This is a genomic window from Paenibacillus nitricinens (assembly GCF_052056485.1).
Classification (GTDB): Bacteria; Bacillota; Bacilli; order Paenibacillales; family Paenibacillaceae; genus Paenibacillus_AQ; species Paenibacillus_AQ nitricinens.
Genome location: NZ_CP183948.1, coordinates 4,094,680 through 5,017,425 on the forward strand (window position 1 = coordinate 4,094,680; position 922,746 = coordinate 5,017,425).

The window sequence follows — 922,746 nt, forward strand, 5'->3', positions numbered from 1 at the left end:
CAATTTCATTTTTCCCCTCAAAAAAGGTAGTATCGATCAACAATGCATCATCACCCATTTGCCCAAATTGCAGCAAACCGTAGCTTAGGATGGCTCCAGCCATATCCATGGCAAGTGCAGGAACTGTTGGATACATAGAAAGTGAAGTAAAGTCTGCAAGAGAAGATAGATACGATCCTGCTAATATATTTCCAATTTCACTCAGCGCGGAAAGCTCCATTTCTCCAAGTTCTTGATCACTCAAAATCTCGATGCCTGCAATGCGACTGAGTAAGTTCAAAGCGGCTTCCGGAGAAAGAATAAAAAACAGGTTGCCCGGAGCTTCTCCCTCCACACGTAAGAAAACTGCATATACTAGTTCTTCAGCTCCACCAACTTTGTCCGTAATCTCTTCAAAGTTGAGAAGCTGTACCTTGGGAACAGCCATATCAATCGGCTTATTCAAGAGCTGTGATAATGCGGTGGCTGCATTCCCAGCTCCAATATTCCCGACTTCCTTAAGCACATCCATTTTAAAATCCTTATAGTGCTTAAATAATTCCACAGGTTAGCCCTCTAGGCTTTCTAATTGAACGATTTCGCCTTTGTTAAGCACTTCTGACAGATTAAGCATGATCAGCAAGCGCTCTTCACCTATCTTGGCCACCCCATCTAAATACTTCGCTTTGATGCCGCCAACAACATCTGGAGGTGTATCGATAGAATCTCTGTTCAAATCTATTACATCATTTGCTGAATCAACAATGAAACCTACTTCCATTTCATTAACAGATACGATAATTACACGAGACTGGTCTGTCTGCTCCGCCTCTTCGATCCCAAAGCGACCACGAAGGTCAATCACAGGGATAACAACACCACGTAAATTAATTACACCCTTGATAAAAGAATACGTTTTAGGTACACGAGTTATTGGCATCATGCGCTCAATGGTTTGTACCTTCTCAACTTCGATACCGTATTCCTCTGAGCCTAATTTGAACACTATCACTTTAATATCTTCAGCCATGGAATGAACCTCCCTGTTCTATCCTAGTTATTTAATAAAAGCGTTCGGATCAATAATAAGTGCTACTTGACCATCTCCAAGTATCGTTGCGCCAGATATCCCTTGAATTTCAGGTAAATATTTACCTAGGTTCTTGATAACGATCTCGTTCTGACCAATAAAATCCTGTACCGCCAAGGCCACAAGACGTTCTCCCTTACGTACAACTACGATCTCTGTCTCTTCTTCAGTACTCTCATCATAATCAGGCACCGAAAATAGTCGACTAAGAGATACTAGTGGAATATGAGAATTCCGGAACTCTAACATTTTGTTGCCATGAATCGTACGGATTTGAGTGTTCTTCACGATTCCAGTTTCCACAATAGAGGATAATGGAATGGCGTACTTCTCAGAGCCCAACCGAATAAGCATGGCCGCAATAATGGATAGCGTAAGTGGCAGCTGTACTGAGAAATTCGTTCCTTTACCTGGTGAAGAATAGATTGTTACATTCCCACCGAGGGATGAAATCTTAGCTTTAACAACATCCAGTCCTACGCCACGGCCTGAGACATCAGAAATAACTTCTGCCGTGCTGAAACCTGGTGCAAATAGTAGTTGATAAGCTTCATCATCCGTCATATTTGCTGCCTGTTCTTGCGTAATCACGCCTTTTTTCACAGCAGACTTCAATACCTTCTCTGGGTAAATCCCTGTTCCATCTTCCTCAATTTCAATGAAGACATGATTTCCGCTGTGGAAAGCACGTAAATGAACTGTCCCAGTCTCTGGTTTACCAGCAGCAATACGATCAGCAATGGATTCAATACCGTGATCAACCGCATTACGCAATAAATGCACAAGTGGATCACCAATTTCATCGATTACCGTCCGGTCTAGCTCTGTTTCGGCACCCGTTACAATTAGATCTACTTTCTTATCCAGCGACTTAGCTAGATCACGAACCATACGTGGGAACCGGTTAAATACGGTATCTACTGGAACCATCCGAAGCTTCATCACAATATTCTGGAGATCTCCGCTTACTCTGCCCATATGCTCGACGGTTTCCGTAAGATCGCCATTCTGAACCTCTGAAGCCAGCTGCTCTAAACGAACTCGGTCAATCAGAAGTTCACTAAATAGATTCATTAGCACGTCTAACCGTTCGATATCTACGCGAATCGTACGTGAAGGCGCCCCTCCTGTTTTGGCTGCTCCCGGCTTATTACCCTCATCTTTGGTAGGCAATGGTTTAGATGCTACTGGAGCAGCAGGAGCTGTTTCCTCTACAGTGGCTGTTGCGGCAACCTCTGACACGGCTGCTGCCGATTCTTGACCAAGCATTTTCAAGGATTCTTGATCTAGTGCTACTGCTGTTACTTTATCAATTTCAGACAAATTCATAATCATTGCCTGAATCTGATCAGCGGTTTTTTGGGTTATGTAATAGAGTGAGAAGCTTTGGTCAAATTTCTCTTGTTCTATATCTTGAACGGATGGGAAGGATTTAACTACTTCACCCGAACGTTCGAGCAGATCAAACACCATGTATGCACGTACAGCCTTAAGTTGACAATCCTTTCGGATCGTTACGTCCACATACAATGCATGATGCCCTTCCTGAATCGATTGTTCCAGAACAGAAAATTGGAACTCATCTAAATGAATCGGAGTTTCAGCTGCTTGTGCAGCAGGCGTATTAGCAGCAGAGGCTGCTCCGCCTTCAACCGGAATCTCACCCCGGACGATAGCCTGTAAGGATGAGACAATGGCTGATACATCTGCTTTACCTTCGCCGCCTCTAGTAATATCCTCAACCATAGACTCTAAGGCATCCAAACTTTTGAATAACGTATCAAAAATAAAATCCTGCATGCGCAGCTTGTTATTACGTACAAGATCTAACACATTCTCCATTTGGTGTGTAAGTGAAGCTAAATCTTCAAAGCCCATAGTCGCTGCCATACCTTTTAAGGTGTGCGCAGAGCGGAATATTACCTGTACGATACTAAGATCCTCAGGATTCGCTTCCAGCCCCATCATGCTCTCGTTCAATGACTGCAGATGATCATTCGACTCATCAATAAACATGGATAAATATTGGTTCATGTCCATAGTAGAGCTCCTCCCCTTCGAGTTCGCTTTTCCGTTATTTAACGGCTTGCACTAGCCTTGGAGCAATTTCTTGCAAAGGCAGTACATATTTGACGCACTGCAATTCCACCGCAGATCGCGGCATCCCGTAAACGACGCAGGTCTCTTCACTTTCAGCAAATGTTGAGGTAACCCCTGAGTCATAGAGAGATTTCATCATCCTAGCACCATCACTACCCATCCCTGTCATCAACAACACGTGCCGATCCAGAGATGTGAGTGGAAGCAATGATTCGAATAAAACATCCACTGAAGGTCGGTGGCCATTTCGCGCCTCCTCCTTCGTGAGTACAACTGCATATTGCCCTTTAGATGTTGGGGTAACTTGTAAATGATAGCCTCCAGGCGCAATGTAGGCTGCTCCTTTTCGTAATATCATCCCCTGCTCTGCTTCTAACACTTCTAGCGGACTGAATGTATTCAGACGCTGAGCTAGTGATTTCGTAAAGTTAGGCGGCATATGCTGCACAATGACAATAGGAGCCGGAAAATCCGCTGGAATTTTCTCCAGGAGTACCTTCAGTGCACGAGGTCCGCCTGTAGAACAACCGACAGCAACTAATTTGTGCAAATTCTTGCTACCAACCATTCGATCCGGAGAAAGTCCCGGAGGATCAGAAGATACCTCCACTAAAGACTCTATCACCGGTTTGGGCGGAATGGATTTATTCTCTACTTTAGTCTTTGGTTTAGACTTTTCGATTAACGGTGTTTTAGCAGAGATGATTGGTTTGGTTGCTTTTTTAGGGATAATACTATCTACTGGCTGTTTCCCCCGAGGTTTTCTCATTCCTTCATCTTTGAGAGAAGATTTGAGTGCTGCCTTGGATTTTTCCGGTAACAATCTCGGTGCAGTCGGCAGTAATGGCTCTAAAGGCGTGATGTCAGGCATCCTAAAAGCAGATGCTCGCGCTTCACGTTGCTCTCGAGCCAGCATAGCTTCTTTCATTTGCTCTCTTAGAGATTCCCCTACGACCGTTATATCCTGGGAATTTGATATCGAAGGTTTACGAATGAAATCAAAAGCGCCCCATTCCAGTGCAAGAATGGTTTCCTTCATGCCCTCTTCATTGATGCCTGATAGCATAATCACTGGCAGCGGATCTGACGCCATTATTATTTTCAGCGCTTCCAGGCCGTTCATCTCCGGCATTTCCACATCCATAGTAACTAGATCCGGCCGAAGTTTGTTTATTTTCTCGATAGCCTCGCGACCATTTGTGGCTGTTGCCGTCACCTGAAAGTCAGCGTCATTTTCAATTAAATCGGAAATGATCTTGCGCATAAATGCAGAATCATCAACAACCAAAACTTTATATGGCTTCATATCATTTCCACCTCTGTTCCAGATTCAGAACAATTATTTACTTCGCTTCAACCATTTATGGATAAAGCCTTTAATGCCTTGAACTTTTGTATCTTTTTTACCATCTATGGTCAAATAACTTAGGGCTAGCCGATGTATATCTTTTGCAGCAACACTGTTTGGAAAAGCCAATGAAAATGGCGTCTGCCTTTTGACAGCCTGCACTACATGGGCATCTGAGCTTATATGACCAAGATAGGAAACATCTAATTGTAAAAAACGACTGGCTGCCATACGGATCTTATCACTTGTCACTGATGCTTCTCTCTCATCACCCGCTTGATTCACGATCAGTTTAAAAGAAATCTCCGGATACGTCCGATTCACAACCTTCATTAATGCGTAAGCATCTGTAATAGCAGTTGGCTCTGGTGTTGTAACTACTAGGCAATCGTCCGCAGAGGTTATAAACTTCATCGTTTCCTTAGATAATCCAGCACCTGTATCAAACAAAATATAATCCATGCTGTCCCCAATAAGGGCTATCTGAGCTGTGAAATAATTAAGGTCCGATTCCGAAAGAGAAAACAACTCATCCATGCCCGATCCACCTGCTATAAAAGGAAGCCCGTTCGGTCCTAACTGAATAATCTGCTCAATATCCGCTTCTCTTTTTAACAGATGATATAGGTTATACTTCGCCGATACGCCCATTAACACGTCTATGTTAGCCATGCCAATATCTGCATCAAACAGCAATACCCTCTTTCCCATTGCTTTTAAAGTTAAAGCGAAATTAAGTGTAAAATTCGATTTCCCTACGCCACCTTTACCACTACAGACAGTAATGATACGGGCGGATGTTTCCCCTTTTCCAGCTAGTTTAGGCTCCTGACTGGATACAAGCTGTCTCAAGGATTGTGCCTGATCCATCATGATTCACCTGTTCCAAGAAGCATCTCACTAAGTTGTTCTTTGGAAGCCATCAATAAATCGTCAGGTACATTTTGACCATTGGTCATATAAGATAATGTGAGAGGGAAATCATTCAGGACGTTAAAGAGTGGTCCATAACTTCCCGTCTCATCTAGCTTGGTAAAAATAACTTTATCCAGCTTGTACCTGCCGAAGTGCTCGGCAATCAATTTCATATCACGGCTTTTCGAAGTTAAGCTGAGCACAAGATAGGTCTCACTTCTTAATTCCTTCGCTAACAAGCTTTGAAGTTCTGCTACCAGCATATCATTACGATAATTCCGTCCAGCTGTATCCATAATTACAAGATCACAACTCTCCAATCGAAAGAGTGCTCTTTGTAAATCTCCGGGAGATTGTACAACCTCTAGCGGAACATTCAGGATAGCTGCGTATGTACGCAACTGCTCCACAGCTGAAATCCGATACGTATCAGAGGTGATAAAACCAACCTTGCGTCCGTTTTTGAATAGCTGTTCAGCCGCAAGCTTGGCTATGGTAGTAGTTTTCCCTACTCCTGTGGGCCCTGCAATATATACGATTTGGGTATCATGTGCAATTCCATCAGCGATTCGCCCTGACAGGAATCCATCGAGCTGTTCTTTTAAGGACTCCTGAAATTTCTCAGGGCCCCAAGTACGCCCTTCTTCCGCCCAACGTTCGGAGATATTACTGATCCACTCTTCAACAAGTACAGTGTCCATCTCCTGCTCAATCAAAAGATCTCTAAGCTGCTGGAGACTATCGGGTAATTCTCTTGCCCCTGAAGACTGCCTCGCGATTCGTTCCATCCAAAGCTTCATATCTCTAATTTCACGAAGAACATCATTCTCGAGCGCCGAGGCAACCTCTGGCGTTTGATCTAACCCTAAAGATTCATATAAGGCTGATACTGAGGTAGCTTCATCTGAATTGGATTCAAGCGATTTCTGATCAGGCTCTGGATGTTTGGCTATCGATTCTTTTACATCAATAGCTTCCGACAAGGCAGCGGCGATTTCTGCAAAGGACCGAGGCTCTTCCGGCTTTTCCAATATGACAGTAGAAGCAGATGATGAAGATGCAGCTTTTTGATAGGCTTGCGGGACAGCGCTGCGCGGGATGTTCATCGCAGGCTTCACAGGCTTTTCAGGAGCACTCTCCTTTTGAGCTTTTTCTACAGCCGCTACAACCTCTATTTTTTTCTTTTTAAACAATCCTAAAAATCCGCCAATCTTTATTTCTTTAGTACTTAAAATTACAGCCTCGCTTCCAAGCTCACTGCGAATGGAATGCATGGCGTCAGGCATCGTATCCACCACATAACGCTTCACTCTCATAAATTCACCACTCCGACGCTTTGTATTTCAATGTTAGGCTCTAGTTCGCTATAAGACAGTACAGGAATATCCTGCATGGTCCGTTCAATCACCTGCCGCAAATACATACGAATGGTTGGTGATGTTAGTACAATGGGCTGTTGTCCTGACTGCAGCAGACGATTGATCTGTTCACTTAACCGCTGATAGATCGTTTGAGTCGATGCTGGATCCAATGCCAGATAACTGCCCTGTTCAGATTGCTGCACACTCTCAGAAATTTTCTTCTCTAGGTTAGGTCCCACCGTAATAACTTTCAGAGTCTCTCCAACTTGCGAAAATTGCTGAGTAATCTGTCTGGACAAGGATTGACGGACATATTCGGTAAGAATATCAGGATCCTTGGTGTACGTCCCGTAATCCGCCAACGTCTCAAAGATAGTAACCAAATCCCTGATGGATATTTTCTCGCGCAGCAACTTGGCAAGTACCTTTTGAACATCCCCAACCGCTAATACCGAAGGAATAAGATCATCAACAAGCACAGGATAATTGTCTCTTAGGTTATCCACCAACATCTTAGTTTCTTGTCGTCCTAACAACTCATGTCCATACCGCTTAATCAGCTCCGTCAAATGTGTTGCAACAACGGATGGTGGATCTACTACGGTATAGCCGGACAATTCAGCCCGCTCTTTAACCGATTCGTCAATCCATAACGCAGGAAGTCCAAAGGATGGTTCAATGGTCTCAATACCGTTTATAGATTCATCATCATAGCCTGGACTCATGGCTAAGTAGTGATTAAGTAATAATTCACCGCCGCCGACAGTATTTCCTTTAATTTTTATGACATATTCATTCGGTTTTAGTTGAATATTGTCGCGAATGCGAATAACAGGCACTACAAGACCCATTTCAAGGGCACATTGCCGTCGAATCATGATGATACGATCTAGTAAATCTCCACCCTGACCTGTATCTGCCAAAGGTATAAGACCGTAGCCGAACTCGAATTCAATAGGATCTACAGAGAGTAAATTAATTACACTTTCCGGACTTCGTACCTCTTCAATCTGTTTTTCTTCAACAAGCTGCTCTTCGGCTATCTGTTTTCGATTTAAATTTTGTCCCATACTATAGGCTGCAAAAGCCAGCAAAGCAGCTAGCGGGAGCGTAGTAATCATATGTATAGGTGTAAATAGACCTAGAAAAGCAACAGTAACTGCAACAATATATAACAACTTTGGATAGGACAGTAACTGACCTGTTAATTCTTCTGCCAGATTACCTTCCGATGAAGCTCTGGTAACGATAAGACCTGCTGCAGTCGAAATGAGCAAAGCAGGAATCTGGCTGACTAGACCGTCCCCGATCGTCAATACGGAATAAGTAGATAACGCAGTAGAGAAGTCCATTCCGTGCACAACCATACCGATAATAAATCCACCAATAAGATTGATCAACAGAATAATGATACTCGCAATCGCGTCTCCTTTAACGAATTTACTCGCACCATCCATGGCTCCGAAAAAATCCGCTTCCCGCTCAACATTGCGGCGACGCTCACGTGCCTGTGTTTCGTTAATCATGCCTGCGTTAAGATCGGCATCAATACTCATCTGCTTGCCGGGCATTGCATCCAGGGTAAATCTCGCCCCTACCTCAGCTACACGCTCTGAACCTTTAGTAATAACAATAAACTGAACGACTACCAAAATCAGAAACACGATAAATCCAACGGCAATTTGTCCGCCGGCGATCCAGCTACCGAAAGTAGATACCACGGAACCGGCATCTGCATAAGTCAGGATCAATTTCGTTGTCGAAATATTTAGTGAAAGACGAAACAATGTCGTAACAAGCAATAATGAAGGGAAAATTGAAAATTCGAGTGCATTCTTCGTGTTCATAGCCACTAGTATGATAATTAATGCTATAGAGATATTAATAACTAGCAAAACGTCCAAAAGCCAGGACGGGATAGGCAGAATCATCATAAGCACGATACCGATGATGCCTAGCAAAACTGTTAAATCTTTAGCTTTCAATGTCCTAACCCCCCGCCTTATTTCCTCTTACCTTTAAGTTTATATACATATGCCAGCACTTCAGCTACAGCCTGAAACAGATCATTTGGAACGACATCTCCAATTTCTGCTCTTTGGAATAATGCCCGTGCCAGCGGTTTGTTTTCCATAGTCACGACGCCATGCTCTTTAGCCAGCTCCCGAATACGAAGTGCTACATAATCCTGCCCTTTTGCAATAATCTGTGGCGCCTCCATTTTGGAGCCATCATATTTTAGCGCAACAGCAAAGTGAGTTGGATTCGTAATAATTACATCCGCGTTAGGAACTTCCTGCATCATACGCTGCATGGCCATTCTGCGTTGGCGTTCCCTGATCTTACCTTTAATTAGAGGGTCACCCTCCATTTTCTTGTATTCATCCTTAATATCCTGCTTAGACATTTTCAGGCTTTTTTCGTGCTCGTACTTCTGATACATAAAATCTAGAATAGCCATAATTAGCAGGGCAACCCCGATTTTCAGTCCAAGACTCATCGTCAGCTTGGCCGCAAACTTAAAAATCCCCTCCGCACTGATATGCGACAGGGATGCAAAGTTCTTCTTTTCTCCCCATAAAGTGCTATATACCAGATAAGAAATAATTAGAAGCTTAAATATTGATTTCAGGAATTCTACAAACGAACGCATAGAGAAAATATTTTTGAATCCTTTTATCGGATTAATCTTACTGAATTTAGGAGTAATCCCCTCTCCTGTAGCCATAAAGCCCACCTGCGCCAAGTTGGAAACAAGTGCCATAACAAACGTAATTCCAAGTAATGGGGCTAGCAAAATCAAGATTTGCAAGCCATACTGATTAAATAGCAGCGTTATATTCTCAGGTGTAACATCCAGCATCATTCGATTCTGAAAAACGTCCGTGTATAGCTTCATAAAACGCTCTTTCATAAAACCACCAAACATCATCAAGCTAACTACCGCAGCTAGCAATACAACCGCACCAGACAGCTCAGCACTTTTGGCTACTTGGCCTTTTTTACGAGCATCCTGCCGTTTCTTCGGGGTTGCTTTTTCCGTCTTTTCACCGGCGAAGAGTTGAAGATCTAGTCTATAACGCTTCGTCTTAGGCATAATACTCTCCCCTTACGGTCACCTACGGCTTCTTCCCCATGAGACCCAGTAAATTCTCCATGGATTCGAACATGATTTCGAAGAGATTCTGAAACAACACAGCCAGACCTGGCATCAGCACTAAAAGAAGTGCAATGCCTATGATGATTTTTAGCGGAACCCCTATAACGAATACATTATATTGCGGAGCCGTTCTCGCCAAAAAAGCAAGACCAACATCGGTCAGAAACAGTGCAGTTACTAATGGAGCCGACATTTGAAAAGCTAATACAAACGACTGCGCAAATGTTCGGACCAGAAACTCTGACAAACTACCATCAACCATGCGTAAAAATAAATCATTATTCATAGGAATCCATTTATAGCTGTACACAATGGCATCTAGTAAATGGTGATGTCCATTCATGCTCAAAAACATTAGCAGGGCTATCATATATTTGAAATTACCGAGAATAGGTGCTGACGTTCCTGTCATAGGATCTATGACGTTGGCAATACCGAAACCAATCTGAATATCAATGAAAGAACCTGCTGTCTGTATCGCCATAAACATCAAATATCCAATGAAACCTAGCAATAAACCTATTAATACTTCTCTCATAATCAGCAAAATATAACTAAAATCCTGCGGAATCATAATCCCTGTTCCATTAGCACTAAAGACTACCAATGCTACAAAAAAAGATATGCCTATCTTAAAAGTTGTCGGTACCCCTTGAGAAGAAAATACAGGAACGACAACAAAAAAGGCTGTAATTCGACAAAAAATAAGCAAAAAGACGGGTAAACTTTGCAATAAGGTATCCATGTTCATTGGTTAACCAATATACATGTAGAGATTTCCTAGAATTTGGCTAGTAAAGTCAATTAGCTTCGTGATGATCCACGGCCCAAATAGCAATAAAGCCAGCAGTACTGCGACGATTTTTGGAACAAACGCTAGCGTCTGTTCCTGAATCTGTGTCGTAGCTTGAAAGATACTGATTATTAGCCCTACCACCAGACCAAGAATCAGCATGGGAGCGCTGACTTCCAGCACTAAATATACGGCTTGGCTTGCTAGACCGATAATAAACTCCGTACTCAATCCTCATGCCTCCTCTTAAGGTCAGGTGTTAAAACTAAGAAGTAGTGATTTAATGACTAAGTACCAGCCGTCTACCAGTACAAAGAGCATAATTTTAAAAGGTAATGAAATCATGACCGGGGGAAGCATCATCATTCCCATGGCCATCAGCGTACTCGCCACAACAATATCAATAATCAGAAATGGAATGAAAATTAAGAAGCCCATTGTAAAAGCTTTTTTCAATTCTCCAATTGCGAAAGCTGGCACCATCACCGTCAGTGGAATATCACTGTATGTAGCCGGTTTAGCCGATCCCGTATAACCGGTATATTTCATAAATAACAAAAGGTCTTTGGAATTGGTCTGTTTAAACATAAACTCTTTCATCGGATCAGCAGCTTTATCAAAAGCCTCAGTCTGGGTAATCGTCCCCTTCATATACGGCTGTAATGCCGTTTCATTTACTTGCGCCAAAGTTGGCGACATAATAAATAGGGTCAGAAATAGAGCAAGCCCTACCAGCACCTGATTGGGAGGCATGGCCTGAGTACCAAGTGAAGTTCTAACAAAACCGAGCACGATTACAATTCTAGTAAAACTGGTCATAAGAACTAGAAACGCCGGAGCAATACTCAGAACCGTAACGAGAAGAAGAATGGATATGGAACTGGTACCACCGCTTGAACCATCTTCATTACCGACCTGAATATTAACATTAGGTATAGGATCAGCATGTATCGGCCGCATCATGACTATACTAATGAACCCGAACAGCAGAATAGCAAGAATTAGCTTCTTTTTCATAAATTCCTCGACTCATCCTTAGTAGCATCATCCCGGAACAGCTCTTCCATTTTCTCTTTACGCTCTGGTGCAGAACGAAGCTTGGATTGCAGTGTCTCGTAAAAAGATGATGTTTCACTAAGCTCGATTTCTTCTGATGGAACCTCCCCACGCAGCTTAACCTTAACCTTGGCAATAAGCGGTGCGAGAAAATTATTCTGGTTGGAGGACTGATCCTCAAATGCTGCAATGATCAAAGCCACCTCATCTGGATCAGTGACTTTATCCAAGATGGATATGTTCTCACCAATCCCGATTAAGTAAAGGCTGCTTCCCAGTTCAATAACCTGCATCGACTTGTTAGGTCCCAGCCCTACAGCACCAAGCGTCCGAATGGAGCGCCCGCTCATAAAGGTCTGATTACGACGTCCAAGAAAACGGATCAGCAGCACAATAAGTACAATGATTACCGCAAGGACAATAATAACGTTAAGCAAATTCAGCAGGGTGTTATTGCTACCGAGCGGTTCTGAATTGACGGGCATGTCTTTTTCCTACACACCCAACGTCTTGTTGATAGCTTCGATAACGCGGTCTGCCTGGAAAGGCTTCACAATAAAGTCCTTCGCTCCCGCTTGAATAGCATCGATTACCATAGCCTGCTGGCCCATGGCTGAACACATGATGACCTTAGCAGCCGGATCTACTTTCTTGATTTCTTTCAGGGCGGCGATTCCGTCCATCTCAGGCATAGTAATATCCATCGTGATGAGGTCCGGACGCAGTTCCTTGAATTTTTCTATCGCTTGAGAACCGTCCTGAGCTTCGCCCACTACTTCAAATCCGTTTTTCGACAAAATGTCACGGATCATCATTCTCATAAATGCTGCATCGTCCACGATTAGAATTCGGTTAGCCATTTTTACAAAATCCTCCCTAAGTATGCTTATTGTAATTTCTGAATTCGGTCCCACTGGCTGACGATATCCGTAACGCGTACGCCGAAGTTTTCGTCGATAACTACGACTTCACCTTTGGCAATAAGCTTGTTGTTAACCAAAATATCTACAGGCTCACCGGCGAGCTTGTCCAGCTCAATGATCGAGCCTTGAGACATTTCTAAAATATCTTTAATCTGCTTCTGGGTCCTTCCTAATTCTACGGTTACTCTAAGCGGTATGTCCATCAATAAATTTAAATTGTTTTCATCAATATGACCAAAAGCTCCACCGTTAAGGTTAGCAAATTGTACAGGCTGTACATTTACATTGCGATTCGCTTCAGGACTAAGCGGTGGTGTCTGCCCATAAGGCATGCCTTGAGGCGGCATTCCGTAGGGTGGCATCCCTGGCATGCCATACGCCGGCATTCCTGCTGGAGGATAATAATATCCGCCTTCTGGCATTCCTGGATAACCAGGCATCCCCTGCGGCGGGTATGGCGGAGGGGTTTCTCCTATGGGCTGTGAAGGCGCCTGTTGCACTGGAGGAGCTACAGGAGGCGTCTCTTGAGCTGGCTTAGCAGGAGTCTCTGTCGACGTAACTGCAGCCTCCTGCGCTGCAGGGCTTACATCACCCAGAAGCATCGTCACCATATCCTTAGCAAACTGGACAGGCAAGAGCTGCATAATAGTAGAATCTATTAAATCTCCTATCTTAAGTCGGAACGAAATCCGAATTAAGGTTTCGTCATTGGGTAAGCTGCCAACACCTTCACCGCTGGACATGTTCAGAATGTCGATACCCGGAGGCGAAATATTAACAAATCGATTGAAGATAGTAGACATTGATGTGGCAGAAGAACCCATCATTTGGTTCATAGCTTCCTGCACAGCACTAATGTGGATTTCATTCAATTCTTCATCTTTAGGTTCGCCTTCTCCACCAAGCATTAAATCTGCGATAACCTGTGCATCCCTAATTTTAATAACAAGTGAGTTAATACCCTGAAATCCATCAACATATTCCACGTGTACAGCTACATGCGGCTTAGGAAAGGCCACCTCAAACTCCCCTCGTGTAATGATGGAAACTTGAGGGGTGGTAATATCAACCTTTTTCCCCAGTAATGTGGAAAGAGCTGTAGCTGCACTCCCAAACGTTATATTACCGATTTCACCCAAAGCATCCTGTTCAAACGGTGTTAAATAGTCATTTACCGTTTTCTCTGAAGGAGCCAATGAGCCTTCCGCAGATTGTCTCAGAAGGGCGTCGATTTCTTCTTGGGATAAATAATCTTTACTCGTCAAATTCTTCAACTCCTTCACTGACAATCTCGTCTATTTGCACGGCTACCCGGTCCTTCACCATTCCAGGACTTCCGATGAACTTAAGCTTCTCCCCTACCTTAATCGAGAGTCCAGAATCTACATTCCTGTTTAGTGAGATCACGTCACCGACGCTAAGCCCAAGAAACTCAGATATAGATAAGCTCGATTCTCCCAGTTCAGCGACAATCGGCAGTTTCGCCTTATGAACTCTAGCCTTAATGGCTTCAAGTTCATCTGCATCCCGCGTCTTCTTCTCTGTTACAAACCATTGGTGAACAGATAGTCTAGACATTATTGGTTCCAGAACGACGTGCGGTATGCAAAGATTAATCATACCTGTTGTATCTCCAATTTTGGTGCTTAATGAGATTAATGCAATGGTCTCATTGGGCGATACAATTTGCATGAACTGTGGGTTCGTTTCGAGCGCTTCCATGCGCGGATGGATATCCAGCACAGTCTTCCAAGCTTCCTGCAAGCTCTCAAAACATCTGCTGAAGATACGCTCCATAATCGTTGTTTCGATTTCAGTTAAAGCATTAATCTTAGATGGTGCAGTCCCAAAACCGCCCAGCAATCTGTCCAGCATAGCGAAAGCGATGTTTGGATGAACTTCCATTACCATTCGACCTTCTAAAGGTTCGGCTTCAAAAATGTTCAGTATTGTCATTTTCGGAATGGAACGAATGAATTCATCATAAGGGAGCTGCTCTACTTGAACGACATTAATCTGCACAAAGGTGCGTAATTGGGCTGAAAAGTACGTTGTAAGATAGCGTGCGAAATTGTCATGAATCCTTGTAAGACTACGAATATGATCTTTAGAAAATCGAACGGCCCGTTTAAAGTCATACGATCGGATCTTCTTCTGAGTTTCTTCCTTTTTAAGCTCATCGGCATCCATCTCACCTGAAGAAAGTGCAGCAAGTAGAGCATCTATTTCGTTTTGTGATAGTACATCAACCAATTCAATCACCCCCCTATCAAAGAATTATCATGCCTGAAGCTACATAGAAGCCAAAAGGTATTTGGTGACTTCGATCTGAGTGATTTTGCCTTCGGTCAATGTCTTATTGATCAGATTAACAAGCTTGCTGCTAAGCTGGTCTTTGCCATTTGCTCCATTAAGCTCCTCAGGTTTGGTATCTGCAAGCGTTTTGATAATAATCGGTTTGATTTTGATCTCTTTTATTTTTTCGAATGCTTCCTTTGATTTCGCAGAATTCAGTTGGAAAGCGAAATCTATCTGAACGATATAATCGGGATCAGCAAGATTTGTTTTGATATCTTTGATCTCTGCCGTTAATTCGACGATTTCATCAGCAGTTAAATGTTTGGTTTCCACACTTTGAACCGCAGCATTTACATCATTCGTATCATTCGGAAAGATCTTGTCCATTAATAGAAATGCGGCTATCACGATAAGTGTAATCGCAAGTAAAATCGTAAGTAACCATGGCAGCATCTTCTTCATGTTAGCTCCTCCATTGACTGGACTTTAATGGTGGCAGCATATGTGCCTATGTCCCTGTTATAATCCCGGATCTTCGTAATAACTTCATCCGCTTTTTCAAGCACGATCAGTCTTTTTCCGGTTACTAGTGTAATATATGTATCCGGGCTTTCTTCTACCATTTCTACCAGTAGGGCATTGATCCACATCGGTGTTCCATTTAATCTCGTTACCGATATCATAACAGGCCTCCTAACAAAAATAGGGGGAGGGGTATCTCCCCCACGACTCCGCGTTAATCTTTAAAAAAGAAATTAAATTATTGATAAAATTAACGCTTCAGATTAACTACTTCCTGCAGCACTTCATCAGAAGTCGTAATGATACGGGAGTTCGCCTGGAATCCACGTTGCGATACGATCATTTCTGTAAATTCATTCGTAAGATCCACATTGGACATTTCAAGCTGACCCGAAATGATAGCGCCTGTTCCAGTTTCAGTATCATTCGCTGTCGTAGGAACAAGTTCGCCTTCTGCATTCGCATTAAGTGACATCCGGTACAGATTACCACCGATCTTCTCAAGTCCAGATGGATTAGTAACCTTAGCCACTCCGATCTTCACACCTGCTTCAGTCGTTCCATCCGCCATGGTCTGAACAATCGTTCCATCATTGGAAATGGAGAATGCTGTTACATCATCACCCAGTTGAATGGCAGTACCATCGGCATCTAGCACATGAAGTCCGTCAGAAGTAACAAGATTACGTGCAGCATCTACATGAAAATCTCCTGCACGAGTCAAAAAAGCAGTTTCCTGATCCGCAGTAAGCTTCACTAAGAAAAAGCCATCTCCGTCAATACGCAAATCTGTAGGATTGTTAGTAGTTTGAGCACTACCGGCCAAATGGAGTGTATCAATAGAAGCGATACTTACGCCCAGTCCGATTTGTTTAGCATTCACACCACCTTGGGCATCGTCACTAGGAGCTGTTACACCAGAAACGGTTTGACTCATAATGTCCTTAAACATAACCCGTCCTGATTTAAAACCAATTGTATTGACATTGGCAATGTTATTACCGATTACATCAAGCTTAGTCTGAAAGCCTCTCATCCCCGAAACCCCTGAATACATAGATCTTAACATTTGTGTTGTCCTCCCAGATTATAGAGTCCTAATAACTTACTAAGTGAATGGGACCGCGTCAGTCGGTCAGCGGCCGCCTCGGCTTTCCGTTAGGACCAGCCGGTTATGAAATCACAATTGCACTATCAATTTGCGTAAACACGTTATCTTTAATCGAACTTCCATCCATTGCGGTTACAACCGTACGATTCGGGACACTTACGATAAATGCCAAATCCTTCATTAATATCAAGGATTCTTTGCTACCTTTGGCAGCAGCTTTATCCACAGCTGAAGAAATCTGATCCAGTTGTCTGCTTCCAAGTTCAATTCCTCTTTGTTCAAGACGCTTGGCAGCATGATTACTGAATTTTAGTAGTTTCTGTTGCAGTACGCTCTCAAAGGTGGCTTCTCCAGTCACAGTCTGCTTCGGTATCGAAGATCGCTGTAACGTTGAGGAATGTAGGGACGACGCAGGATACAGTTGGCCTATGGTCAGCCTGTCACTCATATTGTCGCCTCGCTTCCTCCGTTATTCTCCGGAGTATTACTATCTGTACCAGAACCATTCTCTGTTGTTGCAGGATTCTGAATTTGTGTAATATCGGTTAAAGCAACTCTGTCTTTCCCCACAACCGCATATTGAATCCCCTTGCTGACAACGATTGATTCAACATTCCCTGTCTTAGGCAGATTTGTGGCGGTATCCGTCCATGTGATATCTTTACCAATCAAGCCGGATACTGAGCCAAGAGACTGATTCATTGATGTAAGCTGTGTAGAGATATTCATCAGCTGCTCAACAGATGTAAACTGTGCCATTTGAGCAATAAATTCTTTATCTTGCATCGGTTGCATCGGATCTTGATTCTGCAGCTGGGTGATCAATATCTTCAAAAACTGATCCTTACCCAAAGCAGAATTTCCTGTTGTTTTAGTAGATTCAGGAGTTGTATAATTCCACTGGTCTTTGGTAGAAACAGGAGGAGTTGTTGTCGTCATAACCGTTCACCTCTCTTTCACTTATGATAAGTTTAAGCTTTGGCAGAGAAGGAGCTCCCTTGATTATCTTCTTCTTGCCCTGCGTTTGAAACCCAATCTTTCCATTCACCATTTAGCTCTGCGGCAAGAATGGCATCATTAGCTTCCTCACGACTTTCTTTGGAGCGTCTTCCCTGCTGGCCACTTCCAGAACCAGGTTGGCGTCCTTCTTGACCCCATTGTGAATTGAGGGGGGTATTATTTTGTGTGACTTCCAATTTTTCTACTTGGAGGCCTTGAGACTGCAATGCCACTCGAAGCTGGTTCATTTGCTGTTCCAACATATCCTTAGCTCCGGAATGTTCAGTCATAAACTGTGCTACGAGATGACCATTTTGCATAGTAATCTTAACATCTACTTGTCCGAGGTTTTCTGGAAAGAGTGATATCGTAGCCTCAGCTACTCCGCCTTTTTGCACAATCTCCAATTTACCTGTAATAAAACCGGTCATTTCCTGTGCAAACTGATGAACGGGTACAGGAGCTACTGGGACTTCAGCCTTCAACGGAGCCGTAATTCCTCCCCGAAGAGCTAGTTGACCAGCCGTTACAACCTCATGTTCTCCTTCTATGATAGTAGTTCCTGATGTGGAATCTTGAGTGGATTCTGCCTGCTTTGTTTCTCCAGTTGCACTGCTTTTAATCAATGGAGTGGTAAGCTCTGCTTCAGCATCTTGAACAGCTCCTGAGGTCACAGGCGAAGTTAGGACTGCTTCATTCTTAATTGCAGCTGCTTCTCCAGCACGGTTACTAAGGTTTTGAATGGTCTTGTCCGGCGTACTGCCTTTGCTTTCAGTCACTATAGGTTGTTGTACAGATACACCAGAATTTTCATTTGAGCTGGAGTTCTTTCCCTTCCCCTTAATAGTGTTAGCGGAGGACTGTTCTAGTATCGCTGTGAAATTATTTAACAGGCTTATCCCTTTACTAGCAGCCTCTTCGTTCCCACTGACAGCAGCTTCCTGAATCATAGTAACTAAACTTTGCAAATCATCTTGAACAGCAAACCGCAGCGTATCTGCATGCTGAGCTAACGGTGACAAGCTTCCTGCCGACTCCATATCAGATGTAGCATCACTCTCGGTCACTTGACTTCCTGATAGAAGAGCTGATACCTGAAGAAGCCAAGCTTGCAAAGCTGCCAGCACAGCAGGATCGCTATTAATGCTTTCATCCAGGTTTTCAACATCAGCAGTTAGCTTCTCGATAAGATCAGAATTCTGCGTATCTTGTCCTCCTTGATCTTCTCCAGTCGTCTGCACTTCCTTTAAAAGACCTTGCAGTAAAGAGGTTAGATTTCCCAGAAGCGGATCAGTAGGTACCGATGTGGTGTTAGCTGTGTTTCCTCCCATAGTTTGCACTAATGTCTGAGAGAAAGGTACAGCAGATGCTGTTGTGCCAGTAGAAGTTGATGAGCTACCACTTGCAGCAGCTGTATTTGCGTTCACAAGCGATTGAACCACTAAACTCATATTATTTTTCACCTCCTTTCATTATTTATTTAGCACCCATCAAACGGTTAACAATCTTCGCGGTTTGTGCACTATCATTTTTAGTCATTTCGCCCAAAATTGATGAACGAACACTATCACTTACGGTATTCATAATCGTTACTACTTTATCAGGGCTAATCTTGTACATTTCCCCTAGTAGAGAAGCTGCATTGGCAGGCGTCATTGAACTAAAGGTTTGATTCAACTTTTCCTTATCCAGATTTGCACTAGTTTTAGTCGTTTGAGTAGCGCCAGCTTCTTTTTTCAATCTAGATTGAAGAGCAGCAATAGCCATATCACTCGAAGAGGTTGTTTCTTTCAACTTAATCGTGACATCTGCCGCTTTTTTAGGATCCATTTTTTCCAGAATCGCAGTTTTACTCGCTTTATTCATTACGCTGAATATCTGCACCATCTCTTCTGTAGTCAAATTCTCCATAATCGGTGCAGCTTTGGAAGCCTTCATGCCCGCGTACAGCTTCGCCAGATCAGTAACCTGCTTCTGATAAGGGTCTTCTGTTGCCTCCGTGTTTACTTCAGCAGCTGCAGCGGCTTCCGTCTTCATTCCCTCAATTTGCGACTCTAGCGCCTGAACCTTGGTATCCTGGGCTGTTTTTTCATCGGTGACCTTCTTCAACTCATCTGCCTGCTGGGCAAGCTGAGCTTTGAGCTCCTTAATCGTTGAGTTTGAGCTCACTTCCTGTTTTTTGCTTTCTTCCTTCGGTTTAGAAGGATCTGTTGGCGGATCAGGAACCCATTTTTCCAGAATCGGAATTTTATTCGCAACTTCAAGCACGTTATTACGAATGTCCATATTAAAAAGCGTCAACAGTACTCCAAGCAGTACTAGCGTGAAGATAATCGGTATCATTAGAAATAAGAACCGCTCAAATTTCCCCGCTGACCCTTCATTTTCAAGTTCCATGTCATTATCAATATTAGCCACTAGCGGAAACCTCCCGGGTTAGAGGGATTTCATCGCGAAGCGGACGGTTGCCATCTCATCCAGTTCGTTTTGTTCCCGTAAACTCATACTTTGCTGAAACTGTGTCTCAGCCTTATCTTTTGCTTTTAACCATACTTTTTCGTCTAATACCTTTGTGCTTAACTGATCTTGCTTCTTCAAGACTTCCTGATGTGCACTTTTAATGTCCGTATGTTTACGGGCAATGCATATATCCAGGTATTCTACATATTCTTGCATTTCACGAATCTTCGCCATAGGTGCCTTTTGTTCTGCGGCATTTTGTAAAGATAACATAATAGCGCTCCGCTGAAAGGTGAGTTCATCCAGGCTTCTTTCTTGTGCCTGCAATTCTCCAAGCGCGCTTGAGAGCATCCATTCTGCCTGTGTCTTCTCATTGCCCTTCAAGTCAACGACTTTTTGAAAAGTATAATGAAATCTCATGATACTGAATCAACTCCTCGAGAAGTGTGAAATTAAAGACTGTTGAACTTCAGCCAGCGTAACTTTTTCATTCACTCTTTGTTTGGTGAATTCCCATATACTGTCTATATACTCCATCGACTCATCGATTTGAGCATTGGAGCCTCTCTGATACGCTCCGATATTAATTAAATCTTCTGAATCCTTGTACACGGCCATTAGTCGCTTAACATTCTCTGCTGCGGCGATCTGTTCTTCTGGCGCAATATCCTTCATTACACGACTAATACTGGAGAGCACATCTATTGCTGGAAAATGTCCTTTGTTCGCAATACTTCGGTTAAGGACGATATGTCCATCGAGTATCCCTCTCACTGCATCAGCGATCGGCTCATTCATATCATCACCATCAACCAATACAGTGTAAAAAGCTGTAATAGAGCCTGTAGGACCAGTTCCGGCACGTTCTAGTAGTTTAGGTAAGCTTGCAAATACCGATGGTGTGTAACCTCTCATTGCTGGTGGTTCTCCGACTGCAAGTCCAACTTCACGTTGAGCCATAGCATAACGAGTCACCGAATCCATCATCAGCATCACATTAAGCCCACGATCCCGAAAATACTCAGCAATCGTAGTAGCAATAAGTGCTCCCTTAATTCGAATTAATGCAGGCTGATCAGATGTAGCGACAATAACGACTGACCTCTGCAAACCCTCAGGTCCCAAATCGCGTTCGATGAAATCCAGTACTTCCCTGCCACGTTCCCCAATCAGAGCGATAACATTAACATCTGCTGATGTATTACGTGCAATCATTCCCATGAGCGTACTTTTGCCGACCCCTGAACCAGCGAAAATCCCCACCCGCTGACCTTTACCAATGGTTAGCAAACCATCTATCGCTCTTACACCGATGCTAATAGGTTCTTGCACTCGTGGTCTGTTGAGTGGGTTGGACGGAATGTTAAAGGTCGAACTATGTGGCATTCGAGCTGGGATCAGGGAACCATCAAGCGGTTGACCTAAACCATCCAGTACCTTACCCAGCAATTCTGAACCCACCTGAACACTAAGCGGCTTGCCTGTTCCCACTACATCACAACCAGGTCCAATTGCCTGCAGTTCTCCAAGTGGCATTAATAGCACCTTGTTGTCACGGAAACCAACGACTTCAGCTTGCAGCGGCTTATTTCCTTTAGAAGGATAGATATAGCACACATCACCAATGCTAGCATCAGGTCCTTCCGATTCAACCATAAGACCGATAACCTGCGTCACTTTCCCATTGATCCTCACCGGATCGAGATTACGAAGTTGCTCCTTATAACGGTTACTATCAAGCATCTTCTTCCCCATTTCTCTGCTCATCGGTGTCCAGCGCGATTCTAACCAGCTCTTTCTTGATTTCCGCAAGCTGAGTATCAATTCGGGCATCTATGCTGCCAAAGGAGGAGCGGATTACACAACCTTGATCCTTCACAGTCGAGTCAGGCAAGATCTGTAGTTCAGCCTGCGAGTCAACCGCTAATGACAATTCTTCCCTTGCTGCGTTTACGAAAGCGAACTGCGCAGGTGATACACACAGTGAGATCAGCCCCTGCTCACGTTTACGAGCTAGATTCTTCCGAATCAAATCCATTGCAAACTGCGGTTCAACCGTTAACTGCCTATCCACAATTTTCTCCGCAATATCACAGCTTAGCTCAACCAAGAAAGGTTCAGCTTCCTGAATAATGACATCCCTTGCCTTATAGGCTTCAGTTAAAACAGCACGTGCTTCGTCCATCATCGCAGCAATTTTGAGCTTCATCTCTTGCTCAGCTTGAGAAACACCTTCTTGATACCCTAGCTGATAAGCCTCCGCTTTGACGGCCTCTACCAGATGTTCATCCTGCTCACGCCGCTCTTTCCACCACTCTTCAGCCTCCGCTTTTGAGGATTCAACAATCTGTTCCGCTTCAAGAGAGGCATTCCGAACTTGCTCTTCAGCAAATTCTTGGGCATCTTTAAGCATTTGCTTGCGTGCGACTTCAGCCTCTTCACGAGCGGGATCATGATAGTGAGTCTCGCTTACAGTCTCCTCTAGAACGGGCTCCTCAGTTAGGCCCGCATAGTGCCGGGCCTGCTCCAATCTTTTCAGTACATCAACTGGAACATACTGAGAATGCTTAATCAGCTTAGACAATGATGTCATCTCCTCCGCCACGAGCGATGATAATTTCTCCAGACTCTTCGAGTCTGCGGATCGTACCTACAATACGCGTTTGCGCTTCTTCTACATCACGCAACCGCACAGGACCCATGTACTCCATTTCTTCTCGGAAGGTCTCTGCCATACGTTTGGACATATTCCGGAAAATAACATCTCGTACTTCTTCGCTTGCAACCTTAAGGGCAAGCTGCAGATCCGCATTATCAATATCACGAATAATACGCTGAATCGAACGATTATCCACATTGACAATATCCTCGAATACGAACATCCGCTTCTTGATTTCCTCGGCGAGCTCTGGATCTTGAATTTCAAGAGAATCCAGAATTGTGCGCTCTGTCCCACGGTCAACCCCATTCAGGATTTGTACAATTGATTCGATACCGCCAGCATTTGTATAATCCTGAGTTACTGTAGCAGAAAGCTTCTGCTCCAGCACTCGTTCAATTTGTGTAATGACCTCCGGAGAGGTGCTGTCCATTACAGCAATTCTTCTAGCCACCTCCGCCTGCTTCTCTTGAGGTAACGAAGAGAGAATAGCTGCGGCTTGTTCAAATTGTAGATAAGACAATACAAGTGCGATAGTCTGGACATTCTCATTCTGAATAAAGTTCAAAATCTGGTTTGGATCAGCCTTGCGTGCAAAATCGAAAGGTCTTACCTGCAAAGTCGCAGTCAGACGGTTAATGACCTCCATTGCTTTTGCGGAACCAAGTGCTTTCTCCAGAATCTCTTTGGCGTAGTTAATACCGCCTTGTGATATATATTCCTGGGCGAGGCATATCTGATGGAACTCAGACATGATCGACTCTTTTTCACTGCTGTCCACTTTACGGACATTGGCAATTTCAAGAGTTAATTGTTCAATCTCCTCGTCTCTTAAATGTTTGAATATTTGCGCCGATACCTCGGGCCCTAGTGTGATAAGCAGGATCGCGGCCTTTTGACGGCCACTAAGCCCCTGCTGACTAGCCTTTGCCATTAGTTCACCTCTGTTCGTCTGCAAGCCATGTACGCAGCAAATTAACGAATTCGTCTGGCTTTTTCTTAGCCAAACTTTCCAATTGCTTACGAACTTGACTGTCATTCGTCACACTTTCCAAATTAATAGATGGAAATTCGGTAGGAACCTGTAATGGAATGTCTTCATCTTCCTCTTCCACAGTCTTCTTACGACTCCGATAGATTAGATATCCTCCACCTGCTCCAACCAGCAATGCAGCTGCTCCGATAGCCCATAACATCCATGTGGCAAGACCACCTGGTGTTGTGTTAGCAGCGGTTCCGCCAAATTGTTGAGAATATACCGAAACCTTTTTGGTTAAATCAGCGTCTGTATATGTAGTACCTGAATCTGCGAGCGAAGCACGAACAATATTTACCAAAATGTTTTGAATTGCTGCTGATGTAGCAGCGTCCAAAGTATTTTGTCCTGTAGGTGGTTCAACTGCAACATTTATGGTTAAATCTTTAACAGTAAAGGGACTTGCGATAACATCCTTTGTAATTCGGTTTACTTCATAGTTCCTCGTTTCAGAAGATTCTTCCGAAGTTGAAGTATCCGTACCGGCTTGTGAGGGATAGCCCGCTACATCTTGTGAACCAGTGCCTGCCACTCCGCCAGTTGTATTCCCTTGACCCGAATACGAATTACTAATGATTTGTGAACTGATCTCAATCCCCTTCATGTTCTCTGTATCCACAGGGGTTACGAGATTCTCCTTCCGGTTTTCCTTGTCAAAGTTCAGCTTCGAAAATACAAGAACATCAACTTTATCCGGACCCGTAAGAGTGCTAAGGAATTGTTTCACATCTTTCTTTACTTCTTCTTCGAATTTTTTCTGAAGAGCGAAGTTCTCTTCGACTTGGCTGGAAACTCCTGCTTGTCCACCTTTGGCCGTAGGCATTAACTCGACTTCATTATTAGCAATCGTAATGTTATCGATTGGTAGATTTGGAACAGCCGTCTTTACAAGGTTGAAGTACCCATCGATATTATCTTGACTGGGTCTAAATCCCGGATTAAATGAAAGCACAACGGATGCAGATGCTTGCTCTTGGTCAGCCTGGGAAGCAAAAACTGTTTCTTTAGGCAGATTAATCAGCACTTTAGCATCCTTAATTCCTTGCATACGTCTCATTAACTGTTCTACTTCACCGTTTAATGCATTATTATACTTCACATTAAACTCACTATCTGTCGTCCCTATCATTGACGAATTTTCATTAAAGACCTTATAACCGATAGAGCCCCCCTGAACAATCCCCTGAGAACCGATATCCACCTTTATTCGAGCTGCTTCTGTGCTTGGCACTGAGATGCTCTTTCCATCTTGGCTTAATCGGTATGAAACACCTGCTGTATCCAAGTAGTTCATTACTCCAGCTGAATCTGTGCTGTCCAAATCTTGAAACGCTACTTCATATTCTGTCTTTGAAAGCTGCATGGTTAATACTACGATTATTATTAGAATGATAAACAATGTTGAAAAAAATAAAATCTTCTGTTTACCACTAAATCTGTTCCAATAAAGGGTCACCTTCTCCCGATATTGGGCAAATCTTTCATTCACAGTGTCACCCCATCCGGAACTAAGCTAGGAATTAATTAAATTTGAGTTCTCATAATTTCTTGATAGGCTTCTATCACTTTGTTCCGGACTTGTGTAGTCAACTGCAAACTCAGTAAAGCCTGTTGGGAAGAAATCATCACTTCGTCTATATTCACTTCTCCCAATACAAATTTATTACTCATATCCTTTGCTTGTTGTTCCTGATCTGCTACTTTAGTGAGTGCATTCTCAAGATAAGAACCAAAGCTCTCCATGGCATTAGCAGGAGTGGATGAAACTTCGGTAGATGTTGGTTTCATGGCAAGCTGCTGTACAGCTTGAACCCCATTAGTGATATTCTGTATCAACTGTTTCCCTCCTAAAAGTTTTGTAAGCATATGCTTCCTAGATTCACTTCGTACAAAACTCACTTCGGAAGCGTTCTATCTGTTAATTACGTTTAGCGCCCAATTTCGAGTGCTTTACTTACCATAGCTTTAGATGCATTCAGCATCGTGACATTGGCTTCATAAGAACGTGATGCAGATAACATATCTACCATTTCTTTGGTAATATCTACGTTTGGCATATAGACATAACCTTCGGCATCCGCATCAGGATGGCTTGGGTTGTACACTGGCTTTAACGGTGAAGTATCTTCTATAATGGACTGCACCTTTACACCTTCATTACTACTACCATTTAATTTCGAATTTAGTATATTCGAGAACTTATTGCTTTCGGTAGCTTCCATAACAACAAGCTTTCGACGGTATGGAACGGCTTTGCCATCAACCACCGATGCTCTTGTAGTTTCCGCATTGGCCACGTTGGAGGAAATCACGTCCATCCGCAATCGTTGAGCTGTTAATGCTGATGCACTTATCCCAAAACTACTCCCAAAGTTCATGCAATCTTATCCTCCTTGAATTACAGCTCGCATCATCGAAATTTGACTGTTGATCTGCTCGACATAAGAACTATACCTGAGTTGGTTCTCAGCACTTAACGCCATTTCTCGTTCTACATCCACATTGTTGTCGTTATTATTCATCGAGGTAGTTTCATCCGTACTAACGACAGCTGCTGGTACAATTCTGTTGGTACCAAATTGAAAATGTCGGGAGTCCGTTACCTTCGCGTTAAGTGTAGGTTTTATTCCACTTTCTTGTTGCTGAAGGAAACTTTCGAATGAAACATCAGAACGTTTGAAATTTGGCGTATCTTCGTTAGCCACATTATTTGCTAGAACATTTTGTCGTTTGTAGGCAGCATCAATGCCTCCCTGCAATCGTTGAAAACTGACACTATTCAGCAATCCCAAGATAATTCCTCCTTTCAAAGCTATCATAATGAAATGAATTCCACAACTTTCCTTAAAAAACCTGCTTGTTTTCGACAAATAAAGTATAAAAGTCCTCAATTTATCGATTTCTACGTCGAACCTTGTCGCAAAGTATAACTTATTAGTATTTTCACATACATTGATTTTCATTTAATTTGTATATTATTACAATAAGAAATAAGCCCTATCTTTTTAAAAAAGACAGGGCTTTAAGCACTTTATTGCTATTTTATTCCTTTTTTAACTCAAAATTATCTTTTTAATTGCATCTTTTTACATTTTTTTACCTATTAATGACACTGAATTGTAATTTTCTAATTCAATATGCCCAAATTCAAAAGAATATAATTTGTCGCATTAAAGAATATACTGACTTAAATCACGATCCTGTGCAATACTTGCCAATTTCTCACGCACATACTCTGGTGTAATAACCATAGTATCCAGAGTTAGCTCAGGTGCTTCAAAAGAAAGATCCTCCAATAGCTTCTCCAAAATCGTATGAAGACGCCGAGCACCTATGTTTTCCATATTTTGATTCACTGAAGCAGCTATTTTGGCAATTTCATAAATAGCATCTTTCTGGAACTCCACTTCAATGTCCTCAGTTTTTAACAAATTAACATATTGTTTCGTCAATGCATTCTCTGGCTCAGTTAAGATGGATACAAAATCCTCCAGTGTCAGACTGCTTAGCTCTACGCGAATCGGAAAACGCCCCTGAAGCTCTGGAATCAGATCAGAGGGTTTAGCTACATGAAAAGCCCCGGCAGCCATGAAGAGCACGTAGTCCGTCTTCACAGGACCGTATTTTGTCATGATTGTAGAACCTTCTACAATTGGAAGGATATCTCTTTGCACACCTTCACGTGATACATCAGGGCCCGAACCCTTACCTTGACTTGCAACCTTATCAATCTCATCGATAAAAATAATACCCGATTGTTCAGCGCGTGTCACAGATTCCTGAATGACATCATCCATATCAATCAGTTTAGTTGCTTCATCCTGAATTAGCACTTTACGAGCCTCACGGATAGGAAGCTTACGCTTCTTCGTCCGCTTCGGAAGCAAGCTACCAAACATTTCTTGCATATTCATCCCCATCTGGTCGTTCCCTTGCCCTGCAAACATATCCAGCATAGATGGCGCTGTATCCTCAACATCTATTTCAATGATATCTTCTTCCAATTGACCAGCAAGCAGCTTAAATCTAATCCCGCGACGGCGCTCGCTTAAGCTTCCATCTGGTTCGGAATCTTCTTTAGAATCCTCTTGTGAAGAATTCCCGCCAAAAATCATCTCAAAAGGATTCTTCTGAGATTTATTCTTTGAAGACGAAGGCACTAAAATAGAGACAATCCGCTCATTAGCCAGCTCTTCTGCACGGTCCTTCACCTTTTCCGTGCGCTCTAGCTTCACCATACGAATAGAGGTCTCCACTAAATCACGCACCATAGACTCCACATCTCGACCTACATAACCCACCTCAGTGAATTTGGTAGCCTCCACTTTGATGAACGGAGCATTAACAAGCTTAGCTAAACGCCGGGCAATCTCGGTTTTCCCCACACCAGTAGGTCCGATCATCAAGATGTTCTTAGGAACAACTTCATCGCGCAGTTCCTCAGCCAGCAGACTGCGCCGATAACGATTACGAAGGGCAACAGCTACCGATTTCTTAGCTTGTTTCTGACCTACAATATATTTATCCAATTCAGCTACGATTTGACGGGGTGTTAGCGATTGATTCACCATCGTGAATTCCTCCTTGTCTCTATGGCACTGAGCCTATAATTGCTCAACAATAATATTGGAGTTAGTATACACACATATTTCTGATGCAATCTGAAGAGCCTCACGAGCAATATCCGCAGCAGCAAGATTTGGAGCATGACGTTTGAGCGCGCGACCGGAAGCAAGTGCAAAATTACCACCGGAACCAATAGCGAGCACATCATCATCTGGCTCGATAATTTCACCATTTCCGGAGATTAAGAGCATTCCTTCCTTGTCCATAACAATCATTAATGCCTCAAGTTTACGAAGAATACGATCTTGACGCCAGTCTTTCGCTAATTCTACGGCTGCCCGTTGCAGGTTTCCATGATGCTCCTCCAACTTACCTTCGAATTTTTCGAACAAAGTGATAGCATCGGCAACAGATCCTGCAAACCCTGCTATTACTTGTCCCCTGTATAAGCGACGAACCTTTCTGGCCGTCGTCTTCATAATTACACTCTCTCCGAATGTAACCTGACCATCACCTGCTATAGCTGCCTGTCCGTTATGTCTTACAGCACAAATTGTAGTCGCATGAAAGCTGGGTACCATGATTGCAGTTACCTCCTTAAGATGGGCTTTGTTAAAATATAAGAAGTATACGTTTCACGTTGTTCTACATTATCCTTATATTTTTCGCTTAAACGCTAACGCTTATCATCCTTATTAGGACGCCGAAGGCGCTTATTCTTGGGTATCGATAACCTCCGGCTCTATATAAGCGAGGCCCGTACGATTGGCGTACTCGGCAAGACTGTCTAGTGCACGATGCGCTAACATCTCATTTTTTTCTTTCTTATTACGGATTTTCTTCTCCACCTTCGGTAGAAGACCAAAATTGGCATTCATAGGCTGAAAATGCTCCGGATCAGCGGAAGTGATATAAGCAGGCATACTACCGAGCACCGTGTCTTGCGGGAAGATCAGTCCTTCTTGACCGAGTGCGGCTCTAGCAGCGTTAATGCCGGCAATCAGACCTGAAGCTGCTGATTCCACATAACCTTCCACGCCAGTCATCTGTCCAGCAAAGTACAGCCTTTCTTTACCCTTCATTTGATAAGTTGGATGCAAGAGTCTAGGAGAATTAATAAAGGTATTTCTGTGCATTACACCATATCGAACGTATTCAGCGTTCTCAAGACCTGGAATCAGCGAGAATACCCGCTTCTGTTCGCCCCATTTCAAGTGCGTTTGAAAACCCACTAGATTGTAAAGCGTTCCAGCAGCGTTATCCTGACGAAGCTGTACTACCGCGTAAGGTAGCTTACCTGTGTGCGGATTGATAAGACCTACTGGCTTCATCGGACCAAACAATGCTGTTTGCTTACCGCGCTTCATCATGATTTCGATAGGCATACAGCCCTCAAAGTATATCTCTTTCTCAAAATCCTTGAGCGCCGCCGTCTCTGCAGAAATCAACGCATCATAAAACACGTCAAACTCCTCTTCCGTCATAGGACAGTTCAGATATGCTGCTTCCCCTTTGTCATAACGGGAAGCCAGATACACTTTATTCATATCAATACTGTCCTTCTCAACAATCGGTGCAGCAGCATCATAAAAATAGAAATATTCTTCACCTAATAGACCCTTAATTTCAGCAGATAATGCAGGGGAAGTTAGTGGACCCGTTGCAATAACAACAATCCCTTCCTCCGGTATATGCGTAAGTTCTTCATTTATGACTTCCACGAGCGGATGATTATGCAATGTACTCGTAATTTCTCCCGAGAAACCATCCCGATCCACGGCAAGGGCACCACCAGCAGGTACAGCGTGGCGATCAGCCGCGCCTAATACAAGAGAGTTTAAACGCCGCATTTCTTCCTTTAATACACCCACTGCATTGCCTAAACCATTTGCACGCAAGGAGTTGCTGCATACTAGTTCTGCGAATTGATTCGTGTGGTGTGCTGGCGTCTTCACCACGGGTCTCATTTCATACAATCTTACCGGTACGCCTTGAGAGGCTATTTGCCAGGCCGCTTCACTTCCTGCGAGACCTGCTCCAATTACTGTTACCTTTGCTGTATCTGTCACTGTCTTATTTCCTCCTGTAGAGACTATTATTCTGCTAAGTCTTCTTCGTTGTCTAAAACTGCCTCTGTATGGTCACAAGACGTACATTGCAGTTTGGTGCCTTGCTTATTGCGTTTCTCAATCATCCAAGCCCCGCAAGATGGACATGGCTTAGTGGATGGTCTATCCCAAGAGACGAAATCACATCCAGGATATTGATCGCAGCCATAGAAGACACGCCCTTTTTTGCTACGACGCTCTACAACTTTACCTTCATTACATTTAGGGCAAGTTACACCAATATCTTTGATAATCGGCTTCGTATTTCGGCAATCTGGAAAACCAGAACATGCTAGAAACTTCCCAAAGCGTCCTAATTTATATACAAGTGGTTTACCACATTTCTCGCAGATCTCATCAGAGACTTCATCTTCAATCTCAATTTCTTTCATTTCTTCTTCGGCAAACGCTAAGCGCTTCTCGAAAGACTCGTAAAATTCGGCAAGAACCTTCACCCAATCTTCTGAGCCTTCTTCCACATGGTCAAGATCTCCTTCCATATTAGCCGTAAACTCTACGTTCAATATTTCCGGGAAAAATTGTTCCATCTGCTCGATGACTAGTTCTCCAAGCTCTGTAGGCATGAATTTTTTCTCTTCAATCGCTACATAACCACGCTTCTGAATCGTTTCAAGCGTTGGTGCATACGTACTTGGGCGTCCTATCCCTAATTCCTCAAGTGTCTTTACAAGCCTTGCTTCTGTATATCGCGGTGGTGGCTGTGTAAAATGCTGCTTCGGCTCGATCTCTTGCTTATTTAAAGCATCTCCCGCTTCAAGAGGCGGTAAATACTTATCTTCATCTGTAGTTCCATCATCATTACCTTCCACGTAAACCTTCATGAACCCTGGGAATGAAACCTTCGAACCCACCGCTCTGAAAGTGGCTGTACCTGCTTCTATATCAACCGAGAGTGTATCCAGAAGAGCCGAAGCCATTTGACTGGATACGAACCGCTCCCACACCAGCTTGTAAAGACGGAATTGATCCCGGCTTAAGAACTCTTTGACCATTTCCGGTTCCCGAAGTGCTGAAGTTGGTCGAATCGCTTCATGCGCTTCTTGTGCTCCAGCCGCTTTCTTCGAATACTGGCGGGGGGTTTCTGGTAAGAACTTTTCACCATACTTAGCAGTAATCAGCTCTTTAGCTTCATCCTGTGCAGTGACAGATAAGCGTGTCGAATCCGTACGCATATAGGTGATCAAACCTACGGTTCCCTCTTTGCCTAGTTCCACACCTTCGTATAATTGCTGGGCAACAGACATGGTCTTAGCTGCACGGAATCCAAGCTTACGAGCTGCTTCCTGTTGAAGTGAACTTGTTATAAAAGGAGCCGAAGGATGTCGTTGTCTTTCCTTCTCCTTCACTTTACTTACCATAAAAGCTGCGTTCTTGATTGCCTCAAGGATCTCTTGAACATCGCTTTCTTGATTAAGTTCTTTCTTCACACCATTCAGCTTATGGAACTTAGCTTCAAAGACGGAATCTCGAATCCCAAGTTTAGCGGTAATACTCCAATATTCAGTAGGTACAAAAGCGGAGATTTCATTCTCACGATCCATTATGATCTTTACAGCTACAGATTGAACACGACCAGCAGATAACCCTTTTTTGACTTTCTTCCATAATAGGGGGCTAATCTTGTAACCTACCAGCCGATCCAGTATACGTCTTGCCTGCTGTGCATTCACAAGATCCATGTTAATCTTACGTGGCGTCTTAAAAGCATCCTTCACCGCTTGTTTGGTGATCTCATTAAATACAACTCGGCATTCCTGTGTTTGATCTAAATTTAATGCATGCGCCAAGTGCCATGCGATCGCTTCTCCTTCGCGGTCAGGGTCAGCTGCGAGATAAACTTTTTTCACTTTTTTACTAGCGTCTTTCAATTCCTTCAATATGGAACCTTTACCACGGATAGTAATATACTTAGGGTTGAAATTATTTTCAACTTCGACGCCGGTTTGACTCTTCGGCAAGTCCCTAATATGTCCCATAGATGCCTTTACAATATATTTACTACCTAGATATTTGCCAATTGTCTTCGCTTTCGCGGGCGATTCGACAATAACCAATGCATCTGCCATAGACTCTTCCTCCTCGTTAACACTCGTACCTCTATATTAAATTACCTTATAAATAGCTCCTGGTAATTGTGCTACCGCTTTTTTTATGATTAAAGATAACAGAACTGAATGCAAATGTCCAAAATCCCATCCTGTCCTCACAAGCAGATCGTCCAAAATAAAGGGGCCTTGATGCAGTATATGGTATAGGTGTAACTCCTCATTTGTCAATTTCTTTTCAATTACCAAATCGTCAACCACCTGTTTAGGGGGACCGCTTTCACCCGTTTTTGAGAGGTTTGTCGGGAGAAAAGAAGTGTATTCTTCTAAAATATCTAGTGCACCGGTTACCAGCTTTGCCCCCTGTTTAATCAGATCAAGAGCCCCTCTACTTTTGGGAGACGTAATAGGTCCAGGGACAGCAAAAACATCCCGTCCTGCCTCCAAGGCAGCATCTGCAGTAATGAGTGATCCACTTCTACTATCCGCCTCTACAACCACTGTCCCGTATGTGAGGCCCGCAATAATTCGATTGCGCTGCGGAAATAACCCTGGATGGCTTTTGGTTCCAAGGGGATACTCTGTTAGCACTAGCCCATCACGGGAAATCAATCGTTCAAGCTCCTTATTCTCAGGCGGGTAGACCCGATCCAGACCTGTAGCTACTACCGCTATTGTGCCTCCACCGCTTCTTAGCGCAGCTTCATGACAAACGCTATCAATCCCCTTAGCTAATCCGCTAACCACTGTCAGACCTGCTTCACTAAGCTCTTTCGTGAGGATCTCCCCTACCTTCCGTCCATAAGCTGTTGGCACACGAGTACCGACCATCGCTACACTGGGTGTCGATAACAGATCCAAACGCCCACGATAATAAAGAATCCATGGTGGCTGAGCCGTCTCCTTCAATAAATCTGGATAGTCTGCATCAAAAATCGTAATCATGTTCACAAAACTTTCTTCCATTAGTAAGCGGCGGCTTGCTATCCACTCCAACGTATATATAGAAGCAAGCTGAATCGACATTTTCTCACTCAATCCAACCTTTTCCCAGTCTTCCGAGCTACAAGAAAATGCTTTTTCTGACAAGAGCCCAGCTCTGCGAATCTTGTCGATCGTTTTCCAGCCAATGCCTTCCACTTCATTAAAACCGAATAGTAGTTCCCGTTCTTCCATAGTCTTTTTCGCCCCTTAACACGGAAGGCCTAGCCTTCCCTATTTTGTGTTACACATCTTGAAAACGCAAGTATTTCTTTAAATTCAATAAATTTCTATTTAAAATAAAAAAAGCAACCTTTCATCCCTAAATAGGAACAAAAGGTTGCTTACCTCTTTAATTAATTATACACGAAATAACCTCACTACGCGGAGCGATTTCTCTGTCTTAATTACACTAATTAGTGCGATGTAAAAGCATTGAGAATACCGCGCTCTTCAAGCACACTTACGAGTGTCGAACCCATTTCAGCAGGCGTAGGGGCTACCTTAATTCCGCAAGCTTCCAGTACGGCAATTTTTTCGCTAGCTGTACCTTTCCCTCCAGAAATGATAGCACCAGCATGCCCCATACGCTTGCCTGGAGGTGCAGTTGCCCCTCCAATGAAGCCTACTACTGGCTTGGTCATGTGTTCACGAATCCACTCCGCTGCTTCTTCCTCTGCCGTACCACCGATCTCTCCGATCATGATAACTGCCTTCGTACCCGGATCTTCATTAAACAGCCTCAAAATATCAATAAACTCGGAGCCTTTAACAGGGTCCCCGCCAATACCTACAGCCGAAGACTGCCCAATTCCACGCGTGGTCAGCTGATGAACCGCCTCATAGGTTAGCGTTCCGCTGCGCGAGACCACTCCTACATAACCAGGCATATGAATATAGCCAGGCATGATTCCAATCTTACACTCTCCAGGAGTGATAACACCCGGACAGTTTGGACCGATCAACACTGTAGAACGACCTTCCATATAACGTGAGACTTTTACCATATCAAGCACAGGAATACCTTCAGTAATACAGATAACCAAATCCAGCTCTGCATCTACAGCCTCCATGATGGAATCTGCTGCAAATGCTGGCGGTACATAAATCACACTAGCAGTTGCACCAGTAGCTGCTTTAGCAGCTGCGACTGTATCAAATACCGGAAGACTAACTTCACTGCCATTTTCAAGGGTGATATTAACTGTTGTTCCACCTTTACCCGGCGTTACTCCTCCAACCATCTGAGTTCCATAATCAAGCGCACCCTTAGTATGGAACAAGCCCGTTGCTCCCGTAATACCTTGCGTGATAACTTTCGTATTTTTATCTACAAGAATGCTCATGCCTTAAGTCACATCCCTACTTATATTGTCAAATACGATAACTGGCTTCAACTTCCGAGCCATTATTGCACAAGAGATACAATCTTACGGGCACCGTCCGCCATAGAATCAGCAGCTACAATGTTTAGTCCCGATCCAGCCAAGATTTGCTTACCTAAACCAACATTTGTTCCTTCAAGACGTACAACAAGCGGTTTAGTCAATCCCAATTGACTTGCCGCTTCCACAACACCGTTAGCAATAACGTCACAGCGCATAATACCGCCGAAAATATTAACGAAAATTCCATTTACCTTTTCATCCGACAGAATAATTTTAAAGGCTTCTGTAACTTTCTCGGTAGTTGCACCGCCCCCTACATCAAGGAAGTTGGCGGGTTCGCCTCCGTAATATTTAATTATATCCATCGTTGCCATCGCTAGACCTGCACCGTTCACCATACAACCAATATTGCCATCAAGCGCAATATAGCTCAGGTCATACTTAGAGGCTTCGATTTCTTTCAAATCTTCTTCATCTAGATCCCGAAGCTCTTGAATATCTTTGTGGCGGAACAAAGCATTGGGGTCAAAATTCAATTTAGCATCTAGAGCCATCACATTACCATCCGCAGTAACTACCAATGGGTTAATTTCGGCAATAGAGCAATCTTTATCCACAAAAGCTAGATATAGCGCTTGCATGAATTTCACAGTCTTGCCTACCAGTTCATTCGGAATAGAGATGCTGTAAGCTAGTTTACGAGCTTGGAATGTCTGCAAACCTACTGCCGGATCAATGATTTCTTTAAAAATCTTCTCCGGATGTGTAGCTGCAACCTCTTCAATCTCTGTGCCACCTTCTTCAGATGCCATCATAACCACCCGACCAGTTCCTCTATCAACAACAATACCGATATAATACTCTTTAACAATTTGACAGCCCTCTTCAATAAGCAGCCGCTTTACAACCTTACCCTCCGGACCAGTCTGGTGAGTAACTAAAGTCTTGCCGAGAATTTCGGTTGCGTAAGTACGCACTTCATCGATATTCTTAGCAACCTTTACACCTCCAGCTTTACCGCGTCCACCTGCATGAATCTGAGCTTTAACTACAACAACCGGTGTACTCAGTGACTCTGCGGCTTCTACCGCTTCCTCCACTGTATAAGCTACTTTTCCATTCGGTACGGCCACACCGTACTTCTTAAGCACTTCTTTTCCCTGATACTCGTGGATATTCATAGCGGTAGCCTCCTAAAGTAGCGTGGTGACTTAACAGGCAGCCTGTTGTCATCTCGCCTTCCGTTTTGATTGCCGCGGGGTTAGGGATAGGCTGATGCTAAACATTCAGCACTATTCCGGAACCAACAGAAACTGCTCTACCACTCGTAAAAGAATGGCCTTATTTCTGTGAGAGACATTGAGTAAATCTATAAGACTAAGCTTATACTTACCTATATGCCATATAAAGGAACCCAGAATAGTGTAACATGTTTTTAAAACGCTTTCCTTAAATATATTCATGATTCGTACACATTTTTTCGCTTGGTTTCATGCCGGAATGCGAACGATCGCATTGACTACTGTTTATACTTACTTTTTACTATCTTGAGTGTTCGCCTCATGAACACGATTTAACAAGCTTTTGAACTGCTCAAGCAGCTCTACAGTCTCATCGCCGGACATAGTCGTTTCTTCCATCATTTTCCCAGGAATACAAGCCGCATTGCTTTGAAGTGCCCAGCCCTGTTCCGTTAAGGAAATCAGAACTTTCCGCTCATCTTGTGTTGAACGTTCACGTACGATCAAGCCTGCAGCTTGTAGGCGTTTTAAAAGAGGTGTCAGCGTACCCGAATCCAAAAATAGCGCCTCACCAATTTCTTTAACCGTACATTGCTGCCGTTCCCATAACACAAGCATTACTAGATATTGCGAGTATGTTAAACCGATCTTATCCAAATAAGGTTGATACAGCTTTGTGATCTCACGAGAGCAGGCATAAATCGTAAAACAGAGTTGATTCTCAATCAGCAGCTCAGGTGTAGTCGTCATCTTTTGCATATCTTCTTCATTCATTTTCATATCTTATTCACCTGCCTTATACCCTTATTTTATCATAATTCACTCATAACATCATGTTAATAGCAAAAAATTAATTTGACATTATAATTAATTGTGATAAATTAGATTGTACACAAACTAATTAGGAATTGGAGAGATACACAATGATGACCATCCAGCAAAAAATGTATGAAACCACTGTTAAAGCCGTAGGAGGAAGAAACGGTTTTATCGAATCAGAAAGCCCTAAGCTTAATCTTACAATTAGTACACCACGCGAAATGGGAGGTGCCGGTGGAGAAGGTACAAATCCTGAGCAACTATTTGCAGCTGGATATTCCGCTTGTTTCGATAGTGCACTGAACATGGTTGCCCGACTCGGAAAAGTAAAAATTGAAGGTAGCGAAGTAACGGCTACAGTCAGCTTTGGTAAAGTTGAAGATGGAGGTTTTGGCATAGCGGTTAAGCTTGATGTGCTAGTTAAAGGCGTTGATAGAGAAACTGCAGCCTCTTTAGTAGAGGCTGCTCATGGCGCTTGTCCATACTCCCGCGCAACCCGCGGCAATATCGCTGTAGAATTGAATGTGCTGTAAGGGAACTATAGAGAATTATTATCTCAAACGAAGCCCTTACGGACACAGATGATCTTATCCAGAGAGGTTAACTTTTTTAGCGGAGTGACATTAATAACCCAAAACAGAGCAGCGATTCGCCAATAACGGGAATCGCTGCTCTATTTAGTTTATTCTTCTGTCATCGCCTGCCGGTCTAAATTACGGTATTGCACAGCTTCCGCAAGATGCGCGGAAGTAATATCCGGTGCGCCTTCCAAATCAGCTATTGTACGGGATAGCTTAATAATTCGATCATGCGCTCGCATGCTTAAACCTAAATTTTCCAGAATGTCATACAGCAATTGGGCACCTTCACGGCTAAGGCTTGCATATCTCCGAAGGGAAGCGCCGGAAAGTTCACTATTCCAAGAAATAGGCAAGCGCTTAAACCGTTTAGTCTGTATCGCTTGTGCTGCCATCACCTCTGCATACATCTCTGCCGAAGATAGAACATTACCCTGACGATCCCATTCCTTTGGACGAGGAACATCCACCTGTAAATCAATACGATCCAATAAGGGTCCTGATATCTTTGCGCGATATTGAGCAATTCTGGCGGGGCTGCATGTACAATGTTGTTGAGAAAGATTACTCCCAAAATAACCACAGCTACAGGGATTCATCGATGCGGCCAGCATGAATTTTGCAGGATAGGTAAAAGAAGCTCGAGCACGACTTATGGTAACAACCCCGTCTTCGAGCGGCTGGCGTAACACCTCAAGTACATTCCGAGAGAATTCGGGCAACTCATCTAAAAAGAGAATCCCTCGATGCGCAAGACTAACTTCTCCCGGCTTCGGAATACCTCCACCCCCAATAAGGCCTGCGGCCGATATCGTATGATGTGGGGAGCGAAAAGGACGTCTTCGCAGCAAACCATTGTGGGCATCTTTCAAAGTTCCTGCTGCGCTAAAAATTTTAGTTACCTCAAGCGCCTCACTCTCAGACAATTTCGGAAGGATACTTGGAAGGCGTTTAATCAGCATCGTCTTCCCTGTACCCGGTGGACCGATAAGTAGTATATTATGCATGCCAGCTGCCGCAATGGTTAGGGCTCTTTTTACATGTTGTTGCCCCAGCACATCACTGTAATCATCCATCATCTCGTTCATTACATATGAGGCGTCCTCAGATGCACCGTAAATCGGGGTATATTTAAGATGTTCCAAAGAAAGAAGTAGAACCGGAGATCGTTCATTAGCTTCTATCCCCTTGGTCACAGTTACAGGAAAAGGAAGAGATGATAAAGAAGTCATCTCTTCGGAAACTCTTCCATACCGTTGATTCTGTTCGTCTTCCCCTTTTATACCCTTAGCTGAATTGGATGGTGATTCTTCCGGGTTCGGTAATGCACGCAAATGGTTGATTGTGTATATATTTATGCCACTGATCAAAGCTGCCTCAGCAGCATTTCCTTCAGGAAGCAGTACAGCCTTAAATCCATTCTTACGCGCAGCTTCCACCATTGGTAGAACACCTGATACTGGACGCAGACTACCGTCAAGCGCAAGCTCTCCAATAAAAAGCACCTCATGGGCTGAGGGCATTATCAGTTGACCACTAGTTATCAGTATCCCCAGAGCAATCGCTAGGTCAAAGGCAGATCCTTCTTTTCGTAAGTCGGCTGGTGCTAGATTTATCGTAATGCGCTGCTGGGGATAACGATAACCACAGTTCTTAATAGCGGCTCTTACTCGTTCTACTGCCTCACGAATCGCAGAATCAGGCAGACCAATGATATTTGTCTGTGGTAATCCATTCGCAAGATCAATTTCTACACCTATCATTACCCCCTCAATTCCATACAGACATGCACTATGCATTTTTCCATACATAAAAACACCTCGTCTCCTGAAATACACCCCTGTTTGGGTGTCACATCTTCAAGAAAAAAGGTGCTTCCTTATTTTCCGGTAATAAATTAGCTACATATCTCATTATATATATGAAATCTTAGCGTAATCAAGAATTATTAATAAACATCAAATTGCATAAACACGCATAAATAATCATTTAGACCCAGATTAACCTTCTTCACTAACTATGACAGAGTCCCTAATCTGTTCAAAAGTCAATGGTTTATAGCTCCAATGCTCTACACAAATGTTAAAATAATTCTTTCCTTCATATTTTTGTCCGTGAATATGACCATGCACATTTACGTAAGGCATATGTTTATTCATATACATAGGCTCGTGAGAGAGAAAGAAGAAATCCTTATAAATCAGCGGATATTCACTAACCTCGTCAAAGCCTGCTTCAAGCCACCAATCCCGACCGCGTCCCCGATCATGATTCCCGAGAATTAAAATCTTATAGCCATGTAACCTCTCCACAATAGCCCGTGTCGCTTCCTTATTAAGAAACGAAAAGTCTCCCAAATGAAACACTTTATCATCCGGATTCACTACCGAATTCCAACTCTCAATCATAGCTTCATTCATTTGCCCCACATCTATAAAGGGCCTGGATTCAAAATCAATAATCAACTTATGGCCAAAATGATGGTCGGATGTAAAAAAAACGTTAGCCATATTCACCCTTCTTTCTTTTTTGATCATAGTTTGTATGATTATCACCAGTCACGCCGCTTATGTGATCGTTTTTTATTATCGCTCTGGATCAGTTCAGCTAGAGGGGGAGTCTCTTCATTCTCAATGAGCCAGCCACGCATTTCTTTAATCGCTTCCACCTGTCCATTTCCTTTATCTCGCCATGTAAGAAGCTCTATGACTTTTGTAACAAGCGCTAAGAGACTGCTATTGCTGTTTTGTGATTTATCAGCACGGATTTTTTGAAATAGCGCCTCATTTTTCCAATCGATTAATATTTCCTCAGCTATAGTGGGCCGCATAACCGTGAAGTTCTTATTGCAATTTGCACAACAGACAACGGATACTGGCTCTGCGGTAAATTTCACTTCAATCTTCTGCTGGCAATATTGGCAAGCAAAACTAACCTGCATTTCAAAAGGTTTATTCTTCACTTAAACAGCCCTCCTCATGATGACATTAAAAAGTTACTCTAATGTTTACCCATTTCTTTTGAGAAATGACCCACTGTGCGGAGGCTATGTAAAGACTTTTTTCATAAGAATGCTAGTGCCCATAATGAATGGCGTGAGAATATGGGGTGCAGCTTAAAAAGCCTCACGTATATGCCCCAAAGAAGCGATGCTTAAATCTTCATTCAGTAAAATGCTAATGACGTCAAAAGTTACTCTTCGATCATCATAACCTTTCATATGCAAATAAACCTGTGCCGTATTTCGCACTTGATGTATTTTTCTTGTATTCACAGATTCCTCCGGAGTCCCTTGATATAGCTCTCCACTACGACTGCGAACTTCAACAATAATAATACAGCCTTCGTTCTCCGCAATAATATCAAGTTCTCCGGTTCGACAACGCCAATTTCGTTCTAAGATCTTGTACCCACAAGTAGATAAGTACTGCACAGCCCCTTCTTCAGCAGCGGCTCCCTTCTGTTTGCGGTTGTAGCGTTCTCTTGTGTATGGCTCTTTCATTCCGGTCTCCGTTCACCGGCGGAACGGTCGCTCTGATACACAAAGCTGAGGATTTCAGCCACTAGCTGATAAAGTTCAGATGGAATCTGTTGATCTAGATCGAGCTTTGAAAGAACTTCTACGAGAGCTGCGTCCTCTTGGACAGCAACCCCACTCTCTTTAGCTTTTTGCAGAATCAGATCCGCTATCGCCCCTTGTCCTTTGGCAACAACGACAGGTGCCTCGCTTTGTCCTGGGCTATATTTAAGAGCGACCGCTTTTTTGAGCCCTTGTGAAATTAGAGGTACAGGCTCATTCTCGTTCATATACGGTAATCCACTCCTTTATAAACATCAGGAACATAATCAACAAGCTTACTATGGGGATTGGCAAGTTCTGTAGATAGCTTTAATTCTGGCAAAGGTTCAGTTCTTAATCCCGACAACTGATAACCAATAGATTCTACTGCCGTTTTAATGTCATCACGCCGCTGTTCCAACAGCTCAAGCACCCAAGGATGATCATTATGCAGCTTAAGACTAACAATTCGATCAACCACCTGCACATCAACCAGTGTCTGGCCGAGCTGCTTCATATCCAAATCAAACCAGAGCCTGCAATTGGCAGCATCTAATTCCCCCTTACGTCCCCGACGCGACTGAATATGAACGGAAGCTGTCTCCTGCCCATCTGGACCTTGCAGCGGCAAGAACAAAGTTACTTGCGCGAAAGGAGCCGTTCGATCTGTATTGAGCAGCAGCTGTTGTCCTGTCAGCTGCTGCACTAGTCCGCTCGCGGCTTCTTTTACCGCGGGCGGCACCTCGCTGCTGCTCATGATCTGCAGCAGCACGCCCTTTAAGGTGTCGGTGGCTTGTTCGCCACCGACACCCGCACTGCCAAGCGCGGCCGTACCTGCCGCCGCGCGGGCCGTCTCAGCGGCGGCTATTGCGCCGCCGCGCACCGCCTGCTGCTCGTGCTCCGCACCGAGCAGCTTCAGCACCCGCCCCACCCACGACTCCGCGTCTGCGGGTGGGGCGGTGTCCGGCTGCACCGGCGAAGCCGTCGCAGCCGGGGTCTCCCCGCGCGGCGCGGCAGCGGGGGAAGGACTTGCTCCCGCCGCGTCAGCGGGCGGGACCAGAGCGAGCTGCGGCAAGCTGCCGCGCAGCTCGGTGAGCACGCCCTGCAGCTTCGCGAGCAGGGCGGCACCACTTGCTGCGTGGGGCGCCGCACCAGCAGCAGTTCCTTCGGCGCTCACACTCGCGCCACCCGGCATAGCCCCTCTCTTATCCATCGAGGCAGCCAGACTCTTATCCGCATGTATAACATTATCCAATGCCCCATCCTTATTCAAATTCAAGGCATTCCCTTGAATCTCAACTTCACTGGAACGGATAGGATTATTCGCTGCACTATCAGCTTGAGCGCTTAAAGCACTATTTAGAGCGCCGGATATCATGGCAGGTGTTGATTTACCAGCCATAGACTCTGTAACAATACCACCCTTCGGGATCTGAGCCCCTTCACCTGTCTCATCAACTACAACTGGCTTGCCAGTTCCTATCACCGTTTCATTCTCAGAAGCTATATTAAGAGTCACCTTGACTGGCGCACCTTGTTCAACCGGTTTCAGAGCACCTTCAGTTGCTCCTTCCGAAAGAGCGGTACTTCCGCTAGCGATAGTCCCATCAGCAATTTTAGTTGTAGCTTGTCCATTTCCTTTAGCTGCCGATTGTAAAGAGTCTGCTTCTGTAGCGTCCCCCTCTACAACTCCCATGTTATTCCCACTTCCAGCACCTGCAGTTACCGAGATTTCAAGTTTACCAGTATTTGTACCCATTCCAGCCTTTGATTCAGCTGTAATTGTTTCATCATTAGCAATTTGACCTGTCCATATTGTAATCTGATCTTCCAGTGCTGATAAAAGCTGATGCAGCTGTGGGCCAAATACAGCCTGCTGCAATCCTTTCACACTCTCAGCTGTAACGGGTAGTCCCCGTTTTACAGAAATGACAGCTGCGTCAAGCCACTCTGAAGCAGGCACACCAGCTGGTTTTGCACTCATTACCGCATCCAGCAAAGCCGCTGTCTCTTTTGTAAGCGGAACGCCTCCTGCTTGCATCGCTAGTACGATTTCTCGACCTGCTTTGGAATCAGCTAATCCTAGCGACTCCAAAGCCTCACCCATGCTTTGGGGAGTGACTAACGCCGTTTCACCGAGGGAGACCGGCTTCAATACGGGCAATCCGCCTTCTCCGGGTGATCCAACCTGTAAGTTCATGGTTTCTCCAGGCAGTACTGGTGTCTCTAATTCCGCACGAACAGGTGTACCTTGGATTTGCACAACCGCTTCTTTGCCTGAATCCGATACAGAGAGAACAACACCACGGACAACTTGCCCTTCTTTTAATTCTAAAGACTTCGCTGCACCCGGTTTTTGATCTCCAAGCAATCCACGGATCAATGTTCCGATATTCATACCGTTTCTCCTCCCTCCATTTTCTCTCTTCTTACTATATCGGTATTCATCTTACTTTTTTAAGCATTGCTTCTAGAATAACATTTGCTGCTCCGCGAGAATCCGCCCAATAAAACTGCGTCGATGCATAGGTGTTGGACCTAGAGCTGTAATTTGTTCCCGGTGAAGCTTGGTCGCGTAACCTTTATGTATCGCAATCCCATAATCAGGGTATAATTCCTCCCAAAGACCTTCACACAGCCTGTCTCGTGTTACTTTAGCAATAATCGAAGCCGCAGCAATGGACTGACTATTAGCATCTCCTTTAATAATTGCCTGTTGCGGCAAAGGGAGATCTACCTTTTCAGCATCGATCAGCATATAGTCAGGAGTGTGTTCCAGACTCTCTACCGCTTTTTTCATGGCAAGACGTGAAGCTTGCTTGATATTAATTTCATCAATAACATTAGAATCCACATAACCCACACCCACTGCCAGCGCTTGCTCCATTATAATCTCGTATAAAGCCTCTCTCTTCTTCGCTGTAAGTTTTTTGGAATCATTTACACCCTCAATAATAAGCCCCTCCGGCAAAATCACCGCTGCTGCGACAACGTCCCCAAACAAGCATCCTCTTCCTACTTCATCTACGCCTGCTATTCGGCGATAAGACTGTTCCCAGCCTTCTTTTTCATAGGCCAACATATCTAACGAACTCACTAATTTGTCACCGCCAATTATGAATTATTCTATGATCTATATAAGTCAGCTTATCATAGTAAAGCTTACATGGTCATCTTAAAATAGGCGTTCCAATTTGATCCATTCCCATAAAAAAAGAGCCTCCGAAATTTCGGATGGCTCTTCCATACCTAGTCCATTAAACGCAGCTTTCACACCACTTAAGGCGTTTCCAGCGTAAAGCGTCCAAGCTTACCTGCCCGTAGCTCATGTAACAAGGCCCGCGAAGCTTTTTCCAGATCTACACGTCCACCGCTAATTAGACAACCGCGTTTACGACCCACAGCTTCCATAACAGCTACGATCTCATCTGGATTCTCCAGATCCTCAGGAAGCTTCTCAATGCCAAAGCGTTCTTGAAATCTAGAACCGTAGTCCTTCACCAAATATTTCACTGCATAAAAGGCAATGTCCTCAATATTTAGGATTTCTTCCTTTATTGCACCCGTTACCGCTAGGCGATAACCTACTTCTTGGTCCTCAAACCTCGGCCATAGTATACCTGGGGTATCCAGAAGCTCCAAGTTGCCGCCTGTCTTAATCCACTGTTGACCCTTGGTTACCCCTGGGCGGTCCCCAGTAGCAGCAATACTCTTACCAGCCATCCGGTTAATGAGTGTTGATTTACCAACGTTAGGAATACCAACGATCAATGCACGCATAGCTCGCGGATTCATTCCCCTTGTGATCTGCCGGTCAATCTTTTCTTTTAACAACAGTTTGACCTGCTCTGGAATATCCTTAACACCCGTTCCAGTAGATGCATCAACAGGATAAGCAACATGCCCTTGTCCCTTGAAGTACGCCAGCCACTTCCGTGTAATTTCAGGATCTGCCAGATCCGCCTTGTTCAAAATAATCAATCTTGGCTTGTCCCGCAAAATATCGTCAATCATCGGATTGCGGCTGGAAAGCGGCAGACGGGAATCGAGCAATTCTATTACAACATCAATCAGCTTCAGCTTATCCTCGATTTGCCGCCTAGCCTTCGTCATATGACCAGGAAACCATTGAATGGCCATTGCCGTCACCTCCTTTGACTTCTGTCAACTTAATGGTTAATCAGTGTAATATCCTTTATCGGCCAGAAGATTAAATCGGCCCGGCCCACAATATCACCTAGAGGTACATAACCGATCATTCGGCTATCCGTACTATCCGAGCGATTATCTCCCATAACGAAAACATGTCCTTCAGGTACAGTACCATCCGTGAACTTTTCATTCGGGAAGTCTTTATTATTATACAGAGCGTTGTTACTATGCGCAGCATCAATAGCGCCTTGGATATATGTCTCGTTAACAACTTCTCCGTTAACTGTAACTACATCCCCTTCTACTTTCACGGTATCTCCAGCCACACCAATTACACGTTTAATAAAATCTCTGCCCTCAGAAGGCACGTGGAATACTATAACCTCGCCCCGCTGTGGAGATCTAATATCGTACAAAATCTCATTTACGATAACACGTTCTCCAGTATGGAAATTAGGCTGCATGGAAGGTCCATCTACAATAAAAGGCTTGAACAAAAGCCAGCGAATCAGAAAAACCAACACTAAAGCAATCGCAATGGCCTTGATCCATTCCAAGACTTCGTTTTTGGGTTTACGTGGGTTCTGCGCGCTTGAATCCAAAGTTTCACTTTGTTCCTGCTGCATAGTTCACCGTCCTCTCTTAATACTACTCTTACTATTACTATACAACACAAAAAAACTCCTGCCAAAAACCCCTCCACAGATACTCCTTCAGGAGGCCTTTTCGGAGAAGCTGATCCCCAAGCGTATATGTCGCACGCATTATATACCAAGCTAAAACGCCCTCAGCGTCCTTTAAGGACGGTAAGTGTTTATGCGAGAAATATAAGAATAATGTATAACGTGGAACTTATGCTTTCTTATATTTTCAAAAAATAATAAAACGAAAGGAGCTTGAACTCAAGCCCCTTTCCTTTGTCACTATTCTAGCGACGAATTTCTTTAATTCTCGCTGCTTTACCACGTAGTTCACGAAGATAATAAAGTTTAGCACGACGCACTTTACCACGACGAGCCACTTCGATTTTCTCGATTTTAGGCGAGTTGATTGGGAATGTTCTTTCCACACCAACACCGTAAGAAATTTTACGAACCGTAAAAGTCTCACTGATTCCACCGCCACGACGTTTGATTACAACGCCTTCGAACAACTGGATACGCTCACGAGTTCCCTCGATTACTTTTACATGCACCTTCAAAGTGTCACCCGGGCGAAAACTCGGGATATCTTTACGAAGTTGCTCTTGCGTAATAGCTTGTAGGATATTCATTAAGGACTTCCTCCTTCCGTACAGGTGTTCTTGCCTCTTCCGGAGAGAACTTTGCTCTCCCTCATTATCCGCAGCGGACCACCGTATTCCACACAACAGAGATAATAATACCATAAAGGACGGGCTAATACAACTTATTTTTTCTATTTAAAGCGGTAGCATATCTCTTTTTTTCGCCTTCGATTGGCAATCTTTACATAGACCAACCACAGTTCCGTTATCTTGTGCATAGAAGACAAGCTTTCCATTCTTCTTCTTACAAGAAGAGCAGGGCTGCTCCCCTGGGCTCTGTTTGGCTTTACGATGACTATCCATTGAGATTACATTACTCCGTGTAGTACGCGGATAATTTTTTGTGGTATTTATTTTCCGTTTCCAGACTAAAAAATATACGCCTGTCAAAACTACTAAGGCAAGCAAAATGGCTACATATTTCATTTGGCTCCCTCCACCCTTCAAGATTTATTAAAGAAAGAAAGTAAAAAGACCGCCCTGTTCTGCAAGTGAGGTAACGGTCTATATCTGTATACAATATGAGGATTTCCGCGCCCTTTTAAATATGTATCGTAACCGTATTTATTCAGCGAGTGATCTTTCATTTATTTTAGCACAATTAAAAATCGAAGTGTAGTGAACACTTTTGAGACCTAGTCTTTGGTCCAGTATAATAACCCGCCTCCAGCCGTTTTTACAGATAAATTCCATAAGCTATACTTACAGAAGTACATAACGAAATCACATATGTCAGATCACATACACCATATACGAGGAGGAGTTTGTTCAATGAGGAAAAGGAATAATAATAGTGTGTTAGCAGCAGTAGCCGTATTATCTATCGTACTTTTGGCGGGTTGCACTGAATTACCAGGCAGACAATCTGCCAAAAATGAGGTTGAAAAAAGTATTTCTGAGGATGCGCACCAGAACTTTGGTGAAGTTGTCAAGCAAGAGCTAGGAAAAGCAGCTGCAACTGTGCAGCAAGCTGTTGAGGAAACAGCTACTAAGGTAGTTGATGAAGTTAAAGCAGACAGCATTAACAAAGAACTCTCCGTATCGCAAGCGATCGGTTCAGCATCCGTGCTCAGCATGGACAATGCAGTAGGAGAAATAGAAGTAACAGCTGTTACAGGAGATCTGATCCATGTAAATGCAACGATCTCATCCCACAACAGCTCTCTCCATACGTCTGACCGCCAAAAGATTATGGATGATGCTGAAATTTTAGTAGAGGTCAGTGGTGATACTTTGAAGGTGTCTACGCATTCCAAAACAAGTCCTAAGAAGGACTTATGGACATGGGCGCAAGACAAATATGGATATTCAGATTTTAGCATAAGCTATAATATAGAGCTCCCCGCCAGCATGAATAAATATAAAATTACAAATAACGTAGGTCAAATTCGCCTTCGTAATTTAGAGGGTAATTATCATATCGTCAGCAACGTCGGAGCCATCAATATTGAAGGGGCTAAAATCACTGGAAAATCCACTGTAGAATCCGATACTGGCAGTATAAGAATGGATATAGCAGGGATGAAGGATGATAGCAGCCTAAAAGCCAAAACAGAGGTCGGCAGCCTCAGTGCTGTCCTGGCCGATGGTATGAAATGCAGCCTGGAAGCCAATAGTGATCTCGGGCAAATCAAGGGTGTAGAAGGTGGAAAGACCGATATCAATGGAGGCGGACCCTTGCTGTCCCTAAGCTCAAATATTGGTGCAATTACAGTACAGTAATCAGTAATAAACAGACCGTCCGGGAAACCCGAGCGGTCTGTTTTTGGTTCCAAATGATTAGATTAATGCGATGGCCAGCAGAGTGAACAGACTCAAAGTTAAGATCTGATTTCCGGCATAAGGATTTCCATAAAACGCAGAAGTATGCACAGAACCATTTCCAGTTCTTAAGTAAACATTGTATCTATCTACATCTGTAATAACGCCTTCGTGCCGTCTACCATCTCTAGTCAGAATCCGTACCCTTCTATCTTTACAACGCAAACAGTTATAATAAGCTTCCACTAGTGTACTCCTCCTTGTTCGTAATGATATAATCTATGTGTAGGAGTACAGGTCGGTAACGGCGAACTTACATAGGTCGGACTTTGGGTTAATATTTACTTTTTTCGATCCTTGTATCTTTCGTATTCCTTAAGGCTATAGATAATGTAAGACCTATCTTCAGCTTGCAGTCCGCAATATCACATCCATTCGAGGAGGCCAATCTCATGAATGTAGAAAGAAAACAGTTTATTAAAGAAGGCGTACTGCGTATCACCATTTTCGTCATTTTAGCTTCACTTACTTACACCGTCCGCAACTATGCATGGGCTGTTACTGTTCTCGTATGTGTTGCGCTTTACTCACTCCTTACAGGAGTACACAAAATCTTACGCAAAGAATAACATGTGCCTCCACGAACTCTTATAGCAAGCTAAAACGCCTTAGGCGTCCTTTTAAGGACGGTAAGCGTTTGTGCGAGAATTATAAGGATAAAGTATATCGTGAATCATATACTTTCTTATAATTTCAAAAAATAACCACTTTTCGCTGAGATGCTAGATCTCATTGGAAAGTGGTTATTTAACAATAATAATAAAACCATTAGCGACAGCGAACACATTCACTGTTTCTAATGGTTTTATTTACGCGGCGGTCAATCCCTAACATTCAATCTTATGTGTTCACTCTTTAAATGGCGAATGGGAATTGCGATTTGTATAAAAATCGATAATATCATTCACGGTGCGGAGCGGCTCCGCCTCCTTGTGGATTGTGTCCACGTTAGGCTTGAATTCTTCATGCGTCTTCGTAGTCACTTCAGTTCATTCCCTTCAATAGTTAAGCTTGCTGCGTGATCAGCTGCATGTATTAGTGCGGCACCTCTATTCATTACCCTAAAAAGAAGCTTTTAACGCACCAATACTCATATTATTTTGAAAACTATTATTTGATTTGTTCTCAGGTACACATAACAAAAACGCCTCCTCAACGTAAGATACGTTAAAAAGACGTCAAATATACCTGTTTCATTAAATTATCACTCCGGCTTGTCCACATTTCTTAGACGTTCCAGTGTCTTTTTGTCTTTCAATGTAAGCTCTGCAGTCTCAAGCAGGTCCGGTCTGCGTTCCAATGTGCGCAACAGTGCCTGCTCTCTCCGCCATATGTCGATGTTAGCATGATGACCACTCAGCAAAATATCCGGCACCTTCCAGCCACGAAACTCGGCAGGACGTGTGTAGTGTGGATATTCTAGCAGTCCCGTGCTGAACGAGTCAGATATCGCAGAGGTTTCATTTCCAAGTGCCCCCGGCTGAAGCCGGACTATGGAATCTATAACCGTCAACGCAGGCAACTCTCCACCTGTAAGCACATAATCACCCATTGAAAGTTCATCTGTTACCAGATGCTCACGAATCCGCTCATCATATCCCTCATAATGCCCACATATGAAGATTAGATGCTGCTCTTGCGCCAGTTCCTCTGCAATCTTCTGATTGTAAGTTTTTCCTTGTGGGCACATAAGAATGATACGTGGCTTCACAGAAACCTCTTCATCAGATCCATTACGTTCTTCCCCGTTCGGTGTAATACCAAGCACATGCTCGACTGCATTAAAAATTGGATCCGGCTTGAGCACCATGCCCCCGCCACCGCCATACGGTGTATCATCCACACTATTATGCTTATTTCCCGAGAAATCACGGAAATTCACAGCATTTAAGGAAACGATTCCTTTTTCACGTGCTTTACCAAGAATACTTGTGCTGAATACGCCTTCGCACATTTCTGGAAAGAGCGTAAGCACATCAATTCTCATCATGGCAATAACCCTTCCATCAAATGAACAATAATTCGCTTGGCTTCTATATCTACATTCAGGACTACATCGTTAATTACAGGAATTAGGATGTCTTGTCCTTTTGCAGGCTTAACAACCCATACATCATTCGCACCAGGCTGTAAGATTTCTGTAATCGTACCGAGTGGTTTGTTTTCATCTTCATCCGTGTATACCTCACAACCGACGATTTGGTGGAAGTAGTATTCGTTCTCAGGGAGATCCACCAGATCATTACTCGGAACCTTCAGGAGGCTTCCTTTATATTTTTCCACTTCATTGATGTTCGTATACCCTTTAAGCTTAACGATGAACATACCCTTGTGCTCACGAGCGGATTCTACTGTTACTTCGAATTTAGAACTGCCATCTGCAGGGATCACCTGCAGCTTCTTACCTGCAGCAAAACGAACATCAGGGAAATCGGTATGGGATAGAACTTTAATCTCACCGCGAATACCATGTGTGTTCACAAGTCTGCCTACGGTTAACTCTTCTGTCATACAACCCTCTCCTTTACAAGCTTCATCTAATCTATATTTGAACAAAAAGGAGCCGGGATATACTATCCCTAGCCCCTCATTGTACGCATCATTTAAGATAAAATATCTACAGTTACGCGTTTATCGCTCTTGACTGCTGCAGATGTGACTACTGTACGGAGCGCCTTAGCGATCCTTCCTTGTTTGCCAATGACCTTTCCAACATCATCAGGATGTACGGACAGTTCATAGACAATTAGGTGATCCTTCTCCACCGCTCGTACCGTCACATCTTCTGGATGATCCACTAAAGCCTTAGCAATTACTCCAACTAATTCTTCCATAGAGGACCCTCGCAATCAGTCATTATTTCTGTTGCTTAAGCTCATGAAACTTCTTCATTACGCCTGCTTTGGAAAGCAAGTTGCGTACTGTATCAGATGCTTGCGCACCTGTTTGAAGCCATTTAAGAGCTTTTTCCTCATCGATCTTAACTACTGCCGGTTGTTCAATCGGATTATAATAACCGATTTCCTCGATAAAACGACCGTCACGAGGGGACCGGGAATCGGAAACCACTACACGATAGAAAGGCGCTTTATGCGCTCCCATTCTTTTCAGACGAATACGTACTGCCACGAAAAATCACCTCCTTATAATAGTTTCGAGATATTAGAACAGCAAGATCATTTAAAAGGGAACTTCATACCTTTTCCACCTAGACCTTTAAGCTGCTTCATCGCATTCTTCTTAGAGGCTTTGCCGCCTCCGCCCATCATGCCTGAGAATTGCTTCATCATCTTACGCATCTCATCAAATTGCTTAATGAGGCGGTTGACCTCGGCAACCGAAGTTCCGCTACCAGCAGCAATACGCTTGCGGCGGTTATGGTTGATGATCTCGGGCTGACGCTTTTCCGTCTTAGTCATAGAATGAACTATGGCTTCAACGCGGCCCATTTGCTTGTCGTCAACCTTCAAATCCTTAATGCCCTTGGCTTTGTTCATGCCAGGCAGCATGTCAAGAATTTGATCGATCGGGCCAAGCTTCTTCACCTGATCCATTTGCTCAAGGAAATCATCAAACGTAAATTCTGCATTGCGCATCTTACGTTCCATTTCCTTAGCTTTATCCGTGTCAATGTTCGCTTGAGCTTTCTCAATCAGCGACAACATGTCGCCCATACCCAAAATCCGCGAAGCCATACGTTCCGGATGGAACGGCTCCAATGCGTCAATCTTCTCACCTAACGCAGCGAATTTGATCGGGCAACCAGTTACGGCTTTAACGGATAGTGCAGCACCACCGCGGCTATCGCCGTCAAGCTTCGTCAATACAACCCCTGTAAGCTCAAGCTGCTTATTAAAGCTCTCAGCTACGTTCACGGCGTCTTGACCGGTCATTGCATCTACTACTAGCAGAACTTCATCAGGATTTACAATGCCCCGAATCTGCTTCAGTTCTTCCATCAATTCTTCATCAATGTGCAGGCGGCCTGCAGTATCAATAATTACATAATCAAGTCCGTTATCCTTCGCATGTTGTACAGCTTGTCTGGCAATCTCTACCGGACTAGTCTGATCACCCAGCGAGAATACTGGAACTTTAATTTGTTCTCCAAGTACTTGAAGCTGTTTGATCGCAGCAGGGCGATAAATATCTGCCGCAACAAGCAATGGACGATGATTGCCCTTCTGTAATAGCTTGGCCAGCTTACCCGAAGTGGTTGTCTTACCCGCCCCTTGTAAACCCGCCATCATAATGACAGTTGGTGGCTTGTTCGACTTGGCCAGCTTCGCTTGGCTTCCGCCCATCAGCTCGGTTAGTTCCTTGTTAACGATGTCGATAATGACCATCCCAGGTGTAAAGCTGTCCATCACTTCTGTGCCAATAGACTTTTCTTTCACCTTAGCCACGAATTCTTTAACTACCTTGAAGTTAACGTCGGCTTCCAGAAGGGCCAACCGTACTTCGCGCATAGCTTCGTTCACATCATCTTCGGATACTTTACCTTTACCGCGCAGCTTGCTGAACACATTCTGCAATCTTCCGGTTAAACCTTCAAACGCCATATGCAGTTTCTCCCTTCATGCTACTCTAACCTCTGCAAGCGATCCACGATCTCCGCGAACCGAAGTTTATATTGCTCAGGCAGCATCCCATTCTCCGGCAGTCTGCGCAGTTCTTCTAAATATTTGGTACGACTCTCATGCTTCACTAATAAACCAAGTTTTTCTTCATAATTTTCTAGGACTTGCTCCGCCCGTTTAATATGTTCATAAACGGCTTGGCGGCTGATTTCAAATTCAGCGGCAATCTCTCCCAAGGAAAAATCGTCGTGAAAATAATATTTAAGAAACGTTTGCTGCTTATCTGTAAGCAGTCGTTCATAAAAGGCAAAAAGCAGATTGATACGATTCGTTTTCTCGAGCCTATTCTCCTGACTCATTAAGGGCACTCCCTTCGTCAAGGAAAAACACTTTACACCTTCACAACGTCCCTTATGATACCTAAAAGAAAGAGAGATGTCAAGCATTTTTGCTTGTCATCTCTTTCTTTATTAAAAATCCCTTTTTCACGCAATAAATTCGCTTGAAATTATTGGATCGGCAGTACATAAATCAATACGGCGAAGAAGTGTGTGACACTACCCGCAAGGACAAATACATGCCAAATCGCATGATGGTATGGAAACCCTCTCCATACATAAAAAACAGTACCTAATGTATAGAGTATACCTCCAGCCATCAGCAGGATCATTCCTCCGTCAGCTACAACAGCCGAAAGAGGGTTCCAAGCGATTACAATCAGCCAGCCCATTGCAATGTAGAATATGGTTGACATGAACAGAAACTTTTTAACAAAAAATGCCTTGAAGAAAACGCCGAACACTGCGATTCCCCAAATAACGCCGAACAAACTCCATCCAAGCGTTCCCCGAATGGCGACTAACAAAAAGGGGGTATACGTGCCAGCAATAAACAGATAAATAGCGGAATGATCGAAAAATTCGAACAAATCCTTCGCCTTACCCTCTTTGAGACTATGCACTAGTGTTGAATTCAGATACAGAAGCAGCATTGTCGTTCCATAGATGGAGAAGCTGACCACATGCCATGTCGTTCCTTTCAGACTTGCAAAAACAACAAGCAGAACAAGTGCAGCCACGCTTAATACCGTTCCAATCCCGTGCGTAATCGCATTCGCGACTTCTTCTCTCCGGCTGTAGGTGTGAGTATTTGCCATATCCATATCCTTCCGTCTAAGCTTTCTTTCTATTATACCACGCGTATCCTACTTGGTTACAGTTTGTAAATCTCCGTATACTTCGCTTCTAAATAATCAGCTAAATAATCTGGACTCAGTGGTTCTCCCGTTACTTGCTCAATAATTTGTGAAGGCGTTAAGCTATTGCCGAAACGATAGATCTTATCGGTTAGCCACTCTTTAATAGGTAGTAGGTTCCCTGCAGCAATTAACTCATCAAACTCCGGTAACTCTTTGCGAAGTGTATTCAGAATTTGTGCAGCGTACATATTACCTAAGGAGTAGGAAGCAAAGTATCCGAAATCCCCGCCAGACCAATGGACATCTTGCAGCACACCAAGAGCGTTAGAAGGCGGAGTAATACCCAAATACTCTTGATACTTAGCATTCCATACCTGAGGCAAATCTTTTACAGAAAGACCCTCATTAAAAATAAGCTTCTCGATCTCATAACGCACGATAATGTGCAGATTGTATGTAAGCTCATCTGCTTCGATCCGGATAAAGGAATTTTCCACGCTGTTGATCGCCCGGTAGAAATCTTCCAACTCCACATTTGCAAGCTGCTCCGGGAATTGTTGTTGAAGATCCCCATAATAACGTTGCCAGAAAGCCCGGCTGCGTCCGATCATGTTCTCCCATAGTCTCGACTGAGATTCATGAATCCCCATCGATGCACCTTGTGCCAGTGGTGTTCCAACAAAACCCTTGCTGATATTTTGCTCATAAAGCGCATGTCCGCCTTCATGCAGTGAACTGAATATGGCACTAGTCACATTATCAAGCAGGTAGGCGGTCGTAATACGAACGTCGCCTGGATTCAATCCTGTAGCAAAAGGATGCACACTCTCATCTAAACGACCCGCGTCAAAATCGTAGCCCATTTGCTCTAAAATAAAGTTGCCGAACTTTTCCTGCTGTTCTTTAGGGAAGATCTGCTGCAAGAAACTTGTGTCCGGTTTATTCGGCGAAGCAGCGATAGCTTCTACCAATGGAACCAAGCGGCTGCGCAGACGGCTGAATACTTCATCTACTTTCTCTACTGTTAGATCAGGCTCGTACATATCCAAAAGCGTATCGTAGCGCGTTCCCTTTACACCCCAGTAGTCGATAAACTCTTGCTTTAGAGCAACGATCTTGCTTAAGTAAGGCTCAAAAGTGACAAAATCATCGTTCTCCTTGGCTTCTTCCCAAATGGTTTGAGAATGCGCGGATAGGACAGCGTACTCCTCAAATCTTTTGGAAGGGATGCTCTTGCTGCGCTCATATTCTTTACGGCAATCGGTAACAATTTTCTGCTGATCATGAGTTAGCTGGCTAATCACTTCAGGACGGGTAAAAAATGCTGTAAATTCTCCCATTTCCTCCGAAATACCAAGTCTAAACAGTTCTCCACTTAGCATCCCTATCGTACCCGAACGAACCTCTACGCCCTTACGCGGCGCACCGGTGCGCAAATCCCAGTGAAGTAATTCTATGGCCTCTGAATATCCACTTATTTTTGATAATAACTCGCTAAATTTTTCCCACTGTTCCTTCACTTGCTGTTCCATTTTATTACACCTGCTTTCTCTGTTTTGCCGACTCCTCTTGATGATACTTTTTTGAATGAGTATAATCAACTTCAGAGATTACATCTCTAATTTAAAATATTCAATGGGTTACATAAGAAGCAAGACTTGCTTCGCACAAAATTTGAAGGAGCGTGAAGCGGCTATGATGATTCAGGTTACACCTCTCGCAGAAAGGAAGTTGAAGGAAAGGCTTGAAGATCGGCCAGGATTTTTCAAGCTCTTTTATGATACGGAAGGCTGCGGGTGTGACGGAATTAATGTATTACTAATTGTTTCAGAAATGGAGGACGGCGATTCCAGGATGGAAAGTGATTCCCTTCCCTTTATCGTAAGCCGCCAGCAGGAAATCTTTTATGAGGACAAGATGCGTCTGGATGCCGAGGAAAGATTCTCTTCCTTTAAGCTAGACAGTGATTCACAGATTTACGGAAAAAATATCCTGGTCAGAGATATGCGTAATGTAAGTACATTTTAGTGATTATAGGGAGGAAAAACAGCCATGAGCCATGTATCCGATATTATTAGCTTTAATAAGAGTTTTGTAGAGAATAAAGAGTATGAAGCGTATTTAACTAGTCGCTATCCAGATAAAAAAATGTTGATTATCACCTGTATGGATACCCGTCTGGTTGAACTATTACCAAAAGCAATGAACTTTAAGAACGGTGATGTCAAAATCATCAAAAATGCCGGAGCGGTTATTTCGCAGCCCTTTGGTAGTGTTATGCGTAGTGTCATGGTTGCTTTATATGAACTTGACGCGGAGGAAGTTATCGTTGTTGGGCACTATGAATGCGGTATGGCTTCCCTCAACGCCGACCATATGATCAATTCCATTAAAGAACGTGGAGTATCCGAAGAGGTGCTGAACACGCTGGAGAATTCCGGGATCAAGCTAACCAAATGGCTACGCGGGTTTGACAATATCCAAGAAGGGGTAGCTCAAACTGTGAGTCTGATCAATAAGCATCCATTACTCCCCCCAAATGTACCTGTGCATGGCATGATCATCGATCCGGCTACCGGAGCGCTTGAACTTGTCGTTGATGGGTATAAATAATTTAAGTAACAACCTACTAACTGCTAATTGCGTGGATCCTGGATCCACGCTTTTTTTGTGAATAAAAAAGTATAGATTATTACAAGCATAAACTTTCTTATATTTTAAATAAAAATTGAAACCTAGTAGGACTAGCTGCGTAATACTGAACATGCACACAAATTTTATACTCACAGGAGGGTTTTCGTACTAAATGAAACCAATGAAACGCGTAATGATGATTGTAATGGCCTTCACACTTTTTTTCGCCGTAGCTACCCCGAACTTTGTGGATGCGAAGCGAGGTGGTGGCGGATTTAAATCCGGCACTCGTAGTTATTCAACAACTCCAAAAAAATCAACAACCGATAACGTAAGGAAAAGCGATAGCACTAAAAGCTCCACAGCAGGATCTACTGCAAATACGAAACGGGGATTCTTCAGCGGTGGCGGCTTAATGAAAGGTATGATGATCGGTGGTTTGGCAGGGTTACTGTTCGGCGGAATGTTCGCCGGTATGGGTGCCTTCGGTAACATTCTAGGATTCGTCATTAATATGCTTGCTATCTATGTGCTCGTAATGCTCGTGATGTCCTTCTTCCGTCGCAGAAAAGAACGTCGTCGCTTAGAAGATCAAGGTGGGCGTTACTAATGTCAACAATGGTTCTAAGCATGGATGAGATCATCAATGCCCTATGTCTACACATGGCTGAACGTAAAGCGGTTCGCCCTGAAGATGTTCAAGTAGAACTGAGCTGGGAAGAAGACACCGGATACTCTGCTGAGGTTTGGGTACAGGGACGTAGTCAATATTTAGTTGAGTCCAACATGATCGAGGCGATCCTACGTTACATGCTTAGCGAATATGGCATTCGTGCATACCGCGAAGATGTAAGGCTAGACTTGGACGAGGAAATCACCGCTATTGTAACTACAGGGAACTAATAGTAAAAGGGACAACCCAAATGGTTGTCCTTTTTTTTGTATGCATCTATTCATAGAAAAATTGCTTTACCGTTCCTACTCCGTCCGTCACATCAACTTCTGCGTACGCACCGTTAATCAGCGTAATTTGCGGTGGGATATGACCACAATCGATATCATACACAATAGGTACCTGGAGTTCCTCAGAAAGCTCTGCGTAGATGTCTTCGGCCGTGTAGTTCTCTACGGGGCGATTAGCAGGACTTCTGCCAAACATAATGCCAGAACAATTCTCAAACCAACCTGCCAGCTTCATCTGAACTAATGACCTACGTACATCAACCGTATTCAGTTCGCAGTTTTCCAAATACCATAGGATCGGTTCATTGTTAATCATTTGTTCTTGAAAATGCCGCAGATTCCCAAATGGTGTGCCAATCAGATGCCTAATTACATCTATGCAGCCCCCAAGCAAACGCCCTTTCATAGTTACAGGACCAGAGGATACTGTCTTCCAACGGGTATCTTCTGTCAAGTGAAATACATAAGGCGTAGGAGCATCATGTTGCCATTCCCCCTGGTATTTAAGTGAAGAATGCTGGACGATAGAATCCCCTGCTTTTGTGTCTAGAACCGCTTCCCACATGGCTGTGGTATCATCTGAATACTCTCCTCTTAAATCAACGAGGTTAGTCCCGTGGGCTGTGGCAATCCCTGTCCTTAACGTTACTGCAAGCAACAGTACGCTAATATCTGAATAGCCTAAGATCCACTTGTCCTTCATAGTATCAAAATCAATATATTCAAGAACCTCAATTAACAGTTCTCCGCCCCAAGGCGGAATAAGGATATCAATATGCTCACTGCCCATCATCTCGTTAAACTCCTGAGCACGAACTTTGGCTGGTGCGGATTTAGCTTTCTCTTGCGTCCATACGGTATCCCCACAAATCATATTTAATCCTTTAGACTCCAAACGGCTTGAGACCAACTTAATTAACTCTGCGTTTTGAGGACCAACTCCAGATGAAGGTGCTGTTACCCCTACTGTCGCATTTTTCTTCATAATCGGATATCTAATCATATGACACCTCCAGGTTATACAGCAATTATATCAAGAGTAAACTTTATGTATACAAAAAAGAACATGGCTAGATTTCAGCACATGTTCTTTTTCAAGATAATCTAGAGTAAAGAAATGGCAAGCAGTTCGAACAACACAAGCGGCAAAATCACATTATTATTAGGAGGACCTGGGTAAGGACCTGGGCCTGGGTGTGGACCTGGGTAAGGACCAGGACCCGGATGCGGATGATAAGGCTGGTATGGATTATAATAACCGCGTGGCATTTGGCCATTCACCGCAACGTTCAAATATAAATGTTTATTATCTACTCCAGCTAGGGTGCCTTCATGCACTAAGCCATCTAAAGTCTGTATACTCACCTGATGGTTAAGATAGGGCCTGCAGGATTGATGCAAGGAATCACGAACACCGTGCAGGTGCCGGATCACCGCAGGATCGGCCTGATAAATCACATTATTTTGCTGTCCAGTGTTATATGTCGACATGGATGCTCTGACCTCCGTAAATGGATTTGCTCCATTCTATGCAGAAGCCTATATCACGGTGCTTATTTGAGAGATATCCTTATACTGGAAGGGCTACCTTCTCAACTTTCACATTTACCGAAACAAGGGACAAGCCCATCATATTCTCCACAGCATTACGTACATTTTTTTGCAGCATATAGCAGACCTCTTGAATCACACATCCGTAATTAACAATAACCCGCAGGTCGATGGCAACGTCTACTTCCTTCACTTCTACAGATAACCCTTTTTTCACATTTTTACCGCCCAAACGTTTGGCCCAGTTGTCCGAAATATTACTTCCTGACATCCCAGCAATACCTGGCGTTTCCAGAACCACCTGTCCAACGATCGATGTGACTACATCATCTGAGATATGAATTAATCCTTGCTCCGTTCCTTCATTCATATAAACAACCTCCATATTTGTTAATTTAAGAGATATTAAAGACTCTCCTCTACCTTTACTTCTACCTCTGACTCTGCCCTGTGGTTCTTAACAAACAAATTATACACTTTGGTCAAGAGGATTTTCACAATCATATACAATGGAATAATCAGCAATATCGCAATAATCCCGCCTATATCTCCACCAACCAACACTAAAATGATCGTTGTCAGCGGATGAATATCAAGCTTTTTCCCAAAAATGTAGGGAGCAATCAGATTATCCTGAATTTGCTGAGCTACAAGAACGATGATGATGGACCACACGGCTATGGACGGCGATTGGATGAATCCGATAATAAAAATTGGGATGCTGGAGAGAATTGCACCAATGAAAGGTATAAAATTCATTACAACAGCAATTACTGTCAGCAACAATGCATACTGTAGTCCAATAATAAGGAAACCAATATACATCAAAACACCAAGCGCCAGATTGACTAATACCCGACCAACAATGAATCCACTTAACGCACTGTCAATTTCACTCATCATTGTAGTTCCTTCTCCACGATACTTCTTTGGAAAGAAACTTACAATCTTACGACCAAATTTCCCACCTTCCTTAAGCATGTAAAACAACATAATAGGAAAGGTAAATAAAATAATCGCGAAATTTGAAACAAAGGAGAATAGACCCGTTACGTAATTCGAAATCAGATTAAATCCTTTATTCAAATATTCAGTCAATTGGGAAGCAAGATCCATATCTGCTGGGATAATAGAAGCCAAAAATCCACTGTCCTCGAGCCTCAATAACTGCTGATTCACGGCTGCGATCAGATTTGGCATATTATCGACAAAATTAACTAGCTGTGTTCGAAGTGAAGGCCATACTCCAATACTAAAACCGAACAAGAGCAATGCAATGACCACATATACAATGATGATCGCAACAGAGCGATTTAGTTTATATCGCTCCAAAGTATTGATTAGAGGCCGGAGTAAATAATAGAAAAATCCTGCCAACATTAAGGGCACGATAATAACATTGAACAAAGACAAGATTGGACTGAAAATAAAATTAACTTGTGAGCCTAGAAATACGATGCCTAACACCAAAAGGATCGCTATACAAACTCGAATGAATGTGTTCAGTTTAGCCATAGTTCTCTCCTATCTTCTATTTTCGGGAGGCTTTCATCTCGCTATTTGGGAATACGGATGGTGAATACCGTTGGTTCCTTCTTTTCGCGACTGAGATGAAGCGTGCCACCCATTTTCTCTGTATTTTTCATAGCAATGGATAAACCAAGACCCGTTCCACCTGTAGTTGACCGCGCTTTATCTCCACGAACAAACGGATCAAAAAGCGTTGACCAAAGCTCTTCAGGAATACCTACTCCGGTATCTGCAATTTCAATTGCAACCTCACTCTCCGAAGGGATAACCTCCACACGTAGATGAGTACCTGGCGGATTATAGGTCAAAGCATTGGAGATCAAATTATGAACTACACTCGAGAGCAGCTCCGCATCGAAGCTTGCGAATACTTCCTGTTCAGGAACATTCAGCTGCAGGATGAAGTTCTTTTGTTCAATCTCACCATAGGAGTCTGCAACGATTTCACGAATAAACTCACCCAATTCATGACGCTCCATTCGTAGTAAAAAATCTGGGGAATCTATTTTAAGCAGCTCCACCATATTTTGAATCAGCTTGGTCACTTGCGAGGATTTATTATAGATATAGGTTAAATACCTTTTCTGGCGTTCTTCATCCTCCCCACGACCTTCCACCAACGCCTGTGCAAACCCCTGTATACTCGTAATGGGTGTCTTCAGATCATGAGAAAGATCAACCATCATGCGTTTCTTACTTTCTTCCGCTTGACGTTTTTCTTTCGTTGTCTTCTCAATGACGTCAGCCATATAATTAAAAGTCTCCCCTATTTGCGAAAATTCTTTCTCTGCATATAGCGAGATACGAGTATCATAATTTCCTTCAATCATCTGCTTCAAACCAAGCGTAATAATACGCAGCGGCTTCCTGATTCTTCGTGCCACCCAATAGCTGTACACGATAATAAGCAAGAGAACCATTCCAACTCCTAAAAAAACATAATATGAGAGCGAGTGGTTGAAGTATTCAACTAATGGATCACTGTTAATTGAAATGTCGATAACTTCTCTAGGGATCTTCAAAAGCAGCCACTCTGATTCATTCTCATTATTACGTGTAGTCAACGAGTAGAAGTACGCCTGATCTTCTCCGTTTTCCAGATTATTCAAGAGCTGGTTGTCGGTATATTGTGTTACATCGTCTTTCTTCTCACCAACTACGTCGATGACCTTCTTGTCTTGACCCAAGATCTCAATCCACCCACCGCTACGCAGAAGCCGTTTGGTTTCTATACCATGCTCCAGATTATCTCGATAGGCACTCGCTTCAACCTTCAAATCAGGATCAGCGATTTTATTTTTTTCGAACATATGGGTCACATCAAGATTAATGAACAAATAATAAACAATCACAAGAAAAAACAAAATGCAGATGAATAACAAAAAATCCAGCGTCAGCGATGATTGTAAAGGTCGTTGATCTCTATTGCTCCATAGGCGCTTCAATTTTGTATCCCAGCCCTCTAATAGTCTTTAAATAAACCGGCTTTTTGGAATCTTCCTCGATCTTTTCCCGGATATTACTGATATGTACCATGATACTATTATCTTCGTACACATAGAAATCTTCCCATACCGCCTCATATATTTTTTTTCGTGTAAAGACCCGGCCCGGTTGTTTCATCATTAATTCCAGAATTTTGTACTCAGTAGAGGTAAGAACGACGGGTTCTCCTGAACGATAGATCAGACACTGGCTTTGATCCAGCCTCAATTCTCCCAACACAATCTGTTCAGCTGCCTTTTCTTCAATTATCTGTGCGTCAAAATGATGTACCCGCCGCAGTAAAGCTCCCGCACGAGCTACAATTTCCAATGGATTAAACGGTTTGGAAATATAATCGTCGGCACCGAGTTCAAGTCCCAGTATTTTGTCGTAATGCTCGCTTTTTGCAGATAAAAACAACACCGGGAAATGATGAGACTCACGAATCTTCTTCAATAATTGCAGTCCATCTAGACCAGGCATCATAATATCAAGAATCGCTAAATCAATTTTATGGTTCTGTACTTGCTTTAACGCTTCAGTCCCACTGTTCGCTTCCACAATGTTGTACTCTTTCTCTAAATATAATCTCAACAATTCCACAATTTCTGCTTCATCATCTGCGATTAGAATTGTATACATAGTAATCACCCCATCTAACTATAATCTTCGATTATTAAACCCACCTAAACGCAATCTAAAGAATAGCTAAATTATTACATCCATCAAATTCTTATATTTAAATAAAAATCGCACACAGGAACCCGTCCCATGTACGATCGTATAATTCCAGAAATCTGAACGCCTGCTGGCAAATATAAACGCCCTCAGAGTCCTATTAAAAAGCAACACCAATTCCACCTTCACCCGCATAGGTTCCCATTACAGGTCCCATACTTGAGAGTAAAACTTCTTTGAACGGGTGCTTTTGTAAGATGCGTTCTTTAATCTCAAGCGCAAGCTTCTCACAGTTACTGTGTACTATAGCGATAACAGCCTTTTCGTAGTCATGCTGCTTCTCATCCAAATGTGCAAGCAGTCGGTTTAATGCCTTTGGAAGACCCCGGGTCTTCTCCACTACCTCAACAGTACCCTCTTCGCTGATTTTGAGCAGTAGTTTGATATTTAACACGGAAGCAACCGCTCCAGATATCCGGCTTAAACGTCCGCCCTTCATCACATTCTCAAGTGTGTCCAGTGTAAAATATGCTTGAACTTCATCCATTTGCTGAAGCACCTTGACCTTCAGTTCCTGCAGACTTGAACAAGTCTGTGACCACTTCGCCGCAAGACCCACGATCAGCGATAACCCGCCAGAAAAGGTCTTGGAATCTATAACCTCTATCGCATTGGTGTGTCCTTCTTCTTGGTACATTTCCATAGCGATCATAGCCGTCTGATAAGTGCTACTAATATTAGAGGACATACAAATGACCATAATGTCAGTACCTTCCTCTACTTGCCTGAATGTCTCAAGGAATTGGTTTGGACTGGGACTTGCTGTAGTAGGTAGCTCCTTGGATTCACTCATTTTAGCATAAAAGATTTTCGTATCCGTATCCGCAGGCATTAACTCATGCCCAAAATGAACCGGTAGATGGACCACGGAAACATTATACTTCTCCATGTAGTCAAGGGGTAGGTCAGAACCGCTGTCTGTTATGATCTTGATTGCCATAATATAAGTACTCTCCTTTCAATATCAGTACTATTATAGCTATCGGCAAATGAAATCTCCAGTAACCAATATAACTTGAAAAATCCTTCGATTTGTGCTTATGTCTTTCTTCCTTAACTTGTCCTAATATGATATGGTTTATGAATAAGCGTATAGAAATGGAGTGTATGTATGAGTAAGGGAAGAGTATGGAACAGAGGCAAGCATGATGGAACAGGACTATCGAGGAAAAAAACCGCAGATCAAGAAGTAACGGCGTCTACCGAAACAGAAACCACTGAAGCTTTAAATGAACCGTCAAATGACAGAATTGATACAGTTAAACCGATGAATCGTTCGAACTGGGTAACTCGTCCAGCACGGGTCATCAATAAAAATTCTAAAGACAAACATTAACTTTGACAAAAAGGGTTTCAGAACTTGTCCCTGAGTTCTGAAACCCTTTTTTTATATGTTCTTAAACGTAGGTAGTTTACATATTTACATCCGGACGCTTATACAAGACGAGTATGGCTGCTGCTATAAGGATCATGCCCATAAATGCGGGTGCGGCATGGCCTAGTGATACATAAATCTGACCTCCAATGATAGGCCCAATCATTCTTGCTAAAGCCTGAATAGACTGGCTACCTCCTTGAATCCTACCTTGTTCACTAGAATCGACAGACTTGGAAAGCATCCCGTTAAATGAAGGCCCAAAGATCGAATCCCCAAAGCCAAATATAAACATTCCAGCGATTAAAAGAGGATAGAATGAGAGCAAAGCAGATAAAGCAATAAAACTGTAACCGATAATTTCCGAAGCCATTCCAAGAATTGCTATATGTTTATCACTAAGTTTCTTCAAAAGCTTTGGCATGATCAAACCTTGTGAAATGATGTCTTGGAGACCCATAATCGAAAACATAACTCCGATTAGTGCAGGCTTCCAGCTGAAAGTATCTATCGTAAATTGAGAAAATACTGCCTGTAAAGATCCGTTAGGAATCCAGAGTAAAAAAGCTGAGACAAGCAGCCTATTTAAGTTTTTCGTAGAAAGTAAGTTGGCAAGCTGTGAAAATGGATTCAGTCTTACAAAGGTAATCTCCTTCAGTCTATTCTTCTCGGCAAGGCTCTCTGGCATAAAAAAGAATCCATAAACAACATTCAATAAAGTTATGATTGCTCCAAAATACAAAGGAACAGAATAACCAAACTTAGCAAGTAATCCGCCTATCGTTGGGCCAATGACGGTGCCTACACCTACAACTGCACTCACCCATCCGAAGTATTTGGTTCTCTGTTCTGCAGGAATGATGTCTGCAAAATATGCGAAGATCGTGCTTATGCTCCCGCCTGTTATACCTTCGATTATGCGCCCAGCAAATAGTACCCATAGAGCCCCTCCTATACCAAAAACCAAGTACCCGATGGCGGAACCCAACAGGCATACTAAGAGTAATGGACGCCTGCCATATTTGTCGCTCAAAGCTCCAAGTACGGGGGCTGCAAAAAATACACAGACTGCATAAACCGAGGTCAGCATCGTAACAACTATTGCTTGTTCTCCCGGACTGCTTGTATATGGCTGCACTAAGAAAGGGATGACAGGCATTATGATACTAAAGCCAATTCCGCAAAGAAACACAGAGATAAGACCGAATATTAATGCGTGCTTATCTACGGATTGTCCTGTGTTCTGTTCATTGTGTGATTTAAATATGGACATTTATGTTCACTCCTTAAAGTTGCATTTTGATTCCTAGGAAACATGTTTATCGTATCGCCATTTTGTTTCCTTGTCAACAAAATGATCACAATAAAAATACAGCCGTTCTCCATAGAGCCCGACTGCATCTGGTTCATTTTCATTATTCAAATTTTATTCCGATTTCATATCTTTACCCTGTTTTTTTATTTCCGCATCCAAATGACTACTATATTTTTCCACGAAACTAAGCATACTATCAAATTGTTCCTCGGTTAACTGCTCAAAGACGGCCTTATCCCGCTCTTGAAACTCTTTGTGAAGGTTCTCATGGATTTTATAAATTACTTTTCCTTGCTCAGTAAGCCTAAAATAGATTTCTTTTTTGTTATCCGACTTCTGGTAGCTTTCGATCAGGCCTTTTTCTATGAGTTTCTTAGTTAATTTACTTATGGCACCGCGCGTCATAAAAAAGGACTCCGCAAGTTTTGTTACGTTGGAATCCACATTTTTTTCAATGTATTCAATACAATGTACTTCAGAAGATGTATAACCCTTAAGACTGGCTTCCATCTTATCTTTGTTAAGCCAGACCATCTTATTATATAGGTCCCTGACACCCGTTAGGATCTGATCTTCTTTGTTCATGACCTGTCCTCCCACCCGCTCTTGCATTAACAATATTATATCACATTATTTTTTGTTTCTATTTCAACAATATTTAAAATCATTAATTCAGGAATTGAGCGGACAGCAAATAGGGTTTCGAAACGAAATCATTCGTTTCAAAACCCTATTGCTCTATAGTCTGAAGCTACTTACAAAAGCAGCCTTTGCTAATCCTAACATTATGCACGAGTGGAGAGAATGAATTTCTCTAGTGCTGCTGTATCCGTAATCCTATGATTACATGCTTGGCTCTCAATGCAAATATATTGGCCAATGGAAGAGTAATCATCCGGCGAAGATTTCGCAAGCTTGGTCTTGACCGTAAAAAAGGCGAGCTGTTGCTGCCGATTACAGAACAGGCAATACCCCTTCTTGTTCATTGGTGTCATTCTACCTTCAATACCGATAAACTGCCCTTCGAACGGATATACAATAAATAATTTATTGGTAGCAATATCTATCCAGCTCAAATATGTCATATATCGAAAGTCGATGGCTGATAAATCAGGTACCTTCAGCTTTTTATTCTTAGGGAACAACTTCTGAATCTGTTTCGGTGTAATCTGCGGAAAAGGTTCTAAATAAGGCTCTAATCCACTAAGATACTTCTGAAAATCGTATGCAGTCTCAAAGGCTGATATTTGTTGCAGCAACTGCTGCTGACTATCACTTAGTGTTGAAAAAGCTTCTACAACATTCAACGATGAACGATATCTTACCGTCTCCAAGACTCTTCGATCCGCTACAGTTCGCAGTGTTTTTAGAAGAAAGTCTGTTTGTTTTTTAATAAAATTATATTGATGGTTTCTAATAAATGGTGTATTCATTGCTCTTCAGCCCCTTATTTGTTATGAAAATTTCATAAGGTGCAAAGCCCATTATTAGAAACGATAATATTTAGTTTGGGCGATCATCCATCCTATCGCACCTCACGCAAAGTATCGCCCTAATTTAGGCTTTGCGTGAGGAACTTCTAGCTAATGGGCAAACCAGCATTAGCACAGTACCACCTCCGATTACATTCACGAAAAAAGTATAACAGGAATGTTTGCCATCGGCTAGACCATGTTGCCAACCTCTGCTTCATCTCTGGAAGGTGCTTCACCAATGAGCTGCTTCAAAAGTTTCTTCATCATGACTGAAGCTTTCACTTTGGTGTGTAGACACGGCGAAAGCTCAATTTCGTAGTTGCCTTGCTTAATGGTTTCTTTCAATTCCTCAACCGTTGAGCAGTTAATATTCAACCGATTCAGAACACTACCATATTGCAGACATTGATGACTATCACTACCGGCAATCACCGGTACACCAAGCTTTTCAGCAAAAGGTGTGATCAGGTTCTTGTAAGTCTCTGCCCCCTGCATGTAAATATCCTTTGCATTGAAATCAAAAGCATCTAATCTCCGAAGCAGCTCTGGATCCAGTTGATGTAAGGGCGTAGAGGTTCGGAAGGGATGAGCTCCGATTTTCCAAAGCTTATGTTCGTCAGCCATGTCCAGCAGATCCTTGAAAGAAATAAAATCCCCCTCCTTCGTATGCTCATCCAGTAAAGCGCGAACGGCTAGAACATTCTCCTTAAGTCCGATCAACAGGATATGACCTGTCTCCGCGATATCCACCTCCATACCCGGAAACAGTTTAAGTCCGTTTACATCATAATAATGTCCGTTATAAGGATACGTCTGGTCCAGCGTCTCATACATCGCAAAGAAATTAGAAGTGTTAAAGTGCTCGGTCAAAGCTACTGCCTGTAATCCGTTCGCTTTCGCCTCAAACATCATTTCTGCAAAGTATTCAGGGGAAAAGGTTGATTTCTTAGATAATTTACCGTGGGTATGCAAATCAATATTCATGTCTAATTCGTCTCCTTTGAGCTTATGAGTGATGTCAATACACCAGTTTAGGGTAGAGGTAACCGATCCAAAAAAGCAAAATAATATAAACGGTGGATCCGGATAAAAAGTACCAGTCGGACCGCTTCATTTTTAAATAAGATAGCTTAATCTTCTTCACTTTCTTATTGTTAAGACCGTAGCTAAATCCCCGAGTCTCAAGCGCCTCGATCGTGGTCCGGGAACGTTTAGCGGTATTTAGCATGAGTGGATAAAAAGCCAGGATCACAATGCGCAAATAATATGTTGCTGTTCTCCAATACAACAAACCATGTTGCAGCGGTCTTTGCCCTCTCAGTCTGAAGGATAACAAAATCTGATGGAATTCCTCCAGTAACGTAGGTAAAATACGATAACCATAAGATAAGCTGAAAGCAAATGTATCTGGAATCCCTAAGGATAGCAGGCCGTCACTAAGTCTTTCCGGATCGAGACTGGAGAACACCGTAATACTAGCTAGTGATATTACTGAGAGCTTAAGTGTCAGCGTCAACATAGGCAGCAACGATTCAATTCCTCCGCCGAAAAAGAGAGACAGGATGAACATCCACCCAATTTGGCTGATTAATCCCAGACACAATATAAAAATAATATACGGGCTGACCCGGGAGAGGACAGTCGTTAAGACCATAAGCACGAACATCCCTAACAAAACCGTACGGTTATGTACAAACCAAGGCACAATGGCAAAGAATAAATACCAAAGTAGCAGCGTTCGCGGGTCGAGCCTTCCCAGAAATGTACTGCTACTGTTATAAGCAGTCCCTAAGAGCTCCAGTTTAATTTGTTCAACAGATATACGGTCAAGTGCCCGTTTAACAGCTTCCATGGATTGTAGCCACCTCCTTTTTCACTTCCACTAGACTTACGAATTCCTCTAAGCTGCTGCAAATTTTGGGCAGACCGAGCATACGGCTCAGCTCCATCAATTGCGTCTGAGCCAGACCCGCCCTCCGTAATAGAAGTCCGTCAGCGAAGATTTCATCTTTCGTTCCGTCAGCAATAATCCTGCCTTGGTGCATAACGATAATCCTGGTCGCCCACTCAGACACAAGCTGCATATCGTGAGTCGCGATCACCACTGTCTCAACATGACTGCGAAGCGTTTCCAGCACATGAACCATTTCCTGTTTGGTCGAAATATCCAAATTGGCCGTTGGTTCATCGAGCAGCATGACGGCAGGACGAACAGCTGCACCAATGGCTAGCGATACCCGGCGCTGCTGACCCCCACTCAGAAGTCGAGCGTCACGTTCTGCTAATTCATGGAGCCGGAATGCTTTTAGCATTTCTTCTACTCTCTCTTCTGCGTCTGGTAGCTTCCGCGCCTTCAAATAATAAGCAATTTCTTTGCGTACAGAATCCTCAATGAACATTTCCTCTGGGTTCTGAAATACGTATGCTACGGTACCGGAGAGACGCTCGGGTGGCAGACCGTTCACGGTCATCCCTTTCACATTTACGGTTCCAGCTGTAGGTCTGACAATTCCAGCAATCAGCTTCATTAAAGAAGATTTTCCCGCCCCGTTGTTGCCAATAAGAGCAATAGACTCACCCTGCCGCAGTTCCAGCTGAACACCATTCAAGACAGGATGCATCGTCTTATGAATGGTACGGTATGAGAGGTATACATTCTCCATCTGAACGACACTCTTCACTTCCCGATTTACAGTAAGGGACTGCTCCTTCATATAGTCAGATGGATCATTTCTCTGGATCCTATCCTGCCGCAATATCATGTGGGCATTCCCTTCTTCAGCGCTCAAGGGAAGGAATTGGGTTAGCGGCGCATCAGATTGCAAGAGCCAAGCTGCCCGAGTCACATCCGGGGGATAAATGCCCAGCTCCAGCAGTTCTTTTACAGATGATAAAGCTTCGTGCACCGGCTTCTGCCAGCACATTCTCCCCTTATCCATCAGGACGACATTCTTACAATAGTCGGCAATAAATTCCGCATGATGTTCGATCACTACAATGGTCTTCCCATGCTCCTCATTCAAACGGCGCAGAATATCATAGATATGGCGGGCATGCTGCGGATCCAGCTGAGCTACCGGTTCATCAATGACTAGAATTTCTGGATCCATCGCTAGTGCTCCGGCTAAAGCGAGCAAATGTTTTTGCCCGCCACTCAATTGCCAGATGAATTCATTTCTTAAATCGCTAAGTCCGGTTAGTGCCAGTGCCCGCTCTCCCCGCTCCCTATAATCGGCAAATCCATAATTAAGTGGCGTAAACGACACATCATCTAGGACCGTCGGACGCACTAATTGATTCTCAAAATCCTGATAAACATACCCGATATGCCTGGAAAGCTCAGCTACACTTTTCCCATCCGCCGGTTGTCCACAGATCGTCGCCTCTCCAGTGAAGTCCCCTGTGTAATAATGAGGAATCAAGCCATTAAAGCATTTACACAGCGTGGATTTTCCCGAACCATTACTACCTATAATGGCAATGAAATCTCCTTCTTCTAGCCGCAAAGATACATCTTGCAGTACAGGTTGTTCGGCTCCCGGATAAGTAAAGGTGACTCCATTCAGTTCGAGTATTGATTTACGCATCTACTTGACCCGCTTCCTGTCTTTTACGTACTGATCGCCGAATCAGGGATATAATTGCTGTTGCTGCAACAATTGCCGCTACCAGCATACTTAGCCAGATTAAGCTCTCTTCATTCGACTCTGCCCAAGCAAACTCAAAGTCACCAAAGTTCCATCCGGATTCTGAGAGCAATTCTGATCCAAGCGCAACCATGACCAGAATCGTTCCAAAAATAACTAGCTTAGGAGATAGCCAAGCCCCTGTAGCATATTTCATGTTCCGTTCACGCGGCTTCATACCAAGCAAAGGTTCGATTTTCCCATATAAACGTGGGACCAGATACATAGTAGGAATTAGAGCGAACAAGATACCGGAGAAGAGTACGTCGTTCAAAAAGCCAACTCCCTCGATTACAACGATACTCTCTGCCAGACCTTTAACAGCTTCAAGTTCTTCTACACCCACCCATACTTTCACTATATCCACAACAGAGCTGAAGAACTGGTGAATCGCTACGCCAGTAATCGCTGCTACTCCAACCTGTCTACGATTCTTCGGATCAGATACCATACGGCCAGCGGTATACATCGCTAGTGAGAAGGTGATGAATTTCTCCAATTCGCCCAGCCCGCCAAATTGACCTAACATCAGTTCCCCAAAGATCACTTCACCCACAGCTGCCCCAATGGCCGCATACAGTGGATGAAACAGCATACATAAGGTCAAAGGAATGAATGCGAAATATTCAATCGATAATTCAATGGGGCCTAGTTTGATCCCAGGCACAAGCTCCGTAAACATATTGGACAAACCGTAAAGCGACATCGACAGTACAAAAATCATCATTTTTTGTGACTGAGTCAACGTGTAGCGCGTTTTTATCGTACTCATGAATATTTGACCTCCCTACAAGAATTTATCTTCATTATAAGAAGGTCATGTCAGCACAACTTTTACCAATTGTTAAATGGGAGTAATATTTTTTTCAGTATTTTTAACGTTGTAAAAATATTTACAACATCTTCATACGTTATATTCTATTTAACACTTCATATTAGGAGGAATGAGAGATTGTATAAAGATTGGAATCGCCGCGCCTTCTCACCAAATCAACGAATAATTGCTGACTTTATTCAGAAAAATGAGCAACGTGTAGTCTATATGACGGAACAGGAAATGGCAGATGAACTTCAATTAAGCATTGCCTCCGTCTCGCGGTTCTGGAAAGCGGCTGGATTCAAACATGCCAAAGATTTCAAAAACCGGCTCCGTTTCCGCTTTGAATCCACCCCTTCCATAAAAATGCGTGATGCCATGCAAAGATCGGATGATCGTTCACTTCCTCAAGTGCTGCTGGACAATTGCTTACATCATCTGCAAGAGACACGCCGCTATTTGAGCGACGAGGCGCTGCAGCGTGCAGTAGTAGCACTATCTGCAGCACGCATTGTATATGTATATAGCCCAGGCCCTTGTGCTGGACTAGCCGAGCTGATGATTTATCGAATGGCGCGTTTTGGACTACAGATGAAAAAAATGGCCCCCAGCGGACACGAACTGCTAGAGTCCTTAATGCATGCTGATCAAAAAGATGTATTGCTTGTCTTTGGATTCGTTCAACTGTTACCTGAAATCGAAGTGATTCTGGACCAAGCACGTGAAGCTAATTACCAGGTCATCCTGATCACCGATAGACTCGTGTATCCACGATCCCAAGATGCAGATATTGTACTGTATGCCGGAAGAGGTGAGGTTTGGGAGTTTCACTCCATGGTCGGTCCCACGTATATTATCGAGAATCTGATTCTTGGGGTAGGTTTAGCAAATAGAGATAGTAGTCTAAGCAAATTAGACAAATTACAGCAGCTAAGAGCACAGTATGGAGGGAAGCTTCCGAGGAATTGAGTTCTTAATAAAAAACAATTTTTAAAGCGAAATTTAGTCAATTGCATAAAATAATCATACGCTTTCAAAATAACATAATGCTAATATAATAACGATAAATCCAAAGAAATTAGTGAATTCATGAACGCACAGTTAAATATGACTCCCTCATTATTCTAACAATAGGAGGTGAACGGACGTTACCAGTATAAACTTAATGAGGGTTTACATAAATAAAATTCATGAGGTGGTTTTTGGTGATTTTACGCAAGTGGTCGATTACATTTGTAGCATTCTTACTGATTTTCACATGGACCGGACAACTTTCGAACAAAGCACATGCTGCGAGCGGATTTTATGTAAGCGGTACCAAATTAATGGATGCTACAGGACAACCATTTGTTATGCGAGGAGTCAATCATGCGCACACATGGTATAAGGATCAATTGTCTACCGCAATACCAGCCATTGCTAAAACTGGTGCCAACACGGTACGCATTGTATTAGCGAATGGATACAAATGGACGATTGATGATGTGAATGCCATCAAAAATATCATCAGCCTCTGTGAACAAAATAAACTAATTGCCGTTTTGGAAGTACATGACGCAACAGGAAGCGATAGTCTATCCGATTTGGACAACGCCGTTAATTACTGGATCAGTATTAAAGACGCACTGATTGGCAAAGAAGACCGTGTACTCATAAATATAGCTAACGAGTGGTACGGAACATGGGATGGAGTAGCCTGGGCTAATGGTTATAAGCAAGCTATTCCTAAATTACGAAACGCCGGTCTAAATCATACGCTGATTGTTGATTCTGCTGGCTGGGGACAATATCCAGATTCGGTCAAAAATTATGGGACGGAAGTACTGAATGCGGATCCGTTAAAAAATACATTGTTCTCTGTCCATATGTATGAATATGCTGGGGGCAATGCAAATACCGTCAAATCCAATATTGACGGTGTGCTGAACAAGAATCTTGCGCTGATTATCGGCGAATTTGGCGGACAGCATACAAACGGTGATGTGGATGAAGCCACCATTATGAGCTATTCCCAAGAGAAAGGAGTCGGCTGGTTGGCTTGGTCCTGGAAGGGCAATAGCAGTGATTTGGCTTATCTTGATATGACGAATGATTGGACAGACAACTCCCTCACCTCGTTCGGCAATACCGTTGTGAATGGCAGTAACGGCATAAAAGCAACTTCTGTGTTGTCCGGCATTTTCGGAGGTGTAACTCCAACCTCAAGCCCTACTTCTACACCTACACCTACACCTACACCTACACCTACACCTACTCCTACTCCTACTCCTACTCCTACTCCTACACCAAGCCCGAGTCCGGGAAATAACGGGGCGATCTTATATGATTTTGAGTCGGGAACTCAAGGTTGGTCGGGAAACAATATTTCGGGAGGACCATGGGTCACCAATGAATGGAAAGCTACGGGAGCGCAAACTCTCAAAGCCGATGTCTCCTTACAATCCAATTCCACGCATAGCCTATATATAACCTCAAATCAAAACCTGTCCGGAAAAAGCAGTCTGAAAGTAACGGTTAAGCATGCGAACTGGGGAAATATTGGCAACGGAATCTATGCGAAACTATACTTGAAGACCGGGTCCGGGTGGACATGGTATGATTCTGGAGAGAATCTGATTCAATCAAACGTCGGTACCACTTTGACACTATCCCTCAGCGACATTTCGAATTTGTCCGCAGTCAAAGAAATTGGGGTGGAATTCCGCGCCTCCTCGAACAGTAGTGGCCAATCCGCTATTTATCTAGATAGTGTGAGTCTGCAATAATTTATTAAAACTGTTAAATAACAAAAAAGATAAACTACGAGGGGCCGTACCTTACGGCTCCTTTATTACTGTCAACCACAGGATTCGGGTCAATTAATAGGCGACCTCGGAAGCCATGAATAATTTACCTCCTTTTACAAACACTACGAAACAAAAGGAGGCTGATGTTTCATGTGTCAACGTTTTTCGCTAGCGGCCGAACTGCAGGAAATTAGGGATCATTTTGAAATTAACCGAGTGATGTACTACTATAAAGACCGCTATAATATTAGTCCCACGCAGGATATGCCGGTAGTTTTACAACAGGATGGTGAGCGAATTCTAGATGAGTTCCGCTGGGGATTCGTTCCTTATTGGGGAAAAGATGCGATCAATGCGGATCTCCGTAACGTGCATCAGAATCCAACCTACCGCAAGATGGTGGACAAGCATCGTTGTATTATCCCGTGCAATGGGTTTTATTATTGGAAAAAGGAAGGCAAGAAGACTTATCCAGTTCGGGTAGTCATGAATAATCGCAGTATGTTCGGAGTGGCTGGTCTATACGAAATTTGGCGGGATACGCGCGGGGAGCCTCTTCGTACCTGTTCTCTGGTCATGACTGATGCCAATCCACTGATTATCGAATTTGAGAGCCGGATGCCGGCGATTTTGTCCCCACAGGATATCACTCGATGGCTTGATGAGGAGACAAATGATCTGGAAGCACTGAATCCGATTCTGCGGCCTTATTCAGCAGATGAAATGCAGGTGTACCCAGTTACCCCAATGATTAACGACAACAGGAATGACTCGGCCGATTGTATCCGGGAAATGGATCTGAAGGGCTCCTGGGTAAAACCTTGAGATACTAGTAGAATTGGATTAGAATACCTTAATAATGAAGCAGCGGTGCTAGGGCGGGAAACTAAAGCCTTAACATACCGCTGCTTTTATTGTTACCGCTGAATATTGAAAGCAAGTTGCTGCTCGGATCTCTATTCTTCTACTGTCTACTTGACGGAGAGTTCGGCTTCATATTGTTCAAGCTTTTCAAAAACACCATCCACCCATTCTTGGTCATCCCATATTTGTGGATTGTCAAAGTTTCTTTCCGCAGGGTGACCCGTTGTGAAAGTATCTACACCATCTTTGTAGCCAAAGTACAAATCAACAATTTCCAATGACTTATTTGAAGATTGAACTAACAGTGTGCAAGTCAATCCAGACCCTTCGTTTGAAAAAGGTAAGCTCAGATAGTAAAGATTCTTATCAATTTTATTAATCACTTCTTCTTTAAACTCATTATCGAGACCGAAATTCACACTACTGGCACCGTTCAATGCCTGCTTTTGTGTTAATTCCAACATTTTATCTGTGAATTTAAGAAGATTTGCACTCGAGATGTAATTCTCAAAGGATACAGTTTCTTGTTTTGCAACAGCTCCGGTATAAAGATTAACGAAGGCTTTTCCAAAGGTCACAATAGAATCATAATCTTCTTCATTGTTCTGACCTTCTTTTATAGAAAATTTACGATTAGCCAATTCACTTAAGCTTCCTGCTGCTAATTTCTCTGACGGTTCAACAGATGCTTCTATCTTCGATATAGCTGTATTTGGATTGTCTTTTATTACGGTAGGGTTTAAAACAAATAACATCAATACTACAATTCCTAACGTGAATATTCTCATAAAACCACCTTTTTCAACCCGTTCTTTGTTTCTTTTTGAAATATTACTGGTGCTCTGTCGTTGTCCATTAACGCCCCTCCTTTATTTAGTATTGCATGAGTTCTTTTCCGCTTTTCTAATTCCATAATATACTAGATCAAGTTTCTATATGGGGTAAAATCGAAGTGTGAACAGTAAAAAGCCCATTAGCGCAATATGTGCTAATGGGCCATGCCGCTTTTATATCATCCAAGCATAGCAGCTTGTCGTTTGTATTGATCCTCCAGTACTAAACAAGCCATAGCCTCTACCACAGGTACGATTCTCGGACAAATACAAGGATCATGTCTGCCTTCGGTGCGTATCTCTTGCTCTTCCCCTTTAATGTTAGTCGTTTGCTGTGGCACAGAGATGGACGACGTCGGTTTTACACTGATCCGAAATACGATTTCTTGTCCGGTGCTAATCCCCCCGATGATTCCTCCGGAATGATTAGTAAGAAAGCCATCGCTATTCCTCGCGTCATTATGCTCACTACCCAGCATCGTTGCCGCTTCAAAGCCAGCTCCAAATTCTATCCCTTTAACAGCACCAATGGACAGCATAGCTTTCGCCAGTTCTGCATCCAATTTATCAAAGACCGGCTCTCCAAGACCCGGAATCACGCCACGAATACGGCATTCCACAATACCTCCACAGCTATCTCCAATCTCGGCTAACCCCTCAATCTTTTTAATCATCTTCTCAGCTGCAATAGGATCACAAGCGCGGACAGCATTTTGTTCAATCATTCCCTCATCGAAGGATTCACACTTTATGCCTCCGATTTCTTGCGTGTATGCTACTACCTGTACACCTCTTCTCTCTAACAACTTACGAGCTATCGCACCTCCAGCCACTCTTGCCGCAGTTTCTCTACCAGAAGCACGTCCGCTTCCACGATGATCCCGAATCCCGTATTTCTCTAAATAAGTAAAGTCGGCATGGCCCGGACGAAAAGCGTCCTGAATCTCGCTGTACGCTTCTGGTCTCATATCGTGGTTTTGAAGAACTACAAAAAGCGGCGTACCTGTTGTTTTTCCCTCAAATACTCCTGATTGTATGTGGACAACATCATATTCTTTACGAGGAGTAGTTACTGAAGATTGGCCCGGTTTTCTCCGATCCATCTGTTTCTGTATATACGCTTCGTTAATCTCGACACCAGGTGTTACACCATCCACTATGACACCTACCGACACACCATGTGACTCACCGAAGGTTGTAATTTTGAACACTTCACCGAATGTATTTCCTGCCATTATATATGCACTCCTTAGTTAGTATTGGACCTGTACGCCTAACGCTGACAAACGGTCAAAATAATCTGGACAGGTCTTGGAGACACAACCAGGGTCGATAATCTGAATATTCTCAATCTTCAAGCCAATTAAAGAAAGCGCCATAGCCATCCGATGATCGTCATGAGAATTTAGTAAAGCTGGGATTGGCTGACCCGGATATACCGTTAGACCATCCTCAAACTCTTCCACACGTATTCCGAGCTTACTTATTTCCTCGCATATCGCAGCTATCCGATCACATTCATGATGTCTGATATGTGCGGCATCCTTTAGAGTGATTGGACCATCTGCAAAAATAGCCATAGCAGCCATGGTTAGTGTTTGATCCGACCACTTCTTCATACTCACTGTGAATCCACCCTTAAGCCGTGGGACACCTTGTACTTCAACAAAATTCTCCCCACGAAGAACGGTACAGCCCATTAACTCCAGAACGTCTAAAAATTCGATATCAGGTTGACTTGTATGGCTTGCATTGATTCCTTCAATTCGAACACGGCCTGCCGTAAGCGCCGCAACAGCCCAAAAGTAACAGCATGTGGATACATCAGGCTCTAAAGTGATCGTATGACCGTGATACTTTCCTGTAGGAACCGTTATCGATTGACCATCCTGAGATGCTTCTGGTGTTACACCAAAGGAGGCCATCATGGCAAGGGTCATCTCGACATAATCTCTTTGCACAACTTCTCCATCTATATACACGGTCACCTGGTCCTTGGCATACGGCGCCGCGAGCAGCAATCCACTAATAAATTGACTTGAAGTGGAGCCGGGCAGCGTAGCCCTTCCTCCTTGCAGACCTTTTGCCTCTAATGTAAAAGGTAAACAGCGCTCTACTTGTTTATACTCAAATTGTGCACCAAGGGTCGTTAATGCGTCGAGTAATGGAGCGAGTGGACGCTCACAGAGTCGTTTACTTCCATTCATTGTCCAAGTACCCGTCCCTGCCGCGAGTGCAGCGGGTAAGAATCTTGCAACCGTACCTGCCGCTCCTACATATAGCTCACCAGTCGGATTCGGCCAGTTGCCGCCACATCCCTCCACAACAGCTGTCTCTCCTTCTATCATAACGGGAATCCCCAGTTTCATTAACGAATCAATACACCAGTAAGAATCATCACTTTTTAATATACCCTTTATTTCTGAACGTCCTTCAGCCAAAGCAGCGATTACCAAGGCCCGATTTGTCAGACTTTTGCTTCCTGATATGGTTATCGTCCCATTGATTTCCGCTTTCGCTGGGCTAATCTTCACTATGTGTTTATCGCTATTCGTTGACCATGGAGAACGTGCTTCTAAGTCCGGTTGATTGGATTCCATTTCATCCACCCCTTTGAATTATTCCTCTAGCCTGATTATAATGAATGAGATGCAATAAATGAAATTGGATTTTTACCATAATGATATAGAGGTGATCTATACCACATGTTCAACTTGGAATGGTATCGTATTTTCTGGCAAACGGCACGTCATCGTAATTTAACAAAAGCTGCAACGGAACTGCATATTACACAGCCTTCTGTGAGTTACGCCATTAAACAATTGGAAGAAGCCTTAGGACTGAAGCTTTTTCACAGGCTGTCCAAAGGTGTAGAGCTTACAGAAGAAGGGCGAGCGCTATTCGAATATGTGGAGCAATCCTTTTCCATGCTGGATTCAGCACAGAAGCATCTGGAGAGCTTGAAGCAGTTAAATGAGGGAGAAATACGAATCGGAGCCAGTGATTATCTGATCAAGCATCTTTTGTTGCCGCAGTTGAACATCTTCCATAGCACATACCCAGGTATACGAATCCGTCTCTCTCACGGCAAGACGCCAGACATCACTAAGCGTTTAAAAGATGGCGAGATCGACTGCGCCTTTGTCCATATGCCTCTTCACGATCCACTGCTAAATATACAGACGCTGGCTGTGCTGGAGGATTGTTTTGTAGTAGGAGAAGCCTATCAAGAATTAACGAGTCGTTCACTAACCATGAGAGAAGTGTCAGAGCTGCCTTTAATCCTATTTTCTCAAGGGAGCAGCACTAGAGTATTTGTTGAGCAATGGTTTGCGACTAAGGGATTATCGGTAATCCCAGATATCGAATTGGGGAGTATAGAACTGCTAGCAGAGTTCGCTAGATTAGGGTATGGGGCAGCTTTTATTAGCCGTTCTTTCGTGCAAGAGGATCTTCATAGTGGAATACTTTATGAACTGAAGCTAGACGATCCGTTGTTACCTCGCAGTATAGGCTTTGCAGTACGACGGGATCGAAAGCTGTCTGTTGCGGCTGAGCATTTCGTTCGGATGATTGGTGCGAAGTTATCAGAGGATGTTAAATTCTTTGACTAAAAAAGCAAAAAACACCGGGAATCCCGATGTTTAATTCATTCCTAAAGCTTCTTTCATTTGTGGGATCGATAAACCGTCTGCTTTCAACTCTTTGATCCAAAGAATGCGTGCGACGGTTTCCTCTCTTTTATATCTGCGTGTTAAATTCTCCTCGGCCTGTTCAAAGGGAAGCATGCCTTCTTCTGTGTAATGTTTGAGTGTACTATAACGAGAATTTGTGATTCTTACCAATTCACCTATAGAGACATACTCTGAAGCCAAAATATTCTCCATGGAACGTTGTCTAGACATTGATAACCAACTCCTTTACAGCGGGCGCTTTGGAATAAGACGCACACCTTGAATTGGCACTTTCATCATAACAAAATGCGGGATCGCATCGTATAACAAATTATCAATTTTAAGGGTCGCAATTGATCCTCTCTCTATCACCTTAATTTCATGTCCACACGACATTAATCTTGTAATCACTGCGTCTAGTCTTTGACTAGAATTATCAAACCAAGACTCTGTTTCTATAAAGACAGCTTGTGATCGCTCAAGGGCTGGGAAAATAAAATTAATACTACCACCGACATCCGTCTTCACAAACTTTGTCTTCAATTCTAGAAACCGTTTGATCCCTAACTCAATTCCATGATGAATTTGGATTGGAAATAATGTTTTTGCCCATAAGTTACTTTGATATAGATCATGAAATCTGATATTTACCTTTTCAAGTTCGTTCTTCGAGAAGTAATCATGCATACATCCACATTCACGAAGTAGCCACAGCATACAAATAACTTCATCTGTTACTGATCCCTCTTCCAAAATCTCTGCCCGTATATTCTCTGTAATGCTTGTGTACGCCTCCATTTTACTGCGATATGCTTTAATTTCAACTTCAGCAGAATCAAAATACATGTCGCTCCCTAACAGGCTTGGGATTTCTTCAAGTAAATTCATTGACTTAAGATAATCTGTAATCGCCGTTTCGAATTTTTTTAACTGATGGTTAGACTTTGTCGAAGCCTTTTTTAACCACCAATTTAAGTCCCCCTCCGTAACAGCGCTATTGTGAAGTAAGGGTTGTAGAACCGTTTCTCTATAAAGTGTTGAATGAGATGGATCAAGTTTTACTTTAGGCAAAGTGATCTTGTTCTCAGATTGTGATAAACATCCCTCTAAGTACAGCTCCAATACAACCGCCGCGGCCATGCAGCGTAAAGATACTTTCTTAACAGTAGTCATATGAAGACTTCTCTGTCCATTAAGCGCGAGCAATGCAAAACTTGGTGCTAATTTTAAATCCATCATAACCATCCACCCCTATCCATAAATTCGTATTTACTGGATGATATTTATTCCGTATGGTGAGCGTTTTGATTTACTTACTACTTACTACTTATCACTTACTACTTACAACATACCACTTTTACATTAATTGTCAAGGGCTCTTAGAAGGTGTCATTATATCCATTCATGCAAAAAAAAACCAGATCATTAAGCAATTTCGTACATTGCTTAATGATCTGGTTTTTGATTTATTCAAGAAATCATAAGTGTATTTATGATTACCCTTAAACAAAAACATACTCCCCGGCACCAATTTGAATCGTCTTCCCCTTTAGAACTAACGAATCCGTCTCAAAAACCACCTGTTTGAACTGGTTATCATTCCCTTGCACGAAAGCTAACCACTTATCGTCAATCTTAAGGCTGAAACTATCGTCCTCTGACTCTGTTACAGGTAGTCCGAACAACGTTCCCCAATGTTTAGCGGTAGCTGCAGGATCGGAGACATGAAATACAGCACGCACGATTTCGACAGGTCCAGCAGGATGAGGCTGTATGACTCCAGACGAAGATAATCTCTCTAACCTCTCTGCATCTGTTCCGCTCCATTGAATGATGAACGGATAGACTAGTCCTTGAAAGTCACCACCGATAGTCATCATGCGCCACTCGATTAATCTTCCCTCGTTATCCAGACGTTTCCCATCAATAATTGGAGATAGTGATAAACCCGCTGCCTTAAGGAAAGCCGCTACTTCTTCAATATCATCCGTCCGGATGACTACTCTGCTTAAGACCTCATGCTCCGGCAGAAGTTTTACCGCGTCTTTCACCACTAGATTATGTTCAGTTGCCTCTGCTAGCTCAAGATTCTCAATGCCTAGAAATTCGAGATAGGTTAGCCCGAAATAACTTAATGCGTTATAGGTTCCCCAATCTTTATGAGAACCTCCTTTAAAAGCAATCAAACCATGTTCTGCAAAGATTTCAACCGGTTTAGCCAGATCATTGACGTAATGTACTAAATGATCCCAATTCACCGTTGCCATGATTACTTCACTCCCAGCTCAGTAGTGCGCTTCACAGCTGCCAGAACACTTCTTTGCAGACCTGCTGCGAAATCACTGTTATTTAATTCGTACAAGCCATGCATCCCAACTCCGCCAGGTGAATTATTAATATCAAGCAGCTGTCTTGGATGCAGCCCTGTCTGCTGCAGCATAGCTACAGATCCCATCATATTCTCAAGTGCAACACTCCAGGCTTGCTCACGCGGCAATCCGGCAAGCACACCTGCATCTACAAAAGATTCAATGAAAAAATAAATATAGTTGGGGCCAGCCACACCAAATCCAGTGAAAATATCCATGAATGCCTCATCCAGATATTGTACCTTACCAAATCCGAGTAAGAAAGGCTCCACTTGATCACGGCTAGCGTAAGCATTTAACGCTACACCGCTGTATCCGTATCCTGTATCCGTCAAAGTATTTGGAATGACACGGATAATGGACCGCTCAGCTCCAAAATAACCCGCTAATTGGACATTCGTCACACCTGCCACAATCGATACGATGACTGCGGTAGGTGAAGCGAATTGTTGTACGATTTGTCCAAGTGTAGTCAAATCATCTTGTGGTCGCACCGCAACCACAATCAGATCTGCAAAAGATAGGCCTTGCTCCTGTGAGCTCTTCGTATCTATTCCGTATTTGGTACTCAAAAACTGAAGACGGGCTTCGTTAATGTCAGATACACTAATTTGATCTATAGACAGGGTGTTGTTGGAAATAGATGCGCGAATGATCGCTTCTGCCATCTGTCCTCCACCAATAAAATGAATCTTTTCTTGTGTCACTTACATTCACTTCCTTAATTAATTGTTGTCCCATGCTTCAGGCAGAATGAAACCATCATATTTCTCTATTCCATGAATATATTCTTCAAACTCTTTAGATTCATAAGCGGCTTTCAAGTCCTTGGCCCACTGCGCATTTTCATCCTTTTTATTAACGGATACGATAATTCTGTGTTCCATAGGTGTATTCTCGATCTTCAAAGCATCTGTAATTTTCCTGTCCGAATTAGCAATATAATTGCCATTTACAACGCCATAATCCACATCTTGCAGTGAAACTAAGATTTGAGCAGGGTCCAATATTTTAATATCAATATTATATTTGTCCGGCTCCATGCTGTTGATGTTAAAATCAGCTACACCCGCGCCGTCTTTAATTTTGATCCAACCCAATTCCTCCAGAATACGCAGTGCACGCTCTTGGTTCACCGGATCATTCGGAACAGCTACGGTTGTTCCATCTTTAACATCCTCAAGTGTAGTATGATTTACGGAGTAAAGACCTTGTGGTGCACCAGGCGCATAGGCAATTCCTACCATGTCAGCTTTGATTTCTTTGTTGATTGCCTCCATATAGGCTGTGCTTTGGAAGATACTTGCGTCAATGGAGCCTTCCTTCATGGCAGGATTGACCTGCATGTTTTGTGAAAAGGACTTAATTTCAACGCTATAGCCTTGTTTCTCTAGGATCGGCAGAATCGATTGGCGGAATTGCTCCTCATAGGTTCCTACACCAAATCCAATGACAAGCTTCTTCTTATCACCTGAATTATCGGATTGACTATTCCCGCATGCTGTCAACACCGCTAGAACCCCGATCATCAACACTAACATTAACTTTTTCATAACTTCATCTCCTATTCAAATACAGATTGTTTTAATTGATCTAATGCTTCATCCGTCACATTTAGTGGAATGGCGCAATTTGGCGAGAGGATAAATGGCTGGTCTTTCATGAATGTCAGTGCTTCTTTAGCCTGCTGCTTGATTTGTGCAATGTCGTTTACAGCGAACAACCCATGATCGACGCCACCTACTTTAGTAGCTTTGAGATTCGCCTCTAAACCAGGGTTCCCCTCGGCTACAGTATCCCAGCTGATCCCATCAATTCGATAATCATTGAATTTCTCTGGCTGGGCATAGGCCCCACAAGTATGAAGAATGTTTTTGCCGTAGCTTGCAGCTTCTAAGACAATAGAGTCATAAGGTCTGGAGAACTCGTCAAACATGGCTTCATCAAATAATCCTGGGTGAGCGGTGCCCGTCACAGCGTAGAACAAACCGTCAGAACCTGCATGCTGCAGCTCTTGTACATAATCGGCTAAGGTTAATGAAATCGTATGTAATGCATGGTGCGCTGCCGCTCGGTGTTCCTTAAATAAGGACTCCAAAGTTACCGGGTGCTCAATGCCAAACACTGTTTTTGTAACATAAGCAGAACGGCCAACAATAAATAGCAATACCGTCAATGGAGAGAATACCGTTTGGATTAGTGGGGTATCAGGTAAACCTAAACGTATTTTTCTAACCGCATCTAAATGTTCTACTAAGGAAGCTGTGTGAATTGCCTTTTTTACTTCGAGGTCCCATAGATTAGCCGCTGTTGGAATTGCTGTTGTTTGCTGCCTTGGAAATACAGTCTGATAGTCCGAGAAATCATATTGATTCCCCCAAGCTTCCGCCAAATAAGTTGCTCTAGGATTGATCTTGACCCAGTCCCAATCATATTGTTTTGTAAAAGAAATCGTAGTTTGCGCTAAATCATCTGCCATTTGTTCTTTGTCGATAAAATGCCGCCAACCACTTACAATTGGGCGATCTGCCTTTTCTCCAGATAATATCGCTTTAAATCGTTCTTGCTTGCTCCATTCACTCATCTGCCAAACTCCCTCCTGGAATATGTAATGACTAATAACGGCGAATTTTTCTCGCTAGGGTGTTTCCTAAAGTTTGAATACCTTGCACTAAAATAATGAGAATAACCACAGTGGCTACGACGACAACCGTATCAAAACGTTGGTATCCATATACAATCGCCAAGTCTCCGACCCCGCCGCCCCCTACCGTTCCAGCCATTGCAGTTGCACCGATCAACCCGATCGTCGCTGTGGTCAAAGACAAAATTAATGATCCAACCGCTTCTGGCAACAAAAAGTACCATATCACTTGAAACGGTGTAGCTCCCATTGCCTCAGCGGCTTCAAGTATTCCCGGGTTTACTTCAAGCAAGGAGTTCTCTACTAAACGTCCGATATAAGGTGCGATGTAGATAATTAAGGGTACGATCGCTGCGCTTGTCCCAATCGAAGTATGAACAATCAAACGAGTGAAGGGTACAATTGCCACAAGTAAAATAATAAAAGGCAGAGAGCGTATAATGTTGATGATCGGATTCAGTATGGCGTACAGCGCTTTGTTCTCCAAAACCCCACCTGGACGAGTGATTACAAGCAATATCCCAAAGGGTATCCCTATCAAAGAACCCACAAACAAGGAGACGCCAACCATCTGAATGGTTTCCATAATCGCCTGCAGAAATTGATCACTTGTTAATGTGGTCGAAAACATTTGATTCTACCTCCTCTACACCGACTCTATGACGTTTTAAGAAAGATAACGCATTGTGAATTTCCGCTGGATCTCCATTACATTGAATAATCACTGTTCCCAATGTCGTTTCCTGAATCTCCGTCGTATTCGCAAATAAAATATTGACCCTCATTTCGAAGGAGCGAATCATCTCGAACAGGATTGGCTCAGAGGCGCTTTCTCCAACAAAATTTAGTTTATAGATTACACTTCCAGGCTCTGTTTTGATGGATTTTTGCACGCTTGGTGTAATGCTATTTTGAATAACCGTCTTCACAAAATTTTGTGTCGTCTTATGCTTGGGACTACCGAATACATCTAGGACGCTTCCTTGCTCAATAATCCGTCCTTCTTCCATTACCGCCACTTTGTTGCAAACCTCTTGAATGACAGACATTTCATGTGTAATGATCATCACTGTAATGTTGTACTCCGCATTGATTTTTTTTAATAGCTGTAAGATAGAATGTGTTGTCTGTGGATCTAAGGCAGAAGTCGCTTCATCACATAATAGGATGGAGGGATTCGAGGCAAGCGCTCTGGCAATTCCGACACGCTGCTTCTGTCCACCTGACAATTCACTAGGATAGCTCCCCGCTTTGTCACTTAATCCAACAAACTCTAGCAACTCTTGTACACGCTGGCGGATTTCATTCTTATTCTTTTTTAAGAGAACTAGAGGAATTGCTACATTATCAAATACTTTTTTAGATTCTAATAAATTAAAATGTTGAAAAATCATGCCGATATTCTTCTTAGCCGCTCTTAACTCTTTAACGTTATAGGTTCCTAAATCACGCCCAGCAACGAAAACCTGACCTTCTGTAGGTCTTTCCAAATAATTAACTAAACGAATTAATGTACTTTTCCCCGCACCACTATAGCCGATAACTCCAAAGATATCGCCTTTATCGACCTTTAAATCGATCCCTTTAAGAGCATCAATCGTGATCCCTTTCCGAGTGAACGTTTTGGAAACCTGCTTTAGTTCAATCATATATATTCCTCTCAATCATCTTTAGGATTTAGGTCTAGGAGATTAATTAAGCTTTGACTTGTAGCTTCACCAGCGCTTGTTCTGCCAATAAAGCGAAGTACTTCGCAGCGGGTAACATCGCAGCCTCATCCACATCGAACCGAGGGTGATGCAAAGCATAGGCTGGGCCTGACCCTATATTTACAAAAGCACCCGGGATCTGTTGTAAATAAAAAGAGAAATCTTCTCCGCCCATTTGCGGAGGGATATCATGTACTATATATCCGGCATCTGAAGCGACCTCTTTGGTAAAGTCAGCCCATTCGCCATGATTTATCGTTGCTGGTGGTCCTGGATACCAATGCAGCTTAGCCTCTGCCCCAGCAGCTGCAGCAATTCCTTCGATGATGCGGTTCATTTGGATTGGAATCTGGTGACGAATCTCTTCATTGTAAGTTCGCACAGTACCTTCTAATTCCACTTTTTCTGGTAAAACATTCCATGTAAAGCCCCCATTAATTCTGGTGACACTTAACACCACCGGTTCTGTGGTACTGTTTTGGCGGCTTACGATAGTTTGCAGCGAAGTAATGATTTGAGCCGCAGTTACAATGCTATCCACACCTTTTTCCGGAGTAGCCGCATGAGCACCGACACCTTTTATCGTAATTTCAAACCGATCAACACCTGCTGTTAAAGCTCCTGTTCTTGTTCCAAAAGCTCCTGTAGGCAGGTCTGGTGAATTATGTAGACCAAATATAGCGTCTACACCCTTGAGTCCGCCTGATGCTAAGACGCTCTCTGCCCCATGCCCTGTTTCTTCTGCTGGTTGGAACAATACTCTAACCTTGCCAGGCAATTCACTTTCACGTGCCTTTAACAATAGGGCAGCTCCTAGAATCGTAGCCGTGTGAAAATCGTGCCCACAAGCGTGCATTTTTCCAGAAATCTCAGAAGCAAAAGGTAATCCAGTCTGTTCCTCTATCGGAAGTGCATCAATATCACAGCGAATGGCTACAACAGGTCCGTTACCTTGCCCGATCTCCGCAATAAGTCCCGTTTGTAAAGGGAGGTCTAGAATATGAATATTGGCATGTGTCAGCCATTCTCGTAATTTCTCTGTGGTCTTAAACTCTTCATAAGCTAATTCAGGCTCTCTATGCAGGTTTCTTCGAACATCAATTAATTGATTCTCTAAGGCTTGGTCAACCTCATTCAGTATATTCATCAGTAAAGTGCTCCCCTTTCTTTACGCTTCCAGCTTGTCTTCAATGCCTTTAATCCGGTCAAGTGCAGTAGCTAGACTGCTTAAAATATGATCTCGCATTGCTTTTTCAGCGCCTTCTTCATTGTGGTCAGCGATCATTTGCAAGATAAGATCATGTTCTTCATCCGCCTGTGTATTCCAATCTCCATGCATGGAAACGAATCGACAATAGCGAAGGGAATGATCTCTTAATTGATTCAGAACTTTCTCGAATGTTTTTAGTTCACTGATTTCTGATAAATAATCATGGAACTCAAATCCATAGGTTACAAAATTCTGATTGTCGCCAAGTTGGAAGGAGTGCTTCATTTTTGTAATCATCGTCGTTAAATTAACAATATCCTTCTCTGTTGCATGCTTAGCTGCATTTCTTGCGATATAGCCTTCAAGCATGCTGCGAATTTGGAATATTTCTTCAACCTCTTTGAGTGTTACAGAAGCTACCCGCAGTCTTCCATTTGGCTGTCGAATGAGAAAATCCTCGTTCTCCAATCTCTGTATGGCCTCTCTTAGTGGAGTACGACTAACGCCTAGTAACGCCGCCAAATTTTCTTCATGCACAGGTTGATTCGGCTCTAATTCACTATCAATAATTTTTTGCTTTAATGCATCATAGGTATTATCCTTTGACAACCTCCGTGATCGTATCGCCATATCTATGTAACTCCTCATCGATAATCTGTCGGGCAAAAACCTCAACAATATATTTGTATAATTGTATACAATTATTAGTTTTGACCTAGTTCATAAATACAATCTCTTCCATAAGATTCAAGCTTTTTTATACTATATTCCAATTATTCCACCTAGTCAAGTAGGAATTAAAATCAGCATTACTTCTTTTTTCCAACACAAAAAATCCCACAATTACTGTGGGGAGGCTGCTGAGGAAAAGGCGAATTTCCATTCAACAATGAATGAGAATTCGCCTTCTTTGCTTCAATTTTACTTTTCCCAATGCCATTTCCCACTAAAATTAACCATGATTGATTAGATGGGCAATTTCCTTCACTCTCTCAATAGAAATTCCTTCTCGTTGTTCAACTGCAAGTGGATGATCCGTTTGTTCTAATTCGATTAATGGAACAGCACCAACTTCCTGTGTATGTACCCTTGTCTTTAAAGACAATGTTGTTAATGGATATATTGAAAGCTCGGTCGATAACCAACCAAAATAAGGCTCTTCCTCTTCTCTTCCTTCAACAAGTAATAATTCATTAGATTTCAAGAAGTTCTCTGCGCTCAGGGATGCCCAAACACTCCAAATAAACTTCTCATGACTATCAATGATCGGTATTTCGATATGTCCTCTAATAAAGAAATGTTGTTCATCAATGACACAAAAATCATCTGTTAGTTCTGTTCTTTTCTCTTCTGGCACCGTGTAAAAATATTGTGGTGCTTCAATTCCATAACATAGTGGGAGTTCATTCAATTCGTTGTTGCAGTGAGGACATTTCATGTTTCTGCTCCTTAGTCTAATCTGTTCCTAGCTATTGTCGCTTTATTATACTATTAAATTAACACTACAAGCTCAAAAAAATCAGGCCGCATGACAAGCGCCCTGATCTAAAAAAACGCTTTTTCAATCTTACCGCTTCCCAGTAATTGAAGCTAACACTTCGTCCATGACTTCTCCCTCAGCAATCGGTCCAGAAGACATCCACGTTCTGGCCGATACATTAAACACCTGATAGTACTTAGCCGCCGGCATCGATTGCCATACCTGAAGGTTCTCCAGACCTGTGGATGCTTCTTTTTCTTTGGATAAAGCTTTCTCCGTATCGATTGACCCTCCATAGATGGCAAAGACGTAATCCGCTTTGATCGATGGTAATTTCTCCAGTGAGGTATTTATGCCCCAATCGTCCGGCGATTCCTTCTGGAATTCAGCAATGCTGTCATCCGGTTTCAAGCCCAGCTTATCGTAAATCAATGGTGCAAAGCTTGGGAAAAACACCTGTAAATCCTTTTCAGACGGACGCATAAATACAACCGTTTTATCGGGACCTACCGCTGAGACAATCGCTTCCTTGGTTGTTTTCAGTTTGCCGTTGTAATCATCAACAACCTTTTGCGCTTTATCCTGTAGGCCCAATACTTTACCCAGCTCGGTGATCGTCGAGACCCAATTATCTGGGGTATAAGCAATCGTCGGAGCGATTTTATTCAACTCCGCATATCCGTTCTCATCCGTGAAGTATTTTTGGAGTATAATCAAATCCGGCTGAGCTGCTAGAATTGCTTCCAGATTTGGATTGGTATCCGCACTGCCGGATAACATAATGTTCTTCTTTTTCAATTGGTCTTCGAGGTAATATCCATCGAATCCATAAGCGTAAACAAGTGGTGCTTCAAGCGACAGCAGAACATCTTCCAGCCCGATTACAACAATGCGCTTCGGATGCAAGGGTACCTTTGTCTCCCCATAGGCATCTATGACCGTTTGCGTCTCGTTTTCTTCTGCTGGCACAGCCGCCGACGAATTAACTGCAGATCCTGGACTAGTCGAAGGCGCAGCAGTTGGTGCTGCATTCGCCCCTCCATTTGAACCGTTGCTATTTCCACAAGCACTAACGATCAGCAAAAGCAGCAGCAGGGCCATTCCCCCTGTAATTTTTTTAAAGCTTCTTGAACCCCTTTTTAAATTCCAGCCAATAAATTTGGCTTTTTGTAGTTGAAACATGACTTCCTCCTTGAGTTACCGATATTGAGAATCATTATCATAGATTATTATAATAATAATCCCTCAATTAGAGAATAGGAGATGATGCCATCTTTTGTGCCTTAGAGGACACGAAATAACAAATTTAATTCCTGAAGTAATTGTTCATGTCGATTGGCTGTGTATTCCAAAATCGGCTCTTGAAGCCATTTGTGCCCAGAGGTAAGATACACATTACCGTTCTGAACAGCCTTCAGTTTAATCCACGGCTCCGTTCGTTGCAGCCGCTCCCATTCTGTTTGGGACTGGTGGTCTTTCTTAACGCTAATCAAGATGATATCTGCATCAAATGTCATCAGACGCTCAGCCTCCACATATTCTGTGAATTCAATATGCTCAACGCCTTGCGCGTATTGAAATTGCAGATCATCATACAGCACCGTACCGGCTCGTCTCCCCCAGAGCTGAATTCCGCGGTGCGAAATATTGAAGATTAACATCTTGCCTTTCCGGAAACAGCCGGAGACATTTCTGCGAACGGCTTCCACCTGCTCATCATAACGGGAAAGCCAGCTTTCCCCCTCCTTCTCCCGGTCAAGGAAACCAGCAACGCTTTGCAAATGACTTCGCCAATCTTCTCGGTGCCACCCTAAGAACAACGAAGGGGCAATCTTCCGCAACCTCTCCTTCTCTTCTTCCGGAATCATTTCATCCAACGCGATAATCTTATCCGGGCGAGCCTGCTGAAGCGCCAGCCGATTGAAGTCGTAGTCATGGCTCAGTGGTACTTTTATATCGTAGCGGTATTTCCGCCTGTAATCATCTGTCCAATTCTGATCTATTGGAGCGGCGTATGGTATCATCCGCAGCGTTAGTAAATGCCCAATATTGGGCCAACTGTAAGCAGCGATCTTAGTTTTGCGGTTCTTAATATAGATTCGCGGAGGAATGCCGACCTGTTTCTTGAACTGGCTGCTGAAATACATCGGGTCCTTATAGCCGACCGCCTCAGCCACAGTGGCTAACGGGCAACCCGCTTCCAGCAATCTTTTAGCCTCGTTTGTACGAAGCTCTGTCAAGTAGTCTATCGCGCTTTGACCAAACCTTTCCTTAAACATCCTCATAAAATAATATCGGCTCATCCCGACCATCTCGGCCAAGCTTTCGATAGTAACTGTATCGCGGTAATGTTGATCCATATGTAATCTTGTTCTCTCTAGTGCGCCTTCATTAGAACTGCGCCTTTTAAGCAGTAGGTGCAAAAGCTCTTGGAAACCAGACTGGCTGGCTAACCGATCTGCTGGATCACCTGTATTCCAGTGAATAACAATCTTCTCACACAGCGTCTCCACAACAGTGTCAGCTACAGCTTTCAAGCTTCTTCGATTGGCTATCCATCGTTCGGTCAGCGTACAATCTGCATCAGTGCCGATGAGGTCAAATTGAATATTGTATAACAGCCGGTCGCCAAACGAATCGAACGACACCTCAACACGCTGACCGGGAAGAATGAAATAGACCGTCTGAGAATCAAATGGATACAGATGGCCGTCAATGACAATATGACCTGACGGACCGGCAGTGGCAATGAGCGCATGGGCAGGAGCCGTCGTATACAACAGACGATTGTAGCTGCTGCCTTCTGTATCCCGGAAGCAGTCCCGGATACGGAACCATACACGTCCTAGCGGATTATCTTCTTCCAGCCTGCCAATGTTGTCTGGAAATTGATCCATTTTGCATCTCCCTGGCTTTTGGCTTCTATATGAAAAAGCATTATAGTATAGTGAAAATTTTAATAGATAATGATTATCATTGTCAAACATAAGCGGCTTATCCATTATACAAAACCTTGCATATTCATAATCTACCAGAGTTCTTTAAACTTCTATGCGTTCATAGTCTTCGAAAAAAAGAGATTGCCTAAGCTCACCCATATGAGATATAGTGTTTTGATTATTGCATAATGTAAGGATGGTAACGATGGTAAAGAAACTAACTCATGATTTATTTTACTTAGTGCTTGGAGCATTCCTGTTTGCCTTAGCAGTCAACGTATTTGTAATTCCTAATGAACTTGGTGAGGGTGGAGTTACAGGGGTTTCCATTATTTTTTATTATTTATTTCAATGGTCTCCCAGTCTAGTCAACTTAATAGTGAATGCTTTATTGCTGATTTTTGGATATCGATTCCTGGATAAGAAGATGATTATTTATACAATTATTGCCGTATTGCTTAATTCCGTATTTTTACACCTTACCCACAATTGGAATATTCAATCTGATGAAATGATTGTAAATGCCATATTCGGAGGCATACTTGTCGGAACAGGCATTGGGCTGATCATCCGGGTTGGCGGCAGTACCGCAGGTACAACCATTCTCGCCAAGATAGCCAATAAATATCTCCATTGGAATATCAGCTACGCGCTCCTATTTTTTGATTTGATTGTTGTATTCTCTTCGTTCTTCATTATCGGGACTGAGAAGCTTATGTTAACCATCATTATGCTCTATGTCGGTACTAAAGTGATGGACTTTATTATTGAAGGACTGAACCCTAAAAAAGCAGTCACTATTATTTCCATGCAGCAGGACAAAATCGCCGAACAGGTCAACTTGATCATGGACAGAGGTGTGACCGTTCTGCAAGGAAAAGGTTACTACAGCCAAAAGCCCAAAGAAGTGCTCTACATTGTCATTAGCAAACAGGAAGTGTCCACCCTTAAGAAAATCGTTGAAAATGCGGATAAGGACGCCTTCCTCACCATTCATGATGTTAGAGATGTGTTTGGAGAAGGTTTTGTAGAGTTATCAAAGTAAGCATAGCGGATAGTTATTACGACATTTAGGAATTGTCAATTCAAAAAAACTGCTGGCAGTTCCCCATTGAGAAGCGCCTTGGAAAGCACCTCTGACTTGTTCTTTATGTAGTGATAAACATAATAATAATTGGCTTTGCGGGAAAGCAATGATTTAGCTTTAACCAAAAATCCCGGGGCAGAGATAAAAGATTGGTTGAACAGGTTAGCAGATTTGAAGCTGGCAAGCTTAAGCGCATCGGTATTTATCACCCCGTCGCTACCCTCCCGACGATCTAAACCCGCAAGTAACATCATAGGCTCTACCGATACCTTATTTACCTCTATCGCAATCATTGCATTTTTCAAATGCCAAGACTTATTACGATCATTACCGGGAATCAAAAAAAGCCCTACGACCGAAAGGACCGTAGAGCTTTTTTACCGTTCACTAGCTAGACTGACAGTGTTAATTTAGAAAGAAAGAATCCCCGAAGTATGAAGCAACACCAAGAACACCAGAATCGGCGCAACATACCGGAGCATAAACAACCAAACGCGGAACCAACCTGCTTTAAGTCCAGCCGCTTCTGCTGCCCCTTTCCAGAAATAACCGGCAAAGATGGTAACAAGCAGACCGCCTAGTGGCAACATAATGTTAGAAGTGACAAAATCCACCCAATCAAACAAAGCTTTGCCGCCAAACGATAACTCAGGAACCATTCCCAGTGACATCGCCGAAGGAATACTGAGGAGGAAACATACTAATGACAAAATCCAAACTGAACGTTTCCGGCTCCAATTCCAGCGCTCCATCGCGAAAGATACAGGCACCTCAAGCAGAGATACGGCAGATGTTAAAGCGGCAATCGCCAGCAAGATAAAGAACAAACCACCAAAGAATGCACCAAAAGGCATTGCTGAGAAAGCTGCTGGCAAAGCAATGAAAATTAGCGAAGGACCTTGATCAGGAGCAATGCCGAATGAGAATGTCGTCGGAAAAATAATTAACCCTGCGATAAACGCATATAACAAATCTCCCGCTCCGACTGCGAGTGCAGCAGTTCCTAGCGACTGTTTTTTATCCACATAAGAGCCGTAAGTCAAGAGAATCCCCATCCCAAGCGAAAGTGAAAAGAAGGCATGTCCCAATGCGACTAGCGCAGATTCTGCATTCAGTACCGAAAAGTCTGGTTTTAAGAAAAAGGCTACTCCTTCGTTTGCACCTGGTAAGGTTACTGCGCGAATCATTAATACAATTAAGAGAACGACCAGACCAGGAATCAATACCTTATTAAATTTCTCAATCCCGCCTGATACTCCAAGAATAACAACACCCGCCGTTATAAGGATTGCTATCCCCTGCCAAACCATTGGCATAGGTCCAGATATAAAGGAGTTGAATTCACCTGCATAATTACTGGAACTGAACAATTGTCCATTGAAGGCAATCATTGCGTAGTTCAACGTCCATCCTGCAACAATGATATAAAAGGAAAGAATTAAAAATGGTGCAAGGACTTGCAGAAAGCCGACTGCCATCCAGTTCTTCCCGCCTCCGGCTCGTACAAATGCAGTAGCCGCGCTTCCACGTCCGCTACGACCGATCGCCAACTCTGCCAACAATACAGGTAAACCGATCAACACCAAACATACAATGAAGAGTAGGAAGAAAGCCGCTCCCCCATTTTCACCAGTAATATACGGAAATTTCCACATGTTCCCCAGTCCTACTGAGCTCCCGATGGCTGCGAAAATAAAGCCGGCGGAAGAGAAACGCTCCTTCTTCTCTGAGAGAAGATTTTTTTCACCTTTAAATTGATTCATTCTTATGCCCCGTTTTCTTTTTTTTCTTTTTTAGACCTCATTATAGCCTATGTTAGCATGATCGTCATATGAAAATTTTCTGAATGTTTTTAGTATTTTCAATAATTATCCAATTCAGTCATGAAATTCATCGCAATAAAAAAAGAGCTACATGTTCTAGTCATGGACTAGAACATGTAGCTCCTTCTTCAAATTCTTTTTCTACAAAGCGATTATTCTTTTACAGCACCAACCACAATCCCAGTTACAAAGAAACGTTGCAGGAAAGGATAAACCAATAGAATTGGCAAAGCACTTATGAAAATCTGCGAGGCCCGGATGGTTCGTTGTGATAAATTAGCAACGGCTGCCGGATCAAGCTTAGACATATCTGCCTGAACGATAATCGTCTGCATAAACGTTGCTAACGGAAGCTTGTCTGCATCTCTGATATAAATAATACCGTCAAAGTATGCGTTCCAGTGTCCTACCATAAGGAATAGAGAGACGGTTGCAATAACAGGTAAGGAGACCGGTAAATATATTTTCACAAAGGTCTGAAAGTGTCCTGCCCCATCAATAAAAGCTGCTTCCTCAAGATCTTTAGGTACGGTACGGAAGAAATTCAGAAGTAAAATGATGTTAAATACAGCAACTAATCCAGGAAGAATAAGTGCCATCAATGAATTCATAAGACCAAGCTTCAGAATTAGAATGTAACCCGGTATCAGACCACCGCTGAACAGCATGGTGACAACAAAATACCAAAGATAAACGTTTCTTGCCCGAAAGACTCTTGTTTCCTTAGACAGCGCATAAGCTGCAACCGTATTTACCACCAGCGCAAGTCCTGTTCCGAGTACTGTCCGTTCCACAGACACCCACAAGGAGTTAAGGAAATTGACATTATTAAACGTCTTTGCATAGGCTTCAAAGGTAAAGCCAATCGGCCAGAATGTGACTAATCCAGCATTAGCAGGTGCGGATGCACTAAGAGATACCATGAGTAAGTGGTACAAAGGTAGCAGGCAGAGCACGGAAAGGATAGTCAAGCATACATTATTGATAATACTGAATATTCGATATGGAATTGTTTTATGGTACATCAGTTGTCATCCTTTCTAGAAAATTCTGTACCCTGCAAATCTATAAGCAAGTCGGTAAGAGACTACGATTAAGACTAAGCTAATTAACGATTTGAATAGATTAACTGCGGTTGCGAAACTGAACTGTCCGCTTAGCAGACCTTCTCTATACACGAAAGTATCAATGATATCTCCCTGCTGATAGATCAATGGACTGTACAAGTTAAAGATCTGGTCAAAGTTTGCGTTGAGCACATTACCCAGTGCCAAGGTGGCGATTACGATAGCGATTGGGATTAACGCAGGAATTGTGATATACATCGTTTGTTTCCAACGCCCCGCCCCATCCACTTCAGCAGCTTCATAAAGTGATGGATTGATACCTGAAAGTGCCGCTAAAAAGATAATCGTATTGAAACCAAACTCTTTCCAAACATCACTAGCAATGATAGTGAACCTGAACCAGTTGCCGTCTCCTAGGAAGAAAATCGGCTTGATGCCGAATACAGATGTGAGGAATTGATTGACAATACCTGTCTGAGCAAGGATATCAATAAGAATCCCTGAAAGTGTAACCCAAGACAGAAAGTGCGGAAGATAAACGAGTGTTTGAATCGTTCTTTTAAGGCCCATTCTTCTTACCTCATTAAGCAATAAGGCGAAGATAAACGGAATAATCAAGTTCAAAACAATTTTGGAGCAAGCAAAAAATAACGTATTCCACGTAATGGACAGGAAATAATCATTCTCCCACATGTACCTGAAATGCTTAAGTCCGACCCACTCGGAATCAAAAAAACCTAGTGCAGGTTTATAGTCTTGAAATGCCATAAGAATTCCGGACATCGGAATATAAGAAAAAATAAAAACCATGATTGCCGCTGGCAACACCATAAAATGGAGAATCCATGGTTGATTAAAGCGTTTTTTTCTTTTTTTACTCGGCTGACTTTCTAGGCTCGCCTGTGGTATCGAGTTAACCTCCATATTAGCCTCCATAGCTCTCTCCTGTTCCCAAAAAAAATATTTTGTGTGTGATGGGGATCTCTGCTATAAATAGTATCAGGCGTTTCTCAGGTTTGACTATATAACATTGTTAGGCTTGATAGGGTTTTATTAGGACAACATCTGGAGGGGCATTTATGAATTTATGGAAGCGCTTTACAATACTTAGAGGAAACTTACAATCTCGATTTAGTCTGTTTGCCAAAATAAACAGCTTGATCATACTTCTTTTCATTCCCATCATTATCATGTATACCTTTTCAAATAATGTCACCTTCGAGGTAGTAGGCAAAGAATTGCAGACGTCCAATACGAAACAACTCACTTTTTTATCCAATCAGATCGATTCGCGAATTAATCAGATGATGGACTTCACCCTTATTCTTTCAAGAGATCCCAACGTCAGGGCATTCAATGGACTAAATGTATGGGAAGATCGATATGATCAGATGCAGACCAGATATATTCTTCAGGAAAAGATGGTGCTTCAAGCTGGGGTTACAGATATTTGGCCGACCAGATACGCCGTTCATTCACAGCAGAATAAAGATGTCATCGCCAATTACGACAGAACCATCGGGTATGATGAGGATTATTTAAAAGCAAATATGAGCGGAAGATGGACGTATGGTGATCATGGTGTGGAATCTCAAGGCGATCTAAAATCCTTTTACTGGTTCTTAACGGATTCTTTAGCACAACCGGGGACGTTAACAGGAAGTAGCCTAGTGATTGAAGCCAGCTTCAGTTATACGAACATTCAGAACATGCTTGATTCGTACAAAGCAGGTGGGCAGGGCGATCCGTTCTTTTATCACAAAGGGGAAAAACCGATCCTCAACCGCAGCGCGGACAAGCAGCTATCCGACGAACTAGTTAATTACCTGGATAATCACTCTCCGGAGAATACAACTCAGGATGTAGTGAAGCTAAATGGGAAGAACTATTTGGTCAGTTCTGTGAAATCAGCCTCTTTGGATTGGCATTTAGTAGATGTTGTCCCCCTTTATCAAATTCTCAAACCAATTTCTCTTAGTCGGGATTTATTCTATATCACAATGATCCTGCTGTTTGTTGTGGGAGTATCCTCCTCCATTCTGCTATATAGAAACGTTCAATATCCGATTAAAAAACTAGTCAGTGGTTTACAACGCGTACAACAAGGAGATTACTCCGTACGGCTTCATAGCAATGAGCAAAATGAGTTTTCGTTTCTGTTCCGTCGTTTTAACGATATGTCCCATCAAATTCAAGACCTGATAGAAAATGTATTTAATGAAAAGATCCGTGCTCGAGAAGCTACCCTGAAGCAGCTTCAAGCGCAAATTAATCCACATTTTCTCTATAACTGTCTTGGTTATATTATCAATATGGCCCAGATGAAAGATGAGGACGCTGTCGTCTCCATGGCTTATAATCTAAGTGCTTACTATCGTTATACCACCCGGATGGAACGGGAGACAGCTTCTTTGGAGGAAGAAATCAAGCTCTTAGTCAACTATTTAGATATACAGAAACTGCGTAATGGCAGAATTGATTATCATATTGATATTCCTGAGGATATGCTTAGCCAATCTGTACCTCGCCTTATGCTTCAACCTATGGTGGAGAATTCTGTGATTCATGGCGTAGCGAAGTCCTATTCCTCAGGCGAAATTAAGATTAGTGGTGAGAAGTCCAACGGCTTCTGTAGAATTTATATCGATGACGATGGTCCCGGCTTGAATCCGGATCAGCTAGAAGCATTAAACCGTAAAATGCAGGAGCCTTTGCAGGAGGAAATGGGTTGTGGTCTTTGGAATACAAATCAGCGGATCATTCACCTGTTCGGCAATCATTCAAGTCTTACCTTCAAGCCATCCCCTCTCGGTGGATTCCGAACAGAAATTATCTGGGAAATCCCAACTGAGGATGATAGTTATAAATTAAAGGAACATCAAGGAGACTAACAACATGCAGATGATCATAGTAGACGACGAAGCACACTGGGTAGATAATCTTTCCATGACTAAACCCTGGCATACGCTGGGAATTGAACATGTGCATAAAGCTTATTCCGCACGTGAGGCGCTACAAATTATCGATACGCATCCCATTGATATAGTAATCTCAGATATTCAAATGCCAGAAATGACGGGAATTGAATTGATAGAGCGGATAAGAAAACATAACAAAAAAATTAAATGTATTATATTATCCGGCCATTCAGAATTCGATTATGCCAAAAAAGCACTTCAGAACAAGACCGTGGATTACTTGCTTAAACCGCCCACTGATGATGAATTGCTCGGAGCCGTCAAAAATGCGATCAATCAATTGAATGCTGAATGGGAGCTTATAAGTTCTCTTAAACGAACCCAGTTTACCCTCCGGGAGAACCTTCCTGTTTTACGGGGGCGATTGCTACTGGATGCCTTACAAGGTCATCGTTTTCAAGCCGGTGAATGGGAACGGAAGCTCGTGAGTTACGATCTGCCCTTCCAATCCGGAGAATCCGCATTGATGCTGGTACGAATGGAAGAAGAATTCAGAGAATTTGATAATACCGATCAAACCTTAATTGAATATGCGATTATTAATATGGCTGAAGAGATTATGGGAGAATTTATGGAAGTCTGGGGCGTTAAAGAGGAACATGGATATCTCGTGTTTCTGCTCCAGCTTAAAGAACAAGGAACTGACCTTGGAAAAGAATCCATATTAGAGAAGCTTTCTCTACAACTTCAATATAAGGTTAAGCAATTTCTGAAAGGCTCACTATCCATTGTAATCACGGAGTGGTTCAAGTTTCCTGAGCAGCTATCGAATCGTTTCCATCAGGCCTCCTCTTCTTTCCGCCAAATTGTCGGAGATGAGCGAGAATTCATTATGCGGGTCAGTGACTTAGAGCTTCCCTCAGCACACGGGCCTTTAGACGCTCTTTATACCCCTCCCTCTTTGATTCATCTATTGGAGAGTGGACATTGGGATGCGGCCGAAGAGAAATTGCTTGCCGTCTGTGCCGAGCTGGATGAGAAATGGTCTGAATCCTGGGAGCATTGCATGGAGGCTGGTTTTTTAATTACAGCTTCTTTCACGAATCTTGCACATCGCAATGGTCATACACTGGCAAACTTAATGGGGACCGACATAGAAGCGTTGCAGAGCGGGGATGCTTTTACCAGTATTAGTAAACTGAGAAAATGGTCGCTAAGTATTCTAGCTAATCTAAAAGAAGGCACATCCAACGAAATCAAAGATATCCGTTCCGAGTATGTGAAGAAAATTCAAGATTATACGGATAAGAACTTGCATGATGATGTATCATTACGTGTTCTGGCTGACCATGTAAATCTCCATCCGACCCATTTATCAAAAATTTATAAGATTGAAACAGGTGAAGGCATTAGCGATTATATCTCGCGCTTGCGGATGGATCGTGCCTGTCATAAACTGAAGACCACCAATAAAAAAGTCTATGAAATCAGCATGGAGATTGGATATATGGACCCTGCTTATTTTATCAAAGTATTCAAACGGCAGTTTGGGGTAACGCCGCAGGAATATAGAGATACTAACAAATAACATGATAGAGTCCTATCGAAACTAAAAATCTCATATAGATGACATCCCCGACAAGTTGTTAAAGTTACACTTGTAAAGATCATACACAGTAGGGGGAATTGAAGAATGATCAAGTTCAAGAAAATGTGGTCGCTTCTCACGGTCACAGCACTTATCACTCTCACAGCATGTGGCAGTAGCGGCACATCTAATGAGAACACCAAAAATGGTAACGCTACCAATAATACCCAATCCGAAGCAGATGCTGCTTTCGCAAAAGGCAAATACGATCCACCGATCGAGTTCAGTGCCGTATTGATGCCTAAGAAGTATGTTCAAGGTGATACCAAAGAAAACAACGTTCACGATCGCTGGATGCTTGAAACATTGGGTATGAAGCATAAAGATACTTGGTATCCTGCAAATGACGATCAATACAGACAAAAGCTTCAACTTGCCATTGCTTCCGGCGAAAAGCTTCCTGATTTCGTTTTTGCACCAACTAACGCAGTATTGACCAATCAGCTTATTGATTCCGGTCAGTTCATCGCTATCGATGAGTTGTTTGATAAGTATGCAAACAAAATTCTGAAAGATCACGTTGCAGCACATCCAGAACTTTGGTACCCATTCACTAAAGACGGTAAGAAATATAATCTGCCGATCCTTGAATATACCGACAATGATGATACGCTCTTGTGGTTACGTGAAGATTGGATGGAAAAGCTGAAGCTGGAAGCGCCTAAGACCATCGCCGATCTTGAGAACATCATGGACAAATTTAAGAACGAAAACCCTGATGGCTTAGCGCCTAAAGATGTGTACCCGCTTGCAATTTCTTTGAAAAACAACACAAATACCTGGATGGGCCAACTAGACTGGTTATTCGGGGCATACGGTACAATTGAGGAACAATGGAACAAAGATAAAGATGGCAATCTTGAATATGGTTCCATTAACCCAGGTGCTAAGCAAGCACTCGCAAAGCTTAGCGAATGGATGGATAAAGGATATATTCACACGGACTCCGCCCTTTGGGATGAAGGTAAATCCGCTGAGAGCTTCACGAAAGGTGCAGCTGGTATTCTGCCAGGCGCCAACTGGGTTCCAGACTGGCCTGCTCCCGATCTTATGAAGAATGTACCTGGAGCGAAGATTAAAGGCTATCCGGTTCCAGCAGGACCCGATGGTTTGATTGGAACCAAATGGCAGAATTCCGGTGTAAATGCTAGTATCATGATTAACAAAGATGCTAAGCATCCAGAAGCAATTTTCTTGTACTATAACTACTTGCTTGATAATTTAGCTAACCCTGCTGCAGGCAGTCAATATGAATATGGCTTTGCTAAAGGTTATGACTGGGATATGATTGATGGACAACCAACAAGTGATAAAGACAAGATTAAAGACTTCTCCAATGAATTCCCATTCTTAACAGGTCCGGCCCGTATTCCTGATCTGTTTATGAAGACTTTGGTTAAACTTGCTGACGGCGAGACACCTGTAACACCTTATGAGAAACAAATGGCAGAGTTCCGTAAACCAGAAAACTGGGCGGCAGGAAAAGTAGTTATGTCACAACTAGACGTTCGTAAACAAAACTACTTTACTGGTGCTGCTACACCAACGATGGTTTCCAAATGGAACCTGCTTCGTCAGTCCGAAATGGAAACTTTCAACAAAATTATTTATGGCAAACTGCCAGTAGACTCCTTTGACCAATTCGTTGCCAATTGGAAATCCAATGGCGGTGACCAAATCACCAAAGAAGTTAACGAATGGTTCAAGTCTGTATCCGCACCAGTAACCACGAAATAAACTTTAACAACCATAGGAACAAGCCGGAGCGTGCATTCGCTCCGGCTTGTTTTTGTATAAACCGTATTAACTTTCAATCTCTAATCTACAGTTCTATTTCTTCAGTGTAATCTTATAATCCTTTTCCAAATATTTATGAATTCGCTCAAAATCAGCAGGAGTTAGATCCGCTAAACGCTTACTCTCCTTGCCAAGGATAATCCCGATGGTCTGTGCCGCCAGAGCGGTCGTTGGCATGATGCGGGCGCTGCCGTAAGCCTTAATATTAGCTCCTACATTTTTCCCCACTACTAGCACATTGTCATAAGATTTCAATTCAAAAGAGCGTAAAGGTAAACCATAACGGTCCGGTTTACCAAAGCCAATTCCGGTAGGAATCGTTTTAGTTCCTTGAAGATCGATGGAATAACCGCCAATGCTGACATTATCCCAGAACATCGTCCCATTCATTAGATCAGAATACTCAAGCACATAATTAGTCTCATGACGGTTGTAATCGCGAATATAAAGATACTCAGGAAATCCATTAAGCTCTGCTTTGGAGAATCCAGGTATATTACTGCGTAAAAAAGCTAATATACTAGGGGCTGCGGCTCTAGCCTTTGTAATCGCAGATTCAACAGACTTCGGATCAGAAGGATTCACGTTATAAATAAGAAGGCCGTTTATAATAACCTGTCCATTCTTCTGGTACGTTGCATTCAGTCCACGAAGCTTAAGATCACTGTTATCCGCTTTGAACTTATTGGTAATATTGCTGAACCCTGTGGCGAAATTCCAATCGACGTAGGTGTTAGGGCCATATTTATTACGAACATTCGTTAATGGATAATCTTCCAGAATGGCTTGATGCAGTCGGTTCCAGTCTATATTTTTGAAATTCAACATATAAGTGGCCGCCATATAATCCGCTTGTTTCCCCTTATAAATACTTTCCATACCTGGAATTCGTTTAACCTGCAAGTGACTGCTTAGCGCATTAAAATCTGTATTTTCAACCCAGTATTTAGACTGTATAGTAGTTTGAGTGCCATCCTTAGTATGATATGTAAGAGTCTTTAGTGCCTTATCTTTATTTGATGGAACAGTAGCAACGGCATCAATGACAATTCCACTTTTTAAAGGAATCCCTTTAATTACTTTGTTGAAATAGTTCTCAAAATCTTCCTTTTTACGTATAGATCCAGCCTTATAAGCTGTGAACAGATCTTTCATTTCCCCTTGCACGAGACTCCGCTTCTTATTGTCGTTCACATCATCCAGGAAAAACATCTGCCCTTGAATCAATTCACCGCCTGGCTTACTTCGAGGATCTAAGATCATCACTTTTAAGCCCAAGTTCTTGGCCTCTCTGGCCAGTAAAACACCTTGAATCTCACTGCCAATGACAACAACATCATAACCTGCTGCTGTAGTTGGAATGCTTGTCTGAGCTACCGCTACTTGTGGAGCAAAGCTTCCATAAACCATAATAAATGCCGTAATCAGAAGACCAAATACGAAATAACCTTTTTTTCTCTCTTTTAACATCTTATAATAATTCTCCCTATTTTTTATTGAAAGCATCCTATTATTTATCGGCTCCTCGATTTGTTTTATTAAATTGACTCTGTACTTTAATTAAATACGGATAGCTGTCTCCTTATTTATTCAATCATGGTTTTTATCATGCAAAAAGCCGCGATTACGCGGCCACATACAAATATGTTCACTGTACTATCGCAAATCGAGCAACTCATCCTTCGACGAAAATTGCCAAAATCATTTAGAAGCGGCTTTCAGCCTTCGATTCCGACAAACTCAAATAGTCGAATTTCACTGAACAGCCTTCACCTTGGGGAGATTGTGCGACAACACCAGCTACGCATTCAGCACCTTCATTCATTCCAAAATATCGGATCAGTGACCAGTTCGCTCCGTCCTCTGAATAGGAGAAAGTAACACAATGATTTTGCTTGGTGATACGCAAATATGGATTATCTACACCAACTTGTACGGAGTTACAATCATCTGACATTCCTTCTCTGGTTACCACAGACACGATTATGGGATACTGTCCGTCAAACTCAAAGCAAATCTTGGCCCAGTTATAATGGTCCATCATAAACATGAGGCATCCTGAATCATATTTATGCCGCATATTGACACTAATTCTGGTCGTCATTTCAAAGGAAGTACCCACAGGGGTAGATAAAAATGGCGCTGAGCTTGCGAAATGTTTACCTGCCGGGTCTTGGAAAAAGTCTGATTTGGGAGGTGCTATTAATGTCAGTTCATCTAAATCTGTGAATTTCCAGGTTTCGGGACGATTCATCCAGATCAGTTGTTCTCTTGTCTCGTTTACAAATAAGTTATTAGTCATTCTAATTCTCCTATCATGAATGATTTTTGATTACAAATTTTCCTTTCTCTGTAATAATGGCAGGTAGCTTTTATTTTTACAATCAATGATGCAACAATATTGAAATAATCACATAATTTCCTAAACAAACCACCAAAAAGGGATAACTCCAAGGAGTTACCCCTTGATCACAATCAATCTTTATCAGGAATGATAAATGACACCGTCGTTCCCAAACCAGGGACACTTTGAATTTGCAAGCCACGTCCATATAGTTGTGTCAATCTTCTATCCGTATTAAGGAGTCCAATACCTTGATTCTTATAGCCTTTTGGATCTAACAGCCTGCTGACTTGAGCTTCGTCCATTCCCAACCCTGTGTCTACAATGTTAAAATGGACAGCATCCGCACGTGTCTCAATGTGAATACGCAGTGTTCCACCTTTAGCCCGACTTAAAACGCCATGTCGAACAGCATTCTCAACCAGAGGTTGAATCGTAAGCGGAGGCATCAACATTTCAAGATTCGCATCTACTTCCCATTTCACATGGAGTCTCTCCTCAAAACGCTGCTGCTGGATATATATATAATTCTCCACCAGTTCAAGCTCCTGTGACAGCGTAACGAGCTTCCCTGCATTTAAGAAGTCAAAACTTATGCGTAGATAAGTTGTGAACGCATCTGATAGCTCTCTCATTTTGGCAGTATCAAAGTCACTTAAGGACATGATCGAATTCAGTGTATTGAAGAGAAAGTGTGGATGGATCTGCGCTTGTAAATAAGCACCCTCCATCCTCAACCGGTCATTGACCGCCCGCTTCATAGATGAAAGAGATAAGGCACGATACTTCAACTCCATTGCATCTACCGGCTTGGTAACATAGTCGTTTGCTCCAGCCAAGAAGCCTGCATAGACATCTTCCCGTTCACTGCGTGCAGTCAGTAGAATAATTGGCAATTCATACATTGTAAACCGCTCGCGGACTAATCTTGTCATTTCATAACCAGACATACCCGGCATCATCACATCAGCGATGATCAGATCGAATCGTTCATTGTTTAACTTATCCAGCGCTTCACGTGCAGAAGTCGTAGTAACTATCTGATAGGTTCCATCTGACAAAATATTTTGCAAAACTTTTAAATTGACCGAATCATCGTCAACCGCCAGAACACGAATGATATCAGCGTCTGTATCAAGCTTCGGGAGTGGCTCTACTTCCTTCGTGGAATAGGTGGCGGCCACCATAGTAGAAGCTTCAGCAGTGATCCATTCACTGAAAGGTGACAGTGAGTCCGCATCTTTTTCTATATGGACATCAGAAATGGAAGACTGTACACTCTCATTAACTACAGGTAATTTGAAGCTGAACTTACTTCCCTTGCCCGGCTGCGATTGCAATAATAATTCACTACCCTGCAGCTCAACCAACTCTTTACAAATACTGAGGCCCAGACCGATACCACCTTCACCGTAAGCTCCTTGTTCATAACGCATAAATACACGCTTTCTCAGTGCCTCATCCATACCAATTCCTGTATCCGTGACATGGATCCCTACCTGCCCATCCACTAGTTCTGCTGACAGTACAACACTTCCCTGTTCGGTGAACTTAAGCGCATTATGAACTAGATTAATCAGAATCTGTACCAATCGCTCCTCATCAGCATATACACACGGCAAATCCTCATTAATGTCCATGCGAAGCTCCACCTTAGTCCCACCGGTCAGGAAGCGTAACATATCCAGTACACCCTCAGCCAAGGACCTTACTTGCACCACCTTGATGTTCATCACAATCCGTTTATCCTGCAATCTCACTACATCTAGCAAATCGTTCAGCATGAGCGACATCCGCCGACTGACCATTATTAGCAGTTCCATGTCGCGTTGACTCTCTTCATCCAGTTCATGTTTCTTTCTTATAAGCACACTCTGAGCAATATTCATAATCCCATGCAAGGGAGTCCGTAGTTCATGAGATGTATTGGCCAGAAAACGATCCTTTAATTTGTTGGATTCAGCCAATTGAGCATTCAGTAGCACATTTTGATGGGATTGATGAAAATATCTCCTAAACCAATAGGTAGAAAAGGCGGCAAGTGCAGCAATTAAATCTACTGGATAAAACATAAATTGTGAGGTTCCTGCGTAATAGACAGATGCCCACATTATATTATTAATCACAGCTAGTACTGAACATAATAAAAATAGAGCTCCCTCAGCTTGAATAAATACCATTTTCATAAAATAATAAGCCGTCCAAAATACTGGAATGTAATACAGGATCATATAGACCCCTTTTTCGATCGAAAACAGCACGGTCTCTTCTGGACCAAAGATTATAAATAGAGTAAAACCGAGGAGTGAGAGGATATAACTATAAAAAGCCTTACCTTTCCGCAGGTTCCCAAAGAGCTCTCTTCCCATCAGGAACAGAAACAAACAAAAGCCTGTGTAAGAAAGAACCTTTAGCTTCAATGTCCAGGCAAAATCAACTTGTAGAAACCGGAACAATAGTCCATTATGTTCAACCCCAATAGATACAGCTGCTGCGACCATCATCGAAAAGAAAATAATCAACTCTGTTTTTCGCACATCCATCAAATAAATAATCAGTAAATAGAGCCCGTGGATCAAGAGCAATACCCCTACAACTAGCTGCAAGCCAATTGAATTCCAGTAGACTGTATCTATCTCATGTTGAATGCCAAACTCTACAGACCTAACAATGCCTCCTTTTAACGGAGACCCGTAATTTGACGCTCGAACAAATAGATCCATTTGGTTCTGATCTGTCGGTACATAACTGATCAAGAATGACTTTGTGACAGAAACATGGCCTTCTTTCTCTTCAGATAACTTACCGAATCGCGAGAGAATTGTTCCATTAATCTCCACTTCAGAAGCCGTATAGACCGATTGAAACCAAAAGCTAAGTGGCTCAGACAAGGGTTGATCCAGTAGAATACGCAAATGATAAGTTCCGTATCCATATGCTTTCTCTTGATCTGCTGGAATGAATTTAGAAGTCCAGTTCCCCGGCACCTGAAGCTTCTGCCCCTTCGTAGCATTGTTAATAGTGGTAGTATTCACCCATTGTTCAGGATAGAATTCCCATTCACCATCCAGCGGAAAGGAGCTTAGTGATTCAATATCCACCCCACGTAAATCTAACACACCTTGCTTCACAGCAGGTGGATTGGACAACGAAAAATGATTATGCCAGCCCCAGCGCACCACAATCAACAGACCGATAAACACAACTATGTATACTAAATGACTTAACTTAATCTTATTCTCCGAAGTTCTCATGCACGCCTCATTCTTCGATAAATTTAATAGTGCTATATTCCCATCTTCCACTATTGAACATTATAGTCTGATTATACTATATTACGAGATCAGTGGACGTAAGTAATCTTGTATTTAAAGGACAAAAAAAGGAAACTCCAAATAGTCGGAGTTTCCTTTTTTTAAAAATTATAACGACTCACTACGTTTATTCATTAGCAGCTCAACCATTTCTCGGTAACCCCTATTTTGTGCATGCTGTAAGGGGCTAATTCCATTAGAATCCGCAAGTTGAATGTCAGCACCATGCTGAATTAACAATTCAAGTATAGTCTGATGTGCCTTCCCGCCATCGCCCAGTATGATAGCTTCAAGTAATGCCGTCCAACCCAGATTATTGACATGATCAATATTGACATCAGAACTTGTAAGAAGCTCTTCCACAATGTCCACATGACCGCGGTCAGCAGCAGGAATGAGGGCAGTTCCCCCAAACCTGTTCAGAATGGATGTATCAGCACCTGCAGCAATAGACACCTTCACAAAATCAAGCATCCCTTCAGCCCCTGCATAGAGAAGTGGATTATCCGAGCGATTGTCGCGGATATTGATGTTGGCACCTTGTTCAAGCAATAATTTGAAAATATCCAGTTGATTCGTGTGTACAGCGATTAATGCGGAGGTTCTACCATCAATGTCTGTAGTATCAATATCTGCACCATCAGCTAATAGCTTAGAAATAAGATCCTTGTCGCCTTGACGAGCAGCAGTTAACAGTGCTTGGTTCAATTTATCCATTTCATTGATCATCTCCTGAGTCGATTGCTGCCCTTGGTTGTTTAACACCTTGAAATCATCGGTCTGACATCCAGTAATCAAGAGGATGAGTGTTAACACGAGAAAGCGCATGGCAACCAACACCTTTCCTGTGAATTATCCTTAATTCGAAGTTAATGTTGCTTGGGATGTTGCCCATGCACCCAACGGTGTTACAGTATACACTGTGCCTGCAGCCAATTTTCCATTATTCGTAATATCGAATACACCTACCGCACCTTTACGACTGGAGAATTTATACGTTGCAGCCAATGTGTCTCCGTTTGGAGCAGTTAGTTGTACACTACGACCCGAAAATAATTCATCCCCAGGATCTTGAGCCAAAGTTACATTAATGGATGTTTCGCTGACAGCTTCCGCACCGGAGATTTGCAGTGGCGCTATTTCTTTCGCTTCAAATGATGGATTTGCTATATTGGCCCAGTCGGACGTTACGGTATATTTCACACCCGGTTTCAAGACTTGTCCTTCAGGCAGCCGGAATTTCGGTTCAATCTTACCATCTGTTGATTGTGTGAATGGGACATACTTGGCAACGATAGATTCTCCACCTTCCGGAGTTATCGTTACTTGTCTGCCTTGCATAGAAGAAATGATTTGATACGTGATGCCGTTTGCTTTATTATTCTCATCCAAAACAAATGCGTTAGCACCACGACCACCACTGTATGCAGAGATGACATATCCATAATCAATAACGCCATTTGTTTTCAGTGCTTCAATCTCGAAGGTATCGTTGGTTACCTGAGTGGTTGTCGTCATATCCACCTTCGCTGAATTTCCTACAAATGATCCCGCATTCTTACCTTTGTACGTTAAATTATAATTTGTTCCAGCTTTTTGTACCGATGTAGGAACGATGTACGTTGCAATGGAGCCCGTTTTGAGACGAGGCATATTCGTCAAGGTTAGACCATCATTGAATACAAAATCTTCTTTCGCTTTAGCAAACACTTCATTCTCAGCAGTCAATGGCGCATCCAATGTCACGATTAATGTAATTTCATTGATCGATTTTATACTTGTAATTTGAGCTTTATCGGAAGGCACTGCTTTACGAGCTGTATTCAGTAAGGCTGCGACTTCTCCCCGTGTTGCGGGTTCAGGAGTGGAATTCAATTGATTTGCCCAGTAGTTAACCGATAAGACATCACGCTTCAACGCCTTTGATACTACTTGTACAAGCTCTGCATCCGTTACCGTTTCTTTTGGGTTGAATTTACCTTCTTCCGTCTCCATTATCCCTAAACCAACAAGTGCTGATGCATATTGGTAATACCATACGTTTGAATTCACATCGGTGAATGAAGCATCATTCTCGTCGGAGTCTTGTAATTTAAAGGTCAATGCTACCATTTTCGCTAATTCTGCACGAGTGATTGGATTGTGTACACCCATCGATTGATCTGCATACCCCTGCAACACACCCAGTCCTACAAGTGCTTCAACGGCTTCTTGAATTTCTTTATCTGATACCTTCGATGCTACTGCGGATATCCCTATGTTGCTTGATGCAGGTGCTGCTTGTACATTTAACACCGCAAAGGGTAAAGAGGTTGTACCTAGTGCTGCTGCGACCATTAATGCTGCTGCCTTTTTAGAAACTATTTTCACTGTATTTCCCCCTCAAGTATCATTAAGTTAATAGTTGCTCCTGTCTATAACTGAATGATAAAGGAAAGAAATAAACTCTCCAGAAACGATTTATTAATAAAGTATTAACTGGATATTAATAATATCGAAAATCGTCAAGGATAGCGCCATTACACCGTAAACCGGTATCCCGCACCCCACACCGTTTCAATATATTGTGGATTCGAGGGATCTGATTCCAGCTTTTCTCGAATTTTGCGAATATGAACCGTGACTGTTGCGATATCCCCGCTGGAATCCATCCCCCAAACCCGTTCGAATAGATCATCTTTGCTAAACACCCGATTCGGATGGCTCGCTAAAAAGACCAGTACATCGAACTCCCGCGCTGTAAACAAAACCTCTTGATTACGCACAAACACCCTGCGGGAATTTTTATCGATATGGACTCCTCGAATTTGAATCTCATGCTTCTCCATAGGTTCCAGCTTACTAAGCATGCGTTCATATCTTGTTAGGTGCGCCTTCGCTCTTGCTACTAATTCACTTGGACTAAAGGGCTTCGTTATATAATCATCCGCTCCGAGATTAAACGCCCGAAGCTTATCGATTTCTTCTTTTTTCGCAGATACAATAAAGATCGGTACTTCCTTCGCCTCCCTGATACGGCGGCATAATTCAAAACCATCGATGCCAGGTAACTGCAAATCTACGATAATAAGATTGTAATCCCCTTCCAGAGCCTGCCCAAGCCCTTCAGAACCTGTATGACATATATCAACGGCAAAACCGTTCAGCTCAAAATAATCTTTTTCCAATTGCGCTATCGTTGCCTCATCTTCAATAATCAGAATCCGTGTCATGCGACTGAAATCCTCCTTCGTCGGTCGTTCGCTTTAAAGTAAAGAACAGGCTTGATCCCACACCTGGTTCACTTTCCATCCATATCGCTCCACCATGTCCTTCAATAATCTGACGAGCGATCGCAAGACCAAGTCCACTGCCGCCTGTCGATAAGCTTCGAGAAGGCTCCGCACGATAAAACCGTTCAAAGATATGTGGAAGAGCTTCAGCATCAATGCCCATTCCATTATCCTTCACTTCAACCGTCACCCATTCACTATCAACTTGCAGAGAAAAAAGAATTAAAGGCTGAGGTTTGTCCATATACTTTAGCGCATTTCCAATTACGTTCAGTAATACCCGTTTTAATTTATCCAAATCTGCAAGAACCTCAATACGTTCGGAGGTGTGATTGTCTAGCTGAAATGAAACTCCTTTATTTTCGTTATTGTAGCGCATCTCTTCGATACAGTCCTCAAGGAATGCAATAATATCAACAGCTTCGAACGAAAATGGAACCTGATTCAAATCCAGTTTGGAATATAAGAACAATTCATCGACCAATTTATCCATTCCAATAGTCTTGTTATAAATAATGTCAACGTACATGTCCATCTTCTCAGGTGTATTGGCGACGCCATCTCTTATGCCCTCAATAAAGCCTTTAATATTTGTAATCGGAGTCCGCAAATCATGTGAAATATTTGAGATTAACTCTTTTCGATTCTCCTCATATTGCAGACGAAGGTTCACTGACTCTTGTAACCTCTGTCTCATCATTTCGAACGCTTTATTTAACTCCCCTATCTCATCTTTGGATTGCAGGTTAAGCTCAAATTGAAGGTCACCCTCTTGAATTCGTTCTGCGGAATCCCTTAACTTGTTCAGTGGCTTAATAACACTTCGTGTAATCCAGCGATATAATAGCAGATTCGCAACTACAAGAACGCCAATTAATATCAATGAAAAGATTGGTAGCAGCCTCCGTGTGAGTTCCGCAAATGGACTATGCTCTTTGATGACGAAAACACTGCCTTTCGCCCCATCCGAATATTTAAAGTCAAATTTGGCATAGCCATAAAATCTTTCTTTAATATTAAATGTGTTACGAATCTGATAGTTATTCAGATCGTAAGGTGGTAAAGCATCCTTTAACTCAGGTTGATTGAAGGTGCGTGATTCAAAAACGGGGTCATTCACTCGCCTTACAAATAGTCCTGCTTTCTCGGTCTTTAGCTTAAAATCATACTCCAGTAACAAATCCTTGTTCTGCAATTCATCGGGGTCATGCTTGGCTAAATACTTTAATTCTAAAAAAATCGATTCTTCTTGCTCTGACAACGGATTTAATTGATAGTGCACTTTATAAAAATCACGAAGACTGTGAACATCTCCTGTAGAAGCAATTGTAAATAAAGCTGCCGTCATTACGATCATAAGTAAACTAACGACTAGCATTCCCGTATAAGATAACAGTAGTTTTATCCGAATTGACACGACTTCTCCCCTCTCACTAACAATGGAGCCGCTAAATAATCATCTCCGTATTTTAGTGAAATACTATCACATGGGGAGAGCGTTTGCTAACAGAAAAAAACTTCTACCAACACTTCGGCAGAAGTTTTTATAGAATTTAATTTACGCGAGATCATCAAATGCTATATAGATTGATCTGATGATTTTCCTATTTCGAGTTGGCCGTGACTCCAGAGAATGTTTGGAATTTTAGCACTTATCCTTTTTTTGAATATTTCAAGTTTAATCTATATTGATACGTTTTCCAGCGAAGAGAATACTTTATCGAAGCCTGCTTTAGAACGAGAAAATAATTCAGATGAACTTTGCGCGGAAGCTGGCGCCAGAACTTCTTGGGCGATCACACCGGTATACCCGATCTTTTTCAGGCTTACCAAGAATCTTGTGAGATCAATAGAACCTTCTCCTGGATACAATCGATCGAAATCTAACAATTCCTCTATCGGTAGAGGTTTAGCATCATTAATATGGACATATGCAATTTGATGCGGTTGTAATTTCAGCAGGTCCTCACTCGTTAATCCATTCGTATGCCAATGGTAAGAATCCAATAACAATCCGATGTTCCTTACTTGAATCGTCTCCATCCAGCTCAACGTATCTTGCATCGTCCAAATCAGTGGATTTGCCCATTGTGTACGTAAGTGATGAGGGCCTACGAACTCTAATGCTAATGTAATTCCATAAGCGCCTAATGTTTCCGCGCATAGTCTTAAACGTCTTGTGGCTGCAATCATAAAAGCTGCGACCGGAAGATCTGTCGAAGGTAAAATATATGTACAACATGTCGTACAATTTAATGCTTCAGCGGCCTCAGCTATTTGGGTAAGCGATTTCAACCCTTCTCTAAAGCTTTCCTCTGTCGTGCGCCAATCTACCACTAAACCAAATGATCCTAACATGATGCCATGACTTTTCAGCAATTGAACAGCCCCATCCTTACCATACTGCTGCACTAACTCCAATGGATTTGCGTCTATCGACTGAAAGCCGAATTGGCTCGCAAGTCTGATATATTCTTCATTAGAGCTGAGTTCACCTAAGCCTGCTGTTGTTAATCCTCTTATCATCGTTGTTCTCCTCCTTTATGACTAATTATCAAAATAGACAATAATTCTAGAAATATTATATTATGTCCAATAATTAATAGCGGTCTACTCGCTAAAGTATGATGAACATTAAGGTGATAAATATATAGGATATACCACATAAGCTTGTCGCGGAATATCCCGGTTGTTAATTTGATCAAACTTGCTGATTTAAATCAATTGCTCAATAAGAGTTTGCCTTGTTACCGCACCACAACTAACAGTACAATAATTCCGAGCCAAAACAGCCAGCTTACTGGGTGACCGAAATTTAATCCCCAGCCGACTCCGAGCCTTTTCTTGACGATTAGGTTTGGATCTTTGCTATTGAAATAAATCATACCTAATAACCATTTATCATCATCATGGACAGGTCTGACATTGGAGCTATCGGCAGATCTCTCCAAGCGGCTTTCGCTCTGACCAGCCCAGAACGTTAAGGCGAAGGCGTATAGGATGATAAGGGCTATTATGATTAGGATAATAGGGATAGCGAAATTCATGTTAAGCAGAGATATCATGTTTAGTTGCACGACGGAAAACAGGATAACTATTAAGAAGCTTGCTGTAATCATAAAATATGACCAAGTACGGCGGTAAGTTACGTCTTGTCTGATGGAACGATTAGGATCAGTGGGTTGAACCTGCTGCTTCACTCTGCGAATACTCCAATTCTCAAATATAAACAAAAGTGTTACCAACACTTGCATTATCGTAGGCATAAACACAGAACTATAAGATTTAGCTACATGCCGTCTACGTTCCAACTGCTGTCGTAATGGATCGGAATCTGATCAGGAATCAGATCGTAGTTACGTAGCACAGTTATAATAGTAACACCAATAATTAAAACATGAATGAAGAACCAATTACTAGACAAGCCTATGTTTTTTTTCCGAAATTCAGTGTCCACTGCCATGATCGATGGTTCCAGAGCAATAGGCAGCATAGGTAGTAAACTTTTCATTTTGAAATAATAGCTAATGTTTATGACTAGGGAGATTACGACCATGGCGAGTGAATAAGTGACAATGATCCAACTTTGTTGCATGGAATGTTCGTCACCGTATATTAGACAGATGATACAAACAATGAATAGGATAGTATGCAAGGTAGTACTAATCCAAGCATATGACTTCCGCATCTGGCGCAGAGGCTCACTATGGAATTGTACAGGGCTGACGGTGACCCCAAAATTAATCGTCTCTCTTGATAAATAAGGCATGCTTACCATGAGTACAATGGCAGGTACAAATACAAAGATCATTACTATAACAGGCATTATCGTCATATCATTCGCCTCCTCTTATCCATAAGCGTGGATTTGAGAACTCTATAACCCATCCGATTAACTTAGGAATAGTAATCGAACATAAATTTAATTATAATCGATTTTAGTGAGTATAGGGGTGAAATTAACAATTTATCCAGTTTTTTGATACGCAGAGCTACTCCTCTGACAATTGAATTATGGCAAATACATCTGTCTGAAATTCTGTGTAGGTCAAGGATAGGCTTTCGAATGAAGGGAGGGATAAACAGCAGTAGCTAAATTGGGCGAAATGCTCGCCTCGTATCTGAAATGGCGCGGATTATTGCGTCAGAGTATGAATAAGTCCGTCCATGCATTTTTATTGCATCAAATGGAAGATTATTAAGATCTAACTATACTTTAAAACAAAAAAATCCCACCAATATTTATATTAGCAGGAGTTTTATAAATTGATTCACGCGAACATCTCATCAATGGGAGGTATGTGTGGGTCAATAAGTAGCGACATTTAATAGATATGAGCAGGTTGTGGGATTGTTTACAAGAGCTGCTTCTGAACAAGGGATCAGTTCACCGGTTTATGTATGTTTTACACAGATATGTTGACTTATCCTTAATTAATTTATTGGTATCTTCGAGTTATTATGGAAATTTACACCTTTTCAACTTGTTGAATTATGCATTATTTTACAATAGTGCATGGGCCACTACCTTTTTCATTCGTTTTCCTCCCTTCAACGAAAAAAAGCCGATTGCGCTATAATTCAGGCATTCGGCTTTTAAAGAATATTTATTAGGAAAGAGAGCATTCGTTGAAGGACACTCTCTTGGACAAGTATTTTTTTTTTTCAAAAAATAGATTAATATCATCTTTGTATAAGATCTCTTGATTCCTCTAGTTTACAAAACGATCTGAAATATTGTGCACAAGAAAATCCAACCGAAACATCATCAATAAAAGCCAAAGCTACCAGTTCATTCGATGATGGAAGATTATCTTCACTTCATCTATGGTAATTCCTACTCCGTTAAATGCATCATTGAGTTTAACTAGATCTTCTGCATCAGTTGTATTCGCCCATCGGATTTTGATTGTCTTATCATTCATGTTACGAACCCCCAGTAATACTAAAGATTAAAGTTTACAATATCTTTAGTGTATTTTCGTTAATTTCGTATAACGTTGTTGATTTCACGACAGACGTCCACCTTAGATAGCTCTTATCTTAGGTGGACGTCTGTGTTGGTGAACTTATTTCTACTGTATAATCATCTTCCAACCAAGGGCGTGTGCCCGCTGCGTGAAACTTGTGTTAGGAGATGTTATTGTCAACTTAAATTACTAATTATTTTATTTAGGTGTTGTATTATTTCATTTTTTGTATTAATTCTGTAATTATCTTAGGAATTCTTTTATAAGAATGCGGTAATCCATTTTTAGATATTCCACTTAACACTTTCATTAGTATATTAATATCTTTGATTTTTTCTGAATTTTCTAACAAAAGCTTATTGGTTGTTCTTTCTTTTGAAGATATGTTTAATTCTTCCCAATATTGAGCTTTTCCTTGAGAAGTTGAAATAAGATCACACTCTAGATTATATTTCATGCACACAATATTATAATCTTCTAGAAAATTAAGAATTTCGGTATGTTTATTGTTTGATAAATAATCTTCAAATTTTACAACTGACGATTCTTTCTTTGTTAAGTTTTTTAGAAATTTCTTCTTATTCAAATTGCCCTTGTATTCAGGAAAACCATTTACATCTCTACTCTGATCTAATGAGTTATTCTTATAATTTGTAAAAAAATCTTTATCAACTACCATCATCCTTGGGATTTTTAATTGTTCTAATAGATAATAAGGATATCTAAAGTTTTTAACTCCTTCTAAGTTAAGAATTGAAATCCCATTTTTTATTGTGTCAATGTTATACCTCGCTAGTAGATGATCTATAACTTGTGCATCATTTTTACTTTCTGCTAATATAACAATTTTCGAAAAAAAGAACTCACTGTTTCTATAATTAAAAAACTGGTAGTAACTAAACTCTTTTATCCCGTTGTCTTCAAAAAAGCTTTTAGAAAGTTGATATAAATTACTTTGAACATTTTTTTTATTATCATACTCTCTTTTCACCAATATTACCTTATGATGATCTAATTGATCAATAATTATTGGAGAATGAGTTGTTAATAATAGCTGATTAATTTTCGAATTTTCTTTTATATTCAATATTAGTTCTTTCTGTGCTTGAGGATGTAAATTAATTTCTGGTTCCTCAATTCCAAAGACTACATTAGAATGCCTTAATTCTGCTAAAATTAAATGCATAGAAATGATTGACATACTTATTACGCCACTTCCGCAATCTTTTAGATTAAAGTCTCTGTTAAGATCGTTAATCTTCAATTCAATATCATTTAAAATAATAGAATAATCTATATTCCCTTTAAACTGCACCTTAAAAGTAAAATTATGGGTTAGTAAATAATATTTATCAATATTACTTGCTATATTTTTTAATATTCTTGATTCTATTACTCCTAATTCGTTTTTAAGTCTCGGTGAAATACTATCTCTACTTTCAGTTTTTGCTTTTAATGTTTCCTCTATTACTTTTTTAAATAAACTTTCTGTAGCAAAATCGACATCATCTATAGTTCGTTCTACTGGTATATATACGAATTGTATATATTTATCTATATAAATTAGAACTTCATGATTTTCCGACAAATTTTCAAAAGTTATACCTGATTTATAGCTGTATGTACGTTTTTTTGTTTTATAACTGTAGCGAAATCTAATTGTTAAATTAGAATTATTTATATAATCAGCAAACATTTCCTTGGTCTTGCCGCTAATTATACTAAACGTTATTATAATATCAGTATATTGAGTCTTTGATGCATGCCTATGATCCTCATCTTCAAATGCTTTTCTCTCGTCTTCGAAATTAAAGAAAGAATTTATAGCTCTTAAGAGTGCCGATTTACCCACATTGTTTTCTCCTACTAAAGCGACAATGTCCTCTACACTAACATGAGCTTCTTTAATAGACCTAAAATTTCTCACAATGATGTTATTAATTTTCATGAAATCCTCCATTCTATTGTCAAGCTCTTAATTTCGTCAAAAGTGTCTTCTGACCAAGAGAACCATTTGTGATGTGCGTGTTTCAGCAGATACGGTGACTTTTTCTTTGGCTAATCTATTGGGTAAATTTTCAGTTGTCATGGGACATCACTTGGTACACACCCTGATAAAAAGATAAAACTAATATACCTCACTGTAACAAAGCCATGCCTAAATAAAATATAAAATCAATTTTTAAGAATAAGTGATTTTGATTTTCTTAAGAGCTGCATTTATGATGTAAAGCTCATCATCTTGACTCACATTAAATAACGCAAAATTAACAATTTTTCTTGCATTCGCTTATATTGTCAAATTAGGCTCTTCCTTGAGCAACTTGGAATAATAAATTAGAGCGGCAAATGATTTGTAAATGTTTTTCTCTCAATGTGTTCATTGTATATTCCTTTTTGAGAACTTGATAAACAGTCCCATATGGTTTTTACTCTCCAGTCCTCCATATCAAACAATTGCTGCTTATCCCTATTTCTTTTCATAGTCATTTTAAAATGACTTTTCTTGAACTTAATACTGTATTTCTCTAGCCTCCAAATAAGAGTAGTTAGTTGTTTTGGAGTAAATGCACTATTTTCTTTAAAATATTTGATGAAATTCTCAATGTCAAAATCTTCATCCACTTTTGACAACTGAACAAGAGAATTAATTAAATCTCGTTTTTTTGCATCTGTCACCAGCTTATTTCTATCTTGATTAACTTTTTTCTTTGCGTCTTTATTAGTCAGCTTTTTACCTGATTGATCAAGAACACTAATTTCAAACTTGTTTACGCACTCAGAACCGATCTGTAATGTATTTTGATTATGAATATTAATAATTTCAAATTGGTATCGAATATTAGGATGATCACATAATTCACACACTTCATCAGGTGTTTCAACATCGTACATGTTCCCTTTATAAACCCACTCATCTAAAGCTCTACGAACATTATTTTTTTCCTTGCTAACAGGAAATATATTATTTTTCACTCTTTCTGTCCAACCCACGAACATCACCTTGCCCTCTGTGATTTCTTAAGGATTTTAGATTTATTGAAATAAAATTATTCTTAAATTCTCAACCTCTATGAATACCATTCTTCCGGTATTAACTTTTTTCCATTTCTCCATTCAACCACTTCATGAATACCTTCAATATCACCATAAATGTCACTATCTGCATGATCAAGAATGATGCACTGCCAGGCTCCCTTTTTAGACACAACCGATTCAGCGATGGTTTTGAACATACTCTTCACCGCACTAATATCCTCGTTATCATATTCAGGATCATAATCAACATCAGGATCAATTCTCTTTAATTTTGGAAAATAGACTTGACTTGGTTGATCAAATATTACAAAGCTAGGAACACAAGATGGTTCATGCTCTAGAAAGTATTCTTGCAAAGAACACATTAAGGCAATATGAAAAGAGACCCAATTTGATGCGCTACCAACTTCAGCAAGAAAATGCCAATGTTCATCATTACTCAAAACAGATATATTAAGATCCTTGACGCTAAATTTTGGAGCAATCTTTCGATATTTATCCTCTACATCAAGAGTCTTCAAGTGTTCCAAAATACGTTGAGATATAATTGCAGTTGCATTATCAATTCTTTGTAAGACTTTACCATGATCTACCTTCTTAATTAACTCACTATATTCTGTTTCGAGAATAGAAATTTGCTCCTGCAAATCTCCTCCATCAACAAGTCTTTCAAATGTTTCAATCGATGCTTTTAGATGACCTAGAAATAAAAACATATTTTTTTTGCGTTGGAATTCTTCCTGTGCACTTTTATCTCGAGCTATCAGCAAATCAAATCGTCTTTGTAATTTCTCTTTTTCATCTAGAAGGTTCTGTAAATCTAATTTGATTCTTTCCTCCTCCCTTGAAAATGAAGTAGGAATTTCTGCAACACTTCTAGATTGATCTTCATACTTTTTAAATGCAGCAATAACCTTCGGTAGCTCTGACCTGGATTTCGGATGTTCAGAACTTCCACATGCTGGACATGCCTGAGAATCTATTGCCACACTTTCTAACCATTGTGAAATATGAAGTCTATCTGCTCTTTTTCGCTGAGAATCTCCATAGCCAAGGAATCCTGATTTCAAACGTTTAACATCATTCAACCTTTTTTTCATTAAACCTATCTCAATACTAATTCGTTCCTCTTCAATCTCAAGCTCAACAACTTCTTTATTTGCTGTTTCGATATTATCAAGTTTGGTATTTGAATATTCAGGTATATTTTCAAATATTTGCTTAGCCGTAACTAACAAGTCATCCGGATCCGTCTCATCTGAAACTTCTTCTACTAAAATTCCGTATTCATGTGCTATTTTCAAATGACCAAGCATATTAGCCATCCATGAAGCTGAAACATTCTTGACTTTATCAAATTCTTTTTTTAGTTGATTTAATCTTTTTTCTACATACTGAAGGCGTTGCCTTGCTGTTAAAACGTCGATATTTTCAGCTCCCAATATAAATGGAAACCAATTTCTAAGTCTTTCTCGATGTTCATGAGCGTGTGTCTTATAAAATAAGATGTTTTGATTAGCCACAATGTCTTGGTTTTGAAAAACTAATGCCATCAAGTCTCGAAATCCGAGACGAGCTTGATAACTTTCTTTTTCATCCTCCCCTCCATTCAAACTGAAATATGGTACAGATGCAATTACATTTAAAATATGCTTTATACCATCAGATTTTTCATTTGGCTCCTCAATTATAGGGGGAATACTTACAACTGAACCTCTAGAGAGATAAAATTCATTTGACACCCTGTTCCCATTTGGAACTTTTCTTGAAATCAAAACTTGTTCATGTTCCGTTTGAATAAGGACACCATACCAAGATACATAATCACGTATTGTATCTATTGGAATAAAACAATCACTTGATGCAAGACAATAATCAATAATAGGTATAATGGCAGATTTCCCTGTACGAGATGCTCCTGTAATTACATTTACTTTCCCTAATTCAAAAGGTACTATTTGAGGAGCAAACCCCTGTGATTTTGGCCAAATAATTAATTTTAATATTTGAAATTTCATTAGAACACCACCTTAAGATATGCCTCGATAGCATGAAGATCATGTTTAGAAAACCATTTCCCCAATATCTCGGCTTTCTCTCCTTCTCGCTTTATTGTAGTTTTCAATGCTTTTCCACGACCAGGTTTATTTAAATTGCGAGGGTACAATTTCCCGCTTTCCATGTCCCACATTACCATTCCTTCCGCAATAGCAACATCAATTGCAGCAAGTGTATACTCTCTTTTATCTCTTATTCTTTGTTGAATAGATAATAATATATCGGAGTCTTTTGTATTTTCAAAACTCCTAACATACGATTGTAGATCTGCTCTTTGATTACTGATAGGTTTGAGTAAATCTTTGTTTGTTAAAATAGCAATGGCAACAAAATGTAGAAGACCAATAGGAGCATCTCCATGTGGGTGACCATCGCAATATCCTCGAGTGAATTTCCAAATAAAATAAGCTCCAATAATTGGTGTGTTCCAAAGTTTCACTTCTTCAACCAATTTTCCCAAGATCAAATCCCCTCTTCCTTAGGAAATATTTTATCCCAATTTGGATGCCAACCTAAAATTGAATCATCAGCTAATGCGTGATAAGCACCAGGGATCGTTGAAGGAGGTGGGGTCATATCTCTAATTGTTTCTGCTCTTGATTTGCAGTCAACTAGCAGTAATTGGCCTCGCTCGAAATCACCTAATTTCTTCTCTGTAATTTCTATTCTTTTTCTTTGATTTCCCCAAAATTTTGTCAATCTATCTTCAAAATCAAGAGCAATTTCATCGTCGATGATTTCATTCGCTATCCACTTCTCAAAGTTTATATCTGCTCTCAAATAATCGGAAATAGCATCAAGTATTTCATTTTCATCCAATTCAATTGACTCAAGTTGTCTTAAATATATTGGGCGGTTTTTAACATGTTTTTGAACATTATCGTGCTCTTTAGAATAATGCATCGTAAAATCAATAAGTTCTCTGCAACGAGAACGATCAAATATCACCTTAAACTGCCGGTCAAATTCTTCCCAACTAATGGTTGCGCATTTATGAGCCACTATCTTTTCTGTTATTACTTTTTGTACCCACCCACTAAGATTCTCCATGAGAAACTCAATTTGACCCTCTGGAACATGCTTTCTTTGGATCTCAATCCTCACTTCTTCATAGCCTGCACCATTTCCAATTTGCAGTTCAAATCGTTGAATTATTTTAAATAACAATGCCTCATTTCTATTCACTACAAAATCATAATAGGTCCATATATCATGATCTGATTTTATATCACCAAGCTTTTTCTTCGTGTATTCAAGAGCACTCTGAATGTCTGAGCGATATTCTGCAGAACTAAACTTATTAACAATACCTTCTCTTCCAGACCGATTAGTATATAGAAGAAATTTAGTTTTCTCTACATCAATGAACCCATCTTTTATTGCTTCTATCCAATTTGAAAATGTTTTCCACAAATCAGTTGATTTGTCTGTTAACGGATTACCTACTATTGAAGATTTATCTTCTTCGGCAAGCAGTTCTCCATCTGATTTCAAAGTTGCCACATCTCCTAATACTTCAACACAAACAACATCTTTAGGAGCACTCCTGAGTAGATGATAAAGTGCACGCGGATACTGCATAGAAAACCCTAATAACTGACCAGGTGCATTTGATTTCATATATATAAACCCCCATCAACTGATAATTATCTGGTTCCACCTAATTATTCCCACATTATAGATTCTACAAAATAAGACTATTTCCTCTACAAAATTTAACGACTTCTATTCTATAGGTCATTTGATCTATGCATGTAAAATAGCGAGCCTCTGGAGAAAATTCCAGAGACTCGCTATTTCTAACTATTCTCTACACATCCTTTACATATCACCTATAACAAACCGTCAACTCCACCCGATTCCCTTCCCTATCATACACAATCCGCTCCACTAGCTTCTTCAACGCCCTATTCTTCTCTTCACTTGTCACCGCAGCGCTCCACAACTCCCTAAACTCACCTATCCGATCATATATCTGCTCCACAGTCGGATAATTCCCTTCATCTACTACTACCTTCCGCAAATCCTTCAACTCTTCCTCCAGCTTCTGTATCTGCCTTGACCGGATAGCTTTACGCTCCAAAAACACTTGCTTCGTAAGCATATCCTCTTCATACGATTCATACAGCTTGTCCAATGCCCGCTTATGCTTTTTCAACTCCTGCTCTATGACCTCAATGATCGTCTGCGTATCATTATAACGACTTCCATACAATTCAATCTCCCGTAAAATGTTTGGGTCTACATGAATAATCCGATCAAACAGAGCATTAAAAAAATCAGCATCCATTACCTTCCCGCGCTGATCGCATTTGCTGCCATCTTTGTACTGGTGATAGCACAATGCACTCCAGTGCTGTCCCTGCTTCTTGTTCTCACCTACTCTAAATCTCATCCAAGAACCGTATTTCTCACAATACAGCAAGCCTGACAAAGGAAAAATGTTACGCCTTGAATTGGGGTTCAGCATTCTGTTCTTAAGCAGCCGCTCCATAATCGCTTCATGTTCTTCCGGCGTTTTCAGCTTTTCATGTGTTCCCATGACTTTAATCCGCTCTTCTTCGGGTACAAGCTCCAGCTGACCACGCTTGGAACGGGTTTTTCCATAAGTAATGTAACCCAAATGGATTTCGCTTGCCAGCAACCGTTGAACCGTAATATTTGACCAGCCCTTGTTCTTTCCATCAGGCTTAATGTTGTATGGCGTGGGTATCTTGTTATCCGTCAACCAAATGGCGATATGACCAAGGTATGTTCCATTCAAATCCTTTCAACAATCGCTCGATAAATCGGACGCTTTGTTTCATCCACCAATACCGACCTTGTGTTCTTATCGTAGTAGTAAGGAAACGGCGGATTTCCGTTTGTCCACATGCCTTTCTTAGCTCCTACCTCTTTCCCCTGCTTCATTCTTCGCTTAATCGTTTTGTACTCTATTCGGGCAAAAATAGACATGAAATCAAAGGATACATCGTCATTGTCTATTTCCAGATCGTATATCTTGTTTGGTGTGATAATGACCGTTTCTGAGTTTAAGAATGTATCTTTAATGAGTGCCCAATCCTTGTTTTCTCCACGCCCTAAACGGTCAATATCCATGACCACTACTCCATAATAGAGCTTGTCTTCAACATGCCGAAGTAACTTCTGCATTTCCTTACGGGACTCGATCTTTTCCCCAGAGGCCACTTCTTCGTATAGCCTATAGGTCCAGTTTCGATTCTCGACCAATGTACCTGATGCTCAATGCTTGACTGCTCATTTTCACTTAAAAGCTGTTCTGGCATTGTTGTTCACCTTTCAGTCTAACCTGATTGATTCAACGGATATTTCTTCTTGAAATCCTATTCTTATTTACATGAAATAAACCCAAAAACCGAAGCAAATTTACTTCGCCCCGGTTCTTTTACTGAGTTACTATATACCATCATAAAAAGAATCTTTATCACCACTAAATACATCAATCATCATTAATGCTCCTATTTTATAACCTTGGATAAAAGATAATGCTGAATGCAAAGAGCTTGAGTCACTCTGTAAATCGAATAGCTTTTCGACTTGATCAAACTCCTCTTCGGATAACCTCTCTTTGAGCATCTCCAAAAAATTAATGATTTTCTGATTAATCTTCTGCAATTCCGGATCACTTGGTTTAATCAACTCATTCGGACTCAATCTTCCATAATAAAAATCCTCCAAAATGATCACCATCATGCCTCCTTTCGCAACTAGTGCTCCTAACACGTATAAATTTTATGCGAAAACCGCATAAATAACAATATGCAATTTTCGCATAAAGTAAACTTGGCTTGGGTGATGAGCATTGTACACAAGAATCCGCGACTTACGCGAAGATAAAGATCTGACACAGCAACAAATGGCTGAGCTTTTACATATTACACAAGCCACCTACTCCCGCTACGAGAATGGAAATTTGGATGTTCCGAGCGCCGTTTTAATTACGCTAGCTAATTTTCATAAAGTAAGCATCGACTATATTTTGGGTCAGACAGATAACCCTAAGCGCAATCCCAGCAAAAAATAATAATCCGCAACACAAACAAGCTTCTGTGATAATCACAGGAGCTTGTTCACGTCTAAGCTGAAGCATAAATAATTACTTCAATGCCACAACAAATCAATCTCATTGTCTAGACTTTCTGGATTATATCTTTCATCCCAAATTTCAAAATCATAATCCTTTGGTTCATTTCCAGTTTCTCTAATCCATTGTCCATAGACATAGTCATACGAACGACTAAGCTCCGATTCAAGTCCCTTATGTGTGTAAGAACATACTTATTCTCACCGACAGCATGACCTATCATATCTAACGGAACATCGGATGGCGTAAAATAAGTTGTGTACCAGGATTTGGAGCCTAGTCAGGCAACAAAAAAGTAGGGTATTCTCGGGATTGCGAAGTCCACCAAGAAAGGAACCCTACTCGATGACTATTTTACCCGAAAACCAACTTAATAATCTATTTGAAAATCTTGTCACTCAGTTTGTAAAAGATAACATGGAATCCATTATGCGCGCAGAAATCCAAGCGTTCATGTCGAGTGATGAAGCAGGTGCACGCAACAGCCGCAACGGATATTACACACGAAACCTGCATACGAAATACGGCAATGTGGAGGATTTAGAGGTTCCCCGAGACCGCCAAGGTCTGTTCCAGACTCAGTTGTTTGAGCCGTACCAGAGACGGGACGGCTGGCTGGAAGAGGCGGTAATTCAGATGTATAAGTCGGGCATGGGCACCCGGGATGTAGCCCGTTTTATTGAAAGTATGTTTGGCAGCCACTACTCCCCCACAACGGTCAGTAATATAACAGCTACGGTACTTGACGACATCCACCAGTGGCAAAAACGTTCGTTAAACAAGCGTTATTCCGTGATCTATCTGGACGGCTTGTACGTCAAGCTTAAACGCGGGACCGTCAAGGGAGAAGTCGTTTATTTCGCGATGGGGATCGACGAAGATGGGCACCGGCAAATTCTTGGCTTCTATGTAGGTGGCCAAGAGAGCGCAAACGGCTGGCGTGAAGTGTTGAAAGACCTCTACAACCGAGGCGCACAGGAAGTACTGCTCGGTATATTTGACGGGCTACCAGGACTCGATGCTGCATTTAAAGAAACCTACCCAAAAGCCGATGTGCAGCACTGTATTGTCCACAAGGTTCGCTCTACCTTCCCTAAAATCCGGATCCAGCACAAAACGGAAGTGATTGAGGATCTAAAGACCATCTACACGGCGCAGGACCACGATCTGGCGCTAGCTGCGTTTGATACGGTAAAGGCAAAATGGGGCAAGCTGTACCCCAAAGAGATGCGGTCTTGGGAGGAGCAACTCTCTACCTTGCTAACGTTTTACAAGTATCCGGCACTCGTGAAAGAAGCAATCTACACCTCCAATCCGATTGAACGAATGAACAAGGAAATCCGAAAGCGCCTAAAGCCGATGAACAGTCTCACGAATATGGATGCGGCAGAGAAAATTGTCTACCTCGACGTGATGGACTACAATGAACGTTTTAGCGAACGAGTGATTCGCGGCTTCGGTGATCTGGAGGTTAAGAAGAAACTGAACAACATGTTTGAAGCGCGGTACCCGGTGCAGGAAGGGCAGGAAGAACCTGCCTAATTTCCTCGTTCTTTGGGGCGGGTTTCCCCGCCCCAAAGAACATCCACACCCACTAACAGATACCCGAGAAGCTACTTTCTGTTCTCTTACACAAACTTCTTGACGCTACCGAACATCGCCTTGTTTACTTACTTCGTAACAAAGAATATGTGTAAACTTATCGACCTGAGGATTAAAATCGGAATTCATAGGATAAATCTGCATTAAAATCACATTCTCATTTTTCTTGTTTTGAATTTCGTCTTTTCTTTCCATTAGACAATGATAAATGCTCTTACCAAGACCAGACTCGAACGCTTTAATATCTGCTTCAATTTTGTAACCTACAACATGAAAAGTGGGTAGTGTTACTACTTTAGCTTCCAGAAAATCTCCTCCATTCAATGAGTAGGCTTATCACAACATTAATCATACAAAACTTCAATCATCTTTCTTGTCTTACATAAATAACTTCTGCCTGCTCAATAGATTGTGCGTCCAGTTGACTGGCCGTATTCTGTAAGGTCAGTATGGTGTTCGACAGCAATTTATCAATGATGGAATCAACGTTCATTGATTCAACATCAAAATAGCCAACATACGGCGCATTTTCAACTTCCGCTGATAAACTTATTTTCAGTGCAGGGAAACCATCTATTCCTAGCGACCTGTAAAAACTAACAACCGCCGCACTGCTGGCCTCCGCTTTCGTGTATGGTCATATGCATCAGTTCTTTAGCATTTGCAAGAATGTACTCCGCTACTTTTTTCTCTGATTCTGGCAATTCATTGAAGTCGGTTTATCATTCTTCTTTTTAAGCTTCGCCTTCATTTGTGCGCTTTGTGCTTGTAATTGCTCAGCCGAAGTCGCTATTTTCCTAATCCTCATTTAGACTATATTGAGTAATCTAAATTTTGTATCACTTCTATGATTCCACACGTTCCATTTATTGACGAATTTTTCTTTCAATATTAAACTATAAATAAGAAATTAAATTCCAAAAAACCGTTTTTTTCATTTATTAAATTTATCCCAACATTACGGCGCAGGAGGAAATGAAAGATGACGACGACACCAAACATCATCGTAATGAACCATCCAACTAGAGAGCAGCTTGAAAAAATTTACGATATTTTAGATGAATGCTTTTCAGTAGGCCGGGCTTTTTTCCAAGAAAGATTAGACCTAGATACCACATATGATCCAGATACAACATGGTTTGCGATGGTAGACGGTAAGATTGCATCCAATGTACAAATTTTTCCGTTTCATATTAGAGTCGGTCAAGCGATCTTGAAAACAGGTGCAATGGGGAGTGTCGGTACAGATCTGAATTACCGCGGGCTGGGGCTTGCACACAAAATTCTTCATGCACAGACCAACTATATGAAAGAAACCGATTATGATATAAGCTTGCTTTTGGCTAGCAAGCATGCGTTTTATGAAAAGGCTGGCTGGAGACTTATTCCCGAGACTGCTTTCGCAATTGAAAAACCAGCAAGTTTGGAGCAGCAGCAAAGCAGTGATGAAATCATTCCTTTTGAAGCCTGTTATCTCGATGATATCCGTTTCATCTATGAACAATTCAATAAGAATCGCACCTACACCGTGATCCGAAGTAGAACGTATTGGAATGATTTATTGAACTGGCCGGAATGGAAGAACGTTGACTGCTTGCTCCTTCGCAGAAATGGAAAAATCGTCGCTTATGGCATCATTGAAAAGAAAGATACTGAACAAGTATTTATTAATGAATTATTGTATTTGAACGAAGCCGAAAACGGCGTTGAAGCTTTGTTTCATGCCTTATGTCAGCTGCGCCAAAATGCAAAGCAAATATTAGCGATGCTCCCAGAGGACCATAAGCTATATTCCTATTACCAACAGCATCAAGCAAATTCAATTCAAATCAATATGGCGATGTGGAAAATGATCAATCTCAGTTCAACTTTCCATAAGCTTCAGCCTGAATTAGAAGATCGCCTAAACCGTAGCAACATAATTGCAGACCAGGAGTTGCATATTGCACTTCGCAGCAATGAGGACTGTATCTACTTGGATTATAAGCAAAAGCAGCTTTCTGTTTCCGATGCTAGTAATCATACCAATCCCTATACTTCAATAGAAGTAGATGAACGCGAGCTAATGACTTATATCATGTTCGGCTATAATGAAGCAGGCGCAGCAAAGGACAGTACTGAGCAGGCTAACATCCTTCAAGCTCTATTTCCGAAACAACAAGCCGTGTTTTATTTGACCGATAAATTTTAAGCCATTTTTGATTCTTACCATTTTAAAATAAGGGTGTGTCGCAAGTCCAACTGCCCGGACTTATGACACACCCTTATTTTTCCATAGCAACAAAAACTAGTTGTTGTTCATTTTTGATCTTCCTAACAGGACAGCACCGTAGGCTGCATCCTTAATCGGCAAAATCAGCTTTGTTTGCGGGTAGCTCTGTGCGAGCTTTCGCTCCAAGGCTTCTTTCACAAAGCGAGACTTTTGCAGCACACTTCCTGCAATCGCAATCGGACTTTCATATAGCTTAAGCCGTTCAATAACAGGCACAACAAGCTCATATAAATTGGCTGCACATTTCTCCGCTAACGCTATTGCATGTGCATCGCCCTTCTTGCATGCGGTCGTCATAATCGGTGCGAGCTGCGCAATATCTTTTTTCGTCGTATTTTTATCATAAACAAAGCCAATAATCTCTTTCACAGTGCTTAATCCAAGCTGCTCATATACCATCACTGGGATGATCGTATCGGTTATTCTTCCGTCCTCCACTTGAACTAATACGGATAATAGATCGCGTCCAATGCTATAACCGCTTCCTTCGTCATCAATCAGATGACCAAAGCCTCCTGTGCGATGCTGCTCTCCTTTTTCATTGACCCCAAAGCAAATCGATCCTGTACCGGCAATGAGAATGATGCCTTGCATCGCATTTTGTGCCCCGTATAATGCGGTTTCTTGATCGCCTGTAATCGTTAATGGCCCGATATAACCGTTATTTCTCACATGCTGCTCCAACAAATGGATGACCAGCGGATTACTTATTCCTGCCGCACCTATACATATATGAGCAACTTCTTGTAAATTACCGCAGTAGAGCTTCGTTTGACTAAAAATTTCTTCAAAGGAGGCGGCAATCGCATCAGCATCACCACCGTTATAATTAATAGGCCCTACAGTAAAGGTGAATAAAGAGTCTTCCTGGTCATGCGTAATGGTGACAGCTGTTTTCGTGCCACCCCCATCAATTCCAACGATAAATGCCATACCTATGTCCCCTTGTTGTACTTTTTTCAAAGATAAGAATTTATATGTTTCACGCGATATATTATCCTTATTTTTCTCGCAGAAACGCTTGCCGTCCATGAAAGGACGCCGAAGGCTTTTATGCTTGTCTACATCTGTATCGTAATCTTGGCGGTGGGTACAACCTCACCATTTAGAATTGGAAGGAGTGATTTGAATGCATCAAGTGTATACTCAAATGCCGCAATTCCGCAGAACTCGCCTTCGATTAACGGTAAATCATACGGGCGACCTAATGTAATGGCCGTTACTTTGCAGCCTGCAGCCAGCAGCTTCTGCACAAGCGCAAGCTGACCTTTGTTTTCACGCGCATTGAACAAGCCGATAACAATATGCTTGTAGCCTTGTACCTTTGGCAGCGCAGCGTTGATTTGCTCCTCGCTCGGGTCAATGTCGATAATCTCATAAGCTGTATTAAAATGCTCCCCCATATATTGCGGAAAGCTAAGAGCTTGATTCAAGCTGCTGGACGCAAGATCGGTACGGTAGGAATAGGAACCCATAAATAACACTTGCTCGTCACCGGTATGAATGGGCTGGAGCTCACCTTTAATGAGGCAGATCGTTTCCGTACGCATTAGCTCATTTGCTCGGCGATGTACATCGCAGCCAACTAGTTCATAATCTAGCTCCTCAATCGTCGCATATTGTGCTTTATAAGCTAAAATTTTTGTAACAGCTGCATCAATTAGCGCTTCATCCAAATCACCGGTGGCTACAGCTTCTTCGATCAAATGAATCGCTTCCTTCACTGTCTCAGGAGTATGACTAATGAATACCAAATCAATACCTGCTTTAACAGCTCCTAACGCTCCTTTTGCCGTACCATAGTATCGTTTGATCGCGTCCATTTCTAAACAATCCGATACAACTAACCCTTTATATCCTAATTTTCCTTTTAATATCTCTGTAATAATGATATGAGACATAGTTCCGGGCACACCGGATTTTTCAATTTTCGGAAATAAAATATGTGCACTCATAATCGCTTGAGCACCTTGCTCAATTGCGGCCTTAAACGGCAGCAGCTCAAGCTGCTCTAATTCCTCAAGTGTTTTTTCAATGGTAGGCAAGCCAATATGTGAATCGACATTTGTATCACCATGACCTGGAAAATGCTTAAGTGAGGACATGACGCCTCCATCGAGCAATCCCTTCATCATTTGAATTCCATACTGGGATACTGATGCAACAGAATCACCATATGAACGAACATTTATGACTGGATTCAATGCATTATTGTTAACGTCCATAACTGGAGCTAGATTAAAATTAATACCTAATGCTTTCAATTCTCTGGCAGTCATTCTGCCTGCTGCATACGCATTTTCAGGTCGTCCTGAAGAAGCAATTGCCATGGCTCCAGCAACATTGGTCGCGTCTTTAGGCATACGAGTGACTCGACCGCCTTCTTGGTCGATCGTAATAAAACCCGGGATACCAGTATGTGTCGTGTACCATTGCTGCAGCTCAGTAACAAGCTCGCCTAATTGATATTTATTGTCGATATTATGTGAGAATAAAATAATATTGCCGACTTTATAATGCTCAATAACTTCCTTCAGCTCAGGAGTGATCTCGGTTGAAGGGAAGCCTGTTACAAACATTTGTCCAATCTTTTCGCGCAAGCTCATATGTTCTATTGTTCTCATCAATTACTCACCTTCCTCTAGCGATATAAATGATACTGCTGTGTTATTTCTGCAAATTGCTTGCTTTCCGCTGCAAACTGTTCAAGCAGCTGCTTGGCTTGCATATTTTCCGTACGATACATGTTGTCTCCCCCCAGCAAATCGATAAATGGACGAGAGCCCTCCTTCACAGGAGGCAGGAATGAAAATTGCTCGTACAAATCTCTTATCGTAAATAATAAGGTTACCCCAACTTCTAAAGGCCTCAGTACTTGGAGATCTGTAATGTAAATTTGTACCCCGCCGCATAGCTCGCCACAATGTTTAGATGACGTTGGCTTGAAATGAACTGGACGAAAAAGCACACCCGGGATACCTTTTGCATTCATCTCATCTGCCAATTGCTGCGCTTGAATGAACGGAGCACCAATCATTTCAAACGGGAACGTTGTTCCACGTCCTTCGGAGCAGTTTGTGCCTTCAAATAAACATGTTCCTGTATATAATAACGCCGTTTCATATCGTGGTATTCCAAGTGAAGGATGAACCCAGGTTAATCCTGTATCCGGAAAGGACATGCTCCGTTCCCAGCCTTCCAAACGAACGACATGCAGCGATGCATTCCAATTCATTTGATCATTTGCCATCGTTGCTACCTCACCTGCTGTTAAGCCGTATCGCACGGCTAGCTCGTAATTTCCAACAAATGATTTGAAGCCGGGCTTCAAGACATTCCCTTCTACCGTTACCCCGTTAAGCGGATTAACACGATCAAGAACAACAAATTCTACACCTGCATTTGCACAATCTTCAAGTGCATACAGCATCGTATAAATAAATGTGTAATAGCGTACACCAACATCTTGAATATCGTATACAATGATGTCTACTTCATTCAGCATTTCTTTTGTTAAACGCTTGGAGTCTTTACGGTACAAGCTATAGACTGGAACATTCGTAAAAGGATCCATGTAAGTGTCTACTACTGCCCCTGCATCCAAATCTCCGCGAACGCCATGCTCAGGTGAAAACATCGCAGCAAGATTAAAATTTTCATGTAATATAGTAATCGTTGATGCAAAATCCTTCGTAAGACCTGTCGGCGCTGTAATCAATCCTACGCGCTTACCTTCGAACAAATAACGATAATTCGTTATAGAATCAATCCCATTTAACACCATATGAAGCTGCCTCCTAGCTGCTTTTTAGCATAAATGAATAGAACAAGGGAATGTTTCCTGCTATACATAGAAACACTCCCTCTTAGCTAGTTGAATAGTTACCAAAGACTAGACTGCCTAACCTTCACCGTTTCAGCAGGCACCATAAATGCTTCTGCATATGTCTTTCTTGCTTCACAGCCGCGAACAACTGCTAGTGCTTTGTAGTAATCCATGTATTTGAAAGATTTGCTATTCGTCACAAACCAATGCTTGCTTAAAGCATCTATCCATAGATCAAATGCCGCTTGATCGAAATCCACATATACGTAAGGGACATAATCAACCGCATCCTCCCAGTTTTCGGAGTAATATAATCTTGCTGCAAAGTGCGCGGGGAGCGCTCGTTCAAAGGATGATAGACTTGCGAAGAAACGGGCATCATTTACGATATGATGCGTTAGCGCATGGTCCTTATGCATACTGTCTTTCCAGTGTGTAATAATAATGTTAGGCTTCACGCGACGAATTACATCACAAACCTCCATACGAATTTCTTGATTGTCAGGCAACTCTCCGTCACAATAATCATCGAATACAATGGCTTCACCGCCTAGCATATCCGCAAAAACCTGTGCCTCTTTCACTTTTTGCTGACGATATTCCTTCATATCCTGTCCTGCCGGGACCCCTCGTTCACCCGCAGTTAACGCTAATGTCACAATGCGATCTCCCTTTAAACTATGACTAGCGAGCACACCACCAGAAGCTAGCTCCACATCACCAACATGCGCTCCAATTGCTAATACTGTGAATTTTTCGCTCATCTTTAAAGTTCCCTCCGCAATATAGAAAATTGTTTTTCAATAGTAAAGCCTGCTTTTTGATAGATTCGAAGAGCCGGATTATTATTTCCAGTGAATAGAGAGATATACTGACAGCCCACATTTTGAAAAGCTTCAACCATTCTGAAAAATAATACACTGCCAAGGCCATGACCCTCATGCTCTGGGTGCACTCCGATACCGCAAAAAAATGCTCTTCCATCAGGCTGCGAAATAATTGGACCTGCAAAGCCCACAACCTCGTTGCCGTACACAGCTATTACAAGTGGTGCGCCAACCTTCACATAAGTAACAACATCCTTCTTCCACTGCGGATTTTGCAGGGCAGCAAGTGTTGCTTCAAGCCCAGTATGTAAATCAGGGACATAGGACGTAATGTAATAGTCCTTGCTATTTGCATGGGTTTCCTTATCTAAAATATCTTCCGGAACTATAAAGCTTCCTAGTTTTAAATACATGCCGCATTGCGTCGCTCGATCTTCGTAGCCTCTAGCCATTAAAGCTTCATATAATGGCAGGTCCTTACTGATGCCCGGGGCATTATTATGCTCATGCTGAGGTGCACTTGGAATACTCCACTTCAGCTTAACAGGGTTGAAAAACAATACATCCGCTTGTCTTTTCCCAAGTTCTTGGAATCTTTTTTCTAAACGCAATAGAAAAGCATCGTAAAGCTCCAGAGAAGCCACATGGGTATCTATAATAACACTCGTAATATAACCGGCCACATCTCCAAGAGGGAGATCGTCACCGCAGCAGCCAGCTGCAAAACCAACAATCCCTTTTTCGTCACAGCCTACCCATATACAGTCAGCGTCAAAATAAGGATGGTCGATGAATGTATCTTGAAACTCTCGCTCTGTAAATGGCTTATAATCATATTTTGTAGCCTCACGATTCCAAAGTTCTACAACTGCAGAGTGATCTTCAATTGAAAAGGGTCTGATTTGCACCATTTAAGCCTCCTGTGAACGTCCAATATAGGGCCAGGAAATTTTGCCCATTACTACTGGCTGTGAAGCTCCAGTTACTAGCGGGATATTGTTTGGTAAGCGCTCCATCGTGTAATACGCAAGCAGAGCAAAAGCAATTGCTTCCTTAGCATCACTATTACCACCGATATCCTCCTGCGTCAGCACCTGCACGTTATGCGGTGCAAATAAGTGCTGTAAATTACGCAAAAGCGTCTTGTTATAGCTTCCACCGCCGCCAATTAACAATTGCTCAGCCTGGTGCTGCGGTGCAATATACCGTTCATAGCTATCGACGATGCTCCAGGCAGTTAAGTACGTAGCTGTTGCAACAACATCTTCTGCTTTCCAGTGATTAACCTTCATCATTTCAATAATTTGTGCCACGTATTGTTGGCCAAACCGTTCTCTGCCTGTCGATTTTGGTAACGGCATCCTATAATATTTATCCTGCTGCATCCATTTCAATAGCTCATCAATCACTTGACCGCCCGCACCAATTTCGCCATTAACATCCATTGTCATTGGTGCAAATAATTGCGATACAAGGCCATCGATAATCATATTTCCAGGACCCGTATCAAAAGCAAATACCTCATCTGGTGAGGCATTTACAGGCAAAACAGTCACATTGCCTATTCCGCCAATATTTTGCATCAGAAGTGTTTTCTTTGGATTGTTAAACAATAAGTATTCGGTAAATGGTACTAACGGAGCTCCTTGTCCACCCATTGCCATGTCAGCAACTCGAAAGTCTGATACGCAAGGAATTCCTGTGCGATTGGCGATAACCGCACCATCCCCAATCTGAACGGTACAATGCAGATTATAGCCGCCCATAACATTCTCATCCGGAGCATGATAGATTGTTTGACCATGCGATCCTACTGCGAATATTTGCGAAGGCGAAAGGCCGCATTTCCCTATAACGGATAATGTGGCTTGGGCGTATAATTCGCCAAGCCACATATTCATTGCGCCAACCTTATCAATCGTAGCGCTAGCGGGATCAAAAAGCTCAAATATGGAGTTTCTAACTTGCACCTCAAAAGGTGTGTTTTCAAAAGCCAGTAATTCAATCTCTACTCCATGCTCTTTTTCGGCTGATGGGAAAAGCTTAACTACTGCTGCATCAATACCATCTACTGATGTACCGGACATCAAGCCAACTAAGTATGTTGCATCAACTTTTGATTGTTTGTCCATTAACCTTTCACCGCTCCAACTGTTACCCCTTCAAGGAAGTATTTTTGTAAACTGAAGAACAAAATAAACATTGGAACTGCTGAAATGGTTGCCCCCGCCATCATCGGTGCAAAGTAAGTTGTATTCGCAAAGCGAAAGTTTTTCAAGCCGACCTGAATGGTTTGCATATCCATCGTATTCGTTACTAGGAACGGCCAGAAAAAGTCATTCCATGCCGCCATGAACGTTAGGATTGCTAGTACTGCCATAATTGTTTTAGATAGAGGCATAATGATATACCAGAAGATTTTAGGCTGGGAACAACCTTCGATTTTAGCAGATTCAATAATTTCACCTGGAATGGAGGACATGAACTGCTTAACCAAGAAGATATTGTATACCGTTACTATGCTCGGCATAATCAACGCTGTGTACGTATTTTGTAATTCAAAAATGTTTACGATCAAAATATATAGTGGAACCTGAGTGACTTGAACAGGAATCATCATAGATCCCAGCAAAATAGCGAACAAAATGTTTTTCCCTTTAAATTTCATTTTTGCAAAAGCATATCCAGCAAGTGTAGCAAAAAATACGTTAGATACCGTGATACACGCTGCCACTATAAAGGAGTTCAATAACCAGTCCCATGTATGTGGGCTGAAGTTAAAGAAGAATTTATAAGATTCAAATGAAATCTTCGATGGTAGGATAGAATAGCTCATTGCACCAGCTTCTACCGGATCACCGAACGAGGAGATGACCATAAAGTATATCGGGAATATGGTAGCTGCGGCAAATAGGATAAGGAACGTAATGTTTGCACCATTACGTATAAACAGATACCCTTTGCTTCTTAAGCTGTTGTTGTACAAACCCATAGTATTCTGCTCCTTTTCCTAGTATTCTACATCTTTACCTATAAACTTGAATTGAAGGAATGATATAAATCCGATAATCGCTGCTAGAACTAATGATTGTGCCGCTGCCTCACCAAACTCAAAATATGTGAACGCATTGTTAAAGATTAACAAACCTACCATTGTTGTTGCATGGTCTGGTCCACCGCCTGTCATAAGATAAGCGTTTTGGAATACTTGGAAGGAACCGATAACACCAGTAACAAGTAGGAATAGCGTTGTTGGCTTAAGGAAAGGGACAACGATAAACCAAAGCTTTTGCAGGAAAGACGCGCCATCAATTTCAGCTGCTTCATAATAGCTGTTATCAATAGCGAGTAATGCGGCTATATAAATAATAATTGCCGTACCATGACTTGATAACCATGACATTAACACAAGTGAGAACATTGCAGTTGCACTGGAACCAAGCCAGTTTTGATTTTCAATACCTAAAAAACTCACGAGCTTATTGGCAATACCTGATTTTAACGGATCGAAGATCCACAGCCACACAACAGAAAGCGCTACACCAGATGCTACGGCTGGCAAGTAATATAGTGCTTTAAAGATCGTTTGTGTTTTTTTCTTGAAAGGAATAATCAAAATTGAAATTAAAAATGATAGAAGAATATTAAACGGAACAGTTAATAACGTATATACTAACGTGTTTTTCAGCGCTTTCCAGAAAAGTTCATCTGAAAACGAGTTAACGAAGTTATCCATGCCGACAAAAGTGGATCCTAATGGACCATATTTTTGTAAGCTGATAATAAAAGCATTGATGACTGGATATGCGGTAAATAAAGAAAACGCAATAAGTGCTACTGCGATAAACGCGTATCCCCAACCTGAGTCACTTTCGAGTTTCAATTTTTTTCTTTTAGTCAACGTTTGATTCATTGGGTCGCACCTCTCTTCTAAAAACAGTACAAGCTCTAGCTAATTTAGAAGGAAAGCTGTACGTTCTAGCTACGCACAGCTTTCACATGTCAGCCTACGACAGACTAGTCAACTACAATACCATCTTTACCGAAAGATTTAATTGCAGCTGCTTTAACTGCATCATACATTTCTTGTGGAGCAATCTCATTTGCAAGTAAGCCTTGTAGTTTAGGAATAATAACTTCTGTTTCAATTTTTAATGCTTCAGCAGCCAGATCAGTAGGAATATCTGTACGAGCCGGAAGCGCTTTTGCCATCATAGCTTTACCTGCAGCAACGTTATCTTCGTTACGAGGGAATTTTTCAAGTACTTCTGCATTACGTGCAGATTCAGTAATTGGTGATAAGAACAGCTCATTACTGTAGTTAGCAGCAATTGAACCAGAAGACAAGAAATTCGTTGCTAGGGCAATATTTTTGATGTGCTCTTCAGATGGAGCTTTTTTACCACGAAGTGCGATATAACCATCAACGATTGAAGTAGGGACATAATCGGCACCGTTGAATGTTGGGACTGGAAGTGAAATATAATCAACTTCAATAGAATCTGCAACAGCTGAACCATCGTTCGCTTTAATCTTCTCATTGTTTAGACGAGCAGAGTTTTCAAATGCAGATAAACCCTTACCTGTGATCATCGTTTGACCCGTTAGGAACATGTTCCACCGTTTACCAGCATCGATAGAGCTTAGCTCTTTAGGCATAGAACCATCGTTGATCATTTCGCGAATAGATGTAAGTAGCCCCAAGAAGTTTTTGCTTGTATACGTGTATTTAAGGTCCTTATCGAAGTAATCTGGTAGACCTGCAGTTTTAGCAAGAATAGCCAGATAGTCTTTAGATGCTACACCAGATGTTGCGAACACGAAACCATAACGAGTAGTTTCACCTTTATCATTTTTCACTACGCCTTTAGAAATTGCATTACGGAACTCTTCATAAGTCCAACCGTTTTGTTGAATGCTTTTCCAATCAATTCCGGCTTCTTCAAGGAATTGTTTGTTACCACCGATAGTGTGGATTTCCATATACGCTGGTAGGCCGTATTGAGCGTCACCTAGTTGGAAATATTTCAATGGAACTTCGTCATAATCTGCCTTGGCTTCATCAGAAAGGGCACCGTTAAGGTCGATTAGTACATTAAGTGCTGCATATTTCGAAATTCCTGAAGCACCGATAAAAGCAATATCTGGAGGAGAACCTGCATTTACTTGAGTATCAAGTTTTTGCGTCATATCTTCCCAGCTCGCTGGCTCAATTTTCAAAGTCAAGTTAGGATGTAGTGTATTAAATTCTTTTTCCATATCAGCAAAACGTGTTTGATAGTTCGCTGATATCGGAGGTAAAAGTGCTGTAATCGTATCCTTTTTAGGCTCAGAACCACCGTTACTAGTTCCTGTGTTACCGGAATCTGTAGAAGCTGGAGCGTTATTTCCGTTTCCTCCGCAAGCCGATAATAGTGATACCATCATGATTCCTGACAAAAACAGAGTTAATCCACGTGATCTTTTTTTCATCGAAAACAGCCTCCTCAATTATTAATAGCATCCATCCTGTTATTCCACTTTTCACACCTAAGCCAATGATGAGATTGCCTGTTTCAAGCGTCCTCCGTTTGCATTAAGTACTTGTTCTGCTTCTTTTGCATCTAACCCCGATTTAATCATCATAATTGCCAGCTTACAGTTCATAGATGCTTTTTCAAGTGTTTCTGCGGCGGTTGATGTATCTACACCAGTCGTGTTCATGATGATACGAATCGAGCGATCTACGAGCTTAAAATTACTAGCCTTCAGATCAACCATCAAGTTGTTGTACGTTTTTCCTAACTTGACCATTGTGCATGTTGTCAGCATATTAAGCACCAACTTCTGAGCAGTTCCTGCCTTTAATCGAGTCGAACCGCTAATGACCTCCGGTCCTACAACAGGTGTTATACAAACATCTACAATGGGTTCGAACTTTGAGCCTCTGTTGTTACAAACACCGATAGTGGCTGCTCCAAGTTCCTTTGCTTTCGCTAAAGCTGCAATAACGTAGTTTGCACTACCGCTTGCCGAAATCCCAATAAGTACATCTTTGTTTGTTACACCAATGCTTTCGATTAATGCGATCCCTTCATCCATATCGTCTTCACAGCCTTCAACCGCAGTACGCAAAGCAATATCACCACCAGCAATATAGCCCTGCACCAAGGAAGGATCTGTACCAAAGGTAGGAGGACATTCGGAAGCATCCAGAACACCTAATCTTCCTGATGAGCCAGCTCCTATGTAAAACATTCTTCCACCATTAGACAACCTATGATGTAGAATATCTACCGCCTTTGCAATCTGCGGAATCTCCTCAGCTATAGCTCTGGGGACCAGTGCATCTTGTTGATTCATTAACTGGATCATTTCTTCCGTAGTACATTCATCAATCATTAATGTGTCTGGATTCACAGCCTCTGTTGTCAATCCCGCAAGGTAGTCATTCATAGCCATCCTCCTTCTTCCCAGCCTTAATCTGTCATTGAATTAACAAAACGCGTTAGATTAACTTACAATTATTATGTTCTTATACTAATACAACACCATCGCTTCGTCAATAGATTTTGAAATATAATTTCATAAAGAAATTAAATTCTGATGTTTTATTTCATTCCTTACATACTATGTTATACCACATATATAAAGCGCTTACAAGATGCAATTTAAATTCTTACCAATTGGTTTGATCGCTATGGCTCTAAGGTTAAAGCGATTTTAAAAAATGTACTATTTGCTGATTATCGCTCCAAACGAAACATAAAGTTACATCATCCGTGTTCAACCAGATGATGTTTCGTCTTCGATTCCATTCATTTTCTTCCTCATAATTGTGTGCCAAGCTATTAATTATTGAATTAAACTACTTATTATATTCATTAGATCAACGTATTCATCATGTAGATAATCTGACATGGATTGATAAGTAGTACATTTTAGTACACGAATAAGTGAATGAAATACAAAAAAAGAAAGCATTGATCCATGATCAATGCTTTCCTCCACATTCATTCTATCAGAACCTAATTTCTAAGTTTTTTCTTTAATATATTATGCGTTTTTGTTAAGTAGGTTTTTACTTCTTCATATTCTGCACTTGCGACACCAGCAAATAATATGTCGATGATCGTAAGCATCGCAATACGCGAGCCCATAGCCCCACTGCGGATTGTTATTTCAGGTGTGGATATGCTCAGTACAATATCCGCCCGCTCCGCAAGCTCACTTTTATTGTACTTCGTAATCGCAATACATTTCGCTCTATTCTTTTGGGCAATTTCCAGTGCATCAATAATATCACTAGTTGCTCCAGAGTTAGAAATAAAAATGGCAACATCCTCTTTCTCAAGTAAAGTTGCTGCCGTGAGCTGACTATGACCATCTGTATAGGCATGACACATCTTATTAATTCGCGAGAACTTCTGTTCCCCGTCCATACAAACGAGTCCCGAAGCACCTATTCCAAAGAAAACAATTCGCTTACTATGACATAGTAATTCTACAGCTCTTGTAATTTCTTTTCGATCAATAACACTAAGCGTATCCTCAATGGACTTGCAATTATTCAATGAAATATTTGATATAATTGTCGAGAGATCATCACCTGGCTGAATATCTGTATATTGAGCCTTTGAATCCTCATCACGAGAACCCAAAGATGCCGATATACTCACAATAAAATTGCGGTATCCGCTGTAACCCATCGTCTTACAGAAACGAAGGACAGATGCATCGCTTGTCTTACTCGATTGAGCCAATTCCTTAATCGACAAATGAGGGATCTCTTCCGTATTTTCTAAAATGTAATCTCCGACCAATCGTTCAACTGGTGTAAAACTCTCTCGCATCTCACGAATTTTAATTAATACGTTGTCATTTAGACTCATAATCTACCTACTCTAGATTTAATTAACACCTTAAATAATATCATAAACAATATAAACAACCTATTTCAATAACAAAATACGCTTTGGCATATCAAAAGCTAATATTAATTAATCTATTAAAATTATCCTACTCTTAGGTCATCTGGTGACTTTACGTTGATTATAGCGTAATAAAGTTGTAAGGTATAGTCGATAATTATATACTTTCTGATATGGTGAAACAAGGGACCACAAAGGTCCCCGAAGATTCTTTCTATTGTTCTCAGCATACGTATAACGCATGTATTTTTAAATTTTACTGCCGTCTAAATATGACTCGATTTGTCAACTGCATTCTTTGGTGTAGCACCGTTGCTTGAACCATTTAATTTGCTAGCAAGCTGCTTTAATGCAGTCAAGAACACCGGCATGGCCGCTACACTTAGTAATAATAGTGCAATGATTAATACGAATGCTACCTGTATAAGTGTCATTACGCCCGAAGGAATCAACGCGGCGCAGGTGCCTCCTAGAATAAAGGCAGCAGACAATACTACACCAACCATATAACGTGATGCCACTCAATTCTTGATCCAACATCCCCTTCAAGCTCGTTATACCGCATCATCAGGAATTTTTTGCGGAATGTAGAATCTTTCCGTTGTCTTGGATTTGCTAAAATCGCTTAAGAATTTTTGCGCATCTTTCAAACCACCGCTTACTTTATCAAGACCTTCACTACTAGTAGATAGACCAGATTCCAGCTTCCCCATCTGGTTCTGCAGGTCATTCAGAACACCCAGCAATTGCTTTTGTCCATCATTAATTTGAGTCACGCCTGATTGCAGCACAGCGGTTTTTTCCGCTATTGCCAAAGTTTGCTGAACATTAGGGTCGTTTGCCAGCTCTGGTTTGCTTTGTACCAAATTATTCACTAACTGCTTCTCCAACTCCTTGCCATCTAGGTGTGTAGTCATTTCGGTGATTCCAAGCTAGGATTTCTTATCCTGCAATGCCTTGATGACTGAGGCAATAGAATACTTTTTTGTATCGGTTAGGGCCTTATTGCTGCCGCTGTTAAATACCGCAATGATATCAAATGTTTCTTTGTTACTCTCATTCATGGTTTTTAACATCATATTTGCCAGAGCGCTTTGTGCAGTATCAGGTATCTTTATTTGTCCTTTCTCCTGCACCAGCTTTTCCATATTCGGCATCGTTATCAAGGCGACGATTGTAAGAATAATCCACAGTAAAAAAGTAGGTTCTCCAGTCCCTTATCTTTTTCACTTAATACCTTCCTTTCATTTCTCGGAATGAATTTTCATTCTGAACGTAGTGACAAAGGAACCTAATGCTCCTTAGTCGGAAAATCAGCAGACTCCCTGCAATCTAATGGCATTCCAAAAGCTGTCTGTAAGTTCTTCTTCGAGCTCAAGCCAATACAGCAACTCCCTTTCTTCCATCATTTTAGCGAACATCTTCAAAGGGCCATATACAGTGCAGATCAATGCCATGGAAGGCAGGGGGCGAAACAATTTCTCCTCCTTACCTGATTTGGGTATATCTAGAATGAATTTTAATAAATCACCGATTATTGCTTTGCTATGTTCGTCTAAGTAATATCCATCTTCATGCAAGCCTTTCTTTTGCGATTTTTTTGCGCAAGAAATAAAGAGTCCTTTATAATGTAATAATGTACATAAAGACGGATTTGGAGGGAAACAAATGGCAAGTCATAAATGGGTATTAATCATAGACGATGAAGATGATTTAGCTCGTCTGATGAAGGCAGTTTTACATAAAGAAGGTATTGCAGACGTTGTAACGGCCGGGACAGTTGCAGAGGGATGGGACAAGTTTCAGGAGTATAATCCTGAACTTATCTTGCTTGATATTATGCTGCCAGATGGAGAAGGATATGACTTATGCAGAAAAATTCGGGAAACATCAAATGTACCGATCTTATTTATGTCTGCAAAGGATGAGGAAATTAATAAGCTGTTAGGACTGGCGATAGGTGGCGATGATTATATCACTAAACCGTTTAGTCCAAAAGAAGTCGCTTATCGGGTAAAAGCACAGCTGAGAAGAGCTGGCTTTACAGAGGAAAAAAAGGCTCCGAAAAGTTTGCAAGTAGGCCCCTTTGAGCTTAGTGCCAATGAGACAGAATTAAAAAAGAATGGCGAACCCCTTGTGCTTACCGCCAAAGAAGTCGGTTTAATGAGCTGTTTCATGCATCATCCGAATCAGATCATAAGCAAAGAAACCTTGTTTGAACAGGTATGGGGTGAAGATTTTTTTGGTTCCGATAATACAGTGATGGTACATATTCGCCGCTTACGCGAAAAAATTGAGGCAGACCCTTCAAAGCCCGCCTTTATATTAACGGTTAAAGGGTTAGGTTATAAATTACATACCAAGGGGTGAGATAAGTTGAAATGGAAATTGACACTCCGTTTTTTAAGATCGGTCATGACTATTGTTGTGATCGTTGGTATAGTAAATGCGATTTTATTCCTTTTTATATTCTTTTTACAGCTAAAAAACAATAATTTCGGCACTGAAGAAGCATCTGCAGAAACCTTTAGCCGGACCTTTTCACAATATGTAGAACTACAATCCGGCAGACCCGTTGTCAACGAAGATGGCCTCAAAAAACTACAGGAAATGAGCGCCTGGATACAATTTTTGAATGACCAAGGGGAGCAAGTAGCAGCCTTTTATGCCCCTGAAGAATTGCAAACAGCGTATTCTCCTATTGAAATCGTACAAATGTATAAGTATAAAGAATTAGATGCAAGCACGACTGTTTTTGTCAGCACAGCCCAAAATTTCAGCTACTTTTTAGGGATTCAAAATCCGAAAATAGGCCGCTATGTAATGACCTATGACTACGCTAAAATTTTCAAAGATGTTAATATTTTTCTCTCCATTTTTCTTATCGTTGATGTTCTTATTGTAATTATCATTGGATTTTTATTTGGGAAAAAGTTAACTGCACCACTTCATACATTGATAGAAGGTATTCAACAGCTCAGGGAACGACGTTTTAAGAAAATGCCTACTCCCAAAGGTGTGTATGAAGATGTGTTTCGTAATATGAATGAGCTATCTGAAAAGCTCGATCGACATGAAGAGGAACGTAAGCATCTCGACCAAATGCGTGAGGAATGGATTAGTAATGTTTCACATGACATGAAAACACCACTCGCTTCTATTCAAGGGTATGCAGAATTTATAAACGACAGTGCCACAGATTTAACAGCACAAGAATTACAGGACTACACAGCAATTATCAAGAGTAAATCGATGTATATGAAAGATTTGTTAGATGACCTCAATTTAACGACGCGTTTGCGTAATCACCAGCTATCCCTGCAATTTGAAGAAGTAAATCTCGTTCAGTTTCTACGAGAAATGACGATTGAACTTTTAAATGACCCGACCTTTGGTGAACGGCAAATAGAGTTTGAGGCAAATGAGGTTACAGCCGTATATAAAGTAGATAAAAAGTTACTAAAACGAGCGATCCTTAACTTTATCTACAACGCGCTGGTGCATAACGATGAAAATGTCGTGGTGAAGATTCGAGTGGAAACCATTCATCCGCATACCCAAATTACAATTTCTGATAATGGCCAGGGTATTCCGTCTAAAGATCTGGAACAGGTATTTGAGCGCTACTATCGGGGTACAAATACTACAAGCACACATGGAACTGGGTTAGGCATGGCCATCGCAAGAGACATTATTTGGGCTCATGAGGGGAAACTCGATTTGACGAGCGTTGAAAATACCGGAACCACCATTACCATACTTTTATAATACAATTGCCTTACTTACTCATTAGGCAGAAAAAAGGGCTGTACTCCACTTACTTTATTGGAGACAGCCCTTCTTCAATCTATTAGTTTTTTAGTGCCTTTAGCGGAATATCCTCTAATTTCACTTCATCGAATGAGGATACTTGATCACCTTTTTTTACATACATTTTCAAGTAAGCTCCTTTGCGAAGATTTTTTTGTGCATTAAATTGGAGTGGAATGGTTTCACCTTTGGCATTTGTAGCCTCCAGTGTATACGAATAGGAAGTCATCACTGTACCATCGTTCAGTTTATATTCATGGGCTTCCCCATCCTTTGTTATTTGTAAATAGTAATTATCGGCATTAAAGCGATTGAAGTCAAATTCAGCTAGAGCAAAGACACCTGCAGCTCCTATAACAAACAAAATACCAATAGTAATTAGAAATTTTTTCATCTCAATCATCCTTCTGTTCTATTATTTAGTGTGATAATACGATTGTAAGAAGCTACGGTTAACAAATAATACAATCCGTAAATTACGGTATAAGCAATCATCCAGAGCAACACAGGTTTTGCTAAGTCCATCATCATTAGACTAGAGAAGGCTTTTAAAGCTACTACACTGTGCAATAACCCAACTGTGAGCGGTACTACAAAGATAATGAATACCTGTGACGCAATGGATTTTCGCATTTCTTTTGCATTGACACCCATTTTATGCAGCATATTGTACTGAGATTTATCTTCTTCTGCCTCAGTTAATACCTTAAAGTAAATGATACTGCCTGTTGCAGCCAGAAATACGAGACCCAGAAAACTTCCGATAAACAGTAGAGAGCCGACACCTTCCAAGCTTGTTTGGTAATCTTGCGGACCACTTGAAAATAGCGCTTCTTCAGGTAATTGATTTGCAATTTTTTGAGATAAATCTACTGAGGCATGATCTACCCCGAGGACACGATAGTGCTGCACTTTCCCATCATTTTGCAATATTTCATACTGATCATCTGAGACTACTACGGTTATACCTGCTGTACCTACATTCAATACGGTTTGCGTGTTAAAGCTTTGGAATGTGAGTGGATGGCCGTTGCCTGTTGTTATAGTTTTTCCTGTATAGTTAGGTGAGAATCTTTTGTCATATCCGATATCTAAAATAACCGCGTAGCCATCATTTACATTTAATTTTTCTTTATGTTGTACACTCGCTAATTGGTTGTAGGTTTTTTCATCGATAACTGTATATTCTCTTTTATCAGAGCTATCGAATGTGGATGGTGAGTTTAACTCTTTCGTATGAAACGTAATGGATAGTGCTTCAAATTTTTTATCGTATTTTGTATCTGATAGCACAGCACTCACTTGCCTATCCATTTCTGAATCTGTTGATTGATACATAAAGGTATTCGGATTAATCGTTTTCGCCGAGTCATTCGTATTGTAATAAAGACTATATACCGCTCCACCGGCAGTTACTGTCGTAGCACTTAACACCGCAATCACAGTTAATGTTCGGGCATTCCCACGGATACGGTAGAGCAGCTGTGAAATAGTCATTACATGAAGGCCTTTCCACAGCCACTTTTCATTTTTCTTAATCATCGCTAACACAAATCCAGTCACACTGTGGAACAATAAAAAAGTACCCATAATAACCGTTGTTAAAATAATGAATACCGTCATAAGAAAACCAATTTGAGCCCATACGTTAGAAGTGAATAAATCCTGCATCGCGAGCCAATACCCTAAGACAATTAGCAATATTCCAAGTACAGCAACGATCATCGATGATTTGGGCGCCACTTCTCCCTTTTTTGAAGCATGAAATAAATCAATCAGTTTAAATTGATAAATCAAGCGATAGCCTTGAAAGGATGTGACTAAGAAAATAATCAGAAATACGATAGCAGTGTTCTTTACTGCCGCCGCTGAAAATGTAAAGGGTGCTATAACGTTATATCCCATTAAATGAATCAAAATCGTCATAAACCCTTTTGAACAAAGGAACCCAAGTACAATCCCTACTACTAAAGAGAATAATCCTAATAATAGATTTTCAAAAAAGAGCATAAAGCCTATCTGACGATTACGAACACCAAGCAGCGCATACAATGCCACTTCTTTTTTACGTTTTTTCATGAAAAACGAATTGGAATACACTATAAATATGACCACGAAAAAGAAGAGAATGACTGCGGCTCCACTCATTAGTGAACCTAGTTTTTGGGATGAAGCCGTCTGTTCTGCTATCGTGTCACTATATTTCAAGGTCACAAATGTAAAGTAAATGATGATACTAAACACCATCGAAGCAATGTATAAAAAATATTGAGAAAAGTTTCGTGCTATATTTCTTCTGGCTAGACTAAATAACGTCATCTACCTCACCCCCAATGGCTGCATGAACATCTAAGATCTGTTGGAAGAAGGCTTTGCGTGTTTGATCCTGACGATATATTTCTGTTGAAAATGAACCATCCTTGATGAAAATAATCCGGCGGCAGAAGCTTGCGGCAAATGCATCATGGGTCACCATCATTATGGTCGAATTGTTATTTTCATTTAGGGTACTTAAGCTTTCCAATAAACCGGTTGCTGATTTGGAGTCAAGCGCACCTGTTGGCTCATCCGCCAAAATCAGTGCAGGCTCCGTCACAAGCGCTCTAGCTGCAGCGGTTCTTTGCTTTTGACCCCCAGAAATTTGATAAGGATATTTTGCCAGTAAATCTTCAATCCCAAATACTTTAGAGATCTGAGTCACGAGATGATTGATTTCCTTTGCTGGAACTTTAGCAATCGCCAAGGGAAGCAATATATTCTCCTTTACAGTCAAGGAATCGAGTAAATTGTAGTCTTGGAAGATGAAGCCGAGATGTTCACGTCGAAAGTCTGCTAAAGCGGCTTCCTTCATATCATGAATACTCTTGTTCTTCATATAGATCTTGCCTTCAGTTGGAGAATCTATAGTGGCTAACAAATTTAACAAGGTTGATTTCCCCGCTCCGGAAGGGCCCATAATCCCTACAAACTCACCTGCATGAATGTCAAAAGACACATTTTCTAACGCTGTATAAGCAGCGCTTAACTTCCCGTACACTTTTTTTACTTTTTCAACTTTTAACAATGGTTCCATTCATTTCACCTCATAATTTGCTGATACTTTTACTATAGGCGGCGAACCTTACAGCAAATTCATGCCAACCTTACAACAAGCTTAAATCTACAAAAAAAGGGATACCCTGTAGCCATTTAAGACTACGGAGTATCCCTTTTATTCAAGATTTAGGTAAGTTTTGAGCCGAGAGCTCTACATTATTTTTCTCGTTGTATATAAATCAGAAGCATCATCAAAATAGAAGCGGCGTTTCTGTTTGCCAAACACGACTAATATCGCATGGATGAACAGCACGATCGATAATATGAACAAGGTCAATCCAGCACCCAGCGTTAAGAATATGGATGCCTTATAAAATGGAGAATCCATTGATAGCTCCACGTTATTTAACGTATTCGCAATGACTGTTATGAAGTATATCGCGTAAATCGCACCAAAGCGTTTAAATAATCGCTTGTTTGTTTCCTTTTGACTTACTTTACTGTCATAGCGATAGCGCATAATTTTCGTACCGATGGTCGCTCCGTTCCAAATCCACGGAATTATAAAAAGTGTTATAAAAAGCGTCACTGTCGTCGCAATAAATTCACTAACGATATTCACGTTGGTCATACTCAACACCACTTTAACCACTATGTTGCTGATAAATATATCAATCATAACTGCCAGCAACACAGACATCCCTTTCACTTCATCAAGAGCCAATAATGTTTCTGCTTTCTCATTAATTTTCTTCTTGGAGGGGAATAACGCCAACACGGCTGGAGCAATAAAGAATCCCAGTACCCCGCCAGTAGTATTCAACAATAAATCATCCACATCAAAAATACGATAAGGGCAATTATAAATTCCGTAAATGCCGGTTACCTGTGTGACCTCATAAAATAAGGTTAGTGAGAAGGTGATCCCTAGCGCTTTCTTCCAGTGTTTCTTGTCTTGAAAAAAGTATCGCAAATAAACACCAAAAGGTAATAACAGCAAAAAATTAAAAAAGGCTTGATAGAATGATGGTTGGCTAAATAACAGTCTATACGTTGCTGGCTGTGACAGAACTACACCATTATTATCAAAGGTACTCACAATAAATTGAAAAGGTATAAGGGAATAGTGTTGTGTACCCGGTTTCTGTAGCGAACAAGTATTGCGTGTTTCTGGCAACGGCAACAAAACTAAAAATAACGCTGCTAGAAAGTAAAAGATAAATGAAAACGAAATTAATGTAGTTGAAAAAGGCAGATAATTAAACTTTCTATAGGTATACACGAGCCATGGGATAAATAAGGCGAATGCTAAAACAACAAAAAAGATCGCTGCCACAAAGATTGGTTGCGTATATGCTGACATTTCTAGTTCACACCCCATAATTATTTAGTATTCATATTAACCATAAAACGGATTCTAATTCAACTGGAGTTGGAACATTTTATCAGATTTAAGGATTCTGTAATGTTGACATTCATTTAATGTAAGGTTCGCAACTTATAGTGACTTCTAGGCAAATAAAATTATTTTCAAAGGAGAACTATAATGAACCCCTCCATCTCACAAAAAGAAAGAATTATTTCACTCGACATCATTCGCGGACTTGCTCTTTTTGGCATACTGCTTATAAATGTTGGGGGCTTTAAACTTATTATGGAAGGAGATCCCTTGCCAGACTATAGTGGCATTAATGGAATCATCAGTACTTTAATCACCATCTTCGTACAAAAAAAATTCTTTTCTATTTTTTCATTCCTTTTTGGAGTAGGCCTGTACATTTTCGCCTCAAGAGCTGAAAGCCGGGGAGATCAACCAAGAAAGCGTATGGCTAGACGTTTACTAATCCTCTTGCTGATGGGAATCATTCATATATTTATCTTTTGGGGATCGATTCTACCCGCTTACGCCATTATCGGATTGTTGTTGATCCCTTTTTATTACGCGAAGATTCCTACCCTTAAAAAATGGCTTGTTGGCATGACATTAATTTATATCCTTTGCCTGATGTCAAAAATATTTTCACCCTCGCTTGGGGTGTTATCAACTGTGTTAGATCTGTTTTCTAATGACGCTATACAAATCTTCATCATGTTTTTAACTGGCTTTTTAACCGCAAAATCAGGTTGGCTGACACGCATACAACAATTGTACAAACCGATTAGATGGATTCAGATTGTATCTTTTCTTTTGTTCGTTGGTTTCTCATTATGGATTTGGAACGCTTCTCAAAGCGGTAACAGCTATGTAGATTCAGTTACAGCCATAGGGTCACTTCCAACCACTTTGTTTTACTTAACCACATTATTTCTACTATTAGAGAATAAACGTATCGTGAAAATTTTGAGACCCATAGCACGAGTTGGTCAAATGGCATTTACAAATTATGTAGCTCAAAGCATTATAGGGACAGCAATCATTTCAATTATAGGTCTCGAAGTCGTCTCACCAAAAGATATTCTCTACATCGCTGTTCTGATTTATTTGATTCAAATCATTTTTAGTACCATCTGGTTCAAGTTCTTTTCTATGGGACCCTTAGAAAAGGGTTGGCGCTTGTTGACCTATGGAACAAAACAAACTACAAAACGATAAAAACTCTCGCTAACTTGGGCAGCGATGGTAGTTGATGTTCTCATTTTTCCAATTAAGCATCGTTTTCATCCACTTTTAACAGCTTCGTGGTCAATCTTATCGCTCTGTTCACACCAACGGTTGAACCGCATGTTCGATGAATTTGTCTCATCGTGATATCTTTATCCTCAGTTGCAGCGTGCATCTTTACCGGAAGTTCGTCAAGAATCGAAAAATTCATAAAAAAACGCCATCCTTTCCAAAAATTCTATAGAGAGGATAACGTCTTTTTGCTTTATAGGTAGTGTAAAACCTTAGCTTGATAGCGATGGGGTAGCGTCAGGAAAATGCGGTTATCCTGCCGCTACCCCGTATACAAATTAAGTTACAAACAACTAATTTGAACTTAATGCATTATTGACAGTTGCGCTGTCCACGATTTGAATAAATTTATTAACCTTATCATTCTCATCAAATTCATATAGATGGCAAAAGTCTGCTATAAATGATTTTCCTGTTGCTTTATACGTCCCACTATATTTTCCGTAGACGATAACAGTGTTATTATTAAACGCATAGATTTCATCTTTTGCAGAATAGCCATCCCATTCGGTTCCAAGGCGTTCATGTACGTTTTTCACTACTTCATCTGGACCTACATAAGTACCCGCATAAGGAAATCCAGCAGCTTCTGTCCAAGATACATTATCACTTAAATACATTTTGAAGGCATCCAATTTTCCTTCACCGGTTAATACATACGTTTCATGTAATAATTTTTGATAAATATTCATAACATTACCCCCAAGGAATTTCTTTCGTTACAACTTTTGCACTTAATTCTAATACGCCTTTATTTGCATAGCCTGGATATGCTGCTTCAAGTTTTGCAACAAAATCCGTAGAAGTTTTACTTTCTTCAGAGGCTTTAATTGCAGTTTTTAGATAATTACTAGTTGCAATAAGGGCTTGATTATCTAAGGATTTTTCTATTGAACCATGGCTTGGTACGATTATATTAGCATTTAATCCTTGTAACACTTTCAAGTTCTCAATCCAAGCTTCCATTGCTTCTTTTGAGCTAGTATCTGCTAAGAAAACATGTATTTCGTTGAATATTTCAATGCCACCAATCAATAATTTTAATTCTCTGTTAAATAAGCTAGTTCTGTAATTATCTAAACCTACAAGTTCAAATGTTAAACCTTGAAAGTCAATAGTTTTTTCTGCAAATACTTGAGGCAATACAACATTACTTGGCGCGTTTTCTCCAAGTGCATCTTTCCAAACTTTTAATTTACCTAAAACAGAATGAACAATATGTTCAACAGTAGATTCTGTGGCATACGCAATGGCTTCTGGATAAGCTGCTTTAATACTTTCTAACCCAAAATAGTAGTCCGGATCTCCATGAATAATAAAAATTTTATCTAAAGACAAGTTATTTTCATTTAGGAAATCAACAATTTCTTTCGAATCGGATTGAGTAAATTTCGCATTTATTAAGAATGCATGTCCTGCTTTTTCAACTAAGGTTGCAGTCACCATAAAACTTTTTTCTTCAGAACTAAATATCGTCAATTTCACATCATTTTGATTTATTTCGATTGTTTTAAACATAGAATTTTATCTCCTTTTTATTGAACCATCTTTAATTTCTAACGCTTTTTCAGGAGCTTTATTCTTCCTCTCAGCCGATATATTCTGTGGAATGATAAATGTTTTATACCTTAAATTAAAATCCTTAATAACAATCTTTAAAACGTGCTTCAATTTTATCCGACGTCATTACTCCGCCACCAATAGTAATTAATTGGTTATCCTTGTGTAGAAGTAAAGAGGGGTAGCTATTTATACCAAGTTGTTGAACCGTGTTGAAATCATTTTGAACATCTATTATAGTTTCTTGAGATTTTAGTCGCTCTAGTACTTGTTCAGGATCCAAATGATGATCAATAGCTATCTTACGATATGTTTCAGGGTCACTCAGACTTTTTCCATTATAATAAAACGCTTTTTGCATGGCAGAAGTAAATTCTAATAAACGGTTCGGTGCTAATGAACGTAAAGCTGAAAAGCCAATTGCAGCATCCTTTGAATTCATTGTAAAAGTACCTTCTGACAACAACGCCTGATATGAAGGACCAAATTCCGCACCAGTAAGTTCATTAATTCTTTTATTACCTTCTGATATATATGAGAATTTTTTTATTGGCAGATTATCTAAAAATAATCCTCCGGATAAAACAGTTAACGGAATTTCAGGGTGATTTTTGTGAAAACCTTTAATACTTTCTGAAAATCCATAGCACCATCCACAATATGCATCCCATATATATATAAGGGTGTCTTGTTTTATCTCCATTAAAAACGCCTACCTTTATTTTTTATTATTAAGCAGTCTCGCTGTTACTTAGAAATTCTCTGCTAACTTTTTAGCGCGTAGAATTGCATCTTCTTTAATCTATTGTGCTTTTTCAAAAGAAGGGACGCCAAAAAAATTCATTATTACCTAAAAATGGAGATGCCCCCTCTCTAGTTCTTCAGCTGGACCTTCAGACTAGAAAGCACCAGGTGCTTGAGTATGAAGTGCTTTTTTATCTGTAACAGGGACTGTTACTACTACCTGTAACTATTGTAGTTACAGGTAGTGTGAAAGTCAATTCTTATTAACGAAAAAATTAACTTCCTATTGTTGGGCTCAATCTAAAAACCTTCAGATGTACTTCCTTGGTATGTATAGAGATAATGTTATGAAGTTATAACTCTGCTAATCTGACAACACAGGATTTGCAGGTGTTTTTCCATTTTCATCCTCATTTTATGCTCGCTTGGATTCGTCAACCGCTGTTTTCGATTTTGAGCCGCTAACTTATTACATTAATTTGAAAGTGTTCAAAAGCCTCCCGCGGGGAGATTTTCACGATCACTCACTTTCCTGATTCCAATTCAAGTCGAAATTTCTTTTCCCAACCCAAAAACCCCTTTTTTATAAGGGGTTTTTGGGTTTAAGCGCTTTAACTTTTCGACGAAGAATCATACCCTAAACTTTAATAATCAGAGAATCAAGTCTACAGCATCCTGCGAAACCCACACTTTATCCTTAATCATTACCGTCAGCACATTGAGTTTCGTTGTTTTGCCATCCAGAATGGCGATGTTTTTATCAATAGGCAGCTTGAGAACCTGACCTGCTTTTTTCACTACAACCACCGGATTCGTCTTATCGGTCTTGTCTAGGGTGATCGTAGCTCCTTTGGACATGAATTTATCACTGGATACGTACAGCGTATCCTGAAGCTCAGCCAGATTTAGTCCGGTTACTTCTTGAATATACTTATTCACATCCGTATTCTGGATTACACCGCTGTTCACGAAATCGGTCGGTTTATAATTAGCCGGATGGTAGGCGAACAATCCGACTTCTTCCGATGTGTGATCATCCGTAGAGAAGGTTACGCCTATCTTATTTCCCAAGATTTTACCGATGACCGGCGAAAGGTTATCCTTCATACCTAATCTGACTTGATCCGCTTCTTCTTTGGTTAAATCACTAAGTCCATAATTATCCGCAAGGACCTTTTTGAAATTGTTCTCATTAATACTGTCTTCAATGTAATAACTGGTATGCTTTGCTTTCTTCATCACGGAGACTAGGTCTTTAGTAGAATCATAGTTCGTCATATTGAGCCCGCCAGTAGCATGATCTGAAACGGACAAGACTGCTGTATTTCCGTCTTTTTCTGCAAAGTCAACAGCGGCTTTGAAGGCTTTATCAAACGCTAATGTCTCACTCATAATCCCCACCGGATCGTTATCATGACCATACCAGTCAATCTGACTTGCTTCGACCATCAGAATGAAACCTTTCTCGTTCTGTGACAACTTCTCTACAGCAACTTTAGTCATTTCAGCAAGGCTCGGTTGCTTTTGCGGGTTCAGGTCAAAATCAGCATCCAGTGCTTCGGGGTTGAACAGACCCCAGATTTTATTCGTTTTAGAATTCATTAAACCTGCTTTATCCGTTACGTATTCATACCCATTTGATTTCAAGACTTTGGTTAAATCTTTTCCATCCTTGCGGTTAATATCTTCTTTGCCGGGTACCAAATACCCGGACCCACCCCCAAGAAGAACATCTACACCACTGTAGACCATCTGTTCTGCAATTGACTGTGCATTGTCACGCGTATATGCATGACTTAAAAATGTAGCCGGTGTCGCATCCGTTAATTCACAAGTAAATACCGTTCCTGTACTTTTCCCTGCCATTCTCGCTGCATCCATAATTGTAAGCAGAGGTTTGTTCACGTCCTCTGGCTTAACTGCGTCCACGAACGGCATCGTGATTCGGTCGGGCAGTATGGATACCGTCTCACTTTTGACCTTATGGCCTGTGGCATAAGCCGTAGCTCCCGCAGCGGAATCTGTGGTAAGTGAATCCGTAGAGTAGGTTCTCACCAGCCCGCTGAAATACTTGTCCATCGTAAGCGCCTGCCCTCCCTGATACCATCTGGCCAAGTTCACATCGGACAAGCTCATCCCATCCGTAATAAACAGGATCACGTTCTTGACCGTTTTGTTTGTAGGCGCATCAGAGTTATTGGCGCCACTGGCATAGGCCGTTCCGTTCCCTGCTGCAAGCAGACTGCAAACCATAATTGTACTGCAAATTCTTCCGATAACTTTTTTGCGCATTTGAATCCTCCTCTAGCAGATTTTATTAAGTACGTTTCTAGTTTAAAGGAGGATTGTTTGCGGGAGCAGCACCTATTCTCTTTTTATATATTAAATTCTATGCATATTTTGACTTGACCATTTAGCAATAACTACTTGTTCAGATTATCAGATAAATACTTTACTATGCCTTCTTCGGAGTCTTGAGAATACTCCCACACCATGACACCAGCCAATTTTTTATCTTTGATATATTTAACTTTTGCCTGCAAGGCTTCTTTATCTTCATACGTAATAAAAGTATCACCATCATACAAATAGGCCGTCTTAGCTGTATCGTCAAAGTATCGTTTAAATCGATCTTGACTCATATATTTTTCTTTTATTGTCTTGTAGCTTAAATCTACTTTGTCGATATTGATGGGTTTACCCAGTAAAAATGAGGCGCCCTTATTCTCATCACTTTTAACATTCTCCCATCCGTAGGAATAAGCTGGAACACCTAGTAGAAGCTTACTCGGATCAACATCACGATCTAAATATAAACGAATTATACGATCCACGCTGGTTTTGCTCTTACTATTCTTATCTATAAATAAATTTGAATTATACCCTGTTGTTTCTGACCAAGCTCCAGTCAAGTCATAGCTCATCACATTAATGAAATCCACGTACTTTTCTACTTTTTTAACCTCAACGTTTTTGAAGAACCAATCTTCATTTCCAGCAGCAAAGGTTAAATAGTAATTTTTATTTTTACGCGGAAGTCTATCCAGTTTTTCATTAAGTTCCTTCATAAGACTAGTAAAGTTCTTGGTATCTTCTGGTCTGGCTTTAGTTGTGTTCCAGGAATCAAAGGCTGGATATTCCCAGTCTATATCGATCCCATCTAAATCCAACTCCTTAACCATTGCGATCATACTCTCAGTAAAAGAGTACCGGTTTCCATCCATAGAAGCATCGGAGAATCCGTCCGCTTTATATCCGCCAACACCAAGGATGAAACTCGTTTTTTTATTATTTGATTGCAGCTTTTTTATATTTTCTTTAATGATCTCATTTTTAGCAGGGTCCAGATCAAAATATACATTGGTTTTATCAATTTTAGCAAAGGCGAGAATAGCAATATCAATGTTTTTGTCTTTTAAATTAAGATCTTTAAAGTCTTTCCATAACGGTATGTACACGGAGGTTATTTTTTTGTCTGAATCATTGAGATTGTAATAGTAAATTCCCATGCCTATAGCTAATATAGCGATGAAGATTTTTGTATATATACTTATTTTCATCATGTTAACTTCTTCCCCCAAATAATACATGTGTAATATATTTATTTAGATTTAAGACTTTAACCGTGATATAGCTAAATAAGAATACAATAATGACATTAAAAGTAAGGTTAACTATGGATTGGAGTAGAGTAGCTTGTATTTCTGCTCTTCTGGATACCAATATTTCAACTAACAAATGAATTAAGTAGATACTAAAGCTAGCCTTGGAAATGGAGCTGATTATTTTTTTGACTTTGTAATTCAACTTCTCGCTAATCACGGTTTCTTTTTCTTTAAAATAGATAAACGTTCCAATAGCCATAAAAAATGTTGAGAGTGAATAGTTGCCATAGAACATTTCATCTAACACACCACTAGATAAGGAAGAAAAATAGGTCGCTAATGGCGTTAAAAAAAAGGATATAATGCCTAAGTTAAAGAAAATATTTTTAGTTTTGACAGATATCGTATAGTTGAAGAGGTAATATCCCAGGATAAAATATCCTAGATAACCCATGAACAAGGGGATGTTAGTTATGGGAATATTAATATATTCAGAGGTCAATCTGAACACGAGGTCGGAGATGAATTTATAAACCACACTAACCAAAAACCATATCAACAGATAATATTTTAAATCCTTTTCACTGCACACTTTTACCAGCTTACTAATTAATGGAACTGTTATATAGATCGCAATAATTGCATACAGAAACCATAAATGTATATAATTCTTATCAAAAATTAAACCGTACGAAAAATGAATGAAAAAATCATAAACGCCCATGCTGCTTTTTTGAATGATATATTGGGTGTAAACGGCATAAATAAGTGACCAGCTAACTAAGGAAATGATTAAAGGAAGTACTTTTTTAATATAAAATTGCCGATATGATTTCACTTCCACTCGAAGGATCATCGCACCACTTATCATAAAAAATATTGGCACAGCAAATCTAGATATCGAATTAAAAATGTTGCTAATCCACCAAGAGGTTGTATTGAAATCATTTGTCCTTGTAAGCAAGTCTGCAGTGTAGTGCAAAATGATAACAGCTATGATGGATATTATTCTTAATACATCTATAAATACAATTCGTTTATCTTTCAATATATGATTCATAAATACCTCCTGATGAGTAGTTTGCTGATAGTTACAGTAGCAGACTAGCTGATACTTGAAACACCTTTTCTCTCAACGAATCCCCAGCCCTCGTCATTATCAAAGTATTTAAACGTGCCTACGATATTCATATAAAGCAGCAGATTTCGATAGGTTAGTAATTCAACTTGGCTAAACAAAAACATTCTAAAATAATCTTTAACTGAATAATTGCCGCCATATTTTTTGCATAAATAGAGAGAAATTCCGATTTGCAGCGCATTAATGACAATTACAGACAACATGAGAATAAAAGCCTTAAATAAATTGGTACCTAAAAAGAGTGATTGTATAAGATAAAAAATGCTTGTAAATGCTGTTAATGTACCTAGAACAAAACCATCGATAGCAAAAAAGAGACTGACACCAATGCTAAACTTTCGTGATAATTTGGACCAATAGATTAAAATGCAATCTACAAAGGCTTTTTGCCAGCGTATTCTTTGTTTATAAAAGTTACTTAAGTTTTCTGGGCATTCCGTGTAGCATACGGCTTCTGGCGCGTAGACGAGCTTCTTATTCAAGTTATTCGCTTTAATGAACTCGTGAATTTTTAAAGTAATATCAATATCTTCGCCTACAGTACTTCTAAACCCGTTAACGTCCACCAATATACTCTTATAAAAAGCACCAAATGCGCCTGAAATAACGACAATTGAATTAAAAACGGATTGTGTTAGTTTTCTAACATAAAATCCATGGATGTAACTGATAACTTGGCTTTTTATAATACCTTTACCAGTAAATTTATCTTGGATAACGCCGTTCCTTTTCTCAGCGCCCTGTACGATCTTTACCGTACCCCCTAAGGCGATGATCTTATCATCTTGAAAATATTGATTTACATATTTAAGCGAGTTAATTTCCAGCATGCTATCTGCATCCAACGTGATCACAATATCAGTATTCGCACAATCGATACCGGCGTTAAGTGAATCTGCCTTTCCGCCATTGACTTTATCAATTACAAATATTTTTTCATATTTCTCCGAAAAATAAATCCCTTTAATAGCAGCGTATGAAAGCTTCCCCTCTGCTTCTCTATCACTTATCGATAAGTCCAAAAGCTCATGTAATTTTTGAAACGTCTGATCCTTTGAACCATCATTAATAATGATGACTTCATAATTACAGTAATTTAGGCCCTCCATTGCATCTATGCAGTTCTTAATGGTGAGCTCCTCGTTATAAGCAGGAACTAAAACGGAAATCGATTTTTCATCACATTCGTTATTCAATTTCTTAACTTTACTGAAAAATAAAGGGATGACTGTGTAAAGAGTTTGAAACCCAATAAAAATGAAGGTTAACAAATAAAAAAAGTATTGCATCTCCTCACTCCTTTTTATCTATCTAAAGCTTATAATTCTATGAATTGAACTGTTCTCCAGACAGTTAATCCCACACTAATTTCAATCACTTACATCCTTTGTTAGTAATTCCAACTAATAATAGTAAATAAAACCAAAAATAGCAACCTTTGAAAGCGTTGTTATTGTAATTTTCTGAATAATATATAGTTTTCCTCTTTATTTTACATACATTAATTTTCATTTCACAAAAAAAGAAGAAAGAAGAAAATTTCAAATTCCAAGTATTAAAGAGGAAGATAGGAGAAATGTAAATCGGGTTCTGAGGAAGTCGTTTCATACTAGAAAATAGCATATTTCTTCTATTTATGGTAGACAAATTCCATTTATTTTCATATAATCACTATGAAGTTACAACAATTGTTATCATTCAATGAATTTAGCCCTACACACTTTTTTCTCTACCTTTCATGTCGATATATGAGCTCTTATGAGTTTATATAATTACGTTCAACAAAGAAAGGAGTTGTAATTGAGATAAGACGTTCGGGTCTGAATGCATCATTCATTCGCAGTGCATATTTCATTAAAAGAGGAGGAATAAAATGTCATCTTTTCGCATTTCTCATTCACCTTGGGTAAAGCTGCTAGCTTATGGGAGTATCATGTTGATTATTTCATTGGTTGTAATGCTATTTCCGGAAAGGTCCTTTTCTCACGGCTATGTTGAAGGACCTGCTAGCAGGGCAGCACTCTGTAAATCCGGACAAAATACAGATTGTGGCCCGATTGTTTATGAGCCCCAAAGTCTAGAGGCACCTAAGGGGTTCCCTGCTGCAGGGCCAGCAGACGGGAAGATTGCAAGCGCTAACGGAGCTTTTCCCAAGCTTGATGAACAATCGGCTACACGCTGGTCTAAAGTCAACATATCTGCTGGACAAAATACTTTCACTTGGAAACTGACTGCCGCTCATTCGACGGCAAGCTGGAAATACTATATTACAAAGCCTAACTGGAATCCTAATGCCGCTCTTACTCGAGACTCATTCGACCTGACTCCTTTCTATTCGGTGAACTATGGAGGTGTACAGCCACCCTTCTCTTACTCAGACACGTTTAACGTTCCGGAACGTAGTGGATACCACGTCATCTTGGCTGTGTGGGAAGTCGCAGATACTCCGAACGCCTTCTATAATGTCATTGATGTCAACTTTAGCGGAAGCAACCCTGTCGATACCCAAGCGCCTTCCGCGCCAGCTGCTTTGACGGCAACTGCAAAAACATCCACCAGCGTTTCCTTGGCCTGGAACGCATCCACGGATAATACCGGTGTAACAGGGTACCAAGTATTTAACGGATCTTCTTTGGTTGCTACCGTATCCGGCACAACATTAAATTACACCGTATCTGGATTAACCGCGAATACTGCCTATACCTTTAGTGTCAAGGCAAGAGACGCTGCTGGCAATGTCTCAAATGGAAGCAATTCCGTCAGTGTTACTACCAATGCACCCGTCGGTAATGATACGCAAGCACCGACAGCCCCCGGCGGCTTACATGTTATGGGGACCCCAACATCCTCCAGCATTCAGTTAATGTGGAATCCGTCAACGGATAATGTTGGTGTTACAGGCTACCGTATTTATAGAGGAACGACATTAATCACCACTGTACCTGGAGCCACAACGGATTATACAGTAACAGGTCTTAGTGCAGGAACAACATATACGTTCAGTGTATATGCCTTCGACGCCGCAGACAATCAATCAGTGGCCAGCACCATCAATGGAACAACTGCGACAGCGTCTACAACCCCAGCTTGGGCACCTAATACCTCTTACACAGTCGGTGCGTTGGTAACCTATAATGGTTCTGTGTATGAATGTCGTCAAGCCCATACATCGATAACCAGTTGGGAGCCTGCCAATTCCCCGGCGCTATGGTTATTGAAATAATGATGTGAAAAAATCAAATCCCTAAATTGGGTAAAACCACGAGATACAGTGAAACTGTACTTCGTGGTTTTTTGCTTTTTAATACAATTGAGGATTCATTGCATTCCTGCTTCTGCTGGAAGCGAATTACTTCTTGTCCCCACTGCTTTAATAACGAAATTGTAGGATTTAGCAGAATCTATGCCGTTTAATGTATAGCTGTAACTTGTCTGACTGTTTACCGCCGGCACATACACGCTCCAGTTCGTGCTGACTTTATCATTTTTCTCGTAAATCCGGTAACCTCGCACTGGCTCAGAGCTATTTACAGGCGCTTTCCACGAAAGAACTGCACGGTTCCCGGACTGTCTTACTGCGCTTGGATTTTGGACTATGCCGGGTTTAACGTCAGTCCTTTTAATACTGTAAGCGTCATAGACGGCAATGGGTTTATCTTTAACTGCTGTGTAGGATGTGAATTTCAGCACGTCGCTTGTAATGGATACATCCACGAACATTTTCTTGTTGGGCTGATCGTTTTTTGCTGCAAAAAAACTGTCTGCATCTGGATTAATAGCATAGAATTTCGAAGCGGCTGAGTTGCCCATTAGATACACGGTCCCTTTGGGATTCAGCACATTTCCTTGCTCATCGGTAATAACATTCTTAATCGGAACGTTGTTCAACATTTGAAAAGACCTCATATACATATGGTCATGTCCTTCAAACACCATATCCACACCCAGCTCATCAAATACAGGAATCAGGTATTTCCGGTAAAACTCTACCCGGTCGCTTTCTGCCGAAGCATTATCCCCAGAGGAATAAGCTCCCTTATGCATAGAGACGAATTTCCACTTCTTATCGGTCTTTGCCACCTGATTCCGCATCCATTCCAATTGCTTCGTGAACTGAATATCTGCTTTGTACGGCTTGACCTCTCCTTCGTACTGGGAATTGATTTGCATAAACAGGGCATCGCCGTATTCGAAAGCATATACCGACCCGTCATGAGCACCCGTCCCAACATCTTTTGGTAGATTAAAATGATTATAAAAGTTATTATTCGGATAATCCTCTATCTCATGGTTACCGATAATCGGTGCAAATGGTACATTGGCAAATTCTTTTTTCGGCACACCCAAGAACCACTGCCACAGCTGCTCCAGATCACCGTCATCCGTTAGATCCCCTGTAAGAAGAACAAACTTGGGATCTATCGTTTTCTCAATAGCTCGCTTAAAAGTATCCTGCCACAGATCGAAATTCGATTTACTTGAACCTTGGGTGTCGGTTACATAGAGGAAATGGAAGTCCTGATTATCCGCCTTGTCCGTGGTAAAAGAACCCGCCTCGCTCCAACCGTCCGCATCACCGTTACCGGCCCGGTAGATATACTTGGTTCCAGGCTTAAGACCGCTTGCAATAACCTTGTGGCTAGCGAACTTTTTATACTTCTTGGAGCTTCTGTCTCCTGATGTCATTAAGGTTTCAATAACTGTTGCGCTGCCCTCATAAGAAGCTGCCAGTTGTTTCGGGAACTCGCTTCCTCCCGCATTGGAAGCTTCCACTACTTGCACTACTGTACCTCTGACGGTTTCGGCTGTATACCAGTCAAAGGCAATACTTGTCTTTGGGTCCCCATTAAAAGTCATGTTCAGCAGCGTTGGTGTTTTGATGCCGGTATCCGGAGACTTCGTCTTAAAGCTCCAGGTAATATCGTTCTCCGGTGTCCGGCCATCCGTAGTCCCCTTAACAAGCTCTTTTGGGATGGTCACGTTGTAAGTTTTGCCGGCAGTGAAATTAGGGTGGCTGACTTTGACTGTATCTTGACCGAGGAGCAAAGCAGAGATGTTGTTAAGAGGAACATTGTTTTCTGTGATTACAACCTGATAACTACTGTCGAGGCTGATGGCTTTGTTAAACTTCACTGTGATCTCTGCGTTAAGGGGAACATCTGCAGCCCCTGAAGAGGGAGTTTTGCTTACCTCAAGTGTGGGAGCGTCCCCAGGTTCGCCGCTGCTGCGTGTTCCTTTAATTACCACATCTTTAATTCTGCTTGAGCCTGAGCTGGACACCGTTCCCCCGCTTACGCTTTTCGCAGAGTTTACCACCCAGCGGATATAGAGTATATCTTGATTGTTTGTTCCAGCAGGCAAAGCGAGGTTCGTTAATTTGCAGGAATTATTGGAACAATTAAAATTGTTCTGGGCTAGAACAAGGTTGCCGCCCGTAACATCTGTCCATTCCTGTTGATCTATACTGTATTGCACCTTAAAATCCCTGGGTCCTGTACTTGAAGAGGTTTGCTGTGATGAGAGGAAGATACCTTCGAAGCCTTGGGTAGAAAGCGTGGCAAGCCAGTACTTTAGACCCGTTCCTTCATGCCAGCCCTGGTTGCGTACGCTGTTCTCACCTGAATCATAGGTGTATGCATCCGTATTAGTTCCTACATCACGAATGGATGAAGACGATTGATATACCCCGTCTGTAGCCGGAAATACACCATTTTCGCCTTTGTCTTTAAAAATCCACTGGGCAATCGTTTCCTGAACTGCCGCTGCTTCACTTGTAAGGTCTTCCTCAATTTCCTCCCTTCCTGCTGAGACAATACCGGTCAACTCCATGGCAAGCAGCAAACCTATAACCATTAGACTGATTACCTTGTAAAATCTATTTTTGAGATAAGATTGGTTGTTATCCATTCAGCCCATCTCCCTCTAAATTAATCTTACTTATCATTGAACCGCCGTCACCAAGAAGAACGGCGGTTCTGTCTACTCTTGCATTCCTGTTATTGAAGTTCCCAATCGGTGACTTGAAGGACTGCCGAATCTGCACCCTTCAGGTCTGTCTCTCCCATGTTGAGCAAATTGCTCCACTGCTTCACACGGTTCTTGCCGTTAGGCGGAGTGTTGTACTCATTAGTATCCACAATCTTGGTCCGTTCTTTATAGAATTTGGTCATGAAAGTCTTCTCATCTGTGCTGCTTCCTGATTTACCCAAAAGCCCTTGAAGAGTCTCGGAGCCGCCGGTAGCACCATGGTTTAGCGCAGCATCCACGAAGGAACCAATCGTTAATGCCGAGTTAAAGCCGCGATTGCGGGCCTGCTCCACACTGTATTTAATGTAGATATTGTAGAATGTTTTCCACATAGCCTCTCTCCACTCGGGATCATTTTGCAAAATGCCGATTTTTCTGCAGAAGCTCTCTTCGCTTTCATTGATTTCGAGGATTTTCCCTTTCATCGAACCCTTAACACCGATCCGGGCCAATGCGCCTTTAACCGAAGGATTACTCGCGCCTTTGGCAGCATCATATGCCTTGAACAGATCCGGACCGTCGGGACCGGTATCATTTGAGCCGCCTGTAGTCGCACCGAATATTCCAATCGTATATCCGCGGTCATCATCAATATCTTCACAATATCCGTAAAAATTGATCCAGTTCAGATCGTCCTGCTCCGGTTTGTTGACAAGCATCATAATATTGTTCCACTGCTCACCATCCAGACCTGTGTTGTCGCGCAAGAATTGAAGTGTTGCCGGTGAGAAATTAGAATCCGGGTTCCCTGCCGCATAACTTTTCTGTTGAGATGCATTGGACAGATAGCCATAAGAAAAAATCATTGAAAAACTGAGCAGAATCAACAATGAAAATTTCATCTTCTTGGAAACCTTACTATTCGTTGAATTAAGCACCGCAATCTCTCCTTTAATTAAATAGTTTAAGCGCTTTAACTTTGAGTGGCAGCGAACCTTATCCCCAACCTATCTGAGCATGACAGCCCTCCTTTTTCCAACACTTGGTAATTCAATTCAAGCTTATCTCATAAAGTTTGACTAAACAGCACGTATTTTCTTGTAATTATTAAATTTTATACATATGTTGCTACAAACCCTAGATTAAGTCTACAATCCTCTTAGGAGGTGCTGAATGAAGCCGGTATTTTATGAGTCTACTCTTTTTGAGATCAGCCGCAAGAAACAGGTATACACCAGCATGCCTTCAAGACACTATCATGATGCCTATGAGATTCTGTATTTAATATCCGGGGATTTTTATTATTTTATAGGGGACAGAACCTACCAGGTTGCGGGCGGTACGTTGCTATTTATGGATATTCATGAAATGCACAAACTGGTCAATTCTGGATGCAATATGTATGAACGGGTTACACTGCTGTTTAAAAAAGAATTCCTGCAGCATTTCTGCACTGGCGGTCAATGTGAGGAACTGCTCGAATTGTTCAAAAGTGATTACCGCGCTTTGAAGATGACCGGGAAGGATCAGTATTTCATCGAACAGCTTTTTCAGAAGATGATCCAGGAGGGAAAGAAGCAAGATCGTGGATATGAACAGTACCAACAAATAATATTGGTGGAGTTGCTTCTCTATCTTAATCGTAAACTATTTGACAGCCGTGTAGCTCCAATGTTGGAATCCAATCGCACACACAAGAAAGTCCTGGACATCGTTAATTATGTAAATCAACATTATATGGAACCGCTTAAGCTCTGTGAGATTTCACGGCAGTTCGACATAAGCTCTTCCTACCTATGCCGAACTTTTAAAGAGGCCACCGGCTTCAGTTTTATTGAATATATTAATAACATCCGCATTAAAGAAGCGCGTGATTTGCTCGTTGGCTCTTCTTTTAATGTTACTGAAATTGCAGGTATGGTTGGGTTTGATAACATCTCCCATTTTGGACGGACCTTCAAATTAATGATGGGTATCTCGCCGCTCTGCTTCCGCAAACAATTTAAGTCATAACAGTAAAAATACTGGAATGCGTCAAGACATTTCGTCAAGACGAACAAATTGCAGGTTTCTTGCCTGCAGTTGATTTAGCACTTCCTCTAAAGCTTGCAGCATAAAATAAGGAGCATGCCGGTCCGCGCCCACAGTCTCACCGCTGTCGTGAAGTAAGACAACGGAGCCATCGGTGATTCCATCTAACAGAATGGCCTGCATCCGGGTTTGACAGACCCTGGTGTTCCAGTCGCCTGCCTTCAGCGACCATAGAACAATTCGATACTGCTTGTATCGAAAGAAATCAAATAGATTGATTAATCCCCAAGGTGGACGGTAATGAGTGGGCCTGGTTCCGACAATAGACTCTATAATATCAGCGGAGCGGTCCAGATGTTCTCGCCTAATCGTACGGGGCAGCATCAGCCAGTTAGAGGTATGACAATAATTATGGATGCCAATCTGATGGCCTTCCCGATCCATTCTTCTGATCAGGTCTGGATACTGCTCCGCTCGCGATCCAAGCACGAAAAAAGTGGCTTTCACTTGATGTAACTTCAATAAATCCAGTAATTCCGGCGTATATTCCGGATGTGGTCCATCGTCAAAAGTGAATGCCACCTGTTTCTTTACCGTTCCTTTGCGAAAGACACCAAAGCCGCTCACTCGCGTAATCAAACTCGGAATAAACATGTAAAGGGTGGCAGTACATAGTATTCCTCCTATAAGATATGTAAGAATAATTACACCTCCATATAACAAGCTTAAGACTTATCCAGAATAGTTCTGTCCGGGTGAGAACCGATTCTTCAGTGAGGCCCGTGAATGAATCAGTAACATCGGGACCAGTTGTTCGGTTCGCCGACTGATTCTTTGTCTGCCTTCCGGATGCATGGCAGACAGCAGCAATCGAAGATAAATGGTGGTGATGCGTTCAAAAAAACCGGACTTTATATTTTGCTGTTCAAAACCAAGACCATGTGTTAATCCCCGATGGAGCAGTGTAATACCTAATAAAGCCTTGACCTGCCTGAACTCGGACTGCGATTCGAAGGCTTCATTGATTTGCTGCATTGATTTACGCAGCATGCGAGCCGTTTGGAGTGCAGCACGATCCGATCCTTCGGACTGGATCAACTTCAGGATACTTCCATTATCGAGGTGGAGCTCTCCCACCCACTCGCCCTGGTTGATGACCGTGGCGTCTTGGCATATAATAGGCTGTCCCCGGTGCTTTTTTAACATCACGGTACATATACCAAAGTGCGACTTATGCGCTCCACGAAAATGTGAAAGCAACGCAAAAGCTTTTTCCCACATCATCCAGACGGACTGCACCGTGGTTTTACGTATTTTGAAACCCAACTCATCCACCATCCTTAAAACGGTTATAGTCTCTCATTTCATACATTGTGCATAACGGATCGGCTGCAACAAAGGAACATAATGAACCTCATTAAAACTTTCTTAACGTCTACATCTATTGGACGCCATACAGTGGAATTTCTCTGCGATTATATTAAATTTTCGTATAACTTTTTTCATTAGCTACTCTTTCTAGTATTTTTTGAGTTGTCGTGGGGAAGTCACTACCCAAACGATGAAAGCCGTTAGTGCCACACCACCGAAAAAAATGTACCCATTAAAAAACAGGTTATTTGTATATTGGTTAATCCAACCGAAACGATACACCACGGAGTCTTTATGGTTAGTAAATCCATTGAGATTGTTAGATAATGAACGAATTTCAGATGTTTCTCCCCAAATCATTATTCCTATAATAAGTATGGAGGTTAAAGGGAGTGTAATATGGACAAGTTTACTTTTATTCTTACTTTTGAACCCCCTAATTAAAGCACCTACATTAAATAATAAAATGGTGAACAACAATAATCCTACAACCAAAGCTATGATACCTGGGTTACCATTCCCTGAAATACTTCCACCAGGACTATATTTAAAAGTCATCCCTTCTACAGCAAAAATACTAATCACATTTAATATCAGAACAACGATTAATTTTCGCAACATACTGCCTCCTCTTCACCTGACCTAACTAGTAAAACACTAAAAAAGCGGCTTCCCCTTTGCAGAAATCTCTGTTCAAGGAAAGCCGCTTCTCATGTTGTCAATTCTCTAAATTTTGTCTAACGTGTTCAAGGATACTTGTTTAGTTAAGCTTTTCCAGCCAGATATCTTTAAAATCGACCCACCCAAGTGTATTTAAATGGACGCCACGGATTGTAGGATGTAGGTATGTTCGAAACTCTTTATGATGGAGAAAAATGACCGAAGCTTCGTCGCTTAAATATTCCTCAATCCCCTTCAAATGCTGGCGTCTGCCAGTTTCCGTATCGGAGCTTAAGGCATCGTCAATTCTTCCGTTAATCCAATTCAGAAGCTCATCGTCCAAATACGCCCGGAAAGGACTATCCCCGTGCTCATAAACTTCAATCTCGCATACCTCGTCTTCAGCCAGGACGAACCCTACGATCATCAAATCCTCGTCGTGATGCGGACTGCCGCAACCAGGTTTATCTTCCCATGAAATAATCTTTAGATCTACCTTAATACTCCACTGCTCAAGTCTTTCCACAATCCATCGAGCATCTTCCTCAAACTTCTCATGGGCAGTGAAGCGGATGACTGAACCGTCATAATTCGATTCACGCAGAACAGTTTTTACACGATCTAGACGGAACGGTTCAACAGAGCGGGATTGGCTCGCTTCCGGGTGGAAACCGAAGGCAGATAGCACGCGATCACCCCCCAGTTCCGAGACCAGGTCGCCAGTATTCAGAATCATGCGTACCGCCCGGCGGAACGCCTCCGACTGCTGTGCACCCGGCCGTCGAAGATTCCAGGTTAGCATCGTACAGCCATTGGATAATTGCTTTAGCGTCTGCCAGTCTCCGTTATGGTTTCCCAGCGGATGATTCTCGACGAACTCGTGATGCAGCACCTCGGGAATATTAATTGCTGACTGAAGACATTCCTCCGGCATGGTAATCATATCCACACCATCCAAATAGGGCCTTCCTTCATGATAGGCAGTGTGGGCAGCCAACTCGATGCAGTGCGATGACTGCGAGACGATCCGAAAAGGGCCGGTGCCGATCGGCAGCCGCCAGAAGTCCGTCTCTTCCATACCACCCAAGTTGGCAGGCAGGATGGATGCTGCGCTGGAGCACATGTACCTGTCGAAGATTCGGTTTGGCTGCTTCAAATGCAATTGTATTACACGCGGGCCTAGCGCTTCGATCCGTTCTACTCCCCGCAGCAGCCAGCGGTTATTGGTGTCTCCGCGCAAACGCTCCAGCGTAAAGGCTACATCTCTTGCGGTCAGTTCGTGCCCATTATGGAAGTGCACCCCCTTGCGTAGATAGAAGGTCCACTCACTCGCTTCTGCATTGGACGTCCAATGATGAGCGATACTCGGAACAATTTTGCCCGCAGCTTCATCAAACCGGAGGAGGCGGTCGTAAATTTGCCGCAACAGATGTGCGTCAGCGCAAAATCTTACTTGAGCAGGGTCAAAGGTCGTGATGGGACTGTAAATCGGGAAGCGCAGTATGTCACTCGTAGAGATACCATCACGTGCTTCCTCTTTTCGGTAGCCAAATTGACCGTTTAGCCATTCAAGGAATTTGGGCTTGGCAAGCGTTCCCTCACCGAACAATTGTAGCCATTCAAAAGCTTGCTTATAATCCCCTTTTTCTGCCCAGCTCTGGATCAAGCTTAGCAGGAAAATTTCCTTGTCCGTCTTGAAAGCGATCCGCGAGCGATTCCCACGTCCGCGCCCCGGAATCCAATCAATCAGACCTTCTTCCTCCAGCCTGCGCAGGATAAGCTTCGCGTTCCGAGTGGTGCAGAACAACGCTTCCGCCAGCTCCTCCAAGGTTGCTTCTACGGGCATTCCCTCACTAATCCCCCCACCGAAGCGGTCGTAAAGCGTAAAATACCGTTCAGTCATGATCACCTTTTTCTGCCTCCTTTCGGTTATATTCCTCAAAAGAGGAAATCATGTGTGGAAAGTATACGCTTTTTATCCCCTTTTGAACAGCGCATAATAAGTCTTACAGAAATAAGGAAGCGGGGGAGAACATATGTTGGAACATCCATATCTGATTGAGAAACTGAGAGAATATCGAGAGGCAGAAATAAGTTGGCGACTTTTGAGGCGAATTCAGAGCTGCTTATGGAAAGTTAAAAGAAGTAACACCACACAAAAATCAGCTATCCATTCGTAAACTGGCTTTCGGCTTCCAAAACCCTCATGACCAACTCCTGCAGGATAGACGTAAAAAAAGACGACTCGAACGTCGTCTTTTGGGATGTATTCATTTTCAACTCCTATTAGGACTGTATGACATTGAGGTTTCCACAAGCCTCGTTTCCAATGGCTTTGTTTTTCTCAAAAAAACGAGCGTTATGAGAAGAAACACCAGCCATATCTGAAGCTGACGGATCTAGATAAAGTTTGGCACTATTAACTGCTAACACAGCATCATTAAAGGCACCAGCAATTAAACGAACCTTACTGCCATAAGTAATAAAATCACCTGCTCCGAAAATCCCGGGGATACTGGTTCGCATCCGCTGATCAACAGACACACCATAATCTTCTTTGTCTAAGCCCCAGTTCAGTAAATCCCCAAAATCACGATCAAATCCATGACTCACGATCACTTCATCGACTTCAATTTGTTCTATTTCACCAGTCTCAGCGTGTTCAAGAGCTACAGTTCCAATGCGTTCACCTACGCCATATAAGCGAGAGATACTATACGGTGTCATGACCGTAGCGGATGTTTTCATTTGGGCTACAGGCAGCTCATGTGCAGTAAACTCATTTCGTCTATGTACCACAATGACTTGCTTCGCCAAACTCACAATTTCATTTGCCCAATCCACTGCGGAATCTCCTCCGCCAGAAATAAGAACACGTTGATCTTTAAATCTCGATAAATCTGTAACGGTGTAGTGGAGATTATTCAATTCATAACGGTTTGCACCTTCAATATCCAGCTTTTGAACTTGCGTCATTCCGCGACCAGCACATAGTAATATAGTACGTGTATAATGAAGTCCGCCTGTTTTGGATGTCAGAATAAATATATCATCCTGCCGCTCCATATGAGCAATTTCCTGTCCTAGTACAAGGGTTGGATCAAAAGTTCTAGCCTGCTTCTCTAAAGAATCTATTAAGCGTTCACAGCGTATTGGATCAACGCCGCCAACATCCCACACTAACTTTTCAGGATAGGTGCGCATGAATCCACCTAATTCCTCTTTGGCATCAATTAGTTTTGTACGCATGGCTCTCATACCACTATAAAAAGCTGCATACATGCCTGCGGGGCCACCACCAATGATCGTAATATCATAGATATCGAGTTGTTTTGCGTTCACTTAAGGCACCAACTTTTCTACGATATAGTCAATAAGCTTACTTGTTCCAATTGGACCTTTGGCTTGAATATAATCATTGGTACGTATTGGGAAGACATCATTATTTTTGACGGCTTTCAGGCTTTTCCACAGCGGATTTTTTTCTAATTCTGCTAATGATTCTGAGCTATCAAGATCCACCATACTTCTTGTTTCCAGGAAAATATAATCCGGTTTGATGTCCGGTAAAATCTCTAATGAAAACTGTGTGAACCACACATCGGAATCTTTAGTAACTTCAGGACTATTCAGCCCGAGCGTTTTATAAAAGAATTCACTAACATCGTCATCTGCTTTTGGACCTAAATAACGGTACCGGCTAGGTTCTACTCTAAGCACGAGTACGGTTTTATCGCCAATTGCCTGATGAATTTTTTCTTTGGCCTCACTCGCCTTCTGATCAAGAGCAGTTAACAGCTTGTCCGCTTCGGCTTCTTTATTAAAAAGTACTGCCAGCTCTTTCACCGCATCATGTACCCCTACACCTGCGTTTAGAGCGACTGTCGGCGCAATTTTTGACAACTCATCATACACCTTCGTATCCAAGCCTTCACCTGGCGTAATAATCATATCCGGTGATAAGCTGAGCAGTTGCTCGAGGTTGTATTCATATTGTGTTTGTGAGATCAGTTCAACTCCGTGTTGTTCCAAATAGGGTGTCCGATAATCAGGTTCAATCTCAGGAACGACTACACTCACCTGTGGGATAATGCCCATCTCGATTAAATCCTCTGCATAACTCGAACTCGTGACAAGAATGTTTATAGGATTAGCTGGGATGGTGACCTCTCCAAATATATCACTTACCACTCTTGTTTCTTTATCATCACTTACGTTTGTTTGATTATTACTTACTTTTTGCTCCGTGGAAGCTTCTTCTGGCTTATTTGCTGATTTGGAACATGCCGTTAAGACAAACACTAATAGCGTTATTCCTATCAACGTAAATATACGTTTTGACATCATCTATTCTCTCCCCTTGTATTGATAATAATTATCATTATCAAAGATTATCAAATAAGAAGATATCATTCCATAGGGAATGGTGCGAATTTAATTGGATTATTGTGCTCTACACTATTAATGGCTTATTAAGTTACTAACAATTTGATCAATTATAATCTTCTGCCCATTGACTCCACAACCATCTACCCAAAGACTTGTATCAATATAGGAAACGTGATTATTTTTGACTGCTTTTAAATTTCTCCACGGTTCGCTTTCCATAAGTTTATCCATATTTTCTTCAGCACTAAAATTCTCCATCACACGTTTCTCTACGAAAAGATAGTCAGGATTAGCCCTATACAATTGCTCTATCGAACAAGGATTAAACCATGCCTCGCCTGTCTTTAAAAACTCTGGAAGTGATAGTTCCAACTTCGTGTAGAGTAATTGAGAGACTCCGCTTGAGTTCCCTCCTAAATATCGATATCCGAAAGCTTCTACTCGTAACACCATTACTGTAGCACCGGATTGAACGATGGGCTGTAATTGTTGCCGTGCTTCGTTTATCTCATTTTCCATTTGAGTTTGGAGTTTTTCCGCTTCTTCCTTCATCTGAAATAAAGCGGCCAATTGACTAAGGAGAATATCTATATCCATAGTTAGACCTGTTATGATTGGAGCGATTGTGCGCATTTTCTTCTTAATATCTTCTGTTAAAAAATGTCCAATGATTAATTCTGGCTGCTCTTGTTGAATCAACTCTATATTCGTATCATATTGGGGCACTTCCAACAGTTTAACGTGATGCTTTTTAAATAGTTCTCGTTGATGTTGAGGTACTAGTAACGGTGTTACCATTACAGCATGCGGTATTATCCCTAATTCGATTAGAACTTCAGCACAGAGTGGTGAAATCGATAAAATATATCGTTGATGCAATTGTTGAGCATAATTTCTGGGTGACACACCTGCAAAGTGTTTGAAGCGACGACTAAAATAGTGCACATCTTCAAAACCAACCTTTTTAGCAATCTCTTGCGATTTCGCTGAAGTTAATAATATTTCTTCTTTCGCACGGTAGATCCTATAATTGGCCAAATAGTCTAATGGAGGCTTCCCACATTGCTCACTAAATTTCCGAGAATAATGCCACTGACTTATCCCTGCAATTTGCGCTAATTGCTCGCGTGTTATCATCTCACTATAATGTTCCTGGATATAGTCAATAGAACGAAGAATTCCTTTTTCTGTCGTCTCTTCATCACCCGATTGTTTTTGATATAAGTGTTTCAACAATCCATATAATAGATGCTGGTTTCTGACCATCGATTCGCTGACACTACTAGCCAAATTCTCATTCAAACTATCACTAATACTCGTCAAAAAACCGCCCGTCAACTGTATAATTTGATAGGTATTTCCAACGGGGACATGCCAATTGAATTTAGACACCTTACCTTCTGCAATGAACGGGGAATAGGTATCAAATTGAATTTGCCAACCTGCTAAATCCAGATTTCCTCCTTCTAAAACTTCAATAAATGAGTTTGGTTCAATAGCAATTAAATTGCCGAAAGAGACTTGAACACGATGCCCATTCATATTCCAAATCGCTTGACCATCCGTAATAATGATTAATGTATTTGAAGTAAAATAATGAATTGCTTCCACAGTGATCCATTTAGCTGGTATCGGTTGAGTGGACTCCCATTGAGCGATCCATCCAAGATCATTTGGTTGTGCTTTCAAATTCTCTCCCCCTATTCTCCTCTGTTCAACATCGGATTTTCAAAATATTCCTGATTCTTCGCAGCAAGCTTTTCAAGCAAAACTTCTGCGTATGCCAATTCCTTATAAGGCGTCAACGAGGATCATACAAGAAACAAGCTGTGGATAAAGACTTGCGAATAATCTTGCTACCAATCAGACAACTCCTCTACCCAGTCAAGTCATGTTCGGTGGACAGACGTTGCTTGGCTTTTACCGATATTTGTTCTATCGTAAGAAAATGTTGACGTTTCCTGCATTATGCGTTCTTGGACTTTGTTCCGTGTCTCACTGCAATCACCTAATCCTGCTATAAAAATCACACTTGATGTGCTTTTTTTTGAATATCTACAGTATAGCTTGCTGTTGTAAACTCACCACTGATTTTTTGATTGATTTTCTATTATACTATGGAATGACTTGGCTAATCTATTGGGTATGTTGTTTATTGTCATGGGGCATCACCTTCTTGTCTTTTAGAACTTTTTGTTGTGTATCGAGTTTTTCATTCCCTTCAAAAAAAAGAAAAAACCCTTATATGACAGCTAAGGGTTTGAATCACTTCTTCACTTAGTTTAATAATAAGAGGCATTAACTCAGAGCGCTTATGGCTATTCTTTCTCCCCGGCCTAAACGATCAATATCCATAACCACTAATCCATCGCAGACATCAGTCCGAACCGGACGTATTGTCTCTATTTGAATGGATGTCCAGCTTTAATTGTTTTCCATTAACGCGCCTATTCTTGCCACACCACTCTTGAGCACCGCACGAATAACCGCTTCCCGGATACGCTCCACTACTCGTGGATCAAACGCATTCGGCATAATATAAGTTTCATGAAGATCGCTGACGTCAATCACCGAAGAAATCGCCTCAGCAGCAGCCAGTTTCATATCTTCATTGATTTCAGTGGCGCCACAGTCAAGGGCTCCACGAAAAATACCGGGAAAACAGAGAACATTATTGATCTGGTTAGGAAAATCGGAGCGCCCTGTCGCCATAACCTTGACGTAAGGCCCCGCAATTTCAGGATCAATCTCCGGAGTAGGATTGGCCATGGCAAATACAATCGGATCAGCAGCCATTCTTTTTAGAATCCAGCCAATTAATCGCACTTGCGGAATGGTCTACGAAGAAATGAAGCATCTCTTTATCGTTCGTATCGTGGCCACCTTTTAAGGACTCTTCATAAAACAGATCATTGCTGTCTTCAATGCCTTGCTCTTTTTGGAATTTCGTTTCAGAAGCGTTCATTCCCGAAGATGATTTTGTTGTATTCCCGCCGGCAACCGGCATTTTTTCAAAAATAACCGGGTTCATCCCTTTTGCTCTCGCCTCAAGTGCAGCAGACATTCCGGCACCGCCTGCACCGATAATGATGATGTCATATTTATCTTTTAGTTGATCGTACGGTGTATAGCTAGCTTTGGATGCTCCCGAAACGGCTTCAATTTCCTTTGTCTCGTTGATCTTGCTGGTGTTCTTGCTGGTGTTCTTGTTCCCGTTTCCGTTGCTGCTGTTGCTGTTGCTGTTGCTGTTGCCACATCCTGTGATAACAAGCATAACTGAGAGAACGAGAATAAGAGCAGTGGTTACTTTTTTATTCATGTTATAGCTTTGCCACCTTGTGAATAATTTTTACAATCAGCTTAACGGCAAAGACCCTGCCCTTGAAAGTTTATGTAATTAAAAAAAACGTTTTGTAACTAAAGTAATCACTGCAATGTGTATGAAAGACCACCGGTTAGGGCATGGCTCAAAAAAAGAAGAGCCTTTAGGCTCTCCTTCGTTTACAAGATCGCTTTCATCCGATTGTTTCTTGGATTATGTTCTACTTCCGCAAGACCCAATTCTTCGAGCAATGGTGGGATATACATTCCAAATCGCCCCCGAAGTCCCTTCTTTAATCCATACCAACCGCCAACAGGGTTTTCAGGTGAACGCCCCCATGCTTCAACGGTACCTTCTTTTGCTGGTTTTTGCTCATCAGCACTTCCTAACTCCATCCAATCACCATTTTGTATAAGCATGGCGTGCAGATCTTCAATACAGCGGTAGTCATAATGCAAAACCGTTTTCCCTACAATGCAAACTATAATTTCTTTACCGTCTTTTTCGACCTTGTACATTTCATACTCGGATGTTTGCGGTGGTGTCTTTAATTTCCAAGGATTTTCCTTGGTTCCTGTAGTTGTCGACATATTTTCAACTCCCAAAGTAACTCACAAAATTAGTAAGTTGTAATCATTTTATTAGTTTGCATCACCTTACTATACTTCATTACCTTTATTCGTCCTACTCAGTATAAGGAAGCTGGCACTATCATTCCAAACTACTCATCTCCACCACATCTCCACTAGTGGCCTTCACAGCATAATTACAATCTAACTTCCCGCACAGCACATACTTCTTCTGCCCAGGATCATACACATAGACTGGCGTTAATTCGAGCCATCCCTTGAGCTTGTCATAAGCTTCGTCATGACTTACAGCAATTTTCTCTTCGCTCTTGAACTCATCAAACATATCGAGCATTGGTTTGTTATCCATATAATTTATAACCTTATAATTCTGCACATCGATGAACAGGAGGATCTTACGCTGGAATATACGATTACTTGGCGCCTTCATCCTCAGTGTTGCCTGAATATGTCCTCTTTCCCGTTGTAAAGTCTTCAATATCCATTCTCCGGATTCATCCGGATAGAGCTGGCTTAAACCAGCTTCGACTGCGGCTATACATACGGCTTGTTCTGCGTCTGTGATAGGAAGTGAGTCCGGATGCGGTTCGCGAGCTATTGCCTGCTCAATGGTAACTACCTCAGGTAGACGTTTCTCCGCCCTTTCGAAAGGCTCCAGCTCCGTATTCTGTTGCTCCCAATGCATTACCTGATCTATATTCAATCGTGCTCTCGTACCTGATATAAACTCAAATGGGATGGTGGTTGTTCCGTCATTTGTAATGTAGATCTCTTCTATCCCATAGATCAGCAGGAGTTGCTTCGTCTCGTACACCGGATATTCTATAAGTTGTAGTTGTTTCCTCGCCTGGGGCTCTATCGTTTGAAGTGTGAGGATATAGTTCTCTTTGTGCATAATGGAGCTGGAAGGAAACTGGCCATATACACTGTAAAAAACAAGCCTGCCTTCCGCATCGAAGCGAAGCTCGATCCGTCCACCAGGAGTGACTGGTATGCTACCTATTTTTTCAATAAAATGATATTCTCCAATCTGTTCCTTCTCTAAGTGGAATTGTTTACCGTATACCACCCTTGCCTCAGCTTCAATCCACCGGATGACTCCGTTAAAATCTATATTTTGGAATGGTGTCCCCTCCGCATAAGATTTCCCGCCAACAAAAATCACACTTTTATAGTTGCGGGATTGTAGGTCAATCGTGATGACGGCAGTTCCTTCCGGATTGTAATCGCCCTTCCATTCCTTAATATGAGCAGGAAACCATTCCATACTAAGAAAATAGTTGGTTTCTCCCAGCATCATAACGTCGCGATAAATTTCATGAGAGTGTAAGTAGTAGTTGTCCAATCCATATTTTTGCTGTGTGGCATCAAGCAGTTCTTTGATCCGAATATCCATCATAGTGCACCCCATAAAATTGATGCTTACATCATACCATTACATAGTGTTGATTACGAAACGCAGCAGCGTATATTAGAGTCGATTGTTACTTATTAAATAGTAGAATCTTCTGAATATTCTACAAGCTTATGCAATGGGCTTTGCTGATGTTCAGAAAATGATCAGTAACTTGGGTTTTAATAATGCAGAGGGTAATAAAATTTTGCACAGCCTTAAACAGAATTCTATACGTGAATAATGACCAAATATTTAAATGGAGGTAAATCATCATGTATGACATCATCGATGGAAATGCGGAATTAATACAATTTTTCCCACTTCCAGCGCATCTTTATGGTAAGGATATTGCTTGTATTGTAACTGTTGCTTATGCGGAAGAGCAGGGACCAAATTTAACGGGCCTCATAAATGCTCTATACTCCAAGGGATATACAAACCTTGATCATCTACTAAATTCCACATGGAATAAACTATACCAAGTTCCGAGGCTGGGACACAAAAGACTGATACTTCTGCTTCGTTTACTAGAACGAATTTCTGCAGATCCCAAGACCATAGAAAACCATGCCATTGTCCCTCGTGTTACAATGCAGAGTAAAAAGGAAATAAAAGAATTAACTTTAAAGAGGATTATAAAGAAGTATAACGAATCATCTGTGGAGGTATTAAGTGAAGCTACCGAAAAAGAAGCTCGTTTAAAGAAAATTAAAGATAGACTCCGTGAAATGGGGATGATCATATAATAAAACCCTGCCTGTATAATGAAGTGCACTCTTTCAATTCATTCAGTAATCACGCGATGCATCGAACCAGCGTTGAGCCGTCTCCTCTGTTATAGGCTCGCCAATCAGATGATCTTCACTCCCTCATTTTTAAAAAAGAGGGTGTCCCTCCGTCATTTTATGGCTTTTGGGACACCCTCTGTTGAATTATTTCACGCCGTCACATAGGGTACGATTCACTGCGTTATCTGAAACGGCAAGTTATCAAAAATATAGTTTTATTTGCGTTAGTGTTGTATCACTTATCTTGATTACAAGCGCCTGCGGCCAATGTCTCTAACATGATTAACCTACGACAACGCCAACATCGCGTTCATATCTTCCTCAGCTGTAGTAATCAGCTTTAATCCGAAAAGCTCTACCAACACATCCAGCACACCAGGCGAGATAAACTCCGGCGGCTTCGGCCCAATACGAATGTCCTGAATGCCAAGGCTGAACAAGCCCAACAGAATAGCTACTGCTTTTTGCTCAAACCAAGACAGTACAATACTCACAGGTAGCTCATTCACCGAGCAGTCAAATGCTTCAGCCAAAGCCAACGCAATTTTCACCGTAGAGCCGGAATTATTACATTGCCCAAGATCTATATACCGCGGAATGCCAGTGTCTCCAACAGTGCCATAATCGACATCATTAAAACGGAACTTCCCGCATGAAGTAGTTAAAATAACGGTTTCGTTCGGTAAGGAAGTTGCCAACTCGCGATAGTAATTCCCATCTTTACCTGGTGCATCACAGCCTGCAATAACGAAGAACCGGCGGATATGCCCGTCTTTGACAGCTTGAATAATCTCAGGTGCCAGCCCGATTACCGTTTCATGATGGTATCCTGTCGTGAGTACAAGATCTGAATCTACATCTGCCGCAGGTAATGACAACGCCCGGTTAATTAATGGGGAGAAGTCGTCATTTGTAATTTTCGCTACCCCTTCCAGCCCTGCGACTTCATAGGAGAAAAAGCGGTCTGCATACGTACCCTTAATCGGCATCACACAGTTTGTAGTTGCAAGAATCGCACCTGGAAACTGCTCGAAAAGTCTGCGTTGATCGTACCAAGCTTTGCCGATGTTTCCTCTCAGATGTTTATACTTCTTTAGCGCAGGATAGCCATGAGCAGGTAACATTTCCGAGTGAGTATAGATGTTGATGCCCTTTCCTTCCGTCTGCCGCAACAATTCCTCCAGCGCATACAAATTATGCCCTGTCACTACAATACATTGACCTTCTATTTTGTTCTGACTAACTGTAATTGGCTGCGGAATGCCAAAGCGATCCGTATGTGCGCGATCCAGTACATCCATGATCCGAACCGCCGCATCACCGACCTTCATTGCCATCTCCAAATGCTCCTGCGTATTAAAATTGGAATTGGTCAAGGTCATATACAACGCTTCGTGGGTAATACGATCGACCTCGGGGTCACTATATCCTAGCTGCCGAGCATGAGTCGCATAGGCTGCAATTCCTTTTAAGGCAAAAATCATCGTATCCTGCAAACTAGCAATGGTTTCATTTTTGCCGCATACTCCAACAACGGTGCAGCCGCCAGTCGGTGTCTGTTCACATTGGTAACAAAACATATCGTTATCCTCCATATTTCAGATAGTCTTTCGATACTCTCAACGTAACAGAACACCCTACCTTGAGTTGTGATTACACACACATTTTTCACATCAAGAAGATTGAATTGTCCGTCTATGGATCACAACCATCATTATAATAACGCTTATACAAATGAAAATATTAATGCCAAAAACCATTTTGATCGCCTGAAGTTGACTCTCTTGCCCGATCTGTCCACTCACCATCCCAAGTCCAAGCGCAGAGCCAAACACCATACCCGCATTTCGTGTTAAGGCAATGATTCCTCCAATGGAACCTACGTGTTCCTTAGGCGTCTGCTGCATAATATAGCTATTATTCGGAGAAGCAATAAGTCCCATCCCAAGTCCAATAAGACATAGAATTGCAGCGATTCCAGAGACCGGGATATTCTCTAAAAATAATAGCAACAGTACGAACCCGCTTCCCATGCAGCTTAGCCCCATTAGCATCAATCGATGAGAGCCATAACGATCGGACCAGTAACCAGCAAGAGGACCTGCAAAGGCTAATGCAATGGGATAAGCAGCCATCATGTAACCGGTAGTAGAGGACGAAAACTGAACCGTTGCTCCCATCAAAAAGAATGGAATAAGGACAAGTAACGTATTAGAAAGAATAAAAGAGGCATTGCTCACGATCAACCCAACCGATACAGCAGGAATTCTTAGCGCCCGAAGAGGTAGAAAAGGTGTCTTTTGCCTCCGTTCCCATAATAGAAACGTGACCAACAGCAGGATAACCCCCATCAAACTCGCCATCGTCTGCGCAGACACCCATCCCCACTTGCTCCCATTTGTAATTACGAGAAGAAGCAAGGTGATCCATGCCATGAACAAGCCCGTCCCCACGATGCTGACAGTTCCCAACTTACGATCTTGCACGCGGCCCGGAATGTACCGGTAAGCCATAATTGTAGCCACAATCGCCACAGGAACATGGATCAAAAATAGCCACTGCCAGCTGAGCCACTCCGCAATCAACCCTCCCGCAATAGGGCCAGTCATCCCGCCCAGTGCGACAGCCGTACTCAGAATTCCGAGTGCATGTCCTCTCTTCTCTTTCGGCATATGGATGGTGATGAGCGCAATATTCGTTGCTTGGAACATCGCAGCACCTATGCCCTGCACAACTCTAAGCGTAAGTAATATTGGCAGATTAGGTGAAAAAGCGACCAAGATCGAACCAACTGTAAAAATCACAAATCCGAGATTATGAATGCGGCGAAACCCATAACGATCACCCAATTTCCCCATCACAGGGAGAAGCACAGTAATCACTAGTAGGTACCCTGTTGTGATCCACAACCCCTTCGCAAGCTCTGTCTGAAAATGATTAATAAAAAAAGGAAGCGATACATTCATAATTCCGGCTGTAAAATGGGAAATAAAAGCTCCCATACAAATAGCCGCCATCATACCCAATCGCCGCCTGCGGGTGTCCGTTAGCTCTTTATTTTTTGCAACATTCATGCTGATCCCGTCCCCACTCATATTTGTCTAAGAATACTAACAATTATAAGTAGATCCATTGCCAGGACCAATCCCATAAAGATGGGATAAAGAGAGGGCTGTCTTTTAAGTCCTAAAAAGACAGCGAAGCAGCTTATTCTCCGTAATTGGAGAACAAGCTGCTTCGTATTTTGTGTCGTGAAGGCTACATCATCTATGGAAGTTATTTAATCAAACGTAGTCTGTGGACGAAAAAAGTCTATTTTATAATCCAAGGATTTGCTTTTTCTTGGCTTCAAATTCTTCTGGAGTTATGATACCGGAATCCTTAAGTTCTGCTAACTGTCTCAAATCATCGATCGACCCAACAGGAGCTGGAGGATTAGGGCGATTGTGTTTTTCTGATTTATATACTGCTATGTAATCACGGATTTTTTCGGCGATTTTCATTTTTCCCGGTTGAATAAGAACAACGTTAGCACTCGCTCCTTTCAAATTATCCTTTTTGGATGTTTGAAGGCTGGATGTAATTACTTGTAAATAAGGGACTTTTAAAAAGGGCTTAACTATACTGATCGTAATAACGGAATCCAAGGGAATCGTTTGAGTTTGTCCTCCCAATTTCTGAACATTACTAGGCTTAATTACTAGGTAATCCTCGTATAGTTCAAGAGATGATGTACCGCCGCTGATTTCGTGTATCATATTATCCACCTCATTCATAAGATATCCCTATCTTATCATATATTTACAGTCCGCTTCTATATTTATCCTCTGCTTCAAATTTCATAGATTCAGTCACTGAATCCCCACTGAATAAATTCCTAAATCAGGGAGAAAATAAAAATCACTTAACATCTAATTTATTAAGGAGAACTGCATGCGGAAATTTTTCAGCCCCAAGATTCCTCCGGCAAATCCAAAGCTGCATCCACAAACAGAAACCAAAAATGAGTGTTCAAACAAGGATCCTATATCCCCTGCCATATCTGAATCTCTCGAGGACAATTTGCAGATTATTAGCAATTGTTTTGCCAATTGTTCAGATCTAAAGATTATCCCTTGGAATTATGGCCCTGATCTTAGGTATCAAGCCTTGGCAATCTACTTTAATACACTTACCAAGTCTGACCCTACAAATCATTTTAAAGATACTTTGCAAAATCTAGTTCCGCATGAGCTAGGTCCCGCCTCAGATGTAAATGTTCACGATGTCATCTCTTTCTTTGAACAAAATGGGGTTACCTCCCCACTCCTTGAATTGATGGACAATATCAATCAGGTCGTTAAGGGAATTCTTGACGGAAAGGTTGTCATTCTCTTTGATGGCTGGCAGAAAGCAGTCGCATATTATGCCCTTGATGTTGAGCAGCGTCAAACCTCGGAGCCTATTACTGAGCCAACCGTACAGGGTCCACACATCAGCTTTATAGAAAGCTTGGAGCGTAATATCGGTGTTATTCGTAGCTTACTAAAGACTACTAATCTTAAGTTTGAGTTCTTCACTTCCGGTAAGCAGGTTCAAAGAACGTTGTCCTTTGGTTACCTGGATGGAGTAGTGAAACCAGAAACGTTACAACAATTCAAGCAACGTATAGCTGATATCGAAAAGGAAGAGATTATTGACGTATCCTATCTCGAAGAGTGGATCGGGGATTCTCTCTACTCTCCCTTCCCACAAGTCCGCTACACAGAACGACCAGATACAGCTATAACCGCTCTACTTGACGGGAAAATTATTGCTATGGTAAACGGAAGTCCTTCCATATTGATCTGTCCTGGAAATTTCATGGAATTTTTTACGAATAGCGAGGATTATTACTACCGAACCATTTTTTCATCTTTAATACGGTTGATTAGAGTGGCTGCCTTCATCATCGCGCTGTTGTTGCCTAGCACCTATATCGCGTTATCTAACTTCCATTCCGAACTAATTCCCACTGTTTTGCTACTTGCCATTCTTAACACGCGCGAAGGCATCCCCTTTCCTGCCTTGATTGAGGCATTAATCATGGAATTTTTCTTTGAGCTATTAAGAGAAGCGGGCATACGCTTACCTAGGCCGATCGGGTCAGCCGTCAGCATCGTTGGTGCATTGGTCATAGGACAAGCAGCTATACAATCGCAAATTGCCTCTCCGGTTATGGTCATTGTGGTCGCCTTAACAGGTATTGCCTCTTTTGCGCTCCCTCAATACAATATGGCCATTGCACTGCGGATCTTGCGGTTTCCATTAATGATTCTTGCGGCAACGTTCGGAGGGCTTGGGATCATGGTTGGTTTTATACTGATTTATCTCCATCTGACTACCTTACGCTCTTTAGGTGAGCCGTATTTAGACTCGTTGGCGCCACTTGACCTTAAAAAAGTACGTTTTTCAATTTTCGTACTTCCGAGAAAGCTACTGCTTCATTCACCTCGTAGTCGTCATTTATATAAAAAGACTTCAGGAAGGAAGTAGATATAGTGAAACGACTTACTACCTTGCTAATCTGCCTTCTTGTTCTCAGCCTAACTAGCGGATGCTGGGATAATAAAGAACTTGACGAGTATGGGTATGTACAAGCAGTAGCCATTGACCAAGGGGAAGATGATCGCTTTGTGATAACGACTCATTTCTATAATCCTTCCACCAAAATTGAAATGGGGCAGTCAGGGAATCCAGCGTCCAAGGGGATTAATATTTCAACGAGTGGAGAAACCTTTTTTGAAGCCATACGAGAGATCCCTGCAAAATTCGGCCGAAAAGCCAAATGGGATCATATGCGTGTCATTTTAATCGGTGAACAATTAGCTAAAAACCTGAACATAAGGGAAGTGCTTGATTTTTTCTCTAGGGATCAAGAGCCACGTGGTACCGTTCTTCCCCTCATTGCTGAACAAGCCGCGGCGCCTTTTTTAGATGTAAGTCCGTTTATTGAACAAACCATTGGTCAACAGTATAAGAGAATGGAAACAAGTGGTGCCCTATATGCCGCAAAAACTTCCAAAATCCCTCTTTATGAGCTGGCTATTCAAATGTGCAGTCCCTCCAACACTTCTGTTCTACCATACCTGCATAAGACCCGTGTAGATAATAAAGCAATAATATCAGGACTAGCGTTAATACAAGACGGGAAAATGGTAGAACTTCTGAAGGAGAAAGATACTGAGGCGTTCATGATGCTAATGGACAGATATATTTATGGAGTCTTAGAATTTCCTTGCACGAATGAGACCGAAAATGCGCTACGAAAAAAGGAATCTCTTGAAGTGCTCACCTTCAACAGTAAGCTTACTCCAACCGTAAGCAATGGCTCTGTTTCCGTCGGTGTAAAAATTGCTATTGAAGGTACAATCGGAGAGTTACGCTGTTCACACTTAAAAACTGTTAAAGACATGAAGCAATTTGAACAGCGAATTGTAGCTCAGGTTGAACAGCAGGTGAAACATACTACCGATTTTTTTAAAACAATAAAAGTAGATGCACTTGGAATTGGTAATCAGATCTATCGAAGAAATCCGCAGCAGTGGAAACAATTGGGGCCTGTATGGAAGGAAAAGCTTGCTCAGACTGAATTCGATATCCATGTTGAAGTCAAAGTGCTAAGCACTGGTATGAATTCAGGTACAATATTCGGGACAAAGGAGTAGTGGCTATGCTGGGACAAATTATCTGTGTACTGATATTAGCTTCCGCTATGCTAGCCCATGACATCCCAAAGTTTAGACAGGCCTCCGTTCGTGATCGAGTGGTTTATGGAGTCCTTCTGCTGCCGGTTCTTTATCTCGGGTTTATCTTCATAGCAGCAAAACCGTGGCCTAATTTGGACTCGCTCTTCAATCTACTTACGGGTCCAGCTGAACACATCGTCCATTGGATCAATCCGGCTATTTCATAAGCGTATAGAAAGAGGAGGAACGTATGAATAAGCAAGAACGTGTTAGCTCTATCCAAATGTCCATGCTGTTTCTCTTCTTTATGACAGGTTCTTCAATCGTCATCGTCCCTGCTTCACTAACTAATTTTGCTGGCAATGGAGCCTGGATTTCTCTCATCATTGCCTCGGCCATAGGAATGCTTCTGCTAACCGGTATTCTCTATTTAAATAGACGAGCGCCGGAGCTATCACTTGTGGAACAAAGCCGCGCTGTGCTTGGAAACGGACTGACTCTCGTTCTATTACTTCCTTTCACATGTGTTTTGTTTTGGAATGTCGCAGGAATTGTCATTGAGATTGGTACCTTTTTCAAAAGTACGATGTTAAAAGAAACGCCTACTTATGCGGTAAATACGATGTTTTTTATAACGATTGCCATGACGGCACTCGCTGGCATCGAAGTAATTGCCCGTATGGCCGCAGTCTTAATGTCTCTAATGTTCGGATTTATTATCTTGGTCTGGATTCTCGTAGCAGGTTTGTATCATCCCGAATACCTGCTGCCCATCATGCCTGATGGAGTTAGACCTATCCTAAGTGCTGCATATGTAGTCTATGGCTTTCCCTATTCCGAGCTAATCGTTTTTTCCATAATTTTACCTTTTGTGCATAAAGAAGATAAATCAAAGCTAGGAAAACAAATGTATCTGGCACTCATCATAAATGCCCTGACGTTAATTACTTCTGTCATTAGCAGTATTATGGTACTGGGACCCCTGTCCGGCAGCTTAAAATATTCATTGTACCAGTTGGCGAGGTTAATTTATTTTCAGGAAACGATAGAGCGGGTCGAGTCCGTGATCGGTTTTTCATTGATTATTGGCTTCTATTTCAAGGCTTCAATCCTGCTGCTTATTCTTATTAAAGTCATGAAGGAGCTTCTGAGATTAGAAAATGAAAAACTGATTGTCTTCCCGCTTGCTTTTATTTGCCTTCTGCTGTCTGTGACAACTTACACACAAGAATCTGAGCTTACAGAAATCGTGAACACTACTTGGCCCTTGATCACTAATTTGGCTTACATCCTGCCGTTCCTTCTGATTCTGTTGGTCACATTTATTCGATTCCACATGAAGAAGCATAAAAATCAACAGTTTTGATCCAATTTTTAATCAAGGTCATCGATTACACTGAAATTGAACTTGGAGCCTTTCTTTTCAAGCTTGAAGAGCATACGCGCAATATTCGTTTGATCTTTATAGAATCTTTCAGCATAATATAGCTCCTTATTTCGCAGATTTTAGGTTCCTCTTCTCTTGAAACCAGCCCATCACTAGAAGTATGAGTGGAATGATAAACAACATCGGAATCTGGAGATAGTACTGAGTGATACGCATATCTATATAGATAAATTCTACATTATTGCCAGCTATCGCAAGGGAGCAAATGAACATCACCATACTTACAGGGATAATTAATTTGCGATAGGATGGAATTCCGAACAAGGTTGCCGTACCTAATAGCGTCACATATAAGAAAATGCCGAGCCGAAAAAAACCTCCCACAATGGCCGTGACGAGAAACAATGCATCAAGGCGTTCCAGAAAAGCACGACCTTCAATTAACTGCGAGGTAGTCAGCAATGGATATTGTGTTCTTGTAAATAGATCTGCCCCGAGGACAGACACATTTAAAAGGGTAACAAACGCAATAAAACATCCGCTGATCAATAAGCCTGTGATCACTGTTTTCTTTATTTTGCGTGGCTTATTTACATAGGGAAACAACATCAAGAACACAATAATCTCACCAAAAGGAAATGCAACGGTGCCGGGAATCGATTGCTTCAGCACGGTTAACCATCCCTCTTCAAGCACAGGTCTTACATTTTGAAGATTTACATTCCCTGACGTAAGAATCAAAGTTAAAACGGTAATAGAAACGAGAAATAACACCGCAAAAAAAAGCTCCGCAGTCCTCGACAATACCTCTATCCCTTTTCCAACGACATACATAACCGTGAACAGCATCAAAGCAATAATTACGAGAAAGGGTGTCTGCATAAACACAAAGGATACAGCCATTGAAGCAAAATCACGGACTACAAAGCTCCCATTAAACAAAAAATAAACGACATATAACAAGGCGACGAGACGTCCCACTACAGGTCCTAATATCTTTTTTGCATACTCCGTGAGCGGAAGATCCGGATAAAATAGTGACAATCGATGATAGATCAGAAATAAACAAATGCCCCCGAGCATCCCTAGGATTGCGGTAATCCATGCATCTTGTTTGGCTTCCACACCAAATCCGGAGATAATCGCACTCACGATTTCAAAAATTAATACAAGGATAAGCAGTTGACGGGGACTGATCTTTGCTTTTTCCAATATCCTCCCTCCTCTCTATAAAAAATGGATTCAACTACTAATATCGATACTTTCCAATATGGTTCTATTCCGTAATCCAGTATTACGCAAATAAGCCTCCACTTTCACTTGTACTTCAATTGTTGGGAAGGTCACATCATTCCAATCCCGCTTCAACGTTCTCCATTGCTTAGGATAATCACGATGCAGCACTTCACCGAATCCAAAAATGTCCGACTTTTGCTGTTGCATTAATTTAATCGTGGCTAGCGCCTCATCATGAACGGCTTGTGTGTACAGACGCTCAATTTGCAAGAACAATTTAGGGTTAGTGATATCAATGGGGACATCAACCTCACCAATATTTGCATCCGCGCCAATCTTCACCTCAATTATTGGTTTACCGAATTTATCAAAGCTTGAATGAAATGATGATTTGGACCGTATATTCTCGATCCCGATTGTATGTGGCTGCCCATTCCAAGCCATGGTTAACAATGTCGAACGAACTCTGCCTAACACCCATAAGAATCCACGGCTTTCACTCCCGTCTAGCCACCTCATTAATTTCCCGTCTTTAAAAGTAGCAATCCCATTAGTCATAATCTTATCTTCTTTATTTGTAAGATCGAGTTGAACGCCAGTAATGGTCGGTTCTTTACCCGATGAAACGATGGCTTGAATGACTTGGTATATTTTTTCATCAATAGTTTCGCCAAATGCTTTCTCGGTATCAGCTACCATTTTCTTAATCTTAATAGCAGGTGAATTATCGAGACTTGTTGGTTGTTTAATGATCTCTTCTCCCGTCGTTCCCCTCGCGATAACCATTGTAGCGGAAGGACGAAACTCACTATCCCGCTCAATACCGTCAAAAAGTTTCTTAATCCCCTGTGTTTCAGCCAATTCTTCACCTACCAAGAGAACTAACGAATGACCATAATGTAATTGCCTAGAAAGGTTTTTCGAAAGAACACGAGTGGCATCAAATACATTATTTCCTTCTGCTGAATATGTGGTTGGAGGTAAGGGTACTGGACTGCTCCCACCTTGTGTACTTGAAGCATTTGTGGGATTAACAATTTGAACCGTAACCCGAATGTTTTTCTTCTCACCTTTATCAATCGCCATCGCAACCACAAAACCAATATCCGTTAGCTCTCGACTATCCCAACATCCCGTAAGCAGAACAATCATAACCATCGACAACCAAAATCCTGCTAATTTACGCTTCATCTGGATCACCCACTTGCTCTGTTGTAGGCCTCTTCATTAATTTAGGAACCAAATGTCTCATCCAAATCGGTAAAGCCGCATGAACCTGATCATTCTTTGCATGCATCGACGGACTATAAGGAGCCATATAAGGAACACCAAATGAACGTAAACTACACATATGTGCAATGATCATAATCAAGGTAAGAATCATTCCAAAGAAACCGAACGTTGCTGCGCTGATCATGAGGAGAAAACGTAACAATCTCGCGGATACAGCAATGGAGAAAACAGGTGTCGCTAAACTTGAGATAGCTGTAAGTGAAACAACAATAACCATTGCCGTTGACACTAAACCTGCTTGTACAGCTGCCTGCCCAATGACAAGTGCTCCAACGATGGATACTGCTGATCCAATCGCTTTTGGCATGCGAACACCTGCTTCACGTAGAATCTCAAAAATAATTTCCATTAATAACGCTTCAACAAAAGCAGTAAATGGCGTTGCTTCTAGCTGTGAAACAAGCGATATCACTAACTGTGTCGGTATCATTTCTTGATGAAAGGTTGTTGCTGCGATATAGAAAGAAGGTCCAATCAACGAAATGATATACATAACGATTCGTAACAGCCGTAACGCCGCACTAATGTCATACCGATGATAAGAATCCTCTGTAATTTGAAAGAATTGATTAAAAACGGCTGGGATGATTAGCATAAAGGGGGTTCCATCCACCAAAATTGCAATTTTACCTTCTAAAAGATTAGCAGCAACGGTATCTGGGCGTTCAGTAGGTAGGATCGTCGGAAACGGAGTGAACCTCTGATCTTCTATCATTTTCTCAATATATCCCGATTCCAGAATGCTATCCAATTTGATCTTGCGTAGACGTCGCTTCGCCTCTTCAACAATGGCATCATCCGCGATCCCATTTATGTACATGATTGCTATCCTGGTATGTGTAACTTGTCCTAACGTCATCGATTCCAGCCATAAATTAGGATTTCTTATGCGCCGCCGAACCATCGAAATATTGGTTGTTAAGCTTTCAACAAACCCTTCACGAGATCCTCGAATTGAGGTATCCGTACCAGGCTCATCGATGGCGCGAAATTCACCGCCCGATGTAGCAATTGCTAGGGCTTCATTCGATCCATCAATTAATAAAATGGTCTGCCCCCACAGCAGAGCATCATAAAGTTCATCCCATTGAACAAGCGTCTTCAGACCACCGATAGGAACAATTTTATCTATGATGACTTGGACCAGATCATTTAATGACCTTTGTTCACTACTCAGCATGACGTTTAGCAAGACTTCCATTACAAATTGATTTATGGTTGTATTATTAACAATGCCATCCACATAAATAATTGCGGCTTGAAGCTCCTCCTCCGAGCCCCCTATCGTAAATTCACGAATAATTATATCTCCACTATTCCCTGTCTTTTGGCGAATCTGCTCTACATTGACTCTTAATTCTGTTGAATCAATCGGTATTGAAGGGACAGTCCATTGCGGATTGCTTCCAGTCCTTTTACTACTTGCATTTCCATCCATTGCCATGCCCCTTCACCTTTCTCTCCATTATTTGCTGCGCTTTGCGTGATTATTCTGCCCATTAGCAGCAAATATTATTGGAAGATAACAATGAAGGCAGGGAAGTGGTATGAAAATATTCTTCATAACTGTACTGTTACTTTTCTTAGGATTAGGACTTATCTTTCTGCTTGACATCATTTCAATCTTTAGCTTACAAGAATCTTATCGTAATATAACGGCCTCGTTTCGTGTAATGAGCCCTTCCGAACGCCTCATCTTTAATTTCTTGATTGTAGGCACAATAACTTATTTAATATGGCCAGTGATTCAAAGATGGTTGCCACAGCAACCTCCATCATCGCAAGGTCAACCATCCGAGCATGTCGGCAGAAACCAGACGAAATAGTGAATCATAAATAAAGCCCATGTCTTTGGACATGGGCTTTTAAAATTAACTGTACAACATATGTTGTTTATATTGCTGATCATACTAACCAATAAATTCTTGAACCCACTCGCTGTTGTAGTATCCTATTCCAATTTCAGTAAAGGAGCTATTCAGAATGTTGGCACGGTGACCAGGGCTGTTCATCCACTGATTCATTACTTCTTCCGGGCTCGACTGGCCTTTGGCGATATTTTCCCCTGCTGTATTATAGGAGATCCCAAATGCCTTCATCATATCGAACGGAGATCCATAAGTTGGTGACTGATGGTCAAAATAATTGTTGTCGGACATATCCTGCGCTTTGGCCAAAGCCATTTTCGACAGCTCACTATTCAAACTAAGGGGTTTCAAGCCTGCGTTTGTTCTTTCTTTGTTCACCAATTCCAACACCTTCTGCACAGATGCCGATGAACTGGTGGAGGTTTGCGGATTAGCAGAATATTGTGGATTGGCCGATTGTTGCGGATTAGCAGAATATTGTGGCTTAGCGGAAGTTTGCGGATAAGTAGTTTGATCCGCTGTTGTACCACCTGTAGGTGGAGTAGTACGGATAAATCCATCCAGCCATTTCGATACATCACCGGGTACTTGTTTAGTCTTAATCGTTGAATTGCCTGCATTCTCTGTGGAAATAGAAGACGCTTGAGTCAAGTTTGACGTTGTAGCTGTTTTGCCAGCATGATGTCCAACCTTCGTTTGTTGAGTAGTCATTTGGTTGTTGGCTGATTGATTACCCGAACAAGCTGTAACAAGCAATAGCGCTACTATTACGATAAATGGTTTGATAACGACCCCTCCTGATTTGGCAAAGTTGTGACTTAATCGAATAAAGTTTTTGTAAAGCACGATTGAATTATTCATCTCTAATTCAAAAAATAAAAAGCAAAAAAATCCACAGCAACATACATTGCTGTGGATTTTTTTGTAAGCTTATTATGTATCGAGATCCGTATTCTTGTTCACATAGAGCTCACTAGGTTGAACTTGATATCGACCGGAATGCAGCATCTCTGGTAAACGCCCCATGCGCTCCGCCAAACAAGAAAGACTTTGCTCATGAAAATTAGAAAGCCCCGTATGAATCCGATCTTGAAATGGCTTAAGCCATCTTGATTCTAAATGATCAGGACCGAAATAAACCCCAAGCAGAGAGCCAGCCGTTGCCCCGAAACTATCCGTATCGTTGCCTTGCATCACCTGCTTGCATATTCCATCGCCAACATTATCTGCAAAGCGCAGGGTATTAATTAAGGTTCCTATCTCCTGATAAACCTCACAGTGACAATAATTTGCATACTTATGGTTAATACTCTGATACGCTTCCAGCCAGTCATCTGCATTCGCTACCATCTCAAGGCAATCATTAGTAATCTCGTAAAATCGGCTTCTTTTAGGAACGAACTGCAGAGCCGTATTGATTATTTCAATGGGATCGCGCAGCACGTGAGCAGCAGCAATCGCAGCAGCAATAAACATCGTGGCGTAAATGCCGGTCCGGCGATGAGTAAAACTCGCATCCCGCCAAGCTAGCTCAGCAGCCAGAGCAGGTTGACCAGGACAGGCATATCCATAAGCATCTGCACGAATCGCCGCACCGCACAGTTCCGTACCCTGCACCATAAAATCAGGCCAAGCCTCTATTTCAGAATGATTGAATAGTTCCTTATCATGTTCCAAATAACTAATGCCTGATCGCATCAAAATTGCCCTTTCCGGACCCCAAGTTGTACTTAACGGAAGATGATTTAACCATAAATCTCTTAAATTTCTTTTCGTAAAACGATCACCGAATTGTTCTAACACCATCATTCCCATTAATGTGTAATTGATATCATCATCAGGTGCCACATAACGAATTCTCCCCCGTGTTGTCTCAAACCAAGACCAATGACGACGATCCAGCGCATGGAGAATTTCTTCAGAAATGTAATCATTCAGTGGCCATTCCCCTACAGAAGTTAACGCTTGACGTAATTCTGACAAGCTGGGGTTAACCTCTATCGGTTTGCCCAGCATTGAGCCACAGACTGAAGCAAGGAAACCTGCCTCTACACGCTTGGAGCTATCCTTCAGATTCAAAATCCCGACCTGACCTAGTGGCCGTGCCGGTTCACATTCCCGCCATATCTCATCTAAAGCGTTCGGCTCATAGTAAGGCCAGTTGTCCCTCATTGGAATGACAGCCAAGCTATGGGCGAATTCTAGATAGGCATCATAGCTTGCCGGAAGCTTTTCCAACTTGGCTAAATAACCGGAGGTTTGATGCCCCTGCTCGAATTTATTACGCAGAACTCCTTCCAATTGAAGTTTAAGAAATGTAAGCGATGGTAGCATATTGCATCTCCTTTGTCCCCGTATCTATCCACAATACCTCAATATCACAAGCTTTAGAAGTGAAAAAATAACTAGATGATTTCCCCTTAATAATCCTTCAACCCAACACTATCGAAACTGCACAATACACTAACAACAGTCCCATCAGTACATTAAATTGACTTCTATATTTAGATATCATTTTTTTGAAAAGAGAACCACACAAACACCAACAAAAAGTGCCCATATAACCGATGAATGCAAGAATTAAAGAATAACTCAATAATCTAAAGGAGGAAGAATGATAGGTAAGGATAAATGTAGATGTAACTGTGATCCCATATAAAATCCCTTTCGGATTAATAAATTGTAAAAGCATTCCCGCAATAAAGCTATTGTGTTTATCTCCATCTTCATCACTTTCTGGTTGTTTACTTGTAATCATTTTAACTGCTAAATACAGCATGTAGACTCCGCCTAATAGAGCCATAATAGATTTAATTTGTGGAAGAAGATTATTCAAAAGTAGATTAAAGTAGGAACATAACAATATGATTATAAAAAATCCTGTGCCCACTCCTAAACAAAATTTCATTGTTTTTTTCAGCCCAACTTGGTTTGCAAAAGTCATTGCCATAATGTTATTGGGTCCCGGAGTAAAACTTGCAACAAATGCATATAAAAACAAAGAAACAAACACTAAATTATATCTCCCTTCCAACTTGTATGTTATAATGCATTTATAAGACGTTATAACGTACATCCGTGCGTTTTATTGTATATCACGATCGTTATAAAGTAAATGGAGAGAGGAAAATTACAGTGGAAGAAATAAATTTGGTTATTGCGGAAAATATAAAAAAGATAAGAAAAAATAAAGATTTAAGCCTGGAAAAGGTTGCGGAATTAACTGGAGTCAGCAAAACAATGATTGGTCAAATCGAAAGAGGCGAATCGACACCAACCATTACAACTCTTTGGAAAATCGCCAATGGCTTAAAAATTTCATTTTCTGCCCTGATAGATTATCCAAAACCTGACACAAGAATAATCTTAAGAAGTGACATTCAGCCACTGCTTGAAGATAACGGAAAATATCGAGTGTATCTATCTTTTCCATTTGAAGAAAGTAAACGGTTTGAAGGTTATACCGTGGAGATAGACAAGGGTGGGTACCTTGATGCCAATTCTCATATGGAAGGTACCGAAGAATTAATCACCGTGTTTGACGGTGAATTGTCTTTACGTGTCAATAACAACGAATACCTCTTAAAATCTGGTGATTCTATCACCTTCAAGGCAGACAAGCCGCATGTATATCATAATCCAGGACCAACAATAACCCGTTTAAGCATGATTTTATACTACCCCTCTTAGCAAAAAAAACCCAAGGCACTTGAGCCTTGGGATCCCGTCTTTCAATGATAACCTGCGGATATTTGAAGTTCCGTTTGCTTATATCTTCCTCCTATATCGGGATAATAGCAAATCTGCCACCAAACCAACCAAGATGGCCGTCCCAAAATGAATGCCATAGAGAATCAATTGCCAAATGCGCTCATTTTCCATAGCATAGTGCAGATCTGTAAGCCAAGGATTTAACCACATTAATGTCGGTGACGTAAAAAAAAGCAGCAAATTTTTATCATCTTCACCGGATAAATTAATTAGACAAATCATTATGGATAGTAGAGACAGCCAAAAGCTAAGTCTTTTGTTTAAAATTTTCATAACATCCTCCTGCAAGTTATGAGCCGCCCAACATAAATTTGTAAATCTTACCGTCCTGTACATAACCATTATTAAAAAGTAGGGCATCACCTTCTCTTTTCAGGAACTTCAGGTTGTCTCCATAATAAGGGAGGTCGTTTGTTTCAGCATATTTTTGCTGTTCTACGTCAAGGAGTTCCTTGTACAACAATGTCTTGGTCCCTGTTTTACGATCTATCATCATGAGGAAACCTTGTTGATTGGACCGTATCATCAGATAATCCTCGTCCATTCCCTCCACTAAATAATTATCCGAAATATCCCCTAGTGTGGTCAGATCAATCTTCTCCGTTACGTTACCCGTTCCATCTTCAATTAATCGTATACCATTTATTATTGATATGTGGTTCTCCGTAAACATCTGTTAAGGTTAGATAGAGTAGACCTTTTGGCGTCTTCTGAAAGTTGAACTGAACAGCATCGAACAGCTGCGATCCGAGGTTCGCTAGTAAGCGAGTATGTCCTGCGGAATCTGTTAAATATAAACTCCCAGTTTTCTTATCTACTGTATAAGTAGATCCACCGAATTGTGCACTGGCACTTGCAAAGCTCAATAGTCCAGTTGCTGTATATATCCTCTTCGTCGCATCCCAGCTAACCGTTGTTCCTCCTAATGAATTTACAAGAAAGCGTGCTGGTACATAGAGCTGGCCATTAAGCTCAAATGGAACACCCTCCGCGTTTACAAGCTTACCATCGAGGACTCCCTGTTTACTTCCAATTCGAACGGCTATCTTTTTCCCCCATCCAGTAAACTCTGCTCTTTGATGGGATTCATCCCATACTACCTTAAGTCCTGCCGCTTCCCAGTGGCTAGCTGAAACATAAGTCATTCCATCCTTTACTAGTGCTGAACTCGTTACTTTCCCGCCTCCATCCATAATGTAAGTGAAATAAGCGGGCAATGCCGCATTCGCTACTGGAGCAGTAAGCAATGATACAACAAATATTGGAGCTAGCAACCATCTTTTATCCATACATTGACCAGCCTCCATGTTAGCGAACTATAAACTCTTCATATTGTATTGACGCAGTTTTTTTCCAAACGTTCCTATAAATTTTCAATATTAGTAAATTTAATATCAGTTTCCCCCAACGAACCGACCCTCTCCTTCTGCCTTTTTCCCCTCTTTTGCTTGTTCCCCCAAGAATCTGTGAAATTTTTTTCATATATTGTTGAAGAGGTTGGCGCCAAACCTTGAACAAACAAATAGAAAGAAGGCAGATAAAATGGCTCTAGGTTGTGATACTGCTACTAATGTAACAGCGGCAAGATTAACTACACTTAAAAACAATAGCTTCACATTTGTTGGCCGATATTTGAATCGTGTAGAAGGTTATCAGGATGGTCTCACATCAGCCGAGGTGACACGAATATCAGACGGAGGATTATATATCGTATCCCTTTACCAAATCAGTAAATCGCTCGATCACTTTACGAATGCCAACGGTGTTGCAGATGCTGAAGCTGCTGTAGGATTAGCAAGCGATATGGGACAAACCAGCAGCACTCCTATTTATTTTGCCATAGACCGTGATATGACCTCATCAGAAATCACAAACAATGTTGTGCCTTATTTTCAAGGCATAAAATCCGTATTAGACAGCAGTACCAAAAATCCCAAGGGCTATAAAATGGGTGTATATGGATCAAGAGCGGTCTGTTCTTATATCCGTGGCACTTATTCTGCTACAACACGCTACACCTTCATCGTAGATAATAGCTGGTTGGGAACCTTCGATGATTGGAATCTCAGACAATATAATTTCAACACTGAGCTCGGATCTAGCACTGGCAAAATCAACGTAGATTATGTAGAATCCTCATCGAATGGCGGCGGTGGCTGGAAAAAGTAAGCTCATTCATTGCACGCCAGAGCAAGGGGTACCTGTAAAACCAACAAGGCAGTGGTTCTCCTTATTGGAGAATCGCTGCCTTGTGTTTTGGGTATGCCGCTGGTTGCATGCGTAGAGGTGGAAGTCGATCGACGTTCCGCTATCCCCTCTCCGTATATTTTTTAACGAGATAACTGCATTCTGTACACTTATTTCGTCTACAAAGGGCTGAATTCTCACTTTAACTGTATTCAATACAATTAAAAGCCTTTTGTTACTATTTAGAATCCTCAAGCTGATCATATGCTGAATCATATGTCCACTCTAAGCCGTAGCCCTTACTCGACAGGTAGATGGTACCGATTGTATTTCCCTCTTTAGTAAGCAGAATAGGAAACAACCCTTCTTTTCCATTGAAAATAGGTGAAAGCGGCGTTTTTTTATAATCATTGAAGACATCCGGAAGAGTCACCGCGAGCTTTTCCCATGACTGCCCCTTATCCTTGGTCCAATAAATAACTGGCCCATTATCTTCATAGTATCTGAACCCCAAGAAGCCGATATCCTTGCTAGAGAAGCCAGCTCCTGTTAAGCTTTCCGCGTACAAATCGTTAGGATTACCAATCTCCGTCCATGTCTTCCCACCATCAGAGGTCAGATATACATAATTCAACGAACGTCCCACACCCGCAGAACCTCCGGAGACAATCCAGCCGTTTTGTTTGTCTGTAAATCCGATGAACTTCGTGTCATAACCTTTTGCACCTTGAATGTTGTAGGTATTCCATGTTTCTCCCATGTTATCACTGATTAATACCTGAAGTGGAGATTCTTTTCCATCTGCAAATCCATAGACAATTGCGGTTTTATCCTCGGAAATAAAAAAGCCAGTCTCTCCTCTCCCCATCCCCATTTCTGTTCCAGTTGTATCAAGTTTTAAAGGCGTTGGCGCTTGGATCTCCCCCTCCCGATAGGAGACAGAGACATTACCATTCTCGTCAACGGAATATTCATTTCCAGCATTATGCACAACAACTTGTTCACCGCTGGAGCTATAGGAATAAATCGTACCTGGTTTGAGCGTCTTATCTGTAGATTGACCATTTAGATTCGTACATGCAGCTAATATTGCTGTCACTCCAACCAACATTATGACTGTAAAAAAAGCCCCTACTCCATTTCGTTTTTCTTTCATATTTAAAATACTACCGAATCGCTGCTTCATCGAGTGTTTTCCTCCTGCAAAATTCGTTGACAAAGCTACATGCCGAGTGGCACTGCTTTGCATGACCGATAAAATCGCTTCACAGTATTTCTTCCGATAGGCCGCACCTCGCTCACGTACAACCGTATCATCACAGTAAATCTCAATCTCGTGGGCAGCTTCGCGCGTCATTAACCAAACAAACGGGTTAAACCAATGTAGTGCCTGCACTATCTGCAACAACAGCTTATAAACGATGTCAAGCCTTTTGTAATGAACCAACTCATGTTTTAGGATAAACTCCAGTTCTTCATCACTATATTGTTCATGAGGCAAAAACAAAGCTGGCTTGTAAAAGCCCATTAACATCGGATTGGGAACTTTACTGCTTATCAATACTGGAATGGAGGCTGTTACGTTCAATTCTTTAGAAACTTGTTTGAGCTTAGTGACTATATTCTCCCCAAGAAAAGGATTACTCCAACGCAGTGCCTGTTTTCTGAAAAAGAAATAGCTCAGCAAATGATACGCTAAAAATAACACAGCTCCAGCAAGCCAGATGAATGCTAAAATGTCCAGAATTGATGGGATATGGCTTACATTCCCTGCCTGAGCTGTTTGAGTGATTACAGATGGATCAGCCTGTAAATTCTGAGAAGGTGTACCCTGAAAGACTGTGGCCATCCCCTTACCTTCTGGTATTTGAATGGCTACAGGAGGATTAGTAAAGGAAAAGTTGAACGGCAGCAATAATCGCAGGGTTAAAATCAACCATATCCAATAACTCCATTTCGCTGAATAATGTCTCCTTAACATAGGCCTTAACAAGATCAAACCGATAATAACTAGACTTGTAGTTAATGAAATAACCAGAAAATCTAAAAAAAGACTTGTTATCATCAGGTTTCCTCCTTTTCTACTCTATCCAGCATTTCCCTCAGCTCTGCAAGATCACCTTTATCGATTGCCTTTCCGTTGTATAAAGACATCACCATATCTTGCACAGAGTTACCGAACAGCTTCTCAAGCGTGGACTTCCCTTCGCTCTCTTTATATTTCGTTTCCGAAATTGCGGCAAGATAACGATTGCTACGTCCCTCTTTTTCACAAAACAAAAAGCCCTTTTCAACTAGACGTGACAACACAGTCAATAAAGTTGCAAGTGCCCACTTACGCTTATCCCCCAGCTGATTCAAAATGTAGGAGGAGTTAACCCAATTTTCCGCCCTCCAAATCACCAGCATAATTTCCAATTCAGCATCGGGGAGCCGTTTGATTTTGTTATTCATCACTATTTCACCTCGTTATACAATTGTGTAATAAAACCATTATACAATTGTATAATAAAAAAGCAAGCCCATTGTTTCAGCGTTAATGTATACATCATAGACGCTTATATGTACTAAAGAGTTGCTAGATGAGTTAATATCCTTTTACAAAAAAACAAAAGGCTGTCCCATAAGTAGGTCTCTTTATTCAAAAGACAGCCCTTCCTGACTTCAAAGCTATAAAAAATAATACAACAACAGAGCACGTCACCGGGTTATTGGAGACGTGCTCTGTTATATTTCCGGTCGATGGCGGCCTGCTTAAGTTGATTGTAGGCAAGGCGAAAGCCAACCGACCTCTAGCGTCACTTTTTCTTTGTCGCGAAGCAGAAATCGCCGGAAGTTCCGGTTATATTTCAATTGAAATTGTAAAAAATTTTCCGCTTAAACAGCGGAGAGAACGGACTGATTGTGGAAAAGCGACAGCGGTCCCCTTGGTCTCCAGATTTTCGCCACTAAGAGGAATGAAAAAATCTGGAGAGCACAGCGATTGGAACAACGGTCCGCTCGCGGAGCTTCCACTCAAAAAGCCTAAGTATATCCTACGTAAAAAAAGGCTGACCCAAGCAGCCATTTCATGGCTTTTGGGTCAGCCTCTTGTTCGTAATACTTAGAGCGCCGCAATCCGCTGCTGGATGCGTGGAAATAAGGCGAAGGCATTCTCGTAAAATACTTTTTCGTGGTGCTGCTCAGGGACAAGTCGGCGGACAAATTCCGCATACAGGTCAATAGGAGCGAGTGGCCAATCCGTGCCGAACAACATTTTCTCATAGTGGTCGGAATACACCAGCGCCCGGCGAAAATGATCCATGAACAGAGGTTCATTCATGAACCGTTCAAAATGAGGCCGATCACCGACCACAAGACCCGACAAATCGGCATAGACGTTTGGATTTTTGGCCACCACTTCGGCGGCATCCATCACCCACGGATCGCCAAGATGGCAGATCATAAAATTCACATCACGTCGTTGAAACGCTAATTCGTCCACGGTAAGTGGATGTGCATACTTTAGCAATCCGTTCATCGAGTACGTATCACCAGTATGAATGACCACAGGCGTGCCATACTTTGCTGCCAGCTCATAGATCGGCGAATAGATTTTGTCATAAACGTAATGATGATAGTACCCGGCGTAGAGCTTAATACCAGCTACCTCGGGAGCTTGCAGCCGTGCCTCAATTCGATCCAGCTCCTCTTGTGCATCCTTTCCTCCGAGCATGTTCGGATTGATCCCCACGCATTCCATCAAGAAAGGCGGCACAGTATCCTCCAAGTCAAGGCTCATCGGATTAGGGGAAGTAGAGTCAGGGAAAGCTCCCTTCGTCTGCTCCGTGACCCCCATTCCAATGCCGAGAACAACGTCGTTCTTATCAAACTCCGCTTTGAGACCAGCAGCAGTGTAATCGACTTTGGAGTGATCCTGTGCTGTTTGATGAAAGCTGTCGATGTCCGACAGATGAATGTGAATATCAATGATCGGCATTTAAGATCTCCTTTTCGTCAATAGGTCTAGCAAAGGTCAGCTTCAAAAGATTGCGGATATCCTCTGAATTCAGAGCGAGTTCTCCCATGATCAGGAAGGACGGCTGTGTCCAAACGGTTTCTCCATTTAGAAGCGGAAGATGATGATGCACCCCGTGATTAAATACTTTATTGTTCACATACGCCGAGGCACTCTGATTCGGATGACTGCTCACCATATGCAGCATATCCTTACGCGAAGTTGCACCAATTCGCAATAGTCCCTTGGCCTCAAGATAGGTTTCAACCGTGCCTAATAAGAACTTGCCCTCCTTGGAGAATTCCATCCATCCTTCGGCATAAACTGGTGAAGGTTTGATATAATTTTCCTCCGACAACGAATAATTCGGCAGGGTCATTCCGCTGTTATTGGTCACCGAATGCAACACACAGAGCACAGGGACACCTGGGAGCATAAGGTAATGCTGATTAACAACAATTCCTCGGTTCTTTTCCTGCTTCTCGATCGAAGTAGTGATACGTAATCCTTTCCATACATTGCCCTGAATATCCATTTTCTCGGTCCAAGCTGCGCTTCTTGGCTCCTCCAACCGACTAAATCCACCTATACCTGAAATCCCCACACCGAGTCCACCGTGCCAAGGATTCCACCAGGAACGTGGTGCTGCTTCCGGATAGGAGCTATCCAGCCATTCTTCTCCATGGTGCTTCAGGGAATGCACAACACTGGCGAAATCAGGAGCAGCTGCAATAGAAAGAACTCCGTTGCTCACAGTGTAAATAGGCCCCGCCGGTCCCTCTTCTGTGCCATAGATAACGGCTGCTGTTTCCGTTTGTGGGAACCATAGGCCTGTTCGCTCTTGAATACGATCCTCTCCACGATAGACAACTCGAACCTTCTGTCCTGATTGGCTGTGTTCTAAAGAAGATTCCACTTCCTCAGGTGAGAGCTCAAAGCCCGCGGAGTGCAGATTCTGCTCTCTTTGCAGCTCCATCTCAGCGACTTTCTGCTCCTCTCCTCTATCCGTTTGGACATACAGCTCGAGGCTTCCATTAAGCGAAGTCATTTTTCGTTCGATTAACTCCGCATGAAGCGCCCCCGCCGCAAACGGATTTCCACCGCCGAGTGTTAGTTCAAGATGATCATCCAACACTGGTGTGATCGGATCCACCTGCTTCCGTGCAAAGGTGCGGAAATCCGACCACTTCAGGAAGGTGTTTAAAGCGAACACCAGTGTCTTTGTTCGTACGACATCTCCAGCAGAGATTTGACCAAGTTTATGCTCCAGACCAAGTGGATACTCCGGACGAAGCAGCTTCAGCGAAGGATCCCAGCAAACGCCGCATGTGACATTTTCTTCCTTGCTAAACAACCAATTTTCCGTAATTTGAGCGCTGTCCCAATTACCCGGATCACCCGAATAAGAATCGCCCATGTCTACGTAATGACCCTGATAAGGCAGGATGAGCCGTTTGCCAAAAAATCCGAAATTGGTTAGCAGATACATATCCTCTTCCAACGTTTGGTTACTAGTATTGCATACCTCGCTATAAAACTCAGCGATTCCGTTTGCAAAGAGCTTAGCCACTCTTTTTATCTCCAGACCCGGGAATTCATCCGATTCATAAAGGGTCTCTAAAACTTGGCCCTCTCCTTCGGAATAGATCTTCACTTCTTTAGCCTGTTTCTTCGAGAATTCTTCGGCGAATGGTTTACCTAACTTCGGATGGGTCAGCCAGAAATTATGGCTCGAGCCGGGATATTCAATCCACATCCCATTATCGTTATTATTAAGATGTACGGAGTAGGCGCCGTTTACAGCCACCCACTGATCCCCGTTTTCCCCACCAAAGCGGCCATGTGTTCCTTTCATTAGCACAGATAATTTGCTGATGAAGGACACTGCCTTCTCTCCAGCCGGAACGGCCGTTACCTCAATATCCCGTGAATAAAGGCCATATGAATTTAGGGTAAAGGGCACCCGGATGGAAGCCTTACCTTTAGCTGGAACCGAGAAGCTCACTGCCCGATCCGCCCACGTCAAAAATTCTTCCTCTGGCAAATCAAAAGAAAATTCCGCTTCCGCTGCAAAATTATTCTCAACATTCAAATATATCTCAGCGGGAAGACCCGGATACAGCTCACGTGTTGGCAACTCCATCAGCATTTTCAGCGGGAATTTAGGAGTAACACCTATACGGAACTCAACGCGCTTGCCACCGATGATCCATTTGCTCATAACCACGGGGTGAGTCTTCTTGTCGTTTTGCTCTTCACGAATCGGATCAAGCTCGAACTCACCTTCTACAATAACTGTTTCTCCTGGCGCCAGTGTTGGTGCAGCAGACAAGGCAAAACGAATATTTTTGTCATTTTGGCCTTTGATCTCAATAGCCAGATCAGACGCCGAACGATTCTTGATGTGATAGCGAATCTTGTAGGTGGAACCGAATACAAGATCGTGATCGTCAATCTCCGTGGAGATTTCATAGTCAGGTGTATCAAGAGCCGTCAAGCCGCGACCGGTCTTCTCGAATTCTGTACGTAAGGAAAGTTCTCCCTTTTGCCAAGTGTAATCGAAGAAATCAAAACCACGCTCCCGGCGACCATCCGGCTGAATGGGCAGTTCACGGGTGCTATCTGCATACCAATCCAGCTGCTCAAAATAAGGAGCGAGTGCTTCCGTTTGCAGAACCGTCGGAATGAAGTTCATCAGATGGACGTAATCCTCATTTTTTTCCCAAAAGAATCCACATTTCTTATACATCGGTACGGCCTTCGTATTACCTGCCCAAGTAAACAGATCAAGTCGCGGCCAGCCCGCTTCAACTGTTCGGCGAACAGCGTTCAAAATCAGGTTACGACCTACCTTGTATCCGTGATAATCAGGTCGCACATTCAACAGCGGAACATACAAAGCTCCTTCGTCTTGACGGTAATGAGCAAAACTGCAGAAGCCGACCACTTCCTCACCATCAACGGCGAGAAACACATTCAGATTGGACGAGATTTCCATCTCGCGGCGCACGGTATCCTCTGTTCTCTGATTGGTGCCTCCTCCCCAGCTTTCGTTGCTACGGTTCCACATTTCTGCGACCGCCTTAGCGTAAGAAGGATCATATTCGATAATGCGGATTTGTTCCGCTGTAGTCTTTACAGTCATGCTCTCATCTCCTTATTCCTCAAATATGAGTATGTATTCGCATAAAGTTATTCTAGATAACATCTCTACAACTTTATTCAAATAACTCCTACGAGTTCTTATTATACTATTAATTGGAAGGCAGTTACGAGGTAAAAAACTCTTTCTCCTTATTTCCTACATAAGCCGCTGCCAGCAGAAAGCTGCAGAATAAAAAGCTGTCGAGTCTCCCTCGACAGCTTCGAATCTACTCTAGGAGCAGCCATTCTATTTAACAACTCTCCACACGATCTGCTGATCTATTTTTCAAATTCGCGATACCTACAATGCCAATCAACAGCACGCAGAAAGAATAAGGAAGTGCCATATTAGCGGTGTATAAAGCTGTACCTATAACTGGACCTATGAATGATCCGCCACCTTGTAGGGCTGCAATAAAGGAAGCAACGCTTCTTTGCTCATGGTCTTGAACCGCCATTGAAGCACCGGCACTGTAGCCAAGCAATGTAAAGCCGATGCCGATTCCCAAGAATGTAAAGTCCACATAAGCAAATCTGATAAACAATAACAAGCCTAGCAGACCCAAAGCCACAAATAATAGCCCTACGAGCAGCACCTTTTTAGGATGCCATTTGAGATATTTGCTGATCACAATTTGCGAGAGCACCACCATTACTCCAGAGATAGCCAGACCCGTTCCAATTAACTGAGTGGCTTGCTGGGTGCTATATCCAAGGCTGTCTTGCACAAAAAATCCGATAGTAACCTGCACGATATTCAGCGCAAACGATAGCAAAAGTCCAATCCATAAATAGAGGCGTATCCGTCTGTCGTTGGGTGAAAGTGAAATCGCCTGCCGTTCAATCTCGATATTCTTTTCTTTAGGAATAAACACTAGAAACAAAATAGCTAAGGTGAATAATAATATCGCTGCGGCGTACATTGGCGAGGTGAGTCCCAGCGAAGCCATTCCTCCGCTCATTGCAGGTCCTACTACGAAGCCAAGTCCATTGGCTGCACCGAATAATGCCATTCCCTGAGTACGGGTCTCTTTTGTACTCCAGCCCATAACATAAGCCTGTGCTAATGCCGGAATACCTCCAAAGAAAAAGCCGGCGATTGCACGAAGGATAAAGAAACTCCAAAATAGGCTGGTTTTGCTCTCAGCATGTACTGCATAATCAGCCAGCAATGCAAAAATGACTAGTGTTGCCATATAGACGAACATAATCGAAGCGAGCAGCCATTTTCGGCTCATGAATGTTTGTTTTTCCCAGAAATATCCTCCGAGCAGCCAGCAAAGTCCCGCTACCGATACCAAACATCCTGATTGAAAATCACTAAGTCCCAAATTTCGGGCAAGCGGGCCAATAATCGGATTAAATGCGGCTATCGATATCATCCCTGTAAGTACGATAAGAAACATAATACTCAGTCTGTATTTCATGAAATCCCCTTCTCCTCTCAAGTAAACCAAAACAATATACGATTCATAATCGCTGTGTTCATCGTACTATGCCTGGAAGTCAGGCCTCTACCCGATGGCGGATTACTTTACTGGTTATCGGGATTATTAGTAGAACACAAAAAAACTGCTCCTAAGAGCAGTTTAAGTGATAACCTTTCAATCTACCGTCCCAATATTCTCCAAGTGCAATGAACTTTCGGAGCTAACGCCCGCTTCCGTACTCAGAGTAGTAAGTGCTTGTTTAAGATCCTCTTTATTCACATACACGTATGGACTCTTCCAAAGAGATTCCACATGTAAGGAATTGATATGATCTGGTTTGAGTTTAGGGAAGTTCAACAACCATTGCTGGAGATCTGCTTGTGGAATATCTGTCTTCACATTTTCACCGATGATGTCCAATACATTCCCCCATTGGGACACGCCTTGGAAATTCCCTAGCTTATCCAGAATCTGCTTAATTACTTGCTGCTGTCGATCATTGCGCTGAAAATCGGAGGATTCAGCCGTTCCTTGATTCGATTTGCGGTATCGCACAAAATCAAGCACATGTTTGCCATCCAGCTTCTGCAAGCCCTTCTTTAAGTCGATGTTCGTTCCATCTGCCGAATCGATATATTTCATATCCATATCGACATCAATGGTTAGCCCGCCAAGCAAATCCACCGTCTCCTTCAGCACATCAAAATTCACCACCACCATGTGATCAATTGGCAGACCTAGTAAATTGCTGAAAAACTCTTTTGTATTAGGGATAGCTTCAGTTTTATCTTTTATGTAATGGTATGCATAATAATAATTAGCTTTTCGAGAGGGCAACGATTTAGGTTTTAGTAACAAATCCCTCGGTATAGATAAGAAACTCGTCGACTTCGTGTCAGGATTGAAGCTGACAAGCATTAACACATCGGTATTCATTACCCCACCACCACCGTCCCGACTATCTACCCCGGCAAGCAGAAAAATCATAGGTTCAACCGATACCGTCTCCTTTTTTTCCTCTAGGGCAGCGGTTGGCTGGACGTTGATTGGAGCAGCCATGCGCTCTATCGCGTTATCCGTTTTTTTGTATAAATACCCTGCATATACTCCAATTCCGATAATCGTTGCGCCTAAGACAAGTCCAATGCTCGTCAGAATTTTACGAGTTGTTGTCCATTTGCGTTTGTTAGTCATAATTCCCTCCACTCAGTTCCAGTAGCTTTTTCAAACCGTGCTTTCATCCTTATGGACTTTCACACTTAGCACTATGCCAATCGCAATCATATTAGTAAGTAACGAGCTACCTCCATAACTAATAAACGGCAAGGATATCCCCGTTAGGGGCAGCAATCCAAGATGCATTCCAAGGTTAACAGAAACTTGAAAGATAATCATGGCGATAAATCCGGTGACAACATATGCTCCTGCACGATCCCTGCTTTCTAGTGCGATAAAGATCATTCGATAGACGAGCAATAAATAAAGCATCAGCAGCACAGATGAACCTATAAAACCGTATTTTGCACCGATGACCACATAGATCGAATCGGAATACGCGTAAGGAATATATCCTTTTCGCAAAAAAATACCTTCACTACCCGATAATCCACCGGAGCCAATGGCAATCATTGCGTTTTTGACATGCCAGGATTTATCCGGATCACTCTGCGGGTCTAAAAAAGCCTGAATTCGTGACAATTGATGGGGCTCGACAATCTTGGATAACAAGTCGAAATTGGCATAGTAGAGCCATAGTATCGTGCCGATCGAAATAATCACCACACCGAGGATCAAAATCATATATAGAGCACGGATGTTACCAATCCAAAGCATACTAAGCAATATGCCAGCAAAAACGAGCGCTGTACCCAAATCGGGTTGATCCATGATCAAAATGAAAGGAATTAAAAAAACGAAACAAACCGGCACTAAATCTTGAAAAAAGCGAAGCTGCTGTCCTTCTCGTTTACCCAATAGATGAGCAATGAGCAATACCGTACATATTTTAGCCAGTTCGGAGGGCTGGAGCTGAAAGCTCCCAATACTTAACCAACGCACGGCACCATTGAGGTTTTCCCCAACCAGCTTAACTAGCACAAGTAGACCAATACCCACGCTATAAAAGAGATACGCTAACCAGCCTAATAGAATCTTATAATCTACCAATGCGATGAATAACATGGGTATGCAAAATAAAGCAAATAAATACAATGAACTGATGTAAAGTCCGTCTAACCGTGTATCCGTAGTCGCTCCATAAATAGCAACAGTACCAATACCAACTAGGCCTGTTACGAAAAAAAGTACGGATCTGTCCAGCTTTGCAATTTTGGTGGAGATAAACATGAAACAACCTCTATTTAATTTCTGTATTTTTCTTGTTGTAAAATGAGCATCATAAATAATCCGCCTGTGCACAAATACATCTTGCTTCAAGATGAAGCTGAAGTGCAGCGGATTATAAAGTGGAATGATTATCTCAGATCAAATTTGTCCTGATACGCCTTCTTCGATAACAGCTTTAATTTATCTTCACTCAGCGTGTAAATATCCAGTCCGTTCCCTGCCTCGCCCAATGACCAGCCCAGTGCGAGTTCGTTATGGCCATCATCATCGACATCATAGAATCCGGCATAATCCAGGCCATACCCAAACCCCTCAACCTCCGAAATCTTTTGCCACGCTTCATTTTCCTGCCTAAGCAGCATCGCTTTTATAGAAGAACCTTTGTTTTTGCTGTACTCATATACAACTACAGCTTCGTCAATACCGTCTCCATCCATATCCCCAAAGGAGATAGCATGATCCTCTTGTCCTTCCAACGGAGTTATCAATTGAGCTTTGTCGGGAAGCCATTTGATAAATTCCTGACTCGTTTTGTCTCGCTGCAGGCTTGCTTCTGATGATGGAGGCTTAATCAGCTCTCCTGGTGTTGCCGGCACTCCGCATCCTCCGAGCAAAATTAACGTTGTTAACATAGCACCTATTTTTATGAATTTGCTCGGCATTTGGATCATCGACTCCTCGCTTGTCCGCATATATAGTATTTTATCTGTGAAAGAGATGAAAGTGGTTATGAAATAGTTAAATTTGAGCTCTATTTATATCGGCAAGTCAAATTGGACAATCGTCCCCTTGCCTAAAGTACTGCTTATTCGTAGTTCCCCATGATGCAATGTAATGATCTGTTCCGAGATAGACAGACCCAAACCGCTGCCTGACGCCTGTTGGTCCGCTTTGTAGAATTTTCGCCGCACATTCTCTAAATCCGCTTCTGCGATGCCTGACCCAGTATCCTCAACTGTAATTACAACTTTCCCTGAAACCGTATGGGCAGTAATAAGAATTCGACCTGAGGAACTAGTGAATTTGAGCGAATTATCAATGAGATTAATCATGACTTGCTTCACACGATTCTCGTCAGCTTGAATGACAGGCAAATTCTCTTCTATTTTCACTTCGAGCAAGATGCCTTGTCGGGTTGCTCTAGGGGTGAGTTGTCTGCCAATATGCTGCAACAGCCCTGTTAGATCCACAGTTGTAAGGTGAATTGCGATTCTTCCGTTATCCAATTTGGAGAAATCGAGCAGTTCATCTACCATATGAGTTAACCTGTCACTCTCAGATTCAATGATATCTAGCCCATCATGAAATAGAGCCTGATTACTCTCCCCACCCGCCTTCAAGGTGATTACCCAGCCTTTGATCGAGGTCAATGGCGTACGCAGTTCATGGGATACGGATGCGATAAAATCATTCTTAAGCTGTTCACTGTTCGAGATTCGACTGGCCATCATATTTAATGTATCCGCCAAGGATCCAAGCTCGTCTTGATAACGCTTTTGTACTCTTATGCTGAAATCTCCTTCGGACATTTGATCTGCCGCCTGTTTCAGATCTTTAATGGATCTGGTTATGGTCCAAGATAGTAATAATCCAAGCAAGGTGACAATACCAATCACGAGCAAACCTACCCCGATCAGCAAAACCGCAATTTGATTAACTGTATGTATCGTTTCCGTTAAGGAGGTAATAAACCTTACTTCTCCAACGATGTTTCCTTTGGCTTGTAAAGGATAGGACACCGTAAAAATAGCTTCCTCGGTTACGGGGTCCTCACCCTTCCAACTGTTAGGCTGCCCTTTTATGGCTGCTTGTACATCCATGTTATCTGTCATCGCAAAATCGCCTTGGATTCCGTTCGAATCCTGCAAAAGCCGACCTTCAGCATTAATAATCTGTACCTGTGCATCGGAATGACTGGCAAAGCCCTTTAACAACCGATCCGATTGTGCCTCTAAATCCTCGTCGCTAAAATATTGCTGATAAAAAGAAGCCGACAGTTCCGCCTGATTCATCAGGGTTTGCTCTATATTATGAAAATAATAATAACGTACAGATAAATTAAGGATAATCTCAAGAATGAGCACCGTAAGACAGATCACTACAAAATAGCTTCCTACTAATCTTTTCTGAATACCCAACCTTCAACCATCCTTTCTAAAGCGGTATCCGAGCCCCCATACAGTCTCAATCCAATGCGGGTTAGAGGCGTCCTCTTCAATCTTCTCTCTTAGCTTACGCACGTGAACATCTACTGTCTTCGGATCGCCAATATAATCCTCACCCCAGACCAGGTTCATTAATTCATTCCTAGATAGTGCTGTATCCGGATGCTCTAGAAAGGTCTTCAGCAACTGGAACTCCTTCGGGGTTAATTCAATAATGTCATCGTGTTTAAACATCTTGTTCGAGTTCAGATCCAGGCGAATCGGTCCGGCTTGAAGGATAGTTCTTTGCGGTTTTAGAGCTGTTTCTGTACGGCGCAATATCGCTTTAATCCGTGCCACCAGTTCTAATGGATTAAAAGGTTTCACAATGTAATCGTCGGCACCCATTTCAAGGCCATTGATTTTATCCAGATCTTGTCCTCGTGCTGTTAAAAAAATGATGATGACCCCAGGGTCCTGCTCTCTTACCTTCCGGCAAATCTCAAACCCATTCAAATCCGGCAGCATGATGTCCAGAACAATAACGTCTGACCGGTTCGCCTCAAAGCTCTGCAATGCTTCTTCTCCACAAGCAGCTTCACTAACCATAAACCCATTATTCGTTAAATTTATAGCTATAAACCGTCTAATATTATCGTCATCTTCCACAATAAGAACTTGATTTCGCTCTACAGTATTCATGCTCTTCACCCCTATAAACCAGTATTCAAACAAGCAAAAAAAACAAAAAAACTCTCCCGGTAAAGAGAGAGTCTTGTCTCAGATCCCTGTAATTAAATCACAAGTGGATATTACTCTATATCGCTATGCTTGTCAAAAATCTAATCCAAATACACAGCCTTACCCGTTTGTGCAGATTCATAAATCGCTTCTAATATTTGCGAAACAACATATGCCTGTTCAGGTGTTACAACCGGGTCTTTATCCTGTTCAATAGCTTCGATCCACTTTCTTAATTCGATGTCAGGTGCACTCTCTGCTTTTCCTTCATAGTAAGCAACGCCGCCTGCCCCAAGCTCAATTTTATTGGTGTACAGCTTGCTGAATTTCTCTCCATTAATTCTAAGTCCGTCCTTCATATCAGCGCCTGCTTCAGTTCCGCTTAAGCTGCACTTCGCTTCATGTACGTCCAATGAATTGAGTGCCCAGCTCGCTTCCAGCATAATTGTGGCGCCATTCTCCATTACGACCATCCCAAACGCTGAGTCCTCCACGGTGAACTTTTTAGGGTCCCAAGGTCCCCAAGCGTTGGCGGCCTCTTCTTTTTGAGACAGTTCGTGATATTTAGTGCCCAGCACGACTTTCGGTTTATAGTTATCCATCATCCACAGCGTTAGATCCAGCGCATGGGTTCCGATATCGATCAGTGGCCCTCCACCTTGCTTCTCTTCATCGAGAAATACGCCCCAAGTCGGTACCGCTCTCCGTCTGATGGCATGTGCTTTTGCAAAATAGATATGACCAAGCTCCCCGGACTCACAGGCTTTTTTTAAATACAAACTGTCTTCTCTGTAGCGATTGTCGTATCCAATAGTTAGCTTCTTGCCTGTACGTTTCGCTGCTTCCACCATTCGTTTGGCATCTGCTGCCGTCTTGGCCATTGGTTTTTCGCACATGACGTGTTTTCCTGCTTCAAGGGCTGCAATTGAGATCTCAGCATGAGCGTCATTCGGCGTTAGCACGTGAATAATATCAATGGAATGATCTTTCAACAATTCAGTATATTCTGTATAGACTACAGCTTCAGAACTTCCGTATTTCTCCGCCGCTTCTTCCGCACGTTCTTTAATAATGTCACAGAAGGCAACGATCTCAACCTTACTTTGTCTGCTCAAACTTGGTAAATGCTTCCCGTTCGCAATTCCACCACACCCAATAATTCCTACGCGAAAAACTTTACTCATTTCATTCACCCTCACTTCTAATTAGTTTGTTTTGTATTTCGATAAGTTGCTGGAGTCATGCCTAAACGCTTGCGAAATACGATATGCAAATACGTTGCATTCGTAAATCCTTCGGATTGAGCGATTTGTTCGATCGGATAATTGCTTTCTTCAAGCTTACGGCAGACCGCTTTCAACCGGATATCCTCAAGCGCCCTACTGAAAGATTGTTCGGCGTTAACTTGTTTAAACACTCGCTGCAGCTGCCTTGAACTAATATTCAGCTTTTCAGCAACATTCTCCAAGGTAACGGCTCCTGAATAATTAGCTTCCATATACTGAATGGCATATTGGTACCGATAAGTTGACATATCTCTAACAGGCGCTTCTGTTCGAATTCCACCAGCATCATACGCTCTTACTGCCTTTAATAAAATGCTAATTACGAGATGTTTAATGGAAGTATAATATCCCGTTAATTTACCTTCACAAGCTTCATAGGCTTCAAGAAAACATTTCATAGCACTGTGATAATCTTGTGCTGGAACTAGCGGTAACTGCTTTAGCTTCTGAACACAGGTCTCAGCCTCCGCAACCTCCCAAGGATCTACGTCCTCTCTGATCTTCTCTTTGATGTCCACATGTAGACACAGTTCTTCCATGGATTCTTCTGGATCCGCCTCTTGGCGATGCATGACACCCGGTCCGGTTAAATAGAGCATTCCCTCCGACAAAAGATATTGCAGATCGCCAAGAATAACTTCTCCCTTTCCTCGTGGAATAAAATGAAACTCGAACTCAGAATGATTATGGAAATCTATGACTCTTCCCGGCGGAAAAGAGATCAAATGAAATCTAAGAACTGTAATCTCGTAATGTCCCCATTGGATTGAAATATCCAATCTCTCGAGCATATCATGTTTCTCAAACATCATCTCATAGGGAAAGTTACTCAATATAACATCCTCCTGACAGGTGGAGACCGGTTAAGCGTCTAGATCTGCTAACCGAACCATACGAGCTTCTTTAGCAGAACGATTCGCCGCTTCTATTAATCTCGTAAGCTCCACAGCAATTTGAACATTCTCGGTGGCGAAAGTATCCTTTTGGATATGATTAACCCACTGATGGAATGCGCTTTCACGATTAGCATGTAGCGCTACTTCTTTCCATCCTTCCTCTATGTCAGCGGATTTGTTACTTCTAAGGAGAAGCTTATCCTCTGGTGTTCCGTAAAGAAGAGTTCCTTCGGTTCCATGTACCTCGATGGTAAACGGCGAATGACTATTCACGAAACCAGCCTCGACCACACCAATTGCTCCTGAATTCGTAAATAATGTTACCACTGCATTATCTTCTACTTCCTTGCCCGTGACATAACCAAAATTAGCACTTACACCGGTCACCTCTTGACCTAAGAAAAGCTTCGTCAAATACATAGGATGACAGCCCAGATCAATCAAAGCTCCGCCACCACATTGTTCCAAGCTATAGAAATGATCGGGAAGCCAGTTTTCTGTAGCCCCATTATGGGATAAGCGTACTCTAACGTAGGTGATCTCTCCGAGCAGTTCTTGACTTAGAACTTCTTGAATCGTTAACGCGTATCCATCATTTAGACGTGGCAAGGATACGGTCAGCTTCACCTCGTTCTCTTCCACTGCGCTTATGATCTCTTCAACTTCTTTATGTGTAGGGGCAATTACTTTTTCCGTAAAAATATGTTTGCCCGCTTTAGCCGCAGCAACAATTACATCTCTATGCACATTGGTAGGCGCATCCACTATGACAGCATCTATATCCTCTTGCGCAAGTAGGTCCTCCAGTGAATCGAAAAAAGGAACATTTAAGCTTTCGGCAGCTTTTTTCCCACGCTCTGCATCTTCATCCCAAACCGCAGCCAATACTGTATCCTCATGTTCTTGAGCTTGCTTCGTATAGTCCCAAGCATGTACATGCCAATAGCTAATCTTACCAATTCTTATCGTCATTTGCTTGTGCCTCCTGTATATATGTTATTCTGACATCTACTAATAAAATATCACATAACAAAGCCCTTTATTAGTAGGGAAATGCGACATTTAATATATAATATTACGACACAAAAGTAATTAAGTTATAAATGAGCAAAAAGGACCACCCCATTCGGGCAGCCCTGTCTGCATGCAAGTTCATCAGCTATTTTATTCCTCTTCCTCCACAACGCCTAGCGCACGGTTCTTCTCTTTGAAACGGTCGTTATGGGACGAGACGTAGGCCATGTAAGGGGCTTCCGGTTCCATGTACTTCTTCGCACTATTTAACGCTAAAATACCGCTGGTGAAAGTACCCGCAATCAGCTCCACCTTGCTCGGATAAGTAACGAAATCACCCGCCGCGTAGATACCCGGAATGTTGGTAACCATTTGGTCGTCTACCTGCATGTTCCATTCATTCATATTAAGCCCCCAATTACGGATCGAACCGTAATCGCACCTCATCCCGTGACTGACGACCACCGCATCGACCTCAAGCTTCTGTTGCTCGCCTGTAACAGTATGAGCTACGGTGACAGTGTCTATAGTTGTACCATCCTGGCTATGAAGCGCTTCTACCGTAAAGGGGGTAAGGATCGTCACGGAAGACTGTTTCATTTGGCTTACAGTCCTTTCGTGTCCTCCGAATTCACCGCGTCGATGGACTATCGTCACGCTGGCCGCAATCGGTTCCAGCTCAACAGCCCAATCCACCGCGGCATCACCGCCGCCAGAGATCAATACCCGCTTGCCGCGAAAGCCGTCCAGCTGCTGCACCGTATAATGCAGATTGGTCACTTCGAAACGATCTGCTCCCTCGATCTCCAGCTTTGCCGGCTTGCGAGCGCCATAACCGATGGCCAGAATAACCGTCCGAGTGAGATGCTGCTCACCAGCATCTGTCGTCAGCAGAAAATTCCCATCCTCCTGCCGCTCACAATGCTGGATACGCTGGCCGAGCACAATCATCGGCTCAAAGGTTTGTGCTTGCTGAACCAACTGGTCGATCAGCTTTTCCCCGCGGACAGGGGTGATCCCTCCAACATCCCAAATCATTTTCTCCGGGTAGGTCAGTATGCGTCCACCCAATTCGTCCTGAGTTTCTATGAGCTTGGTTTTCAGTTCTCTCATGCCACTGTAAAAGGCCGTGTACAATCCCGTAGGGCCGCCGCCAATAATCGTAACATCGAATAATTCCAGAGAATGGCTCATGACTGCTCTCCCAACATAACTGGAAGCTGCTTAATTAGCGCTTCTCTCGCGAGCGGATCTGTTGTAATGCCCAGCCCCCCGTTTACAAAATAAACTTTCCCCGCTTTTACGGCCGGCAAATCTCTCCAGATCGGCTCGTTGATCATTCGCTTAACCTCATCAAGCTCAGGACCGTCAAAATAAACAATAAAGATTCGGTCTCCTGCTATATTCGGAAGCACTTCAGCAGATATGTCCGAGTATCCGTAGTTCTCTGGATCATCAATCAGCTCTTGGATACCTGCTGTCGGTTTGAATCCTTTCTCATGATAGACAAACGTTGGCAAATAGCTGGTCGTATACACGCTAAGTCTATTTTGACCTAGCATATATTGAAAGACAGAAGCCGTCTCACCGCTCTGAATGGTGCCCTTCTGCAGCAGAGAATCCCACATTTCATTAATGTCAGCCTCATGCTTCGCTAGAAATTCATCCGCCTCTTTCTCAAAGCCTAGCCAATCGCCAATCCTCTTCACACGTACAGGCATTGGATCCCACTCATTCGTCTGAATAACTGGCGCAACTTTTCTCATAACTTCAAGCTGCTGCGCATCCGTCATCGAGGTAATAATTAGATCAGGCTCCAGCTCAATCAACTTCTCCGGGCTCGGCGGCCAGCCCACATCGGCAACGTCTTTCACTTCATCCCTGTACACGGCATATTGAAGCCCATCCTGAATCAGTCCAATAGGTTGAACGCCAAATAGCAAAATATCCCCGACTGTGTTATCTGTATAAATAATCCGCTTGGGCGAACTTGGAATCTCCACCTGTTTATCGTAAGCATCCATCACAAACTTGGTTGCTGATATATTTTCTTGTCCGCTTCCTTGGTTAGTTGCAGCCGCCCTTGTATTTGTCGATTTTGCTTCGCTGCCTCCGCCGTTGCTGCCACACGCACTTAATGCCATTGCGATACAAAGTACAGTTAGACCTTTCCGTATATTCTTGCTTTGAATTACCATCATTGTCTCCGCCCATCTCTCTGTTTTATTGATAATCATTATCAACTATAGCCAGTATAGTTTTTGCCCTTAACTCCGACAAGGATAGGATGGGACGTTATTTTATACTTTTGGGCTGCTTAATAACTAGAAGGAATCGATTGATATCTATGTAGCTTTGCTGTATGATTCCTTTAATTGATAACGATTCTCAACTAAGCTTGGAGGTTTTCACTTGGACAGGAACGGTTTAGAGGTTACAAAGCCGGTACATACCCTTTATTTTGAATTGCACCATTTACAACATGTTGTTACTTCCCCATCAAGTGGAATCCCCCCGCAACCGTTGACCTCATATACCTTGTTAGTCACAGAGGAAGGTGAGGGTACGCTAGGGTGGAATGATGAAGAGTATACGTTAAAGGCCGGAAGCTGCTGGCTATTTAATCCTGGATCGATTATCGACATGAGCATATTTCACGGTCAGGGCAGCTTGTTTTGGTTGCTCAACTTTTCTATCCTAGGCAACACAGCCAGACCCGTCGCAACCTATTTGCAAGTCGGTGAATGCCGTATTTCCTCTACTAAAGTTCCGCTGCGCATCGTCAGGGAAATCAGCAAATATCAGAATGATAAGTCTGCTGCACGGCAAATGGACAATCACACGAGATTCCAAAAGTTGATGCGAATCATGATAGAGAGCACGGAAGATCAGCCTGCTTCCGAAACAACACGTCAATCTGTACTAGCTATTATTGAACAGCTCAAAGAGCACTTTACCGAGGAGATATCCGTAGAGGAGCTTGCTGCGCGAGCCCAAATCAGCAAACGCAGATTCACCCACTGGTTTAAGCAAATTACTGGAAAACATGTTTTGGAGTACATCACGGCATTGCGGATGGAATCAGCAAAACAGCTCTTATTAAAAGGCGAGCGCCTGCAAGAGATCTCCGTCAAGGTTGGCTATCGGGATGAATTTTATTTTAACCGCCGCTTTAAGCAGACGGAGGGCCTAACTCCCGGACAATTTGTCCGCAACTATGAGAACAAACCAGCTCATATTTGTGCACTAACCTGCCTTGGGCATTTACTCGCACTTGGCATCCGGCCCATCGCAGCCGCAAAGAATTTAACCAACAGACCCTACTTGCGAAACCTTAGTCTGGATATTCACCGTATAAACAATATTCCTTATCAACTGGAAGAGATCGCCGAGTTAAATCCGGAATATATACTTGTATCAAACGAACAGGAATGTGAAGAGCTGTCATCCGTTGCCTCTACGATGATCTTCTCCCAAAACGACCATAAACCAATGACTTTACTGGCAATGCTTGGCGAAGCTTTTAATAAACAGAGGATCGCGCAGCAGCTAATTTTGCAATATGAACAGAAAGCTGAGCGTCACAGAACCGAATTACGAGGATTCATATCCAAAGAAGAAACGGTTTCTGTTATCGAAATACGCACCGATTCCATTTATGTGTTTGGCAACTTCTGGTGTCGTGGAGCTTATAATTTATATGATGGCCTGGGCATGACAGCCCCTCCCATTATTGAGCAAGAGATGCTAAACCGTGAGGCTTATCGCCTGATTACTGAGGAGCAACTTTCGCTATACGCAGGCGACCGATTATTTGTGAGCATTCTTGATCCGGTTCGATTCAGAACGCTGGAGAAGACATTCATCTGGAAGCAGTTAAAGGCTGTACAAAATAATCGTGTTTATTCCATAGACCCAGAGCATTTCGCTGTCAGCGACCCCATCTCCATGTACAGCCAAATGGACGTGCAGATGAAGCTACTGCTTGCTCGCTAGTTTGAAAGCAATCTGGCTAAAGATTCTCTTTACTCTATCAAACGAAACCAAGATCACGCTTAAAAAAGCCAGCTATCATAGCTGGCCAAATCATAAAAGCAGCATTTGCTGGCATCATAACTACCATTCTCTTGCCAGCAGCTGTTTCGGGAATGATGCAAGGAAGGCACTTTGTCTTTTTTATTTCACAATTTACTGGAAGCGAATTTACTCATTGAAGGCTTATAGGTTAAACATTTCTTACAAGTCTCTTTTTCTAAATGATCACTCACATTACACAACCAAACCATATGATCGGAGTCGGGTCCCCAATAATCTTTTATAACCTTATAAGGCTCCCTAAATTTACGCTGCCACTTGATTTGTGCGCGTTTATAGCCACTGTCCAAACAAAATTGCTCGATCCCATGTTCGTGTAGAAATATCATCATTTGCTTAATTAATGCCGAACCAATCCCTTGTCCCTGATAGCTTGGCAACACGTATAAACTACCCAATTCTCCCAAATGATCCAACTGATGTTCTGCACAGATTTGAATAGTCTCACCACATGGACCATAGGAAATTGTACCCACAACCTTCCCATTGATTTTAGCGATAAAGAAATAAGTATCCGTGTTTGCCTGTTCCAGTGAAGATAGCGCCTTTTGCTTTTTATGATCGGTTTCACTTTGTATGTCCTCTTGTAAGTGACCTAATCCCTCTTTGTTAAAGGCATCTGATATTGATTCTTCAAAAACCCGACATGTAGATACATAATCACCCTCAGTGAGTGTACTAATAGTTAGATGCTTCGTCTTATTCATTATGTTGATCTCCTCTGCAATAATGTACTATAAACAATCAAGGTAGGAGGTTTATATTCATAAGACAACTTTTACTGGAGGTCATCATGAATATAATTTCCTTTCTTCTCTATTGCATTGTAGTTACATGTTCACCTGGTCCTGCCAATATTGTTATTCTTTCTTCCGTGCAACATTCAGGGGCTAAGAAAACCATGCGGTATGTATACGGGGCTACGATGGCTTTTGGGCTATTGCTTATCCTTTCTACCATAATGAATCGTGTTCTGGTAGAGATCATCCCAAATATTCTGATCATTATGCAAGTCATTGGGAGTATATATATGCTCTACCTAGCTTACAAAATCTATAAGATGGGATCAATGGAAGACAAGCCTAATCCAAATGCCAATTTTCGCTCGGGTTTACTTATGCAGCTTGTGAATCCTAAAGTGCTCTTATTTACTTTAACAGTCATTCCCAGCTATGTAATGCCATTCTATACTTCTTCTCTTACCTTATTTATGTTTGTTATAATTATAACTGTGATCGGATTTTTTGCTTTTACGACATGGGTTGTATTCGGGGCAATCTTCAGCGCATTTCTGCAAAATCATCAAAAAGTTCTAAATACTCTGATGGCATTATTTTTAGTATACTCTGCCATTATGATATCGGGAATCTTATAAGTCTTGGAGGTTAAGAGCGTGGAGAGTTTCAACTATAAAAAGTCAGCAGATATCCTAACATTGTCAGCTAGCATGAGTGATTTCACTTATAAAAAACATTCCCATGAAGAATACGCAATTGGTGTCACCTTACGTGGCATTCAGCAATATAACCTTGAGGGTAGCTTGCAATCCTCTCATAAAAATGGCGTAATGCTATTTAATCGAGAGCAAACGCATGACGGCAATTCATATGATAAAGCAGGTATTGATTATGTCATGCTATATATCAAGCCAACCTTGATACAAGAGATCCTAGGAAAAAAAGAACTCCGCTTCTCCTCTCCCATCCTATATGATGACAAATTGGCACAGTGCATATTAGCGCTAAGTCATGCCATCCAGAATGGTAAAGAGGAGTCCTTATGCAGTGAGCTGTTGTTAAACCTGGTTCATGTTGTATCTAATACTGAACTAGTTACAGAGCACAGGATTAATAATAAATTTGTCAAAAAAGCAAAGGAAATGATGTACTGCAGTTTAGAACATGTATTGAAACTAGATGATCTCTGTAAAGAGTTTGGACTTTCCAAATATCAATTTATCCGAGAGTTTAAGACACATACTGGAATATCACCTTATCAATTTTTCTTAAATTGCAAGGTAGAGCATGCCAAGCAATCCATTGAGAAAACTAAGGATATTTATGCCGCTGTAGTAGAGTGTGGATTTGTGGATTTAACTCATTTGAACCGGCATTTTAAAAGCGTGTTTGGCATAACCGCACATGAATACAGGTTACAGCTGCATTGAGCAGAAGTAACCTGTATTCATCATGATTTATAAAATTTTACCATCTACTATTGTCCAGCACACTTTAAATTCATCATCCAAGAGGACCAGATCAGCATCAAAACCAGATGTTATTGTCCCCTTTTGTTGAAGTCCAAGAATATTGGCCGGCGTAGTTGAAGCCATCTTTACGGCGTCTAACAATGGAATCCCAGTTTCGACAGTATAACGTAAAGCTTCATTCATAGTCACTGTGCTTGAAGCTAGCGTTCCATCCTTCAGTCTTGCTACCCCCTCGGATACTGTAACATGATGGCCTCCGAACATATAATCCCCATCACCTAATCCCATAGCTTGCAGTGCATCTGTAATCAAGACCATTCCTTCTGGTCCTTTCAAGGTATACATTAATCGAATAATTGCAGGGTGCAGATGGACGTTGTCCACAATCGCCTGAAGACTTACATGCTTCTCTTCAAAAGCAGCCACAATTACCCCTGGATCCCGATGATGGATAGGCCGCATGCCATTAAAACAATGCGTAACATGACTTGCCCCCGACGCAAAGGCTTGTTTAGCTTCTTCATATGTGGCATCCGAATGAGCGATGGCTATAACTACACCCTTTTCTTTCAAAAAGGAAATGAGCTCCATCCCTCCCGGCAGCTCCGGAGCAATTGTAACCATCTTAATGAGTGAACCCGCTTCTTCAAAAATCAGGTTCATTTCCTCTAAGTTGGGGTGGCGTAGATATTTTTCGTTCTGCATTCCTTTTCGCTTCGGATTCAAGTAAGGTCCTTCTAAATGAATACCTGCGATCTTTGCGCCCACTTCATGTCCAATCACACGCTTGACACTACGAATCATTTCTAAAAGATCTTCTAGCGTAGAACTCACTGATGTAGCCAAAAATGAGGTACAGCCAGATGAGGCACAAGCACTTGAGACCTCTTGAATACTCTTTTCCGTACCGTCCATCATATCGAAGCCATTGGCGCCATGAATATGAACATCTATCATCCCGGGTACTAACAAATGTCCACCACCATCGATCCGTTCATGTTGTCCCTCTGGAATCGAAAGATCCTCTGTATCTATCTTTATGATTTTCCCTTCAGAAATCCACACATTAGCCGCTGGGACAATACGATTCTGAAGCGCCACTTGTACATTTTGCAGAATATAAGACATAAATATCCTCCTCTGTTTCGTTATCAGTCTTGCTCTCGAGCCTCTTCAGTTTCTTCTGGACATTCAATCACTGTGATGTTCATCTGATCTAGAATTTCTCTGATCTCACTTGGGAGTTCCCGATCGGTAATTAGAATGTCAACGAACTCAAAGTCTAGACGGAAAAATGATTTGCCAATAAATTTGGTGTGATCAGCCACTAAGATGACTTGTTCTGATCTTCGGGCCATTTCTCTCTTCACCCGTACATCTTCTTCATATGGATAGTAGAGCCCATCAGCACAGATCGCGGATGCTCCAATAAAGGCTTTATCAGCACGGATTTCACTAAGTTTATCGATAATAGAAGGGCCATATAACAAGCGATTTTTCACATTCAAGTAACCACCAAGAACATAAATTTGCAGATCCTCCCGTTTGGACAAGATCCCTACATTATCAATCGAGTGCGTGACCACCGTAATATCCTTCGCGCTGATCTGTTCTGCTACAAACTGCACGGTGGTAGATACATCTAAAATCACAGTCTCATGATCTTGGATAAGCTGCGCCGCAGCCTTTCCTATCCTCTGTTTACTCTCAGATTCATCGATCAAACGATCCTGATAAGATAACAATTCTTTTTGTAACTCAGGTAACGATACCCCTCCATGCGTTCGGATCACAACACCTTCTTGTACTAATCTAACAATATCCCTACGTGCGGTATCTCTGGATACATCAAATTGCGTACAGATCTCTTGAACACTCATCGATTGGTGTTGTTTCAAATATTCGAGTATTTTTAACAGTCTCTCCTCTTGAAACATCATGTATGCACCTCCTAAAGTCATCATAAGTTATTAAGTAAGTATTTACAAGTATTTAATATGTAACTATAAGTATTTATAAGTATTTTCACACAACTTATCTTCATTGATATTCGCAAAAAAAGACGTTAGCCAGATGAATGTACATCTGTTAACGTCCTTCAATTCATTTCATAGTGCGATTCCAACTCTTTTGAATCTTTCGAATAAAAACGATTTGCCCCACGTGATATGCGTTATGTGTTGTCACATTGCCCATTATTTCCCACCACTGACTGCCTTGGAATTCTTGAACATCGGCATCTAATTGTTCCTTTGTAATCAGTTCCTGCCAACGTAATAGAACTTCTAAGAGTTGTTGCTGAAGCTCTTGGAACGTTACTCCTTTTGCAACGACAAAGGTATTATTGTTATCCACTGAAGGAACCGCATGGATACTCTTTTCTTTATACCTTGTTTGCCAAGTTTCATTCCAGTAGAGCAGATGCTGCACTATCTCAGTAATACTGTTGCTTTCTTCCGTTACTTTCCAAAAAGCTTCTTCTTCGCTTAAGTCATTTATGGCTACCTCAAAGGGCACATACCAACTTGGATCATTCGCATTAGCTAGCAACTGGTTAGCCAGAACATCATATGCATGAAACATTCTTACTTCACCTCATTATTTAGATCATTATCAGCAAATCAGGTACCGCAGAAGGTTCGATATGGACGTGCTGATTCCTTAGGTAGTGCCGAGTATTCATCCTGTTCAGGGGAATAAGCGTAAGGATTGGAAAGAGCTTTAAGCAATCGCTCCATCACACTGTAATCTTCCTGTTGCACTGCCGCTTGGAGTGCTTCTTCTACCCTGTGGTTCCGCGGAATGATCGCAGGATTACTATTGCGCATTAGCTGCAGCGAAACCTCTTTCGATTGCTGCTGTCTGCTAAGTCTAGCCTGCCATAACTCCTGCCACTTCGTAAATTCCGCTGCACCAAACAGAGCGGTTTCTTCCAGCTTTTCTAATGTTAGGGCACGGAAGGTATTGGTATAGTCCGCCCGATACTGCTGCATCAAATCCAGCAAATCTTCAATTAGCGCTACATCCTCTACCTCTTCGTTGAAGATTCCGAGCTTCGCCCTCATACCTGTGAGCCAATGATGGTAAGAACGCTCTTTAAAATCTGCAATTTCCTCTTCAGCGAGCCGAATCGCCTGTTCCTGATCATCAGCCAGCAATGGCAGGAGAGTCTCCGCGAATCTCGCGAGATTCCAAGAGGCAATGCCCGGTTGATTGCCATAGGCATAACGACCCTGCTGGTCAATGGAACTGAATACCGTTTCTGGATGATACACATCCATGAAGGCGCAAGGACCATAATCAATCGTTTCTCCGCTAAGCGCCATGTTGTCGGTGTTCATCACTCCGTGAATAAATCCTACCAGCTGCCACTTGGCAATCAATTCAGCCTGACGTCCAATCACTTCCCGAAGCAGGAAAAGATAACGATTCTCCTTAGAATCAGCTTCCGGATAATGTCTTTGTAATGTATAATCTGCCAGAGTACGGAGATCCTCAACAGTACCCCACGCTGCAACATATTGGAAGGTACCCACCCGTAGATGACTTGCAGCAACCCGGGTCAGAATAGCACCAGGCTGCTCTGTTTCTCGAATGATCGTTTCTCCAGTAGTTACCACTGCCAAGCTGCGAGTGGTGGGAATACCCAAGCTATGCATGGCTTCGCTAATGATATATTCACGCAGCATCGGTCCGAGTCCGGCTCGGCCATCGCCACCACGAGAATAGGGTGTTCTTCCCGCACCCTTAAGCTGAATGTCTACGCGGTCACCTTGGGGTGTGATCTGCTCACCAAGAAGCGCAGCTCGGCCGTCACCTAACATGGTAAAATGTCCGAATTGATGTCCAGCATACGCTTGAGCAAGCGACACAGTACCTTCAGGGACTTCATTCCCTGCAAGATACTGAACACCATCCTTACTATGTAGTGCTGTACTATTCAGCCCTAAGGTAGCAGCCAATGGTTCATTTAAAATAACTAACTCCGGCTTACGCACAGGAGTTGGTTTAATCCTTGTAAACATGGATTCCGGCAGATGAGCATAACTGTTCTCAAAGTTCCATCCTATATCTATCTTCTCCGTCATAATATCTCCTTTTTATACCATCAGTTTATGCCTTTATGATCTCAGAATAAGTTATGTTAAAATTTAATGCAAATCTTCGCAATGACAAATACCCTTACTGAATAGATAAAAAGACCGTCCAGTCTCCTGCCATTCATGTAGGGAACCGGACGGTCTAATATTATGATGTTCTAACCTGTTATGACCTTAAAGGAAGCTAATTCGCTCCGCCTTTGGAGAGCATGATATTTAGAATGGTCTTGTCAGTATCCGCCAGACCTTCCTGAACCAGTCGCTCCATGTTGCGGATAGTATCTTCCACCTCTTCGAAAATAACTCCATCCTTGGTCGTAGGAGCAATATTGTTCATCGCCAGTGTGGCTGCCTGAATCGCCGTATTGGTGGAGGTAGATATCTTCAGCGCACAGGTTGAATTTGCACCGTCGCAAATCATGCCTGATAAAGAGGCTATCGTATTCTGTATCCCATGCTTGATCTGCTCAAGAGTGCCGTCCATGAGATAAATGATCCCACTATTCGCTCCAACTCCACCTGCAATTCCTGAACCACATAAAGGGGACAACCGCCCGATATAATGCTTGATATGCACAGTGACCAGATTACTTAGTGCAAGCGCCCGAGCCAGCGTCTCTTCATCCTTACCAAGTAATTCCGCCAAAGAAATAACGGGAAGCGTACAGGCAATGCCTTGATTACCGCTGCCCGCTGTTGTCATCACAGGCATTGCGCTGCCATCCATACGAGCATCTGAAGCCGCAGCAGTGGCCGCTATTATTTTGTTCGCTACATCATTGCCGAACAAATTCACAGCTGATTGCTGATTCATCTTCTTCCCTACTTGCAACCCATAATCGCCCCGGAGTCCCTCTTCGGAAATCGCTTTGTTCATCCGGGCGCCTTCCAAGAGGAAGCTAAGATCTGAAAATGGAGCCGTAGTTATAAACTCGAATATCCGATCTACAGAGCCTTCATAGGCTTCAGTATCAGAAAGTCCAGGCTTGCCACAATCTGCTTTAGACTTCTTAGGTGTCACTTTTTTCCCGTCCAGAGCCAGATATTCTATATTAGTGTGTTCTTTAGCAAGGATGGCAGTCGCTGTATGATTCTCTGTCTTCACCTGTGCTTCAATATATAACTTCTCAGGAGTGTCCATTATCTCCACTTTTAGCAGCTTTCGATCAAGCAGGTCATTGGCCAGCTTTAGCTCATCCTGAGTCAGGCCTGATAGAATTTCCAGCTCCTTGTGCGAACGTCCGACCACTGCACCGAGGGCTGCTGCGATAGGAAGACCTGTCTGGCCTGTCCCAGGGATGCCCACTCCCATTGCATTTTTAATAATATTACCGCTGAGATGCAGCTGAATCCCCGTTATTTCTTCCTCGAGAAGCTCTGCCGCCAAGGAGACGGCATACGCAACTGCGATCGGCTCTGTGCAGCCTTCTGCCGGTACGACTTCCTTGTGCAAAATTTCCAATAAGTTGCCCATGTATGCTTTTCCCCCTTCTCTCTCCCACTTGGAGTCATTTCTATATAGTAACGCAGAGTGAAGTTTCAGGGAATCCTTTTTCCTTTTTCTTCTCTAGAAGCTTCAGCTAGATCAACATCTTACATGCTTACGTTTAAAACCAAGCTGAGCTTTGTCGACTGCTTTTTGAATATTTGCGTACGCGTGAATCAATTTACTTTTTGCCTTATCCTTATCAACTTCAATGGGCCCTACAGTTCTTGCGGTTTCACTGGCCTTATCATGAAGTGGCGAATAAGATATGGCCACTGTGTACATGAAGTTGTTCATTGCGTATTGGGTACGTTCTGGAGAATCATGAATCGTATTTTCCACCATCTCAAGCATACCGGCAAGCTTGCTTTCAGAAAACTCAACATCCGGCCGACTGCCAAGCAGCCAGCAGTAACAGCTCCAGCCCGCTGACATTCTCAGCTCTTCACCACTCGCAATCCATTTATCGGCAACTTGTTGTGCAATATCTGCTTCTGCCAAGGTTACTGCCACTACAAAGTCGGACAGCATATAAAAATAAGCCGCATCCATCCATCGGTCATAATCCGCTTCCGTCATTGCATTGGGATCAGCAATGATGCCGGCAAAATACATGGCATCATAGTTCCCTGTCGCGTAAAGTTCCTCAGCCAATGGCTGATTTATTTTTGTTTTCTTGAAGATTGGCTTCATTGCTCCGGTAGCCACGCCAAATAGCGGTTCCTTTGCTCCATTAGATATATATATTTTCTTAGTTCGTTCCTTGCCAAGCGCTTCCAGCTCCTGCATGACCATCTCTAGATCCACTATTTAACACTTCCTTTTTCAAAGTTCTCTCCCAAGCTATCTTAGGTTTGTACTAGTTAAAGAAAGTGTACTGTATGGGTTTCCTTGTCGCAAGTTGAGATTCTGAAGAAATCCTTATGGGTGCGCAAATAACCACCTATATTACTAGGTGGTTATTACCTCAACCTTTTACAGAACCGATTGTAATTCCTGCAACGATCTTTCTGGACACAAGAAGATAAAGTATAAACGTGGGCAAAAATACCAGAAGTGATGCAGCAAAAATACCCGAATAATTACCAGTATTCGTATATCCTACTACGATGGATTGAAGCGCTAATGCTATTGGATGTCGATCCGGATTATTTGCAAAGATCAGAGCATAAAAATATTCATTCCAAATCCCCATCACATTAAAAATCGTTAACGTCAAAATACCGGCCTGTGCCATAGGTAAGATGATTTTGATAAAAGCTTTAATCGGCCCACATCCATCGATCGCTGCTGATTCCTCCAGTTCTTTCGGAATGGATGCAAAGAACCCTGTAAGCAAAAATACAGCAAAAGGGACATTCGTAAAAATGTATACAAAGATTAACGTAAATGTTGAGCCTGTTAAATTCAATGAATAAAATAAGGAAAACAATGGAATAGAAATCAGTAGCCCCGGAACCGATAATGCCGAGATAAACATTAAATCAACTAACCGTTTTCCCCTAAACTGAATTCGTCCCAATATATAAGCAGCCGGAGCTGCAACAACAATAATACCTACGCAAGAGGTTACCGTGTAAACTAGACTGTTCAAAAAGTACAATCCGATCTTCGTTTCTTCGAATAATCGGGTATAGTTGGAAAAATGAAATCCGCTCGCCAGTAGTTTGTTCGTAAATATCTCTCTTGTCGTGCTGAGTGAAGCAAGGAATGCGTATCCAAAAATAATAACTGTAAAGATAAGCCAGACTACTAATGGAACATATCGAATGATTCGAGTGATTGAGTGAAGACGCATATTGTCTCCTCCTTCCTAGTATTCTAAACGATCCTTCCTAAACAACAGACCAATCAAGAAGGAAAAGCCAATAATTGCAACAGTAATCAATACACCAATCGCAGCCCCTGCTCCAACATTGAAAGCTTGCGTATCAGAAATTCTCTCCCCACCAAATACCTTCAAGTACATATAATAGCCAGGAGTCATCGTATGTGGATCATTTCTCCCGAAGATGGAAGACCATACAAAGAAGTTAATGGCTGTAACCGTCCATAACACCAGTGTGGTCTTAAACACATCACGGAGTAACGGAAGAGTAATATGAAAGAACTGATATAACGTGTTTGCTCCTTCCAATAATGCTGCTTCGTAGTAATCATTAGGAATCCGATCCATGGCCGCGCCTAGAATTAATAAGAAATAACCAATGGATCCAAAACAAAAAGCGATCAGCATGGATAAAAATAAATGCTGGTCATCCGTCCATTGAATATTGGCTAACTGTTCAAGTCCAAGAAGGCGAAATACATGTGTCAACAATCCAAAGGTCGGATTATACACATACTGAAGCCATATTACTGACATGACAACAACAGATACAGTATTAGGCAGGTAAATCAAGGCTCTCCAGAAGCCTTTGAAACGAACGCCAGAGGAAATAAGCACTGAGAAGAAAAAAGCCATAACGAAAACAATGAGTCCACCAATAATCCAAATCTTAAGCACATTTAATGAAGAATTTAAAAAATAGGAATTATGAAATAACCCCCAGTAATTGTCTAGACCAATAAATTTCCATTCACTGATACTACTATTTATATTAGATATCTCGTAAAAGCTCATAAATACTGCCCGCAAGGTTGGATAAAAAAAGATCGACATATAAACCAGGATAGCAGGCAGAAGGAATAGCATGATAATCGGTTTACTAATTCTCATCTTTGTATCCCCCGCATCATTTCAAGGAAATTATAAGGCTCAAAACCAAAATTAGCATGTTGACCATTTATGAACCAGCCGCTACGGGTTCGGAGGATTCTTCCGACCCTCCGCTCTGTCCACACGCCATGTCAACCTCTAATTTTTAGTTAGAGTCCTTTTTCAAGTACCAGAATAAATAGAACGCGTAAATTGCAATTTATTCTTTCTTATACTCTAAATAATCTATATGCAGCTGCCGCTATTGACCGCCACATATAGACTACAGTTTTATTTACCGGCGTAGAATTTCTTAGCTTCCGCACTTAGCTTCGGCCCGAATTCTTCTGGCTTCAGTTTGCCAGTGATGAGTTCCATGAAGGTAGGTACAATGGTAGCAAGCGTAAAGTCGCCTCCATCACCAATACCTCCACCCCAAGGCATATTTTCTTTTGCATTTAGAAAAGCAGCCTCTGCTTCTGCAAGCATCGCAGGCCATTCAGAATCAATGGTTGCTGGGATCGCAAGTGCATCCTTCGCCATTTTTTCTTGTATCTGCTTACTAACGATATGTTTGATAAGTTCAAAAGCAGCTTTTGCATTCTTGCTTGATTTATTAATGAACATCCCTTGAGATCCAAAGATCAGCCCTTGTTTTCCACCTTTACCGTTTCCATTTGGAACATCCGGGAATTGAAACGTGCCCCATTTGAAATCTGGTCCTGAGGTGGCAAGCACTTCATTCGGAAGCCATGTTCCATTTAGATAAGCGGCAGACCCACCAAGCACGAGATCCTGCTGAGCCGCAGGATATTTACTTCCAGCAATTTTATTAGAGAAAAAACCTTTAGCGTTTAAATTAGCCATATCTTTAGCGAATTGAAGAATGATTGGATCATTCCACATCTCACCGGTCTTATCTTGCACAAGCTGGCTTACCCAATCTGCCCCCATCGCATTTGCCAGATAAGATCCAATAAATAAGTCCCGATATGCGTCATCAAAGGTAAGCGGTGCTGAACCTGCTGCTTTGATTTTTTCAGCATCTGCAAGAAACTCTTCCCAAGAGGCAGGTGCTTTTGTTATCCCAGCCTTCTCATACACTTCCTTGTTATAGAAAAAGAGTACTGCATACGGTTGCTGCGGAATCGAATAAATACCTTCTTCTAAACCGTACTTTGTGGATAGCGATTGTATCCAGCTTAATAAGCTTGGAATTATTGAATCCTTTACTGACTTGCCTTCCATTCCTATGGACGGCTCCGCAAGCAAATCATCAAGCTTCATAACGTAATCTTTCATGCCTTGAATACCAGCTGGGCTACCTGGATCGGCTTCCCAGATATCAATTTGCTCTCCTCCATCCAAAGCAGGCTTGATCAATTTTAAGATATCACGACCGGTAAACTTCAGATCCACTTCAACTTCTGGATTAGCTGCCTTGAATTCAGCAACGGCTGACTCAATAACCTTCGCTTGTGGTTCTGTGCTGCTCCACATCGACCAGAATACTACCTTACCTTCTAGTCCAGAAGCTTTAACTTCGGTGGTAGCCTCAGTTGTAGCTGTAGGGGTGTTCTCCTTAGTTGCTTCAGGCGGGGCAGCATTGTTCGTTGTATTGCTTGATCCACAACCAGCCAATAACGTTAGTACCATCGACATAGCAAGCAACAAACCGGTGAGCTTCTTTTGTCTTTTTTTCACGTGTGTAGCATCCCCCTCTAATATGAAAGTGCTTTCACAAGTAAGTATATAACGAAGCAAGTCAGGTCTAACATCGACGATATTGAACAAAGCATGCACAATTTTATCTAAATTTTAATCACCTTCAGCATCCTAAAAAAGAGAGCTTCGATTAAAATCATCGAAACTCTCTCTTCGTTTAAGCGCCAATTATTCTAAAATCAATGTTATTAGGCGGTGGATATAGGGTGATGGCTTCCTTCATTAATTCTTCAGATAATACAGTATTTCGGCTCTCCGCTAGCTTTTTAGCTTGAAATTCATACCATAGCTCCACAATCGTAACTTCGCCCTCACGAATCACAGCAAATTCTTTCTGGAATAAGTTTAATAGGAATTCATTATGATCCAACGCCTGAGCAGCAGCTCCAATAATAATTTGGAGACGATCACTTTGCCTGAACTCTTCAGGAAGTGATTCGTACACACTCCATGCCTTAGCAAATTGTTTATTTCTAATTAACATGCTAATATACTCATCTGCAAATGCACTGTCTGGAAAGCCATTGTACAAAGAATACGCCAGTTCATAATAGACCAGAGCCTGATCTGCCTCTCCTCTCTGTTCAGAGGTAATCGCCAGATTACGATAAACCCAAGCAGACGGCTGCAATTCAAGCGATTGATGCCATGCAGTTATAGCTTGGTCTTCCATTCCATACTCATAGAGCATAATGCCGTAATGCAAGTAGGAAGTCCACGTTTGATTATCTGCATCCCCTAGACTGGTACGAAGCAATTCCATCCATTCTTCTTGGACCATCCAAGAGGCCGGAATATTTTGTACATCTCCCTCTGGCAAGCCTCCCTCTTGTAACAGGGCTAACCATGGAAGCTGCGGTGCTGCAATACTGGATTTCAAGAATAGAAATCCATCCGGAATAGACCTTTCAGCATGGGCCTTTCTGCGAATGTCCTCGAGTGCTCCCCAGCCTGAGCCTGAGTGCAATAGTTCTGATGGTGTTAAATTAGCATAAGCTTGCAACTTCTCATGAAGAATATACACCTCATCTTCTTGCAATTGTTCATTGACTTGCGTTTCAATAAAATCCCGAGCCTCAGACCAGTCACTTTGATTTGCCTTATGTGCATCCACCTGAGTAACACCGAATATTTGAGTGAAATCCCATATTGAATTTGCAGGCATGTCTAGTCCATGCATCTGTGTTGGAGCAAGCCCAGCTTGTATCTCAACATAATTACCTTCGCCTGGCTTCGCTAAGAAATCGCACCATCTTCTACCACCTGCATGGTTGCCCCAGCAAAATAACTTACGATATCTTAAAAGGCTAGTCGAACGTTCGTAGAATAAACTACCATCCTCATAGGCAATCGCTTCCCACGGGGATTTATAATCTGCTTCTGTCTGAAAAAAATACTCGTTAGAGAAGGGAATTCTCATTGGATATGACGAGTCTTCATTTGGAACTGAAGGAAGCACTGGCAAATCTCCCAATCCAAACCCCTTCACTTGATGATCAATATAGATAACCTTACTAGTGGATGAGAATACTCTTGATTGCAAAGTTTCCGGTGCTGCAATATTTGTCCAATAATACATAGGAACCGACGCTTCGTTATCATTAATGATTCTTACATAGACAGAGAGCTCCTTTGCCCCTTGAGGAAGATGAAAATCAATCTGCCAAAAAATGTTTTTACAACGCTCATATTCATAAATTCTTAGAAATTCATTGCCCTTATCATCCATCAATTTGGCAGCATGTACGGGAGATGCAGTCGTAAAGGTGTGACCTACCTGTCCCACATTCCATTCGATTCCTCCAGAGAACCAAGCATTAAGAATAGCTAAATTAGCCGGTTGAAAGACAGGGTTTGTATACAATATATCTTTGTTCGTACGTTTATCTTTAAGCGAATAGAGTCTACCTCCATACTCAGGTAAAAAGACTGCTTTTAAGATGTCATTTTCCAATACAATCGACTTCATAACCAGCAGTTTTCTTTCACGTGTATACCGATCCTGCATGCGATAAGGTAAATATCTCCCACCTGTATGTTCACCCAGCTGCTGTCTCAATTCTGGAGTAAGTGTACCATTATCCCCTACTTTAGTATGATGGTCTCTGTTTCTGAACATTGGAAGAGGATTCTCTCCTTCTAATAATGCACCTTCAAGAGTTAATGTTGAAATGACCACACTCATTCACGTCACATCCAATCCCATATAGTTAATCCAATTTTACACTGCTAAATACTAAAGCTACCATTAACAGAATTGAACAAAACCTGTACGATTTAGGACACGGAATAAACAGGTTTATTCTTTAGAAGAACTTAATTCCCGCACACTCTTGGTTATTTTCTCAACCTCATCTTGCCACTGTTTAACAGTCAGCGTATTGCTCATTAGGCCAGTTATGGGGTTCCATATTGCCTCTACGTCTTTGATAACTAGCTGCGATGCTTGTTTCCATTGAAAAACAATCGGCGCTACATCTTTTTGAGATATTTGAACGGAATCATAGAATATTGGAGAAGTGTATGGCTTTACGATTTCCAGACCATTTTTAACCGTGACTATCCCTTTGGATTTCTCCGCATTTAATTGAACGATATCATCATTGTATTGATAACGCAGGAACTCCTTGGCAAGTTCAATATTCTTCGCCTTGGCGGGAATAAACAGGCTATCCAAATAGGACATGACATACCTCTGATCCCCCTTATTGAACACTGGTGGTGCGAGAAAACCAAATTCGAAGCCTTCTTCGCGTGGAGTGCCTTTCATTTCATTCTCTATCCATATTCCGCAAGGAATGAACAGTGCCTTACCTTGTAGAAAAGCAGCCTGTGCTTGCGTATGGCTTAATTTAACGGTTCCTGGCATGACATAACCTTTTTGTGCAATAGCACTTAACACCTCGGCTATTCGCCTGACGGAATCGGACCTAAATGCATCCTTCTCATAATTTTCCGCCTTCCAGACGTCTTCCATCCCCCCCACAGATGCCACCGACGGCCAGAAAATAGACTCTAAATAACCCGGGAACAAACCTTGGTAGGTGAATAGTGATCTTCCATCCTTCTTAGCGAGCTCACCTAACTTCAAGAATTCATCCCATGTCTCTGGGAGCTTCCAGCCTTTTTTCTCAAAAAGAGTCTTGTTATAGATTAGCCCCATTGGAGAGGTATAGAACGGTGCAGCATAAATTTTCCCATCCCCTAAGGGATTAGCATAATCTAAAATACCATCCAGCATTTTATTCTTAAGCGGTACTTGATTATCGAGAGCATTCCCTTCAAATACATCCGTCAAATCAAGTAATAATTTATCTCTCAACATTTCTTCAATCATACCTGTCGTCTCACTCTGTGAGATATAAATGATATCGGGTGGATTGCCAACGGCGATTTGCGGTTTAAGTATTTCCATGATCTTAGGGCTTGAAGTCAAATTAACAGTTACCCCTGGATAGTCTGATTCAAATCGTTGTTTCACCGCGAGCCAATAATCCTTTCCTTGCCCTCCCTCAAATACAGCTAAGTTCAGAATTTTGTTCGCAAACTCATGTTTCACTTGGGAGGATTGCATTTTGTTCAGGCTCGAATCCGAAGGAGTACATCCTGCGCTAGCCCATAATAATAGGATCACACCTGCGAATATTAAACTATTTTTAATAGATTCCACATATTTCATAACAGGTGTCTCCTCCTTGGACTTATTTAGTTGCGAGTAATTTCTTACGGAAATCTGAAGGACTAAGCCCTACGATCTTCTTAAATACTCGATTAAAATAAAACGGATCATCTATCCCCACCTGTGAAGCCACCTCTTTTATCCTCGTATCCGGAAGCTTTAACAATTCAATCGCTTTATTGATTTTTATTTCATTCATATATTGAACAATGCTTCTACCCGTATCTTGCTTAAATACACGACATAAGTAATTAACATTCATATTTACTTCTTGAGCGAGACGGTCAAGCGTTATTTTATTCTCAACATTCTCTTGCAGAATCTCCGTGATTCGAAATACTTCTTTGCGATAAATATTGCTTTTAACTTGATACAATAGATTAATGGCTTCCTGCATCGCTTGCTCAATAGTTAGAATAAGCCCTTCCATAGACTCAGCTTGTGAAATATCACTCTCAAAACTCTTTAAGAGTGTGATTGCCCCTACCCTATTTTGTTCAGTGGACGGTAGTACTTGTGTGTTCCATTTTAAGATCATGTTGTCTAGGTCAGATAATAAACCCAAAAGGTGAAATTTTAAGGCTGACGGGTCCCATTTGATTTGTTTTGCCTCATTAAATAATATGCTTATGTTCTCCAATACTAGCGTTGTATTCCCTACTTCAACTGCTGCTTTGACTTGATCCAGCCATTCCACATAGTTAATGGAGTGTAGTGACTGGGTTAACTTTGAATGCCCAGCAACTAAGACAGATGCAGGCCCTGTATAAAAGTTGTAAGTTGATGCTCGCAGACACAAAGTGTATCGTTCTCTCAACTGCTTCAAACCTACAAATGCATCACTTAATGTAATGCTGACACTTAAATTCAAATAAAGCTTAAGCATCTGCACTAAGTTATTCATTAACAGTAACCAACTGGGTTCTTCAAAATAACCGCTCTGTTCATAAACTATAACAATATACTGATGACTCTCCATCTCTATGAAATCAAATGCAAAGTGATCTGACACGGTTTCTTTCACAATATTCGCTATAGAAAAGCTAAGTAGTCTCTTGTTATTAATTTTACCGTTACTTAGCGCCTCCACATAATCATCGATTCTTATCATAATAAGATTACCAGCAAGTCTATCGAAGGGTATCCCGTACTTCTGTGTTTCTTGCATCAAATAAACCATGTCCTGCTCCTGATCTAAAAGAAGCTCTCTCCATATGCTGTTCCGTTGCTGAAGCTGCGTTTCATTAAGCTTAATTTTCATATGAATATCCTGTTCTTTAAGCTCTCGTTCTGTTAATAACTGCTCCGTGATCTTAGTCAGCAGAAGAATCAGCTCATCTGGCTTAAGCGTCAGCTTCAACATATAATCTTCTGCTCCAAGTTTCATGGCTTCCCTCACGTAAGCATAATCATCATAATTACTAAGCACCACAAACTTCCCAGTGAATTTCCGTTCGTTGAGCGTTCGAATTAATTCAAGTCCATCCATGTTAGGCATCACTAGATCCATAATCACGATATCGATCGGTTCTGTCTCTATGACCTCAAGAGCTTTGTATCCATCTGCAACAGCACCCATTAATTTAAAACCATATTCATCCCATTTAATTAGTGTACTGAGTGCAATCCTCACTATTTTCTCATCATCCACAATTAGTATCCGCATCAGCTGAGTCCTCCTGAAGTGTAGAAATATAAGGTATCGTGATGATAACATCCGTGCCTTGATCAGGCTTACTCCAAATCTCTAATCCATAGGGGTCTCCATAATGTAATTTGATTCTCTCCCGCACATTTCCAATACCGATATTTGCTAATCGATTCTCTGAATGATTATCTCTAAGCTGTAATATCTCCTGTAACTTTTCAGCACTCATCCCTTTCCCATTGTCGCTTAACTTAATCTTTAACACCACTCCGTTCAATTCAGCAGTCATTGTAATCCTAGGTTCCATATTCTCACCGCTTAGACCATGAATAATCGAATTCTCTACAATGGGCTGAAGCAAAAATTTCAACACTTGAGTATCTAATAACTGTTCAGGAATTTGCACATCAACCTGTAAAGACATCCCGTATCTAATTTGTTGAATAACGACATAGTTCTTGATGTTCCGAAGCTCTTCCCCTAGCGTTATCCGTTCATTCTTCTGAACAATTGTACTTCGAAGTAATTCAGCCAGTGCACCTAAACCATTGCTTACACTATCCGCTTGACTTAGCATCGCCGTCCATTTTAACGAACTCAATGTGTTAAATAGAAAATGCGGATTAATTTGTGCCTGCAACATTTGCAGCTCAATCCCCCTCTTCTGTGCCTGTTCTTGTTCCACACGCTCGATCAATAGTTTGATTTCCTCGATCATGGCTTCAAATTTCCCTGAAAGATATCCGATTTCATCTGGATGCTTGTCGTTTATTTCTACCTTTAAATCACCTCGCATGACCTGGTTCATTCCACTCACTAACTTCTTAAGGGGTGTGGAGATACTAATAGAGATGAAGGTTGCAAATAAGGATGAAACAACTACACATATGACGGCAATGAAGAACATTTCATTTCTAATCTCCACAGATCCCATATTCAAATAGGCTTGTGGAATTAAACTAATTACATTCCAATGAAGTACCTCATTATGTGTATTTAAGAAAAAGTAGGGTTCCGCCCGCAGCGTTACTATCCCCGTCTCCATACGGGAATTAATCAAATGATTTAAAGTACGATTAGCTTCCAAATCTTGATCCGAATGAAACAGGTGATTGTTGCTCGTCAATATTTCTCCTGCATCATTCATAATGATTTGTTCACTACCCTGTCCCATATTAATGCTTCCAAACAAAATCTGTGAGAATAATTCCTCATCAATTCCCATAATGACGAACCCCACAGTTTCGCCTGATCCATATGAAAGTGGAATCCTCCTAGCCAATGAAAGGATATTATCACCAGCTGTCGTATGGGCTGTGGTCCAGATATCCGCACTTTTATTCTGTTTGGCCAGAGCAAATATTCGCTGTTTATCCTCTGTAGTAAATTCTTCGTATCCATAATCGTACAGAACTTGTCCATGATTAGTTAGAATCTGTAGTGTTTTGATTGTAGCAAACAACCAAAATTTATCGCTTAACACAGTGTCTTCAAACTTCTTATGTATGTTACTAATATCAAGATCACTCAATCTATTGTAGCGGAGCAGGGCTTGCTGAATATCTCCATTCAACATGATTTGATCAGCGAAAGTCTCATATTTTGCCACTTCTGTTCCGATCTTGCTTCCTAAGAGGCGTAATATATCATTAACAAAGGTAGTTGTCTTAGAGGTGATTGCTTCATTAGATTTATGGTAAGCCAGAAAGCCGAAGGTACATAGTGGGATAATAGCAAGCAGCAGAAATGAAATCATTAAGCGTCGCTGAACTTTTGACTTTCGAAGTAATTTAATCATTAGCGTACACTAAAGTTAGATTCATATCGTAAAACCTCCTAATAACAGATCATCTGAGGTAAGTATTCAACGGTGTACCATTTAGCCCTTTCACATTAGTACAGGGTCTCGCATGATATAGGAATCTCTCCCTCGTCCCCCTAATATAGTTTAGGAAGAAGGGCGGGATACACATGGGTACCAAAAATGATCAAGAGCAAAGGGCTATCTTTCTAGCTGCTATCTGCGGACAGACCTATGCGCAGTTCTCAAATAAAGACGGTTCGTTCGTCGTTCCATTAGATTATCAGATCGTGGATACGATTGAAGCAAGATCCATCAGCGAGGTGTGGGAACGCTTTGGATTTATTTTGGAATCTCCACAAGAGATTATCGTTGCCTTCCGCGGAACCAGCTCCACAACCGATTGGATGTCAAACGTTATGGCCTCACAAGAGAGATTCAATTACATTAAAGAAGATACCCTTACCCACCGCGGTTTCACGAATATCTACTCATCAGCACGCGATGGGATTATCTCTACACTCGCTAAGTTATCTCCCGATAAGACCTTATACATTACTGGTCACAGTCTTGGCGGAGCACTCGCCACTTTATGTGCTATTGATCTTGCGGCCAACACCTCGCACATCTCACCTATTCTGTTCACCTATGGCTCACCACGTGTAGGCGATCCGAACTTCGTTAATGCTTTTAAACAATATGTCCGCAAGAGTTACCGTTATGCCAATCTCTTTGATGTTGTTACCTACGCGCCTCCACATGTATACAGGCTACCTAAACGGGAAACGAAGTACTATTACAGTCATGTCCATACTTTTTTATCACTGTCATTCCAGAATGGATCGGCAAGTAGTAATCATATGATCAGCTACTATTTCACAGAGCTCTCCAAGCTTCAACCGCAGTACTCCGAGGAACTTTGTTTAACAAACCCTGGATTCTGTCCAGTTGTAAATCCCCCCATCATAAGCGCATCAATTCCACCAACTGCACCTCATGTGGAGACAATTTACTAATTAATGAATAGGTGCTCGTTATTTCGACTTGTTCAAAGGTCAGTTGCGGGCAGCTCGCTTGCTTCAAATAATTAAGGGTGTCAGCATCAATAGGATGAGGCGCCCCCATTCGTACCCACAGGTCGAAAACGCTTCCATTTTGTCTGTTAATTGTATGTCTTTTGATAGAATACGAGCCTGGATGAATATCTGTAAGCTCCAACGTCAACTCTATATCTCCAACTTCTTCGAACACATCGTATCTATTCGTGCGATTAATGAGCGAGGCATCACCTTTTTGGTACAATGAATCGATATGCGCATAAGCATACATCAACACCTGCAGCCCCATATCACTGCTAGTAACGTAATATCCTTTCCCTTGATGAATGAATTGGCGGCCTAATTTTGCAAGCAGTTTAAACGCATAGAAGGATGGCTTTGGTATCCCGTTATACGTCATCAGCCCCAGACCTCCATGAAACATTTCTGACGACATTTTGAACTCCTCTAGCAAATCCGTAGCCGTCCAATAACCAAAACTATGGAGACCATCCATATTTTCCAGAACATTTTTCACGATATAGGCTGCCTTAAAGCATGTATCATTCACTAAATCGCGGTGAGAGCCTGTGGCATTCCATTCTGTCATATGCAGTTCAGGAACATCCCTTCCCATAGCTTCAGATACGGTTTTCTTCAATTTTATAATGACTCGCGATAAATATTCTGTATCTGCTGAAAGCTCTATTTTCTGAAACAACACATCCGGATTCTCTTCATAATCCACCTGAATCACTTGAGTTGATCTTAACGATTCATCATACGGATAACTGTGAAAGGATATAAAATCAGGCTTTACGCCTCGTCTGCACACATCGTTCATAAACCTTGTCAGCCAATCTGACTGCATTAACGTAAAAGATAAAACACCTGGCCCCCCTACACATAGCTCAGGATCTATGGATTTGATGATTTGAAATGTTGAAATGAACAGCTCACAGTAAGCTTCATAAGTATCTGGCCAAAAAATATGGATTTCCGGTTCGTTCCACACCTCGAAATACCACTGCCTCACTTCATGAATGCCATATCTATGGATGTAATGCGTAATAAACTGATGGATCATCTGATTCCACTTCACGAGGTCCTTAGGACTACCCACCAAGCTCTTTTTATAAAAAACAGAAGTAGCTTCCTCTCCCGCAAGCTGGCGTGGTAAAAAAGAAAGCTCTAAAAACGGTTTCAATCCGGAGCACAGTAAAAAATCAAATAATGAATCGCTATAAGCAAAGTTCAGGCTTACTTCTCCCCGCTCATTCTCGCCATAAATCATCATCTCATCATCAAAAATACCGTGAAACCGTATATACTGAAACCCAATTTCCTGTTGCATTTGCTTGATATGTCTTTGTACCTCTGCAAACAATACCTCTTTGGCCTTTCCCACCGTCATGAGCTTCTTCCAAGTATGCGCAAGCTCCTTACTTTGGTTAGACTTTACCGAAATCTCATGGGTCTGCTTATGTATAGGAAGGGCCACTGGTAGATTGGAAGCAGCTGACAATTTTTTGTTAGGGAGATATTTGAATAGCGACTCAAACGCCTGTGTGGGATTCATGTCAAAGTAGTTAAACTGGGCCACACTGCTTTTCTGAAATGAACTGCGTCCGTCCAAGATAGTCCTCCGGTATTCTCCAGGTGTCTGTCGATAGAACTCTTTAAACACCGCATTAAAGGATTTCAGATTGGGAAACCCATGATCATGAGCGATCTGTGTAATCGATAGATTGGTAAGCGTCAAATCTTTTACAGCTTTATCCAAACGCACCGCATTCACATATTTGGTAAAGGAAGTACCCATATACGCTTTGAAAAAACGCGACAAATACGGAACAGTCAAATACTCCTGAAGGGCCAATTGCTGGATGTTAATTGCCCGATTGTAGTTCTCTTTGACATAAGAGGTAATTCGCAATAGCCGTTCACGATGCTTATCATCCTGTTTCTCAGGACTTTGATCCTGTTCACGAAATCCTTGCATGAGTAAATAAGTTAAATTAAGAAGACAGGACTGTATCCGTAAATGATACCCTTGTGGGCGCTTATTGTGGAGAAGCATCATCTCAGCCAGCAATGTACGAAGTTCATCAAACTTAGATTGTTCTTCATAGCTAGAAGCCGCAGAATTACAATTGAATAACATTCTTTCGATCTGAGGTTCAATCAGAATTAAATAAGAAACTGGAATTTGCAGCGCTAGCACCAAATTATTCTCTTCTGCTTTAATCGCATGAATTTCATTAGCATTAATCAAGAACAAATCTTCTTCATTTAACTCTCTAAATCTGTCTTTTGTGAAAAGCTCAAGTTTCCCCTTGAGCACGAATAATATTTCAATGCTATCATGCCAATGATTCGGGACCTGATGGGTACTGTGCAAAAACATGTGGACCGGAAGATGATCGTCCATCTCAATATTTTCGTAGGTGTAGCTTTGCAACTAGCACCCTCCTCTCACTCTCTCAATAGATGTCTTTTGTCCTATTATATTATAAAAAAAGCGATTGAATAGAACTATCCTATTCCATCGCTTGATACTATTACAGATCTCTATAAATTCTGATTATAGTTGTGTATCCCAATAGCCACAAAACGGATCCACAGGATTAACTCCTTTAAAGGAGGAACGCCCCACAAGCTTCTCAATCAGAGCATCTACCACATAATTACTTGGTGAATAGGCATTAATAAACGTTGGTATACGCGGGACGTCGATCAAATGATAGGGATTCGCTACAGAAATGAAGATTGTTGGCATTTCTTGAATAAACCATGGCATGTCTGCCCCAAATGGAGGTGCCCAATTAATCCGTACAACGGTTTGATTACTATGGGTTTCCAAATTTGAAATATAGACCGCAGCATCATAATGATCCGTTAACGCTTTTACACCTCCAAACATGGTACTGAAATCTACTTCACTCTTATTAAAGAGCGTTACCTCGAATCCTTCCTCTTTTAGCTTGGAAATGAAGTACGGTGCAATATCTGCCCCTCCGAATAAACCTTCCTCGCCCCCTAGTGTGAATACCAGTAGACGTTTGTGACTCTCAGGACGGATTGGGAGCATCTCCTGTGTATCCTTCACCAATGTAACTGACTCATCTGCACATTCCTGAGCCCAACGCACATGCTCTTCGCAAGCAAGGGTGGCAAGGGCTTCTTTTCCTGGAACGAGCGTGCCTTGTTGTTTCTTCTTATGAAGTCCCAACGCAGCTTTCACTGCAAGAATACGAGTCACTGCTTCATTCACGCGCTCCTCTGTCAGAATGCCAGTCTCAATTCCTTTCATCATATAGGCAAAGTCTTCTTCTAAACTCTTGTTAAAGAGGAACATATCACAACCCGCAGCTATGGATGTCGGAACCGCTAGCTCCCGCTTCATGGCCATTGTGAATCCTGCCATTGGTGTAGCATCTGTTGTAATCAATCCATTAAAGCCGAGCTTGGTACGCAATAAATCATTTAAAAGCTCAGGAGCTAACGTTGCAGGCATAATTTCCAAATCTGTAATTCCCGGACGTAATTCTCTGGAATAGGCAGGATGAGCGATGTGCCCTACCATGACCGTATGTGCGCCAGCTTCTATACAATCCGTATATACCTTCCCAAAGGTAGCATCCCACTCTTCCACTGAAAGTGAGTTAATAGAGGTCAACAAATGCTGGTCCCTTTCGTCAACGCCATCTCCAGGGAAGTGTTTAATAGATACCGCCATGCCATGTTCTTGAATCGCTTCGGTATATGCCTTGCTCATGCGAGCTACTCTCTGCGGATCAGAACCAAATGTTCTAACGTTGGTTATCGGGTTACGAAAATTATAATCGATATCGAGAATGGGTGCGAATGCCCAGTTACAGCCTACAGCACCACCCTCCCGCGCGGCAATGATGCCAAGTTTACGAGCCATTTCGGTGTTATCCGTTGCCGCCACTTGCAGCTGCTTGCCGAAGAAAGTACCCTCTGCCGCAGAACCATTACCTCCTGCTTCAAGATTAGCAGCAATTAGAAGAGGAATATCTGATGTATCCTGCAAGTAGCGATGTGTTTCTTGCACCATCTTGCCGGGACCGGGACGGAACATAATCCCGCCAATCTTAATCCCTTGTGTCAAAAGTGCTAGGTGTGCCTTATCATCGGTGAAACCGATCGGGCAAAATAACTGCCCGACCTTGCCTGCCAAATCCAGAGAGGCTAAGGTTTGTTCTACCCATTTAATCCCTTCATCATCTAGATGAAAAGGCTTTGCCTTCAAATCAATCATTTCTCCAACCTCACTCTCTCCAATTTATTTATTGGAATTCATATGTTTAAGCAGCCATTCGCGATAGAAGAATTGCGACGTTCCTCGAGCTCACGCATCATAACGGGTTGATCCTTGTCAAGACGATAGAACAACAGCAAAGTAATCATAATAATTTGGCCAATAATCGGTGCCCACAAATAGTTAAATGAAATCGCAGCTAATGCTGATTCTGGCTGCGCCGTGGAGTTAGCTACATAACCACCCATCGATAATATCACTCCACCAAGTGCTCCACCGAGTCCCATCCCCACCTTAACCCCAAAACTAGCAGCTGAATAAAGTAGGCCTTGTGCCCGAACACCTGATTTCCACTCCCCATAATCAACCGTGTCGGCCATCATTGCAAAAATCAGACCTGCTCCAACTCCCATGCCAAGCCCGCTTATAAGAAGCCCTGCCAACAGCACCGGAACAGAAAGGGAGTTCCCCCCAGTAATTGCAATAAGGTAGCCAAGGATAGAAACCACTGATCCCATAATAATGGTGTTCCTTTTCCCAATTTTCTTTACTACAAAAGGAGCGATCACCATTGAAAATATCATCAACAATTGCATCGAATTCACGATAGGAATGAGTTCAGGCTTTTTCATATAATAGGTCATGTAATAAATGCTGGTCTGTCCTTGTATCGATGTTGTGATCCACAGGAACAAGCTCATCAGAAGCATGATCAACCAAGGTACATTGCCTTTGAGCGCTTTAACACCTTCTCGCATCGGAAGCGGTTTTTCATCAATGGCTTTTACGCGTTCTTTAGTGTTCGCAAACATGTTTAGAAACAGCAGCAGTGCAATGCTTGAGAACAGGATCATGGTGACCAGAAACCCCTTTGCTTGATCGCCGCCACCAAAAGCTTTCACAAGCGGCATCGTTCCAGCACTAACTGTAACAACTCCAATCACGGCGAATATCATACGAACCGTATTGATCACTGTACGTTCATTAGAATTACTAGTCAGACTTGGCAGGATTGCAGACAGTGGTAGATTAATACCAGAATACATAATACCAAGCACGGTATACGAAATGTATGCGTATACAAGTTTACCCGTATCACCAAAATCCGGCGTCAAAAACATAAGTACTGCAGTTAAGCTGAAAGGAACAGCAAGCCAAAGAAAATAGGGTCTGCATTTCCCCCACTTTGTTTGCGTACGGTCAATCATGACACCAATGAACGGCTCGACAATCGCGTCGATTACCCGTGCAACAAGAAATACCACCGCTACCGCACCTGGGTTCAGACCAAACACATCCGTATAGAAGTACATAAGGTAAAGTGTTGTCATCTGGAATATCAGATTTGACGCAGTATCCCCTAGCCCATAACTAATTCGCTCTCTCCATGGCATTTGATTTTCATTCATACTGCCATCCCCCCGCGTCGCATTTTGTTAGCGCTTTCTTAATTGCATTGTACTGAAGCTGATTCTTTTACACTGTCCGTATTTTAACGGAAATAGGGGGCATTTTTATCTTTTAACAGAGCGGAAGCGTTAGGTTGACTATTTGGATACAGATCAACCTTAAAGAGCCTACAGAACAGCAGCATGCAAGTAATTGTAATAAATGCTCCAAATAATTCATCCGTTGCAAAATGATCTCCCATAATCACGCGGCTAGTCGAGGTGCTGATTCCCCGCACTTCCGCACAGACAAGCAGAATCTCCGCAAATACCAGCCCATACCCACGCGTTAAAAGTATAAAGCTCCATTAATGAATTCGGATAGGCGAATAATAACTAAAACTAGGGTAGATTATAACCCTCCTCTTATGTGAAAAAGTGATCAATAAATCGGAAGGATCGTTTATCTACAATAAGCAAAAAAGCCTAATCCCTTGTGCACGTTGGCAGGAGGTTAGGCTTTATGGTTCAAACGATCAGAAAAGGAAATAAACTAACACCACACCTTCGACTACCAAGATCAGTGAAACGATATGTTGTTTCGTATGCTTTAAAAATTTCCAATCAATAAATGACTGAAATCCTAGGGCAATAATTATAAATACAATCCAAAACCACTTCATTCCCGTCCCCTGTACACCATCAGCTATCATTATTACAATTACTGAAATTAATCCAATAAGTCCGATTATTAATTTGCCTTTTATATTTAGCTCATTGCCGTCGTCAGAAAGTTTTTCTTTATCCGGACCAACAATCCATATTCTAAGAAAATAACCAGAAAAGGCAAGGATTAATATTAAAAATGGAATGATCATTCCTGTTGCCCCCATCCTAAGAAGTTATTCATATTTATTTCTTATCATTAATTCTTTGATTTCTCTTAACTCATTTAATATTTCTTTTGAAATTTGTGTACTTCTAGAGTTATCGATGCCTAATTTAATCACGAATACTCCAAGCAAAAAATAGATGACTAGCATTACGATGATACTCAACTTATCTCCACTCCCCTCTTTATCGTTTGATTCTTAAAAGATGCAGTTCGCGATAGCGTAATTATTCCTATGATACCATAATAAGGGTGTGTGATTAACGCATGAGAACTTGTTGCTAACTTGACAAAAGATCTGCATTTTCGATAGTATGGATAATATCTTGATTATCAAGATATTCAATTTACGAGGGTGGTTTGAAACCTGAACAATTTAAACTGAAAAGAGGGACCACAATGGCAGTACTTATTCTATACGCTACAAAATCAGGGGCAACAGAGCAATGCGCAAAGGTATTATCCGACGAGCTCCCTCAGAGTAAGATCTGTAATATTGAAATAGAGAAGCCAAGTCTTGAGGCATTTGATAGCATTATTTTAGGTGCTGGAGTAAGAGACGAGAAGATATATAAAGCGATTCGTGATTTTATCAAAAAAAATAAAGATGAGCTACTAAATAAGAAGATGGGCTATTATATTTGTAACGAAAAACCAAAAACTACTGAGCAACTAATTGAGAAGAATTTTCCGGATGATTTAAAAAAGGCTGCAGTTTGCATCGAATCCTTTGGCGGTTATAAAGCCTATAAGGCTCCCAAAGAAGGTACTGATCAGCTCAAAGGGATTTTTGTAGATAAAATAAAAGAGTTTTCTAAGAATTTTAAATAGAGGAATATAGAATTTTCTAATAAAAATCCTGTTATCCAGATCAATGATCTGGATAACAGGATTTTTTTATAAAATAGAATTGAATGGTTTATTACTACTTGATTGTCAATTCAAACTTCGCACCCACATCGCTTACAAATACAATTTTCCCGTTACTCGGAAGTTTAACTTGCGTAAGACCACTGACAGTAGAGAAATTTACACACACACCATTCGCATCATAAACAGCAAAGGAACCTTTAGGTGGTAGCCCTACTGTCATCAACTTGCCTGATGCTGTCTCAGGTATTTCATACCATCTTGCATATCCATCTGCTTGAATGGTTACCAATGATTGCGGGCCGGCATAGATAGGTTTAATCGCATCCTGTGTAATAAATAATTGGTTTCCAACCTTGAGATACTCCACACCCTCTTTATTTTCAAAAACAATATCCGCAAGATCGCGCCCACCTAAAGTTGGAATTTGCACGGTCATTTCAGCTTTATTCGGCCCGGTTATTTTATTCGAGCCCATATAGCCCGGTGCATCAGGGAACATAGCAATTCCAGCTACTGGCATACTCATGTAAAATTGTGAGCTATACTTCTCGCTGACATCAAAATACAATTTCCCTTGACGCTGCTGCCAAGCTGACAAGACCTCATTGGATAAAGCATTCGCCTCTAGCTTTTCAGCTGCATATTGAGAAAGAGCAGTCTCACCAAGCCCTGGAATGACCCCGTACCCTTGAATCCAAAGGTAGATGCGACCATTGCTTTCCTTCACAAAGCTAACTTTATTAGCACCCGCTGCATCTAAGAATTCACCGTTTGTATTATACGAAAATTTCTGAGCTGGAAATGTAGGTGCCATAATCGAAGATATACTCAAATCCCCAGCTTTTGTAATCTCTATCTTCATCAGTTGTGTAGAATCAGCATAGACACCAGCATAATCGAGCAATTCCTGCGGCATAGCCTCTTTGTTCGAAGCTTTAAATGTAGGTGTAGGTTTTAGTTCCTTGATAACTCCCTTTTCTTGTAGCGCACTGAGCAATATTTCGTTAGCAAGCATCTGATCAGTTGAGCTATCCCCACCAGAAGATACCACAGCTGCTGCCATCTGCTGATCAGGCAATATGACAAGTGAAGTATGATACAGAGTTGTATCCCCTCCCTTTGTCAGAGCTTTGATATCGTACTGATTGAATGGATATAAATTCACACTGTCCCAGCCCAATCCGTACGCAAACGAATTATCTTTTCCTTTCGGCCACATTCCACGCTTGTACTCCTCTTGCTCCATCGCTTTTATTGATTTTTCTGACAGAATCCCCTTCGATCCTCCAGTGAAAATAGTTGCAAAACGCACCAAATCTTCAGCCGTAGAATAGATGCCCCCTGTTCCAATCACGTTAATCGTCTCTTGGGGTAAGGCGGCAGGGTAGGTAGCATTATATACACTTGCCAGCTGTCTAGAATCCACAGAATCTACTGGCGTTTTCGTATGCCCAAGCCCTAAAGGACCTGTAAAATTCTGATGTATGAATGTAGTGAAGTCCATTCCACTGACTTTCTCAACAATCAACTCCGCCAGCGTAAATCCATCATTACAATATACTGAGTAGGCTCCTGGATCTGCCTTTAGACGCTCAGTTGTCAAAGTCGCTAGCAAGTTATCTTTGGCGATAGAATCAGAATCATTGAATAAGAAAGAGTTTGATAAGTTCGAACCCCCTAGACCTGATGAATGATTCAGTAGCATTCGTACGGTGATTTGCTTATAACGTGAATCTTCCATCGTAAAATGATTCAGATACGATACGACAGGTGCATCCAAATCTACCTTTCCTTGATCAACGAGCTTCATAATAGAAGCGGTCGTATACATTTTACTCGTCGAGCCAATTCCATACATCGTTGTAGTGCTTGGTGCTGTCTTGCTCTCCACATGGCTGTATCCAGCTGTGCCGCTCATAACGATATTATCGCCATCGATAAGAGCATATTGGAGACTTGTCGTCCCTATCTTTTCCGTTAAGAATGCTGCCTTCTCTGCCGCGACCTTCTGAGTGTTCACATATGTTTGCGTTTTGCTACTATCTGCTGCTAATGCATTCGTAGGAAGATAAACTACTAAAAGTAAAGATACCATCAACAGGGATATTATTTTCTTCTTCATACATTCCCTCCCGCTATGAATTTTCCATTCCTTTAAAGGGTAAATTATCCATATGGGAATGTAAAGGACGTTTATATCATTATCTATTCCATTAATTCTACTTTGTCTCCGATTCTGATTTCCCCTGTCTTAACTACAGAAGCGTAAACTCCGAAGTGTAGTTCAAACTCTTGGTTTAGTTTTTTCAATAATTTAGGGTCTCTTTCCTGACTATCCGGGTCCATCGTGATAACCATACATCTCTCACAAAAACTATCTACTTGTAGCTGAACATCTCCTATGGAGAGCTGCCGCCCGATCCACTCCCCTTCGAAAAGAGATTCATCGCTTAGAGCTATAACAAAGTTCCCACGAAACCGGCGCTGATCTAAGGAATGTCCCCACGCAGCCTCTAGCTTCTTCAAACTAGCATCCGTAATGAGCAATATGCTGGCACCATCCACCGATAACAGTTGCGGGTGCTCTGGCTGTGGATGTGAAGCTTTTATACTAGACATGGAAATTCGCGTTTTAGTCTGGCTTTGGATTTCTTCCAATAAATGCTCATCCCACCCAAAGGTTCGTCCATCCGAAGCCCTTACATGAATTTCTCCATTGATAAATTGCGCTTGGTAGGTAAGCATTTTAGGATTATTTCTAGCCGTAAAATACCGCCACCAGCCCTCTTTTGACTCATCATAAAAGGCACAGAAGCGATCCCCTAACATTCCATACGGTTCTATCACACAGGTTTCCAATCGTTCACCTGCAAATGACTTGACTGGATAGCGATTAATTTCTCTGATTTCACCAATGATTGTTTGCACGGTACAACGCCTCCACTTTCAAAAAATACAACATATCCTTTAATTCTACCTGAAATCGTTTGACTCTTGCACCCTTATTTTCACAACAACACATAGCTATTTCGGACGATTCTCGATCACATAAAAATTTATATATTTTACTTGAATATATGTTTTATACTATGACTATTACATATAGTGGAAAGAATATGAGAGGTGAATAGCAGTGCGGTCCAATGAATTCCAAAGTTTTGATTTTGCTTTTACACATGCTGTAATTGGAATGGCTCTAGTTTCGTTAGATGGAACGTTCCTAAAATGGAATTCAGCCCTAAGTAACCTGTTGGGGTACGATCATAACGAGTTAATAACACCTTCACCATCTGTCCGAACTCTTCTAAGTCAGATCCATGAAATTGCTGAGCTTGGAAGGTCTCTTTCCTCTATGAACATCCATCCGCATCGATTCCAACAGAACTACTACCTACCAACCGGACAACTGTTATCCATAGAGATCTCCATATCTATCGTTTCGGATGCTAATGGTGCACCCCTATATTATTTTACTCAATTTGAGAACAAGACCTTGATCAGGCAAATAGAAACTCAGCTGCAAGAAGCGGAGAGCAGTCTATTAGAAAAAGATAAATCATTCCTGCAACTCCTGGAGGGATTACCTCTGACCGTTGTTGTTACAGCAAAAGGGATTATTCAGTATGTGAATTCAGCGGGCTTACAGTTAATCCATGCGGAAAGCCTGAATCAATTGGTGGGTACATCCACTACTAATATTGTAGACCTTACCAATCATGCAATCCTTCAAGAACGAAGGGAAAGATATTACAGTGGTGATACGATTGGCTCTGTTTGCTACTTAATCAATTGCTTAAATGGTCAGCAGAAATTTGTGGATGGATTCACACTTCCGATTATCTTCAATGGAAACATGGCATTTATCGGAATATTTAAAGATGTCTCTCAGCAAATGCTGGAAGAAGAACGGCTAATCCAATCCGAGAAATTATCTACCGCAGGGCAATTAGCAGCTGGAATCGCTCATGAAATCAGAAATCCGCTTACCGCCATTAACGGCTTTATGAAGCTGCTTCGCTCTTCTGAGCGCATGAATGATAAATATTTTTTCATTATTGAGTCTGAATTGAAACGCATCGAATTTATCGTCAACGAGCTGCTGGTCTTATCCAAGCCACAAACGACGCATGTCAGTAAACCAGTGGATTTATTATCTTTACTAGAACAAGTCACCACACTAATGAATGGACAAGCTGCACTGAAAAACCTTCAGATCCTCCCTGTCTGTACAGATCACTCCATTTGGATCCATGGTGAGGCTTATCAGCTGAAACAGGTATTTATTAATTTACTTAAAAATGCGATGGAAGCAATGGATAGTGGAGGAAATATATATATTCATGTGCTTACAAATGAAAGTGAAGCCCGAATCAGCGTGCAAGATGAAGGTTGCGGGATGACAGAGGAACAGATTAAAGCACTTGGTAAACCATTTTACACGACAAAAGAAACAGGAACAGGTCTTGGCTTTATGATCACGCAGAATATTGTACATAATCATGGTGGAGCGATCACTGTAGAAAGTGTTCCTGAGAAAGGTACTACATTTACGGTAACCATTCCAAAAATTTTAGAGCCAGAGGAAGCTGTCATATAACATAAGAAGTTCGGCAATGAATGATCCTTATTCATACTAGTATCCATACCTTCGTAGTGAGGTTCCGCTTAAGGAACCATAGTGCACTTATTCCTAATAACAAGCCCATTCCCGGGTAATTTCGGGAGAATAACGGTGCTGGCTCGTTTACGTTACGGCGGCATATTGTATTCGGTTTTTCGCATACATTCGGCTCGTTTACGTTACCGGCGGCATATTGTATTCGATTTTTCGCATACATTCGGCTCTTATACGTTACCGGCGGCACATTGTATTCGATTTTTCGCATACATTCGGCTCGTTTACGTTACCGGCGGCACATTGTATTCGGTTTTTCGCATACATTCGGCTCGTTTACGTTACTGGAGGCATATTGTATTCGATTTTTCGCATACATTCGGCTCGTTTACGTTACCGGCGGCATATTGTATTCGGTTTTTCGCATACATTCGGCTCGTTTACGTTACCGGCGGTACATTGTATTCGGTTTTTCGCATACATTCGGCTCGTTTACGTTACGGCGGTACATTGTATTCGGTTTTTCGCATACATTCGGCTCGTTTACGTTCTGTCGGCATATTGTATTCGATTTTTCGCATACATTCGGCTCGTTTACGTTCTGTCGGCATATTGTATTCGATTTTTCGCATACATTCGGCTCTTATACGTTACCGGCGGCACATTGTATTCGGTTTTTCGCATACATTCGGCTCGTTTACGTTACCGGCGGCATATTGTATTCGATTTTTCGCATACATTCGGCTCTTATACGTTACCGGCGGCATATTGTATTCGGTTTTTCGCATACATTCGGCTCGTTTACGTTATCGGCGGCATATTGTATTCGATTTTTCGCATACATTCGGCTCGTTTACGTTCTGTCGGTATATTGTATTCGGTTTTTCGCATACATTCGGCTCGTTTACGTTCTGTCGGTATATTGTATTCGGTTTTTCGCATACATTCGGCTCGTTTACGTTCTGTCAGCACATTGTATTCGGTTTTTCGCATACATTTCTCCGCAGTCTCGAAATTTTATTAATTCTATTATAGTAAGCATATACGCCTTCGGCGTCCTTTAAGGCCGGTAAACGTTATAAGCGAGAAAGATAAGGATAATGTATAACGAAAAAGAAGCTCCAGCATTATGCTACTAGAGCTTCTTTCATTATGGACGCTGGTAAACGCTGCTGATCAAAAAAGCGAAACAGGAATGAGCTTTCTTCCTCCCTTGACTAGGGTGGATTCTAACATGTCCCCTTTGACACCCCCGAAATAGAGCTGCCAATACACACCAAAGCGAACGCTGACGTCATTCTTCACTAGCTCCGGTGGCGTAACAATCAACCACTGAAATTTGAGCGCCTTAGAAATTTCAAATACAGGATCAAGCACGTTATTTGAAACCATTTCTCCAAATGGATTGTCATATAAAAAGACCGTCCACCCTTTGTTCTCACGATTTACACGTTTATGTGTCATGATCATCATTGCTACCAACAGTTGTACCGATTGGCGCTGTCCGCCACTGCCGACAGCCTCATCCAGCGCACCCCGATTGATGATTTCCCAGTCGGAATAATGGTAGTCTTCCGGAGCGGCGTAGAGGAAGTAATTTTCCGTTACCGGTTTATATACCTGAAGAATCGGAAAGCGATTCTGAAGCGCCGCATAGACGATTCGTCCGTCATTGATAACCTCTTTGATTATAAGTGTTGGTACTTGTTCAATCTTCGGATATTTCGAAAGCAATTCATGGATACACCGATTGAAATAGTCGCTCACCATCGGCTCTACCTCATCGCTTGTTCTCGGTACATTGATATTTTTATAATTCAGGCGTACCAGCGGGAAGGCATAATTATTCTCATTATGAATAATCATCCGACGTTCCATTCGTTTCATAATATCAATGATTTGTACTACACGATAAGAAGCCCGGGCTACCCACATTTTGCGGGACAGACCCATCTCTTCCTTATCGCTTTGGATGCTCTCAATCTGATCTCGTGAACTACGTAACATCGAATCCAGGACTTGCTGAGCAATCGCGAAGTTATCCCAATGAACCGTATTTAGACGATCTAGAATCTTGGTCTCCAGTTCAGAATTCCGTTCATTCTTAGCGAGTTTTCCGGTTAATGAATTTTTCTCTTCCTTCACCTTTCTGGAGACCTCGTCCCGTATAACGCGGCTATCCTTAATGCGAAGAAGCCAGTCAGCAACAAGAGACTCGCAGCTTTCTCTAACGCTCAGCATTAAATCTTCTGGCACAGTCCGTAGATTAACCCGATCCTCAATATGTGCATTCATGATCTTGATTTGATTGGATAACGTCTGAATGAGCGCATCCATTCGATCCAAAGATCGTTTACACTGGTTAAGCATAAGCTCATTCTCTTGGATACGTTCCTGAATGTCCGCCTCTTTTTGCTCGAGTAGCTCATTCCAAATTTCCACGGCACGCTCATGTTTCTCTTTGATTCCTTTCTCTACCTTACGCAATTCCTTCTGCAAATTCTCCAATTCGGTCTGGCAGCGGATGAAAGAGTCGTGAATCATCTGATAGTCTTCTTCCAGTGAAGCAGTTTCCGACTTTTGACGGTTTCTTGCAGCCATAATGGATTCGGTAGATTCAGCAGGTTCTGTCACCTTCCGCCAATGCTCATCCACTTGATTCAAGCTGGCTTCAAGCTCGGTTAGATTCTCGCTTGCCGCTTTGATCTGGGCGGCTCTTGTTCGAATTTCAAGCTCATTCTCCGTCAGTGATTGCTGCAGGCTTTCAACAGTACTAAGCTGCTGCAACAGAAGATTCTGTTCTACGGGATCAATTGGTGTGACTTCCACATCATCTGAAAGCTGGTGATATGTCGGAAATACAATCTCTGGAAACCAATGCTGCAGTCTAGGAAATAGAGCATATTTGGCATCTCCCGTCCATTTCTCACGTTCTCCGCCAAGGCTTACCATTTGCGCTTCAAGATGCTCGAGTTGCTTGTCCTTACTCGCAAGCTCTTTGCTCACTAAACTCTTACGATCTGTATACTTTTTCTTCTCCTTTTGATCCTGTTCATGTTTCTTCGAACGTTCAATCCAACCTTGCAATGCTGCTGCTCTCTGCTCCTGTTCTGCACTAAGCGCTTTATTCTCGATAAGTTCCCGACCGATCCGAGCAAGTATACCCTCGTTCTCATCTATCTCGTTGTCCAGATTGATAAGGCTCTGCTGAAGCTCACTTTGCAATTTCATAAGGGTATTGCGTTTGGCTGTAATCGTCACAGTGTTCTCTGTTTGATATAACCGCTCATATTCCTGACGCACAGATTTCAGCTTCGATAAATAAGCCTCCGCATCCTGAAGCACTTGTTCTTGCTCCTTAAGCTTCGCTTGAATACCGCTCTTAAAGTTAAAGAAACGGTCTGGTTCCAGTACCATTTGTGGCCCTTGGTTCGCAAAAAGGTTAAATGATACTTGATCTGAAGCTGCCATCTCTTCACGGATAAAAATCGGCACCGCTGATTTCAACAGTGTATCCTTTAGCAGATCCGGCTTGATTTTATCAGCTTCGCGACGAGTTACAATGAGGCTATAAGGAAGGAGTGGATGGCGCTCCAGCTCTTCCTCACGTTCAAGGTATGGGCGATCATTTAAATAGGAACTGCCCGGTGTGGATTGAATCTTAAGCGAATCAAGTGTATCCTTGACCGCCAGAATATCTGAATTCGGCAGCCAGTAGGATTGATTCTGAAGCTCCACGTCCATGAGCTGATTGTAGTAATCCCGTCTGGAACGTTTCGTTTGCTGCTCCACTTCATCCATTTTTCGGATAAATCGTAGTTGAATAGCATCTTTTTCTTCAAAAAGGCCAGTAGCTCCCAAACGATTATGTTCATTAAACATTTCCAGCAGCACAACAATCTGTGACCATAACTGTGATTCCTTATAGGTCTGTGTATCAAGCAGTGCCCCAAGCTCGTCTGCCTCACGTTCATAAGAACGATGTTTCTCGCTAAGCTCGGCATGATTCTTATGCAATGTCAGCTTTTGATTCTCAGCCTCTTTTTGCTGTTCCTCTAATGCTTCCATATCCAGAAGTATCGTTTTGGCAGCTGAAATTGTACGTTGAAGCGCCGCTACCGAAGCATGGGCAGCTTCCTGACCATGCTGGGCTGCGAATGCTCCGAGCTCTTCTGAATATTGCCGAATAGATAACGTCAATTCATTAATCTGGATATCGAGGCCTGCTAACTCCAGCAAGAAGCTCTCCCGCTCCTTACGCAGTCCTTTTTCTTCAGTCGACAGAGCTCGCTCCGCGGTTCCAAACCCTCTGATCGTTTGTTCCCAGAGGATGAATACCACATCCCATTGTTTCCGAAGCTTTTCCTTGGCAGCCTGAATGACCTCTTGACGTTCTTTCATCTCCAGAGAACCTTCAATCGCTTGAATCTCTTTCTGCCACTGCTCAATTTGTCGTGTATGGAGCATACGTTTGGCCAAGAAATGAGCCACTTCTAGCTTCTTCTCCTGAACCTTGGAATCGTCCAGTCGTCCACGTGCCCGTCTCTGATGATCACTGAGCTTGTTAAACTCTTCCTGTTTCAGTTCCATTTCTTCCTTGCTGCGTAAATACTTGAGATTGTCCGTCTCAAATCGCAATTGCTTCGATTCCTGATAACGCCCAGCCAGTTCATTAGCAACCTTACTTCGCTCTTCCTCCGCATTCCTCAACTCTTCATGGATAACCGTATAGATCTGACGTCCACGTAGTTCCGTTTCTTGAACAGTGCTCTCTGCCTCTACTCCTAGCTTCACCAGCTCGTATAAAGGTGCTGTCATTCCAAGAAACTCTGTGTAGACTTGTTCCCGCTGTTCAAGCATCGGTAGGCGCTGAGCTACTGTCGCCGTATCGATAAACATCCGTTGCAGCGTATTGTCTTCTTCTCGCGGTGACTCATTCAGACTGGAGCCGATCTCAGGAATAATTAGCTTTTCGAATAAGTTATGGTTGGTAAAGGCATCATTCTTTTTGAAATAACCTTTGATACCACCCTCTTCCCCATTGATTCGCCGCATATTGCGCCACTCAGCGATATGGATATCCCGGGTAGCCAGGAAATCATAATATCTTTTTAAATCCGAGCTATGGCTACCGAAAGGTACAATCTCCCCCCGTCGATCTCGCACAAATTGCTGGATCGTTTCAAAACTCGTAGGTTCAGCAGTCTCTTCATCAAAAAGCGGCAGCGTCGAAAGGGTAAGTTCAGACGTTTCGCCATAATCAGTAAGTGCATACAGCAGGTAATCCACTTTAATATCCTGCTGATCCAGCGAGTTATGTGCGGTCATAGCTATACCCGTCGTCATATACACATTACGCTCAGTGTTGTCGAGACGCCATTCGATCGCTACGTGAAAGGTATAGGGTTTAAGTTGTTTTTTATGGTTATGAAAAAATGCTTCCACCTGGTTCTCACTGTCTTTTCCCCATGGTGTTTTGGGCATTAATAACTGAAATATGGATTGCAGCAGGACGCCTTTCCCGCCACCATTCATAAGAGTAATCAGCGTGTTGGATGGTCCCTCTTCGTTACAGAGGTCCAGAATCATATCATCATACTTCTTGAGCATCTTCTCGTATTTAAGCCCTGTTATCCGTATGCGTTCAATCCGCGGCATAAGTAGCACCGTCTTTCTCAGCTAAAGTTCGTCCGATGAGTTTCTTTAATTCCTGATACCGGTCGACATCATGATATAAATACCGCATTCTTTCGTAAAGCTCTTCCCGCGGGAATATCCGCTTCTCTGACTCCGAAATGAACACAAGCTTCTCCTCTTCCAGGAGTTTCATGCCTTCATGGATCAGCCCAATACGTGAGCCTGCCCCTCTTGTCAGAAGATCACTTTCTTCCTGACTCTTAGTTTGCATATAAAGGTTGATCCACACTTTAGACATCGCTTGGATATCCAATTGCCACTGCTGGCTAAACCGACCTTCAGCATCCATCTGCATCCACGCTTGAAAGAGAGAGGACACCTGATCAGATATCTGTATGTAGGACATACTGTCTTGCCCAGACTTAAAGTGAGTTTCGTCCTGGTCCATCTCAGCCAGAAAAACAAGGATAATGATATTAATGATATGTAAATGAGTTTTGCGCTCAATTCGTGAATATTTGTTCTTCAACTGGGTGAAGTTGGTAGCGAACACTGACCCGAGTGGATTAACCAGCAAATGGAGACGGTGCCCGGAATTCATCACTCGGCAGCCTGCTTCCTTAGCAACATATTGTAGTGCATCATAGGTTCCTGCATCCTGAAGGCATTCTGCCGCCGCCGGATCATCGAGAGGGATTACTTTTTTACGAAGTAATTCAAAAAATAACCGTGATGCTTGCTGTACCTGTTCTAATGTATAACTCATACTAGTAACTTCTCACCTCTCCACGATCGTTATAATAAAAGGACTCATATCCAGACCAGACCAGCGTACCCATGGGGTTGTCTCTGGCGCAATGCTCGTCCGCAGCAGCTTGCCGCGCAAGTCCTCCAGTTGAGGATCATCCGCAAGTACATACCGGATTAGTAACTGGCATTCATCGGATCCATTGCTGTTCTCCGGGGCCTGTTCCTGTACAACAATCTCTGAATGAAAAAACTGCACCCATAGATCGACAGCATCTGGTGTACGTGCCCATCTAGTTAATTCCTCTGCGGTAAAAGCATCCGCAGTGAATGTAAAGCTCCCTTGCTGAGCTAGCGCATTGAACACAGGCTTCCACAATGCAACGACTTCCGTCCACGGAATCCCTTTAGGAATATATTGAACTGCCTCAGCCTCCAACTCATCTTCAAGTTCATCCATCACTACATCTGGAATAAAACCAACCTCTTGTTCCTCCCAAGCCCAGGGAAGCGGATAGACGAAATCCTGATTCGGAGCGAACAGTCCGCTGAGCAGCAATTCAAGACTATCGCCGCTTGGCAGGCCTTCATCTTTCACCCATTCCTCCCATACATGAGTACGGAAGTTAAAGCCGGAAGCTCCCCAGAATAATTCAGGGAAGTTCAATCTTAAATTGGTCTCTACCTCAAAAATATTCAGAACTACCTCAGCCAGTTCATCGTGCACACGCCTAGAAAGTTCGACCCGTTCAGAAAGAATACGAATCTCATTGAAGTCGATCACATCTTTCTCGTCATTGGCTAGCCGGGCCAGTGAACGATGAATATTATCAAAATGCTTACGTTCTTCATCGAACTGCTGATGAATCTCTTCGAGTCGCTGATGCCGAGCCACTCCGAATTCACTAAAAATATGCTTCGGATTACGGCGCAATGCATTCCGGTATTCCTGCTGCTCATGGGTCATTTTCCGGACCCGGGAAATAAGTTCATTCACATCCTGTAGCGCCCGTGTCACACGACCATGCTTAATATGCATCTGAATCTCCAGCAGCTTGATGCTGATCTGGAACTCTTCAATAATCTCATGACTCATAAAAATGAGCTCCATGGCATACTCAGAGAGACGATAGATTGTTCTGCCGCTCTCTTCCCAGCTGCTGCGGGTCGCATCCTCATCCACCATGAAATACTTATATTTCTGCACAGCCATTTGCCGAGCCGCATCATCATAATAATAGGATTCGAAATCCCCACCATTTCCGCTCCAGAGCAGGCCGTCCACTAAACGTTCTACGGATTCGGTAGTCCCGAGATTCGCGATATTAAAGCGTTGCAACGCAGTCCAAGCCAGGGCTATAATATCTTCCTTGGATCTTCTCTCATTGGATTCTAGCTCCAAATAATAGACTTGTAACAAGATGCTTAAAGACACCATCTCTTTGTACGGTTGGATTTCACCAAGGTTCATGCCAGCCCCCAAGTTCCATAGGGGATTCAATCGTTTGTTTCGTTCACCAAAATCCGACCAATTCATCTTTCTGTTAACCTCACCCTCACCAAATAAAAATAAAACCCGTATACATCCGTATAGGGTTCTAAAGTACGCGAATATATGTTTCTATTATATCAATCCTTCGAAAGTTATGCTATTTTTTGTTAAACAAAATCATAGATTCTATCCACGCATTTCTACTCCGCAGAATCTGGAGTACATACCATACAATATTGCTCTAGTGTACTGTTGGGCAAGGGGATGACCTTAACCGTGCGGAACTGATAATGCTCATAGATGGGAAGATTGCTTGGCGTCTGTGTCTCTAATGTACATAATGCATTCTTCTTACGGCATTCGGCGAGCAGCGCCATCATAATCTTTGATACATATCCTTGCCCACGGTAACGTTCTTGCACAACAAGCATATCCAAATGCATATACTTCTGATCTCCAAACATCGATAACCATAAGGAACTCATACTACGCAGAGTAGTTAGTCCTCGAATAAATCCTCGCACACCAATGATTCGGCAAATCGGTAAACACTTGAGAATCGCAAGTCCAATTTGTTTCATATAGTTGACGTTCGAAATCAATGTCCCGCTCTGACGCTCCGAATGGAACACCAAGGCAACAGCTTCATAATTAGTTGACGTCGTTAGAACATCCGAATAAGGATATAACATCTCAATATAACGATGAAAAAAAATGTTTAATACGCGGAGTCTTGTTGTTTCATCAGGCAAAATATGCTGATATAGTGGATCATCCTTTGCGAAGGCTTCTGCCAGAACGCTGGCGGCTTTCGGAATGTCCTGCCGATGAATTTTAATTAATGAACTACAAATAGTTCCACCTCATTTAGTTTACTTTCGCGATAGGCTCGGTTAGTGAACAAGCCATTCAAGAATATTATAACTGGTTCAGTCAAGCCCTCATTTAAAGGGATGAACTTCGATATGGCACGATGGTTCTATTGTCATTTCTTCATTGAATGCGCTATGATTAAAAAGATTATAAAAATACTGGGAGGAAAAATGGAAGATATTATACTGTGGCTTAAATACTTGTTACTAGGATTTGTTCAGGGGGCAACTGAGCCAATCCCCGTATCCTCTAGCGGTCATTTGATCATCGCGCAGAAATTGCTAGGCTTAAAACAGAATGGGCTATCATTTGAAATCCTAACAAATACGGCTTCTCTAATTGCGATTTGCTTTATTTTCCGCAAAGATATCGGAAGATTGATCACTGGATTCATTCAATTTATTCTGACCCGCAAAGAGGAATATAAGTCAGATTTTATGTTCTCTTTGTACATTATCATTGGCACCATGCCTGCAGTTATCTTAGCCTTGTTCTTTAAGGACCAAATCGAGGAGATTTTCTCGTCTGTACACACCGTGTCCATCGCCTTGCTGGTAACTGGGGTTGCTTTATGGTTAATTCGTAATCTTCGCGGCCGTAAACAAGATGGGGACTTGAAAACGAAGGATGCAGTCATAGTCGGACTTGCCCAAGCTGTAGCTCTTATTCCTGGGATAAGTCGCTCAGGCGCAACGGTCATCTCTTCCATCGCTATGGGGATGAAGCAAGAAACTGCTTTACGCTTTTCTTTTATGCTGTATATACCGATCAGTCTGGGCGGACTTGTTATGGGTGCATCTGATATTGCCCATGACCCAAACCGGGCGCAACTAGCAATTCCATACTTCATTGCATTTATCACTACACTAATCGTCACGTATTTTTCTATGCGCTGGTTTATGGGGATTATGGCTAAAGGTAATTTGAAGTACTTCTCTTATTACTGCTTCTTGGCTGGGATACTACTCCTGATCTTCATGTAAGTACGTGATTTCAAACAAAAGCCCTCATGACCATCTCTGGGATTACAGAGAGCATGAGGGCTTTTCAACCTATTTTAACAGGGATATTACTTCCCCACTCGACCGAATCTTGCCGATCCTAGGGAAAATGGTTTTACACACATAGTCATGCTCTTCTTTCGTAGAAGCAGTCATTGCATCTTCCACAAAAACTTGATTGTATCCAAGCTGATAAGCTTCTCTAGCTGTCGTATCTACGCCGATGGATGTGGACACACCACACAATACAATCGTATCTATCCCACGGCGCCGTAACTGCAAATCAAGATCCGTTCCGAAAAAGGCACCCCATTGACGTTTAGTAATCACATGTGCGTTTTTGAAGCCAGCTAATTCAGGCACTAAGGTATCCCAGCCTTCTGGAAAGGACGCTGCATTCATATTCAAATCTGTATGAGGTCTTAACATATCTTGACCATCTAACGAGGATACTCGTACAAGAACTACAAATGCACCCTTTTCAGTAAAAGCTTGAACTAAGCTGCTCCCATTTTGAACCACCTGCGTACTTGTGTGCGGAGCCTTATTAGGACTGTGAATAATTCCATTCTGCAAGTCGATTACAACCAGTGCCGTTTTCTTTGCTTCGATACTTTCAGTTTCTGATCTCTTCAAGTCTTCCATGATCTTCTCTCCCATTTAAGTTTAGTTTTTTGTACACTTTAAAATACACCCAACCTGCATTGATCAATAGCAAAACACTCGTCACAAAAAACACATCCCGGATCCCAAACCAGGCTGCCACTTGCCCACCTAGAACCGAACCTGCAAAGGTGCCAAGATAACCTGCCGACATGTTAAAGCCAAATACTCTGCCTGTAAGAGCGTCCGGTGTGATTTTCTTAACGAGAATATTCACAGAAGGGATTAATCCGCCTGCAGCTAATCCTAGCAGAAAACGAAGGCCCATTAACTGCCAAGGATTCTGAACAAACGCTTGTGGGATGAATAGAAGTCCTGCCGCAATAAGCGCAACTAATATGACTTTTTGAGCCCCTATCCGGTCAGACAGCTTTCCAAGTCGTGGAGCAGCAATGATATTAGCCAACCCTGAAGCAGAGAATGTCATTCCAGCAAGCAGAGCCACATGACTAGCACTCTTGGATAACTGAGTAACATATACCGTAATGATCGGTTCTACAGAGTATAAAGCTACGGTTAGAATAAAGAAGGTCACAAACAAGGTTAGTGTTAGGCTTTTCTCTGGAACACTGCTCCAGACTTCCTTGATACTTAGCGTCTTTTTATCTTCACGATGAAAAGATTCCTTCACGAACAAAGCCGTTGTAATGAAGGCAACCAGCATCAGTCCACCCGTAACAAAAAATGAACTTTGTAAACCCAGACTCTCTGCAATGAAACCACCAATCGTTGGGCCAAGCAAAGCTCCAGCAATACTGGCTGTTGAAAGAGTTCCTAAAGCATATCCTGCATGTTCCTTATCCGTCTGAGTTGCTATTAATGTAGTACAAGCTGTACTATAACCCGTTATTGTGCCCTGTAATAATCTTAGTGCAATTAATACATACACATTAGGCGCAAAACCCATGCAGCTGATCACAATCGCCATCCCCAGACTTGCCCGCAAAAGCATTGGTTTCCGTCCGAACCTGTCTGCCGCCAGCCCCCAAATGGGTGAAAATATGGCTGAAACGATAAAGGTAATTCCAAAAGCAATACCAGAAAACTGAGCAACGGAATCGGCATTATCCACGCCAAGATGCTTAATGTAAAGTGGCAATACTGGCGCAATCTGGCTCATACCTACACCCGTTACAAACATACCAAACCAGCAAACGATCAAATTCCTTTTCCACATGGACATAAAAAAGCCTTCTTTCTGCTAACAATAACAACCTCATATTAACAGTCAGATTGGCTCTATACCATGCATTATTCTAAACTCCATGGACATTTTTGCTCTGAAATTCCGAAGGGCTGATGCCTGTCATTCTTTTGAAAATTCTGCTGAAATAAAATTCATCCGTAAATCCAAGGGTTTGCGCAACCGCTTTGATTTTAATGTCTCCTTCAAGAATCAGCTCTTTCGCTTTATCAATTTTCATTTTATTAAAAAACTCAATGATCGAATAACCTGTAATCTCTTTGAATGCTCGTGATAAATAAGCAGGTGAAAGCTGTACCAACTCAGATAATTCGCTCAAGCTAACTTTCTCATTGATCTTTTGATGCATATAATTAATAATTTTTTCCACTTTTAATGAAGTGGAGTAATTTTGACTTTGTTTTTGTGTATTTTGAGCAATTGCAATAATAAGCTGCTGTAACAAAGTCTTCGCTACAAATTCATATCCTGGCAGCTTCGTATTCCAGCTCTGAATCATTTGTCTGAAGATATCTTCCACTTGATAATAATCCTTCAATTCGGATACAGCTTGCAAATGGAGGGAATCCACATCACCACTAATTCCCCATTTCTCCTCGTTCATGCTCACCTTCGCGTAGTTAAAATGAACGGACAGAAAGCATAAGGGATCTTCAGCCTCTATCTCTATTGAATGCTTAACATCTGGAGAAATATAGAATAACATACCAGCTTTAAACGAATGCCGTTTTCGCTCAATCATAAAGCTGCCCTTCCCTCCAGTCACTAAGAGAAGTTCATGATGTTGAAGGGTTCTAACGAGCTTACTCCAATTTCTCTTGGGGTCATTAAAGTATCTGTAATTACAATATAGTATGTGGAAAAATAGATTATTTATATTCATAAAAGACCTGTCCAAATGTCCGCCGAACGTTCGATCGGATCGTATTCTACGTCATATCCGAACGTTTCATTCTTTTTAGGCGTTTGTTGGGTAAAGAACTCACGACCTTTCACTTCTATAGATAAATCGTCTTCAGTCTTTATCGTAAAATTAACATTAGCGTAGCGAGCATGATTAATCGCCGCCTTAACGAGGGCAGGATCAAGTTTTACTTCATCCAACCCCATTTGTTGCCGGATTTTATTAATCGAAGCTAGTGCCTTTAGTTGCTCCGCGCTACTAGTTCCGTCAAACCATACTTTTGCAGCTTGTACCTTTGTGATATCAATCAATGGAGTGATTACCATAAGCAGAAAGACGCCTATAAGCATCCATTTTTTACGCATAGTTCCCCTCCTCAAAATTCCATATCTTGTTAGACGACATTCATCCAGAAAGGTTTCTGTAAAACAGGTCAAAAATACAAAACAAACCACCCCGTAAATGAACTTCACCTCGATGGTCAGACAAACAATCAGAGGCGTATTTCATTATAGAGTGGCTTTTCTGAAATCTCTTATGGTTTCTGTATAAACAGCTGTGTCCAATAATGTTGATATCGACTAGTAGATGTTCCTCCTACATAACCAACCCCAATATCCGTAAAGCGAGGATCCAAAATATTAGCTCTATGGCCAGGGCTATTCATCCACGATCTCATTACTGCTTCAGGTGTGGCTTGGCCTTCCGCAATATTTTCTCCATAAGCACGCCAAGCTACACCAAATCGATCTAACATTTGAGAGGGGGTACCATAAGTTGGAGAGGTATGGCTAAAATAATTATTATCCCTCATATCTCTTGACTTCAAAACTGCAAGATCAGTAAGCCGAGAATTAAGAGTTAAAGCAGCAATTCCTCTACTTGTCCGTTCCTCGTTGACTAATCGAAAGACTTGCAACTCAAATGCGTTAGCTTGTCTTATATGAATCCTTGGCTGCCCTACTCTTTTCGTAACGGGACTACGATTCGCTTTTATTCCTTTACTCAAAGAACTTTTGACTCTTCTTATTGAAGATATTCTTTGCTTCATGATTTTCCCTCCTACAATGTATTTATAACAATATATTGTGGAAGAGGTCTTCACGCTTGTACTAAAATCTATAATTCTACTTTAAATTTTCTTAACCCTATGTACTTGATTTCTCTTTAACTTGACATGCATTAGTTACTTTATGTTAATATAAACAGATCATAAAAGTTGATATATCATCTATATTTCAATTAGGAGAGATCACATGGATTCCAAAGACCGATTAGGTTTAGTTATTCGAGATTTACACTTAGAAATAGCCAATTATTTAACAAAATTGCTTGCACCCGTTCGGCTTGCGCCTGAACAACATTTACTAATGGCGTTGTTGCTTGAGAAAGAAGGTCTATCTCAGAATGAGATTGCTAATCAACTTGGGAAGGATAAAGCCAGTGTTGCCCGAATGATCGCTAGCTTAGAGAACAAGGGATATATACATAAAGTAACAAGTACGCAAGATCGTCGGTCGGTAAATGTTTTTGTCACAGACGAAGGCAGGAAATTAGAGACTACCATCAATGAGGTGACGATCAAATTAAACGAAATTATAGCGGCAGGATTATCACCTGCAGATTACTCCACGCTAACAACTTTGTTAACCCGTGTGCAGAATAATGTAAGAGAGGCATAAATGCATCTCCCTTGCTCAATAGTTGACATATCATCTTTTGCATAAAAATAATTCGAATCTATTTCTGAAAAGAGGTTTATCCTTATCATGGAATCAACAGCAGCTGTTCAAGTTAAACGTCCCGCCCTAATGGCCTTCTCACTTATGCTAGGAGCATTCGTTGGGCTATTTAGTGAAACCGCCTTAAATATGGCTTTTACCAACTTAATGGATGAATTTTCAATCAACGCCTCAACGGTTCAATGGCTAACCACAGGATATTTACTTGTATTAGGTATCCTCGTTCCGATATCCGCCCTATTAATGCAATGGTTTACCACAAGACAATTATTCACAGCATCCTTGCTATTATCTATCGTTGGTACTTTAATTGCTGCCCTCTCCCCCAATTTCACCTCCTTATTAATTGCGCGTTTAGTGCAAGCTTTGGGAACTGGTTTATTGCTTCCCCTAATGATGAACATTATTCTAATTATCTTCCCTGCACATAAACGCGGAACGGTCATGGGAATGATGGGACTAGTGACGATGTGTGCTCCGGCAATCGGACCAACGCTATCTGGATTGATCGTGGATCATTTGGGCTGGGAGTTTATATTTTGGATCAGCTTACCTTTATTATTATTTACATTTGGATTCGGATTAACATTCATCAAAAATATAGCCAAAATCTCTAAGCCTAAAATAGATATTTTATCCATCCTGCTTTCTACTTTCGGATTTGGTGGCATCGTATTTGGATTTAGCAACATCGCTGACCATGCTTTCAGTGAAATCATTGTCTATCTTCCTCTTATCGTTGGTGTCATCAGCTTAATCCTGTTTGTTTTACGACAGTTTAAATTGGAAACGCCAATGCTAAATTTAAGAGTGTTTAAATATCCTATGTTTACAATAGGTCTTATTATGGTCTTCTTTGGAATGATGATCATTTTGTCCTCTGCCATTTTATTACCGTTATATTTAAAAGGAGGTTTATTGTTATCCGCCACAGCTGCAGGAATTTTACTCCTTCCAGGCAGTGTGATTAACGGAGCTATGGCTCCAGTGACTGGGAGAATATTTGATAAATTCGGCCCGAAGCTATTGCTGCCGCTTGGTTTCTCCATCGTAACCATTGCAGGTTTTCTATTCACAAGCAACTCTACTGAAACCAGTAGCCTGACCTTTATTTTAATACACTGCGCTATGTTTATCGGATTAGCAATGGTCTTTATGCCCGCTCAAACCAATGGCTTAAATCAATTACCCGTGAAATACTATCCGGACGGTGCTGCTGTCATGAATACACTTCAACAAATCGCAGGTGCTCTTGGTACGACGTTCGCTGTTACACTAATGTCTAGCGGACAAAATCGATTCGCTAACACACATCCAACCGCTGCACAGCCTGAAGTTTTAACCGCAGGAATTACATATGCATACATATTTATCGCAGTGATTGCAGGTATAGGATTGATTTTATCGTTATTTGTGAAGCGTATTAAAGTTCATTAATTTTCATCAAAAAAAAGACAGTGGACATAAGCTGTCCGCTGTCTAAATTTTATTCCATATATTTCTCATAAAATACTAAAGTTAACTTATCGTTTACTTGCTTTGTTTCTTCTGTTCGTTTATATCCTACCTTTTCATATAAATAGCAGTTCCTCTGCTCTTGTTCAATACTATCCAGCTCTCATTTTTTCGCATCATTATATTTCTGTTCGATGATTGTAAAAACCTGCTGGGCGATCCCCATCCCCTGGTATTCTGGCATAATAAATATGGGGCTGACACGGTAAGTATTATTTTCCTTTTTAACGATTCGGACACCGCCCACAGCAATATCAGAATGCTTAATTATATAATAATCTGTAAACGACTGATTAATTCGATTCCTCATTTGTTCTACGGACTCATTTGCTGGACTGGTTTCGTAATCTTTATATTTCTCCAGCAATGGCCTAAAGGCTTTGACTTGCATCTGATGAATAAATTCTGCATCATCTACTCCTGCTTTACATAAAGAAATCCCCATAAAATTTATCCTCCTAAAGTTACCAACTAGATAATTTATCAACAAGGTTTATAATTTATTTTTAGGTATGATATAGAGTGACCCGTCTTCCTTATATTCAGCATAAGCAATGTCTTCAATACATTTATAGCCTTGCTCCCTGATCCATTCCTGAATCTCTATCTTGTTCATCTGTCTACCACGCATGGAATCTTCCAGCAGCCTACCTTTATCAATAATCGTAATGGAAAAAGCAGAAGACTGCTCCGGCTGCTTTTCTTCAGTCTTGCGCATAACGGACAGAGAACCGTTCGTTTCGAGCAAAGCATACTTTACTTCACTTAACGAAAAAATATTTTGTTGCCGCAGCATGAACAGCAGTTGGGTAAACTCAATATCGTATTTCTCCATCAAATCCTGATTCACTTTGCCAGCGTCGATTAATAGTACTGTCCGACCTTCTGCCATGTTCCCGAACTTCACAAAATGGGTAGTCGCCTTTTCAAACAAATAAGACAAAGCGGTCCAGATAAATAGAGCAAACAGCAGATGCCAGACCTTCACCTCATCATCGTATATCGTATTCCCTACAATCTCACTTAAAATCAATGATGACAGGAAATCGAGTGGCGTCAATTGGCTAAGTGTCTTGCGGCCAGTAATAAAGGTAATAATCCACAAACCAAAGAAGCTAATGATCAGTTTAACACCTATAGTTACAAATATATCCATTGGTGCACCTCCAGATGGGACTTCGCACAGGGTCGTTGCCCTTATGACACGAAATCCATTCATGAAAGGTATTACACACTCCTAGTGGGGGATAAACAGCAAACAAGAATCTCTGCAACTTGCCGTTATGTTGGGATGGTGATAAGGAACGTTGTGCCTTTCCCTTTTTCACTATCGACTTCAACAATGCCTTTCACTTTATCAATGGTACTATAGACCATAAGCATCCCTAGTCCCGTCCCTTCAGCTTTGGTCGAATAATACGGTTTACCGAGACGCGATATTTCTTCCTTTGTCATTCCAATGCCAGTATCGCGAATACTGATAATAATATTTTGTTTTTTTTCCGAAATATCGATGAACAGCGTACCACCGTCCTTTTCCTTCATGGCTTCGATTCCGTTTTTATAAAGATTAATAAGACATTGCTGTATTTGATTGCGATCATAATTTTTAAATAGCGAATTATTAAAACTAAATTTGACCTCTACTTTGTGCATAGTGGCATAAGGCATGATGATATTCTTAGTATATTCTGACTCTGGCTGCATGTTGGAATAGACCATATTATCGGATTGCGGCTTAGCAAATGAGAGATAGTCACTCACGATTTTTTCAGCCCTCTGTAATTCTAATAGAGATAATTCTACGTACTGTTTCTCCTCCCTTGTGATCGTCTTCGATTTATTCAACAGCTGTAAAAAACCGCTGGTCACTGTAAGCGGGTTTCTGATTTCATGTGATACACTTGCCGCTAACTCGCTCACAACATTTAATCTTTCAGATTGCATAATTCGGTCGCGATTCTTAATATTAGTAATAATCTTTTCTATTAAGATCATATTGATACACATCACCCCGACATGGGTCGTAAAGGCATTTAAGGTGAGAAACCAATATTCCCGATTTAAACTCCCCTGTGTAAAACCTAGTGTAATTAGGTAAAATCCCATCGTCAGAAAAGAAATTATTGTTGCCGCGATGATGCGACTTTTCGAATCTAGTTTTAAGAACCTTTTACTATATAGAGGGACCAGGATTAGGATTGAAGTGGCGAAAAGAAAGGATTGTAACGTACCCTCTCCCCCCACATAAAATCGATAGATATTTAAAAGGATATACAGCGGTAGAACGTTCTTGTATCCACCAAAAAGAGCCACAATAATAAACGGGACATATCTCAAATCAAAAATAAAACCCATATCGAGTTTAAAGGGTTTGGCTATACAGAGACACATCGTTACTGCCGACAGAAGAACCAGAATCTTACTATTATAAGCAAAAGCTCGATTCTCAAAGAAAATCAGAAAAATTACAATTGGAAACAATAAAAAAAAGAAATTCAAAAGCAAAGTCTCAAACAAGGGATAACTTCCTTTCAGCCTAGTGTTGCATATAAAATAAAGGTTTTGATAGCGCACTGGAAAAATACGCTAAAATAATATTATAAGTAAAGTTCCCCATATTAACTATGTATTTCTCAACCATTTTTAAAATAATAAAAAAAGGACCTGACGGCGTCCTTGGAGTGAATCAGAGCGCTGGCTCGGTTACGTTACTGGTGGCACATTGTATTCGGTTTTTCGCATACATTCGGCTCGTTTATGTTACCGGCGGCATATTGTATTCGATTTTTCGCATACATTCGGCTCGTTTACGTTACCGGCGGCACATTGTATTCGGTTTTTCGCATACATTCGGCTCGTTTACGTTACTGGCGGTACATTGTATTCGGTTTTTCGCATCCATTTGGCTCGTTTACGTTACCGGCGGCACAATATATTCGGTTTTCCACATACATTTGGCTCGTTTACGTTACCGGTGGCACATTGTATTCGATTTTCCGCATACATTTGGCTCGTTTACGTTACTGGCGGCACATTGTATTCGATTTTTCGCATACATTTGGCTCGTTTACGTTACTGGCGGCACATTTATTCGATTTTTCGCATACATTTAGCTCGTTTACGTTACCGGTGGCACATTGTATTCGATTTTTCGCATACATTTGGCTCGTTTATGTTACTATCGGTACATTGTATTCGGTTTTTCGCATACATTTGGCTCGTTTACGTTACTGGCGGCACATTGTATTCGATTTTTCGCATACATTCGGCTCGTTTACGTTACCAGCGGCACATTGTATTCGGTTTTCCACATACATTTGTCCGTAAGCTCGACTAAAACATGCATTTCGAAGGATATAAGGTCCCCTTAGCCAGCAGTTGAATATAGACCATTCATTGAATTTGTTTCACATTTCTCCGCAGTCTAGAAATTTTATAAATTCTATTATTGCAAAAAACAACCAATGAATGCTTTAATGATGCGATGATATTCTTACTCGTAATTTATTTAACGAATTATGATTATTTTGTCTTTTGTAAACCTCTTATTATGATCGATACAAGCAGTATTCCTAAATATCCCCCTGTAATAGGCGAAACCACAAAAATACCAATTATATTCCTGCTCGAACTAAAAAGTAACTTCATACTGGTTACAGCTACAGCTACAACAACTACTGATGTCCAGAAAATAACTTTTTGTTTTGTTGTTACTGTTGGCATTATCGTTACCGTTTCATGGTGTCGATACAAAGAACTAATTATCATCCAGATTAGCAAGAGTAATCCGGATACCGAAAAAGAATGCTGAAGTATTTTATAAAGAGGTAAATTATAAATCATTAATTCTCTTAGAGGAGAATATCGCTCAACAAAGTAACCATTAAAATGCGTAAACCCGTCGATGAACACATGTGTTAAGAAACCAATAATCACAGATAGGATAAACACTACCCAGCCCTTAGAATTCAAACTCCACTTGCTCAAGGTATTGTATGCTCGTTGATCGATATTATAGTTTGAAGGAAGATGCAATACTAAAATCTCCTTAACGATACTATGGAAAATCACGGCAAAGATCACACTTAGGGGAATCGCCTGCAAAAATAGTCCTGTTAGAGAATGTCCTATACTTTGATAGGGCTCAAGCATAATAAAATATTCAAAATCAGGTGACATACTTCCTAGAATCAAGCCGGTAGCACTAAAATATTTTGGTTTCACATATTTAAACGGAAGTGCAAAAATAGGATGAGCAAAGGTAAAAGGCATAATCATCTCCTAGTGTTTTTTTATAACTTCTTAGCAACAAAGGTAATACAGTCTGTTGTCAGTTTTACAGCTTGTCCTTTTCTTTCAATTTCATATTCTAATTGTTTTACAGATTGTTGTTGAACTTCCCATCCAGTGTACTGATCAACTAATAATTTCATCATTTGTTCTGTAGATAAATTCACTTCAAACATTGGATCTAATTCCTGTCCATTTATAAGGTTTACCTCTTGTATGTTCGATCCGATAATAATGCAATTGATTCCATTTCTTTTAGTTCCAATAATCATTTCGTTAAGCTTACTTTCCAGAGCTTTCTCCGAACTTACATGTTCCAAACAAGACACTGCTAAAATAATGTCATACTCCTCCTTATCGATAACGAAATGTTCAATATCAGATAATCTTGTTACAATAAATGGTTCGACTCCAAATTGCTTACTATAACTTTGTAATTTTTCTATGGCAGACTCCAATAAATCAACGCAAACTACCTTTCCATTTCTATTTTCCATGGATTCCGCTATGGGGATACTATTCCTACCAATTCCAGCTCCTAAATCTAATACACTTAAGTATTCTTGATCTCTGTATTCTTCTAATAGATCAATTACCGTCTTTACGGGTCTATGTAGCCAGGAACCTGGCTCGAACAAATTATAACTATCGTAACACAAGTCATGATATCTCTTCTCTTCCGTTCTTATATTCGCTACTCTGTCCATACCACACCTCGAGCTTTCCTTATTACATATTTTAAAGTAAGCATTGTACTGCGTTCAGATAAAACCTAAAATACTACATATATAGGATTTTTTAATATTACACACTATGAACCCCCTATGATAAGGAAGGAGATGGTTAACATAGAGCCTACTCATCTACCACATCATAGCTATATCCACGCGACGGAGCTAGCTATTCAATACATGAAAGAGCATCTTGATGAAGAAGTAACTTCAGAGCAACTCGCTCATCTGGTTGGTTACAGCGCCTATCACTTCACGAGAATATTTAAGCAGGTAACAGGAATTTCACCACGCCAATATTTGTCCGCCTTGCGAATGGAATCAGGTAAACAAGCGTTACTGAAACAACCTTCGTTGCTAATGAAGATTATCCTCTCGATCGGCTTCCGAAGTACCGGCTCCTTCCATCATCGGTTCAAGCAATTCGTTGGCCTATCACCTAAGAAGTTTGCAGCCACCTCTTCTGAACTAGCCTCCCATATGAATCAGTATGAACACACACCCTTAACATCTGACAAACTGCCATTCTCACCACGCATGTACATTCGCTGTCAGCTAGAGACACCACCGGATTTTCACGGTCTATTATTTGTAGGGCTGTTTCCACGCCCCATTCCTGATCAGAAACCAATCATCGGCACTGCGCTCAATATGAACAATCGCGAATGCCTATTTACTGATATCACACCTGGTACGTATTACATACTTGCAGCAGGTATTCCTTGGAGTCGTAATCCTGTTGACTATTTTAAGCTGGATGCATGTTTGCGAGGTAAAAATGATGAGCCTGTTGAAGTGGATCATACAACGAAGTTGCACGTAAAGATCCTCTTAAGGGACCCGCTCCCCTATGATCCACCAATCGTCGTTAATTTACCTCTGCTATTGTTTGAGAAATTTAACCGAAAGAGAGCAAACTAGAAGACTTTACAAGCTAAATAATCCCATATACTTAATCCAATTGATAGTAATCTTCTTGAAAAGAGGTGATCAGATGAGTCTTGTATCTCAAATTGTCGTGAATAGTAATCTAGAGTTGGTATGGAAGGCATGGACTGAATCGGATCGTCTATCAGAATGGTTTGCACCAGAAGCATTAGTCGACTTGAAGAAAGGTGGAGAATACGAACTTTATTTCGATCCGAATCATAAGCAATCGATGAGTACCATTGGCTGTAAAATACTTCATATAGACGCACCATATTCACTCATCTTTGAATGGAAAGGCCCTGATCCGTTTGCTGAGGTCATGAATGATCCCGCATATCTAACACAGGTTGAGGTAAAGTTGAAAGCTGTTTCCATTGGTACACTCGTTACGTTATGTCATTCGGGATGGACAGAATCCGAACCAGAAGCTGGCATGAGCATGCTTGGGAGCAGATGCTTTCAAGTCTTAAGAGTAAGTTAGAGGCTGGTCAAGGAATGTTGTGCTGTCAATAAATAATCTGGAGGTATGAGTGTATGCCAAACATCACCGTCATTTCTATTAACGTAGCAGATATGACAACAGCTATTGATTTCTATTGTAATAAATTAGGATTCGAAATCTCCACCCAGTATGATGATTCCCTGGTAAGCTTGAAGCATGAACCTATTCCGATTGTACTCTGTCAAGTGGAGCTTTCTACTCAAGTTCAGTATCCAAGAGAATCACAAGTTGTAATTGGACTCCAAGTCGAGGACCTAGTCACTTCCATTAAGCAATATAAGCAGTTGGGTATCGAAGTGCTATACGATGAACCTCGCGAGTGTCCTCCAGGCATCTATAGCGCCATTGTAGATCCGTTTGGCAATGTAATTGAACTGTTGGAATATAGATAATTAGTAAAACCGTTACTTGCATTTTCGAGTAGCGGTTTGTCTCATTGCTATCAGACATCGATCAATACATGGGAGCCAGTTCCATCTTCGATACTAGAAGTGTGATTTGATACTGCCTCAAAAAAAGGACCCTATATCACGTGCCGTTCAAACGTATAAGGCAAATCAAAGTCGCAATACGGTTGTTAACTCGTCTTCAATAATTTCGCTGCTGTCACGGAAACCCAAGCTTTCATAGAGCCTTTTAGCGGGTAAGTTATCAGCCTTATAAGAAATCCAGCAATATTGTGCGGGGCCTGCCGGTAAAGTACGGATAAATTCTAAAATTCTTGTCATGGCATCTCGGCCGTAGCCCTGATTCTGGTATCGTTTATCAATCATTAGTCGCAGAATACAGTAGCTATCATTTACGAAGGACGGCACTTCATATCCAGTAATACCATAAGTCAACATTACAAAACCAACCGGCTCATCATCCGCGTAAATCGCAAACGGAAATGGATGACCACCATTGGTTACAAGGACATAACACGAAGCCATGCTTGATAAATTGGATGCTACGAAGCGACGTTGATCGTCTGAAACCTCCAAATTGAAAATGGCACGTCTGTTTTCTAGTGTGATCTTTCTGAGCGTAATCATGCTCGGCTTCTCCCTTCATATCTAAATTATTAAGTTTGGATATTATATCATCAATTCCCATGTTTTGTTATGCAATGCTGGCCATTAGCATAAAAAGGCTACCAATCAATTGGTAGCCAGGTTGAAGTACTTACATGTCATTTATTTTCCTAGAAATCCACCTTCAGACTTTATCACTTGCCCCGTAATCCACTGCGAATCATCACTCGTTAAGAAACTAATGCCTCTGGCTGCATCTTCTGGCAACCCGATTCTTCCCATTGGAAACATAGGTAAAAAATGAGTTTTCATCTCATCCGTTATCCACCCGGAATCCGTAGGACCCGGATCAAAACCATTAACTGTGATATGTAGCGGAGCTAAACCAACAGAAAGAGGTTCAATTAATCCAATTAATGCACCCTTTGTCAATATATAAGCCAGGTTATCAGGGTCAGGCCCTTTAGAAACCATAAATATAATTCTACCTGGAGTCCCCTTGGAATGATTCTTTTCGAATCTTCTGGCAAATTCAGTACTGAGTAAAACCGTGCCACGATTGTTCACTACATAGTGTTGATCTAACGAAGTGATGCTCAGGTTCTGATAATTCGTGGGCACGCAATAAGCTGCATTATTAATCAAAATGGAAGCATTTCCTAAAGTTTGTTCTGCCTGATCCATAATCTTTATTGAGATTTCAGGATTGGAAAAATCCGCTTCCATATGACTCGCCCTGACTCCCAAGCTTTTCAGTTCTGCGCAAAGTTGCTCCGGCCATTCCTTTTCTCCGCCATTTCCTTCCGCTTCATCAAATGGATGCCAATGCGTAAAGAAAATATCTGCCCCCTGGCTTGCAAGTGAACGGCATATGGCTGTTCCGATTCCTGTGGATCTGCTTGCTCCAGTAACGATTGCTATTTTATTTTTCAATGAGTTCATCTATAGCATCTCCAATCATAATTAGAAGGATAGATTGTTAGAGTATAAAGGCGATAGTGTACCGTCTTATTAATTATGTGCATTAGCCTAGGAATAGTTACTGTTCTATCCTTTAACAATAGTAGCTGAAATTCTGCTTCAAACACAGATAAACTTTCCAAAACTATTAATGAAGTTAAATCGCTTGTAAGTCATCCCTTCAGCTTCGTTCCTCTACAAGTTCTAACGCCCTGTTCTTCTCATCAAACTTCCTGTTATGTGAAGAGACCTGCGCTCTTGTTGACGCATCCGGCTCAATATACAGCTTGGCGCTGTTCACGGCTAACGCTGCATCCGTAAAAGCTCCGGCAATAAGATAAAGCTTGCTGCCGTAGTTTGCCGTATCTCCAGCCACGAACACCCCCGGAAGATTGGTTGCCAGCTTCTCGTCCGCACTAAAATTCCAATCCTCTCTCACTAGCCCCCAATCTACAATAGGGCCTAGATCCCCGCGTAGCCCATGATTAATTAGGACGGCATCCACCGCAAGACACTCCTGTTCTGTTTCATCCGTCCATTCCCCGTCCGCATTTAATGGAGCGATTGAAACAGCATCAAGGCGATTGCCATTCCCGTATAAATCCTTAATCGCATATGGCGTAAGAACTTGGACGTTCGATGCCTTCATCCGACTCACATTCCGTTCCATACCGCTGAAGCGATCCCGCCTGTGCACGAGCGTAACCGATGAAGCGATTCCTACTAGTTCATTAGCCCAATCGACAGCTGAATCCCCGCCACCAGAGATTAGCACTCTTTTACCGCGAAAGCTTGCCACATCCGTAACGTTATAATGGAGATTATCCTTTTCGTAATTTTCCGCTCCGGGCAGGTTAAGCTTAGCAAGCTTTAGCGCACCATGGCCTATAGCCAAAATCAGCGTCCGGCTCCAATGCTGCTCTCCGGTCGCAGATGTTATACGCATCGTGCCATCAACCAATCTCTCCAACCTGGTAATTTGTTGACCCAGTACAATGGTCGGATCAAAAGTTTGAGCTTGCTGGATCATGAGCTTTGTCAGCTGCGCTGCGCGAACGGGGGCCATGCCGCCGACATCCCAGACGATCTTCTCTGGATACATTAATGTCCTTCCTCCAAGCTCCTCTCTCGCCTCAATCAGCTTCGTCTTCATTTCGCGCATCCCACTGTAAAAGGCAGCATACAACCCCGCCGGTCCTCCACCGATTATAGTTACGTCAAAAAGCTCCAATTTCTGGCCCATTCTTTGCCTCCCTCTGTTCTCATCCTTTTGAAAGAAGATCTAAATCTTCTTGCGCTTAAACAGCAGATACATGAAAAAAGGAGCTCCAATGCCTGCTGTGAATACGCCTGCCGGAACATCTAGCGGTTGAAAAAGCATTCTTCCTGCCAAATCCGCCAACAGTAGAATGATTGCACCTATTAACGCGGATACGGGGATGATCAGCTTGTAAGAATTCCCAACAAGCATTCTGGCGATATGCGGTGCCATCAATCCGATGAACGATATCGTCCCGGCTACGCCAACCGCAGCACCGGCAAGTGCAACGCTATAAAATAAGAGAATCATTCGACTTAGCTGAAGCCTGCTTCCAAGCCCGCGAGCGACATCCTCACCTAAGGATTGCACATTTAATTCCTTCGCGAGCAGTAGCGATAAAGGAATGAATATCGCTACCCACGGCCACAGCACTTCAATATAACTCCAATTGGTGCCGTAGATGCTTCCCGTCATCCAATTCAGCACTTGTGCGGCCAAATAAGCCGGCCCGCTAATTAGCAGGAACGTAGTGAGCGCGCCCATTGCGGTAGAAATGCCAATGCCGATCAGCACCAGCCGAAACGGCGACACACCTTTTTTCCAAGCAAATACATAATTAATAGTTGTCGCAACCAACGCACCGCCGATGGCAATGAACGGTACCCAGTGGATACTGTAGCCGGTCACAAAAGTCATGAAGGCAACCACGGCTACCGATGCCCCTCCGGTTACACCCAGCAGATCGGGCGAAGCGAGCGGATTGCGGATGACGCCTTGTAATAGCGCACCCGCTACAGCTAATGCTGCGCCAATGAGTATAGCAGCCGCTATCCGAGGCAGACGGAACTGCATAATGATCAGGTTACTGGCTTCTGAGTTTCGCCCCGTAAGGGAAGCAAGTACCTCTTTTAATGGTACGCTAACTCCCCCCACGGATAAACTAAGGAGTGACAAGGCGGCAAGGAGACAAGTTAAACCTAAAAACAACAAGAACGAATGCTTCGCTATACGCACTTTAAGCATGCTGTTTCCTCCTAGCCACATGGATCAGAAAGGGAACTCCGATAATTGCCGTTGCGACACCAACCGGTACTTCTCTGGATTCCAGAATAAAGCGTGATGCTAAATCCGCAGTCACCAAAAGAATCGCCCCAACTAATGCGGTATAAGGAAGCAGCCATCTAAAATCATGCCCAACGATGTATCTGCATAGGTGAGGGACAATAAGTCCTATGAAAGCAATCGGACCAGCTGCTGCTACCGAGCTTCCCGCCAATAGTACAATTGCCGTGGCCGACAGCACGCGGACCAGCGTTAGACGCTGTCCCAAGCTCTTCGCGTTATCGTCTCCAATCGCCATTATATTTAACGAGCCCGAGAGTAATAATGAGATCGTCATTCCTATTGCCATATAAGGTAGAACCATCAGTAAATGCTCCAGATCTCTTCCTTCTACAGAGCCGATCATCCAGAATAGGGCAGATTCCAACGACTGCTTATTAATTAGAATAATGCCGGATGTAATGGAGGAAGCGAAAGCTGCCATACAAGTGCCGGCCAAGGTCAGCTTTACCGGCTCGAAACCACCGCCTTGCAATCCAAGCGTATAGACGACCACTGATGTTGCGACCGCACCTGCGAAAGCAAGCCAGACCATACCGCTCATCGTTAACGAGGAACCGAATACGAGTAGCCCGATGACAATAAATAGCACAGCGCCCGCATTTACACCGAAGACAGAGGGCGAAGCCAGCGGATTTCTTGTCAAAACCTGCATAATCGCCCCGGCTACTGCTAAGCTTGCCCCCACCAGTGCTGCAATCAGGGTTCGGGGAACACGAACCTTCGTCAGAATAAGATGTTCGTTGGAACCGTTGAATTGACTGTAAGCCAGCCATAGATCTTTCAAGCTGAATTGATGAAGACCGTACAATACACTGCATAACATACTAATTAGAAGCAGAATCGCGCCGACAACTAGGCCGGCGAGCTTTCGCTTGCTTAGGAAAGAACCATTCACGTCTGCACCGAGCCTCCTATTCAATGGCAGTCTTAACCACTAAACTGCTGGAATCGTCAACAAGCTGACGCGAATACAGCGTCAGCTTGTTGACGATTCCATACGCCTTTATTATTTCACATCAAAGTATTTAACGAGTTCGTCCAGCAACAGATTGGCTGCTTCATATCCGCCTGCCGAGTTCCAGATCGCTTCATCGACTTGAATCACCTTGTTGTTCTTTGAAACGCTCAAGTTTTGGAACAACGGATCTTTTTTCCATTCCTCCACGACCTTCGATGCATCGTCCTTGCCCGGAGTCTCCGACACGAAATAGAAGAGCACATCACCATCCATGCTAGGAATCGTCTCTTTGGTCATAACTTCGATAAAGGAGTCTTTATCCTGCGACTCAGGACGTGCAATTCCTAATTGGCTCAAGAGCACGCCAGAGAACGTTTGCTTCTGATAGATACGTACTTGTTTCGCGGAGAAGCGGACCACCGATACCTTCGTGTCTGCTTTGCTACCAAGCTTCGCCTTGACTTCCGCAACTCGTTTATCGAAGTCCGCCATCGCCTGCGCGCCTTCTTCCTGCTTGTTCAAAGCTTCGGAGTAGAGCTTGAAATTAATTTTCCAATCTCCTGCCAGGTCATCGGAGAATATCGTCGGAGCAATCTGCTTTAATTGGTCGTAGATTTTCTCTTGTCTGACCTTATTACCGATAATCAGATCCGGCTTGAGGCTCGCGATCAATTCAATATTCGGCTGAAGCTCGTCTCCCACAACCGTAACACCTTCCATGTCTTTCTTGATATGGTCGTACCAAGGGTCACCAATCCAAGACTGAACGGCTCCGACCGGTTTGATGCCCAGTGCCAAAAGTGCCTCTGTTCCTTCATTGGTCAATATGACAACACGTTCAGGGGCGCCGGTAAGCGTTTCTTCCCCCATCGCATGCTTAATCACTCTTGTGCCATTGCTTACATCCGTCGACGGACTTGCAGTTGGACTAGCGGAAGTTGCAACATTATTAGTAGACGTGCTGTTGCTTGTCGGTGTGACATTCGTTCCCCCTGTCGAGCATGCACTCAAAAAGAGAACGAAACAAAATAATAAGGTTGCTGCCATTGTTGTTCTTGACTTACGATACATCGGTATTTCCCCTTCTCTTTTATATTGATAATGATTCTCAAACTCATTACCAATATAACGTTGCTGCCTTCTAGCAACAATGGGAGATCTGAACACGAAGGATGGATTATTTCGACGTTGCTCCTGTTGCAACGCAGCTTCTTTAAAGCTAGTGGGAGAAACACCCTCGTATTTCTTAAAGATACGGCTGAAATAATAGCTGTCGGTATAGCCTACACTCTCGGCAATTTCCTTCAGTGTAAAATCTGTGGAAAGAAGCAGCTGCTTCGCTTTGCTCATCCGCAATTGAATCAAATAATCGATCGGGCTCGTCCTCACTTGCTTCTTAAAGGCGCGCAGCAGCTGCCTGGAGCTGCAACTAAGGTGTTCAAGCAGCGTTTCAAGCGTTATCGGCTCCCGATAGCGTTCATGAATATAACGAACTGCTTGGGCCACCAAGTCAGGCTTAACGGCTATGATATTCTGGCGTTCCATCTGCTCAAGAATTTCATAAACCATTTGATAAAATATCGCTTTAACTTGAAGCTTATTGAGAAGATCTGAACGATGCCACTCCTTGCTCATGGAGGTGACATGATGGAAAACGGAGATCGGATAATGGGGCTTAAATACATATTGCATTTGAAACGGATTGTGCTGCTCCATCAGCTTGATCGTTTCTTGACGGATTGGTAGTGCCAGTACCGCTTTATACAAAATAATATAGTATTCCAGCAGTTCATCTGCCGTAATATCAAGGTAGAAACCCTTGCCCCCATGGAGCAAGGAAAACCGGCTGACGCGGTGTGCATTGCCGTCCAATTGGAGGTGTGCGCTACCTCTAGTCACATATAAAAAGACGCTTGAGGGCATTCTGTACGCATGCAGCTCCTCGCCTTGTTCCATTCTTGTATGTCGTATATCTATGATCTTGATAAATGCCTGATTCCATAGCAAAGCCTGATCATTCAATGTCACCGTCTTGCGCTCCCCCTTCTCTATCAATCCATATTGAGAGATTTATACCCCCATCATATATGATAATGATTATCATTTACAATGATATTCGCAGAACTATTTTCCAGCGGTGTTACTGACAATGAAACGTAAAAAAAGACGAGCAACAGTTGATAGTTTGCTCGCCTTTTCTATTAAATTTAATAATTGTTTCATTTCCTCCGCATAGCTGATTGGCATTGAAGGATTTTCGACACACATTCATCTATGGAAAACTTGTCTGTCTCTACGATTACATCCGGGCAAACAGGCTCTTCATAAGGAGAATCAATACCCGTAAAATGCTTGATTTGTCCGGCTCTTGCTTGTTTATATAGACCTTTCGGATCTCTCTCCTCACATACTTCCAAAGGACATTGAACATAAACTTCCTTGTAGGAATCCCCTATGAGAGAACGGACCTTATCGCGTGTAGAGCGGTAGGGAGAGATCGAGGCAACGATCACATTCAGGTTCGCATCAAGCAGAATCTTACCAATCTCACCAATTCTTCTACCAACTTCCAATCGATCCTTTTCGCTAAATTGAAGATCCTGATTAATACCTCTCCTCAATGTATCACCGTCCAGAATGTAGCAATTCTCAATGTGATTTTTCAGTTCCTCTGCAAGCGTCGTTTTACCTGAACCTGATAGTCCAGTTAGCCATATCATTTGATTCATAGAGACGTACCTCTTCCTGCTAGATTCTATTGTTAAAATACTTTGTATAGTTATTCTAGCTTAAACACAATTTCAATACCTGTCCCATCCTTCTTTAAGGGTGAACTAAATTCCCTGAACTCTAAATTTATACCGGAGATATCATCAGGAAGCGGCGGTGATACTACGTAGTTATAAGCTGCATGGCCTGATGAACTTCCGCCGTTCGTCATTCGACTATCGTACGTTTCTCCTATATACAGCTCAAAATGGTGAAGTTTATTGGCATATAATTCAGAGGTAATATCCCAATCCATACTAAGCGTGATAACACTTGCATTCCTGTATTGTCGTATAGAGGTCAGTGTATAGAAGAACTCATCTGCCTCAATAGATTGTAGAACAGCAATATGTTTTCTAAAACCCGTTGGCTCGACCATCGGCTTAAAATGTTCTTCACTAAATAATGTCCCAAATACCGATTTTAAAAAATCCTCGTAGAGTTCAAACTTCGCCGCCCAATCTGAAATATACTCAAAAGGTGGGAATCCTGGATTATTATCCGAGCCTTCCTTACGTTGTTTTATCAATGCACAAATCTGCTCATCGGTATCTGTAATTCTTTGATCATAATGCTCAGTTGGGCGTATAAACTGCATCCGTTTCATCTTAGTCCTCCTTATTGCAATTCTTTTCATTCATATGCTCATTAGACTAGCGTTACTTCAACAAACTATTTTAAACATTTAAACACGAGAAAAAGTGGGATTCTCATCCTTCTCTTATACTCTCCTACACTATTAAAAAACTGAGGATTTGGTTTACATTCTCTAATATCCTCTATTTTAAATCCAACATGTTTCAGTGACTGAAAATACTCTTCAAAAGTTCTGTGGTACTTAACTACACTTTCTCCAATCCAAGGCTCCATTCTCTTACCCATTTCAAAATAGTTATCGACGATCCAGTCCGACTTTCTTTCTGAAGTTGTTGCACTTTTCATGGATGATGTTAGAACCGGATGCTGTACACTAAAAATAAACTGACCATTAGGGATAAGCGCACTACGGATACTATCAAAGATTGGTTCTAGGTCTTGTAAATAATGAATAGCCAATCGAGAGATTACCAAATCATATTTCTCTTTTGGGTAATTCCAACTCTCCATAGTAGCATGGTGAATCTCACTTTTAGATGTATTTAACAGTTCTTTTGCCGCTTTGACCATATTACTTGAACCTTCCACACCTTCGTAAAAGATACATCCCTGCTCAAGCAACTCATATCCGAACTTAGCATCCCCGCATCCTAAATCGAGCACCTTTTTCCCAAGTACATCGCCCATAAAATCATATATAACCGGCTTTTCAATAATGTTATTTGGGCTATCCGCTCTGTTCCTTCTTAATAAATAGTTATAGAAAAAATCCGCATTGTCATACACTGATGACCCTTTGTAATCCAAAAAAATACCCCCTTGCTGTTTAGAGTATACTTTTGGGTAATTTTAGCATTTAAAATAACCTTATACTACCGATAATTTCATTTAGCTCTTAAACCTATCATAAAAAAAACACCCCAAAGAGTCTCTCTGAGGCGTCCAATTCCTTAGTGTTTGATTGGCAACGTATAGTATCCAAAAGCAAGATCAAGTATTGCACTCGCTTCTTGGCGAAGCAAAGGCTTTTTAGAACGAAAATCGACAGTCCCGTCATCATTCACTTTTGTATCTGGATCGACGATGCCTTGAGAGACTAAGGCTGTGATCGCATCAGCAGCCCAAACATCTGTATCCCCCTTAAGCGTGATTTCCGATGCTTTCTTAGCTTGTTTTAAATTTTGAATCATAACGGCTGCTACTTGTCTTGTGATGACAGCATTACGATCAAAACCAGGGATTCCTTTTTTCGTTAATTCTTTATTCCCCTCAATTAAATGAGGAAAGCCGTACCATCCATGGGCAAGAATTAGAGCATCCATAAACTCACCTTGTGTCATGGTTTCCTGTGGTTCGAAATTGTTGCCAGATTTAGCACTTATCACATCAAGCGAATACAGGTTGTCGATGTAAGATTTATAAGCGCTCTCCTCAGATACATCAGCGAATGCTGGCTTCGTGTGCACCTTACGAGCATCTGAAACAAAGTCTGGGCTATTAGGATTCGTATAATAAAAATATTCGATCTGATCGTTATGATCTTTTTTAAAGGCCAATTTATTACCTGATTCATCTTCGAACAATAGCGGATTAATCATTCTTAACGTATGTGTACCGCTAGTTCCAGTTTCCATAATCAGATTGCCATCTGCGTAGGTGAAGTTCGATTTCAAGAAATAGAATCTTGTGTTCAAATAAGTTCCAGTATATTTAGCAGCTTCTGATGCAGGCAATGGGAGATACGTTGGCGCCTCTGGCGCTTTCTTTTCAGGGAAATAGTGATCCATCAAGGCTTCATAAATATCTAAGCTCATCATTGTGTCATTGTTATAAGACATATAGAAAGCAGTATTCTCCTCGGGCAATAATACAATCAGGGATTGATGACCAGGCATATTCCCCCCTTTGAGAACCACATGATGGCCGTTCATCAGATCATTACGATACCCTTCAAATCCTCCAATCGTCGTCATCGGAAGCAATTCATTCGCAAAAACGGAGTACGTTTGCATCATCTTTGTGGTTTCTTTACTAATGATTTGCTTTCCATTCACGCTACCCTGTTGTTGAAAAAGAGTTAAATATTTAGCCATATCTTCTCCTGTGGAAAGGATGCTGCCCTGTGGCCCATCAGTAGGAGCATGCCCAAAGGTTGGATGAGGTTTACCATCTGGACCATAATGTGTGGCCATTCTATCTAAAAGCTCTGGGGTAAAACGTGCACTGGTAGAGTCCATCCCTAACGGTTTGAACACCTGGTTCTCCATATACTTATAAAACGGGATACCACTTACGTTCTCAATCGCGTAACCCGCAAGTAAAAAGGCAAAATTATCATAGGTGTAAGCTTCACCTGGTGTCCGAACGACCGTCGGCATATGCTCCGTCATAAACTTTTTCATGGGGATGTCTTGATCTACATATTCCGGTGCAACAAAGTTAGCTTTATCCGGGTAATCAAAGCCCGTTGTGTATGACAACATACTTCTTAAGGTTAACGGAGTTTCCGTTTCATTAGGTACTTTCATTCCTCCAAGATACGTATTGATATCGTGATCAAGATCCATCTTTCCTTGTTCCACTAGCTGCAGAGCTGCTAAAGCGGTAAATGTCTTCGAGACGGATGCGATCTGAAAGACGGTATTCTTATCGACAAGGGTTTTCTTTTCTTTGTCCGCATATCCGTACCCTTTATTCACAAGCACCTTTCCGTCTTTAACCACTACAAAATTGGATCCGTTCACATTGTATTCCTTCATTTTCTGCGCAAATATAGGGTCCGCGAAAGTCTCGATTTCTTTTCCATTAAAAGCTACTTTAGCGCTGTTTGACCTTTCCTCCGTCGTAGTTTGAGCTTCAGTCGTGTTTGTTGCGTTACTGGAGACTGGTGCTGAACATGCTGTAAATACAGCTGCTGATAATAATAGTGCGATGACGCTGAGCCTGCGTGTCTTTTTCTTCATAATCCATTCTCCTCTATAGGGTTATTTGTGAATTCCGAATCTGTTCTGAGTATCACAAACGGAATGTCATTCTAGCTAGAAACGTTCTGTCACCACTTAGCTTTGTTACATGTCATATGACGTGTAGGCTAATCAAAAAAGACACCAACAAGTGATATGCTCCCGTCATAGTAGACAGTAGAAAAAACAAAAACTTCTACTGCTACAATGACGGGAGTTTTTCTAATGTCTAAAAGAAGTCCAGCATCTTTAGAAGTAAAATTACATGTCGTACGGCTGTGCCTTGAGCACAAGTCGAATCCAAACTATGAGGCAAAACAGCGAGGTCTTAGTTCGCACACGGTTAGAGAATGGATTAGGAAATATAAAGCAGATGGTTTGGACGGGTTAAAGGAATCGAGAACATGGAAAACATACTCAAAGGAATTCAAACTGGCTGCTGTTAACGAAGTGTTGTCTGGTCGTTTCTCCGTTGAAGAGGCGACAAACAAGCATCATATTTCAAGTAGAAGTGTTTTGATCAAATGGATTACCAAGTATACTAATGAGATAGAATTAAAACCTACACATAAAGGAAAAGGACTATCTCATATGAACAAAGGACGTAAAACAACTTTCGAAGAACGTATTGAAATTGCACAATATACCATCGCTAATGAATTGGATTATCAGAAAGCGATTGAAAAATACGGTGTATCTTATCAGCAAGTTTACGCATGGGTTCGGAAATATCAAGCTGGCCGTGAGGAAGCTCTTCAGGACAATCGAGGTCGTAAAAAGCCTGTAGAAGAACTAGAGGAGCATGAACGTCTTAAGCTACGGATTAAAGAGCTAGAAGCGCGAAATGAATACCTAGAGATGGAGAATGACTTCGCAAAAAAGTTGGCAGAGATCAAGCGACGAAATACACGCTAACCCTCGTTCGACAAGTAAACTTGTATCAAGCGATTCAAGAACTGAACAAAGAAAAAGGTCACGCAATTACGAAGTTGTGTGCGTTAGCTGGGGTTGCTCGATCTGCCTATTACAAGTGGTTAAAATGGAAACCCTCTTGCATAGAACTTGAAACTCGTGCGTTAGCGAAAGAAGTAAAGCTACGATATGACAAGCGAAAAGGGATTCTTGGCTACCGTCAAATGCGCACGCAATTAAACCGAAAGCTCAAAAAGCAGTACAACAAAAAGCGTTATTACCGAATTATGTGTGCTCTTGGGCTTAAAGCAGTCATTCGCAGAAAACGAGCAAGTTATGTGAAAGCTACGGAGATCCATGTAGCTGAAAATGTAATGAACCGTAACTTTGATGCCAATTCCCCTAATTCAAAATGGTGTACAGATGTGACAGAACTGAAGTACGGGAATGGGCGCAAAGCCTATTTGAGTGCCATTATTGATGTATATGATAATTCCATTGTTTCATGGGTATTAAGCCATTCCAACAACAATAAACTCGTGATGGATACGTTGAAAAGGGCTTACGCGAAGAATCCTGGCGTATCTCCTCTTCTACAAAGCGACAGAGGTTTCCAGTACACGTCACATGAGTATAACCGACTTCATGTGAAATACGGATTTAAGAAAAGCATGTCTCGTGTGAGCCGATGTTTGGATAACCAACCTATTGAGCGTTTTTGGGGTACTTACAAGGCAGAAAGCTATTATCTTACAAAATTTGATACCTATGAAGAAGTCCTCACGGAGGTTAGCAAATATATTCACTACTACAATAATTACCGCTATACAGAATGTTTGGATGGCTTGTCACCTAACGAATACCGACGAGCTGCATAACGAAAATACCTCAGCTCTAGTAATACGAGCTGAGGTATCTAAACTAACTATTTTTGTTTTTTACACTGTCCACTTGACAGGGAGCACTTCAAAGGAGTCAGTGTCTTCCATTTCGTATATTAGTCTAAAGGAGCTTATAGCCATCTTGAAAAATTTTTATGCGTTACTTTGATCTGATTTCGTTCGGCCCAAGCTTTTAACTGTTTCATCACTTCATCTTCATCTTTTTGGGACAAAAAATTAAAACATAATTTATAAGGAACAAATTTATTCACTTTAGGTCTAATCCCAACTACAGGACTAAAATATCCCTTTATATAAATATCATTAATCCGCTCTGCTTCTATTCTTAGATCTTCTATTAATATAGATTCCGGTTGAATCTGAATTTCAACAACCCTTCTGATGGTAAATATCCTGTAGACTAACACGAATGCGACAATCAGACAAATAATAGCCTGACCATAAAGTAAACAAGAAAGCACCAAATCGTCGCTAGCGGTATAGCGATAGTTCAGGTTATAAATTTGAAATATTTGAATCCCCATTAGCAGACTGATATACACCAGCAGCGGTATTAACGACGGACGCCTTACTCTATAAACCCCTATAAGATCCATGTGCCCCTCCTTTTCTCACGTCCATATAGATTACCATATGTTATAAAAAATGGATATCGCACTTTTATTCACTTCACAGGAATCTCAATCACTTTATTGTATGCCTTCAAATAGTGCATTCCTTCTATTAGTAGTGACTCAGGCACTGTTTGTGTATCAAATAATAAAGTTCGTTCTTTCATTAGTTTGCCATCCACTTGCTTTGTCTCTTTTTGATTGATCGTTGTTTTTAAAGGTGTACTCTCATTGCTCGTTTCTATAGACACACCATCCAGCATTACATCATCATCAGAAGAGATTGTTATTTCGATGCCTTGAGAAGTTCTGGAGATATCCTTTAACCATAATTCTTTATCACCCAACATAAATGGCTTATCACTAAGAGAAGTCAGGGAATACTTTTCGTCCAGCTTTTGATATCCAGGAAACTCTTTAACGACTAGCTGTATGGAATGTAGCTCCTTAGGCAATGTGTCGAAGCGAATATCAAATGTTCTTCCACCTAATGAGGTTTGATTACCACTACCCAAGATCTCTACAGGTGTTCCATCGACAATTAATTGTATCCCATGTAATCCAAGCTGCACTCGATCAAAATTATCGACATCCAGCTTCCCTTTTATTACAGTCATCGTTGGTGTAGCTGTGATTGATTTAAAGGTAATCGTACCTTTGTCGACTTTTATCTTTTTATTGATCGATTGTTTAATCTGAGTTTCCATGGCCTCATTGGGGTTATAAGGGAACGTAACTGTCCCTTCGCTCATCTGGCCGTTCTCTTTTAGCTGCTGCCAAAAGTGTAACGTTAGTTTTTTTGAAAATGGATTTACGCTGTCAAATGACATCTGTCCTTTAATCTCCGTATGCCCTCCATTAATCAATGAAGTCCCACTTACTACGTTTGAATCAGTTAAAAAACCACTTATTTTTGAGGGTCTAAAAGCGTCTACAGACCTATCCTCTAGTCCATTGGGGTTAGTTAACGTGTAATACATAATGAATTGATTGGCGTCCGCCATAATTCCGTTAATGGTAAGTTCCGTCCCATCTACTAACGTAGTCTTCTTGTTGACGTTTTGTCCCATCCCTTTTTCATTTAGCTGTTGTAAAGTTGTGCCATTTAGCAATTCATCAAAGCCAAAAAGCTGCTTGCCATAATAAGCAAAAGCATTGTAGTTTTGTCCAGAGATCACTGTCACCAATAAAACAACCGCCGCAACCTTCCAAATCGGTGCTATTCTTTTCGTTCTTTTTGCGGGAGCCGAATTCAAAGCCTTTCTTAATCTCATTTCTAATTCTTCAGGTGCGGTAATGGACGCTATGCGTGTCTTCTCATCAGCTAATCGCTCTTCGACATTATTATTCATCAACATCACCTCTGAACTGATTTTTGAGCGTTTGTAAACCATGGTAAATTCTTGATTTAACTGTTCCTATCGAAACCTTTGTAATGTCAGCTATTGTTTGATAATCGAGATCATGAAAATATTTTAATTGAATCGCTTCTCTCTGATGCTCATTTATTTGTAACAATAAGGTCTCCAACTCCATTTGTTGTTCACTTCTGCGATAAGGATCCTTGCTACTCACTATTTGGCCTATTTCCCTATTGTCAACCTTACTCCAATCCTCTAACAGCACCAGCTTGCCGCGCTTATGAAGTAGTCGTTTACAGCCATTCACTAAGATCGTCTTGCTCCAGCTATAAAATGCTTCCTCTTTCTTTAGTTGACCGATCTTTTCATAAAGTGTGACGATCATTTCATCCATGGCATCCATGGCATCATGCGGATTCTTCATATAGCTGAAAGCAAGCCTATAATAAACGTCTTTTTCAGACATAATTAAGTGGAGCAAGGCTTCTTTATTTCCCTTCTTAGCTTTTTTCACCCATCGAGCGACATCCATACCTTCACCTCTCTCCCCTATAAGAGTTTGGAATACCTTAAAAAGTTCATTTTTCAAAAGCTTATTTTATAATATGTATGGTTTCATTCACCCAAATGTAATATTAAGGAAAATAAGCCTCATCTATACCCCAATCTAGTTGATTTTAAACACTTCAATGTAATAGAATGAACTAATCTAAAAGAAAAGGATGGGCACAAGAGATGCCGTTTAAAGAACCACGTACACTCAGTAAAAGATCTCTATTATTTTTCTCTCTCATTATGCTAGTTAAAAGTTATTTTGCTTGGTATTTTCTATTTGAAGATGGGCCTACTTGGACCACATGGCTTAAAGAAATCCCTTTTATACTTTTAGTCTTTTGCTTGATTGAATGGTTCGCAACGAAACGAAAAATGGCCATCTACATGCTGGTCAATGTGTTGATTACTACTCTATTTTTCTCACTCATTGTATATCATAATCATTTTGGCATCATTGCTACTTCACAAGTATTAGATCAGGTCAAACAAGTAGGAGCCGTTAAGAAAAGTATTTTCTCGGTCCTTCGTCCGCAATATATGCTTATTTTCGTGGATATCATTGTCATTGGTTTGATCATGTTTAGAAAACAAAAGGCACTTAACTGGAAAAAAGCCATGTCGCGTAAAAGTAACCGGAAAGCGGTTGCGATCTTGTTCTGTATTTCCATCGTCATTTGCGCAATGAATATTTTTCCTAACCGAGCCAGTATGAACGAAACTGTTAAAGCCGAGCAAATGGGCATTCTCAATTATGAAGCTTATTCTCTGCTAGCCAATGAGGAAGAAGAACAAATTGATGTCTCTGAGATTACACAAGCAGCGATAAATGAAACTAAAGGAATTCAAGCTACCTCTAATCCAGTTTTATTTGGAGCGGCCAAAGGAAAGAACCTCATCATTATTCAAATGGAGTCTTTCCAGAACTTCTTAATCAATCTTAAGATTGATGGAGTAGAGGTCACACCAAATATGAACAAGCTTGCGGCGAGCAGTTACTATTTTCCACGTTTCTACCAACAGGTTGGACAAGGAAACACTTCTGACGCCGAATTTATTGTAAATACTTCTTTCTATGTTCCACCTGATGGCCCAGCCACTCAAATGTATGCGCCTAAAGAGCTTCCAAGCTTACCTAAGCTACTTCAAGCGCAGGGTTATGATACGGCAACCTTCCATACGAATGAAGTCGACTTTTGGAACCGTGGTGAGCTTTATAGTGCATTAGGATTTAATCGTTACTACGATAAGGCTTACTTTAGTGAAGAGGACACTGTATTTTACGGAGCATCCGATGAAGTATTGTATGAGAAAACAGCCGCGGAGCTAGCAAGAATGGATCAGAAGGATCAACCTTTCTACTCTCACGTCATTTCGATGTCAGCGCATAATCCATTCACCATTCCAGAGGATAAATACAAAATGACCCTTCCAGAACGATATGAAGGAACGTTAGTCGGAAACTATATTCGTGCTCAGAACTATGCTGACTATGCACTTGGTCTTTTTATCGATGAGCTCAAACAAAATGGGGTATGGGATAACAGCTTGATTGCATTGTACGGAGATCACCGCGGACTTCCTATTTTCTCTCTAAAAGAGGATGATCAGGTCTTATTGCAGGAGATCCTTGGTCATGAATATACGGAACGCGAATTGATTAATATTCCTTTGATCTTATCAGCGACGGGGATTACAACCCCAAGTGTTAAAGAACAGCTAGGCGGACAAGTGGATATTTTACCGACCGTATCTAATTTATTGGGTGTTTCTCTTGCGGATCATATTCATTTCGGACAAGATTTATTGAATCAATCGACTTTTAACCTACTTCCTCAGCGCTATTATTTGCCAACAGGTTCTTTCGTAAATAATGAAGAGCTCTTCCTATCTGGCAGTGGCTTCGAGGATGGTCAGCATTATACCTTATCTGGCGATGGTGACCACGCGCAACAAACTACCGAAGATGAGTTCAATCGTGCGTTAGAGCTTCTCCATCTATCAGATAGCTATGTAACACAGTTACCAGATAGAGTAATTGAGGAAAAATAAGCTTATATACACCAAAAACACTGCACTCACCAAATCGGCGAATGCAGTGTTTTTCAATAGCCATTTACTTATTCTTTTACGACCAGTTTTAGAGGTGCGGCAATCAGTTTCTCAACCGTCTTGCCATCTAATACGTCTTTCGCTGCTTGAATCGCTAACTGTCCAATTAATGCAGGCTGCTGAGCAACGGTTCCTGTGAGTTTACCCGCCTCAATGGATTTAAGTGCATCTTCATTTCCATCAAAACCGATGACAGGAATATTCTTACCTGAACTCTGAATCGCTTCTATAGCACCAAGAGCCATTTCATCATTATGAGCGAAAACCGCTTGTACATCTGGATTCCCTTGGAGCAGGTTCTCCATAACGGTCAACCCTTTCGTACGGTCAAAATCAGCAGTTTGCTTCGCAATTACCTCAAGCTGCGTGTCGGCAATTTCATGGAACCCTTTCCCGCGTTCACGGGTAGCTGATGCTCCCGGCGATCCTTCTAGTTCTATAACCTTTGCACCTTTTCCAAGCTGCTCTATAATATATTCAGCTGCCATTGATCCACCTTTTACATTATCAGAGGCAACAAGGGCTTTAATATCGCCCTTATCTGCAGAGCGGTCTAAAGTAACTACTGGAATATTTAGACTGTTAGCCGTCTGAACAACCGTCGAGATCGCTGAGGAGTCTACCGGATTGATTAACAGCGCATTTACACCTTTTTGCATTAAATCTTCAACGTCATTACTTTGCTTGGCCGAATCATTCTGCGCATCGATAACGAGAACCTCCATACCAAGCTTTTTAGCTTCTGCCAAAACTCCATCTTTAACAGATACAAAGAACGGATTGTTCAAGGTAGATATGGATAATCCAATCTTCATATTCCCTGGACCCCCGCCGCTGTTAGGCTTAGCCCACTCTGGAGGCTCTAAGGAACAGCCCGTCATAAGAATCAAGAGTAAGGAAGTAAAAATTAATGTGAGCTTTTTCATGTGGAATCCCCCTTATACGGCTTTCTTACGGTCTATGAGTACAGCAATCGCAATAACGATCCCTTTAACTACCATTTGGTAAAATGATGATACGCCGAGCAAGTTCAAGCCATTGTTCAGAATACCGATAATAAGAGCACCAATTAATGTGCCTACGATACGTCCACGGCCACCGGTTAAGCTCGTCCCCCCTAATACTACTGCCGCGATCGCATCCAACTCATAGGATGTACCTGCAGTTGGTTGTGCCGAGTTCAATCTAGAGGTCAAGATGGCGCCAGCCAATGCTGATAACATACCCGTTAAGGAATAGATCATTATTTTGATGCGGTCTACTTTGATCCCTGAAATAATGGAAGCTTTCTCATTCCCCCCAATAGCATACGTTTTACGGCCAAATGGTGTTTTATGCAGTACAATCCACAAGACAGCGAATACGATAATCATCGTGATAGCAGGTACAGGTATTCCTAGTAAATATCCACGACCAAACAATTGGAACGTCATGCTGTCACCGAGACCTGTGATCGGATTACCGTCCGTGTATACAAGCGTTAATCCGCGGAAAATAGTCATGGTCGCGAGTGTAGCAATAAAAGGCGCCATTCTGCCTTTCGTAATCATCAGTCCGTTGACCATCCCCATCAGTCCACCCGCTAAACAACCCACAACAATAGCTAAGATTGGATCCCAGCCTGACAACATCAAGTTGGCAGTGAAGGCACTGGATAAAGCTAGAATAGACCCTACTGATAAATCGATACCACCCGTTAGAATAACAAAGGTCATCCCAAAAGCGATTAGCGCATTAATTGCGACTTGTCTAAGCAAATTCAGGATATTAAGGGGTTCCATAAAGCTTGGGTTCAGCACGGTTACGATAATAATTAGAATGATTAGCCCTAGTAATGGCCCTAATTTCTGCGTGATTTGCCCGATTTGGAAACCTTTTTTCACACTCTCATCTTTGATAGTAGTCATTACTATTGCCCCCCTGTAGCTAACGTCATGATTTTTTCTTGCGTAGCTTCTTGTTGTGAAAGTTCTCCACTGATTTCCCCTTCATGAACAACTACGATGCGGTCACTCATCCCTAGTACTTCAGGAAGTTCTGAGGATACCATAATAATGGCGACGCCACGTTCCGTTAATTCGTTCATAAGTTGATAGATTTCCCTCTTAGCCCCAACATCGACGCCGCGTGTAGGCTCATCAAGGATAAGAACACTGAGGCCAATACCAATCCATTTGGCGATCACTACTTTTTGTTGATTACCCCCAGATAAATTCCGGACCAAAGTGGACGATGATTGTGTCTTAATGTGCAGCCGTTTAATAAGCATGTCCACGAATTCTTGTTCCTTCTTAGCATTGATTACACCTTTAGGGGCGAAGTCATATAAATTCGTAAGTACCATATTATCTCGAATAGAGAAATCCAGGATTAACCCCTCATCTTTTCGGTCTTCTGTTACAAAGCCGATTCCAGCTTGCATAGCGTCATTGGGATTCCGAATGGTAATCTTCTGTCCCTTCACCCAAATCTCACCTTGGTCTAATGATTCTAATCCGAATAAGGTTCTCATCATCTCTGTACGTCCAGATCCCATTAATCCAGAGAATCCTATAATTTCACCAGCTCGTACAGAGAAATTAGCATTTTTAAATTGCCCTTTCTTTGAAGCATTCTTAACTTCAAGAACCACTTCTCCGGGTTTAGAAGTACGCTCAGGGAACCGGTCCGTTAATTCACGACCTACCATTTTCCGAACTACATCGTCAAAATTAGTTTCAGGAATGGGCTTCGTGTCCACGGTTTTCCCGTCCCGCATAACGGTGATTCGATCACATATCGTAAAAATCTCTTCCATCCGATGCGAAATATAGACGATAGAGACGCCTTCTTTCTTTAGCGAAGCAATGACTTCAAATAGTTTCTGTATTTCTCTCTCGGTTAATGCAGCGGTAGGCTCGTCCATAACAATAACTTTCGCATGAGTCATAAGCGCTTTAGCGATCTCAATCATCTGTTTCTCACCTACTGAACATTCCCCTGCCTCTTGGTTCAAAGGAATGGTCACAGAGAGCTTAGCAAACTGTTCATTTGCTAACGCTTTCATCTCTTTCCTATTTAACAGGCCGAATTTGGATGTTCGTTCCTTGCCAATGAACAGATTATCCAGCACCGTCATATCTGGCCATACATTCAGCTCCTGATGGATAAATGCGATTCCATATTGTTCTGCTTCTTTGGGATTCGTAAAATATTTCTCCTGATCATCTATACGAATGGTGCCTTGGTCACGTTGGTGCAGACCGATCAGAATATTCATCAGCGTAGACTTACCTGCGCCATTCTCACCCATCAGGGCATGAACTTCACCATCCTTAAGTTCAAAATCCACACCGGTCAATACACGGTTAGCGCCAAAAGACTTATGAATATCTTTCATCGTAATGTGCATACACTTAGAACCCCCTTTTTATCCAAAATAGACCCCAGCTTGTAAAATACAGTTTGCATATGGTTTAGCTTCACCCGTGCGAATAATAACCTTAGCCTGCTGGGTCAGCTGCTTAAATTGCTCATGTGAATACGCCTCTATCGGTATTCCCTTAAATTTATTATTCAAGTATTGAGAGGTGACTTTATTGTCAGTCTCTAATTCCTCTGCAACGATCACCTTTTCGATGACCATATCCTCTGAAATCATATCAACGATATCTTGGAAGCTAGGGACCCCTAGTTTAACCGCCAAATCAATCTTCGGAATACCCGGTGGAACAGGAAGTCCAACATCGGCAATGACAATTGTGTCGGTGTGACCTAAGTCCGCAAGCACTTTAGAAATATGACTATTTAACACTCCGTGTTTCTTCATAATTACAGATTCGCCTCCACCTCTGCTCTTGTTGGCATACCACCTTGAGCACCAAATTTAGTAACGGATAAAGATGCTGCTCGATTGGCAAACTTTACACTATCCAGAATGGAGCTGCCTTCAGCTAAAGCAACTGCAAATGCCGCATTAAAAGTATCTCCAGCTCCAGTCGTATCTATAGCGTTAACTTTGTAAGTAGGAACCAAAACTTCTTGTTCTCCATCATAAAATCGTACGCCCTTGCTTCCTTCTGTTATAAACAGCTTGTTAGGATACTTCCGTAAAGCATCTGTAGTACTCATCCCAGGGAATAAAATTGTACATTCATGTTCATTGGGTGTCAGATAGGCGGCATTTTCTATAATCGTGTCATTGATGGGACGAGCAGGTGCTGGATTAAGCAGCATAGGTACTTTGAATTTATCGCAAAGCTCACTTACATAAGAAACTGTTTCTTCGGGTATTTCTTGTTGGATTAGCACCATATCAGACCCTTTTATAATATCAAGCGCGCGCTCAACCAACTCAGGAGTGACTAAATCATTAGCTCCTTTTACAACGATAATGCTATTATCACCTTCTGCTAAAATGATGTGAGCAGTCCCGCTCTCGATATGTGTAACCGGTTCCACATTAGCGGTAAGAACCCGATTTCTCTTGAAATTCTCCATGATCTCCGTACCATAGAAATCTTCACCCACACAACCAACCATCGTAACTTCTGCGCCCAAACGCGAAGCAGCTACAGCCTGGTTCGCTCCCTTGCCTCCTGGAACGGTAGCGAAGCTCTCTCCAAGAACAGTTTCCCCTGCGTGAGGTCGCTTGGATGAGGTCACTACCAAATCCATTGAACAACTTCCGATTACACAAATCTTAGCCATGTCCATCAACCTTTCTTATGTTGTCATCTATTCTTTTCTTCTTGTTGTTTCCCGCTCCACAAAGCTGACGGGTAATTGAATGATTTTATCTTCTACTTTATCTTGCTCAATTAACTTAATAAGTAAACCAGCTGCTTCACGGCCCATGTCATGTGCAGGCTGACGGATAGTAGATAACGAAGGCGACAACAGGCTGCTGAGTGGGATATCATCGAATCCAATGATTTGGAGATCCTGTGGCACTCTTTTACCTAAGCGATGTGCTTCATGAATTACTGCTGTAGCCACGATATCATTACTGGCAATTACACCATCTGTATCTATATATTTATCAAACAACTCTACAGCCCATTGTTCCGCTTCTGTGTGGGAGAAGGATGACGTCTGGATCACTTGATAAGTGATTCCCATTTCATCAAGTACTTCAATTGCACCTTGAAATCGATCTTGCGCCGGTTTAATATGTGCCGGTCCTTGCATGACTGTAATCTTGGTGCTCCCCCGTGCAATAATTTCTTGAGCAGCAAGGCGTCCGCCTTTTCTGCCATCTGCATATACGGAGGGACTGTCATTAGAAGTACGGTCAAGAAATACAACCGGAATTTTCAAATTAGAATAAATATCTTTCTCAGGAAAATTAGTGGATGAGATCATGCCAATGACATTATTTTGGATAAAGGTTTGAATATAATCCAATTCCTTTTCCTCGTTCTCATCACTATTACCAAAGATTATCCGATAACCATGCTCCTGCATCCGATCTTCTATCCCACGTGCTAATTGCGGGAAGAATGGGTTCGTAATGTCAGGTAATAGAAGTCCAATTAATTTGGATTTCCGTTTATACAATGACCTTGCAACCTCATTAGGGGTATAATTCATTTCTTTGATAGCTGCCTCAACTTTCTTTCGAGTATCGATATTCACATAACCAGATTCATTTAACACCCTAGAAACGGTTGCTACCGAAACTCCTGCTATTTTTGCGACATCTTTAATCGTCATCATGATTCAATTCATCCCCCAATGTGTAACCGGTTACATGTATTACATTAATTAGATTATCATAAAACCGTTTTCATTACAAATCTTTTTTCGTTCCAATATATAACAAAAGATATCGATTGAACTCGATATCCTTAGTGAGGCTAATAAACCAGTTCACAATCATGGTGTTCCCAAACATCAAATAAATTACCATCCAGATCTTCAAATACAAAAAACTTACCATACTCACCTTCGTCACTAATGTTTCCGACTTTCACATCTTCACAACTCAAATTGTTATGAAGTGATACGGCATCATTAGTAAAGAAAGTGATCACCCATCTTTTCTTATTTCTTACCTCGAATACAGCTCTAGAATCATGATCACTTTGTGTTAAACATAGGATCGGTCTATTCTCTCTATATAAGCTTAGGTTGCCTTCTCTTCGATCCCTAATATTAAAACCAAAATGTTTCACAAACCAACCTGCAGATTTCTCCAAGTCTTTAACTGGAATCACATTATAAGCAATACCTAAAATTCTTCCAACCTCCATCGGATACCTCCTTGACCTTAGACTTCTGTCTTCTAAAGATCTCTATAGACTCTAATCAGCAAACCGATTTAATAGTTTGATTGTATTAAAATGCATCCCTTCATGGTAAAGTGTGAAATTTATGAATTCTCCGATTGTATTTAAGGTTAATCCACTGCCCGTTGTAAGAGGGTTTACTTGCTCACTTAAGCGATTGTGCATAGCTTCCTGAATACGTTTGGGTTGCTCCGAAAGCATCTCAATTAACACTTCAAGTGTTGGTGGTTTCTCGCTCCACGCTGCAGGTTTAGTACCTTTTGCAAATAACCGTTCAAAGCTTTCCGGCAATTGCATAAGCTCCCTAGCGGAATGAAAAGCAAACTTCTCTTGCACCAAATAAATATGTCCCAAGTTCCATCTAATGTTGTTATTAAAGCCCTGTGGAATAATATCTAGTATTTCCTCGGAAAGTACTTCAACTGCACGAACGGTAACACTCCGTACAAATTCAATTTGTTTGAACACGATTGGGTCCATCATAGCCCTCCTTTTTTTATCCATAGTTTACCATGCACGTCAACCGAATCCCAGCAGTTAGTACGAATTGTAAAATATCCCTTTACAAAAGAAAAGGAATGGTTTATTTTAACATTAAGTAATCATTAAATATTAGTCGAATTATCCCAACATTTAAATTATGCAACAAAGAATATCGGAGGTTATGATGGAAGATAACATGAAAGATACCTTACTATCGAACATAAAATTTGCGTACAACGAAGCTTTGGAATTCATTGTTTCTATGGGAATGATTGCTTGTGAAGAGCAGTTGCTTAAGGCAGCAGAGGATTACAAACTTGAAATGGACCCACAAGCGTTGTCTTATCATAAAGATGCACGAGCACGATTATCCCCTCACTCCTACCGAGAGCTTCAGTTTTTTTTCCAGTACAACTTTTTTCATAAAGCCCTCGATTTTGCTTTCTATGAATCCATTTGCACCTGTCCGGAACCACAAACAGCTGAAGCATGGATAAAACGATTGGAAAAGAGTCCTGCAGAAAAGGTAGTCGCTGAAATGGTATATGGTGTGTATTACGATAAATTAGATGAGTTGCTAGAAGGAAACGATTGGGAAATTGTTAAGAAGGATACCCGCTTAATGGCTGAGCTTGTGGCAAGAACAAAACCGCAGTTGGATGTGATTGAAGCGCAGGGGCCATTACTAGAGTGTCTTGCTTATCCCGAAGAAGCCAAGCTACGTTATATGCAGCTCTTACACCAGTTCTACAAGGATGTCTTTTCACTTTGGAAAGAGGAGTTAAGAAGGGAGTCTGAACAAGCCTCTCAGCGTTATGAAGGTCTGTTCCTAGCAAATCCTGAAAGATTCATTCGTGATATCAACAAAAATGAACCTGCAGTTTATGATGTTCCCACTACTTTTCATGTCAGCTTTTTCTCACAAGTTGGGAATCATGTTCTCTTCTTTTACGCAGGAAGTTCTCGTATCGCTTGGGTTATATTCGGCATTTTTAATGATCATGTATTCGGACCTGCTGCTGATCGAGAGAAAACTGAACTTTTTTTAAAAGCATTCTCGGATAAACGGCGTTTAGACTTCTTGCTGCTCTTAAGGAATCGCCCTCACTATGGACAAGAAATTGCATCAGCACTTGGCATAACGCCCGCGGCAGTAACTTATCATGCCAACTTCCTATTCTTTTTAGACCTTATCGAACTAAAAAGAACCGATCATCGATTATATTACCATCTTCGAATGGATAAATTGAGAGATTTACTTGCCGTCACCACAAAAGTCATGCTCGATGAGGAACCTCCTATCTTTTAATTGAACCACAGCAAATTCAAACCATAGTGGGGAGGGTCTAAAGTGAATGGATCTACAAACATAGAAGCAGACTCGATCAAAAAATCCAAAGTAGTTTCTAACACTTTTATGCGTTTACTGAAACTTGGAAAACCCTATTTAGGCTGGTACCTCATATTATGTCTCTTAGCAGCCGTCGTTTCCCTTGCAACAGTTGGGATAGCCGAATCTTTACGACGTATAATCAACGCTGCTACGAATCAGAACATGTCTTTTTTGATATCCGGCGGCATTTTTGCTCTAGTAATTGTTATTGTAGATGCTTTAGCCAGCTTCTTACTGACTTACTTATCAGGTGTGCTTGAATTCAAGTCGACCTCCAAGCTTCAGGTATCACTGCTAGCTAGATTATTAAACGTACAGATGAAAGATTTGGATCGTTATCATTCTGCCGATCTCATTAGTCGTATCAATGATTCTGCCCCTGCTGCTCAGCAAGGTATCAATCAGAAGACCATCGAACTATTCAGTAATCTGATGCAAATTACATTTCTCCTAACTTATCTGCTCTCACTCCAATATGCCTTAACACTCGGAACTATATTGATTTGCTCGCTCGTTCCACTCGTCATGATTCCCTTCACTTCCCGCCTCCGTTCCATGCACGAGCAAAGACAGCAAATTGAAACCGCTCAACAAATGTTTATTCAAGATACGGTACAAGGCGCTGAAGTTGTGCGTGCCTTCTCCCTGGCTCCCAAGCTTCATAATCAATTCACACAACGTGTTAGGCAATACTTCAACATTCATTTACCTGTCACACGCTTAGAAGCTGTGGGCTATAATATGCCCTTTGCCGTTATTCTTAGTGGATTGCTATATGTTCTCTCCTATGGCGGATATCTAGTTATCCAAGGGAGACTGGATGTGGGGGCAGTAGCAGCATTTCTGATTTGTTTCGAGCAAATTACAAACCCTGTATCAAAGCTGGCTAATCTATGGACTGAATTACAAGCCTCGCTGGCGCAAGGTAAGCGATTGTTTGAAGTCCTTGATTTACCTGAAGAAGATGAACACCGTGAATGTAATCAGGAACATTCTCATCAAAAAACACCGATGAATAACAACCAAGCAATTAGTGGCTTATACCCTATCATCTTTGAGAATGTAGGTTTTCATTATGGTAATCATCAAGTATTAACTAACGTCAATCTAACCATAGAACCAGGTAAAGTAACTGCGTTTGCCGGTCCTAGTGGCAGTGGAAAAAGCACCCTTCTTCAATTAATACTCGCAACTTATGAACCTAATGAAGGGGTTATCCAATCTGGTAAGTTGCCGTTAAGCAGTATCCCCCCTCGAGCTTGGCGTAATCATTTGGCTTATGTTTCTCAAGAGCCTTATCTGTTCACTGGAACCCTATATGAAAATATTGCATGGGGAAGACCTGACGCGACCTATGAAGAAATTATTAAAGCAGCAAAAAGTGCGGGGATACATGAATTTATTATGAGAACCCCACTTCAATATCAGACTTCTATTGGGGAACGGGGCCATACCTTATCTGGCGGCGAAAGGCAGCGGCTATCCATTGCCAGAGCTTTTGTCCGAGCGCCTAAACTCCTTCTTCTTGATGAACCCACAGCTGCACTTGATAGCCAAAATGAGGAGATTGTCGGCCAGGCCCTGCAAGAACTCATGCATGATCGTACAACGGTTGTTATCGCGCATAGACTATCTACTATCAGAGATGCGGATCACATTTATTATATGGAGGCGGGTTCTATTGTTGAAGCTGGGACTCATCTGGAGTTAATGACTTTACAAGGACAGTATTACAATATGGTTGAGACCTCCATGAAGAAGGCTGATATTTCTACTCTGGTCAGGGAGGTAGAGATATGAATGAGCTGGAAACCAAGAATCTAAAACTAGGGTATGCTCTACGTAGATTAATCTCTTACGCTAGCCCTTATCGAATTGGATTTATTGTGGCTGTACTCCTGCTCTCTGCTAAACTCGTAATGGACATAGGATTTGCAGCCATTCAGCAAGTATTTATTGATACGATCAACAATGCCAATATGGATGCATTAACACGTATAACTGTAATCTGTGCCATTGCTTGTGTCATCATTATCTGCTGTCTTATGGTGCAGCATTACTTCCGCTTCGTTATGCAGAGTCGGATGGCTTGGGATATTCGTGCGAAGCTGTTTGACAAAAGTCACCGAATTCCATTCCGTTACCTTCAGACCATGCATTCAGGTGATTTGACTTCGCGTAACACTAAGGATGCAGGGATGGCTATGGGGATGATAAACAGTATCGTATACGATCTAGGCTATAATCTACTTCTCTGTTTCATTTCCTTTCTATATTTGGCCAGAATGGATGTTTGGATCGCCCTGTTAGCTCTTGGATCGGGCCCCCTTGTTTTTCTTTCCGGACGTTTCTTTGATCGCAGATTACGAAAATTATCTACTCAAATATATGCAAAGGAGGCAGAATTACGAGGAATTTTACAAGAAACGCTTCAAGGAATGAAGGTCGTCAGAGCCTTTTCGCTTGAAGAAACTCTCTTAAATAAATATGCGTTAGAACGTGAGAAGTTAAGAAGAATGCAGCTGCGAAAATCGCTTCTAAATGGTCTCTTATGGCAATCTTCCGCCTTTATCAACAATCTCGTAATGGTGACATGCGCCGCTTTAATTGCGTTATCAGCTCTAAATGGCGGAACATCAGCAGGTGAAGTACTCGCTTTTATTATTTTGATGGGTAGGGTTCAATGGCCTTTTGTCCATATGTCTCAAACATGGGGAGGTGTGCAGGAGGCTTTAGGTGCAGCTGACCGCGTATTCGCTATACTTGATGCACCTGATGAAGGAGCTACTCATCCTTTGCCGGAATCCAGCTCATCAACATTTGCTTCTGTAGAGGTGGCTGCATTACAAATAGAGGATGTCCACTACAACTATTCGGGGACAACGGATAATGAAGCCTCCCTATTTACAGGGCTAAATATTCATGTACAACATGGAGAAACTATCGCGGTTGTCGGGCCCAGCGGGTCAGGGAAGACGACGCTCGTTCGATTATGTAATGGACTTTATGAGCCTACTGCAGGAAGCATCACAGTTTATGGAAAGTCTGTACATGATCAGCTTGAAGAAGCACGAGCAATGATTACCTATGTTCCCCAAACCCCATATTTGTTCTCAGGAACTATACGAGATAATATCGCCTTCAGTTCTAGTACAGCTAGCGAAGAGGGGATTCGAGAAGCCGCTCGGCTCGCAGGTGCAGAAGAGTTTATTACGAAGATGCAGGATGGTTATGACACTATCCTAGGTGAACATGGATCGACTTTATCTGGTGGACAAAGACAACGCATAGCGATTGCCAGGGCTTTTCTTCGGGATGCTCCACTCCTACTTCTAGATGAAGCAACTTCCGCACTCGATAACGAATCTGAGCGAATGATTCAGCAATCTCTTGATTTGTTAATGAAGAATCGAACCACATTGGTTATTGCACACAGACTATCCACCATACGTGAAGCATCTAGAATTATCGTGTTAAATCAGGGTTCGATTGTTGAGGAAGGTACACATGAGTCTTTATTAGAAATGAATGGGCTATACTCACAATTATATAACATTCAATTTAAATCTTCTGAAGCAGAAGACATTAGTGCACCTGAGTTGCTTCAATTACATTCCAACCTTTGATCTCAGTTCAATGCATACATCATAATTCATACGTTATTTTAATTAAGGTGTATGCGTTGGAATCGAGTATAAATTAACCTCTTCTTTTAATTGTTTCATGACAAGCTTAATAAATGACTGGATATAGCTTTCTTGAAGCTCTTTCTTTCTGTGGCTCATCCATATCGAATGCTTAGAGACTACATTTTCCACTTCGACCTTGGCTAACATACCCTGATCAAGATAAGGCTTTGCTAACAACGCAGATACAAAACTAATCCCATAACCGGCAATGACGGCTTGAATAACTTCATTTACTCCATTAAATTGCAGTTCGATCTTCGGTTGTTGTACCTTTCTTTCTTCACATAATTGTACAATTCTCTCTCTGGCTGCACTACCTTCCTCCCTCATAATAAATGCCTCAGCCATCACTTCCTCAAAACTAACCTCCTGCTTGGCTAAAGAATGATTTGAAGAAACTACGAACACATACTCGTCCTTATACAACTCCCGATGTTCGAACACCCCTGTATGATGAGAAGGAAACGCCATATCACTATAAATCGCCACGTCCGCTTCAAAATTATTTAATTGTTCCATGACTTCATGAGAATTAGCAGTAGAAATCTGAATTTTAACCTCCGGAAAAGATTGCTTGAATAATGATGCCCACCGGGGGATGAGTATACTTGTGGCCAGATAATTACCTGCAATCCGAATATGGCCTGCAGGAAATTTATGATAATCCTCAATTATCTGCTGTACCTGTTCACCCATCGCAAATAACTTTTCAAGTGGTTCGATCAGTTTTTCCCCAATCGGTGTTAACACCATTCTCTTTCCTATGACCTCTAATAATACGATATTATTCTCCCGTTCAAATTTGCGGATCTGCGCTGATATAGCGGGTTGACTTATGTGCAAACGTTCGGAGGCTTTGGTCACACTCCCTGTTATCGCAACATAATAAAACAATTTTAATACATGATAGTTCATCCTGATTTCTTCCTAACTATATAAAATAAAATCATATTTAAACGGATGTTCGATCTTCTTACTATAACTATACATTATGGATATTAACTATTATATATTGTTTATTTATAATTATTTATCTTATACTTACAACTATTCAAAAGGGAGGTTTCGTTAATGAAAAAGACAGTATTATTTCTAACCCGGCACGGGCAGACTGAATGGAATTTGCAGAAAAGAATGCAAGGACATCAAAATTCAGCGTTAACAACCTTGGGTGAACAGCAAGCGGAATGGTTGAGAGAACGTTTGGAAGGTGAGAATTTAGGAGCCATTTATTCTAGTACTAGTCTAAGGGCGCTGCATACTGCGCAGATTTCGCGAGGAAATCGGAGTTTATCGATTCAACAGCAAGCTTCATTAATGGAAATTAACATGGGCATTTGGGAAGGAATGAACACAGAACAGATTGAACAAGAATATCCATTACAGTACACCCATTTTTTCACCAGACCTGATCTTTTTATTCCACTAGCCCCAGGGGAGACCTATAGTCAGCTTGAACAAAGAGTAACGCCGACTATTGAGCGTATCATTAACGATAATGAAGGACATGAGGTACTTATTGTCACACATCGGATGACCCTGAAAGTCATTATGGCTCATTTTCTCAATAAATCACTGCAGGAATTAGGGGAACTACCGGATATTCTCTCTACAGCATTGTGTAAAGTAACCTTAACTGACAACAATACAACCATCGATCTGTACGGCGATACTTCACATTATCAATGAATCCTTCTCAAAAACAAAAAAGGAAACTCCGATTTAAATGGGGTTCCCTTTTTAGAATTCAATTTTAAATTTCCACACTTTTGATTGTAAAGCTGCGGACCTTCATCCATTTTCCTGAAATAAATTCGTCAATTGTTTTCGTCTTCGGTCTAACACAAAAACGATGCTTGCTCCCTTTATCAAAACCAACCGCTTCAAAAATCAGGCCGTCACCTATTTGCTCCTTAAAGAACACTTGCTTAAGTCCCAATCTATTTAACATTTCAAGCTTTACACTTTCGATATATGTGCGTGAATACTCCTTAGACATATGTGTTCCTCCTAGTAGTGGTAGTAATATTATAAGTTCAATATTAAGAAAATCAACTAAAGTTCATATAAACGAAAAGAAAAAAGCCAACCCATAGACTATGGATTGGCTTCTACTGAATAAGTTGATTACAAAATTATTTAACTTCTGTTGTTCCAGTCACTTTTCCATCAATAACAGCTGATGTTTTCAGATCTTCGCTCGCGAAGTAAAGATTACCATCAATCGTTGCGGTTTCAGGTAGAGTAAAACCTTTCGCTTCTACATAAACATCGCCTTTAATCGTTCCGCCTTCAACTTTCAAATTCTCACTTTGTACTGTAAACTTTGGTACGGTTAGTGTATAAGTAGCAGTGATCTTGTGATCAGCATCTTGCGAATAAAGGGCAATCTTACGGTAGATGTCGCCATCAGCCGCGCCTTTATCATGGAATTCTCCAGCTACAACAACCTCTTCTGGAATCGTTACATCATTTAGAATCGCAACAATCCAGTTTCCATCTTTGCTAACAGCCTTAGTAAATGCATCTGCTTGATTGACAATCGATGCTGTAGTGACAGCATCTGTCTGCTCAGCAGCCGGAGCCGTAGTTGCCGCCGAATTGGTTGCTTTATCCTCATTTGCTCCACAACCTGCCAATACTGCTACCGAAACCCCAGCCACTAAAATCATTTTAAATAGTCTCATTTTCGTTTCCCCCTAATTTTGATTATAAATTAATTATATATTAAAATTCTTAATAATTAAGTGAATGATTTCACAAATTTGTGTCAGTATCTAAAGCGGTTTCACAACTCTCCCGCTTCCCGTTTAAAATTCGTTCCCATGAGTCACACCTCTTCTCGCTGACTGATTTAGGTTCTTAAATCTATTTACCCAAATTATAAAAATGAACACATAAATCATTTTCTTCTTGGTATAAAGTCACTCGTTGACTCTTCTCAAGTTTTAGTGATAATATTTGGAAATAAATATCTCAGCAAGGGAGAAGTTTACTGGTGAAAAAGACTACAATGAAGGACATCGCGCTACGAGCAAATGTCTCCGTTGCAACTGTGAGCTATGTTCTGAACCGCGTCAATAACCAAACCATTCCTGAGAAAACCCGCAATCAAATTCTGTTACTGGCTGAAGAGCTTCATTACATTCCAAACCTAGCAGCTCGTTCGCTAGCTAATAAAAAAACGGGATTAATAGGAATACTTATCAATAATTCTGCTTATATGCCCCCTTGGAAACTCTATGCCCAGTTCACATTTATCCGTACTTTGGAACAGCGTTTAACGGATGCCGGATATCATACGATGTTATACTCTCTTGGTACCGACCATCCTTCACTGGATATCATCGTCGAAAGAAAACTCGAAGCCGTCTTTCTGATTGATGTCCGCGAGGAATCCTTCTATTCGATTTCCAAGCATTTTGTAGAAGGGATTCCCTTAATTTTGATCGACAGCATGATTGAAGATAAGCTGTTTAAGCAAGTTCTTTACAATTATCGTTCAACTCTACAAAAGATAATGCCGGAGGATCTTTCACAGGTTTGTTTAATTATGGAGAGCTTCAATAACACCCTGCTCACTCACTTTATCCAAGACAGTCTTCCTTTACCTGAGAAAGCAATATTCAAAGTTCAAAATATGGAGGAATTGAATACAATTTTATCGGAGGGGATTTACAAAGAGGCCATAGTTATTAATGAGTTTATCGGAAGTTGTGTGGAAAAATCCGGGGTATTCACACGTCTTTCTGTTCTATGTACCTGTAATTGCCCAGAAATGCTTGGAGAAGACGTTCAGAAATTCATATTCACTGGGGATAAATCAGCCACTGCTTTTGAACTAATGCAGGAGTTATTACATCGTCCTGACTACTCCAAACAAGAGAATAATCGTTATTTTGTTGATTAATTTTTTTTCGATATTCACTTAAGCGTTTAAGTTGAAAGGAGAGTTACCATGACAGATCCTGTATTAGGAAAACATGCATCCACCACTGCTCAATCCTATCCAACTCTTTGGGGAAACCGGAGATTTATGCTGCTACTCAGCTCGTATTCCATTTCCTTGTTTGGAAATACCTTTCACAGCATTGCTTTAAGTTTATGGGTACTTCAGACCACCGGAAGCGCTAAAATGATTGCCATTATTACGATAATCAATTTATTGCTCAGTTCTTTCCTCGGATCGATAGGAGGCACACTCGCAGATCGGATCAATCGCAGAACCATTATGTTAATCACTGATTTGATAAGCTGCGGTCTAGCAGTTACGCTTGCTTTGGCCATTTCCATGTCTTCTACATCATTCATTATCGTGGCCATATTAACGGGACTTACGACAGTCTCAGCATTATTCCAATCCCCTGCGTATCAAGCTTCAATTACCACTGTAGTTGGAAAAGAACATGTACAAAAAGCAGTCGGGATTCTGAACCTGTCAGAGAATGTCTTTCGGACGATTGGGTATTCCGCTGGAGGTATTTTTGTAGCGAGTTTTGGAGCGGCAGATGCCATATTATTTGATGGAGCTACATTTTTCGTTTCCTTTCTACTAGTTCTTACTGTCCGCTCCCTTCCACTCCCAAACCGAGTGAATACCGGACCTAAAGAAGAAAGAAAATTTACACAGGATCTTGCGGATGGCGTTCGTTATATTTGGAGATACCCCTTCGCCCGGGCAATAATCATCATGCTCCCCACACTCACTTTGTTCTTTATGCCTTCACTGATGCTAACGCAAGTTATGGCCGTCAAAGTATGGAATTCTAGTCCCTTTCAGTTTGGACTCATGGAAGCCTGCATTCCTCTAGGTTATATGATTGGTTCCAGCATGATCTTGTTTCTCGGCTCCAAATTAAAGAATCGCGGCTTCTTTATCATGACTGGACTGCTGTGTCTGGGTCCCCTGTACCTCCTATTATCGTTCGTCACTACTGCTACCTTAGCCATTCCCATCATTCTTCTAATTGGCTTTATGTTCTCATTCTGTACATTGCTGATAAATACAATCCTCAGACTGGAAGTTTCGGAGGATATACAAGGTAGAGTCTTCGGTGTACTTGGCTCCATTATGAGTGTAGCACCCTCACTTGGTCTTACAGCTGTTTCATTCCTGTCCGATCACTTCAGTCCAGCCCCTGTCATGGGTTCCATCGGAGTCCTGCTACTACTGTTTGCTTTATTAACCTTGACCAAGTTAAAGGTGATTCGTAATTATAAGTAATTTTAGAACATATCTTATGACCGTTATCGCCCGTTTTCCCTAATAACGCGTCTATTATGAAGCTCGATCAGTAATTGAACAACTATCTCGATCAGTAATTGAACAACTATAATGATCAATAAGAAGATTCCCACGACACCTGTTAAAAATGGATAAATTAGAGGGAAAAATACACTTGGATAACTTTTAGTAATATCCGAATAGTAGCCCATACCCATAAGTGATGTACCCGAGAACTCGATCAGCTTCACCCCTAGATGATTGTTACTTCTTTGAGCATAACTCAGCATCTTTTCTTCTATACTGCCATCATGTGAGATCGTGATTATTTTCCATTTTCTCTTTTCCATCGGCTGACTATCATCTGTAAGTCTTTGGACTATACTTATTTCTTTCTCGCCAGTCATTCGATCCTCAACAGTAAGGATATCTATCCATGAGAAATATCTGCTTCCTCGTTCCCGATTAGACAACCATATTTCATCAGGGGTTGAGATTTTTTGACCATTTAATAAAAACTGAACTTTCACAATATCTCCAGGCGGGAGATTCTCCTCTTCATCCCAAATTGTCAATTCTGCTTTCCTGCCTGTATGTTCTTCCTCAATCTTAATATGCTTATCATCAACCGTTAGTTCTTGAACGTTTAACGTGTTATATCCTTTTTCAGCATGGTTGATCTCATAACGCTGATTGATTTGATCTGAAATCATATACTCACGGATATAGTTGAACAATGGGCTGAAAGAAATCGCTAAGAAGAACAATGAAATTGTCGATAAAACAATCTTTTTGTTCATAACGAACCCTTGGGAGTAATCGCCAGCTTAAAATTTTGCCTTGAGCCACCTTCAGGACCCTCCGGTTCCTTATCCTGCAAAGGAACAAAACCAAACTTCTGATAAAATCTTCTAGCAGGTTGACCCTCTGGATGATCCTCACCAAATGTAGTAACAAATATCTCTGCTGGGGTTTCGATACTTTCGAGAATATAGTTAAGAAGGGCTGTCGCGACTCCTTTATTTCTCTCTATGGCTGAAACAGATAACCACCCAATCTTGTAATTAGGGGCTTTGGATGAAGAGAGTAACACAGCTCCTAGTAATCTTGAACCTGGCGAACCATTGTTTTCTCGTACACAAAAAGCGCTTTGTCGAGTGATATTTTTTTCTAACGCTAGAGTGAAATCCGGATCTTCTACCATCGGTCCAAAAAGGGTCTCCACCTCTGCCGCCAGGTCCAGCCATCCTCTTATATCCTCCATAGTAGTGTTTACTACAACCATATATAAGTTCTCCTTTAATATACTTAGTTACACCCCGCCGCCATGATCGCGGTATGCCTAAATAAGCGTACAAAAAGCATCTTTGCTTACACTTCCCGATTCAAAGCCTGACCAATATCCCTTTCCTATACAATCAGAATCCCAATTTAAACAACCACGTCGACAACTTCTCTTCCCGCTCTTTTAAGTCCCCATTTATGTGATTGAATTTTCCAAGCCAGTGCTCAGCAGCTATGCTGCCATCCAGCATATACAGAACCCGTTCTGCCTGAGCAGCGACTTTCGCATCATGCGTAGCCAGCACAATCGTTGTACCCGCCTGATTAATATCTATTAAGATCTCCATAATTTCACTAGCAGCTTTAGAGTTCAGTGCACCTGTTGGCTCATCACCAAAGAGAATATCAGGCTCATTGATGATAGACCTGCAGATTGCTGCTCTTTGCAGTTGTCCACCCGACACTTGTGTAATATCTCGTTCAGCTAGCGTGGAGATTCCGGTTTTTTTCATTAGATCAGCGGCTCTGTTATTGATGATTCTACGACTAACGATTTTAGCTCGATAAGCGGATAAAATGATATTGTCCCGAATCGTCAGGTTTTTTAAAAGATGCATCTGCTGAAAAATAAATCCCATTTGATGTAGACGAAGTTCAGCTAATTCACTCTCAGAAAGACCGCTGATTTCTTGCCCTTTAAAAACAACACTGCCTGTAGTCACCTGATCCATACCGCTGATCGTATAGAGCAAGGTTGATTTCCCTGAGCCAGAAGGTCCCATTAAAGCTACGAATTCACCCTTTGATACCTGTAGATGAACATCTTTTAATACCGTCTGTGGGGTTCCTTGCCCGGTTACAAACGTTTTATTTAACCCCTTCGTCTCTAATATGAACATACTACCACCTCACCCTCATTCGACAATCAGTTTAGATAAATTGGATTTCTTCATCGATATCGTGCTTACTACGGTTGTGAGTGCTACAATGAGCATGAAAAAAAGAGGGAGAACAAGATAAGCTACCACCGGATTAACTACAAACTGTATTTTGGATGCTCCCATAAAAGATCCGAGTAATTGAGTGAATTTTTGACCGATGGTATTAGCTGCAAAGGTTCCTAGAATGATTCCGAGGCCCGAAACCAGTAGTAGCCTTACCTGATATTGCTTTCGAATATCTTCTAACGTAAAGCCAATGCTTCTCAAAATTGCAATTTGCGAGACGTCCTTCGCTAGCAGCATTTTTAGAAATAAAGCAGTAATTAATACTGAAATTGATATCGAGATGGCAATGGATAAGCCAGTGACGAGCTTTAATTGGCGAATCGTATTCCCAAGCGTCTGAGATAAATAACTTTCTAGATGAGTAACTTTGGCTGGATAAAATAACTTTGCATATTGATCCATTTTCTCCTGAACGGAAACATTCGGATTCACATCTAAAGCTACGATATACCATAGCACGGACTTCGGGTCATAAGGTAATCGGGCTTTTGCAGTTCGGCCTCCATTCGTTATATCTTGGTAGATCCCGCTAACCTTCAATTTTTTCGAAGTGCCGTCAACCTCCAAAAGAACGCTATCCCCTACCCTTTTATTCCATTCCTTGGCATTCAAATCAGAAAGGGCAATCTCTTCCCTACTTTCAGGGGTTCCTCCGTTAACATAGGTGAGCGGAAAAATAGAGAAATCTCCTGTTTCAACATTGATATTCTCCCATACGCCATCGCTGCCTAGCACTTTAAATCGAGAAGTAATTAATGGTGAGAACTTAGCTATATCGGAGTCCTTGTTTAGCGTTGTTATCAGTTCATTAAATCGCTTGTCTATTTGATCAGATTGCTGTAGATCTATTCTCATATCACTCTGACCTACACCCATATAAGAAATAAACCGAGGGGACTGAAGGGTATTCAATATATTCACTGGCACAAGAATGATAAACAGACAGATCACAAATACGAAGAATAACAATCCGAACATGGTGAAGCGTCCATAAACATCCTTTAGGCCAAGAAAAACATTCACATTTATATGCCTGCGCTTACTCAGCACTATTCTACTTTTATTGCCTTTCAACTCCCCCACAGTTCCTGACCTTAAAGCCTCTACTACGGTTATACGATTAAACCTTCTAAGAATAACGCTGCAAAAGAACACAATCATGCCGAAAATCAAACCGACCGCTAAGACTGGAACAATAGGCTGTAGGATCGTTTTCGGAGCAGTCCCCAAGTACAATGTGATATTCGCTGTAAACAATCGCACCACACCCAAAGATAATAAATATCCCAGCAGTGAAGCGCTTGCTGCCATCACCATATATTTTGCCAAATAGATCCTTCTAATATCTCGCTGCGAGATCCCAATGGCTTTCATGACGCCAATCTCTCTATAATCCTCTTCTAAGGTCGCGATCATCGTAAACCTTAAAGATAAGGTGGCAATAATCATAAGAAGGATACTTACTAAAATAATGACAACTGCAATAATCCCATCTGTCAGCGCATTCAGCGTCTTAAACAAAGGATAGTCTATCATGGGTCCTTTACCGGGCATATCTGAGGATTGATAGGCATTCCGGAACTCGCTAAGTCTACTTAAATCGGTGATTTGAAATTCAATTAGGTACTCAACTTCTCCATGGTTCTTCTTAAGTACATTATAATCCGTGTCATTTACGACAAAGCGCTTAGAGCTAACAATAGCTGGATTCATTTGGATGTCTCGAACAAAATCCGTAACAATAAATTTTTGATCTAACTGTCCATTGGAAAGGGTAACCTGATCACCTATGTTCAGATCATTCTGCTTCATATAATAAATAGGAACTGCGATTTCTCCTTCAGATACCTTAATCACTTGATTCTCTAAATTCAGCAGCAAATCAAATGAGGGGTTCTGCTTAACAAAACCTATATCCATTACGCTGTTCTCTTCCGACTTATTGCTGTTCCCCAAGACAATCTTCGAGCCATCTATCCTTAGCATTTCTACGGTCTGTTGATTCTTAACAAGTGGATTTGTAGCGGCGAATTTTTGAATAGCTGCGTGATCTATTGGACCAGCATGCATTTGAACAAAATGGGGAGCTTTTGATTTATCCAGCAGATGACTTAAAGAACCGTACAATTCCATAATGACTTGAGAAGCACAAGCAGCAAGCAACGCCGATAACATCATAAAAATAAATAAAACAATCGTTATGATTTTATTTCTTTGAAAATCTTTTTTCACAATTTGTAGCAGCATTGCCGATCTCTCCCCTGCGTCTCATTCATCCTCCCTGCTCGGACCTTACTCAAACATTTGCACTACATAGGAAAAGCTTCCCTTTTCAGCTCCTAACGTAGTCTCCATAATATAAATAAAGCTCTGAATTTTGAGAATGATCTCTTCCGGTTGCCACTTAAAAATCCCTTCATCCAATAAAAATTGTGAGGCGACCAACAGAAATTCCATCGTTTCTTTAGGATAAGGACAGTGGAACAAGCTCTCCTCGATTCCCTGCTCAATCACCTCTGTCAACACAGGGGTCAGCTTCAAAATCGTTTCAGCCAAGCTTTTCTGATGGATTAATGCATTCTCAGCTTGATGAAACTGTTCAATCATGTGACCCTTTCTCTCCGAATCAGGTTTCTGCGCCATTATGATTTGTAGTAGCTTTTCATGTACGGAGAGCTTTGAATCAGCAGCAATGATCTTCGCAACGTCCACTCCAGCATCGATGAATCGTGTGACTACTGCTTCCATAACCTCCTCCTTCGACTTGAAATAATAGTAGAACGTGCCCTTGGCAATCCCGATTTCCTGCAAGATGTCGTTCACTGTAGTTCCCGCATAACCTTTCGTAAAAAAGAGCATTTCTGCCTTATCTAATATTTCATTTCTGCGTTCTTCTGCTTCTTTGGAAATTCTCATTTATTCTGAGTCCTCCTTTTTATAGACCGACCGTCGGTCTATTCCATTTAAATACATTTAATACATCATGTCAATGATATCCCAGCAAATTGGACAAAAGAAAAAAAGTAACCTCCAAAGGATGAGGTTACCTTAATGTGCAGTCAGCATAATCAGGAGACATTTTTGCGCTTTAGAATATGATACACATTGCTGAACATGCCGGACAGGATTCCAGCAATTGGGAATACAGCCCAGTTAACGTCCCAGCGCCCATAGACAAAGCCCGTAAACAGGAAAATCGCCGTCGCCAACGGCCACAACACAGCCCCAACAACTCCAACAAATCGGTTCTCTTCCTGCTTCTCTGCAGCGATGTTCGGCTCCTCCAGCAATTTCGTATAAGTTCCCTGAATATTCCCGTAATAAATGAACAGAAACACCGCCACAGCCGCAATAAACAGAAAAGCAGCAACTCCATATGGAGCATAGTCATCGTTGACATACGAAGTTGCGAAGATAAAGGTAGGTGACAGCACACAAAGACAGACGCCCACAATCAAAGCCAGGCGATAAGTCGGAGCATAAAGGGCTTGACTGCGCTGAAGCGCCGTTTTGAGCGCATAAGGTAGCTGAAAGCCTTGCTCTAGACTTTCGAAGCGCTCGAGTTTCATGCCGCTATGAATGAACATCCCAACGGCCACAGCGACCAGCACGAACATTCCGACCATCCCCAGCATCGAACCTTTATCAGCCATATCAGCATTATTTTCAAACAATGTACTAAGAGTAATCAATAGCGCCACCCCGCATGCGCAGAGAAAAACACCGAGACCGGTCCATAATCCAGAGCTACGTTTGGCAGCCGCATAAGCATAAACCTCTTCTTCACTAAGTATGGGCACAGTCTTTTCCTGTCCGGCTGGATGGATGCCTAGCTCAGCAGTCAGCTCCTCAATATTTCCGAATTCCGAAATAACGATACCGATCGCCTCATTCTCAGACTTGCCCTCCCGCTTCAGCTCCAGGTACTTATCTTCCATCCCGGACAGCAGCTCCTGCTTCAAATGCTCCAGTTCCGAAGTCTTTGGCAGACTAGCAAACATATTATCCAGATATACTATGATCGTCTCCATGCACTATCACCACTCCTTGATAAATTGGTTTACAACTTCCTGCGTAATCTTCCATTCCTCACATTTTTCTCGGTAATAGGCGAGACCCAGCGGGGTAATCCGGTAATATGTGCGCCGCTTGCCAAGACTCTCATCCAGATAAAAGGATTCAATGTATCCGTTCTTCTCCAGCCGGGTAAAGGCGGAATACAGCGTTGTCTCCTTCATGACATACTTCTCCTGAGTCAGCTGCCTGATATTCTTGGAAATCTCGTACCCGTAGGATTCCCCATCCAGCAGCATGTAGAGGATCATCGTATCGTTGTAACCACGTATAACATCACTGCTGATCAAAAATGGTACCCCCTATGATTACTTCATCTGTCGTAGTAGTTGCAGTATACCATAATTACTACGACAGATGAAGTAGTTACGTAAAAATAGGTAAAAAAATCTAAAAAGCATAAAAAAAGAGAATTGCTCTATGTGAGCAACTCTCCTCAAATCAGTTAGTCTCTTGAATTTTCAAACATCTGATCAATCTTCTCTTTCGCACCTTCCCAGGAGGTCAATAATGGAAATCCATATTGTTCACGGGCTCTCAAATTCCATGGATGCGGAATACAGAGTACTTTCTTTCCGTCCTGTAAGGCAGGAACCAAGTTGTGAACCCCGTCATCGATCAGAAGATCATAATTAATAAGATTCTTTCGTTTGCAAGGGAAGAAATTTTCAATGGGAATAAACGGCATATGCTTCTGCAGCCAGTTCCATTTTTCAACAACTGCATTGGGCTGGGCCGCGGTAACAATAATAACATCATATGCATTGTGTAGCTTCTCCATTTCACCTACAACATGCTCGTCGAATAATTCAAGCTCCTCATATAAACCAGGCCGCCCATAGAATACATCTTGTGTACAATCTGGATGACGTAAATGATCCGTATTCCAATCAAGCATCTCCTCGTACTTCAGTACATGAGTGGGGAAATCATTGTTGTTATGGTATATAGCTCGTTTGACTAGATGGCATATCGTGTCATCCATATCAACTGCAATTATAGGCTTTCTCATCTGTTTCCCCCATATGTTTTTTTATATTACTATTTAAGTATACACAATATAATTACTGTTTTCGTCTTGAGTTAGTTAAATTTCTGTCTAATGTTTTTTAAACGCCTCTACACAGCTTTGACAGATACAGGCTTTACCACTCAGTTCCAAAGGTACCCTTTCTAGTAGTTCTGCAGGAATTTCCGTATGAAAACACCAACAATCACCATTATTAGCACCACAATGATTTAATTCTTTACATAAAGGGCAATACCGTTGTTCGACTTTTTTATTCTTTATTTCCAAAGCTTATACTCCCCCATACGATTAAACATTTTACTTCTATTTAGTTACTTTTCTTTTCCTTGAAATTCAAACACTTTCGTCATAACCACTTCTGAACATACCAAGTCTAGCCTAACTATGGTTAGTATTATTCAATAAAGTAATTTCATATTTTTCCCCATCCATTTATTCCTTCTGTAGATCTTTGCAATACCTCTATACTTTCCTGAAGAAAGGCCTTATTGTTCTCGATCCCTCTGGTTTTACACCAAACTACCGCACTAAAAGCATCATAAAAACTATAAAACGGTATTATAGCTTCCAGATCAAGTAAAGGACGAACCGATTCGTAGCCTTGCACATAAGGGAGCCGTGTTAGCGGGTTCACTTCCCAGACGTATCGGTTTATTTTTGTGAAATCAATTCCAGTGGAACCACCACGAGCGCTCTCGTAATCAATTATACCAACGACCCGATTATCTTTTATTAATATATTGCCTGGTCGAAAATCCATATGAACAACACAAGGCCCATCCGGTTCAGGTAACGCCGAATATACGCTATCAAAGTGAGTAATACATTTCTCAAATAAATCAGGATGAAGGACCTCCTTACAAGGTTCTTTCCACTTTTCAAAATTATTTTTCAGGTATAATCTCCAGCTATTGTTCTCTACTGTCTGAAAACCATCGGATCCATAACATCCATACGCTGGCATGGAAACTTCATGAAGCATGGCATGATAATTACCGATTTGAAACGCCAGACTCTGATCAAGGTTACTCGTACAAGGCCCCCCATCTATAGCGGAGAGAAGCAATGCACCGACACTCCTATCATCACCGTCCCAGAAATCCAATACTTTTGGAACGGGTATAACACCCTTTAGTCTTTCAAGCATCTCAAATTCACGAACTAGTTTATCCCTGTTGTATGGAATTTTCACGTATACGTTGTCTAGGTTAAAAAGAGTAAGTTTATACACTTCAGAACTGAACGAATCAGGAACAGACTCTATATTCAGAACACTCAGCTTAAAAATTTCAATTAATTTATGTATGGATTCCATACGACTACCTCCAGTCTCAAAGGAAAGCTGCTCTGTTCACGGTTGTGAACTCCCTATTCTTGCATTAAGATAGTGAACATTAGGAGTTTCTAAGGAACTCAACCGGGAGATTTGAACAGATGAAATTTAAGAATCAAAGCGGTTCAGGTATCATTCATAGTGATCTGCTCGCTACCCAAGAGCTTGTATATAACCCGTGCAATCTTGATTGCTCTGACCTCATTCATGAACCACACAATGCTGATTATGGGGCGTATATATTTAATTTAAACGCACTATCCATTAGATTTCGTGTTGCAAAAATCACACCTACAAAGATCGGGCAGTTTGTCACGTTATGGGAGAGAATTGGAGATGGCCCCATCCAGCCCTATGATATATCAGATACTGCTGATCTCTTCGTTATAAGTACGCGCAATGAGAATCACTTTGGTCAATTTGTATTTCCAAAAGCTGTGCTAGGTAAACAAGATATATTATCCAATAAAGGTGACGGTGGCAAAAGAGCACTACGAGTGTACCCGCCATGGGATCATCCCACGAGTCGTCAAGCTCAAAAAACACAAAAATGGCAGTTGGAATATTTCCTAGAAATACCGGTAATTCAGCCAGCAGACTTTCTTCGTGCGCAAACACTTTACGGTTTTTCAGTAAATCGAACAGTCTGACCTATGTCCTCCACATGTTTTATATCCGCCCATAAAATAAAATAATTGTAGAAGGAATCTCCTATTTTTACCGCTTCTGGATATTTCAAAATAATAGCAGCCTGATGATTCCATTCCTCTTGCTGATCAGCAGAAGGCACAATCAATCGTGCTTTCTCTTCCACTTTTAGCCCCTCTAGTGTCAGTTCAATAATTTGTGGATCGGAGCCATAAGGCTTCAGTTGATGAAATGCATCCATGTTTGCTACTTCATCGATGGATACCCCCTCTCCAGAAATAGCGGATAATTGAAAAAATCCGTCGTGCCCCTGATACCTCTCATCATATTCTGGATTCACTACCCACTCGGAGGGATACTTCAAAGTGACCTTATACTCTTTTGAAATATATGTTGACACCCCCGATGGCTTGACCAGCATTCCGATTCCAGTACTTACTAATGCAACAAGCGCTATAAACAGGACCCCTAGCCACCATCTTTTATACGTTGACGTTTTCACATTATCCTCCTATTAGTTGACATGCACAGCATCAGGAAATAAGATATAAGTAAACATATGAGCAATCATTCATATGTATTAGAGGAGGTAATTCCAATGAGTAATCTAAAAAATATCCTATCCCTAATTCTTTTCTCCATATTCCTTATATCTTACCTTTTGAAGCTCGTTATACTTTACAAGAAGAATCATATTAAAGGAAACGTATTAGCTAAAGGAAAAAAACGATCTATAATCCATTATACCGAGCTGTTCGTTAAGACTACTACTTTTGTGTGGGGAGCAGCGTGGTTTACGTTTTCCTTAGCGGAGTCATACATAGTTACACTAGTAGGAGAACATTTTAATCATCCGGTGATTCACTTTATCGGTGTTGGTGTAGTAACGCTCGGATGTTCCATTTTCATACAAGCAATGATTGCCATGCGTACTTCGTGGAGAGTTGGGATTGATAAGTCTACTGTAACAAAGCTCATCACGCACGGTATATATAAATTTAGTAGAAATGCCGCATTTCTCGGTTTTGATCTCATGTTTCTTGGATTGTATCTTATGTATCCAAATTCATTAACACTAATTATATTCTTTCTTAACATTATAGCCTTTCATTTACTTATTCTTCAGGAAGAGCAGCATTTAAAATCTGTATTCGGAGATGAATATATTCAATATTGTAATAATACACCTAGATATATTTTATTTTGAAATCTTACCTACTGTAAATCCTATGCTTTCAAGCACGCTACAATTTACATTTTTTACAATATCCGAAAACATTCTCTTAATGTAATTACTATAGTATGAGGTTGTAGACATACATTAGGAGGGAAATTATGAAATCACCGAAAAAGTACGGCGTGAAGATGGCAATTGTAGCCACTGCAGCAACTGCTCTCTTCGTTTCCAACGTAGTCACTACACAAGCACCAAATCAGGCCAATGCAGCTTCATCTAACACAAGAAATGTGATTCTGTTTGTCGGTGACGGAATGGGTACTGCCCAGCGCAATGCCATCCGCCTAGCTACAGTAGGTGAAAAAGGTAATCTAGCGATGGATTCTATGCCATATGCTGGACTAATTCATACAAGCTCCACTGTCCCTGTTACAGATTCAGCTGCTTCAGCCACAGCCTATGCCAGCGGAGTCAAGACTTATAACGGAGCCATCGGGATGGATGCAGATAAAAAGTCCGTCCAAACCATTATGGAATATGCAAAATCAGCAGGGAAATCTACAGGCGTTGTAACTACCAGCCAAATTACTGATGCTACAGGCGCTGCCTTCGGTGCACATGTCGAAGATCGCTCCAAACAAAGTGACATCGCTCTGCAGCTTCTGACCAAGAGCAAAGTTGACGTTCTTCTCGGTGGAGGCGAAGACTTCTGGTATCCTGCTGGGAATCCAGGTAAGTTCGCAGATGAGCCAGCTGAAGATCCTTCAGAGAAAAGCAAAGGTACGCAAGGTAACCTTGTAGACAAAGCTAAGCAGCTTGGATACTCCTACGTAACGAATAAAACAGATATGCAAAAGGTGAAAAACGGCAAGCTTCTCGGATTATTTGCAAATGAGGAAATGTTCCAGCAGAAGCCAGAGGGTGAAGGAGATATCTACAACCCGGTTGTATCCCTGCCTGAAATGACAAAAAAAGCGATAGACATGCTTGCAGCAAATAAAAACGGATTTTTCCTGATGGTTGAAGAAGAGGGTACCGACGAATTTGCACACCAAAACAATGCCAAGATGACGATTAAAGCGGGGCAAGAGTTAGATAAGTCCGTGCAGGTTGCCAAAGATTTTGCTAAAAAGAATCCGGATACCCTTGTCCTTGTTCTCGCCGACCATGAAACAGGTGGATTCTCTATTGAAGCCGTAGACGCTGAAGATGAATCAGGTGATGGCATTTCCAAAGAAGATGGTCCGTTTGCCATCGCTAACTCCAAACAGAATTTCGTTGTAGACTGGACGACTTCAGGTCATACAGCAGTGGATATTCCAATTACGGCCATGGGCAAAAACGCTCAGTTGTTTACAGGAGTATACGAAAACACTGAAGTATTCACAAAGGTTGCGCAAGCCATGGGCATAAAAGTAAAAAAATAAAAATCAGCAGAATAAAAGACTAGCCAGACTTTTCTGGTTAGTCTTTTTGATCATGTAATTGGGGTAGCAAACCCGGCAGGTGACGCCTGGCGGGTTCCGTTATTATACAGAGCTAATCGAAACAATACAAAAATGAGCCTCTTGGAACGATATAAGTGCATTGGAGTCCGATAACCTAAAAAATGAGCTTTTATGGGCAAATAATGATTATGTTGTCCGTTTCACGCTAAGATTGAGGATCGGCAGCCCGATAAATGCAGCATATTTTTCAGCAGCTTTAAACACTGCTTCTTCAGCCTTCCTGAGCTCTCCAAAAGGATGAATGACCATTTCTATTCCTTTTTTCTTAATCGTACGTTTCCATGTACCCATAACTTGGCCACCTACAACAATCATCGGCAGGAAAACACCATTGTTTCCAGGGACAATTAAAGGAGCCTTCTCAGGCTCAAGTACAGCACTCCGGTCTTTATAACCAAGAATGTACTCATCATAACCCGGAAGTAAATAGACACCCGAGGAGTCTTCATCCGCACGAGCTAGTTGATCGGTAGACATCCAATACTCACTGCCATTTATATCCGCCGATTGAAGGTCATTTTTCACAGTTTCTAATCCTCGTCTAGCATCTGTAAGGGTTATGCCTGCCCACCAAGCAAAGTCCTGAACGGTCGCCCATCCACGGGCTGTAAAATACCGCAAGGCGAGTTCTTGCAACGATTTCTCATAAGATAGCTCTCGGCAATCTGGCACCCATTCCTCTAACAATACAATCGTTTGCTGTTTACCATTCATAGGACCAAAACAAATCAGTCCTTGATAGGCACTATTCCAGAGTATATGATAACCCCGCTGATTCCCTGTATGGATGCCTTCTTCTTCTATTAACTGAAGTAGGGCCGAACGATCCATTTGCTTCCCGCCCTTTAAAGCTTCCACTATAATTTTTCTACAGTGCTCCAGTGTTTGATCATAAAGTCCAAGCTCAGCCATTCGCCGCTTCGTTTGTGATGCTAAACGCGGTGCAGTGAGCTGTAGCATCCACTTTACATCTTCTGCTGGGATGAAATGAAGCGTACCCCGCAGCGTCCAAGTAAGAATAATCTTACGGTCAGCGATTGCACGCTCTATATCAGCTAATTTCGTAGCAGGAGAACGTAGTCCGATGGCCCAAACCGCCTGCATGTAGTCTTGCGCTTGCATAGCCCCCATTTTCTTCACGACCTGCTCTGGTGTGTGATGTAAAGAGCCTGCAATCATTTGACTATATAACCTGCTATTTGCAATAAGGCTATTCGTCACACTACTCCCCCTTTTCAGAAATGAATCCTCAAATAATATACTTCCAGTTATTTAACAAAATGGATAAGTTCTTGCTCATGTCTATGTCGATATTATTATTGATTCTATTGATTTACGAGATTTATCTAGAATATGAACTCCATTCCATTGCATAATGTGCAATAGATAGTCATATACAGGCTAACAGTGCCCTTCTTTTTAAAAGAAAAACGCTGCTTCCTGTTAAGGCATCTGTGGTGTGATCACCTAATGTGTATAAACCTAGCTCCAACCCTTTATTCTCATCGACTCTATATTGTTCCATCATGATTATGTCCTCTTTTCATGGTTATATTAGGTTCATTGGATAGGAGGAAGCTTCGATTCAATCTCTTCACGACGTTCTTCCAGAAAGGAAGGTAAGGTCAAATTCTCTCCTAGCGCGTCAAAAGTTTCATCAATCTCAAATCCTGGGCCATCTGTAGCAAGCTCAAAAAGAATATGGTTCGGATCCCGAAAATACAAGGAATGGAAGTAATAACGATTAATGACCCCTGTATTTTTAAAGCCTGCAGCAGTGATCTTGGAGGCCCATTCGGTTAGTTCTTCGACATCCTTCACTCTTATAGCCACATGATGGATGCTGCCTTTCCCTGGTCTCTCCCGATCTTTATCATTTACTTCTTTGACGTGGATCTCGGTGTATAAACCACCCTTCCCTGTTTCATATATATCTACCATCACTTTCGAATCCCCCATGGAGGGTACTGTCCGAACTTTTGTATAGCCCAAGATATCTTCCAAAACCGCCTTTGTGCGGCTAGTCTCACGTACAGTCAATACAACAGGACCTAACCCAACGATGGCATACTTTGGAGGGATGTCTTCTGTAATCCACGGCTCAACTAACTCGATACCGTTATCTTTTTCAGCCGATACTAAATGGATCGTCAATTCATCTCTATCATAAAAAGTAAGCGACTTATGTTCCCCGATACTTACAATCGCTTCATGAAGAACTTCAAAAGAATCTAATCGACTAGCCCAATACGACAAGGCTTCATCGCTAGGGACAAGAAGGGAGAAAGAGCTAATACTGTTCGTCCCTTTGCGGGTCTGACCTGCATTTGGCATTTCAAAGAAAGATACCTCAGTGCCAGGGGCGCCATTACGATTTCCATAAAATAGATGGTACATGGATGGATCATCTTGATTGACCGTTTTCTTTACAAGTCTCAGTCCCAGTACCTCTGTATAAAACCATAAGTTTTGTTTAGCGTTTTTAGTAATCATCGATACATGATGTTGTCCGTTTATTAGTTGTTGTTTCATTATAATAGCCTCCTAAATAAATGTTGTATTTTAGTTTACTAGTATACTGACGAAGAAAAAAGTAAGCTTTATTATCAATAAAGCTTTTGCGTCACTACTGAACACCTCGCGGGAGTCGATTCTCATCTTGGCTATGGCGATGAATCTTTTTAAGCATGCTGTAAAACACTTTCTTCTCATCATCTGTCAGTGGATCGAATAACGAGGCTTGGAAATCCGATTGTAAGGGTAGTACCTTCTCAATAAGTGTTTGGCCCTTTTCCGTTAAAGTAATGTACTTCACTTTCCAATCCTGTTTGCGTTCAATCCATCCTTCCTTCTCTAATCTGCCAAGCATATGGGATACCCCACCTTTAGTAATGGTTAGATGCTCGGCAATTTCCATCTGTGTTACAGGCTGGTGTAATAATATTTGTACCAAGGTATCAAATTGATTAACGGTTAAGTTAAATTGCTTCAAGAATTCATTGGAAAGATCGTTACTATTCTCATATACCCTAACCAGCCGCAACCAGATCAATAAGCTTAATTGGTTATCTTCAGTGAATCCATTGCTTCTCATTTGGTCACGTCCATCGTTTGTTTATTTTATGTGTTATTTGATTTGTTAATATGAGTATACTAGTAAACTGATAAGGAGTCAAGCTCAATAGAAATCCTACACGCTTGCCAAATACCACTTCGGAATATAGGTTTGATCATCATCATACCACTCCAGAACACTCTCCGCTCGGCTCAGCATATTAGCAACTTCTTCTTCCCCAAATGGAATCGCCCAATGAATGCTTGACAGCTGGTTGCTAGCAATAGATAGAGCCATCATTCTGAAGAACAAGTCCGATACATTGTTATTAAAATACCCACCTCCCATGTAGAAGCATTCGGGATATCACTATAGAATGAAATCATTTCACAACCTCCTTTAATTAGAGTATTTCACTCAAATATAATTTTTTCTTATTTATTTCTTAGGAGATTATTTTATTCAATTGATGTTGGAACAACAATAGTGTATGATACATAGTATAAAACACATACTGTATGATACACAGTAAATATAAACGTCTTCGGCCTCCTTTCAAGGACCAATAGCGTTTAAACGAGAAATATAATGAGGTGGGTGAATGAGTACTTTATTAAATTCTTTAATCACAGAGCTTAGGAGAGGTACGTTAACGCTAGCCGTTTTAAGTCAATTACGAACACCCCAGTATGGATATTCGCTCGTTCAATTGTTGGAGGAATCCAGCATCATCATCGATCAAAGCACCCTATATCCATTACTTCGCCGATTAGAGAAACAGGAATTAGTGACGAGCAGCTGGGACACATCCGAGAGCAGACCCCGTAAGTATTATGTTCTAAGTGACTATGGCGTAGAAATTTTTTTACAGCTAAAGGAAGAATGGCTTAAGAATTCGAAAGAACTTTACGGCCTATTACAAGGGGAGGATGACCATGAAGCTGATTGAGATTTACATTCATGAAGTTACTCGGAGGTTACCAGAACAAAATCGGGAAGACATCGCATTAGAATTACGATCAACCATCGAGGATATGTTACCGGATGATTATGACGAAAAAGAGGTAAAAGCCGTCCTTGCAAAATTGGGCAATCCAGCTATTTTAGCTAGTGAGTACCGCGATCAGCCCATGTATCTCATCGGCCCACGCTATTTCGATTTATATGTTACGTTATTAAAAATGATTATACCCATCGCTGTAGTCGTTTCTTTAATCGCTCTGGTTGCTGATTACTTGACTGGCTATAACGGCGATAAAACAGTTTCGGATATTGTTACTGCAGTTATAAGTACAGGAATTGGAACCTTCCTTGAAGTAGGAATCCAAGTCTTTTTTTGGATAACTGTTGTGTTCGCTATTATCGAACGGGCGGATAAAGGAAAGGAAGGTCATCCACTTACTACAAAATTAAGGAAATGGACTCCTGATGATTTGAAGGATATCGCGCTTGTCCATAAGAAAAAAGCAATTACAAGCTTCGAAGTGTTCGGAAGTTTACTTTGGACTGCCATTTGGGCTACTGTTTATTTTAATGCTGAACACCTGATCAGAGTCTATAGAGGCGGTGAAGGCGCACTTAACTTCGTAGCCCCAGCTTTTAATCAGCATGTGTTACTTGATTATTGGCCTATTATTCTTATTGTGATCGGATTAGAAGTCGCATTAACTATATATAAATTAATCAAGAGACAATGGACTAGAGAATTAGCATTATGTAATACGGCCCTCGAGCTTTTAGTACTTATTGCATTCGCTATTATCCTTATTAATCCGAATGTATTTAACCAAGAATTCATTAACTACATGTCTAATTTATTAACTACTACAGCTAACCAGTTTGAAACGGGGCTAGTAGGTGGAGGAATAGCAGTCTTGATTTTAATTGCGGTCCTCAATATATATGAAGGCTTCCGCAAGGCCCGCCTCTGATATTTTCAACAAAATAAACAGATCCTAAGGTGAATCCCTAGGATCTGTTCTCATAAGAGATATAATAGTGAATAACAACTATACAAAAAGTTCAAGCTCAACAACCGTATCCATCTCGTCGGGAAGCTTAGCCCCTTTTAATGTAATAAACGCTCCGCCGTCAACATCCGAATATTCCTCAGCCATCCACGGCACCTCCACCTTTAATTCGGTACCATCACGTAGTAATCTAGCCTTTTTAATCTTCCCTTTCAAGCCTTGGAAATAGATCGGGCCAATTCCACGGTCGTAGACGTGCGCATACAACTTGTTGCCCTTTTGCGTATAACGACCCCACTCTGGCTTAGCAAGCAATGAGCTGCCGCAGCCATAAATACTATCACCATTCAGGCGCATCCACTCGCCCACTTCCTCAAGGATGACAAGTGATTCCCGTGTCATTTCACCTTTAGCATCAGGTCCAACATTAAGGAGGAGATTACCATTCTTACTGATACATTCGACCATTGAGCGAATGATCTGCTGGGTGGATTTATAATTTTTATCTTCGGAATGATAGCCCCAGTTATCATTAAGCGTAATGCATGCTTCCCATGGAACGGATTGGCCATTCACGTCAACAATCCCACCGGGAGGAATGATCTGCTCTGGAGAAAAGAAATCTCCAGCATATTCTTCTGGCTCGGCCGCGCGGATATTCCCACCCAAACGATTGTCGATAATAATATCCGGCTGGATAGAGCGAATCATACGGATTAACTCCGTTGCTTTCCATTTCTCTCCGGTCATATTGTCGTAGGAGAAGTCAAACCACATAATGTCGATTTTTCCATAATTCGTCAACAGTTCCTTCACTTGCCCATGCATATACTCCAAGTATCGATCAAAATCAATCGGCTTGTCTTTAGCCGCTTCATTGTCCCGATCCGGATGAGCTTTATCGCCATATCCAGGGTAATCATCATGATGCCAATCAATAATAGAGTAATACAGACCTACAGCAATACCTTCAGCCCGGAAAGCGTCTACATATTCTCGAACGAGATCACGTCCAGCAGGCGTGTTAGTCGCTTTAAAATCTGTCAGCTTGCTATCAAACAAGCAGAATCCGTCGTGATGCTTGGTCGTAAGGACCGCATACTTCTGCCCCGCTGCTTTTGCTGCGCTGGCCCATTTCTTCGGGTCATATCGAGATGCGTCAAATTCATTGAAATACGTCATATAATGTTCTCTACTCATTCGCTCGTTTCCACGTATCCACTCACCTCGTGCTGGAATGGAATATAATCCCCAATGAATGAACATACCGAATCTATCCTGCAAGAACCATCTCGTTCTTTCTTCTCTTGTACCCATCTCTTCAGCCCCTCCGTTTTTGCTAGCTTTGATAAATGGTTCAGATAGTCTAGACGGTATGAAATAATGCCGCAGCGCCTATAAGACCTACATCATCCCTCAGACCTGCTGATTCAATAGTATAAGTTCCTTTATACGGCTTCATGACAAGTTCTTCTGTTTTCTCTCTCAGCGCCGGAAACAGTAGTGCACCAGCTTTGCTTACGCCTCCACCGATTACAATGCGATCAGGATTAAACGTATGTACCGCGTTAGCTAATCCAATCGCCATATAATGAATCGTTCGCTCAATCACCTCGACAGCCAGCGGATCTTTTAGTGCCATCGCTTCAAAGACATGTCGAGAATTAATCTTTTCACCACTTCTACTAGCCAGCTCTGTAATCATCGACGTTCTGCTCTCCATACTCCGCAGTGCCATGTCCCGAATCGCTGTACCCGAAGCAAATACTTCCCAGCATCCATATCTTCCACAGCTGCATTCCGTTCCGTTCGGGTCAATAATATTATGGCCGAGTTCTCCTGCAAATGAGTTCGTTCCGAGCAGTAGCTCACCATCCATGACAATTCCAGCTCCAATTCCTGTGCTGAAGGTAACATACACCATGTTGTTCGAGCCTTTGCCAGCTCCTCTTACATACTCGCCCCATGCCGCAGCGTTCGCATCGTTTACCACTTTCACTTCTATGCCAAGTTCTGACTCCATCCAATGTTTCAGTGGAACATTATCCCATTCAGGAAGATTGGTACCGTGAATTACGATTCCATCCTGGCTGTTCACAGCTCCAGGAGAAGCCAGTCCGACCCCAATCAGCGGTCGGCCTTCGGATACAGAGCGGATCATTCCGATCATTCGCTGCACCACCTCTTCAGCGGTGCGCGCGCCAGCTGTCTCCATTAATTCCCGATTCAACACAGTACCCTTTGAATCGAATAATGCTGCGGCAATTTTTGTTCCACCTAAATCAATTCCTACTACATAGCTCTCAGCCTTATGCATAACCATTCACCTTTTCACTATCTATTATTAGCCGTTCGAATGAATATTCTTAGCTAACGCCCGCAGGGCTGCTGGATCGATTGGCGACAAAGCGTCTTTGCCATGACGAACAGCCGATCCAAAATGTACTTCTGTGACTCCAGTCTGTTGAATAAAAGATGTAATACCTTCTGGCTTCAAACCACTTCCAGCCAATATACTTATCGAACTACCTCTTGATTCCTCTACTAGCCTACGCATAGCGGGAATGGCATCAGGTGCCGGACCTGGTCCAGCAGAGGTAAGTATACGAGTGATTTGCGGGTAATTACAAAGCGTCCGATAACCTGCAATTTGGTCCACGAGCTCGTCAAAAGCACGATGGAAGGTTACTTGTAAGCCATCTGTCAACGGCAATAATATTTCAAGCGCATGCTCATCAATCTTTTTTTCCGGTGTTAATGCGCCTAGAACAACTCCCGAAGCACCACTGGCTGCAATCTGCCTGATCTCTGCAGCCATAGTCAAAATATCATTCGTGGAATAGATGAATGATCGACTGTGCGGACGGACCATAACAAAGACAGGAATGCTAACCGATTTGACTACCTGCTCCACCAACCCTATTCCTGGTGTTAATCCACCTTCCGTAATGGCAGTAATGAGCTCAAGACGATCTGCGCCATTCGCCTCAGCCGTTAGAGCATCATCCATACAAGTAGCGATGATTTCCAATCTCATAACTTTCACCCACTCTTCCAGTTGTTAATGATGCACTTGCTTCATAACATAATCGGCGAGCAGGCGTGCACCATATCCCGTCGCTCCAGCTTCTGAGTATCCCACATCCTGTTTGTACTGTACCGTCCCAGCCATATCAATATGAACCCAGCTCATCGATTCTGCTACAAAGCGCCGAATAAATAAGGCTGCTGTAATCGCACCTGCAAAGGGGGAAGTACTTACATTGCGGAGATCAGCGTAATTACTCTGGAGATCTGCTTCATATTCATCCATTAACGGCATGGGCCACAGTCGTTCTCCATTGCGCTCACCGATCTCCACTAGGCTCTGCGTTATATCAACATCACCCCATATGCCCGCGATGCCTAATCCGAGCGCCGCACCGACATTTCCAGTTAGGGTAGCAATATCAATAGCTTGCTTTGCTCCGATATTTGCGGCATGAATAAGCGCATCCGCTATGATAAGTCGACCCTCGCCATCCGTATTCGCAACCTGAACGGTTAGCCCGTTAGGGTAGCGGATAACAGAAGAAGGTAACATCGCCTTAGCATCTGGCACATTATCAACGACTGGAATAAGTGCGGTCACATTTACATTGGCATGCTTCCTTATCAAAATATCCATAGCCCCAATTACAGCAGCCGCACCACCCATATCCATGCGTGCATCGCTGATATCGCTAGCCGTCTTCACATTCATGCCACCTAAGTCAAAGGTTACACCTTTTCCTACCAGTGCTAACATCGGTAAGTCAGGGTTACTCTTGTAACGAATTTCAACAAGGGCTGGAGCGTGCTTACTTCCTGCTCCAACTGCGAGCAACCCATTCATCTGAAGTTCCACAAGCTCCTGTCCTCGATAGATATGGACTTTCAAAGCAGCATCATCACGGTCGAAAAATTCTGCCATCCATTCCGCAAAACGGTCAGGATTCAGTGTACCAGGTACCTCATTCACAAGATCACGAGCAACTACGGCACCTTCTGCGCGTATCTGTGCAGAAACCCGTACAGCTTCCATTTCAATTGATGATAGGTCAGGCCAATCAATCGATTGAAGCTGTAAATCAACAGAGCCTTCCACCTTGGTAGTTCCCCGATAAGTTTGAAAACGGTATAAGCCGAGAATCCAACCTTCTATCCAAGCTTGTAATTCATCAGCAGCAGAAATATCCCTATTCCTATTTATTGCCTCGGATGCTAAGCGAACAAGTGAAGCACTACTTCGTCCTTCCTTCAGAATTGCACGAGCAGCAGATCCACCCGCTCGGCGAATCCTCTCAAGCGTAATATCCTTGCGCTTTCCCATTCCTACCGCTAACACATCAGACTCTTCCTCAGTGCGAGCATGTAACCAAGTCACACTGCTGCACTGTTTGTGGGGCGCTCCCAGCCTAAAAGGAAAAGACTCCTCTTCATAAGCTAAATAGACAATAGTATCCGCCACATTAGCGGAATCGAATAAGATTTTCATCGCTGTCCCTTCTTTTCCGTAAAGTGATCTCACAATTTCAGTTACCGCTCTAATTTCAACATTTCTTCATCAAATAAATGACATGCAACCTCATGACCTGGTTCGACTTCTCGAAATATCGGAACATGCTGCTTACAGATTTCCATACAGGAAGGACATCTTGTGTGAAAACGGCATCCCGACGGTGGATCAACCGGACTTGGAAGATCTCCCTTCAGAATAATGCGCTCCTTCTTTAAGGTAGGATCGGGTACAGGTACAGAAGATAGCAGTGCTTGTGTGTATGGATGCATTGGACGATCATATAAGGTATCTTTATCCGCCGTCTCTACGAGGGAACCCAGATACATAACTCCGATTCGATCACTAATATGCTCAACAACACTTAGATCATGTGAAATGAATAAATACGTCAGGCCATACTCTTCCTGCAGATCCTGCAACAGATTTAGCACTTGTGACTGAATCGAAACATCCAGTGCTGACACAGGTTCATCTGCCACGATTAAGCTTGGGCGTACAGACAATGCCCGGGCGATTCCAATCCGTTGTCGCTGTCCACCGCTGAACTCAAAAGCGTAGCGCTCGGCGTGGATACTATTTAATCCCACGGTCTCTAGTAACTCGCATGCTAGTTTATCCCGTTCTTTGGACGAGAGCTTTGTATGAATAAGCAGAGGTTCAGCCACAAGATCCTTCACCTTCATTCGTGGATTAAGCGAAGCATAAGGGTCTTGGAACACCATCTGTATATCTTTACGAATAGGACGCATTTGATTGTCTGAGATATGGCTAATATTTTGACCCTTAAACCACACTTCACCGTCATTTGGCTCCAGCAAGCGAGTCACTAATCTTCCTGTAGTAGATTTACCACAGCCACTTTCACCTACAAGACTGAACGTTTCTCCTTTACGTATAGCGAATGAGATCCCATCAACTGCGTGCAAATATCTAGTAGTTCCGAAAAAGCCCTTCTTCACCGAAAAAAACTTCTTCAGACTTTTAACTTCAATGAGTGGAGTCTCCTTCACAAACCTTCCCCTCCTTCTGCGTTCTCCTGCTGTGTAAGCCAACAACGACTCTTTCGCTCTAGTCCCTCAATCGGAAGTAACTCTGGCTCCTGCGAGAGACAGCGCTCCGTGACATAATCGCAGCGAGGTGCAAACTTACAGCCCGTTGGCATTTGTGAAAGGTCAGGTACATTCCCTTTAATGGAATCCAAGCGACGTACGTTTTGACGCAGCTTTGGAACGGATTGTATTAAACCCTTCGTATACGGATGCTGCGGTCTTGCAAATAGTTCATGAACGGAAGCTTCCTCCACTACACGGCCAGCATACATTACAACTACACGATCACATAGTTCAGCTACAACCCCAAGGTCATGGGTAATGAGCAGCATCCCCATATCCTGTTCTTCTTTCAGGTGCTTCATTAGATCAAGGATTTGAGCTTGAATCGTCACATCAAGCGCCGTTGTTGGTTCATCTGCAATCAGCAGTTTCGGGTGGCAAGACATCGCCATCGCAATCATTACACGCTGCCTCATACCGCCAGAGAGCTGATGCGGATATTCATCCACCAAATCTTCCGCACGTGGTATACCCACTAACCGCAACATATGAATGGCATGTTCACGGGCCTTCTTTCGACCATAACCAAGATGCAACATGATCGGCTCCATCAATTGCAAGCCAATCTTCAGCACAGGATTAAGTGAAGTCATCGGCTCCTGGAAAATCATCGCCATTTCATTTCCTCGTATCTGGCGCATCTCTTTGTCCGTAACCTTTGTTAGATCCGTTCCCTCGAAACGAACTGAACCGCCAGAAATTCTGCCTGGCGTATCCTTAAGAAGCCGCATAATCGACAGTGAGGTAACACTTTTACCACAGCCGGATTCTCCAACTAGACCCAGCACTTCACCTTTCTTAATCACAAAGTCAACACCTGCAACTGCCGTTATAGTTCCATCGCCGCGTTTAAACTCCGTTTTCAGCCCTTGTACTTCCAGCAAATTTTGAGTCATGTCTTGTCCCTCCTTAGTTTTTCATTTTGGGATCAAGAGCATCGCGCAGTCCGTCCCCGACCAGGTTAAATGCAAGTACTGTCAAAAATATAGCTAAACCCGGAAAATAAACGATATGTGGAGCAATACTTAAATAATCGCGCCCCATGCTTAACATTGCCCCCCAATCGGGCTCCGTTGGCTTCGCACCCATTCCAAGAAAGCTTAATGACGCAGCGGCTAAGATTGCCCCGCCAATTTTCATGGATAGATTAACGATAATACTAGGGACCGTTTCAGGAAAAATATGTCGCCAAATGATTCGGCGATTCTTCGCACCCATTGAACGGGCTGCTTCAACAAACAACGTTTCCTTTGCAGACAATGTTACGCTCCGGATAATGCGGGCGAACGAGGGTGTACCGAAGACTGCAACTGCAATCACAACGTTGGATAAACCAGGCCCAAGTATAGCGACGATCCCAATGGCAAGCAGTAAATCAGGGAATGAGAACAATACGTCACTGCCACGCATAATAATCCGATCCAGCCAACCGCCATAATATCCACTGATAAGGCCAAGGATGGTTCCAAGTACACCTGCAATCAATACGGAACTCAGGCTGACCGCCAAAGTCAACCTTGTACCATCAATTAAGCGACTTAGAATATCACGGCCGTATTCATCCGTTCCCGCCCAATGCTTGGCAGACGGGCCCTGCATTAGCGCATCATAGTTCGGTTCATCTGGATTATAAGGGGTCAGAAATGGCCCGAAAATGGCAATTAAAAAAAGCAATATGATAAAAAATGCAGCCACAAGGGGCATCTTTTGTTTGCTGAACTTGCGAATAAAAACACCCGTGCGGCCTTTTGTTTTCTCCGGGGCTATTACCTCTCCGGGTATAGGGGAATTAGTTCCCATTACCGCCGAATTGTCGCTCATGATATCCCTCCTAATCCTATATTCACCCTCCAGAAAACTATCGTAATTCTGTTTCTCAGTTACTCTAGCTTACTGAGAAAACCTGATTTTCGGATTAAGTACGCCATACAATAAATCTACAATTAAATTGATAAGGATAAATTGTGTTGAAAACAGCAGCAGCAAAGCTTGAATAACTGTATAATCCCGGAACAAAATGGAATCCACCAGCAGTCTTCCAAGACCAGGAATACTGAAAACTGTCTCAACCATTACCGATCCACCAAGCAAGAACCCAAATTGAAGTCCAGCTACAGTAACGACCTGAATAAGAGAATTACGCAGCGCGTGCCTGCTAATAACAACATACTCGCGTAAGCCTTTCGCACGTCCTGTTCGGATATAATCCTCCCGTAACGTTTCTAGCATCGATGACCGAGAGTAACGAGCCAGCATCGACATAATCCCCATTCCAAGTGTAATGGAAGGAAGAATATAAGACTTCCAGGAATCCACACCACCGGTCGGAAACCAGCCAAGCTCTACCGAGAAAATCTGAATGAGTACCAAACCTAACCAGAATCCAGGGATCGACATCCCTGAAATGGCTGTCAATGTGCCTAAGTGATCAGGCCATCTATTGCGATAAACCGCTGAAATAACACCAATTAGAAGACCAATGACAAGCGCCCAAGCCATACTGAGAAACGTTAACCACAAGGTAGGCATTACTCTACTTTCTAGCATATCGGTTACTGGAATCCCTGAACGAATCGAATTGCCCAGATTACCACTCAGTAGATCGCTCATGTAGTTTATGTATTGATTCCACAGCGGCAGATTGAGACCTAGTTGCTCTTGAATGCCATGAATCTCTTCAAGTGTGGCGTCTTTACCCGCAATAAGCCGGGCCGGATCGCCCGGAATTAAGTGAATAAACAGAAAGACTAATACCGATACAATGAATAGCAACGGAATAACCCCGAGGAGTCTTTGTAAAGCATATCTACCCAACTCATAAGCCCCCTTCAGTATCGACAAATGTCTTAACTGAGGCCGCCTCCTACCATTCTTAAGAAGCGGCCTCGTTCAATTCTTGGGAAATTAAATCTTGCGTTTGACTTGAATTATTTCACTTCTGCATTTAGGACATTAATGGAACCATCCGGGAAGACTTTAACACCTTCCAGATTAGATCTTTTGCCTGAGATGATTTGGTCAACCCCCATGAATGCCCAAGGAGCATCTTCCCATACTGTTTTTTGAATATTTGCATAAATAGATTTAGCCGCTTCTGGATCAACAGATTTGTTTGCTTCAGCAATCCATTTATCTACATTTTCATTTTTATAATAAGCTGTATTCGAGCCAGCTGGTGGGAACATTTCACTACTGAACAAACCTCTAGTAGCACCATCTGCATCACCGGAGGATGGAGACCAGCTGACATACCACATTTGAATTTTTGCTTCTTCAGGTGTTTTAGCAGCATTAATTTGGTCAGACAATGTACCGCCTTCCATAGACTTCACTTCTACCTTGATGCCTACAAGTGCTAGCTGTTGTTGAATAAATTGCATACCCTTCATGGTTTCAGATTCGTTTTCTCCCCAAATTTCGGTTTCGAATCCGTCTGGATACCCCGCTTCAGCAAGCAGTTGCTTAGCTTTTTCAATGTCATAGTCATAACCTGTTTGTTGGGAGTAATATTGTGTTTTGGAAGACATCGTGGAATCAAGCTTAGCGCCAAGACCCGATTTCACAACCTTGATATATGCTTCTTTGTTGATAGCATAGTTAATGGCTTGACGTACCTTTACATCATCGAAAGGCTTTTTCATCGTATTTAACGTTACATAACGAACAATGGTAGAATCGATGGTATCTACAGTAATTCCTTCAAGACCTTCAACCTCGGATACTTGCTCGGTTGGCATTGGATAAATGAAATCAGCCTCACCAGTTTTTAGCATCGCAATCCGTGATCCATTCTCTGGTACAGGTCTAAAGGTGATACTGTCCACTTTCGGCAAGTCTTTTTGCCAGTAATCCGCATTCTTCTCAACAACTAGACGATCACCTTGCACCCACTCTTTGAACTTAAATGGGCCAGTACCTACAGGTTTTTTTGAAATATCGGCCCCATTCTCTGTTATAGCTTTAGGGCTAATGATAGGCGCCATTGCAACCTTGTTTAAAAATGCGTTGTATGGCTCGCTGAGTGTAATAACCACGGTTTTGGCATCAGGAGTCTCCACTTTGGCCACCTTGGCGAAGCTTTTGCGCAGTCTCAGATTATTCTTCTCATCCTGAATACGGGCAATATTCACCTTCACTGCTTCGGCATTAAAATCAGTGCCGTCTTGGAATTTAACGTTTTCTTGCAAAGTAAATGTATATACCAATCCGTCTTCACTAATAGTGTGGCTTGAAGCAAGAACAGGAACAACGTTCATATTCTCATCAAAACCCATTAGACCTTCGTACATCGTTCTGGCAGCGCTGATTGAATGTGTATCGCTTGCGTTATGAGGGTCCAGCGTAATAAAGTTAGAATTGATGGCAATTACAATGTCTTTATCATTTTTTGTAGTTGGGGTGCTAGTTTCAGTTCCACCAGCGGTATTGCCGCCTTGTCCCTCGTTGTTTGCTTTGTTGCCGCACCCTGCAGTCACTACTACTGTAATAAGCAGCAGCATGAACATTGACCATACTTTTCCTTTGACTTTCATGTTATACACTCCCCTTTAGAAACGATGTATTAGAAAAGCTCCCAGTCCAATTATTCATGAGACTTGAAGATTATTCTCGATCCTTATAATCAGACTTCCCATTGGAATACAGCACGGCGTTCGCCTACAACTGTGCCGCCATCATTAACAATAGTGTTCGGCACGAGTGCGTATAAACGATCAATCGTATCTTGATTGCTATAGCCTAAACGTTCCAGAATCGATGCGATGATACAAGGCCAGACTTGCTCAGAACCATCGGATACTTTTAGCGAGATACCGATTCGCTCCTTTCGGAGACCAATTCCATATACACCTTTAGCGCCGCCCTTTGCCGTAAGATTATCATCCTTTAGAAGCTCCGAGCAGACGAATTTCGTATCTGCAATCATCACTGGATTATCGTTCATAAGCTTTGCAGTCGCAGCAGCTGCGTTACGTATTTCCGTATTCTCAATCAAATCAGGACAGGCTAGCTTTAAATAGGAATAAGCGATTTTATGAAGAGGGAGTGCGAAGATAGGAAGACCACAGCCATCAATCCCTTGAGGAATGGATTCCTTCGATACTTCTGCGATATAAGCCATAATATCAATGATTTCCTGTTGCACGGGATGGTTAGGATCATAATAAGTATCTATATCCCAACCCATATATTTGCTAAGGCCCATTAACCCTGCATGTTTACCTGAGCAATTATGAAAGATTTTACGAGTCGGCTCATTCGCCCGATGGCGCTCTGCCTTGGCTTCCTCATTCAGCGGGTATGTAGAACAACAATGAAGTCCCTCTTCTTTTAAGCCCATTTTCTGAAAAAGAGATTCAAGTGCTTCAATATGAAAGGCCTCTCCCCGGTGCGAAGCAGTAAAGAGTGAGGCTTCCTTACTTGTCAAACCATAAACTTCATCGATCCGACGCTTCATAACCGGTAAAGCTTGGAATGGTTTAGCTGCTGAACGAAGATAGGTTATATGCTCCGGATTACCTGCTTTATACAAAATATTACCTTTCTCATCGACCACACTAACTGCACCGTAATGTACATTCTCTAGTAAGCCACCGCGATATTCTTCTACTAATGTTGTAAATCCCATCTGTACAGGCCTCCTTCGATGTATTTATTTTTAATCCAATGCGAAAAAACGATTTTGCGATAGTAGTCCAGATCCGATAATTACACCATTCTCGTTCAACATCGAACGATGAATGGTGAAAGACCCACGAAGGGGTTCCCATGTGAAGCGTGAAAGATATAGCTTCTCGACTGCTTCATAAACATCCGGAAATTTGTCAACGAGTTCTCCACTCAGGATCACACTATCGGGGTTATACATGCATACGACATTGTTGATGGTAATCGCCATATACATGAGTGCTCGCTCAATCAAATGAACCGCCCAATGCTCTCCTGCATCTTTTGCTTCAAACAACTCCTCGATTGTGAGAATCGGACGAATCCGATTGGCTTCTGACAACAATGAGCTGATATTAATATAGGTCTGTAAGCAACCCGCCTTACCGCACTCACACATCATTCCGTTAGGATCCACTGTCGTATGCCCTATTTCACCAGCACTGTTCATCACCCCGCGATAGATCTCTCCCTCAAGGATCATCGCCGAGCCAACGCCTTGCCCGAAGCCCAATAGTGCGGTACGGACAGATCCAACAGCAGCACCTTTGAGATGTTCAGCAAGAGCTCTAACCTTCAGCTCATTATCCACAGCAATTTCAAAACCGGTTAGTTCCTTTAGGCGTTTAGCTAAGGGTACATTCTTCCATCCAAGCTGAACCGAGAAGACGACAATCCCTTCTTCGTTATTCACAATGCCAGGAAGTCCAACGCCAATACCGACGATTCGAGTTCTATCAATCACATGCTGCTGTGTCAGTTGTTCAATTGCTTCTTTGATTCGTTCCAGTGTCTTGTCTGGACTCTCGTCCGGAGTACGCGGATATTGCCTGCTGCAAAGAAGCTTACCTTGCAAATCTACGATACCTACAATCATAAGACTACGATCCAGTTCAACCCCAACCGACAACACAGAAGCGTCAACCATAGCAAGCAACGTTGATTTCCGACCTAATCCTGAAGATACCTGATCCGAATCCAGTAGATACCCTTGTTCAGTTAATTCCCCAACAATCCGACTTACAGTTGTAGGACTCATACCCGTTTGTTTGGCGATGGAAGCGCGAGAAATTGGTTGTTGATTTTTTATGATTTCGAAGACCGTCAAACGATTTTGCCGCTTCATAAAATCCTGATCGTGCTTTTTCACAGACATTCTCCTAATTATTTTCTTCAGTGCATTAATCAAACTAATAAAACTATAAAAATAAGAAAAAATTTGCCAATTAAGCTACGCTAATGTAATATTTGATTAAATTTCAGTTTAGTTTCTCCAGTGATGGGATTAATAATAAAGGCTCATTGATTGTATGTCAATATAAATGACATATTTTTTTATTCGAAATAAATGAAAGCGTTTAATATGTGATTTTTATAACAATCTCCTCAAATACATGACATAAACATAACACTAAAGACCAAAACTCTCTCATAATAGACGAGTGGAAACTATAAATAGGAAAAACTTAATTTAGAAGTGGAGGAAACATCTTAAAAAAAAGAGGTTTGGGATCGATGCAGAAGTTTTGTGAATCTGAATATTGGAAAAAGGGTAGAATTGTGCGCGGATTTAGTGAAATGGAGATTGCACCCGTATCAAAAGCAAGTTCTTCATATAGAAACCAACTTTTGATGCGAGTGTTAAAAAATTATTGAAACTCTACTGCCTTAACAGACGCGTCCTCTTGTATCAGTGACAACAATTTCACAGCATTAAACGATTCAGGAAATTTTACGATTATTTCTAAATTCAATTCGGAGGCAAGACTATTATTTTCAGCATGAAAGCTTAAAATGGTAATATTTTTTTCTTCAAGGAGCTGTTGAATTCTACTCACGGCTCCTTCTGAATTAGTCAGACAGATCACAATCTGTTGCGTTTTCGGTGAGGCCAGCCAACTGTATCGTCCATGCAAAATCTTTTGCCCGAGTAAGATAATAATTGTTGCTCCTCCACCCAGAATATATAGGCCCGATCCAATCGCCAGCCCTAGTCCCGCCGTTGCCCAGATCCCCGCTGCAGTTGTCAGGCCCTTCACAGTGTGTCTATGCATGAAAATCATTCCTGCACCAAGAAATCCCACTCCACTTACTACCTGGGCAGCTATACGTGCGGGATCGAGTTTAACATAGGACCAATCCGCTTGATCCTGAAATCCATATTTTGAAATGATCATCATAAGTGCAGCACCTAAAGCAACAATAAAATGCGTTCTAACTCCCGCTTCTTTCATCCGGCTTTTTCGTTCAAAGCCAACTAAAACACCACAAATTCCAGCTCCAACTACACGAAGTAAATATTCAAACTCCATACATAGTCCTTCTCTCCTTTTAATATTGCTATTTATTGTATCATAAACGGATTTCTATATTTCCCCCTCCTATATGATGGACATGATATTTAACATAGTTTGAGCATGCGCACAGTCACATCTGCAAAGATTTAACTGTGATACCTTTATAGCTGTTACTCCAGTAGACATTGTATTACGGTCTACAACTCGTGAAAGAGGTGCGTATATGAAACTGCCAACAATCCAATTTGGGCATATTAAATCCAAGGTTCCTGTAATTCAAGGGGGTATGGGCGTAGGCATATCCTTAAGTGGCTTAGCTGCTGCTGTAGCCAATGCAGGTGGGATCGGCACCATTTCTGGTACAGGAATCACCACTGATGAACTGAGAATGCATATTCGCAAAACAAGAGAGCTCTCAAAAGGGATTGGATATATCGGGGTGAACGTTCTATTCGCGATGAAGGATTTTGCCGAAAAAATGAAGGTCGCTTTGGAAGAAAAAGTGGACTTTATTATTTCTGGAGCCGGGATTTCCAGAGATATTTATGCTTGGGGTAAAGAGTATGGTACTCCTGTGGTGTCTATTGTTTCCTCCGCCAAATTAGCCAGAATATCCGAAAGACTTGGTGCCTCTGCAGTCGTAGTGGAAGGATTTGAAGCTGGGGGCCATTTGGGTACAGAGAGATCCATGTTCGAAATTCTTCCTGAGGTTGTAGAAGCCGTTTCGATTCCAGTAATTGCTGCTGGTGGAATTCTGACAGGAGAAGATATCGCAAAAGCCCTTCGGATTGGAGCTTCTGGTGTTCAGATGGGGACTCGTTTCGTGGCGAGCCATGAATGTGATGCTCCACTGGCCTTTAAGCAAAAATATGTAGATGCCCAGCAAGGTGATACTATTCTAATTAAGTCTACAGTGGGGCTAGATGGCAGAGCAATTCGTAATGAATTCACAGAACGCATTAGTGATGATGCCAAATTAAAAATAGCCAAATGCTCTAATTGTCTAAAGGTTTGTTCTCATCGCTTTTGTACCATGGAATCTCTGCTAACTTCCCTTAGGGGAGATGTTAAGAACGGGTTAGTGTTTGCCGGGTCCAGAGTTCATGAGATTAAAGAGATATTGTCCGTACAGCAGATAATCGACAATTTAATGCATGAGTATCAAGGAGCATTGAACCTCGCAACTTAAGATTATAATACGATGCTTATGCGATAATACAGATAAAATAAGAGCCCTTTGTTGTATGCAACAAAGAGCTCTTTTTAAAAGGCGTTAAATATAAGTTGATTCTACATCAACATCGCCTTACATCATTCCACGAGTATTAGAAATGCCCTCTTGTTGATGACAGCTCTTATACATTTGTTCTAGCTCGGAATCACCTAAGTTAGGATGTCTTTCTTTCATAAAAGGCAACATCTCTTTAAAAGTGCTTGGAGCAAACCCGGCAGCATAAGCTGCTGTTCCAATTCCAAATGACAAAATAACTACACAGATTACTGCAAATACTCCTCTTTTCAAAAAAACCATCTCCTACTTTATAATACGGAAAAAATCAATACGAAAAAAATTTGCTGAAACCAACATGCACATCAGACCCATTCCCATAACTAGAATGGCTATAATCCAATCCGCTTTTTTCATATTCATCCTCCCGTGCCATCGAACACCCTGAATCCAATGAATAGTGGGGTTCAATAATATTAATGATTATAGATGAATATTGTGTGGAAACTATGTGGGACATGCTTAAGAGTTTAAATTTTGTCAATTTCGTGAAATTAATCACTACATATTCATTTGTTCATACTGCGTTCTTATTTGCAAGATATGATTTCAATATAACAATAAACATAAAGGAGTCATGATCATGAAAAAATTGTATTACACTTCTTTTTTCTATGCCATTCTTGGTTTGATAGCGGGTGTTGCTTATCGTGAAATTACCAAAATGAATGATTTTGAAGGAAACACCATCTTAGTTGCACTTCATACTCATATCCTTGTACTGGGCTTCTTCTTCTTTATAATCGCATTGATCCTGGCCAAGTTATTTAATATCCATGAGGCTAAATCCTTTGGTGCATGGTACATTGTATATAACATTGGTCTCCTGATCACGATCGGTACTATGGCCACTCGCGGGATGCTGCAAATTAACGGGACTGATATCAGCTTCTTACCGCATATTGCAGGTCTCGGCCATGCCATAGTAGGTGCTGGTATCATATGGCTACTAATTCTGCTCGGTAAACGAATTAAATCATAGGGAAAGAGCTGCTGGATCTTATTCCAGCGGCTTTTTTGATTAGTCATATTTAAGTTCATACCAAATGAGACTATAAGTATATTTGTTTATACTCTGGTAAATGATACAATATGGAAGTCGCGAGATATCTTAAATTTTAACTTTAAACTATGCTTTCGATGCCACCAAAACTTTTAAGGAGTGAAGTAATGTCTATCGATGTTTATCTGAATTTCAACGGGAATTGTCGTCAAGCTGCAGAATTTTACGCGGAGGTGTTTGGTGTTGAACGTCCACAAATCATGACCTTTGGCGAAACACCACCCGATCCCAATTTCACTCTTCCTGAAGAAGCCAAAGATTTAGTTATGCACACTCGCTTGAATATCGAAGGCAGTAATGTAATGTTCTCTGATGTTTTTCCAGGCATGCCTTTCGTGGAAGGAAACAACATAAGTCTTTCGGTAGTAAGTAAGGATTTGGATGGCATAAAAAAATATTTCCATAAGCTTAAAGAAGGCGGCAAAGTAGGCATGGAATTACAAGAAACCTTCTGGAGCTCGTGTTATGGCAGTCTAAAAGATAAATTCGGCATCGATTGGCAATTCAATTATGATGACGGACGAATGAACATGTAATAAAAATAACAACGAGTATGGAGTGGCTGCGAAACCTATTAATACAGGTGCGGCCTACCTCCAACTCGTTGTTTCTTGTTCAAGCGCTTAGTCCATAATCAAATCATATACACTAACCTTCCGAATCCGTCTTGCAACTAGCATGGATACCACATAAGCAACTACTAGAATGACCGCACACAGTAGAAGCACTTGAGGCAAACTAATCGCCAGCTGAACGTTATAGATGCCTAGACTTGAAAGCAATAATACAAACGCCGAATCCGAGAAAATATACCCCACTAAACTCCCCAGCACTACTCCAACTACAATCACCGGAAAAAGACTGAACGTAATCTGTGTCATTAGATTAAAGGTGGTATATCCGATACCTTTAAGAATGCCGAATTCCCGCTTACGTTTCATAATCAACGTCTTAATCACTAAATACAAAATTAGACTGACTACAAAAATCGTAACCACAGTAATCACCGCTGTCATAGAAGATACTGCTGAGGTAAAAGTATTAAGTGTACTATCCATCGCTTCTCGAACGTTAGTAATGCTCCATTGTCCGGGGAAACGCGCTTCCAGATCCTTCACAAAAGCATTGGAATCTCCCCCGTCTTTCAGATACACATTGATGGACTGAGGGGTGTACTCCGGTTGCAGTCTTTTCATTCCATCACCAGTCATGCTCGCTACCATCCCAAGTTGATTAATCTGCTGGCTTAGACCAGTGACTAAATAATTCACCGTTACACCATTAAAAGTGACCGGAACCTCGTCCCCTACATTTATATTCTCCAATTTTGCAATAACACCGGAAATCGAAATTTCGTTATCATAAATGGGTTGCCTGCCTTTGTATGTTGTTTGCGTCTCCAGCTGGCTAAAATCGTCTGACACTCGAAGCATAAAGTTAGTATCTTTGATCGAAGCGGCCAGGCTATCCAATACAGTCAACTTTTTAACTATTGGCATAGCTTCTAATTCACTAAACATCCCCTGCTGCAGATCTCCGTTCTTTGGCAACAACATGAAATCGCTTCGTTCTATGCCTACCAACTTTATAACGGCGGAGGTATCTCCTTTAAAGTTGAAATTCAGTATAGAGCAAAAAATACTAGAAAAGGTTAATCCGGCAACAATCAATATGATCATCATATTCTGTTTCATCTGTCTTAATAAAGCTTTAAGGCTTAAGCTGAATTGCAGATTCATTCGGGATGTTTCGAGTGGAATAGGGTTCCGCTTGAAATTGTGAGCATGGATTCCGCTCTGCAAAGCAGCAATCGGAGTAATATTCCGAATTCGCCGGCTCGACAAATAAGTAACAATAGCAACCAGTCCAGAGACAACAACCAAACTAAGCGCTGCACTGCCCACTTCAAATGATACAGGCCACAGCAGCCCGATCGAAGACGAAATCATATTCCCTACCAAGGGCATAACTAACCCAGCTACCCCTCCTCCCGGTATAGCTGCGATGATGGAAACCGCGGTGAACTGAAGGAGAAGCGAGTTTTTGATCTGCCATGAGGTATAACCATTCGCCTTTAAAACACCGATGTTAGTCAAGTTATCTTCAATATGTCCTAATATTTGAAACCGGATTACAATAAGCGAAATCAGAACCATAATAAGTGCAAATACGATCAAAATAGCTGCTAAAAGATTAACAAAAACACGGTTCCCTTCGAGTCCGACTTCCGCCCGCATTACTTGAAATGGACTCTTAATTCCTGAGGCAAAAATCCGCTCACTTATCATTTGTTCCAGCTTTACATCCTTTGAAGGATCGGTCACATCTGCTGATAGAAAGCTATACTGAGCTTCAGTTCCAAGACGTTCCTCCAATTGCTTATAGCCTTCATCATTTAGAAATACTTTTAAAGCTCCATTCGTTAACGTCCCTAGTAGAGGCTCCTCAATAAATCCGCCGATGGTATAAGAGAATTGGTTATTATTGTATACAAAAGAAAAGTTATCACCTAGCTCATACCCCGATCCTACATGGAATAAATAAGGCAAATAGATCAAGTTCGGATCCCTAGATTCGAGCGGGGTAATAGTCTTGAATAGTCCCATTGTCCGCGGTGTATCCGCATTGAGAATTATAAAAGCTACAGTAGTATCCGTTTCTCCATACTTCATTTTTGCGTCTGCTAATAGAATCGCTGCTTCATTCTCCCAAGATTCGGTATATGGATAACTATCCACAAGCCCCTCGTACTCTTTTAGATGATCATCTTTTACAAAATATGCACTTAATTCTGGAGTCTTTAATTCAGTCATTTTTTCTTGCTGAAAAGAATTAAGCTTCAAGCTGACCGTGAGACCAATGTTCAACAGCAACGCAGCTATCATGATCAATACGAAGAGCGTAATCGTTGCACTTTTTCTTTTGCGAATATTGGACCAAGCAAGTTTACCTATTAAGCTTCTCATCCCTACCACCCCAATTCGGTCAGAAAGGACTGTAATTGCTGTTGCCGTTCAGGTCCACTATCTTCGCTATAAGGGGAAAGGCGCAAATCTCCAATGACTACTCCATCCTGCAGATACAAGATCCGATTACCACGCAGCGCAGTTTTGAGATCATGTGTTACCATAATTATGCTTTGCCCCTGCTTATTCACCTCGGTTAGGACACGCAGTACCCCTATTCCAGCTGAGCTATTTAGCGCTCCAGTTGGCTCATCAGCAAATACCGCTTTTGGACTGTTGATCAGGGCCCGGATAATTCCGGCACGCTGAGCTTCACCTCCAGAGATTTGCGCCGGAAACTTCCCCCAGATGGAGTCATCCAAGCCTACATCTAAGAGCAGCTTTTTGGCTTTTTCCACAGCCCCGGCCCTATCCTTTTGTACAAGAAAAGCACTTGATAATACATTGTCGAGGACACTCATTGAATCGAGTAGATGGATCTGCTGAAACACAAATCCACAGTTCTTCCGCCGGAATATCGCCAGCTGATCATTACTCATCGCCGTAATATCTTGACCCTCAAACAAAACCTCTCCAAGCGTTGGCTTATCCATTCCCGAAATGGCATACAGCAGTGTTGATTTACCAGAACCAGAGCTGCCCATGATAATCGTGAAATCACCATGATATAAGGTCAGATCTAGATTTTTTAATACATGCTGCTGAGTTCCTCCATGGGAGAAGGTTTTTCCAAGCTTATGGGTCTGCATCAATACTTTATTATTCACTTCGTTCATGTTGAACACTCCATTTACGTTCATGCTCATTAATTGCGTTAACAGTAACCCTTGCTCTCGCACAATATAATGGCTGCAATCACTGGCTGATTCGTAATTGCAACCTAATCGTACGTTAAATGTTCTTAACATGTCTTTGTGCAATCCTTAGCGAATTCTTAATTCTTTCCTGCTAAAGGAATCAGCAGCTTTACAGTAAATCCATCCTCCCGATTGGAGCATACAATATCGCCCTGCATTTTTTGCATCATATAACGAGAAATGTACAGACCTAAGCCTGCACCGTTCTGGCTCACGGCTAAACTGCCCCGAAAAAATTTATTGAATATTAAAGGTAATTCCTCCTCAGGAACACCAGGACCGTAATCCAGAATATCAACCTCCAGATAATGATCCCTAATCTCGAATTTAATATCGATGTGTGTACCGGAGAAGGCATATTTATAGGAATTGTTCACTACATTATCGATGACCTGCTGCAGCCGTAATGGATCCGCCATAATGATGCAGTCTGGCACAGATGCAGCTGAAATTCGTTCGTAGAAGTTCACATTATTTATAATTTGGGTCAGCAGATGACTATTCTCCTCCGTTAAGCTGACTTTTAGTTCATTCAGCTCCTCCAAGGTGGAATGGAACATGTCTGTGACCAAGCGATCAATCTGATCCGCTTTGGAATATAAGGTGTTTAGCTGTCTGCTTGTCTTCTCATCTCTTGCGCTTAATAACATCAGTTCCGTAATCGCCTTCATCGAAGCGACGGGGGTCTTAATATCATGACTAAGACTGGCAACCAGCTCCTTCTTACTCTTGTTCGCTAAATATTCACTATGCCTAGCCGCCGCAAGCTCTTCCCGCATCATATCGAAGCTTTCGGTAAAGGCACCAAATAGATGATTACGATCCATCGCAAGTGGCACTTCAAGATCACCTCTTGCGATATGGTTCGCAAATAGCTGCATTTTGCGAAATGGACGAAGAATGGATCTATTCAGGAACCAAATATAGAGGATGCCGAGAATTGTAAGCAAAAGCAGCATCGCAACAGAAACTTGTATAAATTGTTGTTTCATATGTATAAAAATCGTACGGTAATCATTATTAATAATTACTTTACCCACCAGCTGATCCTGAACAACAACGTCGACTAAGGTATCCCGATTATTGATAGCTTCGTTAATGCTAATGGAAATCGCATTTTCAGTCTGATATTTTAATTTACCAGACGTATCGATAATGGCGAAATCATAAGGGCTTTCCATGTACAGTTTCGGATCAATTTTATCCCAATGCTGCTCTGTAAGCTTAACGATGGTATTGATCGCCACTCGGTCTGTGGAGGTCTCCACCTTCAAATTGAATATCAGGAATAAGAGAGTTATACTTGCAGCGAGTATAGTGAGCATTAGGGCCAGTAGCAATTTTTTAGTCATCGCTATTTATCCTCAAAAGCATAACCGATACCCCATACGGTACGGATGTACTGTGGATCGTTAGGATTCTGCTCAATCTTCTCACGAAGATGACGGATATGTACATTTAAGGTGCCATCTCCCGCAAAAACATCCCCCCATACCTCTGTAAATAGCTCCTCTTTAGGGATTACCCGATTTTTATGCTGGATCAAAAACTTAAGCAATTTATATTCCATTGTTTTCAGCTTGAGGGGTACGCCGTTAAGACTTGCCCTTCTGAGTTCGGGATCAATCTGGATGGGGCCGGATTCAAGAAGAGAAGACTCGGCTACAACTTCGTTGTTGTACCGTTTAAGCACCGCTTTTACTTTTGCCAGCAACACTCTCAGGGTATACGGCTTATGAATATAATCATCTCCCCCGATATCAAGTGCAATCAATACATCATCCTCACTGGAGCGGGCACTAATAAACAGGATGGGAATCCCGGTCGTCTGACGCAGCTCTTTGCATAACTGAAAGCCGGATTCACCGCCTAAATTAATATCAAGGAGTAACATCGACACCTGATGCTCACACAAAAAGTTCCGGCAGGCATCGGCGCTCGTAACAAATGCGGTTTGAACATCAAACAAATTAAAATATTCGCAGGTGGTCTCCGCAAGCTCAATTTCATCATCAATAATCAAACAATCATATCTCATCGATTTCTCTCCGCTTCAACAGAATTTATTAATATGTTAGAATATGCCTTTAAGGAGGGGTTACCTGTGGATACACAATTCCAGCGTCTGGAGCACTATTTAGATAAATACGAACAAAGCTGGCCATTAAGTGGCACAGTCTTACTAGCTCAGCGTGGAGAAATCAAGTTACATAAAGCGTACGGATATGCCAATCTTGAACATCAGGTCGCGAATACTTTAGATACCAAATTCCGGATCTGGTCACTTACCAAATCATTCACTGGCATGGCTATCCTGATGCTAAAAGAACAAAAACGTATTAGACTGGAGGATCCAATCCTAAAACATCTCCCTCAGCAGCATCAACTAGAGGGGATTACCATCCTTCACCTGCTGGGACATACCTCTGGTATAGCCAACTACACTTCCATACCCGAATATAATCAAAAATTAAATAAGCTAAAGCTGACTCCACAAGAGATGTTACAGCTATTTGTGAGTCAGCCCCCTGCATTTATGCCTGGCACTTCATTTGCCTATAACAACTCAGGTTATTATTTGCTGGGGATGATTATTGAGAAGATTACAGGGATGACATTTGAAGATTATATCACTACTTTTATATTACAGCCTCTGGGCATGGTAAATACAGGAGTTTATAACAATCAGCAAATTATTCCAAAATTAGCCTCGCCTTATCATTCTTCTTGGGGAGAGTATACTCAGGGGGAATACATAGATATGAGCTCTATCTTATCCGCTGGCGGGATGTATTCGACGGCTGCCGATCTTTTCCTGTGGGATCAAGCCTTGTACTCCGATCAATTAGTGTCTCATAACACCCTTGAGATGGCTTTTCATTCCAGTAATCTCAAATATCGATTTGGTTGGTTCTTGGACGAACGTTTTGATCGAAAAAGAATGTATCACGGCGGTGCCTACCGCGGCTTCCGAAGTGAACTGCATAGATATCCTGAAGATCAAACAAGCGTCATCATGTTGACCAATTACGATTGCGTACCCGTCACCAAATTAACGGAATCTCTAGCTGGATTAATATTTGGTGAACCTGAAAGGGTGCCTGTCTCTCCACAAGCCTTCCCTCTTGATGACAGCATTTATGCTTCATATATGGGAACCTATGAGGGATATGGCTGCAAAGCGAGCGTGGAGCGTAGTGGGCAAGATTACTATTTTGTCTGGAATGATGTAGAAGTCACTCCCTTTTATCCCATCTCGGAAACAAGATTCCATCATACGAAGCATGATTCGGAATATGAATTTAAGCGGAATGCTCAGGGTGAGCTTTCATTTCTGGGGATGCACAAAAAACAAGACAAGTCTTAAATAGACCTGTCTTGTTTTTTGATTCGTGTCTGCCCTAGGCCTTGGCTATAATGATAAACTCAACGAGAAGTACAAGTAAGGCAGTAGTTACACCAAGCGAATTAATTACTGTTAAAGCATCCGGGTAGCTTTCTTTCCGAAATTGGGAGAATAAAGATACCATCCATAATACACTGAAGAATAGCGCGACCAATCCAGAAATCGCCTCACTATCCACTTTTCTGCTCCGCATAAATAATCCTACAAGGCCAACAACGGTAAAAACCATGTATATAACAAGCTCTATGGATGTGATCACAATCGCCTCGCCTGCAGAGAACAAATGCATTAACATGTATTGAATCCCTAAACAAATAAACACAAGCTGGTTAAAAGAAACTTTGCTCACTCTCATAGCTTATCTCCTTTTAATTTAAGTAAACCGCAACAAAAAGATAACGCTTTCATTATATCGATAATTAAAATAATCCTCTGTGACCATACGCACGAAATTTTTTAAGGACAGAAATTTCTCAGTGCTTGGTAAACCAAGGCGTCAAAAAGCTCCCTATAGAAGTCACCAACATAACAATACTGATTATCCAAATGTTTTTACGGTAAGGATGAAATAACTCTTTAATACTGATCCATACTACATTGTATTTCATTTCACATAACTCCCCGCGACATATACTGAGACTAGCCTCATCCCATCTCAATACCAACAAAAAGAACAACAAAAACTACAATAACTAGCAAAGCACCTACAATAACGATCGTTTTTGGTGATCTATTACCCCTGTCCATTTCAATTCCTCCTTTTATCTACGCGTGTATATCTCTTTTTCCAAACGAAATATAGGTGACAGACAAACTAATAGCTATAATAATCACAGGAATTAGCACCACTTCCATAAAGCTCTTTGCTCCTGTTAGGACTATATTTTGTGAATTAACGACGTAAATTCCGGAAAACTTCATAACTTGGGTCGTTAAAGCATGGTCTGAAATCCCCCTTAACCATGCGGAGGAAGCATCACGGAAATAACCGGATATCATGAAGTCGCCGAATATAATTAGAAAAGTTACAACCACCGCTGAAGCCGTTCTTTTAATAAGAATACCAACCATAATGATTAGAGCAGCATAAGCTGATAAATAAAGGACATTTAATCCCAGTACACGGGAAACCTGAATCAAGTCAGCAGAAAAATTACGATTACCGATGTCAGTCCCGATTATCAAAGCAGCTATCATATAAGCGAGATAAAACACTACTGTAAATTGTAAAATCCACCATATAATAATTTTATAAACAGAAAGGTATTTCCCCGTGATATAGATAAACCTACTTTGTCCAGAAGCCAGGATAACTTTGATAGATCCATATTCAAATCCTTCGGTTGTAAAAAAACATACGTAAACTGGAATAAAAAAATAAAAAAATAAAGATAAAGGTGTCACAATCGTTAAGGGTTCCGCGAGATTACCGATTTCAAAACCAGCTTTACCGCCAATCCAGATTGCTAATACCAGACTTGCTATAAGGAACAGAAGAGAAATTCCCTTAAACATGATATCCCTTCTTATAAAGTAAGACTCAGCTTTCAGAAAATCCCTCATTGCTCATTCTCCTATCAGATCCATATAATAATGCTCAAGATTTGCTGTGGACAGGTTGATTCCTTCAAGTGGAATTCCATTTCTAATTAACGTTGACATTAACTGTTCAAGATCTGTCAAATCCTTGGGAACCAATATTTCTCCGGCCTCTGACAATGTGATCGAATGAATATTAAGATCGATCTTAAGTACGTTTATTGCTGCAGCTATTTCAACGGTCTTAATACAAATTTGCGCTTCGGCTGATTGCAAGAGTTCTTCCACAGAGACTTCCTTAATGAACTGCCCTTTATGAATAAACCCGAATTTGGTAGCTAACAATTGGAGCTCGCTCAAAATATGGCTGGAAATCAAGAGGGTAACCCCTTTTTCATGTGCCAGCTTAGCCAATAATTTTCTCATCTCTACAATCCCTGTAGGATCAAGCCCATTAATCGGTTCATCCAAAACTAAAAATTCCGGTTCGTTGAGAAGGGAGATGGCCAGCCCTAATCGTTGACGCATGCCCAGAGAATATTCCGTAGTATTTTTGTTTTCAACATCCGTTAGTCCCACTAAATTCAGCACATCTTTAATTCTCTTGAAATCCGAAATACCATGAATCTTGCAATAAAAGCTTAAATTCTCTTCAGCATTCATATGGGGGTAGAGGGCAGGTAGCTCTATTAAAACCCCCATTTTTTTTCTGACTCGTGCGAGGTCCTTCTCATTACTTTTACCCATCAATTGGATAGTCCCTTTTGTAGGATAAACTAATCCACTAATTATTTTCATGAGTGTGGTTTTACCTGCTCCATTCTCACCTACAAAGCCATAGATATCACCCTGTTTAATCTTCATATTTATATTTTGAAGCGCATTTGCACTGCCGTACTGTTTAGTTAATCCCTCAGCTTCAAAGATTGTTGTATTCATTTTTCAACTCCTCCATACCGTCTGCTACTAATTGATATTAAATTAGCATGTTTACTAGAATTACTAATCGTTATGGTAAAAAACACGGGAATAAATGTAACTTTCGCCACTTCCAAGTGATCCCTAAAAGGATAAAGGTTGATTATACTCCCATATAATGTATTATTATTTATAACACAGGAGGGGAATTTCACATGATACATATTGCTATTTGTGATGATGATTTCAAGGCAACAGAATATATGGAGAGATTGATCCTTAACCATCCCATTCAGCAGACCGTAAAGATAGAGGTATCCATATTCTATTCTGGTGAAAGTTTCACGAAAGCCATACAACATGGTTGTCCATTTGATCTTATTTTTATGGATATAGAAATGAAGGGAATAAGCGGAATAACAGCGGGTCATATATTACGGAGAGATTGTGATAATGATAGGGTTCGGTTGATTTACGTATCGAGCCACGAAGAGTATCATGTTCAACTATTTGACGTTCAACCTTCCGGTTTTATAAAGAAGCCTATACATAACGAGTCTTTTGAAAAAAAACTAATCTCTATGATTCAGCAAATAAAGGTCAAGCGTCAGCAAAATCAACCAAAATTACTGCCTGTACACCAAAGTGGAACTAAACTACTGATTCCAATCCGTAATATTATGTACTTGGCAAGTGATCGCCGAAAAATCATTTTGCAAACAACGGAAGATCAAACGGAATATTACAGTACTTTATCTATAGAAGAAGGAAAGCTACCTTCGAAGCAGTTTGTGCGGATTTATCAATCGTATCTTGTGAATTTCGATTACATAAAACAAATTCAGGGCAAAAAAATTGTATTAACGAGTGGGGAAGAACTTCCGATTAGCGATAAGCAAAGCACCGTAGTGAAAAAGAGTTATTTGCAATTCAGGGGGAGTCTGCTTGAATAATATTCTACTGGATGAGCTGTTCTATGCCCTCACACTGGCAGCTCTCCCATTTATCATTCATTATTTCTATGATCATTGTTTCCCACGGCTTTGGGAATCCAAAGTAATCCTTTATTCCGTATACACTGCTTATTATATTTTCGTACTCCTCCTTCATAACAGCCCACTTCCAGGCTTATGGATGCTAGGGCTTAATATAGTGGGGATCGTTCTATTGTCCTTTTTGTATAAAGGAAAAATACAATGGCGTATTGGTGCTGCTTTATTTATAGTCGCACTGATTATTCTTTCAGATGCAGCAACTGCACCTGTGTATACGACAAGCGGATACATCTTTACCTTGTTTTTGTCTAAGATTCTGATGTTTATACTGGTACAGATCACGCTTCGTTTTACCAAAGCTTTTGGAGAGGGCAGTCTAAGCAGTTGGTATTGGATCGGGTTGTTCTGCTTTCCGTTTATCAGTATTCTCAGTATTGCAAAATTATCGGGCGAGCTGTCATTGCGGGAATATCCGGCGTTGTATCCGGCCTTGTCCGGAGGAATGCTGTTGATCAACTTCCTGATCATTCTTTTGTGTGATCGTGTATTAACCATACAATCGGCACAGAATAAAAACTACTTGTTGGAACAGCAGAACACCTACTATATGAACCAGTATCTGCTCACGAAAGAAAGGCAGCAAGAAGTCTTTACGTTTCAACATGATTTCAGGAATATCTTGCTCGCCCTAAGGTCTCAATTACAAGCTGGGGAAAAAGAAGCCGGACTGAATGATGTAGATAAGCTTCTTGGAGTAATAGAACTCTCTTCAGGTGAAAGTAATACCGGCTCCATCCTAATCGACTCTATCATTAATTACAAGTCGCAATTTGCCAAAAAGCTGGGTATCTCCTTTCAAACGGATATTAAGATTCCACCTCAGCTTGACCTAGATGCTTATGCATTTAGCATTATTCTAGGGAACACCCTTGATAATGCTATAGAAGCATGTAAGCATCCAGGTGTGACTCAGCCTTATATTAAATTCCAACTTCATTATCATAAGGATACTTTATTTATCAGAATACAGAATCCATATCAGCATTCCATACGTACGAATCATTTCGGAGAATTAGCCACAACAAAACGAGACAAGCATTTTCATGGTATCGGTCTAAAAAGCGTAAAGAATGCGGTAGAAGAAATCGGCGGAATATGGGATATCACCTATGAAAACCAAATTTTCCAAGTGGAAATTTGTCTTTTTAACATTGAGATCTTATCAGTTGCAGAAACTGAGCAAAAATGCACCTCATAGAAAGACATCGGACCCAGAGGGTTTTCCAATGTTTATTCTAAGGGGTGCATTTCAGTCACAAGTACATCTATTATTTTACTTACGGTTCGATTGTAAATTTAGACGAAAACGAAATACTGCATCTTCACCGTACCACATAGGGAAATTCGTACCCCAGATATTATGGTCTTATAAGCCCGATGGTAATGATCGTATGCCGTTAGTCTAAATATTTCGAATGGGACATCTTGTTCTCAAAATAGAATGAATAGTGGATTTATTTTGAAACATTTTCAAATAGGAGGCCAACGGTTTGAAAAATAAAGAATCATTTGTATTCGTCACAATCCCACTATCCGAGATCAAGAAATTCATTCTTATTGATTTTGTAGCTGGATCGGTCATTTATTTCGCTATAAAGTTTCCCTTACATTCTTTTATAGCCGCCTATGCTGGCAGCATGTTCGGTCCAATACTTATTCGCCAATCCATGAAAATGGTTCAGAATCGCGCTAAAGCATAAGCCATAAGGAGACAACAATTCATCTCTACTCGATGCAGTTTAGAAATTGTTCAATCTGTTTTTTATGATGCTTATCATGTGGGATAAAACTTCTCAAATACTTGCGAACACTGAACTTCTTGTGGTCTCCATCCTTATATTCCAATTCGCATTCTTCATCCGTTAATCCAGAGACTGCATCTAAAATTCTAGATCTGTAGAGCACAAATTGTTCAATCAAGGTCTGCTTGGATAACAATTTGGCATACTCCCTCGCGTTAGCATTAAATTCGTTAAAATCCAAATATTTCGTTGTTAATGGTTCTTTCAAAATAATCTGCTTAATAGCACCTTCATAGAAATATTTATCCCATAGCATGAGGTGACAGAGAATATCCTTCACGGTCCATTTACCAGTAGCTATGGGCTTATCCCAATGTTTATCTGGCACCTCTTCTAATGATTTCACGAATGGAATAAGAGACTTAAATTCGAGTATCATTTGCTCCTTTGATTTTAATGCCATAGAAGCTAACCTCCGTGTGAATATAAAATAGAATAGCAAAAATATTATGCAGCAGCATCATCCTTAGAAGCAGTGATTAAATCAGCCTCAGTAGAGTCTGGGTTCAGCCAAATCTCGATCATATCATGAGTACGCTTTACATCATTTTCATCGAGTATATAATACCATTGATCCGTATGTTTTCCTTCCCCTTGGAGCATATGACTCGTTATTTCAGGGGTTCCACCTTCAAGAATTACCTTCTTAGCCAAATCCAAAATAAAATCTGACTTCATATTCGTTTTAAAGTTACTGCCAGCAATTTCGATAATGTTCTGTATATTAAGAATATTATCTATTCTTTTCATCCGATCAAGCGCTGCTTTCAAGAAAATCCGCTGTCTCTCTGTTCTCTTAAAATCAGAATCTTCCCGATATCTTACATACATTAAAGCTTCCTTACCGGAATAGATCGGTTTGTTCGGCTCAATTCTTAGTTTCTCATGATCGGGACTCTTATTCTCAATCACCTTGGTGATTGGAAGCACCACTCCTCCAAGAGCATCTGTAACACCCACAAGCCCATTAAAATTAATCGTAGCATAGTAATCAATTGGCGCATTCAAAAGATTTTTAACGGTATCCACACTCATTTGAGGACCTCCGTAGGAATGTGCCGCATTAATCTTGGTTTCTTTTCTTGCTCCTTTGATATTTTCTGCTCCAATAATTTCTGTATAGGAATCACGGGGAATGGAGACGAGCAGTGCTTTATGGTCTTCAGGTCGAATAACTGTATAAATAATGGAATCAGAAAGCCCGTTTTCTTTGCCACGCTGATCGGTGCCTAGTAGAAGGAGAGAAAAAGGACGGTCTTTATTTTCTATCGTTGGTTGTAATCCTGGTTCTCCGCTGTCTTCTAATGGCACATAGGAGTCCTTAAGGGTGTGTTCAATCGTTGGGGCTACAACATTATTAAACCCAAAAATCATTAATTCTTTACGGAAAATAAAAGATCCCAGTCCAATAATAAGTACGATAGCCATCGAAAAGTACCAAATTTTCATTTTTTTACTGATTTTATTTTTTTTCACTTTCTTTTTCTCGATTCTGCTTAAAGTAAATGAAGCAGATGGATGAGTGCTCTGTTTATTTTTCATTTGGATGAATTACCCTTTCTGTTTATGCGACTTCTCACCATTAATGAACATCACCTTTTATTCCACACAATTACGTTTAAACTTGTATTACTGTTTATGCCTACCCCATTACCTAAATATCCCATAATTATAGACGATCATTGGATCGATAAGTTTCTTTTTATAAGAAATTTTTGAGGCAAAAAAAAAAGACCACATCCTATGAAGGATGGGTCTGCAAAGTTTATTGAGAATACATTAGGTTTTGTTCAGGATCGTATCGATTTCACTTTTCAGTATAAGATACCTGACAACACTTCTCATAATTGGGACTTTGGTTAACTTATGCTGGTCTACATAGCTTTTCATTTGATCTTTAGACAGACCAAGTAAACTACCGGCTTCAGACACAGTCAATACTTCCTTGTTGCTTGTAGCGTTAAAGGTTTTCTTCACTTTTAAATTCCAGTCTTCAAACACCTGCACTTACATCCGCCACCTTTCAACTAAGCGAGAAATATAAGACATATAGTATTGTGTGAAACTTATAATTTCTTATATTTAAAAAAATCCCCAAACTATAAGTTTGGGGATTTTTTTCACAACTTTAGAGTTTTACAACATTCTCAGCTTGTTGACCACGATTGCCTTGAACTACGTTAAATTCTACACGTTGTCCTTCATCCAAAGACTTGAATCCGTCACCAGTGATTGCGCTGAAATGTACGAATACGTCTTCTCCACCTTCAACCTCGATAAAACCAAAGCCTTTGTCCGCGTTAAACCATTTCACTGTTCCTGTTTGCATAATATAATTACCACCTTTTTTTAATTTACATGTTATTCTTATCCCAAAAAAATCTCTTACAAAATCTCTAAAAAAATAAAAATTCACATATGGTACAAGGTTATTGTCATCTTAAGAATAACCCTCTACGCTATGTGAATTAGCAGGTAACTACTTTCGATATATTGATTATAGCACATCCGATGCCATCTAGATACCTTTTAGATTATGTAAGAAATGGAAAAACCCTGATCCTTTAGAAAAGAACCGGGTTTCCCACTTACAATTACAACATCTCTATTATTTTAAATCTTAAAATAAGACAATTTATCCAGCAAATCTTGCACCATTGAGCTGAGGGATTCCGTCGAGGCAGTTATCTCCTCCATTGAAGCAAGCTGCTCCTCTGACGCTGCTGCTACACTTTGTGAATCTGCGGACGCTTCCGATGCAAGATCGGCTAATACTTTGACACTAGCTGAAATCTCCTCTGTACCAGCGGTCATCTGCTGTGCGGCTGCAGATACCTCCTGAATCTGATCAGTAACCTGTGTCATTTCAGCAAGAATCGATGTAAACAGAAGATCACTGTCAGATACACCCTGCACACCGATACGTACTTGTTCATTACCAACGGCCATAGCCTGTGAGGCTTGATTAGTATCTTGGACAACATGTTCGACTAATTCAGTAACTTGTTCGGCAGCTTGTTTCGTTTGATCCGCCAACATCCGTATTTCCGAAGCTACTACAGCAAATCCACGACCTTGTTCACCCACTCTGGATGCTTCAATCGCTGCGTTTAATGCCAATAGATTAGTCTGTTTACTGATACTCGAGATCAGACCAATAATCCCACTAATCTGTACAGATCTTTCACCTAGTCGTTCAATCGCCAGACTGGTCTCGTCCACGGATTGCTTAAGCTCTGTCATCTGGTTCACCGCCATTTGAAGCTGTGCACTGCCTCTCTTCGTTTGATCGGTTACTTCATCGGCAGATGCAGACACCGCTGATGAAGAGTCAGCGATACGTTGCACTCCAACGCTAAGATCGCTCATGGCCAGAGAAGATTCTCCTGCATAACCATTCTGCAGTTGCGCTCCCTCGGCGACTCGTCCAATAGCCACAGCAATCTGTTCAGCAGCTTTCCCTGTCTGTTCAGCGTTCGCTGTCAACTCTTCAGAAGTAGCACCCACTGACATCGACAAGTCAGCTACAAGTCCAAACATTTCTCGAAGCTTATGTGTCATCTGATTAAAATGCGTAGCCATCTTGCCGAATTCATCATTATTTCGAACCTGCAAGGTTTGGGTTAAATCCCCTTGAGACATAAGCTGCAATTTCTCAGATAACATTCGAAGCGGTTTGATCACCATCAACCATAGTTGAAAGCCTACAACTAGTCCTAAAATCGTCATCCCAACTAACATGATAATAAAAGATTCTGTTTTGGCTTGTTCGAAGTCCGCCATAATTGTAGATTTAGGAATGGCTGTCTGGGTATACCATACCTGTTCACTTTTTGGCATTTGGATTGGAACAAAAATTCGGAGCACAGTTTCTCCTTTGGAATTATTGGTATACCCCTGTACACTCTTCCCGTTCTTCACTTGTCTCCACAATGCAGCTTTCTCTTCCGTATCCCCAAAATCTTTAAGTACACTCTGTGGATCATTAGGATTCGCTACATATTTCCCATCATTTGAAATAAGAGCAACATAACCTCCCATAGGTCTATAATTAACCGCTTTTGCCTGAAGCTCTGCTAGCGAGATATCAAATCCCACAGTCCCAAGAAAAGTACCCGAATGGGTTACAATGGGCTGTATAATCGAAATCATCTGCATAGACCCAACAGTTGTCTCATAAGAATACGGTTCAAGATAGATCGGTTTCTTATTTTTTTTAGGTATAAGGTAGTAATCTCCGGTGCCTTCTACTTCGTAATTTTTCGAAGCTTCAATCGTAATTGAACCCTCATTTTTAACAACATAAGGAACAAAACGCCCTGTGTTGTCATCGTACGGCATTTTATTTATATTAGCCTGATCCTTTTGATCGAAGGCATTCGGCTCCCATAATGTGCTAATACCCAAAATTTCAGGTCTGTTCTCAAGCATAGCCTTCATTGTAGAGATAACATCCTCACGACTTAAGGTCTGATGTTCTCTTGATTCCAGCAACACTTCTGCGAATACCTTAGTTGTTGACTCCATGTCTATCATAGTATTCTGGATGGATTCCGCATAACTTCGTCCGGCAACCTCCGCTTGAAGTTCACCATTCGAAATACTCACATTACGCAGATTTTGCAGATTTGCAACTAAACTAAAGAAAAAGATAACAATGATAACTAAACTTACTACCAGAACAAATTTAACCGTTAAAGAAAGCCTACGATACAACGCCATCTGAACAACTCCACTCTAGGATAATATACCTTATCTTTAATCGACAAAATGCGACTGTCATTTAATAGGTCTTTTTACCTATAATTAAATAATAAAATTTAAAACACCTATCTCTTCAAAAAGTATGTTTAAATAAAAGTAGCCTAACTAAAAAAATCTCAATACAAAGGAGTTCATGCCGATGGAAATATCCTCTTTTTTGTTGCCTAAAGATCAAGTTGCCTATATCATTAACTCACTATCCATGCTGGAAGCCTTAGAACAATTAGAGCAGCACCATTATACGGCTATCCCTATTATTGATAATGAAGGAAAATATGTAGGAACGCTTTCGGAAGGTGATCTATTGTGGAAGCTGAAAAACACAGCAGGTCTAACTTTTGACAATATAGGAGAAGTTCCAGTAAGCGATATCCAGAAGCATGTCCATAACGAGAGCGTTCTCATAAATGCCGAAATGGAGGATATGTTGACGCTCGCCGCAGATCAGAATTTTGTTCCTGTGATTGATAAAGAAGGCGTGTTTGTCGGAATTATTCGTCGAAAAGATATCATTGAATACTATACTCGCAACATTACTGATTAATTGATTAGTTGAACAAAAAATAGACCTGATCAGCAACATCATGAGAAGATGAAGCTAATCAGGTCTATTTTCTACCCTAAATTATAGTTCAGTCAGGATAATCGTTCCTTGAGGGGTGATAGCTAATGTATGTTCATACTGTGCTGACAGACCGCCGTCAATGGTACGTGCAGTCCAACCATCGGCATCAATCTTTGTTCTATAGCTGCCTGTGTTCAGCATCGGCTCAATGGTAAATACCATCCCCTCTTTAAGACGGGGTCCTCTGCCAGCCGGACCATAGTGAGGTACCTCTGGTGCTTCATGCATTTCTGAACCAATCCCATGGCCTATAAAATCACGCACAACAGAAAAACCATTAGACTCTGCGTAAACTTGAATAGCATGAGCAACATCCCCGATACGGTTGCCTGCAACTGCCTGCTCGATCCCTCGGAATAAAGATTCTTTTGTGGTGTCTAGTAATTTGGTCGCCTGCTCACTAATGTTGCCAATCCCATATGACCAAGCGGAATCTGCCAACCAGCCCTCTAAGTTAACTACCATGTCTATGGTTACTATATCTCCATCTTTAAGTGGTTCCTTCTTCGGAAAGCCGTGGCAGATTACATCATTTACAGATGCACAGGTTGCGTACGGATATCCATTATATCCCTTTTGCTCAGGAGTCGCTCCTTGAGACAGTATAAATTTTTCTGCAAATTCATCAATCTCCCAGGTGGTAATTCCCGGCTGTAGAATTTGCGCAATTTGACGATGACATTCAGCGAGAATTTTTCCCGCCGCACGCATTTTTTCGATCTCTTCCATCGTTTTCATGATAATCATAATATCGCCTCTTCTGTACAGAACACATCACTCTCGGGCAATGGCTCTTCTTTTGTATTTAGTTTCCCCTTTATATTATGAAAGAAAAACACGAGAAATCCAAATCATTATGCAAAAAAAATATATTTTTCATACACATTCTAAAAGGAATCCCTTTTTCTAATGAAAATATTAGATCATCTGAGTCCGATAGCATCTTATCCGTCCCACTCAATCTAACTTAGCTCCAATCCACTCGACAACGAGCAACCGTTAAAGTTTAAAACCAAAAAATCAACTAACAAAGAGGTGCCCCAGCAGCCATAATGTAGGCTCCGGGACACCCCTTCAATCTATATTAGATTAGTCATGAAAATTAAGACCTGAGGTAACCTCCTTTACATAACCTGTACGGATTACGAAATCTCCAAAATGCTCACTATGCAGACGTTCTTTCGAATAATGATGAAGAATCGGCTCCAGTGTCTCCAGAATTTCTTTTTCATCTATGTTTTCTTTATACATTTTGTTCAAGCGATCTCCCGTAAAACCTGCTCCCAAGTACATATTATATCTGCCTGGACCTTTACCAATAAACGAGATTTCGCCTAGTGCCGGTCTTGCACACCCATTAGGACAACCTGTCATCCGGATCACGATTTCCTCATCACGGAGACCAGCTTCATCAAGGACAAGCTCTAGCTTATCAATCAACGAAGGCAAATAACGTTCCGCTTCAGCCATTGCAAGTCCGCAGGTTGGTAGTGCCACACAAGACATTGAACTGCGTCGTAGCGCAGATAGATGAGCTCCATCTGTAAGTCCATGTTGTCTAGCCAGCTCAGCCACTTTTCGCTTTTTGGCAGTGGTTACGTTAGCAATCGTTAAATTCTGATTCGGCGTAAGCCGGAAATCCCCGGTATGAATCTTGGCAATTTCCCGCAGTCCAGTCATCAATGTGTACCCTTCTTGGTCATGAATCCGTCCGCTTTGGATATAAAGCGTCAAATTCCATTTTCCATTGGTACCCTTCACCCAGCCATAGCGGTCTCCATTGTGATCGAAATGGTACTCACGTGCCGCCTCAAGCTGCCATCCGAGTCTTTCATGCAGCTCACCGACAAACCATTCCAGACCGTGGCGGTCAATTGTATACTTGAACCGTGCATTTTTGCGGACAGAACGATTTCCATAGTCCCGCTGAATCGTTACTGTCTTCTCCGCTACATCGATCAATTGATCAGGACGGCAAAAACCAATGATACGGCCAAGCTGAGGATACGTGCTGGTATCGCCATGCGTCATTCCCATACCGCCGCCTACAGAAACGTTGAACCCTACCAGCTTATCATTCTCAAGAATAGCGATGAAGCCTAGATCCTGCGAGAACACATCTACGTCATTTGAAGGGGGTACCGCAAGACCAATCTTGAATTTACGCGGTAAATATACCGGACCATAGATCGGTTCAACTTCTGCACGATCTCCTAAACTATCCACTACCTTTTCACCGTCTAGCCAAATTTCATGGTAAGCGGGAGTTCGTGGGGATAGATGGTCACTAACTTTGCGCGCCCATTCATAGACTTCTGCATGCACCTCAGATTGATAAGGATTCGGATTGCTCATTACGTTACGGTTAACATCCCCACAAGCTGCAAGGGTCGTCATTAGCGTATCATTGATGCTCCGAATGGTCTTCTTTAAGTTCCATTTAAGCACACCATGCATTTGAAATGCCTGTCTTGTTGTCAGACGTAAGGTTCCGTTACCATACTTCTGTGCCAGATCATCCATCACCAGCCATTGTTCCGGTGTAGCTACACCACCAGGGGCAACTACGCGAAGCATAAACTGGAATGCCGGCTCCAGCTTCTGACGTTCCCGTTCATTGCGTAAATCTCTGTCATCCTGCATATAGCTTCCGTGAAATTTTAGCAGCCGATTATCATCTTCAGGTAGACCACCCGTAATCGGATTGCTTAGTGTCTCAACCAATGCACCCCGCAGATAGTTACTCTCCGACTTAATATGCTCAACATCACTTGGAGGCCCGCCGATCGGCTTAACCTTCTCATTGTTTGCCATTGTTGTTATCTCCCCCCGAAGTCATTCGATAACTCCATCTATCCATTAATAGACATCACGCTGGTAACGCTGCGTCTGTTGCATATCTTCCAGATAAGCCGCTGCCGCTTCAGGGCTCAGTCCACCCTCACTCTGAATCACTGTAAGCAGGGCAGAATGAACATCATGCGCCATGTACTTCTCGTCACCGCAAACGTAGATATGAGCACCTTCTTGCAGCCATTCATAAACCTCACGACTCTTTTGCAAAATACGATGTTGTACATATACTTTCTCTTCGGTATCACGTGAGAAGGCTACATCCAGCTTACTTAGAACGCCATCCTTTAGCATTCTCTGCCAATCAGTCTGATAGAGGAAATCTGTTACAAAATGCCGATCCCCATAGAACAGCCAAGATTTCCCTTCCGCTCCCAGCTCTCCACGTTCCTCTAAGAAAGAGCGGAATGGCGCAACACCTGTGCCCGGTCCAATCATGATGATCGGTGCATCCGGATTAGTAGGCAGCTTAAAGTTAGGATTATGCTGAATGTAAATAGGCAGTGTATCCCCCTGTTCTACTCTTTCTGCGCAATGCACTGAGCAGACACCGTAACGTGCTCTACCGTGAGCCTCATAACGTACAGCTCTGACGGTTAGATGAACCTCATCCGGGTTTGCTTTATAACTGCTAGCGATAGAATATAGGCGTGCAGGAAGCTTCCGCAAAATCGTCACAAAACTGCTGGCTGGACCTTCCCACGGTGAGAAGTCCTGGATCAAATCGAGTAGATCGCGTCCTTGAATATACGCTTTAAGCTCCGAAGCACGATCTGGAGCTAATAACTCACTCAGCTTGTTTGAAGCAGACAGCTTTGCCGCTTGCTCCAGCAAAGGTTTGGTCAATACAGTGATTTCATAATGATGCAGAAGTGCCTCACGTAAGGCTCCTTCATCACCTTTCTTATTAAACGGAACCTTATCATTAGGATTCCAGCCCATAGTATGAATAATAGCGTCCACCAGTTCGGGATGATTCTCTGGATATACTCCCAGTGCATCCCCTGGTTCAAACTGTATATTAGAGCCTTCAAGCGATAGTTCCAAATGGCGAGTCTCCCGGTCCGAGCCGCGTCCGTTCAAATCCAGATTCTCCAGTACCTCTGCTTTAAAAGGATTATTCCGAGTATATAGAGGTTCTTGTGACTCTGCGTCCTCTGCGGCTTGAACTGCTTTTGCAGCAATGGCTGGAGCATTTAAATTTACATTTAATGCACCAATCACACCTTCAAACCATTCGGCAACGGAATCGTCATAATCGAGATCACAATCTACACGTGGACTTAGGCGCTTACCACCAAGTTCTTCTAACCTCTGATCGAACTCTTTACCCGTCTGACAGAAAAATTCATAAGAGGTGTCTCCCAGAGCCAGAACTGAAAACCGCAGGTTCTCTAATTGAGGTGCTCTTTTGCTGTAGAGGAACTCATGGAACATCCGTGCATTATCTGGTGGATCACCCTCGCCATGCGTACTGACCAGCAGCAGCAGGTTCTCTACCTTCTTAAGCGCATTAGGCTTAAAGCTGTTCATCGCGGTGAGCGTCACCTGAAATCCTTGCTCTTCCATCTTGCGGGACAAGCTCCCCGCCAGTCGCTGGCAATTCCCTGTTTGTGAACCAAATAAAATGGTTACTTCACGTGATGCAGCAGGTTGACTCGTAGCGGCAGCGCCGACCTCTGCGGTTCCGACCGTGTTTGATGGCGCTTGAAGTTCAGCACCCACTGGCGCTGCTGCCGCAGTACGCCCAATTGCAGATAAATATCCGCTAAGCCATATTTGCTGTGTCTCCGTTAAGGTTGGTAGAAGACGATTGAGAAGCTCGACTTGGTTCTCGTTAAAGGGACTGTTCGTTACCTGTAGTTGCAACAATATCCACCTCTCCTAAACATGAAATCTGGTTAATATCCGTACCTCTATCTGAGCCTTTTTTAGAACCTCATAAAATCAGGCTATCACAATAATTGTAAACGATCAATCCAGTCATTCTTACCTAATTAATGGTATTTATTGAAAAAGTATCTATAAAGTACATAAAAACCGATCAAAACAGTATGATTTAAGCTGTTTTGATCGGTTTCATTATAAAAAGTGATACTATTTATAAAATATTGTGATAAATAAAAACTATAAATCCTTCTTACTTTCGGGAAATAATACCTCGCCTGCCCCTGTCTTTATCTTCACAATCTCTTCAAGCGTATTCGATAACTCACCAGGCGGATAAGGCTTGGTTAAATACTTCTGTATCACATCATTCAATTGGTTCTTATCGGATTGATCCAGAGCGGAAGAGATTACAATCGGAATATTCTCTGTTCTCGAATCCTCTTTTAGCATTCGGATCAGATCCCATCCGTCCAATTCTTCTCCCAGCATCAAATCAACCACGATCGCAACAAATGGTGTTTTCAAGGCATGGTCAAAAGCTTCCTTCGGATGATAATGATGAGTTACCCTGAAGCCCTTTCCTTTCAGCTCCTCGGATAAAAGCAAAGAAAGGCTGTAATCATCTTCAACGATCATTACATTAGGCTTAAGCTCTTTATCTGCATTCCATTTATTTAGCTCATCTTGCTGTCGGATTGTGTCCCCATGGAGGATGGGGAGGCTAAACCAAACCGTTGTCCCCTCTCCCTCTACGGAATCAATACCGATGGTTCCCTTTTGTTTCTCAATAATTTCTTTACAGATGGCAAGACCAAGACCTGTTCCGCCAATTCTTTTGGAGGCACTATTATCCACTCTTCTGAATTTTTGAAATAGCTGGCCTATTTGATCCTTAGGAATCCCGAGACCGTTATCTTGAATACGCACAATAATCTGGTCTGGCTCATTATGCAACAGCACTTTGACTTCATTGTTAGTAGGCGAGAACTTGATCGCATTACTTAACAGATTCGTTAGAACTTGAACAATCTTATCCTTGTCCACATCTACTTCCGCATTTAGAGCCTCATCCACCAGAAGCACATGATGTGTGCTGCTAAGCTTATATTGATCGATAACCCCTAGTACAATTTCACTGAGATTCACATGCTCCGTAATATACTGCTGCTTTCCTGACTCCATTCTCTGCAGATCCAGAAAATCATTAATGAGCTCAGTCAACCGCTTCGCTTCTTTATGAATCGTCTCCAGATACTTCAGCTGCTTCTCCGGCTTCATGGTTTTGGACAATAGCAATTCCGTGAATCCTAGTACACTCGACAATGGCGTTCTCAGCTCATGGCTTACTGTACTAACAAGATCGGATTTCATAAGATCCAGCTCGTACTCCCTAGTGATATCTCTGTATACGAACAATGTACCAATCCGGAGCTCACGTCGGAATACAGGAATCGCATAAACATCAATATGCTTCTTGGATTCCGTTCCAATGGAGTATTGCATACTGCTTGACTCCAGAGCATCCTCAGAAATTGCTTGTTCAAAAAACGACCCAAGTTCTTGGTTCTCATTCGAGCGTTCGATGAAATAATCCATCCATTCTTGTCTAGGGATCAAGGTACCTTCGTTCCATTCATAATTCACTATGCTGCAGAGCGCCTTATTCATCTGCAGCATCATGCCATCAGTATTCACGAACTGAATGCCTTCATTTACGTTATTGACGATATCTCGATTCAGCTTCCGTCCATGTTCAATCTCTTCATACATAAACAAACGTTCAATCGCCAGAGCTACGCGGTTCATCATCCCTTGAACCTCATTAATCTCTTCTTTGCTGAAGGAATGTCCAATCCGGGTTCCGCAAAATACAGCTAGAATCTCATCTTCTGCATTCACAACAGTCGTGTAGAAGTCATAACAGTAGACCTCATCCGAAGAGATTCCCTGTTCCGATTGCGTAGCTAAACGCTTAATCAGATAGGTCTTTTCAGTCTTTAAACGATATAACATTTCATTGTTCTCACTATCGAGATAACGCTCAACATTTTCCTGAGGAATCCCTTTAACAGCTGCAATCTTATCTTTTACTAGCAAGAAGAAGCTTGAATCAAAGGAATACAGATGATGCATAAATTCAATAAACTTATCTGCAAATTCATGTTTATCTAACGTGTAGGTAATATCATGATTCAGCTGGTTGTTTAGCTCAAGCATCTTTTTAGTCTGTTCCGTATTTTTCAGCGTCTCAGCAAGCTCTTGCTGCACGCTCTTCATAGAGTTAATATCGTTCGCAATAAGGATGTACTGATAAATTACACCCTCTTCATTCAAGTATGGCACAATCGTCAGATGCAGCCAGATCGGCAATCCGTCTTTGGCTACAATCTGAAGCTCATTGCTCCATACTCCGCCCGTACTTAATTTATTGCTGATTTTTTGGAATTCTTCAGGAGACACATTATAAAGTTCAAAAAGTCTATATGTATAGCCGATAATCTCCGATTTCTTATAGCGGGTATATTCACTTAAGTTCTCATTGGCGTAAGTAAACACACCTTTAGCGGTAAGGATACCGACGGCAGATGACTGATCGAGCGCTTTCATCATGCTCTCAATTTCACTGAGTGAACGTTGCAGCCTATACTGCTGATCCTGAAGCTCATCCTGCTGAGCGTGCAGCTCTTCATTCTGCATCATCAACTCTTCTTCTTTGTCCTGAATACTTCTGGCCATATTTAGAAAAGCATTATAAAGTCGGCCAATTTCATCTTGATGCTTAAGCTTGCCCAGAAGAATTTCCTCACCGGCAGCCAGTGAATGCGTTGCCCCTTCCAGCTTCAGAATAGGGTCAATGAGGTTCTTTAGAATCCGCCAGATCATAAAGGTAAAGAACAACAGAATAATCGCGCTTATAAAAAATGCGATAAAGGTAAATTCATTGGCCTGTTTAATATAATCCATAGCCATAGTATTTAAGGCTTCATCCGAGCGTTTTTTGTACTCTTCCGTATAGCCAAGAAAATCATTCACTGATTTAGTGGTACCATCTGCGGACAGAGCACGCAAAGCCACATAGTCATCTGCCTCAACTAGCCGAATCGCTTCAGGTAACGTTTTATTTTTATACTGGACATAAAAGGCCTTTAGACCATCTCTGAACAAAGCTTCTTCGGGAGATAGATTGAGATTGGAATAGGTATCCAGAATCTTATCAAAGTTAATTAGTCCTACATTCAGGAGCTTTAATTCGTTATCACTTTTAAGAGCGCTGAATCCCCTGGCACGGAAAAACACCTCATTTAAAGCACTCGCCAAATCGGTAATCGTATCCGCCTTATTTTGCAGAATTTCTCGGTCTCTACTTAATTTGTTCTGTTCATCGTTAATGAAAAAGAAAAATACCGAGCCCATAAGGATGATTAAAGCGAAAACAAGCGCAATGATACGAAAATACCTATTTCTGATACTGTGATTAGCATTACTTCTCTTCGTCACTTAGGATCCCCTCCACAATCTGCAAGAGTTCCATCGGACTAAAGGGTTTGGGCATAAAATAACGTGCTCCTGCTTCAACAGCGCGAAGTCGATCCACATCTTGAGCCTTGGCCGTCAACATTAATATAGCTGTAGTTTTCTTCTTCTCCTCATCCAGCTGCTGAAGCACTTCAATCCCTGTCATTTCCGGCATCATATAATCCAGAATCACCAGATCATAAGGATCCGTTGACAGCTTAGATAGCGCCTCCAACCCATTCTCCGCTGTGTGAATCTCAACATTCTCCAAATCTTCCAATGTATCCTCGATTAACATCCGTAATACTTCTTCATCATCCACTACCATTATTTTTTGCATATTCGCACAATTCCCTTCGTGTTAGAACAAGAATCTATGAGCCAACCGTTCCATTCGGGACAACAGCTCAGGCATATGAACAGGTTTTACTACATAATCATCGGCACCCATCTGCAGGGCATGTACAATATCCGCCTGATTATTTCTCCCTGTCAGCATGATCACTAATATATTCACTTCCGGATATGTCTTGCGAATTCTTTCCAGAACTTCAACACCATCAAGATCCGGCATCACACCATCCAGTAGAATAATATATTTCTCATCTATGGAATACCAATCCGACTGCAAGAAATCCAGCCCATTCGCAAAACTGCTGATATTCACCTCAGCAATATCCTCCGGCTCCCAAGTATCAATCTGATGAGTCACTATTTTTCGAATTAACGCATCATCATCCACAACAATTACATTTAGAACCGAATGCTTTTTAGTCGACGATAAATGGTCCGTGTAGAGTGTAGTCTGATTCCTTCCGGCATCTTTGCTGGCATAGAGAGCCTGGTCTGCTTCCTCTACAATTTTATCGGCAATATTCTCAGCTTCTGTTACCTCTGATATCCCACTCGAGAAGGTCACATGAAAGACTTCATTCTTCGCAAAAAAGTCGGTGGCAGCAAATCGCTCCTGAATACGGTTTATTACTGTCAATGCAGAACTCGCATCCGTATTTGGCAGGAACACAGCAAACTCTTCTCCACCGAAGCGGCAAAAGGTATCTTCCATACGAATCGAACCCTTTACAAGCTCAGACAAGGACTGTAATACCTCATCTCCGATTAGATGACCGTATGTATCATTAATCTTTTTGAAATAGTCCAGATCAATCAGCGCTAAAGAAAACACCCTTTCCGTACGCTTAAAATCGCAAATCAGCTGTTTCATCACTTGATTAAAGTGTTTTCGATTGAACGCACCCGTCAATTCATCCACAATGATGGATTCCTGCCACTCCCGCTTTAACTCAAAGCGGTTTTTAATTAATGCCAGAAATAAATCAATATCTACAGGCTTCGATAAAAAATCCATCACCCCCAGCCTATACGCATGCAATTGCGTCGCTTTGGAGGACTCCCCACTTATAATGATGATTGGAATACGTTCTTTTTTGGCTTTGCCGATAATTTGATTCAAGACCTCAATCCCGCTGATATCAGGCAAAAGAATATCCAGAAGAATTAGATCCGGTTTACTTTCATAAAAAATCTTGAGACCTCGTTCAGCGGATAAGGCAATGCTTACATAATAGTTCTGCTTCTCCAATGATTCTTTTAAATAAGCCACTAATTCTACATCATCATCAATAAGTAAAATATCATTATGTGGGAGCGCATCATCAGTTCCTTTTTTGTCTAACGTCTTAACTGAACCTAGAGAAACCGCTGAATCTTGGTTAAACAGTGGAATAAGCGGATACAAATAATCGCCCCACTCTTCAAAAGACCAGCTCTTAAGGCTACTTTCCATGAAATAGGGCAACGTTGCATCGGCAAACTGTTCAACTTCTTGTAACCCCACTGTTCCTGCCGTACCTTTCAAATTATGCAAAAAACGATAAATGTCCTTCTCGTTAACTTCCGACAGTTCCGACCATTCCTGGAGGGTTTGTTTGGTCCGCTCTTCAACCATATCTTTATATTTTTGTGTAGTCATATTTACTCCTTCAGAGTATCGTATCAATCTCTCACTTCATCATATTTTTCATATACTGTCAATCGAATTTTCTTTAAATTCACAGGACTTTATATAAAAATGATCAAACTGACAAAAAACCTTTGGTTGAAGCTTGCTTCAGCATTTGTAATAATGATTGGAATGGTTCATTCCGTTTACACGGCGTAATCACCATATACAAAGGGAGGCTGTATTTATGAAGGGGATTATTACTGTATTAGGAAAAGACAAAGTAGGGATTATCGCCAAGGTATGTACATATCTGGCCGAGCACAATTTGAACATTCTGGATATTTCTCAGACGATTGTACAAGATTATTTCAATATGATGATGATTGTAGACATTTCTGGCGCGACTAAAGCATTTGAGGATATTGTTGAGGATTTGCATTTGATCGGAGAAGCGATCGGCGTGGAAATCAAGCTTCAGCATGAGGATATTTTTAATATTATGCACCGCATTTAGGAGGATGACCATGATATCACTGGTGGAAGTACAAGAAACGAATAAAATGATCCGTGAAATGAATCTGGATGTACGTACCATAACGATGGGAATCAGCCTCATGGATTGTGCGCATACAGATATGAGAACTTTTAACCAAAACGTATACGACAAAATCACTAGATCCGCTGAGAAGCTCGTCAAAACAGGTGAAGATCTGGAAAGACAATTCGGTGTCCCCATTGTTAATAAACGGATTTCTGTGACCCCTATTGCTATTGCTGCTGGCGCCGTGAAGACGGATACGTATGTGCCTGTAGCGGAAATTTTGGACAAGGCTGCCAAAGAAGTTGGCGTTAACTTTATTGGTGGCTTCTCTGCGCTTGTGCAAAAAGGGTGCACCAAAGGTGACCGTATTCTAATCGACAGCATCCCAGAAGCACTAGCAGTTACTGAAAGAGTCTGTTCATCCGTCAATGTCGGCTCTTCCAGAAGTGGAATCAATATGGATGCTGTGAAATTAATGGGTGATATCATTATTCAAACTGCGGAACGCACCAAGGATCGGGATTCCATCGGCTGTGCTAAGCTGGTTGTCTTCTGTAACGCTGTCGAGGACAATCCTTTTATGGCTGGAGCCTTTCATGGGGTTGGTGAACGGGAATGTGTCATCAACGTTGGTGTCAGTGGCCCAGGTGTAATCAAGCGTGCATTAGAGGAAGTAAAGGGGCAGGACTTCGAAACCTTATGTGAAACGATCAAACGGACTGCGTTTAAAGTTACGCGTGTGGGACAACTAGTTGCGCAGGAAGCATCGAAACGGATGAACGTGCCTTTTGGGATTATCGATTTATCTCTGGCTCCAACACCAGAAATTGGGGATTCCATTGCAGAGATCTTTCAAGTCATGGGTCTGGAAGAAGCTGGCGCACCAGGAACAACAGCCGCTCTGGCGATTCTAAATGACAATGTTAAAAAAGGTGGCGTTATGGCCTCCTCCTATGTTGGCGGACTCAGTGGAGCCTTTATTCCGGTTAGTGAAGATCACGGAATGATTCAAGCCGTACAGCGTGGTGCTCTTACGCTCGAAAAGCTAGAAGCCATGACCTGTGTATGTTCTGTAGGACTGGACATGATTGCTATTCCGGGAAGTACCACCAAAGAGACGATCTCTGGCATCATCGCCGATGAAGCTGCTATCGGAATGGTCAATAACAAAACAACCGCTGTTCGCGTCATTCCTGTTATTGGCAAGGATGTAGGAGAAATTGTAGAATTTGGCGGCCTCCTTGGATATGCGCCTGTCATGGCTGTTAACGGCTTTAATTGCGCCAATTTCGTTAACCGAGGTGGACGAATTCCTGCTCCAATTCACAGCTTTAAGAATTAATAGAAACCTCAAACAGCAAGTCCCTATTTGTACCTAGGCGACTTGCTGTTTTTTTATTGTTCATAGCCTGAAGATGTTAATGTTATCAGATTTAAGCCCGCTGGATCCCAATATTAGGTGTTCCCCCGGTCAAATCGATAAATAATACATAGTCATTTCCATCCGTGCCTTTCAGCACGAGTCCTGTCTGACTTGCAACTCCCATAGCGAAATATCTGACTTCTTGAAGGCTCGTAGGGGCTGAAACTGGTGACAAAGCCTGATTCACCGCGATCAAACGGGTCGCAGTTTTGATGGTGCCTGCACCGCTAATTTCACCGGTAACCCCCAAATGACCGAGCAGGGACTGACTGCCGTTCACCTGAAGGCTTCCCATAATGGTCTGACTACCATTTAATTGCAAGTCTAAATCGATAGTCTCATTCCCGTTGACATGCAGATCATTTTGAATGGTCTGACTTCCTGTAACAAGAATATTATCGAAGGTTGGCAAGACGATCATCCCTTTCAGGTTTTATAGTATATCTTATGTTAGACAAGACAATCCGGTCATAGATAGATATACATCTTTTACTAAATCCGCTTTTTCCTTCAAGATTCAGATTAATGGTCTTATACCTAAAGTCAAATGAACCCCCTACACATATAATGATTAGCAAGACTAGGTGCTAGAGCGAACGACTGGCTCCAATGAATACAGGAGGAATTATGAAGAAGACAGCTACTAGGCTCACTCCTCAATTGCCCTCAACTCACGAAGTCTCCATCAGCCAAGTTCATCAATCGCAACACCATAATCTCATTCTCGAGAACTCTTATAGAACGGAATCCATAACACGGGAACTAAAACAATTAAGAGTATTGCTTCTGATCCCCTCAGAGATAAGTGAAAAAATGCCTAATGTACGACTTTTTAAAGATCAGCTAAGGCATCTGGTCAAAGAAGTGCTTGCCATTAAGCTACATCATAATCTGGAAGAATATTTAGCCCAGTATCAGCCTGATCTGATATTGGCCTTGGGATCAGAGACCCTGTTCCCTGAGGAGAATATTCCTGCCCTCAAAGCTTATAACGCTCCTAAGGCCGTATGGATGGCAGACACGACCTGCCTTACCCGAACAGAACGTAATCTAGCGCTATTATTCGATTATATTTTCACACAGAACATAGCTAATCTAATCTATTATCAAGGTTTACGGGAGAAACATTCTAGCTACCTCCCTTATGCTCCAGATACAGACCTCTATTACCCAAGACGTGTAGAGAAATGTTACCACAGTGACGTACTCATTCTCGGGCATCTTCAAATGAATACTGTTCTGGACACCCTAGCTCATTCAGAACTACTTCATGGCCTCAAGATAATGACCATTGGTAGCGGGTGGGAGCCCACCAAAAATTTCATAGACATCACCTACGATAAAGCAGGAATGTCTAACTATTATAATGGAGCAAGGATCGTCATCAATTGCACAGGTTCTGTGCAGCAAATTATGGAGGTCTCTGCTTGCGGCGTATTTCAGTTCGTGGAAGATCATCCCCATCTTCAAAGTTACCCCATTGCAGAAGAAAGTCTTATTCGTTTCCAGAACTTTAAAGAGCTCTCTGAGAGCTTCAGGTACTATATTGCTCATAGTGATGAAAGGAGAAGTTCGGCCTCTCGTGCTCTAAAGGAAGTTAAGTACAATTATTCCTATCTTCAGCAGGGAAAGCTGCTGCTCAAAAAAATATTCACGGAGCCATAGGGGGTGATCTGACTTGAAATGCATCGCTTTTGTATTGCCTCAGTTTCATCAGATAACAGAGAACGATTCCTGGTGGGGAGAGGGATTTACAGAATGGACAAATGTCAGGAAGGCTACAGCCCTTTATCCTGAACATGATCAACCGAAAAAACCATTAAATAATAACTACTACGATTTAACGGACCCTAAAGTGAAACAATGGCAGGCTGAAACTGCAAAAGCTCATGGCATTTACGGGTTTTGTTATTATCACTATTGGTTCAATGGCAGGCGACTTCTGGAACAACCGGTTCAGCAGATTCTTGCCAGCAAAGAGCCTGACTTCCCCTTTTGTCTGTCTTGGGCTAACGAACCTTGGACACGAAGCTGGGATGGCACTGAAGAAGATGTCTTGATGCCACAGGAATATGGAGAAGAACGGGATTGGCGAATGCATTTTTATACTTTACTCGAGGCTTTCCAAGATGAACGATATATTTGCGTAGACGGCAAACCAGTATTTATTATCTATAGATCCTCCAGCATCCCTCGGTGTGATGAAATGCTTCAATGTTGGCGTGATTTAGCTCAGCAAAACGGACTTAAGGGCCTTCATCTTGTCCGGACACTGGGCGGCTTCCCCCTAATGACAGAGCACGGGTTCGACGCCAGTCTAGAATTCGAGCCTCACTACACATTCGCACATGGCGGTGTAAAGCACTTATGGAGTTCCAAGCAGGTGGAGGATCAGAAGCATATTGTCATTGATTATGATGAATTATGGGAATCTATGTTAGAACGGACACCCCATAGAGATGGGGAAATTATATATCCGGGAGCATTTGTCAACTGGGATAATACACCACGTAAAGGTGCTGCCGGACAAAGCACTTTAGGTGCAAATCCTCACAAATTCGGTCAATATCTGTCTCGACAAATTGAGAGGACCAAGAAGATGTTCAAAAGTGATTTTATTTATATTAACGCTTGGAACGAGTGGGCTGAGGGTGCCTATTTAGAACCGGATGATCAGTATCGGTATCAATACTTGCAAGCCGTTAAGAAAGCCCTTCAATCTCCTCACAAAGAAGATCCTTCCACGCCGTAGCGTCAGAAGGATCTTCTTCTTTTATTCCTTATGATCTTTCCGAAGTCTGCACTCTGGCGCTCCTTGCACTTATCATTCTCCAACCCGTTAGCAGTGCAGCCACAAAGCATATGGATGCCGAAGTCATGAACACTACATGCATCCCACTGATAAATAACTCTGGTCTACCTGGAACTAAACCTGTTACCCGATAACCAGCTTCACTGCTCATCACATGAAAGAGAATCGTAGTAGCTATCGTAATACCGACGACCATCCCCACATTACGAACTAACGAATTGACGCTGCCCGCAGAACCAAGCTGAGTCCTAGGCACCTTAGACATCACAAGTGAATTGTTCGGCGATTGAAATAGACCACTACCGATTCCTAACATAGCAATCCACACGCCTACCAGCACAACAGAGCTTCCTTCATGAAGCTCTGCTAATCCAAACTGAGCAATAACCATGACTACCAGCCCTGCAAAAGTTAGGAATTCAGACCCGATTTTATCCGATAAAGCTCCGCTTATTGGTGCTACTACAACCATACATATCGGTAACAGCATCAACAGGAATCCCGCTTCAAAGGGCGATAGATTCAGCATATTCTGTGCATAAAATGGCGCGATGATATTAAAGCAGAAGTTCGCTGTAAACACGAGAAACCCACATAAAATACTTAATGAAAACAACGGATTCTTAAATAATGACAATTGTAGTAACGGTTCTTTCCGGCGAAGCTCCGTCCATAAGAAAGCAATGAAGCTGACTATAGCTACGATTAAAGCCGTCACAATTAAGCTATCGCCATAACCGAGCTGCTGTCCCAATAAAAGCCCTGCGAACAAACTTATGATAAAAATAGCGAAGAGTAAACTACCTGGAACGTCTATTGTAGATTTCGTCCTAGTTAAATCCTTAGGCAGTACCTTCCAGCCTAACAGAATAGCGATCACTCCAATAGGAATGTTCACCCAAAAGATATACTCCCAGCCTAATGTCGAAACCATAATCCCACCTAAGCTAGGGCCAGCTATACTTCCCAGAGACACGAATGTACCTATGAAACCAAGTGCTTTACCCCGCTCATTGGCAGGAAAGATATCCGTAACGATTCCCTGGCTATTCGCCATGGTCATCGAAGCTCCAATAGCCTGAATGACGCGTGAAGCAAGTAATGTCGGTAAACTTAAACTGAATCCACACAGCATCGAACCAATAACAAAAACAATCGTCCCTATCTTAAAGATTCGAATCTTCCCAACAATATCTCCAAGCTTCCCGAAGAAAAGAATCGCAGCACAAATCGCCATCAAATAACCTGTGGTTACCCATTCGATTTGTGCCATAGGCAGCTTCAATTGTTTCGATAATTCTGGCAGAGCGATGTTGACGATACTGCCATCCAGTGTGGACATGAAGGTGAAAATATTCAGTACAATTAAAATCATCCAGCGTTTCTTCTGAATTTCCTTGTCTTCCTGATAGGTTGCGCTAATAGAACTCATAAACTAACACCTCATTGAATGTATAATCAACGTTTAGTTGCGCACGCAACAAAACTCACTTACATAGTCTACATCAATTTAGTTGCGCGCGCAACGACTTTATTGTACACTTTGTCTCAGAGTAGCAAATAAGCGAACTATATACCCAAAGAGGTGTCTATATTTTGGAAAAAGAGCCTATAGGAAAGTTGATTTCCTATTTTCATCGTCAAAATCAGAAGCAATTGGTAAAAAAGTTCATGCCCTATGGAATAGGTAGTGGTGGGCAACATAGTTTTCTAAAACTGATTACTTCCAGACCAGGGATTACACAAGATCAACTAACTTCTGAACTAAAATTTGATAAAGCCACCACCGCACGCTCCGTGAAGCAATTAGAGAATTCGGGTTATATTGAACGTAAACCAGATCCTAATGATCGACGCTCTCAACTACTATATCCAACACCTAAAGCAATCGATTTTTCGCCAATTCTTCAGTCTATTTTAGATGATTATAACAAGAGCCTAGTTGGTAAATTAACCACCGCGGAAGTAGAGCAGCTTCGTACCTTACTTCAAAAAATCAGCACTGACGAAGAATAGGACAAAAAAAGAAACTGTCTCAAAAGTAGTAATGGCTACTTAAGGGACAGCGTCTTTTTTTGAGAATTATTAGGGAAAAGCTCCCTGAAAATAGCTGATAAATGTTTTAAATGAATAGAAAGAGGGAAATCCTCCCTAAAAATCAGAGTAATATCGGTATTTACCAACGAATCAGCGAAATTATAGGGAGAAATTCCCTAATTATTAGTCAGATGAGCAGAAATCTCAGAATTACAGGGAGGAATTCCCTAATGATCGATCAGTGCTCCCGTTTCCTTGGTGAGGACACTCCACTTTTCCACAATCAGTCCATTCACTCCGCTACTTTTAGCGAAAAAACCTATATCATCCCGTGTTCATTTCAATTTTACGGTCTCAGCTACTTCTTTCGTAATCGCTTCCCCACCTAGACTCTTCCACTTCTCTACAAAAACGTCAAAATCACTAAGTGGTGAATCGCCCACGATGATATTCAAAAATGTCTCGCTCTCCAGATTTTGCAGCTCCGTCCATTTGCTCTTCATTAGTTGGGTGTTTCCGTAAAAGACCCCTCGCACTCCCTCAATAGCGGTAGAGGTTAAGACAGCAACTCCATATTTATAGGCATTCGCTGCTTTCCAGCCTTCCAGATCTTTCTTTGGTTGTTCCGTGTCCTCCACCCATTGATCATAAATGAGACGGGTATCTGGATTTAATGTATCCGGGTCAATTTTGCCATGCAAAGCTTGCTGGATATCTGCATAATGTTTCTCTATTGCATCCGAATAATCAATTAGAAGGTCAAACGGATAATAGGCACGCAACTGAATTCCTGTTTGCGCTGAGAAATCATCAAGCGTCTTAACTTCCTCCGAATTAGGGTCTTGTCTTCTCTCAAGTCTTGTAAACACGTTCAACTGCTTCATAATCGCCTCTGGATGCTCGAAACCTTTACGCACAACAAGGTAACGGTCTGTTACCGGAGCCAAATGTGCAACAAACTTACCAGACTCATCAAGTGGAGCTGCATACGCTCTCCATTCTGCCTTCGTATCGAGGGCAACCGCCTCTGACAAAGGATAATATGGCATCCACCATGGGCCAAAGAACATGCCTGATTTCCCTGTAATAATAGGCTCTTGTGTTTCTTTATAAAGTGCAAAATTGGGGTCCAGCAACCCTCTTTTATACCAATCTGCCAGTTTGGCAAGCGCTTGTTTGGTCTCAGGTGTAATGGATCCATATACAATATTCCCAGCGTTATCCTTGATCCAATTGGTAGGAAAAGCATGCAATGCACTAAACACAGCATCCAGACCATTTACTAATGGCTTTGTCCCATAGACGATATTCTTATAGCCGCTAAGTCCGACGGTATCTCTTTTACCATTGCCATCGGGGTCTTTCTCCATAAAAGCCTTCGCTATGTTCTCAATATCTTCAAAGGTTTGCGGTGCCTGCAGCTCCAGTTTATCCAGCCAATCCTGACGCACCCAGAGCAGAACAGGCGAATCCGCATCAATTGCTACGTTAGGTAATCCATATAACTTACCGTATCGGGAAGCATCAGATAATGCCTCACCCTGAGTAGAATTGTACATATCCTTAATTAAATCAGAGCCATATACATTGTAGGTCTCTGTAAGGTCCTCTATCATATCATTGTCAATGAGTTTCTTTAATTGATCTCGATCTACAACCATCGCATCCGGCAAATCATTGCTATCGATCGCAAGTTGTGCTTTTTGATTAAAGGCATCTTCACCCTTCGCTTCCCAAGAGTGAACTACCTTGATATTCGTAATGCTCTCCAAATAACGGGTGATTGGATTGTTGTCGTTGCTGTCACCTGTATTTAGCCTGGAATCAGGAACCTTAAATCCTACACGAATCACGATCGGATCTTCGTATTTGCTATACGCTACAGAAGCATCTTCGACCTCACCCTGAGGACTTCGAGTAGAATCTACTGTTTTGTTCTGGTCACGGCATGATGTAAGTCCGATCATCATTACAAATAAGAGGATGAATCTCCACAATCTCATCATTGGTCCTTCTCCTCCGCACGATATTCACTCGGCAGTTGACCAATACGTTCTCTGAACAGTCTACTGAAATAGCGGTCATCTTCAAAGCCAGACCTTGAAGCAATCTCACAGACGGGTAATGAAGTCTCCCGCAATAATGATTTAGCCAACTCAAGTCGCATTCCCCGTAAACATTCACCGAATGTCTCCCCGGCAAAACGAGCGAAACATTGACTGAAATAACCACGGCTCATATTAATTTCCGCCGCTACGTCGCTCTGATTGATTTTGTCACCTGCATGGCTCTGCATATAACGAACTGCGCGAATAAGACAAGACATTACTTCTTTAGTCAATCCTAGCTCGAGCATTCTCCGTCCCACATGATCAGAGAATCGGCGCAGCCAGGTCTTCCAGTGACACCAATTCAAGTTCATCGAAATATCGCGTTCCAGTTGAACAGCATCATCAGGTTTTAACAATAAAGCGCTCCAGCTTTGTAAAAGAGAATGTGCGAAAGCTGGAAATCTATCGTATCGAGGCTTCTGCAAGCTAATGTTCTTTACAAAATTCTCCCATTCATTCCCATCAATCGTCCACTTGAGACTATGAGCTTGCTCGAATACATCAGCTTCATCCGGTTTTAAATGGGGAATCGCTATTTCCTTCTTTAGTTCCTCATAATTCAGAAAGGTCAGTTCTTCAGCACTAGAATGATAAAATAGCATATGCCGAAGCTTCGTGGTGAGCTGCTCCTCCAATTCCTGTAGTGACTGATCTCTTAACCCACTGATGAGCGCAGTCTGCCATCTCCCAGAAAGCTGGCTCTTAAGCTCACGCTTCCCCTCCTCTTCCGAGAACCGGTGAAGCAAGGGCGACATCCACATCTCATGAAAGGTAATCAGCGGATTATTCTTCACGAAGGATAGGTGAAATAACTCTTCTTCATTACAGTGGCTGCTTAATGGTAAATAGAGCAGTGCCTTGTCTGCAGCTATCCTTTTACCTTCACCATGAACCAGTGCATCCCTTGTATTGTCCTCCCATTTGATGCGATCGACCAGGCGACGTATAGTCTCGTCGGCATTTTCCATCTCCAATAGAGTTTTGACAATATAATCAACGGCTCCTAAACGCATGGCCTCCTGCACATAGTCAAACTCATGATGGCAAGTAAGCACAACACAGCGAACACCTGCGAAACGCTGCCTTACTAGTTTAATTAGCTCGAACCCAGAAATGCCGGGCATAGTCAAATCTACAAATATCAGATCTACATCCTGTTGTTGAAGTAGCTCCAAAGCGGATTTGCCATCTCCCGCCTCACCGACAATCACAACTCCTAAGGATGACCAATCAATTAGAGAAATAAAACCTTTCCGCACAAGTCTCTCATCATCAACCACTACAGCTTTAATCATCGAAGTCCTCCTTACCTTTCCTCGGAATTACGATAGATACAACCGTACCTTCCCCTAGTTTGCTGTACATCTCTAGCTTCATTTGTTCTCCATAGTAGGTTCTGAGCATCCGGTTCACGTATGAGAAGCCGATTCCGAGCCCCCGCTTCTTAGCGCCATCCTCTGACAGCAGCTGATCTAACGTATCTGCATCCATTCCAGCCCCGTTGTCTCTTACACACAGCTGAACTTCTCCTTCACCATGCTTTGTAATCAAGACGTCCACCCTGCCATTATCGCTTAGACCATGATAAATCGAGTTCTCTACGAGGGGTTGAAGTAAGAATCTAGGGACAGCCACAGACAATACATCCTCATCAGCCTCCACGTTAAATTCGAATTCATAGTCATAACGAATACGCTGCAGCTCCATATAATTTCGGATCGCTTCAATTTCCTCTCCAAGGGTAACGATGATGCTTTGCTTGCCCAGATTATAATGCAGCACCTTTACAAGAAGAGTGACCAGCTTGTCGATCTCCTTCTGACCGTTAAGCCTTGCCATCCACTGCACCGTATTCAATGTATTATGCAAAAAGTGAGGGTTAATCTGGCTAAGTAGCTTTTCAATCTCGAATTGGCTTTTCTGCTTCTCATTATAGGCTACCGCAACAATCAGCTCATTCACCTGTTTCTTCATCTGCTGGAAGTTACTAAGCACAAAATCAAACTCTTCCACATTCGTGTAGGCAACGGGAGAAGTAACATTTTCCGCCATTCGATTAATTTCAAGGTTAACCTTGCGCAAAGGGCCATAAATCTTTTTCCAAATCATCAAAGCCAGAACTCCGGCAAAGAGTAGTGTCGAGAACGCGAGCAGGATCATTTTATAGAACCAAGAATAAATTTCACTGTTGAATTCGGACTTTTTAACTACTGCAATAAGCTTCCATCCCTGTGGACTAGCGTATCGAAACAGATGATATCCGGTAAGTGTTTCATGTGATAGATTAGAGTTGCTTCCAGCAGCTTTGATAATTCCTTGAGGTAATTTATCATCAATGACATAAGTGCTAGTGCCCTGTTGATTCACAAGTAGGTGGTTAACCTTCATCCCGTAAGATTCCTGATTAAATATTTTGCGAAGCAGACTATAATTCGTCTCTAAATAAATATATAGCTTATGTTCACCTGGTACGCGTACAATGCGCTGTTCTGAGAACACGAGATTATCGCCGACGGCATACATCGTAGAATGCGGCCCATAATAATCAGCTCCGTTATATCGCATAAAAGAAGGTAATGTACTGATATCGAAATTTCTGCGCGCACTCATATTTGTGAACAGAACCGGATCATCACTGCTTGGCATAATGTAGGCTGTAAGTCCAATGTAGGGATTCGTGAAATTAACGAGGTTGATCTTCTGGTTGATGGAGTTCATCATTTGCGATTTGCGATAAATTTGTTTTTCCTGAATAAAAGAGGACATTTCTTCCACAATCTGACCATCCAGCGCAAACTGTTTAGAGGCAAAATCCATATTGTCGATGGCATTCTCCAAGCTAGAGGCTTCCTGTTTCAAGCTTGCACTTATACCATTGCCAATTTTCCCTGAAAGGATAGAGTAAATAGAGGTGTAGGTTACGAATCCTACTAAAAGAAGCGGAAGTAACGTTCCGATCACTAGATAGATGAATAAAGTCTTACGTAAGGATTTGACAGCTGGGGTATGATTACGCCGGAATACTCTCACCATCTGAATGATCCTCTTCTTTCTTCTTGTAAGCGTTCTATATATATCAATGTGAGAATACCACATTTATCCTTAATTGAATAGAATAGGGCAGAACAGCTTTCACGCCGTCCCGCCCTATTTGTATTTTTTCTAATTAAACCTTATTTCACGCTTTTGCGAGCCTCAAACAGTTCCTCTGCCTTTTTAATCGAGAAATCCATCACTTCGGCATAACCGAGACCATTCACCTTATCATGCATTTCTTTATTCAATTTATCATATTCTGCTTGATTCTTAGCAAATACCATTTTCCAAGAAATTTGTTGAATGACCGTACCGATTTGTTTGTTCTTTTGCTCCACTGTTTTGTCCATCATCAATGGCTCTTTACCTGTGAAGCCTTGTGGCGCGACAGCCAATAGATTATTTTTCTCAAAATACTCCTTAGGCGTCAGAACACCCATCTTCGCTCTCCAGTCACTATCAAGCTTAGACGGATTACGCTCTAAGGTTGTCGTCCATAGATTGTGATCGTATGGCTCTTTGTTGTCAGGATTCACCATCGCCGGAACTACAAAAGAGAAGTTCATTTGGTTAGAGCCGTAGTAGTAGTCACCACCACCATATTCTGCAGGCACTTGTGTATTCTGTTGATCGGTATAAGCCTTCCAGCCAAAGTCAGTCACGACAGGTTTACCGCTTGCATCCATATCCCAAGTCAGACCTTTAGGTCCGTTCGGCACCGCTGTTCCGCTTCCTGCAGAGATCATTGCGCCTTCCGGAGTGTACATCCAGTTAAGGAATTCCATAATTCTAGCAGGTTCTTTAGCTTTTGCACCGATTGCTATAATACCGTTACCACCGTATACATTGAAGCCAGTGGAATACATCAGCTCATCCTTGAACGGAACTAGTGCAAAACCTTTACCTTCTGCTGTTCTTTCCGGTGTATTGTAGTTAGCTGCTCCAAGCCACGGGAACCAGGAGAACAACAGACGACCATCTTTGTATTTCGCTACCACATCGTCGAATTTTTGCGTCATGGAATCTGGATCAACCAGCCCCATTTGGTTAGCTTCAAAATACAGTTTGAGCGACTTCATATACCAGCTATCTTCGGATAGGAAGTCATAATACTTTTCTTCATCTGCTTTAACATACACAGCAGTGTCAGGAATTTCGTCATAACCCATCATGTTGGCGAACTGTTTAGCCAGTGTCATTTTATAGTTGCCGTCCCAGTCAGACCACATCGAGAAGGCATAGGTTTTCTTTCCTTGCTCATTTTTTGGTTCAAGCTCTTGCATTTTTTTCAGCACGGGAAGATAATCTTCTATCTTTGAAATTTCAGGTGCTCCGATTTGTTGATAAAGATCCCATCGCAGGTCTGGCCCCCAAGTCATATCTTTCCCTTCAGAAGGTCCAGATGGATTAGAAGCTACACTGTTTCCGATGCCAAAAACGGATGATCCACTACCAAAAGCGATCTTTGCTTTCTCAATAGCTTTTGGAAACGTGCTGGCAATGTCTTTTCCGTATTTATCTAGGAGCCCGTCTTGAGTCCAGTCTAAGAGAAGTTTTCCTTTGATCGCGTTTGGATAATGGTTCTTATCATCACCGAAAATGATAATATCGCCAAGATCGCCGGATGCCATCATTGCAGAGATTTTGGTATCTCCACCCGTCAGGTTTGAGGCTACAATGTCCATCTCAATATTGAACTTATCTTTGATGATTTTGGCAAACCAACCGGTTTGTGGACCCGCATAGTTAGCCGTTGTAGAGAATACGGTCAGCTTCAGCGGCTTGGAATGATCTAGTGTTCCGTCATCTGGTGCTGCTGTCTCTTCCGCCGGCGCATTCGTGGCAGCGGACGTAGGTTTCTCTGTGCTCGTGTTTTTGCCCGAGTTAGCCGTATTATTTCCCCCGCCACATGCTGCCAGAACGAAAACTAGGATTACGGATAGCATGACAAGCGATGCTCTTCTTAGTCTCATTGCTTTATACCCTCCCTTTCGTATCTTTTCTTATAGTCCAACTCTGCTCCTAGCAGAGGAAAACCCCATTTCATTACCGATCCGGTAGCTCATTAGCCCTTAACCGCACCGATCATAATCCCTTTGACGAAAAAGCGCTGGAAGAATGGGTACACGATTAGAATCGGCAATACGACGATCATCGTTACGGTCATCCGTACAGAGGTTGGAGTCTGCATATTCGCTACACTAGCAGCCATATCTGGTGAATTACGAATTAAAGCTGCGAGCGAGCTGGACTCGTTCAAATAACGCCATAACAAGAATTGGAGCGTAAAATATTTCGTATCTGTCATCAGAAACGCCGTATCAATAAATGAGTTCCACTGATTCACTGCGGAAAAAATCGTAATTGTAGCCAAAATGGGCGTAGTAAGCGGTACAATAATGCTCCAAAACACTCTCATGTAACCAGCACCATCCATAGACGCTGACTCCTCAAGGGATGGAGGAATGGCCTCAACGAAGGTCTTAACCAGAATGATGTTGAATGGCGTAATAATCGTAGGCAAAATATAAGCCAGATAATTATTGGTCAGATGTAAATTGTGCATGGTGATATACCAAGGGATCAGACCTGCGCTAAAATACATCGTAACCACGACACTCCGATACCAAATACTCCGGCCCCACATTTCCTTTTTGGTGAACAAGTATCCTAAAAAAGCTGACGACCCCACGGTAAGCAATGTCCCGACAACCGTTCTATACACAGAGACTGTCGCCGCATGTCCTAGACCACTGATTCTTAGCACCTTACTATAGTTATCAAAATGGATTTGTCTTGGATAAAATTTGATATCACCCGCTGCGCTAAGATCATTCGAGCTGATCGTATTGATGAACAAATAATAGAATGGGTAGATGCATGACAGGGTGAACAATCCAAAGAGCGTATAGATCATAATCTGGAAGATAAGTTCTCCAGCCGTTAGTTTTTTCTTTCTCAAATGGGATCACCCCTGACTTAAATGATAGATTCGTCACGCACCATCTTAGACAATGTGTTCGCTGCGAACAGTAGAATTACACTGACAACCGACTTCAACATGCTGACAGCCGTGGCAAAAGGAAAGTTGTTGGCGAACGCAATGTTATATACATAAAGATCCAGTACTTCTATAGAGTCCTTATTCATCGCATTTTGAAAGGCAAAGTACTGCTCCATCCCGTTATTGACCAGATTACCTATGGAGAGTAGCAGCAGTACAAAAAAGGTCGGGATCAGACCTGGAATGGTGATATGCCAAATTTTCCGGAACCGATTTGCTCCATCCACCTCAACAGCTTCGTACAATTCCTGATCAATGCCTGCAATTGCAGCAAGATAGAGAATGGCACCCCAGCCTAACGACTTCCACCAGTACCAAACGATCATCGTGACCCAGATATTTGAGCTGGAAGCGAGGAAATTATAGCCTTCATCCACTATTCCAAGCTGCACCAGAATGTGGGTGATGACACCGTTATCTACAGAGAACAACGAGAATGCCAAGGCATAAACTAGAATCCAGCTTATAAAGTTTGGAATCGTGGTTAGTGTCTGCACCAGCTTGCGATACCAGCCTGACTTCACCTCAGTCAACATAACGGCAAAGATCACTGGAAAGATGGATGTAATTAATCCGAGTGAACTCATAGCAAGCGTGTTCTTCAGCACGCGCAGAACCTCTGCGGTCTGCGTCGGATTAGATACAATCGTCTTGAACCATTTCAATCCAACGTAAGGCGTGTCTGACAACGGTATTCCAGGAATGAAATCATAAAAGGCATAAATCCATCCGCTGATCGGCAGATAATAGAAAATAAAGGTGACAACAAGAAATGGAAAAGCCATGAAGAACAATTTATGTTTGTTCTTCATCTTCCAGCGGGATCGATGAACCGGATCAACGCTGGGAAGCCGTTCGCCAGCAGGTACCCCCATATCGGAATCTCCTATACCCAGATTTTGATTACGTTTTCAGAGTATCAGAATCTGAGCTTCTGGCGAGATAGAGAGCAGAACGCCTTCTCAGGGAAACCGTCAGATACTTGTGAACCAAATTCGCAGTACAATCGACCATTTTCTACCTAGTCGCTTTGGGCGTAATGGAGCACACATATGCCTTTAGACAAAAACGACCACCACTTAGGAAGTACCCGAAGTGGTGGTCGTTTTTTTATATGTCTATTTTCACTGAATCATAATCAAACGAATATTATCTAGACTACATGCTAATGTCCAGACGCCTGAACATTCCCCTCCGCAGAGGCATCCATCTTCTGACGTCCCATATAAAACGAAGCCAATAACGCTAAAGCTGCAGGAATCACCGCCCAAGCAAAGGTGTTTACAATGGATGAGGATAACCCAGCGGTAATTTTACCCAGAATTTCAGGTGGAATGAGCGCCCTAGTCTCCGGTGAGAGCAAAGCATGTGGGTCTTTAAAATCCATAGCTCCCGCAGGAGCCGCTCCACCACCATTAGCCGAGAGTAGCTTGGTAAGACTGCCTGAGAAATAGTGACTTTGAATGATACCGAAGGTGGTAATGCCTATCGTCATGCCCAGTGAACGAATGAAATTCAGCGTTGCGCTGGCAGAGCCACGTTGCTGTGCGGTCAATCCATGAATAGATGCCGTACTTAGCACTGAGAATGAAGCACCAATCCCTAGCCCAATCAAAATCATATACAACGTAACAAGCAGTCGTGAAGCATCCGGCGTGAGTGTCGCTACAAGTCCAGTACCGATCACCAAAAGTGCGAATGTAGGAATCAGCAGGCTGCGGTAACTGGTTTTTGACATTAGAAATCCGCCCATCGTAGCTGTAACCACTGAGCCGACCATCATTGGTAGCAATACAAGTCCTGAATTTGTAGCTGATCCGCCCAATACTCCTTGAATAAAGATCGGAATATACACGGAAGCCACAATAAAAGCTGCACCGCTAAACAGAGCACAAATAATGCTCACCGCGTATAATCTTTTTTTAAACAAAGCAAAGGAAATAATCGGTTCTTTCGCTTTGGTCTCTACAAAAAGAAACACAACTGCAAGGATGGCAAAGGCTGCAAACAAACCAAGAATCATGGACGATCCCCAAGCATACTCTTTTCCGCCTAGCTCCAGCGCAAACATTAAGGAAATGACTGAACCAAGCAGCGTACCTGCTCCCAACCAGTCAATAGGCTGTTTTGAATGCTCATGCGATTCTTTATAAAAGAATACGACCATCGCAAAAGCCAACAGACCAAGGGGTAAGTTAATATAAAATATCCATTGCCAAGCAATATGATCGGTAATATACGCACCGAGCAATGGACCAAATATACTCGACAAGCCAAATACAGCGCCGAATGCCCCGCCCAGTTTTCCCCGAGTCTGCAGCGGTACGGCATCGAACATGATTGCAAAAGCGATTGGCACCAGCGCCCCGCCACCAATGCCCTGAATAGCCCGGTATGCAGCTAACTGAGTTATTGTATCAGCCGTTCCACAGAGAGCCGAACCTGCCATGAATACAATAATTCCAAAAATAAAAAACTTCTTACGACCATACATATCAGACAGCTTGCCGAAAATGGGCATACCCGCCATCTCGGCTACGAGATAAGCTGAGGTGACCCAGACAAATTTGTCCATTCCGCCCAGCTCCCCAACAATATTACCCATTGCAGTAGCAACGATGGTGCTGTCCATGGAGGCCATAAGAATTCCTAATAAGAGACCTGCGATAACAATACCCAGATTGGGCGATTTGGCAGCACTCATATGTTCCACTCCTCTTTTCCTCAAAAAATAACTATAAAATTGTCTTAGATCTTCACTTGATGCTTCACTGTTGCATGCTTATGAACTTCTAGTATATCGCGGAATTCCACCGTTTCTATTTCACAATCCGGACCAATGATTACACGTTCTCCCCTTACCATACTAGCCTTTGTATTGACCAGATCAATAGCATCGCCTTCGATTAGCCCCGCTTCAAACAGTATTTTCGAAGTTGGCTTCATCATATGCAGCAGTCTCCCCGTTTTACTCTTCTTAATGGTTAAGATACTGCCCCCAACCTCCTTCGCATTACTTGGACCAAACAATTTAATCTCCAAATGCTCAGCACTAAGTAATCCAGCTACGCTTATGGCACCGGAAATTTGCAATTTTTCCCCTTCACAATCACCCTTCACATCCAAATTTCCGTAGAGATGAAGCTTATCGATTTTTACGGAGGTTGCTTTTATTTCACCCTGTCCACGTAAGGAATCTCCTTCAAGATTACCCTCGAGCGCAATTTCACCAGTGATTTTCATTTGCTTCATATGCAGATTTCCAGCTATATTGGCATTTCCAGTCAGATTCATCTTCTCGCAATTCACATCTCCAGCGAATTTGCATTCTCCAGTGATCTTAACATCTTTGAAAGAGCCACCGGCTGAAGATGTCGTTCCAATTATTTTCAGATTATCATTCACCGACCTTCTCCACCTTTCCAACCTTAGCCTCTGGATGCACTGTAATTTGTTCGCGATACTCTACCCGTCCGAGTGTACAGCCTGGGCCAATAATGACAATATTTCCTCTGATGATATCCGCAGTTGTATATTCTACATCTATAAAATCTCCCTCGATCGTTCGAGCACATAGCTCAGGCCGAAGTTTAGGGATAATTCCGCTAAACATCTTACTCCAAAATCCATTATTCACTTGCCGAATCACGAGGCTCTCCACACCAATTTCATTGGCCTTCCCCTGACTCTGCAGTTTAAAATCCACATGACCGGCACTTAGTAAACCACCAACATTAAAGCTACCTTCACCTACCAAATCCTCAAGCTCACAATCCCCTTTGATACTCACCATTCCGTTAAGGGTACAGCTTTCACCTCGAAAACTCTTACCTACATTAAGAACCCCATCCACCTTTAGGGTGCCAAACCGCATATTACCCATCACTTTGATGACCCCGTTGCATTCTGCTTCTTCTGCTGCTAGATCATCATTCAAATTCATATGCCCATTTCCTTTAAACATTCGCGCCACAATCGGCCCGACTACTTTACCTACACCATCCATGTTTACGTTGTTGTAAGTACCACCGGCCCCACCACTAACCCCGTTTATTATCAAATCAGGCAGCTGATGTTTGTCCATTACTCTTCCTCCTATTCAACAAGCTTGTAGGCAAGCTTACCTTTCAATTGTTCGATCAAATCTGCATAGGTCATTTTACTGACCAATCTAACCCCTTCATCAAACCATAACTCCGCAGGCGCTTGTGCCAGAATGAAGGATGAAACCCCCATTTTCCGGATAAAAAACAATTCCCAGCTTCCACTCTCAAGCCTTGAAACTTTCTCCTGCAACGTGCGAAACAGAAGCTCCGCCTCCTCCATACTCATTTCCCCAGCACTAAGCAGGCGGTCTACAGCGAATAAATGAACGAGCTCCCCAAAAGTATATTTACTTTCATCACTGAGACTTTCTCCAAATTTCCTCAGCGTTGTTTTCGAAACAATGTTACGTTCTAAAATATCCTTAGCAGTTACACTCACCTTCTCAAAGGATGCTTTATCCGATAGCTTATCAGCCATTTCATCCAAAGAAAGCCCTTCTTTCATATTCACAATGTTGTGAATCCGGGACAGGATCATCTCTTTAGGAAAAAAAGTCTCTTGTCCAGTAAAGGTAGATTTACGGATAAACCATTCCTCAGGGATTAACTGCTTCCTTTTCCAGCGGTACAATTGCCCATATGAAATACCGGTTAAATCCAGCAGTTGTTTCTTCGAAATCAAATCATCTTCCATATCCGATCACTCCTTGAAAACATCGTAACATAACACTGTTACGTTGTAAATAAAACAATCCCCCTTGAATCTCCTCTGCAACAAATCATTGCATTAAAGTTTCCCTCCAAGATTTTACAACACAAGAAAAGAGTGAACCTCCGTCTAGAGGAGGATCTTCGCTCTTTTACTCCAAATGTATTCTTTGATTTAAGCTATGTTAAGGTAAAATGTTAATTTATGAAGAAAAGAGAAGAAGTCTTTATCGACCCCTTCTCTTTTCTTCACTTAATGTCTTTAGAATCTTATTTTTGGTTTGGCTTAATCGTTTTTCAGCACCATGTGGGTGTAAGGGTTCACCCCAGATAAATCCATCGCCTTCGTACCTCGGAATGAGATGCATATGGTAATGAGTAAGATCGTTAAACTTCCCTCCATCTTGACAAATTCTTATACCGTCAGGTTTAAACAAGCTCTTCAAAGCAATTGAAAGTTTTTTCGAAGCATCCATGATAGCATAAGCAGTCTCTGACTCCATCTCTTCGACATCACAGTAATGCTTTTTGGGGAGGATTAGAGTATGCCCTTCATTAAAAGGAGCAATATCAAGCACACAAGTAATAAATTCATTCTCATAAACAATATTTAAGTCAGGTTCAATACCGTTAGCGATTCTACATCCTAAGCATTCCATGTATAGCATTACACCATCCTAAATGGGATTTTACGTTACTCCTTACAACGATATCGCCGTTGCTTCACAACATAACCAAGAACAGTGAATATAAGTTTCCCAAAACGATCAATCAAATGGCTTCACTTAGTAAAAGGCGGTTTATTAAACTAACATCTCCATCCGTTCAGCACAAAAACTAACTATTCCTTATTTATTTTCATTTACTACTTGTTGAGCAATGCTTAGAATTGTATCCTCATCCAAACTGTTAAACTTTAAAGTGATTGAACCTTTTGAAGCATTGAATGCTAAATACGTATAATCACTATTTTTTATTTTTTGCACCTGTTTGCCGCTAATATCAATAATATCAGCATCGTTCAAATCAACTTGAGTATTGCTATAGGTTATTTCAAAGAGTGTTTCTCCTTGATAAGGTCCGTAGATGATTTCTCTTTCACTGGACGCTTTTTGTCCCTTTGTTAACTTCTCCAGCTTCCCTTTGTTTTTCGTATATGTGACTAAAACTTCTTGATTATCTCCAATAAAGTTGCCTTGTTTGTCCTTTGGAGGGAATTTATATTGTACATAACTAACTTCATAACCATCCAGTGCAGGGATACTAAATGATGATCCTAATGCACTAACCTGCACCTGCGCTTTAGCTAATTCATCGTTGGAACCAGCCTTTTGACATCCTGATATTAAAAATATTATTGCAGCAATAAAAAATACAAATCCAAATTTGTTCATGAAATCACCTCTTATGATTTGAATTAATACTAATGGAAAACCTTAGTAGTTTGTAGATATACTTCAGTTACATTCCTTTTAACTCCTTTAATATACCTAAAATATGGAAGAATTATATATACGTTATAAAAGTAAATTTGTTGCAATGGGGCAGACAAGCCATTATGCTTTTGCTCCTGGATTTCATCAAGCGCACGAATAGGAGCTGACATCCCCTTGGTTCTGGACAGTAAAAAAGTGAATGAGCTCTCGCTTGCCACACCTCCTTACATAGTGTCATCTTAATCATAAAACGATGTTCGTAAAACTCAAATATCAACAATGTGGTTTAACATAGCCTAATACAAAGAAAAGAAAGCCCTCCCGAGCCAATACTATGGCATCTGGGACAGCCTTCTTTATTTTACTTGCTCTATCTATAAATCTTACCGTTCAAGTCTTTCATGAATCTCACTGCACATAGGTATAATGCGCTGAATCATATTGTGGGCCGGATTTCTCGTAAGTGAACCAGTACTCAATGCTGCTGCCAGCACTTAAACCACTCACCGTCTGCTTCCATGTACCTGAGCTATTGATCATCCGGTAATTAAGCTGTGGCCCCCCGTTAACCTTATAATGCACATCTACATAAAGAGCACTAGTCACAGGTGTAATATAAATGCTCGCTTCTGTTGAAGAAAGTCTCGTTACCCCTGCCGTAAAGTCAGCCGTCACATGATCACCACCCCCGCCGCCAGTGGGATTAGTAGTAACTGTTGCGGTATTACTAGCAGATGACAAATTACCTGCTGCGTCCGTAGCTTTTACTGTAAACGTATAAGCTGTGCTTGGAGTTAGTCCAGTAACAGTAGCTGTAGTATCTGCCACAGAGGCTACTTGCTGTGTTCCACGATAAACGAAATATCCCGTAACACCAACATTATCAGTTGAAGGAGACCAGCTCAGGTTAACTGCTGAATCCGTCTTGCTGGTTACTGTCAGATTAGCAGGTGCAGTAGGTGCTGTCGTGTCTCCAGTATTACCTCCACCCGTCAAGTATTGACCAGTGAAAGGATTAAACCGGTGTAGTGATAGAATTAACCAACCCGTGCTAGACACGCAGTTTTGCTGTGCCATAACCCAATAGCTGTTGCTGGTCCCTTTAAGCGAGTACGGAATTCCCCCCAGCGAAGCGCCGCTTGTGCCCTGCTTTTTAATAATTTCAGTGTTAATGGCATCCGCTTTGGATACATTGCCTTGCAAATAGTAGGCGAGGGACATAAATGCGCTACCTTCAAGCCATACATCAGCACCCGTATTACCGATTTGATTCCCGTTATCGTCATATGCAGGCAAAACTTCATCCGTCCAGTCAAAATCATAGCCGGTCAGCGTATTCCCAGCATCATTGTAAGTAAGCGTCTGCTTGTAACGCGGATTCGCGAGGGTCCCCGGGGTGCCGGAAGCATTTTCCACATAAGTTAAGCTTGCACCGTAGTTATGGGTTCCGGATACTCCTAAAGCCAGTACTCCCCATGGATTCACGTCCAATGGAATTTTAGGGTCAATCAGATTCGTATCGTTTTTCCAGCCTCCCTTGAAGCGTTTGACACTGTCATCCCACACATAATTATCCAGGAAGGTCTTCACTCCAGAAGCTGCGCTATTATATGAGGCAGCCTTGGAGGAATCTACCGAAGCATAATACTGCAGCACCCGGTAAATATCGATATTATGCTCGGTTGAGCTCCAAGGCTCATCTGAATTGCTCCAACCACTCCACCCTCCAGCAATACTGCCGTTGGCTTTTTTATACGACAAGCTCCAATCAAGTGCTTTGAGCGCCATCGGGCGATATCGCGTGTCATTATATTGCTTTTCATAGGCCATAGCAGCCATTGCCATCCATACAACCGGCCCCACATGTTTACGAATTTCTTCTCCGAAGCCATTGTTATACCAATAAGAATTCAGCCAGAAGCCGGAAGGGTCCTGAATGTCCCGCATTTTGTTCAACACTTGCTCTGCCCGTGATCGTTCACCCTTTACAATAAAGGCTATGGCTGCAACAGCTTGATCATACGTGTATACAATCTGTTTGGGATTGTTAGGTCCCCAGAAATCCTCAAAGCTATCTACCAAGCCTTCAAAAGCATACCCTGCTGTAGCATCTTGCTGGGTCTTTAACCAGACTAAAGCACGATTTGAAGCATCACTTGCAGCATCCGCACTCACTTTTCCACCCATAGGTAGAGCTACTCCAAAAACCAGCAGACTTGTCATTAAAATCGAAAACAGCTTCCTCATCTTCATAACTTTCCTCCTCATAATCATGATGAACAGGGTAATGAGAGATCTTTGAAGCAAAATAAATAAAGCGTTTTCAAACAACGATAACAAGAACTTTTTGAATTCTTTACCATGGTAATTGTCCTCATTTTCAGCCTTTGCAACCTATTCGTCAACGATTTTATGTAAATTTTTAACTAAATGAGGCGAAATAACCATAAATCCCATTTAAGAAACCATACGAAAGACCGCAATTATTTTATTAATACGTGTTCACGAAGATAAAACAAAAAGAGCAGACAGCTCCTTGAGAAGGATCTATCTGCTCTTTTGATTCAATCCCTATTCTATTCTGCTTTATCTTCACCAGTAGCTTCGTCTGCCGCTGGTTCAGCAGCATCCTCATCTGTTGGCTCTTGAGCTGCTGGAGGCGCAACCCGGACAATCAAAGTGTCCTCAGGCGTCAACACTTCCCAGCCCTCATGCTTCGGCAGATCAGATACCAGCAATTGGTCACCAATATCTAGTCCGCTGATATCCACCTCAAAGGATGCCGTTAATTTATCTGGAAGTGTACGAATATCCAGCTCATGCAATTCAATTTGCTGCACACCGCCACTCTTCACACCTACTGGATCTCCTGTAAAGTGAAAGGCTACTTTCGTATCCAATTTGGCTTTCATGTCGATCTGCTGAAAATCAATATGCAGCAGTTGTTTGGATACGGGCTGGCGCTGAATTTCTTGGATGACAACGTTCTTTTTACCTGAATCTGGCAATTCCAAGGTTAATACCGCCCGAGGGTTATTAGCCAAAATCCCGGTAATTGTCTTAGCATCCGCTGTAAAGGACTGGCTATCTGAACCTGCACCGTACACGACGACCGGTACAAAGCCTTTTCTGCGCTGTGAAGAAGTCGAGCCGGATCTTTCTGTCAAACGTACTGTTGTATTCACGATGATTCCTCCTAAGTAGGGATTTTATACTAGACCGATTAGATATGTACGTCTAACCTAACCACTCTCTAATTACCCCATTAACCTGGCTTTGAAACCCTTTTAAACTTTTTGAGCACAGGCAAAAATAAGGTCAAATTGTATTATTATACAATTCAACATTAATTATTCAAGACTTAGGAGTGAATCATCATTATATCTGTGACAAAGCTCAGACCAAATGACAGGCTACAAAATGATTATTACCAGCATCGCGGAATACAGGAATCTCCGATTTGCAAACCTCTTGGGCATAGGGACAACGAGTATGAAATTTACAGCCAGCCGGGGGATTCACAGGACTCGGAATATCCCCCTTAAGAACGATTCTTTCCCTTTTCAGCTTCGGAATAGGTATTGGAACAGCTGATAGCAATGCCTTGGTATACGGATGGAGCGGATTCTTAAATAATTCATCTCTAGAAGCCGTCTCCATCATAGATCCCAGATACATGACACCGATTCTTGAACATAAATGCTCCACTACACTCAAATCATGAGAGATGAACAAATAGGTTAGCCCACGGCTCTGCTGCAGCTTACTGAATAAATTAATAATCTGCGCTTGGATGGATACATCCAAGGCCGAGACTGGCTCGTCTGCAATGATTAGCTCAGGACTCAGCACAAGCGCACGCGCGATTCCGATCCGCTGCCGCTGCCCCCCCGAGAATTCATGCGGGAAGCGATCAATATGATAAGAGGATAAACCACATGCCTCAAGCGCCTCAAGCACCCGATCACGAACCTCTGATTTTGAGCATAACCCATGATCCAGTAAAGCTTCTCCGATAGCATCACCTATGCGGACCCGAGGGTTAAGTGAGCTATAAGGGTCTTGAAAGATTAGCTGCATTTGCGGTCTGATCTTTCGCAATTCAGCGGGAGACAAAGAATGAATGTCTATCCCTTTGAATTTGATCTCACCTGCCGTTTTATCCGTTAGCCGTAGAATTGTCCGTCCTACTGTACTCTTGCCGCTCCCGGATTCTCCAACCAGTCCAAACGTTTCACCAGGCTGAAGCGTAATGCTAATATCATCAACAGCCTTTACATGCCCGACCGTACGGTTTAGCAATCCCTTAGTGACAGGGAAATATTTCTTCAGATGATTGACCTCAAGCAATGCCTCAGGCATGAACAACCGCCTCCTCATACAACCAGCAAGCTACCTTTTGTCTGCTGGCCACTTCTTTAAGCTGGGGCTGCTGGCTGGCACATACAGGCATGCAATGCTCACAGCGGTCATGAAAATAGCAAGAAGGTACCAGCTCAAGCGGATTTGGCACTTGGCCTGGTATGGAATACAGCTCATCCTGCCGCTGATTAATAACTGGCTTCGATTTGAGCAGCCCTTTCGTATACGGGTGTTTGGGATTGTTGAACAATTCAACAACTTCCCCCTCCTCCACAATCTTTCCGGAGTACATAACAATCACGTAATCAGCCATCTCCGCGACTACACCCAGATCATGGGTGATTAATAGAATAGACATGCCGGAGCTGGCTTTAATTTCACGAAGCATATCCAGAATTTGTGCTTGAATCGTTACATCCAGCGCCGTTGTCGGTTCATCTGCAATCAATAGCTTTGGACTGCAGGCGATGGCAATAGCGATCATTATCCGCTGCAGCATCCCTCCGCTCAGTTCATGTGGGTAACTATCTGCTATTTGTTCAGGGCGTGATATGCCTACCTGTTTTATCAGTTCAATTGCCCGGATACGTGCCTGCTTCTTGTTCATCTTCAAATGCACGATCAACGGCTCCATAATTTGTTCACCGATCTTAATTACAGGATTAAGAGAGGACATGGGCTCCTGGAAGATCATCGCGATCTCGTTGCCACGGATAGCTCGCAGTGTGTTTTTGTCCATTTGTAACAAATCTTCACCCTGAAAATCAATTTTGCCATGGACAACCTTGCCCCCTGGCTCTTCAACAAGACCCATGATGGACATCGCAGTTACACTTTTGCCGCAACCCGATTCTCCGACGATACAGACCGTCTCTCCTTCACGAACACGGAAGCTTACATCATCAACGGCTTTCACTTTCCCTTCTTCCGTGAAGAAGTATGTACTTAGACCGTCTATATTCATTAAATCACTCATGTGAGGGTCACCTACCTCTTCTGTTTAGGATCAAGTACGTCCCGGAGTCCGTCACCAAAGATATTGATCGCGATTACTGTCGCGAAGATGGATAGCCCAGGCGGAATCCACAGCCACGGCCGATCCTTAAAGTCGATCATATTATTCGCTGCATCAATCATATTGCCCCAGGTTGGCGTTGGCGGCATAACACCTAGCCCAAAAAAGCTAAGAACCGATTCACTCAGAATAGCGCCACCGATGTTGAGAGTAGCCATAACGATCAGCAGCGGGACAATGTTCGGCAGCAAGTGATTAAACAATTTACGCCGATCCCGAAGGCCTAATACTACGGCTGCTTGCATAAACTCACGTTCTCGCAGACTAAGCATTTGCCCCCGCACCATACGCGCCATACCCGGCCAGCTCACAATGCTAAGCATAAGCATAACAATATACATGCGATAATCCGTTGGAATTTTCCACTCTGATAACAATGCTCCAAAAATAAAAAGCAGAGGCAGACTCGGAACCGTCAATAACAGATCCGCAATCCGCATTATGATTTGATCAGCGATTCCACGGTAATATCCAGCTATGGCCCCCAAAAGAGCCCCGATAAACACCGAAAGCACCATGGATGCCAGTCCTACTGTCAGTGAAATGCGTCCTGCCTGCATCACCCGGGTCAGAATATCCCTGCCCAGCGCGTCGGTACCCAGCCAATGCTTCATATTAGGTGCTTTGTTCATCAATGCCATATTAATTTTGTTATCGGTATAGGGAGAGAACAGAGGACCTATAAAACAAAGCGCAAACATAAAAATCACTACCACAAACCCGGATACCGCCAGCTTGTTCTTTAACAATCTTCGAAGGGATTGCCGGAATAAAGAGGATTTTCCTTTGGTGGTCTGGGGTTTTGAAATCCCCGCTACATTACTTTGAACTGCCACGTCAGCTTCCTCCTCTCTATAGCCGAACTCTAGGATCGGCGATCCGGTACAAAACATCCGAAAGCAACGTTCCTATGACGGTAAGTATCGCAATAAACATCGTAAAGCCCATCAGTAAAGGATAATCCCTAAGCCCGAAGGACTGCATATACAGTTGCCCAATCCCCGGCCAATTAAATATTTTCTCAATAATCAGTGATCCGCCAAATAGCGCTGGAAGCTCGAAGCCAACCAGTGTAATCGCAGGCAATAAGGCATTACGCAAGGCATGTGTAAAAAGCACCTTACGCTCCCTTAGACCTTTAGCGCGGGCAGTACGGATATAATCCTGCTTTAAGACATCGATCATATTGCTGCGGAAATAACGCGTGAGCGAGCCTAATCCAAGGAGGGTCATAACAACAACCGGAAGGGTCATATGCATAACAATCTCCTTAAAGTACGCCAGACCCGTAGCGTTGCTGCCTGTAGTGATGATTCCACCCGGAGGCAGCCACTTGAGATCGACAGCCAGGATTTTGATCAGGAATAAGCCTATAAAAAATGACGGCAGCGACATGGCTGCGAATATTGCGATCATCACGAGTGTATCGAACCATGAATATTGCTTATAAGCTGAAATCACACCAATAATAACTGCAATCACCCACGTCAGAAACGTGGAAACGGCAGCCAGCAGAAAGGAATTCCAAATATAATCATTAAAAAGCTGAAGCACAGGCTTTTGCTGGGCTAAAGAATACCCGAAATCGCCATGCAGCGCATTTTTCATCCATACTCCATACCGCTCAAGCATCGGCTTGTTTAAGCCGTAGATCTCACGCAGCTCTGCTTTGCGCTCTGCCGTCAATTTAATATTTCCGGTTATGAAATCTCCCGGTGTTGAAGCATACAGACAGAAGATCAATAATGATGCCGCAAATAAGATAATGACCATGTACAACAGTCTTTTCGATAAATAAGCGCTCATGACAGACTCCTTATGATTTGTCCCCTGCCCAAGAATCTAGAACAGGGGACACTGTTTTATTTATTTCAGGCTCCAAGTTGGCAGACTGCCAGCAAGACCGATGAACGGGCTGACCGATAGATTCTCAATACGTCCGTTATAGGCGTATACAGTCTTTTTGTAACTTGTGAAAATAATAGGCAGTTCATCATTGAAGAGCTGGTACAGCTCTTTGTATACCGCTTTGCGGGCTTCAATATCTGTAGTTGCCAAAGCTTTATTGTATAACTCCAGGAATTTCGGATTGTCATAATCCGTGATCTCGCCATCAAAGAATTGCATGAACCCGTCAGACGGATCAGTCAACATACTTGTGGAGAAGGATACGAGGTCGTAATCCCCACCTTCTACCTTAGATACCAGTGAGTTAAAGTCTGCGAACACCTCAGGCTGGAAGTCGATACCCAGTGCTTCAAAATTCTCTTTCGCTACAGCGATGAAAATATCTGTGTTTTTACTCTTCGAACCGAGGTAATGAATGCTGAGCGGTTTGCCATCTTTTTCACGGATACCACCCGCTCCTACAGTCCAGCCGGCTTCATCGAGCAATTGTTTAGCTTTTTCCGGATCATATTTGTAAGGATTAATGCCTTCCTCCGTGTAAGACCAAGAGATTGGGGATGCCGGAATGTTCGCAATAGAACCTGCACCTTGTGCTGCATCCACATAAATACTCTGACGATCCAAACCGTACACAATAGCTTGACGTACAAGCTTATCCTTGAGCTGCTCATGCTTCAAATTGACTTGCAGGTATCCGTACGTGCTTGGAGTGTAAGGAATAATATTCACAAAGCCGAGCGCTTTCAGCTTCTCGATATTCTCGTCTGTTGCACTAAAAGAAGCGTAGTCTACCTCACCCGTTTCTACGAACTGCCATACATCGCCTTCCGTAGTTTTGTAGATGAAATGTTCTGTCTTTGGTTTACCTTTGAAATAATTCTCATTCGCTACAAAACGTACCTCTTGCCCCGGAATAAATTTTTCCAGCTTGTAAGGTCCATCCCCCAGTGGCTTCTCATGCAGCTTCTTGATGTATTCGAGATTTCCAAATGTATAGTCCTTGCCATAGTAAGCTTTAGACAATACATTCGAGCCGAGCTGTACCAGCGCTGTTGCGTTGGGCTGCTCAAGCGTAGCTGAGATCGTCTGTGGATCAATCACCTTAATCCCTTCTATCTTTGGAGAAGTACCTTCTTTATAGGCTTTGCCGCCTTTAATATTTAGGGATGGAAGCTGCGAGCTACCGTCATACGATTTGTCGTATTGGATCGTCCAAGTAAAGGCTACATCATCCGCTGTTAATGGAGAACCGTCGCTGAATTTCAAATCTTTTTGCAAATGGAACGTGTATGTAAGCTGATCGTCCGAAACATCCCAGCTCTCCGCAAGCTCCGGTGTTGGAATACCTTTATCGTCTACAGTTACGAGAGATGCGTATAGCAGTGAGGATACATTGCCATCATAACCACTTTGCTGAAAATACGGAGTGAAAGCTCCACTTGGGTCCGTTAACCCTACGATAATGGTGTCTGTGCGTTTCTGTGCAACTGCTGGAAGTTTGGACAAATCGGTTGCGGTAAAAGGCTCGCTTAGCGCACCAGCAGGAACAATTTCTGGCGTAGTTGCTGCTTCCACATTAGTTGAATTGGACCCTTTAGCCGCATTGTTCGCGGACGAGGATTCGTTAGTACTGTTGTTAGCGCAAGCCGAAAGTAACAGTGAACCCGTAAGCAGTAATGAAGTGATTACAATCGCATTTTTTCTCATGTACCTATCTCCCTTTTCTCTCTAATAGAATAATAACTATAATTCCTACCTGTTAAGTATGAATAACTTCTGATGTTCATTATAGAAAGGTTTTTAAGTTCTGTAAAGAGAGAACTTTAAAAAAATTCTCCACAAACAGAATTATGCAAATATTAAAAAAAAACAAAAAAAGCCAAAACCCTCTCTGCATAAGAGAATTCTGACCTTCAGACCGTACAATTTATTCGAAATCTTTATTTTAAACAATCAAAAAGCTGCTCATTCATCCGATGAATGCCTTCCAGACGCAGACTATATCCGGTGACATTCTCACCTTCAATATAGGCATGAAGCAAACCTGCACAGCGAAGATTAAAAATATGATCGTGAACGATCCCCTTCGAGATTCCTGCATGCTTTACAATTTCGGTAAACGTTTTGCGGCCACCGCTAAGGGCTTGGAGGATTTTCAGGCGGCTTTTTTCGCTTAGACTACGAATCGTTCTGTACATAAATGGTGAAATCTCTTCGTTCTCTATCGAAATCCAGGCCGCATAATGACAGATCGTTAATTCACCGTAGCAATAGATGATATTAGCAGGCTGAAAATGGTACTGTGGAATCAGAACGAGCTTCTTGAGCCCATCCGTAGGAATGAAGTAAAATCCGTTGGTCGTCTTGTTCACAAAATCAGCCGTTTCCAGTTCATTAAGCTCCATGTTCTTCAAATCTACATGCTGCTGTAATTTGCTTAGAATCGCAGGATTACATTGACTAAAGTACTGGCGGTTCCATTCGGAGAGTAAAAATACTACGCGATTACGGTAATCCTCCATATGGCTTGGAAAAACCTTTACATATTTTGATAAGGTCTCATATAACTCGCCAACAGATAACCCTTCAATCCAGTTCAACACACTGTCTACATCATCCTTAAATGGACAACAGTAAATGAGCAGATTCAACATTTTCCATTCATTATTTAGTTCGGTTTCTTTCAGGCGTGATAGCAGTTCTTGACTGAGGCTGCTCTCAATTTCTGTGACCCACGCCATTCCTAAATCAATCTTCTTATAGGATTTTTTGCACAAATAAGTATGTAAGCTGTTCAATAATTCATAAATGGACCTAAATTCAACCTCAACCTTGTATTCCACAATGATTCCTCCTGCTAGCGGTTCTTTTCAGTAGTGAGATATTCTCTTAATCTTATTGTATTATCCTGAGTATACGCAAGCTACTTTATAAACGGGAGTGTATAAAAATTCATTGACTGCTGATTGACTGCTCATTGACTGCCGTTTGACCGCAGAATTTCTGCGTATCTAACTTTAATTTAGGTTTGTTTGCGAGGTGTTCGTGCAAGGGGACTTCTACTCGTAAAATACAGCTAAGGGACATTTCAGTACGGTTGCATCGGGGATCTTAACCCATGCGATCAACCACCTAGTCATAGCGATTCCATCGGTAAAATATACTCGAACGAAGTTGCTATCGGACACAGTGGACCTTATACGCAGTATTCCCCTAATTTGTGCCTTTTCCTAAGGATAGCTGCAATGGAGTCCGAAAGCTCCAATGGATGATTATGATGACAGGAGTTTTGGACATGTTGAGGTCTCAAGGATTCCCATGTTTCCGGCAGTCCTGGATGTTCCTGCATCAGAGTGCCGGGAATGTCTGGCCCGCCTTACGTATCCAGCACACTAGCTTGTCCAGAAATTCCAGCCCCCACCTTCTCGGCTCGCCAAAAGTCACTCGATCGCGTCAGAACAAACATTACAAGCAACTGCCTCGAGTAACAAGAGCGCATTATTCACACCAGTAATCCTAACTTCCTCGATAAATCCATCTATGGAACGCCATCAAACATCCAGGGCGAGCAATCAATCTGCTTCGTTCCTCGCTTTTTGCAAATCGTGGTAGTAAAATATAGGCAATAACATTTTAGGAGTGAAGCCATAAGATGCAAATTCAAACTGGAACAGGACGTTTTTTTGTTGCGAATGACGGTAAGGACCTTGCCGAGATCACATACAGTTTGGATAAAGATGCTGGGGAATTGGTCATTGACCACACTCGTGTCTCTGAGGAACTGCGCGGTAAAGGTACCGGTGAAGAACTTGTACGGGCTGTTGTAGATAAGGCTCGAAATGAAAATTTGAAAATTGTTCCTGTGTGCTCCTATGCAGCTCATCAATTCGAGAAGCATCCGGAGTATAAGGACGTGCTGAGCGGAAACACAGGCGAGCGAGACTGATCTCCGTTCCCGTTTCCGTGAAGCTTTATTAACCTATTCGAACTAATACACTTAGTTCAAATACACATTAGGAGGAAACGGGTTTGACTACTACCGATACTTTGAGAAATATAGAAGAATTACAAGAACGCTGTGAGCAATATGACGGAATTTCACTGAAATTGAATTGGGATATGCTTCGCCAGCCATCAAGCGTAGGAGATACGGAATGGCTCGTGACTTATGAAGATGAATTACTCGTCGGCTTCTTAGGACTTTATGGATTCGGAAGCGATATGGAGGTCTGCGGCATGGTTCGGCCAGGCTACCGCCGACGGGGCATCTTCACCTCACTGTGGAACCGAGCGCAGACTATTATCCAACGGGGCAATGTCGCTACCCTACTTCTAAACGCTCCCGCTGCTTCGTCATCTGGTGTAGCATTCCTTCGAACACTACCACTACAGTTTAATCATGCAGAATACCAAATGAAATGGGGCGGAAATTCGGTTGCTTCTTCTGAAGCAAGCTCAGCCACAGGGACTGTGATCTTACGCCCTGCTCGTGAAGACGAAGCCCCAATTCTTGTTGAGCTGGATTGTGGAGGCTTTGATATAAAGACAGAAGATGCTGCCGAACTCTATGACCTGCAGAAACAGGAAGGCCTGCAAGAACATATTATGATCGAAATGGATGGACAACCTGTTGGTAAAATGCGGCTGTGGACCGAAGATAATGAAACCTGGATTTATGGATTTACTGTCAGCAAGAAGCTACGGGGGCTAGGCATTGGACGAAGTGCTCTTCTTCAAACGATCGAACGAGAACGTAAAAACTATAATGGAATTAATCTCGAGGTCGCTCTAGATAATCCCAATGCGCTTAAGCTATATGAAAGCTGTGGCTTTATCATTCAGAATAAACAGGATTATTACCGTTATATCGGCTAATCCATAGAAATAAAGCCTCCTGTCTAATGGGCGTTTTCGCCTGTAGTGCAGGAGGCCTTATTTTATTATAAGAAGTAATCACATGAGCCCAAAGCCTCCAACATTAGCTTCGCCTCTATCATTTCTACGGTCACTACAGTTTAATGAGCCATCCGCGTGCACTTCCTGCTCCAGAAATACAGATAACAATCGAACATAATCCAAAGACTCCTTATACGGGACTGCATTTCCGTTGTAAGAGTATTTACGACCCTCTAGCAAGGAGTAGATTTCCACGGTCTCCGCAGGTTCACCGTAAGCCGCATAACAAAAGACGTTAGTCATATGCAAAAAGCCCGCAATTGTATCCTCATTGCCATTCACCATAAATTTCTGAATGTTCAGGCTTCGACCATTCTGAATAGAATTCCAAGCTAATTGAGTAATCATCGAAAGCTCCAAGTTCAGCTCCGGGACTGGCACATACCACTGCTCGTATAGCATAACCGGAATTTCCAGTAAATGATTGGTCGAAACGATACGCATTAGTTCATCCGCTATACTTGTCTTGATATCCCAATATTGCAGTAATGAAGGAAAAGCATCCCCTCTAGGCGGCCAACGACGCTCTAACAGAAATTGTATCGGTATCTCCCTTCGAACTTCAGGCAGCAAACTATAAAAGTCGTTAAGTGTATGCCCTACAGCATATTGAACCTGCTGGCGCCAGCGTGGGAGCCCGGTCGCTGGAGCTCCGCTTGATAAATTCTCGGCCCCACCAAGCATAATGTGCTCCACTCGATAATCATGCAGTCGTTTATATGGAGGCGTATGTAAATTCACTTGTTTCTTCATCCAACTTCCTGCTGGCCCGCCCATCCTATGATGCCACCATACAAGCTTCGATAAATTGACGACCGAATTGACGGCAGGCTTCTTTTTCAGCAGCGTTCGGGCCATATTCAATCTTAAGACTATCCTGTAATATCACAGCTCCACGTTCCTTTAACTTCTCCACGAATAAGTCCACGGCTCCACAATAAATCGCGTACCCTGTGTCTCCACTTCCAAAAACTGCTGACTTCATAGCAGTCAAATCAAGCTCATCCATCTCCTCATAGAAATCAAGAGCTTCATCTGGTATCTCTCCATCTCCCCAAGTATATGCTCCTAACAGAACGCCTTCATATGAATTTATCTCAACCGCATTACATTCAGTGACCGATTTCAAAACGGCTTCACCACCTGCTTGGCGTATTCCCTCTACAATCAACTCAGCCATTTCCTCAGTGTTTCCAGTTAGACTGGCGTATGCCACTAGCACTTTAGTCATCTTTCTGTTCCTCCCATTACTAAACATAAAATTTAAATGATGTGTGTTTCACCCCCATTCTATTTGATAATGATTATCATTGTCAAATGAATAAAATAAAAAAAACGCAAACTCCCGTTTAATCACACGGTTGATGTTTGCGTTCAATCCCTTTTTTGTTCAAAATGTTTTAGTATGCTCCTTCGAGCAAGGTAATGTGATTACCATCTGGATCGCGGAAATTCATTTCTTTCCCGCCATACGCCATCGTAACCGGTGGCTGACAATCCAGTCCCTTAGCCTTTAACTGCTCGTACGTCTCATCGAGATTATCGCAGCCGAATACTAAATTAACAAAGCCAGTCGTGAGCTTTTCCCATTTCGTCTCATCCCAAATGATGATTCCAGGCTGCTTCTTGTCGAATCCAATCTTTGCACCATCAAAATTGCCGTAGCCTTCGAACGGAATTGGAATCCCTAGCACCTCCGAATAAAATGCAGCCAACGCAGCAGTATCCTTAGTGTAGATGTTAGTACCTTCAAAAGACGAAATCATAATTTGTCCCCTTTCATTCTCATCATCATAGTATCCATTTCTTACTTGAGTTTAACAAGGCTAGCATCCTTTGTATTGCAAAAATGCGACATTTATCTGCCCGCATAGACTAAAGCCTCAAGTGGTGTTCTTCCTGCATATTTTTTAAAACTGTTTATAAAATGAGGCTGATGGCTGAATCCATAAGTAAAAATAAGATCCTGAATATTCTTCGTCTGCACAGGCAGTTGATACATTTCCCGCCATACATTCTGAAATCGCACAAGGTCAGCTGTTTTTTTAGGGGATACACCTACGTATTCTTGAAAAAGTCTTTCGAGTTGGCGTCTGCTTAGATTAGAGCTGGTTTCCAAATCCTCAGCTGTTACCACACCCTTTTGTTTAATTAGGGTATAAATTGCATTCATCATCCGATCATTAGTCCGTCCTCCACGCTCAAGACGCTGAAAAAGATATGCCTCAGCTGCTGCTATCCTTTCATTCATAGAATTTGCTTGTTCCAGCAGAAGTCCTAGCTCTTTTTTAAAAGTACAAAAGTACTGGTCCACATCTACAAATGCATTCAGGACATCCCGGAGATGATCATCTGCAAAAAAATGAACGGCCCAGAAATGAAATCGGATACCAAAGGTTGAGATCATACCCTTCCCCCTGTCTGAAGGGACTTCAAAAGGAGCATCATTGATGCCGGAAAAAACGGTAGTTGTTAAGCCTGTCGATTCATTCAGATTCCAAATAATGTCCATGCATGTATCTGGAATAATGGTTTCCATTCGAATTTTGTAACCAGATGCCTTGTCCACTACGTGAACGGATGCCTCTGTAGAAATACGCGGTGTAACAGAGCCCCAGAAACAGCGAATATATGGCTGCAAAGCTCGACTAGGTAGAAATTCACTAGTTTGTGCTGGATTTGCAGTTATCGGGAAATATAGAGGTGCGAGATTGAACATAAGCTGCTATTCTCCGATCATAAATATTGTAAAGACTCTGGTATCTGATCATACACAATCATTGCTTGATCTGCCAGAATAATAGCTGTGAGCATGGAAATATTATACACATTATCTTCATTGGATAAAATAAGCAGAGTGTTGGGCTTGTGCTTATTTTGTTTGTAGCTATATGGTGAAATGATGTACAATAAAGGCTAAATGAATTTTTGAAGGATGGATTAAAAAATGTATATAGCTAGCGACTGGAAAGACTATGAAGTAATTGACACTGGCGGTGGAGAGAAGCTTGAACGTTGGGGTGACATCATCCTGCGCCGTCCGGATCCACAAATTATTTGGCCACTCTCCAATGAGACAGCGAAATGGCGTGATGTACACGGTCATTATCACCGTTCCTCAGCGGGTGGTGGACAATGGGAAATGAAGAAAACAATTCCGGATGATTGGAAAATTAGTTACGGAAAATTAAAATTCCATTTGCGTCCTACGAATTTTAAGCATACAGGGTTATTCCCTGAACAAGCGGCCAACTGGAGCTGGATGATGGACAAGATTGCGGCTGCTAACCGTCCGATCTCAGTACTAAATCTATTTGCTTACACAGGTGGAGCTACTGTAGCCGCAGCTAGTGCCGGCGCTTCGGTTGTTCACGTGGATGCAGCCAAAGGAATGGTGCAATGGGCAAAAGAAAATGTCCAGCTGTCCGGCCTAGGCGAGCGTCCAGTTCGCTACATCACGGATGACGTATTCAAATTCGTACAACGTGAACAACGTCGTGGTAGTAAGTATGATGCGATTATCATGGACCCGCCTTCCTATGGAAGAGGGCCTGGCGGAGAAATGTGGAAGCTGGAGTCCAGCTTATATCCTTTCCTTGAGAGCTGTATGCAAATCATGAGCGACAAACCTTTGTTTATGCTAATCAATTCATACACCACTGGGATTTCTCCAACGGTCCTACGTAATATGTTGTCGATGACCATGGGTAAACGTTATGGCGGGAAGCTCACCTCCGGTGAAATCGGTCTTCCGATCACTTCCTCCGGCATGAACCTGCCATGCGGTATTCTGGGACGCTGGGAGGCGTAAGCCATGACACAGCATTTATCTGGCAGCAACGAGCCGCTGGACGGAATATCGAAGCGCTTTGAAGTGTTATACGAAGATAATCATCTTCTAGGCATAGTGAAGCCCGTGAATATTCCTGTTCAGGAGGATGCTACTGGAGATCCTGATCTGCTCAATCTGCTCAAAGAAGATGTGAAGGAACGCTTCAACAAGCCTGGCAACGTCTATATGGGGCTAGTCCACCGCCTGGATCGTCCAGTTGGGGGTGCAATGATCTTTGCCAAGACATCAAAAGCAGCATCAAGACTATCCGAGTGTGTCAGAACTCACAGCTTTCATAAGGTGTACTTAACGGTCGTGCACGGTAAACCACCAGCATCTCATGGCCGTCTTACCGATACACTGCTTAAAGACGCCAAGAGCAATACCGTCACTGTCGTCCGTAAAGGAACCCCCGGCGGTAAGGAAGCCATTCTGGATTACACAGTACTTGGCAGCGCTGAGGGTTACAGCCTGCTCAAGATCGATTTACTCACCGGTCGTTCCCATCAAATTCGAGTGCAGCTCAGCTCCATCGGCTGCCCATTATACGGTGATCAGAAGTATGGGGCTTCGGTGAACAGACCTGGACAGCAAATTGCACTGTGGTCTGCACTTGTAGGCTTTCCCCACCCTGTTACTAAAGAAGAAGTAGAACTTATTTCCCTGCCCCCGCAAACCCATCCTTGGGATTTATGGTCCAAGGAATTACAAAAGAAGGCTATCCGTTAATGGATGGCCTTCTTTTTTTAAAATAAGTGTTGTTGTAATTTTTTAATAGCTTGTCATCGCAAGCTTGTACCTCAATCTATTTCTCCGGCCCTTGTCACCCCGATTATTCATGGTGTAGAACCTTCCGGTGTTGTTGTAACAACCATTTTGCCCATTAAATAGAGTAGTAGCTGTTGGTTATGAGAGGATATCGGATCAAGCGCTTCTGCAAAAAAATCACTGCGGATCTTCAAACCACGTGCAGTCTCCTGCGTTCCAATTTCCGTTATACTCACCCATACAATACGGCGATCCGCAGCATCTCTCTCCCGAATGATAAGCCCATTTTTCTCCATCCGATCAAGTAACATAGTAACCGCTGCAGGACTGGTCGCCAGATGTGGAGCCAGATCAGAAGGCTTCATGGCATCACGTTCCTGAAGCAGTTCAAGTACTGTGAGTTGGGCATCCGTTAGCGATGGGGCAAGATTACTGTCCATATGTAGTTTGTAATCTTTTAAAATTTTATGCCAAATTTTACTGAATTCAGAAGCGTGCACACTGATTCCTTCCTTTCCTTGCGGTTCTATCCGGTATAACTACATTTTCGCGAAACAAATTCCATTTCCTGCAAAAGAAGAAAAATAAATCTTCATAACTGATAAGCGAGAAAATTAAAAAAAGGCACGTAGTCAATTCTCAAGAAGAATTGACTACGTGCCTTGGCTTGTTTACTTCACTGCTGGGAAAAGATTAACAATCTCATCCTTTTTCTCCACAGGGACAATCTGTTTGCCTGTAGAACGACGCTCTCCAAGTGGTGCAGATTCAGAAGAGAACGTGTGATGTGCATTCTCCCGTGTAATTGCATTAAGTTCCAGCGGCTCTCTGCAATAGAAAGCCCCTGCCAATTTACTGCCATTTGGCCGTACTCGCTTGCCTTCCTTAAATTCAAAGGTTGGCATCCCTTTGCCACCGCGGCTTTGAGATGGATAATCCACTAGTAATGAACGTTTCGCATATCCGATATCGGAGATAGAAAGGATCTCACCTTCATCTTCAGTGACCCAGAAGCAAGAAATCACCTCATCGCCCTCACGAAGCTGAATGCCTCTTACACCGGATGCAACACGGCCCATAGGATTAACTTCATTCTCATGGAATCTAATACTCATTCCTTCACGAGTCACTAGTACAATGTCCTTGTCATTCGTACTAGTAACGACTGTAATGATCTCATCACCGTCTGCTACCTTACAGGCTGCTACGGCTCCAGAGCGGCTTGTAGAGTATTCCTTGAGCTCTGTACGCTTAACCTGACCTCTGCGGGTGATAAACACAAGGCTTTGCTGCGGATCATCAAGATTATTGACCGGAATCACGCTAATGATTCCATCCCCTTTAGACAACCCGATAACGTTAACAATCGCAGTACCAGGTTCTTTCCATTTAAACTCTGGAATCTGGTGAACCGGAAGTAAGAAGTACTGCCCCTTGCGCGTAAATACCAGCAGACTGTCACGGGTATTCACATCGAGCAGCTTAACGATATGATCGCCTTCTTTAACGCCTGAAGTATGACGTTCCCCACCAGAGCGGGTAAAGGAAAGCATACTTGTACGCTTAATATAACCGTCTGCGGAAAGTGCTACTAGCACATCCTCTGCGTTGACCAGCGCTTCAAGGCTAACCTTAAGCTCCTCAACTTCGCCTTGGATGAGCGAACGGCGATCGATCCCGTATTTGTCGCGGATCTCCAGCAATTCCTTACGGATTACAGCTACGAGCTTCTTGTCACTTTCCAATATGCCACGCAGATGTGTAATCTTGACCATCATTTCATCCAATTCTTTTTGGAGTGAAGTAATCTCCAAATTCGTCAGACGATACAATTGTAAGGTAAGAATAGAATCCGCTTGACGTTCACTGAACCCGAACATCCACACGAGATTGTTCTGAGCGTCCTGACGGTTCTTCGATGCTTTAATGGCAGCGATGACCTCATCAAGAATATTCAGTGCCTTAACCAAGCCCTCTAAGACATGAGCACGGTCTTCTGCGCGTTCCAGATCAAATTGGGTGCGGTGAGTCACTACTTCACGCTGATGCGCGATATAGGCCTCCAGGATGGCTTTAAGGCCAAGCTGTTGCGGAGCCTTGTTGACGATCGCCACCATATTGAAGTTATAGGTAATTTGAAGATCGGTTTTTTTGAGCAGATATGCCAAAACGCCTTGGGCATCCGCTTCTTTCTTGAGCTCCACCACAATCCGAAGTCCTTCTCGTCCACTCTCATCACGAACTTCAGCAATGCCATCGATCTTCTTCTCTAATCGAATATTCTCCATGGAGGTAACTAGTCGTGATTTTACAATCTGGAATGGAACTTCCGTAATCACGATTTGTTGCTTGCCGCCACGCATATTTTCAATCTCAGTCTTGGAGCGTAAATAAATACGGCCTTTACCAGTACGGTAAGCATCCATGATGCCATCTCCGCCCATAATAGTGCCGCCTGTAGGGAAATCCGGACCTTTCATAAAGGTCATGATATCTTCTAGTTCAATATCCGGCTTCTGCATCACTGCGATACAAGCATCAATAACCTCCCGTAGATTATGTGGCGGAATCTCAGTGGCAAAGCCTGCGGAAATCCCACTCGTGCCATTTACGAGTAGATTCGGATACCTGGAAGGAACAACTACAGGCTCTTTGGCTGTATTGTCAAAGTTGTCCTTAAACAGCACCGTCCGCTTCTCGATATCACGCATCATCTCCATTGCAATCGGAGATAAGCGTGCTTCCGTATAACGCATTGCCGCAGCTGGGTCATCGTCCATCGAGCCCCAGTTGCCATGACCGTCAACAAGAACATGCCCCATCTTCCATGGCTGTGCCATACGAACCATACCATCGTAAATCGAGGAGTCACCATGTGGATGGTAATTACCCATTACATCCCCGACGGTTTTGGCTGACTTGCGGTACGGCTTGTCAGGCGTGTTGCCAGAATCGTACATCGCATAAAGAATCCGGCGCTGTACAGGCTTAAGTCCATCGCGGACATCGGGAATCGCCCGGTCCTGAATAATATATTTGGAATACCGACCAAAGCGGTCACCGACGACCTCTTCCAGAAAAGCCGGCAAAAATTGTTCTGATAAACTACTCACTTTGCTCACCTTCTGTTCCTCAAACTGCCCGTTTTATAATAGTATGGTGCTTCTCATGAACACTCCTGGGATTCTTGGACTTCCAGCCGCTGTTGTCTCCAGATTTCTTTGATTATACCGCTAATGCGGATAAAATCAGGAGACAGCTTATGCTTCCGATGCTAGCTTTCCTACGGAAAGCTTTCAGGCGGACGCTATCGCTCCTACAGTTCCAAAATTCCCCTACGTTCCAAGAATCACCAAGCTTTTAGAAAATCGGGATTATCGTCACTTGCAGCACTACTAACTGCAGCTACTCTACAATTTCAGTGAAATCGACATTTTCAACAATCCAACGTTTACGAGGATCGACCTTATCACCCATCAGTGTAGAAACACGACGCTCAGCCTTAGCCGCATCCTCAATCTGCACTTGAAGCAGTGTACGCGATTCTGGATTCATCGTTGTTTCCCACAGCTGATCAGGGTTCATCTCACCCAATCCTTTATATCGCTGAAGCTCGAAGTTTTTGCCGAATTCCTTTAAATAATTTTGCAATTCTTCGTCACTCCATGCATATCTTACGGTCTCCAGCTTGCCCGTTTTGCGGGTCAGCTTATAAAGCGGAGGCTGGGCGATAAAAACCTTTCCGGCATCTATTAACGGCTTCATATAACGATAGAAAAATGTCAGCAGCAGCACCTGAATATGCGCTCCATCTGTATCCGCATCGGTCATAATGATAATTTTGGAATAATTGCTGTCTTCGACGGTAAAATCCGGGCCAATTCCTGCACCAATCGTGGAAATGATTGCTTTATATTCATCGTTCTTCAGGATATCCAGCAGCTTGGCTTTTTCCGGATTCATAGGTTTCCCTTTTAGCGGCAAGATCGCCTGAATCTTTGAATCACGGCCTTGCTTCGCTGAGCCACCGGCTGAATCACCTTCTACGATGAACAGCTCAGTACGTGTAACGTCCTTGGACTGCGCAGGTGACAATTTCCCACCAAGATTCGAGCTCTCGCTACGTTTCTTACCTGTACGAATCTCATCGCGGGCTTTGCGAGCCGCTTCCCGAGCCTTCGAAGCCTGAATTGATTTTTTCAAAAGACTCTGTGCTACCTGTGGGTTTTCTTCCAGGAAACGAGCCATATTCTCAGATACGATATAGTCTACTGCACTACGGGCAGAAGCACTTCCGAGCTGATCCTTCGTCTGTCCAACAAACTCAACCTCGGACATTTTAACACTAATGACAGCCATCATACCTTCGCGCAAATCATTTCCTTCTAAATTCTTATCCTTTTCTTTAAGCAACTGTGTACGGCGCGCATAGTCATTTAACACACGAGTATACGCAGTTTTAAAGCCCGTCTCATGAGTACCCCCGCTACGAGTAGGAATGGAGTTAACGAAAGAAGCCAAGGTTTCCGTATAGCCTCCATTGTACTGAAGAGCTACCTCCACTTCGATATCGTCTTTTTCTGCGCTGAAGTGAATAACGTCATGCAGAACATCCTTGCCCTCATTCAGGAATTGCACAAATTGGCTTGCTCCACCCTCGTAAAAGAACTCGTCCTGACGATTACTCCGCTCATCATGCAGCGTAATACGCAGACCGGAATTCAGAAAGGCAATCTCCTGTACCCGCTCTGCCAGCGTGTCATAATTCAGGGCAATTCCATTTGGAAAGACGCGAATATCCGGTTTAAAAGTAATTTTCGAACCAGTTTTGTTGGTGTTTCCTAAAATTTCAAGGCCCGTTACCGGCTCGCCAACATGCTCTTTCCCCTTCTTGTCCACCCAATATTCAAAACGTTGACGATGGATTTTGCCCTCACGATAAATCTCTACTTCAAGCCATTCAGACAAAGCATTCGTTACTGAAGCCCCTACGCCATGCAAACCGCCTGATTTCTTGTAACCAGATCCACCGAATTTACCGCCTGCATGCAAAATTGTAAATACAACCTGCGGCGTTGGCACTCCTGTCTTATGCATTCCAGTTGGAATTCCACGGCCGTTGTCTGTCACTGTTACTGAGCCATCTTTGCGAAGTAGTAAGTCAATCTTCGTACAATACTTGGCTAAATGCTCATCCACAGCATTATCTACAATTTCCCATACTAGATGATGTAGTCCCGAAGAACTTGTACTGCCGATATACATGCCAGGTCGTTTGCGCACTGCAACCAGACCTTCGAGCACTTGAATGTCGTCAGCATCGTATCCAGTACGGCTATTCTCGCCGTTATTAGAAACTTCAGCAAACATATCGATCTGTTCGAGCATTCATGCTCCTCCTTCTTTTCTCTATACTAAAGCATTAGCGCCTTTGGCGTCCTTATAAGGACGGTAAGCCTTTTAGCGAGAAACATAAGATATAAAGTATAGGTGCAAAACTTATACGTTCTTATATTTCTAAAAATGCAAACAAACGTTTTCGTCACTTTGTACATTCTAATTCAAAATATCCCTTTTCGTAAAGACGGCGAATGAAATGATCACCGAAACAGCCCCCCATACTGCCAGCACAGCCATGGAAAATGACAAGGACATCCCCTCTATAGGGGCGGGAGTTCCTGACAAATAGCCGGTCAGTCCAAGATTTACCATAAATAAATATTTCGCTGTTGTCCAGGCTGAAGCCATATTGGTCAAAATATTTCCAGCGATCAGCGCTGCCATCATGACCACTATACTAGCAGCAGTGCTCCTTACAAGTACAGAGATCATAAAAGCAAGCAGGGCAACTACAACGCTTACGAACCAGACCAATCCACCTTGCATAAGCATATATTTCCACTGTGGTATTGCATGTACAGTAGACATATCTACCGAGTCCCCACTGATCTTAAAGCCTGTAAAAACAGGGATATTGAAGCCCTTATATCCAAAAGCGAGACCAGAGATCAAATAGCTGATCACAAATGTGGAGAGTACGATGAGTGAGACAAACATAAGCAGTGCCGCCATTTTGCTAAACAAAACTTTCCAACGCTTAACTGGCCTTGTCAGCAGCATTTTGATCGTCCCTGTAGTCCGCTCCGCAGAAACTAAATCCGAAGCTACAGCCATAATGAGTAGTGGAATAAATAAAGTAACGGAATTATCCATAAACTCACGGGTAAAGGTAACGCCACTTGGCTCGTTCGGATTCACATCATGGTGAAGGTAATATTGAAGCTGCTGTACAAATATTCGCCGATAAGTCTTCCATTCCTCTGGAATCCGGTCGCTACCCAAAGAATTTTGATTATCAATGATCTGCTGCTGGATCTCCAGGCGCCAATCGGAGTTGAATTTATCTCGGCTACGCTCAGCAGATCGCATTTGCGCGTAGGTGAACATAGGCACCAGAACAATCAGAATCAGCAGTATAACATAAAACCGTTTCTTTTTTATGATTTTTAAACATTCATTACGGATTAGCGGAAGCATATTATTCAACGTTCTCACCCTCCGTTAGTTTCAAGAATAGCTGTTCCAGTGTCGGATTGATTTTATGCACAGCCCTAACTTCGATTTCAGCAGTCACCATAACAGCCACAATCTCGGGGATCAAATCCTGCTCCATAATTGTGATTAAAGAATTCGGGCCCATACCTGCAATTATTGAATCATCCAAGGTAACGTCTTCCAGATTCTGAATCTGAATATCTGGGCGATCAGCCAGTAATGTCCTAGCTTCAGCAAAAGGCTCTAGCTCCCAAAGTACATACGGCGAATTTCGGGCAATAAGCTCATCTACCGAACCCACTGCAAGTACTCGCCCTTTACTAATAATCGCAACACGGTCGCAGAGAAGCTGGATTTCACTAAGTAAATGACTCGATACAAATACCGCCAACCCCTCATCTGCTAGCTTGCGTATAAATTCTCGCAGCTCCTTAATTCCCTTTGGATCTAGTCCGTTTGTTGGCTCGTCCAGAATAAGCAGACGCGGATGTCCCAGAAGAGCCTGCGCTATACCAAGTCGCTGCCTCATCCCAAGCGAATATGTACTTACCTTATCATGGATTCGTTGATCTAACCGTACGATATCTACCACTTCACTAATGCGAGTATTATCAATACCAGGCTGCATCCGGGCAAAATGCTGTAAATTCTCCCATCCCGTCAAATAGGTATATACCTCAGGGTTCTCCACGATAGAGCCAACAAATTGCAACGCTTTTTCCGGATTTCGGTTTACATTGTAACCACATACCGTAATCTTGCCCTCGCTTGGACGAATCAAATCGACAAGCATTCGAATCGTAGTTGTCTTTCCAGCTCCATTGGGTCCGAGGAAGCCAAAAATTTCTCCTTTTCTCACATCAAACGTAACATCATCTATAATCCACTTTCGCCCTATTTTTTTCCGTACCCCGTCTACAGACAAGACGACCGGACTGGATTCATCACTGTTCGCTTTTGTCATATTCTCTTTAGCTCCTTGTTAAACACAAATCATCTTTCTTAGAAAGCTGGCTCTCAATTGTGTTCTAGTGTATAGCCTGAATGAATCGCTCTCCGATTCGCTGATAGCCATCCCCATTCGGATGAAAATGATCCGTTGATAAGTATTTGTCCAAATGCTTGTTAAACAAGTCGAAGGTTGGAACCAATGTCATATTGCTGTGCTTATTAATAACATCCATTGCCGCATTATTCCACTTCGCAACCGCCTGATTACCTGGTACAAGCAGATCTGGTATATCACCAAAGGGGTTGTATAGACCCATATAATAAATTTGAGCATTTGGATTGATTTCCGTGATTTTCTGCAGAATCTTACCTAATCTTCCTACTGCTTCTGGAAGGGCTGCTAGCAAAGACTCTGGAGTCAGCTCTTGATCGGTCGTGGATTCACTTTGAAGTGCGCCACTATTCTGCAAAATATTGGAGTCCTTGAATAAATCATTCCCTCCGATCGAGAGCAGAATGACATTCGCCATATGCAGCGCGTAATCTACACCATCTTCTTCCAGCTTGCTTAGCAGTCCTGCAGTAGTTAAACCATTAATCCCCATATTCCCTAAAAAATCAACCTCAACACCTTTAGCAGATAAACCACTAACTGTACGCTTAACAAATCCTTCCCCGGTGTTATCACCAGTTCCCTTGGTTAGCGAATCTCCGAGAGCAACAACTTTGAGCTTCTTGTCAGCTTCCGCCGCTGGAGCAGCTGTTTGTTGAGGTATGTTGGTGTCTGCGGCTTCTCCAACCGGATAGATAATGTCTCTGACCGCATAAACTAAACCTACAATTAGAATTATGGTTGTTACTATGGAAATCAGGCTAACGCTGCGCCATGTCCACTTTGAATCATTCAAAGCCATCCCTCCGTGTGCCGTTCTATTATGTATTGTTCCACATTTTACAAAGATCTTAACTATGTACATAAACATAAATCTTCCATACCGGTTTTGCAAATGTCTAGAACAGAAATAAATCCAGCTGCTCCGCTTATTTAACCCAAATATGAATACGAAAATTCTCAAAAAAATTCAGCGATTAAAGTTTGGGCACAAAAAAACGTCCCCCGATTTTCATCGGAGAACGTTGATTTCAGTAATGATATTTTCAATTATTTACCAATAAATTCTTGAACCCAATAGTTATTGTCATAACCTACACCGATATAATTGAAATTAGCATTCAAAATATTAGCTTTATGACCAGGACTATTCATCCATGCTTTCATTACTTCTTCTGGTGTTTTTTGACCCATAGCGATGTTCTCGCCTGCAGCGTTATACGTGATCCCAAAGGATTTCATCATATCGAATGGTGAACCATACGTAGGTGAAGTATGTGAAAAATAGTTATTAGTACGCATATCCGTAGCTTTTGTAGCTGCTACTTTATGAAGGCTGTCCAATCCAGAAACAGGTTTCAGACCAGCTGCTGCACGCTCTTTATTTACCAGCGTTACGATCTGTTGAACATAAGTTCCTTTATTGCTCGCAGCACCTGTACTAGGTGTAGTTTCTGTAGGTTTAGTTACAGGCTTAGTTACAGTAGTCGTATCCGAAGGCTTAGTTACAGGCTTAGTTACAGGCTTAGTTACAGGCTTAGTTACAGGCTTAGTTACAGGCTTAGTTACAGTAGTCGTATCCGAAGGCTTAGTAACCGGAGTTGCGGTAGATGTATCTTTATTTGGAACCGTTCCTGTTTGAGGCTTGGACACCACGATTGTGCTATTAAAAATAGGGAATCCCTGTAGGTTGGCTTGTTTTAGATATTGTAAAACTTGCTCATAGCTAGTACCTGATTTAATTACTGTTACTTCAGTTGAGGCCGCATTCGCTTCGAGTGGAAGTGAAATACTAAGGGCCATAACAGCTGCTACACTACCACCAATAATTGCTCTTAATCTCTTGTTCTTCATTCTGCCATCTCCTCTTTCTTGTGTGTAATATATGTTTCTGCTTAGAGTGACCAGCTACAAATGTTACAAAGTTGTAATTTGTTCCTCAGTCATTGTAGCATAATTCTATCAGCTGTGCTCTTCTAATTTTTAACATTTAATAGTCTTGACTGTAAGTTTTCTGAGTCTGAATGCATTAGATTTTCACGATAAAAAACAAAAAAAGTCGCCATTCTCGAGAGAATAGCAACTTCTAAGTGCTAATGGATATGAGGGAACTAGTGAAACGACTGCCAAAAGTCTCCCTCAGTAGAGATAAGTCCCATAATTTCTGCGTATGGAATACGGAAAGTGGGAAAACCCGCAACATAAGGAGCAATCTCATAAGGAGCAAAATAAAGATACAACGCTTCATTATCTACAAAGAAAGGCTGATCCGAGGTAATTCCTTTATACGTATCCGGAAAAACATAAGAGTATTGAGGGTCATTCTCAATCTGCTTTCCGACGATTTTACTTAGCTTCTCCACATATCTGCTTCCTGGCTTGAACAGGTCACCCAGCTTATAGAACCTTCCATTTCGCAAATTAGTATGGGTATAGATTTTGGTAGGCATACCGTGGGCTGCTCCAAAAGGATATCGATAACCCGTTAATTCCAGCACTAGAAGGTTTTTGCGGAAAAAGGACACTGAAAAATCACCATTGTAACTGAAATCCTGTGTTGCTCCATTACTACCTGGGTCTTCAACTAGCGAAAGCTTCCGTAATTTATCATTAACCTCTCTAGAAACTTCCGCACTTGCAATTCCCTCAACAACCGGATAGTAAACCAGATAATCCCTGTTCGGTTTGTACTTCTTCTCTACTACGGAATATGGCGGCCTCAGTGGGATGACTCCATTTTGCCTCCAAATCTGTTTCCCTTGACGATCATAATATGCTGTACGTTGATCGATATCTGCTCTAATCAGGCGCCCACTGAGGGTAAGTGTTCCCGTCCCTTGAATAACTGGAGGCTGAGCTGCTCTTTTTCCAGTTCGATCTATAAAAAAAGTCTCCTTAGCATCATACACAGACGCCAGTCCGTCCTGATAATTATTCACACCAAGCAGGGTATGATTGCTCAGAATCGCTCCTGTCTCTGCATCAGCGATAATGTAACGTGAGCCTCGATAAGGTTGACTAGGGAATATTGGTGTTCCTATGGCTGCTCTGCCCTCACCAAGCTGCAGGACTTCATAATATTTCGCAGGGATGATCATTTTTCCTTGTTTATCAATCAGCCCATAGGCGTTGCCATAGTTCTCCGCGGTGTTCACCACTGCACGCCCCTCCGAAAAAGGTAAGCCAGAAGTGAATTGTGGCTGAATAGCTACTGTTCCATCAGTGTTTAAGTAACCGTACTTACCGTTCTCAGTCGCTTGATAGGAGAGCAGCCCATCACCCGGACTCCCTACGAATGGATGATTGTACGTATGCAGAATCTTCCCTTCAGGATCAATGAGTGCGTACTCCCCCTCTTTAATCTTGACTAAAGCCACACCATTCATGAAATCATTGGCATCCAAATAAATTGCAGGCAAAACCTCTTTGCCTTGCGCATCTACATACCCGTATAGGGATTGACCACCCGTTGTGTTTTGTTTCGAAAATAATGCAAGTCCCTCATGTAATGAGTTTAGATAATCATAACGGGCTGGAGTCACCTCTTTACCTTTTTCATCAATAAATGTGTACCCTTTCGCATCTGATACTACTGCGCGTCCTTCCGAAAAAGGGGCAATAAACGAGTAAATGGGCTTCACCCGCTCCCGTCCAGAGCTGTCGATCAGTCCGCTACTGTTTTTTCGTTGTACAATTGCTAGCCCATTTTTCTGAAAATCCTCAGCATATTCGTATCTAGGTTCAATCTGAACACGACCTTCGTCGTTAATATATCCCCAAAGCGTACCCTCTTTAAGATTAAAGGGCGCCGGATGCAGCCCAGTATTTCTTAATTCGTCGTCAACCCACTCCGGTAATACATACGGCGTCTCATAAGGCTTATTAGAGTAGTCTACACGATATAATCCTGCCTCTGCTGGGATCGTAACGAACAGCTCCTCTTCTGTACGTATGAAATCTTCTTCTTGCTGCGTAATATATTCGTTCCAGCCAATGCCGTCCCATCTCCATACATCCGCTTGCAACGGACCATTGTCATTCCCTTTCCCCAGCTCATTCAATCTAATCCTTAACATCCAGTCGCTCCCCTTTAACAAAGGCATTTGCCTATAGAATATGGGAGAATGTTGATTTATGTGATTTTGATCTTTTAGATGTTGATGAAGTTGAAAACGCATCAAGCGAGTTAGATGTGTCGATACTGGTTGCACGGTGGGTATTAGGCGGGAACAAAAACTATTACACTTCATTTAGCTCAATTCAGTCGATTATCCGGGATTGATACCGTTCATTTACTACATTTCAAACAAAAACGAGTGCAGTGTCTGCGTATAATATAGGTTGGTCTTAACCGTGGAAGTCGGGGTAGGACTATCGGCGGCAGTAGGCGATAATGTTTGTGCGAGGTTGTTGTAGCGATATTGGTTGTGACAGTGCAAAGCCATTGAAAGAGACATGCCAAAAAGCGTTTGCGGTAAACTAGCAAACGCTTCTTCTGTCTTACCCCAGCGAGGTGATAATGAGAACAGAGAGGAACTTTGGAGCTGTAGAAACAAATTGGTCACCTTTGTTCTCAGATTCCAGCCGCTAACGCGGTATCAATCAAGGAATCTGAGAATAACAGCGATCGTAAGCCCAATATTTCCCGGAGTTAGCCCTTAATCACCCCGCGACCATGACTACTTCTTCGAAGAGTACTTCCGCATATCAAATGCGACTGCGGCTATAATGATCAAACCTTTGATAATTAACTGATAGTACGGGCTAATGCCGATAAAGGTCAGACCGTAGTTAATGAGAGTAAAGATGATAACCCCCACTAGAACACCCGGCACAGTACCAATGCCCCCGGTTGTAGATACGCCACCGACTACACAAGCTGCAATGGCATCAAGTTCATACATGTTACCGTAGTTATTAGTTGCTCCACCTGTTCTAGCAGCTTCCAGAACGCCTGCCAGACCATATAGCGCACCAGCAATAGCATAGATATAAATCAGGTTCTTGGAAACATCGATACCGGATACTTTAGCCGCCTGCATATTTCCGCCAATAGCGTACATGTTCTTACCCAGCTTGGTTTTATTGAATACCACCCAAACAATGGCGGCGACCGCCAGGGCTATGAGAACAATGTATGGTACTGAATATTTGCCGCTCCCGATGAAGCCGGACCCGATTTTGGTAAAATCAGGACGCAGACCGCCGATTGGCTGGGATTGGTTCGGGTCCATATCGAAGTACAGGGAGTTCAGCCCGTACACGATGAGCATTGTACCCAGGGTAGCTATAAATGGCGGAACGTGAAGCTTGGAAACGACAATACCATTGATAAGTCCACAGAGAAGACCAGCAATGATAGCAATTGCTATCGGAAGGATTACTTCCACTTGCGGAAGATCTGGAAAAAAACGACGGGAATAGTCTGGGATTTGCAGCATCGAAGCGGAGATAACCGCCGTAAAACCAACCACCCGTCCGGCGGACAAGTCAGTACCTGCCGTAATAAGGATAAAGGCAACCCCAAGCGCGATGATAACGCGTGTAGACGACTGAATCAGTACGTCACGCAAGGTGTTGATGGACATAAAGTTTGGATCGTATATGATGATCCCCATAATCAGCAGTACCAGCACGATGTAAATCGCGTTTTGAGTCACAAAGGATTGAGCTTTTTTAACGTTCATTTGTAGTGATCCCCCTTAAAATTACGCAAGCATATTCTCCTATCCTTACTCCTTAATGCTGTGCAGCGAGACGCATAACTTCGGTTTCCGTAGCTTGCTCGCCTTCTAATATTCCTGTAAGCCGTCCTTCCGACATGACCATTACACGGTCAGACATTCCGAGCAGCTCCGGCATTTCAGAGGAGATCATAATGATACTCTTCCCTTGCTGAGCCAAGTCAGCAATTATGGAGTAAATCTCGAATTTAGCCCCTACGTCGATACCGCGAGTCGGCTCGTCCAGAAGTAGGATTTCGGGCTCAGTAAGCAACCATCTGGCGAGCAGCACCTTTTGCTGATTACCACCAGAAAGATTCATGATTAGCGTTTTGGTTGTAGGTGTTTTAGTTCGTAATTTTTCAATCATTTTATCTACTTCAACTTTTTTCTTCTTGCTATTCAGCAGGAGGTACGGTTTTTGGTAACGATGTAGATTAGCAATCGCACCATTCTCATGGACAGATAAAACTGGGAAAATTCCTGTTACACGACGTTCTTCGGTAAGCAAAGCCATTCCGTGTTTCTTAGCATCCTTCGGAGAATTGATAGTAACCTCCTTGCCTTTAATAGAGATCGTTCCGGATTTCAAGGCTCGCAGACCGAACAACGCCTCAATGACCTCAGTTCTCTGGGCACCTACCAGACCCCCAATACCAAGGACCTCTCCACGTCTTAATTCGAAAGACACATCTTTAAATGATCTTTCCTCAGGGGAGGTTAAGCCTTCCACCTTCATGTATACTTCACCAGGTACGTTGAAGCGCTCAGGAAAACGGCTGGTCAAATCACGGCCCACCATTTTGGAAATGATAATATCTGTAGTTAATTCCTCTGCTGGCCAGGTTCCGATTTTTTTACCGTCACGCATAATAGTAACTTCATCAGAGATGGCAAGAATCTCTTCCATTTTGTGAGATATATAGATAATAGCTACGCCTCTACTTCTGAGATCCCGTATGATCCGGAATAAATGTTCCACCTCCACACTGGTTAGGGAAGAAGTGGGTTCATCCATTACAATAACTCGGGAGTGAAAAGAGACAGCCTTCGCAATTTCAATGGATTGGATTTTGGATACGGAAAGCTTACCCACTAATGTTTCGGGATTCAGATCGATATCCAGATCTTTAAACAAATTTTCCGTGTCAGTGAACATTTTCTTATGGTCGATAAACTGAATCGGTCCGATTCCCTTCGTTGGAAAACGTCCTAGCCAGATATTCTCCATAACACTTCGGAACGGCACGGGATGCAGCTCCTGGTGAATCATCGATATACCGCTTTTTAACGCATCATTTGAACTGCTGATGGATGCCTTCTCGCCATCCAAAAAGATCTCACCGGCATCCGGTGAATAAATACCAAAGAGACATTTCATAAGTGTAGACTTACCTGCACCATTCTCGCCCATAAGGGCATGCACCGAACCCGGTCTGACCTTTAAACTAACATCATCCAGCGCTTTGACGCCGGGGAATTCTTTCGTAATATTGTTCATTTCCAGCAAAAACTCAGCTTTTTCCATGTTGTTACGCCCCCTACGCTTTTTTTCTTTTTTATGAGAGGCACAGCGGTTCCATCCTGTTCCCTGCCTAAAAGAAATACCGAGGAGCGGTTATCCGCTCCTCGTTTTGTCATATGATCATGAGTAACTCTGTAGCCGAGGTTAATTACTTAGCGTCAGCTATGTTGTCTTTCGTAATCTTTTTGTAGGAAATCCATACGTATTGGTTATCAGTGATATCAAAACCCACATTATCTTTCGTAGGCGTTTCGCCTTTAGCAAGCAGAGCGGCAACTGTGATAGCAGCCTTACCTTGGTTATTCGCATCATTCAGCACCGTTCCAAGCATTGTTCCATCTTCCAGCGCTTGAATCGCAGGAGCAGTTGCATCCACACCTACTACCGGCATAAATTTGTCACCTGTAAAGTAACCTGAAGCTTTCAGAGCTTCGATTGCACCGAGGGCCATATCATCGTTGTTAGCAAGAACAGCTTCAATTTTGTCGCCGTGGGAGCCAAGGAATGCAGCCATTTTTTCTTGTCCTTTTACGCGATCCCACATTGCTGTATCTTCAGCCAGTTTCTCCACCTTGATTCCTGCATCTTCGATAGCTTGAATAGAGTAAGTAGTACGAAGCTCAGCATCTTGGTGTCCTGGTTCGCCTTTTAGCATTACATATTGGAGAACTCCGTCGCCGTTCTTGTCCGCTTCAGGATGCGCTTTCCAGTAGTCAACAATCAGTTGGCCGGACATTGTACCGGACTCTTCTGCTTTCGCACCTACATAATAAACCTTATCCCATTTCTTCATATCTTCAGGAAGCGGTTCGCGGTTAAGGAATACCACTGGAATGTTTGCTGTTTTTGCTTTTTCGATAATGACGCCAGCAGCTGTACGGTCAACTGGGTTAATCAGCATTCCGTTATATTTTTTAGTGATGAATAAGTCAACCTTATCATTTTGTGTTGGTTGTGAATTTTGGCTATCTACGATATCTACTGTAGCGATGCCTTTAGCAGCACTATCGATAGCGTTACGAACACCTGTCATAAAAGTATCGTCAAATTTGTAAATGGCGACCCCAACTTTAGGCGTTTCTGTTGTAGTGCCCGAGTTCTCAGTCTTTGGAGCGTTAGTTGCCTTGTCTGCAGCACTATCTGTAGTTTTGTTGTTGCCACCACAGCCTGTCAGAGCAGCACCCAGCAAAGCACTAGCTAATAGAACGGAAGTGATTTTTTTCATAATTCATTGACCTCCTATTTATACTTCTTTTTTATTTGCCCCTGATCGTCTCGGGTACATCCATATTATGCAACACCTGAAAACGCTTGCGAATATAAAATCCTACTCATTACTATAAAAATTCTAATGAACCCAAGAAGAAATATAAGGATGATTTTCATTTAAAATTTATACTTTCTTATCTTCTAAAATAAAAAACGAATACCGCCCCATTCAAGGATGGTATCCGTTTCACGTTAAATCAACATCTATCTAACAAATGGAAATAACAGCTTTTGATTCTCAGGCCACAACATATTATCCAAATCAATTAGCTTTGTTCCTGTATCGACGCGTTCTGGTACATCGATTCCTTCGATCACTTCAACGGCATGTTTTACAGCCAAATACCCGTTGCTAAAAGGATTCTGTATCACTGTTGCTTGAACAGTACCGTCCTGCAGCAATTCCATCATGGAAGGAGAGCTATCAAAGGCTACCATTTTAATATTTTGCAGCCCCCGACTTTGGATAGCCATTGCAGCCCCTTGTGAAGCAGTTTCATTCAGGCTCGCAATTCCTCGAAGATTCGGATGCTTCAGCAGCATCAGTTGTGTAAGATCTTCTGCATCCTTAATACTGGAGGTCGTGTATGAAATCTCAACCACCTGTATATTCGGATAACGCGCAGTGTAATTTAAAAATCCCTTCTCCCGCTCCTCCGCGTCTCTTGCCCCATACTCAATGCCGTTAGAAGACTCCAGCTTCTCACTCTGCGTTGAATTGGTGAAGTTAATAATGCCCACCTCGCCGTAACCTTTTAACAGCTTGATCAGCCGTTCTGCAGATTTTTGACCCGCCTCATAGCCGTTCGAGCCAATATATGTCCTTACTCTTGCTGAACCTACTTCCGCATCTACGGATATCACAGGGATTTTAGAATAAGCAGCCTGATCTACAACCTGAGCAAGCCCCATGTAACTACTTGCAGCTAAAATAATCACGTCTGCTTTTTCTTTAATGGAGTCCTGCACCATTTTCACCTGTTCTGTGATGTCACTCTCAGAGTCCGGGGCTTTAAAGGTTAATTTAACGTTGAATTCCTGTGCTGCAGCTTCTGCTCCCAATTTAACCGTATTCCAGTAATCGCCCCTGTTCATTTTCACAATGAGATGAATATTACGGGTCTTATTTGTATTGATGTAATTGGGTGCTGAATTAAAACAAGAGGTAACTGTAGTCCATAACACCGCACACATTAACAAAGTTAGCCAAAAACGAAAGGTTTTCATGACGATGTCTCATCCTCCTTAAGCCCTTCACTGCCTTCGACTTTTGCTAATGCCGGGAAGATAAAGGTAACCGTAGTGCCTTCTTCAATTTCACTTTCAAAAGAAAGTCCATATTCACGGCCATAGTACAACTCAATACGCTCGTTCACATTTCTTACGCCTACCCCGGAACCACTCATACTCTTACTGCCGCCTGTCAAAATAACCTTCATAGTCTCCTTGGACATTCCTAATCCATTATCACTAATCCGTATGATGACAAGATTGTCCTTCAGTTCTGCTTGGATAGAGATAAAACCTTCATCAGGCATCATTTCTATTCCGTGATACAAGGCATTCTCTACAATAGGCTGCAAAATCAGCTTAATCGTCTGACACTGCAGTACCTCATCCTGTGCAATGATCTCGTAGCGGAATTTATTTTTAAAACGAAAGCTCTGAATGACGAGATAATGACGAATATGATCAAGCTCTTCCTGCACGGTAATCATATTATTCCCTTTGCTTAGACTAATCCGGAAAAACTTAGATAAAGACTGAATCATTGTAACGACCTCCTCCGTCTTACCACGCTCAGCAAGCCGGATCACAGAGTTCAAGGTATTGTACAAAAAGTGTGGATTAATCTGGGATTGCAGAACTTCAAGCTCACCCTTACGTTTCGTCTCTTGTTCATAAATAATTTGATCCATCAATTGACGAATACGCTGCAGCATGAGGTTAAAGCGTTTAGACAACTGTTCTACCTCATAGGCGCCACTTACATCGATTCGAGTATTAAGATCCCCTTCTCCTACCTGCTGAAGTGTCCGTTCCAGCTTACGGATCGGGCGGGCAATCCGCGCAGACAAAAAGACAGATACGATAATTACACATAAAATAACTACCGCTAAGAACCAGGATAAAAAGGTGTTCAGATCACGCTTGGTGGTCACGATCTCGTCATAATAAGCAACACCTACTATTTTCCACCCAGTCTGTTTTAGCGTTCGTACTGTAATAAATCGTTTTTCACCTGTAGATTCATCCAAATAACTACGATAAGCATATTCCAATACCGGCTCCACATTCTCATACTTTAAACCAGCATAAATAAGCTGCTGCTGCGGATGATACACGATGTTGCCTAATTGATCGAGGATGTAAGCGTATCCTCTTTTACCAAGCTTAACCTGCTTACTCAGCTCATCTATGGTGCGAAAGTTAAAATCCATAAGGAGGATACCCGTTTTTAGTACTCCCTTCTCCTGATATTGAATGAGTTTACTGATCGACACGACCCAAATATATTGACCTTTAAACAAGTTCTGAATATGGGGCGCCGAATAGGAGATCTCAGATGTTCTTTTGGCCGTTGTAAACCAGCTCTGGGTTTCTAACTGTGTGTTGCTGCGCAGTTTCTGTCCTGCTGTACCCACGACGTATTTCCCCTGTGGTGTAAAAACCGCTGCAGAAACCAGATCCTCTCTACTTCCCATTAACATGGCCATTCTTTCCATCAATAAAGCAGAGTCTACGGAGGGACTATTCGTAATTTGATCTTCTGCAGTTTCAAAAATATTTCGCATTCCTTTAACATAAAGCTCCAAATTGTAGTTCACTTGCTCAATAATCTGCTGCATATTCATATTGGCATTCTCTTCTGCCGTCTTCGCAAACTTGTTATACAGCATAAGGCTGACAACGACGGCTACAAGAACGGCAACGGATGTAAAAGTGAGCGTAATCGTTACTTGAATACTACGCAGCTTAGAGGACAATCGACGTTTCCCCCCTTTTGAATGCTGCGGCCACAGTCGAAAAGAATAAGGCTTTTCTTGCCGCATAACTACCCTCCTCTGGAGCTATTTTTATACTCTTTGGGAGACTGACCATATTTTTTACGGAAGCAGAAGCTGAAATAGTTAGGATCAGCAAAGCCAATTTTCTCGGCGATTTCAAAAGCCTTAAGTTCCGTGGAGCGTAAAAGTTCCTTTGCTGCCTCTAATCGGATTTGCAAGAGATAACTAACGAAAGTCATCTTCATTTCCTTCTTAAAAATACTGCTAAAATAGCCTGTACTGATATGTAAATGCTGACAGACCTTTCCGATAGAAATATCCGATTCCTCATAATGGCTACGGATGTAATCTTTAGCTTCATCAATGAGCAGCTTATAGCTAGATTGGCGTTCTAAAGCAATGGAGTCCATTAGCCGGCTGCAGATGGTAATAATCCACTGCTTGGCTTCACTCATACTATTGAATTTATTCATCTCAGTTAATGAGGAAATGCCAGATCCAACGAACTTAGCAGCATCACTACCGGACTCTTTGGCTACACGCAGGATGGATGTAATAATCTCCAGCAAAAAAATCTGATAATCCTGAGTAGATACCTGCTCAGCATTCAATCCGCCAAATAACTCCTCCACGACCTCCTTAAGCTCCTGTACGGTTCCCATCTTAATCGTTCGGATTAAGGACTGCTGGGTCAATTCATCATAGGCCAAGAGTGTATTCGAACGTGACTCCACATCCTCGATCCAAATGACTCTGTTATTGCCAAGAATGAGGCGATAATCTAACGCTTGCATGGCATCTCCAAAGGAGTTAAATAGCATAGCAGGCGAGTGACAAACCGTTCCTGAACCAGCGGTTACCGTTAGCTTAAGAAACCGCTGCACATTGTGGCGGATTTCTTCTAGAATTTCAAAAGTTCTCCCCGTGATTTCAGTTTCTTCTCCTGCATCACAAATGGAAAGAAGCACTACCTCATCACGATGGATAAACACCCTGCCCAAATTATGCTTATTACATAATTCTTCCGCAATATTCAGCACAGCGAAGAGCTGTAAATTTCTCTCTCCCGTATCTCGCAAAGAAATTTGCTTACCTCCGGTAAGGTTAACGGTTTCCCGTTCTGGACGAATATAATCCACACTAATTACCGAGGCTTGGAACCATTTCCCATGCAGATCTATTCCGTATTCCGAACTTTTCTCGTTTATTTCATTCATTCGTAACTTGCGTGAAACTAGTGAAGATAAAAACTGCTCACGCAGCACAGGCAGACTTTTTCGATAATGCTCACTGAGTACAAAAACATTCTCTTTCTCTGCGATTTCAGCCTCTATAGTGCCCCTGACCTTTAGCAGAACATCAATCAACTCCTGTGAAGAAAACGGTTTCAAAATATATTCATCGATTTGCAGTTTAATCGCCTTCTGTGCATATTCAAATTCATCATACCCTGTCAAAATAATGATCTTGGTATTAGGATGCCGCTCGCGAATCCATTCCGCCAGCTGCAGCCCGTTCATAAAAGGCATTTGAATATCAGTCACCACTACATCCGGGAGCAAACGATCTATCGCATCCGCTGCCTCTCGTCCATTCTCCGCCTGTTCTACAATTTCGAAGCCAAAGTGCTCCCAATCAATCTGACTGATGACCCCTTCCCTTACATCTTCTTCATCTTCAGCAAGAATTAACTTGTACATCTCTCATCCCTCTTTGAAAACGATTTATTTAACTGTCATAAAATTCATTCTATATGATTCAAACTATTCCATCTATGGTTAGTTATTTAGATCGATTTATTATAAATTAAAAGAATTGGTCTATTAACTGCATAAGGCAGTCAGAGGATTATAAAATTCGGAGTATAAGAGAGCGGAAATCCGGAATAAAAGCGACATGAAAGTTAGCGTCGTATGGATATAAAAACTGGGTATGAAGATTAGAGGGATTATGTTCTCGGCTCATATCCTTGATCGTTCCTTATATTTACATAAAAAAAACCATCCCGCCGTAGCTGGGATGGGGATGATCGGAACCTATAAGTATTATAGCAACGCTTTGTTAAAGCGATAGCCTGCTGTCTTTTCGAAACCTAGATGACGATAAAAGGAATGTGCCGGTGCGCGCTCTACGCGGTTACCACTTCTCAAGAAGAGCTGACAGCAACCTTGCTCACGTGCCCATTCTTCAGCTGCGGCCACAAGTCTTTTACCGAGTCCGTTTCCTCTGAGTTCTTCTGATACGATAAGTGCAGTAATCTCAGTGATACAATCTGTCTGTTTGTAATACGAGATTACCTGTCTAAGACCGACCATTCCCACAACTTCATTGTTTAGTTCTGCAACAAGCGTGCATTGGAGATGGTTATTCTCCATGCTTTCAAGTCTCTCTTTCATCACGCTAAGCGTTGTTGGATAGCCGAATTCACGCAGAAGCGCTGTCACTCTCTCCAGATCATTCAAGCCGCATTTGCGAATTTCCAGTACAGGTGCCATGGTACTACTGTTCATCCTCATTTACCTCCACTTTTAGCATAGACGCTGCCTGCTTGGCTACCGTCCGCGCGATTTCCACATTTTCCGCCGCACTTAACGCTACAGCCATCCGCCGCCCTGGACGGACTTCTGGTTTACCAAACACCCGAACCTGAGTCCTAGGTAGTTCCAAAGCTTCACCAATTCCGGTCACAACAAAAGCTCGTCCTTCTCCTTCAGCCTTCAGCGTAGCTGAGGCACCTGGTGTCAATAATTGTACTGACTGGACTGGAAAACCAAGAATAGCTCTGACATGCACTGCAAATTGAGATAAATCCTGCGTGGCCATCGTTACCATCCCCGTATCATGAGGCCTAGGGGACACTTCACTAAACAATACGCCTCGATCCGTCAAGAAAAGCTCCACTCCAAAAATACCGAAACCTCCGAGCTGATCGGTAACTGCTTTGGCAATAGACTGAGCTTCATCAAGAAGTTCCGCCTTCATAAAGTGAGGCTGCCATGATTCGACATAATCCCCATCCTTCTGAATATGCCCAATAGGTGGACAAAATATCGTGCCAGCCACGGACCGCACCGTCAAAAGTGTAATCTCGCTTTCAAAGGTAACGAATGCCTCTACGATAACACGAGTCCCTTTAGCTCTCGCTCCATCCAAAGCAGTGTTCCAGCATTCTTCCGCATCCTCCGGTCTTTTGCAAACACTCTGACCTTTGCCGGAAGAACTCATAATCGGCTTGATGACACAAGGAGTACCTAGTTCTGCAACGGCTTGACGAAGTTCTTCCAGACTATCTGCAAAACGATAATCCGCTGTTGGCAATCCAAGTTCTTCAGCAGCAAGTCGGCGAATGCCTTCTCTGTCCATGGTTAAACGAGCCGCTCGTGCGGTCGGAACAACGAAGAAACCTTCCTCTTCAAGCTCTTGAAGGGCATGAGTAGCGATTGCTTCAATCTCCGGAACAATAACATCCGGTTTCTCTGAGCGAATAAGCGTTTTAAGCGCTTCTGCATCCAGCATATCAATAACATGTGAACGATGAGCTACACCCATCGCTGGTGCATCGCTATAACGGTCTACAGCTACGGTCTCTACGCCAAGACGTTGAGCTTCGATTATGACTTCCTTACCCAGTTCCCCGCTGCCCAGTAGCAGCAGCTTGCGGCTTTGAGCTGAAAAAGGAGCTCCCCACATTGTCGATTTCAACCTCTTTCGGCAAATTGACTATCTCGTTTCCATAAATTTCTGAAAACAAAACAGTTTCATTGTATATTTTCAGGCTTCTTTATTTTCATCCATCATACGCCAGATTGCAAGTGTTCTTCGACAATTTCCTACAAATTTCAAAGATTTTTGTCTAATCTATCAACGAAAGATTGTTCCAAGATAGATAATTGGTGACCTAGTTGACCCCAATGATCTGCGGATTCACCCCCTTTAAGGAGATCTAACATCGCTTTCTCTTGCTCCGCTAACCCTTCTTGTAGGCGATCTGCAGCAACCTTTAATTCTCTGGCTATGCAATCGACATAATGCGCAAGCAATTTTTTCTTCTGCTCTGCCGCCGCAACATTAACAGCTTCTTTCACAAGAGGCTCGGCCGCACCTTTGACTTGCTCCCGACCGGCCCCCTCAAAGAAATAGCGAGGAGATTTGAAATGTCCCCATAAGGTTGACCATTCCACGCCCTGAAGCTGGCATTCCAGCTCACTAGGAGAAGGCCATGCTGCTTCTTCATTCTCCGTCAGATGAAACTCTTGAGTAGAGAAAAACAGCTCAGTAGCCGCCGCTTCAGCCGCTTCATGAACAAGTCTGCGCCCGGTACTTTCTAGTCGCAGCGTTGTCGCCCATAGCTCTTGCTCCAATTCACGCTTAGTGGTACGCATCAGCTCTGCACCACACGCAGCGAAGATAGCTTTTAAATTCCCTGCGTCCTCACGTAATAATGAGGGGTGGAAAGATTCCTGAAAATTTCTGGTGAAGGAGAAGCTAATCCGTTGACAGACATGATAGATCAGCTCCTCACCTTCATGAACAAGATCTCTGCTAGGACGTTCTTCTGTCTCTAATAGGGAAAGTCTCTTCATAGCTAGCTGACGACGTTCTTGCATTTCTTTTAATCCTGCTTCACGCTCGTTTGCCGCCATGGAAGCGAGATTCTGCCACTCTTCCGCCCTGCGGCGAACAGATGCGATGCTCTCTGCTGCTGCGTTAAGTGAAAGCTGAGGAAGTTCATCTCCCGCAAAACTTGATAAGGCTTGCTCAAAATGATGGAAACGGGAAGCCTCATAGCGATCATAATCATGCTGAGTTTTGCCTTCCAAAGCAAGCAAGCTAGAGAGTGCATAAATTCTCGGCGAGCGTAAGCCACCTGCACGTAAATTTTGAGCAACATGCTCTCGAACCTCTTCCAGTTCATCTTCGCCTGAAGCAAGATCGGAAGCATTGATAATAAAGAACATTTTATCAAGTGCAAAGCTATCTTTAATTCGCCCCAGCTGCGCAAGCAGACCTCGGTCTGCTTTTGAAAAGGCGTGGTTGTAATAGGTAACAAAACAAATCGCGTCTGCATTTTTCATGTAATTAAAGGTTACGCCGGTATGACGAGCATGCAATGAGTCGGCTCCTGGTGTATCCACGAGTACAATTCCGCTTTCGGTCAATGGACAGGCATAATACAAATCAATCCCCTGCACAAAACAGGCCCGGGTCTCCTCCGCTACAAGGCCCCGGTATTCTTCTAAATCAACAGTTCGCACCGTTCCCAGCAAGGGCTCAGCTTCTGCCCAGCCAGCCGCTGCTGCTCTTAGAAATCCAGCGTGTGGCAACGCAGAGGGATGAACTCCCCGTGCTGGCAAACTTGCCAGAACTGTTGTCCATGAGTTTTGCTGTGGTTCGCCTAGTTGCAGCACACTGAAGGAATGGCAGATGTCATCCCAGAAATCTGCCATGGTCTTCATTGTGACAACCGCGGTGGCATGGCGGAAGTCACCTTCCGGCGCCAATATGCGGTTGACCGCAGCCGTGGCGGGATGTGGAGACACGGGCAGCACTTCTTCGCCGAGCAAAGCGTTGGCGAAGGAAGATTTACCCGCGCTGAATGCACCGAACAGCGCAAGGGTAAAACGGCCGCCGGCGAGATCCTCCGCCCGTGCGGCCAGGCTCCGCGCCGCCGATGCCATCGCTGGCTCGCGGCGCAGCAGCTCTGCCGCAGCCGCCAGCGCGTCAGCGGCTGCCGATAGCCGGCGGCGGCCTCCCGCCGGCGAAGCCGTGCCCGCCGCCCAGCTTGCGGCGGCGGCACTTCCAGCCGCGACGCTTTGCAGCGGCTGAGCCTCCCGCGGTGCGGCGCTCTGCGCAGCCGCACGCGGGGTGACCCTCACCTCCGGCAGGATGCCGGGGGTGAGGGGCCGGCGCGGCGGCAGCAGCGCCGCGAGCTCGTGCGCGCGGGCGTCTGCCGCGCGGTCCAGCGCAGCTAGCGCGTCAACGGCGCGCGACTGCCGCGAAAGCGCCTGTTCGCGGCGCTGGAGTTCGGCACGCTGCTCATCCATGAGCGGTGGCAGCTTCGCTAACAGATCATCGCTCACCGCTAACGCGGCACGGCGGAACTGGCTCTTAATATCAGCCGCAAGTGTGCGGCAGAAATTGAGCAGTGCCTCGCCGCTATACCCCGTTCCCGGCTTAACTGCAGCCGCCAGCCACTCCTGGCTCACCGCCGGGAACCCTTGCTTCAGAGTCGTCTCCGCCTCCTCCTCCCATAGCCCGAGATTCTCCGCCCAATCACGTACCAGCTGAATCAAATGCCATTCCAGCTGGGCGGAAACCTCTCGGGTCAACAGTCCTTGCCAGACTGCCAGTCGTTTATTTTGTTCCTTCTCCCGCCGTGCAGCCGTAGAGAATAACCCTAACCGAAACGTAGGGCTGACACTTTCCATGTAGCTTCCTGACGCCTCTCTTACATCTGCAGGCATTAGATTAGCATTATTAAGTAAGGTGTCTAGGCCAGTTCGCAAGCTCGCCCGTGACTGCTGAGGCAACCCCTCAAGTCGTTCCTTCTCTTCTTCGAGTGACTTCAGTTCATTCGTCACTGTCTCTGCATTCGTACCTTCTAGTTCTTCAAGGAGAACTGTTCTTTCCTCCTGCTGATCTTCACGGAATGCAGTTAGAGAAGAATCCGCTGTATGATGAATGGAACGAGACAGACTATATTGAAGTAGCTGCTCCTTTTGTACCAACAGTTCAGTTACAAGGCTGAGCAGATGATCCCAATGATTAAGAGGATGCTCTTTCTTTTTGAGAGAGGTGAATAGAATTCCCGCACAATGAATCCCCCATTGTTCAAAAGCATTTTCAAGCTGACGTTTATATTCCTCAATGGAAATCTCTTGTTCCCTGTGCTTGTCGATCTGATTCACAATCAGATACAAAGGTTTACCCCAGTCACTAAGATTTTTGGCAAAGGCCAAATTATTCTCTGACTGTACATGGTTATAATCCATTACATAAAATACGACATCAGCTAAATGCAGCGCGGAGCGGGTCGCCGCCTGATGACCATCATCCGTCGAATCTACACCAGGTGTATCCAATAGTACGCCATCCTTGCCTAGCAATGGTATCTCATTCCACACTTCAATTGCGGAATATTCACCACCATTCCGACAGTATTCCTGTAATCTTTCTGGAGTTGTCTCTATAGGAGCAGGATCATTTTCACCTCCTTCAACTCTAGGATAAATAAGCACTCGTGGAACTCCACTGCGAATAGAGACAATATTCGCACTAGTAGGCACAGGTCCAGAAGGCAGCACTGAACTGCCGCAAAGAAGATTGATCATACTGGATTTCCCTGCCGAAAAATGTCCGCAAAAAGCAAGGGTCAGCTCATTCCCACCCTCTTTATGTAGTAAATCTTCATATATACGTTCAGAGCCTTCATCACCCCAGCGATGCATTAATCCACGCAACTGGAAAAGCAGCGATGCCGTTTCACTTAATGTCTCTTTCTCGATTCTAACCTGTTCCGCTCTCACTGACTCTCCACCTCCACTGTTACCATCTAATCATGCTTTGATCCGTAGACGTTTATGCTTATGCAATGTTTATACAGGTGTAATTTCTTTGATGTCACGCAGAACCTTTTTTTTATAAATAATAATTACAGTTTATCACCAGTTTGACACAAATTAAATACACACTACTTACAAAATAACCTATCATCTCTTACGAAATGAGGTTATTCAAACATCTTTCTGCTATTATCGCTAGAAAAGTCAAAAGCAAAAAAGGAGCCAGCCCTAGGGCCGACTCCTTTAATCACTTCTAAATTTATGCAGTTTCCGAAACAGGCAACAGAATTTCGAATACTTTTCCGTGCTGCAGAATAGTCAAACCACGAGATTTATCTCTCATTACAACAACTTCAGGTTTCACTGACATACGCTCAAAATAGTGTTCAGGAACGTCACCGGAATGACTGATCGTGATTCCTTCTACTTCTTGCTCTTCGTTCTCTTCGAGTGGGCTTTCCACTACGCGGTCAAAAATATCCGAGAACACTTCAAAATTATCTGTGTATACAGAAATGCATTTCATCTCTATCCCATCCTCTTCTTCAACTCTAACTTTTTGGCGTATGACCTTTAGCTTTCCTGACAACAGCTGTTTTCATACGTTTTTTGCCCTCTCGACATACATCAAGGAGCGGGCAAACTTGACATTTTGGGTTCTGTGCCTTGCAGTGATATCGTCCGAAAAAGATAAGCCGGTGATGAGTGATCGTCCATTCGTCACGTGGCACAGCCTTCATCAGCTTCTTTTCCACTTCCAGCACAGAATCTTTCCAGCCTGCTAATGCAAGTCGTTTAGCAACCCTCTCCACATGCGTGTCCACTGCAATGGCAGGAACTCCAAAAGCATTGGATACTACTACATTTGCAGTTTTACGACCTACACCGGGTAAAGTTACAAGCAAGTCATGAGCCTCAGGCACCTCGCCACCATACTGTTCTATGAGTATAGAGCATAGGCTTTGGATATGCTTAGCTTTGTTACGATATAGGCCGATGCGCCGGATATCCCCCTCCAATTCCTCCAGCGGTACAGAAATATAATCGATGGGGGCTTTGTACTTTTGGAACAGGTCCACGGTCACTTTGTTCACCGTTGCATCCGTACATTGGGCTGATAACAGTACCGCTATCGTTAATTCAAAAGCGTTACTATGATTTAACTCGCAATGAGCATCAGGGAACAAGTTTCCAATCGTATCCAAAATGTGGCGGACCTCTGCAACTTTCATAGTGTCCCCTCCACGGAGCGATTACGCTCATTAAAACTCACATGAGCGTGTCCTCTCTAATGTAAAGAAATATAAGCAAAGTCTGTATTATAACGTATGGTTTCATACATTTCAAGAAAATACAACTCTTATACTTTCTTATATTTCAAAAAAAACGTCTTGACGCAGGCAAAGCTCCTGTGTCAAGACGGTGATTCACTCAGAAATCCACCATTGCTACTATTGTTTCACAATTTCAACCACGATATCATTATTGAAATACATTATAATATTATCATTTTCTTTCAGAGATTGCACGGACAATGTCGTATCTCCTTGATGAATATATACATTTGAAGCAAGCGTGAACTGATACTTATCGTTCAGATTAGCTCTCTTAGTCACCAATGAGTTCGTCGAACTGTCATAGCGAGAGAATGAACGAGTTAACTGTGGTAACACACGAATGACTGTCGCTCCATCCGTGTCTTTACGAATCTCCACTCTGTCCGCTGTTGTTAAGTTACTAAGAGCAGTTGTTGTGGCGCCATCACGTATGATTCTAACCCCACCGCTTACAGCAAAGTTTTGTGCCGCTCCAGCATACTCTTTTACAACCAAATTATTCGCTGCAGCATCGACTGAACTAATCTGACCCGTTGTAAGCTTAACTAGCTGAATAGCGAGCGGAGTGCTTCCATCAAAGGTTACATTAAGAAAATCCCCCGATTTCACAGCCGTAAGTTTTATACTTTCGCCTACTTCATTTGTTAATGGAATAGCATAAGGATTAATTTCACTGGTACCCCCATTCCATTTAATGCTCAAACGGTTGGTTCCAGAATTTACTGTTGCCGCTTCAACCTGAAGAACGGTCTTAACTTTCAGAACAGCTATTAAATCTTGACCAGCCGTTAACGAGGCTGTCACATAACTACCGACAGGAATATCCGTTACGGTTGGATTCGTTTTACCAAAAAGATCAATAAGCTGCGGAGAAGGCAGAGTCAAGCTCTGTCCATCATTTAGCTTCAGAACTATAGTTCTTGCTGAAACATTAACAGCAGTAACGGTTCCTTCATACTTCGTAACAACTTCCAGAGACAATGCTCGTTGTCCGATTGCCTTTATATTTACCTTGCGATTCTCAGTCAATCTTGCACCAACACTGGTTAAGTTAGGCAATACACCTTCATAGGTGAGCTTTGTTTTTTCATCCAACTGAACGACATGGGCTTTTTTATCAGTGTCCATAACCGTTAGAAGTTGCGTTTTACTATTATAATCAATAACTATCGCTCCACTAAACTGATCAATTTGACGGCTTAACACTTCAATCTTTATGACTTGATCGCTGCTGTTCAGCGTAAGCTGAATCTTGTCCCCACCGACTGTATCAGCTATAAGATCATCGGCCACAGCACTATTCATGTTCGGTATAACAATTGCTGGCTTTGTAGCCAGTAGCTTAACTTCACGAGTTCCGTCCGTTTTTTTATAAACAACTGTGGAACTAGTCAGTTCTGTAAGTACACCCTGAACGGTCCGTTCAATACCTTCTGTCACTTCTAAAGAACGTATCACATTTTCTTTAACTGTATATTTGACAGCAGAACCTGTCTTCAATTCTGCAGGTTGCAATACGGATGCTTGATAAGTGAATAATGAAGTTCCATCCTCCCATTTAAAGGTTTCTACCGTACCGGCAGCATTTTTAAACGTAATGCTTTTCCCAGTAAGATCTATACTTTGAACGGTACCTGTTGTCGTTTTGTTAACTACCCCTGAAGTCACTTGAACACTGACCACTCTGTGTGATCCACTGTAAGTCTCACGTTGCAAAGTAACTACGCTGTCTGCTACCAGTGAAGCAGGTTCAATTGATGTCCCGTTTGCGTCTACAAAGGTAGTCGTTTCATCGTAGTAATATTCAGTGAACCCAGTAGCTGATTTCAGCCATAGCTTATTACCAGGTGCTACCATTGCGAAGCTTCCGGAAAGACTCTCCACTTGTTGTGTGGAGTCAGTCACTTCAACATAGGCTGCGTTATATGTCGCTCCAATTACAGTAACCTTTGTGTAAGGTTGGATATCACTTAGATTTATTCTGCTTTCAGAAGCGCTTGTGTAATAAGCGGTGCTCGCTCCCAGGGTATATGTAGAAGACTTTCCGTTATTAAACACGGTCAGTTTCCCGTCTTTCAATTGACTAATTGTTCCAGTGTAAGTGTTATCATACTCAAGTGTATTATGGGCCTCTGCCCGACTGAAAAAGGTCGCCAGCTGAGCACGGGTCACAGCCCCTTGTGGATCAAAGCGATTACCGTCAAGACCATTGGCTAATTTCAGATCAACAGCAACGTTGATATACCCTCTTTTGTTCGCAGATACTTTAGAATCATCTGCAAAGCCTGTCGGTTTAGTAGCCGCTATAGTTGCATCTGCACTCTTTCCAAGTGCACGAATTAACAGTTCAGAAATCCATTCTCGGGATGCTTTACGTTCTCCCCATGAAGTTTTCAGATTATCTGGAGCCATTTCAGTCGCCTTATCAAGTAGGCCTTGTTGAAAGGCCAACACTACATAATCTTTGTAATAATTTGAAACCTTAAAATCAGTTGGCAAGGCCACAGCTGAAGAAGTATCCACTTTATCCTGCAACTTCATAAAACGTAATGCCATAAGCACAGCTTCCTGTTGAGTTACAGAATCTCCAGGGCGAAACAAACCATTATTTCCAACCACAATTCCTTGTGATGCTAATTTATAAATATGCTTTTCAGCCCAGAAGCCTGTCTTCACATCGCTAAAAATACCTACAGATTGTGTAGTGGTTGTTGCTGCTGTCGTAGCAGCTGTATCTGCAAATACTGCGCTTGCGCTACTAAAAATCATGGTCCCAGCCATAACAGCCGATACTGCTTTAGTAGAATAAGCCTTCAATGGACGTTTTGACCTTTTTTGCGCGGACAATAGATTATTCCCCTCTCTATGACTCAAATAAATAGTATAGTTTAAAGTTCGTCAGTTAGATGCTTTTATCCTTTGTTGTAATAACAATTAGCTATTATCTCTAGTCATAGGATGCATTAGATCAACATGACCCATCAAGCTTTCAACCTTTTCACCATCTACTAAAACTTCGATACTCTTCACTTCTTCAAATTGAAAATAGGTTTTGGCAAGTGAAGAAATCGCTAAGGACTCACCACCAGCACCTAACTGTGCTTCTTCCGGTTTATGGATATCCATCACAATTTGACCATCAACAAACTTTAACGATTTCAGTTCAATCTTGCCCCATAACGATACAAGGTCCGTATTCTCGTTGCTCTGCAATGCTTTGAACGTCTCTGTATATTTCTGGGCATCGTCAGAGAAGCTGATGCTAGTCTTAGCAGGAATCAAATCCATAACTTGTGAATCCGTATAATATGCATCGATACTCTGGCTCTGTTTTTGCTTCTCATCTGCTACTGGCTTTGCAGTTGCCTGAGTTTCTTTGTTGCTGTTATCTGCTGTCGGTTGCGGAGTGCTAGCCACTTCGTTTCCTGATTCATCGCTTGGAGCCGGTGTACTTTCTCCCGCACCACTTACAACATTTGAAGGTTCTTGCTCCACACCATTTGCTGGAGCCGCAGTAGGCTTGTCTCCACAGCCAGCAATCACTAGCAGAAGCAGTGTAGCGATTCCAATTGCACTCCATTTTTGTTTCATCATTAATAAACGCCTCCTCTAGATGAATACGGGCAGACAGGTACCGCAAAACCACTTCTTGCCTTTTAAAATAAAAGCAGAAAGCTGACTTTGCGGCGCTCGTCTGCCACTGGTCTGTTATTTTATACCCAAATATTCCTTAATCCCACTCACTATTGAAGCCGCAACTTTGTTTTGAAGTGCATCTGTAAAAAGCAATGCCTCATCTTTTTTATTGCTAAGGTATCCCACTTCAAGTAATACTGCAGGCATTTTCGTTTCGCGGATAACATGGAAATTCCCATAACGTACACCGCGATCGCTAAGTCCTGTAGCTTGAACAAGATATTTATGCATCACGTTCGCCAATGCTTTACTGGCTTCCCGTTGATAATACGTTTCTGTTCCACTAGCCGCAGAGGATCCTGAGCTATTGGCGTGTACAGATATGAATATATCAGCTTTTAGATTATTAGCCATAGCTGCTCTATCCTTGAGCTCCAAGAAAGTATCATTACTACGTGTCAGCACAACGTCAATATTGCTTTCTTTTTTCAGCAATTCAGCTGTCTTAAGTACGATGGCCAAATTAAAATTCTTCTCGTATTTACCTGTAACACCCACTGCTCCCGAATCTTTAGCTCCATGCCCTGCATCTAATACTACTAGCTTTCTGCCGTTATTCCCCGGTTGTGTTGTAGTATCATCAGTACTTTCCGCATTTAGATCGATTACAACCAGCTTAGAATCGTCTCCAGTTACGGTAACGTTGTAATTCTTAGCATAGTTCAAATCGATTACAAAACGTACTGTATAAGGATTCGTGCTATAAAGGGAGTAACGTACTCCTGATACATCGGGATAATCTTTCACTTCCAAGCTACCGTTTAGGTCAGGATCAAGGATCTGTCCTGTGCCAAATAGGTCTGAGAAGGTGGCATTAGGTAAATCAACAACTAACCGATTCGGCCCAGTCATCACTGTCACTTTTGGTACTGAACTACCCTCCATGGCAATGCTCAAACGATTTTCACTAAAGCTCACACCATTTACCATCGTTAAATTCTTAGAAGGATCTACCGGCGGTACAACCTCAGATCCACCATTTTCAGTATTTCCACCTGAACTACCGTTATCATTTGAGGATCCTGGGGTAATAAGATACACACTCTTCTTCACGTTGTCCCACGAGACATTTAATCCAAACTGTTCACTAATGAACCGGATCGGTACAAGTGTCGTATTACTACGAAGGACAGGTGCTGTGGTAAGTGTTACTGTCTTGTCATCAACTGAGGCTATCTTTTGATTCACAACCAGTTTGATGACCTTTCCTTGCTGTTCAATCGTTACCGTCTTGCTCTTCTGATCCCAACCCACGTTATATCCAAGGCTTTCAGAGATCAACCTTAACGGCACCATGATTGTATCATTCACATTTTCAACCGGGACATTTTGCCCTGCGGTCAGCTCCTTGCCGTCCAGATAAATCTTGCTATTCCCGGCAGCAGCATGTCCGTTTTCAGGCAAAACAAATACTAAGAGCAACAAAAACAACATCAAACTGAATTTCTTCATTCTTCACCTCTAAATCTAGTATTCGCCTGTGAATGGCGATCGTGATGGCCTGTCTACGTCAACCTCAGACCTCTATTAGACGCTAATAATCTATAAAGGTTGCGAATATATTCCATAAAAATTGAGAAATCTCACCAACATCAAGCATTAAAGGCCTAGATATTCCTTAATACCGGCTACAATTTCCCTCGCTAATTTGTCTTGAAGCTGCTCATTATACATCCCTGATTCATTTCCTGAATTAGTAAGATACCCCACTTCCAGAAGCACTGCAGGCATACTAGTTTCTCTTGTCACATGCAGACTTTTCGTTCTTACTCCGTTGTCCTTAAATCCAGTACCTGCAATCAGATGTTTGTGCATGATCTGAGCAAGCGGCAGACTCCCACTACGCGAATAGTACGTTTCACTGCCATTTATTTTGTCTCTATTCGGATAACCCAGCTCCAGTGAATTTCCATGCACTGAGATAAATAGATTAGCCTTTGCCGCTTCTGCGATATTTACTCGATCCTGAAGTCCCAGCGTAATATCTTCAGTTCTAGTAAATACAACGTCAACCAAAGCTTCCTGCATAAGTAGTGTTTGTACTTTACGGATAACTGCCAGATTGAAGTCTTTTTCCAGCTTACCCGTGAGACTGACTGCTCCTGATTGCGTCCCTCCATGACCCGCGTCGAGAACTACAACTGGCTTTCCTGTCATTCCACTACCACCTGAGGGGTTCCCTTCACTGCCTGTAACATTCAAATCTAGTGTCACCAGTCCAGTACTTTCATCCGTACTTAATTGATAAGGCTGGCTACCGATCGTTTGAATCACGAACCTAACAGTAGAAGGACTTACACTGAACAACGCATACCGGATCTCAGAAACTAGAGGGTAACCAGTAACATCCAGCTTGCCTTGCGGAGTTCCGTTTGTGGTAATACTCGGTAGGCCGCCTACGAAATCAGGAGCAAAAGCTGCACCGGGAAAATCTACAACGATTCGATCTGGACTGCTCATTTTTGTGATGCTAGGTTTAAGAGCTCCAGAAACAGCGATGATTAATCGATTCTCAGTGAAGACTGCCCCATTTACAAGCGGACCTGCTGCATTCACACCAGTGCTTCCTGGTACTGAGGATGATTGTGGTGTCTGAGAGGGTAAAACACTTCCAGCGCTTGTGCCATTATCCATGCCGGGTGTAGTCATTGGAGTTGGAGAAGGTGTACTTGTTGCTGTTGGACTAGTAACGGTTCCCTCAGGTGTAGCCACCGAAGCTTGTCCACCCGTCAAATAGACCGTTTTATCGCTATTATCCCAGCCAACCTTTAGACCGAACTGCTCACTTACGAAACGGATCGGAACGAGAACTGTACCACCACTTTGCTTGGGTGCTGCGTTTAAATCAAACGTTACTCCATCCGCATCAGCTGTTTTTTTTCCTACAGCCAGCTCAATGCTTTTTCCATCTTGGTGAACCGTTACTTTGCGGGCCTGCTGCTCCCATAATACCTCAAATCCAAGATTCTCCACTACCACTCTGACGGGAATCATAACGCTACCATTGACGTTCTCAAGTTTAATTCCTTTTGGTAAAGCAAGCTCTTGATTGTCCATAATAATTCTGCCTGAGCTGCTACCAGCCGCGGCAGCTTCACGTCCAGTAAAGGATAGTAATAATAATGGCAGCAACAATAGCAGCAACTTTCGATACCCAACTCTTCTCATTTTCCCGCTCCTTCTGCAAGTAATAGATCTAGATAAATACTAAGACGACAGAAATCACCAAATGTTTCCTTTATCACCAATCAATATTTCGATTATAGCAAAAAAACTTCTATTTCCGACACCCGGAAATAGAAGTTTTGCGTAATTTTTGTAAAATTTAAGAATGAAACCACTTATATCCTATTATTAAGAGAATAACTTAGCTGCATGACGCTCTTCATACGCAGCAATTTCATCTGCATGCTGAAGGGTTAATCCGATATCATCCAGACCTTGCAGCAAGAACTGTCGACGGTGCTCATCCAGCTCAAAGCTGATGCTCAGTCCATATTCATCATGGAGTGTGTTGCTCTCCAGATCTACAGTCAACTGGTAGCCATCGTGCTGTGCTGTCCGGTTGAACAGTTCATCCACTTGCTCTTCCGATAGCTTGATTGGCAAAATGCCGTTCTTAAAGCAGTTATTGTAGAAGATATCTGCATAGGAAGGTGCAATGACAACTTTAAACCCATAATCCATAATCGCCCAAGGTGCATGCTCCCGTGAAGAACCGCATCCAAAGTTAGCACGTGAAATCAAGACAGAAGCACCTTGATAGCGTGGTTTATTCATTTCAAAAGCTGCGTTATCGTTACCCGCTTCATCAAAACGCCATTCATAGAACAAAAATTGTCCAAATCCCGTCCGTTCAATCCGTTTCAAGAACTGCTTTGGGATAATTGCATCCGTATCTACATTCACCCGATCTACTGGTGCAACAATTCCTGTTAATTTTTTAAAAGCATCCATAGTTTTATCCTCCCGTGTTCTCTCTAGTTCTATGAGCTGACAGCTTCCGTCTTATAGTTCCAATCACGTACATCAGTGAAACGGCCTTTTATCGCAGCTGCAGCAGCCATAGCTGGGGATACCAGATGCGTGCGTCCACCGCGGCCTTGCCGTCCTTCAAAGTTACGGTTCGAGGTAGATGCACAGCGTTGCCCAGGTTGCAGTACATCAGGGTTCATTGCAAGGCACATGCTGCATCCCGCTTCGCGCCATTCAAAACCCGCGTCAGTAAAGACTTTATCAAGCCCTTCCTTCTCGGCCTGCATTTTAACACGACCAGATCCAGGAACAACAATGGCAGTAACCTTGTCAGAGACCTTATGGCCTTTTGCTACCACAGCTGCTGCTCTCAAATCCTCGATCCGTCCGTTAGTACAAGATCCGATAAATACATAATCGATTGGAATTTCAGAAATAGGTGTTCCAGGAGTCAAATCCATATATTCAAGTGCTTTTTCAGCAGCTTTGCGTTCATTTTCAGTGGTGAAGTCAGCCGGATTTGGCACGCTAGAGTTGATATCTGTACCCATGCCCGGGCTAGTGCCCCAAGTCACTTGTGGAATCAATGTCTCCACATCGAATTCAACTACCGTATCATACAGAGCACCTTCATCACTAACAAGACTCTTCCATCCTTCAACAGCAGCGTCATAAGCTTCCCCTTGCGGCACATATTGACGTCCACGCAGATAGTTAAAAGTAGTTTCGTCAGGAGCGATCAAGCCTGCTCTTGCTCCGCCTTCGATCGACATGTTGCAGACGGTCATACGTTCTTCCATCGACAGCTCACGAATAGCTTCACCTGTGTACTCAATTACATAACCTGTGGCAAAATCAGTACCATACTTAGCAATAACACCAAGGATCATATCCTTTGCTGTTACACCAGGATTGCGTTTACCTGTGAAACGAACTTCCATAGTCTTAGCTTTGGATTGCTGCAAACATTGGGTAGCCATTACATGTTCAACTTCACTAGTTCCGATACCAAAAGCCAGCGCACCAAATGCTCCATGTGTGGAGGTATGGCTGTCGCCGCAAACGATAGTTTTACCAGGATGCGTCAAGCCGATCTCAGGTCCCATTACGTGTACAACGCCTTGATCGATATCATTCAGGTCGAACAATCTAACACCAAAATCAGCACAGTTTTTAGAAAGTGTATCAATTTGCTGTTTGGAAATTGGATCTTTAATGTTAAAACGATCCTTGGTAGGAACGTTGTGATCCATTGTAGCGAAAGTCAGCTCAGGACGGCGAACCTTCCGATTACTAAGGCGAAGTCCTTCGAAAGCTTGTGGAGAAGTTACTTCATGAACCAAATGCAGATCGATATAAATAATGCTAGGTTTACCTTCCTCTTGATGAATAACATGATTATCCCAAATCTTCTCAAACATTGTCTTGTTGCTCATAATTTCACCTCATTAATAGAATCGTTCATTGGAAGAGAGCGTGGAGTCTCTCTTGAATGATCTAAATATAACATCACCCTCTTTATAATTCCAAGATATGATATCTATAGAACTGATAGGTTTAACCTATAAGATTGAAGACGATTTTTTAGCTGAGAACCTAGTCAGCCCACCCCTTAGACGAATGTCCTTCATACTATATCGGGTCCTGGTTGTTGAAATGCAGTGCATTTGTTATCTCAGAAGGAGTTGGAACAATTGAAGTCAGGAACGAGACTTACCGGGCGAGTTATTTTCAAAGGTGATCAAGGGTATGAAACGGCACGCAAGAATTGGGATCCGCATACTGACAAATTCCCGAAAGTATTTGTCTTCGCACAAAAAACACAAGATGTTGCGAACGCCATAAAATGGGCTAACGAGAATAAAGTCCCCATCCGTGCAAGAAGCGGCAGACATTCTTTGGAGGTTAATCTTTCACAAATCACCGGAGGAATTGTCATCGATGTGAGTGAAATGAAGGAAATCAAACTAAATAAAAAATCTGGAACTGTTGTTGTAGGTACCGGAAATACAGTGGGGAGAATTGCACACACGCTTGCTGGGCGAGGATATATGGCTCCATTCGGCGATAGCCCTACGGTTGGAATCGGAGGCATCACCCTAGGCGGGGGTATCGGGCCGCTCCAGCGAACCGTGGGCCTTGTTAGTGAAAATCTAATCGGACTCGAAATGGTTGATGCCAAAGGGAGAATTATTCATGCCAATAAGAATAGTAACTCTGATCTTCTCTGGGCTTCTCGCGGAGGTGGCGGGGGTAATTTCGGAGTTTACACCAGTTACAAATTCAAAGTACGTCCAGCTCCAGCTTCGGCTACCGTTTTTCGTATCACCTGGCCTTGGAATCAGTTCGAGAAGGTATTCAAAGCTTGGCAACTCTGGGCTCCTTCCGTGAATACCAAATTGGGCAGTGAATTATCCATTGGTCCGAAAAAAGGCGGTAATGTCACTATGACGGGGCTGTTCCTCGGGTCAAAAGCAGAGGCTTCCCGCCTCTTAAAGCCCATTACGAGCATTGGAACGCCTACGAATCAAATCATCCGCTCTTTGCCCTATTCAAAAGTAGTGAGTTTTATGTTAGCGCCCGATCCAGTGCTAACTCAAAGAGTCAGCAACCAGTTCTCCAGCGGTTTCGTAAGAAAACCCTTCCCGGACAAGGCAATTAAGTCCATGCGTGAATTCTTAGAAAAAGTGGAGGGGGAGTTCGCAGGTTTCTTTTTCCTCAACTGGGGTGGAGCTGTGAGCCGTAAATCACCCAAATCAACAGCCTTTTACTGGCGTAAAGCGAAATTCTATGTTGAGTGGAATAGCTCATGGATCAAGAAATCGGAAGCTGCCAGAAATATATTCCTAGTACGAAATACACGTCGGAAGCTGCAGCCATTTATCGCGGGGAGCTACATCAACGTTCCAGACCAGGGAATTAAAAATTCCGGACCAGTATATTATGGAGCGAACTATCCTAGATTACGGAGAGTCAAAGCTAAATATGACCCGGGAAATATATTTAACAACCCTCAAAGCATCTCTCCAGCCCGCAAAGTATAGTAAGACGTAATAGGGTAGCATCGAAATTAGACCGGCAAACATAAAGGACTCCAGCGGATACTGGTAAACCACACCTTCCTATTTGCCGGTCAGTGCGTTCGTGCACGAACTTACATTCGAACCTATATAAAACTCCAGTTTCATAGGTTATACTTATAAGTAAAAACAATCTCCCAAAGGAGTTTATACATGGAACTGAGACAACTACAATATGTACTGCAGATCGCAGCCGAAAAAAACTTCTCCCGTGCAGCGGACAAGCTGCACATTGCCCAACCATCACTCAGTCAGCAGCTTTCCAAGCTGGAAAAAGAGCTCGGTGTAATGCTGTTCCAGCGAAACACCAGCTCTGTTGAACTGACTTATGCTGGATCTAAATTTGTAGAGCAAGCCCAAATCATCATTGATGGCGTAGAACTGCTGCGACAAGAAATGTCTGATATTTCTGAACTGCGTACCGGGCGCGTCGTTGTAGGCAGTATGCCGATCACTGGTGCACATTTACTACCGCATGTGCTTCCGGTTTTTAAACAAAATTACCCGGAAGTAGAAATCACACTGCTCGAAGACTCCTCCATGAACCTAGAAAAGCTCACTGCGAGTGGTCAGACTGATTTAAGTCTGCTCTCATTGCCGCTCGAAATCCCGGCTCTTGCTTACGAAGAACTGGGTGAGGAAAGGATCGATCTTGCAGTTCCACCCGAACACCCGCTAGCTAAACGTAGCTTAGATGGAACTAAGACCTCTTTGGAAGAACTAAAGGACGAGCCATTTATCGTACTTAAAGAAGGTCAAGGCTTCCGTAAAATGACTATGGATCTTTGCCGAAACGCTGGCTTCGAGCCAAAAATTGTTTTTGAGAGCAATAACATGGAAACAGTTCAGTCTCTGGTCGCCACTGGAATGGGTGTAACTCTTGTGCCTCATTTTATTGCCCGTGCACCGCGGAGTGAATTCGTCCCTGTCTACTTACCGCTCACTGATCCTGCCCCTAGCCGAACACTTGTCGTAGCCTATCGACGTGGACGTTATTTATCTAAAGCCGCTAAGGCTTTTGTTGAAACCTTTAAATCTACGGTATCTGAATTAACCGAAGAATAGACCCGTGGAAGGCTGTTCTGATCATCTGACACCCGAGCCGCACTTTCATTAACTGGCCTATTATTGTTCGGATTCCCAGTATGATATCCCAAAAATTCCCGAGTCACACTATTCTGGATCTCTGCTTTTTCGTTTAGGTCTTGATTCTGCATCTGCTCAGGATTGTTGTCTTTCGTCAATTAAATCCACCTCTTGGCAACAGATTATAAGTATTCCGACCCCTTGCTTAGAGGTTAAACAGAATAATCAAAGCTTTCTAATGGGTGAAATAGTTCCTTTGTTTTTCCTTTGCAAAGCAACCATCTCCATGGTATTCTATTGAAAATAAGTGAAACGTGCAGACGGGACCAGTAAGAATGAGTCAAACCGCGCCTAGAGAGTGAATTCCGACAGGCTGAAAGAATTTACCGCGGTTTTCGTTCCGAATCCTACCCCCGAGCGGCCTGTGCTAAGCAGGACGGATCCTCCCGTTACGAGAATGAAGTCGGATGATCCCTCATCAATGAAGGTGGTACCGCGGAAGTTTACAAGCTTTCGTCCTTTGCTAAGTCTAAGGATGGGGGCTTTTTGTCGTTTTCAGCATCTATAAAAATACTGAGGAAGTGAACAGATATGACGGCACGAATCGTAGTCAAAATAGGCAGCAGCTCACTGACTGGAACGGAAGGCGGATTGAATCGCGAAGCCGTGTCCTTCTTTGCTTCAGAGATTGCCGAATTGAAGAGAAACGGCTGCGAGGTGTTATTAGTAACCTCCGGTGCTGTAGCCGCAGGCTTTCGCAGTATCGGTTATCCTACACGTCCGAAGCTGCTGCATGAGAAGCAAGCAGCAGCAGCTGTAGGCCAAGTACTGCTCATGCAGGCGTATCAGGAAGCTTTTGCCGAGCATGGAATAACCACAGCACAAATCCTGCTAACCCGTACCGACTTTTGTAGTCGCAGAGCGATGAACAACGCTATGATGACGGTAGAAGAGCTGCTTCGTCAAGGAGCGGTGCCCGTATTTAACGAGAATGATACCGTCTCCGTAGATGAGTTGAAATTCGGCGATAACGATACGTTGTCCGCGCTTGTGGCTAACCTGCTAAAAGCGTCTAGATTGCTCGTCTTAACTGACATGGATGGCTTGTATAGTGGAGATCCTCGGAAACATCCCGATGCTGTTCGCTATCAGTTCGTAGATGATATTACGCCGGAGATTTACGCGATTGCTGGTGGTGCTGGATCTAGCGTGGGAACAGGTGGCATGCGTTCAAAAATCGATGCTGCCAAGATCGCTACGCGAGGCGGTGTACCTGTCTTTGTTGGGAGAGCTACCGAACCGGGAGATTTGCAGCTCGCGGCCGCTGGAACTGGTAGAGGTACTTATTTTGCAACCAAGTTATCGTCACTCCCAGTCAAAAAGCAATGGCTTGGCTTCATGTCCACCCCACTGGGCTCTCTGTATATAGACGAAGGAGCTGTTGAAGCGCTGCTCCATGGCGGCCATAGTCTGCTGCCTGTCGGCGTCAAGCAGACCGAAGGTAACTTTCATGCAGGTGATGTTGTAGAGGTTCTAGGTCCAGACTCCAAATTACTTGGACGCGGGATTGTGAATTACGATGATGCTCAGCTGCGCAGTATTCAAGGTTTGCCAAGCGGTCAGATTGTACCGAAGCTGGGCGAAGTTCACCGGCTGGAGGTCATTCACCGTGACGAATGGATTACCCTGAGGTAAGAAATCTTGTCCATATAAATTTAAGGAGGAATCGTCATGAGTGAAGTTGTCAATAAAGCAAAATTAGCCAAAGAAACCACCGGAATATTAGCTAGTCTAACAACTGGCCAAAAAAATGAAGCACTCCTAATTATGGCTGATGCACTACGCCGTGAAGCTCCCGCCATTATCGAAGCCAACGTGGAGGATCTGGAACGAGGAAGACTTAACGGGACCCCTGAGTCCATGCTTGACCGTCTCGCGTTAGATGTAAGCCGAATTAACGGCATTGCTGAAGGTCTGCAACAAATCGCAGTATTACCTGATCCTATCGGTGATACACTAGAAAGCATAGAACGCCCTAACGGCCTTAGCATCCAGAAGCTTCGCGTTCCGCTTGGTGTGATCGGCATTATCTATGAAGCACGTCCAAATGTGACTGTAGATGCTGCTGGTCTATGTCTCAAGACAGGCAACGCCGTAGTGCTGCGCGGTGGCTCCTCTGCCCTATCCTCCAACCGTAAGATTGTCGAGGTTCTGCACAGCGCTCTTGCTGAGACCTCAATGCCACCTAATGCCCTTCAGCTGATTGAAGACCCTAATCGTTCTTCGGTAGATGAAATGCTAAAGCTGAACGGACTTTTGGATGTGATCATTCCACGCGGAGGCAGCTCACTTATTCAAAATGTAGTGCTTAACGCAACAGTACCCGTCATTGAAACGGGAGCAGGCATCTGCCATACCTATCTCGATGCAAGTGCCTTGCCAGAAATGGCAAAGAACATAAGCTTGAATGCCAAAGCACAGCGACCTTCAGTATGTAATTCTATGGAGACACTGCTCGTTCATCGGGATTACGCAAACGAGTATCTGCTTTCTTTGGCCGAAGCTTTCCGTGATGTTAATGTTGAATTGCGTGGCTGTCAGGAAACATTATCCTTTGTCCCATGGGCATTACCTGCAACCTTAGAAGACTATGCCACAGAATATAACGATTATATCTTGAATATCAAAATTGTCAGCAATTTGGACGAAGCCATGTTGCATGTTGCTAAGTATGGAACAAAACATTCGGAATGCATCGTAACAGAAGATCAAGGAAATGCTGCACGCTTCTTACAAGAAATTGATGCTGCGGCTGTTTATCACAATGCCTCAACCCGTTTCACAGATGGCTTTGAATTTGGATTCGGTGCAGAGATCGGCATTAGTACACAGAAACTACATGCCCGTGGACCGATGGGTCTGCCTGCCCTTACTTCAACTAAGTATAAGATTTACGGAACAGGTCAAATTCGGGGTTAGTGTCCACGCTTCTGTTTTCAATCTCACAACTTTTAGGAGGATTTTAGCCATGTGTCAGCAACCTTCCATTCCACTTATGAATCATAATATTGTATTTTATGGCGCAGGCTCCATGGCAGAAGCCATCGTTCGCGGGATGATTAGCCGCAGTATCGTGAAATCCGATCATGTTATTATGCTTAATCGCAGCAGTAGTGAACGCCTGGCAGAATTAAGAAGCCGATACGGTGTAATGGGTACAAATGATCCTGAGCAAAAAATAGATTATCTAAAGAATTCACCAGTAATCGTGTTAGCTATGAAACCAAAAGACGCTGCAGAAGCGCTACGAGGAATAGGTCCTCTTCTTTCTCCTGATCAGATCATAGTCTCTGTAATCGCTGGATTGTCTATTCGAACGATGCAAGGACTGCTTGGCAAAGAGCAACCTATCGTCCGTACAATGCCGAATACTTCCAGTTCCATTGGTCTCGGGGCCACTGGCATAGCCTTCTCCAAAGAAGTCGATGAGAAAGGCCGACGCCTTGCACTCAACATCTTTGAAGCTGTTGGACTTACAACCGTCATTGATGAAGAACGCATGGAAACCTTGACAGGTATCTCCGGCAGTGGACCTGCCTATATTTATTACATGATGGAAGCAATGATCGCCGCAGGTATCCGTGGTGGATTGCCGCTTGAACAAAGCACACAGCTAACTGTCCAAACAGTGCTAGGTGCTGCCAGAATGGTACAACAAACGGGTGAGGAGCCAGCTGCACTTCGTAAGAAGGTCACATCCCCGAATGGCTCTACACAAGCAGCAATAGAAGTGCTGGAGCACGGAGAATTCTTTGAAACTGTCATTGCGGCAGTCAACCGATGTGCCGAACGTTCCCGCGAAATGGGCGCGGCGCTTGAAAAAGAGCTGCATTCGTAACCTAAAATTCCTTATCTTTCAAAAAAGATCGCATCCCAGACCAACTTGGTCAGGAAGCGATCTTTTTTTGAAGTTAAGGCTATGATTTGCCCGATACGACATTTCCATAAGTATCTCGAACAATCACTTTAACATTAGCCGGAGCCCCAACAGTCACGTCAAGGTTGTTCCCAGAATTATCAAATAGCAGATCTCTAGGCGTTTCCCCTAAAATGATGTATAGCGTATTCCCAACATGCTTAGTTTGAAGCAGCTGTTGCTCTTGTGCTTCTTGCAGCTTCCCTTTATTTGAAGAATAACTTCCAAATACATTCAGCACGTTTCCACCCGTTTGATCCACTTTAATTCCATATGGCTCAGCAGCTTGAATAATGATGGTACTAACGCCTTCTGGAACGGCTCCTTTCCAATCTGGCAAGACGTAACTTTCTTCCACAGCTGAAATGGTACGGCGAAATTCCTGTGTTAATCCTAAAGAACTAAATCCCGCAAAAACCAAACAACATACAGCTATAAACCCTACGAACAGAACGCTTAGCACATCATAATACATTTTTCCTTTTCCACGAAACCATAAAGTGTATATTACAATTTCTAAGCCTAATAATATAAAAATGATCGGCCACCAAGCTAACGTCGTCTCGAAAACTTCTGCGCCCCTCCACTGCGAGACCATTATTAGTGCTCCCAGAAATAAAAGGCTCAGTCCCATCGACAACGTTCCTACGCGCCAGCGTCTTGATTTATCTTCAGTGACTGGATACTCACTTGTAACAATGACTCCCTGCTGTAATTCTGTCGGGCTATTCAAGAATGACCACCTGTCCCTTTTCTCCCTTTATTGTTCTTGCTTCCCGCCATCAGCTTCAAACCACCGCCAATTAATAGCACAGATACGATAAATGTCCTGAAATATTCATTGACAATATACTCCAAATGCCATTCAGGAAATTTGATATCAAGCGCAGGAACTGCGACATTCACTACAATGTAATACAGTCCTAGACACAACAATGCAGCTCCAAGCCACCCTTGATGATTTAAGAATCCTTCGATAACTGGCTTATCCTGCAAGGGCTCCCGACCATGTCGGCTGACAAGCTGTAAGCCATCGAACAAACTGTAGAACCAAATGACTGGGATCAGGAAGAAGAGCAATGTTAATCGCAGTAGATCCATGACATAAATACTTCCCAGGAATAGCAGCATGAGCTGTAAACCTCTTTTTTGCAGCCCTAGATACATTTGTCCAGCACCTGGAAAAGCAGAAAGCAGCGTTGCCAAAACTTTGCTGCGGCGCCCCTCCTCACGACCTGCCTCCATCTCTTCGAATAAAGTCCGATCTACCATCTCTTCTCCAGCTTGCTTGCGATGGATTAACTGAACCGCATCAAACATGCAATACAACCAGATAACGGGTAATACGCCAAACAAGAGAAGAAAAGCGTCACTAGACGTAATTCCAGCCAGGAATAACATCACGGTCATAAAACCGAAGAAAGAAATGAGGAAGGATAACCCTCGCTGCATCAGCCCCATATGAAAATGACCTAATCCTGGAATGAACGATAATAAGATTACATGGACACGCTCATTATCCGCAGTTTTAACGGGCACCGAAATAAAATCAACCCTCGATCCATCTGGAGCCATCGCCGGAGCAGGCATTTGCAGCATTTTTACCACCAGATGCACCATAGAAACTGTCCCAATAAGTAGGAACCCCATCACACCCATTATTAAAATATCCTCAGCGCCTTCAGCCACAGCTATCAAGAATGACATAAATAAGATGCCAAAGCTTAACAGAAGATAAACAATGCCTTGTGGACGTTTTCCGATATAATAATGACCTGCTCCAGGAATCAAATTAAGAAAAAAGGCCTTTAATTTACTACGCTGCTGTTGCATGTTTCATTTCTCCTCTCATCACTTTCTGTTGCCCATTAGCTGATCCAACCATCCGCTAGTTGCCTGTATGACTTGCTCGCTAAATGACGGTAAATTATCTTTTTTAGGGATCATAAGCTCCATTTGACCTGTGTGCAGCTTATCAAACATGCCAGAGGACATGATCAACAGCGTAAGTGACGCGGCAACAGCATAATGAAAGATTGTTTTTTCATACCAGCGATATCGCCGTCCACCTTCTTCAACCGCCACTTGTTCCACTAATGCTGAAGATTCCGCCATTGGTTTAACCCATGCTCCCATAATTCTCTCTGTAAAAGCAGACGAATTCTCCAATGAAGGCAGTTCCTCTTGTAGCTCATCCAACATTTCCATATATGAAGTAAGACTTTCTTCATCTTCCAGCAGTAACTGTTCCCAATCTTCTCTCATCGCCTCTTCCATATGACCTTCAATATAAGCTTTTGCTTGTTCCCGTTGGATTGGATCGTCTCCATGCTTCATCATAGCCATTCGTCCTCCTTCCAATGATTTCGAATCCATTGTCTTGCCCTATATAATCTGGACTCTACCGTCTTCAGGCTAATTCCCTGCTCTGCAGCAATCTGATCATATTTTTTATGTTCCAGATAATAAGCCACCATAATTTCACGATGAGTTTCAGGCAGGCTATTGATTTCACCAAGCAGCCGATCCATCCGATCACGGCGTATAACACCTGACAACACATCCTCCTCGTTGGAAGCGGTCTGGCTCAGTACAAGCTCATAGTCAACGGGTAGTTCTCTGAGTCGATCACGTTTACGCTTAGCATCTATTGCCTTATTTAAGGCGATCCGTGTAATCCATGACTTCAAGCCTTGATAACGGTAGTCAGGGAGAGATTTGTACATCTGTAAAAAAGCTTCCTGAGCAGCATCTTCAGCCATCCTGACATCGCGTAATACAGAATAAGTAACTTTGTATATTTGCTGACTGTATGTATTCACAAATTGGCGGAAGGCCTCTTCGTCTCCTTGGCAAATTCGCTTGATCAATAACTCATCTTCAATGACTCTCCCCTCCTTCCCACAGCAATAGACGCTCTCAATTATAACTACCCCTGCACTTTTTTTATAAAAAATTAAAAAGAACCGTACTGACTTTAGCGATGGGCTAAAGCAATACAGTTCTCTCCAAAATGATCTATCTTCCGCCATTGCGGAACTTTTGTGTATAGTCCTTAACATCCTGAGCGTTCTTGACCCGGTTACGGGCCCATTCCAGCAATATTCGATCAATATAACGGAAATGAACCTTTCCAGCAAATACAGATTCCTTCAGTGCTAACAGAATCAGCTCCTCGGGATACCGGTCTTGATCCACCCAACTAGATATCGTCTCACACTCCATCGGAGATAACGGACGACCGAATTCCTTTTCGAAAATACTGAACAGATTCCGGCTTTCCTCTTCAGCTCCAAGTTGAGAAGGAGATGAGGGAGGCGTTCCGAATCCGCCCCCTGAAGCAGCCCGCGGTGCCGACGTTGCATAGCCACCTGCGTGCTTATCTTGCTCATGTTCTTGAACAACTGTCGCTAGATAAGCACCAAGCTTTCCGTATAACCCTGAGAAATTGTAGCGTTCATAATGGATGTCTCTTAGCTCATCGTTGTCTCCATCGATGCTAATAAAACCTTCCTTCATAAGCTTCTGCAATTCTCCTGCTAGAACAGAAATGCTACGGCCTGTTACAACCTGAAGCTCCTCAAGAGAAGGGAAATCAATCCCTTCCACCTGCCTGAAAGAAAGCAGATGTATCAGCAGCATCGCTTCACTTCCGCTTAAATTGAGCTTCCGGTAATACTTCAGTAATGCGTAAGGTATGACGGCCATTCCGTTCTCCAGACCGAAGGAGACGCCTTCGCCCCAGGTACTCCATCCTTTGCCGTCCATGAACGTCCCCCTTTAAATATAAATTATGGGTAGAGACGGTACAGTGTACGCGGGAATGGAATAGTCTCACGTACATGGTCAAGACCACAGATCCATGCTACAGTACGCTCAAGTCCAAGTCCAAAACCAGAGTGAGGTACTGATCCGTAAGTACGCAGATCCATGTACCATTTGTAAGAGTCCATTGACAAGTTATGCTCTTTATAACGCTCTTCAAGCAGTGCAGGATCATCGATCCGCTGAGAACCACCAATAATCTCACCGTAGCCTTCTGGAGCGATCATATCCGCACACAGCACGACTTCCGGACGATTTGGATCTGGCTTCATGTAGAACGCTTTGAAAGAAGCAGGGTAATGAGTGATAAATACAGGTTTATCGTATGCTTCTGCGATTGCTGTTTCGTGTGGTGCACCGAAATCATCGCCCCAAGCGATATCTTCAAAGCCTTTATCGTTCAAGAACTTAATTGCATCGTCATAAGTAATACGTGGGAATGGGGCTTTAATATTCTCCAGTTTGGAAATATCGCGACCTACCGTTTCCAACTCTGCACGGCAATTCTTCAATACGGATTGCACTACGAAGCTAATGAACTCTTCCTGAACTTTCAAGCTTTCTTCGTGATCTGTAAAAGCCATTTCTGGCTCGATCATCCAGAACTCGATTAAGTGGCGGCGAGTCTTTGATTTCTCCGCACGGAAAGTGGGTCCAAAGGAATAGACACGGCCCAGGGCCATTGCCGCAGCTTCCATATACAACTGTCCGCTTTGTGTTAGATAGGCATCCTCATCGAAGTACTTCGTGTGGAACAAGTTAGTAGTTCCTTCAGCTGACGTTGGCGTCAGAATCGGAGGATCCACCTTTGTAAATCCACTCTCGTTGAAGAACTGTTGAATTGCACGAATAATTTCCGCGCGAATTACCAGAACAGCCCGTTGCTTCGAGGCACGTAGCCAGAGGTGACGGTGATCCATCAAGAAATCTACGCCATGCTCTTTCGGAGTAATTGGATAATTCTCTGTAAGATGCAGGACTTCAATTCCAGTTACAGTCATTTCAAAACCTGATTGACTGCGAGGTTCCTCGCGAATAATTCCGGTCACATACAAAGAACTTTCTTGTGTGAGGCTCTTAGCTGCATCCCATACCTCTTCAGGTACTTCAGATTTCACTACAACTCCCTGAATATAACCTGTACCATCACGAAGCTGCAGGAACTGAATTTTACCACTGGAGCGCTTGTTGTTTACCCAACAACCGATAACAACACTCTCTCCAACATGTTCATTCACGTTCTTAATTACACTCTTGTTAGCCATGCCTTCAATCTCTCCTCTAATTTAGCCGTTAATTCCTTGCACAATACGGTGTGTATCACGTGCAATGACAAGTTCTTCGTTTGTCGGAACTACTAGCACTTGTACCTTAGAATCTACCGTAGAGATACGACGTGGATCGCCGGAACGAACTTTGTTAGCTTCAGCATCCAACTCAATACCCAAGAAAGTAAGGTTATTTAGCAGTTTCTCACGAAGCAATGAAGCATTTTCACCAACACCGGCAGTAAATATGATCGCATCTACACCGTTCATCGCAGCCGTATATGAACCGATATACTTGCGCAAGCGGTACTCATACATTTCAAAAGCTAGCGTGGAATTAGGCTCACCTTTTTCCATACCATCAATAATATCACGCATGTCACTGCTTACGCCCGAAATGGCTAAGAGACCACTATGTTTATTCAACATGGAGTTCACTTCACCTACGGACAATTCTTCCTTGTTCATCACGTAAGGGACAATTGCTGGGTCAAGATCACCACTACGAGTACCCATCATCAAACCTTCCAGAGGGGTCATACCCATGGAAGTATCCACGGACACTCCACCTTGAACTGCAGTTACACTACCGCCGTTACCAATATGACAAGTAATGATCTTCAGATCTTCCAGCGGACGCTCCAAGTACTCCGCAGCAGCCTTGCTTACGAAGTCGTGTGATGTACCGTGTGCGCCATAACGACGAACTTTATATTTATTGTACAGTACTCTAGGAATAGCGTACATATAAGCTTTTTCAGGCATAGTTTGGTGGAATGCAGTATCGAATACAACAACCTGCGGTACACCCGGCATATTTACTTCAGAAGCCGTAATCCCCATCATTGCTGCCGGGTTATGCAGTGGTGCAAGGTCAAACAATTGACGAATTTTCGTTTTTGCGTCAGCATCCACAAGAGCGGAGGCCTTGAAGAACTCACCACCATGTACTACACGGTGACCTACAGCATCAATTTCTTTAATGGATTCAATAACACCATGCTCTTTGTCTGTAAGACAGGCAATGACTTTACGGATTGCAGTATTATGTTCCAGAATTTCGCTTACTTCTGTCACTTCCGCTTTGCCAGTCGGTTTATGATTCAGAATGGAGGAATCCATTCCAATACGTTCAACCAGACCTTTAGCCAAAACCGATTCATCAGTCATGTTATACAGCTGATATTTCAATGAAGAACTACCTGAGTTAATAACTAGAATATTCATACACGGTCACCATCCTTGTCGTACTTGAAGAAGCCTTCTCCTGATTTCATACCCAGTTGTCCTGCACGTACCATCTTTTTAAGAATAGTAGAAGGACGGTATTTCAGTTCTCCGTATTCACGGAACATATTTTCGAGTGCAGCAAGTACCGAATCCAGGCCGAATCTGTCAGCCATTTCAAGCGGTCCATATTGGAATTGATAACCAATACGCATAGCATCGTCAATATCCTGTGCAGAGGCAACGCCTTCTTGCAGCACATGCATAGCTTCATTGATGAACAAGCAAATGAGGCGTGATGTTACAAATCCTGGGGATTCATAAATCATTACACCTTTTTTCTCAACAATCTCATCAACAAAGGCTTTTGTATCTTCAAAAGTAGCATCTGAGGTTTTCAGACCGCGTACAATTTCAACAAGATCTACTTTAGCTACAGGATATATGAAATGCATACCGATAACGCGTTCCGGATACATTGTAGAACTTGCAAGTTCAGTCAAGCTAAGTGTTGACGTATTGCTGGCAAGAATAATGTGGTTTGGACATACTTGATCCAGTTGATTCAAAATCTTTTTCTTTTCTTCCAAATCCTCAACGATTGTTTCGATAACCATGTCACAAGAGCTAAGCTCCGCGAAATGTGTCACTTTTTGAATGCGGCTAAGAATCAACTTCTTCTCAGCTTGAGTGATCGCCCATTTCTCCAGTTGCTTATCTAGACTTGTCTCGATCATTTCGTAAGAGTAGTCCAGTTTCTCTGCGGTTTTCTCCACCAGCAATACATCCAGGCCTTTGGCTGCTAACATTTCAGCAATACCTTGTCCCATTGTGCCACCGCCGATGACACCTATTTTTTTGAAATTCATAAAAAAGTCTCCATCCTTTCAGGTATCTATACTTTTGTATTGTACCTTGTCTGTCGCAAAAATTTATAAAGCCCGACATATAATGATATCTTAGCATGCCTGAAAAGTAAAAAAAAATAACCAGCATAAATATTTATGCTGGTAAAAGGACGCTGTCACGAAATTGACATCGAAATTGCTCTCCAGAGAGTACTTCTTCCTTCATTAAAATGTCAAGAGAGTAATCAAATACATTTCGTTGCTTTTCAAGGTGCTCATGAGTACGAACCATCAATTCATCCAATATCTTACTATTTTCCTTCATAAGCTCTTCAGTGGTAACCATTTCCAGCTTGGCGATACCCAGCGAAGTTAAACCTGACTTCATCATCGTTTCCACAATATTCAGCGCCTGATCAAAGTCACCCCGCGAACCTGTGCTTCGTCCGCCATAATACATCTCTTCAGCCGCCGCTCCACCAAGTGCAATCATAATCTGATCTTCCAAATAATCTTTGGTGTACAAATACTGCTCTTGCTGAGGATTATGCCGAACATAACCAAGGGCTTGCCCACGTGGAGTCAATGTAACCTGACTGACGCTTCCGGGACGTAGGAGCTCTGCCATAATGGCATGTCCCAATTCATGAATGGCGACCCGCTTTTTCTCTTCGTGATTGGTTTCTCGATCCGTTTTTTCACCCATCATTACCTTGTCAATTGCCATCGACAGATGCCGCTGCTCAACTTTCGTCAAGTCCTCACGCATCATATAAATCGCAGCCTCATTCATGACACTTTCAAGCTGAGCACCGGAAAAGCCATAGGCTTCTTCTGCGATTTTATCGAGACTCACTTCTTCATGAAGAGGTTTATTCTTAGCATGCAATTCCAGAATCGATTTGCGGCCCTTCTTGTCAGGCATGTCCACTTGAATATGACGATCAAACCGTCCAGGACGTAGCAATGCCGAATCCAGCATCTCTTTGCGGTTCGTTGCAGCTACCAACAGAATACGCGGTGTCTCATTATTATAAATACCATCCATTTCAGTCAGCAGCTGATTTAAGGTCTGATCATATTCACGCTGCTGCCCACCTTCACGCTTACCGCCAATTACATCAATTTCGTCTATGAAAATAATAGCGCTTTGCTTGTTCTCTTTAGCGGCACGGGTACGTGCATCCTTAAACAAATCACGAATACGGCCAGCACCGACACCCACATACATTTCCACAAATTCACTGCCTGATGCAGCTACGAATACTGAGTTTGTATAATGGGCTGCCGCTCTAGCCATAAGGGTCTTACCTGTTCCTGGAGGGCCTGTAAGCAGAATCCCTTTCAAAGGACGAATCCCAAATTTACTGATTTCCTCATGCCGGATCAAGAAATCGAGTGCTTCACGGAGCTCCTGCTTTGCATTGTCTTGCCCACCAATTTCTTCAAAAGTGAGTTTTGAAGGTCCTTCCTTCTTGCGTTTCTTTCCAGCACCGGCGTTCACCGTAAGCCCGCCACGTAAATGAGCAATGATAAGTAGTGCAGTAAGCATCCCAGCTGCTATAACTATAGGGAATATATTAATACCTAAAAAAGCCATGAAAATAAACAGTACAGGAATAAATCCGATTAAAATTTCTTTAAGGTATTTAGGCATTATTCCATACCCCCAAGGTCGCAGGTTTGCGTGGTAAAATTATAAATTTGCTTTCTTTCCCGTTACTCAAGCTTACATACACGTTTGTGTCGTCGATTTCAGTTGTTGCTATCACATCTTTATAGTCGGTATTCTGCTCTTTCAATCTATCAAGTTCAGCAGGTATAAGAGTATATTTACGGCTCTCCATCGCTTCAGCTACAGAGAACAACGCTTTATCCCAGTAATTATCCAATAATTCACTGGAGTTTTGCTCCACATCCAGTTTAAGTTTACGACCCTCAATCACTGATTTTCCTTCTTTGGAAACATACGATACCAGATCACGTAAATTCGTGCCCGGCTGTAATTCAAGTTTCAAAGTGACCTCATCACGGTTAATACTAATATGTGAAGTATTCACTCCTTCATAGCCTGATACTATCTTTTGGAGTGGTTCCTGTAAAGCAAACTGACGATATAAAAAGAATCCTCCGAATAATAGCGTAGCGGACAGTAGAGACGTTATCAGTACAGGTACAAGACGTAATTTCAAGAAACGTCCTCCTCTCAAAGATGACAAAACGATAAACAGGATGATCCAAAATCACAGCCGTTAATGCTCATCAGAGCCTAACGTTCTACTATTACTCTTCTAATTACAAACAGTAGTATATCACAGGTGTATATACGAAAATGATAAAAAGTGTGAATATATTTAAAATTTTATTTTTTAAATATTTCCATTTCATTAAAAATATTGATTTATTTCGACAAAAACAGGCCTTTATCTCTAATTAACAGGCCTATTTTCGTATGCGGCTTTGACGACAATATATAAAAACTACTCTTATAGTATATCACATAACGTATACTTTTAGTGTATCAATCTAATATGTTATATAAAAACAAGCGAACCATAAATAGTCCGCTTGTTTCTCCTAAAGTAATTTTGTTTAACTTAGCGGCTAGGTAAACTGTATCCTTCACCCATTCGAGCCCCATCTGAGAACCGATAAAATTGATAATAATACCGACCGCTTTGTTTATAAAAAAGCTGCCAAGCATACTCTCCGTTATACACCCCCGGTAACAACCGTTCAATGCTAATATCCGGGAGATCGGCTTTTATAAGACTACGCATTTTTTCTTCAGAGGTCCCTTTACTTAGTTCCTCGGCGAATACTGCGTCAGCGCCTTCGGCAAACTTCCCATCTACAGTAAAGCGTACCCAAACCATCAACTCGGTCCCGGATTCATTCTTCCCTGTTAAGACCCAGTAGACTGCATTTTCATCCCACACGGATTTCTGTGCTTTAGTTACCTCTGTTAGACCCGCGCTGGTTTTGGCGACATCCTTAGCGATATCTCGCTCGTTCCATTGATCTTTCATAATATAAGCATAGAACTGGATGAGTCCGAACAGAAGGAGCAGAATCAGAACTGACCCCAGGAGGATCCATTTTTTCCTTTTCTTCAAGGTACAGCTCCCTTTCTAGTAATATATCTTTTTTGATTATATAACACACCCGTGTGTTTATCCAAAGTTTCATATCTCGTTCAATGATCTAATGATCAGAAACACAAAAGGCTGTAACTTTGCAATTGCAGAAAGTCACAGCCTTTCAGTTATTTGTTATGATTTAGACTATCGTTTTAGCAGTCCATCAAAGGCTTCTTGCGCCTTACGACGGATGGCTTCCTCATCTAGCGTTACACATTGTCCATGTTTAACAACCTGTTTACCATTCACCCATACATGCTCAACATCCTTGGCACTGGCAGAATAAACAGCGTGAGACAACAGATCTGTGTGTGGGAGCAAATGCGGCTGGTCTATATCAATAGCAATAAAGTCAGCTTTCATACCTACAGCGAGTCTACCCACATCATTTAAAAAGATAGACTTCGCGCCATACTCCGTAGCCATACGTAGAGCTTCCGGAGCCGGAACAGCCGTAGGATCACCACTTACACCTTTATGGATGAGTGCTGCAAGACGCATTTCTTCAAACATATCCAAATTATTATTACTTGCCGCTCCATCTGTACCCAGTGACACCTTCACTCCGGCCTTTAGAAGATCCGTAACTCGAGCAACTCCACTAGCCAGCTTAAGATTGCTTCCAGGGTTATGGGATACACCTACATCATGACGAGCCAGTATCTCGATCTCTTCATCATTCAAATGAACACCATGAGCGATTATAGACGGACGTGTGAACATTCCAAGCTTCTCTAAATGCGCTACTGGCCGCAGTCCGTAATCCACCACATTCTGCTCCACTTCGCGTTTCGTTTCGGACATATGGGTATGCATCGGTAAATTCAAATCATGAGCCGCCTGCACAAACTTAACAAAGAAGTCTGGTGGGCATGTATATGGGGCATGTGGCGAGATCATTGTCGTAATTCTACCTTCAGCCTTACCATGCCAGTTACGCGCAAAAGAAACCGCTTCCGCAAGCTTCTGATTTTGTACTTCTTCTGGACATAGACCGATTACGCCTCTCATTAGTACGGAACGAATACCTGATAATTCGACGACCTCCGCTACTCGGTCCATATGATCATACATATCCAGGAAGGTTGTAGTGCCACCTTTCAGCATTTCAAGTACAGACAAGGAGGTTCCCCAGTATACATCTTCTCCGGTGAACTTCTCTTCCATCGGCCACATCTTCTCCTGAAGCCACACCTGAAGCGCTAAGTCATCTCCATAACCACGAAGCAATGACATTGCGGCATGGCCATGCGTGTTTACCAGACCTGGCATAAACAACAGACGACTGCCATCAACAACTTGCACATCGTCTTCTATTAAAGGCTCTTCTTTTCCTATGTAAGTGATCAAATCATCTTCAATAGTCATATATCCACTAAGAACCGGCTCATCCGTTCCCGGAGTAAGAAAACGCCCGCCCTTGATAATCGTTTTATTGCTCTTCATTTCTGCTTTCTTCCTTTCCATCCTTCAAATAATAAGCAAGGCTTTGCAAATCTGTTGTAAAATCAGCAGCATGAACCCGGATATTCGATGGTGTTTTTAGAATCACTGGTGCAAAATTTAAAATCGCCTCAATGCCAGACTCAATGAGAATATCCGCTACATTCTGCGCTTCTGAATCAGGTACTGTAATTATCCCAATTCGAATACCTTGCTCACGAACCGTCTGACCAAGCTCCTCCATCGGTTGAACGGTAAGTGAGTTGATTTTCCGCCCTACCTTAGGCGCATAGGAATCAAATATAGCGGTAATCTTCATAGTATCTTTCAAATAAGCATTATAATTAGATAATGCATGTCCAAGGTTACCGGCACCCACTAAAGCCACATTCAGTTGTTGATCCAGCTTCAGAATATGACGGATTTTCTCAATAAGATAAGTTACGTCATACCCGATACCTTTTCTGCCGAAATCTCCAAAATAAGCTAAATCTTTGCGAATTTGAGCGGGATTCAAATCAAGTTTCTGTCCTAGCTCTTGAGAGGAAACGGTTAATATTTCACGTTTCTGTAGATCATTTAGGAAACGTAAGTACACAGGAAGTCTGCGAACAACGGCTTCTGATATTTTTTCCGATTTCATAATTTACCTCCTAATGTAAGTAATATTCTTTACTAACCTTATACTAATTCGTGTACCTCGTCTCAATGAAGAGCGGTATTCTTATACCGCCCTTCATTGTAGAGTGATTAATATGATCGATGACGTTCTTTTTAAGAAACGCCTCCGTCTTCCAACCACTCCGCTATACGAGGAACCATTTGATCCGTAAGCATATGCTCCATTTTTGGGCCAGGCAACGAATAGAGGAAATATTTCCCATAGTGAGATTCGATCACCCTAGTGTCATACACAATAACAATACCCCGATCTTGCGCTGTCCGCACCAGCCTTCCAAATCCTTGCTTAAAGCGAATAACCGCCTGAGGAACAGACAACTTCATGAACGGATTCTTTTTCTGGGCTTGTAATAACTCAGACTTCGCTTCCGCTAGGGGATGGTTTGGCGGTTGAAACGGGAGCCTCACGATGGCCAAGCATGTTAATGCTTCACCCGGAATATCAACACCCTCCCAAAAACTGCTTGTTCCTAACAGTACAGAGGCTGCACTGTCCTGAAAACGGCGGATCAGCTTGCTACGGCTGCCCCCCTCCACGCCTTGACCCAGCACCGTGATCTCTTGTGAGGCTAGAGCCTCTTTCAAAGGATCGTAAACCTGGCGTAGCATCTTGTAAGAAGTAAACAGGACAAGCATCCGCCCGCGTGTTGTAGTCGCTGCTTCTGCTAGTGATTGTACGAGTGTATCAACAAATCGGGCATCGCCCACACTGCCCTTCACACTAGGGAAATCCCGTGGAATAACTAACAGCGCCTGCTCCCGATACTTAAAAGGAGAAGGCAGGAGTGATGTCATCAGACGCCCCTCTTCCGCAGCTTCATTAAGTCCGAGATTATCAATCATAAACTGGAACGATTTATCAACAGAGAGTGTCGCCGAAGTTAGCACGATACTTTTCTTTTTGTCGAAAAACAGCTCCTTAAGCTGAGTACTGACATCAACAGGAACGGCATACAGCTGTAGCGATTTACTGCGATAATTTCCATTCGCCTCCAGCCAATATACTACATTCTCATCGTTTAATCCCATAAAAAACCGTACTTGCTCACGTATTGAAGCTAAATCCTTAAATAAGCCGCTAATATCGGTAACTAGACTATCTGAGGAAGATTGACCTTCTTGATCTCGCATTTCATTAAGCATTTTATCACCTTTACGGATAATTTCGCTTAATGTCAGATTCATAGTATTCTCTAAAGCAACCAATTCATCCCAATCTTTCGGTTTACGGGTAGGAAGTAGCCGCATGACTAACTGGCCAGCTTCTCCCGCTGCTGCATCGCTGCGTTCCGGCAAGAGGCTGAATAGTTTATCACTAAGCAGATCCCAGGTTTCTTTTATGGTAAGCAGGTCCGGATAGATTCTATCGATCACTCCGCTCCATTCAGAAGCTTCCTCACTGCCTGATGACTGAAGCATTTGGCGAAGCGTAGGAAGTTGGCCATTTCGACTATCCTTATAAAGACGCGATAGTGTATGTGCCACCGTGAAATGCTTCATATGCATGCCTAAATGCTTGCCAGCCACGTCCTCCAGATGATGGGCCTCATCAATTACAAGATGTTCATAAGCCGGAAGTAGCTGGTGCCCAGCCTTAACATCTGCGAAAAGCTTAGAGTGGTTCGTAATGACTACGTCTGCAATACCAGCTTCATGCTTTGCCCGATGGTAATAACACTTACGGAACCAAGGACAGGAGCGCCCCAGACAAGAATCGGTATCGCTAGCCACCGTCTCCCAGAAATCTCCTCCACGACCGCTTAAGTTGAGCTCTTCGTCATCTCCTGATTCGCTTTGCGTCAGCCAAACGATCATCTGAGCCGCAGTAAGCGCATCTTCCCTCGGACTGACAAAGTCTTTTTTATTAATTTTATGTTCGAACTTACGAAGACACAAATAATGCCCTCTGCCCTTAAAAATTGCAGCTTTAAATGGAAATGGAACTACCTGTGTTAATAAAGGAATATCCCGCTCACGCAATTGATCCTGCAGATTAATAGTATGAGTACTGACCATAACTTTTTCATTCGTGCGAACGCTTTGGTATATGGCAGGCAACAAATAACCAAGTGATTTGCCGGTTCCTGTCCCTGCTTCGATCAATAGATGTTTGTCTTCGGCAAGTGCCGTCATCACCTCATTGATCATAATATCCTGAGCTTCTCGGCTTTCATACTGCGGCAAAGTTTCTTTAAGTCGTTTCGTTACTTCATCCATATAATCTGTAAAAGATAAATTCTGTAGCGGATTCTCAGCATGCTCGTCTCGAGGTGGAGCTAATTCGTTCCAGTCTCCTACAGCAAGCGCTAATTGACGATAAAAAGTCAGATCACCTTCGGGCTGAAGCGTCTCCGCTTCCCGTTCACGCAGCAGACCATCGAAATACCAACCAAGATCACTATCCTCTTCCGTAAACAGCTCACAGAGTCTCTGGATCGTCAGCAAAGGCAAATCGTAGAGCTCCTCCAGACATTCCAGCAATACAAGAGCAGTTGCGAGTGCATCACTGTCTGCCTGATGCGGACGATCATGCGTCACACCAAAATGTGCACTAACTGATCCTAGTTGATAGGATGTGAGGGAAGGAAAGCAGATTTTCAGAAAATCAATCGTATCTAAAATCCGTCCTTGAAATGGTAAATACCCACATCGGTCTAAAGCATTTTGCAAAAAATGGAAGTCGAATGCGACATTATGCCCTACAAGCACAACATCATCCAAGAGTGGAACAAGCTCCATCATCATCTCATCCAGCTCAGGTGCATCCTTTACATCATCGTCGGTAATCCCCGTTAGACCAGTTATAAAAGGAGGTATCGGCGTTCCGGGCTTGACGTAGGAACCATATACCCGGGAGATGGACCGGTCTTCTTCTATAATTGCAAGGCCAACCTGGATGATTTCACCCACGGATTGGGTTCCCGTTGTTTCAAAATCAAGCACGGCAAATTTCATTATAATTCTATTCCCTTTCAATTGAGACTCTTAATCAGCATAACAGAAGTTGCGAAAAAAGGCGATGCACACCACTGGTTCAGGGGATGCATCGCTTGAATGAAAATGCGGAATAATAAACCGTAAACGTAATAATTTACAATAATGAAACAAGCTGATTTCCGAAATGAAGCTTACCTCCTCGGCGGCGGCAAACCTCCAAATTCACAGTCGGTTCAGGAAGAGCCGGGTCAAGTTGCAAAGAAAGGCCAAACAGCTCCTGTGCTTCATTGAAACGTTCCTGTGAGGCCCGGATACAGCCTAAAGCATTATACACCATGGCTTTGAGCTTGGTTTCCCTTATCAAACCGAGCATATGGTTCAGATGACTCCAAGCAGCCTCCCCCTCCCCTTCTTGCAGGTAAGAGATGGCTAAATATAATCGAGCAGCCAGGCTATCCGGATATTGCACAATAACTTCCTTAAACTGCTCAATACATTTTCCATACATCAAGAGCTTATAATACCCCTGACCTCTGACAAAAGTATCCATGCACAGCTCGGGTGCTTCCTGCTCTGGCACTTCCTCTTCGACCACAGTCGTAAAATCTACACTTTCACGAAAGTGGCTTAGCTTCTCTGCAAAGGCCAGCCATTCATCCATGACTTTATCGCTAAGTCGATGCAGCATATTATAATTGCATAAAAGCTCATTCCGGCGGGCACCCTCCGCTGTAGGGTAATCTGTAACGATCTCCTGAAGCACCTTGTTCATTTCAGCAAACAAATGTTGAAACATGGGCTATCCCCCCTTACTGAAGATGAAATCAGTTCAGCTTGCCTGACTTCATTTTCTGCGAGATCGGGGTCTTTCATCCCTGCCATTCATTACATGGCGTAAGTCCATCCTTTAAGCGATTGTAGCATGCAGTTCGTGATCGGCCAGCTTCACGGGTTTGTTGTTCTCATCCACGAATACCACTGTTGGCTTATGCGACTCCAATTCTTCTGAGGACAGCATCGCATACGAAATGATAATTACTGTATCTCCCGGCTGAACCAGACGAGCAGCTGCACCATTCAGACAGATCACACCACTGCCGCGAGGCCCAGGAATAACATAAGTTTCTAACCGGGAACCATTATTGTTATCGACGATCTGCACTTTTTCATTCTCAAGAATATCTGCCGCTTCCATTAAGTTCTCATCAATGGTAATACTTCCTACATAATTCAAATTCGCTTCTGTCACCGTCGCGCGGTGAATTTTGGACTTCATCATATGTCTAAACAAGAGCGGCAACCTCCTTTGGAATAAATACATTATTGTCAATTAAGCGCGTTCTGCCAAACTTCACGGCAAGCGCTATAATCATTTCCCCATCTACATCCGTTAATACAACTTCGTTCCGCAAGCCTTCCAGATTAGGAAAGGTCAGGATTTCCGCATAATCAATAACCGCCAAAGGTGAGCTAGAAATAACGGATGTCAACAAATCCCGAACTTCAGCTATAGTTCTTACCTTTCCTTCTTCGATGGCCTCACGCGCTTCACGCAGGGAACGAGATAACACCAGAGCCTGGCTACGTTCCTCCGGAGATAGGAATACGTTACGTGAGCTAAGTGCAAGTCCATCTCCTTCACGAACGATAGGGCAAGGAACAATTTCAACATTCATATTTAGATCAGACACCATTCGGCGGAGCACTGCTACTTGCTGAGCATCCTTTAGTCCGAAGAAGGCATAATCAGGCTGCACAATATTGAATAGTTTATTAACGACTGTCGTTACCCCATTAAAATGTCCTGGACGTGATGCCCCACAGAGTCGAGTGGTAAGCTCAGATACCGAGACTGTAGTCCGGGTAGGCTGCGGATACATTTCTTCCACACTGGGGATAAATACAATATCGACACCTTCGCGTTCCGCAAGCTCCAAATCACGCTCTTCATCGCGCGGATAGGAATCATAATCCTCATTCGGTCCGAACTGCAGCGGGTTCACAAATATGCTCATAACGACCGTGTTGCTCATTTCGCCTGCCCGCCGAAGCAGACTGGCATGTCCTTCATGCAGGTATCCCATCGTTGGAACAAACCCAATTGGAGTGTGCCCACCTTGTCTCATATATTCCAAAGCTTCGCGCAGTTGCTTAATGCTTCTGACGACTCTCATCTTATTCCCCATCCTTTCCGGCACCGCCGTATAAAGATTCCAGAACGGTTTCATCTGCTTTAAAAACATGACCTTCATCTGGGTACGAGCGATCCTTCACTTCTTTCACATATTGACTGATACCCTCACGAATCAGACTACCCACATCCGCGTAAGTTTTGACAAAACGTTTCTCACGGTAGGGTGAGGCATAACGCAACAAATCATGGAAAACCAGTACCTGTCCATCACAATAACGACCTGCACCAATCCCAATGGTCGGTATGCTCAGTGCCTCAGAAATCGCTTGTGCTACTTCTTCAGTCACTAGTTCCAGTACCACTGCAAAAGCACCGGCGGCTTCAAGCGCTTTAGCCTCATCCATCAGACGTTTTGCATCTTTGGCATCCTTACCTTGAATACGGTAGCCACCAATCATATTGACCGATTGTGGTGTAAGCCCAATATGTCCGAGCACAGGAACGCCTGCAGCTACAACCGCAGTGACTGTCTCACAAATTTCGAGACCACCTTCCATTTTGACGGCATGAGCCCGCCCTTCCTGCATTAGTCTGCGCACACCACGCAGAGTTTCATCTATACTTCCGTGATAGGTCATAAATGGCATATCTGCCACAATGAACGTATTCTGTGCACCCCGGGTTACTGAACGAGTGTGATAAACCATATCGTCAATTGTAACAGGTAAAGTTGTATCATATCCAAGTACCACGTTTCCTAAGGAGTCACCCACCAGGATAAGGTCGATACCGGCTTCTTCAGCAAGTAATGCCGACGGGTAATCATAAGCGGTCAACATACTTAACCGCACCCCATCTGCTTTCATTTTTTTCATTTTCACAATATTAAGTGCTTGTTTGTTTGCCATTTCTCTCTTCGTCCTCCTTTTTGAAATTACATCCCCGTAAAAATCGCAACAAAAAAACCCTTTAGCAATAATTTGCTAAAAAGGTCCGAAGGGCAAAAAAGAGTCACTCGCGATCGTCCCTTCTGTCTCGGTCCTTACGGCTCAGAGCAGAATCCAACGTAACCGTCTAACGCAGTTATGAAGGTGATTCCAATAATAAAACCATTATAAGTTCATCAAATCAAGAGTACAGTTCGCAAAACGATACCGCCTCTGCCCCATAGTATAACAAAAAGGACACGGAAATACACGAAAAAAATATGACAGGGGATGACACCCTGCCATATTGAAAAGACTCACAAAGGATTTATAAAAGCTCGATTTCACCAGAGCACACGCTAGAAATCTCTCCAGAACTATTTTTAAGTAGTAGTCCACCTAATTCATCCAGACCTACTACAACTCCTTCAGAGCGTCCCTGAGGGCTATTCAGAGCGATTTGGCGCCCCAAAGTAACTGACATCGACTCCCACAGCTCTTTGATAGGTTTAAACCCTTGATTCATGTATAGAATGTAATGCCTCTCCAGCTCATCCATTACAGCTCTTACCAGCTCGGAACGGTCAACAGGGACACCGCCCCGCTGAATTCGCAGGGAGGTCGCTACTTCTTTCAGATGATCAGGATAATCGTCTTCAGTCATGTTCGCAGAAATTCCAATCCCGGCGATGCAATAATGAAGCTCTCCTTCTCTTAGAGAAGACTCAAGCAAAATCCCGCATATCTTACGATCGCCCGCAAGCAGATCATTCGGCCATTTAATCCCGGCATCTACTCCGGTTACCTGGCGAATGGCCTTACAAACAGCAACTCCAGCAAGCAGTGTTAACTGAGGGGTCTGTAACAGGGGTAAATTCGGCCGCAGTACTATACTCATCCAAATCCCTTTGCCACGCGGTGAGTACCATTTCCTACCTATTCTGCCTCTACCTCCGGTTTGTTCTTCAGCGATTACGGTTGTTCCCTCTGGCGCACCGCTTTCTGCCAATCGTTTGGCTTCCTCCTGAGTAGATGCGACAGACTCCAGGAGCTGAACGCTGTCTATCCAATTCGAATCAGAAGCTTCCTGCTTCAATTCGGTTAGAGACAATGCCTTATCATAGCTCATGTCCATCCATCCTTTTTGCTTCAAGCAACAATTCTCGTTTATTGTTTAACAGATCACCCGCAGCAGTCGCTTGCAGCAGAGCACTAAGCATATTACCCAGCCAAGGCCCCGGACGTTTCTCAATCGCTTCCGCCAACTCATTCCCTGTAACAGCAAGCTCTGAGAGGCTCTGCAGCGGCATTTGTGCGATCCACTCTCTTGCAGCTTGTAAATAGATCAGACCATTTACAAGATCTGGCGCCGCTGGAGTAGTGACAGCGCGCGAGTCTTTCGAGCCCGCTGGCAAGCTCGCAGCGGGAAGGGCTGCTGCTGGCAAGCTCGCCAGCAGCGAGAGCCAACCTTCGGCGGCTTCTACGCCGAAGGTCAGCACGGCGGCGATCCAGCGCCGCCGCAGTAGATCCGTGCCGCCAACTTCCCCCGGCGGCACTGCCTCAAGGGCAGCGGTCCAAGCTTCGCGGACCCGCAGCACCCGGACGACGCTTACGCGCGTCGTCCCAGAGAACGTCCATGCCCGCAGCAGCTCGTCGGCCTCCTGGGCCGACTGCTTCAGGGCATGGAGGAGAAGCGCCCACCGCAGGTGGGCGCTCTCCAGTTCCCCTATCCCGGCCGTTAAGGCGGCAGCTGCCGCCATATCGGTTCCGGTCCAGGGGAACGGGGCTTTGCCGCGCGCTAGCAGCTCACAGCGCGCTAGCATAGCAAGGCCGCGCCGAGGATGCGGCCCCTCTATGATGCGGTCCAGCTCCGCGCGGACACGCTCCACAGCAATATGCGCCAGCTTATCTCGCTGGCGCAGTAGCCCCCTCCACGTATTCTTAGCGATGGAGAAATCTAACACCGATGCGAAACGAATGCAGCGAAGCATGCGAAGCGCATCCTCATCGAACCGTTCCTCTGCATCACCCACACAGCGGATCACACGGAGAGCCAGATCCTTCTCGCCTCCGAAGGGATCAATCAAATCTCCACCCAGCCCGCAGCATATCGCATTAATCGTAAAATCACGACGACGAAGATCTTCCTTCACATCGCTAACAAATTCAACATGGTCCGGACGACGGTGATCGACATAGCCGCTTTCAGTTCGATATGTCGTCACCTCAAATCCATGCCCATCCTGAAGCACGGTGACCGTCCCATGTGCTAGCCCTGTTGGAATACTGCGTGCGAAGATGGCTATTACTTCCTCCGGCACTGCTGAAGTTGTAATATCCATATCATGCACTGGCCTACCCAATAGCTCATCGCGAATGCAGCCTCCGACCCAAAAAGCCTCATAGCCGTTTTGAGTTAGCTCAGAAACTACATTTTCCGCTGCAACAGCCATAGCAGATGGCGCCATTTTCCATTTCATTACGAACTCCTTACCCCCTGACTGTATCCAGTCTAGGGACCTTGCGCCCGAGCACACGGTAATATATATCCTCATACTGACTTGTAATCGAATCCTTACAGAAGTCTTTGCAGGCCGTTTCCAGACAAGCTTGTCTGAACTGCTCCACCATGCGATCATCCGAAAGGAGTTTGATTGCATATTTCGCCATAGTTTCTGTATCCCCAATTGGAGCAATGAATCCTGTCTTGCCGTGTTCTATGAGCTCTGGAATGCCTCCGGTTTGAGAACCTATAGTCGGAACGCCACATGCCATCGCTTCCAGAGCCACCAGTCCAAAGCTTTCCTTTTCAGAAGGTAACAGAAGAAGATCAGCCAACGATATAACTTGAGCAATCTCATCCTGTCTTCCTAAGAAGCGGACTTTATCATCCAGACCCATTTCACTAATCTTAGCTTGAATCTTAGGAAGATCTGGCCCTTCGCCAACAAGCAGCAGACGTGAAGGGATTTCACGATTCACTTTAGCAAAGATATCCACAACATCACTTACCCTTTTAACTGGGCGGAAGTTACTGATGTGCATCAAGATCTTCTCCTCAGGGGAAGCAAAATCATCCCGTAGATTCGAAACATCCCGTGGGTAATAGACACGATGGTCAACAAAATTATAAGTAAGGTCGATCTCGCGCGTGATATCCAGCACTTCTCGAGTTTCTCTAATGAGATCCTTCGATACAGCTGTTACTGCATCACTTTCATTAATCCCAAGACGGATTAGATCTTTTAGAGATTCATCTTGTCCAAGTACCGTGATATCCGTACCATGCAAGGTCGTTACAACTTTTATATCATTACCAAGCATCTGCTTAGCAAGGAAAGCACAAACAGCATGCGGAACAGCGTAATGAACATGAAACAAATCCAAATTCTGCATTTTGGCAACCTGAGCCATTTTCGTAGCGAGCGCTAAATCATAAGGAGGATATTTGAATACATAATAATCATTAACCTCTACCTCATGGTAAAATATATTTTTCTGGAATTTCCCTAACCGAAACGGAATGCTGTGTGTAATAAAATGAACTTCATGTCCCTTTTCGGCCAAGAGCTTTCCTAATTCAGTCGCTACTACGCCTGAGCCGCCAAGAGACGGATAACAAGTGATGCCTATTTTCAAACGATCCATATTCCGTCCCCTTCTATACCTTATATAGTTTGATCCCCTGCAGTAAACAAATCTACTGCATAAGGCACTTTTGTTGCAAACCCTTCCGCATAGGGAATGAGTCTCCGCTGTCCAAGCAACATGTCTCTGGAACGAACACGTTCAATGTAACCTTCTGTCAGCGGTGTGGATACAGCATCGGCACCGAGCTGCTTGGTGAACTGGGAGCGATAGCAGGACAACGCCTGTTCTTTCAGCCCATATTGTTTAGTAACATCTACAATAAGATCCGTACGTCCTAGATCATTTATAAAATAAAAAAACAGCTGTGGAGCCGGAACTGCCGGCTTGTCCGACATGTATTTACGTAGTTTGGCATTAAACACAGCTTCCTCTACCAGCTTACTGCACGCAATATGATCGGGATGACGATCTTCCCAATAAGGAGCAAAAACAATCGCAGGAGCAAACCGGCGAATTTCTGCTGTCACAGCGGCCACATGCTCTTCTGTTATAAACAGCCCTCTGTCAGATAAGCCCAAATTCGTCCGCACAGACACGCCAAGTAGATCAGCAGCTTGCTGTGCCTCTTCCTTGCGTAGCTCTACAGTACCGTTCGAGGACATTTCCGCAGCTGTTAAATCGCACAGACCTACTTTTAGTCCTGCCGCGGTATGCTTCGCAATCGTACCTGCCATTCCGATCTCCGCATCATCCGCATGAGCCCCAAATACAAGAATGTCCAGCTTCATTCATCAACACCTGGTTTGTATTTATGGACGAGTTCTCGCCAAGCAAAGTCACCACGATCAATCGCCTTCACAAGCACCTCAGCTGTTGCGATATTCGTTGCTACAGGGATACCATATACGTCACATAGACGAAGTAAAGCTGTAATATCTGGTTCATGTGGTTGTGCCATTAATGGGTCGCGCAAGAAAATAATAAGATCCAATTCATCTTGGGCTACCATTGCCCCAATTTGCTGATCTCCACCCAATGGTCCTGACATATAGCGATGAATCTTCAAGCTAGTCACATCCATGATCCGTTGGCCAGTAGTCCCCGTAGAAAATAGTTCATGACCTACAAATACATGCTCATAGGCTAATACAAAATTTACGATTTCATCTTTTTTACGATCATGTGCAATAAATGCGATCTTTAACATGGTGTTCTCCCCTGTCTATTCTATAAAGTGCTCAAATCCATAGATCAAGCCAGTGTATCCCATTACCTTTTGAATACCCATCTTAACGCCTGGCATATAGCCTGCTCGCTCATAAGAATCATGCCGGATTTTTAAGGATTGTCCGAACCCACCAAAAATCACTTCTTCTTGGGCAAACACACCAGGAAGACGGACACTATGTATCCGGAATCCATTATAGTAACCCCCACGCGCACCCTCAATCGTTTCTTCTTCTTTAGGGTTTCCTTGACGAAGCTCTTCCCGTACTTCTGAAATCATCTCTGCTGTTTTGACTGCAGTTCCGGATGGAGCATCCAGTTTTTGGTCACCATGATACTCGATAATCTCCAGATGTGGAAAGTATTTTGAAGCTTGAGCCGCAAATCTCATCAACAGAATAGCCCCTATGGAGAAGTTCGGAGCAATAAGTCCACCTATCCCCTGGTCTTGACACTGCTTGTCCAGTTCCACAATTTGCTCCGGTGTGAATCCGGTTGTACCGATAACCGGACGCACGCCATATTTAATGGCTAACACTGTATTCGTATACGCTGATTGCGGTGTAGTGAAATCGACCACAACATCTCCGTTGCTTCCTGCGAGGGCAGCCTCAAAATCTGAAGTTACAATAATTCCTGAGTCTTCCAGACCTACTAGACGGCCTGCATCTATATCCATCGATGAACGATCTACCGCAGCCGCTAGCTCCAACTCTTCGTCTTGCAGCACAAGTTTAACAACCTCTTTACCCATTCTCCCGCCTGCGCCGGATACGATAACTCTGATCTTGTTGCTCATATCTTTTCATCCTCGCTTTCACTAGTTATATAGTTATTGCATATACGATTGTATGGATTTCTGAAGGTCTACCATCAATTCTCGCAAGCCAGAATCATCCGGATGTAAAGAAATCACCTCTTTTAAGGCGGACATAGCCTGTATATGTTCATTCACCCGACTATGTGCGATGGCAAGCCATACATAAGCATCCCCGTATAATGGATCCAGGGCGATGGCCTCTTTAAGTAGCGTAATCGGATGGTACGGGTTACGAGTTTTGTTTTCTTCATCTTCTATCAACCGCTTAGCTTCCTGTACATGCATCATAGCTTGAAGATGCTGTAGATGTAGACTATACTCAGGTTTGCTGCCATCTAACTTCATAGCCGCCTGAGCATGAACTAAAGCTTTATCTAGCATACCACTGCGGGCATATGTTATGGAACAACGATATCTGACTTCAGCATCAGCAGGACTTGCTGCAATCGCAGCCTCAAAGCAAACAATAGCTTCCGCAAAGTCACTACGCAATATTGAGCGGTAGGCTTCTCTTACATAATCCCTTTGATCCATATCCTCACCATCCTCACGGCTAAATCCCGTTCGTTTGGTACAGCATATGTTATAGAGGCCTAATCGGTGTCTTTTGGTGTCCAGCGCCCAGCATCTCGGGTATTAAACTTATGCATGACCTTATTATGTGCTTCAGTCAGATCAATCCCAAGAGAATTTGCAAAACAAACGGTAATAAACAAAATATCTCCCAGTTCAAGCTCTATAGAATTCTCTGCTTCATCAGATTTCTTCGGCTTCTCACCGAATTCATGATTGACTTCCCGCGCCAACTCTCCGACTTCCTCGGACATGCGGGCTAACATAGACAGCGGACTGAAGTATCCTTCTTTAAATTGCGATATATAAGCGTCTACTTCACGCTGAATGTCACCAAGACTTTTGTCCATAAAATGTATCTTAGCCCCCTCTGTATATCTTGCCTTCTGTTTGCCCCTATGTTATCGTAAAGACGTTTTGAAGACAAATCTTTTTTGAATATTTTAACACCTGCAAGAAAAGGTATACTTATTATAGGAAAAGAAAAACTGCCTTAACAAGGCCTAACGAGGGATTCCATGAATTCAAACAAGGTAATTTCAATCAGCAAAACAGTTGCCCCTATCATGCTCGGAACCGCAGTATATGCATTCGGACTACTGTATTTCATCATTCCCAGTCAACTCATGGAAGGCGGCGTAACGGGAATCACACTGCTGCTTAATTATGCCTTTGACATTCCAATCTTTTTAACAACACTGCTAATCAATCTCCCATTGTTTCTGCTCGGTTGGAAAGTCCTAGGCGGCCGCCAAATTGTATACACAGGTGTAGGAATCGGATCTTTGTCCCTTTTCTTGTGGATCTTCGAAAGATTGATCTCTGCTGGATGGATTGTTCCTTTCAGTACCGAACATGACTTTATTCTTGCTGCGCTATACGCAGGGGTAACACTCGGAACCGGGCTTGGGATTGTGTTCCGTTTTGGTGGCACTACAGGTGGTGTAGACATTGTGGCAAGAATTCTGGGACGGAATTTCGGCTGGAGCATGGGGCAGATTATTCTGGCCATCGACATTTTCATTATCGGCTCTTCCATCTTCTATATCCCCAAAGAAAAAATTCTATACACACTCGTTGCTGTGTTCATCGCATCGCGTGTCATCGATTTTATCCAGGAGGGCGCTTATGCCGCCAAAGCTTTTACAATCATTAGTGATGAGGCACCCCAAATTGCTGATCTAATCACTGCTGAACTAGAACGAGGGGTAACACTCATTCCTGCAATCGGTGCGTATTCTAAGCAAGCCAAACATATGGTGTATTGTGTAGTTTCAAGGCAGGAAATTCGCCGTCTTAGTTTACTGGTTAAATCGATTGATCCGCATGCGTTTGTAATTATTAGCGATGTGCACGACGTACAAGGCGAGGGATTCAGAGAAACATAAAATATCCCCACAAAGTGTGGCCTTGCTTCGATGCGTACTCAGGTACTTTGCGGGGGCCCCAAATAAATAATTTCTAATTCGTTAAAAATAGGAGCGGGGGACTCTTCCCCGCTCCTTTTGGTTATATAAACATTCCACTAAATGGGTTTGAAGTTCTGATTCTCTCCACGGTACTTACGATAACCCGCATAAGCTAATACAGCGATAATAAAACCTGCGGCTAGTCCTCCCCAAATCCCAAATTCTTGTGAGGCCAAGGGTACTGACAAAGCCGGCTCATCCTTCTCTTTTCCGAACATTACCCGCACAGTATCCTGACCATAAGACACAATTTCAAGCAACCGGGCCCGTTCGATTTTTTGTGAGGAAGAAGAAATGCCTGCGGCATAAGAGAGCCAGGAATCAAAAGCATTTACAACTTCAGGTTGCCGAGAGACGATCACCGCTGGCCGGATATTTTCGTACCTGCCCTGTAGCCTCTCTACAGCCGTTTTCCATCCCGCCAGATCATTTGTAGCACCACTTTGCTCCATCGCATTTAAATCCTCGCGGATTAGCTTATAATACTGAAGCCAAATGGGTTGTCCGGGTTGATTTAGACTATTGGCAGCTAACCGTAATTTGGCCGCTGTAGCCTCCAATTGCTGCTGAGATACTTTTGCGCTTGCCACAGCAGCCTTCAGGTCCATAATGACCCCTGATAAAGCATTAATGCCCTCTACAGAGGTCATTCCTTCAAAAGAAGAGGACACTATGATCCTAGAGATCTCTTCAGTCTCTTGTCGGACCTTCATCACATCCCCTTCCAAGACATACCCATACAATGCCTCAGCGGCTTGTTCTAGCAACTGTGCTCCGGTCTTTCCGCTCATCACTGTCAAGCCGTTGCCCGAACTAACATCGGCGCTTTGCTTCGAAGCCTTGCCAGAGCCTTCACCAGCATTCCCTTGCGCTGCCGAAGCTTTTTCAACATTCATGCTGGTCAGTAACCAGCAAAATACTAGAATAACCAACACATAATATCTCCCTCGGAGCATGAAATACCCCCTCCTACTTAAGAAGAAACGACGTTGTCATCTTTTAAAGACGAGATTCGTTTCTCGTAAAATTATAAGGATTAAGCATAGTATAAAACTCATACTTCTTATAATTCTAAATGTATGGCAGGGGGACAAGGGTTAGAACTGCTTACTAGAACCTATTCTTAAATTGATAGATAGAGTCTACTGGTCTTTGTCTACTACTAAACAACCAAGCAACAATCACACTAAACACTGTAAGCGCCATCGTGAAATATTGCACCTGTGTGACATCATCATTCAGTACAGAAGGTAGCCACGGGTATATTCCGTAGGAATAGTCCAGCATATCGTTTGCAAGGGTCCAGAACAGCGCTAGCGGAATCATTTTGCGGAAAGAAAAGAATCGTGCATAGATCAAAGCTTCTACTGCCATCCCCAAATGAGAGATCACCAGCATCCAATCTTTCCAGACTAGAATATCTCCTTGATAACCTCCAGCAAAAATCATACTTACTGCCCAAATCCCATACTTCACAGACGTCACAACCGCTAACGCCTCAATAAGCTCCCTTACATTGTTTCCCGTATAGCCTTTTGGAGGAAAGAGCATTAGCAACAGCGCCAAGGTAAAGAACAAGCTCGCGGTTGGACTATCTGGAACAAACGGGAGCAACCAAAGCGGAAAGTTAGCCGCCGTGAACTCCAATTGATTGCCATACCATATGTAGCCATAAATGGTACCGAGAAGATTCACAATGAATAACAACCAAATGATTCCTCGGTGCTTAAACAGTTTATCAAGAACGGACATACAGATCATTAACCTCCCAAGTAGTGGCAACTTTACATTTAGACATACAAAAACCTGACCGCAGTTTCGATCAGGTTTTGCGTTATTATTATTTTACTGTTCGCTTTTTTGTTTGGCAAGCCAGTCTGCCAAGGCATCAATGTCTTGATCAGAAAGCCCCGCTCCCAGAGCAGTATCATACATCTTCGGCATCTGCCCTTGACCCTCTTTTATAATAGTAAGGATTGCTTCTTTATCATGGGTGTCCCCAACGCCGCGAAGTGAAGGTCCGCCTGCCCCTTTCAAATCCGCTGCATGACAAGAGATGCAAGTAGCTTGCTTAAATAGCCCCATAGCTGGATCATCCTTATCTACAATCGCTACTTCCTTCGCCTTAACTGCACTAGAGGTTGGAAGCCCCTTCGCCCTATTCTCTGCCGCCTTCTCTTCCCGTTGAACATCTTCAGGAATTTGACCAGTTTCAGCCATTTCATGTTTGTATTCAGTCCAAGCGGTATTTGTTAGGTACACAATCGCCGCTAGCGATAAGAACATCAAAGATGAAGCGATCGGTCTACGGTAGAAGCGACGTTCTCTGCCCGTGTCAAGAAATGGAGCTAAAAGAAGTGAACCAAAAGCTACACCGGTTACTCCTAATGTACCCAGTACGATATAATCACCTGAAGCATAAGGAAGCTTCAAATACTGATAGAGAAACAAGAAATACCAGTCAGGAATTGGGATAACCGTAGCACTCGCATTCGCTGGAAACCCTAGCGGCGCTGGCTCTGAAATAGTAAGCACTAATATTCCTACAAGTACAACGACGCCAACCATCCATTCTTTTAGTAGAAAGTTAGGGATAAAGGCTTCCGATTTACCAGGATAGGCTGAATAGTCTGGAGGTGTGATAAATCCATTGCCTTTACGAACTCTGGTATCACCGACATATACAACCTTTTCCTTAGAATTGTTTCCATGTGCCATCCATATTCCTCCTCTCTCAGATTAACTTACAACGGTCCAGAAATCCCTTGTCTGCGGATCATAATAAAGTGTCCTACGAGCAGACTAAGAAGCACCGCTGGGAGGAAGAATACATGTAGTGCGAAGAACCGAGTCAACGTTTCTGCACCAACAATCGTACCGCCTTGCATAAGTTCTTTCAATACGGGTCCCATCACTGGAACCGAGTTAGCAATTTCGAGTGTTACCTTAGTCGCAAAGTAAGCTTTATTGTCCCAAGGCAATAAGTAACCCGTTAAACCGAGCCCCAACATTACGAAGAAGATGAGCATTCCAACTACCCAGTTCATCTCACGTGGAGCTTTATAAGAGCCTGTAAAGAAGACGCGCATCGTATGAAGGAACATCATAACAATGACAAGACTAGCACCCCAGTGATGCATTCCGCGAACGATTTGTCCAAAGGCAACACTAGATTGTAAATACTCAACACTTGCATAAGCATTGATAATATCTGGAACATAATACATCGTTAAGAACATACCCGATAAGATCTGAATCACTGTAATAAAAAAGGTCAGTCCGCCAAAACAATACACAAACGCAGAGAAGTGATGGGCCGGGTTAACATGCTCAGGAACCTCGTGGTCGGCCACGTCTCTCCAAATTGGCGTAACATCCAAACGTTCGTCAATCCAGTTATAGACATTTTTAAACATTAGAACCTACGCCTCCTCACTAGCTACTGTATTAGGCACAATATCACCCAAAAGAACCCACCCGTTATCAAATTTCGTTTTATACTGGTCCAGCGGTTTTGGAGCTACTTCGAGATTTTTGCCGAGTTTGGTATAACGTGCACCGTGGCAAGGACAGTGATACTCGTCCGGATATGCCTTATCATTGTTCCATCCGACCGTACATCCTAAATGTTTACAAATGGGTGAAAGCGCATAAATATCACCCTTTGCGTCTTTACGGATCCACGCAGTCAGCGTCGCTGTGCTGTCGTACCATCCGTCTTTCTGTTTCAATTCAAACGTAAACTCTTGGGGCTCTTCGGTGATTTTGCTAATTTCAGCAACCTTTATAAAATCACCCGCGCCCTTCTTATGTAATATTGGGTCCACGACAAAACGGACCATTGGGAGAATTGTACCTGCCCCCATAAAAGCAGTAGCGCCACCTAGCGTGTAGGTCAAAAATTGCCTGCGCGACATCTCTTTACGGCTGGGTGGTTGTTCAGGCCAAATATCCTGTTGATCATTATGGCTGCTCATACTGTTATATAACCCCCTTCTCAAGATATAAGAAAGTATCTAAGGTGTCCGATCAGAGATGCCTTACTATAAATAATCCGTTTTCAAATCTTTTCAATGAAATACATCACATACCATTTCGATTCAACCTAATAATAGCTTAGGCACCAAAACCCGTCAAGAATATTGTCTAATTTGTGACAGGCCAAAAAGTGATTTTAACTTATAATTGTTGATTTTCTGTCACATTTAAAAGGGACTCACCGTCGCCACATCTCTTGAATTTTCATACCAATATCACTATTAATCTTACCTTCCAGAGAACCCTCAATGATAGGCAGAGAGAGTACTAAATCGCTTTCAAAAATTTCTTGTTCCAGAAGTGCTATATCTGCTGTCAACACCACAGCATACTGGAAACCACTGGATTTGACTTTTTGGCAAACCTCATTAATTAGGTCAACATATCCTCCCCCTCCATACTGAATCGCTGGATAAGTTACAATCCGTCCCTTAAACGGTATTTCCACCAAATCCATAAAATCACGTAATCTTTCTAAAGCTTGAACCGTCTCAGGAGGACTTTCAGCCCCGCTTAATCCTGTAAAAGGTATGAGACATGTATCATAGAACTTTCGATTTTCTTTCCACTGCTCAACTTCAAAATCACTGAATTTCATTTATGTCCATCTCCTTATTTACGATCCTTCGTTACTTTCACATTTCACAAATTTGCCCGAAGTTATAAATCCCATTATATTGAAAGAGGGGGACGAACGTCTATATTTAGATTTTCATAGGTTTTCCTTCACCTCTAATTGATACAGAAAGCTTCATTACTCCATTAGAAAAATCACAGCGTATAACAAGAAAGACGCCTGGTCGCGTTCTTGGAGGTAGAGTTACAAGCTGAGTACATCCGTAATTCCATACACGTTCTATATACACCTTCGTAGTGAGGTTCCGCTAACGGACCGTATGGCCTTAATTTCGATTAAATGAGCACATATATTAGGGACGGACCGTATTGCACTTATTCCCTAATAACAAGCCCCTTCCCGGGTGATTTGGTGCGAATAACAGCGCTGGCTCGTTTACGTTACCAATTGCACATTGTATTCGGTTTTTCGCATACATTTGGCTCGTTTGCGTTACCGGTGACACATTGTATTCGATTTTTCGCATACATTTAGCTGTTTACGTTACCGATGGCACATTGCATTCGGTTTTTCGCATACATTTGGCTCGTTTACGTTACCGGTGGCACATTGTATTCGGTTTTTTGCATACATTTGTCCGTAAGCTCGACTAAAACATGCATTTCGGAGGATATAAGGTCCGCTCGGTTTTTTAGAATCTGACGGCGACTCTCGTTTTTTCCAGTCTCCTGCTTCTTCACGTTCATCACTCCCCTCTTTCTTCGGAGTTATCCACATTTTTTTGTATTGTATAATTTCCTAAACAATCGAGTAGGAGGGGGCGGCGAGCCCCCGGCCTCTCACACCACCGTACGTACCGTTCGGTATACGGCGGTTCATGAAATATTCCGTAAGGAGTTCTATCTGTCCAACACACTCTTTAATCCATTGGATTCTCAATATTGGTTATTCAATGCACGTTGCAGAATTGGACTCCCTGCAATTCGCCAGTACCCTTTCCGAGTATTTCCCCACTCCTATGCTATGTCCTTAGGCACGCCTAAAGATATAAGCCTTTTGACTTTGGTTCTCGGGTTCTTCCATTGCTTCCAGAGACACATTCGCAATCTCCTTCGAATCCACATATCCATCGCTTTTAAGACACTTGGCGTATCCGCCAGACAGAAATATCCCTGCCATCCCATCAAGTATCGATTGAGCTCCTGGATTCTCTCTTCCATTCGCATCGCTTTCTTTCGGGATGTGATCTCCCGAATTCGTGCCTTCGCTTTCTGCAAGGAATGTTTCGCTATCCTCACCTTGGGTTCTTTATCGTGACTAAAACTAAACCCAAGAAATTTTCGTCTCCATGGGCGGTCCACCGCACTCTTCGCTTGCTTCACCTTTAGTTTTAGCCTCGTCTCGATAAATACGGTGACAGATGCCTTCACTCGTTCTCCTGCTCTTGGCGTTTTCACGTAAATATTGCAATCATCCGCATAACGAACGAAGCGGTGTCCACGTTTCTCGAGTTCCTTGTCGAGCTCATCCATGACGATGTTAGATAATAACGGACTGAGTGGACCACCTTGCGGTGTCCCTTCAGTTGTCGGTTTTACTAACCCGTTCTCCATCACTCCTGACTGAAGATATTTTCGAATCAGCAGGAGAACTTTCTTGTCCTTCACTTTAGCCGAAATCTTCATCATCAGTCGGTCATGGTTGACGCGATCAAAGAATTTCTCCAAGTCCAGGTCAACGACGTATCGATAGCCTTCTTTCATGAATTCTCTAGCTTTCCTTACCGCCTCATGTCCTCGCCTTCCCGGACGAAATCCATAACTGTGGTCAGAAAACTCTGGATCAAATAATGGGGTTAGTACCTGAGCGATTGCTTGTTGAATCATTCGGTCTGTTACGGTAGGTATTCCTAATAACCTAACGCCTCCGCCACCGGGTTTCGGGATTTCGACTCGGCGCACAGGGCTCGGTTCATAGGTTCCTTCTTCTATCGATTGCCGCAAGGTTTGCCAGTTTTGTACGATGTGTTCTCGTAAGGATTTTACGGACATCCCATCTACGCCATGACTTCCTTTATTCGCTTCAACACGCTTTAAGGCTTGCAGAAGATTTTCCCGTGACAGCAGCTGCTCCAACATTTTTTTTACCTCTCTTTACGTGATTTGTATCTTCCTCTTGTGCCAGAGATGAATTCTGCCCTGCCGAAGCTCCTCACGGGATTCACCGCTTTCTTCTTCAGTCAGGTCCTTTCGGATTTTTTTTCTGCTTTCATTACTCATCTTGAACGCCTGGATGTACAAATACCTACTTCATGTTCAGCCCTTCCGCAGCTGTTGCAACAGCTTGCGTACTATGGCGTCTGCTGACTTCTGTGCGTTCAGCCTGCTCTCACAAGCAGGGTTACGAAGTGGCTTCGCCTACCGCACAGATCTCCCCAGGTAAGGACGCTATCTTCCTCTCCATCTATCTGCTCCATTTACTCCCGTACGCCTTTGGCAGTATGGACTTTGGTTTGTTATGCAACCTCATCCAGCCTACGTTAGCCTTGTATGAAGTTCGTGTTCCTCAGACCGGAGATTTGCCGCCGGTTTCCTTCAGATTCCACCTCACGGTGGACACCCTTGCCTTAGACTAATGGCTACTACTGCCTTCGCCATTCGGGACTTCAACCCTATAGATAGCGCCCATGCTGGGCGCACATAAAAAAAGAAATGCGCTAAGCGCATTTCTTTATGCCAAACTTTTAAGTTCTTCTGTAAGATTTCGGAAAGCTAATTTATCTCCTGTAGCCAGCGCCGTGTCAATCTCACGGTGCAAGATGTCGGAGCGACGCTTTCGCAGCGCTTCATCCCACACCATTTCTGCCGCAAGTCCTAGCATCACTTCGTACGTAGCCTTCATTTTGTCCATTCGATACACCTCCGCTGTTTAAGAGATCCTTATTGCTTTAATATTTTGATATCCATCAAGATGATTTTGTTTTCGTTTTCAAAAGTGACGGCACCTACTAAATCATATTCAACAATCCTGTCTACGTTCTACATATTTACCCATTCTAATCAATACTTCATTTATTGTCCTATCAACAACCAAAGTACAGTCCACATCTACATATGTAATCCCCATAAGCATTGGCTTGATGCCTCCATACTGCTATAGATGTTTAGGCACGGCTATCTCCATCCCCCACGGCGTCATCATCACAGCGAGACCAGTGGTGGTCTCCCCTAATTTCAGCATCCCAAGGTGCACCATCATCCTAATAATTCGTTGCTCCAGAATAGAGGCAGCATTGTCATAATAGAAAGGTTTAATTAACCACCCTATACCATCCACTAATGAAGGTACGCTCACCCAATTCCCAGCACTAATGCTTACCCAATACACCAGTGAAGGCAGGTTTGGTACAGCCCCCTTATATAGTTTTAACCAAAAAGAGAATATCTGCATCAACGAGTCACATTTCCCATCGGCCAACACTGCCTCTCCTGTCGCCGTGAGCCTTAATCGAAAACCTTCTTCAGTGATCCAGCGGCGGTGACGAACATAATCATACAGGAGCGCTAATCTAGGTGGATAATGCTCACATGCCCTACCATAACCAAATCTCCAGCCGCCTTTGCTAAGCAGATCCTCCGGAATATGAAGTGCATTCATCACTCCTTGCTGATACCGCCTATACATTGCCCCTTCCTGATTAAGCTCTGGCTCATTTTCCTTGATATATCTCAGAAGCATAACCAGATCACTTAATAACAATTCTCCTTCATTTCGATACATGGCTGGTTCAGAGCTAACCGTAACCTTATCCTTGATATGTGCGCTCATCGTCTCACGAAAGCGCTCTTTCAAGTCTTTGGGCACTTGGAACAAATATCTCGTTTGCTGGGAAGAACCGCTAAAGAGCCAGCCTCCGCTTTTGAAACGAGAAACCATTTCTCGGAAACCCCCGGTCTTTCCTTCTTGGGTATCAAAAGAAGCTTGCCTAGCTACTGCCAACAAATCTTCCAGACTAAAGTAGCTGCGTTCATCAAAAAGTAATGTATTCAGAAACCGTAGATCCTCCGGAGCACATTCCCGGATATGAGACTCCATAAAACTTCTGCTTCCAAGCATAATCAAAATACTCTGGATCAAGTCATGTTTGGAATTCTGCTTGCATTCACACCGGTAGCGTCCCGCTATGGCGGTCAGCTGTCCAATATCTGCATAAGTGAGCATATCCGCCAGATTCATGTTTTATCGCCTCACCGTTTTACTACCATTATGGGAAATACAGCCCTTTTTATTCCCCTTTGCGCAAAAAAAATAACCCGATGCACGGGTTAACGCTGATTTTGCAGGATATGGCGAGTACAATTATAAAGAATAGGGTTCCATTCCCGTTCTTTCTTCTCCAAAATCGTCAGGGATAAATTTCCAATCCGCTCAGAATACTTATCTTTGTAAAATGCAGTATACAGTTGAGCGAGGAACCCTCCATGAGATATGACTAGTATGTTGCGATTGGGATGCTGCGCAGAAATATCCTCCATAAAGGCAAGTGCACGCGCTTGAAGCTGTTCGTCAGTTTCTTGACCAAGCGAAAGCTGACTCCAATCTTTCCCCCACTTCTCTTCACGCTCAGCGGCAGTAAGTCCTTCTACCTGTCCGTAGGCACGTTCCCGGATCCGATCATCCGGATCAAGTAACGGTACATTTAATTTATCTGCGATAATCCTACCTGTCTCTGCTGCCCGGGAAAGGTTACTTGTAATGCAGTAATCCCAGCGATACGGCTCTTGTAATAAGCGGTCAGCAAGCATAGCAGCTTGCATCCGTCCTTCATCATTAAGCGGAATATCACTTTGCCCCTGTATCTTTCCAATTGCGTTCCAGTCCGTCAATCCATGGCGTATCAAGCCGATTAGCATATTGCCTCCCCCTTTTCACCCAAGTATTTGTCTCTTAATGTAACATGGATGAAATAAAAAGTCTTCTTTTATGCATATTATAATACAAAAAATCCCCTTATCTTTACATAAAGGGACTCCTACATCGTTCTTAACACTATTATATACTACAATAGCTAAGTCATACATCAATAGACCCTTTATGATCTGCGATATCGATTCAGCCGGGTTAACGAAAACACTGCAAAACCCACGCCAAGCATGGATAACATCATCCAATATTGAGGATGAGTAGGTCCCATATTTACCACAAGCGGTTCAATAATCCCACCTTCAGAGCCTAAAATGGGATAAGTGGATGTCCATTCCATAGAGCCAGCAACGCCTGTCTCTACAATTCCACTTTGAGCCACAGTGATATCAGCAGGTGTTCTAAACATAGTAAAGTAAAGAACACTGGACAAAAATACCGCCAGGAAGCAAGCGATCCAGAGACTAAGCCTGTGACGAACAATGGCAGATGTCCCTGCGGATTTCCCATCCCCTGGCATTAACCAAGGACTCTCTAGATAAATCCGCTCCATAACTTTAACATTTATAACTTCTGCACGCTCTTCACTAATCTCTTCTTTCAAATCATGCATAAGCTGGCTACTCTCTTGCCACAGAGACCACTCAGCAGCGCAGTAAGGACAAGTTGCAATATGTTGTTCGAGCAAAATCCGCCTAGGATGTGTGGGGGGAGCGTCCCACAAGAGCGGAATACATTCTTGCGCTTCCCTGCAATTCATTCGCCTTACACCCTCTCAACCTGCTCTTCAACTTCAGGCTCATTGAAATAGGATTCGAGTTGAAGCTTCACACTACTTCTGGCACGAAACAACAATGATTTCACGGAGCTCACACTCTGATCTAAAATTTCTGCAATTTCTTGATAATCCATCTGATCGTATTCACGCAGGATTAGCGCAGAGCGTTGTTTCTCCGGAAGATTATTAATTGCCTCACGAACCAAGTTCATCCGTTCTTTACGCAATGCAGCCTGCTCAGGCGCTACTTCAAACGGTGCAACTGGAGTATATCCACTCTCTTCTAGGGATACATTTCCGGCACGATTCTTACGAAGCTCACTTAGCACGGTATTACGAGCAATAGTGTACAACCACGTTGAAAAGGAAGCATCTACCTCTCGAAAGGAATGCAAGCTACGGAATGCCTTGTAGAAAGTCTCCGAACAAAGGTCCTCTGCAATTAGCTCCATTTGTGAGTTTCTAAGCATATGATATACAAATGCCAATATTTTTCGTTGATAACGACGCATTAATTCTGAATATAATTCTGTGTTACCTTGTTTGATTTCCTGGATCAACTGGGAATCCGTCATGGTGAGATTGGCCCTCCTCGCCCTTGCACGTCTTTTCCCGTCCGGTCCGTACTTATTATACCGGTTTGGGCTTTAAAAGTTGCGCTGGTTTACTGCAACTTTTTAGTTTATTACAAGAAGAAACGATATTGTCGACCTTTTATGTAAGACAAACGTTCCTTGTGGGAATTTTAGGGAAAATATATGACGTGCAACTTATCCGTTCTTCAATTTTGAAATACACCTATGTATATTCAAACACCCAATAATTAAGGCATGATGATTGTGATGAATATAAAAAGAAAAATGGCATATTTCTTAGAGCATATAAATTTTATAACGAATCTAGAAATATACCAGATCTATTGTATCACAGATTCTCATAGGATGACATTAATAGACTTCAGAGCAGTAATCTCGTCAGCAAGACCTGACAACAGATTATAAACGAACATTAACTCCGTCAATAAGACTTTGATCACTGTAATATGACTTTAATCTCTTTTTAATAAACTGTTGACAAAATGTAAACGTATACATATAATAAAAGTACAGTATGGTTTCTCTCCACTCCTATCCAAATACTAGACGGTTCCAATTTATTGTGAACTGTAGCCGCTTACTTTGTAAGCGGTCTTTTTTTGTTCTGAAAGCGCTCTACCTTTTGTTAGATGATCTATAATAGGTTATTTACTATAGCCAGCGAATTAGCTTCCACAAATCCCCACAGTCATCTATTACCCCGTCTGCGTCCACTTGAAGAGGTATGGAAAAGAGTCAAGATAAACAATATACTAGCTATAAAGTTATTTGTTGAGGTGAATATGAAATGAATGAAATCGATGAATCAAAACAACTTGTACTACAAATCGGCGGTGCCTTGAAAAAGTACAGAAAAGAAAAAAACATGAACTTAGATGACTTAGCAGAATTAACGGGCGTAAGTAAACTTACTCTGGGGAATATCGAACGCGGTGAGACAAATCCAACTTTGGCGATTATATGGAAAATTTCAAAAGGCCTATCTTTACCCCTATTAGCTTTGTTCAAATCTGAAGACCCTGTTAGTTTGTATCGAGCAGGCGAAGGTCTTCGGTTTTCTAATGATCAAAAGAATTGGATCATTGAACCCGTCTTTAAAAACGTAAGCAACGATATTGAAATGTGTCGGGCTTACTTACAGCCAAATAGTTCATATCACCCTGAAGGTCATCATGTGAATACAACTGAAATTGCGACAGTAATGACTGGTTCCATTGAAATTCAAGTCAATGGTGAGATGTACATATTGAATCAATATGATACGATCAGTTTTCGTGCTGATCGCCCTCACTCTTATACCAATCATACGAATAGCGAAACAGTGCTCCATATCTCCTTAAAATATGGTTTCTAAAAGCCAAAAATTTTACTTATAAAATGCAACTCTGAGTTTCCATTATTTATGGAAACTCAGAGTTGTTTTTTTTACTAATATAAGCACTTCAAGTGATAGGACACTCTTCATAAAGTTAACTATAAAATACTTATTGTTAATTTTAGTATACTATAATATACTTTCATTGTCCGCGCGGATATTATTTTATAGCTTTCCAATCAGCAGAAAACCAATAGTACACATTAATTCTGGAAGGGGAAATGAAGAATGCCGAATAAAAAAATCTTATCATCATCAATAGGGCTGCTAATACTCGGCATTATTATTATTGCCGCAAATTTACGTGCTCCCTTAACCTCGGTCGGTCCTTTAGTGGGTCTTATAAGGGAAGACGTTCATATCTCCAATACTTTTGCAGGCCTGATAACAACGGTCCCTTTACTTACCTTTGCTTTATTATCGCCTGTAGTACCAAAACTAGGACGCAGGTATGGAGTAGAACTTTTAATTTTGTTTGCCCTGATCTTTTTGACTGTTGGTATTGTAATACGTTCTTTATCTGGCGCTGCAAATCTGTATATTGGAACTGCAATTCTTGGATTTGCAATTGCCGTTTGTAATGTATTAATGCCAAGTTTAATCAAACGTGATTTTCCTAATAAAATCGGTGCCATGACTGGTATCTTTGGAATTTCAATGAGTTTATCTGGAGCGATCGCATCGGGAATTAGTGTACCGCTAGCCGCAAACGTAGGTATAAAATGGCAGGGAGCGTTGGGAATATGGGGGATCCTAAGCTTTGTATCGATCCTCTGCTGGTTGCCTCAATTAAGGAAGCATACGAAGCAAACAACCTCGACGAGTCAACAGATGGCCTGCAATAATGTTAATGTTTGGCGTTCCCCTCTCGCCTGGCAAGTAACCTTGTTTATGGGTATGCAGTCCATGATTTTCTATGTGCTGATCGCATGGTTGCCTGAAATTTTAAAGCAGCAAGGCATTGACTCAAGCCAATCAGGATGGTATCTCTCAATAATGAAGTTAGCGCTACTTCCCTTTACCTTTATTGTCCCCGTTATTGCTGGGCGAATGTCAAGTCAACGTTCGTTAGTGGTCATCACAACCCTTTTGCTTTTGACGGGAACGCTCGGACTGCTTTACGGAAGCTCCAATATCATTCTGTTGTGGATCATCATACTCGGAATTGGTGGAGGCTGCGCCTTTAGCTTGTCCATGATGTTTTTCGGTTTACGTACTAAAAATGCGCAGCAAGCGGCGGAACTGTCTGGTATGGCACAATCGATCGGATATCTGCTTGCCGCAATCGGCCCTGCCCTTATAGGATATCTCCATGATGCGACAAATAGTTGGAACCTGCCTCTTTTCATTCTAATTGGAGCTTCGGTCTTTCTCTTTTTAGTCGGTATAGGAGCAGCAAGAAATCGTTTTGTAGATAGCCGAAATAGTTACGACGAAATAAACTCAAGTTACATTGGCTAATACCCCTTTCTTTTCATCGTTGATCCAATAACATTTGGCACGTACGAAGACGCTATCGGACACAGTTGACCTTCAGCGCAGCATTATTCCACTTTTGGGATGTTAACGGACCGCATAGCAATTGGCAAGAAAAACACCCAATATTAACCTCTCCAAATGAAATAGCGTCAGTGGAGTCCGAAAGACTGCTTCAAAGGTGGTACTGATGACGATACTGACGGCGGCATGTTGAAGCTAGCAACCAACAAGCCAGAATAACAAAACAGCGATTCTCTAATAACATGAGAATCGCTGTTTTTGCTGTTTATTACGATTTGAAAATGACCCGGAGCGAACCTTAATACTACACATATACGGTATAATCGTGCTGCTGCAGAAGCACCTTCGCACGTTCCATATCGTGCTCCTGACGAAAAGATAGGCGCATAATACCCGGCACATCTTCACGACTCTCGATGATTTGTACGTTGCTAAGGTTAATGCCTTGGTCCCCCAGCTCAGTAGCAATACGTCCGATAATCCCCGGATGATCCGGTACATCAATATGTAGGTCAAATAAAGGTGCTATCATGCCTTTACGCCGTTCAGGCAACTGACTGCGGAAGCCATTCGCTTCTTGGAAGGCCTCTTCAATTCCTACGCCATCTTCACTTTCCAGTAGACGAACAAAAGAAGAAACTTCCTCGTTCCAATCCTTCAATAAACGAAGCATTACGGAACGATTGTTCAGCAAAATGTCTCGCCAAATTATAGGATCACTGGAAGCAATCCGAGTGATATCCCGAAAGCCTCCTGCAGCTAGCGTACTATATAAGGAGTCAGTATCGTCATAGGCACGAATTTGATTTACCAAAGCAACAGCAATAATATGCGGTAAATGACTAATGGCACCTACAATCTCATCATGGCGTTCTGGATCAAGGCGTACAATCTGCGCTCTTGTGTGGTGTAGTAAAGACTCCAGTGCATGATAAGCCTCGTCTGGTACGCCTGGAGGAGGCGTCAACACATAATAGGCATTCTCAAATAGCAATGATGAAGCTGCCTCAACACCTGATCGCTCTGATCCTGCCATTGGGTGTCCGCCGATAAAATGTACTCCAGGAATTTCTAAGGAGACCGCACATGCGGCAATACTAGCTTTCGTGCTTCCTACATCTGTAATAATGCAGCCGGGTTTTAGAGGCAATTTACTTAATTGCTGCAGATAATCCTCTAACATCCCTACCGGTACACACAAAAAAATGAAATCAGCATCAAATGCTGCTTCTTCAACAGAAAGCGTGGCATGGTCTACCACACCTCTGCTTATATATTTACTTACGAATTCAGGACGGTGGGCATGCCCTACGACGGTCAGGCCCTCCTTGCCTTTAAAGCAAAGGGCCAGTGAGCCTCCGATCAGACCGACACCGAATATAGCTATTTTTGTCGTCATGTTCTTTGAACTACCTGCCTTTTTTAGTCTAGTCATGCTGTTTACTACTAGGCGCGCACACCATACTCTATAAGAATTTGTTCCAGAGCGGTTATAAACGCTGTATTCTGCTCTGCCGACCCAACAGTAACACGAATATAAGTAGGGTAAACTTGATGACCTGCTCTTACTATGATTCCTTTACGCATCAAAGCATCGAAAACCTCTGTAGCTGGCTTACGAACATCTACCATAATGAAGTTCCCGTGTGCAGGGAAGGATTCTAGGCCCAGACGTTTGAATTCAGCTTGTAATTGGACAATACCCGCGCTATTAAGGCGACGGCATTCCTCTACGTATTCTTGGTCATTCAAGGCAGCCAGAGCCGCCGCTTGCGCAAGACGAGAGGTATTGAAAGGCTCGCGTACCTTGTTGATCAATGAAATAATTTCAGGACTAGCAACACCATAACCAATACGCAATGCAGCTAAGCCATAAATTTTGGAGAATGTGCGAAGCACAACCAGATTCGTATAACGATTTAATAATTGGATACCGTTTGAGTAAGAAAGATCTGTTACGTACTCACAGTACGCTTCATCAAGGACAACCATTACATGGGAAGGAACAGCACCAAGGAAAGAAATCAAGGCTTCCTCGGGTACAATTGTACCCGTTGGGTTATTTGGATTACAGATCCAGATAACCTTCGTACGGTCCGTAATACGGGCCAGCATCCCATCCAGATCATGTGTACCCTTTACAAGGGGTACCTCGATGGACACGGCACCTTCGATATCTGCGTTACTCTTATAAACAGAGAAGGTCTGATCAGCCATGAGTGTCTCATCACCCGGCAAGAAGAAGGCGCGAGCAATAAGTGCAATAATCTCATCAGAGCCACAGCCAAAAATAATATTATCGCTATTCACACCAAGACGGCTGGCAAGTGCTGCCGTCAACTCAACGGCCGATCCATCTGGATATAGATAAAGATTATCAAGCTCTGCTAGAATAGCCTCTTTAGCACTCGGGGAAGCTCCATACGGGTTCTCATTGGATGCAAGCTTAATAACCTCACTTAAGCCGAGCTCTTTCTTAACTTCGTCTATAGGTTTCCCTGGTTTGTAGACAGGGAGATTAACTATATTCGGTTTTGGATTCATGAATAGTCCTCGCTCTCCATAGTTGATTACTCCACTATACACAGGTCAAAATGACACTGTTATGGTCTTTTTAATTGTGCCACAAATTCTCGAATTTGCAACAGCCCTTCATTCCGTGTAGCGGGATTATCGAGCAACGGAATGACCTCTTCTATTTTGCGAACAATGGCACTACCTACCACCACACCATCGCAAATCTGAGCAAAACGGGCAACCTGTTCGCCAGTTGAGATCCCAAATCCTACAGCTACTGGCAGATCCGTTGCTTGACGCACGGAGTCTATAAATGCCTCTACATCAGCATGGAAAGTGGATCGTTCCCCTGTCACACCTAACGAGGATACACAATAGATAAACCCACTCGCACCTGAGACAATCTTCGCAATACGTTCACTTGAGGTCGGTGCAACTAGTGGAATGAGATTAACGCCAACCTCACTACTGCGGCGGCGCATCTCCTCTGATTCCTCGACAGGAAGATCTGGAATAATAAGTCCACTAATCTCATGAGCATTCAGTTCTGCGAAAAATGTATCCAGCCCCATTTGCAGGATAGGATTGTAATAGGAAAACAAAATAAAGGGCAAGCCGCTTCCGGCTTGACGAGCTTTTAACGCGGTCTCCATACAGGTACGCAGGTGAACCTCCCCCCGCAGAGCTCGTGCAGACGCTCGCTGAATAACAGGACCATCTGCTAGCGGATCAGAGTAAGGTACTCCTAGCTCCAGAATATCTGCACCTGCCGTCTCCAGTTCTGCGATGATGGCAAGCGTAGTCTCCAGATCAGGGTCTCCAACCGTCAGAAAAGGAATTAATGCCGTCCGCTCTTCAGCTTTAAGCTTCCGGAATACCAAATCCATTCGGTTTGTAGTTTCGGTTGTCATTCGTTTCCCTTCCCTTCTGTGTACGCCATGATCGATTCCACATCTTTGTCTCCCCGGCCTGACAGGCAGATAACAACAATATCATCCTTGGTAAGGGTTGGACCCATCTTCACAACATGGGCTATCGCATGTGCAGACTCCAAAGCTGGAATAATACCTTCCGTTACACATAGCAGCTTCAGTGCATCGAGCGCCTCTGCATCCGTAATCGGAACATATTTTGCGCGTTCGATATCTTTTAAATAGGAGTGTTCAGGACCTACACCAGGATAATCCAGACCTGCGGAGATGGAATGGGCCTCTGTTACTTGACCATGCTCATCCTGTAGTAGATAACTCATCGAACCCTGGAATACGCCATGAGTCCCTTTACTCATCGTCGCCGCATGAAATGGTGTATCAATTCCTTTGCCTGCTGCCTCAACACCAATCATACCGACGCCTTTATCCTCTACGAATGGATAGAACATACCGATAGCATTACTGCCGCCACCTACAGCAGCAACAAGCACATCCGGCAGTCTTCCTTCAGCCTCCAGAATCTGGCGCCGCGTTTCATCACCAATAACCCGCTGAAAGTTACGAACCATCATCGGATAAGGATGTGGGCCTACGGCAGAACCGAGAATGTAAAAAGTATCTTCCACATTGCTAACCCAGTAGCGAAGCGCTTCGTTGCCGGCATCTTTTAAGGTGCGCGATCCGGATGTAACCGGAATCACTTCAGCACCAAGCAGCTTCATACGGAATACATTGAGTGCCTGGCGACGAGTATCCTCTTCCCCCATAAACACCTTACATTCCATACCAAGTAGGGCTGCAACCGTAGCCGTAGCTACACCATGCTGACCAGCTCCAGTCTCAGCGATCACCTTGGTTTTACCCATCATTTTAGCCAGAATTCCCTGACCAATGGCATTGTTAATCTTATGAGCACCCGTATGATTCAAATCTTCACGCTTCAAATATATTTTTGCTTCTCCCAGATGTTTACTTAGGCGCTCCGCATAATACAGTGGGGTCTCCCGTCCGGAATATTGCTTTAAAAGATAATCTATTTCTTCTTGAAAAGCAGGGTCTGCCGAATACTTCTCATAGGCTTCCTCCAGCTCAATCAATGCAGTCATCAAAGTTTCGGGCACGAAGCGCCCTCCGAATGAACCGAAACGTCCATGCTGGTCCGGTACTTGTGTCATGATTGCTTCACCCTTTCCACAAAAGCTGTCATTTTAATAATATCTTTAACGCCTTCACTCTCTACTCCACTAGATACGTCTACTCCGTACGGAGAATAAGTATCTAGCAACTCTCCTACGTTATTAGGATGAAGTCCGCCAGCCACAAATAACGGCAAACCATTTCGTAGCGCGATTTCCTGATAATGAGGCAACCTCTCCCAAGCGAACGTGCGCCCTGAGCCGCCGCTCTGCTGAGGATCATAAGTATCTAACAATACAGCATCAACGAAGCCTGCGTATTGTTCCAATGTATATTTGTTATCAGCGTCATCACGCTCTTTATCAGCAACAGACAATGCCTTCCACACCTGAACTTGTGGGAAAGCTTGCCGAACCTTTTGACAAAAGGCTGGACTTTCCTCTCCATGTAGCTGAATGACATCTAGTGACACAACAGAGAGCAGTTCGCTCAGCTCATCCAGCTCTGGATTAACAAAAACCCCAGCAGCTTTAGGTTTTTCACTAGTCTTCCATTGCGGAAGTTCAGCGATCAGTTCGGAAGCACGCTCCAGAGTAACCCTGCGACGACTAGGAGCGAATACAAATCCAATATAATCTAGTGGTAAGTGTAACATAGATTTTAGCACTTCAACGTCCTGAAGTCCACAGATTTTTACCAATGTCTCAGCCATGCCGGACACGGTCCTTTCCATTTGGAAGCATTCCTAGCAATCCATTTACCGCTTCTTCTACATTTGCTTGACGCATTAAATATTCCCCTACGAGTACCCCGTGAGCGCCAGTCGTTCTTAAGTAGTCAATATCACTTGGCCCTGCAATTCCGCTTTCACTGATCACAGGAACCCCTTGAGGTACTATCGCTGCCAGCTCTGCCGTTGTCTCTAGGGATGTCTCAAAGGTACGCAGATTACGATTATTAATACCCAGCAGAATATTAGGATGTGTTATCTTGTCTGTACTTAATACCACCGCAAGCTCATTCCGGTCATGGACTTCGATTAATACATCCATTCCAAGCCCAGTAGCTATTTCTATGAAATGAGACAGTTTATCCGGTGTCAAAATAGCAACGATTAACAACACCGCATCTGCTCCAAGAATACGCGCTTCATAAATCTGTTTCTCATCGATAATAAAATCTTTACGAAGCAGCGGCAGATTTACAGCTTCCTTCACTTGCTGCAAGTAAGCAGCGCTGCCCTGAAAATAATCCGTATCCGTCAAAACAGATAAACAATCAGCGCCACCTGCTTCATAACCTTTTGCAATGGAAACAGGATCGAAATCTTCACGAATCAGCCCTTTTGAAGGGGATGCCTTCTTTACCTCTGCAATCAAACCCAAATCCCTGTTCTTCCCTTGGGTCAGAGCCTTACGAAAGCCTCTAGTCTGAGGGAGTGCTGCTATATCACGTTCAGCTTGAGCTAGAGAAAAACTATCACTGAGCGCCTCCACCTCTTTGATCTTTGTAGCGACAATTTTATCAAGATACATAATTAAGCTCCTCCGTCATCACAACAAGCTGTTTCAGCTTGGATAATGCCTTACCCGAATCCACTACTTCTTTAGCTTTCTCGACGCCTTCGGCCATGGTATCTGCCAGACCCGCAACATATATACATGCTCCTGCATTAGCTAACACGATATCTCGGTAGGGATTGATCTCACCTTGGAGCACAGAGGTAATAATTGCTGCGTTCTCAGCTGCATCTCCACCCAAAATAGCTTCAAGTGGATGTCTGTTAAGACCTAATCCCTCCGGAGTAATTTCATAAGTGGTCACTACACCCTCTTTTAGTTCAGACACTAATGTAGAGGCTGAGATGCTGATCTCGTCCAGACCATCCGAACTGCTTACAACCATTGCACGCTTGGAACCCAGCTCCTTCAGTACATTCGCCACCGTCTCCGTCTTATTCCGGTCATAAATCCCTAGGAGCTGACGGTCAGCTCCAGCGGGGTTCGTAAGAGGACCCAGCATATTGAAGATCGTACGTACACCAAGCTCTTTACGAGGAGCTGCGGCATGCCGCATCGAAGGATGATAAATTTGGGCGAATAAAAAGCAAATCCCGATACGGTCCAGACATTCCCGGGCTTGGTCTGCATTCAGATGAATGTTTACGCCAAGGGCTTCAAGTACATCCGCACTTCCCGCTCTGCCTGAAGCAGAGCGATTTCCATGCTTGGCAACTCTTACAGAAGCCGCTGATGAAATAATCGCTGAGGCGGTTGAAATATTAAATTTATGGATGCCGGAACCGCCCGTACCACAAGTATCTAACAAGCGTGCGCGATCAGTCAGTACGGATGTGCCGAACCCTCTCATAGCTTCTGCAAAACCCGTAATCTCCTCCACGGTTTCTCCTTTAATTCGTAAAGCGGTCAGCAGTGAACCGATTTGCGCTTGTGAAGCATCTCCTTGCATTATAGCACCCATTATATCCCGTGCTTCTGTACGTGTAAGATTCTTGCCTTCGATTAGTCCGGCGATTCCTGATTGAATTAATTTCGCTCTATCCATAATGTTCTTCCTCCCAGCCTTAATGAGTTACTATATAAATCAAACCACTTGTTCAGGGGTATATTCGTACATATAATCTTGGTTGATAACTTGTTTCTCTTTCACTTCGGATGGAAACATAGCTTCTGCCATACGAATAGCTTTCAGCATGCCCTTCGCCTTATTCACCGTTTCTTCATACTCTTTCTCGGGAACCGAATCCCAAACGATACCTGCTCCGGCCTGTACGTACGCACGACCTTTCCGGAAGATGATGGTACGAATGGTGATACATGAATCCATATTTCCTGAGAATCCCAGATAGCCAATAGCCCCAGCGTAAGCACCACGTGCCTCTTGTTCAAGTTCAGCGATAATCTCCATGGCCCGCAGCTTAGGAGCACCTGAGACGGTACCGGCTGGCAGACAGGAGAGGAAAGCATCAAAGAAATCTTTATCCTCACTGAGCGTGCCTGACACATTCGAGACCATGTGCATGACATGGGAGTATCTTTCAATCTCCATAAAGGAATCACATTTTACTGAACCAAATTTGGATACTCTCCCTAGATCATTACGACCCAGATCAACAAGCATCAAATGTTCCGCACGTTCTTTTTCATCCTCCAAGAGCTCGGCAGCATACGCCCGGTCTGATGCTTCACTGTCACCCCTTGGTCTAGTTCCAGCAATTGGCCTTGTTTCCACACGATTTCCATCCACCTTTACGAGCGCTTCAGGTGATGTGCCAACAATAATCTCCTCGTCCATTTTCAAATAGTACATATAAGGAGAGGGGTTAAGAGTTCTGAGCATCCGGTATACATGCAATGGAGAAACTTCCGTTTCAATATGCAACCGCTGTGACAATACCACTTGAAAAATATCGCCTGAGCGAATATATTCTTTCGCCTGTTCTACATTGTTGATGTACTGCTCTTTAGTGAGGTTAGAATGAATCTCTCCAAGCTCGATATCCTGCGGAATGCTGCGGCGATTCACATTTTCCTTAGGGCCTTCTTTTTGCAGATCTTCGGCCATTGCCTCCAGCTTACGACTCAGGCTTTCATAATTGGATCGGATATCCGAATCTGTATCTCCGTCTTTTACATGCAGGTTACCAACAAGCAGAATCTGTTGCTTCACATGGTCAAAAACAATGATCCGATCGCAAAACATAAATCTTATATCATCCATTTGGAGATCATCCACAGGATGCTGAGGTAACTTCTCATAATACTGAAGCAGATCATATCCGAAAAATCCGATAGCCCCTCCAGTAAATGGAGGCATTTCGTCAAGCTTAGGACTACGGTATGAACGGAGTAACGCTTTAAGCTCCTCAATCGGCTTTCCGTATAGTTGCTTCTTCTCTCCGCCGACTTCTACGTTAATTGCACCCTTTTTACCGGATATCATCAAAAAGGGATCGCTACCGATGAACGAATACCGTGCCCATTGTTTTCCACCCTCTACACTTTCAAGCAAGAACGCGCGATCACGTTCAGCGAAACGTTGGAATAACCGGATAGGTGTTTCCATATCCGCGAGCAGTCGCTTTACAACAGGAATCAGATTATAATCCCGCGACAGCTTTACCACCTCTTGAACACTTGGATTCGTCATTGTTAGATGCCCCCTTAGATATATGAATGGTTCCGAAATACAAAAAAACCCTCTACCGAAGTAGAGGGTTTGTGTTAGTAAGTATATGTTTTTGAGCATTGATCAGCATTATTATGTAGTGTCTACAGACTTATCCCTAAATAAGATATTTCACTGATGATAAATGACTTCAGTGCATATCAAAATAAAGACTCTGCTTACACGGTACATGCTAATCTAAAAAAACTTCTCGCACTCTGCTCAACTATACTCATCTCAACTAAACTAAACTCTTCTATACTCGGCTAACTACACTATACATGATGACAAGGGTCATTGACAACCCACAACTACAATTTAAGACTTACTCTCTGATAAATCCGGACGTAGCTTCTGAGCCTCATTCAGATAAACGTGGCGAATCTCACGCTGCGATTTATCTGTATTAATCTGTACCATCAACCGGATACACATCGGCAAGCTTCCTTTAACCGGGATTTCCGTTGAACACATAAGTGGAACCATTTCCCAGCCCTCAATCTCACGAATAGCTCTTGCAGGAAATGTAGCATCCAGATCATTGGTCATCGTAATCCAGACATTGCTTATATTCTCAGCGATAACATCATTACGTTCTACGATCTCCCGCAGCAGTATAACGGTCTCACGTAAAATCTCTGCCTCTTCGTTCTTAGTCACGGTTGTTGCTCCGCGAATTCCTCGGTTTACCACGGTCTTCCCTCCTTCTTAAGCTCTGCGAGAACCTCTCGCACAAGCGACTCCTGCACATCGTTCACAATGCTTACAGAGCCTATGGCATCAGGCACGATAAAGGTCATCTTGCCTTCCTTGAATTTCTTATCATGCATCATAGCGTCCATCAGTTCATCTTCATCATACTCGGAAGGAAGCCGTACAGGCAGTGACAACGCGGTCAGCATAGATACAGTATCCTCATAAATAGAAGCATCCCGCCCAAGCTTCGCAGCCAATAGCGCTGAACCCGCCATCCCAATCGCAATCGCTTCTCCATGCAGAAACACACCGTACCCACCAACGGCTTCAATGGCATGTCCGATCGTATGTCCAAGGTTCAATATCGCCCGAAGTCCATGCTCACGCTCATCATTCGCCACTACATCTGCCTTAATTGCACAGCCACGCTCTAAAGCATAACCTAAGGCTTCGACATTCAGCGCTAGCAGCTCTTCGGCATGATCACGACACCAATAGGCGAACTCTTTGTCCACGAGGAGACCGTGCTTTACCACTTCAGCCAGACCTGATGAAACTTGCCGTGCTGGAAGAGTACGTAGTGTGTCCAAATCGTAGAGTACCATTGACGGTTGATAGAAGGCCCCTATCATATTTTTGGCTAATGGATGATTGACAGCCACTTTACCACCCACACTACTATCATGAGCTAGAATCGTCGTCGGAATTTGCAAAAACCCGATTCCACGCATATAGGTTGCTGCTACAAATCCTGCTAAATCGCCAACCACTCCGCCGCCTAAAGCTAAAACCGCTGAATTGCGGTCTAATCCAGCTTGAATCGCGGTTGTCATAACTTCTTCATACACGGCTAATGATTTAGAGGCTTCACCTGCCGTCATTATGTGACTAACCACTGTATAACCGTGAGAACGCAAAGCTTCTTCAAGAGCTGGCAGGTACCTTGGTGCTACTTCAGTATCACTCACTACTAACAGTGGACTACGCTCCGAAAATCCGGCCTCAGCACAATAATGGGCAATGTCCTTTAGTAATCCACTACCGATAAGAATAGGATACGAACGGTCACCTAAATCTACATTAATTGTACGCATAATTAGTAACTCTCCAGCTGTGATAGGTAATTTTCATAGTTCGCTTTAATTTCTTCCAGGGAGTCGCCACCGAACTTATCAAGGAATGCTTTTGCGATTTCCCAAGCCACTACGTTCTCCAGAACAACACATGCCGCTGGAACCGCACAAGCGTCCGAACGCTCGACTTGCGCTGTAAATGGTTCTTTGGTGTCGATATCCACACTTTGAAGCGGTTTATAAAGGGTAGGGATCGGCTTCATGACACCGCGAACTACAACAGGCATGCCGTTAGTCATACCACCTTCAAAACCACCTAAGCGATTACTTGCACGGTAGTATCCTTTAGAAGCTTCATACATAATTTCATCATGGACTTGCGATCCACGCAATTTGCCAGCTTCAAACCCAATGCCAATTTCAACGCCTTTGAATGCATTAATCGACATTACCGCCCCAGCGATTGCTCCGTCAAGCTTCCGGTCAGACTGTACATAACTGCCAAGTCCGACAGGAAGTCCTTCGACGATACATTCAACGATTCCACCGATGGAGTCGCCCTCTTCCTTAATCTGATCTATGTAAGCCTCCATCTTCTGTTCCGTTTCTTTGTCGACAACTCTGACAGAGGACTGTTCTGTCCGCTCAATCAGCTCATCGATAGGCAGATCGTTAGCAGGCGCTTCAATTTCACCGATACGAATAACTTGCCCTGCTACCTTCACGCCAAAAGCTGCAAGCAGCTGTCTCGCTACAGCGCCACATGCGACTCTGGCTGCTGTTTCGCGAGCACTGGAGCGTTCCAGTACGTTACGAAGATCCGTATGGTTGTACTTCAATCCGCCATTCAGGTCTGCATGGCCAGGACGCGGCCGATTTACGCGGCGTTTTTCTTCGTCACTGCCAGGAATAGGCTCGATATTCATGATGTTCTTCCAGTGAGTCCAGTCTTTATTCTCTACTATCAAGGCTACTGGAGCACCTGTAGTATAGCCATGACGCACTCCACCTACAATTTGTGCCGTATCTTTCTCAATCTGCATGCGACGTCCGCGTCCATAACCCTTTTGTCGACGCTGTAATTGAAAATTAAGCTCTTCAAAATCCAATGTCAAATTACTTGGCAATCCCTCAATAATGGCCGTAAGCTGGGGGCCGTGCGTTTCCCCCGCTGTTAAATAGCGCAAACTCATGCTGCGTTCCCCCTTTTATACTTTTAAACTGTAAACCGCTAAAATCCTAATGATCTTTGCTCATTATAGTATAGGCAATCCTCTTTGACAAGAAAGGGATCTCCCCAAAACAACTCCATTCGCGGCAAAATGAATGCGCTTTGACTTAAAGAAAAAGCGCCATTCATACTCAATAGAGTATAAATGGCGCTCCTCGGCACGGTCCGGCATTTGTTAGCTTCCGATCCGCTGACTTGTTGAAGGAAATGTAGACTTACGCTCTTCCAGTTGCAGAAGGCGCTTCAATTGCATTTCTTCTACACCGAGAATTTGCCCGCACTCACGAACGGTAATAAAGCCTCGTTTGTACGCGGCAATGACCTTGCTTTTGTCCATCAGTTTAACGATCCTTTCGCTTAGCTTACAGATTCTACTACCCAGTATCACTGAACGATAGCGAAAGTATACCTAAAAAAGTACACAGATGAAGGAGCAAGAAGTATTTATTTTTTACGATAGAAAAAGGTTTCCGTCGATTCAAAGCCATATTGCGCTGGCGTAAAGATCTGCTCTGTACTGCCTACAAACAAATACCCGCCTGGACGTAAACTAGCCGAAAACTTATGGTAGAGCTTATTCTTCGCCTCTTCAGTAAAATAGATCATTACATTGCGACAAATGATAAGATCAAAACCCTCATCGAACTTGTCCAGCAGTAGGTTCTGTTTACGGAAATCTATGTTTTTCTTAAGTGTGTCGCTAACCTTGAATAATGGACCCTCGGGTTTAAAATAACGCGCAGCAACATCATTAGGCACATCCTTCAAAGAACGTTCCAGATACAAACCTTGCTTTGCTTTAGAAAGCGCACCGTCGTCAATATCCGTAGCCAGAATGCCAGTCTGTCCCAATAAATTCTTATCCGATAAAATCATAGCCAGCGTATAGGGCTCTTCTCCAGTGGAACATGCAGCGCTCCACAGTTTCAATCTGCGGCCAGATTGTTGCAAATCAGGAAGAATGATATCTCGCAGTACTTCCCACCGATTCGGATTCCGCCAAAACTCGGAAACATTAATCGTCATTCGGTCCAAAAATTCATAAAATAATTCCTTGTCCTTCATCATTGCGGCAAAAAAATCACTAAAGGTTTGATATCCATTCTTCACACGAAGAGTCGTTAAACGCCGCTTCATCTGCGCTTCTTTATATTGAGCCAGATCAATTCCGGTGCTTTGCTTAACATGATGAATAAACCCGATGTAATCTGAATCTGCTGTTAATGCTGCAACATTACGATCAGACATGTTAATCCCCCGCCTCCCGCTTGGCTCCTACATCCAGACTGCGATCTCTTTGCTATAAAGATTCAATTCATCTGGAGTAAAGAAATTAGCAATTTCTCGTTCTGCACTTTCAGGCGAGTCAGATCCATGAATTAAATTAAGCGGTGTATGGCTGGCAAAGTCGCCTCGAATCGTACCCGGCAAGGCTTCTCCTACCTTCGTCTTACCAATGAGCGTACGGGATAATGCTACAACATCATCACCTTCCCATACCATTGCAAACACAGGACCTGAAGTTATAAAAGAAACCAACTCTGCAAAAAAGTCCTTGCCAGCATGCTCCGCATAATGTCTTTTTGCTTGGTCTTCACTGACTGTAATCAGCTTTGCAGCGACCAGCTTAAAGCCCTTATCTTCAAAGCGTGAGACAATACGCCCAATTAATCCACGTTGTACTCCATCCGGTTTGACCATCAGATACGTCTTTTCCATAGAGGCACTCTCCAATTTCCCATTAGCTGGGTTGTTTTGACGCTATCTTAACAGAAACCGCGCCTTCTGGAAACGTTTAATTTCACGATCACCAAAATACTAATAAGCTCTGCCTGTTACAAAAAAGGCAATATCGCGCAGATTACGCTTAGTCTTGTTGTTAGGCAACTGATCTAGCGCAGCAAGTGCCTTCGCGATATAACGCGAAGCCAACTCCTCAGAACGGGCAATTCCGTCTCCAGAAAGAATAAGATCAATAGCACGCCCTACTGTACTGTGCCCTTCACGAATAGACTTCAACTCCTCAAGAAGCGGAGCTCGCAATCTTTCATCTTCCAGGCTATAAATGACAGGGAGGGTGATGTTCCCTTGCCGCATATCACTACCTGGAGGTTTACCGATTTGCTTCTCGGTGCCTGAGAGGTCAAGTAAATCATCCCGAATCTGGAAGGCCATCCCTACATTATATCCATAATTATAAAGTAGACGAGCCACCTCTGGTTCAGCTTCAGCAGCAAGTGCACCCAATTGGCAGCTGACTGCAATCAACAGCGCTGTTTTGCGGCGAATCCGCCGCAGGTAATGACGCACACTTTGCTCACTGTTGAAGAAGTCACGAATCTGCTCCATCTCTCCGATCGACATTTCAATCATGGCCTTGGACAAAATCTGATGAATTCGCGGATTCTTCAGCTCCGTCGTCATCACCAGTGCTTTCGCATATATGTAGTCACCGGTGTACATGGCAATTTTATCGCCCCATTTGGCCTTAACAGTAAGTTCACCTCGGCGCAGTTCTGCATCGTCAATGACATCATCGTGAACTAGTGAAGCGCTATGAATGAGTTCTAGCGGTATCGCCACACGTTTCAGCTTCTCAAGATCATACTTACCAAATTTCCCACCCATCAAAACGAATACGGGACGCAATCTTTTACCGCCAGCTTTTAATAAATGCAGAGAAGTCTCAGTTAGTAGGTCGTCATCACCCTGTACGCTACGGTACAAATCTTTTTCAATCTGATCCATGTCTCTGTTCAGTAATCCGAATATTTGCAGTCGTTTCATTCTTTCACCCGTGTCAACAGTTTATGACTCCAAATCTCCATCTTCACTGCCTGCGGCAGCAGACCCATCTCATAGGCATAGCGGAAATAGAGGTTCAGACCTTTCTGCTGCCTTTCTCCAAAATCATAGCATAAATTGCGAAAGTACCCTTCCCAATAAGACTTAGTCCCTCCAATTGTCGTACAGGCTGCAAGTACTATAGGATCTAAATCACTTAGACCCCGCAGTTTACTCTCAGCAAAAGCTTCTGCAATCTCCGCAATGGCTTCCGGTTTATCATTCGCAGCTTTTCGATTCACTGCCCAGACTGCAAAGGTCATCCCTAAGCCCGTCCATTCTTTCCAAAGCTCCGCCAGATCCGTAACGATATACCCTTGATCCTGCCAAGAGGCTTTAATCGCATGATCACCAATGAGTAAGCAGGCATCTGCTTGATGCATCATGGCATCCAAATCAGGATTAGCGCTAATATATTCTGGTTTATTGCCAAAAGCCTTTTCCATTAAAATTTTCAGCAAATTTACCGATGTTGCAGAAGTGTTCGTAACAGCAATCGTACCGGAACCTATCTGTGCAAGAGGCACCCGAGAAAAAAGAAATATTGACCTCACAGGACCGTCCGCGCTTACCGATAAATCAGGTAACAGCAATAACTTATCGCTGGCTTCAGCATACGCAAAAGAGGATAATGCACCCACATGAATCGTTCCACGACTCATCCCCTGATTAAGAATGGCAGGTACCTCACTCACCATCTCTGCCGGATATTTCAGTGCAGAGGGATGAAAATTGTGAAATACCGGCCATGAGTTAGTATAGCTGATTTTGCCTATGATGGTGTGGCTGTTATTCTCCATCCTTTCAATCCCCCCATCTGCGAAATAATTGATGTTCAATATTAAAGCTGTCAAGCACTTTACCCACCATGAAATTAATCAGATCATCCATACTTTGTGGCCCAAAGTAAAACGCCGGCATTGCCGGAATGATCCGAACCCCCAGACGGGACAGCTTCAACATATTCTCAAGATGAATAGCATGCAGAGGTGTCTCACGAGGAACAAGGACCAGCGGACGTCCTTCCTTAAGCATAACATCAGCAGCACGAGTCATCAGATTGTCGGAGGTTCCATTAGCAACCGCAGACAATGTTCCCATGGAACAAGGCATAATAATCATCCCTTCCACACGAAACGAACCGCTTGCAATAGATGCACCGATATCAGCGACAGGATGATAAAGTAGAGAACCGGGATAGCCTTTGAACTTTTCGTTCAAAAAGCCTTCCCGGTCTGATGCGATATAACCTAGTTCTTCTTTAAAAACGCGCCAGCCCGCATTACTTACTACCAAATGAACGGAGTAGCCTAGCGATAGCAACGTTTCGATCAGACGAATACCATAAATAGCACCGCTTGCCCCTGTAATTCCAACCACGAAGTTTTTCGGTTTAGTAAGCGTCATTTTTTGAAATGCACCACCAAGTCAATCAAAGTGAAAGAGAACACCACGATGCTCAGCACGCCGTTCATAGTGAAAAAAGCTGTCTGTAACCGACTGAGATCACTCGGAGATACGATATAATGCTCATAAAAAAGAATAATATAAGCGAGGATCATACCTGCTACATACCACCAGCTTAAATCCGTCAAAAACAACAGCGATACGAATCCAATCGCCGTGAGAATGTGAAACACGCGAGCAATAACTAGCGCGCCCTGAACCCCAAACCGCACCGGAATGGATTTCAAGCCCTCTTTAAGATCAAACTCAACATCCTGACAAGAGTATATAACATCAAAACCAGCCGTCCAAAACACTATTGTGAAGTAAAATACCATTGAAGTCCAATTCACACTACCGGTCACAGCTACCCAGCCGCCCAGCGGTGCAAGCGCAATGGTGAGGCCGAGGATAAGATGGCATGCCCATGTAAAGCGCTTAGTGAATGAATAGATAACAAGAAGGAATACAGCGATAGGTAACAGTTTAGCTGACAAAGGATTTAATTTAAAGGCTGCCCAAAAGAGCAAGAAAAACGAAATGCCTATAAAAATGACAACTTCACCGATCTTAAGTAACCCTGCAGGAATCGCTCTTCCCGCTGTGCGTGGATTCTTGGCATCACTGATTCGGTCTATCAATCGATTCAATCCCATAGCTGCACTGCGTGCTCCAAACATAGCGATTACAATCCAGCCAATTTGACTCCAGGATGGGAGGCTATCATTCATGACAACGGATCCCAGTAAAGCACCCATAAAGGCAAAGGGTAAAGCAAATACTGTATGTTCAAACTTAATCATTTGTAAAAAGATACCGATTTTCTTAAACATTCCCGTTCTCCTTGAGCCCAATATGTAATGCCGCGATGCCTCCGGTCAAGGGGAAGGATTCCACTTTTTGAAGTCCGGTTTCACGGAAAATAGTGGCCAGTTGCTCCCGGTCTGGGAACATTGCCAACGATTCTGGCAGCCATTTGTATTGCTCGTACCTTTTCGCGAATAACTTACCAAGCAATGGAAGCACACGCTGGAAATAAAAGAAATATACACCTTTAAACGGCTGTTTCATCGGCTTGGATAGCTCCAAACATACAACCATTCCACCAGGTTTTACTACCCGCTTCATTTCGTTAAGCACTTGAACAGGATCTGGCACATTGCGTAGTCCGAATCCAATCGTTGCATAATCAAATGCATTGTCTTCAAAAGGCAGTTCCATAGCATTGCCCTGCACCAGGGAAATACGATCCTGAAGCTTGCGCTCTTCCACTTTGCGGCGACCTACTTCAAGCATACCTGCGCTGAAATCCAGTCCGATTACATTGCCAGTCTGCGAGGCTTCCGCCAAAGCGATGCTCCAATCACAGGTTCCACAACATAGGTCAACGGCCGAATCCCCGCGCTTCATCCCCATCTTCTTCATCGTGAATTTACGCCATGCCTTGTGGCGGCGAAAGCTTAGGATGTCATTCATCAAATCGTATTTTCCAGCAATACTCTCAAATACGGAATGTACAAACTGCTCTTTTGGTTTGCTGTTGTCACCTACAGCAGTTGTCGTTTTTTCCATAGTCATCCCTTAACCCTCCACGGCTGCTTGTCCTGTGACCTTCATCTGCAGGAGAAAACGATCCAGCGCGATCTCTAGCTCTCTAAGTAAACTCTCGTCATTAACGCTTTGCAATAGTCCCTGAATAGACTGAAGCGATTGATGAAGCTTGTCCGTCAGTTGCGAATCACATTTATATTTCATTTTCAGCATCTTCCATTCCTTCTGATCAAGGTTCAGGTCTTGAAGTTGCTTGCGTTCTTCCTCCGTTGCAGTCTCCATCATCTTCCAGTAGCAATAACCATTCCCTGCATTCGCAGGATTATCACTACGAAGAAGCTCAATAGCAACGGTCTCATACTGACTGAATTCTGCCAGCAGTTTCTCCCACAACTCCACTAAGGAGTTCTCAATCATAGGCGTAAAAGAAAGGAACAGCCGCATATTCAGCTGTACCATGTGCCGCAAGTATTGTTCAGCCGAAAGACGTATGCCTCTCATCTTCACGTAGAGATTCGCTTTCAAGACATTGAAATCTGCAATCGCCTTACTCAAGATTCCAATCATCTCGATCTGATCACTCTTTGCAAGCAAATGGTAAAACCAGCTACTGAAGTAATCGCCAGCCAGTACCTTCAATTGACGGGAACGCATAGGGTCTCCCCCCCGTCTATCATTCGAACGGTCAATGACCTCATGCGTATCCAGACCTAGTTGAACAAGCGCTGTCACAAGCGTGTACAACTCTCCGGCACTTCCTTTTGCAGAAGAAGCATGATTTAGAAAAATATATAACAAATGACCCCGGCCATCAGAAAACGGCGGCAAATCCGTATGCTTCTGAATCATGTCGTAGTCGGTGTAGGGTTTAGCCAGTTGCGGTATGCAGTACGGTTTCATTTCAGCCTCCGAAGCCATTGACATAATAATAATTCATTTTGTTCACAATCTTGTCTATTATATCACATGTTTTTTTGTCACGCACTGTGGTACGCCTGAGTTTCTTTTAATCCATTCAAGGATAAATGAACTGTTTCTTCCAGAGCTCGGTTTCACTAATGCGGAAGTCCGTTTTGAGACGATCCGATATAGGATGATTACCCGCAGACTGAAGTTCATCTTGCAGCGTATAAGACCACTCAGAACGTCTGATATCCCCGGCTAACAGCAGCCGGCGGCTACCAAGCCATTTATCTTCTACCACAATGCGAAGTAGAAGTTGATCCACATTCGAGGTTTCTTGAATGGCAAAGGATATAGCCTGAGCCATATTTTGATAGAGTTCCTCAGGTTCATGATCGTTCCCGCTCACTTTCAGATCCAGTGACAGAACATGATCTTCCCAGCCTACGCTATCTATGGGTAAGGTCAACGGAAGAGCGCCCAGAACATCAACAAGATTGTCGTTGTCAAGCACTGTGTTATGGTTGCCGGTAAAAGTCTCCACTGTCCCATTTCTCTGCTGTACGGATGAGTCTAAGTCTGCCAGTTTCGGCAAAATAATAGCAGAGGTCGCAGTCAAGAGTAATACGGCACCAATCAACCAGGCTTTGTTCATGGACACGCCCCCCTTATCCATAGTACCCACTTTTTTGTGGATATGATCATTCACCCTTACTATATTTTGAAAAAAAGCAGGCTATGCCTGCTTTTCAGCTTTCGCTTTCCAATTGTCCGTGTTTCGTTAAAATCTCAGCTTTTCCGCGAATTTTCATTGCTGAGGTATGATCGGTAAACTGGGCAATCAACACCTCACCCTTGTCTAGCTTCTCTGTATGATGAAAGCGCGTATCCGTACCTCTAGTTAGCCCAATGACTTGAACGCCATTTTCTTTAGCCTTCACCACAATATAGTCGCTACCTGTCGGAAGCGGATTTTCGCTCGTATTTTTATCCGTCATCGCTGATCCTCCTCTAAACCTAATGTACAACCCATGCTATTCCAAAAAACAAATGCCGCCTTGGAGGGCGGCATAGTTGTTACTTAAAAAGACTATGGGATTGATATGTAGAAATCTTTATTTGATTCCGTCTTTCAGCGCTTTACCAGGTTTGAATGCCGGTACTTTGCTTGCAGGAATTTCGATTTCTTCACCAGTTTGTGGGTTACGGCCTTTACGTGCGGAACGTTCGCGCACTTCAAAGTTTCCGAATCCAACCAGTTGTACTTTATCACCGCTTTGCAGCGCTTCTGTAATTGCTTCGAAAACCGCATCTACAGCTTTAGTAGCATCCTTCTTGGGAAGTTCAGTTGCTTCTGTAACTACATTGATCAAATCAGATTTATTCATGTTTTCTCACCTCCCTGAGTAAATTTCCGGTATCATACACTGTTTCCGTTTAAACGTAAAATATACGTGATAATCCCGTTTATTACTGAACACTGGCGCCCATAGACCTTGAAGCGCAACAAACTTATAGTAATACAGCCCATCCATAAATTCAAGCAGTTAGACAAAAAAGGAGTAGAAATTATCATCTACACTTGCATAAACATCCAATTGCTATCTAATTTTATAGACCTATAAGACCAGGTTAATTCTTCTTTTCAGAAATAAATTGAGTCAGATTCACCGTTATTATAGGAACTAGGAATCAAGTTTCATTATTTTTACACATAAAAAGAGTGGGATCTCTCCCACTCTTCCAATCTGCTTAAATTTAAGTTAGAGAATAATTGCAATAAGCCCGCCTGAGCCTTCATTGATGATCCGGCCAAGCGTTTCTTGCAATTTGTAGCGTGCATTATCCGGCATCATCGCGATCTTGCCTTGTATACCTTCCCTCACAATGGAATGCAAGGAGCGCCCAAAAATATCGGATTCCCAAATCTTAATCGGGTCGTTCTCGAAATCCTGCATCAGATAACGAACCAACTCTTCACTTTGTTTCTCTGTACCAATGATTGGTGAGAATTCAGATTCAACATCAACACGAATCATATGAATTGATGGCGCGGTGGCCTTTAAGCGAACCCCGAAGCGAGAGCCTTGACGAATCAGCTCTGGTTCATCTAGCGCCATTTCAGCTAGCGAAGGAGCAGCAATACCATAACCGGTAGTCTTGACCATTTCTAAAGCTTCCGAGAAACGGTCGTACTCTCTTTTCGCGTGTGAGAATTCCTGCATCAGCTGGAGCAAGTGATCCTTACCGCGGATTTCAACCCCTACTACCTCCATCAGAACCTGATCATACAGCTCTTCTGGGGCATACAGATCGATCTCTGCTACACCCTGACCCATGTTCATACCACTTAGGCCAGCTTTATCGATAAAATCATACTCTGTGAACTGAGATACGAGCCGGTCAACATCCCGCAAGCGGCGAATGTCTTTTACCGTATCGCGAACGGAGTTTTCATAGCTACTACGCAGCCAATGATTCTCTCCAAGCACCATGACCCAGCTCGGCAAGTTCACATTCACTTCATGAACAGGGAATTCGTATAATACTTCACGAAGTACACCGGTTACGTCCTCTTCAGTCATGTTTGCTGCGCTGAGCGTCATGACAGGGATATCGTATTTGATGGCTAGCTCACTGCGGAGCTGCTGTGCTTCCTCACTGCGCGGCCGAGTCGAGTTAATGACCAGCACAAATGGCTTACCCACTTCCTTCAGCTCTGCAATGACGCGTTCTTCAGAGTCCACGTACGAGTTCCGCGGAATTTCTGCAATCGTACCATCTGTTGTTACTACAACACCAAGCGTTGAATGCTCCTGGATGACCTTACGGGTCCCGATCTCTGCCGCTTCCTGAAAAGGAATTGGCTCCTCAAACCAAGGTGTAGAGATCATTCTTGGTCCATTCTCATCCTCGTAGCCTTTAGCGCCTTCTACAGCGTAACCCACACAGTCTACCAGTCGAACATTAACCTCAAGCCCTTCCGCAACCTTGATTTGGACTGCGCTGTTAGGCACGAACTTAGGTTCAGTGGTCATAATTGTTTTGCCTGCTGCGCTTTGCGGAAGCTCATCCACAGCTCTTACCCGATCTGCCTCATTCGTGATGTTAGGCAGGACAATTGTTTCCATGAAGCGCTTGATAAATGTCGATTTCCCCGTGCGAACCGCGCCGACGACGCCAAGATAAATGTCTCCGCCGGTACGCTCGGCAATGTCCTTGAAAATATCCACTTTTTCCAAAAGAGATCCCCTCCTCATATTACTCCGAAGAAAAAATGCCTGAAGAGCATCGACTTCGCGTTCCGCCGGTAATCTGACCCTTGCAGGACATCCACCGGACTTATCGTATGCCCGCCCGAAGCCTAGCTGCTTTCGACCGGGACGTACTGGCCCCGCGCTAAACTCCGAATGCTCGGACATGCATTTGGACTAGTATCATCATATGTATCCGGAACGAATTTATGACCCATAATCGCGCATTTTGCAATGTAATTTCTAAAAATCAGTTGTGCGCGCCGCAAGGCGTCTGACGCCCGGAAGCTTACTCATTCATCATATGAGGTAGGATTCATTGATAGAACTATTTTAGTGGATATGCATGAAGAAAATTATAGAATATTTGGAAGCTTAGAATGCTTTCATTCTACTCACTATTTCACTAGGGCAATACCAAAAGAAGATCCGGCATTCCCGGCAAATACAATATAGCCCTTCTCAGGCAGTACAACTTCATTTTTACTGCTTATGACCGTGTTATTTACGAGGGCTCCCGTTTCATCGTATACCATAAAAGCCCCTTTTGCCGGCATCTTGACTACCATTTTCTTTCCAGCTGCTGTTTCAGGAACGCTGAACCATCTAGCATAACCATCCGCCTGTATCGTAGTTATCGACGATTTGCCTTTATACAGCGGCATCACGCCGTCTTCACTCATATACAAGGTTCCAGCCGCATTAAAGAACTCTATGCCTTCTTTTGCATAGAAAAGAATATCCAATGTATCCCGGCCCGCGATGCCAGGAATTTCGTGCTGGCCCTGAGCCGTATTTGGACCTGTTATCTTCATATCTCTGAAGTAACCTTCGCTTGTCTGTATTGTTGGCCTAATCATGTTCATATAGGTGATGGAACTGAATTTCTCGCTGACTGGATAGTATGACTTACCTTCTCTTTTTGCCCACGCATCTGCGGTTTCTTTATTCAATGCTGCAACTTCCAATTTCTCCGCCTTGTATTCAGAAAATGCAAGCTGGCCTAATTCAGGAACCGAAATATACTGACTCATCCACAAATAAGTCCGTCCGTTACTTTCCTTAACAAAATTAACCTTTGTGCTGCCTTCCTCATCAACAAAAGTTCCATCTGTGGTGTAAATAAATTTTTGTTCCGGGGCAGTCGTTCCTGATAAAAAGAGTTCCCCATTTTTAATAGTTACCTTCCATTGGCTGCTAAGCGCACTGTAATAACCTGCGAACTTCACAAGGTCTTTTGGCATGTCAGCCTTAACTGGCTTGCCAAATGATTTATCTGGCTTGATTTCTTTAATTGCGCCCTTCTCTTTCATCGCCTGAAGGAGCAGTTCACTTGCCAGCAGCTGATTAATTACGGAGCTCCCCCCCGAGGAAATGACTGCTGCAGCCATATTCTGTTCTGGAAGCACGACAAGGGAGGAATGATACATCTGTGTGTCTCCTCCTTTAACAAGGGCTTTTATACTATAATCGTTAAAAGGGAATAATCGTACACTGTCCCAACCAAGTCCGTAGTCAGCAGAATTATCCCCGTCATCTTTGGGCCAAAATCCCTTTCTATACTCTTCTTGCTCCATGGCCTGTACTGATTTGGTTGAGAGTACATCTGCTCGCTTCCCAGTAAAGATTTCCGAGAATCGGACTAAATCCTCAGCAGTAGAGTAGATTCCGCCTGTACCAATAGCATTGGTCGTCTCCGTCGGGAGCTGGCCCTCGAAGGCAGGAGAGTAAAGACCTGCAAATTTGCTTGAATCTACCTTGTCTTGTGGCGTCATGGTATGGTTCATACCCATAGGTACAGCAAAATTATGATGAATGAATTCCGTGAAAGTCATTTTACTGACTCTTTCTACAAGAATTTCTGCGAGGGTAAACCCATCATTGCAATACACTGAAAAAGCTCCCGGTTCTGCCTTTAATTTCTGTGTAGACAAGTGCTCTAGCAGCGTATCGTGTACGTACGTATCTGGATCATCAAATAGAAATGCACTAGCTAAAGTCGAACCTTGAAAACCTGATGAATGATTCAACAACATGCGCGGAGTAATCTTTTTGTAACGATCATCTTCCATCACGAAATCCGTAATATATTGTACAACGGGTGTATCGAGATTGATTTTACCTTCATCCACTAATTTCATGACTGCTGAGGCGGTAAACATTTTGCTCGTAGAGCCAATACCATAGATGGTTTCCTTCGTTAAAGGGATTTTTCCTTCTATGTCGTTAATTCCTGATTGTCCCGATACTTTGATCACTCCATTGTCGATCAAGGCATACTGCACGCTGGTTATCCCATATTGTTCAGTTAGAAGCGCTGCTTTCTCAGAAGCGAGCTTCTCTAGCGGTTTAGAAGAAACCGCAACTACGCTGCTGGAAGCCATCGCGCCTATTGGAATAAGCTGGGTCAGGAGTAATGCCGCTGAAAGCGTCCATATGAATCTTTTTTTCATGTCATCAACATCCTTTTTCACTAATTTTGAATGATTACGAATTTTTCATGATTGATCTCTAGCCTGAACTGAATCTCCTTTCTTACCTTCATTCTAGCATTCGAGTCTTACGTGCTATTGAACTTAGCCTTAATTCCATCTGCGATTTATAACAGACCGTTAAGCTTCTGTTAAGACACAAAAAAACGCCTAATACTTCCGAAAATATCCGAAGTATTAGGCGTTCTTTAACTTTAGCTAGGAGGCTGCGGAACCGGCTGATTGTTAATCCATAGATACGGTAAAGACTTCACGGGCACGTAATACGAAGCTTCCTCCAAATCCAGTCGCAGGTCCTTTTTCTCGTCATGTTCTCCACCATTCTTTTCGATGGCAGCTATAATATCAAAGACATAATCTACGTAGACCGTTCCAGCCTTATCCATAATGAAATCAAGATTCTGACCGGAATAGACGCTAGTTAATGATATGGAGCTTATACCTGCCTTCTTATGATCAATGGTGTAAACTCCTGGATATAGCTCATCAAGTACGGGCAAAGAGCCGTCATGAGCTGATTTATAACGATTTATCTGACGCTGCACATCATTCACCTTCTGGACGGTAACAAGATCCATAACCTTAACAACAGGATCGCTTTCCTCATTCAATATAAGAAAATAAGCACTTCCGCCCTGTTCAAAAGCCGTAGCCGGAATATCATCCAAATATCCCTTATTGTTCAGCTTGCCTAGGTCTATCCGGAACTTCTCATATCTTGGAGTGGCTTCATCCGCATTAAGGATCGGAAGCACACCTTCCTCCTGTTGAAAATCATCAACGGCTGCTTGTATCCGCTTAACACTTTCTCGATAATTAACGCTAGCACGCTTTTCTTCTCCGGGATACAGACATCCCGAAAGAGTAAGAGTGATTGACACCACTACTAGAAAAAGTCTTGCTCCTGCCTTTAGTTTCTTCTTTCTGCGTATAAACTCCAACCGAGTCCCTCCCACGGTGACAATCTAACACTACCACAGCTCATCTTCTTCCCCACGCCGCGCAGCTTCAAGCTTACGGCGTACAGCAGCCTTAAGTGGATCTTCTGGCACCTGAACGGTCACATCGCTCCATACGGCAGCCTGACAGGCCAGACGCACTCCTTCTTCTAACGTAGTTCCAAGCTTACGTCGTTCAATATCTCCTGGCGGTCTCAGCGCTGTGGCCTCTTCATTCGCAATTTTAACCTTGCACATCAGACAGCCTGCTTTTCCTCCACAGCGTGTGGTTATCGTCACTCCGGCTTTACGAGCTGCTTCCAGTAACGAGATACCGCGATTTACCACAGCTTTACGACCTTCAGGTTGAAATATAACGGTGACGCCATTTTGCGATTTCATGATGTTACTTCCTTCCTTAACATTATGTAACTGCTTACATAATCGAAACAACTCCGCCCAATAGGCCAACTAACATGATGATAAACGCAAGGATAGACAGCAGTGCTTTAAGCAGTCCCTTTGTTTTGCTCCGAGCAAAAGTTATTAGAAATACAGACAGTCCCATAATCAGCATTGCAATCAGGGACAACCACATTTTTGTCATCGGATCCAAGGTCAAAGCCCCCATTCGCCTGTAATATATTAGGGATTATTATATCATGACCTTATCCTATTCTGTAAAAAAACATCATTTTTTATATATTATTATTAAGATATTTTAGCTGTGAGAGTTTACCAATAAATAAAAAAAGAGCAAAAGATAACAGAATCTCATGGATTCTGAATCTTTTGCTCACCCAACCTAAAGCTATTTTTTAAGCATCATTTTCATTAAAGACTCCATTGTGCCGGAACCTGCACCGCCTTTTTTGACGGCATTAACAATTTCCTGCACAGTAGCTTCACTGACCGGCACTTTCGCCATCGATGACACCTGCTTAATTAACTGGCGGAGCTGGGCTTCATTCTGCGTAGTTCCTGGTTTGACCGTACTGGCTAGCTTTTTGACGGCACTTTCCGTAATGTTCTTGCCCGCCTTTTTGTTAATGGCGTTCAATGCATCCTTGGAAAAATCTCTGCTCACTTTTCATCCCTCCTCCGTCAATCCCCAATACAACATATGAGAATTTGCGGAAAAAGGTGAACAGGATCAGGAATGCCACTGCTCCCAAGTTTCCTGAGAAATCGCCTCAAGCTCAGGTTTACGATCACGGCCCATCAGAGCTTCAACAGCACTACGTGGACTTCTACCTTTAAAAAGAACATGATAAATTTGATCTGTAATAGGCATTTGGACCCCTAGCTTGATGGAAATGGCATAAGCAGCCTCCGTGGTACGAATACCTTCGACAACCATTCCCATCGACTCCAGCACCTCATCCAGTGGTTTTCCTTGCCCGAGCATAAAGCCAGCACGCCAGTTACGGCTGTGCTGGCTCGTAGCAGTCACTACAAGATCGCCAACACCTGCAAGCCCTGCAAAGGTCAATGGATTCGCTCCAAGCTCGACTCCTACCCGGGAAATCTCGGCCAGACCACGTGTCAGAAGCGCCGCCTTAGCGTTATCCCCAAACCCAAGACCATCGGATAGACCTGCACCGAGTGCAATAATATTCTTTAGTGCGCCGGCAAGCTCTACTCCTACCTGATCACGGTTCGTATATACACGAAAATCATTGTTTATGAACAATTCCTGTGCTTCAGCAGTACGCTTATCATCAGGCGAAGCCACAACAACTGTAGTAGGACACAGGCGAACTACTTCCTCTGCATGACTCGGTCCGGAGAGAACGACAATCTGCCCTTCGTCACAGCCGAGTTCTTCAGCAATAACGATCGACATCCGTTTCTTGCTTTCAGTCTCAAAGCCCTTCGTAGCATGAACGCATAGCATTTCATCCTTCCAGAACGGCTTCAGACTGCGAGCAACCTGTCGCATACCTGAAGATGGGGCTACAATTACAACCGCTTTAGAACCGGAAACTGCGGTCTCCATATCGGTGGTTGCAATGATGTTTGCGGGCAGGGAAATCCCAGGTAAATACTTATTATTGATATGAGAACCATTGATCTCGGCAGCTTGATCAGAGTTACGTGTCCACAGATAAACTTCCGAGTGATTCGCAGCCAGCACACTTGCCAGCGCAGTTCCCCAGCTCCCCGCTACTAGTACGGTTACTTTATCAGACAACACGATTCCCTCCTTTTACTTTTGAGCCTATCTTGTTCTCACGGCCCTCTACAATCTTAACAATGTTCGTCCGGTGCCGCCAGAAGGCAAAAACCGCGATGATAATACTGGTCCAGAGCACAGGCTGTGTAAATCCTGTCAACAATAGAAAGACTGGTGTCAGCGCGACAAAAATCAACGAGCCAAGTGATACGTAACGAGTGATAAAGATAGATCCTATGGCGATAGCACCAGCGAGCAGTGCAGGCCATAAACACAGTGTGGCCATAACACCGATCGTAGTAGCGATGCCCTTTCCCCCACGGAAACGAAAGTAAAGCGGCCAGTTATGTCCGACAATGGCAGCGATTCCGCAAAGAGCAGCAACCCAGGTTCCCCAGCCGCCTACCCAAGTTCCTAACCAAACTGCGGCAACACCCTTCAGTACATCCAGAACTAGCACAGCTATCGCAGGGCCTTTTCCCAGTACACGCAGTGTATTGGTAGCCCCCGCATTGCCGCTCCCATATTGACGGATATCAATTCCCTTTAGTAGCTTGGCGAACAGCACACTAAAGCTGACAGAACCAAGCAAATAGCTTACAACGATAACCAGAAGTTCAAGCGCCACACTTCTTCTCCCCTAACCTTCGTTTTCGGATTTGCGCCGTGTAAAGAGACGGATTGGCGTTCCCTCGAAATTAAACGCCGCGCGGATTTTATTCTCCAAGTAACGTTCATAGGAGAAGTGCATCAGCGATGGGTCATTTACGAACACCACGATCGTCGGTGGCTTCACCGCAACCTGCGTTACGTAGTTAATACGTAAGCGACGGCCTTTGTCAGTTGGAGGAGGGTTAATTGCAATGGCATCCGATACAACATCGTTCACCAGATGCGTAGTAATGCGTAGTGCATGTTGTTGAGATACATGCTGAACCACTGGAAGCAGTTTTTGCAGGCGCTGTTTAGTTAAAGCCGACAAGAAGACAACCGGTGCGTAACTCATAAACAAGAAATGGTCACGAATCTTAGACTCGAAGTTTTGCATAGTCTTGTCGTCTTTCTCAATGGCATCCCATTTATTCACAACAAAAATAGATGCTTTACCAGCTTCATGTGCATAACCAGCAATATGCTTGTCCTGGTCGATAATGCCCTCTTCACCGTTAATTACAACGAGAACCACATCAGCCCGTTCAATCGCCCGCATAGCACGCATAACACTGTATTTCTCAATGTTCTCATATACCTTGCCTTTTTTGCGCATACCTGCAGTATCGATAAGCACATAACGTTGTCCATCACGTTCAAAAGGTGTATCAATAGCATCTCGAGTAGTACCTGCAATATCACTAACAATAACGCGTTCTTCACCCAGAATTGCGTTAACTAAAGAGGATTTACCTACATTCGGACGGCCAATCAAAGCTACACGAATGACATCGTCATCATACTCATCATCTATTTTTTCCGGCAGACGTTCTACAACAGCGTCCAATAAGTCACCGAGTCCTGTACCATGACTACCGGAAATTCCGATTGGATCTCCAAAGCCCAGGCTATAGAACTCATAAATATCATCTGCACGCTTCATATTATCCACTTTATTGATGGCAAGAACGATCGGTTTACCTGAACGGAACAGAATCTGAGCTACCTCTTCATCTGAATTCGTCACACCACTCTTCGCCTCACACATAAATACAATAACATCTGCTTCTTCAATCGCCAGCTCCGCTTGAACGCGGATGGATTTCAGAATCGTGTCATCTCCATCAATTTCAATACCTCCGGTATCAATCACACTGAACGACTTACCGTTCCAATCTGAAATACCATAAATCCGGTCACGTGTAATCCCCGGTTTATCTTCTACAATGGCCAATCTATCGCCAATCAGCCGATTAAAAATCGTCGATTTCCCGACGTTAGGCCTCCCAACGATTGCCACAACGGGTCTTGCCATATTCATTCCTCCTGTCATCCTTACGATACTCATCATAGCAAAAAACATTAAAATTGGCTAACACTCATGTTAGTTCCAATAAATCTTTCTGTCGCTGGAAAAAGAGAATCGGCGAACCCCCGTATCGAGGGCTCGCCGATTACTTTACCCGTATATTCAAAAAGCAGGATTAGTTATTACCTTTGAATTTGTCTAACTTGTCTCCAAAACGTTCAGCAAGCGTAAAGCTAAGGCCTTCGTTACTTAGAGAAACGTTAGGGTTATTCAATACTTCTTTAGGAGCTCTGTCTCTGCTGTTGCTGCGTTCAGGTCTAGCAGTAGGTGCTGGAGCTTCTTCAGTTTCTTTGATGCTCAGGCTAACACGTTTCTCGGATGGATTGAAGTCCAGTACTTTCACTTGTACTTCTTGTCCTTCTTTCAATACTTCGTGTGGAGTAGCAATGTGTTTGTGGGAGATTTGTGAAATGTGCACAAGACCTTCCACACCTGGAAGCAATTCAACGAATGCTCCGAAGTTCACAAGACGTTTTACAACGCCTGTTACAACATCACCGATGTTGATTTCGCCAGCAGCAGAGTCCCAAGGACCTGGAGCAGCAGCTTTAATGCTCAGGCTGATTTTTCCTTTTTCAGGATCAACCTTAAGTACTTTAACACGTACTTTATCACCTTCAGAAACTACATCAGAAGGCTTCTCTACGTGATTCCAAGCGATTTCGGATACGTGCACAAGACCGTCAACTCCGCCAACATCAACAAATGCGCCGAATTGGGTCAGACGTTGTACAGTACCTTCAATGATTTGACCTTCAGACAGTTCAGCCATAATTTTAAGCTTGTTAGCTTCGAACTCTTCTTCGAGAACTTCTTTAGCGGACAAGATTACTTTGCTGTTCTCACGGTCAAGTTCTTTCACTTTAACGCGAAGGGTACGGCCTTTGTAATCGCTGAAATCTTCAACGAAGTGACGCTCAACCATGGAAGCTGGAATAAATCCACGTGCTCCAACATCAGCTACTAGACCGCCTTTAACAACGTCAGCCACAGTAACTTCGAAAGCTTCTTGGGAAGCAAAGTACTTCTCAAGATCTTCCCATGATTTTTCGCTGTCAACAGCACGTTTGGAAAGAACAAGGCTTTCCTTGTTGTCGTTGATGCTAACAACTTTACATTCTACTTCCTGTCCAACTTCTACTGCTGCAGCAGCGTTGTCCAGTTGTACTGCGGACAATTCGCGAATTGGAATCACACCGTCGTATTTATATCCAATGCTTACATAAGCTTGGTTATCTTCGATTTTGACGATTGTTCCTTTCACGGTATCGCCTTTTTTCAAAGAAATGATTTCCAAGTCAGCTTGGTTAGTCACTTCTTCTTCGTTAACGGCAGCAACTTCTTCTACAGCTCCGTTATTTTCTGTCACAGCGGATTCCACCGCTTCTACGGTTTCATTACTCTCCGTAGCTTCCTGATTTTTAATTTCTTCAGACATGTGATTAGCCTCCTCGATTCAAAACCCCATTTATTTAAACCTGCGTATAGCAGAGTTCAAAACAAGCATTGCTTGGTATTACAAATTACACTTGAAGATAGTATGTTCCAAAAAATAGCGACTATGCCGTTATTTAATCATAGCACAGGACGAAATTTGTGATTCCGTTTATCCCTTAACCAACGGTTGGTATACCCGACTTCTTCATCTCATTGATGCGTTCCATAATGACATCGGTAACAGCCTCGAGAGATTCACTTCCTGCACCGGCAAATTGACTGAGATCTATAGGAGCCCCATAGACTACAACCATCCGTCGAAAGGGTTTGTACTCACCGACAATTGCGGCTGGAACAACTGCAGCACCGCTTCGAAGTGCAAAGCTTGCAGCACCTTTCTTGGCAACTCCGGCATCAGAGTTACGCGTACCCTCCGGGAAGATACCCATGACATTACCACCACGAAGTGTGTTAAGGGCCGTTTTAATGGATTCTTTGCTTACGCCACCACGTTTAACCGGAAAAGCACCCAATTTGTTAATGAGCCAGCCAAGCACAGGAACCTTAAAAAGTTCTGCCTTAGCCATATACTTTACCTGACGGTCTAACTTAATCCCGATAGTCATCGGATCCAGCAAACTAATATGGTTGGCACAGAGCAGCACCCCGCCCTCCTTTGGCACATTCTCTTCCCCCACAATCTTAAGCGGGAAAACAATTGCGTAAATCAAGCGAAGCAATCCTCGGCAAAATACATAAATCATAAATGATTTCTCTCCCCGTCAACATGAGATCTACAATGGGATACAATGGCCTCCACAACTTGATCGATATCCATAAAGGTCGTGTCCAGAAGAATTGCATCTTCCGCACGGCGCAGCGGTGAAATTTCCCGTCCTTCATCCAGACGATCCCGCTGTGCAATATCATGTTCAAGCTGCTGAAGCGTCACCGATTCCGCGCCTCTCAATTCCTTATAACGACGGAGAGCTCTTTCTTCCACACTTGCCGTCATAAAAATCTTTACTTCGGCATCGGGCAGCACGGTCGTACCGATATCGCGGCCATCCATTACAACGCCTTTGCGAAGCGCCATCTGACGCTGCAAATGACTCAGTCTGGACCTTACACCTTCGATCTTCGAATACTGCGACACAAGGCCGCTAACCTGAAGACTCCGAATATGCGGCGTTACGTCTTCCCCATTAATCAGCACCTTCTGGATGTCTTTTTCCGGAATAAGCTCAATAACCATATCGTGAACTTTCTGGTTCACTTGATTCTGATCTTCCGGTTCTATGCCTTCTCGGATCATATACCAGGTGATTGCCCGGTACATTGCGCCTGTATCGACATAAATATAAGACAACTTCTGGGCTACCAATCGGGCTACAGTACTCTTGCCTGCCCCGGCAGGTCCGTCGATGGCGACGTTAATTCTGTCGTAAGTATGTGTACCCTGCCTATCCAACGGGGCATTCCTCCTCAAACACTCTTTCATAAGAAAAGCATCTAGCGATGTCAAGTTCGTTCCTGCAATATCAAGGAGCACATACAAATGGATATGCTTGATGATATTATCAAGAAAAAAGCAGGCATTGCCTGCGACTTATAAAATTATACCACAGTTTATACTTCAGTGCAAAATCAGAACGCTTAATAGAGCTAAGAAAAATGCCTATCGGTTGCGGAAATCAAACTGCCGTTCAAAGCAGTAACGTATTATTTTCTGACGCTCATTATCCGTAATAGCCACAAATTTCAGCATGGCCAATTGGCGCCCGTTTTCAAGCTTTTTAATCCGAACTATTTCACCTTCAAAGTCCACATGCTCAATACTACCATTTCGATAAGGTACTAGAACCCAGCAGGATAATTTCGCTCCCACCTCGAGCTTCACTTGGTGATCCACCAAGAAAGACGTTCCTCCGCCACCGATATCATCTGTACGTACAAGGAATCTTTTTCCAAAGTTATCCTTCACAGCTAATTCAAGATCTGCATTTACCCGAAAAAAGCTTCGTCTCTGAATTTTGAAAATAGAATCCGCCTCTGGTTTTTGTATCCGGACCATACGAATTACATCTTCTTTAAACCCCAGAACATGTGTATTAAAGTAATTTTTAATGCCACCCTCAGTAATAAAATAAACCGAAAGCTCGTCCCCCATAAAAAGTCGTTTCAGACGACCGTTACTCTCCAACATAGGAATTTCAATGAGGAATGCGTCGTCCTCCGTCTCTGCAATTCTCGATCTATATTCAACTTCTGCTTCAGCAGCGTCACTGGAAGCAACCTGTATGTATAGATATTCATTAATTTTAGGATACAAAGATGTCACCGCCAAATCAGTATAGTTAACAATGATTATAGCATGGGAATATCACCCAATGAGATAAATATTATTTTGAATTTTAAAAAGCAAACAGGGCGCATCCAAATAATGGATGCGCCCTGTTTGCTCATTTTTGTTCTAGGCCTGAAGAAGGCCTGATTTCTTCCACGGACTCTTCGATGCCATCGTCCGCATTAAGATAAATACGATACTGAGTACCATTTACCTCTCCGCCAAATTCGTAAGTCAAGACTTCTACGGAGTCATCATTTTTAATCCAAGCCATGCGATGGTAATTCTCATTGAAATCCGAATTCAGAAATTTCTTCGCTTCTGCAAGGGTCAGCTTTGGCTTTGGAATCTTGCGATTGTCCTTATGCTCATTGACATATTCGCTAGCCTCAAATCCAACCGCTGTCCCAGTATCAAGTCCAATACGGATCGTCATTTTCTCAGGATAAATCAAGACATCATTTTGGCTCGTTACAAAGATTAAATTCCCGATATTATCATAACGGTCAGCATTAACCGCAGTCATATGAGGATATCCTTTTTTCTTAAGAAACTGCTCCGCCTTGGTAACTGCTTCTTCTAGGGTTACCTTAGCAGGTCCTATCTCTCGGTTATCGTAATAAGAGATCAGTAAACCACCATTTTTAGTGAAATCCATACTGGTCATCTGCTTATTATCCGAACCACTGACTGTAGCCGTATAAGAAGGCCACTTCGTATTTTTGCCGTTTTCTTTAACGTCTACCTTAGCATTCGAGCCTGCGTTAGCAAACTTAATGGCTTTACGTTTAATATCTTCAACTGAAACAGGGGTACCTCCGAGCATTTTTACAGAGCGTTTATCGTAAATGCTAGCAACTGAAGGACCCCAATCCAGGTCAGGGTAACCTTCGACACGTTTGTCCACCGACTTGAAGCCGTCAATAATCGAATTATCTTCTGCCTTATTCTCTGTAGCCAATGCGGTTTCAACATCCATCCAGCGCAAGCGGCTACCAATCACTTTATTCTGAACATCTTGCAAATCTTTTGAGATTTCTCCAGAGCTCTTATACAATGCTTTTAAATTGCTCAATTCACCATCTGTCAAAGGCTTCTTAGTGAAATCACGAATCCCAGCTTTATAAGAAAAGTTTGAGATTTTGGACAGAAACTCCTCCGTTTTGCTAAAAGGCAGTAATGTGAGTGGCAACTGATTAATTTCATTTTGTGCCTCACTGGTCATCCGCCACACATTAACAAGTCCTTTGCGGTGCATCCCGTTAGAAGCGGAGTTAACAGCTAGTGTGTTTCCCAGCTCTCCATGAAGACGCTCCACGTGGTAAGACAAATCATGAAAGGCACGCTGATATTGGTTCTCCGCCTTAATTAAGATCGCATTCTTCTCCTGATTCTCCTGATAACCCCACACGAGCGCTCCAATTAACAGCAGCGCAGTCAGCGGGAACATTACAGCACTTAATCTTTTGTACATAGGGCTACAAGACTCCTTTCGATAGCTTATTGGCGTTAGTTTGACAATAAACTAGGAGTCTTATGCACCCTTCTGTAACAGAATATGACCAAAGTGTTTGGATAGAGGGATTTCACTCCAAATTTGCATAGCATAGCGCTTATGCTCTCTCTTCAATTTCAAAGCCACTGCTATTACTACAAAGGCATTGCTTAAAGCCGGTTTGAATCACACCCTGCTCTTTTATCCCTCTTAATATGTAGGTCTCACCGCATTGTTTGCAAAGTATACGGACTTTTATACGCAAAAAAGACACCTCTCTCCTCTCTGGAATCTCCCGCTAAGGAACAATCCTTTGAATATAAGTGTGTCCATCTCGATTATAGGTTAACCTCTTCTTCTCGTTTCAGAAAGCGGAAAGGGGAGCGGCTATTCGCCCTATCCACTTTCCCCATCCCTCCGTACCATAGAATAGCCATCAGAGGAACAATAAACCATATCCAGTAGTTAGCTGTCGTACTCAAAATAAAGTCATAAATCCCATGCCACAACCATGGCAGCAAGATAGAGATTAACAGAATCCCTTTTGTTTTAGCTCCTTTTGAGAACTTGGCTCTCCCTAAATGATAGCCCATGATTACACCAAACATAGCGTGTCCAGAAACCGGAAGCAAGGCTCTCAGGAACATGGAACCGATTGATGCATTGCTATACCAAGCGTACATTATATTTTCTATTGTTGCGAAGCCGAGCGAAATCGCTACGGCGTATAGTATCCCATCATATGGCTCGTCAAATTCGGTGTGATTGTAAATCATATGGTAAAGCACAAACCATTTTAAACATTCTTCCACGCCAGCAGATATGAGAAACGACTCCACATAAGGACCGCCATTCAGTCCCAGCATTAGTCCTCTCTGAATGATCATAACAGGGAATACAATCAGAAGGCCTAGCAGGAACACCTTAATAACGATATGAAGCGGTTCTTGATCATACTTATCTTTCAAATAAAAAAAGGTCAGCAGAGCAAGTCCCGGCGCTACTGCCGACGAAATAACCGATAACACGAGCACCGAATAACCTCCCTATATCCCTAGCGCCTTATTCTGCTGATTACAGCAAGGCAGATTACAGCTTTAATTCAAGAATGACCGCCATACCATCAAGAACAAGAATAGGGCTAAACAGCTAAAATAATGCATATCAGCCCTATCATGTTATTTAATCCTGACGCTTAAAATGAGTGCACAATAACTGGACTGCATTCTCCGGCATTACTGTCTTCCCGTATTCATCGAGAACAGCTTCAGTAACCGGCGAGGAATCTCCAAACTCAGCTAGTACGCCAACAAGACCTGACAACGCTGTTTCTTCAAATTCCTTAGGATCGAAATACAGATACCATTTATTGTTATAAGAATACAGTTTCCCCTGGGAAGTAATATTACCAATGAGCACATGAGCCGCTTCAACAAGAACCTCAAAATCGCGGAATGCATATACAATGGAGTCGCTTTGTTCAAGAGTAACTTCCATTTCGTAAATCTCTTCTGGCAATTCTTCTTCCCCGGACGCACCGTACTGATGGTGATCATATTTTCCTCGGGTCACTATAACGACCATGCCTTGGGCGGGCAATGCGAAAACTTCTACGGCAAGCGGACCGGTAGCATCAAAACCTAGTTCACTATATGCTTGGTCCATCATCTCCGTAAACAGGTCATGAACCTTGGGAACTTCCTGCCACATGTCTTCCTTCTGGATGCCCCGCTCGCTCAGGTCGTCAAAAGTGAGGAAAATCCGTATCTTATCTTGACTTAATCGCTCTATTCTCATGACAGGATCCTCCTTTTGCAAGCTCATTTATTATAATGTATGATGAGTCCCGAGTAATGAGCCAAAAATGGTTACTATGTATGTATGTTATCATTTTGCAGAGATAAATGCACGAAAATAAATATATAAAATCCTCTTAAAGCATTGCTGCTACTGAAGAGCTTATTCTAATTCATAAACCATTTTCAAGCCCTTGAATATAAAAAAGAATCATTCTGCGGAATATTTCATCCTCAAAATGATTCTGAAGGAGTCCTTTACGGTTACAATCCCGGTATGGCAGTATGCGTTTCTTTAAGAATTTGCTCCACTTCGCTCTTCACTTCAGGATTGTTACGAATGAAATCCTTCAGTAATTTGAGATTGGATTCTTTTGATTTAACCGGTGATTCCGATTTATGCTCAGAGGTTCCGCTGTTCGAACCATTACTTTGAGCATTGCTGCTTGTATTACTGCTTGCATTGCTGCTTGAAGCAGCAGTGTTTCCAAACCCTGTCGTAGCCATACCAATTATTTTTTCTTTTGCTTTATCTGCAGCTCCACTCATGGAACCGCCCGATTGCCCCAGCGATGACATTAGAGAATTCCGCTTTTTGGACATAATCATACTGGCTGCAACGCCCATCAGCACCCCACATAAAAATGACGAAGTATTCATATTTCCAGCCTCCTTGTATGGTAAAATCATGTTTAGTGTTCGCGGAAAGATTGCCGCTCATGCAACCTAATAAGAAGAAAGTGAGTTGAAAAAAGTGGGTAAAATGACATCAGTGCTCCTACTGGCTACCTTACTGCTGACAGCCTGTGGCAACAGCGGTGCAAATGGAAAGACAGCCGAGGATACAAACACCACAAAGAATACGCCTACGGCGGCAGCTACACAGAGCGCAGCAACTACAGCGCCTTCGCCTGAGGTTACAGCCAGCCCTACCCCTGAAGCATCAGCAGATGGAGGAACTACAGGTAGTGATAATACAGCCAGTAAGGATGAAGCCTCCGCTAAAATCCCACTGCTGTACCATATGAACAAAAATTACGACATTGTCCCAAATGAGGAAACTACAAATAAAAAAGTCGTGTTGCTCACTTTTGATGACGGTCCCAAAGATGCGGATATGATCAATCCGTTAATGGATGTTCTGGACAAACATCAGGCCAAAGCGATCTTCTTCGTAAATGGATACCGCGTTAAAGCCCATCCCGAGCTTCTAGAGTTAATTCATAACCGCGGAGGAATTATCGGTAACCATAGCTGGGATCATATTGTGTTGAAGGACAAGTCTTACACTGAGGTCAAAAAGCAAATCGAAGACGTTCAAAATGCGGTCAAGGAGATTATCGGTGAAGTCCCTCAGTTTTTCCGTCCCCCACATGGTGCTGGCGGAGATGTAGGCAAGAAGATTTCCGCTGAGAATGGGATGTTGTATATGACCTGGTCCAATGGATCACTGGACTGGGAAATGAAAGAGAAAGAAACCGGAAAAACAGATAAGTTAATCAAAAATGTGACGGATCAATTGCATTCTGGCAGTAATATTCTGATGCATGAACTACCTTGGACAGTTGAAGCGTTGGATAAATTGCTTACTACTCTTGAAGGCAAGGGCTATAGCTTTGTAGACCCTCGCAGCATCGAGCTTAAGATGCGCTAATTCCTATTTAGGATAAATAAAAACAGGTAATCCCCTTGATGCAAAGGAGATTACCTGTTTTTTTGTCCACCCATTCAAATGTAGAAGGACAGCTTTCTAATGTTTCTCTTTACGGAGCGTTAGAATGTGCATCTCAGCAGGACTTCCCCAGCGGATTGGCAAGTGAGAGGTTCCAAACCCTCTGCTAATCAGCAGCTTCGCATCCCTTCCTGTCCCATCTCTTCTTGGCCAATGAAACATTCCTGCATCATATTTATGATAAAAATTTTCCACATGCCTTTGTCCCAAAAAAGGAAGAATGACCTGCCCTCCATGCGTGTGACCTGCTAATATCAGATCTGCTGGCACACTTTGGCGTTTGGACAACCAGAGCGGATCGTGAACAAGAATGATACGACAAGTGTTATTTATTGAAGAAGCACGTGACGTTAATCCTGGTAATGGACGATAAGAAGTGTTGCCACCCTTTTTCGGAAAATCCACTCCCGTTAACCAAAGAGAACCCCCCTCACGTTCAATACGCACATTCTCATCCATTAACAGCTTTGCACCACTGCTCCGAATAATCTGATCAACTAGTGAAATATCAGCTCGATAATCATGATTGCCATGTACTACATAGGTTGGAGCAATAGAAGTAACTAAAGTCATATTATCAGTCAGTCGATCCAGAGGACTGTTTTTTTCCGTCAGATCACCGCCTAATAAAACAGCACCCACCTTTCCCTTTAACGGAGTCAGCAGTGCTGTTGGAAGGCGGCGGCGATGGATGTCGGTTATAAATAAGAGACGAAATCCATCAAACTCATCTGGGAGTGACTTCAAAAATATTTCCTCGGTAATAATTCTATTTCGAAAGGCGTTACTCAACATAATCACTGCAATGATTAGCGTAATCAAAAGCACAACCACAACTAATCCACAAATCCAAAAAATCACCATAAAGTACTCAAAGGCGGCGCCCCTTCGATTCCCCACCATAGGAGCGCTACCAGCAATATTACAAAAATGAAAATCAGAGAGTTAACAAACATTTTACTAAGCCGAACACGTTCTGATGAATACGTATTCGAACGTGATGGAACAGATTCTTCCTGCTCATTGTTTCCAGCGTTAGATCCTTTTGCAGAAGCTGCCGGACGGCGCGCTTTCCTTGATAAAGTTGCCGTTGTTGTCTGGGATGGATTGCTCTTTCTAGGAGCCCCCTCCGATCGCGGATTCGTTTTTTTACTTTTGCCAGAAGTTTTGCCTTCGCCACTGCGCTTTTTCTGACGAGACTTCAACCGGCTCAATTCCTCACTCATGATTCCCTCCTGTAGCGGATCACCAGACCAGAGAAAAGGTCGATGAAGAAATGACATAGTATAGGTGCCCATAGGCTTCCTGATTGAATGTATATATACCCAAGACCATAGCTGCTTAAGAAAACCCATCCGGTAGGTACAAAGTGGCGCAAATAGCGAACATGAATAAGAGCAAACAAAATACTCGTCCAATAAGGACCAATGGAATACTGTATGGCTCCTCTGAACAGAAGCTCTTCACAGATTGATACCATAGCTGCAATTACAACAATGTGCCATACGGGCCTATTTCGAAATAATAGGTCGTTTATTCCCCCGTCATCCATACTTTCTTCAGGTACAATATGAGTCAATAAATAATCAACTACCAGCATTACAGCGGCAAGTCCAAGACCCCATGCCACAAAATGTACGTTTTCTGGAAAAATTAATAGCTGAAAAGGATTTCTTTTCTGAAATAATATCCATATCAAACCGATAATTAATGTAAGCCCCTGAGTAATGTAGAGATTGAGGAGCAGAAGACGGTCTGTTAACTGACCTGGCTCTACTTTTTTTATCTTAATCTCGCCAAATTTAAATTTTTTCATCGTGACCTGCCTGTTCTTTAATTTTTTGGGGCAGCTCCGAAAGAGAAACCGTCCATAATGTTGCTATCAATACATAATACATAGGATAATTCCCCCAGAAAAAGGAGCACTTATTATGAGCCAACGTAACTCCCGTACACAAATGTTGTACACTCTATTTTTTTTGTTTTTCCTTATTTGCGCCTTCGCCGCATTTTTCACAGGCGTCAAGGTTGGCGCAGACAAAACGGAAGCTAAATATGAGCAACAAAAGAGCAGTAATGGATATGGATTAGAAGAATTCACGGGCTCTTACCAACAGAAGGATCTTGTTACTTTCTATCATAACGTATTTTTGCCTTATCGGGAATTCAAGCAGAATTGGAACACTCAAGTGGACAAGCTGGCACGCAGTACAGATGCCCGTGTAAATGCAGCAGCTATGAAGAATCTTAGCCTTTTAGCAGATAAACAATATGAAAGAGTTAACCAGGACTCTATCTTTTCTGACTCTCCCTTATTACATCAATCACAGCTAAACATACTCAAAAGCTTAACCTTATTCTCAAAAGCTTCTGGTGAAGTAAGTGCAAGTGCATCTGGTGCAGAGACGGCAAAATTGCTGAAAAATGATCCTTATACTGCCGGTGCGGTTAAATTCGGATTGCTCGCTCAAAAGAACTTTTATGATTCTATGCTAAAGTGGGGCTCTAAGACAAACCAGAAAATTCCTTCTGATGCTGGTGAGCTTAAGACCATGTCCTTTATACAGTGGAAAAAAATGCCTCTTCTTCAAAAGAACGCATCCATTGCAGATATGATGTTAAATCGCGGAATTTTTGCAGCCTATGATCCTCAGGACATTACCGCAAAAATAGACGATTTGATTCATTCTGGTACAGCCAGTTCATTGAATCTTACAGATGTTCAGTCCTCAGTAACCCTGCTTATTTCCACAGGTGCTATACAGGTAGAGGATTTTATGAAGTGGCGAGAGCAGTACTACAGCAAGGAGACGATTCCACAGCTCCCGTTTTTTTATGAATAGAACCAGTCATTGAATCATAACGAAAAATGAAGTTCACTTCAAGAAAGCTTACTTTCAAAGCCTATTGACACATCTACATTACCGTGTTACATTATGAAAAAATTAATCAATCAAAAACGATGATGGAACAAAGATTCTGGAAGTCTTCAGAGAGCCGGTGGTTGGTGCAAACCGGTGACACACAGATGTCTTTAGCGCTCCTGAGATATTGTATCGAACCTTAAAGTAGGTGCAATCGGATCAACTCCGTTACCAGTGTGGCCTTTGCAGGCCAATGAGGCTGCTTCTTCCAAGTTGCAGTGAATTAGGGTGGTACCACGAAGATAACTCTCGTCCCTTACTACGGCAGTAGTATGGGGGTCGGGAGTTTTTTTAATTTCTAAATACCTAATCTATACTATCCTTTTGCCCAAAGTTACCGATTCCGCGGCACTTCTGCACACAACTTCTTTTATGCGACACCGCGTTGATCTACTATTATCACATGTTTTTTCTCTACTAGTTCGTGAATCTTCAGGTATTGTGGATTGCCCAAAAAGGCGTCCTCGACATATAAAGCTTTTCAACTTTAAGGGGGATAAGAAACCATGTTTAAAGTATTAGTATCGGATCCAATCAGTGATTTGGGCATTCAGCAATTGATGGACGCAGAAGATGTAGTTGTTGACAAAAAAACAGGACTCAGCGAAGACGAACTCATTGCAATTATCGGTGAATACGATGGCCTCCTTGTCCGCAGTCAAACTACTGTAACAGACAAAATCATCGAAGCAGGAAAAAACCTAAAAGTAATTGGTCGTGCAGGTGTTGGTGTAGATAATATCAAACTGGATGCTGCAACAAAACGTGGTATTGTTGTAATCAATGCTCCTGATGGAAATACAATTACGACTTGTGAGCATGCTTTCGCAATGATGATGGCTCTAGCCCGTCATATTCCACAAGCTTATGCAAAAACAATTGGCGGAACCTGGGATAGAAAAACATTCGTTGGTGTAGAGCTTCGCGGCAAAACTTTAGGTGTACTCGGAATGGGCAGAATTGGTAGTGAAGTGGCTAAACGTGCTAAAGCATTCGGTATGGAAATTCTTGCTTTTGATCCTTTCCTAACAGCTGAACGTGCTGAAAAGATGGAAGTGAAATTGGCTTCCGTAGACGATGTTGTTCGCGGAGCAGACTTCATTACTGTGCACACTCCACTTACTCCGGAAACACGCCATATGATTTCTCGCCCACAATTCGAGGTGATGAAAAAGGGCATGCGCATCATCAACTGTGCCCGTGGTGGTGTAATTGATGAAATGGCGTTAGTAGAAGCTATAGATAGCGGTATCGTTGCTGGCGCCGCGTTTGATGTATTCGAAAAAGAGCCGCCACAAGCGGATCACCCCTTCTTATCTCATCCAAAAATCATCGTGACGCCTCACCTTGGCGCTTCTACGATTGAGGCTCAAGAAAATGTGGCGATCGATGTTTCAGAACAAGTATTGCATATTCTGCGTAATGAACCGTTCATTAACGCGGTAAACATTCCTCCAGTGGCTCCAAGTGTAATGAATAAGCTTCAACCTTACTTCACGCTTGGGGAAAAACTGGGTAGCTTTGTTACCCAAATTGCTGCTGCTGCTATCCGTGAGATCCATGTGGAATACGCCGGTGATCTTTCGGATGTTGATACCCAACCACTAACCCGCTACATTGTAAAAGGCGTGCTCTCCCGCCACTTTGCAGAGGACGTTAATATTGTGAATTCCATGCATTTGGCGAAAACACGAGATGTGAACGTAGTAATAACTAAAGCTTCTAAAACAAAAGGCTTTACCAATCTGATTACTGTTACTCTAAAAGCTGATCGTGACCAAGAGTATCTTGTTGCCGGTACCCTGCTGCAAGGCTATGGAGAACGAATTGTTCAAGTGAATAAGTTCCCAGTTGATATTGCTCCTGAAGGTCATCAAATCTTTGTATCCCATAACGACAAAGTAGGGATTATCGGACTCGTGGGTACATTGCTTGGCGAGAATGATGTAAATATCGCATCCATGCAAGTAGGACGTAAAATTGTTGGAGGTGCTGCAATCATGCTGCTGACCGTTGACAAAGCTGTTCCTAAGCATGTCCTTGTGAAACTCGCTGGATTACCAGAAATTAATACTGCTGAAGAAATCATCCTTCTTTAATCTATAATATAGAAAGGCCATTCCAGAACGTACTGGAGTGGCCTTTCTTTAATTTAACGAATCTTTTTCTTCCTATATTATGAACGAAGGGATTATCCTTCCATCAATATCAGTAAAGCCATACTTTTCAGCAAGCTTTCCAACCACCTGCGGCTCACCGGACATAGAGATAACCTCTGGATCAGCGGCTAGTGCAGTCACTGCTCGACCAATATATCTCGTCGATTCACTCATTTTCAGTTCCTCAACTTCTTGCCAATGTTCCTCATCTGTATTCATGGCTTCTAGAACCGCTTCTGTTCTCATCCATCCAGGTGAAAGTGGAATAACCGCAATACCGTCATCCTTTAACTCCTTCGACAATCCGAAAGCCATACGTAAAAGTGCATTTTTAGAAAGATCATAATAAAAGTTGCCTAAATATTTATAATGATCCCAGAAGGTTGTATGGATAATTAGACCACCAGTTTTTGCCTTGCGCATGAAGGGGATTGCGTAATAATTGGTGATCATTTGTGCTCTCACACCGGCATTAAACATATTGTCCCAATGAGCTGTAGGTAACTCCCAAAAAGGCTTCTGCTCAATAGTTAAATCATTGCCTCCCCATACATTGTTAACTAAGATATCGAGTCGCCCCTTCTCTTCAGCGATTTGACGGATCACTGCTTCTGTTTCCTGATCCTTCGTATGGTCACATCGTATTACCGCACCAGAACCCCCACTCTCTTTTATTTCTCTAAGTACACTATCTATACTCCCCTTAGTATGTTCTGTGGCGGATATATCTGTGGTCCTCCCTGTAATATAGACAAAAGCGCCTCTTCTTGCTAATTCTAAAGCGATTCCCCTCCCTGCACCTCTGCTGCTCCCGGTAACCAAAGCGACTTTCCCTTTCAATGTCATAGCCTTCAACCCTTTCCACATAAATTCGGATTTCAATATTCTGTGATCATTCCTTACGTTTTATAAGTATAGCCCGTATATATGACATCAACTGACATATATAATATAATCATGATTTAGAAAAGATTAATGGTGATCGTCCAATAATTAATTCGAGGAGGCACAATAGCCTAATGAGAGCCGACCGTTTGTTATCTATATTGCTTCTGTTACAAAATCGCGGAAAAATGACTTCTAGAGAACTGGCCCAAATACTCGAGATATCAGAACGAACTGTGTTTCGTGATATGGAAGCATTAAGTGCTTCAGGGATACCCATTTTAGCTGAACGTGGCCGTGAAGGAGGCTGGATGCTTACTGAAGGGTACCGAACCTCCCTAACGGGAATGAAGCCACAAGAGATTGGTTCACTGCTTCTGTCCACTGACGCATCTATATTGAAGGATCTGGGGATACAAGACGATTTCTCTTCCGCTGTTCTCAAACTAGAAGCTGCATCCTCACACCGAACTAGTAACCCAGCACATCACCTAAGCGAGCGTATTCATATTGATGGTGCTAGTTGGCATCCTTCAGATGAGACTTATCCGTTCCTTTCTGTACTGCAGGGAGCACTTTGGGAGGACCGTAAAGTTAAAATCACTTATCTCCGGAGTAATGAGACTACAGTCCGTTTCATTGATCCTCTTGGCTTGGTTGCAAAACGCGGTGTATGGTATGTCGTAGCCAAAAGCGAGGATGAACTAAGAACCTTTCGTGTGTCCAGATTAGTTAACGTTGAGGAGACTCATGAGGGGTTTAAAAGACCTGATGACTTTGATTTAAAACAGTACTGGGAAGAGTCCACCATGGCCTTTAAAGCAGCACTGCCAAAGTATCAAGTAAAGCTAAGGGTTAGAACATCTGTCTTAAAAGAATTACAGCGAGAAAGATTCGTCTCTGTCCAATTGATAGAGCCAACCAGCAATGCAGAGTGGGTGAACGTAGATGCCGAATTTAATACGATCGAGTCTGCCTGCCGGATAATCCTTTCTTTTAGTCCCTCAGTTATTGTACTTTCACCACAAGAACTTTTAGAGATGGTAAAGTCTGCTATCACAAAAATTTCCGCTATTTATGAGGATTTTTGACACGAAATCTAAAGAACTGCTCCTAAAAGAAGATTTATGTCAGTTCTTACTATAGACCAATCACCTTTAAATCCCATATAATAACACCAATACATAATATTAATAAGGAGGACATTATACCAATGAACTGGATGCATAAACTTCCGTTAAAACAAAGAATTGTTGCCGGATGTTATCTCATTGCCGCACTATTTGCCATTCCTGTTTTAGTTACTTTTATGATCTTAGGCAACATTATTTTGGGTATTGTTCTAATCGTTGTTCTTGCTGCTTTAACTTTACCCGTGGCCCGCTTTATCGAGAGAACGCTTACATCTTCTTTTGATGACATCGCGAATGTATCTCATAGTATTTCTAAAGGGGATTTTACTAGTAGAGCTGACGAGAACGGGTCTATGGGGGACGTAAGTCGTTCCTTTAATACTATGATTGACAAGCTCAAGAAGATTTTGACAGAAGCATCGCAGATCACGCGCCAGGTTATGGATGCAAGCCGTGGAATCGAAGATAAGAATCAGAACTTAAAAATTGTCATGGCACAGGTAGCCTCTTCGTCAAATGAGCTAGCTCTTGGGGCAAATGAAATATCTACGGATATCGCTGAAATGACAGAATCTATTAAAGATATTGAGAATAAAGTCTCCAATTATACGAACTCAACGAAAGAAATGAACAGACGTTCAATACATACATTAGAACTAGTTGAACAAGGGCGCCAATCCGTAGATACTCAAGCTGAAGGCATGCGCAAAAACATCCAGGCTACTCAAAAAGTAGCGGATACTATCGAGGCCTTGTCTCATAATGCTCGCGGAATAACGATGATCACAAAGACCATCACTGAGATCGCTGAACAGACTAACCTGTTATCGCTGAATGCCTCCATCGAAGCAGCACGTGCCGGAGAACATGGTCGAGGATTTGCAGTAGTCGCACAGGAGGTCCGTAAGCTTGCCGAGGAATCAACGGCTTCAACAAAGGAAGTCTTTGGTTTAGTTCGGAGCATTGAAACTGATATTAAACAAGCGATTGACAATATCGCTATCAACGAAGAAGTCGTACAGGTACAGAATGAGATGATCACTCAATCTGCTCATATCTTTGCTCAAATTGTACAAAGTGTGCAGTATATTACCGAGCAGATCTCTTCCTTCTCTTCTGAAAGTGATCTTATGCTGGAAAGTGCCTTGAAAATCTCAGGTGCAATAGAAAATATATCTGCAATCACTCAGGAAACTGCTGCTGGCACCGAAGAAGTATCGGCTGCAATGAATGAACAAATTAATGCCCTGCAGTCCGTCGCAGAAGAAACTGAGAAAATGACACAGGCCGTATTTAATCTACAGAAAACGATCCATATCTTCAAGTTTTAAACAACTTGCATAACGAATAAACCAAGCCATAAACCGTCCTCTAAGTTTGTCTTAGGGGACGGTTTATTTTCTATTATTTCATAGGTTTGACAAGACTTTCGTCAAAATTCGAGTTAATTTGCGATAATATATTGACAAAGGATGATCCCAAGGAATATATTGTAAAGGAAAATTATTCTTATAAATTTTAAATTAATATAGGCAAAATCTTCGAAAGAGGATGACGCAAAACCATGGATCTACAGCCTCATTTTTACTCTGAGGCCATGATTGCCAGGTTGCTAAGGACCCGGGACGGCTGAACTATTGTTCAGTCTTTACGGCGATTTACGCCACCAACCTGTGCCCTTTTTCGGAGCACAGGTTTTCTATTTTTGAGTTTATTGATCAATCAGATCACTTCGAAAGATCAATAACATAATAAATATTAATCAACTTGTGAGGTGTATCTTTTGAAGACAGTCGCAGATTATATGGCGGAAGCACTACGTAACCTCGGAGTGACCCATTCTTTTGGGATCATTGGTAAATCGATTTGTCCCGTAGTTCTTAAGATGGTAGACTATGGTATTGAATTTATTCCAGGGAGACATGAATCCAGCTCCGGATTCGCAGCAGCTGGATACGCGCTGAAAACTGGTAATCTAGGCGTAGCATTTGGTACTTCTGGTCCAGGCGGAACTAACCTGCTTACAGCAGCAGCACATGCGAAAGCCAACAACTTGCCAGTGCTGTTTATTACGGGCCACCAATCTATTAAAGAGCTTGGAATCCCCCAATGTCAGGACTCTTCCTCTTACTTAGCTGATTTAGCGGAGATGTTCAGACCTGCCACCTTGTTCAGTAAACTTATTGAACGCGGTGATCACTTTAGTACTATTTTTAATCATGCGATTTCAATTGCTCTTAACCAACGTGGGCCTGTTCATCTTTGTGTGCCGTTTGATGTACAGACAGAAGGATTGGAAGAGTGCAATATTGTAATTCCCGAACGCGAATCTCTAGTAAGTCTAGCGAATATCGACAGAGTAGTTGATGCTATCAATGCCTCAAAGAATCCTTTGATTATTGCAGGTAAAGGGGTCAATCGATCTGGGGCGCATAGCCAGCTTATTCAGCTCGCTGAAACTTTTAATATACCAGTAGTAACATCACCTGGTGGTAAAGGGGCTATGGTTTGGGATCACCCACTCTATCATGGTCCTATTGGTGTTGGAGGTTGCACCCACGGGGATGACCTGTTGAATAAAAGTGATCTATTTATAGTTCTAGGATCACGATTAAGTGATATGACCGTCTGTAACCTAAAACGGGAGAATCACCCGACAACATTAATTCAATTTGATATTGATCCGACCTTTGTTGGAAAAATCTTGTTCTCCAAAACGATACCAGTCACTGGTGATCTACGTGATAACCTAGTGTGCTACCTAAATCATATTGATCCTAATCATATTACTAAACGTGAAGCTATCCCTTATGTAGATTATTCAGAAGAGCTTCCCAGTCTGAAGAATCTTTCCCTTGCGTCTATTATGAGCACGATGAGTGATCTGATTCCTGACAATAATACAGTATTTGTTGATGACGGCAGTCATGGATTCAATGCTGCTAAATGGTACAAGGTTAAGAAACCAGGCAGTTTTGTATTTGATGCTTATTTTGCTTGCATGGGTAATTCTATCGGTATGGCTATTGGTGCAAAGGTTGCAGCTCCTGAAGAAACTGTCTTCTGTATTACAGGTGATGGCTGTTTTATGATGCTAGGTACAGAAATAAACACCGCCGTCTGCAAAGATATCCCTGTCATCTTTATCGTAGTAAATAATAAGCAACTCGATATGGCGCTTAAAGGGATGGAAAAAACTACTGGCCGTATTGATGGAACGATATACGAAGTCCCAATGGACGTTGTGAAATTTGCCGAGTCTCTAGGAGCGACAGGCTACAAGTGTGAGACTGCGGAACAATTCTCGACTGCAATTAAGGACGCCGTTGCTCTTAACCGTGTTGCAGTTATTGAATTATTAACAGACCGTGATGAAGTCCCTCCGACTGCACACCGTACTTTGAACCTAAATTAGGAGGCTCACTATGAAAGATAATGTTAACAGTGGTCTGAACCACTTCACGAATCTCTCAGGAGACTATGGCGCTAAAGCACTAGCTCCGATTAAGGAACATTTCCCTGACTTGGCAGAATTCATCATGGGTAATGCGTATGGAGATATTTTTCAACGCAATACCATTGAAGCTGACTGGAAGGAAGTCTCTGTTATTTCTGCTCTAATTGCAATGGGCCAGTTCGATCAATTAGGAGTTCATTATGTTATGGCTCTTCGTGTAGGAGTTACTGTAGAACAGCTCAAAGGGATTCTACTACACTTAGTACCCGCTATAGGGGCACCTAGAATCATCACAGCCTTTAATATTCTTCTTGAAACCATAGAAGAGATCCAATAAATAATAATTCGACATAAATATACACATTTCGTCTTTATTATTGTGATTTAAGAAGATAGATTACTATAGGAAAGATCGAACGTGGAGATAAAGTTCTGTCCTGGACAGTGGGCGCTGGATGGAAAAACGTAACATTTGTTATTGAATATCAAGCGTTACAACATAAAAAGCGGCAGGCCAAGGATTAACCTTAGCTTGCCGCTTTTTATGTTGATCTGGTCTTTAGGACTCGCTAGCAAAGAATAACCCCTTTTCAGTTAGCGCACACCTTATTTCATCAAGCCCTTTTGGTCCCATCTCATGGAGTGCCCGAAGTGCAGGCTTTGAAAGTCCACTCGGTAGATCAGATTCTGTTCCGTTAACCATGGACATATGCATCTCCCTGATTACTGATATCTTTCATGTTTTTCCCAACCCATGGTACGCGCTACAGCGTCTTTCCAGGCGTTGTAACGTCGTTCACGCTCATCTATACCCATTTCAGGTGAAAAAACCCTCTCAGCTTTGTTAAAGCTTTCTAGTTGTTCTCTTGTCCAGACTCCTGAGGTTAATCCAGCCAGAAGTGCTGCCCCCAGCGCAGTCGTCTCCGCATATGTAGTTCGAGTCACTTCACTCCCGAGGATATCAGACTGGAACTGCATCAGCAAATCATTACGAACAGCTCCCCCATCTACACGAAGTCCGGTCAATGGCATGCCTGCGTCTTTTTCCATCGCCCCAATTACATCTCTAGACTGAAATGCTAGCGACTCTAACGTTGCTCGTACCAAATGTGCCGAGGTCGTCCCTCTTGTCAGACCGAAGACTGCTCCACGTGCGTACATATCCCAATAAGGTGCACCTAGTCCAGTAAAAGCAGGAACGACCACAACCCCTTCGCTGTCCTCCACTTCCCGCGCTTTGTCTTCTGAGCCTGCTGGCTCCGCTATGAGGCCTAGCCCCTCCTGAAGCCATTGTACAGCCGCTCCGGCTACAAACACACTGCCCTCGAGTGCATAGTAGAGTTCATCCCCCATTCCCCAAGCTACAGTGGTCAACAATCCATGACTGGAGACTACAGCTTCTGTACCTGTATTCATTAGAATAAAGCATCCAGTTCCATATGTGTTTTTGGCACTTCCGGGTTCAAGACAAGTATGTCCAAACAAAGCAGCCTGCTGATCTCCCAATACAGAGTGAATAGGTATTTCTGCCCCGAACCAATGCGCATCTGCTGCTCCAAATTCACTACCGGACATTCTCACTTCCGGCAGGATGGAGCGGGGTACACCAAGCTCTTCCATCAGCTCTTCGTCCCAGCAGCGCTTATGTAGATTATATAGCATTGTACGCGAAGCATTAGTTACATCAGTAGCATGTACAGCTCCACCAGTAAGCTTCCAGATTAGCCAGCTGTCTACGGTCCCAGCTAGTAGCTCGCCATTATTTCCCCGCTCTCGTGCGCCGTCCACATGATCAAGAATCCAGGAGAATTTAGTTGCAGAAAAATAAGCATCCACAACGAGTCCAGTCTTGCTAGCAATGAGTCCCTCTAATCCCTTATTCTTGATCTCTTCACACAGCTCTGCAGTACGTCTGTCCTGCCACACAATCGCAGGATAAATCGGCTTACCCGTTGCTCTATCCCAGATTAGGGCCGTTTCCCTCTGATTTGTAATTCCAATAGAAGATATTTCCTGAGGTGTTATCCCGCCCCGAGTAATCGCATCTCTTGCAGCTGCAAGCTGTGACGCCCAAATTTGCTCTGGGTCATGTTCCACCCAGCCAGGGTGTGGGAAAGATTGTTTAACCTCGTATTGCCCTTGTGAGACGATTCTAGCGTCCTTATCGAACACTATGGCTCGTGAACTAGTAGTCCCTTGGTCTAAAGATAAAATCATTTGCTGGCCTCCCAAGCATAAACAATGAGATATGTTCCACGATGAACAAGATTAATGTGTTTGTTTCAACAAAAAGCACCTCTGCTGTCAGAGGCGCTATCACACATTGTGTTTGGAATTACTGTTTTTCGACAGGAAGTCTTAGGGTAAAGGTTGTACTTTCGCCCAACTTACTGGAAGCTGAAATGGTTCCGTGATGCGACTCAACAATATTTTTAACAATCGCAAGCCCAAGTCCCGTTCCACCTGATTCTCCCCGTACACGTGCCTTATCGGCTTTGTAGAAACGATCAAATATATACGGCAGATCTTCCTGCGGAATGCCGACGCCTTCATCCTGAATTTTAATTTCAAAATAGCGACGCCCTTCTAAGACACAAGTTCCTGTATGAACTGTGATCTTCTTGCCACCCTGCGTATGACGAAAAGCATTATCGAGCAAATTGGTTAAGACCTGCTCAAGCTTATCTTCATCCGCCGCTTTAAGAACAAGAACATCGCTGTCTTTATTTAGCTGCAGATGAATATCACGCTCTTTCGCACGTACGGAAAATTTGCGATACACTCGTTCCAGCAGTTCGTTCACATCTACTTCTGCCTTCAACATATCCGTATGTCCAGCTTCCATTCGCGCAAGGTCGAGCAGATCCTTTACAAGACGTCCCATACGGAGTGATTCATCATGAATGACCTGAATCAGTTCACTGCTTTCCTCTGGTGAAGAAGCCATACCGTCAAGTAAAGCCTCACTATAACCTTGCATCATCGATAACGGAGTCCGAATCTCATGAGAAACATTTGCCACGAAGTCACGGCGCATTTTCTCGAGCCGTACCTCTTCAGTCACATCACGCAGAACAGCAACCACCCCACGAATGCTTCCTTCAGAGTATAAAGGTGCCATATGCACTGACCACACGCCCTGCCGGACATGTACATTCGAGCGCTCATCGCCGCCTTGCTTCAACGTGCTCAAAAATAAAGGACGCAGGGGAGGTGGAACATTACTCTCAGCCGTTTCCGTATGAGGTTCAATGTCGCTCTCTTGTTCCCACTCTAAATCGCTCCAGCTCTCAAGTAGCGATTGACCATGCGGATTGGTCAGAATAATCTGGCCTAGGGTATCAAAGGTGATTACAGCATCACTCATGCTACGCAATACACTGGATAGATGACCCTTTTCATGGTGCAGACTGCGAATATTCTCTTCCAACTCCTCAGCCATATGGTTAAAGGAAGTTGCCAATTGGCCAATTTCATCGCTTGTGACAAGCGTCAGCCTTGTTCCGTATTCACCACGTCGAATGTTGTTTGCAGCCTCGATGACACGTTGCATCGGTTGAGTGATCTTGGTGAACAAGAACAATGCGAAGAATGTCGTCAAGGAAAATCCGATCATGCACGTATACATAAATAAACGTTTGATATCGCCGGAATTAGCAAAGTTGCTGTCGATATAGGGAAGTAGAAACAACCCGAGTGTAATCAGCACGACAGCGACCAGGCAGATGATCGTGACCCACAGCTTGCCGACAAGACTTCTCCAGAAGTTCACTTATTTAGGTACCTCAAGTTTATAACCTACACCCCATACAGTTGTAATCATCGCCGCGGATTCCGGTGAAACCTTATTCAGTTTTTCACGAAGACGCTTAACATGGGTATCGACTGTACGCAAATCTCCGAAAAACTCATAATTCCAAACATCTTTAAGCAGTTCTTCACGAGAGAACACTTTATCCGGTGAAATCGCCAAATAATGCAGCAGTTCGTATTCTTTCGGTGTCAGACTCACTTCTTCACCACCAGCAGTAACCCGGTGTGCGTCATGCTCAATAATAAGATGAGTGAATACAATGTTATTACTGGAGTTGCTCTCTTTGGACAAAAATGCTGTTGCCGAAGAACGGCGCATAATAGCCTTCACGCGATAAATCACTTCGCGAGGGCTAAATGGCTTCACGACATAATCATCCGCGCCCATTTCAAAGCCCTGTACACGATTAATCTCTTCACCTTTAGCTGTAAGCATTAAGACAGGTGTCGACTTGACCCCTCTGAGTCGGGTCAGCACTTCCATTCCATCAATGCCAGGCAGCATAACATCCAGCAAAATTAGACCGTAGTCATTTGCTGTTGCTTTACGAAGAGCAATTTCGCCATCTTCAGCTTCGTCGATTTCATAACCTTCTTTTTCAAGATACATCTTTAGCAGGCGGCGAATGCGTTCCTCATCATCCACTACCAGAATTCTGTTTAAATGATCTGCCATTTCACAACAACCCCTTCATCAAATACAGTAGAACGTAACCTTAAATCCATTGTGCTGTGTTAGCAGGTAAACTATGCTCAGTCCGTCCCCGCATAAGAATGAAGTCCGGCGATGACTAGATTAACGCCAACTAAGGTAAACATTACGACCAAAAAACCTAGAACGGCAAGCCAGGCAGATTTTCGCCCTTGCCATCCACGAGCCAATCGTAAATGAAGATAAGCACTATAGAAGAGCCAAGTAACGAGTGCCCAGACCTCTTTGGGGTCCCATCCCCAGAATCTTCCCCAGGCTATTTGCGCCCATATCATTGCAAAAATCAAAGCGCCTAATGTAAAAATAGGAAAGCCAATGGCTATCGCCCTATACGTTATCTCATCTAGATCGCCTTCATCAATCCCCTCCATAACCGGGTGAATCGCTGCGCCTAGCGGCTTGCGTACGATCAAGCGAAGAATTCCGTAAAGGAGTAATCCGGAAAGAATCGACCAGATTACAGTATTAAACTTCCGGCCAGCATTCACACCATTCATCCATGAAGGAGCTTCAAAGAGAGGTTCTTTCATGCCAAGAAACGACTGGAAGCTTTCAATTTCGCTATTGTGAGGAGCCACAATCGGCGGCATTCGATAACTCACTTTCTCTATTGTACTATTTTCCTGCCCTGCGCTGTCAATCGTAACGTTGTGACGGACAAAAACAGTCTCGTAACCTGCTCCGCGGAAAGCAAAAACTGAACCCAGAAACCCAATTATAACAATGATTGAAAAGAGAGTAAATTCAATCAGTCTCTGTTGCTTACGATCCGCCTTCTCTTTACTTGCAAAATTAACAGTCCGCAGCAGATACATCAGCCCTGCCGCAAATCCTACCGCGAAAAAGGATTCACCCAGTGCTGCCAGTGTTACGTGGATCTTGAGATAGTTCGATTGCAGGGATGGAATTAACGGCTGAACCTCCTGTGGAAATACAGCTGCGTACGCCATCACAATAATGCTAATTGGAACTGCAAACAGACCGAGAATAACTTTGCGATAGATCGCGTATATCACTGTAAAGGCTACCATAACCATCATGGATAAGAAAGTCATGAACTCATACATATTGCTGACTGGAATATGTCCTGCACCAAACCAACGTGTAAAGAAATAAATAAGATGAAAGATAAGACCTATAGAAGAAACAATAAAAGCTATTTTACCCCATCGAGCAGTATGTTCCTCTGGCTTGCGGCCCGACCACTTGCGACCCATGATAGCGATAGTGAATAACATAAACGACCCGCTGTATAATAAGAATGCGGCAATAAAGACAGCGCTGCTGATATCGAGCAAGCTCATGTTAGGCCTCCTCCATTATCTATTGATTTTTCATCGACTACCATATCTACTTTTTCTAAAATAGAAACGATCTCACGACGGAAACCGAACCAATTCTTGTTCGTATGTCCTCCGAGTATTAGCTCTCCGTTTACAACGGTAAGCCAGATGCGTCTATGCTGCCAGTAGAATCCAAGGACTAAACCCAGCATCACGATTGCTGCACCTAACCATACAAAAGGCATTGCACGATCAATACGTATATTCAAGTATGTAGTCGATTCCGAAAAATCAACATCGCTCATGTTGTCCACTTCAAGCTCAAGAAATCTATTGCTGCCACCAAGCTTATCGTTAATAGCCACCTGCTGAAACTGAGACTTATCCACCTGCTTAGGAAAATAGAAGTACTGCTGCCCTTCTGCTGGCAAATCCGGTCCTTGAATCAAGAATAAGAATGCTGGTGCATTCGGATAAGGCGACTTAGATATCGGCTGACCATCCTCATTGAGTCCAAAATCCATATACTTTTCTTTTAAAGTCATCGTATAGGGTCCCGCTGTAATTGTACGCTGCGGATTCTTCATATCCAGTTTAAATTTACCGTACGACTCCCCAGTGGTGGAGTTCTTAAGCACTGGCTGTACAGAACGCAGTACAGGTGTTAGATCATAATCAAACTGATACGCTTTCAATCCTTTATAATCCAAAGGTGAGTTTACTTGGATATCATGTGTTGTCACCTCGGTAAGCTGCGGTTCCTTAGTAGGATCTGCGCAATCCGCGGTACATTTATATAGCACTGCTTTAGTTTGGAATAATTTGGGAAGGGTTTTTTTGCCCCGAAACTCCTCAGGCATCTCTTCATCTGTGTAGAACTCTACGGTGAATTTCTCGTTTTTCAAATAGTAGGTGGTATCCGGAATCTGTGTAATCTCCCCTTGCGGGAAAGCAAGATGCTGATCCATGTTGAGACCCGGCAATCCTCTTGCCAGTACAGCAAGTAAAAAAATAATCAAACCAATATGTATTACGTAAGGTCCCCAGCGGCTGAAGCGGTGTTTCTCTGCCAGCAGCGCTCCTCCATCCGTCTTGACTCGGTAGCCCTTTTTACGCATAGGCTGAACCACCCGAGCAACCCAAGCTTCTGGTTCTTCATGCACTTCAGTAACTAGCACAGCCTTTTGCCGGATTAAGAACTGACGATGTTTCCGAATCTTCTGCCTAGTTAATGCCTTATACAGCGGAAGTACTCTGTCCAAACTACAAATGACTAATGAAGCGCCAATCATTACGAGTAGAGTCACAAACCACCAGGATTCGTATGTATGTGAAAGTCCAAGTTTATAGTAGATGTCCCCAGCTGTTCCGTACTCCTGCTTATAATAAGTCGATGCATCAATATTAAGAAAAGTACTCTCCTGTGGGAAAACGGTTCCCAGCATAGAGCCTAACAGTGTCAAAACGATAAGATAAATGGCTATTTTTACAGATGAAAAAAAGTTCCAAACTCGATCAATAATGCTTGGATTAACACGCTGCGAACGACGGGCTACACCATCATAACGCATTTCCAGATTCTCGCCCCAGTCCGATTCTTTGCCAAGCGGCTTTCCACATGCTTCACATAGAACAGTGCCTACAGGGTTCTGGTGGCCACATTCACATTTGGTATTGGTTATAAAAGCCTCGCGTTCACTCATCAATCCACCAGCTTCCCAATTTGATCATCTAGTGAATCTAAATCAAGCTGGCCAATATGAATGCTGTCAATTTTACCCTTTGCATTAATGAAAAAAGTAGTGGGGAGTGGAGAAATACCATAACTTCGTACAGCGTCTCGTCCCGTGTCCATCAAAATCGGAAAATCAATATCGACTTGCTTCACAAAATTTTCAACAGTCATCTGATCTTCACCTACGTTGATTCCAATAACGACTACATCTTTGTCCTTCCATTTTTCCCATTGTGCTTGGAGAGCCGGCATTTCTTTTACACAAGGCGTGCACCATGAGCCCCAGAAATTCAGCACAATAGTCTTACCCTTATACTCGTCTAATGTATGCCCCAGTCCATCAAGACCCAGCAAATCAATGGCAGGCGCTTTACTACCTTCCTCTGGTTTTCCGCTTCCACCAAATACAGAGGAACCAATTGCATAACCACCCACTAGAACGATTAGAAACAGAATTACGATTTGAATTGGTTTTCTCGCTTTACCCACATGTAAAGCCCCCTTCTGTGACGCAACTCATACTTATGTTGTAAGGTGTGAACATCCTATGAACATTATAGCGAATTTCGTCACAGCATTAGGGGGTTTAATTGTGAATATTGTGTGTCTTTATGACTCTTTACGTGGAGTTCTTTCTTTGAGTAATCCTGCTTTGGCAATTTGCTGCAGATGGTTAATTTCATCTTTGGTCAAATGACGGTAGGAGCCACGTTTAAGATTTTGCAGCATAATATCCCCGAAAGAAATCCGCTTCAGACGGATAACGGGGTGTGAAATCGCATCAAACATGCGTCGTACCTGACGGTTACGTCCCTCGTGAATCGTTATGCTGATTACTGCTTCTTTATTCGCTTCGTCAATATCCTTGTACTCCACCTCAGCAGGCGCTGTCATGCCATCCTCCAGCTTGATGCCGGCTTTTAGCTTGTCCAATGCAGTGCCATGCGGAATACCCTTGACCGTTGCATGATACGTCTTAGGTACATGATGCTTAGGATGGGTAAGCAAGTTAGCGAAATCTCCATCATTCGTTAACAGCAGCAGTCCTTCCGTATCGTAATCCAGACGGCCTACAGGGTAAACCCGTTCTGTAATTCCTTTAAGGTAGTCTGTTACAACCTTGCGACCCTTTGGATCGGAAGCACTTGTAATAACGCCTTTAGGTTTGTTGAACATAATATAGATTTTGTTCTCGCCCCGGATCAGTCTACCGGAGACTTTAATAATATCTGTTGCGGGGTCCACCTTCGTGCCAAGCGTAGTTACGAGTTCCCCGTTGACTTCCACTTTACCGGCCAAAATCATTTCTTCACACTTACGTCTGGACGCCACACCGGCCTGCGCCAAAATTTTCTGTAATCTTTCCATTTTCGACTAGTCACCTCAGATTAATGATAACCATCAGAGGGATAAATCACAAGTTCATTCCATGGAAAAAATGCTCCTGGGCAGTAATTATTGTGGGGTTCGATGATTAAAGGGGAGATTTGGTAGCGCTCTACCAGTTCTAAAATGAGTTTATCTGTGGCAAATAGCTGCTCTTTCCTTCCAGATAATGGAGGGGTGCCGTCTTCCCGGCTGAAATCACCTTCCAAGCAAATGTGAATATACTCCGGATCGGTCAGCAGAGGTGCTGCATAAATGGCTCCTTCAACACCAACCCAAAAATCAAAACCTTTGCCATTTATGGAAGTACAGCGAGACTGATGCAGGATAAAACCTTTATAGTTCATAGCGGATTGCCTCCCTCCACATTGCTGCAATAGCATATGTCGAGGGAGGTTTGAGGGTGACGCCGACTACCCAAAAAGCAGGAGGCAGACCGCGATCGCGGCGACGAAGCCAACGACATCGGAGAAGAGACCTACCTTAAGCGCATAACGGCCGTTACGCACACCTACAGCTCCAAAATAAACCGTTAATACATAAAGTGTTGTGTCCGTGCTGCCCTGTATGGTAGAGGCAATCATGCCGATTAGAGAGTCTGGTCCATGAACGCGAATCAGATCCGTGGTATAAGCAAGAGAGCCTGTCCCTGTGAGAGGCCGTAGAAGGCCTAGTGGCAGCACTTCTGGAGGTACACCAAGCCCCCTTAGCGCAGGAGATATGAATCCCATTAGGAAGTCGAGTGCGCCCGATGCGCGAAAGACGCTGATCGCTACAAGCATACCTACAAGATGAGGAATAATCGCGATTGCCGTACCAAATCCATCTTTTGCCCCTTCAACAAATGACTCATACACTGGGACTTTACGCGTAAAAGCATAGAGCGGGATGAACGTAATCATGACCGGAATCGCCCATGCCGATATGAGACTGATTAACTGGTACAAGTCATGTTCACCCTTTCAATGAAGAATTAGGCAGCGAAGTCTTCGCCATTGGAACAGAACCAGACTTGGCTGACGGCGGCTTTGGAGGTTTGCGCAACAATGTCATCCTTCGGAAAAAACGGTCCGCCGCAATCGCTGCAAGAGTCGCCACTGCTGTTGCAGCAAGGGTTGTGCCGACTATCCCCGCAGGATCTGTCGAATTATAATTCAATCGGATCGCAATTAGGGTCGCGGGAATCAGCGTAATACTTGCTGTGTTAAGCGCTAGCAAGGTACACATGGCTGGTGTGGCCGTTTCTTTATCCGGATTGAGCTTCTGCAGCTCCTGCATCGCCTTGATCCCCATAGGTGTAGCCGCATTGCCAAGTCCAAGCAAATTAGCGCTCATGTTGGAGAGAATATATCCGATTGCAGGATGACCCTTTGGCACATCTGGAAAGAGGAAGGCTACGATTGGCCCAAGAATCTTGGCTATTTTTTTAAGCAAACCAGCATCCTCTGCGATCCGCATGATTCCTAGCCAGAATACAAGTACACTTATTAGGCCGAAACTTACTGTAACCCCACTCTTGGCTCCGTCGAATACGGCGGCTGTAAATTCATCCATTCTGCCGTTAACGGCGGCGAACAGAAAACCGATGATGATCATTCCTAGCCAGATCCCGTTAATCATGGATACGCCTCCCTCTTCATTAATCAGCTAGCTGCTTACTTGGAACTTTCGCCCAATTTAAATAACGCCTTCAGTGCACTCCCTATAGCCTGAAACCAATTATCGACAGGATAAGTTAGCGCTTGCGTTGTACTATATTTTTTAGTATAAGCAGATTCCTCAGGAGGTAAGGACTCTCGTGTATACACTGGAACCCGGCCTATCTCCTTGCCACCGAGATCTAGAACCAGAACCCCTTGCAATCCAAAGTTCGATCTTGCTGCTTGAGCGGGTTCGGTAATCTTTTGATTTAAGACAAGTTTGGTGGTCACTCTATCCTGCTCGCCTGGTCCGAGCGGATAGGCAAATTTTTTAGCTGTCACGAAGTTATAACCGCTCACGGGGTCCCCGCGTTCGATCATTGTTTTTAGTGGGTAGTGATTAAACCCAAAGTTCAGCAGTGAGGCATGATCATTCCAGTCATCTCCATCATTTATGGTGACTGCGACAAGCTGCTGTCCGTTTCTGGTCGCAGAGCTGACAAGGCATCGTAGCGCTTTTTTGGTATACCCTGTCTTCACACCGTCAGCACCCTCATATAAGTACAGCATTTTATTCTTGTTTCTCCACTTGTAATCCCATTTCTCATTTGGATTGTCAGCAGTTTTCTCCTGCGTCTTCACGATTTGCTTAAATACAGGATTGTGAAGAGCATACGCCGTCAGTACAGCTAAGTCATTAGCACTCGAATAATGGCCTTCAGCATCTAGACCATGCGGATTAGCAAAATGAGTATTTTTTAATCCGAGCTCTTCAGCTTTATTGTTCATCAGGTATACAAACCCTTCTTCAGAACCGCCGATATGTTCAGCGATCGCTGTTGCCGCATCATTCCCTGAGCGCAGCATTAAACCATACAGCATATTTTCCAGCGTCATCTCTTCACCTTGCTGTAAATAAATAGAGGAGCCTTCTTTGGCGAAAGCATTTTTACCAACTTTGACTTTTGAGGCTAAATCACCATTCTCAATAGCAACGAGGGCGGTCATTATTTTAGTCAGGCTGGCAATAAGCATAGGCTCATCTCCTCGACTGCTATACAAAATACGCCCGGATTCCACATCAATCAGCGCCGCTGCCCTTGCATGCGTAGATATGGAGCTGTTCTCCGCATGAATCAACGTTAGCGGTGTCAGAAACAGCAGCAAAATGCTCAGTAATAAGGCGATTGGAAATTTACGGGTTATTGTCTTCATATTTATCCTCCGGATTCTTATCGGTTCTTAAGTAGAGTGATTCATTTCATGCCTATGTTGTACAAGTGTATGCGGACCAGCCTTAGGGTATGTCCTCTCCACACAAAAAGGGACACCGCCTGATGTATGGCGATATCCCCGAGGCTATTTGAACAATTATGTGTATCTAATGTGTTGAAGATTGAGATGTACTTGGATCGGGTTTAGCAGGTGCTTGTGAGGCTTGAGCTGGTGGTTGTGAAGCTTGAGCAGCGGGTGTCCCAGCTTGGCTTGAGGAACTGCTGCTTTGGAACATCGTCTGGATTTTGTCGATGAGCCCTGGTGTAGCATCGATGATTTTCTCGAACAAATGTGTTTGATTGTCGAGTGGCACAATGTTCACCCCATCCTTACCAACCACTAGAAAAGCGATCGGTCTGATGGAAACACCACCCCCGCTACCGCCACCAAAAGGAAGCATTTTGACGCCGCCTTGGGAGCTGGATCCACTTATAGAATCCTCCACTCGATAATCACTACCCCCTGCAGCAAACCCAAAAGCCACCTTACTGATCGGCAGAATAATACTACCATCAGGTGTTTGTACTGGATCTCCAACAATCGTATTAACATCTACCATACCCTTAATATTTTCCATCGCTGTTTGCATTAGGCCCTGAATAGGATGGTCGCTCATATTGTTTCCTCCTTTGATTGAGTACGATTACTCTTGCTTCTACAGCGCTTATCATCCCCACTTCCACACATTTGTATGTAACTTTCATTCTAAACTTTGCCCGTGAGGTTCCCTTCAGATCCGTTTTAGTAACTTTCTCCACTTACCGATTCCCCCCGACACTCGCAAGACACGTAGAAGCAGCCGCAATAATGCGTATAAGGTATAGGAAACGGACATTTTCCCCTCACATACCAACTCCATTGAAAAACTTGGCTCATCCTGAAAAACAGGCTTCACAAACACTCGTGGATTATGTTTCAATTTAACCCTCTGCGAAATAAACCCTACGATGCTCCATTTCAATCCCCAGGCGGCTCCTGATGCTATGGCTGTGTCTGCTGCATCACCTAGTGAGAAGTCCGTGGACCAGTCAAGCTTTGATATTTTGACATGAGATACGGTTTCCTTAATCCACTTCTTCAATCCACGTGTAGATCTCACTGCTAGCTGTATATTTTCCCGCCAGTGTTCTACTCTCTCTTTATCGAAATGCTCTTCCTTTACAGTATCGACACCTGTTGTTGCCGTACCCGTTTCTTTAAACTTCCCAATCACGCCTTGCTCCAATCCCTTAAAGACCAATCGGGGCAGCTCATAGTGGAGTTTGATCAGACCAAAAAGAGTTTTAACATCTAACTCGAGCAGATCATTTTTGTCATGTTTATAGCACCGGATGCGGAAATCAATAGATGAAGACAAAAGCAGAATCATTGCCACTACCAGCAATCCGAGGGGAATTCCAAGCCATAATGTCACGTATTTACCTCCAAGAAACCTTAATTATGGGAACCTTTGGTTTAGTATGGCAATTTATGCTGGAAAAAATTCGGGGTTTGATTAAAAAATGTGGCCCTTCATAAAAATAGGGACAGCCCATAAACCATATCAATGGTTTATGGGCTGTCCCAGCAATACAAATCATTGCGGAATAACAAAAAAAGCTATGATTGCTCAATATCCTCAAACGACATTTGGGTATCCAGCTTATTGAACAATAGCTGTGTCTCCTCTTCCAAATTATCAGTGGATTCGAAGTTTGATGGTTCAGGCAGCTCATTCAGACTTGCGAGACCAAAGCTCTCCAAGAATGATTTCGTCGTCCCATACAAGATTGGGCGCCCTATGGCTTCCGCACGACCTACCTCATGAATCAAATCCTTATTATTCAGCGTATGAATGGCACGTTCCGATTTCACGCCTCGAATCTCTTCGATCTCCACCCGTGTAATCGGCTGACGATAGGCCACGATCGCCAATGTCTCTAATGCAGCCTGAGACAGCGTTGATCTGGAAGGGGAATAAGCCAAACGCTCAAAATAATGGGCGTGCTCAGGCAAGGTTGCCAGCCGATAATTCCCAGCAATTTGGACTACCTGCAGCCCCCGTTCCTGTGTTACATAATCCTCTTTGAGTTCTTCTAATGCTCCAGCCGCTAGCTCTGGACGCTGCTCCGTAATTTCGGCAACTTGCCGCACAGAGATCCCTTCATCACCTGATAGAAACAACAGGCCCTCAATAATCGATTTCAGCGTTTTGTAATCCATTGAAGTGTTCTCCTCCTCTCCACTCCATTACGATGTCATCAAACAATTTCTCTTGGTAGCACAATATCGCCTTCATTTTCATCAGTTCCAGAATTGCAAGAAAAGTAACTACGATCTCGTGTCGCGCCATTTCATCGTGCAGCAGTGCTGAGAAGTGGAGCCTTCCGCCCTTTCCTCTGCGCTGCAGCGCATCCGATACATCACGTATACGATCTTTTACCGATATTTCGTCCCGGGTGATCCGCTGGTAAGATGACCTTCTTGCCGCCTTACTTAGTGCTTTACGGAAAGCAGCTATAAGGTCGGAAGTATGTAATCCTTTTAGCGTATGGTCAATCTCTTCTGGCACGAATGGCCCCAGATCCTCCGGCTCCTTCGTAAAAATCAAGCTCCGCTCGCTCTCCATATCCATTAAATGAACAGCAATACTCTTGAATTTACGATACTCAATCAGTCGCTGAACGAGTTCAGTTCGTGGATCAAATTCATCTTCTTCGTAATATTCAAAATCATCGATCTCAATGACCGGTGGTTTGGGCAGCAATAGCTTGCTCTTTATAGATAATAGGGTTGCGGCCATCACGAGAAATTCACTCGTAATATCCAGTTCAAGCTCCTGCATACTTCGCAGGTACTCCATATACTGTTCGGTGATCTCGGCGACCGGAATGTCCTGGATGTCGATTTCCGCCTTATCAATTAAATGCAATAGCAGATCCAGCGGACCTTCAAACGTTTCCAGCTTGTACAATACAGTCACGAAGCATCCTCCCGCCAAAAAAAAGTAAAGTGCAGCGCCCAAATGGACGCTACACAAGTAGAAAGGGCTCTATAATCCATGCTTTCTTCTTATACTATAAATAAGCACGAATTCGACTGATTCGTCAATAGCTGTCTTACTTAAACAGTTTGTTAAGATTCGCCATTTCAATCGCAGCAGTCGCAGCATCCCAGCCTTTATTTCCTGCTTTGGTTCCTGAACGCTCAATGGCCTGTTCAATATTTTCAGTAGTAACTACGCCAAAAATTGTCGGTACGCCGGTTTTAAGATTAATAGCAGCTACCCCTTTAGCGACTTCATTACATACATAATCATAATGCGTTGTAGAGCCACGAATAACGGTTCCTAAAGTGATTACAGCGTCATATTTACCGCTTTCCGCCATTTTTTGAGCGATCAACGGAATTTCAAACACACCTGGAACCCAAGCTACATCCACCTCATCATCACCAACACCGTGGCGTTTAAAGGCATCTAGTGCACCGGATAATAGCTTACTGGTAATAAATTCATTAAAACGTCCTACTACAACTCCGTATTTTAAGCCTTCGGAAACTAAATGTCCTTCTAAATATTTCGGCATATCATTCATCTACCCTTCGTTTTTTATTGTGTGTGATTATACTTTGGAATCCTCATTTTGTTCAATGTCGTCAAAAGACAGCAAATGTCCAAGCTTCGCCTGTTTTGTATGGAGATAATTGGTGTTATCTTTATTTTCCGGCATTTGTATTGGCACACGCTCAACAACTTCCAGTCCATAGCCCTCCAGCCCTTTGATCTTACGCGGGTTGTTGGTTAAGAGACGAATTTGGCTTATCCCTAAATCCTTCAGAATCTGTGCACCGATCCCGTAATCACGTAAATCTGCTGGAAAACCAAGCTTTAGATTGGCATCTACAGTATCGAGTCCTTCTTCTTGAAGCTTATAAGCTTTAAGCTTATTAATAAGACCGATACCTCTGCCTTCTTGGCGCATATAGAGCAATACGCCTCTACCAGCAGCTTCGATCTGTCGAAGCGCTGCTTCAAACTGGGGACCACAATCGCAGCGATGGGAGTGGAATACGTCACCCGTCAAGCATTCGGAATGTACTCGTACTAATACGGGCTCATCACCAGAAATATCGCCCTTCACCAAAGCTACATGTTCTTTATCATCCACTTCATTCGTATACGCAATGGTCTGAAACTCACCGAAATCGGTAGGCAGACGCACGGATACCTCACGATTCACGAGCTGTTCCTTTTCATTACGATAGTGAATGAGATCCTTGATACTGATCAACTTCAGATCATGCTTCTTCGCAATTTCAACCAGATCAGGCAACCGGGCCATCGTGCCATCTTCCTTGATGATTTCACAAATCACACTGGCCGGATATGCACCACACATACGGGCTAAATCAACAGCAGCCTCTGTATGTCCGGAACGGCGCAGAACGCCGCCTTTTTTCGCAATCAGCGGGAACATATGGCCAGGTCTACGGAAATCAGACGGCTTCGCTTTAGGGTCAATCATGGCCTTTACAGTCAAGGATCTTTCCCCCGCTGATATACCAGTAGTTGTATCTATATGGTCAACGGATACAGTAAAGGCTGTGCCGTGATTATCTGTATTGTGACTGACCATAGCCTGTAGTTCAAGCTCTTCCGCACGTTCAGCGGTAATTGGCATACAGACCAAACCACGTCCCTCAGTGATCATAAAATTGATGACTTCTGGTGTCGCCCGTTCAGCAAGAGCTATAAAATCCCCTTCATTCTCACGATCTTCATCATCCACGACGATGATGACTTTGCCGCGCATTAAATCATATATCGCTTCTTCAATCGGATCCAAGACACTATCCTTCTTCGATTGTTCGCTCATGATCCTATCCTCCTAATAGCTTTACGAAGGGTTATTTCCATCTTCGTAAGCTTACTCATTATTTATACAAATCCGTTTGCCGCCAAGAAATCACGACTAATCCCGGAGCTGCTATCATTTTCTTCATCCTGTGCAGCAGAGCCATAATGCAGAAGATGATCTACATATTTGCCCAGGACATCACACTCAATATTTACACTATCCCCTGCCCGCTTATAAGTTAGCACAGTTTCCCCTAGCGTATGCGGAATAATGGATACAGTAAACGATGAAGCCGTCGTCTTTACTACTGTTAAGCTAATGCCATCAATCGTGATCGACCCTTTAGGGATGATATATTTAAACAGCGATTTGCGATCCGGCGCAATCTCATAGACTACTGCATTCTGATCACGCTTTACGCTTTTGATGACAGCAGTGCCATCTACATGTCCCTGAACAATATGACCTCCAAACCGACCACCGGCAGCCATTGCTCGCTCCAGATTCATCCTACTGCCAGGACGTAGCTCCTTCAGATTACTGTTTCGATAGGTCTGAGGCATGACATCCACAGTAAAATAGTTCTCGCCTAAAGTTGTCGCTGTAAGACAGACGCCATTAACCGATACGCTATCACCAATCTTCAAATCATCCATGATGACGGAAGCGGCAATGTTCAGCACCATCATTTCTCCACCGGCGGAGACACTTCTCAGAGTGCCAACTTCTTCGACTAATCCAGTGAACATGCTTTCCCTCCTAGGAGTTTTATGTGAGTAACACTTCTCCGCTATCTCTCCGAACAAAAATTGCTCTGGAAGCACACGATTAAGTTTTGTAACCATTCACTTTAGCGTACCGGAGTACCGCTGATACATACATTATCTCCGAGCACTTTTACTTCCAATCCCTCCAGAGAAATCGCATCCTTCATTAACTCTACACCTGGAAATACAAACGTCCCTTTCGCTTCAGCACCACCGCCAACAATCTTTGGAGCGAAAAAGAGAATCACTCGATCAACTAGCCCACTCTCCAGCATCGCTCCATTTAACGTACCTCCGCCTTCAAGTAAAATCGATCCGATTTCCATTTCACCGAGCGTTACCATAGCAGCCTTCAAATCCACGCGTGGTCCTGCTCCGCTAACAATGATTTGCACACCTGCTTGAAGAAGCGCTGCTTTCTTTTCAGCATCTGCAGCTTCAGTTGTCACGATGATAGTAGGCGCTAGACCGTCACTTACAACTGCTGAATCCAATGGAATACGTAGTCCAGAATCAATTACAATCCGTATCGGGCTAATGCCCGGCACTTCCGTTCTTGTGGTTAGTGAAGGATTATCTGCAATGACTGTGTTCACACCGACCATAATTCCCTGATGCCGATGCCGCAGTGTATGTACGATCTCCCGCGCTTCTCCATTCGAAATCCATTTACTGTCACCAGATTTGGTAGCTAGGTTACCATCCAGCGTACTGGCACTCTTGAGTGTAACAAACGGCTGTTTTGTCAAAATATATTTGATAAACCGCTCATTCAGCCGCAACGCACGATCACGCAGCAACCCTACCTCTACTTCAATACCAGCTTCACGCAGCATTTGAACCCCACGACCCGCCACCTGAGGGTTAGGGTCTTCACAAGCGACTACCACTCTGGCTACTCCCTCGTCGATCAGCCTTTGGCTGCAGGGCGGGGTCTTACCATAGTGGCTACACGGTTCGAGTGTTACATAGGCAGTGCTGCCTTGAGCTTGACCAGCCGCCATGTTCAAGGCATGCACCTCAGCATGACCCGTTCCGCGCTGCAAATGAGTTCCAAGCCCAATCATCGCTCCATTTTTTACAACCACGCAGCCAACAACTGGGTTAATTCCGGTCTGTCCTTGGGCCCGTTCTGCCATATCCAGCGCTAGCGACATATAAAACTCGTCATTCATATTGTCCATCTCGTTCCTCCTATCCACTTACTGTCTATCTGATGCATAAAAACAGAAAAACCCATCTCATTCTCCAGGAGGAGTAAAGATGGGTTATGCGAGAGTTTAGCGGCAGTCCAAATAAAAGTGTGCGTAAATAACCGTCAAACGACGGTAATTGTGAAATATCGCACATAATAAATGAAAACACTGCAGTCCACCTGTCTAAAACAGACAAGCGGTTAACCTCTCCTTCTTCCATCCAGACTATACTGTCGGTCCCGGAATTTCACCGGGTCCACCGTTCGCGTCAACAACGCGAGCCGGGTAGCGGACTAAGTGTGGTAGATAAACTTAAGAAATAAGCACTCTACAACAACATCACCGCCGGTAGGGAATTACACCCTGCCCTGAAGGATTGATCCTTTATTTAATTGAGGTTCAAGTTTTCCTTACTAACAAAATTATCACTTACACCTTCGAAATGCAAGTGCGTTTTATATATTTACTTAAAATTTGTAACTTGATTCTGAGAGGTATGGTGATTACAAGAAGAAACGATATGGTTTTATATTAACAAACTTTTATAAGAATTCGTCTCTCTCTTACACATCCATCCCTTTTATTGGGCTATAGAAAGCCAACGGATGTACAGTTATAATCCATTCCATAATTTCATAAAAAGAAGAAAACAAAGAAGCGCCAGGACTTTATCTCCAGGCGCTTCTTTTCCTTTTCAATTACAAACCACGTTCTTGTTGTTTCAATAGATCACGAATTTCCGTTAGCAACACGATATCTTCTGCGGGTGCTGGCGTCTCCACCACTTCAACTTTAACGGCTTCTTTGCGCTGGAATTTATTAGCCAGTTTAATCACCATAAAGATTGAGAAGGAAATAATAAAGAAATCAACGACCGCCTGCAAAAATTGCCCATAAGGAATAATCAGTTCATTATGCATAACCATAACACTTAGAGCCCGATCCTTCAGATCTATACCACCTGTTATCAAGCCAACAATTGGCGTAATGATGTCAGATACTAATGAAGTCACAATCTTACCAAAAGCTGCTCCGATAACGACAGCAATGGCTAAATCTAGTACATTTCCTTTCAGGGCAAAAGCTTTAAACTCTTTCCACATCTTCCAATTCTCCTCCAACCTATTGAATTTGAAATTATTATAGCATAGCCGCTTCCCAAATCTTAAGACTTGTTAAGAAACTATTAAGTTTACCTTTACTTTTGCCTGCCACCGTTGTTAAGAAATCTCATGTTAAATAAGGATTACGAACTACAAAAAGGAAGATTCCTAACATGGAAACTTTTTCAACTTTCAAAAAAAAGCATTCCAAGCCCCAGCTCGTTCTTTCTGCACAGATTAAAACATGGATTGAGGCTCTTCGATGGGAGCAAGCTAAAGGAAATAACAACCTAGAATGGTCCTGCGAGTAATTTGGGCAATTGGGCCTGTACCGACAGCTTTCCCAAGCTATCAGTACTTTTTGGCATCCGCATCTCTGTTATGCAGGCGACTATATTCTAGCTTTAAGTTTCTCTTGGATCGTTGTTAGTCTTTCAGCACGTGATCTGCCATTTGCCTGGATGTTTTACGGAAATGTATACTTCTTGTAGTTAGGATGCTTTACAAGAAAGGACGCTGAGTAATGCACAACGCAACAGTACTTTTGGTTGACGACGAAGCAGAGATTATTAAACTCATGCAGATCTATCTGGAGAACGAGGGATACCGTCTGTTCACTGCCCGTGACGGGCTGGAAGCACTTGAAATTATCAACAATGAAACTATAGACCTAATGGTTCTAGATATCATGATGCCCAACATGGATGGTATCGAGGCTTGTATTAAAATTCGCGAAACACATAAATTTCCAATTATTATGTTATCTGCTAAGGGTCAGGAACTAGACAAAATCACGGGACTCAGTGTAGGTGCGGATGATTATGTTACGAAGCCTTTTAGTCCGTTGGAGCTTGTCGCCCGCATTAAATCTCAGCTGCGTAGAACCCGGAATTACATGTTAGATCTAAGTGCCAAACAGGATGAAATCATCATTGATGGCTTGGTTATTAACTCGGTTACGCATGAAGTTAGCGTGGATGATCAGCCAGTAAAACTTACTCCGAGAGAATTTGCAATTCTGGAGCTGCTCGCCCGTCACAGGGGACAAGTACTAAGCATGGAGCAAATTTACGCTAAGGTATGGAAAGAACAATTTCTCGAAAGCAATAATACGCTCATGGTTCACATTCGAAAAATTAGAGAAAAAATTGAAGCTAATCCGAGAAAACCACAATATTTGAAGACGGTATGGGGCGTTGGCTACAAATTGGAGAAAGGAGGTCCTTCTAGTTGAACTTTAAACGATTCGATACCCTATCCTGGAAAATCGTTGGCTTCAGCCTAACGAGTCTAGCACTTACAGCAGCAATCGTATTGGTCGGCTATTATGGTATATCCCTATTGCTATGGCTAAACCCTTCTCGTTCTTTCTGGGGGGTTAGACTCATCCACTGGGTAATCAATAACATCGGGTCTATTCCTGTAGTGATTCTTATTGGAATTCCTTTATTTATTTTTTTCATCCTTAAACTATCCAGAAATACAACCAGTAATCTTCAAAACATTACGAGCGGGGTTCAAGCTATTGCAGACGGCAATTTATCTTTCCAGGTACCGGTATCAGGTACGGATGAACTTGGTAAACTCGCCGAAAATATGAACCTCATGGCTGGCAAGCTAAAATCTGCTATAGAGGAAGAACGAGCAGCTGCGAAAGCCAAAAACGACCTAATTACAGGTGTATCACATGATCTCCGAACCCCTCTAACTTCTGTACTCGGATTTCTGGAGTATGTAGAAAAGGATCGTTATAAGACCGAGGTCGAGCTTCGTTATTATGTGAATATTGCCTATGAGAAATCTCTGACTCTTAAAAAGCTAATCGACGATTTATTCGAATATACACGAGTTAGCAGCAGCGGGCTCCCCCTTAATATTGAGCCTGTTGATCTCGGAAAGCTGCTTGAACAGCTTGTCGAGGAATTCGCTCCCGTACTTGAGCAAGCGGATATGACCTATCGTATTCATACGGATAAGGGCCCTTTGATTATCCTTGGTGATGCGGATGAGTTAGTTCGATTATATGAGAATCTATTTACCAATGCGGTTAGATACGGTAAAGAAGGTAAGATTCTAGATATTACAGTTTATAGAACAGACGATAATGTGATTGCTACATGCAAGAATTACGGCAACCCGATCCCTGCCACGGATCTCCCCCACTTATTTAAGCGATTTTATCGCGTCGATAAATCACGTTCCCGAGAGACTGGTGGAAGCGGATTAGGACTCGCGATTGCTAAGAGCATCACAGAGCTCCACGGTGGGGCTATTTCTGCCAAAAGCACACCCAAACAAACTGAATTTGAGACTTCCTTCCCAGCGATCGATTGATGTTTGTGGGGATGTTTTGAGTTTTGGGCAAACGTAAAAAAGCACCCGACAATTTTTTGCCGGATGCTTTTTTATTTCAATCGCTGTTCATACTCTAAACAAAGACTTGCTACCTGTTTCCCCTCCGTTTAAACACACGGTTTAGAATAAAGCCAATGGCTATTAATCCAATACCAATCATATAAAGCGGTGCAGAGCTACTTTCTCCCGTCTTAGGAAGCTGAGGAGCACTTGAAGTGCTGTTGTTCACCGGCCCCTTCGGTACTTCCTCATCAACAATGTCGACTTCTCTTAACGGAACATCTTCATCTGTAATAACTAAATCCGGAGTTCCCACTTCTTCTGATGTCGTGGATTCCAGATTGGTCGTATTCCCAGGGCCAGCAGGTACTGCCGGATCATTGATGATTACTCCCGGCACCAGCGAACTCGTGGATGTTGGTGTCACCGGGCCTCCTGGGATTCCTGATATTGGTGTTGAAGTTGGTGCTACAGTCGGATCTGTTGACGGAGTAACCATTGGTTCCGACGAAGCTGATGAGGTCGGTGTCGGTGTTGCTGTTGGAGCTATAGTTGACTCTGGTGTTGCAGTAGGCGTAGGCTCAATTGCTTTTTGATTTGTAATTACGAGTTGATTCGTTGATGAAGACTGAACGGACACTGGATGCTCTTTAGGATCAAGTACATAGCCAATAGGAGCTATCGTCTCAATCAATACGTAGTTACCCAACCATAATTTATTGAATGTTGCTGTACCTGTGGAATCTGTGGTTAAGCTATTCATAAATACCCGGTCTGAGCCGTTTAGACGATAGAGTGCAAAAGTTGCATCTCCCAGCGTCTTCAAGTTGTCCTCTGCATCCAGCTTCTTAATCATCAAGGAGCCTCTAACCCCGCTACCTGATCCTGATCCACTCGACACACCGACGATAATTTCTTTAGAAGAATCTTTACTAATTTCATTAACATTATGACCACTGAAACGAACAGTATTAGTAACTTTATCTCCTGTATTCGCCATAATCAGGGATTGATAGTCGAGAATATAAGGTTTACTAATCTCCTTGGCGAAGCTTAAATCAAACGACTGCTTGCCGTCTACATCCGTTTTTATTTCTAGGCTGTAATCGATACCCTGAATCAATTCAGGGTATCTTTTGGTTATGTCTCCGTTCTCTGCTACGTTTGTTGGATACAAGTGGAAGGAGTCCTGCAGTAAAATCTGATTAGCACTAGGCGTATCTTTGATTACAGCATTCTTCACCGTAGACTGACCGCTATTGATTTGAATACTCCAATCTATTTTATCACCTTTCTGAGCACCATCCTTTAAGAGATATTCATCCCCATGAGGGATCGTTACAGAAGCATTTAAATCCTTGGAAGCCTTCTTTATTCCATCATAAAGATTGGCCTTATTCTCAATAGAAGTACCGATGACTTGGCCTTCAAGACTTGTATGAAAGTCGATATAATAAGCGGAATGAATGCTGTCTTTAAAAGAGACCTTCAACTCGTTAGTAGCACTGACACTATAAGTGTATTTGCTACTGTTTACCTCGACACCTTTCGTTGGGTCTCCATTCTTAGCAACATTCATGGTGTACACTTTCAGCGATCCAGGAACCAGGGTTTGACCCGATTTCAAAATATCCACGACCTCTGACTCTGCAACCGTTTTGCTATTATAGTTGACCCCTAATGTCCAAGCTAATTCTTTAGTTGAAGCATTATAAGAACCAAACTTTAAACCATTGCTTTTCGCTTCGGCTCTTGGAATAAATAGCCCTTCTGCTTCTGTTCTGCGAGGAATTTCGGACGTGTCTAACCATTCCATCCTAACCTTGTTATTGAAATTTTCAGTATTAGACCAAATCCAATCCTTATTAAATTCCGTTGTATAGCTAACCGTATAAAGACCAGTAATCTGCGAATTAAAGACCACCTTGAATCCTTTATTGAACTGAACAGGAGCATTGTAAACCAAACTATATTTGGAAGGATTCAATACGGACCCTTTAGAATCTCTAATGACAAGCGATTCTGGGATGAATTTCAATCCACCAAACGGGAACGTTTCTGTAATTTCAACCCGGTCCATTGGATAGTTATCACTGTTTAATGTGACTTTCCATCCAACCGTTTTATTCTGATAATTTACGTCTGATAAATTCTTATACAGAATGGCTGAACGTATTAAACGAGTAGCCTGTTCAGTGTAGGTACTATCCGTAACTGTATTCGTGATTGTAGTATCTGCAAACACACGGTTTACTGCTTTAGTCTTATATTCAATTCGAAAGGGGGAGGATACATCCTGATTAAATTGCAAGGAGAACCCCGTCTTACTCACGTCTGAAGCTGGAACTACAGTGTAATCAAGATCTTTTTTCAAAAGATTTTCTAACGTTGGTGCACCCGTTGAATCCAACTGCACCTTATATACTTTTAACGAATCCGCTACTAACGCTTGAGAATCATCAAATAAATCCGCTAGTTTTGCATCTCCCTGCAAGATCTTTTGTTCATTAAAATTATATTCGATTGCCCAGGAAATGATTTGATTACTCCAGTCATATCCGCTGGAGTACTTATTCAGGCTTCCTCCTCGTTCTACTTGAACAGTAGCAGAGGAACTTACTGGAACTTGCCCCTCTCCTGAAAAAGTCGCTGTATTCGTGAAGCTTAGCCGATGCTCATCAGTAATAGCTGTGGAGTATTCAATACGGTAAGCACTCGATATCGCAGGATCAGTGAAATCAACATTTAACGTTCCTCCAGTGAACGCTGTAGAATATTTACTGGTATCGAGTAGTGCTCCTTGCGTTACCGAACCGTCCAACTGGATACTCAGTTGATACACACTCACAGTAACCGGAGTGTTAAGTGACAAACCTGATGGTATAGGGTCCGTTACAACTGCATTTCCAACAGTTTTTAATGATTTATTTACGTCAACCGACCATAGAATATGGTCTGCATTAAAACCCTGAGGAATCCCCCTCTTCTCAATGGTCGATCCTACATTTGGTTTAAAATTCACAGTAACCGTCTGAACACCACCGCTTACCGGAAATAAAATCTGCTGAATAGTACTTCCTGAGATTTTTTGTTTATCAAACTTAGTATTAATCCGAAGCGTTCCTTGCACGTCATCATGCGTTTCTATGTAGTCATTAAAGATCATTGTTACTTGATGTGATAACTGCTCAACTGTAAAAGTTCCTACATCTCCATCCTCTGAGACTAACACACCGTTAATATCATTAAAAAGCCGAAACTGCTCTGGAAGCTGAAAGGTAAAGGTATCTCCCTGCTTGTATTGATGAGCTTTAGGAAGAGACCACGCATAATCTAATGTTACATTAGCATCTTGTTCATAGACGCTATCCGTAACCGTCTGCCCGTCTGCACCATATACAGCCATTGAGACACTGGTGATGATATTCCGCTCTTGATCGATTGCCGCTGCTTGTACTTGTGGAGTGAACCCGATGCCATAAGCATATTGCGCCACAAGCAACAGAATAACGATCATCACACTTATTCTTTTCTTTAACATTATCCTATAGCCTCCAATTCCTTTTCCAATTTAATTTTTCTGTGTTTGTATCCCCACTTGAAGCGTAATCTCTGCCATTCCGCATGCTCGATTGCTTCTTATGTAATACCGCGCCCATCGCCCCATCTTATGTTAAAATAATGAAAAGACATCCTTTTGTGGGCAGTTGACAGAATCCATACATATTTAACCATTTTATGGATGTTCAGAAACAGAAAATATCAATGTTTATAAATTTGTTTTTTGAAGTACTTTTCAGGTACGAAGGAGGTTGGTTCATGCATCTTTCATCTTATTTTGATCGACAGCGTACGGAGGATTTCATTATGTTCTCCCCTTCACATTGGATTGCTCTGTCTATCATTACATTGGTCTGTATACTGTTTTACAGTTTAAGATTCGAGATTCGGACTGATGTGAGACTTCGGCAAAGTGTGCGTTTGCTGCTGATCATTGTACTTTTATTCTCAGAAACAGGACTTCAAATATGGTACCTCTCTCAAGGCGTATGGCAATCCAGCAGCTCACTCCCATTCGAACTATGCGGAATTACTTTACTATTATCTGTTATCATGCTGATAACTCGCAGCCGAACACTTTACTCCTTTCTATATTTTGCTGGGATAGGTGGAGCATTCATTGCTTTACTCACACCGAATCTGGTCTATCCGTTCCCTCATTTCCGATTTCTACTGTTCTTTATAGCACATGGTGGTATTGTTCTCGCTTCTCTTTATATGACCTGGATTGAGGGCTATAAGCCCACTTGGAAATCTCTCCTGTTCACCCTGTTTGGACTAAACATTGTGGCCGCCTGTGTGTGGATCGCCAATTACATCCTAGGGTCTAACTACATGTTCCTATCTCATAAGCCCAGCACTTATTCTGTATTGGATTATTTCGGACCTTATCCTTATTACCTGCTTGTTGAAGAGTTGTTTGCCTTCTTTGTGTTTCTGCTCATGTATTTAGTATTCTTCTGGGTGCCAGAGCAGCGTAAATCGAGACGTAAAAGAATAAGCCGGATTCCTTATTAAATAAGAAAAAGGCCAGCCTCCGATAATCTGGAGACTAGCCTTTTTAAATTAAGAATTCTTAAGCTTCGATGATTTCTACCGAAGTCATTTTGTCGCGTCCTTTGAAAGTATCAACAAGATCCATACCTTCAACTACTTTACCGAATACAGTGTGAACTCCATCCAAGTGTGGTTGCGGTGCATAGCAGATGTAGAACTGGCTTCCGCCTGTGTTCTTACCCGCATGTGCCATAGCAAGTGTTCCGCGCTCGTGTTTGTTTGGGTTGATTTCGCAGTTGATTGTGTATCCTGGACCACCAGATCCAGTTCCGTTAGGACATCCGCCTTGAGCTACAAAACCAGGGATAACACGGTGGAATGTCAATCCATTGTAGAAACCATCTTTTGCTAGCTTTTCAAAGTTAGCTACAGTGTTTGGTGCATCTTGATCGAACAAGTCGATCAGCACTACGCCGCCATTTTCAAGAGTAATTTTCGCTTGCTTTGCCATATGTAAATGACCCCTTTCAAAATTAACAAATTTAGAATACCTCAATTATATTACTATGAAACCACGCACAAAGCAAAGCAAGCAGGAGTAATTCCTGCTTGCTCTCTATGCCTTACCAGTTTTCCCTACCTAACATTAACGGCTGTTACTTAGCTACAGCAGCTTGTTTAGCGATACGCTCAGGAACAATATCGTTGGCAATAAGATCATTATAGCTTTCGCGGCGCACTACAAGATCGCTGTGTCCGTTCTGAACGAACACTAAGGCCGGACGACGAAGCCGGTTATAGTTGCTCGCCATCGAGTAATTGTAAGCGCCTGTGCAGGCAACAGCCAACAGATCACCGCTTTCAGCCTCAGGCAGTTCAACATCCCAGATCAGCATATCTCCGCTCTCGCAGCATTTACCAGCGATGGATACAGTTTCTGTAGCCTCTTCATTCGCACGATTAGCAAGTAATGCCTCGTATTTAGATTGGTACAATGCAGGACGTGGATTATCAGTCATCCCACCGTCAACAGCAACATACTTACGCACGCCTGGAATATCCTTGTTCGTACCTACTGTATAAAGTGTAGTCCCTGCATCTCCAACAATACTGCGGCCCGGCTCCACCCAAATTTCAGGCAAAGCATTATAAATTCCAACAAAATGAGTCTTCACGGCATCCGTAATTGCACCTACATATTCAGAAACATGTAACGGGGTATCACCCTCAACATAACGAATACCGAAACCTCCACCTAGGTTTACTACACGGAAGTCCACATCCAAACCTTCTTTAACACTACGAGCAAAACTCGCTACACGTTCAACAGCAAGCTGGAATCCATCCGTTTCAAAAATTTGAGAACCAATATGGGAGTGTACGCCAAGCAGCACTAAATTCTTTTTGCTGACTGCTGCTTTAACTGCTTCATAAGCTGCTCCATTACCGATATCAAATCCGAATTTGGAATCGGTCTGGCCTGTTGTAATATACTCATGCGTATGTGCTTCGACACCTGGTGTCACACGTAATAAGATGTTAACCTTAACTTCTTTACGTGATGCAATCGACTGCAAAAGATTAAGTTCTACCAGATTATCGACTACAAAGCAGCCGATCCCGGCATCAATCGCCATTTCAATCTCTTCTGACGTCTTATTGTTGCCATGAAAATGAATACGTTCTGCAGGAAAGCCAGCTTGCAAAGCAGTATAAAGTTCGCCATCCGATACAACATCAAGCGACAAGCCTTCTTCATCAGCCAAACGAACCATAGCCATTACTGAGAACGCCTTACTTGCGTAAGCTACTTGGAACCCAAGTCCAGAGGATTTAAAAGCATCCATATATTCCCGGCAACGTTGTCTCACCAATTGCTCGTCCAATATATATAGCGGGGTTCCATATTCCGCCTTCAATTCAGTTACATCACATCCGCCGATCTCCAAATGCCCAGCATCGTTAATTCGGCTAGTACCGTGTAGAAACATTCTTTAGTCCTCCAATTTCTGTGGAATATCAAGGTTCCACCCTGTCTTTAGTGTATTCAGTATAACAGACAGTGGGAACTCCATTGAATGGACTAATTTGCAGTAGTTTTGTATTTTCCTACGATTGTTAATCATTCTTTTGAGTAGGCGGCACTCTTGTATTGTCTCTAGTTTTATTGAAAGACGGCCTATTCTTCGAGCTTAAGACTGGCTTGCGCACTAGAATTTCACTCATTGCCTTTGCATTAAAAGGTATAAACGGCCACATATAAGAGGAGTTATAGGACCGATGGGTAGTTAGGAAAATAGTCAGTAACGTCGTGCCAATCATAAATCCTGGCACCTGGAATGCCGCAACGGCTACTAATAACACAAGCCTGACTATTCGATTCGCAAGACCCAGCTCATAACTCGGGGTTGCAAACATACCGATAGAGGCAACAGCCATATACAGAACTACCTCGTTTACAAACAAACCACTCTGTACCGCTATATCACCAATCAGTATGGCAGCAATCAGACCCATCGCTGATCCTAAAGGCGTTGGTGTGTGTACTGCGGCCATCCGCAGTAAATCAACCCCAAGCTCCACAATTAGAAACTGGGCGAGTATTGGAATTCTGGCGGTCTTTTGAGGTCCAATGAAATCCAGCATAGCCGGCTTTAGTTCAGGATGAATGACAAGCAACATCCATAGCGGCAGCAGAAACATGGACGCAAATATACCGATGAAACGGACCCACCGCAAGTACGTTCCCATAAAAGGAGTCTGACGATTCTCCTCTGCATGCTGACAAAGATCAAAAAAAGTAGTTGGAAGAACAATAACAATAGGTGAGGTATCTACAAACAGTATTACCCGTCCCTCTAATAAATTGGAAGCTACGACGTCAGGGCGTTCAGAATAACGCACCATAGGATATGGATTCCATCCACCGCCGATAATTGCCTCCTCTAATTGTTTATCTGCCAGAGGAATACCATCAATATCAATGCTTTTGATTTTGTCGATAACAGACTTAACTTGTGTTTTATCAACAATATCATCAATGTAAGCCACGCAGACATCTGTCTGTGTCCGTCGTCCAACCCGAAATAGCTCATATTTCAGCCCTGGATCACGAACCCGTCTTCTTACAAGCGAGATATTGCTCAGTAAAGTCTCTGTAAAACCGTCGCGCGCACCGCGCACCACCCGATCAATCGAAGGCTCGGCTGGACTGCGACTAGGATAAGATCGAGTATCCATGATGATAACTTTGTTCTCACCTTCGACGAATAGCACGCTCAAGCCTTCTAGTACTTTCTCGATACTTTCACTTAAAGAATTTCCCTCTTCCACCTGTATGTGAGGGACATATTCATTCATAAAGCTAGACAGCACACCCGTTGACAGATTCTCAGATGTGAGATAGGTCAGACGTTTCAGAATATCATCGGTCACATCTGTATTAGTAAATCCACTTAAACAGAGTAGAGCTGTCTTATGTCCGCCAAAGGACATCTGTCTAAACGTCACATCAAAGCTTGTGCCAAGTCCCATTACCTCAGTAAGTGTTTGTTTCGTATCTTGCAGGGACATAGGGATTTCATCATTACCTTGCCAGTAAATGACGGATTCTTTTAACGAGTTGGAGTGCTCGCGGTCTCGTTTCTTCTGTAGCCCGCCGCTTCCCTTTTGATTACTGTCTTGTGATTCTTGTTGTGCTTGCTTCTTAGATAGTTTGGACTTTGGCGTCACTTTGGCTTGCGATTCTTCCCCTGACTCTGTTGCAGACAATGACCCGCCTGCTTGTTGGGTATTCTGATCTTGCGCCTCATCTTCGGATTCAGAGTCTGAATCTAAGCCGAATAATCTGGCAAAAAATCCTTTACTAGGCTCATTCTGATCCTGATTCCCTAGCTCATCTGAGGCCTCTGCATCCTGCTGCCCGGAATCCGGTTGTGCTGATGCCTCAGCGCTTTGCTCTTCTGACCCTAGCTCATCTGAGGCTTCTGCATCCTGCTGCCCGGAATCCGGTTGTGCTGATGCTTCAGCGCTTTGCTCTTCTGACCCTAGCTCATCTGAGGCCTCTGCATCCTGCTGCCCGGAATCCGGTTGTGCTGATGCTTCAGCGCTTTGCTCTTCTGACCCTAGCTCATCTGAGGCTTCTGCATCCTGCTGCCCGGAATCCGGTTGTGCTGATGCTTCAGCGCTTTGCTCTTCTGACCCTAGCTCATCTGAGGCCTCTGCATCCTGCTGCCCGGAATCCAGCTTTGCTGATGCTTCGTCGCTCTGCTCTTCTGACCCTAGCTCATCTGAGGCCTCTGCATCCTGCTGCCCGGAATCCGATTGTGCTGATGCTTCAGCGCTTTGCTCTTCTGACCCTAGCTCATCTGAGGCTTCTGCATCCTGCTGCTCTTGACTCGGATCAGCTGCTGTAGTATTTTCCGCCGGATCTGCGTCTTCACTGTTCATAGAAGCTCCGTTTGCCTCAGTATGATCATCAACCAGATCCTCTGCGGTATTCTTCATTGCTGCGGCAGCCGCAGCGTTTTCTTCCTGATGATCCTCTTCTGGCACAGAATCACCGCTGTGAATAAATTTGCTCATTCCATAACCCCCGTTTACTGTCGGTATACAAACCAGTCGAACAAAGAACCCGCGACCTTCCCGCTTACCATCGCCATTAACAGCCCGAACAGATAATGTGTCATATTCAAGCGTTTCGCGAGTATAGGCAGCACATTTAATACCTCGGTCAATGCTGCAGCGAGCATCCCGACAAAAATCCCGTCAAATAGTCCTATACCAAGTTCAACTAAAGGACCTGAAGATATTTTCCAATTCCAAAAATCACTTACGGTTCCTACCAATGATCCGACTACCATCGCACCCTCGTACCAATGTACTTTATCGTAAGAAGAAGTTAATTGGGCCAGACGGGGCACCATGTCAAGAACCACAAATAAAGCGATCACACCGCCACCTACAGCGATCCCCCCTGCAATCCCCAGCAGCAAATTCAACCCTAGTGTTATAGGTGCCGTCATCTTCCGTCCTCCACGTTCTCTGGTTGATTTTCTCCACGGCGCCTCATTTTGCTATACTCCTCATTGATGACGTATTGATCGATATTTTTCTGATACAGGTACATTTCCACTTCTAGCGGTGTTGGCTCCTCATTCCACTTTTTCTTAAATAAATGGTTGAAAAAAATGACCATCCCAAAACCGATGCCTACAGAATACGCAATCTGAAAGACAACCGGATGCTCATCCCGATGACCGGTTATCATCTCGACAATTCGGATTTGGACCTCCTGCATGTTTACATCCGCATGGAAATTCATAATGGTCAGCGCAGACCCGAAGAACAGCAGCAGCCACACTAAAACAAACATCGCTACTGAGGGCTTCCGCCTCTCCACCGGACCTTCAATCTGCACAATCGTTCTCCCTTCACCGATCGGCTCAATGTCCGCTTCGGGCACCAGCTCATAAATGCGGGGAATAACCATCAGAAGATCAATCAAAATCAGATTGCCGTCACTTTGCTCTGGCTTCATTAGCAAAATAGATTCCAGGGACTCTTTCAGCTCTGGCTCCGCGATCAAAAATGCAATATCACCCAATGTGACACCTTTACCTTTGGGTACCGTCACCCGGTTCTTAAGCTGTATATAGATGGCGGGAGCAGAATGTTGTTTCATCCGCATTCCTCCTAAAGGTTGTGGTCAAATAGCTCCGGTGCAAGATAACGGTAGTATGGGAGTAAAGCCTTATTTTTACTCTTGAAGCTCTGAATCAATTTCCAAAGATGCTGAAATGTTGATTCTTTATAGGTATCGGGAAGACTTATCACACCTTACAATCTTGTTATAAAAGACGAAGGGAGGCATTTATGTAAGCGGATACAAACGTCGCGATTTAATGAGCACTTGTTGTTAAAACCCTAATCTGGAGGTTATTATCATGAGTAAAAAAAGCTCAAAAACAATGTTCAAATTGTTCATCTGCCTGTCTCTCGTGTTTAGTATGTGTTTCAACTTTGTGAATAACAAACCTGCGGAGGCTGCTGCGACTTTTGCAAAAGGGGCGGATGTAGGCTGGCTATCGGAGATGGAGTACTATAATTGGTCTTTTTATAATGATAACGGTGTGAAACAAGATCTACTGCAAATCCTCAAAGACCACGGGATGAATTCCATTCGACTTCGGGTCTGGGTCAACCCCTCCATTAATTTCTCCAACAAAGCCGATGTTGTGAAACAGGCCGTTCGCGCCAAGAACATGGGTTTTCGAATCATGATTGACTTTCATTATAGTGATACATGGGCAGATCCTGGCAATCAGAAGAAACCTGCTGCCTGGACCAGCAAGAACTTTACAGCTCTAAAGACAGCGGTATATGACCACACTTATGATGTTATGAATACACTCCAAGCTAGCGGTGTTACGCCGGAATGGGTACAGGTAGGGAACGAGACGAATAATGGAATGCTTTGGGAGGATGGAAAAGCTTCTGTAAGTATGAGTAATTTTGCCGCGTTGATCAATTCAGGTTATAGTGCAGTAAAAGCGGTCAGTAGTAGTTCAAAAGTCATCGTCCACCTCTCTAACGGCTACGACAATTCCTTGTTCCGCTGGATGTTTGACGGTCTGAAGTCTAACGGTGCCAACTATGATGTGATCGGCATGTCACTCTATCCAACTACAAGCAACTGGTCTACACTGAATGCTCAGACATTAACGAATATGAATGATATGGTTGCCCGGTATGGTAAAGAGGTGATCATTTCAGAGGTCGGAATGGATGTTAGTGCTCCAACAACGGCTAAAGCTTTTCTTACGGACATCATTAGCAAAACAAAATCGGTAAGTGGCGGCAAAGGGCTTGGCGTATTCTATTGGGAACCGGAGAGTTATGGTACATGGTACGCTTACACAAAAGGTGCCTTTGATTCTTCTGGTAAGCCTACGGTGGCTTTAGATGCCTTTTTGAATTAAAAAAGAAGACAGCCACGGTGCTTAACCATTGGCTGTCTTCTTTTCTATCCTAATAATCTTTAGAAATGGAGCGAATCCAGTTTCTTACCTTCAAAATCAAACAGAGCTAAATTGGACCACCCATTCTCATGCCCAACAGACCATTCCTTTTGCGAAGGAATCCAAGCAGGTTCCCAGTAATAAAAGCCGATTCCTTTTCCGTTAGGTGTATTCTCAATTACGTTTATGAAATCCTTCATATACTTAGCTTGACCCTCTACTGTGGCTGGATAACCTTCATGGAGCTGGGCTTCCTCATTCACAATTACTGGAAATCCTTCAGGTGCATTCAGTGTCCATGGATAGGCTGTTTCCACCACAATGATATCCTTGTTATAACGCAGCGCTAATTCGTTCAGATTAAGCTGCAAGTCGTCCAAAGTACCATGCCACCAAGAGTAGAATGATAATCCGATAACATCAAAATTTACGCCATGTTCTAAGAAACGATCAAAAAAGTTACGGCTCGCCGGATGATCAGCCCCCCGGTCAATGTGGATCATAATGGACAAGTCAGAATCGACGGATTTCGCACCCCCTATACCCGCTTTAACTAGCGTAGTGAACTGCTCCCACTGCTCCGGAGTATCACAATCTCCATCAACCTTGCCTTCTCCCCATAACATGCCTGGCGTAATTTCATTACCGATCTGCACCATATCGGGCAGTGTGCCTTGGGACTGCAAAGCTTCGAGGGTCTCGCGTGTATACTCATACACGGCGGATGTCAAACCACTGAAGTCAAGTGCCTCCCAAGCTTTTGGCTTCCATTGGTTAGCCGGATCGGCCCATTTGTCTGAATAATGAAAATCCAATAAAAAGTTAAGCCCTGCTTCTTTGATTCGCTTAGCCATGACCAGTGTACGTTCTAAATTGCAGAAACCGCCTGGAGGGTCATTCCAAATCCGTAGCCGGATGGCATTTACTCCATTGTCCTTTAGGATGTGGAGTAAATCCTCACCTTCCTCAGCGCTCCGAACAGAGCTACTGTGGAACTTGCCTCCACCCTTCTCTATTTCATCCAAAAACGAGATATCCATTCCATTGATAAATGTCGTTATCATCATCCCTACTCCTTTACAGAACCAAGTGTCATCCCTTTAACAAAATATTTCTGCAAAAATGGATATACGATTAGAATAGGAGCAGCCCCGATAAAGATTTGCGCGGCTCTAACCGTTGTCTGCGAGATTAATTCCATCTCCTTCGGATTAATGCTCATGGAGCTCATATCCCGTTGAATGATAACGGTCTGCAGAAAGGTCGCCAGCGGAAACTGCTTGGAATTGTTCAAGTACAACAGTCCATCGAACCAGGAGTTCCAATGAAACACCATACTAAACAGTGCAATCGTCGCAATCGATGGTAGTGAAATCGGTAAGTAAATACTGAATAAGGTTCGGAAATGTCCGGCACCGTCTATTAGTGAAGCTTCCTCCAGATCTTTAGGAATACCACGGAAGAAGTTCAGCATCAGAATGACCAAGAACGTATTTACTGCACCTGGCAGAACGAGTACCCAGAAGGAATCCATTAAGCCAATTTTTTGAATGACAATGTAGAAAGGGATCAGTCCACCATTGAACACCATACTGAAAACGAACAACCAGGAATACACATTCCGACCTTTAAAAACTGAGTTTTCCTTAGATAAGGGATAAGCCGCCAGAAAAGTAATCAGAAGTGTAAGTCCGGTTCCGAGTACGGTTCTTTGTACGGATACCCATATGGAGTGCAGGAATATCGGATTATTCATTGTCTTTTTATAAGCTTCCAGAGAGAACTGCTTTGGCCACAGGCCTACCAGATTGGCATCAGCCGCAGACTTGGCACTGAAAGACACAGCTAATACGTGAATCAGAGGAACAATACACATGAGTGCGAGTATAATCAGAAAACAAGTATTGAATATGTTGAAAATACGATAACCTCTAGTTTTGTAATACATAGGTCTCCCTCTTCCTTTGGTAGTTTAGAAAATGCGATATCCTGCCCATTTTTTAGCCAGACTGTACGATACAAGGATTAGGACCATACTAATGGCTGACTTGAACAGTCCGATTGCTGTACCAAACCCCATCTCACCATTCAGAATAGCTGTACGGTATACGAAGGTGTCGATAATATCGCCTTTCTGATAGACCAGCGGATTATAGAGGTTAAAGATCTGGTCAAACCCTGCATTCAATACATTTCCAAGAGCCAGGGTACCTACCACAACAACCATTGGCAGTAGAGAAGGCATTGTGATAAAACGTGTCTGTTTCCAGCGGGTTGCACCATCTATTTCAGCAGCTTCATATAATGAAGGGTTAATTCCTGCTAGAGCAGCCAGGAAAACGATCGTGTTATAACCAAATTCCTTCCATACATCCGTGAGAATGACCGTGAACCTGAACCAGTTATTATCTCCTAAGAAAAAGATGGGTTTAATCCCCATACTGCCGAGAATCTGATTGACGAAGCCGTCTGTAGCAAGCAAATCTAGCAAGATCCCGCCAAGGATGACCCAAGACAAGAAGTGAGGTAAATAAACCAGTGTCTGAATTGTACGCTGTATATAAACCTTGCGAATCTCATTCAACAGAATGGCGAACACAAACGGCACAGCCAGATTGAAGATCATCTTCAGAACGGCAATAATCAATGTGTTCCAAATGACCTGCATACTGTCATTACGTTCAAATAGATAGCGGAAATTATCTAATCCAACCCATGCTGATCCCGAAATTTTTAGCCATGGCTTATAATCCTGGAACGCCATCACAATTCCGCCCATCGGTATAAAGCTGAAGATGATCAGGAATATCATCGCCGGCAGCAACATTAAGTGAAATGGCCATGTTTTTTTAAGTGTTCTCATCCTTGGTCCCCCATATCGTGTCAAGTTCTTCTGTAACCATACTCAAATTATAGCAACGACAGGATTCCCCAAATAGCGAGCAAAACCAATATATATGGTACAAAACCAATCTCTTTACCGTATAGAAACAGAAGCTAATTTATACAAATTCGGATAACCGCTAACGCAAAAAGAGACCGTTTCCACAGCTAAATAACAGCTGAGAAAACAGTCCCTAATTGTACCCTTAACAGAGCATTATTTTACACTGTCATACCATTCATTTACTTCTTTAGTGATTTGATCGCCGCCGCCTGATTTCCAGGTCGCTACGAAGGTATCGAAAGCTTCTAGTGGCTTGTTGCCATAGATGATCTCATTAAACGTTTGATTCTCGATTTTGTTCAGGTAATCCATCTTCGATTTCATAGTTTCAGTAGTAGGGCCTGTGAACATATTTTTGAAGGATTTATCCTCTTGTGCCAGCAGAACCTTTGCAGCTGCAGGAGTATCCTTACCATAGTTCACAGCTACATCCTTCTCCAAACGAGTGGTTGGTTCAGCACCATCTGCAAGGTTAAGAAGGGCTTTCATTTGGGCATCTGGAATCCGGGCGCCGTCACGAACCAGCATATAACGAACACTGTTTACATAACCACCAGCAATTTTATCATTTTCAATCATCTTACCGTTTGCATCTAGTTCATAGTCATATCCTGCAAAGAGGCCGTTATCTAGCTCGCTTCCAGGCTTAGGATCAGCGAAGTTATCGAACAGATAGTTTTGATAGGTGAAGAAGGCTTCTGGATTTTTCATCTTAGTGCTAATCAGAGTTACACCGTTAGTGAACTGTGTTCCATGACGCATAACTTTACCATCTGGTCCTGCAGGAATTTCAATTGGAGCCCATACAGCATCCGGAGCATTCTTCACAGTATCTTGAAGCGGCCAACCGCTCATCCAGTATGGTCCTGGGAGAATACCTGCTGTGCCCGCCACTGCTGGCTCAGCTGTTTTGTTCTCATCCCAAAGCGCTGCTTCTTGAGGAATATAACCTTTTGCGAGCCATTCCTTCATTTTTTCGAGTCCTTGCTTCATACCTGCATTTACAGAGCCGTATTCCAATTTACCATCAGCATCAAGATTCCATTGCTGCGGAAGCGTTCCATAAGCACCGAAGATCCAAGAAGGATCGCCCATCCAAGTGTTCATTGATGTCTTAAAGCCGATACTGAGCGGAGTCACCTTATCTGGTGCCAAGCCGTCAGGGTTCTGATTCTTGAATGCATCCATAACTTTTTCTAGCTCATCAATCGTTTTAGGAGCTTGCATATCTAGCTTGTCCAGCCAATCTTGGCGGATCCAAAGAATGTAATCATGGTTGTATGCGTAATCGAGTACAGGGAGACCCATTCTTTTGCCATCACGGCTGTATTGGTTCCATACGTTCGGATCCTGTGCCATGGCTTCTTTCCAAGTAGCTGAGGCGTATTTATCAAATAGTGTTCCCACTTCAGCATACATACCGGAATCAATCAAATCCTGAGCAATCGTGCTATCCCCCGTACCGATCGTTACAACATCGGGCATTTCCTGACCAGATGACATCGACAGGCGTAGTTTAGTTCCAAAAGCGCCATTCGTATCTGTAATGGACCAAAGTGATTTAATATTGATGCCGAACTTTTCTTTTGTCCACTTCGTAGCTACGTTATTCTCAATGCTTTCCCCATTCTTGAATTTAAGCTCAGGGTCAACACCCCATACCGTTGTAATGGTTACCTCAGGATCATATTTATCCTTGTAGGCGTTTTCAGAATTAGATGTTGTATTGGTAGTCGTATCACCGGCTGTATTCTTTCCATCAGCAGCATTATTACTCGAACAACCTGCGAGACTACCTACCAAAAGCATACTCATACACAGGAGCGGCAGCCATTTTTTTCTCTTCATCGCGCTCATTTTGTTCCCCCTTAGATTCCTTAAGTGTTGGTTATGACTTAATTATAGGGAACGAAGATGATGTCGAATACGTCATTTAAACAAGGTTTCTGCACCTTTCTCAACCTCTCTATCCGTCACGAAATTCATTTGGTGTCATATTGTAATGCTTTTTGAACATTTTGCTGAAATATTGCGGATTTTGATATCCGAGTTCGGTAGTGATTTCATAGATTTTTTTATTCGTATTCTTAAGCAGATAAAGTGCACGTTCCATCCGCATGCGGATAATATAGTCTCCGAGCCCTTCTCCTGTCTCTGCCTTATATATTTTAGATAAGTATACGGGGTGCAGATACACATGATCCGCTATCGTCTTGACCGACAGATCATGTCCGGAATGGTTCCCTACCAGCTCATGTACCTGCTTAATAATGTAACTTTTCGTATTCTGATCACTTTCTGAGAGTTCCTTCTGAAGCTTGTTTAGCATATCGAACGCCCAATCCTTCAGTTTGTCAAAAGAAACAATGATGCTCTGAGTCAACATCGGATCGAACGCATATTGGTCGATTTGTGAGATGAACTGCCCCCCTTTGTGGGCAATGTACATGAACGCATTAGTAATGGACAAAAAAACTTCATACAGATGCTCACTTGAAAATCGCGCATTCTCCATATCTCGGAACACATCAGCGATTTTCTCGCGGGCTGTATCCCATTGCTTAGATTCCAGCAAATGAATAAGCGTTGGCGGACGGTAAAGGCTTTCGAGTGATTTGATGCTCATCATCTCCTGAAGATGACGATCCCCCAGATAAAGTACCGAGCCTGTTTCATTATGTGTTGTCAAAAACATTGAACTTAAGCCACTTCGATAGGCAGCCGTCATCCCTTCGGGAAAAGCAAACCACTCCGTAACGATAAGCGATATCTCACCCTTCAGGTAGTTACTCACACTAATTCTGAAGTTAGCGATCGCTGACTTAAGGATTTGTTGTCTCGCAGCATCGTAATTATTCGACTTCTCTAACTCCCGCTGGATGACTGGCTTCAGCTCGACAAGCAAAATTAAACAATCATGGGGTGCTTTGCAAAACCAGACATGGAACTGCTCTTTAAAGAGCTCCTCGGCAATATTGCCGATGGCATATTCCATTAGGGAAACCGAATGATGATCCATTGCGGCATAATGTTTACCCAGCTGAATCAATAACATCGCCGCTTCAACATCTGATTCGAAAGAGATTTCATATTCCTTAAGCTTTAAAGCAAGTGTCCGCTCAGACAGCACTCTACCAAGTAGTAATTCATGCATCAAGTTGGCCCGTAAAACACTGTAATCGGCTTTCCGATTATAGAGTAGCAAATGGTATTTATCATGTGCCTCCCATTCATCTTTTAGCGACTCAATCGCTCCGGAGATACTATTGATAAATTCTTCATCACTTACCGGCTTCAAAATATAATCAAAGGCCTGCAGCTGAATCGCCTTCTTAGCATACTGAAAATCAGAATAACCTGTCAGTAGGATCGAACGGATATCCGGCCATTTCTCACTCACTGTTTCAATTAATTGTAACCCGGACATTCCCGGCATAGAAATATCAGTAACCATAATATCTATATCCTGCTGTTCCAATATTTCCAGAGCCTCAGCACCTGATGCCGCCTGATGCACTTGCTTTACGCCAATCTCGTCCCACGGAATCGTGCGGGCCAGACTTTCTGTTACATAAGGCTCATCATCGACTAACAAGATCTCTATCAACATATTCCCTCCTAGATGTCATCCATATTATTGTCAGTTAGTGGTAGCAACCACTGAAGTTTAACCTGTAGTCCTCCAAGTGATGATGGTGCAATCGTCAATCCTGCATCCTCACCAAAACGCAGCCGCATTCTCTGATGCACATTCCAAAGCCCGCAGCCCATTTCTTCATCCATCGCTTTGCCTAGCTTATTTTCCAATACGATAATTTCCTCCGGGGTCATGCCTTTTCCGTCATCCTCAACCGTTAATGTCATAACTCTTCCGTTGCATGTGCCCGTAATTCGCACCAGCCCCTCTTTAGAGACAGGCTCAATTCCATGGATAACCGCATTCTCGACCAAAGGCTGAAGAACCAACGGAGGAAGATCCCGTTTCCGCATTTGCGGGGGGATAAGAACTTCATATTGAAGTCTGCTCATCCTCATTTTTTGGATCTCTAGATAGTGAGTCACAAATTCCGTTTCTTCAGATAAAGCGACAAGATCGCGTTCTTGGCGGGTCGTATATCTGTAATACCGGGATAAATTATGCGACATACCGACGACAGCACCCATATTATCGAGCTTCGCCATACTCGTAATAAAGGAGAAGCAATTATAGAAGAAATGCGGATTGATCTGAGATTGAAGCTGCTTTAATCTGGCTTCCCTAACATGGATTTTTTCCATTAACACATTCTCGATCAGCTTCTGAATCTGTTCCACCATGCTATTAAACCTTCCGGACAGGAAGCTGAACTCATTTTTACCTTTGATCTCCACCCGCGCAGAGTAGTCTCCTTGCTTCAACCTCTGGAAGCCTCCAACCAATAATCTAACGGGCACCTGCACCTGCACATATAGTAGATAGGCTACGAGACAGCTCATTAATAACAATGCACCAATAGCAAAATAAAATAAGCGATTGGAGGTTTGGATTGGATGCAGTATTTCTGACAGCGGCATATAGTCGATCAAATACCAGCCCATTTTATCCGAAAAGACTATGTTTACACTGTAGGACTCACCATTAATGTTCACTGTACGATTTTCGCTTTGCTTCAACTGCTCTTGCTCCAGCCTATTTACCAATTCATTAGCTAGCAGCTTGTCAGCACTACGGTTAAAGATAAGTCCAGTACCCTGTTTATAATAAAAAGGATCTCTCCTGCCATCACTTTTAAATTTATCCAGCATATCTTCAATGTTTCGGCTGTCAAACTCCACCTTCATAATCGTATTGGCCTTTTCAGGAGTGAACTCTGACATGAAGGGGGTAAAAGAAAACCAAGAGAACACAAAATGGTCGCCATCCTGCTCAATGATCTTTTCTACATGCCAGCCTGACTTTACTTCCCGCTTCAAATCCTCATCCGAATATGGTAAAGCATCATTCTCTGACACCATTCGGTGGATCGACGGTGAATATAGATACAACTTACTCTTCCAGTTGGAGGAGCTTTCCTGAATACTGATTTTGGTCTGAATCCGCTTAATCAGATTTATTGCATCCAGGTTCAAATGTGTCCCCTTTAAATAAGTATCCTTTAAGCTCAAAATATCAGGATCATGAATGAGCAGGATCGGCCAGGAGGACAACAGCTCCATATTACTCTCGACTTGATTCTGAAAAAAACTGAGCTGATTGCTGTTCGAAGTATTTAACTCCGTACGTAGCACATCCGTGGTCGTCTTATTGGAATAGAAATAGAGGATCGTAATAGGAATCAGCATGATGACCATGATACTTACGATTTTGGTAAATAAATTATATCTATACACTTTCCTTCACACTCCGACTCAAATGTCATAGCCTCTATTGTACAAATAATCTTCATTAACGCATAGATAATTTCTCCCCGCACAATGAGGTAGACAGGTGATAGCTTGTTCAAGCACTGTTATCGTCCTCTCTATTGTAAAGGCTTAAATTATTACGCTATATGCTACGTACGAAACATTTCTGCAGTTTTTGCAGTCTAATGTATTGTTGAGACATACAAAAAGGGATGATCCGAAAGCCTCTAGGCATTCAGTCATCCCTTTATACTTTATTTAGTTCAATCTATACAATCAGAGTCTGTTCAGAGCGTTTGTGCTTTAGATTGTTGACTCGATATAAAGAATAAAGCAGTCCAGATCAACGCGAACCCGATAATTTGCGGTAGGGTGACGAGCTGCTGGAATACGATCCAGTTAATGATTACTCCCGTCATAGGAAAGCTTAGTTCAGCCAATGTAGCGAAGGAAGCTTTGGTAGTGCTGAGTCCTTTGTAATACATTAGCATACTGAGCAGTCCTGGCAGCAAAGCCTGCAGCAACAAATTAATGGCTATGGCAGCAGATGCACCAAATCCACCATTAATCTGCCAAGGAGCCCCTTCTAATGTGGTGATTACGAAAAGCAGCGGCAGCGCCATTATAAATCTTAGGGAAGTCACTGTCTCATATTTCATAGACCCAAGCAGATAACGTCCCATTACTGTCGAGCCACCCCATAATGCGGCCGCTCCTAAGGCCATCAGACTGCTAACACCGATAAAGTTGTTCACATGTCCGAATGGAATGCTCCAGCCAAAGGTCAGCAGGTAGGTTCCTACCAGAGCCACAGTAATGAGGATCCCGAAATTTTTAGGCAGACGTTCTTTAAGAATTAAGGCTGCAAGACCGATAGCGAATATCGGCTGAAGCTTTTGCAGCAACAGCACAGCATTTAAATCCCCACTGGAGAGTGCCATCGTAAATAGAATTGTTGCCCCGGCAGAACCTCCCCAGGAAACAATTAGCAAAGCTCCAATCTGGCGGAATCCAATGCCTTTTAGCTCCGCCCGGTGACGCCAAAGAACAGGGGAAGCAGCCAAGAAAAGCACCACATGCTCCAAAAGAACAATTTGCGATGAGGTCAATGATTTTAAGAGGATAATACGAAAGAGCGGATCCACGCCCCATAGTGCTGCACCGAACACAACGAGCCAAAAACCACTGCGTAACGGCGACGTGCTGCTTACCTTATTAGCTGATGTTGAAGCTGTTACATTACTCATAATCCCATTCTCCTTGTCGATACAAACCCTCGATAAGAGACCAAAAACCCCCGAATCACCATAAAAGGTCGATTCGGGGGCATTATCAATAAAGACGTACAGGATAGACTCCTAGCGCCTTTATCTTATGATCCTCTCCCATCCGGACTTTACCGTCGGCTCTGGATTCACACCAGATCAGTCACTTCTCTGCAAGCAGAACAAGTGAGTCGCGGGCTTAGTTCGCTTTGAACATTACCGCCGGTTGGGAATTTCACCCTACCCCGAGAATCTTGTATTCCGTTGTTTTTTTCACAATCTCAGAATAAACCTCTTCTTGCCATTCGTCCAGTACTTTATGAAAATATACATAAAATTTTCATGTATTACAGCTTTTTATTACATATTTTTTTCGTTATTGTTCTACTGTCTCATCCACAAAAATCTGTATAATGAAATTATGTTTATTTTTCCATAGTTTAGGAATTTTTCTAAGGAGGTTGTTATGAAGAAATCATTTTGGATGAAGGAGTCATTCTGGACGAAGCTATTGTTCTCCTTTTTTGCGGTCGGAGTCATAGCTTTTTTAGGATTCATAGGTTCGATAATTACTGCGCTTTTCGGGGGGCTTATCTTTTATACTCCTCTTGTGGCGATTTTATCTGTGGTAATAGCCATTTACGTTGTACTCCTTATATTTGATTTGTTGTCCCGAAAAACAAGCAATATAATATTGCTATCCATCCTCGGACTTAGTGTGCTCGTAACCGCAGGATATGAGATCAAGCAAGCATATACTAACAGCATTGCCACGGTCGATGATCGGGAGGTCAATCTCGTACAATATGAACCCTTTGCTGAGAATACGAAAGCAGTGAAATTAGACAAACCTTCTGCCTATAGTATCGATAGCAATCCACCCAAGCTGGATGGTGCAACCGCACTTTACCCACTGTATTCAGCTTTCGTGCAATCTGCTTATCCTGTGGGCAATTATAAACCATATGATTTTCAAATCGGCCAAGTAATTTGCAGCAGCACACCGGAAGCTTACAAAAGACTAATTGAAGGTGAAACCGATATTATTTTTGTGGCTGCTCCTTCTCTTGCTCAGCAAAAACATGCGAAGCGAAAAGGCGTCGAGCTGAAGCTCACACCTATTGGGCGCGAGGCTTTCGTATTTTTTGTGAATAAACGAAACGTAGTGACTGGACTTTCTACCGCCCAGCTTAAAGATATCTACGCAGGCAAGATCACCAATTGGAAAGATGTAGGCGGAGCTAATAACCGTATTCGCGCTTTTCAACGGCCAGAGGATAGTGGGAGCCAGACGATGCTGCAAAAGTTTATGGGAGATACCATACTCATGACACCACCTAAGGAAGACGTCGCAGATATTATGAGCGGAATCATTAAACAAACATCCAGCTATCGCAATTATAAAAATGCACTCGGGTACAGCTTCTTATTCTACGCCTCAGAAATGAATCAAAGCGGGGAAATTGCACTACTCGCCATAGATGGTGTTAAGCCCGACAAAGAGAGTATTCGTAGTGGACAGTACCCTTTGGCTACAGAATTTTATGCTGTGACTGCCGGAAGTGACAACCCCAATATTCAGCCCTTTCTAGATTGGATGCAATCTGCTCAGGGTCAGGAATTGGTAGAAAAAACGGGTTATACTTCTTTGAAATAAAATATTGTTAGGGAAAGAGAGCTAACCCAAATGTTTGGGAAAGCTCTCTTTTCGCTTTTTCTACCGAAATTTTTCCTTTTTCACTCTAAAAGAGCGCAACTTTTGGAAACTATTGTCGTTTAAGAATTATATACGCTGAAACTGCATCAAAGGAAGAAAAAGTAAGAATTGCTAGAAACCAAGAAACGGGGATGGTAGGGATTGCAGATGAAGAAGTTTGGTTTTTTGGCGTTACTGCTGCTTTTGTTGGTGCTGGTTCATCCAGGAACTGGTTATGCCGGCTCTGCAGAGACACACATCAATCTAGACGGCAATGATCTTAAGATTTCTAAAGAAGCACAAGTTCAAATTGTAAATGGAAGCGTGATGGTTCCACTTCGCCTCGTTACGGAGCAGCTTGGTTATACCGTGAAATGGGATAATGTGACCAAGACTGCAACCATTGAGCAAAAGGGAACGACATTAAAGCTTATCGTGAATAATGCGATGGCAGAGGCTTCGGGGAAACAGGTAAAACTGGACAACCCTCCTTTTCTAAGTGGCAACACGACCCTCGTTCCTTTAAGATTTGTTGGTGAACAGACAGGAACTACTGTAGGTTGGGATAATGTGACCAAAACGGTCTACTTAACTTCTCCAGTGCCAGAGATTGGCGGAAGCGATCCAGAAATTACAGTTCCAGACACTTCTGTAACCGCACCCTCTGATAATGCATCCAACGGTAACACAGCAACCGACGGAAATTCCTCAACGGCTGCAGTCACAAATCTTAGCTTCGTTGATAATAAACTAATCGTTGCGGTGAACGGTAGTGTAACACCTAATGTATTCACAATGACAGATAAAGACCGAATTGTCGTAGATTTACCGAATACCAGCTTTGGCGACAGCTTTCATCAGAACCTTTCTGTCGGAAAAAACCAAAGTGGGCAGTTGACGATTACCGAATATCCTAACGTCTCAACCATTCGTTATTCATTATTCAGTAGTTCTCCCTCTACGATCCGGATCGTGATTGATCTGAACAGCGCGAATAACTACAGTGTAACAAATGCTAACGATGGACTTATTATAGTGGATCTAAATGGGACAAGCACCACGCCTCCTGCAACCACTGTACCAGAAGTACCGGTTACAACGCCTCCACCTTCAACCGGCAACACAGACAAGAAGATAATCGTCATTGATGCAGGACATGGTGGGAAAGATCCTGGCACCGGAAGTAACCGAAAAGAGAAGGATTTCACCTTGCCAACAGCACTGAAAATTGCAGAACTACTAAAGAAAGAGCCAAATATTGAGGTTGTGCTCACTCGAAGTGATGATACATACCCGACCCTACAGGACAGATCCAACCTCGCCAATAAGGTAAAAGCAGATTTGTTCATCTCTGTTCATGCCAATAGTATCCCAGTGGGCAGTAAGAGCAATCCTAGTGGTACTGAGACCTATTACACACGTAAAGATAGTTTATTATTCGCGCAAACCGTTCATAAATATCTTACTGTTGCTACAGGTCTTCAGGATCGAGGGGTTCGTCAAGCGAATTATCATGTAACAAGAGAAACTAAAATGCCAGCCATTTTATTAGAATGTGGTTACTTAAGTAATACCAAGGACGAAGGATTACTCTTCACCGTGGATGTACAGAATAGGATAGCCGAAGTAGTAGTTCTAGGGATAAAGGAATATTTAGGTCGATAGAAAAAAGAGGAGCTTCAAAGCCACCAATTGGCTTTGAAGCTCCTCTTTCTATTTATTCATGTTTGTTATTCCAAACACTCATTCGTTCTCTTAGATTAGAAGTGTGCAGCTCTAACTGAATCCCATCTGGATCGAGAAAGTTGACTGTCCAGCCTACTCCCCTTTTAACAGGTCCTCTAATGATTCGTACTTCGTGGGTACGGAGTACCTGTACTGCCTCCTCGAAATGTTCTTCCGCTATACTAAAAGCAATGTGGTCTATCCCAATTACATTGCTCATTAATTCAATGTATTTTGGCTTTTCAATGAGGCAAATCCATGCGCTCCCCCATTCCAGATAAGCATCTGTATTCCCTTTGTGAATTAGCTGAAGACCCAAAATACCCGTATAGAAATTCAATGAACGTGATAAATCACTCACATTTACCGTCACATGATTAAATCCTTGAATTTTCATCCCCGTTCATCCCCTCAGACTTCTCAAACCAGAATAGAGACAATTCTCTTGCGTTTCTCTGAATCGGGATCTTGAGTTACTCGCATCTCTTCATCAAAGATCAGTGTAGGACGTTCTTCCAGATTATACTCAGGCCATGATAGCTCAGATGTAGCTGGGTTTCCACGATGAGCAAAGGCAATCCATGCCGCATGCATACTTTTAGCCAATTTTTGCATCCCCGGTGTAATTTCCGCGCCCAAACGAGTTACATGAGACAAATTATTAAAAGCATAGACAATTTCCGCACCATGTACAGCTTTATTTAACAATGGATGGCCAGGGACCGTCCCATCAAAACGATACATCCACACAGGCGCATAGGCCAATTGATTCTCAGCTAAGGATATAGAAGTACCCCAGAAATATAGATCCGTTAGAATCTCCGCCTGTCCTTCCCATGTAGAAGAATAGTGGCTGGCAACCTCCGCCAGACTTCCAGTTCCCATCATCTGCTCCAGCGCCTTGAGCGATTCATCAAAGTCTGCACCTGGTGTCTCTCCCCTGAAAAATAAATTACCCTCATCTCGATTGGTTCCAATCAACAATGGAATCCCCTGGGCCGATCCTTCTGCCACAGCCTGTGCAGGATCTATAGGAAGCGTATCCCCATCAATGACAGGCTGAAATAACATGCCTATTGAACCACCCGTTAATTTAATGGTCATTCTTGTGGCTGCGTCTATAATTTGTTCCGCTGAGAAAGTATTAAGTAGGCTAGTATCTCCATCAGGGGAAATGCCTAGTTCAGTAAGTAATGCTACAGCAATATCTTTTCCTTGCTGATTTGGCAAAGTTTGAGCAGCCCCACTTTGCATGATCGCTCCAGCAAATAATCCCTTTGCAGCAGGCATAGCCAGAAGGGCTGCGATACTCATACTGCCAGCTGATTCTCCAAATACCGTAACTCGCTGAGGGTCGCCTCCAAAGGCGGCAATATTATGCTTTACCCATTCCAGCCCGGCAATTTGATCCAGCAAGCCTTGATTAGACGCAAATCCATCACCAAGCGAAGACAGATGCATAAAACCAAACGGTCCCAGTCGATAATTAATCGTCACCAGGACTACATTTCCATTCTTCGCGAAGCTAGTGCCATCAAACTGTGGCTGACTTCCCGCACCTGTCACAAATGTCCCCCCGTGAATCCAGAACATTACAGGAAGTGCCTCGCCTGGGGATGCAGGTGACCATACATTTAAATATAAACAATCTTCAGAATGACGAGGTGTTAATCCACCGAAACGCGTACCTCTCGTATCCGCTGGCTGATGGCTAACTGGACCAAATTCAGAAGCATCTCTAATTCCGCTCCAAGCTTCTGGTGGCTGCGGCGCACGAAATCGAAGCTCTCCAACTGGTGGAGCGGCAAAAGGGATTCCACGCCAAACGTTCACGCCATCCTCCTCTCGTCCTTGAAGCTTACCGTAAGAGGTTACTGCTATCGGTCCTACCATTACATTTCACCCTTCCACATTATTCCTTATTCTCTTCAATCTGCTTATACAATCCGGACTGGAACCGGAACCATTGAAAAATATGTGTAAATACAACCTTGAGCACCGCGTAACCAGGAACTGCAAGGATAATGCCAAGAACGCCGAACATTTTGCCGGCAAAAATAATCACAAAAATGATCGTGATCGGATGAATCTTCAGTGTCTTGCCCATAATCTGCGGAGAGATAAACTTCCCTTCAATCAGCTGTACAGCCGTCCAAACGATGATCATCTTCAGCAGCATAAATGGTGAAGTGACCATGGCCACAATTAAGGCTGGTGTAATAGCAATTGCCGGACCCAAATAGGGAACAACTGCTGTACAAGCAGCGGCAATGGCAAGAACAAGTGAATACTCCAGACCAATAATCAAATAGCCAATATAGAGCAGCGCACCAATGCAGCAGCTTACTATTATTTGCCCTCGAATATAGGAAGATACTTGCGCGTTCATTTCCGACATTACCATCCGAGTCTGCGGCTGCAGCGCGGTAGGTACAAATTTCAAAATGTAATCTGGCAATCTTTTTCCATCACGAAGCAAGTAGAATAGAATAAACGGTGTCGTCACCACCGCCAGCACAATTTCCGTAACGGCTCCGACGAAGCTCCCTACGCCTGTTAGCGCATTATTCAGAAAAGAAGTTCCCCAAGCCGTAATTTTACTGGTAATTTCACTTAGGTTGGTTCCTATACTGTCTTGAACTTGACCAAAGAATTCGCTTCCCGTCAGGTTCATAAATCGTTCCTGGATCAAGTCACTATACCTTGGAAAATCGTCAATCAAACCAGATAACTGCGTTCGAAGAATCGGAATCACCATCACCAGAATCAACGTAATAATACCTGCAATTAACAGATAGAGAATGATGATTGCATACACACGTTTCATCCTGAATCTATTTCCCATTAGGTCTACTAACGGATTCAGCAAGTAATAAGCGATACCAGATAGTAACAATGGTGCCGCCACCGTGTGCAGTAATACAGATATAGGCGTAAAAATAAACGGTATCTTTGAAAACACCAGGATAGTTACCCCAGTTAACAATAAAATAAGTAACGTTACCACAAATTTATTGTTCAGAAAAAACTTTTTAAACTTCCCCGGCCACACCTGCAGCCTCTCCATCGAACCCTCTCCCCCATGCGCCACCTTATATGAAGTGTTATTTTATTCACTTTTTAATAGCATAGTCAACGTTAGGGGCGCAAGTCAAATTTGATATCTGTAATTCTGCCCGCCTCCACAAAACCAATCGATTGATATACTTTGTTAGAATCCGGGTTTTTGGCATCCGCTACGCCATGAGTTCTGTAATCGTAGTACTGTATTCTTCAGTCGCAAGCCGTAAATATCCTCCAACGTTTGCAGGCTTCTTTACGACAAGGCAGTGATAAGCCTCAAGCTTCATATATGTATGAAAAGTTTCTCCATGTAATTCACAAAAAGATTCCGCAAACAACTGCGCCGTTTCTGCATGATCATCCACTGTAAACCTCTTAAACATGTCTATTCCCCCTAGATCTTCCTTTCATTCAATCATGATCCTCTACTGAACTAAAAGAAACAACGTTGCCTTCCTGAAAAGACAAAAAAATACCGCCAGCGCATTGACGGTACTTCAATCATTTCTGCTTTGATTCCACTCAGCTGCGAAACTTCGATCTATGGACAGCTATTTTTTCTTCTTCCCTTTAGCTCCCTTGTCATCTGCAGCCATCAGCTGACCATCATAAGAATACAGCAGATGATCTTCAAGTCTCTCGCCCTGTAAATGCTTCCGTACTAGCGATTTCGCTGATTTAGGTGTGATCTCTTTATACCACACGCCTTCAGGGTATGCGATCACGACGCAGGAATCTGAACATCTACCATTACAACGGGTTACCGTCGTATGTATAAGACTCTGTGCACCTTGCTTTTCAATCTCATCTTCTATCGCTTCAGCTACCTCTTCACCTTTGTGTTTCTTGCAGCTGCTACCATTACATATCAACAAGTGACTTACGGTTCCTTGTAAATTCCAAGTTGTCATGAAATCCCCATTCCTTTCATGCCTAAAATATCCCGTTAGCGGATTATTCTAAACACTATCATAAGAGCTATTATAGTCAATAGAAAGAAAGACTGGTATACTATAATTGAGAATGATTATCATTGAAAAGGGGATTATTTCTACCATGCCCATCCAATCCGGCGGGATGCCACATCATTCCCATCCTTTTTATATGCCTGTTAAGATTAGTAGCCTAACAAGTCTTTCCCACTACACAACCGATAACATCCCGGCTACGAATTCCTGTATTATGATTGTCTGGGAAGGTAAGGGGCAGCTTGAGATAGATGGCGAACCTCACAACCTCAAACCCGGAAGCATCAAGAATTTTGCTGCATCTTCTAATTTAAAGTTAGAAACTGAGCAACAGTTACAGGGGATGTGGATAGAGTACGCCAGTACGGCCAACCGTAATCATGAGGATTATTTTCTAAATGACAGCGCCTCCTTACACCATGCCTCCACAGAATTGATAGCACTGTCAGGTGAGCTTTATAGTGCTTGGATACAACCCGATAATCGGAAGCCTTTTAAGGTCCAGCAATTATTCACTCAATTGATCGTGAATCTTCATCATGAACTGGCTGCAACAAAGGAAACATCAGGAAGCTGGCTTGAACATGTATTTAAATACATAGAAGCGCATTACAACGAAGATATCACTCGGGAGCAGATGGCTACGTTAGCTGGGGTAAGCCCTGAACACTTCTCACGTACCTTTCGTAAAATTATGGGTCAAACTTTCAGTGCTTATATTACACTGTTAAGAATCCGCAGAGCGCAGCAACGAATTCTCACCAGTTCTCCCAATCTAACAACTCTGGCGCACGAGGTTGGCTATGAAGAAGGGACTTATCTCAGCCGTAAATTCAAGCAGCTTGTGGGCCTTTCACCTACAGCCTATCAGAATAAGAACAAAAAAGTTGTTGCTTTGAACTACAACCACACAGCTATCCTACGAGTACTGGAAATCATGCCTCAACTCGGTGTTTATTCGGATTGGCATCGGAGCTTGGAGCAAGTGCCTGCCTCCAAGCAACTAGCGCTGAACGAAGGTAGCTCTTCCCTATTTGATTCGATAGCTTCAGCAGAGCCTGATATTATTATCAGCTACAATATTCCGGAGAATAAGATCCTGACTCCAGTTGCTCCGGTCATTGAATTACCCTTTATGCAAATGAGCTGGCGAGAGCAATTTGGTTTGATCGCTGATGTGGTTAACCGGCGACAGCGAGCGGAAGAATGGTTAGGTCATTACGACGGGCTCTGCCATGCGGCCAATAAGAAACTGAACCATTCGATAGGATCGGAAAGAGGGACAGCCATCGTTTGGGAGCTTAGTTCCCGAGCAGCTTATTGTTTCAGTAGCAGTTACGGTAGGGGTTGTCAGATTTTGTACGGAGATCTTGGATTCAAGCCACCATCCATCATTATGGAGAACGGAATAATGGATTCAGGGTATCTAGTGTCATCTATTGAGGAAATCGGAACCTATCCTGCAGACTATATTATTATCACTAGCATCCCATCATCTTCTGAGGGAAGAAAACGCCTCTCTCGCCTTCTGCGTTCTCGTGATTGGAAGCAGTTAGATGCAGTCCGTAACAATCGGGTATACATCCTGAACAAGGGTGACATGTTCTATGGATTTGATCCGCTGTCTTCTCAAGCACAGCTTAAAGAATTGCTACGTGTGATGACATCATAAATATGCACAAACGAAGATCATATTCGTCCATAGTAAATAACCAGAGAAGATTGTAAAGTTCTTATTGAGAATGATAATCAATTACCTTAGGAGGAACAACAAATTGCATAATCTACACAAGAATACTTCGAAACAGAATCATTGGCTTCTATTTCCCTTCATGCTGACGTTAATTCTAGTCCTATCAGCTTGTGGAAATTCCAATACTACGGTGGAGAATACAGGTGGTATCAGTAACACCAGTAATACAACAGCAGCAACACAAGCACCAACCGAAACTAGTCAAGAAGCAGAAAGTGCTGAAACCCCTACTGTCAAAACAGTAAGTACCGTAAAAGGTGATGTTGAAATCCCTGTTCATCCTAAACGAATTGTCGCTGAGGAATACTTGGGAAGTCTAATAGCTCTTGATACCATTCCTATCGGAGCTCCAGGCTTGACCTTAGAGAATATGTATTATAAGGAGGCTCTTACAGGTGTTACAGACACAGGAGCGTACGGTAAAATGTCACCTGAAAAAATCATCGCACTAAATCCTGACTTGATTATTTCGGGACAAGCAGAAAGCTATGAAACGCTTAGCAAAATTGCTCCTACCATTATTGTGCCTTACGGGGATTTAAAAGATGCTCATGCAGAATTAACCTATTTCGGAGAACTCCTTGGAAAGGAACAAGAAGCAAAGAATTGGCTTGCAGATTATGACAAACGGATAGCCGAAGCTAAAGCAAAAGTGGACAAGATCCTCCCGGCAGATGCAACCTTCTCCATCATGGAAGACGGCGGAAAATCCATTTGGGTCTATGGCGATAACTTTGGACGAGGCGGACAGCCCATCTATCAAGCGCTTGGTCGCAAGCCGCCTACAGAAGTAGCCGCGGAGATTATGGAGAAGCAATGGGCGGAAATATCTAAAGAAGCGTTAACTAAGTATGCCGGAGATTATATTATCTTAACCTCAAATAACCTTACAGAAGCTGATTACAAGGCTGATTCATTTTGGGGCAACCTTCCTGCTGTCAAAAATGGACACCTCTATGTTTGGAAAGAAGAACGTTCCTGGTATTATGACCCTATCGCGGTATTAACCCAGACCGAAGAGCTGGCCGATTGGCTAATAAATAATAAATAATGCATGAGGAAAAGGGATGTCCGAAGCCATAGCGGCTAAGCGGACATCCCTTCTCACGCTTCAAATTTAACTTATTGTAGTGACTTCAACAACGTAACTATCTCATCCAACTGCTTGTCCAGCGCATAAGCATCAGAGAGATAATAAGTTTTGAGATCGTATGTGAACACATGACCCGCCTTAACAGCAGGTAGACTTTTCCAAAAGACACTGTCCAGAATGTCCAGCTTATCCTGCTCCACACCACGGCTGAAGCCTTGGAATATATAATCAGCTTCTCCTAGATATTCGGGCAGCGTTTCGAGAGAAAGGGAAGCCCAGCCCTCCTTAAAGGCTACCTCTTCGACAAGATCAGGTGCATGCAGCCCCAATCCGTTGTATATAATCTCTCCACCACGCCCATATGACGAACCGTATAGATACAGCTCTTTACCGGCAATTTCAAAGATTGCCACCTTTTTGTCAGCTGCGATCAGATCGGCCAACTCAGCTTTCTTCGCTTCCAGCTTCTGATTGAAATCCGCCACCCACTTTACAGCCTGCTGCTCCTTGTTCAAGATTTTCCCGATCTCAATCAATCGTTCCTTATAGTCGTATTTACCCCAAGGAATAAAGACAGTCGGAGCAATCTTGGAGATTTGCTCATAGGTATCTTCCTGATAAGTGATAATTAAATCCGGTTCCAGGCTCGTTATTTTCTCCAGGGACACCGTCATGTCATCGCCCACTACTTCTACACCTGTAAGCGCCTCTTTGAAATATGGATGGTTCAAGATATCATTCCCAGCTACGGCAATGGGCGTCACCCCCAGTGTCAGAAGATCACCAATAAAGTCTTGTACCGGAATTACAATTCTTTGTGGATTGCGTGGGATCTGCACCGGACCTTTGTCGCTTTCGTATGTCCAGTACTCTGCATCAGCAGCCGGCTCCGTGCTGGCAACTACAGAATCATTAGTGCTTTTAGCCACATCAGCAGACGTGCTAGCTGGAGCATTCCCCTGATTAGCAGCTTGTCCGCATGCGCTCAACAGTAGCACCAGCGTAAGCACAACGGCTATCATGCTTGTTTTTCCTAACGATATTACCCTGTACAATGTAAATCCTCCTTGAGACTTTATATTATTATGATATTGATAATCAATATCATTTATATCCTTGTTTAATATACCGTCTCGGTGGGAAAACATATATACACGCTAATACATCAATTTGGCTATGGACGATTGTCAGCTTAATTTATGGCCGGTTAACAAATCTGTCTGTATCTCCAACTGACGTTCGAGTGCAAGCCCTTCGCTGCCCCAAAATTCCTCAAGCTTCAGGTAATATATGCGTTCATTCCTGTATGCTGTAAGATTGCGCCAAACCGTACTTTTGCTAATGCGTTTACGTGTTCTGGACATCCAGTCCTCACGTCCTGATACAACCACAAACATATGGTCAGCCGCATATATTGGCAATTCCGAAAGTGAGATGCATAGATGATCATTCCGCTCCAGAACATCTGACCTTACCTTGTCCGGTGGAGCTAACCCTAACATTGGATACAGATTGTACACACCTCGGGCTGTATGATTCCAGATATAAATACCGTTATCTTGCCTAATCTCATACACCGCTACCGTTTCACCAGATTCAATTAGGGAGGACAAGCGCTGCTTGGCCAAATCTATTTTCAAATGATAGTGCCTTATCCATGCCTCTGCCCTCTCCTCTTCTCCCAGCAGTCTGCCGAATAAACGAATCTGTTCTAAGCGGTCCATCTCATCACATTCCACCGTAACTAGTGGACCCAACTTTTCCATGTATTTAAGCTGACGGGGGCTCAGATAGGTCGGTGCAATGACTATATCGGCTTCCAGCCCAGACAAGTCGGCTTCCGCCGGACATCCCTGCAATTCAAACGATTGTACATCCGCCAGTTCAGGCTGCAAAAGTAATGAATAGTTCATCACATCTTTTTCAACCGCGACAGGCTTAACACCCAGCGCAAGTAAATCCCCGAAAAATTGCAACGCTACTATCCGCTTCGGTTTGGGACGCAAACGGAAATCTGTTGGAGTCATCCCGGTGACTTGCTTGAATTTGCGGCTCAGATATAGTCCATCTGAATAGCCTACTTTTTGAGAAATTTGCTGGATTGTTGCTTGGCTGGACATCAAATATTTTTTCGCTTTATTCACTCTTAGATGAGTTACATATTCGGTGAAGCTCCACCCCGTCTGCTTGCGGAACCATACTGAGAAATAGCGAGGATTGAATCCTATCATTTTAGATATCATCTCTCGCGTAATCTCTCTTTGGATGTTCTGGTGAATATAAGAGAGCATTCTGAAATATGAATTATCCGTAATGTCTGCTTCAGCATCAGCCTCTACGACCAGTTGATGTAGCTGATGCAGCAAGGATTGAATTCTATTTGCCTGTGCTTCTAAATTATTGGCAGCAACGCCTTCCAATTCACTAAATAAGCGGGTTATTTTGTTCGTTGTACGTATAGGTAAGATCCCGTTCGCTGGGAAAATTTCACGACAAAGTCCATAGATGAGTTCTTGTTCAGTGCTATTGCTTAACCCGTATACCTCATAAGAAATTGCGTGAATGGAGATAACCGTCTCTATTGGCACATCAATTTGATAAGTCGTACCTGCACTTAAAAAAAGAATTTCACCTATTTTAAGAGCTACAGTCTCTCCTTCAATAGTTATTAGAACAGCAGCTTCTATGGGTGTCAGGAAGAGTGGGGACTGGGCAATCTGGAGATTACGGATGTGACCACCGCCGGATTGGCGTCTCCCAGCCTCTTTTAACATATAAATTCTGTGAACCGGGTTATTATTAGATAACTTCATTCCTGCTCCCTTCCAGATCATCAGGCTATTAAACCTTGAAATATAAAGAAAGCGCATAAGGCTTCTCTCCGCTCGAAATGGATAAGATACCCTATACGCTTCATATAAAATTCAGATTTTATAGTTTGAAAAGCCTCTATCCTTAATGGTCGTCAACGACACCAAGCGCCTTATTCTTCTCCTTGAACCGCTCATTATGAGAGGAAACATATGCAGCCTTAGGTGCAGAGGGGTCCATATACAGTTTAGCGCTGTTCAGCGCAAGAACTGCATCGGTAAAGGTGCCAGCGATTAACCGGACCTTACTGCTATAATCCACAAAGTCACCTGCTGCAAAAATACCTGGAAGATTCGTCTCCAGCTTTCCGCTCACATTCGCACACCACTCGCCCATATCAATGCCCCATTCCCGTAATGGGCCAAAATCGCTTTTCAGACCATGATTAACAATAACAGCATCTACTTCATACTGTTCACTCTCACCTGTTTCGATATGGCTGATCGTAACCTGATCAATGGTTTCCCCATTACTGCTGTTTAATTGGCTTACTGCGAAAGGCACGCGAACATTGACTGAAGATTCCTTCATACGCACAATATTTTTCTCATGGCCGCCGAACTGCTCGCGACGGTGCACAATGGTCACACTTGCTGCGATGGACTCCAGTTCATTTGCCCAATCCACAGCGGAGTCACCTCCACCAGAAATCAGCACTTTTTTACCTCGGAAAGGCTCCAGCTCCTGAACTGTATAATGAAGATTCGTTACCTCATAACGGTCGGCACCTTCAATCTCCAGCTTTGCCATTTGCAGAATCCCATAGCCAATAGCCAAAATGACCGTACGAGTCCAATGCTGCTCACCAGTAGCCGAGGTCAGCATATAAGTTCCATCTTCCAGACGCTCATGATGCGTAATCTGCTGCCCGAAAATAATCGTAGGATCAAACGTCCGTGCCTGCTGAGCAAGCTGATCTATCAATTGACGACATAGTACGGGTGTTACCCCACCTACATCCCAGATCATTTTCTCAGGATATACGAGCATTCTTCCTCCAAGCTCATCCTTCGCTTCAATCAACTTCGTCTTCAAATCTCTCATACCACTATAAAAAGCTGTATACATCCCAGCAGGTCCGCCGCCAATAATCGTTACATCGTATAATTCCAGTTGATTGTTCATTATGTCCCTCCAAAAGTATATTCTATTGATGCCTTTAGCTTCTTACGCTCCAAATTGTGCCTCATGTAGTCGACTGTAAATTCCGGCAGTCTGTAGCAGTTCTTCATGTCTGCCTTGCTCAGCAATACCACCTTCCGCAACGACAACAATACGGTCGGCATTCTTGATCGTTGCCAATCGATGAGCAATAACAAGCGTCGTACGACCTTGTGACAACTCCGCAAGTGCTTCCTGAATCGCGGACTCCGTCTCGGTATCCAACGCCGATGTGGCTTCGTCTAGAATGAGAATCGTTGGATTCTTCAGGAACATCCGAGCAATAGACAGCCGCTGCTTCTGACCTCCAGAGAGCTTAACGCCGCGCTCCCCGATCATAGTATCCAGCCCAGCAGGCTGGGATTTGATCAACTCTTCCAGTTGGGCGCGCCGTGCTGCCTCCCAGATTTCTTCATCGGAGGCTCCAAGCCGCCCGTAAGCGATATTCTCACGGATGGTTCCGTCAAACAGAAACACATCTTGCTGTACAATCCCGATGTGTGAACGAAGAGATTCAAGCTTCATGGAACGAATATCAATTCCATCAATGCTAATGTTGCCCTCACTTACATCATAGAAGCGGGGTAGTAGACTGCAAAGCGTTGTCTTACCCGCACCTGATGGACCGACCAGAGCAACGGTCTCTCCTGCTTGAATCGATAGATTCACATTTTGGAGTACGTTTTCTTTATCGCTGTATGCGAAAGCCACATCATGGAAGGTTATATTCCCCTTAAGATCATGAACTGTCTTAGCGTCTATCGCATCATCAACATCCGGCTCCGTCTCCAGCAGTTCGAGATAACGTTTGAAACCTGCAATACCTTTGGGATAGGTCTCAATGACCGAGTTAATTTGTTGTAATGGTCCTAAAAATACATTGGACAGCATCACAAAAGCGATAAATTCACCATAGGTCATTTGCTTCTGGATTACAAAATATGTTCCGCATACGAGAACGAATAACGAGACCAGTTTCATGAGAACAAAGCTAAAGGATGAATTCCAAGCCATAATTCGATAAGTCATCAGCTTCGTTATACGGAAGCGTTCGTTATTGACTGCAAAGCGGGAAATTTCATGATTCTCATTAGCAAAAGCTTGCACAACACGGATGCCGCTTACATTGTTCTCCACGCGTGCGTTATAGTCAGCAATGTCCGCGAACATGATGTGGAAGGCTTTAGACATTTTCCGGCTGAAGTACATGGATAAATAAATCATAAGCGGAACGATCACAAACGTCAGAATAGCTAATTGCCAATTGATACTGAGCATAATGCCGAACACACCCAGCAGCGTCATTACTGCTATAAAGAGATCCTCTGGCCCGTGGTGGGCAATTTCACCGATGTCCATCAAATCATTTGTCATCCGGGATACTAGATGACCGGTCTTGTTGTTGTCAAAGAAATTGAAAGATAACTTTTGAACTCGGTCAAAAAGCTTTTTTCTCATATCCGACTCGATATTAATCCCCAGCTTATGCCCCCAGTAAGTGACGACAAAATGCATAAAGGCACTGACAATATATATCCCCAGCAAGCCGAGGCATGAATAGAGTATCCATCTCCAATTGCCGCTTGGCAGTAGATCATCTACAACCCGGTTAACGGCTAACGGAAAGACCAGTTCAAGTAGTGCAGCAGCAATAGCACAAGAAAAATCAAGAATAAACAATCCCTTATAGGGCCTATAGTAAGCAAAAAAACGACGCAACATGTTAATGATTCGCTCCTTCTGGTGAGAGATCAGCCTACTTTCATCAAGATTTCGTACGGGCTAATAAATATAAAAAGTATGGTGCTCCAATTACTGCTACAACGATACCCGTAGGAATCTCAGACGGTTGAAGAATCCAGCGCCCAATGGTATCCGCTGTAATAACGAGTAGTGATCCAAGCAGTGCCGAGGTTGGAAGCATGAGTTGATGCTTCGGCCCAACTAACCGTCTCGCCAAATGGGGTCCGACCAATCCCACAAAACCAATCCCACCGCTGACAGCTACACTCGCCGCTGCTAATCCTACCGCAGCCGCAAGAAGCCGGAATTGTTCCTTCGTTACTGCGGCACCAAGTCCCACAGCCGTCTGCTCCCCTAGATTCAGTACGTTCATCACCCTTGCCTTATAGATGACATAAGGCACCAGAATTAGAATCCACGGTAAGAGTGACAGTACAAACTTCCAGCTTGTTCCCCAAATGCTGCCTGCCAGCCAGGTAGCGACGAATTGATATTTCTCTGGATCAAGTCTTAGCGTAAGCACGATCATAGCTGCACTCATCCCAGCTGCGACAGCTACACCAGTCAACAGTAAGCGCATAGGCGATATTCCTTGGTGTCGCTTATAAGCTAGAGCATAGATTAAGGCAGCTGTAAACCCTGCACCGACGAACGCTACCATTGGCAGCAGATACACTGGAGCCGCGGTTGCCGTAGGGTAAAAAGAAATTAACAGCATAACCATGATTCCTGCACCAGCATTAATCCCTAAAATACCAGGGTCCGCCAACGCATTACGAAAGACGCCCTGCATCACAGCACCGGATACAGCCAGACCTGCCCCAATTAGAACGGAAATCACAATACGTGGCAGCCGAAACTGAAACAAGATTAACTCCTGCTTGTCGGTTCCTTTACCGAACAATGTATTAATCAACTCCATAGGAGTCAAACGTATGTAACCTGTATTCATACTAATAATAAAAGCAATCACAATCAGTACAGCCAACAAAATCATGATCATTAAGCCCCGTTTGTTTTTGGCGGCTTCGAAGGAACCGAATGTCGTCTTTTCCATCATTACAGCTCCCTCCTTTCTTTACGTGCAAGATAAAGGAAGAAAGGTACACCAATCAGTGCAATAATAGCGCCAAGTGGCGTTTCATTAGGTGGATTAATCATCCGCGCAGTTAAATCTGCAAATACAGCAAGTAAACTGCCGAGGATCGCTGAACAAGGAATGATCCATCTATAATCCACACCTACAAAAAAGCGGGTCAAATGCGGAATAATTAGTCCAATGAAACCCACTGCACCAACTACGGCAACCGATGATCCAGCCAAAATCAATACGATTAATGCACCTGCCAACTTCACAAGCCCTGTACGCTGACCTAGACCTTTCGCAACATCGTCACCTAAACTGAGCATCGTGATCGATCGAGAGATTACCATTGCACCAATTAAAGCGGCCCCTATCCAAGGGAACATGATTTTGAGTTGAATCCATTTCGTTCCAGCCACGCCTCCCGCGTACCAGAAAGCTAAATCTTGACCGATATGAAAATATAAAGCTACCCCTTCACTCAGCGCCGACAAAAGTGCACTAAAAGCCGCACCGGCCAGCACCAAACGAGCAGGCGTTAATCCTCCCTTAGCAAGTGATCCTATTCCATATACCACACCCGCGCCTACGCCGGCACCCACGAAAGAATATAGAATCAAATACATAAACGATAAATTTGGAAAAAAAGCAAAACATAGTGCAAGCGCAAATCCTGCGCCTGAGTTGATACCCATCAGACCTGAATCAGCCAATGGATTTCGCGTCATCCCTTGCATAATGGCACCTGCAACTGCAAAGCTGGCCCCTACCATTGCCCCGCCAAGTACACGAGGTAATCTTAATTCTCTAATAATCTGATGATCCATGATCTCTGGATCAAAGTGAAACACAGCTGACCACACCACAGACAGCTTAATATCTGCTGCGCCGAAGGAGACGGAAACAGCAATTCCTAATAATAATAGCGCCAGACCGCCGACCAAGATGAATGTTGCCGCCCAAGGACGTGAACGAAATTCTCGTTTAACTACTCCCTTATCGGCTCCTATCCTGGTAGTTATCTGTTGATTCATGAATGCCACCCTATTTCTATGAAATTGATTCTCATTATCATTAGACTATTGTAAATTACATTTCCTAGGTTTGGCAATAGATAGATTTAATTGGTACCATTTAATTTATTGCATTGACAGAAATTCTAAGCTTTGATACAGTTCAAAATGATAACAATGATAATGATTCTCATTATTATCAATTGCTACATATACTTAGGGAGGTTTACCATGCTAAAAAGAAAGTCCCTTTTCCCCATCCTTGCACTCGTAATGTTATTGTCTGTATTTGTGACGGCTTGCGGGGGAAACAACAATGCTTCATCTAATACACCAACAGCGACAACTGAAGCAACAACAGCCCCGAGTGCAGAGGCAACGGCTGTTCCTGATGCTTCCGCTGCCGAAATGCGCAGCTATGAAACTACTAAAGGTACTGTTCAAATCCCAGTTAAACCTCAGCGTATCGTTACAGATTATTATGGTGGGGAATTACTCTCCGTTGGAGCTAACGTCATAGGCGTTGAACCTAGTACTTTTGATAACCCCTTCTTGAAAGACCTGCTCAAAAACACACAAGATGTTGGCGCTCCAGTCAACGCTGAGAAAGCACTAGAACTTGCACCTGATCTAATTGTAGTTATGTACGATGACAACTATGATGCTTTATCCAAAATCGCTCCAACCATTCATATTCCATACGGAACTGCTACTAACATCTATGAAACCGTAAAACTGTTTGGAGATATCGTGGGAGCACCTGATAAAGCTGAGCAATTCATTGCTGATTTTGAGAAAAAGGCTGCTGAAGGCCGCGAAAAGCTTAAAGATGTCGTGAATGAAAATGATACATTCGGAATATATGAGCTGACTGACAAAGGTGAGCTATGGACCTTCGGTAACAATGCGGGCCGTGGTGGACAAGCCCTTTATAATGCTCTTAAGCTGAAAATGCCTACTAAGAACAGCAATGACAACCAAACACTACAGCTATCCATGGAGCTGTTGCCAGAATATGCAGCGGATTACATGTTCCTAACTACTTATGATCCTGATAAAAAAGGTGATAAGCTGAAAGAGCTGAAGGAATCACCCGTTTGGAACGGACTCGCTGCTGCGAAGAATGATCATCTGTTTTACAACGATTTTGATACCTTCTATCGCTACGATCCTATTGCGATTACCGCACAGATTGATCTGTTCGTTGATATGATTCTTGAGCGCAACGAAAAAAAATAAAAATAAGAATAGACAAATAAAGAAACACCCCACTATTAGGCATTGCCTAAAGTGGGGTGTTGTTTTGAATTACGAAATGAATATTATCTAGTGTAGTTCTCGTACTGATCGCTTTTGTTTAACTTTTTGTACATATACTCATCATTCTTGAGCTTGTAGAGCTGACCCATACCCGCAAATACGAAAAATAAGACCAAGATCAATAAATACGCATAGGTGAGTTCACCAATATAGAAGCAAGTGACAATAGCAACTAGGGTTAAGATCAACAATGCCACTGCAATTCTGGATAAAATCTTTTTCAAAATGGAGCCCCCTACGTTTTTTATTTGTTAATATTATCATAATTGGAATTAAATTCACAACTCCTATTATTCGTTGTGGGAACATCAAGCAGTTCGATATGAGCCAGCATCTTGCGAGTATATACTTTGGTATATAGATCATAAAAGAGCACTTGAAATAAAAGATAGCCCCCTCCTACTAACAAGCAAAACCAAAATGGCGCCAGAGCTACGGACATCTCAAACCTTGAAGAGCTGACAACATACACAGTGGCTAGCACAATACCTAATACATAAGGAAGAAAAAATAATACTTTTAAAGGACCGCCTATCATTTGAGCCACATCTTTAGAAGTTATTCCAATCTTATGCAACTTCCCGAATTTGATCTTCTCCCGCTCTAAATCAGTCTGGATACTGAAATGCAGCACTATACAAGAGGCACCAAAAAAGATTAGACCAACAAAGGTAATGACGAAGATTCCAAATCGACCGGACTCCTGTAACTGTAAATACTCACTTATTCTAGATTTTGTGGAAAATACGAGCGCCTCATGCCGTTCATTGCCATACCAGGACTTCGTATTGTCCTTATTGTATTTGGCTAAAGCCGTATTTAGCTTGGTATCTATATCTGCAGTTTTTTTCCAATTCTTGAAATTGAGGAGCTGAAGATTCCCGATCGCATCCATATTCTCCACTTTCAGCGCCATATAGTCATCCTCGTTTACAATAACATGAAGACCATTCATAAGATTCGGCACAGGGTTAAATACCATTTTAAATATAAGTCCTTGTGAGTACAACGTATGATTTCCAGAAGAAAGCTTCATTTCGAAGGTGGGCATCTCTGGTCTTTGATTCTTCCATTCTTCTCCTCGAGCACCTAAGGCAAGATTAAGAAAATGATCTTTCTCCACATGATAATCACTGCCGATTAATGTGTTGATGTTTTGATCCAAAAATATTTTGAAATAGAACAAATCAATGTATTCAAGCCTTTGATGTGAAATCAGAGGTGTAGCCCCATGATCCGTGATTTCGCTGAGTATCTCTGATGGAAGGCTATTTTTCCCGAATACTTCTGCATAGGCAATATCATAAGGGTTGTTTTTTACAGGAATATTCTCAGCATCCCAAGTAATATAAAAGATAATGCCACTTAGAAAAACCGTAATGAAGACGAGGAAGGTGATGAGAGAAAGTACTATTTTGGAGCGTCCAAGAGTATAGTTCAAATCGGAGCTTAACATTAAATGCTTATGATAAGCTTTCGTAGATCGCGAAAAGATGAATTTCATCCAGTCACCAAGACCTGACAGCAGCAAATAGATCCCCACCATACTTACGCCCAGATTGATTAACATCATACGGGTATTATCAGGACTGTAATGAGTAATCATATCATAAACGGAGATCGCCAGTAGTACAACTCCGATGATCCCTGTGATTTTACCATGAAGAAGGCTACGTTCTGCGGTTCTGGATTCTTTTAGAAGGCGTACAATGTTGTATCTCAGCGTTAATAATAATTGGATTCCAATCACAGCTATGTAAATAATCCCGAAGAATTTAATGGTATACAGATAACTTTCCAGCGTAAGTGAAAAAGAACTGTCCCCTATATTAACAAACAACGAGATGAAGAGAAAGAAAAGACCGGAGAAGACCGACCCTGCACCTAAACCCGTGAGAATCGAAGCTAATGCGATCATGCTATTTTCTAATAAAATAATTTTACGGATATTGTGGCTCGTCATTCCAAGAATCATTAACAGCCCAAAGTCGCTTTTTCTAAATTTCAAAAAGGCCATTTGCGCATATCCAATAAATAGAACAGCAAACACTCTCATAACCAAGAAAGGAGCATATAAATTACCGGACACCATCCCATTCACTTGATAGGGGTCATTAAAATCAGGGTTCATATACAGGGAGTGAAAGGAGAAAAATACCATAATCGTAAAGCTGCTGCATAGGAAAAATAACAAATACCTTCTAAGGTTCGCCTTGAAAATCTGAAAAGCCATTCTCCTAAAGGTCATCTTCTCCCCCTCCAATGAAGGCCAGATTCTCCAGAATCCTATCAAAAAATGCGCTCCGCTCTTTATTTTCCCTAGTAATCTCTAATAGCATCTTCCCATCTTTGATAAAGAGCACGCGATTACAATAGCTGGCCGCAAAAGGATCATGTGTGACCATCACAATTGTTGCTCCTTTCAGAGCATTCAGTTTGGCGAAGGTCTTCATCACTATACTGGAGGATTTGGAATCCAAATTCCCCGTTGGCTCGTCCGCAAAGATCACCTCCGGATCATTAATAATCGCTCTGCTAATCGCCGCTCGTTGTTGCTGTCCTCCTGAAACCATATACGGATATTTATCCTTCACCTCGCCCAGATCAAAGAGTAATAACGTCTCATCTGTCTTGGTATTGATGTCGTCTGCCTCTTGGTCATCCAGAACCATGGGCACCATTATATTTTCCCGAAGGGTCAGGCTATCCAGCAAATTGTAATCTTGAAAAACGAACCCCATTCGTTGCCGGCGAAACAGTGCAAGCTCGTTCTTAGACATCTCGCTTATACTAGTCTCTGCAATCTGGACTACCCCACTATATTCCGTGTCGATCCCGCTAAGGATATTCAGCAGTGTCGTTTTACCGCTCCCCGAAGGCCCCATAATCGCTACAAACTCTCCGCTGTCCACACTCAGGCTTATGCCGTTTAGCGCCCGAAACACATTCATTTTACCCTTGCCTTTATATTCTTTTGAGAGATTCTCTACCTCTAGAATAGGCATGCTCGCACCGTCCCCTTCATAGCTTGGAGGATTAACATTAAATGGAATTATGTTATTCCTGTAAATACTATAAAACTAAGTGAAGAGAACGGTTGTTAGATTGCTCACAGAACAAGAAAACTTGATTCCTCCTCTATCCTTTCCGCTCTCGCAAGAAACAAAGACAAACAAAACCAGTAAAAGCAAGTCCTCCGATAGCTGCCAGTGAGAAGGAAAACGCCCTTACATAATCCGATAAATCTGCTTCCAAAAGAGGATGTTTCAACGAAGTGGAGAACAAAATACCGATTAGTGCCACCCCTAACGAGTTTGCTAAATACATAAATGTAGTGATCAGACCTGATCCTGTGCCCGTAATCCTTGCTGGTACTGAACTGAGCGTGACGTTGACTAGTGGTGTAGTAGCCATACCGAGACCGAAGCCATATATCAATAATATTAAAATATTTCGTGCGCCCAGTAGATGCGTTGCATCCACATTTAGCTCCCATATAAGCAATAAACTAGAGCATCCCATCATCAGTGCACCTATTTTAAGTACACTCATCCTCCATCTTCTGACCATTCGAGACGATATCAGAGAAGTCAGAAAAAAACCTATACCTATAGCCAAAAAAACCAAACTTGTATCTTGAACATTATAGTGCAAGCCAAATTGCATATAGTAGCTTAAAACAAAAAAGAAGGAGAACATGCCTAAATAAAGGACAAGCACGGTCGCCAGACCTACACTAAATGTTCGATGTCTGAAAATAGACAGATCGACTAATGGACAGTTCCCCTGCTTTCCTTTCCGATTTTCAACCCAGATAAAAGTAAACAACACGAATAAAGCTATAGTTAGACAGCCTGAGATCCACAATGGCCACCCTTGTTTTTGTCCCTCAGATAACGGATAGATCAGCAGGAATAAACCGATCAGCAGTAGGATGCTTCCCGTCCAATCAATACTGTGCGTCTGCTCGGCCCGTGTTTCAGGAACAATCGGCATTAACAGCAAGACGAGAAGTCCGAAAGGCACATTGAAAAAAAATACCGTCCGCCAACCGAGATCGAACGGATTCCAATTCACAATAGTGCCTCCGAGAATGAATCCGAAAGCGAATCCAATGCCAATCATTGCACCATAAATACCGAAAACAAGCCCCTTTTCCTTTGGCAGAAAGCTGACCTGAAGTGTAGACAATACCTGAGGCTGGATAAGCGCAGCTGCCATACCTTGTACGATGCGAATAACAATCAGAAGTGTCGGATCTGAGGTCAAACCACCCAACACTGCCATAATCGTAAATCCACTCACTCCGATAATCAGCAATCGTTTTCTGCCGTATATATCCCCAAGCTTTCCACTAATGATCAACGCCACAGCTAATCCTAGCGAAAATCCGGTGACGATAAGCTGTGCTTCAGAGAAGCTCGCAAGCAAGCGATTTTGCATTAATGGAAGGGCGACTTGAATCATATAAGTATTCAATGAAATGAGTAATGTTGGAAGTAGAATAACCCATAGCGCATACCATCGTCGCGAATCATCTTCTTGCATTGTATTACCACCTCTTCATAAAAATCTATGATACTGATTATCAATTAAAATAGTCTTTTTCTCTACCTGTTAAGGGAGATTTACTCCTTGATAAGGGAGCAAACACAAAAAAACCTCAAGCAGGCAGAATATAGCGTTCGGAACCAAACCCTATGTTCTATTGCATGAAGCCATCTGTAAGTACAAATTCTTCTAGATTCTATTTCGCTCCAAAGTCTGATGTTCGATACGTCTTAAGTACTCGCTTGGATTGCAGCCATAGTGCTTACGGAAGGTTGTCGTGAAATTGCTGACATTACTATATCCGACCGAAACGGCTGTTTTTCCTATATTCAAACCTTCTACCTCCATGTACCAAAGTGCCTTCTCCATCCGCTTTATACGAACAAGCTCGAAGATCGTCATGCCAAATAACTCACGGAAACCCTTCTTTAGCTTGAATTCATTGATGCCTACCCGCTTGGCTAACTCACGTATGGACAGCGGTTGTTCGAAATGGATTTGCACCAACTCATGTACCTGCTTTAGATTTATAATATCATCAGGCCGGAACGTCATACTCCCGCTCATAGAGCCGTAACCATCGGACTCCCCAAATAAAGCAATAAATTCAAGCGCTTTGCTCTCCATATATAATCGTCTCAATGTGCCATGATAAGTACAATGGATCATTTCAGAGACACATTTTCGAATCGCCGCAGTGTCAGGATAACGATCAATATTTCCACGATGATGTTTAAGCCAGGTCTCCATCTGCTGTTTCTCCGCTAGATCTCCGGCATAATACAGCAGCTCGCTAGGAGCTAGCCGTATTTCTAACAATTGATTGGGGACACCAGCTTTCTTCTCTTCATACACCTGAACATCCTCTAAAAAAAGAACATTGCCTGTTTGTTTCTCCGTATGACTTTCCTTGCCGTTCCATTCGCAATAGATTTCTCCACTCACGTTATAGCTTAGTTCGAACAACGGACAAGCTTCCTGAATATAGAGCTTCATATCTTGCTCGTAAGTTACATCCGTATACATGATCTCCATACCTGGACGAATCCGCGTACGTGTTATGCTTCCCTGACCGATATGCGAGGGTATGGTGAGATGTTGTTCCCACTGGTTGTGCTCAACATGCCCTTCTATCCGCTCTGTAAATTGTTCAAAAAGATCATGAATCTCCAAATTCAATATTTTTAAAGCCATCGAAAGCCTCTCCTTCTTCGCCAATACAAATAAAGCCATTCACAACTCAAATGATAATCGTTATCATTTGTAAGTGTCAACATGGAATAGATCTATAGGAAATTTATCACCACCTGGGATGGTACCTAGGTTTACATAAAAAAGCGTTGGTGGATTTTCCTCCTACCAACGCCTTTGGTAATAATTTATTCATTAAAATTGTTCGTCCAACATCCCCGTAACCTCCATAATCTTCGAGGCTAACAAGAACGAAGGAACTACATAATCCACGCACCCGAGCTCAACTGCCGCTTCAGGCATTTCATTTACAATCGAAGTCTCTTGCGATTCTACAAGAATAGATTGGGCGCCAGCATGTTTGGCATTCAGCATGCCTCTCGAGCCATCGCTTCCCCTTCCGGTCATTAGAATCAAATGCTGCTTCAAGCTTTTCAGTCCAGAAATCGATTCGAACAATATATCAATGGATGGACGGTATCCGTTCACTGGGGCTTTCTTGTGAAGTTTGATTCTACATACTTGTCCTTGCTGAACTACGGTCATATGACAATTACCAGGTGCAATATATGCCGTTCCGCCATGTACCAATTGATCATCTTTCGCCTCAACCACCCGTACACTTGAGAATCGATTCAATCGTTCTGCTAATACTTTCGTATACTTGGGTGGCATATGCTGAACGATTAACAAAGGATATGGGAAGTTTGCTGGGAGCGAGCTAATTACAATTTCAAGCGCCTTCGGGCCACCAACTCCACATCCTATGGCTACGATTTGATCGAATTCTTCCATACACCCGTTCTTAGAATTGTCTTCTGCCTGTTGTCCTGTCATCACTTTCGAAACAGTAATATTGTTAAGAATAAGGGTTCTCAAAGGAATTTGAGCAGCTTGTTTGATTTTGAATATTAGCTCGTCTTTTATTTGGGATAAATCAGGCCCATGGAATTGTGTGGGCTTGGATATAAAATCTACAGCTCCGTTCTGTAGACCTGTGATAGTTGCTGTTATTCCATCCTTTGATCCTGAGCTTAGGATAAGGATAGGGGTTGGACGTTGTGACATAATACTAGAGAGCGCTACTAAACTATTCAATTCTGGCACTTCTATATCAATCGTCACGACATCAGGCCTAAGTTCTTGAACCATGCTAACCGCTTCGGATGCATTTCGAGCTGCTCCAATGACCTCGATAATTGAATCCTCCGCAATAAGGTTCGAGATCTGTTTACGCATCATTACTGAAGTAGCTACAACGAGCACCTTTAACTTTTGCACTACTTCTCCTCTCCTATCAATGATGATCCCCATGACACTGTTTATTTAACTTTAAAAATAGATACGAGTGCATTTAGTTCCTCCGCAAGCTGTGCTAACGCATTAGCCGTTGTTGCCGTTTCACTGCTGCTTGCCGCCATTTCTTCCGTTGCTGCCGATATACTCTCGATCGAGTACAACACCTCTGATGACTGCGCGGCCTGTTCTTCACTGGCAGCAGCGATTTCTGTTACTTTATGTGCGGTATCGTTCACCATAGAGAGAATATGATCAAAGGCTTCCCCATTTTTCTGTGAAAAAGCTACACCTTCGACTACAGCCTTCACGCTATGTTGCGTATTCTTCTGCATTTCTTTAATAATGTCCGTGACTTGCTTAGTAGCCTCACTGCTCCGCTCTGCTAGCTTTCTTACTTCATTCGCTACAACGGCAAAACCTCGGCCCTGTTCACCAGCACGAGCCGCTTCTATAGCTGCGTTAAGAGCCAGCAGATTTGTCTGTTTTGCAATATCATCAATGACCGCAATGATCTCACCAATTTTATCTGAGCCTTCTTCTAGTCTAGACATTTGGTTGTTAAGTAACGTCATCCCTTGAATGGAGTCAGTAACCACCGCACCTCCATCCTGAGCAATACGCATCGTATGATCTGACAGCTCTGAGGCTTGCTCTGCACTCTGAGCTACTGAATTAATCGCTTCAGACAATTCTCGGAACAACTCATTCATTGTTTGCGCTGCAGTTGCTTGACTCATGCTGCCGCTAGCTACTTCCTCAGTACTTGCTGATATTTGCTGTGCTGCCGCCGAGACACTTTCTGCAGAGGACAAAATCCCCCCCACAGTATGCCTTAAGTTCAGAACCATTTCATTCACAGAATTCGCAAGTTTGCCGATCTCATCCTTAGAATTCAGATTCGATGTTTCGCTTAAGTCTCCATTGGCTACTTTACCTAGCAGGCGCATCACTTGATTAAGAGGCCGTGCTATAATTTGCGAGATTAGATAGCCAAAACCCACGCTGATTAAAAGTGCAATGATAGTAACACTAAAGGTAATCAACCGAGAGGATTGATATAATTCATTCGCATTATCACTGGATTCCTGTGCCTGCTTCATATTGATGTCAATTAAACCTTGCAAGAAATTCGTCATCTCCGTAGTGGCCAGCTGTAAATCGCCTGTCAGCAAATAATTCGTATATTCTTCATTACTAATGATCTTCTTATCCAATTCAATTGCATGATCCACGCTGGTGGTATAGCGTTGCCAGATCTCAGGATAATCCTTCATTTTCTCTAATTCTTCTTCTCTCAATCTTGTCTTACTATATTTACTCATGATGTCTTCAATGCTTTGGACATTCTTATGTAATTTATCCCGATATTCTTTTTTCTTCACCTCGGTTTGGGCCATTGTATTTATATCCCGGATGTTTATTCTATTCGTTAAAAAAAGTTCATTCGCTTCACCGAGATAGGCAATCGGTGTTAAGCGATTTTTATACATATCCTCGATGGACTCATCCATCTTACTCAAATTACTTATTCCATAGAATCCTACAAAGCATAAAATGACTGATACCAACACAAATGCTGAGATTAGCTTCACTGCTGTTCTCAAATTATAAAACCATTTCATCCTTCTGCACCTCATTACGTTAGTCAATTTTTAGTAATTCTTAGGAACTATTTCATCATAAACGGTAAGCAGAATATGGTAACCGAAAATAAATGGCGTGAGCACGCAAAATTATTGCGCACCTCCGCAATGAAGCGCAAAACAAAAAATCCCGCCTCACTATCTAGTGATCGGGATTTCAATCTATAGGGTTGTTACGTATTTTCACAATGAATTAGTAAAATCTGATTCCTTCAATATTCCGAGCCGTTTAGCCTTTATAGCCGCTTCAATTCTAGATTTCACATTTAGCTTTTGGAACAAATTCGTTAAACTATATTCTAGTGACCGCTGACTCATAAGCACAATCTCCGCTATTTCCTTATTACTTTTTCCTTTTGCAATTTCCGTCAGCATTTCATGTTCTCTTTTGCTAATCATGGAGGTTGCTTGTTCATCATTGATCTCTAAACCTTTAGGAGGTACTTTTCTTAACTGCTTTACTAAGGTCCGCGGTAGAATGACTTCCCCTCTTAATGCACATCGTACCGCTGTAATCAACTGCTCTCTATTGGTTGTTTTTGAAATAAACCCAAAGATCCCCGATTCGATCATCAGGTTAAATTTGTTAGTAAATTCATATCCGGTGTAGATTAAGATAGTCGCATCCGCGTTCATTATTAATACTTGCTTCGCCAAATCAATCCCATTCACATCCGCGATATGAAGATCAAATAACATTACGTCAAAGGAATGACTACTCACCATTTCAAGCACTTCATTCGCTGAATTAGCTAGAGTAACCTTCATGTCTCCCTCTTGCTCTAATATCATTCTAGTCCCTTCCATAACAGATGGATGATCATCCACTAACAATATTTGAATCATGCCTATGACTACCCCTCTATCCAATTGTTATGCCGCATGATTAATCTGCAGGTATAGATATATTGACCGCTAATCCCTTTTTATCTGGCGAGTGAAATACTATTGTCCCATCCATACTTCGAACTCTTTCCTTCATCCCATAAATCCCCATACTTGTAAGTGAATCCTCACCAAATAAATTCATTCCGATTCCGTTATCTATATAATCCAAATGAATATGATTGTCTTCACTAGCTAAGGTGATGCGTACTTCTGTCGCAAAAGAATGCTTTGCTGCATTAGCCAAAAGTTCTTGCACAATACGGTACAGGCCTATAAGCACTTCATCATCTAACTTATGTGTGAATCCTTCAGACTCGAAATAAATCTGATAGTTGGTACGTAGCTGCGTAAATTCAAACAACGTCTCCAGCGAGGAGATAAGACCTTCATTGATTAATGCAGGAGGTCTGAGCTCGTTACAAATAATCCGAAGTTGATAAATAACATCTAGTAACCCTTCTGCAATCTGTTCTAGCAGTTCCCTAAGATCCCCATTGATGGACTTTTCACCTAACAGTAGATCCAACTTACGATACCAGATAATCTGTTCTTGAAGCGCTGAGTCGTGTAAGTCCTGAGCAAGTCTTTTTCGCTCATTCTCGGATAAATTAAACATAAATCGGAGCAGCCATGTAGGAGCCACTTGCTTGGAAGCTGCAAGCTCAAGATCCTTCGTTAAATCTTCGATAAGCAAAAAATGATCAAAAAGAACACTGACATAACGGGTAATCGTCTCAAGCCATACTCGAATAGAGCTTATTTCTAGTAAAAGCGTCTTCTCGTTAATCGATAGCAAGTAGCTTTTTCCGCGGGACTCCCCGATCTTGAGTGAATACCCTTGCTCCGTCTCGATAATTTCACATAATTTATCATAATTAGATTCAACTGCAATAAAATCAATATTTGTTATCTGCAGGGTATCTCTGACTTCTCTAAGCAACCGCTGTTCCATATGGCTAATCTTCATCACACCAAAAAGATCTTGGGAGAACTGATCCAGACTCATTTGCAAGCGAAAATACCGTTCCTCACTCTCACGAATAATCTTCTCTGTATGTTCTCTGTCCTCATCTGCTTTTTTTCGATCACTTATATCCCTAAATACAGAGATACATGCGACTTTTCCTTTGTACAAAATGGAGCTAGCTGTCACCTCCACATCGATGATCGTTCCATCCGAACGTACGACCTTTTGTTCAACAGGAAATAAGATTTTATAAGGTTCTTTATAGATTTCATGCATGCGTTCTTTCGTCAGCGACAGATACTCCGGATGTGCCCAATTGAAAATATTTTTACCAATCAATTGACTCTCATCGCAAACACCAAATAAACCAAGACAGGAGAAATTCACATAAACAAACTTATAATCGCTATGGAGAACGACCGCTTCGGGCGACATCTTTATCAACTGCTGATTGAGCTCCTCGCTTTCCCTTAATTCTCTTTCCATCCGGACTCTCTTAGTGATGTCTCTTGCTACAATTACAATGCTCATTACTTCTCCATCCTCACCTAGAACGGGAGTAGCAAGACATTCTAAATTTAAGATATAACCTTTTGAGTGAATAAAACGATTGTAAAACATCTTGCTTGCTTTTGTCCGAAAAATATTTGATATCTGTTCACGCAAGCTTTCTTGCTCATCTGGATCGATATACTTAAGTATGGTAGTGTCTTTGATTAGCCCTACAGGAATACCAATTAGGGTTTCGCAGGAAGGCGAGGCTACAATGAAATTTCCTTTCTGATCCAGTACCCCCATCATATCCTTCATGTTATTAATAATAAGTCTGTACTCTGCTTCACGCTGTGCCAGCTTATGTTCTACTTCTACTGTTGATGTTATATCTTTAGCGACCACAAAAGCACCCACAATACGACTATTCACATAAATAGGGATATTTTTCATAGTCCAGTGGCTCACTGTTCCATCTTTACGCGAAGAGGCAACAACATAGTGCTGAGCAGATCCCCGTACTGTTCTTTCAAAAAAATCCGACATCCTCAGTATATTTTCTACTCCAAATAGATTCATGATGGACAAGTTCTCTCCGACCATATTTAAAGCTTCTCCAGTAATTTGCTCTGCTGCGGAATTGATTGCCAAAATATTACCTTGCAGATTCACCTCGCATACGACGTCTGAGTTATAGTCAAATAAGGATTTATAGCGCTGTTCACTTTTGAGTAATGCCTCCTTCATTAACTTTCTTTCAGTGATATCTGCCAAGATCCCGTCTAGCCGAACAACCGCTTGGGATTCATCTAGACTGGGTATGATTCTGACCTGTAGCCATCGAGGCTCGCCACTTGCGTGGATAATCCGATATTCACTAAGTTGTGGAATCCCTTGACCAACCGATGATATTATCTCTTGAATCAGGGGGGTTTCTTCTTTATGCGCAATACGGAACCAAAAATCATCCTCTTTCGCCTGTTCAACGGAATAACCAGTGATATTGTGAACCGCATCCGATACAAACAATACTTTCTTTGCAACATAATCAAAAGACCAAATCGCCACGTCAAGGTTAGAGAACATCTGTTGATACAAAGAAAAGGTGCTTTCTAATTGAATTTGCGCCGTTTTTTGTTCAGTAATGTCCAGCATAATTCCATCTATTCGGCAAACCTTGCTCTCCTTATTCAGGATTGGCGTGCCAATACTTTGAACCCACTTCAGTCCTTTAGCAGGTAGTTTCATCCGATACTCAAGACAACTGATATGACCAGCATTTAATCTTTCCATGTAGGCATCATATCGATCAAGATCCGCTACATTCACAAGTTCCCGCAAAAAATTAGGGTTGTGCGGTTTAGTCTTACTTGTGCAACCAACCCATTCCTCTAAAATATTCGACATCGTCAGCAGATTTTCTTCCATATCCAAAGACCATGTGATCACATTCTCGTCACCGAGTGAATCCATATTGAGATCACCTCCACATAAAAAGCCCCCCCTTTTCGGGGCGGCTTTTTGTTCTAATTCGCTAATTTACAAGCGTCATTACATGAATAACTTTATCCTACTATTGAGCAATCTGCTCACGGATATTCTGCAATATTTTCTTCTCCAGCCGGGATACCTGCACTTGAGAGATCCCTAGACGACTGGCCACCTCCGACTGCGTTTGATCACGATAGTAGCGAAGATAGACGATCAGACGTTCTCGTTCACTGAGGCCTCCGATAGCTTCATTTAATGCCAGCTTATCGAACCAACGCTCCTGTGATTCGTCAGCGATTTGATCAATCAGCGTGATTGGATCTCCATCATTCTCGAACACCGTTTCATGGATAGAAGTCGGTGGCTTATTGGCTTCTTGGGCGAATACCACTTCTTCGGGTGTAACCCCTAGCGCTTCCGCAACTTCACCAATCGTAGGCAGACGATCAAGCGTTTTAGACATTTCGTCCTTCATCTTACGAACTTTATTAGCCATTTCCTTAAGGGAGCGACTGACCTTCAAGGTGCCATCGTCACGAAGGAAACGCTGAATCTCACCGATAATCATCGGCACGGCATAAGTGGAGAACTTGACCTCATAGCTGAGGTCAAATTTATCAACGGACTTCAGGAGTCCAATGCAACCGATCTGGAACAAATCGTCAGGCTCATACCCGCGGTTCATAAACCGCTGCACCACCGACCAGACCAGTCGGATATTACAGCTTACAAGCGTGTCGCGGGCAAGACTATCTCCGGCCTGACTGAGCGCGATAAGACGTTTGACCTCCGCATCGTCCAAATAGGTCGGCGGAGCTTTTTTTGACTCTGCATCCATGGCTCCAACCCCTAATTGTATAAAGCTTTTTTCGAGACGATGGTTTTCTTCATTGAGATAGAAGTACCGTGTCCCGGTTCACTAGTGACTTCAAATTCATCCATGAAATTCTCCATAATAGTAAAGCCCATGCCCGACCGCTCCAGCTCTGGCTTAGAGGTATACAGCGGCTGTTGCGCCAGCTCCAAATCCTCAATGCCACGTCCTTGATCCTCAATGGTTAGATGTACCGTTTCGTTGTCCAACGATGCCGAAATGGTCACAATACCTTCCGGATCACTATCATACCCATGAATAATACAGTTGGTGACCGCTTCCGACACGACTGTCTTCAGATCATTCAGCTCGTCCATCGTAGGATCAAGCCGGGAAACGAACGCCGCTACGACTACACGCGCGAACGATTCGTTCTCCGAGCGTGCAGCGAACTGCACGTTCATGAAGTTACCAGCCTTACTATTTGTCATAACGCAACCTCCAAATCCGAGAGTGCAGTACTCTCGTCGTCATATAGGGGCATGATTTTGAACAGGCCAGACATTTCCAACAGCCGCTTCACAGGTGCCGTTGCATCACACACAACCATTTTTCCACCTTTACTGTGGATCAGTTTATACCTTCCCAGAATTACGCCTAGGCCTGAACTGTCCATAAACTGCAGTTGCTTAAGACTAAGAACTAAATGCGATACCTGACCACGCATAATCGCTTCATCCATATCCATTCTTACAAAATCGGCTGCGTGATGATCCAACTCCCCTGATAAACGGACAATCAACACACCCCTGTGATGCTCCATCTCCACATGAGAATTCATGCTTGCCACTCTCCTCTTCGTTGCTTTGAAAACTGACCTTGAAAGACAGTACCTATTCCCTTCAAGGACAAGGTTTTCTACGCGGCAAATCAGGAATCCTGCCTCACGACAAAACTAGAAGAAAACCCCTATGAATCTACAGAGTACATGGGGGTAATCTACAAAAAAACTGTTTTTAATCTACGCCGAACATCGAGCCAGTTGTGCGCTTAAAGAGCTTCCACCAGCCCGCTTTCGCCACAGCTTCCCCTGCTTTTAAATCATATTCCTTAATCACTTGGGTTCCTTGGTAGACCACCAGCTTACCCACAGATTGACCTTCAGCTACTGGAGCCTTCACGCTTTCCGGTAATACTAGTTCGTGGCGGATGCCTTCTTGAGTCACACCTTTTTTCAAAAGAACACTGTACGTCTCTTTGGCTGTTATCGGTAACTCGGATTTTACGCCCTTTTCAATCTTTAGGGTGCCGATCGCATCCCCTTCTTTGTGGATCGTGTGTACTTTATATTGCGAGAACAGGTAATCGAACATGCCTGAGACTTCACTATTGCGCGTCTTTGTGTTCGGCTCGCCTAGTACAACAGCGACAGCACGTAGACCATCTCTTGCTGCTGTAGCAGACAAACAAAATTTTGCCTCTGCAGTATAACCTGTCTTCAAACCATCAGCACCAGTGTAGAAACGCACCAGCTTGTTCGTGTTCACCAACCAGAACGGTTTGGTTGAATCCTTACGTAAGTAATCCTGATAGGAACCGGTATATTTTATAATTTGATCATGCTTCAAAAGCTCACGACTGATGACCGCAATATCGTAAGCTGAGGAATAGTGATTGGCGGCTGGAAGACCGTTGCAGTTGGCAAAATGGGTATCTTTTAGACCCAGCTCCTCTGCACGTTTATTCATCAGATCGACAAAAGCACTCTCTGAACCAGCTATTTTCTCCGCCATCGCCACAGAAGCATCATTACCAGAAGCCATAGCGATACCTTTGAGCATATCGTCTACCGACATTTCTTCACCAGGCTCCAGAAAAATCTGTGATCCGCCCATAGAAGCCGCATATTCACTTGTTCTCACCTTATCAGTCAGCTGCAGCCTTCCTTCATCCAGCGCTTCCACCGTCAGTAACATCGTCATAATCTTCGTAATACTTGCGGGAGGCAGCTTATCATGGCTGTTCTTCTCATAAATAACGGTTCCGGTACCAGCGTCCATCAAAATAGCAGAACGTGCTCCCGGTGCGAGGTCTACAGCGGCAGCATTACTGCCAGAGTCCTTGGTTTTTTCTTCTGCATAAGCGCCTGACATAGGTCCTAGAACCGATACAGCGATACAGACCACAAGCACAGCAAAACGCATTTTTCTCACAATGGTTCCCCTCCTGAACGTTAACCTTCATATCACAGGTACTGTGTTCCAGTTTCGTCAGAAAGGGTGGAAATTATTCCATTTTTAAGGAAATAACCACAATTATTTATCTCAAGAAGGAAGGATGTCATCAATTAAAAAAAGCCCAGCAGCAGTTGCAGAGCATTTTTATTATAGGGGAGATTAAATAATATTTCAAATTTAAAGTATTCCCATTTTTTTCGTTCTCATTTTAGGACTTTTAAAGGTAAATCGTAGGCTTTCACGAATGCTATCTATGAACCTATAACTGTCTTACAGAGGAGAAATACGAATGAACCCACTTGAAACTTATATTGAAACAGAAGCAAAACAGAACGATTTCTCAGGCGTAGTCCTAGCAAAACAATATGATAAAGAAATCGCCAGCAGCTGTCACGGTTATGCCAATAAGTCGGATAAGCGCGAAAACAATATTCATACTCGGTTCGGGATCGCTTCCGGGTGTAAAATATTCACAGCAATTGCCGTCTCTCAACTGGTCGAAAGGGGATTGATTTCTTTCGAAAGCAGATTATCAGACTATCTGAAAAAGGTAGAGTTCCCTCTCTTTAGTTCTGAAATCACCATACATCAGTTGCTTACGCATAGCTCTGGGATTCCAGATTATTTTGATGAAACAATCATGGATGACTTCGAAGAATTGTGGAAGACACAACCTATGTATACTTTACGGCAGCTGGAAGACTTTGTACCGATGTTTCGAAACCTCCCCATGATGTGGACCCCTGGTGAACGATTCCACTACAACAATGCCGGATATATCGTGCTAGGTCTTCTGGTGGAGGATTTAAGTGGAATGTCCTTTTCCGATTATGTGGAGCTTCACATCTTTAAGCCTTGTGGAATGGAGCAATCCGGTTACTTTACGTCAGATGCCTTACCAGCCAACTGTGCACTAGGATACATAGAGGAAGAGAACGGTAGCTGGAGAAGCAACATCTATTCAATCCCGGTAAAAGGAGGCGCTGACGGTGGAGCTTTCGTTACCGCTCCCGACATGCAGTTATTTTGGAACGGGCTAATGAACCATACCCTTTTGAGTCCAGTACTCACTTCATTGTTGCTTACTCCCCACATACATGTGGATGGTGAAGGCTATTATGGTTATGGTGTATGGATCACCCTCCGAGAAGAAAAAGTGTTCAAGTTTCACATTATGGGCTACGATCCCGGCGTTTCCTTCCGATCGGCTATCTATCCAGCTAGTGGAGAGACTGTGGTCGTATTATGTAATACAAGCAGCGGGGCTTCTCAGATTTTCAATCTTATCGATAAGCATTTTGTAGCTGCTCCGTCAAAAACATAAAACAGCGAGCCTCCTATTACGGGAGGCTCGCTGTTTTACTGTCTATTTCAGGTCTTTGTCATGACAATAATTATATTTCCTTGGCTAGTACCGTGTTACCCCATCCTTCGTAACAAGCGCGAATACCAGTGGTAATGGTGGAACCGATTCAGAAGTAATGCGGTAAGCTTCTAATACCTTGCCCTCAGCTTCCTCTACTTTCTTATCACTGGCATCATTGATATGCAATACTGCAAGTGTATCCCCAATCTCTACAGCATCTCCAACTTTTTTAGAGAGTTGAATACCTACAGCCAAATCTATTACAGATTCCTTGGTTTCACGTCCTGCACCAAGCAACATAGCAGCAATGCCGATTTCTTCTGCTTGAATCCCCTCAATGTAACCCTTAGTCTTCGCTTTCACTTCAATGAATCGTTTAGCAGCAGGGAGTTTCTCCGGATCATCGATTTGCGAAACATCTCCGCCTTGCGCACTCACGATCTGTTTGAATTTCTCCAGCGCTGTGCCATCTTCAATATGTGTCATCAGAATCGAACGAGCCTCCGCTTCATCCTTGGCTTTACCGCCAAGAACAAGCATCTGGCTGCCCAGAATAAGGCATACTTCCTGCAAGTCTTTAGGACCATGACCCTTCAAGGTCTCGATTCCTTCCTTAATTTCCAGCGCATTTCCGATCCCGTAACCCAGTGGCTGATCCATATCACTGATGATCGCAACGGTATTACGACCCAAATGGGTGCCGATATCCACCATAGCCTGGGCAAGCGCAATAGAATCATCAAGCGTCTTCATAAAAGCACCGCTGCCGGTTTTGACATCCAGTACAATGGCGTCTGCACCCGCTGCAATCTTCTTGCTCATCACTGAGCTTGCTATAAGAGGGATGGATTCTACCGTTGCAGTTACATCCCGAAGGGCATACAGCTTTTTGTCTGCAGGTGTAATGTTGCCTGACTGTCCGATTACCGCAGCTCCGATCTCCCCTACTTGATCGAAGAATCGCTCGCGATCCATCTCTACAGAAAAACCAGTGATCGACTCAAGCTTATCAAGTGTACCTCCTGTATGCCCAAGTCCGCGGCCGGACATCTTCGCTACGGGTACTCCAGCAGAGGCTACCAACGGTGCAAGCACCACGGTTGTTTTATCTCCCACTCCACCTGTGGAGTGCTTATCCACCTTAATGCCTGCGATTGGGCTCAAATCCACTTGATCACCGGACATCGCCATTTCCATCGTTAGATCACCGGTCTCCCGTGCGTTCATACCTTGGAAATAAACCGCCATGGCCCAAGCAGAAAGCTGATAATCAGGAACTTCACCTTTACTGTAACCCTGAATTAGGAAGGATATTTCCTCACGACTAAGCTCTCCACCGTCTCTTTTTTTCTGAATAATATCGACAGCTCTCATCTTACACCTGCTCTTCACGGACATTTGCGCGAGCAAATCCGATATATTTTGGTTTCGTCAAATTAAGTACTTTTACAACCTGTTCATGCGTCATTGGCTCAATCATAATTTCTTGAATCATAGATATGACCTCCAGTAATTCAATATGAAGTATCCCAAATTACATTTTCGGAATAAAGCCTAAGACCAGTTTCAAGAAACGTTCACGCACACGTTCTGCAGTTTCCATCACCTCTTCATGATTGAGTGGTTGATCCAGGATTCCCGCGGCCATGTTAGTAATACAGGAGATGCCCAATACCTCAATACCTGCATGACGAGCAACAATGGTCTCCGATACAGTAGACATGCCCACAGCATCGGCGCCTAGCGTACGAAGCATTACGATTTCAGCAGGCGTTTCGTAGCAAGGGCCCAATAGACCTGCATATACGCCTTCTTTGAACTCGAAATTCTGCTGAGCTGCCGTTTCCTTCGCTACCTGGATCAGGCGGCGACTGTAGGCGGTCGACATATCTGGGAAGCGCACACCAAGTGCAGGATCATTAGGTCCTATTAAAGGATTCCGTCCAGTCATATTAAGATGATCCGTAAGAAGCATAAGATCACCCGGTGTGAAATCAGTGTTCACTCCACCAGCTGCATTCGTCACTAGTAAACTGGCTATACCAAGCTCTTTCATAACCCGTACTGGGAATGCCGTTACCTCTGGCCCATACCCCTCATACATATGAAAGCGGCCCTTCATCATCACAACTCGGCGGCCTTCGATCATACCAATTAATAGCTCGCCTTCATGTCCCTCTACAGTAGATACCGGAAAGTGAGGAATCTCATCATATGGAATGCTTACTCCATCAGTAATAAGGTCTGCTAGCACACCGAGACCTGAACCAAGGATCAATCCAATTTCCGGAGCCACCGGACATTTGTCTTTTATATAAATGGCTGCTTCTTGAATTTCTTTTTGTGTTAACGCGCTCATGGATGATCCTCCTTCATTGATGTTGCGGAGCAACCCGCAACCCTTTTATTGCAGTTTCGCTAAAAAGCTTGTCCCATACTGCGGCGCCTTTGCACCAAAGTTATCAGCAATGGTTGCAGCTACATCAGAGAAGGTTTCACGAATGCCCAAACTTTCCGGATGTTTAAACCGTGGGCTATAGATTAAGAGCGGCACGTATTCACGGGTATGATCAGTTCCACTATGGATCGGATCGTTACCATGGTCTGCAGAAATAATCAACAGATCATCTTCACCAAGCGTGGATAGAATCTCAGGCAACGCCTGATCGAATACTTCCAGTGCACGGCCATAACCTTCTGGATCCCGACGATGTCCATATAAAGAATCAAAATCCACCAGATTCGTAAACAGAAAACCGTCAAACGGTTGACGAAGCTGCTCAATAGTAACTTCGATTCCATGTTCATTGCTCTTCGTTGGATAAGAAGCTGTAACCCCTTCTCCTGTAAAGATATCGTTGATCTTACCAACCGCGATAACATCCTTACCAATATCAGCAAGCGCGTTCATTACCGTTGGTTCCGGCGGCTTCACCGCATAGTCATGCCGGTTTGGTGTCCGAACGAAGTTCCCTGGTTCTCCAACATACGGACGAGCAATCACGCGACCCACCGAGAATTCTGGAGCCATTGTCAGCTCACGGGCTATTTTACAAGCACTGTATAGTTCTTCAAGCGGAATAATATCTTCATGTGCAGCAAGCTGGAACACGCTGTCCGCAGAGGTATAGACAATCCAAGCACCGGTTTTCATTTGCTCTTCACCGTATTCAACAAGAATCTCCGTACCGGAAGCTGGTTTATTACCGATTACCTTACGACCAGTTGCCGCTTCGAACTTCTCAATCAACTCTGCTGGAAAACCATCAGGATACGTATTGAAAGGAACCTCAATCTTCAGCCCCATTAGCTCCCAGTGTCCGGTCATCGTATCCTTGCCTACAGATACTTCCTGCATTTTGCCGTAGTACCCTGTTGGTGAAGCTACAGGCTCTAGTGGTGGCAACGGAGCAATATTAGCTAACCCGAGCTTCTGTAGATTAGGAAGCTTCAAACCAGGAACACGATCCAATATATGACCAAGCGTGTGCGACCCAGCATCACCGAAATTCGCAGCATCTGGTGCTTCACCGATACCAACACTATCTAGAACAATAAAACCAATTCGTTTAAATGAGGACATTGTTGTCTTCACTCCTTTTTTAGTATAGATATTCTTTCGTACCAACAAGAAGAAACGGCTGTACCGTCTTCCAGAAGACATACGCTTCCGAAGCTAGCGATACAATGTACCGCTTATCAGGTATCCGTTTCTGCTAAAAGATAACCTGCGGATCATTCCCCAGTCTATCCTTTCAGTATGATTCCATCATAACCATCTTACTCACAAAAAGCATCTTTACAGCAGAATTATCGAGCTCTAGGATGGTGGCTCTCATATACTTCCTTCATATTCTTACGGGCTATACCGTTATAAATCTGAGTCGTCGAAATATCGGCATGACCCAGCATTTGTTGTACGGAACGCAAATCTGCTCCGCCTTCCAGTAAATGGGCTGCGAAGGAATGCCTAAGTGTATGCGGTGTAATATCCTGCTCAATGTTTGCTTCCCGCGCATATTTTTTTATGATTTTCCAAAAGCCTTGCCGGGTTAATCTTCCGCCTAGACTATTCAGGAACATGGCTGGTTCCTCCTGGTGATCACGAAGCAGCTTGTCCCGCATAAGTGAAGTGTAAGCCGATACACTCTCAGCTGCAAGGGTGCCAATGGGAACTACCCGCTCCTTTCCAGAAGTTCCTGTACAACGCGCAAATTTCATATCCGTGTGCACATCATCCACGTTAAGTGAGATTAATTCAGAGACCTTAATACCTGTTGCATAGAGTAATTCCAGCATAGCCTTATCGCGCATCCCTTGTGGCGTACTTACATCCGGCGCAGCCAATAATTGCTCTATTTCCGAAATGGTAAGCACCATAGGAGGTTTCTTATCAGGCTTCATGGTCTCCATGTCCAGTGTTGGATCCTGCTCAATCAAACGTTCCTTCAGCAAGTAATGAAAAAAAGCACGGAGGGACACTGCGTTCCTGTTCAACGTTGCAGTTGCTCGGCCAGCTCCGCGTAATGAGCCAAGATATAATATCACATGCGATCTTCGGATCTCATCAGGCTGACTAGCCCCCCGCTCTTCAGCGAACTCCAGAAACTGCGATACATCCCTACCGTAAGATTCCAGGGTATTCGGGGACAAGCCTTTATCTCCGGACAAATAATGTAAAAACGGCTGCAAGTGTGACTTCATTATTTCACGCTCCTGTCCTGGCGCAGCTACTCATAGTGACTTCCTGCAGCACATTCAGCATGAGGGCTCTGCAGATGTGTACATTTAGTATACGCTGCATGAATCCACCTTGTTTTCTTCGACATTCTTCTCGCTTGTTCCTGCTTCCTGAGAAGCTTTCATTCTCCATACCAGTAATAGAAGCGCAAACGCTGTCTTGTATCCAGACCATCATCACCACGATCGGCATGATCAAAAGCCCGAACAGCAGTGCCTTCAGGAATTCCATAATTCTCTATCGGACTGATCCATTCACCAAGCCAGCTCATAGCACTGTAAAGTAAATAGCTTAGAGCTACAAACATGATCATAAAATACAGCTTTCGAACGGTTTTGGGCACAGAAACGATCATAAGGACGCCTCCCTTTAACATACAGTTAAGATCTGCTCGTCCTTCACCTTATGCACTAAAACGGACTGATATGTATACCTCTAATAGACCAATCATTTAAAAAGCTCTCTCCGGTAAAAAAACCGGGGAGAGCTTATGAAGTGAATTTCATTATAAGATGACTTAGGACGGATTTCCGTTTGAATTATTCTTATCGCTACACCGATAGCATATCCCATGAAAATCAAGTCTATGATCAAGCACTGAGAAATTAAATTCTTTCTCCAATCGCTCTTCTAGCGGACCTAGCCAATCCTCGCGAATCTCATCCATACTACCGCATTGCACACAAATTAAATGATGATGATGGTGCTTCGCAGTATCTGTTCGCAGATCATAACGGGCGACACCGTCACCGAAGTTAATCTTTTCTACGACGTGAAGCTCGCTAAGAAGTTCCAGGGTACGATATACAGTCGCAAGACCGATCTCGGGAGCTTTCTCTTTCACGAGCATAAAAACATCTTCTGCACTAAGATGATCTTCCTCATTCTCCAGCAGCACTCTTAAGGTCGCTTCCCGTTGGGGTGTAAGCTTGTATCCTTGGGATTGTAACTGTTGCTTAATTTTGTCTATTCGAGCTTCCATTGTCTCCCTCCCCCTTGGAAAATTACCTCACCGGTCTTCAAACCACTTCTTCCATTATAGGGGGTGTCGCTTTGAGAAGTCAAACGCTTTTACTGCAAGCCCAAGGTAGTCACTGCTTGTACAAGTGAAGGTGTAACCCAGCGCATCATGATCGGCGTAACATAGGTCTCAAAGCTAGAAATGCCCAGAATCAACAGAGCCATCACAAGTGACAATATCGTGTACATCGTAAAAGGCCGAGTTATTGGCGTCCGGCGTTGTCCTAACACTCGGCTACGAATCATCTGCAAGGAAAAGGCGATCGCTGCTGCACTACTTACTAACAACACAGGGATCAGTACCAGATTGTGCGGAGCCACAGAGACTAGTGCGAACAGCATCCCGTGCCAAGAATATTGACTGACTAGACAACCGACTGTAAAGCCGATCAGTACCCCTTTTAAAAAATCAAGAATCAAGATTCCCGGCAACCCAATGACTGATAATCCAAGGATCCAGATCAGCCCAATCCATTTTAAGTTTAAGGCCGCTATACTCCAGTACGAATCAGGTGCTGCAGATAGACCCTGCTGATCAACCGTTACAAAGAAATTCCCTAGATAATCCCCCAGCTCCTGTTGCTGATCCATCGTAAGCGCACTAACGATAAGAGCTCCAAATACAACACCTACCAGAAATAATACGCCGACAAAAATATACAGAGGCGTCTGTTCCTTCATCATCAGCCTTAAATTACGCATCGAGACGTTCCCCTTTCCGGTTACATGTTACACCATATGAGAAAACGTCCCGCGATATGACTTGTCCTTAGGACAATAACTCTACTTTCCAGGTTGTACGACTTTACCGTATGTTCCTCCACCGCCTGCCGATAGCTCCAAAATTCCAGAGCGGGCCTGGACGATCATCGACGCCAAATCCGCACCTATAACGCTGGCAATTTCCGCTTCACCACAACCATGTAAAATGTTCATCTCAGTTCCAAACGCTTGCAGTAACGCGTTCATTTTCGCCTTCCCTAACCCCGGGATAAATTCAAGCGGAACCTGGTAATGATAGGGTGGACGATCAGCAGGTACTATCGGTGTCTTGCGGTCCGCAATATCTAAGATCCGGTCGAATACACCTCTAACCAGCTTAAGACTGCCACAATACTGGCAGCGTTCCGATGTGACATAAGCTTCGTCAATAATACTGCCACAACCTCCGCAGTAGGTTCGGTGGTATTTACCAAGCCGGGGGTTAAGTCCGAAATTGGCAGTTACCTTCCGCCCTTCCTTACGTTCTAGTGCGAGTCGTAGTTCAGCAAATGAAGGTCGTGCCAACGCCATGACATTATACTCACGGCCTAGTTTGCCCAGTGAATGCGCATCAGAGTTCGTTAGGAATGTGAAGTCATCCAGCTCAGAAAGATAACCCGCCATTTCCGAATCTGCACTCAGCCCTAGCTCAACTGCTGCTATGCGATCCAGATCAAAGATGTCTGCCATACGCTCCGCTGCACAGCCGTACAAGCCCTTGTGAGGCGTGAAAATATGTGCAGGGATAAGAATGCCTCCCCGCCCATAAATCTCATCCTGAAGCTCCCTAGCCGGAGCATACAGGCGCTGAGAACTTAGATTCACATTCCGCATATAGCGGCTCATCCACGCACTAAAATCGGTCATGCGCTCCAAGTCCGGCATGTAGGCAAGCACATGGCACTCTTTTCGCCCAGGCTCGCGGATTTCAATCTCTGTTCCCAGAATGATCGTAGTCCCTCGGTAAGCAATCCCTCCACCTTCAGCTAACGTCATCTCTCCAGATTCCAAGGAACGCTCCATATCACGTAGAACGCCAGGTGAATGACTATCAATAATACCGATCATTTCCAGTCCCTTGCGCTCTGCAGCCTCTTTGGCAATGCCTGCAAAGGTAAGCTCGCGGGAGCCGCTGATTTTGACCGCTTGTCCTTCCGACGTTCGTCCAATATGAACATGCAAATCGCAATAGAAGCTCTTCAGTTCAGTTGTTAATTCCATTGGCCAGTCAGCGTGTATAGATGCCAAGCATACACTGCCATCATCGTCTTCGCGTCCGCGATGCGCCCGTCAGCCATATATTGATACGCTTCCTCCAGGGTAAGCTCCGAAACTTCTAGAAATTCGTCCTCGTCCAGGGACATATCCCCTGGCTTTGCATTAGTAGTCACATACAAATGAATAATCTCATCGGCAAAGCCGGGAGAAGTATAGAAGGATTTAAGCAATTTCAGATCTCCACTGTGAAAGCCAGTCTCTTCCTGAAGTTCACGACCAGCCGCAACTAATGGATCTTCACCTTTATCCAGCTTCCCTGCCGGAATTTCTACTTCAGTGCGTTGCATAGGCTGACGGTATTGCTCTACAACAAGCATTTTGTTGTTGTTTAAAGCAAGCACCGCTACGGCGCCGGGATGCTTCACAACTTCACGTGTGGCTGTATTTCCATCAGGCAGTCTCACTGTGTCCACCTGTAAAGAAATAATCTTCCCATCAAAAACAGGCTGGGTAGACAATGTCACTTCATCAAGCTCGGGTTTGCTGTGCAAATGTTGTTCTCCCATAAAGTTTCTGGTCTCCTTTTTCTCTATTGTGCATACGGTGTATTATAGCAAACTTAAAGGGAAAGAAGGAATTTCAGATGAACGAAATCTTCAGCCGTACAAGCTCAGCCGCAGTTACAATGGTAGGTAAACCGGAGGAAATCAAAGCCATCTTAGCTAGGTGGATAGAGCGGTATGGGCCCGATATGCCTCTCTCCTACATTCTCTCCCTAAAGGATCAATCCAAGTTCATTCCAACCAAAGCAGGGTAAATTCATTCTTTCCTTTAGGATTTAATCATACAAGTGCATCCGAATATAGGGGTGTCCCAAAAGCCAAGAAATGGCTGCTGGGGCACCTCAGTCTTTTTTTTGAGCTATGTTTTAAATCCTATACGCACCTCTTCATAAGGCTAAATCTGGCTGTATTAAACTCCCCATAAAAAATGCAGAGCAGCAATCCTCCATTTCGGTAGGATCACTGCTCTGCTATTTTATAAGACGGTTATCCCTTTACGCTTTCTTTAACAATACTCACTACAAGCTCAGCCACTTTAACGATATCTTCGGCTTTAATCCGTTCCTTAGTGGTATGGATATGCTCGTATCCTACAGCTAGGTTAATGGTCGGAACATCTAAGCCATTGAACACGTTAGCGTCACTTCCACCACCAGAGTGGAACAGACGCGGTGTAAGACCCATAGAAGTGATAGCCCGTTGTGCAAGCTGTACCAATGGATCATTTTCATTAAAGCTGAAAGCTGGATAAATAATTTCACTGCGGAATTCGCATTCTGCACCGTATTCGCGGACAGTGGTCTCCAGTGCTTCACGCATCGAAGCAATTTGATCGCCAACCTTTTCCTGCACGATACTCCGTGCTTCTGCATCCAATTGAACGTGATCGCACACCACATTCGTAGGTCCGCCGCCAGCGAATTTACCAATATTCGCAGTCGTTTCGTTGTCGATCCGTCCAAGCTTCATGGCAGCGATTGCTTTGCTTGCTACTTGAATCGCGCTGATGCCGTCTTCTGGATTAACACCTGCATGAGCAGATTTACCGAAGATTTGCATCGTAATCTTAGCTTGTGTAGGTGCCGCAACTGCAATCGCTCCGACTTCACCATTAGAATCGAGTGCGAAACCGAAGTCTGCATCCAAGTGACTCGGATCCATCGAGCGTGCACCCAGCAATCCAGATTCTTCACCCGCAGTAATTACGAACTGAATCTGACCATGTGGCAATTTTTGCTCTTGAATCACTCTGATCGCTTCGAACAGTGCAGCTAGACCCGCTTTGTCGTCTGCACCAAGAATCGTAGTGCCGTCACTTGTAATCCATCCATCCGCGCCGAGCGTAGGCTTGATATTTTGTCCAGGGACAACCGTATCCATGTGGCAAGTGAACAGAAGCTTTGGTGCAGATCCAACGTTCACAGCCGGCCAGGTAATGAACAGATTACCCGCTCCATGTCCAGTTCTTTCCTGGGAATCATCTTCGGTAACTTCTAAGCCAAGAGCGTTAAATTTGCTCTTGAGCACATCGGCAATCTGCCGTTCATTTCTTGTTTCACTATCAACTTGGACAAGCTCCATAAATTCTTGAATCAATCTGTCTTGTGAAATCACTGGACTTCCCTCTCTTTCGTGAATACGTTACAATGGTTGTACAGAAAGACCATCTTCATGCAATTAACTTAAACTAAATCTAAAGGAGTTACTCATGCAACGTAATAAATGGTTCAAAATCTTCATCTACGTCATGTTGTTCGCCATGATTGCCTCTACGCTCTTTATGGTTATCGAGCCTTTCCTTGCAGGTTAATATCTACACAAGGAACATTGATAATAGCGGCTAGGGACTCCCTTGCCGCTATTTGGCTTGCCTGTTAGTTCGTTATTCAACCTTAAGCCATAGTGCCGAAGAACTCATCCTGCTCTTCATAAGGAAAGTGTCTTAGAAAATACGGAACCAATTCTTTGGCCACATCTTGAAGTTCAAAACGACGACCTGCACATTCTTCTAGGGAGGTTATTCCAAATTCAGTGATACCGCATGGAATAATTCCTTGAAAGCCGTGTCCAGATATCCCTTCAGAAATGTTAAAGGCAAAACCATGGCTAGTTACAAACCCTCTTCGGAATTTGCTTTTGTTAAACTTGACACCAATGGCACAGATTTTCTCGTCGCCAACCCATACCCCTGTATACTCCGGCTTCCGTTCCCCTACAATTCCGTAGGATGCCAAATAATCAATAATCACTGCTTCCAGACTGCGCAAGTACCCGCGTAAATCAACCTTACCTTCTTCACCGAGCATAAGGATCGGATAACCTACTAGCTGACCCGGTCCGTGATATGTAATATCTCCTCCCCGGTCGATTTCAAACAGCGCAATTCCTTTTTCTTTGAGCTGCTCTTCATCTAGAAGAAGATGTTCGGGATGATTCTGTGAACCAATAGTATAGGTAGGCGGATGCTGCAAAAGAATCAATCGTTCCGGTTGCTCACCAGCATCAATGGCGTGCACACTTTCCTTTTGCAGATCCCATGCCTCCCCATACTCCATAATAGGGTCATATGAAATCTGCAGCTTACGATTATCCGAAATATTCATACCGTCAGGTCCCCTTTTTCAGTCTCATGCCTGCACAGTTTGGCTCGTTATTATTTTTTAGTAAAGTTTCGTATCTGGGGTATATCCTTCGATGTTATCCTTAACGCGTTGCAAGAAACGACCGCAAATTACTCCGTCCAGAATCCGATGATCCAGCGACAGACAAATATTAGCCATTGATCGCACACCTATCATATCGTTTATGACCACAGGTCTTTTTACAATCGATTCAAACGTTAAAATCGCTGCCTGTGGATAGTTAATGATTGGATAAGAAAGAATGGAGCCAAATGAGCCGGTATTATTTACAGTGAAAGTTCCTCCCTGCAAATCTTCCAGACTGAGTTTGCCTTCGCGGGTTTTTTGTGCCAATTCATCAATCTCACGTGCCAGCCCGGCAATATTTTTCTGATCAGCCTTCTTAATTACAGGAGTGATAACCGAATCTTCAGTACCTACCGCTAACGAGATATTGATATCACGTTTGACAATAATTTTGTCTACAGCCCAGACAGAGTTCATAATCGGGTAATCCTTAATCGCACTCACAACAGCCTTCATCATGAAAGCCAGATAGGTTAGATTGATACCTTCTTTGCGCTTGAACTCATCCTTATGTTTATTGCGCAGTGCGACCAGATTAGTCACATCTACCTCAATCATTGTCCAAGCATGCGGAATTTCCGAGACACTTTGGCGCATTCTTGTAGCGATTGTATTCCGGATTGGTGTTACATCAATCAGGTATTCCGAACTGCTGCCTCGGCCACCCTCGACTTCAATTGTTGGAATACGAGGAGATTCACTCAAATGTAAACCCGATTGGCGAAGAGGCTCTTCCGTCTTCTTCTTTTCAGCTTGAACGAACTGAGGAGCAGGCGGTTGTGACACCGCTGGTGCAGGTTGACTAGCAGAAATCGAAGCTGGAGATGTAGCTCCGCCACTTTCGATGAAGGTCAGCACATCCTTACGGGTAATTCGACCGCCCATACCAGTACCCAAGACTAAATTCAGATCGATGTTATGCTCAGCCGCCAAAGTCTGCACCGCAGGAGAGTAGCGTGCACGCATCGTATCGCTAGCAGTTGAATTCGCATTTTGACCCGCAGCATTATTAGCTGCAACTGTGTTTGTGTTAGTCACGTTTACAGCAGCAGGTGCAGTCACAGGCACGGCAATACGACAAATGACTTCGCCGACATTAACAACCTGACCTTCTTCCGCCAATAGTTCACCCATAACTCCATCTATCGTTGAAGGCAATTCAGCATTTACCTTATCTGTAATAAGCTCACATATTGGTTCGTATTGCTCTACCGGATCGCCCGGTTTCTTCAGCCATTTGCCGATCGTCGCCGATACTAGCGATTCCGCCAGCTGCGGCATGATCACGTCAGTCAACTTTTGGTTGTCAGACATCTTTTCACTCCTTAAAAGTTTTACGAAGCTTCGCTTCTTAGAAATACTTCGCAGTAAAACTTGCATCGTAAGCATTCGCTTATGTTTTACGAAGTAAAACTCACTTCGTAAGCATAATCTTTAAGTTTTACGAAGCTTCGCGTCCACTCCACTATTTTAATATTGCGCCAGTCGAAGCATTTCTGCCTTCACTTTTTCCTTGCTAAGCATGAAGAACTTCTCCATTGGTGGACTGATTGGCATCGCCGGAACATCGGGACCACAAAGACGGAAGATCGGCGCGTCTAGTTCAAATAGACAATGCTCAGCGATAATTGCCGCCACTTCGCCACCAATACCGCCCGTTTTATTGTCCTCGTGCACAATAAGAACCTTCCCTGTCTCACGAGCAGCAGCTATGATCGCCTCACGATCAAGAGGCTGCAAGGTCCGCAGATCCAGAATATGCGCTGTAATGCCTTCTTCGCGCTCCAATTCTTCTGCTGCTTGCATCGCAAAATGCAATGGCAAACTATAACCAATAACCGTAATATCTGTTCCCTTACGCAGCAGATTAGCTTCGCCAATTGGAACGATGTAATCACCTTCTGGCACTTCTTCCTTGATCAGCTTATAGCACTTTTTGTTCTCGAAGAATAAAACCGGGTCAGGATCACGTACGGCTGCCTTCAATAGTCCCTTTGCATCGTAAGCAGAGTAAGGTGCGACAATCTTCAAGCCTGGTGTACCGAAGAAAATCGATTCCGGACACTGAGAATGGTACAGACCGCCGAATACACCGCCGCCGATAGGCGCACGAATGACAACCGGGCAATTCCAATCGTTATTTGAACGATAGCGGATTTTGGCCGCTTCGCTAATGATTTGATTCGTTGCTGGAAGCATGAAGTCAGAGTACTGCATTTCAGCAATCGGCTTCATACCATACATAGCTGCACCAATCGCCACACCAGCAATAGCTGATTCCGCTAACGGTGTATCCAGTACACGCTCTTCTCCGAACTGTTCTTGCAGACCTTTTGTTGTGGTAAATACGCCACCCTTGAGACCCACGTCCTCGCCAAGCACAAACACGGATTCATCACGTTCCATTTCTTCCTTCATCGCGAGCCGAATGGCATCGATATATTCCATTATAGCCATGGTTTATGCTCCTCCTTTCAGGTCGGAATCACTGTAAACATGCAGCAGTGTATCTTCCGGTTTCGGGAACGGAGCGTTGTCAGCATATTCGATAGCTGCTTTAAGCTCAAGATTGCATTCAGCAATAAGATCTTGTTCTTGCTCGTCACTCCAAAGTCCCAGACCGATCAGGTAATTACGGAATCCTGCTACACCGTCCTTCTTCCAATTCTCATCAACCTCTTCTTTGGTCCGATAAGCCAAATCATTGTCCGAGGTGGAGTGTGGAGATAAACGGTACATCATGGCTTCAATTAACGTAGGACCTTCACCCGCAAGTGCTCTTTCCCGAGCTTCCTTAACGACACGATATACTTCCAGTGGATCATTGCCGTCTACACGCACCCCTGGAAACCCATAACCCAGAGCACGGTCGCTGACCTTACCTCCAAGCTGTTTGTGAGCAGGAATAGAGATCGCGTACTGATTATTCTGACACATGATAATAACCGGTAGCTTATTCACTCCGGCAAAGTTACAAGCTTCATGAAAATCGCCTTGGTTGCTAGAGCCTTCCCCGAAGGTTACAAATGAGACGAATTTTTTCTTTTGCATTTTGGCTGCCAAAGCAAAACCAACCGCATGAGGGACCTGCGTGGTTACAGGACTTGAGCCTGTCACAATACGCAGACGCTTACTACCAAAGTGACCTGGCATTTGCCGCCCACCACTGTTTGGATCTTCTGCCTTTGCGAACACAGACAACATCAATTCACGAGTAGTCATACCCACGGAGAGTACGAAAGCATAATCACGGTAATAAGGTAAAAAATAATCATTCTGCCGGTCCAGCGCAAATGCTGCTGCTACCTGACCCGCCTCCTGGCCAATGCCGGAGACATGAAAGTTAATCTTGCCAGCGCGCTGAAGCAGCAGACTGCGCTCGTCGTATTTACGTGCGAGCAGCATATATCTGTACATATCGATGACCTGGCCGTCACTTAGTCCAAGCTGCTTATGTCTGTTAATCGTTTCTACAGTATCTTGGGATTCCATAAAGAGATACCTCCTTATTCATAAAGCCTGAGTCTTACAGGATTTAAGACCAATTGTATCCTGATCTTAAAACCTGGTACTAAGACTTGGCTTGAGTTTATTATAATCCCTTTCTACCCAAAAAGAAAAGCTAAATCCCGATAGATCTTCCATCTACAGCTAACATTGCTTCTCCAATGATCTCCGAAAGTGTAGGGTGAGCATGAATAGCCTCGCCAACCTCCCAAGGTGTTGCATCCAGCAGTTGAGCCAATGCAGCTTCCCCGATGAGATCCGTAACATGCGGACCTATCATCTGCACACCGAGAATATCTCCGCTGCTTCGGTCCGCCACAACTTTAACAAACCCGTCCTTCTGACCGTACACAATCGCCTTGCCAATGGCCGAGAAGGGGAATTTACCAGTTACTACATCATGTCCCAAGGCTTTAGCTTCCTTCTCAGTGTGACCCACACTCGCAACTTCAGGACGTGTGTAGACACAACGTGGTACAAGATGTGTCTGATAGGGGTGAAGCTTCTCACCAGCGAGATGGTTGACCGCCATAATGCCTTCATGGCTGGCGGCATGAGCTAGTTGTAGTCCACCGATACAGTCACCAATCGCATAAATATGCGGCTCAGCCGTCTGCATACTAGCATTTACAGCAATAATTCCTTTATCAAAGCGAATATCTGTATTTTCCAGACCAATATTCTCTATATTCGCTACCCTCCCTACGGATACAAGCAGCTTTTCTGCGGATAGACTTTGGGTTTGCTCTCCCTTACGGGCATCGATCGAAATTCCATCGTCCGTTACCTTGCAGGTTGCAGCATCCACTGTAGTTTCAGTCAGTACTTTAACACCACGTTTTTTAAGTAGACGCTGCAGTTCTTTAGCTACTTCTTCATCCTCTTGAGGTAGTAACTGACTAGCAGCTTCAACTACCGTAACCTGTACTCCGAAATCAACCAGCATAGAGGCCCATTCCACCCCAATGACTCCGCCTCCAACAATAATGATGGAAGAAGGTAACTCGTCGAGCGTGAGTGCTTCATCACTGCTAAGAATAACTTTCCCGTCTGGTTCCAGACCAGGTAATACACGCGGACGAGATCCTGTAGCAATAATAAGATGGTTCGAGACCACTGTTTCCATTTCACCGTCTTCTAGTTCCACAGCAACAGCACCACTACGCGGGGAAAAAATAGAGGGACCCGTCACGCGCCCCTTGCCTTTAATGACTTGTATTTTATTTTTGCGCATCAAATATTGTACGCCCTGATGAAGTTGTTCAACTACCGCTTCCTTGCGCTTTTGTACTTTTGGGAATACGAGCTGTACACCGCTTGTCTCAATGCCATAGCTCTCACTCTCGATGATTTCAGCATATACTTCTGCGCTTCTGAGCAGCGATTTGCTAGGAATGCAGCCACGGTGCAGGCAGGTTCCTCCCAGTTTGTCCATTTCGATGACGACGACGGACTTTCCAAGCTGTGCAGCGCGAATGGCTGCCACATATCCCCCGGTTCCTCCGCCAAGTATGGCCACGTCACATGAAATTGTCATGATATGTATCCTCCAGTCATTACACGTAAGTTCATTTTACATTGTATATTGTACTCTCTTTTTAGCGTATTACAAAACTTATAAACATCATATCCAAATGGACTTTTTCCTACTAAAGCGTTATCATATGGTTGAATCCATTGGGCTAAGAGGGGTAGGAGACACTTATGAAACTATTAATTTCACGCTTCATTGCCATCCTTATTCTTGTGTTTCCCGGTTTAATCGCAATGAAGGGCTTCTTAATGATGAAGGACGATATTTTTGATTATATCTCTATGCATGGAGATGACTCCATTGTTCCAGATTTCGCTTGGCTGCATTTCGGCGGAGGGTTTCTGCTCTTTGCAGCAGGCATGACTTTCCTTGGCGGCTGGATTCTAGCAAGAGACCGCAAACGTAATTATGTTGGCCCTCGTTTCAAAGAGAAACAAAAAGCGAAACAAGCTGCAGCGCAAGAAACGATCTCATAAGCAGCATAATCATCCCCTCATAGCGCAATCGAAATCTATTGCACATTCTGCAATTAACCATCCGACAACTCACTTCAAATGCATAACGAATATCCACACATTACATAAAGGCGGGAGTTTTCATGGACGCGACCTGCGCTTCCTTGAAAACTCCCGCCTTTTTTATCACAGCTAAAACCTAGCCTTATCAAGTACTTCTCTACGTCCGCCTTGCACCAACTCACTGTACAAGCCACCTTGCTTCAACAACTCCTCATGGGAGCCCTGCTGCAGCAATCTGCCCCCTTGAAGAACAAGAATTCGATCAGCTGCCCGGATGGTGCCCAGTCTATGGGCAATAACGAAGCTGGTCCGTCCCTTCATTAGCGCCTGAAGTCCTTCCTGAATCTTGATTTCGGTCACCGTATCGATACTGCTAGTGGCTTCATCAAGAACAAGCATCGAAGGATTGGCAAGAATGGCTCTTGCAATGGACAGCAATTGCTTCTGTCCTTGGCTTATGCCGCTACCATCTGCAGAGAGCATTCGATCATAACCTTCCGGCATTCGGATAATAAAAGAATGAGCGTTAGCCAGCTTGGCCGCCGCCTCGACCTCTTCATCGGAAGCATCCAGTCTACCGTAACGAATATTATCGCGGATGCTGCCCTTGAATAAAAAGGAGTCCTGCAGCACAAACGCCATATGGCTCCTCAGGCTTTCACGCCGAATCGAAGTGACATCTAAGCCATCCAGCGTAATTTTACCCTGATTAGGATCATAGAAACGAGATAACAGCCCGATAAGTGTTGTTTTGCCGGCACCGGTAGGTCCTACTAAGGCGATCATCTCACCAGGCTTCGCTTCAAAGCTAATATCATGCAGCGTGTTAGAACTTCCGTCATATGAAAAAGATACCTTTTCGAACTTCACTGCTCCCTCAACTTTAACCAGCGAAGTAGCTGCACCTTCATCTTTAGCTTCCGTCTCTTCGTCCAGCACTTCAAACACTCTTTCCGCTCCCGCAACCGCTGACAGTAGTGTATTCCACTGATTCGCTAAGTCATTAAGAGGGCGAGTAAATTGACGCGTATATTCTACAAACACAATAATCACACCGACCGTAATCGCTCCGCGAATGGCTAACAAACCGCCGACTCCAGCCACAATAGCGAAGCTCAAATTATTAAGTCCATTCATCAGCTTAGGAATGAAGCCTGAAATCGACTGTGCCCAGTATCCAGAGAGCATAATCCGCTCATTGCGTTCATGAAAACCAGCGATGACCCGTTCCTCTTGTGAAAAAGCCTTGATAATCCGTTGACCGGATAACGTCTCTTCTATATAACCGTTTAACTCACCCACATTGCGCTGACGTTCTTTAAAAAGCGGACCCGTACGCCGAGTAATCCAGCGCATGCCTAATAACATCAACGGCACAACCAAGAACGTAAGCAGCGTCAGTAGAGGACTGAGCCAGAGCATTACCCCCACCGTTCCGAGCAATGTCAAAACACTAGAAAAGATCTGAATAGCTGAGCTATTCAGCGTAGAGCTGACGTTCTCAATATCGTTGGTGAGGCGACTCATAATTTCGCCCTGCTGTCTCCGATTAAAAAATGAGATGGGCAACCGATGAAGATGGGAAAACAACTCCGTGCGCATCCGAAATACGGTCTCCTGGGCAATTTCAATCATCCATATATTTTGCAGCCAAGAAGTTAATGAATAGAAGATATAAACACTAGCTAGACTGATTAGAAAAATCGTCCACGATCGTCCGCCAGTGCCTTCCAGATAATCATCCACTGCTTTACCAATCATATAAGGCCCGAGCAGTGCTAAAGCCGAGCTGAAGACTACCATTAACAGAACGAGGAAAAGCTTAGCTTTACGCTCGGCAAGATAGCTCCAAATCCGCATGAGCGTGCCGCCCCAATCCTTCGCCTTTGCTTTTGGCTTCCCTCCAGCAGCTGAACCAAGACTTCTTCCTGCTCCAAGCTCAATGACGGGTTTTGGGTGACGAAAGGGTTCAAGAATTGCTTTGAACATGCTGCTTCGCCTCCTCTACCTGTGATTCATAAATCTTGCGGTACAGCGCCGAGCTTGTCATAAGCTCCTCATGTGTTCCCTTACCGATTAAGCGTCCTTCGTCCAGCAGCAGAATCAAATCTGCAGATGCAGTAGAACTGATCTTCTGAGTAATCAGGAAGGTTGTACATGAAATCTCTTTCAGTGCCTCCAGCAAAAGTCCTTCTGTCACAGCATCAAGCGCACTCGTACTGTCATCGAGGATCAAAATAGCAGGTTTCCTCACAAGCGCCCGGGCAATGGTCAAGCGTTGCTTTTGCCCACCAGACAGATTTACCCCCCGCTGACCAAGCATGGTGTCATAACCTTTAGGCAGATCCATCACTGTTGCGTGAATTTGTGCGGCAGCTGCTGCGTGTTCGATTTGTTCCTGTGTGGCATATTCATTGCCCCAAGCGATATTATCGCGAATCGATCCGCTGAAGAGCTGCAGTTCTTGAGGAACGTAACCGATTGATCGCCGCAATCTTGAAATATCGATGTCGGTGCTCTTTTGCCCATCAATGCGAATGATACCGTCTGTCTCCTCATATAAACGCGGGATTAGACCGACAAGAGAAGACTTTCCTGATCCGGTGGCTCCCATAATCGCTACCCGCTCACCAGCAGCAACTTCAAAAGTAATATCCTCTAGCACCGAAATATCACTCTCCGGATACTTGAAGCTGATGTCTTCAAATTGGACGTGACCCTGTATCGGTTCGCCCTTTGCGGTTCCGCCTTCCTTAACTCCAGCGCCTGCTGACATTACTTCTGTAATACGCTGGGAGGAGGCACGTGCTCGGGAAATTGTAACGACAAGTCCAGATATAGCTGACAACGCTCCTATGGTTCGTAATGAGTAATTAATAACTGCAACAGTTTCTCCTAAAGTAGCATCCCCATTTGCAATCTCAATCCGTCCAAACCATAGGATCGACATAATCGCTGCATTCACAATAAGCATAACAAATGGCATCGTTGTCTCCGTCAAACGTAGCGCCGATACCGTGGATTTCATCAAATTCCCGCTAAAGACCGTGAAACGTCCAATCTCATGTCCCATGCGCACGAACACACGAATTAAGCGAATTCCCGTTAAATTCTCCTGAATTACACCATTCACACCGTCAAGCCGATTTTGTACGTTGCGAAATAACAAAGAAGCTTTTCTCATGATGAAGTAAAGGAAGAGAAGCAACAAAGGTAGAGCTACAGTGAGAAATAATCCCAGCTTCACATGAACAACCAATGCCATAATCACACTGCCCACCACAACCAGTGGCACCCGTGTCATAAAGCGGAGGCTCATAAATATAGTGTCCTGCAGCTGCGATACATCGCCGGTAAGACGAGTGATCAGCGAAGAAGTAGCAAACCGATTGAATACTTCATATGTAAAGGATTGTACCTTTTCATATAACTTGTCCCTAAGATCAAACGCAAAGCTCTGACTCGCATGGGCAGCAAAAAAAGAACTTAATACCCCAGCTATAAACGCGACTACCGCGCTGCCGATCAATACACCGCCCCAGAGCCATACTACAGAGGAATTCTGTTCTTTAATACCCTGGTCAATAATTTTGGAAATGAGTAAAGGCTGTGACAATTCCACCGCTAGTTCAATAAGCATCATCACTAGGGCAGCTATTGCAGCGACTTTATATTTTTTGAGAAAAGAGAAAATCAAACCCATTCGCATACCCTCTTTTTCTATTCGTACAGTGCATCCCTTAAACGAGTCGACATTGTGGAGGCCTGCCCAGTTTTCATTATTGCCCGCCGCAGCGCTTTATTGCTTCGATTCAATTCCACCAAATCTGCCATCATCTCTTCCAGCAAAGCCTCAGCCTCGATAGAAAGATTTCCATTCTGCTGAATCAGAGCTAACCGTTCCTTGTATTCGTCTATTTTTTCAGTCACACATATTACTTCCTTTCCAATCAAATGATTCCTTTTATCATACCACATTCAATTCTATCGCAATGTTTTCACTGGATACAGCTGACACGAATATGATACTCTAATAAGGTCGCATTTTTAAAATTAGATTATTGGCTTATACGAAAGGATAGATGGAAGTGGCACAATTGTTTTTCAAATACGGAGCAATGAACAGCGGTAAATCTATTGAGATACTTAAGGTTGCGCATAATTATGAAGAGCAAGGGAAGTCGGTGCTCATTTTCACTCCATCCATAGACGATCGGGACGAAGTTGGTTTTATCTCCTCCCGTATTGGGCTGCGGAAACAGGCCATACCCGTCGACGAGAATACTGATATTTATAATATCGTCAGCAGTAACCAGCCCAAACCCCACTGTGTACTCATTGATGAATGTCAATTTCTAAGCAAGGACTGCATTCTTCAGCTAGTACGGATTGTGGATGAACTAGGTATTCCCGTTATGGCGTTTGGACTTAAAAATGATTTCCAGAACCAGCTATTTGAAGGCAGCAAATACATGCTGATTTACGCTGATAAAATCGAGGAAATGAAGACCATTTGCTGGTTCTGCGAGCGCAAAGCAACGATGGCTCTAAGAGTAGAAAATGGTAAGCCTGTATATAGCGGCAAGCAAATCCAGATCGGCGGCAATGAAGCCTACTATCCAGTGTGCCGTAAATGTCACAAGAATCCTCCACTATAAACTATCCCCACATATATACCTTTAGCTAAAAAAGCATTCCGAAGCCGTGATGGCCTCAGGAATGCTTTTTTTAAATAAAACTCGATTAAACCAGGTATCTTTCTTTAAGAATATTCAAATGATGATGATCATGCCCAATCATTACGCACGCCACTGCTCTCGCGGAAATGGTTGCATTGTTAACCGTTCCCTCGCGAATCCATGCATCTTCCGGCAAAATGTCCAAAAGAGCTTGCGTTGACGCTCGGACAAGCTTGTAATGAGCCAGGAGTTTTTCTAGCGTGTGCGCTTCAAAATTTGCGGTAGGCACATAGTCCTTTTCATCAAAGCCCGCCAGCGGGGTCTTATCTCCTCTTGCAACGCGCAATAAACGATAAGACATAATTCTTCCAGTATCCGCTAGATGGCCAACCATTTGCTTAATACTCCATTTATCAGGAGCGTAACGATGCTCTCCTTGTTCTTCCGTAAGATTCGAAATAAAAGTGCAAATCTCATCCGTCTGCTCTTTAAAAATAGTAATGATGTCTCCTTCAGCTGGCACTAAATCTACATATTTTGATAATTCTTCAAGATACTCACTGCTTTCTGGACGTCGTTCCATGTCTAAACCCCTCTCATTTTGAATTTTTTTGAAAAAATAGGAGGAAAATTATGCTGTAGTTGTTGTATTTTAGTTCATTATATACGATACTTGCATTAATAGGGTTAGTTACACTATAAGTCATCGGGAGTGTCGGCATGATAGATTTTATTCTGTTTATAATATTTTCAGGACTAGAGACCTATGCAATGTTCTTTCTGGCTTTCAAAATCTTTAAAATAGACATTTATCATAAAGAGATGGTGTTTGCCAGTTTTATTATGGGCTTTTTTTCTTATTCAATTAGAATCAACTATGAGTTATTTCAATTAGATATTCTCACACAATATGCGCTAATGCTTTGTTTTATGTGGCTGTTATTTCGGATTCATCCCTTCTACGCTTCTATATTAACCGGGATGGTCTATCAAACATACTTTGTGATTCAACCCAGTCTTATGTATCTATTAGACTCTGTAATTAACACGCCTCTAAATACTTCGAACCCGATTACAATAAACATTATTACAATGCAGATCTTATCAGCATTAACCGCGATTCTCATTGGTATGTATGTGGGTTATAAACGTATTGGATTTGACTTTGTACCTGATAAACCCGATGTAAAAATTAAACCAACGACTAGCGAAAAAATACTATTCGCTCTTAATCTTCCTACACTAATTGTCATTACTTCAATTAGCTACTTTCTTGAATCCTTTTTCTTTTTCTTGATCCCAATTTTCTATGGAATAATATTATGGGGATATCTTTATTTCTCCTATAAAAAGGATAGAAATAATTATGAATCATTTAACTCTTAAAATTGTTGAGGTCATTAAGAAAAGCAATCCCGAGCAAACACATTCCATTGAAATCATGCATTATGCCCTTAGCATTATTTTGAATACTTTATTAATCATTATAACCTCGTTATGCATTGGCGGGCTCACAGGACAGCTAAAGGAAACATTCTTAGCCTTATTTAGCTTCATTCTCCTAAGAATGTCTTCTGGTGGTGTGCATCTAAAAACCGCAAGGGCCTGCAATATTGTATCTATCTTTATCTGTTCACTGATCCCTCATATCACTTATCTAATACATAACCATTTCCTTTGGATTAATCTTTTTTCTTTGCTTGTAATGATTCTATGTGCTCCAAATCCTGATGCTAATGCGCAGATTCCTAAAGAATGGTATTTGGGTTTAAAGATCATTTCCATAATTCTGGTTTCTTTGAATTTTTGGATCCATTCGCCTGTCATTGGATTGGCATTTTTAGTTCAATCCTTTACAGTTATAATTCCATTACAAAGGAGGCCAATCAAATGAAGAAAAATTTAGCTCGTTATGCTTCTAACATACTAGCTACTTCTGCTGTTGTTTTTGCAACAATTCTAAAACCAGCACTTTACAGTCCTGAAGTTCCAAAAGAACTGCGCAAGTAATCAAACAAGGATGGGGAAAAGATGCGTGTCTTACAGAAAGACGGTTCCTCTAGCGATATTCTAGAGGAAGATATATTGTATTTCTCGAATTATAAAAATACAATATTCGTCCATACGAAAGAAGGCGAATTTATTCTCCCCACCACGCTTTCCGATCTTTCCGTAGCGTATGAGGGTAAGGGATTCGAACGCCTTGACCGCAGCAACGTCGTTAATATCAACAACATAGAAGGCTATGATCCCGGACGCAAGATTGTATGCTTTAATCAAGGTAAGCAGTTCACTACCGTTTCGGAATCCAATGAACCTCGCCTAAAGAAGTACTTATCTACTCATAAGAAAGACTCTGAGTAAAACAATCCCGACATGTATAGCACATGTCGGGATTGTTTTTGTTTATTAAAATTCAAAGTAAACCAAACTATTTTCACACAAAATAGCCATTATGCCATAATTCCCCTAAGATGTAAAGACAAATTCGTAGGATGAATGACAGGAGACGGATTGTATTCCAAATGATACCATATATATAAATGTGTAATAAAAACAAATATATGATGGAGGAACCAAATGAACTACTATTTTCATCCCTCACCACGCCCCTCATCTCTTGAATCGATATCTGATGAAGAATTACTTAACATCTATAAATTAGCGCTTGAGGCACAAGCTTTACCAGATTTCATAGCGATTGTTAGAGAGATTTTAGACAGTAGAGATCTCATACAAACTGAAAAATCATAACATCCCCATAAACAAATTAATTCACAAATTATTACATAATAATATAACTTCCCATGGCTTCACTGCGAGTGTTCTCTAGATTGTCTTCATGTTAACATCATCAACATAAAGAAGGTAGAGCCTCCTGAAGGCCCTACCTTCTTTATGTGCAGTAAGGACTACTCCCTGAAATAGAGTAATCTTCTACTCCGTAATTTCCGTTTTAAATACATTTTCCAATTTTCCGCCAAGTCTTTTCTTCAAAGGAACTTTAATATCTCTACCCAGTTCTTTGAAAAAAGTTTCTACATCGCATTTCACATTTTGTGCAGTCGCAATTACAGCGCCATCACCAACAATATTTTGATTCTCATCAAGAGGAACATCAACTTCGATATCATACTTTTTGGATAATGTCTTGATGTATCGTGCGAAGATCTCCAGCAATTCCTCGTTATTAAAATTCTCTATAGCGACTTTTCCCTTGCTGGTAAACTTCATGTTAATTTTCATTATTAATATCCCCTTTTCTGTCAAACCATTTTTAGTTGTTAGTTTATGGATCAAGATGAATAGATGGCTGCAAGAAAGGGCAACATTATTCATTTTTGAGATCATTTATGAAACACACATTATTTATAAGCACCCTTTATCTGTTGTACTTTAAATTGCGTAAATTCTTTGAGCGCTTGTATGACCTGATCCTGTTCTTCTTCCTTCAGCTCATAAACACACTCCCGTAACCACTCGCCAAATAGAAAGGCTTGACGCCCTTTCCGAGGGCTCTTTCTTAAGGAGTCGAGGCAACCCTCAAACTTATCGTTCAGGACGTCGGTAAGATTGTATTTCTCAATCTTCTCTATTACCATTCCTGCCCCATATTCCGTTTCATAAACTATGACTTCATTAGAATCAAAGGAAACGTAAGATGTTTCTTTACCTTCCTTTGCCCTGAATTCCTTAAGCTTGTTAAATGCCGTCTCATAAATGTAGTCCTGAGACTGTTTAAGCTGTGGCAGCTCATAACCATGCTTTAAGGTCTTGATATATTCAATATCTGGCATATAGTCTGCCAAATGATACATCCGATTCTTCAGATCTGTTCCAAGTGCTTCGATGATCTTGTCCAGATTGTCTTTTAGCGGAATGCTCTCTCCACGTTCGATCTTGCTAAGCTGTGAGTAACTTATGCCGCTCTTTTCTTCCAGTCCTCTTAAGGTTAACCCTCTCGTCTTTCTGATGTGCCGAATGAAATTACCCAGCTCATCGGGATAGTTCTCAAAATCATTCATGGGAGTCACCTCCCTACTATCATAACACAACATAACAATTTGTGTTGGCTTATAACAATTAATACTAGTAATTACTTGCCTCTAAAGGGTAATTCTCAGCACCACAAACCCAATATAATACTATATTTCCAAAGATAGGATAGACTTGATGCTCATCTGCCAGGCTCTGGCTTGTAAACGTTCCTTGGGAATTACAGCGAATCGGACCGAGGAGACCTTATTAAGCTAACTTCGGCCATTTTGCTCAGTGATCGGACTCAGATGCAACTGTTCATTAAAATATACTACGGTTCGGTGCAAAAGTATGACAATAAGAGTTATGATGTCCGAAAAATTGGAAAAAGAGACCAAGAAGTTGAAATAGCTGCAATACAGTCCATAACGATCCCAAACCATCTACTGTCTGCGAACCATTGTGTGCTTCCAGCTAATCCAATTTGTAAAAAAACAGCCAGTCCCAACATCCTGGAACTGGCCATAATCGTTACTCCATAACACTCAACAGATTGAGGATCATCTGTGCACTTTCAGCACGTGTGCCGTTTTGCTTCGGAGCAAATTGTGCTACAGCACGTCCCTGCATCAATCCAAGTCTGTACACCTCGCTGATAGCCTCTTGAGCCCATTGCGGTGCAGTGTCAATATCATTAAATGCTGAAACGTTAAGACTAGCTACAGATACGCTGTTCTTGGCGTGTGCATATGCACGAGCCAGCATCGCTGCCATCTCTTGACGAGAGATCCTGGCATCCGGTTCAAACAGTAAAGCGGTCTGACCGTTAACAATTCCAGTTTGTTTTGCTAACCCTACTGCTTCTGCATACCATTTATCAGCAGATACATCAGTGAATCCAGCTTCTGCTTGACCTTTTAAGCCAAGCGCACGGACTAACATCGCTGTAAACTCCGCACGTGTAACCGCACGGTTTGGATCAAAACGATCCACAGCTACCCCCTGTATAAGCTGTTTTGCCGCAAGCTGCTTCACAGTAAAGTAAGCCCAGTGATCCGACTTCAGATCATTAAATGTTTTTTCATATTCTAATACAACGTATTTACTAAAATGACTGACAGCAGCAGATAGATAACCATTCATCCATGTACTGCTCATATACTCCAACTTGCCAGCATCATCCATAAAATAAATACCCAGTAAGCTTTGCTCTACATTCGCACCGACCTTAAATGAAATCGTGATCGGCTCTGCAAACTGTCTTAATGAGAAGGACTGGCCATTCTCTGTGAGGATGCTGAGCGACCATTCTCGCAGATCACTTTTCGCTCTTAATTGTGCTCCAGCTAGAGTTCCTGCACGATCCAACAGATCCACGGCTGTATTACTAGCTAAAGTGTTCAACCGTAGTGAAATCGTACTCTTGGCAAGAGCCTCAGCTGAGACTAGCTTACTTAGGTCTGTCATTACTGAAGCAGGAATCGTAACGGATAAATCCTGCATAACCACTCTAAGCGGTGCGCGTCCATGTAGCTCTGCTGCATTGCCTGGTAAAAGCAACTCCGTAACCGAACCGGCAACTGAAACCACAACTTCACCTTGAGCATTCTTGTTCTCTGACAGCTGAGAGGCTGTTATGGTTACTACACCCGCTTGTGCAGATGCCGACGGAGTTAGTGTCGGTGTAGCAGTCGGCTTTGGTGTCACCGCAGGTCCCGGCACCCAGCCTCCTGGTGTTGGCTCTGGACTTGGTGTTGGTTCCGGTGTTCGTTCCGGTGTTGGCTCTGGGCTTGGTGTCGGACGCGTACCTGGCGTGCTTTCAGTCACTGTCAAAATATATTCAGTGCTGAACCCCTTATAAACAGCGCTGACTTTTGTTATACCAGCACTCCATGCATGAAGCTCCCCATTCTCACTAATCATTGCAATAGAATGATCAGATGTATCATACCTTACGCCTTCGACCAATTCTTGCTTACTCCCGTCACTATATACCGCCTGAACAACAACGGAGCCTTTATTTCCTTGTTCCAGCGAATCCGGCCCTTTTATCGTTATTTCTGTAAGAATAGGAGCCTCATCATTTGTTACGACGAGGCTATACTCCGAGGCGAACTCCCTGTAAGTTACTGAGATCACAGTGGAGCCTTCCTGATGAGCCTGGACCAAGCCCTGTTCATTGATTGTAGCAATATGCTCATTCGAGCTGGAATAATGAAGTCCATCCAATATTGGGATTCGTTTACCGGATGCATAGACAGCTTCGGTGACTGTCTGGTCGGCCTTTGCTGGTTTAAGTTGTCCTTTGCCCTGAAGCTTAATCGCTTGCAGCGCATCTACCGTTATCTTACTTTCCGCAAAAATATTCGGGTAACCTGCCACTGTGACTCTCACCTTAGCTGTCCCTGGTTTTAGCGCTGTAACCAAGCCATTTCCATCTACGGTAACTACTGATTCTGCCCTTTCAGGAACGATGGACCACAGTTTTATCAGATGATTAGCCTCATCCGGCACTACCTTAGCTTGCAATTGCAGACTAGCACCAGGCTCAAGCTCAATAGCTGTTTGATCCAGCGTAATGGATTTTGGAACAAAATTTCCGATCACTAAACGGTCAATTTCTACACCGTCTACCGTTCTTGCCGTAACCGTAATCTCGTTCTTCCCAATCTCAACAGCCGTATAGATTTGCTCATCTTCGTCATATATTTTTTCCTGCCAAAAACGTGGCGTCAGCGCATAGAACTTAGGACCGGAGGAACCGCCGATAACATATCGTGTGCCTTCGCCTTCTGCTACCTGCTTACCATCCTTCATTGGAAAAGTCCGCAAGTAAATATGATCATGACCGTTCATCACTAGATCCACATTATGCTTATCAAACACCGGCACCCACTTTGCTTGCACCTGTTCATTCGAATAGATGCTGCCATAGGGCCCTTGATGGAAAAAAATCACCTTCCACTTTTTATCTGTAGCGGATAGATCCTGATCCAGCCACTCTGCCTGTTCAGTGTATGGAGCACCTGAATGCTCTGTATTCATAACCACAAAATGTGTATCCTGAATGTCAAAAGAATAATTCGTACCTTTTACGCTCGCCGCACCGTTTTGCGGGTTATTGAATTGCGCCAGGTAATCCCCATCGCCATTGGTTCCCATCACTTCATGGTTCCCGATAATCGGAACAAGCGTGGTATTCATCAGCTGCTTTTGGGCTGCATCGAACCACCAGTTCCACTGCTCTTGTTCAAAGCCTTTATCCACCATATCTCCAGCGTGGACCAGCATTTCAGCATCCGGCATATAGGCAAAAGCAGCCTCAATCGTATTGCCCCAAAGACCAAATCCAGCTTTAGAATCTGCTTGGGAATCTCCGATAAACAGGAATTTTGTAGAAGTGTCCTCACCACCACTTGTAACAAAAGATCCTTGCTCACTTACATTTAACTCGTTATCCCCCACACGGTATACATATTCTGTTCCAGGGATAAGCCCTACTGCCTCTGCTTTATGAACTCGCATGGTTCCATCATTATTGGTGTTGTAGATAGAACTGCTGCCAGTAATTTTTGTTACATTCGCGGCTTGAAAGCTTGTGAACTCTGCTTTTTTCACAAGTTCTACTACAGTATTCACGGTTAGCGGTTCTGTCTGCCAAGTGAATTGGCGAGAAGTCGCTGCATCTTGACCCATCGTAACATTAACATTACGAGGAGCAGCAGTACCGTCATATGGAGCAACCTTGAACGTCATTACAGGACTATAAGTATTTCCTTTTACCGCCTGCAATTTAAAAGTTCCTTCAGCTGAAGTGACAAAGCCAGTTGTAAGTGTCCCACTTCCCCCTGAAGTTGCGCCTTGTACCTCCAATCCATCGAACAGCAGCTTCGCACCTTCAACAACACTTCCATTCAGATCTTTTACCGCAAAAGACGCATCAAAGCCCTTCGCAAGATCATAATGGTTCCAAGTGAGCATCAACTGTGTCTTTACAACAGATTCAACAGCCGCTCCAATAAAAGAAATAGGAACCCCGGTACCTTCTGTCGAAGTTACAGAACCGGATGTATTTTCAATTACAAAAGGTTTGCTTGTATCCCCAGCCAGCTGCTCCTGAGTAAAAGGACCCGCATAATCATTTCGAACCGTATATTGAATTTGTCCGATTAGATCCATATCTCCTAAATTAGAGGAATTGATATTCGTTAAGTTAAGACGCACTGTGCCCAAAGCTGGATCAATGATCGACTCTATTTGCGTTTCTGATACCTTATCCCCCCGAATTACCTGCAAATCTTTAACTGCAGCCGGATTAAAAGCAAACGTAAGATTTCCTTCCTTCAGCTTGCCCGCTTTCTCAGCCGTTACGTCCAAAGTGTAAGTATTCCCGGCATATACTACTTCTGGTGTTTTGTACACATAGAACGGAGAGCCCAAATTTACTGTGAAATACCATTCTTTTATCGTCTGGTTACCGCTCAAATCGCGAATCGCAACTTTCACTTTATGACGGCCTTCTGTAAGTGGAACCTTTGGTTTATAAGTAATCTGACCTTTTGGAGGATAAAAGCCATGCTCCACCAATTGATCGTCCACATACACTCGTGTTTTGTCCGGATCGATTAAGGTCGTTCCCGGATGCACCACTGGATCATAACCATCATCCTCACCATTGACGGAAAGAGTCGGCGAAGCTGTTTTGACAATTTCGTTCACGCCAGGATAGGCATCTTTAAGCACAGGAGGTGTTCTATCCTCCTCTATCGGACCATAAATGGCACGAATATCATCAACGTAAATAGCACCCGCGCTCTTGTTAAGATTGCTTGTCTCCATATAGCGGACAGGCATATCCATCGTTAACGGGGTGGCTTTCCCCTTAGGCACGGATACTTCGACGTATTTCCAACCCGTCCAGTTCACACCATTTACCTGATCGGTAAAATCCACGGGCACTGCTGCATTATTGCCATCACGAATTTGTCCCCGCAGCCAGTGTTTTTTGCCATCTCCGTAGATCCACATACTAATTTTCTCAGGATACCCCGGAATCTGAATCCGATTGGCAGTTGAGCCTGCGGCTAAATAAGCACCCGATGTGCCCGTTTTATTAACAAAATCATATTCCAGCTTCAAGGCTTTAGCCCCATTGCGGACAAAATCCTGATCTGTCACTTCCTGAATTGTTACACTGTTAGCTGCTGCACTGGAGGCAATATATTTATCAATGCCATTCTCAAAATCCTCCAGCATTACAGGCGGCAACCCCACATTTACTTCAAAAGAGGTCTGGGCGTCCCCGTACTTAGCATAAATCTTCCCGTTCTTCCCGTTTTCACTCGTCGCTTGAAACAGACCTTTCTCATCTACAGTTCCAATCTCGCCCTCAACCCGCCATTCAAAACTATGGTTGTCGGCTTGAATTACCTGTCCATTCCGTAGCGCCTTCACAGTTAATTGCGCAGCAGCACCTGAAGAATAAGTTTTGATCTCATCAGGAAAACTAAGGTCTGTGAGCTTATCCACGACTTCGATTTCCCCACTGCCTTTGACTGCCCCAGCCTCTACAATTACCGTCCCTATGCCGGCAGTGGTTCCTGCGGTGAAGACTCCGTTCGCATCGACAGTACCAAGGTTAGCGTCCACCTGCCAATTCAAAGTACCCGAATAAGGTGCTGGATGGCCGTTCTCGTCCACTCCTGCTGCTTTGAACATTAAGCTGGAGCCTTGCAAAATACGTTCCGCATTCGGCTGTATAACCAGCTTAGAAGCTGTAAATTGCTCTGGGGCTGTGTTGACGACCAGCAAACCGTTGCCGGTTTTACGTTCATAGCCATCAGAGCCCTGATTCATCATTTTGACACCAGGTGCACCCGGCATTCTGGCCACAAAAGTAGAAGAGCCGCCTCCATCCAGATTCATGGCGTTCACTACGCCCATATCCTTCAGAATGTAGCCTAGCTCATCGGTATCTACACCTTCGCTAAAACCTGGAGATCTTCCATCCACTTCGAATAGAACGAGACTTCCGTCCGCTTTTGTCCCAATGGCTGTACGTGGATGAATTCCTAAAGGCCCTACACCTTGTTGAACTATTCCGTCTTTTACCAGCGGCCCCTCGCCGCCAATGGCTACCTTCACATCATTCCATTCTCCGCTAAGCGCAAAGGTCGCAGTAACGTTATCGCCAACCGATAACCCCTGCAGAACAGCACGAGACGTTCCGTTAGCAGACAAAACTACTTTTCCTTTGGTAAGCGGCGTATTGCCTTGATTGTTGCGAATCTCAGATACCTTCAGCTTCAAGGTCTGGCCGCTCTTCACTTCTCCCTCGACAATATCTAGAACAACCTCGTCACCCTCATTGGTCGACTTTGTAGTTGTATTATAATCTTCCGTATAAAGAACCAGCTCATTCGTATTCCGATATCGGTTGATGCTGGTTAAATTCGTTGTTTTTCCATTAATCGTTACGTTCTTGGTCAGCTTCGGCACCCCATAAATCGAGCTGCCATCTTCTTTTAAACCGAAAGTAAAAGCTGAAATCGAACTGTTCAGGATTACACCATCGTCCATAAATAATCCATTCGGAACACCTGTGGCAAAACCGGAGATTTCATAAAAATCACCGTTAATTCCTGCGATCACCCGGTTTCCAGGCGAATCCGCATAAGCGGCCATTTCTGTAACACCCTTCATACCGTATACCTTTCCATCCTTCTTACCTGCCCGCAGTTCTAAATGGCCTTGCCCTGGATTGAACTCCACTGCATGAATCTTTTGTAAACCACGTTCATTCTGAAGATCCATCCAGGTGTACATCGCCCCAGGTGCAAGCTCTGTTTGCCGCACATCAATAACGGTTCCGTAGTTTGTTGCTGGTAAATCAGAAATGGAAGCGTGAACAAATACTCCCGGCTGCAACAACGAAATCAACAAAACAAAAATAACTGCCATATTAATTTGCCTTAGATACCTTCTCACTGTGTTGACATCCTCCCCACTTGGCTGTCCTAATAACTATTCTGAGCTTGGACAACATCATAGGGTTTATATTAACTAGGAAGCGTAAAGGTTAGATAAAATTTACCAAGGCATACTGTTAACTTCTTCTAATCCCCTCCTCAAATTCATGTTTCAACCTGTTGATGAATCTTCTGACCGTTTTCGATCCTTGTTTAGAAGCTGAAACAATGGACCCCGGAGTATTATGATCTGTTGATCGTAGCTCGATTGTCTTCATAATCTTCTGAGAACCCTCAAATGTTTTTAGAAAAGAATAATCCATCCCAATCGTGATCGCGAGTCCTGACGCCACTGCATTGTCAATGGCACGGGTGTTATTGCTTGTAAAAAGAATATTCATCGGCCCGACTTCCAGTAAATAACGCTCCACAAAGTCCTGTATGTAATGATCATCGTATAAAACCAACGTCTGGCCCACTAACTGTTCGGGCGTAATTATTGTATTTAAAGCTAGTGGTGATTGAGGATGTACGCCTACAACAATCTTACCTTCCATTAATTCCTCGAATACGACCCCTTTATGTTTCTCTGATAAACCCTCTGGCGAGACCATCAGTCCGATATCCATTTCATCCTGAAGCACATTATCCAGAATTTCTTTAGGTCCCTTTTCAAAAATCTCTATATTCACATTTGGAAAATCCGCTTTAAAACCGGATACGACCTTCACGATTAGGTGCATAGGTCCCGGAATCGTAGCAATCTTCAAATGACCACTAAGCGCATCGCTGTAGATCTGTGCTTCAGCTTTTAATTCATTTACTTTCATCAAGACTTCATTTGCTTTGCTGATAATAGCTTGTCCCTCTGCTGTAGGAACTGCTCGTTGGCCTCGCGAACGAATGAACAAAGTAACTCCAAGCTCCGCTTCCAGCAGTGTTATGGACTGGCTTATGGCAGACAGGGTAATATGACGATTCTGAGCAGCTTTGGTTAGTGAACCAATCTTTGCGACTTCTACGATATTCTCGCATTGCTCTAAATTCATTTGAATCACTCCCTAAGTTAATATTTACTTAACACCTATTAAATTTACTTAAATTTTAATTAATTTAGACAAGTGCTACAATGTAAATAAGTTAGTAAATAACCTTTTCACCTTATGAACCTATATTTCTAGTATAACTATATTTCTCGAGGAGGAGTCCCAAATGACAGACAAAAGAGTAGCCGTAATTACAGGTGGAGCCAGTGGAATCGGGAAACAAACCGCAATTAAATTTGCAAGTAAAGGTGATCAAGTGGTCGTTGCCGATTTCAATCAACAATTAGGTGAAGAAACGGTCGCACAGATTATCAAGGATGGTGGCGAAGCTATTTTCGTAAAAACGGATGTTTCAAAATACGAAGAGGTAGAAGCACTGGTTGAGAAAACCGTTGCCACATATGGAAGAATTGATGTTATGTTCAACAATGCCGGGATCGGCCGCGTCACTCCTGTACTAGACCAAGACCTTAAGGATTATCATAGTGTTATTAATGTCAATCAGCATGGTGTTGCCCACGGTATTATCGCAGCAGGTAAAAAAATGCGTGAGCTCGGCATCAAAGGGGTCATCATCAATACAGCTTCTGTATTTGGATTCCTAGCTTCCCCAGGTACATTCGCATATCACGCTTCTAAAGGTGCGGTCATTATGATGACTAAATCCGCAGCACTTGAAATGTCCGTTCATGGCATCCGCGTGCTTGCCGTTGCTCCAGGCGCTGTAGATACGCCTATTATCCAAGGATATAAAGATCAAGGAATGGTCGACCAGATGAAGAGCAAAGTAATGGGTAACAAATTAACATTGCCTGAACAAGTTGCAGACACTGTATACTTGCTCTCCTTACCAGAAGCTAGTGCAATTAACGGTAGTGTTGTAATGGCTGATGAAGGTTATGCTTCATTTAAATAAAATTTTTTAGGCAAAAAAGTCCAAGGCTTCCCTTCATGGGAGGTCCTTGGACTTTTTATCGTATTCAATTATTCCCAGGACCGCTCCTCATTGATCTCAAGCTTACGTTTAAAAGCCTGCTCCAGATCAATGCCTAGCTTATTGGCTAAATCAAAAATATTCCACACTACATCGTACATTTCAAATCCCAAGTTTTCTTTCTTCTCTGCACCGGGGTCGAAGGATACGGATAGCACTTCTTTGGACAATTCCCCTACTTCAGTCATTAAGTACAGCATTCTCTGCTCGATGGAGCTCGTGTCAAAACCTTTGGTTTCACTGAACTTCTTCACATACTGTTGAAACTCAGATGTATTCATTTCGTTACGCCTCGCTTTTAGGGTATAAAGTTATGTAAAGTAATTAGTTCTGCTATTTCTCTAATTATCATCCTTTTGGTCAAAGAACACAACCTCCTCAACGCGCTGATATTAACGCCATTATTGCGTCTAACTCCGCCTGATATATCGGTCATTCCACCACACAATCCGCAGGTTCGCAGCCAATTTCGTCGTCGAATGTTTGAGTACGGATAAGCCGCACCAGTAATGGCGAGACTCTTCGTCATTATTCATTTATTATTCGCCAAGTTGCTCCTTGAGCTGCGCAATTTCTGTTTCCATGAAGGCAACACGTTTATTCAACTCCGCGATATAGTTTCTTCGAGCCTCTTGGTCTGCTGCGCTTGTTAGGTCGGCCGCAGTAGTTTCCACCAGTTGGATGGCTTCTTTGAGAACTTGAACGCTTGATTCTGCCCCTGCCAATCTTTCCCGGAGTTTAGCAGCTGCAATACTTGCTTTTAGTGCTGCCTTCTCAGTCTCCTTACTCTCCAATATTATCGTCTTTCCTTCAACCGTTAACCCTGCTCCGGTCGCTTCGGACATCGTGCGCACAGGTACGTAGGCCGAGTTATTTACTACAATCGCATCTGCAATCTTCTTTCCGTCTTGTTTTATCGTATACATTCCGGAAACTTTAGCGCCAATTAACGACGAGCTCGCTGCGAATCCTATTGAACCACCAAGTAACAACGCGGCTGCTACAATTCCTACTATTTTCTTCTTCATGTCTACGACCTCCTGAATTTATTATTCTTCCAATTATAACCAATAGATTCGTAACATGAAAGATATACTAAGAGACTCTGCCACAGCCAACACAACTACTGGCCGTATGTAATCTTGCTATAAGAAGCCATCTGAGTATGTCTGATTCTATTTTTCTAAGTTGTGTTTTTCGATTTCACAAACAACTTTATTTCGAAATGATTGAAGTTGTATGTAAACAGTGTTACTCTATCAACGGTAAACTCAAAATCTATGATCTTCAATCCTTCTATTCATATTCACTAATTTAGTTATAAAGAAAGGTAATACTATGATAAAAGTTGATAACTTATCCTTCGCATTTCCGCAAAAAGAACTATATAAAAACATTTCATTTACGTTAGAAGAAGCACAACATTGCGCTTTTATAGGAACAAGTGGCAGTGGTAAAAGTACACTGATCGATATACTGATGGATCCAGAAAAATATTTGTTCGAAGGCAAGCTAGAAATTGACCCAACCTGCAAAATTGGATATGTAAGTCAGTTCTCACAAGTAGACAGAACTAAAGAAACAACCGTTTTTGAATATATAGGAGAAGAATTTATTAAGATACAAAATGAAATAACAGGTATTCTCAGTGAAATGGAAACATCATCAGATATTGATTCATTACTCGAAAAGTATCAATTAGCTCTAGATGCCTTTGATTTAATGGATGGAAATGATTTTGAAAGCAATATTAATAAGAAACTAAATTTGGCCAACCTTTTAAAGCTAAAAGATGCTAGGGTATCCGACCTAAGTGGTGGGGAATTCAAGCTTATTCAAGTGATGAAGGAAATGCTCACTAGTCCAGACTTAATGATTATGGATGAGCCCGATGTATTTTTAGATTTTGAAAATCTAAATGCACTTAAAAATCTTATTAATGCTCACAAAGGAATATTGCTAGTTGTTACGCATAACCGTTATCTATTGAATCATTGTTTTAACAAAATTATACACCTTGAAAACATGGAGATCCAAGAGTTCGATGGGCGATATATTGAGTATAACTTCTCATTACTTCAGACAAAAATTGAGTTACAAGAAATCGCAGTCGCTGAACAAGAAGAAATTGAGAGATACGATGACATTATTGATAATCTTAGAGCGATCGCAACCTATAATTCAGAAGCATCTAGAGGGAGAGCGTTAAAAGCTAGGGTTAAGTTTCAAGAAAGATTGGAAGCGCGAAAAATTAAAGCGCCATTCGTTGATATAAAGCAACCGGAAATCAGTTTTGGTGTGGACAATGAAATTGAAGAAGACATCACTGTTTTAAATGTGAATAATTATAGTGTTTCCTTTGATGAGTTGATTTTAGAAAATGTTAACTTTGAGATGAAACCTACAGATAAAGTAGCCCTTATCGGTCCAAACGGTACCGGAAAAACGACTTTACTCCGAGATATCTTTAAAAATAATCATGATTCAATTGAAATAAATGCTGATATTAAAGTGGCTTATCTTTCTCAGCTTCAAGACGAAGTGCTAAAGGATTCTAATACCATACTAGAAGACTTCATCGATGCTGGGTTTGCAACTTATGATGAGATTAGAGCACATCTTTCAAACTATGGCTTTGAAGGAGAAATTCTTAATCAAAAGGTAGAATCTTTATCTGGTGGCGAAAAAAATATACTGCAATTGGCAAAAGTTTCTGCTAGCAAAGCAAACTTATTGCTTCTTGATGAACCGACAAGCCATTTAGACACCTATACACAAATCGCACTGGAGAAAGCCATTGAAGATTATAAAGGTGCGATTCTCATGATTTCTCATGATTTCTATTCTGTAGTAAATGGTATGGATTATGTATTAATCATTGACGATAAGACGATTAGAAAAATGAGTATGCGAAAATTCAGAAAGATGATTTATGCCAGTCATTTTGATAAAGACTATTTAGAAAATGAACAAAATAAAAAAGCAGTTGAAACGAAAATAGAATTGGCATTAAAAGACAATAATTTTGAACTTGCAAAAGGTATGGTTGACGAGCTAGAAGAGCTGATTAAGCTGCTTTAAACTACAACCCTCTGGTGGGAAAATGTCTAAAAAAAGACACTGATGAATAAGATTGAAGTGCTCCCTGTCAAGTGGACAGTGTAAAAAACAAAAATAGTTAGTTTAGATACCTCAGCTCGTATTACTAGAGCTGAGGTATTTTCGTTATGCAGCTCGTCGGTATTCGTTAGGTGACAAGCCATCCAAACATTCTGTATAGCGGTAATTATTGTAGTAGTGAATATATTTGCTAACCTCCGTGAGGACTTCTTCATAGGTATCAAATTTTGTAAGATAATAGCTTTCTGCCTTGTAAGTACCCCAAAAACGCTCAATAGGTTGGTTATCCAAACATCGGCTCACACGAGACATGCTTTTCTTAAATCCGTATTTCACATGAAGTCGGTTATACTCATGTGACGTGTACTGGAAACCTCTGTCGCTTTGTAGAAGAGGAGATACGCCAGGATTCTTCGCGTAAGCCCTTTTCAACGTATCCATCACGAGTTTATTGTTGTTGGAATGGCTTAATACCCATGAAACAATGGAATTATCATATACATCAATAATGGCACTCAAATAGGCTTTGCGCCCATTCCCGTACTTCAGTTCTGTCACATCTGTACACCATTTTGAATTAGGGGAATTGGCATCAAAGTTACGGTTCATTACATTTTCAGCTACATGGATCTCCGTAGCTTTCACATAACTTGCTCGTTTTCTGCGAATGACTGCTTTAAGCCCAAGAGCACACATAATTCGGTAATAACGCTTTTTGTTGTACTGCTTTTTGAGCTTTCGGTTTAATTGCGTGCGCATTTGACGGTAGCCAAGAATCCCTTTTCGCTTGTCATATCGTAGCTTTACTTCTTTCGCTAACGTACGAGTTTCAAGTTCTATGCAAGAGGGTTTCCATTTTAACCACTTGTAATAGGCAGATCGAGCAACCCCAGCTAACGCACACAACTTCGTAATTGCGTGACCTTTTTCTTTGTTCAGTTCTTGAATCGCTTGATACAAGTTTACTTGTCGAACGAGGGTTAGCGTGTATTTCGTCGCTTGATCTCTGCCAACTTTTTTGCGAAGTCATTCTCCATCTCTAGGTATTCATTTCGCGCTTCTAGCTCTTTAATCCGTAGCTTAAGACGTTCATGCTCCTCTAGTTCTTCTACAGGCTTTTTACGACCTCGATTGTCCTGAAGAGCTTCCTCACGGCCAGCTTGATATTTCCGAACCCATGCGTAAACTTGCTGATAAGATACACCGTATTTTTCAATCGCTTTCTGATAATCCAATTCATTAGCGATGGTATATTGTGCAATTTCAATACGTTCTTCGAAAGTTGTTTTACGTCCTTTGTTCATATGAGATAGTCCTTTTCCTTTATGTGTAGGTTTTAATTCTATCTCATTAGTATACTTGGTAATCCATTTGATCAAAACACTTCTACTTGAAATATGATGCTTGTTTGTCGCCTCTTCAACGGAGAAACGACCAGACAACACTTCGTTAACAGCAGCCAGTTTGAATTCCTTTGAGTATGTTTTCCATGTTCTCGATTCCTTTAACCCGTCCAAACCATCTGCTTTATATTTCCTAATCCATTCTCTAACCGTGTGCGAACTAAGACCTCGCTGTTTTGCCTCATAGTTTGGATTCGACTTGTGCTCAAGGCACAGCCGTACGACATGTAATTTTACTTCTAAAGATGCTGGACTTCTTTTAGACATTAGAAAAACTCCCGTCATTGTAGCAGTAGAAGTTTTTGTTTTTTCTACTGTCTACTATGACGGGAGCATATCAGATCTCAGTGTATTTTTGCTGCATTATACCGAGCATACGTTTTTTGAGAAGGAAATATTTTCTGACTATTCATTTTAAATTACTACCAAATTTATAATACAACGCAAATAATAAACGCCATTCCATATCAACGGTATTTTCAGAATCGCATTCATTTAATCAGTAATTTTTTTAAGCTCAAAAATAGTTGCCTCTGATAATAAGATAAGCCTATCGTTATTAACAACAAAAAAACTTAAAGGTATTCCAAGGTTTGTAGAAGGGTCACTTATATTTATTACTTTTACTACATCATTTATATTTAAGTCTGGGATATCTATTTTATATAATCTATAAAAAGAGTCAGAGTTATAACATGTCGCTGTAATCTCATATAATGGTTTTTTTAGTTCATATTGATAAACACTATAGTTTTTAAGTCCTTTTGATGAAAAAAAGTCTTTTTTGATGATAATTTCATCGCCAATGAATTTTTGCCCTGTTGGATATTCAGAAGCATCATTATATGAATTTGCAAAACCTAAAAGCTTCTCAACTTTCCAAGTTCCATAGAAATTTCTTTCAGTTTCACTATCCAAATTTATACTTTCTTGAGCACAATATACGGATGTGTTTTTTGGAATAATAGACTCATCCGTTTCAGATTTAGGCTCACTAGAAGGATTTGGATTTGATGTCATTTCAACATTTTCATTAGTCGATGCTAACATCAACATTATCATAATACAAACCAATAATATTTTTTCCACATTTCACACTCCCACTATTTTTTCTAGTTCATATGTCTCCTTTTAGATAAAATATTTGTTTTATCAGATGCTAAATTGTTCCATTAGAATCTCTATAATCAACTCTATTGAAGAAAGTTAACATTATCAATCTGAAATTCAAAATCAGTCATAAACAAAAACTCCTTTATTGGATTTACCGAACCCAATAAAGGAGTGAAATTTATACTTATACAAAGAAGAAATTGATTGGCTTTAAATTACCCAAAGAGAAGTTTGTAGGCAAAATTGTTTTAGCCTAAACACCTACAAGCAACCCACAATCCCTTACCACGCACTGCCCCTAACCCTTTCAACTAACCTTATGCTCAATCCGCAGCTTGTCAGCACCATGGCAATAAATTCCGAGTTAGTAGGCTTAGATTTGGAGATATTAATGGTGTAGCCGAATAAATGGCTGATGGAATCGATGTTGCCGCCTAGAGCCGTAAGGGTTTCTAAGTTTTGTTCCTTTCTACAATTCCCATCTCACTAGGTATTTATAGGTTTAATGACCATAATTTATTGGTCTGTGAATATTGTATTATGGGTAGGGTATGAACGCAAGTTCAAAGCCTATAAACTCATAAAATCAATCGAAAATATAAGAAGAATATATTACGAAATCACTATAATTTCTAATTCTATGTAATATGACAGTTTCTACATAAAACACTCATATCAAACCTCATTTGACTTTAACTAAACAAACCTTTCAATATTAGTTTTTATTTGTAACTATCATTTCTTATACTTCTGCTACCTCAGTTTAAATTGAATCAAAACAATAATATGACTATAAGATAGAAAAATTATAAATATCATTTTAAAACTAACACTACTTATTCCATAAATTATAAATTAACACTTTCATACCTATATATTAAAAAAGCAACCGCTACTCTTATCGTAAAATTGGCTTTGACAACTAATTTTGATAGGTTCACTGCGTTCACATGATTATGTCTTTCATGCATTAAATGAAACTTTTTATAAAATCCACATAATCATGATTTACATGTTCAACTTTATCTAGTAATTCTCTATTATTATTTTTGTTTTGGAACAGGTAAGATATAGCTACTAGAGTGTCACGAAAGGTATTATTCTTATTGTTATATAAATATCTTAAAACTCTCTTTATTTTCGTTCCATTTATTACTTTATTATATTCCAAGTGCCTACAAACCAAAATATACAAAACAGTAAATTGAGAAGGATTAAATAAGATATATTTCCAATTTTCAATTAATTTCATCAGATCCTTATCACTTAGACCCTTCCATTTTTTAGAAAAAATAATATTATTCAGTACCTTTCTACTGTCTTCTCCATCAATTGATATGTACTTTGTTGTTAACGTCTTATACTTTTTCAAATCTATACCTTCAGACTTTTCTAGCTTACATAACTCCTCTATAAGGTATATCAGATATCCATTATTTAGAATTTCATCAGTTTTAGCTTCAATTATTTTTTCACTAGAAAAAGATATTTCTCCACTATCATAGTTTTGTACCATTAGCTCAAATGCAGACTTATATTCATCTGGGCTTAATAGTTTTGTTTTTGAGGAATTTAACACAAGTTCATCTTTCCATAAGAAATGGCTAATTTCATTCAATAAATTATTAACTTTTTTATTATTAATCTTACCATCCAAATGAATAATGAACATATCATCTACAAACCTAATTAAAAAAAGATCATCTTTTTCCAGAATCTTATTCATACTCTCATCAAAATCAAGCAAATAAAACTGAGACAATATTGAAGATGCAATAGAATAATGTAACTGTGGTAAATGTTCAAATCCACAAAAATCAAAAAAATACTCTAGATCATTAATTATTTCTCGATCTCCTAAATGAGATCTTAATTTACTGATAAGTAGCTTGATTTTAATAGAATTAAAAAAATCTTGTAAATCTAGTTTTAGTACTGGGAATCCAAAATATCTTTCTCTCTCTTTTTGAAATGATCGATAGCTTTTATTAAATTTAGCGTTTTTTTCTATTTCTTTAGTGGAATGTATATCTAATACTCCTGAATAAAATATCTTCATTCTTTCGCTAGAGAAATCAAGTTTACTTTCTCCTTTCAAAAATAAACAAGCTATTTTAAATACTATACATGTGTAATAAGTATAAAACAAAGGGTTTATTAAATGCATATTCCTTGGCGTGAAATGATCACTTTTATATACAAAATCTCTGGATTTATTTAGTTTGTGATTCTTACAAAACTCTATAACATCTTGATTCATTACTTGTTTTATACCTTTTAAACCATAATTGCTTAACACATTTATATTTGCTATAGTTTGGGGATTGTACTTTTTAGTCTTTGACATAGCAAAAATATATTTATAAGATAGTTCCGAAATATCATTTATTTTCACTTCATTATCCCTCCAATAAAGAAATTACCACTACGAATATTGGGATAAAAATAACTAACATATTAAGATACACCAAAAAATTATCAACAGTCATATCTCTAATCTTTTTCATTTTTTTCCTTGATTTTTTATCTTTATCTTTATCTTTATCTTTATCTTTATCTTTATCTTTAATATTATTCTCACTTAAATCACTTAACTCTGTATGCTTTAACGAATTAAACACCCTCTTATTGTTATCTACTGGATCATGGTTCTCATTATTTTTTAATATTGACTGATACTCAAACATAATAATATTAAAAGATTCGATCATTTTTTTCTCATCATAGTTTGCTCCTTTGATATTATTATTTAATATCAGCATTTTCAGTTTCAATATTAAATCTTCTATATCTAGTTGGTGATAATGCGTTCTAAGCGCTCTTTCATTATAATTAAGTTCATTGATATAATATTGCAACAAAATTACATAAATAGAAAATATTCCAGATATTAAACCGAAAATCGGATCCCCAAATTTTTCGAAAATCTCTTTTCCACTAAGAGATAATAATACAAATATTACTGCTTCCATATTTAAGAAGAAAAAAATAAGTTTCCATTTATCGCTATAATTTTTCAATCTAATACTCATTTCAATTCTGTTATTTCTTGTCTTATTCAAAGTTCCTATTTTTTTTTCGATTTGAGGTAAAATTGTGATGTCTTTATATTCTTTTCCCATTAAATTTCACACACCTTCATTTTTGATAATAACGCTTCTCTTATCTAAAATAAAATCACTCTCTCTATTTCATCATTTTTCTTTTTTTTAAGAGTTCACCTTGTTTCTATATCAACTATGAACAATCTCCAATCCAACTACGTTCTCCATTCTTTATCTGCTTGATCTTAGATTATTAAAAAACCACAAAGCTTTCTCAACAGTATTTCGATCAATTTCTACAATTACCAACATTATATTTTGTGATTCCAACATACCATATGTTGGAATACATGAATATAATGTAACGCTCTAAATCACTATTGAATTGCTTGCTATATGTGTACCAGCATTTCGCTTCTACAACAATCACTTTTCAACTGTAAACCTTCCCCATCCGCTCCAACATAACAAAAAGCCACCCATTTAGGAGGCTAGTCTTTAAAATATTATCTACTGCTTTCTGTTTTTCTTCTTCACTAGGCATACTATACCTATGACCATATCAGTTAAACTATTCCCAGTCAGTGGTGATACCGTGATACGAGTTACTGCACAAATACCTACGGTGATGGAGTAAGCACGTTAACAGAGTAAATTTCTATTCAGTTATTACGTTGTTATTGTATATCAATTGTAGTTTTAGTGAAAAACTATAACTAATTATGCACACCCTTCGAATCATAATCTAAAAAAGAAACAAAAGTTCATAATTAACCGCAAATAGGAAATCCATAACTCAAATTATTAATTGTTCTTTTTTCTATTCTCACACAACTTATTGAATCAGGGTCAAATAGCATTAGATTATATCCATTCATACTAACTGAACTCTCAAAAACTATACCATGGTAGCCTGCTGATTTAGTTTCGTTAAGACTTTTTATGTAATCCACAATAATTTGGGTTGGTAAATAATCCAGTTTACCGTCTCCACTACGAATTGGCTTAGAAATAGCCCTATTTATTTTATGAAAATTCTCTAAGTTTATCGCAAACATCGTAGGGTCATCAAATTCGAAAACATCTAAATTTTTCAACAATCTAAAATCAATAACTTTTAATTTTTCATCTAATCGAAATTTACCTATATAAACTGTGTCACTTAGGTTAGGTCTAATCTCGCTAATAACGGTTCCAATTTCATTCGCTAAATATAAATGACTAATTCCCTCTGAATTAGCCCTTCCTGCGGTTGCCACAGAAGGATGAGGTGCGCCCATTTGAAATACAGTCAACTCTTTATCATTAGATATTCTACCTCTATAAAAAGTATCCTCATCAATAGTAGAGGTGATTTTAGGTAAGTATTCATTTAATACACTATAATTAAGATGATTAGTATGAAATCTATTTTTGTGTTTAATATATTCAACAACATCCTCCCAAGGTGTTCCCCTTAATACCGAGTTTTGATATAGATAATCAACGTTCATCCACTCAATTATTCCTACTTGATTATTTAATAATGATATTTTATTTGGATATCTACTTTCGAGAAGTAAATTTAAAAACATGTGTATTTTTTCTGCATCAAAATCATTAAAAATACTCCACTTTTTTTCAAACTCATCTTTAATACTGACCAACTTATACGGTGAATATCCATCAGTCATTAATTCAGTACCTAACTTAAATATACTTAAAATATTGTTAAACATCTCATCAATGCCTTGGTCATTCTCTAAGCTATATATATGTACATTATTATTACCACAAAAATCACATTCACCAATTCTCTTTATACTTTTAATAATGCTTTTGATTACCTCAGATCTAAAACATTTCTCGCAACAATTCATATATATGCCCCCTAGCCTAACATTTTATCTAATAACTCTAAGTGATGCATAATGGATAATTTTTTTAGAGTTGGTAGACCAGGATATGTTCCGTCATTATGATGTTGTAAAAAACTTCTCATTGCAAAAGTATTAATTCTTTCATCTTTGAAGCTTCGATGCCATTTCACTAATTTTTCCAAAGCCTCAAAGAATTTACCAGCCGGATCACTAATATCGTCATTTGAATCTGAAACAAAGTGCATAATCTCCAAAGCATTTTCTAAGTTTGGATACACAATATGTATCGCTATGGCATATGGAGCAAAACCACCCTCGTTATATTCTTCTCCAACAATTGAATAATCTGAGAAACCTATGTATCCTTCATCTCTAAAATACAGATGTTCTTCTGAAAAAAATTCATTTTCTTGTTCCATATAGTCAACATTTCTTGAAAGTTTATGAAATTCATCGTTCAGACCAACTAAGTTCCTATTTTGTAGAAGTCTTCTAAAAGAATTATCTCTTGGTATCACGTTTAGACAAGGTGTTGCATCATCAAAAATCCCATTATAAATTTGAATCAAACTTCTTTCTGTATGTATAATTGCTAATTCTGTTAATTCAGTAAAAAATCCATCCTGCAAATCTTGAATTTCCTTCTCTGAATCTTTATTCAAATTGTGACCAATAATAATCGAACTACTTGACATAAACTCTTTATATTGCTGATATATGCTACTTATACTTAGTTCCCCCGTAAATGAACCTATTTTAGGATTAGAAACAATAATTAACTTTCTATCATTCTTTTCAAATGCCTGAACAGTAGATATTAATGTAGAACTGAATTTAATAGGTTCAATAATTGGAATAATACCACTGCTCATTAAGCCTCTTGATTGTAATTCTCTAATTGCTAATAGATCATACTGTCTCCCTCTAATTATCGGATAATACATGTACTTTCTTCCTCCTTTTATGTTGGTTTTTTTAATATTTCATCTATCTTATATAATTCCTGATGTTTAATATTGCTTAGATAAATTAGCCACCTAATTGGAGTGGGTAAGCCTTTTAATATTTTTACATCATAATGTACTATTCTCTTTCTTAACTGATTCAGTACCAATCTCTGTGCTTCTTTAATAGGTAACGCTTTAAACCATTGAAGAGATATTTTAAAATACTGAACTGGCTTTACGTCAGGCAAACAGCCAAATTGAGAAAATAATAATTCTTCATACTCTTTTTTCCTTAATAACTTAAATAGAACTTCATGATTCAGGTTATTATCATTCTCGACAGCCTCTTTTTTAACGCTCAATCTAACGTCATCAGTTAAAACAATAATGCCTACCGATAGGTTTGATTCTTTAGTGACTTTATAAACTGGATAGTAGTTCTTCTCAGAAGTCACAACATATACTTTACTAAATGCAGTTGTATAATCTTCTAATTGATACACCAACCTTTCTAAATTATCGAGATCAGTCTTAATCTCATAAACTATCCCTACTTTGTGATTAATTAAAACAAAATCAGCCTTTGATTTTCCAATTGTTAACTCACTAAAAGCTGAGGTTGTATTCAAGCTATACTTCCCCAATACCAACTTATTAAATAACGTACTTTTATAGAAATACTCATTTCTATAAAATTGGTTCAACAATGTATAATTTTTTTCAAGTTCTTCATTAAATGCGTTTACACTGAAATTTTCTGAAAATAAAGTACTCATGATGTACTTTCTGCTAAAGAATTTATTCAAATACGTATAATTCAAACTAATCACACTTTCTAAACTAAACTACTATTGCAATCAATTTTACATTAGATATACCATTTTAACTTAGAAAATCATGTTTTTACCTTTATTATACTACCAATTCTAACAAATTTACTCATTTTTTGGTAGCGTCAAGAAGTTTGTGTAAGAGAACAGAAAGTAGCTTCTCGGGTATCTGTTAGTGGGTGTGGATGTTCTTTGGGGCGGGGAAACCCGCCCCAAAGAACGAGGAAATTAGGCAGGTTCTTCCTGCCCTTCCTGCACCGGGTACCGCGCTTCAAACATGTTGTTCAGTTTCTTCTTAACCTCCAGATCACCGAAGCCGCGAATCACTCGTTCGCTAAAACGTTCATTGTAGTCCATCACGTCGAGGTAGACAATTTTCTCTGCCGCATCCATATTCGTGAGACTGTTCATCGGCTTTAGGCGCTTTCGGATTTCCTTGTTCATTCGTTCAATCGGATTGGAGGTGTAGATTGCTTCTTTCACGAGTGCCGGATACTTGTAAAACGTTAGCAAGGTAGAGAGTTGCTCCTCCCAAGACCGCATCTCTTTGGGGTACAGCTTGCCCCATTTTGCCTTTACCGTATCAAACGCAGCTAGCGCCAGATCGTGGTCCTGCGCCGTGTAGATGGTCTTTAGATCCTCAATCACTTCCGTTTTGTGCTGGATCCGGATTTTAGGGAAGGTAGAGCGAACCTTGTGGACAATACAGTGCTGCACATCGGCTTTTGGGTAGGTTTCTTTAAATGCAGCATCGAGTCCTGGTAGCCCGTCAAATATACCGAGCAGTACTTCCTGTGCGCCTCGGTTGTAGAGGTCTTTCAACACTTCACGCCAGCCGTTTGCGCTCTCTTGGCCACCTACATAGAAGCCAAGAATTTGCCGGTGCCCATCTTCGTCGATCCCCATCGCGAAATAAACGACTTCTCCCTTGACGGTCCCGCGTTTAAGCTTGACGTACAAGCCGTCCAGATAGATCACGGAATAACGCTTGTTTAACGAACGTTTTTGCCACTGGTGGATGTCGTCAAGTACCGTAGCTGTTATATTACTGACCGTTGTGGGGGAGTAGTGGCTGCCAAACATACTTTCAATAAAACGGGCTACATCCCGGGTGCCCATGCCCGACTTATACATCTGAATTACCGCCTCTTCCAGCCAGCCGTCCCGTCTCTGGTACGGCTCAAACAACTGAGTCTGGAACAGACCTTGGCGGTCTCGGGGAACCTCTAAATCCTCCACATTGCCGTATTTCGTATGCAGGTTTCGTGTGTAATATCCGTTGCGGCTGTTGCGTGCACCTGCTTCATCACTCGACATGAACGCTTGGATTTCTGCGCGCATAATGGATTCCATGTTATCTTTTACAAACTGAGTGACAAGATTTTCAAATAGATTATTAAGTTGGTTTTCGGGTAAAATAGTCATCGAGTAGGGTTCCTTTCTTGGTGGACTTCGCAATCCCGAGAATACCCTACTTTTTTGTTGCCTGACTAGGCTCCAAATCCTGGTACACAACTTATTTTACGCCATCCATTTTTTTATTTACAAAAATAAATCAGTCTTAATGTTAACGCATAATAGTATTGCTTCGTTACCTTTTACAAGTTGCTGGGTAGATGTGAACCTGAATTTCTTCATATAAAAACCAAGTTCCGACTGTAAACCTCCCCCCGCCCCTACACAACAAAAAACCACTCTTATTGAGTGGCTAGTCCTTGTATATGTGTTCTACAGCTTTCTGCTTATCATCTTCACTTGGCATCGAATACCTTAAAATCATTTTCGCACTTAAATGACCACTCAAACTCTGAATGACACAAATATCCTCTCCTGCACGTACAAGCCCTGTAATGAAGCTGTGTCGAGTCTGATGGTCATTGTGTCCATGCATCTCCATTAGATGCTAATACGCTCTTGTCTATTACTTATGAATAGAGCAGGGTTACTGTCTGTTCTTTCATCAAGATATTTTTCTATAGCGCTTCTTACTTCCACATCAGCTAGTGTACTCTCTTTATTCCCCTTACCTGAACGAACTAGCATCGAGCCTTTGCGGTCGCTTACATCAACGTCTGAGAGGTCTAGAGTGACTAATCCCGACACACTACTACCAGTCATGAGTAGTGTCATTAGAATAGCATAATCTCTTTTATTACCTGTACGATCAATATCTCTAATTAACTTATTCCGTTCAGACTGTTGCTTTCGTATCGCTATACATCTATATAGGGTTACTATCTCTATGTGTACTGACACTCTCCCCTAAAGACGATCACTTTTCAACTGTAAACCTAGCCTCCGTCCCGCTTAAAACTGTTTATGCTTATGACACAGTTCATCATAATGTATCTAAGAGTAAAATAACGCTTCAATTTTAGGGCTACATCAATATGAAAAGAACCATTCATCAAGTATGAATGGTTCAACAAAGAACTTCTCTTGTATTGAACGAATTATCAGAAACTTGATATCTGAGTGAATATCCAAAAGTAACTAGCAGTTGAATGATATCTGACAGCGATTAGTACTTATAGCTATTCAAATTACTAATCAATCCTTTAAATACCTTTCCGTTAAAATCACAGTTGGTACGATAGTAGACGTTTAATTCGCAAACGGATCTGGTACGTGAAACTTTTCTTTTATTTGTGTGATACAGCTTTCTATTTCTTCGATAGAGCCAAGATTCCTGAATTTAATTGCGTAGTCCAAAGCAGTAGGCGAACTACTGTAAACACACAGTAGTATGTTAATCTCTGACAACCTCTCGTTTACAAAGTCCTTATTACGCCTTGCTAACTTATTTAAAGTTTCCCTGTGGTTTGCATATACATATTCCGCTAAGGAAACCTTATCCTTGTTCTTAGACGTTAGGTAAATCTGCAAGGTCATATTTCCTTGGTCTATCAAAAAACCAATCAGTCGGAAATCAGCAAGACCAGCGAACGTTGTTAATACTCGCAATGAGATGTCATCACTTGCTTTAAAGTCTTTGTAATCCTCCTTATTGGCTACTGATACTTCGACGATACTCTTGTACTTGGAGAAGAACTCTTCAATACTGAGATTGATCACGTCTTTTCGCATCAACATTAGTTCTTTATCGTAAGAGTCATCATCTGGATCAAATAATGTTTGGTAGTAAGTAAATTCATAATCGGAGTCTGCGATAAGCTCTTCGAAACGGTCTGTGAACTTATCGCCGTAATTAATCCTAGCGTATGTACTCTTTTCCACTAACCTCTCCAAGTAAAGCTTTTCCTCTTTCTCCATAGCCTTTTGCGTGAGAATATTAAGAACATAGCATAACCTGTCCTCCATGTAAGACTCTAAACTATCGCTTACTAGTACAAAATAGTCGAATGGTTTGCACTTTCTTACTCTTACAGTAGATACTGGGACAGTGTTTTCTCTCGGGTTATGGTAAGTAAAGTATTGCGTCCTATCATACCGACCCACCAAGGTGGTTCTTGGAGTTCTAATGTAATTAAATTCAATAGTTAACTCGGACTTCTCCACGTCAAGGAAGTACAAAAGACCTGTTTTGTCGTAAATATGTTCATCGAATTTAACCCGTTTTCTAGCATCTGTAAAGTCCCTAGCTGACGAGAATTTCATAAACTTAGCTTTGTCGAAAATCCAGAAATCCTGAATACCGACAGACTCATATAAGTTATGGCGTTCTTTCCAATGAGCAATGCTTATTGGACTGTGTTGAAACTCGAAAGCCCATTTCAGTCCTGCAAGCATTCCATCTTTATGCTCTACATAAATATCTGCTATTTGTCCAGTGGTGGGTATATGCACCTCATATTGCACAAATGCAGTAGGAAACATACCCCTTAGCCATTCGTGCAGAATGGTCTTGCCCTTGATGTGGCTTTTTGTTTCAGGCTCATGACCAACATATTTACATTCTGCTACACGATGTGCAAAATGTGATGTATTTACGCTACCTTTCTTGAATATCACATCTCCACCACAGTTAGGACAAAATACTTGATGTGCCTTTACCAATTTAGAGACTACCTTCACATCACAATTTGTTGAAATCATGGTCTCTTTACTAGCTGTTATACATCTTAACAAAATAACACCCCCATATATAACTAAAGTTTGAATACCCTATCATTATAGTACCTACTCCTCATTTGAAAGAAAAGATGTGCTATATGGTTATGTATAGATTTGTTCCAGAACACGTTACGACTAATATGTTCAGCGCTAGTACAATGTTGCGCTTTTTTTCATTTATAGAATACTTAGTCTAGTTGAAGAAATCCACCAGTTAGTTCAATAACACTATCAATATTACTCTACAACATCATAATGCGTAGACTGTTTCTAAGGCATACTTGAATATCACATGAATCTTTACACAAGCCCAACAGAGTTGTTCAAAAGTCAGAAGTCATATAGTCCCGCTCCTGCTTCCTTATACAATGTCAATAAGTATAATTTAAGCCACATGTGTCAAATGTTCAAATCAGTACGTTTAGCAATATGTCAATAAACCAATTAAACATTTAGAAACATGTCATAAAAACGATATATATTTTGACACATAAATGGTATAATATTCATATAACAATACATGGAAAGGGTGATGGCGATGAGTGACATTAGACATTTTGGCTATGTGCGAGTATCTAGCAAAGATCAGAATGAAGCAAGACAATTAGAAGCAATGAAAGACCTAGGAATACTACAACGTGACATGTACATAGATAAACAGAGTGGCAAGGATACTAATAGAACTGGATACCAGTCTATGAAGAATAGCCTTAGAAAGGGTGATATTCTATTCATTAAAGAACTTGACCGACTAGGACGTAATGCACAGGATATCAAACGTGAGTGGCAAGAGATAACGCAGGAAATAGGCGCTCACATCGTAATCCTTGATATGCCCATCCTTGACACCAGACAGTATCAGAATGGGTTAGAGAAGCTTATATCAAGTATTGTTCTTGAACTATTATCATACATGGCTGAACGTGAGAGAGAAAAAATAAATGGAAGACAAGCAGAAGGTATTGCTACAGCGTTGAGTAACGGAGTGGTATTTGGACGCCCCAAACAAGTAATTACGGATGATTTTAAGCATTCATACACTGAATGGAAACAAGGAGCGATTACAGCTGTTGAAGCTATGAGAAGGCTTAATATGAAGCCTAATACATTCTATCGTCGAGTCAAGGAATATGAGTTGCAATCAAATTAAACGTCCCTAGTGGACGTTTTTTTCATAGTCGAACACTATTTATCTTCCTCAATTCTTTATATACATTACTTTATGTTTTATCTTAGTGATAAATATGTATATCGTAGTCTATAGAGTCTCGTTAAAAATGCTTAAAACAGCCAATTTTATAATTTCAGATTTCCATCAAATTCATTATCACGAGTTCGCCTAATTTCAAGCGTTTTTTTTGATTTTTGTAAAATATAGTAAAAAAAACCAAACAACGAAAACCCCCTTAGTTTAATAGGTTTTTCAACTCGTAAATTTTAAGCTGATTATTAAAAATCTTAATTAATCATAAACTAACATTTCGGATATTATTAATGATTTAATTCTACTTTATTTAAATATTTTTAGGGTTATAAATATTTCCAAAGTTTTGATCTTCTTTAAAAGAGTTCAAATCAAACAGAGTATAAAAGAAACATTTCTCAATTATTTAAATAAGTAGACCTATAAGATAATTCAATGGTAGAATTTAGGTGTTTATAGAGAAAGGGGATCAGTTATAAATAATGAATGAAGATAAAACAGCGGAGATATTCAAATTTGTAGTAGTTTTTATAATTATAGCTTGGTTACTTGTTCGTTGTGCTTCTCTTCCTAGCAACGAGCCAAAAGATTTTAAAGATATGTCAAAAAAGGAACAGAATCAATTTTTGGATTGGCGTGACAAAGAACAACAAAAAAGAATTAATAATGAATAGTACATATTGAAATTTATAACCAATCCTAAAGTAAGACTTTTTCTTAACAAAACCTAAAAAACAGAAAGATACACTTAACCATCTAAATAAATACAAATCTGTATTAAAACGAGAAAGAGGACTCTTTAATTTTGCTGAGCCCTCTCTTCTATGTACAATATGATAAGTAATAGGTAATTATATATAGCATAGCTATATATATCCTCTCTCATGAACTTTCCCTTGATCTATAGGGGTTAGAAGTTATAAATTTAAAATAACTTAACCAACTAGACTTTGATATTGTCTTCTAGGTAATATCTTTTTTAATTGATCTTCACAAAAAAAATACCGAATACACTCACTAAAACTCTTATAATCATCAGTTACAAATGTTTTTGTTTTTTCATTAGACACGCAATCCAGATTCAGTCTATATTTATTGGGTAGTTTCATCTTCCCTTTACCTTGTCTATTTCTTTCAACAATTTCGATGATTTCTTTCGCTTCTAATTTTTCAATTTGCCTATTTACTGTTGCTGTTCCCAATCCAGTAGATTCAGCCATATGAGGAAAAGACATGTAAAAAACGCCTTTTTATTAGCAAACCGTTTTGAGTGGATCAATAACGCATAACTAAGTAATTTTTGATTTTTTTCTGTACACTTATTTATAACCTCAGTGATCTCTTCGTATGTAATCTTCAAATCTTTGTTGCTTGGAGTCAAATTATAATCACGCTCAAAAATATCTTTTACAATTTGTTCGATATCCTTGTAACATAGTTCAAGTTTGGTACTATATGTATTCGTGTCTTGTCTATCCATCCATAATTTTAACTCAGCATCAACCTGTTCAGATTCAAGCCCACAATATTTTAGGTAAAGAGCAATCGCAAATAATGATTTATGCCTGCTGCCTAATATCTTCAGGCCATTTTTCAATAGCTCCTGCGCCTTGTTAATTGTATAATCTTCGCTTTGATCATATATTTTTAGTGGCTGATACTGAGCTAATACGTCTTCTGTTTTAATGAACGTCTCGGTATCAATGTTTCCCTGTGAGTGTCGACCAATTACATTCAAAATTGTTTCCGACTGAATTTTTGTAACACTCATTCAATGCTGTTCAGAGTGATATTTATCCATTACTAGCAAACCAGTTTCAATGAGACAAAAGCCACAATACCTATTTGTTTTACTATGAAGGCCAAGAGGCAATTTAACCCCTTGACCTGATGTAGGCCTAAACTCAATATTTGATTTGTACTTGATAAGATTCGTTTCAATCAAAACATGCATATAAAATTGATGTGCAGCCTCAATTAAAATGAGATCATCGAAAAATATATCAATGTGATAGCCCTTATTACCACTAAAACTTATGTAATGTTCAAATATTCCTGATTCATTCAAACAATTTGCAATTACATATGTAGCCCATTTTGCCATTGATGGATTGTCCGCAAAGTCCACATCAAATGTGAGAAACTTCGTTTTATACTGCCCAGCAAATGTACCTATGGTCATTTCGCTGTTTAAATGTTTGTCTATTTGCCAAGTTGACAAAGGAAGTTGCCTCTTCCCCTGCTTCGTTAACTGTCCAGCTTGATATGTTATGTATTGCGTTGGATACTGTATAAGATATTTTTTAGTTTGGATTATGTACAAGTCATATAATTTATTTGCAATTCCCTCATTCAATCATTATTTCCCTTCCATTATTTTTGTATCTCTTTATAGTTGCCAGCGGTCAAGACTATATTTTTCGTTTCGCTGTTCATCTTGCCACTGAGTAATAATTTCACATAGTTTGTTGTAGCTCTCTGTTAGCTCTTGTTTTAAGACTTGATCAAAATCAGCGTAATGCTGCTCATCCCTTAATTTCGTTCTATATTTCCAATATTTAGAATTCGTTTCATCTGGCTTAAAACCATTTTTATTCATTAGATCATTTAACTCTGCATTATTGACCCAGCAATACCCTTTGTCATCGTATTCAGCGTCAATCATTAAAATTAAACTCCTGTCCGTTAAATGTGATTTTACCCACAGATTTAATATCAATATCTCCGTTAGACTTTAATTTGATAAAAGAGCCATTATCATTCCCAATAACTAAATCTCCGGTTTCAGTTGACAGTTCAATTCCTTCATCTTTTAGAATGAGTCGGCGCTCTTTACCATAGTTGCTATTGTGATAGACTATGGTAAATGCTCCATTAGGCTTCAAAATTTCAACTTTGCCACTAATACGTTGCCCTGATGCACTGACTACGGCCCCGTCACCCTCACCCATGCTAACAAAAGGGATTGCGCTATCTCCATGACCATGGAAGCCGTAATGTCTTTTTATCGTTCGCGTATCCAGTTTGTTAATCGTACCTGGTTCATTAATTTTTATTTTTTCGGTCTTCCCCCATTTAGTAGGAGTTAAATGATAAACTATAACCTCACCGCCTACGCCCTCATCGGCAAGAGCTTCGTAAATTGGGATAAAAAAATCGGGAGTGATATGTACAGTCTTTAGATTAATTAGTTCTTGCGCTTTACTCATATTTTTACCGTACGCAACAAACAAATTGTTCCTATGTCCATAGTATCTATCTGTCGGCATAAAATTAAGATGATTATTTGTAAACTGGCAATATGCTAAATTATTATGATCAAATCCATATTTGCTGAAAGCTAATTCGTCACCTTCTTCGGAATGCTTATTAAATATCTTAATTGCAAGCTCTGTAAGTATTTCAAAACTCCGATCTGATTGATTTCTAAATTCAGATTGCAATTTAAGTACCATATCTATATCACCCGAAAAAAAGTATGCCTCATTGTCAATAATAATTACTTTTTGATCTGTACCTTTTACGTCCCTGTAAAGCATCCCATTAAGTTTAAAGCTGATAGCGGTATCAACCGCTATCCAGTGTTCATCTGGCTTACTTGCCGAACTACATAAGCTCATTATTTATCTTCCTTCCATTTTATAAGTATCAATTCTCTATTACTATTTTTTATACTTTAGGTTTTAGCCTTATAGATATTTGGGGATATGTAATCGGTAAATTTAAATTATATGTATTTCCAAGTTCATCGGTGATATCTCCAATAGACATTGAACCACTATACCAAGTGCTCTCATCATCATTTTCGTACTCTCCAATCTCTTTCCTTCCGAAAGTGACATTTTCAGATTGAACTAAATACATTTGATCATTAACTTTATATAATCTTCCGGTATCTCCCTTAAACTTGATACCTAATGAATCAAGAGCTTCCTGTTTTGATTCAAAGCGTCTGTAACTTTGAACTGAATCTGAACTGGGATTAATAATACCAGTTACATTAAACAAGTAATGTGGCCTTGCTGCCGCTTTTATTACATTTTCTTTTATTGAAAGCATCTGCATGTTACTAAGCGTATAATTCTTTTGGGCATCAATCCGATCTATTGAAGCTCTAAAACATTGTTTATTAGTTTCCTCGTAATAGATAGATTGCTTAATCCACTCCGTCCACATTTCATTTTTAAGAAATATAATATCTAATACCATTACTTCAGCATCGTTCCAATCACACGTTATATTTGCATAAATCCCTTGATTATATCTGCAAGCATTTATTCTACTTACCGCCGATTCGTAGAGTAGATGAGCTGCTACAACTTCGCTATTTTTTATAATTTCTCTTTGTAACAAACTTTGAACAAATTTTATTGCTTTAGGATCATTGTATTTTTCTCCATGGATATTTTTCCATTCCTCGATCTCTGTTAACGGTATTAATCTGGGTCTACCTCTTGTCTCCATTTTCATTTGAGTCTTCGTAATTTTCACTTCTCCTTATTCATTTGGTTATATATGTATTTTGCTCATCTCATCTAAGCTCTGCTATTTATATAAACATGCAATTTATACATGGTGTTTTAAGCAAAAAAATGAAACTATCTATACTACTTAATTATTTAAGATTAATTCACCCCTTTTAACAATTATATTTACAAAAGTAAAGACTATTGTAAATCCGGTTTTATTATGTTATATTTACTAAAGTAAAGATTAGTGTTATTAATAATCAATCCAATATTTCTATCGATGTTATTATCTTGACTAATAAAAGTCAAGTTTATTGGTGTTTTTCATGTAATCGTGGAGACTCTTGAAATTGTGTTTATTACATATATCGCTATAAGAGCCTATAACTCAGTACTACTTCTGAATTGGAATCGATTTCGGAATTATTTGTGGTATCCCCTCTCTTCTTTCATCATATAATATTCATCCCCCTAATTGTCAAATTTGTTTTATGAAATATTTATTAAGTATTTATATCACAACGTATATTAAAAATTATTATAGATAATCCTAACTACCTAGCGCTATTGACTCTGAGACTACTAACATATATCATATCTATAAGGTAGCTGTAAGAGCCTATCACAGCGCTCCTATAGCCTAATACGTTTTACCGTTGGTGTTTGTCCTTTCTCGGAGGATAGACACCTTTCATTTTATATAAAGGAGTTGAATATATACATATGTCAAAAGTAAATGAACCAAGGTCTTTTACAGTGGTAAGTAAAGGATATAACAACATTCAGGACAAACGAAACTTAGATATTGTATTGTGTAAACTATTTATGGACTATATTAAAGCGAATCCTGACTTTATTAGAAATAATAAAGAATGAGTTTTAATTTATCTACCTCAACATTTTTTTCCTGCGTCTAAGCGCAGATAATTCCGCTCTTATTTCTGTTCTTCGATTTATACCAGTTGTTCTTTCCTTCGCCTCTGACACCAACTTATAATATCTCTCATTAATCACAGCAAGTATATTATCTACTTCAAAAAAAGAATTGATCATAATAATCCTCCGTTAATTAAAATTATCAAACCCAAACATAGTGCGGTGTTTTGCAAAGTGTTCACTGAAGCCAAAGCCAACGCTATCACAGATGCACTGTTCCTACTCCATTCCCTCCAGCCATTATCAGGGGGTCATAGTAGCGATACATTTCTCAATGTCATCAACAATACTCGGCAACTCTTCCCGTGGGGTATAGATCGTTACAACGTCTAATGAGCCATGCCAAAATTCATGAAAGAATATCTTGGACATTGAATCAGACCAAAATTGTTCCTGCCAATTGATTATCCATGGTTTAATAGTGTTTAACTCTAGTAGTTTAACGAAGTTAATGAATGATTGTTTGGACTGTTCTGCGAGTTCAATAGCATAATCAAGGTTGAAGTCAACTTCGCCATAAACTGTTTGATTGTTCATTGTCATTATTTAGATCCCCTTTTGTTATATGATTGCTTTCATTTGAATTATTTTGTAAAATTACAGACCACTAAAAAGATTAATAGTTGCCTACTTCTTTTTATGGCTTATAAATTTCCTTTATTGACTACAAAAATTGAGTTACAGGCTTAGAAATTATGTCGTTGAATAATTAGTTTGATCATAAGAACATTCCTTTCGTTATGTGAATTGACAGATAAAATGTGCATGGATAAATAAGGATATATAATGACATTCCTCTGTATTGGTGATATACTTCTCCAGTGAATTATTATTCGCTAATGCGAATATACATCTACAAGAACTATAATATTCGCCAATGCGAATAAAGTCAATTAATTTTTAGGGGGAAAGATTTTATGTTGAAATTAAATATAAAACTTAAAGAGGTGTTGAAAGAAAGAGGAATAACCCAAAAAGAGCTGGAAGCTATTTCAGGGGTTAATCAAGCCAGAATTTCACAGCTTTGCAAAGAAGGAAGAAAAGAAGTAAGCTTACCAATCTTAGAAAAGATTGCAGCGGCTCTTGATATAACAGACATATCAGTTCTTCTACAGTTTGTAGAATCAGACAACGAATAACACACAGTTTATAACGCTTTACAGCCTACATGGTACATAGATTGACTTCAACATAGAATCAATAATATACCTGGTGACATAGTAAAAAAGCCTTGAAAGGTTATCTCAGGGCTTTTAGCTATCTTATTATACTTTTTACATAATTCCACAAAACACTATTATATTTTATTTAAATAGTCATTATTACAAATCATAGAATGACAACTTACGCAGCCTATTACAAATACAATAAAGTTGTTGATAGTTTCATTTTATTCATGGTAGAAATGTAGAATTCAAAGTGGATATTTAATATTATTTGAGGAGAGATGAATTTGAAAGAACCTAATAAAATCCTTTTCAATGGTGAATTTTATAATTATGAAGAATACGAAGATGGATCAAAAAGAATCTATAAAGAAAAAAACAGTAGAGGCTTTAAAATAAATATAAAAGTTTCGGGAGATCCAGAAGAACTTAAGGAAGGTATGAAAGCTCTTAAGGATTTTTATGTAAAAGGATGCTTGTAACTTCTATAAGAACATGAAATGCCAATTTCATCTCGAAATCTATATTTCATCTAGTCACCAGAATACACATTCTTTGTGATTGGATAATAATAAATCTCAATATCTTCGTGAATAAAGCCTCTTCTTTGAGCAGCCAAAAGAGTTTCATACATGTTCGTTCTTCCTACGGGATTGTCTGTATGTAAATATATCTTATTTACTTTTAATCCATGCTCACAAAAATATTTAACTAAATCATAACCATTTGGTAGTTCTTGTCCATGCTCATCCTCGCCTAGGTCATGATCCAGAGTCAAAATATTAACATTTTGAGATTCAATAATGGTTAATGCCTCTTCGTATGTACGAGCAAGTATAAAACCCTCAGGACAATCACGAAGATCATCTACATACAGGTTAATTTGCTGTGGCATGTACTCACTCCTCCAGTAAAACTTGCATTTCATTAAATTGCTTTCCCCTAATAGGAGAAATATTTATCATCCCACCAGCCAACAAAACCATTGCCATAGTCTAGCTTCCACTTGCCTTGACCCTTATCGGCCTTTTGATCCCACCAGCCATGACATGTGTCTCCAATAGATAAAAATACTCCTCCGACCAATTCCTTTGGTGGATTCTCAATAACTCTTAGTGTTTTACTTGTTCCGTGTATCATCTCATACTCCTTTTCATAATAAACTTTAAATAAAACATGCCTTTTCTACGCTTCATCTTCGTACTGTGCAATACCTCAACCGAATGATAAAATGATTTAATCTTTATTAGAATTGAGGTTAGTATAACTAAATCAAGTAACACAAGTAGTTTTTCATTTGACAATAATTTTATAGCATTACTTAATGCATGGTCATTTGTAACCAAGAAAGACAAGTCCTCCTTGTTGCAAGAAGCATTTGCCGAATATATTAAGATGGAACAGCATGCAGAAGTCTCTAAAAAGGTCAGCGCGATCAGCGATATCTTAAAGGGTAATTAATTCTTTTAGTGCCCTATATGCGTCTAGTATGAATGTAAGCCGTATTTCTTGTGGTAAGCCTCACCATTTTCACGATACCATTCTATAAATTTATAAATGATTTCTTTATCTGTTCTAGCGCCCATTCCATTGATTTTGTTTTTGTTGTCCACCAATACATTGACACGATTCCCGAAAATGTTGCTATACGAAAGGTAATACAAACCATCTTTATACCTAAAAACATGAATTGTTAATATATCATTGTCATACGATTCTTCTTCAGTAATAAACTTGTGTTCATACGGACACCAACAAACCAAGTCAGTCATTAAGTAACTCTCGAGGTCAACCACATGTTTGCGTAGATAATACAATCCAGTCTTCGGCATCACTTTAACACCTTTCTATTGCGCACTATGCGTCTACTGCATATTAAGTTAAAATAGCCATTTTATTGGACTTCATAATATCCAATGGCTAATTCTTTTTGCATATGTTCTTTTAGTTCTATCATTTCTTCACTAACTCTATCCAGTTTGGCATTTAATTCTCTTCTTACATCGACTTTATCTCTATTTGGGATTTCATCATTAAATATCTCTTCGAGATCATTACAAATCTGTCTTAAACCAGTAGATAGTCTTCCACAAATATCAGATACTGTATCAGAAAGATACAGTCGAGAGTATAAATGTTCATTATGAGTTTTGATTACTTCTTTTCTGGCTTTCATTATTTCTATGTTATTATAGAGCTTTTGTATCTCTTTAGCCGTTTCCCTTCTTTCTGAAAATTCCCAGTTATTCAAAAAATAAATCATTTTTTCTTCAATAACGTCGTTTTCTAAAAGATATTTTTTTAATTCTTCTGCATTGAATTTTGCAAAGTCTGGGATCTGCCTATAGCCCCACATGCTTGCGACACTGCCTTGCGCAGTCATAAATAAACTGTAAAGTTTAGTATAAATCTCATGTCGTTTGGTAGTATACAAACTAAAATCATGCATCTTCCGTTGAATATCAAACTTATTCTGTTCAATTATGAGTTGCAAATCGTGTTTATGCTGTTCTAATTTTTTTGCGAATTGTTGATCAACTGATTTTTTCGCATAATATCTTATTCCAGCCCAAATAACTACTAATAACATAGGAATAGATATAAAATAACTTCCCCAAATAATAGGTATGTTCATAATTCCACCCCGTCCATATTGATTCTTATAAAACAGTCATTTCATTTAAAGTTTTCAATTGTTCCGTTATTAATTCTTTTCAGCAGGACATGAAATGCCTTATTGTCTTCACTCATAATTTCACTTAACTCTCTATTCGACATTTGTTCATATTCTTTAATTTCCTCATCGTTAAAATCAATCACTGTTGTCTTCATTGAAATCTCTCCTCTTGTATATCAGATGAAATAGTTATTTGATCAACTATCGCGTAAGTTCGTAAAAATTACATTCGTTTTAAACTTGTAAGTGCTAAAGACATTATTAAAATGATCTTTATGAAAATACTCACTCTTTAAATTAAATAGCCTTGAAATATTCATTATTGAAAGGAATCATAATTTTCATCAGAGCTCAAAAATTACTACATCATATTATTCGGGAAATCTACTCTTATAAAGATAAAGATACTTTAGGATTATTTTACCATATGAAATAATACATGAGTATCAATAATTTGGTTCGATAAGAACAAAAAAGGACTAAGCATGAGCTGCTTAATCCTATATTTAGACTTACATTTCCGAATGTTCTTTATCAAAGTGTTTATTAAATACTTCTTCTACTCGTTTTCTCAACTTATCGAAAAGCGCTTGTTTTGTATCATCTGTAGGCAGCCATAACTCCCCATATTGCTCACAAAAAGCACTATATAGCTTTTTCTCATCTTCCGTGACTTCAATTTCTAGGATTTCAGACATTAGTTTTTTGCTACGTATTACTTTCATTAAATCAATATACATCTTTGAAAGTCTCTCGCTTGCAAAATCGGAAACAATATCTTGAGTAAATGATAAACTAGGTACTACACTTTTCATCTTTAGTGGTTTGTTTGTTTTTCTTTTTTCAGTAAGGATATTCTTTTGTTCCTTTAGAGATAACTGAATTTTAATAATGTCGTTAAATTCTAATTTCTCGCCTTGAATAGTAGAACTGATTATTTTAAGTCCATTATTACAAAGTAACTCATCAATTTTCCCCAACTGAAATCCAAGTAATTGATAAATCTTATCTTTCCTAGTTTCACTTGTCTCCCATTTTTTTAAAGGAACATCTACATGATCCATACGAGAATCATTTAGCAAATCAACATGAAAGCTAATTGTTAATGCATAATTATCTTCGCGTTTTAATTCTGTTATTATTGGTAACATAGCAAGATGTATCTGATCAGCAAGTTCAAGATTAAAAAGATCTGCTTTAAAGATGTATTCCATAATCCTCACTCCTCATAGTATATTAATTTTGCATTTTCCACTTGCTAAGTGGTGAATGATTTTGATACTTCCTCGCTATTTCTTCACGGGTTAAATCCATATAAGCTTGCTCTGTAACCGTGACTGAGCTGTGACCAAGAATACGAGATAACGTATAAAAATCTCCTCCGTTTAACAAATAATACCTTGCAAAATTATTCCGAATCATGTGAGGGTGAACATCTATCCCAGCCATCTTGCTAACATCTTTTAATTGCTTCTCGAATGATTGAATACTTAGAGGAGTTCCTTTTGTCGTTGGAAATAGTAGTTCCGATTCTGTGTATCGGTCTTTAAATTTTAGATATTGCTTTAATTCTCTTTGCATCATATTGGAAAAATAAACATACCGTTCTATTCTACCTTTAGTTTTAGTCAATAGAATCATTTTACTCTTAAAGTCGATTGCGTCTAATGTTACTTCTAAGCATTCACCAATTCTCATGCCAGTATCTTGCAACAATAACACGATGATTTTATTTCGATATCCATGAAATTTGGTATAATCAAACTTTTCAATCAATCCATTAAACTCTTCTTGGCTTATTCCCTTTTTCTGTCTTCTTACAGTTTTTATTTGTGAGATATTCTCAACAGGATTTTTAAGTAACTCTCCTTCTTGTTTCAACCAATTAAAGAAAACCTTTATGTTTCGAATGTAGTTATTAATTGTGATTGATGAAACCTCTTTTTATGTCCAACACGTACTTCTTTCACCTTATCCACATCATGCTGATTCTTTAAATAAACAACAAATAACTTCACAGATTGTTCATAAGAGTTAATGGTCTTACGTGATAAATTCTTGTTTTGACAATATGCTAAAAAGTCTTCTAAGAAAAACTCCAAATCCGATAACTTCATACAAATCCTCCGTCTCTTTACCTACAAAAACAAAACCCAATAAACCAAAAAGGTTTATCGGGTGAGATGGAAAAAGTTTATCGGTTTCAAAACAAGTTTATCGGTTTTTATATACTGACTGTAAACACCTACCAGTACCTACAATCCCTTACCACGCACTGCCCCTAACCCTTTCAACTAACCTTATGCTCAATCCGCAGCTTGTCAGCTACCATGGCAATAAATTCCGAGTTAGTAGGCTTAGATTTGGAGATATTAATGGTGTAGCCGAATAAATGGCTGATGGAGTCGATGTTGCCACGGGTCCAAGCCACTTCAATTGCATGGCGAATCGCGCGTTCTACACGTGAAGGCGTGGTCTTGAATTTCTCTGCTATGGCTGGATAGAGTGTTTTTGTAATCGCACCAAGGATCTCGATATTGTTATATACCATAGTGATCGCTTCGCGCAGGTACTGATAACCCTTGATATGTGCTGGAACACCGATTTCATGAATGATCGAAGTAATGTTAGCATCAAGATTCTTGCCCTTTGTAAGCGGCACTACATTCGATCTGGACGTCGACGAATAGTTGTACATGTTAGAGGATGAGCTCATGCTGCCTTGGACCCCTACAAGCTGACGTACACGATTTGCCAGGACCTCCATATCGAACGGTTTCAAAATATAATAGGATGCACCAAGCTGTACAGCTCTTTGAGTGATGTTCTCCTGACCAAAAGCGGTCAGCATGATGATCTTCGGTTGAGGATTCAGATCCATATCACGCAGACGTTCCAAGACACCCAGACCGTCTAAATGTGGCATGATGATATCAAGAATAAGGACATCGGGAACTTTGCGTGCTTCGCTTAGCATTTGAAGCACTTCTTCACCATTGTAGGCGATACCCGTTACCGTCATATCTTCTTGTTCAGAAATGTATTCGGAAAGCAAATTCGTAAACTCCCTGTTATCATCGGCCAACAACACTTCAATATTCTGCACTGGCTGCTTCCTCCTTAATTATATCTGCTATTCGAAAATAACATTTTTTTCTTGTCTCTTAACATTTTCGACATGGAGATTGAATTCCCTTCTGTCGAAAATTATTTTTCTTTATTTTTTTTCTGGCATGGATTATAATTAAATATTTTATTTCAAAGTTCGATGATCTTCGTAATCCTTCGACAAAAAAATCTTAAGGCTAAACCGCCTTAAGATTTAATGGATACCTATTCTCCTGTAGGGTTACACCAGAATCCTTGAGCATCCATTCGATGAAGCAACCGTAGCCGGACTTAGGATCATTTACAAACACATGAGTTACAGCGCCGATGAGCCGTCCATTTTGAACGATTGGACTTCCGCTCATCCCTTGAACGATACCACCTGTCTTATCGATCAGTCGCGGATCTGTGATACGAATGACCATACCCTTTGTCGCGGGCGTCTGCTGATGTGCCACATGAATGATCTCAACCTTAAATCGTTCTACCTGCTGCCCATCTACAACGGTAAGAATTTCAGCTGGACCTTCCTTGACTTGATTGCTCATTGCCACAGGAATAGGTTCTTTATAAAGACTATGCTCGGGATTACGACTCATTTTACCGAAGATGCCAAAATCTGTGTTACTCTCCACATTACCAAGCACTTGGCTTTCTTTTAAGAAATGGGCTCGTTTCTCACCCGGATCGCCATCCTGGCTTTTAGAAATCGAAGTTACACTGGACTGAACAATATGACCGCTGCCAACAACAATTGGTGTTCCGGTATTCATGTCCGTAATCACATGTCCTAAAGCTCCATAAACCCCCTGTTTCGGGGCATAAAAAGTTAACGTGCCGACACCCGCTGCAGAATCTCGAATGTACAGGCCTAACCTCCAGACTTTGTCATTAATATCATACGCAGGTTTGAGCTTGGCTGTATGCTCTTTCCCAGCGCGTTTAAAGACAATCGTCAGAGAATTATTCGCTTTTCCAGCACGATCCACAAGCTTGGCCACCTTAGATAACTCGTCCAGCTTCTCTCCATCAATGGAGATCATCAAATCACCTGGCACCAAACCGCTGATCTCACCTGGGGAAAGCTTGGATTTCTCGGATACTTCAATCAGATGATGTCCAACAACCAGAACACCTGCTGATTTCACCTTTACTCCGATCGTTTGACCTCCCGGGATCACCTTTAGTTCCGGTTTGATTGCATGCGCACTCACCTTGGCAGGTTCACTGTTCAGTGGTGCGGCAAAACTTTGGTGGGTTCCCGTTATGCCCGATAAACTAAGAAAGAAGGCAAATAAAAGGCCTGGCATTAACTTCCTGAGGTTAGGCTTCAATGGCTGTCACGCTCCCTTTTGCTTCTTTCGCTTGACGAAAAAGGTGGTCGCCAATTGCGTACCTATAAGATAACCTTGCCCCCAGGCTTTTATTACTGTCAATCATTGTTCCGCTTAGCTTGTTGCAGCCTTACTTGCCTCGGCCAAATTAAGCATTTCCTGCGAGTGGTGCAATGTTTTTTCGGTAATTTCCACTCCACCCAGCATTCGGGCCAGCTCCATTACACGTCCATCATTCGTGAGTGATTCCACTTCTGTCATGGTTCTTCCGTCCTCAACCTTTTTGCGGATTAAATACTGATGATCAGCCATACAAGCCACCTGAGGTAAGTGCGTAATGGAGAACACCTGACATGTGGAGCTCAGCTTATACAGTTTATCTGCAATGGATTGAGCAGCCCGACCACTCACACCGGTATCCACCTCATCAAAAATTAGAACTGGAATCGCATCATGACGCGCAAAAATACTCTTCATTGCCAGCATAATACGCGACAACTCACCACCTGAGGCAATTTTGCCAAGGGGTCTTAACGGCTCGCCAGGGTTAGGGGAAATCATAAATTCCGCACTGTCGATCCCTTGTCTTGTAAGACGAATACGCCGACCCTTATACTCAACTCCACGCGGGTCCTCCAGCGTGTCTAATTTAACCTGTAGCGAGGTTCTTTCCATCTGAAGATCTTTAAGCTCACTCTCCACTTGCGTGGCTAAATCAGACGCACACAGCTTCCGTGCTTCACTTAATTCAGTAGCTGCTTCCATTAATACAGAAAGCAATGCATCGCGTTTGGTCGTCAGTTTCTCCAGGTATTCATCTTTATTCTCAAGCAGATCGGTTTCCCGATGGATTTGTTCATAATAAGCCAAAATCTGTTCTACACTATCTCCGTATTTACGGCGGAGTCCGGTAATTAAATCGAGACGATTCTCGATTTCTTCGAGCCGCTGTGGATTGAATTCGATCTCTTCTCGATAATCACGAAGCTGAAATGCAGCATCCTCCAGCTGATAATAAGAGGACTGCAACTGCTCGAGCACGGATTTAAGTCCCTTTTCATCATAACGAACCGCGTCCTCGAGTCTGGAAATGACATTACCGATGGATTCTAAGCCTTGTCTATCGTAGAGAAGCTCATATGCACCGGATACGGAATCCATCATTTTCTCACTGTGGGATAGTTTGACCCGTTCTTCGGCAAGTAATTCATCTTCTCCCGGTTTTAATGCTGCAGATGAAATTTCTTCTAACTGAAAACGGTACAAATCAAGCATTTGATAAGCCTTTTGGCTGGATTCCTGCAGCTCTCGGAGCTCTTTCTCCACTTTCGCAAAGGCGGAATACTTTTCCTGATATACCGCTTTTAGCGGCCCGATAATGGGTTCTCCGTATGTATCTAACAGTCCCAAATGTCGTTCTGCCTTCAATAAGTTTTGGTGTTCATGCTGTCCATGAATATTAACCAGCTGCTCGCCAATTTCACGTAGCATAGTAAGATTGACCATCTGTCCGTTTACACGTGATGTACTTTTACCCTGAGAGGTGAGCTCACGGCGTATTATAAGATGCTCCTCACGCTGAGCCTCAATGCCAAGACGCTCTAAAGTATCCCAGACGGGATGACCGCTTGGGAGGCTGAAGAGCGCTTCCATCTCTGCTTTTTCACAACCGTAACGAATAGAATCCGCGGAGCCGCGCCCTCCGGCAATCAGTCCAAGCGCATCAATAATAATGGATTTACCTGCCCCAGTCTCCCCTGTGAGCACATGGAAGCCAGGATAAAAATGCACATCTACCGCCTCAACGACGGCTAGATTGCGGATAGACAAGGTTTCTAACACTAATAGAGCACCTCCGAGAAGATGATAAGAATTTGATAGAATAAAAAATTAAGAAATGTAACCCATGATTTGTGAAATTACATTCTTGCTGTCCTCAGGCTGGCGGCAAATAATAAGAATGGTATCATCGCCAGAGATGGTCCCCATAATTTGTGGCCAGTCAATATTATCAATCAAAGCAGCGACTGAGTTAGCCGTACCCGGTAAGCATTTCATCACCACAAGATTAGCCGATGAATCGATCTGCACAAAGTTATCCACCAAAACGCGCTTTAGCTTCTGTATTGGATTGTACCGTTGATCCGTTGGAAGCGAATATTTGTATCTTCCATCATCCATAGGCACCTTAATGAGCAATAGCTCTTTAATATCTCGAGATACTGTAGCTTGAGTAACCTGAAAACCGGATTCACGCAAGGCTTCCACCAGCTCGTCCTGTGTCTCGATATCCTTTTGCGTAATAATCTCGCGTATCTTAATATGTCGTTGTCCCTTCATTGTTGCCTCCTAAAAGTTTTGTAAGCGACACTTCCAGATTAGCAGCGACAAAACTACATCGGAAGCATGGACTTAGTTTTGTAAGCGATGCTCCCCGAATTGCTTCGGCAAAACTACTTCGGAAGCATACACCTAGTTAAATATGGACTCAGTTTGATTCTCCGTCATCCCTGCCGAGCCTAATCACTTGAATAGATCCCGCAGCAACATTAACATACAAAACTCCACTACATTCCGGATAAATCAGTAAGTAAGGAAGCAAGGTATCTCGTAAGCCGCTGCCTGTGAAATCCAAAGGTTTGCGTGGTCTAGAAAGGATAACCAAATATATTGATCCTTCCTCTTTAGTCGCCACATAATCTATAAATAACCGGCTATACATCTGCGCCCCGTTTACGTTGAAGGACAACGGGATTTTGAGCTTCCCTCCAACGACCTCGTACCCTTCATCCTCTAGTATGTCTATAGATGGGTGAGGAATAATCACTTTATTAAACGGGATCTGATCCTTCATGAAAGAACGCGGAGAACTTTGCAGCCATATATATATCCGATAAATTATAAAAATCGATAATGCTACTCCAATAAACGCCATGACGACCTTGTCAGAGCTACCCGCCACTATCAATCACCTCGGTGATTTATTCGCGTGAAGCCATGCCAATTCCTTCTTCTAAGCTGTCTTTTTAGAAGCTTTCCGAATAATTGTTATTTTCCATATGGAAAAAGAAACTCACCGGCGCGATGAGTTTCCATGAGTCGAATTTACATTAAAAGTACCCGTAGCCTGCTTAATCACTTCATCCGCTAGGAATGGGAAATCCTCCACTGGAAGGACTGTTGATACAGCCTCTGAAGGCTCTAATATACCTTCTTCAGCTTCCGCCAATTCAGGCGTTAGTCTCCAGTGAGCAAGAAACTCAATATTGCCTTCCCCGCCTGTAATCGGTGAAAAAGTTAATCCCTTCAGCTGGTATCCTAGCTCTGCCGCCATGGTCAGTACATTAATTAATACCTCTTTATGAACAGCAGAATCACGAATTACACCTGATTTACCAACCTTCTCCCGTCCTGCCTCAAACTGTGGCTTGATCAGCGCAGCAATATCCGCCGGGCGATTAAGCAAAGCTTTGAGCGGTGGAAGAATTATTTTTAAGGAGATAAATGAAACATCAATACTCGCAAAATCCGGAATAGGACCCACCAAATCTGGAGGTGTCATATATCGGAAATTCGTTCGTTCCATCACACTAACACGTTCATCATTACGCAGTGACCAGTCCAGCTGATTATAGCCAACGTCAATCGCGTACACATGGCTTACCCCATTCTGAAGTGCACAATCCGTAAAGCCTCCAGTAGAAGCACCGATGTCCAGCATGGTCCGTCCCGTAAGATCAATATTAAATTGGCGTAGAGCCTTCTCCAGCTTTAGTCCCCCACGACTGACATAGGGATGCACAGAGCCTTTAACCTTAAGGGTAGCCTCCCGTGACACCTTCATACCAGCCTTTTCAATGCGTTCTTCATCCGCGAGCACCAGTCCTGCCATAATAGCTGCTTTAGCCTTCTCACGGCTTTCATAAAAACCTTGCTCAACAAGTAGTACATCTATCCGTTCTTTACGGTGTTCCATGGTCATCTCCCGATCGTTCAAAGGGTTGCTAATTTCCGGCTTCCATTTAGGAAGACGAAGTTGTTTTGTAGTTATATGCACTCAAAGCCATCATGGACTTGATACGTGCACATAGCGCTTCTACCGTAAGACCTGTTTCCTGGCGCTGTTCTTTAATAGAGCCGTGCTCCACAAAGATGTCAGGTACACCCATCAGATGTACACGAGCGTCATAAATTTCATTCTCTGCGTAGAATTCTAATACCGAGCTGCCGAGACTTCCCGCTTGGCAAGCCTCTTCAATAACAACCATGTTGGTTCCAGCGTGAGCCAAATCAAGCAGCATGGAGTTGTCCAGTGGCTTCAGGAACCGCGCATTCACGACGCCTACCTGAATCCCTTCCCGCTTCAGTAAATCAGCGGCTTCTTCAGCCACTTGAACCATAGGTCCGCAGGCTACAACAGCATAACCTTCGCCTGTACGTAGTCGTTCCCATGATCCGATTGGAATAGTACGCAGCTCAGGATCCATTGCTACACCTGTACCGTTAATACGCGGATAGCGATAAGCAATCGGACCATCATTATATTCAAGCGCCGTCTTCATCATATGACGCAGCTCATTTTCGTCTTTTGGCATCATCATCACCATATTCGGAATATGGCGCATAAAAGCAACATCGTACACACCCTGATGAGTCTCACCATCCGCACCTACAAACCCCGCGCGGTCAATGGCGAACATAACATTCGCGTTATGTCGGCAAATATCATGGACGATCTGATCATAGGCACGCTGCATGAAGGTAGAATACACCGCATATACCGGCTTCATCCCTTCCATAGCCAAAGCCGCACAAAGCGTAGCCGCATGTTGCTCGGCAATCCCGACATCAATCATACGATCGGGAAATTCCTTAGCAAAAGGAAATAAACCCGAGCCTCCTGGCATCGCAGGTGTAACAGCAATCAGACGGGAATCTTCCCGGCCCAGTTCGATCAGTGTCTCGCCAAATACTTCCGTGTACATTGGAGGACCCACAGCTTTAAGCGCCTGACCCGACTCAATTTTGTAGGGCGAAATGGCATGTGATTTATAGAAATCGGTCTCAGCCGGTTTGTAGCCCTTACCTTTCGTTGTTAGTACATGTACCAACACAGGTCCAGCCACGTTATCTGCTTGGTGGAAGGTATCAATCATCTTCTCCAAATCATGTCCATCAACCGGACCGAGATACGTAAAGCCGAGCTCTTCAAACAATACGCCTGGTACCATCATATATTTGAGACTATTCTTTAACTGTTCAGCAGTCTTCGCTAATCGTCCTCCGATGGCCGGAATCTTCTTAAGCAGCCCTTCTACCTCGTCTTTGGCACGCAAATAGTGGCGATCCGAACGTATTTTGCTTAGATAATTGTGCATGGCCCCTACATTAGGAGCAATCGACATTTCATTATCGTTCAAAATAACCATCAGCTTACGCTTCTCATGGCCAATATGGTTAAGTGCTTCAAACGCCATTCCACCAGTAAGAGCGCCGTCACCAATCACGGCAATCACCTTATTGTCTTCACCCTTGAGATCGCGGGCCATCGCCATTCCCATTGCTGCCGATAATGAGGTACTGCTATGTCCAGCTTCCCACACATCATGCTCACTTTCGGAGCGCTTAACGAAGCCGCACAAGCCCTGATATTTGCGCAGGGTATCGAAGCGGTCTTGACGACCGGTCAGGATTTTGTGGACATATGCCTGGTGCCCAACGTCGTAAATCATTTTGTCCCGAGGGCTGTTATAACAATAATGCAAAGCCAAGGTAAGCTCCACGACTCCTAGATTGGATCCGAGGTGCCCCCCAGTTGCTGTTAGCTTCTCAATCAGAAATCGACGAATTTCCTCCGCTAGGGTAGTCAATTCATCGACTGACAATGATTTTAGTTGCTCAGGATCATTTATTTGTGGAAGCAGCACGTATAGTTCCCCGCTTTCCTAGATGTTGTAAATTATATAAAACCCATTATAACACAAACGAAACGGCTGTCGAAATACAGCCGTTTCGAAAGTTCATAATTAGTGATCACGTGCCATTAAGTAATCTGCAATTTCCAGCAGGCGCTGGCTATCATGAAAGCCACCGTTCAGAACAGCATTATGGGCTGTTTCAGTAAGCTGCTTCACTTCTTCTCGCGATGCTTCGAGGCCAATAAAATAAGGATAGGTTACTTTATGCTGCTTAACATCACTGCCTGTTTTTTTGCCAAGTTTACCTTCGTCTCCAATTAAATCTAGAATGTCATCCTGGATTTGAAAAGCGAGTCCAATGGCTGTTCCAAATTTATGCAAAGCCTCAAGCTGCTGCTCGTTAGCACCTGCAATACGACCGCCAGCTAGCAGCGAAAAGATAATCAAATCCCCTGTCTTATGCAGATGAATGTACTTCAGCTGTGCAAGATCGGTTAGACCCTGCTCGCCTTCCATATCTGCAATCTGACCGCCAACCATACCACGAGGACCTGCCATTTCCGCCAAATCCTCTACGATGGATAGTACACTTTCTGCAGGGACACCAAATTTACGCGAGGCTTGTACCACACTGTAGAAAGCATGGGTCAGAAGGGCATCACCCGCAAGAATAGCGGTCGCTTCGCCAAAGACTTTATGATTCGTCAGCTTTCCGCGCCGATAATCATCATTATCCATGGCAGGCAAATCATCATGAATTAACGAGTAGGTATGTACCATCTCTATAGCAGCAGCGACAGGCAGGGCAGCCTCTCGACTTCCTCCCAGTGCTTCACATGCGATAATCACCAGCAGTGGCCGGAGGCGTTTGCCCCCAGCCATAAGTGAATACTTCATGGCTTGCTGCAAATTCTCTGGAACCATCCATTGCGCGGGGAGAATAACCTCTAGTTCATGTGAGACTAGATCGCTTAAGGACGCAATGTATTCCTCCAGTGGCTGACGCAGTGTTTCTCCTTCAGAGCTTCTCTCAAGCTCATGCTCAAAGCGAGTCATCGGCGTCCCCTTCCAGACGTGCACCAAACGGCTTCTTACGCAGTTCTCCGTCCTCTAGGGTAATCATTTCGATCTTACGCTCTACCTGCTCAAGCTTACTGCCGCAAAGCTGAGATAACTTCATACCTTGCTGAAATAAATCGATGGCCTTCTCCAGGGGAACGTCGCCGTGTTCAAGCTCACGTACGATTTCCTCCAGCCGGTCCATGGCGCCTTCAAAATCAAGTTCCGCTTCCTTCGTCATCGTCTTTGCCACCCTCCTTCATTCCCCATACCTGGCAGTTCAGCTGTCCGTCATTCATCTTTATCACTACAAGATCGCCAAGCTGTACTTCGGTCAGCGATTTGATTAAATGTTCTTCTGCTTCGTCATAGACTAAGCTGTAGCCTCTCGACATAACTTTAAGAGGGCTCAGTGCATCCAGATGACGAATCTCCGCTACATAGCGAGCTCGCTTCTCCTGCAGGCGGGCCTGCATAGCGCCCATCAGCTCACGGCGCATGCTTTCAGTGCGCTGACGCGCAGCGGCAACACTGCCGTGCGGATGGAACCGCTGCAGACTATGATGCAGCACAGCTTTGCGCTCGCGGGAACGGCTGAGCCGTGCATCCGCTGAGCGCTGGAGCCGCTCACGCAGCTGATCCAGCCGCTGCGTGTGCTGCATCAGCGAGCGGCGCGGGCCTGCCAGCGCCAGCGAGCGTTCCAGCCCCGTGTGACGCTCGCGTCCGCGCTGGGCGCGTCTTTGCAGCGCTTGGCGCAGCCGCTGCTGCTGCCCGCGAAGCTGCGCAGCTAGCTCGCCGGCATGTGGCACGGCCAGCTCCGCGGCCGCTGTGGGCGTAGCCGCGCGGAGGTCGGCGGCGAAATCGGCAATCGTGAAATCGGTCTCGTGGCCAACGGCCGAGATGACCGGAATCCCTGATGCCGATATCGCTCGCGCGACTTCCTCCTCGTTAAACGCCCACAGCTCCTCGAGCGAACCGCCGCCGCGGCCGACGATAAGCACGTCGGCCTCACCCATGCGGTTCAGCGCTCCAATCGCCTTCACAATCGAAGGTGCGGCGCCTTTGCCTTGCACCAGTACGGGATAGATTACAATAGCCACCTGCGGAAACCGCCGCTGGAGTGTAATCACGATATCCCGTACTGCTGCCCCCGTTGGCGAAGTAATCACGCCAATGCACTTTGGAAAGCGAGGCAAAGGGCGTTTACGCGCTTCTGCAAACAGCCCCTCTTGCTCAAGCTTGCTCTTCAGCTGCTCATAGGCTAAATATAGACTACCAATTCCATCTGGCTGCATGTGTGTGGCATAGAACTGATACTGCCCGTCCCGTTCATATACGGTCACATTACCTCTAGCAATTACCCGAGCACCTTCCTTCGGAATAAAGGGCAGGCGCTGGTTATGAGAAGCAAACATAATCGCTTTGATCCGACTGCTCTCATCCTTTAGCGTGAAATACATATGACCGCTACCATGATGCGTAAAGTTGGAAATCTCTCCGCGAATCCATACATCCGAAAGTAAATTATCCGAGTCTAGCTTCATGCGGATGTAACGGTTGAGTTCTTTTATCGAATAGACCTGCCGCTCTGCCGCCATGAATTCCTACCCCTATTCCAAGCCGTGACGGCGTTTAGCCGCAATCAGCGTGTTGCTCATCAGCATTGTAATCGTCATCGGTCCAACCCCACCCGGAACAGGTGTGATGTATCCGGCAACTTCTTTTGCACTATCATAATCAACGTCACCTGCAAGCTTACCGTTATCCAAACGGTTCATACCCACATCAATGACAACAGCACCCGGTTTCACGTACGAAGCGTCAATGAAATTCGCGCGTCCGATCGCAACAACTAGAATATCCGCTTGACGGCTAATTTCTTGCATATTAGCTGTACGGGAATGGCACATCGTCACAGTAGCATTCTCACGTTGCAATAACAAAGATACAGGCTTGCCTACAATATTACTGCGGCCAATGACCACAGCATGTTTACCAGCCATTCCTGTTCCTGTACGTTTAATTAGTTCAATTACACCTGCCGGTGTACAAGGAAGCAGACTGTCAGCACCAATCACTAGGTTACCTACATTTACAGGGTGGAAGCCGTCAACGTCTTTCTCCACGGAGATCGCATCAATAACAGCTTTTTCCTCAATATGCTTAGGCAATGGAAGTTGAACTAGAATCCCATCAATATCATCGCGTTCATTAAGCTGCGCTACGAGAGCCAGCAATTCTTCTTGCGTAGTAGACTCATCCAGTTTATGCACTTCCGAATGGAAACCAAGGCTAATACAAGATTTTTCCTTGTTGCGAACATACACTTGTGATCCTGGATCTTCACCTACTAGAATTACTGCCAGACCGGGCTTCACGCCACGTTTCGCCAGTTCAGCAACCTCCTGGGCAATACCAATACGAATTTCCTCAGATACTTGTTTACCACTGATGATTGCTGCTGTCATGATAGTCTCTCCCCTTTTATATACTTTACTATTGTACAAGCATAAACGCCTTTGGCGTCCTTATGAGAACGGTAAGCGTTTATGCGAGAAATATAAAACATAAAGAATAGGTGAATAACTTATACTTGCTTATATTTATAAAAATTAAGAATGGTCAGCTTTAATTGTATCTATCTCCTGAATCATCTTACCAAGCACACCGTTTACAAACTTACCGGAATCATCCGTTCCAAAATGCTTGGCCAAATCTATAGCCTCATTCACAGCAACCTTAGCCGGAACATCATTCGCGAACACCATTTCATACGCCGCAAGACGTAAAATTTGACGATCCACACGTGACAGACGGCTCATTTGCCAGCCTTTCAAGTAATGCTCAAGCATATCGTCAATTGCAACCTTGTGCTCCCACACACCGTTTACATGCTCCACCACATAATGCTTAAGCTGAATTTCGTCCGTAATTACACGTTCGGTTTCATTCTCCTCTGAAGCTTCCTCCAGCAGCATCTCTACGGCTTCTGCGCTCTCTACATCGTTCATTTCCATCTGATACAGGCTTTGGACAATAATCTCTCTCGCTATACGTCTTTTCATGTGTTCCTCCTAAAATCTTATATCGCATTAACATCTTTACTCAAACTTCTATAACGTCGGGCAACCATACATATAACTTCACACCTCAAGCGTAATAATAATTCAGACTTTAATCACATCGCCTATAATTATTTTAAGCCCAAATCCTTCGAATTCTATCCCTAATCCTTAGAGGATTATTGTCCGATGTCCGTTTAAGATACCTTTTCCAATTAAAAAAACCGCAAAGTCTTTCTTCCAGGGGCATTGGACAACACAAACTTACGGCTTCCTGCTCCGGGAAAAAGACTATCGCGGTTCACTTGAAGGGACGCCAGCGTCCGGATAGACGCGTAATCAGCTCCTGCCACTGAAACAGGGGAGCCTCTGCGTTATCCTTTCTTTTGCCGAACGTATATCCGATGAACACTACCAGTGCAAAGAACAACATATCCCAAAAACCGCAAATTAAATATATCAACCCTAGACCAATGCCGAAAGTCACTCCGGCGATTCTACCCCCGTGACTTTCCCATACTTCTTTCCAAGACATAAGGGAAATTCACCTCTATTCCACTCGACTTTTGAAGCTTGGAGACTGCGTAAGGTTAGCAATATATACAGACACATCCGCAACCGGAATACCGGTTGTCTCCTGCACAAAATCATGCACCTGACGTTGCACTTCTGTGGTTAGCAGCGGCAATGAATGTTCACCATCCACTACTGCGCGGATTGTAATTTCAAGGCCCGCCTGAGAAACGCGAATACGCGATTTGAGATCTCTGATTCCCTTCACTTTACCGGCAGCCTTCAAACTCAGATTCTCAATGGTCTCCACTGAAATCTGGATATCCCCATACTCCGTACGCTGATCAACAGAAGGTAAAGAAGCGCGATCACGACGCAAAGAGATGTAGAAAAATCGGATGCTCAGAAGGAACAAGACAACTGCTACTACAATTGCAGTAATATAAGCTGCTGGTCCATTCTCAATCTCCAAAGTTTTAGGAATAGCACCGCTCAAGAGGAGGATGGCAATAACAGATAATATTCCGATACTTAAGCTGTAGACAAACAGCAAAAGTCTGTCCAAAATTTTTGCCACGAGTCTCATAACCTCCTTAAATTAGAGTAAACCCTCGACTTTGCTGTCGGGGGTTTATGGAAGAACGACGACTGTTATTTCACGCGAAGAATCGTTTCAGCTTCCTCGTTCTTGTCGACAGTGTTGTTGTTCTTGAACTGTACATCATGAATATGCACATTCACTTCCACAACAGTCAGACCAGTCATAGTCTCGATGGAACGCTTAACATTACGCTGAATTTCAGCAGCCACTTCAGGAAGACGGTTACCATATTCAATGATTACAGAAACATCCACTGCAGCTTCGCGTTGTCCAACCTCTACTTTAACTCCTTTAGACAAGTTCTTACGTCCGAGAAGCTCAACAATACCACCGGCGAAACCACCGCTCATGCCAGCTACACCTTTAACCTCAACGGTCGCTAAACCTGCGATCACCTCGATCACTTCAGGAGCAATCTGGATCTCACCGATTTCTGTCCGTTCGTATTCTGTCGGCAATGTACTCATTTTAGACTTCACACCTTTCAACAAAGATTCTCATAAATTCAAGCGTAAAGCACGTCTCTTATTAAACATACTATATCATTTGACGAACTTTATGACAAACAAAGCGAAGTCGTCCTAAATTTCATACTCTTCCAGAAACTTGATGTCAAAATTACCATCCAGAAATACAGGATGCTCCAACAGTTTCTGGTGGAAAGGGATCGTAGTATGGATTCCCTCCACGGCAAATTCAGCCAAGGCGCGCTTCATCTTTGCAATCGCTTCCTGACGTGTGGGTGCCCATACAATCAGCTTTGCAATCATAGAATCATAGAAAGGGGAAATCGTATAACCAGGGTACGCCGCGCTGTCTACACGAACACCAAGACCTCCAGGCGGCAAATAAAAGCCGATTTTACCTGGTGAAGGCATAAAATTACGCTCTGGATCTTCCGCATTGATACGGCATTCAATCGACCAGCCATTAATCTCGATATCTTCCTGTGTAAAGGACAAAGGATTTCCTTCTGCAACCGAAATCATTTCCTTGATCAAATCCACACCCGTAACCATTTCCGTTACCGGATGCTCTACCTGAATACGAGTATTCATCTCCATGAAGTAGAACTGTCCATCCGGTCCAAGCAAGAATTCAAGCGTTCCTGCTCCCGAATAATTCACTGCGAGTGCTGCACGAACTGCTGCATTCCCCATCGCTTCACGGATATCCGGTGTAAGTACAGAACAAGGTGCCTCTTCAATCAGCTTTTGGCGACGACGCTGTACGGAGCAGTCGCGTTCACCTAAATGCACTACATTACCATGCTTATCTGCAATAATTTGAATTTCTACGTGCTTCATACCTGTAAGGTACTTTTCCAAATATACACCAGCGTTGCCGAACGCCTTCTGCGCTTCCTGTTGTGCAGCAGTAATCTGCTTCACCAATGATTCCTCGTCCTCAGCAATCCGGATGCCCTTACCCCCGCCACCTGCGGTAGCCTTAACGATAATCGGGTATCCGATATCACGGCCCAGCATGACGGCTTCCTCAACATCACCTACAAGGCCTTCTGAGCCCGGGATGATCGGAACTCCAGCCAGCTTCATGGTTTCCTTCGCCACAGCTTTATCACCCATACGGTTGATTGCATCTGGAGATGGCCCAATGAAGATAATATTGCAAGATTCACAAATCTCTGCAAAATCTGCATTCTCAGCTAAAAATCCATAACCAGGATGGATGGCATCACATTCTGTTAAGGTAGCTACACTCATAATATTTGTAAAGTTCAGATAGCTGTCCTTGGACGGCATCGGACCGATGCAGTAAGCTTCATCAGCCAACCGGACATGAAGTGAATCCCGGTCGGGTTCCGAATAGACCGCGACGGTGGAAATGCCCAGTTCTCGGCAGGCCCTAATAATGCGGACCGCGATTTCGCCGCGGTTGGCAATCAACACTTTTTGAATGTTCATGCGTTTCCTCCCAAAGTTTTGCGAAGCTTCCGCTCCATAAGTAATCTGCGGTATTTATTCCGGTTTAACCAAGAATAGGGGTTGACCGTATTCTACAAGCTGACCATTCTCTGCCAGTACGGACACGATTTCACCTTTAATCTCCGCTTCCAGCTCATTCATCAGCTTCATCGCTTCGATAATGCATACCGTTGTTTTCTCACCAACACGGTCTCCAACATTAACGAAGGACGCCATTTCCGGAGAAGCGGCACTATAAAATGTTCCCACCATTGGAGATACAATTTTATGTAGTTTGCCTTCTGCGGCGGCTTGTGGCTGCTGCGCTGGAGGAACCTCACTGATTACTGGATAGGACACTTGCTGCACGCTCTGCGGCTGCGGGGCAGGCGTAAAGGGATAGGCATTATAAGGAGTCGCCTGTACTGCTGTTCCATCAGCTTCAGGGCGATCCGGTTTGCGAATTGCAAGCTTCATTCCTTCGCTTTCGATCTCCAACTCATGTACAGAGGAGGTCTGGTCCAGCAATTTAATTAATTCCTTAATTTCGCTCAACTTGAACATACATTAGTTCACTCCTTCAGCTTTCTCTCGAAGCCACTTCTTAAGCGGACAAGATAACTTTATGTATTATATCATAAACGCTAGAAATGGAAAGAGCCCGGGAGAACCCGAGCTCTTTCGTCATATTCCCTATAATTTCACGTCTTATTATTTCTCGGAAACATACTGAACACTAACTTTATCCTGAGACACACTCAGTTCTTTCATTACGAGATCAACGATGCTAACCGCTTGTTTTACATCCAGCTTGTCACTCAGTACGACTACTTTATAGCTGTCCCCAGCTTCTTCCTTCACGATGGCTTCCCCATATTTTTGTTGAAGCTGTTCTTCAATGCCCGTAATTTTAGATTCTTTTTCTTCAAGGTTAAGGAGCTGTTCTTGAGCAACTGCGTTATCAGCAGGCGTCTTCTCCATGTCGTTAATCAAAGCGAGTAAGTCTTGTTGGCTCTTTAGATTCTTTTGTTCACGTTCATACAGGTAGTTAGTGAACATGCTGCTCGCCGATACACTTTGTGAAGCTACTTCATCCAGGATTTCTTTATCATTCTTAGCAGGGGTTTTGGATGTTGTAGTAGCCGCTGTATCCTTAGCTGCCGTATCATTAGTTACTGTATCCTTAGCTGCTGTGTCAGAAGTTTTACTGGAGTCTTTTGCAGCAGTGTCCGTCGAAGCTTTCTCAGAGTTACCGCTGTCTGCTGCTTTACTGCTATCATCCTTAACCGCTGTAGTTGCACTGTCATCAGTAGTTGCAGTGGTTGCACTATCGTCAGCGGCTTTAGTGCTGCTAGCGTTATCTACAACGCCTTCATCAGCAACTACATCTCCTTGACTAACCACTTCATTCACTACGATACCTTTGTCGCCAACCGTTGGTAACGCTGCGTTTGCTGTGTCTTTTTTCAGAGAATCCACCTGCATTGTCCCTGCCGTGTCTTTTGGAACCGATGCACCTGAATCTTCAGTAAATAAATAGTATGCCGAGAGTACAACCATCAAACTGAGCATAGAAACCAACCATATTGTTTGTCTTTTGCCGTTCATTTCTTATTCCTCCTAAAATTTAATCTAGTGGCTGCTTCGGAAGCACTCACTTCTTGACTTTCTCCTGCTACTCTTGTTTGCGTGGTACTACTGAAATCCGCTGAATCGGAACATACAAGCCTTTTTCGATAGCCTGCTCTATGAGTCCACGGACAACCTTGTTCTCTGCCCCTTTGGCAACTACCAGTACGCCACGAACCTGAGGCTTAATCCGCTTCGTCACAATAGGTGTCTCATCGCCCGATTGTGAGTAGGTTACGATTTCGCCATCCCTTGTATATTGCGTCGTGTGACGTTTACCACCACTGGCATCCGTCTCTTCACTAAGTTGCTGGGAGTCGTTCATATTGCGCACCACGACAATTTCTTCTGTTGACTCCACGGTAACCATAATATCGACGGTACCGACGCCAACGATTTTCTCCAAAATCTCCTTCATTCGGTTCTCCATCGCCAGTTCAATGCTTTCGAATGAATTGCTTGTTGTTGGATCACTCTGCACCAGCGCCGTTTGGGAGGACTGATTCTGCGGTGGCTCACGCCCCGTATTCTCGTTATCAATCTTCTTCACATTGACGAAGGAATTAAACAGCATAATCGCTGCGCCCAGCAGACCCAGAATGATTAGCCAGCGAAAAGTATGACTTCTCTTCGGACTGCCAGCCCCACCCCCAGCCCATTGCTCCAGCTTTTTCAGCCAATTGCCCACTCCTATCCCTCCTAACCTTGATCGTTTAGAAGCTACAGACTCATAACTTGACGTTATTCACAACGCCGCCATCCACTTGGATTACTTTGGGATCCAAATCCCATTTTTGTTCCAACAGCTTTACGATGGACTCCGTTTCACTTGAAGATGTGTTATTTTCTGTTACATTTCCGTTCACTGCTTTGGGCTCATCTGCAGAAGCTGATCCATTCTCTGGATTCGTTCCGATCTTTACTTCTACAGGCTCTACAGGAGCGATTGCAATTGGCGGAGCAGCGGCTGCGCCGGAAGTACCGGAAGCTCCTATGGAATTAGCTGTTGCTTGGGACATTGAGACCTTCACTGCGGAGATGACAGGAACATCTTCATTACCAGAGCCGCCGGATTTCCCCATGCCGAGCGTTACAGTGACATTAACCCCGCGTTTTCCGGTCTCGCTGATGATCTGCTCCCTCATTTGCTCAGCAACCTCTTCTGCGGCCAGCTTTAGGCTTTGATCCTGGCGCCCTTGTGCAAGCTTCTGACCATCTGCCAGAATCTTTTCCAAAGAGGGATCTCCACTTCCCCCTCCTGTGAACAAGCCTCCTTCTTTCTCCTGACGACCCATGGCTATACTCAGCTCGGCTATGGCGTCACCTTTAAGGAGAGAAACGATTGGGCTAAGCATGGTAAGTAAGATCAGGAGGCTCAGCACCAGCCTTGCATACCGCTCCATGGACTTACTCGGAAGGAGTAACTCAACGAACGATGCCAACAATACGACAAGAATGATCTCCCGCAGCCATCCTCCTAACCAGCTCATTTTTTCCTCCTAAAAGTTTTGTTAGCATAGCCTTCAGCGAATTCACTTCGTACAAAACTCACTCCGAAAGCACCCGCTAAGTTTTGTTAGCATAGCCTTCGCGAATTTACTTCGTACAAAACTCACTCCGAAAGCACCCGCTAAGTTTTGTCAGCAGATTCACCTCATCATGACGGTTAAATTGCCAGCGGTTAGCATGATCGTGACGGCCATAAAAAACATTAACGATACCGCTGCCAAAGCTGCGAATACGTACACCATGCTTTTTCCGATCGTCTGGAGGCAGACCACAATCGGCGTCTCTCCTAAGGGCTGCATTACAGCAGCAGCTACATTGTAGATCAGAGCAAGCACCAGGATTTTGATCGCTGGAAAAGCACAAAGGAACAAAATGATAATGACACCGGATAGCCCAATGGCGTTCTTCACCAGGAGTGAAGCTGAGATCACTGTGTCTGTTGCATCCGCGAACATTTTTCCGATGACCGGAACAAAGTTGCCTGTAATATATTTAGCGGCCCTGATCGTAACCCCATCTGTCACTGAACTCGTAATTCCCCTGACTGAAATCACACCGAGGAACACAGTGAGCAGTACTCCTAGTAATCCAGCTCCGATATTTCTTAGCAGATTCGCCAACTGGGTCAGCTTGTATTTCTCCGACAGTGCACTCACGAGATGTAGCACCGCTGAAAAGAATAATAGTGGAAAGACAATGGTATGGATCAGTGTGCCAACGGTATGAATCATAAAAACAATTAGTGGATGTGTGACCGAGACGGTAACAACGTTCCCCATGGAAGCCAGTAACGCGAACAGTAGCGGAATCATGGCCATCATAAAATCAATCATCCGGTCGATAGCATCCTTCGCATAACCTATAGCGATATTGAAGCTGTTCACGGCAATAACGAGCACTACCATATAGCAGAGCGTATAAGCCACCTTGCTGACCGTTTTTCGCTCAAAAGCGGTTTGTAGCGTCTCCAGTATCATGCTGAGCACACTGACCATGACAATCGTGACCAGCAGCCTTCCGTTGTACAACACCTCATGCCACATAAAACCAAGTAGCCCAGATAATACACCTTGCAAGCTGAGTCCCTTATCCCCTGGAAGCAGCATGTCCATAAGTGATGGTGTTGCCCCGTCTGGAAAAAAACCTCCGTAATCCTTCATCAGTTGATCCCAGTACGACTCCACCTTATCTGTTGGCAGATTGTTCACCTGACCCTTGACCCACTGGTCTACCGGGGAGGCATTAACGCCCGATCCTGACGCTGGAGAAGCTATGGCCACTTGAGCTGTACCTGCAAACCATAGAATGAAGAAGCATGGGAGCAGCAACAGTATTATTTTAAATTTTGGAGGACGAAAAACACTGCACTCTTGCATAACTTCTCCTCCCTAATCGTTGCTTAGCTTCCTTCAATTGCTTTAAGCAGGTAGCAGCTTCATGACCGTTTCAATAATGATGCTGATAATGGGTACAGCTAGTACCATAATGAGGACTTTTCCGGCGAGCTCTATTTTGGAAGCAATCGATTCCTGCCCAGCATCACGCACGATCTGTGCTCCAAATTCAGCGATATATGAAATTCCGATGATTTTGAACACGGTCTTTAAATAGATCATTTCCATCCCCGATGACTCTGCCACCCGCTCCAGTGTGGAAAGTATCATTCCAATCTTGCCGATTAGAAACAGGAAGATCAGAATCCCTGTGGCAGTAGCGAGGAGAAAGGCAAACATCGGTTTTTGTTCCTTCAGCACGAGAATCAATATGGTCGATATCAGCCCTATTCCAACAACTTGAATGATCTCCATAGCACGCCTATTGAAAAAGAAAGATCGTTTTTATTTCCTGCAGCAGTCCGTCCAGCATTCGAATAACCATAAATAGCACGACGACGAACCCGATTACGGTAACCCAATGTGCGAAATCTTCTTTTCCCATCTGTTTAAGCACCGTGTGTATCATGGCGATAATTATGCCAATGCCGGCAATTTGAAAAATCGCATTGACTTCAATATTCATTCCTGGCACCTCGCTAAAAGATCAAAATGACGATCAATGCTCCAAGCAGCAGACCCAGGCTTTTACTCAATTTTTCATATTTGCCTTGATCCTCTCTGGCCACCGACTCCTCCTGCTTCAATTGCTGCAATGCTAACGCGATATGAGTGCTCTGATTGGACCTATCGCTTGTACCGAGAGTACAACTGAGCTGGCGGAGAATCTCTTTTTCTGTCCCCTTCAATGCGGTAGACTTCCAATGCGACTCCATAGCCCTCTGAATGGCATCCTGGGCGCTTCGGTCATGGGGTGGGCTCATCTCCTCAGCTGTTTTAACAAACAACGTTTTGAGCGGTTCCTTCGACTGAATCCCTATACGCCGCATAGCTTCAGGCAATGGGGTAAAGCCATACATAATTTCTGTTTCCAGCCGCTGTAGCGCTGCTATTAAGCCTCTGATATGTCTTGGCCTGTCTGCATATTGTTTTGCAAATTGTAGCCCTGCCAGCGTACCAGCCAGCACAATCAGAACGGCACCAAATAGCTTAAGCATGTATATCACCACCTAATCGATCCCCGGGTGAGATAAGAAGTAATCCGCGTTTTTGTCCATCCAGAACACGAAAGGAGAGCCCTGCTTCTGAGCGATGCAGAATGACGTATCTTTCGAACATCTTTTGTTCCAGTAGCCCGCCAAGCCCGGGTCTACGAGCCAGTTCTATTACTTCTTTACCGTGAGCCGAAGCAACAACTGATATTCCAGCATGCAGCGCTTCAGTGACTGCTTCAGCGTCTTCAGGACGACCAATCTCATCAGCAATCAATACATCCGGTGACAAGGAACGAATCATCATCATCATGCCTTCAGCTTTGGGACAGCCGTCGAGGATATCTGTGCGCGGACCAACATCAAAGGCAGGAATCCCGCGTCTGCTTCCGGCAATCTCAGAACGTTCATCGACAATCCCCACCTTCAAACCGGGTCTTCCGCCTTCACGCTTCCCCAAATCTCCTAAGGAGATTTGTCTTGCAATATCGCGAAGAAGTGTTGTCTTCCCGTGCTGTGGAGGCGAAAGGATCAAGGTGTGCATCATTCGCTGCCTCCCCTTGTCCAGCAGATAAGGCAGCACTTTATCCGCGACTCCGGGAACCTCACGGGCTATGCGGACATTGAAGCTTGTAATGTCGCGTAGATGCTCCACACCACCACCACTCAGCACCGTCCGACCAGCAAGTCCTATTCGATGGCCGCCAGGAATCGTAATAAATCCCTTTCTCAGCTCTTCTTCCATCGTATATAGTGAATGGTTGCTGATCAGATCTAGCAGTCTATGAGTGTCCTCCCGATCCGGCCTATAGGCTTCTTCCGGCCTTTGCGTTACGCTGCCATTTGCTCTAAGAAAGTGATATTTACCTGAATAGTTAATCTCCAGCGGACGACCTTCACGGACCCGAATCTCTTCCACCATTCCAAGTAGCGGAAGGGGAAGGCACTTTAATAGTGCTCTTACTTTTTCAGGAAACAATTGCAGCCAATCATCTGCCATACAAAGTACCCCCAAGTTGTCCTCTATCTAATTGCTTTATTCCATATTTATGCTTGTACGCGCTCAATATGCCTATCATCTATCATTTTTTTAGAATCCCGATTAAGAGAAAGGCTACACCGCAACCGACCCAGCCCAGTTTGCTCCAGGACAACTGCTGAGCCATCCCTGTAAGTCCGATCGCTGTCGTCAATATCAAGATCGTCGGACCTACCAAAGCTAGTCCAGAATTGACTGCGAGCGCCTTGTCTACCTGATTCAACCGCAGCATAATCAGCGCAGCTATAATCTCCGCACTACCCGAGAACAGCCGAAGAGTCGCCATCCAGCTTACATACTTGTCCAATCCACTCCACTCCTAACTTTTACTATTTCATACAAAATGATATTCAGGGCTTGTTTGTCCTTCTCTTATCCATGGATATGCGATAATTACTCACTTTAGACAAGGAGAAATGACAGAATTGTAAGTCCAACTGTGAAAGAGTTCATAGTACACACCTATATAAATAAATATAATCAGTACGATAAAATTATTTTTTACGAACACTTCCATCTGTGGTATCCTTGTTAATTGGAAATATAGTGGGTTTATATTTTCAAAAAGAGCAGACTATAAAGACATAAGAAAAAGAGGGGATTTGTGTCATGCAAGTTCGAAGTTACGGGTTACCGCAAAATATGCGGACCGTAGTCAGACCACTCAAGGAAGTAGCTATCATTATTTTTTCAGCCTTTTTAATTGCAAGCGGGATGCGATTGTTTCTAATTCCTCATCAGCTTCTGAGCGGTGGGGTAGCAGGGGTGGCTTCGGTCGTCGGTTATTTAACGGATCCGAAGTACATTTCTAAGCTTTATTTTGTAATAAACCTCCCTTTAATTGTCTGGGGATTTATTGCAGTGGGGAAAAAATACATCTTACTAAGCTTACTTTCCGTCGTCGCTACCACCTGGTTCATTACCATTATTCCTGAGGTGCAAATGACCAAGGATCCCATTCTTGCAAGTATTTTCGGCGGAGTAATTATTGCTGGCGGCGTTGGTTTTTCTCTCCGTACAGGGGGTTCTTCCGGGGGATTTGATATATTAGGCTCGATTATTTCTCGCAAGCGTGATATTCCAATGGGAAATATCATGTTCCTAATGGATGGATTAGTGATTCTGAGTTTAGGCTTCTTTAAAAGCTGGGATTCCGCCTTATACGCTATGCTCTGTATTTTTGTAAAGAGTAGAGTAGTCGATATGATCCATATTCGCCATGTGAAGCTGACCTGCTTCATCGTTACCAAAGAACGGGAGATGATGCTAACCCGTCTCAGAGAGTTACCTCATGGCATCACTGTCGTCAATGCAGAGGGTGGATACAGTCATGAGGGAAATACCATGCTAATGACGGTAACGACTCGGTATGAGCTTGCAAATCTGCGGAGAACTATTCTTGAGGCAGACCCAAGCTCCTTCGTCAATGTTGTGGAGACTGTAGAGATCCAGGGCCGGTTCAAACGATTAGGATAAAATTCAGGGACTTACCTCCCATGCTGTTATATAGATGAAAAGGAACGCTGCATTCAAATCTGCAGCGTTCCTTTTCATCTATAAGTGATGCTATTTTCTTATTTTTTACTAGCTGAAATATACCAGTCATTCACTTCCTTAGTAATTTCATCACCATTCATTATTCAAGACGCATTATGGCATAACGCCGCAGGAATACCACAACAAACCCGGCTTATAAGACAAAGAGAGGGATGCCCCGCAGCCGTCTGGCTGTAAGGCATCCCTCTTTGTTTACTCAGCAGCTCTTATCGGCGATCTTTAGGACCTCCGACGAAAGCCTGCTCAGTTGTATCTAGATTGTAGGCGGTATGAAGCGCCTGTATGATTGATGGCAAATTGCCTGATTCAATAACGCAAGATACTTTAATCTCAGAAGTGCTGACCATCTTGATGCTTACACCCTCTTGGGAGAGTACATCAAACATTTGAGCTGCTACCCCTGGATGGCTGACCATCCCAGCACCAACGATGGATACCTTCACCAGGTTATCCTCGGAGGTAACTTCACGGTAAGGCAATGTTTTATGAATTTCTTTAATAACTTCCTTCGCCCGATCCAGCTCATCAAGAGAAACTGTAAATGAGAAGTCAGCCTGCTCATTCTGTACACCACTTTGTACGATGATATCTACGTTAACGCCCTCTTCAGCAAGCTTGCCGAAGACCTGAGCGAGTACACCTGGTACATCAGGAACTCCAAGAATACTGACACGTGCTACATTCTTATCAAATGCAATACCACTAACTACGATTCCCTGCTCCATACTTGTTTCCTCCTTCACAACGGTACCTTCATTATGATTAAAGCTCGATCTAACGACCAGCTTAACTTGATGACGCTTAGCGTACTCCACTGCACGTGGATGTAATACAGCTGCTCCCAAATTGGCAAGCTCCAGCATTTCATCGTAAGAGATTTCCTTCAGCTTACGTGCCGTCTTCACGATACGTGGGTCTGTGGAGTAGATACCATCTACATCGGTATAGATTTCGCATACGTCTGCTTCTATAGCAGCAGCCAATGCTACGGCTGTTGTGTCCGAACCACCGCGGCCTAATGTGGTGATCTCACCGTCCACAGTCATTCCCTGAAAGCCTGCAACGATCACGATCTGTTCACGCTCCAAAGACGCTAATACACGGCGCGGGTCAATTTCATTGATACGAGCTCTGCCGTGAGTTTCGTCTGTTCGGAATCCAGCCTGCCATCCTGTATAAGAAACAGCATTCCGCCCGATCCCATGTAGGGCAATGGACAATAGAGCGACGGAGATTTGTTCACCTGTCGTCATCAACATATCCATTTCACGTGCGGGCGGCTGCCCGTTTAGTTGCTTCGCCGTATCGATCAAATCATCTGTTGTATCCCCCATTGCAGATACAACCACAACGCAGCGATGTCCCTCATCTTGCTTGTCTGCGATGCGCCCCGCGACGCGTTTCATTCGTTCAGTGTCGCCGACGGAGCTGCCTCCGAATTTCATAACATAAAGTGACAAAGTCCCATTCACTCCCCATATCGGTCTATGTAGTTGCTTCTAATCGGTTTCCCGCTTTAAATCAGTATAATACGAAAACAGTGCCCTGCGTTAATGGTTTCATAAAAAATTTATTAAAATTCCCCGCTGCGAAAAAAAAGATAAGATCAGCATCCGCCCTTCAGCTGTGCTTATTTTACTCAACTTCCAGTATTTTAATGTGGGTTTCCATGGCATCTTTATCCGTTACTGTTCATAAAAAAACCTCCACCGTATAAACGGGGAGGTTATTCTGGTAATATCTAGGTTATTCTGGTAATATCTAGGTTATGCTTCTATTTCCTACGCGCGGGAGATATATTTACCTTCACGAGTATCAACGAGCAAGATGTCTTCTTCGTTGATGAACAATGGAACCTGAACACTGTGTCCGGTTTCAAGCTTGGCCGATTTCGTAGCACCTTGAGCCGTGTTTCCTTTAACGCCAGGCTCAGTTTCAACAACCTTAAGCTCTACGCTGGTAGGAAGGTTGATCCCAAGAATCTCACCTTTATAACTAACGATGTTTACAGTCATGTTCTCTTTAAGGAAATTCAATTCCCATTCCAATTGCTTTTCGGACAATTCGAATTGGTCATAAGTTTCGTTATCCATGAATACATGGTCCGATCCACTGGCATAGAGATATTGTACACCACGGTTTTCGATAATAGCACGGCCAATCGTTTCACCTGCACGGAATGTACGCTCTACTGTATTACCGTTACGTAGGTTCTTAAGCTTGGAACGGACAAATGCTGCGCCTTTACCTGGCTTAACGTGTTGGAAATCAATAACGGTAAAAATATCTCCTTCTACCTCTACGGTCAAACCTGTTTTAAAATCATTTACTGAAATCACTAAAATCCCTCCAAAATTATAATTAATCTACTACATCACGCTTACTTACAGTACTGTATATTCTTTAGACGAATGGGTCAGCAGTGATATTCCGCTCTCTGTGATCACAATGTCATCTTCAATACGTACTCCGCCAATGCCCGGCAAATAAATACCAGGCTCCACAGTTACAACCATCCCCGGCTGCATAATATCGTCACTAAGTTTAGACAAACGCGGCCACTCATGAACTTCCATTCCAAGTCCATGGCCTGTGCTGTGTCCAAATTGTTCACCATATCCGTAGCTAGCAATGATATCACGTGCCAAGGCATCACATTCCCGTCCAGTCATACCCGGCTTGATATGTGCTAAAGTATGTAGCTGAGCTTCCAGCACAATATCATAGATCTCTTTCAGCTTCGGATCCGGTGCTCCGAGTGCAATGGTTCTTGTCACATCTGAACAATAGCCATCAAGTAATGCACCGAAATCAAGGGTAATGAATTCATTGCCTTGAATTACGCGGCTGCTTGCTACGCCGTGTGGCATGGACGAACGTTCGCCTGAAGCAACAATCGTATCAAACGATGAAGAAGTTGCACCATGGGTACGCATATAAAATTCCATTTCCAAATCAACATCGCGCTCAGTCATACCCGGCTTGATCACGTTCAGAATATGACTGAATGTAGCATCGGCCAGATCTGCTGCACGTTGCATAACGGCAAGCTCATCCTCATCCTTGAACATACGAAGGTCTTCCACAGCTTTGGAAATTGGAACTAACACTGCCGGCTTAAGTGCTTCTGCATATGCGGTGTACGCGCTGAATGAAACATCATCCTGTTCGAAACCAATACGTACCTCTTTACCAGAAGGCAGAAGCTCGCGAACTGTATCAATGAATTTAGTTGTATGCTCTACAACTTTAACCCCCATTGCTTGGTCCGCGGCCTGTGTCATATACCTGAAGTCAGTCAGCAGATAACAATCATCACTTGTCACCAGTACATAACCGGACGATCCGGTAAATCCACTTAAATAGCGGCGGTTATAACCGCTAGTTATCAACATTGCATCCAATCCTTGATCCTGCAAAACCTTACGCAGCTTGGAGACACGCTTGTTACCCATTTTCATTCTCCTCTCGAAATAGCCACATTGTATTTTAACATAGGGATATCCCCTTGAGAAGTTTTTTCGCGCCGTTAGGCAAGCGCTGTACTTTGCTCACGCTTCCGTTCGTCCGTATACTCAATTGCTGCTGTATATCCAATGAACATTCCCCATAGCAGAAAAATACAGAACTCACTAATGACCGTGTTCCACGGCAGCTTGAATGGGGGCTGCATAAGAAACATCTGAGAACCAGGAATAAATATAATCGCCCACCATAAAATGCCGTAGACTAGGCCTGGCCAAGGCCCCTTCAGCTTACGGAGAACCAGTACGTACAGCATAGAAGCGATGACCGAAAATACAATAAACATCATATATCCCACGAAATGTCCAAATGCTGTTGTCAAAAACGCATGTTTGAAGAAAGGCTCTGCTATAAAGCCAGGGCTGACTTGGGTAAAACTGAACCAATAAACTAGCCAATGAAGCCCACCCCAAATTAATCCTGCAAAAAAACCTAATTCGAGTGCAAAAAGCCAAATATTTGTATGCCCCGATTGTTGTTGATGAGATTTGCTCATGAAATTGCCTCGCTTTCTTTATTTTCAATGCCGATTTATCTCTCGTTCTCTCTAGAAGATAGTATGTACAGCAAAAGGCGATCCAACTAGTAATGTCTTCAAAAATTAGTTACAATGTATTATATAAATCATATTAAATACGAGAAGGTGAATTGGTTGTCCCAGGAAACTCCCAGTTACGGCGGCCAAGCCGTCATTGAAGGTGTCATGTTCGGCGGTAAGCATATCAATGTAACAGCCGTACGACGCAAGAATCAGGAAATCACTTTTTTAGAAGTACCCAAAAGCGATAAGAGCTGGGTCACGAAACTGCGCAAGATTCCGCTGCTTCGCGGCCTTGTCAGTATTATAGATGCCAGCGCTAAAGGCTCTAAGCACTTGAACTATTCTGCCGAATCCTACGCTGAAGATGAATTGGAACCGGAAGATCTTGAGAAGGAAAAAGCGAAGCCGAAGAAAAAGGATGAGGGCTGGAGCCTTGGAATGATTTTTGGCGTTGCTGTAATGGGTATTCTCTCCTTCTTGTTCGGAAAGCTCATTTTTACGCTTGTTCCGGTATTTGTAGAGGATTTTTTATTTAAAAATGTATTTGATAACTACGTACTGCACAACCTCATAGAAGGCGGCATCAAAATGATTCTTTTGCTGGTCTATTTATGGGCGATTTCTCAAACACCTGTGATCAAACGACTGTTCCAGTATCACGGTGCCGAACATAAAGTCATCAGCGCTTTTGAAGCGGGTGAAGAACTGACTGTTCAGAACGTTCAGAAATACAGCCGTCTGCATTACCGCTGTGGAAGTAGCTTTATGATGCTGACGATTATCCTCGGTGTGATCATTTACTCCGTAGTCCCATGGGATAATCTTTGGGAACGAGTGATCCAGCGGATTATCTTGTTACCCGTCGTAATTGGTGTATCGTTCGAAGTTCTAAAGGGAACCAATGCGGTAAGAGAAGTACCAGGCCTTAAATATCTGGGTTACCCTGGATTGTGGCTGCAACTCCTTACAACCAAAGAGCCAAAAGACGATCAGGTAGAAGTATCTATTGCCTCTTTTAACCGTATGCGTGAGCTTGATGCTGCGATTGAAGCAAGAGGATATTCGGAGGCAAGTGTGTCAGGCGGCATATTGGATCCTGCGAAAGGATGAGTGATCTATGATCAGGCATGCTTTAATTTTTTGGATTACGGTTACGCTTGCGATTTTCGGTTTTGTGATTGGAGTCTTGACTGAGCCCTTCTTTACGCTGTCGAAGCTGATTCTCCCCTTAGTACTGTTAGCAATCATTTATTATGCTTACAAAAAAATGGGACCAGGCAAATACGCTCGTAGCAGCAGTGGATCTAAGGTTAAAGTGAAGCCTTCCCAGAAGACCATGTCAAAGGTAGCAGGAATTCGCAAGACTCAAGCTGCACCAGGCAAACGCAAAAGCTATCCTTTCCAAGTGATCGAAGGAAGTAAAGGGAAAAATGACGATCAGCTTCCGAAGTATCACTAACTTCATAAGAACTCCAAAAAGCATCTCCACGTTTTAAGTAACGTGCGGGATGCTTTTTTCTCATATGGATAACGCGCTCGTTATCTTGGTCGCCACTCCTTAAAGAAATCTTCTCCTGCTTTGAGTCCGGCAGCATACATTTCATCGCTTTGCGCTTTTGTAATTTCAAATTGAGTCGTCCCAATCCCAAGCGTAGGAATTTTTACCGTGCGAACAAATTTATCCCCTTCAATAAACTTTTCATCATGAGCAGAGAGCATGGTAGTTACCAAGGCTTGGAGCATACTGAATGGCCCTCTGATTTTATGCGGCTGTGGATCGGTCTTACCTACCGTTTGATAACCTACCGTAGGAATTCTGTTCCCAGGTTGTATACTCCCATTATTCTTGCCGTCAAATAGCCACAAAGGAAAATTACTCAAGAGCCCACCATCTACAACATACACAAACTGCTCGGTAAAGGATTTCCCTCTAGCTGCTTGCCCGTTCAGTCTTAACATCACAGGATCAAAAAAATAAGGAATGCTGCAGCTCATTCGCACTGCCTTGGCCACTTCAAAATGCTCCGGAGAGATCCCATACTGCTCCAAGCCATCTGGCAACACCAATATCCTTCCATTTGTGATATCGGATGCGATGATAGATAATTTACCTGCAGGCAGATCACGGAAGGTGATGATTCCCTTTTTCAGTAATAATGCTCTTATCCAGGACTCCAAGGCTTCCCCAGAATATAATCCTTTCTTCAATAACACTCGCAGCGCAGGACCAACGATAGCAGTATTGTAAACGGGGCCTCGCTTCAGAAACGATGAAAAGGATGTTCCTTGGATGATCCGACACATTTCCTTCCCCTCATAGCCCGCTGCTAGTAAAGTGGCTACAATCGAACCTGAGGAGCTTCCTGCTACCCTTTTAAAAGTCCAGCCTGCCCTTTCTGTAGCTTCAACTGCTCCCGCAAGAGAAATCCCCTTTACGCCTCCTCCTTCAAATACTGCGTTAATCTCCATACACAAAAATCCCCCGTTTCCCATAGATTCTATTGCTTATCTATGAGCACGGGGGAACATTCATGACTCCTTATGAATAACAACTAATCGATTAGGACTTAAAATAAAAGGTCAATAAGCTCGACAATCCGAACGGATTGCGGACTACGACGTCATTCGCTCTAAACATAATACTACCTGCAACTTCTTCGTACTTCTCATTATATTTGAGCTGATTAATAATTTGATCCCCACTTTGCCATTCAGCCTTTTGATCACTGGCTCCGACCTTATAGCCGGCTAACCCGATGTAGAGTTTAACATTCGTATTCTCGACTTCTTTAACCCACCAATCTACTAACTTGTCATAACGTGCTGTGCTAAAGGACAAACTCCAATAAATTTGCGGAGCGACATAATCAATCCAGCCCTGCTTAATCCATGTCCGAACATCCGCATACATGCTGTCATAAGCAGTTACCCCTGCACTAGTGTCCGAACCTGTACTATCATTTTTAATATTTCGCCATACTCCAAATGGACTGATCCCATAAGAAGCCTTAGGTTTCACCTTATGAATCTGTTCTCCCAACTGACGGACAAATTCATTAATATTATCTCGGCGCCAATCAGCTTTAGAAAGCTTTTTCGTATTATAGGTAGAATAAGCAGCATCATCGGCAAAAGTAACATTTGAAGGATAAAAATAATCATCCAAATGGACACCATCGACATCGTAACCTTTAACCACTTCCATCACCGTGTCGATGATATGTTGGCGAGCCTCCGGAATACCTGGATTAATGTATTTCTTACCCTCGGCATTCACAATCCATTCTGGATGTGCTTTTGCCACATGGTTACTTGCTAACGCTGAGGTGGAAGCATCTGTCGTTGCACGGAACGGGTTGAACCAAGCATGAAACTGCATGCCGCGGGAATGCGCAGCACTGACCATATAACTTAGAGGATCATACCCCGGATTCTTCCCTTGTGTACCCGTCAATACCTTAGACCAAGGCACTAAAGTCGATGGGTACAGACTATCTGCTGAAGGTCTTACCTGAACAAATACAGCATTAAAGCCAACAGCTTTGAGTTTGTCCAACAAATTATCAAACTCCTGCTTTTGTTTCGTTTCATTTCCTGCAGAAGACGTTGAAGGCCAGTCTAGGTTAAACACCGTGGAGATCCAGGCTCCCTTCATCTCCTTACTAGTTGATCCACCAGGGAGAGTAGGTAATGTTGGTTCGGTTGGTGTCGTTGGTGTCGTTGGTTTTTCTGGATCGACAGATTGTGGCGGTTCAATGTTTGAGATCAAAGAAATATGCTTATTGACCTGATCCCATAACACCTGCAATCCCAATTGCTCACTTACAAAACGAATCGGTACCATTACCCGCCCCTGCTTAATCTGTACGGAGGTATCCAGCGCTACCGAAGCATCGTTAACCATTGCATTTTTCTGGCCACTGGTCAGCTTAAGGAGCATATCTCCTTGAGTAATGGTTACAGTTTTACTATTTTGATTCCATACTACGCCGGCATTTAATCCTTTACTGATCACACTAATGGGCACCATCGTTACATTAGAAGTTGTGATATATGGGGGCACATCACTAACCAGCGCCTCTCCATCCAGTTCAATGGTAATTTGCACCGCTGCGGCACGTGCACCAGGTGACCATAAAGGCAGAAACAACATAATTACTAACAAGCTTAACATCCATTTACGATAATTCATAATTCCTCCCCAAATCTAAAAAATATGTATCCAAAAAAACGAAAAAAACGGATAAATCCTTCATGCAGATGAGTGAGTGCCTCCTTCTAAAAAGGTGGTCTCTGTCTCTGCAAAAAATATAAGAAGTATCGGATAAAGCTCATACTCTCTTATATTTTTAAAAAGGACTGTATCCGTTTTGACGCTAAAAACTGGAAAAGGTTGCACTAAACAAAATAGAAACGGCTATACTATCCACAGCCTATGCTCAAGAAAGCCTTGCTACGCATAACTTTTAGGGCAGTATCCGTTTCGGGAAAAAACATTTCAAGAATCGCTTGCTAGTTCGTTGTGAATCGCATATAAAGTCTGTACACGTTCTTCGTCGCGGCGGAAATATTCTACCAACGTTTCAATACGCGTAATCGAATCCCAACTTAAGTGATGCTCGATTCCTTCGACATCATTATAAATGTATTCCTGCTGTACTCCGATCAACCCGAGGAATTCCTCCAATAGTTGATGACGATCAACTAGACGTTTTCCTACTTTTTTCCCTTTGGTGGTTAGGACAAGCCCACGATATTTCTCATAGATGAGATATTCGTCCTTATCCAGTTTTTGGATCATCTTGGTCACAGAGGAGGGGTGTACTTCCAGTCCCTCGGCAATATCCGAGACCCGCGCATAACCTTTCTCATCTATGAGCTTGTATATGCGCTCCAAATAATCCTCCATGCTGGGTGTTGGCATTAAACTTTACCTCTTTTCTATAATGAGCATGGCGCCGGGCCAAACCTTGCTCTAACAATGATACATGTTTCTAACGCACCTTGGCAAGTCCTTCAAAGGAACTTACAGAGGAGTTGCACATGTTTGCCATGCTTCTATTGGGGCTGAGTTAGACATAATAAACATACTCGTCATTCCAAAGGAGCGTGAAAGTATGACTATAGTGACGCCGGAGTCCACTACTGTAAAAAGAACCAGAAAACCTACTGCGCTTTTTCTTCCAGAGCTTGTTTTCTTCGAGCCGGATGCTTTAAATTACCCTAAAGGTGAAAAAATCATGGAATGGGTAAAAGCTAACAATATCCCTTATCGTATGACCACATCACATAATCGAATTATGAATTTCCCTGGTGAAACTGAAGTCGAGCAATATAAAATTGCCAAAAGAACGCTTGTTGTAGGCCTACGCAAAACTTTGAAATTTGACCAATCCAAGCCATCGGCTGATTATGCTATTCCCATTGCCACGGGCTGTATGGGGCACTGCCATTATTGCTATTTGCAGACTACCTTAGGAGCAAAGCCCTACATTCGCGTATATGTAAACACAGGTGACATTATAGATGCTGCCAAAAAATATATTGAGGAGCGTAATCCAGAAATCACCACCTTCGAAGCTGCCTGCACATCAGATCCACTAGGACTTGAGCATATTACTGGTTCTCTGGCAGAACTAATTACATTTATGGCAAAAGAGCCCCTTGGCCGTCTGCGCTTTGTGACCAAATACCAACATGTTGAACCCCTGCTTGCTTTGGAGCATAACGGGCATACCAGAGTTCGCTTCAGCGTGAATGCAGATTATGTGATCAAGAACTTCGAGCCTGCCACCTCCCGCTTTGAGGAGCGTATTGAGGCTGCTGGAAAGGTAGCAAGGGCGGGTTATCCACTTGGCTTTATCATTGCCCCAATTATTTGGTATGACGGCTGGCAAGAAGGCTATGCAGAGCTACTGGCCAAGTTAGCCCAGACCCTCCCCCCTGAAGTTGGAAAAGGATTAACCTTCGAAATGATTCAGCATCGATTCACCAAAACCGCCAAGACGGTTATAGAGAAGCGCTACCCCAAATCCAAGCTAGAGATGGACATGGAGAAGCGTAAGAAGAAATGGGGACGCTGGGGACAAAATAAATATGTCTATCCCGATGAACAGCAAACCGCCCTGCGAGAGTTTATCACAGAGCGGATATTCGAACATTTTCCGGAAGCAGGAATTGATTATTTCACCTAAAAAATGAGCCAATCTGGCGTGATTCCCTGCAGCCATACTGTGATCCGAAACATTTGATCTGTAAAGAGCAGAACGCCCATAAATACCATGAGAACGCCACCAATCTTCATCAGCACATTTGAATATTTAAGGATACGTCTGGCTCCTCCAAGAAAGAAGGCCAAGACAAAGAATGGCAATGCGAACCCGATGCTATAAGCCGTAATTAATGTGAACCACGTGCCGGGCTCACTTGCGGAAAGTGCGATAATTGCGGTCAAAATCGGTCCAATACATGGAGACCAGCCTGCAGAAAAACCGATCCCAAATATAAATGAACCCATATATCCGGCCGGCTTCCATTTTAAATCAAGCTTACGCTCGCGAAGTAGAAATTGCGGCTGAAAGATCCCAAGCAGAAATAATCCCATCACAATAATCAGAATCGCGGATAATTGCCGGATCAGATCACGATGACCATTAAAAAATTGTCCGAATAGTCCGGCACCAAATCCCAGCGTGTAAAAAACCGCTGAAAAACCTAAAATAAAGGCCAATGTATGAGTTATGGTGCGTATACGGATTTCTTTGGTATTCGCACCTGATTTCAATTGTTGAACAGATAATCCGGTTATATACGATAAGTAAGAGGGATAAAGCGGCAAACAGCAAGGGGATATAAACGATGCTACCCCTGCTGCTAAGGCTATTCCTGCATTGATATTAGACAAGGTAGCGGCTCTCCTTCCGGCATTCGAGTCACTTCAGGGAAATATTTGTAGCTCCATCCTATAAAATCGCATACCGTATATTTTATTCGCTGTTTATGCGGGCAAACCCTTTTTACCGATCAAAGTCAACACTAATAGGGATATGAGTAAAAGCACAATGGTAGCACCAGGGGCCAGATTCCAAACTCCTGCAACTACTAATCCGCCTACAACAGCTATTTCCGAAATGATGACGGATAGAATGACTGAGGATTTAAAGCTTCGAGATAACAATAAGCTGATAGCCACCGGAATGGTCAGTAGAGCAGATACGAGCAACGATCCGACAATTTTGATCGCAGTACTGATTACAAGCGCCGTCAGAATGGTAATTAGCATGTTCAGCAGCTTCACTGGCAGTCCGCTTACACTTGCAGCATCCTCTTCAAAGCTAAGCAAAAAGAACTCTTTAAAGAACATCGTAACCACTACTACTACTGCAATCGTCACAATCCCCACAACGATTAAATCAGTATTATTTAGCGTATAAATGCTACCGAACAAGTAACTCATAACATCTGCATTATAACCTTTTCCTAAGGTGAAAAAGAGTGAGGCTAAAGCCACCCCGCCAGACATAATGATGGCAATCGAGAGCTCTGCATAACTCTTATAAGCCTTGCGAAGCTTCTCTATCGCGAAGGAAGCCACCACTGCAAAAATAAGACCGGCTCCCAGCGGGTAGAAGCCTGTTAAAAAGCCAAGTGCTACACCGGCTATTGTAACGTGAGCCAGCGTGTCCCCTATCATAGATAAACGTCTGAGCACAAGAAAAACGCCTATAAGCGGCGCTGTAATACCTATCAGAAGACCGCCCGCAAGCGCTCGCTGAAAAAAATCGCTAAATAGAATTTCCAACTTTAACTCTCCTCCGTAGAACAATTGAAACATTTTTAAAAGCTTTTATTAAAATCTTTTTTCGATCCCTCCCAAACCCTCCCTTCCAAGGGAGGGCCCCAAGGGCTCTGCCCTCTGGACACCCGTCAAGTGCAACTGGCGTAGGAGGTGGGGTTACTGAACTTAGATGGCGCGAGGTAAGATCGCTTTCGCCCCTTACGGGGCACGCTTACAGCGTCACGTTATTTAGATACGGAAAGGATTAGATGAAGATTGAGATCAATAGAAATGCAACCAAACAATAAATAATTATCTCTAATTTCCACTCTCCAGCTCTATGTACGCTCCCCAATAATCGAGGGCTCCCTCTACTACCAGAGTTTAAGTATGACCTAAGAGAGCGTGTGCTGCAGGTTCTCTTCCGTACAATTCTGCAAATCATGAGAGTGACGGGAGAAAAAGTTAATCTTACCGTTCGTTTGCACAGGTTCATTCCCTAAGTAATTCTTAATCATGTCGATATCATGCGACACCATAAGGAATGTCATATGATGATGAGCATGCATATGTGTAATTAAATCAAAGAATCCTGCTTGTGATTCAGCATCAATACCGACTGTAGGCTCATCCAAAATCAAGAGATCCGGATGGTTGATCAGCGCACGCGCGAGAAATACACGCTGCTGCTGGCCGCCTGAGAGCTGGCCTACTCTTTTCTCCGCAATATCCTGTATTCGCATCACTTCCAGCGCATCTTCGCACTGACGATGCTGAGCCTTAGATACTCTTCGAATAATATTCTTGTTGTTGTACAAACCAGATAGCACTACTTCCCGCACCGTTGCTGGAAACAGGGGATTGAAGGCGTTCTTTTGTGGAACATAACCAATCCGTTCCCAGTCTTTAAACTTGCGGACAGGCGTTCCGAATAATTTGATTTCACCACTACTGGCTGGAAGCAAACCGACGATCATCTTCATCAATGTTGTTTTACCAGCGCCATTAGAACCAATGATACCGAGGAAGTCTCGTTCTCTTACACTATAGTTAAGATTTGAGATCACCTTCTGTTCGCCATATGAAAATGAAAGATCCTGTATATCGATGATATGCTGATGGCAGTCCAAGGATACCGATTGCATACTTAAGCACCGCCTTTTCCTTATACTATCCTTTTTATTGTAAAGCCATAATCAGATTTTGCAAATTTTTCTCCATCAATGTGAAGTAGTTATCCCCATTCTTTTCTTGCTCCGCAGTAAGACCCTCTACTGGATTAAGCACCATAGTGGACACACCGGCTTCAGCTGCTAATGTCTTTGCGAGTTTATCGGAGACCAGTTCTTCAAAAAAGATATACCGAATGTTCTCCTCTTTAACCATCTTCGCCAGTTTGACTAGATCCTGTCCACGCGGCTCAGCATCTGGGGATAATCCCATAATCGCATGCTGCTCAAGTTTATAGTCACGGGCAAGATAGGAGAACGCTTGGTGCGAAACTACAATTTTGTGATTAGGCAGCTTGCTAAGCTCCTGTTCAAACTTACTATCCAATGCTTGTAAACGTTCAGCAAGCTTATTGTAACGATCTTCATAACCATCTTTATGCTCCGGGTCCACGGACTGAAGGCTTTCTTTTATATTACGAGCCATGATCATCGCTGATTTCGGACTTACCCAGGTATGTGGGTCTGTATGCAGACTGTCCCCAGAGGTATGGCTACTATGATCAGCATCTTCTTCACTGCTTCCCCCGTGATCATGTCCGTCCTCTTCATCGGTCATTATTAAATCAATACCTTTACTTACTTCAACGGCTTCCACCTTGCTGCTACTATCCAGTCCTTTTAGAAAATTAGGAACCCATCCCTCAAGCCCTGCTCCATTGTACAGGAACAATTGCGCTTTAGAGGTATTGATAATATCTTGACTGCGCGGTGTCCAATCATGTGGCTCTACGCCAACCGGAAGCAAATTAATGGCATTTATATCATCTCCACCAATTTCCCGAGTAAACTCATAAATAGGATAAAACGTGGTTACAACATTTACTTTCCCTTCAACTATACTTCCACTGCTCTTAGGTCCACATGCAGAAAGTGTAAATACAAGCACTAGTGCAAGTATGAGTAGGCTTATTCGTGACTTCATAGCAACCATTAAATGGATCTCCCTCTCAAATCGTAATCTTTACTATCAGAAGTATAATAGTAATTATTACGATAAGTCAATAATAAATCATCTAGATCAGATGACCCAGCACTTTATCCCTGCTTGCTTTTACTTAGAAAAAAGGAATGTTCCCACAGCCTAACTGGCTGAAGGAGCATTCCTTTTCTTTTATAACCCATTGCAATTATATATTCTATCTATATAACCGCTCTTACTTCACAATAGCTCCGTTTGGCATGCTGTCTGGAACTGTGGCGAGAGTTAACTGATCACCTTTGGAAGCCGCTAGAATCATCCCTTGCGACAATTCACCACGCAGTTTCACTGGTTTCAGGTTCACAATACAAATCACTTTTTGTCCTACCAGTTCTTCAGGTGTGTAAAACTTCGCAATACCAGAAACGACTTGACGCTGCTCATAACCTAGATCCAGTTGCAGCTTCAGCAGTTTATCGGCTTTCTTCACAGGCTCAGCTGCAATGACTTGAGCTACTCGAAGCTCAGCCTTGGCGAAATCGTCGATGCCGATCTCTTCTTTATGCTCTTCCTCAGGCTCGGATACCGCAGGGGCAGCAGGGGCTGTTTCAGTTACTTCAGCAGCCGACTTACCTGCGCCCATGGCTTCGGCGATATAAGCTACCTCTTGCTCCACATCCAGACGCGGGAAGATTGGATTGCCTTTCACCAGCTTCGTTCCTGCCGGAATCAGACCGAAAGTCTTTCCACTGTCCCATGTCGTCAGCTCGCCTGCTTCAATGCCAAGCTGTTCCCAAATCTTCGCTGGGGTTTGCGTCAAGAACGGCTGCAGCAGGATAGAAGCGGTGCGCAGGCCTTCCACGAGATGTCTCATCACGGAAGCCAGCTCGGCAGTTCTATTCTCATCCTTAGCAAGCATCCAAGGCTGTGTCTCATCAATATATTTATTGGTGCGGCTGATAAAGGTTCCAATAGCAGTCAGTGCTACGGAGAACTCCATTTTTTCCATCGCTTCTTCTACTTTGGCATAAGTATTCTCTGCCGCCGCTTGAAGCTCACCATCAAAGGCAGTTACATTTCCTTCATACGCCGGAAGTTCTCCTCCGAAATACTTCTCTACCATCGCACCTGTTCGGTTCAACAGGTTACCAAGGTCATTAGCAAGATCATAGTTAACCCGATCGACAAAGCTTTCAGGTGTGAATGTACCATCCGAACCAAACGGTACTTCCCGCAGCAGATAATAACGCAGTGCATCCAAGCCGTAACGATCAATCAGTGTAACTGGATCTACTACGTTCCCTTTAGACTTCGACATTTTGCCATCCTTCATAAGCAGCCAGCCATGTGCAAACACCTTTTTCGGAAGAGGTTCACCCAGCGCCATTAGAATGATCGGCCAGTAAATCGTATGGAAACGAACGATTTCTTTGCCCACAATATGTACATCAGCAGGCCAGAAATTATCGTACAGACTGCGATCCTCGGAACCGTAGCCCAGAGCAGTAATGTAGTTCGTCAACGCATCGATCCATACATACACTACATGCTTTTCGTCCCCTTTAACTTTAACTCCCCAATCGAAGGTCGTACGGGAAACTGCAAGATCCTCCAGACCAGGTTTGATAAAGTTATTGATCATTTCATTCTTACGGGATTCCGGCAAAATAAACTCCGGATTCTCCTCATAAAATTGCAGCAAACGATCTGCATATTTACTCATCCGGAAGAAATAACTCGCTTCTTTCACCAGTTCAACGGGATGACCGCTATCAGGGCTTTTTGCGCCAATGATTACGCCATTGTCATCTCGAACAATATCAACCAATTGTGTTTCTGTATAGAAGGTTTCATCCGGAATACTGTACCAGCCTTCATATTCGCCTTTATAGATGTCACCTTGCTTGAGCAGTCGATCAAAAATATCCTGAACAACCTTTTTATGACGTTCTTCCGTTGTACGGATGAAGTCATCGTTTGAGATGTCTAGCTTGCGCCATAATTCCTTAATGCCAACAACGATGTCATCTACGAACTGCTGAGGGGTTTTACCTGCTTCCTCTGCCTTCCGTTCAATCTTTTGACCATGCTCGTCTGTACCTGTAAGATACCTTACATCATAGCCGCGTAGACGTTTGTAGCGGGCCATTGCATCTCCAGCTACGGTAGAATAAGCATGTCCGATATGCAGCTTATCACTCGGATAGTAAATAGGTGTAGTCAAGTAAAAAGTTTTCTTCTCACTCATTGATTCATCATCCTTTCTTTCATAAAAAGACAAAAAACTCCCGCCCCTATCATGGGGCGAGAGTATAACTCACGCGATACCACCCAAATTTCCTGTCTCTTCACAGAGAACAGGCTTCGCCAGTTCCCTCTTGGGAACTGTCCATTAACGCTGGAACACGCCGTTATCTTACACGAACCTCAATTGCAGTTCCCGCTCGAACACGGTTCCTCCCGGACCATATTCAATCTAACGCTCCATACCGGCTTTCAGCTCGTTCCGGCTCTCTGTAATGGACGTACCGATTTACTTATCCGTTCCTCGGAATTCATACTATTATCTGTGAATATACCCAATGGTATGGGCTTGTGTCAAGTCACACGGGCAGAATCCTTCTTCGCAGGGTGTTCCTCAAGAGGCGGAACCGGATCAAGTCCCCCTGGATGGAAGGGATGGCATCTAGCAATCCGCTTGGCAGCAAGCCACGAACCTTTCACAGGACCATGGACTTCAATAGCTTCAAGCGCATAAGCAGAGCAGGTTGGATAGAAGCGACAAGTTGCAGGCTTAATCGGGGAAATGTACTTGCGGTACACCCGAATGGGAGCCTGAATCGTTCTACGTAGGGTTGCCATTTCTAAACTCCTTTTTTGCTATCTGCCGCTGCGATTAGTTCTTCTTCCCGGTTCTCTTCACATTCTTTGCAATAACCGAACACCTCAAATTTATGCTTGACTACCCGGAATTGATCAGGTGTATCCGTTAAATTCATCGGGCAGAAATTAATCGGGTAGGTTTTCTCGCATTGAAGGCAGATCATATGATGATGGTGATCCTGATGATTACAGCTTCCCTTGAATTTCACTCCGTCTTCAAAGACGATTTGCTCAAGTACACCAAGCTCTTCCATTACACGCAGATTGCGGTACACGGTATCAAAGCTAAGTCCGCTATACTTGCGGCCCATATGCTCATAGACATCCTTCGCTGACAAATAACCCTTATTCTCGCCGAATAACTTGGCAAGCGTTTTGCGTTGGTCGGTGATTCGCAGACCTTGCCCCGACATGACCTCTAATATTTGTTCTGTCGACAGCATACGCTCATCTCCCATAACATTTCAGTTCATTTGTAATTCACTCTCTTAATAATGCCCCAAAATAAATGCCCCGTCAATGAAACAACCAAGCGTATGAGCGCTCATCAGTTTAAATTCATACATTTAAATACAAAAAGTCCGGCTGAGTATTCCTTTACGGAATATTCAGCCGGACTTTTATTTCAGGTGAATCCCAAAAAGCTTTATTTCTTCGCTGGTAGCGGTGTAACCAGGAAATTCACCGGCAAGTTACTACCAGAAGCTGCTGTGAACAAAATCTCCACGGAGCCGCCATAATCACCAGTACGATAAATCACACTGTTCATGTCAGCACTAGAGAGACTTCCCGAAGTCGGCATTTGTACGATTTGACCATTAACCATGACAGGTCCCATGTAATTACCGCCGCGTGGATTAAATGTAATCAATGAATTAGGTGCAACACGATCGAATTTGATTTTGTACAACACGCCGAAGTTACCTGCATTAGACGCTTCAGTACCATTCATTGGGTCTACACCGGTCAAATTCAAATCACTCGAATTGTCACCGAGAAGAAGTCTTACAGGAGTTGTTCCTACTTCGTCAGTAACCGTGATGATGCGTGTAGAATCAGCATAAGTTCCCCGGTTATGCACCCCATCACGATCCAATATTGGAAGTGTAGGAAGTGTAGTTAGAGGATCTTTATTCGCATCGATCATCATGACATTATATTCAATAGGATAATCACTAAATAAATCCGCTTGGAGGGATACAATCTCGCCTGGTTTCATTGCAATTTTGTTTAGATCCGTAAGAATCGATACACTTTCTCCTGGTTGAAGGACCGTTGTCTTATAATGTTCCCTCGTAATCATAGACTTCCAGTAACGTTCCACAGACATTTTACCAGTGCCTTCCGGAAATGAACTTGGACCGCCAAAGCCTACATACTCAGTTGTAATTGTCGTAGGGTACAGATTGTTATTCTTAGCAATCACATACACCTTCGTTTTAATATTCATATTATTCTTGTGGTGGACTAAGAAGCGAGTTCCGCCGAATGAAGTTTCTTTGTAAGTAATCCCTTCCGTATTCACAGTTTCCGGACTGTTACTACGGATAAGATTATAAGGCTCGGAAGAAAGATTATAGGCTACCTTCTGCCAAGTTGGAACCATCGATCCATCAATGTTAAACACGCTGCCTGGAGCACCGAATAATCTATAGAAATCTTCTTTACTGTACAAGACTTCATCTGAAATATTAATGGTCTTCTCAAAAGTGCTGATTGCGCCATGTGAATCTTTGACTTGAATAGCCACTGTTGCTGGACCTGGTGTAAAGAAAGCTTCTGCTTTGTTCGTCCAAGTCACTTCAATCGGATCACCGTCTGGGTCGCTGCTTAGATCCGAATAAGTGATCATTTCACCCATCTTGTAAGAATCTTTGTCTGTCGTAAAATTAGCGACTGGTGGTGTATTTGGTTTCAGTACATTGATGGTAACAGAGTAAGGATCACTCCACTGTCCACTTGCATCCATAACAGAATAGGATACTACATAAACTCCTGGTTGATCATAAACATCCTGCTTACCTTCCCAACGTTCATCTACTATAGCGGTACCATTCGGAGAAGAGCTGGAAGTCACAAAATTCACAGGATCACCAGCATAAATTTCAGTTGGCCCTGTAAAAGAAGCTTTTGGTTTTGTGTTCAGCGTGAGAATCACTCGTTTTTGCACATTATCAACCGTATAAGGAATGCCTAATGCCCCGGTGATGGACGTCAAAGGAATCATGAATGTACCATTGGTTTGGTAAGCTGGACCTTTCATCGTCACATTTTTACCATTAACGGAATAGATCTTACTGTCCGTCTTAAAGCGCATTACATCGGTTCCTTTGGTAACAATGGTCTCTTTCGTTTTATAATCGTAAATGTATTTCACACCTACGCGTTCCACCATAGCTCGGATCGAAACGTATGAGACACCATTCTTCACGGCCATTGGCTGATTAGCTAAATACTCAACGCCGTTTTGATACATTTTGTTGCTGTTCATCATAAGAACAAGCTGATTACTAGCTGCAGCACGAACACCATCCGTTGGAATAGGCTGTGTAGTGGTTACAGGTGTTGCAGTAGGAATTGGTGTAGCCGTTGGTTCGGTTGTTGATGTAGGTTCAGTTGTTGTCGCAGGTTCAGTCGTCGGTTCAGTTGTTGCCGCAGGAATTGGAGTTGGTGTAGGTGATAATACTCCCCCTGGCCCCTCAGTTTGCAATGGTGGCAATGGGTCTGTAGCTTCTGGCATTACATCCGTCACAGAGGAAACAATTGTTCCTACTGTATTCGTATTACCTGAAGTATTATTGACAGCTTCAGCAAAAGCCGGCACTGCCGAGGCGGCCTGCGATACGGCCAAAACAGCAACTAACGTTAATTTCTTTAAATCCATGATATAACTCCTCTGCTCCTATTTGTAAATATAAGTAGGTCTCTGTCTTTTTCATACGCCTCTTATATTCCCCGCAAAAACGCAACCGCTCTCATCAGAGCGGAAGAATTGCTTTTTGCCACGTTCGTTATAACAAAACATAGTATTAGACGCATCCGGCCGCAAAAAGTTTCATTTTAAAGTAAAGAAAGATTAACTCAGTATTAAAACAAGCAAAAATAACCTTTCATCCGCTACCCGAAAAATATGAGATTCCACAGTTTTATTATCACAAGTATCCCCGGCTAATACTGCGACTATAAATACCATTCATTTGGATCTACTCCAAAGAACGAAAGCATTGTGCTTGTAATGGTCCAAGCTGCCTCCATTGAGAACAAAAAGCTCGCTATCCCAACCCAGGCACTGCCTAGAATCCCTTTCTGGTAATTGATATAGCAGTATAGGGATCATATTCCATTTATATAAAAAAAAGACATGATTATCCTTAATAACTAAGAATAATCATCTCTATGTTTTAAATCATTTAATCTTATGTACCTTTATCACAGTCGCAGGCTGGTCGAATAGGCCCCTCGCCCTTCTATCACAGCCACAGGCTGGTCGATAGTCTTTCGCCCTTCTATCGCAGCCGCAGGCTGGTCGATAGTCTTCACTTTCCCCAAGGAGTCCCCACGTCTGTAGGAGTGGGACGACCCCATATCCACAACGAAGTGTGGTGAGGGAGAAGGAACGGAGAGGAAGTTTGGAACTGTAGGAGCGGAGCGTTCGCCTTTATCCTCGGATTTCAACCGCAAAGAGCGGTTTCTAATCAAGAAATCTGAGGATAACAGCGACCGGAAGTCCAAACATTCCTCGCAGTGACGCTGACTCTCACCATACTGGCCAGCCTAAACCTCACCACACGCCGCCGGACTCATAATACTTCACTCCGGCACCGATCGCGATACTCCTTAGGAGACATCCCCGTCTGCTTCTGAAATACCTTCGTGAAATAACGTCGTTCCTGATAACCGACTCCGGAACCAATCACCGTAATGCTTTTATCGCTGTTAGTAAGCATAAACTTAGCTGCTTCAATTCGTTGTTGTGTTACGTATTCCACGAAAGTCATTGCAAAACGGTTCTTAAACAAGAGGCAGAAGTAACTGCCGCTAATGCCGATCTTATTCGCCACTTCCTCAATCCCGATATCTGAATGAAGATGTTCAGTGATGTATTGAGCAGCCAAGTTCATTAGCTGATCCGGCGTTTTTTTACCATTGTCAACTTCAGGAATCTCCTGAAATAGAGGGATACTATTGTACAGTTTATTCTTAAACTGTTTACTACGGATATTAGCTCCGATCTCACGCACCTTATTGCCAAGCTCCTCATAATGTATCGGCTTACAAATGTATTCTCTTACCCCGAGCCGGATCGCTTCCCGTGCATAGTCAAATTCCTGATACCCGGTAAGAAGTAGTACCTCACTATCCAATCCCAATTCCCGCAGCTTTCCTACAAAAGTTAATCCGTCCATCACTGGCATACGAATGTCACTCAACACAAGATCGGGTTGCTCCTCTTCAGCAATGCGCAAGGCGTCCATACCGCTTCGCGCCATACCGACGACCTCCATCCCCATCTCCTGCCATGGCAACACTCTTTTCAGATTATTCAGAATTGGGGCTTCGTCATCTACCAATAATACTTTTAGCATAATGATCTTCCCCCTGCTCGTATTTAGGTATGACACATTGAATAATAGTACCATATCCTGGACTGGAACAAATAAATATTCCATATCTGTCACCGTATTCAATGCGGATGCGATCCGCTACACTGCGTATGCCAAGACCTCTGCGTTCAAGATTCATCCGGTTTTCCCGTTCAACTTCAACCTCTTGCTCCACAGGATCATTCACAATATATTGGAAAATAGACAACTGAGATGGTGTAATTCCAATACCGTTATCTTCAATTCGTAAAATTAAGTCCCCTTGCTTCTCCCAAACTTTCACAGAAACTTGACCTTTGTAATCAATACCCTCAAATCCATGCTGAATGCTATTCTCTACAAGCGGTTGCAAAGTAAGCTTTAAAATACCGCAACTCATCAATTCTTGTGGGATATCAATATCGTATTCAAATAAATCCTCAAATCTAAATTTTTGAATATCCAAATAATTGCGCAGATGTTTAATCTCTTCATCCAGTGTAATTTCTTCTCGATCCTGAATGCTAATACGTAAAATACTTGCCAGTCGGTAGACCATCTCACTGACTTTCTTGCCTTCATTCTGTATAGCCAGAACATTAATCGACTCTAACGTATTGAATAAAAAATGCGGTTTAATCTGAGCCTGCAGAACACGCATCTCGGCTTGATTCTTGCGACGCTGTTCCAAATGGATTCTGTTAAACAACCGGTTAATTTTATCCATAAGATCATTAAAGCCCTTACCAAGAAGCGTTAACTCATCGTTCCCCTTCACTTCTACCCGCGAAGTTAGATCTCCATCCTCAACACGTCGCATAAAACGAACAATTACGGCTATTGCACCAGTAATGCGATTCATAAAGAATAGATTGAAGATCACCGCTGCCAAAAAGCAAAGGAAGATTACCCCCACAAACCAGCGTGCAAATACTGTAACTTCTCGAGATAAAGAGTCCCATGAGGTTACAGACACTAGACTCCAAGGATAATCCTTCAAATGATACATGGAGAGAATACTCTTCTCCCCGTTATACTCTGTTTTAAAACTCTGAAACCCTTTTTTGAAGGTAATCTCTTTATTCGCGAATGACTGAATATCTTGCCCATCCAGCTTTTGATCTGGGTCAAATAGAATCATTCCATCATCATTTACTAGCATAAACGAAACATCCTGATTGCTATCCCCAATTTTTAAATTGCGAAATATCGATTCGAGCTCCCAATTTTTGATCTGTACAACAAGGATACCTATGTTCTGAAAGAAGCTCAGTTCCTTCACGAGTCGAATTTGTGTAAACACAGGTTCAGTTCCTGTAAGTTCAGGATACTCATGAGGAGCCAGCCATTTCGGCACGCCATTCAAATCCATTACTTCCTGGTACAAATCACTTTTTTTGAAAGTATCATAGGGTAGCGTTCGGAAATTTTCCTTATTAAAAAGCGACACGATTTCAGAGTTACCTCTACCGTTAAAATTGTACAAAAAAGCATAGCTAATCGATGGATGGTTAAACAACAGACTACGGAAATTGCGCTGGCTTGCATTCAAACTGAGTTGCTCAGCATCCGTCAAATCCTGATTAGAAGGATCTTCGGCGCTAAGTGCCATATGAAAAACCGAGGTAGCAATTCCGTTGTCTGTAACGTTATCCATATCTTTTAACACATTTGAAATACTATAACTAATAGCTTTAAGTGAGTATTCCGACTGCTGGCTGTACTTCTTCTCAATAGAGTTATAAGTCACAAAGAACATAAGCATGCCTAGAATAAATAAGGGAATGATTATCAGGCCCAAAAATGCCGTAAATAATTTATAGCGCAAATTCATCGGCTAGTGCTCCTGACTGAGAAAAAAGTTATCCTTTTACGCCGCCCGCTGTTACGCCTTCAATAATTTTTTCCTGTAGAATCGCATAAATAACAATTACTGGAAGCACACTGAAGACGATACCCGCTGACATTTGTGCATAGTTCATCTGATATTGATCGCGGAATTGAACCATACCCACTGGGAGCGTCCGCAGTTCGTCATTCGATAGGAAGTAGTTTGCCAGCAAGAATTCATTCCAATTGCCCAGGAAATTAACAATGAATACAGTAACCATGGCAGGTACGGTTAGAGGTACAATAATTTTAGCAAAGATACCCGGTGCCTTCAACCCATCCATGACCGCAGCCTCTTCAATTTCTCTAGGTAACGAACGCATAAATGCAGCCAATATTATAATCGTAAATGGAATTGCATTCGCGATATAAGGAATAATCAACGCCCAGTGTGTGTTCAGAATTCCCATTTTGCGTACAATCGTATAAATAGGAAGCATCAATGCGTTGTTTGGAATGAGCATTCCCACCATAACTAGCGTGAACAAAATCGTATTCCATTTGCCTTGGCGCATCCGTGTTACCGCAAAAGCAAACATAGAAGCTAGAATGATAGACACTACAGAAGCTAATATGGAAATGTACAAACTGTTAAAAAAGTAGGTGCTGATCTTGGCGTTTACCCAAGCTTCAACGTAGTTACCAAAAACGAACTCCTTTGGAATCCCAAAAGGGTTAAGCGCTATCGCATTGTTATCCTTTTTCACAGATGAGAATAACACGAACAGGAAAGGAAATAGAATAACTAGTAGATAAGACAATAGTGCGACATGGGGCAGACTCTTTTTCAGGGCGCGTGGCATCAGTATTCAATCCTTTCTGTGCGTCGGGCTATCAGCAGCTGATAAACGGCTGTAACCACCAATGTAAATACAAAGATCAGGACTGCGATGGTGTTACCGTACCCGTATTTAAAGTTCGTAATTGCATATTTAATCATGTAGGTTGCCATTACATCGGTTGAACCTGCAGGTCCACCCTTAGTCATTACAATGACGATATCCGCCGCTTTCATTGCCCCTGCAATGGATAACATGATTACAACAGAAATGATCGGAACGATTAGCGGAAGTGTGATGCGTGTAGCACGTTGGAATCCAGTTGCGCCATCAATGGCAGCTGCTTCATCCAATTCACCTGGTATCGACAGAATAGCTGCCAGTACCATTACGATATAGAATCCAGTCCACTGCCAAGCATTCGTGATCAGGATCGATAACATTGCGAATTTTTCATCCGACAGCCAGTAAATTGGATTAATCCCCACTAAACCTAGAACCTTATTTAAAAGTCCAATGTTGGGCTCATAAATGAAGCCCCATAGAATACCGATAACTGCTGTAGACATAATGGAAGGCATGAAGACCGCTGTCTTATATAAGCCTTTCAGTTTCTTTACATTCGATATCAATAACGAGAAGAATATGATTAACGGTACCTGTACAAAACAAGAGAAAAGAATGAAGAAACCGTTATTTTTGACAGATATCCAGAATCGTTCGTCTCCTAATGCCTTCTCAAAATTACTGATACCGGCAGACTTGACTGTGTCAGATACCCCGTTCCAGCTAGTAAAGCTGTAATAGATTGAACTAAAGATGGGATAGATGAAAAACATCGTGAACAAGATCAGTGCTGGAAGAATAAAAAGGAAAAATACCAATGGATTTCTTAGTGCTTTATTCATGACTACCTCCGGTTGCTTTGACATCTGGCGAACAATGAATGTTTTAGATCTTTGCAAACACATAAATTCTTTGAGTTTAAAAATGTACCCTGGTTCTGGCACCAGGGTACATTCAATTTGCAGCTACTTATTCAACTGCTGCGTTTGCTTCTTCTTGTACCTTCTGTAATGCTTCGCCCATTTTCTCAGGAGTTGTCTGACCACCAATTAGCTTTTGAATTTGAATGTTACTGATTTCTGTAGTTACATCAGCTTGAACAAGTGAGTCAAATGCTGGGAACGAAGATTGTGAGTTATTAAGTACACCAACGATTTCGCTCATCAGATCATCCGTAATATTTTCGTTCAGAACGTTTTGGTCAATTTTCATTGCTGGCAATACGCCATCTTCAACCAGTCCACGTAATTGCATTTCTTCATTAAATAGGTTTTTGATAAATGACTTCACAGCAGCCAATTGACGTGGATCTTTCTCAGCAGAAGCAGAGAAACCGTAGCCATTGTTTACATCGCGCATCAATGCAGTTTGGTCGCCTACGCCACCATCAACTGGAGGAATATTGAAGAATCCAACTTTACCGATCAAACCTTCGCCAGATTGTCCTTCTTTAAATACGGAAGATTTCCAAGTACCATCATACAAGAGGATTGCTTCACTACTAGTGAATTGCGTTGTATATTCAGCATACTCGAAACCAAGTTCGCCTTTTTTGAAGTATCCTTTGTCAACCCATTCTTTGTACTTCGCAAAACCTTTTACAACGTTTGGATCAGTCCATTTAGCTTCACCTGTTGCAAACTTAGCGGTTACATCTGGACCCGCATAACGTGACCACAAGTGGTTAGCTAGCATAAGTGGTACCCAACCAGCCTTAGATGCACCAGCCAAAGGTACTTTTCCGTCAGCTTTGATGTCAGCCAATTGTTGTTCCAATTCAGCAAATGTTGTTGGAGCTTTCCAGCCCTTGCTATTGTAGTACTCTTTGTTGTAGAAGAAACCTTCACCAGATCCACCGATAGGCAATCCGTAAATTTTTCCTTCATAAGTGAAAGGATCAAGATTTGAGAATTTATCCTTAATTCCAAGTTCCTCTAGGATTGGAGTCAGATCGAGTAATTTACCTTCTTTAGCATAGATCTTAGAGTCAGGGCTTCCGAAAAGATCGAAGATCTCTGGTGGATTACCTGCAGCCATTTCACCACGTAATTTTTCTTTACGGTTTACATCTGAATCTACTCCATCAAGCTTAAAGGTCAGACCCGGTACATCGCCTTCTACCTTTTTCACTACTTCTTGCAGAATTGCTAAACGCTTCTGTTTGTCGGCACCGATTTGAGTGTGACGAATCGTCATTTCGAACGGTTCGCTACTTACAGGTTCTTCTGTTGCTGGAGCATTTGTAGCATCCGCTGAATTCGTCGCGGTAGCGTTTCCATCTCCTTTGTTAGAAGATGCATTGTTGTTGCTTCCGCAACCTGCCAGTAAAGCTGATGATACAAAAATCAGGGACAATAGCAAAGTCATACCTTTTTTCATTTCTTGTGACCCCCCATATAATGTTGTGCTTTACACTTCTTATTATAGAAAACAGATTCCATTCTCGTAAGGTTAAGATTCATCCACTATAGGGATAAAAATCTCTAATGAAAGCGGAATCAACTACACAACGTGTAATATAACATAACTTTATTTTAGTAAAAATTACGATTATCTGCTAAATAGCGTGGATTAGTCATACATATACTTAGAAAATAATAATAAAAACTCAATTCAATGACATAAAATCTATCATAATTTATTTCCAACTCCTTAATTAATAGCTGGAAATATATCATTTTTTTAAAGGTAAAACACAAAATTACCCCTTTTAATGACATCAGACGTCCCTCATAACAAAAAAACCGTTCCTTCAGCAGTAAATCACTAAAGGAACGGCTCCACTTAATGTAGAGATAAATTATACCAACGCTGTCTGCTTGCGACCTTCTTCGACTAAGCGGTACGCCCGCTGAACTTCTTCATCTGTAGGGGATGGCACTCCATCCAATTCATAAGCCTTGCCGAGCATTTCCCATTTATAGATACCCATTTGATGATAAGGTAAGATTTCAAATTTCTCAACGCCATTTAAGGTTCCAATATATCGACCCAGATTGATAAGGTCCTCTTCACGGTCATGAATGCCTGGAACATATACATGTCTAATCCACATCTTACGGTTATGATCTGACAGCCAGCGCGCAAGCTTCAAGGTCCGATCATTAGATTTACCAGTTAACTTAATGTGTGCTTCTTCATCAATATGCTTCAAATCAAGCATCACCAAGTCCGTAACATCCAATAAGTCATTAATCTTGTCACCTTCGTTATAACCATTACTATCTAATGTAGTGTGCAGATTCCAACGCTTTTTAACTTCCGTAAATAACTGCTTTACAAATTGTGCCTGCAAAGTTGGTTCTCCGCCGGATACAGTTAACCCACCACCGGATGAACGATAGTAGTTTAAATATGGCTCGATCTCCGAAAGTACTTCTTCTAGAGTCATTTCCTTACCTTCATCTAAAGCCCAAGTATCAGGGTTATGGCAATACTGGCATTTCAGCAAGCACCCTTGCATAAATAAGACAAATCGAATACCAGGCCCATCAACGGTTCCAAAGGTTTCCAAGGAGTGTATGCGACCTTTAATCATAGGATGTCATCCTTTCTCCACGACTGACTAACAGTCCATCTTTCACGAAGAAGAACCCCTGCCCATAAGACTGTGTTCTCCTTAAACGCGACCGTAAAATTTAAAATTTTAATGATTCTTAAACAAGATATTACCGCCCTTGAAACAAGAGCGGTAATTCCTTGCAATTATTTTAGTGCATATCTCAATGAAAGATCTTTATAAATATAAACAACTTACATTGAACCATGGAAAGTACGGTTAATTACGTCCATTTGTTGTTCGCGAGTCAGCTTGATGAAGTTAACTGCATAACCGGATACACGGATAGTCAATTGTGGATAATTCTCTGGGTGATCCATAGCGTCCATCAGCTGTTCACGGTTAAATACGTTAACGTTCAAATGCTGCGCGTTGTTATGGAAGTATCCGTCCATCATGTGTACCAAGTTAGACTTGCAGGATTCATCGTCTTTACCTAGTGCCTTAGGTACGATGGAGAACGTATTGGAGATACCATCTTGGGCATCGGAGTAAGGCAGTTTGGCTACAGAGTTCAGTGAAGCCAGTGCACCTTTCTTGTCGCGTCCGTGCATTGGGTTAGCACCTGGTGCGAATGGTTCGCCTTTTTTACGTCCGTCAGGTGTTGTACCTGTCTTCTTACCGTACACAACATTCGAAGTAATGGTCAATACCGATTGAGTCGGTACAGCATCACGATATGTTTTGTTTTTACGGATCATAGACATGAAGGTTTCAACCAATTCTACTGCGATGTTGTCTACAGCATCGTCATTGTTACCGTAGCAAGGGAATTCGCCTTCCGTTTCGAAGTCAATTGCAATACCTTCTTCGTTACGGATTGGTTTAACCTTCGCGTATTTAATAGCACTCAGCGAGTCAGCTGCAACGGACAGACCAGCGATACCGCAAGCCATCGTACGCAGAATGTCGCGATCATGCAGTGCCATTTCGATACGTTCGTAAGAATATTTGTCATGCATATAGTGAATGATGTTCAAAGTGTTAACATAAGTCTTAGCCAACCACTCCATCATCGGTTTGAAGCGTTTCATTACTTCGTCATAATCCAGATATTCAGAAGTGATCGCTGGGAATTCCGGCCCAACTTGTGCTCCGGATTTTTCGTCTTTACCACCATTAATAGCATACAGCAAAGCTTTTGCCAGGTTGGCACGAGCGCCGAAGAACTGCATTTGTTTACCGATACGCATTGGAGATACGCAGCAAGCAATAGCGTAATCTTCACCCCAGTACGGACGCATTAGATCGTCATTTTCATACTGAATTGCACTAGTTTCGATAGAAACCTTAGCACAATATTTTTTGAAGCCTTCAGGCAATTTTTCGGACCACAGAACAGTTAAGTTCGGTTCCGGAGCCGGACCCAAGTTGTACAGGGTGTTCAGGAAACGGAAGCTGTTCTTGGTAACACGAGTGGTTCCATTTTCAGCCATACCACCGATGGATTCAGTTACCCAAGTAGGGTCGCCGGAGAACAGATCGTTATAGTCAGGTGTACGCAAGAATTTCACGATACGCAGTTTCATTACAAAATGATCGACAATTTCTTGTACTTGTTCTTCAGTCAAAGTACCTTCTTCAATATCGCGTTCTGCATAGATATCTAGGAAGGAAGAAACACGTCCCAAGGACATTGCTGCACCATTTTGTTCTTTAACTGCTGCCAGGTATCCAAAGTATACCCATTGAGTAGCTTCTTTGAAATTCGTCGCTGGTTTGGAAATATCCATTCCATGCGCAGCTGCCATTTCTTTCAATTCGCCCAGTGCACGAATTTGCTCAGACAGCTCTTCACGCAAACGAATTACTTCTTCTGTCATGGAATCAACTTCAAGCTCAGCTAATTGTTGCTTTTTGTCTTTAATCAAGAAATCAATACCGTACAGAGCAATGCGGCGGTAGTCGCCGATAATGCGTCCGCGGCCGTAAGCATCAGGAAGACCTGTGATAACGCCGGATTTACGCACCGCTCTCATGTCTGGTGTATATGCATCAAATACGCCTTGGTTATGCGTTTTGCGAATGTTCGTAAACATGTCAACGATGTTTTGTGGAAGCTCGAAGCCATAAGCCTTCGTAGCATCGACCATCATCTTGATCCCGCCGAATGGCTGAATGGAACGTCTGAAAGGAGCGTCAGTCTGCACGCCTACAATTTGTTCCTTATCCTTGTCAATGTAGCCTGGAGCATGTGAAGTAATTGTGGAGACAGTATCTAGGGAAACATCCCATACGCCGCCTCTTTCTCTTTCTTCCTTGCTCAGTTGGGAAATAATCTTCCACAGTTCAGTTGTGTTACTAGTAGGACCTACGAGGAACTCTTCGTTACCTTCATAAGGCTTAATGTTACTAGCGATAAAGTTGTTAACGTCAACTTTCTTAGCCCATTTACCTTTTGTAAAACTTCTCCAACCGGATTTCACTTCATTTACTTCTTTTTCAATCACCGACATGCTAAATCCCTCCATCTATATTTATTATATTTGTAGAGATCGCGGGCTTGAAGGTTGATCCCGTGTCTCGTGATCCCCAAAAGATGTGGTTGTTCCAAATTTCACAATCAACATTTCATATGTGGGACCGTTGTTTATATAAACATTCTAGTTTATTTTCTATAAAAACACTGTGACAAATATCACCTTTCGAGTGATATTTGTCACCTTTATCTAAGTCCACAACTATCCTATTCTCTATTTAACCATTTATTAATTATCAAATCTTCCGTAGAACGCATTACGGTATACATCAGCAAGCTCAGATACCAGTGGCAGCTTAGGATTGGCAGTTGTACATTGATCTTCAAACGCACGGTCAGCCAAGTAATCTACGCGGGATTCGAAGTCCTTAGGATCAAAGCCCAGTTGCTGGAACGATTCTTCGATGCCCAATTTTTTATTCATATCGCGAATAGCATTGATCAGGCTAGTTACACCTTCTTCAGTTGTGCGGGCTGGCAATCCCAGAATACGGGCAATTTCAGCATAACGCTCATCAGCTACGAAGTGCGAATATTTAGGGAACGAAGCGAACTTCGTAGGTTTTTTAGCATTGTAGCGGATAACGTGTGGCATAAGGATCGCGTTAGTCCGACCATGAGCAGTGTGGTACTGTCCGCCCCATTTATGCGCCAAACTGTGGTTAATACCCAAGAATGCATTGGCAAAGGCCATACCAGCAAGTGTGGATGCGTTATGCATTTTTTCACGTGCTACTCTGTCACCTTCCAGCGCCGATTTTTCAAGGTATTGGAATACCAGTTGGATGGCTTTAATAGCTAGACCATCAGTATAGTCACTCGCCATAACAGATACATAAGCTTCGATAGCATGTGTTAATACGTCCATACCTGTATCAGCAACTGCAGTTTTTGGCAAGCTGTATACGAACTCAGGATCAATGATAGCTACATCTGGAGTTAACTCGTAGTCAGCCAATGGATATTTAGTGTGCTGTTCAGTTGTTTTATCGGTAATAACTGCGAAAGATGTTACTTCCGAACCTGTACCCGAAGTAGTTGGAATCGCTACAAACTTAGCTTTGTTACCAAGTTTAGGGAATTTGTATACCCGTTTACGGATATCCATGAATTTTTGTTTCAGACCATTAAAGTCTGCATCTGGATGTTCATAGAATAACCACATTCCTTTTGCAGCATCCATTGGGGAACCGCCGCCAAGTGCGATGATGCAGTCCGGTTGGAATCTGTTCATCATTGCAGTACCTTTTTCAACTGTAGTTGTCGATGGATCTGGTTCAACTTCAGAGAACACTTCGATAGCTACAGGAGTTTGCCGTTGACGCAGGTAATGTTCAACTCTTTCAACATATCCAAGCTTAACCATCATTGGGTCAGTGATAATTGCGACACGTGTGATATCAGGCATTTTGGTCAGGTACTGAGTAGCGCCTTTTTCGAAATAGATCTTGTCAGGTACTTTAAACCATTGCATATTCACGGTACGACGATTCACCCTTTTCACGTTGATCAAATTGATTGCTGTAACGTTTTGCGACACGGAGTTACGACCATAAGATCCGCAGCCCAGAGTCAATGAAGGGATATTAGTGTTATAGATATCGCCGATCGCACCATGTGTGGAAGGCGAGTTAACGAGAATACGTCCTGTTTGCAGACGGTTAGAGAACTTCATGATTACTTCTTCATTGTTGGAGTGGATAGCCGAGCTGTGGCCCATACCGCCAAATTCAACAATTTGAGCTGCGCGTTCGATACCTTGATCTGCATTCTTAACTTTGTAGCAAGCAAGAACCGGGCTTAATTTTTCAGCGGACAGTGGATATTTAGTGCCTACTCCTTCAAGTTCTGCTACCAGAATCTTTGTGCCGGCAGGGACTTGAATGCCACACATTTCAGCAATTTTCACTGCGGATTGACCTACGATTGCTGGGTTAACCGCACATTTATCTACGTTCATTGCTCCACTAGTCAGTTTGGCAGCTTCTTCTTTATTCACAAAGTAGCAGCCATTAGCAATCATTTTTTTCTTCACTTGATCGAAGATTGGTTCTTCGATAATAACAGCTTGCTCGGAAGCACAGATCATACCATTATCAAATGTCTTAGAAAGAATGATGTCCGTTACGGCTTGATCAATATCCGCGCTCTTTTCAATGAAAGCAGGTACGTTACCAGGGCCTACGCCAAGTGCTGGTTTACCACAGCTGTAAGCTGCTTTTACCATTGCAGAACCACCAGTTGCCAAGATAAGAGCAACGTCTGGGTTGTTCATCAATGCGTTTGTCTTGTCCATTGTTGGCATTTCAATCCATTGGATACAGTTCTCAGGAGCGCCAGCTTTCACGGCAGCATCATGAAGAATTTTGGCTGCGGCTGCACTACACTCTTGCGCAGAAGGGTGGAAACCGAATATAATAGGGTTCCGTGTCTTAATCGAAATCAACGCTTTAAACATCGTGGTGGATGTAGGGTTGGTTACCGGTGTGATACCCATAACAATTCCGACGGGTTCAGCAATTTTTTGGAAGCTATCATAAGCGTTGTCTTCAATAACGCCTACTGTTTTATCGTATTTAATTCCGTGCCAGATATATTCAGTTGAGAAGATGTTCTTCGTAATTTTGTCTTCGTATACGCCGCGTCCAGTTTCTTCTACGGCCAATTTTGCGAGGTACATATGTTTGTCGAGTCCAGCCAACGCCATTGCATGAACGATTGTGTCAACTTGCTCTTGGTCTAGCGCCATGAACGCCTCATGCGCTTTTTTTGCTTTATCCACTAAATTCTGAATATACTCTTCAGCGGTAACTTGTTTAACTTGGGCGGCGACTTCGTTCTTAACTGCCATCTCCCTCGTCCTCCTGTCAATTTTTAGTTGTTTTTCTCTACACATTTATCTTATCACATGATTTCTACCTTGTATAGTGAAATCTTTCACAAAGTATAAAGTTTTTTTGATTTGTTTTCAAAGCGCTTTCATTCGATCATATTATAGTCTTTTTACCATATTTTATGTTATAAAACCCTTTAAATCTTAGATTTATACTTTAATAAGCAAAATTTTAGCTCCTTTTTATTCCATATATCTAAAATCAGTACTCAAAAATGAATTCTCTTCATCACAGTCCCTTACGATTTTCCTTCACCGAAATAATTTCCAATTGATTATCACTATTTCTGAAGATTTATAAATTTATAAATCTTCAGAACAAAAAAACCGACCCCAAAGGGGCCGGTTTTTGCATTAGACTATTCCGCTTTAATCGTATCAAAGAATTTCTCTTGCACTGTTTTAGCTGCTGCTTCTAGCTGGCTCTTGGAATCCGTTCCTTTTTTGGAGAACAGCTCTTGAATAACATTGGACATAGTTGCGTAATAGTCCTGTGTGTTGTATTGAGCTTCAGGTTTACCATCCAAAAGTCCCATAATATCAGGGCTATATTGGTATACATTTGTGTACTTGTCATAAACCGCTTTGGTCTTCTTACCAAACTCAGAATCTGCTGAGTAATAATCTAAGAGTGGCGGGATAAAGTATTTGCCATCAGCTGTACGTTGTTGAAGAACTGCATCCAGGGCTTCCAAACCTTTATCAGAGAAGTAATCAAATGTGATATAACGGAATGCCATTTCTTGCTCATCTGGTGTTGCATTCGGATTAATAACGAGGTAATCACCACCAAGTACCCCGGTGTGCTTACCGCCTTTTTCCATAGCAGGCATTGGATATGTGAGCACATCCTCAGGTTTCAGTCCGCCTTGATTCAGTGCTTGCTCGATTACGCCATCGGATCCAGCCATTACCATAGCTGTACGACTTTGTTGGAATGCGCCTACAGCATCGCCCCAGCCAAGTGCCCAGTCCTGAGGAATCGCGTTAGCTTCCCATCTAAGTTTTTTGTAGAAATCCAGTGCTTTAACACCAGCGTCGGAATTAAATGTAGCTACAACCTTGCCGCCTTCAACCTTTTGAATTTCACCGCCAGCTTCGAACAGGAAGTTGGTCCAGTTCCAGCCTGCTTCGTTACCTTTACCCATTGGAGCAATACCGGAAATGCCTTTTTTGACATCAGCTACGCCTTTAGCCGTATTCAGCATATCATCCCAAGTCCAATCCATTGGTGGGACTGCAACGCCTTTTTCATCCAGCATTTTTTTGTTGATCATAGTAGTTGTTACATAACCTTTTTGAGTTACGCCGAAAACTTTACCATCAATGATGAATTGATTTTGCAGTACTGGGTTAATTTGATCCTTAAATTCATATTTGTTCCAAAGATCCGTAATGTCAGCAACCCAGCCCTTTTCCACCAGGAATTTAGCTTCTGTAGCGTAGGTGTTAAAGAAGGTTGGTGCTTCATTCGCAGCCATTTTAATTCCGATTTCACTTACATTGTACTGCCAGTCATCTTTAACAATTTCAACATTAGGATATTCAGCTTGGAAACGCTTAATCTTGTCATCTTCTTGCGCTCTCACTTCAGTCAAGTCAGGTGTTGGATAGTGGATCTTGATCGTCACTTTTCTTTGAGTAATGTCCTCCACTGGCGCATCCGTAGCAGTTGCTGTATTATCCGTTACCGCATTTGTTGGCGCAGTAGATGCTTCCCCGCCTTTGTTCCCCGCTGTGTTTCCGTTATTGTTGCCGCTGCAAGCAGATAGCAACGATCCGGCTACAAGTACGCTTAGTAGAACGCTAGAGTACTTACGCATTGAAACTCCCCTTTTCAATTCATAATTATCTTACCTATCGATCATAAATTAGAAACCGTTTACAAACGAGGTGCATTTATATTCCTTTCATGTGCATGTTTACGATCCATGGGTAAATTCGTCGATAATTGCTTATCCTTTCACGGCCGACAAAGCAACCCCACGCATAATGAATTTCTGGAAAATCAAGAAGACAAGGATTGGAGGCAAGGATACTATAAACAGGATTGCAAACTTAATATTAGTATTGAGTGCCTTCACATTAATAACGTATTTATAAATGGCTGTCGCAAGCGTATATTTCTCTTCACTGTGCATAACCAAAGATGGCCAGAACCAGTCGTTCCATGCAGTAGAAAAGATAAAGATTGCTAATGTAGCAAAAATCGGAACGGATAGTGGCACGGCAATGGAGAAAAAGCTTCTCGGCTCAGAGGCCCCATCAATTCGTGCTGCTTCAAAGATTTCTGGATGAATCCCGTCAAAAAAGTTCTTTAACAATAGAAAGTAGAAAGTGTTCGCTCCCGCTGGCAACCAAAAGGCCGCGTACTGATTTAGCAATCCAAGCTCCTTCAGATTGACAAAGTTCGGAATCATGTAACTGGTCGCCGGAATAAATAATGTCATCAGAAAGAAGAAATAAATCGCTCTTTTGTAAGGAACATTCATACGAGAAATACTAAAAGCTGACATTCCCAATACGACAAGCGTCACGACCATATTCCCTAAAAAGATATAAATGGTGTTTCTAAGGAACATGGGTAGATCAATGTAATTCATCGCGTCTTTAAGATTACTGAAGTGCCATTCCTGAGGGAAAAAATGCGGCGGGAATGAATTCACTTCTTGATTCGACTTCAACCCGTTGAATAACGTCATACAAATCGGGTACAGCATGCTAAAAACCATAACCAAAATGACTACGCACATCAAACCATAAACGATCTTATTACTTGTTTTTTTCAAATCGTGTTCTGAAAGAATTCCTCTATCTGCGCTCTTCATCTTAGTAGTCCTCCTTGTTAAGCTTGAACTGTAAAATGCCCAAACCACCCAGGACAATGAACATTAACATGCCAAGCGCAGTAGCTGTTCCATAATCGAGTCTTGTAAAAGCATATTTTACGATCAACAGCGCATAGGTAAGCGTAGTGTTATTCGGCCCACCATCAAGCAGTGCCATCTGTGACTGATACCCTTGTGAAGTACCAATAACTTGTAGTATTAGCATCAAAAAGATTAAATTACGGAGTGAAGGCAAGGTGATGTACTTTATACGTGCCCACACACCAGCTCCATCAATTTCAGCGGCTTCATACCAATCTCTTGGAATACTAAGTACAGCAGCCAAGTATATTAGCATCCCTGATCCGAACTGCTGCCATGTCTCCATAAACACAAGAGAAATCATCGACCATCTTGTATCTGTTAAAAAGGCAACCTGGTCCACACCCAACGTGCCTAGTAATGCATTAATTGGGCCGACCGGATCATAAAGCCATCTCCATAGTCCATAGAGAACCACACCAGGCATTACGAAAGGAAGGTAAGCCGCTACACGTACAAAGCCCCCAAACTTTCTCAGCTCTGAGATCATGATGGCAAAAGCAATCGGAACCCAGAATCCAATAATAAGACATAGGAACATATAATACCCAGTGTTCTTTAATGCGGTCAGGACATCTGGATCACTAAGTGCTCTACTGTAGTTCTCAAAGCCTACGAAGCTGTTTCCTTTAACAAAATCAACATGGTAGAAGCTGTACAGTAAGCCTTTAAAAATTGGAACCCATAAGAACATTATAAAAATAATAATGGCAGGTACGAGGAACATATATCCCCAAAAGTTTTTCTTCCAGCGGTTTTGCTTGTACGGTGTCCCCTTCAGCGTCGCCGGGTTTTCGGTTACTACTGCGGTTTGATTCATCAGGCTCCCTCATTCCATTGTTCTTTCAGCATTTTTCGCAAAATGCTTCCTACCTTAAATTGTAGGAAATGAGGGTTGTACTGAACATGTCTATATCTACCGAAGTCATGAGTGTTTTTACTTCTTCAATTCGCTTGGACTAATTCCATAATATTTCTTGAAAATTTTACTAAAATGTTCCGGCGATTCATAACCCACACGTTCCGCAATTTCGTATCTGCGAAGATCGGTATTCAAAATCATTTCCCGGCTTTCTTCCATCCGGAGCTTGATTACATATTCCCACAGGTTATAACCTGTATTTTTCTTAAACAGGTAGCTCAAATAATTGGGGCTAACATGATTCTTCTTAGCCACATCGTGAATAGTAAGTCCTTTTTGAGCATAGTTCTCGTCAATATATTCTTTTGCTTTTTGTACGATCAGATTGCTATGAGTATGTAGTTCTTCTACAGAAGGATCACTCGTGTAGCTGTTCCAGTTGAAATCCCCATAATAGAACACGTAATGGTCACTATGCTCATTATTCCAGAGAATTGCATTAGAGGCCTGACGGTTCAAAACGGCCATAAACGAAAGCCCCTTTAAAATCTGGCTAATGCCAATGACCACATTCAGATGTAAATATTTATGGATATTAAAATGAAGACTACGACCAAGTATATCTAGCCTGTTGATTTGACCGGCAGAAGAATCCTCATAGCTTTTTTCATCCCATTGGATAATGATCGTAATTTCTCCATCCGGCGCATAAAAGGCTATCGAGTTCCATTCCTGATCCATTAATTCTTTGGCAATGTTCAGCGCAGCATAACAAAGAAGCCGTCTGTCCCGCAAAGTATACTGCTTATTCTGGTTCACTCCAGTTAGTGGTACCTTAAGTTTTAAGACGGAAAAATACGGCCCTTGTAGCTTCAGGTTATCCAGCTTCTGCAGGTTATCTGCCTCAGCTAGTACAACCCCAGGGTCAATGAGCAATTCGTTCAAGAACTTACTATATTCCGGCAGCGGCTCTTCCAGTCGAAAGCTTTCGTTAATTCCAGACATAAAGACATCTAGTTCTGGTGAGGGCTTCCCCATCTTAAGGAGCACATTTCGGACCGAATCCAAAAATTGCTCACTATTTAAAGGTTTGATTAAATAGTCCTTTGCCCCGAGCCTAACGGCCATTTGAGCATATTGAAACGTTTCATGAGCAGAAATCACGATGGTCTGTACCCATGGTTTGGCCAGTTTTGCATGCTGCATCAGATCAATTCCACTCATCGCACCCATCTGAATATCTGTAACGAGCAGATCAATCTCCTCCATACGGATACAGTCTAGCGCTTCAAATCCGCTATTAGCTGTATAGATATTAGAAATATCCAGCCCGGATGAAGCTAATAAATTGCTCAATCCTTTACAAATCAATGGTTCGTCATCCACAACCAATATATTGAACATATCTGCACGCTCCCCTTCCTTAGTCCTGATTCTCCGATTTCGGAAGCTTAACCGTTACTAGCGTTCCGCCTTCTGTACGAGGGGTATAGCTGATGCCATAATCAGAGCCAAAATGTAAATGAATACGCTGGTTAATATTGCGGATACCATAACCGCTAGTAGGATTGGGGCTATCATCATTCAATACAGCTTCTATGGCTTCATAGTCAACAGACTTATAGCCGTTATCTTCAATAGAGATCCTAACGGTTTCATCCTCACATACTGCAGTGATGGTGATCTCACCATCCTCGCCCATATTTTTAACCCCATGAATAATAGCATTTTCTATCAATGGCTGCAGCGTGATTTTAGGAATTAGGTTGCTTTTCGTATCCGGGTGAATATTCATCACAACTTGAAATACATAATCATAACGGTGCTGCTGCAGCTTGATATAGGCTGTTGCATGCTCCAGCTCTTCTTCAAGGCTGATCAGCTCCCTTCCCCGACTAAGACTGATCTTCATTAGTTTGGACAATTCCTTGATCATCTCGGCGGATTCGACATTTCCTTCTAAAGAGCTTTTCCAATAAATGCTCTCTAGGGTGTTATAAAGCAAATGAGGGTTGATTTGTTGATATAGAAGTTGAAGCTGGGATTCTTTCTGTTTAAGCTCCATCTGATATTTGTATGTGATTAATCCATTCAGCCTTCGGGCCATATCATAGGTAGATGCAATCAGCACACTGACCTCATCGTTACTCCCCCTCCGTGGCGTCTCTGGAACTCGATTACCCGGCTCGTATTTTCGCACGAAAAAAGCCAGCTTTTGCAAAGGAGTCATTAATGAACGCCAGAAGTATGTAATCATAATTAGTCCAAATACCGCATAAGCCACGGTGATATATTGAATAACACTTTTCATTTCGTTCTGTTGCTGCAGTAGCGCCTTCACCGGAACTTTGTAGACCAGTTTTTGTCCAAGCGCATGGTTATTGTTAACCACATAGATAAAATCGGAGGTAATCACATCCACAGTACCTTCCAGATCCTCGGCAACAACCGTCTCCGGCAACGCAATCACTTCCCCAGTATTATTAGTAGTGGAGGCAAGAACACGGTTGTTTAAATCTGTTAAGTAAATTTCGCCGTCAGGTAAAGATATCGATTTGAGGGATTCTCCAATTTTAGAGTCCATTTTGGTGATGACCAAAACGCCAATAGTCTCCGCTTTTCTAGAAATGTTGTTTACAGCTCTCATGTAAGTAAGTGTCTTTAAATTCTCCGCTTGAGCACTTAGCCTCTCCGTGAACTTCAGCGAGCCGCGTCCTTTTTTCTGAACAACCTCCTCAAACCAGTAAGGCTCTTCGGCTTTAGAAAAGAAATAAACTCCTGCCTTCTTAACCTGTGGAAAATTGGGAGCAAAAAAGTAATAATCAGTCGGATCGTATATATAAAGAGAGTAGTAAATGCCGTCACCACGTTCAGCACCCTGAGAGTAACTGAGCAATAGCTTCTCTATCGTCTCATATCGTTTGACTCGCTCCAGTATGGTATCCGAGCCAGTCATATTAATTTGCTGAATTAGAGGATTTTGAATCACGGTGGTAGTGATTTTATTTACGGTGTCGATATCCCGGTTAATGATCGTAAAGTTCTGCTTGTTCAATTCCACATATGCATTCGTAACATGGCGCTTCAGTATTTGCTCTGCCTTCAAATTTCCATATATGTTCAAAAAGAAAATAGGAGAAATCATAATCAGGAATAGTAGGATGAGCTGCTGCTTCACGTTCAGCTTTCGAATCAATCTAATCAGCCTAGACAACACTATAGTCACACCTCCGGGTTAAATAACTATATCAAAGGGACAAACGCTTACATATGTTCATTTTAAAGTTTTTTATGGTCATTTGTATGTAGTTTTTTTCTGTTGTGCGTATTTGAAAGAGTGGGAATCATGGTGTCATTACGAGGAAACTTTGGACTTACGGCCGCTGTTGTCTCCAGATTTTCTGATTTATACCGCCACTGGTGGATAAAATCCGGAGACAAAGGCGGACGCTTTCGCTCCTCCAGTTCCAAAATTCCTCTCCATGACCTTCTTCCCTCTCAAAAAAACCGAAAACAGAAAAATTGAGGGCGCGCAGGGGACACTGCGTGGGGCTTTGGGACTCGATACTCCCTCTGAGCTTCTTGAGTCTTTTGAGTAAAGCTTTCTAAACTGCATCATCACGTTCAGCCATCGGATGCACGTTGGTTTTTTCAAACAGCTGTACTTGTCAGCTGAATTCAGAGCGTGAGCGTAGGAAATCAGAATAAATAAGATAAAAAAAGAACGACCCCACAGTAGCGTCAACTACTTTGGAGTCGTTCCCATGTTCATTTAGAGCTTTAGTCTGTCAACAACTCATACAATCCTTTTACAACCATATCGGCTTCCTTCAGCACTTCCGGCTTGCCAATACCAACTACCTTCATACCTGCAGCCTTACCTGCTTGAACGCCCGCCTCCGCATCCTCAAACACGACACATTCGTCCGGCTGTAAACCTAACTCCTGACCAGCGATTAAGAATACCTCTGGGTCTGGCTTAGCAAGAGACACTTTGTTCCCATCAACAACAGCATCGAACAGATCCGTAATGTTCAGCTTATTCAGAATAAACTCCGCATTCTTACTTGCTGAACCTAACGCAATTCCAATCCCACGTGTTCGAAGTCCAGTTAAGTATTCTTTGACGCCAGGAAGCAGTTCTGACGCCTCCAGCTTAGAGATGTATTCTACATATAGGCGATTCTTTTTCTCCGCCATAGCAAGCTTCTCCGCTTCTTCAAACTGGAGTCCGCCAACTTCCAGAAGAATATCGAGCGATCTCATTCGGCTCACACCTTTAAGGCGTTCATTATCCTCCTCCGTAAATACAAAGCCAAGTTCATCAGCAAGACTCGCCCAAGCCAAATAATGATATTTGGCTGTATCTACGATAACGCCATCCAGATCGAAAATGGCGCCTTTCATATTTTGCAACATGGATTTACTTCCTCTCCGTTGATAAGTAATGTCTATACTGTTGTTTCGGTCAAAGCTAGCCGCAAGCTCTCCCCTGCACCACAGGACTTTCCTTCCCGCCCTTGTACCGAGAACACCAGAGTCCCTCTGTAGTCAGCTGCTGTGGTAACTGTAACCTCATCCTTGCTGATCCGCAGTTTAAAGGTATCTCCCCGAAGCGTAACCGGAAGCTCAACAGACTGCCAATGTTTAGGCAGTGAAGGTTTGATATGGACAGTTTCTCCATCATAATCCAACCCTGCAAAACCAAGCACCGCAGCCATCCATGCACCACCGTTAGCGGCTGGGTGTGTACCACCAATATAGAGATCCCCTACATACTGCTTAGATTCTCCCGTAAGATCAACAGTAGCTGTCCGCATAAAATATGGATATCCCCAATCCGGCGAACCAATATCGGCAGCTACCAAAGCATAGATGCAAGGACTGAGACTTGACCCATGTTCGGTGCGTGGCTCGTAGAATTCCCAGTTTGCTTGCTTCACTTCCTTGGTGAAGGAATGTTTGAATAGATTCAACATCAACACGACGTCTGCTTGCTTCAGGATGGTTGTCGTTGTAGCTAATCCATTACCCCCACCCAAATACTCATTTTTATTAAGTACACGGGATTTCAATTCTGTCAGCCTAACATCTTCTAAGGTGAAGTATCGGTCAAATTGTTCAATGACAAGACTGGCAGGGTCTGGCTGCGGAACATAGAAGCTATCCAGCATAGCTTTGAACTCTGTAAGAAACGGACCTTCACTAAACTCTGTAGACAGTTGGTTGTACACTTCAGGATACTTATCTTGCAGCAATTCTGCAGTGCGCAGGGCTATCTCCAGGGTCTCCTTCACCAGAGCATTCGTAAAGGCATTATTGTTCACACGCTCATGATATTCGTCTGGACCTGTAACATCTAAAATCTCGAAGCGTTCTTTTACCGAATTATAGTAGGCATAAGAGTAGAAGAACCGGGCACATTCCCAGATCACTTCCGCCCCTCCGCTAGTCAACAGACTCTCGTCACCTGTAAATTGAACGTATTTCCAGATCCCATGTACAACATCCCCACTGATATGGACCTGCTTATCGCGGAAATAAGTCCGCATTGGTCGACCGGTAAATACATCGTTCACATTAAACAGAGTACAAGCATCGTCTCCTGTATCCTGACTTTCCCAAGCATAGAATGCTCCCAGAAAACCATATTCCGCGGCCTTCCGGCGAGCTCCGTCCAAGGTATGAATCCGGTACATCATCAGGTTGCGAGCAACCGTTGGATCCGTATGCAGGAAGAAGGGCAGCATAAACATCTCTGTATCCCAGAATACGGCCCCTTTATAGACCTGACCCGATAAACCTCGAGCCGGGATAGAAACTTTTTCCGAAACTGTAGGTGCAATAATTAACAGCTGATAAATACTGTATCTCAGTGCAAATTGAGCATCCTCGTCGCCTTCGATAATGACATCGCTAAGTGACCATCTTTCTTCCCATAGCTGGTTGTGAGCTTTAAACAATTCGTCATAACCGAGTGCCTCAGCTCCACGGACAGATTTCACAGCTTCTGCCTCCGGTTCACTAACATCAAGCCCAGTATACACCGCAACGTACTTAAACCATTCATAGGTCTCACCCGCACTTGCTTCAAAAGAAATCCGGCGAATACTAGCGCCCTCATCCAGTTGCTGATCTCCGAAATTAAATACGGCTCTCTCCGCCACAACTACCGGAACCTTCAATTCTCCACTAGTGGAGGAAGAGACTAGTACCTCACCCTTTGACTGTACTTTTTGACCATAGAGATGGGGACCATTGATATCCCATACATCTACGTCAATTCCGGTCTCAATCACAATTGGGCAGTCCTGTGTACTGTGGATAGTGTATTTACTAACGAGGAGGTGCAGATTGTCCTGGCTTACGAAACGATCTGCTGTAAATGTCAACGTCCCACCATCAGATAGACTATAGCCAGTACTCCGATGATGAATGGCACTACGAATATTCAGCTCCTGCATATGAGAGCTAGGTTCACGCTCTAGCACACTTAAAGGTTCACCATTGCAGACAATCTTGGTCCATAATCCATTAGGAGCATTGACGGGTTCTCTCCACTTATCTCCCGCTTTGTCATATAGACCAGCTAAAGTTACGGCAACTAACTCAGCTTTACCGAATTCCTCAAGAGTACCGCGATATCCCATATACCCATTGCCTAACATATATTTGTTCCCGTTCGTCGTCACAAGCTGCTTGTCAAAACAGCTATCCCTAACCGCCCAGCTCATCGAGCCAACATCCCTTCACCTAGCGGAAGCGTCGTCCCGGAAGCGTCCACCGTTATTGACTGCCCATACAATATAATATCAGTGCTCCCCCCATTAATTGCGGTGAGCGTTACTGAAGTCTTGTTGACCAAAATACGTAGTAATACCCCTTCATACATCACTTGGAAGCTATACTCGCTCCAGCGCTCCGGCAATGAAGGCTGGAAGGACAACCGATCCCCATCTGAACGCATACCGCCAAAGCCATACACAATATTCATCCAAGCGGCTGCAATCGAAGTCGTGTGCAATCCTTCGCGTGTATTACGGTTGTAATTGTCTAAATCCAGTCTTGTCGCAAATTCAAAGAACGAATACGCTTCTTCTGGCTTGCCGATTTCGCTTGCCAGTATGGAATGGATCGAAGGCGAAAGTGAAGACTCATGAATACATCTAGACTCGTAATATTCATAGTTAGCCAGCTTCTCTTCTTTAGTGAATTGTCCATTATATAAGAACATAAACATGAGAACATCCGGTTGCTTAATCATGTCATAACGGTACAATCGATCATACGACCAGTTCGAGTAGAGCGGAAACTCTGTTACAGGAATGGAGTGAATATCAATATGCGGCATATCGAAGAATCCATCATGCTCCTCAAATACGCCTGTCACTTCGTCAGCAGGAATCTTCATATTGTCTGCTTTATTTTCCCAATCGGTAAGCTCTTCATTACGGAGCCCCGTCTTTTCCGCAACCAATGCAAAGGCCTCCGGTGCCTGTTCTTTCATTTCACTCAGGGTGTCTAGAGTGTATTCAAATGATTTTTGGGCCATCAAATTAATATAGCAGTTATTATTCACCATCAATTGGAACTCATCAGGACCCATTACGCCAAAATATCCATATTTCCCACTCTGTTGACCCCATTGACCGCGTGTAGCATAGAATCTGCTAATCTGGATCAGCATTTCAGCGCCTTTACTATGCAGGAATTCTTTATCCCCAGTATTTTTGACATAATGCCAGATACCATAGGAAATAGCAGTCCCTACATGAAGCTGAAGATTCGAATGCTGCCAGAGATCACAGCTTTCTGTTCCGTCTATAGTAGCAATAGGGTAGCAAGCTCCCTCGCAATCAACATCTTTAGCACGTTGCATAGCCTGAGGTAATGTCTTATATCTAAAGTCCAGTAAGCTCCGGGCGGCCTTAGGATTATTAAACATATAGAATGGTAAGCAATACGACTCTGTATCCCAAAATGCCAAACCACGATACACTTCTCCCGTCAATCCCTTAGCGCCGATGTTGAACCCTGGATGATCCCCATGATAAGTCTGATAAAGCTGGAAAATGCAAAACCGAATGCCCTGCTGATTCTCAGGATCGCCCTCGATCCGAATATCACTTGTCTCCCAGATCCCATTCCAATATGCTGTCTGATCCGCGAATATTTGAGTATCACTCAATTGGCTTGCACTTTCAGCAAGAGCTAGCCCTTTGCTCCACAGCTCTTCAGCTGTATGGGCAGATTCACTATCCGAACAGTTGATAACCAGCTTTGTAAAATGGGCCGCTTCTCCCTGAGCAAGATCCATAGTAAAGCTTTGTCCAATAAATTTATCATGTTCAACTCGCGTAAGCTGAAGCGGCTGTGAAGATTGTAACGAAAAGCTTGAGAATAGTTTGTTAGCTGTATTCACTGTTCTCGCCATAATAGCTGTGGCAGATCCTTGTTCTCCACTGCGGAGACTACTCCACATACATTCGCCGCGTTCCTCATGAATAATGCTGAAATCAAGACCTGCACAAATGTCCACGCTGCCCGAGAAATTAAGGGGCTCAAATTCCACCCGCTGTAGTCCCAGATGAGACATCGTCATACTTACCAAACGAGTAAAGACAACTTTTAAGATTTTCCCATCATCTAGGTGCCAGAGTAGCTCCCGCCGATAGGTCCCACTACGAAGATCCAGTTTGCGTACATATTCCGATATTTTACTTTTTGCCAGATCGAGCTGTTCACCATTCACAGTGATCCGCGTATACAGCCAGTCCACCGCATTCACCATATATCTCAGCGAGCGAATAATCCCTTTATAATGATTGCCAATGTCCAATTGTTCATTTAGCCCGTTGAAATAACTGCCTTGCAGGAAATCCCCAGAGTAACCTTCCTCAGCATACCCCCGCACACCCATATACTCATTTCCCAGCGAAAAAATAGATTCCGAGGTCCGATTTCGTTCTGGATCAAAGCCCTCTTCAATAATTGCCCAAGGATCTACCTTAAGATATTTGTCAGCCACTTTAGCCATGTATGATTTCCCCTTCTCCTGGTTTTTGCTCCATTCTCAGGATATCGTTCCATACCCGTTGCGCCAATGTCTGACCTTAATGAAGATATGTGCATTTATACGGAATTGAAATCGAATGGATTTCTATATCATGAATTTTTGCAGTATACTATATAGAATCTAATAAGAACAAAATAAACAGTGACAGACCCATTATTTGAGAATAATGGATTGCCACTGCTGATATATAAAGAACATATACTTCTTACTCCTTTTTAGTTAAAAATCATATTACATCTTGCACTTTTGAAGTGAAAATAATCACAATGTTGAAAATTCGACACTTTTAAATGGTTTTTCTTAACCAAATCAAAGATTTTAGAGGTATAATTAATTTAAAATTTACTGAAAAACTGAGGGAATAAAGGGGATGTCGATTATGCTAAAAGAACATTACAATGTCATCGAAGCCCACGGAAATACAAACTGTTTCTCCGAACAGAATTTCAACAGACTTCTTGTTACGATGAAAGAACGCGTTGTTCCAGAGGGTTCACATCTTTTCTGGGAAGGCGACTACTCGGATAAATTGTTTTATATCAAACGTGGACGTGTGAAATTAACTAAATCAACGGATGAAGGTAAGGAACTTATTCTTTATATGTACCAAGCCGGCGATATGGTAGGTCAAGCGGACCCATTCTTCAGCACCAAGCACAGCTTTACTGCAGAAGTGATTGAAGAAAGTGAAGTTGGCGTTATCGAGCAAAAGGATTTAGAAATTCTCATTTGCCAGCATTGTGATTTTGCGATCGACTTTATGAAATGGATGGGCATTCATCACCGTCTAACTCAAACGAAATTCCGTGATCTGATGATGTACGGCAAACCAGGCGCACTTTGCTCCACTCTCATTCGCCTCGGCAACACCTATGGTGAGAAGAGCAGCGATGGTGAGAATATCCTCATCAACAAAAAAATTACGCATACAGATTTGTCCAACATGATCGGCGCTACTCGTGAGAGTGTGAACCGGATGTTGAGCGACTTGCGTAAAAAAGATGCGGTTGAGTACGAGAACGGTATGATTGTCATCAAGGATCTGGGCATGCTGCAGGAAATTTGCCACTGCGAAATGTGTCCTAACGAAATCTGCCGGATCTAAATTTCTGTCTTATAATATACCCTCTATTCTCCTCAATGAAACATATATGACCCAATTATTCTGCACATTATAAAATAGAGTGGTCGAAGACGCCTAGCGAGGGCGTCTTTTTTTATAGCACAATGATGAAAAAGAACTGATCCCGAATCGGGTCAGCTCTTAATCATAAATATGCTCTTAACTTAACGTTTGGTCTGAGCACCACGCACGGGAGAAATCATCCAGTAGGCCATACCGACGAATACGCCACCGCCAATTATATTTCCTAACGTAACGGGTATCATATTGTGTATCCATCCGGCAATTGTAACGGTTTCCGGGTGATTCGGGAGCAGCACAGCAACACTCAGCAGCGTCATATTAGCCACACTGTGCTCATAGCCACTCGCAATAAAGGCAAATAAACACCACCAGATTAGAACCAGCTTGGCCGTTTCACTTTTGGCGCGTGAGGCCATCCATAGTGCTAGACAGACCAGCCAGTTACATAGAATCCCCCGGAAAAAAAGCTCTGAAAACGGAAGGCTCATTTTCTTGGCTGCAGCCGCAAAGATCAGATGCTCTGGGGGAGCCGCACTGAATAGTCCAGTTCCTCGAATCAAAAGTGCTAAAATCACTGCCCCTACCACATTCCCTACAAACACAAGCACCCAGTTCTTAACAGTATCCCAGATACTTGTTCTACCAGCTAGTGTACTAACCGTAAAGAACATATTATTTCCGGTAAACAGCTCTGAGCCTGCAAACACAACAAGAGTCAAGGCAATACCGAAGGATGCACCCATAATGAGGGGTTGGAAGGGCGATTTGGCAGCCGCTAGAGGCGCTCCCAGCGAGAAAATAAGGATAATCCCAATGCCTACATATGCCCCTGCCAAAAGGGCTGCCAGAAAATATCTTGGTAAACTTTCATTCATTTGGTCACGCTTACTGACTGCCGCCTCGACAATGTTCTCCACACTCTGAGTAAACATAATACTCCACCCCACCGTTTTCTATTTCATCCTTTACTACAAGCTTCGGTGTCTACAAGCTCACTGTCACAATGTCTCCGTCAAGGGAGACTGGATAAGTCACAACGATACCTTGATCCGGTGCCTGAACTTCACCCGTGCGAAGATCTATTTTCCAATCATACAGCGGATCATAAAGAAAGTGACCCGAAACGATTCCTTCAGCAAGCGGCCCCCCTTTTGGATGAGGACTCCGATTCTCAAGCGCATAAATCGCTCCGTCAGAGGTACGAAATACAGCCAGTTCCACATTTCCAGCCACAACTACCCGGCCAATTTGTAACAGGAGATCCTGTACTGATCCTATTGCATACGTTTGTGTGGTCTTATTCATTGCTCTCTCCCCTTCTGTGTGCGTTATATCCGCTAGACTCTTGTTTCTTCAAAAAGCGCAGTACGAGTGCTGCTGTCATTGAGCATTTTTTTCCAAGGATCCGTAACCTGAGTGAGAGCAAAGTCAATCCGTGCTGCCAGCTCTTTGCGGTTATCTTCATTATCCAAAATGACCGTTTGAATCTGCTCAAGTCCCATACGCTCAACCCACTCGGAGGTTCTTTCCAAATAATTGCCGGTCTCACGGTAATATTGCATCACAGCGGAGCACACCTCGATCAACTCATCATCGGTCTTAATTTTGCAGAAAGAGTCAGCGATCCTTGGCTTGATCCCACCGTTACCACCGATAAACACTTCCCAACCACCATCATTACCGACGATGCCAATATCCTTCGTGCAGGATTCCGCACAGTTACGTGGACAGCCGTTGACAGCTATTTTAAACTTGGCGGGAAAATCAAGACGTTCATACTTACGTTCTATGAGCGCGCCCATTGCCAGCGAATCCTGTGTGCCGAAACGGCAGAACTGCGAACCCACACAAGTCTTAACCGTACGTAGCGATTTGGCATAACCATAACCTGATGGCATATCGAGCTCTTCCCATACTTTCGGCAGATCCTCTTTTTTCACCCCGATCAGATCCAGGCGTTGCCCACCAGTCACCTTCACAACTTTCACGTCATATTTAAGGGAGACATCGGCGATTTTCTTCAAATCCTCCGGTGTTGTTACCCCACCATACATGCGTGGTATCACGGTGTAGGTTCCATCTTTTTGAATATTTGCACCCATTCTTTCATTTACAAATCGGGATTCTTTCTCATCCTGATGGGTATCAGGGTTCATCATTCCTAGATAATAGTTAATTGCCGGACGACACTTGGAGCAGCCTTCCTCTTGTTTCCATCCGAGTACATTCATGACCTCTTTTGTTGTTTTAAGACCTTTAGCTGTGATTTCAGCAACAATTTCATCACGGTTAAGCGTTGTGCACCCACAAATACCTTGCTTAGCAGCTTGCTGGAAACTGTCACCTAAGACAAATTGCAGGATTTGTTCTACTACGGGTTTGCAACCACCACAAGAGCGAGTAGCGCCAGTACATGCTTTGATCTCATCCACAGTAGTAAAACCATGTTCAGTAACAGCATCTACGATCGCTTTTTTAGTTACACCGTTACAGCCGCAGACAATTTCTTCGTCCGCCATAGCTTCTACGGATGTACTCTTCTTTGCTCCGCCACCGCAGCAGCCCGTTCCCATGACTTCAGTATAAATTTCATCGGTCATTATCGCGCTTTGTTTTACTAGCTTTTGCAAATTGGCGGACTCCGTCACATCACCGAACAATACTGCACCGACAATCACATTATTTTTGAGCAGAATTTTCTTATAGGTTCTCTTCCATTCATCTTTGTTTGAGATCACCGTGTGATCAGAGGAATCCAAAAACTCACCCGCTGAAAATACATCCACCCCAGATATTTTAAGCTTCGTGGAGACAATCGAACCTTCATAAGGCTTGGTATTGCTACCACATAAATGTTTAGCTAGAACCATGCCTTGTTCAAATAATGGAGCCACCAGCCCGTAACACATACCGCGATGCTCGGCACATTCGCCGATGGAATAAACATTCTGCATCGAGGTTTGCAAATAATCATCCACCACGATCCCACGATTTACGGAGATTCCGCTTTCTTTTGCCAACGTCACGTTCGGTTTGATTCCAACAGCCATTACCACAAAATCCGCTGTAAGCATACTGCCATCGCTGAAGCGCAATCCACTAACTCTCTGTTCCCCGGTCAATTCCACCGTTTGTTTGCCCATAGCAAATTTCACACCTTGACGCTCCAGCTCAGCTTGAAGCATCGAGGAGGCATTCCGATCAAGCTGACGCTCCATCAGATCTTCCATCAAATGAACTACGGTAACGTCCATGCCTAGGTTCACAAGACCTTTTGCCGCTTCCAGCCCAAGTAACCCCCCGCCGATAACAGCTGCTTTGCTGTATTGCTTGGCCGCTGACAGCATCGCATCACAGTCTGAAATATCCCGGAATCCTACAACGCCCTCTTTATCACTGCCAGGTACAGGTAGAATAAACGAATTCGAACCTGTCGCAATAATTACCTTGTCATAGGGGACTATCATCCCGTTATCCGTAACCACTTGCTTCGAGCCTTCATCAATTCGTGTCACCGTTGTTCCCGTGTGTAGAGTTATATTATTGTCCTCATACCAATTCCAGTCGTTTAGGATGATATCATTAAGGGTCTTACTTCCTTCAAGAACATAAGACAACATGATCCGATTGTAATTGGGATGAGGTTCACTTCCAAAAACCGTAATGTCATAAGCTCCACCCAGCTTCAATATCTGCTCAATCGTACCTATGCCTGCCATACCGTTGCCGACTAATACTAGTTTTTCTCTTATCGTTGTCATGGTTAGGTGCCTCCTCAAGCTTATGAATACCTGATCAATCTCTCTTCTACATATTGGAATTATACGTTTCAAATTCAAGTCATCATTGTGATTGCAGTCACTTTAATTGTGAATATTTTCACACTTTAGTGTGCTCATAATTGTCAGATATCTTTTCCACATAAAAAGCCAGATTAACGATTCTGAACAACCGTTAATCTGGCTTAATGTGCGATTTTTAGCGTAAAGTCAATAAAATCTCCAATTCATCTTGAGCCCTGAGCTTCATATCCATTCCATCATCGAGTAGTTGTTTTCCGTTCACCTTCAGCTTCCATTCTTCATTACTTAGAGGGGTATAATCATTGACGGAAAGCACCTTTTTATTATCATCCGCCAATTGTACCCTACTACAGCTTTTGAGCAAATCTCTTACGGTTAAATCTTCTCTAAATAAAATAATATACGTATGATGCAGGTCTACTTCTACACTTCCACCGTTCAAGGTCAGCCTTACTGTTTGAAGTGGTGCTTGATGATCCTTCGACTTCGCGGTGAAGACTAGCTGTGAATCATACCCTACAGTATTATTCCAATCCGCATTCCCAATGATTTGACCGCCCATCTGAAGCTCCCAAACCAATCCCGACTCTAGCGAAAAATCCTTTACCGAAAGAATGCTTGAGTTATCCTCCGCAAATGTGGCAATATTACTACCTTTCAGGAGCTCCATGAGCGATATTCCATTTCTATAACTCCCGCTAAGTAACCTGTCCGATGGTTTAGTAAGCAGTTCATTATCTCCAACCCTTATCGATATTGTCGGTCCCTCTAATCCTGCCGCACCATTATTAGCATTACTATTGCTGTCATTGTTAGTAGAGCATCCACCTATTGTGAATCCGATGACTAAACCTAGCATCAATTTCCACAAAGATCGTATGGGCATCCTGACACCGCCTTGTCCCGCCTAATGACCATATAGCGTCTCAGGCTTGTAAAGTTATGTATACTGTCTTTTTAAGGATAACTTAAACAAGCCATGTTCTCAAATAAAAAAGCCCCCTAAGGGACTCTTTAGAACACTATTCATCTTCACTGAAACCTAGGGAACAATATATTATTCTCCAAATGTACGTGTTCAAAAGTCATACTCTCCAGCTCTTCCAGCCGGGCATATGTCAATCGATAGGTCGTGCAAGCATGCGCCGGTGGAGTGAAATCATCTGTAACACTACGTATTTTTCTCAAAATATCGCCCGCACCATCATGCTCACTCTCCAGCTCAGACAATGACTCCCGAAGCGATGTCAGGCCTTCTTCACTAGGATTAGCAGCGTATGTCAACAGCTTAGGAAACTCATCTTCTTCTTCTTTAGCCGTATGCTCAAGTAAGTCTTCCTTAAGTGTGTTGAACAAGTTAAATAATTCCACCAAATGGGGAGAATCCCCACCATGCACTCGATACACTTTAGTTACATTTTGGCTAATGAGGGGTAGCTCTTCACGAAGATAACGATGGTGTTTGTTAATAATACGGGCAATTAACTCTTCTGAGGATGCAGTATTCCAAGCGATTTCCTCTTGGGGTACTGGATACTCTTGGAACAGCTTGTTTAGATCACCGATGATTATCTCGTGATCCAGACCACGCTCAGCTGCTGCTTCAGCAAGTGGTTTAGCTCCACCGCAACAAAAATCAATCCGTTTTGCTTTAAAATAATCTGCCGCTTTAGGGAATTGCAATACAATATCCCTCACCAGTGCATCTGGGGTAAACCCAGCCTGTACCGATTCTGCTTGTTTCGAATCCGAAATACTATCATTAAGTTGTTTAGTTTCCATTATAGCTCCTCCTTGGGTTATGGGATTAGGTTCTGAATAAATCTTATCCACTTCTTCACCTTAACCCTGAAAGGAACTTTGACTTGTGATTGTACGCACGGAAATTGTATCTTATTTTTGAACGAGATTGGAGAATGTACATACATAGTAAGCGCAAAAAAGCACCTTTGCCTACAAAGGTGCTTTTTCAACTCACTTTATTGCACATAAGCCTGCATATACGTCCGCTGTCCCTTTGAATCCTTTAAATAAGGTCCCAATCCAGCAAAACGGGAGTGATCCATATAAACACCGGTCATCCATCTGCCTTCCGTCAAGCCACCATTCCATTTGAGGACAAGATCAGGTGCGGAAATCCATTCCTGAAAGACTCGTATATTCTGATCTTTGTATTCTTTACATGGCTTAGACCGCTCAATAAGGTGGAACTCATTAAGATAAGTTGGAACGAAATAAGAGGATATCGTATGCAAATCATCATCGTCAAAAAAAGGCTCATCGCCTAAAAAGGGTTTGAATAATACGATATTCTCGTACATGGACCAAATTAAGGCTTGAAGCACCATACTCTGGCGAATGCCGTTATGAAACTTATATTGTCGCCCATGATTCGCCGCATTCACATCTTGTGGAGGTTCCGTGGACTCCAGACAGTGCCGTTCACAACCAATACACTTCCAGCCGGTCGGACTTTGAATCCATTTTTGAAAAATAGTCCCACTATCATTGTTTCCTTTGTAGAGTGAAGAGATAATGCTGTAAGGCACGCCAATCCACGCATCCCATAAGGAATCAGGAAGATGGCTATGCAGCATGAACAACGTCTTGTCATAGATGAGCTGTACTTTGATAGAAGCATTCTCTAGCTCAGCAACATCCTTTTTTCCATACGTTATTTCCCGGGAAAATAGGGTCGTCTTCGTCTTCATCTCCCTCGCCTCCTAACAGTTTTGCTATGCCTGTACTCCAGCTGAGTAGATTTGAGCAAAAACCAATACGCGAGCGCTTCCATTCAAGGATCATACAATGTTTTTCTATTATATTACAATTATTTTTAAACTGTGCAAGTTTTTTTCAAGCATAAAGGATTGGAACACAACTGTCACTGTCTAATATTTAGAAATTGAAAAGCCCCTTTTCCACCATTTCGGAAAAAGGGCCACAACATTACTGTGAATTTTAGTCAACCCAGCTCTCAGCCCAAGACTGAATCTGCTGCATAACAGGCTGCAACGCACGGCCTTTGTCTGTTAATTCGTACTCAATACGTACGGGTGTTTCTGGGTATACATGCCTAACCAGGATACCCTCACCTTCCAAATCCTTCATCCGCTCGGACAGCATCTTATCGCTCATTGAAGGAATGAGGCCGGAGATATCTTTAAACCGCTTCGGTCCACTCATCAATGTCTGAATAATAAGTCCATTCCAACGTTTGCCTAAGAAAGAGAAGGCTGTTTCAAATCTGGGACACATCGCAAATTGATGTTCTTCCATTGTTCTCACCTCTCACTTGCGAAACTTACTATTAGTTAGTATATATAATATTAACACATTTTAACCATGATGAACATCGTTTACCAAAAAAAGTTCATCTGACTCTATTATTATATCCCCAATGTCAATCCCCCACAGGTCCTTTAGATCCCCTTTGAGCAATCGCTTCAGTTACGATTTGTGCCAAGTCATCATTTCCAAAAAGTGAAAGTACACCCAGAACGGTGTCATCAGAAATGTCTCCCGCTTCCTCTGCGGAAACCGTGAGGGCAAGTGCCTGACGCAAGGCTTCATTCCCTTCCTGCTGCGGATAAGCCTGCAAGTATAGCGCATGTGGATCAAGTCCATTATTCACACACCACTGAGCGAATACAAGAATCATCATCTCTTCTTCGCGCTTATAGCTTTCGATGATCTGTTCCTCCACTAATTTACGGTTATCCTCCATATATTCTTCTCCTTTCTCAGAGACCTCATTCAGCAAGCTGTGCCGCCAGCATATGACTAGGCAGTACCGCTGAAGCAGCAATGCTGCATAGCTCCGGTGTATTTATGTTGCAAAGAAAATTATTCACCACTCCACTAAAACCTCTTCTATCCAGTACAGTATCCCAGCTTCCAAAGCCTTGAATATGCGGTAAGGTATCTTTTTCAAAAAGAATGGCCTTGTCTAGATCCACTACTTCCACCGATCTACCATTTCCGTGCAACTCAAGCTTCTCCAAATCCGCACCGGCTTCACGAACCATACTGTACATCCCTACTGCACTATGTTTCCAGGCTAGCATTCCAGATGCCTGTAGCAGACGACCATCTCCACTAGATTGAAGATGACTACGAAGCAGTTCATACTGATCTCCACATAACCACAACAGCAAATCAAGCATATGGATAAGATCATCATGCACGGTTTCGCGGCTGGTGCTTGTCTGTAGCTTCGTTCGATGTTTAATCGCACTGCAGTGGCTAATTCCACCGACTTCCTCAAGCCATTGCTTGGCGGTGACATACATAGGGGCAAACCGGCGGTTAAAGCCCACTCCCAGCAAAAGCCCTTTATCTTGTGCTAGCTCTGCCATCCTTCTGGACTCTTCAAGATCATAAGAAAGTGGTTTATCTACATATACCGAAATCCCACGTTCGAGACATTTTGTTACTATATCATAATGAGTAGTTGTTGGGCTATGTACAAATACTGCATCCAGATCCCAAGATAACAGCTCTTCCAGATTCGTCGTCCCTTTAGGAAAACGATAGGTATGAACAGCCTGCTCCACCGTTGTCGATGAATGGCTGAGAACACCAACTACCTCGGCATAATCATGCTGAGAGAGCAGTGGCAAATATACTTTACGGGCGATATTGCCGATTCCTATTATGGCGACTCTTTTACGTTCAGGTACAATCACTGATCCATCCCCCTCTAACATTTCAATATCTCGATCTTTTCTCTTTGTTCTCTACAAATGCTATTATACCTGCTTCTCATTCTCTGACAATTGATCTTTGCTTCAATATTTACTTCATATCCCGTATGATGAGATGAATGAGTGGAAGAAGGGGCATATTATCTATGAAGAAATGGTTCTCGATTGTTCTTTATGTTTCGGGTACAATCCTTGCGTTTATCTACAGATATGACATCCTAAGCTGGATGAAAGAGGATCATAATCTTTTCAGTTCTATAGGGTTTGCAACTTTACTGGCCTTGTTTCCAGTTGTCCCTTATAAAGCTGTCATCGGATTCTTCGGTTATGCATACGGAAGTTTAGTGGGAGCCTTGATTTGCTGGCTAGCTACTAATTTGGCTGCCGCAATCCTGTTTGGAATTGTGAAGTACTTATTTCAAAGCCAAGCTAGAGCTTATTTAGCCTCCATTCCCGCACTCGAAAAGTTCACAGTAGGCATTGAGCGGCGACCTTTCGCTTCGATTGTCCTAGCACGACTCGTGCCAATCATTCCCCAAACAGCGGTTAACATCTACGCTGGAGCTGCTGGACTGCCTTTTTGGAGCTATATTGCAGCTTCCGGCATTGGAAAAATACCAGGGATTGCATTATACGCTTTCCTCGGGGATCATCTGTTCCAGGACCCTGTAAGTGCGATTATTGCCATCATCGCCTATGCCGCTGTACTAATTATTACCGGACTGAGCTTGCGTCCGCGCGCTCAAGAAGCGAAGAATAACAGATAGCGAAAGAACTTATCGGTTACAAACTGGCAGGCAGTTAGTATTTGCTTTATAATTAAATTGTGATCTATTTAATTGCATTATGTGAATGGAGGGATATCAATGAGTGAACATCAGACTAACCATATAAATACCAAGACGGAAAAAGCAACCTTTGCAGGTGGATGCTTCTGGTGCATGGTCTCGCCGTTCGAAGAATTGCCAGGAATCATTAGTGTCGTCTCTGGCTATACCGGCGGACATACAGTGAACCCAACCTATGAAGAGGTTTGTTCTGAAACGACAGGACATGTTGAAGCTGTACAAATTACGTTTAACCCAGATATTTTCCCTTATAGCAAGTTACTTGAGCTGTTCTGGCAGCAAATTGACCCTACCGATGCAGGTGGACAATTCCATGATCGCGGGACTTCTTACGGTACAGCAATCTTTACCCATTCGGAGGAACAAAAAGAACAAGCAGAAGCTTCCAAGGCAGCTCTTCAAGCAAGCGGTCGGTTCTCAAGTCCTATCGTAACCCCGATTCTCCCGGCATCCACCTTCTATCCAGCCGAAGAATATCATCAAGGCTACCATCATAAGAATCCAGGCCACTACAAACGTTATCGCAAAGGTTCTGGACGAGAGGATTTTATAGAAACCCACTGGACACATAAAGAGGACAAACAAAGTTTGAAAGAACGGTTAACGCCTCTTCAATATGAAGTCACTCAGAACAGTGCTACAGAATCTCCTTTCCGGAATGATTTTTGGGATCACCATGGAGATGGTATTTATGTAGACATCGTATCTGGCGAACCGTTATTCAGCTCGCAGGATAAATACGATTCCGGTTGCGGCTGGCCAAGCTTTACTCGTCCCATCCGGGACTATGCTGTGAAGGAAAAGACGGATCTCAGTCATTTGATGGTCCGCACTGAAGTTCGCAGCAAAGTAGCGGATTCCCATCTAGGCCACGTCTTCGACGATGGTCCCGGAGAAAACGGTTTGCGCTACTGCATAAATTCGGCGGCGCTAAGATTTGTCCCGAAAGAGGATTTGGAGAAGGAAGGATACGGGGAGTACCGCGTACTCTTCCAGCCTGCCTAAACATCAATCCTCAGTACACAAAGAAACGGTTGTCGTCCTTTTAGGATGACAACCGTTTTTTCTCTTAAAATATAAGAAAGTATAAGTTTCACGTTATACATTATCCTTATATTTCTCGCTTAAACGCTTACCGTCTTTATAAGGACGCCGAGGTCGTTTATGCTTAGAGGGGCTATTCTTTCTTTGAGTCCTCTGAGTCCTTATTAGCCTTCGGCTCATCCTCTGAAACTGCCTCCTTAGGTTCTGTTGCCGCAGGGATGATTTGCTCTCTCTTCAGCTCCTTATTGCGCTGACGGATCCTCTCGGTCTGCTGCTCCCGACGCTCGCGGATATTTTTACGGGAAACTAATACAATAGCTAATATAATGGCAGCCCCGATAAGTATCGGTAACGCTCCTGCAAGGATAACTACAAGCCACTGAAACATCACAGATAGCGCATTTAAGCTGCCATTTAGAGCATCTGAAGCGCGTTCCAGTAACGGCCCTTGCTCCTTCTTCTCTTTGACAGCAATGCTTTCATCCGTCTGATACACTCTCAATTCTACCGTAGAGAAGGATACATTCTGATTGATATAACGCATTCTACCTTTAATCTGTTCAATGCTTTCTTGAATCGAGCCAAGCTCGTTCGCGAAGGCGACCAGATCCGTGGATTTCGTCGCTTTTTTCATAAACTCTGTATATTGTGCTTCCATTAGCTGCTTTGCCTTCAAACGTGACTCCAGATCAACGTACTCTTCAGAGACATCCTGACCTTGAATGCTGCGCTGTAGAGATTCGTGTTTTACTTGTTCTAATTTATTCAGAAAAGGTGAGAATCCGGAGGCAGGTACCTTAAGGATAAACGTCCCACCTTGCTCGTACTGTGACATATTTTCATTAAACTCAATAATATATCCATTGGCCATGGTTACTAAATTACGTATTTCAGTCTGTGCTTTTCCATAGTCTTCTACTTCCATGTTAAGATTCGCTTTATAGATCAGCTTCTTGTTCAAGCCCGCTACTACATCGCTACCAGTAAACCCTGCACTTGCTTGAACTGTATTTTCTGATGTGGAGCCCTTTACAGCCAAGTTCTCGCTGCCTGTTGCTTCTGCCTCAGGGGCTGCCGAAGTGCTTTTATCCGCTGTTGAGGCCAGCGAGCTCTGCGATTGTACCTCTACTGCTGCGTTGTTACTCGTACTACCATTTTCTTTTGCCGAGCTATCTGCCGCTGAATTCCTATCCGCTGAACCACAACCCGCCAAGACTACCGCAAGAATTAATAAACATAAGTAATGCAGACCCCATTTGCGCATTCTCATTCCTCCAAAAATGTAGTAGATACCGCTTGCACGGATCATCATATCGTAACGGAATGTCTTGTTCTAAGCAGATCTCTTCCGTCACTCTTTACTATGACGTTCCAAAACTTGGAAGGTTGCACTTAAAAATGGAATGATGAATAGTTTCTTTTAAATCATGCATATTCAAAAGAAAAAAAGCCGCATTTCTGCGACTTTGGGGTTTCAAACTATCATTTTTTGTGCAAACACTAACCTGGGTTAGAAGAACTTTGTTTAATGACATAAATGCCATCTGGTAGCGAACCGCTTAATAATCTTGCCATGTAAATATCAACATCATAACTAGTGGTGCCTACAAGAACTGAATTCCCTTGAACATTGGCATAAGTCTTCTCTGTGATCACACCAAATGAGTTATTCATAATAGGCGTATATTCCATCCAAGCATAATTGTAAGGATTCACTAATGCAGTTGTCGTGTTACTGCCACCATAAGTATTGGACCACGACGAGCCACCCGTAATGCCAGCACTAACAGCTGTTTGTTTTGCGGTTACACCAAAGCTAGTGTTCGCAATATAACCTTGAGAAACCGAATAGCTGATGTTTAACAACGAATTTCCAGAAGCACTGTTATAAACAGCCTGAGAGATTTTTCTAGTCAAGCCACTTCTAGTAACATAGGAGACATAACCATTTTGTTGGTAAGAGTAGATCGTTGTTTGGAAAGCATCTCTAGGAGCTATAACAGAGGCTTTCTCAAAAGAAGAATCTGTATTAAACAGGGGCACACTTGGCAACAATCCCTCTTTAGCAGCCTCTAAAGCTTGTCCTTGCGCAAGAATATCATTGTACTCTTCTATTGAGATTTCTGACAATCCCGTAGGTGAGGTTTTGTAGACTTTTATGATTTCGGGTTCACTATTTTGAGGGGCTTCGTCATTATGTACACCTTCTGCACCTGCATAAATAGGTAAACACAAGATTAGCATTAAGGCAAAAGGGAATAGTAAGAACTTTTTCATCAATTTCATCCTCCAATATTTCAGATTAGGATCGGCCGTTCCCTATCGAAAATATTACCAGATATTTTTTAAAATTATATAGATAATTAGGATTATTTTGTATTTTTTGGTATGTTAATGAGAAATGTATTTTGTAATTTTTTATATTTATTTGTATAACTTTGTCATATTTCTGTGATTGAATAACCCATTTGCTTACAAACGCTTTATTTGGTACAATAACCTCGTCTAGCTACACAGAAAATACCAAATACCCTCAATTCATAATGAATGAGGGTAGGGCGCGGTTCTGTTCGGACAAGCTCCACCTTGTTGAACAGAGTAGTTCTTTGTTAATAATGCTGTCTATTACTAAGAAGGGGAGGTGAACCCTCATGGCAAAAGACGTAATTTGCGAAGTTAACTCCTGCACCCACTGGGCAGAAGAGAACAAATGCAGTGCTGATTCTATCTTTGTAGCTTTCCACAGCTCCCAAGAACCTACACGTGCAGAAGAAACAGATTGCAAGACTTTCGAAAGCAAATAAGGTGATAATTTGAAGGGACCCTCCACGGTTCCTTCTTTTCTTTTCTCATTCTATCAAGAATGAGAATTATTATCAAGTGGCTGAAATAAAAAGCCAGGGAGAAATTCCCCGGCTATGATTTATTGTATATCTCTAATGCTATTTGGAGGCACTAACTCCTGCCTTTTCTCTTGCAATAGCGGCAGCCTTTACCATGTTACGAAGTGCATCTTCCGTCTCCTGCCAGCCACGTGTCTTAAGACCGCAATCCGGATTAATCCAGAACTGTTCAGGGTCGAGCACCCGCAGCGCACGATCAATAGCAGCTGTCATTTCTTCTACAGCAGGAACCCGTGGACTATGGATGTCATATACACCAAGACCGATTCCCTTATCATATTCCTGTTCTTCAAAGCTAACGATCAATTCCCCATGGCTACGGGAAGTTTCTATAGAGATGACATCTGCATCCATCGCGGAAATGGAGTCGATCATGTCATTGAATTCGCTATAGCACATGTGGGTATGAATTTGTGTTGTAGCCTTCACATGATTCGTTGCGATACGGAACGACTTCACCGCCCAATTCAAGTATGCCTCATGATCTTCAGCCTTCAAAGGAAGCCCTTCACGGATAGCCGGTTCATCTACTTGAATCATCTCTATGCCTGCATCCTCCAAAGCTTTAACTTCATGACGGAGCGCTAAGGCAATTTGATTAGCTACTGCTTCCCGACTAAGGTCATCACGTACGAAAGACCAATTGAGGATTGTAACAGGACCAGTCAACATGCCTTTAACAGGAAGGGCAGTTAACGACTGAGCATAAACGCTCTCTTTCACAGTCATAGGCTGAATAAAAGCTATATCCGCATAAATAACCGGTGGCTTCACGCAGCGAGATCCATAGGATTGAACCCAGCCATTACTAGTAAATAAGTAACCATCTAGCTTCTCCCCGAAAAACTCCACCATATCCGTTCTTTCAAACTCACCGTGCACGAGTACATCCAGACCCAGTTTTTCTTGGAAGGTAATTGCATCCGCGATCTGCTCACGTACGAACCCATCGTAGCGCTCTTGATTCCATACCCCTTTACGCCATTTCAACCTTGCCTGACGTACTTCTACGGTCTGTGGAAAGCTTCCGATCGTTGTCGTTGGCAGAAGTGGCAGCTGCCATTTCTCCTGCTGCGCCTTCAGGCGCTCAGCAAACGGTAGACTGCGTTGGTCCGGTAAATCTGCAAGTCCAAGAACTTGCTCCGCAACATCCTTACGGCCGCGTTCAGGAAGCGAACGGAAGGCAGTAAGGGCTTCGCGACTGGCTGTCAACGCAGCAGCAGCTTCTCCTGTACCCTCTAAGGCTGCAGCAAGCAGGCCAAGCTCACTAAGCTTCTCATCAGCAAAGGCTAATGCAGCCTTGACGGTTGTCTTCAGCTTCGCCTCACCCTGAACAGTAACCGGAACATGCAGCAAACTGCAAGAAGGCTGTAGAATAAGACGATCAAGCGGTACATGTACACTCAGCTTCTCGATTAGCTGCAGCTTAGCATCCAGATCCGAGCGCCAGATGTTGCGTCCGTCAATAATACCCGCTCCCAGCCACTTATCCTCAGGCCAGCCAAGACGTTCAATCGATGCCAGGTTCGTCCCGCCATCATGGACAAAATCAAGACCTAAACCTTGTACCGGAAGTTTGAACAATGCCTCCAGCGGTTCAGCAGCTTCAAAGTAAGTCTGCAGATTAATATTTAAACCAGGCACGGATTCAGCAATTTCTGTGTAAATCGAGTGAAGTAAGGATAATTCTGACTCATTTATTCCTGTAACAATTGCTGGTTCATCCATCTGTACCCAGCTTACTCCTTCTTGCTTCAGTTCCTGCAACAGCTGAATGTAAACCGGAAGAAACCGAGCAGCAATCTTCGCAATATCCGCAGATGCAAAACCTTTTGACAACTTAAGGAATGTATAAAGGCCTAAAACTACAGGTTTACCCTCAATTCCCGCTTGGGACTTGGCAAAACGATAAGCTTCCAGTGGTTTGTTCTCGGTCAGACGCGGCGTTTGTGCACCAATCTCTGGAACGATGTAATGATAGTTCGTATTGAACCATTTAGTCATCTCACAAGCGGTAGCCTCAGCATTTCCTCTAGCCATCGCAAAATAAAGATCAAGTCCAATGTCGCCACCGTCATACGCATAACGTGGAGGTACGATCCCGAACATAACAGCTGTATCCAGCACATGATCGTAGAATGTAAAATCATTTACCGGAATGAAATCAATTCCTGCCTCCTGCTGAGTCTTCAAATGCTGAAGCTGAATGCCTGTCATTTCAGTACGGAATTCTTCCTCATTTATTTTCCCCGCCCAGAAGGCTTCCAACGTTTTCTTCCACTCGCGGTTTTTTCCGATTCTTGGATAGCCAAGATTACTTACTTTTACTTTGTTCGTCACTTTGCAGCTCCCCTTCTCCATTTTCTTATTTTGGACTTGATATCACTTGCATTCCTATAAGCATAAACGCCTTCGGCGCCCTTGTAAGGACGGTAAGCATTTTAGCGAGAAATATAAGACATAAAGTATAGGTGCAAAACTTATACTTTCTTATATTTTAAAAAAGAGCGCCCTTCCCTAAAAAAAGTCAAAGGGAAAGACGCCCATAATATACCTATGGTTAACGTCTAACACCTTCCTATCCTCCGTAGGTGAAGCAGTGCTGTTGAAACAGGCAGGTCTCCTGGCTAGCGGTGTCAGCATCCTTAGCAGTCTTCCCAGCAGTAGTAAATTGCCAGTGACATATGTTGCTACGGACTCTTCCGTTACAGTGGCGGGACCGCATCGGCTTCGAACCGAACTTCCCTTTTAAGCCTACCGAATTACTAATTCCGGCAAGCACCTGTCTCCGTTATTTTCAAGCTAAAACGCCCTTGGTGTCCTTTTAAGGACGGTAAGACGTTTATGCGAGAATAATAAGAAAGTATTGTGTGAAACTTATACTTTCTTATCATTTAATCGCTAAAACGCCCTTGGCGTCCTTTTTAAGGACGGTAAGCGTTTATGCGAGAATGATAAGAATAAAGTGAAACTTTTACTTTATTCTTATCATCAATAAAGTGAGTGTCTTAATCTGATGTCATCATACGTGAAAGCCCCCGTCATCTGCAATAGATGACGGGGGCTTTGGTTATATCGATTCCTTATAACGGATTTAGAAAAACACGAAATATACTACTGCAGCAAGTACTATGCGATATATAGCAAATGGTAAAAGCTTAATCCGGTTGATCAATTTCAAGAAGAAACGCATCGATAATAACGCAAACACAAAGGCACTGATAAAGCCTGCAATGAAGAACGGCAGGGCATCGATGGTGAAATATTGCCAGTTCTTCATCAGTGAGAGTAAACTGGCGCCTGCCATGATTGGAACAGCCATAATAAACGTGAAATCAGCAGCAGCACGATGACTCATACCCAGAAGAACACCACCAGAAATCGTCGAACCGGAACGTGAAAATCCCGGCCACAAGGAGAAGCACTGGACCAGACCAACACCTAGCGCCTGCTTATATGTAATCTGATCGACACTCTCCGTTTGAATCTTCTTAGGTCCGAATAGATCCGCAATAATCATTAATACAGCACCGACTACTAGACCGATTAACACGGTAGATGTAGAGAATAAATGTTCGTCAATATAATCATTAAACAGAACCCCCAGCACGCCTGCTGGCACTAAGCCTACAAGCACCTGTGTAAGCTTAAGGTGGCCGCCTTTTTCAAGCTGTGGTTGTTGCTCGGTTACAGGATCCAACTGCTTGCGGCTGAAGCGCTTTAAGCCCAACAATTCAATGAACCTATTTCTAAAAATAACTACAACTGCTAATATTGACCCCAGCTGTATAACCACTTTGAACGTATTGGCCGTATATTGCCCAAATAACTCTGTCGATTTTAACCACATATCATCAACAATGATCATATGACCCGTGGAGGATACCGGAGCAAATTCAGTCAATCCTTCAACAATTCCCAAAATAATAGCTTTAATAATCGTTAATAGCTCCATTTGTTCTCCTCCTTTTAATCATAACTTTTATCTATAAGTCCTTCTCGGCTCAACCTTCGGTGTTCATTTTCCGGCTGCGCTTGCGGAAGAACAAATACCCCAGGATCACTACTCCACCTGCAAGAAGCACGTACACTACGTTAGAGTACATATCCATATACATGGCGATGTCTTCCCAGGACTCACCCAATGCCGCCCCAATAAGCACCAGCAATAGATTCCATCCCAGCGTACCAATCGTTGTGAAGATCATAAACACTCCAAATTTCATGCCCGACATCCCTGCTGGGATCGAGATCAAACTACGCACTAATGGAACCATCCGACAAAATAATACGGTCCAATAGCCATATTTGTCAAACCAAGCGTCAGCCTTGTGGATGTCCTTTTTGCTAATCCGGAGTAGGCCGCCCCAGCGTTCAACGATCTTTTCCAATCGATTTACATCCAACAAACGACCGATATAATAAAGAATCACTGCACCCAGCAGTGAGCCAAGCGTAGCAGCAATGATTACCCCAGGAATGGTCAAATTCGTTGTGGTTGTCATGAATCCGCCAAAAGGAAGGATCACTTCGGAAGGAATTGGTGGAAATATATTTTCAAAAGCGAGCATCAGGAAAATACCAAAGTAACCAAACTGCTCCATAAAATCTGTAATCCATGCTTGCATTTCGTAACCCCCATTATTCAGATCAAGTTCTTCTTCAAGTTACGTAAATAACGGCTGCGAATAAAAAAGAAGTAAAGTCCCTGGACAGCCAAATATCCCAATAACACCGCCCCGGTCTCCACAGCAATAGATAAGTAGAACAACCGCTGAAGCGCAATAAAGGCAAACACACTATGCAAAATGGCAATCCCAACCGGAACAAAAAACAACAACGACAATTGTATCGTTACAATTCGGTTTAGCTCATGATCTGTAAGTCCCATTTTGGACAATGTAGAATATTGATGACGATCATGATCTAGATCTGTATACAGCCGGAAGTAAAGGAAGCTGCCTGCCGCTATGAAAAATACAGTACCCACCAGTAAAGAAGCGAATAGCATCGTGTTGTACAATGTTCTCTGTATTTCAAACAGCGTGCCGCTAACAACAATCGCGTATGGCGAGTTACTTTCATAGGATCGTTTCCCTTTATGAGCAAGATCCGCCGCTATACCTACTGTTCGCGGGAAGTCATCCATGTAAAATCCTGTATACAAATCGGTCTGTACGGGATGAATAGCCTTGTAAAGCTCATCGCTAATCACAACACCGCTGAAATCTCCCCCATCCCTTCCATCCAGCTCCGGCAATAGATATTCGGCAATGGGAACATGCTGGGTATAACCCATTTCTCGAATGGAAAGACCTTGCTTCAAAGTGTATATCGGCTTTACTCTACCCGCTTGCAGACTCCGGTCTCGTTGCGAACCGATCATCACCAGTCCTTCATCTCCACTTAGAGGTTGCTCATCCGTCGTAAACCCTGCACGAAGCAGAGCAAGCTTATAATCACTGTAAGCAATCAAGGGAAGCCTTAACGTGCGATCTGGCCCGGTCTGAGATTCCACCTCTGCGTATTTAATCGGAATATTAAGTGTCTCATAGGGTAACCCGAGCGTTGTAAGCTCTTCCTTAATTTCGTCCAAATGCTGGTCCAAAGGATCCTGCGATTGATGGCCTTTGGCTACATAACCGACTGCTGCGGGATAGTCCAATTTCAACTCTCTGGAAAGCGTATGGATCGATGCAAATACTCCCACTGAAGTAAAAGATACTGCGGATACAATCGTCACCATAAAGAACATTCGGGCATTCTCTTTCCAGCGGTAAGACAAGCCCGATAAAGTAATGATATTCGTGCGGTTCCAATACAGGCGCCGGATCGTCTTAAGCAGTTTAACAGTGTAAATACTGAGCTGAGTATAAAAGAGATAGGTACCCGCAACCGTAATTATAACGACGGGGAACATCACCTTTTCAACCGAAGCCGCTTGTGCAGTAGCTGCCATAAAATAGCCCGTTAACAGCAATAAAGCAGACAGGATTGATAACACCAAGGAAACTTTAGGTTCCTCTTCTGCTTTTCGTTCTCCCTGAAACAGCCGCATCAGTGATTCATTCCCAATAAAGAAGAACGTGCTTAGCGAGATTAGAATAAATAACAGCGCAAAGCTACTTATCGTTAGTACAAGCGCCTGCCATGGAAGATGAAACGTTAAAAGAGGTATACCCAGAAAAGTAGATCCGATCATTAAAAACAACTTGCCCAGAATTAACCCAAGTAATGTACCTGTCAGAATGGCTGAGGTGCCGATCATCATATTTTCCAAAAATACCATCATGTTGAGCTGTTGCTTCGTCATTCCATGCATCAATAAAATCCCAAACTCCATCTTACGTGACTGTAGAAACGATCCAACCGATACGAGAACGAACAAGGAGCAAAACACATAAATAATGGCTTCTGCCGCCATCATTGTATGAGCTGCTGTACTATAAACCAAACTTTTAGAAATATCCGGATGGTAAATAAACAAAGCGCACACGAAAAAGATCATCACTGAAAAAGCACTGACGACAAAATAAGCCGCATATTTACGCTTGTTACGTGTAACATTCCTATAAGCGAATTGCCGAAAGGTCATGGCTAGTTCCCCCAAGCAGAGACAACATATCAATGATACTTTGGAAGAAAGCGCCTCTGCTGCTCCCCCTGTACATTTCACTATAGAAACGTCCGTCTTTAATAAAGATGACTCGGTTACAAAAACTCGCGGCCACTGCGTCATGTGTGACCATCAGCACAGTTGCCCCTTCTTCCTGATTTACCTCTGTCAGCATATTCATGACTTCACCTGAAGCCTTGGAATCCAGATTCCCTGTAGGCTCATCTGCTAAAATCAGTGCAGGACGATGAATCATCGCCCGGGCGATGGCGGTCCGCTGCATCTGTCCACCTGAAATCTCGTATGTCCTTTTTTGCAGCAGATGCTTGATGTCCAGCATACTTGCTACTTCTTTCAATCTGCTCTCCATTTCCGTTACACGGACACCAGCAAGCGTGAGAGGCAGCACAATGTTCTCCTCAACAGTGAGCGTATCCAGCAGATTGAAATGCTGAAAGACGAAACCAAGCTCATGGCGGCGAAAGAGTGCCTTGTCTTGTCTGCTAAGCAGATTGGGATCTCGGCCGTTGATCAGAATCTGACCGGAGGTCGGCTGGTCAATGGTGGCGATCGTGTTGAGCAGTGTTGTTTTTCCACTCCCCGAAGGTCCCATAATGCCAACAAACTCCCCTTTTTCAACAGAAAAGCGGATATGATTCAATGCCTGAGTGGACACTTTGCCCTCATATATTTTTGATAAATTATGAACATCTAGAATGGGCAAGTGTTACCTCTCCTTCTTTCGACTGGATTGCCTTCATTATACAAAGTGTATACACAGGCTGCCATTTCTCTAACTTACAATGACCTTACATATTTGTAAGGTAGGACTCCTTAAACACTATCCGTACGGTCGTGCCCTTGCCTTCTTCTGAGCAAATGCTCACCTCTTGGCCAAGTTTTCCGCAGATCTGTTTTACAAGATATAAACCCATTCCCGTGGATTCTTGAAAGGTTCGTCCATTGACACCTGTAAAATAAGGATCAAACACACGCGGCAGATCACCTGCTGGGATGCCCACGCCTTCATCTCGTATCTCCAGTACTGCTCTCTTGTCTTCTTGTATGTACCCATGAAAATATACATGTTTGCCGACTTCCGTCGTATAACGTATTGCATTCGTAATAATCTGCGTAAGTACAAAACTTAGCCATTTCTCATCTGTAGTTACGGCGATTCGCTCATCTATTTTAATAGTGGGAAATATACGGTTACGTATGAACAGACGCTTCTGCTCTGAGGTCACGCTACGTACGAGGGTTTCCAAATCCAAACGTTCCACGTAAAAATCATGCTCAAAGGTATCTAGCCGAGCCGTATAAAGTACAGTGTCCAGTCCTTTTTTCAGACGATCCAGTTCATCACCTATCGCCGTAAAAGGCGGTCCGTCTTTATCTTGAATCATCAAATGGATCACAGACAGCGGTGTCTTCATTCCATGCACCCACTGATTAATAAAGTGAATATGTTCTTCCAGCTTGTGGCGGTAGCTGTGTAAATCATTTTTGTAGAGGCGGAATTGTGACCCTAGTAGTCCTCGTAAACTCACGGCAAGCGGAGAATCCTGTGATGGACCGCCAGCTTCATCTAGAGAGGTAGGTACAGTCTCCAATCGTTCATAGAACGTACGATTGCTGATATACCGGTAAGCGAGGTAGCCAAGCAGCAGACAAGTGCTGAGAAGAGCAGCGTACAGACTAACACTCACACCACTGCCCCCATCCAGCCGATAGACTAGTGTGATCAAGATGAGCTGTGCTAGATAGACCACAATTAATGGGATCTGCTCCCTTAAAAATAGCTTCAACCCTCATCCCCCCAATTCGGAATCAAGCGGTAGCCTTGACCTCGAACGGTTTGTAGACCGTCCGTAATCTCAAGAGCGGCAAGCTTTTTACGTACACGGGTGACATAGACATTAAGCGTATTCTCATCCACAAAGGCTTGATCATCCCAGATTTTTTCGAGCAGTCTGTCGCGGGTAACGATAGTTCCCGACTTTTGCATCAGCTCATCTAGTATCTTGGCTTCCGTGTGACTTAAATCCACCTTGGCTTCTCCCCGAGTAAGGACTAGTCGCTCCACATCCAGTGCCAATCCGGCAACGGTTAGGGTACGCTCATTGTTGCTTCCCGCATAGGTGCCGTAAGCGCGTCGTAACTGGCTTTTAATTTTGGCCATCGCAATTTCGTAATCAAAGGGCTTCGTAATATAATCGTCGGCTCCGTTCTCCAGCGCCATCACCTGATCCATTTTGCCGTCGCGGGCAGATATAAAAAGGATAGGGCAGGTGGAAATCCCACGAATCTGGCGGCACCAGTAATAACCATCGTATTTTGGCAAATTAACATCTAATAGAACCAGGTGCGGAGCGAACGTCTCAAACTGAGTGCGAACCCGCTCGAAATCATTCACAGCCTGTGTTTCATATCCAAACTTATGTAAATAATCCTGTAGCAGAGCTACCAGTCCACGGTCATCTTCTATAATAAATATTTTGAACATATCATGCCTCCGGTCACAGCCTTAACAATATAGGGGTTTGCCAAATAATATATACATCGTGGACAGGGTTAGTCAAATTTGTTAGGGGGATTATGCGACAGATCGTCAGCGTAAAGCTAGGCAGATCGTCATGCTTAACGTGAGGCAGATATTTAAGGGTAGAATTAAACTATCCCAACCTCTAAAAAAAGACCCGTGAATGAGCATAATCATTCACGGGTCTCACTATATAGTTAGTTGCAGATACAGTAGCGGTAGACATCACAGAGTCGATAAAAAAAACGTCAACCGGCGATATCATCTCGAACATAAGTAACCAATGTCTTGCTGAAGCAATTAGAACTGGATCCGGCCATTTCTACGGGATTTATACCGTTCTTTTGGCTGGATTTGCTCAATCTGGCCCATTCTACGGGATTTATACCGTTCTTTTGGCTGGATTTGCTCAATCTGGCCCATTCTACGGGATTTATACCGTTCATTTGGCTGGATTCACGCGATCCGGCCCATTCTACGGGATTTATACCGTTCTTTTGGCTGGATTTGCTCAATCTGGCCCATTCTACGGGATTTATACCGTTCATTTGGCTGGATTCACGCGATCCGGCCCATTCTACGGGATTTATACCGTTCTTTTGGCTGGATTCACGCGATCCAGCCATTTCTACGGGATTTATACCGTTCATTTGGCTGGATTCACGCGATCCGGCCCATTCTACGGGATTTATACCGTTCTTTTGGCTGGATTTGCTCAATCCGTGCAAATCGAGGGCATTTTTGCCCCTATTTCGCTCCATTTGGGCCATTTCCCAGAAATCTAGGGCATTTTTGCCCTTCTTTCGCCCCATTTGGGTCATTTCACTCAAATCGAGAGCATTTTTGCCCTTCTTTCGCTCCATTTGGGCCATTTCCCAGAAATCTAGAGCATTTATGCCCCTCTTTCGCCTCAGCAAGGCCATTTCACTCAAATCCGGGGCATTTCTGTACTCTACTATCACTCACAACCTTATCTGCCATCCAGCAGATTGCCCAGTCCACCAAGTACACTGCCTTCTTCTTTGCGTCCGCTGTTACCGGCAGCAGACAAAATACGGTCAGCCATACGGCTGAACGGCAGTGACTGCACCCACACTTTGCCGGGTCCGCGCAGTGTGGCGAAGAACAGGCCCTTACCGCCGAATAGCGCGGTTTTGACACCTTTTACAAACTCAATATTATAATCCACTGATGACGTCATAGCGACAAGACAGCCAGTGTCCAGCTTGAGCGTCTCTCCCCGTTGAAGTGTGCGTTCCATAACGTAGCCGCCAGAGTGTACGAATGCAAGACCGTCGCCTTCCAGCTTTTGCATAATAAAGCCTTCACCACCAAAAAAACCAGTGCCCAGCTTGCGCTGAAATTCAATACCGATCGAGACGCCCTTCGCCGCACAGAGGAATGAGTCCTTTTGACAGATCACTTTTCCGGCATATTGCTGAAGATCAAGCGGGATGATTTTTGCCTGGATATGGAGCAGCAAAGGTGACACTTTTTCGTCCATAAGAACCACTGTGTGTAAAGACGGTCATGAACAGGCTTTCCCCAGTCAGCAGACGCTTACCGGCACCCATCAGCTTACCCATCAGTCCGCTTCCGCGCGCCCCCCGCTACCATCACCAAAAATCGTCTCCATCGTAATTTCCTGATCCATCATCATGAAGCTTCCAGCTTCGGCAATTACACTCTCTCCGGGGTCAAGCTGCACCTCCACACACTGAATTTCCTAGCCCATAATGACAAAATCAATCTCGTGAGCACTCATCCCGCAGTCCCTCCTTATTATTAATGTCACCAAGTGACTCTTCGAATGAAAATTAATACACGCGTTGTGATTCACGGTTTCGCCAATCATAACAACCCATGTTATTCGCCTATATCCAGCAAAATGTAAACCAAAATTCTGGCTGACCTTAATCGTAGCATCCCCGAAAAATACAATTTACACCATCTGCCATCACCGCATAAATTGTTTCTTTAACAGGAATATAAAAGAGTGATCACACCAAAACGACTGCATCCAACATGATGAATACAGTACCTTCTTTGACTCCCACATCCACTGATCAGCAGCGACAAAATATCGTCTCCTCCACTCGCGCCGCCATTTCGCAGAATAGTCTCCATATGCATGATGATTCTGACATATTCATTGCGCTGTTTTTCTTATTAATATCCAAGTTTTAACCATTACTGAATCAAGAGTTTCTCTTGTCAATGCTTGATAATATGTTACAATACTTTTTATACTTAAACGTTTATTTAGTAGTCTAATTCTAATGATAAAGGTGAAAAGAATGAAACCACAATCGGAATATGCAATTCTGCTATACTATAAATTTGTAAAAGTGCCGGATGCAGAACAATTCGCTCAGGAGCATTTGGCTTACTGCAAAGAGCTTGACGTAAAGGGACGAATTCTCATCTCAGATGAAGGCATTAACGGGACACTGTCTGGTACGATTGCCCAAACCGAGCAATACATGAAGGATTTGCGCGCAAATCCGATGTTCAGCGATATCGTCTTCAAGATCGATGAGGCAGATGGTCATGCCTTCAAAAAGATCTTCGTTCGTTATAAAAAGGAACTCGTGACGTTCCGGGTCGAGGATGAACTGGACCCCAACGTGATCACCGGAGAGCATCTGGCGCCTAAAGATTTCTATGAAATGATGCAGCGAGATGATGTGGTAATTCTGGATGGCCGTACCGGCTATGAATTCGATCTGGGTCATTTCCGCGGTTCCATCCGCCCTGAAGTTGACAGCTTCAAAGAATTCCCGGACTGGATTCGCGAGAATATGAGCGAGCTAAAAGATAAACCAATCCTGACCTACTGTACAGGCGGAATCCGCTGCGAGAAATTAAGCGGGTTTATGATGAAAGAAGGCTTCCAGCAGGTGTACCAGCTGGATGGTGGGATTGTGACTTACGGTAAAGACCCTGAGGTACAGGGACAACTGTTCGATGGAAAATGTTATGTCTTCGATGAGCGGATCTCCGTACAGATTAATCATACCGATGATGATATCGTTGTTGGTCGTTGCCATCACTGCGGTCAGCCCGCTGACAAATTCATCAACTGCGCCAACGATGCTTGCCATCTACAGCATATTTGCTGTGAGGACTGTGAAAATGAGCATAGTGGACATTGCTCGGACGAATGCGAAGCTATCACGAATGCAGTGGGCTAAATAAGAGGGACAAGTGGTCGCAAATGTCTCTTCACGATTTAAAGACAAGCATAAGAGATTCTTAAGTTAACAAAAAGGTGGCGCACAGGATTAATCCCGTGCGCCACCTTTGTTATGAGCGAAACGTCCAAGCAACGCCCCTGAGATCACTTATTCAACAAAAAAAAGTCAACCAGAAATTCTGGCTGACCTTATATATAGTATATCCCCGAAATAAGCTGTTTATACAGTCTTATTCACATTACCGTACCATCATGCGGTTTACGCAGCGTAGACTGAATCTTTGGCGCCTTCACTAACTTTGGTTTACCTAAAGAGGTTGTAAAGGTGATCACATAACCTGCGACGACTACCGCCATCACCGTATACATCGTTTCTCTAACAGGCATATAAAAGAGTGATAATGCCAGAACGATTACATCCAACATGATGAATACTGTACCTACTTTAATTCCCTTCCATTCACTGATCAGCAGCGACAAAATATCATCTCCACCACTTGCGCCGCCGCTTCGCAGAATAATTCCCGCGCCTAAACCTGTCAGTACGCCAGATAAAAGGGCTGCTAATGCCAAGTTGCCCTGCAAGTTGATGACCAAACCGGAATAACGTTCCATGAGTCCGTAAAAGATTGTAAAAGCTCCTACAGAAACAAAGGTGTTGCATACGAACGTTTTCCCTTTGAACATCCATGCAATCAAGAGTACTGGAACGTCTAGAAGCAGAGTTGAAATTGAAGGTGATATTCCTAATACGTATTTGCCGAGAAGCGATAATCCTACGAATCCGCCCTCAGACAAATGGTTCTGAAAATTGATGTGATAATAAGCAAATGCAAGCAAAAATGTTCCAAACAAAATGACTGTCAACCGGAGCAGTACATTCACTCCGTAATTGTGGTTCCTCATACAGGTCTCCCCTTATCGTATATGGCGGCTAAACGTCCCACCAACCTCTACGACGGGTAAAACCGGAGGTATTGCTCCTTCGCATATATATACTCCTTCCCCTCGCAGAGGCGGTTCGTCGAGTAACAACGGTTCACGCACCTTCTACAGGGAAGCTAAGTATAAGACAGATCATAACGTTTCCAAATCGTCCTTTGGGGAATCGTCCTTCGGGGACACATGGTATCCTGATCCTTTCTGTAATTTAATAAGTTCTGAATACATTATACCACGGAGATCCACTACTCTAAACACTTCACTATAAAAATAGGCAGGAATCACTCCACGGTACGCAACAAACGATTGACTGTTTCGCGTCTCACACCGATCAATTGCCCAATTTCCTCCTGTGTCAAAAGCTCTGTTAGTGCTGCGCCATGAGAGTAGTCATTGAACCAGCGGGTTAACAGTTCCATACGTTCTGCGGGTGTTCCAACCGTAAGGTGATCTAGCCGAGTCTGCATAAAACGCACCTTCTCTTGAAGCAACATAGCGATTTCCATCGCTCGACCTGGCTCATCCCGTACCTGTTGATACCATTCCGCTGAAGGAACTGCCTCCACCTCGCTCTTCATCATCGCAACCGCTGTTCCATGCGCCTCCTTTGGCGAAATGAGTGAATGATGGGGAACCATCTCACCAGGATACAAGATGTTGAACAACACCATGTTCCCATTTTCATGAAGCCTTGTTACCTTGAACAGCCCACTTTTCACCTTATATAAGAATTCGCAGCTGTCCCCTTGACGGAACAAGACTTCCCCCTTGTGCAGTATCATCTCGCTCGCTCCTTTGCCCTCTTGTTATATATATATTTTCAATTATACAAAAATAAACCTCAATGAAGGAGATTATTCTCGCAAGGGCTGAGGGCATCGTGGTCAACGTTTAGGTAAGAAGAATCGCCTTCGGCTTCTTCTTAGGGACGATGATCGTTTCTGCAAAAATAGAAGAATAGTTTTTAGCGTATGCATAAAAATTCTTATATTTCAAAAAACTGCCGAGTACCAGAAGAAGCGTCTGGCACCCAGCAGTTCAAATTATTTATTTTATTACTTTGCCTCAAGAGGTTTCTTCCATAATCCGAGCATTAATCCGGAAATAACAGATCCGATCAGAACGGCCAGTAGGAACAACAACGCATGACTCGAAAGCGCGGCTACAAAGATCCCACCATGCGGTGCTGGAACGTTGATATTCCAAAACTGAGTGAGACCACCAGCTACGGCTGAACCTAAGATACAAGAAGTCAGAACACGCAGTGGATCGGCAGCGGCGAATGGAATCGCCCCTTCTGTAATGAACGATAAGCCCAATACATAGTTTGTTAACCCTGATTTACGTTCTGATTCTGTAAATTTATTCTTGAAGAAGGTAGTAGCAAGGGCTATTGCAAGTGGAGGAACCATACCGCCTGCCATTACAGCCGCCATCATAAATCCGTTAGTATTTCCACTGGTAGTGAATACCCCGATGGCAAAAGTGTAGGCCGCTTTATTGAAAGGACCTCCCATATCAATAGCCATCATTCCACCAAGAACCAGACCCAGAATTACTGCATTAACCGTTCCAAGATCGTTAAGCCAATTAATGAGCCCTACGTTCATCCAGCTAAAGATCGGATCGAACAGGTAATACATCAATCCACCGGTAATTAATAGACCAAATACCGGATATAACAGAATCGGCTTTAATCCGTCGAGCGTTTTTGGCAGACCCGCAAACACTTTGCGCAGACCGATAACAACGTAACCAGCCAAGAAACCTGCAGCCAGACCGCCGAGGAATCCAGCATTGGAATTCAAGGCCATATAACCGCCAACCATACCTGGCATCAGAGCTGGACGGTCACCGATACTAATCGCAATAAATCCAGCAAGAACCGGAATTAGGAAATGGAAGGCACCATCACCGCCACCAATCGTCTGCAGCAGCTGGAATAGAGGGTGATTCTCTCCACCAACTTGTTCAATCAGGAAGGAGATCGCCAGCAGAATACCACCGCCGACTACAAACGGCAGCATGTGGGAGATACCATTCATCAAGTCCTTGTATATTTTACTGCCGATACTGCCTGATTTCTCTTTGGACTCTCCTTCATTACCACTACGACCTTCATTATGGTAAATCGGTGCATCGCCGTTCATTGCTTTGCGAATGAGCTCTTCCGATTTGCGAATACCGTCACTAACCGGTCTTTGCAGTACTGGCTTGCCATCAAAACGAGCCATTTCCACTTGTTTATCTGCTGCCACAATTACACCACTTGCACGCCGAATCTCATCGGGTGTTAAGATGTTTTTGGCACCTTCTGAACCATTTGTCTCTACACGGATATTAACTCCCATTTCCAGAGCCTTCTTCTTGAGCGCATCTTCAGCCATAAAGGTATGCGCAATTCCAGTAGGACAAGCAGTAACAGCTACGACGAATGCTTGGGAATCTGGGTTGCCGACGATTAGCTTTTCAGGTTCTGACTTCTTGGCAGCTTCAGCAGCTTCGCTCTCTTTCTCCTTGGCTTCCCCTTCGGCCTGCTTCGCATCGAACAAGGCGGATACCTCATCTGGAGTTCGGGTATTCATCAGCTGTTCAATGAACTCACTATCGATCAACAGCCTGGACAGCGAGGCCAATGTACGAAGATGCATGTTGCCCGCTCCTTCTGGGGCGGCAATCATAAAGAAGATCCGAGCCGGTTCATCATCAAGTGATTCGAATTCCACGCCCGTCGCACTTTTGGCAAACACAACTGTCGCTTCATTCACCGCTTTAGTCTTGGCATGTGGCATTGCGATACCGCCACCAATCCCAGTACTGGACTGCTCTTCACGCTTCAGGATCATCTCTTTAAATAGAACAGGATCATTGATACGACCACTTGCGGCAAGACTGGCAATCAATTCATCAATTGCTCCTTCTTTAGTGGTTGCTTTTAAATCCATAATCATTGTTTCTTTTATCATCAAATCCGTAATTCTCATTTCTTCCAACTCCCTTGAGTACTTTGAATGCTGTTAGCTTACACTTCTGAGATGTTGATCAGCGGTCTCAGTTGCTCAATGAATTCTCTATCTGCCAGGTCATCAGAGAAAGCTGTTGCGCTGCCTGAGGCAACACCTGCACGGAAAGCTTCCATTAAATCTCCAGTCAAAGAAAATGTGCCAACGAATCCAGCGATCATAGAATCGCCTGCGCCTACAGAATTTTTTACTGCTCCTTTTGGAGCATTGGCGTGGTATACCCCCTGTTCCGTAATGAACAAGGCACCTTCACCAGCCATTGAAACTAACACATGCTTCGCGCCAGCTTCGAGCAGCTTACGACCATAAGTAATAATTTCTTCCTTAGTCTCTATCGTAACGCCGAATAGCTCTGCAAGCTCATGATGATTAGGCTTAACGAGCAACGGCTGATGAGGAAGTGCCTTTTTTAGCGCTGAACCTGTAGTATCAATGACAAATTCGGCCTCTCTTTGCTTGCATACAGATATCAACCTGTCATAGAAATCAGCACCCAGTGAAGGAGGAACACTTCCGGACAATATCACAACATCACCTGCATTCAGAACAGCCATCTTCTGTAATAATGCCTCTGCCTCCGTATCTCGGATGACAGGCCCTGCACCATTAATCTCCGTTTCCTCTCCATGCTTAAGCTTGATATTAATTCGGGTATCATCAGAAACAAATACAAAATCACTTGAAATCGACTCTTTCCGCAACCATTCCTCAATATATCGTCCAGTGAATCCACCAAGGAAGCCTATAGCTTTATTCTGAACCTCAAGCTGATTTAACACGCGTGATACGTTGATCCCTTTACCTCCAGGAAGCTTCAAATCACGTTTCATCCGGTTCAAGCCACCTAGTCTCAAATCTTCAACTTCCACGATGTAATCGATGGAAGGATTAAGCGTTACTGTATAGATCATAATTATCCCTCAATTATTTTGGTTTTCTAAGCCATAGATTACCGGCTAAACATGCGGCAAATGTAATTTCTCCAAACGATCTTACAATGATTCCATACCACTCAAATTAAAACATTTTCTAACCGTAGAACAGCCTCCACCTAGGGTCATACCAGCGAGAAATCCACACCCATTTGCGTAATCTCACGGATGAACTTGTCAGATGCACCAGAATCAATAATGCAGTGATCCATTTCCGTCACGTCGGCAACCTTACAGAAGGATACTTGACCGAGCTTGCTATGATCAGCCAGAAGAATTACTTGCTTTGCAACCGAGATCATCTTACGCTTGGTCGCTGCTTCAAGCATATTAGGTGTAGTGATTCCTTCTCTTAAGTCTAATCCGTTGGTTGCAAGAAATGTTTTATCCACTCTTACCATCTCTAAAGAGCGCTCAGTCATCGGTCCTACAAAAGCCAATGTATCCGGTCGCAACATTCCGCCTGTAATTGAGACTTCTATATTGCGACAATCCCGCAGTTCATTAAGCGCCATAATTGAATTCGTAATGACTTTTATATTAGAAAAAGCCCTCAGCTCTTTAGCAATCTGAAGCGTTGTGGTTCCAGCATCCAGCAGAATAGCATCGCCTTCCTGAATCATCTCTACAGCCTTGCGTGCTATCCTCTGCTTCTCATCCAACAATCGATCTTCCTTATCTGGATAAGCCGCCTCAAAGTTAACGCTCTGCAGGGATACTGCACCCCCGTGCGTTCGTTTCAGCAACTTGGCTTCTTCAAGCTCTTTCAGGTCACGGCGCACAGTAGACTCCGATACGCCCAGTTCCTGACTTAGCTCCTGTACCGAAGCTCTTGAATTCTTTTCCACAAATAGCACGATTCTTTGTTTTCTTTCTTCCTCAAACAACATCGTGGTTCGCTCCTTTTATTTACAGTGCTGTCCCATTTATTAAATGCGCTTATCTTTGGAATTTCATGACCATTATTTGATTATATATGACTGTTATTGATCATTTGTGCTCGTTTATGATTTTAACAGCGTTTTCATCATCTGTAAAGCGCTTTAACATTAAAAATGATGCTTCGGGAAAATGTAATAAATGGAATGATTTCATCCTACGTCCAAGGTGAAACAGGCCCATTAGAAAATTACATACCAATTGCCTATCTCATCACTGGAGTTTAAAACATATTAATACTACATATAGGAAAAAGCGGGTGATCAGAAATGGCCAACGGAAGAAACAACAAAAAAATGGGCGGTAACAGCAACACTAAGCGTAATGGAAATAGTAGTGGAAATAACAACGGGAACGGCACTAGTGAGGAAAATGCAGAATTAAGCGCTGAAGATTATGAAATCATTGCTGCCGCACTGGCCACTTTAGGGGAATTTTTTGCTTTTTTATCTCTCGTCAAGGCGAGACAAGTTACGAAGGAAACCGGAGGCGAAATTGAAGTGCCAGAAATATTCACCCTATCCACAAAGAAACCTTCTAGACGGAAGTTAAGATAATCTACGAAGCCCCCAAGAATCGAAATGATGATGTTATGGTTATGAGTTGTGACCTCTTACTTGGCGTAGCCTTAGCCATATGAACACCCTCCACGGATATGCCAAGAACTACCTAAAGGGGAGTAAAGCACATTTTTGAATCAAGACATGTGAATTAGGGTTATTAAACTACATAGATTATTATTTTAAACTTGGGGGATGTTCCTATTGCAACAACAGAAATATTTTCGGACAAGTCTTGCTATTATCGCTTTTTTACTTATTTTGTACTTGGGCTCCAAAGTAATGTTTCTATTCGCACCACTGGCTGCCATTATCAGATTATTACTCGTTCCTATGGTACTATCAGGTTTCATGTACTACTTGTTACGACCTTTAGTAAGGCTTCTTGAGAAAAGAAAATTAAACAGGGCCTTCTCCATCCTGCTCATTTATTTCCTGTTTGCCGGATTGTTTATCCTCTTCTGGATTTTAGTCTGGCCGACGCTGCAAGAACAAATTCAGAACTTTATTGATAACACTCCTTATCTCGTTGAGGGACTACAGGATCAGTTCAATGCATTAAAGGATAATCCGACATTGTCACGGTTTTTCCAAGGGGACTCCGACATAGCTGCCCGTATATCAGAATATCTTAGCGAGGCTATTACTTGGGTGACCAATTCGATGTCTAATTTGATCGGCGTAGTTTCCAGCATTGTTATTCTAATCGCTACCTTGCCCATCATTCTGTATTACATGCTAAAAGATGACTATAAGCTATCACCAAAACTACAAGGCTTAATCCCTAGAAAATACCGTAAGGAAGGTAAAGAGATGTTCGGGGATATCGACAGCGCACTGAGCAGTTTCATTGTCACACGCGTGGTGCTAAACGTCGTACTCGGTATTATGTTGTATATCGGTTTCCTTATCATAGGTCTCCCTTATTCGCTATTGCTGGCAATCATTTCAATACCGCTCAATTTCATTCCTTATGTGGGTTCTTTCCTTGCGGGAGTACCCGTAGTTATTGTTGGATTCATTGAATCACCCACGATGGCGATATGGTCGCTGGTCGTCATATTCATTGCACAGCAAATCCAAGATAATGTACTCTCACCGATCATTTACGGCAAATCATTAGATGTGCATCCACTGACCACGGTCCTTCTTGTTCTTATAGGTGGGGATTTTTACGGTATTATTGGTGTGCTTATTGCGCTGCCCGTTTATATGATTGCCAAAATAATTTTTTTACGAGTGTATGAGATTATTGTTGCAGATCGAGAGGAAGAGGCTGAGCCTCTCAAGCATGAGAATCTATAGCACTTACGACGGAATGAAGTTCCATTAATAAAAAAAGGTACGTCTCCGATTAGAGATGTACCTTTTTGTGCTTCTTTATAGGATTACTGAAATTAACCTCGTAAGGAACGAACTACAAATATGTGATTGCCTTTCATAAGGTTCTGTCCATCTTGAAGTGTAACTGAACCTTTGGTATGCGAAATGATGGTCGTATTCAGAGCAATCAGCCGATCTTCTTTCCAGACACTTACAGCCGATTTAAAATATACTGCATTATCAAATTGCTGCCGTTCCCTCATCACATAACCCACAGAATGCAAGACTGGAGGCAGTGCTCTTTCTCTAGGAGCCAAAGCTTTGATGACCACAATATCCCGAAATGGCACAGCAATTTCCTGATGACCGATGACCGCTACAGAAGCGGAAAGATCCCATTTGCGCAGAATGCCTTTCATGATCGTGTAAGGTTCGTCGCCGCAGTACATGATAACCGGTTTACCAACCCAATGCTTCATAGCTCCCTCCCCCTTCCCAACATCCCATTAGCTATAAGTCCGAAATGAACCAATCGATCCCTTTCATTCCCTTCGACTCCCAAAACTGATTAACCTTCGAAAAAGGTCGACTACCGAAAAATCCACGATACGACGAAAGCGGGCTCGGATGTGGAGATTGAATCACCTCATGACGACTTTGGTCTATGAAGGCGCCTTTTTTTTGCGAATGACTTCCCCATAAAATAAAAACTATCGGCGTAGTTCTTTCATTTAACTTCTTCATTATGGTGTCTGTGAATGTCTCCCAGCCTAGACCTTTATGAGAATTCGGCTCTCCCTCACGTACCGTTAATACCGAGTTGAGCATAAGCACTCCCTGTTCTGCCCATCCCATTAAAGAACCATGATTTGGAATCGGAACACCGATATCCTCATTTAGCTCCGTATAAATATTACGCAGAGAAGGGGGTATACGCACCCCCGGATTTACTGAGAAGCTTAAACCGTGAGCTTGTCCCGCTCCATGGTAAGGATCCTGTCCCAGAATAACGACCCGTGTCGCGCTATAAGGCGTAAGCTTTAACGCCGTAAACAATAATTCTTTTGGCGGATAGACTGTGTGTTCCTTATATTCACTATCTAGCTTAGCCATTAGCTCCAGAAAATAGGGCTTTTGCATTTCATTCTGTAATACCTCATCCCAATCGTTTCCAAACATCCCCAATTCTCCTCCTCTAGCCGAAACCCAGAGCCTTACTGCAACTATTTCCGACCATAATCTGCTTTGATTTCGCCCCACTCTTTGGTCTGCCACTTTAGCACTTTATTGTCATATGTATTGGTTTGCAACCAACGTTCTGCCCGATCAATAAGCACCCATATTTCCTCTGTTGAAGCATCGCGTGGCAAGGTTGTAGCCACCTTCTTCTGCTTTACCCATTTCATTGCATTCACAGAGTCACTGTAGACCGTTCTATTACTTCCCTCTTTCTTCAGGAGCGCCAAGGCATGCACAATCGCTAAAAATTCACCTAAATTATTAGTGCCCTTTTTAATCGGCCCACAAGAGAAAATAATATCTCCAGTTTGTGTATCCACGCCTTTGTATTCGACAGGACCCGGATTGCCACGCGTACCTACATCCACAGAAATACTGTCGTAATCGATTTCCGCTGAAGTCTCCACTGTAGCGCTTCGTTTAAAAGAATTTTTCCCCTTAGATTTAGCCGCACTGGTTGCCGATGCCCCAGTTCCCCAATTGCCTTTCCAACCTGCTTTGTAAGCCGCATCTGCTGCCGCTTTAGATTCATAAGATTTATATTTAGCTCCGGTATAATGATCCGTCTGCGCCTGACATTCTGCCCAAGTGCTATAGACTCCCGGTTGCTTGCCTTCCCATACTACATAATATTTCTGTTTAGCCATTGGTATAGCTCCTTTTCCGCCTTAACTTATTGTAATCTAAAATGCTTCTTCACCAAAAGCAGAATGTTATTTTTCGTGAATTTCTTCGAATAATTCATATTTTCCAGGTCATACTATACGCCAGAGATGTCCAGGCCTATATTACCATTTGTAGAATGATCGGTAAATATTATTGTGTCCACAAGCAGAAATACCTTCAGCGTCCCTCAAGGACGGTAAGCGTTTGTGCTTACACCACATTAATACTAACTAATCAGTCTATATTAAGCTCGTAGGATATCAGTACAATTACTCAGGGAGGTTATACAGATGAGAAAGATAGCAAGCGTAGCCGCAGTATTTGCAATTGTGCTGTTGGTCGGATGCGGAAACTCAACCAATAACAATGCCAACGTTACCCCTACCGCCACTACTACACCTGGTAACACCAATAACGCTGGCAACACTAATAACACCACTGATGCTGTAACCTCAGCGTCGGTAGTAGATAATGAAGAGGCCTTTAAAAAGGCTATCAGTGCGGACGGTACTTGGATTGCTGCTACGCTGAAAGACTTAACCTTCACCGAGGATCTCGTGCTGGACGGACAATTCACGAATAAAGATGAACCTGCTCGAAAAATCGCTCTCTACACACAAGATGCAAATCACAATATCACTAACTCTTATAAACTAACAGCACCAAAACTTACGATCAAAAGTAAAAATGCCCGTATTCAAGGCGGCACATTTATTGGTGATGTGTACGTAGAAGCGGAAGGCTTCAGCTTAGTAAATGCAACGGTTGAAGGGAATGTTTACTTCACAGATGCTAAGTATCAATCCACCTTCGACACCTCGGATCAAGGAAAAGTTACGGGTGTTACAGAAGTGAAACAATAAGGTTGTCGCTCAAGCGGAAGCAGCTACACCTCTTATATTTCAAAAAAATGCTCTCCAGTTCAATCAGACTGGAGAGCATTTTTTTATTATTCCTGATAAAATCCATTTTTAAAAAAGTGATACCATCCATCAACTTTTTCTAATGGCATTACCTTTAACTTCTTCAAGATTTCCCTTGTAAATTCCAATGCCGCCGTACCATTTGCAGTAATGATATCGTCACTGGAAACGGTCTGTTTTTCTAAAAAATTTGCCTGTCCTTTATAATTAGGAGCGAACTCTTTTAAGTAATCTAATGAATTTCCAGTGTGAGGAATGTTATCTAAATATCCATGTTCTGCCAAAAAGGTTGATGCATCGCATATAGCAGCTATAGGAGTTCTATTCTGTATACAACTTTCAATCACTGGAGTAATCGCTGAATTATCTTTCCAGCCCGTACCCCCAATTAAAATTAACATTTCAAACTGGGAGGGGATATTGTCTAGATGATAATCTGGAATAACAGTAAATCCGCCCATAGATTGTACATTGTCGCTATTTAAAGAAACTGTCTTCACTTTGTATTCACTTTCTGGCTTGTTTAGTTCGGCACTTATATAGCCAGCTTCCCAATCCGCATATCCATTAGAAATAAAAATCAATACTTCTTTTTTCATTTACTGCCCCCCCTCAAGTTTCAACAACGTATCTGCAACTTCCCGCCCGTTAACCAACAATACAATCCGATGTTCCCCGGGATAATGACGACGAGTGGTTAAATTCGCCCAACGATGCGTCCGTTTACCTGACAGAATTGTACCCCCAGGTACTGTTTTATCCGAAAGTAAGAAAGATTTACGAGAGGTTCGACCTGTAGCCTTCACGAAATAGATGCCATATTCTATTCGAACACGGGCAGGAGTTCCTTCACAAACTTGAAGTTTGTATTGTAATTCAGAGTCTTCTCCAATTCGCAATAGGGTAGGATCAATCGTGATAGAAGCACTCGTTATTAGGGGTGTTGCTTCATCTGTTTGCTCTGCATATCCGAATAAAGCCATAATCTCCGGATTCGCTTTACGGATTAAAGAACGACAACCATGCCGCACAATCCAGTCCGTGAGGGCATTTGTCCCTATCCAGCGTCGAGCGGTTTCAAGCACCACCTCGGGGTGATCCTTCGCAATGTCGTTCAAATTGTTGGCTACACTCTTGCGCACATATAGGGAAGAATCCGCCTTAAGCTGCTCAAGTACAGGCAGCACCGGGGCTGGATCAAGCTTAAACATCGGGAGCGCCTGTCCCCATGGCAGACGAGGGCGACAACCCTCACTTGCTAACCGGCGCACATGCTCATCGGGATGTTTGGACCATACTAGCATTTGCGCCATCATCCGCTCCGGTTCACGCAAGAGAAAGGGTCTAACTGCAAACTCTGCTGACGACTTTGGTGTGAACCTTTCCAGCGCCTGCATAGATAGCTCCCAATGCTCAGCCCCTTGACCAAATACCTCTACAAAATCCGGAAAGATCAAGTATGGAAATCCCACACAATCCTCAGTAATAGCGGTCAAAATCGCCAGCGCATCCTCATAAGGAAGCTGTAAATGATTTCCCAATGTCTCTGTAATCCGCCGCATCCTTGCCTTCAGTTCGAGTGTTTCCCAAGGTTCCGTCATAGCCGACATCACAAACGCATCTGTGTCAAATACACTATGTACACTGCGAATCTTTTCGCCGAAATGATGCAGAAATTGTTCATTGTACATTGCTTTTAAAGGTTCAGCCATGGTGTATCCCTCTTTTTCTTCTATAGATCATCAGATTTAATCTGTAATGGAATCGTAGCACACCCAATTTGACAACTGTATGTCAACTTCAGCCGCTCCCTAAATTAAGAATATCAACCTGCCTTGTCTTGAGATTAATAATGCGACTTCTCGTATCATTGCTCGAAATATAAATAGGTTCTCCGGTAGCGTCAATCCAATAAGAGATGGGAATCGAGATGCCACAATTTCGGTAAGATCCGTCCGCATGGCTTGTCCCCATAATCATCGTGTTATATTTCACGGCAATTCTAGTGGCTTCCTCGATCCATAATGCAAACTGTTCTTCACTGAACATGCCTACCCCAATCGGATGCGCGATGAAATCCAACGACTCTGCTTGCCCCTCCAAACCAACGTATCCTTGCAGCAGTTCCACACATAGCAAATAACCAAACCTGAGACCTTCCGTTTCCACTATAGACGGGCGATACAGCTGTTTATCCATCGGAGATTTGGCTCGTTCCAAAATGATGTCCCCGGAAGGATGAATGATTAGCGCTCTATCCTTATTATTACTGTTCCTATATCCTGTAATAATTAGCTTGTTATACGTTTTGGCTAGTTCACATAAGGTCCTCACACTGGCTTCATCTGCAACATAACCTTCCGGATACAACACCGCGTCAAAAGAATCCGGTTCTTTTAGTTCCTTCAAAAGCTGCTCCAAATGGGGCTCATGATTGGGTTGAGCTACAAGTAATCTCATATTTCCCCTCCAACGGTTAATTAATTAGCACCTTCACCTGTTCTAAGCTTTGCTCTGCACGACTGTTCAAAGCTCTCTTATCTTTAAGGCCAAGCTCCTTAAGCTCATGTCCAGGGTCAATGACCATCGGCTGTGAAATTACATTTTCGAGGATTTGTACAGCAACTTTGCAGGCCCCAAATAACAGCTCCTTTGAGATCACTTGTTTATGGGAGCCAATAATTCCAACCAGTTTCTCTGTGTAGATCAATCTAACCAGGCTATCCGCACTCATCATATTCCTCGAGGCAAAAGAAGATACCCTCTCCACAATCCAGCTGTCTTGATAGTTTCTCGATAAAGCGTCAAGTGCATTAATTGCATCCCAATCTCGGATCGACAACTGCCCGGCGTACGCCAAGGCCATTTCATTGAGCCATTCTATCTCTTGTTCTCTAGGAATTTCAAAACTCTTATATTCCTTAAGGAAACCTGCCTTATGCATATCCAAAAAATGACCCAGAAATTGTGTGTATAACTCCTTGGCTCTTTGTAGCTGTTCTGTCATTTGGCGATCATCCTTTCACTACATAAATCATATCCGTCCGCAGGTTTCTTTTCAAACCAGACCAAATTTCGCATATTTTTGACCCAAATCAAGTAATTCCTCCTCAAAATCATCCGCAAATCGTGGTAAAATAGTTCCTTAGGATTATTTATATTCATAATGTTGAAGATATCACCGGAGGGAATACCATGCCACATACACTTAATAAAAACATTGATTTTTTTATAGCCGCTTTATCCCAAACTTATATCACTGCCCTGCAGCTTGATCCTGATGGTATGTATTCTGAGGTAGCCTCAGGAATTGTTGAACAGTTCTCCGATAAACAAGTACGGCTAAGAAGATATGACGGCTCTGTATCACACTATGCTAGGGACAATACAAAATTCCAGCGCAATAAAGGTTAGGCGAGAATGCATGCCAAAAAGACGTGACTGGAGAAATCATCTACAATGATCTTTCCTTCAGTCACGCCTATGCTTACTCTATATCCTGCTAGTTAAGTATAATCCATTCCCCTTCGGCATTCGCTGACTGTACTTCCGCCTCTATGATTTCCAAAGATTCGGCTGCACTTTCCGGCGTACAAATGACAATAGGCTTATCTTGAATAATCGCATTCAGGAAATAGACCAGCTCTCTATAGTAACCCGCATCCGGCGAAAGCTCCACCATAAAGCCTGCTCCATTATTAGGATTCACCTTGACTTCACTACCATCAAATACAACATTTCCTCGCTCGAAGTTAACCCTGTACCCCATGTAGAAACCAAAGTCGCCCTCCAGCGTCCAGTCCACCTGAGCATTGATCACTTTTGCGTCCTTATAAAAATAGTGTGTAGACGCTATGTCATAGCCACTTCCCGGCAGAACGTTCCGTCCTAAGGTCGATACTTTGTCCGGTCTGCCGAACAGATAGTTAATCATATCCGTATCGTGAATATGCATATCCACAATGCATCCACCGCTTAGCTTCTCATCCAGAAACCAATCTTTAGGAGCTCCTGAACCACGATAGAAATACCCTTCCGTCACTTTACCAAATTGCTCAGTTTCCACAACTTCTTTCAAATACTCATACCCTGGCCAAAAACGAAGGCACTGTCCGATCATCAATTTCTTTCCACTGCGCTCCGCTGCTTCTACCATTTTCTGCGCTTCTACTGAAGTTCTAGCCATCGGCTTCTCACAAAAGACATGATATCCTCGTTCCAGCAGCGAACAAGCCATTTCAGCATGCAGGTAAGTAGGAACTGCAATATCGATCATATCCAGTTCCTCATTCGATATCATTTTCTCCAGATCATCATAGAGACTGTAAGCTGTTAAATCATACACTTCCCGAGCGGTACTCATATTGCCGTCCGCCTTACCGTCTTTTAATTCCTCAATTCGCAAATCACAGATAGCTTTCAGGGCGATGGGATGTCCCTCTTCCGTTAAGCGAACATAATTATCAAAATGCATCCGGCCCATAAATCCAAAACCAATCAAACCTATTCTTAACATAGTGAAGCCTCCCCCGCTAAAGCTTTGAAAGTGGTACGTCCGAGAATGGCATCCATAGCTGCAGAAGTATTGAAAATAATTTGCTCCGTATAATGTGTGTATGACGGTATCATTTCACCGGTAACATAATTGTTGTATCCAATATCTTCAAGCGCTTTCATAACTGCTGGATAATCCACATCCCCGGCGAGCAGATCAACAAATCCGTGAAGCCCACCAGCCGTCCGACGGTAATCCTTGAAATGCACCTTCTTGATTCTATGGCCTAGAATCCGTATCCATTGCTCTGGATAACCGGAATGCACGATATTCCCAACATCAAGATAGGAACCTACATAACTGGAACCGACCGTATCAATAAAAGTACGTAATTCAAGCGGAGACAGCAAGAATTTATTCCACACATTTTCGAGACCAATAGAAACGCCCGCTTGCTCAGCATCCTTGGCTAAATGACTAATCGCTTCCAGTGCTCTATCATAAGCTTTTTCATAATCAACAACCTCACAGCCCTCGATGAAATCCACACCAACAGCGCCAGGGATGACAAGAATCGTATCTACACCAAGCGCAGCCGCCAGCTCCAGTTGCTTTTTGCATACGTCGATTGCCTTGGTTCGATTCGCTTCAGATTCACTAGTCATCGCATAAGACCAATATAGCCCTGTTGCCAACCCCGCGATCTCTAGACCTGTTTCATCAATGGAATCACGAAGAATACGCGCCTCCTTCTCAGTGGTTTGCAGACCAAGCTCACCTGACTCGTTCAAGGACAGCTCGATCCCTTCAAATCCAGCAGCTTTGGCTAGACGTACACATTCTTTAATTTCTGTTCCTTCGCGAAACGACCAGATGTTTATTCCCTTTTTCATTTGAGCCCTCCTCAAATTTGTTGTTTTCCGTTTTCGACTCCCTAGACTTAGATGTACTTCTATCCTTTATTTATTTATATTATAATAGATTCAAAGTTCGATTTATTTAGGAAAAAAAGAGACTTTTTGCATTATTCCGATATGTTCTATTAAACATCAAGGAGGCAGTGCCATGTCTGACAAAGATCCCTCTTATCCACTTAGAAAACAGGTGCCCTCTCGTGATTGGTCACCCGGAATTCACTATGCACAATTGCAGACCCTTCCTCCTTGCACCTTTCCAAGAAGAAGGCTATATGACTACGAGTTACTCTATGTTCGCCAGGGCAAATTATTAACAAAGATGGATACGGTGGAATATGTACTGAACGCTGGGCAGCTAATCTTTCTCTCAGCTGGGGTATATCATCAGAATGCGATCCTGTCGGATTCTGACACCAAGCTTATTGGTATCCATTTTGATTTCTTTGGGGAATCCATTATTACACATGAGGAAGATATGGTAGTTAATGAGGAAGAAGTAATGGACGATAAATTCGCCTTTGAAGCCGTGACCGCTCCTTTCATGCCATTGTCACAAGAACCGATCTACTCTCCGCCTCCCGAATGTGTTCATGCCATGGAACAACTCGTTCATGAATTCACCATGCGGCCTGCTGGCTATGAGTGGGTCTGTAGAGGGCTACTACTCGGCATTCTGACTTCGCTGCTTCGAACGCAAAACTCCCGGGATGCTGCTAAATCTTCGGTTCACACCGAGCGGCTCAGAGCATTAATCGATGAGATAGAAGAGCGGTTAGCAGAACGCTGGACCAATAAATCCATGGCCACATCCATGAATATGCATGAGGACCACTTTGCCAAGCTCTTTCGTGAGGTCGCAGGTATGCCCCCCGGGGAATACCTCCGCTCGATCCGGCATAGGGAAGCGCGTAAGCTGCTGCGGGAAACGGATTGGCCGATTGAACGGGTGGGCGATCAGGTCGGTTATCCCGATATCCATTATTTCAGCAGGGTATTCACGGCGAATGAGGGGATTTCTCCGCGGGCGTATCGTAAGTTGTCCCGGATTCTCTAGATACGGAAACCCCAGAACATCTCAATCCAAGTAAGAAGAACTCGCCAAAAACATTGCGGTTGATGGATTCATGCTTATGCTTAAAAAGCAAAAGCCCCCTTCCCTGAAAAATTGAAGAAGGGGGCGGCTCTAAACTAATTAGGGAAAAACTCCCTAATAATAAGGGGGATCCCTTTAATTGCTATCGAATCAGCTAAACTTTAGGGAGGTTTTCCCTGATTAGTAGTCTAATGACCAAAAATCCCGGAATTTCAGGGAGAAATTCCTCAATTACTCTATCGAAGCGGTACAATTCAGGAAATTTGGAGACAACAGCGGCCGGAAGTCCAAATATTCTCCGTAGCTACGACGGACTCCTTAAATGTATGCCCTCATAGAATTCATATCCAGCCACACACTTTCCATTCCGTTCAATTCCAGCTCCAGTCTCATATCATTCTCCATCAGGATCGTCGTCTTCTGGGTCTCCGCTGTGTTATTCACTGCACAAAAGCGCCCAGTCTCAGGGTAGGCATGACACTCTACATTCGGATTCACTGAGAACCAAGAATACAATTGATCCTCTTGATGTGCAGCCCAAAAGATCGCCCGGCTCAATAATCTAGTATTCTGGATACTATACGGCAGCCCTGCAATATAAACGCCTCGACCGTCCCCAACTGAATTCACAGCAAGATTGCAGCTTTTGTCCTGCACATCCAATATTTCAGCGCCAGTCTCTGCTTGATAGATCATGGTCATCCCTTCACCATAATCGATGTCGCCTTCCAAATCTTCCGTAATGAAATGCTCCTTTACTGGCGTTACCTTAGGCTTATTAACGCTTGCTGTAAAACCCATTTCCTTTTGAACACCTAAAATATCTGCCAGTTGAAAGAGAACCCCTTGATGCTCATAAGCCGTTGGATCACCAATTCCAATAAAGCCGCCGCCTTGATGCACCCATTCGCGAAGCGTTGCCACCACTTTCGGGTCGCTCCAGTGATCGTCACCGCTCCAAGAAGTATGAACATCACCTGCATTAATAATCACACCGATACTAGGATCAATCCCGTGTTGCCGAATATCATCAAAGCTTATAAATTCAATGTCGAAAGGCAGTCCTGCGAGCGATTCCAGTGCCCCTATGTAGGAATAACATCTTTGATTCCATAAAGAGTGAGCCACCTGATGTGTCTGCCAAGAACGGATGTAGCCCCAAGTATTAAGAATCGCCACTTTAAACGAAGCTTTATATGGCTGAGTCCCTTCAGCATTTGCATGAATGCCTTTAAACTGAGCCGCGATCTCCGTCACATGATCAATGAAATTAGGGAATTGGTACGCCAGACTTAGATATCCGCCATACCCCATTCTTCCAACCGATTTACGCATAAGTGCCCGGCGACATTTTATCCAGATCGGCATGGACTCCCCAACAGGATCTCCACCTTCAAAGAATACATCTGGGAAAAAGTAAGGATAGAAACGGGCTTCAGTATCCTTAATCGGAATATCCGCGATCATACGGGTCGTAACCCCATCTCCGGCAGCCCCAACCACCGCATCTAGCCCAATCTGGGAAAAATATTTACCATAAGGCTCTGTGCCTGCCCAGTGATCCCCAAAGAACATAATCGCTTTCTTACCAAAATCATGCACCATATCAACACATTGTTTGGCATAACCTGCAATGAATTTCTGATTAAATTCCATCCAGTCCAAATACCTTGACGTCGGATTCTTAAACGGTGTGTTATATCGTCCCTGATCCACAAAATCTTCCGCAGTCAGACGATATCCATAGGCTTGTTCAAACTGATCTAATGCTAATGGACTTACGCAGCTTAGATAGCCAAACCAATTAACTTGCTTCTCCTTACCTTCCTTATTAAAAATCAAGTCAAAATTATAAAAGAAGGTAGTAAAACGAACGATATCAGTCTTCGGATGCTTTGCTAGCCAATCTTTCAGCACCTTCAATACCTGCTCTTGAGCCTCGGGATAACGAACATCCAGTGGTAAGCGATGCTCTTCCGTCCAGTTATTCGTGATGTGATTGTACATAGAGACCGGTTCCCAAATCTGATAGGCCAAGAAACTGACGGTATATTTGTGAAACTGTTCCGCCTGCTCAAGCGTGACGATCCCCTCTGCGTAACTCCAATGTGCCGAAGGTACTATTTCTCCTGTGGTCCGGTTTACAACCTGCCAATACTTTTTAATATCTACATCTATGTTAGGAACAAATTGATCTGCAAAAAAATCTGCCATAATATCGATGGTGTTTACCTTCGATGTCACAATCAATGGTGCAGACATCAGATAAATCTGCTGTCTATACTGTGGATGCTGCTTTGCCCACTCGTTGTCCTCACGCACCAGACATAGCGTTGAATAGATTTGCAGACCCATATCAAGAATGTCCTGCGATAGACTCGTGCCATCACTGTCACGTACAGCATCTACGCCCCATCTCTCTACAAGATCAGCTATGACCTCTTCCATTCCTGTTTCACCAGGTAGTGTAAATCTTCCTTTATCCACACAAATTCCCTCCATGACTTTGTTGTTCAGCCCTTAATTCCGCCAGCGCTTATGCCTTGGAGCAATTGTTTTTGTCCTACCACATATAGGAGAATCGTTGGAATGAGTACCAAGATCAATGCGGCAAATAGTGCGCTCCAATCTGTAGCATACCTTTGAACCTCAAACAGATTGGCTAAGCCCACCGGTAATGTTTTTTTGCTATCCGTCTGAATTAGAACTAATGCCAGTGGATACTCATTCCAAAAGCCCATCGCTGCCAGCATACAGACCGTTACAATTCCTGGCTTAGCCAGTGGCGCAATGATTCTGACGAGTACCCCTGTATTCCCGCAACCGTCAATCTTAGCGGCTTCTTCATAATCTCTAGGGACAGATCGTAGAAATCCGCTCAACACAAAGATCGCAAAGGGAAACTGAAGGACAGCATAGATCAAACCGAGCATCCCGCGATTGTCCAGCATCCCGAAAGAATTCACTTGAATAAATAAAGGGACCATAATATAAGAAGCTTGAAGAAAGATACAGGCCATATAAATATTAAGAATCATTTTGGAACCCCAAAACTTAAATCTTGTTAATACATAAGCTATAGGGACCACAAAAATAACTAGAATCGCAGTTGAAAGCACCACTAGAAAGATAGAATTCAGGAAATAACTTCCCATCTTGGATTTCTGAAAAGCACGTACATAATTATCCAAGTGTAAGGCTTGTGGAAAGGCAAAAGGATCGGTTAAAAATTCCGTGTTGCTCTTAAATGAGGCTAAAAGATTCCATACAAACGGATATAACAAAACAATGGTAGCCACAATCAGAAACAGCCGAGTGATCCAATTGATAATGTTCATTTTTATAAGACTCTGTTGATTACTGTTCACCCTTCTCCCCTACCCTTCTGCTCGATTTGTAAGTAGTCTGGACAGAAAAGAAAGGGCAAAGGCAAAAGCAAGCGTAAAGATTGCGATCGCCATGGCATATCCAAAGTTCGCATTTTGGAAACCTTGCGTGTACATGTAATGGAGTAACACAGTAGTACCACCTGCCGGCCCACCGCCAGTCATGATAGTTACAACTATAAAGCTTAAATTGATCGTACCCGCCAGGGACAGCACGAAGGTTATACCAATGATTTCTTTTAACAGTGGGATCGTAATGCTGATAAGCTTCCGGAAATACCCCGCACCATCAATGGTCGCCGATTCGAACACATCCGCAGAAATCCCATCAATAGCAGCGATATACATCACCATATAGTAACCAACCGCCTGCCAGATCAGAGTGACCGCTACGCACCATAATGCAGTTCGGCTATCCCCAAGCCAAGTCATAGTCAGTTGATCCAGCCCAATACTTGAGAGAATATTGTTCAAGATCCCCATGTTCGGATGAAATACAAAGGACCATATGATCCCGACTACCGTCAAAGAGATAATGCTGGGGAAAAAGAATACTGTCCGGTAAAAGCCGCGCTCTTTCAGCTTCGTCTGCGTCAATAGAAAAGCAAGCACTAAGCCAAAGGCTAAGGTAACCACCGGCACGACCAGCATCAGCTTGAACGTATTACTAAGCGCTTTGAGGAACATCTCATCTTGGAACATATATTTATAGTTATCCAGAAAGATAAACTTGTTCTCATCACTCATCCCGGTTGCATCCGTAAAAGACATAACGAATGCCCGAAAGGTTGGAATGATCATAAATACGAGAGTCAACAGTAGCGCAGGAATGGTACATACGGCTATGAATAGCTTCGGATTTTTAGTTTTCGTTGACTTAGTCTTTATTTTTCTGTTTCTAGGAGCTACTTCCGTTAGTTGCATCTCAGACATCTTTCTCACTCCTCTTCATGCAAAATGCATCCTGTTCATAAATGTCCTTATCCATTCTTAACAGGATGCATTGGCATGAGATGCTATAAATTATTTACTAGCTGCTTTCTCTTTACGAATCTGTGCAAAAGCTTTTTCAACATTATCCATCCATTGGTCAGTGGTCATTTGACCTGTCATGACTGGCGTCATCGTATTTTTGAACATTTCAGTGACTACACTAACCTTGGAGCCCTTCGGTAAGGATTGCCAGCCTTGCAGAATTGAAATGGAACCATTATAAGCCTCAAACATGTCATATACACCTTTGGTCAAGTATGGCTTCGACAGCTCCTTCGCACCGTTAAGTGCATACGCACCATTAGCTTTTTCCGCGAATAATTTAACGGACTCATCCGTATACAGGAACTTCAAGAATTCTTTAGCCAGCTCTGGATTTTTAGCTTTTGCTGGAATGGAGAATTGCTCATAGCTGGAAAGCACGTACTTCTGATCCCCTTTATTAAATACAGGCACAGTGGTCATCCCAAATTCAAAGCCATTCTCTCTAGGCGAATCCTTCATTTCATTTTCCATCCAGTTGCCGTTTACGATAAACAACGCTTTCCCCATCATCATATCGGTCTGCGATTGGGTATGATTCAGGGCAACCGTACCATCCATCAGATATCCGTCTTTAGATATTTTGTAGAATATATCCAATACTTTTTTGATCGTGTCGTTCTTAAATGATCCTTCCTCATAAGCAAAGACTTTATCTAACGTTTCTTTACCACCCGCACTAGCAATGGCAGGATACAGGATTTCTTCCAAATAGTCCGGATAGATGCCTTGGTAAGTGAACAAAGCTCTTTTCGTTTTCGTTCCATCTGCATTGACCAAGAAGTTCTCTTCTTTTTTCAGCTCATCGCCTAAAGCAAAGAACTCATCCCAAGTCTCAGGAACACTCCAGCCTTTTTCCGCGAACAATGTTTTGTTGTAAATCAAGCCCATCGGTCCAGCGTTAAAAGGTGCCAGATAGATCTTCCCGTCTTGATACGGCTGAAATCTTGTGCTGTCCAGCATTCCTGGAAGAATCATATCCTTTAGCGTCTCATCTTTATCTAATGCTTTGCTTTCGAATACATCACTGATATCTAGGAGTCCTTTTTCTTTAATGAGGGACAACATAATCCCACTTTGCTCTGTGTCCGTAACAGATAGGAAGTCAGGAGGATTGCCGGCCACAATCTGTGGTCTGATCACTTCACCAACCTTAGGGTTGATCGTCATATTCACTTTTACCCCTGGATAAGTACTCTCGAATTTGCTGACAATTTCATTCCAATAATCGGCGCCATATCCTCCTTGGAATACAGCAATACTCAGTTCCTTGTTATCAAATTCCTTCTTAGCATCCTCTTTAGAAGTATTCTCAGCGTTCGTTGTACTTGTGGCTTGCGCGGTACTTGTAGCTTTTGTTGCATTCGAATCATTTGAAGCCGCAGGTTTATTCGTGCTATTCCCACAGCCAACCAACCCTACACCTAGCAGCGTAACCGCTAATAACGTACTCATCGTCTTTCTCATAAACGCCCTCCTTAAGATGTTCTTGCTATCAATCCAATCACAGATTCAATATTGAAAACGCTTTATCTGATAACTTAAGTATAGAAGTGTTTACGTTTAATTTACATTTACAATACAAACGTACCTATGTATTATTTTATCCATCTATCATTCAGGTTTCAGATATACTTATTCATCAGACTCACATGACTTGTAAACTTAGCAGTTAAAGGAATGGATAATACTAACGATTCCATAGATTATTCTTGCTTTTCGCCCATGCATATATATTCCATTCTTCTTTTTATGTTAACTTGTAAGTAAAGGATATCGAATGGGAGGTCATCCACCTGAGTCATAACAAAGGGAAGCGGTATTTTCCTAGTCCCCCACAAATCATAAGAAAAATTAAAATTCAAAATCGCTTAACCGTTATCTTCTTAATCGTTTCCGTGATTCCCATCATCTTTATAGGTTTCTATTCCTATACTATCTACTCCAAATCCATTAACAATAAATTAAGTAAATCTACCTTTCAGGCTTTGACACTGCTCAATCGAACGATGTTAAGCGAGCTTAATAACTATCAATATCTTGCCGGATCTGTTTCTACCAATCCTATTATTCAGGAGCGTTTAACGGCAGCACCTAATGAACCCGCTCCTAGCAATGCTACCATTAACCACGCTATGGATAATGTGTACAGAACCATTTATCCGGGATATGTTCAGAACGTTCGGATCATAGATTCCAAGAACGAACCTATTTATGAATTAGGCTATGATGGCATTCCCAATCCAAAGTATGGGGAAATCATGAAACAGGTAGATCTGAATGCCCCTTATGACAGTCTTAATTATGTAAAAAGCTATCGTGCTTCCCATACGATTGTCCTGGGGCGTAAAATTTTTGATCAAGAAGACATTGGCGTTCCATTAGGTTATGTGTTTGTTTTTATCGGCGGGGAGTTATTCTCAAAAGTCATTCTTTCCAGTGTGGACTTAGGAACTGGTTCTAATCTGCTTATCATGAATAGAGAAGGAATAGTGATGTCCTCCAACCTAAAGGGTACAACACTTGGAGCAGCCTATGATAAAGGTCAACTTTTCAACCAAATCAAAGAACAAGAGTCACAGAAGAACCATTCCTTTCAAGGCTTAGTCAATGGCAAAATGCATCAGATCTCCTATATCAATAATAATCAATTAGGCTGGTACATGATTTCTACGGTTCCCTTCTCTTATATTAATTCTGAGACAAGTAAAATCACCACGGGACTCCTTATCGTTGTCAGCATCATTGTAGTCCTTTGTATCCTAATTATCATCGTCTTGTATAAAAGTATCCTGAAGCCTATCAAACAAATTATTGTCTTCTGTAATCAAATTTTTTATGGAAATTTATCCAATCGTATAGAAGATCACAGTAACGATGAGATGGGTGTTCTGGCAAATAGGATTAATAGTATGGTCAGCCGGATTGAGCAACTGATAGAGGATCAACAGAAAGATCAAAAGAGGCAGCGTTCGCTTGAATTACAAATGCTACAATCACAGATTAACCCTCATTTTTTATTCAACACTCTAAATTCCTTGCGATGGCTCGCAATGATTAACCAGGTTCCCGTGCTAAGTGATGGTATCTCCTCTCTCGCAGAATTACTGCGAAGTACCATCATCGATCAAGATGAGGAAATAACCATCAAACAGGAGCTTAATAATCTGGACAATTACTTTGCCATTCAAAAAATACGTTATGCTGATCGATTTGACGTTGAATATGATCTAGATGAATCGGTCTTAGATAGTCTGATCCCTAAACTTATTCTGCAGCCGATCGCTGAGAACGCTATCATCCATGGGGTTACGGATATTGGAGGAAAGGTTCTTATTCGCATTAAGGTTTACGCAAAAAATGAATACACACTTGTTATAGAAATCATTGATAACGGAAAAGGCTTTGACACGAAAAAATCGGAAAAGGCTGATACGCTGTCCGGTATCGGAATTTCTAATGTAGCCGATCGCATTAAGCTTCAATATGGTGAGAGCTACGGACTATTCATCACAAGCTTAGTGGGTCAAGGCACCTGTTGCCGCCTGATTATCCCCAAACAAACCTACGAAGAAGATAAGGGGTGATACTAGTGTATCCAATGTATAATGTAATGCTGGTGGATGATGAACCTATTGTAAAAGTCGCGCTCAGAACCATGATTCCGTGGGAAGAGCTTGGATATATGATCTGTGCTACAGCCTCTGACGGAATTGAAGCTTTAACCCTTGTCGAGAAATTTAATCCCCATATCATCATTACAGATCTCAAAATGCCTAATATGGATGGTTTGCAGCTGATAAAAGAACTGAATAACAGAGGGTTTGCAGGAAAAATCCTGGTGGCAAGTAACCACGGGGAGTATGAGTTGGTTCGCGAAGCATTAGTTCTTGGCGCTGTAGATTACATGCTTAAGATTAGTATGAAGACTGCGGACCTCATCCAGTTGCTGGAGAAATCCACGCACCTAATTCAAGAACAGCTTCAGTCCAAGCAGCAGCTAGAGACACAATCTCAGCTATTGCAACACAATTTAAAGAGTGTAAAAAATGCGATTTTAAAAGATTATTTTACCGACCCCTATTATGATATGAACCAGCTTGAACAGCAAGATTCTATAACACTCGCTTTTAGTGAAAATAGCTGCTATTTGTTCTACATTACCTTTGAGCAAAATAGCGCCAGCCCTAGCGAACGGAAAAATCAACTTTCGGTATCCTTCATTGAAAACATCATCTTAGATATCCTGGAAACCGTAGATCAATTCGAAATTATTCAGCTTGAATCGAATGCATTGTTGCTGCTAATCTCCACTGATACCTTAGATAATCAGCAAATTATCCGTACCGACTTTATCCATAGAGTCATCCAGTTGATCAAAATGTATATTTCCATTACCCCTACCATTGTTTATTCCCAGCCCATTAGAGGATACGCTGAGGCGAAAGTAATGCTAGAGCGATGTAAAGAATCCTTGGAAATCCAATTTTACAACGATATAACGATTATTGATCCCGAGATTGTCCATTTAAATGATACGCTCGATTTCGAAAACGTTCATGAGTTCTCTACAAATTTAATACAGGCCTGGAAACGCTCCGGCGTTGAAGCCGTTAATCAAGCCATTCATAATTTCCTTGAGACCTGCAGATCGAAACAAATAAAGCCGGCTGAAGCCAAAACATTCATCGTCAATTGTCTGCACTATCTTCCATTATGCGATGCTCACATTATCGTTGAAGATCCAAAGCTTTTGAAAACAACTATTGAGAATATTGCAAATAGTAAGCGAAGTGCTGAGATTCTAACGCAGATGGAGCTTTTATTTCAATTATTCACCCATCAAAAACAACAGATTGTGACTACCCATAATAGGGATGTTAAACAAACCATTGATTACATCAATGCAAATTATCAGAAAAAGCTGACCTTATCTCTGATTGCCAAGCAGGTCAACTTAAGTGAGAACTATCTATCCCGAATCTTTAAAGAAGAAGTCGGCCAAAGTATCATTCATTACATTAATACCGTAAAAATGGAGAAGGCCGCAGAGTTAATTCTAAAGGGCAACACTTATGTCAAAGAGATTTCCACGCAAATCGGTATACATGATCAATTTTATTTCACCAGACTTTTCAAGAAGCATTTTGGTGTTAATCCGAGTGAATATAAAGATTATGTTCAAGCGACGCTTGGCTCAGGAAATTAAAGATCATTTCTTTTACGACGAAAGGCCATTGCTGTAGATCAGCAATGGCCTCTTTTTTTGGTTTACATCACTTTCCGAAACAATTCCTTGTTTAATCGCTCCAGCTGCAGAAGATGATGACGATAGTGCATTTCAATAAGCAGGAACCATTCCTCCGCGCATAGTCCACCGAATCGCGGATGAGATACGGTATTAAGTTTGGACGCTTTTTCAAGAGACGGTTCGACCTCTCTCATTCTTTGGATGACTGATTGTAACCCTTGAATTAATTGTTCTTTGCTCTCCGGCTGCTCCGGTGTATATTGGGCAGAAGGCGGAACCTGAATACGAATGGGTGGAAAGCTTCCTTGTGCAAATATAGCCGCACCATCCTCGGTTTTCCCTACATGAGATATTAAGGGATCTTGGCTTGGCGCCAGACATTGATCAATATTACGAAGCTGCATATACAGTGCCGAGTTAATGAGATGTTGAACCATCTGTCCGATGGACCACTCGTTTTCACTTGGCTTTTGCTTCAGCTGTTCCAGATTGAATCGCTCTAATTCATGAATATAGTATGTCGCAGTTTCTTCAAAACGTTGTAAGGCTTCTTTAGTTGTAATCATCATATTTCAGCTCCTCTAGTCATTAATTATCCAAGTATACAAAAACGCTACTGACAGCGTTATGTCAGTAGCGTTTTAACATTATTTCCAGCTCGTTTCTAACTTGATGGCGAAAAGATTCCGGCTCTAGCACAACCATGCCGCCTCCCCAGCCCAGCACCCATTGCAGCAATTCCGCTGGCTCTCGAACTCGAAAAGTAACCAGTAAGCCTTCCGCATGCTCCTCTATAGTTTCAATATAGAAATTGTTCGATTCCCTCACCCTATCGGCTATGTCCGAATGGACTAAGATAAGCACATGAACGTTGCGATCATCAGGAGGTTGGTATACCTCCAATTGGAAATCCGCTGGCAGTATGAATTTATCTTCCAGATCTATAAGCTCCCTCATTCGGGATAACCGGAAATGACGGATGCCTTGACGCAATTCACACCAAGCGACGAGTACCCATGATCCTTGATGAAGCACAAGTCCGTAAGGAGCAACCGTACGAATACTTTGACGGTTCCCATCGGCTTCGGCGATTCTTTTGGAATAACGAAATCTTATTTTCCTCTCCTCCAATATCGCTCGACGAATGGCTTCCAGACATGCCTTTTCTTGTATTGGTGCTATATCTGCTGCGGATGCAAATAAACGAAAACTTTTGCGGATCTGTGACGCTTTACTGCGGATGGCTTCTGGAAGGATAGCTTCTATCTTTGCTTTAGAGCTTCTAGCCTTATTGCTATAGTGGGCATCAAACCACTGCTCGATAAAGTCAGTCCCGATAAGCAATGTCACTGCTTCGTCCAGCGTGAAACTAACGGGTGGCAGGAAATACCCCTCGATTAAGGAGTAGCCCTGCCCTGGCGCTCCTATTATGGATACGCCCGCTTCACTCAGTGCCTGAATATCCCGATAGATAGTTCTCACACTCGTTTCAAACGTAGCCGCCAAATCCTCCGCCCGTAACATTTTATTTCGCTGCAGTTCAAGCACTATAGCTAACAATCGATCCATTTTGTTCATACGGCGCTCCCTCTATAAATCCTTTTTATATTAGATATCACAAACATTAATTTCACTTATATCGCTTAAAAGGGTATAGTAATATAGGATAAAAACCATTACTTATATAGAGAGTATACCCTTATAAGAGGAGAGATTGTATTGGAAAGAGTAGTTGGAACAGTGGTGCGCGGACTTCGCGGACCCATCATTAACAATGGGGATAACATAGAAGAAATCGTAGTTCAGACCGTATTGAATGCTGCAACAATCGAGGGTTTTAAGATAGAGGATCGCGACATTGTAACCGTAACAGAATCCATTGTGGCTCGGGCACAAGGAAACTATGCGACCATTGATAATATTGCTGCTGATATTAAAGCAAAATTCGGTGAAGAGACTGTGGGTGTTATTTTCCCTATTCTTAGCCGTAACCGGTTTGCTAACTGCTTGCGTGGAATTGCCAAAGGGGCACAAAAAGTAGTCTTAATGTTAAGCTATCCATCGGATGAAGTAGGCAACCATCTTGTAGACATCGACGAATTAGATGCTAAGGGTGTCAATCCATGGACGGATGTATTAACTGAGGCTCAGTTCCGTGAACATTTCGGCTATATTAAGCACCCATTCACAGGTGTTGACTATATCGAATATTATAAAAGCTTAATTGAAGCTGAAGGTGTGGCTTGTGAAGTCATCTTCTCCAACAATCCGAAAACCATTTTAAACTACACAAAAAATGTATTAACTTGTGATATTCACACACGGTTCAGAACCAAACGAATTCTCATGAGCAATGGTGCTGAAAAAGTATTTGGTCTGGATGATGTTCTTACACAATCCATCGATGGCAGCGGCTTTAACGAAGCTTATGGTCTGCTTGGCTCTAATAAAGCAACAGAAGAAAGCGTAAAGCTATTCCCTAATAACTGCCAACCTATCGTAGATGGTATCCAAGCAAAAATTAAAGAAATTACAGGTAAAACTGTAGAAGTAATGGTCTATGGCGATGGTGCATTCAAAGATCCGGTCGGTAAAATATGGGAACTGGCAGATCCAGTTGTATCCCCTGCCTATACTGCAGGACTTGATGGAACGCCAAATGAGGTGAAATTGAAATATTTGGCCGATAACAACTTCTCTCATCTTCGTGGTGAAGAGCTGAAACAAGCCATTTCTAAATATATCCAGAATAAAAATGAGGATCTGGTTGGTGCGATGGAAGCCCAAGGGACTACACCTCGTAGATTAACGGACCTGATTGGTTCATTATCTGATTTGACTTCTGGTAGTGGAGACAAAGGAACACCAATGATTTATATTCAAGGTTACTTCGATAACTATACAAAATAATATAAGTACAAAAAAGGGAGCCTCTTAACGAGAGCTCCCTTTTTTGTACTTTGCGTTTTATAGATTAGTTATGATGAACGAAAAGCAGCCCCTGTTTCGCACACCGTAGGTTAAAATGGAAGTTAAAAGGACAACCATTTCAGAGCTACATACGAAAGGAGCTGTTACTATGAAGAATACCATAAAATACGTTGGTTTGGATGTATCTAAAGAAAAAATTGCGGTGGCCATTGCAGATGAGGGTCGAGAACCCGCGCGATATTATGGAGCCATTCCCCATACCCCTGATGCAGTCGCTAAAATAATTCGGAAACTCAAAGGTTCAGGGATTACGCTAGAGGTCTGCTATGAAGCTGGACCTACCGGATATGACTTGTACCGCTGGTTGACGAAGATGGGGATTTCCTGCGTGGTGATCGCACCTTCGCGTATGCCACAGCGCCCTGGCGATGCCATAAAAACAGATCGACGGGATGCTGAAAAACTGGCTCAGCTCCACCGTGCAGGAGAATTGACTGCGATTTATGTACCGACTCCAGAACTCGAAGCCTTACGAGATCTTATTCGTGCGCGAGAAGATGCTAGGCAAGACCTACATCGGGCTCGGCAACGACTCATTCATTTTTTGTTGCGCCATCAAATTCACAAGCCAGAGGGCATGAAAAAACGCTGGACCAAAAGGTACCGGGAATGGTTGTCCATGCTGAGGTTTGATCATGCAGCTCAAGAACGAGTTTTCACCGAATCCCTGCAACAGCTCCGGGAAGTGGAGGAGCGAATCAAGCGCCTTGAAGCCGCAATGCGAGAAGAAGCGCAGATCTGTCCCTACGCACCTGTCATTCAAGCATTGCAAGGTCTGCGGGGAATCGCTCTGCTGACAGCTATGACTTTAGTGGTTGAGATTGGGAATTTCGAGCGTTTTCGTTCACCGGCTCAGCTCATGAGTTATCTGGGACTCGTCCCACGGGAGTATTCATCGGGAGCAAGCACCAAAAGAGGTAGTCTTACAAAAGTCGGAAATTCTGGAGTAAGGCGCGCACTGGTAGAGTCTGCATGGAGTTACCGTCACCGTCCAGCGATTAAAGGAGATTTAACCGTGCGATTGGAGGGGCAAAGTGCTCATGTGCATGAAACGTCGTGGAAGGCCCAAGAACGGTTACACAGCAAGTATCTGAAGTTAGTCAGACGCGGGAAGCACCGAAATTTAACCATGGCTGCAGTAGGTCGTGAGTTAGTTGGATTCATCTGGTCGATTGCGGTAGACGCAGAACGAAGAATGGCATAATTCGAATAAGAAAGAATAAAAAATATCCCAAGAGATTTGAATCCTTGGGGCATGGAGACAAAGAGAAAGGTACGAGGAGAATCCGTGAATTCCCTATGCACAGGATCCCTGATCTGACGTGCGAAATTAGTTTGCGGAAGCTCTTTCGACGTAGGCATAACATGTGGTAACCAACCCACGGATAGCAGATTGCCAGCCGACGACTTGCATTTTGTCTCTGTGCCCAAGGGATTGAAAACCCTTTGGTTTAAAGGGGAAAACAGGGGAATTGACGAATTCGTTCATAGCAGGGAATTTCTCCCTAAAATTCAGAGATATTTGATCATTAGGCTGACAATTAGGGAATTCCTCCCTATAATTCAACTGATTTGGTCGTGAATTTAGTTATCCCCCGATTTTTAGGGAGGAATTCCCTGATTCGATTCATTTAGAGGAATGATCGGCTTTTATTAGGGAGATTTTCCCTAATCTAGTCACTGGTATAGATAGAACTAGCCAAGTATATCGATGCACTCGCTTTAAATCAAAATAAACCTTAAGCCGAGTCGGATGAATATCCGTGCGGTTTAAGGTGTTTTTTTAACTTTTTACTTATCCTTAATTCCAGATCTCTTCCGCAATCTCTTTAATATACGCAAGCTTGCGCCATTGCTGCTCCTCTGTCAGGTGGTTACCTTCTTCCGTAGAAGCGAATCCGCATTGCGGGCTCAGGCAAATCCGGTCCAGATCAACATATTGCTTTGCTTCTTCAATACGCTTCAGGATATCTTCCTTGCTCTCCAGCTCACCAAATTTGGAAGAGAACAGACCAAGCACGACCTGTTGATTGTCTTTTAGGAAGCGCAAAGGTTTGAAATCGCCCGCCCGTTCCGTATCAAACTCCAGATAGTAACCTGAGTAGTTATTGATGTTCAGAAGTGTTTGCGCGATAGGTTCATAACCTCCGCCTACTCCAGCATAAGTAGAAACATAATTGCCTCGGCATACATGTGTCGTTACAACCAGATCTTCCGGCAGACCGGATACTACTTCTTCGTTCAACTTCGCAAGCTCGTTCGCATATTCAGCTACATTCACACCAACCTGATTCATAAATGCTATAAACTGTTCGTCGCACAGAGCTCCCCACGTGCAATCGTCGATTTGAATGCTGCGGCAGCCCGCTGCATAAAAGGCAAGAATTGACGCTTTGTATGCTTTGGCAATATCCGAAATTAGCTCTTCACGATTCGGGTATAATTCATTCGTGCTTTCCTTATTTTCTGCCCGATCCAGCTCAAACAGGAATTGCGCAGCTGCAGGAATCGATTGACGCGCAACAACGCCCTCGCCTGCAGCGCCTTTTAAGAATTCATAATGCGCTACAAAAGGGTGGCTGCTGTAGCTTATTTTCCCGGTCAATCGGGCTGTTTCTGGTCTCGACTGCGCGCCGTTAAACTGGTAGCCTTGATCAATAATAGTCCGCTCTACACCATCAAATCCCCAGAAGAAATCGAGGTGCCACCAAGAACGGCGGAATTCGCCGTCAGTTACAGCTTGAAGGCCTACCTCTTTTTGCTTCTGCACTAGCTTAACGATTTCTTTATTTTCAATTTCCTTCAGCTGCTCAGCGGTAATTTCGCCGTTTTTGAATTTTGATCTAGCCTCTTTCAACGCTTGAGGGCGCAGGAAGCTGCCAACAATATCATATCGAAATGGAGTAACGGTTCGTTGTTTAGGTTCGGTTTGAGTGCTCATATATTAATCTCCTCGTAAAAAATTATTAAAATTAATATAGCATATCCGATGGCCTATACCGTTACACCAATGAGTTATGGCAGGTTATAAGTATTAGCTATACCTAAAGAATAAACGTTTGTGTAGGCTAATATTGCCCGAGAAGACCTTTCTTCATGGCTATTTTCTCGCACCGATCAAACACAAAGAGCCCTAAAATCAAATACACTAGCGAATTTAATAGTAATACGCCATAATCTGATAAGGGCAACTCCGTTAGCGTAAGATTCTCTATCATCACTGTTCTTACCATATTCACGCCTTTGACGAATGGAGCAAACGCCAGAAATGGTGCGACAGATATCGGAACAAATACAAGTCCCATCAAAACGAATTGGAAAATCTGTAAAAATGCTTGAATTTGTTTCACGATAACAGCCAAACCAGCAATCATAAAGCTGACCCCCACCATACTTATCATCGTAACTATAATGATTGGGATCGTAGTCATAGGATTTAAGCTCAACCACTGCCCGGAGGTCAGCATCGCACCAAAGAGTAAAAGGATCATAATAACAGACTGTAAGCCCAATTGACTGATGATCCGCGTGAGCATGATTTTCCACACGCCCAAGGGAGACATATATAACTGTTCTAACGTTCCACGCGTCGCTTCTGTGATTACCGAATAACCAATAAAATTCATCGTCATCATCGTTAAGCTCCAAAAGACCACACTTACAATGGAGTATTGAACATTCGTATCAAAGCTGGCCGGATCTCCTATGAACATAATTCCAAAAAATGCAGCCAGAAATATAATATAAAAAGTGGCTACTAACGCAATCGTGTTCGGTAGATAACGTTTCATCTCAATATATTCCTTACGAAAATTCGCATTAAATAAATGGAGCCATTTCATGAGTTCTACCTCCTTTCACAATCTGAATAAACACTTGTTCAAAATCAATCGTAATACGATCAATACTTTCCACCATGGTTCCTTCCTCTTTCAGGAGATCAAACAACTCGTAGATATCCTGCCCATGCTCTAAGTTCACTTCCACAATCGTTTCATGAGAGCTTGCTTTATAAGTACTTAAAGGGAATATACTCAACAGTTTATTCTCCTGTTCTAGGCTTAATTGCTCACCCAGCTTAATGGAATATGCCCTTGTTTCAAATAACTTAAGTAAATTCTCCACCCTGTCATCAATCACAACTTCACCTTTATTAATGATAATGGCACGGTCACACAGCTCCTGAACGACGGGCATATCATGTGAGCTAATAATGATCGTACGTCTTTCTTCCCTTACTATCGTTTTTAGAATATTACGTAATTCATAACTAACCTCAACATCCAAACCGAGCGTTGGCTCATCCAGCAAGATGACATCCGTATTAGCTAATAACGCCACAGCGATTGCCAGCTTTTGCTGCATCCCCCGGGATAATCCATTAACCAGCTCATTCTCCTTTTCTTTAAGATTGAATTGCCCTAATAATTTCTCTGTTTGATCGACTATTTGCTTCCGAGAGTACCCCCGGTTACCTGCAAAATATTCTAAATTTTCCCGTACGGTAAGACGCCAATATAAATTCCGGTTTCCCTCTAATACAGCACTAATATGCTCTAGCGCTTTCAGTCTCTTCTTGCATATATCTAAACCATTAATGGAAATAGAACCCCCATCCGATTCTAACAAACCACAAAGCATCTTTATTGTTGATGTTTTCCCAGCCCCATTGGGGCCCAATAAACCGAGAACCTCACCACGATTTACATGAAAAGAAACATTACGAACGGCATGTATTTTCTCTTTCGTCTTTCTTTTCGCATAGACCTTGCTAATCCCCTGTACCTCTATAATTTTCTCCACCTTATAACCATCCTCTCCCGTACGATTTTTAAAGAGTGATTCCATTGTTAAATTCATTTTATTTTAGAATCTAAATTTAGATAACTGGCTCCAGATGGATACTTTCTCCGTCTGGGGGATGAGATTTGGGAAAGCGCTTGTTTATACAAGTACGACAAAGAGACACAGCTCTTTGAAGTGCTCCCTGTCAAGTGGACAGTGTAAAAAACAAAAATAGTTAGTTTAGATACCTCAGCTCGTATTACTAGAGCTGAGGTATTTTCGTTATGCAGCTCGTCGGTATTCGTTAGGTGACAAGCCATCCAAACATTCTGTATAGCGGTAATTATTGTAGTAGTGAATATATTTGCTAACCTCCGTGAGGACTTCTTCATAGGTATCAAATTTTGTAAGATAATAGCTTTCTGCCTTGTAAGTACCCCAAAAACGCTCAATAGGTTGGTTATCCAAACATCGGCTCACACGAGACATGCTTTTCTTAAATCCGTATTTCACATGAAGTCGGTTATACTCATGTGACGTGTACTGGAAACCTCTGTCGCTTTGTAGAAGAGGAGATACGCCAGGATTCTTCGCGTAAGCCCTTTTCAACGTATCCATCACGAGTTTATTGTTGTTGGAATGGCTTAATACCCATGAAACAATGGAATTATCATATACATCAATAATGGCACTCAAATAGGCTTTGCGCCCATTCCCGTACTTCAGTTCTGTCACATCTGTACACCATTTTGAATTAGGGGAATTGGCATCAAAGTTACGGTTCATTACATTTTCAGCTACATGGATCTCCGTAGCTTTCACATAACTTGCTCGTTTTCTGCGAATGACTGCTTTAAGCCCAAGAGCACACATAATTCGGTAATAACGCTTTTTGTTGTACTGCTTTTTGAGCTTTCGGTTTAATTGCGTGCGCATTTGACGGTAGCCAAGAATCCCTTTTCGCTTGTCATATCGTAGCTTTACTTCTTTCGCTAACGCACGAGTTTCAAGTTCTATGCAAGAGGGTTTCCATTTTAACCACTTGTAATAGGCAGATCGAGCAACCCCAGCTAACGCACACAACTTCGTAATTGCGTGACCTTTTTCTTTGTTCAGTTCTTGAATCGCTTGATACAAGTTTACTTGTCGAACGAGGGTTAGCGTGTATTTCGTCGCTTGATCTCTGCCAACTTTTTTGCGAAGTCATTCTCCATCTCTAGGTATTCATTTCGCGCTTCTAGCTCTTTAATCCGTAGCTTAAGACGTTCATGCTCCTCTAGTTCTTCTACAGGCTTTTTACGACCTCGATTGTCCTGAAGAGCTTCCTCACGGCCAGCTTGATATTTCCGAACCCATGCGTAAACTTGCTGATAAGATACACCGTATTTTTCAATCGCTTTCTGATAATCCAATTCATTAGCGATGGTATATTGTGCAATTTCAATACGTTCTTCGAAAGTTGTTTTACGTCCTTTGTTCATATGAGATAGTCCTTTTCCTTTATGTGTAGGTTTTAATTCTATCTCATTAGTATACTTGGTAATCCATTTGATCAAAACACTTCTACTTGAAATATGATGCTTGTTTGTCGCCTCTTCAACGGAGAAACGACCAGACAACACTTCGTTAACAGCAGCCAGTTTGAATTCCTTAGAGTATGTTTTCCATGTTCTCGATTCCTTTAACCCGTCCAAACCATCTGCTTTATATTTCCTAATCCATTCTCTAACCGTGTGCGAACTAAGACCTCGCTGTTTTGCCTCATAGTTTGGATTCGACTTGTGCTCAAGGCACAGCCGTACGACATGTAATTTTACTTCTAAAGATGCTGGACTTCTTTTAGACATTAGAAAAACTCCCGTCATTGTAGCAGTAGAAGTTTTTGTTTTTTCTACTGTCTACTATGACGGGAGCATATCACTTGAGATGTGTCTGGAGTCTTATTTTCTTCATGAAAAAAACTAAACCTAGGGCTTGCTGAACATTCAAATTTCTCTGTAAAAACAAGGGTTTGTAGCTTCCAGACGAATTCCCCTGCCTACTGTATAACATCAGAATGACATACTAAAAAAGCTGTGTATTAATAATAAGAAAGTGGTGAAATTTTAATAAAAATCGCCCTCTTTCATCTTGCTGATTAGACAAGATAAGGAGAGCGATCTTTTATATTACCATGCACGTTATTATCCGAAAATGCGCTTAATTCCTCTAGCAATTTCATTCATACAATCCTCTGCTTGTGGGTAAACGCCGATTTTATCCATGAACGCGTGGTCCATTCCATTATATCGGATATACTGTGTATTAACGCCTGCACGTTGTAGTTTTCTAGCGTAGGCTTCACACTCAAGTGTCAAATAATCATACTGTGCAGTAATAATTAACGTGTCAGGCATACCGCTTAAATCCTCTACTAATAAGGGAGAAGTATAGGCGCTTGTTGCAGGAATTTTGCCTTGTAAATAAATATTGTCCAGCATAGTCGTCATATCCCCCATACCCATTAGTAGTCCCTTGATCAGCTCATGATGATTGTTAATCGTGTACTCTTCGATATTCCATTCGAAATCATCCGTTGCTGCCCCAGCCATGTTCACCGTCGGATAAAGCAAAGCCTGGAATTTAATCATACCTGTTCCTAGATCTCTATCCTTCATCGCGCATACCGTTGATAAGTTCCCACCTGCGCTATCGCCACATACTGCGATTTGATTCGGATTTATATTCAGTTCTGCCGCATGCTCATATACCCAGCGAACAGCATCAAAGCAATCGTTTAATCCTGCAGGAAACGGATGCTCAGGTGCAAGGCGGTAATCCACCGAAACAACAACTGCATTTGCTTTCTCAGCAATTGCTTTACACGGATTCTCCACTACATCCAAAGTACCTCCCAGGAAACCACCACCGTGGAAGAAGACTACCGCCGGGACCTTCGAGCCTTCAGCTGGAGAATAGATCCGAACTGGGATAGAACCCTCTGAACCTTCTATATCTTTCGATTCTGTAAGAATATCCGTTGTTGTTACATCTGTATTCGGCGAGCCCATCATTGCACGCATCCCCTGAACCATTGCCATTAAATCAAACTCTCCCTCAGGTGGCTTGCCCATCGCAGCCATCTTTTCAGCACTTTCGATGGTTGTCTGCAAAACACGAGCGTCCATTTCTCCCTCAGCATCTGAATCTGGAAGCTTTTTAATCATCATGTCTAGACCTTTGACATTCTTAACCTCTGTCCGTCTCTCTAGTTCTGCCAACAGATTTTCATATAGATATTTTTCCATGATGTCCTTCATCTCCCAAGTTAAATTCTTAGTTTTAATTATATAATTCTTATTTAGGCTCCAATTCCGGGGCCTCTACGAGCTTTCAAGTCACTAATCATTTGGGGCTCATCTTTATCTAACTTATAAAACAGGAATAATAGAATAACAATGACATTCGCAATTAAGGGTAACCATACAAAATTGAATTCAATTGCTAGCAAAGCCGATGGCGCTTGCGCTTGATTCGGTACATATTTCCCTAACGCTAGAACCCAAGCTGCAATCGCACCCCCAAGCCCCATTCCGAACTTAGCACCAAAACTGCTTGCGGCAGATAGTAAGCCTGGTGCCCTTACTCCTGATTTCCATTCTCCATAATCAATCGTGTCAGCAATCATCGCGAACAGTAGACCAAATGCAAAGCCCCCACCAAAATTACTGATTATGACACCCGTTAATGCAAGCGGAACAGACATCATCTGTGCACCTAGATAAACAATGATTTGCCCCACAATACCAATGATCATCCCCGTAAAGACCACATTCCGTTTACCTAATTTCTTACTAAAATAAGGAACTAGTATAATCGCAAGTAACATTAGAACGTTAAGGCCATTAACAAGCGGAATTAAGTCTTCTCTACCTAGGTTATATTTAAAGTAATAAATAGTAGCAGGACCCTTTGCTGTAACTCCGATAAATACGAACAGGCCAGTAGCCAAAAGGATCCACCAAGGTGTGTTCCCTTTAATTGCCTTTACTCCTTCTTTAAAAGGGACGGGACGATTGCCTTCAACTTGAACACGTTCCCTTACATTTTTAAATGTAATCAAGAAAAATACGACTGCTACACCAGCATAGATCATCATCGTTAACATAAAACCCTGTTTTTGATCGCCTTTTCCTAACACATCAACAAGAGGTAGTGTCGCAATACTGACAAATATAGCTCCTACTTGCGCCAGAATCATACGAACCGATGAGACCACCGTTCTTTCCTGTGAATCACTTGACATGCTTGGCAAAATCGAAGTGAGGGGCAAGTTAATACCTGCGTATAAGACATTCAGTAGAATATAGGTAATATACGCGTAAGCCAATTTTCCTGTATCCCCGAAATCCGGAGACAGGAACGCAAGAATTGCAATTGCCGCGAACGGAATCGATAACCAAAGAAACCAGGGTCTGGATTTCCCATATTTCGAAGTCGTGCGGTCAATTAAGACTCCAAATACCGGTCCGTCGAACGCATCAATAATTCTCGCTAAAAGGAATAAGGTTCCTACAGCTGCGACATTCAACCCATATACATCCGTGTAGTAAAACATTAAATATAAGGTAACCGTCTGGAAAATAAGATTAGAAGCCGTATCTCCTAGACCATAACTGATTCTTTCTTTCCATGAAACTTGTTTATTCATACACGTACCCCCTGTAAATTTCATAGTAAGGAAGCTTCGACTAACCGTAATGTAACCCCTTACATTTGTGATTATAGACAATTTTCATCCATTCCACTTTCCGTTTCTTAATCAAAAATAGACCAAATTTCATGATTTTTATCATTAGTAAATTAAGCGCTTTCAATAAAATCATAAAAAAGGGCTGATCCAAATCCATGAAATGGATTTGGATCAGCCCTTTTTGAGTGTATTGATTTATATAGTTTTTTAAACCTATTAAGATTTCATTTAAAAGCACTATACATCATACACAGGCCATAGTTCATATAATCGAACTTCATGAGGGTTTAATTTACATTTAATATCGAGCGAACTTTGGATATCAATCGTCTTCCTCACTTGATTGGGTACAGCCTTACGATTCAAATAGGCCACTTCCTCTGCATCAAGTGTACTTGGTGCACCCATCTCAAGCCATGTATCATAGGCGCTGCCGTGATCCCGATTTATCGTAGTTTGACGAAGCTTGTATACACCACTTGGTATTCCTTGGATCACAAAACTCATCTCTAAATTATTCGTGTCTCTGAAGACGTGATATCGATTCAAAGCGTCAATTCCTAGTGAATCAGACGTACCATACAATCGATCAAAATGACAATAATGGTAAACCATCAATTGATAGCCTTGCGACGATTTTGTGAGACAATATCCAGCGCCAAGCTCCATTAGGCGATCACCAAGCTTGCCTAACAGCTCATAAGCATAATAACCTGGCTTTAGAATTCCATTGCTCGTTACTAAGCCCAATCCACCATGAAAGGGTTCCTCTGCTGGCGGCAGCTCCTCCAGTAAGTCCGTCAAGGACCAGTAAGCTAAGCTCTGCAGTTCATCTAAATTCTCTAGTACATTCTTCACAATATAGGCTGCTTTATAACAGGTATCGTTCGTCAAATCGCGGTGAAATGGTGTTGAATTCCATTCCGTTACTTGAACATCAGGCACTTGTGAGAGCTTTGCTTTCAGTTTATCTTTTAACAAATGAATCGTTTCATTCAAATAATTATCGTTACTTAAATGTATCCAAGATATTGGTTTATCTACTACTCGCTGCTCTCGTACTGGATAACTGTGGAACGATATAACATCGGGAATACAATGATTTGTGATACAGAAATCTAAATAATGATCTAACCAAGACTCTTGATATACCGTTTCTGAAAAAAGATCTGGGCCCCCCATTTGGAATTTAGGGCAGCTAGCTTTAACAGCTTGATAAGTCTGAATATACATTTCGCCATAATCTTCGAACGCATCTGGCCAAAAAACTTGCAAATCAGGTTCATTCCAGCAAGCAAAATACCAATGCTTCATCTCTTCTTCGCCATAACGGTTTTTGCAGAACAAAAGTAATTGCTCCACGAGCTTTCTCCACTTCCCTATGTCCTTGGGTTTACTCAGATTACTCTTCTTATAGAAGAAAGAAGACTCACTACTCGCTAAATCTTTAGGCATGAAGCCAAGCTCAATATAAGGGCGAAGTCCAATGCTTCGTATAAAATCTATTAATTGTCCGACATAGAAGAAATTAAAAATCGGACTGCCTTGTACATCCTCACGATAAACCATCATCTCATCATCAAATATCCCATGAAACCTAATATGACTAAACTGGACCTTTACCTGAATCAACTTTAAATGTGTTTGCACTTCACTCATTAAAATTTCCTTCGCCTTGCTTATCGTACATATTTTTCGCCAATAAGGTTTAATCACCGTACTCTTACCGGAGAGATGCACCCTAATTTCTTTTGAGACTACACCTTTATCAAGCGTCTTATCGGCTGTTTGCTGATCAGGTGAAGGCAAATACTTGAATAAAGCCTCATACGCATTCTCACGATCAAAATCCAAGTAAGTTGCATAATCATTTGAAGACAGGTTCTCATGCTCCTCATACCTTTGCAAATCCTTACGGTATTGAATCGGTGTTATTTTATAAACCTCCTTAAACACCTTGTGAAAAGATTTCAAACTCGGAAATCCATGGTCCATAGCAATTTGAGTAATGGAATGATCCGTGTAAGTAATATCTCTGACAGCATGCTTCAATCGAAGCTGATTGACATATTGACTAAAGGACTTCCCCATACTTTTCTGAAAAAAACTAGACAAATATGGAACCGATAAGTGTTCCTGCTCCGCAATATCGAACAAACTAAGTGATTTCATATAGTTGCCTTGGATGTAGTTCACGATACTTAACATACGCTCTGTGTACTTGGAACCAATTCGACTACTATTATCTTCGCGACTCTCTCTGAATTTCCAAAGCAGTACGTAAATTAGCTGGAATAGTAACGACTTTATTTTGAGCTCATAGCTATAATTTTCTTTGTTATATACCCACATCATTTCGGCTAATAAAGAGCGGATTTCATTAAATTTCTCTTGCTCTTCCTCTCCATATAGAAAGGATTTGCATAGGAACCTAACTTGATCGATATCGGCAAATTCAGTTTTAATGAATGAAATGGGAATCTGCAAGGCAAGCACCAAATTATTCTCATGGGATTGAATGGAATGAATTTCATTGCTGTTGATGATCAAGACATCCTCTTCTTGTAGGGTAAATCTTTTCTTTTCAATATAGACATCGACTTTCCCTTTGAGAACGAACAGTAACTCAATGCTGTCATGCCAGTGGTCCTCCACAAATTGCGCATTATGAAGAAATATATTAATTGGCAAATCATTGTTCATTTGAATGCTTTCATAAATGTAATCCAAAGCCACCGTTCACCTCTCTTCATCCTTTATTTGGTCAAAACGCTAAATAGCATTATACTCCGCAAATTCATTTTTATATAATAGCTTTTTTTAATTTGGATATATAAGAACATCTCACATTCAAACGAAACATGAAAAAATAAGCCTTAATTTTGCTTAAAAAATGGATATTTTGAATTTAAGACCCTCGATATAATTACAATGTTAACGCTTTCAAAATAGATAGTAAAGGGGATATGTATATGAACAAGAGTTTATCTAAGTTATTTACTGTCATGATGGCTTTCTTCGTTTTAAGTTCATTTAGTGTAGGCAATGTTGGTGCAAGTGCAGATAATACTGCTAATAAGGAAGATCAAGATCAAGGGATTACTTTCTATCTGGTACGGCATGGAGAAACGATATTCAATGTACAAGAACGTATGCAAGGGTTCTCCGACTCTCCTCTAACAGAGAAAGGAATTGAAGTAGCCGAGAATCTAGGCAGAGGCTTGAAGAACATTCCGTTCGTTGCTGCGTACAGCAGTACGAGCGAACGGGCAAGCGACACGGCCGATATCGTTCTTGAAGGCCGCAATCTCAAGCTGATCAAAGACAAGCGGTTGAGAGAAATCAATTTCGGTGACTTGGAAGGTGCTTATCAAGCAGATGTTATGAAGCATACAAATGTTGCTTCGTTCCAGAAACTCGATTATACCTCGGTGAACGGCGAGAATATGCAAGGCGTGTTCGAGCGGGCTAAAGCATCGCTGGATCAAATTATTGAAGCAAATAAAACAAAAGGCGGGAATGTGCTTGTTGTTTCGCATGGCATCACCATTCTCGATTTGGTCATGGGTCTCGACCCGAAAGCCTGGGATATGAGCAAGGGCGGCTTGCCGAATTCCAGCGTAACGAAGATTCAGTGGAAAGACGGCAAATACACGGTGCAAAAAGTCGGCGATCAGAGCTATGCGGAAAACGGCCAAAACAAGCTCACGTTCTACTTCGTTCGTCACGGCGAAACGCTGTTTAACGTACAAAAACGGATGCAGGGCTTCTCGGATGCTCCGCTTACGGAAGAAGGTATCGAGGTTGCCGAGGACCTGGCACGAGGCTTGCATGACATTCCGTTCAGCGCAGCATACAGCAGCTCGAGCGGACGTGCGGTAGATACGGCCGATACCATTTTGGAAGGCCGAAACATGATTCTGAAAACGGATAAGCGGTTGAGAGAAATGAACTTCGGTGACTTGGAAGGCGCTTATCAAGCAGATATTATGAAGCATACAAACGTTGCTTCGTTCCAGAAACTTGATTACACCTCGGTGAACGGAGAAAACATGGCTCAGGTTTTCGCCCGGACGAAAGCGGCAGTAGACCAGATCATTGCCGATAATCAAGGGTCGAAAAAGAATATCCTTGTCGTTTCCCACGGCATCACCATCTTGGATTTGGTCATGGGGCTTGACCCTAAAGCTTGGGATATGAGCAAAGGTGGTTTGCCGAATTCCAGCGTGACGATCGTCGAATGGGAGAACGGCAAGTTTACGGTAGGAAAAGTTGGCGACACCAGCTATTTGGAAAAGGGGACACCTAATTAAGGAGCAATCCGATGACTTCTGTATTCATCAGGAGTCATCTTTTTAATGTCCATGGGTATTTACAGGTTCGGAAAAAGTCATCGATGGAGGATACTCCACTCAATAATGATAAGGACAGCCCTCAAGTTGAATGAGGGCTGTCCTTTTTTCATTACAACACCATTAAAAGATCCATATGAGTAAGAATATAACTGCAATGATTGCCACCACAATTAAAAGATTGGTCACTTCACTCCAAAATCCGGGAACGCCTTGTGTATGATATTTCTGCGCATTGACATCATGGTTTGCTTTATGACCACCAGGGTCCGTCGTATTCGAACTAGGTCCTGGATTAAAAAAGTCTGACATAGAAATCAACCCCTTCCCATGATTACCAACCATATTATACCAGTATATTTCCTTTTTTATTAATAAATCACTTAGCTCCATTCATTTGAGAATAAAAATAAGGTAAGTGTTTCTTTGATAGAGCTTTTTCGATTAGTTCTTGATCGTAGCCATATTTTTGCAGTGCAGTAATAATCGCTTGTGTCCTGTCGGACCGTTGTCGTCTTAAATTAGATTCCAGTTGTATTTCTAGAGGAACCGTAGGAATAGTGTACCGTCCGATAGTTACATTCTTACAATGGTTCCAAATGAATCGCCCACCTTCCCATATCCCATCACCATCCATAGAATCAGGAATTCCCGCTGAGTTGGAGATATGAACGACTTCCACTTTGAATCCATTGATAATCCAACTTCCCTTTGTCCACGAAAAGCCCGAAGAAAAGGTCTGAGTGTATGCAGGTTCTTCTAAAGAGGATAACCAGTTCTCCCCATGAGGAAGTTCACATTTGTCTATCAGGGAATATTCCTTCAGAAGTTCTGCAAATTGTGCAATCCCTTCTTTATTTTTAGTATAAATATCAACGTCTCCCGGAGTCATTTCACAGCCCTGTAAAACCGAACCCACCGAGCCAACCAAGATCCATTCTAATTTCGAATTCACTTCCGATGAAAAATAAAGCTCACATACCTTTGACAAAGCTGTTTCCCAGCTGTTCATAATTTCACCCCAAATTGACTAGTAAGTTCGAGTACATGAAACCTTAATAACCTCAGATGCGTTAAAGAACTATACAAATTCACAGGAGGTTTTAAAAATGAGATACAGTGCTGCTGGCGCGCGAATAACCTGTCCTTGTTGTCAAAACGATACCTTTGATCTGGATTATAAACTGCTTAATACAAGCGGAGCATCATTTCTAGGATTTGACTGGGCAAACAAAAACGCTGCAATCCTTATTTGTAAGAGATGCACCCATATCTCATGGTTTATGGAAGAACCAACATCAGATAACTAAACACTACCAGATTCTTCTACATCCTCATTATAAAATATATCTTTAGAACATGTGTCCTTGAGCTGGATGCAATTGTTCTTATGTATCCAGTTCAATACCTCTCGATACCCATCCTCAATTATCTTAATGCTCTTTAGATATCGCTCCGAAATATTCTACAACTACCTCACGAAATTCCAGAGCAGCTTGCGAAATATACCGGCTCTTGTGCCAAATCAAAGCAATCTCTCTTTCCAATTCATGATTCTCAACTTGGAGATATTTGATATCTTCCCGTGAATTCCTTGCCGTACTTGGAATGAAGGCTAAGCCAATTTCAGCTTCCACAAGCGCACTAAGCCTTGCAGGTTCATCCCCCTCATATACATATTTAGGCACAAATCCAACCGATTGGCACACAGAGTCTATTAAATCCCGAGTTCCATAACCACTCTTAACCCCGACGAACCATTCATCTCTCAGCTCTATCAAGGATATGCTACTTCGATTAGCCAACCGATGCCCCTTTGGAACGGCTACAAGGATTGGATCGATAAATACGATTTGGCATTCGATATCGTCCCCTTCTATAGGTGGTGAGGACAAACAGAAATCCACCTCTCCTCTATCCAAAAGTGTGATCATTTCCTGCGTGGTCAGCATCTGCACATGAAATTGAATATCAGGTCTCTTTTTTCGAAACTCGCGAAGGATATTGGGTAATGTGCTCGCGGTGGTCACCGCTAATTCAAGCGTGTTATGTTCCGGGTGAGATAAATCACTAAGCTCCTGCTTTCCCTGCTCCAATTCAAATAAAGCTCTTTCAGCACGGCGAAGGAATCGTCTGCCGAACTCATTCAATCGCAGCTTTCTCCCTACCCGATCGAACAAAGGGACCCCAAGATCCTCCTCCAAACGTTGAATCGTTCTACTTAGGGATGATTGAGTAACATGTAGATTTCGTGCAGCTTCAGTCATATGCTCCAAACGAGCTACTGCGAGAAAATATTGCAATTGCAGAAGTTCCATTTCATGCCTCCATTCATTCCTTCAAATCAATGAGATCATAACATGAAATGCGTTGGAATGAATAAACGAATTCAAGTACGATGAAATTAATAAGTAATGGGAGGCTTCATAATGAGTGTTCGCAGCAGGTGGTTAATGATTTCAGTGGGTTTGGGGATATTATTGAATCCTTTAAATTCTTCAATGGTTTCTGTTGCTATTCCAAGGCTGCAAAATGTATTCCAGCTTGACTATACAGGTGTTTCCTGGATCATTTTTTCTTTCTACATTGCAAGTAGTGTCGCTCAACCTGTCATGGGAAAAGCCAGCGATTTATTCGGCCGGAGGAAGATATTTCTTACTGGCCTTGTCGTATCCTTCATTGCAGGCTTATTAGCTCCAATATCCCCGAATTTCGGGTGGCTCATCGTGTTCCGGATTGTGCAAGCCATTGGAACAAGCATGATGGTAGCCGTTGGAATGGCCATTGTACGTATTCATATTACGGAGAAACAAGCGACAGCGCTGTCTGTTTTGTCCATATTCCTGTCCGGAGCGGCAGCCATTGGACCCTTTATTGGCGGGGTCATCATTCACTGGTGGGACTGGACCGCTATCTTTTTCGTCAATATTCCATTCGTCGTGGCGAGCTTTCTTTTATCTTGGAGAAATATCCCTAAGGACGAACCGTCAACAACCGTTACCCGCGGGATATCCTTTCGAAATTGGTTTAATTTGATGGATGTGACAGGAATCCTGCTCTTCACGATGGGACTGATCGCCTTACTTGTTGGATTGCTCTCAGCCAAATCATCCGGGCATGTCGCATTAGTAAATGTTATTGCCCTACTAACAGGAATCGCTTTGTTAGGAGTATTCGTCCGGCATGAGTTAAAAGCGGAGTCACCCTTTATTCCTTTGCGTACCTTTGCCAAATATCCGGCGATGACTTTGGTTAATATTGAATTTATGCTCGTTAACGTACTTTTTTACTCCCTCTTTTTCGGGATTCCATCTTATTTGCAAATGGTACGGCATGTCAGTGAGTTCCAAACCGGGATTCTCATGCTAACGCTAGGATTATGCTCGTTGATTACTGCTCCAATAGCAGGACGCTGGATCGATAGATCTGGCCCCCGGCCAGCATTGCTGGTATCCGCAATACTAATGACATTGGGATCGGTGTGGCTTGTCACATTAAATCAGACTTCACCGGTTATCAGTGTATGTGTGGCATTGGCTGCCTTCGGGATTAGCAATGGGTTGAACAATGTAGGTCTGCAAGCCGCTTTGTTCCAAAGTTCTCCAAAAGAAATCATCGGTGTAGCATCGGGCTTATTTAACACATCAAGATATCTGGGAACCATCCTATCTTCCTTGTTGATAGGGATAATTATGGGAGAAAAATTCAACTTTGAGGGATTTCAAGTCCTTGGGATTATGCTCACGATCATTGCATTATCTTTGGTATTCATGAGTTGGCAGCACCGGAAGTCGGGGGAGTTCAGTAGAAGTTAAATTGATTAATTACTAATAAGTTCGCTGATTTCTTCATAAGTCATTTCAGTTGTCACTTTCGTTAACTAAAGTTTTCATTCAAACACCTCCAAATTGTGGGGCTTGCCTAGCACTAGTATATGCTAAAACAACCCTTAAACAAAGAAAGTCTCTATGACCATTCACATCATAGAGACTTTCTATTTGCAGACTTTTTACTTGTTCCACACTTATTTAATCACAACAACGTTAATCATGATGTCCGTGTTCATGATCCTCTTTCACCTGCTGCACTTGTTTACCTGTCAGGTCAATAGACTCTGTCGTAGTCGCATTGAATGCAGAGAGTTGAACATCCAGACTAGCAGCCAACGTATGGGAAGCTCCTTGCTCATCCTGACCCACAAACGTAAGATCTAACTGTTGGTGCTGAAGCGCATTGGCTGGAGTGATATCCGCATTCAGACGGATGCTTTGAATCTGTACGCCGTTCGTCATATCAATGGCTTGAAAATCAAACAGGTTCTGCTGAATAAGATCTTCTGGATCTTTCGAATCTACAGCAGTGTCTTTACTGGACTCATGATCCTTCTCTTCTGAAAGATTCTTGAACAGAACTGGGGCTAAAGCCTGCATCACTGCCGGAATTTGCGCATTATCAAGCTGCAGCGAGATATGCTTGGCACCGTCTTTATCGGTGGTAGATGTGAACTCATTCTTCAAATTACCGATCAAAGCATCCATGATTGTCTCTTCTTGGCTACTTAACCAAACGGCTTCCTTGAGTTCTGTTCCTGATTCCTGATCCTTCTTATCCTTTATATCCTGCTTTACGTAATAGATATCGGAAGCATCACTCTTCCAGACCTGTCCGTCAGGCTGACTATAGAGGCTAAGTACATGGGAACCTTGTGACCCGCTAATCTTTACAGCCCCACTAACGGCTTCATTCGCCAAGTTTGCTTTTAAGCTTCCTTGTGCCTGACTAAGAACACTGCCGTTATCTTTAAGTATCGCATCAGCTTGTACGGTAATACTCTGCATGTTCTCTGCAGTATTCTTAAGTGCCGCTTTATAATCCTCATACCCAGAGGTTCCCGCAAACGCCGTCAGTCCGGTAGCCAGCATGATAACCCCGCTAATCCCTGCTGCCCCTCCTGTGAGTAACCATTTCTTCTTCATTCTTTTTCCTTCCCTTCATTACTTATTTAGTCTTGCATATTAAGCTTAGGTGCAATTCCTAAATTCGTTGTGAAGAGTCTATTAAATAAATCTTAACTACGATACATTTGGAAGCTTCTCGATTACTCTGTTTCTGTGAATAAATAATCGGGCAGGGGATAGTAAGTAGACAACACTAATCAATCCAAACAAACAGGCACTGACTTGAAATGGCAGCAATTGATTCCCTGAGCTTCCCAGCCAGCCTCCAATTAGCGGACCAATAACCACCCCCAAACCTTCTATAGAAAACAATAAGCCCCAGCTGATCCCTACGGAATCTTCGGGAATGTAACTGGCCATTAAAGCATTCCAAGAGGGAAGTAAAGCAGCATAAGCACATCCCAGCAGAAGCGAGAGCCCAATGGCGGCGGAGAAGGAATTAATAGAAGTTAAGCCGAACAAGGCAACCGCAAATACGCCGAACCCAATCACAAGGAACCATTTACCTCCAACTTGATCAAACCATTTTCCCATGGGCACAAGAAATAGAACTACACCTGCTCCTCCCATAAATAACACGATCGACAGCTGAGAATGGGACAGACCTAAATGAGAAATAGCAAAGCTGGTTAGAAAAGGGACCAGTATCCCGCCCGCTGTAGTCTGCAGCAGCATGCCAGGGACGAGAAATCCCCCTTTCTTCACTTTGTTCCATAGAGATACAAACTGCTCGCCTACGGATATATTCACACGCTGCACCGAGACCTTGTTCATCTTCACAAGACCTACCATGATCCAGCCCGCTACAAAAAATAATCCAATGACAGCAAGGGACAGTGACAGTCCACCACCCATTAATAAATTCATCATGACGGGACCCAGACCTAGACCTGCCATCCAGTATACGTACAACGTACCCATCTGTTGTGCTCGTTTTTCCTCTGATACCTGGCTCATACATAGGATCCAGATCGGTGAGAATCCAGCACCCAAGCAAGCAGAGGCTACAATAAGCATCCACGGACTATGCGTTGTCACCATCATTAACAGACCTACGAATCCTAGAAAGAACCCTCCATGAAGCACGGTGCGCCCAGGATATCTATCCAAGAGATAGCCAATGAAGCTTTTGATCAAGCTGTCCGTTAAATAGTGTACGGAGACCGCAATGCCAACTACTGACGTTGTAAGCCCCCAGCTCGTCAATATATAAGTGGGTAAGAACGTGATTAGGACAGCACCTCTTATCCATTCTATAAAAAAGAGAATTATTGCAAGGCGGGTAAACGTCTGCTGTTGCCTTTCTTTCTTCCTAATAATATCCATGAATCGTCTTCGCCTGCCCTTCAACAAGCATGGATTTTACTGCGGGAACAGAGGACTGACGCAATTTAATAGCCTCTAAGGCTTCGGTAACAATAGCATCCGAGGCTGATTTCCGCGAAAAGACCCTCATATGCTGTTCCCTTTCCTCTCTGTACGCCATATGCTCCAATCGCTGAAGCTGCTCTATTAACTGCTCCTCATTTCGTGCGATCTCTATCAAATGGTGCCCAGATAACCATTCTGCATTGCCTGCCTCCTGACCGGGGAGTGGTCGATAGACGATAACTGGAAGTGCTAGAGCCATCGCCTCAGTCAAGGTAATCCCGCCTGCTTTGGTCAATAGACAGGAAGCTATGCACATCAGCTCCTGCATTTCTTCCGTATAGCCCAAAATGTGAACACGAGGGTTCTCTTGAAAAAGCTCCACCGTAGCTGTTCGAAGCTTATGATTATTCCCGCATAATACAATGACATCGAAGCTTGATTGAAGCAGTACTCTTTTTATTAAACTGCTAATATCACTTAATACGCCGTAAGCCCCTGCCGCTAGTAATAGATATTGGCGATCTCCATGTAACCCATGTTTGCGTAAAAGTGCTCCACGATCCTGAGTCTGTTCAAAAGCCTCGCGAATAGGGATCCCACTGACCACAAGCTTCTCTTCAGCAATCCCTGCTGCCATCAGAGTCGCCTTCATGCTTTCTGAAGCGATAAAATATTTCGTCGTTTGTGGGTGAAGCCACCTGCCATGAACTACATAATCCGTCATAACCGTGAATAGAGGCATCCGACTTCCTATTGTTGATGCCAGCTCAGCTGCAGCCAAATAAGGAAAGGTATGAATAATAATATCCGGCTGTATCACGTCGATGATCCTTTGCACTTTTCGTTTGCCCATAGAATGGATGAGTCTACCCATGAACTGCTCTGGCCTCATCTTACTCGTCATTGTGTACAAGAATCCATAAAATTCTTGGGTATACCCTGTGTTGTTCAAATAGAATCTTCGGGATAGCTCATTCAAGGTAGGATGGACTGCAGCGAATAGATCCAAGGTGGTAATCCGGCTAATGCCCTGACGTCGAAATGAATGTTCGATGGCCTCGGCTACTTTCATATGCCCGTCTCCAAATGCCGAAGTAACAATAAGTACTTTAGGATCTGTGTTCATGACAAAGCTCCTTTTCTCATGGCCTCCTTTAACTCTAACTCTGAATCGTAAACGGATAGTGATGGGAGTCTTAACTGAGTATTAATTTCAATATTTTCTAAAGAGAGACCTCGTCGTAGCCAGTTTTTGCCCACAAAAAAACGATGACCTATGGCAAATAGCCAACAGTCATCGTTCTTGTACGCTTACTATGATTCAATACTACCTCTCGCGCATAATAACCCCTTTAGAAACACGCAGTTTTGGATATTCGCCCATGATTTCCGGTATATCTTTCAGCGAAAACTGATGGCTAATCAACGACTCAATCTGAACGATCCCCTTTTCAATTAACGCAATCGATTCCTCATGGGTATATGGATTAATGAACGAGCCCATGATGTTCAACTCTTTTGTAAAAATTTCGAATGGTGAGACTTGAATCAACGTGTCCGGGGAAGCAACACCAAACATTAATACTTGTCCACCCTTACGTGATGCCTTAACCGCCAGCTCCATGGAATCCGCCCGGCCGACACATTCGATGACAATGTCAAATTGATGATGGAGAGCTTCCATCACACCTTCTGCTGTAGGAGATACGGCTTCATCCGCGCCTAATTCGACTAATCGGTCATGTTTGAACACCTCTGGCTCACTGACAATAATCCCTTTAACACCCGCAGCTTTGACGAGCTGCAAGAACAATTGACCAATAAAACCTCCGCCGATAATCAGGACTTGATGTGACGGACGAATATCCAGCTTCTTATAACCGTGAAGCACACAACCTAGAGGTTCAATCATTGCTCCTTCGATCCAGCTCATTTCATCAGGTAGCAAGTAACAGTTCGCTACAGGAACAACACAATACTCGCCCATGCCACCGTCACGAGTCACCCCAACAGCCTGCAAGTTATCGCATAAATGTACCTTTCCATTCCGGCAAAAATAACAGTTTCCACAATAGATGTTCGGATCAACCGATACACGGTCCCCCACTTGCAAGGTCGTAACCTCATCACCCACAGCCACTATTTCGCCCGCAAGCTCATGTCCTAACACAATCGGAGCTGTCACTTCAGCAGACCCTGGGTATCCATGATAAATATGCTGATCTGTACCACAGATCCCGCAGCATTTCACACGAAGTTTAACTTCTTTGGAGCCCACAGCCGGGGCTTCCCAGTCCGTAAATTCAATATGCTTCTTCCCTTGAAATACAGCCGCCTTCATATTAGCTCATCTCCTTAAATCCAAGTTTTTGTTAACCCGCATCATTCATTGCCGTTACACGTAAGGTTTCCCAAGGCAGTTCCCCGACATCAACATGATGCACACGAACAATCTTCTCTTCACCCGGCATCAGATCAAAGAAATTATCGTCCATGATCACCCAAGGTGCATCTAGTTCGATCATCACCATCCGGGCAACGCGATCTGAGATCAAGTGGATATGTCCTTTCGCTTCATCCACGGAGATCTGAACATGTGCGGGTTGATAATCCATATCCTTATAGTCTCTTAAATAGAGTACATAATCTTCTGTTACCCGTTTCTTCGAACGAAGTACGACCACAACCTCGCCAGCGCTATGTTGCTGCAGTACCTCAGCTTCAGTCAACTTGGCAAAATTAACTTTACTGTTCGAATCAACGGTAACATCGAATGTACGCTGATATACAATTGTACCATCCATCCGATAGATCGTTAATTCCGCCTCATCCTGATAAGTTTCGCGGCGATCATTGAGAGCCCATAACTGCAGCAGTCCATTCGGATCATGATCCACACATAAGAGTACCGGTGCAAAGAATTTACGCGCATAATGGTAGCTCGCCTTTGGTAAACCATAATAATCGATAACAGACCAGCTTGTTCCCGGCCAGCAATCATTGAACTGCCAGAATAAAGCCCCGCTTGTATCCGGCTTATTACGGCGGTAATGCTCAATCCCATACCTCAATCCCTCTGCCTGGGTCAGCATGGAGAACTGAATATATTCATTGATATCCTTCGGAACGCCTGTATAACCTTCCATGAGCATAATACCCTTTGGGTAATGGACATCTTTATTACGATATTTCATTTCATCGCTATCCCAATAGAACTGATTGTCCGGCATGTTCTTTGCTAAGGTGTAACGATTGGAAGCGGCATGTAGCCCGAATTCACTGGCAAATTTCGTGAAGTCTGACTTGAATCGTTTGAACGATATCCCTTCAACACTATAATCCTGTGTCTGCGGTTCACCAAACTGACGCGGCTCATTATTCCCATGCCAGACTTGCCAGTTATGAGTATCACCCACATCACGTGAATTGTGATCATTGCCGCCAAAAGGCGAGCTAGGCCAAAACGTTCGCGATGGATCAAGTTGCTCTAGTACTGCGGGCATGAGCTCATGATAAATTTTTCCTCCATAAAAGGGATTTGTGATCTCGCCGTTAGAGGACAGTGCCTCATACAACCAATCATTCTCGTTATTCCCACACCATAGAGCAAGACTCGTACGACTGCGAAGACGTTTTACGACCTGCTCAATTTCGCGGTGAACATTATTCATAAAATTACGATTGTAATCTGGATACAACGCACAAGCGAACATGAAGTCCTGCCAGATTAAAATTCCTAACCGATCACATTCATCAAAGAAGATATCCCGCTCATAAATGCCTCCACCCCAAGCGCGAATCATATTCATATTGGCATCCTTGGCCATCTGAAGCAGATGTGTATAGCGGCTGTCTGGCACGGTCGCAATAAAGCTATCAATAGGGATCCAATTTGCACCTTTAGCAAAAACCTTTACGCCGTTCAATACAAAAGTGAAAGCATGGCGCCCTTCTTCATCCAGCTGCATCAACTCGATCTTTCGAATCCCAAATGGCTGCTCATAGGTATCTATTTGCTCCCCATCAGCAAATAACGTAACGCGTAGATGATATAAGAAAGGCGTTCCTAGATCATGGGTCCACCATAAGTTCGGATCCGTCACTTGCAAGGTAACTGAATGATGAAGCGTACGCGCTGTAATCGCACCGTCAACTGTAATCCCTCCAATCTTATCCAAAGAGACATGTTCTTCCGCAACACGCTCTGTACCTTCTAAAAGTTCCACACGCGCCGTATACGAACATCCGCGATCAAAGGCATGTGCGCATAAATCCACATCAACAACACCCACTTGACCCTCTACCGAAGTTGTTCGAGCAAACACATGATCTAAATGTGCATGACGGTGTTTAATCAAATGCACCTCTTTCCAAATGCCTGCACAGACCAGACGTGGACCCCAGTCCCATCCAAAATGACTCTGCGCTTTACGTGTCCAGATCCGTTTCTTACTAAAGCCTGACCAATAATATTGGACCTTATCACCTGCATGTACATGAATAGGATTAAATTTTACGGCAAGCGTATTTTTCCCTTTATTTAATTCACGGGTTACATCAAATGAATGGCTAATGAACATATTATCTGTTGATCCAAGCTCCACACCGTTGAGATATACGGTTGCATAGGTATCTAACCCTTCGAATAATAGCTCCATCTTCTCACCAGGTTTAGGATCAGAATCGTATGAAAAGACCGTACGATACCACCATACCTTTTCTTCAATCCAACGACATTTCTGATCTTGGTGGCCAAAGAAAGGATCATCTATAATGCCTTTCTCCCGAAGCGTCGTATGGATGTCACCGGGCACTGAGGTGGTCATCCAGAAATAATCAATAAACTCTGGCGATGCAACTTCAAGATCCCGGGCTTCCCCTACATGAAAATCACGAAGTTTCCAGTTTTCAGTTAATTTAATGTTCATTCTCTTCATCCTCTCTCCCAAATTAAAACGCCAAAACCACTTCGGTTTTGACGTTTTATTGTTATACGTATATCAAGCTATCTAAAATTTCTTGTACACTAAGTTCTGCGCAAGCCATTGATGTATCCGCGACTCCGTAATACATTTTTACAACATCGTCTTCCACGAGTGCACCGCAAGAGAATACAACATCGCCGAAGAATCCGTTCTTCTCATAATCCGCTTCCGGCTCCATGATAGGAGCATTGGAACGTGCAATCACCTTCGAGGGATCATTGAGATCTAATAGGACTGCCCCCATGCAATAACGGTGTTCCAGCGTGGCCCCATGATACAGCTCCAACCAGCCTTTATCAGTCTTGAATGGAACCGCACCGCCGCCAATCCGGCCGCTATCCCACATCCCCTCACGCAAACCGATCAGATGCTTATGGTTACCCCAATATAATAAGTTGTCCGATTCTGCGATCCATATTTCCGGATCTCCCGTGCTTTTCGTTGTTGGACGGTGCAATGCATAATATTTGCCGTTAATTTTCTCCGGGAAAATCAATACGTCTTTATTATCCGGCCCAAAGATCATGCCGTGGTGAGTTACATTCACGAAATCTCTAGTGGATACCAGCGATTCTCCAACGCCCACAGGGGAGACTGCCGAGAAATAAATATAATAGGTATCCCCAATTTGGGTTACCCGAGGATCTTCTACCCCGAAGGTCTCCAGTGAATTGGAAGGGTACACAAATGGCTTCTCATCCACCGTAAAATGATGTCCATCCTTACTTCGAGCGATTCGGATATAAGATAATGAAGTCAAGTACTGAAATGTAGCACTAGCGGATTTATTTTTGATCACACGCGGATCAGAGAAGTCGAAGCGCTCATCATCTGTATCCAGATCCAAAATATCCAATTCATTGGTCTCCGGATTATAAATCGGAGCTTTTACAATTTTTGGATCCTTGCTAATTGGGCGTTCTGCTACACGGAGAAACATTAATATTTCACCATTATAGCTAGCAATACCGGCATTAAATGCACCAATCACTTCAAAGTCATCGTGATACGGCTTAACGTCCGCCGGTGTAATAAGTGGATTTTGTTCATAACGATAGATTTTCATGTTGTAATAACTCCCTTAACCAAATGGATTTCATGTTTACAAAATTTCAAATTGAGAAAATGGATCAGGGATTGTCGCACGTTGTGCTTCCGCATCGCTGATTCCTGCATATATGTTAGCTGTACCGTCTTCATGACGTACGAGCCCGCCGCTGAATACAACATCCTCCAAATCAGGCCGTTTCGTGGCACCTGGCAAGAACTGATTGCGTACAGCGATTAATTGAATATCTGAATATTCACTCGTTGCCGGATCGATAGCGAATACCATCGGGTAATAGTGACGATCGCCCGCATCATCAAAAGAAGCGATATGCCCAAGAACACCGAGCAGTCCGTTCTTTAGCAAGTGTGCTTCATTCGCACCGCCCCACTCTTCATCAACAAACTGTCCATCCAATAACGGTGTTTCTTCGATCAATGGAATGGATAACGCTTCTAACGATGCAATGCGGGTAAAGCCGATTTTACCGCGTCCTCCTTTATCTCCTTGAGGGCGGGTCAGTACTCCGATGCTATCTTTCAGATCCACTAGGCGCAGATCTTTCATGCCATCCGGTCCTTTAAAGAATGGTTCTAAGCTCGCGATGTTCTTCCCGCGGTAGAATACTGTACGCCACATTAAGGCATCAGCCTTTACCGGATGTGGATAAATTTGAACGCCGCCAACTATCAATTCGCCATTAATTTTCGTAAAAAAAGGATCTTGAAGTTCAAGGGTGGGCGCTCCTTCACGGGGTATCCATTGTCCATCACGTTCGACAAAAAAGACGACATCGGAATGCTCGCTGTCACGGGATTCAACCCGACCCGCGATCACCCACTCACCCTCATCTTGGAATGGAGCTGTAATATTGTAGACATCTTTATGATCTACACCTGTGAATGTTAACTTCTGTGTATTGGTTACGGATACGTCCTTCATCGCGTATTCCATAAGCAGTTGTTCACATGTCTTCACAGCATTCTTGAGCAGTTTCATAATAATAAAATTCCTCTCTAGTCAAATAATAGCGGCGTACGCATCCATATTGCGGCTTCATTCGGCAACAGCGTTACCAAGTCTGTGCCGCTCACTATCTCTCGGCGGCTCGATAATATATTAATTGCTTGCCCATCCAGCAGCTCACTAGGATCAATCTGTATGCTCTGATTATCGTAATTCAAGGCTACGAGCGCTCTGGTATTGGTTTCTTTCAATGTTCTTACATATAAAATAAGATTGCCTCTGCGTTCCAGCACGTCATAATCCCCGAATTGAAATACATCCTGTGTATTGCGCAAGTGGAGAAGCTTTTTATAATAATGTAATAATGAATTCGGTTGATTGCTTTCGGACTCCACGTTTAATTGCTGATAATTTGGGCCCAGGCCAATCCATGGTGTTCCTGACGTAAACCCGCCATGTGGACTTGCGTTCCATTGCATTGGGGAGCGAGATGCATCTCTTCCCTTTGCATTCGCAATTTCCAGGGCTTCCATTGGAGTTGTCCCCCGCTGTAGTGCGATTTCATATGCCTTCAATCCTTGGATGTCCCGCATATCTTCCAGCTTATGGGCTACGAAATTCCGCATCCCAATCTCTTCACCGAAATATAAGAAAGGTACCCCTTTTGCGGTCAAGGCCAACGTTGCCATAAGGCGGGCCCGTTCTTCCTCAATCTCCGCGTCCCCTTCACCAAAACGCGAAATTACGCGGTCCATATCATGACTACCGAAGAATAACGTTGGAATCTGATCTGCACGGTGCATCTTCTCCATCGTCTTAAGCTCGGCGAACAAATTCTCTGGACTAAATTCCTTCTGGCTTCCCAGATTGAAATTAAAGACCACATCAAACTTACCCGTTCCGCTGTAACGCTTCAGCATGTCCATATCTTCAGAGCCGACTTCACCTACCATGAACATTCCGCTATGCGCATGAACAAACCTGCTAATTTCCTCGATGGCATCCATAATTCCATCTTGATTCTGATCATGTACATGCTTCTGCTCACCCGTTACTTCATCCATCGGGTTATCCGGGAATTGATCGGACACCGATAAGAAGTTGATAACATCTAACCGGAAGCCACTTATGCCTTTGCCCAGCCAATAAGCCATAACATCCTTCATCGCTTCTTTAACTTCGGGATTTGCCCAGTTCAAATCGACCTGTTCTTTCGCAAACCCATGATAGTAATACTGTTCTGTTGCAGCATCCCATTCCCACGCGGTTCCACCAAAAAACGATTCCCAGTTATTAGGTACGCCGCCGTTCACAGCGTCCTTCCAAATGTACCAATCCCGCTTCGGGTTCGTCCTTGAAGATCGCGATTCCTTGAACCATGCATGCTCTGAAGACGTATGATTCAGGACAAGATCGGCAATCACTCTGATCCCGCGAGCCTTCGCTTCCTGAATAAACCGTTCGAAATCTTCCATCGTTCCAAAGTCTGGATCCATCTGACAATAATCTGCAATGTCATACCCGTTATCTACTTTAGGAGACTTATAGAACGGCGTTAGCCAAATCCCCCCGATGCCAAGTTCCCGCAAATAATCCAGCTTGGAAGTAAGACCTTCGAAATCACCAATCCCATCCCCATTGCTATCACAGAAGCTTGGCATATACACTTCATAGAATACCGTCCCTTTCCACCACGGCTGTTCCAACCGATACCCCTCCTGTGCAGACCTATTTCAAGTTAAATTGCATGCCTTCCTGGAACTTCTTGCCGAAAATAATGAACAAAATAATGATTGGCAAGGTGAGCATCACTGCACCGGCATACATCGGACCCGGATACGATTGATACGGACCAAACATCTGAGATAATAAAACGTTCAATGTTAGCATGCCGTCACTTCGGACGACGATCATATCCCATAGGAGCTCTGTCCAACGTTCCATTAGCAGGAATAGGAATACAACGGTCGTAATGGACTTCGACATCGGCATCATAATCTTATATAGGATTTTGAAATCGGATGCCCCATCCAGCTTGGCGGCTTCAATGAAGGCGTCGGGCACCGCCTTAAAGAAGTTGGTGTACATGAAGATCCCCCATAAACTCATCGCCTTGGGAATAATGAGCGCCCAATACGTATCGAACAGTCCTACTTTTTGAATAATCAAAAAGTTAGGGATGATCAGAATGATTGCCGGGAAGAACATATGAAACAACACAAAGTTGTTAATAGAGTCTCTCCCGCGGAATTTCAGCTTCGCCAACGCATAAGCTACCATAATCGCGAACATCATCATTAAGGCTGTAGATACCAAAGAAACGAACACACTGTTAAAGAAGGCGTGAATCCATGGTCTTGTAATCCCGGTCTCACCACCTGTAAAGAGCCATTGATACGAGCGCAGCGTAAATTTCGTCGGTATCAGCTTCCGGTCTACCTGTGACCAATCTGCAAGTGAATTCAATACCATATATAAATAGGGGAATACCATAATCACAAGCAGTACGATCGCAATCAGATAGCGGATCGACAGCCGGAGCTTGATGTTTGAATTAGACCCAACCATTGCGCTTACCCCACATTTCCAGAATTTTTCGGATTACGAATATAGATATAAATGTCGCAACCGCAGCCATAATCGCGATAGCTGACGCGTAACCTGCCTGCAGGTTCTTAAATGCTTGACTGTATATTTCCATTTGCCATGTATTCGTTGCGTAGTTTGGTCCGCCGCCTGTTAATTGGTAGACCTCAGTAAAGATACCGAATGTTGCACCGAAGGATAAAATTAAGGTTGTATAAATCGCAGGGTAAAGCAAAGGCAACGTAATCTTCCAGAACCTTTGGCTGTCCTTCACGCCATCAATTGCCGCTGCTTCATATACTTCCTGATCAATGCTTTCTAAACCTGAAGTAAGAATTAACGCATAGTAACCGGTAAATTTCCAAGCCATAATCATCGCAACGACGAACAATGCCGAGAAAGATCCGCCGAGCCAGTCAATATCAAGACCTAACCGTTCCCTTAGAAACGTCTGAACAGGACTTGTATGTGACAAAAAGCCTTTAACAATAAGGGATGCAACAACCCCTGAGGATAGGTAAGGCAAGAAGAATCCAATAAGAAATACCGTTTTTAATTTAGGTAAGCCTTTTACAATTACCGCTACAAAAAGCGACATGGCTGTGACAATCGGTACAAATACGATCATAAATTTGTACGTTACCCAAAATGCCGATCTTACCCCTGGTGTGCCTAATGCTTTGGTAAAGTTTTTGAATCCAACAAAATCATAAGTTGGTGAAATCAAGTCCCAGTTAGTAAAAGACAAATATAAAGACCAGATAAGCGGGCCCAAGAAAAACACAGTCGAAAAAATAAGGTAAGGGCTGGCAAAAAGCCAGCCTAACCGATTATTATTTTTTTCAATCATTATTGAAGTTCCCCTTCAATCGCCTTCTTCATATTGTCCCAACCCGTTTTTGGATCAATCTCACCACGAACGATTTTGTTAAAGGCCTCTTGACCAATAAAGGTTTGCAATTCGTTGAATTTCGGATTGTCCATGGATGGAACAGCATTCGGGATTGCTTTTGCATACTCTTGCAATACAGGCGTTTTTTCAAATACTGGTTTAAATACTTCATTTGTACCTACATCATCACGTGCTGGAGGCAAGTTAGTTTCTTGGAAAAAGGCAACATCATTTTTGTCATCCGAGTAAACCCACTTGATAAATTCTATTGCAGCAGCTTGTTGCTCTGGACTTGCCGAAGCATAGATAACAATTCCTTTAGCATCCGCAAATGTTTTTGCATTCGCTGGATCCATACCGTCAGGAACAGGAGGCAATGTTACTTCAAAGTTTTCCTTGTACTGAAGCTCTGGATATTTCTCAGCCCATGTGCTGAATGTCCAAGGTCCTACATCCGTAAATACGCCCACTCCATTTTCAAAAGGTTCTGTTACATTCTGAGACAACAGCCCTTTCTCCTTACGAAGATTGTCCACGAAAGTAAGAACGTCTACACCAGCTTTTTCATCGCCAACAAATTGGCTGCCTTCAATGAATTTGTTGCCATCTGAAGCTGCATTGTACAGCATAAAGAAGTCGAACCATCTTTTCCAAGAGGTAGGGTCTGCTAAGTCAGGTTTCGCCCAAAGATATTTATCCGGGTATTTGGCTTTTAATTTTTTCGTTGCCTCAATCACTTCGCTGTATGTTCTCGGAACTTCGTTCACACCAGCTTCTTTCAAAATATCCGTTCTCCATCCGAACAACATTGCATTGGAGTAGATTGGAAGAACATATTGATGGCCATCGGCAAATTCCCAAGGCTCAATCGTTTTGGTCATATTACGTTTTGTCACAATATCATTGAAGCCAGCAATCGTATCCAATGGAACTAACGCTTTGCTGTTCGCAAGTTGTGCTGCAAAACCACGGCTAATATTCTCAGTCATCGTCGGAGCGCTTCCACCCGCGATTGCAGCTTGGATACTTGCCTCAGAAGTAGGGGACTCCTTGATCGCACTTACGTTAATTTTCACCTTAGGGTTGACAGTCTCATACTCTTTGGCGATTTTCTGCCAATATGCTTGTTGAGTCGGGTTAGGTGCAGCCCAGAACTCAATAGTTGTTACTCCATCAGCTGAAGTGCCTGAATTACCGCTCTTTGATCCACAACCGGCAAGAATCGTGAATACAAGCGTAAGTGCAAGCATTACTGAAAGCTTCTTCTTCATAAAATAAACCCTCCCTGAGTATCGATGCACATCAGTGCAGCATTTTGTAATTCCTAGATATAATTTTGTAACGTTACAAAATTAAATAAATATATACCTGTAAGCAGCTTTGTAAGCGTTACAATTGCTATTATTATAGTTTTTAGCGAAAATGTCAACCTGTTATTCGAGTGTTAATGAAAAAGACACAATTAATTACATTACAAATTACCTTTACTTATATAGTTTGTAATGTTAAAATAATTTATAGTTGTAATGTAGTTTTACAGCATAATCTTTAGTATTATGAGAGACAGTATGGAAGAATATTCATTACACTTCTAATTAGAAAGGACGTATCTTCGCATGAAGGTGAAGGTGACAATGCAAGATATCGCCGATCGATTGAATATATCGAAGAACTCTGTTTCTCAGGCTCTTTCCGGTAAAGACGGTGTGAGTGAGGAAACGAGACAATTAATTATCGATACTGCGAATGAAATGGGTTACACCTATTCGCGAGGGCGCAAAAGCACAGAAGAAGAAGCTGGAACCTTTGTCATTTTGGCATCAGAATTTGCATTTTCCAAACGTAATTTTTTTGGAGAAATTTATTTGAGTATTGAGAAGGAAGCAGCGAAGCGGAATAAGCGTATGGTTATTCAATCTATTGATCATCACGCTTCCGAACAATTGATTCTGCCTCCTATATTATTTGATCCTTCTGTAGAAGGAATCTTGATTTTGTCCCATATTACGACCCCGTATATTCAAGCAGTGACGGGCACAGGGATTCCCACCGTGTTAATTGATCATCATCACCCTGATCTTAAGGCCGATAGTATTCTCACCAATAATCGTTATGCCGCTTATACAGCGGTGCAGCATTTAATTGGATTGGGACATACCCGTATTGGATTCATCGGCAATATTCAATTCTCACCAAGCTATTACGAGCGTTTAGAAGGTTATCGCCTGGCTCTATACCAATCTGCCATTGAATACAACCCATTATGGGTGTTCGATCATGCCATTGAAGAAATGGATGATGTGTTCAACGCTGTACAAAAGTTGGATGAGCAGCCTACGGCTTGGTTCTGTGTCAATGACGGCTTGGGGTTCTTGATCAATTCCGTGATGTACAAGCTTGGGTATCAGATCCCCCAAGATGTATCTATTGTGAGCTTTGATAATGGACAGTTATCACGGATAACAACTCCTTTGACTACAACGATGGATGTAGATTTGTCTTACTTTGGACGAAAAGCTATAGAACAGCTCTTCTGGCGCATCGATCATCCCGAGGAGCCTTTCATAGAAATTCTCCTTCCTACCCATCTGATCATTAGGGAATCCACACAACATCCAAATACATAATCAGTTCTTATAGACAGGAATGTTGTATGGAGAATAATATACGCACATCACAAAAAGGGAGAGTCCCACAAGCCATGAAACGGCTGTGGAACTCTCCCTTTATTTTCAGATTAGGATGTATGTTGACGCTCGTTGTGGTCACTACGTGAATGAACCGTTGTTCCATTCATCTACTACCAAGACCCGCGGATTCCGGTCTGCATACGGATCAGTGCTTCCAAATAATAATAGTCTCCCCAAATCATGTGACCATCCGGCACACGTCCACCTCTGACATGATAAGAACCATGCTTTAGAAGCCCCTCCGCCTCCGGATTTCCAGAGGTCGCATAATGTTCCACCAAGGATTTCATGCTGCGGAGTAAGGCATCTTCATAAATAGCGCGGTCCGGGTCATCTGCATCTAGAAGATCCAACAGCTCTATTAGACCGGAAGCCGCAATGGCCGAAGCCGAGCTGTCGCGAGGCGTACCCGCTTCCACTGGCACATCAAAATCCCAATACGCCACATTATCCTCTGGAAGATGGCTGATAAAGTAATGGGCCAGACTTTTAGAGGTATTAAGAAAGTCTTCCTCTCGTGTATAACGATAAGCTAGAGCAAATCCATATATTCCCCAGGCTTGCCCCCGTGTCCAAGTCGACCCATCCTCATAGCCTTGATGTGTTCCTCCACGAATTGCATTTCCAGTGACCGGATCAAAATAAAACGTATGGTAAGAGGAAGCATCGCCGCGCACAAGAAATTTCTGACTCTTTAGCGCATGCTGGAGAGCTATATCATAATAGCGATTGTCCCCCGTTTCCTCTGTCGCCCAGAACAGCAGCGGCAAATTCATCAAGCAATCAATAATAATGCGTCCCGCATTTTCCGGGTCATTCTCCAAGCCCCATGCCTGAAGAATCCCGGCTGGTTCACGCCAGCGCTTGCATAGCGTATCCGCAGCTTGTAGACCGACAGCCCGTGCCGCTTCGCTGCCTGTTATTTTCCACTCCGCTACAGCAGTAAGTGAATATAAGAAACCTATATCATGATGATCCAGCGCAATATGATGATCCAAACGATGCTTGAAGTCACCTAACCAAGAGGCTGCCGCCTCCTTATAGCTTGGATCTTTGCTATATTCATAAGCAAGCCACATCATCCCTACATAAAATCCTTCTATCCAATCATCATTGTCTCCCCATTCGTACTGTTGTCCCTCTGCTATATGAGGCAGTTTGCCCGGATGGTTAGCAATATTTCTCTTAATTTTGTGAATCGCATCCTCAATCGCCTTATTCCACATCTTTGTTTCTCCTTTCCGATAAGTCAGCAGTATAGAGCAGTTCACCGTTACAGGAATCGTATACAGAAATCCTTCCATCCGAATGCTGCTTAATAATTGGTGGCAAAGCTAGTGCTGACTGGTTCTCTGGCGTATTCGTTGCTCCGAAGACAGCAGACATCAATACCTGATCTCCGGGCTCCAATCGAGTACACAAGCTAGGAAGAAGTGTCCGCGGCTTCAGCAGGTTGGTATTGGGTTCAGGATACACGCACTCTGCCCGGTCAAAGCCGTTTAGCATATGTATAGCACTTATTCCCCAAGGCATTTGCACGGAAACGGCCGTGTTAGTTACATTAATGATTTCCCGTTCACTACGTGAGAAGCCAGCAGACTGGCCAATAGCAAATCCACCTTCTGCTAGATCTAGATGCCGGGCACTATGAATGCTGTGAATACGGACATGCCATAAACCTGCCGGAATAATCCATGTCTCCACTTGTACATCACTCCAGGGATGCCAGCGGGAATATACATAACGCTCTCCAATTTCCCACATTTCACAAAATCTGCGTACCCGGTAATGTTCATCGCATTCGCACAGTGCCAGCGTAGAGTCGTAAGCGCCTTGAACCAACCCGTAACCCGCCTTCGGTACACTAAAGCCGAACAGCGTGGAGTAAGCAAACTTGGAATATTTAGCTGCGCTATGGGCCATATCAAAGTTCGCCATCTGACCAGAGGTATAGGCAATAACATGCTTATTTCCTTCCGGACGACTCACCAGCATACGCGCCTCTTGGAGAGCCCGTAGCTCTTTCAATTCAGGTAGCGGCTCTTCCTCTGCCTGCCAGAAAGGATGATCGTCCGGCAAGGCTAGAATGAGATTAGCTTTAAAGGCCCAATACGGTGATCCGGGGGCATTGTAGTTCTCCGTCATTACCAGATTCGGGTAAGCATATCCGATACTTAGTAATCCGTCTATTCCCACAATAGGCTTCTCAAACCACCAACGAAAATGGCGCATTATAATTCCTTTGAGAACGCCATATGAGAAAGGAAGCACCTCGGCATACACCAGCGCACTCCAGAAAGAGACCTGTGCAAAACGATAGGTCAGACTACGTCCGAAAGGAATCGCACTTCCGTCCTCAGCAAACCAATACATAAAATCCTTGGCAAATTGCGCGGATCTTTCCCGGTAAACTGCAGCCCTCTGAGGATCATCCTCCGCCATCAATTTAGCATATATCAGCGTATAATAATGCATAGCAAAAGCAATATAATAGTCTCTCTGATCGGTCAGCCCATCGGAATACCATCCATCACTCAAGTAGTAGGTGTCAATCTTCTCCAGATAATCATCCATGATCTCTTGATCGTAGGGCAATCCGACTTTCTTAAAGCCCACATTGACAAGAACCGTGAACATCAGCCAGTTATTCGGATTCGAGCGATCCACATGATTGATCTGGTTCAACCAGTTATATACCTGCATTTTCTGAACATCACTCAATGGTTCCCACAGCTTATGCGGCGCAAGAGCAAGCCCCAGTCCCAGGACGGCTTGTTCCACCATACGCTGGTCTTTGGTCGAGAATTCACCCCAATATTCTTCATGCTCCGGGTCAGTCCCGTTAATGATCCCCTCTAGAAACATCGGCCAGAGCGCACTTTCTCCTCCACCGCTGGCATGGGGAACAAGCCCCCATAAAGGACGGGCAAAGGCTTCCATAAGCGCAGTCGCTTCATTATATATAGATCCTGTAGCTCCCATCTCGATTCCTGCATGACCAGCAGTAAATCGTTGCTCTAGCGGAGCATACAGATCATTTAAGAACAACTGTAATTCATTTTTAGTACCCTTCAGTTCCACAGTAATGGTCCCTCCCAATCCAAACTCAATGCCAAGCCGCATATTCACTAGGCCGCATGCCCATTTCTCGCTTAAACAGCTTGATGAAATAACTTTTGTTCGCATATCCCAGATATTCAGAAATCTCTTCCACAGTCTTTCCAGACTGATTAAGCAGCTCTTTTGCCTTCTGAAGCTTCAGCATATTTACATATTCAATGAAATTCTGGTTCGTTTCCCTTTTGAAGAGGCGACTGAAATAGCTGGCATTCAAGTTCAAGCGTCCTGCCATGTCCTCTAGCGTTATTTTCTCCGTTACATGACTAATCACGAACTGCTGGGCTTTGATGACCTCACTCCGTTTGGACTTGATGGAGAACATACTTATTTTCCGGGCTAATTCCTCCAAGTACTGAACCAGCCAATCTTCCAAATGCTCCAGGGTTTCAATGTCACCCACCACATTAAACAGCTTCTCTTCAGCCATAGGCAATGGAGATTGCAACAGCTGTTTCGTCTTCATTTGCAAGTCCATCAGCAAGCGGAGCACACATTCCTTAACTTCATTGGGATGGAACTTTTGCGAGGCCACCCATTCTCTCCATTCCTTGATATGAACACGAAGCTCTATTTCCCTGTTCAAGGCAATATCATCATTGATAACAGCGTAAATGCTTCCATATTGGGCATAAATATCTTCCTTTGAAAAGCAAATCTCTTCAAAACGGTGAATTCCTGCTGTTGGCAGATAAAAGCGTTGGGTCTTCTCCCTTAGCATCCGCTGTAATGTCCCACGAATTTCTTCAGGACTGCGCGCCTCAGCGCCAAATAGGCAGGAGACAGACAGCTTAAGATATTTTTGCACGGCTGCAGCTGCATTTTGCATTGAATGATAGATCACTTGGTGGTCTTTAGAAGGCTTGTCACTGCAAAAAAGAATGACAATTTCCTTATGACTATATCTCGAAATAAACAGACTGTGATCAGCCTCAAGCACTTCCTGCATGATATTCTCAACTGCAAAAGAAATCGTATATTCACTCATTCGGCGTACCCTCGAAACTTCCTCAGGGCGGTTAATCACAATAAGCACCGGAATATAGTTCTTAGCATGGATCATAATTCCGTTTGACCGGGCTTGCTCGATCCAAGCCTCCTTGTCCCAGGACTGGTACAAGGTATCTTTTAGAAACTTTTCCTTCAGCGCGGCGCGGTTTTGAGACTGTTTTTGCTTATATACCAGCATCTCCGTATGCCGCTGCCTGTTCAGGCCCACTTCCGTTACAAGGGTTCTAAGGGCATGCTGCAGCTGATCGATATCCAGAGATTCCTTTAAAATATATTCCCCCACGTTAAGCTTAAGTGCCTGCTGAGCGTACTTGAATTCGTTGTGGCAGGAGAGAATGATCGCACGGATTCCAGGGTTCACCGCTCTGAATTTCTCAAGCATCTCTAGTCCGTTCATCTTGGGCATTCCAATATCGGTAATAATCAGATCCGGTGGATTCTGCTGTGCTTTTTCCCAAGCCTCGAGACCGCTATAATAACACCCGATGAGTTCAATCCCGAGCTCACTCCAAGGCACAGCCTGCGACAAATAACGGATCACCGGATAGTCATCATCCACCAAAATTGCCGTCAGCATACACCACACCCACCTTTCCATCATCCAGAGGAAACTCCAAACAAATCTCCGTCCCCACATCAGGTTCGCTTTGAATATTCAGCTTGAAAGCAGCGCCGTAAATCATACTGAGGCGTTGGGCCACATTGCGTAAGCCTATGCCGGAGAACCCTCTTCTGTCCTCATCTGCAATTTGCTCGCTGCTGTATGCGGTTTCACGAAGTCTTGTTAAATTCTCCGCCGACATGCCGATGCCATTATCCTTAATCGTGATAACCAGCATTCCCGAAGTTGCCACAATATGAGCTTCAATAAAGATCTCACCACCAAATTGCTCGAAACCATGGATGATCGCATTCTCGATCATAGGCTGAATCATAAACCGAGGCACCAGTGCTTCAGCAGTTCCATCTGCTAAATCCATTTCCAGCCTGACCTGATTGGCATGGCGAAAATTCATCAAAGTCACATAATGAGATATCGTATCTGTCTCCTCACGAAGCGGGATAAACTCATTGTCTCTGTTAAAGGTCATACGGAGCAAAGACGACAACGAACCAATCAACTCGGCGTTCTCCTTGTCTCCTTGCATCAGAATATTTAACCGGATCGAATTCAACAGATTAAACATAAAGTGCGGATTGATCTGTGCCTGCAGCATTTCCAGTTCAGCTTTTCTTTTTCCTGTTTGCTCATAGGTGATCTGTTCAATCATGGACTCGATTCGATCTAGCATTTGGTCAATGGTACGGGCCAGCTGTGCCGCCTCATTATTCCCACGGATTAGTGAACGTTCATCCAATTGACCACGGCCTATTCGCTTTACAAAAGCACTTAATTTCACGATGGGCTGAGTCAGCTTAGAGATTAGAACAGTTAAGAGAACGGAAAACAAGGTAAAGAATAGAATTTGCACGGCTAAGCTGATAAATAAAATCTGCTTATTCTTCGATAAGGCATCCTTCAATGGAATAATGCTTACCATCCGCCATTTGTTACTGCTCAGTTCCTGGTCTACATATAAGAATTTCTCCCCGTTAATTTCGACAGTATCAAGCTCGCCATCCTTTTTCCGCCACGTCATCGTTTCACCTATTCGGGCCTTGTCAGCATGCGAGACTACAGTTCCCTTGTCATCCAAAAGCATCATCTCTTTGCCATTGTCATTGTTCAGGTAAGGGCGGAGTTTGCGCTCATTGATGTTGATAATCATATATCCGATCGTGCTGCTGGAGGTTGATTGAATGGGTCTTGCAATGGTTACCCAATCCACTGAACTCTTATCCGAGTAATTATAGTAAGTATCGTGTTCCGCTTTCCAATAGGTCGAGATAGGTTGAATTTTTTTCAGAAGCGACATCCACTGCTCGTTATAAAAGGTTGAAGGATTAAAGTCACTATAAGGATAGCTGGTATAAATAAATCCATTCTTTCCGATTAGCGTTACTTTCAAATATTCTGTCAGAACGAACATATCATCCAGCATCCGTGACATACGGTTATACTGGATGATATGCTTCGCTGAACGGAGTGTCTCTGGATCAGCAGACATCATCTGCCTAATTTCGCTGTTCTGAAGCACAAAATTGGACTGCTCCAGCGTTTGTTCAAAAATGGCATTCATATTGGCACTGGACGCATTGAGAGACTCTCTTGCGCTGCCAACGGCCTTCTCCAGAATCAGATCCCGGGTTAAGTAATCTGTAACCATGTAAATGCAGACTAGCGGGATCAGTACGCAGATCATTGAAGACCAGACAAGTTTCATTCGAAGTGATTGATGCTTTCTAAACACGGATGACAGGCCCCATATCTGTTTTAAATTTGGAGCAGGAGGCAGAAATGCTTTCCTGCCCCCACATTATAAGCCCCCTTGGGGAAGCGTACAATCAGTCTCCGCCTACTTTCCGCTGTTGTTCTGAACGACCTCCGAAATTTTCTTATCGATATTGGTAACAGTGACATCCAGATCCTGTTGGCCAAGGAGATACATCTCCGCTTCTGGAATAACGTTGTTCTTAGCTTCATCCGCATATTTAGCCGGAACTTGCGTCGCACCAGGATTCGAGTTCTCCATTGTAAATTTCAATGAATCAACATCTATCTTAGATGGATCCTTAGAACCACTTACAATCGTATCGACCAATTTGTTCGTGTCCGATTTCGCCCAGCCAGAGAAGACACGTCCGCCGATTTCCAGCCCTTCTGAGGTATACCAGCGTACAAAGGTGTAAGCAGCTTCCTTATGCTTGGATTTAGCAGCTATCCCCATATAGGTTGGCTGAACAGGTGAGTAATGTTTGCTCTCACTATCCAGTCGAGGGATCGGCGCAAACGCGGTAACGAAGGTTGCTGGAATGGCATCCGTTCCACCCGATTCCGCAACCATCCAGTCACCCATCGGAAGCATCGCTGCTAAACCGTTAAAATACTGATTCCGGTAGGCAAGCTTCTGCGAAATAATATCCTCGTAAGGAGTAGCACTCTTATCTTCGTACATCATTTTCTTCATCATCTGCAGATTAGCCTTAAATTGCGGGTCCAGGGCATTGGAGGTTCCGTCAGATTTCAGGAAAGTATTATCCTCTGGTTTACTCATTAGCTGGAGCTGGAAATAATCCGGCCAATTATGCAGATATGCGCCAAAACGCTTCGTTGCACCCTCACCCTTAGTCAATTTCTTGGCATACTCTTCGAACTCCGCCCAAGTCCAGTCGGTCGGAACCGGCAGACCCGCCTCATCTAGCATTTCTTTGTTAAGAAGCACGAACCAGCGCTGCATAGATGACGGTAACGCATAGACTTTGCCATTGACCGTAGTATCCACTAGATATTCATCGGAGAGCTTATACCCTTCTTTCTGAATATATTCGTCCATCGGCGCTAACACACCGATATCTGCACGCTGCGAATAGTTGGTATACGGCAATTCGACAATATCCAGCGGGTCACTTGCAGCGGCCATCAAATCCAGCTTCTGCATGGAGGCAACAGAGTCGCCTTTTTCATTTAGCAGATCCACTTCTACATGAATGTCGGGATGCGCCTTCTCAAACTCCGCAATAATCGTGCTCCACTTCGCTTTAGCTTCTGTCTGCCAGGTGCTCAGCTTCAGCGTAACCTTCTCTGCTGCAGGCTCCTTATTTCCACCAGTGTCAGGCGCATTTGTCGCTCCTGCATTATTTGTTTTCGCATTTCCACCGCATGCGGTGAGTGACAACGCCATTGATGAGATCATAAGCACGGATAATAATTTCTTTTTCATATAGACCCTCCTATAAATGTGTTGGGCATACCTCGTCTTACAGCTAGTGCTATGTAACTGCTTACAAGAACATCCTAACATGCAGGATAGATGAGGAAAGTTCTCATATTCTACCGAAGAGAAACTATTTTGACTTTTATTATCCTTTCACACCGCCGAGGGCAATCCCCTCAATAACCTGCTTCTGACCAAGAGCAAAAATAATCAGCAGCGGCAGTATTGCGGACACCGCACCAGCCATCATAAGGGAATAGACATCCCCGTATTGGTCCCCAAACAACCGGATACCTAACTGAATAGTAAACAGTTCTTTAGACTTCAAAAAAATGAGTGGATACTGATAGTCGTTCCAGGTCCAGATAAAACGTAGAATAGCATAAGTAGCAACAGCAGGACGGATCAGCGGAAAGGCAATTTGTAGAAACGAACGAAAATGACCTGCTCCATCTATCCGCGCAGATTCAAGATACTCGTTATTTACCCCCATAAAAAATTGCTTGAGCATAAACGCACCAATAATACTAAAACTGTTAATTAAGATCAACCCTAGATGTGTATCAATCAGATTCAACCAGTTAAACAGCAGAAACTGCGGAACCAGCGAAGCCTGTGGAGGAACCATGTAAAGGGCCAATACAACTATAAACATTGCATCTCTACCCGGAAAACGCAGCTTGGAGAACCCGTAAGCCGCCAATGCGCATATCAGCACATTAATTATAGTCGTAGCCAATGTAATATAAATGGAATTTCCGTAATAACGAGCGAAATCACCGGACCAAACCTGTTTGTAATTTTCAATAAGATTCCACTGCTGAGGCAACCATTCTATTGGAAAATTAAACACATCTTTCTCCAGTTTAAAGGAAGTGGATAACATCCATAGAAAGGGTAAAAGAAATGCGATACCTAGCAGTCCCATTGCGATTGTCCAGATGGTTCTGGATAGAAGCTCTTTTCTCACTGTAATTTCTCCTTTCCGCCTTTAATAATTGACCCATTTTTTTTGCGCTAACATCTGCAGGGCTGTAATGATCAGGCAGATGAGGAACAGGACAAGTGCCATGCTAGAAGCATAACCCGTCTTCAATTGATTGAAGGCAGTGTCATAAAGCTCATAGACAATAACGGTCGTGGAGTTAGCCGGTCCGCCCTGTGTCAGTACTTGTATGAGATCAAAGATTTTAAAGGAGCCGATGACCCCTGTAACCAGCAGGAAAAAGGTAGTTGGCGAAATGCAGGGAACCGTGATATTGCGGAATTTCCGCCAGACATTGGCACCGTCAATATCAGCCGCTTCATAAAGATCCTTCGGAATACTCTGTAAACCCGCGATAAAAATAATAATGTTGTACCCGAGCTGAATCCAAATCTGGATCATCATCAGCGACGGCAGCGCATAATGGATATCAGCCAGCCATTTGGGTGGAGAATCCCATCCCAGCGACATCAGAAATTGATTGACAGGCCCTAGGGAAGGATGAAACATAACCTGCCAAACCATAGCGATGGCAACTACACTGGAAATGTAGGGAAGGAAGTAAATCACTTTAAATAAATCCTTCAGGAAAACCTGTTTATCAATCAGGATAGCTAACAGCAGAGCAACGATGATCGTAACCGGTACTGTAATAATAAAGAGCAAATTGTTCAGCAAGCTTTTCATAAAGGCATCATCATGAAACAGCCTTATGAAATTATCGAAGCCCGCGAACTTAATCCCCCCTAGACCAGCTACAAAGTTCCAGTTCGTGAAGCTTAATAATAGTGAACCCAGGACCGGGATCAAGGTCAAGATGATCAGCCCCAACATCAGTGGAGTGACGAATAAATACCCAGCGATCGCTTCGCGCGTATCCATTTTAAGATGAAATTTACGTATCATAGTTCTCCTCCTTTACTTATCCCTAATTGTAGAAAAAGTAAGCATTGATCATAAGAACTATAATTGTTCATTTTGGAACTAATTTTACCGATCCTTCGGTCATGAAACCTTCTAGATAACCAAGTATAAACACCTTTAGCGTCCTTATAAGGACGCCAAAGGTGTTTATACGAGAAATATAAGACATAAAGTATATTGTAAAACTTATACTTTCTTATATTTGCAAAAAAGCGCGAGCCACGCTCCCGCCATCCACTATATTTCTATGCTTTTACGTAAAGCAAAGCTTTTGTTACACCGACGCAACCTCTACAATATCTTTTCCATCCCCACCCGTGCTTTTAAGCTTTTTACTAAAAATGATAAACAAGATGACACCCATCAAGCTCGTTATAACTTCTGTTATGGTCATTGACCAGATCACGCCATGAAGTCCAAAGACAGAATGTAACACGATAATCATAGGGATAAACAATACGCCTTGTGTGATGGCCATAATGTTAGTTGGTATCCCCTGTCCGGTCGCTTGAAAAACACTCATAAACAAACCTGTAAAACCATTAAATAAAGCAGAGATTAACATGGCTACCAAAATATAAGTTCCCATACTTAACACGGAAGGGTCATTAGAGAAGAAATGCAAGATCGTTCCTCTAAACAAAAACACTAGACCTACAAAGACAAATGCAATGCCTCCGATATAGGCAAAAGCATGTTTAATCGTTGATTTAAGTCTCGCCATATTTTGACTAGCAAAGTTAAATGCAAATAGTGGAATCAAACCTAAGAATAAGCCCATGGATAAAAATTCCGGAACTTGCACAATTCTTAAGGCCACACCAAATCCAGCAACCACATTCTCTCCATATTGAATCGCGAAGTTATTTAACAAAAGCGTGCTCACAATCACAAAACTAAATTGCAATAACTCCGATACTCCTATTTTGTATACTTCTAATTGATCTCGTACAGATATCTTGAAATGCTTCAAAAATCCCCTTAAATGCTCACTTTTCGTTTCTAAAAAATACACATAATAAATCGCGGAACCCACATTCGCTAAAACCATCGCCAACGCAGCACCTGCCACATGCCACTTCAGCACAAGAATAAAGAGTGGATCAAAAATTAAACTTAAAGCCGTACTGATGAAGATCCCGTACATCGATTCTTTGGAGGCACCTTCGGAACGGACTAGCTGTTCCAAGGCAAAATTAAGCACAATGGCGAATCCACCGGCGAAAAGAGTCAAAGCATAAGCCTTAGTAAAGGCTAGAGTAGCAGCATCTGCGCCTAGTAATCGCGTAATTGGATCCATCGCTAACATCGCTAGTAGAGCAATAAGAATACCAACCATAATGCTTCCATAAAAAGTGTATCCGGCAACCTTCTTCCCCTTCTCCGTATCCTTTTGCCCCGCTAGCCTTGTAATAAATGTTCCTCCACCAACGCCAAGCATATTCCCAAAGGCCATTAAGACTGTGAAAATGGGTAGACCCAGCGTAATGGCAGTAAGCATACTAGTATTGTGGAGTAACCCAATGAAATAAGCATTGATTACATTATAGATGGTACCTACAGACATCCCGATCATCATAGGAATGGATAAATGAGCTATTGCCTTCTTGATCGGCGCCGATTCTAAATAATATTGATTGGAGACTTCGGTTTCCATGATTAATCCTCCGAACGTTTATAGACTTGAATTAACTTTTTGTAGTAAAGACTTTAAGGTAGCTGTTTCTTCCGGACGGAGTGTTTTTGTAATGCTTGCTTCTACCTCAGAGAAAATCTCATTGAACTCCTCGACCAAAAGCGCACCCTTTTCCAAAACAAAAATACTCTTCTGCCGTTCATCATTCTCAGGTGTGACACGCTTGATATAGCCTTTCTTTTCTAACCCTTGAAGCATACTGGTGATACTCGCTCCTTTTCGATTAAAGACTTCCGCCAAATCCTTTTGGATCACACCTTTTTCTTGATGCTCAAAAATATAGCCAATCATGCGTCCTTGCTGAGAATTCAGCCCTAGCTCATTCAGCCTGGCATCAGCTGTACTTTTTAGTTTCATCCCGATCTCTCGAATCAAATTAGAAAATGGTGTGTTTTCAACGGGTTTTCTCATTGTTATTTCCTCCGCATTCGCATTAGTTAGAACTCTAAGTAACATCATTATCATAATAGTTAGAACCCTAACTGTCAAGGTTCTAACTAAATGAGTTCACTTTAATTTTTTTCCAACAAGGTGAGTACGTGACTATGGTGAATGTTTGGACTTCCGGCCGCTGTTGTCCCCAGATTTCCGGATTGTATAACGCTCCTACAGTTCCAAAATTCCCCTACGCCACTATTCCTTGTAAAAATGTTTTTTAGTCCAACATAAAAAAACTCCTCTCCAGCCCTTGTCGAGTAGACAGGTTCTGAAGAGGAGTCATTAGAGAGCGTTACTTCACAAGCTCCTCTAAACTTCCGAATAATGCTTTTGACGATTTCAGCTTTGAAGCATTGCCGACCACCGTGAAATAATTTTGTTCCGTCACAGCCTTAAGTAAATCGGTGTACTGTCTGATATCTTCCGGTGTTGTCGACAAGATTTCATCCCGTTCTTGCTGCATCTCGGCCTCCATCACCTGTTCAAAATAATGTCTGTCCGCCCGCCGTCCCTGTGCACTGGGACTCAGCGGCTGATCCAGCATGGACAAGGTGCCGATAATTGCTTTGGTCATCTCGTCGGAATCTGCTTCATATCCCTCAACAAAGCGGTACGCCTGATCATAAACCTCCAGCGTCTCCTGCAAATTCGGATCACGGTAGGAAGTGAACATCATCATCCCATCTCTGCGCAGAACCAGGTTCCCGCCATACGCACCACCCTTCACACGCACGGCATTCCACAGATAGGTAAGACTCATGATTTTCTTGAGCACCTGCATTTTCCCTGAATATGTGAATCCTAGTTTAGTAAAGTCGTATCCCTTAACCACATATTGCACCTGGCTGGAAGACATGAATCCTTCATTGTCCGCATGTCCCTGCGCCGTAATCTTAGGCCTATTTACTACTGGCCGATCCTGGATACCCAGCTTCGCTGCATTAGCGACGAATTCTTCATACAAGTCAGGTGTTCCCGTCACGCTGATAATCAGATTGTTTTTATTGAACAAATCCCCACAAATGTCCTTCAGTATGTCTGCTACTTGAGCTCCCTGCTGATCGAATGTCTCGGCAAGCTCCCGTATAAAGCGGTAATAAGTAACGCCGCCCTGTTGTTCCTGATACGCACCCATATCCGAGAAATAGGACATCAGACGGCTAGCCGCAATCTCATTCCCTCTTTGATTCAGAATGGATTCCATCTGCGAGGCTTCCCGGCGGACAATTTCCTGTAGCTTGGTCAGATTATCGAGCGCACTTGTATAGAGTATCTCTCGCAGTAGGTCCAGTGATTCACCGATATGCCCCGCCATCACTTTCACCAGCGCAGAGAATTTAGGCTGATAACCCGCCCCCGCAGCTTTTGCAGCGCCAAACAGCTCATTTCTGAAAGTTATGCCTCCGGTTTTGATCCCGATTTCACTGGTGAGCTCTTTAATGGCGTAAGAGGCAGTCTCCATTTGGCCCAATACCTCTGCCAGTAGCACCATATAAGGAATTCGTTCAGGAGCTACAACATCCGTATTCCAATAAAGTTTGCAGTAAGCAATCTTATGGGTAGCTACCTCATGGTGGATCACCTTAATGCCCTCATGGATTTGTTCATGGGTCGGCACCTGTGGTTCTACGCTGCGGTTAATATCCTGTAAAGACAAGCTCGGTAGCTTCTGCAAGTCTTCAGCTGCATCCGAATGACTCTGCCGCGCCAGAAGATGCTGTGTACTCAGAACAAGCTGCTCCAGCTGATCGGGTTTCAGTGACGCTTTGTATTCATTCAATTGATGCTGAGTAGCTGCTTCCTTTTCCGCTGCGATCGTCTTGGACGGGTTCAGTACCACCACACTGCAATGATCACTGTTCAGTAAATAGTCCTCAATCAGCTTCTCAAAATAACGGTCCGCAAGCTTTTCCCGAATGGCCGTGAGCACCTCTTCATAGCGCATGTGAGTAGTCGGCTGACCGTCATAGAGCCAGGACTTCATCACTTCGATATTGTAAGTAAGACCCTTCGGATACTGGTTAAAGTCCGCTTCCCGCAGTTCAAATTCCTTACTGTTGACCGCTGCCAGCACCAGCTTCTCATCTAGTCCGTCCTCCGCCAAACGCTTTAATGTAGTCTTCACCAGCTCCACGAAGGCATCTTTGGAGGAAGCATTGGAATGCGTCAGCGTAATACCAAGCAGCGGTTGAACCATACTGTCGGAATAAAAAGCAAACGCGTCTTTGCCCAGTCCGCTTTCGAGCAAGGCTTGCTTGAGCGGAGCTGCGTTGCTGTCCATCAGCATGCTTTTTAAAATATCAAAGGAGAGGTTCAGCTCCCGATCTGTAGACTCTCCAATCACATAATTTAGACTCAAATAAGTTTTGTCTGTGGCTGCTTCTGCTTCCAGAATCGGATAATCCGCTACCAGCTCCGTCATTCCAATGGGCTGTTGTCGGGGAATGGAAGTATCGAAGCTGTTATGTTCATAATGACTGAGATATTCCTGGTCTATAAATTGCAGCTTTTCTTCAATATTAACATCTCCGTAGAGATAAAAATAACTGTTGGACGGATGATAATAATTGCTGTGCGCTCTAAGAAACTGCTCATACGTTAGCGCAGGAATCTCCTGTGGATCTCCACCTGAGGAATGGCGGTAAATCGTGTCCGGATATAATGACTTTTTGATTCGGTCCATCAAAACCGTAGTCGGCGAGGAATATGAACCCTTCATCTCGTTATAAACCACGCCTTTATAGATTAACTCATCTTCGGGATGCTGAAGCTCGTAATGCCAGCCCTCTTGCTCAAAAATTTCTTGTTGCTTATAAATATTCGGTTGAAAAACACTATCCAGATAAACCTCCACCAAATTGGAGAAGTCCTGATCGTTCCGGCTCGCTACTGGATACATCGTCTTATCCCCAAACGTAAATGCGTTCAGGAACGTCTGCATTGAACCTTTCAGTAGTTCTACAAAAGGTTCCTTGACCGGATATTTCTCTGAACCACATAATACGGAATGCTCCAAAATATGAAAGACCCCCGTACTATCTTCAGGCGGGGTCCTGAAGCTTACGCTAAATACCTTGTTGTCATCCTGATTCTGCACGAACAGCAGCCTGGCGCCGCTCTTCAGATGCTCCAGCGTGAATACGTTGGATTCGTTCTCCCGGATAAATTCCTCATTAACGACCTGAAATCCATAATAAGTGTTCCCTGTGATCAAACGGCTCATAGATTTCCCTCCTCTGTTTAGGGATATGATAACTCTACATGAGCTTATCATATCCCTGGGCGATTATTCCATCAGAAGAAGATTTCCGGGATTAATTTCTGGTTCACATAAAACAAGACCACGCCAGTAATAATCCCTGACAAAGCCTTGTTTTATTTCAAGTGATCTTTTAATATTGCTCCTAGTTCAGCAGTGTATTTCGTCAACCTTAAGCTTATCTCTGTACGCATAACATCTCGGGTTAATCCAAAGCGTTCCTGATATCCCCGGCAAAAGATTTTGTAATACACCAAGAATTCCTCCTGTTCATCTGCCAGCACCCTGATATTCCGCTGTTTCAGCTCTTTTTGCAGCCGATAAGTATCCTGCATGATCCGGCGTTGAATGGCTTGCCCAGCCATCAAATAGGCGCGTTTAAGAATGTTGCTGGAGGGCTCGATTTCTTTCAAGCTCTTGCTAACCATGGTATCTATATAGGGAAGCAAAATGAGATCTCGAACCATCGTACGCTCCTCCATAGTTATCTTTTTATCTGGGTTCACACGCTGCTGTTCCTCGTACTGCTCAACATGTTCGGTCATGATCATTTTCGTTTTCCAGCGCTCATTACCCTCAAGTTTACTCATTTATAGTGACCTCCAATCTGTTCAGCTCTTTCTAGGGCAACACCGGATTCCAGCATAGATGAAGCTCTGATTAGAGCTTTACTGCCATAACGGGCTTTTATTTGATCGATTGCACGTTCTTTGTTGTAAGCCCGAACCCTGTCATCAAAGAGTGTAAGTTGGATGACGCTATCATCTGATAGGTTAGACAAGGAAATCGCTAATCGACCTACGGGAAGGCCAGACCAGTTGTCTGCAAATAATTTTTGCGCAGCAGCAGCTACTTCGTGTGTTAGTGATGTCGGTTCGGGCAATGTCATCTGACGCTCGTAAGCGTTTGAATGCTCTCCGTCCGTCTCTAAAACTGAAATAGAAACTACCGATCCCATATAACCATACCGCCGGGCTCGCTGGCATACTTCAATGACGAGTTCAAGCAGCACAACCTCAATATCTGTATGCCGGGTGTATAAATTCCAGCGAAGAGCCTTGCCGTGTCCCACAGATTTGATCTGATGGCGCATTCCTGTGACCACTGGACTAGGATCCAGCCCGCGCGCAGTTTGCCAATAATATTCCGCTTGAATATCACTTTGCTTACCCATGGTGGTTCGCATTCGTTGCTTAAACTCTGACAGTTCCATTCGCGCAATGTCTCCAATTGTGGATATACCCATACGCCAAAAATTCTTGGTCATTCTAGCCGCTACCATAAACATATCCTGCACCGGAAGTTTCCAAAGGGTCGTCTCTAATTGGTCAAAAGAAAGTTCATATATCCCATCCTTCATCTTCTTGGCGTAGTTATCTGTCGCCATCTTTGCCATAACCTTAGTAGATCCAATACCTACCCGTGTCCAGACTCCCGTCGAAAGTAATACATGGTGCTGAATTTTATGAATCATGTCCTGCAGCGATCCTCCGAAATACGCAAGAGATCCTGTGACATCCAGAAACTGCTCATCGATACTGTAGGGTTCTACCAGATCGGTATATGTTCGGTAAATCTCTGATATCAAGAGTGATACTTTAATGTAAGTCCCCATGCGGGGCCTTATTACGATTAGCTCCGGGCATTTTGCTAAAGCTTCACCTACACGCGAGGCCGTTGTTACCCCCTTCGCTTTTGCAAGCGGGCAGGCTGCCAGCACAATCCCGTTCATTCTTGTTGGATCCCCTACTGCAACAGGTTTATCTCGATATTCAGGGTGGGCAGCTTTCTCCACAGAGGCGTAAAACGCCTGGCAATCAGACAGTAGAATGACGCGATTCTTAGGCATGATGTTGTTCCTGCGCGGGTTGCCATGAAAGAATATTTGCTGCCAAGAACATGCGGGGCGTCCCTGTAGTCAGACAGCTTGCTCGTATGCGGCCGTCACGGATACTGTGTATTTCAATTTTTCGCTGGCTGATATTTCTCGCTTTATCCAGATATATAATTTCAATTATTTGGCCGATGCTGATTTGCATGCGATCGCCTCCATAAAAATAAGAACACTTGTTTGTATTATATGCGTAATCGGGAATTTTAAGCAACAAAAAAGGTGAGGTAATTTCCCCCACCACACCAGCTCTTATTTTTTAGAGCTGAGGCTTGCGTATTCAACAGAGATTGAACAGAGAACGAAAAAAGCTTACACTTTGATAGAGTAAACAACAGTAGTAAATTATTGATCTGTTCTCAAAAGCTTTTTTTAGAAAGGAAAGTTGCTAATGTACCGTTCCTCCTACACCTTTCGCTCGGAAGAAGAAGCTTCCATGCTTCTGTTTGATTCTATCGGCTGGGAACTACTCGATTCACCTGCCTATTCATTCAACGGCCAGAACCGGACGGAGAGAAGTTGTGTTATTTTTCAGTACACATTATCGGGAGAAGGTAGAATTGAAATAGATGGGGTTGTTCATCGGTTAACGAAGGGCAAAGCTTTTTTAGTGACTGTCCCCAGCATACACAGGTACTATTATCCGGAAGAAGGCACCGAGCCTTGGGAAGTTTTATGGCTCAATCTACGGGGGCCTTTAGCGATTTCACTTTGGAACCAGCTCGCTGCTCATTGCGGTCCCATTGTAGAACTCCCTCAGGAATCGGTTTCAATAGATTTATTGTGGAATACATTCAAGGACATTCAGGTTCATGAAGAAAGAGATTTGCATCTTTTAACGGGAAAAGTCTTTCAGTGGATCTTGTCCATGGAGAAATACCTCAGGAAACCAAATTTGTTAACTACCTATATAAAAAATGACAAGCTTCACGCCGCAATTCAATTCATGAAGGATAATTTGCATAATAATAATCTAAGCTTAGACGATGTTGCCGCTCATATTGGCGTTTCCAAGCATCATCTTTGCAGACTGTTTCAAAAAAACATCAATCTTTCACCCTTTGAGTATTTAAAAAGACGGCGGATTGAGTTAGCAGCTTCTAAACTTAAAACAACAGATTTGAGTATCAACCAGATTGCGACGGAAACCGGATTTGATAATGCCAGCTATTTCGGAAAGGTTTTCCGGTCCTATTTTGGGGTCAACCCTTCGACTTACCGCGAACAGGATCTAGCGTTCCTCACCAAACATGTATTTTTCGAAAATTAATTCATATAAAAAGGAGCAAACCCGTGGCTTGCTCCTCTTTTTATTAAACCTCTTTGAGTACAAATAGCAAACTTTTGAAATCGCCCTCAAGCTGTGGAAGAGTGAGTCCGAAGTGCATCAGCTCATCCCCTCTATACACTTCACCATTAAGCTCAAGTTTGTAATTCTTAGCGGGGTCGAGTCCTTTCAACCGCAATCTGCGGAGAGGAGCATTAGGCTCAGCCAGAACTCTGAAATATGTGGCAAAAGCTTCTTTTTTATCCTCCGAAACAAACATCCACGCCGTCTGATTGCCTTCAAATGGGCTAAGCAGTCGATAGAAATCTCCGAATTGAATCAGCATTCTCAGTTCTTTGTACTCAGAAACCTGCTTACGGATATCTTCGCGTTCAGCTTCAGTGAGCTTGGTCATATCTAGTTCGTAGCCGAAGTTACCAGACATCGCAACATGACCTCGTGTTTCCAATGGGGTGATACGGTGCACCTGATGGTTAGGAACAGCCGATACGTGAGCACACATAGAGCTTGCAGGGTACACCATGCTTGTTCCATATTGGATCTTCAATCTTTCAATCGCATCCGAGTCATCACTGGTCCAGGTCTGTGGCATATAGTACAGCATTCCTGGATCATATCGTCCGCCACCGCCAGAGCAGCTTTCGAACAGAATATGAGGGAAACGGGTGACGATACGTTCCAGCACATCATAAAGTCCAAGAATATAACGGTGAGCTGTTTCGCGTTGACGTTCTGCAGGAAGAAGAGCAGATCCAATCTCCGTCATATTCCGGTTCATATCCCATTTCACATAAGTAATCGGAGCCGATGACAGCACAGAGCTAACCGAATCCACAATATAATCACATACATCCTTACGGGATAAATCCAGTACAAGCTGCTGGCGGGCTAACGTTCTTGTGTGACCTGGTACATGAAGACACCAGTCCGGATGCTCACGATAAAGATCGCTTTCTGGCGATACCATTTCCGGTTCGAACCATAATCCGAATTCCATGCCCATTGCCGTAATGTCTTCCCCGAGTTTTCCGAGACCTTCCGGAAGCTTGTTGCGATCCTCTACCCAATCTCCGAGGGAGCTATCATCATTGTCTCGCTTCCCAAACCACCCGTCATCTAAGACAAACAGTTCAAGGCCAAGGTCTTTGCCTGCTTGAGCAATTTCTTTGATTTTATCTGCGTTGAAATTAAAATAGGTCGCTTCCCAGTTGTTGATGAGAATAGGGCGCTTCCGATCACGGAATTCACCTCTGCATAACCGGGTCCGATACAGACGGTGGTATGTTCTTGATAATCCACCAAGTCCTTGACTGGATCTTACCAGCACTGCCTCAGGAGTCTGGAAAGATTCTCCCGGTTCAAGCAACCATTGAAAATTAAACGGTTGAATGCCGATGCCCACTCTGGAAATCCCGTATGGATCCACTTCCGCTTGCGCAAGAAAGCTTCCACTGTACACAAGGCTGAACCCGTATACTTCACCATGATCCTCTGTTGCATCTTTTGCAAGCAAGGCCATAAACGGATTCTGCGTGGAACTACTGGCACCGCGTTTACTGTCAATTCGGTGGATACCAGGTACAAGTGGTCTTTTATAGATATGGCGTTCTCTCGTCCAAGTCCCAGATAATTGCAACATGTCATATTCCGAATCATGGAAATCAACATTTGCGCTTAATACACGTTTCAGTACTACATTATCCTTACCCTGATTCTCAATTCGCACGGAACGTGTGATTACATCCTGATCATTAAATACAGTGTAGCTTAATACAGCAATCAATCCCGTTTTGTCATCCTGAAGATACAGTTCCAGTGTCTCTGCTTCTGCTTCGCTTTCAACATAGGTGGATGGCAAACCCTTTAATGCAGGTTTTCCTTTATTAATCTTATGGCTCTTATACAGGAAATTTGTAACGCTCGTACCATCTACTAAATGAACCTCAAGCGCGGGTTCACGGAAATCGCCGTTTCCATAAGACGGAAATTCACTTGGAAGGGTGTCGAGGGAGATTTTTTTATCCTCCATCGTGTAGGTCGGGCTAAAGGAGCAACGTTCCACCAAATTCAGCGCTTGCACTATTCCCTCTAATTTAGGACCCCAATAAACATGCGCTGGAAGCTCACCTCTGACGAGTTCAATAATGTAGCTGGATTGCTCAGACTGTAAATGAAATACCTTGCGGCTGTCATCATAATAAATACTCATAATATCCTCCTACTCTTCTTTTCAGATCTTGCTGTTTGAAGTCTATTTTAAAGATAATTGGAAGGGGATACAATCTGAATATCTATACCTTCATTAGTAAAATATTGATCTATAAAAAATTCAATTTCATGTTATTAAGCTTTGCAAAACAATAAATGATTATTAGCGGCTATAGTAAAAAAAATACATAAAAAAAGAGGCCCAAGTTAAGGGCCTACTTCCTGTGAATCCTCCTATTTAAATATCAAATACGGAGTGTACAGTAAGCTGTGCACGAAGTTCCTCCACCGTAGCTGGCTTGTCGAGATCTTTTTTAGCGATGGTAATACTCCTAGTTGTACCACCCGACATATCAAAATAGTTGTCGCTGAAGATGGCATCTCTTTCCTTGAAGTCTAAGCCGACGAAACGAGCATAGGTCTTGGCCTTCACAGTAATTATGAATTGTTCTTCTTCCTCGGTAAGCACCGCATCAAGCTCAGGGTCAACGAAGCTAAAATGCTTCGGCTTAACAAACAGGACCGTTCCGCCGCTCTTCCTCTCCCCGTCTACCTCAAAAGCGTATTCCAGATAAGTCTCACGTTTCTTCCCTTTCGTATCCAATATGTGACCGAAATCAAGCTGTTCGAACTCAGCAGTACTTAATGCGGCAATCTCCACTGGCTTTGTGCCTTCCAGTAAGACCTCAGATGCCCGAGTGAGCAGTCTCCAACTCAGTTCACCAATAACTTGTTCTCTGCTTTCGTTAGAGACATGAAGGGAGACCTTCGTTCCTTCCTCATGGGCAGAAACAAGGATCGGCGCGAAGAAGTGTTTAGCCGCATAATGCATAGCCTTCCACCGGCCATAATAGTCGATACTGGACCAAGAAGCTACCGGCCAGCAGTCGTTCAACTGCCAATACAATGCCCCCATACAGCGACCTCTATGTCTGCGCCAGTGCTCAACGCCGCAGCGCATCCCTTCTGCTTGTATCAGCTGCGAGGCATATAGCACAGACTCAAAATCTTTCGGATATTTGTAGGTCTCCCCGATATAATAGAGAATTTTCTCATTCCCGGTATTGTTCTTCTGATGGGACTCCATGACATAAGAGAAGATATTACGATCCTCCGGCAGTGTGAACGATTCGATGGTCTTCAGGCCTGGGAAGGACTGTAGCCCAAATTCAGACATATAGCGCGGATATAGCTTCCGGTAATCGGTAAAGGGTTCTTTTCCATGCCAGACTCCCCAGTAATGCATATCTCCATAATTCTCGTCATTTGGCTTGTCAAAGCTGCCTTTGGAGGATGGTGAAGCCCGCCAGTAGAAGGTGTTCGGATCAATTTCTTTTGCGATTGCCGGTAGAAGCACCTCATAATGCTTAATATAATCTGCCTTTAGCTGCAGAGAATAATGCTTCTCCCAGTCCCATTCATCCCAGGCCAGTTCCTGCTCGTTGTTGCCACACCATAAGCCTAGCGATGCATGATGGCGAAGACGTTTCATGTTATCGATGGTCTCGTGCGTGATATTCTCCTCGAAAGCCTCGGTCAAGGCATAGATGCCGCACGCATAGAGATGATCCTGCCAGACGATAAGACCATATTCATCGCAGAGATCATAGAAATAATCATCCGGGTAATATCCGCCACCCCATACACGAATCGTATTGAAATTGGCAGCCACACAGCTTTGAAGCAAGCGATCTGTACGCTCCCTAGTCACACGCGGCAGAAGATTGTCCTCCAGAATATAGTCAGCACCTGTAGAGAAAATAAGCACACCGTTAACTTCAAATGCAAATGATTCTCCCCACTGGTCTTCTTCCTGCTTCACCGTAATGGTTCTGAGTCCAATCCGCAGTTCTCTGCGATCTAACTCCTGCGCCTTTTCCTCAAGTACAACCTCTACATTGTACAGCGGCTGAGCACCGAGATTATTCGGCCACCACAGCTCTGGCTCGATAATTTCCAGTGTAATATGGTGATCTGTTCCAATAATCTCAATTACACGTTGCTCCAGAATTTGACCCGCTGGTGAATGAACTTTAACCACAATCTCCCGATCAGCCTCCAGCCAGCTCGCTGTCCTAACTCGAACATCCAGCGTGACCTTATCCTTCTCATGAAATTGTGTAATATAAACATCATCAAGGCGGGCGCTGTTATAACCCTGAATAGAGAGACTCCGCCAGATTCCTAGATCGGGCAGCTTCGGACCCCAATCCCAGCCGAACATGGAGTGCGCTTTGCGCAGATGCGATATCCCCTCTACCGCATCCGCACATCCACTAAGCGGAAGCTCTGCTTGCTTCCGTAGAGTAAATTCTACAGGGGAGCGAAAAATGGCATGAATGATATTCTTACCGGGTATCAATACAGACTTAATATCCACTTCATAGGTCCGGTGCATGTTGTCACTGTTCAGAATATTCGTTCCATTCAGGTAAAGCCCACAAAGCGTATCGAGCCCTTCACACAGCAGAAATATGCGGTCATGCTCTAGAACTTCAGCCTCTAGTTGAAAGCTACGTTGATATTCGTAATCATAATTGGACAGTTCCAGAACCTCATGCTCCTGCTCGCGGTAGAACGGATCTGGCATTGCTCCGGCGTTCAACATATCATGGTAGACAGAGCCTGGTACACTGGCTTCCAGCCAATTTGGTTCATCAAGCCGTTTCATTTTCCATTTTCCATTTAGATCGATAAGTTGCATATTTTCGCCTCCACAGATGTGCTATTTTGACTTCTTGTATTAAAATCTTAACAGTAATATGTATACATTTCTTCTATTGTGTTCGCAAAAATAGTGTGCTATTTTAACATCATCAAACGCTGGAGGAAGAGCATGATCAAATACACCGAGGCAAGCCATATCAATCCCGAATTGCTAGCTGATCCCTTCTGGGTAGAATCTCTGAGCCAGGTATCCCCAGAACATACGCATGATTTTTATGAGTTTTTTATACTCACTGAAGGCCGATGCCGGCATATTGTCAACGGGGCTACCCAGCTTCTTCAATCTGGCTGCCTCGTCTTCATCCGGCCCGATGATACTCATCACTATGAAGCTGACGGGGATAACGATTGCCGCTTTCTCAATATTCCCTGCCGAAAAAGCCTCATTAATGATGCCTTTAGTTATCTGAATGAAGAAGAATTCCTGCACGGGCTATTAAATACTCCGCTTCCTAGAATCGCCATGCTATCTCAACTGGAGATGGATGATTTCATTCGTTCTTTTGAACGCATCCGAATGCTCTCTACCTTAGACAAAGTAAAGTCCAGGATTTATCTGAAAGGAATACTCGTAGATACACTTACCCAGCATTTTTTCTCTCCAGAAACCATCGAGCAGCCAGAATTCCCATTGTGGCTCGAACATGCCGTTTCCAAGATGCATCTAAAAGAAAACCTGAACAAAGGTCTTCATACCCTGTACGAGTTGTCGGGCAGAAGTGCCGGTCATGTCAACCGGGCCTTCCGCCAGTATTTGAACCAGACACCAACAGAATATATCAATCAACTTAGGCTCAACGTGGCACGTAATCTATTACTTACTACTGAACTGCGTGTGGTCGAAATCGCCCTGGAATCCGGTTTTGAGAATGTCAGCCATTTCTATCATCAATTCAAAAAATACTATCATCAGGCCCCGCTAGATTTCCGCAAAAATACGCATGCCATAACAAAAGGCTCCCCCTCTGCCTGAATGCAGAGAGGAAGCCCTTACATTAATTATTTTGAATTCCACAATTCCATACGTTCTGCGTACTTCTGGTTAATAATTTCTTCTACTTTCTCATCCCCAGCCTTTTTCATATCCGCAAGCATCTTGTCAAATACGGAATTAGCTTCGGCTTCCGATGGAGCAATGATCACTCTCGTAATGCTTTGATCCATAATATCTTTTACCTTCTGTGCAGTCAGGGCTTCAGGTGTTCCCCCGTCAGGGGTCAGGTTGTCATATTCCGCTGTATCCCATACGGAGTCCCCAAGGCTCTTGATCGCCAACTGATCTACTTCACTGCGTTGATATTTAACCGCCATATCGTAAGGCTGTTCATTGGCATCCAGACCATTTTTAATAAACCATAACCATTTGCGGACACCGCTTTTCTTCACTGTGTCATCCCAATTTTCCTTGAAGCTATCCAAGATTGCAGGGTCTGGTTGTCTCTTGCCATCCACCATGGTGTATTGAACACCTTCTTGACCCCACAGCAGTAAATGCTGCCCTTCATCACTCGCCAAGAAATTGAACAGCTTCATTGTTTCTTCAGGGTGCTTGTTATTCTTAGTGATAGCGATGGCATCCCATCCCAGTGAGCTTCTTGGTCCAGATGTCGTTTGGGTAGGGTCTGTGCCTGGTGCCACAACCTTATAAGGGAAGAATTGATTATCTTCGCCGCCATCCTTCTTCAAAGTACCATTCGCGTTACCTGGGTCCCAATATGCGCCTGGAGTAGAGAATACTGCGCCGGTAGCCAGCTTTTGAATCCAGGTTTGTGTTTTACTGATGGCAAATTCCTTTTCGATCAGACCTTCTCTGTATAATTTGTTCACATAGAGCAGCATTTCACGATACTTAGGATCCTTAACATCATATTGCAATTTCCCATTATTATCGTAGTAGGTTTTCAGCCCCCACATGCCCTTGAACGTTCCAAGGTTGGCGCCCATATTCTCACCGTTCATGGTCATTGGAACAGATTCTTTTCCATCAATCGTCTTGTTTTTTGCTTTAAAATCCTTCAAAATTGCTTCTAATTCATCTGTTGTAAGCGGTGCTCTGCCATCTGCTTTGTCTGGAGCCAGACCTGCAAGCAGATTTTTTCTCATCAGCATCCCAAAGACTGGGTCACTATCTAATCCATACCAGTTAGCCAAGTAATAGTTCTTTCCGTCTTTATAACGCGTCTTGGTCAGTGTGTCGCCATACATTTCCTTGATATCAGGACCATTCTTCTCAATTAACTCATCGAGTGGAATGAAGGCACCGCTTGTGATGTATTTATCAAGTGAAGCATCCCCGCGGCTCATCACGACCACATCTGGATAGTCGCCGCTGGCAAGCATCAAGCTTAGCTTCTCTGTCGGATTTCCTGTTGGCTGCTGAATGGAGATCTCAATGCCAGTCTTTTTAGTGATTTCTTGGGCGACAGCATCAGTAAAAGGCTCTCCCTTAGTATTTGAATCAAACCATGTAAGTGTAATCGGCTCTTGTTTTGTATTGTCTCCAGCCGCTTTGTTTGTATTGTCTGTTCCATCATTAGAGCCACAGCCCGCTAATAGACCTACAGATAATGCAGCAGTCATACTTACGCTCAACAATTTGTTTTTCTTTATCATAGACACCCTAATTCCTCCCATTAATTAAGTTACGTCACAAGTCTATCAAGCAACCAAGCAAGTCTGTCCGCTCACCCCCCTTCAGGGCCGCCAGCTGGACAATTCCTCTCCGGCTGGCGTTCGGTTATTAATCATATTAACTCTTAACAGCTCCCAAAGTCATACCCTTAACAAAATACTTTTGCAGGAACGGATACACTAGAACGATAGGCAATGTTGCAACCATCGTCGCTGCCATCCGGATCGTATCGCTTGAAACCGCATTTCGTTTGGCAGAGTTAGCCAGCATTTGCGATTGCGATACCATACCTCCGGTCTGGAATTGACTCAGTATTTTGACGAGTACAGCTTGCAAGGTCTTCAGGTCTGAGCTGTAAGTAAAGGCATAAGAGTCAAACCACGAGTTCCAATGTGATATTGCCTGAAAGAGGCCCACTGTCGCGAGTACTGGTGTTGTTAACGGCAGCACAATCCGGAAGAAAATCATTAAGTCGTTCGCTCCATCTACTTTCGCTGATTCCTCAATCTCACCAGGCAATCCCTCCATAAAAGTACGGACAATAATCATATAGAAGACATTCATCAAGCCTGGCAGAATAAAAACGGAGAAAGTGTCGATCATATTCAGGGCTTTAAGCACCATGTAATAAGGAATCAAACCGCCTCCGAAATACATCGTAAAGATGAAGTAAAGGTTCCAGCCCTTGCGTCCCATCAAATTCCGCCGGCTTAGCGGATAAGCAAGCATCGTAATCACAAGAACCGACAGTGGTGCACCAATTACGGTCCGTTTAACCGTTACCCATATCCCATTCATAATTTCGGTATCTTTCAAAATTTGGTTATAGCTATCAAAGGTGATATCTCTTGGCCAAAAGTAGACGCCACCACGAACAGTATCCTCAGCAGCATTTAATGAAAGCACGAGAATATTCCAAAAAGGTAAGAAGGTAACTAGCAATACAAGAATAAGAATCAAATATACAAAACACTTAAAGATATGATCTCCGTATCTGTTCAAAAACATCTCAAGCGCTCCTCTCCATTTTGTTATTTAGAACAACGCTTGGTCGTTCACTTTTCTAGAAATTCGATTCACGATTACAACAAGAATGAAGGCAATAACGGATTTGAATACCCCCACGGCAGCCCCGTATGAGAACATGCTGTTTTGCAGCCCGTATTTGTATGCATAAATATCGATAACTTCCGAGTACTCAAGCACAGTGTTATTTTGCAACAGATATTGTTGTTCAAAGCCGGCATTCAAAATACCTCCGACTGCAAGAATCGCCAATATCACGATAGTTGGACGTAAAGCAGGGAGCGTAATATTCCACATTTGCTTGAATCGGCTAGCTCCATCTACTCTTGCGGCTTCGTAAAGCTCCGGATTAATAGCGGATATTGCAGCAAGGTACATAATGGCGCTAAAACCCATTTCTTTCCACATATTAGATAAGGCGATAATCCACCAGAATAAAGGTCCGTTTTGTAGAAAAGCTACGGGTTCGTCCACAATCCCGAGCGTTACTAGAAGATTGTTGAACATCCCATCGGAAGCTAGCAGTGTAATTACAATGTTAGCGGCGATAACCCATGAGATAAAATGCGGCAGATAAGAAACCGTCTGCGTAAAGCGTTTGAAAAATCCCTGTTTTGCTTCATTCAGCACAAGCGCGAGTATGATCGGCGCCGGAAACCCGAATAACAAGGTCAAGAGGCTTGTCGCAAGCGTATTACGCATTACACGGTAGAAGTCTCCTGTGGTAAAGAAATATTCAAACCACTTAAAGCCAACAAAGTCGGCATGGAAAAATTGTTGAAAAAATGTTCCTCCACCCGGTTGATAGTTTGTAAATGCCATATACATACCAAACATAGGTCCATAGGAAAATAGCAATGTCGCAATTATGGCAGGGAGCATTAGCAAAAATAACCATTTCTGCTCTTTTAATCTGTACCAAAAATTATTGCCCCTGACTGTTTTGATAGCGCTTGCTTTATACATCAAATACCCTCCCTTTTTATTTCGTGCAGCATCCCCTGCAACATCTCGATTCAACTTCTCTCCTATTTATCTTAAGTCCGTATAGGACTCCTTTCTATACTTCAATCCTCCGAATGATAGCGCTTTTTAAAGGAGTTTCTTAACATTCGAGCATTGGATTTCGATATTCAGTCTGATATGATAAACTTGGCTTTCCGTGAATTCACAGTAAAGAAGGGACTTCTACGATGCGTCATTTCTACAAAAAGTATATTTATATGCCTTTTATTGACCTTAGCTTTCGCTCCAAGCTGTTCCTTGTGTTCGTTCTGGTCACCATTATTCCAATGATGTTATTAGCCTACCTTTCCTACGAGTTAACAAAATCAAAATTAACAGATCAGATTTACAGCAATATGATGAATTCGACGGCGCAGATCAATAAGAACCTGGAGAACAAACTGGACAGTTATGAGCATATTTCCGCTTCCATTTACTTGGATAACAGACTGGCCACTTATCTCACAAGCGAATACCAGGATGATCCATCCTATCTAGACGTCTATCAATATATTGGCAATCGTATAGACACGGTACTGGCCGCTTATCCCGATTTTGGTAGCGTTTTCATTTATTCGGAAAATGAATCACTTCCCAAAGATGATTATTATATCAAGCCGGTGACACCTGAGGTTAAAAATACAGCGCTGTACAAGCAGCTGATGCAATCTCACGGGAATATTATTCATCTATCCTCACCGCAGTCACAAGATAATCCCGCGATGTTTACACTAGCCAGGTTACTGAACAATAATCGCAATCAATATCCCTACGGTATTCTGGTTTTCGAAATATCCGAATCGGTGATCTATTCTTTAATGGAGGAAGAAACGGGTGGCAAAGATATTTTTATTGTTAATGACAAGGGCCTTATATTATCAGCTGCTGACAAGCACTTATTAAATACAAGTCTGCCGGAAATGCTTGATCAGAGCTTTGATGAATCGCCTTCTGGCCGATTTGATACTACATATAATGGGGTAAAAGCATTCGCCGTCTACAATACGCTAAAAAACGGATGGAAAACCGTATCTATCTTTCCTTATGACAGTATCATTCAGGATGCCAAATCACTGTCCGAGCTCATCATCAAAATTTCTTTAGCTTTTATAGTCGTAGCATTAATACTGATATATATTACGGCATCGCTGTTCAGCAAACGTATTCGCACGTTAATCCGAATGATCCGGCGGCTTGAACGTGGTGACTTCAACCCTACGAATGATGAGTATTTAGGTAATGATGAGATTGGCCAGCTTCATTTTGCCTTCAAGCAAATGACTACACGCTTAAAGAGCCTAATCACCGAAGTGTATCAGAAGGAGCTACAGAATAAGGAGGCAGAGCTTGACCTGCTTCAGGCCCAGATCAACCCCCATTTTCTGTACAATACACTGGGCTCCATTTCGTCTCTTGCCCTAAAACATAAAGATACCCGTATTCAGGATTTGGTGCTTCATCTCGCCAAGTTTTATCGCATTTCCCTGAATAAAGGGAAGAGCATCTTAACTATTAATGAAGAATTGAAGCTGACGCAAAGCTACAATGCCATTCAGCTGATCCGATTCAAAGGACAATTGAACATCACCTACAATATTGATGAAGTGATCTTACCTTACTCTACAGTCAAGCTAGCCTTGCAGCCTTTTGTAGAAAATGCGGTGCTTCATGCTGTGTGGAATCAGGAAAGCCCGCTAAATATTCATATCAAAGGACTAATAAAAGATAATGATATTCTTCTATCCGTGATTGATGATGGTATGGGGATGAGCCGTGAGACACTTCAAGCTTTACTTGAGGATAAGCCCGGACGAGGTTATGGGATTTCAAACGTAGATCGACGGATAAAACTGAGATTTGGGGAGCATTACGGCGTTACAGTGTTTAGCAGACTCGGAATAGGTACCACTGTGCAAATTCGCTTGCCGCAAAAGGAACTGTAAGGAATGACGCATCTGAATAATCGCAAAGCTTATTGAGAAATCAGAAATATTGATTAACAATTAGGGAAATTCGCCCGATTATTAGGGAGGATTTCCCTAATTACATTGCATCCAGGAATTTTCCGGCTATTTTTAGGGAGATTTTCCCTAATCGCTCTCACCTAGCCTAGTTGCCACGAGCCCCTCGATATAACCATTATCATTAGGACGCTAGCTACTTAATAAAGCTTCAGTGAACACCAAAAACGAAGGAGCTAAGCATCTAGAGATCGCTTAACTCCTTCGTTCATTTCTATATTTGCAATGTTTTACTTCATAATCAAGTTATAGATCACTTGGGTCGCTTCTGCACGGGAAGCGATCCCTTTTGGTGCAAACAGACCTTCACTTTGGCCTTGAACCAGTCCTAGGCTGGCTGCTCCCTTTACAGAAGATGCTGCCCAAGAGGAGACTTGCTTCATATCGGTGAATGCCACGTCAGCTGAAGCAACAGTTACTTTGCCATTCTTCAGCTCATAGGCTTTCATTAACATGACCGTGATTTCTTCACGGGTAATCTGTGCAGCCGGCTCGAACTTGGTTGCATTTCTGCCGCTCACGATGCCCGCCTTGTAAGCGATAGAAATGGACTCCGCGTACCAAGCAGACGGTGCAACATCACCAAAGCTAACATCTCCTCTTGTGGTCAGCCCAAGGGAATGAACGAGCATAGAGGTGAACTCAGCACGTGTAATCGCACGGTTTGGTTCAAACTTGTCTTTGCTAGTCCCTTGAACATACAGCTTGGCCGCCAGTTCTTGGATTGCAGGACTAGCCCAGTGATGGGCTGGCACATCGACAAAGCTCCGTTTAAGCTCCAGCACAGCATATTTACTAAAGTGATTAACTTGTGCTGTCAATACACCATCAGCATAATTCGCAGAGATATATTCCAGCTTACCGTTATCCGCAATATAGTAAATGCCTCCACGCCTCAAATCAAAACCTTCTCCCACTGACAAGCTTAGCGTAATGGGTTGATCGAACGCAGAAAGCTTTTCTGTTGTGCCAGTTTTCGGGGTCACCGACAGACTGAACTCATAGATATCACCCATGAGTCTAACCTGTGCATGAGTAGTTCCCTCCGCTGCAGCAATGATCTCATTAGCCTTGCTGCTGAGTGGTGCTAATTTCAGGGTTATCGTGCTATCTTCCCGCTGACCTTCCGGTAGCTTGCTCTGCAACTGGCGGAGCAGATCCGCAGGCACCTTCATGGAGAACTTACCGGACTTCAGAACCAGCGTGTGATTCGCCAACTGGCGAACAACATCAGAGGATAATTGTATCTGCTGTGTATCTCCCTTAATCTCCACGATGACATTACCAGATGCACTATCCACCTTCAGCATCTCTCGTGTAAGGATTAGAGTGCCCGCGCCATTCTCTTGGTCTACAATGCTACCAGGAGTACCGTTGTGGTTACCCGGATTCGCAGGCACTTCAGGATTTCCCGGTTCTACAGTAGAGGCTGCTTTGACTGTAACTTCTGCCGTAGCTTTGAAGCCGCCGTCTACTGTTTCCACCGTAATTGTGGTTTTCCCAGCATTTACAGCCGTTACTGTTCCATACACTACGGTAGCTACAGACGTATCGCCTGAAGTCCAGTGTACTGCTTTATTCGCCGCCTCTTCTGGAGATAGCGTAGCCGTCAGCTTTCCGGTTGCACCAGCAGTTAATGTTAGCTCTGTCTTATCCAGCGATACACCTGTAACTTTCTTAAGTGCAGCTGTTAATTTTACCAGTTTCGATTCAGCCGGCTGCATGGACAATGCAAGTGTTCCTGAAATCGTCGAAACCTCTCCCGTCCATAGGTCTTGCATCGTGTACGAATCCGCTGCGTCCAATCCGGCTCTACCAAGATTCACCGTTTTGTCTGCAGAAGCATTGGCGCTGTAGTTGAATACAGCCAGATAATAATCGTTGCCGTCTTTCATCACAAAAGTATCCGCTGCATTTGCATTCGTATTCCCTTCCAGCGGCTTGAACACTTTTCCTTTTAACGCTAATTCGAGAACCTCCTTGTTGTTAAATAAGGCAGTCATGTACTCCTGTGCCTTTGGATCGTTAACATCATCAGAGCCGAGAAGTACGGTACCGGCGATGACGCCAGAGTTCATTCGACTGCGAGCTTCAGTTAAGCTGGAAGCACGGGCCAACGCCAAATGATCGGGATCCGTATAGGTGTAGATCGTGCCATTTTGCCAGAAGCCATAAGTCAACGAATTCAGCATGTACTCCGTTTCATTGATCTTACCGTAGGTATCGCAGGAAATACGTCTGCTGTGTGCATATTGACTTGGAAAGATTGGCGCAATAGATGCGCTAATGAACATTTTTCCATCCAAACGATCTTTCACATAACGCATTCCTTCATTATAAGCTTGAATCCCTGTCGTTACGGTTGAATCGAAATGTTGTCCCTCAAGCGAACCGTGCGTCAAGAAATCCAATTTGATGAAGGTAAAGCCCAGAGCCTTAAATTTGTCCAAAAAATAATTCATGCGCAGCTTAGCACCTGGATGTGTCACATCCAGAGGAAAAGCCCCGTCCAGCGTCGGCAGCGGTTTACCCTCAGCATCTTTGAGGACAATATCGCCATACGTATACTTATTGTCGGTACCCTCTACCGGCTGGCTCATATTGTTGCCCCAATATACAAATGGTGCCCAATAAATACCTGCATGCTGACCATTACCCTTAATGACTGATACAGCGTCAGCAAGCTGCTTATCATTCAAATTGTCCCAATAGGAATCCATATTAATAAATACATTACCGTTATTATTGAAATCATTTAGGTGCTCCTTATAATAATTGGAGACATCCACAACGTCTTGGTATGAAAGTGTACCTTCGTAAGCTCCCCAGCTGTTAAAGCCAACCGGCACGCCTTGCGGCAACTCAGGATTCAGCAACAGTGGAGGTGTGATGATCGCATTAGCTTTTCCGTATTCCTCAAGTCCTGTGCGGTAATCACTGAATGCCCCCACCATAATCAGCGGCGAGGACAATTCTGCGCCTGTAAGGATGCCATGAGGCTGGGTATCCCGTGTAACGTCGCTGGCTGCTCCGCCATAAACCGCCAGCTCATTCAGCCGATTAGAAGATCCTTTCCAGTCGATCCCGGTCTTCCACGTATCATGAGTGACCGACCCGAGCACAAGGCCGCTGCGTGTCGAGTTATTAAAGATAGTCGTCATTTCATAGCTGGTATCCGCTCGGTTCATAGATTGAGATTTATAACGAATCCAAGCATCATTGTCAAAAGGAACGGTCAGTACCCGGTTATCTGCACTGGCACCGATATCCACTCCACCTGAACGTTTTACGGTAATAGGTGACATATAATTCGTCTGTAACGCCGTGTCGCTAATGGCATCCAGACGAGTTAAGAAATACTTCTGATCGTCATAAAACTTGTAAACCTGTTTGAGCGTTGGCTGTCCAGCTGAGGTGTGAACAAAAGTAAGCTCCACTCCTTTGCCGAAGCCATCCTGAATTTCTGCTGGAGCACCAGCACTTGCATGATTCTCATAGCTTGCAGTCTCAACGAGCGTATCACCGAGTTTGATGCTGCTATAGATTCCTTGCAGCTTCTGACCATCCGTCCACTTGTAGCTTGCGTATCCAGACTTAGTATGAAAGGAAACCTCATATTGCCCATTCGATACGAGCGTTCCATAAGTATATTCGGTAACGGTGATGGCCCCGTAGTTATCCGAAGCCCCTGGTGTCCCCAGATCCCCATCCTCTTCAACTGGAGGATTAGGATCTGTACCCAATGCCGGTTCTACAATAATTCGATCCAGATCTGGCGCATACCAGTTGCCGTCTGAGAATTTGATTGTATTTTCGCCTTCGTTCAGGGGCAGGGTAAGCTCATATGTGAGAGCCGTATCCCAGTCTGGTGTCTTTGGCAGTTCATAATACTGCTCTGCTCCACCATTAGCGCTGACGTATAAGCTGCGCGGGTCACCTGAGAAATAAGCTACCGTGATCCGATAATCCCCTGTCATCGGAGCCGTAATCTTATTGAAAGTTAAGGAACTGCCGCCATTCAGATACCCTACCTTCTGTCCACCGGAAGCATTCGGGCTATCACCAACTCGTGCTTCTCCAGTTAAATCATTGACCGGAGACTCCGCTTCATAACTGATCGTATACGGAATGACTTCAATCCGGTCGAAATCTGGAGAGTACCAGTCATGATCCGAGAAAATGATCGTGTTCAACCCTTCCTGCAGGGAGGCTTCTACATCATAAGTCCCTACCGTATCCCAGCTTGCTGTCTTTGGCAGATCAACCAATTCATCCTGTCCATCATTCACCTGTATATAGACAGGCCGCTGGTCACCGGAAATATAGGAAATACGGATCAAATACGTTCCCGCTGCCGGCACAGTGACATTTGTGAACTGTAAAGTACTGTTTTTATTCATATCCTTTACAATTTTGCCACCGGAACCAACGCTGCTGTCCGCTATTTTGGCGTTGCCTGTAATTATATTTTCAGGCGCTTCGGCTTCTATCATTGCACCATGCAGCTTCTCCTTCCAGTCGCCTCCAGATCCTTCACCTGGGTCGCTGTCGTCCAGTCCACGAATTACGATCTTGTCGATGTCTGGAGAATACCAGTTGTTGTCATCAATCAGGATACTGTTCTCTCCAGCATTCAGCGGAAGTGTCACATCATAAGCTCCCACCGTATCCCAATCCACTGTCTTGGGTGGTTCTTCAAACTGCTTATCGCCGCCATTGGCACTGATATTGAATGGCCGCGAATCGCCAGAAAAATAGTATACTGTAATTTTATAATTCCCACTCTCACTTACAGTCACATGATTGAACTGCAAAGTGCTTCCTTGATACATGCCTCCGACTTTATGCCCCCCGGAAGCCGCTGGGTGTTCAGAAATAGAAGCATTGCCAGTCATAGCATTTCCATCAGCTTCAGCTTCATAGGTAGTATTCTCCGTATCATCGGCATAAACCGTACTGACAAACTGACCGCCACTGCCTATTACCAAGCAGATGATAACAAAGAACAAAAATCCTCTTTTCATTGCTTTCCCAAACATTTAATCCCTCCGTTTGTAGGTCTCCTTGCACTTTTGTGATATTCGGGCTATATCTGTCCATCAAGTCATCAAAGGAGTTGGTTAAGAAGCATCTTGAAAGCGCTACCGATTTTCGATGAACTAAAACTCCTTTGATTGCCTTGATGAATGAAGCCCCTCACATGTGCTAGTTATAATACATGCTTAATTGTAAAAAGCAGAGGGATTAATATCCATATCGCAAGTTTACTATTCGTAAGGGAAAGTAACTTTATTTCCTATTTGCCGAACTGAAGCGCTACACAATCATAGACTCTTCCTGTACTCGTTAGGTGTAACGCCTTGGTTCTTCAGAAATAGGGAGATAAAATAAGACGTGCTTTCGTAACCGACTCTTTGGGCGATATCCTGAATTTTGAGCGAGCCGTCAGCCAGCAACTCTGTAGCCTTACCGAGCCGGATACGTGTTAAATAATCATGAATCGTGATACCTGTCTTATCTTTGAAAATGGAGCGTAAATAGTTGGGCGACAAATAAACCTGATCAGATAAGCTATTGATCGTAATCGGCTGATCAAAATTCTGGTCGATCATACTGCGGACCTTGTGAACTAATTTCGTGTTTTTGTCCATAAGACGCTCACCCAGCAAGCTCATGGCATTGCCGGCAGTGCCCAGGATCAAATCCTCAATCTCATTTAAAGTCAATGCATTATAGATGGAATGATATAACTCCGCCCGTTTAACCCCTTCAGGAACAGGTTGATGCAGTTGCTCCAGCAGCTCATCGACAAGATCAATCGCCCATTCGCAGATATTTTTTTTCTTGATTCTTAGTTGGGCTAGTCCCTCGAAATACTGATGCAACTTCTGTGCAGCTTGCTCGAAATCTAGCTGATTGATAGCTTCAAACCACTCTTTTCTATTAAAAGGTGGTACATGCTCACTATCGAACTGGTTTGAAATCGCCAAGGCATGAATAATTGAACCCGTCCCTTTATAGAAACGCTCATTCAGAATTTCACGCGTCTGCTTATACAGACAATGTACCTCTGTTAATTCAGTTTCCTGCGCACCGACTGCCGCCGTCACTGTGAAATCCAGTCCGCTTCGGATAGCCGTTGCCAAATCCTCCCACGCATAATACCCAGGCTGTTGGCGTGCTTCCATAAATACACCTACCTCCCCATCTTTGTAGGGCACAAATACCGTCTCTATATTCTTTGACTTGAAGAAATGATCCAGAAAAGCTACCAACCGGTTCTTACAATCCTCCAGACTCTGCTGTTCTCCCTCTGCCTCAATCGGATCGATACTGAACAGCGCCATTGTGTAGCGATTCCTCTCAGACTCACGGGTAAGCTTGCAATAGCTGGTCGCCAGATCAGCGGCATGTTCCGCATTTTTTTCATAGGAAAGCTCCTTAAGAAGGTTCGTTTTAGCCGCCTCCATGGAACGCTTCTTCATTTGAACTTCCTCACAGCGCTGCTTCACCTTTGCGATAACGCTTCCAATTTCATTCAAGTCGAGGGGCTTCAGTAAATATCCAACAGCACCTACATTTAGTGCCGATTTTACATAGTCGAATTCGTCATGCCCAGTCAGGAACATTAACTGCATCCAGTCATAGCTTTCATGTATTTTTTTAGCCATTTCAATACCGTTCATAATCGGCATCTGGACATCTGTAAGAATAATATCAGGTCTAATGGCCTCTATCTTCTCTAGAGCCTCTCTACCATTACTCGCAGTTCCGACCACATAAATACCCATTTCTTCCCAGCGGATATAATCTCTCATCATCTCAAGGCCTATTTCTTCATCATCAACTAGAAAAATACTATACACGGATGTCCCCTCCTCTTTGTTGTCTGCTTTTTGTTTCTTCTATTATATTCTTTTCCCCTTAGGCTACTATGGTCCAAATAAATGAAAGTTATTTTCAGGCATGAATCGTTAATTTGCAGATATCGGCAAAAGGGCTATCCGGTCCATAACAGACCGGATAGCCCTTTAATCATGCGCTAATCACCCAGCATAATTAAAGCGGGGGTTCATATCCCCCCCGCTGAATCATTATACCAACTCTAACTGACTGTTAAAATAGTAGCTTCCTCCTATTTCGCCTTGAACAGTAGCTCTTCTATCTCCCAGCCGAAGTGTCACGGTTCCTGGCGAGTAGGTACGGACCCTTGCTTCCACCAATTGACCAGTGTCCCAAGCTACATCAACCTCAGCATTTCCTTTGGCCCGCAGTCCTGATACCGATCCTGTACCCCATGCCTTTGGAAGCGCAGGCAGCAGATGAATCTCACCCTCATGGCTTTGCAGCAGCATCTCGGCAATAACAGCCGCCCCCCCGAAATTCCCATCGATCACAAAAATATTGCATTCCGCTCCTCCAATGCCCGATTTGGAAAAGCTGAATAAATTATCGAAACTGAGTCCACCAATCAAATGAGAAATATGATTAAAGGCCTTTTCCCCGTCATACAATCTGGCAAAGCCGAGACCGAACAATGCGGCGGTAAATTCCACATCCTCCAGTTCTTCCTGAACCATACGGTTCTCAAGTGTTACTCTCACCGCAGCGCTAAGTTCAGGTGTCTTACCTGGTGTAATCTGATTACTTGGATATACCGCGAACAAATGGGCCAAATGCCGATGCTCCGGCTGCGCTTCCTCGTAGTCCTCAAGCCACTCTTGCAGCTGCCCTCTCTTGCCGATCTGAAACGGTGGCAGCTTGGATATCGCTTGCTCCAGCTGCTCCTGTAGTTCCTCGTCCGTATTCAGTAGTTTCGCAGACTTCAAACAGAACTCAAAAAGGTCTTTCACCAGCATCTGATCCATAGTGGTACCCATAGATAGCTGCTGTGCCCCCTCGCTGCTATCCGCAGGATAGAAATGATTCTCCGGCGAGTTCGAAGGTCCGGTCACCAGCCAGCCGTATTTTGGATGAATGGTCATATAATCCAGGAAGAATGCTGCGGCTTCTTTTAGCACTGGATAGGCCTGTTGCTCCAGAAATACACGGTCCTGACTGTATTCATAATGCTCCATCAGATGCGTCGCAATCCATAGTCCACCTGTAACGTTCAGCCCCCAAGATGTCTCCCAGCCCGGAGCCGTGAAGCCCCAGACATTCGAGAACACATGTGCTACCCAGCCTTTGCTGCCATAGAAATCGCGAGCGCTTGACTTTCCAGCCTGAGACAAATCCTCAATATAGCGCATTAATGGTAAATGACTATCCCCAAGATTTACGACTTCTGTCGGAAAGTAATTCATTTGCGTATTGATGTCCAAATGATAGTCACAGCTCCACCCCATACGGCAAGCCTCGCCATCATTCCATATTCCCTGTAAATTCAGCGGTAACGGGGAGTCTGCCCGAGCTCCAGCAATAGTCAGGTAACGTCCGTACTGCAGGAACAACGCGAACAACTGCGAATCCTCCTCCTGACCCTGTGCCAGTAATCGAATACGTTGGTCAGTCGGCAGATTCACCTTCCCAGTGGTACCTAATTGGATATCCACCTTCCCATATTCTTGCTCATAATCTTTGATATGATCTTCTTTTAACTGCGCATATCCTTTAATCAAAGCCTGCTGTAATGTGCTGCTGCTCTCCATTTCCCACTCCGAGTTACTACGGTTGTAATCGGTGCTGACGGCAAAATAAATTCGCGCCTCATTGGCTCCGGCAATTCTCAATTGACCTTCCCCTCTGTACATCGTACCACCGGAAATGCTTACCTTAATTTGTCCCTTTGCCCATACCCCGCAAGTGCCGTCACTATGCACATTCTCTGTGGCTTGTCCTCTAAATTCAATAATGTCGTCATTCACGACTTGAGTCGTAAACGACTCTGAACCACCCTCCAGACCAATCGTAAAGGATACACCTCCCGGTTCATCGCTCCAAATTCTTGAGACCACCAGATCATCAGCATGAGAGGCAAAAATCTCACGATGCAGCGTTGTCCCTCTACTGTGAACCACTGTCTGAGCCACAGCACAGGTCAAATTCAGCTCTCGCTCGATAGCCGCTGCTGACCCGGAATCCGTGTCCTGTTCTGCAAAGTCAATGACAACCTCGCATAAACCAAGGTTCGTACCGAAATTTCGTTTCTTCGGCTGCAGATGTTGTTTGGCTAGACGGTCACCTTCGTTATAATCGCCAGCAAAGAAGTACTTCTGCATCTCTTCCAGCGCAGCTTTGCCTCCGAAAGGAGCAGGCTCTGACTCCGCTTGACCCGACCAGTAGGTAACCTCGGTCATGTTCCATACCTCACGATACGGAGCAGCTATCACTACTGCACCTATTCTTCCGTTTCCCAGTGGCAATCCTTGTGACCAATCCGTTGCAGGGGTAGAATACCATAATCTAAAATCGCTCATTTTATTTTCTCCTGTCCATAGTAGAATCTGTGCAATCGCGTTAACCCTCTAAAAACGTTGTTAAATAATCCGCTAAATAGTGTAAACCTATTCATAATTCCATCTCTTTCATGATGAATCATTCTTTCTAAAACCTATCCAATATGTTGCGGATTCATTGTATTTATCGTACCATTTGGATGAACCACTGTCTTTGTTGACCCGTTCGATTATTTGACGATTTGTACGGTAAGATAAGAAAAGAGGGACCACATGAATAAACTATCTGAAATAACTCCGTATGTCGGCGCAATCATGCCTTATGTGTACGACGGCAGCAGCAATGAGCATCTGAGAGTCGGTAATGCATACGCGTTCCACTTGTTTACTGATGGCCCTGGTGAGATGGAGATCGACGGAATACGTTATCCGATTGAACGGAGGACGCTTGTCTTTCTCCGTCCCGGTCAACCCCATGCTTTTCATATCATGCCTTCTCATCCACTGTCGTCCTACAACATCTATTTTGATTTATGGGACAACCGCACTCCAGTATCTAATAACCTTTCATTTATCCACGCCCCTGAAGGCTTACATTTTGAAAAAAAAGCCACCGAAGCACCCTGTGCCGAGCTGAACGAGCTACCTTGCGTATTTCCACTAGCTAAATATCCCCTGCTATATGATAGTCTTGTGATGATTGCCAAGTCTTACAATGACGCGCTGTTCTATCGTAATGAGACGGCCAATAGCTATCTGTACGGCTGGATCTTGAGCTGGTATAACGCCCTCCATCAGCATCAGCCAAGTGATTATCGTATTGTCCGCCTGCTGGAATATTTGAACACCCACTCCGAGCGTGGTAAATCTATCGAAGATTGGGCACAGTTCTGCGGGCTCAAGCGGACATATTTCCATGAGCTATTTCTACGGGAGACCGGAATGACGCCACGCGTCTATCATCATCATTTAGTCATGAGGCGGGCGGCAGGGCTGCTTCTGGAAAGTGAGCTTAGTGTGACTGCGATTGCTGAGAAGCTGGGCTATCCTTCCATCCACCCCTTCTCCAGACATTTCAGTACCTGCTACGGCATTAATCCCACACAGTACCGCCTTCATCCACAAAGCCGAATACGAATGTAAGACTTCAATAAAAAGAATACGCGCTACCCGCGAGAAGCGGTTGCGCGTATTCTTTTTTCAATGTGTATAATCAGTTCTACTTTGCCGTTAATTTGAAGATTTTGGACTCTGCCGGTTCGAGCGTAACCGCAAGCTCTCCCGCTGCTTCCCCTTGTGTGCCTTCCCATAGATCAAGCAGTTGGTAAGCTACTTGACTATTCAGTCCTGCACGCTCTAAAGAGATCGATTTATGAGCGGAATTCGCAGCATCATAGTTGAAGACCGCAAGATAGAATACATTGTCTTCCGCATCTTCAAGTACGAAAGCATTGGAAGCTTGCTTGCCAAGATCCCCTTCGACAGGGCGGAAGGTCTTCCCTAGGCGGGCGATATTCATAATCTCTTTATTGCCCAGCCACGCTTTGGCCCGGGTGGCTGCTTCTTCTTTTCGGAAATCATCTCCTAACAGCAGCACCGTTCCAGCGATGACTGAAGCGGTCAGCCGACTCCGACCTTCATGCCAGCCCGTGGCATCTTGGTTATGGCTCTTGTACAGCACGGAATGATCCGGGTCATTGTAACGATATAAGGTATGGCTCATCCACCAGCCATGTGTCAACGAATTCAGCAAATATTCTGTATCGTGCAGTGTACCGAAGACGTCACAGGATACCCGGCGGCTATGCGCAAAGGCATAAGGGAACAATGGCGCGATGGATAGATTGATAAAGAACGGCCGACCGATCACCTCTGGTGAGAGCTTGTTCTGCAAGTAAGTCATCCCATAGTGATATGCCGCAATTCCCGTCGTAATCTCCGGATTGTAATGTTGCCCTTCCAGTGCACCATGCGCCAAGAAGTCTAGCTTGACATACTCGAAGCCTTCCGAGATGAATTTATTCGTGTACCAATCTATTCTTTGCAGGTTGCCTGGATGTGTCGGGTCAATGGCCAGCCCTCCATCAACATCCGGCAAAATTTCTCCTTCGCTGTCTCGCAGCAAGATATCACCATAAGTGTATTTGCCGTTTGTACCTTCCACGAGATCCCCAAACTGAACCGGACTTCCCCAGAAGGCAAAAGGCGTCCAGTAAGTTCCCGGTCTATGACCGTTCTCCCGAACCAGGTCCAGTGCATTCTTCATTTCTTCTGGTGTGAAATTGTCCCAGAAAGCATCAAAGTTGATGTACAGTGTGTCCTCATTCTGGAATCCTAGCGGCTGCACTTCATTTTTCAGAAAATTACTGGTGGACGTATACAGATCGTAATCAAGCTCAGCCATTGCCGCAGACCAGCTATTCCAGCCGATAGGAACCCCGCCATCCCATGACAGAGGAGCCTCTATCCAGGTATTAGCCTGACCGTATGCTTCAAGCCCTTTTCTATAATCATCATAGAACCCTACGAAAACGAGCGGTGACTCTACTCGTGTTCCTTTCACATAACCATGTGGCTGGGAATCACGGGTCATTTCACTTACAGCGCCGCCGTAAAGATCCAGCTCCTCGATCCCTCCGCTCCGTTCGCTTTTGATACGAATCCCTGTCTTCCACACCTTGTGCGTAATAGAACCCATAATAATCCCCTGCCGGCTTTCCGGCGCGAACAATGCAGTTACTTCATAGCTTTCCGTATCCATCGGCGGCTTCACTACTGTATATCTGACCCACTTGTCGTTGTCGTACGGCACACGCAGAATGCTTGGTTCTTCGGGTTGCCCTGACTCCCCGCCAAGTGACACCGATTGGGTCTGAAGGACTGCCATCCGGTTTGCCTTGATCTCCTTGTCGCTTGCGCTTGTGATTACGATTTGCATCAACACAAATGATGAAGATTCATAAATATAGAAATGCTGCTCCAGCTGTGGCAGCAGGGACGTTTCGTGCAAAATGACTACGTGAACACCTTTTCCAAAGCCCTCACGAACTACTACTTCCTGAGACTTCACTGTGTGGCTCTGATAATGTTCTGTATTGTATTCCCGGCCCTGCCAGCGGAATGCGCTGCGAATCCCTTTTATATGAGAAGTGTTTCCGCGGGCAACGGATGCTTCACCCGTCCCGAGATCAATCTCTAGATTTACCTCATCATTGGTTACACGGATAAGAGATGCTGTGTCCGTATTCACTTTTACCGTTGTAGCACTATCAGTTAGCATGATTTGCCTCCTTGTTACTGCATTTTGGACCTTGAAGGCGGCAGGCTCTGTACCTGTGTCCCCCAAGTATGCCCTCATTATAAAGATCAGATAAAGCGTTTTCTATACAACGATCTTCCGATCCATACCGCGATCTAACACATCTCAAGCATAAACGCCTTCGGTATCCTTATAAGGACGGTAAGCATTTACTCAAGAAATATTCAGGCTGAACAAGAAGAAGCGCCTATGCTAAAAATACTGCTTACGCTTAACCATTTCGCATCTTTCGTATCCACACTCCGTTTCCCTCTTACTCACTCTGCGATAATAGTGTTTTTCAGTTGCCACACGGGTCCACATATTTCCATTGCCGCTATAGATCATTTTGTGAATTCTTATATTCGTACAAAAAAACAGCAGCAGGGCCTGTATTTCAGGTCCCTGCTGCTGTCCATATTCGTATGAAACTAACTATTATTGCTTACCAGTTATAAGCTTGTAGGTTTGGCCTGCGGTCGTTGGAAAGCTCACCATTCCATCTGCGGAACGGTCACACTTCATTTCATTACCGCCATTACTCACCATAAGCGAAGCATCTGTGCGGATCACACATTCATTGCCTTGAAGGGAGGTAATCTGTGCTTCCACGAGATGGCCTCTATCCCACTGAATGCTAACTTCAAAGCCACCGCGGGCACGTAGCCCTGCTACACTTCCCCCCTGCCATTCATCTGGCAGTGCAGGCAGCAGATCGAGATAGCCGAGGTGAGATTGCAGTAGCATCTCAGCAATTCCGGCAGAAGCGGCGAAGTTACCATCAATTTGGAACGGTGGATGTGCGCCAAGCAGATTGGCATAAACCCCGCCGTGACTATACTGTTCGGACTCCCCGTCCTTCACCAGCCGCAGCATGTTTGAGAGCAGGCGTAGTGAGCGGTTGCCGTCCCGGAAGCGGCTCCAGAGCGCAACTCTCCAGCCCAGACTCCAGCCCGTGCTCTCGTCCCCACGCCGTTCAAGCGAAGTTTTGGCGGCCGCGAACAGCTCAGGGGTCTCATCTTCTGACAACTGCCGGCCCGGATAGATACCGACCAAATGTGAAGTATGTCTGTGATACATATCCTCATCCTCAAAGTCTAAGGACCATTCCTGCAATTGTCCGTACTTACCCACCTGCAGCGGCAATAAACGTTCACGTGCGCTTACCCATTCTGCATGCAAATCCTCATCCGTTCCAAGCGTTTCCGAGGCCTCGATACAATTCGTAAACAGCTCCCAGATGAGCGAAATATCCATAGTAGCACCTGCACTGACTGCAGCCAAGCCCTCCGCAGTCCGGAATTTATGCTCTGGTGAAGTGGATGGAGAGGTCACAAGCCTTCCGTTACCATCGTCAATAAGCCAGTCCAGTGCAAACAGAGCCGCCTCCTTCATCACAGGATAAGCGGAAGTCCGCAAATATTCCTCGTCGCCGCCAAAAGCATAATGCTCCCAGAGATGTTGTGTCAGCCAAACGCCGCTCATCGACCAGTAAGCCCAGCTTGGATCTCCGTCACCATAATCCCCCACCGGTGCTGTCTGTGCCCAAAGATCCGTATTATGATGAGCCACCCAGCCTCGGGTACCATAGTTGACTTGAGCAGTCTCCACACCCATCTTCGCCAAGTTTCCGATCATATCCAGCAGCGGCTCATGACATTCCGCCAGATTACAAATTTCAGCTGGCCAATAATTCATCTCTGTATTGATGTTCAGCGTATAGTTGCTGCTCCACGGCGGACGGGTAACCGCATTCCATATTCCCTGCAGATTAGTAGCCTGCGTTCCAGGGCGCGAGCTTGCGATCATCAAATAGCGCCCGTAATGAAACAGCAACTCGACAAGTCCAGGGTCTTGTGCCGCGTATGTCGTAATCCGTTGCTCCGTGGACATCGAATCCGGGGCTAGTGTCTTACCTAATTGGAGCTTCACTCGGTCAAAAAGCGATCGGTAATCCTCGGCATGCGCTTGAAGCAAGCTGTCGTAAGACTTTCCATTCACATCTGCCAAGTAAGAAGCTGCAATAGCAGAAGCATCTTTCCCCTCAGCTCCCGGGATTTTGTCAAAACCATTAAAGCCTGTAGCCGCGCTGAAATAGAAGGTTGCAGCCGTTCCTCCCAACAGATGAATTCCACTACCGTCAACGGTAACTTCCCCATCCTCTGCTACTACGGAGAGTTGTCCTTCAAAGGCCATGCCCTTGCTTTTGCCAGGTTCTCCGTATTGGATCGGATTGTCACTCCAAAAATAGCTTGGATCAACATGCTCCGGTGCAGTTCCCGAGAGTACAAAGTTATCACCCAGAGCGTGAAGGCTATGCCGAAGCGAACTATCTAGCGTAGCATGCACATTCAGCGCTCCCGGTGCACTTGCAGTCAGACGCAGCACAAGCAACTGATCAGGATGTGAAGCGAACATCTCACGGGTATAAGTAACATTACCAATCTTGTATTCAATGCGGTGAACCGCATGTTCAATATCTAATGTCCGCCGATAAGATTGATAAACACCACCATGCTCAAAACGAAGTAGTAAATCTCCAAAAGGCAGATACGATTGGGTGTACGGACCTAGCATCTCTCTAGTCAGGGTGTCCGCTTCTGAATACCGGCCCTCCTGAATCAGCTTTCGAACCTTTGGCAGAGCTTCCTTAGCACCGGGATTGTTCCCATCCTTCGGGAACCCTGACCATAATGTATCCTCGTTTAGACTGACTTTCTCCTGTTCCACACCGCCGAAGATCATACCACCCAGACGGCCATTCCCAATCGGAAGCCCTTCGGTCCATACATTTGCTGGCTTGTCATATTGAAGTTTCATTGGTTCTCTCCCTCACGATCTGTCATGAATCAAATAATGTATTCCCCCAAGTCTGCCCTCATTATAAAGATCAGATAAAGCGTTTTCTATACATCGATCTACCGATCCATATCGCGATCTAACACAACCTACCCTAACTCATTGAACAAATTATCCTGAATGCCGACCTCGCTACAAGCGGTTAAACATATCGCAGCCTCAACACTGGAAAGACAGTTCATACTTTCCCCACCCATGACAATTTCGTTAGCACTGAAGGCCAGTCTGCGGGTACTCTTGGCACTAAGGACTAACGTTTTACCAGTCTCGAACCTGTTGTTCTTAATAACTATGCCCTGATGAACAGGAGTGCTCTCACCAACCTCTGTGTTCTCTGGCGAAATGAAAATAACCGGATGCTCGATGCCCCCGCATTCAATAAAATGATTCTCGGCGATGGTTACATCCTCCACCTTGCCAGACTCATACCAAGACTCCGCATCCAGTGCAACCAGAATTGCACTCATTTGCATCCGATCAAAAACATTCCCCTTAATCTCTACTTTACGCCGGGTTGTCACAAGGATACCGCGGGTCGGTACCCGCGCGAGGTGATTATTTACGACTTCAACCTCCGGTGTCCAGGTTACATTCTCGATCACATCATGGCTGCCAATCCCCTCAGGAATCGGATGTGCTAAAGTCAGTATTAGCTCGCGTGGATTGAGACGCGTAACCTCTATCACTTCATTAGCCGCATAGGTAGTCAGAGAGCCAGAACGAACAAATTCAATTTCGTCTCCCGGATGAAAGGCCAGGAATCCGTAGGTCTGCGGATGCATGAAGCGAACCTTCACCCTATTCGCAGACAGCTGCTCAACGATCCGTAGATAGGTACCATGGACATTGACGACGTCATCATGAGAACCGGCAAAACGGCTGTCTGCAACAGTTATTTTACCTCGGCAGCTGGACATGTGGATGAAATCCGCAAAGCCAGCAACCGTTCGGCCTGTCTCCAGGCGCGGCGAAATATCCATGCGTTGAAAGGTGAGATTGTCGCTGAACTGCCCTACAACACCAAGTCCGTGTAAAAAATGCAGCCCCACATCGCCGAAGGTGATGTTAGAGCCTTCCACAAGGAAGACACCTACCTGATCGCGAATACCATCACGGCTTTGCAGAACATGCCCGGGGACAACCTCAGGCTGATGATCAAAATGCAAGCGGAGCTTCATCGGCTCCAGCTCTTCAACCGAATCAGCCAGCTCCGACCAGTTGTCCATCCGCCAAGTCGTATTGCTGAGTGGATCATAGGTCTGCATCGGTCCTTCCGAGAAGCTCCAGCCCTCACCGATCCAGACCAGCTTGCCGTCCCTGATCTCATAATGCGAATCGGGGTGAACCTGGACATCGAAATAATGAGTACCGCTTTCAATAATCGTCATCTCTGACACAGTCGGCCGGGCGTAGTCGGTATGCAAATTACGAATCTCTACATTTTTGCAGCCATCCAGCAAGAACATCGTCTGCTTGCCATGGAAGATAAATAGAGAGCCATTTCCCTCAAATATTAAATTGTGCAGCCCTTTTAAGAGAATTCCTATAGTCTTGGTGACATCAGGATTCTCTTCTTCACTGGTAGTGTTGGAGATGTAGTAGGGTTTCCGGATGGCCTCTTCCGGATAGAAATGATAACAGCCTTTTGGACAATCCAGCAGGACCGGCCCAGTTATTTCGGCAGCTGCCTCAATAGCTCTTGTCATGGCTGGCTGAGCATCCAACCCGGAATCCGGCAGAACACCATAATCAGTCAGGCGGATTACGATAGGAGAAGAATCGACGCTGTGTTCTGTAAAAGAAATGATCAACACCAACTTTCTTAGTATTGTAAACGCTTAATAAGAGGCAGTATAATCCTTTCGGTTAAAATAATTAATTGTACATTAGCTTCAAAATACGCAGACTGGTGCCTTTACTCTGTTCATCCTTTTCCCCTGTAATTCGCACGGTTACTTGCAATTCCTGACGTTGTTCCTCGATTCCGAACATAGCAATAATAGGCCGAAACGCAAGCGGACACCATTCATCGAATAAGTGAACCGCATGAAAGGGACCGTCATTGAGTGAATATTCGAATATTCCACTATCCGGGCCGTAAAGCAGCAGCATCCCCACACTCTGTCCGGTTACTGTGTAAGAAAAAGATGCCTCTTTGCTGTCTGTATATAAATGCTCCGTTCCAAATCGCCAGTTCATCAGTGGATCATCAGGGGTAAGCTCGCGTAGCTCGAACCCATCTGCATGATCAGCGCCTCTGAAATCCAGTAAGTTACCATATTCATAATTCCGCTCCTCCAGAGGAGCAATACTTAACGCGCTTCCGGTATTTGAATATGTGTTGTCAAGCACAAGAGCTGCATCCAAATATTCCTGTAAGAAAGAAGCATACAGCGCATGTCCGTCATCATTGGGATGATATCCATCCGGAGCCATCTTGGTCCACTCCATTTGTCCGGCCTGGGTCTGTGCATAGACTCTAGCTGCAAAATTAACTGATGGAAGATCGTAATGCTCAGCTACTTCTTCGTGGACGGCAATGTTAAAGGGGTTGCTCCCCGACAGATTCTTCTCTGCTGCCGTATACAAGAAGCAAATGTCAGTGCCGGGCGACAACCGTCTGCACTGGCGTACAATGCCTTCCATACCTCTAATGGATTCTTCCCGGTCGTTGCCGTCATTGACGCTAAATTCAACGAATAGTAGATCAATCTTGCCGTATTGCAGGACATGTGACTGTAATCGGTGAGCGCCCAGCGTGGAATTCGTTCCACCCACTCCCGCATTGATGAAGCGGAATTCATGATTCGCAAATCGCTCCTGCAGATACTTACCAGTCAGCACTCTCCAGCTAAATATGTCCGCATCGGAAGCACCCGCCCCCTCCGTAATGGAACCACCCAAAAAGGCGACCGTCACCCGCTCCTTTCCTGCAAGTCTTACACTTGTATTCGGTAGTCCTCGTCTTGGAGCTACAAATTGATGATTGCAATGTTTCTCTTCTGTCATGACTGATCCTCCGTAAATAAAAATGTATATTTTCCTTGAAATCAAGAAATCAGGTGCTGGGGTATATCTTACAGCACCTGATTCTGATTTCAATATTTTATTTTTTAGAAGTTTCATAAGCCTTTTGCAAGATTTCGAGATAACGATCTAGCTTCAAGTCTTTCAGACCTTTTATATAAGCATCCCAATCTTTAGTAAGATCCTTGTTGCCCGTGATGAATTGAAGCTGATTTTGCTCAATGTAATTCTTAATATTGGTTTGCAGTAAGCTCGCTTCATCGATTTCGCTTGGATCAATCCAAATCGACCAGATTGGGAATAATTCTTTAGGCTCATGTCCTTCATACAGCAGAGTCGCATCATACAATCTGCGTTCATAACCGCTGGAAGCGTAGATGTCAGTAGCTTGAACGAAAGTATCACGGTACTCTTTTGGCATATAGAAGTGACCCATGCCGCTCCAGCCCGCATTGCGCGGCGCTTCGCCCTCCGCCATAGGAATGGTCTTGATCACTGGTTTAACATCTTTGTCCAGTGCTACATCGCCTTCTTCTGGATCCGTCCAATCTATGCCCTTCATACCGCTGCCACCATTGGTCTGTCCTTCAGAAGTAAACATATAGTCTACCATTTTAATTAAAGCGATCTGTGCTTCCTCGCTAGCTTTGTTGGTGATGACAAATTTCGCTCCCGGGGATACGCCACCTGCATCATGAGTCGCATAGGAGATACCTTCCGGTCCGCTAATCGGTGGTACAGGATTGTAGTGTGCCGAGCTTCTATTGCCCGGATCAATATTGACGAAAATCGCAGGGTGCATGCCCGCACCGGCGCCCAGAATTTCCGCATCGGCATTTTCACCGATTTTCTTGAAGGCTTCCGCATTCTGTGTGAATGCCCCTGGATCAATCAAACCTGCGTCAAACAGAGATTTGATATAAGTCAGGCCTTCCTTCCACTCCGGTGTGACAGCCGCCGATTGAACTTTTCCATCCAGCATATTCAGATAATTGCGGTCATCATCATATACAAATGCATTCATTAGGAATGGTACAATGCGTACACCAAACTCCTCAATGGAGCCACTCAGCGGCACTTCATCTGCTTTTCCATTCCCGTTCGGATCTTGTGTTTTGAAAGCTTCCAGCACTTGTTTGAATTCTTCGGTTGTCTTCGGCATTTCCAGATTCAGCTTCTTCAGCCACTCGGTATTAAGCCACATTTTGCTCGGATAGGAGCAGTGAAAGCACTCGGTGTAAGCGACAAGCCCGTAGATATTACCATCAGGTGCTGTGTTAAGCGTTCTCAAATTATCGTTCTTTTCCATAGCCGCTTTAATATTTGGAGCATATTTATCAATTAGATCGTTCAGAGGAATCAGTACGCCCTGTTTGCCATACTTCAGAAGATCTGCCTGTGAGAACTGATCGATATAGTGAGTGAGCAGGTAAGCATCAGGGTAATCGCCACTAGCAAGTGAGATTTGGCGCTTTTCCTTGGCTCCGTCTGAAGGGTTGATTTCCCATTTGAATTTAATATTGAATTTGTCTTCCACAAATTTCGAAAATTTATTGGTAGGAACATCGATCCCGGATTCCTGAACCGAGAACACGCTGATTTCCACCGGTTTGCTTGCTGATTCCGAGTTACCTGAGTCAGCAGGTGCGGAGGATGTGTTATCTGTATTTTTATTAGCACATCCGCTTAACACCACCGTAAGAATTAATACCAGCACCAATGACAAGGTCACCATACTTTTCTTCAAATCCGATCACTCCCTTTTATAATTTAGGCAGGTACGATATCTTTCTGTCATTTCACTGCGTGCCTCTCCCCCTCTCCAGATTCTGAAAGCTGTGAATTAGCCTTTAACTGAACCGACCAGCATTCCTTGGACAAAATAACGCTGAACAAACGGATAGATAACAAGTACAGGCAGCGTAGCGATAACTATAAGTGCATATTTGAGTAGCTCAGCAAGCTGCTGCCGCTCCACCATTTTCATTGCATCCATAGTACCTGCGCTGTTGTTCTGGATAATGATGCTTCGTAAGACAAGCTGAAGTGGAAACAAATTCGCTGATTTCAAATAAATCAAAGCGTCAAAGTAGGCATTCCACTGTCCTACCGCGTACATAAGGACTAACACCGCAATAATAGGCTTCGATAACGGAATAACAACGCTCCAGACAAACCGCATATCACTGCAACCGTCGATTTCGCTGGCTTCCAGCAGCTCCTCCGGAATGGAGGATTGAAAGAATGACCGGGCAATAATGACCTGCCATACCCAAATCGCGTTTGGTATCAGCAGTGCCCAGCGGGTATCAATCAAATGGAGTTCCTTCACGACCATATAGGTCGGAATCAGCCCGCCGCTGAAAATCATCGTAAAGGTGATGATCATCATCAAAGTGTTGCGTCCGAAGAAACCTCTGCGTGATAAAGGGTACGCGATCATGATCGTAAGCACAACACTGATGAGCGTCCCTGCGGCTGTATAAAAAATGGAGTTGCCGTAGCCTGTAATGATCTCAGGTGTATTTAGCAGAACCTTGAAACCTTTGAAGGAAATATCTACAGGCCATAACCAGACTCGGCCGGAGGTAACGGCTGCCGGACTGCTAATCGAGCTACTGATGATAAAAATTAGCGGATAAATCACCGCGATGACCACGAGGCTGAGTAGGATATAAATAGTGGTCAGAAATAGCTTATCGCCAGTTGATTCTTTAATTTTTTGTTGAACTGCTGCCATGTGGTTGCTCCTTTCCTACCAGATGCTGTTGTTTGTGATGCGTTTAGCCAAGCCATTCACCGTAAGCAACAAAATAAGGTTGATTACCGAGTTGAATAGACCAACCGCAGTTGCAAAGCTATAATTGGCGTTCAGCAAACCGACCCGGTAGACATAAGTGGCAATGATCTCGGAATTCGCCAGATTGAGCGGGTTCTGCAGAAGATAAACCTTCTCAAAGCCAATAGCCATGACATTCCCAACATTCAAAATCAGGATGATGACGATTGTAGGCACAATACCTGGCAGATCAATATAACGAATTTTTTGAAAGCGTGAAGCGCCATCGACTTTGGCTGCCTCATAAAGCGTAGGATCTATACCGGCAAGCGCTGCTAAATAGATAACGGCACTGTAGCCCGCAGTCTGCCAAATATCAGACCAGACATAAATCGAACGAAACATTCCCGGTTCTCCAAGGAAATTGATCGACTCCAAACCGAAGAAGTTGAGAGCGATGTTCGCAAATCCAAGACGAGGTGCCATAAATAGCATAATAATGGACACCATGACAACCGTCGAGATGAAATAAGGCGCAAAAGAGACCAGCTGGACGAACTTTTTGAACCTTCCCCCGCGCAATTCATTAATCATGAGCGCAAGGATAATCGGAATTGGAAATCCCGCCAGCAGCAGGTAACCACTAAGCATGATGGTGTTCTTGAGCAGCGTCCAAAACTGCGGATTATCAAAAAATAATCGAAAATTATGAAATCCAACCCATGGACTTCCCCATATTCCTTTAATCACGTTGTAGTCCTTGAAGGCTAGAACCGCATTCAGCATTGGATAATACTTAAAAATGAGGAAAAATAACAGAGGTGGAATCACGAGCAAATGTAGCTGCCAGTGCTTTTTCATACTTCTGCGAGCATTTTGTAAAAATACAGAGCCCCTACGCTTCGGTAACGACTTGTGGTGTAATACTATTTCTTTCTCCAGAACAATCCCCCCTAAGCAACCGCCATTAGTTTATGATAGCGCTTTCTACGAGTTGATCATAATTGACTTTTATCCCCAAAGAAAAGGTACACTTGGGCATTTCAGCGTACAAATAACCCTGTTCAGGGAGAACAAAATAGCTGTAGAACGGCCATTTTTCCGGAAACAGGGTTCGGACTCCGAAAAAAGTATTAGACTGACGATGCTTCATTAAGCTATACCAGCTAATAGTTTGTCAAGATTACCAGTAAAGTAGTTTCTTCGGATGATCAAAACGGTCAACTTCTCCATAGACGTTTAACTCGCACACAGATTTAATTCCCTTCTCTGTAGTACAACTCTCCAATAGATAGGCATCAGCAGCAGCCGTTTTCACCTTTCGAGGACCCTCTCTGGAGATTTCCAATCTGGACAATTCTACCGGCAGTTGAATAAAGCCCATGAGACAATTCAACCAACTCTTGATAGGATTGCGTTTGCAGAAATGCTATGCTGTTTTTGACAGTGCGCACTGTACATTTTGTTTTATTGGAGGTATACAATGCTCGACTTGCGTAAAATTGGAGCTTATATTTCGAAGCTTCGCAAAGACCAGGATCTTACCCAATTGGAACTTGCCGATCAACTGAATGTAAGTCATCAAGCGGTATCGAAATGGGAACGGGGCGAATCGCTACCGGATATCGGAACGCTTCCGCAGTTTGCAAGGTTATTCGGCAAAACGGTAGACGACATTTTAAATGCAGGAGACAATACAGAAAATCGGGAGCACCCGCACCTAGGAACGATCGTTGAGGAGATCGCAGAGAACAGGCCGGAACAAGTTGCAGAGATGGTCAATACCGGAGAGGCGGAGGTGGAGGAGCTTGTAGAAGTAGCGCCGTTTGTAAAAGCAAGCGCTCTGCATAAGGTTACAGAACGATTAGACAGCAGCGTCCTTAAGTTAGACGTGATCATGCGGCTGGCTCCGTTCCTTGGAACAGGCACATTGGATGAACTGGTTCGTCAGGCAGAAGAGGGCGAAATTGTGTGGAATACCATTACTGGACTCGCTCCGTTCGTCAGCAGCGACACATTAAGCCGACTGGTAGATAAATCGATTGACGGTTCCTTAGAAGTGCACAATCTTGTTGGGATTGCCCCGTTTCTTGGAAGAGAACATGTAGATCGGTTAGTACAACAAGCAGAAGAGGGCAGCTTGAGCTGGCATTCCATTCAAGGGCTGGCACCCTTTATTAGCAGAGAAACATTAAACCGTTTGGTAGACCGGGTTGAAGACGGCACTATCGATGCGGATCAGATCATAGGCCTTGCACCTTTTCTGGACAGTAAAAATCTCGAGAAGTTGATTAGTGGAGTCGAAGCTGAACATCTTAGCCCAGATCTGCTGGCAAGTCTTGCTCCTTTCGTCGATCAAGGGACATTGAGCAGAATGGTGACAAACTTATTAAATAAAGTAAAGTAGGATGCATAGACCGTCGGTGACAAGCTAACGGGAACGTTATTTGAACGACAACAGCGGCAGTCTAAGACTTTATTTATCAAGTCTTGGTCCGCCGCTGCTTCTTTTACTGGATCAGTCTAATACTTAATTTTTGCCAAACAACTGTTTACTCATCAATAGACTGTCTATAAGCGCTCGGTGAAACGCCGATTAACCGCTTGAAGGCCCGTCTGAAAGAATGTGAACTATTGTAGCCCACCCGAATAGCAATCTCATCAACCGTATACCGACTATCTTTGAGCAAAATCACAGCCTGATCCATTCTCACTTTTATCAGATGATCGGAGAAATTGACACCTGTAACCTCTTTAAACAATTGAGAAATATATTTTTCAGGCCGTTCGACCTGTTCGGCTACCCGGTACAGACTCAGCTCTGTATCCGAATAATTCTCTGCTGTATATTCCTTGATCTGCTTAATAATCTGAATATGAACATCCTTCTTTTTATTTGCAATAAGTCCGCACAGTTCTTCCATAATAACAAAAAATTCGGTCTGAATCATTTCGAGTCGTTCCGATGAACCAATGTCTATGACCCTCCGCTTCACACTCTCGATGTCCGGGTATTCTGTAAAAGCCTTTTGATCCAGAAGCTTAAGAAACGTCCCTTTTATTTCTCCAACAAGCTGTTGCTTCATTTCCATGGATAATTCACGCTGTTCCATGTTCTGGGCAACAATCGCACGGACAATCCGTTTAGCCTCTTCTAACTCTCCAGCCCGGATGGTACTGATCAGACGTTGCTCTGTATCCAGCGGATAATAGTAGGTCGTATTCTCATTTTGGGCTTCGCTACTCCATACAATTCCTTTTTTATTCATGTAGACGGCATATTCCAGAGCTTGCTTGGCTTGGTCAAAGGAAAGGCCGATTTCCGTTATTTCTGTAAAAAGATCTCCGAAGCCCGCCTGAGTAGTAATACGATACTCATTAAAAACGTACTGCGCCAAATTCTCCAGAATGCTGGTGATATTCTCTGCCTCATACGCTTTGTCATTCTCTTCTTCCTTGGAGAAAAACAGAGTTACCACTTTGTCGGAGCCCATATCCGTCATTAGTACTTCCACTCCGAGATCCGATAGGGACTGCTTCAGCAGCAACCGGGAAGCATTCAGCTCATTGAGAATCTCAACGCTGTCCATACCGGCATAGCCGTTAATCTGAACAATTCCTACATACCCAGTGTTCTGTTTCAAATTAATCCCCACCTGCTCAGCCGCTGTGAGAATCTCATCATGCGTTTTGAATTCACCTGCTAATAGCCGCTTCAGAAATGCATCCCTGACCAACGGAAGCTGACGATTAAGTTCGGTTTCCAGCAACTTGTTCTTAGTGATCATATTGGCAATATTTCCGCTTAAAAAGTCAAATTCATTCTTGGCGGAGGCCTCTTCCTTGCCAAATTGCTCCTTCATGACGCTAAGCATACGGTTGATTGGAGCGCTGTTACGGTAAGCTAATATTAGTCCGACTATCAAGCCGATGAGTAATGTTCCTCCCGTAATTTGTATGGACATTTGCTTGATCTTGTTAGCATTATCCATCAAAATAGGCCGGGGAATCCCTGTCTGGTATACCCATCCGTTCGAATCAGAACGAGTCGTGATCACTAGATCGTCTTCATAGAACTGACTAACCTTGGTTTTATCAAAATCCGAATCAGCGGTCATATGGGCCATTTTCTGCTCATCACTTCCCTGCAGGACAATCGTATTTCCTTCAGCATCGCTGATATGAACCCAGCCTCCGTATCGCTCAGTTAAACCAGATAACAGACTAGAAATGATTTTCTCGTCTATGATCACTACCGCGACAGCTGGTGAGGAATCGTTGAAACTATCCAGAGGGAGTGACTGCATATAGGTAATAACGGAGGTTTGCATGCCCCTGCTAACATAGTCACTGAGTGGCTTGATTTCACTGCGATGGGTTTTCTCAAGCACTTCTTTGGTCCAATCCTGTAGCGGAAGATCCTTATAGTTGAAATTAGAGTAGTAATGTTCCGGTCGGTAAGAAGAACCTGGGGTTAGAATAAGATTATAATTGGCGAGGTAAATATAATAGTTTTGCAAAAAATCATTCGTCTGACCGAAAGTCAGGACATTCCGCATCGTTCTCCAAATGCCATACACGTTCGTCTCATTGTCTCTTTCATTCATCAGAACATTTAGCTCCTGGTTGACTGCCAATTGCCTGGTAAACCCTTCTACTTCCGCCATGCGGCGCTCCAATATTTCCTGACTTTTCTGGAGCTGGGTGACCCCGTTCTCAATAGAGATAGACTCTGTCACAGAAATCGAAGTCAGATAGGACATATATCCGCCAATGCTGGGAATGACCAAAATGACTACATAGGAGATTAAGAATTTACGAAAGATATTGGAATATTTAAGCGTAGTGACCCCTCCCCTAATATCATTTCGATAGCGCTATCATTACCATAGATTAAAACATTTTACTTAATAGTCAAGTGTGCAAAACCAATTTTGCAGATGTTAAACCTAAAAAGCAGCGATATACGCCGTTATCACTGCTTTTTATTCACCATCCGAATTTTTTTATCTTTCCAGCATGTAAACCCTTCTACGCTTTACCCCTCGTATGGCGGGTAGAATGTGAAGGCACAAAACCGAATTCCTCTTTGAAACGATCCATGGCATATAAAGGCATATATTCTTGACCCGAAAAATGATAATAATCCAAATTATAATCATTCCCCACCAACGGGGTAAGGAGCTCAGCCACTGGCAAGTTGCTGCTAGCATCCGGCCCAACCAGATTAAGAGTTCTTACCCCCGGCTTGAGTGGAGATTCCAGTGCCGCAGTAATACCCTTCACTACATCCTCTGCGTGGACATGCCCCAGTGTGATGAACGGGAGCGTCGGCTTGGATCCAGTTTCCAAGACAGGAGAAATCCAGCCCTGGGAGGCTACAGCTCCAAAGCGAAGATTGATAAAGTCGGTATCTTTATGATTGCGATGAAAATACCGGGTCAACTCCTCGACCATAGCCTTGCTTAGCCCATAGGCATCCGCCGCCAAGCAGGGATGATCATCTGGGATAGGCAGCTCAAGCGGTATAAAATCCTCAGTGAGTCCACCCACCACGGCAATGGAGCTCGCTGTGATGAACTTTTGGCAACCGCGGTCCAGCAGATAACGGTACAATCTCCTTGTTCCCAATACATTAACAGCAAGGCTGTCCTCCTCAGTAGAGCCGCCAGTAACAGCAGCAAGATGAATCACCGCCTGAATATCATACGAGTCCAGCCTGCTCAAATCCTCCGCTGAATCAAAAGAACCCTGAACATAGGCAAAAGCCCCTTCCGGAGCTTGGCGTGACAGACAAATCACTGTATGTTTATCCGCCAAATGCTTGACTAGAGCCGTTCCGATAAATCCACTTGCTCCGGTAATTAGAAGATTCATGCTCTTCTCCCCTTCTTTTTCTCATCTCATATCATTCAGAAAAAAGGGGCCAAAGAAGGCCCCTCCGTTCATTCATCGCTCAACTTATTCTGTCCACTGTTCTCCGCCTTGCGTACTAGGCTTCGAGATATGGTCGGTCGAAGCCTCCTCAATATCACCGAATGCCCAGTGGGAGACTGGAACATCGTTCCACCCTGGCTGTGTGACACCCATAAGTGGGCCTCTGCCCAAAACTCTGTTGATAGCTGTAACGGCTTCCGCACGAGTAAGCTTGGAATTCGGGCGGAAAGTTCCGTCACTGTAGCCCTTCATTATGCCTATATCTTGGGCTTTCTTTATCGCCGCCTGTGCCCAGTGGCCGGTAATGTCAGAGAAGCCACGGCCCGATGTTGCAGAATCCGGGCTCAGCATGGCTGTTAAACTAGCCATTTCTGCACGCGTCAATGGTTGATTAGGTTTAAAAGTACCATCGATGTAACCGTTCATTAGTCCCATCTTAGCTACTTTGGTAATGGCATCTGCCCCCCAATAGCTGGAGGATACATCACTGAATATTACGCCTGATCCAGTGGCCTCTTTCTCAGCAACCTTCGCTAGGATGGTTGCCATCTCAGCACGGGTAATGGGAGCATCGGGTTTAAAGAAGCCGCCCGGATATCCGTTGATATACGCCGAATGTCGCATTGTCTCGGCATCCTCCTTCCCATCAGTTCCAGATGCCGGAGTTGGCGTTGGCGTCAGGGTAGGTGCGGATGAAGGCTGAGCGGGTATAGACGGCCCCCCTGCATCAGTCGGTGTGGGTGTTGCTGTCGGTGTTGGAGGTTCTGTAGGGTTCGTTGTTCCGCCATCACTGGTTGGGACTGTGAATTTCAATTGATCTGTCAGCATGAGATTACCTGATTTCTTCACAGCTTTAAGTGTGTGTAAGCCGCTTACCAATCCAGAAATACTATAAATCTCCTGTTGTGTCAGTCGGCTCTGACTATAAGTATTCACGGTCTGAATCCTTTGGCCGTCCACATAAATATCTACTTCACCTTGATCTGGACCCGTAGGTGTAATCAGACGGATTCCAGTGCCCTTGAAGGTATATTCAAAGGAATCGCCATCTACTGTCGTTGAATGCACATCATTAAGATAATCGCCACCAATAATAAAGCTGAGGGTCAACTTTCCGACTGGCTGTGATGCGAGATAAGATTTGTTCAATGTAACATGCTCACCAGCTACCGTATAATCGGTCCCTGGAACCAGATGATTTGATCCGTTCGTAATGCCAATGAAGCTTTCCGGCTGTTGTAGAAGTGTAATCTCAATGTCCTGCTGAGCAGAAGATGATTTATCAAAGCTCGCTGCGATCGGATTGATCATATTCGGAATCTCTACCTTGAGCATGTCAAGCAGCATGAATCTGCCCGATTTTTTCACAGCCTTAAGTGTGTGCTGGCCATCTGTAAGCCCAGAGATACTGTACAAAATCTGCTGTGACAATCGCCCGTTTCGATAAGCGCTTACCGTTCCCTTGAATTGATCGTCTATATAGATATCCATATCCCCTTGCGATTCGTCTACCTCAGTGAACAGTTGAATCCCTGTTCCTCTGAAGGTGTATTCGAAAGAATCACCGTTCTGCTCCGCATACTGCACATCGTCATTGTAGTCGCCCATTCCTCTTCCACTACTGCGGGACCAAGTACCGTTATATTTGATTCCCGGATCGTCGTTATTAACCATCACATAACGGATGCCTGTGGAATCGCTAATGTGTACCGCTAGTGTCTGTGGATCACCGGTGTTAAAGATGATGTTTAGACTTGCCAGGCCAGCAGGTTGCTGCGCAAGATATTCCTTCTTGATGGTCAATTTATCATTAGTCACCGTATAATCTTCTTCGCGCAGTGCCACTCCATTATTTTCAATAGCACTCAGCGTATTACCCTGCAGATTAAGCGTGACGGTGACATCCTTCTGTTGTTCCGTTGCTTTATCAAACCCAGCGGAAGTCGGAGTGATAGAACTGTTCTGACCCCCAGCCGGACTTTCTGTTGTCACTTTCAGCGCGTCGAGCAGCATATAATTTCCCGATCCCTTGCTCACCTTAAGCGTGTGAGGACCGTTAGAAAGCCCTGATACACTATAAAGAGATTGTTGTACCTCTCTCGGTCCACTTGTATACGCATTTACAGTCTGTGCTGTCTCATCATCCAATGTAACAACCATTTCTCCTTGCGATTCATGCCTTTCCGTCAGCAGCTCAATGCCCGTTCCCGTAAAGGTGTACTCGAAAGAATCACCATCTTTCTCGGTATAATGCACATCGCCATTATAATCTCCATGTTCTCGGGCAGAGCTTACCTGCCATGTGCCGTTGTATTTAATGCCGTTGTCATTATCATTAATGTAAACCACATCCGTAACGGTGGTATAGCTTGCCGAAGCCGAAGCTGAAGCTGAATCCGTAGCAGGGTCAGCCACAGAGTTGAGAGCATCCTCTTGAGGAGCACTGGTAGCAGTAGCCGAGGAATCCTTTATCGTAATGCTTAGATCCTGCTTCCCTTCAAGCAGCTCCTTGCCTCCATTTCGCTTCCAATCGCCGCTGTAGCGCATCCCTGAATCATCGTTATTGACAGCTGATGTGCCGCTTAATGCGGTTACTTTAAGCATACGAGAGGCATGGGGTTCAAGGATGCCACCGCTGAATTCCTTCTCAAAGGTTCCCAGCTCGGAATGGCTCCATAGGTCGCGCACTGAAGCCGGACCCTCAAGGCCAAGATCACTCCATTTGACTTTAACCTCCGCACCCCGACTACCCAGATTGAACAAAGCAACGCTGTAAGTCCCATCTCCATTATTGGCGTACCAGACCTGCTGTTGGGTATCCATCGACACTGGATGTCCAGGACGTCCGGCCTGATTGACGGCAATTACCTCATCATTGGTAAGCAGCTCTAGTCCATAACTATCCAGCCGTGTCATGTCATTCCCTGTATAGAGCGGTACGGAAGAAATGGACCAAAACGTCATCGCAGTCTTCCGCTCATCCTTGGTCAGACCATCCATGGAGCCGTTACCAACATTCAGGGAATCGAAGTCATTCCAACCGCCAGGGCCTGCATCCCGCCACCAAAGTGCTGCTTTGGGGAATAATCGGGAAATACTCGGCCATGCTGTCAACCCACTGCCGTCATAAGATTCAACATCCCAGTCAATTCGCCAACCGTTAGCATATTTTTTCCAGAACTCTACGTAATTGTGGTCGAGTGCCCAGGACAGCTCAAACCAGATGTTATTTCTATCCAAGGCTTTGGACCAAGCTTCTACGTCACCGCGTGCATCCCGGCTCAAGTTGTCAATCCCCGACCCAGGGGTTACGCTGTCGAATTTGACGAAATCGATTCCCCACTCGCCAAGCATGTCTGCAATGGAATCCACATACTTCTGGGCACAGGGATTCGTGAAATCAATTTTATAGGTGTAGGAATTCCAATAATCCATAATGGTAAGCGGCTTGGCTGTAATATCCTGAATACGACATTCGCCGCCTGTCCCATACACCTCAAGATTTCGGTTATATGCATCGATAGATACCCCCGGGATCAGATAGATCCCAATCTTTTGCCCATTATGATGAACATAGTCAATGACCTCCTGAAATCCGTTCGGATAAAGGACTTCACTAGGAATAGGCCTACCGTATTCATCCATATCGCCATTCCAGCCTGCATCAATATTAATGTATTCATATCCATGGGCCTGCAGCTTCTCATGCATCGCGTCCGATTGCTTCTTAACGCTCTCCGCCGATGTCCAGTTTCCTGCCCCATCATACACCTGCATACTGTAACTGCTCCAGCCCATATACGGCTTCTGAGCCATACTCTTCTCCGCCGCTTGCGCCACGTTACCTTTCATTCCTGTAAATCCGAACTGTGCTGCTGCAATAATGAATACTAGCAGACTCATACCCAATCTTTTTCCCATTCGCTTCAAATCATCCTTACCCCCCTCATGAAATGTGGTCAAAATTACTTTGATAGCGCTTTCTTTCGGGAAGATCATAATTGAATATGGATTTCCAAGATAGGTACATTTCGGAATTTTACGTACAAATAACCCCAAAATAGAGGGGCAAATAAACAGCATAACAGACATAATTCCTGCGATTCGAAGGAACTTAGTAAAAACACTGTAACTGTACCCTGGTTATATTTGGACAATCCTAAAACAAACTCTTGTTTCCTTGTTCCAGTGATGAAAATCACTTACTATATTGGTAAAATAAAGAATAATTTAAAGATACAAACGTCACAGTAATAACCGATGAATGATATGCTGAAGAAAGGAAGATCGCATTGAAGTTGGATTTGGATGGATTAAATGCCGATTCCTTAACGTGTATGCTTAAGGCATCTTTTTCATTGGAAAATTGGGATGCTATGATTGAAGTTGCGGACAAGCTGATCACACAGATTGCAATTATATATGAGACAAGCAGTGACACAATGAGAGAACAAAACCTGAAGCGGAGTGTTCCTTATTATTTTGGATTTAGCTTATGTTCAAAAGGAATCGCACTGCAAAAGCTCGGTAAGTATTCTGAAGCTAGAATGTGTATCTTAGAATATTCTAAATTAGACTGGATCAAAGGGTTAGATGAAGAAGGACATAATGAAGTCAACTATTACCGTAATATCGCAAAAGCCAATGCCTACGTGCTAGATCTTCTGGAAGGCGAGACTGGAATCCTAGAGGAGTATGTTGAATTTATTAGAAACAGTGCTGAGGAAGAATTACTACCGGGACTAATTACCATCTTGGAATCCTCCATAAAATATAACTATTCCGTAGATTGGATTCTGAGAGAATTCGAAATAAACGCTAATGACATAGGAGCACGAGGAACTCAAGAGAGCATTAGATATTTTGTGGATTACAAATTCTTGCTGGCGATGTACCATTACAAACAGAAGAATATGTGTAAGGCGATAAACACAATTCTGGAAACCTTACTATTAAGTATTACGCTGAAAGATGACACAGGCTTTAAGAAAGCAGCGGCATTATTTGAGATCCTTAGAGACAAGGCTAATCAATCACAGCTTCAAGTGCATCACAACATAATGAAAACTATAATAGAGAGGGAGTTTACTAATGAAAATGAAAATGTTCTTCCTGACAGTCGTAGTCTTGATTAGTTCCAGCTTAATGATTGCCTCTGCAAGTGCTTCTGCTGTCGATTCGGGTTCCACCATTTACACCGTTAACAATCACGGAATGGGTCATTGATTGAATTTTTATAAGTGGATTATACAAAGGAGCGATCATCCAATAACCGGATGGTCGCTCCTTTGTTTGTAAATGAACATGATAGATTAGCTAAAATTCAAAGTCCTCAGAATCATGCAGGATTATCTCGCTATAAATCCTCTTTATAAACTGTTCTTATACTCTTGCGGCGTCTTCCCGTATTGGGATTTAAACAACTTAATAAAATACTGCGGTTTCTGATAGCCGATTTCATGCGCAATTTGACTGATTCTCAAATCCTTGTACTTCAACAATTGAACCGCCTTCTCCATTCGCAAGCGGAGCACATAGTTCGAAAAGTTCTCTCCGGTTTCCTGTTTAAACAGGTTAGATACGTATACGGGATGAAGATTAACATTATCGGCTACCGCTTGAAGAGTTATATCTTTTATATTTCCTTGGATGAACCGGCGGATTCGCTCCATCAGATCAGAGCGTATATTGTCCGAACGTCTGTCACTGTAGGCTTTGATTTGGACATAGCTGCTGAAGGCCCATTCTTTTAACGGTTCATCACTCCAACTGGCATCCATTTTCAGCATCTTTTCGATATCTCTTCCAAACACCTCAAAGATTCGTTTACCTTTCTTATGCAAATAATAAGCGTATGCTTGCAGCAGGGTAACGTATATTTCAATCCCGTATTCACGGGCTCCACTTCCCGCCCCTTCAAGTTCACTGAATATCAGTTTCAGCTTACTCTCAAATGCCGTCCATTGCTCGATATCGATTAATTCCATTAAAGTCTGGGGGCGATAAAGCTCTGCCAGCGGCTGGATTTCAAACATTTCTTTCTTTTGCGTCACATGAAAAAAGCTTTCCGTTTGATAGCCAATATAATCGGTATATATCGATAAAGCAGAATGGTACATGGATAGAATATCTTTTGGGAAACCTCCCCAATCGCTTATGACCAGGGAAACCTTCGATTTTAAATACAATTTGATCTGATGTTGGGAGAGTCTGGCCAAGTCTTCTATGATCGCAGAGTCCGCTTTGTCTGGTTGCTCTATATTGGTTTGAACCAGAAAAATCAAATAATCATGTGAATCTTTACAGTGCATGATATTAAATTTCTCCGAAAAAACTTCTTCTACGATGTTATACATAGCATATTCAATCAATGAGAGGCTATAAAGATCCGTATTTGAGTAATCCTCCTCCACCCTCATACATAAGAGAATGGTCTCTCTCTCAACAGAAAAGGGAAGTCCGTATAGTTGAATCTTGTCCTTCAAAACAGATAAGGGATAATTTTTACCGGAGATCAAATCAAACAATAACATTTCTCTTAATTTGGGCAAACTCTCCCGGAAACGGTAAACAAATTTTTGCTGATTTAACAATTCATTTCCTTCTTCTGTAATTTTAACGATAATATTGCGAAGAGTTTGCTCCAGTTCCTCGTTCGAGACTGGTTTGAGCAGATATTCAGCTACTTGCTGTTGGATAGCTTCCTTCGCATATTGAAATTCATCATAGCCGGTTATAATAACGGCCTTCGTATTTTTCCATTTCTGATTTATTCGGGCGATCAATTCGAGCCCTGTCATTCCGTTCATATGAATATCCGTGACCACAATATCAACGGAATGGTAATTCAGCAGCTCCAGGGCCTCCTCGCCGGAATATGCCTTATAGACATTGGTGATCCCCATTTGCTCCCACGGAAGTCCTATCGCCAGGCTGTCAACCAAATGGGTATGATCGTCTACGATTAATATTTGGTACATCCCTTCCCCCTCCTTAGGTTAAGACTCACCTTCCCTACTGCTCCAACATAATTCTACGCAAAGTCCACCTAGCTTCGATTGACTGAGCAGCACGCCTGAGTCACCGCCATACATCAAACGCAGGCGTTGATGGACATTTTTGAGTCCGGATTCTATTTCTTCGTTAGTGGACTGAATCTTCATTCTGATAGATTCGATCACTAAATAATCAATTCCTGTGCCCGTATCCTCAACGGATACATGATTCATGCCTTCCTCTCTCCACACGCGGATATGAATCATTCCATAGTCGGAATGATTATTGAACGAATGAAGGATTACATTTTCGACAAGCGGCTGAACAATTAACCGCGGAACTTCCAAGTCTTCCATCTGCGGCTCAACCTCAATATGAAATTCAAAATCATCTCTTAACATACAATGTATTTCCAGATAAAAATGAATCAAATCCAGCTCTTCTTTCAGCCGTACCATCTTATTCCCCGTTTTAGTCGTGTAACGATAGTACTTGCTCAAATTCATAGTCATCGAAACCGCTGCCTTGTCTTCATTTAACTCAATCATACTTTTGATATAAGCAAGGGTATTGTATAGAAAGTGCGGATTGATCTGCGATTGCAGCTGCTTAAGCGTCGCATCCTTTGACCGGAGTTGCTCTTTGTACACATCCTCGATCAGCTCCTCTATTTTTGACGCCATGGAGTTGAATTTTTCATACAACAACCGATATTCCCCTTCAGGTTTGTCCGACATTCTTACGGAATAGATGCCCTTCTCGATCAAGTTCATGTTCTTGAACAGTTTTCGGAATGGAATTTGAATATTCCGGTACATCACAAAGGCAAGATATGCCCCCATAAACAGAAGCATACCGCTTATCACATAAAACATAGTCTGGTTCCGGCTGATAGGTGCCATAATATCACTGATAGGTACATAATCAACAAGATACCACCCTAATGATTCCAGTTTTTGATAATGAACCTGAAACCTCGTCTTATCGGATTTTAGCAGCATGTATCCACTTTCCAACGAGTGGTCGATCTCTCCAAGCCGGGGAAGAAATTCATCAATTTGATTAACATTTACGGAATAATTATAAATAGGATCCATTCCTGGATGGTACAGAAACGGATCTCCCGAACCATTCGTTTTAAATTCAGATAGAGCTCTCCGCAATTCTGCTACACCAAATTTAAGCACGACTCTCATATGCGCCTCGCCTGACTCCGCTGATTTTTCGGGATAAGACAATATCCCTAGGAAATAATCCTCATTAGAATCGGAATAGTATTGCCAAAATGTATCCTGCGCAGGAAGTACTTTTGGGAGTGCATTCAAGCTGGAGTTACTTTTGATGACAATTCCGGTACGAGGATAGAGGACTGCGATCACTGCTTTCCAGTCTCCATAACCGGCAAGACGGTTTATCTCTTCAGAGACAGTTCGGTTGGTTCTGTATTTATCCAGAACATCATCAAGCAAATCAGGATAGGCCAAATTTCGTACATCTGTACTTTCATACAGCATTTTCTTATAGGTATCCAGCCGGAAAAACAACTGATCCAACTGATTAGCGAACGTTTCAATCTGATATTGCTTTACCTTAATAATCTCCTCCGTCAGTACATCCTTGCTTGTTCGATTCGACACTGCAAACAGGAGCAGGATCGGGATAAGTAAAATCAACAAAGTGGCAATTAGTTTTGTGAATATGCTGAATCTACTCATGATCAATCGTCCTCTCAAATCCGGGTTCAGCATCTGGATGCCCACGCTCAAATTCCGAGAACTGCTTCTTTAATTCGGTAAAGACAATGTCAAAACCTGCCTTCTTAAGATCTGTAATTGCATCTTGATAATATTCTTCATAATTGGCTAATCCAAAATTGATTGGCTCGAATTTTTCCTTATAGACAGCCATTACCTGCGCTATCTCATTCTTGACAGACGCCTCATTGAAATGAAATCCGAATAGTTTGGAAATGCGGGAGTTCTCGTCATTTTTGAGCAGGTCATGAATAATATCGTCCTCTACACTGGCAGGTGCGATAAAATAGTCCTTATTTCGCCACATCCATTCGTACATCAGCTGGTCATTGGTTAATTGCTTAATTTTACCTTTTTCCAATTCATAATCCTTACCCTCTACTCCATAAATAATAAAATTATAATTCTCTTGGGTTTGCAGAATCCAATTCATAAACATCATTGCGCGTTCAGGATTTTCCGCTGCGGCCGTAATCATAAAGGCTTCGTTACTTGGGGTAGTGATAAACTTTGGTTTCTCCTTAGCAAGATAATACTCGCGGAGCCTCGCATTTGGATCGGCATTCCGTACCGTTTGCAGGTTCTCCATCGCCCTCGAGACTGCACCTACCCGGAAAAGAAGCTTACCAGCATTCTCCTGATCGATCTTCGCTGCCGGATTACCCACCAAATTCTTATCGATGATCCCCATCTTCACCCATGATTCTCGTAAATGAACTACTTTTTTGTATAAATCAGACTCTACATAACTCAAAATTTCTCCAGAATCCTCATCAACCATAAATAACAGCCGCTCATCCAATGAAGAGTAGTTTCGATCTGTCAATTCACGCCACAACATTTCATGTCCTCGGTCTGTTTCCAGATAGCCATAATAGCTTGGATCTATCAGCTGCATTCTTTCATAAAACAGTTCTAAATCAGCGATTGTCTTAATTTCTGACATGCCGACCTTCTCCAGTAAATCCTGGCGGACCATGACTGAAGAGAATTTCCCCGCAGAGGTAAATGCCTGAGACGGTATCGCCCAAAGCTTGCCATCGATCACGTTCTGCTTGAAGTTTTCTTCGGGAATATGTTCAATAAGATCCTGTCCATATCGATCCAGAAGCTCATCTAAAGGTTGAATATAACCTTTATAGACAGTGACGAAGGGTGCGCCATACCAGAACAGATCATATTTTTCTCCAGTAGATAAGGCCAGCTCCAGTTTTTGCTGATAATTAGACCATGGAATATAAGTCAACTCAAGCTTCATATTTAAATCTTTTTTAAGCCTCTCATTCAATTCATTTTCAACGAAATCACCCATACGTGCCGACAAATCGCCAGGCATAATCACCTTTAAGGTGACGAAGGGTGCCGGTGCATCTGACGTCAGCTCATTTACTGCAATAGCATTCTGTAAACCTTGCGGACCGGATACGTCCGGGCGGAAGTATTCGCTGTACAACATATAGATTATGGATAGAAAAAAGATCGCAATTATAATAGTGACAGCGGGCTTCTTCATGAACCGCTACCTCCTTCACCATAGAGCCTCATTGCTAGTCTACACTAAATATATGAAAGCGGATACAATATGTATATACCTCTGAGTTGGAACAGGAGCACATGAATTTCATATCATGTGCTCCTGTATTTCACTCAACTATTCAGTTTATAAATTGGACATACTGCAGCAGCCGTTTAATCATGACAGCAGCTTCTGCCCGGCTTGCATGGGCAGCTGGATCGATTATTGTTGCAGATTTCCCCTGGATGATTTGAGCAGTGAGCAGGGCGGCTACCGGATGTTTTGCCCAAGAACTGACTGAACCGTTATCTGTATATTTCCTGAGAATAGTGTCAATCCCATCACTTGCCGGGACGGATTTGTTCACATAATCCAGCGCTCTGGACAGCATGACAGCCATTTGTTCACGGGTGATTTCTTCACCCGGTCTAAATGAACCATCACTGAAGCCTTCAATGATTCCTGCCTCAGCCGAGGCTGCAAGTGCCCCCGCGTACCAGTCTCCTGTAGATACGTCCTTAAAGCCGGCTACCTTACCTAAAGAATTAAGTCCCAAGGAACGGACGAGAATAGCCGCGAACTCTGCGCGGGTTACCGGATTATCTGGTGAAAAGCTGTTAGCTCCAACACCGTTTATAATCCGCTTGGAGGCCATTAGTTCGATGTCTGCTTTTGCCCAGTGGCCTTGAAGATCAGCGAACGTCTTAGTGCCCGAAGCTACCGTATAAATACTATTCCCGTTCCGTTTGATTACAGCTTCGGTAATCCCGCCATTATCCAGCAGTAGGGCTGGAACAAAGCTGAATGCCGTTGTATCCGGACTGAACAGGAGTGCAGTGGTTTTCTTCGCATCAATTGATCCCGGAAGAGTAAGGGTGCGTTCGACATAGGTGCTGCCGAAGCTGTCCAGCTCAGTCGACAGACCGTTTACTTGCGCAATGATTTTGTAATCGAATGCTGGAGTGAGCAAGGTCAGACCTTCTTTGCCGGCCTGCTCAGACAATAGCTCTGCCGTGCTGCCTGAAACCCGGTCTATAACTATACTTATGGTCATATCTGCCGGGCTAACGCCAAGCTTCGCCGCTAATGCCGCTACTCCCAGAACTTTGACCGGAACCTTGTAGCTTCCGAAATCCGTCTGAATCACAACGGATGCTTCCGGCAATTCATCCACCACACCTGCAAACGCAGAGGATGGAATGTTAACCTTCACACTTCCGCCGTCACTCTTCAGTTTAATGATTACTGATCCTGATTTGGCTGCAGCCGGATTGTTCTGAAGGGCTAGGAAGGCATCCTGTAGCTTCTTCACATCAATGGCTGCTATTGTTTCGCTTACACCATCCTTATTCGTTGTCCGTTTAAACGTTGCCCCATCCAGCTCCAGAATGATTCCATTATTCTGGATTACGGGTGCTGGTGTTGCAGGAACTGGCGTCGCAGATACAGGTACTGCTGATGTCTCTGCTGGCGGCGGTGTTGATGTGGCTGGTGTCGAAGTCGGTTCAGGTGTCGGCGTCGGTTCGCCTCCAGCAGGCGGGTTCGTATCCGCTGTAACCGTCAGCTTAAATTGCTTTTCTAAATTGCCGTCGGAAGACTTCGCCGTAATAACGGTTTGGCCGACACCTACTGCTGTGACCAGGCCTGCGGCGGATACATAAGCAACTTTAGGATCTGCCGATGACCATACGACCCTTGAATTACTAGCTTCTGCCGGAACTACACTGAGCTCAAGCTTCTTGCTTGCACCTGGAGCCAATTGCAACTGCTCCGGCGTATTCGCCGTTAAGCCTGTAACCCTTACTGGGGTTTGGGCAGAACTATTCGCTACATCTACGCTGCCCAAGCTCAGCCAGCCGCTTTCACCCATCTCAGCATTTGCGAAGCGGAATGTTTTGGCATCAGCATTAATTTCCTCAAGTGGATTCACATAGCGTAACAATATTTCATAGCTTCCATTACCTAATTGCGGATTATCAGCCGATACAAACAGCTTGTTGTTATCAAATCCATTCGTATTCGGAAGAATGTCTTTCAGATCCCAATCCGGATTCCAGATTTTAATGATGTCATTTCCTGATTTGGCTGCAAGCTCTACCTTCCAGTTGTAGTAGAACGGCGCTATTCCTTTGTTCTCAAGCTCTACTCCCACTTTCAGCTTTCCATCTGAAGCGTCCAGATAAGCGGTGGGCACATAATATTCATATCCCATCCTGCGTGAACCTTCAGTGGCTCTCGCCAAAGATGCAGCATCCAACGGAGTCTGGAATATCCCCTGGGCAATCAGCCAGGATGCATGGGTCAAGCCCAGGCTGGTGTAATAATCCTCTCCCTGCGCCCCTTCGATCGGAGTTGACGGTTCATTGTATTTTGGCGGATCATTATTCCACATCTTCACCTGAATTTCCGGTCTCATCTCGCCACCCATAACGTTGTTCTTCCAGAACTCAGTCACTCCTGCGTCATTCACTCTGCCCCAGAAATGCCAGCCCTGTCCGCCCAGGCTTGGCGGGAGTGTCTGGAAGGCAAAAGAATCATCATGATAACCGACATCGAAATTTCTGGTCTTAAGTGTGCTGTTGTCCATCGGATATCTTAGGACGAGCTGTGTTTGGTCGAAGGCATTGTCCATAGCGGTAAGAACACGCTTCAGGTTAGCATCGGTTGGCATCAGGTTAGGCGATTTCAGATTCCCGTCATACGGATACGTATGCCATTCGCCCCAGAAGCCAATTAATCCGATCATCACCGATCCGATCCGCGGGTCGCCGTCATAACGATTTCCAAGCGCGTTAATGAAATTATCCAAAGCGCCCAGTAAATGCTCATCATTATAGTCAGGCGCTAAGCTCGCGGCATCTTTGCCATTGTCGAATTCATCATAAGCATAAGTCTTCAGCCCTTCGTCCAGCAGGAATTTCGGTATACCTGAAGGTTTGTTCGGGTAGTCCAAATACACCCTGAACACGGATTGATTACCTCTGGAGGCTACCGCTGCTAGCCGTTTATCCAGCTCAGACCAATCAAAGTCATTCAGATTGTTCATCAGCTTGCTAAGCGGCAAATAGAAGAACTCCAAGCTGTAAGGCAGCTGTGTAGGACGATCTCTCCAATCATCACCTACTTTGAAATAAGCCTCCTCCGAAGCATCGTAGAATGGCAGAAACCCCTTGAGCGGATTATCAACCGGTGCCTGCGCATACTTTAAGATATGAGTTCCGGCCGATGTTACCCAATCTGGCTGACTTGGATGATCAACTGGAGGGTTCTCCGGCCCTTCTCCAGATCCGCCTGTTCTGCCCGCTAATGCATATAATCCAATCTGGTCGATGCTGAGGACATTATCAGCCTGATTGCCAGGACCGAAACCAAACTGAATTTGCAGCACCTTGCTTGCGTCGAACGATGCATCGCAGGCAACGCAGCCTTGCCACTCGGACTGGGCAAACGCGCTCCATGGGATTCTCACCATTCCTGTGTAGCCTGGGGCAATCGACAGGGAACCTCCACCAAGAGTGGATGCCTTCCAGCCTTCTGCTGCATTGTAGAGTTTGACGACGCCTCCTGCTTTTAACGAGAACTCACCTTTCGGCGCATCTGTTACAAGCGAGATATTCAAATCCATATTTTTATTGCTTGATGATGTATGGTTGATCCAGAAGGTAAGTCCATCAAAGGCCGACCAATCCGAATCCGTTCCGGTAAACGCTGCGCGTTTGATATTGACCCAATCGGAGGCAGCTTTGCCCGGTGGAGGCGTAACAGAGAATTTCATCGCCTGACTGCCATTCGAATAATGAACCTTATCAAGCGTGCGAAGTGTAGAAGGTTCACCGGATTCCCAGTCTATTCTCCAAACGTTCTGCAGAGCGGCATCATCTGTGTACGATTCGAAATCCTCCAATACTTTATCAGCGCGATAGAGTCTGATGTCATCAATTGTGATCACGTTATGAACATATCCTGCTGGCGGATATCCGAACTGAAGCCCGGTTACTTCACTAGGATCCAGCACAGCAGCGCAGTCGGCCTGAACACCATCGCACTGCCAAGCAGATTGTACGAATTGATCCCACGGGATTCTTACAACGCCTTTGAATCCGGCCGGAACATTAAGCGAGCCTCCATTAAATGCCGCTGAATGCCAGCTTCCATCCGCAGCCATCTTCAAGGCAGCCCCGCCATCTTTCAGCCCGAACTCTCCATTCGCTACAGGCGTCTGCAGCGCAACGTTTAAGCTGAAATTCTTGTTATCCGTTGTTGTATTGTCCACCCAGAGGCTTAATCCGTCATAAGCGGACCAATCTCTTAGCTCCGCAGGGATGGCATGAATGATATTCGACCAATCCGAATCCGGGATTGCGACCGAAAGCTTGAGGCCTTTGCTTCCGCTCGCTTGGCCCAGCGCCCGTGTAACCGAGCCTGGCATATCGCTCCACGCTTCTGTCCAAGCTTGCCCAAGAGCAGCATTATCCCCATAAGATTCGAAATTCTCAATCAGTCCTGGTGTTTCTGTACCATTACCCGGATTAGTACCAGGGTCAGTTCCAGGTCCAGTACCGGGATCATCATCTGAGTCATACTTATCAGTGAAGTAGATTTCATCAATATATATGGTACCTGTAGTATCCCAAGTAGCTTGTGCTATCGCCACACTCCAGATCGTCTGCGATAAATCCACTCCATGGGCAGCCAAGTCGATAACGATATCTTTATAGCTGGTTGTTATCGTATCTCCACTGAATTGGCTGAGTGTCTTTGTTACGCCGCCGATACTGATACTAACCTGATTCTCCTCGCCGCCAGCAGCTCCCTTCACGCGGATGACCAGTTTCCCCGTATCTGAAAGATTCCGGCCGATGTTGGTTTCTAGCCGTGACATATTCTTATACTGCAGGACCAGTGCGCCATCTTCGATAACACCAGCGCCGTTCCCGTTGGCGAAACCGCTCGAACCTGTCCATTGATTCAGATCATTTTGGGTGCTTCCGGACCACGTCCGGGTACCATCATAATCATCCACAAGCAGACGTTTTGGCGGCAGCGGTGGTGAAGTCGGAGGTGTTGTTGAATGACTCTCCCCGATTAATACGGGACCCAAATTGAGCCAGCCTTCTGTGTCTTGGTCCGTATTCGCAAATCTCACCTTTTTAGCCTTATTGCTAATGGCCTCTAACGGATTAACGACCTTCATCACTAAATAATAATAGCCATCATTCAAATCCGGAGCAGAAATAGAAGTATCGAAATAATAGGGTTCACCAAATGGGGTGTACTGCGGATCACCAGGAAGATTCCATTCAGGATATGTCCTGATTTGCAATGGCATGACCTTTGTCATATCCCATGAGGTATCCCACTCTTTAATAAGCTTCCCGGATAAATTCTTTACTCCCAGTTCTACTTTCCAAGGATATGCGAAGGGAGCAACGCCATTATTCTGAATGGCTACTCCGACCTTAAGCGGAGCACCTTGGGCAACATTATTATAGTAGGCACTCGTCACATTTAGATCGTAGCCCATCTTTCTCACGCCTGCGGCTACGGCCGGATCATTGGCATTATAGTTGCTGATACCGCCTTGGTTAATCATCCACGTTGCATGAGTCAGTTCAATATCATCCATTGCATTATCCACATTAGTGCCGCCGCTGAAGAAGTTGTTCTGAATTTCCGGCCGTACTTCTCCGCCAACAGATTGCGTGATCCATTTATTCTCCGAACCAGCTCCCAGCATTTTGGTCAAAAACGAGTAATAGGTTCCGCCCATACTCTCCGGCTGGGTTACACTCTGCAGCGGATCACCTTCCTTATACCCGAAAGAGTCATCATGGTATCCGATATTGAACTCCGATGCGCCCGGCAAGCCGGGATACCGGACCTCAAGCTTGGTTTGATTGAAAGCAGAATCATAGGCATTGAAGATTGTTCCGATGGTTTCAGCATTAGGCATATAGTTCGGCAAACCATCCGTTTCATCCTCATCATAAGGGTAAGTATGCCACTCTCCCCATAGCCCAACGAGGCCCATATGAATAAATCCGATACGCGGATCTCCGTCATATTTTGCACCGAAAGCCCGGATAAAGTTCGTCAAATAAGTTACCATAGCAGGGTCATCGTAATCAGGCTCGATCTGGTTAAAGGTATCGTTATGACGCATTGTCACTCCACTGTCATGAATGAAATCCGGTATTGCATCCTCTTTGCCCGGATATTCAAGATATACCCTGATCGCTGCCTGATTCCCTCTTGCTGCAATCGCATTCAGCGCTGGCTCTATACCGGTATCAAATGTGTATGAATCAGGGCCGTTCATCACTGCTTTCAGAGGGACATAATACCATTCCAGGCTGTGGGGGAATGAGGTCTCCGTTTCCCAAGGATAGAAAGGTGCGAACCCTTTCAACGGATTGTCGAGCGGACTTGGGGCATACATCAAGTCATGCTTGGTTAGTGTACTATCCACTGCAGGGCTGGGATATGGATTAGAGGGTACACGCGCCTGCTCCGGGTCCGCATTGACTGTGCCGGCAGCATTCCCAAAGAACGTACTCAGTAACAAGCATACGATGAGCAATACTTTAAATGATGCCTTCCTAGTATATTGAACAGATAATAGATTCATAGAACCTCCTCGTTAACGCTGTTATCAATCAGTGTGAACGATTTCAGAATGCCAAATGGAAACAGTCGGTTTATCCTTTGTGCGCACTAAATGCAATTCCTTCGATAAACTGCTTTTGAAATATAAAAAAGAGGACGATCATCGGAACCACTGCCATGAAGGCGCCTGCCATCAATACCGGGTAATCCGTTCCGAACATGGAGACTAACGTCGCAATACCCGATGACAAAGTCATCTTCTCAGGTGAGCTGTTAATGATAAGGGGCCATTGCAGTTCATTCCATGCCCACTGCAATTGAATAATAACAATCGCAACTAAAGCCGACTTGACTAAAGGAAGCATGATATGCCAATAAATTTGAAATGGATTGCAACCGTCCAATACTGCCGCTTCTTCCAATTCCTTAGAAATAGTTAGGAAAAATTGCCTTAAAAGAAAAGTTGCGAAAGGACTGATCAGCGAGGTAATCCAAAGAGCAGTCACCGTATTGACTAAGCCCAAGTCACTCATCATCATGTATTGCGGCGTATAGAAAACAGGATTAGGTACCATCATGACCGATATAATCAATGCAAAAAGAAATGAACTTCCTGGAAATCTAATCCGTGCAAAGGCATACGCCGCCATCGAACTAAATATAACTGGAAACACGGTTTTCATTAATGCCGTAAAAATTGTATTTAAGTAATAATGCGGAAATGCCGATTGCTTGATCGCCTCTATATATCCTCTTAAGTTGGGGGCCTCTGGAAAATAACGGATCGGAATTTGCGTGGCTTCCGTCGTTGACTTTAGCGAAGTTAGCACCATCCATATAAATGGAACGAGCATAGCAATAGCGCTAATCATTAGAATGACATGAACAATCGAGTTAATCTTCCGCGCTGATGTGATCTGCACTTCTGTCTTCCCCCCTTCTTAGTCGTAGACGACCCATTTTTTTTGAAGAGCAAATTGGATCCCTGTCAGTATGACGTTAATAAACAACAATACATTGATAATTGCTGCGCCATAATTAGGATTAAAATAAACGAAAGTGTTTTGGTAATAGGCATAAACAAGTGAACGAACGGATGGAAGTGCTACATTCGTCTTCCCGATAATCAGATAGATGGAGTCGAAAATTTGCGTTGCTCCAATCAAAAGGATGATGCTCGTGAAAAAAAGTGTTGGTGTCAGCATGGGAAGTGTAATATAGCGAAACTTCCCCATTCTCTTGGCACCATCAATCTCGGCAGCTTCATAGAGTGATTTAGGTATCCCTTGCAAACCTGCAAGAATCAACAGCATATTCAAGCCAATTGCCCCCCACACGCCAACGATAACCAACACAAACATGGCATAATTGGGATTAGACAACCAGGCTACACGAGTTCCCAATATATGGTTGATGAGCCCGAAGTCCTGAGCGAACAAGACGACCCAAACCATCGCTGCCGCTGCAGGCATTGTGACTTGAGGCAAGAAAAAAACGACCCGGTAAACGGATAATCCTTTAATCTTCGTATTTAGCAATACAGCAAAAAAAGTAGAAAGGGCAAGTGTTATTGGTACAAACAGAACTACATAGTATAAAGTGTTGCGCAGATTCTGCCAAAACTCTCCATCACTAAATAACTTCACATAGTTATCAAATCCAACCCAATGATTAACGAGTCCGAAATTCTCCGACTGCTGGAATCCCAGCAGAATCGATTGAAGAACCGGCCAGCCCCAGAAAACCAATGTGCCTAGAAGAGTCGGCGCGATCATGAAATAAGCCCATACATATCTGCTTCTGGAATTCAATCTGACCACTCCCTATTCATCAGGGAACGTTCCTGATCTCCAAGAACGTCCCCTGAATCACTTTATTTTAAATAAATGGCTTATTTCGTTTCTTCTATCGCTTGATTCATCATCTCAGCGACCTTCTTCGCAGCTTCCTCAACCGAAATTGCTCCGCCCCACGCTTGCGACATAATCTCAGGCTCTTTCGCGAACCATACCGGGTAAGCTAACGAACCGCTCGGATACGGAGTCGCATCAGCCACCTGTTCCGTGAATATTTTCAGATTCAAGTGAGGTCTCGAAGTTAGCCACGCATCCTGAGTGCCATTGAATGCCGGTATAGCCGCACCCATTTCCGCCGTAATTTGCGCTGCTCTTTCAGATCCAAGGAACTTGAGGAATAACCAAGCCTCATCTTTGTTTTTACCACTTGCGGACATGACATTGCCCAGACCATTAATGATATTAGCTCGTTTCACTTTACCCTTTGGCAATTTAGCCCAATCCCATTTGCCCTTAATAATTTCGCTGCTGTCAATGTCGCTGATCCGCCAGGATCCGTCGAAAATCATCGCTAATCTGCCGGACTTGAACATTTCGGTGGCTTCCGTATCTGTCATTTGCTGATGAGTTGGAGAAGCGCCGTCGAGAGTCATTTGATAACGGGCCTGTAAAGCTTCAATGGAAGCCGGATCATCGTAGCCTGACTTACTCATATCAGCCGATAAAATACTCCCGCCATTAGCCAACATATCGTTCCAATACCCGGTCTGAGTGTCCATTTTCGCCCCAAAGCCATAGATGCCTTTATCAGGCTGACTTAATTGCTTGGCAACCTCGGCAAGCTTGGCATAATCCCAAGCATCGTCTGGATAGGGAATCTTAGCTTGGTCGAAGAGCTCTTTGTTGTACGCCAAACCGATCGTATCAAAATCCTTCGGTATGCCGTAATTTTCACCCTTCAGTGTATATATGGAAGCAAGGTCTGCCGCATAATTATTTAGATCAATTTCTCCAGCCTGTATCTTGCTTGTGATCGGTTCAATGAATTTACCTGTTGCATATTTGACAAATTGACCACCATGCATCCAGAAAACATCAGGCAGTGTACCGGCAGGAGCGGCAGCGGACATCTTTGTCCAATAATCACCCCACGGAATAACTTCGACCTTGATCTTGATATTTGGATTTTCTGCCGTAAACTCCTTTGCAATGGCTTCCATTGCCGGTTGCTGAATTTTATCCCATATGGAATAGGTAAGCGTTACGTTTTTTTGAGGCTTATCAGTCGCTTTCTCAGCATTACCAGCATTGCTTTTCGGACTATTATCTGCTGTATTGTTAGTATTGCTGCTGCAGGCAGCTGTGACCAGAGCAAAAACAGTTAAGACAGTTAGAAACAGAAATGAAAACTTGTTTCTTTTCTTCATAATGACATCCCCCTAATTAGTTATTTAGGCAAATATTTGCGTAAATTCTCACTACGAATCACTTTGCCTCCCTACATATTGATTTTAATTCAATCTTACCTCCCCTTTAAATGCCTCATTTTAAAGATTTGATGCCTAAATATTAAGATAAAAAAGGTTTGCATTGAAATATAGATTAATCCATAATGTTAGTAAATAATTGCGCAAATTATTTCATAACTTAGATTGGAGTGTCTGCGATGACAATTACTGTATTACCTCAAAAAAGCGGAGAGTTCTGGTGGGGAGGTGTTATAAACGAAGGGCATTTAATGCCATTTGGCGACCAGCCACATACACGTGACTTACGTTTGACGGATGATAATCAAGCTTCTCCCTTATTAATTTCTAATCTTGGAAGGTATATTTGGTGCGAAGAGCCGTTTGCCTTTTCGTTTAATGAGAGCAGTCTTACCATCGATCACAAACAGAAGCTATGCCTTGAAGATGGACACGAAACCCTTCAAGGTGCGTACCAGCATGCATCTAAAAACCATTTTCCCCCTTCCGGCGTTACACCTGACAAACTAGCCTTCACGGCACCGCAATATTGTACCTGGGTGGAAATGTTTTACGAACCGACACAGGAAAAGCTCCTCAATTACGCAAAATCCATTATTCAAAATGGCATGCCCCCTGGTGTGTTAATCATTGACGATAATTGGATGCAAGACTATGGAACATGGGACTTTGATAAACACCGATTCCCCGATCCTGCTAGAATGATCAAATCCTTACACGAATTAGGGTTTAAGATCATGCTTTGGGTGTGCCCGTATGTAAGTCCCGATAGCCTTAAATTCCGTCAATTACTGGAACTCGGCATCTTGATGAAGCATGCTGATGGTGCCCCTGTCCTGAGGAGATGGTGGAACGGGTACAGCGCAATCGTTGACTATACAAGCACAGAAGGCTCGGCATGGTTCAGGCAGCAGTTAGACAGGCTGATTGAAGATTATGGAGTTGACGGATTCAAACTCGATGCAGGAGAACCTCTATTACCTGACCTAATGGATGACATTACAAAAGAGATCGCTTGGTCACGTCCTGTTCGCCCAATGGAAGATTGTGAGTCATATGCCAGATTAGGAATCGGATACGCGCTTAGTGAACTGCGCATGTGCTGGAAACTCGGGGGACAGGCGCTCATTCAGCGGCAACGCGATAAAACGCACACATGGAATGCTACGACCGGGCTGGGCGGACTTATCCCTAATGCTATTGCCCAGGGCCTGATGGGATATGCCTACAACTGCCCTGATATGGTAGGCGGAGGAATGGATGGGGACATTAATTCACCCGATTTCCGTTTTGATGCTGAACTTTTTATCCGTTTTGTTCAATGCTCCGCTTTATTTCCCGTGATGCAGTTTTCTATGGCGCCCTGGCGGGTTTTGAATGGTGCTGAATTGTCCTGGTGTATGGACGCCGTACGGATACGATCAGAGTTAGGGCCTCTGCTATCCGGACTTGCCAGCCAAGCTGCAGAGGATGGGCTTCCAATTCTGCGTAGTCTGGAATTCGTCTTTCCGCATCAAGGCTTCCATACGATTCAAGATCAATTCATGGTTGGCGAGACCATTCTGGTAGCCCCAGTTATGAATAAAGGTCAAACAGCTAGAAGGATACAATTCCCGGACGGCCAATGGCTGGGTGATGACGGAAGCATCGTTGAAGGCCCGGCTCAGGTCGAAGTGAATGCCCCGCTTTCCCGATTGCCATGGTATCGAAAAATCTAAATACTTACATTCAGGAGATAATTCTATGAAAAAAATCAAATTAGCTGTAATAGGGGCAGGAGCAAGAGGTTTTTTATCCTACATGCCTTATGTCCAGAGGTTTCCCCACGAGGCGGAGGTAGTCGCAGTTGCCGAACCAAACGACGAGAGAAGAACGCGATTTGCCGAAGCATTCAACCTAATCCCGGAGCAAATTTATTCAACATGGGAAGATCTATTGAACGGGCCTAAGCTTTGTGATGCGCTCCTTATCTGCACACAGGATCAGAATCATTACCTGCCCACAGTTGCCGCTCTCAGGAAGGGATATCATGTTCTTCTGGAAAAACCTATGTCCAACAACCCGATTGAGTGCATTGAAATGGAGAGGATCGCACGTGAAGAAAGGCGGTTGCTTTCAATCTGTCATGTCTCGAGGTATATCCCTTTTTGGAAAAAAATAAAGCAACTCATTCATGAAGGTTTCATCGGAAACCTAATGTCCATTCAACATAACGAAAACGTGGGGTACCTCCATTATGCCCATAGCTTTGTCAGAGGTAATTGGAGGAATGATGTACACTCAAGTCCAATGATACTGGCCAAGTCTTGTCACGACATGGATCTAATCCGTTGGATTGCCGATGCAGATTGCAAGAGAGTTAGTTCCTTTGGTTCTTTAGGCCACTTTCGTGTCG

General features: G+C 42.8%; 827 protein-coding genes, 9 pseudogenes, 4 riboswitches and 1 other annotated feature (2 of these 841 cut by a window edge). Of the genes and pseudogenes, 145 read left to right on the forward strand and 691 right to left on the reverse strand.

What is annotated here, in order from left to right:
* The 38 genes from ACN6KS_RS18100 to ACN6KS_RS18285 form a co-directional block, all read right to left on the reverse strand.
* Positions 1 to 511 carry the 5' portion of a chemotaxis protein CheC gene (locus ACN6KS_RS18100; protein WP_371915738.1) on the reverse strand. The gene continues 83 nt to the left of window position 1, outside the view, so 511 of the gene's 594 nt are visible here — the first part of the coding sequence; its start codon is at positions 509 to 511; its stop codon lies off the left edge, out of view.
* A 36-nt stretch (positions 512 to 547) separates the two neighbouring features.
* A complete protein-coding gene (locus tag ACN6KS_RS18105; RefSeq protein ID WP_076285425.1) occupies positions 548 to 1,009 on the reverse strand; it encodes a chemotaxis protein CheW in 462 nt (153 codons plus the stop codon).
* 27 nt (positions 1,010 to 1,036) lie between these two features.
* Complete coding sequence (locus tag ACN6KS_RS18110) at positions 1,037 to 3,109, reverse strand: chemotaxis protein CheA (RefSeq protein WP_094869620.1); 2,073 nt, start codon at positions 3,107 to 3,109, stop codon at positions 1,037 to 1,039.
* 34 nt (positions 3,110 to 3,143) lie between these two features.
* On the reverse strand, positions 3,144 to 4,475 hold the full coding sequence (locus ACN6KS_RS18115; RefSeq protein ID WP_094869619.1) for a protein-glutamate methylesterase/protein-glutamine glutaminase: 1,332 nt from the start codon (positions 4,473 to 4,475) through the stop codon (positions 3,144 to 3,146).
* Positions 4,476 to 4,508: 33 nt separating this feature from the next.
* Entirely contained in the window at positions 4,509 to 5,390 is an 882-nt protein-coding gene (locus ACN6KS_RS18120) for a MinD/ParA family protein (protein ID WP_440960192.1), read from the reverse strand.
* Positions 5,387 to 6,748 (reverse strand): flagellar biosynthesis protein FlhF, encoded by a 1,362-nt coding sequence (flhF, locus tag ACN6KS_RS18125; protein WP_280786405.1) that lies wholly within the window; start codon positions 6,746 to 6,748, stop codon positions 5,387 to 5,389. The genes ACN6KS_RS18120 and flhF overlap by 4 nt, the downstream gene beginning before the upstream one ends.
* Entirely contained in the window at positions 6,745 to 8,778 is a 2,034-nt protein-coding gene (gene flhA / locus ACN6KS_RS18130) for a flagellar biosynthesis protein FlhA (RefSeq protein ID WP_094869616.1), read from the reverse strand. The genes flhF and flhA overlap by 4 nt, the downstream gene beginning before the upstream one ends.
* 17 nt (positions 8,779 to 8,795) lie before the next feature.
* Positions 8,796 to 9,890 carry a flagellar biosynthesis protein FlhB gene (flhB, locus tag ACN6KS_RS18135; protein ID WP_094875998.1) on the reverse strand — a complete coding sequence of 365 codons (1,095 nt, stop codon included), beginning with the start codon at positions 9,888 to 9,890 and terminating at the stop codon, positions 8,796 to 8,798.
* A gap of 22 nt (positions 9,891 to 9,912) precedes the next feature.
* Positions 9,913 to 10,698, reverse strand: a complete 786-nt coding sequence (gene fliR / locus ACN6KS_RS18140) for a flagellar biosynthetic protein FliR (protein ID WP_283912197.1) — start codon at positions 10,696 to 10,698, stop codon at positions 9,913 to 9,915.
* 9 nt (positions 10,699 to 10,707) lie between these two features.
* The gene (fliQ, locus tag ACN6KS_RS18145) at positions 10,708 to 10,977 is read right to left on the reverse strand and encodes a flagellar biosynthesis protein FliQ (protein ID WP_036688516.1); all 270 of its coding nucleotides are present in this window, start codon (positions 10,975 to 10,977) and stop codon (positions 10,708 to 10,710) included.
* Positions 10,978 to 10,998: 21 nt separating this feature from the next.
* Positions 10,999 to 11,763 (reverse strand): flagellar type III secretion system pore protein FliP, encoded by a 765-nt coding sequence (gene fliP / locus ACN6KS_RS18150; RefSeq protein ID WP_042189441.1) that lies wholly within the window; start codon positions 11,761 to 11,763, stop codon positions 10,999 to 11,001.
* Complete coding sequence (locus tag ACN6KS_RS18155) at positions 11,760 to 12,287, reverse strand: flagellar biosynthetic protein FliO (RefSeq protein ID WP_042128914.1); 528 nt, start codon at positions 12,285 to 12,287, stop codon at positions 11,760 to 11,762. The genes fliP and ACN6KS_RS18155 overlap by 4 nt, the downstream gene beginning before the upstream one ends.
* 9 nt (positions 12,288 to 12,296) lie before the next feature.
* Positions 12,297 to 12,662, reverse strand: a complete 366-nt coding sequence (locus ACN6KS_RS18160; RefSeq protein WP_036688523.1) for a response regulator — start codon at positions 12,660 to 12,662, stop codon at positions 12,297 to 12,299.
* A 26-nt stretch (positions 12,663 to 12,688) separates the two neighbouring features.
* Complete coding sequence (fliY, locus tag ACN6KS_RS18165) at positions 12,689 to 13,990, reverse strand: flagellar motor switch phosphatase FliY (RefSeq protein WP_440960193.1); 1,302 nt, start codon at positions 13,988 to 13,990, stop codon at positions 12,689 to 12,691.
* The gene (gene fliM / locus ACN6KS_RS18170; protein ID WP_042189444.1) at positions 13,980 to 14,978 is read right to left on the reverse strand and encodes a flagellar motor switch protein FliM; all 999 of its coding nucleotides are present in this window, start codon (positions 14,976 to 14,978) and stop codon (positions 13,980 to 13,982) included. The genes fliY and fliM overlap by 11 nt, the downstream gene beginning before the upstream one ends.
* Before the next feature lie 39 nt (positions 14,979 to 15,017).
* Positions 15,018 to 15,485: a flagellar basal body-associated FliL family protein gene (locus ACN6KS_RS18175; protein WP_094869613.1), complete on the reverse strand. Its 468-nt coding sequence runs from the start codon at positions 15,483 to 15,485 to the stop codon at positions 15,018 to 15,020.
* Positions 15,482 to 15,706 carry a flagellar FlbD family protein gene (locus ACN6KS_RS18180; protein ID WP_042128923.1) on the reverse strand — a complete coding sequence of 75 codons (225 nt, stop codon included), beginning with the start codon at positions 15,704 to 15,706 and terminating at the stop codon, positions 15,482 to 15,484. Before ACN6KS_RS18180 ends, ACN6KS_RS18175 begins: the two co-directional genes overlap by 4 nt.
* An 89-nt stretch (positions 15,707 to 15,795) precedes the next feature.
* On the reverse strand, positions 15,796 to 16,614 hold the full coding sequence (flgG, locus tag ACN6KS_RS18185; RefSeq protein ID WP_094869612.1) for a flagellar basal body rod protein FlgG: 819 nt from the start codon (positions 16,612 to 16,614) through the stop codon (positions 15,796 to 15,798).
* A gap of 103 nt (positions 16,615 to 16,717) precedes the next feature.
* Positions 16,718 to 17,104: a TIGR02530 family flagellar biosynthesis protein gene (locus ACN6KS_RS18190; RefSeq protein ID WP_094869611.1), complete on the reverse strand. Its 387-nt coding sequence runs from the start codon at positions 17,102 to 17,104 to the stop codon at positions 16,718 to 16,720.
* Positions 17,101 to 17,595 carry a flagellar hook capping FlgD N-terminal domain-containing protein gene (locus tag ACN6KS_RS18195; protein WP_094869610.1) on the reverse strand — a complete coding sequence of 165 codons (495 nt, stop codon included), beginning with the start codon at positions 17,593 to 17,595 and terminating at the stop codon, positions 17,101 to 17,103. Before ACN6KS_RS18195 ends, ACN6KS_RS18190 begins: the two co-directional genes overlap by 4 nt.
* A gap of 32 nt (positions 17,596 to 17,627) precedes the next feature.
* On the reverse strand, positions 17,628 to 19,106 hold the full coding sequence (locus tag ACN6KS_RS18200; RefSeq protein WP_440960194.1) for a flagellar hook-length control protein FliK: 1,479 nt from the start codon (positions 19,104 to 19,106) through the stop codon (positions 17,628 to 17,630).
* Between the two features lie 25 nt (positions 19,107 to 19,131).
* Positions 19,132 to 20,073 (reverse strand): MotE family protein, encoded by a 942-nt coding sequence (locus ACN6KS_RS18205; protein ID WP_440960195.1) that lies wholly within the window; start codon positions 20,071 to 20,073, stop codon positions 19,132 to 19,134.
* Between the two features lie 18 nt (positions 20,074 to 20,091).
* Positions 20,092 to 20,535 carry a flagellar export protein FliJ gene (gene fliJ, locus ACN6KS_RS18210; protein WP_094869608.1) on the reverse strand — a complete coding sequence of 148 codons (444 nt, stop codon included), beginning with the start codon at positions 20,533 to 20,535 and terminating at the stop codon, positions 20,092 to 20,094.
* Positions 20,536 to 20,544: 9 nt separating this feature from the next.
* Positions 20,545 to 21,870 carry a flagellar protein export ATPase FliI gene (fliI, locus tag ACN6KS_RS18215; RefSeq protein ID WP_042128931.1) on the reverse strand — a complete coding sequence of 442 codons (1,326 nt, stop codon included), beginning with the start codon at positions 21,868 to 21,870 and terminating at the stop codon, positions 20,545 to 20,547.
* Entirely contained in the window at positions 21,851 to 22,699 is an 849-nt protein-coding gene (locus ACN6KS_RS18220; protein WP_094869607.1) for a FliH/SctL family protein, read from the reverse strand. The genes fliI and ACN6KS_RS18220 overlap by 20 nt, the downstream gene beginning before the upstream one ends.
* Positions 22,692 to 23,708 carry a flagellar motor switch protein FliG gene (fliG, locus tag ACN6KS_RS18225; protein WP_042128934.1) on the reverse strand — a complete coding sequence of 339 codons (1,017 nt, stop codon included), beginning with the start codon at positions 23,706 to 23,708 and terminating at the stop codon, positions 22,692 to 22,694. The genes ACN6KS_RS18220 and fliG overlap by 8 nt, the downstream gene beginning before the upstream one ends.
* Positions 23,709 to 23,712: 4 nt before the next feature.
* Positions 23,713 to 25,299, reverse strand: coding sequence for a flagellar basal-body MS-ring/collar protein FliF (gene fliF, locus ACN6KS_RS18230; protein ID WP_094869606.1), 1,587 nt, complete (start codon positions 25,297 to 25,299; stop codon positions 23,713 to 23,715).
* A 35-nt stretch (positions 25,300 to 25,334) separates the two neighbouring features.
* The gene (gene fliE / locus ACN6KS_RS18235) at positions 25,335 to 25,646 is read right to left on the reverse strand and encodes a flagellar hook-basal body complex protein FliE (protein ID WP_042189451.1); all 312 of its coding nucleotides are present in this window, start codon (positions 25,644 to 25,646) and stop codon (positions 25,335 to 25,337) included.
* A gap of 92 nt (positions 25,647 to 25,738) precedes the next feature.
* Positions 25,739 to 26,188, reverse strand: a complete 450-nt coding sequence (gene flgC / locus ACN6KS_RS18240; protein ID WP_094869605.1) for a flagellar basal body rod protein FlgC — start codon at positions 26,186 to 26,188, stop codon at positions 25,739 to 25,741.
* Positions 26,189 to 26,194: 6 nt separating this feature from the next.
* On the reverse strand, positions 26,195 to 26,602 hold the full coding sequence (gene flgB, locus ACN6KS_RS18245; RefSeq protein ID WP_094869604.1) for a flagellar basal body rod protein FlgB: 408 nt from the start codon (positions 26,600 to 26,602) through the stop codon (positions 26,195 to 26,197).
* A gap of 378 nt (positions 26,603 to 26,980) precedes the next feature.
* Positions 26,981 to 28,381, reverse strand: coding sequence for an ATP-dependent protease ATPase subunit HslU (hslU, locus tag ACN6KS_RS18250; RefSeq protein ID WP_440960196.1), 1,401 nt, complete (start codon positions 28,379 to 28,381; stop codon positions 26,981 to 26,983).
* A 33-nt stretch (positions 28,382 to 28,414) separates the two neighbouring features.
* The gene (hslV, locus tag ACN6KS_RS18255; protein ID WP_042189455.1) at positions 28,415 to 28,957 is read right to left on the reverse strand and encodes an ATP-dependent protease subunit HslV; all 543 of its coding nucleotides are present in this window, start codon (positions 28,955 to 28,957) and stop codon (positions 28,415 to 28,417) included.
* Positions 28,958 to 29,089: 132 nt separating this feature from the next.
* Entirely contained in the window at positions 29,090 to 30,472 is a 1,383-nt protein-coding gene (trmFO, locus tag ACN6KS_RS18260; RefSeq protein ID WP_440962417.1) for an FADH(2)-oxidizing methylenetetrahydrofolate--tRNA-(uracil(54)-C(5))-methyltransferase TrmFO, read from the reverse strand.
* Entirely contained in the window at positions 30,472 to 32,571 is a 2,100-nt protein-coding gene (gene topA / locus ACN6KS_RS18265; protein ID WP_440960197.1) for a type I DNA topoisomerase, read from the reverse strand. Before topA ends, trmFO begins: the two co-directional genes overlap by 1 nt.
* 36 nt (positions 32,572 to 32,607) lie before the next feature.
* The gene (gene dprA, locus ACN6KS_RS18270; RefSeq protein WP_440960198.1) at positions 32,608 to 33,726 is read right to left on the reverse strand and encodes a DNA-processing protein DprA; all 1,119 of its coding nucleotides are present in this window, start codon (positions 33,724 to 33,726) and stop codon (positions 32,608 to 32,610) included.
* A gap of 221 nt (positions 33,727 to 33,947) precedes the next feature.
* Positions 33,948 to 34,877 carry a succinate--CoA ligase subunit alpha gene (gene sucD, locus ACN6KS_RS18275; protein WP_094869599.1) on the reverse strand — a complete coding sequence of 310 codons (930 nt, stop codon included), beginning with the start codon at positions 34,875 to 34,877 and terminating at the stop codon, positions 33,948 to 33,950.
* A gap of 62 nt (positions 34,878 to 34,939) precedes the next feature.
* Complete coding sequence (sucC, locus tag ACN6KS_RS18280; RefSeq protein ID WP_042128955.1) at positions 34,940 to 36,100, reverse strand: ADP-forming succinate--CoA ligase subunit beta; 1,161 nt, start codon at positions 36,098 to 36,100, stop codon at positions 34,940 to 34,942.
* Between the two features lie 351 nt (positions 36,101 to 36,451).
* Entirely contained in the window at positions 36,452 to 36,940 is a 489-nt protein-coding gene (locus ACN6KS_RS18285; protein ID WP_269321761.1) for a MarR family winged helix-turn-helix transcriptional regulator, read from the reverse strand.
* A 143-nt stretch (positions 36,941 to 37,083) separates the two neighbouring features.
* On the opposite strand from ACN6KS_RS18285, the gene ACN6KS_RS18290 reads away from it, so the two are divergent.
* Positions 37,084 to 37,512 (forward strand): organic hydroperoxide resistance protein, encoded by a 429-nt coding sequence (locus ACN6KS_RS18290; RefSeq protein ID WP_094869598.1) that lies wholly within the window; start codon positions 37,084 to 37,086, stop codon positions 37,510 to 37,512.
* A 149-nt stretch (positions 37,513 to 37,661) separates the two neighbouring features.
* Here the strand turns inward: ACN6KS_RS18290 and ACN6KS_RS18295 are convergent, their stop codons facing one another.
* The 11 genes from ACN6KS_RS18295 to ACN6KS_RS18345 all read right to left on the reverse strand — a co-directional run bounded on the left by ACN6KS_RS18295 (position 37,662) and on the right by ACN6KS_RS18345 (position 46,979).
* The gene (locus ACN6KS_RS18295) at positions 37,662 to 39,368 is read right to left on the reverse strand and encodes a YifB family Mg chelatase-like AAA ATPase (RefSeq protein ID WP_440960199.1); all 1,707 of its coding nucleotides are present in this window, start codon (positions 39,366 to 39,368) and stop codon (positions 37,662 to 37,664) included.
* A gap of 189 nt (positions 39,369 to 39,557) precedes the next feature.
* On the reverse strand, positions 39,558 to 40,067 hold the full coding sequence (locus ACN6KS_RS18300; protein WP_094869596.1) for a phosphoesterase: 510 nt from the start codon (positions 40,065 to 40,067) through the stop codon (positions 39,558 to 39,560).
* A gap of 41 nt (positions 40,068 to 40,108) precedes the next feature.
* Positions 40,109 to 40,519: a hypothetical protein gene (locus ACN6KS_RS18305; RefSeq protein WP_440960200.1), complete on the reverse strand. Its 411-nt coding sequence runs from the start codon at positions 40,517 to 40,519 to the stop codon at positions 40,109 to 40,111.
* Positions 40,520 to 40,672: 153 nt separating this feature from the next.
* Positions 40,673 to 41,059, reverse strand: coding sequence for a YraN family protein (locus ACN6KS_RS18310; protein WP_094869594.1), 387 nt, complete (start codon positions 41,057 to 41,059; stop codon positions 40,673 to 40,675).
* A complete protein-coding gene (locus tag ACN6KS_RS18315; protein ID WP_094876033.1) occupies positions 41,056 to 41,364 on the reverse strand; it encodes an EscU/YscU/HrcU family type III secretion system export apparatus switch protein in 309 nt (102 codons plus the stop codon). The genes ACN6KS_RS18310 and ACN6KS_RS18315 overlap by 4 nt, the downstream gene beginning before the upstream one ends.
* Positions 41,361 to 43,514, reverse strand: coding sequence for a DNA ligase (locus ACN6KS_RS18320; RefSeq protein WP_440960201.1), 2,154 nt, complete (start codon positions 43,512 to 43,514; stop codon positions 41,361 to 41,363). Before ACN6KS_RS18320 ends, ACN6KS_RS18315 begins: the two co-directional genes overlap by 4 nt.
* Positions 43,515 to 43,586: 72 nt before the next feature.
* Complete coding sequence (locus tag ACN6KS_RS18325) at positions 43,587 to 44,198, reverse strand: ribonuclease HII (protein WP_440962418.1); 612 nt, start codon at positions 44,196 to 44,198, stop codon at positions 43,587 to 43,589.
* A 197-nt stretch (positions 44,199 to 44,395) separates the two neighbouring features.
* Positions 44,396 to 45,256: a ribosome biogenesis GTPase YlqF gene (gene ylqF / locus ACN6KS_RS18330; RefSeq protein WP_094869590.1), complete on the reverse strand. Its 861-nt coding sequence runs from the start codon at positions 45,254 to 45,256 to the stop codon at positions 44,396 to 44,398.
* 29 nt (positions 45,257 to 45,285) lie between these two features.
* Positions 45,286 to 45,894, reverse strand: a complete 609-nt coding sequence (lepB, locus tag ACN6KS_RS18335) for a signal peptidase I (RefSeq protein ID WP_094869589.1) — start codon at positions 45,892 to 45,894, stop codon at positions 45,286 to 45,288.
* A 302-nt stretch (positions 45,895 to 46,196) separates the two neighbouring features.
* Positions 46,197 to 46,541: a 50S ribosomal protein L19 gene (rplS, locus tag ACN6KS_RS18340; RefSeq protein WP_042128973.1), complete on the reverse strand. Its 345-nt coding sequence runs from the start codon at positions 46,539 to 46,541 to the stop codon at positions 46,197 to 46,199.
* A gap of 147 nt (positions 46,542 to 46,688) precedes the next feature.
* On the reverse strand, positions 46,689 to 46,979 hold the full coding sequence (locus ACN6KS_RS18345) for a hypothetical protein (protein ID WP_094869588.1): 291 nt from the start codon (positions 46,977 to 46,979) through the stop codon (positions 46,689 to 46,691).
* A gap of 345 nt (positions 46,980 to 47,324) precedes the next feature.
* On the opposite strand from ACN6KS_RS18345, the gene ACN6KS_RS18350 reads away from it, so the two are divergent.
* A complete protein-coding gene (locus tag ACN6KS_RS18350; RefSeq protein WP_094876036.1) occupies positions 47,325 to 48,275 on the forward strand; it encodes a hypothetical protein in 951 nt (316 codons plus the stop codon).
* A gap of 57 nt (positions 48,276 to 48,332) precedes the next feature.
* Here ACN6KS_RS18350 and ACN6KS_RS18355 read toward each other — a convergent pair whose 3' ends face one another.
* A complete protein-coding gene (locus ACN6KS_RS18355; RefSeq protein WP_440960202.1) occupies positions 48,333 to 48,560 on the reverse strand; it encodes a hypothetical protein in 228 nt (75 codons plus the stop codon).
* 206 nt (positions 48,561 to 48,766) lie between these two features.
* Between ACN6KS_RS18355 and ACN6KS_RS18360 the strand changes: the two genes are divergently transcribed.
* A complete protein-coding gene (locus ACN6KS_RS18360; protein ID WP_156113147.1) occupies positions 48,767 to 48,943 on the forward strand; it encodes a hypothetical protein in 177 nt (58 codons plus the stop codon).
* A 635-nt stretch (positions 48,944 to 49,578) separates the two neighbouring features.
* On the opposite strand, the gene trmD is transcribed toward ACN6KS_RS18360, so the two are convergent.
* From trmD to ACN6KS_RS18400, 8 genes are all read right to left on the reverse strand, one after another.
* The gene (trmD, locus tag ACN6KS_RS18365) at positions 49,579 to 50,361 is read right to left on the reverse strand and encodes a tRNA (guanosine(37)-N1)-methyltransferase TrmD (protein ID WP_440962419.1); all 783 of its coding nucleotides are present in this window, start codon (positions 50,359 to 50,361) and stop codon (positions 49,579 to 49,581) included.
* A complete protein-coding gene (gene rimM / locus ACN6KS_RS18370) occupies positions 50,361 to 50,885 on the reverse strand; it encodes a ribosome maturation factor RimM (RefSeq protein ID WP_042189470.1) in 525 nt (174 codons plus the stop codon). Before rimM ends, trmD begins: the two co-directional genes overlap by 1 nt.
* A gap of 92 nt (positions 50,886 to 50,977) precedes the next feature.
* A complete protein-coding gene (locus ACN6KS_RS18375) occupies positions 50,978 to 51,208 on the reverse strand; it encodes a KH domain-containing protein (protein WP_042128982.1) in 231 nt (76 codons plus the stop codon).
* A gap of 22 nt (positions 51,209 to 51,230) precedes the next feature.
* A complete protein-coding gene (gene rpsP, locus ACN6KS_RS18380; protein WP_036688604.1) occupies positions 51,231 to 51,503 on the reverse strand; it encodes a 30S ribosomal protein S16 in 273 nt (90 codons plus the stop codon).
* Positions 51,504 to 51,550: 47 nt separating this feature from the next.
* Positions 51,551 to 52,936 (reverse strand): signal recognition particle protein, encoded by a 1,386-nt coding sequence (gene ffh / locus ACN6KS_RS18385; protein ID WP_094869584.1) that lies wholly within the window; start codon positions 52,934 to 52,936, stop codon positions 51,551 to 51,553.
* Positions 52,937 to 52,956: 20 nt separating this feature from the next.
* Positions 52,957 to 53,313, reverse strand: coding sequence for a YlxM family DNA-binding protein (gene ylxM / locus ACN6KS_RS18390; protein ID WP_036688609.1), 357 nt, complete (start codon positions 53,311 to 53,313; stop codon positions 52,957 to 52,959).
* Between the two features lie 149 nt (positions 53,314 to 53,462).
* The gene (trhA, locus tag ACN6KS_RS18395; RefSeq protein ID WP_042189474.1) at positions 53,463 to 54,110 is read right to left on the reverse strand and encodes a PAQR family membrane homeostasis protein TrhA; all 648 of its coding nucleotides are present in this window, start codon (positions 54,108 to 54,110) and stop codon (positions 53,463 to 53,465) included.
* A gap of 56 nt (positions 54,111 to 54,166) precedes the next feature.
* Positions 54,167 to 55,684 (reverse strand): carboxypeptidase M32, encoded by a 1,518-nt coding sequence (locus tag ACN6KS_RS18400; protein WP_440960203.1) that lies wholly within the window; start codon positions 55,682 to 55,684, stop codon positions 54,167 to 54,169.
* A 163-nt stretch (positions 55,685 to 55,847) separates the two neighbouring features.
* On the opposite strand from ACN6KS_RS18400, the gene ACN6KS_RS18405 reads away from it, so the two are divergent.
* The 4 genes from ACN6KS_RS18405 (at position 55,848) to ACN6KS_RS18420 (ending at position 57,689) form a co-directional block, all read left to right on the forward strand.
* Positions 55,848 to 56,180, forward strand: coding sequence for an iron-sulfur cluster biosynthesis family protein (locus ACN6KS_RS18405; protein WP_094869582.1), 333 nt, complete (start codon positions 55,848 to 55,850; stop codon positions 56,178 to 56,180).
* A 24-nt stretch (positions 56,181 to 56,204) separates the two neighbouring features.
* Complete coding sequence (locus ACN6KS_RS18410; RefSeq protein WP_094869581.1) at positions 56,205 to 56,765, forward strand: beta-class carbonic anhydrase; 561 nt, start codon at positions 56,205 to 56,207, stop codon at positions 56,763 to 56,765.
* Positions 56,766 to 56,967: 202 nt separating this feature from the next.
* Positions 56,968 to 57,396, forward strand: a complete 429-nt coding sequence (locus ACN6KS_RS18415) for a membrane protein (RefSeq protein ID WP_042194151.1) — start codon at positions 56,968 to 56,970, stop codon at positions 57,394 to 57,396.
* Positions 57,397 to 57,404: 8 nt separating this feature from the next.
* The gene (locus tag ACN6KS_RS18420) at positions 57,405 to 57,689 is read left to right on the forward strand and encodes a YxcD family protein (protein ID WP_094869623.1); all 285 of its coding nucleotides are present in this window, start codon (positions 57,405 to 57,407) and stop codon (positions 57,687 to 57,689) included.
* Between the two features lie 46 nt (positions 57,690 to 57,735).
* On the opposite strand, the gene ACN6KS_RS18425 is transcribed toward ACN6KS_RS18420, so the two are convergent.
* The 7 genes from ACN6KS_RS18425 to ACN6KS_RS18455 all read right to left on the reverse strand — a co-directional run bounded on the left by ACN6KS_RS18425 (position 57,736) and on the right by ACN6KS_RS18455 (position 63,993).
* Positions 57,736 to 58,752 (reverse strand): S66 family peptidase, encoded by a 1,017-nt coding sequence (locus ACN6KS_RS18425; RefSeq protein ID WP_440960204.1) that lies wholly within the window; start codon positions 58,750 to 58,752, stop codon positions 57,736 to 57,738.
* A gap of 101 nt (positions 58,753 to 58,853) precedes the next feature.
* Positions 58,854 to 59,240 (reverse strand): hypothetical protein, encoded by a 387-nt coding sequence (locus tag ACN6KS_RS18430; RefSeq protein WP_094869579.1) that lies wholly within the window; start codon positions 59,238 to 59,240, stop codon positions 58,854 to 58,856.
* A gap of 79 nt (positions 59,241 to 59,319) precedes the next feature.
* Complete coding sequence (locus ACN6KS_RS18435) at positions 59,320 to 59,670, reverse strand: Asp23/Gls24 family envelope stress response protein (RefSeq protein WP_042129003.1); 351 nt, start codon at positions 59,668 to 59,670, stop codon at positions 59,320 to 59,322.
* Positions 59,671 to 59,705: 35 nt separating this feature from the next.
* Positions 59,706 to 60,815 (reverse strand): AI-2E family transporter, encoded by a 1,110-nt coding sequence (locus ACN6KS_RS18440; protein WP_440960205.1) that lies wholly within the window; start codon positions 60,813 to 60,815, stop codon positions 59,706 to 59,708.
* 41 nt (positions 60,816 to 60,856) lie between these two features.
* Complete coding sequence (locus ACN6KS_RS18445; protein WP_094869577.1) at positions 60,857 to 62,275, reverse strand: sensor histidine kinase; 1,419 nt, start codon at positions 62,273 to 62,275, stop codon at positions 60,857 to 60,859.
* Positions 62,253 to 62,957, reverse strand: coding sequence for a response regulator transcription factor (locus ACN6KS_RS18450; RefSeq protein ID WP_341135169.1), 705 nt, complete (start codon positions 62,955 to 62,957; stop codon positions 62,253 to 62,255). Before ACN6KS_RS18450 ends, ACN6KS_RS18445 begins: the two co-directional genes overlap by 23 nt.
* A gap of 196 nt (positions 62,958 to 63,153) precedes the next feature.
* Positions 63,154 to 63,993, reverse strand: coding sequence for a DegV family protein (locus ACN6KS_RS18455; protein WP_094869575.1), 840 nt, complete (start codon positions 63,991 to 63,993; stop codon positions 63,154 to 63,156).
* Positions 63,994 to 64,164: 171 nt separating this feature from the next.
* Here ACN6KS_RS18455 and ACN6KS_RS18460 point away from each other — a divergent pair, with 171 nt between their 5' ends.
* Entirely contained in the window at positions 64,165 to 64,389 is a 225-nt protein-coding gene (locus ACN6KS_RS18460; protein ID WP_280786418.1) for a hypothetical protein, read from the forward strand.
* A gap of 76 nt (positions 64,390 to 64,465) precedes the next feature.
* On the opposite strand, the gene ACN6KS_RS18465 is transcribed toward ACN6KS_RS18460, so the two are convergent.
* The 7 genes from ACN6KS_RS18465 to ACN6KS_RS18495 all read right to left on the reverse strand — a co-directional run bounded on the left by ACN6KS_RS18465 (position 64,466) and on the right by ACN6KS_RS18495 (position 71,676).
* Positions 64,466 to 65,701 (reverse strand): MFS transporter, encoded by a 1,236-nt coding sequence (locus ACN6KS_RS18465; protein ID WP_440960206.1) that lies wholly within the window; start codon positions 65,699 to 65,701, stop codon positions 64,466 to 64,468.
* Positions 65,702 to 65,854: 153 nt separating this feature from the next.
* A complete protein-coding gene (locus tag ACN6KS_RS18470; RefSeq protein ID WP_440960207.1) occupies positions 65,855 to 66,328 on the reverse strand; it encodes a MarR family transcriptional regulator in 474 nt (157 codons plus the stop codon).
* Positions 66,329 to 66,528: 200 nt separating this feature from the next.
* Positions 66,529 to 67,176 carry a FusB/FusC family EF-G-binding protein gene (locus tag ACN6KS_RS18475; protein WP_440960208.1) on the reverse strand — a complete coding sequence of 216 codons (648 nt, stop codon included), beginning with the start codon at positions 67,174 to 67,176 and terminating at the stop codon, positions 66,529 to 66,531.
* 231 nt (positions 67,177 to 67,407) lie between these two features.
* A complete protein-coding gene (locus tag ACN6KS_RS18480) occupies positions 67,408 to 68,202 on the reverse strand; it encodes a PHP domain-containing protein (protein WP_440960209.1) in 795 nt (264 codons plus the stop codon).
* A gap of 34 nt (positions 68,203 to 68,236) precedes the next feature.
* Positions 68,237 to 69,070: an energy-coupling factor transporter transmembrane component T family protein gene (locus ACN6KS_RS18485; RefSeq protein WP_094869569.1), complete on the reverse strand. Its 834-nt coding sequence runs from the start codon at positions 69,068 to 69,070 to the stop codon at positions 68,237 to 68,239.
* The gene (locus tag ACN6KS_RS18490; protein ID WP_440960210.1) at positions 69,057 to 70,805 is read right to left on the reverse strand and encodes an ABC transporter ATP-binding protein; all 1,749 of its coding nucleotides are present in this window, start codon (positions 70,803 to 70,805) and stop codon (positions 69,057 to 69,059) included. Before ACN6KS_RS18490 ends, ACN6KS_RS18485 begins: the two co-directional genes overlap by 14 nt.
* Positions 70,798 to 71,676 (reverse strand): cell division protein FtsQ, encoded by an 879-nt coding sequence (locus ACN6KS_RS18495; protein WP_094869567.1) that lies wholly within the window; start codon positions 71,674 to 71,676, stop codon positions 70,798 to 70,800. The genes ACN6KS_RS18490 and ACN6KS_RS18495 overlap by 8 nt, the downstream gene beginning before the upstream one ends.
* Before the next feature lie 180 nt (positions 71,677 to 71,856).
* Between ACN6KS_RS18495 and ACN6KS_RS18500 the strand changes: the two genes are divergently transcribed.
* The 3 genes from ACN6KS_RS18500 (at position 71,857) to ACN6KS_RS18510 (ending at position 75,332) form a co-directional block, all read left to right on the forward strand.
* Positions 71,857 to 72,690, forward strand: a complete 834-nt coding sequence (locus ACN6KS_RS18500) for a MurR/RpiR family transcriptional regulator (protein ID WP_094869566.1) — start codon at positions 71,857 to 71,859, stop codon at positions 72,688 to 72,690.
* Between the two features lie 236 nt (positions 72,691 to 72,926).
* Positions 72,927 to 74,486 (forward strand): glycoside hydrolase family 5 protein, encoded by a 1,560-nt coding sequence (locus tag ACN6KS_RS18505; protein WP_440960211.1) that lies wholly within the window; start codon positions 72,927 to 72,929, stop codon positions 74,484 to 74,486.
* A 171-nt stretch (positions 74,487 to 74,657) separates the two neighbouring features.
* A complete protein-coding gene (locus tag ACN6KS_RS18510; protein WP_440960212.1) occupies positions 74,658 to 75,332 on the forward strand; it encodes an SOS response-associated peptidase in 675 nt (224 codons plus the stop codon).
* A 146-nt stretch (positions 75,333 to 75,478) separates the two neighbouring features.
* Here the strand turns inward: ACN6KS_RS18510 and ACN6KS_RS18515 are convergent, their stop codons facing one another.
* The 3 genes from ACN6KS_RS18515 to aroA form a co-directional block, all read right to left on the reverse strand.
* Positions 75,479 to 76,159 (reverse strand): hypothetical protein, encoded by a 681-nt coding sequence (locus ACN6KS_RS18515; protein ID WP_440960213.1) that lies wholly within the window; start codon positions 76,157 to 76,159, stop codon positions 75,479 to 75,481.
* Between the two features lie 224 nt (positions 76,160 to 76,383).
* Positions 76,384 to 77,439 carry a chorismate synthase gene (gene aroC, locus ACN6KS_RS18520; protein ID WP_094869562.1) on the reverse strand — a complete coding sequence of 352 codons (1,056 nt, stop codon included), beginning with the start codon at positions 77,437 to 77,439 and terminating at the stop codon, positions 76,384 to 76,386.
* An 18-nt stretch (positions 77,440 to 77,457) separates the two neighbouring features.
* Positions 77,458 to 78,804 carry a 3-phosphoshikimate 1-carboxyvinyltransferase gene (aroA, locus tag ACN6KS_RS18525; RefSeq protein ID WP_094878834.1) on the reverse strand — a complete coding sequence of 449 codons (1,347 nt, stop codon included), beginning with the start codon at positions 78,802 to 78,804 and terminating at the stop codon, positions 77,458 to 77,460.
* Positions 78,805 to 78,909: 105 nt separating this feature from the next.
* Between aroA and ACN6KS_RS18530 the strand changes: the two genes are divergently transcribed.
* Positions 78,910 to 79,818, forward strand: coding sequence for a LysR family transcriptional regulator (locus tag ACN6KS_RS18530; protein ID WP_440960214.1), 909 nt, complete (start codon positions 78,910 to 78,912; stop codon positions 79,816 to 79,818).
* Positions 79,819 to 79,848: 30 nt separating this feature from the next.
* Here the strand turns inward: ACN6KS_RS18530 and ACN6KS_RS18535 are convergent, their stop codons facing one another.
* The 13 genes from ACN6KS_RS18535 to ACN6KS_RS18595 all read right to left on the reverse strand — a co-directional run bounded on the left by ACN6KS_RS18535 (position 79,849) and on the right by ACN6KS_RS18595 (position 92,187).
* Entirely contained in the window at positions 79,849 to 80,109 is a 261-nt protein-coding gene (locus ACN6KS_RS18535) for a helix-turn-helix domain-containing protein (protein ID WP_094869559.1), read from the reverse strand.
* A 15-nt stretch (positions 80,110 to 80,124) separates the two neighbouring features.
* Positions 80,125 to 81,117 carry a hypothetical protein gene (locus ACN6KS_RS18540; RefSeq protein ID WP_440960215.1) on the reverse strand — a complete coding sequence of 331 codons (993 nt, stop codon included), beginning with the start codon at positions 81,115 to 81,117 and terminating at the stop codon, positions 80,125 to 80,127.
* 263 nt (positions 81,118 to 81,380) lie between these two features.
* Positions 81,381 to 82,145 carry a VOC family protein gene (locus ACN6KS_RS18545; RefSeq protein WP_440960216.1) on the reverse strand — a complete coding sequence of 255 codons (765 nt, stop codon included), beginning with the start codon at positions 82,143 to 82,145 and terminating at the stop codon, positions 81,381 to 81,383.
* Positions 82,146 to 82,147: 2 nt separating this feature from the next.
* Positions 82,148 to 82,954: a pyrroline-5-carboxylate reductase family protein gene (locus tag ACN6KS_RS18550; protein ID WP_440960217.1), complete on the reverse strand. Its 807-nt coding sequence runs from the start codon at positions 82,952 to 82,954 to the stop codon at positions 82,148 to 82,150.
* 18 nt (positions 82,955 to 82,972) lie between these two features.
* Positions 82,973 to 83,800 (reverse strand): MetQ/NlpA family ABC transporter substrate-binding protein, encoded by an 828-nt coding sequence (locus ACN6KS_RS18555; RefSeq protein ID WP_440960218.1) that lies wholly within the window; start codon positions 83,798 to 83,800, stop codon positions 82,973 to 82,975.
* Positions 83,801 to 83,811: 11 nt separating this feature from the next.
* Positions 83,812 to 84,831, reverse strand: coding sequence for a uroporphyrinogen decarboxylase family protein (locus ACN6KS_RS18560; RefSeq protein ID WP_440960219.1), 1,020 nt, complete (start codon positions 84,829 to 84,831; stop codon positions 83,812 to 83,814).
* 31 nt (positions 84,832 to 84,862) lie between these two features.
* Positions 84,863 to 85,522: a methionine ABC transporter permease gene (locus ACN6KS_RS18565; RefSeq protein ID WP_094869553.1), complete on the reverse strand. Its 660-nt coding sequence runs from the start codon at positions 85,520 to 85,522 to the stop codon at positions 84,863 to 84,865.
* Positions 85,497 to 86,540 (reverse strand): methionine ABC transporter ATP-binding protein, encoded by a 1,044-nt coding sequence (locus ACN6KS_RS18570; RefSeq protein WP_440960220.1) that lies wholly within the window; start codon positions 86,538 to 86,540, stop codon positions 85,497 to 85,499. Before ACN6KS_RS18570 ends, ACN6KS_RS18565 begins: the two co-directional genes overlap by 26 nt.
* 46 nt (positions 86,541 to 86,586) lie before the next feature.
* The gene (locus ACN6KS_RS18575; RefSeq protein WP_373455876.1) at positions 86,587 to 87,738 is read right to left on the reverse strand and encodes an amidohydrolase; all 1,152 of its coding nucleotides are present in this window, start codon (positions 87,736 to 87,738) and stop codon (positions 86,587 to 86,589) included.
* Between the two features lie 30 nt (positions 87,739 to 87,768).
* On the reverse strand, positions 87,769 to 88,440 hold the full coding sequence (locus ACN6KS_RS18580) for a GntR family transcriptional regulator (RefSeq protein ID WP_341135181.1): 672 nt from the start codon (positions 88,438 to 88,440) through the stop codon (positions 87,769 to 87,771).
* Positions 88,441 to 88,762: 322 nt separating this feature from the next.
* Positions 88,763 to 89,248 (reverse strand): DUF2199 domain-containing protein, encoded by a 486-nt coding sequence (locus ACN6KS_RS18585; protein WP_094869549.1) that lies wholly within the window; start codon positions 89,246 to 89,248, stop codon positions 88,763 to 88,765.
* Between the two features lie 129 nt (positions 89,249 to 89,377).
* The gene (locus ACN6KS_RS18590; RefSeq protein WP_440960221.1) at positions 89,378 to 90,472 is read right to left on the reverse strand and encodes an ABC transporter substrate-binding protein; all 1,095 of its coding nucleotides are present in this window, start codon (positions 90,470 to 90,472) and stop codon (positions 89,378 to 89,380) included.
* A gap of 101 nt (positions 90,473 to 90,573) precedes the next feature.
* The gene (locus ACN6KS_RS18595) at positions 90,574 to 92,187 is read right to left on the reverse strand and encodes a helix-turn-helix domain-containing protein (RefSeq protein ID WP_440960222.1); all 1,614 of its coding nucleotides are present in this window, start codon (positions 92,185 to 92,187) and stop codon (positions 90,574 to 90,576) included.
* Between the two features lie 247 nt (positions 92,188 to 92,434).
* Here ACN6KS_RS18595 and ACN6KS_RS18600 point away from each other — a divergent pair, with 247 nt between their 5' ends.
* Positions 92,435 to 93,274 (forward strand): YitT family protein, encoded by an 840-nt coding sequence (locus ACN6KS_RS18600; RefSeq protein WP_094869546.1) that lies wholly within the window; start codon positions 92,435 to 92,437, stop codon positions 93,272 to 93,274.
* Positions 93,275 to 93,309: 35 nt separating this feature from the next.
* On the opposite strand, the gene ACN6KS_RS18605 is transcribed toward ACN6KS_RS18600, so the two are convergent.
* The 4 genes from ACN6KS_RS18605 to ACN6KS_RS18620 all read right to left on the reverse strand — a co-directional run bounded on the left by ACN6KS_RS18605 (position 93,310) and on the right by ACN6KS_RS18620 (position 97,130).
* Positions 93,310 to 93,657, reverse strand: coding sequence for a hypothetical protein (locus ACN6KS_RS18605; protein ID WP_094869545.1), 348 nt, complete (start codon positions 93,655 to 93,657; stop codon positions 93,310 to 93,312).
* A gap of 69 nt (positions 93,658 to 93,726) precedes the next feature.
* Positions 93,727 to 95,079 (reverse strand): sodium-dependent transporter, encoded by a 1,353-nt coding sequence (locus tag ACN6KS_RS18610; protein ID WP_280786435.1) that lies wholly within the window; start codon positions 95,077 to 95,079, stop codon positions 93,727 to 93,729.
* Positions 95,080 to 95,291: 212 nt separating this feature from the next.
* A complete protein-coding gene (locus tag ACN6KS_RS18615) occupies positions 95,292 to 96,164 on the reverse strand; it encodes a carbohydrate ABC transporter permease (protein ID WP_042129067.1) in 873 nt (290 codons plus the stop codon).
* Between the two features lie 15 nt (positions 96,165 to 96,179).
* The gene (locus ACN6KS_RS18620; RefSeq protein ID WP_094869622.1) at positions 96,180 to 97,130 is read right to left on the reverse strand and encodes an ABC transporter permease; all 951 of its coding nucleotides are present in this window, start codon (positions 97,128 to 97,130) and stop codon (positions 96,180 to 96,182) included.
* 155 nt (positions 97,131 to 97,285) lie between these two features.
* Between ACN6KS_RS18620 and ACN6KS_RS18625 the strand changes: the two genes are divergently transcribed.
* From ACN6KS_RS18625 to ACN6KS_RS18635, 3 genes are all read left to right on the forward strand, one after another.
* Positions 97,286 to 99,097, forward strand: a complete 1,812-nt coding sequence (locus tag ACN6KS_RS18625) for a sensor histidine kinase (RefSeq protein ID WP_094869543.1) — start codon at positions 97,286 to 97,288, stop codon at positions 99,095 to 99,097.
* 4 nt (positions 99,098 to 99,101) lie between these two features.
* Positions 99,102 to 100,712: a response regulator transcription factor gene (locus ACN6KS_RS18630; RefSeq protein ID WP_094869542.1), complete on the forward strand. Its 1,611-nt coding sequence runs from the start codon at positions 99,102 to 99,104 to the stop codon at positions 100,710 to 100,712.
* 105 nt (positions 100,713 to 100,817) lie between these two features.
* Positions 100,818 to 102,509 (forward strand): ABC transporter substrate-binding protein, encoded by a 1,692-nt coding sequence (locus tag ACN6KS_RS18635; RefSeq protein WP_440960223.1) that lies wholly within the window; start codon positions 100,818 to 100,820, stop codon positions 102,507 to 102,509.
* Between the two features lie 93 nt (positions 102,510 to 102,602).
* Here the strand turns inward: ACN6KS_RS18635 and ACN6KS_RS18640 are convergent, their stop codons facing one another.
* The 19 genes from ACN6KS_RS18640 to ACN6KS_RS18730 all read right to left on the reverse strand — a co-directional run bounded on the left by ACN6KS_RS18640 (position 102,603) and on the right by ACN6KS_RS18730 (position 125,280).
* Positions 102,603 to 104,039 (reverse strand): FAD-dependent oxidoreductase, encoded by a 1,437-nt coding sequence (locus tag ACN6KS_RS18640; protein WP_440960224.1) that lies wholly within the window; start codon positions 104,037 to 104,039, stop codon positions 102,603 to 102,605.
* Between the two features lie 235 nt (positions 104,040 to 104,274).
* Positions 104,275 to 104,871 (reverse strand): DUF1349 domain-containing protein, encoded by a 597-nt coding sequence (locus ACN6KS_RS18645; RefSeq protein ID WP_094876296.1) that lies wholly within the window; start codon positions 104,869 to 104,871, stop codon positions 104,275 to 104,277.
* Between the two features lie 173 nt (positions 104,872 to 105,044).
* Positions 105,045 to 108,167 (reverse strand): ATP-binding protein, encoded by a 3,123-nt coding sequence (locus ACN6KS_RS18650; RefSeq protein WP_440960225.1) that lies wholly within the window; start codon positions 108,165 to 108,167, stop codon positions 105,045 to 105,047.
* 168 nt (positions 108,168 to 108,335) lie between these two features.
* Positions 108,336 to 109,055 (reverse strand): ankyrin repeat domain-containing protein, encoded by a 720-nt coding sequence (locus ACN6KS_RS18655; RefSeq protein WP_440960226.1) that lies wholly within the window; start codon positions 109,053 to 109,055, stop codon positions 108,336 to 108,338.
* Between the two features lie 30 nt (positions 109,056 to 109,085).
* Positions 109,086 to 110,597 (reverse strand): S-layer homology domain-containing protein, encoded by a 1,512-nt coding sequence (locus tag ACN6KS_RS18660; RefSeq protein ID WP_440960227.1) that lies wholly within the window; start codon positions 110,595 to 110,597, stop codon positions 109,086 to 109,088.
* Positions 110,598 to 110,746: 149 nt separating this feature from the next.
* Positions 110,747 to 111,439 (reverse strand): response regulator transcription factor, encoded by a 693-nt coding sequence (locus ACN6KS_RS18665; RefSeq protein ID WP_042129085.1) that lies wholly within the window; start codon positions 111,437 to 111,439, stop codon positions 110,747 to 110,749.
* Positions 111,417 to 112,916, reverse strand: a complete 1,500-nt coding sequence (locus tag ACN6KS_RS18670) for an ATP-binding protein (RefSeq protein WP_440960228.1) — start codon at positions 112,914 to 112,916, stop codon at positions 111,417 to 111,419. Before ACN6KS_RS18670 ends, ACN6KS_RS18665 begins: the two co-directional genes overlap by 23 nt.
* A gap of 266 nt (positions 112,917 to 113,182) precedes the next feature.
* A complete protein-coding gene (locus ACN6KS_RS18675; protein ID WP_440960229.1) occupies positions 113,183 to 114,025 on the reverse strand; it encodes a sugar phosphate isomerase/epimerase family protein in 843 nt (280 codons plus the stop codon).
* A 221-nt stretch (positions 114,026 to 114,246) separates the two neighbouring features.
* Complete coding sequence (locus ACN6KS_RS18680) at positions 114,247 to 114,699, reverse strand: DUF5808 domain-containing protein (protein ID WP_440960230.1); 453 nt, start codon at positions 114,697 to 114,699, stop codon at positions 114,247 to 114,249.
* Positions 114,700 to 114,788: 89 nt separating this feature from the next.
* The gene (locus ACN6KS_RS18685) at positions 114,789 to 115,334 is read right to left on the reverse strand and encodes a hypothetical protein (RefSeq protein ID WP_440960231.1); all 546 of its coding nucleotides are present in this window, start codon (positions 115,332 to 115,334) and stop codon (positions 114,789 to 114,791) included.
* Between the two features lie 949 nt (positions 115,335 to 116,283).
* Positions 116,284 to 116,424 carry a hypothetical protein gene (locus tag ACN6KS_RS18690; protein WP_339287243.1) on the reverse strand — a complete coding sequence of 47 codons (141 nt, stop codon included), beginning with the start codon at positions 116,422 to 116,424 and terminating at the stop codon, positions 116,284 to 116,286.
* A 259-nt stretch (positions 116,425 to 116,683) separates the two neighbouring features.
* Positions 116,684 to 118,417, reverse strand: coding sequence for an ATP-dependent nuclease (locus tag ACN6KS_RS18695; protein ID WP_440960232.1), 1,734 nt, complete (start codon positions 118,415 to 118,417; stop codon positions 116,684 to 116,686).
* A gap of 389 nt (positions 118,418 to 118,806) precedes the next feature.
* Positions 118,807 to 119,463 carry a hypothetical protein gene (locus tag ACN6KS_RS18700; RefSeq protein WP_339287246.1) on the reverse strand — a complete coding sequence of 219 codons (657 nt, stop codon included), beginning with the start codon at positions 119,461 to 119,463 and terminating at the stop codon, positions 118,807 to 118,809.
* A gap of 77 nt (positions 119,464 to 119,540) precedes the next feature.
* Positions 119,541 to 121,526 (reverse strand): DUF3732 domain-containing protein, encoded by a 1,986-nt coding sequence (locus ACN6KS_RS18705; RefSeq protein WP_339287248.1) that lies wholly within the window; start codon positions 121,524 to 121,526, stop codon positions 119,541 to 119,543.
* Positions 121,526 to 122,026, reverse strand: coding sequence for a three component ABC system middle component (locus tag ACN6KS_RS18710; protein WP_339287250.1), 501 nt, complete (start codon positions 122,024 to 122,026; stop codon positions 121,526 to 121,528). Before ACN6KS_RS18710 ends, ACN6KS_RS18705 begins: the two co-directional genes overlap by 1 nt.
* Positions 122,027 to 122,028: 2 nt before the next feature.
* Positions 122,029 to 123,186, reverse strand: a complete 1,158-nt coding sequence (locus tag ACN6KS_RS18715) for an ABC-three component system protein (protein WP_440960233.1) — start codon at positions 123,184 to 123,186, stop codon at positions 122,029 to 122,031.
* A 208-nt stretch (positions 123,187 to 123,394) separates the two neighbouring features.
* Complete coding sequence (locus tag ACN6KS_RS18720; protein ID WP_440960234.1) at positions 123,395 to 124,330, reverse strand: recombinase family protein; 936 nt, start codon at positions 124,328 to 124,330, stop codon at positions 123,395 to 123,397.
* Positions 124,327 to 124,797, reverse strand: coding sequence for a recombinase family protein (locus ACN6KS_RS18725; RefSeq protein ID WP_440960235.1), 471 nt, complete (start codon positions 124,795 to 124,797; stop codon positions 124,327 to 124,329). The genes ACN6KS_RS18720 and ACN6KS_RS18725 overlap by 4 nt, the downstream gene beginning before the upstream one ends.
* 186 nt (positions 124,798 to 124,983) lie before the next feature.
* Complete coding sequence (locus tag ACN6KS_RS18730) at positions 124,984 to 125,280, reverse strand: DUF6809 family protein (protein ID WP_440960236.1); 297 nt, start codon at positions 125,278 to 125,280, stop codon at positions 124,984 to 124,986.
* 109 nt (positions 125,281 to 125,389) lie between these two features.
* Here ACN6KS_RS18730 and ACN6KS_RS18735 point away from each other — a divergent pair, with 109 nt between their 5' ends.
* Both ACN6KS_RS18735 and ACN6KS_RS18740 read left to right on the forward strand, forming a co-directional pair.
* Positions 125,390 to 125,611 carry a helix-turn-helix domain-containing protein gene (locus ACN6KS_RS18735; RefSeq protein ID WP_076285355.1) on the forward strand — a complete coding sequence of 74 codons (222 nt, stop codon included), beginning with the start codon at positions 125,390 to 125,392 and terminating at the stop codon, positions 125,609 to 125,611.
* A gap of 405 nt (positions 125,612 to 126,016) precedes the next feature.
* On the forward strand, positions 126,017 to 127,213 hold the full coding sequence (locus ACN6KS_RS18740; RefSeq protein ID WP_280789143.1) for an IS256 family transposase: 1,197 nt from the start codon (positions 126,017 to 126,019) through the stop codon (positions 127,211 to 127,213).
* A gap of 424 nt (positions 127,214 to 127,637) precedes the next feature.
* Here the strand turns inward: ACN6KS_RS18740 and ACN6KS_RS18745 are convergent, their stop codons facing one another.
* A complete protein-coding gene (locus ACN6KS_RS18745; protein WP_440960237.1) occupies positions 127,638 to 127,766 on the reverse strand; it encodes a hypothetical protein in 129 nt (42 codons plus the stop codon).
* A gap of 489 nt (positions 127,767 to 128,255) precedes the next feature.
* On the opposite strand from ACN6KS_RS18745, the gene ACN6KS_RS18750 reads away from it, so the two are divergent.
* On the forward strand, positions 128,256 to 129,464 hold the full coding sequence (locus ACN6KS_RS18750) for a GNAT family N-acetyltransferase (protein WP_440960238.1): 1,209 nt from the start codon (positions 128,256 to 128,258) through the stop codon (positions 129,462 to 129,464).
* Between the two features lie 96 nt (positions 129,465 to 129,560).
* Here the strand turns inward: ACN6KS_RS18750 and ACN6KS_RS18755 are convergent, their stop codons facing one another.
* From ACN6KS_RS18755 to ACN6KS_RS18820, 14 genes and pseudogenes are all read right to left on the reverse strand, one after another.
* Positions 129,561 to 130,478 (reverse strand): N-acetylglucosamine kinase, encoded by a 918-nt coding sequence (locus tag ACN6KS_RS18755; protein ID WP_094869342.1) that lies wholly within the window; start codon positions 130,476 to 130,478, stop codon positions 129,561 to 129,563.
* A gap of 128 nt (positions 130,479 to 130,606) precedes the next feature.
* Positions 130,607 to 132,169, reverse strand: a complete 1,563-nt coding sequence (locus ACN6KS_RS18760) for a glycoside hydrolase family 3 protein (protein ID WP_440960239.1) — start codon at positions 132,167 to 132,169, stop codon at positions 130,607 to 130,609.
* A gap of 17 nt (positions 132,170 to 132,186) precedes the next feature.
* Positions 132,187 to 133,329 carry an exo-beta-N-acetylmuramidase NamZ family protein gene (locus ACN6KS_RS18765; RefSeq protein ID WP_076316285.1) on the reverse strand — a complete coding sequence of 381 codons (1,143 nt, stop codon included), beginning with the start codon at positions 133,327 to 133,329 and terminating at the stop codon, positions 132,187 to 132,189.
* A 98-nt stretch (positions 133,330 to 133,427) separates the two neighbouring features.
* The gene (locus tag ACN6KS_RS18770; protein ID WP_440960240.1) at positions 133,428 to 134,135 is read right to left on the reverse strand and encodes a PIG-L deacetylase family protein; all 708 of its coding nucleotides are present in this window, start codon (positions 134,133 to 134,135) and stop codon (positions 133,428 to 133,430) included.
* 2 nt (positions 134,136 to 134,137) lie between these two features.
* Positions 134,138 to 135,109 (reverse strand): GNAT family N-acetyltransferase, encoded by a 972-nt coding sequence (locus tag ACN6KS_RS18775; RefSeq protein WP_094869339.1) that lies wholly within the window; start codon positions 135,107 to 135,109, stop codon positions 134,138 to 134,140.
* Entirely contained in the window at positions 135,110 to 136,330 is a 1,221-nt protein-coding gene (locus tag ACN6KS_RS18780; protein ID WP_094876286.1) for an anhydro-N-acetylmuramic acid kinase, read from the reverse strand.
* Positions 136,330 to 137,190 carry a carbohydrate ABC transporter permease gene (locus tag ACN6KS_RS18785; RefSeq protein WP_036688719.1) on the reverse strand — a complete coding sequence of 287 codons (861 nt, stop codon included), beginning with the start codon at positions 137,188 to 137,190 and terminating at the stop codon, positions 136,330 to 136,332. The genes ACN6KS_RS18780 and ACN6KS_RS18785 overlap by 1 nt, the downstream gene beginning before the upstream one ends.
* Positions 137,191 to 137,208: 18 nt before the next feature.
* Positions 137,209 to 138,111 (reverse strand): carbohydrate ABC transporter permease, encoded by a 903-nt coding sequence (locus tag ACN6KS_RS18790; protein WP_060622964.1) that lies wholly within the window; start codon positions 138,109 to 138,111, stop codon positions 137,209 to 137,211.
* A 104-nt stretch (positions 138,112 to 138,215) separates the two neighbouring features.
* A complete protein-coding gene (locus ACN6KS_RS18795) occupies positions 138,216 to 139,670 on the reverse strand; it encodes an ABC transporter substrate-binding protein (RefSeq protein ID WP_094869337.1) in 1,455 nt (484 codons plus the stop codon).
* Positions 139,671 to 139,727: 57 nt separating this feature from the next.
* A complete protein-coding gene (gene murQ, locus ACN6KS_RS18800; RefSeq protein WP_094869336.1) occupies positions 139,728 to 140,633 on the reverse strand; it encodes an N-acetylmuramic acid 6-phosphate etherase in 906 nt (301 codons plus the stop codon).
* Positions 140,634 to 141,205: 572 nt separating this feature from the next.
* Positions 141,206 to 142,069, reverse strand: a complete 864-nt coding sequence (locus ACN6KS_RS18805; protein WP_094869335.1) for a MurR/RpiR family transcriptional regulator — start codon at positions 142,067 to 142,069, stop codon at positions 141,206 to 141,208.
* A gap of 305 nt (positions 142,070 to 142,374) precedes the next feature.
* Positions 142,375 to 142,917, reverse strand: a pseudogene (locus tag ACN6KS_RS18810) (hypothetical protein); the annotation flags it as partial.
* A gap of 123 nt (positions 142,918 to 143,040) precedes the next feature.
* A complete protein-coding gene (locus tag ACN6KS_RS18815; protein ID WP_156417490.1) occupies positions 143,041 to 143,256 on the reverse strand; it encodes a hypothetical protein in 216 nt (71 codons plus the stop codon).
* A 165-nt stretch (positions 143,257 to 143,421) separates the two neighbouring features.
* Positions 143,422 to 143,688 (reverse strand): hypothetical protein, encoded by a 267-nt coding sequence (locus ACN6KS_RS18820; protein ID WP_440960241.1) that lies wholly within the window; start codon positions 143,686 to 143,688, stop codon positions 143,422 to 143,424.
* A gap of 88 nt (positions 143,689 to 143,776) precedes the next feature.
* Between ACN6KS_RS18820 and ACN6KS_RS18825 the strand changes: the two genes are divergently transcribed.
* Together ACN6KS_RS18825 and ACN6KS_RS18830 are read left to right on the forward strand one after the other, a co-directional pair.
* On the forward strand, positions 143,777 to 144,478 hold the full coding sequence (locus ACN6KS_RS18825) for a response regulator transcription factor (RefSeq protein ID WP_094869330.1): 702 nt from the start codon (positions 143,777 to 143,779) through the stop codon (positions 144,476 to 144,478).
* A gap of 6 nt (positions 144,479 to 144,484) precedes the next feature.
* Positions 144,485 to 145,876 carry a sensor histidine kinase gene (locus tag ACN6KS_RS18830; RefSeq protein ID WP_440960242.1) on the forward strand — a complete coding sequence of 464 codons (1,392 nt, stop codon included), beginning with the start codon at positions 144,485 to 144,487 and terminating at the stop codon, positions 145,874 to 145,876.
* An 82-nt stretch (positions 145,877 to 145,958) separates the two neighbouring features.
* On the opposite strand, the gene ACN6KS_RS18835 is transcribed toward ACN6KS_RS18830, so the two are convergent.
* The 4 genes from ACN6KS_RS18835 to ACN6KS_RS18850 form a co-directional block, all read right to left on the reverse strand.
* Complete coding sequence (locus ACN6KS_RS18835) at positions 145,959 to 146,312, reverse strand: YxeA family protein (protein ID WP_440960243.1); 354 nt, start codon at positions 146,310 to 146,312, stop codon at positions 145,959 to 145,961.
* 5 nt (positions 146,313 to 146,317) lie between these two features.
* Positions 146,318 to 148,237, reverse strand: a complete 1,920-nt coding sequence (locus ACN6KS_RS18840) for an FtsX-like permease family protein (RefSeq protein ID WP_440960244.1) — start codon at positions 148,235 to 148,237, stop codon at positions 146,318 to 146,320.
* Entirely contained in the window at positions 148,224 to 148,991 is a 768-nt protein-coding gene (locus tag ACN6KS_RS18845; protein ID WP_440960245.1) for an ABC transporter ATP-binding protein, read from the reverse strand. The genes ACN6KS_RS18840 and ACN6KS_RS18845 overlap by 14 nt, the downstream gene beginning before the upstream one ends.
* Positions 148,992 to 149,165: 174 nt before the next feature.
* Complete coding sequence (locus ACN6KS_RS18850; protein WP_440960246.1) at positions 149,166 to 150,317, reverse strand: VanZ family protein; 1,152 nt, start codon at positions 150,315 to 150,317, stop codon at positions 149,166 to 149,168.
* Between the two features lie 183 nt (positions 150,318 to 150,500).
* Between ACN6KS_RS18850 and ACN6KS_RS18855 the strand changes: the two genes are divergently transcribed.
* On the forward strand, positions 150,501 to 151,547 hold the full coding sequence (locus tag ACN6KS_RS18855; protein ID WP_440960247.1) for a DUF418 domain-containing protein: 1,047 nt from the start codon (positions 150,501 to 150,503) through the stop codon (positions 151,545 to 151,547).
* A 52-nt stretch (positions 151,548 to 151,599) separates the two neighbouring features.
* On the opposite strand, the gene ACN6KS_RS18860 is transcribed toward ACN6KS_RS18855, so the two are convergent.
* The 8 genes from ACN6KS_RS18860 to ACN6KS_RS18895 form a co-directional block, all read right to left on the reverse strand.
* Complete coding sequence (locus ACN6KS_RS18860) at positions 151,600 to 151,767, reverse strand: hypothetical protein (RefSeq protein ID WP_179283624.1); 168 nt, start codon at positions 151,765 to 151,767, stop codon at positions 151,600 to 151,602.
* A gap of 154 nt (positions 151,768 to 151,921) precedes the next feature.
* The gene (locus ACN6KS_RS18865; protein ID WP_094876274.1) at positions 151,922 to 152,320 is read right to left on the reverse strand and encodes a nuclear transport factor 2 family protein; all 399 of its coding nucleotides are present in this window, start codon (positions 152,318 to 152,320) and stop codon (positions 151,922 to 151,924) included.
* Between the two features lie 4 nt (positions 152,321 to 152,324).
* Positions 152,325 to 153,146: a cytoplasmic protein gene (locus tag ACN6KS_RS18870; protein ID WP_094876273.1), complete on the reverse strand. Its 822-nt coding sequence runs from the start codon at positions 153,144 to 153,146 to the stop codon at positions 152,325 to 152,327.
* A gap of 124 nt (positions 153,147 to 153,270) precedes the next feature.
* Positions 153,271 to 153,891: a DsbA family protein gene (locus ACN6KS_RS18875; protein ID WP_094869321.1), complete on the reverse strand. Its 621-nt coding sequence runs from the start codon at positions 153,889 to 153,891 to the stop codon at positions 153,271 to 153,273.
* A 692-nt stretch (positions 153,892 to 154,583) separates the two neighbouring features.
* A complete protein-coding gene (locus tag ACN6KS_RS18880; RefSeq protein ID WP_440960248.1) occupies positions 154,584 to 156,224 on the reverse strand; it encodes an alkaline phosphatase in 1,641 nt (546 codons plus the stop codon).
* A gap of 131 nt (positions 156,225 to 156,355) precedes the next feature.
* Complete coding sequence (locus ACN6KS_RS18885) at positions 156,356 to 157,492, reverse strand: glycoside hydrolase family 18 protein (protein WP_440962420.1); 1,137 nt, start codon at positions 157,490 to 157,492, stop codon at positions 156,356 to 156,358.
* Between the two features lie 4 nt (positions 157,493 to 157,496).
* A complete protein-coding gene (locus ACN6KS_RS18890) occupies positions 157,497 to 158,597 on the reverse strand; it encodes an acyltransferase (protein ID WP_440960249.1) in 1,101 nt (366 codons plus the stop codon).
* Between the two features lie 44 nt (positions 158,598 to 158,641).
* Positions 158,642 to 159,967 carry a glycosyltransferase family 2 protein gene (locus tag ACN6KS_RS18895; protein WP_440960250.1) on the reverse strand — a complete coding sequence of 442 codons (1,326 nt, stop codon included), beginning with the start codon at positions 159,965 to 159,967 and terminating at the stop codon, positions 158,642 to 158,644.
* A gap of 584 nt (positions 159,968 to 160,551) precedes the next feature.
* Between ACN6KS_RS18895 and ACN6KS_RS18900 the strand changes: the two genes are divergently transcribed.
* Positions 160,552 to 161,901, forward strand: coding sequence for a lytic polysaccharide monooxygenase (locus ACN6KS_RS18900; RefSeq protein ID WP_341135211.1), 1,350 nt, complete (start codon positions 160,552 to 160,554; stop codon positions 161,899 to 161,901).
* A gap of 95 nt (positions 161,902 to 161,996) precedes the next feature.
* On the opposite strand, the gene ACN6KS_RS18905 is transcribed toward ACN6KS_RS18900, so the two are convergent.
* Together ACN6KS_RS18905 and ACN6KS_RS18910 are read right to left on the reverse strand one after the other, a co-directional pair.
* Positions 161,997 to 164,585 carry a metallophosphoesterase gene (locus ACN6KS_RS18905; protein ID WP_440960251.1) on the reverse strand — a complete coding sequence of 863 codons (2,589 nt, stop codon included), beginning with the start codon at positions 164,583 to 164,585 and terminating at the stop codon, positions 161,997 to 161,999.
* An 89-nt stretch (positions 164,586 to 164,674) separates the two neighbouring features.
* Positions 164,675 to 165,583, reverse strand: a complete 909-nt coding sequence (locus ACN6KS_RS18910; RefSeq protein WP_440960252.1) for a chitosanase — start codon at positions 165,581 to 165,583, stop codon at positions 164,675 to 164,677.
* Between the two features lie 235 nt (positions 165,584 to 165,818).
* On the opposite strand from ACN6KS_RS18910, the gene ACN6KS_RS18915 reads away from it, so the two are divergent.
* Positions 165,819 to 166,658, forward strand: a complete 840-nt coding sequence (locus tag ACN6KS_RS18915) for an AraC family transcriptional regulator (protein WP_094876268.1) — start codon at positions 165,819 to 165,821, stop codon at positions 166,656 to 166,658.
* Between the two features lie 21 nt (positions 166,659 to 166,679).
* Here ACN6KS_RS18915 and ACN6KS_RS18920 read toward each other — a convergent pair whose 3' ends face one another.
* From ACN6KS_RS18920 to ACN6KS_RS18975, 12 genes and pseudogenes are all read right to left on the reverse strand, one after another.
* Positions 166,680 to 167,330: a polysaccharide deacetylase family protein gene (locus tag ACN6KS_RS18920; protein ID WP_179281547.1), complete on the reverse strand. Its 651-nt coding sequence runs from the start codon at positions 167,328 to 167,330 to the stop codon at positions 166,680 to 166,682.
* Between the two features lie 78 nt (positions 167,331 to 167,408).
* Positions 167,409 to 168,014: a YkoP family protein gene (locus ACN6KS_RS18925; RefSeq protein WP_440960253.1), complete on the reverse strand. Its 606-nt coding sequence runs from the start codon at positions 168,012 to 168,014 to the stop codon at positions 167,409 to 167,411.
* Between the two features lie 180 nt (positions 168,015 to 168,194).
* Complete coding sequence (locus ACN6KS_RS18930) at positions 168,195 to 168,668, reverse strand: hypothetical protein (protein ID WP_440960254.1); 474 nt, start codon at positions 168,666 to 168,668, stop codon at positions 168,195 to 168,197.
* A gap of 139 nt (positions 168,669 to 168,807) precedes the next feature.
* Entirely contained in the window at positions 168,808 to 170,610 is a 1,803-nt protein-coding gene (locus tag ACN6KS_RS18935) for an ABC transporter substrate-binding protein (RefSeq protein WP_440962421.1), read from the reverse strand.
* Positions 170,611 to 170,993: 383 nt separating this feature from the next.
* Entirely contained in the window at positions 170,994 to 172,049 is a 1,056-nt protein-coding gene (locus ACN6KS_RS18940; protein ID WP_094869312.1) for an NAD(P)/FAD-dependent oxidoreductase, read from the reverse strand.
* Positions 172,050 to 173,054: an ABC transporter substrate-binding protein gene (locus ACN6KS_RS18945; RefSeq protein WP_256989749.1), complete on the reverse strand. Its 1,005-nt coding sequence runs from the start codon at positions 173,052 to 173,054 to the stop codon at positions 172,050 to 172,052. It abuts the gene before it with no gap.
* A 114-nt stretch (positions 173,055 to 173,168) separates the two neighbouring features.
* Positions 173,169 to 174,785: an AraC family transcriptional regulator gene (locus tag ACN6KS_RS18950; RefSeq protein ID WP_094876263.1), complete on the reverse strand. Its 1,617-nt coding sequence runs from the start codon at positions 174,783 to 174,785 to the stop codon at positions 173,169 to 173,171.
* 23 nt (positions 174,786 to 174,808) lie between these two features.
* Positions 174,809 to 175,063 (reverse strand): annotated as a pseudogene (locus ACN6KS_RS18955) (alpha/beta fold hydrolase); the annotation flags it as partial.
* A gap of 457 nt (positions 175,064 to 175,520) precedes the next feature.
* A pseudogene (locus ACN6KS_RS18960) lies at positions 175,521 to 175,901 on the reverse strand (malic enzyme-like NAD(P)-binding protein); the annotation flags it as partial.
* Positions 175,900 to 176,415 (reverse strand): annotated as a pseudogene (locus ACN6KS_RS18965) (FAD-dependent oxidoreductase); the annotation flags it as partial. The pseudogenes ACN6KS_RS18965 and ACN6KS_RS18960, both read right to left, overlap by 2 nt.
* A 182-nt stretch (positions 176,416 to 176,597) precedes the next feature.
* Positions 176,598 to 177,008, reverse strand: a complete 411-nt coding sequence (locus ACN6KS_RS18970) for a DUF6855 family protein (protein WP_094869311.1) — start codon at positions 177,006 to 177,008, stop codon at positions 176,598 to 176,600.
* Between the two features lie 121 nt (positions 177,009 to 177,129).
* Positions 177,130 to 178,407: a hypothetical protein gene (locus ACN6KS_RS18975; protein WP_440960255.1), complete on the reverse strand. Its 1,278-nt coding sequence runs from the start codon at positions 178,405 to 178,407 to the stop codon at positions 177,130 to 177,132.
* Positions 178,408 to 178,676: 269 nt separating this feature from the next.
* Here ACN6KS_RS18975 and ACN6KS_RS18980 point away from each other — a divergent pair, with 269 nt between their 5' ends.
* Entirely contained in the window at positions 178,677 to 179,150 is a 474-nt protein-coding gene (locus tag ACN6KS_RS18980; protein WP_094869310.1) for a hypothetical protein, read from the forward strand.
* Between the two features lie 329 nt (positions 179,151 to 179,479).
* Here ACN6KS_RS18980 and hcp read toward each other — a convergent pair whose 3' ends face one another.
* From hcp to ACN6KS_RS18995, 3 genes are all read right to left on the reverse strand, one after another.
* Positions 179,480 to 180,772, reverse strand: a complete 1,293-nt coding sequence (gene hcp / locus ACN6KS_RS18985) for a hydroxylamine reductase (RefSeq protein ID WP_094869309.1) — start codon at positions 180,770 to 180,772, stop codon at positions 179,480 to 179,482.
* Positions 180,773 to 180,865: 93 nt separating this feature from the next.
* Positions 180,866 to 182,266, reverse strand: coding sequence for an MFS transporter (locus ACN6KS_RS18990; protein ID WP_440960256.1), 1,401 nt, complete (start codon positions 182,264 to 182,266; stop codon positions 180,866 to 180,868).
* Between the two features lie 243 nt (positions 182,267 to 182,509).
* Complete coding sequence (locus ACN6KS_RS18995) at positions 182,510 to 182,950, reverse strand: SHOCT domain-containing protein (protein WP_256990408.1); 441 nt, start codon at positions 182,948 to 182,950, stop codon at positions 182,510 to 182,512.
* Positions 182,951 to 183,125: 175 nt separating this feature from the next.
* On the opposite strand from ACN6KS_RS18995, the gene ACN6KS_RS19000 reads away from it, so the two are divergent.
* The 4 genes from ACN6KS_RS19000 to ACN6KS_RS19015 are packed head-to-tail and all read left to right on the forward strand — an operon-like array spanning position 183,126 to position 187,265.
* The gene (locus ACN6KS_RS19000) at positions 183,126 to 184,706 is read left to right on the forward strand and encodes a spore germination protein (protein WP_440960257.1); all 1,581 of its coding nucleotides are present in this window, start codon (positions 183,126 to 183,128) and stop codon (positions 184,704 to 184,706) included.
* Positions 184,707 to 184,711: 5 nt separating this feature from the next.
* Positions 184,712 to 185,878: a Ger(x)C family spore germination protein gene (locus ACN6KS_RS19005; RefSeq protein ID WP_440960258.1), complete on the forward strand. Its 1,167-nt coding sequence runs from the start codon at positions 184,712 to 184,714 to the stop codon at positions 185,876 to 185,878.
* Between the two features lie 5 nt (positions 185,879 to 185,883).
* Positions 185,884 to 186,126: a hypothetical protein gene (locus ACN6KS_RS19010; RefSeq protein WP_094869304.1), complete on the forward strand. Its 243-nt coding sequence runs from the start codon at positions 185,884 to 185,886 to the stop codon at positions 186,124 to 186,126.
* A 23-nt stretch (positions 186,127 to 186,149) separates the two neighbouring features.
* Positions 186,150 to 187,265, forward strand: coding sequence for a GerAB/ArcD/ProY family transporter (locus ACN6KS_RS19015; protein WP_094869303.1), 1,116 nt, complete (start codon positions 186,150 to 186,152; stop codon positions 187,263 to 187,265).
* Positions 187,266 to 187,391: 126 nt separating this feature from the next.
* Here the strand turns inward: ACN6KS_RS19015 and ACN6KS_RS19020 are convergent, their stop codons facing one another.
* The 6 genes from ACN6KS_RS19020 to ACN6KS_RS19045 form a co-directional block, all read right to left on the reverse strand.
* On the reverse strand, positions 187,392 to 188,498 hold the full coding sequence (locus ACN6KS_RS19020) for a GerAB/ArcD/ProY family transporter (protein ID WP_179281545.1): 1,107 nt from the start codon (positions 188,496 to 188,498) through the stop codon (positions 187,392 to 187,394).
* Positions 188,499 to 188,528: 30 nt separating this feature from the next.
* Complete coding sequence (locus tag ACN6KS_RS19025) at positions 188,529 to 189,713, reverse strand: Ger(x)C family spore germination protein (protein WP_280786463.1); 1,185 nt, start codon at positions 189,711 to 189,713, stop codon at positions 188,529 to 188,531.
* A complete protein-coding gene (locus tag ACN6KS_RS19030) occupies positions 189,703 to 191,259 on the reverse strand; it encodes a spore germination protein (protein ID WP_440960259.1) in 1,557 nt (518 codons plus the stop codon). Before ACN6KS_RS19030 ends, ACN6KS_RS19025 begins: the two co-directional genes overlap by 11 nt.
* Before the next feature lie 466 nt (positions 191,260 to 191,725).
* Complete coding sequence (locus ACN6KS_RS19035; RefSeq protein ID WP_256989746.1) at positions 191,726 to 192,529, reverse strand: CAP domain-containing protein; 804 nt, start codon at positions 192,527 to 192,529, stop codon at positions 191,726 to 191,728.
* An 87-nt stretch (positions 192,530 to 192,616) separates the two neighbouring features.
* The gene (locus ACN6KS_RS19040; protein WP_440960260.1) at positions 192,617 to 194,017 is read right to left on the reverse strand and encodes an ADP-ribosylglycohydrolase family protein; all 1,401 of its coding nucleotides are present in this window, start codon (positions 194,015 to 194,017) and stop codon (positions 192,617 to 192,619) included.
* Positions 194,018 to 194,114: 97 nt separating this feature from the next.
* Positions 194,115 to 194,696, reverse strand: coding sequence for a LysE family transporter (locus ACN6KS_RS19045; RefSeq protein WP_373455815.1), 582 nt, complete (start codon positions 194,694 to 194,696; stop codon positions 194,115 to 194,117).
* A 122-nt stretch (positions 194,697 to 194,818) separates the two neighbouring features.
* Between ACN6KS_RS19045 and ACN6KS_RS19050 the strand changes: the two genes are divergently transcribed.
* On the forward strand, positions 194,819 to 195,373 hold the full coding sequence (locus ACN6KS_RS19050) for a helix-turn-helix domain-containing protein (protein ID WP_094869297.1): 555 nt from the start codon (positions 194,819 to 194,821) through the stop codon (positions 195,371 to 195,373).
* Positions 195,374 to 195,451: 78 nt separating this feature from the next.
* Here the strand turns inward: ACN6KS_RS19050 and ACN6KS_RS19055 are convergent, their stop codons facing one another.
* The 3 genes from ACN6KS_RS19055 to ACN6KS_RS19065 form a co-directional block, all read right to left on the reverse strand.
* Entirely contained in the window at positions 195,452 to 195,727 is a 276-nt protein-coding gene (locus ACN6KS_RS19055) for a hypothetical protein (protein WP_094869296.1), read from the reverse strand.
* A gap of 16 nt (positions 195,728 to 195,743) precedes the next feature.
* Complete coding sequence (locus ACN6KS_RS19060) at positions 195,744 to 195,980, reverse strand: hypothetical protein (protein ID WP_440960261.1); 237 nt, start codon at positions 195,978 to 195,980, stop codon at positions 195,744 to 195,746.
* Between the two features lie 97 nt (positions 195,981 to 196,077).
* Positions 196,078 to 196,743 (reverse strand): copper amine oxidase N-terminal domain-containing protein, encoded by a 666-nt coding sequence (locus ACN6KS_RS19065; RefSeq protein WP_440960262.1) that lies wholly within the window; start codon positions 196,741 to 196,743, stop codon positions 196,078 to 196,080.
* 253 nt (positions 196,744 to 196,996) lie between these two features.
* Between ACN6KS_RS19065 and ACN6KS_RS19070 the strand changes: the two genes are divergently transcribed.
* Positions 196,997 to 197,623 (forward strand): glycoside hydrolase domain-containing protein, encoded by a 627-nt coding sequence (locus tag ACN6KS_RS19070; RefSeq protein WP_440960263.1) that lies wholly within the window; start codon positions 196,997 to 196,999, stop codon positions 197,621 to 197,623.
* A 256-nt stretch (positions 197,624 to 197,879) separates the two neighbouring features.
* Here the strand turns inward: ACN6KS_RS19070 and ACN6KS_RS19075 are convergent, their stop codons facing one another.
* Together ACN6KS_RS19075 and ACN6KS_RS19080 are read right to left on the reverse strand one after the other, a co-directional pair.
* Complete coding sequence (locus tag ACN6KS_RS19075) at positions 197,880 to 199,706, reverse strand: M56 family metallopeptidase (protein ID WP_440960264.1); 1,827 nt, start codon at positions 199,704 to 199,706, stop codon at positions 197,880 to 197,882.
* Positions 199,706 to 200,095, reverse strand: a complete 390-nt coding sequence (locus ACN6KS_RS19080) for a BlaI/MecI/CopY family transcriptional regulator (RefSeq protein ID WP_440960265.1) — start codon at positions 200,093 to 200,095, stop codon at positions 199,706 to 199,708. Before ACN6KS_RS19080 ends, ACN6KS_RS19075 begins: the two co-directional genes overlap by 1 nt.
* 503 nt (positions 200,096 to 200,598) lie before the next feature.
* Between ACN6KS_RS19080 and ACN6KS_RS19085 the strand changes: the two genes are divergently transcribed.
* Positions 200,599 to 200,748, forward strand: coding sequence for a hypothetical protein (locus ACN6KS_RS19085; RefSeq protein WP_440960266.1), 150 nt, complete (start codon positions 200,599 to 200,601; stop codon positions 200,746 to 200,748).
* Here the strand turns inward: ACN6KS_RS19085 and ACN6KS_RS19090 are convergent.
* The 13 genes from ACN6KS_RS19090 to ACN6KS_RS19150 all read right to left on the reverse strand — a co-directional run bounded on the left by ACN6KS_RS19090 (position 200,745) and on the right by ACN6KS_RS19150 (position 216,840).
* Positions 200,745 to 201,620 carry an amidohydrolase family protein gene (locus tag ACN6KS_RS19090; RefSeq protein ID WP_440960267.1) on the reverse strand — a complete coding sequence of 292 codons (876 nt, stop codon included), beginning with the start codon at positions 201,618 to 201,620 and terminating at the stop codon, positions 200,745 to 200,747. The genes ACN6KS_RS19085 and ACN6KS_RS19090 overlap by 4 nt on opposite strands.
* Positions 201,607 to 204,783 carry a GNAT family N-acetyltransferase gene (locus ACN6KS_RS19095; protein ID WP_440960268.1) on the reverse strand — a complete coding sequence of 1,059 codons (3,177 nt, stop codon included), beginning with the start codon at positions 204,781 to 204,783 and terminating at the stop codon, positions 201,607 to 201,609. The genes ACN6KS_RS19090 and ACN6KS_RS19095 overlap by 14 nt, the downstream gene beginning before the upstream one ends.
* Before the next feature lie 250 nt (positions 204,784 to 205,033).
* Positions 205,034 to 206,209, reverse strand: a complete 1,176-nt coding sequence (locus tag ACN6KS_RS19100) for an MFS transporter (protein WP_440960269.1) — start codon at positions 206,207 to 206,209, stop codon at positions 205,034 to 205,036.
* 177 nt (positions 206,210 to 206,386) lie between these two features.
* Entirely contained in the window at positions 206,387 to 207,406 is a 1,020-nt protein-coding gene (locus tag ACN6KS_RS19105; protein WP_094869286.1) for an LCP family protein, read from the reverse strand.
* A 30-nt stretch (positions 207,407 to 207,436) separates the two neighbouring features.
* The gene (locus tag ACN6KS_RS19110; protein ID WP_440960270.1) at positions 207,437 to 208,558 is read right to left on the reverse strand and encodes an FtsW/RodA/SpoVE family cell cycle protein; all 1,122 of its coding nucleotides are present in this window, start codon (positions 208,556 to 208,558) and stop codon (positions 207,437 to 207,439) included.
* Between the two features lie 128 nt (positions 208,559 to 208,686).
* Positions 208,687 to 209,220 (reverse strand): hypothetical protein, encoded by a 534-nt coding sequence (locus ACN6KS_RS19115; protein ID WP_094869284.1) that lies wholly within the window; start codon positions 209,218 to 209,220, stop codon positions 208,687 to 208,689.
* Positions 209,221 to 209,313: 93 nt separating this feature from the next.
* On the reverse strand, positions 209,314 to 210,696 hold the full coding sequence (locus tag ACN6KS_RS19120; protein WP_440960271.1) for a sensor histidine kinase: 1,383 nt from the start codon (positions 210,694 to 210,696) through the stop codon (positions 209,314 to 209,316).
* A 3-nt stretch (positions 210,697 to 210,699) separates the two neighbouring features.
* On the reverse strand, positions 210,700 to 211,404 hold the full coding sequence (locus tag ACN6KS_RS19125) for a response regulator transcription factor (RefSeq protein ID WP_094869282.1): 705 nt from the start codon (positions 211,402 to 211,404) through the stop codon (positions 210,700 to 210,702).
* A 140-nt stretch (positions 211,405 to 211,544) separates the two neighbouring features.
* Positions 211,545 to 212,627, reverse strand: a complete 1,083-nt coding sequence (locus ACN6KS_RS19130) for a Gfo/Idh/MocA family protein (RefSeq protein ID WP_094869281.1) — start codon at positions 212,625 to 212,627, stop codon at positions 211,545 to 211,547.
* A gap of 17 nt (positions 212,628 to 212,644) precedes the next feature.
* The gene (locus ACN6KS_RS19135) at positions 212,645 to 213,565 is read right to left on the reverse strand and encodes a helix-turn-helix domain-containing protein (protein WP_440962422.1); all 921 of its coding nucleotides are present in this window, start codon (positions 213,563 to 213,565) and stop codon (positions 212,645 to 212,647) included.
* A 27-nt stretch (positions 213,566 to 213,592) separates the two neighbouring features.
* The gene (locus ACN6KS_RS19140; RefSeq protein WP_440960272.1) at positions 213,593 to 214,597 is read right to left on the reverse strand and encodes a Gfo/Idh/MocA family protein; all 1,005 of its coding nucleotides are present in this window, start codon (positions 214,595 to 214,597) and stop codon (positions 213,593 to 213,595) included.
* 192 nt (positions 214,598 to 214,789) lie between these two features.
* A complete protein-coding gene (locus tag ACN6KS_RS19145) occupies positions 214,790 to 215,833 on the reverse strand; it encodes an NAD(P)/FAD-dependent oxidoreductase (protein WP_094869278.1) in 1,044 nt (347 codons plus the stop codon).
* Positions 215,830 to 216,840, reverse strand: coding sequence for an ABC transporter substrate-binding protein (locus ACN6KS_RS19150; protein ID WP_179281542.1), 1,011 nt, complete (start codon positions 216,838 to 216,840; stop codon positions 215,830 to 215,832). The genes ACN6KS_RS19145 and ACN6KS_RS19150 overlap by 4 nt, the downstream gene beginning before the upstream one ends.
* A gap of 211 nt (positions 216,841 to 217,051) precedes the next feature.
* Between ACN6KS_RS19150 and ACN6KS_RS19155 the strand changes: the two genes are divergently transcribed.
* Complete coding sequence (locus ACN6KS_RS19155; protein ID WP_094869276.1) at positions 217,052 to 218,635, forward strand: helix-turn-helix domain-containing protein; 1,584 nt, start codon at positions 217,052 to 217,054, stop codon at positions 218,633 to 218,635.
* A 185-nt stretch (positions 218,636 to 218,820) separates the two neighbouring features.
* Here ACN6KS_RS19155 and ACN6KS_RS19160 read toward each other — a convergent pair whose 3' ends face one another.
* Entirely contained in the window at positions 218,821 to 219,441 is a 621-nt protein-coding gene (locus tag ACN6KS_RS19160) for a GNAT family N-acetyltransferase (RefSeq protein ID WP_440960273.1), read from the reverse strand.
* A gap of 86 nt (positions 219,442 to 219,527) precedes the next feature.
* On the opposite strand from ACN6KS_RS19160, the gene ACN6KS_RS19165 reads away from it, so the two are divergent.
* Complete coding sequence (locus ACN6KS_RS19165) at positions 219,528 to 220,109, forward strand: LysE family translocator (protein ID WP_440960274.1); 582 nt, start codon at positions 219,528 to 219,530, stop codon at positions 220,107 to 220,109.
* 18 nt (positions 220,110 to 220,127) lie between these two features.
* Positions 220,128 to 220,901, forward strand: coding sequence for an AraC family transcriptional regulator (locus tag ACN6KS_RS19170; protein ID WP_440960275.1), 774 nt, complete (start codon positions 220,128 to 220,130; stop codon positions 220,899 to 220,901).
* A gap of 27 nt (positions 220,902 to 220,928) precedes the next feature.
* Here ACN6KS_RS19170 and nagA read toward each other — a convergent pair whose 3' ends face one another.
* The 13 genes from nagA to ACN6KS_RS19235 form a co-directional block, all read right to left on the reverse strand.
* Complete coding sequence (gene nagA / locus ACN6KS_RS19175) at positions 220,929 to 222,071, reverse strand: N-acetylglucosamine-6-phosphate deacetylase (RefSeq protein WP_440960276.1); 1,143 nt, start codon at positions 222,069 to 222,071, stop codon at positions 220,929 to 220,931.
* 23 nt (positions 222,072 to 222,094) lie between these two features.
* Positions 222,095 to 222,883 carry a DeoR/GlpR family DNA-binding transcription regulator gene (locus ACN6KS_RS19180; protein WP_280786482.1) on the reverse strand — a complete coding sequence of 263 codons (789 nt, stop codon included), beginning with the start codon at positions 222,881 to 222,883 and terminating at the stop codon, positions 222,095 to 222,097.
* A gap of 163 nt (positions 222,884 to 223,046) precedes the next feature.
* Positions 223,047 to 223,526, reverse strand: a complete 480-nt coding sequence (locus ACN6KS_RS19185) for a DinB family protein (RefSeq protein WP_440960277.1) — start codon at positions 223,524 to 223,526, stop codon at positions 223,047 to 223,049.
* Positions 223,527 to 223,564: 38 nt separating this feature from the next.
* Positions 223,565 to 225,031 (reverse strand): protein adenylyltransferase SelO, encoded by a 1,467-nt coding sequence (locus ACN6KS_RS19190; RefSeq protein ID WP_440960278.1) that lies wholly within the window; start codon positions 225,029 to 225,031, stop codon positions 223,565 to 223,567.
* 196 nt (positions 225,032 to 225,227) lie between these two features.
* A complete protein-coding gene (locus ACN6KS_RS19195) occupies positions 225,228 to 226,517 on the reverse strand; it encodes an L-cysteine desulfidase family protein (protein WP_076299336.1) in 1,290 nt (429 codons plus the stop codon).
* Positions 226,518 to 226,628: 111 nt separating this feature from the next.
* A complete protein-coding gene (locus ACN6KS_RS19200) occupies positions 226,629 to 227,336 on the reverse strand; it encodes a DNA alkylation repair protein (RefSeq protein ID WP_094878220.1) in 708 nt (235 codons plus the stop codon).
* 160 nt (positions 227,337 to 227,496) lie between these two features.
* Positions 227,497 to 228,327 carry a carbohydrate ABC transporter permease gene (locus tag ACN6KS_RS19205; RefSeq protein WP_094869268.1) on the reverse strand — a complete coding sequence of 277 codons (831 nt, stop codon included), beginning with the start codon at positions 228,325 to 228,327 and terminating at the stop codon, positions 227,497 to 227,499.
* A 15-nt stretch (positions 228,328 to 228,342) separates the two neighbouring features.
* Positions 228,343 to 229,248: a carbohydrate ABC transporter permease gene (locus tag ACN6KS_RS19210; protein ID WP_094869347.1), complete on the reverse strand. Its 906-nt coding sequence runs from the start codon at positions 229,246 to 229,248 to the stop codon at positions 228,343 to 228,345.
* Positions 229,249 to 229,518: 270 nt separating this feature from the next.
* Entirely contained in the window at positions 229,519 to 230,931 is a 1,413-nt protein-coding gene (locus tag ACN6KS_RS19215) for an ABC transporter substrate-binding protein (protein WP_094869267.1), read from the reverse strand.
* Positions 230,932 to 231,109: 178 nt separating this feature from the next.
* Positions 231,110 to 233,137 carry a DUF5107 domain-containing protein gene (locus ACN6KS_RS19220; RefSeq protein ID WP_280786485.1) on the reverse strand — a complete coding sequence of 676 codons (2,028 nt, stop codon included), beginning with the start codon at positions 233,135 to 233,137 and terminating at the stop codon, positions 231,110 to 231,112.
* A gap of 114 nt (positions 233,138 to 233,251) precedes the next feature.
* Complete coding sequence (locus ACN6KS_RS19225) at positions 233,252 to 234,631, reverse strand: carbohydrate ABC transporter substrate-binding protein (RefSeq protein ID WP_341135239.1); 1,380 nt, start codon at positions 234,629 to 234,631, stop codon at positions 233,252 to 233,254.
* Between the two features lie 22 nt (positions 234,632 to 234,653).
* Entirely contained in the window at positions 234,654 to 236,297 is a 1,644-nt protein-coding gene (locus ACN6KS_RS19230) for a response regulator transcription factor (RefSeq protein ID WP_440960279.1), read from the reverse strand.
* Entirely contained in the window at positions 236,275 to 238,077 is a 1,803-nt protein-coding gene (locus ACN6KS_RS19235) for a cache domain-containing sensor histidine kinase (RefSeq protein WP_094878658.1), read from the reverse strand. The genes ACN6KS_RS19230 and ACN6KS_RS19235 overlap by 23 nt, the downstream gene beginning before the upstream one ends.
* Positions 238,078 to 238,250: 173 nt before the next feature.
* On the opposite strand from ACN6KS_RS19235, the gene ACN6KS_RS19240 reads away from it, so the two are divergent.
* The gene (locus ACN6KS_RS19240; protein ID WP_179281540.1) at positions 238,251 to 239,096 is read left to right on the forward strand and encodes a lipase family protein; all 846 of its coding nucleotides are present in this window, start codon (positions 238,251 to 238,253) and stop codon (positions 239,094 to 239,096) included.
* Here ACN6KS_RS19240 and ACN6KS_RS19245 read toward each other — a convergent pair.
* From ACN6KS_RS19245 to ACN6KS_RS19260, 4 genes are all read right to left on the reverse strand, one after another.
* On the reverse strand, positions 239,044 to 241,578 hold the full coding sequence (locus ACN6KS_RS19245) for a GH39 family glycosyl hydrolase (RefSeq protein WP_440960280.1): 2,535 nt from the start codon (positions 241,576 to 241,578) through the stop codon (positions 239,044 to 239,046). The two genes, ACN6KS_RS19240 and ACN6KS_RS19245, sit on opposite strands and share 53 nt — an antisense overlap.
* Positions 241,579 to 241,701: 123 nt before the next feature.
* Positions 241,702 to 243,402: a glycoside hydrolase family 3 protein gene (locus ACN6KS_RS19250; protein WP_280786490.1), complete on the reverse strand. Its 1,701-nt coding sequence runs from the start codon at positions 243,400 to 243,402 to the stop codon at positions 241,702 to 241,704.
* Between the two features lie 38 nt (positions 243,403 to 243,440).
* Entirely contained in the window at positions 243,441 to 244,811 is a 1,371-nt protein-coding gene (locus ACN6KS_RS19255; RefSeq protein WP_094869259.1) for an MFS transporter, read from the reverse strand.
* A gap of 515 nt (positions 244,812 to 245,326) precedes the next feature.
* Complete coding sequence (locus ACN6KS_RS19260) at positions 245,327 to 245,668, reverse strand: DUF4181 domain-containing protein (RefSeq protein WP_179281539.1); 342 nt, start codon at positions 245,666 to 245,668, stop codon at positions 245,327 to 245,329.
* Between the two features lie 413 nt (positions 245,669 to 246,081).
* On the opposite strand from ACN6KS_RS19260, the gene ACN6KS_RS19265 reads away from it, so the two are divergent.
* Positions 246,082 to 246,513: a flavodoxin domain-containing protein gene (locus ACN6KS_RS19265; RefSeq protein WP_094869257.1), complete on the forward strand. Its 432-nt coding sequence runs from the start codon at positions 246,082 to 246,084 to the stop codon at positions 246,511 to 246,513.
* Positions 246,514 to 246,607: 94 nt separating this feature from the next.
* Here ACN6KS_RS19265 and ACN6KS_RS19270 read toward each other — a convergent pair whose 3' ends face one another.
* Entirely contained in the window at positions 246,608 to 248,677 is a 2,070-nt protein-coding gene (locus ACN6KS_RS19270) for a serine hydrolase domain-containing protein (RefSeq protein WP_440960281.1), read from the reverse strand.
* A gap of 83 nt (positions 248,678 to 248,760) precedes the next feature.
* Positions 248,761 to 249,483: an MOSC domain-containing protein gene (locus ACN6KS_RS19275; RefSeq protein WP_440960282.1), complete on the reverse strand. Its 723-nt coding sequence runs from the start codon at positions 249,481 to 249,483 to the stop codon at positions 248,761 to 248,763.
* A gap of 205 nt (positions 249,484 to 249,688) precedes the next feature.
* On the opposite strand from ACN6KS_RS19275, the gene ACN6KS_RS19280 reads away from it, so the two are divergent.
* Positions 249,689 to 251,152, forward strand: coding sequence for an ATP-binding protein (locus ACN6KS_RS19280; protein WP_440960283.1), 1,464 nt, complete (start codon positions 249,689 to 249,691; stop codon positions 251,150 to 251,152).
* A gap of 31 nt (positions 251,153 to 251,183) precedes the next feature.
* Here the strand turns inward: ACN6KS_RS19280 and ACN6KS_RS19285 are convergent, their stop codons facing one another.
* From ACN6KS_RS19285 to ACN6KS_RS19315, 7 genes are all read right to left on the reverse strand, one after another.
* The gene (locus ACN6KS_RS19285) at positions 251,184 to 251,441 is read right to left on the reverse strand and encodes a hypothetical protein (RefSeq protein ID WP_440960284.1); all 258 of its coding nucleotides are present in this window, start codon (positions 251,439 to 251,441) and stop codon (positions 251,184 to 251,186) included.
* Between the two features lie 226 nt (positions 251,442 to 251,667).
* Positions 251,668 to 251,802 carry a hypothetical protein gene (locus ACN6KS_RS19290; protein WP_440960285.1) on the reverse strand — a complete coding sequence of 45 codons (135 nt, stop codon included), beginning with the start codon at positions 251,800 to 251,802 and terminating at the stop codon, positions 251,668 to 251,670.
* A gap of 169 nt (positions 251,803 to 251,971) precedes the next feature.
* On the reverse strand, positions 251,972 to 252,163 hold the full coding sequence (locus ACN6KS_RS19295) for a hypothetical protein (protein WP_440960286.1): 192 nt from the start codon (positions 252,161 to 252,163) through the stop codon (positions 251,972 to 251,974).
* A 183-nt stretch (positions 252,164 to 252,346) separates the two neighbouring features.
* Positions 252,347 to 256,828, reverse strand: coding sequence for a hypothetical protein (locus ACN6KS_RS19300; RefSeq protein ID WP_440960287.1), 4,482 nt, complete (start codon positions 256,826 to 256,828; stop codon positions 252,347 to 252,349).
* Positions 256,815 to 257,573, reverse strand: a complete 759-nt coding sequence (locus ACN6KS_RS19305) for a DUF6063 family protein (RefSeq protein ID WP_440960288.1) — start codon at positions 257,571 to 257,573, stop codon at positions 256,815 to 256,817. The genes ACN6KS_RS19300 and ACN6KS_RS19305 overlap by 14 nt, the downstream gene beginning before the upstream one ends.
* Positions 257,574 to 257,585: 12 nt before the next feature.
* The gene (locus ACN6KS_RS19310) at positions 257,586 to 259,091 is read right to left on the reverse strand and encodes a hypothetical protein (protein WP_440960289.1); all 1,506 of its coding nucleotides are present in this window, start codon (positions 259,089 to 259,091) and stop codon (positions 257,586 to 257,588) included.
* Positions 259,092 to 259,246: 155 nt separating this feature from the next.
* Positions 259,247 to 259,678 (reverse strand): GNAT family N-acetyltransferase, encoded by a 432-nt coding sequence (locus ACN6KS_RS19315; RefSeq protein WP_256990050.1) that lies wholly within the window; start codon positions 259,676 to 259,678, stop codon positions 259,247 to 259,249.
* A 411-nt stretch (positions 259,679 to 260,089) separates the two neighbouring features.
* Here ACN6KS_RS19315 and ACN6KS_RS19320 point away from each other — a divergent pair, with 411 nt between their 5' ends.
* Complete coding sequence (locus ACN6KS_RS19320; protein WP_094874506.1) at positions 260,090 to 260,902, forward strand: undecaprenyl-diphosphate phosphatase; 813 nt, start codon at positions 260,090 to 260,092, stop codon at positions 260,900 to 260,902.
* Positions 260,903 to 260,971: 69 nt separating this feature from the next.
* On the opposite strand, the gene ACN6KS_RS19325 is transcribed toward ACN6KS_RS19320, so the two are convergent.
* The 5 genes from ACN6KS_RS19325 to ACN6KS_RS19345 all read right to left on the reverse strand — a co-directional run bounded on the left by ACN6KS_RS19325 (position 260,972) and on the right by ACN6KS_RS19345 (position 264,742).
* Positions 260,972 to 261,565, reverse strand: coding sequence for a hydrolase (locus ACN6KS_RS19325; RefSeq protein WP_094874505.1), 594 nt, complete (start codon positions 261,563 to 261,565; stop codon positions 260,972 to 260,974).
* A complete protein-coding gene (locus tag ACN6KS_RS19330; protein ID WP_094874504.1) occupies positions 261,537 to 262,766 on the reverse strand; it encodes a multidrug efflux MFS transporter in 1,230 nt (409 codons plus the stop codon). The genes ACN6KS_RS19325 and ACN6KS_RS19330 overlap by 29 nt, the downstream gene beginning before the upstream one ends.
* Before the next feature lie 73 nt (positions 262,767 to 262,839).
* Positions 262,840 to 263,670, reverse strand: a complete 831-nt coding sequence (locus tag ACN6KS_RS19335) for an AraC family transcriptional regulator (RefSeq protein WP_280786499.1) — start codon at positions 263,668 to 263,670, stop codon at positions 262,840 to 262,842.
* The gene (locus ACN6KS_RS19340) at positions 263,667 to 264,056 is read right to left on the reverse strand and encodes a CAP domain-containing protein (protein ID WP_440960290.1); all 390 of its coding nucleotides are present in this window, start codon (positions 264,054 to 264,056) and stop codon (positions 263,667 to 263,669) included. The genes ACN6KS_RS19335 and ACN6KS_RS19340 overlap by 4 nt, the downstream gene beginning before the upstream one ends.
* Positions 264,057 to 264,226: 170 nt before the next feature.
* Positions 264,227 to 264,742 carry a CAP domain-containing protein gene (locus ACN6KS_RS19345; protein WP_440960291.1) on the reverse strand — a complete coding sequence of 172 codons (516 nt, stop codon included), beginning with the start codon at positions 264,740 to 264,742 and terminating at the stop codon, positions 264,227 to 264,229.
* 205 nt (positions 264,743 to 264,947) lie between these two features.
* Here ACN6KS_RS19345 and ACN6KS_RS19350 point away from each other — a divergent pair, with 205 nt between their 5' ends.
* A complete protein-coding gene (locus tag ACN6KS_RS19350; RefSeq protein ID WP_094874500.1) occupies positions 264,948 to 265,373 on the forward strand; it encodes a MarR family winged helix-turn-helix transcriptional regulator in 426 nt (141 codons plus the stop codon).
* A gap of 87 nt (positions 265,374 to 265,460) precedes the next feature.
* Positions 265,461 to 266,870, forward strand: coding sequence for an MDR family MFS transporter (locus tag ACN6KS_RS19355; RefSeq protein WP_440960292.1), 1,410 nt, complete (start codon positions 265,461 to 265,463; stop codon positions 266,868 to 266,870).
* Between the two features lie 49 nt (positions 266,871 to 266,919).
* On the opposite strand, the pseudogene ACN6KS_RS19360 reads toward ACN6KS_RS19355, so the two are convergent.
* The 5 genes and pseudogenes from ACN6KS_RS19360 to ACN6KS_RS19380 form a co-directional block, all read right to left on the reverse strand.
* Positions 266,920 to 267,393 (reverse strand): annotated as a pseudogene (locus ACN6KS_RS19360) (GNAT family N-acetyltransferase).
* A gap of 48 nt (positions 267,394 to 267,441) precedes the next feature.
* On the reverse strand, positions 267,442 to 268,104 hold the full coding sequence (locus ACN6KS_RS19365) for a DUF421 domain-containing protein (RefSeq protein ID WP_440960293.1): 663 nt from the start codon (positions 268,102 to 268,104) through the stop codon (positions 267,442 to 267,444).
* A gap of 125 nt (positions 268,105 to 268,229) precedes the next feature.
* Positions 268,230 to 269,468 (reverse strand): ATP-binding protein, encoded by a 1,239-nt coding sequence (locus tag ACN6KS_RS19370; RefSeq protein WP_094874496.1) that lies wholly within the window; start codon positions 269,466 to 269,468, stop codon positions 268,230 to 268,232.
* A gap of 1,005 nt (positions 269,469 to 270,473) precedes the next feature.
* Positions 270,474 to 271,223: a DUF4184 family protein gene (locus ACN6KS_RS19375; RefSeq protein WP_440960294.1), complete on the reverse strand. Its 750-nt coding sequence runs from the start codon at positions 271,221 to 271,223 to the stop codon at positions 270,474 to 270,476.
* A gap of 20 nt (positions 271,224 to 271,243) precedes the next feature.
* Entirely contained in the window at positions 271,244 to 271,948 is a 705-nt protein-coding gene (locus ACN6KS_RS19380) for a class I SAM-dependent methyltransferase (RefSeq protein WP_440960295.1), read from the reverse strand.
* 204 nt (positions 271,949 to 272,152) lie between these two features.
* On the opposite strand from ACN6KS_RS19380, the gene ACN6KS_RS19385 reads away from it, so the two are divergent.
* From ACN6KS_RS19385 to ACN6KS_RS19395, 3 genes are all read left to right on the forward strand, one after another.
* Positions 272,153 to 272,893 carry a helix-turn-helix transcriptional regulator gene (locus ACN6KS_RS19385; RefSeq protein ID WP_440960296.1) on the forward strand — a complete coding sequence of 247 codons (741 nt, stop codon included), beginning with the start codon at positions 272,153 to 272,155 and terminating at the stop codon, positions 272,891 to 272,893.
* A 73-nt stretch (positions 272,894 to 272,966) separates the two neighbouring features.
* On the forward strand, positions 272,967 to 273,383 hold the full coding sequence (locus ACN6KS_RS19390) for an SRPBCC family protein (protein ID WP_440960297.1): 417 nt from the start codon (positions 272,967 to 272,969) through the stop codon (positions 273,381 to 273,383).
* Positions 273,384 to 273,436: 53 nt separating this feature from the next.
* Positions 273,437 to 273,796 (forward strand): VOC family protein, encoded by a 360-nt coding sequence (locus ACN6KS_RS19395; protein WP_440960298.1) that lies wholly within the window; start codon positions 273,437 to 273,439, stop codon positions 273,794 to 273,796.
* Between the two features lie 165 nt (positions 273,797 to 273,961).
* Here the strand turns inward: ACN6KS_RS19395 and ACN6KS_RS19400 are convergent, their stop codons facing one another.
* The 10 genes from ACN6KS_RS19400 to ACN6KS_RS19445 form a co-directional block, all read right to left on the reverse strand.
* Positions 273,962 to 274,438, reverse strand: a complete 477-nt coding sequence (locus ACN6KS_RS19400) for a GNAT family N-acetyltransferase (RefSeq protein ID WP_440960299.1) — start codon at positions 274,436 to 274,438, stop codon at positions 273,962 to 273,964.
* 141 nt (positions 274,439 to 274,579) lie between these two features.
* Entirely contained in the window at positions 274,580 to 275,359 is a 780-nt protein-coding gene (locus tag ACN6KS_RS19405; RefSeq protein ID WP_440960300.1) for an SDR family oxidoreductase, read from the reverse strand.
* Positions 275,360 to 275,558: 199 nt separating this feature from the next.
* Positions 275,559 to 276,620 (reverse strand): NAD(P)/FAD-dependent oxidoreductase, encoded by a 1,062-nt coding sequence (locus ACN6KS_RS19410; protein WP_440960301.1) that lies wholly within the window; start codon positions 276,618 to 276,620, stop codon positions 275,559 to 275,561.
* Positions 276,621 to 276,659: 39 nt separating this feature from the next.
* A complete protein-coding gene (locus ACN6KS_RS19415; protein WP_440960302.1) occupies positions 276,660 to 277,661 on the reverse strand; it encodes a FecCD family ABC transporter permease in 1,002 nt (333 codons plus the stop codon).
* The gene (locus ACN6KS_RS19420) at positions 277,654 to 278,658 is read right to left on the reverse strand and encodes a FecCD family ABC transporter permease (protein WP_440960303.1); all 1,005 of its coding nucleotides are present in this window, start codon (positions 278,656 to 278,658) and stop codon (positions 277,654 to 277,656) included. The genes ACN6KS_RS19415 and ACN6KS_RS19420 overlap by 8 nt, the downstream gene beginning before the upstream one ends.
* Before the next feature lie 111 nt (positions 278,659 to 278,769).
* Positions 278,770 to 280,749, reverse strand: a complete 1,980-nt coding sequence (locus tag ACN6KS_RS19425; protein WP_440960304.1) for an ABC transporter substrate-binding protein — start codon at positions 280,747 to 280,749, stop codon at positions 278,770 to 278,772.
* Positions 280,750 to 280,940: 191 nt separating this feature from the next.
* Positions 280,941 to 281,504 (reverse strand): adenylyl-sulfate kinase, encoded by a 564-nt coding sequence (gene cysC, locus ACN6KS_RS19430; RefSeq protein WP_440962423.1) that lies wholly within the window; start codon positions 281,502 to 281,504, stop codon positions 280,941 to 280,943.
* The gene (locus ACN6KS_RS19435; RefSeq protein WP_440960305.1) at positions 281,501 to 282,097 is read right to left on the reverse strand and encodes a hypothetical protein; all 597 of its coding nucleotides are present in this window, start codon (positions 282,095 to 282,097) and stop codon (positions 281,501 to 281,503) included. Before ACN6KS_RS19435 ends, cysC begins: the two co-directional genes overlap by 4 nt.
* Before the next feature lie 65 nt (positions 282,098 to 282,162).
* Positions 282,163 to 282,894 (reverse strand): class I SAM-dependent DNA methyltransferase, encoded by a 732-nt coding sequence (locus tag ACN6KS_RS19440; protein WP_341135255.1) that lies wholly within the window; start codon positions 282,892 to 282,894, stop codon positions 282,163 to 282,165.
* 143 nt (positions 282,895 to 283,037) lie between these two features.
* Complete coding sequence (locus ACN6KS_RS19445; protein ID WP_094874759.1) at positions 283,038 to 285,050, reverse strand: serine hydrolase; 2,013 nt, start codon at positions 285,048 to 285,050, stop codon at positions 283,038 to 283,040.
* A gap of 225 nt (positions 285,051 to 285,275) precedes the next feature.
* On the opposite strand from ACN6KS_RS19445, the gene ACN6KS_RS19450 reads away from it, so the two are divergent.
* Together ACN6KS_RS19450 and ACN6KS_RS19455 are read left to right on the forward strand one after the other, a co-directional pair.
* Positions 285,276 to 285,965, forward strand: a complete 690-nt coding sequence (locus ACN6KS_RS19450; RefSeq protein WP_440960103.1) for a helix-turn-helix domain-containing protein — start codon at positions 285,276 to 285,278, stop codon at positions 285,963 to 285,965.
* 20 nt (positions 285,966 to 285,985) lie between these two features.
* Entirely contained in the window at positions 285,986 to 286,840 is an 855-nt protein-coding gene (locus ACN6KS_RS19455; protein WP_440960104.1) for an IS3 family transposase, read from the forward strand.
* A 134-nt stretch (positions 286,841 to 286,974) separates the two neighbouring features.
* Here the strand turns inward: ACN6KS_RS19455 and ACN6KS_RS19460 are convergent, their stop codons facing one another.
* The 3 genes from ACN6KS_RS19460 to ACN6KS_RS19470 all read right to left on the reverse strand — a co-directional run bounded on the left by ACN6KS_RS19460 (position 286,975) and on the right by ACN6KS_RS19470 (position 289,350).
* Complete coding sequence (locus tag ACN6KS_RS19460) at positions 286,975 to 287,460, reverse strand: hypothetical protein (RefSeq protein ID WP_094878867.1); 486 nt, start codon at positions 287,458 to 287,460, stop codon at positions 286,975 to 286,977.
* A gap of 68 nt (positions 287,461 to 287,528) precedes the next feature.
* Positions 287,529 to 288,827: a DUF4179 domain-containing protein gene (locus tag ACN6KS_RS19465; RefSeq protein ID WP_440960306.1), complete on the reverse strand. Its 1,299-nt coding sequence runs from the start codon at positions 288,825 to 288,827 to the stop codon at positions 287,529 to 287,531.
* Positions 288,820 to 289,350 carry a sigma-70 family RNA polymerase sigma factor gene (locus tag ACN6KS_RS19470; RefSeq protein WP_440960307.1) on the reverse strand — a complete coding sequence of 177 codons (531 nt, stop codon included), beginning with the start codon at positions 289,348 to 289,350 and terminating at the stop codon, positions 288,820 to 288,822. The genes ACN6KS_RS19465 and ACN6KS_RS19470 overlap by 8 nt, the downstream gene beginning before the upstream one ends.
* Positions 289,351 to 289,571: 221 nt before the next feature.
* Between ACN6KS_RS19470 and ACN6KS_RS19475 the strand changes: the two genes are divergently transcribed.
* Complete coding sequence (locus ACN6KS_RS19475; protein ID WP_094873411.1) at positions 289,572 to 291,440, forward strand: LTA synthase family protein; 1,869 nt, start codon at positions 289,572 to 289,574, stop codon at positions 291,438 to 291,440.
* A gap of 68 nt (positions 291,441 to 291,508) precedes the next feature.
* On the opposite strand, the gene rbsB is transcribed toward ACN6KS_RS19475, so the two are convergent.
* From rbsB to ACN6KS_RS19515, 8 genes are all read right to left on the reverse strand, one after another.
* On the reverse strand, positions 291,509 to 292,426 hold the full coding sequence (gene rbsB, locus ACN6KS_RS19480; protein WP_094873412.1) for a ribose ABC transporter substrate-binding protein RbsB: 918 nt from the start codon (positions 292,424 to 292,426) through the stop codon (positions 291,509 to 291,511).
* A gap of 12 nt (positions 292,427 to 292,438) precedes the next feature.
* A complete protein-coding gene (locus ACN6KS_RS19485) occupies positions 292,439 to 293,407 on the reverse strand; it encodes an ABC transporter permease subunit (RefSeq protein WP_042189841.1) in 969 nt (322 codons plus the stop codon).
* A 2-nt stretch (positions 293,408 to 293,409) separates the two neighbouring features.
* Complete coding sequence (locus ACN6KS_RS19490) at positions 293,410 to 294,891, reverse strand: sugar ABC transporter ATP-binding protein (RefSeq protein ID WP_076286606.1); 1,482 nt, start codon at positions 294,889 to 294,891, stop codon at positions 293,410 to 293,412.
* Between the two features lie 18 nt (positions 294,892 to 294,909).
* A complete protein-coding gene (gene rbsD / locus ACN6KS_RS19495) occupies positions 294,910 to 295,308 on the reverse strand; it encodes a D-ribose pyranase (RefSeq protein WP_042189845.1) in 399 nt (132 codons plus the stop codon).
* Positions 295,309 to 295,310: 2 nt separating this feature from the next.
* Complete coding sequence (rbsK, locus tag ACN6KS_RS19500) at positions 295,311 to 296,189, reverse strand: ribokinase (protein ID WP_440960308.1); 879 nt, start codon at positions 296,187 to 296,189, stop codon at positions 295,311 to 295,313.
* A 27-nt stretch (positions 296,190 to 296,216) separates the two neighbouring features.
* Positions 296,217 to 297,197 carry a LacI family DNA-binding transcriptional regulator gene (locus tag ACN6KS_RS19505; RefSeq protein WP_042189849.1) on the reverse strand — a complete coding sequence of 327 codons (981 nt, stop codon included), beginning with the start codon at positions 297,195 to 297,197 and terminating at the stop codon, positions 296,217 to 296,219.
* A 140-nt stretch (positions 297,198 to 297,337) separates the two neighbouring features.
* On the reverse strand, positions 297,338 to 297,733 hold the full coding sequence (locus ACN6KS_RS19510) for a VOC family protein (protein ID WP_094873419.1): 396 nt from the start codon (positions 297,731 to 297,733) through the stop codon (positions 297,338 to 297,340).
* 51 nt (positions 297,734 to 297,784) lie between these two features.
* A complete protein-coding gene (locus ACN6KS_RS19515) occupies positions 297,785 to 298,249 on the reverse strand; it encodes a DinB family protein (protein ID WP_440960309.1) in 465 nt (154 codons plus the stop codon).
* 184 nt (positions 298,250 to 298,433) lie between these two features.
* Between ACN6KS_RS19515 and ACN6KS_RS19520 the strand changes: the two genes are divergently transcribed.
* The 3 genes from ACN6KS_RS19520 to ACN6KS_RS19530 are packed head-to-tail and all read left to right on the forward strand — an operon-like array spanning position 298,434 to position 303,271.
* Complete coding sequence (locus ACN6KS_RS19520) at positions 298,434 to 299,561, forward strand: helix-turn-helix domain-containing protein (protein ID WP_440960310.1); 1,128 nt, start codon at positions 298,434 to 298,436, stop codon at positions 299,559 to 299,561.
* 42 nt (positions 299,562 to 299,603) lie between these two features.
* On the forward strand, positions 299,604 to 301,445 hold the full coding sequence (locus ACN6KS_RS19525) for an ABC transporter ATP-binding protein (RefSeq protein ID WP_440960311.1): 1,842 nt from the start codon (positions 299,604 to 299,606) through the stop codon (positions 301,443 to 301,445).
* The gene (locus ACN6KS_RS19530; protein ID WP_440960312.1) at positions 301,442 to 303,271 is read left to right on the forward strand and encodes an ABC transporter ATP-binding protein; all 1,830 of its coding nucleotides are present in this window, start codon (positions 301,442 to 301,444) and stop codon (positions 303,269 to 303,271) included. Before ACN6KS_RS19525 ends, ACN6KS_RS19530 begins: the two co-directional genes overlap by 4 nt.
* 42 nt (positions 303,272 to 303,313) lie before the next feature.
* On the opposite strand, the gene ACN6KS_RS19535 is transcribed toward ACN6KS_RS19530, so the two are convergent.
* Positions 303,314 to 304,249 (reverse strand): LysR family transcriptional regulator, encoded by a 936-nt coding sequence (locus tag ACN6KS_RS19535; protein ID WP_440960313.1) that lies wholly within the window; start codon positions 304,247 to 304,249, stop codon positions 303,314 to 303,316.
* A gap of 156 nt (positions 304,250 to 304,405) precedes the next feature.
* Here ACN6KS_RS19535 and ACN6KS_RS19540 point away from each other — a divergent pair, with 156 nt between their 5' ends.
* Positions 304,406 to 305,023 carry a histidine phosphatase family protein gene (locus ACN6KS_RS19540; protein WP_440960314.1) on the forward strand — a complete coding sequence of 206 codons (618 nt, stop codon included), beginning with the start codon at positions 304,406 to 304,408 and terminating at the stop codon, positions 305,021 to 305,023.
* A gap of 64 nt (positions 305,024 to 305,087) precedes the next feature.
* Here ACN6KS_RS19540 and ACN6KS_RS19545 read toward each other — a convergent pair whose 3' ends face one another.
* Together ACN6KS_RS19545 and ACN6KS_RS19550 are read right to left on the reverse strand one after the other, a co-directional pair.
* Positions 305,088 to 305,333 carry a hypothetical protein gene (locus ACN6KS_RS19545; protein ID WP_042189863.1) on the reverse strand — a complete coding sequence of 82 codons (246 nt, stop codon included), beginning with the start codon at positions 305,331 to 305,333 and terminating at the stop codon, positions 305,088 to 305,090.
* A gap of 136 nt (positions 305,334 to 305,469) precedes the next feature.
* The gene (locus tag ACN6KS_RS19550) at positions 305,470 to 306,021 is read right to left on the reverse strand and encodes a polymer-forming cytoskeletal protein (protein ID WP_440960315.1); all 552 of its coding nucleotides are present in this window, start codon (positions 306,019 to 306,021) and stop codon (positions 305,470 to 305,472) included.
* Positions 306,022 to 306,332: 311 nt separating this feature from the next.
* Between ACN6KS_RS19550 and ACN6KS_RS19555 the strand changes: the two genes are divergently transcribed.
* Together ACN6KS_RS19555 and ACN6KS_RS19560 are read left to right on the forward strand one after the other, a co-directional pair.
* Positions 306,333 to 307,244, forward strand: a complete 912-nt coding sequence (locus ACN6KS_RS19555; RefSeq protein WP_440960316.1) for a LacI family DNA-binding transcriptional regulator — start codon at positions 306,333 to 306,335, stop codon at positions 307,242 to 307,244.
* Positions 307,245 to 307,292: 48 nt separating this feature from the next.
* Positions 307,293 to 308,558, forward strand: a complete 1,266-nt coding sequence (locus ACN6KS_RS19560; protein WP_341135268.1) for an MFS transporter — start codon at positions 307,293 to 307,295, stop codon at positions 308,556 to 308,558.
* 23 nt (positions 308,559 to 308,581) lie between these two features.
* Here ACN6KS_RS19560 and ACN6KS_RS19565 read toward each other — a convergent pair whose 3' ends face one another.
* From ACN6KS_RS19565 to ACN6KS_RS19610, 10 genes are all read right to left on the reverse strand, one after another.
* Positions 308,582 to 309,358 carry a hypothetical protein gene (locus ACN6KS_RS19565; RefSeq protein ID WP_440960317.1) on the reverse strand — a complete coding sequence of 259 codons (777 nt, stop codon included), beginning with the start codon at positions 309,356 to 309,358 and terminating at the stop codon, positions 308,582 to 308,584.
* A complete protein-coding gene (locus tag ACN6KS_RS19570) occupies positions 309,355 to 309,843 on the reverse strand; it encodes a GNAT family N-acetyltransferase (RefSeq protein WP_440960318.1) in 489 nt (162 codons plus the stop codon). The genes ACN6KS_RS19565 and ACN6KS_RS19570 overlap by 4 nt, the downstream gene beginning before the upstream one ends.
* Positions 309,844 to 309,976: 133 nt before the next feature.
* A complete protein-coding gene (locus tag ACN6KS_RS19575) occupies positions 309,977 to 310,741 on the reverse strand; it encodes an ABC transporter ATP-binding protein (RefSeq protein WP_440960319.1) in 765 nt (254 codons plus the stop codon).
* Positions 310,742 to 310,756: 15 nt separating this feature from the next.
* Entirely contained in the window at positions 310,757 to 313,096 is a 2,340-nt protein-coding gene (locus ACN6KS_RS19580; RefSeq protein ID WP_440960320.1) for an FtsX-like permease family protein, read from the reverse strand.
* A gap of 45 nt (positions 313,097 to 313,141) precedes the next feature.
* Complete coding sequence (locus tag ACN6KS_RS19585) at positions 313,142 to 313,765, reverse strand: TetR/AcrR family transcriptional regulator (protein ID WP_440960321.1); 624 nt, start codon at positions 313,763 to 313,765, stop codon at positions 313,142 to 313,144.
* Positions 313,766 to 313,917: 152 nt separating this feature from the next.
* A complete protein-coding gene (locus tag ACN6KS_RS19590) occupies positions 313,918 to 314,880 on the reverse strand; it encodes a permease prefix domain 1-containing protein (protein WP_440960322.1) in 963 nt (320 codons plus the stop codon).
* Between the two features lie 6 nt (positions 314,881 to 314,886).
* Positions 314,887 to 315,213 (reverse strand): PadR family transcriptional regulator, encoded by a 327-nt coding sequence (locus ACN6KS_RS19595; RefSeq protein ID WP_094873448.1) that lies wholly within the window; start codon positions 315,211 to 315,213, stop codon positions 314,887 to 314,889.
* Positions 315,214 to 315,368: 155 nt separating this feature from the next.
* Positions 315,369 to 315,935: a 5' nucleotidase, NT5C type gene (locus tag ACN6KS_RS19600; protein ID WP_094873450.1), complete on the reverse strand. Its 567-nt coding sequence runs from the start codon at positions 315,933 to 315,935 to the stop codon at positions 315,369 to 315,371.
* An 87-nt stretch (positions 315,936 to 316,022) separates the two neighbouring features.
* Entirely contained in the window at positions 316,023 to 316,220 is a 198-nt protein-coding gene (locus ACN6KS_RS19605; protein WP_440960323.1) for a cysteine-rich CWC family protein, read from the reverse strand.
* A gap of 145 nt (positions 316,221 to 316,365) precedes the next feature.
* Complete coding sequence (locus ACN6KS_RS19610; RefSeq protein WP_440960324.1) at positions 316,366 to 317,268, reverse strand: phosphotransferase family protein; 903 nt, start codon at positions 317,266 to 317,268, stop codon at positions 316,366 to 316,368.
* 119 nt (positions 317,269 to 317,387) lie between these two features.
* Between ACN6KS_RS19610 and ACN6KS_RS19615 the strand changes: the two genes are divergently transcribed.
* Complete coding sequence (locus ACN6KS_RS19615; RefSeq protein ID WP_094875588.1) at positions 317,388 to 317,936, forward strand: MepB family protein; 549 nt, start codon at positions 317,388 to 317,390, stop codon at positions 317,934 to 317,936.
* On the opposite strand, the gene ACN6KS_RS19620 is transcribed toward ACN6KS_RS19615, so the two are convergent.
* Positions 317,906 to 318,436, reverse strand: a complete 531-nt coding sequence (locus ACN6KS_RS19620) for a hypothetical protein (protein ID WP_094875586.1) — start codon at positions 318,434 to 318,436, stop codon at positions 317,906 to 317,908. The two genes, ACN6KS_RS19615 and ACN6KS_RS19620, sit on opposite strands and share 31 nt — an antisense overlap.
* A 96-nt stretch (positions 318,437 to 318,532) precedes the next feature.
* Between ACN6KS_RS19620 and ACN6KS_RS19625 the strand changes: the two genes are divergently transcribed.
* The gene (locus tag ACN6KS_RS19625) at positions 318,533 to 319,141 is read left to right on the forward strand and encodes a methyltransferase family protein (protein WP_440960325.1); all 609 of its coding nucleotides are present in this window, start codon (positions 318,533 to 318,535) and stop codon (positions 319,139 to 319,141) included.
* 128 nt (positions 319,142 to 319,269) lie between these two features.
* Complete coding sequence (locus tag ACN6KS_RS19630; RefSeq protein WP_440960326.1) at positions 319,270 to 320,538, forward strand: alkaline phosphatase; 1,269 nt, start codon at positions 319,270 to 319,272, stop codon at positions 320,536 to 320,538.
* 207 nt (positions 320,539 to 320,745) lie between these two features.
* Here the strand turns inward: ACN6KS_RS19630 and ACN6KS_RS19635 are convergent, their stop codons facing one another.
* The 5 genes and pseudogenes from ACN6KS_RS19635 to ACN6KS_RS19655 form a co-directional block, all read right to left on the reverse strand.
* Positions 320,746 to 321,840 carry a winged helix DNA-binding domain-containing protein gene (locus tag ACN6KS_RS19635; RefSeq protein ID WP_440960327.1) on the reverse strand — a complete coding sequence of 365 codons (1,095 nt, stop codon included), beginning with the start codon at positions 321,838 to 321,840 and terminating at the stop codon, positions 320,746 to 320,748.
* Between the two features lie 169 nt (positions 321,841 to 322,009).
* Complete coding sequence (locus ACN6KS_RS19640) at positions 322,010 to 322,147, reverse strand: hypothetical protein (RefSeq protein WP_179281716.1); 138 nt, start codon at positions 322,145 to 322,147, stop codon at positions 322,010 to 322,012.
* Between the two features lie 32 nt (positions 322,148 to 322,179).
* Positions 322,180 to 323,151: a ring-cleaving dioxygenase gene (locus tag ACN6KS_RS19645; RefSeq protein WP_094873463.1), complete on the reverse strand. Its 972-nt coding sequence runs from the start codon at positions 323,149 to 323,151 to the stop codon at positions 322,180 to 322,182.
* 94 nt (positions 323,152 to 323,245) lie between these two features.
* Positions 323,246 to 323,713, reverse strand: coding sequence for a MarR family winged helix-turn-helix transcriptional regulator (locus ACN6KS_RS19650; protein WP_094873465.1), 468 nt, complete (start codon positions 323,711 to 323,713; stop codon positions 323,246 to 323,248).
* Between the two features lie 96 nt (positions 323,714 to 323,809).
* Positions 323,810 to 324,013, reverse strand: a pseudogene (locus tag ACN6KS_RS19655) (phosphotransferase family protein); the annotation flags it as partial.
* Positions 324,014 to 324,275: 262 nt separating this feature from the next.
* Between ACN6KS_RS19655 and ACN6KS_RS19660 the strand changes: the two are divergent.
* A complete protein-coding gene (locus ACN6KS_RS19660) occupies positions 324,276 to 324,623 on the forward strand; it encodes a PadR family transcriptional regulator (RefSeq protein ID WP_076129886.1) in 348 nt (115 codons plus the stop codon).
* Positions 324,610 to 325,605, forward strand: coding sequence for an HAAS signaling domain-containing protein (locus ACN6KS_RS19665; RefSeq protein WP_440960328.1), 996 nt, complete (start codon positions 324,610 to 324,612; stop codon positions 325,603 to 325,605). Before ACN6KS_RS19660 ends, ACN6KS_RS19665 begins: the two co-directional genes overlap by 14 nt.
* A gap of 78 nt (positions 325,606 to 325,683) precedes the next feature.
* On the opposite strand, the gene ACN6KS_RS19670 is transcribed toward ACN6KS_RS19665, so the two are convergent.
* The 12 genes from ACN6KS_RS19670 to ACN6KS_RS19725 form a co-directional block, all read right to left on the reverse strand.
* Positions 325,684 to 326,961 carry an alpha-L-fucosidase gene (locus ACN6KS_RS19670; RefSeq protein ID WP_440960329.1) on the reverse strand — a complete coding sequence of 426 codons (1,278 nt, stop codon included), beginning with the start codon at positions 326,959 to 326,961 and terminating at the stop codon, positions 325,684 to 325,686.
* A gap of 49 nt (positions 326,962 to 327,010) precedes the next feature.
* Complete coding sequence (locus ACN6KS_RS19675; protein ID WP_094875572.1) at positions 327,011 to 327,961, reverse strand: ROK family protein; 951 nt, start codon at positions 327,959 to 327,961, stop codon at positions 327,011 to 327,013.
* A 27-nt stretch (positions 327,962 to 327,988) separates the two neighbouring features.
* Positions 327,989 to 328,681: a copper homeostasis protein CutC gene (locus tag ACN6KS_RS19680; RefSeq protein WP_440960330.1), complete on the reverse strand. Its 693-nt coding sequence runs from the start codon at positions 328,679 to 328,681 to the stop codon at positions 327,989 to 327,991.
* Positions 328,682 to 328,705: 24 nt separating this feature from the next.
* Positions 328,706 to 330,160, reverse strand: coding sequence for a leucyl aminopeptidase family protein (locus ACN6KS_RS19685; protein WP_440960331.1), 1,455 nt, complete (start codon positions 330,158 to 330,160; stop codon positions 328,706 to 328,708).
* A 41-nt stretch (positions 330,161 to 330,201) separates the two neighbouring features.
* Positions 330,202 to 331,194: an ABC transporter ATP-binding protein gene (locus ACN6KS_RS19690; protein ID WP_042189914.1), complete on the reverse strand. Its 993-nt coding sequence runs from the start codon at positions 331,192 to 331,194 to the stop codon at positions 330,202 to 330,204.
* Entirely contained in the window at positions 331,191 to 332,192 is a 1,002-nt protein-coding gene (locus tag ACN6KS_RS19695) for an ABC transporter ATP-binding protein (protein WP_440960332.1), read from the reverse strand. Before ACN6KS_RS19695 ends, ACN6KS_RS19690 begins: the two co-directional genes overlap by 4 nt.
* 13 nt (positions 332,193 to 332,205) lie before the next feature.
* On the reverse strand, positions 332,206 to 333,117 hold the full coding sequence (locus ACN6KS_RS19700) for an ABC transporter permease (RefSeq protein WP_440960333.1): 912 nt from the start codon (positions 333,115 to 333,117) through the stop codon (positions 332,206 to 332,208).
* Between the two features lie 69 nt (positions 333,118 to 333,186).
* The gene (locus ACN6KS_RS19705) at positions 333,187 to 334,110 is read right to left on the reverse strand and encodes an ABC transporter permease subunit (RefSeq protein ID WP_094870191.1); all 924 of its coding nucleotides are present in this window, start codon (positions 334,108 to 334,110) and stop codon (positions 333,187 to 333,189) included.
* Between the two features lie 113 nt (positions 334,111 to 334,223).
* Positions 334,224 to 335,828: a glutathione ABC transporter substrate-binding protein gene (locus ACN6KS_RS19710; RefSeq protein WP_094870192.1), complete on the reverse strand. Its 1,605-nt coding sequence runs from the start codon at positions 335,826 to 335,828 to the stop codon at positions 334,224 to 334,226.
* 89 nt (positions 335,829 to 335,917) lie between these two features.
* Entirely contained in the window at positions 335,918 to 336,922 is a 1,005-nt protein-coding gene (locus ACN6KS_RS19715; RefSeq protein WP_094875560.1) for an asparaginase, read from the reverse strand.
* Between the two features lie 30 nt (positions 336,923 to 336,952).
* On the reverse strand, positions 336,953 to 338,110 hold the full coding sequence (locus tag ACN6KS_RS19720) for an ROK family transcriptional regulator (RefSeq protein ID WP_440960334.1): 1,158 nt from the start codon (positions 338,108 to 338,110) through the stop codon (positions 336,953 to 336,955).
* A 499-nt stretch (positions 338,111 to 338,609) separates the two neighbouring features.
* The gene (locus ACN6KS_RS19725; RefSeq protein WP_042189928.1) at positions 338,610 to 339,272 is read right to left on the reverse strand and encodes an MgtC/SapB family protein; all 663 of its coding nucleotides are present in this window, start codon (positions 339,270 to 339,272) and stop codon (positions 338,610 to 338,612) included.
* A 208-nt stretch (positions 339,273 to 339,480) separates the two neighbouring features.
* Between ACN6KS_RS19725 and ACN6KS_RS19730 the strand changes: the two genes are divergently transcribed.
* Positions 339,481 to 340,446: an NAD(P)H-dependent flavin oxidoreductase gene (locus ACN6KS_RS19730; protein ID WP_440960335.1), complete on the forward strand. Its 966-nt coding sequence runs from the start codon at positions 339,481 to 339,483 to the stop codon at positions 340,444 to 340,446.
* Positions 340,447 to 340,563: 117 nt separating this feature from the next.
* Here ACN6KS_RS19730 and ACN6KS_RS19735 read toward each other — a convergent pair whose 3' ends face one another.
* A complete protein-coding gene (locus tag ACN6KS_RS19735; protein WP_234532155.1) occupies positions 340,564 to 340,779 on the reverse strand; it encodes a hypothetical protein in 216 nt (71 codons plus the stop codon).
* A gap of 349 nt (positions 340,780 to 341,128) precedes the next feature.
* Between ACN6KS_RS19735 and ACN6KS_RS19740 the strand changes: the two genes are divergently transcribed.
* A complete protein-coding gene (locus ACN6KS_RS19740) occupies positions 341,129 to 341,527 on the forward strand; it encodes a DUF2871 domain-containing protein (RefSeq protein ID WP_094870196.1) in 399 nt (132 codons plus the stop codon).
* Between the two features lie 188 nt (positions 341,528 to 341,715).
* A complete protein-coding gene (locus ACN6KS_RS19745; RefSeq protein ID WP_042189935.1) occupies positions 341,716 to 342,144 on the forward strand; it encodes a VOC family protein in 429 nt (142 codons plus the stop codon).
* A gap of 87 nt (positions 342,145 to 342,231) precedes the next feature.
* On the opposite strand, the gene ACN6KS_RS19750 is transcribed toward ACN6KS_RS19745, so the two are convergent.
* From ACN6KS_RS19750 to ACN6KS_RS19765, 4 genes are read right to left on the reverse strand one after another with little or no spacing between them, the layout of a single operon-like run.
* On the reverse strand, positions 342,232 to 344,574 hold the full coding sequence (locus ACN6KS_RS19750) for an FtsX-like permease family protein (RefSeq protein ID WP_440960336.1): 2,343 nt from the start codon (positions 344,572 to 344,574) through the stop codon (positions 342,232 to 342,234).
* A 2-nt stretch (positions 344,575 to 344,576) separates the two neighbouring features.
* A complete protein-coding gene (locus ACN6KS_RS19755) occupies positions 344,577 to 345,482 on the reverse strand; it encodes an ABC transporter ATP-binding protein (protein ID WP_341135284.1) in 906 nt (301 codons plus the stop codon).
* 26 nt (positions 345,483 to 345,508) lie between these two features.
* Positions 345,509 to 346,783 carry a HAMP domain-containing sensor histidine kinase gene (locus tag ACN6KS_RS19760; protein WP_440960337.1) on the reverse strand — a complete coding sequence of 425 codons (1,275 nt, stop codon included), beginning with the start codon at positions 346,781 to 346,783 and terminating at the stop codon, positions 345,509 to 345,511.
* A 2-nt stretch (positions 346,784 to 346,785) separates the two neighbouring features.
* A complete protein-coding gene (locus ACN6KS_RS19765) occupies positions 346,786 to 347,469 on the reverse strand; it encodes a response regulator transcription factor (protein WP_440960338.1) in 684 nt (227 codons plus the stop codon).
* A 66-nt stretch (positions 347,470 to 347,535) separates the two neighbouring features.
* Here ACN6KS_RS19765 and ACN6KS_RS19770 point away from each other — a divergent pair, with 66 nt between their 5' ends.
* Positions 347,536 to 348,798: a serine hydrolase domain-containing protein gene (locus tag ACN6KS_RS19770; protein WP_440960339.1), complete on the forward strand. Its 1,263-nt coding sequence runs from the start codon at positions 347,536 to 347,538 to the stop codon at positions 348,796 to 348,798.
* Between the two features lie 34 nt (positions 348,799 to 348,832).
* On the opposite strand, the gene ACN6KS_RS19775 is transcribed toward ACN6KS_RS19770, so the two are convergent.
* The 3 genes from ACN6KS_RS19775 to ACN6KS_RS19785 all read right to left on the reverse strand — a co-directional run bounded on the left by ACN6KS_RS19775 (position 348,833) and on the right by ACN6KS_RS19785 (position 351,315).
* Entirely contained in the window at positions 348,833 to 349,192 is a 360-nt protein-coding gene (locus ACN6KS_RS19775) for a hypothetical protein (RefSeq protein WP_094870202.1), read from the reverse strand.
* Between the two features lie 410 nt (positions 349,193 to 349,602).
* The gene (locus ACN6KS_RS19780) at positions 349,603 to 350,400 is read right to left on the reverse strand and encodes an ABC transporter permease (protein WP_440960340.1); all 798 of its coding nucleotides are present in this window, start codon (positions 350,398 to 350,400) and stop codon (positions 349,603 to 349,605) included.
* A 3-nt stretch (positions 350,401 to 350,403) separates the two neighbouring features.
* A complete protein-coding gene (locus ACN6KS_RS19785) occupies positions 350,404 to 351,315 on the reverse strand; it encodes an ABC transporter ATP-binding protein (protein ID WP_440960341.1) in 912 nt (303 codons plus the stop codon).
* Positions 351,316 to 351,509: 194 nt separating this feature from the next.
* Here ACN6KS_RS19785 and ACN6KS_RS19790 point away from each other — a divergent pair, with 194 nt between their 5' ends.
* From ACN6KS_RS19790 to ACN6KS_RS19800, 3 genes are all read left to right on the forward strand, one after another.
* Positions 351,510 to 352,247 (forward strand): LytR/AlgR family response regulator transcription factor, encoded by a 738-nt coding sequence (locus ACN6KS_RS19790; protein ID WP_440960342.1) that lies wholly within the window; start codon positions 351,510 to 351,512, stop codon positions 352,245 to 352,247.
* Positions 352,240 to 353,547, forward strand: coding sequence for an ATP-binding protein (locus ACN6KS_RS19795; protein ID WP_440960343.1), 1,308 nt, complete (start codon positions 352,240 to 352,242; stop codon positions 353,545 to 353,547). Before ACN6KS_RS19790 ends, ACN6KS_RS19795 begins: the two co-directional genes overlap by 8 nt.
* A 292-nt stretch (positions 353,548 to 353,839) precedes the next feature.
* Complete coding sequence (locus ACN6KS_RS19800; RefSeq protein WP_094870207.1) at positions 353,840 to 354,049, forward strand: hypothetical protein; 210 nt, start codon at positions 353,840 to 353,842, stop codon at positions 354,047 to 354,049.
* 25 nt (positions 354,050 to 354,074) lie between these two features.
* Here ACN6KS_RS19800 and ACN6KS_RS19805 read toward each other — a convergent pair whose 3' ends face one another.
* The 5 genes from ACN6KS_RS19805 to ACN6KS_RS19825 form a co-directional block, all read right to left on the reverse strand.
* Positions 354,075 to 354,554 carry a DinB family protein gene (locus ACN6KS_RS19805; protein ID WP_440960344.1) on the reverse strand — a complete coding sequence of 160 codons (480 nt, stop codon included), beginning with the start codon at positions 354,552 to 354,554 and terminating at the stop codon, positions 354,075 to 354,077.
* 44 nt (positions 354,555 to 354,598) lie between these two features.
* Positions 354,599 to 355,693: an LCP family protein gene (locus ACN6KS_RS19810; protein WP_280786545.1), complete on the reverse strand. Its 1,095-nt coding sequence runs from the start codon at positions 355,691 to 355,693 to the stop codon at positions 354,599 to 354,601.
* Positions 355,694 to 355,930: 237 nt separating this feature from the next.
* The gene (locus ACN6KS_RS19815; protein WP_094870210.1) at positions 355,931 to 356,158 is read right to left on the reverse strand and encodes a helix-turn-helix domain-containing protein; all 228 of its coding nucleotides are present in this window, start codon (positions 356,156 to 356,158) and stop codon (positions 355,931 to 355,933) included.
* 121 nt (positions 356,159 to 356,279) lie between these two features.
* Positions 356,280 to 356,480, reverse strand: a complete 201-nt coding sequence (locus ACN6KS_RS19820) for a cold-shock protein (RefSeq protein ID WP_036685790.1) — start codon at positions 356,478 to 356,480, stop codon at positions 356,280 to 356,282.
* 284 nt (positions 356,481 to 356,764) lie between these two features.
* Positions 356,765 to 358,873: a methyl-accepting chemotaxis protein gene (locus ACN6KS_RS19825; RefSeq protein ID WP_440960345.1), complete on the reverse strand. Its 2,109-nt coding sequence runs from the start codon at positions 358,871 to 358,873 to the stop codon at positions 356,765 to 356,767.
* Between the two features lie 181 nt (positions 358,874 to 359,054).
* Between ACN6KS_RS19825 and ACN6KS_RS19830 the strand changes: the two genes are divergently transcribed.
* On the forward strand, positions 359,055 to 359,459 hold the full coding sequence (locus ACN6KS_RS19830) for a CBS domain-containing protein (RefSeq protein WP_440960346.1): 405 nt from the start codon (positions 359,055 to 359,057) through the stop codon (positions 359,457 to 359,459).
* 81 nt (positions 359,460 to 359,540) lie between these two features.
* Here ACN6KS_RS19830 and map read toward each other — a convergent pair whose 3' ends face one another.
* The 6 genes from map to ACN6KS_RS19860 form a co-directional block, all read right to left on the reverse strand.
* The gene (gene map, locus ACN6KS_RS19835; RefSeq protein ID WP_094870212.1) at positions 359,541 to 360,287 is read right to left on the reverse strand and encodes a type I methionyl aminopeptidase; all 747 of its coding nucleotides are present in this window, start codon (positions 360,285 to 360,287) and stop codon (positions 359,541 to 359,543) included.
* Positions 360,288 to 360,629: 342 nt separating this feature from the next.
* The gene (gene cysI / locus ACN6KS_RS19840; RefSeq protein WP_440960347.1) at positions 360,630 to 362,354 is read right to left on the reverse strand and encodes an assimilatory sulfite reductase (NADPH) hemoprotein subunit; all 1,725 of its coding nucleotides are present in this window, start codon (positions 362,352 to 362,354) and stop codon (positions 360,630 to 360,632) included.
* Positions 362,355 to 362,399: 45 nt separating this feature from the next.
* On the reverse strand, positions 362,400 to 364,262 hold the full coding sequence (locus ACN6KS_RS19845) for an assimilatory sulfite reductase (NADPH) flavoprotein subunit (protein WP_440962424.1): 1,863 nt from the start codon (positions 364,260 to 364,262) through the stop codon (positions 362,400 to 362,402).
* A gap of 258 nt (positions 364,263 to 364,520) precedes the next feature.
* Positions 364,521 to 367,781 (reverse strand): ATP-binding protein, encoded by a 3,261-nt coding sequence (locus ACN6KS_RS19850; RefSeq protein ID WP_440960348.1) that lies wholly within the window; start codon positions 367,779 to 367,781, stop codon positions 364,521 to 364,523.
* A complete protein-coding gene (locus ACN6KS_RS19855; protein WP_094870215.1) occupies positions 367,765 to 368,139 on the reverse strand; it encodes a response regulator transcription factor in 375 nt (124 codons plus the stop codon). Before ACN6KS_RS19855 ends, ACN6KS_RS19850 begins: the two co-directional genes overlap by 17 nt.
* A 21-nt stretch (positions 368,140 to 368,160) precedes the next feature.
* Complete coding sequence (locus tag ACN6KS_RS19860; RefSeq protein WP_440960349.1) at positions 368,161 to 369,792, reverse strand: diguanylate cyclase; 1,632 nt, start codon at positions 369,790 to 369,792, stop codon at positions 368,161 to 368,163.
* A gap of 217 nt (positions 369,793 to 370,009) precedes the next feature.
* On the opposite strand from ACN6KS_RS19860, the gene ACN6KS_RS19865 reads away from it, so the two are divergent.
* Together ACN6KS_RS19865 and ACN6KS_RS19870 are read left to right on the forward strand one after the other, a co-directional pair.
* Positions 370,010 to 370,279: an ACT domain-containing protein gene (locus ACN6KS_RS19865; RefSeq protein ID WP_042189980.1), complete on the forward strand. Its 270-nt coding sequence runs from the start codon at positions 370,010 to 370,012 to the stop codon at positions 370,277 to 370,279.
* A 13-nt stretch (positions 370,280 to 370,292) separates the two neighbouring features.
* Positions 370,293 to 371,648, forward strand: coding sequence for a PFL family protein (locus tag ACN6KS_RS19870; RefSeq protein WP_256989813.1), 1,356 nt, complete (start codon positions 370,293 to 370,295; stop codon positions 371,646 to 371,648).
* Between the two features lie 91 nt (positions 371,649 to 371,739).
* Here ACN6KS_RS19870 and ACN6KS_RS19875 read toward each other — a convergent pair whose 3' ends face one another.
* Positions 371,740 to 372,150 (reverse strand): hypothetical protein, encoded by a 411-nt coding sequence (locus ACN6KS_RS19875; RefSeq protein WP_256989811.1) that lies wholly within the window; start codon positions 372,148 to 372,150, stop codon positions 371,740 to 371,742.
* A 206-nt stretch (positions 372,151 to 372,356) separates the two neighbouring features.
* Between ACN6KS_RS19875 and ACN6KS_RS19880 the strand changes: the two genes are divergently transcribed.
* Both ACN6KS_RS19880 and ACN6KS_RS19885 read left to right on the forward strand, forming a co-directional pair.
* Positions 372,357 to 373,394: a glycosyltransferase family protein gene (locus ACN6KS_RS19880; RefSeq protein WP_440960350.1), complete on the forward strand. Its 1,038-nt coding sequence runs from the start codon at positions 372,357 to 372,359 to the stop codon at positions 373,392 to 373,394.
* A gap of 13 nt (positions 373,395 to 373,407) precedes the next feature.
* Entirely contained in the window at positions 373,408 to 374,481 is a 1,074-nt protein-coding gene (locus ACN6KS_RS19885) for a glycosyltransferase WbsX family protein (RefSeq protein WP_094870220.1), read from the forward strand.
* Between the two features lie 28 nt (positions 374,482 to 374,509).
* On the opposite strand, the gene ACN6KS_RS19890 is transcribed toward ACN6KS_RS19885, so the two are convergent.
* Positions 374,510 to 375,973 carry an MFS transporter gene (locus ACN6KS_RS19890; RefSeq protein ID WP_440960351.1) on the reverse strand — a complete coding sequence of 488 codons (1,464 nt, stop codon included), beginning with the start codon at positions 375,971 to 375,973 and terminating at the stop codon, positions 374,510 to 374,512.
* A 164-nt stretch (positions 375,974 to 376,137) separates the two neighbouring features.
* Between ACN6KS_RS19890 and ACN6KS_RS19895 the strand changes: the two genes are divergently transcribed.
* On the forward strand, positions 376,138 to 376,557 hold the full coding sequence (locus ACN6KS_RS19895; protein ID WP_094870222.1) for a MarR family winged helix-turn-helix transcriptional regulator: 420 nt from the start codon (positions 376,138 to 376,140) through the stop codon (positions 376,555 to 376,557).
* Positions 376,558 to 376,913: 356 nt separating this feature from the next.
* Here ACN6KS_RS19895 and ACN6KS_RS19900 read toward each other — a convergent pair whose 3' ends face one another.
* From ACN6KS_RS19900 to ACN6KS_RS19995, 20 genes are all read right to left on the reverse strand, one after another.
* On the reverse strand, positions 376,914 to 378,584 hold the full coding sequence (locus ACN6KS_RS19900; protein WP_440960352.1) for an extracellular solute-binding protein: 1,671 nt from the start codon (positions 378,582 to 378,584) through the stop codon (positions 376,914 to 376,916).
* The gene (locus ACN6KS_RS19905) at positions 378,581 to 379,984 is read right to left on the reverse strand and encodes a response regulator transcription factor (RefSeq protein ID WP_341135293.1); all 1,404 of its coding nucleotides are present in this window, start codon (positions 379,982 to 379,984) and stop codon (positions 378,581 to 378,583) included. Before ACN6KS_RS19905 ends, ACN6KS_RS19900 begins: the two co-directional genes overlap by 4 nt.
* On the reverse strand, positions 379,977 to 381,722 hold the full coding sequence (locus ACN6KS_RS19910; protein WP_440960353.1) for a sensor histidine kinase: 1,746 nt from the start codon (positions 381,720 to 381,722) through the stop codon (positions 379,977 to 379,979). The genes ACN6KS_RS19905 and ACN6KS_RS19910 overlap by 8 nt, the downstream gene beginning before the upstream one ends.
* 140 nt (positions 381,723 to 381,862) lie before the next feature.
* A complete protein-coding gene (locus ACN6KS_RS19915; RefSeq protein ID WP_440960354.1) occupies positions 381,863 to 383,698 on the reverse strand; it encodes an ABC transporter substrate-binding protein in 1,836 nt (611 codons plus the stop codon).
* Between the two features lie 92 nt (positions 383,699 to 383,790).
* Complete coding sequence (locus ACN6KS_RS19920; RefSeq protein ID WP_042190000.1) at positions 383,791 to 384,687, reverse strand: carbohydrate ABC transporter permease; 897 nt, start codon at positions 384,685 to 384,687, stop codon at positions 383,791 to 383,793.
* A gap of 17 nt (positions 384,688 to 384,704) precedes the next feature.
* Entirely contained in the window at positions 384,705 to 385,664 is a 960-nt protein-coding gene (locus ACN6KS_RS19925) for an ABC transporter permease (protein WP_440960355.1), read from the reverse strand.
* A gap of 290 nt (positions 385,665 to 385,954) precedes the next feature.
* Positions 385,955 to 387,493: an MDR family MFS transporter gene (locus ACN6KS_RS19930; protein WP_094870228.1), complete on the reverse strand. Its 1,539-nt coding sequence runs from the start codon at positions 387,491 to 387,493 to the stop codon at positions 385,955 to 385,957.
* A 44-nt stretch (positions 387,494 to 387,537) separates the two neighbouring features.
* Complete coding sequence (locus ACN6KS_RS19935; protein ID WP_440960356.1) at positions 387,538 to 388,194, reverse strand: hypothetical protein; 657 nt, start codon at positions 388,192 to 388,194, stop codon at positions 387,538 to 387,540.
* Positions 388,187 to 388,873 (reverse strand): hypothetical protein, encoded by a 687-nt coding sequence (locus ACN6KS_RS19940; RefSeq protein WP_094870230.1) that lies wholly within the window; start codon positions 388,871 to 388,873, stop codon positions 388,187 to 388,189. Before ACN6KS_RS19940 ends, ACN6KS_RS19935 begins: the two co-directional genes overlap by 8 nt.
* Before the next feature lie 11 nt (positions 388,874 to 388,884).
* Positions 388,885 to 389,529: a YhbD family protein gene (locus ACN6KS_RS19945; protein WP_440960357.1), complete on the reverse strand. Its 645-nt coding sequence runs from the start codon at positions 389,527 to 389,529 to the stop codon at positions 388,885 to 388,887.
* A 241-nt stretch (positions 389,530 to 389,770) separates the two neighbouring features.
* The gene (locus ACN6KS_RS19950; RefSeq protein ID WP_440962425.1) at positions 389,771 to 390,202 is read right to left on the reverse strand and encodes an HIT family protein; all 432 of its coding nucleotides are present in this window, start codon (positions 390,200 to 390,202) and stop codon (positions 389,771 to 389,773) included.
* A gap of 189 nt (positions 390,203 to 390,391) precedes the next feature.
* A complete protein-coding gene (locus ACN6KS_RS19955; protein WP_094870232.1) occupies positions 390,392 to 390,937 on the reverse strand; it encodes a hypothetical protein in 546 nt (181 codons plus the stop codon).
* 450 nt (positions 390,938 to 391,387) lie between these two features.
* Positions 391,388 to 393,232, reverse strand: a complete 1,845-nt coding sequence (locus ACN6KS_RS19960) for a fibronectin type III domain-containing protein (RefSeq protein WP_341135298.1) — start codon at positions 393,230 to 393,232, stop codon at positions 391,388 to 391,390.
* Between the two features lie 323 nt (positions 393,233 to 393,555).
* The gene (locus ACN6KS_RS19965; protein WP_179281591.1) at positions 393,556 to 394,164 is read right to left on the reverse strand and encodes a 50S ribosomal protein L25; all 609 of its coding nucleotides are present in this window, start codon (positions 394,162 to 394,164) and stop codon (positions 393,556 to 393,558) included.
* Between the two features lie 211 nt (positions 394,165 to 394,375).
* Positions 394,376 to 395,341, reverse strand: a complete 966-nt coding sequence (locus tag ACN6KS_RS19970; protein WP_094875518.1) for an ABC transporter ATP-binding protein — start codon at positions 395,339 to 395,341, stop codon at positions 394,376 to 394,378.
* Positions 395,334 to 396,317 carry an ABC transporter ATP-binding protein gene (locus tag ACN6KS_RS19975; RefSeq protein WP_094870235.1) on the reverse strand — a complete coding sequence of 328 codons (984 nt, stop codon included), beginning with the start codon at positions 396,315 to 396,317 and terminating at the stop codon, positions 395,334 to 395,336. Before ACN6KS_RS19975 ends, ACN6KS_RS19970 begins: the two co-directional genes overlap by 8 nt.
* A gap of 11 nt (positions 396,318 to 396,328) precedes the next feature.
* Positions 396,329 to 397,252, reverse strand: coding sequence for an oligopeptide ABC transporter permease (gene opp4C / locus ACN6KS_RS19980; RefSeq protein WP_094870236.1), 924 nt, complete (start codon positions 397,250 to 397,252; stop codon positions 396,329 to 396,331).
* 16 nt (positions 397,253 to 397,268) lie between these two features.
* Complete coding sequence (locus tag ACN6KS_RS19985; RefSeq protein ID WP_094870237.1) at positions 397,269 to 398,222, reverse strand: ABC transporter permease; 954 nt, start codon at positions 398,220 to 398,222, stop codon at positions 397,269 to 397,271.
* A gap of 60 nt (positions 398,223 to 398,282) precedes the next feature.
* On the reverse strand, positions 398,283 to 400,031 hold the full coding sequence (locus ACN6KS_RS19990; RefSeq protein WP_094875512.1) for an ABC transporter substrate-binding protein: 1,749 nt from the start codon (positions 400,029 to 400,031) through the stop codon (positions 398,283 to 398,285).
* A 233-nt stretch (positions 400,032 to 400,264) separates the two neighbouring features.
* On the reverse strand, positions 400,265 to 401,167 hold the full coding sequence (locus ACN6KS_RS19995) for an ArsR/SmtB family transcription factor (RefSeq protein ID WP_440960358.1): 903 nt from the start codon (positions 401,165 to 401,167) through the stop codon (positions 400,265 to 400,267).
* An 809-nt stretch (positions 401,168 to 401,976) separates the two neighbouring features.
* Here ACN6KS_RS19995 and ACN6KS_RS20000 point away from each other — a divergent pair.
* Together ACN6KS_RS20000 and ACN6KS_RS20005 are read left to right on the forward strand one after the other, a co-directional pair.
* Positions 401,977 to 402,270 carry a GNAT family N-acetyltransferase gene (locus ACN6KS_RS20000; RefSeq protein WP_440960359.1) on the forward strand — a complete coding sequence of 98 codons (294 nt, stop codon included), beginning with the start codon at positions 401,977 to 401,979 and terminating at the stop codon, positions 402,268 to 402,270.
* 83 nt (positions 402,271 to 402,353) lie between these two features.
* On the forward strand, positions 402,354 to 403,199 hold the full coding sequence (locus tag ACN6KS_RS20005) for a GNAT family N-acetyltransferase (protein WP_094875509.1): 846 nt from the start codon (positions 402,354 to 402,356) through the stop codon (positions 403,197 to 403,199).
* Between the two features lie 78 nt (positions 403,200 to 403,277).
* On the opposite strand, the gene ACN6KS_RS20010 is transcribed toward ACN6KS_RS20005, so the two are convergent.
* The 4 genes from ACN6KS_RS20010 to ACN6KS_RS20025 all read right to left on the reverse strand — a co-directional run bounded on the left by ACN6KS_RS20010 (position 403,278) and on the right by ACN6KS_RS20025 (position 405,999).
* A complete protein-coding gene (locus ACN6KS_RS20010; protein ID WP_143812133.1) occupies positions 403,278 to 404,033 on the reverse strand; it encodes a hypothetical protein in 756 nt (251 codons plus the stop codon).
* A gap of 25 nt (positions 404,034 to 404,058) precedes the next feature.
* Positions 404,059 to 404,511 (reverse strand): flavodoxin, encoded by a 453-nt coding sequence (locus ACN6KS_RS20015; protein ID WP_094870242.1) that lies wholly within the window; start codon positions 404,509 to 404,511, stop codon positions 404,059 to 404,061.
* 169 nt (positions 404,512 to 404,680) lie between these two features.
* Positions 404,681 to 405,046 (reverse strand): VOC family protein, encoded by a 366-nt coding sequence (locus tag ACN6KS_RS20020; protein ID WP_076299603.1) that lies wholly within the window; start codon positions 405,044 to 405,046, stop codon positions 404,681 to 404,683.
* Positions 405,047 to 405,138: 92 nt separating this feature from the next.
* Entirely contained in the window at positions 405,139 to 405,999 is an 861-nt protein-coding gene (locus tag ACN6KS_RS20025) for a helix-turn-helix domain-containing protein (RefSeq protein ID WP_341135302.1), read from the reverse strand.
* A gap of 228 nt (positions 406,000 to 406,227) precedes the next feature.
* Between ACN6KS_RS20025 and ACN6KS_RS20030 the strand changes: the two genes are divergently transcribed.
* Together ACN6KS_RS20030 and ACN6KS_RS20035 are read left to right on the forward strand one after the other, a co-directional pair.
* Positions 406,228 to 407,091 carry a class I SAM-dependent methyltransferase gene (locus tag ACN6KS_RS20030; protein ID WP_042190039.1) on the forward strand — a complete coding sequence of 288 codons (864 nt, stop codon included), beginning with the start codon at positions 406,228 to 406,230 and terminating at the stop codon, positions 407,089 to 407,091.
* Between the two features lie 3 nt (positions 407,092 to 407,094).
* Positions 407,095 to 407,841 (forward strand): RluA family pseudouridine synthase, encoded by a 747-nt coding sequence (locus tag ACN6KS_RS20035; RefSeq protein WP_280786560.1) that lies wholly within the window; start codon positions 407,095 to 407,097, stop codon positions 407,839 to 407,841.
* A 107-nt stretch (positions 407,842 to 407,948) separates the two neighbouring features.
* On the opposite strand, the gene ACN6KS_RS20040 is transcribed toward ACN6KS_RS20035, so the two are convergent.
* From ACN6KS_RS20040 to leuC, 25 genes are all read right to left on the reverse strand, one after another.
* Complete coding sequence (locus ACN6KS_RS20040; RefSeq protein WP_094870245.1) at positions 407,949 to 408,380, reverse strand: MarR family winged helix-turn-helix transcriptional regulator; 432 nt, start codon at positions 408,378 to 408,380, stop codon at positions 407,949 to 407,951.
* Positions 408,381 to 408,551: 171 nt separating this feature from the next.
* Positions 408,552 to 410,993, reverse strand: a complete 2,442-nt coding sequence (gene gyrA, locus ACN6KS_RS20045; RefSeq protein ID WP_440960360.1) for a DNA gyrase subunit A — start codon at positions 410,991 to 410,993, stop codon at positions 408,552 to 408,554.
* Between the two features lie 292 nt (positions 410,994 to 411,285).
* Entirely contained in the window at positions 411,286 to 413,268 is a 1,983-nt protein-coding gene (parE, locus tag ACN6KS_RS20050) for a DNA topoisomerase IV subunit B (RefSeq protein ID WP_042190046.1), read from the reverse strand.
* A 168-nt stretch (positions 413,269 to 413,436) separates the two neighbouring features.
* A complete protein-coding gene (locus ACN6KS_RS20055) occupies positions 413,437 to 414,426 on the reverse strand; it encodes an ABC transporter permease (RefSeq protein WP_094879024.1) in 990 nt (329 codons plus the stop codon).
* Positions 414,419 to 415,399, reverse strand: coding sequence for an ABC transporter ATP-binding protein (locus tag ACN6KS_RS20060; RefSeq protein ID WP_094874813.1), 981 nt, complete (start codon positions 415,397 to 415,399; stop codon positions 414,419 to 414,421). Before ACN6KS_RS20060 ends, ACN6KS_RS20055 begins: the two co-directional genes overlap by 8 nt.
* A gap of 64 nt (positions 415,400 to 415,463) precedes the next feature.
* Positions 415,464 to 416,300 (reverse strand): GDSL-type esterase/lipase family protein, encoded by an 837-nt coding sequence (locus ACN6KS_RS20065; protein ID WP_341135303.1) that lies wholly within the window; start codon positions 416,298 to 416,300, stop codon positions 415,464 to 415,466.
* Positions 416,301 to 416,548: 248 nt separating this feature from the next.
* The gene (locus tag ACN6KS_RS20070; protein WP_440960361.1) at positions 416,549 to 417,352 is read right to left on the reverse strand and encodes a CAP domain-containing protein; all 804 of its coding nucleotides are present in this window, start codon (positions 417,350 to 417,352) and stop codon (positions 416,549 to 416,551) included.
* A gap of 257 nt (positions 417,353 to 417,609) precedes the next feature.
* The gene (locus tag ACN6KS_RS20075; RefSeq protein ID WP_440960362.1) at positions 417,610 to 419,574 is read right to left on the reverse strand and encodes a WG repeat-containing protein; all 1,965 of its coding nucleotides are present in this window, start codon (positions 419,572 to 419,574) and stop codon (positions 417,610 to 417,612) included.
* Positions 419,575 to 420,177: 603 nt separating this feature from the next.
* Complete coding sequence (gene mglC, locus ACN6KS_RS20080) at positions 420,178 to 421,185, reverse strand: galactose/methyl galactoside ABC transporter permease MglC (RefSeq protein WP_094872601.1); 1,008 nt, start codon at positions 421,183 to 421,185, stop codon at positions 420,178 to 420,180.
* A 52-nt stretch (positions 421,186 to 421,237) separates the two neighbouring features.
* Complete coding sequence (locus ACN6KS_RS20085) at positions 421,238 to 422,749, reverse strand: sugar ABC transporter ATP-binding protein (RefSeq protein ID WP_094872600.1); 1,512 nt, start codon at positions 422,747 to 422,749, stop codon at positions 421,238 to 421,240.
* Between the two features lie 145 nt (positions 422,750 to 422,894).
* Positions 422,895 to 423,971 (reverse strand): galactose ABC transporter substrate-binding protein, encoded by a 1,077-nt coding sequence (locus ACN6KS_RS20090; RefSeq protein ID WP_094872599.1) that lies wholly within the window; start codon positions 423,969 to 423,971, stop codon positions 422,895 to 422,897.
* Between the two features lie 248 nt (positions 423,972 to 424,219).
* Positions 424,220 to 425,242, reverse strand: a complete 1,023-nt coding sequence (locus tag ACN6KS_RS20095) for a substrate-binding domain-containing protein (RefSeq protein WP_076284597.1) — start codon at positions 425,240 to 425,242, stop codon at positions 424,220 to 424,222.
* Positions 425,239 to 427,068 carry a sensor histidine kinase gene (locus ACN6KS_RS20100; protein WP_440960363.1) on the reverse strand — a complete coding sequence of 610 codons (1,830 nt, stop codon included), beginning with the start codon at positions 427,066 to 427,068 and terminating at the stop codon, positions 425,239 to 425,241. The genes ACN6KS_RS20095 and ACN6KS_RS20100 overlap by 4 nt, the downstream gene beginning before the upstream one ends.
* Positions 427,069 to 427,070: 2 nt before the next feature.
* On the reverse strand, positions 427,071 to 428,723 hold the full coding sequence (locus ACN6KS_RS20105) for a response regulator (protein ID WP_094872597.1): 1,653 nt from the start codon (positions 428,721 to 428,723) through the stop codon (positions 427,071 to 427,073).
* A 345-nt stretch (positions 428,724 to 429,068) separates the two neighbouring features.
* Complete coding sequence (locus ACN6KS_RS20110) at positions 429,069 to 429,533, reverse strand: GNAT family N-acetyltransferase (protein WP_256989949.1); 465 nt, start codon at positions 429,531 to 429,533, stop codon at positions 429,069 to 429,071.
* Complete coding sequence (gene purT, locus ACN6KS_RS20115; RefSeq protein WP_094872595.1) at positions 429,523 to 430,713, reverse strand: formate-dependent phosphoribosylglycinamide formyltransferase; 1,191 nt, start codon at positions 430,711 to 430,713, stop codon at positions 429,523 to 429,525. Before purT ends, ACN6KS_RS20110 begins: the two co-directional genes overlap by 11 nt.
* Before the next feature lie 149 nt (positions 430,714 to 430,862).
* Positions 430,863 to 434,549 (reverse strand): dynamin family protein, encoded by a 3,687-nt coding sequence (locus ACN6KS_RS20120; protein ID WP_440960364.1) that lies wholly within the window; start codon positions 434,547 to 434,549, stop codon positions 430,863 to 430,865.
* A gap of 295 nt (positions 434,550 to 434,844) precedes the next feature.
* The gene (locus ACN6KS_RS20125; RefSeq protein WP_042129455.1) at positions 434,845 to 435,111 is read right to left on the reverse strand and encodes a hypothetical protein; all 267 of its coding nucleotides are present in this window, start codon (positions 435,109 to 435,111) and stop codon (positions 434,845 to 434,847) included.
* A 25-nt stretch (positions 435,112 to 435,136) separates the two neighbouring features.
* Positions 435,137 to 435,817, reverse strand: coding sequence for an endonuclease III (gene nth, locus ACN6KS_RS20130; protein ID WP_094872592.1), 681 nt, complete (start codon positions 435,815 to 435,817; stop codon positions 435,137 to 435,139).
* Positions 435,818 to 436,036: 219 nt separating this feature from the next.
* Entirely contained in the window at positions 436,037 to 438,769 is a 2,733-nt protein-coding gene (locus ACN6KS_RS20135; RefSeq protein WP_440960365.1) for an S-layer homology domain-containing protein, read from the reverse strand.
* A gap of 87 nt (positions 438,770 to 438,856) precedes the next feature.
* Positions 438,857 to 439,516, reverse strand: coding sequence for a GerMN domain-containing protein (locus ACN6KS_RS20140; RefSeq protein WP_440960366.1), 660 nt, complete (start codon positions 439,514 to 439,516; stop codon positions 438,857 to 438,859).
* 114 nt (positions 439,517 to 439,630) lie between these two features.
* Positions 439,631 to 441,070: an N-acetylmuramoyl-L-alanine amidase family protein gene (locus ACN6KS_RS20145; protein WP_094872588.1), complete on the reverse strand. Its 1,440-nt coding sequence runs from the start codon at positions 441,068 to 441,070 to the stop codon at positions 439,631 to 439,633.
* A gap of 147 nt (positions 441,071 to 441,217) precedes the next feature.
* Positions 441,218 to 442,786 carry an N-acetylmuramoyl-L-alanine amidase family protein gene (locus tag ACN6KS_RS20150; RefSeq protein WP_280786569.1) on the reverse strand — a complete coding sequence of 523 codons (1,569 nt, stop codon included), beginning with the start codon at positions 442,784 to 442,786 and terminating at the stop codon, positions 441,218 to 441,220.
* Positions 442,787 to 442,972: 186 nt separating this feature from the next.
* Positions 442,973 to 443,575, reverse strand: a complete 603-nt coding sequence (gene leuD, locus ACN6KS_RS20155; RefSeq protein ID WP_094872585.1) for a 3-isopropylmalate dehydratase small subunit — start codon at positions 443,573 to 443,575, stop codon at positions 442,973 to 442,975.
* 29 nt (positions 443,576 to 443,604) lie between these two features.
* Positions 443,605 to 445,029 carry a 3-isopropylmalate dehydratase large subunit gene (gene leuC, locus ACN6KS_RS20160; RefSeq protein WP_440960367.1) on the reverse strand — a complete coding sequence of 475 codons (1,425 nt, stop codon included), beginning with the start codon at positions 445,027 to 445,029 and terminating at the stop codon, positions 443,605 to 443,607.
* 258 nt (positions 445,030 to 445,287) lie between these two features.
* Between leuC and ACN6KS_RS20165 the strand changes: the two genes are divergently transcribed.
* From ACN6KS_RS20165 to proC, 5 genes are all read left to right on the forward strand, one after another.
* A complete protein-coding gene (locus ACN6KS_RS20165) occupies positions 445,288 to 446,637 on the forward strand; it encodes an FAD-binding oxidoreductase (RefSeq protein WP_440960368.1) in 1,350 nt (449 codons plus the stop codon).
* Positions 446,638 to 446,826: 189 nt separating this feature from the next.
* Positions 446,827 to 447,738, forward strand: a complete 912-nt coding sequence (locus tag ACN6KS_RS20170) for a LysR family transcriptional regulator (protein WP_076284590.1) — start codon at positions 446,827 to 446,829, stop codon at positions 447,736 to 447,738.
* Between the two features lie 612 nt (positions 447,739 to 448,350).
* Positions 448,351 to 449,454: a glutamate 5-kinase gene (proB, locus tag ACN6KS_RS20175; protein ID WP_094872581.1), complete on the forward strand. Its 1,104-nt coding sequence runs from the start codon at positions 448,351 to 448,353 to the stop codon at positions 449,452 to 449,454.
* 36 nt (positions 449,455 to 449,490) lie between these two features.
* Positions 449,491 to 450,738, forward strand: a complete 1,248-nt coding sequence (locus ACN6KS_RS20180; protein ID WP_280786571.1) for a glutamate-5-semialdehyde dehydrogenase — start codon at positions 449,491 to 449,493, stop codon at positions 450,736 to 450,738.
* Between the two features lie 49 nt (positions 450,739 to 450,787).
* Entirely contained in the window at positions 450,788 to 451,657 is an 870-nt protein-coding gene (proC, locus tag ACN6KS_RS20185) for a pyrroline-5-carboxylate reductase (RefSeq protein ID WP_094872578.1), read from the forward strand.
* 79 nt (positions 451,658 to 451,736) lie between these two features.
* Here the strand turns inward: proC and ACN6KS_RS20190 are convergent, their stop codons facing one another.
* The 26 genes from ACN6KS_RS20190 to ACN6KS_RS20315 all read right to left on the reverse strand — a co-directional run bounded on the left by ACN6KS_RS20190 (position 451,737) and on the right by ACN6KS_RS20315 (position 476,725).
* Complete coding sequence (locus ACN6KS_RS20190; protein ID WP_440960369.1) at positions 451,737 to 452,468, reverse strand: hypothetical protein; 732 nt, start codon at positions 452,466 to 452,468, stop codon at positions 451,737 to 451,739.
* Positions 452,465 to 453,568, reverse strand: coding sequence for a hypothetical protein (locus ACN6KS_RS20195; protein WP_440960370.1), 1,104 nt, complete (start codon positions 453,566 to 453,568; stop codon positions 452,465 to 452,467). Before ACN6KS_RS20195 ends, ACN6KS_RS20190 begins: the two co-directional genes overlap by 4 nt.
* A gap of 18 nt (positions 453,569 to 453,586) precedes the next feature.
* Positions 453,587 to 454,075: a hypothetical protein gene (locus ACN6KS_RS20200; RefSeq protein ID WP_440960371.1), complete on the reverse strand. Its 489-nt coding sequence runs from the start codon at positions 454,073 to 454,075 to the stop codon at positions 453,587 to 453,589.
* A complete protein-coding gene (locus ACN6KS_RS20205; RefSeq protein ID WP_094872572.1) occupies positions 454,072 to 454,605 on the reverse strand; it encodes an RNA polymerase sigma factor in 534 nt (177 codons plus the stop codon). Before ACN6KS_RS20205 ends, ACN6KS_RS20200 begins: the two co-directional genes overlap by 4 nt.
* 148 nt (positions 454,606 to 454,753) lie before the next feature.
* Positions 454,754 to 455,503, reverse strand: a complete 750-nt coding sequence (locus ACN6KS_RS20210; protein ID WP_094872571.1) for a DnaD domain-containing protein — start codon at positions 455,501 to 455,503, stop codon at positions 454,754 to 454,756.
* A gap of 23 nt (positions 455,504 to 455,526) precedes the next feature.
* Complete coding sequence (gene asnS / locus ACN6KS_RS20215; RefSeq protein ID WP_341135317.1) at positions 455,527 to 456,825, reverse strand: asparagine--tRNA ligase; 1,299 nt, start codon at positions 456,823 to 456,825, stop codon at positions 455,527 to 455,529.
* A gap of 21 nt (positions 456,826 to 456,846) precedes the next feature.
* Entirely contained in the window at positions 456,847 to 458,055 is a 1,209-nt protein-coding gene (locus tag ACN6KS_RS20220) for an acetate/propionate family kinase (protein ID WP_094872567.1), read from the reverse strand.
* Positions 458,052 to 458,924 carry a 3-hydroxyacyl-CoA dehydrogenase family protein gene (locus ACN6KS_RS20225; protein ID WP_094872565.1) on the reverse strand — a complete coding sequence of 291 codons (873 nt, stop codon included), beginning with the start codon at positions 458,922 to 458,924 and terminating at the stop codon, positions 458,052 to 458,054. Before ACN6KS_RS20225 ends, ACN6KS_RS20220 begins: the two co-directional genes overlap by 4 nt.
* Before the next feature lie 133 nt (positions 458,925 to 459,057).
* On the reverse strand, positions 459,058 to 460,560 hold the full coding sequence (locus ACN6KS_RS20230) for an AAA family ATPase (protein WP_094872564.1): 1,503 nt from the start codon (positions 460,558 to 460,560) through the stop codon (positions 459,058 to 459,060).
* The gene (locus tag ACN6KS_RS20235) at positions 460,553 to 461,095 is read right to left on the reverse strand and encodes a hypothetical protein (RefSeq protein ID WP_094872562.1); all 543 of its coding nucleotides are present in this window, start codon (positions 461,093 to 461,095) and stop codon (positions 460,553 to 460,555) included. Before ACN6KS_RS20235 ends, ACN6KS_RS20230 begins: the two co-directional genes overlap by 8 nt.
* A gap of 405 nt (positions 461,096 to 461,500) precedes the next feature.
* Positions 461,501 to 462,019: a cell wall elongation regulator TseB-like domain-containing protein gene (locus ACN6KS_RS20240; RefSeq protein ID WP_094872560.1), complete on the reverse strand. Its 519-nt coding sequence runs from the start codon at positions 462,017 to 462,019 to the stop codon at positions 461,501 to 461,503.
* 168 nt (positions 462,020 to 462,187) lie between these two features.
* Complete coding sequence (locus ACN6KS_RS20245) at positions 462,188 to 463,489, reverse strand: amidohydrolase (RefSeq protein ID WP_094872559.1); 1,302 nt, start codon at positions 463,487 to 463,489, stop codon at positions 462,188 to 462,190.
* Positions 463,476 to 464,129 (reverse strand): redox-sensing transcriptional repressor Rex, encoded by a 654-nt coding sequence (locus tag ACN6KS_RS20250; RefSeq protein WP_094872557.1) that lies wholly within the window; start codon positions 464,127 to 464,129, stop codon positions 463,476 to 463,478. The genes ACN6KS_RS20245 and ACN6KS_RS20250 overlap by 14 nt, the downstream gene beginning before the upstream one ends.
* 131 nt (positions 464,130 to 464,260) lie before the next feature.
* Complete coding sequence (gene dinG, locus ACN6KS_RS20255) at positions 464,261 to 467,122, reverse strand: ATP-dependent DNA helicase DinG (protein ID WP_440960372.1); 2,862 nt, start codon at positions 467,120 to 467,122, stop codon at positions 464,261 to 464,263.
* Between the two features lie 136 nt (positions 467,123 to 467,258).
* Positions 467,259 to 467,900 (reverse strand): tetratricopeptide repeat protein, encoded by a 642-nt coding sequence (locus tag ACN6KS_RS20260; RefSeq protein WP_042190119.1) that lies wholly within the window; start codon positions 467,898 to 467,900, stop codon positions 467,259 to 467,261.
* Between the two features lie 111 nt (positions 467,901 to 468,011).
* Positions 468,012 to 468,395, reverse strand: coding sequence for an aspartate 1-decarboxylase (gene panD / locus ACN6KS_RS20265; protein WP_094872553.1), 384 nt, complete (start codon positions 468,393 to 468,395; stop codon positions 468,012 to 468,014).
* Positions 468,388 to 469,278 carry a pantoate--beta-alanine ligase gene (gene panC, locus ACN6KS_RS20270; protein WP_341135320.1) on the reverse strand — a complete coding sequence of 297 codons (891 nt, stop codon included), beginning with the start codon at positions 469,276 to 469,278 and terminating at the stop codon, positions 468,388 to 468,390. Before panC ends, panD begins: the two co-directional genes overlap by 8 nt.
* Position 469,279: 1 nt before the next feature.
* Entirely contained in the window at positions 469,280 to 470,146 is an 867-nt protein-coding gene (panB, locus tag ACN6KS_RS20275) for a 3-methyl-2-oxobutanoate hydroxymethyltransferase (RefSeq protein ID WP_094872550.1), read from the reverse strand.
* Positions 470,147 to 470,492: 346 nt separating this feature from the next.
* A complete protein-coding gene (locus ACN6KS_RS20280) occupies positions 470,493 to 471,293 on the reverse strand; it encodes a biotin--[acetyl-CoA-carboxylase] ligase (protein WP_094877089.1) in 801 nt (266 codons plus the stop codon).
* Positions 471,283 to 472,644: a CCA tRNA nucleotidyltransferase gene (locus tag ACN6KS_RS20285; RefSeq protein WP_440960373.1), complete on the reverse strand. Its 1,362-nt coding sequence runs from the start codon at positions 472,642 to 472,644 to the stop codon at positions 471,283 to 471,285. Before ACN6KS_RS20285 ends, ACN6KS_RS20280 begins: the two co-directional genes overlap by 11 nt.
* 10 nt (positions 472,645 to 472,654) lie before the next feature.
* Complete coding sequence (gene bshA / locus ACN6KS_RS20290) at positions 472,655 to 473,812, reverse strand: N-acetyl-alpha-D-glucosaminyl L-malate synthase BshA (RefSeq protein ID WP_094874670.1); 1,158 nt, start codon at positions 473,810 to 473,812, stop codon at positions 472,655 to 472,657.
* Positions 473,813 to 473,832: 20 nt separating this feature from the next.
* A complete protein-coding gene (bshB1, locus tag ACN6KS_RS20295) occupies positions 473,833 to 474,543 on the reverse strand; it encodes a bacillithiol biosynthesis deacetylase BshB1 (RefSeq protein WP_440960374.1) in 711 nt (236 codons plus the stop codon).
* A complete protein-coding gene (locus ACN6KS_RS20300; protein WP_042129517.1) occupies positions 474,540 to 474,962 on the reverse strand; it encodes a methylglyoxal synthase in 423 nt (140 codons plus the stop codon). The genes bshB1 and ACN6KS_RS20300 overlap by 4 nt, the downstream gene beginning before the upstream one ends.
* A 15-nt stretch (positions 474,963 to 474,977) precedes the next feature.
* On the reverse strand, positions 474,978 to 475,781 hold the full coding sequence (dapB, locus tag ACN6KS_RS20305) for a 4-hydroxy-tetrahydrodipicolinate reductase (protein WP_094874669.1): 804 nt from the start codon (positions 475,779 to 475,781) through the stop codon (positions 474,978 to 474,980).
* 33 nt (positions 475,782 to 475,814) lie between these two features.
* Positions 475,815 to 476,336 (reverse strand): tetratricopeptide repeat protein, encoded by a 522-nt coding sequence (locus ACN6KS_RS20310; RefSeq protein ID WP_440960375.1) that lies wholly within the window; start codon positions 476,334 to 476,336, stop codon positions 475,815 to 475,817.
* 59 nt (positions 476,337 to 476,395) lie between these two features.
* Positions 476,396 to 476,725 carry a nucleotide pyrophosphohydrolase gene (locus tag ACN6KS_RS20315; protein ID WP_036676271.1) on the reverse strand — a complete coding sequence of 110 codons (330 nt, stop codon included), beginning with the start codon at positions 476,723 to 476,725 and terminating at the stop codon, positions 476,396 to 476,398.
* Between the two features lie 168 nt (positions 476,726 to 476,893).
* On the opposite strand from ACN6KS_RS20315, the gene ACN6KS_RS20320 reads away from it, so the two are divergent.
* Positions 476,894 to 477,763, forward strand: coding sequence for a YitT family protein (locus tag ACN6KS_RS20320; RefSeq protein WP_042190138.1), 870 nt, complete (start codon positions 476,894 to 476,896; stop codon positions 477,761 to 477,763).
* Between the two features lie 137 nt (positions 477,764 to 477,900).
* On the opposite strand, the gene ACN6KS_RS20325 is transcribed toward ACN6KS_RS20320, so the two are convergent.
* From ACN6KS_RS20325 to ltrA, 8 genes and pseudogenes are all read right to left on the reverse strand, one after another.
* Positions 477,901 to 478,800 carry a sporulation protein YpjB gene (locus tag ACN6KS_RS20325; protein ID WP_094874666.1) on the reverse strand — a complete coding sequence of 300 codons (900 nt, stop codon included), beginning with the start codon at positions 478,798 to 478,800 and terminating at the stop codon, positions 477,901 to 477,903.
* 154 nt (positions 478,801 to 478,954) lie between these two features.
* Positions 478,955 to 479,596 carry a DUF1405 domain-containing protein gene (locus ACN6KS_RS20330; protein WP_256990515.1) on the reverse strand — a complete coding sequence of 214 codons (642 nt, stop codon included), beginning with the start codon at positions 479,594 to 479,596 and terminating at the stop codon, positions 478,955 to 478,957.
* A 93-nt stretch (positions 479,597 to 479,689) separates the two neighbouring features.
* A complete protein-coding gene (locus ACN6KS_RS20335) occupies positions 479,690 to 480,562 on the reverse strand; it encodes a menaquinol-cytochrome c reductase cytochrome b/c subunit (RefSeq protein WP_094874665.1) in 873 nt (290 codons plus the stop codon).
* Positions 480,563 to 480,588: 26 nt separating this feature from the next.
* Entirely contained in the window at positions 480,589 to 481,260 is a 672-nt protein-coding gene (qcrB, locus tag ACN6KS_RS20340; protein WP_042129529.1) for a menaquinol-cytochrome c reductase cytochrome b subunit, read from the reverse strand.
* A 6-nt stretch (positions 481,261 to 481,266) separates the two neighbouring features.
* Entirely contained in the window at positions 481,267 to 481,821 is a 555-nt protein-coding gene (locus ACN6KS_RS20345; RefSeq protein WP_094874664.1) for a ubiquinol-cytochrome c reductase iron-sulfur subunit, read from the reverse strand.
* Between the two features lie 239 nt (positions 481,822 to 482,060).
* Positions 482,061 to 482,480 (reverse strand): DUF2487 family protein, encoded by a 420-nt coding sequence (locus tag ACN6KS_RS20350; RefSeq protein WP_440960376.1) that lies wholly within the window; start codon positions 482,478 to 482,480, stop codon positions 482,061 to 482,063.
* Between the two features lie 569 nt (positions 482,481 to 483,049).
* Positions 483,050 to 483,205: a hypothetical protein gene (locus ACN6KS_RS20355; RefSeq protein WP_280786584.1), complete on the reverse strand. Its 156-nt coding sequence runs from the start codon at positions 483,203 to 483,205 to the stop codon at positions 483,050 to 483,052.
* A gap of 189 nt (positions 483,206 to 483,394) precedes the next feature.
* Positions 483,395 to 484,597, reverse strand: a pseudogene (gene ltrA, locus ACN6KS_RS20360) (group II intron reverse transcriptase/maturase).
* Positions 484,598 to 484,866: 269 nt separating this feature from the next.
* Between ltrA and ACN6KS_RS20365 the strand changes: the two are divergent.
* Positions 484,867 to 485,094, forward strand: a complete 228-nt coding sequence (locus ACN6KS_RS20365; protein WP_440960377.1) for a hypothetical protein — start codon at positions 484,867 to 484,869, stop codon at positions 485,092 to 485,094.
* A 95-nt stretch (positions 485,095 to 485,189) separates the two neighbouring features.
* Here the strand turns inward: ACN6KS_RS20365 and ACN6KS_RS20370 are convergent, their stop codons facing one another.
* The 5 genes from ACN6KS_RS20370 to ACN6KS_RS20390 form a co-directional block, all read right to left on the reverse strand.
* The gene (locus tag ACN6KS_RS20370) at positions 485,190 to 485,369 is read right to left on the reverse strand and encodes an IDEAL domain-containing protein (protein WP_042129535.1); all 180 of its coding nucleotides are present in this window, start codon (positions 485,367 to 485,369) and stop codon (positions 485,190 to 485,192) included.
* 243 nt (positions 485,370 to 485,612) lie between these two features.
* Entirely contained in the window at positions 485,613 to 486,695 is a 1,083-nt protein-coding gene (locus ACN6KS_RS20375) for a hypothetical protein (protein ID WP_280786587.1), read from the reverse strand.
* A gap of 89 nt (positions 486,696 to 486,784) precedes the next feature.
* On the reverse strand, positions 486,785 to 487,372 hold the full coding sequence (locus ACN6KS_RS20380) for a histidine phosphatase family protein (protein WP_094870047.1): 588 nt from the start codon (positions 487,370 to 487,372) through the stop codon (positions 486,785 to 486,787).
* Positions 487,373 to 487,551: 179 nt separating this feature from the next.
* Entirely contained in the window at positions 487,552 to 488,142 is a 591-nt protein-coding gene (locus ACN6KS_RS20385) for an anti-sigma factor family protein (protein WP_143812129.1), read from the reverse strand.
* 5 nt (positions 488,143 to 488,147) lie between these two features.
* Complete coding sequence (locus tag ACN6KS_RS20390; protein ID WP_042190156.1) at positions 488,148 to 488,735, reverse strand: RNA polymerase sigma factor; 588 nt, start codon at positions 488,733 to 488,735, stop codon at positions 488,148 to 488,150.
* A gap of 808 nt (positions 488,736 to 489,543) precedes the next feature.
* Here ACN6KS_RS20390 and ACN6KS_RS20395 point away from each other — a divergent pair.
* The gene (locus ACN6KS_RS20395) at positions 489,544 to 490,110 is read left to right on the forward strand and encodes a helix-turn-helix domain-containing protein (protein WP_094870048.1); all 567 of its coding nucleotides are present in this window, start codon (positions 489,544 to 489,546) and stop codon (positions 490,108 to 490,110) included.
* Positions 490,111 to 490,359: 249 nt separating this feature from the next.
* Entirely contained in the window at positions 490,360 to 491,592 is a 1,233-nt protein-coding gene (locus tag ACN6KS_RS20400; RefSeq protein ID WP_440960378.1) for a CynX/NimT family MFS transporter, read from the forward strand.
* Between the two features lie 343 nt (positions 491,593 to 491,935).
* Here ACN6KS_RS20400 and ACN6KS_RS20405 read toward each other — a convergent pair whose 3' ends face one another.
* The 40 genes from ACN6KS_RS20405 to ACN6KS_RS20600 all read right to left on the reverse strand — a co-directional run bounded on the left by ACN6KS_RS20405 (position 491,936) and on the right by ACN6KS_RS20600 (position 528,764).
* Positions 491,936 to 493,030, reverse strand: a complete 1,095-nt coding sequence (locus ACN6KS_RS20405; protein ID WP_440960379.1) for a prephenate dehydrogenase — start codon at positions 493,028 to 493,030, stop codon at positions 491,936 to 491,938.
* Between the two features lie 47 nt (positions 493,031 to 493,077).
* Positions 493,078 to 494,175 (reverse strand): histidinol-phosphate transaminase, encoded by a 1,098-nt coding sequence (hisC, locus tag ACN6KS_RS20410; RefSeq protein WP_440960380.1) that lies wholly within the window; start codon positions 494,173 to 494,175, stop codon positions 493,078 to 493,080.
* Positions 494,176 to 494,234: 59 nt separating this feature from the next.
* On the reverse strand, positions 494,235 to 495,059 hold the full coding sequence (trpA, locus tag ACN6KS_RS20415) for a tryptophan synthase subunit alpha (RefSeq protein WP_341135328.1): 825 nt from the start codon (positions 495,057 to 495,059) through the stop codon (positions 494,235 to 494,237).
* Positions 495,056 to 496,255 carry a tryptophan synthase subunit beta gene (gene trpB / locus ACN6KS_RS20420; protein WP_042190170.1) on the reverse strand — a complete coding sequence of 400 codons (1,200 nt, stop codon included), beginning with the start codon at positions 496,253 to 496,255 and terminating at the stop codon, positions 495,056 to 495,058. Before trpB ends, trpA begins: the two co-directional genes overlap by 4 nt.
* Positions 496,252 to 496,929 (reverse strand): phosphoribosylanthranilate isomerase, encoded by a 678-nt coding sequence (locus ACN6KS_RS20425; RefSeq protein ID WP_440962426.1) that lies wholly within the window; start codon positions 496,927 to 496,929, stop codon positions 496,252 to 496,254. The genes trpB and ACN6KS_RS20425 overlap by 4 nt, the downstream gene beginning before the upstream one ends.
* A complete protein-coding gene (gene trpC, locus ACN6KS_RS20430) occupies positions 496,922 to 497,752 on the reverse strand; it encodes an indole-3-glycerol phosphate synthase TrpC (RefSeq protein WP_440960381.1) in 831 nt (276 codons plus the stop codon). The genes ACN6KS_RS20425 and trpC overlap by 8 nt, the downstream gene beginning before the upstream one ends.
* Positions 497,742 to 498,782 (reverse strand): anthranilate phosphoribosyltransferase, encoded by a 1,041-nt coding sequence (trpD, locus tag ACN6KS_RS20435; protein ID WP_094870055.1) that lies wholly within the window; start codon positions 498,780 to 498,782, stop codon positions 497,742 to 497,744. The genes trpC and trpD overlap by 11 nt, the downstream gene beginning before the upstream one ends.
* 39 nt (positions 498,783 to 498,821) lie before the next feature.
* Positions 498,822 to 500,387: an anthranilate synthase component I gene (gene trpE, locus ACN6KS_RS20440; RefSeq protein WP_094870056.1), complete on the reverse strand. Its 1,566-nt coding sequence runs from the start codon at positions 500,385 to 500,387 to the stop codon at positions 498,822 to 498,824.
* Positions 500,388 to 500,723: 336 nt separating this feature from the next.
* The gene (aroH, locus tag ACN6KS_RS20445) at positions 500,724 to 501,098 is read right to left on the reverse strand and encodes a chorismate mutase (protein WP_042190180.1); all 375 of its coding nucleotides are present in this window, start codon (positions 501,096 to 501,098) and stop codon (positions 500,724 to 500,726) included.
* Positions 501,092 to 502,195, reverse strand: coding sequence for a 3-dehydroquinate synthase (aroB, locus tag ACN6KS_RS20450; protein ID WP_094870058.1), 1,104 nt, complete (start codon positions 502,193 to 502,195; stop codon positions 501,092 to 501,094). Before aroB ends, aroH begins: the two co-directional genes overlap by 7 nt.
* Positions 502,196 to 502,197: 2 nt before the next feature.
* Positions 502,198 to 503,367: a chorismate synthase gene (aroC, locus tag ACN6KS_RS20455; protein WP_094870059.1), complete on the reverse strand. Its 1,170-nt coding sequence runs from the start codon at positions 503,365 to 503,367 to the stop codon at positions 502,198 to 502,200.
* Between the two features lie 213 nt (positions 503,368 to 503,580).
* The gene (locus ACN6KS_RS20460) at positions 503,581 to 503,742 is read right to left on the reverse strand and encodes a hypothetical protein (RefSeq protein WP_170880309.1); all 162 of its coding nucleotides are present in this window, start codon (positions 503,740 to 503,742) and stop codon (positions 503,581 to 503,583) included.
* Positions 503,743 to 503,849: 107 nt separating this feature from the next.
* On the reverse strand, positions 503,850 to 504,653 hold the full coding sequence (locus ACN6KS_RS20465; RefSeq protein ID WP_094870060.1) for a CheR family methyltransferase: 804 nt from the start codon (positions 504,651 to 504,653) through the stop codon (positions 503,850 to 503,852).
* A gap of 27 nt (positions 504,654 to 504,680) precedes the next feature.
* Complete coding sequence (gene ndk / locus ACN6KS_RS20470; RefSeq protein ID WP_094876384.1) at positions 504,681 to 505,124, reverse strand: nucleoside-diphosphate kinase; 444 nt, start codon at positions 505,122 to 505,124, stop codon at positions 504,681 to 504,683.
* A 99-nt stretch (positions 505,125 to 505,223) separates the two neighbouring features.
* Positions 505,224 to 506,192, reverse strand: a complete 969-nt coding sequence (locus ACN6KS_RS20475; protein WP_094876383.1) for a polyprenyl synthetase family protein — start codon at positions 506,190 to 506,192, stop codon at positions 505,224 to 505,226.
* Entirely contained in the window at positions 506,189 to 507,049 is an 861-nt protein-coding gene (locus ACN6KS_RS20480; RefSeq protein ID WP_094870063.1) for a menaquinone biosynthetic enzyme MqnA/MqnD family protein, read from the reverse strand. The genes ACN6KS_RS20475 and ACN6KS_RS20480 overlap by 4 nt, the downstream gene beginning before the upstream one ends.
* A gap of 4 nt (positions 507,050 to 507,053) precedes the next feature.
* Complete coding sequence (locus tag ACN6KS_RS20485) at positions 507,054 to 507,656, reverse strand: UbiX family flavin prenyltransferase (protein WP_042190195.1); 603 nt, start codon at positions 507,654 to 507,656, stop codon at positions 507,054 to 507,056.
* A complete protein-coding gene (locus ACN6KS_RS20490; protein ID WP_042190197.1) occupies positions 507,653 to 508,528 on the reverse strand; it encodes a UbiA-like polyprenyltransferase in 876 nt (291 codons plus the stop codon). Before ACN6KS_RS20490 ends, ACN6KS_RS20485 begins: the two co-directional genes overlap by 4 nt.
* Entirely contained in the window at positions 508,521 to 509,273 is a 753-nt protein-coding gene (locus tag ACN6KS_RS20495) for a demethylmenaquinone methyltransferase (RefSeq protein ID WP_094870064.1), read from the reverse strand. The genes ACN6KS_RS20490 and ACN6KS_RS20495 overlap by 8 nt, the downstream gene beginning before the upstream one ends.
* Before the next feature lie 3 nt (positions 509,274 to 509,276).
* Positions 509,277 to 510,146, reverse strand: coding sequence for a heptaprenyl diphosphate synthase component 1 (locus tag ACN6KS_RS20500; protein ID WP_440960382.1), 870 nt, complete (start codon positions 510,144 to 510,146; stop codon positions 509,277 to 509,279).
* A 115-nt stretch (positions 510,147 to 510,261) separates the two neighbouring features.
* A complete protein-coding gene (locus ACN6KS_RS20505; RefSeq protein ID WP_341135331.1) occupies positions 510,262 to 510,804 on the reverse strand; it encodes a hypothetical protein in 543 nt (180 codons plus the stop codon).
* Positions 510,805 to 510,898: 94 nt separating this feature from the next.
* Positions 510,899 to 511,147: a trp RNA-binding attenuation protein MtrB gene (gene mtrB / locus ACN6KS_RS20510; protein ID WP_042190204.1), complete on the reverse strand. Its 249-nt coding sequence runs from the start codon at positions 511,145 to 511,147 to the stop codon at positions 510,899 to 510,901.
* A 117-nt stretch (positions 511,148 to 511,264) separates the two neighbouring features.
* Entirely contained in the window at positions 511,265 to 511,537 is a 273-nt protein-coding gene (locus ACN6KS_RS20515; protein WP_036676223.1) for an HU family DNA-binding protein, read from the reverse strand.
* 375 nt (positions 511,538 to 511,912) lie between these two features.
* Positions 511,913 to 513,391, reverse strand: coding sequence for a stage IV sporulation protein A (gene spoIVA / locus ACN6KS_RS20520; RefSeq protein ID WP_094870067.1), 1,479 nt, complete (start codon positions 513,389 to 513,391; stop codon positions 511,913 to 511,915).
* A 410-nt stretch (positions 513,392 to 513,801) separates the two neighbouring features.
* The gene (locus ACN6KS_RS20525; protein WP_440960383.1) at positions 513,802 to 515,856 is read right to left on the reverse strand and encodes a serine hydrolase domain-containing protein; all 2,055 of its coding nucleotides are present in this window, start codon (positions 515,854 to 515,856) and stop codon (positions 513,802 to 513,804) included.
* Positions 515,857 to 516,089: 233 nt separating this feature from the next.
* Positions 516,090 to 516,836 (reverse strand): hypothetical protein, encoded by a 747-nt coding sequence (locus tag ACN6KS_RS20530; protein ID WP_440960384.1) that lies wholly within the window; start codon positions 516,834 to 516,836, stop codon positions 516,090 to 516,092.
* A gap of 30 nt (positions 516,837 to 516,866) precedes the next feature.
* On the reverse strand, positions 516,867 to 517,235 hold the full coding sequence (locus ACN6KS_RS20535) for a 2Fe-2S iron-sulfur cluster-binding protein (protein WP_094870069.1): 369 nt from the start codon (positions 517,233 to 517,235) through the stop codon (positions 516,867 to 516,869).
* A gap of 34 nt (positions 517,236 to 517,269) precedes the next feature.
* Complete coding sequence (locus tag ACN6KS_RS20540) at positions 517,270 to 517,449, reverse strand: DUF2768 family protein (protein ID WP_094870070.1); 180 nt, start codon at positions 517,447 to 517,449, stop codon at positions 517,270 to 517,272.
* A 195-nt stretch (positions 517,450 to 517,644) separates the two neighbouring features.
* Entirely contained in the window at positions 517,645 to 517,920 is a 276-nt protein-coding gene (locus ACN6KS_RS20545) for a stage VI sporulation protein F (protein ID WP_076284557.1), read from the reverse strand.
* Positions 517,921 to 517,986: 66 nt separating this feature from the next.
* Positions 517,987 to 519,027 carry an NAD(P)H-dependent glycerol-3-phosphate dehydrogenase gene (locus tag ACN6KS_RS20550; protein WP_094870071.1) on the reverse strand — a complete coding sequence of 347 codons (1,041 nt, stop codon included), beginning with the start codon at positions 519,025 to 519,027 and terminating at the stop codon, positions 517,987 to 517,989.
* Positions 519,020 to 519,637 (reverse strand): glycerol-3-phosphate 1-O-acyltransferase PlsY, encoded by a 618-nt coding sequence (gene plsY, locus ACN6KS_RS20555; protein WP_094870072.1) that lies wholly within the window; start codon positions 519,635 to 519,637, stop codon positions 519,020 to 519,022. Before plsY ends, ACN6KS_RS20550 begins: the two co-directional genes overlap by 8 nt.
* Positions 519,638 to 519,649: 12 nt before the next feature.
* Positions 519,650 to 520,975 (reverse strand): ribosome biogenesis GTPase Der, encoded by a 1,326-nt coding sequence (gene der, locus ACN6KS_RS20560; RefSeq protein WP_042190218.1) that lies wholly within the window; start codon positions 520,973 to 520,975, stop codon positions 519,650 to 519,652.
* A 169-nt stretch (positions 520,976 to 521,144) separates the two neighbouring features.
* On the reverse strand, positions 521,145 to 522,467 hold the full coding sequence (gene rpsA, locus ACN6KS_RS20565; protein ID WP_170880310.1) for a 30S ribosomal protein S1: 1,323 nt from the start codon (positions 522,465 to 522,467) through the stop codon (positions 521,145 to 521,147).
* 175 nt (positions 522,468 to 522,642) lie between these two features.
* Complete coding sequence (locus tag ACN6KS_RS20570; protein WP_094870073.1) at positions 522,643 to 523,230, reverse strand: lysophospholipid acyltransferase family protein; 588 nt, start codon at positions 523,228 to 523,230, stop codon at positions 522,643 to 522,645.
* On the reverse strand, positions 523,227 to 523,937 hold the full coding sequence (cmk, locus tag ACN6KS_RS20575) for a (d)CMP kinase (protein ID WP_280786601.1): 711 nt from the start codon (positions 523,935 to 523,937) through the stop codon (positions 523,227 to 523,229). Before cmk ends, ACN6KS_RS20570 begins: the two co-directional genes overlap by 4 nt.
* A 207-nt stretch (positions 523,938 to 524,144) precedes the next feature.
* Complete coding sequence (locus ACN6KS_RS20580; RefSeq protein ID WP_094870074.1) at positions 524,145 to 524,798, reverse strand: flagellar brake protein; 654 nt, start codon at positions 524,796 to 524,798, stop codon at positions 524,145 to 524,147.
* Between the two features lie 130 nt (positions 524,799 to 524,928).
* Positions 524,929 to 526,287, reverse strand: coding sequence for a germination protein YpeB (gene ypeB / locus ACN6KS_RS20585; RefSeq protein WP_341135334.1), 1,359 nt, complete (start codon positions 526,285 to 526,287; stop codon positions 524,929 to 524,931).
* Between the two features lie 359 nt (positions 526,288 to 526,646).
* Positions 526,647 to 527,342: a glutamic-type intramembrane protease PrsW gene (gene prsW / locus ACN6KS_RS20590; RefSeq protein ID WP_042129603.1), complete on the reverse strand. Its 696-nt coding sequence runs from the start codon at positions 527,340 to 527,342 to the stop codon at positions 526,647 to 526,649.
* A gap of 148 nt (positions 527,343 to 527,490) precedes the next feature.
* Positions 527,491 to 528,105: a genetic competence negative regulator gene (locus tag ACN6KS_RS20595; RefSeq protein ID WP_042190227.1), complete on the reverse strand. Its 615-nt coding sequence runs from the start codon at positions 528,103 to 528,105 to the stop codon at positions 527,491 to 527,493.
* 263 nt (positions 528,106 to 528,368) lie between these two features.
* A complete protein-coding gene (locus ACN6KS_RS20600; RefSeq protein ID WP_094870076.1) occupies positions 528,369 to 528,764 on the reverse strand; it encodes a hypothetical protein in 396 nt (131 codons plus the stop codon).
* An 85-nt stretch (positions 528,765 to 528,849) separates the two neighbouring features.
* On the opposite strand from ACN6KS_RS20600, the gene ACN6KS_RS20605 reads away from it, so the two are divergent.
* Entirely contained in the window at positions 528,850 to 529,758 is a 909-nt protein-coding gene (locus ACN6KS_RS20605) for a polysaccharide deacetylase family protein (protein ID WP_373455879.1), read from the forward strand.
* A 96-nt stretch (positions 529,759 to 529,854) separates the two neighbouring features.
* Here the strand turns inward: ACN6KS_RS20605 and ACN6KS_RS20610 are convergent, their stop codons facing one another.
* From ACN6KS_RS20610 to ACN6KS_RS20620, 3 genes are read right to left on the reverse strand one after another with little or no spacing between them, the layout of a single operon-like run.
* Positions 529,855 to 530,739: a metallophosphoesterase gene (locus ACN6KS_RS20610; RefSeq protein WP_440960385.1), complete on the reverse strand. Its 885-nt coding sequence runs from the start codon at positions 530,737 to 530,739 to the stop codon at positions 529,855 to 529,857.
* Positions 530,694 to 531,062, reverse strand: coding sequence for a hypothetical protein (locus ACN6KS_RS20615; RefSeq protein ID WP_094870078.1), 369 nt, complete (start codon positions 531,060 to 531,062; stop codon positions 530,694 to 530,696). The genes ACN6KS_RS20610 and ACN6KS_RS20615 overlap by 46 nt, the downstream gene beginning before the upstream one ends.
* A complete protein-coding gene (locus ACN6KS_RS20620) occupies positions 531,059 to 531,652 on the reverse strand; it encodes a CPBP family intramembrane glutamic endopeptidase (protein WP_042190233.1) in 594 nt (197 codons plus the stop codon). Before ACN6KS_RS20620 ends, ACN6KS_RS20615 begins: the two co-directional genes overlap by 4 nt.
* Before the next feature lie 115 nt (positions 531,653 to 531,767).
* Here ACN6KS_RS20620 and ACN6KS_RS20625 point away from each other — a divergent pair, with 115 nt between their 5' ends.
* Together ACN6KS_RS20625 and serA are read left to right on the forward strand one after the other, a co-directional pair.
* Entirely contained in the window at positions 531,768 to 532,679 is a 912-nt protein-coding gene (locus ACN6KS_RS20625) for a hypothetical protein (protein ID WP_094870079.1), read from the forward strand.
* Positions 532,680 to 532,789: 110 nt separating this feature from the next.
* Positions 532,790 to 533,020: a binding site (T-box leader), on the forward strand.
* A gap of 246 nt (positions 533,021 to 533,266) precedes the next feature.
* Complete coding sequence (serA, locus tag ACN6KS_RS20630; RefSeq protein ID WP_042190237.1) at positions 533,267 to 534,859, forward strand: phosphoglycerate dehydrogenase; 1,593 nt, start codon at positions 533,267 to 533,269, stop codon at positions 534,857 to 534,859.
* A gap of 72 nt (positions 534,860 to 534,931) precedes the next feature.
* Here serA and ACN6KS_RS20635 read toward each other — a convergent pair whose 3' ends face one another.
* Positions 534,932 to 535,765 carry an SDR family NAD(P)-dependent oxidoreductase gene (locus tag ACN6KS_RS20635; RefSeq protein ID WP_094870080.1) on the reverse strand — a complete coding sequence of 278 codons (834 nt, stop codon included), beginning with the start codon at positions 535,763 to 535,765 and terminating at the stop codon, positions 534,932 to 534,934.
* Positions 535,766 to 535,938: 173 nt separating this feature from the next.
* Between ACN6KS_RS20635 and ACN6KS_RS20640 the strand changes: the two genes are divergently transcribed.
* The 4 genes from ACN6KS_RS20640 to ACN6KS_RS20655 all read left to right on the forward strand — a co-directional run bounded on the left by ACN6KS_RS20640 (position 535,939) and on the right by ACN6KS_RS20655 (position 540,731).
* Entirely contained in the window at positions 535,939 to 536,895 is a 957-nt protein-coding gene (locus ACN6KS_RS20640; protein ID WP_280786606.1) for a helix-turn-helix transcriptional regulator, read from the forward strand.
* Between the two features lie 122 nt (positions 536,896 to 537,017).
* Positions 537,018 to 538,268, forward strand: coding sequence for a methyl-accepting chemotaxis protein (locus ACN6KS_RS20645; protein ID WP_094870082.1), 1,251 nt, complete (start codon positions 537,018 to 537,020; stop codon positions 538,266 to 538,268).
* Positions 538,269 to 538,458: 190 nt separating this feature from the next.
* Positions 538,459 to 538,554: riboswitch (cyclic di-GMP riboswitch) on the forward strand.
* A gap of 157 nt (positions 538,555 to 538,711) precedes the next feature.
* Positions 538,712 to 540,352, forward strand: a complete 1,641-nt coding sequence (locus ACN6KS_RS20650) for a thiamine pyrophosphate-binding protein (protein ID WP_094870083.1) — start codon at positions 538,712 to 538,714, stop codon at positions 540,350 to 540,352.
* Between the two features lie 10 nt (positions 540,353 to 540,362).
* Positions 540,363 to 540,731 carry a carboxymuconolactone decarboxylase family protein gene (locus ACN6KS_RS20655; protein ID WP_094870084.1) on the forward strand — a complete coding sequence of 123 codons (369 nt, stop codon included), beginning with the start codon at positions 540,363 to 540,365 and terminating at the stop codon, positions 540,729 to 540,731.
* A 386-nt stretch (positions 540,732 to 541,117) separates the two neighbouring features.
* Here ACN6KS_RS20655 and glpK read toward each other — a convergent pair whose 3' ends face one another.
* The 20 genes from glpK to mscL form a co-directional block, all read right to left on the reverse strand.
* Positions 541,118 to 542,611: a glycerol kinase GlpK gene (gene glpK, locus ACN6KS_RS20660; RefSeq protein WP_440960386.1), complete on the reverse strand. Its 1,494-nt coding sequence runs from the start codon at positions 542,609 to 542,611 to the stop codon at positions 541,118 to 541,120.
* A gap of 118 nt (positions 542,612 to 542,729) precedes the next feature.
* A complete protein-coding gene (locus tag ACN6KS_RS20665) occupies positions 542,730 to 544,166 on the reverse strand; it encodes an ATP-binding protein (RefSeq protein ID WP_094870087.1) in 1,437 nt (478 codons plus the stop codon).
* Positions 544,167 to 544,883 carry a response regulator transcription factor gene (locus ACN6KS_RS20670; protein ID WP_036676174.1) on the reverse strand — a complete coding sequence of 239 codons (717 nt, stop codon included), beginning with the start codon at positions 544,881 to 544,883 and terminating at the stop codon, positions 544,167 to 544,169.
* A gap of 77 nt (positions 544,884 to 544,960) precedes the next feature.
* Positions 544,961 to 546,223: a cytochrome c biogenesis protein CcsA gene (ccsA, locus tag ACN6KS_RS20675; RefSeq protein WP_094870088.1), complete on the reverse strand. Its 1,263-nt coding sequence runs from the start codon at positions 546,221 to 546,223 to the stop codon at positions 544,961 to 544,963.
* A complete protein-coding gene (resB, locus tag ACN6KS_RS20680; RefSeq protein WP_440960387.1) occupies positions 546,220 to 547,905 on the reverse strand; it encodes a cytochrome c biogenesis protein ResB in 1,686 nt (561 codons plus the stop codon). Before resB ends, ccsA begins: the two co-directional genes overlap by 4 nt.
* Entirely contained in the window at positions 547,905 to 548,426 is a 522-nt protein-coding gene (locus ACN6KS_RS20685) for a redoxin domain-containing protein (RefSeq protein WP_094870090.1), read from the reverse strand. The genes resB and ACN6KS_RS20685 overlap by 1 nt, the downstream gene beginning before the upstream one ends.
* A 120-nt stretch (positions 548,427 to 548,546) precedes the next feature.
* On the reverse strand, positions 548,547 to 549,305 hold the full coding sequence (locus tag ACN6KS_RS20690; protein WP_094870091.1) for a pseudouridine synthase: 759 nt from the start codon (positions 549,303 to 549,305) through the stop codon (positions 548,547 to 548,549).
* Positions 549,306 to 549,325: 20 nt separating this feature from the next.
* On the reverse strand, positions 549,326 to 549,670 hold the full coding sequence (locus ACN6KS_RS20695; RefSeq protein WP_094870092.1) for a peptidoglycan recognition protein family protein: 345 nt from the start codon (positions 549,668 to 549,670) through the stop codon (positions 549,326 to 549,328).
* A 66-nt stretch (positions 549,671 to 549,736) separates the two neighbouring features.
* Positions 549,737 to 550,225 carry a spore maturation protein gene (locus ACN6KS_RS20700; protein WP_042190265.1) on the reverse strand — a complete coding sequence of 163 codons (489 nt, stop codon included), beginning with the start codon at positions 550,223 to 550,225 and terminating at the stop codon, positions 549,737 to 549,739.
* Between the two features lie 52 nt (positions 550,226 to 550,277).
* Positions 550,278 to 550,943: a nucleoside recognition domain-containing protein gene (locus tag ACN6KS_RS20705; RefSeq protein WP_094870094.1), complete on the reverse strand. Its 666-nt coding sequence runs from the start codon at positions 550,941 to 550,943 to the stop codon at positions 550,278 to 550,280.
* 35 nt (positions 550,944 to 550,978) lie between these two features.
* Positions 550,979 to 552,178 (reverse strand): D-alanyl-D-alanine carboxypeptidase family protein, encoded by a 1,200-nt coding sequence (locus tag ACN6KS_RS20710; protein ID WP_440960388.1) that lies wholly within the window; start codon positions 552,176 to 552,178, stop codon positions 550,979 to 550,981.
* Positions 552,179 to 552,344: 166 nt separating this feature from the next.
* Positions 552,345 to 552,854, reverse strand: coding sequence for a GerW family sporulation protein (gene ytfJ / locus ACN6KS_RS20715; RefSeq protein WP_094876366.1), 510 nt, complete (start codon positions 552,852 to 552,854; stop codon positions 552,345 to 552,347).
* A 114-nt stretch (positions 552,855 to 552,968) separates the two neighbouring features.
* On the reverse strand, positions 552,969 to 553,652 hold the full coding sequence (locus ACN6KS_RS20720) for a DUF2953 domain-containing protein (RefSeq protein ID WP_440960389.1): 684 nt from the start codon (positions 553,650 to 553,652) through the stop codon (positions 552,969 to 552,971).
* 185 nt (positions 553,653 to 553,837) lie between these two features.
* On the reverse strand, positions 553,838 to 554,440 hold the full coding sequence (gene scpB / locus ACN6KS_RS20725) for an SMC-Scp complex subunit ScpB (protein WP_094870098.1): 603 nt from the start codon (positions 554,438 to 554,440) through the stop codon (positions 553,838 to 553,840).
* Positions 554,409 to 555,200, reverse strand: coding sequence for a segregation and condensation protein A (locus ACN6KS_RS20730; RefSeq protein WP_094876365.1), 792 nt, complete (start codon positions 555,198 to 555,200; stop codon positions 554,409 to 554,411). The genes scpB and ACN6KS_RS20730 overlap by 32 nt, the downstream gene beginning before the upstream one ends.
* A 136-nt stretch (positions 555,201 to 555,336) precedes the next feature.
* Positions 555,337 to 555,804, reverse strand: coding sequence for a 6,7-dimethyl-8-ribityllumazine synthase (gene ribH, locus ACN6KS_RS20735; RefSeq protein ID WP_036676377.1), 468 nt, complete (start codon positions 555,802 to 555,804; stop codon positions 555,337 to 555,339).
* A gap of 36 nt (positions 555,805 to 555,840) precedes the next feature.
* Positions 555,841 to 557,094: a bifunctional 3,4-dihydroxy-2-butanone-4-phosphate synthase/GTP cyclohydrolase II gene (locus ACN6KS_RS20740; RefSeq protein ID WP_094870100.1), complete on the reverse strand. Its 1,254-nt coding sequence runs from the start codon at positions 557,092 to 557,094 to the stop codon at positions 555,841 to 555,843.
* Positions 557,095 to 557,156: 62 nt separating this feature from the next.
* Positions 557,157 to 557,825 carry a riboflavin synthase gene (ribE, locus tag ACN6KS_RS20745; RefSeq protein WP_094876364.1) on the reverse strand — a complete coding sequence of 223 codons (669 nt, stop codon included), beginning with the start codon at positions 557,823 to 557,825 and terminating at the stop codon, positions 557,157 to 557,159.
* 101 nt (positions 557,826 to 557,926) lie between these two features.
* A complete protein-coding gene (ribD, locus tag ACN6KS_RS20750; protein WP_094870102.1) occupies positions 557,927 to 559,027 on the reverse strand; it encodes a bifunctional diaminohydroxyphosphoribosylaminopyrimidine deaminase/5-amino-6-(5-phosphoribosylamino)uracil reductase RibD in 1,101 nt (366 codons plus the stop codon).
* Between the two features lie 216 nt (positions 559,028 to 559,243).
* Positions 559,244 to 559,419, reverse strand: a riboswitch (FMN riboswitch).
* Positions 559,420 to 559,737: 318 nt separating this feature from the next.
* Positions 559,738 to 560,142 carry a large-conductance mechanosensitive channel protein MscL gene (gene mscL, locus ACN6KS_RS20755; protein ID WP_076284542.1) on the reverse strand — a complete coding sequence of 135 codons (405 nt, stop codon included), beginning with the start codon at positions 560,140 to 560,142 and terminating at the stop codon, positions 559,738 to 559,740.
* 523 nt (positions 560,143 to 560,665) lie between these two features.
* On the opposite strand from mscL, the gene ACN6KS_RS20760 reads away from it, so the two are divergent.
* Positions 560,666 to 561,376: a response regulator transcription factor gene (locus ACN6KS_RS20760; RefSeq protein ID WP_440960390.1), complete on the forward strand. Its 711-nt coding sequence runs from the start codon at positions 560,666 to 560,668 to the stop codon at positions 561,374 to 561,376.
* Positions 561,373 to 562,476, forward strand: a complete 1,104-nt coding sequence (locus ACN6KS_RS20765; protein ID WP_440960391.1) for a sensor histidine kinase — start codon at positions 561,373 to 561,375, stop codon at positions 562,474 to 562,476. Before ACN6KS_RS20760 ends, ACN6KS_RS20765 begins: the two co-directional genes overlap by 4 nt.
* A 109-nt stretch (positions 562,477 to 562,585) precedes the next feature.
* Here the strand turns inward: ACN6KS_RS20765 and ACN6KS_RS20770 are convergent, their stop codons facing one another.
* Positions 562,586 to 566,038, reverse strand: a complete 3,453-nt coding sequence (locus tag ACN6KS_RS20770; RefSeq protein WP_440960392.1) for a collagen binding domain-containing protein — start codon at positions 566,036 to 566,038, stop codon at positions 562,586 to 562,588.
* A 278-nt stretch (positions 566,039 to 566,316) separates the two neighbouring features.
* On the opposite strand from ACN6KS_RS20770, the gene ACN6KS_RS20775 reads away from it, so the two are divergent.
* The gene (locus ACN6KS_RS20775) at positions 566,317 to 567,075 is read left to right on the forward strand and encodes a YwaF family protein (RefSeq protein WP_280786614.1); all 759 of its coding nucleotides are present in this window, start codon (positions 566,317 to 566,319) and stop codon (positions 567,073 to 567,075) included.
* A 58-nt stretch (positions 567,076 to 567,133) separates the two neighbouring features.
* Here ACN6KS_RS20775 and ACN6KS_RS20780 read toward each other — a convergent pair whose 3' ends face one another.
* The 5 genes from ACN6KS_RS20780 to ACN6KS_RS20800 all read right to left on the reverse strand — a co-directional run bounded on the left by ACN6KS_RS20780 (position 567,134) and on the right by ACN6KS_RS20800 (position 572,737).
* Positions 567,134 to 567,565 (reverse strand): peptidylprolyl isomerase, encoded by a 432-nt coding sequence (locus tag ACN6KS_RS20780; RefSeq protein ID WP_042190291.1) that lies wholly within the window; start codon positions 567,563 to 567,565, stop codon positions 567,134 to 567,136.
* A gap of 145 nt (positions 567,566 to 567,710) precedes the next feature.
* On the reverse strand, positions 567,711 to 569,045 hold the full coding sequence (gene lysA / locus ACN6KS_RS20785) for a diaminopimelate decarboxylase (protein WP_440960393.1): 1,335 nt from the start codon (positions 569,043 to 569,045) through the stop codon (positions 567,711 to 567,713).
* 127 nt (positions 569,046 to 569,172) lie between these two features.
* Positions 569,173 to 570,825, reverse strand: a complete 1,653-nt coding sequence (locus ACN6KS_RS20790) for a spore germination protein (protein ID WP_440962427.1) — start codon at positions 570,823 to 570,825, stop codon at positions 569,173 to 569,175.
* A gap of 827 nt (positions 570,826 to 571,652) precedes the next feature.
* Positions 571,653 to 572,078 carry a stage V sporulation protein AB gene (locus ACN6KS_RS20795; RefSeq protein WP_042129676.1) on the reverse strand — a complete coding sequence of 142 codons (426 nt, stop codon included), beginning with the start codon at positions 572,076 to 572,078 and terminating at the stop codon, positions 571,653 to 571,655.
* Positions 572,075 to 572,737 (reverse strand): stage V sporulation protein AA, encoded by a 663-nt coding sequence (locus tag ACN6KS_RS20800; RefSeq protein WP_094876398.1) that lies wholly within the window; start codon positions 572,735 to 572,737, stop codon positions 572,075 to 572,077. The genes ACN6KS_RS20795 and ACN6KS_RS20800 overlap by 4 nt, the downstream gene beginning before the upstream one ends.
* 262 nt (positions 572,738 to 572,999) lie before the next feature.
* Between ACN6KS_RS20800 and ACN6KS_RS20805 the strand changes: the two genes are divergently transcribed.
* Entirely contained in the window at positions 573,000 to 574,034 is a 1,035-nt protein-coding gene (locus tag ACN6KS_RS20805; protein WP_094876399.1) for a glycoside hydrolase family 53 protein, read from the forward strand.
* Positions 574,035 to 574,093: 59 nt separating this feature from the next.
* On the opposite strand, the gene ACN6KS_RS20810 is transcribed toward ACN6KS_RS20805, so the two are convergent.
* The 7 genes from ACN6KS_RS20810 to ACN6KS_RS20840 all read right to left on the reverse strand — a co-directional run bounded on the left by ACN6KS_RS20810 (position 574,094) and on the right by ACN6KS_RS20840 (position 583,652).
* A complete protein-coding gene (locus tag ACN6KS_RS20810; RefSeq protein ID WP_440960394.1) occupies positions 574,094 to 575,140 on the reverse strand; it encodes a glycoside hydrolase family 53 protein in 1,047 nt (348 codons plus the stop codon).
* 2 nt (positions 575,141 to 575,142) lie between these two features.
* Positions 575,143 to 576,021 (reverse strand): carbohydrate ABC transporter permease, encoded by an 879-nt coding sequence (locus ACN6KS_RS20815; RefSeq protein ID WP_094872170.1) that lies wholly within the window; start codon positions 576,019 to 576,021, stop codon positions 575,143 to 575,145.
* 24 nt (positions 576,022 to 576,045) lie between these two features.
* A complete protein-coding gene (locus tag ACN6KS_RS20820) occupies positions 576,046 to 576,936 on the reverse strand; it encodes an ABC transporter permease (RefSeq protein ID WP_042129685.1) in 891 nt (296 codons plus the stop codon).
* Between the two features lie 237 nt (positions 576,937 to 577,173).
* Positions 577,174 to 578,877, reverse strand: coding sequence for a sugar ABC transporter (locus ACN6KS_RS20825; RefSeq protein WP_440960395.1), 1,704 nt, complete (start codon positions 578,875 to 578,877; stop codon positions 577,174 to 577,176).
* A 109-nt stretch (positions 578,878 to 578,986) separates the two neighbouring features.
* Positions 578,987 to 580,627: a response regulator transcription factor gene (locus ACN6KS_RS20830; protein WP_280786810.1), complete on the reverse strand. Its 1,641-nt coding sequence runs from the start codon at positions 580,625 to 580,627 to the stop codon at positions 578,987 to 578,989.
* An 11-nt stretch (positions 580,628 to 580,638) separates the two neighbouring features.
* Positions 580,639 to 582,390 (reverse strand): sensor histidine kinase, encoded by a 1,752-nt coding sequence (locus tag ACN6KS_RS20835; protein ID WP_094872166.1) that lies wholly within the window; start codon positions 582,388 to 582,390, stop codon positions 580,639 to 580,641.
* Between the two features lie 302 nt (positions 582,391 to 582,692).
* On the reverse strand, positions 582,693 to 583,652 hold the full coding sequence (locus tag ACN6KS_RS20840; protein ID WP_094872164.1) for a DMT family transporter: 960 nt from the start codon (positions 583,650 to 583,652) through the stop codon (positions 582,693 to 582,695).
* 126 nt (positions 583,653 to 583,778) lie between these two features.
* Positions 583,779 to 583,927: riboswitch (FMN riboswitch) on the reverse strand.
* A gap of 209 nt (positions 583,928 to 584,136) precedes the next feature.
* Here ACN6KS_RS20840 and ACN6KS_RS20845 point away from each other — a divergent pair.
* Positions 584,137 to 585,327 carry a substrate-binding domain-containing protein gene (locus ACN6KS_RS20845; RefSeq protein ID WP_440960396.1) on the forward strand — a complete coding sequence of 397 codons (1,191 nt, stop codon included), beginning with the start codon at positions 584,137 to 584,139 and terminating at the stop codon, positions 585,325 to 585,327.
* Between the two features lie 207 nt (positions 585,328 to 585,534).
* On the forward strand, positions 585,535 to 587,031 hold the full coding sequence (locus ACN6KS_RS20850) for an N-acetylmuramoyl-L-alanine amidase (protein ID WP_440962428.1): 1,497 nt from the start codon (positions 585,535 to 585,537) through the stop codon (positions 587,029 to 587,031).
* A 52-nt stretch (positions 587,032 to 587,083) separates the two neighbouring features.
* On the opposite strand, the gene ACN6KS_RS20855 is transcribed toward ACN6KS_RS20850, so the two are convergent.
* The 5 genes from ACN6KS_RS20855 to ACN6KS_RS20875 form a co-directional block, all read right to left on the reverse strand.
* Positions 587,084 to 587,488 (reverse strand): VOC family protein, encoded by a 405-nt coding sequence (locus ACN6KS_RS20855; protein ID WP_440960397.1) that lies wholly within the window; start codon positions 587,486 to 587,488, stop codon positions 587,084 to 587,086.
* Between the two features lie 23 nt (positions 587,489 to 587,511).
* The gene (locus tag ACN6KS_RS20860; protein ID WP_280786628.1) at positions 587,512 to 588,984 is read right to left on the reverse strand and encodes a carboxylesterase/lipase family protein; all 1,473 of its coding nucleotides are present in this window, start codon (positions 588,982 to 588,984) and stop codon (positions 587,512 to 587,514) included.
* Positions 588,985 to 589,003: 19 nt separating this feature from the next.
* Positions 589,004 to 590,158: an AI-2E family transporter gene (locus ACN6KS_RS20865; protein ID WP_094872160.1), complete on the reverse strand. Its 1,155-nt coding sequence runs from the start codon at positions 590,156 to 590,158 to the stop codon at positions 589,004 to 589,006.
* Between the two features lie 169 nt (positions 590,159 to 590,327).
* Entirely contained in the window at positions 590,328 to 590,537 is a 210-nt protein-coding gene (locus ACN6KS_RS20870; protein WP_280786629.1) for a hypothetical protein, read from the reverse strand.
* 168 nt (positions 590,538 to 590,705) lie between these two features.
* Complete coding sequence (locus ACN6KS_RS20875; protein WP_094872157.1) at positions 590,706 to 591,065, reverse strand: (2Fe-2S) ferredoxin domain-containing protein; 360 nt, start codon at positions 591,063 to 591,065, stop codon at positions 590,706 to 590,708.
* Positions 591,066 to 591,210: 145 nt separating this feature from the next.
* Here ACN6KS_RS20875 and ACN6KS_RS20880 point away from each other — a divergent pair, with 145 nt between their 5' ends.
* Both ACN6KS_RS20880 and ACN6KS_RS20885 read left to right on the forward strand, forming a co-directional pair.
* Complete coding sequence (locus ACN6KS_RS20880) at positions 591,211 to 592,794, forward strand: ABC transporter substrate-binding protein (protein ID WP_440960398.1); 1,584 nt, start codon at positions 591,211 to 591,213, stop codon at positions 592,792 to 592,794.
* A 103-nt stretch (positions 592,795 to 592,897) separates the two neighbouring features.
* Complete coding sequence (locus ACN6KS_RS20885) at positions 592,898 to 593,926, forward strand: ABC transporter substrate-binding protein (protein WP_440960399.1); 1,029 nt, start codon at positions 592,898 to 592,900, stop codon at positions 593,924 to 593,926.
* Between the two features lie 71 nt (positions 593,927 to 593,997).
* On the opposite strand, the gene ACN6KS_RS20890 is transcribed toward ACN6KS_RS20885, so the two are convergent.
* The 6 genes from ACN6KS_RS20890 to ACN6KS_RS20915 form a co-directional block, all read right to left on the reverse strand.
* The gene (locus tag ACN6KS_RS20890; protein ID WP_256990446.1) at positions 593,998 to 595,023 is read right to left on the reverse strand and encodes an iron-hydroxamate ABC transporter substrate-binding protein; all 1,026 of its coding nucleotides are present in this window, start codon (positions 595,021 to 595,023) and stop codon (positions 593,998 to 594,000) included.
* Positions 595,024 to 595,155: 132 nt separating this feature from the next.
* Positions 595,156 to 596,781 carry a helix-turn-helix domain-containing protein gene (locus tag ACN6KS_RS20895; RefSeq protein WP_440960400.1) on the reverse strand — a complete coding sequence of 542 codons (1,626 nt, stop codon included), beginning with the start codon at positions 596,779 to 596,781 and terminating at the stop codon, positions 595,156 to 595,158.
* 142 nt (positions 596,782 to 596,923) lie between these two features.
* Entirely contained in the window at positions 596,924 to 597,964 is a 1,041-nt protein-coding gene (locus tag ACN6KS_RS20900) for an NAD(P)/FAD-dependent oxidoreductase (RefSeq protein ID WP_440960401.1), read from the reverse strand.
* Between the two features lie 42 nt (positions 597,965 to 598,006).
* Positions 598,007 to 599,722 carry an ABC transporter ATP-binding protein gene (locus ACN6KS_RS20905; RefSeq protein ID WP_440960402.1) on the reverse strand — a complete coding sequence of 572 codons (1,716 nt, stop codon included), beginning with the start codon at positions 599,720 to 599,722 and terminating at the stop codon, positions 598,007 to 598,009.
* A gap of 43 nt (positions 599,723 to 599,765) precedes the next feature.
* Positions 599,766 to 600,800: a FecCD family ABC transporter permease gene (locus ACN6KS_RS20910; protein WP_373455895.1), complete on the reverse strand. Its 1,035-nt coding sequence runs from the start codon at positions 600,798 to 600,800 to the stop codon at positions 599,766 to 599,768.
* 2 nt (positions 600,801 to 600,802) lie between these two features.
* Entirely contained in the window at positions 600,803 to 601,861 is a 1,059-nt protein-coding gene (locus ACN6KS_RS20915; protein WP_094872147.1) for a FecCD family ABC transporter permease, read from the reverse strand.
* A 210-nt stretch (positions 601,862 to 602,071) separates the two neighbouring features.
* Between ACN6KS_RS20915 and ACN6KS_RS20920 the strand changes: the two genes are divergently transcribed.
* The gene (locus tag ACN6KS_RS20920) at positions 602,072 to 603,079 is read left to right on the forward strand and encodes an ABC transporter substrate-binding protein (RefSeq protein WP_094872145.1); all 1,008 of its coding nucleotides are present in this window, start codon (positions 602,072 to 602,074) and stop codon (positions 603,077 to 603,079) included.
* 83 nt (positions 603,080 to 603,162) lie between these two features.
* Here the strand turns inward: ACN6KS_RS20920 and ACN6KS_RS20925 are convergent, their stop codons facing one another.
* From ACN6KS_RS20925 to ACN6KS_RS20985, 13 genes are all read right to left on the reverse strand, one after another.
* Positions 603,163 to 603,384 carry a hypothetical protein gene (locus ACN6KS_RS20925; protein WP_094872144.1) on the reverse strand — a complete coding sequence of 74 codons (222 nt, stop codon included), beginning with the start codon at positions 603,382 to 603,384 and terminating at the stop codon, positions 603,163 to 603,165.
* A 20-nt stretch (positions 603,385 to 603,404) separates the two neighbouring features.
* Complete coding sequence (locus tag ACN6KS_RS20930) at positions 603,405 to 605,408, reverse strand: FtsX-like permease family protein (RefSeq protein ID WP_440960403.1); 2,004 nt, start codon at positions 605,406 to 605,408, stop codon at positions 603,405 to 603,407.
* Positions 605,398 to 606,165, reverse strand: a complete 768-nt coding sequence (locus ACN6KS_RS20935; RefSeq protein WP_341135355.1) for an ABC transporter ATP-binding protein — start codon at positions 606,163 to 606,165, stop codon at positions 605,398 to 605,400. Before ACN6KS_RS20935 ends, ACN6KS_RS20930 begins: the two co-directional genes overlap by 11 nt.
* A gap of 133 nt (positions 606,166 to 606,298) precedes the next feature.
* Positions 606,299 to 607,708, reverse strand: a complete 1,410-nt coding sequence (locus ACN6KS_RS20940) for an MFS transporter (RefSeq protein WP_440960404.1) — start codon at positions 607,706 to 607,708, stop codon at positions 606,299 to 606,301.
* A 192-nt stretch (positions 607,709 to 607,900) separates the two neighbouring features.
* The gene (locus ACN6KS_RS20945; RefSeq protein ID WP_440960405.1) at positions 607,901 to 608,905 is read right to left on the reverse strand and encodes a helix-turn-helix transcriptional regulator; all 1,005 of its coding nucleotides are present in this window, start codon (positions 608,903 to 608,905) and stop codon (positions 607,901 to 607,903) included.
* A 192-nt stretch (positions 608,906 to 609,097) separates the two neighbouring features.
* Positions 609,098 to 610,183: a chemotaxis-specific protein-glutamate methyltransferase CheB gene (gene cheB, locus ACN6KS_RS20950; RefSeq protein WP_179281666.1), complete on the reverse strand. Its 1,086-nt coding sequence runs from the start codon at positions 610,181 to 610,183 to the stop codon at positions 609,098 to 609,100.
* 41 nt (positions 610,184 to 610,224) lie between these two features.
* Positions 610,225 to 611,823 (reverse strand): HAMP domain-containing methyl-accepting chemotaxis protein, encoded by a 1,599-nt coding sequence (locus ACN6KS_RS20955; RefSeq protein ID WP_094872135.1) that lies wholly within the window; start codon positions 611,821 to 611,823, stop codon positions 610,225 to 610,227.
* A 204-nt stretch (positions 611,824 to 612,027) separates the two neighbouring features.
* Positions 612,028 to 612,690, reverse strand: a complete 663-nt coding sequence (locus tag ACN6KS_RS20960) for a response regulator transcription factor (RefSeq protein WP_094872133.1) — start codon at positions 612,688 to 612,690, stop codon at positions 612,028 to 612,030.
* Positions 612,691 to 612,730: 40 nt separating this feature from the next.
* Entirely contained in the window at positions 612,731 to 615,664 is a 2,934-nt protein-coding gene (locus tag ACN6KS_RS20965; protein WP_440960406.1) for a PAS domain S-box protein, read from the reverse strand.
* Between the two features lie 100 nt (positions 615,665 to 615,764).
* Positions 615,765 to 616,520 carry an RNA polymerase sporulation sigma factor SigF gene (gene sigF, locus ACN6KS_RS20970; RefSeq protein ID WP_042129724.1) on the reverse strand — a complete coding sequence of 252 codons (756 nt, stop codon included), beginning with the start codon at positions 616,518 to 616,520 and terminating at the stop codon, positions 615,765 to 615,767.
* Between the two features lie 11 nt (positions 616,521 to 616,531).
* Positions 616,532 to 616,987: an anti-sigma F factor gene (spoIIAB, locus tag ACN6KS_RS20975; protein WP_042129726.1), complete on the reverse strand. Its 456-nt coding sequence runs from the start codon at positions 616,985 to 616,987 to the stop codon at positions 616,532 to 616,534.
* The gene (gene spoIIAA, locus ACN6KS_RS20980; RefSeq protein ID WP_094872130.1) at positions 616,984 to 617,337 is read right to left on the reverse strand and encodes an anti-sigma F factor antagonist; all 354 of its coding nucleotides are present in this window, start codon (positions 617,335 to 617,337) and stop codon (positions 616,984 to 616,986) included. Before spoIIAA ends, spoIIAB begins: the two co-directional genes overlap by 4 nt.
* A 175-nt stretch (positions 617,338 to 617,512) precedes the next feature.
* Entirely contained in the window at positions 617,513 to 618,649 is a 1,137-nt protein-coding gene (locus tag ACN6KS_RS20985; protein ID WP_256989916.1) for a D-alanyl-D-alanine carboxypeptidase family protein, read from the reverse strand.
* Positions 618,650 to 619,022: 373 nt separating this feature from the next.
* On the opposite strand from ACN6KS_RS20985, the gene ACN6KS_RS20990 reads away from it, so the two are divergent.
* Positions 619,023 to 620,057: a serine hydrolase domain-containing protein gene (locus tag ACN6KS_RS20990; RefSeq protein ID WP_280786641.1), complete on the forward strand. Its 1,035-nt coding sequence runs from the start codon at positions 619,023 to 619,025 to the stop codon at positions 620,055 to 620,057.
* 84 nt (positions 620,058 to 620,141) lie between these two features.
* Here ACN6KS_RS20990 and ACN6KS_RS20995 read toward each other — a convergent pair whose 3' ends face one another.
* The 9 genes from ACN6KS_RS20995 to ACN6KS_RS21035 all read right to left on the reverse strand — a co-directional run bounded on the left by ACN6KS_RS20995 (position 620,142) and on the right by ACN6KS_RS21035 (position 628,406).
* On the reverse strand, positions 620,142 to 621,473 hold the full coding sequence (locus ACN6KS_RS20995; RefSeq protein ID WP_094872127.1) for a pyrimidine-nucleoside phosphorylase: 1,332 nt from the start codon (positions 621,471 to 621,473) through the stop codon (positions 620,142 to 620,144).
* Between the two features lie 160 nt (positions 621,474 to 621,633).
* Positions 621,634 to 622,458: a purine-nucleoside phosphorylase gene (locus ACN6KS_RS21000; protein WP_076284512.1), complete on the reverse strand. Its 825-nt coding sequence runs from the start codon at positions 622,456 to 622,458 to the stop codon at positions 621,634 to 621,636.
* A 45-nt stretch (positions 622,459 to 622,503) separates the two neighbouring features.
* Positions 622,504 to 623,682 (reverse strand): phosphopentomutase, encoded by a 1,179-nt coding sequence (gene deoB / locus ACN6KS_RS21005; protein ID WP_440960407.1) that lies wholly within the window; start codon positions 623,680 to 623,682, stop codon positions 622,504 to 622,506.
* A gap of 227 nt (positions 623,683 to 623,909) precedes the next feature.
* On the reverse strand, positions 623,910 to 624,803 hold the full coding sequence (gene xerD / locus ACN6KS_RS21010; RefSeq protein WP_094872123.1) for a site-specific tyrosine recombinase XerD: 894 nt from the start codon (positions 624,801 to 624,803) through the stop codon (positions 623,910 to 623,912).
* A 158-nt stretch (positions 624,804 to 624,961) separates the two neighbouring features.
* Positions 624,962 to 625,195 carry a DUF4227 family protein gene (locus ACN6KS_RS21015; RefSeq protein ID WP_042129742.1) on the reverse strand — a complete coding sequence of 78 codons (234 nt, stop codon included), beginning with the start codon at positions 625,193 to 625,195 and terminating at the stop codon, positions 624,962 to 624,964.
* 162 nt (positions 625,196 to 625,357) lie between these two features.
* Positions 625,358 to 625,822 carry a ferric iron uptake transcriptional regulator gene (gene fur, locus ACN6KS_RS21020; protein ID WP_094872120.1) on the reverse strand — a complete coding sequence of 155 codons (465 nt, stop codon included), beginning with the start codon at positions 625,820 to 625,822 and terminating at the stop codon, positions 625,358 to 625,360.
* A gap of 89 nt (positions 625,823 to 625,911) precedes the next feature.
* The gene (spoIIM, locus tag ACN6KS_RS21025) at positions 625,912 to 626,562 is read right to left on the reverse strand and encodes a stage II sporulation protein M (protein ID WP_094872118.1); all 651 of its coding nucleotides are present in this window, start codon (positions 626,560 to 626,562) and stop codon (positions 625,912 to 625,914) included.
* An 81-nt stretch (positions 626,563 to 626,643) separates the two neighbouring features.
* A complete protein-coding gene (locus tag ACN6KS_RS21030) occupies positions 626,644 to 627,843 on the reverse strand; it encodes an endonuclease Q family protein (RefSeq protein ID WP_094872117.1) in 1,200 nt (399 codons plus the stop codon).
* On the reverse strand, positions 627,834 to 628,406 hold the full coding sequence (locus tag ACN6KS_RS21035) for an NUDIX hydrolase (RefSeq protein ID WP_076299537.1): 573 nt from the start codon (positions 628,404 to 628,406) through the stop codon (positions 627,834 to 627,836). Before ACN6KS_RS21035 ends, ACN6KS_RS21030 begins: the two co-directional genes overlap by 10 nt.
* A gap of 77 nt (positions 628,407 to 628,483) precedes the next feature.
* On the opposite strand from ACN6KS_RS21035, the gene ACN6KS_RS21040 reads away from it, so the two are divergent.
* A complete protein-coding gene (locus tag ACN6KS_RS21040; protein ID WP_179281665.1) occupies positions 628,484 to 628,657 on the forward strand; it encodes a hypothetical protein in 174 nt (57 codons plus the stop codon).
* A 232-nt stretch (positions 628,658 to 628,889) separates the two neighbouring features.
* On the opposite strand, the gene ACN6KS_RS21045 is transcribed toward ACN6KS_RS21040, so the two are convergent.
* Positions 628,890 to 630,017: a tripeptidase T gene (locus tag ACN6KS_RS21045; protein ID WP_094872114.1), complete on the reverse strand. Its 1,128-nt coding sequence runs from the start codon at positions 630,015 to 630,017 to the stop codon at positions 628,890 to 628,892.
* A 94-nt stretch (positions 630,018 to 630,111) separates the two neighbouring features.
* Here ACN6KS_RS21045 and prli42 point away from each other — a divergent pair, with 94 nt between their 5' ends.
* Positions 630,112 to 630,213, forward strand: a complete 102-nt coding sequence (prli42, locus tag ACN6KS_RS21050) for a stressosome-associated protein Prli42 (RefSeq protein ID WP_094872112.1) — start codon at positions 630,112 to 630,114, stop codon at positions 630,211 to 630,213.
* Between the two features lie 82 nt (positions 630,214 to 630,295).
* Here prli42 and lipB read toward each other — a convergent pair whose 3' ends face one another.
* The 5 genes from lipB to lpdA all read right to left on the reverse strand — a co-directional run bounded on the left by lipB (position 630,296) and on the right by lpdA (position 636,155).
* The gene (gene lipB / locus ACN6KS_RS21055; protein WP_094876419.1) at positions 630,296 to 631,006 is read right to left on the reverse strand and encodes a lipoyl(octanoyl) transferase LipB; all 711 of its coding nucleotides are present in this window, start codon (positions 631,004 to 631,006) and stop codon (positions 630,296 to 630,298) included.
* A 57-nt stretch (positions 631,007 to 631,063) separates the two neighbouring features.
* Positions 631,064 to 632,425, reverse strand: coding sequence for a dihydrolipoamide acetyltransferase family protein (locus tag ACN6KS_RS21060; RefSeq protein WP_094872109.1), 1,362 nt, complete (start codon positions 632,423 to 632,425; stop codon positions 631,064 to 631,066).
* Positions 632,426 to 632,581: 156 nt separating this feature from the next.
* Positions 632,582 to 633,568, reverse strand: a complete 987-nt coding sequence (locus tag ACN6KS_RS21065) for an alpha-ketoacid dehydrogenase subunit beta (RefSeq protein ID WP_042129758.1) — start codon at positions 633,566 to 633,568, stop codon at positions 632,582 to 632,584.
* 3 nt (positions 633,569 to 633,571) lie between these two features.
* A complete protein-coding gene (locus ACN6KS_RS21070) occupies positions 633,572 to 634,603 on the reverse strand; it encodes a thiamine pyrophosphate-dependent dehydrogenase E1 component subunit alpha (protein ID WP_042190387.1) in 1,032 nt (343 codons plus the stop codon).
* A gap of 130 nt (positions 634,604 to 634,733) precedes the next feature.
* Positions 634,734 to 636,155, reverse strand: a complete 1,422-nt coding sequence (gene lpdA, locus ACN6KS_RS21075) for a dihydrolipoyl dehydrogenase (RefSeq protein ID WP_440960408.1) — start codon at positions 636,153 to 636,155, stop codon at positions 634,734 to 634,736.
* Between the two features lie 167 nt (positions 636,156 to 636,322).
* On the opposite strand from lpdA, the gene ACN6KS_RS21080 reads away from it, so the two are divergent.
* Positions 636,323 to 636,628, forward strand: a complete 306-nt coding sequence (locus ACN6KS_RS21080) for a DUF2627 domain-containing protein (protein ID WP_440960409.1) — start codon at positions 636,323 to 636,325, stop codon at positions 636,626 to 636,628.
* A gap of 171 nt (positions 636,629 to 636,799) precedes the next feature.
* Here the strand turns inward: ACN6KS_RS21080 and ACN6KS_RS21085 are convergent, their stop codons facing one another.
* From ACN6KS_RS21085 to ACN6KS_RS21095, 3 genes are read right to left on the reverse strand one after another with little or no spacing between them, the layout of a single operon-like run.
* Positions 636,800 to 638,659 carry an ABC transporter ATP-binding protein gene (locus tag ACN6KS_RS21085; RefSeq protein ID WP_440960410.1) on the reverse strand — a complete coding sequence of 620 codons (1,860 nt, stop codon included), beginning with the start codon at positions 638,657 to 638,659 and terminating at the stop codon, positions 636,800 to 636,802.
* Positions 638,640 to 640,373 (reverse strand): ABC transporter ATP-binding protein, encoded by a 1,734-nt coding sequence (locus ACN6KS_RS21090; RefSeq protein WP_440960411.1) that lies wholly within the window; start codon positions 640,371 to 640,373, stop codon positions 638,640 to 638,642. Before ACN6KS_RS21090 ends, ACN6KS_RS21085 begins: the two co-directional genes overlap by 20 nt.
* A gap of 17 nt (positions 640,374 to 640,390) precedes the next feature.
* Positions 640,391 to 640,600, reverse strand: a complete 210-nt coding sequence (locus ACN6KS_RS21095) for a hypothetical protein (RefSeq protein WP_042129770.1) — start codon at positions 640,598 to 640,600, stop codon at positions 640,391 to 640,393.
* A 158-nt stretch (positions 640,601 to 640,758) separates the two neighbouring features.
* Between ACN6KS_RS21095 and ACN6KS_RS21100 the strand changes: the two genes are divergently transcribed.
* Positions 640,759 to 641,328: a thymidine kinase gene (locus ACN6KS_RS21100; protein WP_042129772.1), complete on the forward strand. Its 570-nt coding sequence runs from the start codon at positions 640,759 to 640,761 to the stop codon at positions 641,326 to 641,328.
* An 85-nt stretch (positions 641,329 to 641,413) separates the two neighbouring features.
* Here the strand turns inward: ACN6KS_RS21100 and ACN6KS_RS21105 are convergent, their stop codons facing one another.
* Complete coding sequence (locus tag ACN6KS_RS21105) at positions 641,414 to 641,932, reverse strand: DinB family protein (protein WP_094873614.1); 519 nt, start codon at positions 641,930 to 641,932, stop codon at positions 641,414 to 641,416.
* A 137-nt stretch (positions 641,933 to 642,069) separates the two neighbouring features.
* On the opposite strand from ACN6KS_RS21105, the gene ACN6KS_RS21110 reads away from it, so the two are divergent.
* The 5 genes from ACN6KS_RS21110 (at position 642,070) to ACN6KS_RS21130 (ending at position 644,103) form a co-directional block, all read left to right on the forward strand.
* On the forward strand, positions 642,070 to 642,735 hold the full coding sequence (locus ACN6KS_RS21110) for a hypothetical protein (RefSeq protein ID WP_280786649.1): 666 nt from the start codon (positions 642,070 to 642,072) through the stop codon (positions 642,733 to 642,735).
* On the forward strand, positions 642,716 to 643,243 hold the full coding sequence (locus tag ACN6KS_RS21115; protein ID WP_440960412.1) for an accessory gene regulator ArgB-like protein: 528 nt from the start codon (positions 642,716 to 642,718) through the stop codon (positions 643,241 to 643,243). Before ACN6KS_RS21110 ends, ACN6KS_RS21115 begins: the two co-directional genes overlap by 20 nt.
* Positions 643,240 to 643,359: a cyclic lactone autoinducer peptide gene (locus ACN6KS_RS21120; RefSeq protein ID WP_143759448.1), complete on the forward strand. Its 120-nt coding sequence runs from the start codon at positions 643,240 to 643,242 to the stop codon at positions 643,357 to 643,359. The genes ACN6KS_RS21115 and ACN6KS_RS21120 overlap by 4 nt, the downstream gene beginning before the upstream one ends.
* 21 nt (positions 643,360 to 643,380) lie before the next feature.
* Complete coding sequence (locus ACN6KS_RS21125) at positions 643,381 to 643,713, forward strand: LytTR family DNA-binding domain-containing protein (protein ID WP_094873620.1); 333 nt, start codon at positions 643,381 to 643,383, stop codon at positions 643,711 to 643,713.
* A 216-nt stretch (positions 643,714 to 643,929) separates the two neighbouring features.
* The gene (locus ACN6KS_RS21130; protein ID WP_094873622.1) at positions 643,930 to 644,103 is read left to right on the forward strand and encodes a sporulation histidine kinase inhibitor Sda; all 174 of its coding nucleotides are present in this window, start codon (positions 643,930 to 643,932) and stop codon (positions 644,101 to 644,103) included.
* Positions 644,104 to 644,286: 183 nt separating this feature from the next.
* Here ACN6KS_RS21130 and ACN6KS_RS21135 read toward each other — a convergent pair whose 3' ends face one another.
* The 5 genes from ACN6KS_RS21135 to ACN6KS_RS21155 form a co-directional block, all read right to left on the reverse strand.
* Positions 644,287 to 644,595 carry a hypothetical protein gene (locus tag ACN6KS_RS21135; protein ID WP_060622608.1) on the reverse strand — a complete coding sequence of 103 codons (309 nt, stop codon included), beginning with the start codon at positions 644,593 to 644,595 and terminating at the stop codon, positions 644,287 to 644,289.
* Positions 644,596 to 644,714: 119 nt separating this feature from the next.
* Entirely contained in the window at positions 644,715 to 645,374 is a 660-nt protein-coding gene (locus ACN6KS_RS21140; protein ID WP_042190416.1) for a helix-turn-helix domain-containing protein, read from the reverse strand.
* A gap of 317 nt (positions 645,375 to 645,691) precedes the next feature.
* Positions 645,692 to 645,853 (reverse strand): hypothetical protein, encoded by a 162-nt coding sequence (locus ACN6KS_RS21145; RefSeq protein ID WP_341135367.1) that lies wholly within the window; start codon positions 645,851 to 645,853, stop codon positions 645,692 to 645,694.
* 5 nt (positions 645,854 to 645,858) lie between these two features.
* Positions 645,859 to 652,314, reverse strand: coding sequence for a phosphodiester glycosidase family protein (locus tag ACN6KS_RS21150; RefSeq protein WP_440960413.1), 6,456 nt, complete (start codon positions 652,312 to 652,314; stop codon positions 645,859 to 645,861).
* Positions 652,315 to 652,432: 118 nt separating this feature from the next.
* Positions 652,433 to 653,344, reverse strand: coding sequence for a LysR family transcriptional regulator (locus ACN6KS_RS21155; RefSeq protein WP_440960414.1), 912 nt, complete (start codon positions 653,342 to 653,344; stop codon positions 652,433 to 652,435).
* Positions 653,345 to 653,507: 163 nt separating this feature from the next.
* Here ACN6KS_RS21155 and ACN6KS_RS21160 point away from each other — a divergent pair, with 163 nt between their 5' ends.
* Positions 653,508 to 654,257: an SDR family NAD(P)-dependent oxidoreductase gene (locus tag ACN6KS_RS21160; RefSeq protein ID WP_042190424.1), complete on the forward strand. Its 750-nt coding sequence runs from the start codon at positions 653,508 to 653,510 to the stop codon at positions 654,255 to 654,257.
* 68 nt (positions 654,258 to 654,325) lie between these two features.
* Here the strand turns inward: ACN6KS_RS21160 and ACN6KS_RS21165 are convergent, their stop codons facing one another.
* Complete coding sequence (locus tag ACN6KS_RS21165; protein ID WP_094873632.1) at positions 654,326 to 654,616, reverse strand: MazG nucleotide pyrophosphohydrolase domain-containing protein; 291 nt, start codon at positions 654,614 to 654,616, stop codon at positions 654,326 to 654,328.
* A gap of 258 nt (positions 654,617 to 654,874) precedes the next feature.
* On the reverse strand, positions 654,875 to 655,363 hold the full coding sequence (locus ACN6KS_RS21170; RefSeq protein WP_094873634.1) for a hypothetical protein: 489 nt from the start codon (positions 655,361 to 655,363) through the stop codon (positions 654,875 to 654,877).
* 310 nt (positions 655,364 to 655,673) lie between these two features.
* Here ACN6KS_RS21170 and ACN6KS_RS21175 point away from each other — a divergent pair, with 310 nt between their 5' ends.
* Positions 655,674 to 657,416 carry an ABC-F family ATP-binding cassette domain-containing protein gene (locus tag ACN6KS_RS21175; RefSeq protein WP_094873636.1) on the forward strand — a complete coding sequence of 581 codons (1,743 nt, stop codon included), beginning with the start codon at positions 655,674 to 655,676 and terminating at the stop codon, positions 657,414 to 657,416.
* A gap of 144 nt (positions 657,417 to 657,560) precedes the next feature.
* Here ACN6KS_RS21175 and ACN6KS_RS21180 read toward each other — a convergent pair whose 3' ends face one another.
* The 13 genes and pseudogenes from ACN6KS_RS21180 to ACN6KS_RS21240 form a co-directional block, all read right to left on the reverse strand.
* Complete coding sequence (locus ACN6KS_RS21180; protein WP_440960415.1) at positions 657,561 to 658,415, reverse strand: IS3 family transposase; 855 nt, start codon at positions 658,413 to 658,415, stop codon at positions 657,561 to 657,563.
* Positions 658,416 to 658,435: 20 nt separating this feature from the next.
* On the reverse strand, positions 658,436 to 659,125 hold the full coding sequence (locus tag ACN6KS_RS21185; RefSeq protein ID WP_440960103.1) for a helix-turn-helix domain-containing protein: 690 nt from the start codon (positions 659,123 to 659,125) through the stop codon (positions 658,436 to 658,438).
* Positions 659,126 to 659,353: 228 nt separating this feature from the next.
* Entirely contained in the window at positions 659,354 to 659,947 is a 594-nt protein-coding gene (locus ACN6KS_RS21190) for a hypothetical protein (RefSeq protein WP_440960416.1), read from the reverse strand.
* 331 nt (positions 659,948 to 660,278) lie between these two features.
* Positions 660,279 to 660,403 (reverse strand): annotated as a pseudogene (locus tag ACN6KS_RS21195) (sporulation initiation factor Spo0A C-terminal domain-containing protein); the annotation flags it as partial.
* 538 nt (positions 660,404 to 660,941) lie between these two features.
* Positions 660,942 to 662,366: an RNA-directed DNA polymerase gene (locus ACN6KS_RS21200; protein ID WP_440960417.1), complete on the reverse strand. Its 1,425-nt coding sequence runs from the start codon at positions 662,364 to 662,366 to the stop codon at positions 660,942 to 660,944.
* 4 nt (positions 662,367 to 662,370) lie between these two features.
* A complete protein-coding gene (locus ACN6KS_RS21205; protein ID WP_440960418.1) occupies positions 662,371 to 663,093 on the reverse strand; it encodes an SLATT domain-containing protein in 723 nt (240 codons plus the stop codon).
* 692 nt (positions 663,094 to 663,785) lie between these two features.
* Positions 663,786 to 664,874, reverse strand: coding sequence for an RES family NAD+ phosphorylase (locus ACN6KS_RS21210; protein WP_440960419.1), 1,089 nt, complete (start codon positions 664,872 to 664,874; stop codon positions 663,786 to 663,788).
* 11 nt (positions 664,875 to 664,885) lie between these two features.
* Positions 664,886 to 665,818 carry a sce7725 family protein gene (locus ACN6KS_RS21215; protein ID WP_440960420.1) on the reverse strand — a complete coding sequence of 311 codons (933 nt, stop codon included), beginning with the start codon at positions 665,816 to 665,818 and terminating at the stop codon, positions 664,886 to 664,888.
* A 17-nt stretch (positions 665,819 to 665,835) separates the two neighbouring features.
* A complete protein-coding gene (locus ACN6KS_RS21220; RefSeq protein ID WP_440960421.1) occupies positions 665,836 to 666,597 on the reverse strand; it encodes a sce7726 family protein in 762 nt (253 codons plus the stop codon).
* A 282-nt stretch (positions 666,598 to 666,879) separates the two neighbouring features.
* Positions 666,880 to 668,076: an IS256 family transposase gene (locus ACN6KS_RS21225; protein ID WP_280789143.1), complete on the reverse strand. Its 1,197-nt coding sequence runs from the start codon at positions 668,074 to 668,076 to the stop codon at positions 666,880 to 666,882.
* A 283-nt stretch (positions 668,077 to 668,359) separates the two neighbouring features.
* Positions 668,360 to 668,548, reverse strand: a complete 189-nt coding sequence (locus ACN6KS_RS21230; protein WP_440960422.1) for a tyrosine-type recombinase/integrase — start codon at positions 668,546 to 668,548, stop codon at positions 668,360 to 668,362.
* Complete coding sequence (locus tag ACN6KS_RS21235; RefSeq protein ID WP_440960423.1) at positions 668,548 to 668,907, reverse strand: tyrosine-type recombinase/integrase; 360 nt, start codon at positions 668,905 to 668,907, stop codon at positions 668,548 to 668,550. The genes ACN6KS_RS21230 and ACN6KS_RS21235 overlap by 1 nt, the downstream gene beginning before the upstream one ends.
* A gap of 348 nt (positions 668,908 to 669,255) precedes the next feature.
* Positions 669,256 to 670,740 carry a competence protein CoiA gene (locus ACN6KS_RS21240; RefSeq protein ID WP_440960424.1) on the reverse strand — a complete coding sequence of 495 codons (1,485 nt, stop codon included), beginning with the start codon at positions 670,738 to 670,740 and terminating at the stop codon, positions 669,256 to 669,258.
* 523 nt (positions 670,741 to 671,263) lie between these two features.
* Between ACN6KS_RS21240 and ACN6KS_RS21245 the strand changes: the two genes are divergently transcribed.
* Positions 671,264 to 671,875, forward strand: coding sequence for a recombinase family protein (locus ACN6KS_RS21245; protein ID WP_440960425.1), 612 nt, complete (start codon positions 671,264 to 671,266; stop codon positions 671,873 to 671,875).
* A gap of 536 nt (positions 671,876 to 672,411) precedes the next feature.
* Positions 672,412 to 672,603, forward strand: coding sequence for a hypothetical protein (locus ACN6KS_RS21250; RefSeq protein ID WP_440960426.1), 192 nt, complete (start codon positions 672,412 to 672,414; stop codon positions 672,601 to 672,603).
* A 261-nt stretch (positions 672,604 to 672,864) separates the two neighbouring features.
* Here ACN6KS_RS21250 and ACN6KS_RS21255 read toward each other — a convergent pair whose 3' ends face one another.
* The 7 genes from ACN6KS_RS21255 to ACN6KS_RS21285 form a co-directional block, all read right to left on the reverse strand.
* Complete coding sequence (locus tag ACN6KS_RS21255; RefSeq protein ID WP_440960427.1) at positions 672,865 to 673,164, reverse strand: hypothetical protein; 300 nt, start codon at positions 673,162 to 673,164, stop codon at positions 672,865 to 672,867.
* Positions 673,113 to 673,700 carry a hypothetical protein gene (locus ACN6KS_RS21260; RefSeq protein WP_440960428.1) on the reverse strand — a complete coding sequence of 196 codons (588 nt, stop codon included), beginning with the start codon at positions 673,698 to 673,700 and terminating at the stop codon, positions 673,113 to 673,115. The genes ACN6KS_RS21255 and ACN6KS_RS21260 overlap by 52 nt, the downstream gene beginning before the upstream one ends.
* On the reverse strand, positions 673,701 to 674,285 hold the full coding sequence (locus ACN6KS_RS21265; protein ID WP_440960429.1) for a TOTE conflict system archaeo-eukaryotic primase domain-containing protein: 585 nt from the start codon (positions 674,283 to 674,285) through the stop codon (positions 673,701 to 673,703).
* 33 nt (positions 674,286 to 674,318) lie between these two features.
* Positions 674,319 to 674,594, reverse strand: a complete 276-nt coding sequence (locus ACN6KS_RS21270; protein WP_440960430.1) for a hypothetical protein — start codon at positions 674,592 to 674,594, stop codon at positions 674,319 to 674,321.
* Complete coding sequence (locus ACN6KS_RS21275; protein ID WP_440960431.1) at positions 674,587 to 675,549, reverse strand: hypothetical protein; 963 nt, start codon at positions 675,547 to 675,549, stop codon at positions 674,587 to 674,589. Before ACN6KS_RS21275 ends, ACN6KS_RS21270 begins: the two co-directional genes overlap by 8 nt.
* A gap of 49 nt (positions 675,550 to 675,598) precedes the next feature.
* Positions 675,599 to 676,420: a hypothetical protein gene (locus ACN6KS_RS21280; protein WP_440960432.1), complete on the reverse strand. Its 822-nt coding sequence runs from the start codon at positions 676,418 to 676,420 to the stop codon at positions 675,599 to 675,601.
* A gap of 1,157 nt (positions 676,421 to 677,577) precedes the next feature.
* Entirely contained in the window at positions 677,578 to 677,877 is a 300-nt protein-coding gene (locus tag ACN6KS_RS21285) for a hypothetical protein (RefSeq protein WP_440960433.1), read from the reverse strand.
* Between the two features lie 374 nt (positions 677,878 to 678,251).
* On the opposite strand from ACN6KS_RS21285, the gene ACN6KS_RS21290 reads away from it, so the two are divergent.
* Both ACN6KS_RS21290 and ACN6KS_RS21295 read left to right on the forward strand, forming a co-directional pair.
* Positions 678,252 to 678,473 carry a helix-turn-helix domain-containing protein gene (locus ACN6KS_RS21290; protein ID WP_081390668.1) on the forward strand — a complete coding sequence of 74 codons (222 nt, stop codon included), beginning with the start codon at positions 678,252 to 678,254 and terminating at the stop codon, positions 678,471 to 678,473.
* A gap of 314 nt (positions 678,474 to 678,787) precedes the next feature.
* Complete coding sequence (locus tag ACN6KS_RS21295) at positions 678,788 to 678,982, forward strand: hypothetical protein (protein WP_076179934.1); 195 nt, start codon at positions 678,788 to 678,790, stop codon at positions 678,980 to 678,982.
* Between the two features lie 50 nt (positions 678,983 to 679,032).
* Here the strand turns inward: ACN6KS_RS21295 and ACN6KS_RS21300 are convergent, their stop codons facing one another.
* The 34 genes from ACN6KS_RS21300 to ACN6KS_RS21465 form a co-directional block, all read right to left on the reverse strand.
* Entirely contained in the window at positions 679,033 to 679,395 is a 363-nt protein-coding gene (locus tag ACN6KS_RS21300) for a cyclic-phosphate processing receiver domain-containing protein (protein ID WP_440960434.1), read from the reverse strand.
* A 47-nt stretch (positions 679,396 to 679,442) separates the two neighbouring features.
* Positions 679,443 to 679,640: a hypothetical protein gene (locus ACN6KS_RS21305; protein ID WP_440960435.1), complete on the reverse strand. Its 198-nt coding sequence runs from the start codon at positions 679,638 to 679,640 to the stop codon at positions 679,443 to 679,445.
* 344 nt (positions 679,641 to 679,984) lie between these two features.
* Positions 679,985 to 680,332 carry a hypothetical protein gene (locus tag ACN6KS_RS21310; protein WP_440960436.1) on the reverse strand — a complete coding sequence of 116 codons (348 nt, stop codon included), beginning with the start codon at positions 680,330 to 680,332 and terminating at the stop codon, positions 679,985 to 679,987.
* A 62-nt stretch (positions 680,333 to 680,394) separates the two neighbouring features.
* Complete coding sequence (locus ACN6KS_RS21315) at positions 680,395 to 681,135, reverse strand: hypothetical protein (RefSeq protein WP_440960437.1); 741 nt, start codon at positions 681,133 to 681,135, stop codon at positions 680,395 to 680,397.
* Positions 681,136 to 681,176: 41 nt separating this feature from the next.
* Positions 681,177 to 681,332, reverse strand: a complete 156-nt coding sequence (locus tag ACN6KS_RS21320; RefSeq protein ID WP_440960438.1) for a hypothetical protein — start codon at positions 681,330 to 681,332, stop codon at positions 681,177 to 681,179.
* A gap of 357 nt (positions 681,333 to 681,689) precedes the next feature.
* Positions 681,690 to 682,391: a hypothetical protein gene (locus ACN6KS_RS21325; RefSeq protein WP_440960439.1), complete on the reverse strand. Its 702-nt coding sequence runs from the start codon at positions 682,389 to 682,391 to the stop codon at positions 681,690 to 681,692.
* A 22-nt stretch (positions 682,392 to 682,413) separates the two neighbouring features.
* Entirely contained in the window at positions 682,414 to 683,058 is a 645-nt protein-coding gene (locus ACN6KS_RS21330; protein WP_440960440.1) for a tyrosine-type recombinase/integrase, read from the reverse strand.
* A gap of 17 nt (positions 683,059 to 683,075) precedes the next feature.
* Positions 683,076 to 683,294, reverse strand: coding sequence for a site-specific integrase (locus tag ACN6KS_RS21335; RefSeq protein WP_440960441.1), 219 nt, complete (start codon positions 683,292 to 683,294; stop codon positions 683,076 to 683,078).
* A gap of 173 nt (positions 683,295 to 683,467) precedes the next feature.
* Positions 683,468 to 684,283: a sporulation transcription factor Spo0A gene (gene spo0A, locus ACN6KS_RS21340; protein WP_042129795.1), complete on the reverse strand. Its 816-nt coding sequence runs from the start codon at positions 684,281 to 684,283 to the stop codon at positions 683,468 to 683,470.
* Between the two features lie 199 nt (positions 684,284 to 684,482).
* A complete protein-coding gene (spoIVB, locus tag ACN6KS_RS21345) occupies positions 684,483 to 685,619 on the reverse strand; it encodes a SpoIVB peptidase (protein WP_440960442.1) in 1,137 nt (378 codons plus the stop codon).
* Positions 685,620 to 685,733: 114 nt separating this feature from the next.
* Entirely contained in the window at positions 685,734 to 687,461 is a 1,728-nt protein-coding gene (gene recN, locus ACN6KS_RS21350) for a DNA repair protein RecN (protein WP_094873642.1), read from the reverse strand.
* A gap of 48 nt (positions 687,462 to 687,509) precedes the next feature.
* The gene (gene ahrC, locus ACN6KS_RS21355; RefSeq protein WP_094873645.1) at positions 687,510 to 687,959 is read right to left on the reverse strand and encodes a transcriptional regulator AhrC/ArgR; all 450 of its coding nucleotides are present in this window, start codon (positions 687,957 to 687,959) and stop codon (positions 687,510 to 687,512) included.
* Between the two features lie 148 nt (positions 687,960 to 688,107).
* Positions 688,108 to 688,581, reverse strand: a complete 474-nt coding sequence (locus ACN6KS_RS21360; RefSeq protein ID WP_256989999.1) for a hypothetical protein — start codon at positions 688,579 to 688,581, stop codon at positions 688,108 to 688,110.
* Between the two features lie 111 nt (positions 688,582 to 688,692).
* Positions 688,693 to 689,595 (reverse strand): TlyA family RNA methyltransferase, encoded by a 903-nt coding sequence (locus ACN6KS_RS21365; RefSeq protein WP_440960443.1) that lies wholly within the window; start codon positions 689,593 to 689,595, stop codon positions 688,693 to 688,695.
* Between the two features lie 46 nt (positions 689,596 to 689,641).
* Positions 689,642 to 691,546, reverse strand: a complete 1,905-nt coding sequence (dxs, locus tag ACN6KS_RS21370; protein ID WP_094873649.1) for a 1-deoxy-D-xylulose-5-phosphate synthase — start codon at positions 691,544 to 691,546, stop codon at positions 689,642 to 689,644.
* A gap of 99 nt (positions 691,547 to 691,645) precedes the next feature.
* Positions 691,646 to 692,593, reverse strand: a complete 948-nt coding sequence (locus tag ACN6KS_RS21375) for a polyprenyl synthetase family protein (protein ID WP_341135389.1) — start codon at positions 692,591 to 692,593, stop codon at positions 691,646 to 691,648.
* Positions 692,580 to 692,837, reverse strand: coding sequence for an exodeoxyribonuclease VII small subunit (gene xseB, locus ACN6KS_RS21380; protein ID WP_042129807.1), 258 nt, complete (start codon positions 692,835 to 692,837; stop codon positions 692,580 to 692,582). Before xseB ends, ACN6KS_RS21375 begins: the two co-directional genes overlap by 14 nt.
* The gene (xseA, locus tag ACN6KS_RS21385) at positions 692,815 to 694,194 is read right to left on the reverse strand and encodes an exodeoxyribonuclease VII large subunit (RefSeq protein ID WP_440960444.1); all 1,380 of its coding nucleotides are present in this window, start codon (positions 694,192 to 694,194) and stop codon (positions 692,815 to 692,817) included. The genes xseB and xseA overlap by 23 nt, the downstream gene beginning before the upstream one ends.
* Before the next feature lie 12 nt (positions 694,195 to 694,206).
* Positions 694,207 to 695,064, reverse strand: coding sequence for a bifunctional methylenetetrahydrofolate dehydrogenase/methenyltetrahydrofolate cyclohydrolase FolD (folD, locus tag ACN6KS_RS21390; RefSeq protein WP_094873655.1), 858 nt, complete (start codon positions 695,062 to 695,064; stop codon positions 694,207 to 694,209).
* Positions 695,065 to 695,208: 144 nt separating this feature from the next.
* Entirely contained in the window at positions 695,209 to 695,661 is a 453-nt protein-coding gene (gene nusB / locus ACN6KS_RS21395; protein WP_042190451.1) for a transcription antitermination factor NusB, read from the reverse strand.
* 298 nt (positions 695,662 to 695,959) lie between these two features.
* The gene (locus tag ACN6KS_RS21400) at positions 695,960 to 696,193 is read right to left on the reverse strand and encodes a DUF2273 domain-containing protein (RefSeq protein WP_042190453.1); all 234 of its coding nucleotides are present in this window, start codon (positions 696,191 to 696,193) and stop codon (positions 695,960 to 695,962) included.
* A gap of 15 nt (positions 696,194 to 696,208) precedes the next feature.
* Positions 696,209 to 696,748 carry an alkaline shock response membrane anchor protein AmaP gene (gene amaP, locus ACN6KS_RS21405; RefSeq protein WP_042129814.1) on the reverse strand — a complete coding sequence of 180 codons (540 nt, stop codon included), beginning with the start codon at positions 696,746 to 696,748 and terminating at the stop codon, positions 696,209 to 696,211.
* A 74-nt stretch (positions 696,749 to 696,822) separates the two neighbouring features.
* Complete coding sequence (locus ACN6KS_RS21410) at positions 696,823 to 697,239, reverse strand: Asp23/Gls24 family envelope stress response protein (protein WP_036682829.1); 417 nt, start codon at positions 697,237 to 697,239, stop codon at positions 696,823 to 696,825.
* Between the two features lie 114 nt (positions 697,240 to 697,353).
* Complete coding sequence (accC, locus tag ACN6KS_RS21415; RefSeq protein WP_094874075.1) at positions 697,354 to 698,697, reverse strand: acetyl-CoA carboxylase biotin carboxylase subunit; 1,344 nt, start codon at positions 698,695 to 698,697, stop codon at positions 697,354 to 697,356.
* 54 nt (positions 698,698 to 698,751) lie between these two features.
* Positions 698,752 to 699,261 (reverse strand): acetyl-CoA carboxylase biotin carboxyl carrier protein, encoded by a 510-nt coding sequence (accB, locus tag ACN6KS_RS21420; protein ID WP_440960445.1) that lies wholly within the window; start codon positions 699,259 to 699,261, stop codon positions 698,752 to 698,754.
* Between the two features lie 147 nt (positions 699,262 to 699,408).
* Positions 699,409 to 700,305: a SpoIIIAH-like family protein gene (locus ACN6KS_RS21425; protein WP_440960446.1), complete on the reverse strand. Its 897-nt coding sequence runs from the start codon at positions 700,303 to 700,305 to the stop codon at positions 699,409 to 699,411.
* Between the two features lie 67 nt (positions 700,306 to 700,372).
* Positions 700,373 to 701,014, reverse strand: a complete 642-nt coding sequence (spoIIIAG, locus tag ACN6KS_RS21430; protein ID WP_094874072.1) for a stage III sporulation protein AG — start codon at positions 701,012 to 701,014, stop codon at positions 700,373 to 700,375.
* 40 nt (positions 701,015 to 701,054) lie between these two features.
* On the reverse strand, positions 701,055 to 701,816 hold the full coding sequence (gene spoIIIAF, locus ACN6KS_RS21435; protein WP_094874071.1) for a stage III sporulation protein AF: 762 nt from the start codon (positions 701,814 to 701,816) through the stop codon (positions 701,055 to 701,057).
* A 159-nt stretch (positions 701,817 to 701,975) separates the two neighbouring features.
* On the reverse strand, positions 701,976 to 703,211 hold the full coding sequence (gene spoIIIAE / locus ACN6KS_RS21440) for a stage III sporulation protein AE (RefSeq protein WP_440960447.1): 1,236 nt from the start codon (positions 703,209 to 703,211) through the stop codon (positions 701,976 to 701,978).
* Positions 703,212 to 703,253: 42 nt separating this feature from the next.
* Entirely contained in the window at positions 703,254 to 703,643 is a 390-nt protein-coding gene (gene spoIIIAD / locus ACN6KS_RS21445; protein ID WP_042129828.1) for a stage III sporulation protein AD, read from the reverse strand.
* Positions 703,644 to 703,650: 7 nt separating this feature from the next.
* On the reverse strand, positions 703,651 to 703,854 hold the full coding sequence (gene spoIIIAC / locus ACN6KS_RS21450) for a stage III sporulation protein AC (RefSeq protein WP_036682849.1): 204 nt from the start codon (positions 703,852 to 703,854) through the stop codon (positions 703,651 to 703,653).
* A gap of 13 nt (positions 703,855 to 703,867) precedes the next feature.
* Positions 703,868 to 704,386, reverse strand: a complete 519-nt coding sequence (gene spoIIIAB, locus ACN6KS_RS21455; protein WP_094874069.1) for a stage III sporulation protein SpoIIIAB — start codon at positions 704,384 to 704,386, stop codon at positions 703,868 to 703,870.
* The gene (gene spoIIIAA, locus ACN6KS_RS21460) at positions 704,379 to 705,380 is read right to left on the reverse strand and encodes a stage III sporulation protein AA (RefSeq protein WP_094874068.1); all 1,002 of its coding nucleotides are present in this window, start codon (positions 705,378 to 705,380) and stop codon (positions 704,379 to 704,381) included. The genes spoIIIAB and spoIIIAA overlap by 8 nt, the downstream gene beginning before the upstream one ends.
* 82 nt (positions 705,381 to 705,462) lie before the next feature.
* Positions 705,463 to 705,726, reverse strand: coding sequence for a YqhV family protein (locus ACN6KS_RS21465; RefSeq protein ID WP_371915730.1), 264 nt, complete (start codon positions 705,724 to 705,726; stop codon positions 705,463 to 705,465).
* Between the two features lie 302 nt (positions 705,727 to 706,028).
* Between ACN6KS_RS21465 and ACN6KS_RS21470 the strand changes: the two genes are divergently transcribed.
* Positions 706,029 to 706,895, forward strand: coding sequence for a YitT family protein (locus ACN6KS_RS21470; protein WP_081382878.1), 867 nt, complete (start codon positions 706,029 to 706,031; stop codon positions 706,893 to 706,895).
* 287 nt (positions 706,896 to 707,182) lie between these two features.
* Here the strand turns inward: ACN6KS_RS21470 and ACN6KS_RS21475 are convergent, their stop codons facing one another.
* From ACN6KS_RS21475 to ACN6KS_RS21490, 4 genes are all read right to left on the reverse strand, one after another.
* On the reverse strand, positions 707,183 to 708,436 hold the full coding sequence (locus tag ACN6KS_RS21475; protein ID WP_094874067.1) for an aspartate kinase: 1,254 nt from the start codon (positions 708,434 to 708,436) through the stop codon (positions 707,183 to 707,185).
* A 321-nt stretch (positions 708,437 to 708,757) separates the two neighbouring features.
* Positions 708,758 to 709,315, reverse strand: coding sequence for an elongation factor P (gene efp, locus ACN6KS_RS21480; RefSeq protein ID WP_042190473.1), 558 nt, complete (start codon positions 709,313 to 709,315; stop codon positions 708,758 to 708,760).
* 45 nt (positions 709,316 to 709,360) lie between these two features.
* Positions 709,361 to 710,431: a M24 family metallopeptidase gene (locus tag ACN6KS_RS21485; protein ID WP_440960448.1), complete on the reverse strand. Its 1,071-nt coding sequence runs from the start codon at positions 710,429 to 710,431 to the stop codon at positions 709,361 to 709,363.
* A 74-nt stretch (positions 710,432 to 710,505) separates the two neighbouring features.
* Complete coding sequence (locus ACN6KS_RS21490) at positions 710,506 to 710,997, reverse strand: YqhR family membrane protein (protein WP_094874065.1); 492 nt, start codon at positions 710,995 to 710,997, stop codon at positions 710,506 to 710,508.
* A 207-nt stretch (positions 710,998 to 711,204) separates the two neighbouring features.
* Here ACN6KS_RS21490 and ACN6KS_RS21495 point away from each other — a divergent pair, with 207 nt between their 5' ends.
* Both ACN6KS_RS21495 and ACN6KS_RS21500 read left to right on the forward strand, forming a co-directional pair.
* On the forward strand, positions 711,205 to 712,152 hold the full coding sequence (locus tag ACN6KS_RS21495) for a DUF1385 domain-containing protein (RefSeq protein ID WP_373455847.1): 948 nt from the start codon (positions 711,205 to 711,207) through the stop codon (positions 712,150 to 712,152).
* Positions 712,153 to 712,159: 7 nt separating this feature from the next.
* A complete protein-coding gene (locus ACN6KS_RS21500; RefSeq protein WP_042190481.1) occupies positions 712,160 to 712,501 on the forward strand; it encodes a hypothetical protein in 342 nt (113 codons plus the stop codon).
* Positions 712,502 to 712,581: 80 nt separating this feature from the next.
* Here ACN6KS_RS21500 and ACN6KS_RS21505 read toward each other — a convergent pair whose 3' ends face one another.
* The 3 genes from ACN6KS_RS21505 to mntR form a co-directional block, all read right to left on the reverse strand.
* Positions 712,582 to 713,511: a patatin-like phospholipase family protein gene (locus ACN6KS_RS21505; RefSeq protein WP_280786664.1), complete on the reverse strand. Its 930-nt coding sequence runs from the start codon at positions 713,509 to 713,511 to the stop codon at positions 712,582 to 712,584.
* Between the two features lie 91 nt (positions 713,512 to 713,602).
* Complete coding sequence (locus tag ACN6KS_RS21510) at positions 713,603 to 715,234, reverse strand: family 10 glycosylhydrolase (RefSeq protein WP_341135395.1); 1,632 nt, start codon at positions 715,232 to 715,234, stop codon at positions 713,603 to 713,605.
* A 306-nt stretch (positions 715,235 to 715,540) separates the two neighbouring features.
* The gene (gene mntR, locus ACN6KS_RS21515) at positions 715,541 to 715,966 is read right to left on the reverse strand and encodes a transcriptional regulator MntR (protein ID WP_094874060.1); all 426 of its coding nucleotides are present in this window, start codon (positions 715,964 to 715,966) and stop codon (positions 715,541 to 715,543) included.
* Positions 715,967 to 716,159: 193 nt separating this feature from the next.
* Here mntR and splB point away from each other — a divergent pair, with 193 nt between their 5' ends.
* Positions 716,160 to 717,236 carry a spore photoproduct lyase gene (gene splB, locus ACN6KS_RS21520; RefSeq protein ID WP_094874059.1) on the forward strand — a complete coding sequence of 359 codons (1,077 nt, stop codon included), beginning with the start codon at positions 716,160 to 716,162 and terminating at the stop codon, positions 717,234 to 717,236.
* On the opposite strand, the gene ACN6KS_RS21525 is transcribed toward splB, so the two are convergent.
* From ACN6KS_RS21525 to ACN6KS_RS21645, 25 genes are all read right to left on the reverse strand, one after another.
* A complete protein-coding gene (locus tag ACN6KS_RS21525) occupies positions 717,233 to 717,946 on the reverse strand; it encodes a cytochrome c biogenesis CcdA family protein (RefSeq protein ID WP_341135396.1) in 714 nt (237 codons plus the stop codon). The genes splB and ACN6KS_RS21525 overlap by 4 nt on opposite strands.
* 93 nt (positions 717,947 to 718,039) lie before the next feature.
* A complete protein-coding gene (locus ACN6KS_RS21530) occupies positions 718,040 to 718,843 on the reverse strand; it encodes a metal ABC transporter permease (protein WP_179281736.1) in 804 nt (267 codons plus the stop codon).
* Between the two features lie 371 nt (positions 718,844 to 719,214).
* Positions 719,215 to 719,964, reverse strand: coding sequence for a metal ABC transporter ATP-binding protein (locus ACN6KS_RS21535; protein WP_094874056.1), 750 nt, complete (start codon positions 719,962 to 719,964; stop codon positions 719,215 to 719,217).
* Positions 719,965 to 719,998: 34 nt separating this feature from the next.
* The gene (locus tag ACN6KS_RS21540) at positions 719,999 to 720,982 is read right to left on the reverse strand and encodes a metal ABC transporter substrate-binding protein (protein ID WP_341135397.1); all 984 of its coding nucleotides are present in this window, start codon (positions 720,980 to 720,982) and stop codon (positions 719,999 to 720,001) included.
* A gap of 223 nt (positions 720,983 to 721,205) precedes the next feature.
* On the reverse strand, positions 721,206 to 723,218 hold the full coding sequence (metG, locus tag ACN6KS_RS21545; protein WP_440960449.1) for a methionine--tRNA ligase: 2,013 nt from the start codon (positions 723,216 to 723,218) through the stop codon (positions 721,206 to 721,208).
* A gap of 350 nt (positions 723,219 to 723,568) precedes the next feature.
* On the reverse strand, positions 723,569 to 723,832 hold the full coding sequence (gene yidD / locus ACN6KS_RS21550) for a membrane protein insertion efficiency factor YidD (protein WP_094874054.1): 264 nt from the start codon (positions 723,830 to 723,832) through the stop codon (positions 723,569 to 723,571).
* A 2-nt stretch (positions 723,833 to 723,834) separates the two neighbouring features.
* Positions 723,835 to 724,296, reverse strand: a complete 462-nt coding sequence (locus tag ACN6KS_RS21555) for a Fur family transcriptional regulator (RefSeq protein ID WP_094874053.1) — start codon at positions 724,294 to 724,296, stop codon at positions 723,835 to 723,837.
* 203 nt (positions 724,297 to 724,499) lie between these two features.
* Positions 724,500 to 726,737, reverse strand: a complete 2,238-nt coding sequence (locus tag ACN6KS_RS21560) for a stalk domain-containing protein (RefSeq protein ID WP_094874052.1) — start codon at positions 726,735 to 726,737, stop codon at positions 724,500 to 724,502.
* Positions 726,738 to 727,282: 545 nt separating this feature from the next.
* Entirely contained in the window at positions 727,283 to 727,585 is a 303-nt protein-coding gene (locus tag ACN6KS_RS21565; RefSeq protein WP_440960450.1) for a hypothetical protein, read from the reverse strand.
* A 68-nt stretch (positions 727,586 to 727,653) separates the two neighbouring features.
* Positions 727,654 to 728,439: a response regulator transcription factor gene (locus ACN6KS_RS21570; protein ID WP_094873711.1), complete on the reverse strand. Its 786-nt coding sequence runs from the start codon at positions 728,437 to 728,439 to the stop codon at positions 727,654 to 727,656.
* Positions 728,414 to 730,270: a cache domain-containing sensor histidine kinase gene (locus ACN6KS_RS21575; RefSeq protein WP_341135401.1), complete on the reverse strand. Its 1,857-nt coding sequence runs from the start codon at positions 730,268 to 730,270 to the stop codon at positions 728,414 to 728,416. The genes ACN6KS_RS21570 and ACN6KS_RS21575 overlap by 26 nt, the downstream gene beginning before the upstream one ends.
* A gap of 28 nt (positions 730,271 to 730,298) precedes the next feature.
* Entirely contained in the window at positions 730,299 to 731,129 is an 831-nt protein-coding gene (locus tag ACN6KS_RS21580; RefSeq protein ID WP_094873715.1) for a carbohydrate ABC transporter permease, read from the reverse strand.
* Positions 731,129 to 732,013 carry a carbohydrate ABC transporter permease gene (locus ACN6KS_RS21585; RefSeq protein ID WP_094873717.1) on the reverse strand — a complete coding sequence of 295 codons (885 nt, stop codon included), beginning with the start codon at positions 732,011 to 732,013 and terminating at the stop codon, positions 731,129 to 731,131. Before ACN6KS_RS21585 ends, ACN6KS_RS21580 begins: the two co-directional genes overlap by 1 nt.
* Positions 732,014 to 732,140: 127 nt before the next feature.
* On the reverse strand, positions 732,141 to 733,550 hold the full coding sequence (locus tag ACN6KS_RS21590) for an extracellular solute-binding protein (RefSeq protein WP_094873719.1): 1,410 nt from the start codon (positions 733,548 to 733,550) through the stop codon (positions 732,141 to 732,143).
* A 421-nt stretch (positions 733,551 to 733,971) separates the two neighbouring features.
* Entirely contained in the window at positions 733,972 to 734,709 is a 738-nt protein-coding gene (pflA, locus tag ACN6KS_RS21595) for a pyruvate formate-lyase-activating protein (RefSeq protein ID WP_042190523.1), read from the reverse strand.
* Positions 734,710 to 734,924: 215 nt separating this feature from the next.
* Complete coding sequence (gene pflB / locus ACN6KS_RS21600) at positions 734,925 to 737,186, reverse strand: formate C-acetyltransferase (RefSeq protein ID WP_094873721.1); 2,262 nt, start codon at positions 737,184 to 737,186, stop codon at positions 734,925 to 734,927.
* Between the two features lie 252 nt (positions 737,187 to 737,438).
* On the reverse strand, positions 737,439 to 740,060 hold the full coding sequence (gene adhE, locus ACN6KS_RS21605) for a bifunctional acetaldehyde-CoA/alcohol dehydrogenase (protein ID WP_042129885.1): 2,622 nt from the start codon (positions 740,058 to 740,060) through the stop codon (positions 737,439 to 737,441).
* 401 nt (positions 740,061 to 740,461) lie between these two features.
* Complete coding sequence (locus tag ACN6KS_RS21610) at positions 740,462 to 741,925, reverse strand: ABC transporter substrate-binding protein (RefSeq protein WP_094873725.1); 1,464 nt, start codon at positions 741,923 to 741,925, stop codon at positions 740,462 to 740,464.
* 132 nt (positions 741,926 to 742,057) lie between these two features.
* Positions 742,058 to 742,930 (reverse strand): carbohydrate ABC transporter permease, encoded by an 873-nt coding sequence (locus ACN6KS_RS21615; protein WP_094873727.1) that lies wholly within the window; start codon positions 742,928 to 742,930, stop codon positions 742,058 to 742,060.
* Between the two features lies 1 nt (position 742,931).
* Complete coding sequence (locus tag ACN6KS_RS21620; RefSeq protein WP_094877975.1) at positions 742,932 to 743,852, reverse strand: carbohydrate ABC transporter permease; 921 nt, start codon at positions 743,850 to 743,852, stop codon at positions 742,932 to 742,934.
* Positions 743,853 to 743,969: 117 nt separating this feature from the next.
* Positions 743,970 to 745,298 (reverse strand): response regulator, encoded by a 1,329-nt coding sequence (locus ACN6KS_RS21625; protein ID WP_094873731.1) that lies wholly within the window; start codon positions 745,296 to 745,298, stop codon positions 743,970 to 743,972.
* 19 nt (positions 745,299 to 745,317) lie between these two features.
* Positions 745,318 to 747,111 carry a cache domain-containing sensor histidine kinase gene (locus tag ACN6KS_RS21630; protein WP_373455904.1) on the reverse strand — a complete coding sequence of 598 codons (1,794 nt, stop codon included), beginning with the start codon at positions 747,109 to 747,111 and terminating at the stop codon, positions 745,318 to 745,320.
* A 563-nt stretch (positions 747,112 to 747,674) separates the two neighbouring features.
* Entirely contained in the window at positions 747,675 to 748,313 is a 639-nt protein-coding gene (gene pgmB / locus ACN6KS_RS21635) for a beta-phosphoglucomutase (RefSeq protein ID WP_440960451.1), read from the reverse strand.
* Positions 748,314 to 748,345: 32 nt separating this feature from the next.
* Entirely contained in the window at positions 748,346 to 750,628 is a 2,283-nt protein-coding gene (locus tag ACN6KS_RS21640; RefSeq protein ID WP_440960452.1) for a glycosyl hydrolase family 65 protein, read from the reverse strand.
* Entirely contained in the window at positions 750,625 to 752,931 is a 2,307-nt protein-coding gene (locus ACN6KS_RS21645) for a glycoside hydrolase family 65 protein (RefSeq protein WP_440960453.1), read from the reverse strand. The genes ACN6KS_RS21640 and ACN6KS_RS21645 overlap by 4 nt, the downstream gene beginning before the upstream one ends.
* Positions 752,932 to 753,349: 418 nt before the next feature.
* On the opposite strand from ACN6KS_RS21645, the gene ACN6KS_RS21650 reads away from it, so the two are divergent.
* Positions 753,350 to 754,075 carry a Crp/Fnr family transcriptional regulator gene (locus ACN6KS_RS21650; protein WP_042129903.1) on the forward strand — a complete coding sequence of 242 codons (726 nt, stop codon included), beginning with the start codon at positions 753,350 to 753,352 and terminating at the stop codon, positions 754,073 to 754,075.
* Positions 754,076 to 754,257: 182 nt separating this feature from the next.
* Here ACN6KS_RS21650 and ACN6KS_RS21655 read toward each other — a convergent pair whose 3' ends face one another.
* The 9 genes from ACN6KS_RS21655 to ACN6KS_RS21695 form a co-directional block, all read right to left on the reverse strand.
* Entirely contained in the window at positions 754,258 to 755,049 is a 792-nt protein-coding gene (locus tag ACN6KS_RS21655) for a formate/nitrite transporter family protein (protein ID WP_341135406.1), read from the reverse strand.
* A 52-nt stretch (positions 755,050 to 755,101) separates the two neighbouring features.
* The gene (nirD, locus tag ACN6KS_RS21660) at positions 755,102 to 755,422 is read right to left on the reverse strand and encodes a nitrite reductase small subunit NirD (protein WP_280786675.1); all 321 of its coding nucleotides are present in this window, start codon (positions 755,420 to 755,422) and stop codon (positions 755,102 to 755,104) included.
* A 32-nt stretch (positions 755,423 to 755,454) separates the two neighbouring features.
* Entirely contained in the window at positions 755,455 to 757,878 is a 2,424-nt protein-coding gene (nirB, locus tag ACN6KS_RS21665) for a nitrite reductase large subunit NirB (RefSeq protein WP_440960454.1), read from the reverse strand.
* Between the two features lie 217 nt (positions 757,879 to 758,095).
* Complete coding sequence (locus ACN6KS_RS21670) at positions 758,096 to 758,806, reverse strand: hypothetical protein (protein ID WP_094877968.1); 711 nt, start codon at positions 758,804 to 758,806, stop codon at positions 758,096 to 758,098.
* 146 nt (positions 758,807 to 758,952) lie between these two features.
* Positions 758,953 to 759,702, reverse strand: coding sequence for an iron-sulfur cluster repair di-iron protein (gene ric / locus ACN6KS_RS21675; RefSeq protein WP_440960455.1), 750 nt, complete (start codon positions 759,700 to 759,702; stop codon positions 758,953 to 758,955).
* A gap of 197 nt (positions 759,703 to 759,899) precedes the next feature.
* Positions 759,900 to 760,631: a hypothetical protein gene (locus ACN6KS_RS21680; protein WP_094873752.1), complete on the reverse strand. Its 732-nt coding sequence runs from the start codon at positions 760,629 to 760,631 to the stop codon at positions 759,900 to 759,902.
* 250 nt (positions 760,632 to 760,881) lie between these two features.
* Positions 760,882 to 761,199: a winged helix-turn-helix transcriptional regulator gene (locus ACN6KS_RS21685; RefSeq protein ID WP_042129916.1), complete on the reverse strand. Its 318-nt coding sequence runs from the start codon at positions 761,197 to 761,199 to the stop codon at positions 760,882 to 760,884.
* 124 nt (positions 761,200 to 761,323) lie between these two features.
* On the reverse strand, positions 761,324 to 761,647 hold the full coding sequence (locus ACN6KS_RS21690; RefSeq protein WP_094873764.1) for a hypothetical protein: 324 nt from the start codon (positions 761,645 to 761,647) through the stop codon (positions 761,324 to 761,326).
* A 25-nt stretch (positions 761,648 to 761,672) separates the two neighbouring features.
* Positions 761,673 to 762,608, reverse strand: a complete 936-nt coding sequence (locus tag ACN6KS_RS21695) for a Gfo/Idh/MocA family protein (RefSeq protein WP_280786677.1) — start codon at positions 762,606 to 762,608, stop codon at positions 761,673 to 761,675.
* Positions 762,609 to 762,772: 164 nt separating this feature from the next.
* On the opposite strand from ACN6KS_RS21695, the gene ACN6KS_RS21700 reads away from it, so the two are divergent.
* Positions 762,773 to 763,393: a TVP38/TMEM64 family protein gene (locus ACN6KS_RS21700; RefSeq protein ID WP_440960456.1), complete on the forward strand. Its 621-nt coding sequence runs from the start codon at positions 762,773 to 762,775 to the stop codon at positions 763,391 to 763,393.
* Between the two features lie 99 nt (positions 763,394 to 763,492).
* Positions 763,493 to 764,479, forward strand: a complete 987-nt coding sequence (gene msrA, locus ACN6KS_RS21705) for a peptide-methionine (S)-S-oxide reductase MsrA (protein WP_094873758.1) — start codon at positions 763,493 to 763,495, stop codon at positions 764,477 to 764,479.
* A 172-nt stretch (positions 764,480 to 764,651) separates the two neighbouring features.
* Here msrA and ACN6KS_RS21710 read toward each other — a convergent pair whose 3' ends face one another.
* Both ACN6KS_RS21710 and ACN6KS_RS21715 read right to left on the reverse strand, forming a co-directional pair.
* The gene (locus ACN6KS_RS21710; protein WP_179281774.1) at positions 764,652 to 765,782 is read right to left on the reverse strand and encodes a DUF4349 domain-containing protein; all 1,131 of its coding nucleotides are present in this window, start codon (positions 765,780 to 765,782) and stop codon (positions 764,652 to 764,654) included.
* Between the two features lie 236 nt (positions 765,783 to 766,018).
* Positions 766,019 to 766,795 carry a hypothetical protein gene (locus ACN6KS_RS21715; RefSeq protein ID WP_094878978.1) on the reverse strand — a complete coding sequence of 259 codons (777 nt, stop codon included), beginning with the start codon at positions 766,793 to 766,795 and terminating at the stop codon, positions 766,019 to 766,021.
* Positions 766,796 to 767,169: 374 nt separating this feature from the next.
* Between ACN6KS_RS21715 and ACN6KS_RS21720 the strand changes: the two genes are divergently transcribed.
* Positions 767,170 to 767,322 carry a DUF1540 domain-containing protein gene (locus ACN6KS_RS21720; RefSeq protein ID WP_076120659.1) on the forward strand — a complete coding sequence of 51 codons (153 nt, stop codon included), beginning with the start codon at positions 767,170 to 767,172 and terminating at the stop codon, positions 767,320 to 767,322.
* A gap of 138 nt (positions 767,323 to 767,460) precedes the next feature.
* On the opposite strand, the gene metE is transcribed toward ACN6KS_RS21720, so the two are convergent.
* From metE to ACN6KS_RS21765, 9 genes and pseudogenes are all read right to left on the reverse strand, one after another.
* Positions 767,461 to 769,761: a 5-methyltetrahydropteroyltriglutamate--homocysteine S-methyltransferase gene (metE, locus tag ACN6KS_RS21725; RefSeq protein WP_440960457.1), complete on the reverse strand. Its 2,301-nt coding sequence runs from the start codon at positions 769,759 to 769,761 to the stop codon at positions 767,461 to 767,463.
* Positions 769,762 to 770,017: 256 nt separating this feature from the next.
* Positions 770,018 to 770,222, reverse strand: a riboswitch (cobalamin riboswitch).
* Positions 770,223 to 770,515: 293 nt separating this feature from the next.
* A complete protein-coding gene (locus tag ACN6KS_RS21730) occupies positions 770,516 to 771,376 on the reverse strand; it encodes an undecaprenyl-diphosphate phosphatase (RefSeq protein WP_042190575.1) in 861 nt (286 codons plus the stop codon).
* Positions 771,377 to 771,425: 49 nt separating this feature from the next.
* Positions 771,426 to 772,049 carry a DedA family protein gene (locus ACN6KS_RS21735; RefSeq protein ID WP_042190577.1) on the reverse strand — a complete coding sequence of 208 codons (624 nt, stop codon included), beginning with the start codon at positions 772,047 to 772,049 and terminating at the stop codon, positions 771,426 to 771,428.
* 17 nt (positions 772,050 to 772,066) lie between these two features.
* On the reverse strand, positions 772,067 to 774,016 hold the full coding sequence (locus ACN6KS_RS21740; RefSeq protein ID WP_440960458.1) for an FtsX-like permease family protein: 1,950 nt from the start codon (positions 774,014 to 774,016) through the stop codon (positions 772,067 to 772,069).
* Complete coding sequence (locus ACN6KS_RS21745; protein WP_094878936.1) at positions 773,991 to 774,761, reverse strand: ABC transporter ATP-binding protein; 771 nt, start codon at positions 774,759 to 774,761, stop codon at positions 773,991 to 773,993. Before ACN6KS_RS21745 ends, ACN6KS_RS21740 begins: the two co-directional genes overlap by 26 nt.
* Positions 774,762 to 774,846: 85 nt before the next feature.
* Positions 774,847 to 775,845 carry a sensor histidine kinase gene (locus ACN6KS_RS21750; protein WP_094874630.1) on the reverse strand — a complete coding sequence of 333 codons (999 nt, stop codon included), beginning with the start codon at positions 775,843 to 775,845 and terminating at the stop codon, positions 774,847 to 774,849.
* The gene (locus ACN6KS_RS21755) at positions 775,842 to 776,543 is read right to left on the reverse strand and encodes a response regulator transcription factor (protein ID WP_094874631.1); all 702 of its coding nucleotides are present in this window, start codon (positions 776,541 to 776,543) and stop codon (positions 775,842 to 775,844) included. The genes ACN6KS_RS21750 and ACN6KS_RS21755 overlap by 4 nt, the downstream gene beginning before the upstream one ends.
* A gap of 284 nt (positions 776,544 to 776,827) precedes the next feature.
* Positions 776,828 to 777,442 (reverse strand): hypothetical protein, encoded by a 615-nt coding sequence (locus tag ACN6KS_RS21760; protein ID WP_440960459.1) that lies wholly within the window; start codon positions 777,440 to 777,442, stop codon positions 776,828 to 776,830.
* A 107-nt stretch (positions 777,443 to 777,549) separates the two neighbouring features.
* Positions 777,550 to 778,302 (reverse strand): annotated as a pseudogene (locus ACN6KS_RS21765) (TIGR00266 family protein).
* A 574-nt stretch (positions 778,303 to 778,876) separates the two neighbouring features.
* Between ACN6KS_RS21765 and trhO the strand changes: the two are divergent.
* Positions 778,877 to 779,773 carry an oxygen-dependent tRNA uridine(34) hydroxylase TrhO gene (trhO, locus tag ACN6KS_RS21770; protein WP_094877918.1) on the forward strand — a complete coding sequence of 299 codons (897 nt, stop codon included), beginning with the start codon at positions 778,877 to 778,879 and terminating at the stop codon, positions 779,771 to 779,773.
* Between the two features lie 236 nt (positions 779,774 to 780,009).
* Here trhO and ACN6KS_RS21775 read toward each other — a convergent pair whose 3' ends face one another.
* From ACN6KS_RS21775 to ACN6KS_RS21795, 5 genes are all read right to left on the reverse strand, one after another.
* A complete protein-coding gene (locus tag ACN6KS_RS21775; protein WP_094872822.1) occupies positions 780,010 to 780,681 on the reverse strand; it encodes a YitT family protein in 672 nt (223 codons plus the stop codon).
* Positions 780,682 to 780,998: 317 nt separating this feature from the next.
* A complete protein-coding gene (locus tag ACN6KS_RS21780) occupies positions 780,999 to 781,499 on the reverse strand; it encodes a Crp/Fnr family transcriptional regulator (RefSeq protein WP_094872824.1) in 501 nt (166 codons plus the stop codon).
* 273 nt (positions 781,500 to 781,772) lie between these two features.
* Complete coding sequence (locus tag ACN6KS_RS21785) at positions 781,773 to 783,701, reverse strand: PTS fructose transporter subunit IIABC (RefSeq protein ID WP_094872826.1); 1,929 nt, start codon at positions 783,699 to 783,701, stop codon at positions 781,773 to 781,775.
* 38 nt (positions 783,702 to 783,739) lie between these two features.
* Complete coding sequence (pfkB, locus tag ACN6KS_RS21790; protein WP_341135414.1) at positions 783,740 to 784,651, reverse strand: 1-phosphofructokinase; 912 nt, start codon at positions 784,649 to 784,651, stop codon at positions 783,740 to 783,742.
* Positions 784,652 to 784,797: 146 nt separating this feature from the next.
* Positions 784,798 to 785,562, reverse strand: coding sequence for a DeoR/GlpR family DNA-binding transcription regulator (locus tag ACN6KS_RS21795; RefSeq protein ID WP_094872829.1), 765 nt, complete (start codon positions 785,560 to 785,562; stop codon positions 784,798 to 784,800).
* Between the two features lie 318 nt (positions 785,563 to 785,880).
* On the opposite strand from ACN6KS_RS21795, the gene ACN6KS_RS21800 reads away from it, so the two are divergent.
* On the forward strand, positions 785,881 to 786,168 hold the full coding sequence (locus ACN6KS_RS21800; protein ID WP_094872831.1) for a hypothetical protein: 288 nt from the start codon (positions 785,881 to 785,883) through the stop codon (positions 786,166 to 786,168).
* A 198-nt stretch (positions 786,169 to 786,366) separates the two neighbouring features.
* Complete coding sequence (locus tag ACN6KS_RS21805; RefSeq protein WP_094872833.1) at positions 786,367 to 787,476, forward strand: AI-2E family transporter; 1,110 nt, start codon at positions 786,367 to 786,369, stop codon at positions 787,474 to 787,476.
* A gap of 92 nt (positions 787,477 to 787,568) precedes the next feature.
* Here ACN6KS_RS21805 and ACN6KS_RS21810 read toward each other — a convergent pair whose 3' ends face one another.
* The 3 genes from ACN6KS_RS21810 to rnhA are packed head-to-tail and all read right to left on the reverse strand — an operon-like array spanning position 787,569 to position 789,380.
* Positions 787,569 to 787,973, reverse strand: a complete 405-nt coding sequence (locus ACN6KS_RS21810) for a hypothetical protein (protein ID WP_042190609.1) — start codon at positions 787,971 to 787,973, stop codon at positions 787,569 to 787,571.
* Between the two features lie 31 nt (positions 787,974 to 788,004).
* Positions 788,005 to 788,673, reverse strand: a complete 669-nt coding sequence (ung, locus tag ACN6KS_RS21815) for a uracil-DNA glycosylase (protein WP_440960460.1) — start codon at positions 788,671 to 788,673, stop codon at positions 788,005 to 788,007.
* Positions 788,674 to 788,717: 44 nt separating this feature from the next.
* Entirely contained in the window at positions 788,718 to 789,380 is a 663-nt protein-coding gene (gene rnhA, locus ACN6KS_RS21820) for a ribonuclease H (RefSeq protein ID WP_440960461.1), read from the reverse strand.
* A 309-nt stretch (positions 789,381 to 789,689) separates the two neighbouring features.
* On the opposite strand from rnhA, the gene ACN6KS_RS21825 reads away from it, so the two are divergent.
* A complete protein-coding gene (locus ACN6KS_RS21825; RefSeq protein WP_440960462.1) occupies positions 789,690 to 790,262 on the forward strand; it encodes a hypothetical protein in 573 nt (190 codons plus the stop codon).
* Positions 790,263 to 790,348: 86 nt separating this feature from the next.
* On the opposite strand, the gene ACN6KS_RS21830 is transcribed toward ACN6KS_RS21825, so the two are convergent.
* The 4 genes from ACN6KS_RS21830 to ACN6KS_RS21845 form a co-directional block, all read right to left on the reverse strand.
* Complete coding sequence (locus ACN6KS_RS21830) at positions 790,349 to 790,921, reverse strand: type 1 glutamine amidotransferase family protein (RefSeq protein ID WP_094877921.1); 573 nt, start codon at positions 790,919 to 790,921, stop codon at positions 790,349 to 790,351.
* The gene (locus ACN6KS_RS21835; protein WP_440960463.1) at positions 790,922 to 792,034 is read right to left on the reverse strand and encodes a DNA alkylation repair protein; all 1,113 of its coding nucleotides are present in this window, start codon (positions 792,032 to 792,034) and stop codon (positions 790,922 to 790,924) included.
* 88 nt (positions 792,035 to 792,122) lie between these two features.
* Positions 792,123 to 792,782 carry a hypothetical protein gene (locus tag ACN6KS_RS21840; RefSeq protein ID WP_440960464.1) on the reverse strand — a complete coding sequence of 220 codons (660 nt, stop codon included), beginning with the start codon at positions 792,780 to 792,782 and terminating at the stop codon, positions 792,123 to 792,125.
* A gap of 16 nt (positions 792,783 to 792,798) precedes the next feature.
* The gene (locus ACN6KS_RS21845; protein WP_094872844.1) at positions 792,799 to 793,329 is read right to left on the reverse strand and encodes a hypothetical protein; all 531 of its coding nucleotides are present in this window, start codon (positions 793,327 to 793,329) and stop codon (positions 792,799 to 792,801) included.
* A 188-nt stretch (positions 793,330 to 793,517) separates the two neighbouring features.
* Between ACN6KS_RS21845 and ACN6KS_RS21850 the strand changes: the two genes are divergently transcribed.
* Complete coding sequence (locus tag ACN6KS_RS21850; RefSeq protein ID WP_094872846.1) at positions 793,518 to 793,736, forward strand: hypothetical protein; 219 nt, start codon at positions 793,518 to 793,520, stop codon at positions 793,734 to 793,736.
* An 88-nt stretch (positions 793,737 to 793,824) separates the two neighbouring features.
* Here ACN6KS_RS21850 and ACN6KS_RS21855 read toward each other — a convergent pair whose 3' ends face one another.
* Complete coding sequence (locus ACN6KS_RS21855; protein ID WP_440960465.1) at positions 793,825 to 794,838, reverse strand: Gfo/Idh/MocA family protein; 1,014 nt, start codon at positions 794,836 to 794,838, stop codon at positions 793,825 to 793,827.
* On the reverse strand, positions 794,832 to 795,710 hold the full coding sequence (locus tag ACN6KS_RS21860; RefSeq protein ID WP_440960466.1) for a sugar phosphate isomerase/epimerase family protein: 879 nt from the start codon (positions 795,708 to 795,710) through the stop codon (positions 794,832 to 794,834). The genes ACN6KS_RS21855 and ACN6KS_RS21860 overlap by 7 nt, the downstream gene beginning before the upstream one ends.
* Positions 795,711 to 795,882: 172 nt before the next feature.
* Between ACN6KS_RS21860 and ACN6KS_RS21865 the strand changes: the two genes are divergently transcribed.
* On the forward strand, positions 795,883 to 796,788 hold the full coding sequence (locus ACN6KS_RS21865) for an AraC family transcriptional regulator (protein WP_094877926.1): 906 nt from the start codon (positions 795,883 to 795,885) through the stop codon (positions 796,786 to 796,788).
* 357 nt (positions 796,789 to 797,145) lie between these two features.
* Here the strand turns inward: ACN6KS_RS21865 and gnpA are convergent, their stop codons facing one another.
* The 4 genes from gnpA to ACN6KS_RS21885 form a co-directional block, all read right to left on the reverse strand.
* Positions 797,146 to 799,314 carry a 1,3-beta-galactosyl-N-acetylhexosamine phosphorylase gene (gene gnpA, locus ACN6KS_RS21870; RefSeq protein ID WP_440960467.1) on the reverse strand — a complete coding sequence of 723 codons (2,169 nt, stop codon included), beginning with the start codon at positions 799,312 to 799,314 and terminating at the stop codon, positions 797,146 to 797,148.
* A 26-nt stretch (positions 799,315 to 799,340) separates the two neighbouring features.
* Positions 799,341 to 800,195 carry a carbohydrate ABC transporter permease gene (locus tag ACN6KS_RS21875; RefSeq protein ID WP_256989959.1) on the reverse strand — a complete coding sequence of 285 codons (855 nt, stop codon included), beginning with the start codon at positions 800,193 to 800,195 and terminating at the stop codon, positions 799,341 to 799,343.
* 9 nt (positions 800,196 to 800,204) lie between these two features.
* Positions 800,205 to 801,146, reverse strand: a complete 942-nt coding sequence (locus ACN6KS_RS21880) for a carbohydrate ABC transporter permease (RefSeq protein ID WP_218832793.1) — start codon at positions 801,144 to 801,146, stop codon at positions 800,205 to 800,207.
* Positions 801,147 to 801,236: 90 nt separating this feature from the next.
* Positions 801,237 to 802,715, reverse strand: a complete 1,479-nt coding sequence (locus tag ACN6KS_RS21885) for a carbohydrate ABC transporter substrate-binding protein (RefSeq protein WP_094872856.1) — start codon at positions 802,713 to 802,715, stop codon at positions 801,237 to 801,239.
* A gap of 431 nt (positions 802,716 to 803,146) precedes the next feature.
* On the opposite strand from ACN6KS_RS21885, the gene ACN6KS_RS21890 reads away from it, so the two are divergent.
* Positions 803,147 to 804,835, forward strand: a complete 1,689-nt coding sequence (locus ACN6KS_RS21890) for a sensor histidine kinase (RefSeq protein WP_440960468.1) — start codon at positions 803,147 to 803,149, stop codon at positions 804,833 to 804,835.
* A gap of 14 nt (positions 804,836 to 804,849) precedes the next feature.
* Positions 804,850 to 806,457 carry a response regulator transcription factor gene (locus ACN6KS_RS21895; RefSeq protein WP_440962429.1) on the forward strand — a complete coding sequence of 536 codons (1,608 nt, stop codon included), beginning with the start codon at positions 804,850 to 804,852 and terminating at the stop codon, positions 806,455 to 806,457.
* Positions 806,458 to 806,519: 62 nt separating this feature from the next.
* Here the strand turns inward: ACN6KS_RS21895 and ACN6KS_RS21900 are convergent, their stop codons facing one another.
* Positions 806,520 to 807,062, reverse strand: coding sequence for a DinB family protein (locus tag ACN6KS_RS21900; RefSeq protein WP_094872901.1), 543 nt, complete (start codon positions 807,060 to 807,062; stop codon positions 806,520 to 806,522).
* Positions 807,063 to 807,129: 67 nt separating this feature from the next.
* A complete protein-coding gene (locus ACN6KS_RS21905) occupies positions 807,130 to 808,077 on the reverse strand; it encodes a helix-turn-helix transcriptional regulator (protein ID WP_440960469.1) in 948 nt (315 codons plus the stop codon).
* Positions 808,078 to 808,218: 141 nt separating this feature from the next.
* Between ACN6KS_RS21905 and ACN6KS_RS21910 the strand changes: the two genes are divergently transcribed.
* Positions 808,219 to 809,409, forward strand: a complete 1,191-nt coding sequence (locus ACN6KS_RS21910; protein ID WP_094872864.1) for a coenzyme F420-0:L-glutamate ligase — start codon at positions 808,219 to 808,221, stop codon at positions 809,407 to 809,409.
* 169 nt (positions 809,410 to 809,578) lie between these two features.
* Positions 809,579 to 810,694: an IS110 family transposase gene (locus ACN6KS_RS21915; protein WP_440960470.1), complete on the forward strand. Its 1,116-nt coding sequence runs from the start codon at positions 809,579 to 809,581 to the stop codon at positions 810,692 to 810,694.
* A gap of 597 nt (positions 810,695 to 811,291) precedes the next feature.
* On the opposite strand, the gene ACN6KS_RS21920 is transcribed toward ACN6KS_RS21915, so the two are convergent.
* From ACN6KS_RS21920 to ACN6KS_RS21955, 8 genes are all read right to left on the reverse strand, one after another.
* The gene (locus tag ACN6KS_RS21920; protein WP_094877933.1) at positions 811,292 to 812,431 is read right to left on the reverse strand and encodes a 5-methyltetrahydropteroyltriglutamate--homocysteine S-methyltransferase; all 1,140 of its coding nucleotides are present in this window, start codon (positions 812,429 to 812,431) and stop codon (positions 811,292 to 811,294) included.
* Between the two features lie 127 nt (positions 812,432 to 812,558).
* On the reverse strand, positions 812,559 to 813,332 hold the full coding sequence (locus tag ACN6KS_RS21925) for an ABC transporter permease (protein WP_094872868.1): 774 nt from the start codon (positions 813,330 to 813,332) through the stop codon (positions 812,559 to 812,561).
* On the reverse strand, positions 813,310 to 814,293 hold the full coding sequence (locus tag ACN6KS_RS21930; RefSeq protein ID WP_094872904.1) for an ABC transporter ATP-binding protein: 984 nt from the start codon (positions 814,291 to 814,293) through the stop codon (positions 813,310 to 813,312). Before ACN6KS_RS21930 ends, ACN6KS_RS21925 begins: the two co-directional genes overlap by 23 nt.
* Before the next feature lie 264 nt (positions 814,294 to 814,557).
* Complete coding sequence (locus tag ACN6KS_RS21935; RefSeq protein ID WP_440960104.1) at positions 814,558 to 815,412, reverse strand: IS3 family transposase; 855 nt, start codon at positions 815,410 to 815,412, stop codon at positions 814,558 to 814,560.
* Positions 815,413 to 815,432: 20 nt separating this feature from the next.
* Positions 815,433 to 816,122 carry a helix-turn-helix domain-containing protein gene (locus ACN6KS_RS21940; RefSeq protein ID WP_440960103.1) on the reverse strand — a complete coding sequence of 230 codons (690 nt, stop codon included), beginning with the start codon at positions 816,120 to 816,122 and terminating at the stop codon, positions 815,433 to 815,435.
* Positions 816,123 to 816,458: 336 nt separating this feature from the next.
* On the reverse strand, positions 816,459 to 817,562 hold the full coding sequence (locus ACN6KS_RS21945) for an alpha/beta hydrolase (protein WP_094872871.1): 1,104 nt from the start codon (positions 817,560 to 817,562) through the stop codon (positions 816,459 to 816,461).
* 53 nt (positions 817,563 to 817,615) lie between these two features.
* The gene (locus ACN6KS_RS21950; protein WP_094872873.1) at positions 817,616 to 818,965 is read right to left on the reverse strand and encodes an MFS transporter; all 1,350 of its coding nucleotides are present in this window, start codon (positions 818,963 to 818,965) and stop codon (positions 817,616 to 817,618) included.
* Positions 818,966 to 819,244: 279 nt separating this feature from the next.
* On the reverse strand, positions 819,245 to 821,743 hold the full coding sequence (locus ACN6KS_RS21955) for a GH39 family glycosyl hydrolase (protein ID WP_440960471.1): 2,499 nt from the start codon (positions 821,741 to 821,743) through the stop codon (positions 819,245 to 819,247).
* A 236-nt stretch (positions 821,744 to 821,979) separates the two neighbouring features.
* Between ACN6KS_RS21955 and ACN6KS_RS21960 the strand changes: the two genes are divergently transcribed.
* Positions 821,980 to 823,320 carry a histidine phosphatase family protein gene (locus tag ACN6KS_RS21960; protein ID WP_440960472.1) on the forward strand — a complete coding sequence of 447 codons (1,341 nt, stop codon included), beginning with the start codon at positions 821,980 to 821,982 and terminating at the stop codon, positions 823,318 to 823,320.
* 162 nt (positions 823,321 to 823,482) lie between these two features.
* Here the strand turns inward: ACN6KS_RS21960 and ACN6KS_RS21965 are convergent, their stop codons facing one another.
* The 3 genes from ACN6KS_RS21965 to ACN6KS_RS21975 all read right to left on the reverse strand — a co-directional run bounded on the left by ACN6KS_RS21965 (position 823,483) and on the right by ACN6KS_RS21975 (position 825,677).
* Entirely contained in the window at positions 823,483 to 823,671 is a 189-nt protein-coding gene (locus ACN6KS_RS21965) for a hypothetical protein (protein ID WP_094872879.1), read from the reverse strand.
* A gap of 67 nt (positions 823,672 to 823,738) precedes the next feature.
* Entirely contained in the window at positions 823,739 to 824,371 is a 633-nt protein-coding gene (locus ACN6KS_RS21970; RefSeq protein ID WP_094872881.1) for a hypothetical protein, read from the reverse strand.
* Positions 824,372 to 824,792: 421 nt separating this feature from the next.
* On the reverse strand, positions 824,793 to 825,677 hold the full coding sequence (locus ACN6KS_RS21975) for a LysR family transcriptional regulator (RefSeq protein ID WP_094872883.1): 885 nt from the start codon (positions 825,675 to 825,677) through the stop codon (positions 824,793 to 824,795).
* Between the two features lie 111 nt (positions 825,678 to 825,788).
* Here ACN6KS_RS21975 and ACN6KS_RS21980 point away from each other — a divergent pair, with 111 nt between their 5' ends.
* Entirely contained in the window at positions 825,789 to 827,174 is a 1,386-nt protein-coding gene (locus tag ACN6KS_RS21980; protein WP_440960473.1) for an MFS transporter, read from the forward strand.
* 228 nt (positions 827,175 to 827,402) lie between these two features.
* Here ACN6KS_RS21980 and ACN6KS_RS21985 read toward each other — a convergent pair whose 3' ends face one another.
* The 11 genes from ACN6KS_RS21985 to ACN6KS_RS22035 form a co-directional block, all read right to left on the reverse strand.
* A complete protein-coding gene (locus ACN6KS_RS21985; RefSeq protein ID WP_440960474.1) occupies positions 827,403 to 828,335 on the reverse strand; it encodes a hypothetical protein in 933 nt (310 codons plus the stop codon).
* A gap of 96 nt (positions 828,336 to 828,431) precedes the next feature.
* The gene (locus ACN6KS_RS21990) at positions 828,432 to 829,643 is read right to left on the reverse strand and encodes an MFS transporter (RefSeq protein ID WP_094872889.1); all 1,212 of its coding nucleotides are present in this window, start codon (positions 829,641 to 829,643) and stop codon (positions 828,432 to 828,434) included.
* Positions 829,630 to 830,814: an MGDG synthase family glycosyltransferase gene (locus ACN6KS_RS21995; RefSeq protein WP_341135427.1), complete on the reverse strand. Its 1,185-nt coding sequence runs from the start codon at positions 830,812 to 830,814 to the stop codon at positions 829,630 to 829,632. Before ACN6KS_RS21995 ends, ACN6KS_RS21990 begins: the two co-directional genes overlap by 14 nt.
* 201 nt (positions 830,815 to 831,015) lie before the next feature.
* Positions 831,016 to 832,029, reverse strand: a complete 1,014-nt coding sequence (locus tag ACN6KS_RS22000) for a zinc-dependent alcohol dehydrogenase family protein (RefSeq protein WP_440960475.1) — start codon at positions 832,027 to 832,029, stop codon at positions 831,016 to 831,018.
* Positions 832,030 to 832,060: 31 nt separating this feature from the next.
* The gene (locus ACN6KS_RS22005) at positions 832,061 to 834,610 is read right to left on the reverse strand and encodes a beta-mannosidase (protein WP_440962430.1); all 2,550 of its coding nucleotides are present in this window, start codon (positions 834,608 to 834,610) and stop codon (positions 832,061 to 832,063) included.
* Positions 834,611 to 834,677: 67 nt separating this feature from the next.
* The gene (locus ACN6KS_RS22010) at positions 834,678 to 835,739 is read right to left on the reverse strand and encodes a BtaManbiosPhlase (RefSeq protein WP_094869462.1); all 1,062 of its coding nucleotides are present in this window, start codon (positions 835,737 to 835,739) and stop codon (positions 834,678 to 834,680) included.
* Positions 835,740 to 835,775: 36 nt separating this feature from the next.
* Positions 835,776 to 836,720, reverse strand: a complete 945-nt coding sequence (locus ACN6KS_RS22015) for an MTP-1 family protein (RefSeq protein WP_440960476.1) — start codon at positions 836,718 to 836,720, stop codon at positions 835,776 to 835,778.
* Positions 836,721 to 836,737: 17 nt separating this feature from the next.
* A complete protein-coding gene (locus ACN6KS_RS22020; protein ID WP_440960477.1) occupies positions 836,738 to 838,393 on the reverse strand; it encodes an alpha-glucosidase in 1,656 nt (551 codons plus the stop codon).
* A gap of 22 nt (positions 838,394 to 838,415) precedes the next feature.
* Complete coding sequence (locus tag ACN6KS_RS22025; protein ID WP_076284699.1) at positions 838,416 to 839,255, reverse strand: carbohydrate ABC transporter permease; 840 nt, start codon at positions 839,253 to 839,255, stop codon at positions 838,416 to 838,418.
* Positions 839,242 to 840,120: a carbohydrate ABC transporter permease gene (locus ACN6KS_RS22030; RefSeq protein ID WP_179283670.1), complete on the reverse strand. Its 879-nt coding sequence runs from the start codon at positions 840,118 to 840,120 to the stop codon at positions 839,242 to 839,244. Before ACN6KS_RS22030 ends, ACN6KS_RS22025 begins: the two co-directional genes overlap by 14 nt.
* 2 nt (positions 840,121 to 840,122) lie before the next feature.
* A complete protein-coding gene (locus ACN6KS_RS22035) occupies positions 840,123 to 841,436 on the reverse strand; it encodes an ABC transporter substrate-binding protein (protein WP_440960478.1) in 1,314 nt (437 codons plus the stop codon).
* Between the two features lie 345 nt (positions 841,437 to 841,781).
* Between ACN6KS_RS22035 and ACN6KS_RS22040 the strand changes: the two genes are divergently transcribed.
* Positions 841,782 to 842,792: a LacI family DNA-binding transcriptional regulator gene (locus ACN6KS_RS22040; protein ID WP_440960479.1), complete on the forward strand. Its 1,011-nt coding sequence runs from the start codon at positions 841,782 to 841,784 to the stop codon at positions 842,790 to 842,792.
* A 173-nt stretch (positions 842,793 to 842,965) separates the two neighbouring features.
* Here the strand turns inward: ACN6KS_RS22040 and ACN6KS_RS22045 are convergent, their stop codons facing one another.
* From ACN6KS_RS22045 to ACN6KS_RS22105, 13 genes are all read right to left on the reverse strand, one after another.
* Positions 842,966 to 844,081 (reverse strand): glycoside hydrolase family 88 protein, encoded by a 1,116-nt coding sequence (locus ACN6KS_RS22045; protein ID WP_440960480.1) that lies wholly within the window; start codon positions 844,079 to 844,081, stop codon positions 842,966 to 842,968.
* Complete coding sequence (locus tag ACN6KS_RS22050) at positions 844,071 to 845,936, reverse strand: DUF2264 domain-containing protein (RefSeq protein ID WP_256990507.1); 1,866 nt, start codon at positions 845,934 to 845,936, stop codon at positions 844,071 to 844,073. The genes ACN6KS_RS22045 and ACN6KS_RS22050 overlap by 11 nt, the downstream gene beginning before the upstream one ends.
* Positions 845,937 to 845,961: 25 nt before the next feature.
* Positions 845,962 to 847,560 carry a response regulator transcription factor gene (locus ACN6KS_RS22055; protein ID WP_094869469.1) on the reverse strand — a complete coding sequence of 533 codons (1,599 nt, stop codon included), beginning with the start codon at positions 847,558 to 847,560 and terminating at the stop codon, positions 845,962 to 845,964.
* Entirely contained in the window at positions 847,535 to 849,334 is a 1,800-nt protein-coding gene (locus ACN6KS_RS22060; RefSeq protein WP_440960481.1) for a cache domain-containing sensor histidine kinase, read from the reverse strand. Before ACN6KS_RS22060 ends, ACN6KS_RS22055 begins: the two co-directional genes overlap by 26 nt.
* Before the next feature lie 105 nt (positions 849,335 to 849,439).
* Positions 849,440 to 850,804 carry an ABC transporter substrate-binding protein gene (locus ACN6KS_RS22065; RefSeq protein WP_440960482.1) on the reverse strand — a complete coding sequence of 455 codons (1,365 nt, stop codon included), beginning with the start codon at positions 850,802 to 850,804 and terminating at the stop codon, positions 849,440 to 849,442.
* Between the two features lie 139 nt (positions 850,805 to 850,943).
* On the reverse strand, positions 850,944 to 851,726 hold the full coding sequence (locus ACN6KS_RS22070) for a carbohydrate ABC transporter permease (protein WP_094869525.1): 783 nt from the start codon (positions 851,724 to 851,726) through the stop codon (positions 850,944 to 850,946).
* Between the two features lie 63 nt (positions 851,727 to 851,789).
* Entirely contained in the window at positions 851,790 to 852,689 is a 900-nt protein-coding gene (locus ACN6KS_RS22075; RefSeq protein ID WP_094869471.1) for a carbohydrate ABC transporter permease, read from the reverse strand.
* Between the two features lie 292 nt (positions 852,690 to 852,981).
* Positions 852,982 to 854,364, reverse strand: a complete 1,383-nt coding sequence (locus ACN6KS_RS22080; protein WP_094869472.1) for an MATE family efflux transporter — start codon at positions 854,362 to 854,364, stop codon at positions 852,982 to 852,984.
* Between the two features lie 18 nt (positions 854,365 to 854,382).
* Positions 854,383 to 854,814, reverse strand: a complete 432-nt coding sequence (locus tag ACN6KS_RS22085) for a MarR family winged helix-turn-helix transcriptional regulator (protein ID WP_094869473.1) — start codon at positions 854,812 to 854,814, stop codon at positions 854,383 to 854,385.
* A gap of 319 nt (positions 854,815 to 855,133) precedes the next feature.
* Positions 855,134 to 858,064 (reverse strand): insulinase family protein, encoded by a 2,931-nt coding sequence (locus tag ACN6KS_RS22090; protein WP_440960483.1) that lies wholly within the window; start codon positions 858,062 to 858,064, stop codon positions 855,134 to 855,136.
* Positions 858,065 to 858,216: 152 nt separating this feature from the next.
* A complete protein-coding gene (locus tag ACN6KS_RS22095; protein ID WP_440960484.1) occupies positions 858,217 to 858,690 on the reverse strand; it encodes a hypothetical protein in 474 nt (157 codons plus the stop codon).
* Positions 858,687 to 859,949 carry a DNA polymerase IV gene (locus tag ACN6KS_RS22100; RefSeq protein WP_440960485.1) on the reverse strand — a complete coding sequence of 421 codons (1,263 nt, stop codon included), beginning with the start codon at positions 859,947 to 859,949 and terminating at the stop codon, positions 858,687 to 858,689. The genes ACN6KS_RS22095 and ACN6KS_RS22100 overlap by 4 nt, the downstream gene beginning before the upstream one ends.
* Positions 859,942 to 860,139 (reverse strand): hypothetical protein, encoded by a 198-nt coding sequence (locus ACN6KS_RS22105; RefSeq protein ID WP_341135437.1) that lies wholly within the window; start codon positions 860,137 to 860,139, stop codon positions 859,942 to 859,944. Before ACN6KS_RS22105 ends, ACN6KS_RS22100 begins: the two co-directional genes overlap by 8 nt.
* A 243-nt stretch (positions 860,140 to 860,382) precedes the next feature.
* On the opposite strand from ACN6KS_RS22105, the gene ACN6KS_RS22110 reads away from it, so the two are divergent.
* A complete protein-coding gene (locus tag ACN6KS_RS22110) occupies positions 860,383 to 861,261 on the forward strand; it encodes a helix-turn-helix transcriptional regulator (protein WP_094869478.1) in 879 nt (292 codons plus the stop codon).
* Positions 861,262 to 861,304: 43 nt separating this feature from the next.
* Here ACN6KS_RS22110 and ACN6KS_RS22115 read toward each other — a convergent pair whose 3' ends face one another.
* Positions 861,305 to 863,488 (reverse strand): alpha-galactosidase, encoded by a 2,184-nt coding sequence (locus ACN6KS_RS22115; protein ID WP_094869479.1) that lies wholly within the window; start codon positions 863,486 to 863,488, stop codon positions 861,305 to 861,307.
* Between the two features lie 237 nt (positions 863,489 to 863,725).
* Positions 863,726 to 866,191, reverse strand: coding sequence for a beta-mannosidase (locus tag ACN6KS_RS22120; protein WP_440960486.1), 2,466 nt, complete (start codon positions 866,189 to 866,191; stop codon positions 863,726 to 863,728).
* A 132-nt stretch (positions 866,192 to 866,323) separates the two neighbouring features.
* On the opposite strand from ACN6KS_RS22120, the gene ACN6KS_RS22125 reads away from it, so the two are divergent.
* The gene (locus tag ACN6KS_RS22125; RefSeq protein WP_094869481.1) at positions 866,324 to 867,187 is read left to right on the forward strand and encodes a helix-turn-helix domain-containing protein; all 864 of its coding nucleotides are present in this window, start codon (positions 866,324 to 866,326) and stop codon (positions 867,185 to 867,187) included.
* A gap of 26 nt (positions 867,188 to 867,213) precedes the next feature.
* Here the strand turns inward: ACN6KS_RS22125 and ACN6KS_RS22130 are convergent, their stop codons facing one another.
* The 3 genes from ACN6KS_RS22130 to ACN6KS_RS22140 form a co-directional block, all read right to left on the reverse strand.
* The gene (locus ACN6KS_RS22130) at positions 867,214 to 868,827 is read right to left on the reverse strand and encodes an extracellular solute-binding protein (RefSeq protein WP_179283669.1); all 1,614 of its coding nucleotides are present in this window, start codon (positions 868,825 to 868,827) and stop codon (positions 867,214 to 867,216) included.
* A 136-nt stretch (positions 868,828 to 868,963) separates the two neighbouring features.
* On the reverse strand, positions 868,964 to 869,854 hold the full coding sequence (locus tag ACN6KS_RS22135; protein ID WP_094869482.1) for a carbohydrate ABC transporter permease: 891 nt from the start codon (positions 869,852 to 869,854) through the stop codon (positions 868,964 to 868,966).
* Between the two features lie 27 nt (positions 869,855 to 869,881).
* Positions 869,882 to 870,838 carry an ABC transporter permease gene (locus ACN6KS_RS22140; protein ID WP_094869483.1) on the reverse strand — a complete coding sequence of 319 codons (957 nt, stop codon included), beginning with the start codon at positions 870,836 to 870,838 and terminating at the stop codon, positions 869,882 to 869,884.
* Between the two features lie 227 nt (positions 870,839 to 871,065).
* On the opposite strand from ACN6KS_RS22140, the gene ACN6KS_RS22145 reads away from it, so the two are divergent.
* Entirely contained in the window at positions 871,066 to 872,820 is a 1,755-nt protein-coding gene (locus ACN6KS_RS22145; protein ID WP_440960487.1) for a cache domain-containing sensor histidine kinase, read from the forward strand.
* A gap of 308 nt (positions 872,821 to 873,128) precedes the next feature.
* On the opposite strand, the gene ACN6KS_RS22150 is transcribed toward ACN6KS_RS22145, so the two are convergent.
* The 3 genes from ACN6KS_RS22150 to ACN6KS_RS22160 form a co-directional block, all read right to left on the reverse strand.
* Positions 873,129 to 877,937, reverse strand: a complete 4,809-nt coding sequence (locus ACN6KS_RS22150; RefSeq protein WP_440960488.1) for an S-layer homology domain-containing protein — start codon at positions 877,935 to 877,937, stop codon at positions 873,129 to 873,131.
* Between the two features lie 285 nt (positions 877,938 to 878,222).
* Positions 878,223 to 879,764, reverse strand: a complete 1,542-nt coding sequence (locus ACN6KS_RS22155; RefSeq protein ID WP_094876929.1) for a response regulator transcription factor — start codon at positions 879,762 to 879,764, stop codon at positions 878,223 to 878,225.
* A 228-nt stretch (positions 879,765 to 879,992) separates the two neighbouring features.
* A complete protein-coding gene (locus ACN6KS_RS22160) occupies positions 879,993 to 882,317 on the reverse strand; it encodes a glycoside hydrolase family 95 protein (RefSeq protein WP_440960489.1) in 2,325 nt (774 codons plus the stop codon).
* Between the two features lie 252 nt (positions 882,318 to 882,569).
* Between ACN6KS_RS22160 and ACN6KS_RS22165 the strand changes: the two genes are divergently transcribed.
* On the forward strand, positions 882,570 to 883,439 hold the full coding sequence (locus tag ACN6KS_RS22165) for a helix-turn-helix domain-containing protein (protein ID WP_094869488.1): 870 nt from the start codon (positions 882,570 to 882,572) through the stop codon (positions 883,437 to 883,439).
* Between the two features lie 76 nt (positions 883,440 to 883,515).
* On the opposite strand, the gene ACN6KS_RS22170 is transcribed toward ACN6KS_RS22165, so the two are convergent.
* The 8 genes from ACN6KS_RS22170 to ACN6KS_RS22205 all read right to left on the reverse strand — a co-directional run bounded on the left by ACN6KS_RS22170 (position 883,516) and on the right by ACN6KS_RS22205 (position 895,643).
* Positions 883,516 to 885,576 (reverse strand): alpha-galactosidase, encoded by a 2,061-nt coding sequence (locus ACN6KS_RS22170; RefSeq protein WP_440960490.1) that lies wholly within the window; start codon positions 885,574 to 885,576, stop codon positions 883,516 to 883,518.
* Positions 885,577 to 886,032: 456 nt separating this feature from the next.
* A complete protein-coding gene (locus ACN6KS_RS22175; RefSeq protein ID WP_440960491.1) occupies positions 886,033 to 888,414 on the reverse strand; it encodes a glycoside hydrolase family 95 protein in 2,382 nt (793 codons plus the stop codon).
* Positions 888,415 to 888,542: 128 nt separating this feature from the next.
* Positions 888,543 to 890,264 carry an alpha-1,3-galactosidase-related protein gene (locus ACN6KS_RS22180; protein WP_440960492.1) on the reverse strand — a complete coding sequence of 574 codons (1,722 nt, stop codon included), beginning with the start codon at positions 890,262 to 890,264 and terminating at the stop codon, positions 888,543 to 888,545.
* A 64-nt stretch (positions 890,265 to 890,328) separates the two neighbouring features.
* The gene (locus tag ACN6KS_RS22185; protein ID WP_440960493.1) at positions 890,329 to 891,462 is read right to left on the reverse strand and encodes an SGNH/GDSL hydrolase family protein; all 1,134 of its coding nucleotides are present in this window, start codon (positions 891,460 to 891,462) and stop codon (positions 890,329 to 890,331) included.
* 97 nt (positions 891,463 to 891,559) lie between these two features.
* Complete coding sequence (locus tag ACN6KS_RS22190) at positions 891,560 to 893,215, reverse strand: extracellular solute-binding protein (RefSeq protein WP_440962431.1); 1,656 nt, start codon at positions 893,213 to 893,215, stop codon at positions 891,560 to 891,562.
* Between the two features lie 108 nt (positions 893,216 to 893,323).
* Positions 893,324 to 894,220 (reverse strand): carbohydrate ABC transporter permease, encoded by an 897-nt coding sequence (locus ACN6KS_RS22195; protein WP_341135450.1) that lies wholly within the window; start codon positions 894,218 to 894,220, stop codon positions 893,324 to 893,326.
* Between the two features lie 15 nt (positions 894,221 to 894,235).
* On the reverse strand, positions 894,236 to 895,120 hold the full coding sequence (locus ACN6KS_RS22200; protein ID WP_143759569.1) for an ABC transporter permease: 885 nt from the start codon (positions 895,118 to 895,120) through the stop codon (positions 894,236 to 894,238).
* A 322-nt stretch (positions 895,121 to 895,442) separates the two neighbouring features.
* Entirely contained in the window at positions 895,443 to 895,643 is a 201-nt protein-coding gene (locus tag ACN6KS_RS22205) for a hypothetical protein (RefSeq protein WP_440960494.1), read from the reverse strand.
* A 99-nt stretch (positions 895,644 to 895,742) separates the two neighbouring features.
* Between ACN6KS_RS22205 and ACN6KS_RS22210 the strand changes: the two genes are divergently transcribed.
* Positions 895,743 to 896,666 (forward strand): helix-turn-helix transcriptional regulator, encoded by a 924-nt coding sequence (locus ACN6KS_RS22210; RefSeq protein ID WP_341135452.1) that lies wholly within the window; start codon positions 895,743 to 895,745, stop codon positions 896,664 to 896,666.
* Positions 896,667 to 896,811: 145 nt separating this feature from the next.
* On the opposite strand, the gene ACN6KS_RS22215 is transcribed toward ACN6KS_RS22210, so the two are convergent.
* From ACN6KS_RS22215 to ACN6KS_RS22225, 3 genes are all read right to left on the reverse strand, one after another.
* Entirely contained in the window at positions 896,812 to 899,022 is a 2,211-nt protein-coding gene (locus ACN6KS_RS22215; RefSeq protein WP_341135453.1) for a helix-turn-helix domain-containing protein, read from the reverse strand.
* Between the two features lie 268 nt (positions 899,023 to 899,290).
* Positions 899,291 to 900,136 carry an NAD-dependent epimerase/dehydratase family protein gene (locus tag ACN6KS_RS22220; RefSeq protein ID WP_094877390.1) on the reverse strand — a complete coding sequence of 282 codons (846 nt, stop codon included), beginning with the start codon at positions 900,134 to 900,136 and terminating at the stop codon, positions 899,291 to 899,293.
* Positions 900,137 to 900,220: 84 nt separating this feature from the next.
* Positions 900,221 to 904,117 (reverse strand): X2-like carbohydrate binding domain-containing protein, encoded by a 3,897-nt coding sequence (locus tag ACN6KS_RS22225; protein WP_440960495.1) that lies wholly within the window; start codon positions 904,115 to 904,117, stop codon positions 900,221 to 900,223.
* Between the two features lie 371 nt (positions 904,118 to 904,488).
* On the opposite strand from ACN6KS_RS22225, the gene ACN6KS_RS22230 reads away from it, so the two are divergent.
* Positions 904,489 to 905,331, forward strand: coding sequence for a hypothetical protein (locus ACN6KS_RS22230; RefSeq protein ID WP_094869497.1), 843 nt, complete (start codon positions 904,489 to 904,491; stop codon positions 905,329 to 905,331).
* A 234-nt stretch (positions 905,332 to 905,565) separates the two neighbouring features.
* On the opposite strand, the gene ACN6KS_RS22235 is transcribed toward ACN6KS_RS22230, so the two are convergent.
* From ACN6KS_RS22235 to ACN6KS_RS22265, 7 genes are all read right to left on the reverse strand, one after another.
* Complete coding sequence (locus ACN6KS_RS22235) at positions 905,566 to 907,176, reverse strand: response regulator transcription factor (protein ID WP_440960496.1); 1,611 nt, start codon at positions 907,174 to 907,176, stop codon at positions 905,566 to 905,568.
* An 18-nt stretch (positions 907,177 to 907,194) separates the two neighbouring features.
* Positions 907,195 to 908,907, reverse strand: coding sequence for a sensor histidine kinase (locus ACN6KS_RS22240; protein ID WP_179281557.1), 1,713 nt, complete (start codon positions 908,905 to 908,907; stop codon positions 907,195 to 907,197).
* A complete protein-coding gene (locus tag ACN6KS_RS22245; RefSeq protein WP_440960497.1) occupies positions 908,900 to 910,459 on the reverse strand; it encodes an ABC transporter substrate-binding protein in 1,560 nt (519 codons plus the stop codon). Before ACN6KS_RS22245 ends, ACN6KS_RS22240 begins: the two co-directional genes overlap by 8 nt.
* A gap of 142 nt (positions 910,460 to 910,601) precedes the next feature.
* Positions 910,602 to 917,090 carry an S-layer homology domain-containing protein gene (locus ACN6KS_RS22250; RefSeq protein ID WP_440960498.1) on the reverse strand — a complete coding sequence of 2,163 codons (6,489 nt, stop codon included), beginning with the start codon at positions 917,088 to 917,090 and terminating at the stop codon, positions 910,602 to 910,604.
* Between the two features lie 70 nt (positions 917,091 to 917,160).
* Positions 917,161 to 917,991, reverse strand: a complete 831-nt coding sequence (locus ACN6KS_RS22255; protein WP_373455836.1) for a carbohydrate ABC transporter permease — start codon at positions 917,989 to 917,991, stop codon at positions 917,161 to 917,163.
* A gap of 18 nt (positions 917,992 to 918,009) precedes the next feature.
* On the reverse strand, positions 918,010 to 918,879 hold the full coding sequence (locus ACN6KS_RS22260; RefSeq protein ID WP_094869502.1) for a carbohydrate ABC transporter permease: 870 nt from the start codon (positions 918,877 to 918,879) through the stop codon (positions 918,010 to 918,012).
* Between the two features lie 80 nt (positions 918,880 to 918,959).
* Positions 918,960 to 920,291, reverse strand: a complete 1,332-nt coding sequence (locus tag ACN6KS_RS22265; protein ID WP_440960499.1) for an ABC transporter substrate-binding protein — start codon at positions 920,289 to 920,291, stop codon at positions 918,960 to 918,962.
* Positions 920,292 to 920,530: 239 nt separating this feature from the next.
* Between ACN6KS_RS22265 and ACN6KS_RS22270 the strand changes: the two genes are divergently transcribed.
* Positions 920,531 to 922,069, forward strand: coding sequence for a glycoside hydrolase family 31 protein (locus tag ACN6KS_RS22270; RefSeq protein ID WP_440960500.1), 1,539 nt, complete (start codon positions 920,531 to 920,533; stop codon positions 922,067 to 922,069).
* Positions 922,070 to 922,094: 25 nt separating this feature from the next.
* On the forward strand, positions 922,095 to 922,746 hold the 5' portion of the coding sequence (locus tag ACN6KS_RS22275; RefSeq protein WP_341135458.1) for a Gfo/Idh/MocA family protein. The gene runs 650 nt beyond the window's last position; the window shows 652 of its 1,302 coding nt (coding positions 1-652); it begins with the start codon at positions 922,095 to 922,097; its stop codon lies beyond the right edge, outside the window.

Bases quoted from the DNA above. Each gene is read 5' to 3' on its own strand.
- ACN6KS_RS18105 (WP_076285425.1), bottom strand. From the start codon at position 1,009: ATGGCTGAAGATATTAAAGTGATAGTGTTCAAATTAGGCTCAGAGGAA.
- ACN6KS_RS18110 (WP_094869620.1), bottom strand. From the start codon at position 3,109: ATGGACATGAACCAATATTTATCCATGTTTATTGATGAGTCGAATGAT.
- ACN6KS_RS18115 (WP_094869619.1), bottom strand. From the start codon at position 4,475: ATGAAGCCATATAAAGTTTTGGTTGTTGATGATTCTGCATTTATGCGC.
- ACN6KS_RS18120 (WP_440960192.1), bottom strand. From the start codon at position 5,390: ATGATGGATCAGGCACAATCCTTGAGACAGCTTGTATCCAGTCAGGAG.
- flhF (WP_280786405.1), bottom strand. From the start codon at position 6,748: ATGAGAGTGAAGCGTTATGTGGTGGATACGATGCCTGACGCCATGCAT.
- flhB (WP_094875998.1), bottom strand. From the start codon at position 9,890: ATGCCTAAGACGAAGCGTTATAGACTAGATCTTCAACTCTTCGCCGGT.
- fliR (WP_283912197.1), bottom strand. From the start codon at position 10,698: ATGGATACCTTATTGCAAAGTTTACCCGTCTTTTTGCTTATTTTTTGT.
- fliP (WP_042189441.1), bottom strand. From the start codon at position 11,763: ATGAAAAAGAAGCTAATTCTTGCTATTCTGCTGTTCGGGTTCATTAGT.
- ACN6KS_RS18155 (WP_042128914.1), bottom strand. From the start codon at position 12,287: ATGCCCGTCAATTCAGAACCGCTCGGTAGCAATAACACCCTGCTGAAT.
- ACN6KS_RS18160 (WP_036688523.1), bottom strand. From the start codon at position 12,662: ATGGCTAACCGAATTCTAATCGTGGACGATGCAGCATTTATGAGAATG.
- ACN6KS_RS18175 (WP_094869613.1), bottom strand. From the start codon at position 15,485: ATGAAGAAGATGCTGCCATGGTTACTTACGATTTTACTTGCGATTACA.
- ACN6KS_RS18180 (WP_042128923.1), bottom strand. From the start codon at position 15,706: ATGATATCGGTAACGAGATTAAATGGAACACCGATGTGGATCAATGCC.
- flgG (WP_094869612.1), bottom strand. From the start codon at position 16,614: ATGTTAAGATCTATGTATTCAGGGGTTTCGGGGATGAGAGGCTTTCAG.
- ACN6KS_RS18190 (WP_094869611.1), bottom strand. From the start codon at position 17,104: ATGAGTGACAGGCTGACCATAGGCCAACTGTATCCTGCGTCGTCCCTA.
- ACN6KS_RS18195 (WP_094869610.1), bottom strand. From the start codon at position 17,595: ATGACGACAACAACTCCTCCTGTTTCTACCAAAGACCAGTGGAATTAT.
- ACN6KS_RS18200 (WP_440960194.1), bottom strand. From the start codon at position 19,106: ATGAGTTTAGTGGTTCAATCGCTTGTGAACGCAAATACAGCTGCTGCA.
- fliJ (WP_094869608.1), bottom strand. From the start codon at position 20,535: ATGAGATTTCATTATACTTTTCAAAAAGTCGTTGACTTGAAGGGCAAT.
- fliI (WP_042128931.1), bottom strand. From the start codon at position 21,870: ATGGGGAAGAAGATGCTTGATAGTAACCGTTATAAGGAGCAACTTCGT.
- fliG (WP_042128934.1), bottom strand. From the start codon at position 23,708: ATGGCAAAGGCTAGTCAGCAGGGGCTTAGTGGCCGTCAAAAGGCCGCG.
- flgC (WP_094869605.1), bottom strand. From the start codon at position 26,188: ATGAACTTTGGGAGTAGTTTTGGGATAAGTGCATCAGCATTAACAGCT.
- hslU (WP_440960196.1), bottom strand. From the start codon at position 28,381: ATGGTGAATCAATCGCTAACACCCCGTCAAATCGTAGCTGAATTGGAT.
- hslV (WP_042189455.1), bottom strand. From the start codon at position 28,957: ATGGTACCCAGCTTTCATGCGACTACAATTTGTGCTGTAAGACATAAC.
- topA (WP_440960197.1), bottom strand. From the start codon at position 32,571: ATGGCAGATGCATTGGTTATTGTCGAATCGCCCGCGAAAGCGAAGACA.
- dprA (WP_440960198.1), bottom strand. From the start codon at position 33,726: ATGGAAGAACGGGAACTACTATTCGGTTTTAATGAAGTGGAAGGCATT.
- sucD (WP_094869599.1), bottom strand. From the start codon at position 34,877: ATGAGCATTCTTGTAGATAAAAATACGAAAGTTATCACGCAAGGTATT.
- sucC (WP_042128955.1), bottom strand. From the start codon at position 36,100: ATGAATATCCACGAGTATCAGGGAAAAGAAGTGCTTAAGAAGTACGGT.
- ACN6KS_RS18285 (WP_269321761.1), bottom strand. From the start codon at position 36,940: ATGAAAATGAATGAAGAAGATATGCAAAAGATGACGACTACACCTGAG.
- ACN6KS_RS18290 (WP_094869598.1), top strand. From the start codon at position 37,084: ATGATGACCATCCAGCAAAAAATGTATGAAACCACTGTTAAAGCCGTA.
- ACN6KS_RS18295 (WP_440960199.1), bottom strand. From the start codon at position 39,368: ATGTATGGAAAAATGCATAGTGCATGTCTGTATGGAATTGAGGGGGTA.
- ACN6KS_RS18300 (WP_094869596.1), bottom strand. From the start codon at position 40,067: ATGGCTAACGTTTTTTTTACATCCGACCATCATTTTGGCCATAAGTTG.
- ACN6KS_RS18310 (WP_094869594.1), bottom strand. From the start codon at position 41,059: ATGAAAGAGCCATACACAAGAGAACGCTACAACCGCAAACAGAAGGGA.
- ACN6KS_RS18315 (WP_094876033.1), bottom strand. From the start codon at position 41,364: ATGAACGAGAATGAGCCTGTACCTCTAATTTCACAAGGGCTCAAAAAA.
- ACN6KS_RS18320 (WP_440960201.1), bottom strand. From the start codon at position 43,514: ATGAATATCGGAACATTGATCCGTGGATTGCTTGGAGATCAAAAACCG.
- ACN6KS_RS18325 (WP_440962418.1), bottom strand. From the start codon at position 44,198: ATGTTGGCCTATGAAAAAGAAGGCTGGGAACAGTCTTATCGCCGAATA.
- ylqF (WP_094869590.1), bottom strand. From the start codon at position 45,256: ATGGCCATTCAATGGTTTCCTGGTCATATGACGAAGGCTAGGCGGCAA.
- lepB (WP_094869589.1), bottom strand. From the start codon at position 45,894: ATGCAGCAGGAACAAAGTGAAACTTTGGATTCAAGCGCGCAGAACCCA.
- rplS (WP_042128973.1), bottom strand. From the start codon at position 46,541: ATGAATATCCTACAAGCTATTACGCAAGAGCAACTTCGTAAAGATATC.
- ACN6KS_RS18345 (WP_094869588.1), bottom strand. From the start codon at position 46,979: ATGAAATATGTAGCCATTTTGCTTGCCTTAGTAGTTTTGACAGGCGTA.
- ACN6KS_RS18350 (WP_094876036.1), top strand. From the start codon at position 47,325: ATGAGGAAAAGGAATAATAATAGTGTGTTAGCAGCAGTAGCCGTATTA.
- ACN6KS_RS18360 (WP_156113147.1), top strand. From the start codon at position 48,767: ATGAATGTAGAAAGAAAACAGTTTATTAAAGAAGGCGTACTGCGTATC.
- trmD (WP_440962419.1), bottom strand. From the start codon at position 50,361: ATGAGAATTGATGTGCTTACGCTCTTTCCAGAAATGTGCGAAGGCGTA.
- rimM (WP_042189470.1), bottom strand. From the start codon at position 50,885: ATGACAGAAGAGTTAACCGTAGGCAGACTTGTGAACACACATGGTATT.
- ACN6KS_RS18375 (WP_042128982.1), bottom strand. From the start codon at position 51,208: ATGGAAGAATTAGTTGGAGTAATTGCTAAGGCTTTAGTGGATCATCCA.
- ffh (WP_094869584.1), bottom strand. From the start codon at position 52,936: ATGGCGTTTGAAGGTTTAACCGGAAGATTGCAGAATGTGTTCAGCAAG.
- ylxM (WP_036688609.1), bottom strand. From the start codon at position 53,313: ATGAGTCAGGAGAATAGGCTCGAGAAAACGAATCGTATCAATCTGCTT.
- trhA (WP_042189474.1), bottom strand. From the start codon at position 54,110: ATGGCAAATACTCACACCTACAGCCGGAGAGAAGAAGTCGCGAATGCG.
- ACN6KS_RS18400 (WP_440960203.1), bottom strand. From the start codon at position 55,684: ATGGAACAGCAAGTGAAGGAACAGTGGGAAAAATTTAGCGAGTTATTA.
- ACN6KS_RS18405 (WP_094869582.1), top strand. From the start codon at position 55,848: ATGATGATTCAGGTTACACCTCTCGCAGAAAGGAAGTTGAAGGAAAGG.
- ACN6KS_RS18410 (WP_094869581.1), top strand. From the start codon at position 56,205: ATGAGCCATGTATCCGATATTATTAGCTTTAATAAGAGTTTTGTAGAG.
- ACN6KS_RS18415 (WP_042194151.1), top strand. From the start codon at position 56,968: ATGAAACGCGTAATGATGATTGTAATGGCCTTCACACTTTTTTTCGCC.
- ACN6KS_RS18420 (WP_094869623.1), top strand. From the start codon at position 57,405: ATGGTTCTAAGCATGGATGAGATCATCAATGCCCTATGTCTACACATG.
- ACN6KS_RS18425 (WP_440960204.1), bottom strand. From the start codon at position 58,752: ATGATTAGATATCCGATTATGAAGAAAAATGCGACAGTAGGGGTAACA.
- ACN6KS_RS18430 (WP_094869579.1), bottom strand. From the start codon at position 59,240: ATGTCGACATATAACACTGGACAGCAAAATAATGTGATTTATCAGGCC.
- ACN6KS_RS18435 (WP_042129003.1), bottom strand. From the start codon at position 59,670: ATGAATGAAGGAACGGAGCAAGGATTAATTCATATCTCAGATGATGTA.
- ACN6KS_RS18440 (WP_440960205.1), bottom strand. From the start codon at position 60,815: ATGGCTAAACTGAACACATTCATTCGAGTTTGTATAGCGATCCTTTTG.
- ACN6KS_RS18450 (WP_341135169.1), bottom strand. From the start codon at position 62,957: ATGTATACAATTCTAATCGCAGATGATGAAGCAGAAATTGTGGAATTG.
- ACN6KS_RS18455 (WP_094869575.1), bottom strand. From the start codon at position 63,993: ATGGCAATCAAGATCATAACAGACAGCGGTTCTGACCTACCCCTTGAC.
- ACN6KS_RS18460 (WP_280786418.1), top strand. From the start codon at position 64,165: ATGAGTAAGGGAAGAGTATGGAACAGAGGCAAGCATGATGGAACAGGA.
- ACN6KS_RS18465 (WP_440960206.1), bottom strand. From the start codon at position 65,701: ATGTCCATATTTAAATCACACAATGAACAGAACACAGGACAATCCGTA.
- ACN6KS_RS18470 (WP_440960207.1), bottom strand. From the start codon at position 66,328: ATGAACAAAGAAGATCAGATCCTAACGGGTGTCAGGGACCTATATAAT.
- ACN6KS_RS18475 (WP_440960208.1), bottom strand. From the start codon at position 67,176: ATGAATACACCATTTATTAGAAACCATCAATATAATTTTATTAAAAAA.
- ACN6KS_RS18480 (WP_440960209.1), bottom strand. From the start codon at position 68,202: ATGAATATTGATTTGCATACCCACGGTAAATTATCTAAGAAATCAACC.
- ACN6KS_RS18485 (WP_094869569.1), bottom strand. From the start codon at position 69,070: ATGGAAGCTGTTAAACGGGCACTTGACCGTATATCTGTTGAACAAATT.
- ACN6KS_RS18490 (WP_440960210.1), bottom strand. From the start codon at position 70,805: ATGCGTAAATCAATACTCGAACTGAATGGAGTCACCTTTACTTATCCG.
- ACN6KS_RS18495 (WP_094869567.1), bottom strand. From the start codon at position 71,676: ATGAGTACGATAAAAACGCGCTACACGTTGACTCAGTCACAAAAAATG.
- ACN6KS_RS18510 (WP_440960212.1), top strand. From the start codon at position 74,658: ATGTGTCAACGTTTTTCGCTAGCGGCCGAACTGCAGGAAATTAGGGAT.
- ACN6KS_RS18515 (WP_440960213.1), bottom strand. From the start codon at position 76,159: ATGAGAATATTCACGTTAGGAATTGTAGTATTGATGTTATTTGTTTTA.
- aroC (WP_094869562.1), bottom strand. From the start codon at position 77,439: ATGGCAGGAAATACATTCGGTGAAGTGTTCAAAATTACAACCTTCGGT.
- aroA (WP_094878834.1), bottom strand. From the start codon at position 78,804: ATGGAATCCAATCAACCGGACTTAGAAGCACGTTCTCCATGGTCAACG.
- ACN6KS_RS18530 (WP_440960214.1), top strand. From the start codon at position 78,910: ATGTTCAACTTGGAATGGTATCGTATTTTCTGGCAAACGGCACGTCAT.
- ACN6KS_RS18535 (WP_094869559.1), bottom strand. From the start codon at position 80,109: ATGTCTAGACAACGTTCCATGGAGAATATTTTGGCTTCAGAGTATGTC.
- ACN6KS_RS18540 (WP_440960215.1), bottom strand. From the start codon at position 81,117: ATGATGGATTTAAAATTAGCACCAAGTTTTGCATTGCTCGCGCTTAAT.
- ACN6KS_RS18545 (WP_440960216.1), bottom strand. From the start codon at position 82,145: ATGGCAACGGTGAATTGGGATCATTTAGTACATTACGTCAATGATCTG.
- ACN6KS_RS18555 (WP_440960218.1), bottom strand. From the start codon at position 83,800: ATGAAAAAGTTAATGTTAGTGTTGATGATCGGGGTTCTAGCGGTGTTG.
- ACN6KS_RS18560 (WP_440960219.1), bottom strand. From the start codon at position 84,831: ATGAGTGAATGGAGCAAGCAAGAACGATTTAAAGCGATATTATCTGGA.
- ACN6KS_RS18565 (WP_094869553.1), bottom strand. From the start codon at position 85,522: ATGTTTTCGACCACATTAACAAGTGATCAATTTCTGCAGGCGATTATG.
- ACN6KS_RS18570 (WP_440960220.1), bottom strand. From the start codon at position 86,540: ATGATTGAACTAAAGCAGGTTTCCAAAACGTTCACTCGGAAAGGGATC.
- ACN6KS_RS18580 (WP_341135181.1), bottom strand. From the start codon at position 88,440: ATGGCGATACGATCACGGAGGTTGTCAAAGGATAATACCTATGATGCA.
- ACN6KS_RS18585 (WP_094869549.1), bottom strand. From the start codon at position 89,248: ATGAAATGTCCTCACTGCAACAACGAATTGAATGAACTCCCACTATGT.
- ACN6KS_RS18590 (WP_440960221.1), bottom strand. From the start codon at position 90,472: ATGTTTCAACTACAAAAAGCCAAATTTATTGGCTGGAATTTAAAAAGG.
- ACN6KS_RS18595 (WP_440960222.1), bottom strand. From the start codon at position 92,187: ATGGATCAATTTCCAGACAACATTGGCAGGCTGGAAGAAGATAATCCG.
- ACN6KS_RS18600 (WP_094869546.1), top strand. From the start codon at position 92,435: ATGGTAAAGAAACTAACTCATGATTTATTTTACTTAGTGCTTGGAGCA.
- ACN6KS_RS18610 (WP_280786435.1), bottom strand. From the start codon at position 95,079: ATGAATCAATTTAAAGGTGAAAAAAATCTTCTCTCAGAGAAGAAGGAG.
- ACN6KS_RS18615 (WP_042129067.1), bottom strand. From the start codon at position 96,164: ATGTACCATAAAACAATTCCATATCGAATATTCAGTATTATCAATAAT.
- ACN6KS_RS18620 (WP_094869622.1), bottom strand. From the start codon at position 97,130: ATGGAGGTTAACTCGATACCACAGGCGAGCCTAGAAAGTCAGCCGAGT.
- ACN6KS_RS18625 (WP_094869543.1), top strand. From the start codon at position 97,286: ATGAATTTATGGAAGCGCTTTACAATACTTAGAGGAAACTTACAATCT.
- ACN6KS_RS18630 (WP_094869542.1), top strand. From the start codon at position 99,102: ATGCAGATGATCATAGTAGACGACGAAGCACACTGGGTAGATAATCTT.
- ACN6KS_RS18635 (WP_440960223.1), top strand. From the start codon at position 100,818: ATGATCAAGTTCAAGAAAATGTGGTCGCTTCTCACGGTCACAGCACTT.
- ACN6KS_RS18640 (WP_440960224.1), bottom strand. From the start codon at position 104,039: ATGTTAAAAGAGAGAAAAAAAGGTTATTTCGTATTTGGTCTTCTGATT.
- ACN6KS_RS18645 (WP_094876296.1), bottom strand. From the start codon at position 104,871: ATGACTAATAACTTATTTGTAAACGAGACAAGAGAACAACTGATCTGG.
- ACN6KS_RS18650 (WP_440960225.1), bottom strand. From the start codon at position 108,167: ATGAGAACTTCGGAGAATAAGATTAAGTTAAGTCATTTAGTATACATA.
- ACN6KS_RS18655 (WP_440960226.1), bottom strand. From the start codon at position 109,055: ATGCGCTTTCTCGTGTTAACACTCATCCTCTTGATTACTGGATGTCAG.
- ACN6KS_RS18665 (WP_042129085.1), bottom strand. From the start codon at position 111,439: ATGACACGGATTCTGATTATTGAAGATGAGGCAACGATAGCGCAATTG.
- ACN6KS_RS18675 (WP_440960229.1), bottom strand. From the start codon at position 114,025: ATGATAAGAGGATTAACAACAGCAGGCTTAGGTGAACTCAGCTCTAAT.
- ACN6KS_RS18685 (WP_440960231.1), bottom strand. From the start codon at position 115,334: ATGACGATAATGCCTGTTATAGTAATGATCTTTGTATTTGTACCTGCC.
- ACN6KS_RS18690 (WP_339287243.1), bottom strand. From the start codon at position 116,424: ATGAATGATAAGACAATCAAAATCCGATGGGCGAATACAACTGATGCA.
- ACN6KS_RS18695 (WP_440960232.1), bottom strand. From the start codon at position 118,417: ATGAAAATTAATAACATCATTGTGAGAAATTTTAGGTCTATTAAAGAA.
- ACN6KS_RS18705 (WP_339287248.1), bottom strand. From the start codon at position 121,526: ATGAAATTTCAAATATTAAAATTAATTATTTGGCCAAAATCACAGGGG.
- ACN6KS_RS18715 (WP_440960233.1), bottom strand. From the start codon at position 123,186: ATGAAATCAAATGCACCTGGTCAGTTATTAGGGTTTTCTATGCAGTAT.
- ACN6KS_RS18730 (WP_440960236.1), bottom strand. From the start codon at position 125,280: ATGATGGTGATCATTTTGGAGGATTTTTATTATGGAAGATTGAGTCCG.
- ACN6KS_RS18740 (WP_280789143.1), top strand. From the start codon at position 126,017: ATGACTATTTTACCCGAAAACCAACTTAATAATCTATTTGAAAATCTT.
- ACN6KS_RS18745 (WP_440960237.1), bottom strand. From the start codon at position 127,766: ATGAACGTTGATTCCATCATTGATAAATTGCTGTCGAACACCATACTG.
- ACN6KS_RS18750 (WP_440960238.1), top strand. From the start codon at position 128,256: ATGACGACGACACCAAACATCATCGTAATGAACCATCCAACTAGAGAG.
- ACN6KS_RS18755 (WP_094869342.1), bottom strand. From the start codon at position 130,478: ATGGCATTTATCGTTGGAATTGATGGGGGTGGCACGAAAACAGCTGTC.
- ACN6KS_RS18760 (WP_440960239.1), bottom strand. From the start codon at position 132,169: ATGAGAACAATAGAACATATGAGCTTGCGCGAAAAGATTGGACAAATG.
- ACN6KS_RS18765 (WP_076316285.1), bottom strand. From the start codon at position 133,329: ATGGTGTTAAATGGGATTGATTCTATAACGAATTATCGTTATTTGTTC.
- ACN6KS_RS18770 (WP_440960240.1), bottom strand. From the start codon at position 134,135: ATGAGCGAAAAATTCACAGTATTAGCAATTGGAGCGCATGTTGGTGAT.
- ACN6KS_RS18775 (WP_094869339.1), bottom strand. From the start codon at position 135,109: ATGGTGCAAATCAGACCCTTTTCAATTGAAGATCACTCTGCAGTTGTA.
- ACN6KS_RS18780 (WP_094876286.1), bottom strand. From the start codon at position 136,330: ATGGACAAACAATCAAAAGTTGATGCAACATACTTAGTTGGCTTGATG.
- ACN6KS_RS18785 (WP_036688719.1), bottom strand. From the start codon at position 137,190: ATGGGTTTGTACAACAACAGCTTAAGAAGCAAAGGGTATCTGTTTATA.
- ACN6KS_RS18790 (WP_060622964.1), bottom strand. From the start codon at position 138,111: ATGAATCAAACGTTGACTAAAAGAAAAAAATTGAAACTCGAAAGTGAC.
- ACN6KS_RS18795 (WP_094869337.1), bottom strand. From the start codon at position 139,670: ATGAAAAAAAGATCACGTGGATTAACTCTGTTTTTGTCAGGAATCATG.
- murQ (WP_094869336.1), bottom strand. From the start codon at position 140,633: ATGAATGACTACCTTGCGGGATTGACAACAGAGGCTGTGAATCCAGAC.
- ACN6KS_RS18805 (WP_094869335.1), bottom strand. From the start codon at position 142,069: ATGAGTCTAAATGACAACGTATTAATTAAAATTCGTGAGATGCGAGAG.
- ACN6KS_RS18815 (WP_156417490.1), bottom strand. From the start codon at position 143,256: ATGGAAAAGCTGGTGCAGGAGAAAGGACAAATAAAGATACCTGATACT.
- ACN6KS_RS18825 (WP_094869330.1), top strand. From the start codon at position 143,777: ATGGCAAGTCATAAATGGGTATTAATCATAGACGATGAAGATGATTTA.
- ACN6KS_RS18835 (WP_440960243.1), bottom strand. From the start codon at position 146,312: ATGAAAAAATTTCTAATTACTATTGGTATTTTGTTTGTTATAGGAGCT.
- ACN6KS_RS18840 (WP_440960244.1), bottom strand. From the start codon at position 148,237: ATGACGTTATTTAGTCTAGCCAGAAGAAATATAGCACGAAACTTTTCT.
- ACN6KS_RS18845 (WP_440960245.1), bottom strand. From the start codon at position 148,991: ATGGAACCATTGTTAAAAGTTGAAAAAGTAAAAAAAGTGTACGGGAAG.
- ACN6KS_RS18850 (WP_440960246.1), bottom strand. From the start codon at position 150,317: ATGTCAGCATATACGCAACCAATCTTTGTGGCAGCGATCTTTTTTGTT.
- ACN6KS_RS18855 (WP_440960247.1), top strand. From the start codon at position 150,501: ATGAACCCCTCCATCTCACAAAAAGAAAGAATTATTTCACTCGACATC.
- ACN6KS_RS18860 (WP_179283624.1), bottom strand. From the start codon at position 151,767: ATGAATTTTTCGATTCTTGACGAACTTCCGGTAAAGATGCACGCTGCA.
- ACN6KS_RS18865 (WP_094876274.1), bottom strand. From the start codon at position 152,320: ATGAATATTTATCAAAAATTATTACATGAAACGTATGTATTAACCGGT.
- ACN6KS_RS18870 (WP_094876273.1), bottom strand. From the start codon at position 153,146: ATGTTTAAAACAATCGAAATAAATCAAAATGATGTGAAATTGACGATA.
- ACN6KS_RS18875 (WP_094869321.1), bottom strand. From the start codon at position 153,891: ATGGAGATAAAACAAGACACCCTTATATATATATGGGATGCATATTGT.
- ACN6KS_RS18880 (WP_440960248.1), bottom strand. From the start codon at position 156,224: ATGCGCAAAAAAGTTATCGGAAGAATTTGCAGTACAATTATGGTTTGC.
- ACN6KS_RS18885 (WP_440962420.1), bottom strand. From the start codon at position 157,492: ATGAAAATAAGTATATATACAAAAATCTTCATCGCTATATTAGCTATA.
- ACN6KS_RS18890 (WP_440960249.1), bottom strand. From the start codon at position 158,597: ATGAATCATATATTGAAAGATAAACGAATTGTATTTATAGATGTATTA.
- ACN6KS_RS18895 (WP_440960250.1), bottom strand. From the start codon at position 159,967: ATGCAATACTTTTTTTATTTGTTAACCTTCATTTTTATTGGGTTTCAA.
- ACN6KS_RS18900 (WP_341135211.1), top strand. From the start codon at position 160,552: ATGTCATCTTTTCGCATTTCTCATTCACCTTGGGTAAAGCTGCTAGCT.
- ACN6KS_RS18905 (WP_440960251.1), bottom strand. From the start codon at position 164,585: ATGGATAACAACCAATCTTATCTCAAAAATAGATTTTACAAGGTAATC.
- ACN6KS_RS18915 (WP_094876268.1), top strand. From the start codon at position 165,819: ATGAAGCCGGTATTTTATGAGTCTACTCTTTTTGAGATCAGCCGCAAG.
- ACN6KS_RS18920 (WP_179281547.1), bottom strand. From the start codon at position 167,330: ATGTTTATTCCGAGTTTGATTACGCGAGTGAGCGGCTTTGGTGTCTTT.
- ACN6KS_RS18925 (WP_440960253.1), bottom strand. From the start codon at position 168,014: ATGGTGGATGAGTTGGGTTTCAAAATACGTAAAACCACGGTGCAGTCC.
- ACN6KS_RS18930 (WP_440960254.1), bottom strand. From the start codon at position 168,668: ATGTTGCGAAAATTAATCGTTGTTCTGATATTAAATGTGATTAGTATT.
- ACN6KS_RS18935 (WP_440962421.1), bottom strand. From the start codon at position 170,610: ATGACTGAACGGTATTTTACGCTTTACGACCGCTTCGGTGGGGGGATT.
- ACN6KS_RS18945 (WP_256989749.1), bottom strand. From the start codon at position 173,054: ATGATGTCAAAACGTATATTTACGTTGATAGGAATAACGCTATTAGTG.
- ACN6KS_RS18970 (WP_094869311.1), bottom strand. From the start codon at position 177,008: ATGTCGACAACTACAGGAACCAAGGAAAATCCTTGGAAATTAAAGACA.
- ACN6KS_RS18975 (WP_440960255.1), bottom strand. From the start codon at position 178,407: ATGATGGATATTCGGATCAAAGAACTGCTTGATGCCACACAGCAAAAA.
- ACN6KS_RS18980 (WP_094869310.1), top strand. From the start codon at position 178,677: ATGTATGACATCATCGATGGAAATGCGGAATTAATACAATTTTTCCCA.
- hcp (WP_094869309.1), bottom strand. From the start codon at position 180,772: ATGTTTTGTTACCAATGTGAACAGACACCGACTGGCGGCTGCACCGTT.
- ACN6KS_RS18990 (WP_440960256.1), bottom strand. From the start codon at position 182,266: ATGAATGTTGCAAAAAATAAAGAGCTAACGGACACCCGCAGGCGGCGA.
- ACN6KS_RS18995 (WP_256990408.1), bottom strand. From the start codon at position 182,950: ATGATACACGAAATCAGCGGCGGTACATCATCTCTTGAACTATACGAG.
- ACN6KS_RS19000 (WP_440960257.1), top strand. From the start codon at position 183,126: ATGCGGAAATTTTTCAGCCCCAAGATTCCTCCGGCAAATCCAAAGCTG.
- ACN6KS_RS19010 (WP_094869304.1), top strand. From the start codon at position 185,884: ATGCTGGGACAAATTATCTGTGTACTGATATTAGCTTCCGCTATGCTA.
- ACN6KS_RS19015 (WP_094869303.1), top strand. From the start codon at position 186,150: ATGAATAAGCAAGAACGTGTTAGCTCTATCCAAATGTCCATGCTGTTT.
- ACN6KS_RS19025 (WP_280786463.1), bottom strand. From the start codon at position 189,713: ATGAAGCGTAAATTAGCAGGATTTTGGTTGTCGATGGTTATGATTGTT.
- ACN6KS_RS19030 (WP_440960259.1), bottom strand. From the start codon at position 191,259: ATGGCAATGGATGGAAATGCAAGTAGTAAAAGGACTGGAAGCAATCCG.
- ACN6KS_RS19040 (WP_440960260.1), bottom strand. From the start codon at position 194,017: ATGCTACCATCGCTTACATTTCTTAAACTTCAATTGGAAGGAGTTCTG.
- ACN6KS_RS19055 (WP_094869296.1), bottom strand. From the start codon at position 195,727: ATGAAAATTTTAAACAAAAGACTTAGCTTTTGGCTGTCTCTACTATCC.
- ACN6KS_RS19060 (WP_440960261.1), bottom strand. From the start codon at position 195,980: ATGATACGGTCCAATCAACAAGGTTTCCTCATGATGATAGATCGTAAA.
- ACN6KS_RS19065 (WP_440960262.1), bottom strand. From the start codon at position 196,743: ATGGATAAAAGATGGTTGCTAGCTCCAATATTTGTTGTATCATTGCTT.
- ACN6KS_RS19070 (WP_440960263.1), top strand. From the start codon at position 196,997: ATGGCTCTAGGTTGTGATACTGCTACTAATGTAACAGCGGCAAGATTA.
- ACN6KS_RS19075 (WP_440960264.1), bottom strand. From the start codon at position 199,706: ATGATAACAAGTCTTTTTTTAGATTTTCTGGTTATTTCATTAACTACA.
- ACN6KS_RS19080 (WP_440960265.1), bottom strand. From the start codon at position 200,095: ATGAATAACAAAATCAAACGGCTCCCCGATGCTGAATTGGAAATTATG.
- ACN6KS_RS19085 (WP_440960266.1), top strand. From the start codon at position 200,599: ATGAAAAAATCTGGAGAGCACAGCGATTGGAACAACGGTCCGCTCGCG.
- ACN6KS_RS19090 (WP_440960267.1), bottom strand. From the start codon at position 201,620: ATGCCGATCATTGATATTCACATTCATCTGTCGGACATCGACAGCTTT.
- ACN6KS_RS19095 (WP_440960268.1), bottom strand. From the start codon at position 204,783: ATGACTGTAAAGACTACAGCGGAACAAATCCGCATTATCGAATATGAT.
- ACN6KS_RS19100 (WP_440960269.1), bottom strand. From the start codon at position 206,209: ATGAAATACAGACTGAGTATTATGTTTCTTATCGTACTTACAGGGATG.
- ACN6KS_RS19105 (WP_094869286.1), bottom strand. From the start codon at position 207,406: ATGACTAACAAACGCAAATGGACAACAACTCGTAAAATTCTGACGAGC.
- ACN6KS_RS19110 (WP_440960270.1), bottom strand. From the start codon at position 208,558: ATGTTTATCTCCACCAAAATTGCAAAGCTGGACAGATCCGTACTTTTT.
- ACN6KS_RS19115 (WP_094869284.1), bottom strand. From the start codon at position 209,220: ATGCCGAGCAAATTCATAAAAATAGGTGCTATGTTAACAACGTTAATT.
- ACN6KS_RS19125 (WP_094869282.1), bottom strand. From the start codon at position 211,404: ATGAATACTGTAGAGCGAAATCAAGTTCTTATTGTGGAAGATGACGAT.
- ACN6KS_RS19130 (WP_094869281.1), bottom strand. From the start codon at position 212,627: ATGAGTAAAGTTTTTCGCGTAGGAATTATTGGGTGTGGTGGAATTGCG.
- ACN6KS_RS19140 (WP_440960272.1), bottom strand. From the start codon at position 214,597: ATGACGATAAGAATTGGTAAGATTAGCTATTGGCATGTACATGCTTGG.
- ACN6KS_RS19145 (WP_094869278.1), bottom strand. From the start codon at position 215,833: ATGAGCCATTCTCTGGAATTATTCGATGTTACGATTATTGGCGGCGGC.
- ACN6KS_RS19150 (WP_179281542.1), bottom strand. From the start codon at position 216,840: ATGATGGTAATTCAAAGCAAGAATATACGGAAAGGTCTAACTGTACTT.
- ACN6KS_RS19160 (WP_440960273.1), bottom strand. From the start codon at position 219,441: ATGAATAAGACGAAGCATCTAACTATTAGTACACTCACTGAGGGTGAT.
- ACN6KS_RS19165 (WP_440960274.1), top strand. From the start codon at position 219,528: ATGAATATAATTTCCTTTCTTCTCTATTGCATTGTAGTTACATGTTCA.
- nagA (WP_440960276.1), bottom strand. From the start codon at position 222,071: ATGTCTTATATTCTGCAAAATGTACAAGTGGCGCTTCAGAATCGTATT.
- ACN6KS_RS19180 (WP_280786482.1), bottom strand. From the start codon at position 222,883: ATGATGTTTCAAGAGGAGAGACTGTTAAAAATACTCGAATATTTGAAA.
- ACN6KS_RS19185 (WP_440960277.1), bottom strand. From the start codon at position 223,526: ATGTTTCATGCATATGATGTTCTGGCTAACCAGTTGCTAGCTAATGCG.
- ACN6KS_RS19190 (WP_440960278.1), bottom strand. From the start codon at position 225,031: ATGACGGAGAAGATAGATATAGGATGGAACTTTGAGAACAGTTATGCT.
- ACN6KS_RS19195 (WP_076299336.1), bottom strand. From the start codon at position 226,517: ATGGGCAACTTATTGGAAATTTTGCACAAGGAAGTCGTACCGGCAGAA.
- ACN6KS_RS19205 (WP_094869268.1), bottom strand. From the start codon at position 228,327: ATGCGTCTTCACTCAATCACTCGAATCATTCGATATGTTCCATTAGTA.
- ACN6KS_RS19210 (WP_094869347.1), bottom strand. From the start codon at position 229,248: ATGAGAATTAGTAAACCGATTATCATGCTATTCCTTCTGCCTGCTATC.
- ACN6KS_RS19220 (WP_280786485.1), bottom strand. From the start codon at position 233,137: ATGAGTGTGGTCATTTCAACATTAACTCTTGAAGGTGCATTATTAGAA.
- ACN6KS_RS19225 (WP_341135239.1), bottom strand. From the start codon at position 234,631: ATGAAATATGTGGAATCTATTAAAAATAGTTTAATATTCGCAGGTGTG.
- ACN6KS_RS19230 (WP_440960279.1), bottom strand. From the start codon at position 236,297: ATGCGGATACTAATTGTGGATGATGAGAAAATAGTGAGGATTGCACTC.
- ACN6KS_RS19235 (WP_094878658.1), bottom strand. From the start codon at position 238,077: ATGATTAAATTACTTCGAAAGTCAAAAGTTCAGCGACGCTTAATGATT.
- ACN6KS_RS19240 (WP_179281540.1), top strand. From the start codon at position 238,251: ATGGGTACCAAAAATGATCAAGAGCAAAGGGCTATCTTTCTAGCTGCT.
- ACN6KS_RS19250 (WP_280786490.1), bottom strand. From the start codon at position 243,402: ATGATTGATTTGAAGGCAAAGCCTTTTCATCTAGATGATGAAGGGATT.
- ACN6KS_RS19255 (WP_094869259.1), bottom strand. From the start codon at position 244,811: ATGAATGAAAATCAAATGCCATGGAGAGAGCGAATTAGTTATGGGCTA.
- ACN6KS_RS19260 (WP_179281539.1), bottom strand. From the start codon at position 245,668: ATGATCATTCCATTTTTAATATTAATCCTTGCCTTTTCTGGTTATTTT.
- ACN6KS_RS19265 (WP_094869257.1), top strand. From the start codon at position 246,082: ATGGCAGTACTTATTCTATACGCTACAAAATCAGGGGCAACAGAGCAA.
- ACN6KS_RS19270 (WP_440960281.1), bottom strand. From the start codon at position 248,677: ATGAAGAAGAAAATAATATCCCTGTTGATGGTATCTTTACTTTTAGTA.
- ACN6KS_RS19285 (WP_440960284.1), bottom strand. From the start codon at position 251,441: ATGCGAAAAATCGAATACAATGTGCCGCCGGTAACGTATAAGAGCCGA.
- ACN6KS_RS19290 (WP_440960285.1), bottom strand. From the start codon at position 251,802: ATGCGAAAAATCGAATACAATATGCCGACAGAACGTAAACGAGCCGAA.
- ACN6KS_RS19295 (WP_440960286.1), bottom strand. From the start codon at position 252,163: ATGCGAAAAACCGAATACAATGTGCTGACAGAACGTAAACGAGCCGAA.
- ACN6KS_RS19300 (WP_440960287.1), bottom strand. From the start codon at position 256,828: ATGCCGCGGATTGAACGCATACGGATAACAGGGCTTAAATACGAGAAG.
- ACN6KS_RS19305 (WP_440960288.1), bottom strand. From the start codon at position 257,573: ATGAGTTATACATTAGAACAGGTACAGCAAGCATCACGGTTATTTTTT.
- ACN6KS_RS19310 (WP_440960289.1), bottom strand. From the start codon at position 259,091: ATGAATTGGTCGGATTTTGGTGAACGAAACAAACGATTGAATCCCCTA.
- ACN6KS_RS19320 (WP_094874506.1), top strand. From the start codon at position 260,090: ATGGAAGATATTATACTGTGGCTTAAATACTTGTTACTAGGATTTGTT.
- ACN6KS_RS19325 (WP_094874505.1), bottom strand. From the start codon at position 261,565: ATGGAAGACTTGAAGAGATCAGAAACTGAAAGTATCGAAGCAAAGAAA.
- ACN6KS_RS19330 (WP_094874504.1), bottom strand. From the start codon at position 262,766: ATGTCCATGTGGAAAAGGAATTTGATCGTTTGCTGGTTTGGTATGTTT.
- ACN6KS_RS19335 (WP_280786499.1), bottom strand. From the start codon at position 263,670: ATGAATATAAATAATCTATTTTTCCACATACTATATTGTAATTACAGA.
- ACN6KS_RS19340 (WP_440960290.1), bottom strand. From the start codon at position 264,056: ATGCGTAAAAAATGGATGCTTATAGGCGTCTTTCTGCTTATGGTAATC.
- ACN6KS_RS19345 (WP_440960291.1), bottom strand. From the start codon at position 264,742: ATGAAGCAAAGAATATCTTCAATAAGAAGAGTCAAAAGTTCTTTGAGT.
- ACN6KS_RS19350 (WP_094874500.1), top strand. From the start codon at position 264,948: ATGGATTCCAAAGACCGATTAGGTTTAGTTATTCGAGATTTACACTTA.
- ACN6KS_RS19355 (WP_440960292.1), top strand. From the start codon at position 265,461: ATGGAATCAACAGCAGCTGTTCAAGTTAAACGTCCCGCCCTAATGGCC.
- ACN6KS_RS19365 (WP_440960293.1), bottom strand. From the start codon at position 268,104: ATGGATATATTTGTAACTATAGGTGTTAAACTGATCATTAGCTTCTTT.
- ACN6KS_RS19375 (WP_440960294.1), bottom strand. From the start codon at position 271,223: ATGCCTTTTACCTTTGCTCATCCTATTTTTGCACTTCCGTTTAAATAT.
- ACN6KS_RS19380 (WP_440960295.1), bottom strand. From the start codon at position 271,948: ATGGACAGAGTAGCGAATATAAGAACGGAAGAGAAGAGATATCATGAC.
- ACN6KS_RS19385 (WP_440960296.1), top strand. From the start codon at position 272,153: ATGAAAGAGCATCTTGATGAAGAAGTAACTTCAGAGCAACTCGCTCAT.
- ACN6KS_RS19390 (WP_440960297.1), top strand. From the start codon at position 272,967: ATGAGTCTTGTATCTCAAATTGTCGTGAATAGTAATCTAGAGTTGGTA.
- ACN6KS_RS19395 (WP_440960298.1), top strand. From the start codon at position 273,437: ATGCCAAACATCACCGTCATTTCTATTAACGTAGCAGATATGACAACA.
- ACN6KS_RS19400 (WP_440960299.1), bottom strand. From the start codon at position 274,438: ATGATTACGCTCAGAAAGATCACACTAGAAAACAGACGTGCCATTTTC.
- ACN6KS_RS19405 (WP_440960300.1), bottom strand. From the start codon at position 275,359: ATGAACTCATTGAAAAATAAAATAGCAATCGTTACTGGAGCAAGCAGA.
- ACN6KS_RS19410 (WP_440960301.1), bottom strand. From the start codon at position 276,620: ATGGGCCAGAAATTGGAGCTTTTTGACGTAACTATAATCGGTGGAGGA.
- ACN6KS_RS19415 (WP_440960302.1), bottom strand. From the start codon at position 277,661: ATGCTTAAAGTGCGTATAGCGAAGCATTCGTTCTTGTTGTTTTTAGGT.
- ACN6KS_RS19435 (WP_440960305.1), bottom strand. From the start codon at position 282,097: ATGAAACGGATGCAGTTTATACGCCCAACTGAGCATTATGATCAAAGA.
- ACN6KS_RS19445 (WP_094874759.1), bottom strand. From the start codon at position 285,050: ATGAAGAAAAAGACACGCAGGCTCAGCGTCATCGCACTATTATTATCA.
- ACN6KS_RS19450 (WP_440960103.1), top strand. From the start codon at position 285,276: ATGTCTAAAAGAAGTCCAGCATCTTTAGAAGTAAAATTACATGTCGTA.
- ACN6KS_RS19460 (WP_094878867.1), bottom strand. From the start codon at position 287,460: ATGGATCTTATAGGGGTTTATAGAGTAAGGCGTCCGTCGTTAATACCG.
- ACN6KS_RS19465 (WP_440960306.1), bottom strand. From the start codon at position 288,827: ATGAATAATAATGTCGAAGAGCGATTAGCTGATGAGAAGACACGCATA.
- ACN6KS_RS19475 (WP_094873411.1), top strand. From the start codon at position 289,572: ATGCCGTTTAAAGAACCACGTACACTCAGTAAAAGATCTCTATTATTT.
- rbsB (WP_094873412.1), bottom strand. From the start codon at position 292,426: ATGAAAAAGCTCACATTAATTTTTACTTCCTTACTCTTGATTCTTATG.
- ACN6KS_RS19485 (WP_042189841.1), bottom strand. From the start codon at position 293,407: ATGACTACTATCAAAGATGAGAGTGTGAAAAAAGGTTTCCAAATCGGG.
- ACN6KS_RS19490 (WP_076286606.1), bottom strand. From the start codon at position 294,891: ATGCACATTACGATGAAAGATATTCATAAGTCTTTTGGCGCTAACCGT.
- rbsD (WP_042189845.1), bottom strand. From the start codon at position 295,308: ATGAAGAAACACGGAGTGTTAAATAGTCATATTTCTAAAGTGCTTGCG.
- rbsK (WP_440960308.1), bottom strand. From the start codon at position 296,189: ATGGCTAAGATTTGTGTAATCGGAAGTTGTTCAATGGATTTGGTAGTG.
- ACN6KS_RS19505 (WP_042189849.1), bottom strand. From the start codon at position 297,197: ATGATGACGATTAAAGATGTCGCAAAAATAGCAGGAGTTTCGGTAGCA.
- ACN6KS_RS19510 (WP_094873419.1), bottom strand. From the start codon at position 297,733: ATGGAGGTTGGAAGAATTTTAGGTATTGCTTATAATGTGATTCCAGTT.
- ACN6KS_RS19515 (WP_440960309.1), bottom strand. From the start codon at position 298,249: ATGGACCCAATCGTGTTCAAACAAATTGAATTTGTACGGAGTGTTACC.
- ACN6KS_RS19520 (WP_440960310.1), top strand. From the start codon at position 298,434: ATGATGGAAGATAACATGAAAGATACCTTACTATCGAACATAAAATTT.
- ACN6KS_RS19530 (WP_440960312.1), top strand. From the start codon at position 301,442: ATGAATGAGCTGGAAACCAAGAATCTAAAACTAGGGTATGCTCTACGT.
- ACN6KS_RS19535 (WP_440960313.1), bottom strand. From the start codon at position 304,249: ATGAACTATCATGTATTAAAATTGTTTTATTATGTTGCGATAACAGGG.
- ACN6KS_RS19540 (WP_440960314.1), top strand. From the start codon at position 304,406: ATGAAAAAGACAGTATTATTTCTAACCCGGCACGGGCAGACTGAATGG.
- ACN6KS_RS19545 (WP_042189863.1), bottom strand. From the start codon at position 305,333: ATGTCTAAGGAGTATTCACGCACATATATCGAAAGTGTAAAGCTTGAA.
- ACN6KS_RS19550 (WP_440960315.1), bottom strand. From the start codon at position 306,021: ATGAGACTATTTAAAATGATTTTAGTGGCTGGGGTTTCGGTAGCAGTA.
- ACN6KS_RS19560 (WP_341135268.1), top strand. From the start codon at position 307,293: ATGACAGATCCTGTATTAGGAAAACATGCATCCACCACTGCTCAATCC.
- ACN6KS_RS19565 (WP_440960317.1), bottom strand. From the start codon at position 309,358: ATGAACAAAAAGATTGTTTTATCGACAATTTCATTGTTCTTCTTAGCG.
- ACN6KS_RS19570 (WP_440960318.1), bottom strand. From the start codon at position 309,843: ATGGTTGTAGTAAACACTACTATGGAGGATATAAGAGGATGGCTGGAC.
- ACN6KS_RS19575 (WP_440960319.1), bottom strand. From the start codon at position 310,741: ATGTTCATATTAGAGACGAAGGGGTTAAATAAAACGTTTGTAACCGGG.
- ACN6KS_RS19580 (WP_440960320.1), bottom strand. From the start codon at position 313,096: ATGCTGCTACAAATTGTGAAAAAAGATTTTCAAAGAAATAAAATCATA.
- ACN6KS_RS19585 (WP_440960321.1), bottom strand. From the start codon at position 313,765: ATGAGAATTTCCAAAGAAGCAGAAGAACGCAGAAATGAAATATTAGAT.
- ACN6KS_RS19590 (WP_440960322.1), bottom strand. From the start codon at position 314,880: ATGGAGACGATCATAGTATATCTGGATAATATGTTTGCTAGTCTGCCA.
- ACN6KS_RS19600 (WP_094873450.1), bottom strand. From the start codon at position 315,935: ATGAGAAAGCCTATAATTGCAGTTGATATGGATGACACGATATGCCAT.
- ACN6KS_RS19610 (WP_440960324.1), bottom strand. From the start codon at position 317,268: ATGGAATCCATACATAAATTAATTGAAATTTTTAAGCTGAGTGTTCTG.
- ACN6KS_RS19615 (WP_094875588.1), top strand. From the start codon at position 317,388: ATGAAATTTAAGAATCAAAGCGGTTCAGGTATCATTCATAGTGATCTG.
- ACN6KS_RS19625 (WP_440960325.1), top strand. From the start codon at position 318,533: ATGAGTAATCTAAAAAATATCCTATCCCTAATTCTTTTCTCCATATTC.
- ACN6KS_RS19630 (WP_440960326.1), top strand. From the start codon at position 319,270: ATGAAATCACCGAAAAAGTACGGCGTGAAGATGGCAATTGTAGCCACT.
- ACN6KS_RS19640 (WP_179281716.1), bottom strand. From the start codon at position 322,147: ATGATGGAACAATATAGAGTCGATGAGAATAAAGGGTTGGAGCTAGGT.
- ACN6KS_RS19645 (WP_094873463.1), bottom strand. From the start codon at position 323,151: ATGAAACAACAACTAATAAACGGACAACATCATGTATCGATGATTACT.
- ACN6KS_RS19650 (WP_094873465.1), bottom strand. From the start codon at position 323,713: ATGAGAAGCAATGGATTCACTGAAGATAACCAATTAAGCTTATTGATC.
- ACN6KS_RS19660 (WP_076129886.1), top strand. From the start codon at position 324,276: ATGAGTACTTTATTAAATTCTTTAATCACAGAGCTTAGGAGAGGTACG.
- ACN6KS_RS19665 (WP_440960328.1), top strand. From the start codon at position 324,610: ATGAAGCTGATTGAGATTTACATTCATGAAGTTACTCGGAGGTTACCA.
- ACN6KS_RS19670 (WP_440960329.1), bottom strand. From the start codon at position 326,961: ATGGGTACAAGAGAAGAAAGAACGAGATGGTTCTTGCAGGATAGATTC.
- ACN6KS_RS19675 (WP_094875572.1), bottom strand. From the start codon at position 327,961: ATGCATAAGGCTGAGAGCTATGTAGTAGGAATTGATTTAGGTGGAACA.
- ACN6KS_RS19680 (WP_440960330.1), bottom strand. From the start codon at position 328,681: ATGAGATTGGAAATCATCGCTACTTGTATGGATGATGCTCTAACGGCT.
- ACN6KS_RS19685 (WP_440960331.1), bottom strand. From the start codon at position 330,160: ATGAAAATCTTATTCGATTCCGCTAATGTGGCGGATACTATTGTCTAT.
- ACN6KS_RS19695 (WP_440960332.1), bottom strand. From the start codon at position 332,192: ATGACTCAAAATTTGCTGGAAGTACAAGGGCTGAAAACGGAGTTTAAA.
- ACN6KS_RS19700 (WP_440960333.1), bottom strand. From the start codon at position 333,117: ATGAGCGACAATTCGGCGGTAATGGGAACTAATTCCCCTATACCCGGA.
- ACN6KS_RS19710 (WP_094870192.1), bottom strand. From the start codon at position 335,828: ATGAAAGTCAAAGGAAAAGTATGGTCAATGTTCATGCTGCTGCTTATT.
- ACN6KS_RS19715 (WP_094875560.1), bottom strand. From the start codon at position 336,922: ATGGGATTTACAACATTAGTAGAAGAATATCGCGGTGGCTTACTAGAG.
- ACN6KS_RS19725 (WP_042189928.1), bottom strand. From the start codon at position 339,272: ATGGAGTTTGAATATTTACTTCGTGTAGTTGGAGCTGGAATTTGTGGT.
- ACN6KS_RS19730 (WP_440960335.1), top strand. From the start codon at position 339,481: ATGAAACTGCCAACAATCCAATTTGGGCATATTAAATCCAAGGTTCCT.
- ACN6KS_RS19740 (WP_094870196.1), top strand. From the start codon at position 341,129: ATGAAAAAATTGTATTACACTTCTTTTTTCTATGCCATTCTTGGTTTG.
- ACN6KS_RS19745 (WP_042189935.1), top strand. From the start codon at position 341,716: ATGTCTATCGATGTTTATCTGAATTTCAACGGGAATTGTCGTCAAGCT.
- ACN6KS_RS19750 (WP_440960336.1), bottom strand. From the start codon at position 344,574: ATGAGAAGCTTAATAGGTAAACTTGCTTGGTCCAATATTCGCAAAAGA.
- ACN6KS_RS19755 (WP_341135284.1), bottom strand. From the start codon at position 345,482: ATGTTAAGAACATTTAACGTACGATTAGGTTGCAATTACGAATCAGCC.
- ACN6KS_RS19760 (WP_440960337.1), bottom strand. From the start codon at position 346,783: ATGACTAAAAAATTGCTACTGGCCCTAATGCTCACTATACTCGCTGCA.
- ACN6KS_RS19765 (WP_440960338.1), bottom strand. From the start codon at position 347,469: ATGAGATATGATTGTTTGATTATTGATGATGAAATTGAGCTTGCGGAG.
- ACN6KS_RS19775 (WP_094870202.1), bottom strand. From the start codon at position 349,192: ATGAGAGTGAGCAAAGTTTCTTTTAACCAGCTTGTGTTTATTTGTTTA.
- ACN6KS_RS19780 (WP_440960340.1), bottom strand. From the start codon at position 350,400: ATGAGGGATTTTCTGAAAGCTGAGTCTTACTTTATAAGAAGGGATATC.
- ACN6KS_RS19785 (WP_440960341.1), bottom strand. From the start codon at position 351,315: ATGAATACAACAATCTTTGAAGCTGAGGGATTAACTAAACAGTACGGC.
- ACN6KS_RS19790 (WP_440960342.1), top strand. From the start codon at position 351,510: ATGATACATATTGCTATTTGTGATGATGATTTCAAGGCAACAGAATAT.
- ACN6KS_RS19805 (WP_440960344.1), bottom strand. From the start codon at position 354,554: ATGGCATTAAAATCAAAGGAGCAAATGATACTCGAATTTAAGTCTCTT.
- ACN6KS_RS19810 (WP_280786545.1), bottom strand. From the start codon at position 355,693: ATGAAAAATAAACAGAGCACTCATCCATCTGCTTCATTTACTTTAAGC.
- ACN6KS_RS19820 (WP_036685790.1), bottom strand. From the start codon at position 356,480: ATGCAAACAGGAACAGTGAAATGGTTTAACGCGGACAAAGGCTTTGGT.
- ACN6KS_RS19825 (WP_440960345.1), bottom strand. From the start codon at position 358,873: ATGGCGTTGTATCGTAGGCTTTCTTTAACGGTTAAATTTGTTCTGGTA.
- ACN6KS_RS19830 (WP_440960346.1), top strand. From the start codon at position 359,055: ATGGAAATATCCTCTTTTTTGTTGCCTAAAGATCAAGTTGCCTATATC.
- map (WP_094870212.1), bottom strand. From the start codon at position 360,287: ATGATTATCATGAAAACGATGGAAGAGATCGAAAAAATGCGTGCGGCG.
- cysI (WP_440960347.1), bottom strand. From the start codon at position 362,354: ATGGCAAACAATGAGAAGGTTAAGCCGATCGGCGGGCCTCCAAGTGAT.
- ACN6KS_RS19855 (WP_094870215.1), bottom strand. From the start codon at position 368,139: ATGCAAAAAATAATGGTAGTGGATGATGAAGAAGTATTACGGATGTTA.
- ACN6KS_RS19860 (WP_440960349.1), bottom strand. From the start codon at position 369,792: ATGACTACACAAAAATATAAAGATATGGTTGAAGAGCGGACCAAACAA.
- ACN6KS_RS19865 (WP_042189980.1), top strand. From the start codon at position 370,010: ATGAAGGGGATTATTACTGTATTAGGAAAAGACAAAGTAGGGATTATC.
- ACN6KS_RS19875 (WP_256989811.1), bottom strand. From the start codon at position 372,150: ATGATCGTCTTGCCAACCTTCGATAATATTCTTGTTACAGGAAGTCAG.
- ACN6KS_RS19880 (WP_440960350.1), top strand. From the start codon at position 372,357: ATGAAGAAGACAGCTACTAGGCTCACTCCTCAATTGCCCTCAACTCAC.
- ACN6KS_RS19890 (WP_440960351.1), bottom strand. From the start codon at position 375,973: ATGAGTTCTATTAGCGCAACCTATCAGGAAGACAAGGAAATTCAGAAG.
- ACN6KS_RS19900 (WP_440960352.1), bottom strand. From the start codon at position 378,584: ATGATGAGATTGTGGAGATTCATCCTCTTATTTGTAATGATGATCGGA.
- ACN6KS_RS19905 (WP_341135293.1), bottom strand. From the start codon at position 379,984: ATGATTAAAGCTGTAGTGGTTGATGATGAGAGACTTGTGCGGAAAGGT.
- ACN6KS_RS19910 (WP_440960353.1), bottom strand. From the start codon at position 381,722: ATGGTGAGAGTATTCCGGCGTAATCATACCCCAGCTGTCAAATCCTTA.
- ACN6KS_RS19915 (WP_440960354.1), bottom strand. From the start codon at position 383,698: ATGAGACTAAGAAGAGCATCGCTTGTCATGCTATCCGTAATCCTAGTT.
- ACN6KS_RS19925 (WP_440960355.1), bottom strand. From the start codon at position 385,664: ATGGGGGTACCTGCTGGCGAACGGCTTCCCAGCGTTGATCCGGTTCAT.
- ACN6KS_RS19930 (WP_094870228.1), bottom strand. From the start codon at position 387,493: ATGAGTGCTGCCAAATCGCCCAATCTGGGTATTGTTATCGCAGGTCTC.
- ACN6KS_RS19940 (WP_094870230.1), bottom strand. From the start codon at position 388,873: ATGGACAAACATCAGCTGCCTGATTTGATAATAAACGGGGTTAGTGGT.
- ACN6KS_RS19945 (WP_440960357.1), bottom strand. From the start codon at position 389,529: ATGGAAGATGATTTGATTTCGAAGAAACAACTGCTGGATTTAACCGGT.
- ACN6KS_RS19950 (WP_440962425.1), bottom strand. From the start codon at position 390,202: ATGGAATGCTTAGGATGTAGAATCGCTAACGGTATTGAACCTGACTTA.
- ACN6KS_RS19955 (WP_094870232.1), bottom strand. From the start codon at position 390,937: ATGAACAAATTTGGATTTGTATTTTTTATTGCTGCAATAATATTTTTA.
- ACN6KS_RS19960 (WP_341135298.1), bottom strand. From the start codon at position 393,232: ATGAAGATGAGGAAGCTGTTTTCGATTTTAATGACAAGTCTGCTGGTT.
- ACN6KS_RS19970 (WP_094875518.1), bottom strand. From the start codon at position 395,341: ATGCCTGAGGCATTGCTTGAGGTCAATCATCTGAAGAAATATTTCCCT.
- ACN6KS_RS19975 (WP_094870235.1), bottom strand. From the start codon at position 396,317: ATGAGTGATTTAATGAATATAGACGGTCTAAGTACATACTTCTTCACG.
- ACN6KS_RS19985 (WP_094870237.1), bottom strand. From the start codon at position 398,222: ATGAGCGCTTATTTATCGAAAAGACTGTTGTACATGGTCATTATCTTA.
- ACN6KS_RS19990 (WP_094875512.1), bottom strand. From the start codon at position 400,031: ATGAGAAAAAATGCGATTGTAATCACTTCATTACTGCTTACGGGTTCA.
- ACN6KS_RS20000 (WP_440960359.1), top strand. From the start codon at position 401,977: ATGCAAATTCAAACTGGAACAGGACGTTTTTTTGTTGCGAATGACGGT.
- ACN6KS_RS20010 (WP_143812133.1), bottom strand. From the start codon at position 404,033: ATGAAGAAACAAGTGAATTTACATACGCCTCCATATAAACGACTGCAT.
- ACN6KS_RS20015 (WP_094870242.1), bottom strand. From the start codon at position 404,511: ATGACTAAAGTGCTAGTGGCATACGCCAGTCTAACTGGAAACACTGAG.
- ACN6KS_RS20020 (WP_076299603.1), bottom strand. From the start codon at position 405,046: ATGATTTCGTCTTTTGAAGGTACTAACATCTACACTAAGGATACTGCT.
- ACN6KS_RS20025 (WP_341135302.1), bottom strand. From the start codon at position 405,999: ATGTTCAATCTCGCACCTCTATATTTCCCGATAACTGCAAATCCAGCA.
- ACN6KS_RS20030 (WP_042190039.1), top strand. From the start codon at position 406,228: ATGTATATAGCTAGCGACTGGAAAGACTATGAAGTAATTGACACTGGC.
- ACN6KS_RS20035 (WP_280786560.1), top strand. From the start codon at position 407,095: ATGACACAGCATTTATCTGGCAGCAACGAGCCGCTGGACGGAATATCG.
- parE (WP_042190046.1), bottom strand. From the start codon at position 413,268: ATGCTCGAACAGATCGATATGTTTGCTGAAGTTTCTAATAACGGCGAG.
- ACN6KS_RS20060 (WP_094874813.1), bottom strand. From the start codon at position 415,399: ATGACAAAAGCGAACAGTGATGAATCCAGTCCGGTCGTCTTGTCTGTA.
- ACN6KS_RS20065 (WP_341135303.1), bottom strand. From the start codon at position 416,300: ATGGCTTTGAATGATTCAAAGTGGACATGGCGCAGCGTTAGCCTGATT.
- ACN6KS_RS20070 (WP_440960361.1), bottom strand. From the start codon at position 417,352: ATGAAGAACAAGAGATTAAGAGCAATTATTGGTGGTAGTGTAGCAGCT.
- ACN6KS_RS20075 (WP_440960362.1), bottom strand. From the start codon at position 419,574: ATGTTAAGGATTAGATTGAATGAGCTGGGGAAAGGGAATGACAATGGT.
- mglC (WP_094872601.1), bottom strand. From the start codon at position 421,185: ATGAACGTTAAAAAAGCTCAATCCTTTGTGACTCAAAACGCGATTTAC.
- ACN6KS_RS20085 (WP_094872600.1), bottom strand. From the start codon at position 422,749: ATGGAAAAAGCTGAGTTTTTGCTGGAAATGAACAATATTACGAAAGAA.
- ACN6KS_RS20090 (WP_094872599.1), bottom strand. From the start codon at position 423,971: ATGAAAAAAATCACTTCCGTTCTATTAGCTAGTGCTTTGCTGGGTGCT.
- ACN6KS_RS20095 (WP_076284597.1), bottom strand. From the start codon at position 425,242: ATGAAAACCTTTCGTTTTTGGCTAACTTTGTTAATGTGTGCGGTGTTA.
- ACN6KS_RS20100 (WP_440960363.1), bottom strand. From the start codon at position 427,068: ATGCGGCAAGAAAAGCCTTATTCTTTTCGACTGTGGCCGCAGCATTCA.
- ACN6KS_RS20105 (WP_094872597.1), bottom strand. From the start codon at position 428,723: ATGTACAAGTTAATTCTTGCTGAAGATGAAGAAGATGTAAGGGAAGGG.
- ACN6KS_RS20110 (WP_256989949.1), bottom strand. From the start codon at position 429,533: ATGAACAGTAGTACCATGGCACCTGTACTGGAAATTCGCAAATGCGGC.
- purT (WP_094872595.1), bottom strand. From the start codon at position 430,713: ATGTGGGGAGCTCCTTTTTCAGCTCAAAGCCGCAAGCTGCTGCTACTG.
- ACN6KS_RS20125 (WP_042129455.1), bottom strand. From the start codon at position 435,111: ATGAAATGCATTTCTGTATACACAGATAATTTTGAAGTGTTCTCGGAT.
- nth (WP_094872592.1), bottom strand. From the start codon at position 435,817: ATGAAAGTTGCAGAGGTCCGCCACATTTTGGATACGATTGGAAACTTG.
- ACN6KS_RS20140 (WP_440960366.1), bottom strand. From the start codon at position 439,516: ATGATGAAACAAAAATGGAGTGCAATTGGAATCGCTACACTGCTTCTG.
- ACN6KS_RS20145 (WP_094872588.1), bottom strand. From the start codon at position 441,070: ATGAAGAAATTCAGTTTGATGTTGTTTTTGTTGCTCTTAGTATTTGTT.
- ACN6KS_RS20150 (WP_280786569.1), bottom strand. From the start codon at position 442,786: ATGAGAAGAGTTGGGTATCGAAAGTTGCTGCTATTGTTGCTGCCATTA.
- leuD (WP_094872585.1), bottom strand. From the start codon at position 443,575: ATGGATGCTTTTAAAAAATTAACAGGAATTGTTGCACCAGTAGATCGG.
- leuC (WP_440960367.1), bottom strand. From the start codon at position 445,029: ATGAGCAACAAGACAATGTTTGAGAAGATTTGGGATAATCATGTTATT.
- ACN6KS_RS20170 (WP_076284590.1), top strand. From the start codon at position 446,827: ATGGAACTGAGACAACTACAATATGTACTGCAGATCGCAGCCGAAAAA.
- proB (WP_094872581.1), top strand. From the start codon at position 448,351: ATGACGGCACGAATCGTAGTCAAAATAGGCAGCAGCTCACTGACTGGA.
- ACN6KS_RS20180 (WP_280786571.1), top strand. From the start codon at position 449,491: ATGAGTGAAGTTGTCAATAAAGCAAAATTAGCCAAAGAAACCACCGGA.
- proC (WP_094872578.1), top strand. From the start codon at position 450,788: ATGTGTCAGCAACCTTCCATTCCACTTATGAATCATAATATTGTATTT.
- ACN6KS_RS20195 (WP_440960370.1), bottom strand. From the start codon at position 453,568: ATGCAACAGCAGCGTAGTAAATTAAAGGCCTTTTTTCTTAATTTGATT.
- ACN6KS_RS20200 (WP_440960371.1), bottom strand. From the start codon at position 454,075: ATGATGAAGCATGGAGACGATCCAATCCAACGGGAACAAGCAAAAGCT.
- ACN6KS_RS20210 (WP_094872571.1), bottom strand. From the start codon at position 455,503: ATGGACGGCAAAGGATGGAGTACCTGGGGCGAAGGCGTCTCCTTCGGT.
- asnS (WP_341135317.1), bottom strand. From the start codon at position 456,825: ATGGCTAACAAGAGTGTAATTAAGAACGTGAATGAACATGTTGGAGAG.
- ACN6KS_RS20220 (WP_094872567.1), bottom strand. From the start codon at position 458,055: ATGAATATTCTAGTTATTAACTCAGGTAGTTCTTCATTGAAATATCAG.
- ACN6KS_RS20225 (WP_094872565.1), bottom strand. From the start codon at position 458,924: ATGAATTTCAAAAAAATAGGTGTCATCGGCGGTGGCACAATGGGACAA.
- ACN6KS_RS20230 (WP_094872564.1), bottom strand. From the start codon at position 460,560: ATGCCTAAATACCTTAAAGAAATTTTAATCGGATTTATTCCTGTACTG.
- ACN6KS_RS20245 (WP_094872559.1), bottom strand. From the start codon at position 463,489: ATGAAGAGCAATAAAACGATTATCAAGGGCGGGCGTTTTCTTACTCCG.
- ACN6KS_RS20250 (WP_094872557.1), bottom strand. From the start codon at position 464,129: ATGAAATCGGAAAAAATATCAGAAGCCGTTGTTCGCAGACTTCCTGTG.
- dinG (WP_440960372.1), bottom strand. From the start codon at position 467,122: ATGAAATTTGCCGTGCTTGATTTTGAAACAACGGGAACCCAATCCGTG.
- ACN6KS_RS20260 (WP_042190119.1), bottom strand. From the start codon at position 467,900: ATGTTTCAACATTTGTTTGCTGAAATGAACAAGGTGCTTCAGGAGATC.
- panC (WP_341135320.1), bottom strand. From the start codon at position 469,278: ATGAGAGTCGTCAGAAGCATTAAGCAACTGCGCGAAGCTTTGGAATAT.
- panB (WP_094872550.1), bottom strand. From the start codon at position 470,146: ATGGCAAACAAACAAGCACTTAATATTGTGAAAATGAAAAAAATGAAA.
- ACN6KS_RS20280 (WP_094877089.1), bottom strand. From the start codon at position 471,293: ATGAGCTATGATAAGGCATTGTCTCTAACCGAATTGAAGCAGGAAGCT.
- ACN6KS_RS20285 (WP_440960373.1), bottom strand. From the start codon at position 472,644: ATGAAATGGAAAATGGCGCCATCTGCTATGGCTGTTGCAGCGGAAAAT.
- bshA (WP_094874670.1), bottom strand. From the start codon at position 473,812: ATGGATCGTTTGAAAATAGGCATCACTTGTTATCCGTCTCTTGGCGGC.
- bshB1 (WP_440960374.1), bottom strand. From the start codon at position 474,543: ATGAAGCTGGACATTCTTGTATTTGGGGCTCATGCGGATGATGCGGAG.
- ACN6KS_RS20300 (WP_042129517.1), bottom strand. From the start codon at position 474,962: ATGTTAAAGATCGCATTTATTGCACATGATCGTAAAAAAGATGAAATC.
- dapB (WP_094874669.1), bottom strand. From the start codon at position 475,781: ATGAGCAACAAGATCAGAGTTATCGTATCCGGCGCAGGCGGGAGAATG.
- ACN6KS_RS20310 (WP_440960375.1), bottom strand. From the start codon at position 476,336: ATGGATCAAAGGGATTATGTAAGAGAAGCCTACCGCTCAATATTGCGT.
- ACN6KS_RS20315 (WP_036676271.1), bottom strand. From the start codon at position 476,725: ATGGACAAAAGTCTTGGTGACATTCAGCGTGAAGTAGACGCTTATATA.
- ACN6KS_RS20320 (WP_042190138.1), top strand. From the start codon at position 476,894: ATGAATTCAAACAAGGTAATTTCAATCAGCAAAACAGTTGCCCCTATC.
- ACN6KS_RS20325 (WP_094874666.1), bottom strand. From the start codon at position 478,800: ATGCTCCGAGGGAGATATTATGTGTTGGTTATTCTAGTATTTTGCTGG.
- ACN6KS_RS20330 (WP_256990515.1), bottom strand. From the start codon at position 479,596: ATGTCCGTTCTTGATAAACTGTTTAAGCACCGAGGAATCATTTGGTTG.
- ACN6KS_RS20335 (WP_094874665.1), bottom strand. From the start codon at position 480,562: ATGGCACATGGAAACAATTCTAAGGAAAAGGTTGTATATGTCGGTGAT.
- qcrB (WP_042129529.1), bottom strand. From the start codon at position 481,260: ATGTTTAAAAATGTCTATAACTGGATTGACGAACGTTTGGATGTTACG.
- ACN6KS_RS20345 (WP_094874664.1), bottom strand. From the start codon at position 481,821: ATGAGCAGCCATAATGATCAACAGGATATTTGGCCTGAACAACCACCC.
- ACN6KS_RS20350 (WP_440960376.1), bottom strand. From the start codon at position 482,480: ATGAAATTCAGTGATTTTGAAGTTGAGCAGTGGAAAGAAAATCGAAAG.
- ACN6KS_RS20355 (WP_280786584.1), bottom strand. From the start codon at position 483,205: ATGAACGTGAAGAAGCAGGAGACTGGAAAAAACGAGAGTCGCCGTCAG.
- ACN6KS_RS20370 (WP_042129535.1), bottom strand. From the start codon at position 485,369: ATGGACAAAATGAAGGCTACGTACGAAGTGATGCTAGGACTTGCGGCA.
- ACN6KS_RS20375 (WP_280786587.1), bottom strand. From the start codon at position 486,695: ATGAATCTGGCGGATATGCTCACTTATGCAGATATTGGACAGCTGACC.
- ACN6KS_RS20380 (WP_094870047.1), bottom strand. From the start codon at position 487,372: ATGCTAATCGGCTTGATACGCCATGGATTGACGGACTGGAACGCAATT.
- ACN6KS_RS20385 (WP_143812129.1), bottom strand. From the start codon at position 488,142: ATGAATTGCAGGGAAGCGCAAGAATGTATTCCGCTCTTGTGGGACGCT.
- ACN6KS_RS20390 (WP_042190156.1), bottom strand. From the start codon at position 488,735: ATGACGGATTCCCAGTTGATCCAGGAAATCAAACAAGGTAACACAGAA.
- ACN6KS_RS20395 (WP_094870048.1), top strand. From the start codon at position 489,544: ATGAATGAAATCGATGAATCAAAACAACTTGTACTACAAATCGGCGGT.
- ACN6KS_RS20400 (WP_440960378.1), top strand. From the start codon at position 490,360: ATGCCGAATAAAAAAATCTTATCATCATCAATAGGGCTGCTAATACTC.
- ACN6KS_RS20405 (WP_440960379.1), bottom strand. From the start codon at position 493,030: ATGACGACAAAAATAGCTATATTCGGTGTCGGTCTGATCGGAGGCTCA.
- hisC (WP_440960380.1), bottom strand. From the start codon at position 494,175: ATGAATCCAAAACCGAATATAGTTAATCTCCCTGTCTACAAACCAGGG.
- trpA (WP_341135328.1), bottom strand. From the start codon at position 495,059: ATGACAACCGAAACTACAAACCGAATGGATTTGGTATTCCGGAAGCTT.
- trpB (WP_042190170.1), bottom strand. From the start codon at position 496,255: ATGACACAAGTACCGGACCAGCATGGACGTTTCGGTTCATTCGGAGGG.
- ACN6KS_RS20425 (WP_440962426.1), bottom strand. From the start codon at position 496,929: ATGGCTGAGACATTGGTAAAAATCTGTGGACTTCAGGACGTTGAAGTG.
- trpC (WP_440960381.1), bottom strand. From the start codon at position 497,752: ATGTATCTTGATAAAATTGTCGCTACAAAGATCAAAGAGGTGGAGGCG.
- trpD (WP_094870055.1), bottom strand. From the start codon at position 498,782: ATGGATAGAGCGAAATTAATTCAATCAGGAATCGCCGGACTAATCGAA.
- trpE (WP_094870056.1), bottom strand. From the start codon at position 500,387: ATGACGAATCCAAGTGTTCAAGAGGTGGTAAAGCTGTCGCGGGATTAT.
- aroB (WP_094870058.1), bottom strand. From the start codon at position 502,195: ATGCGTACAATTAATGTAGATTTAGGTGACCGTTCGTATCCTATTCTT.
- aroC (WP_094870059.1), bottom strand. From the start codon at position 503,367: ATGAGTTTGCGCTATTTAACAGCGGGGGAAACGCACGGCCCCCAGCTT.
- ACN6KS_RS20460 (WP_170880309.1), bottom strand. From the start codon at position 503,742: ATGGACAAAAGCAAGGTCATTGCCGCGTACAAACGAGGCTTTATTACC.
- ACN6KS_RS20465 (WP_094870060.1), bottom strand. From the start codon at position 504,653: ATGTCTGATCGTAATGTTGCAGCATTAACAGCAGATTCAGATTACATC.
- ndk (WP_094876384.1), bottom strand. From the start codon at position 505,124: ATGGAAAAGACGTATCTGATGGTCAAACCGGATGGAGTACAACGTGGA.
- ACN6KS_RS20475 (WP_094876383.1), bottom strand. From the start codon at position 506,192: ATGAAACGACTGCAAATATTCGGATTACTGAACAGAGACATGGATCAG.
- ACN6KS_RS20480 (WP_094870063.1), bottom strand. From the start codon at position 507,049: ATGGAGAATAACAGCCACACCATCATAGGCAAAATCAGCTATACTAAC.
- ACN6KS_RS20485 (WP_042190195.1), bottom strand. From the start codon at position 507,656: ATGACGCTTACTAAACCGAAAAACTTCGTGGTTGGAATTACAGGGGCA.
- ACN6KS_RS20490 (WP_042190197.1), bottom strand. From the start codon at position 508,528: ATGTTTAAGAAAATCGGTATCTTTTTACAAATGATTAAGTTTGAACAT.
- ACN6KS_RS20495 (WP_094870064.1), bottom strand. From the start codon at position 509,273: ATGACTATGGAAAAAACGACAACTGCTGTAGGTGACAACAGCAAACCA.
- ACN6KS_RS20500 (WP_440960382.1), bottom strand. From the start codon at position 510,146: ATGAAACCGTACTGCATACCGCAACTGGCTAAACCCTACACCGACTAC.
- ACN6KS_RS20505 (WP_341135331.1), bottom strand. From the start codon at position 510,804: ATGAACAAAGCCTGGTTGATTGGTGCCGTATTACTCTTGACTGCGACC.
- mtrB (WP_042190204.1), bottom strand. From the start codon at position 511,147: ATGACGGATAAAAATACGAGCGAAAATCCGCTTCCGACAGGTAGCGAC.
- ACN6KS_RS20515 (WP_036676223.1), bottom strand. From the start codon at position 511,537: ATGAATAAATCTGATTTGATCAATGTAGTTACAGAAGCAACTGAACTT.
- ACN6KS_RS20525 (WP_440960383.1), bottom strand. From the start codon at position 515,856: ATGAAAAAAAGATTCATATGGACGCTTTCAGCGGCATTACTCCTGACC.
- ACN6KS_RS20535 (WP_094870069.1), bottom strand. From the start codon at position 517,235: ATGAAATCGCAAAATGGCGTCACCGTTATATTTCAACCTGAAGGTCGT.
- der (WP_042190218.1), bottom strand. From the start codon at position 520,975: ATGGCAAGACCCGTTGTGGCAATCGTTGGGAGGCCTAACGTCGGGAAA.
- rpsA (WP_170880310.1), bottom strand. From the start codon at position 522,467: ATGTCTGAAGAAATTAAAAATCAGGAAGCTACGGAGAGTAATGAAACC.
- ACN6KS_RS20570 (WP_094870073.1), bottom strand. From the start codon at position 523,230: ATGATTTATGTATTTTGCCGAGGATTGCTTCGCTTGATTTACGCAATT.
- ypeB (WP_341135334.1), bottom strand. From the start codon at position 526,287: ATGTACAAAAGATTAAGTGCTGTAATGTTCCCGCTGACTGCGCTGCTG.
- ACN6KS_RS20595 (WP_042190227.1), bottom strand. From the start codon at position 528,105: ATGAGAATAGAGCGATTAAGTCAAGATAAGATACGGATTTTCCTCACT.
- ACN6KS_RS20600 (WP_094870076.1), bottom strand. From the start codon at position 528,764: ATGAATACTTCGTCATTTTTATGTGGGGTGCTGATGGGCGTTGCAGCC.
- ACN6KS_RS20610 (WP_440960385.1), bottom strand. From the start codon at position 530,739: ATGGTGGGGAATCGAAGGGGCGCCGCCTTTGAGTACTTTATGGTGATT.
- ACN6KS_RS20615 (WP_094870078.1), bottom strand. From the start codon at position 531,062: ATGAGTGAGGAATTGAGCCGGTTGAAGTCTCGTCAGAAAAAGCGCAGT.
- ACN6KS_RS20620 (WP_042190233.1), bottom strand. From the start codon at position 531,652: ATGAAAAAATTTAAATTTGGCGAGATTAAGATAAAAAAAGTAGAGCCA.
- ACN6KS_RS20625 (WP_094870079.1), top strand. From the start codon at position 531,768: ATGAGCCAACGTAACTCCCGTACACAAATGTTGTACACTCTATTTTTT.
- serA (WP_042190237.1), top strand. From the start codon at position 533,267: ATGTTTAAAGTATTAGTATCGGATCCAATCAGTGATTTGGGCATTCAG.
- ACN6KS_RS20635 (WP_094870080.1), bottom strand. From the start codon at position 535,765: ATGACATTGAAAGGGAAAGTCGCTTTGGTTACCGGGAGCAGCAGAGGT.
- ACN6KS_RS20640 (WP_280786606.1), top strand. From the start codon at position 535,939: ATGAGAGCCGACCGTTTGTTATCTATATTGCTTCTGTTACAAAATCGC.
- ACN6KS_RS20645 (WP_094870082.1), top strand. From the start codon at position 537,018: ATGAACTGGATGCATAAACTTCCGTTAAAACAAAGAATTGTTGCCGGA.
- ACN6KS_RS20655 (WP_094870084.1), top strand. From the start codon at position 540,363: ATGAAAGATAATGTTAACAGTGGTCTGAACCACTTCACGAATCTCTCA.
- glpK (WP_440960386.1), bottom strand. From the start codon at position 542,611: ATGATTTTATCTTTAGACCAAGGGACTACTAGTTCACGAGCCATAGTG.
- ACN6KS_RS20670 (WP_036676174.1), bottom strand. From the start codon at position 544,883: ATGGCAGATCATTTAAACAGAATTCTGGTAGTGGATGATGAGGAACGC.
- ccsA (WP_094870088.1), bottom strand. From the start codon at position 546,223: ATGAGCTTGCTCGATATCAGCAGCGCTGTCTTTATTGCCGCATTCTTA.
- resB (WP_440960387.1), bottom strand. From the start codon at position 547,905: ATGAGTGAACGCGAGGCTTTTATAACCAATACCAAATGTGAATGTGGC.
- ACN6KS_RS20690 (WP_094870091.1), bottom strand. From the start codon at position 549,305: ATGGAAAGATTACAGAAAATTTTGGCGCAGGCCGGTGTGGCGTCCAGA.
- ACN6KS_RS20695 (WP_094870092.1), bottom strand. From the start codon at position 549,670: ATGAACTATAAAGGTTTTATCCTGCATCAGTCTCGCTGTACTTCCATA.
- ACN6KS_RS20700 (WP_042190265.1), bottom strand. From the start codon at position 550,225: ATGATTACGTTCATCCCGCTCTATGCTTTTACGCGTAAAGTCCCAGTG.
- ACN6KS_RS20705 (WP_094870094.1), bottom strand. From the start codon at position 550,943: ATGATTAACGGGATCTGGCTAGGAATGATCATCATCGGTTTTCTGTTC.
- ACN6KS_RS20710 (WP_440960388.1), bottom strand. From the start codon at position 552,178: ATGAAGACAATAACCCGTAAATTTCCAATCGCCTTATTACTGAGCATT.
- ytfJ (WP_094876366.1), bottom strand. From the start codon at position 552,854: ATGAGCGACCATCCTATTCAGGGCCTAATGCAAACAGCGATGGAAAAT.
- scpB (WP_094870098.1), bottom strand. From the start codon at position 554,440: ATGGATTACAAAACGCTGAAATCGATTATTGAGGGCCTGTTGTTTCTA.
- ribH (WP_036676377.1), bottom strand. From the start codon at position 555,804: ATGCCGAAATATTTAGAAGGACATTTAGTTTCCGAAGGCTTAAAATAC.
- ACN6KS_RS20740 (WP_094870100.1), bottom strand. From the start codon at position 557,094: ATGAGCGAACAATCGAAGAAGGATAGTGTCTTGGATCCGATTGAAGAA.
- ribE (WP_094876364.1), bottom strand. From the start codon at position 557,825: ATGTTCACTGGATTAGTCGAAGAAGTTGGCACTCTGAGAAGTGTCTCC.
- ribD (WP_094870102.1), bottom strand. From the start codon at position 559,027: ATGGACAATATGAATGACGAGTTTTATATGTCGCTAGCGCTGGATATG.
- mscL (WP_076284542.1), bottom strand. From the start codon at position 560,142: ATGTGGAAAGAGTTTAAAGCTTTTGCCCTGAAAGGAAATGTACTAGAT.
- ACN6KS_RS20760 (WP_440960390.1), top strand. From the start codon at position 560,666: ATGCACAACGCAACAGTACTTTTGGTTGACGACGAAGCAGAGATTATT.
- ACN6KS_RS20770 (WP_440960392.1), bottom strand. From the start codon at position 566,038: ATGTTAAAGAAAAGAATAAGTGTGATGATCGTTATTCTGTTGCTTGTG.
- ACN6KS_RS20775 (WP_280786614.1), top strand. From the start codon at position 566,317: ATGCATCTTTCATCTTATTTTGATCGACAGCGTACGGAGGATTTCATT.
- ACN6KS_RS20780 (WP_042190291.1), bottom strand. From the start codon at position 567,565: ATGGCAAAGCAAGCGAAAATTACTCTTGAAAATGGCGGCGTAGTGCTG.
- lysA (WP_440960393.1), bottom strand. From the start codon at position 569,045: ATGTTTCTACACGGTACTAGCCGAATTAACGATGCTGGGCATTTGGAG.
- ACN6KS_RS20795 (WP_042129676.1), bottom strand. From the start codon at position 572,078: ATGACGGCACCTATAACACTAGGGTTGAATTTGCTGCTGGGGATTGCA.
- ACN6KS_RS20800 (WP_094876398.1), bottom strand. From the start codon at position 572,737: ATGAAACAACATTCTGCTCCCGCCATCTATATACAGCTTAAGAACCGG.
- ACN6KS_RS20805 (WP_094876399.1), top strand. From the start codon at position 573,000: ATGAGTAAAAAAAGCTCAAAAACAATGTTCAAATTGTTCATCTGCCTG.
- ACN6KS_RS20810 (WP_440960394.1), bottom strand. From the start codon at position 575,140: ATGATGATAACGACATTTATCAATGGAATGGATATCTCGTTTTTGGAT.
- ACN6KS_RS20815 (WP_094872170.1), bottom strand. From the start codon at position 576,021: ATGTATTACAAAACTAGAGGTTATCGTATTTTCAACATATTCAATACT.
- ACN6KS_RS20820 (WP_042129685.1), bottom strand. From the start codon at position 576,936: ATGAGAACACTTAAAAAAACATGGCCATTTCACTTAATGTTGCTGCCG.
- ACN6KS_RS20825 (WP_440960395.1), bottom strand. From the start codon at position 578,877: ATGAGCGCGATGAAGAGAAAAAAATGGCTGCCGCTCCTGTGTATGAGT.
- ACN6KS_RS20840 (WP_094872164.1), bottom strand. From the start codon at position 583,652: ATGAGTAATGTAACAGCTTCAACATCAGCTAATAAGGTAAGCAGCACG.
- ACN6KS_RS20845 (WP_440960396.1), top strand. From the start codon at position 584,137: ATGAAGAAATCATTTTGGATGAAGGAGTCATTCTGGACGAAGCTATTG.
- ACN6KS_RS20850 (WP_440962428.1), top strand. From the start codon at position 585,535: ATGAAGAAGTTTGGTTTTTTGGCGTTACTGCTGCTTTTGTTGGTGCTG.
- ACN6KS_RS20855 (WP_440960397.1), bottom strand. From the start codon at position 587,488: ATGAAAATTCAAGGATTTAATCATGTGACGGTAAATGTGAGTGATTTA.
- ACN6KS_RS20860 (WP_280786628.1), bottom strand. From the start codon at position 588,984: ATGGTAGGACCGATAGCAGTAACCTCTTACGGTAAGCTTCAAGGACGA.
- ACN6KS_RS20865 (WP_094872160.1), bottom strand. From the start codon at position 590,158: ATGGAGAGGCTGCAGGTGTGGCCGGGGAAGTTTAAAAAGTTTTTTCTG.
- ACN6KS_RS20870 (WP_280786629.1), bottom strand. From the start codon at position 590,537: ATGTTTAAGAGGTTTACAGTGGATGATCATGCAGAAACGGCGCAGTTG.
- ACN6KS_RS20875 (WP_094872157.1), bottom strand. From the start codon at position 591,065: ATGACAACTTGGAATTTACAAGGAACCGTAAGTCACTTGTTGATATGT.
- ACN6KS_RS20880 (WP_440960398.1), top strand. From the start codon at position 591,211: ATGCCCATCCAATCCGGCGGGATGCCACATCATTCCCATCCTTTTTAT.
- ACN6KS_RS20895 (WP_440960400.1), bottom strand. From the start codon at position 596,781: ATGAAGTTATCTAATAATAACCCGGTTCACAGAATTTATATGTTAAAA.
- ACN6KS_RS20900 (WP_440960401.1), bottom strand. From the start codon at position 597,964: ATGAACAATCAACTGGAATTATACGATGTAACGATTATTGGCGGCGGA.
- ACN6KS_RS20905 (WP_440960402.1), bottom strand. From the start codon at position 599,722: ATGTTGCGTCGTTTTTTTGCTTACTATAGGCCCTATAAGGGATTGTTT.
- ACN6KS_RS20910 (WP_373455895.1), bottom strand. From the start codon at position 600,800: ATGGAAAAGACGACATTCGGTTCCTTCGAAGCCGCCAAAAACAAACGG.
- ACN6KS_RS20915 (WP_094872147.1), bottom strand. From the start codon at position 601,861: ATGAATCAACAGATAACTACCAGGATAGGAGCCGATAAGGGAGTAGTT.
- ACN6KS_RS20920 (WP_094872145.1), top strand. From the start codon at position 602,072: ATGCTAAAAAGAAAGTCCCTTTTCCCCATCCTTGCACTCGTAATGTTA.
- ACN6KS_RS20930 (WP_440960403.1), bottom strand. From the start codon at position 605,408: ATGACCTTTAGGAGAATGGCTTTTCAGATTTTCAAGGCGAACCTTAGA.
- ACN6KS_RS20935 (WP_341135355.1), bottom strand. From the start codon at position 606,165: ATGCCTATTCTAGAGGTAGAGAATCTCTCAAAAGAATATAAAGGCAAG.
- ACN6KS_RS20940 (WP_440960404.1), bottom strand. From the start codon at position 607,708: ATGCAAGAAGATGATTCGCGACGATGGTATGCGCTATGGGTTATTCTA.
- ACN6KS_RS20945 (WP_440960405.1), bottom strand. From the start codon at position 608,905: ATGGCTTTAAAAATATTGAATTTGGAGATTCATGATCTTTTTGAACAA.
- ACN6KS_RS20955 (WP_094872135.1), bottom strand. From the start codon at position 611,823: ATGAAATGGTTTTATAATTTGAGAACAGCAGTGAAGCTAATCTCAGCA.
- ACN6KS_RS20960 (WP_094872133.1), bottom strand. From the start codon at position 612,690: ATGATTCAAATATTGTTAGTGGATGATCATCCATCTGTTATGGAAGGG.
- ACN6KS_RS20965 (WP_440960406.1), bottom strand. From the start codon at position 615,664: ATGGATTCACTCGGTGACGAGAATGTGATCACATGGTCTTTGGATATG.
- sigF (WP_042129724.1), bottom strand. From the start codon at position 616,520: ATGGATGCAGAGTCAAAAAAAGCTCCGCCGACCTATTTGGACGATGCG.
- spoIIAB (WP_042129726.1), bottom strand. From the start codon at position 616,987: ATGACAAATAGTAAGGCTGGTAACTTCATGAACGTGCAGTTCGCTGCA.
- spoIIAA (WP_094872130.1), bottom strand. From the start codon at position 617,337: ATGAATTCTCATGTGGAGATGGAGCATCACAGGGGTGTGTTGATTGTC.
- ACN6KS_RS20985 (WP_256989916.1), bottom strand. From the start codon at position 618,649: ATGTCAGGCGCTTATGCAGAAGAAAAAACCAAGGACTCTGGCAGTAAT.
- ACN6KS_RS20990 (WP_280786641.1), top strand. From the start codon at position 619,023: ATGAACCCACTTGAAACTTATATTGAAACAGAAGCAAAACAGAACGAT.
- ACN6KS_RS20995 (WP_094872127.1), bottom strand. From the start codon at position 621,473: ATGAGAGCTGTCGATATTATTCAGAAAAAAAGAGACGGTGGAGAGCTT.
- ACN6KS_RS21000 (WP_076284512.1), bottom strand. From the start codon at position 622,458: ATGAGCGCGTTAACACAAAAAGAAATTCAAGAAGCAGCCATTTATATA.
- deoB (WP_440960407.1), bottom strand. From the start codon at position 623,682: ATGTCCTCATTTAAACGAATTGGTTTTATTGTTCTAGATAGTGTTGGT.
- xerD (WP_094872123.1), bottom strand. From the start codon at position 624,803: ATGAAGTCACACTTGCAGCCGTTTTTACATTATTTGTCCGGAGATAAA.
- ACN6KS_RS21015 (WP_042129742.1), bottom strand. From the start codon at position 625,195: ATGATCGTTTCTGTGCCCAAAACCGTTCGAAAGCTGTATTTTATGATC.
- fur (WP_094872120.1), bottom strand. From the start codon at position 625,822: ATGGAAGCTCGAATAGACAAAATTAAGCAACAGTTACAATCCCAAGGA.
- spoIIM (WP_094872118.1), bottom strand. From the start codon at position 626,562: ATGCGTAATTTAAGGCTGATGATGAAGGAACAGACGCCTCTGTATATT.
- ACN6KS_RS21030 (WP_094872117.1), bottom strand. From the start codon at position 627,843: ATGGAATTAACAACTGAACTGAAGAGCTTCTATTGCGATTTGCATGTT.
- ACN6KS_RS21035 (WP_076299537.1), bottom strand. From the start codon at position 628,406: ATGGGAGAACAACATTTGCACAGCAAACCCGAGCTTGATGAAGTGACA.
- ACN6KS_RS21040 (WP_179281665.1), top strand. From the start codon at position 628,484: ATGAACGAAATCTTCAGCCGTACAAGCTCAGCCGCAGTTACAATGGTA.
- prli42 (WP_094872112.1), top strand. From the start codon at position 630,112: ATGCAACGTAATAAATGGTTCAAAATCTTCATCTACGTCATGTTGTTC.
- lipB (WP_094876419.1), bottom strand. From the start codon at position 631,006: ATGAATATTTCGGATAATCGTAAGCTGCAGATTTCATATGACCCTATT.
- ACN6KS_RS21060 (WP_094872109.1), bottom strand. From the start codon at position 632,425: ATGTCTGACAACCAAAAGTTGACTGACGTGATCATGCCGCAGCTGGCG.
- ACN6KS_RS21065 (WP_042129758.1), bottom strand. From the start codon at position 633,568: ATGGCTATAATGGAATATATCGATGCCATTCGGCTCGCGATGAAGGAA.
- ACN6KS_RS21070 (WP_042190387.1), bottom strand. From the start codon at position 634,603: ATGGAATCCCAAGATACTGTAGAAACGATTAACAGACATAAGCAGCTT.
- lpdA (WP_440960408.1), bottom strand. From the start codon at position 636,155: ATGACAATTTCATGTGACGTGGCCATACTTGGCGGAGGAACCGGGGGA.
- ACN6KS_RS21080 (WP_440960409.1), top strand. From the start codon at position 636,323: ATGAAACTATTAATTTCACGCTTCATTGCCATCCTTATTCTTGTGTTT.
- ACN6KS_RS21085 (WP_440960410.1), bottom strand. From the start codon at position 638,659: ATGTTCAAAGCAATTCTTGAACCCTTTCGTCACCCAAAACCCGTCATT.
- ACN6KS_RS21090 (WP_440960411.1), bottom strand. From the start codon at position 640,373: ATGGGTTTGATTTTCTCTTTTCTCAAAAAATATAAAGTCGCTGCAATA.
- ACN6KS_RS21105 (WP_094873614.1), bottom strand. From the start codon at position 641,932: ATGGAACGACGTCCAGAAAGCAGTGAGTATCTTGAAGAATTATCAAAA.
- ACN6KS_RS21110 (WP_280786649.1), top strand. From the start codon at position 642,070: ATGATAGATTTTATTCTGTTTATAATATTTTCAGGACTAGAGACCTAT.
- ACN6KS_RS21115 (WP_440960412.1), top strand. From the start codon at position 642,716: ATGAATCATTTAACTCTTAAAATTGTTGAGGTCATTAAGAAAAGCAAT.
- ACN6KS_RS21120 (WP_143759448.1), top strand. From the start codon at position 643,240: ATGAAGAAAAATTTAGCTCGTTATGCTTCTAACATACTAGCTACTTCT.
- ACN6KS_RS21125 (WP_094873620.1), top strand. From the start codon at position 643,381: ATGCGTGTCTTACAGAAAGACGGTTCCTCTAGCGATATTCTAGAGGAA.
- ACN6KS_RS21130 (WP_094873622.1), top strand. From the start codon at position 643,930: ATGAACTACTATTTTCATCCCTCACCACGCCCCTCATCTCTTGAATCG.
- ACN6KS_RS21135 (WP_060622608.1), bottom strand. From the start codon at position 644,595: ATGAAAATTAACATGAAGTTTACCAGCAAGGGAAAAGTCGCTATAGAG.
- ACN6KS_RS21140 (WP_042190416.1), bottom strand. From the start codon at position 645,374: ATGAATGATTTTGAGAACTATCCCGATGAGCTGGGTAATTTCATTCGG.
- ACN6KS_RS21145 (WP_341135367.1), bottom strand. From the start codon at position 645,853: ATGGCCAGTTCCAGGATGTTGGGACTGGCTGTTTTTTTACAAATTGGA.
- ACN6KS_RS21155 (WP_440960414.1), bottom strand. From the start codon at position 653,344: ATGAATTTAGAGCAATGCGAGAATATCGTAGAAGTCGCAAAGATTGGT.
- ACN6KS_RS21160 (WP_042190424.1), top strand. From the start codon at position 653,508: ATGACAGACAAAAGAGTAGCCGTAATTACAGGTGGAGCCAGTGGAATC.
- ACN6KS_RS21165 (WP_094873632.1), bottom strand. From the start codon at position 654,616: ATGAATACATCTGAGTTTCAACAGTATGTGAAGAAGTTCAGTGAAACC.
- ACN6KS_RS21170 (WP_094873634.1), bottom strand. From the start codon at position 655,363: ATGAAGAAGAAAATAGTAGGAATTGTAGCAGCCGCGTTGTTACTTGGT.
- ACN6KS_RS21175 (WP_094873636.1), top strand. From the start codon at position 655,674: ATGATAAAAGTTGATAACTTATCCTTCGCATTTCCGCAAAAAGAACTA.
- ACN6KS_RS21185 (WP_440960103.1), bottom strand. From the start codon at position 659,125: ATGTCTAAAAGAAGTCCAGCATCTTTAGAAGTAAAATTACATGTCGTA.
- ACN6KS_RS21205 (WP_440960418.1), bottom strand. From the start codon at position 663,093: ATGGGAAAAGAATATAAAGACATCACAATTTTACCTCAAATCGAAAAA.
- ACN6KS_RS21210 (WP_440960419.1), bottom strand. From the start codon at position 664,874: ATGAATTGTTGCGAGAAATGTTTTAGATCTGAGGTAATCAAAAGCATT.
- ACN6KS_RS21215 (WP_440960420.1), bottom strand. From the start codon at position 665,818: ATGTATTATCCGATAATTAGAGGGAGACAGTATGATCTATTAGCAATT.
- ACN6KS_RS21220 (WP_440960421.1), bottom strand. From the start codon at position 666,597: ATGAGTACTTTATTTTCAGAAAATTTCAGTGTAAACGCATTTAATGAA.
- ACN6KS_RS21225 (WP_280789143.1), bottom strand. From the start codon at position 668,076: ATGACTATTTTACCCGAAAACCAACTTAATAATCTATTTGAAAATCTT.
- ACN6KS_RS21230 (WP_440960422.1), bottom strand. From the start codon at position 668,548: ATGGAGATGCATGGACACAATGACCATCAGACTCGACACAGCTTCATT.
- ACN6KS_RS21245 (WP_440960425.1), top strand. From the start codon at position 671,264: ATGAGTGACATTAGACATTTTGGCTATGTGCGAGTATCTAGCAAAGAT.
- ACN6KS_RS21250 (WP_440960426.1), top strand. From the start codon at position 672,412: ATGAATGAAGATAAAACAGCGGAGATATTCAAATTTGTAGTAGTTTTT.
- ACN6KS_RS21255 (WP_440960427.1), bottom strand. From the start codon at position 673,164: ATGTCTTTTCCTCATATGGCTGAATCTACTGGATTGGGAACAGCAACA.
- ACN6KS_RS21260 (WP_440960428.1), bottom strand. From the start codon at position 673,700: ATGAGTGTTACAAAAATTCAGTCGGAAACAATTTTGAATGTAATTGGT.
- ACN6KS_RS21270 (WP_440960430.1), bottom strand. From the start codon at position 674,594: ATGATTGACGCTGAATACGATGACAAAGGGTATTGCTGGGTCAATAAT.
- ACN6KS_RS21275 (WP_440960431.1), bottom strand. From the start codon at position 675,549: ATGAGCTTATGTAGTTCGGCAAGTAAGCCAGATGAACACTGGATAGCG.
- ACN6KS_RS21285 (WP_440960433.1), bottom strand. From the start codon at position 677,877: ATGACAATGAACAATCAAACAGTTTATGGCGAAGTTGACTTCAACCTT.
- ACN6KS_RS21290 (WP_081390668.1), top strand. From the start codon at position 678,252: ATGTTGAAATTAAATATAAAACTTAAAGAGGTGTTGAAAGAAAGAGGA.
- ACN6KS_RS21300 (WP_440960434.1), bottom strand. From the start codon at position 679,395: ATGCCACAGCAAATTAACCTGTATGTAGATGATCTTCGTGATTGTCCT.
- ACN6KS_RS21305 (WP_440960435.1), bottom strand. From the start codon at position 679,640: ATGATACACGGAACAAGTAAAACACTAAGAGTTATTGAGAATCCACCA.
- ACN6KS_RS21310 (WP_440960436.1), bottom strand. From the start codon at position 680,332: ATGCCGAAGACTGGATTGTATTATCTACGCAAACATGTGGTTGACCTC.
- ACN6KS_RS21315 (WP_440960437.1), bottom strand. From the start codon at position 681,135: ATGAACATACCTATTATTTGGGGAAGTTATTTTATATCTATTCCTATG.
- ACN6KS_RS21320 (WP_440960438.1), bottom strand. From the start codon at position 681,332: ATGAAGACAACAGTGATTGATTTTAACGATGAGGAAATTAAAGAATAT.
- ACN6KS_RS21325 (WP_440960439.1), bottom strand. From the start codon at position 682,391: ATGGAATACATCTTTAAAGCAGATCTTTTTAATCTTGAACTTGCTGAT.
- ACN6KS_RS21335 (WP_440960441.1), bottom strand. From the start codon at position 683,294: ATGAAGTTATCGGATTTGGAGTTTTTCTTAGAAGACTTTTTAGCATAT.
- ahrC (WP_094873645.1), bottom strand. From the start codon at position 687,959: ATGAAGGGACAACGACATATTAAGATACGCGAGATTATTACGCAAAAG.
- ACN6KS_RS21365 (WP_440960443.1), bottom strand. From the start codon at position 689,595: ATGGAACACCGTAAAGAACGGATAGATGTACTACTTGTTGAGCAAGGT.
- ACN6KS_RS21375 (WP_341135389.1), bottom strand. From the start codon at position 692,593: ATGACTCGCTTTGAGCATGAGCTTGAGAGAAGCTCTGAAGGAGAAACA.
- xseB (WP_042129807.1), bottom strand. From the start codon at position 692,837: ATGACGAAGGAAGCGGAACTTGATTTTGAAGGCGCCATGGACCGGCTG.
- xseA (WP_440960444.1), bottom strand. From the start codon at position 694,194: ATGGCGGCAGAGCGGCAGGTCTATTCGATAAAAGAACTCAACCGTTAC.
- folD (WP_094873655.1), bottom strand. From the start codon at position 695,064: ATGACAGCAGCAATCATCAGTGGTAAACAAGTATCTGAGGAAATTCGT.
- nusB (WP_042190451.1), bottom strand. From the start codon at position 695,661: ATGAAAAGACGTATAGCGAGAGAGATTATTGTCCAAAGCCTGTATCAG.
- ACN6KS_RS21400 (WP_042190453.1), bottom strand. From the start codon at position 696,193: ATGTCTTGGAAAGAAGTATGGGAAAGTCACGGGGGTAGAATCGCCGGA.
- ACN6KS_RS21410 (WP_036682829.1), bottom strand. From the start codon at position 697,239: ATGAGTACATTGCCGACAGAATACGAACGGACAGAAATCGGTGAGATC.
- accC (WP_094874075.1), bottom strand. From the start codon at position 698,697: ATGAACATTCAAAAAGTGTTGATTGCCAACCGCGGCGAAATCGCGGTC.
- accB (WP_440960445.1), bottom strand. From the start codon at position 699,261: ATGTTCAAGTTGAGCGAAATTAAGGAATTAATTAAATTGCTGGACCAG.
- ACN6KS_RS21425 (WP_440960446.1), bottom strand. From the start codon at position 700,305: ATGAACGGCAAAAGACAAACAATATGGTTGGTTTCTATGCTCAGTTTG.
- spoIIIAF (WP_094874071.1), bottom strand. From the start codon at position 701,816: ATGAGCTGGTTAGGAGGATGGCTGCGGGAGATCATTCTTGTCGTATTG.
- spoIIIAE (WP_440960447.1), bottom strand. From the start codon at position 703,211: ATGCAAGAGTGCAGTGTTTTTCGTCCTCCAAAATTTAAAATAATACTG.
- spoIIIAD (WP_042129828.1), bottom strand. From the start codon at position 703,643: ATGGAGATCATTCAAGTTGTTGGAATAGGGCTGATATCGACCATATTG.
- spoIIIAC (WP_036682849.1), bottom strand. From the start codon at position 703,854: ATGAATATTGAAGTCAATGCGATTTTTCAAATTGCCGGCATTGGCATA.
- spoIIIAB (WP_094874069.1), bottom strand. From the start codon at position 704,386: ATGCTTAAGCTATTTGGTGCCGTTCTGATTGTGCTGGCTGGTACGCTG.
- spoIIIAA (WP_094874068.1), bottom strand. From the start codon at position 705,380: ATGGCAGATGATTGGCTGCAATTGTTTCCTGAAAAAGTAAGAGCACTA.
- ACN6KS_RS21470 (WP_081382878.1), top strand. From the start codon at position 706,029: ATGCAAGTTCGAAGTTACGGGTTACCGCAAAATATGCGGACCGTAGTC.
- ACN6KS_RS21485 (WP_440960448.1), bottom strand. From the start codon at position 710,431: ATGGGTAACAAGCGTGTCTCCAAGCTGCGTAAGGTTTTGCAGGATCAA.
- ACN6KS_RS21490 (WP_094874065.1), bottom strand. From the start codon at position 710,997: ATGAGCAAATCTCATCAACAACAATCGGGGCATACAAATATTTGGCTT.
- ACN6KS_RS21495 (WP_373455847.1), top strand. From the start codon at position 711,205: ATGTTCGGCGGTAAGCATATCAATGTAACAGCCGTACGACGCAAGAAT.
- ACN6KS_RS21500 (WP_042190481.1), top strand. From the start codon at position 712,160: ATGATCAGGCATGCTTTAATTTTTTGGATTACGGTTACGCTTGCGATT.
- ACN6KS_RS21505 (WP_280786664.1), bottom strand. From the start codon at position 713,511: ATGGAGATTAACGCAGTATTTGAAGGAGGAGGCGTAAAGGGGATTTCT.
- ACN6KS_RS21510 (WP_341135395.1), bottom strand. From the start codon at position 715,234: ATGAATTATCGTAAATGGATGTTAAGCTTGTTAGTAATTATGTTGTTT.
- mntR (WP_094874060.1), bottom strand. From the start codon at position 715,966: ATGCCAACACCCAGCATGGAGGATTATTTGGAGCGCATATACAAGCTC.
- splB (WP_094874059.1), top strand. From the start codon at position 716,160: ATGACTATAGTGACGCCGGAGTCCACTACTGTAAAAAGAACCAGAAAA.
- ACN6KS_RS21535 (WP_094874056.1), bottom strand. From the start codon at position 719,964: ATGCAATCGGTATCCTTGGACTGCCATCAGCATATCATCGATATACAG.
- ACN6KS_RS21540 (WP_341135397.1), bottom strand. From the start codon at position 720,982: ATGGTTGCTATGAAGTCACGAATAAGCCTACTCATACTTGCACTAGTG.
- metG (WP_440960449.1), bottom strand. From the start codon at position 723,218: ATGAGTGAGAAGAAAACTTTTTACTTGACTACACCTATTTACTATCCG.
- yidD (WP_094874054.1), bottom strand. From the start codon at position 723,832: ATGGCAACCCTACGTAGAACGATTCAGGCTCCCATTCGGGTGTACCGC.
- ACN6KS_RS21555 (WP_094874053.1), bottom strand. From the start codon at position 724,296: ATGCTGTCGACAGAACAAATATTAGAGGTCATGTCGGGGCAAGGTCTG.
- ACN6KS_RS21560 (WP_094874052.1), bottom strand. From the start codon at position 726,737: ATGGATTTAAAGAAATTAACGTTAGTTGCTGTTTTGGCCGTATCGCAG.
- ACN6KS_RS21570 (WP_094873711.1), bottom strand. From the start codon at position 728,439: ATGCTAAAAGTATTATTGGTAGATGACGAAGCCCCAATTCTGAATAAT.
- ACN6KS_RS21575 (WP_341135401.1), bottom strand. From the start codon at position 730,270: ATGAATTTGCGCTATAAATTATTTACGGCATTTTTGGGCCTGATAATC.
- ACN6KS_RS21580 (WP_094873715.1), bottom strand. From the start codon at position 731,129: ATGCCACGCGCCCTGAAAAAGAGTCTGCCCCATGTCGCACTATTGTCT.
- ACN6KS_RS21585 (WP_094873717.1), bottom strand. From the start codon at position 732,013: ATGAATAAAGCACTAAGAAATCCATTGGTATTTTTCCTTTTTATTCTT.
- ACN6KS_RS21590 (WP_094873719.1), bottom strand. From the start codon at position 733,550: ATGAAAAAAGGTATGACTTTGCTATTGTCCCTGATTTTTGTATCATCA.
- pflA (WP_042190523.1), bottom strand. From the start codon at position 734,709: ATGATTAAAGGTCGCATACACTCCTTGGAAACCTTTGGAACCGTTGAT.
- pflB (WP_094873721.1), bottom strand. From the start codon at position 737,186: ATGTCGGTGATTGAAAAAGAAGTAAATGAAGTGAAATCCGGTTGGAGA.
- adhE (WP_042129885.1), bottom strand. From the start codon at position 740,060: ATGGCAGTTAAGAACGAAGTCGCCGCCCAAGTTAAACAAGTTACCGCT.
- ACN6KS_RS21610 (WP_094873725.1), bottom strand. From the start codon at position 741,925: ATGCGTAAGTACTCTAGCGTTCTACTAAGCGTACTTGTAGCCGGATCG.
- ACN6KS_RS21615 (WP_094873727.1), bottom strand. From the start codon at position 742,930: ATGAAGAGCGCAGATAGAGGAATTCTTTCAGAACACGATTTGAAAAAA.
- ACN6KS_RS21620 (WP_094877975.1), bottom strand. From the start codon at position 743,852: ATGAATCAAACCGCAGTAGTAACCGAAAACCCGGCGACGCTGAAGGGG.
- ACN6KS_RS21625 (WP_094873731.1), bottom strand. From the start codon at position 745,298: ATGTTCAATATATTGGTTGTGGATGACGAACCATTGATTTGTAAAGGA.
- pgmB (WP_440960451.1), bottom strand. From the start codon at position 748,313: ATGTTGCAAAATATGAAAGGCGCCATTTTCGATCTGGATGGCGTTATC.
- ACN6KS_RS21640 (WP_440960452.1), bottom strand. From the start codon at position 750,628: ATGAGCTGGGCGGTTAGGGATAGCTGTTTTGACAAGCAGCTTGTGACG.
- ACN6KS_RS21645 (WP_440960453.1), bottom strand. From the start codon at position 752,931: ATGGCTAAAGTGGCTGACAAATATCTTAAGGTAGATCCTTGGGCAATT.
- ACN6KS_RS21650 (WP_042129903.1), top strand. From the start codon at position 753,350: ATGCTAAAAGAACATTACAATGTCATCGAAGCCCACGGAAATACAAAC.
- ACN6KS_RS21655 (WP_341135406.1), bottom strand. From the start codon at position 755,049: ATGTTTACTCAGAGTGTGGAGAACATTGTCGAGGCGGCAGTCAGTAAG.
- nirD (WP_280786675.1), bottom strand. From the start codon at position 755,422: ATGAATAAGACCACACAAACGTATGCAATAGGATCAGTACAGGATCTC.
- nirB (WP_440960454.1), bottom strand. From the start codon at position 757,878: ATGACAACGATAAGAGAAAAACTAGTATTAGTCGGCAACGGTATGGCA.
- ACN6KS_RS21670 (WP_094877968.1), bottom strand. From the start codon at position 758,806: ATGCCCATACGATCTTTGTGGAAATTGATGCTAGGTTTAGTCATCGGA.
- ric (WP_440960455.1), bottom strand. From the start codon at position 759,702: ATGGAAACTAAACAACTTAATGATAGTATTTCGGATTCGAAACAAGCA.
- ACN6KS_RS21680 (WP_094873752.1), bottom strand. From the start codon at position 760,631: ATGAAGACGAAGACGACCCTATTTTCCCGGGAAATAACGTATGGAAAA.
- ACN6KS_RS21685 (WP_042129916.1), bottom strand. From the start codon at position 761,199: ATGGAAGAACATCAATTTGCGATGTGTCCCAGATTTGAAACAGCCTTC.
- ACN6KS_RS21690 (WP_094873764.1), bottom strand. From the start codon at position 761,647: ATGGAGGATAACCGTAAATTAGTGGAGGAACAGATCATCGAAAGCTAT.
- ACN6KS_RS21700 (WP_440960456.1), top strand. From the start codon at position 762,773: ATGAAGAAATGGTTCTCGATTGTTCTTTATGTTTCGGGTACAATCCTT.
- msrA (WP_094873758.1), top strand. From the start codon at position 763,493: ATGAGTGAACATCAGACTAACCATATAAATACCAAGACGGAAAAAGCA.
- ACN6KS_RS21710 (WP_179281774.1), bottom strand. From the start codon at position 765,782: ATGCGCAAATGGGGTCTGCATTACTTATGTTTATTAATTCTTGCGGTA.
- ACN6KS_RS21715 (WP_094878978.1), bottom strand. From the start codon at position 766,795: ATGAAAAAGTTCTTACTATTCCCTTTTGCCTTAATGCTAATCTTGTGT.
- ACN6KS_RS21720 (WP_076120659.1), top strand. From the start codon at position 767,170: ATGGCAAAAGACGTAATTTGCGAAGTTAACTCCTGCACCCACTGGGCA.
- ACN6KS_RS21730 (WP_042190575.1), bottom strand. From the start codon at position 771,376: ATGGAGCTATTAACGATTATTAAAGCTATTATTTTGGGAATTGTTGAA.
- ACN6KS_RS21735 (WP_042190577.1), bottom strand. From the start codon at position 772,049: ATGCAAGCATGGATTACAGATTTTATGGAGCAGTTTGGTTACTTTGGT.
- ACN6KS_RS21740 (WP_440960458.1), bottom strand. From the start codon at position 774,016: ATGACCTTTCGGCAATTCGCTTATAGGAATGTTACACGTAACAAGCGT.
- ACN6KS_RS21755 (WP_094874631.1), bottom strand. From the start codon at position 776,543: ATGTTCAAAATATTTATTATAGAAGATGACCGTGGACTGGTAGCTCTG.
- ACN6KS_RS21760 (WP_440960459.1), bottom strand. From the start codon at position 777,442: ATGGAGCGAAAGAAGGGCAAAAATGCTCTCGATTTGAGTGAAATGACC.
- trhO (WP_094877918.1), top strand. From the start codon at position 778,877: ATGAAACCACAATCGGAATATGCAATTCTGCTATACTATAAATTTGTA.
- ACN6KS_RS21775 (WP_094872822.1), bottom strand. From the start codon at position 780,681: ATGAGGAACCACAATTACGGAGTGAATGTACTGCTCCGGTTGACAGTC.
- ACN6KS_RS21780 (WP_094872824.1), bottom strand. From the start codon at position 781,499: ATGATACTGCACAAGGGGGAAGTCTTGTTCCGTCAAGGGGACAGCTGC.
- ACN6KS_RS21785 (WP_094872826.1), bottom strand. From the start codon at position 783,701: ATGAGAATTACGGATTTGATGATAAAAGAAACAATGATTATGGATTTA.
- pfkB (WP_341135414.1), bottom strand. From the start codon at position 784,651: ATGATCTATACAGTAACGCTTAATCCTTCCATCGATTACATCGTGGAA.
- ACN6KS_RS21795 (WP_094872829.1), bottom strand. From the start codon at position 785,562: ATGTTGTTTGAGGAAGAAAGAAAACAAAGAATCGTGCTATTTGTGGAA.
- ACN6KS_RS21800 (WP_094872831.1), top strand. From the start codon at position 785,881: ATGGCCAACGGAAGAAACAACAAAAAAATGGGCGGTAACAGCAACACT.
- ACN6KS_RS21805 (WP_094872833.1), top strand. From the start codon at position 786,367: ATGTTCCTATTGCAACAACAGAAATATTTTCGGACAAGTCTTGCTATT.
- ACN6KS_RS21810 (WP_042190609.1), bottom strand. From the start codon at position 787,973: ATGAAGCATTGGGTTGGTAAACCGGTTATCATGTACTGCGGCGACGAA.
- ung (WP_440960460.1), bottom strand. From the start codon at position 788,673: ATGTTTGGAAACGATTGGGATGAGGTATTACAGAATGAAATGCAAAAG.
- rnhA (WP_440960461.1), bottom strand. From the start codon at position 789,380: ATGGCTAAACAGAAATATTATGTAGTATGGGAAGGCAAGCAACCGGGA.
- ACN6KS_RS21825 (WP_440960462.1), top strand. From the start codon at position 789,690: ATGAGAAAGATAGCAAGCGTAGCCGCAGTATTTGCAATTGTGCTGTTG.
- ACN6KS_RS21830 (WP_094877921.1), bottom strand. From the start codon at position 790,921: ATGAAAAAAGAAGTATTGATTTTTATTTCTAATGGATATGCGGATTGG.
- ACN6KS_RS21835 (WP_440960463.1), bottom strand. From the start codon at position 792,034: ATGGCTGAACCTTTAAAAGCAATGTACAATGAACAATTTCTGCATCAT.
- ACN6KS_RS21840 (WP_440960464.1), bottom strand. From the start codon at position 792,782: ATGAGATTACTTGTAGCTCAACCCAATCATGAGCCCCATTTGGAGCAG.
- ACN6KS_RS21845 (WP_094872844.1), bottom strand. From the start codon at position 793,329: ATGACAGAACAGCTACAAAGAGCCAAGGAGTTATACACACAATTTCTG.
- ACN6KS_RS21850 (WP_094872846.1), top strand. From the start codon at position 793,518: ATGCCACATACACTTAATAAAAACATTGATTTTTTTATAGCCGCTTTA.
- ACN6KS_RS21855 (WP_440960465.1), bottom strand. From the start codon at position 794,838: ATGTTAAGAATAGGTTTGATTGGTTTTGGATTTATGGGCCGGATGCAT.
- ACN6KS_RS21860 (WP_440960466.1), bottom strand. From the start codon at position 795,710: ATGAAAAAGGGAATAAACATCTGGTCGTTTCGCGAAGGAACAGAAATT.
- ACN6KS_RS21865 (WP_094877926.1), top strand. From the start codon at position 795,883: ATGTCTGACAAAGATCCCTCTTATCCACTTAGAAAACAGGTGCCCTCT.
- ACN6KS_RS21880 (WP_218832793.1), bottom strand. From the start codon at position 801,146: ATGTCTGAGATGCAACTAACGGAAGTAGCTCCTAGAAACAGAAAAATA.
- ACN6KS_RS21885 (WP_094872856.1), bottom strand. From the start codon at position 802,715: ATGAGAAAGACGATGAGTACGTTATTAGCGGTTACGCTGCTAGGTGTA.
- ACN6KS_RS21895 (WP_440962429.1), top strand. From the start codon at position 804,850: ATGTATAATGTAATGCTGGTGGATGATGAACCTATTGTAAAAGTCGCG.
- ACN6KS_RS21905 (WP_440960469.1), bottom strand. From the start codon at position 808,077: ATGAACAAAATGGATCGATTGTTAGCTATAGTGCTTGAACTGCAGCGA.
- ACN6KS_RS21915 (WP_440960470.1), top strand. From the start codon at position 809,579: ATGAAGAATACCATAAAATACGTTGGTTTGGATGTATCTAAAGAAAAA.
- ACN6KS_RS21920 (WP_094877933.1), bottom strand. From the start codon at position 812,431: ATGAGCACTCAAACCGAACCTAAACAACGAACCGTTACTCCATTTCGA.
- ACN6KS_RS21925 (WP_094872868.1), bottom strand. From the start codon at position 813,332: ATGAAATGGCTCCATTTATTTAATGCGAATTTTCGTAAGGAATATATT.
- ACN6KS_RS21940 (WP_440960103.1), bottom strand. From the start codon at position 816,122: ATGTCTAAAAGAAGTCCAGCATCTTTAGAAGTAAAATTACATGTCGTA.
- ACN6KS_RS21945 (WP_094872871.1), bottom strand. From the start codon at position 817,562: ATGGAAAAATATCTATATGAAAATCTGTTGGCAGAACTAGAGAGACGG.
- ACN6KS_RS21950 (WP_094872873.1), bottom strand. From the start codon at position 818,965: ATGAATAAACAAGTTTCATGGAAAGAAAGAATCAGTTATGGTCTAGGA.
- ACN6KS_RS21960 (WP_440960472.1), top strand. From the start codon at position 821,980: ATGAACAAGAGTTTATCTAAGTTATTTACTGTCATGATGGCTTTCTTC.
- ACN6KS_RS21965 (WP_094872879.1), bottom strand. From the start codon at position 823,671: ATGTCAGACTTTTTTAATCCAGGACCTAGTTCGAATACGACGGACCCT.
- ACN6KS_RS21970 (WP_094872881.1), bottom strand. From the start codon at position 824,371: ATGAACAGCTGGGAAACAGCTTTGTCAAAGGTATGTGAGCTTTATTTT.
- ACN6KS_RS21975 (WP_094872883.1), bottom strand. From the start codon at position 825,677: ATGGAACTTCTGCAATTGCAATATTTTCTCGCAGTAGCTCGTTTGGAG.
- ACN6KS_RS21980 (WP_440960473.1), top strand. From the start codon at position 825,789: ATGAGTGTTCGCAGCAGGTGGTTAATGATTTCAGTGGGTTTGGGGATA.
- ACN6KS_RS21985 (WP_440960474.1), bottom strand. From the start codon at position 828,335: ATGAAGAAGAAATGGTTACTCACAGGAGGGGCAGCAGGGATTAGCGGG.
- ACN6KS_RS21990 (WP_094872889.1), bottom strand. From the start codon at position 829,643: ATGGATATTATTAGGAAGAAAGAAAGGCAACAGCAGACGTTTACCCGC.
- ACN6KS_RS21995 (WP_341135427.1), bottom strand. From the start codon at position 830,814: ATGAACACAGATCCTAAAGTACTTATTGTTACTTCGGCATTTGGAGAC.
- ACN6KS_RS22000 (WP_440960475.1), bottom strand. From the start codon at position 832,029: ATGAAGGCGGCTGTATTTCAAGGGAAGAAGCATATTGAATTTACGGAC.
- ACN6KS_RS22010 (WP_094869462.1), bottom strand. From the start codon at position 835,739: ATGAAAATCTATCGTTATGAACAAAATCCACTTATTACACCGGCGGAC.
- ACN6KS_RS22015 (WP_440960476.1), bottom strand. From the start codon at position 836,720: ATGAAACTGCTCAAGAATGCTGTGAAGACATGTGAACAACTGCTTATG.
- ACN6KS_RS22025 (WP_076284699.1), bottom strand. From the start codon at position 839,255: ATGGTTGGGTCTAATTCAAACATCAAGCTCCGGCTGTCGATCCGCTAT.
- ACN6KS_RS22035 (WP_440960478.1), bottom strand. From the start codon at position 841,436: ATGAAGAAGAAGCTTTCAGTAATGCTTGCACTTACGCTTGTATTCACG.
- ACN6KS_RS22040 (WP_440960479.1), top strand. From the start codon at position 841,782: ATGAAGGTGAAGGTGACAATGCAAGATATCGCCGATCGATTGAATATA.
- ACN6KS_RS22045 (WP_440960480.1), bottom strand. From the start codon at position 844,081: ATGTGGAATAAGGCGATTGAGGATGCGATTCACAAAATTAAGAGAAAT.
- ACN6KS_RS22055 (WP_094869469.1), bottom strand. From the start codon at position 847,560: ATGCTGACGGCAATTTTGGTGGATGATGACTATCCGGTGATCCGTTAT.
- ACN6KS_RS22065 (WP_440960482.1), bottom strand. From the start codon at position 850,804: ATGAAAAAGAAATTATTATCCGTGCTTATGATCTCATCAATGGCGTTG.
- ACN6KS_RS22070 (WP_094869525.1), bottom strand. From the start codon at position 851,726: ATGGGACTGCTAGGTATCGCATTTCTTTTACCCTTTCTATGGATGTTA.
- ACN6KS_RS22075 (WP_094869471.1), bottom strand. From the start codon at position 852,689: ATGATACGTAAATTTCATCTTAAAATGGATACGCGCGAAGCGATCGCT.
- ACN6KS_RS22080 (WP_094869472.1), bottom strand. From the start codon at position 854,364: ATGGAAACCGAAGTCTCCAATCAATATTATTTAGAATCGGCGCCGATC.
- ACN6KS_RS22085 (WP_094869473.1), bottom strand. From the start codon at position 854,814: ATGAGAAAACCCGTTGAAAACACACCATTTTCTAATTTGATTCGAGAG.
- ACN6KS_RS22090 (WP_440960483.1), bottom strand. From the start codon at position 858,064: ATGAGCCGTTTGATCACAGGGAACACTTATTATGGATTTCAGGTCGTT.
- ACN6KS_RS22095 (WP_440960484.1), bottom strand. From the start codon at position 858,690: ATGAGTAAACTTGAGGGTAATGAGCGCTGGAAAACGAAAATGATCATG.
- ACN6KS_RS22100 (WP_440960485.1), bottom strand. From the start codon at position 859,949: ATGCCTAAGAATCGCGTCATTCTACTGTCTGATTGCCAGGCGTTTTAC.
- ACN6KS_RS22105 (WP_341135437.1), bottom strand. From the start codon at position 860,139: ATGCAAATCAGCATCGGCCAAATAATTGAAATTATATATCTGGATAAA.
- ACN6KS_RS22110 (WP_094869478.1), top strand. From the start codon at position 860,383: ATGTACCGTTCCTCCTACACCTTTCGCTCGGAAGAAGAAGCTTCCATG.
- ACN6KS_RS22115 (WP_094869479.1), bottom strand. From the start codon at position 863,488: ATGAGTATTTATTATGATGACAGCCGCAAGGTATTTCATTTACAGTCT.
- ACN6KS_RS22120 (WP_440960486.1), bottom strand. From the start codon at position 866,191: ATGCAACTTATCGATCTAAATGGAAAATGGAAAATGAAACGGCTTGAT.
- ACN6KS_RS22125 (WP_094869481.1), top strand. From the start codon at position 866,324: ATGATCAAATACACCGAGGCAAGCCATATCAATCCCGAATTGCTAGCT.
- ACN6KS_RS22130 (WP_179283669.1), bottom strand. From the start codon at position 868,827: ATGATAAAGAAAAACAAATTGTTGAGCGTAAGTATGACTGCTGCATTA.
- ACN6KS_RS22135 (WP_094869482.1), bottom strand. From the start codon at position 869,854: ATGTTTTTGAACAGATACGGAGATCATATCTTTAAGTGTTTTGTATAT.
- ACN6KS_RS22140 (WP_094869483.1), bottom strand. From the start codon at position 870,838: ATGTATAAAGCAAGCGCTATCAAAACAGTCAGGGGCAATAATTTTTGG.
- ACN6KS_RS22145 (WP_440960487.1), top strand. From the start codon at position 871,066: ATGCGTCATTTCTACAAAAAGTATATTTATATGCCTTTTATTGACCTT.
- ACN6KS_RS22150 (WP_440960488.1), bottom strand. From the start codon at position 877,937: ATGTTTGGGAAAGCAATGAAAAGAGGATTTTTGTTCTTTGTTATCATC.
- ACN6KS_RS22160 (WP_440960489.1), bottom strand. From the start codon at position 882,317: ATGAGCGATTTTAGATTATGGTATTCTACCCCTGCAACGGATTGGTCA.
- ACN6KS_RS22165 (WP_094869488.1), top strand. From the start codon at position 882,570: ATGAATAAACTATCTGAAATAACTCCGTATGTCGGCGCAATCATGCCT.
- ACN6KS_RS22170 (WP_440960490.1), bottom strand. From the start codon at position 885,576: ATGCTAACTGATAGTGCTACAACGGTAAAAGTGAATACGGACACAGCA.
- ACN6KS_RS22175 (WP_440960491.1), bottom strand. From the start codon at position 888,414: ATGAAACTTCAATATGACAAGCCAGCAAATGTATGGACCGAAGGGCTT.
- ACN6KS_RS22185 (WP_440960493.1), bottom strand. From the start codon at position 891,462: ATGACAGAAGAGAAACATTGCAATCATCAATTTGTAGCTCCAAGACGA.
- ACN6KS_RS22190 (WP_440962431.1), bottom strand. From the start codon at position 893,215: ATGGTGACCTTGTCATTGGTGCTGGTATTAATTCTTACGGTGGTGTTA.
- ACN6KS_RS22195 (WP_341135450.1), bottom strand. From the start codon at position 894,220: ATGGCAGCAGTTCAACAAAAAATTAAAGAATCAACTGGCGATAAGCTA.
- ACN6KS_RS22200 (WP_143759569.1), bottom strand. From the start codon at position 895,120: ATGAAAAAGCACTGGCAGCTACATTTGCTCGTGATTCCACCTCTGTTA.
- ACN6KS_RS22205 (WP_440960494.1), bottom strand. From the start codon at position 895,643: ATGGGCTTTATTCAACTGCCGGTAGAATTGTCCAGATTGGAAATCTCC.
- ACN6KS_RS22210 (WP_341135452.1), top strand. From the start codon at position 895,743: ATGCTCGACTTGCGTAAAATTGGAGCTTATATTTCGAAGCTTCGCAAA.
- ACN6KS_RS22215 (WP_341135453.1), bottom strand. From the start codon at position 899,022: ATGTCCTATCTGACTTCGATTTCTGTGACAGAGTCTATCTCTATTGAG.
- ACN6KS_RS22220 (WP_094877390.1), bottom strand. From the start codon at position 900,136: ATGAATCTTCTAATTACCGGAGCAAGTGGATTTATCGGAACGGCTCTA.
- ACN6KS_RS22225 (WP_440960495.1), bottom strand. From the start codon at position 904,117: ATGGGAAAAAGATTGGGTATGAGTCTGCTAGTATTCATTATTGCAGCA.
- ACN6KS_RS22235 (WP_440960496.1), bottom strand. From the start codon at position 907,176: ATGTACCAAATATTAATCGTAGACGATCATACCCATTTGGTTGACAGC.
- ACN6KS_RS22240 (WP_179281557.1), bottom strand. From the start codon at position 908,907: ATGAGTAGATTCAGCATATTCACAAAACTAATTGCCACTTTGTTGATT.
- ACN6KS_RS22245 (WP_440960497.1), bottom strand. From the start codon at position 910,459: ATGAAGAAGCCCGCTGTCACTATTATAATTGCGATCTTTTTTCTATCC.
- ACN6KS_RS22250 (WP_440960498.1), bottom strand. From the start codon at position 917,090: ATGAATCTATTATCTGTTCAATATACTAGGAAGGCATCATTTAAAGTA.
- ACN6KS_RS22265 (WP_440960499.1), bottom strand. From the start codon at position 920,291: ATGAAGAAAAGAAACAAGTTTTCATTTCTGTTTCTAACTGTCTTAACT.
- ACN6KS_RS22270 (WP_440960500.1), top strand. From the start codon at position 920,531: ATGACAATTACTGTATTACCTCAAAAAAGCGGAGAGTTCTGGTGGGGA.